The sequence below is a fragment of the Ramlibacter sp. genome, assembly GCA_019635435.1.
Taxonomy (GTDB): Bacteria; Pseudomonadota; Gammaproteobacteria; order Burkholderiales; family Burkholderiaceae_C; genus JAHBZM01.
This window is the reverse complement of record JAHBZM010000001.1, coordinates 898469-1805201: the sequence shown is the minus strand read 5'-3', so window position 1 is coordinate 1805201 and position 906733 is coordinate 898469. Positions and strand designations below refer to the sequence as shown.

At 66.4% G+C, this 906733-nt stretch carries 862 protein-coding genes, 4 tRNA genes, 3 rRNA genes, 1 other RNA gene, 4 pseudogenes and 1 riboswitch (2 of these 875 cut by a window edge); of the genes and pseudogenes, 314 read left to right on the top strand and 560 right to left on the bottom strand.

Features of this window, described 5'->3' with window-relative positions:
- The 8 genes from KF796_08665 to KF796_08630 all read left to right on the top strand — a co-directional run.
- Positions 1–39 carry the 3' portion of a hypothetical protein gene (locus KF796_08665; GenBank protein MBX3586705.1) on the top strand. 672 nt of this gene lie to the left of the window's left edge, so only the last 39 of its 711 coding nucleotides appear in the window; its start codon lies beyond the left edge, outside the window; it ends in the stop codon at positions 37–39.
- Positions 40–233: 194 nt separating this feature from the next.
- Positions 234–1220 (top strand): PAS domain-containing protein, encoded by a 987-nt coding sequence (locus tag KF796_08660; protein MBX3586704.1) that lies wholly within the window; start codon positions 234–236, stop codon positions 1218–1220.
- Between the two features lie 70 nt (positions 1221–1290).
- On the top strand, positions 1291–1917 hold the full coding sequence (locus tag KF796_08655) for a DUF2239 family protein (protein ID MBX3586703.1): 627 nt from the start codon (positions 1291–1293) through the stop codon (positions 1915–1917).
- Positions 1918–1944: 27 nt separating this feature from the next.
- Complete coding sequence (locus tag KF796_08650) at positions 1945–3318, top strand: MATE family efflux transporter (protein MBX3586702.1); 1374 nt, start codon at positions 1945–1947, stop codon at positions 3316–3318.
- Between the two features lie 70 nt (positions 3319–3388).
- Positions 3389–3862, top strand: a complete 474-nt coding sequence (locus KF796_08645; protein MBX3586701.1) for a TerB family tellurite resistance protein — start codon at positions 3389–3391, stop codon at positions 3860–3862.
- Positions 3859–5094, top strand: coding sequence for an MFS transporter (locus KF796_08640; GenBank protein ID MBX3586700.1), 1236 nt, complete (start codon positions 3859–3861; stop codon positions 5092–5094). The genes KF796_08645 and KF796_08640 overlap by 4 nt, the downstream gene beginning before the upstream one ends.
- A gap of 49 nt (positions 5095–5143) precedes the next feature.
- The gene (locus tag KF796_08635) at positions 5144–5284 is read left to right on the top strand and encodes a hypothetical protein (protein ID MBX3586699.1); all 141 of its coding nucleotides are present in this window, start codon (positions 5144–5146) and stop codon (positions 5282–5284) included.
- 215 nt (positions 5285–5499) lie between these two features.
- A complete protein-coding gene (locus KF796_08630) occupies positions 5500–6066 on the top strand; it encodes a hypothetical protein (GenBank protein ID MBX3586698.1) in 567 nt (188 codons plus the stop codon).
- Between the two features lie 27 nt (positions 6067–6093).
- On the opposite strand, the gene KF796_08625 is transcribed toward KF796_08630, so the two are convergent.
- From KF796_08625 to KF796_08610, 4 genes are all read right to left on the bottom strand, one after another.
- Positions 6094–6765: an alpha/beta hydrolase gene (locus tag KF796_08625; GenBank protein MBX3586697.1), complete on the bottom strand. Its 672-nt coding sequence runs from the start codon at positions 6763–6765 to the stop codon at positions 6094–6096.
- Between the two features lie 45 nt (positions 6766–6810).
- Positions 6811–7056 (bottom strand): translation initiation factor IF-1, encoded by a 246-nt coding sequence (gene infA / locus KF796_08620; protein ID MBX3586696.1) that lies wholly within the window; start codon positions 7054–7056, stop codon positions 6811–6813.
- A 10-nt stretch (positions 7057–7066) separates the two neighbouring features.
- The gene (locus KF796_08615; GenBank protein MBX3586695.1) at positions 7067–7309 is read right to left on the bottom strand and encodes a hypothetical protein; all 243 of its coding nucleotides are present in this window, start codon (positions 7307–7309) and stop codon (positions 7067–7069) included.
- Positions 7310–7530: 221 nt separating this feature from the next.
- Positions 7531–8457: a LysR family transcriptional regulator gene (locus KF796_08610; protein ID MBX3586694.1), complete on the bottom strand. Its 927-nt coding sequence runs from the start codon at positions 8455–8457 to the stop codon at positions 7531–7533.
- Positions 8458–8543: 86 nt separating this feature from the next.
- On the opposite strand from KF796_08610, the gene KF796_08605 reads away from it, so the two are divergent.
- The 5 genes from KF796_08605 to KF796_08585 all read left to right on the top strand — a co-directional run bounded on the left by KF796_08605 (position 8544) and on the right by KF796_08585 (position 11979).
- A complete protein-coding gene (locus KF796_08605; GenBank protein MBX3586693.1) occupies positions 8544–9518 on the top strand; it encodes a tripartite tricarboxylate transporter substrate binding protein in 975 nt (324 codons plus the stop codon).
- Positions 9515–10702 carry an aromatic ring-hydroxylating dioxygenase subunit alpha gene (locus KF796_08600; GenBank protein ID MBX3586692.1) on the top strand — a complete coding sequence of 396 codons (1188 nt, stop codon included), beginning with the start codon at positions 9515–9517 and terminating at the stop codon, positions 10700–10702. Before KF796_08605 ends, KF796_08600 begins: the two co-directional genes overlap by 4 nt.
- 5 nt (positions 10703–10707) lie before the next feature.
- On the top strand, positions 10708–10980 hold the full coding sequence (locus KF796_08595; protein MBX3586691.1) for a 2Fe-2S iron-sulfur cluster binding domain-containing protein: 273 nt from the start codon (positions 10708–10710) through the stop codon (positions 10978–10980).
- A gap of 113 nt (positions 10981–11093) precedes the next feature.
- A complete protein-coding gene (locus KF796_08590; protein MBX3586690.1) occupies positions 11094–11438 on the top strand; it encodes a hypothetical protein in 345 nt (114 codons plus the stop codon).
- A gap of 67 nt (positions 11439–11505) precedes the next feature.
- Complete coding sequence (locus KF796_08585) at positions 11506–11979, top strand: SRPBCC family protein (protein MBX3586689.1); 474 nt, start codon at positions 11506–11508, stop codon at positions 11977–11979.
- A gap of 8 nt (positions 11980–11987) precedes the next feature.
- Here KF796_08585 and KF796_08580 read toward each other — a convergent pair whose 3' ends face one another.
- Positions 11988–12923: a succinylglutamate desuccinylase/aspartoacylase family protein gene (locus KF796_08580; GenBank protein ID MBX3586688.1), complete on the bottom strand. Its 936-nt coding sequence runs from the start codon at positions 12921–12923 to the stop codon at positions 11988–11990.
- 135 nt (positions 12924–13058) lie between these two features.
- Here KF796_08580 and KF796_08575 point away from each other — a divergent pair, with 135 nt between their 5' ends.
- Positions 13059–13418 carry an HPF/RaiA family ribosome-associated protein gene (locus KF796_08575; protein ID MBX3586687.1) on the top strand — a complete coding sequence of 120 codons (360 nt, stop codon included), beginning with the start codon at positions 13059–13061 and terminating at the stop codon, positions 13416–13418.
- An 89-nt stretch (positions 13419–13507) separates the two neighbouring features.
- On the top strand, positions 13508–14320 hold the full coding sequence (locus KF796_08570; GenBank protein ID MBX3586686.1) for a TIGR00266 family protein: 813 nt from the start codon (positions 13508–13510) through the stop codon (positions 14318–14320).
- 91 nt (positions 14321–14411) lie between these two features.
- Here KF796_08570 and gshA read toward each other — a convergent pair whose 3' ends face one another.
- Entirely contained in the window at positions 14412–15965 is a 1554-nt protein-coding gene (gshA, locus tag KF796_08565) for a glutamate--cysteine ligase (protein MBX3586685.1), read from the bottom strand.
- A 146-nt stretch (positions 15966–16111) separates the two neighbouring features.
- Entirely contained in the window at positions 16112–17029 is a 918-nt protein-coding gene (locus KF796_08560) for an SDR family NAD(P)-dependent oxidoreductase (protein MBX3586684.1), read from the bottom strand.
- Between the two features lie 125 nt (positions 17030–17154).
- On the opposite strand from KF796_08560, the gene KF796_08555 reads away from it, so the two are divergent.
- The gene (locus tag KF796_08555) at positions 17155–18021 is read left to right on the top strand and encodes an NUDIX hydrolase (protein MBX3586683.1); all 867 of its coding nucleotides are present in this window, start codon (positions 17155–17157) and stop codon (positions 18019–18021) included.
- Between the two features lie 33 nt (positions 18022–18054).
- Here the strand turns inward: KF796_08555 and KF796_08550 are convergent, their stop codons facing one another.
- Positions 18055–18612, bottom strand: a complete 558-nt coding sequence (locus KF796_08550) for a L,D-transpeptidase (GenBank protein MBX3586682.1) — start codon at positions 18610–18612, stop codon at positions 18055–18057.
- A 290-nt stretch (positions 18613–18902) separates the two neighbouring features.
- Complete coding sequence (locus KF796_08545; GenBank protein ID MBX3586681.1) at positions 18903–19361, bottom strand: response regulator transcription factor; 459 nt, start codon at positions 19359–19361, stop codon at positions 18903–18905.
- Positions 19362–19404: 43 nt separating this feature from the next.
- On the opposite strand from KF796_08545, the gene KF796_08540 reads away from it, so the two are divergent.
- Entirely contained in the window at positions 19405–20508 is a 1104-nt protein-coding gene (locus KF796_08540; GenBank protein ID MBX3586680.1) for a helix-turn-helix transcriptional regulator, read from the top strand.
- Between the two features lie 61 nt (positions 20509–20569).
- Here the strand turns inward: KF796_08540 and KF796_08535 are convergent, their stop codons facing one another.
- Positions 20570–20845, bottom strand: coding sequence for a hypothetical protein (locus tag KF796_08535; GenBank protein MBX3586679.1), 276 nt, complete (start codon positions 20843–20845; stop codon positions 20570–20572).
- Between the two features lie 133 nt (positions 20846–20978).
- Complete coding sequence (locus KF796_08530) at positions 20979–21707, bottom strand: hypothetical protein (GenBank protein MBX3586678.1); 729 nt, start codon at positions 21705–21707, stop codon at positions 20979–20981.
- Between the two features lie 200 nt (positions 21708–21907).
- On the opposite strand from KF796_08530, the gene KF796_08525 reads away from it, so the two are divergent.
- The 5 genes from KF796_08525 (at position 21908) to KF796_08505 (ending at position 26340) form a co-directional block, all read left to right on the top strand.
- Complete coding sequence (locus tag KF796_08525) at positions 21908–22285, top strand: chorismate mutase (GenBank protein MBX3586677.1); 378 nt, start codon at positions 21908–21910, stop codon at positions 22283–22285.
- Complete coding sequence (locus KF796_08520) at positions 22282–23277, top strand: tripartite tricarboxylate transporter substrate binding protein (GenBank protein MBX3586676.1); 996 nt, start codon at positions 22282–22284, stop codon at positions 23275–23277. The genes KF796_08525 and KF796_08520 overlap by 4 nt, the downstream gene beginning before the upstream one ends.
- Positions 23274–25235, top strand: a complete 1962-nt coding sequence (locus KF796_08515) for a chorismate-binding protein (GenBank protein ID MBX3586675.1) — start codon at positions 23274–23276, stop codon at positions 25233–25235. The genes KF796_08520 and KF796_08515 overlap by 4 nt, the downstream gene beginning before the upstream one ends.
- 29 nt (positions 25236–25264) lie before the next feature.
- The gene (locus tag KF796_08510) at positions 25265–25714 is read left to right on the top strand and encodes a DUF4864 domain-containing protein (protein MBX3586674.1); all 450 of its coding nucleotides are present in this window, start codon (positions 25265–25267) and stop codon (positions 25712–25714) included.
- Between the two features lie 77 nt (positions 25715–25791).
- Entirely contained in the window at positions 25792–26340 is a 549-nt protein-coding gene (locus KF796_08505) for a hypothetical protein (protein ID MBX3586673.1), read from the top strand.
- A 15-nt stretch (positions 26341–26355) separates the two neighbouring features.
- On the opposite strand, the gene KF796_08500 is transcribed toward KF796_08505, so the two are convergent.
- The 4 genes from KF796_08500 to KF796_08485 form a co-directional block, all read right to left on the bottom strand.
- Positions 26356–26619 (bottom strand): hypothetical protein, encoded by a 264-nt coding sequence (locus KF796_08500; protein MBX3586672.1) that lies wholly within the window; start codon positions 26617–26619, stop codon positions 26356–26358.
- A 75-nt stretch (positions 26620–26694) separates the two neighbouring features.
- Complete coding sequence (locus KF796_08495) at positions 26695–27840, bottom strand: methyltransferase (GenBank protein MBX3586671.1); 1146 nt, start codon at positions 27838–27840, stop codon at positions 26695–26697.
- The gene (locus KF796_08490; GenBank protein MBX3586670.1) at positions 27837–28772 is read right to left on the bottom strand and encodes a DUF808 domain-containing protein; all 936 of its coding nucleotides are present in this window, start codon (positions 28770–28772) and stop codon (positions 27837–27839) included. Before KF796_08490 ends, KF796_08495 begins: the two co-directional genes overlap by 4 nt.
- 183 nt (positions 28773–28955) lie before the next feature.
- Positions 28956–29474, bottom strand: coding sequence for a GNAT family N-acetyltransferase (locus tag KF796_08485; protein MBX3586669.1), 519 nt, complete (start codon positions 29472–29474; stop codon positions 28956–28958).
- A gap of 80 nt (positions 29475–29554) precedes the next feature.
- Here KF796_08485 and KF796_08480 point away from each other — a divergent pair, with 80 nt between their 5' ends.
- Together KF796_08480 and KF796_08475 are read left to right on the top strand one after the other, a co-directional pair.
- Positions 29555–29848 carry a 2Fe-2S iron-sulfur cluster binding domain-containing protein gene (locus KF796_08480; protein ID MBX3586668.1) on the top strand — a complete coding sequence of 98 codons (294 nt, stop codon included), beginning with the start codon at positions 29555–29557 and terminating at the stop codon, positions 29846–29848.
- Positions 29849–31807 carry a c-type cytochrome gene (locus KF796_08475; protein MBX3586667.1) on the top strand — a complete coding sequence of 653 codons (1959 nt, stop codon included), beginning with the start codon at positions 29849–29851 and terminating at the stop codon, positions 31805–31807.
- Positions 31808–31911: 104 nt separating this feature from the next.
- Here KF796_08475 and atpE (KF796_08470) read toward each other — a convergent pair whose 3' ends face one another.
- The 5 genes from atpE (KF796_08470) to KF796_08450 form a co-directional block, all read right to left on the bottom strand.
- Positions 31912–32154 (bottom strand): F0F1 ATP synthase subunit C, encoded by a 243-nt coding sequence (atpE, locus tag KF796_08470; protein ID MBX3586666.1) that lies wholly within the window; start codon positions 32152–32154, stop codon positions 31912–31914.
- A gap of 111 nt (positions 32155–32265) precedes the next feature.
- Positions 32266–32781, bottom strand: a complete 516-nt coding sequence (locus tag KF796_08465; protein ID MBX3586665.1) for a DUF1697 domain-containing protein — start codon at positions 32779–32781, stop codon at positions 32266–32268.
- A 61-nt stretch (positions 32782–32842) separates the two neighbouring features.
- Positions 32843–33337: a rod shape-determining protein gene (locus KF796_08460; protein MBX3586664.1), complete on the bottom strand. Its 495-nt coding sequence runs from the start codon at positions 33335–33337 to the stop codon at positions 32843–32845.
- 58 nt (positions 33338–33395) lie between these two features.
- Positions 33396–33788 (bottom strand): DUF1801 domain-containing protein, encoded by a 393-nt coding sequence (locus KF796_08455; GenBank protein ID MBX3586663.1) that lies wholly within the window; start codon positions 33786–33788, stop codon positions 33396–33398.
- 31 nt (positions 33789–33819) lie between these two features.
- Positions 33820–34014 (bottom strand): DUF2892 domain-containing protein, encoded by a 195-nt coding sequence (locus tag KF796_08450; GenBank protein MBX3586662.1) that lies wholly within the window; start codon positions 34012–34014, stop codon positions 33820–33822.
- A gap of 151 nt (positions 34015–34165) precedes the next feature.
- On the opposite strand from KF796_08450, the gene KF796_08445 reads away from it, so the two are divergent.
- Entirely contained in the window at positions 34166–35524 is a 1359-nt protein-coding gene (locus tag KF796_08445) for an MBL fold metallo-hydrolase (protein ID MBX3586661.1), read from the top strand.
- 296 nt (positions 35525–35820) lie between these two features.
- On the opposite strand, the gene KF796_08440 is transcribed toward KF796_08445, so the two are convergent.
- The 8 genes from KF796_08440 to KF796_08405 form a co-directional block, all read right to left on the bottom strand.
- Entirely contained in the window at positions 35821–36198 is a 378-nt protein-coding gene (locus KF796_08440) for a hypothetical protein (GenBank protein ID MBX3586660.1), read from the bottom strand.
- A gap of 145 nt (positions 36199–36343) precedes the next feature.
- Complete coding sequence (locus KF796_08435; protein MBX3586659.1) at positions 36344–37021, bottom strand: hypothetical protein; 678 nt, start codon at positions 37019–37021, stop codon at positions 36344–36346.
- Between the two features lie 148 nt (positions 37022–37169).
- A complete protein-coding gene (locus KF796_08430; GenBank protein MBX3586658.1) occupies positions 37170–37829 on the bottom strand; it encodes a hypothetical protein in 660 nt (219 codons plus the stop codon).
- 684 nt (positions 37830–38513) lie between these two features.
- Positions 38514–38978 carry a 2-amino-4-hydroxy-6-hydroxymethyldihydropteridine diphosphokinase gene (gene folK / locus KF796_08425; protein MBX3586657.1) on the bottom strand — a complete coding sequence of 155 codons (465 nt, stop codon included), beginning with the start codon at positions 38976–38978 and terminating at the stop codon, positions 38514–38516.
- 5 nt (positions 38979–38983) lie between these two features.
- A complete protein-coding gene (pcnB, locus tag KF796_08420; protein ID MBX3586656.1) occupies positions 38984–40588 on the bottom strand; it encodes a polynucleotide adenylyltransferase PcnB in 1605 nt (534 codons plus the stop codon).
- Complete coding sequence (locus tag KF796_08415) at positions 40589–41275, bottom strand: HAD family hydrolase (GenBank protein ID MBX3586655.1); 687 nt, start codon at positions 41273–41275, stop codon at positions 40589–40591.
- Positions 41272–41946: a DnaA regulatory inactivator Hda gene (hda, locus tag KF796_08410; GenBank protein ID MBX3586654.1), complete on the bottom strand. Its 675-nt coding sequence runs from the start codon at positions 41944–41946 to the stop codon at positions 41272–41274. Before hda ends, KF796_08415 begins: the two co-directional genes overlap by 4 nt.
- Positions 41943–43013 carry an AI-2E family transporter gene (locus tag KF796_08405; GenBank protein ID MBX3586653.1) on the bottom strand — a complete coding sequence of 357 codons (1071 nt, stop codon included), beginning with the start codon at positions 43011–43013 and terminating at the stop codon, positions 41943–41945. Before KF796_08405 ends, hda begins: the two co-directional genes overlap by 4 nt.
- 95 nt (positions 43014–43108) lie before the next feature.
- Between KF796_08405 and purM the strand changes: the two genes are divergently transcribed.
- From purM to KF796_08385, 4 genes are all read left to right on the top strand, one after another.
- Positions 43109–44164: a phosphoribosylformylglycinamidine cyclo-ligase gene (gene purM / locus KF796_08400; protein MBX3586652.1), complete on the top strand. Its 1056-nt coding sequence runs from the start codon at positions 43109–43111 to the stop codon at positions 44162–44164.
- A gap of 154 nt (positions 44165–44318) precedes the next feature.
- Positions 44319–44930 (top strand): DJ-1/PfpI family protein, encoded by a 612-nt coding sequence (locus KF796_08395; protein ID MBX3586651.1) that lies wholly within the window; start codon positions 44319–44321, stop codon positions 44928–44930.
- Positions 44917–45918, top strand: coding sequence for a helix-turn-helix domain-containing protein (locus KF796_08390; GenBank protein MBX3586650.1), 1002 nt, complete (start codon positions 44917–44919; stop codon positions 45916–45918). Before KF796_08395 ends, KF796_08390 begins: the two co-directional genes overlap by 14 nt.
- Positions 45919–45995: 77 nt before the next feature.
- Positions 45996–46880 (top strand): ParA family protein, encoded by an 885-nt coding sequence (locus KF796_08385; protein MBX3586649.1) that lies wholly within the window; start codon positions 45996–45998, stop codon positions 46878–46880.
- A gap of 19 nt (positions 46881–46899) precedes the next feature.
- Here KF796_08385 and KF796_08380 read toward each other — a convergent pair whose 3' ends face one another.
- On the bottom strand, positions 46900–47751 hold the full coding sequence (locus KF796_08380) for a tetratricopeptide repeat protein (GenBank protein ID MBX3586648.1): 852 nt from the start codon (positions 47749–47751) through the stop codon (positions 46900–46902).
- A gap of 55 nt (positions 47752–47806) precedes the next feature.
- Positions 47807–49372 carry a murein biosynthesis integral membrane protein MurJ gene (gene murJ / locus KF796_08375; protein ID MBX3586647.1) on the bottom strand — a complete coding sequence of 522 codons (1566 nt, stop codon included), beginning with the start codon at positions 49370–49372 and terminating at the stop codon, positions 47807–47809.
- A gap of 75 nt (positions 49373–49447) precedes the next feature.
- Here murJ and rpsT point away from each other — a divergent pair, with 75 nt between their 5' ends.
- Positions 49448–49756 carry a 30S ribosomal protein S20 gene (gene rpsT / locus KF796_08370; protein ID MBX3586646.1) on the top strand — a complete coding sequence of 103 codons (309 nt, stop codon included), beginning with the start codon at positions 49448–49450 and terminating at the stop codon, positions 49754–49756.
- A 151-nt stretch (positions 49757–49907) separates the two neighbouring features.
- Here the strand turns inward: rpsT and KF796_08365 are convergent, their stop codons facing one another.
- Positions 49908–50222, bottom strand: coding sequence for a DUF3579 domain-containing protein (locus tag KF796_08365; GenBank protein ID MBX3586645.1), 315 nt, complete (start codon positions 50220–50222; stop codon positions 49908–49910).
- Between the two features lie 212 nt (positions 50223–50434).
- Between KF796_08365 and KF796_08360 the strand changes: the two genes are divergently transcribed.
- The 6 genes from KF796_08360 (at position 50435) to KF796_08335 (ending at position 56552) form a co-directional block, all read left to right on the top strand.
- On the top strand, positions 50435–51640 hold the full coding sequence (locus tag KF796_08360; protein MBX3586644.1) for an aspartate aminotransferase family protein: 1206 nt from the start codon (positions 50435–50437) through the stop codon (positions 51638–51640).
- Positions 51637–52557, top strand: coding sequence for an ornithine carbamoyltransferase (gene argF, locus KF796_08355; protein ID MBX3586643.1), 921 nt, complete (start codon positions 51637–51639; stop codon positions 52555–52557). The genes KF796_08360 and argF overlap by 4 nt, the downstream gene beginning before the upstream one ends.
- A 110-nt stretch (positions 52558–52667) precedes the next feature.
- Positions 52668–53294, top strand: a complete 627-nt coding sequence (gene kynB, locus KF796_08350; GenBank protein ID MBX3586642.1) for an arylformamidase — start codon at positions 52668–52670, stop codon at positions 53292–53294.
- An 18-nt stretch (positions 53295–53312) separates the two neighbouring features.
- Positions 53313–54605: a kynureninase gene (kynU, locus tag KF796_08345; GenBank protein ID MBX3586641.1), complete on the top strand. Its 1293-nt coding sequence runs from the start codon at positions 53313–53315 to the stop codon at positions 54603–54605.
- On the top strand, positions 54606–55451 hold the full coding sequence (gene kynA, locus KF796_08340) for a tryptophan 2,3-dioxygenase (GenBank protein ID MBX3586640.1): 846 nt from the start codon (positions 54606–54608) through the stop codon (positions 55449–55451).
- 48 nt (positions 55452–55499) lie between these two features.
- Complete coding sequence (locus KF796_08335; GenBank protein MBX3586639.1) at positions 55500–56552, top strand: DUF4325 domain-containing protein; 1053 nt, start codon at positions 55500–55502, stop codon at positions 56550–56552.
- Positions 56553–56583: 31 nt separating this feature from the next.
- On the opposite strand, the gene KF796_08330 is transcribed toward KF796_08335, so the two are convergent.
- From KF796_08330 to KF796_08320, 3 genes are read right to left on the bottom strand one after another with little or no spacing between them, the layout of a single operon-like run.
- Positions 56584–57765: an FAD-dependent monooxygenase gene (locus tag KF796_08330; protein MBX3586638.1), complete on the bottom strand. Its 1182-nt coding sequence runs from the start codon at positions 57763–57765 to the stop codon at positions 56584–56586.
- Positions 57762–60668 (bottom strand): aconitate hydratase, encoded by a 2907-nt coding sequence (locus KF796_08325; protein MBX3586637.1) that lies wholly within the window; start codon positions 60666–60668, stop codon positions 57762–57764. The genes KF796_08330 and KF796_08325 overlap by 4 nt, the downstream gene beginning before the upstream one ends.
- A gap of 58 nt (positions 60669–60726) precedes the next feature.
- Positions 60727–61131: a hypothetical protein gene (locus KF796_08320; protein ID MBX3586636.1), complete on the bottom strand. Its 405-nt coding sequence runs from the start codon at positions 61129–61131 to the stop codon at positions 60727–60729.
- A gap of 134 nt (positions 61132–61265) precedes the next feature.
- Between KF796_08320 and KF796_08315 the strand changes: the two genes are divergently transcribed.
- The 4 genes from KF796_08315 to KF796_08300 all read left to right on the top strand — a co-directional run bounded on the left by KF796_08315 (position 61266) and on the right by KF796_08300 (position 65207).
- On the top strand, positions 61266–62096 hold the full coding sequence (locus tag KF796_08315) for a helix-turn-helix transcriptional regulator (GenBank protein MBX3586635.1): 831 nt from the start codon (positions 61266–61268) through the stop codon (positions 62094–62096).
- Between the two features lie 79 nt (positions 62097–62175).
- Positions 62176–62865: a hypothetical protein gene (locus KF796_08310; protein MBX3586634.1), complete on the top strand. Its 690-nt coding sequence runs from the start codon at positions 62176–62178 to the stop codon at positions 62863–62865.
- Complete coding sequence (locus KF796_08305; GenBank protein ID MBX3586633.1) at positions 62865–63569, top strand: hypothetical protein; 705 nt, start codon at positions 62865–62867, stop codon at positions 63567–63569. Before KF796_08310 ends, KF796_08305 begins: the two co-directional genes overlap by 1 nt.
- Before the next feature lie 27 nt (positions 63570–63596).
- A complete protein-coding gene (locus KF796_08300) occupies positions 63597–65207 on the top strand; it encodes a peroxidase (GenBank protein MBX3586632.1) in 1611 nt (536 codons plus the stop codon).
- A 22-nt stretch (positions 65208–65229) separates the two neighbouring features.
- On the opposite strand, the gene KF796_08295 is transcribed toward KF796_08300, so the two are convergent.
- Positions 65230–66240 (bottom strand): catalase family protein, encoded by a 1011-nt coding sequence (locus tag KF796_08295; GenBank protein ID MBX3586631.1) that lies wholly within the window; start codon positions 66238–66240, stop codon positions 65230–65232.
- A 130-nt stretch (positions 66241–66370) separates the two neighbouring features.
- Between KF796_08295 and KF796_08290 the strand changes: the two genes are divergently transcribed.
- Entirely contained in the window at positions 66371–70783 is a 4413-nt protein-coding gene (locus tag KF796_08290; protein MBX3586630.1) for a hypothetical protein, read from the top strand.
- A 129-nt stretch (positions 70784–70912) separates the two neighbouring features.
- Positions 70913–71416 carry a pyridoxamine 5'-phosphate oxidase family protein gene (locus tag KF796_08285; GenBank protein ID MBX3586629.1) on the top strand — a complete coding sequence of 168 codons (504 nt, stop codon included), beginning with the start codon at positions 70913–70915 and terminating at the stop codon, positions 71414–71416.
- Positions 71417–71548: 132 nt separating this feature from the next.
- On the opposite strand, the gene acnB is transcribed toward KF796_08285, so the two are convergent.
- From acnB to KF796_08265, 4 genes are all read right to left on the bottom strand, one after another.
- Positions 71549–74146, bottom strand: coding sequence for a bifunctional aconitate hydratase 2/2-methylisocitrate dehydratase (gene acnB, locus KF796_08280; protein MBX3586628.1), 2598 nt, complete (start codon positions 74144–74146; stop codon positions 71549–71551).
- Between the two features lie 35 nt (positions 74147–74181).
- A complete protein-coding gene (locus KF796_08275) occupies positions 74182–74751 on the bottom strand; it encodes a hypothetical protein (GenBank protein MBX3586627.1) in 570 nt (189 codons plus the stop codon).
- A complete protein-coding gene (locus tag KF796_08270) occupies positions 74748–75767 on the bottom strand; it encodes a CoA ester lyase (GenBank protein MBX3586626.1) in 1020 nt (339 codons plus the stop codon). The genes KF796_08275 and KF796_08270 overlap by 4 nt, the downstream gene beginning before the upstream one ends.
- 110 nt (positions 75768–75877) lie before the next feature.
- The gene (locus tag KF796_08265; GenBank protein MBX3586625.1) at positions 75878–76864 is read right to left on the bottom strand and encodes a malate dehydrogenase; all 987 of its coding nucleotides are present in this window, start codon (positions 76862–76864) and stop codon (positions 75878–75880) included.
- Positions 76865–77053: 189 nt separating this feature from the next.
- Here KF796_08265 and KF796_08260 point away from each other — a divergent pair, with 189 nt between their 5' ends.
- The 19 genes from KF796_08260 (at position 77054) to accD (ending at position 96370) form a co-directional block, all read left to right on the top strand.
- Positions 77054–77845, top strand: a complete 792-nt coding sequence (locus KF796_08260; protein MBX3586624.1) for a GntR family transcriptional regulator — start codon at positions 77054–77056, stop codon at positions 77843–77845.
- Positions 77846–77987: 142 nt separating this feature from the next.
- Positions 77988–78422, top strand: a complete 435-nt coding sequence (sdhC, locus tag KF796_08255; GenBank protein ID MBX3586623.1) for a succinate dehydrogenase, cytochrome b556 subunit — start codon at positions 77988–77990, stop codon at positions 78420–78422.
- A 20-nt stretch (positions 78423–78442) separates the two neighbouring features.
- Entirely contained in the window at positions 78443–78808 is a 366-nt protein-coding gene (gene sdhD / locus KF796_08250; protein ID MBX3586622.1) for a succinate dehydrogenase, hydrophobic membrane anchor protein, read from the top strand.
- Between the two features lie 4 nt (positions 78809–78812).
- The gene (locus tag KF796_08245; GenBank protein ID MBX3586621.1) at positions 78813–80621 is read left to right on the top strand and encodes a succinate dehydrogenase flavoprotein subunit; all 1809 of its coding nucleotides are present in this window, start codon (positions 78813–78815) and stop codon (positions 80619–80621) included.
- 56 nt (positions 80622–80677) lie between these two features.
- The gene (locus tag KF796_08240; protein MBX3586620.1) at positions 80678–81382 is read left to right on the top strand and encodes a succinate dehydrogenase iron-sulfur subunit; all 705 of its coding nucleotides are present in this window, start codon (positions 80678–80680) and stop codon (positions 81380–81382) included.
- A gap of 2 nt (positions 81383–81384) precedes the next feature.
- Positions 81385–81648 (top strand): succinate dehydrogenase assembly factor 2, encoded by a 264-nt coding sequence (locus KF796_08235; GenBank protein MBX3586619.1) that lies wholly within the window; start codon positions 81385–81387, stop codon positions 81646–81648.
- 64 nt (positions 81649–81712) lie between these two features.
- Positions 81713–83023, top strand: coding sequence for a citrate synthase (locus tag KF796_08230; GenBank protein ID MBX3586618.1), 1311 nt, complete (start codon positions 81713–81715; stop codon positions 83021–83023).
- 245 nt (positions 83024–83268) lie between these two features.
- Complete coding sequence (locus KF796_08225) at positions 83269–84219, top strand: LysR family transcriptional regulator (GenBank protein MBX3586617.1); 951 nt, start codon at positions 83269–83271, stop codon at positions 84217–84219.
- A 33-nt stretch (positions 84220–84252) separates the two neighbouring features.
- On the top strand, positions 84253–85674 hold the full coding sequence (gene leuC, locus KF796_08220) for a 3-isopropylmalate dehydratase large subunit (protein MBX3586616.1): 1422 nt from the start codon (positions 84253–84255) through the stop codon (positions 85672–85674).
- Positions 85675–85688: 14 nt separating this feature from the next.
- A complete protein-coding gene (locus KF796_08215; GenBank protein MBX3586615.1) occupies positions 85689–85820 on the top strand; it encodes an entericidin A/B family lipoprotein in 132 nt (43 codons plus the stop codon).
- Positions 85821–86471, top strand: a complete 651-nt coding sequence (leuD, locus tag KF796_08210; GenBank protein MBX3586614.1) for a 3-isopropylmalate dehydratase small subunit — start codon at positions 85821–85823, stop codon at positions 86469–86471.
- A 73-nt stretch (positions 86472–86544) separates the two neighbouring features.
- Positions 86545–87633: a 3-isopropylmalate dehydrogenase gene (gene leuB / locus KF796_08205; protein ID MBX3586613.1), complete on the top strand. Its 1089-nt coding sequence runs from the start codon at positions 86545–86547 to the stop codon at positions 87631–87633.
- A 78-nt stretch (positions 87634–87711) separates the two neighbouring features.
- Complete coding sequence (gene asd, locus KF796_08200; protein ID MBX3586612.1) at positions 87712–88851, top strand: aspartate-semialdehyde dehydrogenase; 1140 nt, start codon at positions 87712–87714, stop codon at positions 88849–88851.
- 190 nt (positions 88852–89041) lie between these two features.
- Entirely contained in the window at positions 89042–91876 is a 2835-nt protein-coding gene (locus tag KF796_08195; GenBank protein MBX3586611.1) for a fimbrial protein FimV, read from the top strand.
- Positions 91877–91936: 60 nt separating this feature from the next.
- Entirely contained in the window at positions 91937–92719 is a 783-nt protein-coding gene (gene truA, locus KF796_08190) for a tRNA pseudouridine(38-40) synthase TruA (protein ID MBX3586610.1), read from the top strand.
- Positions 92720–92721: 2 nt separating this feature from the next.
- Positions 92722–93432 carry a phosphoribosylanthranilate isomerase gene (locus KF796_08185; GenBank protein ID MBX3586609.1) on the top strand — a complete coding sequence of 237 codons (711 nt, stop codon included), beginning with the start codon at positions 92722–92724 and terminating at the stop codon, positions 93430–93432.
- Positions 93410–94660 (top strand): tryptophan synthase subunit beta, encoded by a 1251-nt coding sequence (gene trpB / locus KF796_08180; protein ID MBX3586608.1) that lies wholly within the window; start codon positions 93410–93412, stop codon positions 94658–94660. The genes KF796_08185 and trpB overlap by 23 nt, the downstream gene beginning before the upstream one ends.
- Entirely contained in the window at positions 94657–95466 is an 810-nt protein-coding gene (gene trpA, locus KF796_08175) for a tryptophan synthase subunit alpha (GenBank protein MBX3586607.1), read from the top strand. The genes trpB and trpA overlap by 4 nt, the downstream gene beginning before the upstream one ends.
- A 31-nt stretch (positions 95467–95497) precedes the next feature.
- Entirely contained in the window at positions 95498–96370 is an 873-nt protein-coding gene (accD, locus tag KF796_08170) for an acetyl-CoA carboxylase, carboxyltransferase subunit beta (GenBank protein ID MBX3586606.1), read from the top strand.
- 27 nt (positions 96371–96397) lie between these two features.
- On the opposite strand, the gene KF796_08165 is transcribed toward accD, so the two are convergent.
- Positions 96398–96940: a YggT family protein gene (locus KF796_08165; GenBank protein ID MBX3586605.1), complete on the bottom strand. Its 543-nt coding sequence runs from the start codon at positions 96938–96940 to the stop codon at positions 96398–96400.
- Between the two features lie 52 nt (positions 96941–96992).
- Here KF796_08165 and KF796_08160 point away from each other — a divergent pair, with 52 nt between their 5' ends.
- Positions 96993–97622 (top strand): LON peptidase substrate-binding domain-containing protein, encoded by a 630-nt coding sequence (locus KF796_08160; GenBank protein MBX3586604.1) that lies wholly within the window; start codon positions 96993–96995, stop codon positions 97620–97622.
- A gap of 75 nt (positions 97623–97697) precedes the next feature.
- Here the strand turns inward: KF796_08160 and KF796_08155 are convergent, their stop codons facing one another.
- From KF796_08155 to KF796_08075, 17 genes are read right to left on the bottom strand one after another with little or no spacing between them, the layout of a single operon-like run.
- Positions 97698–99449, bottom strand: coding sequence for a polysaccharide biosynthesis protein (locus KF796_08155; protein ID MBX3586603.1), 1752 nt, complete (start codon positions 99447–99449; stop codon positions 97698–97700).
- 37 nt (positions 99450–99486) lie between these two features.
- Positions 99487–100992, bottom strand: coding sequence for a DegT/DnrJ/EryC1/StrS family aminotransferase (locus tag KF796_08150; protein ID MBX3586602.1), 1506 nt, complete (start codon positions 100990–100992; stop codon positions 99487–99489).
- Between the two features lie 7 nt (positions 100993–100999).
- Positions 101000–102136 carry a UDP-N-acetylglucosamine 2-epimerase (hydrolyzing) gene (gene neuC / locus KF796_08145; GenBank protein ID MBX3586601.1) on the bottom strand — a complete coding sequence of 379 codons (1137 nt, stop codon included), beginning with the start codon at positions 102134–102136 and terminating at the stop codon, positions 101000–101002.
- Positions 102133–103176, bottom strand: coding sequence for an N-acetylneuraminate synthase (gene neuB / locus KF796_08140; protein ID MBX3586600.1), 1044 nt, complete (start codon positions 103174–103176; stop codon positions 102133–102135). The genes neuC and neuB overlap by 4 nt, the downstream gene beginning before the upstream one ends.
- On the bottom strand, positions 103173–103859 hold the full coding sequence (locus KF796_08135; GenBank protein ID MBX3586599.1) for a hypothetical protein: 687 nt from the start codon (positions 103857–103859) through the stop codon (positions 103173–103175). Before KF796_08135 ends, neuB begins: the two co-directional genes overlap by 4 nt.
- The gene (locus tag KF796_08130; GenBank protein MBX3586598.1) at positions 103856–104641 is read right to left on the bottom strand and encodes an SDR family oxidoreductase; all 786 of its coding nucleotides are present in this window, start codon (positions 104639–104641) and stop codon (positions 103856–103858) included. Before KF796_08130 ends, KF796_08135 begins: the two co-directional genes overlap by 4 nt.
- The gene (locus KF796_08125) at positions 104638–105330 is read right to left on the bottom strand and encodes an acylneuraminate cytidylyltransferase family protein (GenBank protein MBX3586597.1); all 693 of its coding nucleotides are present in this window, start codon (positions 105328–105330) and stop codon (positions 104638–104640) included. The genes KF796_08130 and KF796_08125 overlap by 4 nt, the downstream gene beginning before the upstream one ends.
- Entirely contained in the window at positions 105327–106292 is a 966-nt protein-coding gene (locus tag KF796_08120; protein MBX3586596.1) for a Gfo/Idh/MocA family oxidoreductase, read from the bottom strand. Before KF796_08120 ends, KF796_08125 begins: the two co-directional genes overlap by 4 nt.
- Before the next feature lie 5 nt (positions 106293–106297).
- Positions 106298–106945 carry an imidazole glycerol phosphate synthase subunit HisH gene (hisH, locus tag KF796_08115; GenBank protein MBX3586595.1) on the bottom strand — a complete coding sequence of 216 codons (648 nt, stop codon included), beginning with the start codon at positions 106943–106945 and terminating at the stop codon, positions 106298–106300.
- Positions 106942–107697 carry an imidazole glycerol phosphate synthase cyclase subunit gene (locus KF796_08110; protein MBX3586594.1) on the bottom strand — a complete coding sequence of 252 codons (756 nt, stop codon included), beginning with the start codon at positions 107695–107697 and terminating at the stop codon, positions 106942–106944. Before KF796_08110 ends, hisH (KF796_08115) begins: the two co-directional genes overlap by 4 nt.
- 7 nt (positions 107698–107704) lie before the next feature.
- Positions 107705–109030 (bottom strand): N-acetyl sugar amidotransferase, encoded by a 1326-nt coding sequence (locus KF796_08105; protein MBX3586593.1) that lies wholly within the window; start codon positions 109028–109030, stop codon positions 107705–107707.
- A complete protein-coding gene (locus KF796_08100) occupies positions 109027–109869 on the bottom strand; it encodes a class I SAM-dependent methyltransferase (GenBank protein MBX3586592.1) in 843 nt (280 codons plus the stop codon). Before KF796_08100 ends, KF796_08105 begins: the two co-directional genes overlap by 4 nt.
- A 23-nt stretch (positions 109870–109892) precedes the next feature.
- A complete protein-coding gene (locus KF796_08095; GenBank protein ID MBX3586591.1) occupies positions 109893–111059 on the bottom strand; it encodes a hypothetical protein in 1167 nt (388 codons plus the stop codon).
- 47 nt (positions 111060–111106) lie between these two features.
- Complete coding sequence (gene asnB, locus KF796_08090; GenBank protein ID MBX3586590.1) at positions 111107–112894, bottom strand: asparagine synthase (glutamine-hydrolyzing); 1788 nt, start codon at positions 112892–112894, stop codon at positions 111107–111109.
- Positions 112895–112916: 22 nt separating this feature from the next.
- A complete protein-coding gene (locus KF796_08085) occupies positions 112917–113471 on the bottom strand; it encodes a sugar transferase (GenBank protein ID MBX3586589.1) in 555 nt (184 codons plus the stop codon).
- Positions 113468–114286, bottom strand: coding sequence for an aldolase (locus KF796_08080; protein MBX3586588.1), 819 nt, complete (start codon positions 114284–114286; stop codon positions 113468–113470). The genes KF796_08085 and KF796_08080 overlap by 4 nt, the downstream gene beginning before the upstream one ends.
- A 14-nt stretch (positions 114287–114300) precedes the next feature.
- Positions 114301–115788, bottom strand: coding sequence for a hypothetical protein (locus KF796_08075; GenBank protein ID MBX3586587.1), 1488 nt, complete (start codon positions 115786–115788; stop codon positions 114301–114303).
- Between the two features lie 136 nt (positions 115789–115924).
- On the opposite strand from KF796_08075, the gene lysS reads away from it, so the two are divergent.
- Positions 115925–117454 (top strand): lysine--tRNA ligase, encoded by a 1530-nt coding sequence (gene lysS / locus KF796_08070; GenBank protein MBX3586586.1) that lies wholly within the window; start codon positions 115925–115927, stop codon positions 117452–117454.
- Between the two features lie 107 nt (positions 117455–117561).
- Here the strand turns inward: lysS and nagZ are convergent, their stop codons facing one another.
- The 22 genes from nagZ to KF796_07960 all read right to left on the bottom strand — a co-directional run bounded on the left by nagZ (position 117562) and on the right by KF796_07960 (position 136651).
- Entirely contained in the window at positions 117562–118623 is a 1062-nt protein-coding gene (nagZ, locus tag KF796_08065; GenBank protein MBX3586585.1) for a beta-N-acetylhexosaminidase, read from the bottom strand.
- Positions 118624–119022, bottom strand: a complete 399-nt coding sequence (gene acpS, locus KF796_08060) for a holo-ACP synthase (GenBank protein MBX3586584.1) — start codon at positions 119020–119022, stop codon at positions 118624–118626.
- Positions 119019–119792: a pyridoxine 5'-phosphate synthase gene (locus KF796_08055; protein ID MBX3586583.1), complete on the bottom strand. Its 774-nt coding sequence runs from the start codon at positions 119790–119792 to the stop codon at positions 119019–119021. Before KF796_08055 ends, acpS begins: the two co-directional genes overlap by 4 nt.
- Positions 119789–120532, bottom strand: coding sequence for a DNA repair protein RecO (gene recO / locus KF796_08050; protein MBX3586582.1), 744 nt, complete (start codon positions 120530–120532; stop codon positions 119789–119791). The genes KF796_08055 and recO overlap by 4 nt, the downstream gene beginning before the upstream one ends.
- A 33-nt stretch (positions 120533–120565) precedes the next feature.
- Positions 120566–121582: a GTPase Era gene (gene era, locus KF796_08045; protein MBX3586581.1), complete on the bottom strand. Its 1017-nt coding sequence runs from the start codon at positions 121580–121582 to the stop codon at positions 120566–120568.
- On the bottom strand, positions 121582–122265 hold the full coding sequence (gene rnc / locus KF796_08040) for a ribonuclease III (protein ID MBX3586580.1): 684 nt from the start codon (positions 122263–122265) through the stop codon (positions 121582–121584). Before rnc ends, era begins: the two co-directional genes overlap by 1 nt.
- Position 122266: 1 nt before the next feature.
- Positions 122267–122620 carry a DUF4845 domain-containing protein gene (locus tag KF796_08035; GenBank protein ID MBX3586579.1) on the bottom strand — a complete coding sequence of 118 codons (354 nt, stop codon included), beginning with the start codon at positions 122618–122620 and terminating at the stop codon, positions 122267–122269.
- A gap of 27 nt (positions 122621–122647) precedes the next feature.
- The gene (gene lepB / locus KF796_08030) at positions 122648–123613 is read right to left on the bottom strand and encodes a signal peptidase I (protein ID MBX3586578.1); all 966 of its coding nucleotides are present in this window, start codon (positions 123611–123613) and stop codon (positions 122648–122650) included.
- Positions 123613–125424 carry a translation elongation factor 4 gene (lepA, locus tag KF796_08025; GenBank protein ID MBX3586577.1) on the bottom strand — a complete coding sequence of 604 codons (1812 nt, stop codon included), beginning with the start codon at positions 125422–125424 and terminating at the stop codon, positions 123613–123615. The genes lepB and lepA overlap by 1 nt, the downstream gene beginning before the upstream one ends.
- A 510-nt stretch (positions 125425–125934) precedes the next feature.
- On the bottom strand, positions 125935–127404 hold the full coding sequence (locus KF796_08020) for a DegQ family serine endoprotease (protein MBX3586576.1): 1470 nt from the start codon (positions 127402–127404) through the stop codon (positions 125935–125937).
- Positions 127405–127457: 53 nt separating this feature from the next.
- Entirely contained in the window at positions 127458–128501 is a 1044-nt protein-coding gene (locus tag KF796_08015; protein MBX3586575.1) for a MucB/RseB C-terminal domain-containing protein, read from the bottom strand.
- Positions 128502–128516: 15 nt separating this feature from the next.
- The gene (locus KF796_08010; GenBank protein MBX3586574.1) at positions 128517–129158 is read right to left on the bottom strand and encodes a sigma-E factor negative regulatory protein; all 642 of its coding nucleotides are present in this window, start codon (positions 129156–129158) and stop codon (positions 128517–128519) included.
- Positions 129159–129165: 7 nt separating this feature from the next.
- Positions 129166–129804 (bottom strand): RNA polymerase sigma factor RpoE, encoded by a 639-nt coding sequence (gene rpoE, locus KF796_08005; protein MBX3586573.1) that lies wholly within the window; start codon positions 129802–129804, stop codon positions 129166–129168.
- Positions 129801–130271 (bottom strand): hypothetical protein, encoded by a 471-nt coding sequence (locus tag KF796_08000; GenBank protein ID MBX3586572.1) that lies wholly within the window; start codon positions 130269–130271, stop codon positions 129801–129803. Before KF796_08000 ends, rpoE begins: the two co-directional genes overlap by 4 nt.
- Positions 130272–130293: 22 nt before the next feature.
- Complete coding sequence (fabF, locus tag KF796_07995; protein MBX3586571.1) at positions 130294–131541, bottom strand: beta-ketoacyl-ACP synthase II; 1248 nt, start codon at positions 131539–131541, stop codon at positions 130294–130296.
- 6 nt (positions 131542–131547) lie between these two features.
- On the bottom strand, positions 131548–131787 hold the full coding sequence (gene acpP, locus KF796_07990) for an acyl carrier protein (GenBank protein ID MBX3586570.1): 240 nt from the start codon (positions 131785–131787) through the stop codon (positions 131548–131550).
- A gap of 118 nt (positions 131788–131905) precedes the next feature.
- The gene (gene fabG, locus KF796_07985) at positions 131906–132655 is read right to left on the bottom strand and encodes a 3-oxoacyl-ACP reductase FabG (GenBank protein ID MBX3586569.1); all 750 of its coding nucleotides are present in this window, start codon (positions 132653–132655) and stop codon (positions 131906–131908) included.
- Positions 132652–133602 (bottom strand): ACP S-malonyltransferase, encoded by a 951-nt coding sequence (fabD, locus tag KF796_07980; protein ID MBX3586568.1) that lies wholly within the window; start codon positions 133600–133602, stop codon positions 132652–132654. The genes fabG and fabD overlap by 4 nt, the downstream gene beginning before the upstream one ends.
- Before the next feature lie 23 nt (positions 133603–133625).
- On the bottom strand, positions 133626–134603 hold the full coding sequence (locus KF796_07975) for a ketoacyl-ACP synthase III (protein MBX3586567.1): 978 nt from the start codon (positions 134601–134603) through the stop codon (positions 133626–133628).
- Positions 134603–135655 (bottom strand): phosphate acyltransferase PlsX, encoded by a 1053-nt coding sequence (gene plsX, locus KF796_07970; GenBank protein ID MBX3586566.1) that lies wholly within the window; start codon positions 135653–135655, stop codon positions 134603–134605. Before plsX ends, KF796_07975 begins: the two co-directional genes overlap by 1 nt.
- A 133-nt stretch (positions 135656–135788) precedes the next feature.
- Positions 135789–135971 carry a 50S ribosomal protein L32 gene (gene rpmF, locus KF796_07965; protein MBX3586565.1) on the bottom strand — a complete coding sequence of 61 codons (183 nt, stop codon included), beginning with the start codon at positions 135969–135971 and terminating at the stop codon, positions 135789–135791.
- 131 nt (positions 135972–136102) lie between these two features.
- Complete coding sequence (locus tag KF796_07960; GenBank protein ID MBX3586564.1) at positions 136103–136651, bottom strand: DUF177 domain-containing protein; 549 nt, start codon at positions 136649–136651, stop codon at positions 136103–136105.
- A 25-nt stretch (positions 136652–136676) separates the two neighbouring features.
- On the opposite strand from KF796_07960, the gene maf reads away from it, so the two are divergent.
- Together maf and KF796_07950 are read left to right on the top strand one after the other, a co-directional pair.
- Positions 136677–137273, top strand: coding sequence for a septum formation inhibitor Maf (gene maf, locus KF796_07955; protein ID MBX3586563.1), 597 nt, complete (start codon positions 136677–136679; stop codon positions 137271–137273).
- Positions 137270–138034 (top strand): SAM-dependent methyltransferase, encoded by a 765-nt coding sequence (locus KF796_07950; protein ID MBX3586562.1) that lies wholly within the window; start codon positions 137270–137272, stop codon positions 138032–138034. The genes maf and KF796_07950 overlap by 4 nt, the downstream gene beginning before the upstream one ends.
- A gap of 7 nt (positions 138035–138041) precedes the next feature.
- Here KF796_07950 and KF796_07945 read toward each other — a convergent pair whose 3' ends face one another.
- Genes KF796_07945 through KF796_07930 form a run of 4 tightly spaced genes read right to left on the bottom strand, consistent with a single transcriptional unit; the run spans position 138042 to position 141056 of the window.
- Positions 138042–139070 (bottom strand): S49 family peptidase, encoded by a 1029-nt coding sequence (locus KF796_07945; protein MBX3586561.1) that lies wholly within the window; start codon positions 139068–139070, stop codon positions 138042–138044.
- A 1-nt stretch (position 139071) separates the two neighbouring features.
- The gene (locus tag KF796_07940) at positions 139072–139440 is read right to left on the bottom strand and encodes a Rieske 2Fe-2S domain-containing protein (protein MBX3586560.1); all 369 of its coding nucleotides are present in this window, start codon (positions 139438–139440) and stop codon (positions 139072–139074) included.
- Positions 139433–140095, bottom strand: coding sequence for an HAD-IIIA family hydrolase (locus KF796_07935; protein ID MBX3586559.1), 663 nt, complete (start codon positions 140093–140095; stop codon positions 139433–139435). The genes KF796_07940 and KF796_07935 overlap by 8 nt, the downstream gene beginning before the upstream one ends.
- Complete coding sequence (locus KF796_07930; GenBank protein MBX3586558.1) at positions 140073–141056, bottom strand: RluA family pseudouridine synthase; 984 nt, start codon at positions 141054–141056, stop codon at positions 140073–140075. Before KF796_07930 ends, KF796_07935 begins: the two co-directional genes overlap by 23 nt.
- Positions 141057–141558: 502 nt before the next feature.
- Between KF796_07930 and KF796_07925 the strand changes: the two genes are divergently transcribed.
- Together KF796_07925 and KF796_07920 are read left to right on the top strand one after the other, a co-directional pair.
- Complete coding sequence (locus KF796_07925; GenBank protein MBX3586557.1) at positions 141559–144615, top strand: Rne/Rng family ribonuclease; 3057 nt, start codon at positions 141559–141561, stop codon at positions 144613–144615.
- Positions 144616–144789: 174 nt separating this feature from the next.
- The gene (locus KF796_07920; GenBank protein MBX3586556.1) at positions 144790–149067 is read left to right on the top strand and encodes a DUF11 domain-containing protein; all 4278 of its coding nucleotides are present in this window, start codon (positions 144790–144792) and stop codon (positions 149065–149067) included.
- Positions 149068–149100: 33 nt separating this feature from the next.
- On the opposite strand, the gene KF796_07915 is transcribed toward KF796_07920, so the two are convergent.
- From KF796_07915 to hemC, 4 genes are all read right to left on the bottom strand, one after another.
- Entirely contained in the window at positions 149101–150366 is a 1266-nt protein-coding gene (locus KF796_07915; protein ID MBX3586555.1) for a heme biosynthesis protein HemY, read from the bottom strand.
- On the bottom strand, positions 150367–151443 hold the full coding sequence (locus KF796_07910) for a uroporphyrinogen-III C-methyltransferase (GenBank protein ID MBX3586554.1): 1077 nt from the start codon (positions 151441–151443) through the stop codon (positions 150367–150369).
- Positions 151440–152222 carry a uroporphyrinogen-III synthase gene (locus tag KF796_07905; GenBank protein MBX3586553.1) on the bottom strand — a complete coding sequence of 261 codons (783 nt, stop codon included), beginning with the start codon at positions 152220–152222 and terminating at the stop codon, positions 151440–151442. Before KF796_07905 ends, KF796_07910 begins: the two co-directional genes overlap by 4 nt.
- Before the next feature lie 98 nt (positions 152223–152320).
- Complete coding sequence (gene hemC, locus KF796_07900; protein MBX3586552.1) at positions 152321–153238, bottom strand: hydroxymethylbilane synthase; 918 nt, start codon at positions 153236–153238, stop codon at positions 152321–152323.
- Between the two features lie 88 nt (positions 153239–153326).
- Between hemC and ppc the strand changes: the two genes are divergently transcribed.
- Positions 153327–156137: a phosphoenolpyruvate carboxylase gene (gene ppc / locus KF796_07895; protein MBX3586551.1), complete on the top strand. Its 2811-nt coding sequence runs from the start codon at positions 153327–153329 to the stop codon at positions 156135–156137.
- Positions 156138–156151: 14 nt separating this feature from the next.
- On the opposite strand, the gene KF796_07890 is transcribed toward ppc, so the two are convergent.
- From KF796_07890 to KF796_07880, 3 genes are read right to left on the bottom strand one after another with little or no spacing between them, the layout of a single operon-like run.
- Positions 156152–157303, bottom strand: a complete 1152-nt coding sequence (locus tag KF796_07890; GenBank protein MBX3586550.1) for an AI-2E family transporter — start codon at positions 157301–157303, stop codon at positions 156152–156154.
- A gap of 26 nt (positions 157304–157329) precedes the next feature.
- Entirely contained in the window at positions 157330–158070 is a 741-nt protein-coding gene (locus tag KF796_07885; protein ID MBX3586549.1) for a response regulator transcription factor, read from the bottom strand.
- Positions 158067–159104: a histidine kinase gene (locus KF796_07880; protein ID MBX3586548.1), complete on the bottom strand. Its 1038-nt coding sequence runs from the start codon at positions 159102–159104 to the stop codon at positions 158067–158069. The genes KF796_07885 and KF796_07880 overlap by 4 nt, the downstream gene beginning before the upstream one ends.
- 46 nt (positions 159105–159150) lie before the next feature.
- Here KF796_07880 and argH point away from each other — a divergent pair, with 46 nt between their 5' ends.
- Positions 159151–160566 (top strand): argininosuccinate lyase, encoded by a 1416-nt coding sequence (gene argH, locus KF796_07875; protein MBX3586547.1) that lies wholly within the window; start codon positions 159151–159153, stop codon positions 160564–160566.
- Between the two features lie 468 nt (positions 160567–161034).
- Here the strand turns inward: argH and KF796_07870 are convergent, their stop codons facing one another.
- Complete coding sequence (locus KF796_07870; protein MBX3586546.1) at positions 161035–162270, bottom strand: MFS transporter; 1236 nt, start codon at positions 162268–162270, stop codon at positions 161035–161037.
- Positions 162271–162356: 86 nt separating this feature from the next.
- Between KF796_07870 and KF796_07865 the strand changes: the two genes are divergently transcribed.
- From KF796_07865 to pbpC, 8 genes are all read left to right on the top strand, one after another.
- Positions 162357–163673 (top strand): Glu/Leu/Phe/Val dehydrogenase, encoded by a 1317-nt coding sequence (locus KF796_07865; GenBank protein ID MBX3586545.1) that lies wholly within the window; start codon positions 162357–162359, stop codon positions 163671–163673.
- A 175-nt stretch (positions 163674–163848) separates the two neighbouring features.
- A complete protein-coding gene (locus KF796_07860; GenBank protein MBX3586544.1) occupies positions 163849–164745 on the top strand; it encodes an SPFH domain-containing protein in 897 nt (298 codons plus the stop codon).
- 24 nt (positions 164746–164769) lie between these two features.
- Positions 164770–164967, top strand: a complete 198-nt coding sequence (locus KF796_07855) for a hypothetical protein (GenBank protein MBX3586543.1) — start codon at positions 164770–164772, stop codon at positions 164965–164967.
- A gap of 77 nt (positions 164968–165044) precedes the next feature.
- The gene (locus tag KF796_07850) at positions 165045–165704 is read left to right on the top strand and encodes a response regulator (protein MBX3586542.1); all 660 of its coding nucleotides are present in this window, start codon (positions 165045–165047) and stop codon (positions 165702–165704) included.
- Positions 165701–167071 (top strand): sensor histidine kinase N-terminal domain-containing protein, encoded by a 1371-nt coding sequence (locus KF796_07845; GenBank protein ID MBX3586541.1) that lies wholly within the window; start codon positions 165701–165703, stop codon positions 167069–167071. The genes KF796_07850 and KF796_07845 overlap by 4 nt, the downstream gene beginning before the upstream one ends.
- A 61-nt stretch (positions 167072–167132) precedes the next feature.
- Positions 167133–168617, top strand: coding sequence for a Do family serine endopeptidase (locus KF796_07840; GenBank protein ID MBX3586540.1), 1485 nt, complete (start codon positions 167133–167135; stop codon positions 168615–168617).
- Positions 168618–169168: 551 nt separating this feature from the next.
- Entirely contained in the window at positions 169169–175054 is a 5886-nt protein-coding gene (locus KF796_07835; GenBank protein ID MBX3586539.1) for an alpha-2-macroglobulin, read from the top strand.
- 2 nt (positions 175055–175056) lie between these two features.
- Positions 175057–177270: a penicillin-binding protein 1C gene (gene pbpC / locus KF796_07830; protein MBX3586538.1), complete on the top strand. Its 2214-nt coding sequence runs from the start codon at positions 175057–175059 to the stop codon at positions 177268–177270.
- 26 nt (positions 177271–177296) lie between these two features.
- Here the strand turns inward: pbpC and KF796_07825 are convergent, their stop codons facing one another.
- Positions 177297–178424, bottom strand: coding sequence for a hypothetical protein (locus KF796_07825; protein ID MBX3586537.1), 1128 nt, complete (start codon positions 178422–178424; stop codon positions 177297–177299).
- A 95-nt stretch (positions 178425–178519) separates the two neighbouring features.
- Here KF796_07825 and KF796_07820 point away from each other — a divergent pair, with 95 nt between their 5' ends.
- On the top strand, positions 178520–179668 hold the full coding sequence (locus KF796_07820) for an alpha-hydroxy-acid oxidizing protein (GenBank protein ID MBX3586536.1): 1149 nt from the start codon (positions 178520–178522) through the stop codon (positions 179666–179668).
- A 578-nt stretch (positions 179669–180246) separates the two neighbouring features.
- On the opposite strand, the gene KF796_07815 is transcribed toward KF796_07820, so the two are convergent.
- Entirely contained in the window at positions 180247–180597 is a 351-nt protein-coding gene (locus KF796_07815) for a DUF1304 domain-containing protein (protein ID MBX3586535.1), read from the bottom strand.
- Between the two features lie 61 nt (positions 180598–180658).
- Between KF796_07815 and KF796_07810 the strand changes: the two genes are divergently transcribed.
- From KF796_07810 to dinB, 3 genes are all read left to right on the top strand, one after another.
- Positions 180659–181348, top strand: coding sequence for a TetR/AcrR family transcriptional regulator (locus KF796_07810; GenBank protein ID MBX3586534.1), 690 nt, complete (start codon positions 180659–180661; stop codon positions 181346–181348).
- Positions 181349–181375: 27 nt separating this feature from the next.
- Positions 181376–183079 carry a tetratricopeptide repeat protein gene (locus tag KF796_07805; GenBank protein ID MBX3586533.1) on the top strand — a complete coding sequence of 568 codons (1704 nt, stop codon included), beginning with the start codon at positions 181376–181378 and terminating at the stop codon, positions 183077–183079.
- 76 nt (positions 183080–183155) lie between these two features.
- Positions 183156–184373 (top strand): DNA polymerase IV, encoded by a 1218-nt coding sequence (dinB, locus tag KF796_07800; GenBank protein MBX3586532.1) that lies wholly within the window; start codon positions 183156–183158, stop codon positions 184371–184373.
- Between the two features lie 8 nt (positions 184374–184381).
- Here dinB and KF796_07795 read toward each other — a convergent pair whose 3' ends face one another.
- Genes KF796_07795 through KF796_07780 form a run of 4 tightly spaced genes read right to left on the bottom strand, consistent with a single transcriptional unit; the run spans position 184382 to position 188678 of the window.
- A complete protein-coding gene (locus KF796_07795; protein MBX3586531.1) occupies positions 184382–185566 on the bottom strand; it encodes a HupE/UreJ family protein in 1185 nt (394 codons plus the stop codon).
- Positions 185563–186714, bottom strand: coding sequence for a hypothetical protein (locus KF796_07790; GenBank protein MBX3586530.1), 1152 nt, complete (start codon positions 186712–186714; stop codon positions 185563–185565). Before KF796_07790 ends, KF796_07795 begins: the two co-directional genes overlap by 4 nt.
- 58 nt (positions 186715–186772) lie before the next feature.
- Positions 186773–187042 (bottom strand): hypothetical protein, encoded by a 270-nt coding sequence (locus KF796_07785; protein ID MBX3586529.1) that lies wholly within the window; start codon positions 187040–187042, stop codon positions 186773–186775.
- 25 nt (positions 187043–187067) lie between these two features.
- Positions 187068–188678 carry a DUF4331 domain-containing protein gene (locus KF796_07780; GenBank protein MBX3586528.1) on the bottom strand — a complete coding sequence of 537 codons (1611 nt, stop codon included), beginning with the start codon at positions 188676–188678 and terminating at the stop codon, positions 187068–187070.
- 204 nt (positions 188679–188882) lie between these two features.
- Here KF796_07780 and KF796_07775 point away from each other — a divergent pair, with 204 nt between their 5' ends.
- Positions 188883–191000 carry a TonB-dependent receptor gene (locus tag KF796_07775; GenBank protein ID MBX3586527.1) on the top strand — a complete coding sequence of 706 codons (2118 nt, stop codon included), beginning with the start codon at positions 188883–188885 and terminating at the stop codon, positions 190998–191000.
- A gap of 21 nt (positions 191001–191021) precedes the next feature.
- On the opposite strand, the gene KF796_07770 is transcribed toward KF796_07775, so the two are convergent.
- Together KF796_07770 and KF796_07765 are read right to left on the bottom strand one after the other, a co-directional pair.
- Positions 191022–191822, bottom strand: coding sequence for a hypothetical protein (locus tag KF796_07770; protein ID MBX3586526.1), 801 nt, complete (start codon positions 191820–191822; stop codon positions 191022–191024).
- A gap of 92 nt (positions 191823–191914) precedes the next feature.
- A complete protein-coding gene (locus KF796_07765; protein MBX3586525.1) occupies positions 191915–192346 on the bottom strand; it encodes a c-type cytochrome in 432 nt (143 codons plus the stop codon).
- A 190-nt stretch (positions 192347–192536) separates the two neighbouring features.
- Here KF796_07765 and KF796_07760 point away from each other — a divergent pair, with 190 nt between their 5' ends.
- The 5 genes from KF796_07760 to KF796_07740 are packed head-to-tail and all read left to right on the top strand — an operon-like array spanning position 192537 to position 195973.
- Positions 192537–193469 carry a DUF3034 family protein gene (locus KF796_07760; GenBank protein ID MBX3586524.1) on the top strand — a complete coding sequence of 311 codons (933 nt, stop codon included), beginning with the start codon at positions 192537–192539 and terminating at the stop codon, positions 193467–193469.
- A 25-nt stretch (positions 193470–193494) separates the two neighbouring features.
- The gene (locus KF796_07755) at positions 193495–193929 is read left to right on the top strand and encodes a group 1 truncated hemoglobin (protein MBX3586523.1); all 435 of its coding nucleotides are present in this window, start codon (positions 193495–193497) and stop codon (positions 193927–193929) included.
- Positions 193930–193955: 26 nt separating this feature from the next.
- Positions 193956–194579 (top strand): plastocyanin, encoded by a 624-nt coding sequence (locus tag KF796_07750; protein ID MBX3586522.1) that lies wholly within the window; start codon positions 193956–193958, stop codon positions 194577–194579.
- Between the two features lie 45 nt (positions 194580–194624).
- Complete coding sequence (locus KF796_07745) at positions 194625–195221, top strand: sigma-70 family RNA polymerase sigma factor (protein ID MBX3586521.1); 597 nt, start codon at positions 194625–194627, stop codon at positions 195219–195221.
- Positions 195218–195973, top strand: a complete 756-nt coding sequence (locus KF796_07740) for an anti-sigma factor (GenBank protein MBX3586520.1) — start codon at positions 195218–195220, stop codon at positions 195971–195973. The genes KF796_07745 and KF796_07740 overlap by 4 nt, the downstream gene beginning before the upstream one ends.
- 9 nt (positions 195974–195982) lie before the next feature.
- Here KF796_07740 and KF796_07735 read toward each other — a convergent pair whose 3' ends face one another.
- Positions 195983–196327: a hypothetical protein gene (locus KF796_07735; GenBank protein MBX3586519.1), complete on the bottom strand. Its 345-nt coding sequence runs from the start codon at positions 196325–196327 to the stop codon at positions 195983–195985.
- 172 nt (positions 196328–196499) lie between these two features.
- Here KF796_07735 and KF796_07730 point away from each other — a divergent pair, with 172 nt between their 5' ends.
- The gene (locus KF796_07730) at positions 196500–197336 is read left to right on the top strand and encodes an enoyl-CoA hydratase/isomerase family protein (protein ID MBX3586518.1); all 837 of its coding nucleotides are present in this window, start codon (positions 196500–196502) and stop codon (positions 197334–197336) included.
- 412 nt (positions 197337–197748) lie between these two features.
- Here KF796_07730 and queF read toward each other — a convergent pair whose 3' ends face one another.
- Genes queF through KF796_07705 form a run of 5 tightly spaced genes read right to left on the bottom strand, consistent with a single transcriptional unit; the run spans position 197749 to position 201429 of the window.
- Positions 197749–198603, bottom strand: coding sequence for an NADPH-dependent 7-cyano-7-deazaguanine reductase QueF (gene queF, locus KF796_07725; protein ID MBX3586517.1), 855 nt, complete (start codon positions 198601–198603; stop codon positions 197749–197751).
- Positions 198600–199496 carry an alpha/beta fold hydrolase gene (locus tag KF796_07720; GenBank protein MBX3586516.1) on the bottom strand — a complete coding sequence of 299 codons (897 nt, stop codon included), beginning with the start codon at positions 199494–199496 and terminating at the stop codon, positions 198600–198602. Before KF796_07720 ends, queF begins: the two co-directional genes overlap by 4 nt.
- Positions 199497–199535: 39 nt before the next feature.
- Complete coding sequence (locus KF796_07715) at positions 199536–200369, bottom strand: 2OG-Fe(II) oxygenase (GenBank protein MBX3586515.1); 834 nt, start codon at positions 200367–200369, stop codon at positions 199536–199538.
- Positions 200366–201142, bottom strand: a complete 777-nt coding sequence (yaaA, locus tag KF796_07710) for a peroxide stress protein YaaA (GenBank protein MBX3586514.1) — start codon at positions 201140–201142, stop codon at positions 200366–200368. Before yaaA ends, KF796_07715 begins: the two co-directional genes overlap by 4 nt.
- 11 nt (positions 201143–201153) lie before the next feature.
- On the bottom strand, positions 201154–201429 hold the full coding sequence (locus KF796_07705; protein ID MBX3586513.1) for a hypothetical protein: 276 nt from the start codon (positions 201427–201429) through the stop codon (positions 201154–201156).
- An 87-nt stretch (positions 201430–201516) separates the two neighbouring features.
- Between KF796_07705 and hemA the strand changes: the two genes are divergently transcribed.
- The 6 genes from hemA (at position 201517) to KF796_07675 (ending at position 207757) form a co-directional block, all read left to right on the top strand.
- Positions 201517–202788: a glutamyl-tRNA reductase gene (gene hemA / locus KF796_07700; GenBank protein ID MBX3586512.1), complete on the top strand. Its 1272-nt coding sequence runs from the start codon at positions 201517–201519 to the stop codon at positions 202786–202788.
- A 131-nt stretch (positions 202789–202919) separates the two neighbouring features.
- On the top strand, positions 202920–204005 hold the full coding sequence (prfA, locus tag KF796_07695; protein MBX3586511.1) for a peptide chain release factor 1: 1086 nt from the start codon (positions 202920–202922) through the stop codon (positions 204003–204005).
- A 50-nt stretch (positions 204006–204055) separates the two neighbouring features.
- On the top strand, positions 204056–204892 hold the full coding sequence (prmC, locus tag KF796_07690) for a peptide chain release factor N(5)-glutamine methyltransferase (protein MBX3586510.1): 837 nt from the start codon (positions 204056–204058) through the stop codon (positions 204890–204892).
- Positions 204893–204915: 23 nt separating this feature from the next.
- Entirely contained in the window at positions 204916–205242 is a 327-nt protein-coding gene (grxD, locus tag KF796_07685) for a Grx4 family monothiol glutaredoxin (GenBank protein ID MBX3586509.1), read from the top strand.
- Positions 205243–205353: 111 nt separating this feature from the next.
- The gene (locus KF796_07680; protein MBX3586508.1) at positions 205354–206361 is read left to right on the top strand and encodes an AAA family ATPase; all 1008 of its coding nucleotides are present in this window, start codon (positions 205354–205356) and stop codon (positions 206359–206361) included.
- 88 nt (positions 206362–206449) lie between these two features.
- Positions 206450–207757, top strand: a complete 1308-nt coding sequence (locus KF796_07675) for an HlyC/CorC family transporter (GenBank protein MBX3586507.1) — start codon at positions 206450–206452, stop codon at positions 207755–207757.
- Positions 207758–207761: 4 nt separating this feature from the next.
- Here the strand turns inward: KF796_07675 and KF796_07670 are convergent, their stop codons facing one another.
- From KF796_07670 to KF796_07620, 11 genes are all read right to left on the bottom strand, one after another.
- A complete protein-coding gene (locus KF796_07670; protein MBX3586506.1) occupies positions 207762–208973 on the bottom strand; it encodes an amidohydrolase in 1212 nt (403 codons plus the stop codon).
- Between the two features lie 13 nt (positions 208974–208986).
- Positions 208987–209877 carry an N-formylglutamate amidohydrolase gene (locus KF796_07665; protein ID MBX3586505.1) on the bottom strand — a complete coding sequence of 297 codons (891 nt, stop codon included), beginning with the start codon at positions 209875–209877 and terminating at the stop codon, positions 208987–208989.
- A complete protein-coding gene (locus tag KF796_07660; GenBank protein ID MBX3586504.1) occupies positions 209874–210926 on the bottom strand; it encodes an ATP-binding cassette domain-containing protein in 1053 nt (350 codons plus the stop codon). Before KF796_07660 ends, KF796_07665 begins: the two co-directional genes overlap by 4 nt.
- Positions 210927–210935: 9 nt before the next feature.
- The gene (locus KF796_07655; protein ID MBX3586503.1) at positions 210936–211910 is read right to left on the bottom strand and encodes an ABC transporter ATP-binding protein; all 975 of its coding nucleotides are present in this window, start codon (positions 211908–211910) and stop codon (positions 210936–210938) included.
- Positions 211911–211949: 39 nt separating this feature from the next.
- Positions 211950–212882, bottom strand: coding sequence for an ABC transporter permease (locus KF796_07650; protein MBX3586502.1), 933 nt, complete (start codon positions 212880–212882; stop codon positions 211950–211952).
- On the bottom strand, positions 212879–213856 hold the full coding sequence (locus KF796_07645; GenBank protein MBX3586501.1) for an ABC transporter permease: 978 nt from the start codon (positions 213854–213856) through the stop codon (positions 212879–212881). The genes KF796_07650 and KF796_07645 overlap by 4 nt, the downstream gene beginning before the upstream one ends.
- 53 nt (positions 213857–213909) lie before the next feature.
- Positions 213910–215376 (bottom strand): ABC transporter substrate-binding protein, encoded by a 1467-nt coding sequence (locus KF796_07640; GenBank protein MBX3586500.1) that lies wholly within the window; start codon positions 215374–215376, stop codon positions 213910–213912.
- Between the two features lie 330 nt (positions 215377–215706).
- Positions 215707–216696, bottom strand: coding sequence for a tripartite tricarboxylate transporter substrate binding protein (locus tag KF796_07635; GenBank protein ID MBX3586499.1), 990 nt, complete (start codon positions 216694–216696; stop codon positions 215707–215709).
- Between the two features lie 70 nt (positions 216697–216766).
- Entirely contained in the window at positions 216767–217663 is an 897-nt protein-coding gene (locus KF796_07630) for a LysR family transcriptional regulator (GenBank protein MBX3586498.1), read from the bottom strand.
- A 21-nt stretch (positions 217664–217684) separates the two neighbouring features.
- Positions 217685–218305: a lytic transglycosylase domain-containing protein gene (locus KF796_07625; protein ID MBX3586497.1), complete on the bottom strand. Its 621-nt coding sequence runs from the start codon at positions 218303–218305 to the stop codon at positions 217685–217687.
- A complete protein-coding gene (locus KF796_07620; GenBank protein MBX3586496.1) occupies positions 218302–220047 on the bottom strand; it encodes a proline--tRNA ligase in 1746 nt (581 codons plus the stop codon). Before KF796_07620 ends, KF796_07625 begins: the two co-directional genes overlap by 4 nt.
- Before the next feature lie 92 nt (positions 220048–220139).
- Here KF796_07620 and KF796_07615 point away from each other — a divergent pair, with 92 nt between their 5' ends.
- Positions 220140–220796, top strand: coding sequence for an RNA pyrophosphohydrolase (locus KF796_07615; protein MBX3586495.1), 657 nt, complete (start codon positions 220140–220142; stop codon positions 220794–220796).
- Positions 220783–221283 (top strand): CNP1-like family protein, encoded by a 501-nt coding sequence (locus KF796_07610; GenBank protein MBX3586494.1) that lies wholly within the window; start codon positions 220783–220785, stop codon positions 221281–221283. Before KF796_07615 ends, KF796_07610 begins: the two co-directional genes overlap by 14 nt.
- Here KF796_07610 and KF796_07605 read toward each other — a convergent pair.
- The 4 genes from KF796_07605 to rplU all read right to left on the bottom strand — a co-directional run bounded on the left by KF796_07605 (position 221280) and on the right by rplU (position 224212).
- A complete protein-coding gene (locus KF796_07605) occupies positions 221280–222416 on the bottom strand; it encodes a glutamate 5-kinase (protein ID MBX3586493.1) in 1137 nt (378 codons plus the stop codon). The genes KF796_07610 and KF796_07605 overlap by 4 nt on opposite strands.
- Positions 222417–222472: 56 nt before the next feature.
- Positions 222473–223549, bottom strand: a complete 1077-nt coding sequence (gene obgE / locus KF796_07600) for a GTPase ObgE (GenBank protein MBX3586492.1) — start codon at positions 223547–223549, stop codon at positions 222473–222475.
- A gap of 81 nt (positions 223550–223630) precedes the next feature.
- Complete coding sequence (rpmA, locus tag KF796_07595; GenBank protein MBX3586491.1) at positions 223631–223888, bottom strand: 50S ribosomal protein L27; 258 nt, start codon at positions 223886–223888, stop codon at positions 223631–223633.
- A 12-nt stretch (positions 223889–223900) separates the two neighbouring features.
- The gene (gene rplU / locus KF796_07590; protein ID MBX3586490.1) at positions 223901–224212 is read right to left on the bottom strand and encodes a 50S ribosomal protein L21; all 312 of its coding nucleotides are present in this window, start codon (positions 224210–224212) and stop codon (positions 223901–223903) included.
- 150 nt (positions 224213–224362) lie between these two features.
- On the opposite strand from rplU, the gene KF796_07585 reads away from it, so the two are divergent.
- From KF796_07585 to KF796_07550, 8 genes are all read left to right on the top strand, one after another.
- Positions 224363–225346, top strand: a complete 984-nt coding sequence (locus KF796_07585) for a polyprenyl synthetase family protein (protein ID MBX3586489.1) — start codon at positions 224363–224365, stop codon at positions 225344–225346.
- A 38-nt stretch (positions 225347–225384) separates the two neighbouring features.
- Positions 225385–225461: transfer RNA gene (locus KF796_07580), tRNA-Pro, on the top strand.
- 128 nt (positions 225462–225589) lie between these two features.
- A complete protein-coding gene (gene pilB / locus KF796_07575) occupies positions 225590–227326 on the top strand; it encodes a type IV-A pilus assembly ATPase PilB (GenBank protein ID MBX3586488.1) in 1737 nt (578 codons plus the stop codon).
- Positions 227327–227362: 36 nt separating this feature from the next.
- A complete protein-coding gene (locus KF796_07570) occupies positions 227363–228577 on the top strand; it encodes a type II secretion system F family protein (protein MBX3586487.1) in 1215 nt (404 codons plus the stop codon).
- On the top strand, positions 228577–229422 hold the full coding sequence (locus KF796_07565) for a prepilin peptidase (protein ID MBX3586486.1): 846 nt from the start codon (positions 228577–228579) through the stop codon (positions 229420–229422). Before KF796_07570 ends, KF796_07565 begins: the two co-directional genes overlap by 1 nt.
- Positions 229422–230030, top strand: a complete 609-nt coding sequence (gene coaE / locus KF796_07560; protein MBX3586485.1) for a dephospho-CoA kinase — start codon at positions 229422–229424, stop codon at positions 230028–230030. The genes KF796_07565 and coaE overlap by 1 nt, the downstream gene beginning before the upstream one ends.
- 22 nt (positions 230031–230052) lie before the next feature.
- Positions 230053–230808, top strand: coding sequence for a cell division protein ZapD (gene zapD / locus KF796_07555; GenBank protein MBX3586484.1), 756 nt, complete (start codon positions 230053–230055; stop codon positions 230806–230808).
- Between the two features lies 1 nt (position 230809).
- Complete coding sequence (locus tag KF796_07550; GenBank protein MBX3586483.1) at positions 230810–231007, top strand: DNA gyrase inhibitor YacG; 198 nt, start codon at positions 230810–230812, stop codon at positions 231005–231007.
- Positions 231008–231011: 4 nt separating this feature from the next.
- Here the strand turns inward: KF796_07550 and KF796_07545 are convergent, their stop codons facing one another.
- The 3 genes from KF796_07545 to KF796_07535 form a co-directional block, all read right to left on the bottom strand.
- On the bottom strand, positions 231012–231650 hold the full coding sequence (locus KF796_07545; GenBank protein MBX3586482.1) for an NUDIX domain-containing protein: 639 nt from the start codon (positions 231648–231650) through the stop codon (positions 231012–231014).
- A gap of 795 nt (positions 231651–232445) precedes the next feature.
- Complete coding sequence (argJ, locus tag KF796_07540; protein ID MBX3586481.1) at positions 232446–233675, bottom strand: bifunctional glutamate N-acetyltransferase/amino-acid acetyltransferase ArgJ; 1230 nt, start codon at positions 233673–233675, stop codon at positions 232446–232448.
- A 52-nt stretch (positions 233676–233727) separates the two neighbouring features.
- Positions 233728–234840: an MBL fold metallo-hydrolase gene (locus tag KF796_07535; GenBank protein ID MBX3586480.1), complete on the bottom strand. Its 1113-nt coding sequence runs from the start codon at positions 234838–234840 to the stop codon at positions 233728–233730.
- Positions 234841–235010: 170 nt separating this feature from the next.
- Between KF796_07535 and KF796_07530 the strand changes: the two genes are divergently transcribed.
- Positions 235011–238304, top strand: coding sequence for a cobalamin-dependent protein (locus tag KF796_07530; GenBank protein MBX3586479.1), 3294 nt, complete (start codon positions 235011–235013; stop codon positions 238302–238304).
- Positions 238305–238406: 102 nt separating this feature from the next.
- Here the strand turns inward: KF796_07530 and KF796_07525 are convergent, their stop codons facing one another.
- Positions 238407–239867 carry an MBL fold metallo-hydrolase gene (locus tag KF796_07525; GenBank protein MBX3586478.1) on the bottom strand — a complete coding sequence of 487 codons (1461 nt, stop codon included), beginning with the start codon at positions 239865–239867 and terminating at the stop codon, positions 238407–238409.
- Positions 239868–240027: 160 nt separating this feature from the next.
- On the opposite strand from KF796_07525, the gene KF796_07520 reads away from it, so the two are divergent.
- Complete coding sequence (locus KF796_07520) at positions 240028–240795, top strand: SDR family oxidoreductase (protein ID MBX3586477.1); 768 nt, start codon at positions 240028–240030, stop codon at positions 240793–240795.
- 21 nt (positions 240796–240816) lie between these two features.
- On the opposite strand, the gene KF796_07515 is transcribed toward KF796_07520, so the two are convergent.
- The 7 genes from KF796_07515 to KF796_07485 all read right to left on the bottom strand — a co-directional run bounded on the left by KF796_07515 (position 240817) and on the right by KF796_07485 (position 246726).
- Positions 240817–241707, bottom strand: a complete 891-nt coding sequence (locus KF796_07515) for a carbohydrate kinase family protein (GenBank protein MBX3586476.1) — start codon at positions 241705–241707, stop codon at positions 240817–240819.
- Between the two features lie 28 nt (positions 241708–241735).
- The gene (locus KF796_07510) at positions 241736–242698 is read right to left on the bottom strand and encodes a DUF3426 domain-containing protein (GenBank protein ID MBX3586475.1); all 963 of its coding nucleotides are present in this window, start codon (positions 242696–242698) and stop codon (positions 241736–241738) included.
- Positions 242699–242741: 43 nt separating this feature from the next.
- On the bottom strand, positions 242742–243623 hold the full coding sequence (gene prmA, locus KF796_07505) for a 50S ribosomal protein L11 methyltransferase (GenBank protein ID MBX3586474.1): 882 nt from the start codon (positions 243621–243623) through the stop codon (positions 242742–242744).
- Between the two features lie 18 nt (positions 243624–243641).
- The gene (accC, locus tag KF796_07500; GenBank protein ID MBX3586473.1) at positions 243642–244991 is read right to left on the bottom strand and encodes an acetyl-CoA carboxylase biotin carboxylase subunit; all 1350 of its coding nucleotides are present in this window, start codon (positions 244989–244991) and stop codon (positions 243642–243644) included.
- Positions 244992–245025: 34 nt separating this feature from the next.
- Positions 245026–245469: an acetyl-CoA carboxylase biotin carboxyl carrier protein gene (locus KF796_07495; GenBank protein ID MBX3586472.1), complete on the bottom strand. Its 444-nt coding sequence runs from the start codon at positions 245467–245469 to the stop codon at positions 245026–245028.
- A 92-nt stretch (positions 245470–245561) separates the two neighbouring features.
- Positions 245562–246137 carry a TlpA family protein disulfide reductase gene (locus tag KF796_07490; protein MBX3586471.1) on the bottom strand — a complete coding sequence of 192 codons (576 nt, stop codon included), beginning with the start codon at positions 246135–246137 and terminating at the stop codon, positions 245562–245564.
- Positions 246127–246726, bottom strand: a complete 600-nt coding sequence (locus tag KF796_07485) for a hypothetical protein (GenBank protein MBX3586470.1) — start codon at positions 246724–246726, stop codon at positions 246127–246129. The genes KF796_07490 and KF796_07485 overlap by 11 nt, the downstream gene beginning before the upstream one ends.
- An 89-nt stretch (positions 246727–246815) precedes the next feature.
- On the opposite strand from KF796_07485, the gene KF796_07480 reads away from it, so the two are divergent.
- Both KF796_07480 and mpl read left to right on the top strand, forming a co-directional pair.
- Positions 246816–248432, top strand: a complete 1617-nt coding sequence (locus tag KF796_07480) for a long-chain fatty acid--CoA ligase (GenBank protein MBX3586469.1) — start codon at positions 246816–246818, stop codon at positions 248430–248432.
- Between the two features lie 97 nt (positions 248433–248529).
- Positions 248530–250071: a UDP-N-acetylmuramate:L-alanyl-gamma-D-glutamyl-meso-diaminopimelate ligase gene (gene mpl, locus KF796_07475; protein MBX3586468.1), complete on the top strand. Its 1542-nt coding sequence runs from the start codon at positions 248530–248532 to the stop codon at positions 250069–250071.
- A 51-nt stretch (positions 250072–250122) separates the two neighbouring features.
- Here mpl and KF796_07470 read toward each other — a convergent pair whose 3' ends face one another.
- From KF796_07470 to rodA, 9 genes are all read right to left on the bottom strand, one after another.
- A complete protein-coding gene (locus KF796_07470; GenBank protein MBX3586467.1) occupies positions 250123–250434 on the bottom strand; it encodes a hypothetical protein in 312 nt (103 codons plus the stop codon).
- A gap of 87 nt (positions 250435–250521) precedes the next feature.
- Positions 250522–251652 (bottom strand): 3-deoxy-7-phosphoheptulonate synthase, encoded by a 1131-nt coding sequence (locus tag KF796_07465; GenBank protein MBX3586466.1) that lies wholly within the window; start codon positions 251650–251652, stop codon positions 250522–250524.
- 241 nt (positions 251653–251893) lie between these two features.
- Positions 251894–252451: a hypothetical protein gene (locus tag KF796_07460; GenBank protein MBX3586465.1), complete on the bottom strand. Its 558-nt coding sequence runs from the start codon at positions 252449–252451 to the stop codon at positions 251894–251896.
- Between the two features lie 31 nt (positions 252452–252482).
- Positions 252483–253943 carry a metalloprotease TldD gene (gene tldD / locus KF796_07455; protein ID MBX3586464.1) on the bottom strand — a complete coding sequence of 487 codons (1461 nt, stop codon included), beginning with the start codon at positions 253941–253943 and terminating at the stop codon, positions 252483–252485.
- A 53-nt stretch (positions 253944–253996) separates the two neighbouring features.
- Positions 253997–254425 carry a two pore domain potassium channel family protein gene (locus tag KF796_07450; protein MBX3586463.1) on the bottom strand — a complete coding sequence of 143 codons (429 nt, stop codon included), beginning with the start codon at positions 254423–254425 and terminating at the stop codon, positions 253997–253999.
- Positions 254426–254453: 28 nt separating this feature from the next.
- Entirely contained in the window at positions 254454–256517 is a 2064-nt protein-coding gene (locus KF796_07445) for a protein kinase (GenBank protein MBX3586462.1), read from the bottom strand.
- Positions 256518–256541: 24 nt separating this feature from the next.
- The gene (locus KF796_07440; protein MBX3586461.1) at positions 256542–257249 is read right to left on the bottom strand and encodes a PAS domain S-box protein; all 708 of its coding nucleotides are present in this window, start codon (positions 257247–257249) and stop codon (positions 256542–256544) included.
- Between the two features lie 21 nt (positions 257250–257270).
- Entirely contained in the window at positions 257271–258146 is an 876-nt protein-coding gene (locus KF796_07435; GenBank protein ID MBX3586460.1) for an NAD(P)-dependent oxidoreductase, read from the bottom strand.
- 13 nt (positions 258147–258159) lie between these two features.
- The gene (gene rodA, locus KF796_07430; GenBank protein MBX3586459.1) at positions 258160–259317 is read right to left on the bottom strand and encodes a rod shape-determining protein RodA; all 1158 of its coding nucleotides are present in this window, start codon (positions 259315–259317) and stop codon (positions 258160–258162) included.
- A 61-nt stretch (positions 259318–259378) separates the two neighbouring features.
- Here rodA and KF796_07425 point away from each other — a divergent pair, with 61 nt between their 5' ends.
- The gene (locus tag KF796_07425) at positions 259379–259984 is read left to right on the top strand and encodes an esterase (protein ID MBX3586458.1); all 606 of its coding nucleotides are present in this window, start codon (positions 259379–259381) and stop codon (positions 259982–259984) included.
- Here the strand turns inward: KF796_07425 and KF796_07420 are convergent.
- The 6 genes from KF796_07420 to KF796_07395 all read right to left on the bottom strand — a co-directional run bounded on the left by KF796_07420 (position 259959) and on the right by KF796_07395 (position 263877).
- On the bottom strand, positions 259959–260420 hold the full coding sequence (locus KF796_07420) for a GNAT family N-acetyltransferase (protein ID MBX3586457.1): 462 nt from the start codon (positions 260418–260420) through the stop codon (positions 259959–259961). The genes KF796_07425 and KF796_07420 overlap by 26 nt on opposite strands.
- A 23-nt stretch (positions 260421–260443) precedes the next feature.
- On the bottom strand, positions 260444–260875 hold the full coding sequence (locus KF796_07415; GenBank protein ID MBX3586456.1) for a GNAT family N-acetyltransferase: 432 nt from the start codon (positions 260873–260875) through the stop codon (positions 260444–260446).
- Between the two features lie 600 nt (positions 260876–261475).
- Positions 261476–262003 carry a hypothetical protein gene (locus KF796_07410; protein MBX3586455.1) on the bottom strand — a complete coding sequence of 176 codons (528 nt, stop codon included), beginning with the start codon at positions 262001–262003 and terminating at the stop codon, positions 261476–261478.
- Positions 262004–262087: 84 nt separating this feature from the next.
- Positions 262088–262555 (bottom strand): GNAT family N-acetyltransferase, encoded by a 468-nt coding sequence (locus KF796_07405; GenBank protein ID MBX3586454.1) that lies wholly within the window; start codon positions 262553–262555, stop codon positions 262088–262090.
- A 73-nt stretch (positions 262556–262628) separates the two neighbouring features.
- Positions 262629–263312, bottom strand: coding sequence for a hypothetical protein (locus tag KF796_07400; GenBank protein ID MBX3586453.1), 684 nt, complete (start codon positions 263310–263312; stop codon positions 262629–262631).
- Positions 263313–263334: 22 nt separating this feature from the next.
- Positions 263335–263877 carry a hypothetical protein gene (locus KF796_07395; protein ID MBX3586452.1) on the bottom strand — a complete coding sequence of 181 codons (543 nt, stop codon included), beginning with the start codon at positions 263875–263877 and terminating at the stop codon, positions 263335–263337.
- Between the two features lie 34 nt (positions 263878–263911).
- Here KF796_07395 and KF796_07390 point away from each other — a divergent pair.
- Positions 263912–264105: pseudogene (locus KF796_07390) on the top strand (transposase).
- 393 nt (positions 264106–264498) lie between these two features.
- Here the strand turns inward: KF796_07390 and KF796_07385 are convergent.
- The 13 genes from KF796_07385 to KF796_07325 form a co-directional block, all read right to left on the bottom strand.
- A complete protein-coding gene (locus KF796_07385; protein MBX3586451.1) occupies positions 264499–264795 on the bottom strand; it encodes a hypothetical protein in 297 nt (98 codons plus the stop codon).
- A 565-nt stretch (positions 264796–265360) separates the two neighbouring features.
- The gene (locus KF796_07380; GenBank protein MBX3586450.1) at positions 265361–265756 is read right to left on the bottom strand and encodes a hypothetical protein; all 396 of its coding nucleotides are present in this window, start codon (positions 265754–265756) and stop codon (positions 265361–265363) included.
- Between the two features lie 78 nt (positions 265757–265834).
- A complete protein-coding gene (locus KF796_07375; GenBank protein ID MBX3586449.1) occupies positions 265835–266212 on the bottom strand; it encodes a hypothetical protein in 378 nt (125 codons plus the stop codon).
- Positions 266213–266307: 95 nt separating this feature from the next.
- On the bottom strand, positions 266308–266946 hold the full coding sequence (locus tag KF796_07370; protein MBX3586448.1) for a hypothetical protein: 639 nt from the start codon (positions 266944–266946) through the stop codon (positions 266308–266310).
- A 108-nt stretch (positions 266947–267054) separates the two neighbouring features.
- Positions 267055–267345 carry a DUF5063 domain-containing protein gene (locus KF796_07365; protein MBX3586447.1) on the bottom strand — a complete coding sequence of 97 codons (291 nt, stop codon included), beginning with the start codon at positions 267343–267345 and terminating at the stop codon, positions 267055–267057.
- 18 nt (positions 267346–267363) lie between these two features.
- Positions 267364–267546: a hypothetical protein gene (locus KF796_07360; protein ID MBX3586446.1), complete on the bottom strand. Its 183-nt coding sequence runs from the start codon at positions 267544–267546 to the stop codon at positions 267364–267366.
- 121 nt (positions 267547–267667) lie between these two features.
- The gene (locus KF796_07355) at positions 267668–268240 is read right to left on the bottom strand and encodes a hypothetical protein (protein ID MBX3586445.1); all 573 of its coding nucleotides are present in this window, start codon (positions 268238–268240) and stop codon (positions 267668–267670) included.
- 142 nt (positions 268241–268382) lie between these two features.
- Entirely contained in the window at positions 268383–268802 is a 420-nt protein-coding gene (locus KF796_07350) for a hypothetical protein (protein MBX3586444.1), read from the bottom strand.
- Positions 268803–269251: 449 nt separating this feature from the next.
- On the bottom strand, positions 269252–269476 hold the full coding sequence (locus tag KF796_07345; protein ID MBX3586443.1) for a hypothetical protein: 225 nt from the start codon (positions 269474–269476) through the stop codon (positions 269252–269254).
- 973 nt (positions 269477–270449) lie between these two features.
- Positions 270450–270869, bottom strand: coding sequence for a hypothetical protein (locus KF796_07340; protein ID MBX3586442.1), 420 nt, complete (start codon positions 270867–270869; stop codon positions 270450–270452).
- Between the two features lie 140 nt (positions 270870–271009).
- A complete protein-coding gene (locus KF796_07335; protein ID MBX3586441.1) occupies positions 271010–271753 on the bottom strand; it encodes a DUF2071 domain-containing protein in 744 nt (247 codons plus the stop codon).
- Between the two features lie 152 nt (positions 271754–271905).
- Positions 271906–272271, bottom strand: coding sequence for a hypothetical protein (locus KF796_07330; GenBank protein ID MBX3586440.1), 366 nt, complete (start codon positions 272269–272271; stop codon positions 271906–271908).
- 747 nt (positions 272272–273018) lie between these two features.
- Positions 273019–273357 carry a hypothetical protein gene (locus tag KF796_07325; GenBank protein MBX3586439.1) on the bottom strand — a complete coding sequence of 113 codons (339 nt, stop codon included), beginning with the start codon at positions 273355–273357 and terminating at the stop codon, positions 273019–273021.
- Between the two features lie 595 nt (positions 273358–273952).
- Here KF796_07325 and KF796_07320 point away from each other — a divergent pair.
- Positions 273953–275038: an IS110 family transposase gene (locus tag KF796_07320; GenBank protein ID MBX3586438.1), complete on the top strand. Its 1086-nt coding sequence runs from the start codon at positions 273953–273955 to the stop codon at positions 275036–275038.
- A gap of 418 nt (positions 275039–275456) precedes the next feature.
- On the top strand, positions 275457–276506 hold the full coding sequence (locus tag KF796_07315) for an IS110 family transposase (GenBank protein MBX3586437.1): 1050 nt from the start codon (positions 275457–275459) through the stop codon (positions 276504–276506).
- Positions 276507–277436: 930 nt separating this feature from the next.
- On the opposite strand, the gene KF796_07310 is transcribed toward KF796_07315, so the two are convergent.
- A complete protein-coding gene (locus tag KF796_07310; protein ID MBX3586436.1) occupies positions 277437–277901 on the bottom strand; it encodes a hypothetical protein in 465 nt (154 codons plus the stop codon).
- Between the two features lie 1184 nt (positions 277902–279085).
- Between KF796_07310 and KF796_07305 the strand changes: the two genes are divergently transcribed.
- From KF796_07305 to KF796_07265, 9 genes are all read left to right on the top strand, one after another.
- Complete coding sequence (locus KF796_07305; protein ID MBX3586435.1) at positions 279086–280171, top strand: integron integrase; 1086 nt, start codon at positions 279086–279088, stop codon at positions 280169–280171.
- 31 nt (positions 280172–280202) lie between these two features.
- Positions 280203–282272 carry an RNB domain-containing ribonuclease gene (locus tag KF796_07300; GenBank protein MBX3586434.1) on the top strand — a complete coding sequence of 690 codons (2070 nt, stop codon included), beginning with the start codon at positions 280203–280205 and terminating at the stop codon, positions 282270–282272.
- Between the two features lie 2 nt (positions 282273–282274).
- Positions 282275–283123 (top strand): TonB family protein, encoded by an 849-nt coding sequence (locus tag KF796_07295; protein MBX3586433.1) that lies wholly within the window; start codon positions 282275–282277, stop codon positions 283121–283123.
- Positions 283120–283953, top strand: a complete 834-nt coding sequence (gene aroE, locus KF796_07290) for a shikimate dehydrogenase (protein MBX3586432.1) — start codon at positions 283120–283122, stop codon at positions 283951–283953. The genes KF796_07295 and aroE overlap by 4 nt, the downstream gene beginning before the upstream one ends.
- A 92-nt stretch (positions 283954–284045) precedes the next feature.
- Complete coding sequence (gene mtgA / locus KF796_07285; GenBank protein MBX3586431.1) at positions 284046–284774, top strand: monofunctional biosynthetic peptidoglycan transglycosylase; 729 nt, start codon at positions 284046–284048, stop codon at positions 284772–284774.
- A 35-nt stretch (positions 284775–284809) separates the two neighbouring features.
- Entirely contained in the window at positions 284810–285421 is a 612-nt protein-coding gene (locus KF796_07280) for a 1-acyl-sn-glycerol-3-phosphate acyltransferase (GenBank protein MBX3586430.1), read from the top strand.
- Positions 285418–286422: a phosphatidate cytidylyltransferase gene (locus tag KF796_07275; GenBank protein ID MBX3586429.1), complete on the top strand. Its 1005-nt coding sequence runs from the start codon at positions 285418–285420 to the stop codon at positions 286420–286422. Before KF796_07280 ends, KF796_07275 begins: the two co-directional genes overlap by 4 nt.
- Before the next feature lie 42 nt (positions 286423–286464).
- Positions 286465–287013, top strand: a complete 549-nt coding sequence (ruvC, locus tag KF796_07270) for a crossover junction endodeoxyribonuclease RuvC (protein ID MBX3586428.1) — start codon at positions 286465–286467, stop codon at positions 287011–287013.
- Between the two features lie 65 nt (positions 287014–287078).
- Entirely contained in the window at positions 287079–287708 is a 630-nt protein-coding gene (locus KF796_07265) for a response regulator (protein MBX3586427.1), read from the top strand.
- On the opposite strand, the gene KF796_07260 is transcribed toward KF796_07265, so the two are convergent.
- From KF796_07260 to KF796_07155, 22 genes are all read right to left on the bottom strand, one after another.
- Positions 287636–288559, bottom strand: a complete 924-nt coding sequence (locus tag KF796_07260) for a UDP-3-O-acyl-N-acetylglucosamine deacetylase (GenBank protein MBX3586426.1) — start codon at positions 288557–288559, stop codon at positions 287636–287638. The two genes, KF796_07265 and KF796_07260, sit on opposite strands and share 73 nt — an antisense overlap.
- A gap of 144 nt (positions 288560–288703) precedes the next feature.
- Entirely contained in the window at positions 288704–289924 is a 1221-nt protein-coding gene (gene ftsZ, locus KF796_07255) for a cell division protein FtsZ (protein ID MBX3586425.1), read from the bottom strand.
- Positions 289925–290078: 154 nt separating this feature from the next.
- Positions 290079–291308 (bottom strand): cell division protein FtsA, encoded by a 1230-nt coding sequence (ftsA, locus tag KF796_07250; protein MBX3586424.1) that lies wholly within the window; start codon positions 291306–291308, stop codon positions 290079–290081.
- Positions 291309–291319: 11 nt separating this feature from the next.
- A complete protein-coding gene (locus KF796_07245) occupies positions 291320–292117 on the bottom strand; it encodes a cell division protein FtsQ/DivIB (GenBank protein MBX3586423.1) in 798 nt (265 codons plus the stop codon).
- Complete coding sequence (locus KF796_07240) at positions 292114–293076, bottom strand: D-alanine--D-alanine ligase (GenBank protein ID MBX3586422.1); 963 nt, start codon at positions 293074–293076, stop codon at positions 292114–292116. Before KF796_07240 ends, KF796_07245 begins: the two co-directional genes overlap by 4 nt.
- Before the next feature lie 35 nt (positions 293077–293111).
- Complete coding sequence (locus KF796_07235; GenBank protein MBX3586421.1) at positions 293112–294527, bottom strand: UDP-N-acetylmuramate--L-alanine ligase; 1416 nt, start codon at positions 294525–294527, stop codon at positions 293112–293114.
- A 118-nt stretch (positions 294528–294645) separates the two neighbouring features.
- A complete protein-coding gene (gene murG / locus KF796_07230; protein MBX3586420.1) occupies positions 294646–295710 on the bottom strand; it encodes an undecaprenyldiphospho-muramoylpentapeptide beta-N-acetylglucosaminyltransferase in 1065 nt (354 codons plus the stop codon).
- Between the two features lie 5 nt (positions 295711–295715).
- Positions 295716–296996, bottom strand: a complete 1281-nt coding sequence (gene ftsW, locus KF796_07225) for a putative lipid II flippase FtsW (GenBank protein ID MBX3586419.1) — start codon at positions 296994–296996, stop codon at positions 295716–295718.
- Positions 296993–298510: a UDP-N-acetylmuramoyl-L-alanine--D-glutamate ligase gene (locus tag KF796_07220; protein ID MBX3586418.1), complete on the bottom strand. Its 1518-nt coding sequence runs from the start codon at positions 298508–298510 to the stop codon at positions 296993–296995. Before KF796_07220 ends, ftsW begins: the two co-directional genes overlap by 4 nt.
- Positions 298511–298513: 3 nt before the next feature.
- Entirely contained in the window at positions 298514–299692 is a 1179-nt protein-coding gene (gene mraY / locus KF796_07215) for a phospho-N-acetylmuramoyl-pentapeptide-transferase (protein MBX3586417.1), read from the bottom strand.
- Positions 299682–301064: a UDP-N-acetylmuramoyl-tripeptide--D-alanyl-D-alanine ligase gene (gene murF, locus KF796_07210; GenBank protein ID MBX3586416.1), complete on the bottom strand. Its 1383-nt coding sequence runs from the start codon at positions 301062–301064 to the stop codon at positions 299682–299684. The genes mraY and murF overlap by 11 nt, the downstream gene beginning before the upstream one ends.
- The gene (locus KF796_07205) at positions 301061–302551 is read right to left on the bottom strand and encodes a UDP-N-acetylmuramoyl-L-alanyl-D-glutamate--2,6-diaminopimelate ligase (GenBank protein ID MBX3586415.1); all 1491 of its coding nucleotides are present in this window, start codon (positions 302549–302551) and stop codon (positions 301061–301063) included. Before KF796_07205 ends, murF begins: the two co-directional genes overlap by 4 nt.
- Positions 302551–304284: a penicillin-binding protein 2 gene (locus tag KF796_07200; GenBank protein MBX3586414.1), complete on the bottom strand. Its 1734-nt coding sequence runs from the start codon at positions 304282–304284 to the stop codon at positions 302551–302553. The genes KF796_07205 and KF796_07200 overlap by 1 nt, the downstream gene beginning before the upstream one ends.
- Complete coding sequence (ftsL, locus tag KF796_07195; GenBank protein MBX3586413.1) at positions 304281–304592, bottom strand: cell division protein FtsL; 312 nt, start codon at positions 304590–304592, stop codon at positions 304281–304283. The genes KF796_07200 and ftsL overlap by 4 nt, the downstream gene beginning before the upstream one ends.
- A gap of 82 nt (positions 304593–304674) precedes the next feature.
- A complete protein-coding gene (rsmH, locus tag KF796_07190) occupies positions 304675–305592 on the bottom strand; it encodes a 16S rRNA (cytosine(1402)-N(4))-methyltransferase RsmH (GenBank protein MBX3586412.1) in 918 nt (305 codons plus the stop codon).
- Between the two features lie 9 nt (positions 305593–305601).
- Positions 305602–306030: a division/cell wall cluster transcriptional repressor MraZ gene (gene mraZ / locus KF796_07185; protein MBX3586411.1), complete on the bottom strand. Its 429-nt coding sequence runs from the start codon at positions 306028–306030 to the stop codon at positions 305602–305604.
- 298 nt (positions 306031–306328) lie between these two features.
- Positions 306329–307654: an ATP-dependent protease ATPase subunit HslU gene (gene hslU / locus KF796_07180; GenBank protein MBX3586410.1), complete on the bottom strand. Its 1326-nt coding sequence runs from the start codon at positions 307652–307654 to the stop codon at positions 306329–306331.
- 9 nt (positions 307655–307663) lie between these two features.
- A complete protein-coding gene (gene hslV / locus KF796_07175) occupies positions 307664–308212 on the bottom strand; it encodes an ATP-dependent protease subunit HslV (GenBank protein ID MBX3586409.1) in 549 nt (182 codons plus the stop codon).
- A 65-nt stretch (positions 308213–308277) separates the two neighbouring features.
- Positions 308278–310134 carry an STAS domain-containing protein gene (locus tag KF796_07170; GenBank protein MBX3586408.1) on the bottom strand — a complete coding sequence of 619 codons (1857 nt, stop codon included), beginning with the start codon at positions 310132–310134 and terminating at the stop codon, positions 308278–308280.
- A 50-nt stretch (positions 310135–310184) separates the two neighbouring features.
- Positions 310185–311165 carry an RNA polymerase-binding protein DksA gene (dksA, locus tag KF796_07165; protein ID MBX3586407.1) on the bottom strand — a complete coding sequence of 327 codons (981 nt, stop codon included), beginning with the start codon at positions 311163–311165 and terminating at the stop codon, positions 310185–310187.
- Positions 311166–311502: 337 nt separating this feature from the next.
- A complete protein-coding gene (locus KF796_07160; GenBank protein MBX3586406.1) occupies positions 311503–312555 on the bottom strand; it encodes a GTP-binding protein in 1053 nt (350 codons plus the stop codon).
- An 82-nt stretch (positions 312556–312637) separates the two neighbouring features.
- The gene (locus KF796_07155; GenBank protein MBX3586405.1) at positions 312638–313822 is read right to left on the bottom strand and encodes a class I SAM-dependent methyltransferase; all 1185 of its coding nucleotides are present in this window, start codon (positions 313820–313822) and stop codon (positions 312638–312640) included.
- Positions 313823–313987: 165 nt separating this feature from the next.
- Here KF796_07155 and KF796_07150 point away from each other — a divergent pair, with 165 nt between their 5' ends.
- The gene (locus KF796_07150; GenBank protein MBX3586404.1) at positions 313988–315697 is read left to right on the top strand and encodes a diguanylate cyclase; all 1710 of its coding nucleotides are present in this window, start codon (positions 313988–313990) and stop codon (positions 315695–315697) included.
- Here the strand turns inward: KF796_07150 and KF796_07145 are convergent.
- The 6 genes from KF796_07145 to dapF form a co-directional block, all read right to left on the bottom strand.
- The gene (locus KF796_07145) at positions 315686–317203 is read right to left on the bottom strand and encodes a HAMP domain-containing protein (protein ID MBX3586403.1); all 1518 of its coding nucleotides are present in this window, start codon (positions 317201–317203) and stop codon (positions 315686–315688) included. The genes KF796_07150 and KF796_07145 overlap by 12 nt on opposite strands.
- Positions 317200–317811 carry a YfiR family protein gene (locus KF796_07140; protein ID MBX3586402.1) on the bottom strand — a complete coding sequence of 204 codons (612 nt, stop codon included), beginning with the start codon at positions 317809–317811 and terminating at the stop codon, positions 317200–317202. Before KF796_07140 ends, KF796_07145 begins: the two co-directional genes overlap by 4 nt.
- A complete protein-coding gene (locus KF796_07135) occupies positions 317799–319739 on the bottom strand; it encodes a TonB-dependent receptor (GenBank protein ID MBX3586401.1) in 1941 nt (646 codons plus the stop codon). The genes KF796_07140 and KF796_07135 overlap by 13 nt, the downstream gene beginning before the upstream one ends.
- Before the next feature lie 107 nt (positions 319740–319846).
- On the bottom strand, positions 319847–320818 hold the full coding sequence (locus KF796_07130) for a tyrosine recombinase XerC (GenBank protein MBX3586400.1): 972 nt from the start codon (positions 320816–320818) through the stop codon (positions 319847–319849).
- A 12-nt stretch (positions 320819–320830) separates the two neighbouring features.
- Entirely contained in the window at positions 320831–321523 is a 693-nt protein-coding gene (locus KF796_07125) for a DUF484 family protein (protein MBX3586399.1), read from the bottom strand.
- Between the two features lie 7 nt (positions 321524–321530).
- Positions 321531–322412 carry a diaminopimelate epimerase gene (dapF, locus tag KF796_07120; protein MBX3586398.1) on the bottom strand — a complete coding sequence of 294 codons (882 nt, stop codon included), beginning with the start codon at positions 322410–322412 and terminating at the stop codon, positions 321531–321533.
- Positions 322413–322467: 55 nt separating this feature from the next.
- Here dapF and KF796_07115 point away from each other — a divergent pair, with 55 nt between their 5' ends.
- The 4 genes from KF796_07115 to KF796_07100 all read left to right on the top strand — a co-directional run bounded on the left by KF796_07115 (position 322468) and on the right by KF796_07100 (position 327263).
- A complete protein-coding gene (locus tag KF796_07115; GenBank protein MBX3586397.1) occupies positions 322468–324102 on the top strand; it encodes an MBL fold metallo-hydrolase in 1635 nt (544 codons plus the stop codon).
- Complete coding sequence (locus KF796_07110; GenBank protein MBX3586396.1) at positions 324099–324872, top strand: RNA-binding protein; 774 nt, start codon at positions 324099–324101, stop codon at positions 324870–324872. The genes KF796_07115 and KF796_07110 overlap by 4 nt, the downstream gene beginning before the upstream one ends.
- 76 nt (positions 324873–324948) lie before the next feature.
- Positions 324949–326160, top strand: a complete 1212-nt coding sequence (locus KF796_07105; GenBank protein MBX3586395.1) for a DUF898 domain-containing protein — start codon at positions 324949–324951, stop codon at positions 326158–326160.
- A 2-nt stretch (positions 326161–326162) separates the two neighbouring features.
- Positions 326163–327263, top strand: coding sequence for a M48 family metallopeptidase (locus KF796_07100; GenBank protein ID MBX3586394.1), 1101 nt, complete (start codon positions 326163–326165; stop codon positions 327261–327263).
- A 20-nt stretch (positions 327264–327283) separates the two neighbouring features.
- Here KF796_07100 and rnpB read toward each other — a convergent pair.
- Positions 327284–327640, bottom strand: an RNA gene (rnpB, locus tag KF796_07095) — RNase P RNA component class A.
- A 62-nt stretch (positions 327641–327702) separates the two neighbouring features.
- On the opposite strand from rnpB, the gene cysK reads away from it, so the two are divergent.
- Both cysK and KF796_07085 read left to right on the top strand, forming a co-directional pair.
- Positions 327703–328620 (top strand): cysteine synthase A, encoded by a 918-nt coding sequence (cysK, locus tag KF796_07090; protein MBX3586393.1) that lies wholly within the window; start codon positions 327703–327705, stop codon positions 328618–328620.
- 91 nt (positions 328621–328711) lie between these two features.
- Positions 328712–330430: an NAD(P)/FAD-dependent oxidoreductase gene (locus tag KF796_07085; GenBank protein ID MBX3586392.1), complete on the top strand. Its 1719-nt coding sequence runs from the start codon at positions 328712–328714 to the stop codon at positions 330428–330430.
- Between the two features lie 45 nt (positions 330431–330475).
- On the opposite strand, the gene htpX is transcribed toward KF796_07085, so the two are convergent.
- The 12 genes from htpX to KF796_07025 form a co-directional block, all read right to left on the bottom strand.
- Positions 330476–331351 (bottom strand): protease HtpX, encoded by an 876-nt coding sequence (htpX, locus tag KF796_07080; GenBank protein ID MBX3586391.1) that lies wholly within the window; start codon positions 331349–331351, stop codon positions 330476–330478.
- Between the two features lie 61 nt (positions 331352–331412).
- A complete protein-coding gene (locus tag KF796_07075) occupies positions 331413–332186 on the bottom strand; it encodes a DUF3025 domain-containing protein (GenBank protein MBX3586390.1) in 774 nt (257 codons plus the stop codon).
- Between the two features lie 26 nt (positions 332187–332212).
- Positions 332213–333256: a dihydroorotase gene (pyrC, locus tag KF796_07070; protein MBX3586389.1), complete on the bottom strand. Its 1044-nt coding sequence runs from the start codon at positions 333254–333256 to the stop codon at positions 332213–332215.
- Positions 333257–333379: 123 nt separating this feature from the next.
- The gene (locus KF796_07065; protein ID MBX3586388.1) at positions 333380–334117 is read right to left on the bottom strand and encodes an amino acid ABC transporter ATP-binding protein; all 738 of its coding nucleotides are present in this window, start codon (positions 334115–334117) and stop codon (positions 333380–333382) included.
- A gap of 23 nt (positions 334118–334140) precedes the next feature.
- A complete protein-coding gene (locus KF796_07060; GenBank protein MBX3586387.1) occupies positions 334141–334809 on the bottom strand; it encodes an amino acid ABC transporter permease in 669 nt (222 codons plus the stop codon).
- A gap of 1 nt (position 334810) precedes the next feature.
- Entirely contained in the window at positions 334811–335566 is a 756-nt protein-coding gene (locus KF796_07055; GenBank protein MBX3586386.1) for an amino acid ABC transporter permease, read from the bottom strand.
- Positions 335567–335640: 74 nt separating this feature from the next.
- Positions 335641–336531 carry an amino acid ABC transporter substrate-binding protein gene (locus KF796_07050; protein MBX3586385.1) on the bottom strand — a complete coding sequence of 297 codons (891 nt, stop codon included), beginning with the start codon at positions 336529–336531 and terminating at the stop codon, positions 335641–335643.
- Positions 336532–336638: 107 nt separating this feature from the next.
- Positions 336639–337532 carry an amino acid ABC transporter substrate-binding protein gene (locus KF796_07045; GenBank protein MBX3586384.1) on the bottom strand — a complete coding sequence of 298 codons (894 nt, stop codon included), beginning with the start codon at positions 337530–337532 and terminating at the stop codon, positions 336639–336641.
- Between the two features lie 53 nt (positions 337533–337585).
- Positions 337586–338995: an aspartate ammonia-lyase gene (gene aspA / locus KF796_07040; protein MBX3586383.1), complete on the bottom strand. Its 1410-nt coding sequence runs from the start codon at positions 338993–338995 to the stop codon at positions 337586–337588.
- A gap of 111 nt (positions 338996–339106) precedes the next feature.
- Positions 339107–340039 (bottom strand): LysR family transcriptional regulator, encoded by a 933-nt coding sequence (locus KF796_07035; protein MBX3586382.1) that lies wholly within the window; start codon positions 340037–340039, stop codon positions 339107–339109.
- A gap of 90 nt (positions 340040–340129) precedes the next feature.
- Positions 340130–340540, bottom strand: a complete 411-nt coding sequence (locus KF796_07030) for a low affinity iron permease family protein (GenBank protein MBX3586381.1) — start codon at positions 340538–340540, stop codon at positions 340130–340132.
- 70 nt (positions 340541–340610) lie between these two features.
- On the bottom strand, positions 340611–342491 hold the full coding sequence (locus KF796_07025; GenBank protein MBX3586380.1) for an ABC transporter ATP-binding protein/permease: 1881 nt from the start codon (positions 342489–342491) through the stop codon (positions 340611–340613).
- A 41-nt stretch (positions 342492–342532) separates the two neighbouring features.
- On the opposite strand from KF796_07025, the gene KF796_07020 reads away from it, so the two are divergent.
- Entirely contained in the window at positions 342533–342943 is a 411-nt protein-coding gene (locus KF796_07020; protein MBX3586379.1) for an acyl-CoA thioesterase, read from the top strand.
- Between the two features lie 61 nt (positions 342944–343004).
- Here the strand turns inward: KF796_07020 and KF796_07015 are convergent, their stop codons facing one another.
- Positions 343005–343802, bottom strand: coding sequence for a crotonase/enoyl-CoA hydratase family protein (locus KF796_07015; GenBank protein MBX3586378.1), 798 nt, complete (start codon positions 343800–343802; stop codon positions 343005–343007).
- 119 nt (positions 343803–343921) lie between these two features.
- On the opposite strand from KF796_07015, the gene KF796_07010 reads away from it, so the two are divergent.
- The 7 genes from KF796_07010 to KF796_06980 all read left to right on the top strand — a co-directional run bounded on the left by KF796_07010 (position 343922) and on the right by KF796_06980 (position 352141).
- Entirely contained in the window at positions 343922–344818 is an 897-nt protein-coding gene (locus KF796_07010) for a branched-chain amino acid ABC transporter permease (GenBank protein ID MBX3586377.1), read from the top strand.
- Complete coding sequence (locus KF796_07005) at positions 344818–345894, top strand: branched-chain amino acid ABC transporter permease (GenBank protein ID MBX3586376.1); 1077 nt, start codon at positions 344818–344820, stop codon at positions 345892–345894. The genes KF796_07010 and KF796_07005 overlap by 1 nt, the downstream gene beginning before the upstream one ends.
- Before the next feature lie 58 nt (positions 345895–345952).
- Positions 345953–346753, top strand: coding sequence for an ABC transporter ATP-binding protein (locus KF796_07000; protein MBX3586375.1), 801 nt, complete (start codon positions 345953–345955; stop codon positions 346751–346753).
- Complete coding sequence (locus tag KF796_06995) at positions 346750–347547, top strand: ABC transporter ATP-binding protein (GenBank protein ID MBX3586374.1); 798 nt, start codon at positions 346750–346752, stop codon at positions 347545–347547. The genes KF796_07000 and KF796_06995 overlap by 4 nt, the downstream gene beginning before the upstream one ends.
- A 13-nt stretch (positions 347548–347560) precedes the next feature.
- A complete protein-coding gene (locus KF796_06990; protein ID MBX3586373.1) occupies positions 347561–349417 on the top strand; it encodes a long-chain fatty acid--CoA ligase in 1857 nt (618 codons plus the stop codon).
- Between the two features lie 156 nt (positions 349418–349573).
- Positions 349574–350809 (top strand): ABC transporter substrate-binding protein, encoded by a 1236-nt coding sequence (locus tag KF796_06985; protein ID MBX3586372.1) that lies wholly within the window; start codon positions 349574–349576, stop codon positions 350807–350809.
- Positions 350810–350974: 165 nt separating this feature from the next.
- A complete protein-coding gene (locus tag KF796_06980) occupies positions 350975–352141 on the top strand; it encodes an ABC transporter substrate-binding protein (protein MBX3586371.1) in 1167 nt (388 codons plus the stop codon).
- 50 nt (positions 352142–352191) lie between these two features.
- On the opposite strand, the gene KF796_06975 is transcribed toward KF796_06980, so the two are convergent.
- Genes KF796_06975 through KF796_06945 form a run of 7 tightly spaced genes read right to left on the bottom strand, consistent with a single transcriptional unit; the run spans position 352192 to position 360209 of the window.
- The gene (locus KF796_06975) at positions 352192–352674 is read right to left on the bottom strand and encodes a thioesterase family protein (GenBank protein MBX3586370.1); all 483 of its coding nucleotides are present in this window, start codon (positions 352672–352674) and stop codon (positions 352192–352194) included.
- Positions 352675–352684: 10 nt separating this feature from the next.
- A complete protein-coding gene (locus KF796_06970; protein ID MBX3586369.1) occupies positions 352685–353848 on the bottom strand; it encodes an acyl-CoA dehydrogenase family protein in 1164 nt (387 codons plus the stop codon).
- Entirely contained in the window at positions 353845–355758 is a 1914-nt protein-coding gene (locus KF796_06965) for a carbamoyl-phosphate synthase large subunit (protein ID MBX3586368.1), read from the bottom strand. Before KF796_06965 ends, KF796_06970 begins: the two co-directional genes overlap by 4 nt.
- Entirely contained in the window at positions 355755–356927 is a 1173-nt protein-coding gene (locus KF796_06960) for an acyl-CoA dehydrogenase family protein (GenBank protein MBX3586367.1), read from the bottom strand. The genes KF796_06965 and KF796_06960 overlap by 4 nt, the downstream gene beginning before the upstream one ends.
- A gap of 8 nt (positions 356928–356935) precedes the next feature.
- Positions 356936–358600 (bottom strand): acyl-CoA carboxylase subunit beta, encoded by a 1665-nt coding sequence (locus KF796_06955; GenBank protein MBX3586366.1) that lies wholly within the window; start codon positions 358598–358600, stop codon positions 356936–356938.
- Complete coding sequence (locus KF796_06950; protein MBX3586365.1) at positions 358597–359493, bottom strand: SDR family oxidoreductase; 897 nt, start codon at positions 359491–359493, stop codon at positions 358597–358599. Before KF796_06950 ends, KF796_06955 begins: the two co-directional genes overlap by 4 nt.
- On the bottom strand, positions 359490–360209 hold the full coding sequence (locus KF796_06945) for a TetR family transcriptional regulator (protein MBX3586364.1): 720 nt from the start codon (positions 360207–360209) through the stop codon (positions 359490–359492). The genes KF796_06950 and KF796_06945 overlap by 4 nt, the downstream gene beginning before the upstream one ends.
- A 130-nt stretch (positions 360210–360339) precedes the next feature.
- Between KF796_06945 and KF796_06940 the strand changes: the two genes are divergently transcribed.
- On the top strand, positions 360340–361164 hold the full coding sequence (locus KF796_06940; GenBank protein MBX3586363.1) for a DUF3014 domain-containing protein: 825 nt from the start codon (positions 360340–360342) through the stop codon (positions 361162–361164).
- Positions 361165–361176: 12 nt separating this feature from the next.
- Here the strand turns inward: KF796_06940 and KF796_06935 are convergent, their stop codons facing one another.
- The 5 genes from KF796_06935 to KF796_06915 are packed head-to-tail and all read right to left on the bottom strand — an operon-like array spanning position 361177 to position 365813.
- Positions 361177–362400 carry an ABC transporter substrate-binding protein gene (locus KF796_06935; GenBank protein ID MBX3586362.1) on the bottom strand — a complete coding sequence of 408 codons (1224 nt, stop codon included), beginning with the start codon at positions 362398–362400 and terminating at the stop codon, positions 361177–361179.
- A 51-nt stretch (positions 362401–362451) separates the two neighbouring features.
- On the bottom strand, positions 362452–363432 hold the full coding sequence (locus KF796_06930) for a branched-chain amino acid ABC transporter permease (protein ID MBX3586361.1): 981 nt from the start codon (positions 363430–363432) through the stop codon (positions 362452–362454).
- A 3-nt stretch (positions 363433–363435) separates the two neighbouring features.
- The gene (locus KF796_06925; protein ID MBX3586360.1) at positions 363436–364305 is read right to left on the bottom strand and encodes a branched-chain amino acid ABC transporter permease; all 870 of its coding nucleotides are present in this window, start codon (positions 364303–364305) and stop codon (positions 363436–363438) included.
- A gap of 15 nt (positions 364306–364320) precedes the next feature.
- Entirely contained in the window at positions 364321–365037 is a 717-nt protein-coding gene (locus KF796_06920; protein MBX3586359.1) for an ABC transporter ATP-binding protein, read from the bottom strand.
- A complete protein-coding gene (locus KF796_06915; GenBank protein ID MBX3586358.1) occupies positions 365034–365813 on the bottom strand; it encodes an ABC transporter ATP-binding protein in 780 nt (259 codons plus the stop codon). Before KF796_06915 ends, KF796_06920 begins: the two co-directional genes overlap by 4 nt.
- A 165-nt stretch (positions 365814–365978) precedes the next feature.
- Here KF796_06915 and KF796_06910 point away from each other — a divergent pair, with 165 nt between their 5' ends.
- Positions 365979–367196 (top strand): saccharopine dehydrogenase NADP-binding domain-containing protein, encoded by a 1218-nt coding sequence (locus tag KF796_06910; protein MBX3586357.1) that lies wholly within the window; start codon positions 365979–365981, stop codon positions 367194–367196.
- A 17-nt stretch (positions 367197–367213) separates the two neighbouring features.
- Here the strand turns inward: KF796_06910 and KF796_06905 are convergent, their stop codons facing one another.
- The 32 genes from KF796_06905 to KF796_06750 all read right to left on the bottom strand — a co-directional run bounded on the left by KF796_06905 (position 367214) and on the right by KF796_06750 (position 394893).
- Positions 367214–367603 (bottom strand): hypothetical protein, encoded by a 390-nt coding sequence (locus tag KF796_06905; GenBank protein ID MBX3586356.1) that lies wholly within the window; start codon positions 367601–367603, stop codon positions 367214–367216.
- The gene (locus KF796_06900) at positions 367563–367940 is read right to left on the bottom strand and encodes a hypothetical protein (GenBank protein ID MBX3586355.1); all 378 of its coding nucleotides are present in this window, start codon (positions 367938–367940) and stop codon (positions 367563–367565) included. The genes KF796_06905 and KF796_06900 overlap by 41 nt, the downstream gene beginning before the upstream one ends.
- Positions 367924–368379 carry a cupin domain-containing protein gene (locus KF796_06895; GenBank protein ID MBX3586354.1) on the bottom strand — a complete coding sequence of 152 codons (456 nt, stop codon included), beginning with the start codon at positions 368377–368379 and terminating at the stop codon, positions 367924–367926. The genes KF796_06900 and KF796_06895 overlap by 17 nt, the downstream gene beginning before the upstream one ends.
- Positions 368361–369110 (bottom strand): phytanoyl-CoA dioxygenase family protein, encoded by a 750-nt coding sequence (locus tag KF796_06890; protein ID MBX3586353.1) that lies wholly within the window; start codon positions 369108–369110, stop codon positions 368361–368363. The genes KF796_06895 and KF796_06890 overlap by 19 nt, the downstream gene beginning before the upstream one ends.
- The gene (locus tag KF796_06885) at positions 369107–369457 is read right to left on the bottom strand and encodes a DUF2200 domain-containing protein (GenBank protein MBX3586352.1); all 351 of its coding nucleotides are present in this window, start codon (positions 369455–369457) and stop codon (positions 369107–369109) included. Before KF796_06885 ends, KF796_06890 begins: the two co-directional genes overlap by 4 nt.
- A 408-nt stretch (positions 369458–369865) precedes the next feature.
- Positions 369866–370492, bottom strand: a complete 627-nt coding sequence (locus KF796_06880; protein ID MBX3586351.1) for a hypothetical protein — start codon at positions 370490–370492, stop codon at positions 369866–369868.
- A 353-nt stretch (positions 370493–370845) separates the two neighbouring features.
- On the bottom strand, positions 370846–371301 hold the full coding sequence (locus KF796_06875; protein MBX3586350.1) for a hypothetical protein: 456 nt from the start codon (positions 371299–371301) through the stop codon (positions 370846–370848).
- Between the two features lie 297 nt (positions 371302–371598).
- On the bottom strand, positions 371599–372897 hold the full coding sequence (locus KF796_06870) for an RNA polymerase sigma factor (protein MBX3586349.1): 1299 nt from the start codon (positions 372895–372897) through the stop codon (positions 371599–371601).
- A 12-nt stretch (positions 372898–372909) separates the two neighbouring features.
- Positions 372910–373320 (bottom strand): VOC family protein, encoded by a 411-nt coding sequence (locus KF796_06865; protein ID MBX3586348.1) that lies wholly within the window; start codon positions 373318–373320, stop codon positions 372910–372912.
- 19 nt (positions 373321–373339) lie between these two features.
- Complete coding sequence (locus KF796_06860; GenBank protein ID MBX3586347.1) at positions 373340–373741, bottom strand: VOC family protein; 402 nt, start codon at positions 373739–373741, stop codon at positions 373340–373342.
- 20 nt (positions 373742–373761) lie between these two features.
- Positions 373762–374202 carry a YciI family protein gene (locus KF796_06855; protein MBX3586346.1) on the bottom strand — a complete coding sequence of 147 codons (441 nt, stop codon included), beginning with the start codon at positions 374200–374202 and terminating at the stop codon, positions 373762–373764.
- Positions 374203–374227: 25 nt separating this feature from the next.
- Positions 374228–374650: a VOC family protein gene (locus KF796_06850; protein ID MBX3586345.1), complete on the bottom strand. Its 423-nt coding sequence runs from the start codon at positions 374648–374650 to the stop codon at positions 374228–374230.
- A 13-nt stretch (positions 374651–374663) separates the two neighbouring features.
- Entirely contained in the window at positions 374664–375137 is a 474-nt protein-coding gene (locus tag KF796_06845; GenBank protein MBX3586344.1) for a VOC family protein, read from the bottom strand.
- Positions 375138–375233: 96 nt separating this feature from the next.
- Positions 375234–375629, bottom strand: a complete 396-nt coding sequence (locus tag KF796_06840; protein MBX3586343.1) for a dehydrogenase — start codon at positions 375627–375629, stop codon at positions 375234–375236.
- 97 nt (positions 375630–375726) lie between these two features.
- A complete protein-coding gene (locus KF796_06835; protein MBX3586342.1) occupies positions 375727–376842 on the bottom strand; it encodes a hypothetical protein in 1116 nt (371 codons plus the stop codon).
- Positions 376839–378725 carry a bifunctional metallophosphatase/5'-nucleotidase gene (locus tag KF796_06830; GenBank protein ID MBX3586341.1) on the bottom strand — a complete coding sequence of 629 codons (1887 nt, stop codon included), beginning with the start codon at positions 378723–378725 and terminating at the stop codon, positions 376839–376841. The genes KF796_06835 and KF796_06830 overlap by 4 nt, the downstream gene beginning before the upstream one ends.
- Before the next feature lie 102 nt (positions 378726–378827).
- Positions 378828–379676, bottom strand: a complete 849-nt coding sequence (locus KF796_06825; protein ID MBX3586340.1) for an NAD(P)-dependent oxidoreductase — start codon at positions 379674–379676, stop codon at positions 378828–378830.
- Between the two features lie 72 nt (positions 379677–379748).
- Positions 379749–380516 carry an enoyl-CoA hydratase gene (locus KF796_06820; protein ID MBX3586339.1) on the bottom strand — a complete coding sequence of 256 codons (768 nt, stop codon included), beginning with the start codon at positions 380514–380516 and terminating at the stop codon, positions 379749–379751.
- The gene (locus tag KF796_06815) at positions 380513–381103 is read right to left on the bottom strand and encodes a 2-hydroxychromene-2-carboxylate isomerase (GenBank protein ID MBX3586338.1); all 591 of its coding nucleotides are present in this window, start codon (positions 381101–381103) and stop codon (positions 380513–380515) included. Before KF796_06815 ends, KF796_06820 begins: the two co-directional genes overlap by 4 nt.
- Positions 381103–381843 carry an SDR family oxidoreductase gene (locus tag KF796_06810; protein ID MBX3586337.1) on the bottom strand — a complete coding sequence of 247 codons (741 nt, stop codon included), beginning with the start codon at positions 381841–381843 and terminating at the stop codon, positions 381103–381105. The genes KF796_06815 and KF796_06810 overlap by 1 nt, the downstream gene beginning before the upstream one ends.
- Positions 381840–382655, bottom strand: a complete 816-nt coding sequence (locus tag KF796_06805) for a thioesterase family protein (GenBank protein ID MBX3586336.1) — start codon at positions 382653–382655, stop codon at positions 381840–381842. Before KF796_06805 ends, KF796_06810 begins: the two co-directional genes overlap by 4 nt.
- Entirely contained in the window at positions 382652–383194 is a 543-nt protein-coding gene (locus KF796_06800; GenBank protein ID MBX3586335.1) for a DUF1569 domain-containing protein, read from the bottom strand. Before KF796_06800 ends, KF796_06805 begins: the two co-directional genes overlap by 4 nt.
- Positions 383195–383255: 61 nt before the next feature.
- On the bottom strand, positions 383256–384464 hold the full coding sequence (locus tag KF796_06795) for an acetyl-CoA C-acyltransferase (GenBank protein ID MBX3586334.1): 1209 nt from the start codon (positions 384462–384464) through the stop codon (positions 383256–383258).
- Entirely contained in the window at positions 384461–384985 is a 525-nt protein-coding gene (locus KF796_06790; protein MBX3586333.1) for a DUF4442 domain-containing protein, read from the bottom strand. Before KF796_06790 ends, KF796_06795 begins: the two co-directional genes overlap by 4 nt.
- Positions 384985–387396 (bottom strand): enoyl-CoA hydratase/isomerase family protein, encoded by a 2412-nt coding sequence (locus KF796_06785; protein ID MBX3586332.1) that lies wholly within the window; start codon positions 387394–387396, stop codon positions 384985–384987. The genes KF796_06790 and KF796_06785 overlap by 1 nt, the downstream gene beginning before the upstream one ends.
- A 17-nt stretch (positions 387397–387413) precedes the next feature.
- Positions 387414–387860 (bottom strand): DUF2147 domain-containing protein, encoded by a 447-nt coding sequence (locus KF796_06780; GenBank protein ID MBX3586331.1) that lies wholly within the window; start codon positions 387858–387860, stop codon positions 387414–387416.
- 26 nt (positions 387861–387886) lie between these two features.
- Positions 387887–389683: an acyl-CoA dehydrogenase C-terminal domain-containing protein gene (locus tag KF796_06775; protein MBX3586330.1), complete on the bottom strand. Its 1797-nt coding sequence runs from the start codon at positions 389681–389683 to the stop codon at positions 387887–387889.
- A 5-nt stretch (positions 389684–389688) separates the two neighbouring features.
- On the bottom strand, positions 389689–390399 hold the full coding sequence (locus tag KF796_06770; GenBank protein MBX3586329.1) for a TetR/AcrR family transcriptional regulator: 711 nt from the start codon (positions 390397–390399) through the stop codon (positions 389689–389691).
- A gap of 215 nt (positions 390400–390614) precedes the next feature.
- Positions 390615–391463: a fumarylacetoacetate hydrolase family protein gene (locus tag KF796_06765; GenBank protein MBX3586328.1), complete on the bottom strand. Its 849-nt coding sequence runs from the start codon at positions 391461–391463 to the stop codon at positions 390615–390617.
- A 128-nt stretch (positions 391464–391591) separates the two neighbouring features.
- Entirely contained in the window at positions 391592–392338 is a 747-nt protein-coding gene (locus KF796_06760) for an SDR family oxidoreductase (GenBank protein ID MBX3586327.1), read from the bottom strand.
- The gene (locus tag KF796_06755; GenBank protein MBX3586326.1) at positions 392335–393069 is read right to left on the bottom strand and encodes an SDR family oxidoreductase; all 735 of its coding nucleotides are present in this window, start codon (positions 393067–393069) and stop codon (positions 392335–392337) included. Before KF796_06755 ends, KF796_06760 begins: the two co-directional genes overlap by 4 nt.
- 15 nt (positions 393070–393084) lie before the next feature.
- Positions 393085–394893, bottom strand: a complete 1809-nt coding sequence (locus KF796_06750; GenBank protein ID MBX3586325.1) for a diguanylate cyclase — start codon at positions 394891–394893, stop codon at positions 393085–393087.
- A 142-nt stretch (positions 394894–395035) separates the two neighbouring features.
- On the opposite strand from KF796_06750, the gene KF796_06745 reads away from it, so the two are divergent.
- The 6 genes from KF796_06745 (at position 395036) to KF796_06720 (ending at position 401959) form a co-directional block, all read left to right on the top strand.
- Positions 395036–395755: a FadR family transcriptional regulator gene (locus tag KF796_06745; protein ID MBX3586324.1), complete on the top strand. Its 720-nt coding sequence runs from the start codon at positions 395036–395038 to the stop codon at positions 395753–395755.
- Between the two features lie 40 nt (positions 395756–395795).
- Positions 395796–396788, top strand: a complete 993-nt coding sequence (locus KF796_06740; protein ID MBX3586323.1) for a sialic acid TRAP transporter substrate-binding protein SiaP — start codon at positions 395796–395798, stop codon at positions 396786–396788.
- Positions 396789–396828: 40 nt separating this feature from the next.
- Positions 396829–397386: a TRAP transporter small permease gene (locus KF796_06735; protein MBX3586322.1), complete on the top strand. Its 558-nt coding sequence runs from the start codon at positions 396829–396831 to the stop codon at positions 397384–397386.
- A gap of 19 nt (positions 397387–397405) precedes the next feature.
- Positions 397406–398800 carry a TRAP transporter large permease gene (locus KF796_06730; protein ID MBX3586321.1) on the top strand — a complete coding sequence of 465 codons (1395 nt, stop codon included), beginning with the start codon at positions 397406–397408 and terminating at the stop codon, positions 398798–398800.
- 537 nt (positions 398801–399337) lie between these two features.
- On the top strand, positions 399338–400864 hold the full coding sequence (locus KF796_06725; protein ID MBX3586320.1) for an altronate dehydratase: 1527 nt from the start codon (positions 399338–399340) through the stop codon (positions 400862–400864).
- Positions 400865–400876: 12 nt separating this feature from the next.
- Positions 400877–401959: a malate/lactate/ureidoglycolate dehydrogenase gene (locus tag KF796_06720; GenBank protein MBX3586319.1), complete on the top strand. Its 1083-nt coding sequence runs from the start codon at positions 400877–400879 to the stop codon at positions 401957–401959.
- Between the two features lie 15 nt (positions 401960–401974).
- Here KF796_06720 and pdeM read toward each other — a convergent pair whose 3' ends face one another.
- The 7 genes from pdeM to KF796_06685 form a co-directional block, all read right to left on the bottom strand.
- On the bottom strand, positions 401975–402655 hold the full coding sequence (pdeM, locus tag KF796_06715) for a ligase-associated DNA damage response endonuclease PdeM (protein ID MBX3586318.1): 681 nt from the start codon (positions 402653–402655) through the stop codon (positions 401975–401977).
- A 61-nt stretch (positions 402656–402716) separates the two neighbouring features.
- Positions 402717–403361 (bottom strand): nucleoid occlusion factor SlmA, encoded by a 645-nt coding sequence (slmA, locus tag KF796_06710; protein ID MBX3586317.1) that lies wholly within the window; start codon positions 403359–403361, stop codon positions 402717–402719.
- A 63-nt stretch (positions 403362–403424) separates the two neighbouring features.
- On the bottom strand, positions 403425–404840 hold the full coding sequence (locus KF796_06705; GenBank protein MBX3586316.1) for a sensor histidine kinase N-terminal domain-containing protein: 1416 nt from the start codon (positions 404838–404840) through the stop codon (positions 403425–403427).
- Between the two features lie 17 nt (positions 404841–404857).
- On the bottom strand, positions 404858–405562 hold the full coding sequence (locus KF796_06700) for a response regulator transcription factor (protein ID MBX3586315.1): 705 nt from the start codon (positions 405560–405562) through the stop codon (positions 404858–404860).
- A gap of 138 nt (positions 405563–405700) precedes the next feature.
- Positions 405701–407587, bottom strand: coding sequence for a tetratricopeptide repeat protein (locus KF796_06695; protein ID MBX3586314.1), 1887 nt, complete (start codon positions 407585–407587; stop codon positions 405701–405703).
- Between the two features lie 72 nt (positions 407588–407659).
- Positions 407660–408550, bottom strand: a complete 891-nt coding sequence (gene argB, locus KF796_06690; GenBank protein MBX3586313.1) for an acetylglutamate kinase — start codon at positions 408548–408550, stop codon at positions 407660–407662.
- Between the two features lie 52 nt (positions 408551–408602).
- Entirely contained in the window at positions 408603–409706 is a 1104-nt protein-coding gene (locus KF796_06685; protein ID MBX3586312.1) for a glycosyltransferase family 4 protein, read from the bottom strand.
- Positions 409707–409711: 5 nt separating this feature from the next.
- On the opposite strand from KF796_06685, the gene KF796_06680 reads away from it, so the two are divergent.
- From KF796_06680 to rfbC, 5 genes are all read left to right on the top strand, one after another.
- The gene (locus tag KF796_06680; protein MBX3586311.1) at positions 409712–410704 is read left to right on the top strand and encodes a glycosyltransferase; all 993 of its coding nucleotides are present in this window, start codon (positions 409712–409714) and stop codon (positions 410702–410704) included.
- A 68-nt stretch (positions 410705–410772) separates the two neighbouring features.
- On the top strand, positions 410773–411846 hold the full coding sequence (gene rfbB, locus KF796_06675) for a dTDP-glucose 4,6-dehydratase (GenBank protein MBX3586310.1): 1074 nt from the start codon (positions 410773–410775) through the stop codon (positions 411844–411846).
- Positions 411843–412760 (top strand): dTDP-4-dehydrorhamnose reductase, encoded by a 918-nt coding sequence (gene rfbD / locus KF796_06670; protein ID MBX3586309.1) that lies wholly within the window; start codon positions 411843–411845, stop codon positions 412758–412760. Before rfbB ends, rfbD begins: the two co-directional genes overlap by 4 nt.
- Positions 412761–412779: 19 nt before the next feature.
- Positions 412780–413676, top strand: a complete 897-nt coding sequence (rfbA, locus tag KF796_06665; protein ID MBX3586308.1) for a glucose-1-phosphate thymidylyltransferase RfbA — start codon at positions 412780–412782, stop codon at positions 413674–413676.
- The gene (gene rfbC, locus KF796_06660; GenBank protein ID MBX3586307.1) at positions 413673–414227 is read left to right on the top strand and encodes a dTDP-4-dehydrorhamnose 3,5-epimerase; all 555 of its coding nucleotides are present in this window, start codon (positions 413673–413675) and stop codon (positions 414225–414227) included. The genes rfbA and rfbC overlap by 4 nt, the downstream gene beginning before the upstream one ends.
- Before the next feature lies 1 nt (position 414228).
- Here rfbC and KF796_06655 read toward each other — a convergent pair whose 3' ends face one another.
- The 19 genes from KF796_06655 to KF796_06565 form a co-directional block, all read right to left on the bottom strand.
- Positions 414229–414834, bottom strand: a complete 606-nt coding sequence (locus KF796_06655; protein MBX3586306.1) for a methyltransferase domain-containing protein — start codon at positions 414832–414834, stop codon at positions 414229–414231.
- 12 nt (positions 414835–414846) lie between these two features.
- Entirely contained in the window at positions 414847–416109 is a 1263-nt protein-coding gene (locus KF796_06650; protein ID MBX3586305.1) for a glycosyl transferase, read from the bottom strand.
- Between the two features lie 9 nt (positions 416110–416118).
- On the bottom strand, positions 416119–417282 hold the full coding sequence (locus tag KF796_06645; protein ID MBX3586304.1) for a glycosyltransferase family 4 protein: 1164 nt from the start codon (positions 417280–417282) through the stop codon (positions 416119–416121).
- A gap of 512 nt (positions 417283–417794) precedes the next feature.
- Positions 417795–419222, bottom strand: a complete 1428-nt coding sequence (locus KF796_06640; GenBank protein ID MBX3586303.1) for a class I SAM-dependent methyltransferase — start codon at positions 419220–419222, stop codon at positions 417795–417797.
- A gap of 37 nt (positions 419223–419259) precedes the next feature.
- The gene (locus tag KF796_06635; protein ID MBX3586302.1) at positions 419260–420606 is read right to left on the bottom strand and encodes an ABC transporter ATP-binding protein; all 1347 of its coding nucleotides are present in this window, start codon (positions 420604–420606) and stop codon (positions 419260–419262) included.
- A gap of 47 nt (positions 420607–420653) precedes the next feature.
- Positions 420654–421478 (bottom strand): ABC transporter permease, encoded by an 825-nt coding sequence (locus KF796_06630; protein ID MBX3586301.1) that lies wholly within the window; start codon positions 421476–421478, stop codon positions 420654–420656.
- 2 nt (positions 421479–421480) lie between these two features.
- A complete protein-coding gene (locus KF796_06625) occupies positions 421481–423217 on the bottom strand; it encodes a type II/IV secretion system protein (protein ID MBX3586300.1) in 1737 nt (578 codons plus the stop codon).
- Positions 423218–423264: 47 nt separating this feature from the next.
- A complete protein-coding gene (locus tag KF796_06620) occupies positions 423265–425157 on the bottom strand; it encodes a hypothetical protein (GenBank protein ID MBX3586299.1) in 1893 nt (630 codons plus the stop codon).
- A gap of 318 nt (positions 425158–425475) precedes the next feature.
- Positions 425476–427656: a hypothetical protein gene (locus tag KF796_06615; protein ID MBX3586298.1), complete on the bottom strand. Its 2181-nt coding sequence runs from the start codon at positions 427654–427656 to the stop codon at positions 425476–425478.
- Positions 427657–428035: 379 nt separating this feature from the next.
- Positions 428036–428521, bottom strand: a complete 486-nt coding sequence (locus KF796_06610) for a hypothetical protein (protein MBX3586297.1) — start codon at positions 428519–428521, stop codon at positions 428036–428038.
- Positions 428518–429147 (bottom strand): hypothetical protein, encoded by a 630-nt coding sequence (locus tag KF796_06605; protein ID MBX3586296.1) that lies wholly within the window; start codon positions 429145–429147, stop codon positions 428518–428520. Before KF796_06605 ends, KF796_06610 begins: the two co-directional genes overlap by 4 nt.
- Before the next feature lie 3 nt (positions 429148–429150).
- A complete protein-coding gene (locus tag KF796_06600) occupies positions 429151–430182 on the bottom strand; it encodes a hypothetical protein (protein ID MBX3586295.1) in 1032 nt (343 codons plus the stop codon).
- Between the two features lie 82 nt (positions 430183–430264).
- Positions 430265–431302 carry a general secretion pathway protein GspK gene (locus KF796_06595; GenBank protein MBX3586294.1) on the bottom strand — a complete coding sequence of 346 codons (1038 nt, stop codon included), beginning with the start codon at positions 431300–431302 and terminating at the stop codon, positions 430265–430267.
- Entirely contained in the window at positions 431299–431886 is a 588-nt protein-coding gene (locus tag KF796_06590) for a hypothetical protein (GenBank protein MBX3586293.1), read from the bottom strand. Before KF796_06590 ends, KF796_06595 begins: the two co-directional genes overlap by 4 nt.
- A gap of 61 nt (positions 431887–431947) precedes the next feature.
- The gene (locus KF796_06585) at positions 431948–432397 is read right to left on the bottom strand and encodes a type II secretion system protein (GenBank protein ID MBX3586292.1); all 450 of its coding nucleotides are present in this window, start codon (positions 432395–432397) and stop codon (positions 431948–431950) included.
- The gene (locus KF796_06580; GenBank protein ID MBX3586291.1) at positions 432372–432794 is read right to left on the bottom strand and encodes a prepilin-type N-terminal cleavage/methylation domain-containing protein; all 423 of its coding nucleotides are present in this window, start codon (positions 432792–432794) and stop codon (positions 432372–432374) included. Before KF796_06580 ends, KF796_06585 begins: the two co-directional genes overlap by 26 nt.
- Positions 432795–432800: 6 nt before the next feature.
- On the bottom strand, positions 432801–433298 hold the full coding sequence (gene gspG / locus KF796_06575; GenBank protein MBX3586290.1) for a type II secretion system major pseudopilin GspG: 498 nt from the start codon (positions 433296–433298) through the stop codon (positions 432801–432803).
- Complete coding sequence (locus KF796_06570; GenBank protein ID MBX3586289.1) at positions 433298–434500, bottom strand: type II secretion system F family protein; 1203 nt, start codon at positions 434498–434500, stop codon at positions 433298–433300. Before KF796_06570 ends, gspG begins: the two co-directional genes overlap by 1 nt.
- 72 nt (positions 434501–434572) lie before the next feature.
- Positions 434573–436558 (bottom strand): SDR family oxidoreductase, encoded by a 1986-nt coding sequence (locus KF796_06565; GenBank protein ID MBX3586288.1) that lies wholly within the window; start codon positions 436556–436558, stop codon positions 434573–434575.
- Positions 436559–436755: 197 nt separating this feature from the next.
- Here KF796_06565 and KF796_06560 point away from each other — a divergent pair, with 197 nt between their 5' ends.
- From KF796_06560 to KF796_06540, 5 genes are all read left to right on the top strand, one after another.
- A complete protein-coding gene (locus KF796_06560; protein ID MBX3586287.1) occupies positions 436756–437256 on the top strand; it encodes a phasin family protein in 501 nt (166 codons plus the stop codon).
- A gap of 107 nt (positions 437257–437363) precedes the next feature.
- The gene (locus tag KF796_06555) at positions 437364–438608 is read left to right on the top strand and encodes a patatin-like phospholipase family protein (protein ID MBX3586286.1); all 1245 of its coding nucleotides are present in this window, start codon (positions 437364–437366) and stop codon (positions 438606–438608) included.
- A 106-nt stretch (positions 438609–438714) separates the two neighbouring features.
- On the top strand, positions 438715–439377 hold the full coding sequence (locus KF796_06550) for a TetR/AcrR family transcriptional regulator (protein MBX3586285.1): 663 nt from the start codon (positions 438715–438717) through the stop codon (positions 439375–439377).
- 26 nt (positions 439378–439403) lie between these two features.
- Positions 439404–440177: a hypothetical protein gene (locus KF796_06545; protein ID MBX3586284.1), complete on the top strand. Its 774-nt coding sequence runs from the start codon at positions 439404–439406 to the stop codon at positions 440175–440177.
- A 95-nt stretch (positions 440178–440272) separates the two neighbouring features.
- A complete protein-coding gene (locus KF796_06540) occupies positions 440273–440716 on the top strand; it encodes a hemerythrin domain-containing protein (protein MBX3586283.1) in 444 nt (147 codons plus the stop codon).
- Between the two features lie 30 nt (positions 440717–440746).
- Here the strand turns inward: KF796_06540 and KF796_06535 are convergent, their stop codons facing one another.
- The gene (locus KF796_06535; protein ID MBX3586282.1) at positions 440747–442255 is read right to left on the bottom strand and encodes a wax ester/triacylglycerol synthase family O-acyltransferase; all 1509 of its coding nucleotides are present in this window, start codon (positions 442253–442255) and stop codon (positions 440747–440749) included.
- Between the two features lie 146 nt (positions 442256–442401).
- On the opposite strand from KF796_06535, the gene KF796_06530 reads away from it, so the two are divergent.
- Positions 442402–442656, top strand: coding sequence for an acyl-CoA-binding protein (locus KF796_06530; GenBank protein MBX3586281.1), 255 nt, complete (start codon positions 442402–442404; stop codon positions 442654–442656).
- A gap of 58 nt (positions 442657–442714) precedes the next feature.
- On the opposite strand, the gene KF796_06525 is transcribed toward KF796_06530, so the two are convergent.
- Genes KF796_06525 through KF796_06495 form a run of 7 tightly spaced genes read right to left on the bottom strand, consistent with a single transcriptional unit; the run spans position 442715 to position 449844 of the window.
- Entirely contained in the window at positions 442715–443116 is a 402-nt protein-coding gene (locus KF796_06525; protein MBX3586280.1) for a VOC family protein, read from the bottom strand.
- Positions 443113–444051 (bottom strand): hydroxymethylglutaryl-CoA lyase, encoded by a 939-nt coding sequence (locus KF796_06520; protein MBX3586279.1) that lies wholly within the window; start codon positions 444049–444051, stop codon positions 443113–443115. Before KF796_06520 ends, KF796_06525 begins: the two co-directional genes overlap by 4 nt.
- On the bottom strand, positions 444048–445280 hold the full coding sequence (locus KF796_06515) for a CoA transferase (GenBank protein MBX3586278.1): 1233 nt from the start codon (positions 445278–445280) through the stop codon (positions 444048–444050). The genes KF796_06520 and KF796_06515 overlap by 4 nt, the downstream gene beginning before the upstream one ends.
- 36 nt (positions 445281–445316) lie before the next feature.
- On the bottom strand, positions 445317–446255 hold the full coding sequence (locus KF796_06510; GenBank protein MBX3586277.1) for a LysR family transcriptional regulator: 939 nt from the start codon (positions 446253–446255) through the stop codon (positions 445317–445319).
- 31 nt (positions 446256–446286) lie between these two features.
- A complete protein-coding gene (locus KF796_06505) occupies positions 446287–446616 on the bottom strand; it encodes a polyhydroxyalkanoic acid system family protein (GenBank protein ID MBX3586276.1) in 330 nt (109 codons plus the stop codon).
- 16 nt (positions 446617–446632) lie between these two features.
- A complete protein-coding gene (locus KF796_06500) occupies positions 446633–447730 on the bottom strand; it encodes an aminopeptidase (GenBank protein MBX3586275.1) in 1098 nt (365 codons plus the stop codon).
- The gene (locus KF796_06495; GenBank protein ID MBX3586274.1) at positions 447727–449844 is read right to left on the bottom strand and encodes a molybdopterin oxidoreductase family protein; all 2118 of its coding nucleotides are present in this window, start codon (positions 449842–449844) and stop codon (positions 447727–447729) included. Before KF796_06495 ends, KF796_06500 begins: the two co-directional genes overlap by 4 nt.
- Positions 449845–449912: 68 nt before the next feature.
- Between KF796_06495 and KF796_06490 the strand changes: the two genes are divergently transcribed.
- Positions 449913–451025, top strand: a complete 1113-nt coding sequence (locus KF796_06490) for an ABC transporter substrate-binding protein (protein ID MBX3586273.1) — start codon at positions 449913–449915, stop codon at positions 451023–451025.
- Between the two features lie 136 nt (positions 451026–451161).
- Positions 451162–451548, top strand: a complete 387-nt coding sequence (locus tag KF796_06485) for a hypothetical protein (GenBank protein MBX3586272.1) — start codon at positions 451162–451164, stop codon at positions 451546–451548.
- Between the two features lie 40 nt (positions 451549–451588).
- On the opposite strand, the gene argE is transcribed toward KF796_06485, so the two are convergent.
- Positions 451589–452746 carry an acetylornithine deacetylase gene (argE, locus tag KF796_06480; protein MBX3586271.1) on the bottom strand — a complete coding sequence of 386 codons (1158 nt, stop codon included), beginning with the start codon at positions 452744–452746 and terminating at the stop codon, positions 451589–451591.
- 148 nt (positions 452747–452894) lie between these two features.
- Between argE and KF796_06475 the strand changes: the two genes are divergently transcribed.
- Both KF796_06475 and KF796_06470 read left to right on the top strand, forming a co-directional pair.
- A complete protein-coding gene (locus KF796_06475; protein ID MBX3586270.1) occupies positions 452895–454121 on the top strand; it encodes an amidohydrolase in 1227 nt (408 codons plus the stop codon).
- On the top strand, positions 454118–455215 hold the full coding sequence (locus KF796_06470; protein ID MBX3586269.1) for a M14 family metallopeptidase: 1098 nt from the start codon (positions 454118–454120) through the stop codon (positions 455213–455215). Before KF796_06475 ends, KF796_06470 begins: the two co-directional genes overlap by 4 nt.
- A gap of 73 nt (positions 455216–455288) precedes the next feature.
- Here the strand turns inward: KF796_06470 and KF796_06465 are convergent, their stop codons facing one another.
- Positions 455289–456056 carry a type III pantothenate kinase gene (locus KF796_06465; GenBank protein MBX3586268.1) on the bottom strand — a complete coding sequence of 256 codons (768 nt, stop codon included), beginning with the start codon at positions 456054–456056 and terminating at the stop codon, positions 455289–455291.
- Positions 456057–456060: 4 nt separating this feature from the next.
- A complete protein-coding gene (locus KF796_06460; protein ID MBX3586267.1) occupies positions 456061–457005 on the bottom strand; it encodes a hypothetical protein in 945 nt (314 codons plus the stop codon).
- A 64-nt stretch (positions 457006–457069) separates the two neighbouring features.
- Here KF796_06460 and KF796_06455 point away from each other — a divergent pair, with 64 nt between their 5' ends.
- Positions 457070–458506, top strand: a complete 1437-nt coding sequence (locus KF796_06455; protein MBX3586266.1) for an amidase — start codon at positions 457070–457072, stop codon at positions 458504–458506.
- Here KF796_06455 and KF796_06450 read toward each other — a convergent pair.
- Positions 458476–459144: a helix-turn-helix transcriptional regulator gene (locus tag KF796_06450; GenBank protein MBX3586265.1), complete on the bottom strand. Its 669-nt coding sequence runs from the start codon at positions 459142–459144 to the stop codon at positions 458476–458478. The genes KF796_06455 and KF796_06450 overlap by 31 nt on opposite strands.
- 190 nt (positions 459145–459334) lie before the next feature.
- Between KF796_06450 and KF796_06445 the strand changes: the two genes are divergently transcribed.
- Both KF796_06445 and KF796_06440 read left to right on the top strand, forming a co-directional pair.
- Positions 459335–460519, top strand: coding sequence for a HAMP domain-containing histidine kinase (locus KF796_06445; protein MBX3586264.1), 1185 nt, complete (start codon positions 459335–459337; stop codon positions 460517–460519).
- A gap of 42 nt (positions 460520–460561) precedes the next feature.
- Positions 460562–461539 carry a response regulator gene (locus KF796_06440; GenBank protein MBX3586263.1) on the top strand — a complete coding sequence of 326 codons (978 nt, stop codon included), beginning with the start codon at positions 460562–460564 and terminating at the stop codon, positions 461537–461539.
- Here the strand turns inward: KF796_06440 and cqsA are convergent.
- The 3 genes from cqsA to KF796_06425 all read right to left on the bottom strand — a co-directional run bounded on the left by cqsA (position 461530) and on the right by KF796_06425 (position 466882).
- The gene (gene cqsA, locus KF796_06435) at positions 461530–462774 is read right to left on the bottom strand and encodes a quorum-sensing autoinducer CAI-1 synthase (protein ID MBX3586262.1); all 1245 of its coding nucleotides are present in this window, start codon (positions 462772–462774) and stop codon (positions 461530–461532) included. The genes KF796_06440 and cqsA overlap by 10 nt on opposite strands.
- Positions 462775–463011: 237 nt before the next feature.
- Entirely contained in the window at positions 463012–465774 is a 2763-nt protein-coding gene (gene secA, locus KF796_06430) for a preprotein translocase subunit SecA (GenBank protein ID MBX3586261.1), read from the bottom strand.
- Positions 465775–465901: 127 nt separating this feature from the next.
- Entirely contained in the window at positions 465902–466882 is a 981-nt protein-coding gene (locus KF796_06425; GenBank protein MBX3586260.1) for a M23 family metallopeptidase, read from the bottom strand.
- Between the two features lie 30 nt (positions 466883–466912).
- Here KF796_06425 and KF796_06420 point away from each other — a divergent pair, with 30 nt between their 5' ends.
- Positions 466913–467221, top strand: a complete 309-nt coding sequence (locus KF796_06420) for a hypothetical protein (protein MBX3586259.1) — start codon at positions 466913–466915, stop codon at positions 467219–467221.
- A gap of 14 nt (positions 467222–467235) precedes the next feature.
- On the opposite strand, the gene KF796_06415 is transcribed toward KF796_06420, so the two are convergent.
- The 6 genes from KF796_06415 to petA form a co-directional block, all read right to left on the bottom strand.
- A tRNA-Thr gene (locus KF796_06415) sits at positions 467236–467311 on the bottom strand.
- 41 nt (positions 467312–467352) lie between these two features.
- A complete protein-coding gene (locus tag KF796_06410; GenBank protein MBX3586258.1) occupies positions 467353–467874 on the bottom strand; it encodes a ClpXP protease specificity-enhancing factor in 522 nt (173 codons plus the stop codon).
- Positions 467875–467904: 30 nt separating this feature from the next.
- Positions 467905–468516 carry a glutathione S-transferase N-terminal domain-containing protein gene (locus tag KF796_06405; GenBank protein MBX3586257.1) on the bottom strand — a complete coding sequence of 204 codons (612 nt, stop codon included), beginning with the start codon at positions 468514–468516 and terminating at the stop codon, positions 467905–467907.
- Between the two features lie 97 nt (positions 468517–468613).
- Positions 468614–469369: a cytochrome c1 gene (locus tag KF796_06400; protein ID MBX3586256.1), complete on the bottom strand. Its 756-nt coding sequence runs from the start codon at positions 469367–469369 to the stop codon at positions 468614–468616.
- A gap of 16 nt (positions 469370–469385) precedes the next feature.
- Positions 469386–470798, bottom strand: a complete 1413-nt coding sequence (locus KF796_06395) for a cytochrome bc complex cytochrome b subunit (protein MBX3586255.1) — start codon at positions 470796–470798, stop codon at positions 469386–469388.
- An 11-nt stretch (positions 470799–470809) separates the two neighbouring features.
- A complete protein-coding gene (gene petA / locus KF796_06390; protein ID MBX3586254.1) occupies positions 470810–471409 on the bottom strand; it encodes a ubiquinol-cytochrome c reductase iron-sulfur subunit in 600 nt (199 codons plus the stop codon).
- 143 nt (positions 471410–471552) lie between these two features.
- Between petA and mscL the strand changes: the two genes are divergently transcribed.
- On the top strand, positions 471553–471984 hold the full coding sequence (gene mscL, locus KF796_06385) for a large conductance mechanosensitive channel protein MscL (GenBank protein MBX3586253.1): 432 nt from the start codon (positions 471553–471555) through the stop codon (positions 471982–471984).
- Here the strand turns inward: mscL and pdxA are convergent.
- Positions 471974–472987 carry a 4-hydroxythreonine-4-phosphate dehydrogenase PdxA gene (gene pdxA, locus KF796_06380; protein ID MBX3586252.1) on the bottom strand — a complete coding sequence of 338 codons (1014 nt, stop codon included), beginning with the start codon at positions 472985–472987 and terminating at the stop codon, positions 471974–471976. The two genes, mscL and pdxA, sit on opposite strands and share 11 nt — an antisense overlap.
- Positions 472984–473742, bottom strand: a complete 759-nt coding sequence (locus KF796_06375; protein MBX3586251.1) for a Nif3-like dinuclear metal center hexameric protein — start codon at positions 473740–473742, stop codon at positions 472984–472986. Before KF796_06375 ends, pdxA begins: the two co-directional genes overlap by 4 nt.
- A 118-nt stretch (positions 473743–473860) precedes the next feature.
- Between KF796_06375 and KF796_06370 the strand changes: the two genes are divergently transcribed.
- Together KF796_06370 and KF796_06365 are read left to right on the top strand one after the other, a co-directional pair.
- Complete coding sequence (locus tag KF796_06370) at positions 473861–475147, top strand: diguanylate cyclase (protein MBX3586250.1); 1287 nt, start codon at positions 473861–473863, stop codon at positions 475145–475147.
- 127 nt (positions 475148–475274) lie between these two features.
- Positions 475275–476417 carry a trypsin-like peptidase domain-containing protein gene (locus tag KF796_06365; protein ID MBX3586249.1) on the top strand — a complete coding sequence of 381 codons (1143 nt, stop codon included), beginning with the start codon at positions 475275–475277 and terminating at the stop codon, positions 476415–476417.
- 96 nt (positions 476418–476513) lie between these two features.
- Here the strand turns inward: KF796_06365 and tatC are convergent, their stop codons facing one another.
- The 41 genes from tatC to KF796_06160 all read right to left on the bottom strand — a co-directional run bounded on the left by tatC (position 476514) and on the right by KF796_06160 (position 513821).
- Positions 476514–477311 carry a twin-arginine translocase subunit TatC gene (gene tatC, locus KF796_06360; GenBank protein ID MBX3586248.1) on the bottom strand — a complete coding sequence of 266 codons (798 nt, stop codon included), beginning with the start codon at positions 477309–477311 and terminating at the stop codon, positions 476514–476516.
- Between the two features lie 53 nt (positions 477312–477364).
- The gene (gene tatB / locus KF796_06355) at positions 477365–477817 is read right to left on the bottom strand and encodes a Sec-independent protein translocase protein TatB (GenBank protein ID MBX3586247.1); all 453 of its coding nucleotides are present in this window, start codon (positions 477815–477817) and stop codon (positions 477365–477367) included.
- Between the two features lie 9 nt (positions 477818–477826).
- Complete coding sequence (gene tatA / locus KF796_06350; GenBank protein MBX3586246.1) at positions 477827–478075, bottom strand: Sec-independent protein translocase subunit TatA; 249 nt, start codon at positions 478073–478075, stop codon at positions 477827–477829.
- Between the two features lie 79 nt (positions 478076–478154).
- Positions 478155–478514 (bottom strand): histidine triad nucleotide-binding protein, encoded by a 360-nt coding sequence (locus KF796_06345; GenBank protein MBX3586245.1) that lies wholly within the window; start codon positions 478512–478514, stop codon positions 478155–478157.
- 24 nt (positions 478515–478538) lie between these two features.
- Entirely contained in the window at positions 478539–478892 is a 354-nt protein-coding gene (locus tag KF796_06340; GenBank protein MBX3586244.1) for a hypothetical protein, read from the bottom strand.
- Positions 478889–479281, bottom strand: a complete 393-nt coding sequence (locus tag KF796_06335) for a phosphoribosyl-ATP diphosphatase (protein ID MBX3586243.1) — start codon at positions 479279–479281, stop codon at positions 478889–478891. The genes KF796_06340 and KF796_06335 overlap by 4 nt, the downstream gene beginning before the upstream one ends.
- A 5-nt stretch (positions 479282–479286) precedes the next feature.
- Positions 479287–479676: a phosphoribosyl-AMP cyclohydrolase gene (hisI, locus tag KF796_06330; protein MBX3586242.1), complete on the bottom strand. Its 390-nt coding sequence runs from the start codon at positions 479674–479676 to the stop codon at positions 479287–479289.
- Positions 479677–479722: 46 nt separating this feature from the next.
- Positions 479723–480502 (bottom strand): imidazole glycerol phosphate synthase subunit HisF, encoded by a 780-nt coding sequence (gene hisF, locus KF796_06325; GenBank protein ID MBX3586241.1) that lies wholly within the window; start codon positions 480500–480502, stop codon positions 479723–479725.
- 84 nt (positions 480503–480586) lie between these two features.
- On the bottom strand, positions 480587–481327 hold the full coding sequence (gene hisA / locus KF796_06320) for a 1-(5-phosphoribosyl)-5-[(5-phosphoribosylamino)methylideneamino]imidazole-4-carboxamide isomerase (protein ID MBX3586240.1): 741 nt from the start codon (positions 481325–481327) through the stop codon (positions 480587–480589).
- Positions 481328–481351: 24 nt separating this feature from the next.
- Positions 481352–481996 (bottom strand): imidazole glycerol phosphate synthase subunit HisH, encoded by a 645-nt coding sequence (gene hisH / locus KF796_06315; GenBank protein ID MBX3586239.1) that lies wholly within the window; start codon positions 481994–481996, stop codon positions 481352–481354.
- Between the two features lie 52 nt (positions 481997–482048).
- Complete coding sequence (hisB, locus tag KF796_06310) at positions 482049–482645, bottom strand: imidazoleglycerol-phosphate dehydratase HisB (protein MBX3586238.1); 597 nt, start codon at positions 482643–482645, stop codon at positions 482049–482051.
- Positions 482642–483736, bottom strand: a complete 1095-nt coding sequence (locus KF796_06305; protein ID MBX3586237.1) for a histidinol-phosphate transaminase — start codon at positions 483734–483736, stop codon at positions 482642–482644. The genes hisB and KF796_06305 overlap by 4 nt, the downstream gene beginning before the upstream one ends.
- A gap of 26 nt (positions 483737–483762) precedes the next feature.
- A complete protein-coding gene (gene hisD / locus KF796_06300) occupies positions 483763–485130 on the bottom strand; it encodes a histidinol dehydrogenase (protein ID MBX3586236.1) in 1368 nt (455 codons plus the stop codon).
- Positions 485127–485801, bottom strand: a complete 675-nt coding sequence (locus tag KF796_06295; protein ID MBX3586235.1) for an ATP phosphoribosyltransferase — start codon at positions 485799–485801, stop codon at positions 485127–485129. The genes hisD and KF796_06295 overlap by 4 nt, the downstream gene beginning before the upstream one ends.
- Positions 485798–487063 (bottom strand): UDP-N-acetylglucosamine 1-carboxyvinyltransferase, encoded by a 1266-nt coding sequence (gene murA, locus KF796_06290; GenBank protein MBX3586234.1) that lies wholly within the window; start codon positions 487061–487063, stop codon positions 485798–485800. Before murA ends, KF796_06295 begins: the two co-directional genes overlap by 4 nt.
- 37 nt (positions 487064–487100) lie before the next feature.
- Positions 487101–487343: a BolA family transcriptional regulator gene (locus KF796_06285; GenBank protein MBX3586233.1), complete on the bottom strand. Its 243-nt coding sequence runs from the start codon at positions 487341–487343 to the stop codon at positions 487101–487103.
- Between the two features lie 88 nt (positions 487344–487431).
- Positions 487432–488187, bottom strand: coding sequence for an ABC transporter permease (locus tag KF796_06280; GenBank protein ID MBX3586232.1), 756 nt, complete (start codon positions 488185–488187; stop codon positions 487432–487434).
- On the bottom strand, positions 488184–489179 hold the full coding sequence (locus tag KF796_06275; GenBank protein MBX3586231.1) for an ABC transporter ATP-binding protein: 996 nt from the start codon (positions 489177–489179) through the stop codon (positions 488184–488186). The genes KF796_06280 and KF796_06275 overlap by 4 nt, the downstream gene beginning before the upstream one ends.
- A 57-nt stretch (positions 489180–489236) precedes the next feature.
- A complete protein-coding gene (locus tag KF796_06270) occupies positions 489237–489509 on the bottom strand; it encodes an STAS domain-containing protein (protein MBX3586230.1) in 273 nt (90 codons plus the stop codon).
- A 15-nt stretch (positions 489510–489524) separates the two neighbouring features.
- Positions 489525–490166, bottom strand: coding sequence for an ABC transporter substrate-binding protein (locus tag KF796_06265; GenBank protein MBX3586229.1), 642 nt, complete (start codon positions 490164–490166; stop codon positions 489525–489527).
- Between the two features lie 115 nt (positions 490167–490281).
- On the bottom strand, positions 490282–491049 hold the full coding sequence (locus KF796_06260) for a VacJ family lipoprotein (GenBank protein ID MBX3586228.1): 768 nt from the start codon (positions 491047–491049) through the stop codon (positions 490282–490284).
- A complete protein-coding gene (gene mlaD / locus KF796_06255) occupies positions 491046–491534 on the bottom strand; it encodes an outer membrane lipid asymmetry maintenance protein MlaD (protein MBX3586227.1) in 489 nt (162 codons plus the stop codon). Before mlaD ends, KF796_06260 begins: the two co-directional genes overlap by 4 nt.
- A 53-nt stretch (positions 491535–491587) precedes the next feature.
- Entirely contained in the window at positions 491588–492370 is a 783-nt protein-coding gene (mlaE, locus tag KF796_06250) for a lipid asymmetry maintenance ABC transporter permease subunit MlaE (GenBank protein MBX3586226.1), read from the bottom strand.
- Positions 492367–493185 (bottom strand): ABC transporter ATP-binding protein, encoded by an 819-nt coding sequence (locus tag KF796_06245; protein MBX3586225.1) that lies wholly within the window; start codon positions 493183–493185, stop codon positions 492367–492369. The genes mlaE and KF796_06245 overlap by 4 nt, the downstream gene beginning before the upstream one ends.
- A gap of 204 nt (positions 493186–493389) precedes the next feature.
- Entirely contained in the window at positions 493390–494856 is a 1467-nt protein-coding gene (locus KF796_06240; protein ID MBX3586224.1) for a glutamate synthase subunit beta, read from the bottom strand.
- 35 nt (positions 494857–494891) lie between these two features.
- A complete protein-coding gene (locus KF796_06235; GenBank protein MBX3586223.1) occupies positions 494892–499619 on the bottom strand; it encodes a glutamate synthase subunit alpha in 4728 nt (1575 codons plus the stop codon).
- Positions 499620–499768: 149 nt separating this feature from the next.
- Positions 499769–500509, bottom strand: a complete 741-nt coding sequence (locus tag KF796_06230; protein ID MBX3586222.1) for a transposase — start codon at positions 500507–500509, stop codon at positions 499769–499771.
- A 24-nt stretch (positions 500510–500533) separates the two neighbouring features.
- Entirely contained in the window at positions 500534–501379 is an 846-nt protein-coding gene (locus KF796_06225) for an SAM-dependent methyltransferase (GenBank protein ID MBX3586221.1), read from the bottom strand.
- On the bottom strand, positions 501376–501930 hold the full coding sequence (locus KF796_06220; protein MBX3586220.1) for a DUF1415 domain-containing protein: 555 nt from the start codon (positions 501928–501930) through the stop codon (positions 501376–501378). The genes KF796_06225 and KF796_06220 overlap by 4 nt, the downstream gene beginning before the upstream one ends.
- A 6-nt stretch (positions 501931–501936) precedes the next feature.
- Positions 501937–502584: a hypothetical protein gene (locus KF796_06215; GenBank protein MBX3586219.1), complete on the bottom strand. Its 648-nt coding sequence runs from the start codon at positions 502582–502584 to the stop codon at positions 501937–501939.
- Between the two features lie 37 nt (positions 502585–502621).
- A complete protein-coding gene (locus tag KF796_06210) occupies positions 502622–503806 on the bottom strand; it encodes an MFS transporter (GenBank protein MBX3586218.1) in 1185 nt (394 codons plus the stop codon).
- Positions 503803–504951, bottom strand: a complete 1149-nt coding sequence (locus tag KF796_06205; protein MBX3586217.1) for a deoxyguanosinetriphosphate triphosphohydrolase — start codon at positions 504949–504951, stop codon at positions 503803–503805. Before KF796_06205 ends, KF796_06210 begins: the two co-directional genes overlap by 4 nt.
- Before the next feature lie 62 nt (positions 504952–505013).
- The gene (aroB, locus tag KF796_06200) at positions 505014–506123 is read right to left on the bottom strand and encodes a 3-dehydroquinate synthase (GenBank protein MBX3586216.1); all 1110 of its coding nucleotides are present in this window, start codon (positions 506121–506123) and stop codon (positions 505014–505016) included.
- Positions 506124–506176: 53 nt separating this feature from the next.
- A complete protein-coding gene (locus tag KF796_06195) occupies positions 506177–506683 on the bottom strand; it encodes a shikimate kinase (GenBank protein MBX3586215.1) in 507 nt (168 codons plus the stop codon).
- A 34-nt stretch (positions 506684–506717) separates the two neighbouring features.
- Positions 506718–508442 (bottom strand): Ig-like domain-containing protein, encoded by a 1725-nt coding sequence (locus KF796_06190; GenBank protein ID MBX3586214.1) that lies wholly within the window; start codon positions 508440–508442, stop codon positions 506718–506720.
- A gap of 50 nt (positions 508443–508492) precedes the next feature.
- Entirely contained in the window at positions 508493–510628 is a 2136-nt protein-coding gene (locus tag KF796_06185) for a type IV pilus secretin PilQ (GenBank protein ID MBX3586213.1), read from the bottom strand.
- A complete protein-coding gene (locus KF796_06180; protein MBX3586212.1) occupies positions 510625–511164 on the bottom strand; it encodes a pilus assembly protein PilP in 540 nt (179 codons plus the stop codon). Before KF796_06180 ends, KF796_06185 begins: the two co-directional genes overlap by 4 nt.
- The gene (locus tag KF796_06175; GenBank protein ID MBX3586211.1) at positions 511161–511835 is read right to left on the bottom strand and encodes a type 4a pilus biogenesis protein PilO; all 675 of its coding nucleotides are present in this window, start codon (positions 511833–511835) and stop codon (positions 511161–511163) included. The genes KF796_06180 and KF796_06175 overlap by 4 nt, the downstream gene beginning before the upstream one ends.
- Before the next feature lie 4 nt (positions 511836–511839).
- On the bottom strand, positions 511840–512472 hold the full coding sequence (locus KF796_06170) for a PilN domain-containing protein (protein ID MBX3586210.1): 633 nt from the start codon (positions 512470–512472) through the stop codon (positions 511840–511842).
- Complete coding sequence (locus KF796_06165; GenBank protein MBX3586209.1) at positions 512469–513548, bottom strand: pilus assembly protein PilM; 1080 nt, start codon at positions 513546–513548, stop codon at positions 512469–512471. Before KF796_06165 ends, KF796_06170 begins: the two co-directional genes overlap by 4 nt.
- 60 nt (positions 513549–513608) lie before the next feature.
- The gene (locus tag KF796_06160; GenBank protein ID MBX3586208.1) at positions 513609–513821 is read right to left on the bottom strand and encodes a hypothetical protein; all 213 of its coding nucleotides are present in this window, start codon (positions 513819–513821) and stop codon (positions 513609–513611) included.
- On the opposite strand from KF796_06160, the gene KF796_06155 reads away from it, so the two are divergent.
- A complete protein-coding gene (locus KF796_06155) occupies positions 513820–516225 on the top strand; it encodes a penicillin-binding protein 1A (protein ID MBX3586207.1) in 2406 nt (801 codons plus the stop codon). The two genes, KF796_06160 and KF796_06155, sit on opposite strands and share 2 nt — an antisense overlap.
- Here the strand turns inward: KF796_06155 and cyaY are convergent.
- A complete protein-coding gene (gene cyaY / locus KF796_06150; GenBank protein ID MBX3586206.1) occupies positions 516215–516544 on the bottom strand; it encodes an iron donor protein CyaY in 330 nt (109 codons plus the stop codon). The two genes, KF796_06155 and cyaY, sit on opposite strands and share 11 nt — an antisense overlap.
- Before the next feature lie 12 nt (positions 516545–516556).
- Here cyaY and KF796_06145 point away from each other — a divergent pair, with 12 nt between their 5' ends.
- Complete coding sequence (locus tag KF796_06145; GenBank protein MBX3586205.1) at positions 516557–516781, top strand: lipoprotein; 225 nt, start codon at positions 516557–516559, stop codon at positions 516779–516781.
- Positions 516782–516910: 129 nt separating this feature from the next.
- Complete coding sequence (lysA, locus tag KF796_06140; protein ID MBX3586204.1) at positions 516911–518188, top strand: diaminopimelate decarboxylase; 1278 nt, start codon at positions 516911–516913, stop codon at positions 518186–518188.
- Positions 518189–518231: 43 nt separating this feature from the next.
- On the opposite strand, the gene KF796_06135 is transcribed toward lysA, so the two are convergent.
- From KF796_06135 to KF796_06115, 5 genes are all read right to left on the bottom strand, one after another.
- A complete protein-coding gene (locus tag KF796_06135) occupies positions 518232–518858 on the bottom strand; it encodes a sulfoxide reductase heme-binding subunit YedZ (protein MBX3586203.1) in 627 nt (208 codons plus the stop codon).
- Positions 518859–518875: 17 nt separating this feature from the next.
- Positions 518876–519871, bottom strand: coding sequence for a protein-methionine-sulfoxide reductase catalytic subunit MsrP (gene msrP, locus KF796_06130; protein MBX3586202.1), 996 nt, complete (start codon positions 519869–519871; stop codon positions 518876–518878).
- A 146-nt stretch (positions 519872–520017) separates the two neighbouring features.
- Positions 520018–521337 (bottom strand): c-type cytochrome biogenesis protein CcsB, encoded by a 1320-nt coding sequence (gene ccsB, locus KF796_06125; protein ID MBX3586201.1) that lies wholly within the window; start codon positions 521335–521337, stop codon positions 520018–520020.
- The gene (locus KF796_06120; GenBank protein MBX3586200.1) at positions 521334–523448 is read right to left on the bottom strand and encodes a cytochrome c biogenesis protein ResB; all 2115 of its coding nucleotides are present in this window, start codon (positions 523446–523448) and stop codon (positions 521334–521336) included. The genes ccsB and KF796_06120 overlap by 4 nt, the downstream gene beginning before the upstream one ends.
- Positions 523449–523569: 121 nt before the next feature.
- A complete protein-coding gene (locus KF796_06115; GenBank protein MBX3586199.1) occupies positions 523570–524229 on the bottom strand; it encodes a cytochrome c4 in 660 nt (219 codons plus the stop codon).
- Positions 524230–524309: 80 nt separating this feature from the next.
- On the opposite strand from KF796_06115, the gene yihA reads away from it, so the two are divergent.
- The gene (gene yihA / locus KF796_06110; GenBank protein MBX3586198.1) at positions 524310–524993 is read left to right on the top strand and encodes a ribosome biogenesis GTP-binding protein YihA/YsxC; all 684 of its coding nucleotides are present in this window, start codon (positions 524310–524312) and stop codon (positions 524991–524993) included.
- Between the two features lie 72 nt (positions 524994–525065).
- Entirely contained in the window at positions 525066–525983 is a 918-nt protein-coding gene (locus tag KF796_06105) for an alpha/beta fold hydrolase (protein ID MBX3586197.1), read from the top strand.
- Between the two features lie 18 nt (positions 525984–526001).
- On the opposite strand, the gene KF796_06100 is transcribed toward KF796_06105, so the two are convergent.
- Entirely contained in the window at positions 526002–526868 is an 867-nt protein-coding gene (locus KF796_06100; protein ID MBX3586196.1) for a lipid A biosynthesis acyltransferase, read from the bottom strand.
- Entirely contained in the window at positions 526865–527734 is an 870-nt protein-coding gene (locus KF796_06095) for a lysophospholipid acyltransferase family protein (GenBank protein ID MBX3586195.1), read from the bottom strand. Before KF796_06095 ends, KF796_06100 begins: the two co-directional genes overlap by 4 nt.
- 133 nt (positions 527735–527867) lie before the next feature.
- On the opposite strand from KF796_06095, the gene metK reads away from it, so the two are divergent.
- Entirely contained in the window at positions 527868–529052 is a 1185-nt protein-coding gene (metK, locus tag KF796_06090) for a methionine adenosyltransferase (GenBank protein ID MBX3586194.1), read from the top strand.
- Position 529053: 1 nt separating this feature from the next.
- Here metK and KF796_06085 read toward each other — a convergent pair whose 3' ends face one another.
- The 4 genes from KF796_06085 to KF796_06070 all read right to left on the bottom strand — a co-directional run bounded on the left by KF796_06085 (position 529054) and on the right by KF796_06070 (position 531388).
- Positions 529054–529908, bottom strand: coding sequence for a hypothetical protein (locus KF796_06085; GenBank protein MBX3586193.1), 855 nt, complete (start codon positions 529906–529908; stop codon positions 529054–529056).
- 170 nt (positions 529909–530078) lie between these two features.
- Positions 530079–530564, bottom strand: a complete 486-nt coding sequence (locus KF796_06080) for a hypothetical protein (protein ID MBX3586192.1) — start codon at positions 530562–530564, stop codon at positions 530079–530081.
- A gap of 16 nt (positions 530565–530580) precedes the next feature.
- Complete coding sequence (locus tag KF796_06075; protein ID MBX3586191.1) at positions 530581–530793, bottom strand: hypothetical protein; 213 nt, start codon at positions 530791–530793, stop codon at positions 530581–530583.
- Positions 530794–530929: 136 nt separating this feature from the next.
- Positions 530930–531388, bottom strand: a complete 459-nt coding sequence (locus KF796_06070; GenBank protein MBX3586190.1) for an Lrp/AsnC family transcriptional regulator — start codon at positions 531386–531388, stop codon at positions 530930–530932.
- Positions 531389–531754: 366 nt separating this feature from the next.
- Between KF796_06070 and KF796_06065 the strand changes: the two genes are divergently transcribed.
- Positions 531755–532681, top strand: coding sequence for a restriction endonuclease (locus KF796_06065; GenBank protein ID MBX3586189.1), 927 nt, complete (start codon positions 531755–531757; stop codon positions 532679–532681).
- 123 nt (positions 532682–532804) lie between these two features.
- On the opposite strand, the gene KF796_06060 is transcribed toward KF796_06065, so the two are convergent.
- From KF796_06060 to glmS, 3 genes are read right to left on the bottom strand one after another with little or no spacing between them, the layout of a single operon-like run.
- The gene (locus KF796_06060; protein MBX3586188.1) at positions 532805–533278 is read right to left on the bottom strand and encodes a hypothetical protein; all 474 of its coding nucleotides are present in this window, start codon (positions 533276–533278) and stop codon (positions 532805–532807) included.
- Positions 533279–533286: 8 nt separating this feature from the next.
- Positions 533287–533610 (bottom strand): hypothetical protein, encoded by a 324-nt coding sequence (locus KF796_06055; protein MBX3586187.1) that lies wholly within the window; start codon positions 533608–533610, stop codon positions 533287–533289.
- Positions 533611–533644: 34 nt separating this feature from the next.
- The gene (glmS, locus tag KF796_06050) at positions 533645–535507 is read right to left on the bottom strand and encodes a glutamine--fructose-6-phosphate transaminase (isomerizing) (protein MBX3586186.1); all 1863 of its coding nucleotides are present in this window, start codon (positions 535505–535507) and stop codon (positions 533645–533647) included.
- Positions 535508–535630: 123 nt separating this feature from the next.
- On the opposite strand from glmS, the gene KF796_06045 reads away from it, so the two are divergent.
- Positions 535631–536155: an Lrp/AsnC family transcriptional regulator gene (locus tag KF796_06045; GenBank protein ID MBX3586185.1), complete on the top strand. Its 525-nt coding sequence runs from the start codon at positions 535631–535633 to the stop codon at positions 536153–536155.
- A gap of 36 nt (positions 536156–536191) precedes the next feature.
- Here the strand turns inward: KF796_06045 and KF796_06040 are convergent, their stop codons facing one another.
- The 3 genes from KF796_06040 to glmU all read right to left on the bottom strand — a co-directional run bounded on the left by KF796_06040 (position 536192) and on the right by glmU (position 538905).
- The gene (locus KF796_06040; GenBank protein ID MBX3586184.1) at positions 536192–536788 is read right to left on the bottom strand and encodes a hypothetical protein; all 597 of its coding nucleotides are present in this window, start codon (positions 536786–536788) and stop codon (positions 536192–536194) included.
- A gap of 15 nt (positions 536789–536803) precedes the next feature.
- Positions 536804–537379, bottom strand: coding sequence for a hypothetical protein (locus KF796_06035; GenBank protein ID MBX3586183.1), 576 nt, complete (start codon positions 537377–537379; stop codon positions 536804–536806).
- A 122-nt stretch (positions 537380–537501) separates the two neighbouring features.
- Positions 537502–538905 carry a bifunctional UDP-N-acetylglucosamine diphosphorylase/glucosamine-1-phosphate N-acetyltransferase GlmU gene (gene glmU / locus KF796_06030; GenBank protein MBX3586182.1) on the bottom strand — a complete coding sequence of 468 codons (1404 nt, stop codon included), beginning with the start codon at positions 538903–538905 and terminating at the stop codon, positions 537502–537504.
- 38 nt (positions 538906–538943) lie between these two features.
- On the opposite strand from glmU, the gene KF796_06025 reads away from it, so the two are divergent.
- The gene (locus tag KF796_06025) at positions 538944–539798 is read left to right on the top strand and encodes a hypothetical protein (protein ID MBX3586181.1); all 855 of its coding nucleotides are present in this window, start codon (positions 538944–538946) and stop codon (positions 539796–539798) included.
- 19 nt (positions 539799–539817) lie between these two features.
- Here KF796_06025 and KF796_06020 read toward each other — a convergent pair whose 3' ends face one another.
- Positions 539818–540609 (bottom strand): Crp/Fnr family transcriptional regulator, encoded by a 792-nt coding sequence (locus tag KF796_06020; protein ID MBX3586180.1) that lies wholly within the window; start codon positions 540607–540609, stop codon positions 539818–539820.
- 62 nt (positions 540610–540671) lie between these two features.
- On the opposite strand from KF796_06020, the gene KF796_06015 reads away from it, so the two are divergent.
- The 4 genes from KF796_06015 (at position 540672) to KF796_06000 (ending at position 546075) form a co-directional block, all read left to right on the top strand.
- Positions 540672–541067 (top strand): BLUF domain-containing protein, encoded by a 396-nt coding sequence (locus KF796_06015; protein MBX3586179.1) that lies wholly within the window; start codon positions 540672–540674, stop codon positions 541065–541067.
- A gap of 226 nt (positions 541068–541293) precedes the next feature.
- Positions 541294–543483 carry an alkaline phosphatase D family protein gene (locus tag KF796_06010; GenBank protein ID MBX3586178.1) on the top strand — a complete coding sequence of 730 codons (2190 nt, stop codon included), beginning with the start codon at positions 541294–541296 and terminating at the stop codon, positions 543481–543483.
- Entirely contained in the window at positions 543455–544156 is a 702-nt protein-coding gene (locus tag KF796_06005) for a response regulator transcription factor (protein MBX3586177.1), read from the top strand. The genes KF796_06010 and KF796_06005 overlap by 29 nt, the downstream gene beginning before the upstream one ends.
- Positions 544157–544197: 41 nt before the next feature.
- A complete protein-coding gene (locus KF796_06000; protein MBX3586176.1) occupies positions 544198–546075 on the top strand; it encodes a histidine kinase in 1878 nt (625 codons plus the stop codon).
- Between the two features lie 99 nt (positions 546076–546174).
- Here KF796_06000 and KF796_05995 read toward each other — a convergent pair whose 3' ends face one another.
- From KF796_05995 to KF796_05980, 4 genes are all read right to left on the bottom strand, one after another.
- Entirely contained in the window at positions 546175–547575 is a 1401-nt protein-coding gene (locus tag KF796_05995; GenBank protein MBX3586175.1) for a hypothetical protein, read from the bottom strand.
- Between the two features lie 387 nt (positions 547576–547962).
- The gene (locus KF796_05990; GenBank protein MBX3586174.1) at positions 547963–548952 is read right to left on the bottom strand and encodes an MBL fold metallo-hydrolase; all 990 of its coding nucleotides are present in this window, start codon (positions 548950–548952) and stop codon (positions 547963–547965) included.
- A 78-nt stretch (positions 548953–549030) separates the two neighbouring features.
- Complete coding sequence (locus KF796_05985) at positions 549031–549513, bottom strand: gluconokinase (GenBank protein MBX3586173.1); 483 nt, start codon at positions 549511–549513, stop codon at positions 549031–549033.
- Positions 549514–549617: 104 nt separating this feature from the next.
- Complete coding sequence (locus KF796_05980; GenBank protein MBX3586172.1) at positions 549618–550217, bottom strand: TetR family transcriptional regulator; 600 nt, start codon at positions 550215–550217, stop codon at positions 549618–549620.
- A 39-nt stretch (positions 550218–550256) separates the two neighbouring features.
- Between KF796_05980 and KF796_05975 the strand changes: the two genes are divergently transcribed.
- Positions 550257–550724 carry a TfoX/Sxy family protein gene (locus KF796_05975; protein MBX3586171.1) on the top strand — a complete coding sequence of 156 codons (468 nt, stop codon included), beginning with the start codon at positions 550257–550259 and terminating at the stop codon, positions 550722–550724.
- Positions 550725–551215: 491 nt separating this feature from the next.
- The gene (locus tag KF796_05970) at positions 551216–552199 is read left to right on the top strand and encodes a LysR family transcriptional regulator (GenBank protein MBX3586170.1); all 984 of its coding nucleotides are present in this window, start codon (positions 551216–551218) and stop codon (positions 552197–552199) included.
- Between the two features lie 101 nt (positions 552200–552300).
- On the opposite strand, the gene KF796_05965 is transcribed toward KF796_05970, so the two are convergent.
- The gene (locus tag KF796_05965; protein MBX3586169.1) at positions 552301–552888 is read right to left on the bottom strand and encodes a 5-formyltetrahydrofolate cyclo-ligase; all 588 of its coding nucleotides are present in this window, start codon (positions 552886–552888) and stop codon (positions 552301–552303) included.
- A 9-nt stretch (positions 552889–552897) separates the two neighbouring features.
- Between KF796_05965 and KF796_05960 the strand changes: the two genes are divergently transcribed.
- The 5 genes from KF796_05960 to KF796_05940 all read left to right on the top strand — a co-directional run bounded on the left by KF796_05960 (position 552898) and on the right by KF796_05940 (position 558792).
- A complete protein-coding gene (locus KF796_05960; GenBank protein ID MBX3586168.1) occupies positions 552898–554904 on the top strand; it encodes a lytic transglycosylase domain-containing protein in 2007 nt (668 codons plus the stop codon).
- 11 nt (positions 554905–554915) lie between these two features.
- Positions 554916–555857, top strand: coding sequence for a complex I NDUFA9 subunit family protein (locus tag KF796_05955; GenBank protein MBX3586167.1), 942 nt, complete (start codon positions 554916–554918; stop codon positions 555855–555857).
- 85 nt (positions 555858–555942) lie between these two features.
- Positions 555943–556626, top strand: a complete 684-nt coding sequence (locus KF796_05950) for a glutathione S-transferase family protein (GenBank protein MBX3586166.1) — start codon at positions 555943–555945, stop codon at positions 556624–556626.
- Positions 556623–557516, top strand: coding sequence for a 4-hydroxy-tetrahydrodipicolinate synthase (dapA, locus tag KF796_05945; protein MBX3586165.1), 894 nt, complete (start codon positions 556623–556625; stop codon positions 557514–557516). Before KF796_05950 ends, dapA begins: the two co-directional genes overlap by 4 nt.
- 37 nt (positions 557517–557553) lie before the next feature.
- Complete coding sequence (locus tag KF796_05940; GenBank protein ID MBX3586164.1) at positions 557554–558792, top strand: multifunctional CCA addition/repair protein; 1239 nt, start codon at positions 557554–557556, stop codon at positions 558790–558792.
- 44 nt (positions 558793–558836) lie between these two features.
- On the opposite strand, the gene KF796_05935 is transcribed toward KF796_05940, so the two are convergent.
- Genes KF796_05935 through KF796_05910 form a run of 6 tightly spaced genes read right to left on the bottom strand, consistent with a single transcriptional unit; the run spans position 558837 to position 562527 of the window.
- The gene (locus KF796_05935) at positions 558837–559433 is read right to left on the bottom strand and encodes a hypothetical protein (GenBank protein ID MBX3586163.1); all 597 of its coding nucleotides are present in this window, start codon (positions 559431–559433) and stop codon (positions 558837–558839) included.
- A 55-nt stretch (positions 559434–559488) separates the two neighbouring features.
- A complete protein-coding gene (locus KF796_05930) occupies positions 559489–559719 on the bottom strand; it encodes a hypothetical protein (protein ID MBX3586162.1) in 231 nt (76 codons plus the stop codon).
- Between the two features lie 37 nt (positions 559720–559756).
- The gene (locus KF796_05925; protein MBX3586161.1) at positions 559757–560248 is read right to left on the bottom strand and encodes a hypothetical protein; all 492 of its coding nucleotides are present in this window, start codon (positions 560246–560248) and stop codon (positions 559757–559759) included.
- A gap of 36 nt (positions 560249–560284) precedes the next feature.
- On the bottom strand, positions 560285–561226 hold the full coding sequence (locus tag KF796_05920) for an ROK family protein (protein MBX3586160.1): 942 nt from the start codon (positions 561224–561226) through the stop codon (positions 560285–560287).
- A 7-nt stretch (positions 561227–561233) separates the two neighbouring features.
- Positions 561234–561428: a DUF2905 domain-containing protein gene (locus tag KF796_05915; protein ID MBX3586159.1), complete on the bottom strand. Its 195-nt coding sequence runs from the start codon at positions 561426–561428 to the stop codon at positions 561234–561236.
- A gap of 7 nt (positions 561429–561435) precedes the next feature.
- Positions 561436–562527 (bottom strand): SAM-dependent methyltransferase, encoded by a 1092-nt coding sequence (locus KF796_05910; protein MBX3586158.1) that lies wholly within the window; start codon positions 562525–562527, stop codon positions 561436–561438.
- A 19-nt stretch (positions 562528–562546) separates the two neighbouring features.
- Here KF796_05910 and KF796_05905 point away from each other — a divergent pair, with 19 nt between their 5' ends.
- Complete coding sequence (locus KF796_05905) at positions 562547–563317, top strand: SDR family oxidoreductase (GenBank protein ID MBX3586157.1); 771 nt, start codon at positions 562547–562549, stop codon at positions 563315–563317.
- Positions 563314–563685, top strand: a complete 372-nt coding sequence (locus KF796_05900) for a dihydroneopterin aldolase (GenBank protein MBX3586156.1) — start codon at positions 563314–563316, stop codon at positions 563683–563685. Before KF796_05905 ends, KF796_05900 begins: the two co-directional genes overlap by 4 nt.
- A 33-nt stretch (positions 563686–563718) precedes the next feature.
- On the opposite strand, the gene KF796_05895 is transcribed toward KF796_05900, so the two are convergent.
- From KF796_05895 to KF796_05885, 3 genes are read right to left on the bottom strand one after another with little or no spacing between them, the layout of a single operon-like run.
- Positions 563719–564192 (bottom strand): tautomerase enzyme, encoded by a 474-nt coding sequence (locus KF796_05895; protein MBX3586155.1) that lies wholly within the window; start codon positions 564190–564192, stop codon positions 563719–563721.
- 32 nt (positions 564193–564224) lie between these two features.
- On the bottom strand, positions 564225–565013 hold the full coding sequence (locus tag KF796_05890; protein ID MBX3586154.1) for a crotonase/enoyl-CoA hydratase family protein: 789 nt from the start codon (positions 565011–565013) through the stop codon (positions 564225–564227).
- Positions 565003–567312, bottom strand: a complete 2310-nt coding sequence (locus KF796_05885) for a molybdopterin-dependent oxidoreductase (GenBank protein ID MBX3586153.1) — start codon at positions 567310–567312, stop codon at positions 565003–565005. Before KF796_05885 ends, KF796_05890 begins: the two co-directional genes overlap by 11 nt.
- Positions 567313–567362: 50 nt before the next feature.
- Here KF796_05885 and KF796_05880 point away from each other — a divergent pair, with 50 nt between their 5' ends.
- On the top strand, positions 567363–567950 hold the full coding sequence (locus KF796_05880; protein ID MBX3586152.1) for a TetR/AcrR family transcriptional regulator: 588 nt from the start codon (positions 567363–567365) through the stop codon (positions 567948–567950).
- A gap of 160 nt (positions 567951–568110) precedes the next feature.
- Positions 568111–568389: a hypothetical protein gene (locus KF796_05875; GenBank protein MBX3586151.1), complete on the top strand. Its 279-nt coding sequence runs from the start codon at positions 568111–568113 to the stop codon at positions 568387–568389.
- Between the two features lie 38 nt (positions 568390–568427).
- On the opposite strand, the gene KF796_05870 is transcribed toward KF796_05875, so the two are convergent.
- The 3 genes from KF796_05870 to KF796_05860 form a co-directional block, all read right to left on the bottom strand.
- Positions 568428–569396, bottom strand: coding sequence for a tripartite tricarboxylate transporter substrate binding protein (locus KF796_05870; protein ID MBX3586150.1), 969 nt, complete (start codon positions 569394–569396; stop codon positions 568428–568430).
- Between the two features lie 65 nt (positions 569397–569461).
- On the bottom strand, positions 569462–569929 hold the full coding sequence (locus KF796_05865) for a VOC family protein (protein ID MBX3586149.1): 468 nt from the start codon (positions 569927–569929) through the stop codon (positions 569462–569464).
- A gap of 75 nt (positions 569930–570004) precedes the next feature.
- Positions 570005–571624, bottom strand: a complete 1620-nt coding sequence (locus KF796_05860; GenBank protein ID MBX3586148.1) for an AMP-binding protein — start codon at positions 571622–571624, stop codon at positions 570005–570007.
- A gap of 232 nt (positions 571625–571856) precedes the next feature.
- Between KF796_05860 and KF796_05855 the strand changes: the two genes are divergently transcribed.
- The 6 genes from KF796_05855 to KF796_05830 are packed head-to-tail and all read left to right on the top strand — an operon-like array spanning position 571857 to position 578003.
- Complete coding sequence (locus KF796_05855; GenBank protein MBX3586147.1) at positions 571857–572804, top strand: LysR family transcriptional regulator; 948 nt, start codon at positions 571857–571859, stop codon at positions 572802–572804.
- A 13-nt stretch (positions 572805–572817) separates the two neighbouring features.
- Positions 572818–573744 (top strand): tRNA 2-thiocytidine(32) synthetase TtcA, encoded by a 927-nt coding sequence (gene ttcA, locus KF796_05850; protein ID MBX3586146.1) that lies wholly within the window; start codon positions 572818–572820, stop codon positions 573742–573744.
- A 20-nt stretch (positions 573745–573764) separates the two neighbouring features.
- Positions 573765–574361, top strand: a complete 597-nt coding sequence (locus KF796_05845) for a DUF4136 domain-containing protein (GenBank protein ID MBX3586145.1) — start codon at positions 573765–573767, stop codon at positions 574359–574361.
- Between the two features lie 13 nt (positions 574362–574374).
- On the top strand, positions 574375–575013 hold the full coding sequence (locus KF796_05840) for a histidine phosphatase family protein (protein ID MBX3586144.1): 639 nt from the start codon (positions 574375–574377) through the stop codon (positions 575011–575013).
- Entirely contained in the window at positions 574997–576202 is a 1206-nt protein-coding gene (locus KF796_05835) for a DSD1 family PLP-dependent enzyme (protein ID MBX3586143.1), read from the top strand. The genes KF796_05840 and KF796_05835 overlap by 17 nt, the downstream gene beginning before the upstream one ends.
- Positions 576203–576221: 19 nt before the next feature.
- On the top strand, positions 576222–578003 hold the full coding sequence (locus KF796_05830) for a sterol desaturase family protein (protein ID MBX3586142.1): 1782 nt from the start codon (positions 576222–576224) through the stop codon (positions 578001–578003).
- On the opposite strand, the gene ruvB is transcribed toward KF796_05830, so the two are convergent.
- The 4 genes from ruvB to KF796_05810 are packed head-to-tail and all read right to left on the bottom strand — an operon-like array spanning position 577952 to position 582449.
- On the bottom strand, positions 577952–579010 hold the full coding sequence (gene ruvB / locus KF796_05825) for a Holliday junction branch migration DNA helicase RuvB (GenBank protein ID MBX3586141.1): 1059 nt from the start codon (positions 579008–579010) through the stop codon (positions 577952–577954). The genes KF796_05830 and ruvB overlap by 52 nt on opposite strands.
- A 19-nt stretch (positions 579011–579029) precedes the next feature.
- The gene (ruvA, locus tag KF796_05820; GenBank protein MBX3586140.1) at positions 579030–579602 is read right to left on the bottom strand and encodes a Holliday junction branch migration protein RuvA; all 573 of its coding nucleotides are present in this window, start codon (positions 579600–579602) and stop codon (positions 579030–579032) included.
- Between the two features lie 13 nt (positions 579603–579615).
- Positions 579616–580275 carry a response regulator transcription factor gene (locus tag KF796_05815; GenBank protein ID MBX3586139.1) on the bottom strand — a complete coding sequence of 220 codons (660 nt, stop codon included), beginning with the start codon at positions 580273–580275 and terminating at the stop codon, positions 579616–579618.
- The gene (locus KF796_05810) at positions 580272–582449 is read right to left on the bottom strand and encodes a sensor histidine kinase (GenBank protein ID MBX3586138.1); all 2178 of its coding nucleotides are present in this window, start codon (positions 582447–582449) and stop codon (positions 580272–580274) included. Before KF796_05810 ends, KF796_05815 begins: the two co-directional genes overlap by 4 nt.
- A gap of 31 nt (positions 582450–582480) precedes the next feature.
- Between KF796_05810 and KF796_05805 the strand changes: the two genes are divergently transcribed.
- The gene (locus tag KF796_05805; protein ID MBX3586137.1) at positions 582481–583431 is read left to right on the top strand and encodes a PhoH family protein; all 951 of its coding nucleotides are present in this window, start codon (positions 582481–582483) and stop codon (positions 583429–583431) included.
- Positions 583432–583474: 43 nt separating this feature from the next.
- The gene (gene ybeY / locus KF796_05800; protein MBX3586136.1) at positions 583475–583921 is read left to right on the top strand and encodes an rRNA maturation RNase YbeY; all 447 of its coding nucleotides are present in this window, start codon (positions 583475–583477) and stop codon (positions 583919–583921) included.
- A 10-nt stretch (positions 583922–583931) separates the two neighbouring features.
- Here the strand turns inward: ybeY and dtd are convergent, their stop codons facing one another.
- The 3 genes from dtd to KF796_05785 are packed head-to-tail and all read right to left on the bottom strand — an operon-like array spanning position 583932 to position 586534.
- A complete protein-coding gene (gene dtd / locus KF796_05795; GenBank protein MBX3586135.1) occupies positions 583932–584372 on the bottom strand; it encodes a D-tyrosyl-tRNA(Tyr) deacylase in 441 nt (146 codons plus the stop codon).
- The gene (locus tag KF796_05790) at positions 584372–585286 is read right to left on the bottom strand and encodes a cation transporter (GenBank protein MBX3586134.1); all 915 of its coding nucleotides are present in this window, start codon (positions 585284–585286) and stop codon (positions 584372–584374) included. The genes dtd and KF796_05790 overlap by 1 nt, the downstream gene beginning before the upstream one ends.
- A 15-nt stretch (positions 585287–585301) precedes the next feature.
- Positions 585302–586534: a tyrosine--tRNA ligase gene (locus tag KF796_05785; GenBank protein ID MBX3586133.1), complete on the bottom strand. Its 1233-nt coding sequence runs from the start codon at positions 586532–586534 to the stop codon at positions 585302–585304.
- Positions 586535–586699: 165 nt separating this feature from the next.
- Here KF796_05785 and KF796_05780 point away from each other — a divergent pair, with 165 nt between their 5' ends.
- Together KF796_05780 and KF796_05775 are read left to right on the top strand one after the other, a co-directional pair.
- Positions 586700–588052 carry a M23 family metallopeptidase gene (locus KF796_05780; protein ID MBX3586132.1) on the top strand — a complete coding sequence of 451 codons (1353 nt, stop codon included), beginning with the start codon at positions 586700–586702 and terminating at the stop codon, positions 588050–588052.
- 14 nt (positions 588053–588066) lie between these two features.
- Positions 588067–589176 (top strand): anhydro-N-acetylmuramic acid kinase, encoded by a 1110-nt coding sequence (locus KF796_05775; GenBank protein MBX3586131.1) that lies wholly within the window; start codon positions 588067–588069, stop codon positions 589174–589176.
- Between the two features lie 24 nt (positions 589177–589200).
- On the opposite strand, the gene erpA is transcribed toward KF796_05775, so the two are convergent.
- The 5 genes from erpA to rplM form a co-directional block, all read right to left on the bottom strand.
- A complete protein-coding gene (gene erpA / locus KF796_05770) occupies positions 589201–589566 on the bottom strand; it encodes an iron-sulfur cluster insertion protein ErpA (GenBank protein MBX3586130.1) in 366 nt (121 codons plus the stop codon).
- Between the two features lie 59 nt (positions 589567–589625).
- Entirely contained in the window at positions 589626–590021 is a 396-nt protein-coding gene (locus tag KF796_05765; GenBank protein MBX3586129.1) for a polymer-forming cytoskeletal protein, read from the bottom strand.
- 21 nt (positions 590022–590042) lie between these two features.
- Positions 590043–590750, bottom strand: a complete 708-nt coding sequence (locus KF796_05760) for a hypothetical protein (protein MBX3586128.1) — start codon at positions 590748–590750, stop codon at positions 590043–590045.
- A 105-nt stretch (positions 590751–590855) separates the two neighbouring features.
- Complete coding sequence (gene rpsI, locus KF796_05755; protein ID MBX3586127.1) at positions 590856–591248, bottom strand: 30S ribosomal protein S9; 393 nt, start codon at positions 591246–591248, stop codon at positions 590856–590858.
- Positions 591245–591715: a 50S ribosomal protein L13 gene (rplM, locus tag KF796_05750; GenBank protein ID MBX3586126.1), complete on the bottom strand. Its 471-nt coding sequence runs from the start codon at positions 591713–591715 to the stop codon at positions 591245–591247. Before rplM ends, rpsI begins: the two co-directional genes overlap by 4 nt.
- Positions 591716–591911: 196 nt before the next feature.
- Here rplM and KF796_05745 point away from each other — a divergent pair, with 196 nt between their 5' ends.
- The gene (locus KF796_05745; GenBank protein ID MBX3586125.1) at positions 591912–592793 is read left to right on the top strand and encodes a 23S rRNA (adenine(2030)-N(6))-methyltransferase RlmJ; all 882 of its coding nucleotides are present in this window, start codon (positions 591912–591914) and stop codon (positions 592791–592793) included.
- On the opposite strand, the gene KF796_05740 is transcribed toward KF796_05745, so the two are convergent.
- Positions 592794–593819 (bottom strand): porin, encoded by a 1026-nt coding sequence (locus KF796_05740; protein MBX3586124.1) that lies wholly within the window; start codon positions 593817–593819, stop codon positions 592794–592796.
- 263 nt (positions 593820–594082) lie between these two features.
- Here KF796_05740 and paaA point away from each other — a divergent pair, with 263 nt between their 5' ends.
- From paaA to KF796_05710, 6 genes are read left to right on the top strand one after another with little or no spacing between them, the layout of a single operon-like run.
- The gene (gene paaA, locus KF796_05735; GenBank protein MBX3586123.1) at positions 594083–595105 is read left to right on the top strand and encodes a 1,2-phenylacetyl-CoA epoxidase subunit A; all 1023 of its coding nucleotides are present in this window, start codon (positions 594083–594085) and stop codon (positions 595103–595105) included.
- Complete coding sequence (paaB, locus tag KF796_05730) at positions 595102–595395, top strand: 1,2-phenylacetyl-CoA epoxidase subunit B (protein MBX3586122.1); 294 nt, start codon at positions 595102–595104, stop codon at positions 595393–595395. Before paaA ends, paaB begins: the two co-directional genes overlap by 4 nt.
- Complete coding sequence (gene paaC, locus KF796_05725; GenBank protein ID MBX3586121.1) at positions 595395–596156, top strand: phenylacetate-CoA oxygenase subunit PaaC; 762 nt, start codon at positions 595395–595397, stop codon at positions 596154–596156. The genes paaB and paaC overlap by 1 nt, the downstream gene beginning before the upstream one ends.
- Complete coding sequence (paaJ, locus tag KF796_05720; GenBank protein ID MBX3586120.1) at positions 596150–596665, top strand: phenylacetate-CoA oxygenase subunit PaaJ; 516 nt, start codon at positions 596150–596152, stop codon at positions 596663–596665. Before paaC ends, paaJ begins: the two co-directional genes overlap by 7 nt.
- Positions 596665–597765, top strand: a complete 1101-nt coding sequence (gene paaK, locus KF796_05715) for a phenylacetate-CoA oxygenase/reductase subunit PaaK (protein MBX3586119.1) — start codon at positions 596665–596667, stop codon at positions 597763–597765. Before paaJ ends, paaK begins: the two co-directional genes overlap by 1 nt.
- Positions 597752–598681, top strand: a complete 930-nt coding sequence (locus tag KF796_05710; protein MBX3586118.1) for a DMT family transporter — start codon at positions 597752–597754, stop codon at positions 598679–598681. Before paaK ends, KF796_05710 begins: the two co-directional genes overlap by 14 nt.
- A gap of 29 nt (positions 598682–598710) precedes the next feature.
- Here the strand turns inward: KF796_05710 and KF796_05705 are convergent, their stop codons facing one another.
- The 4 genes from KF796_05705 to ahcY all read right to left on the bottom strand — a co-directional run bounded on the left by KF796_05705 (position 598711) and on the right by ahcY (position 602583).
- Positions 598711–599289 carry a hypothetical protein gene (locus tag KF796_05705; protein MBX3586117.1) on the bottom strand — a complete coding sequence of 193 codons (579 nt, stop codon included), beginning with the start codon at positions 599287–599289 and terminating at the stop codon, positions 598711–598713.
- Between the two features lie 55 nt (positions 599290–599344).
- Positions 599345–600250, bottom strand: coding sequence for a methylenetetrahydrofolate reductase [NAD(P)H] (gene metF / locus KF796_05700; protein ID MBX3586116.1), 906 nt, complete (start codon positions 600248–600250; stop codon positions 599345–599347).
- A gap of 18 nt (positions 600251–600268) precedes the next feature.
- On the bottom strand, positions 600269–601036 hold the full coding sequence (locus KF796_05695; protein MBX3586115.1) for a TlyA family RNA methyltransferase: 768 nt from the start codon (positions 601034–601036) through the stop codon (positions 600269–600271).
- A 113-nt stretch (positions 601037–601149) separates the two neighbouring features.
- The gene (gene ahcY, locus KF796_05690; protein ID MBX3586114.1) at positions 601150–602583 is read right to left on the bottom strand and encodes an adenosylhomocysteinase; all 1434 of its coding nucleotides are present in this window, start codon (positions 602581–602583) and stop codon (positions 601150–601152) included.
- Positions 602584–602662: 79 nt separating this feature from the next.
- Positions 602663–602745, bottom strand: a riboswitch (S-adenosyl-L-homocysteine riboswitch).
- A 64-nt stretch (positions 602746–602809) separates the two neighbouring features.
- Here ahcY and KF796_05685 point away from each other — a divergent pair.
- From KF796_05685 to KF796_05675, 3 genes are read left to right on the top strand one after another with little or no spacing between them, the layout of a single operon-like run.
- Positions 602810–604438, top strand: a complete 1629-nt coding sequence (locus KF796_05685) for a peptide chain release factor 3 (protein MBX3586113.1) — start codon at positions 602810–602812, stop codon at positions 604436–604438.
- 41 nt (positions 604439–604479) lie between these two features.
- The gene (locus KF796_05680) at positions 604480–605961 is read left to right on the top strand and encodes a peptidase S41 (protein MBX3586112.1); all 1482 of its coding nucleotides are present in this window, start codon (positions 604480–604482) and stop codon (positions 605959–605961) included.
- Positions 605958–606773, top strand: a complete 816-nt coding sequence (locus KF796_05675) for an HAD-IIB family hydrolase (GenBank protein MBX3586111.1) — start codon at positions 605958–605960, stop codon at positions 606771–606773. Before KF796_05680 ends, KF796_05675 begins: the two co-directional genes overlap by 4 nt.
- Before the next feature lie 16 nt (positions 606774–606789).
- Here the strand turns inward: KF796_05675 and KF796_05670 are convergent, their stop codons facing one another.
- Genes KF796_05670 through KF796_05655 form a run of 4 tightly spaced genes read right to left on the bottom strand, consistent with a single transcriptional unit; the run spans position 606790 to position 610452 of the window.
- On the bottom strand, positions 606790–607944 hold the full coding sequence (locus KF796_05670) for an ABC transporter permease (protein MBX3586110.1): 1155 nt from the start codon (positions 607942–607944) through the stop codon (positions 606790–606792).
- Positions 607922–608845, bottom strand: a complete 924-nt coding sequence (locus tag KF796_05665; GenBank protein ID MBX3586109.1) for an ABC transporter ATP-binding protein — start codon at positions 608843–608845, stop codon at positions 607922–607924. The genes KF796_05670 and KF796_05665 overlap by 23 nt, the downstream gene beginning before the upstream one ends.
- Entirely contained in the window at positions 608838–609797 is a 960-nt protein-coding gene (locus KF796_05660; protein MBX3586108.1) for an HlyD family efflux transporter periplasmic adaptor subunit, read from the bottom strand. The genes KF796_05665 and KF796_05660 overlap by 8 nt, the downstream gene beginning before the upstream one ends.
- Positions 609798–609816: 19 nt before the next feature.
- Entirely contained in the window at positions 609817–610452 is a 636-nt protein-coding gene (locus tag KF796_05655) for a TetR/AcrR family transcriptional regulator (protein MBX3586107.1), read from the bottom strand.
- Between the two features lie 107 nt (positions 610453–610559).
- On the opposite strand from KF796_05655, the gene KF796_05650 reads away from it, so the two are divergent.
- From KF796_05650 to KF796_05640, 3 genes are read left to right on the top strand one after another with little or no spacing between them, the layout of a single operon-like run.
- Positions 610560–610883, top strand: a complete 324-nt coding sequence (locus KF796_05650; protein ID MBX3586106.1) for a helix-turn-helix transcriptional regulator — start codon at positions 610560–610562, stop codon at positions 610881–610883.
- Entirely contained in the window at positions 610880–611290 is a 411-nt protein-coding gene (locus KF796_05645; protein MBX3586105.1) for an SRPBCC domain-containing protein, read from the top strand. The genes KF796_05650 and KF796_05645 overlap by 4 nt, the downstream gene beginning before the upstream one ends.
- A gap of 1 nt (position 611291) precedes the next feature.
- A complete protein-coding gene (locus tag KF796_05640; protein ID MBX3586104.1) occupies positions 611292–611681 on the top strand; it encodes a DUF1801 domain-containing protein in 390 nt (129 codons plus the stop codon).
- 28 nt (positions 611682–611709) lie between these two features.
- On the opposite strand, the gene KF796_05635 is transcribed toward KF796_05640, so the two are convergent.
- Positions 611710–612705 (bottom strand): histone deacetylase family protein, encoded by a 996-nt coding sequence (locus KF796_05635; protein MBX3586103.1) that lies wholly within the window; start codon positions 612703–612705, stop codon positions 611710–611712.
- A 62-nt stretch (positions 612706–612767) separates the two neighbouring features.
- A complete protein-coding gene (gene uvrA / locus KF796_05630; protein MBX3586102.1) occupies positions 612768–618485 on the bottom strand; it encodes an excinuclease ABC subunit UvrA in 5718 nt (1905 codons plus the stop codon).
- A 149-nt stretch (positions 618486–618634) separates the two neighbouring features.
- On the opposite strand from uvrA, the gene KF796_05625 reads away from it, so the two are divergent.
- Both KF796_05625 and KF796_05620 read left to right on the top strand, forming a co-directional pair.
- Positions 618635–619741, top strand: coding sequence for an ABC transporter substrate-binding protein (locus KF796_05625; protein MBX3586101.1), 1107 nt, complete (start codon positions 618635–618637; stop codon positions 619739–619741).
- A gap of 68 nt (positions 619742–619809) precedes the next feature.
- Positions 619810–621636, top strand: a complete 1827-nt coding sequence (locus KF796_05620; protein ID MBX3586100.1) for a CBS domain-containing protein — start codon at positions 619810–619812, stop codon at positions 621634–621636.
- Positions 621637–621652: 16 nt separating this feature from the next.
- On the opposite strand, the gene KF796_05615 is transcribed toward KF796_05620, so the two are convergent.
- The 15 genes from KF796_05615 to KF796_05545 form a co-directional block, all read right to left on the bottom strand.
- A complete protein-coding gene (locus KF796_05615) occupies positions 621653–623809 on the bottom strand; it encodes a DNA polymerase III subunit epsilon (GenBank protein ID MBX3586099.1) in 2157 nt (718 codons plus the stop codon).
- A 32-nt stretch (positions 623810–623841) separates the two neighbouring features.
- On the bottom strand, positions 623842–624195 hold the full coding sequence (locus KF796_05610) for a hypothetical protein (GenBank protein ID MBX3586098.1): 354 nt from the start codon (positions 624193–624195) through the stop codon (positions 623842–623844).
- Positions 624196–624344: 149 nt separating this feature from the next.
- Entirely contained in the window at positions 624345–626153 is a 1809-nt protein-coding gene (locus KF796_05605) for a cation acetate symporter (protein MBX3586097.1), read from the bottom strand.
- 10 nt (positions 626154–626163) lie between these two features.
- Positions 626164–626424 carry a DUF4212 domain-containing protein gene (locus tag KF796_05600; protein ID MBX3586096.1) on the bottom strand — a complete coding sequence of 87 codons (261 nt, stop codon included), beginning with the start codon at positions 626422–626424 and terminating at the stop codon, positions 626164–626166.
- 223 nt (positions 626425–626647) lie between these two features.
- A complete protein-coding gene (locus KF796_05595) occupies positions 626648–627292 on the bottom strand; it encodes a 2-hydroxychromene-2-carboxylate isomerase (protein MBX3586095.1) in 645 nt (214 codons plus the stop codon).
- Positions 627289–627519: a DUF1289 domain-containing protein gene (locus tag KF796_05590; protein MBX3586094.1), complete on the bottom strand. Its 231-nt coding sequence runs from the start codon at positions 627517–627519 to the stop codon at positions 627289–627291. The genes KF796_05595 and KF796_05590 overlap by 4 nt, the downstream gene beginning before the upstream one ends.
- Positions 627516–628022, bottom strand: coding sequence for a YbaK/EbsC family protein (locus KF796_05585; protein MBX3586093.1), 507 nt, complete (start codon positions 628020–628022; stop codon positions 627516–627518). Before KF796_05585 ends, KF796_05590 begins: the two co-directional genes overlap by 4 nt.
- Before the next feature lie 5 nt (positions 628023–628027).
- Positions 628028–628936, bottom strand: coding sequence for a hydroxymethylglutaryl-CoA lyase (locus tag KF796_05580; GenBank protein ID MBX3586092.1), 909 nt, complete (start codon positions 628934–628936; stop codon positions 628028–628030).
- Between the two features lie 8 nt (positions 628937–628944).
- Complete coding sequence (locus KF796_05575; protein ID MBX3586091.1) at positions 628945–629865, bottom strand: glyoxylate/hydroxypyruvate reductase A; 921 nt, start codon at positions 629863–629865, stop codon at positions 628945–628947.
- A 25-nt stretch (positions 629866–629890) separates the two neighbouring features.
- Positions 629891–631885 (bottom strand): acetyl/propionyl/methylcrotonyl-CoA carboxylase subunit alpha, encoded by a 1995-nt coding sequence (locus KF796_05570; protein MBX3586090.1) that lies wholly within the window; start codon positions 631883–631885, stop codon positions 629891–629893.
- A 10-nt stretch (positions 631886–631895) separates the two neighbouring features.
- Positions 631896–632522 carry a DUF4126 domain-containing protein gene (locus KF796_05565; GenBank protein ID MBX3586089.1) on the bottom strand — a complete coding sequence of 209 codons (627 nt, stop codon included), beginning with the start codon at positions 632520–632522 and terminating at the stop codon, positions 631896–631898.
- Between the two features lie 4 nt (positions 632523–632526).
- Positions 632527–633312, bottom strand: coding sequence for an enoyl-CoA hydratase/isomerase family protein (locus KF796_05560; protein ID MBX3586088.1), 786 nt, complete (start codon positions 633310–633312; stop codon positions 632527–632529).
- Positions 633313–633322: 10 nt separating this feature from the next.
- On the bottom strand, positions 633323–634462 hold the full coding sequence (locus KF796_05555; protein ID MBX3586087.1) for an acyl-CoA dehydrogenase family protein: 1140 nt from the start codon (positions 634460–634462) through the stop codon (positions 633323–633325).
- An 8-nt stretch (positions 634463–634470) separates the two neighbouring features.
- The gene (locus tag KF796_05550; GenBank protein ID MBX3586086.1) at positions 634471–636093 is read right to left on the bottom strand and encodes a methylcrotonoyl-CoA carboxylase; all 1623 of its coding nucleotides are present in this window, start codon (positions 636091–636093) and stop codon (positions 634471–634473) included.
- A complete protein-coding gene (locus tag KF796_05545; GenBank protein ID MBX3586085.1) occupies positions 636090–637772 on the bottom strand; it encodes an AMP-binding protein in 1683 nt (560 codons plus the stop codon). Before KF796_05545 ends, KF796_05550 begins: the two co-directional genes overlap by 4 nt.
- 188 nt (positions 637773–637960) lie before the next feature.
- Between KF796_05545 and KF796_05540 the strand changes: the two genes are divergently transcribed.
- The 3 genes from KF796_05540 (at position 637961) to KF796_05530 (ending at position 640758) form a co-directional block, all read left to right on the top strand.
- A complete protein-coding gene (locus tag KF796_05540) occupies positions 637961–638545 on the top strand; it encodes a TetR/AcrR family transcriptional regulator (protein ID MBX3586084.1) in 585 nt (194 codons plus the stop codon).
- A 110-nt stretch (positions 638546–638655) separates the two neighbouring features.
- Positions 638656–639357 (top strand): SDR family oxidoreductase, encoded by a 702-nt coding sequence (locus KF796_05535; GenBank protein MBX3586083.1) that lies wholly within the window; start codon positions 638656–638658, stop codon positions 639355–639357.
- 12 nt (positions 639358–639369) lie between these two features.
- On the top strand, positions 639370–640758 hold the full coding sequence (locus KF796_05530) for an MATE family efflux transporter (GenBank protein MBX3586082.1): 1389 nt from the start codon (positions 639370–639372) through the stop codon (positions 640756–640758).
- Positions 640759–640771: 13 nt separating this feature from the next.
- Here KF796_05530 and KF796_05525 read toward each other — a convergent pair whose 3' ends face one another.
- The 14 genes from KF796_05525 to KF796_05460 all read right to left on the bottom strand — a co-directional run bounded on the left by KF796_05525 (position 640772) and on the right by KF796_05460 (position 654552).
- Positions 640772–641914, bottom strand: coding sequence for a zinc-binding dehydrogenase (locus KF796_05525; GenBank protein ID MBX3586081.1), 1143 nt, complete (start codon positions 641912–641914; stop codon positions 640772–640774).
- Positions 641915–641998: 84 nt separating this feature from the next.
- Positions 641999–643006 (bottom strand): AraC family transcriptional regulator, encoded by a 1008-nt coding sequence (locus KF796_05520; GenBank protein ID MBX3586080.1) that lies wholly within the window; start codon positions 643004–643006, stop codon positions 641999–642001.
- Between the two features lie 16 nt (positions 643007–643022).
- Positions 643023–643694 (bottom strand): HAD family phosphatase, encoded by a 672-nt coding sequence (locus KF796_05515; GenBank protein ID MBX3586079.1) that lies wholly within the window; start codon positions 643692–643694, stop codon positions 643023–643025.
- Between the two features lie 22 nt (positions 643695–643716).
- Positions 643717–644163, bottom strand: coding sequence for a hypothetical protein (locus KF796_05510; protein ID MBX3586078.1), 447 nt, complete (start codon positions 644161–644163; stop codon positions 643717–643719).
- Positions 644163–644576: a rhodanese-like domain-containing protein gene (locus KF796_05505; GenBank protein MBX3586077.1), complete on the bottom strand. Its 414-nt coding sequence runs from the start codon at positions 644574–644576 to the stop codon at positions 644163–644165. The genes KF796_05510 and KF796_05505 overlap by 1 nt, the downstream gene beginning before the upstream one ends.
- 53 nt (positions 644577–644629) lie before the next feature.
- A complete protein-coding gene (locus KF796_05500) occupies positions 644630–646099 on the bottom strand; it encodes a TrkH family potassium uptake protein (protein MBX3586076.1) in 1470 nt (489 codons plus the stop codon).
- A gap of 13 nt (positions 646100–646112) precedes the next feature.
- Positions 646113–647501, bottom strand: a complete 1389-nt coding sequence (gene trkA, locus KF796_05495) for a Trk system potassium transporter TrkA (GenBank protein MBX3586075.1) — start codon at positions 647499–647501, stop codon at positions 646113–646115.
- Between the two features lie 12 nt (positions 647502–647513).
- Entirely contained in the window at positions 647514–648641 is a 1128-nt protein-coding gene (locus tag KF796_05490) for an acyl-CoA dehydrogenase family protein (GenBank protein MBX3586074.1), read from the bottom strand.
- Between the two features lie 70 nt (positions 648642–648711).
- Positions 648712–649893: an acetyl-CoA C-acyltransferase gene (locus KF796_05485; GenBank protein MBX3586073.1), complete on the bottom strand. Its 1182-nt coding sequence runs from the start codon at positions 649891–649893 to the stop codon at positions 648712–648714.
- A 36-nt stretch (positions 649894–649929) separates the two neighbouring features.
- Positions 649930–651750 (bottom strand): bifunctional isocitrate dehydrogenase kinase/phosphatase, encoded by a 1821-nt coding sequence (gene aceK / locus KF796_05480; GenBank protein MBX3586072.1) that lies wholly within the window; start codon positions 651748–651750, stop codon positions 649930–649932.
- An 8-nt stretch (positions 651751–651758) separates the two neighbouring features.
- Complete coding sequence (can, locus tag KF796_05475) at positions 651759–652427, bottom strand: carbonate dehydratase (protein MBX3586071.1); 669 nt, start codon at positions 652425–652427, stop codon at positions 651759–651761.
- 30 nt (positions 652428–652457) lie between these two features.
- The gene (locus KF796_05470; GenBank protein MBX3586070.1) at positions 652458–653639 is read right to left on the bottom strand and encodes an isovaleryl-CoA dehydrogenase; all 1182 of its coding nucleotides are present in this window, start codon (positions 653637–653639) and stop codon (positions 652458–652460) included.
- Between the two features lie 10 nt (positions 653640–653649).
- The gene (locus tag KF796_05465; GenBank protein MBX3586069.1) at positions 653650–654111 is read right to left on the bottom strand and encodes a PaaI family thioesterase; all 462 of its coding nucleotides are present in this window, start codon (positions 654109–654111) and stop codon (positions 653650–653652) included.
- A gap of 42 nt (positions 654112–654153) precedes the next feature.
- Entirely contained in the window at positions 654154–654552 is a 399-nt protein-coding gene (locus KF796_05460) for a MerR family DNA-binding transcriptional regulator (protein MBX3586068.1), read from the bottom strand.
- A gap of 108 nt (positions 654553–654660) precedes the next feature.
- Here KF796_05460 and KF796_05455 point away from each other — a divergent pair, with 108 nt between their 5' ends.
- The gene (locus KF796_05455; GenBank protein MBX3586067.1) at positions 654661–655758 is read left to right on the top strand and encodes an MBL fold metallo-hydrolase; all 1098 of its coding nucleotides are present in this window, start codon (positions 654661–654663) and stop codon (positions 655756–655758) included.
- Here the strand turns inward: KF796_05455 and KF796_05450 are convergent.
- The 7 genes from KF796_05450 to glyQ are packed head-to-tail and all read right to left on the bottom strand — an operon-like array spanning position 655727 to position 662060.
- Positions 655727–656707, bottom strand: a complete 981-nt coding sequence (locus KF796_05450) for a M48 family metallopeptidase (protein ID MBX3586066.1) — start codon at positions 656705–656707, stop codon at positions 655727–655729. The genes KF796_05455 and KF796_05450 overlap by 32 nt on opposite strands.
- Positions 656708–656718: 11 nt before the next feature.
- The gene (locus KF796_05445) at positions 656719–657459 is read right to left on the bottom strand and encodes a 1-acyl-sn-glycerol-3-phosphate acyltransferase (GenBank protein ID MBX3586065.1); all 741 of its coding nucleotides are present in this window, start codon (positions 657457–657459) and stop codon (positions 656719–656721) included.
- Between the two features lie 3 nt (positions 657460–657462).
- Positions 657463–658032: a D-glycero-beta-D-manno-heptose 1,7-bisphosphate 7-phosphatase gene (gene gmhB, locus KF796_05440; protein MBX3586064.1), complete on the bottom strand. Its 570-nt coding sequence runs from the start codon at positions 658030–658032 to the stop codon at positions 657463–657465.
- On the bottom strand, positions 658029–658556 hold the full coding sequence (locus KF796_05435) for a hypothetical protein (GenBank protein ID MBX3586063.1): 528 nt from the start codon (positions 658554–658556) through the stop codon (positions 658029–658031). Before KF796_05435 ends, gmhB begins: the two co-directional genes overlap by 4 nt.
- Position 658557: 1 nt before the next feature.
- Positions 658558–658872 (bottom strand): hypothetical protein, encoded by a 315-nt coding sequence (locus tag KF796_05430; protein ID MBX3586062.1) that lies wholly within the window; start codon positions 658870–658872, stop codon positions 658558–658560.
- Between the two features lie 31 nt (positions 658873–658903).
- Positions 658904–661147, bottom strand: coding sequence for a glycine--tRNA ligase subunit beta (gene glyS / locus KF796_05425; GenBank protein ID MBX3586061.1), 2244 nt, complete (start codon positions 661145–661147; stop codon positions 658904–658906).
- 7 nt (positions 661148–661154) lie between these two features.
- Complete coding sequence (glyQ, locus tag KF796_05420; GenBank protein ID MBX3586060.1) at positions 661155–662060, bottom strand: glycine--tRNA ligase subunit alpha; 906 nt, start codon at positions 662058–662060, stop codon at positions 661155–661157.
- A 124-nt stretch (positions 662061–662184) separates the two neighbouring features.
- On the opposite strand from glyQ, the gene KF796_05415 reads away from it, so the two are divergent.
- Positions 662185–663084, top strand: coding sequence for a bile acid:sodium symporter family protein (locus KF796_05415; protein ID MBX3586059.1), 900 nt, complete (start codon positions 662185–662187; stop codon positions 663082–663084).
- 39 nt (positions 663085–663123) lie between these two features.
- Here the strand turns inward: KF796_05415 and KF796_05410 are convergent, their stop codons facing one another.
- A complete protein-coding gene (locus KF796_05410) occupies positions 663124–664194 on the bottom strand; it encodes a type II asparaginase (protein MBX3586058.1) in 1071 nt (356 codons plus the stop codon).
- A 141-nt stretch (positions 664195–664335) separates the two neighbouring features.
- Here KF796_05410 and KF796_05405 point away from each other — a divergent pair, with 141 nt between their 5' ends.
- Positions 664336–665262, top strand: coding sequence for a LysR family transcriptional regulator (locus KF796_05405; protein MBX3586057.1), 927 nt, complete (start codon positions 664336–664338; stop codon positions 665260–665262).
- Here KF796_05405 and lnt read toward each other — a convergent pair.
- The 4 genes from lnt to KF796_05385 form a co-directional block, all read right to left on the bottom strand.
- A complete protein-coding gene (lnt, locus tag KF796_05400; GenBank protein ID MBX3586056.1) occupies positions 665216–666817 on the bottom strand; it encodes an apolipoprotein N-acyltransferase in 1602 nt (533 codons plus the stop codon). The genes KF796_05405 and lnt overlap by 47 nt on opposite strands.
- A complete protein-coding gene (locus KF796_05395; GenBank protein MBX3586055.1) occupies positions 666772–667650 on the bottom strand; it encodes a CBS domain-containing protein in 879 nt (292 codons plus the stop codon). Before KF796_05395 ends, lnt begins: the two co-directional genes overlap by 46 nt.
- 62 nt (positions 667651–667712) lie before the next feature.
- A complete protein-coding gene (locus KF796_05390; GenBank protein ID MBX3586054.1) occupies positions 667713–668471 on the bottom strand; it encodes a GNAT family N-acetyltransferase in 759 nt (252 codons plus the stop codon).
- Between the two features lie 100 nt (positions 668472–668571).
- A complete protein-coding gene (locus tag KF796_05385) occupies positions 668572–669036 on the bottom strand; it encodes an Lrp/AsnC family transcriptional regulator (protein ID MBX3586053.1) in 465 nt (154 codons plus the stop codon).
- A 159-nt stretch (positions 669037–669195) separates the two neighbouring features.
- On the opposite strand from KF796_05385, the gene KF796_05380 reads away from it, so the two are divergent.
- The 9 genes from KF796_05380 (at position 669196) to KF796_05340 (ending at position 679483) form a co-directional block, all read left to right on the top strand.
- Positions 669196–670134 (top strand): triacylglycerol lipase, encoded by a 939-nt coding sequence (locus tag KF796_05380; GenBank protein MBX3586052.1) that lies wholly within the window; start codon positions 669196–669198, stop codon positions 670132–670134.
- A gap of 188 nt (positions 670135–670322) precedes the next feature.
- Positions 670323–671099, top strand: coding sequence for a lipase chaperone (locus KF796_05375; protein MBX3586051.1), 777 nt, complete (start codon positions 670323–670325; stop codon positions 671097–671099).
- A gap of 190 nt (positions 671100–671289) precedes the next feature.
- Positions 671290–672363: a 4-hydroxyphenylpyruvate dioxygenase gene (gene hppD / locus KF796_05370; GenBank protein ID MBX3586050.1), complete on the top strand. Its 1074-nt coding sequence runs from the start codon at positions 671290–671292 to the stop codon at positions 672361–672363.
- Positions 672364–672368: 5 nt separating this feature from the next.
- Complete coding sequence (locus KF796_05365) at positions 672369–673208, top strand: phenylalanine 4-monooxygenase (GenBank protein ID MBX3586049.1); 840 nt, start codon at positions 672369–672371, stop codon at positions 673206–673208.
- A gap of 128 nt (positions 673209–673336) precedes the next feature.
- Positions 673337–675121, top strand: coding sequence for a hypothetical protein (locus tag KF796_05360; GenBank protein MBX3586048.1), 1785 nt, complete (start codon positions 673337–673339; stop codon positions 675119–675121).
- Between the two features lie 269 nt (positions 675122–675390).
- The gene (locus KF796_05355) at positions 675391–676236 is read left to right on the top strand and encodes a phosphatase PAP2 family protein (protein MBX3586047.1); all 846 of its coding nucleotides are present in this window, start codon (positions 675391–675393) and stop codon (positions 676234–676236) included.
- 9 nt (positions 676237–676245) lie between these two features.
- Complete coding sequence (locus KF796_05350) at positions 676246–678147, top strand: hypothetical protein (protein MBX3586046.1); 1902 nt, start codon at positions 676246–676248, stop codon at positions 678145–678147.
- 127 nt (positions 678148–678274) lie between these two features.
- Entirely contained in the window at positions 678275–678760 is a 486-nt protein-coding gene (locus KF796_05345) for a hypothetical protein (GenBank protein MBX3586045.1), read from the top strand.
- Between the two features lie 24 nt (positions 678761–678784).
- On the top strand, positions 678785–679483 hold the full coding sequence (locus tag KF796_05340; GenBank protein MBX3586044.1) for a class I SAM-dependent methyltransferase: 699 nt from the start codon (positions 678785–678787) through the stop codon (positions 679481–679483).
- Here the strand turns inward: KF796_05340 and KF796_05335 are convergent.
- The 9 genes from KF796_05335 to KF796_05295 all read right to left on the bottom strand — a co-directional run bounded on the left by KF796_05335 (position 679465) and on the right by KF796_05295 (position 692975).
- A complete protein-coding gene (locus KF796_05335; protein ID MBX3586043.1) occupies positions 679465–682656 on the bottom strand; it encodes an AAA family ATPase in 3192 nt (1063 codons plus the stop codon). The two genes, KF796_05340 and KF796_05335, sit on opposite strands and share 19 nt — an antisense overlap.
- A gap of 25 nt (positions 682657–682681) precedes the next feature.
- Positions 682682–683740, bottom strand: coding sequence for a M4 family metallopeptidase (locus KF796_05330; GenBank protein MBX3586042.1), 1059 nt, complete (start codon positions 683738–683740; stop codon positions 682682–682684).
- A gap of 55 nt (positions 683741–683795) precedes the next feature.
- Positions 683796–684455: a Crp/Fnr family transcriptional regulator gene (locus KF796_05325; protein ID MBX3586041.1), complete on the bottom strand. Its 660-nt coding sequence runs from the start codon at positions 684453–684455 to the stop codon at positions 683796–683798.
- An 86-nt stretch (positions 684456–684541) separates the two neighbouring features.
- Complete coding sequence (locus KF796_05320) at positions 684542–685204, bottom strand: helix-turn-helix transcriptional regulator (GenBank protein MBX3586040.1); 663 nt, start codon at positions 685202–685204, stop codon at positions 684542–684544.
- A 137-nt stretch (positions 685205–685341) separates the two neighbouring features.
- Entirely contained in the window at positions 685342–688701 is a 3360-nt protein-coding gene (locus tag KF796_05315; GenBank protein ID MBX3586039.1) for a response regulator, read from the bottom strand.
- 16 nt (positions 688702–688717) lie between these two features.
- Positions 688718–689836 carry a response regulator gene (locus KF796_05310; protein MBX3586038.1) on the bottom strand — a complete coding sequence of 373 codons (1119 nt, stop codon included), beginning with the start codon at positions 689834–689836 and terminating at the stop codon, positions 688718–688720.
- A gap of 78 nt (positions 689837–689914) precedes the next feature.
- Positions 689915–690814, bottom strand: a complete 900-nt coding sequence (locus KF796_05305) for an alpha/beta fold hydrolase (GenBank protein MBX3586037.1) — start codon at positions 690812–690814, stop codon at positions 689915–689917.
- Positions 690815–690828: 14 nt separating this feature from the next.
- On the bottom strand, positions 690829–692448 hold the full coding sequence (locus KF796_05300) for a GMC family oxidoreductase (GenBank protein ID MBX3586036.1): 1620 nt from the start codon (positions 692446–692448) through the stop codon (positions 690829–690831).
- 20 nt (positions 692449–692468) lie between these two features.
- Positions 692469–692975 (bottom strand): hypothetical protein, encoded by a 507-nt coding sequence (locus KF796_05295; GenBank protein ID MBX3586035.1) that lies wholly within the window; start codon positions 692973–692975, stop codon positions 692469–692471.
- 68 nt (positions 692976–693043) lie between these two features.
- Between KF796_05295 and KF796_05290 the strand changes: the two genes are divergently transcribed.
- From KF796_05290 to KF796_05280, 3 genes are read left to right on the top strand one after another with little or no spacing between them, the layout of a single operon-like run.
- Positions 693044–693787, top strand: a complete 744-nt coding sequence (locus KF796_05290) for a hypothetical protein (GenBank protein ID MBX3586034.1) — start codon at positions 693044–693046, stop codon at positions 693785–693787.
- Positions 693788–693834: 47 nt separating this feature from the next.
- On the top strand, positions 693835–695520 hold the full coding sequence (locus tag KF796_05285; protein MBX3586033.1) for an AMP-binding protein: 1686 nt from the start codon (positions 693835–693837) through the stop codon (positions 695518–695520).
- A 42-nt stretch (positions 695521–695562) separates the two neighbouring features.
- Positions 695563–696480: an MBL fold metallo-hydrolase gene (locus KF796_05280; protein ID MBX3586032.1), complete on the top strand. Its 918-nt coding sequence runs from the start codon at positions 695563–695565 to the stop codon at positions 696478–696480.
- Between the two features lie 73 nt (positions 696481–696553).
- Here the strand turns inward: KF796_05280 and rrf are convergent.
- The 7 genes from rrf to KF796_05245 form a co-directional block, all read right to left on the bottom strand.
- A 5S ribosomal RNA gene (gene rrf / locus KF796_05275) occupies positions 696554–696666 on the bottom strand.
- Between the two features lie 118 nt (positions 696667–696784).
- Positions 696785–699659, bottom strand: a 23S ribosomal RNA gene (locus tag KF796_05270).
- Positions 699660–699993: 334 nt separating this feature from the next.
- Positions 699994–700069, bottom strand: a tRNA-Ala gene (locus tag KF796_05265).
- An 18-nt stretch (positions 700070–700087) separates the two neighbouring features.
- Positions 700088–700164, bottom strand: a tRNA-Ile gene (locus KF796_05260).
- A gap of 98 nt (positions 700165–700262) precedes the next feature.
- Positions 700263–701797, bottom strand: a 16S ribosomal RNA gene (locus tag KF796_05255).
- The 16S, 23S and 5S rRNA genes sit together here with 2 tRNA genes alongside, the layout of an rRNA operon.
- A 654-nt stretch (positions 701798–702451) precedes the next feature.
- Positions 702452–704725: a xanthine dehydrogenase family protein molybdopterin-binding subunit gene (locus KF796_05250; protein ID MBX3586031.1), complete on the bottom strand. Its 2274-nt coding sequence runs from the start codon at positions 704723–704725 to the stop codon at positions 702452–702454.
- Complete coding sequence (locus tag KF796_05245; GenBank protein MBX3586030.1) at positions 704722–705180, bottom strand: (2Fe-2S)-binding protein; 459 nt, start codon at positions 705178–705180, stop codon at positions 704722–704724. Before KF796_05245 ends, KF796_05250 begins: the two co-directional genes overlap by 4 nt.
- 109 nt (positions 705181–705289) lie before the next feature.
- On the opposite strand from KF796_05245, the gene KF796_05240 reads away from it, so the two are divergent.
- Entirely contained in the window at positions 705290–707227 is a 1938-nt protein-coding gene (locus KF796_05240) for an ATP-binding cassette domain-containing protein (protein ID MBX3586029.1), read from the top strand.
- Between the two features lie 107 nt (positions 707228–707334).
- Positions 707335–709167: a phospholipase D family protein gene (locus KF796_05235; protein MBX3586028.1), complete on the top strand. Its 1833-nt coding sequence runs from the start codon at positions 707335–707337 to the stop codon at positions 709165–709167.
- A gap of 2 nt (positions 709168–709169) precedes the next feature.
- On the opposite strand, the gene KF796_05230 is transcribed toward KF796_05235, so the two are convergent.
- From KF796_05230 to KF796_05220, 3 genes are read right to left on the bottom strand one after another with little or no spacing between them, the layout of a single operon-like run.
- Positions 709170–710144, bottom strand: a complete 975-nt coding sequence (locus KF796_05230) for a tripartite tricarboxylate transporter substrate binding protein (GenBank protein MBX3586027.1) — start codon at positions 710142–710144, stop codon at positions 709170–709172.
- A gap of 32 nt (positions 710145–710176) precedes the next feature.
- On the bottom strand, positions 710177–710527 hold the full coding sequence (locus KF796_05225; GenBank protein MBX3586026.1) for a hypothetical protein: 351 nt from the start codon (positions 710525–710527) through the stop codon (positions 710177–710179).
- Positions 710524–711906 carry a DUF1446 domain-containing protein gene (locus KF796_05220; GenBank protein ID MBX3586025.1) on the bottom strand — a complete coding sequence of 461 codons (1383 nt, stop codon included), beginning with the start codon at positions 711904–711906 and terminating at the stop codon, positions 710524–710526. The genes KF796_05225 and KF796_05220 overlap by 4 nt, the downstream gene beginning before the upstream one ends.
- 77 nt (positions 711907–711983) lie before the next feature.
- Between KF796_05220 and KF796_05215 the strand changes: the two genes are divergently transcribed.
- Positions 711984–712913 carry a LysR family transcriptional regulator gene (locus KF796_05215; protein MBX3586024.1) on the top strand — a complete coding sequence of 310 codons (930 nt, stop codon included), beginning with the start codon at positions 711984–711986 and terminating at the stop codon, positions 712911–712913.
- On the opposite strand, the gene KF796_05210 is transcribed toward KF796_05215, so the two are convergent.
- Positions 712883–714361 carry a PLP-dependent aminotransferase family protein gene (locus KF796_05210; GenBank protein ID MBX3586023.1) on the bottom strand — a complete coding sequence of 493 codons (1479 nt, stop codon included), beginning with the start codon at positions 714359–714361 and terminating at the stop codon, positions 712883–712885. The two genes, KF796_05215 and KF796_05210, sit on opposite strands and share 31 nt — an antisense overlap.
- A gap of 144 nt (positions 714362–714505) precedes the next feature.
- Here KF796_05210 and KF796_05205 point away from each other — a divergent pair, with 144 nt between their 5' ends.
- The 11 genes from KF796_05205 (at position 714506) to KF796_05155 (ending at position 722738) form a co-directional block, all read left to right on the top strand.
- Entirely contained in the window at positions 714506–715120 is a 615-nt protein-coding gene (locus KF796_05205; GenBank protein MBX3586022.1) for a LysE family translocator, read from the top strand.
- Positions 715117–716034, top strand: a complete 918-nt coding sequence (locus KF796_05200; GenBank protein ID MBX3586021.1) for a DMT family transporter — start codon at positions 715117–715119, stop codon at positions 716032–716034. The genes KF796_05205 and KF796_05200 overlap by 4 nt, the downstream gene beginning before the upstream one ends.
- Positions 716031–716360 carry a DHCW motif cupin fold protein gene (locus KF796_05195; GenBank protein MBX3586020.1) on the top strand — a complete coding sequence of 110 codons (330 nt, stop codon included), beginning with the start codon at positions 716031–716033 and terminating at the stop codon, positions 716358–716360. Before KF796_05200 ends, KF796_05195 begins: the two co-directional genes overlap by 4 nt.
- 10 nt (positions 716361–716370) lie before the next feature.
- Positions 716371–716721 carry a DUF4188 domain-containing protein gene (locus KF796_05190; GenBank protein ID MBX3586019.1) on the top strand — a complete coding sequence of 117 codons (351 nt, stop codon included), beginning with the start codon at positions 716371–716373 and terminating at the stop codon, positions 716719–716721.
- Positions 716718–717911, top strand: a complete 1194-nt coding sequence (locus KF796_05185; protein MBX3586018.1) for a PLP-dependent aminotransferase family protein — start codon at positions 716718–716720, stop codon at positions 717909–717911. The genes KF796_05190 and KF796_05185 overlap by 4 nt, the downstream gene beginning before the upstream one ends.
- A 2-nt stretch (positions 717912–717913) precedes the next feature.
- On the top strand, positions 717914–718534 hold the full coding sequence (locus KF796_05180; GenBank protein MBX3586017.1) for a glutathione S-transferase: 621 nt from the start codon (positions 717914–717916) through the stop codon (positions 718532–718534).
- Positions 718535–718545: 11 nt separating this feature from the next.
- Positions 718546–719424, top strand: coding sequence for a PhzF family phenazine biosynthesis protein (locus KF796_05175; GenBank protein ID MBX3586016.1), 879 nt, complete (start codon positions 718546–718548; stop codon positions 719422–719424).
- Entirely contained in the window at positions 719421–720116 is a 696-nt protein-coding gene (locus KF796_05170) for a VOC family protein (GenBank protein ID MBX3586015.1), read from the top strand. The genes KF796_05175 and KF796_05170 overlap by 4 nt, the downstream gene beginning before the upstream one ends.
- Before the next feature lie 259 nt (positions 720117–720375).
- Positions 720376–721008, top strand: coding sequence for a LysE family translocator (locus tag KF796_05165; GenBank protein ID MBX3586014.1), 633 nt, complete (start codon positions 720376–720378; stop codon positions 721006–721008).
- The gene (locus KF796_05160; protein ID MBX3586013.1) at positions 721005–721979 is read left to right on the top strand and encodes a threonine dehydratase; all 975 of its coding nucleotides are present in this window, start codon (positions 721005–721007) and stop codon (positions 721977–721979) included. The genes KF796_05165 and KF796_05160 overlap by 4 nt, the downstream gene beginning before the upstream one ends.
- 87 nt (positions 721980–722066) lie before the next feature.
- On the top strand, positions 722067–722738 hold the full coding sequence (locus KF796_05155; GenBank protein ID MBX3586012.1) for a histidine phosphatase family protein: 672 nt from the start codon (positions 722067–722069) through the stop codon (positions 722736–722738).
- A gap of 62 nt (positions 722739–722800) precedes the next feature.
- Here KF796_05155 and KF796_05150 read toward each other — a convergent pair whose 3' ends face one another.
- The 3 genes from KF796_05150 to KF796_05140 are packed head-to-tail and all read right to left on the bottom strand — an operon-like array spanning position 722801 to position 725113.
- On the bottom strand, positions 722801–723046 hold the full coding sequence (locus KF796_05150; GenBank protein MBX3586011.1) for a hypothetical protein: 246 nt from the start codon (positions 723044–723046) through the stop codon (positions 722801–722803).
- A 13-nt stretch (positions 723047–723059) separates the two neighbouring features.
- Positions 723060–724436 carry a sensor histidine kinase N-terminal domain-containing protein gene (locus KF796_05145; GenBank protein ID MBX3586010.1) on the bottom strand — a complete coding sequence of 459 codons (1377 nt, stop codon included), beginning with the start codon at positions 724434–724436 and terminating at the stop codon, positions 723060–723062.
- Entirely contained in the window at positions 724433–725113 is a 681-nt protein-coding gene (locus tag KF796_05140) for a response regulator transcription factor (protein MBX3586009.1), read from the bottom strand. The genes KF796_05145 and KF796_05140 overlap by 4 nt, the downstream gene beginning before the upstream one ends.
- Before the next feature lie 67 nt (positions 725114–725180).
- On the opposite strand from KF796_05140, the gene KF796_05135 reads away from it, so the two are divergent.
- Entirely contained in the window at positions 725181–725879 is a 699-nt protein-coding gene (locus tag KF796_05135) for a phosphatase PAP2 family protein (GenBank protein MBX3586008.1), read from the top strand.
- Positions 725876–727516: a phosphoethanolamine--lipid A transferase gene (locus KF796_05130; GenBank protein ID MBX3586007.1), complete on the top strand. Its 1641-nt coding sequence runs from the start codon at positions 725876–725878 to the stop codon at positions 727514–727516. The genes KF796_05135 and KF796_05130 overlap by 4 nt, the downstream gene beginning before the upstream one ends.
- On the opposite strand, the gene KF796_05125 is transcribed toward KF796_05130, so the two are convergent.
- Positions 727513–727776, bottom strand: a complete 264-nt coding sequence (locus tag KF796_05125) for a DUF1488 family protein (GenBank protein ID MBX3586006.1) — start codon at positions 727774–727776, stop codon at positions 727513–727515. The two genes, KF796_05130 and KF796_05125, sit on opposite strands and share 4 nt — an antisense overlap.
- 173 nt (positions 727777–727949) lie before the next feature.
- On the opposite strand from KF796_05125, the gene KF796_05120 reads away from it, so the two are divergent.
- Positions 727950–728336 carry a hypothetical protein gene (locus KF796_05120; GenBank protein ID MBX3586005.1) on the top strand — a complete coding sequence of 129 codons (387 nt, stop codon included), beginning with the start codon at positions 727950–727952 and terminating at the stop codon, positions 728334–728336.
- A 43-nt stretch (positions 728337–728379) separates the two neighbouring features.
- Here the strand turns inward: KF796_05120 and KF796_05115 are convergent, their stop codons facing one another.
- The 8 genes from KF796_05115 to KF796_05080 form a co-directional block, all read right to left on the bottom strand.
- On the bottom strand, positions 728380–729414 hold the full coding sequence (locus tag KF796_05115) for an RNA methyltransferase (protein MBX3586004.1): 1035 nt from the start codon (positions 729412–729414) through the stop codon (positions 728380–728382).
- 558 nt (positions 729415–729972) lie between these two features.
- A complete protein-coding gene (gene cynS / locus KF796_05110; protein MBX3586003.1) occupies positions 729973–730416 on the bottom strand; it encodes a cyanase in 444 nt (147 codons plus the stop codon).
- Positions 730417–730447: 31 nt separating this feature from the next.
- Positions 730448–731248, bottom strand: coding sequence for an ABC transporter ATP-binding protein (locus KF796_05105; GenBank protein MBX3586002.1), 801 nt, complete (start codon positions 731246–731248; stop codon positions 730448–730450).
- A gap of 91 nt (positions 731249–731339) precedes the next feature.
- Positions 731340–732197: a nitrate ABC transporter permease gene (gene ntrB, locus KF796_05100; protein ID MBX3586001.1), complete on the bottom strand. Its 858-nt coding sequence runs from the start codon at positions 732195–732197 to the stop codon at positions 731340–731342.
- 2 nt (positions 732198–732199) lie between these two features.
- Complete coding sequence (locus tag KF796_05095) at positions 732200–733585, bottom strand: ABC transporter substrate-binding protein (GenBank protein MBX3586000.1); 1386 nt, start codon at positions 733583–733585, stop codon at positions 732200–732202.
- 133 nt (positions 733586–733718) lie between these two features.
- Complete coding sequence (locus tag KF796_05090; protein MBX3585999.1) at positions 733719–734384, bottom strand: response regulator transcription factor; 666 nt, start codon at positions 734382–734384, stop codon at positions 733719–733721.
- The gene (locus KF796_05085; GenBank protein MBX3585998.1) at positions 734377–735576 is read right to left on the bottom strand and encodes a PAS domain S-box protein; all 1200 of its coding nucleotides are present in this window, start codon (positions 735574–735576) and stop codon (positions 734377–734379) included. Before KF796_05085 ends, KF796_05090 begins: the two co-directional genes overlap by 8 nt.
- A 38-nt stretch (positions 735577–735614) precedes the next feature.
- Positions 735615–736082 (bottom strand): nuclear transport factor 2 family protein, encoded by a 468-nt coding sequence (locus KF796_05080; protein ID MBX3585997.1) that lies wholly within the window; start codon positions 736080–736082, stop codon positions 735615–735617.
- 70 nt (positions 736083–736152) lie between these two features.
- On the opposite strand from KF796_05080, the gene KF796_05075 reads away from it, so the two are divergent.
- Positions 736153–736722: a TetR/AcrR family transcriptional regulator gene (locus KF796_05075; GenBank protein ID MBX3585996.1), complete on the top strand. Its 570-nt coding sequence runs from the start codon at positions 736153–736155 to the stop codon at positions 736720–736722.
- 32 nt (positions 736723–736754) lie between these two features.
- On the opposite strand, the gene KF796_05070 is transcribed toward KF796_05075, so the two are convergent.
- Both KF796_05070 and KF796_05065 read right to left on the bottom strand, forming a co-directional pair.
- Entirely contained in the window at positions 736755–736928 is a 174-nt protein-coding gene (locus KF796_05070) for a hypothetical protein (GenBank protein MBX3585995.1), read from the bottom strand.
- A gap of 103 nt (positions 736929–737031) precedes the next feature.
- A complete protein-coding gene (locus KF796_05065) occupies positions 737032–737859 on the bottom strand; it encodes a creatininase family protein (protein MBX3585994.1) in 828 nt (275 codons plus the stop codon).
- Positions 737860–738096: 237 nt separating this feature from the next.
- Here KF796_05065 and KF796_05060 point away from each other — a divergent pair, with 237 nt between their 5' ends.
- Positions 738097–738960: a hypothetical protein gene (locus tag KF796_05060; protein MBX3585993.1), complete on the top strand. Its 864-nt coding sequence runs from the start codon at positions 738097–738099 to the stop codon at positions 738958–738960.
- Positions 738961–738963: 3 nt separating this feature from the next.
- Positions 738964–740193: a hypothetical protein gene (locus KF796_05055; protein MBX3585992.1), complete on the top strand. Its 1230-nt coding sequence runs from the start codon at positions 738964–738966 to the stop codon at positions 740191–740193.
- On the opposite strand, the gene KF796_05050 is transcribed toward KF796_05055, so the two are convergent.
- Positions 740171–741136, bottom strand: coding sequence for a LysR family transcriptional regulator (locus KF796_05050; GenBank protein ID MBX3585991.1), 966 nt, complete (start codon positions 741134–741136; stop codon positions 740171–740173). The genes KF796_05055 and KF796_05050 overlap by 23 nt on opposite strands.
- Before the next feature lie 92 nt (positions 741137–741228).
- Here KF796_05050 and KF796_05045 point away from each other — a divergent pair, with 92 nt between their 5' ends.
- Both KF796_05045 and KF796_05040 read left to right on the top strand, forming a co-directional pair.
- Entirely contained in the window at positions 741229–742248 is a 1020-nt protein-coding gene (locus KF796_05045) for a zinc-binding alcohol dehydrogenase family protein (protein ID MBX3585990.1), read from the top strand.
- A gap of 89 nt (positions 742249–742337) precedes the next feature.
- Positions 742338–743672, top strand: a complete 1335-nt coding sequence (locus KF796_05040; protein ID MBX3585989.1) for a hypothetical protein — start codon at positions 742338–742340, stop codon at positions 743670–743672.
- A 177-nt stretch (positions 743673–743849) separates the two neighbouring features.
- Here KF796_05040 and KF796_05035 read toward each other — a convergent pair whose 3' ends face one another.
- Entirely contained in the window at positions 743850–744782 is a 933-nt protein-coding gene (locus tag KF796_05035) for an alpha/beta hydrolase (GenBank protein MBX3585988.1), read from the bottom strand.
- 59 nt (positions 744783–744841) lie between these two features.
- Positions 744842–745280, bottom strand: a pseudogene (locus KF796_05030) (MerR family transcriptional regulator).
- A gap of 106 nt (positions 745281–745386) precedes the next feature.
- Between KF796_05030 and KF796_05025 the strand changes: the two are divergent.
- Complete coding sequence (locus KF796_05025) at positions 745387–745638, top strand: hypothetical protein (GenBank protein ID MBX3585987.1); 252 nt, start codon at positions 745387–745389, stop codon at positions 745636–745638.
- Here the strand turns inward: KF796_05025 and mdeB are convergent.
- The 3 genes from mdeB to KF796_05010 all read right to left on the bottom strand — a co-directional run bounded on the left by mdeB (position 745635) and on the right by KF796_05010 (position 749179).
- Positions 745635–748346 carry an alpha-ketoglutarate dehydrogenase gene (mdeB, locus tag KF796_05020; GenBank protein MBX3585986.1) on the bottom strand — a complete coding sequence of 904 codons (2712 nt, stop codon included), beginning with the start codon at positions 748344–748346 and terminating at the stop codon, positions 745635–745637. The two genes, KF796_05025 and mdeB, sit on opposite strands and share 4 nt — an antisense overlap.
- A gap of 106 nt (positions 748347–748452) precedes the next feature.
- Entirely contained in the window at positions 748453–748740 is a 288-nt protein-coding gene (locus KF796_05015) for a transcriptional regulator (GenBank protein MBX3585985.1), read from the bottom strand.
- A 61-nt stretch (positions 748741–748801) separates the two neighbouring features.
- A complete protein-coding gene (locus KF796_05010) occupies positions 748802–749179 on the bottom strand; it encodes a type II toxin-antitoxin system RelE/ParE family toxin (GenBank protein MBX3585984.1) in 378 nt (125 codons plus the stop codon).
- A gap of 137 nt (positions 749180–749316) precedes the next feature.
- On the opposite strand from KF796_05010, the gene KF796_05005 reads away from it, so the two are divergent.
- The 4 genes from KF796_05005 to KF796_04990 all read left to right on the top strand — a co-directional run bounded on the left by KF796_05005 (position 749317) and on the right by KF796_04990 (position 755231).
- A complete protein-coding gene (locus tag KF796_05005) occupies positions 749317–749784 on the top strand; it encodes an Lrp/AsnC family transcriptional regulator (GenBank protein MBX3585983.1) in 468 nt (155 codons plus the stop codon).
- Positions 749785–750052: 268 nt separating this feature from the next.
- Positions 750053–752725: an AAA family ATPase gene (locus KF796_05000; GenBank protein MBX3585982.1), complete on the top strand. Its 2673-nt coding sequence runs from the start codon at positions 750053–750055 to the stop codon at positions 752723–752725.
- Positions 752726–752878: 153 nt separating this feature from the next.
- Positions 752879–754393 carry an ATP-binding protein gene (locus tag KF796_04995; GenBank protein MBX3585981.1) on the top strand — a complete coding sequence of 505 codons (1515 nt, stop codon included), beginning with the start codon at positions 752879–752881 and terminating at the stop codon, positions 754391–754393.
- Entirely contained in the window at positions 754386–755231 is an 846-nt protein-coding gene (locus KF796_04990) for a hypothetical protein (protein MBX3585980.1), read from the top strand. Before KF796_04995 ends, KF796_04990 begins: the two co-directional genes overlap by 8 nt.
- Positions 755232–755508: 277 nt before the next feature.
- On the opposite strand, the gene KF796_04985 is transcribed toward KF796_04990, so the two are convergent.
- From KF796_04985 to KF796_04955, 7 genes are all read right to left on the bottom strand, one after another.
- Positions 755509–756657 (bottom strand): Fic family protein, encoded by a 1149-nt coding sequence (locus KF796_04985; protein ID MBX3585979.1) that lies wholly within the window; start codon positions 756655–756657, stop codon positions 755509–755511.
- A 94-nt stretch (positions 756658–756751) separates the two neighbouring features.
- Positions 756752–757339 (bottom strand): flavin reductase family protein, encoded by a 588-nt coding sequence (locus tag KF796_04980; protein ID MBX3585978.1) that lies wholly within the window; start codon positions 757337–757339, stop codon positions 756752–756754.
- Positions 757336–757902, bottom strand: coding sequence for a hypothetical protein (locus KF796_04975; GenBank protein MBX3585977.1), 567 nt, complete (start codon positions 757900–757902; stop codon positions 757336–757338). The genes KF796_04980 and KF796_04975 overlap by 4 nt, the downstream gene beginning before the upstream one ends.
- The gene (locus KF796_04970; GenBank protein MBX3585976.1) at positions 757899–758375 is read right to left on the bottom strand and encodes a type II toxin-antitoxin system Phd/YefM family antitoxin; all 477 of its coding nucleotides are present in this window, start codon (positions 758373–758375) and stop codon (positions 757899–757901) included. The genes KF796_04975 and KF796_04970 overlap by 4 nt, the downstream gene beginning before the upstream one ends.
- A 64-nt stretch (positions 758376–758439) precedes the next feature.
- On the bottom strand, positions 758440–758607 hold the full coding sequence (locus KF796_04965) for a hypothetical protein (GenBank protein ID MBX3585975.1): 168 nt from the start codon (positions 758605–758607) through the stop codon (positions 758440–758442).
- 45 nt (positions 758608–758652) lie between these two features.
- Positions 758653–759450: a DUF2182 domain-containing protein gene (locus tag KF796_04960; protein MBX3585974.1), complete on the bottom strand. Its 798-nt coding sequence runs from the start codon at positions 759448–759450 to the stop codon at positions 758653–758655.
- A 5-nt stretch (positions 759451–759455) separates the two neighbouring features.
- On the bottom strand, positions 759456–760058 hold the full coding sequence (locus KF796_04955) for a DUF1326 domain-containing protein (protein MBX3585973.1): 603 nt from the start codon (positions 760056–760058) through the stop codon (positions 759456–759458).
- 199 nt (positions 760059–760257) lie between these two features.
- Here KF796_04955 and KF796_04950 point away from each other — a divergent pair, with 199 nt between their 5' ends.
- Positions 760258–762204: a hypothetical protein gene (locus KF796_04950; protein MBX3585972.1), complete on the top strand. Its 1947-nt coding sequence runs from the start codon at positions 760258–760260 to the stop codon at positions 762202–762204.
- Here the strand turns inward: KF796_04950 and KF796_04945 are convergent.
- The 10 genes from KF796_04945 to KF796_04900 all read right to left on the bottom strand — a co-directional run bounded on the left by KF796_04945 (position 762162) and on the right by KF796_04900 (position 770985).
- Positions 762162–762731, bottom strand: a complete 570-nt coding sequence (locus tag KF796_04945; protein MBX3585971.1) for an MOSC domain-containing protein — start codon at positions 762729–762731, stop codon at positions 762162–762164. The two genes, KF796_04950 and KF796_04945, sit on opposite strands and share 43 nt — an antisense overlap.
- Before the next feature lie 10 nt (positions 762732–762741).
- On the bottom strand, positions 762742–764061 hold the full coding sequence (locus tag KF796_04940) for a homoserine dehydrogenase (protein ID MBX3585970.1): 1320 nt from the start codon (positions 764059–764061) through the stop codon (positions 762742–762744).
- Positions 764062–764245: 184 nt separating this feature from the next.
- Positions 764246–764923, bottom strand: a complete 678-nt coding sequence (locus KF796_04935) for a hypothetical protein (protein ID MBX3585969.1) — start codon at positions 764921–764923, stop codon at positions 764246–764248.
- Positions 764920–765816 carry a sugar phosphate isomerase/epimerase gene (locus KF796_04930; GenBank protein MBX3585968.1) on the bottom strand — a complete coding sequence of 299 codons (897 nt, stop codon included), beginning with the start codon at positions 765814–765816 and terminating at the stop codon, positions 764920–764922. Before KF796_04930 ends, KF796_04935 begins: the two co-directional genes overlap by 4 nt.
- Before the next feature lie 11 nt (positions 765817–765827).
- Positions 765828–766721, bottom strand: coding sequence for a 4-hydroxyphenylpyruvate dioxygenase (locus KF796_04925; GenBank protein ID MBX3585967.1), 894 nt, complete (start codon positions 766719–766721; stop codon positions 765828–765830).
- A gap of 21 nt (positions 766722–766742) precedes the next feature.
- Positions 766743–767615, bottom strand: coding sequence for a shikimate dehydrogenase (locus tag KF796_04920; protein MBX3585966.1), 873 nt, complete (start codon positions 767613–767615; stop codon positions 766743–766745).
- Between the two features lie 5 nt (positions 767616–767620).
- Complete coding sequence (locus KF796_04915; protein ID MBX3585965.1) at positions 767621–768922, bottom strand: TRAP transporter large permease; 1302 nt, start codon at positions 768920–768922, stop codon at positions 767621–767623.
- 8 nt (positions 768923–768930) lie between these two features.
- The gene (locus KF796_04910; GenBank protein MBX3585964.1) at positions 768931–769440 is read right to left on the bottom strand and encodes a TRAP transporter small permease; all 510 of its coding nucleotides are present in this window, start codon (positions 769438–769440) and stop codon (positions 768931–768933) included.
- Positions 769441–769481: 41 nt separating this feature from the next.
- Positions 769482–770471 (bottom strand): TRAP transporter substrate-binding protein DctP, encoded by a 990-nt coding sequence (dctP, locus tag KF796_04905; protein ID MBX3585963.1) that lies wholly within the window; start codon positions 770469–770471, stop codon positions 769482–769484.
- Positions 770472–770514: 43 nt separating this feature from the next.
- The gene (locus tag KF796_04900) at positions 770515–770985 is read right to left on the bottom strand and encodes a 3-dehydroquinate dehydratase (protein MBX3585962.1); all 471 of its coding nucleotides are present in this window, start codon (positions 770983–770985) and stop codon (positions 770515–770517) included.
- A 67-nt stretch (positions 770986–771052) separates the two neighbouring features.
- On the opposite strand from KF796_04900, the gene KF796_04895 reads away from it, so the two are divergent.
- Together KF796_04895 and KF796_04890 are read left to right on the top strand one after the other, a co-directional pair.
- Entirely contained in the window at positions 771053–771847 is a 795-nt protein-coding gene (locus KF796_04895; protein MBX3585961.1) for an IclR family transcriptional regulator, read from the top strand.
- A 159-nt stretch (positions 771848–772006) separates the two neighbouring features.
- Positions 772007–772459, top strand: coding sequence for a MaoC family dehydratase (locus KF796_04890; protein MBX3585960.1), 453 nt, complete (start codon positions 772007–772009; stop codon positions 772457–772459).
- Between the two features lie 19 nt (positions 772460–772478).
- Here the strand turns inward: KF796_04890 and iaaH are convergent, their stop codons facing one another.
- Positions 772479–773990 carry an indoleacetamide hydrolase gene (gene iaaH / locus KF796_04885; GenBank protein ID MBX3585959.1) on the bottom strand — a complete coding sequence of 504 codons (1512 nt, stop codon included), beginning with the start codon at positions 773988–773990 and terminating at the stop codon, positions 772479–772481.
- Positions 773991–774137: 147 nt separating this feature from the next.
- Here iaaH and KF796_04880 point away from each other — a divergent pair, with 147 nt between their 5' ends.
- The gene (locus tag KF796_04880) at positions 774138–774887 is read left to right on the top strand and encodes a helix-turn-helix transcriptional regulator (protein MBX3585958.1); all 750 of its coding nucleotides are present in this window, start codon (positions 774138–774140) and stop codon (positions 774885–774887) included.
- 11 nt (positions 774888–774898) lie between these two features.
- Here KF796_04880 and KF796_04875 read toward each other — a convergent pair whose 3' ends face one another.
- The 12 genes from KF796_04875 to KF796_04820 are packed head-to-tail and all read right to left on the bottom strand — an operon-like array spanning position 774899 to position 788203.
- A complete protein-coding gene (locus KF796_04875) occupies positions 774899–775969 on the bottom strand; it encodes a chemotaxis response regulator protein-glutamate methylesterase (GenBank protein MBX3585957.1) in 1071 nt (356 codons plus the stop codon).
- Positions 775966–776574 (bottom strand): chemoreceptor glutamine deamidase CheD, encoded by a 609-nt coding sequence (cheD, locus tag KF796_04870; protein MBX3585956.1) that lies wholly within the window; start codon positions 776572–776574, stop codon positions 775966–775968. The genes KF796_04875 and cheD overlap by 4 nt, the downstream gene beginning before the upstream one ends.
- Before the next feature lie 10 nt (positions 776575–776584).
- Positions 776585–777424 (bottom strand): methyltransferase domain-containing protein, encoded by an 840-nt coding sequence (locus KF796_04865; protein MBX3585955.1) that lies wholly within the window; start codon positions 777422–777424, stop codon positions 776585–776587.
- Positions 777409–778665, bottom strand: a complete 1257-nt coding sequence (locus KF796_04860) for a HAMP domain-containing protein (GenBank protein ID MBX3585954.1) — start codon at positions 778663–778665, stop codon at positions 777409–777411. The genes KF796_04865 and KF796_04860 overlap by 16 nt, the downstream gene beginning before the upstream one ends.
- A 20-nt stretch (positions 778666–778685) precedes the next feature.
- Positions 778686–780416, bottom strand: coding sequence for a HAMP domain-containing protein (locus KF796_04855; GenBank protein ID MBX3585953.1), 1731 nt, complete (start codon positions 780414–780416; stop codon positions 778686–778688).
- Positions 780417–780437: 21 nt separating this feature from the next.
- Positions 780438–780947: a chemotaxis protein CheW gene (locus KF796_04850; GenBank protein MBX3585952.1), complete on the bottom strand. Its 510-nt coding sequence runs from the start codon at positions 780945–780947 to the stop codon at positions 780438–780440.
- A 21-nt stretch (positions 780948–780968) separates the two neighbouring features.
- Positions 780969–783017 carry a chemotaxis protein CheA gene (locus tag KF796_04845; GenBank protein MBX3585951.1) on the bottom strand — a complete coding sequence of 683 codons (2049 nt, stop codon included), beginning with the start codon at positions 783015–783017 and terminating at the stop codon, positions 780969–780971.
- Positions 783018–783032: 15 nt separating this feature from the next.
- Entirely contained in the window at positions 783033–783395 is a 363-nt protein-coding gene (locus KF796_04840) for a response regulator (protein MBX3585950.1), read from the bottom strand.
- Positions 783396–783399: 4 nt separating this feature from the next.
- Positions 783400–784263: a response regulator gene (locus KF796_04835; GenBank protein ID MBX3585949.1), complete on the bottom strand. Its 864-nt coding sequence runs from the start codon at positions 784261–784263 to the stop codon at positions 783400–783402.
- A complete protein-coding gene (locus KF796_04830) occupies positions 784260–785054 on the bottom strand; it encodes a serine/threonine protein kinase (protein ID MBX3585948.1) in 795 nt (264 codons plus the stop codon). The genes KF796_04835 and KF796_04830 overlap by 4 nt, the downstream gene beginning before the upstream one ends.
- Complete coding sequence (locus KF796_04825; protein ID MBX3585947.1) at positions 785051–786646, bottom strand: protein kinase; 1596 nt, start codon at positions 786644–786646, stop codon at positions 785051–785053. Before KF796_04825 ends, KF796_04830 begins: the two co-directional genes overlap by 4 nt.
- A gap of 3 nt (positions 786647–786649) precedes the next feature.
- On the bottom strand, positions 786650–788203 hold the full coding sequence (locus KF796_04820; GenBank protein ID MBX3585946.1) for a cache domain-containing protein: 1554 nt from the start codon (positions 788201–788203) through the stop codon (positions 786650–786652).
- A 343-nt stretch (positions 788204–788546) separates the two neighbouring features.
- Here KF796_04820 and KF796_04815 point away from each other — a divergent pair, with 343 nt between their 5' ends.
- A complete protein-coding gene (locus tag KF796_04815) occupies positions 788547–789323 on the top strand; it encodes a UPF0149 family protein (protein ID MBX3585945.1) in 777 nt (258 codons plus the stop codon).
- A gap of 26 nt (positions 789324–789349) precedes the next feature.
- A complete protein-coding gene (locus KF796_04810; protein MBX3585944.1) occupies positions 789350–790054 on the top strand; it encodes an STAS/SEC14 domain-containing protein in 705 nt (234 codons plus the stop codon).
- 14 nt (positions 790055–790068) lie between these two features.
- Here the strand turns inward: KF796_04810 and KF796_04805 are convergent, their stop codons facing one another.
- From KF796_04805 to KF796_04785, 5 genes are read right to left on the bottom strand one after another with little or no spacing between them, the layout of a single operon-like run.
- A complete protein-coding gene (locus KF796_04805) occupies positions 790069–791370 on the bottom strand; it encodes a TRAP transporter large permease (protein ID MBX3585943.1) in 1302 nt (433 codons plus the stop codon).
- Positions 791360–791866 (bottom strand): TRAP transporter small permease, encoded by a 507-nt coding sequence (locus KF796_04800; protein MBX3585942.1) that lies wholly within the window; start codon positions 791864–791866, stop codon positions 791360–791362. Before KF796_04800 ends, KF796_04805 begins: the two co-directional genes overlap by 11 nt.
- A complete protein-coding gene (locus KF796_04795) occupies positions 791866–792897 on the bottom strand; it encodes a TRAP transporter substrate-binding protein (protein MBX3585941.1) in 1032 nt (343 codons plus the stop codon). The genes KF796_04800 and KF796_04795 overlap by 1 nt, the downstream gene beginning before the upstream one ends.
- Before the next feature lie 54 nt (positions 792898–792951).
- Positions 792952–794565 (bottom strand): indolepyruvate oxidoreductase subunit beta family protein, encoded by a 1614-nt coding sequence (locus KF796_04790; protein ID MBX3585940.1) that lies wholly within the window; start codon positions 794563–794565, stop codon positions 792952–792954.
- Positions 794562–796709, bottom strand: coding sequence for an indolepyruvate ferredoxin oxidoreductase subunit alpha (locus KF796_04785; GenBank protein MBX3585939.1), 2148 nt, complete (start codon positions 796707–796709; stop codon positions 794562–794564). Before KF796_04785 ends, KF796_04790 begins: the two co-directional genes overlap by 4 nt.
- Before the next feature lie 133 nt (positions 796710–796842).
- Here KF796_04785 and KF796_04780 point away from each other — a divergent pair, with 133 nt between their 5' ends.
- From KF796_04780 to KF796_04765, 4 genes are all read left to right on the top strand, one after another.
- Positions 796843–797769, top strand: coding sequence for a LysR family transcriptional regulator (locus tag KF796_04780; protein MBX3585938.1), 927 nt, complete (start codon positions 796843–796845; stop codon positions 797767–797769).
- A 58-nt stretch (positions 797770–797827) separates the two neighbouring features.
- Positions 797828–798568 carry an alanyl-tRNA editing protein gene (locus KF796_04775; protein ID MBX3585937.1) on the top strand — a complete coding sequence of 247 codons (741 nt, stop codon included), beginning with the start codon at positions 797828–797830 and terminating at the stop codon, positions 798566–798568.
- A gap of 67 nt (positions 798569–798635) precedes the next feature.
- Positions 798636–800798 carry a thioredoxin family protein gene (locus tag KF796_04770; protein MBX3585936.1) on the top strand — a complete coding sequence of 721 codons (2163 nt, stop codon included), beginning with the start codon at positions 798636–798638 and terminating at the stop codon, positions 800796–800798.
- Between the two features lie 30 nt (positions 800799–800828).
- Positions 800829–801440 carry a thioredoxin family protein gene (locus KF796_04765; protein MBX3585935.1) on the top strand — a complete coding sequence of 204 codons (612 nt, stop codon included), beginning with the start codon at positions 800829–800831 and terminating at the stop codon, positions 801438–801440.
- Positions 801441–801446: 6 nt separating this feature from the next.
- Here KF796_04765 and KF796_04760 read toward each other — a convergent pair whose 3' ends face one another.
- Positions 801447–803030: an acyl-CoA synthetase gene (locus tag KF796_04760; protein ID MBX3585934.1), complete on the bottom strand. Its 1584-nt coding sequence runs from the start codon at positions 803028–803030 to the stop codon at positions 801447–801449.
- Positions 803031–803139: 109 nt separating this feature from the next.
- Here KF796_04760 and KF796_04755 point away from each other — a divergent pair, with 109 nt between their 5' ends.
- The 5 genes from KF796_04755 to priA all read left to right on the top strand — a co-directional run bounded on the left by KF796_04755 (position 803140) and on the right by priA (position 810066).
- Entirely contained in the window at positions 803140–803616 is a 477-nt protein-coding gene (locus KF796_04755; GenBank protein ID MBX3585933.1) for a CoA-binding protein, read from the top strand.
- Between the two features lie 594 nt (positions 803617–804210).
- The gene (locus KF796_04750; GenBank protein MBX3585932.1) at positions 804211–805533 is read left to right on the top strand and encodes an O-acetylhomoserine aminocarboxypropyltransferase/cysteine synthase; all 1323 of its coding nucleotides are present in this window, start codon (positions 804211–804213) and stop codon (positions 805531–805533) included.
- Positions 805534–806487, top strand: a complete 954-nt coding sequence (locus tag KF796_04745; protein ID MBX3585931.1) for an alpha/beta hydrolase — start codon at positions 805534–805536, stop codon at positions 806485–806487.
- A 38-nt stretch (positions 806488–806525) separates the two neighbouring features.
- Complete coding sequence (hemE, locus tag KF796_04740; GenBank protein MBX3585930.1) at positions 806526–807614, top strand: uroporphyrinogen decarboxylase; 1089 nt, start codon at positions 806526–806528, stop codon at positions 807612–807614.
- Positions 807615–807981: 367 nt separating this feature from the next.
- Positions 807982–810066, top strand: coding sequence for a primosomal protein N' (gene priA / locus KF796_04735; protein MBX3585929.1), 2085 nt, complete (start codon positions 807982–807984; stop codon positions 810064–810066).
- A 17-nt stretch (positions 810067–810083) separates the two neighbouring features.
- Here priA and rsmI read toward each other — a convergent pair whose 3' ends face one another.
- Positions 810084–810989, bottom strand: a complete 906-nt coding sequence (gene rsmI, locus KF796_04730) for a 16S rRNA (cytidine(1402)-2'-O)-methyltransferase (GenBank protein ID MBX3585928.1) — start codon at positions 810987–810989, stop codon at positions 810084–810086.
- On the opposite strand from rsmI, the gene KF796_04725 reads away from it, so the two are divergent.
- Genes KF796_04725 through KF796_04715 form a run of 3 tightly spaced genes read left to right on the top strand, consistent with a single transcriptional unit; the run spans position 810989 to position 812670 of the window.
- Positions 810989–811375 carry a YraN family protein gene (locus tag KF796_04725; protein MBX3585927.1) on the top strand — a complete coding sequence of 129 codons (387 nt, stop codon included), beginning with the start codon at positions 810989–810991 and terminating at the stop codon, positions 811373–811375. The genes rsmI and KF796_04725 overlap by 1 nt on opposite strands.
- A gap of 45 nt (positions 811376–811420) precedes the next feature.
- On the top strand, positions 811421–812020 hold the full coding sequence (locus KF796_04720; protein MBX3585926.1) for a phosphoheptose isomerase: 600 nt from the start codon (positions 811421–811423) through the stop codon (positions 812018–812020).
- The gene (locus KF796_04715) at positions 812017–812670 is read left to right on the top strand and encodes a BON domain-containing protein (protein MBX3585925.1); all 654 of its coding nucleotides are present in this window, start codon (positions 812017–812019) and stop codon (positions 812668–812670) included. The genes KF796_04720 and KF796_04715 overlap by 4 nt, the downstream gene beginning before the upstream one ends.
- A gap of 80 nt (positions 812671–812750) precedes the next feature.
- Here the strand turns inward: KF796_04715 and KF796_04710 are convergent, their stop codons facing one another.
- From KF796_04710 to KF796_04695, 4 genes and pseudogenes are all read right to left on the bottom strand, one after another.
- Entirely contained in the window at positions 812751–813653 is a 903-nt protein-coding gene (locus tag KF796_04710) for an NAD(P)-dependent oxidoreductase (protein ID MBX3585924.1), read from the bottom strand.
- A 44-nt stretch (positions 813654–813697) separates the two neighbouring features.
- Positions 813698–814078: a tautomerase family protein gene (locus KF796_04705; GenBank protein ID MBX3585923.1), complete on the bottom strand. Its 381-nt coding sequence runs from the start codon at positions 814076–814078 to the stop codon at positions 813698–813700.
- Positions 814079–814107: 29 nt separating this feature from the next.
- Positions 814108–814203, bottom strand: a pseudogene (locus KF796_04700) (lactoylglutathione lyase).
- 35 nt (positions 814204–814238) lie between these two features.
- Positions 814239–814658 (bottom strand): hypothetical protein, encoded by a 420-nt coding sequence (locus KF796_04695; GenBank protein ID MBX3585922.1) that lies wholly within the window; start codon positions 814656–814658, stop codon positions 814239–814241.
- Between the two features lie 130 nt (positions 814659–814788).
- On the opposite strand from KF796_04695, the gene KF796_04690 reads away from it, so the two are divergent.
- The gene (locus KF796_04690; protein ID MBX3585921.1) at positions 814789–815712 is read left to right on the top strand and encodes a LysR family transcriptional regulator; all 924 of its coding nucleotides are present in this window, start codon (positions 814789–814791) and stop codon (positions 815710–815712) included.
- Between the two features lie 6 nt (positions 815713–815718).
- Here KF796_04690 and KF796_04685 read toward each other — a convergent pair whose 3' ends face one another.
- Both KF796_04685 and KF796_04680 read right to left on the bottom strand, forming a co-directional pair.
- Positions 815719–816855, bottom strand: a complete 1137-nt coding sequence (locus tag KF796_04685; protein MBX3585920.1) for a PilT/PilU family type 4a pilus ATPase — start codon at positions 816853–816855, stop codon at positions 815719–815721.
- 115 nt (positions 816856–816970) lie between these two features.
- Positions 816971–818014: a type IV pilus twitching motility protein PilT gene (locus KF796_04680; protein MBX3585919.1), complete on the bottom strand. Its 1044-nt coding sequence runs from the start codon at positions 818012–818014 to the stop codon at positions 816971–816973.
- 36 nt (positions 818015–818050) lie between these two features.
- On the opposite strand from KF796_04680, the gene KF796_04675 reads away from it, so the two are divergent.
- Complete coding sequence (locus KF796_04675; protein MBX3585918.1) at positions 818051–818746, top strand: YggS family pyridoxal phosphate-dependent enzyme; 696 nt, start codon at positions 818051–818053, stop codon at positions 818744–818746.
- A gap of 9 nt (positions 818747–818755) precedes the next feature.
- Here the strand turns inward: KF796_04675 and KF796_04670 are convergent, their stop codons facing one another.
- Positions 818756–819322, bottom strand: coding sequence for a DUF3617 domain-containing protein (locus KF796_04670; protein ID MBX3585917.1), 567 nt, complete (start codon positions 819320–819322; stop codon positions 818756–818758).
- A 47-nt stretch (positions 819323–819369) separates the two neighbouring features.
- Positions 819370–819846, bottom strand: coding sequence for an Lrp/AsnC ligand binding domain-containing protein (locus KF796_04665; GenBank protein MBX3585916.1), 477 nt, complete (start codon positions 819844–819846; stop codon positions 819370–819372).
- 99 nt (positions 819847–819945) lie between these two features.
- Here KF796_04665 and KF796_04660 point away from each other — a divergent pair, with 99 nt between their 5' ends.
- Positions 819946–823005, top strand: coding sequence for an L-glutamate gamma-semialdehyde dehydrogenase (locus tag KF796_04660; GenBank protein ID MBX3585915.1), 3060 nt, complete (start codon positions 819946–819948; stop codon positions 823003–823005).
- Here the strand turns inward: KF796_04660 and KF796_04655 are convergent.
- Together KF796_04655 and KF796_04650 are read right to left on the bottom strand one after the other, a co-directional pair.
- Entirely contained in the window at positions 823002–826316 is a 3315-nt protein-coding gene (locus KF796_04655) for a response regulator (protein ID MBX3585914.1), read from the bottom strand. The two genes, KF796_04660 and KF796_04655, sit on opposite strands and share 4 nt — an antisense overlap.
- 121 nt (positions 826317–826437) lie before the next feature.
- Complete coding sequence (locus KF796_04650) at positions 826438–827442, bottom strand: asparaginase (protein MBX3585913.1); 1005 nt, start codon at positions 827440–827442, stop codon at positions 826438–826440.
- A gap of 81 nt (positions 827443–827523) precedes the next feature.
- Between KF796_04650 and KF796_04645 the strand changes: the two genes are divergently transcribed.
- The 3 genes from KF796_04645 to KF796_04635 all read left to right on the top strand — a co-directional run bounded on the left by KF796_04645 (position 827524) and on the right by KF796_04635 (position 832329).
- Positions 827524–829233 (top strand): hypothetical protein, encoded by a 1710-nt coding sequence (locus KF796_04645; GenBank protein ID MBX3585912.1) that lies wholly within the window; start codon positions 827524–827526, stop codon positions 829231–829233.
- A gap of 36 nt (positions 829234–829269) precedes the next feature.
- Positions 829270–831099, top strand: a complete 1830-nt coding sequence (locus KF796_04640) for a biotin/lipoyl-binding protein (protein MBX3585911.1) — start codon at positions 829270–829272, stop codon at positions 831097–831099.
- Between the two features lie 69 nt (positions 831100–831168).
- Positions 831169–832329 carry an alanine--glyoxylate aminotransferase family protein gene (locus KF796_04635; GenBank protein MBX3585910.1) on the top strand — a complete coding sequence of 387 codons (1161 nt, stop codon included), beginning with the start codon at positions 831169–831171 and terminating at the stop codon, positions 832327–832329.
- Positions 832330–832332: 3 nt separating this feature from the next.
- Here the strand turns inward: KF796_04635 and KF796_04630 are convergent, their stop codons facing one another.
- Positions 832333–833298, bottom strand: coding sequence for an AEC family transporter (locus tag KF796_04630; GenBank protein MBX3585909.1), 966 nt, complete (start codon positions 833296–833298; stop codon positions 832333–832335).
- Positions 833299–833410: 112 nt separating this feature from the next.
- Here KF796_04630 and KF796_04625 point away from each other — a divergent pair, with 112 nt between their 5' ends.
- Genes KF796_04625 through KF796_04615 form a run of 3 tightly spaced genes read left to right on the top strand, consistent with a single transcriptional unit; the run spans position 833411 to position 837125 of the window.
- Complete coding sequence (locus tag KF796_04625; GenBank protein MBX3585908.1) at positions 833411–835543, top strand: UvrD-helicase domain-containing protein; 2133 nt, start codon at positions 833411–833413, stop codon at positions 835541–835543.
- Entirely contained in the window at positions 835540–835992 is a 453-nt protein-coding gene (locus KF796_04620) for a hypothetical protein (GenBank protein MBX3585907.1), read from the top strand. The genes KF796_04625 and KF796_04620 overlap by 4 nt, the downstream gene beginning before the upstream one ends.
- Positions 835926–837125 (top strand): phospholipase A, encoded by a 1200-nt coding sequence (locus tag KF796_04615; GenBank protein ID MBX3585906.1) that lies wholly within the window; start codon positions 835926–835928, stop codon positions 837123–837125. The genes KF796_04620 and KF796_04615 overlap by 67 nt, the downstream gene beginning before the upstream one ends.
- On the opposite strand, the gene KF796_04610 is transcribed toward KF796_04615, so the two are convergent.
- Together KF796_04610 and xth are read right to left on the bottom strand one after the other, a co-directional pair.
- On the bottom strand, positions 837094–838185 hold the full coding sequence (locus tag KF796_04610; GenBank protein ID MBX3585905.1) for an acyltransferase: 1092 nt from the start codon (positions 838183–838185) through the stop codon (positions 837094–837096). The two genes, KF796_04615 and KF796_04610, sit on opposite strands and share 32 nt — an antisense overlap.
- 48 nt (positions 838186–838233) lie before the next feature.
- Entirely contained in the window at positions 838234–839025 is a 792-nt protein-coding gene (xth, locus tag KF796_04605; GenBank protein MBX3585904.1) for an exodeoxyribonuclease III, read from the bottom strand.
- 10 nt (positions 839026–839035) lie between these two features.
- Here xth and pyrE point away from each other — a divergent pair, with 10 nt between their 5' ends.
- Together pyrE and KF796_04595 are read left to right on the top strand one after the other, a co-directional pair.
- Positions 839036–839719 carry an orotate phosphoribosyltransferase gene (pyrE, locus tag KF796_04600; protein ID MBX3585903.1) on the top strand — a complete coding sequence of 228 codons (684 nt, stop codon included), beginning with the start codon at positions 839036–839038 and terminating at the stop codon, positions 839717–839719.
- Positions 839720–839742: 23 nt separating this feature from the next.
- Entirely contained in the window at positions 839743–840399 is a 657-nt protein-coding gene (locus tag KF796_04595; protein ID MBX3585902.1) for a DUF4124 domain-containing protein, read from the top strand.
- A gap of 57 nt (positions 840400–840456) precedes the next feature.
- On the opposite strand, the gene gatB is transcribed toward KF796_04595, so the two are convergent.
- The 3 genes from gatB to gatC are packed head-to-tail and all read right to left on the bottom strand — an operon-like array spanning position 840457 to position 843711.
- Positions 840457–841950, bottom strand: a complete 1494-nt coding sequence (gatB, locus tag KF796_04590) for an Asp-tRNA(Asn)/Glu-tRNA(Gln) amidotransferase subunit GatB (protein MBX3585901.1) — start codon at positions 841948–841950, stop codon at positions 840457–840459.
- A gap of 1 nt (position 841951) precedes the next feature.
- Positions 841952–843415 (bottom strand): Asp-tRNA(Asn)/Glu-tRNA(Gln) amidotransferase subunit GatA, encoded by a 1464-nt coding sequence (gene gatA, locus KF796_04585; GenBank protein ID MBX3585900.1) that lies wholly within the window; start codon positions 843413–843415, stop codon positions 841952–841954.
- Positions 843412–843711, bottom strand: coding sequence for an Asp-tRNA(Asn)/Glu-tRNA(Gln) amidotransferase subunit GatC (gene gatC, locus KF796_04580; GenBank protein MBX3585899.1), 300 nt, complete (start codon positions 843709–843711; stop codon positions 843412–843414). The genes gatA and gatC overlap by 4 nt, the downstream gene beginning before the upstream one ends.
- Positions 843712–843914: 203 nt before the next feature.
- Here gatC and KF796_04575 point away from each other — a divergent pair, with 203 nt between their 5' ends.
- The 4 genes from KF796_04575 to mrdA all read left to right on the top strand — a co-directional run bounded on the left by KF796_04575 (position 843915) and on the right by mrdA (position 848632).
- Positions 843915–844958: a rod shape-determining protein gene (locus KF796_04575; GenBank protein MBX3585898.1), complete on the top strand. Its 1044-nt coding sequence runs from the start codon at positions 843915–843917 to the stop codon at positions 844956–844958.
- 72 nt (positions 844959–845030) lie between these two features.
- Positions 845031–845951, top strand: a complete 921-nt coding sequence (gene mreC / locus KF796_04570; protein MBX3585897.1) for a rod shape-determining protein MreC — start codon at positions 845031–845033, stop codon at positions 845949–845951.
- 16 nt (positions 845952–845967) lie between these two features.
- Entirely contained in the window at positions 845968–846486 is a 519-nt protein-coding gene (gene mreD, locus KF796_04565; protein MBX3585896.1) for a rod shape-determining protein MreD, read from the top strand.
- An 85-nt stretch (positions 846487–846571) separates the two neighbouring features.
- Entirely contained in the window at positions 846572–848632 is a 2061-nt protein-coding gene (mrdA, locus tag KF796_04560) for a penicillin-binding protein 2 (protein ID MBX3585895.1), read from the top strand.
- Here mrdA and KF796_04555 read toward each other — a convergent pair.
- The 3 genes from KF796_04555 to KF796_04545 all read right to left on the bottom strand — a co-directional run bounded on the left by KF796_04555 (position 848629) and on the right by KF796_04545 (position 850941).
- On the bottom strand, positions 848629–849624 hold the full coding sequence (locus KF796_04555) for an alpha/beta fold hydrolase (protein MBX3585894.1): 996 nt from the start codon (positions 849622–849624) through the stop codon (positions 848629–848631). The two genes, mrdA and KF796_04555, sit on opposite strands and share 4 nt — an antisense overlap.
- A 76-nt stretch (positions 849625–849700) precedes the next feature.
- Positions 849701–850150, bottom strand: coding sequence for a nuclear transport factor 2 family protein (locus tag KF796_04550; protein MBX3585893.1), 450 nt, complete (start codon positions 850148–850150; stop codon positions 849701–849703).
- 41 nt (positions 850151–850191) lie between these two features.
- Positions 850192–850941, bottom strand: a complete 750-nt coding sequence (locus tag KF796_04545; protein ID MBX3585892.1) for a hypothetical protein — start codon at positions 850939–850941, stop codon at positions 850192–850194.
- A gap of 43 nt (positions 850942–850984) precedes the next feature.
- Here KF796_04545 and KF796_04540 point away from each other — a divergent pair, with 43 nt between their 5' ends.
- From KF796_04540 to KF796_04530, 3 genes are read left to right on the top strand one after another with little or no spacing between them, the layout of a single operon-like run.
- Entirely contained in the window at positions 850985–851587 is a 603-nt protein-coding gene (locus tag KF796_04540; protein MBX3585891.1) for a LemA family protein, read from the top strand.
- Positions 851588–851609: 22 nt separating this feature from the next.
- A complete protein-coding gene (locus KF796_04535; GenBank protein ID MBX3585890.1) occupies positions 851610–852518 on the top strand; it encodes a TPM domain-containing protein in 909 nt (302 codons plus the stop codon).
- The gene (locus tag KF796_04530) at positions 852518–853027 is read left to right on the top strand and encodes a TPM domain-containing protein (protein ID MBX3585889.1); all 510 of its coding nucleotides are present in this window, start codon (positions 852518–852520) and stop codon (positions 853025–853027) included. The genes KF796_04535 and KF796_04530 overlap by 1 nt, the downstream gene beginning before the upstream one ends.
- Here the strand turns inward: KF796_04530 and KF796_04525 are convergent.
- From KF796_04525 to xylA, 8 genes are all read right to left on the bottom strand, one after another.
- Complete coding sequence (locus KF796_04525; GenBank protein MBX3585888.1) at positions 853024–854154, bottom strand: ROK family protein; 1131 nt, start codon at positions 854152–854154, stop codon at positions 853024–853026. The two genes, KF796_04530 and KF796_04525, sit on opposite strands and share 4 nt — an antisense overlap.
- 133 nt (positions 854155–854287) lie before the next feature.
- Positions 854288–855763, bottom strand: a complete 1476-nt coding sequence (gene xylB / locus KF796_04520) for a xylulokinase (protein ID MBX3585887.1) — start codon at positions 855761–855763, stop codon at positions 854288–854290.
- A gap of 3 nt (positions 855764–855766) precedes the next feature.
- On the bottom strand, positions 855767–856897 hold the full coding sequence (locus KF796_04515) for a Gfo/Idh/MocA family oxidoreductase (GenBank protein ID MBX3585886.1): 1131 nt from the start codon (positions 856895–856897) through the stop codon (positions 855767–855769).
- 17 nt (positions 856898–856914) lie between these two features.
- Entirely contained in the window at positions 856915–857931 is a 1017-nt protein-coding gene (locus tag KF796_04510) for a sugar phosphate isomerase/epimerase (protein ID MBX3585885.1), read from the bottom strand.
- A 109-nt stretch (positions 857932–858040) separates the two neighbouring features.
- Entirely contained in the window at positions 858041–859003 is a 963-nt protein-coding gene (locus KF796_04505) for an ABC transporter substrate-binding protein (protein MBX3585884.1), read from the bottom strand.
- Positions 859004–859066: 63 nt separating this feature from the next.
- Positions 859067–860083, bottom strand: a complete 1017-nt coding sequence (locus tag KF796_04500; protein ID MBX3585883.1) for an ABC transporter permease — start codon at positions 860081–860083, stop codon at positions 859067–859069.
- Positions 860064–861551, bottom strand: coding sequence for a sugar ABC transporter ATP-binding protein (locus tag KF796_04495; GenBank protein ID MBX3585882.1), 1488 nt, complete (start codon positions 861549–861551; stop codon positions 860064–860066). Before KF796_04495 ends, KF796_04500 begins: the two co-directional genes overlap by 20 nt.
- 118 nt (positions 861552–861669) lie before the next feature.
- Entirely contained in the window at positions 861670–862995 is a 1326-nt protein-coding gene (gene xylA / locus KF796_04490; GenBank protein ID MBX3585881.1) for a xylose isomerase, read from the bottom strand.
- Positions 862996–863160: 165 nt separating this feature from the next.
- Here xylA and KF796_04485 point away from each other — a divergent pair, with 165 nt between their 5' ends.
- The gene (locus tag KF796_04485) at positions 863161–864366 is read left to right on the top strand and encodes a DNA-binding transcriptional regulator (GenBank protein MBX3585880.1); all 1206 of its coding nucleotides are present in this window, start codon (positions 863161–863163) and stop codon (positions 864364–864366) included.
- A gap of 457 nt (positions 864367–864823) precedes the next feature.
- A complete protein-coding gene (locus KF796_04480; protein ID MBX3585879.1) occupies positions 864824–865186 on the top strand; it encodes a helix-turn-helix transcriptional regulator in 363 nt (120 codons plus the stop codon).
- A gap of 75 nt (positions 865187–865261) precedes the next feature.
- Here the strand turns inward: KF796_04480 and KF796_04475 are convergent, their stop codons facing one another.
- The 8 genes from KF796_04475 to KF796_04440 all read right to left on the bottom strand — a co-directional run bounded on the left by KF796_04475 (position 865262) and on the right by KF796_04440 (position 880527).
- Complete coding sequence (locus tag KF796_04475; protein ID MBX3585878.1) at positions 865262–866761, bottom strand: TM0106 family RecB-like putative nuclease; 1500 nt, start codon at positions 866759–866761, stop codon at positions 865262–865264.
- 33 nt (positions 866762–866794) lie between these two features.
- Positions 866795–869383 (bottom strand): DUF3893 domain-containing protein, encoded by a 2589-nt coding sequence (locus KF796_04470; protein MBX3585877.1) that lies wholly within the window; start codon positions 869381–869383, stop codon positions 866795–866797.
- Positions 869376–872873 carry a hypothetical protein gene (locus KF796_04465; protein MBX3585876.1) on the bottom strand — a complete coding sequence of 1166 codons (3498 nt, stop codon included), beginning with the start codon at positions 872871–872873 and terminating at the stop codon, positions 869376–869378. The genes KF796_04470 and KF796_04465 overlap by 8 nt, the downstream gene beginning before the upstream one ends.
- A complete protein-coding gene (locus KF796_04460) occupies positions 872874–874175 on the bottom strand; it encodes a hypothetical protein (GenBank protein MBX3585875.1) in 1302 nt (433 codons plus the stop codon).
- Positions 874176–874952: 777 nt separating this feature from the next.
- Positions 874953–876371, bottom strand: coding sequence for a hypothetical protein (locus tag KF796_04455; GenBank protein ID MBX3585874.1), 1419 nt, complete (start codon positions 876369–876371; stop codon positions 874953–874955).
- Between the two features lie 131 nt (positions 876372–876502).
- Positions 876503–878449 carry a hypothetical protein gene (locus KF796_04450; protein MBX3585873.1) on the bottom strand — a complete coding sequence of 649 codons (1947 nt, stop codon included), beginning with the start codon at positions 878447–878449 and terminating at the stop codon, positions 876503–876505.
- A 12-nt stretch (positions 878450–878461) separates the two neighbouring features.
- Complete coding sequence (locus KF796_04445; protein ID MBX3585872.1) at positions 878462–879475, bottom strand: patatin-like phospholipase family protein; 1014 nt, start codon at positions 879473–879475, stop codon at positions 878462–878464.
- Positions 879476–879534: 59 nt separating this feature from the next.
- Positions 879535–880527, bottom strand: coding sequence for a hypothetical protein (locus tag KF796_04440; GenBank protein MBX3585871.1), 993 nt, complete (start codon positions 880525–880527; stop codon positions 879535–879537).
- Between the two features lie 882 nt (positions 880528–881409).
- On the opposite strand from KF796_04440, the gene KF796_04435 reads away from it, so the two are divergent.
- Together KF796_04435 and KF796_04430 are read left to right on the top strand one after the other, a co-directional pair.
- Positions 881410–882545 (top strand): IS3 family transposase gene (locus tag KF796_04435; GenBank protein MBX3585870.1). Its coding sequence is split into 2 segments (ribosomal slippage): positions 881410–881671 and positions 881671–882545, totalling 1137 coding nucleotides; the frame shifts between segments, so codons are not numbered across the junction.
- 331 nt (positions 882546–882876) lie between these two features.
- A pseudogene (locus tag KF796_04430) lies at positions 882877–883020 on the top strand (IS3 family transposase).
- Positions 883021–883486: 466 nt separating this feature from the next.
- On the opposite strand, the gene KF796_04425 reads toward KF796_04430, so the two are convergent.
- Entirely contained in the window at positions 883487–884470 is a 984-nt protein-coding gene (locus tag KF796_04425; protein ID MBX3585869.1) for a prolyl oligopeptidase family serine peptidase, read from the bottom strand.
- A 267-nt stretch (positions 884471–884737) separates the two neighbouring features.
- Here KF796_04425 and KF796_04420 point away from each other — a divergent pair, with 267 nt between their 5' ends.
- The 4 genes from KF796_04420 to KF796_04405 all read left to right on the top strand — a co-directional run bounded on the left by KF796_04420 (position 884738) and on the right by KF796_04405 (position 888181).
- Complete coding sequence (locus KF796_04420) at positions 884738–885007, top strand: helix-turn-helix domain-containing protein (protein ID MBX3585868.1); 270 nt, start codon at positions 884738–884740, stop codon at positions 885005–885007.
- 410 nt (positions 885008–885417) lie between these two features.
- Entirely contained in the window at positions 885418–886104 is a 687-nt protein-coding gene (locus KF796_04415) for a hypothetical protein (GenBank protein ID MBX3585867.1), read from the top strand.
- Between the two features lie 279 nt (positions 886105–886383).
- A complete protein-coding gene (locus KF796_04410) occupies positions 886384–886719 on the top strand; it encodes a hypothetical protein (protein ID MBX3585866.1) in 336 nt (111 codons plus the stop codon).
- A 355-nt stretch (positions 886720–887074) separates the two neighbouring features.
- Positions 887075–888181 carry an IS1595 family transposase gene (locus tag KF796_04405; protein ID MBX3585865.1) on the top strand — a complete coding sequence of 369 codons (1107 nt, stop codon included), beginning with the start codon at positions 887075–887077 and terminating at the stop codon, positions 888179–888181.
- On the opposite strand, the gene KF796_04400 is transcribed toward KF796_04405, so the two are convergent.
- The 10 genes from KF796_04400 to KF796_04355 all read right to left on the bottom strand — a co-directional run bounded on the left by KF796_04400 (position 888178) and on the right by KF796_04355 (position 895956).
- The gene (locus KF796_04400; GenBank protein MBX3585864.1) at positions 888178–888702 is read right to left on the bottom strand and encodes a hypothetical protein; all 525 of its coding nucleotides are present in this window, start codon (positions 888700–888702) and stop codon (positions 888178–888180) included. The genes KF796_04405 and KF796_04400 overlap by 4 nt on opposite strands.
- Positions 888703–888824: 122 nt before the next feature.
- Positions 888825–889250: a F0F1 ATP synthase subunit epsilon gene (locus KF796_04395; protein ID MBX3585863.1), complete on the bottom strand. Its 426-nt coding sequence runs from the start codon at positions 889248–889250 to the stop codon at positions 888825–888827.
- A gap of 3 nt (positions 889251–889253) precedes the next feature.
- A complete protein-coding gene (atpD, locus tag KF796_04390; GenBank protein ID MBX3585862.1) occupies positions 889254–890657 on the bottom strand; it encodes a F0F1 ATP synthase subunit beta in 1404 nt (467 codons plus the stop codon).
- 49 nt (positions 890658–890706) lie between these two features.
- A complete protein-coding gene (gene atpG, locus KF796_04385; protein ID MBX3585861.1) occupies positions 890707–891591 on the bottom strand; it encodes a F0F1 ATP synthase subunit gamma in 885 nt (294 codons plus the stop codon).
- 28 nt (positions 891592–891619) lie between these two features.
- Complete coding sequence (gene atpA / locus KF796_04380; GenBank protein ID MBX3585860.1) at positions 891620–893173, bottom strand: F0F1 ATP synthase subunit alpha; 1554 nt, start codon at positions 893171–893173, stop codon at positions 891620–891622.
- Between the two features lie 34 nt (positions 893174–893207).
- Complete coding sequence (locus KF796_04375) at positions 893208–893738, bottom strand: F0F1 ATP synthase subunit delta (protein ID MBX3585859.1); 531 nt, start codon at positions 893736–893738, stop codon at positions 893208–893210.
- A 9-nt stretch (positions 893739–893747) separates the two neighbouring features.
- Positions 893748–894218, bottom strand: a complete 471-nt coding sequence (locus KF796_04370) for a F0F1 ATP synthase subunit B (protein MBX3585858.1) — start codon at positions 894216–894218, stop codon at positions 893748–893750.
- Positions 894219–894278: 60 nt separating this feature from the next.
- A complete protein-coding gene (atpE, locus tag KF796_04365) occupies positions 894279–894545 on the bottom strand; it encodes a F0F1 ATP synthase subunit C (GenBank protein ID MBX3585857.1) in 267 nt (88 codons plus the stop codon).
- 50 nt (positions 894546–894595) lie between these two features.
- Positions 894596–895468, bottom strand: coding sequence for a F0F1 ATP synthase subunit A (gene atpB, locus KF796_04360; GenBank protein MBX3585856.1), 873 nt, complete (start codon positions 895466–895468; stop codon positions 894596–894598).
- Positions 895468–895956, bottom strand: a complete 489-nt coding sequence (locus tag KF796_04355; protein MBX3585855.1) for an ATP synthase subunit I — start codon at positions 895954–895956, stop codon at positions 895468–895470. Before KF796_04355 ends, atpB begins: the two co-directional genes overlap by 1 nt.
- 167 nt (positions 895957–896123) lie before the next feature.
- On the opposite strand from KF796_04355, the gene KF796_04350 reads away from it, so the two are divergent.
- The 8 genes from KF796_04350 (at position 896124) to KF796_04315 (ending at position 902358) form a co-directional block, all read left to right on the top strand.
- Positions 896124–896570, top strand: a complete 447-nt coding sequence (locus tag KF796_04350; GenBank protein MBX3585854.1) for a CopD family protein — start codon at positions 896124–896126, stop codon at positions 896568–896570.
- On the top strand, positions 896567–897676 hold the full coding sequence (locus KF796_04345; protein ID MBX3585853.1) for an MBL fold metallo-hydrolase: 1110 nt from the start codon (positions 896567–896569) through the stop codon (positions 897674–897676). The genes KF796_04350 and KF796_04345 overlap by 4 nt, the downstream gene beginning before the upstream one ends.
- Before the next feature lie 15 nt (positions 897677–897691).
- The gene (locus tag KF796_04340; protein MBX3585852.1) at positions 897692–898582 is read left to right on the top strand and encodes a D-amino acid aminotransferase; all 891 of its coding nucleotides are present in this window, start codon (positions 897692–897694) and stop codon (positions 898580–898582) included.
- Positions 898579–898890: a DUF493 family protein gene (locus KF796_04335; GenBank protein MBX3585851.1), complete on the top strand. Its 312-nt coding sequence runs from the start codon at positions 898579–898581 to the stop codon at positions 898888–898890. The genes KF796_04340 and KF796_04335 overlap by 4 nt, the downstream gene beginning before the upstream one ends.
- A 21-nt stretch (positions 898891–898911) precedes the next feature.
- Positions 898912–899631: a lipoyl(octanoyl) transferase LipB gene (lipB, locus tag KF796_04330; protein MBX3585850.1), complete on the top strand. Its 720-nt coding sequence runs from the start codon at positions 898912–898914 to the stop codon at positions 899629–899631.
- 8 nt (positions 899632–899639) lie between these two features.
- Positions 899640–900626 (top strand): lipoyl synthase, encoded by a 987-nt coding sequence (lipA, locus tag KF796_04325; protein MBX3585849.1) that lies wholly within the window; start codon positions 899640–899642, stop codon positions 900624–900626.
- A 23-nt stretch (positions 900627–900649) separates the two neighbouring features.
- Positions 900650–901333, top strand: coding sequence for a helix-turn-helix domain-containing protein (locus KF796_04320; GenBank protein ID MBX3585848.1), 684 nt, complete (start codon positions 900650–900652; stop codon positions 901331–901333).
- Positions 901334–901503: 170 nt separating this feature from the next.
- Complete coding sequence (locus tag KF796_04315; GenBank protein MBX3585847.1) at positions 901504–902358, top strand: DMT family transporter; 855 nt, start codon at positions 901504–901506, stop codon at positions 902356–902358.
- A gap of 24 nt (positions 902359–902382) precedes the next feature.
- On the opposite strand, the gene KF796_04310 is transcribed toward KF796_04315, so the two are convergent.
- On the bottom strand, positions 902383–905598 hold the full coding sequence (locus tag KF796_04310; GenBank protein ID MBX3585846.1) for a 4Fe-4S dicluster domain-containing protein: 3216 nt from the start codon (positions 905596–905598) through the stop codon (positions 902383–902385).
- A gap of 99 nt (positions 905599–905697) precedes the next feature.
- On the opposite strand from KF796_04310, the gene KF796_04305 reads away from it, so the two are divergent.
- On the top strand, positions 905698–906603 hold the full coding sequence (locus KF796_04305) for a LysR family transcriptional regulator (protein MBX3585845.1): 906 nt from the start codon (positions 905698–905700) through the stop codon (positions 906601–906603).
- Positions 906604–906681: 78 nt separating this feature from the next.
- A protein-coding gene (locus KF796_04300) for an L-serine ammonia-lyase (GenBank protein ID MBX3585844.1) crosses the window boundary here: on the top strand, positions 906682–906733 show its beginning. Its footprint extends 1325 nt past the window's final position; 52 of the gene's 1377 nt are visible here — the first part of the coding sequence; the start codon lies at positions 906682–906684; its stop codon lies beyond the right edge, outside the window.

Below are 906733 nucleotides of genomic sequence, written 5' to 3'. Positions count from 1 at the left end.
GCCTGCTTTGCGCGCCTGTCTTTGCTGGCACCGGACTGACGAAGCGCTCGCGCCGGGCGATTTTCAGCTCGCTGCGGAGCCTCTTTCTGGTACTTGCGTACTCATCCGGGCCGGGATGAACGGCGCAACGCCTTTTTTCAATCGCGCTTGTGACATTTACACACGAATGTGGCACGGCTTATGCGCGCCTGAGGGTTCCCAGCAGAATCGACCTGACCATGCGAGGAAAACCCATGACCCACGCCCACGCCTTGCAGGCCAAAGACGTCACCGGCATCGGCGACGAGGTGGCTGCCGCCTGGCGTCGCCTCTGGCGCCGCCGCGATGCCAGCGCCGACACGCCCGAAGGCTCGTTCTGGACCTCGGGCGTGACCTACCGCGGCTACCTCGGGGCCAATGGCCAGGCTACCGATTCATGGATGTCCGAGCAGCAGGTGCGCGAGACCCAGGCCTTGCTGCGCATGGCGGCCGCGGCCGGCCGGCTGGGCGCCTGGGGCGTGGAGCTGGCGGGCACGCACTGGGTCTGGTCCGACGAGGTCAAGGCCATCCACGAGGTGCCGCCCGACTACGAACCCAATGCCGAGGAGGCGCTGGAGTTCTACACCCCCGAGTCGCAGGAGCTGCTGATTGCGGCGTTTGACGCCTGCGCCAAGCGCGGCGACCCGTTCGACCTGGAGCTGCAACTGGTCACGGCCAAGGGCAATGAGCTGTGGATCCGCGCCATCGGCGAGGCCGAGCGCGACGCGGCCGGCCGCGTGACCCATGTGCGCGGCGCCATTCAGGACGTGAGCAAGTTCCGCGCGGTGGCCGACGAGGCCCGCCGCACCGCCGAGCGGCTGACGCAGACGCTGGAAAGCCTGCCCGACGGCTTCATCCTGCTGGACGACGAATGGTGCTTTGTCTACGTCAACCCCGAGGCCGAGCGCATCCTGCGGCGCGACCGCAATGAGCTGATCGGGCGCAGCCTGCTGGTGGAGTTTCCTGAAACCGCCGCGGGCCGCTTTCTGGAGAAATGCCAGAACGCGATCCGCGACGGCGTGGCCATCGAGTTTGAAAAGTTCTACCCGCCCCTGGGCATCTGGGTCCACATGAAATTCAGCGCCTCCGATCTGGGCCTGACGCTGGGCATCCGCGACGACACCGAGCGCATCAATGCCCGGCGCGAAATCCTGCGGCTCAAGGCCCAGCTCGAAAGCCTGCGCGCGCCGCGGCCCGCCTGACGGGCCTTTTTCAAAAATATTACCCGGGCGCATTGACGGTCTAATTTAATTCCGGGTATTATTCGCGGCCATGAGTTCAGCCGCCCCCACCCTGTCGCCCGCCGCCTGCACCGCCTTCCAGGGCACGCGCCGCATTGCCTCGGGGCTGCTGCCCGACGTGGTGCGCGCCGTGGCCGCCCTGATGCAGGAGCAGCCCGAGCAGCCCGTGCCCCTGGTCTTCGACGATGAAAGCGGCCGCACCCTGGAGCTGGACCTGCGGGGCACGCCCGACGAGGCCGTGGCCCGTGCCCTGGCCGCAGCCCAGCCGCAGCCCGCCATTGCGGACAGCCCCCCGGCCGCGCCCCGCAGCCGGGGCCGGCCCAAGCTGGGTGTGGTCGCGCGTGAAGTCACGCTGCTGCCGCGCCACTGGGACTGGCTGGCAAGCCAGCCCGGCGGCGCCTCGGTGACCCTGCGCAAGCTCGTGAACGAGGCGCAGCGCCAGGGCACGCCGCACGACCAGATGCGCGCGGCGCAGGAGCGCTGTTACCGCTTCATGGGCCCGGTGGCCGGCAACCTGCCGGGCTATGAAGATGCGCTGCGCGCGCTGTATGCCGGCCAGGCCGATGTCTTTGAAACCCTGACGGCCCAATGGCCCGAGGACGTGCGCCACTACGCACGGCAACTGGCCCAGGGCGCCTTTGGCGCCGAACCAGGCTGAACCCGAAAAACTCTCCAGCAAAAAATCATGACAACCAACGCTGTCCCGCTGTCACTCCCCGCCCGCCCGCTGTGGCGCATCTTCCTCGTGTTCCTGGGCCCCATGGTGCTGTCGAACATCCTGCAGGGCCTGGCCGGCACGCTCAACGGCGTGTTCATCGGCCAGATGCTGGGCACGCGCGCGCTGGCGGCCGTGGCGGGCATGTTCCCCGTCATCTTCTTTTTCATCGCGCTGGTGATCGGCATTGGCGCCGGCGCCTCGGTGCTGATCGGCCAGGCCTGGGGCGCGCGCGAGCCGCACAAGGTCAAGGCCATCGCCGGCACGGCGCTGCTGCTGGGCCTGATGCTGGGCCTGGGCGTGGCGCTGTTTGGCGGCACCTTCACCGATGCGTTGCTGCGCGCGCTGGGCACGCCCGCCGACATCCTGCCCGAGGCCACCAGCTACGCGCGCATGATGATGCTGGCCATGCCGGGGCTGCTGGTGTTCATTCTGCTCACCCAGCTCATGCGCGGGGTGGGCGACACGCTGACCCCGCTGTACGCGCTGCTGCTGTCCACCGCCATCTCGTGCGCGCTGACGCCGGCCTTCATCCGCGGCTGGGGCGGCCTGCCCCGGCTGGGCGTGACCAGCGCGGCCGCGGCCTCGATCGTCTCGTTCATCGCCGCGCTGGCCTTTCTGGCCTGGTACATGCGGCGCGTCAAGCACGCGCTGGCGCCCGACCGCGAGCTGTTCAATGCCCTGCGGCTGGACCCGGCCATCCTCAAGCTGGTGATGCGCATCGGCCTGCCCACGGGGGTGCAGATGATCACCATCTCGCTGGCCGAGATCGTGCTGCTGTCGCTGGTCAACGGCTTTGGCTCGGACGCCACGGCGGCCTACGGCGCGGTCAACCAGGTGGTGAACTATGTGCAGTTCCCGGCGCTGTCGATTGCCATCACGGCGTCGATCCTGGGCGCCCAGGCCATCGGCCGCGGCCAGGCCGACGGGCTCAAGGCCATTGCGCGCACCGGGCTCAAGATGAACCTGGTGCTCACGGGCGGGCTGGTGCTGGTGGGCTACCTGTTCTCGCGCCAGTTCATCGGCATGTTCATCACCAAGGAACCGGTGGTGGAGCTGGCGCAGACACTGCTGCACATCATGCTCTGGAGCACGGTGATCTTCGGCTTCTCGGCCACGCTGGGCGGCGTGATGCGCGCCAGTGGCTCGGTGCTGGTGCCCACCGGCATCTCGATCTTCTGCATCGCGGCCATCGAGGTGCCGTCGGCCTGGCTGCTGAGCAAGCACTTTGGCATCAACGGCGTCTGGATGTCGTACCCGATTACTTTCGTGTCGATGCTGGTCCTGCAGGCCAGCTACTACCAGTTCGTCTGGCGCAAGAAAAAGATCGAGCGGCTGGTGTGACGCCGCCGCGGCCGGGAACCAAGCGCGCCGGCGCGGGCTCCATCCTGTTCATGAACCGTCAAACCCACTGATGCTGAGCACCCTGAAAGACCTGTTCGACGCCTTCACGGGCGCCGATGACATCCCCTCCCCCGAACAGCGCGAGCAGGCGCTGCGCCTGGCGACCGCCGTGCTGCTGGTCGAGGTGATGCGGGCCGACCCCACGCTGGCCGCGCCGGAGCGCGAGGCCGTGATGGCGACGCTGCGCCACCGCTTTGGCCTGGCCGACGAGGCGCTGGACCGCCTGGTGGCACAGGCCGAGGAAGAAAGCCGGCGCGCCAATGACTACTTCCATTTCACGAGCTGCCTCAACGAACGGCTCACCCAGCCGCAGAAGATCGAGGTGGTCGAGGCCATGTGGCAGGTGGCCTATGCCGACGCCCACCTGGACGCCAACGAGAACCACGTGATCAGCAAGGTCGCGGGGCTGCTGCATGTCACGCATGGGGAATACATCGCCGCCAAGCTGCGCGCCAGGGACGCCGCCGGTATCCTGCCGGGATGAGATCTTTCCTGCCGCTGGCGGTCACGCTGCTGATCCAGGCTTTCAGCGCCCTGGCCCTGATGGCCGTTCCCGTTCTCGTGCCCGTGGAACCCGGCACGCCGCGGCTGAGTACGGCCGGCATCGGCGCCTTTGTGCTGGTGGCCTACTTCGGCGCCGTGATCGGCAGCCTGTCGGCCGGCTCGCTGGTCGAGCGCTGGGGGGCGATCCGCTCCAGCCAGGTGGCGCTGCTGGTGTCGGCCGCCGGGCTGGCACTGGCCGCGCTGCTGCCGGCCGTGCTGCCGCTGGCGGCGCTGCTCATCGGCCTGGGCTACGGGCCCATCACGCCGGCCAGCTCGCATGTGCTGATCCGCACCACGCCCGAGCACCAGCGCAACCTGGTGTTCTCGATCAAGCAGACCGGGGTGCCGCTGGGCGTGGCGCTCAGCGGCTTCTGCATCCCGCCGCTGGCGGCGGCCACCGGCTGGCACTGGACCCTGCTGACCCTGGCGCTGGGCTGCGTGGCGGTGGCGGCCTCGGCCGCGCCCATCCGCGCCGGACTGGACGCCCACGCCAGCTCGCTCAGCGGCCAGGCAGCGGCGCTGCAGCTGTCGCTGCGGGGCTTTCTGCGCCAGCTGGTGGAGCCATTGGCCGTGATCCTGCGCCACAAACCGCTGCGGGTGCTGGCCGCGGTGTCGTTCGTGCTGTCGGGCATCCAGATCTCGCTGACCAGCTACCTCGTCAGCTTCCTCACCTCGGACATGGCCATGACCGCGCTGCTGGCGGGCTCGGTGCTGGGCCTGTCGCAACTGGGCGGCGTCACCGGCCGCATCGTCTGGGGCTGGCTCAGCGACCGGCTGGTCCCGCCGCTGGTGATGCTGGCCACGCTGGCGCTGGTGATCTCGGCCGCTTCGCTGACGGCCGGCGGCCTGTCGTTCTGGCACCTGATTCCCCCCACCTTTGTGCTGGCGGCGCTGATGTTCGTGTTCGGGGCCACGGCCAGCGGCTGGAATGGCGTTTACCTTGCCGAAGTCGCCCGCCAGGCGCCGCCGGGCGAGGCCGGCAAGGCCACCTCGGGCACGCTGGCCTGCACCTTTCTGGGGGTCATCATGGGTGCCCCGCTGTTTGGGGTGATCGCCTCACACGGTGGCGGCTACGCGGGTGCCTTTGTGCTGCAGGGGGCCCTGACACTGGGCGTGGCCGCGCTGCTTTTCATGTTCGGGACCGGGCGCGCCGCAAGACACCCCGCCGCGTGATTTAACATCACGCATCGGTCACACCCCGGGGCCGCACAACGGAGGCTCTATGGCCAAAGGCGACCAACGCAGCAACAAGATGGTCAAGAAGCCCAAAAAGGACACTTCACCGCCCAAACCGGGGTCTTCCGACCGGCCCCTGCCGCCCACCACCACGGTGATGCCGCGCGGCAAGCTCAAGAACAAATAGCGTGGCAAAGCACGCCGCCGCTTTTTTTCGTGGCGTCCGGCGTGACAATTTGTTACTCTATGGGTTGATCCGCGTCGACTGATTTCACGGGAGGGCGGCATCCACGGGTTTCGCGGAGGCCCATCCCCATGAGCTTTTTGACGAGTCTTTTCAAGGCCCCCCGGCCGCCGTCAGCACCGGCATCGACACAATTCCGGGCATCGCCTGTCTCGCAGATGCCTGCGGCCAGCCAGACATCCACGCGCCGGGAACTGGTTCGCGTGGTGCTGCGCGACACCCTGGTCAAGCACGGCATTCCCACGGCCTGGATCACGGGCGAGGCGTTCGTGATGACGCGGCGCAACTCCGACCCGGGCATGCACCTGCGCCTGAAGGTCCACCACTGGGACACCCGGCTGCTGACCTATGGCGTCTCGTTCCAGAACAGCCTGCTCCAGCGCATCGGGCTGTTCGACCCGCTGGCCATGAACTGGTTCATGGGCATCTCCTGGCAGTTCGCGCTCGCTGATGAGTCCGTCTGTCCCCCCATGCCATCGCCCAAGATCTGGACGGCGTCGGTCGCGCCCGAGCCGGCCCCCGCGCCGGTGCCCGCGCCAGCACCGGCATTGCAAGTGCCCAGGGGTATGGAAGTCTCCACCCTTGACCCCGAAACCGCCGACGACCTCGCGGCGCTGAACCGGTTGTTCATGAACGGCGACGAGGCCTTTGCCCAGCGCCATGTGGCGGAGCAGTCCGGCCAGGCCAGCGGCGGCTTTGCAGCCACCGAGCCCGCCCGGCTCTAGAACGGCCTCCAGGCCCGCCCCACCCGCTCAGGCCGCGGGACGCAGCACGCGCAGCAGCCAGCGGTTCAGGTCGGCGATCTCTTCCAGGCACACCGAATGCGGCATCGGGTAGTCGTGCCACTGCACCTCATAGCCCAGCGCCTGCAGGGCGTCGCGTGACTGGGTGGCGCGGCTGATCACCACCACGTCATCCTGCTGGCCGTGCGCCAGGAACACCGGGGTCTGGGCATTGGCCGGGTTGCGTTCGGCCGCCGTGGTGGCGGCCAGCGGCAGGTAGCCCGACAGGCCGACGATGCCCGCGAGCCGGTGGGCGTGGCGCAGGCCCGTCATCAGCGCCATGGCGCAACCCTGCGAAAAACCCGCCAGCACGATGCGGTGCGCGGGCACGCCGCGCGCCACCTCGCGGGCCAGCACCTCCTCGATCCCGGCCTGAGAACGGCGCAGCCCGGCCTCGTCCTCGCGCCGGACCAGGTCGAAGCCCAGGATGTCATACCAGGCGGGCATGGCGTGGCCCCCGTTGATGGTCACAGGAATGATGGGTGCATTGGGAAAAACAAAGCGAACCGGCCCCGCGGGGGCCAGGTCCAGTTCGTGGGCGATGGGCACGAAGTCGTTGCCATCGGCCCCGAGGCCGTGCATGAGCACGATGCTGGCGCCGGGGTTGGCGCCAGTTTCCATTTCAATGGTTTTGAGCGGCATGAAGGCATTGTGCCCTCATGCCTGCCCCGCGCCGAGGCGCCCTGCTCAGCGCGGTGCCGGACCGCTGCGACCCGCCAGGTGGCGGAACATGATGCGGCCCTTGGTCAGGTCGTAGGGCGAGAGTTCGAGCGAGACGTTGTCGCCGGCGATGATGCGGATGTGGTGCTTGCGCATCTTGCCGCCGGTGTAGGCGATCAGTTCGTGCCCGTTTTCCAGCGTCACGCGAAAGCGTGAGTCCGGCAGCACTTCCGACACCTTGCCGCGCATTTCAATCAGTTCTTCCTTGGCCATCAAGTTCTCCTTAAACGGGGGTCGCGCCGGCGGCACGGGGGCCGAGCCAGCGCAGGCCTTCGGCCACGGCGTATTCAGCCGCGGCCAGCTTGTCGCGAAAAAGCCGGGTCAGGCGCAGCACGCGGTCATGCGTGCCGCTGCCGGAACCGGAGCGGATGGACACGGAAATGGCCCACCAGCCGTTGTCGAGTTTTTTGGGCAAGGGTGAAATCAGGTACTTGCCCACGGTAATGTTGTTGTTGGTTTGCTTCATGAGATGCTCAATATGCTTCGCCGCAACGGATCAGGCCACTGCGGGTGATGGTTTGGAAAAAAAGTCCGGCATGCCAAGGCGCCGGTGCTTGCAAACCTGGCGGCATGGACCTCTCGCGGAGGGCCGGGTTTGCGTCTTGGATCAGGCCCTTCCCGCGATGGGTCAGGCTGCAGGCCGTTGGCAGGCCACTACGCATTATAGCCCGCCGGGGCTTTTCGCGCTCAGGCACCGTCTGGCGGCCCCGCAATGGCGCGAATCTGCGCCTTCAGCCACTGGATGCCCGCATCGGCCTCCGCCCTCGCGTCCCAGCACAGCAGCGACTGGTAGCGGGGCAACTCAAAGGGCAAGGGCCGGATGCACAGCGCGTCGGCCTCCCCGTGCGCCAGCGCCACCCGGTGGCCCAATACCGCCGCATGGTCGCTGTGCAGCAGCTGGTGAAAAATCTGGCCAAAGCTGGTCACCGCCAGCTGGGCCAGCCGCTGGTGACCCGTGCGCGCCAGGGTCTCGTCAATCAGGTCGTCCAGCATCGAGGTGCCATACCCCAGAAAGATCTGCGGGATGGCGCAGAAGCTGTCGAGCGTGAGAGGCTCCCGGGCGCGCGGATGGTCGGCGCGCATGACGTGCACATAGTGGTCTTCGTACAGCGTGAGGGTTTCCATGTCGCGCGGCACGCGGATGCGCGCGATCATGGCCAGGTCCAGGTCCCCCTTGTGCAGGCGTTCGGGCAGCGACCAGGTGCCCGGCGGCTCCCAGACGATGCGCACCGCCGAGCCCAGCTCGGCCAGCCTGCGGCCCAGCGCCGGCAGCACCGTGCGGCTCGGGTGGTCGGAGCCTGCGATGCGGAAAATCCGGTTGGACGTGGCCGGGTCAAACGGCTGTTCGCTGCTCATCAGGGCGGCGAGGCCATCGATCAGCCGCGCCACCTGCGGCGCCAGCGCATGCGCACGCGGCGTGGGCGTGACCCCATGCGCGGTGCGCGTGAAAAGCGGATCGTCAAAGGTCACGCGCAGCCGGTTGAGCGAGGCACTGACCGCGGGCTGGCTCAGGAACAGCCGGGCCGCCGCGCGCGACACGCTGCGCTCCTGCATCAGGGCGTCGAAAGTGCGCAGCATGCCGACATCGAGGCTGCGGATATCACGCGGGTTCATATCTCATATCCAAACATTGGAATTGTGTGGCGCGCTGCGCCCGTTGCATCATGCATCGCTTTTCCAACAACGACAGGAGACAACCCATGACCCACAGCCGCAGAACCTTCGTCGCCAGCGTGGCCGCCCTGGCCGCCGCGCCGGTGCTGGCCCAGGCGCCGGCCTTTCCGGGCCGGGTGATCCGCATTGTGCCGTTCGGCACCGCCGGCGGCCCGATCGACACGCTGGCCCGCGTCTATGGCGACAAACTGCAGCAGCGCTGGGGCCAGTCGATCATCATCGACGCCAAGCCCGGCGCCAGCGGCATCATCGCCGCTGACTACGTGGCCAAGGCGCCCGCGGATGGCTACACGGTGATGATGACGCTGCCCCTCACGCACGTGAACAACGCCATCCTGCAAAGCAAGCTGCCCTACGACCCGGTCAAGGATTTCACGCCGCTGTCCATGCTGGCCACGGGCGGCCCCATGCTGGTGGCCCGCGCCAATGCGCCGTTCAACAACCTGAAGGAATTCGTGGCCTACGCCAAGGCCTCGCCCAAGCCCCTGAGCTACGGCACCTGGGGCAATGGTTCCACGGCCCACCTGTTTGGCGAACTGCTCAAGCGCCAGACCGGCGCACAGCTGATCCATGCGGCCTACAAATCCGAGGCCGCCGCGCACAACGACCTGTTCGGCGAGCTGCTGGACTTTGCCTGGGCCAACCCCTCCACCGCTCGCGCGCAAAGCCAGGGCGGCAAGATGAAGGTGCTGGGCATTGCGGGCACGCGCCGCGTGTCCACCATGCCGAGCGTGCCCACGTTCGCCGAGCAGGGCTTTCAGGGCTTTGACGTGGACAGCTGGATAGGCATGTATGCGCCGGCCAGGTTACCCGCCAATATTCAGGACATGTGGGTGACCGCCCTGCGCGAGATCACGGCGATGCCCGATGTGCAGGCCCGCCTCACGGGCTACGGCTTCGAGCCACTGGGCAACACGCCGGCCCAGTTCATGGAGGTCTACAAGGCCGACTTTCCGCGGCTGTCAGAGCTGATCAAGGCCGCAGGGGTGGTGGGGCAGTGAAAGTCATTCCGATTGCCCTGGACACTGGCACGGCCTACGGCCGCCCGCAGCCCACCCACCGCGCCGACCTGACCGAGGTGGGTGCGGGCACGCCCATGGGCGAGCTGCTGCGGCGCTACTGGCATCCCGTGGGCCTGGCCGAAGATGCCACCGACACCCCGCGCAAAGTGCGCGTGCTGGGCGAGGACCTGATCCTGTTCCGGGACAAGACCGGCCGGCCCGGCCTGGTGCACCCGCACTGCGCGCACCGCGGCTCGTCGCTGTATTACGGCAAGGTCGAGGAGCGCGGCATCCGCTGCTGCTACCACGGCTGGCTGTTTGACGTGCAGGGCCATTGCGTGGAACAGCCGTGTGAACCCGACGGCGGACGCGCGCGCGACAAGGTGCGCCAGCCCTGGCACCCGGTGCAGGAACTCTATGGCCTGATCTGGGCCTACATGGGTCCGCCCGAGCGCAAGCCCGTGCTGCCGCGCTACGAGTGCCTGGAAACCCTGGACGATGGCGAGTTCCTCGAGGCCAATGGCAACAGCATTGGCGGCGGCGGCCCGCAGATCATTCCGTGCAACTGGCTGCAGCACTACGAAAACTTGGTGGACCCGTTCCACGTGGTCATCCTGCATTCGTCGTTCAGCGGCACGCAGTTTGTCGAGCAGATGGCGCTGATGCCCCAGGTCACCTGGGACACCCAGGAACTGAGCGTGCGCACGCTGTCGCTGCGCAAACTGCCTGATGGCAAGACCCTGCGGCGCATCAGCGAAGCCGGCCTGCCCACGCTGCGCGTGATCCCGAGCCCGCGCATCGGCCGCTACGGCCGGGTCGAGTCGCTGGGCTGGGTGCTGCCCATGGATGACCATCACTTCCGCATCTACGTGGTGGGCCGGGTGCGCGAGCACGGTGAGCTGGCCAAAATGCGGTCGCGCCTGAACGGCAAGCTGTGGGAGGAGCTGACCGAGGAGGAGCACCGGCAGTTCCCCGGCGACTACGAGGCCATGACCAGCCAGGGGCCCATTGCGCGGCACTCCGAGGAGCACTTGGCCACCACCGACCGCGGTATCGTGATGCTGCGCCGCCTGCTGCAAAAGCAGCTCGACGCCGTGGCGCAGGGCCAGGACCCGGCGGGCGTGAGCTTTGACCCGGACGCGCCACCCGTGAAATTCAGCGCAGGCAATTTTCTGGAAGACTGAGCGGCATGGCGGTGGATTTTGAAATCAAGCTGGCGCGCTCGGGACGCGTCATTCCCGTGGCCCCGGACCAGAGCGTGCTCGACGCGCTGCTGGCCTGCGGGCTGGACATCGCCACCTCGTGCCAGCAGGGGGTCTGCGGCACCTGCCTGACCCGGGTGATCGAGGGCGAGCCCGACCATTGGGACATGTACCTCACGCCCGAGGAGCAGGCCGCCAATGACCGCTTCCTGCCCTGCTGCTCGCGCAGCAAGAGCCCGCTGCTGGTGATCGATCTTTGAGTTGCCTTTTGAGTCGCAGCTAGGCAGCCGGCTCTAGGAAATACGGCCGGTTTAGGTTTCAGGCCCTAGACCCGCTGCGGACAATGTCCCCATTACCCCGAAAGGACATTGCCATGACCACGACCGAATTCTCCAGGGCCGCCACCGGCGTCATCACCACCTTTGGCAGCACCGCCCACAAGATCATCGACACCTACCAGACCGGCGGCACGCGCCTGCATGACGCGGTCGAGCAGCGCTGGAAGCGCGCGCTCAAGGAAACCAGCCCCAAGCTCACGTCCGAGACCCGCAAGAACGCCGCCCACGCGCAACAGGTGTTCAGTGGCTACTACGCCAAGGGCCTGGCCCTGACGGCCGACGGCGCCAAGGTGGCCGTGGACACGCTCGTGGGTGTGGCACTGGCCACCACAGAGCGCGCCACCGCCCTGGCCGAAGCCGGCCTGCGCAAGGCGGCCTGAACCGGCCCCAACCGGCCTGCCGGTGGCAGAATGAGCCACCCCCGATACCCACCAAGAGGAGACAAGAATGGCCATCACCGTCAACATCGACCTGGGCTACGAATTTGAAGTCAAGGCCAAGGCCGCCGATGTGTTCGCCGTGCTCTCCGACGTGCCCACGTCGGTCAGCCACTTTCCCAAGGTCGAGAAGCTCACCGACATGGGCGACGGCGTCTACAAGTGGGAGATGGAAAAGGTCGGGACCGCGCAGGTCAACATCCAGACCATCTACGCCAGCAAGTACGTCAGCGACAAGGCCAAGGGCACCGTGAAGTGGACCCCGGTCAAGGGCGTGGGCAATGCCCAGGTCGGCGGCAGCTGGAAGATCACCGACAACAAGGGCAAGTCAACCGCCATTGAACTCAAGATCAAGGGCGAGGTCGAGGTGCCGCTGCCCGGCCTGATGAAGATGGTCGTGGCGCCCGTGGTGGAAGGCGAGTTCGAGAAACTCGTCGACAAGTACATCGCCAACCTCGTCAAGAAGTTCGGCGGCGAGGTCTAGGCCCCGCGTCAGTCCATCGGGCGCGACAGGTAAACGCCTTCGCGGCCCACAATGGCCCGCCTGGCGGGCATCAGGATCGTGCAGTCATCGCAGGGCGCGCGGATTTCTTCCGCGCCGTCCGTGGCGATCAGCTCGCCTTTGGCAAACACTTCAAAGCCATACAGCGGCCGGACCAGCGCGAACCCGGGCGTCTTGATGACCCAGGTCTGCAGCAGCTCGAAGCGGCGCTGGGGCTGTGCCGGCGGCGCTGCGTCCCGCGCCATCAGCCCGAAGTGCGCCAGGAAATCACGCGCCACCGCAATGCCCAGCTCACTGGTGGCGCGCGCAAAGTGCTGCCCGCATTCGGCAACCAGCCCCACCCCCTTGCCTGCCGGGTCTCCAAAGGCGCCATACTGGATCAGCGGCGTGCCCGAGCCCAGTCCATTGGGCATGACGAAATGCACCGACGGGCGGCCCAGCGCGAGCGCCACCACCCCGTTGCGCTCGTACTGCGGATAGACCCAGAACGGCATCACGTCGGCATTGGTGGAGTGCAGGTCCAGCACGTGGTCGGCCGCGGCCACCACCGGCCGCAGTTCGCGGGCGCGCCGCAGCTCGGGGCTGTCCACAGGGCCGTCCAGCCACTCGGGCGACCAGATGCGGTTGAGGTTGTGCTCCAGCTGGCGGCTTTCAAACGGCCGGGCCGGGTCAAAAGATTCGTAGGCCTGCACATTGGCCAGGCTCACGGTCAGCGTGCCGCACAGCGGGCGAACGCCACTGTCCAGCAAGTGGGTCACCGCGCTCATGCCGCAGAACTCGTTGCCGTGCGTGAGGCCGTTGACCAGCACATGCGGGCCGGGCCGGCCCGACTCAAAGCGGTGCACATAGTCCACGCCCACATTGCCCCTGCGGTACGCAGACAGGTCGCGCGGCAGCACTTCGAACACCGGGAGGGCTTCGCTCATGGGATTCCTTGGGGCGGTCAATGCCTCCCATCTTAAGGCGGGCATCAGGTCGGGAGCGTCAATGCGGCTAATCTCCTACGGACAAGCCCCGCATTTGGGGTCACACTGGAGCTCACACCCTGAAAGGAGATCGACATGCAGGTTCAAGTCAACGCCGGCAACGGCATTGAGAACAAGGAGTCGCTGGAGCGCTGGGCCGTCCAGCATCTGGATGAGGCACTCGTGCACTTCCGCCAGGACATCACGCGCGTCGAGCTGCAGCTGAGCGACGAGAACGGCGCGGCCAAGGGCGCGGCAGACCTGCGCTGCACCCTGGAAGCCAGGCTGGCCAACCACCAGCCCGTGGCGGCCACCCACCACGCGGCCAACCAGGACCTGGCCATCCGCGGCGCCACCGACAAGCTGCGCCACCTGCTCGGACACACCCTGGGCAAGATCGCCCACAAGCGCGACCGCGAGTCGATCCGCACCGGCAACGCACTCGCGCCCGAGTAGCCGCCCCGGGCGCAACGCCGCGCCGGCGTCGGGGCACGCGCATTCGCTAACATCGCCTCCGTCTTTTCAAACCAGATGGAGTTCAGGCGATGGCAATGGATGTGATTGACTACGATATCCGCGGCGCGGAGATGCAGTTCGTCGAGATCGAGCTCGACCCCGGCGAGGCCGCCATTGGCGAGGCCGGCAGCATGATGTTCATGGATGCCGGCATCGCCATGGACACCGTCTTTGGCGATGGCAGCGCCCAGCAAGGCGGTTTCCTGGGCAAGCTGCTGGGCGCGGGCAAGCGGCTGGTCACGGGCGAGTCGCTGTTCACCACCGTCTACACCAACAACGCCCAGGGCAAGCTGCGCGTGGCCTTTGCCGCGCCCTACCCCGGCAAGATCCTGCCCATGGACCTGCGCCAGCTTGGCGGCACGCTGATCTGCCAGAAGGATGCCTTCCTGTGCGCGGCGCGCGGTGTGTCGCTGGGCATCGCGGTGCAGCAGAAGCTGTCCGCCGGCTTCTTTGGCGGCGAGGGCTTCATCATGCAGAAGCTCGACGGCGACGGCCTGGCCTTTGTCCACGCCGGCGGCACCGTCGTCAAGCGCGAGCTTGCGGCGGGCCAGACCCTGCTGGTGGACACCGGCTGCGTGGTCGCCTACACGCCCAGCGTCAACTTCGAGATCCAGTACGTGGGCAAGATCAAGACCGCGCTGTTCGGCGGCGAAGGCCTGTTCTTCGCCAAGCTGTCGGGGTCGGGCACGGTCTGGCTGCAAAGCCTGCCGTTCTCGCGCCTGGCGTCGCGCGTGTTCGCGGCGGCGCCACAGCGCGGCGGCTCGCGCGAGGAAGGCTCGGTGCTCGGCGGCTTTGGCGCGGGCAGCCTGCTGGGCGGTGTGCTCGGCGGCGACGACGACTGAGCGCCGCCGGGCCGCCCCAAGGCGCGAAGGCCCCCTCGGGGGGCAGTGACCCACGCAAAGCGGGGGAGCGTGGGGCTCTGAGCCCGAAGGCTCAGAGGTGCTCGGCCGTTTCGCGCACGGCCAGGCCCAGGCGCTCGGGCGACACATACTGCTGGCGGTAGTTCTCGAACGGCAGCGTGTCGGCGGCCTCGATGGCCTTCTGGTCGGCCACCGACTTCACCGCCATGGCCTCGAAACGGGCCTGCAGCCCAGCGTCAAACGGCAGGGCCAGCAACTGGTCGCGGGTCTGCAGTGACTGGGCCCGGGTGAAGGCGATGAATGAGTTGTCGTGGTCGCGCGCCATGGCCGCGAGCACGCGCGCCGAGGGCAGCGAGTCGGCATTGGCCAGCGCGGCCTGCGCTTCGCGCACCGCGGCGCTGTAGTCGGTGGTCTGGTGCACGGCATCCAGGCTGGCGGCAATCGGCGCGAACGCCGCCACCAGCTCGCTGCCCCACTGCGTCAGCCCGACCTCGCGCCCCTGGCGCAACAGCGCCAGCCCGGGCTCGCGGCCACGCGCCGCCGTGAGGTGCTGGTTGTGCTTGAGGTCGGCGATCTCCTGCGGCGTGTCGGGCGGGCTGTCGGACAGCAGGCAGTGCAGCAGGAACACGTCGAGCAGGCGCAGGCTTTGCGCGGTGATGCCAATGGGCACAAAGGGGTCGAGGTCGAGCAGGCGCACTTCCACATATTCCACGCCGCGCTCGCGCAGCGCGTGCAGCGGCCGCTCGCCGGGGTAGATCACGCGCTTGGGGCGGATCGTGCCGTAGAACTCGTTCTCGATCTGCAGCAGCGTGGTGGACAGCTGGTTGTAGTCGCCACCGGGGTTGCGGATGCCCACCGCTTCGTAGGCCGGGTAGGGCCGGGTCAGCGCGTCATGCAATGAGGCCGCATAGCCCTCCAGCCCGTTGTAGCTCACCGCGAGCGAGGCCTGCGCGTCGCTCTGGTAGCCCAGCCGCCCCATGCGCAGCGAGGTGCCATGCGGCATGTACAGCGCATGCGCGCCCAGGGTCTGCAGCTCGTGCTGGCGCCCGGCCACGAAGGTCGGGCACACCGCGGGGGACGCGCCCAGCAGGTACAGCAGCAGGAATGCGTGGCGGCGGAAGTTGCGGATCAGCGCGAAATACTGGTCGCTGTCCACGCCGGGCAGCGACCAGTTGTAGTGAATGCCCGAGATGGTCTGCATGCGCCGGCCATAGCGGTGGCCCAGGCCCATGCGGTACACGCTCTTGGCGCGCCCCACGTTGGAGGGGCCGTAGCGCCCCAGCGGAATGGTCTCGTCGGTGGGCAGGCCGCAGGGCATGCTCGACACCCACAGCATCTCGTCGCCCGCATCGCGCAGCGCGCGGTAGGTGAACTGGTGGATCTGCGTGAGCTCGTCCAGACACGACTGCACACCGGCATGCACGCCGGTGATGAGCTCGAGTTGCGACTCGCTGTAGTCGGTCGTGATGTGCGGATGCGTCAGCGCCGAGCCCAGCGCCTGCGGGTGCGGCGTGAGCGCGAGCCCGCCGTCGGCCAGCGAACGCAGGCTTTCTTTTTCAATGCCGCGGCGAATGCCTTTCAGCCGTTCAGGCGAGAGGGCATGGAGCCGTTGCTGCAGGGCGGTCATGTTGTTCTTGTCCCAATGAATGTGCTTTGGGCCGAAAGTTAACACGATGGCACGCGGTCTGCATCGGGCCCCGATAGGCCTGCGCGGGCCGGGGGTTTGCCCCACCCGCCAGCCGGTTGGCCGGCTTTTGGGTAGACAAACCGCCGTCAGGCTCTGGCGCCGCGCTGCGCCAGCGCCTTGCCGACCTCATTGCTGCCCTGGGCGCTGCCGCTTTGGGGCACGATCTCGCCGTGGCGGTCGGTCACCGCGGCCAGCTGGGCGGCCAGGGCCTCCGGCGCCTGGTCGCCAGTGCCGATGTGCACGCCCTGCGTCAGCGTGATGTGGGCCGCCTCGAAGGTGCCCGCGCCCGCGCACAGCACGGTGCGGTTGGGCGCTTCCCGGCTGGCCATGACCAGCATGGCCGGCACTACGGCAGCGGGGTCCAGCGCGCGCAGCACTTCCTCGGACATCAGGCCCTCGGTCATGCGCGTGGCCGCCGTGGGGGCGAGGCAGTTGACGCGGATGTCGTTCTTCTCGCCCTCGATCGACAGCGTCTGCATCAGCCCCACCAGGGCCATCTTGGCCGCGCCGTAGTTGGCCTGGCCAAAGTTGCCATACAGGCCGCTGGACGAGGTGGTCATGATGATGCGGCCGTATTTCTGCGCGGCCATGACGGGCCATACCGCCTTGGTGCAGTGCACCGCGCCCATCACGTGCACATCCATCACCAGGCGGAAATCGGCCAGGTCCATCTTGGCAAAGCTCTTGTCGCGCAGGATGCCGGCGTTGTTCACCAGGATGTCCACGCGGCCCCAGGCGTCCACCGCCTGCTGCACCATGGCCTGCACCGCGGCAAAGTCGGTGACCGAGGCGCCATTGGCCAGGGCCTCGCCACCGGCCGCGCGGATCTCGTCCACCACAGCCTGGGCCGCGCTCACCGAACCGCCCGAGCCGTCGACGCCGCCGCCCAGGTCGTTCACGATCACTTTGGCGCCGCGGCGCGCCAGCGCCAGGGCATGCTGCCGGCCCAGACCGCCGCCGGCGCCGGTCACGATGGCCACCTGGCCCTTGAAATCAATGCTCATCTCTCGTCTTCCTGTCATGTGGGTGATGCGCCTGGCGCGCCGGCTCTGATAGCCTGTGCGCCTGCCTGCCGGACTTTACTGGACAGTGGCGCCCGCCGCTGCACCGCAGGCGACTGCCATTCACCATGCAATTGAACACCCAGAGCGTCAGCGGCTCGCCCCGTGCCTCGGCGTCCATCGTGCTGCTGCGCGACGGCGCGGCTGGGCTCGAGGTCTTCCTGCTCAGGCGCCACGGCCTGTCGGACGTGCTCGGCGGCGCCTTTGTCTTCCCCGGCGGCAAGGTCGATGCCGCCGACGCCACGCTGGACGCCGCGGCCCACCTGGACCAGCCGGCCGGCACGCTGCTGGCCAGCCTGGGCGAGCCCACGCTGGACCAGGCCGCCGCCACCGGCCTGTATGTGGCGGCGGTGCGCGAGGCGTTCGAGGAGTCGGGCGTGCTGTTTGCGCACAGTGCCGATGTGATGCGCGCGGCCGCCCTGCTGCGCGAAGGCCATGCCTTTGACGAAGTGCTGGCGCTGATGGCGCTGCGCCTGCAGACCCGCGCCCTTGTGCCGTGGTCACGCTGGATCACGCCGGTGGTGCCCTCTCTGCAGCAAAAGCGCTTTGACACGCGCTTCTTCGTGGCCGCCCTGCCCGCGGGCCAGACCGCGCTGCACGACAACCGCGAAACCACCGAAAGCACCTGGCTCGCGCCGCGCGCCGCGCTGGAGCTTTACTGGGCCGACCAGATGGCGCTGGCGCCGCCGCAGATCATGAGCCTGGCCCACCTCTCGCGCCATGCCAATGTAGCCAGCGTGATGGCGGCGGCGCGCGCCCAGGCGCCGCCGGTGATCCAGCCCGAGCCGCAGGAGTTCGAGGGCTCGCGCATGGTCTGCTACCCCGGCGACCCGGGTCACCCGGTGCGCGAGCGCGCGCTGCCCGGGCCGACGCGGCTGGTCTTTCGCAACCGGCGGTTCGAGCCCCTCGAAGGATTTGAGGCGCTGTTCAGCTGAGCCCGAAGCGGGGCGCGGGGTCGCCTGGCGGGCTCAATCCGTCCGGATCAGCCCCGCGGCTTCACCGGACTCCGGCAACACGTACACCACGGCGCGGCTGCGGCCCAGCACCGGCGCCACCACGGCGTCGAAAAACGCCTCGGGCACCACCACGCAGCCCAGCGTGATGCGGTTGTCACCGGGCGTGGCCGAGGCCAGCCGCTCGGCCCGGCGCTCGTGCGCGGGCGCGGGCCGCAGGCGATGGATCGCGAACGCCGACTCGTAGTCCACCCACACCACCGCCTCGCCCCTGAGGTTGCGGCCCGGCTCCGAGACAAAGCGGCCCGCCGGCGTGGTGCGTTCGGCGGCCGTCAGGCCCGTGAGCACCCGCTGCGCCACACCCGGCACGCTGCGGTCACCCAGCGTCTGGCCCAGCAGCGCGGGCGACGATCCGCGCAGGCGGCCATCGGCGTCGTACACATCCAGCCGCGCGCCGCGCTTGTCGACCACGGCAAACGGCAGGCCCTGCGCATCCCCCGTCGCCCGGGCCCATTGCCCGAGTTGCCGGGCCACGCCCTCCTGCGCGGCGGCCGGCAAGCCGCACAGCACCATTGCAGCCCCCGTCAAGGCCGCCACCATCCACCTGCGTAATTGCATCGTTGCCTGAGTCCCGTGGTCTGTTGCCGCGCCGCGGTTCGGGCGCGTTGAACAGCCGCATGCTAGCGACGCCATTAGCGTCCTGCAACAACAGATACATTTGCCCAATGCCCGGGTTTGCTATGTTTTCAGTAGCGCCACGCGGCCGCCCCTCCTGGACTTCCGGCACATTTTGTTCAAAATCCCGCCCCGAGGGGCCTCTGGCGCACTGCGGGCGAGCGTGAAGTATTCACGCAGGAAGGCATTCAGCTCGCCAGGCCGCGCTGCACCGCCTCCAGCGCGGCCTCTGCCCGCGACGAAATGCCCAGCTTGCGGTAGACCTCGCGCACATAGCCGCGAACGGTGTGGGGCGACAGGTCCAGCACACTGGCCACCTCAGGGGCCTTGTACCCCTTGGCGATCAGGCGCAACACGTCCAGTTCGCGCGCGGTCAGGGGGCGCGGGGCCTCGTGGCGGCGGGCCGCCTCGGGGCAGGACCCGAAAAAGGGGGCGTTGGCGCTGCATTCCGCCTGCGGCACCCGCAGCTCGCCCGACGCACCATTCACGTGCCTGAGCCATCCGGCAAGGCCAAACAGCGTGAGCTGCCCTGGAATTTGCCCGGCCGCGATGGCGCCGGTATGGGTTGAATATGTCATGGAAATCCGTGGTGGTGATGCGTCCAGTCGCTGCTGCATCGTGCAAGACGCCCCTGCCCATGTCATCATGCAAACGGACTATGCCCCGCAAAAACAGCCGACCCGAAACCCCATGAAAGCCGACCTGATCGACCGCATCTACGAATGCTCTTTTGTGCCCGAGCTGTGGCCCGGTGTCCTGGACGAAGTCGCCCAACTGGCCGACTCCAGCGGCGGCCTGCTGTTTGCCGTGCGTGACAAGGTGCTCAACTGGACCTCGTCGCCGGTGCTGAACGACATCTTCCGGGCCTACGTCAAGGACGGCTGGTTTGCCAAATGCAGCCGGCGCGTCTGCCTGTTCAGCCAGACCCAGCCGACCTTTCTGGTCGAAAACGACTTCTGGACCAACGCCCAGCTGGACGCCAACCCGATCTACACCGAGTTTTTCAGGCCACGCGGCCTGGGATGGTCCGCGGGCACCGGGCTGATGATGCCCACGGGCGACAACATCGTCTTCAGCGTGGAGCGCGCCTACGAGCGTGGCCCGATTGAAAAAGACCGCGTGCAAACCCTCAACACCCTGCGCCCGCACCTGGCCCGCGCTGCGCTGATATCGGCGCGCCTGGGGCTGCAGAACGCCAGGGGCGCCAACGACACCCTGGCCGTTCTGGGCCTGCCCGCGCTGATCCTGGATGAAAGCGGCGTGGTGATTGAAGCCAATGCCCTCATGCAGGGCTTGTCGGGTCAGGTGCACTGGCGGGCCCAGGACCGCATTGCCCTGGCCGACGCGCGCGCCAACGCCATTCTCTGGGCGGCGTTGCCCGCGCTGGAGGGCACTGACGCCGCGGCGGAGCCGGCGGTGCATTCCTTTGCGCTGCGCAGCCCACAGGGGCATGCCGAGATGGTGGCGCACGTGGTGCCCATTCGCCGCTCGGCCCACGACATTTTTGCCCGTTCCTATGCCTTGCTGATCGTCACGCCCGTGACGGCGCGCAAGGCGCCGCCGGTCGAGCTCCTGCGGTCCCTGTTTGACCTCACGCCATCAGAGGCCCGCGTGGCCCGCAGCCTGGCCAGCGGTGATTCACTGGACGAGATTGCCGCCAAGGGCAGCGTCAGCCGCAACACGGTTCGCGCGCAGTTGCAGAAGGTGCTGGACAAGACGGGCTGCGCAAGGCAGACCGAAGTGGCGGCCCTGCTGTCGGGTGTGGCGCTGGGGCCCGACGCAACGCTGCATTGACGGCGGCGGCCACAAAAAAAGCCGGGCCCAGCCCGGCTTTCTTGCGCGAAGTGGCTTGCGGTCAGTTGCGGTCAGCCTGGGGCGCGCGCTCCTCAGGCATGGCCGCCGTCGTGTCCTGCGACGGGGTGGGGCTGTTGGACAGGGTGTCGCTGCTGCTGTTGCCCTGCACGCCCGTGGAACCCATGGGGGTGTTCTGGGTGCTCTGCTGGCCCTCGGAAATGGGCGGGTTGATGCCGTTGCTGGGCGGCGTGCTCTGGGCGATCGCCACGCCGGCACCCGCGAAGGCGAGGGCCACGGCGCCTGCAATCAGGCCTTGGGACAGTTGGGACTTGTTCATTTCAGAATCTCCTGGCAGTGATGGTTGGACCATCGGGTTGAAGGAACGCCGGGTGAGTCCGGCTGATTCCCAGAATACTGGCCGGGCAAATCCGCGAGGTCGGCAGCAAGCGGTTTGCACTGTGGGCCACCGCCTACATCGGCTGCGCGGCGGGGCCCGCGTCGTTCCCCAGCGCGAACACCTCGTCCAGCGCACGGGTCTCGGGCAGCACGTAGACCACGCCATAGCGCTTGTCAAAGGCCGGCTGCAGCACCTGCTCGAAAAAGGCCACCGGCACATTGATGCAGCCATAGGAAATGCGGTTGTCGTCGGGCGTGGGCGTGGCCAGGCGCTCCAGCCGGCGCTCGGACGCCACGGTGGCGCGTACCCTGTGCATGGACACCGCCGCGTCGTAGTCGACCCAGATCACGTCCTCGTCCAGCGTGTTGCGCCCGGGCTCGGCCACGAAGCGGCCGGCCGGCGTGGTGCGCTCATGCGGCCGCACCTGCGCGATGGGCCGCTTGCCAATGCCCGCGACGCTGTCGTCGCCCGGCGCAAAGCCCAGCAGCACCGGCGAGGCCCCGCGCAGGCGCGCATCGGGCCCGAACACAAACACGCGCGCCTGCTTCTTGTCCAGGATCACGAAATTCATGCCGCGGTTGTCGCCCGTGCGCGCCACCCACCGGGCCAGCCGCCGGGCGTCGCTCGAGGCCGTCTCGCCCGCGAAATCGGCCGAGCGCACGGCCACGGGCGGCCCGCCCTGCCAGGGCAGCGCGCCATGGCGCGACGCCCACACAATGCCCACCAGCGCCACCATGCCGATGAGCGCGCCAGCCGCCGCCGCGCGCAGCGCGGGGCGCAGGGGAGAGGATTTTTCAGTCATGCAGGTCTCCTTGCTTGTCCGTGCACAGCCTTGCAAGCTTAGAAATCCGGTGGCCAGCGGCGCGTGGGCGGGCGCCCCCGGACGCTGTAGGACGGCATCTGCCTACACCGGGGCCCCGGCGCGTGCAAGGTGTCAGCTACCAATGGCTTTCGGGCCGCCGCATTTGATAAGCTTGCTTATTAATCACCGCCCCGCCCGCCATGACCTCCCCACAAGAACCCCAGACAGGCACCGCGCCGGTACGCCGCTTCAAGGACCCGGCCTATGTGCCCCAGGCGCAGACGCTGGGCGAGCTGCGCCGCAACATCGATGCGCTGGACGCGCAGATCGTGGCCCTGCTGGCCCAGCGCGCGCTGTGCGTGCGCGACGCGGTACGCTTCAAGCTCGACGAATTCCAGGTCTCGGCGCCGGCCCGCCAGGAACAGGTGTTCCGGCGGGTGCGTGAGCTCGCTGCGGCGCATGAGGCCCAGTTCCCCGGGTTGCCCGACCTCGTCGAGGCCACCTATCGCACGCTGGTCGCCGGCTTCATCGCCGGCGAGGGGCGTTTCTTCCACGACACGGAAAGGATCACACCATGACCCGTCTTCAATCCCCCTCCACCCGCCAGCTGCTCAAGGGCGCGGCCCTGCTCGCGCTGGCCAGCGCCTGCGCCGGCGCCTGGGCCCAGGCCCCCTGGCCCAGCAAGGCGATCCGCATCGTGGTGCCGTATGGCGCGGGCTCGTCGCCCGACATCATCACGCGCATCGTGGCCGACAAGATCTCGCCGCGGCTGGGCCAGCCCGTGATCGTCGAGAACCGCCCGGGCGGCGGCGGCAACAACGGCACCTCGTATGTGGCCAAGGCCGCGGGTGACGGCTACACCTTCCTGATCAGCACCAACGGGCCGCTGGTCTACAACACGCAGATCTACACCAAGCTGGGCTACGACCCGTTCACCGAACTGCGCCCCGTGGTGCTGGCCGGTGGCCAGGCCAATGTGTGCGCGGTGCGCGCCGACTCGGGCATCAACTCGCTCAAGGACCTGGTAACCGCCATGAAGAAGGAGCCGGGCAAGTTCAACTTCTCGTCCACCGGCGTGGGCAGCCTGTCCCAGCTGGGCGTGGAACTGCTCAAGGTCAAGACCGACACCTACGCGGTGCACATCCCCTATGCCTCGTCACCGCTGGCCATCGCGGCCATCCTGCAGGGCGACGTGCAGTTTGCCTGCGTGCCGGCCGTGGCCGTCATGCCGCAGGTCAAGGCCGGCAAGATGCGCGCGCTGGCGGTGTCCACCGCCAAGCGCAGCGAACTCACGCCCGAGATCCCGACGATGAAGGAAGCCGGCCTGCCCGAGATTGAAAACCTCGCGTGGATGGCCATCATGGCGCCCGCGAGCACGCCCAACGACATCGTGCAGCGCATGAACCAGGAGATCAACGCGGCCCTGGCCCAGCCCGAGGTCAAGACCAAGCTGCACACCATGTACATGGAACCCATCGGTGGCTCGGAGCAGGAACTGCAGAAGTTCATGCAGAAGGAGCTGCAGGTCATGACCCCCGTGATCAAGCGCACCGGCGTCAAGATCGATTGAAGATCAGGCTGCACGCCGACGCCCGCCCCGCGGGCGCCGGCGAGGTTGACGATGCGCTGGCCCGGCTCGACCATGGGCCGGGCATGTATTTCGGGGTGGACGCCGGCGTGGCCGGCCTGCACCCCTTGCAGGCCACGCTGGTGGAGTCCCCCGCGCTGCTGCTGCGCGTGACGTCCCATGCGCTGCAGGTGCAGGCCGTCACGGCGCTGGGCGAGGCCCTGCTGGCCCAGCCCGCACTGGCGGGCTGGCAGGCCGCCACAAGCAGCCGCCACATCGTTGCTTCACTGCGCGTGCTGCTGCAGGCCTTTGAACCCCAGGCCGAAGTGATGCTGCTGGGCGCGCTGCGCTTCAACGCCCACCTGCTGGCCGCCCACCACGCCACCACGCACACCGAACCGCCCGAAGAGATCGGCGTGCTGTTTCTGCCCGGGGCCTTCTGGCAGCGCGATGCGCAGGGGCAATGGACCCATGTGCGCCTCACGCTGGCCGGCGCCGATGCCGCTGGGCACGCCAGCGCCCCGCCGCCTTCCGGCCAGCGGCTCGCCGCGCGCGCATCGGCACTCGTCAATGCCTCACAGCCGCCCCAGGACGACCACGCGCCCGGCGGTTACGCCGCGATGGTGGCGCGAGCGCTGACCCACCTGCGCGCGCAACCGCTGGTGTCACTGACGCTGAGCCAGAGTTACCGGCGCCGCAGCACGGCGTCAGCGGCCCAGGCCTTTGCGCGGCTGCGCCAGGCCAACCCGGCGCCGGTCAGCTTCCTGCTCAACGATGGCGCCGGCGGCCAGCTGTTTGGCGCCTCACCGGACCTGCAGCTCGTGGTGCGGCAGGGCCAGGTGCAGGCGCTGCCGGTGTGCGGCACGGTGGCGCGCGGGCCGGGCCCGGTTGGTGAAGCCGAGGCCTTCCGCGAGCTGGTCAATGAAGCGGTGGACGCCGCGTCGCTCGCGATCTGCAGCGACGCGTTGCGCAACGACCTCGCGCCGCTGTGCGAGCCTGGTTCGCTGCACCTCACGCACCGGCGCCGCCAGATGTCGCTGGCCACCGTGGTCCACACCGTGGACCGGCTGCAGGGCCGCCTGCGCGATGGCGTGGACGCCTGGGATGCCCTGGTGGCCACGGCCGCGCCCGTGATGCTCACGGGCACCCCGCGGCCGCAGGCGCTGGCAGCCATTGCCCAGCTCGAGGTCAGCCCGCGCGGCTGGTACGGCGGCCTGGGCGTGCTGGTGCAGGCCGATGGCAGCGCGCTGGTGGGCACCCTGCTGCGCGCCGCCAGCCTGCGTGACGGCGTGGCCGAGGTGCGCACCGGCGGCGACCTCGTGGCCGACTCGGTGCCTGAGCGCGAGGAGCAGGAGTCGCGGCTCAAGGCGCTGTCGCTGTGGCGCGCCCTGGGGCTCGATGCGCCGGTTGACAGTACCAGCGCCCCCGGCCCTTCGGCGCGCCTGCCTTCGGCCGTGCGCCTGGACGACAGCGGCGACGACCCCTTCCCCGCCGCGGTGCGCGACCTGCTGCGCGGCCTGGGCTTGCAGATCACCGACACGGCGCAGCCCTGCGTGTTGCTGGGCCGGCAGCCGCCGTCCCTTGCCCGCACCCACACCGTGGCGCTGGGCGACGCCGCGCTGGCGTTGCTCGCGCAGGCCGGTTTTGAGGTGGACCCCATCACCCCCGAGCATGGCCGGCTGGTGCATTGCCGCGCTACGGCCCAGGCCCCGTGGGCCGACCCGGGCCTGTTCGTGGCCGGGGGTTACGCCAGCCGCGCGCTGCGCCCCGGCGCCGCCGTGCCGCCGGGCTGGACGGTGTGGCTCGAAGACGCCCAGGCCAGCCCGCGCCTGCTGGTGCATGCGGGCCAGCGGCTGGCCTGCCTGCTGCTGCGCCCGGAGTCCCTGCTGTCGGACCCGCGGGCCGTGCAGGCCCTGGGTTATGCGCTGGCCTTTTGCACACCCGGCCCCGATGCGCCATGATGCGGTGATCGCATCTTGAAAGGCACACCATGGCCCGCTTGCTGCAACGCTTCGCCCTTGTCCTGTGGCTGGTCACGGGCAGCCTGTGCGCGACGGCCGCGCCGCCCGCCATGGCGCCCCTGCCTGCCGCTGACGTGAAAGCCGTGCGGGCCACCGTGCAGGGCCAACTCGACGCCTTTGCCGCGCGCGACGCTGAAAAAGCTTTCTCGTATGCCGCGCCGAGTATGCGTGAAAGGTTGGGCAGCGCCGAACGCTTCATGGCCATGGTGCGCGCGGGCTACCCGGTGGTGTATGAACCGGCGCATGTGGCCTTCCTGATCCCCGAGGCCCTGCCCGATGGCACCGTGGTGCAGCGTGTGCAGATGACCGACCAGCGCGGTGACGCCTGGCTGGCCACCTACACGCTGCAGCGGCAGAAGGACAAGGCCTGGCGCATCACCGGCTGCGAGGTCCAGGGCAACAAGGGCCGCGTCGCCTGAGCCCCCGGGCCGCGCGGGCCCTTCACGCGGTTGTCACCTTGGCGGGGTCTACTGACGCCTTGCTGGAGGTGATCGTCATGATGCTGGAGAAAACCGACAAGGCGCGCAGCGAACTGCGGCCCGGCGTGCGCACGCTGGGCCAGCGCGAGCGTTCACTGCTGCTGCTGGCCGACGGCCAGCGTTCCATCCACGACCTGCGGCCCCTGTTTGACGGCGAGGGCGAGCAGATCGTGCTGCGGCTGGTGCGCGACGGCTACCTCTCGCCCTCGCGCCAGAGCACCCCGCCCGCGGAGCCACCGGCTGCGCGGGTGGCGGTGTCAGCGCCCGCGCCGCTTGGCGACGCTGGCGCGGCCCCGGGCAACGCCGCCGACGCCTTTGAAGGCAAACGGTCGCTGGCCACCACGCGCATGTTCCTGTTTGACATCTGCGAGCGCATGTTCGCGCGGCGCGACCCGGCGCGTGCCGAGGCCTTCCGCGAGGCCCTGCGCACCGCGCGCGACCGCGCCAGCATGCTGGCCGCGGCGCGCGAGATGATCGAGGCGATTGAACAGGCCGCTGGCGCCGAGCGGGCCGACTCCATCAGCGAACGGATTGCGATGCTGCTGCCGCCCGAAGGCGTGGCCTGAGCGGGCCGGCCGGGCTCAGAACACCCAGGCCAGCCAGGCGGCGATCAGGCCGCTGGCCGACAGGCCAAACAGCCACAGCGGCAGGCTGGCACGGCGGCGCTGGCGTGCATCGTCGCGCAGCAGCCATTCGCTAATGATGCGTTCGCTCTGGGGGCTGAGGCAGCCGGAGGAGAGGGCAATTTCCACTTCGCGGCGGCCTCGGCGCCTGGCGTAGTGCTCCACCTGGCGCAGGGTGGTGAAGATGTCGCTGGTTTCGGAAAAGTCCGCTACGGTGTCCATGGCCGTGCATTGGACCCGAATGCGCCGGGAAACGGTGTTTCCGAATGTGTACTAAAGCAACCGTGTAACCGCCGCTCAGGCCAGGCCCAGGCGCCACAGGGACGTCACCTCGGCCGCCCGCGCCGCGTGCAGCGGATCGCCCGGGTCGGCCGCCTTGGGGTGGCGCGGCCGGGCATCGAGCCGGCCCAGCACCTGCAGGCCTGCCGCGGCGATCCAGCCCAAAAGCTCGTCCCGGCCGCGCAAACCCAGGTGCTCGGCCAGGTCCGACAGGATCAGCCAGCCTTCGCCGCCCGGTGCCAGGTGCGGCGCCAGCCCCGCCAGAAAGCCGCGCAGCATGCGGCTGCCTTCGTCATACACCGCATGCTCGATCGGTGAACTGGGCCGCGCCGGCACCCAGGGCGGGTTGCAGACCACCAAAGGGGCCTGCCCTGGCGGAAACAAATCGGCCTGCAGCACCTCCACCTGCGCGGCCAGGCCCAGCCGGGCCAGGTTGTCGCGCGCGCAGGCCAGGGCCTGCGGATCCTGGTCGGTGGCCACCACGCGGGCCACCCCGCGGCGCGCCAGCACGGCCGCCAGCACGCCCGTGCCGGTGCCCACATCAAACGCCAGGCTCGTAGCGGGCAATGGCGCCTGGGCCACCAGATCCACATACTCGCCGCGCACCGGCGAGAACACGCCGTAGTGCGGATGGATGGACGCGCCCAGCGCGGGCACCGGCACGCCCTTCTTGCGCCACTCGTGCGCACCCACCAGGCCCAGCAGCTCGCGCAGCGTGACCACGCCGGGCCCACTGCCCGGACCCCAGGCCTCGGTGCAGGCCTGGCGCCAGTCGGGCCCGCGCCGCAGGGGAATGCCGTGGTCCGCGTCGAGCGGAATCAGCACGGCGGCCAGCACGCGCGCACGCTGCGCCAGCGCCTGGCGATGCAGGTGAAAGGCCTCGGCCGGCGTGGCGGGCGGCGGCTTGTCGCGGCCCTTGGCCTTGCCGGTTTTTCGCGGCTTGTCGGCGCGGCGCGCCAGCGCCTGCAGCAGCTGGCGCGCGTTCTGGAAGTCGCCGCGCCACAGCAGGGCCGTGCCTTCGCAGGCCAGCCGGTAGGCGGCGTCGGCGCTCAGGGTGTCGGCGGCTGGCTGCACGCGGCGCGGCGGCGGCAGGCCGGCCTCGCTGCGCCACAGCGCGTGCTGCGGTGCCCCGCCCTCGCTCCATTCCATGGGCACGGGCGTCATGCGCCGGCCCGGCGCGGCAGCAGCCGCTGCACGGCAGTGACGGCGGCCAGCACGAGGCCGCCGGCCACCACACCGGCCAGCGCGTTCAGCAGCAGTGGCGCCAGCGCACCCAGCAGCGCACCGACGCCCGGCACCTGCGCCGCCGACTGCGCGAGCGCTTCAATGCCGTGGTGCAGCCAGCCAAAGCCGTGCGTGAGGATGCCCCCACCCACGAGGAACATGGCCACCGTGCCGGCCACGGACAGGCCCTTCATGAGCCAGGGCGCCGCGCGCAGGATGGCCCGGCCCACGGCCTGCTGCGCCGCGCCGGCCTTGCGGCTCAGGTACAGGCCCAGGTCGTCGAGCTTGACGATGCCGGCCACCAGGCCATAGACGCCCGCGGTCATGAGCACGGCAATGCCCACCAGCACCGTCACCTGCGTCAGCAGCGGGCTGCTGGCCACCGTGCCCAGGGTGATGGCAATGATCTCGGCCGAGAGGATGAAGTCGGTGCGCACCGCGCCCTTGACCTTGTCTTTCTCAAGCTGGGCGAGGTCGGCCGTCTCGTCAGCCACGGCCTGGCGGTGTGCTTCCAGCCGGGCCTGGTCGTCACCGGCGCCGTGCAGCACGCGGTGCGCCACTTTCTCAAAACCCTCAAAGCAGAGAAAGGCGCCCCCCACCATGAGCAGCGGGGTCACGGCCCAGGGCGCGAACGCGCTGATGGCCAGCGCCGCGGGCACCAGGATGGCCTTGTTGACCAGCGAGCCCCGCGCCACGGCCCAGACCACGGGCAGCTCGCGGTCGGCCCGCACGCCCGTGACCTGCTGGGCATTGAGCGCGAGGTCGTCGCCCAGCACACCGGCGGTCTTCTTGGCCGCCACCTTGGTGAGCAGCGACACGTCGTCCAGGATGGACGCAATGTCGTCGATCAGGGCCAGCAGGCTGGATGCCATGGGGCGCCCGCGCTCAGGCGCCGCCGGGCCGCCCCAAGGCGGCCGAAGCCCCCTCGGGGGGCAGCGAAGCGCACGAAGTGGCAAGCGTGGGGGCCATGTCAGACGCCGCCGGGCCGCCCCAAGGCGGCTGAAGCCCCCTTGGGGGGCAGCGAAGCACACGAAGTGGCAAGCGTGGGGGCCATGTCAGTCGAGCTTGCGCTTGAGGCGGATTTCCTCGAGCTTGGCGCCGCCCACGGTGGTGGTGCGCGCGGTGTTGAGCTCGCGCTTGAAGCCGGCCAGCTCATAAAAGCGCAGGGCGCGCTCGTTGCGCAGCAGCACCCACAGCGTGACTTCGGTGCAGCCTTCTTCGAGCAGGCCCTCGCGCGCGGCGTCCCACAGCGCCAGGCCGGCGCCCTGGCCCCAGTGGCCGGGGGCCACATACATGGCCCAGACCTCGCCCGTGGTGGGCTTGGACTTGGGGTCACGCGAGCGGTCAAAGCCCACAAAGCCCGCGACCGTGTCGCCCTCGGTGGCCACGAAGACCTGGGGTTCGCTGAACTCGATGGCTTCGCGCCACAGGGGCAGGCGCTTGGCGGCGGACAGGCCCTGCAGGTGCTCGTCGGGCATCAGGCCCGTGTAGGCGGCTTGCCAGGCGGCCACATGGATTTCGGCAATGGATTGCGCATCGCCAGCTTGGGCGGGACGGACAAGGTAACTCGGCATGTTCAGATTCTGCTGGGCAGTCAATAAATCGGGGCGAGCCACATTGTCGCCCGGGGGCGTGATTATGATGGCCGCGCCGCATGACCCACGCTGAACCCACCTACTCCGCCCTGCTGGCGCCCTCGGGCCAGGCCTTCAGCGCCCCCGCCGGGCAGCCGCTGCTGCTGGCGGCCGAAGCCGCGGGCATCGAGCTGGCCAGCTCCTGCCGCAACGGCACCTGCCGCACCTGCATCTGCCGCCTGACCCACGGGCGCGTGCACTACCGCATCGAATGGCCGGGCCTGAGCGCCGAGGAAAAGGCCGAGGGCTGGATCCTGCCCTGCGTGGCCTACCCGGTTTCCGATGTGGTGATCGATCTGTCCCACAATAGCTGAATGTCCCGTCTCCGCCTCCTGGGCGCGCTGGCCCTGTGGCTGGCCGTCGCCATCACCACCGCCACTGCCCTCGCCGCCCCCGCCACGTTTGAAGACAGCATGGCCCAGCGCACGCTGGCCTGCACCGCCTGCCATGGCCCGCAGGGCCGCGCCGGCCCCGACGGCTACTACCCGCGCATTGCGGGAAAGCCGGCGGGCTACCTCTACAACCAGCTGCTGAACTTCCGCGAGGGCCGGCGCCACTACGGCCTGATGGCCGGCCTGCTGGAGCCGCTGGGCGACGACTACCTGATGGAGATCGCGCGCTACTTTGCGGCGCTGGAAGTGCCCTACCCGCCGCCCACCCCCCGCGGCAGCACCGCCACCGAGGCCTGGCGCCGCGGTGAGGCGCTGGCGCGCGAGGGCGACGCCACGCGCAAGATCCCCGCCTGCGTGTCCTGCCACGGCGCGGCGCTGACCGGCGTGCAGCCCGCCACGCCGGGCCTGGTGGGCCTGCCGCGCGACTACCTCAATGCCCAGCTTGGCGCCTGGCGCGCCGGCCAGCGCCAGGCCCATGCGCCCGACTGCATGGGCCAGATCGCGCGGGCGCTGAGCTTGGACGACATCAACGCCGTGGCCACCTGGCTGGCGGCCCAGCCCGTGCCGCGCACCAGCCACCCCGCAGCCGCGCTGCCGCGCCCGCCCACCATGGCTTGCGGCGCCGCCACCGCGCCGGCAATGCCGGCGGCCAGCGCGGCCGCGAACATGGCGCCCACGGCCACATCGGCAACAAGCACCGCCACATCGGCAAGCCCTGCGCCCGCCGCCCAGCAGGTGGCGCGCGGCGCCTACCTGGCGCGCGCGGGCAACTGCATGGCCTGCCACACCGTGGCTGGCGCTGCGCCCTACAGCGGCGGCCGCGCCATCGACACGCCATTTGGCCGGCTGCACACCAGCAACCTCACGCCCGACAAGGCCACCGGCATTGGCCAGTGGACGGCCAGCGACTTCTGGCAGGCCATGCACGAGGGCCGGGGCCGCGATGGCCGGCTGCTGTACCCGGCCTTTCCGTACCCGAGCTACACCCGCGTGACGCGCGCCGACTCTGACGCCCTCTACGCCTACCTGATGAGCCTGCCGGCCGTGACACGGCCCAACACGCCACACGCCCTGCGCTGGCCCTACAGCACGCAGGCCGCGCTGTGGGCCTGGCGCACGCTGTCGTTCAGCCCGCAGGCCTTTGAGCCCGACCCATCGCAAAGCGCCGACTGGAACCGCGGCGCCTACCTGGTGCAGGGCCTGGGCCACTGCGCAGCCTGCCACGCGCCGCGCAACGCGCTGGGCGCCACGCGCAACCCGCTCAACCTGGCCGGCGGCATGATCCCCATGCAGAACTGGTACGCGCCCTCGCTGGGCGCCGAGACCGAGGCCGGCGTGGCGCACTGGCCAGTGGCGCAGATCGTGGCGCTGCTCAAGACCGGCGTGTCGCCCCAGGCCTCGGTGCTCGGTCCCATGGCCGAGGTGGTGCAGGCCAGCACGCAATACCTGAGCGACGGCGACCTCAACGCCATGGCCACCTACCTGCGCAGCCTGCCCGCCGCGCCGGCCACCGCGCCGCCCAAGGCCGCGCCCGTGAACCCGCGGCTGGCGCAGCGCGGCGCCGAGCTGTACGACAAGCACTGCGTGCAGTGCCACGGCGAACAGGGCCAGGGCGTGCCCGGCGCCTACCCGCGCCTGGCGGGCAACCGGGCCGTCACGCTGGGCACCACGGCCAACCTGGTCCAGATCGTGCTGAACGGCGGCTTTGCGCCGGCCACGGCCGGCAACCCGCGGCCCTTTGGCATGCCGCCCTATGTGCTGCTGCTCAACGACGCCGACACCGCTGCCGTGCTCACCCACATCCGCAACGCCTGGGGCAACCACGCGGCTGGCGTGAGCGAACTGGACGTGAGCCAGCAGCGCGGCAGCGCCCAGCGCTGAGCACCGCCCGCAACCGATTTGCTCCTGTTTTTGTAGCTGGAAGTGGCCGCCGGTATTGGACTCCAGGCCTTTTTGGCTTGAAACCCCGGCAAATCAGCGCCCAATCAGCCGGCAAACGGGTTGGCGAACACAAACATCAGCGCCACGCCCACGCCAATCAGGAAGTTGGCATCGATCAGGCCCGCCAGCAGGAACATCTTGGTCTGCAGCGGTTCCATCATCTCGGGCTGGCGCACCGCGCCATCAATGAAGCGCCCGCCCATCAGCCCGATGCCCAGGCAGGCGCCAATCGCGCCCAGCCCGATGATCAGCCCGCAGGCAATGGCGATGAGTCCGGTGTCAGTCATTTGAAGCTCCTGTGGTTGAAAAATCTTTCGTTGACAGGATGTTCGCGCCGCGGCGTCATGCGGGCAATGACGCGGGAGGTAATGGGAAGAAGAAGGGCAAGGCCCGGCCGCTCAGGCCTGCGCGCACTTGCGCACCGTGTCGAGCGTGCGCGTGGTCACGTCCTTGCCAAAGATGCGCTCGATCAGGTTCATGAACACCGGCCCCTTGTCGCCGGGCACATAGGCCGAGAACACCTCGGCGCCGTCGAGCTTGAGGATGACCGCGTCGTCACGTTCGATCGGCAGTTGGACGACGGCCTGAGGCGGCGTGCGCAGGAAGGTGACGATGCGCTTGGCCGATGCGGGCAGGTCGAACCCCGCGAACGGGTCGGCCGCCAGCAGCGCCTGCAGGTGCAGCGCGGGCCGGATGATGGTGCAAAAGCCCTGGGGCAGATCCGTCTGCATCGCCTTCTCGCAGCGCCGCTGCAAGGTGCCTATCGGCGACGAGCGGGCGTTGAACACCACGTTGCCGCTGGACAGCAGGGTGCGCACCTCGGTGAAGCCCGCGGACTCAAAGCACTGCCTGAGCGCCGGCATGCTGGCGTTTTGCGGGCTGACCCCGCGAAGGAAGGCGACGCAGCGTGGCATGGGGGTGTTGGTCAGTGGTCACCGGGCCGATTGTGCCGCCCGCCATGCCAGCCTGGTAGGGTCATGAAAGCACCTTGCCTCCGGCCGAGAAGTTGCCGGCCAGGAGCTCTTGGTCGGTGAGGGGGCGCCCTTCCCGAATCACCACCTCAAAAGCCCCCGCGCCGAGTGCCATCTCGGTGAACGCCCGGACCTCGACCTGGGTAAAGCCCCCTGCGGGGTTGCCAAGGAGGTGCACCACGACGCGCGGAGGCAACTGCAGGAATGTGTTTCGTCGCACGCGGCGGATGAAAGCCTTCAGCAGTTGCTCAGCGACCGTGAAGTCAGACACAAGAGAACGCGGGTGCGCGAAGGGCTTGACCAACTCCACCGGGCCGCCGGCCGCTGCGGCAGAAGCTGCCTGCAAGCCAACGCCGGCAATGGTGGCTTTGGCTCCCTGGGCGATCGCCACCTGCGCCGGCTCGGAGATCTCCACCCCCGCTTTCACATCCCTCACGCTGAGGTGTTCTGGGGATACCTGGACATACAGCAGTGGAGAGAACGAGGACAAAAAGCTCATGAGCCGAGTATGCCCGGCAGCGACGGTCGGCGATCCGGGCGCGCACGCGCAAAGTTTCTCACCGGGCCGCAAGCCTTGCCTGGATGTCGGCGTAGGCGGCGGCGATCAGCGCCTGCAGCGCGGGCTCGTCCACGGGCACGCCGGGCCGCAGCTTGACGTGGCGCATGAAGCGGCCCGTGCCTTCCAGCAGGCCGCACGGGTCTTGCAGCGCAGCGCCCGTGAAGAAGCCGACATTGACGTGGGCCGTGAAGGTGTTGACGTAGCCAAACGGCGCGTCCTGGACGCAGGCGGTGGGGTGGCCGTCGTGCAGCAGCTCGACGACGTCGGGCCCGCAGGCGCGCATGGCGGCAAACCACTGCTGCGCCAGCGGGCGCAGCGGCTGCGGGGCCGAGAACCAGGCCTGGACGGCGGCATCGTGCCGCCGGGCGCCTGTGAGGGTGAATAGCCGCATTGAATCCACGTCAATGGCCGGCCACCGGCCGCTAATCGGCCTTGACCGGGCAGGTACTGATACCCAACAGACTGTACAGCGGGCACAGGCCGGCGATGCCGGTCAGCAGCGGCACCACGCCGATATAGCCCCAGGGGCCGATGGCCCCTTCCAATGCCGCGCCAATGAGCGCGAGGCCGGCGACGACGCGCAAGACGCGGTCCCAGCTTGCTTCGTTGCGTTTCATGCTTGCTTCCTTTCGGTGTTGTGCCAGTTTGAACAACCCAGCTTAGGCGCTGCCAGCCGGCCGCGGGCTGATGCAGATCAAACAACGCGCCGGTCCCGCCCAGTTGACAAAGCGCAAGTGGCCGCGTGCGGCCACTGCCTAGACTGCGGCAATGGACATCCAGTTTCTAGGCGCCACCGACACCGTGACCGGCTCGAAGTATCTGCTGCGCCACGGCGGCGCGCGCGTGCTGGTGGACTGCGGGCTGTTTCAGGGCTACAAGCAGCTGCGGCTGCGCAACCGGGCGGCGTTTCCGGTCGACCCGGCCTCCATTGACGCGGTGATCCTGACGCACGCACACATCGACCACAGCGGCTACCTGCCCCTGCTGGTGCGCCAGGGCTTTCGCGGGCCGGTGTTCTGCAGCGCCGCCACGCGCGACCTATGCGCCATCATGCTGCCCGACAGCGGCCACCTGCAGGAGGAAGAAGCCGCCTTTGCCAACCGCCACCATCTGTCGCGGCACGAACCCGCGCTGCCTCTGTACACCAAGGACGACGCGCTGGCCAGCCTCAAGCAGTTGCGCAGCGTGCCGCTGGACACGCCCTGGGAACCGGTGGCGGGCCTGCAGGCCCGGCTCGCGCATTCGGGCCACATGCTGGGCTCGACATTTGTGCGGCTGGACGATGGCCGGCGCTCCATTCTTTTCTCGGGCGACCTGGGACGGCCCAACGACCTGCTGCTCAAGCCCCCGGTGGCCATGGAGGGCGCCGACTACCTGGTGGTCGAGTCCACCTACGGCGACCGCACCCACCCCCATTCGGACGCCGTGGCCGGGCTGGGCGAGGTGATACGGCGCACCGCGGCGCGTGGCGGGGCCGTCATCATCCCGGCCTTTGCGGTGGGGCGCGCGCAGGCCCTGCTGCATGCCATCGGGCAGCTCAAGCAGCAGGGCCGCATTGCCGACCTGCCCGTGTTTCTCAACAGTCCCATGGCGGCGAATGCGACGCAGGCCTACACCCGGCACCCTGAAGGGCTCAAGCTCACGCCGGCGCAGTGCCGCGAGCTGGCCAGCGTGGCCCGCATCGTCGAGACCCCCGAAGAATCAGAGCGCCTGAACAGCCGCACCAGGCCGATGGTCATCGTCGCGGCCAGCGGCATGGCCACCGGCGGGCGCGTGGTGCACCACCTGAAGGCCTTTGCACCCGACGCCCGCAACACCCTGCTTTTTGCGGGCTACCAGGCCGGGGGCACGCGCGGCGCATCGATCGTCGGCGGCGCGGCCACCGTGCGCATCCATGGGCAGGACATCCCGGTGCGCGCCGAAGTGGCCCGGCTGGACGACCTGTCGGCCCACGCCGACGCGGGCGAAATCCTGGACTGGCTGCGGCACTTCAGGCAGCCGCCCCGCACCACCTTCATCACCCACGGCGAGCCCGCCGCCGCCGACACCCTGCGCCAGCGGATCGAGCGCAAGCTGGGGTGGGGCTGCCACATGCCTTATTACCTGGAGACAGTGGGGCTGGAGTGATCCCAACCAGGTCTGCGTGCGTGGTGCGGGAGTTGCCTGCGCAAAGCGGAATCCACGCCGGCGACCACAGTAGTTGACCTCTTTCTTATTCGGGCGTCCGCGGATCGCCGTCGTCACCCGGGGCGCTCAGCGGCTGCCGCTCGAACTCCTCGTCTGACAGCTCTGGTGCATTCCGCAGCGCGTCCACTCCTCCAGAAACTCTTCGGTGGGCTCCTCGCCGTCGGCCAGGACCTGCAGGATGGTCTGGCGGGGCTCGCGGCCGGCGCGCCGAAGCCGGAGCCCGCGCTGTGGACTATTTAGACCGAACCATTCAACGTGCCGTTCAATAGTTCGAATACCCTTCGAGGGTCATCCAACGCAATCACGGCCTCGTACAGCGCCTCCTCCGGTTCGGCTTCGTTGGCGTATCTCAACGCAGCAACCGCACGGGCCTGCGCAAATACCTCTTCCCATCCAGCAGCGCCCTGCTCATGCATTCGAAAGTAACGTTCATCCAGGTTTTCGGCTATCGCGGCAAGGTCGGAAGCGGCTTCAAACAGTGCGTCAGGAACACCCAGGACCAACTTGGCCACTTTCAGCGCCACGAGTCGAGCCGCAGCAACACGTTCGGCAGATGAGGCATCGGCGAGTGCCTCCTCAATCTCCGGAGAGACGGTGCTAAGGCGTGTAGGCATCGCGTCGGTTCAACATTCGGCGTGGAATACCGACAACGGAGAACTTATCGCAAGGGGATGATGACCGCAGAGCTGACACAGTCGTGAGGCCGACGAACGCGTCAATTTTCTCGCCCCCCAATCCGTGGCGTGTATGGGTTGGACATCACGGCGTCCGTTCCCCAGTAATCGTAGAACTAGCATCACGGAAGGCAAGCCAAACCTTTGCGATGGTCTTCTCGCTCAGTTCGGTGGATGGATACCGACACCGATCCTGGATGATGCCCTCAAGCTCAGCCCTGCCCTCGGCCTCGCGTCCGCTCAGTGCTAGACAAAAAGCGTTGGCGATAGGTAACTGCACAAAGTAACTAGATCCCGGCTCAGATCGCAGCGCCTCCACTATCGAATACACGCGATGAGGCGTGTCGCCCGTTGCCCAGAACTGCCTCGCCATCTGGACCGCTGCGGCTACCCGATGCTGCAAATTCTCAAGCAAGCCGGGTACACCATACATACAGGTCAACAAGAGGTCACGATGACACTGGCCATCAACGAAGGCATCGAGGAGGGCAGACTTCTCGGTTCTGTGCCACTTCATTTCTCGTCCAGAAAAATGGGGTACGAAATCCAATGAATAGCCCCATGCCGGGGCTAGGGCACCCCCCTTGAGCTGCCGGTACTCGAATAACTGGCGGATAGGCGCATTGTCGCTGCGCACCCACTGCAAAGGCTTGAACGAGACAAAACCCTGAGGCTGCAGCAGGGAGTCAATCACAGGACCAATAGTCTGATGAATAGCCGGAATTGTTAGAAGATCAAACTCACGCAGGGTCATGATGCTCAACGTAAAAGTCAGCAACCGCCCCAGGCGGTCCGATGAACTGACATGTTAAACGGCATCATTACCATCCGCCGTCTCCTGCGTCCGAGCCCAGAATGGCGCCCGCTGCATCCGGGGACTGAATGGAGCGGGGTTGAGCGCAAGAATATGACTACCACAGCTGCCACCATGGCTTCTTTGCTCCGACAAGCCTAAAAAAATGGGATATAGGCTCAACGTTCGTATCCCACGGACAAACACCAAATTTGCTCACAAGAGTTTCATCAAGAATTCGACTGGTCAGGTAGTACTCTGGAACCTCTATTGCTCGTTCGCCTTGATAGAAGATTTTCTGCCGCTGCTCAACCGGACAGTCGTCCTCCTCAAGGTAAAAATCTGCCGACAACCAGTGCATCTCAATGTCTTTGGGTGTGCCAAATTCAATCAAGGGTGGCAATTGCGGCACACCAGTCGTTTGTAGTCGTGATCTGGTTCTTTGGCCGTCCTCAACGAAGGCGTACCCGTAACTACCTCCTGAGTCATAGTGGCAAAAGACCATGAAGAATTCAGGAAACCCGAGTGACTGATGGGTATATGTGATATCCGATGCTGGGTTTTCTAAAATTTCCCAAGCAATGTCGTTATTGCAGATGAAACAAGCATCACCAAAGAACTGAACCATCACATCGGCATGCTTCCTGATATCGAATTGACCGACATTGGGATGTTCGATTGGTGTGGCATCTTCCCTGCAAAGCTTTGATACAAGCGACCGGTGATCACTGATCGGATTCGTTGGTTTGAATGCAATTCCAGCTTGAGCAATTCCCATGGTGTACCTCTAACGTGCATGTGACTGGAGCCCAAGGACAAGAGCGACCGGAGATAGCGGACGCCCCTGGACTCCAGTGTCGACCAGCGGGTTAGACAGCATACTTGGACATCTCCTTGAAGGCCCAAACATCTCTTGAATGTTGATCCGTCGCCCGGAGCACATGGCAGGCTATTTCATGAAGCATGAGGTGAACGAGGTATTCCCTATGAGTCCTCAGTCTCCCGACATCCGCTCCGAACCCATTCCGCTCCATTCCACTCTTTCCGCTTTGGACTTGATCATCTGAAATTTCCTCGGCCATCACAATGTGACACGCACTATCAGCAAAGCGACAAAAGCACTTAGCCGTCCGAAGCGGATTTTTTTCCGTGAGACCATGGCCGATGCACCAAGCTTGGACATTCGCAGTTAGTTCAAGGGTCTCGGGAGGTAGTCCGTAGTCCCCAAGCATTTGATGAATGAGCCCTATATGGTCCGAGACGCGAAGCATGATCGGTGCTGCCTAACGCGACTTACAGGTCAACTCTGTCCTACTAGCCATGTTGAATCGCATCATCCCCGTCTCCTTGAACTTCTGTAAATGCCCGATTTATATCCGCTATATCAGCAATCGCCTCGCAGGTCTGCGGATAAAAATGCTGCCAAACACAGCAAGCGCGGGCCGTTAGACCGTACCGACTACTACAGCCGGCGCACCACCTGCTCGCCCACACGCTCAAGCTGCTGAGCCTTCACGACGCCCGGCGCAATCTCCGCCAGCGGCACCAGAACAAACGCTCGCTGGCCCATGCGCGGGTGGGGCACGGTCAGGTTTGGGCTGTCGATGCGGGCGCCGCCATACAACAAGATGTCCAGGTCCAGCGTGCGGGGCGCATTGACATAGGGCCGTTCACGGCCGGCGGCCTGCTCCAGCGCCTGGAGTGCGGCCAGCAGGGCGGGCGCGGTGAGCATCGTTTCCAGCGCCACCACGGCATTGATGTATTCGGGGCCTGACGACTCAACCGGCGCCGTGCGGTAGAGCGACGAGGCGCGCAAGACGCGCACGCCTGGGGTCTGCCCGATGGCCTTGATCGCGCGCAGCACCGTTGGCTGCGCATCCCCCAGGTTGGCGCCCAGCGCCACGTAGGCCGCGACGGGGTCGCGCATGGCCGTCAGTCAGAGGCGTCCGACGAAGGGCCTGAAGGCGGCTGACCACCGCCCTCGCCCGTGGGCTTGCGGCGGCGCCGGCGGCGCTTGCGGGGCGCGTCGCCAGACAGTGCGCCCTCACCGGCTTCTTGGCCGCTGGCTTCATTGCGGCTTGCCGGTTGCGCGTCTTCGGCGCCGGCCACCACGCTGGCCGGGCCTGCGGCCACCTGGGGCCGCGGCACGCGCACGCGGCGCCCGCCCTTGCCCTGGGTTTCCTCGCGCACCTGGGCAATCAGGTCTTCACGCACGGCGTCGCTCGCGGTGCTGAACTCCTGCCACCAGTCGGCCAGCACCACGTCCACCTCGCCGGCGTCGGCGCGCAGCCGCATGAAGTCAAACCCGGCGCGAAAGCGCGGCTGCTCCACCATGCTGAAGGGCGTGCTGCCCACGCGCTTTTCAAAGCGGGGCTGCATCATCCAGATCTCGCGCATGTCGGCGGCCAGCTTGCCGCGGCCCGACACATCGCCAATGCGGGCGTTGAACACGTCGTCAATCGCGTCCTGCAGCGCCGGGAACGGATGCTGCTTGCGCGCCAGGCGTTCGGCCCAGCCGTCACGCACGTCGGCCCACAGCACGCAGGCCAGCAAGAAGCTGGGCGCCACGGGCTTGCTCTCGCCCACGCGGCGGTCGGTGTCCATGAGCGCGGCCTTGACAAAGGTCTGCTCCGCGCGCTCGACCACCACGTCCAGCAGCGGGTAGATGCCGCGCGCCAGGCCCAGCGCCTTGAGCTGCTCGATGGTGGCCAGCGAGTGGCCGGTCTGCAGCAGCTTGAGCATTTCGTCAAACAGGCGGCTCTGGGGCACGTCGTCCAGCAGCTTTTGCGAGGCGACCAGCGGCGCGGCGGTCTTGGGGTCGAGCTTGAAGCCCAGCGGGTTGAGCTTGGCGGCAAAGCGCACGGCGCGGATGATGCGCACCGGGTCTTCGCGGTAGCGGGTGGCCGGGTCGCCAATCATGCGCAGCAGGCGCTTCTTGGTGTCCTTGATGCCGCCGTGGTAGTCCACCACGATCTGCGTGCCCGGGTCGTAGTACATGGCGTTGATGGTGAAGTCGCGCCGCGTGGCGTCTTCATCCTGCGGGCCCCAGACGTTGTCGCGCAGCACACGGCCGGTGGAGTCCACGGCGTGTTTCATGCCGGCCAGCTCGCCCTTGCTGGTCTTTTCGTTGCCGGCCACCTGTTCGGCAGCGGCGTTGTCCATGTAGGCGCGGAAGGTGGACACTTCAATCACCTCATGCTCGCGGCCCCGGCCATACACCACGTGCACGATGCGAAAGCGCCGCCCGATGATGAAGGCGCGGCGGAACAGGCCCTTGACCTGTTCGGGCGTGGCGTTGGTGGCCACGTCAAAGTCCTTGGGGCGCAGGCCCACCAGCAGGTCGCGCACGGCGCCGCCGACGATGTAGGCTTCAAAGCCCGCCTGCTGCAGGGTCTGCACCACGTTCAGGGCCCGCTCGTCCACCAGCTTGGGGTCGATGCCGTGCACGTCGTGGCCCACCTCTTCGCGCTTGCCGAACCGCGGGGTCTTGCCGGCGCCGGTCTTGCCCAGCAGCTTGTCGATGAATTTCTTGATCATTTATCTTTTTTCAAACAGGTCCAGTATGCGCCAGCCGCGCTCCCTGGCAATGGCACGCAGCCGGTCGTCCGGGTTGGTGGCCACGGGGGTGTCGACCCTCTCCAGCAGGGTCAGGTCGTTGATGGAGTCGGTATAGAAGGTGCTATGCACGTCGGCCCAGTCCCACTGGCGGCTGGCCAGCCACTGGGCCATGCGTGTGACCTTGCCTTCGCGCGCCGAGGGCACGCCCTTGATGTCGCCGGTGATCCAGCCGCCGGCATCGCGCTCAAGCTCCACCGCGATCAGTTCCGCCACGCCAAAGCGCTGGGCAATGGGCCGCGTCACGAACTCGTTGGTCGCCGTGATGATAACCACCTCGTCGCCCGCGGCCTGGTGCTGGCGAACCAGCGCCTGGGCGGCTTCGGTCAGCGCGGGCTCGATCACGGTGCGCATGAAATCCGCGTGCGCCGCCATCGACTGGCTGGCACCGCGGACCCGCGCGGCCTCCACGGCAAAGCGCACGTAGTCATGAATGTCGAGCGTGCCGGCCTTGTAGTGCTCGTAAAACTCGTCGTTCTTCTGGCGGAACACCACCGGGTCGGTCCAGCCGATGGTGGTGGTGAACACCCCCCATGAATAGTCCGAGTCGATGGGCAGCAGCGTGTGGTCCAGGTCAAACAGCGCGAGACGGGGTTTGGCGGAACTCACTCGTTCTCCAGCATGGACTTGATCAGGGGGATGGTGATGGCGCGCTGGGTCTGCAGGGCGTAGCGGTCCAGTTGGTCCAGCAGCTGCATGAGGTTGCCCAGGTCGCGCGAGAAGCGCGTGAGCATGAAGTCCATCACCTCGTCGCCCAGAAACACGCCGCGCGCGTCAGCGCCCTGGCGCAGCACCGAGCGCAGCTCGGCCTCCTTGAGCACCTGCAGCTGGAACACGTGGCCCCAGCCCAGCCGGGTGCGAAGGTCTTCACGCAGGCTCAGGCCGGCGGGCGGCAGGTTGCCGGCGGCCAGCACCCCGCGCTGGTAGGTCTGGGCGTTGACGAACCAGTTGAAGGCCGCGTGTTGCTGAACCGCGGTATACAGGTCCACCTGGTCCAGCAGCACCACGGCCCAGTTGTCGTTGAAGGCCGGGGGTTCGTGCACCGAGGCATCGAGCCAGCCGGCGCTGGCACCCTGCTCGCGCAGCGCCTCGCGCACGGCCTTGAGCAAATGGGTCTTGCCACTGCCCTCGGCGCCCCAGAGGTAGGTGGGCACGGGCGAGCGCGTGGGGCTGCCCACCCACAGCTGCAGGTGGCGCAGCGCGGCTTCATTGGGCCCGGCAAAAAAGCCGGCCAGCGTGGGCCCGGCCGCCAGCCCGATGTCGAGCGCGATCTGCTTCATCCCTGGTAGAGCTTGCTGGCCAGGTAGTTGGCACGCACCCGGCGGATGCCCACAAACAGCACGGCACTGGCCGGCAAGGCCACCAGCACCCCCACAAAGCCAAAGAGCTGGCCAAACGCGAGCAAGGCAAAGATCACGGCCAGCGGGTGCAGGCCAATGCGCTCGCCCACCAAGCGCGGGGTGAGGAACAGGCTTTCAAGCACCTGGCCCGCGCCGTACACCACCGCCACCATGACCAGGGCCTTGATGGAGGCAAACTGCAGCAGCCCCGCCAGGATGGCCAGGATCATGCCCAGGCCAAAGCCCAGGTAGGGCACAAACATGGCCAGCCCGGTGAACAGGCCAATCGGCAGCGCCAGGTCAAGCCCGAACAGCAGCATGCCCACGCTGTAGAACACCGCCATGATCAGCATCACCAGCAGCTGCCCGCGCAGGTACTGGCCCAGCACCTGGTCGGCCTCGGTGGTGAAGCTGTCCACCCCGGCGCGCAGGCGCACCGGCACCAGTTCCATGGCGCGCGCCACCAGGCCGGCCCAGTCCATGAGCAGGTAAAACAGCGCAACCGGGATCAGCAGCGCATTGCCGATCACCGCCAGCGCGACGCTGCCGCCGAGCTTGATGGACGACAGCAACGGGCCCACGGCCTCTTCAAAATTGGCATTGAGGTACTGCAGCACCAGCGCCTTGATCGAGCCCAGGTCGAACGACACGTCAAAGCCCAGCTGGCCCAGCGCCGGCCTGAGCCAGGCGTTGAGCTGGTCCATCAGCACGGGCACCTGTTCGCGCATCAGCGGCAGTTCCTTGGCCATGATGGGCACGATCAGCAGCAGCACCGCCAGCACCACCACCACGAACAGCAGCTCCACCAGCAGCACGGCCACCACGCGCGGCATGCGCCCGTTGCCGGCGGCGTCGAGCCGGTCCACCAGCGGTGTGAGCGCATAGGCCAGCACGGCCGCCACCACAAACGGGGTCAGCACCGGCCCCAGAGCCCACAGCATGAGCACCGTGACAAGGGCAATCAGCAGCCAGGCCGCGGCACGTTTTTGCGAGGGGGTAAATTGCATACAGGGGGGAGTAGGTGTCAACCCTTAAAATCGGTGCCAAATTCTAGTCCGCCAGCCCCCTCAGCCCGTTTACCCGCCCCACGGCGGCCTACTCCATGACCCAAACTCCCCTTTCGTACAAAGACGCCGGTGTTGACATTGACGCGGGCGATGCGCTGGTTGAGCGCATCAAGCCGCTCGCCAAAAAGACGATGCGCGAGGGCGTGCTGGCCGGCATTGGCGGTTTTGGCGCCCTGTTCGAGGTGCCCAAGCGCTACCAGGAGCCCGTGCTGGTGAGCGGCACCGACGGCGTGGGCACCAAGCTCAGGCTGGCGTTTGAATGGAACATGCACGACACCGTGGGCATCGACCTGGTGGCCATGAGCGTGAACGACGTGCTGGTGCAGGGCGCCGAACCCCTGTTCTTCCTGGACTACTTTGCCTGCGGCAAGCTCGATGTGGACACCGCCGCCGCCGTGGTGGGCGGCATTGCCCGGGGCTGCGAGCTGAGCGGCTGCGCGCTGATCGGCGGCGAAACCGCAGAGATGCCCGGCATGTACCCGGCGGGTGAATACGACCTGGCCGGCTTTGCCGTGGGCGCGGTCGAAAAGTCAAAAATCCTCACGGGCCAGGGCGTGCAGGCCGGCGACGTGGTGCTGGGCCTGGCCAGCCACGGCGTGCATTCCAACGGCTTCAGCCTGGTGCGCAAGTGCATCGAGCGCGCCGGTGCCTCGGCGCCCACCACGCTGGATGGCAAGCCCTTCCGCGAGGCGCTGATGGCGCCCACCCGGCTGTATGTGAAGAGCGTGCTGGCGGCGCTGGCGGCGCACCCGGTGTCGGCCGACGGCACCAGCGGCATCAAGGCGCTGGCGCACATCACGGGCGGCGGCCTGCTGGAGAACATCCCGCGCGTGCTGCCCGAGGGCATGGCGGCCCACCTGCGCAAGGGCAGCTGGCCCCAGACCGAGCTGTTTGCCTGGCTGCAGGCCACGGCGGGCATTGACGACCATGAGATGAACCGCACCTTCAACAACGGCATCGGCATGGTGGTGGTGGTGGCGGCGGCCAGCGCCGCGGCGGTGGCCGCCCAGCTCAGCGCCGCGGGCGAGACGGTTTGCACCATCGGCACCATTGCGCCCCGCGGCGACGGTGAGGCCGTGGTGGTGGCCTGACCCGGCCCTGATGTCCTGAATTGACCGAAACTGGTCCGCCCATGAGTGGCGGGCCGGCGCTGATCCGCGCAGAATTTGGACTCCCGTCAATCTTCTGTAGAGGTCAGCCCATGCGTTCATGTCTTGATTTGATTGCCAGCGAGGTCACGCTGCCATGACCACGCGCGTCCACATCCTGGTGTTCGAGGCCGTGGAGGTGCTGGACTTCGCCGGCCCGTATGAAGTCTTCACCACCGCAAGCCGGGTCCACGCACGCACGGCGCCGCAGGAACCGCCGCTGTTCGAGGTGGCCTGCGTCTCGCGCGACGGCCAGGCCATCCAGGCCCGGGCCGGGTTGCGCGTGCTGCCGGAACACGGCTTCGGCAGCTGTCCGCCCACCGACCTGCTCATCGTGCCCGGTGGCGTGGTCGATGCGCCACTGGCCTGCCCGCAGACCCTGGCCTGGATTGCCGCCACCGCTCGCCATGCGCCGCTGACCGCGTCGGTGTGCACCGGCGCCTTCCTGCTCGCGGCCAGTGGCGTGGTCACCGGGGGCGAGGTCACCACCCACTGGGAAGACGTGGCCGACCTGCGCCATCGCTTTCCGGCGCTGCGCGTGCTGCAGGGCCGGCGCTGGGTGGACCGCGGCAGCCTGGTCACCTCGGCCGGCATCAGCGCCGGCATCGACATGAGCCTGCATCTGGTGGCGCGGCTGGCCGGCCACGCGCTGGCCGAGCGCACCGCGCGCCAGATGGACTACCGCTGGGTGGCAGATGAGCCCGCCTGATCCGGCCCCGATCCATGTGCTGTTCGTGCTGCTGCCTGACAGCCTGGTGCTCGATTGGGCCGGCCCGGCCGAAGTGCTGCGCGCAGCCAACCAGCAGCTTCAGGCCAGCGGACAACCGGCGCGCTTTGTGCTGCACTTTGTCGGCCCGCGCCCGACCAGCACCAGCCCGCTGGGTCTGCAGCTGACGGGCCTGGAGCCCCTGCCCCGCGACCTGCCCGAGCCCGCATGGGTGGTGGTGTCGGGGCAGCCGGGGCCGGTGACCCGGGTCGATTCGCCCGAGGCGCAGGAGGTTCTTCACTGGCTGCGCGGCCTGCGCCTCCAGCAAGGCACTCAGGAACTGATGAGCATCTGCGCCGGCGCCGTGCTGGCCGCACACGCGGGCCTGCTGGTCGAGCGCCAGGCCACCACCCACCACCAGCACCTGGACGAACTGCAGGCCACCGCACCGGGCTGCCGCGTGGAGGCCAACCGGGTTTTCGTGGAAGACCCGCCGGTCTACAGCAGCGCGGGGGTCACCACGGGCGTGGACCTGGCGCTGCACCGCGTCACGGCCCTGTGCGGGCCGGCGCTGGCGGCGCGCGTGGCGCAGGCGCTGGTGGTGCCGCTGCGACGCGGCCCGGGCGACGCGGCGCTGTCACCGTTCCTGGGCTACCGGCAGCACCTGCACCCGGCGCTGCACCGCGTGCAGGACGCGGTCTGCGCCCGGCCCCAGGCGGCCTGGACCGTGGCCCGCATGGCCGAAGCGGGCCACACCTCGCCGCGCCACCTGACGCGGCTGTTTCTGGCCCATGCGGGCATTGCACCGCTGCAGTACCTGCGCCGCATCCGGCTGGCCACGGCGCAGATGGCACTGCGCTCGGGCCTGAACGTGACCCAGGCGGCAGCGCAGGCCGGGTTCAGTTCCGACACCCAGCTGCGACGCGCCTGGCACCGCTTCGGGCCCGGCGGCTCGCCTTCGGCCGACGTTGCGTTGCTACAAAATTCCTAGCGCTGAATGCAGGCGCAGTCTGGACTTTCGGCCAGTTTTGTACCAAACTGTTTCTTTCGTACCGTTTGGAGGCATCAATGCCGGTCATCGCAATCGTCAACCGCAAGGGGGGCAGCGGCAAGAGCACGCTGGCCGCCCACATTGCGGCGTGGAGCGCGCGGCAGGGCAGCGCCGTGATGCTGGGCGATGTGGACCGCCAGCAGTCCAGCCGGGCCTGGCTCAAGCGCCGCGACCCCGCCCTGCCCGCCATCGCGCCCTGGGCGCTCGACCAGAAAAACACCCTGCGCGTGCCCACCGGCATCACCCATGTGGTGCTGGACACGCCCGGCGGCCTGCACGGCTTTGAACTGGCGCGCGTGGTGATGTTTGCCGACGCGATCATCATGCCGGTGTGCCACTCGGTGTTCGACCGTGAATCGGCCGCGGCCTGCCATGCCGAACTCATGGCCCTGCCGCGCGTGGCCAGCGGCCGCTGCCAACTGGCCACCGTGGGCATGCGCATCGACGGCCGCACCAACGCCGCCGAAACCCTGCGCCAGTGGTCCGAAGGCCTGAACCTGCCCTTCCTGGGTGTGCTGCGCGAAACCCAGATGTATGTGCGCTGCCTGGAACGCGGGCTGACGATCTTCGACCTGTCACCAAGCCAGGCCGCCACCGACCTTGCGCAATGGCAGCCGCTGATTGAATGGATGAAGCCGTTGCTGCACCCGGTGCAGGCCGCCAACGACCCGTCCCCCACCACGCGGACCGTGGTGCGGCCCACGCGGCTGGGCAGCTCGCGGCCCGAGAGCCTGATGCCGGCCCAGGAGTCGTTGATTCATGGGGGCCGCCTGTCGGCCTACGCCGCCACCTCGCGGCCCGCCGCCGTGCCGGTGCAGCCGGCCCACAAGCCTTCGTTGCCGCGCGCCGTCAACCCGGGCGAGGTGACGCAGATTCCCCAGTTCCTCAAGCGCGGCGCCTGAAGCCCGCGCGGCGCGGCATTCAGCTGCGTTCGCGCCGCAGCAGGGCCACGCGGTCGGCCATGGCGTCGATGTCCAGGGCGTCCTGCGCGTTCACCAGGTAGGTTTCGATGTCTTCCACGGCCTGCGCCGGGTGGCCCTGCTCGGCGTGCGCCAGCCCGCGGTCACGGTACTCGGACCAGGCCTGCGGGAACAGGATGACCAGGCGGTCCTGCACGGCAATCAGGCGCTGCCAGTCTTCCTGCGTGGTGTGAACCTCCTTGAGGTTGCGCAGCATGCGGCCAATGATGTCGCGCGCCGGGGCGGCCTGCAGGTACAGGCCCAGCGGCACCTCGAACTCATCCACCAGGCCGCTGCTGCGACGGTAGGGCTCCAGCCGCTCCGACAGCTCCTCGCGGCTGAGCGACAGGCCCGTGAAGGGGTCGATCACCACCTGGCCCTTGGGCAGGTTGACCTTGACCATGAAATGCCCCGGAAACCCCACGCCCCGCGCGTGCAGGCCCAGCCCTTGGGCCAGCTCCATCCACAGCACGGCCAGCGAGATCGGAATGCCGCGCCGCGTGCGCAGCACCGCGTGCAGGTAGCTGTTGTCGGGGTCGTAGTAGTCGTTGACGTTGCCGCCAAAGCTCAGGTCGCGAAAGAAAAACTGGTTGAGCGCGCGCAGCCGCTGCAGCGGGCCGGCATCGGACGGCAGGCGGCGCTTCAGGCGCGCCAGCAACTGGTCCACATCACCCAGCACCTGCTGGACGTCAAGGTCCGGGTATTCGTCCTGGGCCAGGCTGGCCGCGGCCTCCAGCAGGGGAAAGTGGTCGTCGCTCTGGACCAGGGAAGCAAAATATTCCAGCGGTGTCGGTGCGATCAGGCTGAGCGGCATGAGTATTTGTAGTGGACCGCGCCGAAGGCGTCAACCGCCAGGGCCGCGCCTGCGGCTAATTTCGCACAAACTGCCGCAGTTTCAGCCCCGCCGCGGCGAGCGCGGCAAAGTAGATCGCCACGGCGCCCGCCATCATCAGCGCCAGCAGGCCGATGCGCCGGAAACCCGCGCCACCCAGCTCCACCCAGGCAAAGGCATGCGCACCCCACATCAGGAACACGGCCAGCAAGGCACTGGCGGCCAGCACCTGCAACAGGAACACGCCCCAGCCCGCCACGGGCTGGTAAGCGCCCCGGCGCCGCAGCCCCATCAGCAGCCAGGCCGCGTTGATGAGCGCCCCCAGGCCAATGGACAGCGCCAGCCCCGCATGCTGCAGCCAGGGCACCAGCACCAGATTGAGCAGCTGGGTGATGACCAGCACGGCCACCGCGATGCGCACCGGCGTGCGCAGGTCCTGCCGCGCGTAGAAGCCGGGCGCCAGCACCTTGATGGCCACCAGCCCGACCAGCCCCGCGCCATAGCCCGCCAGGGCCACCGAGACCTGGGACACGTCGCTGTCCTGGAACGCCCCGCGGTGAAACAGCGTGGCCACCAGCGGCGTGGCAAAGGTCAGCAGCGCGACCGCGCTGGGCACCGACAGCAGCACCACCAGCCGCAAGCCCCAGTCGAGCATGGCGGAGTAGCGCTGCGCGTCATCGGCGGCGCGGGCCGCCGCCAGTTGCGGCGTGAGCACCACGCCCAGCGCCACGCCCAGCAGCGCCGTGGGGAATTCCATGAGCCGGTCGGCATAGAACAGCCAGCTCACGCTGCCCGGGGCCAGGTGCGACGCGATCTGCGTGTTGATCAGCAGCGAGATCTGCGCCACGCTCACGCCCAGCAGCGCGGGCAGCATCATGCGGGCAATCAGCCGCGTGCCCGGGTCCTGCCAGGCCTCGACCAGGCCCGCCCAGCGAAAACGGATCCGCGGCAACAGGCCCAGCCGGCGCAGCGCCGGCACCTGCACGCCCAGCTGGAGCACGCCGCCCAGCATCACGCCGGCCGCCATGGCAAAGATCGGCTCGATGCCGCGCGACTGGAACCACGGCGCGCCCCACCACGCCGCGGCGATCATGCTCAGGTTGAGCAGCACCGGCGTCGCGGCCGGCACGGCGTAGCGCTTCCAGGTGTTGAGAATGCCCGCCGCCAGCGCCACCAGCGACATGAAGCCGATGTACGGGAACATCCAGCGCGTCATGCGCACGGCGGCCTCAAAGCCCTGGGGCTCCTGGCGCAGCCCGCTGGCCAGGGCCCAGACCAGCAGCGGCGCGCACAGCACCCCCACCACGCAGGTGGCCACCAGCACCCAGGACAGCACCGTGGCCACGCTGTCGATCAGTTGCCGGGTGGCGGGCTCGCCGTTTTTCTCGCGCGAGGCGGCCAGCGCGGGCACAAAGGCCTGGCTGAACGCGCCTTCGCCAAACAAGCGCCGGAACAGGTTGGGGATGCGGAAGGCGACGTAAAAGGCGTCGGTCAGGGCGCTGGCGCCAAAGGCCGACGCCATGAGCAGGTCGCGCACCAGGCCGCTCACACGCGAAGCCAGGGTCAGCAGGGAGACGGTGGAAGCGGCTTTGAAAAGGGTCACCGGGGCGAGTGTAGCCGGCTCGGCTATAATTGAGGGCTTTGCTGGCATCATCCTCAGACACAAGGAATCAACACCATGGCCTCAGCCAAACCCAAAAAGAAGAACCCGCGCCTCGCGTCGGGCCGCAAGCGCGTCCGCCAGGACGTGAAGATCAACGCCGCGAACACCTCGCTGCGCTCCAAGTACCGCACCGCCGTCAAGAACGTCGAGAAGGCCGTTGCCGCTGGCGACAAGGCCAAGGCCACTGAAGCCTTCGCCAAGGCCCAGAGCATTGTCGACTCCGTGGCCGACAAGCAGATTTTCCACAAGAACAAGGCCGCTCGCGACAAGAGCCGCCTGTCCGCCAAGGTCAAGGCACTGTCCCTGGCCCAAGCCGCCGCCTGACGTTTCAGGCAAACAGCCCGCAGCGGCCCCGCCGCTGCGCCGTTTGAAACGGGTGCGCTGCCAGCAAAGCAAAAAACCGCCTTCGGGCGGTTTTTTGTTGGGGACAGACCGGCGCACGCGCGCAGCGCCCCGCCGCTCTGTCCCCAACTGATCAGCTCTTGGGTTCAGGCACCAGGCAGGCCTCGGCCACCTGCAGGTCGTTGTCCCGGGCAAAGTTCAGGCAGAAGTCCCAGGCCATGGGTTCCAGGTCGCGCAGCTCGCGGTTGACGATCACGCACTTGACGCCGTTGATGACAGTGGGCACGCACCAGGGCGAGTAGCCCAGGTGGCTGCCGGGATGGGCGCCGCCGGGGCGGAACGAGCTCATCACGCCCGCCAGCCGTTCGGCCCAGTCGCTGGGGCGAAAGGTCTTCCCGTCACGGGTGAGGCCCTGGATGAAGACTTCTTTGGCGGCGTCGGAGACCATCGGGTAGAGACGTTCTGGAATGGGGCGCCGGCATCAGGATCGCTGATTGCTGCGGCGCACAAGTATTGTATCTTATATAAGACTTGGGACGGCTCCGGCGGCGCATCGCTGTGATGCGGAATTGTCAACCAAGCCTAGCAAACTGTGCGCCTAAAATCGCGTTTCAACGGCCCCACTTTTCGTTGGGCCGCTTTGTTTTTTGGAGGACCCGCATGACCACCGCCCTGCCCGAAGCTTCGTCGCCCCACGTGATGAACACCTACGCCCGCGTCCCGATTGCCCTGTCGCATGGCCAGGGCGTGCGCGTGTGGGACGTCAACGGCAAGCAGTACCTTGACGCGCTGGGCGGCATCGCGGTCAACACCCTGGGCCACAACCACCCCAAGCTGGTGCCGGCCCTGCAGGACCAGATCAGCAAGATCATCCACAGCTCCAACTACTACCACGTGCCCGGCCAGGAAGCGCTGGCGGCGCGGCTGGTGGAGCTGTCGGGCATGACCAATGTGTTCTTCTGTTCCACGGGCCTGGAAGCCAACGAGGCGGCCCTGAAGCTGGCCCGCAAATACGGCCATGACAAGGGCATAGCGCGGCCCGAGATCGTGGTGTACGAAAAGGCCTTTCATGGCCGCAGCATTGCCACGCTGTCGGCCACCGGCAACGAGAAGGTGCAAAAGGGCTTTGGCCCGCTGGTCGAGGGCTTTGTGCGGGTGCCGCTCAATGACATCGAGGCACTCAAGAAAGCCACCGAAGGCAACCCCAACGTGGTGGCCGTGTTCTTTGAAACCATCCAGGGCGAAGGCGGCGTGAACCCGATGCGCGTGGAATACCTGAAGCAGGTGCGCGAGCTGTGCAACCAGAAAGACTGGCTGCTCATGATTGACGAAGTGCAATGCGGCATGGGCCGCACCGGCAAGTGGTTTGCCCACCAGTGGGCCGGCATCCAGCCCGACGTGATGCCGCTGGCCAAGGGCCTGGGCTCGGGCGTGCCCATCGGCGCGGTGGTGGCAGGCCCCAAGGCCGCCAACATCTTCCAGCCCGGCAACCATGGCACCACCTTTGGCGGCAACCCGCTGGCCATGCGCGCCGGCGTGGAGACGCTGCGCATCATGGAAGAAGACGGCCTGCTGGCCAACGCCGCCACCGTGGGCGCCCACCTGCGCTCGGCGCTGGAACGCGAGCTGGGCGGCCTTGAAGGCGTGAAGGAGATCCGCGGCCAGGGCCTGATGATTGGCGTGGAACTGGCCCGCCCCTGCGGCGCCCTGACCCTGCGCGCCGCCGAGGCCGGCCTGCTGATCAGCGTGACGGCCGACAGCGTGATCCGGCTGGTGCCCCCGCTGATCCTGAGCACCGCCGAGGCCGACGAGATCGTGGCGCTGCTGGCGCCGCTGGTGAAGGCGTTTCTGGCGGAGCAGCCATGAGCTCCCCGATCCGGCACTACCTGCAGTTCAGCGACCTGAGCGCCGACGACTACGCCTACCTGTTCGAGCGCGCGGCGCTGATCAAGAAGAAGTTCAAGGCCTACGAGAAATACCACCCGCTGGCCGACCGCACGCTGGCCATGATTTTCGAGAAGGCCTCCACCCGCACCCGGGTGAGCTTCGAGGCCGGCATGTACCAGCTCGGTGGCAGCGTGGTGCACCTGACCACGGGCGACAGCCAGCTCGGGCGCGCCGAACCCATCGAAGACAGCGCCAAGGTCATCAGCCGCATGGTGGACCTGGTGATGATCCGCACTTTCGGCCAGGACAAGATCGAGCTGTTTGCCGAGCACTCACGTGTGCCGGTCATCAACGGGCTGACCAACGAGTTCCACCCCTGCCAGATCCTGGCCGATGTCTTCACCTTCATCGAGCACCGCGGCTCGATCCGGGGCAAGACCGTGGCCTGGGTCGGCGACGGCAACAACATGGCCAACACCTGGCTGCAGGCCGCCGAGCTGCTGGGCTTCAAGGTCCATGTGAGCACGCCCGGCGGCTACGAGGTCGACCAGGACGTGGCCGGCATCCGCAGCGCCGAGAGCTACAAGGTCTTCAAGGACCCGATGGACGCCTGCCGCGGCGCCGACCTGGTGACCACCGACGTGTGGACCAGCATGGGTTACGAAGCCGAGAACGAGGCGCGCAAGAAGGCCTTTGCCGACTGGTGCGTGGACACCGAGATGATGAAGGTGGCCAGGCCCGACGCGCTGTTCATGCACTGCCTGCCGGCCCACCGCGGTGAAGAAGTGCAAGCCGATGTGATCGACGGCCCGCAATCGGTGGTGTGGGACGAGGCCGAGAACCGCATGCACGCGCAGAAGGCGCTGATGGAGTTCCTGCTGCTGGGTCGCGTCTGAGCCTGGGGCGCCGGGGCGCGGGCACCCCAATTGCTTTAAGCCTCAACTATTTTTGCGGCTGTTGGAAATAACCGACACCACAGCGTTTTTCACGGGTGCAAACTTGCCCCATGAAACGCCTCTGGGACATCTCTGCACCGGTCGCCGCGGGCTCGCCCGTGTTCCCCGGTGACACGCCTTACCAGCAGCAATGGTCGGCCAGCATCGCACCGGGTTGCCCGGTGAATGTGAGCGCCATCACCCTCTCGCCCCATGTGGGCGCCCATGCGGATGCGCCCCTGCACTACGACCCGCAGGGGGCCGCCGTGGGCCAGCTGGACCTCACGCCTTTCCTCGGCCCCTGCCGCGTGATTCACGCCATCGGCCAGGGCCCGCTCGTGCACTGGGCCCATCTGGCCCATGCGGCCCACCGACTGCCGCCGCGGGTGCTGGTGCGCACCTATGAGCGCATGCCGGTGGACCGGTGGGACGCGGCGCTGGCCGCCTATGCGCCCGAGACGGTGACGCGGCTCGCCGACCTGGGCGTCATGCTGATCGGCATTGACACCGCCAGCATCGACCCCGCCGACAGCAAGACGCTGGACAGCCATCAGGTGATCCGCCAGCGCGGCCTGCGGGTGCTGGAAAACCTGGTGCTCGACGACGTGCCCGAAGGCGACTACGAACTCATTGCCCTGCCCCTGAAACTGATGACCGCCGACGCCTCGCCGGTTCGCGCCGTGCTGCGCGAACTCTGAGACCCTCGCACCCACGCCATGACCACACTGCAAGACTGCCGCGCGCTGGACGCGCAAGACCCGTTGCGCTCCCTGCGCGACCTGTTCACCGTGCCCGAGGGCGTGATCTACCTCGACGGCAATTCGCTGGGCGTGATGCCCGCCACGGCGCCCGCACGGGTGGCCGCCGCCGTCACCCAGGAATGGGGCCAGGGCCTGATCCGCAGCTGGAACAGCGCGGGCTGGTTCAGCCTGCCACAGCGCCTGGGCGACAAGGTGGGCCAGCTCATTGGCGCCGCGCCCGGCGAGGTGGTGTGCACCGACAGCACCTCGATCAACCTCTACAAGGTGCTGAGCGCGGCCCTGAGCATCGCCGCGCAGGACGCACCGCAGCGCAAGACCGTGGTGAGCGAGCGCAGCAACTTTCCAACCGACCTGTACATCGCCGAAGCCCTGTGCCGCGAGCGCGGCTACGCCCTGCAACTCGTGGAGGCCGAAGACATCACCAGTGCGCTGACCGCCGACGTGGCGGTGCTGATGCTCACCCACGTGAACTACCGCACCGGCGCCATGCACGACATGGCCGCGGTCACGGCGCTGGCCCATGGCGCCGGCGCACTCACCGTCTGGGACCTGGCCCACAGCGCGGGCGCCGTGCCGGTGGACCTGAACGGCGCGGGCGCCGACTTCTCGGTTGGCTGCGGCTACAAGTACCTCAACGGCGGGCCGGGCGCACCGGCCTTTGTCTGGGTCCACCCCCGTCATGCCGACCGTTTCTGGCAACCGCTGGCGGGCTGGTGGGGCCACGCCGCGCCGTTCGAGTTCACGCCAGGCTACCGGCCCGCGCCGGGTGTGTCGCGCTACCTGTGCGGCACCCAGCCCATCCTGAGCATGACCGCGCTGGAATGCGGGCTGGACACGCTGCTGGCGGCCCAGCCGCTGGGCGGCATGGCCGCGCTGCGCACCAAGTCGCTGGCGCTGACCGATCTGTTCATTGCCCTGGTGGAGCAGCGCTGCGCCGGCCATGGCCTGGGCCTGGTCACACCACGCGACCCCGCCGAGCGCGGCTCGCAGGTCTGCCTGACCCGGGCCACCGGGGCCTACGCCATCGTGCAGGCGCTGATTGCGCGCCAGGTGATTGGCGACTACCGGGCCGGCGACCCTCCGGACACCGCCCGGGGCAAAGCCATGCCCGACATCCTGCGCTTTGGCTTCACGCCGCTGTACATCGGTTTTGAGGAGGTATGGCATGCGGTGGAGCACCTGAAACAGGTGCTGGACACCGGCGAATGGCAGCGCCCCGAGTTCAACCAGAAGCATGCGGTAACCTGAATGAGCACGCAACGCCCCGAAGACATCGTCCGCGAAGAAAAGGCCAAGCTCGACTTCAAGGCCGACATGAGCTATGGCGACTACCTGCAGCTGGACGCCATCCTGAACGCGCAGAAGCCGCTCTCGCCCGACCACAACGAGATGCTGTTCATCATCCAGCACCAGACCAGCGAGCTGTGGATGAAGCTGCTACTGCACGAGCTGCGCGCAGCCATTGCCAGCGTGGCCAACGACGAACTGGGCGGCGCCTTCAAGATGCTGGCGCGCGTGAGCAAGATCATGGAGCAGCTGGTGCACGCCTGGGACGTGCTGGCCACCATGACGCCGCCCGAGTACAGCGCGATCCGGCCCTACCTGGCCAGCTCCAGCGGCTTCCAGAGCGCGCAATACCGCTGCATTGAGTTCGCGCTGGGCAACAAGAATGCGGCCATGCTCAAGCCCCATGCCCACCGCCCTGACCTGCTGGCGCAGGTGCGGGCGGCCTACGAGGCGCCGTCGCTGTACGACGAGGCCCTGCGCCTGCTGGCGCGGCGCGGCCTGGCCGTGCCGGCCAGCCACACGCAGCGCGACTGGACCCAGCCCTACAGCGAGGATGACGGCGTCGAGCAGGCCTGGCTCAAGGTCTACCGCGACCCCCAACAGTACTGGGACCTGTACCAGCTCGGCGAGGAACTGACCGACCTGGAAGACACCTTCCGCCTCTGGCGCTTTCGCCACGTGACCACGGTGGAGCGCGTGATTGGCTTCAAGCGCGGCACCGGTGGCACCGGCGGCGTGAGCTACCTGCGCAAGATGCTCGACGTGGTGCTGTTCCCCGAGATCTGGAAGCTGCGCACCGACCTGTAGAAATAGACGATACAATTCAAACAACGGAACGACATAGCGACGATACAATTGCTGGACGAGCACGACGCCACCATCCTGACCACAGCGCGGCTCACGCAGCGCCTGGCCAGCAGGGCCGCGAAGGAATCCGGGCTTTCGCGGGTGGCCATCTCGCGCCGCATCAAGCGTCTGGCGGACGCAGGGTACCTCACCCGCCACGGCAGTGGTACTCGCCAGACCTACTCCGCGGGACACAACCGCTTCTGGAAGCAGGTGTTACCTCTGGCGACGGCCGCCCGGATGGGCGAAGCCGGCATCTGGGAAGCCAGCGTCAGCCCGCTCATGGCAGGCCTGGCGGGAAACGTGGTCAACATCGCCAACATCTGCTTCACCGAGATGGTGAACAACGTGCTGGACCATTCTCAGGCGCGCACACTGTGCATGGGCGCGCACGTTCACAGCGGGCGCCTGCAGATGGCCGTGATGGACGACGGCATCGGCATCTTCCGCAAGGTCGCCAAGGCACTGGACCTGGTGGACGAACGGCTGGCCTTGCTGGAGATCGCCAAGGGCAAATACACGACGGCATCCAGCGGGCACTCGGGCATGGGTATCTTCGTGAGTTCGCGCATGCTGGACGGCTTTTGCCTGCATTCGCGCGGGCTCACGTTTGCGCCAAGGACGCCAGTTGGGGTAGATCTGGGTTTTCAGTGGATTGCACCGCAAGCCTATGCCAACGGAACGGTTGTGCTCATGGACATCGCGCTGGATTCCGGGCGGACTGCGCAGGCAGTCTATGAGCGCTATTTCACACCCGACGAGGTTGGCGGCGACGCCTTTCACACCACCGAAGTCCCCGTGAAGCTCGCCCAGCTGAGCAGCCAGCTCACGTCGCGGTCACAAGGTAAATGGGTTGTGGAGCGGGCAACCCAGTTCAGAACGGTCATTCTTGACTTTGAAGGCGTGGACATGGTGGGACAGGCCTTTGTGGACGAGGTGTTTCGCGTGTTCGCCACGGCGCACCCCGAGGTCCGTCTGGTGCCGGTCAACATGGCTCCCGACGTTGAAGGTCTGGTTCGCCTGTTCGCCCCCCGGGCACTGGCATCGCCAACCTCCGTCTGATCGACTCCGCCCGGTCGTCGGTCTGTTCCACTCAGCCTCCATACAGCCAGGGCAGGTCCATCAGGCGCTGGCCCAGCAGCCTGAGGGCCATGTCGCGCGCGAGGCCCACCGCCCCCGTGGCATGAAACACCCGCCCATTGCGCCGCGAGCGCGCCTGCACGCGGGCCACGCGCTGCCAGCGGTTCAGCGCATAGCGGTGCAGCGCGGCCGGCACGTCCAGCACGGCGGCATCGGTCATGGCGAGTTCGCGGCCGAGTTCGGCCGCGTCTTCCAGCGCCATGCCGGCGCCCTGCGCGAGGTAGGGCCGCATGGGGTGGGCCGCGTCGCCGAGCAGCGCCACACGGCCGCGCGCCATGGCCTCAGGCCCGGCGACGGGCGGCCGGTCGTTCAGCATCCACAACGCCCACCGGGGCGCCGCCTGCACCAGGTCGCGCAGCGGTGCGCATACCGGCTGCAGCGCCGTCTGCAGGTCGGCCAGCACGGCGCCATGGTCCCAGCCTTGCGGATCGGCAGGCGCCTCGCCCTGCGCGATCACCACCAGGTTCAGATACTCGCCACCCCGCACCGGGTAAGTCACCGCATGCAGGCCAGGGCCCAGCCAGGCTGTCACGTCCTGGCTGCGCAAGGCTTGGGGCAGGGCCGACTGGGGCACCAGCGTGCGGTAGGCCAGGTGGCCCGTGGGGGTGGCCGGGCCGTCGCCCAGCAGTTGCTCGCGCACCTTGCTCCACAGGCCGTCGGCGCCCACCAGCGCATCGCCCTCGACCTGCAGGTCGTCCGTGGTGCGCAACACCACGCCGGTGGTCGAGGGCGTGACACCGGCCACACCGGCGCGCAGGTTCAGTCGCACGCCGCGCTGCTGCTGCGCGGCCGCCAGCAGCAAGGCGTGCAGGTCGGCCCGGTGCACCGTGGCATAGCCCGCGCCATAGCGCTGGCTGAAACTGTCGCCCAGCGGCATGCGGGCCAGGGGCTCGCCGCTCAGCGCGCTGCGAACCTGTAGCGATGCGGGCCAGGCCGCCACGCGGGCCAGTGCCTCGCCCAGGCCCCAGCCATCCAGCACGCGCACCGCATTGGGCCCCAGCTGGATGCCGGCGCCGATCTCGCCAAACGCGGGTTCGCGCTCATACAGGCGCACCTCGCAGCCGGCCCGCGCACAGGCCAGCGCGGCCGCCAGCCCGCCGATGCCGCCACCGGCAATCAGGACCTGCGGCGTCACGCGGCCAGCAACTGCCGCAGCACAAAGGGCAGGATGCCGCCGTGGCGGTAGTAGTCCACCTCGATCGGGGTGTCGATGCGCAGGATCACCTTGAGCTCCTGGCGGCTGCCATCGGCGCGGATCACCACCAGCCGCGCCTCGCTCTGCGGCCGCAGGTCGGACTGCGGATGCACCTCGATGGTTTCAGAACCGGTCAGCCCCAGCGATTGCCAGCTGTCACCGGGTTTGAACTGCAGCGGCAGCACGCCCATGCCCACGAGGTTGCTGCGGTGGATGCGCTCGAAGCTCTTGGCCACCACCGCCTTGATGCCCAGCAGCTGCGTGCCCTTGGCGGCCCAGTCACGGCTGGAGCCGGTGCCGTATTCCTCGCCCGCAAAAATCACGGTGGCCCGGCCCTCGGCCATGTAGCGCATGGCCGCGTCGTAGATGAACATCTTCTCGGTCTTGCCGCCGGCGCCCTGGTAGAGCGTGACGCCGCCCTCCTCGCGCGAGCCGCTGGCGTCGGGCGGGATCATGAGGTTCTTGATGCGCACATTGGCAAAGGTGCCGCGCATCATCACGTCATGGTTGCCGCGTCGCGCGCCATAGCTGTTGAACTCGGTCTTGCTGACCCCGTTGGCCCGCAGCCACTGGCCCGCGGGGGAGCTCTCCTTGATGGAGCCGGCCGGTGAAATGTGGTCGGTGGTGATGGAGTCGCCAAACAGCGCCATGATCGCCGCGCCCTTGACCGATACAGCGTCCTTTGCGGCTGAAGTCCCCGCCCCCTGGCCACCAGGCGCTACGAGATTGATAGCAAAGTCCTTGAAGAACGGGGGCTCGGCAATGTAGGTGCTCTGCGGCCAGGTGTAGGCCTCGCCCTGCACGCCCTTGATCTTTTCCCAGAGCTTGCCGGGCTCGGTCTTGACCTTGGCGTAGTTCTCGCGGAAGGCCTTGCCGTTCATCGCGAACTTCATGAGCTTGTAGATCTCGTCGCTGGTGGGCCAGATGTCGCCCAGGTACACGTCCTTGCCGCCCTTGCCCTTGCCCACGGGCTCGGTCATCAGGTCGGTCAGCACGGTGCCGGCAATCGCATAGGCCACCACCAGCGGCGGGCTGGCCAGGAAGTTGGCCTTGAGGTTGGGATGGATGCGGGCCTCGAAGTTGCGGTTGCCCGACAGCACGGCCGCGCACACCAGGTCGCTCTGGGTGATGGCCTCGTTGATCTCGGGCGTGAGGTCGCCGGCGTTGCCGATGCAGGTGGTGCAGCCATAGCCCGCCAGCGCAAACCCCAGCTTTTCCAGGTAGGGCATGAGGCCGGTCTGGGTCAGGTACTCGGTCACGATGCGCGAGCCCGGCGCCAGCGAGGTCTTGATGTGCGGCTGCACCTTCAGCCCCGCCTCCACGGCCTTCTTGGCCAGCAGGCCCGCGGCCAGCAGCACGCTGGGGTTGGAGGTGTTGGTGCAGCTGGTGATGGCGGCAATCAGCACGTCGCCATTGCCGATGGTGAAGCCCTTCGAGGTCTTGACGGGCGCCGACGCCTCGGCCTTGGCCGCCGCCAGCTCGGGCTTGTTGCTCTCCATCTCCGACACGGTGCGCGAGGCGCCGTCGGGCGCCGACGGGCTTTGCGGCACCTTCGGGGCGGGCGAGTCGCCCGCGGGGTGCAGCAGGTGCCGCGTCTGCAGCATTTCGGCGGGCTGGTTGAAGCCGTTTTCCGCGTTGGGCTTGCTGAACAGCGAGGTGAACTGGGTCTTGACCTTGCCCAGTTCAATGCGGTCCTGCGGCCGCTTGGGGCCGGCCAGGCTGGGCGTGACATCGCCCAGATCCAGCTTGACCACCTGCGAGTATTCGATCTCGCCCGCGTCGGGCACACCAAACAGGCCTTGCGCGCGGAAGTAGGCCTCGAAGGCCTCGATCTCGGCCTTGCTGCGGCCCGTCCCCTTGAAGTAGTCGATGGTCTTGTCATCCACCGGGAAGAAGCCCATGGTGGCGCCGTATTCGGGTGCCATGTTGGCAATGGTGGCGCGGTCGGGCAGGGCCAGGGTGCGCGTGCCCTGGCCATGGAACTCCACGAACTTGCCCACCACCTTGTGCTGGCGCAGGATCTCGGTGACGCTGAGCACCAGGTCGGTGGCGGTCACGCCCTCGCGCAGGCGGCCGGTCAGCTCGAAGCCCACCACGTCGGGGGTGAGCAGGTAGACCGGCTGGCCCAGCATCGCGGCCTCGGCCTCGATGCCGCCCACACCCCAGCCCACCACGCCAATGCCGTTGATCATGGTGGTGTGGCTGTCGGTGCCCACCAGGGTGTCGGGGTAATGCACCTCGCCCGCGCCCTTGTGCACGCCGCGCGCGAGGTACTCGAGGTTGACCTGGTGCACGATGCCAAAGCCAGGCGGCACCACACGGAAGGTGTCAAAGGCCTGCATGCCCCACTTCATGAACTCGTAGCGCTCGCGGTTGCGCTGGAACTCGAGCTTCATGTTCAGGTCCAGCGCATTTTTGGTGCCGTAGTAGTCGATCATGATCGAGTGGTCGACCACCAGGTCCACCGGCACCAGGGGTTCAATGGCCGTGACGTCGCGGCCCATGCGCCTGGCCGTGCTGCGCATCGCGGCCAGGTCGGCCAGCAGCGGCACGCCGGTGAAGTCCTGCAGCACCACGCGCGACACCACAAACGGAATCTCGTCGGAGCGCTCGGCGCGGGGTTTCCAGTGGGCCAGCTGGCGCACGTGCTCGGCCGTGACCTTCTGGCCATCACAGTTGCGCAGCACCGACTCCAGCACGATGCGGATCGACACCGGCAGTTTTGAAACAGATGGAAACTGCTGGGCCAGGGCCGGCAGCGAATAGAACTTGCCGGCCTTGCCCGAGGCGGTTTTGAAGGATTTGAGGGTTTTCGCGAAGGCGTGGGGGGCGGCTTTGGCCATGACGGAACTCCTTGATGCGGTTCAATGAGTCCCATTCTGGCAGGCTGGGCCCGAAAATTCACCACGCGGGCTGAATCGCCCCCTTGCGCAAGGCCAACCACTGCAGTTCGGCCAGCACCAGCACCGTCAGGGCCTGGGCCATCACCCAGCCCACACCGAGCCCGCTGGGCGCCAGGCCCCCGGCGGCCAGCAAGGCCACACAGCCCGCCGCCCAGGCCAGGTTGCCGGCCACGATGGCGCCCACCACCGCACGCGGCAGCGGGTCGCGCGTGGCCACCCACAGCACCACGGCGGCGTAGGCCAGCAGGAACAGCCCGGTGCCCATGAGCAGCGGGGCGGGCAGGTGCAGCAGCGCCGCCAGCGGTTCGGTCAGGCCCACCTGCAGGGCGCCGGTTGCCACGCAGGACGCCGCATCGGCCCACAGCACGCGCGGCAGGAATCGGGGAGAAGAAAGAATCGACATGACACACTCCTTGGTTGGGGAAGGAAACACCGCCAGGTGGCGGCACCGGCGCTGATCCTCCTGGCCCCGGCGCGCGGCGTCGATAACCTTGCAGGTCATGGCCAATGCGCACGGAAGGCCCTAGCATCCGGGTCATGACTGCTGCGACCGCCCCCCCGTTCCCTTCGGCCCACGATCCGCGCAAGCCCTTTGGCGAGCACCTGCGCCACTGGCGGCAACACCGCCGCCTGAGCCAGCTGGACCTGGCCGACGAGGCCGAGATCTCCACGCGCCATCTGAGCTTCATGGAAACCGGCCGCTCGGTGCCCAGCCGCGAGATGGTGTTGCGCCTGACCGAGCGCCTGGGCGTTCCGCTGCGCGAACGCAATGCACTGCTGATGGCCGCGGGCTACGCCCCCATGTACCGCGAACGCCCGCTCGATGACCCGGCGCTGGCGGCAGCCCGCCAGGCCGTCGAGCTGATCCTGCACAGCCACGCGCCCTTCCCCGCGCTCGCGGCGGACCGCCACTGGAATCTGGTGAGCTACAACGCCACCGTGCCGCTCTTGATGACCGGCGCGGACCCGGCCCTGCTGCAGCCCCCGGTGAACATCCTGCGCCTGAGCCTTCACCCCCAGGGCGTGGCCCCCCTGATCGTCAACCTGGCCCAATGGCGCAACCACCTGTTCGAGCGCCTGCGCCAGCAGATTGCCAGCACCGCCGACCCGGTGCTGGCGGCGCTGCTGGAGGAACTGCAGGGCTATCCCGTGCCGGCGGAAACGCAGCCCCTGAACCTTGAGGGCGAGCATCTGGGCGTCGTCATGCCCCTGCAGTTCCGCACGCCCCACGGCGTGCTCAGCTTCATCAGCACCACCACCATCTTCGGCACGCCGGTGGACGTGACGCTGCAGGAACTGGCGCTGGAGACCTTCTTCCCCGCCGACGACTTCACGCGCGAGGTGCTGCGGCAGCTGCCCTTGCCCTGACGCCGCCGGCGCTGGCGAAAGTGGTTGCCATCCACGGGCGACCGCTTGATAATCCGCCGCTCAGGGAAGGAGAACTAAAATGTTCAACATCGCGGGCAAGGCTTACGCCATGAACGTGATCACGCCGGTACGCTGGTACTTTGCGTGGTTCAACAAGCTGATTTTCTGGATCGCCCTCAAGCTGCCCAGCACGCTCAAGGGGCTGATCACACTGTCGCTGATCCACTATGCGCGCTGGGTCATCATCGGCAGGAACCAGTTTCCCCATCTCTCGCCCGAGCAGCCCCGCGAGAAGCTGAGCTACTCGTACATGCTGTTCTGCAGCAACTTCAACGGCAGTTGGGACCAGTATGTGGACTCGTTCACCTTCTCGATCCCGGGCGGACTCGACATGTTCTGGAAATGGAACATCCGCTACTCCAAGTCGGTGGCGCTGACGCCGTTTCACCGCTACATCCAGTACAACCAGATCGAGACCCAGCACTACTACAACGCCTACCCCCTGGCCACGTCCAACGATGTGAAGAGCGCCAAGGCCCTCAAGGCCGCGCTGCTGGCCTTTGGCCAGACCGCCGATCAAGGCAGCGACGCCGAGTTCCTCACGCGCTACAACAGCCTGCTGCGCGGGCTGCAGCACGATCTGGGCGACATGTACCCCACGCCCATCGTGAGCATGTCGGCCTACCAGATCGAGCGGCGCCACCAGCGGCATGAGCGCCAGCTGCAGGCCATCCGCATGGCCGCCCCCGGCGGCGAAGGAGGTCGGTAATGGCCGGCAACCTCAGCGGAAGCGCCTACGCGCTGACCATTCTTTCCCCGATTCGCGAAGGCATCGTCCCGGGCGAGGAAATCGCCTTCGCCGACAAGGTGCGCGACAGCCTGCAGAACTGGAACCTGCTGGACAACAGCCCGATGACCCGGGTGCCGCAGACCTACCTGTGCCGCTACTTCGTGCTCGACGACGTGTACACCGAGTCGCTGCCCGGTGGCGGCGCGCCCGACACCCTGAACGACTGGCTGCCCGTGGTGCCCGACTTCATCCGCCGCTGGGTCATGCCGGCCGAAGACCACCTGCGTTCGCGCTACCTGGTGTTCTCGTGCAATTTCCACGGCGGCCCCCAGGGCGATGTGGACGGCTACCTGCGGGGCATGTGGGAGGCCATCAGCGGGCCCATCCGCGAGGTCTGGGGCTACTGCCATGGTTTCGAGCAGGTTCATGACGCGGCCAGCTTCGCGGACTACATGAAGCGCTGCCAGCTGCCGGCCGCGCTGTTCTTTGTGGGCTCCAACGACGACCCGCTGCCCGAGCAGCTCAAGGCCCTGTACCTCAAGCAGGAGTTCACGCGCTTCGCGCTGGACAACCAGGGACTGGACGCCGCGGCCCTGCGCGCCAATTACCGCGACTTCATCCAGCGCGTGGCGCCCACCGACCTGTCCGGGCCCACCTGGCCGCCCGGCAAATACCGACCATAACGCGCAGCGCATTCAAGGGGAGTGACCGTGACAAAACAACTGGACCTGTCCGACATCCAGGGCAACGTGGTGCGCGCCTACGGGCGCTTTGGCTTTCCGGTGGCACGCTATGTGTGCCTGAACATCCGCGACCCGGAGCGCGGCCGCGCCTTCGTGGGCGCCGTGACGCGGCGCGTGACCACCGCCGCCAACTGGGGAACCGGGCCGGGCGAGGTGCCCAAGCCCGAGTGGACGGTGAACATCGCCTTGTCCTACCAGGGCCTCAAGGAGCTGGAGGTGCCGCGGGCCTCGCTGGTGGACTTTCCGCCCGAGTTCGCCGACGGCATGGCGGCGCGCCGCGACATCCTGGGCGACGACGGGCCCAGCGCGCCCGAGCTGTGGGACCCGGTCTGGCGCGAAAACCGCGTCACGCGCGACAAGGACGTGCACATCTTCATTTCACTCAATGCCGGCGTCGCGGGCTGGCCGGGCAACGGCAAGGGCCTGCTCGACACCGCGCAGGCGCACCTGGAGGTGGCCTACGCCTGGCTCCAGGACGTGCTGGCCCGGCACGAGGGCGGCGTGGTGCTGTTGGGCGGCCACCGCGGCGACCACGGCGAACTGCTGGACTACCAGGACGCCAAGGTCGTGATGGAAAACGGCCGCCCCACGCCCAAGGAACACTTTGGCTACACCGACGGCATTGGCGACCCGGCGTTTGAAGGCCTGCCCGAAAGCACCGCCTACGTGAACGGGCGCGGCAAGCAGCTGGCCGATGGCAGCTGGGCGCCGCTGGCCACCGGCGAATTCCTGCTGGGCCACATCGACGAGGCCCGCGAATACCCGCCGGCGCCCAACCCCACGCTGCTGGCGCGCAACGGCACCTACATGATCTACCGCAAGCTGCACGAGAACGTGGGCACCTTCAACGCCTACCTCGACAAGCACGGCAGCCACTACCCGGGTGGCCGGGAACTGCTGGCGGCCAAGTTCTCGGGCCGCTGGCGCGACAACGGCGCGCCGCTGGTGAGCGCGCCCGACGCGGCCGGCAAGGCCGCGTTCGACGCCCGGTTCAACGCCGCCGACGAGGCCACGCGCGAGGACATGCTGTGCAACTTCACCTACGACGACGACATGAGCGGCGCGCGCTGCCCGTTCAGCGCGCACATCCGGCGCATCAACCCGCGCGCGGCGCTGCAGATGATCCACGACCCCGGCGACACGCCGGGCTCGCTGAAGATCAGCAAGAACGCGTTTGACACCCCCGGCGCGCTGAGCAACCGCCGCCGCGTGCTGCGCCGCGGCCTGCCCTACGGCGACGTGACCGACCCCAGCCGTGACGACGGCAACCACGGCATCATCATCATGATGCTCAACGCCGACATCAACCGCCAGTTCGAGTTCGTGCAGCAGCAGTGGATCAACTACGGCAACGACTTCAAGGCCGGCAACGACAAGGACATCCTGCTGGGCAACCACAGCCCCGACGACCGCTTCCCGAGCAAGGCCGTGCTGCAGGTCGACCCCGACGGCAGCGACACACCCTACTTCCTGCCCAGGCTGCCGCGCTTCGTGGAAACACGCGGCGGTGACTATTTCTTCATTCCCAGCCTCACGGCGCTGCGCGTGATCGCCAAGGGCCTGGTCGACCCGACCTGAGCCCCCCGCGCAGCGGCGGCGCTCAGAGGTCCCAGCCCGTGGGCTCGCGCCGCGGCGCGCCATTGCAGTCGTGGCGGAACATCGAGATCGCGCGGTACACCACCTTGCGCGCGCGGTTGATGCCGCCCAGCGGGCGGTGCTCGGGCAGGCTGTGCCAGGGGGTGTACGACAGATTCTCGCCAAACATGCGCTGGGCTTCGCTGTCGAATTGCTGCTGCAGCACCTTGATGGTGGCCACCTTGCGAAACGGCGACGCCACCTCGGACCAGGCCGCGCCCGGGTCCTCGATGGGCATGGTGGCGGCATCGGTCTGCAGCTGCACCGCAAAATCAAACCGCGCCTCGCCCGCGGCCAGCTGCCGGACCATGGCCTCGCGCAGGAAGTCGTCGCCCGCGGGCTCGGGCAGGGCATCGGGCACCTCCACCACCGGGATCGCCGAGTACTTCACGGCCCGGCTGCCCAGCAGGTAGGGCGTGGTGCTCCAGTAGCGGATCTGCAGCGGGTTGGCGAACCGGCGCATCGACAGCCACAGGTTGCGGATCACGCGCCAGTGCGTGGCAAAGAAAAGCAGCTTGGCCAGCAGGCTGCCCGTCAGCGCCTTGATCAGCCCGTCAAACTGCTTCACGTCGCGCGTGACAAACACGTTGGTGCTGATCACGATGAAGTCCTGCGTCTGCTCGTCTTCCTCGCCCTCCAGCAGCTTGTGGCCCGGCACGCCCATGAGCTTGATGGCCATGCCCCGGATGTCCTTGCTGCTGTCGGGCTGGATGGTGCCGTTCTGGTTGGAAAAGCGGATCCAGGCGCGGTAGGTGGCGGCGCGGCTGAACACGCCCACGGCCAGCTCGGGCGGCAGGTCGGGCTCGACGATGAATTCGGCCCTGACCACGCCATGCATCTTGGGGTGCGCGTCGCGCCGCATCATGCCGCCCGCGTTGTCGCGGATGATCTTGCTCTTGAGCCGCGCAGCCAGGTCCGCGGTGCAGGCGGCCTCGTCCGGTGGCACGGCCTCGCGCGCCAGTGTGTCCTGTGTCATGGTCCCCCCTTGCAGTGCGTTGGCATTGTGATGCAACAAGCCTTCCATGGATAGCCGCAGGCCAGTGACTTATTGCCCTGGCATCGAGGGCGGGTCTGTCACACAATCGGCCGAAAAGGGAGGGACTCACATGCTGACACTGTCACGCCTATCTTCGATCCTGGGTGGCGCCGCGCTCGCCGCGCTGCTGGGGCTGGCCACCTGCGGCCCGGCCCAAGCCGCCACCGCAACACCCCTGTCCCGCTGTGCGCTGGATGCCAGCCGCAACCTGACCATTGGCAGCGGCGGCTGTGGCCCGCTGGTCCAGGTGGACCGGTCGTTCACCGGCGGCTCGGGGCTGGGCTTCATCACCATCGCGGCCGGTGGCACGCTCACCATCCCGGACACCCAGGACATCCAGCTCGACACCGCCGGCATCAGCGTGGCCGGCGCCCTGAAGGCAGGCCACGCGACCCGTCCCTTCAGCCACCGCGCCATCCTCAATTTCACGGGCACGCAACCGGTCGCCGGCCAGGTCAAGGGGATTGCGGTCACCGGAGGCGGCACGCTGCAGCTGTATGGCAAGACGGGCGTGGTCAAGGGCACGGGCAGCCGGGCCCCGAGCTGGACCCACCTGAGCCGCCCGGCCGGCCCGCCCGCGCTTTACGGCACCGGCCAGGGCGTCGGCGCCCCGGTTCCCGCCGGCGGGGCCACCACGCTCCAGCTGGCCGGCACGGTGGACTGGAAGCCCAACGACTGGATCGTCGTGGCCGGCACCGATTTTTCGCCCGACAGCGCCGAGTTCGTGCGCGTCAAAAGCGTGAGTTGCGGCACCGGCTGCACCGTCACGCTGCACGCCGACACGCCCCTGCTCAACTACCACTACGGCAGCACGGCGCCCGGCACGGGCACGGCCTCGTTCGCCAATGGCGTCACGCAGAACTATGGGGTGGACGAGCGTGCCGAGGTCGGCCTGATCAGCCGCAACATCAAGCTCACCGCCGCCGTGCCAAGCACGGGATCCGGCACCACCACGGCCTATGGCGGCGAGATCATGGTCATGGCCGGCTTTGCCCAGGTCGCGATCCAGGGCGTGGAAATCGAAAAATTCGGCAAGGCCCGGCTGGGCAGCTACCCGATCCACTTTCACCAGGCAGGCACGGTGCCGGCGGGCTCGGTGCTGATCGACAGCAACAGCATCCACCACAGCTACAACAAGTGCATGACGCTGCACTCCACCAGCGGGGTCACGCTGTCCAACAATGTCTGCGCGCGGGCTGTGGGCAACCTCTTCTACATGGAAGAAGGCGACGAGAACAACAACCGCATCGTGAACAACCTGGGCATTGGCGCGATGAGCAATGCCTTCAGCATCCCCGCCGGCAATACCCCGGCCCTCGCGTCGTTCTGGCCCGGTGACTACCTGGCCCGCGGCCGGGGCCAGGTGGCCGGCAACGGCTACAGCGGCTTCAACGTGCCCTTCAACGACGAGGGCGCCGTGACCGGCACGGCCGCCACCGCCTCGGGCTTCTGGATCACCACGCTCACCGGCAACACCATCACCGGCAATTCGGTGGCGGGCTGCCAGGGCTTTGGCCGCGGCTTCTGGATTCTTCCGGCGACCAGCGCCGCCACGGGCACCGGCACCTTCGCCAACAACCGTGCCCACGGCTGCTATGCGGGTTTTGACACCGCCTCGGACGACGGGGTCACGGGCGCCGCGCTCTACACCCCCAAAGGCACCTGCCTGGCCGGCGCCAGCAAGGGCGCGCTGGCCACCTGCGACGTGGTCGCCCAGCTGGACGGCCTGACCGCCAGCCGCAACCGCAACCGCGGCATCTGGGTGCGCGCCAGCTGGTACGCGCTGCACGACGCCCGGCTGGCCACCAACCGCGACAGCGTGTCGCTGGTGTCCAGCGGCGGCACCGAAGGCTCGCCGCCCGGCGAATGGCTGCTGCTCAAGGACGCCATCGTCGTGGGCATGAGCGCCAACAACGTGCTGCGCTTCGGCCCCTGCCCCTACAACGGCCAGAACGGCTTTGGCGGCAATGCGGGCTGCTACGAAGCCGTGTCGGGCAATGGCTACCCCCAGCCCAGCTGGAATTTCGCGGGAATGATGTTCTACGATGGCCCGGCGCGGCTCGAACACGTGCACTTCGTCAACTTCAACCAGGACATCACGCCCTACCTGACCACAGCCGACCTGACCTACTTCAACAGTTTCTCGGCGCAGAACACCATTCCCTGCCACAGCAAGCCCTTTGTCTACGAGGGCGACGCGGCCATGGGCTGGTTCCAGTCCAACGAAAACAGCTACCCGCCCACGCAGTATGTGCAGGGTGTGAGCTTCTACAACGTGGACCTGCGCCACCAGGTCTATACCCAGAACGTGGAGCTCACCTGCGCGCCGTCGCCCGCCACGGGCGGCAACTTCCGCGACGGCGACAAGTTCACCGTCATCCTGGACCGCGACGGCAGCCTGACCGGCTTCCAGGTCGTGCCCCCGGGCACCCAGACCACGGGCCTGACGCCGGTAGCGGGCACCTACCCGATCTCGCTGAACAACATTCCCTTCCTCGCGGGCCCGGACACGGCGGACGAATGCCACTCCACCGGCCAGCAGGACGCCTTGCTCGAAGGCCGGCCCACGTCCCTCATCAGCCCCTACAGCTATGCCACGCTGGAGTTCTCGGCGCTGACGCCGCCATGCGACGGCACCACCAACGCGGGGTCCGCCAACTGCGTCAACAACAACGTGATGGTCTTCACCAAGGACCAGAAGGACTATGGCGGCGCCCTGCAGTTCACCGACACCGCCATCACCAGCAACAACTCGGTCTACCAGCTGAACTGCGGCGGGTCGGCGGCGACGGGCAGCGCGGGTGTGCCGGGCCATGCCTGCGTGGCCCTGTCGGGGCGCAATGGCAACGGCGTGTACGAGCCCAAGCTCGTGAACGGCCTGGGCTATACCGTGGGCGCCTCGGCCGGCATGCCGAGCTTTGTGTCGCTGATGTATGGCGATGCCAGCGTGCCCGGCGGCATTTCGCCGACCAATCCGTTCAGCACGCGGGTTGGCATCTGCTACAAGAACCAGGGGCAGGCGGCGCCGCCGGCCTCGGTGTTCACGGTGCGCAAGGGCAGCAAGTCCTTCTCCGGGCCCAACGGCAACCCGGCCCCGCTGGCGCCGTTCTACCAGCAGCTGCCCTGCGCGGGGCTGGACAACGTGATGTGCGGCATCCCCTCCACCCACACCGTCACCGTGACCGTTTCCACCGGCACGGCCACCGCCACCGTGAGCAACGCCAGCTGCTACAAGGACCTGTGCCCCAGCCCGCCGTTCTACGGCACCAGCAGCCCCACGGCGGCCACGCCCACCCTGCCGATGGTGGACAAGATCACCGACCTGCAGGACCCGAAGAAATGCCCGCATGGCGAATGCTTCTTCTACGACCAGCCCAGCGGCCTGCTGTTCATCAACATGGTGCAGGAACAGCCCAACGCCGGGGGCAAATATTCGTCGCCGCTGGGCAGTTGCGCAGGCGAGAAGAACGGCATCTGCGCCGAGGACAACTTCTATTCCTGCCCCGGCGGCGGCTGCGAGCTGTACACCATCAGCGTCAGCAGCGCGAGCTACACCGTGGGCACCGGCACCGCGAGCTACAGCGCGGCCGGCCCGTCGGACTGCACGCCCTACAGCGGCAGCCCCAGCTACGCACAGCCCTACCCCACCACCTTGAACCGCCTGGCCTACGGGCCGGGGACCGCCACCGGCACGGCGGTGACCACCACCTTGTCGCAGACGATCAGCGGCTATCCGCACCAGTCGCTGACGAACGCGCCGGCCGGGTTCTGCCCCGTCAACAAGCCCGGAACGCCCGATTGGACCCCGTCCCCGGGCGGCGCCGCGCTCTACGTCCTGAGCCCGCCATCAGGCGTGACGGCCTCGGTGCTGGGGGTGGCGCCGATCACGGGCCTGACGCCCGCGCAGGTGCCCCTGGCGAGCGGCACCACCTACACCTTCAGCGCCACGGCCTCCACGGGCTGCACCACCAGCACCAGCAACCCGTCGTGCAGCTGCCAGCAGTTCTTCACGCTGAACACCGGCGGCGCATCGATCACCAGCGCCGCGCCCAATTGCTGCGGCCTGGGGATTGGCACCATCGGGCTGACCAACCGCACGCTGGCGGTGGGCGGGGCGCCCTATGCCTGCCCCGGCCCCAACCCGCCACCGCCGCCCCCGCCGGGGTCGGGCTTCAGCCTGCAGCTGCCGGCCAACGTGACCGTGACCGTGTCCGCCACGGGCAGTTCCACCGCCACCATCACCACCCAGCCGCCGTCGTCGGACTTCAGCCTGACGCCCGGCCAGACCTACCTGCTGCAGGCCACCGGCAGCGGCTGCAGCGGCACCACCCTCTGCACCTGCCAGCAGCAGATCACCGTCAACAGTGGCGGGACGGGGTTCACCAGCCCCGGCGGCAGCAACCACAACTGCTGCGGCATCGGGTCGTCGGGCGGCAAGGCCATCCCGGTGGGGGCCAGCCCCTTCGCCTGCACCGGGCCCTGACGCCGGGGCCTGACGCCGGGGCCGCGGCCCCGCGCTTGTGGGACCCGGCCCACAGGCGCGTGCGGGCTTGACCGATGGGGCGCGCGGCCCGGGCTGTCTAGAGTGGTTCCAACAACTTCAGGAACCCTCATGACCGACCGCGACATGACCCACTACACGCTGTGGAACATCATCAAGACCACGCGCTTCTGCATGCTGACCCACCGCGACGCGGACGGCCAGCTGCACTCCCAGCCGCTGACCACGCAGAACCGCTCGTTCGACGAAGGCACGCCGCTGTACTTCTTCATCTCGCGCGGTTCGCACCTGGCCCAGCGCATCGCGCAGGACGACCATGTGAACGTGGCCTATGCCAACACCGACGCCGACAGCTATGTCTCGGTGTCCGGCTCGGCCAGCCTGTCCGACGACCGTGCCCAGGCCGAAAGGCTCTGGTCGCCCGCGGTGCGCGCCTGGTTCCCCGGCGGGCTGGACGACCCCGATCTGGCCCTGCTCATCGTCTGGCCCCACCATGCCGAGTTCTGGGACGTGAAGGAGAGCAAGGTGGTGCAGGTGCTCAAGATGGCGAAGGCCGCGCTCACCGGCAAGCCACCGCGCAGCCTGGGCGAGCACCAGAAGGTCGATGCGCTCTGATTTCAGGCCAAAAAGGCCTGGAGTCCAGAGCGGGCGGCCACTCCTTGCTATCAAACAAGTAGCAAAACAGGCTTGAACCGGGCGCATGAAAAAAGCGGCCCGAAGGCCGCTTTTTCAGGTGGGGGAAGGCCGTCAGACGGTCACGCCGTCGGCGATTTCCTTGTACTCGGCGATCTGGTCGAAGTTCATGTACTTGTAGATCTTGCTGCCGTCGGCATTGATCACGCCCATGTCGGCCTGGTACTCGGCCACCGTGGGAATGCGGCCCAGCTTGGAGGCAATGGCCGCCAGCTCGGCCGAGGCCAGGTACACATTGGTGTTCTTGCCCAGCCGGTTGGGGAAGTTGCGGGTGCTGGTGGACACCACGGTCGCGCCTTCGCGCACCTGGGCCTGGTTGCCCATGCACAGGCTGCAGCCCGGCATTTCGGTGCGGGCGCCGGCGGTGCCGAACACGCCGTAATGGCCTTCCTTGGTGAGCTCGGCCGCGTCCATCTTGGTGGGCGGCGCGACCCAGAGCTTGACCGGAATGTCGCGCCGGCCCTCGAGCAGCTTGGACGCCGCGCGGAAGTGGCCGATGTTGGTCATGCAGCTGCCAATGAACACCTCGTCGATCTTGGCGCCGGCCACTTCGCTGAGCAGCTTGGCGTCATCAGGATCGTTGGGGCAGCACAGCACGGGCTCCTTGAGCTCGTCGAGGTTGATCTCGATGACGTGCGCGTATTCGGCGTCCTTGTCGGCCTCGAGCAGTTCGGGCCTGGCCAGCCAGGCTTCCACGGCCTTGATGCGGCGCTCCAGGCTGCGCTTGTCGGCGTAGCCGTCGGCGATCATGTTCTTCATGAGCACGATGTTGCTGTTCAGGTACTCCTTGATCGGCTCGGGGTTGAGCTTGACGGTGCAGCCGGCGGCCGAGCGTTCGGCGGACGCATCGCTGAGCTCGAAGGCCTGCTCGACCTTGAGGTCCGGCAGCCCCTCGATTTCAAGGATGCGGCCCGAGAACTCGTTCTTCTTGCCCTGCTTGGCCACGGTCAGCAGGCCCTGCTTGATGGCGTAGTACGGGATGGCGTGCACCAGGTCGCGCAGCGTGATGCCGGGCTGCATGGTGCCCTTGAAGCGCACCAGCACCGATTCGGGCATGTCCAGTGGCATCACGCCCGTGGCAGCGCCGAAGGCCACCAGGCCCGAGCCGGCCGGAAAGCTGATGCCGATCGGGAAGCGCGTGTGGCTGTCGCCGCCCGTGCCCACGGTGTCGGGCAGCAGCAGGCGGTTGAGCCAGCTGTGGATCACGCCGTCGCCGGGGCGCAGCGCCACGCCGCCGCGGTTGCTGATGAAGGCCGGCAGCTCGCGGTGGGTCTTGACGTCCACGGGCTTGGGGTAGGCCGCGGTGTGGCAGAAGCTCTGCATCACCATGTCGGCGGAAAAGCCCAGGCAGGCCAGGTCCTTCAGCTCGTCGCGGGTCATGGGACCGGTGGTGTCCTGGCTGCCCACGGTGGTCATGCGCGGCTCGCAGTAAGTCCCCGGGCGAATGCCCTGCTGGTTGCCGTTGACCACCGGCAGGCCGCAGGCGCGGCCCACCATCTTCTGCGCCAGCGTGAAGCCGGCCTGGGTGGCCACGGGCGCGGTGGGCAGGCGGAAGGCGTTGCTCGCGGGCAGGCCCAGGAACTCGCGTGCCTTGGCCGTCAGGCTGCGCCCGATGATGAGGTTGATGCGGCCGCCCGCGCGCACTTCGTCAAACAGCACATCGCTCTTGAGCTTGAACTCGGTCGCCACCTTGCCGTCTTTTTCGATCTTGCCGTCGTAGGGGTAGATGTCGATGACGTCGCCCATGTTGAAGGCGGACACGTCCACTTCAATGGGCAGCGCGCCCGAGTCTTCCTGGGTGTTGAAGAAAATCGGCGCGATCTTGCCGCCCAGCGTGACACCGCCAAAGCGCTTGTTGGGCACGAAGGGAATGTCCTGGCCCGTGGCCCAGATCACGCTGTTGGTGGCCGACTTGCGGCTGGAGCCCGTGCCCACCACGTCGCCCACGTAGGCCACGAGGTGGCCCTTGGCCTTGAGGTCGTCAATGAACTTCATCGGGCCGCGCTTGCCGTCTTCCTCGGGCGTGATGCCGGGGCGTGCGTTCTTGAGCATGGCCAGGTAGTGCAGCGGGATGTCGGGGCGGCTCCAGGCGTCGGGCGCGGGCGACAGGTCGTCGGTGTTGGTCTCGCCGGTGACCTTGAACACCGTCACGGTGATCTTCCTGGCCACTTCGGGGCGGCTGGTGAACCACTCGGCGTCGGCCCAGCTTTGCATCACGTCCTTGGCGAAGGCGTTGCCGGCCTTGGCTTTCTCGGCCACGTCGTGGAAAAAGTCGAACATCAGCAGCGTCTTCTTGAGCGCGGCGGCGGCCACGGCGGCCACGTCCTTGTCGTCCAGAAGGTCGATCAGGGGCTTGACGTTGTAGCCCCCCACCATGGTGCCCAGCAGCTCGGTGGCCTTGGCCTTGGAGACCAGCCCCACGGCAATGTCGCCATGCGCCACGGCGGCCAGGAAGCTGGCCTTGACCTTGGCCGCGTCGTCCACGCCCGGCGGCACGCGGTGCGTGAGCAGGTCCATCAAAAAGGCGTCCTCGCCCGCGGGCGGCGCCTTGATGAGTTCGATCAGTTCGGCCGTCTGCTGCGCCGACAGCGGCAGCGGCGGAATGCCAAGCGCCGCACGTTCGGCGGCGTGTTCACGATAGGCTTTCAACATGGGGTTCTCCGTTCAAATCAAAAAAAGTATCGGGGTCAGTTGGTCGGGGTCCGCGACGGTGATGCACTTTGCGCGCCAGCCGCGGCCGATGCGGCGGGCAGCGGCTCAAGCAGGCTGGGCAAGGGGTTTTTCTTGAGGGCCTCGTTGACGGCCTGCTGCGCGGGGTTCATGCAGTCGTCGGCCAGCCGCTGGCCCAGCTTCTGGCTCATGAGCATCGATTTATTGCCCAGCTGCAGCCACATGGCGCCGCGCTTGGGGTCTTCGAGCCGGATGGCCCCGGTGCGGCTTTCCACGGGGTGCATGTAGAAGCGGTGGCCGCGCGTGATCACCGAGAAGAAGCCCTTGTGGCGCCGGGACTCGGTGATGATCACCGTGGCGTCGAGCTCGCAGGGAATGTTGCCCGTGTGGACCTGGGCCGCCACGGCGCGGTCGGCATCGGAGAGCTGGACATCAGGCTCCTCGTCGATCGGCGTGACCTCTTCCACGGCTTTCTGGGCCGAGGGCGCGAGCTTGTGCGGCGCCTTTTTGGCGGGCTTGGTGTCGGTCTGGGCCAGCAGCAGGCCGGGCAGGGTCAGCAGCAAGGCGGCGGTGATGAGGGTTTTCATGTGGGGGTTGTCTCCGGGGTTGAATGAACCGGGGCGGCGAACCAGCCCTGGACTTCGGGGGGCAGGGCCCTGGCGGTGCGATGGGCCCTCTCCAGCACCTGCCAGTAGTAGCGATAACTCGCCCGGTCATGCAGCTTGCCATCAAAACTGATGGGAGCCCAGTCTGCACGGGCTGCTGCTGCTATTATTTTGCTAGCGTCCTCGATCTCGCCCGGGTCAGGGGCAAAGGCCTCGAGGATGGGCCTGATCTGCGCCGGGTGGATGCTCCACATCCGGGTGTAGCCAAACTCGCGCGCGGCACGGCGCGCGGCCATGAGCAGGGCCGCCGCGTCGTTGAACTCGGTCACCACGCAGTGCGAAGGCACCTTGCCATGCGCGTGGCAGGCCGCGGCAATGCCCAGCTTGGCCCGCACCACCAGCGGGTGCGTGAACTGGCCCGCCGACGACATGCCCTGGGCCGGAATGGCCCCGCCATGCGCCGAGACAAAGTCCATGAGCCCGAAGCTGAGCGACTGAACGCGCGGATGCGCGGCAATGTCATGGGCGTGGTACAGCGCCGCGGGCGACTCGATCAGCACCTGCAGCGGCAGCTGGCTGGCGCCTGCGGCATCCAGGGCCTGCACGGCGCGCTGCACATCGGCGATCGTCTCGACCTTGGGCACCATCAGGTGGGTGAGCCTGTGGCCGGCGCTGCCGGCGATGGTGGCCACATCCTGGTCGAACGCCGGATGGTCCACCGGGTGCACGCGCACCGCCACGCGCGCCTTGTCGCCGGCCAGGGTGGCCAGCGCCACCACCAGCGCGGCGTGGTCGGCCTCGCCGCCCACGGGCGCGCCGTCTTCGCAGTCCAGCGTCACGTCGAACACGCAGGCGCCGAACTCCCCGGTCATCTCGGCCTGCAGGTCCAGGCTCTTGCGCATCCGTGCCTCGACGCCGCTGTAATGGTCACAGACGGGGATGGAAAAACCCCCGACCTGCGCCGACACGCCAAGAAGGACCTCCCGCGGATGCCTCACGTCAGGCAGCCAGTGCGCCCACGCGGGCCGCCGCGGAACCGGCTTTGCCGGGCCGCTGGGGGCGCCCCCTCGAGGGGGAGGCGCCGAAGGCGCTTCGGGGGTGGGTCATGTCACAGCAGGTGGGCCACGCCGGCCTGCTCGTCGGTCAGCTCCTTGAGCGTCTTGTCGATGCAGGTCTGGCTGAACGCGTCGATGGGCAGGCCCTGAACCACGCTGTACTCGCCGTTTTCCACGGTGACCGGGAAGCCGAACATGACGTCCTTGGGGATGCCGTAGTCGCCATTGGACGGGATGCCCATGGTGACCCATTTGCCGTTGGTGCCCAGCGCCCAGTCGCGCATATGGTCAATGGCGGCATTGGCGGCCGAGGCCGCCGACGACAGGCCGCGCGCCTCGATGATGGCGGCGCCGCGCTTGCCCACGGTGGGCAGGAAGGTGTTGGCGTTCCAGTCCTGGTCGTTGATCATGTCCTTGACCGAGGCGCCGCCGATGGTGGCAAAGCGGTAGTCGGCGTACATGGTTGGCGAGTGGTTGCCCCAGACGCAGAGCTTTTCGATGTCGGCCACGGCCTTGCCGGTCTTGGCGGCGATCTGGCTCAGCGCGCGGTTGTGGTCCAGGCGCAGCATGGCGGTGAAGTTCTTGCGCGGCAGGTCGGGCGCGCTCTTCATGGCGATGTAGGCATTGGTGTTGGCGGGGTTGCCCACCACCAGCACCTTGACATTGCGGCTGGCCACGGCGTTCAGGGCCTTGCCCTGGCCAATGAAGATCTGGCCGTTGATGGACAGCAGCTCGGCACGCTCCATGCCGGCCTTGCGGGGCATCGAGCCCACGAGCAGCGCGTAGTCGGTGTCCTTGAAGGCGGTCATCGGGTCGCTGTGGGCTTCCATGCCGGCCAGCAGCGGGAAGGCGCAGTCTTCCAGTTCCATCATCACGCCCTTGAGTGCCTTCTGCGGGCCCTCGACCGGCACTTCAAGCAGTTGCAGGATGACGGGCTGGTCCTTGCCCAGCATTTCGCCCGAGGCGATGCGAAACAGCAGGGCGTAACCAATTTGGCCTGCGGCGCCTGTGACGGCAACGCGGACGGGCTTTTTGCTCATGGGGATCTCCAGAGGAAGAGTTGCTAAAACGGTGTCGGCAACGGCCCCGAAACCACCGGCGGAGCCCTGCTGAATCAGTCGGCGAGTGTACCCGCGAAAACCCTGAGGCGTCAATTTGTCTTATGTCTTATATAAGATATGATTCGACATGTTTCAAGCCCGTCTGCCCTGACTTCCAACCGCACGCCCATGGCCCAGACCCTGCCCTCCCCCGGTGAAGCCGCGCTGCCCCTGGCCGAGGCCGGCGGCCAGGCGGCGCCGGCGTTCAGCCCGCTGTACCAGCAGATCAAGGGCCTGATCCTGCAGAGCCTGCAGGCCGGCGAATGGAAGCCCGGCGAAGCCATCCCCAGCGAGATGGACCTGGCCGCGCGCTACCGCGTGAGCCAGGGCACGGTGCGCAAGGCCATTGACGACCTGGCCGCCGAAAACCTGGTGGTGCGCCGCCAGGGCAAGGGCACCTTCGTGGCCACCCATTCCGAGCAGCACGTGCAGTACCGCTTCCTCAAGCTGATGCCCGACAGCGGCGACCTGGACAGCGAGGGCCCGGCCCAGCGGCGCATCGTCGAATGCCGGCGCGTGCGCGCCAGCGCCGACGTGGCGCGGTTGCTGGCGCTGCGCTCGGGCGACGCCGTACTGCAGGTGCGCCGGGTGCTGTCGTTCGGCGGCGTGCCCACGATTCTCGAAGACCTCTGGCTGCCGGGCACCACCTTCAAGGGCCTGACGCTGGAGCAGATGGCCGGCTACCAGGGCCCGACCTACGCGATGTACGAGGTGGAGTTCGGCGTGCGCATGGTGCGCGCCGAGGAAAAGCTGCGTGCCGTGGCCGCCGATGACGCCCAGGCCGGCCTGCTGCAGGTGGCGGTGCACACCCCCCTGCTCAGCGTGGAGCGCCTGGCCTACACCTACAAGGACACCCCGATGGAACTGCGCCGCGGCCTGTACCGCACCGACACCCACCACTACCGCAACGAGCTGAATTAGCCCCCGATCAGGCCGCCAATTGAGTGGTTTGATCGACAAAAGATGCAATGCCCGTGTCAGTTTGATGCGTTGCAATAGAATTTTGGGTTGATTGCCTTCCTCGAATTACAACGCGGTTACCTCCATCCACGAAAGTCCCCCCATGACCGAGCTTGCCAAGAAGCGGCCTGAGTTCCGCAACATCCACGCCCTGAGCGACCTGCCGAGCTACCGCCTGCCGGCCGCCGGCATCGTGTCCATCCTGCACCGCATCAGCGGCGTGCTGATGTTCCTGCTGATGCCCTTCATCATCTGGATGTTCGACAAATCGGTCTCGTCCGAGCTCTCGTTCGCGCGCTTTCGCGCGGCCTTCAACATCGGCGTGGGCCCGGTCCCCGGCTGGTTCTTCAAGCTGGTGGCGCTGGCGCTGATCTGGGCCTTCCTGCACCACTTCATCGCCGGCCTGCGCCACCTCTGGATGGACGTGAGCCACAAGGCGGTGAGCAAGGAATTCGGCAAGAGCTCGGCCGTGGTCACGCTGGCGCTGAGCCTGGGCCTGACCGTGGTGCTGGGCGCCAAGCTGTTCGGCCTTTACTAAAACAACAAGGAGCAACCAACATGTCCGTGAACTACGGCTCCAAGCGCATCGTCGTGGGTGCGCACTACGGTCTGCGCGACTGGCTCAGCCAGCGCGTCACCGCCGCCCTGATGGCCCTTTTCACACTGCTCGTGCTGGCCCAGGTGATCTTCAGCCGCGGCCCCATCGGCTACGACAAATGGGCCGGCATCTTCGCCAGCCAGTGGATGAAGGTGCTGACCTTCTCCGTGATCGTGTCGCTGCTGTGGCATGTCTGGGTCGGCATGCGCGACGTCTGGATGGACTACGTCAAACCCGTCTCGGTGCGCCTGCTGCTGCAGGTCTTCACCATCGTCTGGCTCGTCGGCTGCGCCGGCTGGGCGATTCAAGTCCTCTGGAGACTGTAAGAACATGAGCTATACCAAGAACAACATCACCACGCGCAAGTTCGACGTCGTCATCGTCGGCGCGGGCGGCTCGGGCATGCGTGCCTCGCTGCAACTGGCGCGCGCCGGCCTGAATGTGGCCGTGCTGTCCAAGGTGTTCCCCACGCGCTCGCACACGGTGGCCGCGCAGGGCGGCATCGGCGCCTCGCTGGGCAACATGTCCGAGGACAACTGGCACTACCACTTCTACGACACCATCAAGGGCTCCGACTGGCTCGGCGACCAGGATGCCATCGAGTTCATGTGCCGCGAGGCGCCCAAGGTCGTCTACGACCTGGAACACATGGGCATGCCGTTTGACCGCAATCCCGACGGCACCATCTACCAGCGCCCGTTTGGCGGCCACACCGCCAACTACGGCGAAAAGCCGGTGCAGCGCGCCTGCGCGGCCGCTGACCGCACCGGCCATGCCATGCTGCACACGCTGTACCAGCAGAACGTCAAGGCCCGCACCAGCTTCTTCGTGGAGTGGATGGCGCTGGACCTGATCCGCGACGCCGAGGGCGACGTGGTGGGCGTGACCGCGCTCGAGATGGAAACCGGCGACCTGCACGTGCTGCACGCCAAGACCGTGCTGCTGGCCACGGGCGGCGCGGGCCGCATCTTCGCGGCCTCCACCAACGCCTTCATCAACACCGGCGACGGCCTGGGCATGGCGGCGCGCGCCGGCATCCCGCTGCAGGACATGGAGTTCTGGCAGTTCCACCCCACCGGCGTGGCCGGCGCGGGCGTGCTGCTCACCGAAGGCTGCCGCGGCGAAGGCGCGATCCTGCTCAACAGCAATGGCGAGCGCTTCATGGAACGCTATGCGCCCACGCTGAAGGACCTCGCGCCGCGCGACTTCGTCTCGCGCTGCATGGACCAGGAAATCAAGGAGGGCCGCGGCTGCGGGCCCAACAAGGACTACATCCTGCTCAAGCTGGACCACCTGGGCGCCGACACCATCCACAAGCGCCTGCCCTCGGTCTACGAGATCGGCCACAACTTCGCCAACGTCGACATCACGCGCGAGCCGATCCCGGTCGTGCCCACCATCCACTACCAGATGGGCGGCATCCCCACCAACATCCACGGCCAGGTGGTGGCACCCAACGGCGAGATCCCCAACGCGGTGGTCAATGGCCTGTACGCCGTGGGCGAATGCTCCTGTGTCAGCGTGCACGGCGCCAACCGGCTGGGCACCAACTCGCTGCTGGACCTGCTGGTGTTCGGCCGCGCGGCCGGCAACCACATCGTGGAGTTCGCCAGCGGCGCCAAGGCCCACAAGCCCATGCCCGCCGATGCGGCCGACCGCTCGCTGGCCCGCCTGAACCGGCTGGACGAGGCCACCGGCGGCGAATACGCCCAGGACGTGGCCAACGACCTGCGCGCCAGCATGCAGCTGCACGCGGGCGTGTTCCGCACCCAGGCCAGCATGGACGAGGGCGTGGACAAGATCGGCGCCATGCGCGAGCGCGTCAACAACCTGGCGCTGAAGGACAAGTCCAAGGTCTTCAACACCGCGCGCATCGAGGCGCTGGAGGTCGAGAACCTGATCGAGTGCGCGCAGGCCACCATGGTGTCGGCCGCGGCCCGCCGCGAATGCCGCGGCGCCCACACCGTGTACGACTACGAAAAGCCCGCCGACGACCCGTCCACCCCGCTGGGCCGCGACGACGCGAACTGGATGAAGCACACCCTGTGGGACAGCGCCACCAACAGCCTGAGCTACAAGCCCGTCAACCTGAAGCCGCTGACCGTTGACTCGGTGCCGCCCAAGGTCCGTACGTTCTAGTACGTACTTCCGCCCGCGAACCAAAGCGCCTAGATTCAAGAAACACGGACCCCACCATGCAAAAACGCACTTTCCAGATCTACCGTTACGACCCGGACAAGGACGCCAAGCCCTACATGCAAACCGTCGAGATCGAGCTCGACGGCCACGAGCGCATGCTGCTGGACGCACTGATGAAGCTCAAGGCCCAGGACCCGTCGCTGTCGTTCCGCCGCTCCTGCCGCGAAGGCGTGTGCGGCTCCGACGCGATGAACATCAACGGCAAGAACGGCCTGGCCTGCCTGACCAACATGAACACGCTCAAGGGCACCATCGTGCTCAAGCCGCTGCCGGGCCTGCCCGTGATCCGCGACCTGATCGTGGACATGACGCAGTTCTTCAAGCAGTACAACTCGATCAAGCCCTACCTGGTCAACGACAACGTGCCGCCCGAGAAGGAGCGCCTGCAGTCGCCCGAGGAGCGCGAAGAGCTCGATGGCCTGTACGAGTGCATCCTGTGCGCCAGCTGCTCCACGAGCTGCCCCAGCTTCTGGTGGAACCCCGACAAGTTCGTGGGCCCGGCCGGCCTGCTGCAGGCCTACCGCTTCCTGGCCGACAGCCGCGACGAAGCCGCCGCCGAGCGCCTGGACAACCTCGAGGACCCGTACCGCCTGTTCCGCTGCCACACCATCATGAACTGCGTGGACGTGTGCCCGAAGGGACTGAACCCGACGATGGCCATTGGCAAGATCAAGGAACTGATGGTGCGGCGGGCTGTTTAGGCATGGCCGAGGAACTGCTCGACGAGCGCTCGCTCAGCAAGCTCAAGTGGCGGTGTCGCCGCGGGCTGCTGGAGAACGACCTGTTCATCGAGCGGTTCTTCTCCCGGCATGAAACTGGCTTGACGGTCAGCCAGGCCGATGGCCTGAATGTGTTGATGGATTTGGCAGACAACGACCTGCTGGACTTGCTGCTGCGGCGCAAGGAACTGCAGGCCGACATAAATACAAGCGAAGTTAGAAACGTACTGGACATGCTGCGAGCCTGAGGCGCCACACGCCAGGGCCGGCACGCACCAGAGGATTGGGCACGAAACACAAGGAACCCGGAAAATGAAACTTGCCGACAACAAAGCCACCCTGTCGTTCTCCAACGGCAGCCCCAGCGTTGAGCTGCCCGTGTACCACGGCACCATCGGCCCGGACGTTGTGGACATCCGCAAGCTGTACGCGCAGACCGGCATGTTCACCTACGACCCGGGCTTCCTGTCCACGGCCGCGACCCAGTCCGCCATCACCTACATCGATGGCGACAAGGGCGAGCTGCTGTACCGCGGCTACCCCATCGAGCAACTGGCCACGCAGCGCGACTACCTCGACGTGTGCCACCTGCTGCTCAAGGGCGAGCTGCCCGACGCCAAGGAAAGCACCGAGTTCCACAAGCTCGTGACCAACCACACCATGGTCAACGAGCAGATGCAGTTTTTCATGCGCGGCTTCCGCCGTGACGCGCACCCCATGGCCATCCTGACCGGCCTGGTGGGCGGCATGTCGGCCTTCTACCATGACAGCACCGACATCAACAACCCGGAGCACCGCGAGATCGCGGCGATCCGCCTGATCGCCAAGATGCCCACCCTGGTGGCCATGGCGTACAAGTACAAGGTGGGCCAGCCCTACATGTACCCGCAGAACAACCTGTCCTATGCCGGCAACTTCATGCGCATGATGTTCGGCACACCCTGCGAGGAATACGTGGTCAACCCCGTGCTCGAAAAGGCGCTGGACCGCATCTTCACGCTGCACGCCGACCACGAGCAGAACGCGTCCACCTCCACCGTGCGCCTGTGCGCCTCGTCGGGCACCAACCCGTTCGCGGCCATTGCCGCGGGCGTGGCCTGCCTGTGGGGTCCGGCCCACGGCGGCGCCAACGAGGCCTGCCTGAACATGCTGGAAGACATCCAGAAGATGGGCGGCGTGGCCAAGGTGGGCGAGTTCATGAACCAGGTCAAGGACAAGTCCTCGGGCGTCAAGCTCATGGGCTTTGGCCACCGCGTCTACAAGAACTACGACCCGCGCGCCAAGCTCATGCAGGAAACCTGCAACGAGGTGCTGGCCGAACTGGGCCTGGAAAACGACCCGCTGTTCAAGCTGGCCAAGGCCCTGGAAAAGATCGCCCTGGAAGACGACTACTTCGTGCAGCGCAAGCTCTACCCGAACGTGGACTTCTACTCCGGCATCGTGCAGCGCGCCATCGGCATCCCGGTGAACCTGTTCACCGGCGTGTTCGCGCTGGCCCGCACCGTGGGCTGGATCGCCCAGCTGAATGAAATGATCGGCGACCCCGAGTACAAGATCGGCCGGCCGCGCCAGCTGTTCACCGGCGCCACCGCGCGCGACGTGAAGCCACTGGCCAAGCGCTGATTCCGCGCTGACTTCCAAGGCCGCAGGGCCCGCGACGGCAACGTCGCGGGCCCTGCGGCTTTTTGCTCCTGTATTTGTAGCACGCCATGCCCGGCTGGCCTGGACTCCAGGCCTTTTTGACTCAAAACGGGCCGTGCCATCGTGCTCGCGCGCCGCCAGCATGGTCATCGCGTTTTGCGACGACAAAAAGTTGTCACATAAGGGAAAATCTCGAACGCCATCGCCAGAAGCGATGCTCAAGCCCCATGAAGCCCTCCGAACGCAACTTTGCCCGCCGTGTCGACCTGACCTCGCTGCAGCTGTTCGTGGCCGTGTGCGAGCTGGGCAGCATTGGCCGGGCGGCCGAGCGGGAGTTCATCGCGGCTTCGGCGGTGAGCAAGCGCCTGTCGGACCTGGAGGCCACGCTGGAGACCCCGCTGCTGCACCGCCACACCCGCGGCGTGGACCTGACCCCCGCGGGCGAAAGCCTGCTGCACCATGCGCGCTCGGTGCTGTTCAGCCTGGAGAAGATGCAGGCCGAGCTCAGCGAGTACGCCGATGGCGTGCGCGGCCATGTGCGCATCCACGCCAGCATCTCGGCCGTGGTGCAGTTCCTGCCCGAAGACCTGGGCTCGTTCATCCGCCAGCATGACGAGGTCAAGATCGACCTGGAAGAACACCTGAGCACCGAGGTCGCGCGCGCCGTGCAGGAAGGCGCGGCCGACCTGGGCATCTGCAATGCGGGCGCGCTGACCAAGGCCGGCCTGGGCGAGCTGCAGTCGCTGCCCTACCGGCAGGACGAACTGGTGCTGGTGGTGCCACAGGGCCACGCGCTGGCGGGCGGCGGGCCCGTGCCTTTTGACGCCACGCTGGCGTTTGACCATGTGGGCCTGCACGCCAACAGCTCCATCTACCTGGCCATGCACCAGGCCGCGATCCAGGCCGGGCGCAACATCCGCCTGCGCATCCGCGTGACCAGCCTGGACACCATGTGCCGCATGATCGCCAATGGCCTGGGCGTGGGCGTGATGCCCCGGCGCGCCTTTGGCATCGTCCAGGCCGGCGCCGGCCTTCAGTGCGTGGCGCTGACCGACGACTGGGCCACGCGCCGCATCGACCTGCTGGCGCGCGATTTCAGCACCCTGCCGGTCACGGCCCGCCTGCTGGTTGAGCACCTGCAGGCCTGCGCCGGCGCGCAGCCACGCGCCCCCGAATAAAATTGTCATTGCCAAAGGAAAGCCAGGAACACCATGGGACGCACCCTCTACGACAAGATCTGGGACGAACACATCGTCCACACCGAGGAAGACGGCACCGCCATCCTCTACATCGACCGCCACCTGGTCCATGAAGTCACCAGCCCGCAGGCGTTTGAGGGCCTGCGCCAGGCCGGCCGCAAGGTCTGGCGCGTGAGCTCCATCGTGGCCACCGCCGACCACAACACGCCCACCACGCACTGGGAGCAGGGCTACGACGGCATTGCCGACCCGATCAGCAAGGAACAGATCACCACGCTGGACAGCAACATCGCCGAGTTCGGCGCGGCGGCCTACTTCCCGTTCTTGTCCAAGCGCCAGGGCATCGTCCACGTGATCGGGCCCGAGCAGGGCGCCACGCTGCCGGGCATGACCGTGGTCTGCGGCGACTCGCACACCTCCACCCATGGCGCTTTTGGCGCGCTGGCCCACGGCATTGGCACCAGCGAAGTCGAGCACGTGATGGCCACGCAGACCCTGCTGGCCAAGAAGGCGAAGAACATGCTGGTGCGGGTTGAGGGCCAGCTGGCGCCGGGCGTGACCGCCAAGGACATCGTGCTGGCCATCATCGGCCGCATCGGCACCGCGGGTGGCACGGGCTACACCATCGAGTTCGGCGGCGCGGCCATCCGCGCGCTGAGCATGGAAGGCCGCATGACGGTCTGCAACATGGCCATCGAAGGCGGCGCCCGCGCCGGCCTGGTGGCCGTGGACGACAAGACCATTGCCTACCTCAAGGGCCGGCCGCTGGCCCCCACGGGCGTGGAGTGGGACCAGGCCGTGGCCTACTGGAAGACGCTGCACTCCGACGCCGACGCAAAGTTCGACACCATCGTCGAGCTCGACGCCGCGCAGATCATTCCGCAGGTCACCTGGGGCACCTCGCCCGAGATGGTGCTGGGCGTGGACGCCCGCGTGCCCGACCCCGACAAGGAAAAAGACGCCAACAAGCGCGGCGCCATTGAACGCGCGCTGACCTACATGGGCCTGCAGCCCGGCAAGACGCTGAACGACCTGTACGTCGACAAGGTCTTCATCGGCTCGTGCACCAACAGCCGCATCGAGGACATGCGCGAGGCCGCGGCCATGGTCAGGAAGCTGGGCCAGAAGGTTGCCAAGAACGTCAAGCTGGCCATGGTCGTGCCGGGCTCGGGCCTGGTCAAGGAGCAGGCCGAGCGCGAAGGCCTGCACGAGATCTTCAAGGCCGCGGGCTTTGAATGGCGCGAACCCGGCTGCTCCATGTGCCTGGCCATGAACGCCGACCGGCTCGAGCCCGGCGAACGCTGCGCCTCCACCAGCAACCGCAATTTCGAGGGCCGCCAGGGCGCCGGCGGCCGCACGCACCTCGTGAGCCCGGCCATGGCCGCCGCCGCGGCCGTGCACGGTCATTTTGTCGACGTCCGTCAATTTGCCTGAAAAGGAGAATCCCCATGAAAAACATCGCTACGCTGCTCGCCCTGTCCTTTGCCTGCGCCCTGGCGGGCTGCAACACGGTCCGGGGTGTGGGACAGGATGTCCAGAAAGCCGGCTCGGCCATTGAAGACGCCGCGAAGAAGAAGTAAATGCAGAAATTCACCGTACACAAGGGCCTCGTGGCCCCCATGGACCGCGAGAACGTCGACACCGACGCCATCATCCCCAAGCAGTTTCTCAAGTCGATCCGCAAGACCGGCTTTGGCCAGAACCTGTTTGACGAGTGGCGCTACCTGGACCACGGCGAGCCGGGCCAGGACCCGGCCAGCCGCAAGCCCAACCCCGACTTCGTGCTCAACCAGCCGCGCTACCAGGGCGCCTCGATCCTGCTGGCGCGCAAGAACTTTGGCTGCGGCTCGTCGCGCGAGCACGCGCCCTGGGCGCTGGACCAGTTCGGCTTTCGCGCCATCATCGCGCCCAGCTACGCCGACATCTTCTTCAACAACTGCTTCAAGAACGGCCTGCTGCCCATCGTGCTGGGCGAGCTGCAGGTCAGCCAGCTGTTCGACGAGGCGCTGGCCTTCCCCGGCTACCAGCTCACGGTGGACCTGGAGCGCCAGGTCGTCATCAAGCCCGACGGCGGCGAACTCACCTTCGAGGTCCAGGCCTTCCGCAAGTACTGCCTGACCAACGGCTTTGACGACATTGGCCTCACGCTGCGCCAGAAAGACAAGATCCAGGCTTTTGAAGCCCAGCGCCTGGCGCAAAAGCCCTGGCTGGCCCAGACCTTGATGGGCTGAGCCCCGTCAAGCATCCAATCAGCCTGTAGTCCATACTGGGCGGCCACAGTCCGCTATCAAAACAAGAGCAATCATGAAAATCGCAGTTCTCCCGGGTGACGGCATCGGCACCGAAATCGTGGCCGAGGCCATCAAGGTCCTCAACGTGCTGGACCTCCCCCTTGAAATGGAATCGGCGCTGGTCGGCGGCGCCGCCTACGAGGCCCACGGCCACCCGCTGCCCGAGTCCACGCTCAAGCTGGCCAAGGAAGCCGACGCCGTGCTGTTTGGCGCCGTGGGCGACTGGAAGTACGACAAGCTCGACCGGCCGCTGCGCCCCGAGCAGGCCATCCTGGGCCTGCGCAAGAACCTGGGTCTGTTCGCCAACTTCCGCCCCGCGATCTGCTACGAGCAGCTGGTCGATGCGTCCAGCCTCAAGCCCGAGCTGATTGCCGGGCTGGACATCCTGATCATCCGCGAGCTGACCGGCGACATCTACTTCGGCCAGCCGCGCGGCCGCCGCACCGCGGTGGACGGGCACTTCCCCGGCGCCGAGGAAGCCTTTGACACCATGCGCTACTCGCGCCCCGAGATCGAGCGCATCGCCCACGTGGCCTTCCAGGCCGCGCAAAAGCGCAGCAAGCGCGTGACCAGCGTCGACAAGGCCAACGTGCTGGAAACCTTCCAGTTCTGGAAGGACGTGGTCACCGAGGTGGGCCAGCAGTACCCCGACGTGGCGCTGGACCACATGTACGTGGACAACGCCGCCATGCAACTGGTCAAGGCGCCCAAGAAATTCGACGTGGTGGTCACCGGCAACATGTTTGGCGACATCCTCTCCGACGAAGCCGCCATGCTCACGGGCTCCATCGGCATGCTGCCCTCGGCCAGCCTGAACGCCAGCAACCAGGGCCTGTACGAGCCCAGCCATGGCAGCGCCCCCGACATCGCGGGCCAGGGCATTGCCAATCCTTTGGCTACAATATTGTCTGCTGCCATGATGCTCCGCTTCTCACTCAACCAGCCCCAGGCCGCCGACCGGATCGAGTCGGCCGTCAAGGACGTGCTCGCGTCGGGTTTGCGCACGGCGGACATCTGGTCGGAAGGCACGACCAAGGTGGGCACCCGCGACATGGGCGACGCGGTCGTGGCCACCATTACCAAAAAGACCACCAAGGGCTAGAAAAGCTCCGGTTCGTCGCGCGCCCTCCCCGGCCAGACGAGCCGGGGGAACAGATAACTTTCTGAAAGGGCAAACGTGATGAGCAAGGTTGGAAATACGGTCGGCCTCGTGGGCTGGCGCGGCATGGTCGGTTCGGTCCTCATGGACCGCATGCAGGCAGAAGGCGACTTCGGCCTCATTGAACCGGTGTTCTTCTCCACCTCCAACGCCGGCGGCAAGGCCCCGGCGCAGGCGAAGAACGAAACCACCCTGAAGGACGCGCACGACATCGAGGCGCTGCGCAAGTGCGACATCGTCATCACGGCCCAAGGCGGCGACTACACCACCGAGGTGTTTCCCAAGCTGCGCGCCGCCGGCTGGACCGGCCACTGGATTGACGCGGCCTCCACGCTGCGCATGAAGGATGACGCCATCATCATCCTGGACCCGGTCAATCTGCCGGTCATCAAGAACGCGCTGGCCAGGGGCGGCAGGAACTGGATCGGCGGCAACTGCACCGTGAGCTGCATGCTGATGGGCGTGGGCGCGCTGTACAAGGCGGGCCTGGTCGAGTGGATGAGCGCCATGACCTACCAGGCCGCCTCGGGCGGTGGCGCCCAGCACATGCGCGAGCTGCTCACGCAATTTGGCACCCTCAACGCCGAGGTCCGCAGCCTGCTCGACGACCCCAAGTCGGCGATTCTTGAAATCGACCGCAAGGTGCTGGCGCGCCAGCACTCACTCACTTCGGACGAAACCGCCAACTTCGGCGTGCCGCTGGGCGGCTCGCTGATCCCCTGGATCGACAAGGACCTGGGAGACGGAACCAGCAAGGAAGAATGGAAGGCCGGCGTCGAGACCAACAAGATCCTGGGCCAGGGCCCGGGCTTCGGCACCCCCGCCACGCCGGTGGACGGCTTCTGCGTGCGCGTGGGCGCCATGCGCTGCCACAGCCAGGCGCTGACCTTCAAGCTGCGCAAGGACGTCCCATTGGCCGACATCGAGGCCCTGATTGCCGCCGACAACGCCTGGGTCAAGGTGGTGCCCAACACCCGGGAAGCCACCATGAAGGACCTCACGCCCGTCGCCGTCACCGGCACCCTGGGCATTCCGGTGGGCCGCATCCGCAAGCTCGCCATGGGCCCGGAGTATGTGGGCGCCTTCACCATTGGTGACCAGTTGCTCTGGGGCGCGGCCGAACCGCTGCGCCGCATGCTGCGCATCCTGCTTGACGCATAATCGCGCGCTGCAGCGCACACCGAACGGCCTGTAATCAGTGGTTACAGGCCGTTGTCATGTGACAACAGCCCGCTAGGTGTAACGACCAGCCCGAGGTACGCTCAGAAGTTAAAAGCCGTCTCAGCTTGTCAGGCTAAGACATTGATGTTATGGTCGTTTTAGCAAATTCAGTGGCGAGGCTTTAGTCCGCATGATGAGAAAAAAGTTGCCTGCAGATCGAGCAATGGAGGCGCATAAATTGACCGGGAAGCCAACGCGCTGGCAGGCATCCGCCATGGCCATCGGAATCGCGATGCTGACTGGCATCGCCAGCCCCGAAGCGCACGCGCTCGCCCTCGGGCGGATCACCGTCCAGTCGGCACTGGGTGAACCCCTGCGCGCCGACATCGATATCCCCGAAATCACGCCTGACGAGGCCGCCAGCCTCAAAGCCGCTGTCGCCTCGCCGGACGCTTTCCGCGCCGCGGGCCTCGAATACAACTCCGTCATCACCAACCTGCAGATCAGCCTGCAGCAGCGGCCCGGCGGGCGCATGTTCCTGCGCCTGTCCAGCGACCGCGTGGTCAACGACCCCTTCATCGACCTGATCCTGGAAGCCAACTGGGCGTCGGGCCGCATCGTGCGCGACTACACGATGCTGTTCGATCCGCCGAACCTGCGCCCGCTGGGCCCGCCGCCCGCAACGATTGCGCAGGTGCCGGCCGCTGCCGCGCCCGGACCGGCCGCCTCACCCGCCCCCGCCCCCGCGCCTGCCGCCACCCGGCCCGTGGCGCCGCCCCCCTCCATGGCTGCGTCGCCGCAACCGGTGCGCCCCCAGACGCCGCGGCCTGCCGCCGCGCCGGCTCCGTTACCCGCCGCGACGGCAGGCAGTGGCCGCGAGGTCATCGTGAAATCGGGCGACACGGCCGGACGCATCGCCACCGCGAACATGCCCGCCAACGTGTCGCTGGACCAGATGCTCGTGGCCCTGCTGCGGACCAATCCCGATGCCTTCATCCAGGGCAACGTGAATCGCGTCAAGGCCGGCGCCGTGCTCGAGATTCCGACCGCCGAACAAGCAGCGCTGGTGGAGCCCTCACAGGCCCGCCAGACCATCGTGGCCCAGGCCCGGGATTTCAATGAATTCCGCCGCAAACTGGCCGGCAGTGTGCCGGCCACCGAGGTGGCCGCTGCCAACCGGCAGGCCAGCGGCAAGGTCCAGGCCAAGGTCGAAGACAAGCAGCCCGCGGCGCAGGCCCCCGACAAGCTGACCCTGTCCAAGGGCGCGGTCCAGGGCAAGAACGCCGTGGACAAGATCGCCAAGGACCGCGCGGCCCAGGACGCCGCCGCCCGCGTGGCGGAGCTCAACAAGAACATCGCCGACCTCAGCAAGCTCGGTGCCGCCAGCAGCGGCCCGGGCGGTGCGGCGGCTGCCAAGCCGGCAGCCAGCGCCCCCAAGACCGGGGTCGAAGTTGCCACTGGCGCCCTCGCCGCGGCCAGCGCGCCCAAGCCCGCCGCCAGCGCGCCGGCACCCGTTGCCGCACCCGCTCCTGCTCCCGCCCCCGTGGCCGTTGCAGCAGTGGCGCCAGCGTCGGCTCCCGCAGCTCCCGCGGTCGTGGCACCCGCCGCCAGTGCCCCGGCGCCCGTCGCCGTCGCTCCTGCACCTGTTGCTCCTGTGCCAGCCCCTGTGGCGGCACCCGCACCGGCGCCCAAGCCTGCGGCGCCCAAGGTCACCGCTCCGCCTCCGCCGGAACCCAGGCTGCTGGACGATCTGACGGACAACTGGCCCATCGTGGCAGGGGTCGTGGGTGCGATCGCGCTGCTGCTGGGCTTTGGCTTCTACCGGGTCCGCCAGCGCAAGAAGTCCACCCAGGTCGACAGTTCCTTCCTCGAAAGCCGCTTGCAGCCGGACTCGTTCTTCGGCGCCAGCGGTGGCCAGCGCATTGACACCAATGAAGGCGGCCCGACCGGCTCCTCCATGGTGTATTCGCCCAGCCAGCTGGATGCAGCCGGTGACGTGGATCCGGTGGCCGAGGCCGACGTCTACCTGGCCTACGGGCGCGACCTGCAGGCCGAGGAAATCCTCAAGGAAGCCCTGCGCACCACGCCGCAGCGTGTGGCCATCCATGGCAAGCTGCTTGAGATCTATTCCAAGCGCCGCGACGCCAAGGCCTTTGAATTCATTGCGTCCGAGGCGTTTGGCCTGACGCGCGGTGAAGGTCCGGACTGGGAACACATCTGCGAACTGGGCCGCGACCTTGATCCCGCCAATCCGATGTACCAGCCCGGGGGGCAACCCACCCCGGGCGGCGCGGCTCCCGGGCCCGCGCCGGCCGCCTCGGCGGACAATTTCGCCATGGCCACGGCCACGCACGTCGTGCCCCAGAGCATGGCGCCGCCCGCGCCCGCGATGGATCTGGACCTCGATCTGGACTTTTCCATCGGTGACGATGCACCGGTCGACCTGCAGGCGACCACGCCCATGCAGATCGAGCCCACGGTCGCGTTCGCGGCGGCTCCGGCCCCCGTCGAGCCGCCCTCGCTGGACATGGACTTCGGCAGCGCCACGATTTCGTTGCCCCCCTCGCCCGCACCAGCACCCAAGGCACCCCCGCCCCCACCCGCGACTGAAGCGCCAGTCCGGCTGTCGGCGCCCGACCTCGCATTGTCCGAAAACGAGCTGAGCTTCTCGCCCGACGCCCTGGGCAAAACCGCTCCGATCATGGCCTTGCCCACCCCTGTGCCCCCGCCGCCGCCCGTGGTGGACGCCGGCATGATCGAATTCGACCTGGGCGCGCTGTCGCTGGACCTTCCCGCGCCCGCTGCGGGAGCCACTGCGGAGGGCGGCGACACAGCTGGCACGCCGCTGAGCACGGGATTTGATGATTCCGGCGCCGACCCGCTGTCCACCAAGCTCGCGCTGGCCGAAGAGTTCAGCGCCATTGGCGACCCCGATGGGGCCCGCAGCCTCGCCGAAGAGGTCGTGGCCGAGGCTTCGGGCGCGCTCAAGGCCAAGGCCCAGCGCTTCCTTGCCGAACTGGCCTGAGCCGGGGCACTGCCGCTGGCCTGACCGCCCGGCCCTCATCAGGGCATCTGCGAGGCTGCCATGAGGATTGCGCTGGGCGTCAGCTACAACGGTCAGGCCTATGACGGCTGGCAGAGCCAGCCCTCAGGCCGCACGGTCCAGGACCAGCTGGAAGCCGCCCTCTCCCAATTCACGACGCAGCCTGTCAGCACCCTGTGCGCCGGGCGCACCGATGCCGGCGTGCACGGACTGATGCAGGTCGTCCACCTCGACACGCCTTTGCAGCGCGAGCCTTCCTCCTGGGTGCGCGGCACCAATCGCTTCCTGCCGCCGGACATCGCGATCCAGTGGGCGCAACCCGTGCCCGATGCGTTTCATGCGCGGGCCAGCGCCATCGCGCGGCGCTATGCCTACGTGCTGCTGGAGTCGCCGGTTCGTCCCAGCGTCGATGCCGGTCGGGTCGGCTGGACCTTCCGGCCCATGGACGCCACGGCCATGCGGGCCGCCGCCGCCCTGCTGCTGGGCGAGCACGATTTCACCTCGTTCCGCGCCTCCAGCTGCCAGGCCCGGTCGCCGGTCAAGACCATGAAGCGCGTCGAGATCCACCAGCACGGGGCCTACTGGCGTTTTGAGTTCGAGGCCAGCGCCTTTCTGCACCACATGATCCGCAACATCATGGGTTGCCTGCTGGTGATCGGCCAGGGGCAGCAGCCCCCGGCCTGGATGGCTCAGGTCCTCGCCGCGCGCGACCGCGACGCCGCGGCCCCGACGTTTTCACCGGACGGCCTGTACTTCCTGGGTCCGGTGTACGAGCCGCACTGGGGCCTGCCGCAACGCACGGCTGCGTATGATTGGCTGCCATGAACATGCCCAGAACCCGCATCAAGATCTGCGGCCTGACGCGCGAGCAGGACGTGGACGCCGCTGTCCAGGCCGGCGCCGATGCGGTCGGTTTCGTGATGTACGACCGCAGCCCGCGCCATGTCTCGCCCGGGCGTGCCGCCGAGCTGGCGCGCCGGCTGCCGCCCTTTGTCACGCCGGTGCTGCTGTTCGTGAATGAATCCGCAGCAAAAATCACGGCCATCTGTGACCAGCTGGCGGGGGCCACGCTGCAATTCCATGGGGATGAGACGCCGCAGCAGTGCGCGCAGGCCACGCGCGATGGTGCCCGGCCCTGGCTGCGCGCGGCCCGCATCCCGCTGGATGACGCCACGCCGTTCGACTTGCTAAAATTCGCTACCGACTATTCACAGGCCCAGGCCATCCTGCTCGACGCCCGTGTCGACGGATACGGCGGCGGCGGAAAAGCATTCAATTGGTCACGTCTTCCAGCAAGCGTCAACTGTCACCTCGTTTTGTCTGGTGGACTCACGCCTGCAAACGTGACCGATGGCATTCTGCAGGTACGGCCGCGCTGCACATCGCTGGCCGTTGACGTGAGCTCCGGCGTCGAGCTTGAAGGCCCTGGCAACAAGGGACTCAAGGACCCGGAAAAGATCCATCAGTTTGTCGCGGCCGTGCGCGCCGCCGACAGGCTTCTTGCAGAGTCCAACCATGTTCGAGTACCACCAGCCTGATGTCTCAGGCCATTTCGGAAAATACGGCGGCAGTTTTGTCAGCGAAACCCTGACCCACGCGATCAACGAGCTTCGCGAGGCCTACGCCAAGTACCAGCACGACCCGGAGTTCATCGCCGAATTCCACAGTGAGCTGGCCCATTTTGTGGGCCGCCCTTCGCCGGTCTACCATGCAGCGCGCATGAGCCGCGAACAAGGCGGGGCCCAGATCTACCTCAAGCGCGAGGACCTCAACCACACCGGCGCCCACAAGGTCAACAACACCATTGGCCAGGCCATGCTGGCCCGGCGCATGGGCAAGCCGCGCGTGATCGCCGAGACCGGCGCCGGCCAGCACGGGGTGGCCACGGCCACCATCTGCGCCCGCTATGGGCTGGAGTGCGTGGTCTACATGGGCAGCGAGGACGTCAAGCGCCAGAGCCCCAACGTGTACCGAATGAACCTGCTGGGCGCCACCGTGGTGCCCGTCGAGTCGGGCAGCAAGACGCTCAAGGACGCGCTCAACGAAGCCATGCGTGACTGGGTCACCAACGTCGAGAACACCTTCTACATCATCGGCACCGTGGCCGGCCCGCACCCCTACCCGATGATGGTGCGGGACTTCCAGAGCGTGATTGGCGAGGAGTGCCTCAAGCAGATGCCCGAATTCACCGGCGGCAGGCAGCCCGATGCGGTCGTGGCCTGCGTGGGCGGCGGCAGCAATGCCATGGGCATCTTCCACCCCTACATTCCTTTTGAAAACACGCGCCTGATCGGTGTCGAGGCGGCCGGTGAGGGGCTGGACAGCGGCCGGCATTCGGCCTCGCTGCAGCGCGGCAGCGCCGGCGTGCTGCATGGCAACCGCACCTACATCCTGCAGAACGACGATGGCCAGATCACCGAGACGCACAGCATCAGCGCCGGTCTGGACTACCCCGGCGTGGGCCCGGAACACGCCTGGCTCAAGGACATCGGCCGCGCCGAGTACGTGGGCATCACCGACCAGGAAGCGCTGGCGGCTTTCCATTACCTGTGCCGTACCGAGGGCATCATTCCCGCGCTCGAATCCAGCCATGCGATCGCCTACGCCATGAAGCTGGCCAAGACCATGAGCCCCGACCAGAGCATCCTGGTCAACCTGTCGGGGCGGGGCGACAAGGACATCGGCACGGTCGCGGACCTGTCGGGCGTGGACTTTTATGACCGCCCGTCGATGCGCGGCCTGCAGGTCAAGGGAGGCAAGGCATGAGCCGCATTGCCACCACCCTCTCGGCGCTGAAGGCCGATGGCCGCACCGCATTGATCCCCTACGTGACGGCGGGCTTCCCGTTCGCCGACATCACGCCCGAACTCATGCACGGCATGGTCACGGCCGGGGCCGACATCATCGAGCTGGGCGTCCCGTTCTCCGACCCCATGGCCGACGGGCCCGTGATCCAGAAGGCCGGCGAAAAGGCGCTGTCCATGGGCGTGGGCATGGTTCAGGTGCTGGACATGGTGCGGCGCTTTCGCGAGGGCGACCCGCGGACCCCCGTCGTGCTCATGGGCTATGCCAATCCGGTGGAGCGCTACGACCTGATGCATGGCAAAGACAGCTTCATCCGTGACGCCGCGGCCGCCGGCGTGGACGGCCTGCTGGTGGTGGACTACCCGCCCGAGGAATGCGAGGACTTCGCCGCGCAGTTGAAGAACCACGGCATGGACCTGATCTTTCTGCTGGCGCCCACCAGCACACCGCAGCGCATGCAGCAGGTGGCCCGCGTGGCCAGCGGCTATGTGTACTACGTCTCGCTGAAGGGCATCACCGGCGCCGGGCACCTGGACACGGCCGCCGTGGAACAGATGCTGCCGCGCATCCGCGACCATGTGAAGGTGCCCGTGGGCGTGGGCTTCGGCATCCGCGACGCGGCCACGGCCCAGGCCATCGGGAAAGTCGCTGATGCCGTGGTGATCGGCACCCGGATCATCCAGTTGCTCGACGACCAGCCGCGCGACAAGGCGGTGGCAGGCGTTGCCACCTTCCTGCGCGAAGTGCGCGCAGCGCTGGACGCATAATGCTTCCCTACCGTTCAGGAGAACCCGCACCATGAGCTGGCTCGAAAAACTGCTCCCCCCCAAGATCCTGCAAACCGACCCGACCGAGCGCCGCACGGTGCCCGAGGGCCTGTGGGTCAAGTGCCCCAGTTGCGAAACGGTGTTGTACAAGACCGACCTCGAGCAGAACCAGAACGTCTGCCCGACCTGCAGCCATCACCACCGCATCGGCGCGCGCGCGCGCCTGAACGCCTTTCTGGACGCCGAAGGCCGCTATGAGCTGGGCCAGGAAGTGCTGCCCGTGGATGCGCTCAAGTTCAAGGACAGCCGCAAGTACCCCGAGCGACTCAAGGAGGCGCTGGAGAACACCGGTGAGACTGACGCCCTCGTGGTGATGGGCGGCGCCGTGCACAGCATCAACCTGATTGCCGCGTGCTTCGAGTTCGACTTCATGGGCGGCAGCATGGGCAGCGTGGTGGGCGAGCGCTTCGTGCGTGGCGTCGAGGCCGCGGTCGAGCAGAAAGTGCCTTTCCTTTGCTTCACCGCCACGGGCGGTGCCCGCATGCAGGAAGGCCTGCTCTCGCTCATGCAGATGGCCAAGACCAACGCGGCCTTGACCCGGCTGGCCAAGAAGGGCCTGCCTTACGTCAGCGTGCTGACCGACCCGACCATGGGTGGCGTGAGCGCGGGCTTTGCCTTTGTGGGTGACGTGGTGATCGCCGAACCCAAGGCGCTGATCGGTTTTGCCGGCCCGCGCGTGATCGAGTCCACCGTGCGCGTGACGCTGCCCGAGGGCTTCCAGCGTGCCGAGTTCCTGCAGCAAAAGGGCGCCGTGGACTTCATCTGCGACCGGCGCGAGCTGCGCAAGACCATTGCCAGCACGCTGGCCATGCTGCAGCGCCAGCCTGCCGACGCCGTGGTCTGAACCGCGCCGGGGCCTTGCCGGCCCGGGTCAGAACAGGATCGCGCGCTGGATCGCGGCCAGCACCATGGCCGCGATCTGCAGCACCACCAGCAGGGCCAGGGGCGACAGGTCAATGCCGCCCACCAGCGGGATCAGCCGCCGGAAGGGCCGCAGCAGCGGCGAGCACAGCCTGCTGATCACGTCCACCAGCGGCGAATCCGACTGCACCCACGACAGCACGGCGTAGACGATCACCAGCCCGGTCAGGCCCGAGATCACAAGCCGCACCACACCAAATACCGCCAGCACGGGCAACAAGGCCACACTGCCGCCGGTGAGCAGCCACAGCACGCCGAACTGGGCCAGCACGATCAGCCACGCGCCCACCAGGCTGGCGGTGTCCCAGCGCCCGACCGGCGGCAGCAGCTTGCGCAGCGGCAGCACCAGCCAGTCGGTCACGGCGAACACGAAACGCCCCACCGGATTGCCGAACGGCACGCGTTGCGCCTGCATGTACAGGCGCAGCAGGCAGGCACCGCCCAGCAGGCCAGCCGCCACGTCAAGCAAAAAGGAAATGATTTGGTAGAGCATCACAACAGGATAAACCGCTCGTGGGATGATAACGGGCAGAAACGGCTTTTAGATGTCATCCGTCCTCACCCTGTCCTCCCTTCCGCTGTTCCCGCTGGGCACGGTGCTGTTTCCCGGGGGGGTGCTGCCCCTGCGGGTTTTTGAAGTCCGCTACCTCGACATGATCGGCCGCTGCCACCGCGCCGGCGCGCCCTTTGGCGTGGTATCGCTGACCGAGGGCAGCGAAGTCCGCCAGCCCGGCGGGCGCGAGGCGTTTTCGACCGTGGGCACGCTGGCCACCATCACCCGGTTTGAAACGCCCCAGCCCGGCCTCATGACCATCCGCTGCAGCGGCGCCCAGCGCTTTCGCATCACCGCCAGTGACCAGCTCAAGCACGGCCTGTGGGTGGCCGATGTGCAGCGCATGGACGAGGACCTTGTGGTGCCGGTGCCGGACGACCTCAAGGGCACGGCCGAGGCACTGGACAAGCTGATCCAGACCCTGCAGGCGCGGGCCGGCCAGGAGCCCCTGCCGCTCGAGGCACCCTGGCGCCTGGACGACTGCGGCTGGGTGGCCAACCGGTGGTGCGAACTGTTGCCCCTGCCCGTGACGCTCAAGCAGCGCCTGATGGAACTGGACAACCCCCTGGTTCGCCTTGAGCTGGTCAGCGATGTGCTGGCCCGCACCGGCATTGCCGGTTGACTCGTTTGCTACTTTTTTTATAGCGGCAGGTGGCCGCCAGTCCTGGACTCCAGCCCTGTTTGACCTGAAAACGGGTTACCGGCCGGCGTACTCGGGCACCTGGGAGCGCAGCCAGTTGCGCAGCACCGCGCCGGAGGGCGCCGGCCCCGCGTCCATCACCCATTGCACCACGGCGTCGATGTCGGCCACCTGCTGGCCCGAGGTCTTGGCAATGCGCAGTTTGGGGTGCGGGGTGGGCTCGGTGGTTTCGTCATCGGCGAGCAGCTCTTCGTAGAGTTTCTCGCCGGGCCGCAGTCCGGTGTAGGCGATCGGGATGTCCTGCTCGGTCTTGCCCGACAGCCGGATCAGCATGCGCGCGAGCTCCACGATCTTGACGGCCTCCCCCATGTCGAGCACGAAGATCTGGCCAGACCGCCCCATCAGCCCCGCCTGCAGCACCAGCTGCGCGGCCTCGGGGATGGTCATGAAATAGCGGACGATTTCGGGGTGGGTCACCGTGACCGGCCCGCCGCGCGCGATCTGCGCCGTGAACAGCGGCACCACCGAGCCGCTTGAGCCCAGCACGTTGCCAAAGCGCACCGAGACGTATTGCGTGGCCGCAAACGAAGCCGCCACGCCCTGCACCATGAGCTCGGCCAGGCGCTTGCTCGCGCCCATGATGTTGGTGGGATTGACCGCCTTGTCGGTCGAAACCAGCACGAAGCGGCTGGCGCCACACTCGCCCGCGGCGCGCGCCGAATTCAGCGTGCCCAGCACATTGGTGCGCAGGGCCTCGATCTCGTTGAGGTCCTCCATCAGCGGCACATGCTTGTAGGCCGCGGCGTGCAGCACCACGGTCGGCCGGTGCTTCATGGCGATGGCCCGCAGGCGGTCGGCCTCGCGCACGTTGGCGGTGTAATAGCAGCCCTGCATCTGCGGATGCGCCTCGCGCAACTCCTGCTCCAGGCCATAGACCGCGTACTCCGAGATGTCAACGCAGATGAGCCGCCCCACGCCCAGGCGCGCGATCTGGCGGCAAAGTTCGGAACCAATCGAGCCCCCGGCACCGGTCACCAGAACCGTCTGGCCCGAGAACAGCTCGGCCAGGCCCGCCACATCGAGCTTCACGGGCGTGCGGCCCAGCAGGTCTTCGAGTTCGATCCTGCGCGGTCCGGCCGACTCGGTCTTGAGCCATTCGTCGGGCCGCGGCATGGTCAGCAGGGTCACGCCCGCGTCGGCCGCGTGCAGCAGGACTTCACGGCGCTCGGCCGAGCCGGGCGGGGAGGCGACCAGCGCGGTGCGGGCGCTGGTCGACACCGAAGCCTTGGCAATGGCCCCCGGAAAACCCAGCACCCGGATGTTCTGCAACGACCGGCCCGCTTCGGCGGCGAGTGGCGACAGAATGCCCACGGGCTGCCATTGCATCGAGCCCTTGAGCGCGCGCAAGGCATTGGACGCATCCTGCAGCGTGCCCACGATCAGCAGCGGACGCGCCGAGGGGTGCACGAGCCGCCGCTCCGCCAGCGTCCGCCGCGCGGCCCGCGCGGCCCCGAGCAGGATCAGCGCGAGCAGGGGTTGAAGCAGCAGGACGGAACGGGGGAACGCCGGCAGGCGCTGCATCAGGACCGCCGCCGTCGTCAGCAGCCCGCCCAGCACGATGCCCGCGGCCAGCTGTCGCAGTTCGGGCAGGCCGATGTAGCTCCAGACCTGCCGGTAAACGCCCGAAGCCACCAGGCCCACTGCGTAGGCCACCAGACACCAGGGCGCGGCCTCCAGCCCGAGCTGGACAAATTCAGCGGGCACGTCGAGATTGAAGCGCAGCCAGAATGACAGCCCCCAGGCCAGCATGACCAGAACCAGATCCAACGCGAGCAGCAGCCCCGTCTTAGGCAACCGCACGCCGGTCCTCCGTCTGGGTCAGGGCCCGCCTCAGATGGTCGACCACCCGCCCCAGTTGACCGTCGGTCAGATTGGAGCCCGAGGGCAGGCAGATGCCTGCCTCGAACAGGCCCGCGGAAACGTCTTGCGCGGCCCCGTGCGGGAAATAGGGCGCGTCCCGGAACAGCGGCTGCAGGTGCATGGGCTTCCACACCGGTCGCGCTTCGATGGAGTGGCGCTCAAGCGAGCGCATGACTTGCCTGCACGCGGTCTGGGCATCCGGCGTCGCCAGGGTGAAGCAGGTCAGCCAGCGCGTTGAGCGGTAGCCTTGAGGTTCAGGCATCCACTGCACTTGCGGCATGTCCGCCAGGGCCTCGCGGTAAACCTCAAACACCCGGCGGCGTTGCGCCACCCGCTGCTCCAGCACCCGCAGCTGGCCGCGGCCAATGCCGGCGAGCACGTTGCTCATGCGGTAGTTGAAGCCCACTTCCACATGCTCGTAGTGCGCCGCCGGCTCGCGCGCCTGGGTCGCCAGCTTGCGGGCCCGGTCCATCAGGGACTTGTCCTGGGCCACCAGCATGCCACCGCCAGAGGTGGTGATGATCTTGTTGCCGTTGAACGAATACACCGCAATCTTCCCGAATGTCCCGCTGGCCCGTCCCCGGTACGTGGCGCCCAGGGACTCCGCGGCATCCTCAAGCACCGGCACGCCGTAGCGCTCGCACAGCGGCAGCAGTGCGTCCATATCCGCACTCTGGCCATAGAGATTGACGATGATCACACAGCGCGGCAGCCGGTTCTCGCGCTTCGCCCACTCGAAAGCGCGCTCAAGGGCGGCTGGCGACATGTTCCACGTGCCGGGCTCGGAATCGATGAACACCGGCAAGGCACCGCAGTACAGCACCGGATTGCAGCTGCCCACGAAGGTCAGGGACGAGCAGAACACGGTGTCACCGGGCTTCACGCCCAGCAGGATCAGCGCCAGGTGAATCGCCGCGGTGCCCGAGCTGACCGCCGCCGCATGCCCCGCGCCCACATGCCCGGCCAGCTCGCGCTCGAAGCCGTCGACGTGAGGGCCCAGCGGAGCAATCCAGTTGGTGCGGAAGGCATCCTCGACAAAGGCGGTTTCTTCCTCGCCCAGGTGAGGTGATGACAAGTAGGTGTGACTGGCCAGCTCCCGCAGGAACACCACGTCCACTGCCCTGCCCTGGCCGTCCACCACGGGCACATGGTCAATGCGATGGGTCTCCAGACGTTCGCGGATCACCGCCAGTGCGTCGGTATCGTGAACCGTGATCGGCGCGCGCGAAGGCAGCGTGTCCAGCCGCTGGGACAGGCCCACCTGTTGCAGCACCGCGCGTCGCAAGTCGCCGTCGGTCAACGTGCGGATCAGCGTCCGGTCGGGGGCGAGCACCAGCAGAATGCCCTGGCGGCACTCATCCATGCGCTGCAGGGCCTGCTCCAGGGTCAGATCCGGCGCGACACACAGGCGTTCGAATTCATTGGCGTTCATGAGGGGCTCAGTATGTATTGACCTTGAGCAGGCGCCGGGGATCCAGAGGTGCCTCGCACACCGCCTTGAGCAGGCGCCCGGCCGCATCGCCTTGCCCATAGACATTCTCGACGGGGTACCGGCCCCGCGCAAGCGCCCGGCGCAATGCCTCGCCGATTTCATCGGGGGCGTTGCCGCAGTCCACCGCGTTGCGATTGCGTTCACGCAGGTTCTGCCTGTCACCCACGTTGACCACAGGCGTGCCAAAGCTCGCTGCTTCGATGATACCGGCCGATGAATTTCCGACCATCACCGCGCAATGACGCATCGCCGTGGCGAACTGCTCCCGGGACAGGTGAACCACAAAGGCCGACCGGCCGCCACTGGCCAGAGCTTGCCGGGCCTGCTCGGCCAGAGCCGCCGAACCGGCATCAGAATTGGGCGCCAGCCAGAGCGTCTGCAGGCCGGTGTGGCGCACGGCTTCGATCAGGTCCCGCACCTGTTGCGCCGCGGCCTCGGCCTGCTGCACCACCGGATGGAAAAGGCCCAGAGCGAAAGGTGCACCGGGATCCAGCCCGAACCCCGCCAGCAGCTCATTGGCCGAGGCGGCCGACGACTCCACCAGGCCATCCAGACCCGGAGCGCCCGTGACAAAAATCGAGTCTTCGGGCTCGCCCATGCGGACCAGACGCTCGCGCGAGCCCTGGGTGGTCACCAGATGCCAGGTAGCCATCTTGGAGATGCTGTGGCGCATGGGCTCGTCCACCGTACCGGAACGCTCCCCCCCGTGAACGTGGAACAGCGGCAGTCCCAGATGCAGGCAGACGATGGCGGCAGCCAGCATCTCGCCGCGATCCCCCAGGACCATCACCGCGTCGGGGCGCAGCGCCTGCAGGGCATCGGTCATGCCGATCACGGCCTCCCCCAGCGACGCCGACATCGACGCACGCGACCGGGTGGTGACATTGACCGGAACACGAGCAGCGATCGGCAGGCCCGCCGCCTCGATCTCGCGCCAGGTGGCGCCAAACTCCTCGCTCAGATGCATGCCGGTCACCAGCACGCTGACCTCCAGCCGGGGGTCCGCGCTCAGGGTCTGCAGCGCATGCCGCATCAGGCCAAAGTCGGCCCGGGTCCCGCTGACATAGACGATGCGCCGGGTCACGCCGGCTCCACGAGGTGGTCCCACATCAGGACCTGACCCGCAGCCACGGGCCGCGACAGTTCTCGGCCGGCCAGGGCCTCAGCCCACTCGGGCTCGATACCGCCCGCGGGGCGACGCAGCTGCAAATCTTCCGGCCGCAGCACATGCCCCGCCGGCAGCGCAACCGCCGCGACCACGCTGCGCCGCGCGACGGCCAGCGTATTGAGCTCCGAGGGATGGGGGGCCTTGGTGCCATCGCCCAGCATGGCTTCCATCTCCCGCAACGCTTTCACATAGTCCGCGAAATCGGTGCCGGTCATGGAGGCCAGGTGGTCAGGTCCTGGCGCATTCCGGTCAAAGGTGATGTGCTTCTCGATCACCGTGGCGCCCAATGCCAGCGCGGCAAGCGCCGCGGCCGCCCCTTCACTGTGGTCGGAATAGCCCACCGGCAGGGCCAGCGCCCGCGCCAGGGTCTGGATGGCCCGCAGGTTCAGTGCTTCTGGCGCAGCGGGGTAGTTGGAGGTGCAATGCAGCACGCACAGCGGCACCTCGCCCGCCACGATCGCAGCACCGTGGGGGCGGGCGGACTCGATCCAGCCCACTGCCCGGCGAACTTCATCAAGCGTGCCCATGCCCGTGGACAGGATCAGCGGCAATCCGGTGCGGGCCGCATGCTGCAGCAGGGGCTTGTTGGTGAGCTCCCCCGAAGGCAGCTTGAGCCGGCGCACGCCCGTGCGGACCAGCAAGTCCACGGCGGACTCTGAAAAGGGTGTCGAAAAAAACTCGATGCCCTGTTCGTCGGCGTAATGCTTGAGCTCGGCGTGCCAGGCCTCGGGCAATTCGAGCTGGCGCAGCATGTCAAACTGCCGCGTGGCCCCCGCATTGCGGGTCTGGTAGTGGGCCGCGGGTGCGTCCGGCGTCACCAGGTCTTCCGCCCTGAATGTCTGAAACTTGACCGCGTCCGCACCGCTGCGCCTGGCGATGTCGATCAGCTGTTTCGCCAGTGCGAGCTGGCCGTTGTGGTTGACGCCAGCCTCGGCGATCACAAAAACGGAACTCATCGGTCGGTTCCCCTGAGATGGAAGACATGCCCGTGAAGATCCACGTACGGACCCCACGGGGGATAGTAGGTGGCACGCACGCGGCGGGCGACTTCATCCGCAGGCATGTCGGGCAGGATACGGCGAAGGCTCTCGAATTGCGCGCGCGTGAAGGGTGGCCGCGTCCAGTGCTCGGTGGATTCAGGGAAGCGGCCGCTTTGCAGGTAGGTGGTCATCACGTCGGTAAACAGGCCTGCCATGGCGGCGTAGGTGCGCTGCAACAGGCTGGCAACCGTCTCGTCGGGCGCCATCCCGAAACGGGCCACCTGGATGATGCGCCCCGTGTCCACTCGGGACGCCATGTGATGGCAGGTCGCGCCATAGGTTGGCGCATTTTCATACAAGGCAAAATTGTTGCAGCCAATGCCGGGATACTCCGGCGTGGCCGGGTGGAAATTGATCGCCGCCGTCGTGGCGCGCGCCAGCAGGTCCGCGGGCACCACCCAGCGGCTCAGATAGCTGATGATCAGGTCGCCTTGCCAGTCCCGCGCCTGGGGGGGCAGCGGGTCTCCCCAGGTTCCGTCCACGTACACCACCGCCTCGAAGTGCTCTTCACACCAGCGCCTGGCACCCGCGCAGGCCGGATCTCCCGGTTTGCCCAGAAACAGCACACGCTGCGCGCATTTGGTGGAATCATTGCTCACCACGCGGTCCATCCGCCATCGACCACGAGGTTGTGGCCCGTCACATAACGGGACGCCTCGCTGCACAGGTATTGCATGGCATGGGCCATGTCCTGCTCGCTCGCCATGCGTCCCAAAGGCACCTTGCTGGAATAGTTGCGCACAAAGGTCTCGTTCTGTCCGCTGTACACCCCGCCCGGGGTCACCGCATTGACGCGCACACCGCGGTGTCCCCAATAGGTGGCGAGGTAACGGGTCAGGCCCCACAGGCCGGCCTTGCTCGCCGAATAGATGGCTGGTGTGTTGATCTTGCGGCCCAGGTATTCGGAGCCCTCGTAGATGCCTTGATCGGGCGCGACGATGCCGTAGATGGACAGCGTGTTGACAATGCTCCCACTGCCGCGCTTCGCCATGGGCGACCCGAACACCTGGGATGCGAGCATCGCGCCGTTGAGATTGACCCCCATGATGTGATTCCAGTCCGCCAGCGGAAAGGTTTCGAAGGGCTCAAAGAAATTCTCGGTCTTGGTGGCCGCGTTGTTCAGCAAGGCGTCCGCCTCGCCCCATTGGGCCGTGAGCACACCATGCGCAGCGCGCAACGAGGCCGGGTCGGCCACATCGGCGGCGTGGACCACCAGCGCATCATGGCTGGCTCCCAGCCGGCCAAGCGCGGCCTCATCGCGGTCCAGGGCAAATACACGGGCGCCAGCCTCCAGCAGGGTCTTGACCACCACCGACCCGATGATGCCCCCGGCACCAGTCAGCACCACAATCTTGCCGTCCAGGCGGAACGCGTCACTCATTTGGATTGCCCGTTTCTTTTCATCATCAGCTCCACCAGGTCGAAATCAATCGGGTGGTCAATGTCGATGGACCGCTCACGCGGCATGGCGTACAGCCTGACCCGGGGCGACGACCAGAGCGATCCCGTGAGCATGGCACGACGCCACACATAAATGGAGGCATTCATGGCATACACCGTGGGGGCTCCCTGGCGGCCAAACACCTCCTGCGCCGGTCGGCAGACCCGCTCGAAGTAGCCATCGGGTTTGCGTTCCACCATGTTGAAGTAAGGATTCTTGTCTGATTCATACCCCGTGATCACGAGGTCGGTGGCATCGTCGAGCAGCGCCACGCAGGCGCGGATATCGTCAATTTCACGCAGGGGCGAAGTGGGGTCAAGATCGATGACGGTGTCCACTGGCCCGGCCCTGGCTTCCACCCAGGCCACCAGGTGCTGGATCACCGGCAGTTTGGCAGCCGTCGATGTGGCCAGTTCGGCCGGCCGCAGAAAGGGCACTTCGGCGCCAAAATCCCTCGCCACGGCGGCGATCTCTTCGCTGTCGGTGGACACAATGATGCGATCGGCCAGGCCGCTTGCCCGGGCCTGCTCAATGGTCCAGCCGATCAACGGCTTGCCCAGCAGGGGGCGGATATTCTTGCCCGGCACACCGGCGGAGCCGCCGCGTGCGCAGATGCTGATGACCTTCATCCGGCAGCCTCCTTCATGGCAAGCATCAACGACGTGGTCTCCAGGGCCTCGTCGAGCGGGGACAGGACCCGGTGCGCGGGATCGGCGATCGCCCGCAGCCAGTCCTGCATCTGTGAACGGTAGGTGGCGGCCATGTCGAAATCCGCCGGGTCATCCGTGAGCAGGGTCTGTTGCTGCGACCCGTCGATCCACGCTTTCCTGGCCGGCAGATCCCAGTACAGGGTCCCCTCCTCGCCCACCACCACGTACCGCCGGACCAGCCGGCGCGACACATAGTCCATGCTGATGGTGACCGGCGCGCCCGTGGCCAGGCGCAGCAACGCCACATGAACGTCGTCCGCCTCCAGTGGCAGCCGGCTGAAATGCCCACCCACCGCGGACCGGACCTGAAGTTCACCCAGAAGATGACGGGCCATGTCCACTTCATGGACCAGGTCAAAAAGCACGCCGCCGCCCTGGCCGGCCTGCGCGCTGTAGCTGTCGGCCATGACCCGTCCAGGCCGCCATTGGGCAAGGTCCTGCCCCACTTCAAGATGGGCCCGCACAATGCGCCCCATTGTGCCGGTCTGGAGCACTGCCTTGACCTGATGAAGCGAGGGCATGTAGCGCAAATTGCATCCCACGACAACAGGAATCGCCGGGCCGGGTGACCGCCGGGCGGCCTCCACGGCCTCCAGTTCCGCCCGCGAGACCACCAGTGGCTTCTCCGCCAGACAGGGCCAGCCCTGTTGCAGGGCCGCCAGCAGTTCATGGGCATGCCTGGCCGACACGCTGGCCACGATGATGGCCTGGGGACGCCACGCCAGTGCGTCACTCCAGCTGGCGATCCACTCACACGGCTGCAAGGCCGCGTCGGGAGCCTGGCTGGCCAGCACTCCCACTGTGGCGCCGGGGCACAGGTCCCGCAGGTGCCGAACATGGCGCCTGGCAATCGAGCCTCTTCCGGTCACGAGGACGCGCATGGCCATTACAGCGACAAAAAGGACGCGAGCATCCCGAGGCCGCCTTCAGCGCTGCGCTCAGGATGAAACTGGCAACCCCAGACATTGTCACGCCCCACCGCCGCGCAGATGCGCACGCCGTCATAGAACGTGTCCGCAAGGCGATCGGCTTCATGCTCCGGGACCGGCGCGAATGAATGGACAAAGTACACCGCTTCGCCCGCTGGAAACGATGCCAGGGGCGTCCCCTCCCAGGTGGGCCTGGCCGCAGGACGCGACAGCTCGCTCCAGCCAATGTGGGGAATGCGGTGGAGGCGACCATCGGGTGTGCGGGCAGGAACCGGCTGCACACGGCCGGGAATCAGGCCGAGGCCGGGGTGATCGCCAAATTCCTCGCCCACGTCAAACAGCATCTGGGCGCCAACGCAGATCCCCATGAAAGGTCGGCCGGTGGCAACAAAGCGGTGGACCAGATCGTCGAAGCCCCGCTGGCGCATCTCACGCATGCCCCCCGTGAACGCGCCAACACCCGGCAGCACCAGACGGTCCGGCAGCGTGCCAACCTCATGCGCCCGGGTCGCGATGCTGACCTCGGCGCCGCAGTGCTGCAGGGCCCGCACCACGTTGAGCAGATTGCCAATGCCATAGTCGATCACGGTGACGCGGGGGCTCATCGCGGGACTCCCAAACCGGCTTCCCGGGCCTGGGCCTTGAGTTGTGGCACGGTGGTCCGCTTCCAGTGCAGCGCGTCCGCAACGGCAAGGCCCGAAGCGCCCGCCGCGGCTGCCCGGGCGAGGTCCTGTGGCTGTCCATAGCCCCCACTGGCGATGAGGGGCACCTGCACGCGAGCCGCGACGGCCTCCACCAGCTCAACGTCAAAGCCCTTGCGCGTGCCCTCCCGGTCCACCGAAGTCAACATGATCTCGCCGGCGCCCAGCGCCACGGCGCGCTCGACCCAGTCCACCACGTCCAGGCCCGTGTGCTCCCGGCCGTTGTCGGTGAACGCTTCCCAGCCGCCGCCGGTCTTGCGCTTGGCCTCGACCGACAGCACCACGCACTGCGCGCCGAATCGCTGCGAGATTTCGGTGATCAGCGCCGGCCGCGTGATCGCAGCCGTGTTGATTGCCACCTTGTCTGCGCCCGAATGCAGCAGGGTCCGCACATCCTCGATGGAGCGGATGCCCCCTCCGACGGTGATGGGAACATAAATCTGGTCCGCCGCGCGCTTGACGATGTCCGTCAGGTTGTTGCGCTGATACAGGCTGGCGACGATGTCCATGAACACCAGTTCGTCGGCGCCCTGACGGTAGTAGTCCAGCGCAAACTGGTGCGGATCGCCCACCACCCGCAAACCCTCAAGCTGGATGCCCTTGATGAGATTGGGTCCCTTGATGTCGAGCCTGGGAATGATGCGCACGCCAGCCAAGACATCCTCACGCGGGGGCGTAAACCGTGTGCCGCAATTTCCAGGCGCCGGCCTCCCGCCGCCACAGGTGGGGCGAGCGGAACTGGTCGCACAAGCGCCGGTAGTAGTCGGCGTCCAGCACAGGCGACTCGAACATCTTTGACGCCTTGGGAAATTCCTTTTCAGGCATGCTCAGGTACTGGAAGATCTCTTCGGCGAAGCGGCCCGGGTACTCCCCGTCATAGCGCTGGACCAACGCCACGCCCTCGTCGCGGTTGATGTCGCCCGAACGGATTTCCTGGGCCGCATCGTAGGTGGCCCGTCCGATCCCGAACTTCATGAACGTGGTGTGGTAATGGAAGTCGTCGATCCGGTCGTCGATGCTGTTGTACTTGCTGTAGGTGCCCGGTGTCCGCTCGGGGGAGGCTTCGAATCCACCATGCTCCACGGCATAGTAGTAGCAGCTTTGCGGGTGCCATTTCAGGTAGTACCCCAGGTAATGCACCTCCACCTGCTTGGCCGCGATCTGGGCCGGGTCGGCGGGAAGGTAGGGCAGAAGATCCTGCGGCTCCAGGCCGAAGTCTTCATACAGGCTCTTGACCGAGGTGCCGCCAAGGAACATCGACGAAGGATCCGTGCCGGCAAAGTAGGACCAGTCCCGTTTGGCGCTGGAGGTGTCACCGATCGGGTTGCCGTATTCCGCTTCGTTTTCGCCATAAATCACGAACGGGATGTCATGCAGGATGGCCATCTTGGGGGCCAGTGATTTCTGACCCAGGATGAACGCCTGGAACGGGTGCAGCAGGCGGTCCACGGCCAGCCTTGTCAGCAGGCGGTGAACCCGCCCATTGGGCGTCATGAGGTAATTGTCGTGTCCCGCGTGGATCCAGCGCTCGAAATTCTTCCAGCCCCAATCGGTGTAGACATGGGGTGCCCAGGTCACGGTCAGCGGATGCATGCCAAACCGGGTCTTGAGCACGTGCGAGGCGTAGAAACTGTCCTTGCCCCCCGAGCCGGGCACCAGACAGTCGTAACCTGAACGGCTGCGGAAACGGTCGCACAACGCAGCCAGACGGTCTTCGCGATCCTTCCAGTCGATGGTGCCGCGCTTCTGCTCGGCAAACCGGCAGGCGTCGCACACGCCCTCGTCATCAAAGTTGATCGTGGCCTTCCTTGAAGCCAGTGTGTGCTGGAACTCGACCGCCGAATTGGGACGCTGGTTGGAAATGACGCAATGCCGGCAGAAAGCGACGTAACGAGGCAAGCCGTACTTGGCCTCCAGCTCGCCTTCGGCCGCCTCGAAGGTTTCGAGCTGCTCGGCCGTCAATTCCGCGGGGGCTGGGACCAGACTCATTCGGCGCGCTCCAGCCAGACATTCTGGTCCAGCAGCATGGGCCACAGCTTCATGGGATCGCGCACCTTGTCCACGTCAAAGGGCTCGCTCAACACCACTTCCCTGAGCTTCTGGACAAAGCCGTGTTTCGCAAACTCCTCATGCAGATTGGCACGGGGGTAGCCGCCGGGAAACTCCTCGAACAGGTCTTCAATGTAAACACCCTTGCGCACCACGCGGCAACTTTCGGCCACGAAGCGGGCGTACAGCTCATCCTCGAGGATTTCCAGAACACCGGTGATGAGGCCAAAGTCATAGGCTTTGTCAGCGCCCCCAAGCCCGCCGACAAGGTCCCCCTGACGGAACTCGAATGTGATGGCCGGGTTGGTGCTCTTCACCAGGTCGATCGCGTTCTCAACCCGGGACTGGTTCAGGTCGATGCCCACGATGTGCAGCTGGCGTCCGGTCACGGCCTGCGCCTTCCAGCGCGCGGCCGTGAAGTCGATCAAACGCTGGACGGTGTCGCCGTCACCGCAGCCCAGATCGATCACGGTGCCTCCCGCGTCGGCAATCCGGTCCCAGCCCAGCGGCATGATGAACCAGGCCTTGCGCTGCATCAGGAATTCCCAGCGGCGGCGATCAATCGGCTTGCGCGCGGTCTTGTAGTAGCTGTCGAAGTTCTTGCCGGCAATGTATTCGATCCGGCGCTTGACGTAGTCCACGTAAATCTTGCGGTTCTCGCCATTGAGCCACCGCAGCTCGGTCTTCATGGCGGAGAAATCGTCGACCGCGGCGAACGGATTGGCCTGAAGCCCCCACGCCGCGACCGCTTCAAAATCCTTGTCTTCGGGATACCACATTCAATAACCTCTCAGGTGAGACATCAAGGCAACATGCCATTGATCACGCGGCACACCGCACGGGTGGCATCGCCTGCCGGGGCAAGGCGCAGCGACGGCGTCCACTCCCCCAGCAAAATTGAGTTTAAGGCCTTTTCCAGGCCCTCCAGGGTGTCGCAGCGCAGCGCCAGGCCCATCTGCGTGTAATCCGCCTCATCCCTGTAGACCGACAGCGGCAGATGAATCAGCGGCTTGCCCAGCAGGGCGGCTTCGTAGCCCACGGTCGAGGTCATGCAGACCACCGCATCCACGGCATGCAACAGCATGTGCAGCGGCTCTTGCTGGGTGCTGATGCTGACGTTGAGGCCCGGGCGGAAGCCGGTTGCATCCTCGCTCGGATGGGGGCGGACAATCAGATGCCAGTCGGGGCGCCGGGCTGCCAGCCGTGACAACGCCTCGAAGACCCGGCGAGGCAAGCCGGTGTCCCCGGGTTCCCCGGTGATGCGATGGCGTGCCGGCTCGGGCTGGGAAACCCACAAGATCTTCTTCCGTTCGTGCCAGGGCTGCACCGCCAGCCATTGGGCCGCCTGTCGCGCCAGCGCCGGATCCGCCAGGCTGTCAAACGCCGGATTGCCGGTCGCCACCACCTCGTGGGCGGCCCGCCCGGCCGCCAGAAAACGCGCCCGCACATGCTCGTCCAGCACACAGATCCGGTCCGCGTAGCCTGGCTGGCCGATGTACTTCAGTTCTTCCAGGGCAAACAGGTCCACGAGACAAACCGCCGGAATGCCATGCACTCTGGCAGCGCGCAAGGCAGCTGCCTCGGCACGGGGAGAACTCGTCGCAACAACGAGATCGGGCGCCCATTGCTTCAATGCCCGCCCCAGCACCCGGACCGGGTGGAAAGCCGCGCGGCGCCGGTGGGCAAAGGCCTGGCGCGCGCCTTCGAGCCCCAGGTCTTCGACCAGTTCGGCAAACGACAGGCCCAGATAGGCCTCGCTCTCCGCGGTCTCGACGCTGGGATGGGTTTGACCTTCCATCAGCTCGCGGCCCCAGGCCAGCGCCTGGGCATCGGCCCCGGTCACCAGATCGCGAAACCCCTTGCTCTTGATTCCATGGCTCGCCAGGTACTCGCGCGCCGTGGTCAGCGCCAGCACCTCCAGGGTCAGGCGGCCTTCATCGCGCAGCCTGCGGATCACGGGCAGCATCATGCGAACATGGCCGCCTCCATAGGTCACCAACAGGACCTTTGGCGGGGTCACGCAACACCCTCATGCCACAGCGCCAGCGCCACCAGCGCCCGCAGCTCGCGCGTGAAGTTGGCCGTGCCGTCGCGGTGGCCGTCGAGCAGGGCCACCAGGCGGGCGGCTTCAAACAGTTCCCCCAGCAGGGCGCTGCCGGTCAGGGTCTGGCGCAGCCAGCCATGGCTTTCATGGCGGAACCAGTCCCCCACCGGCACGGTGAACATCTGCTTCTTGCGGTGGGCCAGGTCCTCGCCGATCAGCGGCGCGGCGGCCTTCTTGTACCAGTGCTTCTTGTCGCCGCCACTGAGCTTGGTGTTGCCGCGCGAACGGAAGGCAAACTCCATCATCCGCCAGTCCAGGAAAGGGGTGCGGGCCTCGATGCTCACGGCCATGCCCATGCGGTCGGGCTTGACGAGGTTGTTGCCCGACAGCAGCAATTGCATGTCCAGGTACAGCGCCTGGTTGACGCGGTCAAAGTGGCCGGCCTCGTCAAACCAGGGCCTTGCCGCGGCCTCGAAACTGTCAAGGCCCGCCAGTTGCGCGCGCACGGCCGGCCGGTACAGGGCGAGCTTGTCCTGAGGTGAGAACAGCGAGATCGAATCGAAGTAGCTGCGGTGGAACGCGCCATCGTCCAGCGCGTGCACACCGGGGGCGGCAAAGAAGGACGCGTACTTGTCGTAGCCCGCGAACAGCTCGTCGCCACCGTCGCCGGTGAGCACCACCTTCACATGCCTGGCGGCCAGTTCGCTCACGCGCAGCGTGGGCATGAAGGACGCGTCGCCGTGCGGCTGGTCCAGGTGGTGCAGCACCTGCGGCCAGCGGTCCAGCATGTTGAGTTCGGCCATTTCAGTGGTGTGGTCGCAGCCGAAGCGGCGCGCGGCCTCGGCGGCAAAGGCCGACTCGTCATAGCGCGGGTCGGCAAAGCCGATGCAGAAGGTCTTGACCGGCCGGTCCACATGGCGCGCCATCAGGCCCACGATGGTGCTCGAGTCCACGCCTCCTGAAAGAAAGGCGCCCCAGGGCACATCGGCCCGCAGGCGGATACGCGTGGCGTCGTCCAGGATGGCCATGAACTCCGCGGCCCAGTCGTCGTATCGGTGATCGCGTTCCTGCTGATCGGCCAGGCGCCACCAGCGCTCGGTGTGCACACCGCCGCGCGTGAAGCGCAGCCAGGTGCCCGGCATCACATGGCGGATGCCCTGCCAGATGGTCCAGGGCGCGGGGATGTAGTTGAAGCTCAGGTAGTGGTGGATTGCTTCCAAATCGATAGCAGGAGGTGCCCGGCTGGCCTGGACTACAGGCACAATTGCCTTGATTTCCGAGGCAAAGATGGCGCGCTGGCCATCGTCAGCCACATACAGCGGCTTGACGCCGATGCGGTCGCGCACCAGGTACAGCGCGTCTTCCCGCTGGTCGTCAATCGCAATCGCGAACATGCCATTGAGCTTGCTCACGAACGAGATGCCCTCGCGTTCATACAGCCGCAGGATCACCTCGGTGTCCGACGCGGTCTTCAACACCACGCCCTGGCGGCGCAGTTCGTCGGCCAGCTCGATGTAATTGAAGATTTCGCCGTTCTGCACCACCGCCACCTGCCCGTCATCGGACACAAAGGGCTGGTGGCCGCCGCCCAGGTCAATGATGGACAACCGCCGGTTGCCGATGGCCACGCCACGTTGGGGCCGGTGCCAGATGCCTTCGTCGTCGGGCCCGCGGTGCAGCAGGCAAGCCGACATGCCCGCCAGCGCGGCGTCGGGCAGCGCACGGCGCGAACGGTCCCAGTAGCCAAAGATGCCGCACATGGTCAGCTCCCGTCCGCGCGCATCAGTTGCTGCCCTTGCCGCTCAGGCGCGACAGGGTCCAAAGCATGATCTTCAGGTCCAGCCACAGCCCGGCCTCGCGGGTGTAGCGCAGGTCGGCTTCAACCCGCTGCGCCTGGGTGCAGTCGGACCGGTACAGCGCCTGGGCCAGCCCGGTGATGCCCGGGCGCACACTGCAGCGCTGCTGCCACTGCGCCTCGGTGTAGAGCGGGCGCTGCGCCAGCACGTCGGGCCGGGGCCCCACCAGGCTCATGTCACCGCGCAGCACATTGATGAGCTGGGGCAATTCGTCAAGGCTGCTGCGCCGCAGGAAGCGGCCCACGCGCGTGATGCGCGGATCGTTGCTGGCGGTCTGCCAGGGGCCGATGCTGGCCGCATTGACCACCATGCTGCGGAATTTGAGCATGCCAAACTCGCGCCCGCCCCGGCCCACGCGCGGGTGGCGGAACAGCACCGGCCGGCCATCGTCGAGCAGCACGGCAAGGGCCACCAGTGCCAGCACCGGCGCCAGCAGCAGCAGGGCCAGGAACGACACCGTCAGGTCCAGCAGCCGCTTCATTCGCCCGCCACCCCGGCGCCGCCGCGGGCGCTGGCCAGTTCGGTGATGCGCGCCAGCGCCTTGCGGTGGTCGGCCTCGCGCTGGCCGGCGCTTCGGGCGGCCAGGGCCATTTCAGCCTCGCGCAAGGCAGCCACTTCGGATTCAAACGCCGTCGTCGCCTCGCCCCGGTGGAAGGTGCGCGACAGAATGACGGCCTGCGACCCCAGCCGCACATGCTCCGCCAGCACATCGCGCCCAGGCAACAAACCCTCGTCCAGCCGGGCAATGCCCCCAAAACCGAAGCGCAGCCCCTGGCGCCGCGCCGCGGCGGCGACCCGGTCCAGATGGCCGAGCGCCAGCGGCTCGAACATGAAGCGGCAGCCCAGCGAGACGTGCAGGTCGTTCAGGCCCACAAACACCTCCTCCAGGCCTGGTGTGGCGATCCACTGGTCCAGGCTGGCCAGGGCATCCGCCGTTTCGAGCAGCGGCACGATGGGCACCCGCCCGGCCACCAGCCGCGAGAACGCTGCCAGTTCGGCCGCGCAAGTGAACATGGGCAGCATCAGCAGGTCGGCGCCACGGGCCAGCACCGCCTCCACCTCGGCAGCCGTGGCCGGGTTCAGCGGGTTCAGGCGCACCATCAGCCGCGAACGCCGCAGCACCGCCTTGATGCGGGCCACGTCATCCAGCTCGTGGGCGCTGATGAAGGTGTTCATCCCGGCCTGGCGCTCGGCCTTGCCCAACTGCTCCAGATCAACGAACAGGCGCAACCCCTCCAGCGCATCGCAGCGGCGCGCGAAAGCCGGGTCATTGGTGATTTGCAGCAGCTCGATCATGCGAAGAGTGTCGATTATCGCTGCACCGCGGTGCGCTCGCCGGCGCTGCCCCACCACCCGATTGCTATGATTACGATAGCAATGAGTGCGCTCAGGGCAAGGACTCCAGCGATATTTATTGAATCAACCGGAACCGCAAGCGCCGCCAGGGCCAGCAGCGGCAAGGCCGCGGCCGTGAGGCCCATCACGCGCCACGGCACCCAGCCCCGGGCCGCCGGGCCCAGCAGCCCCATGGTCGCCACGGCCACGCCCGCGAGCACACCGTCCAGCAGCCACATCAGGCGCACGCCGTCCCCACCTGCCCAGTGCCCCGCCAACAGCAGCAGCACCAGCGCCACCGCATAGGCGCCCGCCACGGCCTTCATGCGCCCCTGGGTGGCCAGCACGGTCAGCGCCACGGCGATCAGCGCTTGGGGCAACAGGCTCCAGGCGCCCGCCTGGCCCCACAGCCCAATGGCGGCCAGCCCCTGGGCATCCATGCGGCCCCAGCCAAACAGCAGCTGCGCCAGGGCAGGCGCGCCCACCAGCAATGCCGCCGCCGCCGCGCAGGCCAGGGTCCAGGCCAGCGCAAAGGCCCGCCGCACCGGGGCAGAAGGGTCACCCCCGGCCGCAAAGGCCCGGGTGATCACCGGAAACGCCAGACTGGCAGTGAGCTGGATCGCCAACACCAGGGGCAGCTCCACCAGTTTCCACGCGTAGTTGAACAGCGCGAGCGCGCCTTCTCCCGACTGCGAGGCCAGCGAACGCGCCGCGAAGGGCAGCGCCAGCGGCAGGCCGGCCGACAAGGCGGCCCAGACCCACAACGCGGTCGCCGGCAGGGCATGCGGGGCCTCGATCCCCGCCCCCGCTTCGCCGCTGGCGCCTGGCGCCTCTGGCGCCGAAGCCTGCCGACGCAGCCGCCACCCCAACCAGCCGAGACGCAGCCCCATGGCCACCAGCAGTGCCAGCCCCAGCCCGGTCGCGATGGCCGGGCCGGACAGCGCATGGCCGACCCACAGCAGCCCCACGACCAGAACGGCATTCACCACCAGGTTGGCCGCGTACATGCCCACAAAGTCGCGCTCATGCTGCAGCCGCGTGATCCACAGTGCCGCCAGCAGGGCCGCCGGCACCGCGGCGGCGCTCCACCACAGGCCCCGCGCCGCCACTGCGGGCAGCCCGGCCGCCAGCCCGGGGGCCAGCAGGCTCACCAGCGGCTGCGCGGCCAGGCCCACGGCCAGCGCCAGCACCAGGCCGCCCGCAATCAATACCTGGGCCACGCGGCGCTGGGTTGCGGCCTGGGCCTGGGGCCCCTGCCCAGCCCAGTGCGGCAGCAGCACATAGGCCAGAGCCCCACTGGCCACCAGGCCCGTGAGCCAGTCAGGCAGGGTCAGCATCAGCACCGCCAAGTCGCCCGCACCCGAGGCCCCGAATGCCGCGGCCTGCGCGGACTCGCGCAAAAGGCCCAGCACGCGGCTGGCCAGCAGCAGCGCCAGCGAAATCACCCCGGCTTTGAGGAACATGGCGCCGATTATCGAGGGGCGGCCCCGGCACCCCCGGCGCCAAAAAACTAAAATCAGCGGTTCGGGCGAAAAACCGCCTCGCTTTCCACCCTTTTCCCTGCCCTTTCCAAGCCATCGCCCTCACGGGCGGCACCCCATGTCTGAACCAATTACTGCCCCCGCGCCCCAGGACGACAACCAGCTGATCGCCGAGCGCCGCGACAAGCTCAAGGCCATCCGCGAGGCCCAGCATGCGGGCAAGGGCGTGGCCTTCCCCAACGATTTCAAGCCCGAGGGCCGCGCCGCCGCGCTGCTGGCCGCCCACAGTGACAAGACGCCCGAGGCCCTCACCGAGGAAGCCACGGTCACCAGCATTGCCGGGCGCATGATGCTCAAGCGCGTGATGGGCAAGGCCAGCTTTGCCACCCTGCAGGACGCCACCGGCCGCATCCAGATCTACGTGACGCGCGACGATGTGGGCGAGGAAGCCTACGCGGCCTTCAAGCACTGGGACCTGGGCGACATCGTCGGCGCCCGGGGCACGCTGATGAAGACCCGCACCGGCGAGCTGTCGCTCAAGGTTACGCAGCTGCGCCTTTTGACCAAGAGCCTGCGCCCGCTGCCCGACAAGTTCCACGGCATGGCCGACCAGGAGCAGAAATACCGCCAGCGCTACGTCGACCTGATCACCGATGAGACGGCGCGCGACCGCTTCAAGGCCCGCAGCAAGGCGGTGAGCGCGCTGCGCGAGTTCATGGTGGCCCACGACTTTCTCGAGGTCGAGACGCCGATGCTGCACCCCATCCCGGGCGGCGCCAATGCCAAGCCCTTCAGGACGCACCACAACGCGCTGGACCAGGAGATGTTCCTGCGGATCGCGCCCGAGCTGTACCTCAAGCGCCTGATCGTTGGCGGCTTCGAGCGGGTGTTCGAGATCAACCGCAGCTACCGCAACGAAGGCATTTCGGTGCGGCACAACCCCGAGTTCACGATGATGGAGTTCTACGCGGCCTACTGGAACTACCAGGACCTGATGGACTTCACCGAGCAGATCATCCGCACCATCGCCAAGAAGACCACGGGCAGCGAGCAGCTGACCTACCAGGGCAAGGCGGTCGACCTGAGCCAGCCGTTCGAGCGCCTGACGATCCGTGAAGCGATCCAGAAGCACACCGATGCCGGCGCCCATGTCGACGATGCCGCCTGGCTGGTCAATGCCTTGCGCAAGATCGGCCTCAGCGAGGAGAAGGACCGGCTCTCGCAACGCAGCCTGGCCAGCCTGCAGGTGATGTACTTCGAGGAGACGGTGGAGGAAAAGCTCTGGCAGCCCACCTTCATCATGGAGCATCCGACCGAAATCTCGCCGCTGGCGCGCGCCAACGACGAGCGGCCCGAGGTGACCGAGCGCTTCGAGCTCTACATCACGGGCCGCGAGTTCGGCAACGGCTTCTCGGAACTCAACGACGCCGAGGACCAGGCCGCCCGCTTTGCGGCCCAGGTCAGCGCCAAGGACGCGGGCGACGACGAGGCCATGTACCACGACCACGACTTCGTGCGCGCGCTGGAGTACGGCATGCCACCCACCGGCGGCTGCGGCATAGGCATCGACCGGTTCATGATGCTGCTGACCGACAGCCCCAGCATCCGCGACGTGATCCTGTTCCCGGCCCTGCGCCGCGAATCCTGAGCCGGTTTACAAGGCTTTCAGGCCTGGAGTCCAGGCGGGGCGGCCACTCTTTGCTACAAGAAACGTAGCAATTTCAACCACCCGGGCGATCCCTCAGGACAGACAGCTCAGGGCAGGCAGTCGAGCGCCCGCAGGTAGGCGGGCGAGGTCATGAGGGCCTCCCAGCCAGGCGCCGCTGCGGTGGGCAGCAGGTCCAGCCGCCGCTGCTCGCTGGCGCCGCGCGCCTGCCACAGGCCCCTGGCCTGCGCTGCGGCCAGGCCGTCGAGCAAGTCGTCCACGGCCTGCCCGCCCTCCAGCGACTGGTTGCACAGCAGCACGAGGTCGCACCCGGCCTGCAGGGCGGCCACGCCGGCCTCGGTGTAGCTGACCTCGCGGCCGTCGATCAGCCGCGCGCCGGCCATGCTCAGGTCGTCGCTGAAGATGGCGCCCCCAAACCCCAGTTGCCCGCGCAGGATGTCGTTGAGCCAGCGGCTTGAGAAGCCCGCGGGCCGGGCGTCCACTTTGGGGTAGATCACGTGGGCCGGCATCACGCTGCTCAGCGAGGTGTTGAGCCAGCCATAGGGCGCGGCGTCGTCCCCCAGGATGGCCTTGAGGCTGCGCCGGTCGACCGGGATGTCGGTGTGCGAATCGGCCTTGACGAAGCCATGCCCCGGAAAATGCTTGCCACAGTTGGCCATGCCGGCCTGCAGCAGGCCCTGCATCAGGCTCTTGGCCAGCAGCGTCGCGACCCGCGGGTCGCGGTGGAAGGCGCGGTCGCCAATCACGCCGCTGCCCCCATGGTCCAGGTCCAGCACCGGGGTGAAGCTGAAATCCACGCCGCAGGCGCGCAGTTCGGCGCCCAGGACGTAGCCGCAGGCGGTGGCCGCGTTGGTGGCGGCCATGGCGTCGTTCATCCAGAGCTCGCCCAGCGCCTTCATGGGCGGCAGGTGGGTGAAGCCGTCGGTGCGAAAGCGCTGCACGCGCCCGCCTTCATGGTCCACGCAGATCAGCAGGTCAGCGCGCACGGCCTTGATGTCGGCGCACAACGCCGCCAGGTGGGCGCGGTCCAGCCAGTTGCGCGCGAACAGGATGACGCCGCCGGTCAGCGGGTGCCGCAGGCGCCGGCGGTCCAGCGCCGTCAGCGCGGTGCCGGCCACGTCAAGAATCAGGGGAGCATGGGGTGTTGTCATTCAGGCGTCCTTGGTTTCGACCACCACGAAGCTGGCCGCATAGTCGGTCTCGTCGGTCACGCTCACGTGGGCGGTCAGGCCCTGGGCCTCGAACCAGGTCTTCAGGCCCCCGTGCAGCACGATCACGGGCTTGCCGCTGGCCTGCTTGCCAATCTCGCACAGCCGCCAGGTCATGGGCATGCGCATGCCCAGCCCCACGGCCTTGCTGAACGCCTCCTTGGCCGAGAAGCGCGTGGCCAGGTAGCGCACGCCGCGCTCGGGCCAGCGCTGGCCGCGCGCCTGCCAGGTGGCGTATTCGGCCTCGCTGAGGATCTTGAGCGCGAAACGCTCGCCATGGCGCTGCAGCGAGGCGCGGATGCGCCGGACGTCGCAGATGTCGGTGCCGATGCCGTAGATCATTCGCCGGCGGCGGCAATGCAGCGCAGGTAGGCCTTGACGGTGGCGTCATAGCCGGCCTCCAGGGCATCGGACACCAGCGCATGGCCGATCGACACCTCCTGCACGCCGGGCACGGCCTTCAGGAAATCCGTGAGGTTGTCCTGGCTCAGGTCATGGCCCGCGTTGACGCCCAGCCCGGCGTCCAGCGCTGCCTGGGCCGTGGCGGCGAACTCGCGCAGCACGCCGTCCTTGGCGCCGGTCCCGTAGGCGCTGGCGTAGCTTTCGGTGTAGAGCTCGACCCGGTCGGCGCCCAGTGCCTTGACCGCGGCCATGGCCCCGGGTTGCGGGTCCATGAACAGGCTCACGCGCACCCCGAGCGAACGGATCTCGTCAATCACCGGCTTGAGCCGGCCGGCGTCGGCGGGGAACGACCAGCCATGGTCGCTGGTGAGCTGGCCCTCGCTGTCGGGCACCAGCGTGCACTGGTGCGGCCGCAGCTCGCGCACGAAGTCCATCAGGTTGTGAAAAGGGTTGCCCTCGATGTTGAACTCCGCCTGGGGCCAGGACTGAAGCAGCTTGTGCAGCACGTGCACATCCTCGGCCCGGATGTGCCGGGCATCGGGCCGGGGGTGCACGGTGATGCCGTGGGCACCCGCCTGCAGGCACAGCGTGGCCGCGCGCATGACGCTGGGAATGCCCAGGTGCCGGGTATTGCGCACCAGCGCCACCTTGTTGAGATTGACCGAAAGTGCGGTGGTCACGCCCGATCGTTGGCCTGAAGGGGTTTTCATAGCGATTGAAGGTCCATCATCATCTGCCGCGTCCGCAACGTGGCCACCCCGCAATGGTAGTGCAGCAGGGTCCGCAACTGGGGCTTGAGGCCGCCCATCACGTTCATGCAGACCCGCAGCGTGGCGCCAAACGGGGCCGCATCGTCCAGCGCGGCCTGCAGCGACTGCCACTGCGCGCCACTCAGGCTGGCGCGCTCACCGTCACGCGCGTGCAGCAGGCCGCCCTCGGGCACCAGGCTGTAGCTGGCCGCCGGCTGCAGCGGCGCCAGCGTGAGGGTCTGGACATCGAGCACCGGCAGCAGCCCGATCTCGCGCAGCAGCAGCAGCTCGAACGCCCGCAGCGCCGGTTGCAGCAGCTCGCCATGCGAGGAGGCCAGCAGTTCCACCATGGCGGCGTAGGCGTCGAACAGGCCGGCGTGCGGGTCGTCGCGCGCGAGCAGGCGCAGCAGCAGCTCATTGAGGTAGTAGCCCGACAGCAGGCCGTCGCCCGTGGGCATGACGTGGCCGCCCACCCATTCGGCGCCCTTGAGCATGCGGATCTCGGCGTCGCCGCCAAAGCCCACGCGCAACGGCTGCAGGGGCAGCAGCACGGGCCGGAAATTGGAGCTGGGCTTCTTGGCGCCCCGCGCCACCAGGGCCACGCGGCCATGGTGGCGCGTGAACACCTCAAGGATCAGGCTGGATTCGCTCCAGTCATAGCGGTGCAGCACATAGGCCGGCTCATCGGCGATGCGGCGCATCAGGCCCCCGACCGGCCACCGGGCCGCACGCCGTCACTCATAGCCGAATGATTTCACCCGCGCTTCATCGTCGGCCCAGCCGGAACGCACCTTGACCCAGAGCTCCAGGAACACCTTGGCGCCCATGAGCTTCTCCATTTCCTGGCGGGCCTCGGTGCCGATGCGCTTGAGCCGCTCGCCACCCTCGCCGATCACCATGGCCTTGTGGCCGTCGCGCTCGACCACGATGGTCGCGGCAATGCGGATCATGCGGCCATGCTTGGGGCTGGGCTCTTCCTCGAACTTGTCGACCACCACCGTGGAGGTGTAGGGCAGCTCGTCGCCGGTGAAGCGGAACAGCTTTTCGCGCACGGTCTCGCTCGCCAGGAACTTCTCGGAGCGGTCGGTGAGCTCGTCCTCGGCATACCACCAGGGCTGCTCGGGCAGGAATTTTTCGCAGATGTCGAACAGCCGTCCGATGTCCTTGGCGTTCTTGGCCGACATCGGCACGAACTCGGTGAACGGGTGGCGCTCCTGCATGTCGCGCAGCCAGGGCGCCAGCTCGGAGCGGCGGTGCACCTGGTCCAGCTTGTTGGCCACCAGCAGCGCGGGTATCTCGGGCTTGAGCAGCGACAGCACCTTGGCGTCGCCCAGCGTGAAGTTCCCGGCCTCGACCACGAACAGCACCAGGTCCACATCGCCAATGGCGCCCATCACGGTCTTGTTGAGTGAACGGTTCAGCGCCGTGGCATGCCGGGTCTGGAAGCCCGGCGTGTCGACAAAAATGAACTGCGCCTGCCCGCGGGTGCGGATGCCGGTGATGCGGTGCCGCGTGGTCTGGGCCTTGCGCGAGGTGATGCTGATTTTCTGCCCCACCAGGGCATTGAGCAGCGTGGACTTGCCCACGTTGGGCTTGCCCACGATGGCGATCACGCCGCAGCGCTGGCCAACGGCCGCGGCGGCCGTCTGCGCGGCGGCCAGGAGCCCGTCCGCTGGCCCGGCTTCAGCCCCTGACTCGCCACTAGCGCTTGCTGCACGGGCATCAGGTGCTTCTTTTTTTGTAGCATTCATCACTTCATTTTCGCTTTCAGGGCCAGCAGCATCGCCGCGGCGGCGGCCTGCTCGCCGGAGCGTCGCGAGCCACCGATGCCGCGTTCGGTCGCGCCCAGTTCGGTTATTTCGCATTCCACGTCGAAGGTCTGCTTGTGCGCGGCCCCCAGCGTTGCGGCCACGCGGTACACCGGCAGCTTCATCTTGCGGCCTTGCAGCCATTCCTGCAACTCGGTCTTGGGATCCTTGGCCGCGGCGGGCATCTGCGGGTTGATTTCCACCGCCTGGAAGAGGCGGTGCACCAGCGCTTCCGCGGCGCCATAGCCGGCATCCAGATGGACCGCGCCAATCAGGGCCTCCAGCGCATCGGCGAGGATCGACGGGCGCTTGTGGCCGCCCGAGCGCATCTCGCCCTCGCCCAGGCGGATCACCGCCGGCAGGTCCAGCCCCAGGGCCAGCTGATGCAGGGTTTCCTGCTTGACGAGATTGGCCCGCACCCGCGACAGATCGCCTTCGGGCAGCGCCCGCAGCCGGTCGTACAGCAAGGCCGCCACCGCGAGGTTGAGCACGGCGTCGCCCAGGAATTCGAGGCGCTCGTTGTGGTCGGAGGAAAAGCTGCGGTGAGTCAGCGCGCGCTGCAGCAACAGCGGATCGGTGAACTTGTGCTGCAAGCGCCCTTGCAGTGCTGACAGGCCGCCATCCACGCTATTTGGATTTGCCGGCGTATTTGAGGAGCAGGTACGCGGGACCTGCGAGGTGGATTTCCTTGGTGTAGGCAAAGGACACCACCACCTTGTCACCTTCCTTGGTGATTTCGAGGTCCTTGCCGGTGATCGCCTTGATGTCGTCGATCTGCGCTGCCTTGTCGAAAATGGTCCGCACGTCCAGCGGGGTGCTGCCCGCCTTGGCCTTGTCGGCCGCCTTGAGGATGGCCTGGTACTCCACCGCCGTGGGAAACACCTGGGCGCCGATGACGCCGGCGCAGGCAAGCACGCCCGCGACAAAGATCAGTCCGATGAAGGAAACACCCTGTTGTTTGGATTTGAGCTGAAAATTCATACACCAACCTTTGCAGCAAGAAAGTTTCTATTCGAAAGAGCCAATTCGCTTCAGGTCGCCGAAATTCATCCAGACAAAGAACGCCTTGCCCACGATGTTCCGGTCGGGCACGAAGCCCCAGTAGCGCGAATCCAGCGAATTATCGCGGTTGTCACCCATCATGAAGTAGTGCCCCTCGGGGACCTTGCAGACGACGCCCTCGACACTGTAACGGCAATTCTGCTTGAAGGGAAAGTCATCGGTGCCGGACACGAAGGCCGGGCGGTCCTCGTCATTGAGCAGCCGGTGCCTGTGGCCGCCCAGAACTTCCTCGTAATGCTTGAAGTACCGCATCACGTCGCCATCGAAGAAATCGGGCAGCGCGGTCTTGCTCACGGGCTGGCCGTTGATCGTCAGGCGCTTGTTCAGGTAGGCCACCTCGTCCCCCGGCAGGCCCACCACGCGCTTGATGTAGTCCAGGCTGGGCTTGGGCGGGTAGCGAAACACCATCACGTCGCCGCGCTGGGGAGGAGTGCCCTCGGTGATCTTGGTGTTGATCACCGGCAAGCGGACGCCATAGGTGAATTTGTTGACCAGGATCAGGTCACCCACGCGCAGCGTCGGGATCATCGAACCCGAGGGAATCTTGAACGGCTCGAACAGGAAGGAGCGCAACAGGAACACCACCAGGATCACGGGGAACAGCCCCGCCGTCCAGTCCAGCCACCAGGGCTGCATCAGCAGTCGATCGCGGGCCTCGCTCACATCGTCATCGACCTGGGTGATGCCCTGGGCGGCCAGTTCGGCGCGGCGCTGGGCCACCTGCGCCTGCAGCTGCTCGGCGGCTGCGCGGCGCCGCGGCAGGAAGTACACGCGTTCGGCCAGCCAGTACAGCCCGGTGACCACGGTGGCCAGGAACAGCAGCAACGCAAAGTTGCCCTCCACCGCGCCCAGGTACCAGGCGCCGGCATAGCCGGCAAACGCCGCGAGGATCGCGGCAGTCAGAAACTGCATCATTCTTCCACCTGCAAAATGGCCAAAAAGGCTTCCTGGGGCACTTCCACAGAGCCAATCTGCTTCATGCGTTTCTTGCCAGCCTTCTGTTTTTCCAGAAGCTTGCGCTTGCGTGAGATGTCACCGCCGTAGCATTTTGCCAGCACGTTCTTGCGCAGGGCCTTGATGGTCTCGCGCGCGATGATGTTGGCGCCAATGGCCGCCTGGATGGCCACGTCGAACATCTGGCGGCTGATGATCTCACGCATCTTGGCCACCACCGCGCGGCCCCGGTACTGGGCCTGGGTGCGGTGAACGATGATGGACAGCGCGTCGACCTTCTCGCCGTTGAGCAGGATGTCGACCTTGACCACGTCGGAGGCGCGGTACTCCTTGAACTCGTAGTCCATGCTGGCATAGCCCCGGCTGACGGACTTGAGCTTGTCGAAGAAGTCCAGCACGATCTCGCCCAGCGGCATTTCGTAGGTCAGCATGACCTGCTTGCCGTGGTAGGCCATGTTCATCTGCACGCCACGCTTCTGGTTGGCCAGGGTCATGACCGCGCCCACATAGTCCTGGGGCATGTACAGGTGAACCGTGACGATGGGCTCACGGATTTCCTCGAGCTTGCCCTGGTCGGGGATCTTGGAGGGGTTTTCGACCATCAGCACCTCGCCGTCGGGCTTGACGACCTGGTAGACCACGCTGGGCGCGGTGGTGATCAGGTCCTGGTCGAACTCGCGTTCGAGCCGTTCCTGCACGATCTCCATGTGCAGCAGGCCCAGGAAGCCGCAGCGAAAGCCAAAGCCCAGCGCCTGGGACACCTCGGGTTCGTAGTGCAGCGAAGAGTCGTTGAGCTTGAGCTTCTCCAGCGCATCGCGCAGCGAGTCGTACTGGTTGGCCTCGGTCGGGTACAGGCCGGCGAACACCTGCGGCTGGATTTCCTTGAAGCCCGGCAAGGCCTCGGTCGCGGTGAATGCGGCGCCGCCGGTGCCCGGCTTGATCAGGGTGATGGTGTCACCCACCTTGGCCGCCTGCAGTTCCTTGATGCCGGCAATGATGTAGCCCACCTCGCCGGCCTCCAGCGATTCGCGCGACTCGTTGGCCGGTGTGAAGACGCCCAGGTTGTCGGCGTTGTACATGGCGCCGGTGGCCATCATCTTGAAGCGTTCCCCCTTGGCCAGCCGCCCGTCCACGACCCGCACCAGCATCACCACGCCGACATAGCTGTCAAACCAGCTGTCCACGATCATGGCGCGCAGCGGCCCGGCGGGGTTGCCCTTGGGCGGGGGAATGCGCGCCACCACCGCTTCCAGGATCTCGTCGATGCCCATGCCGGTCTTGGCCGAGCACGCGATCGCGTCGGTCGCGTCAATGCCGATCACGTCCTCGATTTCGGACTTGGCGTTGTCCGGATCGGCGTTGGGCAGGTCCATCTTGTTGAGCACCGGCACCACCTCAACGCCCAGGTCCAGCGCCGTGTAGCAGTTGGCCACCGTCTGGGCCTCGACGCCCTGGCTCGCATCCACCACCAGCAGCGCGCCCTCGCACGCCGACAGCGAACGGGAGACTTCGTAGCTGAAGTCCACATGGCCCGGCGTGTCGATCAGATTGAGGTTGTAGACCACGCCATCCCGCGCCTTGTATTTGAGCGCGGCGGTCTGTGCCTTGATGGTTATCCCACGCTCTTTCTCGATGTCCATCGAATCAAGAACCTGCTCCTGCATCTCGCGGTCGCTCAATCCGCCGCAGCGCTGGATCAGCCGGTCCGCCAACGTCGATTTGCCGTGATCGATGTGCGCAATGATCGAAAAGTTTCTGATGTGATTCATCAACGAGAACGCTTAAGTGATTGAATTAAAACGGCGCGGAAAAGAAAAAAGGGCGCGTCGAGTAGTGACGCGCCCTAAACCAACAATCTATGGCAACTGCGATAGTTGGAGCTTCATTGTAGGCAAAAAGCCCCGAACGTACAGACTCGAAATTCGCAAAACCACGTCGTTGCAGCGCAGCAACAAGAATTTTATACACAGCTTATTAACATTAATCGACGGCAAAACTCTGAACAACTTGTGGGTGATCTGTGGATCGCCGGTGCACGGCCTCTGTTCATCCCGCATCGTGGATTGAGGGCTTTTTGATATGCCCGTAATCGGTGAACGGGAGCCGCAATTCTATCCAATATTGTCGTTAGCCATTTTTAAAGTTAGTGAACGCATACATTTTTAAGGTCCGCCGAGCCTCAAAAAAATAAAATCAGTGCCGCCTTTTCGCGACTCCCGGACCGAAAAAAAGCCCCAAACCCGAGCCCGGGCAGGGGCTTCTTGACAGGTACGACGGGCTCAGCGCTGCGGACGGATCAGCAGGAAGGTGGCCAGCTCACCACGCCGCAGCAGCACCGGCAAAGGCTTGCTGCGGTCGGCCTTGAGCAGCGCGGCCTCGAATTCCTTGACGTTGCCGATCTCCACATTGCCAATGGCCACGATCACGTCGCCCTCGCGGATGCCGGCGCGGGCCGCAGCGTCAACCGCCGCATCGACTTTCACGCCGCCCTTCAGGCGCGCTTCCTTCTTCTGCGCGTCGGTCAGGTCGCTCACGGTCAAGCCGACCGACTGGCCAGCGGCCGACGCCTTGGGCTTGACCTCTTTTTCGACTGCTTTTTTGACCGGCTTTTCGGCTTCGAATTCGCCAATGGTCACGCTCAGGTCTTTCGAACCGCCACGGCGGAACACGGTCAGCGTGCTCTTGCTCCCAGGCTTGGTGTTGCCGACCAGGCGCGGCAGGTCCGAGGCCTTCTCGATGGTCTTGCCGTCAAACCGGGTGATGATGTCGCCCGCCTCCACGCCGGCCTTGTCAGCCGGCGCGCCGCTTTCAACGCTGCGCACCAGCGCGCCCACGGGCTTGCCAAGGCCGATGGACTCGGCCACGTCCTTGGTGACCTGGTCGATCTGCACGCCAATGCGCCCGCGCGACACGCGGCCCGTGGCCCGCAACTGGTCGCTCACGCGAATCGCCTCGTCCATCGGAATGGCGAACGAAATCCCCATGAAGCCGCCCGAGCGTGAATAGATCTGGCTGTTGATGCCCACCACCTCGCCGCGCATGTTGATCAGGGGGCCGCCGGAATTTCCGGGGTTGATCGCCACGTCGGTCTGGATGAAGGGCAGGTAGTCACCGGTGTCGCGCTGCTTGGCGCTCACGATGCCCGCGGTGACGGTGTTCTCCAGCCCGAACGGCGAGCCGATCGCCATGACCCATTCACCCACCCGAAGCCGGCTGACATCACCCACCTTGACCGCAGGCAGGCCCGTGGCGTCGATCTTGACCACCGCCACATCGGTGCGCTTGTCGGCCCCGATGAGCTTCGCCTTGAATTCGCGCTTGTCGGTCAGGGTGACCAGGACTTCGTCGGCGCCATCCACCACATGGGCATTGGTCATGACGTAGCCGTCCGGGGTGAGGATGAAACCGGAGCCCACGCCGCGCGGCTGGGGCTCCTCGTCCTGCGGCTGGCTGGGTCGCGGTGCCGAGCGGGGCACGCCCGGCAGCGGCTGGCCAAAGAAACGCCGGAAGAACTCCTGCATTTCCTCGTCCATGTTGTTGCCGGGCAGGCCCGTGCTGCCATGGGCCTTTTCCAGGGTCCGGATGTTGACGACCGAGGGGCCCACCTGATCCACGAGGTCGGTGAAATCAGGGAGCGCACGCACTTGCGCCGCAGCAGGTTGCGCGGGTGCCAGCGCCAGCACAGCCGCCAGCACCAGCGTGCCTGCCATCAGGCAGGCGCGCAGCTTCTTCCAGTGGGTTTGAGTCATCTTCGGCCTTTCACGAATTCCAGAGGGGAGAACCCCGCCCGTTATATGAGGTTCTACTTGCGCCGCTCAAGACTCTGGGCAAAAGCCTTCAGCGTCTGTGGCGGCACTTCGCCCACGGCGGTGAGCCACCAGTCGCCACCCTTTTCACCCTTGTCGCCCAGCCGGCGCGTGAGGGTCTGGGTCGCCCCCATCGACAGCATCACTTCCTTCGGGTGGCGGCGGCGGTCATAGGCCTCGACAAAGAGCGAGACCGAGGCCAGGCCATCGGAGAAGATCCACTGAACGGTTCCATCCCCCGGGCCTTGGGGGGCCATGGGGCGTTTGTAGCAGGTCACCGGCCGAAAGCCCGCCACCGGGTTCCTGAGCACCCAGCCTTCGGCCTCGGCCGAGGTCTTGACCGGGTCCACCTTCTGCACGGTGTAGCCCTCGGTGCTCGCCATCAGCTGGGCCAGCTTGTCCATCTTGACGGGCGCGTCCAGCTGCAACTCCGAGAAGGCCGCCTGTTCCAGCACCTGCCCCTCGCCATCCAGCGTCTGCAGCTTGACCACCAGGCCGGTCTTCTTCTCGCTCCAGATCCGGTAGCCAAAGCGCAGGTTGTCCCGGGGCGCGAGCTGGACGATGTCGGCATCGAACCCGGCCACCCGCTCGGCGCCAATCACCTGGGCCGAATAGAACTCGGGAATCGAGGTCTCGCTCGCCTTGAGCAGGCCCGGGAACATGCCCAGCGACTCGCGCTTCTCGGTGCGCGCCAGCCGCGACTCGGGCAGGAAGGTCACCACGTGGTCGTTGCGACGGAAGGTGGAGCGCGGCGTTCCCGTCAGTGATTCCACACGCTCCATCTGCTGGGTGCCGTCGCAGGCATGCCAGATGCGTGAACTGGACAGGCTGCCCGAACCCGACGAGACGACAAAAGTACCCACATAGGTCCGCTGGCGCGAGGCGTCATGCATCCGCATCAGCCAGTCCCCGACGCTGCGCGCATCGGACGCCGCTGCGGCCCCCGCCACGGCTGGAGCCGGGTTCTGGGCCAGGGCCGCACCGGCCAGCCCGAAGGCGGCCCACAGCAGCAGGGGTCGGGACAATGACGTGGCGCGCATGTTCGCGGGGCCGCTTCAGCGGCCGGGCCCTTCAAAGGTGGCGTTGCGCAGGAAGCCGGCCGGCATCTGAAGCGCCGAAGCGCCACCAGCCTGGCGGTGCGCCGCAAGCAATTCGTCCAGGCGCGGGTCGCGGATCATGGCCTGGCGCTCATTGCCTGCCAGCACCATCGGTGGCTGGGCCGCGGACGGCTGGGCTGCTGGCGCCTGCGCCAGTTGGGCCCCCGCCCCGGCCTGGCCCACGCCGCCGCCGGCCACGCCCCAGGTCACGGCCGCGACCGCGGCCAGCGACGCCACACCGGCCAGCAGCTTCCAGCGGAACGTGGACGCATTGGCAGCCTGCGCTTCAGTGCCAAATTGACTGGTAGTCCTTGCCGGGCGGCCACTGGCAGCTATGCTTTCGATAGCAACCACATTGGCGGGCGACACGGTTTCGTTTTGCAGGCTGGCCTGCAGGCGGCTCATGAAGGCGGCGGGCGACGACACGGGCGCCAGTTCAGGCGAGCGCAGCACATCGCCAATCACGTGGTAGGCATGCCAGGTGGCCCGGGCCTGAGCGCTGACCGACAGCTGCGCCACCGCCTGGGCAAAATCCTGGCCCCGCAGTTGTCCGTCGGCCAGCGCCGAAATCATGTCGTCTGTGTCAGGTCTGTTGTCCATCTTTACCTCACCACCGCTTGCCCGACTGGTTTTCCAGCAGGGGCTTCACCTTGGCCGAAATGGCCTCCCGCGCCCGGAAAATCCGGGACCGGACCGTGCCAATCGGGCAACCCATCACTTCAGAAATCTCTTCATAGCTCAGGCCTTCGATCTCGCGCAGCGTGACCGCCTGCCTCAGTTCCTCGGGCAGCGCCTCCATGGCCGCGTTGACCGTGGCGGCGATTTCCTTGGCGGCCAGCACTGTTTCGGGAGTCTCGGAGGTGGTTAGTTCGTTTTCACCCGCATAAGTTTCATCGTCGTCCTCGCCGCCGCGCATCGCGCTGTGGGAGATCAGCGGATTGCGCTTGAGGTCCACCAGCGCCTTCTTGGCGGTATTGACCGCGATCCGGTACAGCCAGGTGTAGAACTGGGCTTCCCCACGGAACTGGGCCAGGGCCCGGTAGGCCCGGATGAAGGTCTCCTGGGCGATGTCTTCGACCAGGTCGACATCGCGCACCATGCGCCCGATCAGCCGCTCGATGCGCCGCTGGTACTTGATCACCAGCAGTTCATAGGCCCGCTGATCGCCCGCCACCGTGCGCTCGACCAGCATCAGGTCGGTTTCGGCGGGCGTCGTGGCCCCGCTGTCGTCCGGGGTTGTCGTCACGGCGCCAGCTCCCCGCCGTCCCGGCTGTCCTGGCTTGCTGACCCCGCAACCCGCGCCCTTGCATGCACGGCGCGGCGCAGGGCACGCCATTGGGCCGGCGCGCTGGCACGCGCCAGCCAGAACCAGCGGCTGTGCCGGCCGCCGGTCCAGCGCAGCAGCAACCAGCGCTGCAGGTCCAGCGCCACCACCGGCTGGCCCGCTTCGTCTTGCGGTGCGGGGCCGCGCCACGACCAGGCCTGCCCGTCCCAGCGCAGCAGGCCCGCGGGCGCCGTGTGGTGCGCATGCAGGGCCCAGCCGCCCGACAGGAGCACGACAGCAACCATCAGGCCCAGGCGCCAACCCGTTTCGCCCGCCTGCAGCGCCCAGGCGCCCGTTGCCGCGAGGCCGGCGCACCAGACAATGGCCATCAGGCCGGCGGAAAAACGCGAACGCCCCACCGGGTAAGTGACCGATGGGGCGTTGTGCATGAAGTGGGAGATCGGGCGGGGTTCAGGCGACGCGCTTGAACACCAGCGTGCCGTTGGTACCGCCAAAGCCGAAGTTGTTCTTGACGGCCACGTCAATTTTCAGGTCGCGCGCGGTGTTGGCGCAGTAGTCCAGATCGCACTCCGGGTCCTGATTGAAGATGTTGATGGTTGGCGGACTCTTCTGCTCGTGGATCGCCAGCACCGTGAACACCGACTCGATGCCGCCAGCGCCGCCCAGCAGGTGGCCGGTCATGGACTTGGTGGAGTTCACCACGGTCTTCTTGGCATGGTCGCCGAGCGCTGCCTTGATGGCATTGGTTTCGTTCAGGTCGCCCAGCGGCGTCGAGGTACCGTGCGCATTGAGATAGTCCACCTGGTCGGCATTGACACCGGCATTTTTCAGCGCGGCCACCATGGAGCGGCGCGGGCCGTCCACGTCGGGCGCGGTCATGTGGAACGCATCGGCGCTCATGCCAAAGCCGGCGACTTCCGCATAGATCTTCGCGCCGCGAGCCCTGGCATGCTCGTATTCCTCCAGCACCAGCACGCCGCCGCCTTCACCCAGGACAAAGCCGTCGCGGTCCTTGTCCCAGGGGCGCGACGCGGTCCTGGGGTCGTCATTGCGCACCGACAGCGCGCGCGCGGCGGCAAAGCCCCCGACGCCCAGAGGCGAAACACAGGATTCAGCGCCGCCCGCCACCATCACGTCCGCGTCGCCGCTCTCGATCATGCGGGCCGACAGCCCGATGGCGTGCAGCCCGGTGGTGCAGGCCGTGACGACCGCGATGTTCGGCCCCTTGAAGCGGTACTTGATCGACACCTGCCCCGAGATCATGTTGATGATGGAGGCCGGGACAAAGAACGGCGAGATGCGACGGGGGCCGCGGTTCACCAGTTCGGAATGCATGTCCTCGATCATCGGCAGCCCGCCGATGCCCGAGCCGATGTTCACGCCGATCCGCGTGGACAGTTCGTCGTGCAGGGCATCACCCGTGGGCAGGCCACTGTCGGCGATGGCCTGGCAGGCAGCCGCCAGCCCCAGGTGGATGAACCGGTCCATGTGCCGGGCTTCCTTGTCGGAGATGTAGTCTCCGATATTGAAACCCTTGACCTCGCCAGCGAACTTGCAGGCCAGGTTGCTGGCATCAAACTGGGTGATGAGGTCAATGCCGGGCTTACCGGCCAGCAGGTTGTTCCACGATTCAGCGACCGTGTTGCCCACCGGGCTCACGCAGCCCAGACCCGTCACAACGACACGACGGCGACTCATCTGCGATCAGGCCTTCTGGTGGGTGTTCGCGTAGTCGATCGCGTTCTGGACGGTGGTGATCTTCTCGGCGTCCTCATCGGGGATTTCAATGCCGAACTCGTCTTCCAGTGCCATCACCAGTTCCACGGTGTCCAGCGAGTCCGCACCCAGATCGGCCACGAAGGCTTTCTCGTTGGTGACTTGGGACTCTTCCACACCCAGTTGCTCGGCAATGATTTTTTTGACTCGTGATTCGATATCGCTCATGGTTCCCTCGAAGGGTTGTGAATGAATCCGCGATTTTAGCCGGGCCAGAGGTGCACCCTGGTCCCGGCCGCCGGACGGATATACCGGCTTGGTTCCTTCAGCCTGACATCCGCGGATGTCAGGCCATGTACATGCCACCGTTGACGTGGATTTCCTGCCCCGTGACATAGCCCGCGCGCGGCGACGCCAGCCAGGCCACGGCATGCGCGATGTCGGCGGGTTTGCCCAGGTGCCCGAGTGGAATCTGGCCCAGCAGGGCTTTCTGCTGCTCCTCGGGCAGGCCCGCGGTCATGTCGGTTTCGATGAAGCCCGGCGCCACGCAATTGACCGTGACGCCCCGGCTGCCGAGCTCGCGCGCCAGCGCCCGCGTCATGCCCGCCACGCCGGCCTTGGCCGCCGCGTAGTTGGCCTGCCCCGGATTGCCGGAAGCGCCGACCACGCTGGTGATGTTGATGATGCGCCCGTAGCGCTGCTTCATCATGGTGCGCATCACCGCGCGGCTCATGCGGAAAACCGCCTTGAGGTTGGTGTCCAGCACCGCATCCCAGTCGTCGTCCTTCAGCCGCATCGCCAGCATGTCACGCGTGATGCCCGCATTGTTGACCAGCACCTGCAGGCCGCCTTGCGCCTTGACAATGCCATCCACAAGGGCCTCGGCCGCCGCACCGTCATTGACGTCGAGCCGGGCGCCCTGGCAGCCTTGGAACGCGGACAGCGCCGTGCCGATCTGAGCCGCACCGGCGTCGGTGGTCGCCGTGCCCACCACCTTCAGGCCCTGGCGGGCCAGTTCCAGGGCAATGGCCGCGCCAATGCCGCGGGAGGCCCCGGTGACCAGCGCCACCTGACCCTGCAGGTTGATTTCGCTCATGGCAGTTGTCCTTTGACGCTTTCGAGGGAGGCCGGGTCGAAGATCGACAGCCCCGTGAGTTCCGCATCAATCCGCTTGACCATGCCGGCCAGCACCTTGCCGGGACCACATTCGACCAGTGTCGTGATGCCCCGTGCCTTGATGGCCTGGACACACTCCACCCAACGGACCGGCCCGAAAGCCTGTTCATACAGGGCAGCGCGGACGCGGTCCGGCTCGGTTTCAACGGCCACCGCAATGTTGTTGATCACCGGAATCCGCGGGGCCGCGAAGGTGACCGATGCGAGCTTGTCCCTGAGCTTGTCCGCAGCGGGCTTCATGAGGCTGGAGTGGAAAGGCGCGGACACCGGCAGGGGCAAGGCCCGCTTGGCGCCGTTGGCCTTGAGAATCTCGCAGGCCTTTTCCACCGCGGCCTTGCTGCCCGCAATCACGGTTTGCAGGGGGTCGTTGAAGTTCACGGCTTCCACCACTTCCGCGGTGTTGGGGCCGAAAGTCCGCACCGTCTCGGCGCAGCCCTCGACCACGCGCGCGGCGTCCATGCCGAGGATGGCCGCCATCGCGCCGGTGCCTACCGGCACGGCGTCCTGCATGGCCTGGGCCCGGAAGCGCACCAGCGGTGCCGCCTGCGCCAGCGTCAACACCCCCGACGCCACCAGCGCTGAATATTCACCCAAGGAGTGTCCCGCGAGCACCGCCGGCTCGGCGCCGCCCTCGGCCCGCCAGGCCCGCCAGGCGGCCACACCCGCCACCAGCATGACCGGTTGCGTGTTGGTCGTGAGCGCGAGCGTTTCCTTGGGGCCCTCCCGGATCAGCTGCGCCACATCCTGGCCGAGCGCGTCAGTCGCCTCGCGCAGGGTGTCGGCCACGGCGGGATGGTCGCCCCAGGCGTCCAGCATGCCGACAGCCTGTGAGCCCTGCCCGGGAAATACAAATGCAAAAGAAGTCATGACGCTGCCTGACGTAGGGGGCGCTAGAAGTCCAGCAGAACCGCGCCCCAGGTGAAGCCACCGCCCACGCCTTCAAGCATGAGCGTATCGCCCTGTTTGATCTTGCCGCCGCGCACCGATGCGTCCAGCGCCAGCGGAATCGACGCGGCCGAGGTGTTGCCATGCTGGTCGACCGTGACGATGAGCTTGTCCAGCGGCAATTTGAGCTTTTTGGCCGTGCTCTGCATGATGCGGATGTTGGCCTGGTGGGGAATCAGCCAGTCGATGTCGGCGTCGGTCTTGCCGGCCTTGGCCAGCGTGGCGCGCGCCGCATCTTCCAGCACGCCCACCGCCAGCTTGAAGACCGCCTGGCCATCCATCTTGAGCAGCGGGTCGCCCAGCACCTGGCCGCCCGACACCGTGCCCGGCACGCAGAGGATGCCCACGTGCTTGCCATCGGCATGCAGGTCGCTGGCCAGGATGCCCGGGGTCTCGGAAGCCTCCAGCACCACCGCGCCGGCGCCGTCGCCGAACAGCACGCAGGTGGTCCGGTCCGTGAAATCAAGGATACGCGAGAACACTTCGGCCCCGATCACCAGCGCCTTGTTGGCCGCGCCGGTCTGGATCATGGCATCCGCCACCGTCAGCGCATAGACAAAGCCGCTGCACACTGCCTGCACATCGAAGGCGGCGCAGCCAGCCACGCCAAGCTTGTTCTGCAGGATGCAGGCCGCCGAGGGGAAGACCATGTCCGGCGTGGAGGTGGCGACGATGATCAGGTCGATGTCGGAAGCAGCAACACCGGCCGCCTGCAAGGCATGGCGCGCGGCTTCCACGCCCAGGTCGCTGCAGGTCACGTCAGGGGCCGCGAAATGGCGGGCCTGGATGCCGGTTCGCGCGACGATCCACTCATCGGAAGTTTCCACACCCCGGCCCGCCAGCTCGGCCGCCAGATCGGCGTTGGTCACGCGGCGCGGCGGCAGGTAGCTGCCGGTGCCGGTGATGCGGGAATAACGTCTCATCAAGTCAGGGTCGCCGGTTCCAGCGGCTGGGCAAGCAGCTCGGCCTCCATCAGCAAGGGGGCCGCATGCGCAATGCGAGCCTGGACCCGGTCCAGTAATTTGTATCGGGCCGCATCATACGCCCGGTTCAGCGCCTGCTCGAAAGCCATCTCGTCGGCCGAGCCATGGCTCTTGAACACCAGGCCGCGCAGGCCCAGCAGTGCGGCGCCGTTGTAACGACGGTGGTCGACGCGATCTTTAAAAGCAGATAGGACAGGATAAGCAATGATGGCGGCAATTTTGGTGAAGATATTGCGGGAAAACTCTGCCTTGATGAATCCCGTGATCATCGAGGCCAGGCCTTCGCTGGCTTTGAGCGCCACATTGCCGACAAAGCCATCGCACACCACGATGTCGGTGGTGCCCTTGAAAATATCGTTGCCTTCTACATTGCCGAAGAAATTCAGATCGCCTGCGTTAGCGGCAGATCGAAGCAATTCACCGGCTTTTTTGATGATTTCGCTGCCTTTAATGGCTTCTTCGCCAATATTCAGCAGGCCCACGCTGGGGTTGTCGTCATTTTTCAGCACCGACACCAGCGCCGAACCCATCACGGCAAACTGCAGCAGATGCTCGGCCGTGCAGTCCACGTTGGCGCCGAGGTCCAGCACCGTGGTGGCACCGCCAGCGGCATTGGGCAATTGAGTGGCAATGGCCGGGCGGTCAATGCCCTCCACCGTTTTGAGAAGATAGCGCGCGATGGCCATCAAAGCGCCCGTGTTGCCGGCCGATAGCGCCGCCTGGGCCGCACCGTCCTTGACCTGCTGGATCGCCAGGCGCATCGACGAGTCTTTTTTCTTGCGCAGCGCAATTTCCACCGGGTCATCCATGGCCACGACCTCGCTGGCCGGCACGACGCTGGCGCGAGGATGGTTGAACGCCGCCAGGCTGTCGGGCTGGCCGACCAGCAGCAATCGGGCTTCGGGATGGGACTGGAGAAACTGGCGACAGGCCGCCAGGGTGACGCGGGGGCCGTGGTCGCCCCCCATGCAATCGACGGCCAGGGTGATCATGGGTTCCACTGTAGGGCGAACCGGGGGTTCTGCAAGCGGTGCCGCGAACGCGGCGGGCAGGACAGGGACATCAAGACAAAGGCCCGTTGCCGCAGGAACTGCGGCGCCGGGCCTTCGGCAGGGGGAAGCGGGATCAGGCTTCGGACTTGTTCTTCAGCACCTGGCGACCACGGTAGAAGCCATTGGGGCTGATGTGGTGACGCAGGTGGGTTTCGCCGGTGGTAGGTTCCACGGCAATGCCCGGCACATTCAGGGCGTTGTGCGAGCGGTGCATGCCGCGCTTGGACGGCGATTTTTTGTTCTGCTGGACGGCCATGAGGGGCTCCTGGAGAAGGGTGGCGCCGCAGCGGCTGGCGCGGCACCGGGTTGAAGGTTGGACGAAACTGACCGCAGCAATCCAGATGCTCGAATTGCGCGAAGCCCATGATTATAGCCCAACTTGTTGATTTAATTGCGTTTATCGGTTTTGAGCTTTTGCAGCACGGCAAACGGGTTCGGCTGGCTGGCTTCCTGCGCCTCGAACGCCTCGTCAGCGGCCGCTAACTTCACTTCCGTGGGGCACTGGTCGTGGCGTGGCACGGGCGGCATCTCCATGAGCAGCTCATCCTCCACCAGCTCATGCAGGTCGAAACTGCGGCTGATCGCGAGCAGGTCCTCTTCCGATTCGTCGTCCAGCACGCTGGCGGTTTCCTCGTCGGCCACAAAGCGGAACGAGCGCTCCACCTCCAGCGGAACGTCCACCGGCCCCAGGCAGCGCTGGCAGGTCAGCGGCAACACGGCCAGGGCCGACAGATGCAGCCAGACCTCGGGCTCGGCGCCGGCCTTGGGCCGCAATTCCCCCACCGCAGACCAGCGGATGCCGAGGTCAGCGCCCAGCCCCTGGGTTTCGGCCAGCAGGCGGGTTCGGCTGCGCAAGGGCTCCAGCCCGTCCAGCCTGGCACCGTCCTGCGCGAAAGCCACCACGTCCAGACGCCCGGCCACAAACTCTTTCTTCATCCGGGCAGTGTAAGAGAATCACGCGATGACCCAAGTCCCGCCACGCTCCCTGATTCTGGGATCGACCTCCCGCTACCGGCACGAACTGCTGTCGCGCCTGCGCATTCCCTTTGAAGCCGCGTCGCCCGATGTCGACGAAACACCGCTGCCCGGGGAGGCCCCCGCGGCGCTCGCGAGCCGGCTGGCCCTGGCCAAGGCGCACGCCGTGGCGGCCAAATACCCCCAGGCCGTGGTGATTGGCTCCGACCAGGTGGCGGATCTGGCCGGCGAGCCCCTGGGCAAGCCTGGCAACCATGAACGGGCCACGGCCCAGTTGCGGCGCATGCGCGGGCAAACCGTGGTGTTCCAGACCGCCGTGGCCGTGGTCTGCCTGGAAAGCGGCTTTGAACAGGCCGCGCTGGCGCCGGTCGAGGTCCGGTTTCGCGATCTCAGCGATGCCGAGATCGAGTCCTACCTGGCCGCCGAGCAGCCCTATGACTGCGCCGGCAGCGCCAAGAGCGAGGGCCTGGGCATTGCGCTGCTCGAGGCCATCGTCAATGACGACCCCACCGCCCTCGTCGGCCTGCCGCTGATCCGCACCTGCCGGATGATCCGCGCCGCGGGCATCCGGGTGCCCGCATGACGCCCGCCAAAGGCCGGCTTTTTCTGGTGCCCGCGCCGCTTGATTTCGGTTGCGACACCCCCACCGCGCTGCAGGACGTGATGCCCGCCGGCACGCTGCAGACGGCGGCCCGCCTGGGCCACTGGGTCTGCGAAAACGCCAAGTCCCTGCGCGCCTACCTCAAGCGGGTCAATGACCTGGTGCCGCTGGCGCAGCCGCTTCAGGCACTCTCGGTCCAGGAGTTGCCGCGCGAGGTGCACAAGAAGGGCGACCATGCAGGCCAGTTTGATGCCCGGCCAATGCTGGCCGCGGCCCTTGAGGGCCACGACATGGGCCTGGCCAGCGAGGCCGGCATGCCCGCCGTGGCCGACCCCGGTTCGTCCGTGGTGCGGGCCGCGCACGACCTGGGCATCGAGGTGGTGCCGCTGGTCGGACCGGTGTCTTTGCTGCTGGCGCTGGCGGCCAGCGGCCTGAACGGGCAGAGCTTTGCGTTTGTCGGCTACCTGCCGCAAGACGCGGCGCAGCGGGCGCAACGCATCCGTGAACTCGAATCCCTGGCGCTGCGCAGCGGCCAGACCCAGATGTTCATCGAAACGCCCTACCGCAACGCCGCGCTGTGGCAGGCGCTGATGCAGACCCTGCAGCACAACACGCGGCTGGCCGTGGGCAGCGGGCTGACGCTGGCACAGGCAGCCTGCCGCTGCGACAACGTCAAGGGCTGGAAACAGAAGGAGGCCCCGCTGGCGGCCCACACCCCGGCGGTGTTCGCGATCGGGCGCTGAGGGGCCGTCAGCGGATCGCGGGCGCGGCCCGCAGCGCGCGCATGGCGCCCTCGCCCAGCGAGGCGCCAAACCGCTTGACGAGGCGTTCGGCCACATTGTCGCGACGCGTGTAGTCCACCAGATCCTCGGCCTTGACGATCTCGCGCGCCACAAAGTCCAGGTTGCCCAGCTGGTCGGCCAGCCCCAGCTCGATGGCCTGCTGGCCGGTCCAGAACAGGCCGCTGAACAGCTCGGGGTTGTCTTTGAGCCGCTTGCCGCGGCCGGCCTTGACCGCGTCGATGAACTGCTTGTGGATCTGGTCCAGCATGGTCTGGGCAAAGGCCCGCTGCTTGTCGGTCTGCGGGCTGAACGGATCGAGAAAACCCTTGTTCTCGCCGGCGGTCATGAGGCGGCGCTCCACGCCCAGCTTGTCCATGAGCCCGGTAAAGCCAAAGCCGTCCATCAGCACGCCAATGCTGCCCACGATGCTGGCCTTGTCCACGAAGATCCTGTCTGAGGCCGCGGCGATGTAGTAGGCCGCCGACGCGCACGACTCCTCGACCACGGCATAGACCGGCTTCTTGTACTTGCCCTTGAGGCGGCGGATTTCATCGTTGATGATGCCGGCCTGCACGGGGCTGCCGCCGGGCGAGTTGATCAGCAGCACCACGGCCTGCGCACCGTCGTCCTCAAATGCCGCGCGCATGGCCGCCACCACGAATTCGGCGCTGGCATCGGCGCCCGAGGCGATCTCGCCCTTGATCTCGATCACCGCCGTGTGCGGCAGGCTCTTGTCGGTGGAAGGCGTGCCGCGGTACATCAGCGCCCACACCAGGAAAACAAAGAACGCCAGCCAGGCCAGGCGCACGAAGCTCTTCCAGCGGCGCGTGGCGCGCTGCTCCTCGATCGCGGCCAGCGCCAGCTTCTCGAGCGTGGCGCGCTCCCAGCCGGCACCCTCGTTTGCTACATTTTTGCTAGCAGATGGTGCCCGGCTGGCTTGGACTACAGGCTCTTTTTCCTCAAATTCCGGATGGCCGGGAGGATGGGATTCATTCATGTCAGAACTCAACGGGTTGGAGGTTGTAGGCAGTATGCCAGTGCACCACACCGTCCTGCTCGGTGAGGCCGATTTTCACGAGGCCACCGCGGCAGGGCCCTCCCGCGCAGGCGCCGGTGGCCGGCTGGTAGGCCGCGCCATGCGTGGCACACAGCAGCCACTGGCCGGTGTCGTCAAAAAAGCGGTTGGGCTGGTAGTCCATCTCCATGGCCACATGGGCGCAGCGGTTGAGATAGGCGTGCACCCGCCCCTCAAAGCGGATCGCGAACGCGCGGCAGGTCTGGCCGCCCAGCACCACGTCAAACGGCACGGCGTCGCCGCCGTCGCGCAGGTCGGCCGAGGCGCACAGGGCAATCAGCGTGTCAGCCATGGGCCAGCAGCCAGTCGTGCAACTCGCGCACCGAATGCACCACCTGCAGCGGCTTGAGCGCGTGGAACGCGTCGGGCTCGTGCGCGCCATAGCTCACGCCCACGCTGGCGCAGCCGGCGTTGAGCGCCATCTGCAGGTCATGGGTGGTGTCGCCGATCATCAGCGTGCGCCCGGCATCGGTGCCGAACTCGGCCATCAGCTCCTGCAGCATGAGCGGGTGCGGCTTGCCGGCCGTCTGGTCGGCGGTGCGCGAGGCATCGAACATGCCCTGCAATTCCACCGTGTGCAGCACCTCGTCCAGCCCGCGGCGCGATTTGCCCGTGGCCACGGCCAGCAGGTGGCCACTGGCCTTGAGGTCGGCGAGCAGCGGCAGCACGCCGTCGAACAGGCTCAGGTCGTTCTGGTGCGCCATGTAGTGGTGGCGGTAACGGGCGCCAAGCTGGGGATAGCGCTCGGGCGGCACATCGGGGGCAGCATGCGCCAGCGCCTCCATCAGGCCCATGCCGATCACATAGGCGGCCGCCTTGTCGGTGGGCAGCGCGCCGCCCACGTCCACCACCGCGCGCTGGATGCAGCGCACGATGATCCGGGTGGAATCAAACAACGTGCCGTCCCAGTCGAAGGCAATCAGGTCAAACTGTCTTGGGCGCGGCATGGTCAATGAATTCCTGGAGTTCGGGTGGCAGCGCGGCTTGCAGCGCGATGCGCTCGCCACTGGCCGGATGGGTGAACTGTAGCCGCCAGGCATGAAGAAACATGCGGCGCAGGCCCTGCCGTTGCAGGGTCTTGTTGAGTTCAAAGTTGCCGTATTTGTCGTCACCGGCGATGGGATGCCCCTGGGAGGCGAGGTGAACCCGGATCTGGTGGGTGCGGCCGGTCTTGATGGTGACCTCCAGCAGGCTGAAGTCGGCCAGCCTGGACGCCACCTTCACCAGTGTGACCGAGCGCAGCCCGTCCGGGTCGTCCTTGCCCACCACCTTGACCCGGCGCTCGCCGTCGGCCTGCAGGTATTTGTGAAGCGGCGCGTCAATGACCTTGCGGTTCGCGGGCCAATGGCCCGTGACCAGCGCCAGGTAGGTCTTGCCGGTTTCGCGCTCGCGGAACTGGTCCTGCAGCTTCGTCAGCGCCGAACGCTTGCGCGCCACCAGCAGGATGCCCGAGGTCTCGCGGTCCAGCCGGTGCACCAGTTCCAGGAACTTTGCGGCCGGCCGCGCCTGGCGCAACTGCTCGATCACGCCAAAACTCACCCCGCTGCCGCCATGCACCGCCACGCCGGCCGGTTTGTCGATGGCCAGCAGGTGCTCGTCTTCCAGCAGGATGGGGAACTCGCGCGGCGGTGCCGGGCGCTCCAGCTTCTGGCTGGCGGCTTCCGAGGTGCGCACCGGCGGCAGCCGCACCACGTCACCCAGCGCCACCCGGGTGTCTGCGGCCGCCCGGCCCTTGTTGACCCGGACTTCGCCGCTGCGGATGATGCGGTACACATGGGTCTTGGGCACGCCCTTGAGCTCGCGGATCAGGAAATTGTCGAGCCGCTGCCCGGCGGAATCCTCGTCCACCGTCACTGATTTCACCTGAGGGCTTGCGGGAGGTCCGCCGCCCCCTATAATGTGTTTCACTAGCGTAACGCTGTAAGTGGTTGATTTGTCTGGAGTTTAGTCCACGTCACCACAGGCCGCGCTGGAAGGTCGATGCCATTTGTTGCATCGCGTACAGACTGAAGGCCAACGCCAACCGTGGTACGCCATGACGCAAGTCAAGCCGACGCATTGAAACACTGATACGGAATACCCCAGTCCCTTCGCCAGTTGCGGTGGGACGGATCAAAGCGAGAAATTGTTGTGTTGATGGCGCTTCTTATTGCCTGCTGGCGGTGGCTTTCGGCCCCGGCCTTTGGCATGGAGTCGCCTGGAGCCCGCGCCCGTCCTGCGCAGGACGCTACCCCATTTGTAGCGGATCAGCATCCCCTCCTCCTCGCCCCCATCCATGTGCCCCTGTCCCGCCTGCTGATCTAGTTCAGCGGGCGCGACGCCACGGCAGTTCCCTTCGTTTCAAAACGCGTCAGTCGGCATCGTTGCCCCTTGCGGGCATGTGATGTTTTGAAAAAAAGAAGGTGATGCGATGAAGCGCATGCTGATCAACGCCACGCAGGCAGAAGAACGCCGGCTGGCCATTGTCGATGGACAAAAACTCCTCGACTACGAAATCGAAATCGAAGGGCGCGAACAGCGCAAGGGCAACATCTACAAGGCGGTCGTGACCCGCGTGGAGCCCAGCCTCGAAGCCTGCTTCGTGGACTACGGCGAGGACCGCCACGGTTTCCTGCCGTTCAAGGAAATCTCCAAGCAGTTCTTCGCCCAGGGCGTGCCGGTCTCGCAGGCCCGCATCAGCGACGTGATCAAGGAAGGCCAGGAAATCCTGGTCCAGGTCGAGAAGGAAGAGCGCGGCAACAAGGGCGCCGCCCTGACCACCTTCATCTCGCTGGCCGGCCGCTATGTGGTGCTGATGCCCAACAACCCGCGCGGCGGCGGCGTGAGCCGGCGCATCGAGGGCGACGACCGGGCCGAGCTCAAGGAGGCCATGGACCAGCTCGAGTACCCCAACGGCATGTCCATCATTGCGCGCACCAACGGCATCGGCCGCGCCGCCAATGAACTGCAGTGGGACCTGAACTACCTGCTCAAGCTGTGGAGCGCCATCGACGAAGCCGGCAAGGGCGGCAAGGGCGCCTTCCTGATCTACCAGGAATCCAGCCTGGTGATCCGCGCGATCCGCGACTACTTCAACAGTGACATCGGTGACATCCTGATCGACACCGACGACATCTACGAACAGGCCAGCCAGTTCGTGGCCCACGTGATGCCCGAGCACGCGGCGCGCGTGAAGCGCTACAAGGACGACGCGCCACTGTTCAGCCGGTTCCAGATCGAACACCAGATCGAGTCGGCCTATGCCCGCACCGTGCAACTGCCCAGCGGCGGCGCCATCGTGATCGACCACACCGAGGCCCTGGTCAGCGTGGACGTGAACTCGGCCCGCGCCATCAAGGGCGGCGACATCGAGGAAACCGCGACCCGCACCAACCTGGAAGCCGCCGACGAAGTGGCGCGCCAGATGCGGCTGCGCGACCTGGGCGGCCTGATCGTCATCGACTTCATCGACATGGAGGAGAGCAAGAACCGCCGCGAAGTCGAAAGCCGCCTGCGCGACGCGCTGCGCCAGGACCGCGCCCGCGTGCAGTTCGGCACCATCAGCAAGTTCGGCCTCATGGAAATGAGCCGCCAGCGGCTCAAGCCCGCGCTGAGCGAAGGCTCGTCCATCCCCTGCCCGCGTTGCGGCGGCTCGGGCCACATCCGCGACACCGAAAGCTCGGCGCTGCAGATCCTGCGCATCATCCAGGAAGAGTCCATGAAGGACAGCACGGCCTCGGTGCTGTGCCAGGTGCCGGTGGAAGTGGCCTCGTTCCTGTTGAACGAGAAGCGCGCCGAAATCTCCAAGATCGAACTCAAGCAGCGCATCAACGTGCTGCTGGTGCCCAACAAGACGCTGGAAACACCGCACTACCGGCTCGACCGCCTCAAGCACGACGACCCGCGGCTGGACCGCATCGAGGCCAGCTACAGCATGGCCGAGGAGGTCGAGGACCCCACCACCGTGACGCGCCGCTCGCAGGAGCGCGCCAACAAGCAGGACCCGGTGATCAAGGGCGTGCTGCCCGATGCGCCCGCACCCGTGGCGCTGCCGCGCCCCGAGCCCGCCGCCGCCCGCCCGGCGGCCAAGGCCCCGGTGGCTGCGCCCGCCCCCGCGCCGGTGCCGGCTGAAGCCGGCTTCTTTGGCTGGATCAAGAGCCTGTTTGGGGCGCCGGCCCCCGTGGCGGCCCCGGCACCCGCGGCCGAAGTGAAGAAGGACGACAAGCGCGAAGCTGGCCGGGGTGGCCGCGATGGCGAGCGCCGCGATGGCGAGCGCCGCGAAGGTGGTCGTGACGGCGGTCGCGGTGAAGGCCGCGGTGGCCGTGACGGCGAACGCCGCGGTGGCCGCCGTGGCGGACGCGATGGCGGGCGCGATGGCGAGCGCCGCAACGAACCCCGGGCGGAAGCCCGTGGCGAAGCCGCCGAAGGCAGCGCACGCAATGGCGACGGCCGTGGCGGCCGCGACGGCGAGCGCCGCAATGACCGCGCAGAGCGCGGCGAACGGGGCGAGCGCCAGGGCCAGCGCGAGCGCCGCGACGCGGACAGCCGCGGCACACCCAACCCCACAGCCGGCCAGGTCACCACGCCGCCCGGCGTGGAAGCCGGTGCCGAGGTGCGCCAGGAACGCCCGCCCCGCCAGGGCGAGCGGGGCGAAGGCCGCCGCGAACGTGGCGAACGCGGTGACGGCCAGGGCCGGCGCGAGCGGGGCGAAGGCGGTGAAGGCCGCCGTGAACGTGGTGAGCGCGGCGAGCGCCGCAACGACCGCGGCCCGCGCGACGAACAGGCCGTCCAGGGGGGCATGGCACCCGCTACCGGCGAAACCATCGCCACCGTGGCCGACCTGGGCATGGCCCAGCCCGCCCCCATGGCCGATGCCGTGCTCGAATCCCACGCGCACCAGGACATGCCGCAGGACAACCCGGCCGCCGCGGCGGGTGAGGAGCAGCGCCGCGACCGTCGCTCGCGCGACCGCTACGGACGTGACCGCCGTGAACGCGGCGAGCGCGGTGAGCGCCCGGAACAGCGCGTGTCCCGCGACGAAGCGGGCACATCGGCCCCCGTCCAGGCCCCGATGTTTGAAGAGCCACAGGCTGCAGCACCCGCCAACATGGCGCCCGCCGCTCCTGAATCTGTAGCGCCCCAGGCGCCCTTGGCTTCCGCCCCCGCTCCCGCACCGGCGCCGGTGGCCAACCGCGCGACGGCCACCGCCGCACCGGCGGGACTGCCCCGGGTCCAGCCCTTCCAGCTGCCGGTGACCGACCTCATCCAGGTCGCTGAGGAGTCAGGCCTGCAATGGGTCAACTCCGACGCCAGCAAGATCGCGGCGGCCCAGGCCGCGATCGCCGCCGAGCCGCAACCGGTGCGCGTGCCGCGCGAACGGCCGCCGATGATCGTGCTCGACGAGGGCCCCCTGGTGCTGGTGGAAACCCGCCGGGACCTGCGCGACATGACGCTGCCCTTCGAGTCGGGCACGGGCCCGACGCCCTGAGCCGCCTCGCCGGCCAGCCTCCATGCTGGCCGGCCATCGTGACATTCCTGACAAAACGCCGGTTTTGGGCAGAGGGTTTGCAGCTTGGCAAGCCTCTATGTAACAACATGTGACAATACGGTTTTCCGGCCTGGCCGGTCTTGATTCGTCGCACATGCCATGACAAACCGTTGGTTGAAAGCGTTGCTGCTGGCCGCGGCCGGCTGGATGCTGGCCTTCCCGGGCCTGGCGCAGACCTGCGCGGCCCCGGGCAAGGACGCACCCGGCACGCCCTCGGGCATCGTCAACACCTATTACCCCGGCACCGGCAGCCCGGCCGCGGGCGCCACCAGCCTGACGCTGGGCACGCCGGCTTCTGGCGCGGCCGGCACCGTGACCGTCAACGACCTGCTGCTCGTGATCCAGATGCAGGGCGCCAGCATCGACACCAGCGACGATGAGCGCTATGGCGACGGGACCGGCACCGCGGGCAACACCCCCGTCACCACAGCCTCCCAGGCCAATGGCTACACCGCGCTGAACCAGGCCGGCCTGTACGAGTATGTGCGCGTCACCCAGGTGGCGGGCTCGGTCGTCACCTTCACCCCGGCGCTGACCAACGCCTATGTCCAGAACACCGCTGCCCCGCGGCGCACCTACCAGGTGATCCGCGTACCGCAATACCCCGGCGTGACGGTGAACAGCGCGTCGCCGCTGCTGGCCCTGGGCTGGACCGGCCTGGTCGGTGGCGTGGTGGCCATCGACGTCACGGGGGTGCTGACGGCCAGTGGCGCGGGCCCGCATGTGGACGCTTCGACCCGTGGCTTTCGCGGCGGCGTTCACCAGACCGCGCCCAACTCCAACATCCCGGGCAACTACCTTTACCGCTCCACCAACTACAACGACGGCGGCTCCAAGGGCGAGGGCATCGCGGGCACGCCCCGCTATGTGCAGACCTCGACCGCCGGCGGCTACAACAGCGGCACCGCCTTCAACAACACCAACGCCACCTTCATCGACAACGGCGCCACGGGCTACACCAATGGCGATGCCATGCGCGGCGCGCCCGCCAATGCGGGCGGTGGCGGCAACAGCCACAATGCCGCCGGCGGCGGCGGCGGCAATGGCGGCGAGGGCGGTAGCGGCGGCCAGACCTACAACGGCGACACGCCCGGCCTGGCCGACCGTGGCGGCTATGGCGGCTCGCGCACCCCGCAGGATGGCGTGCTGCTGGCCAGCCGGGTCTTCATGGGCGGTGGCGGCGGTTCGGGCAGCATGAACAACTCGACCCCGCCGCGCGGCTCGGGCGGCAACGGCGGCGGCATTGTGATGGTGCGCGCCGGCAAGATCAGCGGCGGACTGGTGCTGCGCGCCGACGGCCAGCGCGGCTGGGACGACGACAACGGCAACGACGCTGGCGGCGGCGGCGGCGCCGGGGGTTCAATCGTGGTCACGGCCGGCAGCGGCCACGGCAATGTGACGGCGCAGGCGCGCGGCGGCAATGGCGCCAACTCCAACAAGACGCCGCGCACCGGCGCCCCCAACCAGCCTTGCTGCGATGGCGAGCGCGAAGGCCCGGGCGGCGGTGCGGGCGGCGGCGCGGTCTATTCGAACAGCCCGCTCGGCGCGACGGCGCTGGCCGGCGGCGCCAACGGCAACTCAGCCGAGGACCTGTACCAGGGCTTCTCGGGCAACATGCTGGCCCAGCCCGGCTCGGCCGGCGTCAGCGCAAGCACCATCAGCGCCAGCTCCATCGCCGGGGTGCGGCCAGGCTATGAATGCGAGCCGCAACTCACCGTCGTCAAGACCACCACCACGCCTACCCGCACGCTCCCGGGCCAGACCACGGGCAACTACGTGATCAACATCGCGAACCCGGCCAGCGGCTCGGGCGTGGCCTATGGCGTGTCGATCTCGGACAGCCTGCCCGCGCCGTTTTCGCGCTATGCCACCACCGCCACCGTGGCGTATGGCGCCGGCGCCAGCGGCCCCACGTCGCCTGTGACGCTGGGCGGCACCACCGCGACGCTGGTGTTCGGCACGGCCGGCAGCGGCACAGCCGGGTTCACGCTGGCTCCCGGCAGCAACCTGACCCTGACCTTTGCCGTGAACCTCAATTCGGCGGCCAACGGCACCTACCAGAACGGCGCCAGCCTCTCGCTCACCGATGCCACGCGCGTCTCGGGTGGCGCCGCCAACACCGCGCTCAATGGCACGGTCAGCCCCGGCGGCACCGACGCGGCGGGCAATGTGGTGGGCGGCGCCAGCTACGCCTCGGGTTCCAGCACCGGCGAAGACATCACCATTTCGGGCTCTTCCACCGCCACCAGCGCCGACCTGTCGCTGGTCAAGACCGGGCCGGCCACGGCCGAGGTGGGCAGCGCGGTGCAGTACGTCCTGCTGGTGTCCAACGCCGGGCCCGCCGACGTCGCGGGCAGCGTCACTGTGAGCGACATCGTGCCCGCCAACATCGGCACCGTGACCTGGGCCTGCAGCGTGCTGGCGGGCTCGGCCGACTGCGACACGGCCTCCGGCGGCACCGGCGCCGTGGGCAGCGGCACCATCACGCTGCCGCGCATCCAGATCGCCAGCGGCGGCCAGCTGCAGATCACGGTGGACGGCGTCGCCGCATCGGCCGGCAGCATCACCAACACCGCCACGGTCAGCCTGCCCGCGGGCTACACCGACCCGACCCCGGGCAACAACACGGGCACGGTGGCCACGGTCATCACCGTTCCATCGGCCGACCTGAGCGTTACCAAGTCCGATGGCGTCACCACCGTCACCGCGGGCGGCGTGACGGTCTACACCATCGTCGCGGCCAACGCGGGCCCGTCCGCGGCCGCCAACGCCACCATCACCGACCCGGCGGCCACGGGGCTGGCCAAGCTCAGCATTTCATGCTCGGCCCAGGGCGGCGCCAGCTGCCCCGCCGGCCTGACCACGGCCACCTTCCAGGCTGGCACCCAGATCCCCGTGTTTCCGGCCGGCAGCACGGTCACCTTCGTGCTCAATGCGCAGGTCACGGCCACCACGGGCACGGTCACCAATTCGGTGTCCATCACGGCGCCCGCCGGTGTCACCGAGATCAACAGCGCCAACAACAGCGCACTGGACACCAGCCGGGTCGCGGCCTCCACCGCGGCGGTCAGTTCAAGCGCGGGCATCTGCCCGGCGGGCACCACGGAATCCATCGTCAACCTGCTGGTCAACAGCGACTTTGCCGACACCGCTTCGTCCGTCGGCAGCGGCGTCACCCAGTACCCGGTCAACACCAACCTGCCCGACACCAGTGTGGGCCCGCAGACCGGCGCGCAGACCTATGGCACGGTCACCCAGCGCCCGTTCCCCGGCGACCCGGCGCGCAGCGTGGCCACGGCCACCAACTGGCTCTACAGCAACGGCAACAACACCGGCGCGGCCTACCGCATCTGGTCGCAGGCGGTGACCGGCCTGGTGGCCGGGCGCACCTATGAATGGCTGTACTACGGCTCGAACGCGCAGAACCCGGGCTCGGCGGTGGCCAACCCGCCGCAGATCCAGTTCCGCGTGGTGGCCGGCACCACCACCTTCACGCTGGGCGGCACCGACGGCTATGCCAATGAAGGCACGGGCACTTCCGACACCTGGACCCTGCGCCAGCGCAGCTTTGGCGCCACCACCACGGGCGTCACGCTGCAGCTGTGGGACACCCAGACCGCGGGCGGCGGCACCGGCGACAACTTTGGCGCGACCCAGATCGTGCTGCGCGAGTGCACGCCCAACGCCGACCCCTTCATCACCAAGAGCAACGGCACCAGCACCGTGCAGACGCTGACCACCACCAGCTATGTGCTGACCGTGGGCAACAACGGGCCCGGCCCGGCCGACGGCATCGTGATCAAGGACCCGGCCGCGTCCGGACTGAGCAAGACGGCGCTGAGCTGCGCCGCCAGCGGCACCGGCGCGCAATGCCCGCTCAGCCTGAGCCTGGCGGCCCTCGAAGGCAGCGGCCTGACCGTGCCCGCCCTGCCCGCCAACACCACGCTGACGCTGACGGTGACCGCTTCGGTCACGGCGCTCAACGGCACGGTCACCAACACCGCGTCCATCGACCTGCCGGCCGGCATGACCGACAGCAACACCGGCAACAACAGCGCGACTGACGTGGACACGGTGCGGGGCTCGGTGCTGCTCACGGTGGTCAAGAGCAATGGGGTGGGCACCGTCACCTCGGGCACCACCACGTCGTATACGGTGACGGTGGCCAACAACGGCCCGTCCAGCGCCGATGGCGCGGTGCTGATGGACCCGGTCGCCACGGGCCTGTCGTGCGTGACCGCGGCCCCGTGCTCGGCCAGCGGCGGGGCCTCGTGCGGCGCGGCCTCGGTGCCGGCGGCCACGGTCCAGGGGGGGTTCACCATCCCGGTGCTGCCTTCGGGCGGGTCGGTCACGTTGCTGCTGACCTGCAGCGTGACGGCCACCGGTCAATAGCGGGGCTCAGCGGCCCCGCGAAGCATCCACGCGTCAGGCCTGCGCGGCCTGCTTCCAGGCCTGGGCCGCAGCGGCGGCATCCCCACGCTGCTCGGCCAGGGTGGCCAGCGCCCGCCAGGCATTGCGGTGCAGCGCGGCGTCCTGCAGCCCCAGCGCCGCCTGGGTCAGGTGGAGCTGAGCCTTGCCCCAGAGCTGGCGCCTCATGCAGGCCATGCCCGCCAGGTACTGCAGCGTGGCGTCGCGCGGGTTGGCCTGATGCCCCTGCTCGATGCGCGCCAGCCAGGCGCCGTCGATCGAATCCAGCCCGGCCTCCAGCGCACGCACCAGCTTGACACGCAGGCTGTCGGTGATGCCGTCCACCCGCTCCCAGACGGGCAACAGCCAGGCGCGGGCCACAAAGGCATCGCCGCCCAGCGTCATGACGCGCTGCGCCGCGTGCACGGCCAGCTCGGGCATCTGGCGCTCGGTGGCTTCCAGCGAATCCCAGGCGCGCTGCAGCTGCGCGGTGTCGTGCGCGGCGTTCAGCAGATCGGTGGCCAGGCCGCGCACAATGCTTTGCGCCGCCAGCGGCGAGAACGCGCGGTGCTTGGCCAGCAGCCGCGCCGTGTCCAGCGCCACCGCGGTCTGGCGCGCCTGGCGCGCGGCCTTGAGCTTGATCCGCAGCGCCAGGGTGCGGCGCGCCGCGCCCTGCGGCAGGCCCGACAGCCAGGCCACGGCGGCCTGCGGGTCCCGGTCGTCAAGCGACCAGCGCGCCGCGCGCAGCACCGCGCCTTCATGGGTTTCCTGCACCACCTGCGACGCCGGCCGCCGGGTGGCCTGCTCGATGGCCTGGTGCAGGTGGGCTTCTCGCGCCACCCGGTCCTGCAGCGACTGCGCGCTTTCGGCCGCGAGCAGATGGGCCAGCGCGCGGATCTGGGCGCTGTTGCCGGGTGCATGGCCGCCGGCTGACAAAGATTTTTCCTGGGCCAGCGCCGCCTCGGCCGACTTGCGGGCCCGCAGGAAGCGCCCGGCCGTCAGTTGCGACAGCGCGTCAAGCAAGGCCCCGTGCATGGCACGCTCCTTCTGCTGCACCCGCCAGCGCAGCGCCTGGCGGGGCAGGTCCAGCAGCGCGGCAAGCGCCCGCAGCGCGCCATGCACCAGCACAAAGGCGCCAAACAGCACCAGCAGCACCAGGTTGAGCGACAGGTCAATCCGGTAAGGCGCCCAGAACAGCGTCACGGTGCCCTGGTTCTCGCCGGCGAACAGGGCCACGGCCACGGCCACGCCGAACAGGGCCAGCAGCCACAGCGCCGCCCTCATCTAGCGGCCCGCCGAGGCGGTGGACAAGGCCGCCAGCGTTTCATCCACGCGGGGCAACTCCACCGCCCGCATCTGCGACTGGACCTGCTGCAGCAGGCCCGCGGCCAGCTGGGTCTTGCGCGCGGCCGGGTCAAAGTAGCGGTTGAGCGATGCCGAAGCCGCCGCCAGGTCGGCCCGCGCGGACTCGGTCTGGCGCGCCAGGAGGCCCAGCCGCGCGTTGAGCAGCTTGAGCTTGAGGTTCTCGCGCAGGAAGAAGGACTGCTCGGGCGCCAGCAGCGCCGCCTCGGGTTGCTCGATGCGGCTGACGCGCACCAGGTTGCGCGCCTCGTCACGCAGCAGCGTGAGCGCGCGCTGCCACCACTGGGTTGTTGCCGCGGCCGCCTCAGGCTTGGCCGGCCGCGGCAGGCCGCCCAGTGGCACGGCATTGGTCACCGGCAGGTCGTCCACCTGGCGCACCAGTTCGTCCAGCCGCGCCAGCAGGCCGGGCATGTCGGTCACGCTGGTGGCCTTGATGCGGTCCATGTCACGGCCGATCGCGGCGCGCAGGCGGGCCAGCCGCGGCTGGGCCGCTCGCGCGATGCGCTGGTCCGCCGTGCGCAGCGCGGCCAGCAGGGGCTCGACGCTGCCGGTGAGCTGGGCCTGCTGCTGCGCCAGCCGCACGGCCGATTCAATGTCAATGACCAGGTTCTCGTCGCGCGAGCGCGAGAGCGTCTGCATCAGTTCTTCCAGCTGGGTGCGCTGCAGCGCCACCTCGCCCAGCCGGGTGTCGGCCACGGCCTGGCGGGCGGCGGTGTCGCGCGCCAGCTCCTGGGCCTGGCGCGCCAGCGCGCGGGCCTCGATGGCATGGGCGCCGGCATCGGCGCTCTGGCGCGCCAGGTGTTCCTGGATGGTGGCGAGCTTCTGCCACAGCAGGCCGCTCAGCGTGAGGGCCACGAGCGCCACCAGGCCCACCACCCACAACAAGGCGCGCGAGGCCGGGGCCGCCGCGGGTGCCTCGCCCGCAGCGGGGGAGACCGGGGTTCCGACAGGCGCACCGGCCTGCGCGTCAGGCGGGGTCACAGGCTCATCGGGATTCATGCGAACGATTCTATCGACGCGACCACATCGGCCAGGGCGGGCCGTGACTCGCATACAACACCAAAGCCGGCCTCGCGCGCGGCCTGGGCGATGCGCGGGTGCGTGGCCACGGCACGCGCGCGCTGCCAGGACTGCGCGGGCAGCCAGCCGCGCAGATGGGCGATCCCCTCGGAACTGCTGAGCAGCCAGACCGTCCCGTCACCGGCGCTGGCCTGCGCCAGCGCCCGTTGCTGCGCGGTCCACGCGGGGACGTGGCGTTCGTAGGCCGACACCACCTGCACCCGGGCACCGGCTGCCGCGAGCTGCTGCGCCAGCCAGTCGCGCCCGCTGACGCGGCCCTGCGCATCCGCGCCGCGCACGATCAGCACGCGGTCGCCAGCGTGCACGCTGCCCCTGACCCGCTGCCACAGTGCCTCGGAGTCGAACTGCTCGGCATCGGCCTGCGGCGCGTCGATCTGGGCGGCCGGCACGCCGGCGGCCAGCAGCGCGTCGCGGGTTCCGGGGCCGGTCGCCCATGCTCTGTTTTTAATAGCAAGAAGTGGCCGCCCTTCCTGGACTCCAGCTACTTTTTGCTCGAAAAAGTGGTCCACGGCGTTGCCGCTGACAAACATCAGGGCCTGGTAGCCGTCCAGCGCCTGCCGGGCCTGCTGCAACGGCGCGCGGTCGCGTGCCGGGGCAATCTCGATCAGAGGCAGGGCGATCGCGTCCTGGCCTTGCGCCGCCAGGTCATGGACCCAGCGCTGCGCCTCGCGCGCCGGCCGGGTCACGAGCACGCGCATGGCGGGCCGCGCCTCAGACGCCGCCGAGCCGCCCCAAGGCGACTGCAGCCCCCTCGGGGGGCAGCGCAGCACACGCAGTGGCAAGCGTGGGGGCCATGTCAGCGCGCACCCGCATCACGCAGCCGGGCGGCCACGGCCGTGCCCAGGGCGTCGGCCGCGGCAAGGTCGGCCACGGCCGCGGCCGAGCGCGAGCGCACCAGCGCCACACGGCCCTCGGGGTCGCCCCAGGCCGCCTGAAGCTGCAGGTATTCGCCGGCAAAGGTGGCGTGGGCGGCCAGCGGCATGGAGCAGCTGCCGCCCATGGCCCGGCTCACGGCGCGCTCGGCCGCCACGGCCAGCCAGGTGGTCTGGTGCGACAGCGGCGCCAGCGCCTCCATCAGGTCGGTGCGGTCGGCCCGCACCTCGATGCCCAGCGCGCCCTGCCCTGCGGCGGGCAGCATCTCGGCCGGCTCGAAGGCCGCGCGGATGCGCTCGCCCAGGCCCAGCCGCTTGAGGCCGGCCGCGGCCAGCACGATGGCGTCGAACTGCCCTTCATCGAGCTTGCGCAGCCGCGTGTCGAGGTTGCCGCGCAAGGGCTCGATGCGCACGTCGGTGCGGCCCAGCTGCGCAAACTGCGCCTGCAGCAGCACCACGCGGCGCAGGCTCGAGGTACCGACCACGGCGCCCTGGGGCAGCGCGGCAAGCGACGCGTACTGGCCGGACACCAGCGCATCGCGCGGGTCCTCGCGCTCCATCACGCAGGCCAGCGCAAAGCCATCGGGCAAGTCCATGGGCACGTCCTTGAGCGAGTGCACGGCGATGTCGGCCTGGCCCTGCTCGAGCGCCACTTCGAGCTCCTTGACGAACAGGCCCTTGCCACCGATCTTGCTCAGCGAGCGGTCCAGGATCTGGTCGCCCCTGGTGGTCATGCCCAGCAGGCTCACCTCATGGCCCTGGCGGGTCAGCAAGGCCTTGACATGCTCGGCCTGCCACAGGGCCAGCCGGCTTTCGCGCGTGGCGATCACTATCTTGCTCAATCTCGTAACCTGCCTGTAATGCTTTGGGGGGAGTCGATGCTAGCATGCACGCTGCCGAAAAATTAAGCACTCCGAGGAAGCCCCCACCGTGGAAAAGACCCGCCCCGACACCCCTTCGCGCCGTGCCCGCGACAACGAACGGCCGCTGGTGGAGGACATCCGCCTGCTCGGCCGCATCCTGGGCGACGTGATCCGCGACCAGGAGGGCGTGGAAGCGTATGAGCTGGTGGAACAGGTGCGCAAGCTGTCGGTGGCGTTCCGCCGTGATGCCGACCAGGAGGCCGATCGAGCGCTCAAGAAGCGCCTCAAGGGCCTGAGCGGCGACCAGACCGTAAGCGTGATCCGCGCCTTCACCTACTTCAGCCACCTGGCCAACCTGGCCGAGGACCGGCACCACATCCGCCGGCGCATCGTGCACGAGCGCGCGGGTGACACCCAGGAAGGCAGCATCGAGGTGGCGCTGGCCCGCCTGCGCTGGGCCGGCATTGCGCCCAAGACCATCTCGCAGACGCTGGCCGCGGCCTATGTGTCTCCGGTGCTCACGGCCCACCCGACCGAGGTGCAGCGCAAGAGCATCCTGGACGCCGAGCGCGACATCGCCCAGTTGCTGACCGCACGCGACGAGATCAAGGCCCGCGCCCTGCCCAAGGACGCGCTCGCGCCACGCGAGCTGGCGGCCAACGAGACCCAGATCCGCGCCCGCGTGATGCAGCTGTGGCAGACCCGGCTGCTGCGCTTCACCAAGCTCACGGTGGCCGACGAGATCGAGAACGCGCTGAGCTACTACGAGTCCACCTTCCTGCGCGAGATCCCCAAGATCTACGCCGAACTCGAGCAGGAGCTCGGCCACCAGCCCGTGGCCAGCTTTTTGCGCATGGGCCAGTGGATTGGCGGCGACCGCGACGGCAACCCCAATGTGAGCGCGCAGACACTGGAATACGCGCTGCGCCGCCAGGCCGAGGTGGCGCTGCGCCACTTCCTGACCGAGGTGCACCGCCTGGGCAGCGAGCTCTCGCTGTCGGCCATGCTGGTGGACTGCACGCCCGCCATGCAGGCGCTGGCCGCGCGCTCGCCCGACAGCAACGAACACCGCCAGGACGAGCCCTACCGCCTGGCGCTGACCGGCATCTACGCCCGGCTCGCGGCCACGCTCAAGACCCTGACCGGCGGCGACGCGGCGCGCCATGCCGTGGCCCCGCAGAACCCCTATGCGCTGGCCGAGGAGTTCCTGGCCGATCTGCGCGTGATCGAAACCTCGCTGCTCGAGCACCATGGCGCGGCCCTGGTGGCGCAGCGGCTGCACCCGCTGGTGCGCGCGGTCGAGGTGTTCGGCTTCCACCTGGCCACGGTGGACCTGCGGCAAAGCTCGGACAAGCACGAGGAGGTGGTGGCCGAGCTGCTGGCCACGGCCCGGGTCGAGCCGGCCTATGCGGCGCTGGATGAAATCGCCAGGCGCGCGCTGCTGATCCGCCTGCTCAACGACGCGCGGCCACTGCGCGTGGTGGGGGCCAGCTACTCCGAGCATGCGCGCAAGGAGATCGCCATCTTCGAGATGGCCCGCCTGATGCGCGAGCGCTTTGGCAAGCAGGCCATCCGCCACTACATCATCAGCCACACCGAGACCGTGAGCGACCTGCTCGAGGTGCTGCTGCTGCAAAAGGAAGTGGGCCTGATGCAGGGCACGCTGGACCACGCGGCCCGCAACGACCTGATCGTGGTGCCGCTGTTCGAGACCATCGAGGACCTGCGCAACGCCGCGCCCATCATGCGCGAGTTCTACGCCCTGCCCGGCATCGCGCAACTGGTGCAGCGCAGCGGCGCCGAGCAGGACATCATGCTGGGCTACTCCGACAGCAACAAGGACGGCGGCATCTTCACCAGCAACTGGGAGCTGTACCGCGCCGAGATCGCGCTGGTGGACCTGTTCGACCAGCTCGCCAACAGCCACAACATCCAGCTGCGCATGTTCCACGGCCGCGGCGGCACGGTGGGCCGCGGCGGCGGCCCGAGCTACCAGGCCATCCTGGCCCAGCCGCCGGGCACGGTGCGCGGGCAGATCCGGCTGACCGAGCAGGGCGAAGTCATCGGCTCCAAGTACGCCAACCCCGAGATCGGCCGGCGCAACCTCGAGACCCTGGTGGCCGCCACGCTCGAAGCCACGCTGCTGCAGCCCACCAAGCCCGCCACGCGGGCCTACCTGGAAGCCGCCGAGGCGCTGTCGCGCGCCAGCATGGCCGCGTACCGGGCGCTGGTCTACGAAACCCCGGGCTTCACCGAGTACTTTTTCAACGCCACGCCCATCCGCGAAATCGCCGAGCTCAACATCGGCTCGCGTCCGGCCTCGCGCAAGGCCAGCCAGCGCATCGAGGACCTGCGGGCCATTCCCTGGGGCTTCAGCTGGGGCCAGTGCCGGCTCACGCTGCCGGGCTGGTATGGCTTTGGCTCGGCCATCGAGCAGTTCCTGAACCACACGCCGGGCCAGCCCAGGCGCGAGGGCCTGGCGCTGCTGCAGAAGATGTACCGGCAGTGGCCGTTCTTTCGCACCCTGCTGTCCAACATGGACATGGTGCTGGCCAAGAGCGACCTGGCGCTGGCCTCGCGCTACGCCGAGCTGGTGACCGATGCGCGGCTGCGCAAGAAGATCTTCAGCGCCATCGAGGTCGAGTGGCAGCGCACGGCCGACGCCCTGTCGCAGATCACCGGCGACAAGCAGCGCCTGGCCCACAACGCCGCGCTGGCCCGCTCGATCCGCCACCGCTTTCCGTACATTGACCCGCTGCACCACCTGCAGGTGGAGCTGGTGCGCCGCTACCGCGAAGGCAAGGCCGACGACCGCGTGCAGCGCGGCATCCACATCTCGATCAACGGCATTGCGGCGGGGTTGCGCAACACGGGCTGAGCGCGCGCCCGGGCTCAGGCCCCGAGCAGCTCGCCCACGGGCTTGAGGTCATCGACCCGGTCGCAGACGGCCTTGACCGCCATCAGGATCGGGATGCCCAGCAGCAGGCCCCATACGCCCCACAGCCAGCCCCAGGCCAGCACGCCCACGAACACGGCCACCGGGTTCATGCGGCTGGCCTGGCTGGTGAGCCAGGGGGTCAGCAGGTAGCCCTCGATCATGTTGATGACCAGCGAGGCGCTGCCCACCCAGATGGCCATGTTGACCTGACCGAACTGCAGGAAGGCCACCAGCGCGGCCGCCAGCGTGACCAGGATCGAGCCCACATAGGGCACCAGGTTCAGCACCCCGGCCGCGACGCCCCACACGGCCGCGTTGTTCAGCCCCAGCGCCCAGAACGACAGCCCGGTGGCGATCCCCACAAGGATGCTGCTGCCCAGCTGCACCAGCAGGTAGCGCTGGATCTGCCAGTTGATTTCGTCCAGCGCCTGCACCGTGATCTTCTTGTGGCTGAGGCTGGGGCCGGCGATCTTCACCAGCTTGCGCCGGAAGGTGTCGCCCGAGATCAGCAGGAAATAGGTCAGGAAGGTCACCACCACGATCTGGCCCAGCAGGCTCATCAGGCCCAGCGTGCCGCTCCACAGGTAGTCCTTGATGTTGAGCCGGGGCCGCTCGATCTGCACGCGCGTGACGCCGCGGCCGGCCGTGGTCGCGCCGCCGTTTTCCTCGGCCACGCGTTCCAGCTGGGTCGCGGCCTTCTGCACGGTCTCCAGCGCCCCGGGCTGGGCCGTGCGCTGGCGGCGCATCACATCGCCCAGCTTGCGCGCCGCGTTGGGCAGGGCCTCCACCACGGCGTTGGCCTGGTCGGTGAGCGCGTAGGCGGTGCCGCCCAGCGCGCCCAGAATGGCCAGCAGCAGCAGCGCAGCGCCCAGCACCCGGGGCACGCGCAGACGCTCCAGTCCATTCACGAGCGGCGAGAGTGCGTAGCTGAACATCAGGCCCAGCATCAGCGGAATGAAGAACGGGCTGGCCCAGCGCAGCACGGCCAGCACCGCAAGCACGGCCAGCACCACCAGCGCCATGCTGCGCACGTCCACCGGCATGTGCAGCAGGACGCGCTGCTGCTGCGGCGGGGTGAGATCGGTCTCGGCGGGTTCGGGGCTCATGCGGTTCCTGGGTTCACGGTGCGATGTCAGGTTGCAATGGCTTCACGCACGGCCGCCACCTGGCGCCGCGAGACGGCCAGCAGCTCGTCCACGCCGGCCAGGCGCACGGCCCAGCCGTCGCCCTCCTCGGGATCATGGTGCTTTTCAAGGGCGCGCATGGCGCGGCGCGCCACCAGCGCGTTGCGATGGACCCGGATGAACTGCCCCTTGTGGCGTGCCTCCAGCTCATTGAGCGAGCCATCCAGGATGTAGCTGCGCGCCTGCGTCCGCACCGTGATGTATTTGAGCTCGGCCTTGAAATACAGCACCTCGGCCAGCGGCACGCGCTCGGTGCGGCCACGGTCCTGGATCAGCAGGCTTTCATGGGCCAGATCGGGCTCTGGTCCTTGCCCGCCGGCCATCAGGCGCTCTGCTTTTTGTAGCGCCAGCTGCAGCCGCTCCAGCCGCACCGGCTTGGTCAGGTAGTCGGCCACGTCGATTTCGAAGGCCTGCACCGCGTGCTCGGGGTGGGCAGTCACGAAGATGATCGCCGGCGGCCGCGGCAACGCCCGCAGCGCGCTGGCCAGGGCCATGCCGTCGGCGCCGGGCATATGGATGTCCAGCAGCACGGCGTCAAACCGTTCATGCTGGATCAACTCCATGGCCTGGGCCGCGTTGGCGGCCTCGCCGCCCACATGAACGGCGGGTGCCGTGCAGTCGCCCAGCAGGGTGCGCAGGCGCGAGCGGGCCAGCGCTTCGTCATCCACCACCAGCAGCTTGAGCGTCATGCGGGAACCTCGATGCGCACCTGGTAGACACCGTCCTTGAGCCCGGCCTGGAATTGCGACTGCACGTCGTGCAGCAGGCGCAGCCGGTCCTGCACATTGCCCAGCGCCAGGCCGTGGCCGGGCTGCCCCTGGCCGCCCGGCACGGTGTTGGTGACCTTGATCACCACGCTGCTGCCGCGCCGCTGGCTGCTGATGCGGACCTGCGCGCCGCTCGCACTGGGCTCCACGCCATGCTTGACGGCGTTTTCCACGAGCGGCTGCAGCAGCAGCGGCGGCAGCCGGGCGCCCGCGGCCGCCGGGTCCAGCGACCATTCCACGCGAAGCCGCTCGCCAAAACGCACCTGCTCGATCGCCAGGTAGCGCTCGGCCAGCGCGGTTTCCTCGGCCAGCGTCACGGCGTCGCCCGGGTCCATGAGCGCGTGGCGAAACAGGTCACTCAGGTCTTCCAGCAGCGACTCGGCGCGCGCCGGGTCCTGGCGCACCAGCGCGATCGCGCTGTTGAGCGTGTTGAACAGGAAATGGGGCCGGATGCGCGCCTGCAGTTCGGTCAGCCGCGCCGTGGTGTCGGCGGGGGTGCGGGCCTTGGCCCGCCAGACCAGGGCCGCGACCAGCGCCGAGGCCAGCAGGGCCCCGGTGAAGCCGGCCGCCACCCAGGGCACGTTGTCCAGGAACCCCACCAGCGCCACCAGCGCGCAGCCATACAGGCCCGCCAGCACACCCAGCACCACGCCGCAGGCATATTGCGCCGTGCGCGGCAGCCGGGCCAGCACCCGCTTGGCGCTGCAGGCCGCGATCAGCCAGGCCAGCGTGGCGGGCAAGGCGGCGCCCGTCAGCATCGACAGGCGCGCCAGCCAGTCCATGAATCCGCCTGCGCCAAACATGGCGCCCACCCCGACCACCGCCTCGACAAACAGCACGGCGCGAAGGATCACCCCGGTCTGGCAGGCGTCGAAAATCAGCGCGTGCCCGGGCCGCTGCGCGGGCCGCAGCACGGGCGGTTCCTGGAAGGCCGATAAAATTTGCGAGTCCTGCATCCAACTTTCGCCTGATCGGGGTCAGAACCTGATTATTGCCCCTGACATGTCCCAGAACCAACTCGACAAGAAATCCCAAGCCTGGTCGGCGCTCTTCTCCGAGCCCATGAGCGACCTGGTCAAGCGCTACACCTCGAGCGTGTTCTTCGACAAGCGCCTGTGGCAGGCCGACATCGCGGGCTCACTGGCCCATGCCGAGATGCTGGCCGCACAGGGCATCATCTCCGCTGACGACCACGCCGCAATCCGCAAGGGCATGGCGCAGATCACCACCGAAATCGAATCCGGCGCCTTCGAATGGAAGCTCGACCTGGAAGACGTCCACCTGAACATCGAGGCGCGGCTCACCCAGCTCGCGGGCGACGCCGGCAAGCGCCTGCACACCGGGCGCAGCCGCAACGACCAGGTCGCCACCGACGTGCGCCTGTGGCTGCGCGGCGAGATCGACCTGATTGACGCGCTGCTGGTGGACCTGCAAAAGGCGCTGGTCGAGATGGCCGACAAGCATGTGGACGTGATCCTGCCCGGCTTCACCCACCTGCAGGTGGCCCAGCCCGTGAGCTTTGGCCACCACATGCTGGCCTATGTGGAAATGTTCGCGCGCGACGCCGAGCGCCTGGCTGATGTGCGCAAGCGCGTGAACCGCCTGCCGCTGGGCGCCGCCGCGCTGGCCGGCACCAGCTACCCGCTGGACCGCGAGCGCGTGGCCCGCACGCTGGGCATGGTGGATGCGCAGGGCGCGCCCTGCGTCTGCCAGAACAGCCTGGATGCGGTGAGCGACCGCGACTTCGCGATCGAGTTCACCGCCATGGCCAGCCTGTGCATGGTGCACATCAGCCGCATGAGCGAGGAGCTGATCCTGTGGATGAGCCAGAACTTCGGCTTCATCCAGATCGCCGACCGCTTCACCACGGGCTCGTCGATCATGCCGCAGAAGAAAAACCCCGACGTGCCCGAACTGGCGCGCGGCAAGACCGGCCGTGTGGTGGGCCATCTGATGGGCCTGATCACGCTGATGAAGGGCCAGCCGCTGGCCTACAACAAGGACAACCAGGAAGACAAGGAGCCACTGTTCGACACGGTGGACACGCTCAAGGACACGCTGCGCATCTTTGCCGAGATGGCAGGTGGCATCACCGTCAAGCCCGAAGCCATGGAGCAGGCCGCGCTGCGCGGCTACGCCACGGCCACCGACCTGGCCGACTACCTGGTCAAGAAGGGCCTGCCGTTCCGCGACGCCCACGAGACGGTGGCGCACGCGGTGAAGGCCGCGATCTCGCACAGCGTGGACCTGTCGGAACTGCCGCTGGCAGTGCTCAAGGAATTCAACCCGGCCATCGAGAAGGATGTGTACGAGCATCTGAGCCTGCGTGGCTCCTTGAACGCCCGCAACACGCTGGGTGGTACGGCGCCCGCGCAGGTCAAGGCGCAGGTGGCGCGGCATCGCTTGCGTTTGAAGTAGCCCGCCAGCGGGCGGGGCGCAGCCCTTGCGCCACCAGAGTCCCGGCCCCTTCGGGGGAGCCGCTGCAGTACTCAAAACTGCGGTCGTGATCAGATCGGGTTTGACGCCCTTGGCACGCTAGAGAGGTACGGCAGTTTTTCCGTGCTTCGCGCCCGGGACTCTTGATCGGTGGCGCAAGGGCTGCACCCCACCCGCAGGCTTGGGGCGTGCGTTCTTCCTTGTGGGCGCCAGGGCTTTTGTACTCGCGCTCAAGCGCATGGCTGGGCCCTGTGGCCCGATCAAAGCCGCAGGCGCGAAGCACGGAAAAACTGCCGTACTGGGTTGGCTGGCTACAGGTGTCAAGCCCGCTCTGATCGGCCTGGCAGTTTTGAGTACTGCAGCGGCTCCCCCGAAGGGGCTGCGGCTTGGGCCGCAGGGCCCAGCCATGCGCTTGAGCGCAGGCGCGGACTCAAAAAAAAACACCCCGGACTACCGCCGCAGCAAAGGACGGAACAGCCACAGCCCCAAAGCCGGCCCCAGCCCCAGCCAGGGCAACACCGCCCCCAGCGAATGGCTGTGCGACGCGCGCACGAACAACTCGATGCTGACCACCGAAATGATGAAGCCAATGCAGTTGGCAAAGGTCAGCACGCTGCCCGCAATCTCGCGCGGGGCGTTGTGCGCGGTCAGGGTGGAGAACTGCGGCGAATCGCCCGACACGGTCACGCCCCACACCAGCAGCCACAGCAAGAAAACCGGCAGCGGCGCCACCAGCATCAACGGCGCCAGCAGGCAGCACAGGCCACTGGTGCCCAGTTGAATCCCCGCCACGCGCGCGCTGCCGATGCGCCGCGCCCACAGGCCACCGCCCGCGCAACCCACAAAGCCCGCGGCGATCACGAAGAACGCCGCCGCACTGACCTGCGCGCCCGCCAGACGCGTCGCCAGCACCAGCGGCAGCAGCACGAAGAAGGCGTACAGCTCCCACATGTGGCCGAAGTAGCCGAACACCGAGGCACGCACCTGGCGGTCTGACCAGATCACCGACAGCGCACGCGGCGTGATGCGCGCGCCCCTGGCCAGATCCGGACTGTCGGGCACCCAGATCGCCGTGGCCAGGCCGCCCAGCGCGGCCAGCAGCGACACCAGCAGGATCACGGTCTGCCAGGGCGCGAGTCCGCCAGCCCCGGCACCGGTGGCATCCAGGCCCAGCGCCCGCAGGCCATGGGGCAGCGCCGTGCCCAGCACCAGCGCGCCGATCAGCACGCCCATCACCGCGTCCAGCCGCTCGCGGTACCAGCTGGCGGCGATCTTCATGCCCACCGGGTACACCCCCGCCAGCAGAAAGCCCACGCAGAACCTCAGCCCCAGCAGCAGGGCGTACTGACCGCTGAGCAGCACCACCGCCGCATTGGCCAGCGCGCCCAGCAGCGCGCAGACCATGAACACGCGCGATGGCGAAAAGCGGTCGGCCACCAGCAGCAGCGCAAACACCAGCGTGCCGGCCACAAAGCCCAGTTGCACCGCCGAGGTCAGTGAACCCACGGCGCTGGCGGGCAGGCCCCAGGCGGCCTGCAGGTCGGGCATGACGGCATTGACCGCGAACCACAGCGAGGTGCCCGCAAACTGCGAGAGCACAATCACCGGCAGGATACGGCGCGGTACCAGGCGGATGCCAGAGGCCGGCAGGGAATCGGTTGACGGCACGTTATGCGTCCTTTGCATGATGTTCGGCCAACACGGCCTTGGACACCGGCGCAGCGGTCTCCTACGCTTCAGGTCAGCAAGTTTGCCCTCTTTCAGGAGATTCCATGTCGCGTACCCCCGGTGTGCCTTCCTCTGCCGCACCGTCCCCCAATGCCCTTCCCTCTTACCTCGACCCGTCCAACCTCGGACCCTGGGGCATCTACCTGCAGCAGGTGGACCGGGTCACGCCCTACCTGGGCAAACTGGCGCGCTGGGTGGAAACGCTCAAGCGGCCCAAGCGCGCGCTGATCGTTGACGTGCCGATCCACCTGGACGACGGCACGGTGGCGCACTTCGAGGGCTACCGCGTGCAGCACAACACCTCGCGCGGCCCGGGCAAGGGCGGCGTGCGCTTCCACCAGGACGTGACGTTGTCGGAAGTGATGGCCCTGTCGGCCTGGATGTCGATCAAGAACGCCGCGGTCAACGTGCCTTATGGCGGCGCCAAGGGTGGCATCCGCGTCGACCCACGCCGGCTGTCGCGCGGCGAGCTCGAGCGCGTGACGCGCCGATACACCAGCGAGATCGGCATCATCATCGGCCCCAACAAGGACATCCCCGCGCCCGACGTCAACACCGACGAGCAGATCATGGCCTGGATGATGGACACCTACTCCATGAACCAGGGCTCCACCGCGACCGGCGTGGTCACGGGCAAGCCGATCGACCTGGGCGGCTCGCTCGGGCGGCGCGAGGCCACGGGCCGCGGCGTGTTCACCGTGGGCGTCGAAGCGGCCAAGCACATCGGCATGGACATCGCCAGCGCCCGCGTCATCGTTCAGGGCTTTGGCAACGTGGGCGGCGTGGCCGGCAAGCTGTTTGCCGAGGCCGGCGCCCGCGTGGTGGCCGTGCAGGACCATGGCGGCACCATCTACCGCGAAGCCGGCCTGGACGTGCCCCAGCTGCTCAAGCATGTGGCCGAGCACCGCACGGTGGCCGGCTTTGAAGGCGCCGAGATCATCCCCAATGACCAGTTCTGGGACGTGGACTGCGACATCCTGGTGCCGGCCGCGCTCGAAGCCCAGCTCACCAAGGACAACGCCGGGCGCATCAAGGCGCGCATGGTGATCGAGGGCGCCAACGGCCCGACCACCCCCGAAGCCGACGACATCCTGCACGACCGCAACATCCTGGTGCTGCCCGACGTGATCGCCAACGCCGGCGGCGTGACGGTGAGCTACTTTGAATGGGTGCAGGATTTCTCCAGCTTCTTCTGGGACGAGGACGAGATCAACGCCCGCCTGGTGCGCATCATGAAAGCGGCGTTTGCCGGCATCTGGCAGGTGGCCCAGGACCACAAGGTGAGCCTGCGCACCGCCACCTTCATCGTGGCCTGCAAGCGCATCCTGCACACCCGGGAACTGCGCGGCCTGTACCCCTGATGGTGCGAACCGTCGGCATCCGCCTTCGGTTGATTGCTACTGATTTAGTAGCGCTTGGTGGCCGCGGAGCAAGGGCTCCCGGCCAATTTGACCCCAAAAGCCTGGCGCGGCGCGAATACAGTTGACTCGATGGCATTTCGATATTAAAGTGATATCACTTTTATCGGAGGCCTTCATGACTGCTACGGCAACTATCGCGCCCCCTGGCGGGCGAAAAGAAACCCGCTACCGCTCCGCGGGCGGGTATGTGATGACACTGGTCGCACTGCTGCTTGTCGGCGCTGGCGCGCTGGTCCTGATCCGGCACCAGGCGCCAGCCTTCCTGGGTGTGCTGCTGATCCTGGCCGGCGCGGCCCTGCTGCCTGGCCTGTACATGCTCCAGCCCAATGAGGGCGTGATCTTCACGTTGTTCGGCAAATACGAAGGCACCGACCGCTCGGAAGGCCTGCGCTGGACCAATCCGTTGCTCAGCGGCCGGAAAATCTCGCTGCGCGCGCGCAACCTCAACACCCCGCCGCTCAAGGTCAACGACAAGCGGGGCAACCCCGTGGAGATCGGTGCGGCCGTGGTCTGGCGAGTCCGCGACACGGCGCAGGCGGTGTTCGAGATCGACGACTACACCCGGTTTGTCAGCATCCAGGCCGAGGCCGCCATCCGCCACCTGGCCACACTGTATGCCTATGACAGTGGAGAAGACCTCGCGGCGGACGAGACCACGCTGCGCGCGGGGCTCGACATCGTCGCCAATGCGCTGAAGGACGAACTCAACGAGCGTTTCAGCATTGCCGGCGTCGAAGTGCTGGACGCCAAGCTCACCCACCTGGCCTATGCGCCAGAAATTGCCCAGGTGATGCTGCGCCGCCAGCAGGCGACCGCCATCGTCAGCGCAAGACACCAGATCGTGGCCGGCGCCGTGGGCATGGTGGAGGCCGCGCTCAAGGGGCTGTCCGAGCGCAACCTGGTGGTGCTCGACGACGAGCGCAAGGCCGCCATGGTGTCGAACCTGCTGGTGGTGCTGTGCTCCGACAACGATGCCCAGCCCGTCATCAACACCGGCACGCTGTACACCTGAGGCCCGCAGCGGACCGTTCCACCCATGGCCAGCCCGGGCAAAAAATCATTCCCCCTGCGGATCGACCCCGTGCTCTGGGCCGAGATCGAACGCCTGGCCGCACAGGAACTGCGCAGCGCCAACGCACAGGTGGAATTCCTGCTGCGTGAAGCGTTACTCCGGCGCGGCCGGCTGCCCGCCCCGCCGGGCGACGGCGCGCCCCCGGGCGAGACCGACACCTGAACCTCGGCCGCCCGCCGCGCGCCCCTTCAGCCCCGCCTAAGCAGCGCGCCGTATCATCGTTCCACAAGGAACGAACGATGCGACTGCTGCTCGTCGAAGACGACACCATGATCGGCGAAGCCGTGCTGGAGGCACTGCGCGGCGCCCACTATGCCGTGGACTGGGTCCGCGACGGTGCCATGGCCGACACGGCCCTGGCGTCGCAGGACTATGACCTGATGCTGCTTGACCTGGGCCTGCCCCGGCGCGACGGCCTGCAGGTGCTGCGCGCCCTGCGCGCGCGCAAGAGCACGCTGCCGGTGCTGGTGGCGACCGCGCGCGACGCCGTGGGCGACCGCATCGCCGGGCTGGATGCCGGCGCCGATGACTACGTGGTCAAGCCCTACGACATCGACGAACTGCAGGCCCGCATCCGCGCGCTGCTGCGCCGTGGCGCGGGTCAGGCCGGGCCGGCCTTCGAGCACAACGGCGTGAGCCTGAACCCGGCCACGCGCGAAGCCACCGTGCAAGGCACGCCGGTGTCGCTGTCGGGCCGCGAATGGGCCGTGCTCGAGCCCATGCTGGCGCGCCCCGGCGTGGTGTTCTCGCGGGCCCAGCTCGAGGAGAAGCTCTTCAGCTGGAAGGACGAGGTCAGCAGCAACGCGGTGGAGGTCTACATCCACGGCGTGCGCAAGAAGCTCGGCCCCGACGTGATCCAGACCGTGCGCGGGCTGGGCTACCTGGTGCCGCGCGCATGACGCCTTCGCTCACCCACCATTCGCTGCGGCGGCGCCTGTTGCTGCTGCTGCTGGCCAGCATCGCGCTGTTTGCCACGGTGCAGGGCGTGGGCGCCTACCGCGGCGCGCTGCAGCAGGCCGATGCGATGTTTGACTACCACCTGCAGCAGATGGCGCATTCCATGCGCAGCGGCTACCTGCGGCAACTGCCCCCGGGCGTGGACGCCGACGACGACGTGGACTTCCTGGTGCAAATCTGGGGCCCCGACGGCGTGCGCCTGTTCCGCTCGCCACGCTCGCTGCTGCCGCAAAGCGCCGTGCTGGGCTTTTCCGACCTCACGGTGCAGGGCAACGCGTACCGCGTCTACACCGTGCAAACCCCGCTGCAGACGGTGCAGATCGCGCAGGACATGAGCGCGCGCAACGCCCGGGCCCGCGCGCTCGCGGTGCGGGCCGTGCTGCCCGTGGCGCTGCTGGCCCCGCTGCTGATGCTGGTGGTGGGCTGGGTCGTCACCCACTCCCTGGCGCCCGTGGAACGCACGCGGCGGCAGGTGGCCGCGCGCGCGGCCGACGATCTCTCGCCCCTGGCCGAGGCCGGCCTGCCCGACGAAGTCAGGCCGCTGGTGCAGGAGCTCAACGGCCTGTTCGGGCGCGTGCGCTCGGCCTTTGAAGCCCAGCAGAATTTCGTGGCCGATGCGGCCCATGAGCTGCGCTCCCCGCTGGCCGCGCTCAAGCTGCAGGCCCAGGCCCTGCGCCCGCGCGCCGACGCCAGCCCCCCTGAACCGGCGGCCCAGGAGGCCGCCGTGGCCCGGCTCAACCAGGGCATCGACCGCGCCATCCGCATGGTCGAACAGCTACTGGCCCTGGCGCGCGCCGAGGGCACGGCCCAGCCCGGCCGCACCACCGTGCTGGACCTGCAGCAGGCGGTGCGCCTGGCCGTGGGCGACGCCCTGCCGCTGGCACAGGCCTCGGGCATTGACCTGGGCCTGGCGCCCGGGGCAATGACCGACCCGCTGCCGGTGCATGGCGACGCGGAAGCGCTGCGCATGCTGCTGCGCAACCTGATCGAAAACGCCATCAAGTACACGCCCGCACCCGGCCAGGTGGATGTGGGCCTGCGCCGCGACGCCCAGGCCGCCGTGCTCACGGTCGAAGACAGCGGCCCGGGTGTCGCGGTCGAAGACCGCGAGCGGGTCTTCGACCGCTTCTACCGGGCCCCCGATGCGGCCGGCCGCAGCCCCAGCGGGGGCAGCGGCCTGGGGCTGGCCATCGTGCGCGCCATCGCGCAGCAGCATGGCGCCAGGGTGACGCTCGGCTCCTCGGCGCGGCTGGGCGGGCTCGAGGTGCAGGTGCGTTTTCTGCCCGACCCTTCCGCCCATCCGGTCTAAGGTCTGTCTAAGGTCGGCGCGCGATAGTTGGTTCATCCGGATCAACTACAAGGAGCGATCGATGACCCTGCATACTGTTTCCCTCAAGACCTCGCGGCTGGTGCTGTCCCTGGTGGCGGCGGGCGTGATCGGTGGCGCCGGCGCCACCTTCATTGAAAGCCGGCACGCCCACGCGCTGGGGCTTCCGCCCGCCGTGAGCCAAGCGGTGGCGGCGGCGCCAGCCCTGGTGACCGCGCCTGATTTTTCCAGCATCACCGAGCGCTACGGGCCGGCCGTGGTCAACATCAGCGTCACCGGCACCACCAAAACCGCCTACAACGCCGGGGCCGAGCGCGGTGACCCGTTTGGCAATGACCCGTTCTTCGAATTCTTCCGCCGCTTCCAGCAAGGCCAACCCGGGCGCATGCAGCCGCGCGAAGTGCCCACCCATGGCCAGGGCTCGGGCTTCATCGTCAGCGCCGACGGCATCATCCTGACCAATGCCCACGTGGTGCGCGACGCCAAGGAGGTCACGGTCAAGCTCACCGACCGCCGCGAATTCCGCGCCAAGGTGCTGGGCTCCGACCCCAAGACCGATGTGGCGGTGCTCAAGATCGATGCGAAGAACCTGCCCGTGGTCGCCATTGGCAAGACCAGCGACCTCAAGGTCGGTGAATGGGTGCTGGCCATTGGCTCGCCCTACGGCTTTGAAAACACCGTGACCGCCGGCGTGGTCAGTGCCAAGGGCCGCAGCCTGCCCGACGACAGCTTTGTGCCCTTCATCCAGACCGATGTGGCCGTGAACCCCGGCAATTCGGGCGGCCCGCTGTTCAACGCCCGCGGCGAGGTGGTCGGCATCAACTCGCAGATCTACAGCCAGACCGGCGGCTACCAGGGCCTGTCGTTCGCCATCCCGATCGACGTGGCCGGCAAGATCAAGGACCAGCTCGTGGCCCACGGCAAGGTCGAGCATGCCCAGCTTGGCGTGGCGGTGCAGCAGGTCAACCAGACGCTGGCCGAGTCGTTCGGCATGTCCAAGCCCGAGGGCGCGCTGGTGGCCAGTGTGAGCAAGGGCAGCGCCGCCGACCGCGCCGGCCTGCAACCCGGCGACGTGATCCAGCGCATCAACGGCCAGCCCATCGTGTCGTCCAGCGACCTGCCGGCCTTCATTGGCCTGGCCTCGCCCGGCGACAAGGTGCAGCTGGACATCTGGCGCAAGGGCGGCGGCATGAACGTGGTGGCCACGCTGGGCGGCCTGAGCGACAAGCCCGACACCGTGGCCGACAGCGGTGCCCCGGGCCAGGGCAAGCTGGGCCTGGCGCTGCGGCCGCTGCAGCCCGGCGAGAAGCGCCAGGCCGGCGTGTCCGGCGGCCTGCTGGTGGAGGACGCCAGCGGCGCCGCCGCCTCGGCCGGCGTGGAGTCGGGCGACGTGCTGCTGGCCATCAACGGCACCCCGGTGCAGAGCATCGACCAGGTCCGAGCCATGGTGGCCAAGTCCGGCAAATCGGTGGCGCTGCTGATCCAGCGCGGTGACAACAAGATCTTTGTGCCGGTCAACCTCGGCTGACCAGGGCCAGGCCCTTGGTGGCCTGGCATCAAAGCCCCTGCGTCCTTACGGACCCAGGGGCTTTTTCATGCACTCTCACACCCGGCCATGGGTTGGTACGCGTGGATGATGGCGTCAATGTCGAGCAGCAGCCTGGGCGTGGCCGGACTCGGACGCATGACCGGCCGGGTCTTCGGGCAGTTGCAAACTCGGCTTGGAGATGACCTCCGTGCGCTTCGCACAAATCACACGGGGCCCGTTCCGCGCTTCACACCTGCGGATCAAACATGCCCCTCGTGGCCAGGGCACCCCTGGGCCTGCCAGCCCGTCTGAGCCGCAGGCGCGAAGCGCGAAGGATTTGGCCGCGTGATCCATACGAAGCGAACGGAGACCATGCCAAATCCGGGCACTGCAGCGGCTCCCCCGAAGGGGCTGCGGCGTGGGCTGGCAGGCCCAGGGGTGCCCTGGCCGCGAGGCGCGCGCCACAGGCAACCCGCGCAACGAATGGAAACACACTGCAGTGCTAACCTCCCCTACTGCACAGGAGGAAAGCCGTGGCCCAGATCACCGGAATCGCCAGAACCATTACCGCCGCGCTCATCGCCGCAGCCGCATTCCAGGCCCAGGCCCTGCAGGTCATCAGCCTCTCGCCGCAAGGCGAGGTCGCCAAGGTCCGCCAGCTGGTGGCCAAATTCGATACCGCCGCCGTCACGTTCGGCGACCCCAAGGCCCCCGCGCCGCTGGCCCTGAGCTGCAGCGATGTGCAGAGCACCCAGGGCACGGGCCGCTGGCTCAGCGACCGCGAATGGGCGTTTGACTTCGCCGGCGACCTGCCCCCCGGCGTGCGCTGCACGGTGCAGCCGCGCGCCGGCTTCAAGTCACCGGCCGGCGCCGAGCTGGCCGCGCGCCAGTGGACGTTCAGCACCGGCGGGCCCTTCGTCCAGCTCATGCGGCCGGGCACCTGGCAGCGCATCGACGAAGAGCAGTACTTCGTGCTCCAGCTCAACGGCCCCGCCACGCTGGCCAGCCTGCAGGACCACGTGTGGTGCTCGGTCGAAGGCCTGGGCGAGCGCGTGCCCGTGAAGATGGTGGCCGGCGCCGAACGCGCGGCCCTGCTCAAGTCGCTGCGACTGGACAAGGCAGCCGACAAGTCGCCGCTGGCCATTGCCACGCTGGCCTGCAACCGGCGCCTGCCCGCCGCGGCCAAGGTGCAGCTGGTGTACGGCAAGGGCGTGGCCACCCCCGGTGGCGTGGCCAACAGCGTGGAGCGGCGCTTCACTTTCCAGGTACGCGAGCCCTTCACCGCGAGCTTCAGCTGCGAGCGCGAAAACGCGCAGGCAGCCTGCCTGCCCATCCGGCCGCTCTCGTTGACCTTCAACGCCCCGGTGCCGCGCAAACTGGCCCAGGGCATCCGCCTCAAGTCGGCCACCGAAACCCTGCAGCCCGCGCTGGACAATGACAGTGAGGCCGGCGACGCGCTGGTCAACAGCATCAGTTTTGCCAAGGGCCTGCCGGAGCAGACCCAATTCACGCTGGAGCTGCCCGGCGGTTTCAAGGACGCCTCGGGCCGCGAGCTGTCCAACGCCGCCAGCTTTCCGCTCAAGGTGGCGACCGGGCCGATGCCGCCGCTGGCCAAGTTTGCGGCGGCGCCGTTCGGCATCGTGGAGCGCTACGCCGAGCCCGACGGTCCGCCGGTGCTGCCCGTGACGCTGCGCCGGGTCGAGCCCGCGCTGCAGCTCAGCGCGCTGGCGCCCGCCCAGGTCAGTGACCTGCGCCCCGAGAGCGACGCCGCCATCATCGCGTGGTTCCGCAAGGTGCAGCGCTACAACGACTTCTTCGTCACGCGCAAGCAGGCCACCACCGATGTCAAGGCGCCGCTGCCGCGCGTGCTCGACCCCAACGACAAGGACCGCGTGCAGTCGCGCACGGTGTCGCTGCTGGCGGGCCAGGGCAACGTGAAAACGCTCAACCTGCCGCAGCCGGTCGCGGCCGGTGCCAATGCGCCCACGCGCCCGTTCGAGGTGGTCGGCATCCCGCTGACCCCGGGCTTCCATGTGGTGGAGATCGCCTCGTCGCTGCTCGGTGCCTCGCTGCTGGACGCGCGGCTGGGCTCGCCGCGCACCATGTTTGTCCGCACCTCGGTGCTGGTGACCAACCTGGGCGTGCACTTCAAGCTCGGACGCGACAACGCGCTGGCCTGGGTCACCACGCTGGACAAGGGCCAGCCGGTGGATGGCGCGGTGGTGCGGGTGTCGGACTGCAATGGCAAGTCGCTGGCCACGGCCACCACCAACGCCCAGGGCATTGCCAGTTTCAAGGACCTGGCGCCCGAGCCGCCGCCCTGCGCGCGCCAGGGCGAGGACGACGACTACCGCAGCGCCTATTTCATCAGCGCGCGGGGCAAGACGGCGCCCGCGGGCCGTGGCGACGCGGCCGACGACATGGCCTTCACCTGGAGCGACTGGTACCGCGGCATCGAGCCCTGGCGCTTCAATGTGCCCACCAGCCGCGAGGCCCGGCCCGACGAGCGGGCCCACACCGTGTTCGACCGCACCCTGCTGCGCGCCGGCGAGAGCGTCGGCATGAAGCACCTGATCCGCACCGAGACCCGCGACGGCTTTGGCCTGCCCGCCACGCCGCCGGCCTTCATGGCCATCACGCATGTGGGCAGCGGGCAGAAGATCACGCAGCCGCTGCAGTGGCGCAAGACGCCCAGCGGTGGGCTCAGCGCCGAGAGCGAGTTCAAGGTGCCCCCCGCGGCCAAGCTTGGCCTTTACGAGGTGGCGCTGCAAACCACGGCCGAGGGGGGCCGCGTCCTGCCCACCGGGCAGTTCCGCGTGGAGGAGTTCCGCCTGCCCGTGCTCGAAGGCCGGGTAACGCCTGGCACCAAGGGCGCGCTGGTCAACGTGGTGGATGTCCCGGTGGACGTGCAGGTCAACTACGTGTCGGGCGGGCCCGCGGGCAACCTGCCGGTGCGGGTATCGGCGCTGCTGCGCAACAAGGTGCCGGACTTTGCCGACTACGACGGCTTCAGCTTCAGCCCGCCGCGCCCCGCGCGCGCCGCATCCGCGGAAGGCGAGGAAGAAGCCACGGCCTCGCAGGACCAGCGCGTGGTGGCCGACAAGCTGCCACTCACGCTGGACCGCAACGGCACCGGCCACACCCGCATCGAGAAGCTGCCCGCCGCGCGCCAACCGCAGGACCTGCTGCTGGAAGCCAGCTACGCCGACCCGAACGGCGAGATCCAGACCCTGCGCAGCAGCACCACCCTGTGGCCCGCGGCCGTGGTGGCGGGCCTCAAGACCGAGGGCTGGGTCTCGGCCAGCCAGAAAGTCCGCTTCCAGGCGCTGGCGCTGGACCTGAGCGGCCATGCGGCGGCCGGCACGCCGCTCAGCGTGAAGGCGCTGGCGCGCATCACCACCACCAGCCGCAAGCGCATGGTGGGCGGCTTCTACAGCTACGACAACCAGACCGAGCTCAAGGACCTGGGCACGGTCTGCAGCGGCAAGAGCGACGCACGCGGTCTGCTGCTGTGCGAAGCCAAGCTGGGCGAGCCCGGCGAGGTCGAGCTGGTGGTGACGGCCCAGGACCCGAAAGGCAACGTGGCCCAAGCCGCGGCCTCGGTCTGGGTCACGCGCCAGGGCGAGCTCTGGTTTGGTGGCGAGAACCACGACCGCATCGACGTGCTGCCCGAGAAGAAAACCTACCAGCCCGGTGAGACCGCGAAGTTCCAGGTGCGCATGCCGTTCCGCTTTGCCACCGCGCTGGTGGCGGTGGAACGCGAGGGCATCGTGCAGACCCAGGTGGTGCAGCTCAATGGGGATGACCCCACGGTCAGTCTGCCGGTGCTCAAGGACTGGGCTCCCAACGTGTACGTGAGCGTGCTGGCGCTGCGCGGGCGGCTGCGCGAGGTGCCCTGGTACAGCTTTTTCACCTGGGGCTACCAGGCCCCGCGCGAATGGTGGACCGCCTTCTGGTACGAAGGCCGCGAGTATGTGGCGCCCACCGCGCTGGTGGACCTGAGCAAGCCCGCCTTCCGCCTGGGCCTGGCCGAGATCCGCGTGGGCACGCAGGCGCACCAGCTCGCGGTGAGCGTCAAGGCCGACCGCGACAGCTACCCCGTGCGCGGCACGGCCACGGTCACCGTGAGCGCGAAGCTGCCCAATGGCCAGCCGGCGGCCCACGCCGAGGTGGCGCTGGCCGCGGTGGACCAGGCCCTGCTCGAGCTCATGCCCAACGACAGCTGGAACCTGCTGGACGCCATGCTGCAGCGCCGCGCCTGGGGCGTGGAGACCTCCACCGCGCAGATGGAAATCATTGGGCGGCGCCACTATGGGCGCAAGGCCGTGCCGGCCGGCGGTGGCGGCGGCCGCAGCCCCACGCGCGAGCTGCTCGACACCCTGCTGCTGTGGAGCCCGCGCGTGATGCTGGACGCGCAGGGCCAGGCCGTGGTCAAGGTGCCGCTCAATGACGCGCTCACGAGCTTTCGCATCGTGGCCGTGGCCGACGCCGCCGCCGGCCTGTTTGGCACCGGCCAGACCACCGTGCGCGCCACCCAGGACCTGCAGATCATCAGCGGCCTGCCGCCGCTGGTGCGCGAGGGCGACCAGTTCCGCGCCCAGTTCACCTTGCGCAACACCACGGCCAGGGCCATGAAGGTGCAGGCCAGCGCGCGGGCCACCCTGCTCACGCTGGCGCCGCAGAGCCTGGACATTCCGGCCGGCGAGTCGCGCGAGCTGGCCTGGAGCGTGACCGCGCCCGACCAGCTCGCCCAGACCCGCGCCGCCGCCCTGCTCTGGGAGATCGAGGCCCGCGACGAACAGGGCGGCGCGCGCGATGCCGTCAAGGCCAGCCAGCGCATCATCCCCGCCGTGCCACTCATGGTGCAGCAGGCCACGCTGCTGCAGGTCGACGAGTCGCTGTCGCTGGGCGTCAGCCCGCCGGCCGACGCGCTGCCCGGGCGCGGCGGCCTGCGGCTGTCGCTGCAGCCGCGGCTGGCCGACGGCCTGCCGGGCGTGCGCGACTGGTTCGTCAACTACCCCTATGCCTGCCTGGAGCAAAAGACCAGCAAGGCCCTGGGCCTGCGCGACATCAAGCTCTGGCAGACCCTGGTGGGCCAGTTGCCGACCTACCTCGACAGTGACGGCCTGGCCAGCTACTTCCCGCCGCGTGACGGCGACGCCAACCATGGCAGCGACGTGCTCACGGCCTACCTGCTGGCGGCCAGCCACGAGGCGGCCGCGCTCAACCCCGCGCTGGCCTTGCCCGACGAAGCCCGCGCGCCCATGGAGCGTGGCCTCACGGCGTTTGTCGAGGGCCGCATCGAGCGCAACTTCTGGGCCCCGCGCAAGGACCTGGACGTGCGCAAGCTCGCGGCGCTCGAGGCGCTGTCGCGCTACGGCCGCGCCCAGGGCCGCATGCTGGGCAGCATCACCATCGCGCCCAACCAGTGGCCCACCAGCGCGGTGATCGACTGGCTCAACATCCTGCGCCGCGTGGCCGACGTGCCGCAGCGCGAGCAGCGGCTGGCCGAGGCCCTGCAGGTGCTGCGCTCGCGCCTGTCGTGGCAGGGCACGCGCGTGCTGTTCAGCACCGAGCGCGACGACTACTGGTGGTGGCTGATGACCAATGGCGACGTCAACACGGCGCGGCTGATGCTGGCCGTGATGGACGACCCGGCCTGGAAGGACGACATGGGCCGGCTGGCCGCGGGTTTCATCGCGCGCCAGCAGCGCGGCGCCTGGTCCACCACCACGGCCAACCTGTGGGGCGGGCTGGCCATGGAGAAATTCTCGGCCCGGTTCGAGACCGCGGTGGTCAACGGCACCACGCGCGCGGCGCTCGGGGGCAGCACCGTCCAGCTCGACTGGCGCCAGCCCGGCGACCGCAGCCTGTTCCTGCCCTGGGGCCCCGGCGGCGCCAAGGACACGCTGGGCGTGGTGCACCAGGGCAGCGGCAAGCCCTGGCTGACGCTGCAGTCGATGGCCGCCGTGAAACTCAAGGCGCCCTTCAGCGCGGGTTACCAGATCAAGCGCAGCATCACCCCCGTGGAGCAGGCCGACAAGTCGCTGCCGCCGGGCCAGTACAGTCGCGGCGACGTGCTGCGCGTGACGCTGGAGGTCAACGCCGCGAGCGACATGAGCTGGGTGGTCATCAGCGACCCCGTGCCTGCCGGCGCCACCCTGCTGGGCAGCGGGCTGGGCCGCGACTCGCAGATCGCCACCCAGGGCGAAAAGCGCTCGGGCGCGGGCTGGCCGGTGTTCGAGGAGCGCAGCTTCGAGGCCTTCCGCAGCTACTACGAGTACCTGCCCAAGGGCGTGGTCAAGGTCGAGTACACGCTGCGCCTGAACAATGTGGGCGAGTTCTCGCTGCCGCCCACGCGGGTCGAGGCGATGTACGCGCCCGAGATGTTTGGCGAAGCCCCCAACGCCGCCCTCAAGGTGGGAACGGGACGCTGAGCATGCGGCGCTTGCACCACCTCTTTGCTCTTCTTTTGATAGCAGGATGTGCCCAGCCCGCCTGGACTCTGCCCGCATTTGACGAGGTCAAGCAGGATTTCAGGCCCTCTGACGCCTTGCTGCTCGACCGCCATGGCGAGGTGCTGCAGCGCCTGCGCACCGACGCCACGGTGCGGCGCGGCCAGTGGGTGGCGCTGGCCGACATGTCGCCCGCGCTGCGCAACGCGATTGTGCTGAGCGAGGACAAGCGCTTTTACGAGCACAGCGGTGTGGACTGGCGCGCCGTGTCGGCCGCGGCCTGGGGCAACCTGTGGCACAGCCGCACGCGCGGCGCCTCCACGCTGAGCATGCAGCTCGCGGGCCTGGTGGACGGCGACTGGCGCCAGGGCCCGGGCGGGCGCAGCGTGGTGCAGAAGCTGGGCCAGGCCGTGGCGGCCCAGGTGCTGGACCGGCGCTGGCGCAAGGACGAGATCCTGGAGGCCTACCTCAACCTCGTGCCGTTCCGTGGCGAGCTGGTGGGCATTGACGCGCTCTCGCGCACCCTGTTCGGCAAGGCCGCGCAGGGCCTGGACGAGCGCGAGGCCGCGGTGGCGGCCGCCCTGGTGCGCGCGCCCAATGCCCGGCCCGCGCTGGTGGCGCAACGCGCCTGCGGCGTGCTGCAGGCCATGCAGCCGGCCGGCGCGCGCGCCGACTGCGAGGCGCTGGACCTGTTCACCGCGGGCGCGCTGCAACGCCGCGCGTTTGACGCCACCGAGGGCGTGGCCCCGCACGTGGCACGCCAGCTGGTCAAAACCGGCGACGTGCGATCCAGCCTGCGCGCGCCCTTGCAGCGCTTTGCCGTGCGCACCCTGCAGCGCCACCTGCGCGAGCTCAAGGGCCGCCACGTGGAAGACGGCGCGCTGGCGGTGCTGGACAACGCCACCGGCGAGGTGCTGGCCTGGGTCGGCTCGTCAGGCGCACTGAGCCAGGCCAACGAGGTGGACGGCGTCACCGCGCTGCGCCAGGCCGGCTCCACGCTCAAGCCGTTTCTGTATGCGCAGGCCATCGCCAGCCACCGCATCACGGCAGCGTCGCTACTGGAGGACGCACCCACCCACATTCCCACGGCCAGCGGCCTGTACATCCCGCAGAACTACGACCACCAGTTCAAGGGCTGGGTCTCGGCCCGCACCGCGCTCGCGGCCTCACTCAACGTGCCCGCCGTGCGCACCCTGGTCATGGTCACGCCCGACGCCTTCGGCCGCCAGCTGCGCGCGCTGGGCCTGCCGCTGCGCGAGGGCGGCGACTACTACGGCTACAGCCTGGCGCTGGGCAGCGCCGAAGTCTCGGTCCTGAGCCTGGCCAACGCCTACCGCACGCTGGCCAATGGCGGGCGCTTCAGCCCCACCACGTTGCTGCCGGCCGGGCCCGCGCGCCACGGGCGCCCGCCGCCTCTGCCCGCGCCGCAGCAGGTGCTGGACGCGGGCGCAGCCTTCATCGTGGGCGACATGCTGTCGGACCCCAACGCGCGCGCGCACACCTTTGGCACCGACAGCGTGCTGGCCACCCGCTTCTGGAGCGCCGTGAAGACCGGCACCAGCAAGGACATGCGCGACAACTGGGCCGTGGGCTGGTCTCAGCACTACACCGTGGCGGTGTGGGTCGGCAATGCCAGCGGCGCGCCCATGTGGGACGTGAGCGGCACCAGCGGCTCGGCGCCTGTGTGGGCCGCACTCATGCATTACCTGCATTCACGGGAGCCCAGCCGGGCACCCGCTGCGCCGCCCGGTGTGGTCAAGCGGCCCGTGCGCTTTGGCGACCAGCTTGAGGCCCGGCGAACCGAATGGTTTTTGCGCGGCACCGAACAAGACCTGTTTGCTATCGATCACGTAGCACCTCAGGGCCGCCTGGCAAGGACTGGCGGCCCATTGGATGCTGAAACGCCGTATGGCGAAGCGGCCCGCATCACGGCGCCGGCGCCCGGCACCATCGTGGCGCTGGACCCGGACATCCCGCCCGGGCGCCAGCGCCTGCAGTTCACGGCCGAGGGCGATGGACTTCGCTGGACGCTGGACGGCAAGCCCTTGGCGCGCGGCGCCACAGCCCAGTGGCTGCCCTGGCCGGGCCGCCACACCGCGCAGATCGTGGATGCGCGCGGCAAGGTGCTTGACGAGGTGCGCTTCGAGGTGCGCGGCGCCGGGGTGCGTGCCGCGGCCCGGCCGCCGGCGCCGCGCTGACGGGCACACGCCAGCCCGCGACCGCGTCAGCGCCCCGCTGCCGCTGCACCACCGGCCAGGGCCTGCGCCAGCAACTGGCAGAGCAACGGCAGTTCGTCATCGTCCACGGCCGTCAGTTCCAGCCCGATCTGGCCTTGCGCCAACCGGTGCGGGGCCACGGCCACCACCGGGTCGCCGTCGCGCAGGCGCTGCGCCAGCTGCGCCGCATCGACATCGGTCACGGCGGCGTCCAGCGAGAGCCAGAGGCGGTCAAAGCCGTTGCCCAGCGGGTCGCTTTCGCGCTGCACCCGCACGCCTGGCCAGCGCGCGGCCTGCGCGGCCACATGGTCCACCCTGAGCCGCTGCCGCGCCAGCCAGTGAGTGGCAGGCTCCCCCGCGCGCACCTGCAGCGCCGCGAGCACGCCGGCCAGCGCCTCCTTGGTCGGCTTCATGGCGCGGCCAATCCCTGTGTGCTGGGCATCCAGCGCCGCCACCAGTCCGGCGCGGCCCAGCACCAGGCCAGCCGTGGGGCTGCGCAGGTACTTCTGGCCGCTGAGCAGCACGAGGTCGGGGCCGGCCGCCACCAGCTCGCGGGCACGCCAGTCCTGCGCCGCGGCATCCAGCACCAGCGGGACCCCCGCGCGCCGGGCCTGCGCCAGCAGGCTCGCGGTGGTGGCGGGGCCGGACCCGTCTGCCAAGTGCGACTCCACGGCCAGCACGCACGCCACACCGCCGGCGTCCAGCGCATTGCCGAGGGCGGCCAGCGAGTCGCAGGGCACGGGCTGCGCGCCCGCGAGGCGGATGGCCTGGGTCAAGGCATGGCCGTAATGAATCTGATGTGCCGTGAGCAACGCCACCCGCGCCGGCAGGCCGGTGGCATCGGGCAATTGCGCGATGCGCTGCCCATCGGCGCCCGCCATGCAGGCCGCCACAGCGAGCGTCAGGGCCGCCGCCGTGCAATGGGTCACGCAGCCGGCCTCGGCACCCGCCCAGCGGGCCAGCGCGCGACCCGTTTCGGCCTGCAGGTCGGCCATCACCACATGGCGCTGCAGCATGGCGGCCACGGCCTGGGCCACGGCGGCGTCGCTGCGCGACACGCCATAAGGCGTGGGCGAGCCCCAGGCGTTGATGACGTGGCGCAGCGGAACGGGCGGGTAGGCTGGTGCATCGGGCATGAGCAAAATTGTGCCCGCAAGCGCCGCGTTCAAAATTTCTTCAATCCGGCGCGCGGCGGAACCGATAGCATCGAAGGCTTACGAGGAGACACCCCATGGCCGTCATCACCACCATTGAAGACCTGCGCGTGCTGGCGCAAAAGCGCGTGCCGCGCATGTTCTACGACTACGCCGATTCCGGCTCGTGGACCGAGAGCACCTACCGCGCCAACGAAGCCGATTTCCAGTCCATCAAGTTCCGCCAGCGCGTGGCGGTCAACATGGAAAACCGCAGCACGGCCACGCAGATGGTCGGCCAGGACGTGGCCATGCCGGTGGCCATTGCCCCCACCGGCCTGACCGGCATGCAGCATGCCGACGGCGAGATTCTGGCGGCGCGCGCGGCGAAGAAGTTCGGCATCCCGTTCACGCTGTCCACCATGAGCATCTGCTCGATCGAAGACGTGGCCGCGAGCACGGGCAACCACCCGTTCTGGTTCCAGCTGTATGTGATGCGCGACCGCGCCTTCATTGAAAGCCTGATCGACCGGGCCAAGGCCGCGGGCTGTTCGGCACTGGTGCTCACGCTTGATCTGCAGATCCTGGGCCAGCGCCACAAGGACCTGAAGAACGGGCTGAGCGCGCCGCCCAAGCTCACGCTGGCCAACCTCATCAACATGGCCACCAAGCCGCGCTGGTGCATGGGCATGCTGGGCACCTCGCGGCGCCAGTTCGGCAACATCGTGGGCCACGTCAAGGGCGTGGAAAACATGGGCTCGCTCAGCGAGTGGACGGCCAAGCAGTTTGACCCGGGGCTGAACTGGGGCGATGTGGAGTGGATCAAGAAGCGCTGGGGCGGCAAGCTGATCCTCAAGGGCATCCAGGACGTGGAAGACGCGCGGCTGGCCGTGCAGTCGGGCGCCGACGCGCTGATCGTCTCCAACCATGGGGGGCGCCAGCTCGACGGCGCCGAGTCCAGCATCCGTGCGCTGCCCGCCGTGGTGGATGCGGTGGGCCGCGACATCGAGGTGCACATGGACGGCGGCGTGCGCAGCGGCCAGGACGTGCTCAAGGCCGTGGCGCTGGGCGCCAGGGGCACCTACATTGGCCGCGCTTTCCTGTATGGCCTGGGCGCCATGGGTGAGGAAGGGGTGAGCAAGGCCTTGCAGATCATCCACAAGGAGCTGGATCTTTCGATGGCTTTTTGCGGGCACACGAAGATGGGCACGGTGGACAAGGGGATTTTGCTGCCGGGAAGCTTCTGAGTTTTTTTGCTTGCGGGTCTTTGCGCGGCAAAGGCGTGTACGGCTGGGCCGGGATGCTTCACTGGCGCGGTCGCCTTCGGCGACTCCCCTGCGTTGCTCGGGCTGGCGGCCCGTCGTGGAACTCGCTACGCGCGCCTTGCGCGCTGCGCTCAAACAACCACGACGAGTCAGATGACGAAGCGCGCTGCGCGCGCGGCCGCCAGCCCTGCGCTACTCGGCGCGCCAGAGGCGCACCCCGACCCAGCCGTACACGCCTTTGCTGAAACATGGTTGGCACGCCTACAGGTAGCGCGCCACTTCCCCGCTTCGCGGCAGGCGGTGCGCGGCGGGGGCGATCTCTGGGGCGGCGAGGAGCGCAGCTTCGGGGTCGGCGCGCGCAGCGCGCTTCGTCATCTAGCTCGCCGCAGCTGTCTGAGCGCAGCGCGCAAGGCGCGCGTAGCGAGTTCTGCGGCGCGACCCCGAAGCGAGCACCGCAGTGCAGTTGGCGCAAAGCGCCAACCGCCCCAGTGTGAGCCCCCGCCGCGCACCGCCTGCCGCGAAGCGGCCTCGCCACACACCTCCGTCAACCAAGCCAGGCATCAGCCCATCAACAACGCGCCCAAAGCCAGCAATGCCGGCACCGCCTGCACAAAGAAAATCCGCTTGTTGACCGTGGCCGCGCCAAACACGCCAGCCACGATCACACAGCCCAGGAAGAAGATCAGTACGGGCTTGCCTGCCGCGCCCAGCAGCAGGCCCCAGACCAAGCCCGCCACCAGAAAGCCGTTGTACAGGCCCTGATTGGCCGCCAGCGTTTTGGATGCGGTGGCGAACTCGGGCGTGGTGTTGAACACCTTGCGGCCCATGGGCTTGTCCCACAGGAACATCTCCAGCACCAGAAAGTAAAAGTGAAGCAAGGCGACCAGCGCGGTCAGCACGATGGCGATCATGGGAATCTCCTGATTTGAGAAACATTATTGTTTCTGATTGGTATGTTATCGTTTTCCATTGATGGCTGCAAGCAGATCCGCACCCCGCCCCGCCGTGCCCGAGCGCGCGCTGCCGCGCGGCGGGCGCCACCCGCTCACCCAGGAAGCGGTGACGGCCTCGCAGCGCGCGCGCCTGCTCGACGCCATGAGCCACATCGCGGCGGCCAAGGGGTTCAAGGCCGCCACGGTGGCCGACGTGATCGCGCTGGCCGGCGTGTCGCGGCGCACCTTCTATGAGCAGTTCGACGACATGCAGGCCTGTTTTCTTGCGGCCTACGAGCGCGGGATGCAGGCGCTGTTCGGCGCCATCCGCCGCGCGCTGCGCGACACCGAGGCGCTGGACTGGCAGGCCCGCAGCCGCGTTGCCATCCGCGCCTACCTGCAGGCGCTGGCCGCGGCGCCCGAGGTGACCTGGGCGTTCTCTGTGGAGACCCTGGGCGCGGGCGCCCAGGCGCTGGAGCGGCGCGGCTGGGTGCTGGACCAGTGGGTGGCGCAGTGGCGAGCCCTGCAGGCCCTGCGCGAGCGCGACGACCCGCAGGCGCCCCACGTCACGGATGCGAGCCTGCTGGCCATGGTGGGCGGCATCGAGGAACTGGTGCGCGACTGCCTGCGCCGGCGCGGTGCCGCCGCCCTGCCCGAGCTGGCGGACCCCGTGACCCATTTTGTGCTGGCCGTGATGGGTGCGGGCAGCCCGGGCGCGCCCGCGGGCTGACTGCGCGCGCGGGTAACATGCAGGCGCATGAACCAGACCGAAGCCGACGCCGCGTTCGCCCAAGCCATTGAATTCCAGCAGGGCGGCCAGCTGGCCGAGGCCCGGGTGCTGTACGAACAGATCCTCGAGGCCTTTCCCACGTACCTGCATGTGCCGCACCTGCTGGGCGTGATCGTGAGCCAGCAGGGCGACTGGTTCCTTGCGCGGCGCCTGATCGAGACCTCGTTGCTGCTGCAGGCCAGCGACCCGGACGCGCTGGCCAACCTGGCGTGGGTGCTGGTTAACCTCGGCCTGCACGACAAAGCGCTGGCGCGCTGCGACCAGGCCATTGCGCTGTCGCCGGGCCATGCGCGCGCCCACCTCACGCGCGGCATGGCGCTGCGCATGGCGGGCCGCTTCGAGCCCGCGGTCGAGGCGTTTGAACAGGCGCTGGCCCTCAAGCCCGATCTGGTCGAAGCCCTGAACTACCGGGGCCAGTGCCTGCACAGCCTGGGCCGTTACGGCGAGGCGCTGCAGACCTATGACTTTGCGCTGCAAATGCAGCCCGCCAACGCCGACGTCTGGAACAACCGCGGCGCCAGCCTGACGCTGCTGGACCGCCACGAGGAAGGCGCCGCGAGCTTCCGGCGCGCGCTCGAGCTGCAACCCGCCTTCCCTGAAGCGCTGTTCAACCACGGGCTGGCGCTGCAGCAGGCGCGCCGCTTCGACGAGGCCCTGGCCCACTACGACGAGGCGCTGCGCCTGCGGCCCCACTACCCCGAGGCCCTGATGCACCGCGCCTTTGCCTTGCAGGCCCTGCGCCGCTCGCCGCACGATTGCGTGGCCAGCCTGGACCGCGCCCTTCACCTGCGGCCCGGCTTCTTCGAGGCGCTGAACGGCCGCGCCAACGTGCTGGGCCAGATGGAGCAGTACGCCGAGGCGCTGGAGAATTACCAGGAGGCGCTGCGCATCAAGCCCGACTTCCATGAAGCCCTGATCAACCAGGGGCACGCGCTGCGCGAACTGGGCCGGCTGGACGAAGCCGCGCAGTCCTACCGCGAAGCGCTGCGCTGTGGCGGCGATGCGCAGGCCGGCCTGTTCGCGCTGGCGGCCATGGGCCGCGAGGCGGCACCGCCCGTGGCCCCGCCCGACTACATCGTGAGCCTGTTCGACCGCTATGCCGACCGCTTTGACGAGCACCTGGTTGGCAAGCTGCAATACCAGGCCCATGAGCGCCTGTATGAAGCGCTGCTGCCGCTGGCTGGCACCGGCGCGCGCGACATCCTCGACCTGGGCTGCGGCACCGGCCTGTGCGCACCGCTGCTGCAGCCGCTGGCGCGCAGCCTGGTGGGCGTGGACCTGTCGCCCGGCATGCTCGAGGCCGCGCGCCGGCGCGGCCTGTACACCGAGCTGGTCTGCCGCGACGTGACCGAATTCCTGCAGCAGCAGGCGCAGCCGTTTGACCTTGTGGTGTCCACCGACGTCTTCATCTACATCGGCGACCTGCAGCCGGTGTTCGAGGGGGTCAGGCGCTGCCTGCGCGACGGCGGACTGTTCGGCTTTTCAATCGAGGCCAGCGACGGCCAGGACTTCGTGCTGCAGCCCACGCGCCGCTACGCGCAGTCGCCCGACTACATTCGCCGGCTGGCCGCGCAGCACGGCCTGCAGGTGCTGCACCTGTCGCCCACCGTGATCCGCAAGGAACATGGCGCCGACACGGCCGGCTTCATCGCCGTGCTGAAGGCCGGCTGAAGCGGGCGGCGCCGCGCGGCGCTATGCTTGGGCGGTGACTCCCGCCCCCCTGCCGCGCCGCATTGCCCACCTCGACATGGACGCGTTCTATGCGTCGGTCGAACTGCTGCGCTACCCCCAGCTCAAGGGCCTGCCCGTGGTGATCGGCGGGGGCCGGCGCAAGGTGGACGAAATGCTGCGCGACCAGTACGCGGGCCTGCCGCTCAGCGAGATCCCCGCCACCGCCTTCCCGCTGCTCAAGGACTATGTGGGCCGCGGCGTGATCACCACCGCCACCTACCCGGCGCGCCAGTTTGGGGTGGGCTCGGCCATGGGCATGATGAAAGCGGCGCGGCTGTGCCCGCAGGCGCTGGTGCTGCCCGTGGACTTTGAGGAAGTGCGCCGGTACTCGCGCCAGTTCAAGGCCATCATTCGCGAGATCGCGCCGCTGGTGGAAGACCGCGGCGTGGACGAGGTCTACATCGACTTCACCGACGTGCCCGGCGGCCAGCGCGAAGGCGGCCGCGTGCTGGCGCGCCTGATCCAGAAAAGCATTTTTGAGGCCACGCGGCTCACCTGCTCGATCGGCGTGGCGCCCAACAAGCTGCTGGCCAAGATGGCCAGCGAATTCAACAAGCCCAATGGCATCTCCATCGTGCAAGAGAGCGACGTGCAGACGCGCATCTGGCCGCTGCCGGTGCGCAAGATCAACGGCATCGGCCCCAAGGCCGAGATCAGGCTGCATGCGCTGGAGCTCAAGACCATTGGCGACATCGCGGCGCGGCCGCGCGAGTGGCTGGTGGACCATTTCGGCAAGTCCTACGGTGCCTGGATGCACGACGCTGCCTGGGGCCGCGACGAGCGCCCCGTGGTGACTGAAAGCGAGCCGGTGTCGATGAGCCGCGAGACCACCTTCGACCGCGACCTGCACGCGGTGCGCGACAAGGCCGAGCTGGGCGCCATCTTCACCGACCTGTGCCAGCGCGTGGCCGGCGACCTGCAGCGCAAGGGCTATGTGGGCAAGACCATCGGCATCAAGCTGCGCTATGACAACTTCAGGATCGTCACGCGCGACCAGACGCTGGACAGTTTCACGGCCGATGCCAAAACCATCCGCCAGGCCGCGGGCCAATGCCTCAAGCGCGTGGACCTGAGCCAGCGCCTGCGCCTGCTGGGCGTGCGCGTGGGCAGCCTGCTGAAAGCCGCCGACGCCGCCAGTTTTGAAGAAAAAGTGGCTGGAGTCCAGAGCCGGCGGCCACTTCGTGCTAGCAAAACAATAGCAAATTCGGGCACAGCCACCGACCAGCTGTTCTGACGCCCGGCTCAGGCCCCGGTGATGCGCTGCACCGTCCAGAACAGCGCCAGCGCGAACAGCGCCCATGAGCCGCCCCGCACCACCACGCGCTCGTACTGCGACCAGCGCACCAGCAGCAGGTGCAAGCCGCACCAGATTGCCACGCCCGACAGCTGGCCCGCTTCCACCCCGAGGTTGAAGCCCGCCAGCGCCCAGGGCAGCAGCGGGCCGCTGACGCCGGCCTCGCGCATCACATTGGAGAAGCCCAGGCCATGGATCAGGCCAAAGCCCAGCGCCAGCACGTCGCCGCGGATCCAGCGCACGGGGTACAGGTTGAGCAGCGCCGACACCGCGATGGTGATGGCAATGGCCGGCTCCACCCAGCCCGGCGAGGCGATCAGCCCCAGCGTCGCCAGCACCAGCGTGACCGAGTGGCCGACGGTGAAGCCCGTGACCGTGGTCAGCAGCGAGCGCAGGCCCGGGCGCAGGTGGCCGTCCATCATCAGCCGGTCGCGCGCGCGCTGGCCGATCACGATGGGCAGCAGCAGGGCCAGCAGGAACGCAAGGTGGTCGTAGCCCGTGGCGATGTGGTGAACCCCCTCGGGCAAAAAGTGCAGCAGGATGGCCGGGCCGGTCTGCGGCAAGGCCTGCAGCGCGCCGGCGCCGTCGCCGCTGGCGGGACCGCGCAGGGCCAGCGCGGAGCGGCCCTGCGGCGCCAGCACGCCGGCCACCGCATGGCCATCAACCGTGCCCGCCACCAGCAGCCGGTGCGTCGGGTCCAGGTCTTTCATGAGCTGGTAGTCCAGCGCCAGGGTTTGCTCCGGGCCACAGGGCAGCGTGGTGACCAGCCGCGCATAGGCGCCGTCTGAACGCTGCTCCAGGGACTCGAAGCGCCAGGCCGGCTGCAACGCGGCGCCGTCGCAGCGCGCGGTCACGCCTGCGCGCACCCAGTCCAGCACCTCGGGCAGGGCCTGGCGCACCTCGCCCCAGCTCAGCTGCCGGTCGTTGTCGGCGTCCAGCGTGTCGATGGCGGCGTCCAGGTCCTTGAGCGCCAGCGACAGCTGCACCGCCACGGCGCCCGGGGCCGCCCCGCTGGCCAGCGTGGCATAGGCGTCGCTGGCCTTGTGGGCCTGCGCCGGTGCGCAGCAGGCCAGGGCCAGGCCCAGCGCCGCGAGCACACCGCGCCAGCGGGAAAGTGAGGGCCGCGGGCTCATGGCTTGCTCCCGCCTTGCCATGCGGCCAGCCGCGCATCACGCAGGCCGGTCTGCGCCAGAGCCGCGCGCAGCGCCGCGAGCTCGGCGGTGCGGCCGGCCAGGTCGGCGCTGTGCAGCGCCAGCCACCAGTCCAGCGGTTCTTTTTGCAGGCCGAGATTGAGCTGCGCGGCCATCAGGGCCCGGCGCGGATCGTTTTCGAGCCAGAGCGCGCCCAGCGCGCGCTCGCGGGCATGGGTGGCGGGGTCGTCGCCGCGCGCGTCCAGCGCCATGAAGCGCTCGCGCAGTTCGCTGGCCATGGCCCGCCACGCGGGATCACCCTGCAGCTTCAGCGCGTGGGCGCGGCGCAGCATCACCGCGTCGCTGGCCGGCTCCCTGGCGAGCAGCTGCAGCGCCGCGGCGGGCTGGCCCGTGCGCAGCAGCAGATCGGCCGCTGCCAGCGCGGTGTAGCCGTCGCGACCCAGCGCCAGGCTGGCGCGGTAGGCCGCAAGCGCGGCCGCGTCATGGCCCGCGCGTTCCTCGTTTTCACCCTGCAGCGAGAGCAGCCACGACTGGGTGGCGGCGTCAGGCGCCTGCCGGCGCAGCGCCTCCAGCCCGCGCCGGGCCTCGTCCTGCTGGCCCTGCAGCGAACGGGTCTCGAGCTGGCAGGCCGCGGCATACAGCGGCGCCCCGGCGCGCGCCACCTGGCCACAGGCGGCCAGGGCGTCGGCGTAGCGGCCCGACAAGCGCTCCAGCGTGGCCAGCGTGAGCCAGCCCTGCGCCTGCGCAGGGTCGCGCTTGAGGGCGCGCGTGAGCGTGGTCCGCGCCGCCGCGAACTCGTGGCGGCTTTGCTGCACCGTGGCCTGCAGCACCGCGAGCGCGGGCGGTGCATCGGGCTGGTCCCACCAGGGCGCGAGCGCGGCCTGGGCCCGGCCCAGGTAGCGCGGATCGGCCAGCTCGCGGGCCTGGGTGATGGCCTGGCGCGCGGCCGTGGCGGCGGCCTCGGGCGTGGCCGCGCGGGTGCGCACGCGCGGCCCCAGGGACTCGACGATCTGGCTGTCGCTGGCGGGCTTCAGGTCGCGGCCGGCGCCGTGGGCAGGGGGCCAGGCGGCCAGCAGGCCCACCATCAAGGCCGGCAGCAAACGCAGGGGGCTCGGTCGGGTCACGGACATGGCTCTCCAAAAAAATCGGCGTGCACCTGGCACGCCGATCGGGGGGTTCCCGCGCGCGTCAGACGCTGGCGTCGGGTTCGTCGGTGTCGCTGGTGGCCAGTGTGGCATCGCCCACGGTCAGCGGTTCAGCGGTATTGTCAGGGGAACTGGCCAGGCCGTTGACGAAGGCAAATGCCCCCGCCGAACTGGTGGTGGCCGACACCGGGATGTCGGTGCCGCTGACCAGCGGGTCCACGGGCAGGCTGCCGCCACCGCCGCCGCAGGCGGCCAGCAGCGCGGCGCCCGCCACGGCGCCCAGGACGGGCCGGTTGAGGGAAAACATCTTCATGGTCTTGCTCCTTCAGGCTGGCCGCTTACTGCGAACCTGCGTTGGGGGTGTTGAGGTACGGAAAGCTCGTGAGGAACGGCACCGCCGCCTGGTCCACGCCATCGTGCACATTGGCCGAGGTGGCGCCCAGCGGCACGCTGGAGGGCTTGCAGGCCGAGGTAACGCCCGCCACGCCGGGGATGCTGTTGAGCTTGAGGCCATCGTTGTCGCCATTGATCACGCACAGGCCACCGAGCATGGCCACCAGCGCGATGTCGACCACGTCGTCCTTGGGGCGGCGACCATTCGGAAAGCCTGCGAGGTCCTTGGCCTGCGACAGGTTGGCCAATCCACCAACCTTGAGTACCTCACCGGCCACGCCCAGGCGGTTCTGCTCGGCGTAGGGCACGGGAGCGATCGCGGTGTTCAGCCGCAGTTGCTCCGAGGCGGTCACGCTCGCGGGCTTGTTCACGCCGGTGATGCCGGTCAGGAACACGGTGGCCAGGTCGGTGCGCGGCAGGTTGGTGGGTGCCAGTGCCTTGGTGTCACCGGCCAGCACCAGGCCCAGCAGGGCCGGCAGCGTGGGGTTGGTCACGTAGTCGAGGAACTGACCATCGCCGCCGGGCTTGGAGGCGTTGAACTTGTCCTTGTCCTTCAGGCCAATCACCACCTCGTTGACCAGCGGGTTGCCCAGGCGCGACACCTGGGTCCAGGCACCGCCGGCCTTCTCGCTGGTCTGGTGGCCTGAGGCCGGGGCACCCGACAGCACGCGCGCCTGGCGCAGGCTGGCCGTGGTCCAGGCCCCGATCACCGGGTCGGTGCCCGCGGTCAGGCAGTCCTTGTGGACTTCAATCGCCAGCGAGGTCACGTTCTTGTTCTGGATCGAATTGGCTGCAAAGGCGTTGATAAGAGAGGGGTTGGTGATCTGCGCGGCCGTGGCGTTGACCAGGTCGAAGATCGGGCCGAGGTTGACCGCAAAGCCTTCCTGTCGCTGGCCCACGAAGACCTTGCCCACATCCTTGCCCGCAGGGCAGCCGGGAATCTTCACGTCGTGAATGTGCTTGCCGGCATAGGTGGCGTAGGCCCCGGCATTGCCCAGGGTCTTGACGCCGATGTAGTCCACCGGCTTCTCGAAGCTGGTGGCGCCACTGACCTTGGCCACCGCCTGCACCGTGCCCTTGCGGCGGTCACCGCGCACCACATTGACGGTGTAGGTCTCGGCCACGTTGAGATTGGCGTCGGCCACATTGGCCACGGCGCCCGCCTGCGTCAGCGGGATGGCAACCGACTTGGTGCCGATCGGCAGCTCCACGCCCTTGCCGCCATTGGCCAGCGTGTTGTTGAAGCGGAACTGGAAGGTGATGTCTTCCTTCGCGTCGCCGTTGTTGTCCACATGGATCTCGTACAGCGCGTTCGGGTCCATCTTGAAGTAGTTGGGGCCGCCGTAAGCGTCCTGCAGCGGCTGGTAGTTGGCGATCAGCGTCACATAGTCGCTGCGGCCGGTCTCGTAGCTGCGGAACATGTAGAAGTCGGTGCCATCGGCCTTGGGGCTGGTGGTGATGAACGGGGCTTCGCGGTGGCTGGACGCAAGGCTGGTGCCCGCGGCACAGGCCGCGGCGACCGCCAGAAGGGTCAAACTCAGTTTGCTGACGCGCATGGGGCTCTCCTGTTTGTAAAGGTGTTGTGAATGGCAAGGCGCCCTCTCCTTACGCCCGCAACGGCCCGCTGGATTCAGCGCGCAGGTCTGCCACGTAATAATTTGCAACCAGAACAACGCCCGCATCCATGGACCGCTTCGCCGCGTATAACACCGGACCTGTGGCCCCGGCCACATCACCAGAACACGCCGAGGAGAACCCCGATGCCCCGTCTCGCCCCGCTGTGCGCCGCAGTGGCCGCCTGCTGCCTGGCCCTGCCCGCGCATGCCCAGGACAACGCAACCGGTGAACTGCGCGAAATCAGCGTCGTCAGCACCCGCGCCGACCTGCAGGGCGTGGCCGGCAGTGCCAGCGAGGGCATCGTCACCGCGAAGCAGTTGCGCACCCGGCCGCTGCTGCGTGCCGGCGACCTGATGGAGTCGGTGCCCGGGCTCGTGGCCACGCAACACGCGGGCGAAGGCAAGGCCAACCAGTATTTCCTGCGCGGCTTCAACCTGGACCACGGCACCGACTTCGCCACCTACGTGGACGGCGTGCCCGTCAATCTGCCCACCCACGGCCACGGCCAGGGCTACACCGACCTGTATTTCCTGATCCCCGAACTCGTCGAATCGGTGCAGTACCGCAAGGGCCCCTACTACGCCGAGGAAGGCGACTTTGCCGCCGCTGGCGCCGCGCGCCTGCGCACGCTGCGCAAGCTGCCCGCGCCGTTCGGCCTGGTGGAGGCCGGCGGCGGGCGCTACCGGCGCGCGCTGGCGGCGGGCTCGTTCAGCACGGGCAGCGGCGCCCGTGCAGGCGACCTGTTGCTGGCCGCCGAACAAGGCCGCGACGACGGCCCCTGGAGCGTGGCCCAGGATCTGCGCAAGACCAACCTGGTGGCCCGCTATTCACGCGGCACCGAGCGCAACGGCTGGTCGGTGGGCGTCACGCATTACGAGGCACGCTGGATATCGACCGACCAGATCCCGCAGCGCGCGGTGGACGCCGGCACGCTGGGCCGCTTTGACTCGCTGGACCCCACGGGCGGCGGGCGCACGCAGCGCACCGCGGTGACCGCCGAGTGGGCCCGCGGCGAGGGGGCGCGCCAGACCCGCGTGAACCTCTGGGCACTGCGCTACACCTTTGACCTGTTCTCCAACTTCACCTATGCCACGCGGGGCTGTGATGCGGACCCGCTGCCGCCACAGTGCCACAGCAGCACCGCGCTGGACCAGTTCGAGCAGGTGGACCGGCGCACCGCGCTGGGCCTGTCGGCATCGCACAGCGTGCCAGTCAGGCTGGGCGCGCTGGAATCGGTGTGGACCGTGGGCACGGATCTGCGGCGCGACCGCATCGGTGAAGTGGGCCTGTATGACACGCAGGCCCGCACCCGGCTGGCCACCGTGCGCCATGACCGCGTGCGCATCGGCGCGCTGGGCCTGTGGGGCCAGTCCGACGTGCAGCTCACACCGCAGCTGCGCGGCATCGCCGGCCTGCGCTGGGACCAGCGCCGGCTCGGCGTGGACAGCTCCGTGGCAGCCAACAGCGGCAGCGCGCACGCCGCCATCTTCAGCCCCAAGGCCTCGCTGGTCTACACCGTCAACGAGCGCGCCGACCTGTACGCCAACTGGGGGCGCGGATTCCACAGCAACGACGCGCGCGGCGCGGTGATCCGCGTGGACCCGCGCGACGGCGTGACGCCGGTGGACCGGGCCACGCCCCTGGTGCGCGCCACGGGCTACGAAGTGGGCGCGCGCCAGAAATGGACGCCGCGGCTCTCGACCACCGCGGCGCTGTGGGCGCTGAACCTGGACTCCGAACTGCTGTTTGTCGGCGACGCCGGCACCACCGAGGCCTCGCGTCCGTCGCGCCGCACCGGGCTGGAGCTGACCGCCAACTGGCGGCCCGCGAGCGCCTGGGAGATCGACGCCGATGTGTCGCTGTCACGCCCGCGCTTTCGCGATGCCGACCCTGCGGGCAACCGCATCCCCGGTGCGCTCGACCGCGTGGTCACGCTCGGTGCCACCTGGGCCAGCGGCCCCTGGACCCTGGGGGCCCGGCTGCGGCATTTCGGGCCCAGCGCGCTGATCGAGGACAACTCGATCCGTGGCGCGGCCAGCACCCTGGTCAATGTCAAGGCGGCCTGGCGCATCAACCGCGCGACGGAGCTGTCACTCGACGTGTTCAACCTGTTGAACCGCCGTGTCAACGACATCGGCTATGCCTACGCCTCACGCCTGCCGGGCGAGCCGGCGTTCAGCGAGGGCGGCACTGCGGCCACGGCCCATTTCCATCCCTCGCTGCCGCGCACGGCGCGGGTGGCGCTGAAGGTTCATTTCTGAATCAAGGGGCCGGCAGGAATCTCAGCCGTTGATCCACTGCAGGTCGCTGAGGCCGTTGCTTTTCTGGATGTTGCACTTGGCGCAATAGGGCTTGAGATTGAGCATGGAGTGCATGCACAGGTCCGTGACGCGTTGCTCGCTGGACGCGGCAATGGCCGCGCTCAGAAAAACGGCGCCACGATCAGTGAGCGTGTAGCGCCAAGCCTTGCCCTCATCGTCACCCTGGTTGACCACGCCGCCTGATTTGGTCGGTACCGCGTTGAACTGGCCGTTGAGAAAAGCCGTGCTCACACTGCCGATGCCAGGGGCATGGGTCAGGTTGTAGCCCATGTTGCGCAGGTTCTTGAGCACAGCCTGATCACCGCCGCCGCCCTGGGGTTTGTGGTGGTCGATGGTGATGTGGGTGTCCGGCAGCACAATGCCGCAGCGAAAGCAGGGCAGCGTCTGCTCCATCTGGGTCTGCGGCGCCAGACCATGGATGTAGTCGACCGATCGCTGCTCGCTCTGAAACAGCGTGCGCCAATTCACGTCATTCAACACCCGCCGGTAGTCATGCCCCGTCATGTACATGGTGTCGATCCAGCCCGCGATTTCCTTGATGAAGCCAATGCTGAGGGTGTGGACCTTCTTGTGCTGCCCAAAGACCTGCTGCGTCTCCCACATCGTCATGGAGCATTCATCGGGCAGCAAGACCTTGTTGAATACCAGCACCCAGCGGTGTTCCTTGACGATCTGGCCGTTGAGGCTGTTGTAAGCCGTCAGCTCAGCCCCGTCCTGGTTCTGCACCACAAAGTTGTTGATCTGATTCACGAGCTTGGTCACGCCGTGGTTCCTCCCTCAAAGCGCCACAAGCTAACACGCCACGGAATTCGAGACATCCTCCAGATGGAGGAAATTCCGGCCGTGTGATGCCACTACCGGAGCGTGGCCAGCCACGCAATCAGGTCCGCGCGTTCCTGCGCATCGTCCACCTGAAAGCCCATGCGCTGGCCCGGCACCAGGTCTTCGGGGTCGGTCAGCCAGGCGTTGAGCGTTTGCGGCGTCCAGCGCAGGCGCGAGGCCGCGAGTTCATCCGAGTAGCGGTAGCCCGGCGCGCTGCCCACGCGGCGGCCCAGCACCCCGCGGTGCGCGGGCCCGATCTTGTGGCTGTCCACGCTGTGGCAGGCCACACACCGCGCTTCATACAGCGCCCTGCCCCGCGCGGCATCGCCCGGCGGTGGCGTGATCCAGACCCGGGGCGCGGCCGGCGCAGCGCTGGCCGGCGCAGCGCTGGCCGGGGCTGCGGCCAGCGCGGGCAACCCGGCGGCGAACAGCCACGGCAGAAGGAACAAAAGCGAACGCAACATGGGGCCTCCTTCATGCTTGTTGTTGTGGGTCACCCCGGCGCGGGCGGGGCGTTCTCTTGGGTCTTACGGCCGCCGGAGCCGCATGGATTCGCTTTTCTCCCCGAAACCGGCCCTCAAAGTTCTTTTGAATCCAGTTGTAACTCCCCCGCGTATTCCTCCCACACAACAACCTGTCTGACGGAGTGACCCCATGAAATTGAAGCTTCAAGCCACGGCCTGGGCCGTGCTGGCCCTGTGCGCGGGCTTCGCGCACGCCGAGACCGGCAAGCTGCTGCTCACCGGCGGCGTCAGCAGCATTGACGGCGCGGCCGGCGGCGGCCTGACCCCGTGGGCCGTGATCGGCAGCAATGCCACCGAGGGGGAAATTGGCGCCACGGCCCACCTCACGCGCACCCACACGCAGGACTACGGCCTCACGGCCTATGGCGCCGCGCTGGGGTTCAAGGACCGGGTGGAACTGTCGGTGGCCCGCCAGGACTTCAACGCCTCGCCGGCCCTGGCGCTCAACGGCATCGCGCCCTTTGGCGTGACGCCGGGCCAACACATCAAGATGGACGTGGTCGGTGTCAAGGTCCGGGTGGCCGGCGATGCCGTGCTGGACAGCGACACGCTGATGCCGCAGATTGCCGTGGGCCTGGAGTTCAAGCACACCCGCCCGGGCTCGATCGGTTCGGTGCTCAACTTCCTGGGCACCAGGACCAGCGGCACCGACCTGTATGTGAGCGCCACCAAGCTGTTCCTCGCGCAGGGCGTGCTGGTCAACGGCACGCTGCGCTACACCAAGGCCAACCAGAACGGCCTGCTGGGCTTTGGCTCGGGCGCGCCGGGCCGCAACAGCTACAGCCTGCAGCCCGAGTTCTCGGTGGCTTACCTGCTCAGCAGGAACGTGGCGATTGGCGCCGAATACCGCTTCAAGCCCAACAACCTCGAGGCCCTGGGCCGCGCGGCCGGTCTGGGTGATGCGCTGCGCGAGGACGACTGGAAGGACATCTTCATTGCCTGGGCGCCCAGCAAGCACCTGTCGCTGACGCTGGCCTATGTGGACCTGGGCCGCGTGGTGCCCGGCATCACCGGCAACCGCAAGCAAAAAGGCGCCTACCTGTCGGCGCAAGTGGCGTTCTGACCCTTCCATGCACCAAGGATTCGACATGAAAAAAACCCTGATGGCCCTGACCCTGGCCCTGGCCTCGCTCGCGGGCACCGCCTTCGCGCAGACCGCCCTCAACGACCCGCTGTACAAGACCTTTGGCGAAAAGCCCGGCCTGGTCCGGCTGATGGACGATTTCATGGTCCGCCTGCTGGCCGACCCGCGCACCGGGCCGCACTTCAAGCCAGCCAACCAGCAGCGCGTCAAGGAGCAGTTGGTGGACCAGTTCTGCAAGGTCATGGGCGGCCCCTGCGAGTACAAGGGCGCCGACATGAAGTCGGCCCACGCCAATCTTGACATCAAGAAGTCCGACTTCAACGCGCTCGTCGAAGTGCTGCAGCAGACCATGGACGCCCAGGGCATTCCCTTCAGCGCCCAGAACCAGTTGCTGGCCCGGCTCGCGCCCATGCACCGCGACACCATCACGGTGAGGTAAGCCCCATGCGATTCGCAGCCCTTTTGATGGCGTCATTCGCCCTGGCCACGCTGGCCCGCGCCGGCGTGGTCTCGGTCACCGTGGTGGACAAGGAAGGCAAGCCGGTCCAGGACGCCGTGGTGGTGGTCAGCACCAGCGCCAAGGGCCAGCCCAAGGTCGCGCTGCCCATGGCCGTCACCATCGACCAGGAAAAAATGCGCTTCATCCCGGCCGTGAGCCTGGTGCCGGTGGGCGCGCGCGTGACCTTTGCCAACAAGGACCCGTGGGAACACCATGTGCGCGGCTCGGCTGCCGGGCTGGCGCAGTTCTCCAGCACTGGCGGCGGTTTTGAACTGCGGCTGGATGGCAAGCCCGACGGCAAGCCGGCCAAAACCGCCGAGATCACCACCGACAAGGCCGGCGCCGTGCTGCTGGGTTGCCACATCCACGGTTCCATGCGCGGCCACATGTACGTGACCGACTCCCCCTGGGCCCAGCGCACCACGCCCGAGGGCCAGGCTGTATTCGAGGACGTGCCCGACGGCCCGGCGCAGATCCGCGTCTGGCAGGCGGACCAGTTGATCGACCTGCCGCTGCAGGCGGTCACGGTGGGCGCCACGCCGGCGCGTTTCACCGCGCAGCTGCAGGTGGTGCCGCGCCGGCGGCGCTAGGGCCGTGGCCACGGCTGCCCATCCAGCGCCCCTATACTGCGGCGCATGACCCCGGACACCGAGAGCCTGCAGGATCTGATCGCCGCCACCGCGCGTGGTGACCACCGTGCGTTTGCACGGGTTTACGAGCGCACCAACGCGCATCTGTTTGGCATCGCCCTTCGTATGTTGAAGCGCGAGCAAGCCGCGGAGGACGTGTTGCAGGAAGCTTTTGTCAGTGTCTGGAAAAATGCCGCCAGCTACCGCAGCGAAGTCGGCGGCCAGGCCGTGCAGCCCATGACCTGGCTGATGGCCATCGTGCGCAACAAGGCCCTGGACGCGCTGCGCCAGCGCACGCGCCGCGCCGAGTCGGCGCTGCCCGAACCCGATGTGGCCACCGGCGACGACGATGCCGGCGCCGCGGCGGCCCCCAGCGCGCTGGATCTGCTGGCCCAGGCCAGCCATGCACTGCACATCGGCGCCTGCCTCGAGGCGCTGGACGGCAGCCACCGCCAGAGCCTGGCGCTGGCTTACTACCAGGGCCTGTCGCACACCGAGGTGGCCCAGCAGATGGGCGCGCCACTGGGCTCGGTCAAGGCGTGGATCCGCCGCGGCCTGGACAAGCTCAAGACCTGCCTGGCCGCGCGCGGGGTGGCCCCATGAAATACGCCGGACCCGACCTGGTCGACCATCTGGCGGCCGCCTACGTGCTGGGCACGCTGGGCAGCGGCGCGCGCCGGCGCTTTGAGCGCCTGCTGCGCGACCGCGTGGACCTGCGGCTGGCCGTGACCCAGTGGGAGCAGCGCCTGGGCGCGCTGGCCCAGTCCGTTCCAGCCCACCCCGCCCCTCCCAGGCTGTGGGCCGCCATCGAGGCGCGCACGCGCCCTGCGCTCGCGGCCCCCTCCAGCACGGCAGCCGCGCCCGGCGTCCGGTCCGCGGGGTCTGCCTGGTGGCAACCCGCGGGCTGGGGCCTGGGCGGCATGGCCGCGGGCGCCGCGCTGGCCCTGGCGCTGCTGGTGAGCATGCCCACGCTGTTCATCAGCGCCGATCAGGTGGCGCTGCGCTCCGGCGAGCGGCTGCCGCAAAGCTATGTGGGCCTGCTCACCGACGCGCAGGGCAATGGCAAGCTGCTGGTGAGCTCGCTGCGCCACGGGCGCACCATGACCGTCAAGGTCATTGGCCCCATCACCCCGCCCGCCGAGGGCCGGCTCGTGCTGTGGGCCGTGCCCGCCCAGGGACCGGCGTTTGTGCTGGGCGACGTGCCCGCCAGCGGCAGCGCCGTGTCGCGCCTGCCCGACACGTCGGAAAAGCTGCTGTCCAAGGTGACGAAACTGCTGGTCACGCAGGAGACGTCCGCGTCTCCCGCCGCACCCGGCACGCCGGTGTTCAGCGGCAACTGCGCCAAGCTCTGGTGAGGGCGCGGCTCAGGCCGTGGCCAGACGGTCAAAGGTGCGCAGCGGCGGCGTGCGCGCGCCGGAACGGACGCGGGGCCGCGCGGGGGCCTTGTCGGCCTCAAGGCATTCGATCAGGCCCAGCACCAGCAGCGAGTCAATCGACACGCGCAGCGAACGCGGCGGCATGAACTGGCGCAACTCGTCGATCCAGATCCCCGCGCCGCACATCTGCAGCACATCGTGCAGGTAAGGAGACATGAGCCCCATGGTGGGTGAATCCGCCGGGCTCGCGGCCCGGACCTTGCCCCGGGGCGTGAGCCGGTAATAGCGCGGCGCCATGTCGGCCCCGGTCGAAGCATCATTGGCCAGACCCATTTGAAAACTCCTGACGACGTCCTTGTAATGGCCGCAACTTTGCGCGGCGAGGCTGTCATTTTGCTGACAGAAGTATCAGTATTTACACCCATGTCCGGCGCCCGCGGCGCTGTCACCCAGGCGGTTGCCGCGGGGCAGGCGCTGGCTATAGTGGCCGCAGCAGGAGACCCGCATGACATGCTTTGAACTCACCACCACCGACCACATTGCCCACCTGGTGCTGAACCGGCCCGAGGCCATGAACACCATGCACCCCAGGTTCTGGCGCGAGCTGGACGAGGTGCTGACCACCTTGCACAAGGAGGGCAAGGCCCGCGCGCTGGTCATCAGTTCCACGGGCAAGCATTTCAGCGCCGGCATGTCGCTGCAGACGTTTGGCGGCGCCATCACCATGGACGACCAGACGCCCGAAGGCCGCGCCGCCATCTACGACCTGCTGACCGACATGCAGGGCACGTTCACCAAGCTCGAGACCCTGCGCATCCCGGTGATCGCGGCCATCCAGGGCGGCTGCATTGGCGGCGCGGTGGACATGGTCACCGCCTGCTGCATCCGCTATGCGACGGCCGACGCCTTCTTCTGCATCCAGGAGATCAACATCGGCATGGTGGCCGACGTGGGCACGCTGCAGCGCCTGCCCAAGCTGGTGCCGCTGGGCGTGGTCAAGGAGCTGGCCTACACCGGTCGCCGCCTGCCCGCGCACAAGGCCCTGGGCTATGGCCTGGTCAACGAGGTGTTTGACACGCCCGAGGCCATGCTGGCCGCCGCGCTGCAGTGCGCCAGGGAGATTGCCGCCAAGCCGCCCGTGGCGATCTGGGGCACCAAGCAGGTCATCCACTACACGCGCGACCACTCGGTGGAAGACAGTCTCAAGCAGATGGGCTGGGTGCAGGGCGCGATCTGGAGCAACGCGCATGTGCGCGAGGCGGTCACGGCCATGAAGGAAAAGCGCGCTGGTACGTTCACTGCGCTGCCCGAGCTGGCGTCCTTCAAGGATCTGGCGGGGTAGCTCTGCGGTTGCCTGGAACGCCTGCTGGCGGGGTGTGGCCCTTGTGCCACCAGAGCCCCGGCCCCTTCGGGTGAGCCGCTGCAGTACTCAAAACTGCGGGCCCAGTCCCATCGGGTTTGACGCTTGCAGCGCGCAGCCATCGCACGGCAGTTTTTCCGTGCTTCGCGCCCGGGACTCTTGATCGGTGGCTCAAGGGCCACACCCCACCAGCAGGCTTTGCGCGAACGCGCTCACACGATCCTTCCCGCACCTGGGCGCCTGGGCAGGCCGCGAGGCCTGATTCAGCCGCAGGCGCGAAGCGCGGGCGCTTCCCCGAAGGGGCTGCGGCTGTGGGCCGCGCGGCCTGCCCAGGCGCCCAGGTGCCGGCGGGCAGCATGCATGCGCGACCTGAAGCGTGGGGCGCGCGACAGACCTACTGCCGCGCCGTGCGCACGTTGGCAGGCAGCGCCTGCGGGTGGCTGGTGCGAAAAGGGTTGATGTCCAGCCCGCCGCGGCGGGTGTAGCGCGCGTACACGGCGAGCTTGACCGGCTGGCAGCGCGTCCAGATGTCCATGTAGATGCGTTCCACGCATTGCTCATGGAACTCGTTGTGGTTGCGAAAACTCACCAGGTACTGCAGCAGGCCTTCCTGGTTGATCTGCGGACCGCTGTAGCTGATGCGCACGCTGCCCCAGTCGGGCTGGCCGGTCACCAGGCAGTTGCTCTTGAGCAGGTTGCTGGTCAGCACTTCGGTGACCGGCGCTTCGTCGTGCTCGGCGCGCAGCAGCTCGGGCGCGGGGGTGTACTGGGTGCATTCAATGTCCAGCCGGTCCAGGCTCAGACCGTCCATCTCGTGCACCGGCTCGCGGTCAAACAGCTCGGGCAGCAGCAGCTTGACCCCCACCGACGACATGACCACGGCGCCGCGCCAGGCGGCCTCTGTCAGGTCGGTGCGCAGGCGCTCGCGCACTTCGTCAGCCGTGGCAAAGCGGGTGTTGGTGAAGCTGTTGAGGTACAGCTTGAACGACTTGCTCTCGATGATGTTGACCGACTCGCACGGCACGGTGATGTGGGCCAGGGCCACCTGCGGCTTGCCGCGCGCGTTGAGCCAGCTCAGCTCGAACGCCGTCCACAGGTCGGCGCCGGCAAAGGGCAGCGTGCCGCGCAGGCCGATCTCGTCGCGCTTGGGCTGGCGCGGGATCGGGAACAGCAGCGTCGCGTCGTACTGGTCGATGTAGGGCGCGGGCTTGCCCAGCTGCGAGCCCTCGGGCGTGTTGGGCGTGCTCATGCGGCCTGCAGGTGCGGAATCATCGGGGCCAGCAGGCGCTCGACCACGCCCGGTGGCAGGTCGTGGCCCATGCCGGGAATGCCCACCAGCTGCGCGCCCGGGATGCGCCGCGCCGTGTCTTCGCCGCAGGGGTAAGGCACCAGCGGGTCGTCCTTGCCGTGCAGCACCAGCGTGCGCGACCGGATGCGGCCCAGCTCGTTGGCGCGCCGGCCGGTGTCGGCGCCAATGGCCAGCATCTGGCGCAGCGTGCCCACCGGGTGGTGGTTGCGCGCAATGCCCAGCGCAATGCGCTCGCGCGTGAGCGCCTCGTCCAGCGGGAAGCCCGGGCTGCCGATCACGCGGAACAGCTTGATGTAGTGGTCGATGATGGCCTCGCGGCTGTTGCCGGCCGGCCGGCTCAGCAGCGCGCGCAGCACCTTGGGCTGGGCCTCGGGCAGGCCGCGCGCGCCGCTGGAGCTCATGATGCTGGTCAGGCTGAGCACGCGGTCGGGCACGGCCAACGCCACGCGCTGCGCGATCATGCCGCCCATGCTCACGCCCACCACATGGGCCTGGGGCACGCCCAGCGCGTCGAGCACGCCAACGGCGTCCAGCGCCATGTCCTGCAGCTGGTAAGGCGCCCTGGGCGTGAAGCCCATCTTGAGCTTGATCGACTCCCACACGATGTTGGGCGTGCCCAGGTGGTCAAAGTGCTGGCTCAGGCCGATGTCGCGGTTGTCATGGCGGATCACGCGAAAGCCCGCGGCCACCAGGGCATCGACCAGCGCGGGCGGCCAGGCCACCAGCTGCATGCCCAGGCCCATGATGAGCAGCACCACCGGGCGGTCGGCCTGGGTGCCGTCGGCGCCCGTGTCCTCGACCTCGATCTGAATCCCGTTTGCTCTTATTTTCATAGCTGAAGGTACCCGTCCTGCCTGGACTCCAGGCCTTTTTTATTCAAAACGTCGCTCGCGCAGCCACTTGGTGGCCACCCACTTCTCGCCGGCAATCACCGGGGCACCGCCATGCAGGGTGCGGGTGCTCGGGTCGGCCCGGTCGTAGCTGAAAAACACCGCGTTGCCGCGCTTGGGCGCGACCTCGAGCTTCACGTCGGGGAAGATGGTGCCGCCGCCCTTCTCGGGCTCGCCCAGGTACATCACCAGCGTGGCCACGCGCTGGCCGCCGCGCTTGAGGATGGTGGGCGTGCCGGGCTCGTGCGGGTCAAAGTAGTCGTAGTGCGGCTTGTATTCGGCGCCGGGGCGGTAGTACAGCACCTGCAGGCCCTCGCCGTTTTCCATGGGCCAGTTCACCAGCGCGGCAATGCGCTCCTCGATGCGCCGGATCAGCTCGTTCTCGCCGCGCTGGAAAAACATGCCGTTGCTGGTGCGGTCGTCGTTGAGCTCCTCGCCGCCGGTCTTGACGGCCACGGTGAGCGAGCGCGCCAGCCGCGGGCGGGCGGCCTCGATCAGGGCCTCGCACTCATCGTCGGCCAGCAGGTTGCCAAACACCACCACGCGCGGCTCGTCCATGACCTGCAGCACATGGACGCGGCGGTCGCCGGCCTCCACATACAGCGGCGAATCGTTGATGGCCGGGCTCGGCACCGGCACCCGGCCCTGGTTCTGCAGATGCGCCTGCAGCGTGCTTTCCAGCGCCGTGATGGCCACGTCCTCGTTCCAGCCCGAAGCCACCATGGACTTCAGGACCACCTCGGGCGGGAAGCCGGCCTGGGCCTGCTCCACGATCCACTGGCGCAGTTCGGGGGTGATGGTCTGGTTGCTGCTCATGCCACTGCCTTTCGCCGGAACACCAGGCGGTCGGGCTGCGAGCCCGCCGCATCAAAGCCATAGCCCTCGAGGTTGAAGCCCTCGAGCTTGCGCGGCGTGCCCGCCTGGTGCTGGATGGCGTAGCGCGCCATCAGGCCGCGCGCGCGCTTGGCCATGAAGCTGATGACCTTGTACTGCCCGTTCTTCCACTCCTCGAACACGCAGTCCACCACGCGGCCGCGCAGCGTCTTGCGGTCCACCGCCTTGAAATACTCCTGCGAGGCGAGGTTGATCACCACCGGCGTGCGGTCGGCGGCCAACCGCTCATTCAGGTGTTCGGCAATCCGCGGCCCCCAGAACTGGTAGAGGTTCCTGGTCTTGCCCAGGGCCAGCCGCGTGCCCATTTCGAGCCGGTAGGGCTGCATCAGGTCCAGCGGCCGCAACACGCCATACAGGCCGCTGAGGATGCACAGATGCTGCTGCGCCCAGTCCAGCTGCGCGGGCTTGAGGGTTTTGGCGTCGAGCCCGCCATACACATCGCCATCAAACGCGAGCGCGGCCTGCTTGGCATTGGTCTGGGTGAACTCCGGCGTCCAGGCCTGGTAACGCGCCACATTGAGTTCCGACAGCGTGTCGCTCAGGCTCATCAGCGTGGCGATCTGGCGCGGTGTTTTCTTGCGCAGCACCTCGATCAGGCGGGTGGACTGGGGCACGAACTGCGGCTGCGTGTGCGGCAGGTGGCCGGCGGGGGTGTCGAAATCGAGGGCTTTGGCGGGAGACAGCAGAAACAGCATAGGTGCAACGATTATCGCCAGTGGCGCCCGGCCAGCCACTGGCTGGCGGCGCAGGCCAGCACCAGCACGGCATAGGTGGCCATCTTGCCGTCACGCCCGAAAACCGCCAGGCCAGCGGCAAGCGCCACCAGGCCCGCTACAAAGTTGATAGCCGTCTGTGCATACCAGGCGGGCGCTGCGGCCTGTTTCTTCATGATCAGGCGGGCCAGCCCTGTCAGCAGCAGGGCCACGCCCAGCGCGGGCGCCAGGAAATTCAGCAGATGAAGCAGCAGGTCCAGCGGTCCCATGAAAACTCCCGTTTGAGGGCGATTGAGCTGGCGCAAGCGCCCAGCCAGCCGCAAATTTTATAATCGGGGACAAATACCTCACGAACAATGGCAGTCTGGGCCCTGGGCATCAACCACACTACCGCGCCGCTGGACCTGCGCGGTCGCTTTGCGTTTGCCGTCGACCAGATCGAACCCACGCTCAAGGGCCTGCGCGAATCACTCGCCCGCCGGCCCGAAGCCGCCATCCTGTCCACCTGCAACCGCACCGAGGTGTACTGCGCCGGCGAGCGCCAGGAACTGGACCACACGCTGGACTGGCTGGCCCATTCGGGCGGGGTCTCGCCCAGCCTGCTGCGCTCGCATGCCTACACCCTCGAAGACGGCTACGCCGCGCGCCACGCCTTCCGCGTGGCCAGCGGGCTGGACTCCATGGTGCTCGGCGAACCGCAGATCCTGGGCCAGATGAAGGACGCGGTGCGGGCGGCCAACGAGGCCGGCGCGCTGGGCACCACGCTGAACCAGCTGTTCCAGCGCTCGTTCGCGGTGGCCAAGGAAGTGCGCACCTCCACCGAGATTGGCGCGCACTCCATCAGCATGGCGGCGGCCGCGGTGCGGCTGGCGGGCCAGCTGTTTGAAGACCTGGGCCAGATCCGCGTGCTGTTCGTGGGCGCGGGCGAAATGATCGAGCTGGCCGCCACGCACTTTGCGGCCAAGAACCCCAAGGCCATCGCCATTGCCAACCGCACGCTGGAGCGCGGCGAGAAGCTGGCCAGCCGTTTTGGCGGCGAGGTGATGCGCCTGAGCGAGCTGCCCGAGCGCCTGCACGAGTTTGACGCCGTGGTGAGCTGCACCGCGAGCACGCTGCCCATCATTGGCCTGGGCGCGGTCGAGCGCGCGGTGCGGCGGCGCAAGCACCGGCCCATGTTCATGGTCGACCTGGCCGTGCCGCGCGACATCGAGCCCGAGGTCAAGGCACTCGAGGACGTGTACCTGTACACCGTGGACGACCTGGCCGGCGTGGTGCAGACCGGGCAGGCCAGCCGCCAGGCTGCCGTGGCCCAGGCCGAGGCCATCATTGACGCCGGCGTGCAAAGCTTCATGCACTGGATGGACCAGCGCGACCCGGTCACGGGCGTGGTGCCCCTGATCCAGCAGCTCAACGCCCAGGCCGACCAGTGGCGCGCCGCCGAGCTGGCCCGCGCGCGCAAGCTGCTGGCCCGCGGCGACGACGTGGACGCGGTGATGGAGGCCCTGTCCCGGGGCCTCACGCAAAAAATGCTGCACGGCGCGCTGGCCGAACTGCACGCGGGCGACAGCCAGGCGCGCGAGCGCGCGACCTCGGCGATCCAGCATTTCTTTTTGCGCAAAGAGCGTTAGCGGCCTTCGACAAGCTCAGGACGAACGGGCCGCCGTTCGCCTGCTCCTTTCCGTTCGGGCTGAGCTTGTCGAAGCCTCAGCCCCAGAATCCCGAGCCAGCAAGCCAGGAAGCCTTGCCCCCAAAGACCCCCATGAAACCCTTTCTCCGCCAGCAACTCGACCGCTACCCCGTGCGCCTGCAGGAGCTCGATTTCTTCCTCCAGCAGCCCGAGGTGGTCAACGACATGACGCGCTTTCGCGCGCTCACGCGCGAGCACGCCGAGGTCAGCGAGGTGGCGGGCCGCTTCAAGGCCTTCCTGCAGCGCGAGGCCGACCTGGCCGGCGCCCGCGAAATGCTGGACGACCCCGACATGGCCGAGATGGCGCAAGAGGAAATTGCCAGCGCCGAAGCCGAGCTGATCAGCCTGGAAGACGAGCTGCAGCGGCTGCTGCTGCCCAAGGACCCGGACGATGTGCGCAACACCTTTCTGGAAATCCGCGCCGGCACCGGCGGCGACGAGTCGGCGCTGTTCGCGGGCGACCTGCTGCGCATGTACACGCGCTACGCCGAGCGCCAGGGCTGGCGCTGCGAGGTGGTGAGCGAGAGCGTGGGCGAGGTCGGCGGCTACAAGGAAGTGGTGATCCGCGTGGTGGGCGATGCCTGCTACGGCAAGCTCAAGTTCGAGTCCGGCGGCCACCGCGTGCAGCGCGTGCCCGCCACCGAGACCCAGGGCCGCATCCACACCAGCGCCTGCACCGTGGCCGCCCTGCCCGAGCCCGACGAGGCCACGGCCGTGCAGATCAACCCCGCCGACCTGCGCATTGACACCTACCGCGCCAGCGGCGCGGGCGGCCAGCACATCAACAAGACCGACTCGGCCGTGCGCGTGACCCACCTGCCCACCGGCATCGTGGCCGAATGCCAGGACGACCGCAGCCAGCACCGCAACAAGGCCAAGGCGCTGCAGGTGCTGCAGGCCCGCATCCAGGAAAAGGAGCGCAGCGAGCGCGCCGCCAAAGAGGCCGCCACGCGCAAGGGCCTGATCGGCAGCGGTGACCGCAGCGACCGCATCCGCACCTACAACTTCCCGCAGGGCCGGTTGACCGACCACCGCATCAACCTCACGCTGTACAAGCTGGCCTTCATCATGGAGGGCGAGCTGGACGAGGTGATCGACGCGCTGCTGCTGGCGCGCAAGGCCGAACAGCTTGAAGAACTCGAATTCAGCGCCGCTTGAGGCTCCAAAATGCCTGGAGTCCAGACGGGGCGGCCACTTCGTGCTAGCAAATGAATAGCAAAACCATTGCCAGCGCCTGGCGCGACGCCGCCTCCGGCGGGCTGGACCGGCTGGACGCGCAGATCCTGCTGCTGCACGCGCTGGGGCGCGACAGCCAGGACCGCGCCTGGCTGCTGGCCCATGACGCAGACACCCTCCCGGGCCCTGCCGCCCAGGCGTTCGAGGCGCTTTGCCGGCGGCGCGCCGAGGGCGAGCCTGTGGCTTATCTCACGGGAAGGCGGGAATTTTTTGGCCTGCGGCTGCAGGTGGACGCGCGCGTGCTTGACCCGCGGTCCGACACCGAGACCCTGGTCGAATGGGCGCTGGCCCTGCCCGGCTTGCCCGACGCGGCCCGCGTGATCGACCTGGGCACGGGCAGCGGCGCCATTGCACTGGCGCTCAAGTCGCAACGCCCGCGCTGGGCCGTGAGCGCGCTGGATGCCAGCGCCGATGCGCTGGCCGTGGCGCGCGCCAACGCGCAGCGGCTGGCGCTGGCCGTGGATTTCGCGGCCGGCCACTGGTTGCGGGGCCGGCCCGGACCCTATGACCTGATCGTTTCCAACCCGCCCTACGTGGCCAGCGCCGACCCGCACCTGGCCGCGCTGCGCCACGAGCCGCTGCAGGCACTGGCCTCGGGCCCCGACGGGCTGGATGACCTGCGCGCCATCGTGGCCCAGGCGCCGGCCTGCCTGGCCCCCGGCGGCTGGCTGCTGCTGGAGCATGGCCACGACCAGGCCGGTGCCGTGCGCGACCTGCTGGCGCGGCAGGGCTTCACGGCGGTGGCCAGCCGCAAGGACCTCGCGGGCATTGAGCGCTGTTCAGGCGCGCAATGGCCTGAAAAGGGATAATTGGACGATTGAAGGACACCACCATGAGCGACACCCAGCAACGCATCGACCAACTCGTCAAGAACAGCGACATCGTGCTGTTCATGAAGGGCAACGCCAGCTTTCCCATGTGCGGCTTCTCGGGCCGCGCCATCCAGATCCTCAAGGCCTGTGGCGTGGACACCCGGGCCGTGACCACGGTCAACGTGCTGGACGACCCCGAGATCCGCCAGGGCATCAAGGAATACAGCAACTGGCCCACCATCCCGCAGCTCTACGTCAAGGGCGAATTCGTCGGCGGCTCGGACATCATGATGGAGATGTACGAGAACGGCGAACTGCAGCAGGTGCTGGGCGGCCAGCCGGGCTGAGCTGCGCCAGCCCCGGCACTGTCGCGCATCACCGACAGTGCCCTCACTCCCGATTGAACACTGGCACGGCTTATGCTGGAATGAACCCGTGTTCTTCGCAAGGAGTGATCGATGGAATCCCGCAGTCTCGTTCCACAGTCTTCTTCCTTCCAGCTGCCCATCGCCAAGGTGCGCAGCGTGTTCCGCACGCAGGATGTGGAGCGCAAGCTGGCCAAGATCAATGATGCCGGCAACCAGCGTGAATACGAGTCCCTGCGCAGCACCTACGAGCGCATGCTCGAGCGCGGCCCCGACCGCTTCCAGGTCAAGCCCAGCGGCGTGCCCGACATGGCCGCGCTGTACGACCAGCTGCCCAACTTCACGGAGCCACTGGACGACGTCAAGCGCCATGTGGCGCTGAGCCAGGACAGCCGCGACGGCCTGGTGGTCACGCCCATGCTGCTGCTGGGGCCGCCCGGCATTGGCAAGACCCACTTTGCACGCCAGCTCGCCGCGCTGCTGGGCACCGGCATGAACCTCGTGCCCATGAGCTCCATGACCGCGGGCTGGCTGCTGTCGGGCTCGTCGTCGCAATGGAAAGGCGCCAAGCCCGGCAAGGTGTTTGAAGCGCTGGTCGACGGCCAGTACGCCAACCCCGTGATGGTGGTCGATGAAGTCGACAAGGCCAGCGCCGACGCCCAGTACGACCCCCTGGGCGCGCTGTATGGCCTGCTGGAGCACGACAGCGCGCTGGACTTCATGGACGAATTCGCCGAGGTGGCGATTGACGCGAGCCAGGTGATCTGGATCCTCACCGCCAACGACGGCCGCGCCATCCCCGAGCCCATCCTCAACCGCATGAATGTGTACGAGGTGCAGCCGCCCAACCCCGAGGCGGCGCGGCGCATCGCGCGCCAGCTCTACCAGTCCATCCGGTCCGAGCACGGCTGGGGCGAACGGTTCGCGCCCGAGCCGCAGGCCGATGTGCTCGACAGCCTGGCCGAACTGGCCCCGCGCGACATGCGCCGCGCGCTCATGACCGGCTTTGGCAATGCGCGGCTGGATGGCCGCGACGAGGTCCAGCCCGACGACCTGCCCCGCCCCGGCGCGCAGAAAAACCGCATCGGCTTCATGCAGTAGCGCCGCCCACGCGGCCCGTCGGGGCAAGTCGGCGGACTCGGCAGCAACGCGGCCCGCCACGGCAGGGCCCCGCTACACTTGACCTCGCATGAACCTGGTCGAAAGCCTGATCCTTGTCGCGCTGCTCATCGGCGTGAGCGCGTTCTTCTCGCTGGCCGAAATTTCGCTGGCGGCTTCGCGCCGCCTGCGCCTGCGCCAGCTCGCGGACGAGGGCGAGCCGCGCGCCGAAAAGGTGCTGCTCGCGCAGGAGCAGCCGGGCCATTACTTCACCGTGGTGCAGATCGGCCTGAACGCCGTGGCCATCCTGGGCGGCATCGTGGGTGAAGGCGCCTGGAGCCCCTACTTCACCCGGCTGTTTGCCCTGTGGCTCTCGCCCACGGCGGCGGTGACCGCGGGGTTCATGGCCTCGTTCGTGGCCACCATCTCCCTGTTCCTGGTGTTTGCCGACCTGTTCCCCAAGCGGCTGGGCATGAACGACCCCGAGCGCACGGCCATCCGGCTGGTCACGCCCATGCTGTGGCTCATGGTGGTGCTCAAGCCCGTGGTGTGGCTGTTCAGCAAGAGCACCGACGGCCTGTTCCGGCTGTTTGGCCTGCCGGCGCAGCGCGAGGACAAGGTCACCTCGGCCGACATCCTGGCCCTGACCGAGGCCGGCGCGCAGGCCGGCGTGCTGCAGCGGCGCGAGCAGCAGGTGATTGCCAACCTGTTCGAGCTGGACACCCGCGTGGTCTCCAGCGCCATGACGCCGCGTGAGCGCATTGCCTGGTTCAGCCGAGACGACCCCGAGGCCGTGGTGCGCGCGCGCATCGCGGCCGAGCCGTTCTCGACCTACCCCGTGTGCAACGGCGTGATCGACGATGTGGTGGGCTATGTGGACGCGAAAGACCTGTTCCAGCGCCTGCTCAACAAGCAGCCGCTGGCGCTGACCGACGAGACCCTGGTGCACAAGGCCCTGATCGTGCCCGACCGGCTGAGCCTGGCCGAGGTGCTGGAGCAGTTCCGCCAGGTGCAGGACGACTTTGCCGTGATCGTCAACGAATACAGCCTGGTGGTGGGCGTGGTCACGCTCAACGACCTGATGAGCACGGTCATGGGCGAGCTGGTGTCCACGCCCGACGAGGAACAGATCGTGCGGCGCGACGAGAGCTCCTGGCTGATCGACGGCGTCACGCCCATCCAGGACGTGCTGCGCGCCCTGCACATCGACGCCCTGCCGCACGAGGAAGAATACGAGACCCTGGCCGGCTTCCTGATGGTGATGCTGCGCCGCGTGCCCCGGCGCACCGACAGCGTCACCTGGGCCGGCTACAAGTTCGAGGTGATGGACGTGGACAGCTACCGCATCGACCAGGTGCTGGTCACCCGCGCCACCACGCCCGCTGAAGGCACGGCCTGAAAGCCTATTTCGCGAAGAACGCGCCCACCAGCTTGACCCAGTAGCTCGCCCCGATGGGCAGCAGCGCGTCGTTGAAGTCGTAGTTGGGGTTGTGCAGCTCGCAAGGGCCCATGCCAACGTACTTGTCGTCGCGGTGGGCGCCTTCGCCATTGCCCATGAAGAGGTAGCAGCCCGGCACTTTCTCCAGGTAGAACGAGAAGTCCTCGGCACCACCGTGCTGCGGTGTGTTGCCGTCCACATGGTCGGCGCCAAAGGCGTCCTGCGCCACCTTCATCGCAAAGTCGGTCTGCGCGTCCCAGTTCACCAGGGGCGGGTAGGCGCGGTGGAACTTGAGCTCGCCGCTGCCCCCGTGCACCTGGGGCAGCATCTCGGCCACGCGGCGCATGTTGGATTCGATCTCGTCCAGCACCTGGGTGCTGAAGGTGCGCACGGTGCCGCGGATCACGGTTTCGCCGGGCAGCACGTTGTAGGCATCGCCGGCGTGGATCTGGGTGATGCTGAGCACGGCCACGTCAATCGGGTTCTTGTGGCGCGAGATCAGCGTCTGCAGCACGCCCACCATCTCGGCCGCGATCACGATGGTGTCCACCGACTTGTGCGGCTGCGCCGCGTGGCCACCGGTGCCGCGCACAAAGATGTCAAAGCGGTTGCTCGACGCCATGGTCGGCCCCTTGCGAAAGCCGAAGTGGCCCACGTCAAAGCCCGGCATGTTGTGGATGCCGTAGATCTCGTCGCAGGGAAACCTGTCGAACAGGCCATCTTCGATCATGGCCCGGGCGCCGGCATTGCCGCCCTCCTCGGCCGGCTGGAAGATGAAGTTGACGATGCCGTCAAAGTCGCGGTGCGCCGCCAGGTACTTGGCCGCGCCGAGCAGCATGGCGGTGTGGCCGTCATGGCCGCAGCCGTGCATGCGTCCGGGGTTCTTCGAGGCGTGGGCAAAGCGGTTGTGTTCGGGCATGGGCAGGGCGTCCATGTCGGCGCGCAGGCCGATCGAACGGGGCTTGCCAGTGGTGCCCGTGCGGGTGCCGCGCAACACGCCCACCACCCCGGTCTGGCCCAGGCCCCGGTGCACCTCGATGCCCCAGGCGGCCAGCCGGTCGGCCACCACGTCGGAGGTGCGGTTTTCCTGGAAAGCCAGCTCGGGGTGCGCGTGGATGTCGCGGCGCAGCGCAGTGAATTCTTCGTGGGTGGCTTCGATTTCGGCAATCAGGCTCATGGGGTGTCCGGGCTCAGGGGTTGATCTGGGTTTTGACGTAGGCGGCAATTTCAGCAGAAACACCGGCCAGCGCGCTTTGCAGGGCGCCAAAGCCCGCGCTGCGCGCACGGGTCTGCTCGTCCATGTACAGGCCGCGGTGCAGTTCCACCTGCAGGCTGTGGCGGCGCTCGGCGGGCCGGCCCAGGCGGGCAATCAGCGCCACGCCCTTGAAGGGGTCGTTGAGCGCCACGCTGAAGCCGCGCTGGCGGAAGGCCTGGGCCACCATGGCCGTGAACTCCGGCGCCGCTGTGGTGCCGTCCCGGTCACCCAGCACCACGTCGGCCAGGGGGTGGTCGCTGCGGATCTGCAGGCCTTCGTACGAGTTGGCCGGCATGGAATGCAGGTTCAGGTGCCAGACCGCGCCGAAGCGGGCGTAGGCGGCCTCGATCTGCTCGCGCATGGCTGCGTGGTAGGGCGCGTGGTAGCGGCTAATGCGGGCCTGCACTTCAGCCACGCCCAGCTTGCGGGCATAGATGGGGTCCTTTCCGCCCTTGCCAGCGTCGCGCCAGATCAGGCCGATGCCCAGGCGCGTCTTCTCGCTGGGCGCCAGGGGGGTGGGCCACGGTGCGTCGAGCAGGCCGGGGTCGATGTCTTCCACGTCGCGGTTGGGGTCCACATAGGCCCGCGGGAAGTTGGCCGCCAGCAGCGTGGCGCCCACCGAGGGCAGGGCCTCCCAGAGCACGTGCACGTCGGTGTCTTCGCCCGAGCGCAGCTTGTCAAACGGCAGCGCGTAGCCAAAGTCGTCGGGGTACAGGGTGCCGCTGTGCGGCGAGTCGCAGACCAGCGGCAAGGCATCGCCTTCAGGCAGGCGCAGCGCAAACGGGGCAAATGGGGTGGAAATGCTCGGCAGGACGGGATCGGTCATGGGTTGGGATGGGCGGCCGGCGGCGCGGCGTCGTTGAGGTGGCAGGCGCTGGCATGGCCCGTGGCCAGCGTGCGCAGCACGGGCAGCTCGGTCTGGCAGCGCGGCATGGCCTGCGGGCAGCGCGGGTGAAAAGCACAGCCCGAGGGCGGGCGCAAGGGCGACGGCAGTTCGCCCTTGATGGGCTGGTAGTCGCGCCGCTGGGTGTCCAGCGTGGGCAGCTCCGACAGCAGGGCCTGCGTGTAGGGGTGGTTGGGCCGGCTGAAGATGACTTCAGTGGGCGCGACCTCGACCACCCGGCCCAGGTACATGATGACCACGCGGTCCGAGATATGCCCCACCACGCCCAGGTTGTGGCTGATGAACAGGTAGGTCAGCGCGTGGCTGCGGCGCAGTTCCAGGAACAGGTTGAGCACCTGGGCCTGGATGGACACGTCCAGCGCGGCCACGGCTTCATCGCACACGATGAGCTCGGGCTTGAGTGCCAGCGCGCGCGCGATGCCAATGCGTTGGCGCTGGCCGCCCGAAAACTGGTGCGGGTAGCGCTGGCCGTAGTCCGGGTCCAGGCCCACCTGGCGCATCAGGTCGGCCACGTAGTCGGCCTGGCCTGAGGCGGGCACCAGGCCATGCACCACGGGCGCCTCGCCAATGATGTCGAGCACCCGCATGCGCGGGTTGAGCGAGGCCATGGGGTTCTGGAAGATCATCTGCACGCCCAGCCCGTAGGCCCGGCGCTCGGCCGTGCCCATGTCGCTGACGCGGCGCCCCTTGTAGCTCACCTCGCCGGCCGAGGGCGGGTTGATGCCCGCGATCACGCGGCCCAGCGTCGACTTGCCACAGCCCGACTCGCCGACCACGCCAATGACTTCGCCGGCCTGGATGTCCAGGTCCACGCCAGACACGGCCTGGACGACGGCCGGGGCGTTGTGGGCGCCCAGCAGGTTGGCGATCTTGCCCGCCAGGTCCACGGGTTGGACAAAGCGCTTGTCAATGCCGCGCAGCTGCAGCAGCGGCGCGCCAGAGGGGGTTTGAGGATTCACGGAAGCATCCATGCGGGTCATTCAGGCGAGGGCGTGCCAGCAGCGCACGGTCTTGTCACGCGCCACGGCTTGCGGCTGCGGCACGTTCAGGCAGGCGTCGGTGGCGTAACCGCAGCGGGGCCTGAAGGCACAGCCCTGGGGGAGCTGGAGCAGGGACGGCGTCATGCCGGGGATCTGCCGCAGCAGGCTGCCATGCGTGGCGCGGGTGGGAATGGAATTGATCAGGCCCTGGGTGTAGGGGTGCGAGGGGCGGTGCACCACATCGGCCGTTGCGCCGCTTTCGACAATGCGCCCGGCATACATGACCGCAATGCGGTCGGCCAGGCCCGACACCACGGCCAGGTCGTGGGTGATCCAGATCATGGCGGTGCCGGTTTCGCGGCAGAGCTTTTGCACTTCATGAAGGATCTGCGCCTGGATGGTCACGTCCAGCGCCGTGGTGGGTTCGTCGGCAATGATCAGCTTGGGCTTGTTGAGCAACGCGATCGCAATGGCCACGCGCTGGCGCATGCCGCCCGACAGCTGGTGCGGATAGGCCAGCAGGCGCTCGGCGGGCGACGGGATGCCCACCATGGCCAGCGCGTCATGCGCGCGGGCACGCGCCGCGGCGGGGCTGACCTTTTCGTGGGCGTGGATGGCTTCGACCATCTGCGTGTCGACCCGCAGCACGGGATTGAGCGTCATCATCGGGTCCTGGAAGATCATGGCGATCTCCTTGCCCCGCAGCTGCTGCAGCCTGGACTCGGTGGCCGCGGCCAGGTCTTCGCCCAGGTAGCGGATGTGGCCGCCCACGATGCGGCCCGGCGCATCGATCAGGCCGATCACGGAAAAGCCCGTGATGCTCTTGCCCGAGCCCGATTCACCGACCAGGCCCAGGATTTCGCCGGCGGCCACTTGAAGGTCCACGCCATCCACAGCCTTCACCACGCCGCCGTGCGTGAAGAAATGGGTTTGCAGGCCCTGCACCTGCAGGACGGGCTCGCCGTGGGACGCCATGGCCGACACGGCGGAAAAGTTCTGCGATTCGTCCATCGGTCAGTGTGCGTTGTGCGGGTTGAGAATGTCGCGCAGGTGGTCGCCCACCAGGTTGATGCCCACGATGGCCAGCGCCAGCGCAATCCCCGGGAAGAACGAGATCCAGTAATGGCCCGACAGCATGAACTCGAAGCCGTTGGCAATGAGCATGCCCAGAGATGGTTCCGTCACCGGCACGCCCACGCCCAAGAATGACAGTGTCGATTCGAGCGCAATGGCGTGCGCCAGGTCGATGGTGGCGATCACGATCAGCGGCGGCAGGCAGTTGGGCAGCATGTGGCGCAGCAGGATGCGCGGCGACCCCAGGGCCATGCACTGCGCTGCTTCCACGTATTCCTTGGCGCGCTCCACCAGCGCGGCGCCGCGGGCGGCCCGCGCAAAATAGGCCCACTGCACGATGATCAGGGCGATGATGACCTTGTCCACGCCCTTGCCCAGGATGGCCAGCAGGATCAGCGCCACCAGGATGGCCGGGAACGACAGCTGGATGTCCACGATGCGCATCAGCAGCGCGTCAACCCAGCCGCCAAAGTAGGCGGCGGCCAGCCCCACGATGCTGCCAATGGCCAGCGCGGCCAACACCGAGATGCCGCCCACCATCAGGCTGGTGCGCAGGCCATAGAAGATGGCCGAGAGCAGGTCGCGCGCCTGGCTGTCAGTGCCCAGCCAGTAGGTCATGGTGCCGGCGGCGTCCTTGCTGCCGGGCGGCAGCTTGGAGTCGAAGATGTCGAGCTTGCCGATGTCGTAGGGGTTCTGCGGCGAGATCCACGGCGCGAACAGCGCCACGCCCAGGGCCAGCAGCAGCAGCACCAGGCCGGCCATGGCCAGCTTGTTGGCCACGAACTCGCGGCGCAGGCGCTGCCACGGGGTTTCAGGCGGGGGCAGCGGCGCCAGGTCGGCCGGCGTCACGGGGGTTGCGAGGGTATCGTTCATGCCTTGGCTGCCTGCAGGCGCACGCGCGGGTCGAGCACCGAATAAACAATGTCGGTCACCAGATTGAGCATGACCAGAAAGAACACGATCAGGATCAGGTAGGCCACGACCACGGGCCGGTCCAGCGTGATGATGGAATCGAGCAGCAGCTTGCCCATGCCGGGCCACGCGAAGATGGTTTCGGTCACCACCGCGAACGCCACCACCTGGCCAAACTCCAGCCCGAACACCGTGACGATGGGAATCAGGATGTTCTTGAGCAGGTGCACGCGCAGGATGCGGCTCCAGGCCAGGCCCTTGGCGCGCGCGAACTTGATGTAGTCCATGGGCAACGCCTCGCGCGTGGCCGCGCGGGTCACGCGGATGATCAGCGCCGCCTTGGCCAGCGCGATGGTGCAGGCCGGCAGGATGAGGCGGCGCCAGCCGTCCAGCGTGAGCACGCTCAAGTCCAGCGGGCCCAGCATCACGGTCTTGCCGCGTCCGCTGGCGGGCACCCAGCCCAGGTACACGGCGAACACCATGATGAGCATCAGCCCGACCCAGAAATTGGGCAGCGAGAAACCCAGCACCGAGCCCGTCATGATGCCCCGCGTGCTCAGGGCCTGCGGCTTGAGCCCGGCCCAGATGCCCAGCGGCACGCCGACCAGGCCGGCGAGCAGCATCGAGACCACGGCCAGTTCCAGCGTGGCCGGCATGCGCTCAAGAATCAGGCCCATGGCCGACTGGCCAGTGAGAAAGCTCTTGCCAAAATCCAGCCGCACGGCATGCGACATGAAGATGGCGTACTGCTCCCACAGCGGCTTGTCGAGACCGAAATTGGCGCGGATGGCGTCGCGCTCCAGCTCCGTGGCCTCGGGGCTGGCCATCATGGACACCGGATCGCCCACCACATAGAGACCAACGAACACCAGGCCCGACATGACGGCCATGACCAGCAGGGCCTGAAGCAGGCGGCGAATGATGAAAGCAAGCATGGGAAAGGAGGCGCCCGCCGCCGCAGCGGCGGGCAAGGTTGAAGGGCCGCGGGTTACTTGGCCACGGTGGCGTACTGCACCATGGTTTGCTGGTCAGCACGGCCCTTGAAGCTGATGCCCTTCTTCATGGCCCAGACCGAATGCTCGAAATGGACGGGCAGCATGGCGAAATCAGCCATCGCCACTTCACTGGCCTTGGCCAGGGTGGCGGCGCGCTGGGCGTCATCCATCTGGCTGGCGGACTCTTCCACCAGCTTGTCCATGGCGGGGTTGGAGTAGCGGCTGCGGTTGGTCGTGCCCTGCCCTTTTTCCTTGTTGGGCGTGACCAGCAGGGAGTTCAGCGTGTTGGACATCTCGCCCGTGGCGGTGCCCCAGCCAGCCATGTAGGCGCTGTAGGAATAGGCATCGCGGTTCTTGAAGAACACCGCCGGTGCGTTGGAGTCGATGGTGGTCTTGACCCCCACGCGCGTCCACATCGCGGCCAGCGTCTGCGCGACCTTGCTGTCGTTGATGTAGCGGCCATTGGGCGCGCCCAGCACCATGGTGAAGCCATCGGGGTAGCCGGCCTCCTTGAGCAGGGCCTTGGCCTTGTCGGGGTTGGCCTTGGCGGCCGTCACCAGGTTCTTGCTGGCGCCAAACATGGGGTACGGCAGCAGCTGCGCGGCGGGCGTGCCCACGCCGCCCATGATGCGGGCCACCAGCGCCTGGCGGTCAATGGCCAGCGACAGCGCCTCGCGCACCCGCTTGTCCAGCAGCGGGTTCTTGCCGTTGGTGCCCTGGATGCCCGGGGTTGTCTCGCCATGCTGGTCCAGCGCGACGTAGATGACGCGGTTGGAGGCCTTGGTTTCGACCGTGAGCTTGGGGTCTTTTTGCAGGCGTTCCAGGTCATCGGTGGGTGGGTCTTCCACCAGGTCCACATCGCCGGCCAGCAAGGCGGCCACGCGCGCCGCCGGGTTGCTGATGGGGCGGTAGATGACCTTGTCCCAGGCGGGCGCCGGGCCCCAGTAGTGCGGGTTGCGCTCGAAGATGATCTCGCTGCCGCGCTTCCAGGACACAAAGCGGTAGGGGCCGGCACCGACCAGGCCGTTGCCCGAATTCAGTTCGGTGGTGGTCTTGCCTTCAGCCGCCGGGCCGGCAGCGGCCTTGGCCGACATGATGGGCAGGCCCACCATGTTGACGGCCAGCAGGGGATAGGGCTCGGATGTGGTGATGCGCACGGTGAGCGGGTCCACGGCCTCCACCTTCTCGACCTTTTGCAGGTAAACCTTGAATGACGAGGGGCTGTTGGGCACCTTGGCCACCCGGTCGAGCGTGAACACGACGTCCGCTGACGTGAGCGCCGAGCCATCGGAGAACTTCACATTGGGGCGCAGCTTGAAGGTCCAGGTCTTGCCGTTGGCGCTCCAGGACTCGGCCAGGCAGGGCTTGATGGCCAGGTCGGCATCGGCGCAGACCAGGCCCTCAAACAGCGTTTGCGACAGCTGGATGTTGGGCGTCAGCGCGTGGTATTGCGGGTCCATCGATGTGGGCTCGGTCTTGAGCGCCACCACCAGGTCGCGCGCAAAGGCCGCGGGCGCGAAAGCAGCTGCCGCCGCCACCGCGGTGGTCACGAACCATCGATTCACAAAACGGCGACTGGCAAAGTTGACTGGCATGCGGGTTTCTCCTGAAGAAATTGACTTGATGACGGAATGCAGCATTGACGCGAACGGACAGCGGGAGTCTGGAATTCTGGTTTTGTAATTTGCAAGAAGCGCGCCAAGAGGGAGCTGGAACGGGACAGGATAGCGACGGCAAGCGCCCCGGACACCGGGACTAACCCGTTGAGACCTTAGCTTGCCAACGCGCGCTCAGAAGCCCGAGCCGGTGGCCACCGCCTTGGTCACCACCTTGCGCACGCGCTGGGTCTCGCTGCGGATGAAAGCCGTCAGTGCGGCCGGCGTGCCTCCTTCGTTGGAGATGCCGGCCTTCTGAAGCTTCTGCCAGGTCTGCGGGTCCCGCAGGCTGTCGTTGAGTTCCTTGTTCAGCCGCGACACGATGGCGGGCGGCAAGCCGGCCGGCCCGAACAGTGCAAACCACACGTTCATGTCATAGCCCTTGAGTTTCGGGTTCTCTGCCAGGGCCGGCACGCCGGGCGCGGTCAGGCTGCGCGCGGGGGTGGTGAGCCCCAGCGGCACCAGGCGGCCGGCTTCAATGTGGGGCAATGCCGATGACAGGGTCATGACGCTGAACTGCACCTTGTCGGTGGCCAGGTCGTCCACCATCTGGCCCGCGCCGTTGGTGGGCACGTGCCTGAGGTTGATGCCCGCGGTGAGGTTGATCAGCTCGCCCGCCACGTGCAGGGGCGTGCCCACGCCCGAGGAGTTGAAGCGCAATTTGTTGGGCTCCTTCCTGGCACGGGCCAGGGCGTCCTCGACCGTGTGAATCCCCGTCTTGGGACTGGTCAGGAACACCATGGGGGTCACGCCGATCATTCCGACCGGCGACAGGTCGGTCTCGCCGTTGTAGCGGATGGCGGTGTTGAAGAGCCTGGCGATGGACACTTCGCTGCCAGTGCCCAGAAGCAGCGTGTAGCCGTCGGCCGGCGCCTTCACGACCTTCTGGGCGCCCAGGGTGCCGCTGGCGCCCCCGATGTTCTCCACCACCACCGGTGTACCAAGGCGAAGCGCAAGTGGCTGCGCCACCGCGCGCGCCACGAGGTCCACGCTGCCGCCGGCGGGATAGCCGACCACCAGCGTGATCGGCCTGGCGCCTGGCCAGGCCTGCGCCATCGCGCCGGTGGCGAGCAGCATGCCCAGGGGGATGCACAGGAGGCGAGAGATCGAAAAGTATCCAGACATGGCGTGCTCCAAACGAATGACCGGAGTCTAGGAACACGCCCACTGAATGGCATGCGCAACGCGCATGCGGCTATGCGATCTGGCTGGCCGCCCAGAGCTTGCGCGCAAGTTCGCTGCGCGGTTCGCGGGGCCGGTACAGCCGGATTTCAAACCGGAACTGCGAGCCGGGAAAGTCGGACGGGAGCAGCCGCCCGTCGCGAATGTCGCCCCCCACCAGGCGGCGCGGCAGCCAGGCCACACCGGCGCCGCGCAGGGCCTGCTCATGAAGAAAGTCGGCAAAGTCGGACTCGACGACCGTTCGCAGATGCAGGTCCCCCGCGAGGCGGGACAGCCCATCCTGCAGGATCTGGTTCAGGGCCAGCGAGGGCGCGTAGCCCAGCAGCCGCACCGGCTTGCCCGGCGTACCCGGCAAGACATGCAGGGGCGTTCCGTCGGCCCGCGGCGCGCTGACCGCCACCAGTTCGTCGTGCCCGATGGTTGCGCCTTCGAAACGCCTGTCGTCCAGCACCAGCGGCAATCGGGGGTGCGCAAATGACAGCAGAAAATCGGCGCCGCCCTGATCGAGCGCCAGGACCCCGTCATGCACGGAGCCCGTCAACATGCGCAGCCGGAATTCGCCGGCCGCTTTTTTCATGGTCGCCAGCCATTCCGGCACCGCCGTCCTCGCGAGGGACCGGCCCGTGGCCAGGGTGACACCATCCAGTTCGCCCCGGGCGTGGTGAATGCGGGCCCGCGCATCACTCAGGGCCTCCACCACGCGACGCGCCACGGGCAGGAACTCCTTGCCGGCTTCTGTCAGCTCCAGAGGCATGCCCGCGCGGTTGACCAGGTCCGCACCCGCCCAGAGCTCCAGCGCCCGGATGCGGCGCGAGAACTGCGGCTGCGTGACGTGGCGCAGCTCGGCCGCCCGGGAAAAGCTGCGCTCGCTGGCCATGGCCACGAAGTCTTCCAGCCATTTGTGGTCCATGTCAGTGCCTCCAGGCGCGCCTCAGGGCTGCGGGAAAATCCACTGCCGGCGGGCGCCAAGCACCGCGTCGGGATAAGGCGACTTGCCGCGGCTGCCGTTGTAGCGGCCCAGCGCCATGAACAGGTCGCCACGCTCGCGGTCCAGGTAATGGCGCATGATGACGCAGCCAAACCTCAGGTTGGCCTGCATGTGGAACAGCACCCCGGCATCGCCATCGCCGATCACCCGCGTCCAGAACGGCATCACCTGCATGTAGCCGCGCGCGCCCGCGCTGCTGACGGCGTATTTGCGGAAGCCGCTTTCCACCTGGATCAACCCGAGCACCAGCGCGGTTTCCAGGCCCGAGCGCTTGCTCTCGTACCAGACCGTCTGCAGGAATTCCTTGCGCATGTGCCATTCGGGCATGCGCCGTTTGAGCCGGGTGCTGGTCACGCCCAGCCAGCGCAGGTAGGCCAGCCTGGAATCGGTGTCGGGGAACTCGGGCACGGGGGGCGCCTGGTTCGCGATGGCCGAACTCAGCGCGCTGCGCACCGAGTCCGCAAGCGGCTCCTCAACCTGGTTGCCGGCACTCGACTGCTTTGAAAAAGATAGCAGTCCAAGGCCGCCAGGCAAGGACAACAGGCACTTTCGTCTTGAAATCACGGCTTGAGCCGGTCCTTCAGGTGGTCCAGCACGGCAGCGGCGTCCAGCTTGGTGGCCGCGGCATCCCGCCGGTGCTGGTATTCGACCTGCCCCTCCTTGAGGCCGCGGTCGGACAGCACCACGCGGTGCGGCACGCCAATCAGTTCCCAGTCGGCGAACATGGCGCCGGGGCGTTCGCCGCGGTCGTCCAGCATCACGTCCACGCCGCTGGCCAGCAGGTCGGCATACAGCTTTTCGGCCGCGGCCCTGACCTCGGCGCTGCGGTCCATGCCGATCGGGCAGATCACCACGGTGAACGGCGCAATGGCATCGGGCCAGATGATGCCGCGCTCGTCGTGGTTCTGCTCGATGGCCGCGGCGGGCAGGCGCGTGATACCGATGCCGTAGCAACCCATCTCGAGGAACTGGGGCTTGCCGTTCTCGTCGAGGAAGGTGGCGTTCATGGCCTTGCTGTACTTGGTGCCCAGGTAGAACACATGGCCCACCTCGATGCCGCGTTCGATGGCGAGCACGCCCTTGCCATCGGGCGAGGCGTCGCCCTCGACGATGTTGCGCAGGTCGGCCACCACGTCGGGCTCGGGCAGGTCACGGCCCCAGTTGACGCCGGTGATGTGGGCGTCTTCCTCGTTGGCGCCGCAGATCCAGTCGGCCATCACGGCCACGTCGCGGTCGGCCACGATTTTCAGGGGCTGCGTCAGGCCCACGGGGCCCAGGTAACCCGGGCGCGTGCCAAAGTGCGCCTCGATTTCGGGCAGGCTGGCAAAGCGGAAGCCGTTGTCCAGCCCCGGCACCTTGCCCACCTTGATCTCGTTCATGTCGTGGTCGCCGCGCACCAGCAGCAGCCAGACCTGGCTCTTGAGGATTTCACCCTTGTCATTGGTTTCGTCGGTGGCGAGCACCAGCGACTTGACCGTGCTTTGCAGCGGCACCTTGAGCAGATCGGCCACGTCGGCGCAGGTGCTCTTGCCGGGTGTGGGCACCCGGGCCATGGGCTGGCTGGCCGGGGGGCGGGCCTGCTGCGGCGCCAGCGCCTCGGCCTTTTCCATGTTGGCGGCGTAGTCGCTGTCGGGGCAGTAGACGATGGCGTCCTCGCCGGTGGCGGCGATCACCTGGAATTCTTCCGACAGGTCGCCCCCGATGGCGCCGCTGTCGGCGGCCACGGCGCGGTAGCGCAGGCCAAAGCGGTCGAAGATGGCGCGGTAGGCCGTGGCCATGACCTGGTAGCTGGCCTTGGCGGTGGCCACGTCACGGTCAAAGCTGTAGGCGTCCTTCATGATGAACTCGCGGCTGCGCATAACGCCAAAGCGCGGGCGCCGCTCGTCGCGGAACTTGGTCTGGATGTGGTACAGGTTTTTGGGCAGCTGCTTGTAGCTGCGCAGTTCCTGGCGTGCGATGTCGGTCACCACCTCTTCGCTGGTGGGCTGGATGATGAAGTCGCGGTCATGCCGGTCCTTGACCCGCATGAGCTCGGGGCCCATCTTGTCCCAGCGCCCGGTTTCCTGCCAGAGCTCGGCCGGCTGGACCACGGGCATGAGCAGTTCCACGGCGCCAGCGCGGTTCATCTCCTCGCGCACGATGGCCTCGACCTTGCGGACCACCCGCAGGCCCATGGGCATGTAGCTGTAGATGCCGGCGCCCAGCTTCTTGATCAGGCCGGCGCGCATCATGAGCCGGTGGCTGACCACCTCGGCGTCGGCGGGGGCTTCCTTGAGGGTGGAAATGAAGAACTGTGATGCTTTCATCAGGCGGGCATGGAAAGGGTTGGGGCCGAGCCCCTTGCCCCGCGCGTACCGGCGTGCATAATGAACTCAGTTTAAGAATTTGAGGTTTGATTATGCTTGACCGGGACGGCTTTCGGCCGAACGTCGGCATCATCCTGCTCAACCAGAAAAACCAGGTGTTCTGGGGCAAGCGCATACGCACCCACAGCTGGCAGTTCCCGCAGGGCGGCATTGACCGGGGCGAGAATCCCGAACAGGCCATGTTCAGGGAACTGCACGAAGAAGTGGGGCTCCTGCCGGAGCACGTGCGCATCATCGCCCGCACCCGCGACTGGTTGCGTTACGAGGTGCCAGACCGGTACATCCGCCGCGATGCGCGCGGACACTACAAGGGCCAGAAACAGATTTGGTACCTGTTGCAGCTGACCGGCCACGACTGGAACCTGAACCTGCGCGCCACCAACCACCCCGAGTTCGACGCCTGGCGCTGGAACGAGTACTGGGTGCCGCTGGACGTGGTGGTGGAGTTCAAGCGGGGGGTCTATGAAATGGCCCTGACCGAGCTCGCGCGCTACCTGCCGCGCCACGACCACCGCAACCGCTACCTGCGCAGCGGCATCCGCACCCGCGAGCATGACGCGCCCGAGGGCTCCCCGGAACATGGCGGGCGCGGCCCGGCCTTTGAACTGCCCCCGGGCGGCACCTTTGAACCCGACCCGCAGACCGGGCAGAACCCCGATCCGCAAGAGACCCGACATGCATCTTCGTAAATGGCTCGCCTGGAGCCTGGCCTTGGTGGCCACGGCCGCGGCCGCGCAACTCACGCCCGTCGACCCCGACTGGAAAGAGCTGGACGCCCCGCCGCCACCCGCATTTGACGTGGCGCGGCTGGTCCCGTTTGACGTCAACATCGGCTCGCAGCTCAAGTTTGGCGTGGACCCGGCCACCATCCAGATCGGCAGCGATGGCATCGTGCGCTATGTCATCGTGGCGCAAAGCAGCAGCGGCGTGATCAATGCCATGTACGAGGCCTTGCGCTGCGGCACCGGCGAAGTGCGCACCCTGGCGCGCTACAACGCCAGCGGCGGCTGGAGCGCCGCGGACCGGGCCGAATGGCGGTCCCTCTGGGCCAGCCAGCCGTCGAAACACTCGCTGATGTTCGCCAAGCAGGGCGGCTGTGTCGGCAACTCCCCGCCGCGCAGCGTGGCCCAGATCGTGCGCGACCTGAAGAACCAGGACTTCGAGAAGCTGCGCTAGCGCACGCGCACCAGGTTGTCGCGATGGACCATCTCGGGCTCGGCCACGTAGCCCAGCAGGCGCTCGAATTCAGCCGAGGGCTTGCGGCAGATCAGCCGGGCTTCTGAACTTGAATAGTTCGCCAGGCCGCGTGCGATTTCAGTCCCGGACTGCGCACGGATGGCGATCACGTCGCCGCGCGAGAACTCCCCCTCCACCGCCGTCATGCCAATGGGCAGCAGGCTCTTGCCTTCGTCGCGCACCTTGGCCACGGCGCCGTCGTCCACCACCACCGCACCGCGCAGCTGGAGGTGGTCGGCCATCCACTGCTTGCGGGCCTGCTGCTTCTGGGTCTGCGCCACCAGCAGGGTGCCAATGGCCTCGCCGCGCGTGAGCCGCAACAACGCATCGGGCTCGCGGCCCCAGGCGATCACGGTGGACGCGCCCGAGCCCGCGGCGCGCCTGGCGGCCAGGATCTTGGTGATCATGCCGCCGCGGCCCAGGCTGGAGCCGGCCCCGCCGGCCATGGCCTCCAGCGCCGGATCGCCGGCCTTGGCCTCGTGGACAAAGACGGCCTGCGGGTCCTTGCGCGGGTCGGCGCTGTACAGGCCTTTCTGGTCTGTCAGGATGACCAGGGCATCGGCCTCGACCAGGTTGGCCACCAGCGCGCCCAGGGTGTCGTTGTCACCGAACTTGATTTCGTCGTTGACCACGGTGTCGTTTTCATTGATGACCGGTACCACGCGCAGGCGCAGCAGGGTCAGCAGGGTCGAGCGGGCATTGAGGTAGCGCTCGCGGTCGGCCAGGTCGGCGTGCGTGAGCAGCACCTGCGCCGAGCGCAGGCCGTTTTCGCGCAGCTTGGTCTCGTACATCTGGGCCAGGCCCATCTGCCCGACCGCGGCCGCGGCCTGCAATTCATGGACTTCGTGCGGGCGCTTGGCCCAGCCCAGCCGCTTCATCCCCTCGGCAATCGCGCCGCTGGACACCATGATGACCTCGCGGCCCGACAGGGCCAGCGCGGCCAGCTGGCGGCACCACTCGCCAATGGCCGCCTCGTCCAGCCCGCGGCCTTCGTTGGTCACCAGGCTGGAGCCGACCTTGACCACGATGCGACGGGCGTCATGCAGCACGCTGTGAACTTCTTTTTGAGTCATTTTGGCCTGTAGTCCAGACAGGACGGGCACATCCCGCTATCTATTTTGTAGCAAACTCATTCCGTGGGGCCGCTGGCAAAGCGCGGATCCACATCCTCTTCCAGCTGCGGCTGTTCCTCGACCTGGCGCGCCGCGATGTGCTGGTAGATCGCCTTGATCAGCGGTTCGCAGCCCTCGCGCGTGAGCGCGGAAATCTCGAACAAGGGGCCCTTGTAGCGCATGCGCTTCACAAAGTCCTTGATCCTGGCCTCGCGCTCTTCGGCCGGCACCATGTCCAGCTTGTTGAGCACCAGCCAGCGCGGCTTCTTGTACAGCTCGGCGCTGTATTTCTTGAGCTCGGCGGCAATCGCCTTGGCCTGGGCCACCGGGTCCACCGTGGGGTCGAACGGCGCAAAGTCCACCAGATGCAGCAGCAGGCGCGTGCGCTGCAGATGCCGCAGGAACTGGTGCCCCAGCCCGGCGCCCTCGGACGCGCCTTCAATCAGGCCGGGAACGTCGGCCACCACAAAGCTTTGCTCCGGCCCCACGCGCACCACCCCGAGGTTGGGGTGCAGCGTGGTGAAGGGGTAGTCCGCAATCTTGGGGCGCGCATTGGAGATGGCCGAGATCAGCGTCGACTTGCCCGCGTTGGGCATGCCCAGCAGCCCCACGTCGGCGAGCACCTTGAGTTCCAGCTTCAGGCTGCGCTTCTCGCCGGGCCAGCCCGGCGTCTTCTGGCGCGGAGCGCGGTTGATCGCGCTCTTGAAGCGCATGTTGCCAAAACCGCCGTCACCGCCCTTGGCAATGGTGATGACCTCGCCAGGCGTCAGCAGTTCGAACAGCACCTCGCCCGTCTCCGCATCGGTCAGGATGGTGCCGACCGGCATCTTGAGCGTGATGTCGTCGCCCGCGGCGCCAAACATGTCGGAGCCCATGCCGTGCTGGCCGCGCTTGGCCTCGTGGCGCCGCGCAAAGCGGAAATCCACCAGGGTGTTCAAGGCCGGGTCGGCAACCGCATAGACATGGCCGCCACGCCCGCCGTCGCCGCCATTCGGGCCGCCGAACTCCTTGTACTTCTCATGGCGGAACGAGACGCAGCCGTTCCCCCCATCGCCGGCGGCGATGTCGATGTAGGCTTCGTCAACGAACTTCATGGTGATCGATTCTAGGGGTGGCCCAAACAAAAAAGCCCTGCGATTGCACCGCAGGGCCTCCGTACCGGAAAGCCTGAAGGCTTACGCCGGGGTCACATTGACCAGGTGCTTGTTCAGCGCGCCCTTGACCGAGAACGACACGTGGCCGTCCACCAGTGCAAACAGGGTGTGGTCCTTGCCCACGCCGACATTGGTGCCGGGGTGGAACTTGGTGCCGCGCTGGCGCACGATGATGGAGCCGGCGCTGATCAGCTCACCGCCAAACGCCTTCACACCGAGCATCTTGGGCTTGGAATCGCGCCCGTTTCGCGTAGAGCCGCCGCCTTTTTTCTGTGCCATTTCCGTGACTCCTTAGCCGGCAATCGCGCCGATTTGCAGTTCGGTGAACTGCTGGCGATGGCCCTGGCGTTTCTGGTAGTGCTTGCGACGGCGCATCTTGAAGATGCGAACCTTGTCGTGCTTGCCGTGAGCCACCACAGTGACTGTCACAGTTGCGCCGGACACCAGGGGGGTGCCAACCTTGATCTCGCTGCCGTTGCCGACGGCCAGAACCTGGTCGATCACGATCTCCTGGCCTACGTCCGCAGCAATCTGTTCTACTTTAATTTTTTCGCCGGAAGCAACGCGATACTGCTTGCCCCCGGTTTTTATGACCGCGTACATGTTGACCTCTTGAAATGAAGCTCCGCAGACGAATTTCCGCAGAGCCCAAGATTATAGCACCGTTTGCAGGCACTAACATTCCCGCCCCCCGCAGGGCCGCAGGGGCGGCTGCACGTTTCCTATAATCGCGGCTAATCAGCCTGCCGCCCCTTGTCTTCCCACTCCTCCAGCACCAGTGCCGCCCTCGCCCTCGTCGCCGACGACATGGCCGAGGTGGACCGTGTCATCGCCAACCGGCTCGATTCAAGCGTCCCGCTGGTCGGGGAAGTCTCGCGCTACATCATCTCGGCCGGCGGCAAACGCCTGCGCCCCGCCCTGCTGCTGCTGATCTGCGGCGCCCTGGGCTACCAGGGTGATCGCCGGTTCAGCCTGGCGGCTGTGGTCGAATTCATTCATACGGCCACCTTGCTGCATGACGATGTCGTCGATGACTCGACATTGCGTCGCGGCCGCGCCACAGCCAATGAAAGTTTTGGTAACCCGGCCAGCGTCCTGGTCGGCGATTTCCTGTACTCACGTGCCTTCCAGATGATGGTCGAGACGGGCGAAATGCGGGTGATGCAGATCCTGTCCGACGCCACCAACGTGATCGCCGAAGGCGAGGTTCTGCAATTGATGAACATGCACGACGCCAGCCTGGACGAGGCCGGCTACCTGCGCGTCATCCGCTCCAAGACGGCCAAGCTGTTCGAGGCCAGCGCGCGTCTGGGCGGGGTGCTCGCGGGCTGCCCACCCGACATGGAGCAGGTCTGCGCGGACTATGGCCAGGCATTGGGCACCGCCTTCCAGGTCATTGACGATGTGCTGGACTACGAAGGCAACGCCCTGGAGATGGGCAAGAACCTGGGTGACGACCTGCGCGAGGGCAAGGCCACGCTGCCCCTGATCGCCGCAATGCAGCGGGGCAGCGAGGCCCAGCGGGCCATGGTGCGTCATGCCATCGAGAACGGGGCCACGGCGCAGCTGGAACAGATCGTCAGCATCGTCCGCGAAACCGGTGCGATTGACATCACCCGGCAGGCCGCCGCCGCCGAAGCGCGCCGGGCCATCGCCGCTGCGCAGCGCCTGCCGGACAATTCATTCACGCGCGGTTTGCTACAATTAGCGGCTCAGCTTTTGGACCGCCGCTCCTGAGGAATCAACAGGGACCAGGCGGCCAAGCAGCAGCCAATCGGGGTGTAGCTTAGCCTGGTAGAGCGCTACGTTCGGGACGTAGAGGCCGGAGGTTCGAATCCTCTCACCCCGACCAGCATCCGCTGTTTCTTTTTGTCCGCATTGGCGACTGCTTCGCGGCGCCATTGCCCGCCTCTGATTTACAGCGGCCAGCCAATCGGCGATGATAGTCTGGATACCCCTTATCCAGGAACTTTGCCGGACATGGCCGCTGTAGATACTTCCGTCACCGAAACCCCGACCCTGGCCCTTCCCGGGCTCGCCCGCGCGCTCGTGTCCGCGGGCAAACTGGGCCAGAAGGCGGCCGAGGACCTTTACCGCAAGGCGCAGACCAACCGGACCAATTTCATTGCCGAGCTCACGGGCTCGGGCGCCGTCTCCGCCTCCGACCTGGCGCACAGCATGTCCGCCGCGTTCGGCGCGCCCCTGGTGGACCTCCAGGCCATTGACACGCAGCGCCTGCCCAAGAACCTGCTGGACACCAAGCTTTGCCAGGCCTACCGGGTGGTGGTGCTCAGCAAGCGCAGCAACCGGCTGATCGTGGCGACCGCGGACCCGTCGGATCAGGAAGCCGCGGAAAAGATCAAGTTCGCCACCCAGATGGGGGTGGACTGGATCATCGCCGAGTACGACAAGCTCTCCAAGATGGTCGAGGCCAACGCCACCACGGCCTCGGAGGCCATGGACAGCATCATCGGCGACGACTTCGAGTTCGACGAGTCGCAGATGGACTCGACCGGTGCCGAGGAGGCCGAGGCCAACACCTCCGAGGTTGAAGACGCGCCGGTCGTCAAGTTTCTTCACAAGATGCTGCTGGACGCGTTTGGCATGCGCGCGTCCGACCTTCATTTCGAGCCCTACGAGCACACCTACCGCGTCCGCTTCCGCATCGACGGCGAGTTGCGCGAAATCGCGTCCCCGCCCATTGCGATCAAGGACAAGCTGGCTTCGCGCATCAAGGTGATCTCGCGCATGGACATCTCCGAGAAGCGGATTCCCCAGGACGGACGGATGAAGCTCAAGGTCAGCGCCGACCGCGTCATCGATTTCCGGGTCAGTACCCTGCCGACCCTGTTCGGCGAGAAGATCGTGATCCGGATTCTTGACCCCAGCTCGGCGCGCCTGGGCATTGAAGCCCTGGGCTATGAGCCGGAAGAAAAGGAGCGCCTGCTCGCGGCCGTCCAGCGGCCCTACGGCATGGTGCTGGTCACCGGCCCCACGGGTTCGGGCAAGACGGTGTCGCTGTATACCTGCCTGAACCTGCTCAACAAGCCCGGCGTCAATATTTCCACGGCCGAGGATCCTTCGGAAATCAACATGCCTGGTGTCAACCAGGTCAATGTAAACGAGAAGGCGGGCCTGACCTTTGCCGCCGCGCTCAAGTCCTTCCTGCGCCAGGATCCGGACGTGATCATGGTCGGCGAAATCCGCGACCTCGAAACCGCCGACATCTCGATCAAGGCGGCCCAGACGGGCCACCTGGTCCTGTCCACGCTGCACACCAACGATGCGCCGACCACCCTCACGCGGATGCGCAACATGGGCATCGCGCCCTTCAACATTGCCTCCAGCGTGATCCTGATCACGGCCCAGCGTCTGGCCCGGCGCCTGTGCGTCAACTGCAAGGCCCCGGCCGACATCCCGCACGAGACCTTGCTGGAAGCCGGCTTCAAGGAAGAAGACGTTGATGGAACCTGGACGCCGTTCCGCCCGGTGGGCTGCTCGATGTGCAACAGCGGCTACAAGGGCCGCGTCGGCATCTACCAGGTGATGCCCATCAGCGAGGAAATCCAGCGCATCATCCTGCGCGACGGCAGTTCACTCGAGATCGCGGCGCAGGCGCAGGCCGAGGGGGTCCGCAGCCTGCGGCAATCAGGCTTGCACAAGGTCCGCATGGGCATGACCTCGCTCGAGGAAGTGCTGGGTTGCACCAACGAATAACAGACGGATTGCGCACAGCAAGGAGCAGCACCAACCATGGCAACAGCAACCAACAAAATTGCCGAGTACATCTTTGAATGGGAGGGACGGGACCGCAACGGCAAGCAGGTGCGCGGAGAAACCCGGGCAGCGGGCGAGAACCAGGTCACCGCGTCGCTGCGACGCCAGGGCGTCACGCCCACCAAGATCAAGAAGCGCCGGATGCGCTCGGGCAAGGCCATCAAGCCCAAGGATCTGGCGATCTTCACGCGCCAGCTCGCCACCATGATGAAGGCCGGCGTGCCGTTGCTGCAGGCCTTCGACATCGTGGGGCGCGGCAATGCCAACGGCAGCGTGACCAAGCTGCTCAATGACATCCGCACCGACGTGGAGACCGGGACCTCCCTGTCGGCGGCCTTCCGCAAGTACCCCATCTACTTCGACAACCTCTACTGCAACCTGGTGGAGGCCGGCGAGGCCGCGGGTATTCTGGAAACCCTGCTGGACCGCCTTGCGGTGTACATGGAAAAGACCGAAGCCATCAAGTCCAAGATCAAGTCGGCGCTGATGTACCCGATTTCGGTGGTGGTGGTGGCCTTCGTGGTGGTGGCCGTGATCATGATCTTCGTGATCCCGGCGTTCAAGGAGGTGTTCAGCTCGTTCGGCGCCGATCTGCCCGCGCCGACGCTGTTCGTGATCGCCATGAGCGAGTTCTTCGTCAAGTTCTGGTGGCTGATCTTTGGCGGCATCGGAGGCGGGTTCTACTTCTTCATGCAGGCCTGGAAGCGCAGCGAAAAAGTGCAGATGGTCATGGACCGCCTGATGCTCAAGATGCCGGTGTTCGGCGCCCTGGTCGAAAAGTCGGTCATCGCGCGGTGGACGCGCACGCTGGCCACCATGTTCGCCGCCGGCGTTCCCCTGGTGGAGGCGCTGGACTCCGTGGGCGGCGCTTCCGGCAACTCGGTCTATTCCATGGCCACGGCCAAGATCCAGCAGGAAGTGTCCACCGGCACCAGCCTGACCGCGGCCATGACCAATGCCAATCTGTTCCCGACCATGGTGCTGCAGATGTGCGCCATCGGAGAGGAGTCCGGCTCCATCGACCACATGCTGGGCAAGGCCGCCGACTTCTATGAAGCCGAGGTCGACGACATGGTGGCGGGCCTGTCCAGCCTGATGGAACCCATCATCATCGTGTTCCTCGGGGGCCTGATCGGCGGCATCGTGGTCTCGATGTACCTGCCCATCTTCAAGCTGGGACAAGTCGTCTGATGCTGGTCTCGCCTGTGGTGGACGCCGCCCTGGCCGGCGCCTTTGGTTTGCTGCTGGGCAGTTTTCTCAACGTGGTGATCTACCGGCTGCCGAAAATGCTGGAGCGCCAGTGGGCCGCCGAGTGCGCCGAACTGGCGGGCAAGCCACCCGAAGACGAAGGCAAGCCCTTCAACCTGCTGGTCCCGCGGTCGCACTGCCAGAAATGCGGGCACGCCATCCGCTGGCATGAAAACATTCCCCTGCTGAGCTACGCCGTGCTGCGTGGCAAATGCTCGGCCTGCAAGGCCCCGTTCAGCCTGCGCTACCCGCTGGTCGAACTGGTCACGGGCCTGCTGTTTGCCTGGTGCGTCTGGCATGGCGGCGCCACCGTGTCGGCGCTGGCCTGGTGCGGCTTTTCCGCCGCGCTCGTGACGCTCACGCTGATCGACTGGGACACCACCCTGCTGCCCGACGACATCACCCTGCCCCTGCTCTGGGCCGGCCTGATCGTCGCCGCCCTGCGCTGGACGCCGCTGCCGCTGGCGGACGCGCTGTGGGGCGCTGTGGCGGGCTACATGTCGCTGTGGCTGGTCTACCAGGCCTTCAAGCTGCTCACCGGCAAGGAGGGCATGGGCTATGGCGACTTCAAGCTGTTCGCCGCGCTGGGCGCGTGGTTTGGCTGGCAGGCCCTGGTGCCCATCATCCTCATGGCCTCGGTCATCGGCGCGATCGTCGGCATCGGCATGAAATTCGCCAGCAGCCTGCGCGAGGGCGGTTATGTTCCGTTCGGCCCGTTTCTGGCCCTGGGCGGCCTGACTGCGATGATCTTCGGGCCTGGAGCGATTCTGCGCGTGCTGGGGCTGTGATGGCGGGTGCGCTGCGGCTCGGCCTGACGGGCGGCATTGGCAGCGGCAAGAGCACCGTCGCGCGCATGCTGGTGGGCCGGGGCGCCGCGCTGCTGGACGCCGACGCCATCGCCCGCAGCGTGACCGCGCCGGGCGGCGCGGCGATTCCCGCCATCGCGGCGGCCTTTGGCCCGGCGCTCATCACCCCCGAGGGCGCGCTGGACCGCGACCGCATGCGGACCCTGGCCTTTTCCGACGCGGCAGCCAAGGCACGGCTTGAGGCCATCGTCCACCCGCTGGTGGGGCAGGAAACGGCCAGGCGGGCCGACGCGGCAGCGCAGGCCGGCCACCGCTGTCTGGTGTTCGACATTCCCCTGCTGGTGGAATCCGGCCGCTGGCGGCAGCAACTGGACCGCGTACTGGTGGTGGACTGCGCCCCGCAAACCCAGATCGACCGCGTCACCGCGCGCAGCGCCCTGGACCGCGAGGCGGTGCTGGCCATCATGGGTTCGCAGGCGCCGCGCGCGCTGCGGCTGGCGGCCGCCGACGACGTGATCTTCAATGACGGCCTCACGCTGGACCAGCTTGAGGCCTGCGTGGCCCAATGGGCCAGACCCTTCGGGCTATGATTGGGCGAATGGAATCTGCCGCGTGATCCTGTACGAATACCCTTTCAACGAACGTATCCGGACGTATCTGCGTCTGGAGCACCTGTTCCAGCAACTGGGTGAACTGGTCCAGCGCGACCAGGCGCTCGACCACCACTACGCCCTGACCACCATCTTCGAGGTCATGGACGTCGCGGCGCGCGCCGACCTCAAGTCCGATGTGCTCAAGGACCTCGAAAAGCAGAAGCAGCTGCTCAACAGCTACCGCGGCAACCCGGCCATTGCCGAAGCCGTGCTCGACGAGGTGGTCGGCCAGCTCGACCGCTGCTTCAGCGCGCTCAACAACCTGCCCGGCAAGGCCGGCCAGTCACTGACCGAGAACGACTGGCTCATGAGCATCCGCAGCCGCGTGGGCATTCCCGGCGGCACCTGCGAATTTGACCTGCCGGCCTATTACGCCTGGCAGCACCGCAGTGCCACCGTGCGGCGCACCGACCTGGACCGCTGGACATCCACCCTCGCGCCGCTGGCCGAATCGATCCACCTGCTGCTCAAGCTGCTGCGCGACTCGGGCGTTCCGCAAAAAGTCATGGCCACTGGCGGCCAGCTGCAGCAGAACCTGCCGCAGGGCCGCACCTTCCAGCTGCTGCGCCTGCGCATTGACCCGGCGCTGGACCTGGTGCCCGAGATCAGCGGCAACCGGTTGATGGTCTCGGTGCGCCTGATGAACCATGGCGCCGACGACAGGCTGCATGCCAGCACCGAGAACGCCGGCTTTGAACTGACCCTTTGCTCCTGAGATGGACCTGAAGACGCGAACGGTGCCCTGCCCCGGCTGCGGTGGCGACAGCCTCTACGCAGCGGCCAACCCCTACCGCCCGTTCTGCAGCGAGCGGTGCAAGAACCTCGACCTGGGGGCCTGGGCCAGCGAATCGTTTCGCATGCCCGCCGAAGCGCCGCCCGAGGATCAGCCCTTCGGCGACCCCAAGCTTCAGTAAGCAATCAGGCTGGAGTCCAGGCGGGGCGGCCCTCAGGCGCTACAGAATGTGTAGCACCGTCAAATCCCCGCTCCTGCGCGAACCACTGCAGCACCGGCACCGTGCCCGGCAGCACCGGGCCCACCTGCACCGGCAACTGCTGCCACGCGCACAACTGGCCCTCACGCATCTGCAGCTCACCCGACCAGCCAGTCACCTTGCAGAAATTCAGCCGCACCAGGGCATGGGGGTAATCGACCCGCTCCACGCGCCAGGGCTGTGCACCGTCGATGGTGATGCCGATTTCTTCCTGCAACTCCCGGCGCAGGGCCTGCACCACCGTCTCGCCCGGTTCGACCTTGCCGCCCGGGAATTCCCAATACCCCGCATAGACCTTGCCCTGGGGCCGCGAGGTGAGCAAAAAGGCCCCGTCGCCCCGCAGCAGCACGCCCACGGCCACATCCACCTCGGGCCGGTCCGCGCCGCCCTCGCGCGGGCGGTGGGCATCGGCCACCAGCACGCCGCTCACCGCCGCCCCGCGTAGTCGCGCGCGAACTGGTAGGCCACCCGGCCGCTGCGCGAGCCACGCTCCAGCGCCCAGACCAGGGCCTCGGCCCGCGCCGCGCCAATGGCCGCGGCATCCACGCCAAACGACGACAGCCATTGCGCCACGATGGCCAGGTACTCGTCCTGGCTGAACGGGTAGAAGCTCACCCACAGGCCAAAGCGCTCGGACAGCGAGATTTTTTCCTCCACCACCTCGCCCGGATGCACCTCGCCATCGTCGGTGTGCTGGTAGGTCAGGTTCTCCTTCATGTACTCGGGCAGCAGGTGGCGCCGGTTGCTGGTGGCGTAGATCAGCACATTGGGCGTGGCCGCCGCCACCGAGCCGTCCAGGATGGACTTGAGCGCCTTGTAGCCAGGCTCGCCGTCCTCAAAGCTCAGGTCGTCGCAGAACACGATGAACTTCTCGGGCCGGCCCGACACCACGTCCACGATGTCCGGCAGGTCCACCAGATCAGACTTGTCCACTTCAATCAGGCGCAGCCCCTGGGGCGCGTATTCATTGAGGCAGGCCTTGATCAGCGACGACTTGCCGGTGCCGCGCGCGCCCGTGAGCAGCACATTGTTGCCCGGCTTGCCCTGCACGAACTGCAACGTGTTGCGCTGGATTTTTTCCTTCTGCCCGTCGATCTCCTTGAGGTCGGACAGCTGCATCGCGGCCACGTGGCGCACCGGCTCCAGCGTGCCGTGGCCCGACGAGCGCTTGCGGTAGCGCCAGGCAATCGAGGCCGTCCAGTCGGGCGCGCCCAGGGGCTGGGGCAGGATGGATTCAATGCGGGTCAGCAATTCGCCCGCGCGCGCGATCAGTTGCTCAAACTTCTCGTTCACCAGCGTGTCCTTGAGGGGGAAAGGGCGAAGCCCGGGGGCGCATCGCCGCAGGTGCCTGGGGGGTGGGTCATGACCTGTAGTCGGCGTTGATGGTCACGTACTCGTGGCTGAAGTCGCAGGTCCAGACGGTGTCCACGGCCCCGCCTCGCCCCAGGTTCACGCGCACCGTGATCTCGCTTTGCTTCATCACGCGCTGGCCGTCTTCCTCGCGGTAGGCCGGGTTGCGCCCGCCCTTGACCGCGACATGCACATCGTCCAGGTACAGGTCGATGCCGGTCTGGTCCAGATCGTCGATGCCGGCATAGCCCACCGCGGCCAGGATGCGCCCGAGGTTGGGGTCGCTGGCGAAGAAGGCCGTCTTGACCAGCGGCGAGTGCGCGATGGCGTAGGCCACCTTGCGGCATTCCTCGCCGGTCTGGCCGCCCTCGACGCGGATGGTGATGAACTTGGTGGCGCCCTCGCCGTCGCGCACGATGGCCTGGGCCAGGCGCCGCGCCACATCGAGCATGGCCGCCTTCAGCGCCTGGCCCGCCGCGCTGTCCAGCGACCTGACGGGGGCATTGGCCGCCTTGCCGGTGGCGATCACCACGAAGGAGTCGTTGGTGGACGTGTCGCCATCCACCGTGACGCGGTTGAACGAGCCCTCGGCCAGTTCGGTGGCCAGTTGCTGCATGAGCGCGGGCGCAACCGCGGCATCGGTCGCCATGAACCCCAGCATGGTCGCCATGTTGGGGCGGATCATGCCCGCGCCCTTGCTGATGCCGGTGATGGTCACGGGCACGCCATCGAGCGTGACCTGCGCGCTGAAGGCCTTGGGCACGGTGTCGGTGGTCATGATGCCCTCGGCCGCACGCAGCCAGTGGTCGGCGCGGGCATCGGCCACGGCCGCCGGCAGCCCGGCCTCGATGCGGTCCGTGGGCAGCGGCTCCATGATCACGCCGGTGGAAAACGGCAGGATCTGTTCGGGCGACAGGTTCAGGTGGCGCGCCAGCGCGATGCAGGTGGAGCGCGCGCGCACCAGCCCGTCGTCACCCGTCCCGGCATTGGCGTTGCCGGTGTTGATCACCATCGCGCGGATGCCCTGGCCCGCCGCAAGATGTTCGCGGCACACCTGCACCGGCGCCGCGCAGAAGCGGTTGCGCGTGAACACGCCCGCCACCGAGGCGCCCTCGTCAATCAGGACAACCGTCAGGTCCTTGCGGTTGGCCTTGCGGATGCCGGCCTCGGCAACGCCAATGCGCAGGCCCGCCACGGCATGCAGGTCGGTGGCAAGGGGAGAAGGCAGGTTCACGGCCATGAGGCAAGATCGCTTTCAGTGAGAAACGGGGTTTGGAAAGGAACGGGCGGCTTCAGCCCTGGCGCCAGGGCAGGCCCCGAAAGCGCCAGCCCCCCTTGTGGCCGCGCTGCGCATGGTTGTCCGGGTCGCCCTCGAAGCCTTCGAGGATGTTGTAGGCCTCGATGCCCAGCTCGGTGGCGCGCTTGGCGGCGGCAATCGAGCGCACACCGCTGCGGCACAGCAGCAAGGCCTTGCCGCCCGGTGGCACGGCGGCCTTCAGCCCCGCATCGAAATCAGGGTTCATCGCCATGCCGGGCCACTGCTTCCAGGCCAGCGGCACGGCGCCCGGCACAAAGCCGACCCATTCGCGCTCGGCATCGGTGCGCACATCCACCAGCACAGCGTCACCGGCCTGCCACCATTGGCAGGCCAGCTCGGGCGACACATCGCCCGCGTAGCCCTGGGCCGGCTGCACGGCCAGCGACGCGCCGCCGCCCGCGTCATGGCGCAGGCCGGACGTGAGGTTGGCGGGCACGGCCTCGTCGAGGCGCCGGGGTTTGGGCAGGTTCAAATCATTCATGGTCTGCTCGAATTCTGCCAGCGTCTTGCCGGCCACACGGGCATTGCCGGCTTTCTCGGCGCCGATGGTGGTGTGGCTGCGGCCCTGGTAGTCGTGGCCGGGCCAGACCGTGGTGCCCTCCGGCAGGGCAAACAGCACCTCGGTGAGGCTGCGGTACAGGTCCTGGGCGCTGCCCGACTGAAAGTCCGTGCGGCCGCAGCCGTTGATCAGCAGGGTGTCCCCGGTGAAAACATGGTCGCGCCAGAGAAAGCTCATGCTGCCCGAGGTGTGGCCCGGCGTGTGCAGCGCCCGTATCTGCTCCTGCCCGAAGCGCAGCACGTCGCCGTCTGCCAGCTGCACGGCGGCCGTGGTGATGCCGCAGCCCTGCGGCGCGGCCGTGCGAGCGCCTGCGTGCTCGGCCAGATGGCCGGCGCTGGTGATGTGGTCGGCATGGGCATGGGTCTCGACGGTCCAGACCAGCTTGAGCCCGTGCTGGCGCAGGACGCCGAGGTCGCGTTCCAGCTGCTCGTCCACCGGGTCGATGATCAGCGCCTCGCGCGTGGCCTCGTCGTGCAGCACGTAGGTGTAGGTGCTGGACGCGGGGTCGAATAGCTGGATCGGTTGCATGAGTTCTCCTGGCGGGCCGCGCCCAGTGTAGGCGTGGCGTCAATGTCATTGTGGGGACATTTTCCGCCGCTGAAAGGCGCTTTTCATTTGCCAGAAAATCGCTAAGATTGACGTTTACGTAAACGTCAACGAACCCCACATCCTGCAAGCCGGGGCTGGAGACAAGAACCATGACCGATCTGTCCGCCGAATTCAAGGCGCTCGCCAACTACCGCCCCACGCACAAGGTGCGCTTTGTCACCGCGGCCAGCCTGTTTGACGGGCATGACGCGGCCATCAACATCATGCGCCGCATCCTGCAGGGCATGGGCGCCGAGGTCATCCACCTGGGCCACAACCGCAGCGTCGATGAAGTGGTCACGGCCGCCCTGCAGGAAGACGCCCAGGGCATCGCCATCAGCAGCTACCAGGGCGGCCATGTGGAGTACTTCAAGTACATGGTGGACCTGCTCAAGGCGCGCGGCGGCGAGCACATCCAGGTGTTTGGTGGCGGCGGCGGCGTGATCGTGCCGCCCGAGATCCGCGAGCTGCAGGCCTATGGCGTGACCCGCATCTACAGCCCCGAGGACGGCCAGCGCATGGGCCTGGCCGGCATGATCGGCGAGATGGTGATGCGCTGCGACAAGGACCTGACCGGCTACGCACCCCACAAGCTGGAAGCCATCCAGGGCCACGGTGAAATGAGCTGGCGCGCGCTGGCCCAGCTCATCACCGCGCTGGAAAACGGGAGCGCTGATGCCCCGCTGGTTGCCGACATCCGCCGGCAGGCCGCATCGCAGCGGGTGCCGGTGCTGGGCATCACGGGCACGGGCGGCGCGGGCAAGTCCTCGCTGACCGACGAGCTGATCCGCCGCCTGCGGCTGGACCAGGGCGACGCACTGCGCGTGGCCGTGATTTCCATCGACCCGTCGCGCCGCAAGAGCGGCGGCGCCCTGCTGGGCGACCGCATCCGCATGAACGCCATCGGCCCGTGGAACAACGGCCCGCGCGTTTACATGCGCTCGCTGGCCACGCGCGACTTTGGCAGCGAGATCTCCGCCGCGCTGCCCGACGTGATCGCCAGCTGCAAGGTGGCGGGCTTTGACCTGATCGTGGTGGAAACCTCGGGCATTGGCCAGGGCGACGCCGCCATCGTGCCGCATGTGGACGTGCCCATGTATGTGATGACACCCGAGTTCGGCGCCGCCAGCCAGCTCGAGAAGATCGACATGCTGGACTTTGCCGAGTTCATCGCCATCAACAAGTTCGACCGCAAGGGTGCGCTTGACGCGCTGCGCGATGTGTCCAAGCAGGTGCAGCGCAACAAGGAGGCCTGGAGCCAGAGCCCCGACACCATGCCGGTGTTCGGCACCATGGCCGCGCGCTTCAACGACGACGGCGTGACCGCGCTGTACCAGGCGCTCAAGGGCCGGCTGGCCGGTCTGGGCCTGGCGCTCAAGAACGGCAGCCTGCCGCAGGTCGCGGTGCGCCACAGCACCAACCAGACTCCGGTGGTGCCCGCGGCCCGCACCCGCTACCTGGCCGAGATCAGCGACACCGTGCGCGGCTACAAGCGGCGCGCGCGCGCGCAGGCCGTGCTGGCGCGCGAGACCCAGCAGCTGCGCGAATCCATGCGCATGCTGCAGGCCGCCGCGCCGCAAAAGGAAAACGCCGTCAAGGCGCTGGACGAGCTGGCCCGGCAGCGCGAGGCCCATGTCGGCCCCGCCGAGAAAAAGCTGCTGGCCCAGTGGCCCGAGATGCAGAAGGCCTACGCGGGCGACGAGTACGTGGTGAAAATCCGCGACAAGGAAATCCGCACCGCGCTCACCACCCAATCGCTCAGCGGCACCACCATCCGCAAGGTCGCCCTGCCGCAGTACGAGGACCATGGCGAGATCCTCAAGTGGCTGATGCTGGACAACGTGCCCGGCAGCTACCCCTACACCGCCGGCACCTTTGCCTTCAAGCGCGAGGGCGAGGACCCCACGCGCATGTTCGCGGGCGAAGGCGACCCGTTCCGCACCAACAAGCGCTTCCGGCTGCTCAGCGAGGGCATGCCGGCCAAGCGCCTGTCCACCGCGTTCGACTCGGTCACGCTGTACGGCAACGACCCCGACCTGCGGCCCGACATCTACGGCAAGGTCGGCAACAGCGGCGTGAGCATTGCCACGCTGGACGACATGAAGGTGCTGTACGGCGGCTTTGACCTGTGCAGCCCCAGCACCAGCGTGAGCATGACCATCAACGGCCCGGCGCCGTCGATTCTGGCCATGTTCATGAACACCGCCATCGACCAGAACCTGGACAAGTTCAAGGCCGAGAACGGCCGCGAACCCACCGACACCGAGGCCGCCAAGATCCGTGAATGGGTGCTGGCCAATGTGCGCGGCACGGTGCAGGCCGACATCCTGAAGGAAGACCAGGGCCAGAACACCTGCATCTTCTCCACCGAGTTCAGCCTCAAGGTCATGGGCGACATCGCCCAGTACTTCGTGCACCACAACGTGCGCAACTTCTACAGCGTGTCGATCAGCGGCTACCACATCGCCGAAGCCGGCGCCAACCCGATCAGCCAGCTCGCGTTCACGCTGTCCAACGGCTTCACCTTTGTGGAGGCCTACCTGGCGCGCGGCATGCACATTGACGACTTCGCGCCCAACCTGAGCTTTTTCTTCAGCAACGGCATGGACCCGGAGTACACGGTGATGGGCCGCGTGGCGCGCCGCATCTGGGCCGTGGCCATGAAGGAAAAATATGGCGCCAACGAGCGCAGCCAGAAGCTCAAGTACCACATCCAGACCAGCGGCCGCAGCCTGCACGCGCAGGAGATCCAGTTCAACGACATCCGCACCACGCTGCAGGCGCTGATCGCGATCTACGACAACTGCAACAGCCTGCACACCAATGCGTTCGACGAGGCCATCACCACGCCCACCGAGGACTCGGTGCGCCGCGCCATGGCCATCCAGCTGATCATCAACCGCGAATGGGGGCTGGCCAGGAACGAAAACCCGTCACAGGGCGCCTTCATCATCGAGGAGCTGACCGAGCTGGTCGAAGAAGCGGTGCTGGCCGAGTTCGAGCGCATTGCCGAGCGCGGCGGCGTGCTGGGCGCCATGGAAACGGGCTACCAGCGCGGCCGCATCCAGGACGAGTCCATGCACTACGAGATGCTCAAGCACACGGGCGAGCTGCCCATTGTGGGCGTCAACACCTTCCGCAACCCGCATGGCGACCCGGTGCTGGACAAGCTGGAACTGGCCCGCTCCACCGACGACGAGAAGCAGAGCCAGCTCAGGCGCCTGCAGGACTTCCACGCGCGCCACGCTGACAGCGCGCCCGCCATGCTCGGCAAGCTGCGGCAGGCCGTGATGGCCAACGACAACGTCTTTGAAGTGCTGATGGACGCGGTGCGCGTGTGCTCGCTGGGCCAGATCACCAACGCGCTGTTTGAGGTGGGCGGGCAGTACCGGCGCAACATGTAGCTGCCCGTTTGCTACGCTTTTGGTAGCACACAGTGGCCGCCCTGCCTGGACTCCAGGCCTTTTTGACTCAGAACCCCGGCCCTGGAGCCGCCAGCGCCCGCTTCAGGGCCTGCGGCCGATGGCCGCATGCAGCTCCGACAGCGGCACCATGCGGCCATGCAGCGGCAGCAGGCGGTCGACCTGCAGGTTCAGGCGCTCGATGTTCTGCACCAGGTTGACCTGGTTGGCATTGGGCACGGCCGGCGGTGGCGCGCCCGGTGGCCCGGGGGTGTAGGCGTCCGCCTCGATCAGCAGGCGCTCGCGCGGCAGGTGAACCATCATGAAGCCCTGGGCGTGGGCGCTGTCCTCGATCATGAAGATGTCCAGCGTGCGCTCGCCATCGCTGAGGCTGCGCTGGCCGTTCACGCCCAGCAGCGCCACCTTCTTGCCCGAAAGCGCGAGCGCATCGGGCTTGATCGCATTGGGGTTCGCCAGCACGCGCTCAAACCAGAGCCGGGCCTGCTCGCTGGTGATCAGCGTCGCCCCCTGCGCCGCCGCGGCGCGCAGGCCGCCCGAATGGTCGAAGTGGTGGTGCGAGTTGATGACGTAGCGCAGCTCCTTGCCCGGGGCCAGCCGGCGGACTTCGGCCAGCACCGCTTCGGCCCGCCCGTCATACAAGGGGCTTTCCACCAGGACCAGGTAGTCCTTCATCTCGATCAGCACACTGTTGTGCGAGCCTCCGCCCAGAAACCAGACACCGGGCGCGGCGCTCTGGGCGTCCACGCGCTCGGTCGCGTCCAGCACCGCCGCGGGCACGGTCAGCTCGTCCTGCAGGTTGACCCGGACGTCGGAGACGATGAGATCCAGCACCGGAAAGCCGCCCTGGCTCTGGCGGATGCGGCCGGGAAACCTGACGCCGCCAAAATCGCGGTACTCCGAATAGACCGTGGTGCTGCGCATGTCGCCCAGCACCGGGTTGGGCAGCACCGAATCCACGCGCTCCACCAGCCCCTGCGCGTCAAGGTAGAAGGTGGCGCTGAACTGCCCGGGCACATTGAATGAAAACGCCGGCGTGCCGGCCTCGTTGCGCATCACGGCCTTGTTGCGCAGGGCCGCCTCGATCACGCCATGGGGCGTGGTCCACAGGTCATGGATGCGGCTGTCCAGGGCCACCGGCGCGGCCACGGCCGTGGCGCCCACCAGATTCCAGGCATACGGGCCGCGCAGCAGGCCGCTGGTGCGCTGCACGCCCTGCCCCATCAGCGGCAAGGCCCCGCCCCCGGTGGCCTCGGCGCGGCTGCGCACCACGTCCTCGCGCAGCGCGGCGTGGGCGTAGTCAACAAAGCGGGTGTAGCTGCTGATCTCGGTGCGGGGCCAGGCCATGCCGGGCAGCCAGGCTTGCCCCAGCGAGGCACCGGTGCCACTGGCCGTGTAGCGCAGGGTCTGCACCGCTTCCCCGCCCATGGCCTTGCGGGCCGCGAGCAGCGGGCTCTGCGCGTGGTCGGCCGGTGGCGACGCACACGAGGCCAGCAGGCCCGCCATGACCAGCCCGCCCAGGCCCAGCGCCACAAATCTCCGTTGCATGTTGACCTCCTGGGGCGGACCACCGCGCCCGAATGGCATCGTAGCGCCGCGGGCGCCGCATGAACAGGGGGCGGCCGGCGGCCCCGCGCTGTCATGCAGGTGATTGGCGCCCGGCGGCAGCGGCGCTACCCTTTGGCCTGCAACCCACTGGAGCCCCACCATGAACGATCTCTTTTCCCTGCAAGGCCGCACCGCGCTGGTCACCGGCGGGTCCCGCGGCATCGGCCGCATGATTGCCGCCGGCTTCCTCAAGCAGGGCGCCACCGTCTACATCACCGCGCGCAAGGCCGCCGCCTGCGATGCCACCGCCGCCGAGCTGTCGTCGCTGGGCACCTGCATTTCCATGCCCGCCGACGTGTCCACCGTGGCGGGCGCGCAGAAGCTGGCCACGGCGCTCGCGGGCCAGGTGCCGGCGCTGGACATCCTGGTCAACAACGCCGGCGCCGCCTGGGGCGAGGCCTTTGAAACCTTCCCCGAAAAGGGCTGGGACAAGGTCATGGACCTGAACGTCAAGACGCCCTTCTTCCTGACCCAGGCGCTGCATGGCCTGCTCACCCAGGCCGGCAAGAGCCGGCCCGCCAAGGTGATCAACATCGCGTCGATCGACGGCATGTCGGTCAACCCCTGGGAAACCTACTCGTACGCGGCCAGCAAGGCCGGCCTGATCCACCTGACCAAGCGCATGTCGCTGCGGCTGGTGCAGGACAACATCATGGTCAGCGGCATTGCGCCGGGCGCGTTTGCCTCCGAAATGAACAAGGATGCGCGCGACCATGCCGACGAAGTGGCGGGCCGCATTCCGGCCGGGCGCATCGGCACCGACGACGACATGGCCGGCATCGCGATCTACCTGGCCTCGCGCGCCGGCGACTACGTGGTCGGCCAGACCTTTGCCGTGGACGGCGGGGTCACGCTGGCGCGCGGCTGAGCCCCGCGCGCGGGGCCCGACTCAGGCCGGGTCGATGCGGTAGTTCTGGGGCCCGCGGCTGGCGATCTTGAGCGCGCCCACGCGGTTGCCCAGCTCGGCGCAGCGCGCCAGGCTCCAGCCCTGCTCCAGGCCAAACAGCAAGGCACCGCGCCAGGCGTCGCCGCAGCCCGTGGGGTCCACCACCTCGGTGGCCCTGACCGGCGGCACCAGCGTCTTCTCGCCATCGACCCAGACCTCGCAGCCCTCGGCGCCCAGCGTCACGACCAGGCCCTGGACGCGGCGCGAAATCGCCGCGCTGTCCAGACCCGTGCGCTCGCTGAGCATCTTGCCCTCGTAGTCGTTGACCGTGACCCAGGTCGCCAGGTCCACGAACCGGGCCAGCTCGGCGCCATCAAACATGGGCAGCCCCTGGCCGGGGTCGAACACAAACGGAATGCCCGCGGCCTTGAACTGGTCGGCATGCTGCAGCATGGCGTCACGCCCGTCTGGCGAGATGATGCCCAGCTTGATGTCGTCGCGCGCCGTGATCTGCGTGATGTGGGCCTGCATCATGGCGCCGGGGTGGAAGGCCGTGATCTGGTTGTTGTCGCGGTCGGTCATGATCATGGCCTGGGCGGTCAGCGTGTCGCCCACCTGGCGCACAAACTCCGTGCTGATGCCCAGGGTCTGCAGCCGCTGCAGGTAGTCGGCGCCATCACTGCCCACCGTGGCCATGGGCAGGGGCGCGCCGCCCAGCAGCTTGAGCGCGTAGGCGATGTTGCCCGCGCAGCCCCCGAAGTCGCGCCGCAGCGCGGGCACCAGGAACGACACATTGAGGATGTGCAGTTGGTCGGGCAGGATCTGCTCCGAAAACCGGCCCTCGAAGGTCATGATGCTGTCAAAGGCCAGAGAGCCACAAATCACTGCTGCCATAAATCCTGCTGTCGTTGGAAAAGTTGAATCAGGGGTAGAACGCGAGCACGCGGTAGCCCGCAATGCGGCCCACGCCGGCCGCGGGCGCCACGCTCATGGCCAGCGAACCCTGCCAGTCGCCCGAGGCCGGGATCACGCCCCGGGTCGCGCCCATTTCGGCCGGGGCCATCACGCGGCGCACCACGGGCTGGTCCTGCCCATCGGTCAGGGTGAGTTCGATCGAGGGCATGGCGATGGCCGTGGACGCCTGGTTGCGCAGCGTGAAGTTCAGGCGGTAGGCGTCACCGCGCAATTTGCTGAATGACGAGGCGTCGATCACGATGGCATCGATCTGGCGCGGTGGCCCGACACTGCAGTGCAGCGGCTCGCACAATGCCAGCAGCCAGGGCCTGAGGGCCGGGTTGGCCTCGGCGAGGCGGTCGCGCTCCTGCACGCCCACCTGCACGGCCAGCGCCGCCAGCAGCAGCAGGCTCAGCAGACCGAGGCTGACGCGCACCAGGGGCCGGCGCCAGAACGCCTTGCGGCGGGCCTGGCGGACAAAGGGCACATCATCAAAGGCGGTGTCGCCGGGCGCCGGCTGGCTGGCCAGGAGGTCGTCATCCTCCTGATGCTCCTCTTCGCGCCCGGCCAGGTCCATGTCCGCGTCATCAGCCGGCGCTTCGCGCACCAGGGCGGGGGGCACAACGCTTTGCGGGGGTGGCGGCTCGGCCCGCCTTGGCGGTTCAACCAGGCCCTGAGGTTCCTGCGGGGGCTCGAAGGCCGGCACCGGCGCCGCGGGTTCGTCGAACCATTCAGGCGGCGCGGGGGCGGTGTCCACCACCGGGGGCGGGGTCTGGGCAACCCTTGCCGGCGGATCACTCTGCATGTGGGTCGAGGCATCGAACACCTCGGCGCAATGGCCGCAACGCACCCAGCCTTCAGAAATCCTGAGTTGGTCGGGAACGACTTTGAACATCGTCCCGCAGGCGGGGCAGCGTGTGATCAGGCTCATGAGCCGCTGATTGTAGAGGCCGCCCCGGGGCCAGGCCGCGTGGTCAGAGCCGCGCGGTCATCAGGATCCAGCCGTCCTCGCTGTCGGCCACTTCCAGCCGGCAGTGCGGCGCGTAGGCCTCCTGAAGCTCCTGCGCCTGGCGCTCCAGGATGCCGGCCAGCACCAGCGCGCCGCCCGGCGCCACCTGGGCGCACAGCAGCGGCGCCAGCATCTTCAGCGGTGTGGCCAGGATGTTGGCCAGCACGGTCTGGTAGCGGCCCTGGGCCAGGTCGGGCAGGCCGGCCTTCAGCACCACCTGGTTGGCCTCGGCATTGGCGTGGGTGGACGCCACGGCGGCTTCGTCGATGTCCACCGCGTCCACGTCCGCGGCGCCGTGCTTGGCGGCGCCAATGGCCAGGATGCCCGAGCCACAGCCGTAGTCCAGCACGCGCTGGCCTTGCAGGGGTTCGCGGGCGATCCAGCGCAGGCACATGCGCGTGGTGGGATGAGTGCCGGTGCCAAAGGCCAGGCCAGGGTCCAGCCGGATCACCTGGCGCGCCTGCGCCGGCGGCTCATGCCAGGTCGGCACGATCCAGAATTCGGGGGTGATCTCCACCGGGGCAAATTGCGACTGCGTGAGCCGCACCCAGTCCTGGTCGGGCACGGGCGTCACGCCCAGCACCTGGCAGCCTTCAAAAAAGTCCTGCGCTTCCAGCAGGGCCGCCGCCTCGCGGGCCGCCGACTCCTCGGCAAACAGCGCCAGCACGCGGGAGCGCTGCCAGCCGTCCTTGGGCGGTGGCATGCCGGGTTCTCCAAACAGCGCCTGCTCGGCCTCGGTCTGGGCGTCGGCGTCTTCCACCGACACGCTCAGCGCATCCAGCGCTTCCAGCGCCTCGCTCAGCGTTTCGACCCGCTGCTCGGGCGCCAGCAACCGCAACTCAAACATGCCATTCAGCCCGGACCGTCATCTCTTATGCTGCGACAACCACTCTTCCAGGTAGTGGATGTTGGTGCCGCCCGCCATGAACTTGGCGTCCACCATCAGTTCGCGGTGCAGGGGGATGTTGGTGTTGATGCCCTCGACCACGGTTTCGAGCAGCGCGGTGCGCATCCGTGCCAGCGCCTCGTCACGGGTGTCGCCGTGCACGATGATCTTGCCGATCATCGAGTCGTAGTTCGGCGGCACGAAGTAGTTGGTGTAGACATGCGAGTCCACCCGCACACCGGGCCCGCCGGGCGCGTGCCACATGGTGATGCGCCCGGGCGAGGGAACAAACTTGTAGGGATCCTCGGCGTTGACGCGGCATTCGATCGAATGGCCGCGGATCTGGATGTCGCGCTGCGTGAAGGGCAGCTTCTCGCCGGCCGCGACCATGATCTGGGTCTTGACGATGTCCACGCCCGTGATCAGTTCGGTCACCGGGTGCTCCACCTGCACGCGGGTGTTCATCTCGATGAAGTAGAACTCGCCGTTTTCATAGAGGAACTCGAAGGTGCCCGCGCCGCGGTAGCCGATCTTCTTGCAGGCGGCGGAGCAGCGCTCGCCGATCTTCTCGATCAGCTTGCGCGGGATGCCCGGCGCCGGTGCCTCTTCGATGATCTTCTGGTGGCGCCGCTGCATGGAGCAGTCGCGCTCGCCCAGGTACACCGCGTTCTTGTGCTTGTCGGCCAGGATCTGGATTTCAATGTGCCGCGGGTTCTGGAGGAATTTCTCCATGTACACCGCCGGGTTGTTGAAGGCGGCTCCCGCTTCGGCCTTGGTCATCTGCACCGCATTGACCAGCGCGGCCTCGGTGTGCACCACGCGCATGCCGCGCCCGCCACCGCCGCCCGCGGCCTTGATGATGACCGGGTAGCCCACCGCGCGCGCAATGCGCCGGATCTGCACCGGGTCGTCGGGCAGTTCGCCCTCGGAGCCCGGCACGCAGGGCACGCCCGCCTTGATCATGGCCTGCTTGGCCGAGACCTTGTCGCCCATGATGCGGATCGACTCGGGCGTGGGGCCGATGAACTGGAAGCCGCTTTTTTCCACGCGCTCGGCAAAGCCGGCGTTTTCGCTGAGGAAGCCGTAGCCGGGGTGAATGGCCTCGGCGTCGGTCACTTCGGCCGCCGAGATGATGGCCGGCATGTTGAGGTAGCTCAGGGCCGACGGCCCGGGGCCGATGCAAACCGCTTCTTCCGCGAGCTTGACGTACTTGGCCTCGCGGTCGGCCTCGGAGTAGACCATGACCGCCTGCACGCCCAGTTCCCGGCAGGCACGCTGGATGCGAAGGGCGATCTCACCGCGGTTGGCGACCAGAATTTTCTTGAACATGAGTGGGCACTTACCTGTTGGTTTGCCGTTCCGCTCACTCGATCACGAAAAGCGGTTGGCCATATTCGACGGCCTGGCCGTTTTCGCCGAGGATCTGGGCGATGGTGCCGGTCTTGTCGGCCTCGATCTCGTTGAGGATCTTCATGGCCTCGATGATGCAGATGGTCTCGCCCTGCTTGACCTGGCTGCCGATCTCGACAAACGGCTTGGCTCCGGGGCTGGAGGACCGGTAAAACGTGCCGACCATGGGCGACTTGACCACGTGGCCCGCCGGCGCTTCGGCCACCACGGGGGCCGGGGCCGCCACAGGCTGCGGGGCGCCGGCCGGTGCGGGCGCCGGCATCGGCACATACGACTGGACCATGGCCCCACCGCCCTTGACGATGCGGACCTTGCCTTCGGCTTCCGTGATTTCGAGTTCGGAGACGTTTGATTCGGACACCAGGTCGATCAAGGTCTTGAGTTTGCGCAAATCCATGCTATCTCCAACGGCTGCAAACGAGGGAAGGCGAATTTACATCAAAAATCGCCAACTGATCGCTTTTTTATTTCTTTTCTGGCTATGTCTGCTTAACCTGCGATTTGCAGCCATTGCTGCAAGTCCTCCGGAGAGACCTTGCCCATCTTGCGCTGGGCCACTTGTCCGCGGGCATCGAGGACCACGGTGAAGGGCAAGGCGCCCGTCAGGTTGCCCAGGCTCCGGCCCAGGTCGGTTCCGGTCAAGCCCGCCAATCCTACCGGAAAACTGACCGGGGTTTTCTGCAGAAACGAGCGCACGGCCGTGGGTTGGTCAATCGCCAAACCAAGAACTTGCCAGCCTTTGGCCGAATTTGCACGATAGAAGCGATCCAATAGCGGGAGTTCTTCCACGCACGGGGGGCACCAGGTGGCCCAGAAATTGATCAGCAGCGGCCGGCCCTGCAGGCTTTGCATTGCCAGGGGCGGGCCCGTGGGCGCATCAAAACTCAGTTGCCACAGCGCCTCGCCGGCCCCCGGCGCCACGGCATGCGGCTGGAAGCGCCACCAGGCCACGCCCGCACCGGCCAGGCCGGCCGCGAGCGCGACACCGCCCATCAGGTAGCGGCGCCGCGCCACGGCGGCCGGGTCGGCAGAAAGGGTGTCAGAGGTCGGCGACTCAGGCGTCATCAGGGGAAGCTTCCAAAAGGGCACGCACGGCGGCCAGGCTGCCACGGGGCGTGCGGCCCCGGGCATCGGGCTTGAGCGCGCCACGCAGATCGTCCCGATCGTAGACCATCAGGTGTACCCCGATGTTTTCACCCAGTTCCTTGCAGGGGCTGGACAGGCTCAGCGCCTCCACCGATTCGCCATGAAAGCCCGTGACGGTGCGGGGTTCATAGGACACCTGGTGGTCAATCAGCGCAATTTCGGCCGATTTGGGGTCATCGCAGAACATCTGTATGTAAATGTCGGACAAGCGCGTCGCAGTGCCATGCCAGACGGCCCCGGCCAGATGGGGCCGGAAGTCCGCCATGCGCTCCATCCAGACCAGCGCCAGGCGGCGCAGCGCGGCCAGTTCGCCGGGCTGGGTGTCGGCGCAGAACAGGTCGAGGTATTCCCGCACCGCCTCTTCCACGGCGTCGTTGTCGGGCAGCGCGGTGCGGCCATGGAGCCCCAGCTGGCGCACCGCGCGGCGCTTGGCGGGCCCGTATTCCAGCCCCTCCTCGACCACCATGCGGGCGGCGGTGGCGGCGATCTCGGTGCTGGCGTCGTTCATGGTGAGGGAGATTGTGCATTGCCCGGGCCACCCGCTGCCCTTAAAGTCCCCAAGAACCCCCACAAGGAGACAAGCCTGTGAAAAGCACCATGATGGCCGTGCCGCTGTCGCTCAACCACCTGCTGGAGCGCGCCGGCACCCTGTTTGGCGGCAACGAGATCGTGTCCCGCCTGCCCGACAAGTCCCTGCGCCGCCACAGTTTTGCCCAGTACCACCGCCGCACGCGCTCGCTGGCGGCCGCCCTGCTGGCGCTCGGCCTGCGCAAGGGCGACCGTGTGGCCACGCTCTGCTGGAACCACCATGCGCACCTGGAGTGCTACTTTGGCATTCCCGCCGCGGGCGGCGTGATGCACACGCTGAACCTGCGCCTGTCGCCCGACGAGATCGGCTGGATCGCCGGCGACGCCAAGGACCGCTTCCTGGTGGTGGACGACGTGCTGCTGCCGCTGTACGAGAAGTTTGCCCACCTGCACCCCTTCGAGAAAGTCATCGTCTTCCCGTTCTCGGGCGCTCCCGTGCCCGCGGGCTTTGACGACTACGAAGCCCTGCTGGCCGCGGCCGACCCCGACGGCTTCACCTACGCCCCGCACGACGAGAACGACCCCGTGGCCATGTGCTACACCTCGGGCACCACGGGGCGGCCCAAGGGCGTGGTCTATTCGCACCGCTCCACCATCCTGCACACCCTGGTGGCCAGCCTGGGCGACTTCTGGGGCCTGCGCGGCACCGATGTGGTGATGCCGGTCACGCCCATGTTCCACGCCAACAGCTGGGGCATGCCCTATGGCGCGGTGATGATGGGCGTGAAGCAGGTGTTCCCGGGGCCGCACCTGCACCCCGACGACCTGCTGGACCTGATCCAGCAGGAGCCGCCCACGCTGGCACTGGGCGTGCCCACCATCTGGATGAGCCTGATCCAGACCTACGACGCCTCCCTGGCCACCAGCTCCCCCAACTGGGGCCGCTGGCAGCTGCCGCGCGGCATGAAGTCGCTGGTGGGCGGCGCGGCCGTGCCCGAGGCACTGATCCGCGCCTTTGACAAGCACGGCATCTGGATCCTGCAGGGCTGGGGCATGACCGAGACCTCGCCCGTGTGCACCATCTCGTACCCTCGCGCCGAGCTGCGCGACGCCAGCCAGGACGAGCGCTACCGGCGCGCCGCCATGGCCGGCGTGCCGGTGCCGCTGGTCGACCTGCGGGTGCAGGGCGACGACGGCCCGCAGCCCTGGGACGGCCAGAGCGTGGGCGAGATCCAGGTGCGCGGGCCGTTCATCACCGGCTCGTACCACGAGGTGCCGCGCGAGGCCGAGAAGTTCACGCCCGACGGCTGGCTGCGCACGGGCGATGTCGCCTCGGTGGACGCGCTGGGCTTCGTGAAGATCAGCGACCGCACCAAGGACCTGATCAAGTCCGGCGGCGAGTGGATCAGCTCGGTGGACCTGGAGAACGCGCTGATGGCCCACCCCGCCGTGGCCGAGGCCGCGGTGATCGCCATCCCTGACCCCAAGTGGAGCGAGCGGCCGCTGGCCTGCGTGGTGCTCAAGCCCGGCCAGGCCGCGAGCCCCGAGGAACTCGGCGCGCACCTGGCCCAGCACCACTTTGCCAAATGGCAGCTGCCCGACCGCTACGAGTTCATCGACGCGGTGCCGCGCACATCCACCGGCAAATTCTGGAAGATGAAGCTGCGCGAGCGTTTTCCCCAATAAGGCCCCCACGCTCCCCCACGGCGTGTGGGTCGCTGCCCCCCAAAGGGGGCCGCGTTCCGCCTTGGGGCGGCCCGGCGGCGGAACATAATCACGCCCCATGCACATTCACATCCTCGGTATCTGCGGCACCTTCATGGGCGGCGTGGCCGCGCTGGCCCGCGAGGCGGGCCACAGGGTCACGGGCTGCGACGCGGGCGTGTACCCGCCGATGAGCGACCAGCTGCGCGCGCTGGGCATTGAACTCATTGAAGGGTTTGACGCCGCCCAGATGGCGTTGAAGCCCGACGTCTGGGTGGTGGGCAACGTGGTCTCGCGCGCCCGCGACGCCAGCGGCGCGGCCCGCTACCCGCTGATGGACGCCATTCTGGACGCCGGCGCGCCCTACACCAGCGGCCCGCAGTGGCTGGCCGAGCATGTGCTGCAGGGCCGCCACGTGCTGGCCGTGGCCGGCACGCATGGCAAGACCACCACCACCTCGATGCTGGCCTGGGTGCTGGAGCAGGCCGGGCTGCAGCCGGGCTTTCTGGTGGGCGGGGTGCCGCTGAATTTCGGCGTCTCGGCAAGGCTCGGAGCCCCCACGCTCCCCGCTGCGCGTGGTTCGCTGCCCCCCGAGGGGGCTGTCCCGCCTTGGGGCGGCCCGGCAAGGCTCGGAGCCCCCACGCTCCCCGCTGCGCGTGGTTCGCTGCCCCCCGAGGGGGCTGTCCCGCCTTGGGGCGGCCCGGCGGCGGGACGGCCCGGCGTCTTCGTGATCGAGGCCGACGAGTACGACACCGCCTTTTTCGACAAGCGCAGCAAGTTTGTCCATTACCGCCCGCGCACGGCCGTGCTCAACAACCTGGAGTTCGACCACGCCGACATCTTTGACGACCTGGCCGCCATCGAACGCCAGTTCCATCACCTGGTGCGCACCGTGCCACCTTCCGGGCGCGTGGTGGTCAACGGGCTGGAGGACAGCCTGCAGCGCGTGCTGCACGCGGGCTGCTGGAGCGAGCTGCGCAGCTTTGGCGCGGCCGTGAGCGATTTTTCAGCCGTGGGCGAGCCCGATGCGTTTGACGTGCTGCTGCGCGGCGAGGCCGTGGCCCGCGTCGAGTGGGCACTGGGCGGCGTGCACAACCAGCTCAACGCGCTGGCGGCGATCGCGGCGGCCGAGCATGTGGGCGTGGCGCCCGCGCAGGCCGCAAAAGCGCTGGGCCGCTTTGAAAATGTGCGCCGCCGCATGGAGGTGCGCGGCGTGGTCAACGGCATCACCGTCTACGACGACTTTGCCCACCACCCCACGGCCATCCGCACCACGGTCGACGGGCTGCGGCGCAAGGTAGGCGCGGCGCGCATCCTCGCGGTGTTCGAGCCGCGCAGCAACACCATGAAGCTCGGGGCCATGAAGGCCCAGCTGCCCTGGAGCCTGGAGCAGGCCGATCTGGCGTTCTGCCACAGCGGCGGGCTCGACTGGGACGCCTCCGCCGCGCTGGCCCCGCTGGGCCCGCGTGCCCAGGTGGCGGGCAGCATCGACGCGGTGCTGGCACAGGTGGTGGCGGCCGCGCAGCCGGGCGATCACATCCTGTGCATGAGCAACGGCGGCTTTGGCGGCATCCACGCCCGGCTGCTCGACGCGCTGCAGGCGCCCATTGCTACCAATTAAATAGCGCGCAGTGGCCGCCCCGCCTGGACTCCAGGCACTTTTGGCTTGAAATCAGAAGGAAATGGCCATCTCGCGCACGTCCACGTGCACCACGGGCTTGGCCAGCGCGGCGCTGGCGGCGCGGGCAAAGGCGCCACCCCATTGCGGCTCGGCAAACTGGGCTCCGCCGGCCGCCTGCGCCACGCACAGCACCTTGTCGGCGATCAGCACCTTGCCCGTGGGGCGCAGCGGCTCGCAGCCCAGGCGGGTGAACTGCTCGTCCAGCCACCAGCGCGCCACGTCATGGGGCATGGGCTGCACTTCATCCAGATCGAAGCGGAGCTCGGCTCCATCGGCGAGTTTGACGGTGACTTCACTGCGCATGTCGGCCTCCAGACCTGCAAGCTTGCCGCGAGCCGGCGCGCGCCGCAACCCCGTCAAACCCGCAGCGCCCGCCGCGGGCCCGGGCACCTACTTGCGCGCGCGGCGGGCCTTGACGGCGTCCGACAGCACGTCCAGCACCTGCAGCGAGTCGCCCCAGCCAATGCAGGCGTCGGTGATGCTCTTGCCGTACTCCAGCGCGCCGGCCTCGTCCTTGCCGGGCGTGAACTTCTGGGCGCCCGGCATGAGGTGGCTCTCCACCATCAGGCCGAACACCTGGTGCGAGCCACTGGCCACCTGGGCCGCGATGTCGCGCGCCACCTCGATCTGCTTTTCATGCTGCTTGCTGCTGTTGGCGTGGCTGCAGTCCACCATCAGCGTGGCCGGCAGTTTCGCGGCCTCAAGCTCCTTGCAGGCCGCGGCCACGCTGGCGGCGTCGTAGTTGGGCGCCTTGCCGCCGCGCAGGATCACGTGGCAGTCCTTGTTGCCGCTGGTCTGCACCACCGCCACCTGGCCGTTCTTGTGCACCGACAGGAAGTGGTGGCCGCGCGCGGCGGCCTGGATCGCGTCGGTGGCGATCTTGATGTTGCCGTCGGTGCCGTTCTTGAAGCCGATGGGCGCCGAGATGCCCGAGGCCAGCTCGCGGTGCACCTGGCTCTCGGTGGTGCGCGCGCCAATTGCGCCCCAGCTGATCAGGTCGCCGATGTACTGGGGCGAGATCACGTCCAGGAACTCGCTGCCCGCGGGCAGGCCCAGCCGGTTGATCTCGATCAGCAGCTGGCGCGCAATGCGCAGGCCCTCGTCGATGCGGAAGCTCTCGTCCAGGTAGGGGTCGTTGATCAGCCCCTTCCAGCCCACGGTGGTGCGCGGCTTCTCGAAATACACGCGCATCACGATCTCCAGCGTGCCGCTGTGCTTGGCGCGGGCCTCCTTGAGGCGGCGGGCGTAGTCCAGCGCGGCGGCCGGGTCGTGGATCGAGCAGGGGCCGATCACCACCAGCAGCCGGTCGTCCTTGGCCGCCATGATGTTGTGGATGTTCTTGCGCGTTTCGGTGATCAGCGATTCAACGGCGGTGCCGCGGATCGGGAAGAAGCGGATCAGGTGTTCAGGAGGGGGCAGCACGGTAATGTCCTTGATGCGTTCGTCGTCGGTCTGGCTGGTTTTGTCGACGGGGTTCGCATACCAGGCATCGGTGCCGGGGGCGGTGGCTTTGGCGTTCATCGGTTCACTCCTGTGCTGTCGTGGTTTTGATTGGAAATCGGGCATAAAAAAACCGCCGGGGGTCCGGCGGTTTTTTGGGAGATTCTGTGGCGCTGTTACTTGCAGGCTCGCTCAGATCTCTCAACCGCCGGGGCGTTGGAGAACCAAAAATAGCCAAAAAAGTAAAAACGGACTGCGTGATGCATGAGGCGAAATGTAGCACAACAGTCCTCACAGGCCATGCCGGCCTGTGGCGCGGACGTCACAGCCTGAGTTTTTGCCACCAGGCCAGGGCCCGCTCCACGCGCGGTTCCTCCAGCGCGGCCATGGCCGATTCCTCGGGCGTGGCGCGGGCCGCGAGCTGCTCGTACATGTCCAGCATCAGCATGCCCTCGCCCAGGGTGCGCCAGGCCACCAGCTCGAAGTCCTCGGCCGACAGGCCCAGCGTCTCGCTGTGCGAATCGCCCTCCAGCAGCCACTGGCCGATCAGCACGCGGAAGTTGTTGAGCGTGGTGAGGTAAGAGGCGTATTCATACAACCCACGCCAGGCCGGCCCGAGCGCGATGATCAGCGCGCGGTGGTTGCGCAGCACCGTGAGCAGGTCCATCAGCAGGGGGGCCGTGGCATCGCGCTCGCGGGTCAGGCGCAGACTGGCGACGATGGCCTCCACATGCGTGGCCAGCGTGCCCATGCTCTCGCTGACCTCGCGGCAGTCTTCGTCGGCAACCGAGCCGCGCAGGAACTCGCCCAGCTCGCCGAAACTGTGGATGCTCGGCAGGTGGGTGCTGGGATCGATCGGCAGGCGGGACGAGATGCTCATCGAAAAACCAGGTTCCGTGGCCACCCGGGATTCAGGCCGTGCCGCCCACAGTCAGGCCATCGATGCGCAGGGTCGGCTGGCCCACGCCCACGGGCACGCTCTGGCCTTCCTTGCCGCAGGTGCCCACGCCGCTGTCCAGCGACATGTCGTTGCCGATCAGGGTCACGCGGGTCAGTGCGTCGGGGCCATTGCCCACGATGGTGGCGCCCTTGACCGGGTACTGGATCTTGCCGTTCTCGACCCAGAAGGCCTCGCTGGCCGAGAACACGAACTTGCCGCTGGTGATGTCCACCTGGCCGCCGCCGAAGTTGGTCGCGTACAGGCCCTTCTTGATGCTGGCCACGATCTCCTGGGGGTCCTTGTCGCCACCGAGCATGTAGGTGTTGGTCATGCGCGGCATGGGAATGTGGGCATAGCTCTCGCGCCGGCCATTGCCGGTGGGCTTGACGCCCATCAGGCGCGCGTTCATCGAGTCCTGGATGTAGCCGCGCAGGATGCCGTCCTCGATCAGCACGTTGCGCTGGCTGGTGTTGCCCTCGTCGTCCACGTTGAGCGAGCCGCGGCGGTCGGCAATGGTGCCATCGTCCAGCACCGTGACGCCCTTGGCCGCCACGCGCTTGCCGATGCGGCCAGCGAACGCGCTGGAGCCCTTGCGGTTGAAATCGCCCTCCAGCCCGTGGCCAATGGCCTCGTGCAGCAGGATGCCGGGCCAGCCCGGGCCCAGCACCACGGTCATTTCACCGGCCGGCGCGGGGCGCGACTCGAGGTTGGTCAGGGCCGCATTGACCGCGTCGTTCACGAACTCGTTGATGCGCGCATCGTCGAAATAGGCCAGGCCAAAGCGGCCGCCGCCACCGCCCGAGCCCATCTCGCGCCGGCCACTCTGCTCGGCAATGACCGTGACCGACAGCCGCACCAGCGGCCGCACGTCGGCGGCCAGCGTGCCGTCGGCGCGCGCCACCATGACCACGTCGTATTCGCTGGCCAGGCCCGCCATGACCTGGGCCACGCGCGGGTCGCGGGCCCGCGCGAGCTGTTCCACGCGCTCGAGCAGTTGCACCTTGGCCGTGCTGTCCAGGGAGGCAATCGGGTCCAGGCCGTTGTACAGCGATCGGCTGCCCGCTACCTTTTTGGTAGCAACCTTGGCCCGCCCCGTGCGGGCTGCCGCCGAAATGGACCGAACGGTGCGGGCCGCGTCGAGCAGCGAGGCCTCCGAGATGTCGTCGGAATAGGCAAAGGCTGTTTTCTCGCCGCTGACCGCGCGCACGCCCACGCCCTGGTCGATGCTGAAGGAGCCGGTCTTGACGATGCCCTCTTCCAGGCTCCAGCCCTCGTTGCGCGTGTACTGGAAGTACAGGTCGGCGTCGTCCACGCGGTGCGCGGTGATTTCGGCCAGCGCGCGGCTCAGGTGGGACTCGTCCAGCCCGAACGGCTCCAGCAGCAGGCGTTGGGCAATGGCGAGGCGTTCAAGGGTGGGTTCACGGGAGATCATCGGGGGATTTTAGGCCGAGGCCGATCTCCACGCGGCCGCCAAGGTGGCAGCCCTCAGGAGCGCTGGGTCCAGAACCGCTCCATGGCGATGTAGGTGTAGGAGGCCGACCAGCCGATCAGCAGCAGCCCGTTGAGCGCTTCCACCCCCGCCAGCAGGCGCACCGGCCCCACGGGTGTGAGGTCGCCAAACCCCAGCGAGGTGTAGGTTTCGGCCGAGAAATACAGGCAATTGATGAACGAAAAGCCCGCCGAACCCGTGAGCGCGCCAGCGCCCAGAAAGCGCACCAGGGCGTAGATGGCCATGCCGTAGACGGCCATCTCGATCGCGTGGGCCACAAAGGTGACGAAGATCACCACCAGCACCTTGGTGCGGTTGGGGATGCGCAACGCCGGCAAACCGGCATTCAGCAGGCGCAGGGTTTCGTAATGCAGCGTGGCGGTCAGCGCAATCAGCAGCAAACAGGCGGTGACGACGATCAGCATGGGGCACGCCAAGGCAACCGGCCCGGCGTCAGGCGGGCGCCCCCGCCAGGCCGTCCAGGTCGGCCAGCAGGGCCTGGGCCGACACGTAGCGCTCCTCGGGCTTCTTGGCGGTGAGCTTGTTGACGATGGCCTGCAGCCGCGCATGGTGCGCGGGCAGCGCGGGCGTGGGCGCGTGCAGGTGGTGGGCCAGCAGCTGCTCCAGCGTTTCGGCGGCGAAGGGGCGCCGCCCGGCCAGCATCTCGAACATCATGATGCCCAGGCTGTACAGGTCGCTTTGCGGCGTGATGGGGCGGCCCGTGGCCTGCTCGGGGCTGAGGTAATACGGCGTGCCCACCACATCGCCGTGGCGGGTCTGGGCCATCGCCATGTTCTCGGCCTTGAGCATGGACTTGGCGATGCCGAAGTCGGCCAGCGCCACCGAGCCATCGGCGTGCAGCATGATGTTCTCGGGCTTGAGGTCGCGGTGGATCACGCCCCGCCCGTGGATCACGGACAGCGCCTGGGCCACCTGGCCGATGATGCGGCACACCTGCGCCTGGTCCATGCCGGCCGTGAAGGCCGAGCGCAGGTCGCCGCGCTCGAAGTACTCCATGGCGATGTAGGCATGGTCGTCGGTGAAGCCCTGGTCGTAGATCTTGATGACGTGCGGGTGGTCGATCTGCGACAGCAGCGCATATTCCTGGATGAAGCGCGACAGGTGCACGCTGGCTTCCTGGCCGCCGGCGTCCAGCACCTTGAGCACCACGGGCAGGCCGTCGAACTCGCGCACGGCCAGGTAGACCTGGGTCATGCCGCCCACGCCGATCTTGCGCGTGATGCGGTAGCCCTTGAGCCGCAGCGGTGCCTCGCCGGCCTCGAAAGACAGGTCCTTCATGGCGGAGAGCTTGGAGGTCAGCGCGCCCTTGACGGCACGCGCCGTGATCTCGGAATTGATCTGGACCGCCGCGCGGACCTCGGCGGCGCGCTCGGTCAGCGTGGCCATGCCATGGACCTTGTCGTCCATGTTGGTCACCAGGCCTGTGATCTCGGCCACGTCCACATAAACGTTCTTGCCGCGCACCGCCAGCGAGGTCATGCCCCCGGTCTGCACGCCCTCGCCGGCGCGCTGCAGCACGCCGGCGCTGGCCACCACGGTCCAGCCCAGTTCCTTGCTCGAGGCCTCCAGTCGCGCGGCGGTGTTGACGGTGTCGCCGATCGGCGTGATTTCCTTGTTCTGGATGGTGCCCAGCCGGCACAGCGTGACCTCGCCCGCGTGCAGGCCCACGCCAATGGCAAACGGCGGCAGGCCGCGGTCGGCAAAGCGGTGGCTGAGCCAGCTGCGGAACTCGTGGGTGGCCAGTGCCATGGCCAGAGCGGCCGACACGGCCCGGCGTGCCGCCGCGATCGGCGAGCTGGTCTGGGTCTCGGAAAACACCGCCATCAGGCCGTCGCCGATGAACTTGAGGTGGCGCCCGCCGTTCTTGAGCACGGGCTCGCAGGTGCGCTCGAAGTACACCGTGAGCAGCTCGGCCACCTCGCTTGAATTGAGCCGCTCGGCCAGCGAGGTGAAGTTGCGGATGTCCGAGAACAGCACGGTGGCGTCGATCACCTGGTCGGGCACGGCGCCGCTGGGCATCTCCAGGCCGAATTTCTCGGTGGCCGCGCCACCCAGGCTCTCGGCAAAGGCCTGGCGCAGGTGCTCCTCGTGCGTGGTCACGGCGGTCTGCACCGTCTCGGCCACGCGCTGGCGCTTGGCCAGCAGGCCTTGCAGGGCCTCGAGCAGTTCCACGCGCGTGAAGGGCTTGGCCAGGTAATCGTCGGCGCCGCCGGTCATGCCGCGACGCATGCTGGCGCGGTCGTCCAGCGCGGTCAGCAGCATCACGGGCAGGGCCGCCAGCACCTTGTCGGCGCGGATGGCCTCGAGCAGCGCAAAGCCGTCCATCTCGGGCATGCTCACGTCGGAAATCACCACATCGGTGGCCACCTGTCGCAGCCGCTCCAGCGCCTGCCGGCCATTGGGGGCCGAAACAATGTCAAAACCCTCGAGCTTGAGCAACCGCGTGATGTTGTTGCGGATGGCGTCGTCGTCTTCAACGATCAGGATGGTGGTCATGGGTGGCGGCTTTGGTGCTGCAGTTTACCCAGCGGCTGGCGGCGGGGGCGGCGGGCGCACCGCCGTGCTCAGGTGTTGCTTGAGTTTTTCCTCATCGGCGTCGCGCAGGCGCAGCAGATCGTCCAGCAGGTGCTGCAGGCGCCCCGAGGCGCCGACCAGTTCGCCCAGAATGTTGCGCTGTTCCTCGGGCCCGATCTGGCCGCCATAGTGCGACAGTAGCTCGGCCGACGAGAGGATGGCCGCCAGCGGCGTGCGGAACTCGTGCGAGGCCATGGCCACCAGCCGGCTCTTGAGCTCGCCCAGCTCGCGCTCGCGCGCCAGCGTGGCCTTGAGCTGCTCATCCAGCAGCCGGCGCTGCGTGGTCTCGCGCAGGTAGAACAGGTTGGCCGGCGCGCCCTCCCACTCCACCACCACGCCGGCAATCTCGACCCACCAGACCGTGCCATCGGGCCGCTGGAAGCGCGCCTCGAAGGCCGGCACCGCCTCGCCGCGCGAGCGGCGGTCGCGCTGGGCCGCGACGAAGACGCGGTCGTCGGGGTGCACGTACTCGATCATCGGCCGCACCCCCACATCGGCCGCCGTGGCGCCCAGCAGACCCAGGCAGCAGGCGTTGGCAAAGCGGATGTGGCCGCCCTGCCCCACGCAGATGCCCTCGGCCGCGTGCTCGACCATGGTGCGGTAGCGTGCCAGGTCGGCGGCCAGCGCTTCGGGGGCAGAAGGCGGCAGGCTCATGGCGTGGCGAAAAAGGAGCGCTCAGCCCTGGCGGCTCAGCAGCGGGAAGATGGCACCGTCGTCCAGCCCGGCCAGCCCTTCGGCATGGGCGCGGGCAAAGGTGTCACGGGCGGCCGCGCCAAGCGGCCCGGCAAAGCCGGCGGCCTGGGCCGCCTCCATGGCCAGCCGGGTGTCTTTCTCGAGCAGCGTGACATGGGCACGGGGCGCGTAGTCGCCCGCGATGGCACGGCGCAACCGGTCGGAGCCGATCCAGCTCTGGCCGCTGGACTGCTCGATCACGTCCAGCGTGGCGCCCAGGTCCAGCCCCAGGCGCTGGGCCAGCGCCATGACCTCGGCAGCGCCCACCAGGTTGATCCCGGCCAGCAGGTTGTTGACCAGCTTGGTGCGGGCGCCGTCGCCCGGCCGCTCGCTGATCCGGAAAACCTTGCTGGACAGCGCCTGGAACAGCGCCGCGTGCCGCTCGAACACGGGAGCGGCGCAGGCCACCATGAGGCTCATGGTGCCGTCGCGCGCCCGCGCCGGGCCGCCGGACATGGGCGCGTCCACGGTGGCAATGCCCAGCGTGCCCAGCCGCTGCGCGAACGATTCCACGTCTTGCGGCGCGATGGTCGGGCACAGCACCACGGTGTGGCCGCGCGGCACGGCGGGCGCCAGGCCTTGCGGGCCAAACAGCACGTCGTCGGTCTGTGCCGCGTCCACCACACAGACCACGGTTGCTACGGTATTCATAGCAGCCAGTGCCGGACTGGCCTGGACTACAGCCCCTTTTGACTCCAAAACGGTGGTCTGGGCGGGGTTGATGTCGTGGATCTGCACCGCATGGCCCAGATCGAGCAGGCGGGCGGCCATGCCGCCGCCCATGTTGCCGGTGCCAATGATGGAAATGATCCCGGGCATCAAGTCAGGCGCCTCAGGACTGCACGAGGCGCCGCGTCTTGGCGATGGACATCAGGATGCCCAGCCCGGCCCCCAGCGTGACCATGGCCGTGCCGCCGTAGCTGATGAAGGGCAGCGGCACGCCCACCACCGGCAGGATGCCGCTGACCATGCCCATGTTGACGAAGGCGTAGGTGAAGAAGATCAGCGTCACCGCGCCCGCCAGCAGGCGCGAGAACAGCGTGGACGCCTCCAGCGCAATGGCCAGCCCGCGCAGGATCAGGAAGATGAAGCCCGCGATCAGCAGCAGGTTGCCCAGCAGGCCGAACTCCTCGGAGAAGGCCGCGAAGATGAAGTCGGTGGTGCGCTCGGGGATGAACTCCAGGTGGGTCTGCGTGCCCTGCATGAAGCCCTTGCCAAACAGCCCGCCCGAGCCGATGGCGATCATGCCCTGGATGATGTGAAAACCCTTGCCCAGCGGGTCGCGCGTGGGGTCCAGCAGGGTGCAGATGCGCTGCTGCTGGTAGTCGTGCAGCACCGGCCAGCGCACGCCGTCGGCGCACAGGCGCGGCTCGAACACCACCAGCAGCAGCATGCCGATCAGGGCCAGCAGGACCGGCGGCAGGATCAGCTTCCAGCTCAGGCCCGCAAAGTAGATCACCGACAGGCCCGCGGCCAGCACCAGCAGGGAGGTGCCCAGGTCGGGCTGCTTCATGATCAGGCCCACCGGGGCCAGCAGCAGCAGGCCGGCCACGCAGAAATCGAGCGGGCGCAGCTGGCCCTCGCGCTTCTGGAACCACCAGGCCAGCATCAGCGGCATGGCGATCTTGAGGATTTCGCTGGGCTGGATCACGGTCACGCCCACATTGAGCCAGCGCGTGGCGCCCTTGCGCGTGATGCCGAACACCGCCACCGCCACCAGCAGGGCCACCCCGAACACATACAGGGGCACGGCAAAGCTCATGAGCCGCTGGGGCGGCACCTGGGCCACCAGGAACATGATGGTGCCCGCGATCAGCATGTTGCGGCCATGGTCGACAAAGCGCGAGCCATGGTCGTAGCCCGACGAATACATGGTCAGCAGGCCGGCGCAGGCCAGCAGGAACACCCCGAAGGCCAGCGGCCCGTCAAAACCCCGCAGCAGGGGCGCGGCGCGGTGCCAGAGCGAGGGCTTGTCGAATACGGCGGACATGGCGCCATTATCGATCGATCAGGCGATGGGCCTGAACAGGGGCCACCCTATCATGGCGCCCATGCCCACCACCCACCTGCTCTACCTGCACGGCTTCCGCTCGTCGCCGCAGTCCATGAAATCCCGCAAGGTCGCGGCCCGTGTCGCGGCCCGGCACCCGGGCGTGACCTGGTGGTGCCCGCAGCTGCCGCCCTCGCCGCGCGAGGCCATGGCACTGGTGCTGGACGGCACGGCCCACTGGCCGGCCGACCGGATGGCGGTGGTCGGCTCGTCGCTTGGCGGTTTTTATGCCACGGCCGTGGCCGAGGCCCGTGGCTGCAAGGCCGTGCTGCTCAACCCGGCCGTGGACCCGGCGCGCGACCTGGCCAAATACATTGGCGAGCAGACCACCTGGCACAACCCCGAGGAGCACTTCTTTTTTGAGCCGGCTTTTGTGGAAGAACTGCGCGCCCTGGCCAGCGGCCCCGTGGCCGACCCGGCGCGCTACCTGGCCGTGATTGCCAAGGGCGACGAGGTGCTGGACTGGCGCGAAATGACCGGCCGCTACCCCGGCGCCCGCATCAAGCTGCTGGCAGGCTCAGACCACGCGCTGAGCGACTTTGACGAACATGTGGACGATGTCTTTGACTTTCTAAACTTGGTCAGACCCGCAGACGCTGCGTCATGAACACGCTGTTGGGGTCGTCTGCATAGCTGCCAAACGGGCCGCAGCGGGTGAAGCCAGCGCTTTCGTACAAGGCCCATGCCGGGCTAAAAGCGGGCTGGGAACCGGTTTCCAGGCTCAGGCGCTCGTAGCCGCGCGCCCTGGCCACCTCCACGATGTGGGCGAGCAACAGGCGCCCGGCGCCCCGGCGGCGCTGGGCGTTGGGCGTGCGCATGGACTTGAGCTCGCCATGCAGCGGGTCCAGCTCTTTCAGAGCACCGCAGCCCATGAGCACCGGCCCTTCCCAGGCCGACCAGAAGGTGATGCCCGGCTGGCGCAACTTGTCCAGGTCCAGCGCATGCACGCTCTCGGGCGGTGACAGCTCATACATGCTGGTCAAATGCTCGTTGAGCAGGGCGTGAATGGCTGGGCGCGAAAGGTCGTCGAGTTCGATGTGCATGGTCGGGCAATGCCTGGTTGTGGTCAGGTCTCGCTGAGGTAGCCCCGCTCCAGCTGCTGTTGCTGATTGTCGAAGATGGCCATGGCCGTCTTCATGCGCAGGAAGCCGAAGCGGCGGTAAAACGGCTCCTTGCCCGGCACCGCGTAAAGAATGATCTTGCGGTGCCCCCGGGACGCCTCCACAAGGTGGCTCACGATCTGCCTGCCCAGGCCCGTGCCCTGATGGCTGGGCAGGACCGCAATGTCGCAAATGTAGGCACAGTCGCCGCCATCGGCCAGCGCCCGGCCCGCCCCAACCAGATGCGGCCCGTCATAAACCAAGCACCGGAACATGCTGTTGGAAAACACTGTCTGCAGGTGCTGCGGCTTCTTGTCGCCCAGCGGCGCAGCGCGGTACAGGGCCGAGAGCTCGGCCCAGTCCACGGTGTCCAGGGAATGCTTCCAGATCAACGCCAAGAGCCACTCCTTTCAATCTGGGAAACAGCGGATGAGCGGGCCGACAGGCTGATCGCCAACCGGAACAAACTTGCGCTTGAACTCAAGGCTGTCCTGCTTGATTTTCGCTGCCCTGAATGTCTTTGCCGTTGCCTCTCTCGTTAGGTAAGAGTGTCAACGAAACTGGGGCAAGCTCCGGCTCCGTGTTGGCCGACTTGTTATCCATGATGATCCTCTGAGTATTTAGCCTGGAGCTTCCGAAATTCGCGCCACCCCTTGAGACGGAAGAAGGCCCCAATGGCAAGAGCCACTACGGCGGCGACCAGAAAAACAAGAAAGCCTACCCAATTGAACTCCACTAGCCAGTGCGTTCGGTAAGTCTCCAGCCCCCGGCCCGCCCGAACCTTCTCGATTGCAAGTAGCACCATTAATGCGATGCCGCCGAGCCCAGCGATGCTCGCACTCCACACTCCCGCGATCACGAGGCGAGAAGGTCGAGATGAAGTGGCCCGGACGTTCTTCATGAATAACGTCAGAAATCACCGGCGCACAAGTCAGATGCGACCGAAGGGAGCGGACGCACTTTTGCGTCCGCGTGGATTGACCTCTTAAGCCGAAATCTCACTTGAGCTCTTTCACCCGCGGGAACACTCCCACATACCCACCATCGCCGATCCTAGAGCAGGAAGAAACGTGAGCTCGCAGCTTTTGCGCTTGCTCTGACTCCACAATTGTTGGCCAGCTCCAAAACGACTTGGACTTCCACCCCGCGCTAAAACTTCCGATGAGAATACCGCGATCTCCAGAGCGATCCATCAGGGACACACAGTTCGGGGCGTTCCTTCCCATGGGGTAGTAGGACACTACAGAACCAAAACGCTGGACAGGAAACTCAGACTGGAGTTCTTTAAAAAGGTAGCTCCTTGAACTTACTACAACCTTCCCCTTCTCAGGATCGAGAGTCACCGTTCGACGACTCCACACGAACGCCAACCAGCCTAAGACCGCGTAGAGAATTAAGGAGAGCACCAGGGCGATCACGACGCTCACGAAGGGGATCGCAAAGAAGAATACGAAGGCTGCCGGAAGCAGCGCAACAAGCATGTCTTTCGCGAGGAACGTTCGTTCGCAGATCACGACGACAGCCATTCGGTTTAGCGTAGAGCTGGCCGGCGCTGTGCGGCTTTACCGCACAGCGTCCAGTGAAAGAAGCGAATGGGGTTGAGCGCCGGGTTAGCCATAGCGCGCCACCATGGTTTGATAGTGCATGCCATTAAACGTCTTCGGTGGCTCAGTGGCCGTAAAACCAAGGCTTTCATACACCGGAACCGCAAATAGAGATGAGCGAACTGTAAGCAAATTTCCCGGCGCACCTCTGCCTAAAGCGGCATGCCATAGCTGTTTGCCAATGCCGATTTTTTGATACGCATGATGAACAAAAAAATATTTCACGTGACTCTTTTCTCCAATAGCAAGAACACCAGCAAGTGATTTTTCTTGCGCAGCCACCAGCCAAACCATTTGTTCAGATTTGAGTAGGTTTGCTATCTGACTGGGCTGTACGCTTTCTCTATACCAGTCGGGGCATGGTTGTTCGGGTGTAAAGCAGCACGTGACCGAGGTTAAGTAAATTAACTCAGCAATATCGGAAACATCAGCTTCCAGTGCCTGGCGTATTTTGGGGATATTCTTAATGGCCAACGTTTGACATGAAGGGCAGCTTGGGGCAAGCGAAGCTTGCCGGAAGACGTCCCCCCGATGGAAAGGTTAGACGTCATTTTGTTCCCGCCGCAACAACTGCCTGAAGAAGCTCAGTTGCCCGCTTGATGACTGGCGCAGCCAAGGGCTCTTGCTGCATGAGTGCCATCGGTCCCTCGCCAAAGTAGAGGCCATCTGAGACAAGGAAGGTCATGCGGATGTTGCCTTGAGCCGGCGGCGCGCGCCGCGGGCCCTTCCAGGGCCCGATCTTGGCAACTACCGGCTTCGCCGCCGTGAACAGACCGGCGACAAGTAGCTGGAAGGAGGGAACACCTTCCGCCACGACAAGCTTTCCTGACTGGTTGACATAACGAACGCCTCCTTCCGAGTAGGCCGCCAAGGTATCAAGGCCGCCGCTCAACGGGACTTCGACGATGACACCGAGCAACTCCTTCTGGGGTACAGCCCTTCCGGACGTGCGCAGACGCTGGAAGGCCAAGTAGCGCACGCGCCCCTCCTGGTTCGGGTCAGCCGCCAGTGCTTCTAAAGCGGAAACGTTGATTGGATTTGAAGCAAGGACGAGTTGCCACGCACTAGGCCGCTCGCCCGACTTCGCCTCGAAGCCTGATGGGTCGTCGCAGAACAGCAGGTTGTAGATCGCGTTCGCCGCATCTGACTTGTATGGGTCGTAGGGCGGAGTAGCGGTGGCACCGGCCGTGGAGGCGAGGATGCCGAAGGTAGCGAGTAGTTTGCGAAGCATGTGTGACGCACAACGTTTGAACTCAGCGGGCGCCGGAGGCGCTCCGCTGCAATGGTGGCTTAGCCGCCACGGAGACTTGACCAGGTTGCGATGCCAGCAGCACGGCAGCGACCTTGCGCGTTGGTTCTGCAGTGACTACGCCAGACACCATAACCTGAACCCTACCCGAGCCAAGCGGCTTGAGGCTAGCACTCAGCGAAGCAACATTGTTTCCGAAGGGCAACTGCGGTTCCACAGCAGAAATAACCTTCGACTCCTCATCTGCGGAAGAAGGATCTTGCAGCCATTCGACCAGCACCCGAGACGTAACGTGCTCGTACCCAGCATTGACGACCACTACTCGGTAGACGCCACGCTTGCCTTCGGCCTGCCAATAGCCCCCAGAGGCAACACTTTGAACAGAAGCCGGGACAACGCTGTCGGCCAAGCATCCCATTGCAGCAAATAGCATGACGAACGCGGTAGCTGATATTTTCATGGCGGCTAACGAATGAAAGGGACTTCCCCGTCCCGAACTGGCCGCGTATTGCGGCAACCGGCAACAAAGTGCCACGATGGGAAGCACGAACTTTTCATCAACTCACTCAGAAGGGAAGTCCATGGCTATTGTCACCGTTGGAATCGATCTGGCAAAGAACGTCTGCGCCTTGCATGGCGTGGACGCCACAGGCAAGGCTGCCCTGGTGCGGCCCAGCGTGCCACGCGCCAAACTGTTGGAACTGATGGCGGCGCTGCCGCCCTGCCTATCGGCATGGAGGCGTGCTCGGGAGCCCATCACTGGGCGCGTCTGTTCGCAGTCCACGGACAGCTGGCGCTGATGTGCAGAGGTTGGATCTGCGCGCGGTATTCCTGGTCAATTCAAGGAGGCGCCCACGGTGTCCTCGGCTAACGATTGAGGCCCCCGCGCGCGCCTTTCATCAGGGTCCGTATCACTTGAATCGCTGCACCAATGACCGTTTGCAATTTCGCTGTCCGCATCCTTTACCACTCAGTCTGCGCGTGTCGACCCATCAGTGAGTTCCATACAGCGCGACCCGGATTCACCGGGAAGGAGAAGCTTTGCTTGACAGGTGGGGAAGCCCTTGTAGTAGAAGTGACCGCCATGCCGCGGCAAGGTGCCGCGGCGTGCAATTTCCAGAGGCGCTGCGTAGCCCATTGCCGCAGCCCGTCCGTATCGACTGCCATGTTAGACAGCACGGCGTCCCCGCGTTCTGGTGGCCCACTCTTGCTCGAAGCGTAGCCACACCCGTTCGAACTCCGACGGGTCAACAGCAGCACCCCAGCCATTCGGTGCGCCTCCAAGATCAGTGAAGATGCCGGTGTTGTCTCCAAGAGGCGATGCTGCAATGGGCTGGCCAGAGGCATCGAAGGCCAGCTCCCGGCAAACATTGTTGTTTTCGTCCAGCTCGAGCCACCAGTTCTCAACGCGCGCGTAGGCGGAGTCGAAGTCAGGATTCGCTCGCGCCAGAATTCGGCGGAGCATTCTTACGGCGAGGTTGGGCCGAGACCAGGGACCAGGGACCAGAGTGGAATGTCAAGCAGCGCATTGCTGGGAGTGTCGTCTAACGTCGGAGTTGACCGGCGCGCTTCGCCGGAGCATGTCCGCGTCGAAGAACCTGCTAGGAACCATGCCTGCTCCCGTCCATGATGAGAGCGCAAACCCACAGGAGCACAAGCATCCATCCCACCCGCCATATGGGAAGCGCACCGCGCGAGCGGCGGCGATGAGCGGCCCATGCGAGAACTACGAGATTCAAAACCAAAGAGCCCACGACGATCGGTAGGGCACTGAAGCCCCAGCCGAGGGCATAGGGCCACGCCGCTCCTGGGATGTCCGCAAGCTCTGAGGGTACCCACCACATGGATGCCACCGCAAGGAACGCGGCCGCCAATGCAATGTTCAGCGCGAACCAGATGAGAGTATTCCGAGTCTTCGCTTCCATCGAGGCGCACGGTCCAAGCATGGTTTCTAACGTCGAAGCTGCCCGGCACGCAGCAAGCGCCGCGCAGCGGCATTATGCTGCTTCGTGTCCGTGCCGAGCGAAATGTTAAACATCACGCCCGCCGGGAGGCACGACCTTAGCGATGAGCCCAAGGAAGATTGAAGCGACGCCTGCCACGACTCCAGTTCCCATAGTTACCTTGAACAGGAGGAGTGGAAAGTAGAGGTAGGCCGTGAAACTTGTTACGGCAACACACAAACAAAGAATGGCTGCGCGCAATAGGAACAATTCGCGCCGGGTGCCCGGCGGCTCGTAGTCTCGGTTCACCGAGGACACGAACGAACCGACGAAAATTGCAAAGAGAGCTATGGCCGCGCCGACCAAAGAGCCAATCCAGGAAAACGCCGGTGCATCGGCATCGGCCAGAGAGGGAAACTTTGCCGCGAGCAATGCGCAAACACCAGAAATCAAGACCGCTTGGACGAGTGAGCCGCGCTTCATAGTGCGGTCTAACGTTGGAGTTCACCCGCGCGCGAAGGCTGGCGAAGCCAGCCGCAGCACGTCGGATGCAACGAGGGATTAGACCTTTCGGCCAATGAACTCAATGGCAAGGTCGAGTTCCTCCTGCAAGCGCGAACGCTTCAACTCCGGACCGTACTCCGCCCAGTCTTGCTTCAACCCTTTGAAGATGCGCAAGGTTACTGGGTAGTACCGCTTGAAGTTGCGTAGTTCGAAAATGATGGCGATCTGGCGGTCAAGCTTGAGAGGTTGGTTAGGATCTTCGCGCTCGACCAGTTGCTTGATGAGAGAGTGGTAGGTCTCGAACTGTTGACGCTCTGCCTCGGCACGCTTATTGAGGATGAACTGCACAATCGCCCAAATAGTGGGCACTGCACCGAGAAGTACACCGACGGTCGCAGCGTTTGAGGCAAGCCATTGCCAGAACGAAGTGAGCATAAGGTCTAACGTTGACGCTGTCCGGCACTCAGCGACTGCCGCGAAGCGGCAATATGCTGCTGCGTGTCCGTGACTAGCAACCTGTTATGTCTCATCTACGTGAAGGCGATCAACGCCTTCTGCGCAATGCTGATCCGCGCCGCCTCGTAGAGAGCCAGCCAAGAACAATACTCCCGAGACAATCCCTCCCCGGAGCAAGAGACTCCATCAATTCGACTTGCCTCCTCATCCGACAGTTCGCCATTTAGTAGCTGAATGCACAGGGCGGGCGCCACTGCAATAAGCTCCCCCATCAATCGCTGCGACGAGCCCAACATGCCTCCTGGCAACTGCCCACTTTCGTCAAACAGCACTTCGGGAAAGTCTATTGGCACGTAGTACCCTTCGCAATCCGAATGGCACAACAAATGGCTAGAGAACTGCTCAGTCTCGGCTTCAAGTACTGCATCGGTACTTGGGTCCGAATCTTCGGGCAGAGGCGTTGCTCTCCACGATGGATCGGCCATCCCATGCGCATACGCGCGCCTGAGATAGTGAATGAACGAGTATGGGAACCCGCCGATGGATGAGCGAGTTGGAACAGGTACGAGTTCCCGGGGTTCCGTATGGACCGGCAACCCTGAGTCCTCCAATACTCGGTTCACTACCGCTATCGAACCCACTAGCCACTCCGCGCCTTCAGGATCGTTCTGAAGAAGATCGGCTAGCAGCCCAACTGACACCGCGAGACCCATTACAGCGCTCCTTCCCTGTTCAACGAGACATAACGTCGGAGGCCACCAGCACGCAGGAAGCGCCGCGCAGCGGCAACCTGCTGCTGTGTGTCTGTGTGGGCCAACCAGTTAACGTGCATTCTCACTCCCCTGCGAGATTGCTAGGTAATGTAATGCATACAGGGCGCCGACAGCATGACGACCCCAGTGAATGCGATGTAGAAATGACCAGTGCCACCGCGCTTCATTGGTCTCACCACGCTCGTAGAGCACCAAGCCAGCGCGGACATCTTTGTAGCTATCTAGCAGGTCATCACTGACATCGCCCATGCAGGGTTCATCGTCAAGTAGAGGATCGGGGTCAAAGACCTCACGGTAGTACCTGCCAGCGAACGCAGCCAAGTTTGCAGTGGCAGCCATTAGCGCTGCGGCAGGAAGTTACGGCAGTCCGTCTTCGTTCTCCGGCTCGACTTTCGGAAGAAGAAGCGCCAGTGAGTACAACTGACTCAGCCAGTAGGCCGCCAGCGAATCGCTGCGTTCCGAAGCAGACGATTCGCACCATTGGCAATAACCCCGGGCTGCTACCGCAAAGTCGGACGAAACGGCGGAGTTGTCTTTCATGCGCTTTAACGTTCGCGGTAACCGGCATAACGCGGTGTGACGGCGCCCGGCAAGAATGAAATGAAGCCGGGCGACGGCATGCCGTGGCGTGTCCGGTTGACCAAGGTGTTAGGCGGCACTGTCAGTCCCACCAGACCCGGACTCGACGTCTGTTGACAGAGAACTCATCTGCCTTTAGCTCGCCAACAAAAACCCGCCTCAGTTCCGCAACTAACTTGTCATTGTCCGCGTCGGGGATCTTCACCCCCATTCCGGTAGGTGTGGCTTCTTCGCGCTGATGAGTCCAGTAGGGAAGTTCGATATAGAGGACGGGCGAGCCTTCCCGGCCAAACTCGACGCCAGAGACTCGACCACGCAGCTTCTCGACCGCTGCTGCGACGCGCTGACCGTTAAATTCGTTGTACTGCGTGACCAAACTGATCAGTTGAGCGGCTTGAGAGGTTCTTAGACGAGGAGTCAGAAACTCTGTGGATTGAAACCTCTGACCCTTGTTCAGTGCAAAGCCAATTCGAACGAAGGTCGCCGCGACCTGCTGGTCGACTTCCAGAGGGAGAACTAGGTTTCTGTCGTCTGAGGAAGCAGCCACAGAAGCGGCGGATGCCGCACCCGCCGGCTTCACCTCAAGGTAGTACCCACCGCTGTCCGTGCACGCAGCGAGTATGGACAGCAAGAAGGCGACGGGGTAGCGGTGCATGATGTGGGTTGTGACGCCTAACGTTTGAGCTGAGCGGGGAGCGCCGGCGCGGCGCTTGGCCCGCGAGGCGGAGGATGACCTGAACAGCCTCGCGGGCCAAGTGCCATGTCGGTGCGAGTCCGCTCGAGCGAAGGGCTAGGCCTCACTGTGCGCACTTGACGCCGATGACGTCGTTGAACTGATCTGGTGCCCACGACGTCGCCCGCCAGCGGTACGTTCCTGGGCCGATGAAGCGCATCTCCCACTCGCGGTACTCAGGAGGAATGCCTTGAAGTTCCGGCCCGTATTTGATAATCAGTGAGTTTCCTTGCGTACGAATGATTGCAGCGCTGTACTCGGTGACTTCTGCGCCCGTCCCGATCTTCCAGCGACGATCATTCTTCAGCTTGAGCGTCTTGCGGTCGGAGCTGACCTCAAAGGTCTGGTGTAGGTTGTCCGGGCGGCAGCCAAACTGGTGCTTTGTGCTCTCGGCCCACTTCCCAGCTAGTAGCGCCCAGTCGAACTCTTGCGCAAGCACTGAGTTGGAGAGAAGGGCAAGCGCGACGAATAGGTATTGACGCATTGATTCTCCTGTTGCGATTAGCATGCCTTGGATGGCTGGCGTGAGGCATAACGTTGAAGCTGACCGGCACACAACACGCGTGACGAAGCCGCAACCTGCACTTGCCTTTCCGCGCCGAGCGACTTGTTAAGCGTCACGATCAGTTCCCTCCATATATGACAGCCATTTGCTGACGATAAGACAAGCGGTAGCTATGGCAATAAACACGTACCGAAGCCAAGCCCACGGAAGAAGCAAGGCTACCCCAAATAGGACCACGCCTACTAATAATAAGAACAGCGACGTCCTCGCCCCGCTGATTAGTGTCGTGCGTGACTCACTAGACTTGCTCATTGACGCTCAACGTTGGCCGTGAGTGGACCACAACGGCGCACTCTGTATTGAAGAATAGCAACCACGCTGGCCGCCGCTGTTGGTCCATTCGACGACCCTGTTAAATGACAGCATACCTACCGCTCCCGAAACGCCCGCCTTGAGGCAGCTACTTCAAATAACTCATCGCGTTGCTGCTCCAGCCATACCAGCCGCTTAAAAAACGACTTACGTCCTTGCGACGTACCACCATTTTCCGCGCCCCATAAACAACGTTGAATTTGAGGATCAATTTCCGCCCGCGACATCTTTGACGCTTCGTCGGCGTGATCTGCTGTTCCTGAGCGCGACCGTCGTTTCATGTCATTTAACGTAAAAATGACCGGACCACCAACACTTGCGGCGAAGCCGCCTCCTGCTGTTGTGGATCCGTGTCGATTGGCATGTTAGACCCCACTGGGCACTTGCAAGCCGTGCTTTCGAGCAACCCACGCCAAGCAATGAGTTCTGTCGGCGGGCCTGGTTAACGAGGGCGTTGAAGCCTCGATTCGAGAGAACTCCATGAATCGACCTGTCAGGTCCGGCGGCGACGCAAGCTTCGCGAGAACCAGAGCCTCGCCTGCTGCTTTGTTTCCAACCCAAAGGGCAACGTCTACCGCCCAGTCGGGGATCCAAGTGATCTCGCGACGTTCGAGAAGACGCGCCGATAGGCCTTGCTTGGTGCGACACACATCGAACGCCGGTATGGCCAACTCATGGATAGTTTTCACCATGGAAGCTACTTCTGCTTGTCGCGTGGCGGGATCGACAAGCTGCCATTTTAGGTACTCATGCGCTGGCGAGAGGTATCCGATCTGCGAGATCCAGATATTGTCGCCTGTGGTAACTCCATTTGCTTCGCGCCACGTGGCCAGTTCACTGCACTTCGTTTGAGCGTGTATGGCGACGCCCACATGGGAGCCAGACGAATTGGCTCCATCGGCTTGAAAGGACACGACGTGCGTGAATGGTCCGACCTTCCGCGAAAATCGAAGTCCACTCTTGGACCATCGGAAACCCTCGCCAACAAACGCTTCCGCGACAGCGGCGCATGAACTGGCGACAACATCGGCGACGCGCTCCGGTCCAGGGGCCACGGGTTGAAATCGACCGGACTGAACCCTTCGACGTGCATCGAGCGTATCCTGAACATGATCGTCAAGCGAGCGTAACGACTTAGGCATGGCTGTCGGTTGTGCGGTCTAACGTCAGCAATGAGTGGACGCCAACGGCCCACACTGGTCCGAAGAATGGCGAAAACATAGCCCGCCGTTGGCGGTCCACTCGATCAACATGTTAAGGCGCATTGCGAAAGTTCTTGTACCACTCGCGGCCGAAATGTCCAAGAACCGATGCAGTCAGCAGAAGTAGGGTAGTCGGGGCGAATGCTGCCGATGCTACGACAAAGCCGGGCATGTGGGTTGGCAAACCGATAAGCCACAAAATAGCCAATGGAAACGCAATCAGCCAGGCTGAAACCAAGCGACGTCCGCGCGTGCGTGTTCCATCGCCGAGCCGTAGAACGAACGCAAACAATGCTGTCTGCGCTGCCAGTACAAGTAATGCGATGGCGATCCCCAGCCAAAGAAATTTTGGGTCGCGCGAGTAACGCGGAAGGTATCCCGGCTCAGCGCCAGCGTACAGTACCAAGCATGCGAAGGGCAGCCAATACAGCGCTGCCCAGATCGTCAAACGCATGCGCGCCGTGAGCGTCATCGATGCGCCTTAACGTTCGAGCTAAGCCGCGACCGTAGGCGGACGCCGCTTGGCCGCCGAAGGACAATTTAGAACGCTGACCTGGAGCGGCCAAGCGGTGGCTTCCCCAGGGCGTCGGCGCTTGAGCGAGGGGTTAGGCGTCAACTCAGCACCTTCGGTGGAAGGTAGATGGTGAACTCATTCATCGGCTCGACGAGAACACTGTGAGGTGACTGCTGCTCGTCCTTGTGTACCAGATTCAAGCGGCTCAGCAATCCAAAGTCTGCTCGAATCAACCGAGCGCCCGCGACCTCAAGTTTGGTGTGCCAAACGCGGTAGGCTCCAAGCCGGCCGTCGCGGCGATGGTAGAAGCCGGCAAGGGGATGGGTAAGATAGACCAGTCCAGTTTCGACGTCCGGGAAGCCTGGAAGATCGAGGTTGTTATCCACGCCCTGGCTCAACTCCAGTTCGGCCGGCGCCCATGAGGCACGCGTACTCATTCGATATCTGGTGTAGGCGCCTGTAGGTGAGGCCTGCTCGCAGTCGAAGGTCACCTTGCCCGGATGCCATGGCAGGTTCCAGAGGTAGCGGGGTACAGCGACCGTCCACGAGTCAAGTGTTGTCCCGAGGAACCAGACGCAGCGTTCTCCGCTTTCTCGATCCTGTATGTAGATCCGGTAGTTCGTCTGACCCATTCTGAATTTGGGAAATGGGTACTTCGCTGAGGTGAAGTCGATGTCAATGAAAGGGACGACTGAGATCAGTGCCTTGCGACGCCCCTCGATCTCGACAGTATCGAGGGAGAAGCGATCAGGCATGAGGCCGTTGAAGCGAGCTGGGTCTACAGCGTATGTGACGATCGCGAAGTGCTGAAGCTTGCACAGCACGTCGATGCCTGAAGGCACTGGGCGAGGGTGCAAGTGGTCGCGGAAGCGAAGGGGGAGGTGCATGCGTGCTGTTGACGCCTAACGTAAAAATGACCGGACCACCAACATAAGCGGCGAAGCCGCCTCCTGCTGTTGTGGGTCCGTGTCGATTGACCAGTTATCGCTCATACTCACCACTTCCACACGAGCAATGCGGCGAGAGCCACAACTAGGATAGGCCACCCTGCCCAAGCGGAACGGACCGAGGCGGATCCCTGCGTGGCTGGACGAACGGGGACTTCGTCTTCTTCGCCGATCACCGCCGCACCAAGCCTCTCAGCGATCTTCTGCCCCTTCGCAAATGCTGCGTCACTGGGCTTGGTGAGTGTGAGTCGGCCCTGGGCGAGGGCGAATAGCTCTGTCGATTCGCCCGTGGACCACGCGATGTCCATCCAATGCTCTCCTTCGGCCGTAACCACCAACTCGGGGTCTCCGGCTACGAGTGCCTGTACCTCGCTCTTTGCAATGGGACGGACGATCTCGACGATATAGCTCATGAGCGATAACGTTCGACACGAGCGGCAGCTGGAAGCGGGCGAAGCCCGCTGGAAGCCGTCCGCTCGATGGAGGGGTTAGGTCGCACTTGCAGCCTCTTTGTATTGCTGTGCGTGACGCACAAACGTGTAGTACTCGGCTTCACCGTCAGTGCCCCGCAGCGGTAGCGGAAATGGTGCCACTCTTGGTGCCAACAAAACCACAAATTGGGGCTCGAGAACAAAGATTGAAACGGCCGACCACGGAAACGCGACGCGCATGGTTTCAGTGGATGCCGAGAACTCTGTGGAGCTGGCCACCAGGTGGAGCGGTTCCTCCGTGCTCGGGGCGAGTGGTTGAAGCGCTCGAGCATCCGCCCTTCGCAAGCGACTTACCCCGAAGGCGAAGAGCAACGGCACGAGCACCAACGCGAGAACAGACCAGCGAATCAGTTGACGATCGCTCTCGTGCAGGTACGAAGGGCCCGAGACTAGAACGAAAAGTGGAATGCTGAACAGTAGCCAGGCGATGATGGCGAGCGGGCGCAACGACGTTTGTGTCTTGCCTTGGCGACGCAAGTGCCCGAGTACGAAACCCCATGCGCGGTCGTAGTCGGCTTGCTCAACCCGGACAGTCACGGACGCCACTTGGTGCGACCTAACGTTGGAGTTGACCGGCACGCACCGGTGAGGCGCCGCGAGACGTATGCTCCCGCGCACGGCTGGCGGCGCCTTGCCGGCGCGTGTCCGCGTCGAACGACCTGTTGGGGCTTAGAGCGCACATATCCACGAAGCATGCCCGCCAAAGAACCCCAAGGCAAGAAACGCAACGCATGCCACAGGGAAAGACAACAAGCAGACGACCACCCGCAGCCACGACGGCACCCTAGGCGCACCGACCGAAATGCCGGAGGTGATGGCCAGCATGCCAAGTGCGCTTGCAACAAAGGCGCGGCCTTCGAGCTTCAGGGCTCCCTCAATATCGCCGGTCGCTTGCTTCAGGTCGCCGGCGCACCCGGACAGCTGCAGAAGCCACCAGCACACAAGAAGCAGAAAGGCGCCGGCAAACAGGAGCGAGGACGAGACGCGGCTTGCGACGGTGTTGCCCATCTGAGCCCTAACGTTGGCCGTAACCGGCGACTGCGACAAGGGCCGGCGCAGCCGACGGACGCCCGCAGGCGTCCGTGTTGACGAACCTGTTATGTCGCATGCTTCTCTTCCACTTTTTCATTCTCATTTTCGCTGCTCTCGGGCTCGCGATAGTGGTACCAAGCTTCGTGGGGAGAGAACTCCCCACAAAAGAGGCACTGGGTAGCCGGCCACTTAACGCTGCAACCAGGACAGACCGCTCTCGTCCAGAACGTATTCCACACGGTTCCGCATGAGGGCACGCACTCCCATCGATCTTCCGCTCGAGGGTGTCATTCACATTTCGGGCAGTAAATCTCGACCTTCTTTTCCATCGCGCACTCTTTCAGAGGTCGTCCCCCAACTACGCCTTTGCTGCGACATAACGTCGGAGTTGACCGGCGCGCACCGGCAGTGCGCCGCGCGGCGTAGGCTTGTCCAGACGCTGCGCGGCGCACTGCCGGTGCGTGTCCGTGTCGAATGATGGGATGGACTCCCCCGTTTGTTTGCGCGAAATTCGCGCTCTGGTCTTCATTGGCGTGGGGATCAGGTCTTCATCAAACGAAAGGAGTCCGACATGAATGCTACAACCGTTGCCGTTGATTTGGCAAAGTCTGTCTTTCAGCTGGCCGTGGCCGATACGTCCTGGCGAGTCATCGAAACCCATCGCCTCACCCGCACCCAGTTTGAACGCTGGTTCGTCAATCGTGATGTGGCCCTGGTCATCATGGAAGCCTGCGGCTCGGCTCACCACTGGGCGCGCTGGCTCAATGGCCTGGGCATTGAAGTGCGCCTGCTGCCCGCCCAGTACGTGCGCGCCTACGTCAAGCGCAACAAGACCGATGCCGCTGACGCTGCTGCCCTGCTAGAAGCCTGCCGGGCGTCCGACATGCGCCCGGTGCGCGTCAAGTCCGTTGAACAGCAAGCCCTGCAAGGCATGCACCGCATCCGCAGCCTGTGGATGGGCACCCGCACCAGCCGCATCAACGCCCTGCGCGGCTTCTGCCGCGAGTTTGGCATTGCCATTCCCGTCGGTGCGCGCACGGGCGTGGAGGCGATCAGCCGCGTGCTGGCTGACCCCGGCACCGCCGTGCCCGAGCTGATCCGGGGGACAGCCAAGCTGCTGGTGGAGGAGATTCATTTGCTCGAAGCCCGGATTGCGCAACTGGAGCGGGAACTGGCACGGCTTGCCAAGCTCAGCCCTGCTTGCACCACGTTGCTGTCGATCCCCGGTATCGGCCTGTTAACCGCCACGGCATTGGTAGCCGCCACCTCGGGCGATGTGAGCCACTTCCAGGATGCCCGGCATTTCTCCAGCTGGTTTGGGCTGACGCCCAAGGAGTACAGCTCGGGCAACAGCCGCTACCTGGGGCGTATCTCCAAGAAGGGGGATCGGTATTTGCGCATGCTGCTGACCCACGGGGCCAGGAGTGTGCTGCGCGCCTCCAAGGTGGCCGCGAACGCCGGGCGTGAGGTCTGTGGGGTGCGGCGCTGGGCGCTGGATGTGCAGGTCCGCAGCAATCACAACAAGGCCGCCTGTGCGCTGGCCAACAAGCTGGCGCGGATTTGCTATGCCACGCTCAGGGACAAGGAGCCGTTTGGTGAGCCCACTGCGCGGCTTGGCAAGAAAATGAACAGGGAGAGCTTTGTGATGCCGACTTGACTGCCCGCACTCAAAGCAGCCGCTACCCAGAAGAAGTATTGAACACCCCTCACGCATCGCGACGAGATTGATCGACCATCATGGCCAACCGGGCTCACCCCACACCGACAGCCGCCGATAACTCTTCCGGCTCACTCGCAGCCGCTTGTAACGTGTGGCGCATCGGTGACGCAGATTCCATGTCGGCACGGACCACAACAGAGTCCACTTCAGATGCCGGATATACGACTGCAGGCGCATCCCCAACAGCCAAACTATCGGTCAGTTTCTTGCGCTTGCGGGGGAGATGGCATGGTCCGCCCATCTACAGCGCTGCTGTTGAGGTGAGGCTGCCATCCAGTCACGGGTGGGGCCTCGCAGAAACGGCATCAGAGTGCCAAAGTGAGGGCTCATGAACCACCTAACCTGGAGACCCGCCATGCAACCCACTGGAAATCTGCCCGTCATTGGTCTGGATCTGGCCAAGTCCGTGTTCCAGCTGCACATCGTCGATGTGCAGACCGGCGAAATCCAGCGCCGCCAGATCAAGCGGGCAAAACTTGTCGAGTTCTTCGCCAAGTGCCAGCGCAGCCTGGTTGCGATGGAGGCTTGCGGCACATCCCACCACTGGGCTCGAATGATTCGAGACCTCGGACACGAGGTCAAGATGCTACCGGCCCAGCATGTCAAGGCCTTCTTGCTTCGCAACAAGACCGATACCATGGATGCGCAAGCGATCTGGGTAGCCGCTCACCAGCCGCACATCAAGCCCGTTCCCTTAAAGACAGAGCGTCAGCAAACTTGTATGTCGCTGCACGGCATGCGTCGCCAGCTGATGAAAATTCGCATCATGCAAACCAATGCCCTGCGTGGCATCTTGTCTGAGTTCGGCATTGCTTTGCCGGTAGGGCACAACAAACTGCTCAAGACGATTCAAGGCGAGTTGGCCAAGGCGCAGCAGGCAGACCAGTTGACCGCTGATCTGGTGGTCAGCGTGCAGGAGCAACTCAAACGGATTGACGCCTTGGAGGTTGACATCGACCACCTCGGTCAGCGGCTGCGCGCCATGATCAGAGAAGACCGGCAGATGCAGGCGATCCAGCGAATCCCTGGCGTTGGAGAACTGACGGCCTCCGCGTTGGTGGCGGCCGTCGGAGACTTCTCGACGTTTCAGTCCGGGCGACATTTTGCATCGTGGGTCGGACTGGTGCCGCGGCAGGTGGGCACCGGTGGAAAGACGCAACAGCTGGGCATCTCAAAACAAGGTGACACCTACTTGCGTACCTTGCTGATTGCGGGAGCCAGAGCCGTGATCGCCAGGGCAGAGAAGTCGAGTTGGATCACGCGGCTACTTGAGAGGCGCCACTACAACGTAGTGGTCGTGGCGTTGGCCAACAAAATAGCCCGAACAGCTTGGGCGGTCCTGGCCAAAGGCGCAGCCTTTGACCAGGTCAAGTGGAATCCAACGGAGCAAGTGGGTGCGAGCTGATCACTATAGATCGTTGAACGACATCGCGATTGCGATTAGGCAACACTGTTTTGAAGGAGAGCCTGCAAGAAGCAAAGTGATGGAACGAAGGTCAACCCGGACTGGGGAAACTCCGATATATGGACCGCACTTTTAGTGCACGGGGGAGATAGGAACCTCAGTCGCGAATAGCCATCATGGGCAGCAGTACCAACTGCACAAACAGCCCGAATGTAAGACCGCAAACCTTTCAACCATCGCGACGCGGAAACTTGCTTTCCTTGGGCGGACCATGTAAGTCCATATAGGAAGGGTTAGACGCCGCGCGCCTTGAGGGACAGAACATATGAGAGTGACCAAGATGCTGAGCAGAGTAGCGCGACCAACCACGCCTGAGCAGGCGGGATACCGCCGGAGAAGGCCAACCAGTGAACCGCAATTGCCGCCACAAGACCAAGAAGGAAGCCAAGTGCGCAGCGGCTCCAAAACACGACGCTGGCTACTCGGCGGCTGGATAGGGGAAGCATCGTGAGTGCGGGACCCACACCTGCCGCGATGCTGGGCCAAAGGTACTCGAAGTTCACAAGCGTTCCGTACAAGAGCGGTGCGGCGGTGAAAGCGATGGATGCAAAGTGAAGTTTGCGTTGCGCCTGGGTGGCAGGCCTCGCGACCAGGGGCTGCCGGTGGGAACCAGCGTAGCGAGCGGCAAGCCAGAGAAAGCCCACCATTGCGCCACCCCAAGCGGCACCGCCAACCATGCAAAGGAGGAGCGCAACTGCAGCGAAGGCGATGCTTGGCTTGGGTTCGGCCGTGAACCAAAAGAAGAGGAACATGCCGAGGCCCCAAGCGGCAGACATTGTGGCGATTCGAGTGCGACTCATATTCTGGCGTCGTCTAACGTTGAAGTTCAGCGGGCGCCGAAGGCGATCCGCTGGAACGCCCGGTTGGGCGTCATTTTCGCAGTGGCAAACGTTGCTCGTCGGTGACTTGCTTCATAAGCTCCCGCAGTCTGAAGAGTGAGACCGGTCTTTGGCCATTCTTCTGCATTGCCCCGCACTTTTCCCAGACGATGCCACCGGGCCCATTGAAGACCTCCGTAGAGCTGCCGTCTCTCGCCAGGTGCAGCACGAGCAGGTGCTGAGGTTCTGAACGCAGCGCCACAGTTGTTCCCTGCGTTGCCTTGATCTCGACTTGACGACCGTCCTTTGTCATCGCATCGTGCCCGGCTCTTGAGGCCGTGTGCAGCAGCAGGTCATATCGATACGCGGCGATCACTTCGCCAATGCTCCCGACGAGATGACCGTCAGGTGTGAAGGCGCGCCCGGGAAACAACGCTTCAAATTCTCCCACCAACCCGTACAGCCGGCCGACCAGTTCGGGAACTCTTTCGGTGGGGTGAATCAGTAGTTCGCTCATGACGCCCAACGTGAAAATGACCGGGCCACGACAACTTGCGGCGAAGCCGCTTCCTGCTGTTGTGGGTCCGTGTCGATTGTCATGTTATCCCTCATCGACGCACTGGCGAGAAGAGCAATTGGTACACACCTTCCACGCCAGTGAGCGTGTACCACGAAAAAAGATACCCAATTGATGCAAGTAGCACCAGAACTAGCGGCAGATCAATGCGGCGTTTCATTGTCAAGGCGCCTAGCCCTACAACCGCTGCAAACGCGCAAAGCAGCGCACCCCATGCGAACGCGATTCGAAAGAAGTTCAACTCCCGCTCGCCGGGGCCATTGTGAGGACTCCAATCAAATAGCCACGACCGTGCGTGCATTACGCCGACGAAGAGCCATGCGACGCCTGGCAGCAGGGTAAGCACGCGCGAGTAGGAAGAACCCATCATGAGGGATAACGTTTGACATGAGAGGCTCGGCCCTGCTTGCCGGGGCGAGTCCTCTCGATGGAAGGGTTAGGCTGCACTTTACGGCGGCTCCATGGGGGCCATGACGCTAGTGCCGCAAGCCGGGCAGCTCTCGTTGTACTTGCGACCGTGTGCGGCAAATCGGCTGGAGAGATCTACGCCGCAGCAGGAACAAGGGTGAGTGCTTGGCTCACACCTCTCTGTGACGTTGCTTCTGATTTTCGTGTGATCCAGTTGAGCAACCCACTCACCAGTGCGTCCGGCCGGGTCGAGGCGCGCCTGGTCAAAGGTTGCAATTGCTTCGCACTCGATGTCACTTGGCTCGTACACCACGAGCCTCATTCCTTCAGTCAGTTTCAGGCCTTGTCGCGAGAGGCTTGCAAGAGTCCCGTAGCCAGTAAGTGGAATCTCAGCGATTGAACTTCCGGGTGATGGGTACTCGATTGCATTGAAGTCCGCGTAGACGCGAGGCGGAAACGGCATTTGTGCAGCATAACGTGATTTAGAAGTCAAACCCGCTGTGTATCGCGGGTTTACTCGGGACTGGATATGAAGTCATACATTGCATGTCCTTGATTTATATCGCAATTTGCCTGCTCCTCTCGTTCATACCACGTGCCCCCTGACTTGATACACAGCAAAAACGACCGATAACCTGGAACGCTGCTGTGTACCGCAGAGCAGAGGGATGCGGAAAATCCTTGATGGGCAAGGGTTTCGGTGAAATACTGTGATTATGAACAGTTACACCAGATCAACCAATCACAGCAAGAAGCCTGGGCCTGCGCTGGTTTCTGTTCGTCTCATGGACCAGCTGCGCGAACGGCTTCGGTACATGCACTACAGCTTGCAAACAGAGAAGACATACACGTACTGGGTCCGGTTTTTTGTGCGCTGGCATGGGCGCGCGGGGAGGATGCGTCATCCCCGTGAGATGGGTCGTGCGGAGGTGGAAGCATTTCTCACGATGCTGGCCACGGAGCGCCAGGCATCTGCGGCCACCCACAAGCAAGCGCTGAATGCCATTCTTTACCTCTATAAAGAGGTTCTTGGGCAGGAGTTACCCTGGCTTCAGGAAATCGGTCGACCGACGGTCACCAGGAGGATTCCTTCGGTTCTCACACTGAATGAAGTGCACAGTATTCTGTCGCTGATGGAGGGGGAGGCGGGCCTGCTCGCGCGCCTGTTGTATGGCACAGGCATGCGGCGCAACGAGGCCCTGTCACTGCGCGTCAAGGACATCGACTTTGAGAGCCACGTCATCGTGGTGCGCGAATCCAAAGGAGGCAAGGATCGGGTCGTCATGCTGCCCAAGGCACTGGTGCCTGCCTTGCACGAACAACTGGTGCGTTCCCGGGCGCTATGGGCGGCCGACCGTTCAGCCCAACGCGCAGGCGTGGCCATGCCCCATGCGCTGGAGGCCAAACACCCTCGGGCTGGTCAGTCGTGGGCGTGGCATTGGGTGTTCGCTTCACCGACTTTGTCAGTTGATCCGCGCAGCGGCATCGAGCGCCGCCATCACCTGTATGAGCAGCGCCTGCAGCGCGCACTCAAGACGGCCGTAGTGCAGGCCGGCGTTCACAAGCCCGTGAGCGTCCACACTTTGCGTCACAGCTTTGCCACCCATCTGCTGCAGTCGGGCACCGATATACGCACGGTGCAAGAGCTGCTGGGCCACAGCGACGTGTCCACCACCATGATTTACACCCACGTGCTCAAGGTGGCCGCGGGCGGCACGGCCAGCCCACTGGACGCTTTGCTGGCCAGCACCGCGCAGCACCAGCCCCCGGTGCTGCGCGAGCCACAGCCCGCCTACGCCTGAGCCCCCTCCCCCGCATGGGACAATCCCGCCCATGTTTGTATTGTTCGAAGAAGCCGGCAAGTTTCAGGCCGGTCGCGTGCTGTCGGAGGCCGAGGCCTCGTCCCAGGTGGAGCTGGACAGCGGCAAGCGCGTCAAGGTCAAGGCGGCCAACATCCTGCTCAAGTTTGACAAGCCGGCGCCGGCCGAGCTGATCCGCAGCGCGCAGGCCGTGGCCGAGACGATCGAGCTGGAGCTGGCCTGGGAGTTCGCGCCCGAGGACGAGTTTGGCTTTGCCGACCTGGCGCGCGACTATTTCAGCGCCCAGGCCTCGCTGGAGCAGCAGGCCGGCGCCTTGTTCCGCCTGTTTGAGGCGCCGCACTACTTCCGCCGCGCCGGCAAGGGCCGCTTCAAGAAGGCCCCCGCCGAGATCCTGCAGCAGGCGCTGCTGGCCATCGAAAAAAAGAAGCAGGTGCTGGCCCAGATTGCCGAGTGGGCCGCAGCCCTGGGCCGGGGCGAGTGCCCGGCGGCCATCCGCGAGCAGCTTTACAAGATCCTGTTCAAGCCCGACAAGAACGCGCCCGAGTACAAGGCCGTGGTCGAGGCCTCGCGCGCCACGCAAACCGCCCCGCTGGCGCTGCTGCAAAAAGCCGGCGCCATCGACTCGGCCTACCAGTTCCACTGGAAGCGCTTTCTGTTCGAGAACTTTCCCAAGGGCACGGGCTTTCCGGCGCTGGAGGCCCCCGTCATCACCGACGACCTGCCGGTGGCCACGGGCGTGCAGGCGTTCTCGATCGACGATTCGCAGACCACCGAGATCGACGACGCGCTCTCGCTGCAGGGCCTGGGCAGCGGCACGGTCACGCTGGGCATCCACATTGCGGCGCCGGGCCTGGCGCTGCAGCCGGGTGGCGCGGTGGACCAGGTGGCGCGGCACCGCCTGTCCACCGTCTACATGCCGGGCTACAAGATCACCATGCTGCCCGACGACGTGGTGCAGGCCTACACGCTGCAGGCCGGGCGCGACTGCCCCGCCGTGTCGCTCTACGTCACGCTCGACGAAGCCACGCTGGAGATCCGCGGCACGCAGACCAGGCTGGAGCGCGTGCCCATTGCCCACAACCTGCGGCATGACCAGCTCGATGGCCTGGTCACGGCCGAATGGCTGGACAACCCGGCATTTGAGCATCAAAACACGCCGGAGTCCTTGCTGGGCCTGCGCGGCCCGCTATCATTTTTGCACCGCTTTGCGCGCCACCTGAAGGCCCGGCGCGAGGTGGTGCGCGGCAAGCCCGAGAACTTCAACCGGCCCGACTACAACTTCCGCCTGGTGGGCAATGACGGCGCCGAGCCGCAGGGCAGCGAGCAGGTGCAGATCAGCACGCGCCAGCGCGGCGCGCCGCTGGACCTGATCGTGGCCGAGGCCATGATCCTGGCCAACAGCACCTGGGGCATGTGGCTGGCGGAGTTTGGCATTCCCGGCATTTACCGCAGCCAGGCCAGCCTGGCGCCGGGCGTCAAGGTGCGCATGGGCACCAAGGCGCTGCCGCACGCGGGCATTGGCGTGCCCAGCTACGCCTGGAGCACCTCGCCGCTGCGCCGCTACACCGACCTGGTCAACCAGTGGCAGATCATTGCCGCGGCGCGCCATGGCAAAACGGCCGCGCTGGCCGCGCCGTTCAAGCCCAAGGATGCGGAGCTGTTCTCCATCATCAGCGGCTTTGACGCGGCCTACAGCGCCTACAACGGCTACCAGGCCGGCATGGAGCGCTTCTGGACGCTCAAGTACCTGGAGCAGCAGGGGATCACCGAGCTGGTGGCCACGGTGTTCAAGGAGGGGCCGGGCGGCAGCTTTCTGGTGCGTGCCGACGACATCCCGCTGGTGCTGCCCGTGCTGGGCGCGCAGGGGCTGCCGCGCGGTGCGCGCCTGCGCGTGAGGCTGGGCGCCATCGACGAGATTTCGCTGGACGTGAGCGGCACGCTGATCGAGCGGCTGGACGCCGAGCCCGCGCCCGACGCCGGCGAGGACGACAGCGGTGAGGACGAACCGGTGGCCGGGCCCATCGCCATTGCGGTGGACGTGAACGAAACGGACGCCGTCAGCGCTGATAATTCACCCTCGTGAACCTGAAGTCCCTCAGCACCCTGCAGATTGCGATTGGCGCCTCGGTGGCCGTGCACGCGGCGCTGCTGACGGTGCGCTTTGTGGACCCCGAGCGCTTCAACCGCGTGTTCCAGGACACCCCGCTGGAGGTGATCCTGGTCAACGCCAGGACCAGCGAGCATGCCGACAAGGCCCAGGCCATTGCCCAGGCCTCGTTGGCTGGCGGTGGCGAGGCCGCCAAGGGCCGCGCCACCAGCCCGCTGCCGCCCTCGGCGCTCACCTCGCTGGGCGACGCCGCCGAAGACGCCCAGCAGAAGATCGAGGCCATGCAGGAGCAGCAGATGATGCTGCTGGCCCAGCTCAAGAAGCAGCTTGCCGCCCTGCCCCCGCCCGACCCCAAGCAGGCCAGCAACAACGCCGCCGCCGTGGCCCGCGAGGAAAAGCGCCGCCAGCTGATCAAGCTGCTGGCCGAGATCGAGCGGCGCATCAACGAGGAAAACGCCCGCCCCAAGAAGCGCTACATCAGCCCCGCCACGCGCGAGGAGGTGTACGCCATTTACTACGACGGCCTGCGCCGCAAGATCGAGGAGCGCGGCACCCAGAACTTTCCCGAGCTGGCCGGACGCAAGCTCTATGGCGAGCTGACCATGATCGTCACGGTCAACCATGACGGCCGGGTGCTCGAGACCGAGATCGTCGAGTCGTCGGGCATCACCGCGCTGGACCGGCGGGCCCAGACCATTGCCAAGGCGGCCGGGCCGTTTGGCCGCTTCAGCGACGCCATGCGCCGCAAGGCCGACCAGATCGTGGTGGTGTCGCGCTTCAAGTTCACGCGCGACGACCAGCTCGAAACCAGACTGACCAACCGATGAGCACCGACCTTTACTGCGTGATGGGCAACCCCGTCGAGCACAGCCAGTCCCCCCGCATCCACGCGCGCTTTGCCGAGCTGACCGGCCAGGACCTGAGCTATGGCAGGCGCCTGATCGCGCTGGACGACTTCCCCCGGGCCGTGGCCGCCTGGCGGGCCGAGGGCGGCAAGGGCTGCAACATCACCGTGCCCTTCAAGTTCGAGGCCGCGGCGCTGGCCACCCGCACCACCGAGCGCGCCGCGCTGGCCCATGCCTGCAATGTGCTGCGCTTTGATGCCGATGGCATCTTTGCCGACAACACCGACGGCGTGGGCCTGGTCAACGACATCACCCACAATGCCGGCGTGGCGCTGGCGGGCGCCAGCGTGCTGCTGCTGGGCGCGGGCGGCGCGGCCGCCGGTGTGCTGGGCCCGCTGATCGAGGCAAGGCCCAACAGCATCACCGTGGCCAACCGCACGCTGGGCAAGGCCAATGCGCTGGTGCAGCGCCACGCCACGCTGGCGGCCCAGCACAGCGTGCAGCTGCAGGACTGCGAGCTGCACAACGTGAGCGGTGGCTTCGACGTGGTCATCAACGCCACCAGCAGCAGCCTGGCCGGCGGCCAGGTGCCGGTGCCCGCCAGCGTGCTCAAGCCCGGCGCGCTCGCGGTCGACCTGATGTATGGCCCCGCCGCGCGCGGCTTCATGGACTGGGCCGCCGCCCACGGCGCCGTGCCCCGCGACGGGCTGGGCATGCTGGTGGAACAGGCGGCCGAGGCCTTTGCGCTGTGGCGTGGCGTGCGCCCGCCATCGGCCCAGGTGCTGGCCGAACTGCGCGCCGCGCTGGACTGACATGGCCCCCACGCTTGCCACTTCGTGTGCTGCGCTGCCCCCCGAGGGGGCTTCAGCCGCCTTGGGGCGGCCCGGCGGCGTCTGAGCCCGCGATGAAGGCGGCGTTGCGTTTCATCGGCCTGCTGGCGCTCGCGGCGCTGGCGCTGCAGCTGTTTTTCGTCGGCCGCATTGCGCTGATGGTGGCGGTGGACCCCCAGTCCACCAGCTTCCAGCGCTCCGAGGCCTGGCGCCTGTCCACCGAAAAAGGCAGCCTGCGCTGGCGCCAGCAGTGGGTGCCCTACAGCCAGATTTCAGACCATTTGAAGCGCGCCGTGATCGCCTCCGAAGACGGTGACTTCATCAACCACGACGGCGTGGAGTGGGAGGCCATTGAAAAGGCCTGGAAGAAAAACACCAGGGCCGAAGAGCTGGCGGCCAAACGGGCCCAGGCGCGGCCCAATGCCAGGCCGGCCAAGATCGTGGGCGGCTCCACCATCAGCCAGCAGCTGGCCAAGAACCTGCTGCTGTCGGGCGAGCGCACGCTGCTGCGCAAGGGCCAGGAGTTTGTGCTCACGCTGGCGCTGGAACTGCTGCTGGGCAAGCAGCGCATCCTGGAGATCTACCTCAACAGCGTGGAATGGGGTGAAGGCGTGTTTGGCGCCGAGGCCGCGGCCCAGCACTACTACCGCAAGCCCGCGGCCAGGCTCAGCGCCTGGGAGGCCGCCCGCCTCGCCGTGATGCTGCCGCGGCCCAGGTACTTCGAGAAAGTGCCCAACTCGGGCTACCTGGCCAGCCGCGCAGGCACCATCACCGCGCGCATGGGGGATGCGGTGTTGCCCTGAGGAGCGATGCCATGGCTGCAGGCTAACATCGGCACATGTCCGCCAAAGTGATGAGCTGGTTCCTGCTGGCCCTGGTGCGTTTGCTGACCGGGGCGCAGGCCCGCTGGTACGGTTGCCCGCCCAAGGCCGAGCAGCGCATTTATTTCGCCAACCACCAGAGCCACGCCGACCTGGTGATGATCTGGGCCGCGCTGCCGCGCGAGCTGCGCAGCATCACCCGCCCCATCGCCGCGAAGGATTACTGGACGGCCAGCCCCTTCAAGCGCTGGATCACCACCGCCGTGTTCAACGCCGTGTATGTGGAGCGCGAGCGCAAGGGCGATGAAGATCCGCTGCAGCCGCTGATCGACGCGCTGACCAACGGCGACTCCATCATCCTGTTCCCCGAGGGCACGCGTGGCCACACCGGTGAACCGCAGGCCTTCAAGGCCGGGCTGTACAACCTGGCGCAGCGCTTTCCCGACGTGGTGCTGGTGCCGGCCTGGATCAACAACATCCAGCGGCTGCTGCCCAAGGGCGAGGTGATCCCGGTGCCGGTGCTGTGCTCGGTGACCTTTGGTGCCCCGGTGCGCGTGGAAGAAGGCGAAGACCGCAAGCTGTTTCTGGAGCGCGCACGCCGGGTGGTGATGTCGCTGGCCGAGGTATGAACACCTTTCTGCGCAGCCTCACGCCCGGCCAGCAGGTGGGCCTGCTGTTCGTGATCCTGTTCGGCCTGCTGGCGCTGGCCAGCACCGGCCTGCTGCTGGCCTCGCTGCGCGAGCCGCCCGACACGCCCGAGGGCGACGCCACGCGCGCCGAACTCAAGACCTTCCAGGGCACGCTGCGCACCTCGTGGGTGATGGCCACCGTGTTCTGGGTCGGCTGGGCGCTGGGTGAAAGCATGGCCACGCTGCTGTTTGCCGTGGTGGCGTTTTTTGCGCTGCGCGAGTTCGTCACGCTCTCGCCCACGCGCCGGGGCGACCACCGCAGCCTGGTGCTGGCCTTTTTTGTGGTGCTGCCGGTACAGTTCTGGCTCACGGCCACCGAGCACTTCAACCTGTTCACGGTGTTCATCCCGGTCTATGTGTTCCTGGCCATCCCGGTGGTCAGCGCGCTGGCCGACGACCCGCACCGGTTCCTGGAGCGCAACGCCAAGCTGCAGTGGGGCATCATGGTCTGCGTGTATGGCATGAGCCACGTGCCCGCCCTGCTGCTGCTGGAATTTCCCAACTGGGACAGCCGCAAGAACGCTTTCCTGGTGTTCTTCCTGGCCATCGTGGTCCAGACCACCATGGTGGTGCAGCACCTGGCCTCGCGCCAGCTGCGCCGCAAGAGCATGCTGCAGCTGCGCACGCCGGGCATCAGCAGCAGCTTCAGCTGGCGGGCCTGGGCCAGCGGCGTGCTGGCGGGCACCATCCTGGGAGGCCTGCTCGGCGCCATCACCCCGTTCAAGCCGGGCCAGGCCCTGGGCATGGCACTGGTGGCCTGCGCGGCCGGTTCGCTGGGCCACCTGGTGATGAAGGCGCTCAAGCGCGACCGTGGCGCCACGCCCTGGGGCAGCGGCATGGCCTCGGTCACGGGGGCCACGGGCCTGCTGGACCGGGTGGACGCGCTGTGCTTTGCCGCACCGGTGTTTTTCCACTCGGTTCGGTGGTATTTTGGCCTGTAGTCCAGGCTGGGCGGCCACTTTCAGCTATCAACTTTGTAGCAAATGAGAATCCTCGGCATCGACCCCGGCCTGCAGACCACCGGCTTTGGCGTGCTCGACCAGGACGGCCATACGCTGAGCTACGTGGCCAGCGGCACCATCAGCACCACCCACCTGTCACGGGGCGACCTGCCGGCCCGGCTCAAGGTGCTGTTTGACGGCATCTGCGAGGTGGTGCAGCGCTACCAGCCCGATGCGGCGGCCGTGGAGATCGTGTTTGTCAACGTCAACCCGCAGGCCACGCTGCTGCTGGGGCAGGCACGCGGCGCCTGCGTGACCTCGCTGGTGTCGCGCGACCTGCCCGTGGCCGAGTACACGGCGCTGCAGATGAAAAAGGCCGTGGCCGGCTATGGCAAGGCCGGCAAGGCCGAGGTGCAGGAGATGGTCAAGCGGCTGCTCAAGCTGCCCGGCCTGCCGGGCAAGGACGCGGCCGATGCGCTGGGCCTGGCCATTGCCCACGCCCACATCGGGCCGGGCATGGACCGGCTGGCCCAGGCCACGCAGCTGGCGCGCCGCAGCACCGCCATGTTCCGGCACGGGCGCAGCTACTAGGGCCTCCATAAAGCCTCCACATTGCCCCGCCACACTGAGGGCATGAACGCTGAACGGAGGACACCATGGGCGACAAACCCCGCTTGCTGCTGATTGACGACGATGCCGCGACCGTGAGCTACCTTGAGGCCAAACTGGGCCGCTACTACGACCTGCTGGGCACCACCCTGCCCGAGATGGCCGTGCCGCTGGCGCTGCACATGAGGCCCGACGTCATCCTCTGCGACATCGACATGCCGGGCATGACGGGCGGTGACGTGGCGGCCGCCCTGGCGGCCGATGAACAGACCGCCGGCATCCCGCTGATCTACCTCACGGCGCTGGTCACACCCGAGGAAACGCAGGAACTGAATGGCTACATCAGCGGCCGGCCCGGCGTGTCCAAAAGGGCGCCCCTGGCCGAGCTGATGCGCCGCATTGCCGCCGCCACGGGGCGAGCCGCGTCAGAGCACCCGTTCCAGCAACAGCACGCCAAAGAAGCCGAAGGCGGCGATCAGCGTCCATTTGAGCGTGACCAGGCCCCAGTTCCGGTAGCGTTTGTGCCCGGTGGCGGCATAGAAGGCGAACGACACGCCGGCCGCAATCAGCAGCAGCATGATGGCCCAGCGGAACAGCAGCACGGCTACCAGGCCCTGGCGGGCTGGGCAAAGCCCGCGGGGGCCTGCCGCTCGTCAGCGAACGTGATGACCTCGTAGGCATCGGGGCGCGACAGCAGCTCGCGCAGCAGCTTGTTGTTCAGCGCGTGGCCGGAACGGAAGGCGCTGTAGGCGGCCAGCAGCGGCTTGCCGATCAGGTACAGGTCGCCCATGGCGTCCAGGATCTTGTGCTTGACGAACTCGTCGTCGTAGCGCAGCCCGTCGCTGTTGAGCACGCGGTAGTCGTCCATGACGATCGCGTTGTCCAGCCCGCCGCCCAGCCCCAGGCCGTTGGCGCGCATCATTTCCAGGTCCTTGGTGAAGCCGAAGGTGCGGGCCCGCGCAATGTCGCGCGAGTACGAGCCCGTGCTCATGTCGAACTCCACGCGCTGGCCGGTGGAGTCGACCACGCGGTGGTCAAAGTCGATCTCGAAACTCAGCTTGTAGCCATGGTAGGGCTCCAGCCGGGCCCACTTGAGGTTGTCGCCCTGGCCCTCGCGCACCTCCACGGCCTGGGTCACGCGGATGAAGCGCTTCGGCGCCTTCTGCAGCTCGATGCCCGCGCTTTGCAGCAGGAACACGAACGAGGCCGAGGAGCCGTCGAGGATGGGCACTTCCTCGGCCGTGATGTCCACATACAGGTTGTCCAGCCCCAGGCCGGCGCAGGCCGACATCAGGTGCTCCACGGTGTGCACCTTGGCCCCGCCGGTGGAAATGGTGGATGCCAGGCGCGTGTCGGTCACGGCCAGCGCCGAGATGGGAATGTCCACGGGCTGCGGCAAATCGACGCGGCGGAACACGATGCCGGTGTCGGGCTGGGCCGGGCGCAGTGTCAGCTCCACCCGCTGGCCGCTGTGCAGGCCCACGCCCACGGCCTTGGTCAGGGTCTTGAGGGTGCGTTGCTGGAGCATGGGCATGATTTTACTTTTTGCACCCCCGGGGTGCATTCACTTTGACCAATGGCCCTGACAGGCAGGGGCCGGCGATAAAAAAGGGTGGGCCTGTCACAGCCCACCCCAAGCACTCCCCTTGGAGAACACTTCTCTCTCTTGCGATCAGTCGGCCTGCTTGCGCAGGAAAGCCGGAATCTCGAAGTCGTCCATGCCGCCGGAGGCCAGCGCGTCCACCTTGGCCGCGGCCTGGGTGCGGTTGGTGCGCCAGACGCTGGGCACCGACATGCCCTGGTAGTCGGGCCCGCCCTGGGCGGCCGTGGCGCCCGGGCCGCCCACGGCGTTGTTGACCGTGGGCACGTTGAACGGCACGTTGTCGGTGCCGGTGCGCAGCACCTGCAGCGGCGGCGCGGTGCGGCGCTGGCCCTGGCGGCTCAGGCCCGTGGCCACCACCGTGACGCGCATTTCGTCGCCCAGGGTGTCGTCATAGGCGGCGCCGTAGATCACGTGGGCGTCGGGCGAGGCGTAGGCGCGGATGGTGTTCATCGCGAGCTTGGACTCGTTGAGCTTCAGGCTGCCCTTGGCCGCCGTCACCAGCACCAGCACGCCCTTGGCGCCCGACAGGTCGATGCCTTCCAGCAGTGGGCAGGCCACGGCCTGCTCGGCGGCAATGCGCGCGCGGTCCGGGCCGGCGGCCACGGCCGTGCCCATCATGGCCTTGCCGGGCTCGCCCATCACGGTTCGCACGTCTTCAAAGTCGACGTTGACGTTGCCGTACTCGTTGATGATCTCGGCAATGCCGCCCACGGCGTTCTTGAGCACGTCGTTGGCATGGGCGAAGGCCTCGTCCTGCGTCACGTCGTCGCCCAGCACCTCGAGCAGCTTTTCGTTGAGCACCACGATCAGCGAGTCCACATTGGCCTCGAGCTCGGCCAGGCCGTTGTCGGCGTTGGTCATGCGGCGCCCGCCCTCCCAGTCGAAGGGCTTGGTGACCACGCCCACGGTGAGGATGCCCATCTCCTTGGCCACGCGCGCGATCACCGGCGCGGCGCCGGTGCCCGTGCCGCCGCCCATGCCGGCCGTGATGAACAGCATGTGCGCGCCGTTGATGGCGCTGCGGATCTCGTCCACCGCCAGCTCGGCCGCCTCGCGGCCCTTGTCGGGCTTGCTGCCCGCGCCCAGCCCGCTGTTGCCCAGCTGGATGGTCTTGTGCGCCGCGCTGCGCGCGAGCGCCTGCGCGTCGGTGTTGGCGCAGAGGAACTCCACGCCCTGGACCGCGCGGTCGATCATGTGCTCGACCGCGTTGCCGCCGCCACCGCCGACACCGATCACCTTGATCTGCGTGCCCGAGTGGAACTCTTCGACTTCAATCATTTCGATGCTCATTTGTTACTCCTGTGATTCCTGAAACTTGCAGTTGCCTGATAAAAATTGTTGTGTGTGTGCGTTAACGCTCACGAAGGCGGTTCGGTGCACCGCCATCGTCGCCGGCGGTATTCGGGGGGGCTGCCACGGGCCAGCCAGAGCTTGGCTTTCATGGTCAGAAGTTCCCCACAATGAAGTCCTTGAAGCGGCCAAAGGCCGTCTTCATGGAACCGTTTTTCTGCGCCACCTTGAAGCCGCGCAGGCGCGCCAGGCGGGCTTCTTCCATCAGGCCCATGACGGTCGCGGCGCGCGGCTGCGCCACCATGTCGGACAGCGCACCGATGTACTTGGGGTTGCCGCGGCGCACCGGCTTGAGGAAGATGTCCTCGCCCAGCTCCACCATGCCCGGCATGACGGCGCTGCCGCCCGTGAGCACGATGCCCGAGGACAGCACCTCTTCATAGCCCGACTCGCGCACCACCTGCTGCACCAGCGAAAAGATCTCTTCAATGCGCGGCTCGATCACGCCAGCCAGCGCCTGCTTGCTCAGCATGCGCGGGCCGCGGTCGCCCAGGCCCGGCACCTCGACCTGCTGGTCGGGGTCGGCCAGCAGCTGCTTGGCGTAGCCGCTTTCGACCTTGATGTCTTCCGCGTCCTTGGTGGGGGTGCGCAGCGCCATGGCGATGTCGCTGGTGATCAGGTCACCGGCAATCGGGATCACCGCCGTGTGGCGGATCGCGCCGTTGGTGAAGATGGCCACGTCGGTGGTGCCCGCGCCAATGTCCACCATGGCCACGCCCAGCTCCTTCTCGTCCTCGGTCAGCACCGCCTGGCTTGACGCCAGCGGGTTGAGCAGCAGCTGCTCCACCTCCAGGCCGCAGCGGCGCACGCACTTGATGATGTTCTCGGCCGCGCTCTGGGCGCCGGTCACGATGTGCACCTTGGCCTCCAGCCGGATGCCGCTCATGCCGATCGGCTCCTTGACGTCCTGGCCGTCGATCACGAACTCCTGCGGCTCCACCAGCAGCAGGCGCTGGTCGGTCGAGATGTTGATGGCGCGCGCCGTCTCCAGCACGCGGGCCACGTCGGCGGCCGTGACTTCCTTGTCCTTGATGGCCACCATGCCGCTGGAGTTGATGCCGCGGATGTGGCTGCCCGTGATGCCGGTGTAGACCCGCGTGATCTTGCAGTCGGCCATCAGCTCGGCCTCTTTCAGAGCCTGCTGGATGCTCTGCACCGTGGCGTCGATGTTGACCACCACGCCGCGCTTGAGCCCGTTGCTCGGCGCGATGCCCAGCCCCGCGAGCTTGAGCGCGCCACCGGGCAGCACCTCCGCCACCACGACCATGACCTTGGCGGTGCCGATGTCCAGCCCAACGATCAGGTCTTTGTACTCTTTTGCCATGTCTGCACCTGTTATTTCTGTTCCTGTTTGCCCTGGGCATTCGTGACCAGCGTGGTCACGCCCCTCAACCGCAGCGCGTAGCCATCCACGTGGCGCAAATCGGCCGACTCCACCGCATCGGCGCGGCGCCCGTATTTCGATGTCACCTGGGTCAGCGTGCGCACGAATCGCTCCACGCGCGGCAGCACGTCCTGCGGCGTGCCACGGCCCAGCTCCATGGTGGCGCCGGTGTCCAGCACCGCCTGCCAGCCGCCCCGGCCCGACAGGGCCAGCTCCTCAAGCCCCAGGTCCTGGGTGGCGAGCAGCGGCTTGAGGGCCTGGTACATCGCCAGCACGGCCGGGGACTGGCCCTCGGGGCCCGACAGCCTGGGCAACTCGTCCTGCTCCACATCACCGGTGTTGGCGTCAAACACCTCGCCATAACTGTTGACCAGCCGCGACTCGCCGTCCTCGCCCCAATAGGCCACGGCCTGGTGCTCCTGCAGCACCACCATCAGGCGGTTGGGGAACACCCGGCGCACCACGGCGCGGCGCACCCAGGGCACGGACTCGAAGACCGAACGGGTCTGCGCCAGGTCCACCGTGAAGAAGTTGCCGCGCAGGCGCGGCGTCACGTTGGCGCGCAGCGTGACCGCGTTGTTGTGGGTCACGTCGCCCGTGACCGAAATGCCGCCCAGCGCGAACACCGGGTTGCGCAGGGCCCACCACACGCCCGCCGCCAGCACCAGGCCGCCGCAGACCATGAACAGCGCCGACGCGGCGAGGTTCATGAGCTTGACGTCAAAGGGTGCGGGCAGCGTGTCGGTCATGGCCTGGCCACCTCCGCGGGCAGGTGGTCCAGCGTGGCCGAGGCCAGCAGCCGGACGCACAGTTCCTCATAGCTGATGCCGGCGGCGCGGGCCGACATGGGCACCAGCGAATGGCCGGTCATGCCGGGCGAGGTGTTGATCTCCAGCAGCGACGGCGCGCGCGTGGCGGCGTCGATCATCACATCAACCCGGCCCCAGCCGCGGCAGCCCAGCACGCGGTAGGCCTTGAGCACCAGGTCCTGGATGGCCGCCTCCTCGCCCTCGGGCAGGCCGCAGGGCACGAGGTACTTGGTGTCGTCGGTGAAGTATTTGTTCTGGTAGTCGTAATTGCCCTCGGGCGCGACGATGCGGATCACGGGCAGCGCGCGGGCGCTGTCGCCCGTGCCCAGCACCGGGCAGGTCACCTCGTCACCGCTCACGAACTGCTCGCACAGCACGTCGGCGTCCATCGCGGCGGCCTGCTCCACGGCCGCCTGCATGCCTGAGTAGCCTTCGACCTTGACCACGCCGATGGACGAGCCCTCGCGCGCGGGCTTGACGATCACGGGCAGGCCCAGCTCGTCGGGGATGCCAATGACCTGCTCGCGCGCCAGCGCGCCGCGCTGCAGCAGGCGGTAGCGCGGCGTGGGCAGGCCCTCGGCCAGCCAGACGCGCTTGGTCATGATCTTGTCGATGGCGATGCTGGAGGCCATCACGCCCGAGCCGGTGTAGGGAATGCCCAGCAGTTCCAGCGCGCCCTGCACGGTGCCGTCTTCACCGTAGCGGCCGTGCAGCGCGATGAAGCAGCGCTTGAAGCCCTTCTTCTTGAGCTCGGCCAGGTCGCGCTCGGCGGGGTCGAAGGCATGCGCGTCCACGCCGCGCGACTGCAGCGCCTTGAGCACGCCGCTGCCCGACATGAGCGAGACCTCGCGCTCGGCGGACCTGCCGCCCATGAGCACGGCCACTTTGCCGAAATCCATCCGTTCTGGCTGGGCTTGAACGGCCTTGTGGCTGCTCATTGCACGCCCCCCATCTCGACCAGCTTGCCCGGCACCGCGCCAATCGAGCCCGCGCCCATGCACATGACCACGTCGCCATCGCGCGCGTTGTCAAACACGGCCTGCGGCATGGCGGCGATGTCGTCCACGAACACCGGCTCGACCTTGCCGGCCACGCGCAGGGCCCGTGTCAGCGAGCGGCCGTCGGCGGCCACGATGGGCTCCTCGCCCGCGGCATAGACCTCGGCGAGCAGCACGGCATCGGCGCCCGCGCCGATGACCTTGATGAAGTCCTCAAAGCAGTCGCGCGTGCGGGTGTAGCGGTGCGGCTGGAAGGCCAGCACCAGCCGGCGCCCCGGAAAGGCGCCACGCGCCGCCGCCAGCGTGGCCTGCATCTCGACCGGGTGGTGGCCATAGTCGTCAATCACCGTGAAGCGCCCGCCGCCGTTGGCGGCCTGCACGGGCAGGTCGCCGTAGCTCTGGAAGCGCCGGCCCACGCCCTTGAACTCCGCCAGCGCCTTCTGCACGGCCGCGTCGGGCACGTTGAGCTCCACCGCCACCGCGATGGCCGACAGCGCATTGCGCACGTTGTGTTCGCCCGCGAGGTTGAGCACGATGTCCAGGTCGGGCAGGGTCACGCCATTGCGCCGCTGGGCCGTGAAATGCATCTGGGCCCCGACCGCACGCACGTTGACGGCGCGCACCTGGGCGTCCTCGCCAAAGCCATAGCTCGTGACGGGGCACGACACCTTGGGCAGGATCTCGCGGATGGCCGCGTCGTCGGTGCACAGGATGGCCGTGCCATAGAACGGCATGCGGTGCAGGAAATCAACAAACGCGCCCTTGAGCCGGTTGAAGTCGTGGCCGTAGGTCTCCATGTGGTCGGCGTCGATGTTGGTCACCACGGCCATCACCGGCAGCAGGTTGAGGAAGGAGGCGTCCGACTCGTCGGCCTCGACCACGATGTAGTCGCCGCTGCCCAGCTTGGCGTTGGCGCCGGCGCTGTTCAGGCGCCCACCGATCACAAAGGTCGGATCGAGCCCGCCCTCGGCCAGCACGCTGGCCACCAGGCTGGTGGTGGTGGTCTTGCCATGGGTGCCCGCAATGGCCACGCCCTGCTTGAGCCGCATGAGTTCGGCCAGCATCAGCGCCCGCGGCACCACGGGAATGCGCTTTTCGCGCGCGGCCACCACTTCGGGGTTGCTGGCCTGCACGGCGGTGGACGTGACCACGGCATCAGCACCGGCCACGTTGGCCGCCGCATGGCCCACATGGGTCTTGATGCCCAGGCCCGCCAGCCGGCGCAACGTGGCGCTGTCGGACAGGTCCGAGCCGCTGATGGTGTAGCCCAGGTTCAGCAACACCTCGGCAATGCCGCTCATGCCCGAGCCGCCCACGCCCACAAAATGAATGTGCTTGATCGCGTGTTTCACGATGTCTCCCGCGTCATCCGGGTGACCACCGCGGAACCGGCTTTGCCGGGCCGCTGGTGGTGCCCCCTTGAGGGGGAAGCACCGCAGGTGCTTCGGGGGCGGGCCATGTTCTCGTGTTTCATGGTGCCAATTCCTCGCAGGCGGCCACCACGGCCTCGGTGGCGCCTGTCTTCTGCATCTTTTTGGCCTCCAGTGCACACTGCATGAGCACGGGGCGCTCTGTTTTTTGTAGCAAATCGGCCAGCCAGGCCGGCGTGAGTTCGCTCTGGGGCACCAGCCAGCCACCACCGGCATCGGTGAGGAAGCGGGCGTTGGTGGTCTGGTGGTCGTCCACGGCGGACGGGAACGGCACAAACAGCGCGGCCGCGCCCACGGCCGCGATCTCGGTCACCGTGCTGGCGCCGGCCCGGCAGATCACCAGGTCGGCCTCGGCAAAGGCGCGCGCGGTGTCGTCGATGAAGGGCGTGAGCTCGGCTTCCACGCCCGCGGCCAGGTAGTTGGCGCGCAGCGCGTCAATCTGGCGCGCGCCGCTCTGGTGCGTGACCTGGGGGCGCTGCGCGGCCGGGATCAGCGCCAGCGCGCTCGGCACCACCTCGTTGAGCGCCCGCGCGCCCAGGCTGCCGCCCACCACCAGCAGGCGCAGCGGACCGGTGCGCCCGCTGAAACGCGCCGCCGGCTCGGGCTGGTTCAGAAAGCCCTCGCGCAGCGGGTTGCCCACCCATTCGGCCTTGCGGAGCACCCGCGGGAAGGCGGTGAAGACGCGGTCGGCCACGCTGGCCAGCACGCGGTTGGCCATGCCGGCCACCGAGTTCTGCTCATGCAGCACCAGCGGCTTGCCCAGCAGCACGCTCATGAGCCCGGCCGGGAAGCTGATGTAGCCGCCCAGCCCCACCACCACCTGGGGCCGCACGCGCCGCACCACCTGGATGCTCTGCCAGAAGGCCTTGAGCAGGCGCAGCGGCAGCAGCGCCAGCGTGAGCGGGCCCTTGCCACGCACACCCGAGAACGCGATGGTTTCAAAGGCAAAGCCGCGCGGCGGCACGAGCTGGCTTTCCATGCTGGCGGGCCCGCCGAGCCAGTGCACGCGCCAGCCGCGCTGGCGCAGCGCCTCGGCCACGGCCAGGCCGGGGAAGATGTGGCCGCCGGTGCCACCGGCCATCACGAGCGCGCACTTGTTCATCACGCCGTTCATGGCCGGCCTCCGCGCATCAGCACCTTGTTCTCGAAATCAATGCGCAGCACCACGGCAATGGCCACCAGGTTCATCAGGATGGCCGAGCCGCCGTAGCTCATGAGCGGCAGCGTCAGGCCCTTGGTGGGCAGGGCCCCGAGGTTCACGCCCATGTTGATGAACGACTGGAAACCGACCCAGATGCCCACGCCCTGCGCCACCAGCCCCGCGAACACGCGGTCCAGGGCAATGGCCTGGCGGCCGATGTGCATGATGCGCCGGGTCATCCAGAAGAACAGGCCGATCACGATGACCACGCCCACCAGGCCGAACTCCTCGCCAATGACGGCGAGCAGGAAGTCGGTGTGGGCCTCGGGCAGCCAGTGCAGCTTTTCCACGCTGCCGCCCAGGCCCACGCCGAATATCTCGCCCCGGCCGATCGCGATCAGCGAGTGCGACAGCTGGTAGCCCTTGCCCAGCGCATGCTTCTCGCTCCACGGGTCCAGGTAGGCAAAGATGCGCTCGCGCCGCCAGTCAGACAGCGCAATCATGAGCATGAAGGCCACGGTCATCACCGAGGCAATGAGGAAGAACATGCGCGCGTTCACGCCGCCCAGGAACAGGATGCCCATGGCGATCACGGCGATCACCATGAAGGCGCCCATGTCGGGCTCGGCCAGCAGCAGCGAGCCGACCACGGCCACCGCCACCGCCATGGGCAGCACGGCGCGGAAGAAGCGCTCCTTGACCTCCATCTTGCGCACCATGTAGTCGGCCGCGTAGATCAGCACCGCGAACTTGGCCAGCTCGGATGGCTGGAAGCTCATGAAGCCCAGCCCGATCCAGCGGTGCGCGCCGTTGACCCCCTTGCCCACGTGCGGCACCAGCACCACGATCAGCAGCACCAGCGACACCACGAACAGCCAGGGCGCGTATTTCTCCCAGGTGGCCAGCGGCACCTGGAAGGCCAGCAGGGCCGCGACAAAGGCGATGCCCATGAAAATCACATGGCGCACCAGAAAGTGCGCATGCCCGTAGCGCGCGAACTTGGGGTTGTCCGGCAGGGCCACGGTGGCCGAATAGACCATCACCAGCCCGAACACCAGCAGCGCCACCGTGACCCACATCAGGGTCTGGTCAAACGGCTGCACGCGCACCGTGCTGGTGGCCGATGCGTCGCCCCACAGCCCCCGCACGCGCTGGCCCAGCGCGCGCAGCGATGCACGCACGCCACCACCATTACCGGTACCGGCCGCGGCGCGCCCCGGTTTGATGCGGGCCTGTGCGGCGGCGCTCATGCCGTGCCCTCCAGGTCCACGCCAGCCTGCTGCGCGAGGTCGTTCACGGCCTCGCGGAACACCCGGGCCCGGTGCGGGTAATTGTCAAACATGTCAAAGCTCGCGCAGGCCGGGGACATGAGCACGGCGTCGCCCGCATGGGCGCGTTGCGTGGCCAGGGCCACGGCCTCGGGCAGCGTGGCCGCATCGATCAGGGTGACGTTGGCGTCTTCGAGCACGGCGCGGATCAGCGGGCCGTCGCGGCCAATCAGCACCGCCGCGCGCGCATGGCGAGCCACCGGTGCGGCCAGCGGCGAGAAGTCCTGGCCCTTGCCGTCGCCGCCCAGGATCACCACCACCTTGCGCTCGGCGCCCAGCCCGTTGAGCGCGGCCACCGTGGCGCCCACATTGGTGCCCTTGCTGTCGTCGAAATACTCGATCTGGTTGATGATGCCCACGGGCTCCACGCGGTGCGGCTCACCCCGGTACTCGCGCAGGCCGTACAGCATCGGGCCGAGCTGGCAGCCCGCGGCCGTGGCCAGCGCCAGCGCGGCCAGCGCGTTGACGGCGTTGTGCCGCCCGCGGATGCGCAGGGCGTCGGCCGGCATGAGGCGCTGCAAATGAATTTCGGGGGCCTCGTCGCGGCGCTTCTTCAGGGTCTCGTCGGCTTCGAGCGCGCGCACCAGCCAGGCCATGCCATTGACCACCTCGATGCCGTAATCGCCCGGACGCTGCGGCAGGTCGGCGCCAAAGGTGATGTGCGCGCGTTGTTCGGTCTTGCCGCCCTTGAGCCGCACGGGCTCGGGCAGCATGGCCATCACCAGCGGATCTTCGCGGTTCAGCACCATCAGGCCCAGCTGGCCGAACACCCGCGCCTTGGCCGCGGCATAGGCCTGCATGCTGCCATGCCAGTCCAGGTGGTCCTGCGTGAGGTTGAGCACGGTCGCGGCCGTGGGCTCGAACTGGCCAGCGCCTTCGAGCTGGAAGCTCGACAGCTCGATGACCCAGACCTCGGGCAGGGCCGCGCCGTCGATCAGCCCGGTGAGCGTGTCCAGCAGCGTCGGGCCGATGTTGCCGGCCACGGCCACGCTCTTGCCCGCGCGGGCCACCAGTTGCCCGGCCAGCGCGGTCACCGTGGTCTTGCCGTTGGTGCCCGTCACGGCCAGCACTTGGGGCGCATAGCCGGTGTCGGCCTTGAGGCCGGCCAACGCCTGTGAAAACAGGCCCAATTCGCCGGTAGTCCTTATTCCACGGCCTTCAGCAGCTATCAAAACAGGAGCAATCTGGGCGGGCGACAGGCCCGGGCTGCGCAGCACCAGCGCCACGCCGGCGCCCTCCACCAGCGCGCCGTCCAGTGGCCCGCTGACAAACTGCGCCTGTGGCACCTGCTCCCGCAGCGCGCCGAGCTGGGGCGGCGCCTCGCGGGTGTCGGCCACCGTGACGCGCGCGCCGTGGCGCGCGCACCAGCGCGCCATGGCCAGACCCGAGGCGCCCAGGCCCAGGATCAGTGCGTGTTGGTCTTGAAGCAGTTGCATGGCTCAGCGCAATTTCAGGGTGGACAGGCCCACCAGGCACAACAGCATGGTGATGATCCAGAAGCGCACGACCACCTGCGTTTCCTTCCAGCCGCTCTTTTCAAAGTGATGGTGCAACGGCGCCATCTTGAGGATGCGCCGGCCCTCGCCATAGCGGCGCTTGGTGTACTTGAAGTACATGACCTGCGCCATGACCGACAGGGCCTCGACCACGAAGATGCCGCCCATGATGGACAGCACGATTTCCTGGCGCACGATGACCGCGATGGTGCCCAGCGCGCCGCCCAGCGCGAGCGCGCCCACATCGCCCATGAACACCTGGGCCGGGTGGGTGTTGAACCAGAGGAAGGCCAGGCCCGCACCCGCCATGGCGGCGCAGAAGATCAGCAGCTCGCCCGAGCCGGGGATGTAGGGGAACAGCAGGTACCTGGAGTACACCGCGCTGCCCGTGACATAGGCAAACACGCCCAGCGCCGAGCCCACCATCACCACCGGCATGATGGCCAGGCCATCGAGGCCGTCGGTCAGGTTCACCGCATTGCTGGAGCCCACAATCACCAGGTAGGTCAGGACCACGAAGCCCAGCACGCCCAGCGGATAGCTGACTTCCTTGAAGAACGGCAGCATCAGGCCGGCCTTGGGCGGCAGGCTCAGGTCAAAGCCCGACTGCACCCACTTGAAGAACAGCTCGACCACGCGCAGGTTGGAGCTTTCGGAAATGCTGAACACCAGGTACAGCGCGGCCACCAGGCCGATCACCGATTGCCAGAAATACTTCTCGCGCGAGCGCATGCCCTCGGGGTCCTTGTGCACCACCTTGCGCCAGTCATCGACCCAGCCGATGGCGCCGAACCCCAGCGTGACCAGCAGCACGATCCAGACAAAGCGGTTGGACAGGTCAAACCACAGCAACGTGGAGATGGCGATGGACATCAGGATCAGCACGCCGCCCATGGTGGGCGTGCCGCTCTTGGCCAGATGGGTCTGCATGCCGTAGCCGCGCACTGGCTGGCCGATCTTGAGCTCGGCCAGCCGGCGGATCACGAACGGGCCCGCCAGCAGGCCGATCAGCAGCGCCGTCATGGCGGCCATCACGGCGCGCAGGGTCAGGTACTGGAACACGCGGAAGAACCCGAACTCGGGCGACAGGGTCTGCAGCCACTGGGCCAGACTAAGCAGCATGACGGGTCTCCTCGGCAGCTTGGGGTTGTGATTGCGCCGCGATGGCCTCGATGACCCGCTCCATCTTCATGAATCGCGAACCCTTGACCAGCACGCTGCCGGCGCCCGGCAGCGCCGCCAGCACGGCGGCGTTGAGGGCCTCCACGCTGTCAAAGTGGCGCCCGCCCATGGCGCGGGACTGCTCGCCCAGCGTGAACAGCTGCGCGATGCCCATGGCCCGCGCATGCGCGCCCACCTCGGCATGAAAGCGCGGCCCCTGGTCGCCCACCTCGCCCATGTCGCCCAGCACCAGCAGGTGCGGGCCGGGCAGTTCGGCCAGCACGTCAATGGCGGCCAGCACCGAGTCGGGGTTGGCGTTGTAGGTGTCGTCCACCACGGTGAGCTGGCGCCCGCCCAGCGCCACGGCGAAGGCGCGCGACCGGCCCTTGACCGGCGCAAAGCCTTCCAGCCCCTGCTGGATCGCGGCCAGCGGCGCACCGGCGGCCAGCGCGCAGGCGACCGCGGCCAGCGAGTTGCGCACGTTGTGGCGGCCGGCGATATGGAGGGCATACGCCAGCACTCCGGCGGGCGTTTGCACCCCCACCTGCCAATGCCCTGCAGTCCACTCAGTACCGGCCAAACTGATGTCGGCCCCCGCGGCGGCGCCAAAGCGCAGGCAGGCGCGCGCGCCCGCGAGGCTGGCCCAGACGGGGGTGAATTCTTCGTCGGCGGGGAACACCGCCACGCCGCGCGCGTCCAGCGCGCTGATCACGGTGCCGTTTTCCCGCGCCACGGCCTCGACCGTGGCCATGAACTCCAGATGCTCGCGCTGCGCGTTGTTGACCAGGGCCACGGTGGGCTGCGCGATCTGGCCGAGGTAGGCAATCTCGCCCGGGTGGTTCATGCCCAGTTCAACCACCGCGACCTGGTGGCTGGCGCGAAGCCGCAGCAGCGTGAGCGGCACGCCGATGTCGTTGTTGAAGTTGCCCTGGGTGGCCAGCGCGCCGTCGCCACGCCAGGCTTTCAGGATGGCGGCGATCATCTGCGTCACCGTGGTCTTGCCGTTGCTGCCCGTGACCGCGACCAGCGGCAGGCTGAACTGCGCGCGCCAGCCCGCGGCCAGCGCGCCAAGCGCGAGCCGGGTGTCGTCCACCTCGATGCCCGGCAGGCCCGGCGGCAAGGCGCCCCGGTGCGCGATGGCGGCCACGGCGCCCTGCTGCCGCGCGTCGGCCAGGAAGGCGTTGGCATCGAACCGCTCGCCCTTGAGCGCCACGAACAGGTCGCCCGCGGCCAGCGTGCGGGTGTCGGTGTGCACGCGCTGCACCTGGGTCTCGGGGTCGCCCACCAGGCGGCCCCCGGGCAGCCAGGCCATGGCGTCACGCAGGCGCATCATGCGGCCTCCCCCCGGGCGCGCAGCGCCGCGCGCGCATGGGCCACGTCGGAAAACGGGTGCTTCGCGCCCGCCACTTCCTGGTAATCCTCGTGGCCCTTGCCGGCGATGAGGATCACGTCGGCGGGCGCGGCCTTGCGCACCGCGCCGGCAATGGCCAGCGCACGGTCCACCTGCACCTCCACGCACTCGTCGTGGCTCAGGCCCAGCAGCACCTGGCTGATGATGGCCTCGGGCTTTTCGCCGCGCGGGTTGTCGCTGGTCACGACCACGCGGTCGGCATTTTTCTCGGCCACGGCAGCCATCAGGGGGCGCTTGGTGGCGTCGCGTTCACCGCCGCAGCCGAACACGCACCAGAGCGCGCCGCCGCGCTGCGCGGCCATCGGGCGCAGGGCCTGCAGGGTCTTGTCCAGCGCGTCGGGCGTGTGGGCGTAATCCACCGCCACCAGCGGCTGGCCCGCCAGCGCAATGCGCTCCATGCGGCCCGGCACGGGCAGCAGGCTGCCACAGGCCTTGACGGCCTCGGCCAGTGGCACGCCCAGCGCCCGCATGGCGCCGATCACGCCCAGCAGGTTGGACACGTTGAACTGCCCCACCAGCTGCGTCTGCAGCGGGTGCTGCTCGTCGCCTTCGGCCACGGTGAACCGCAGGCCGCGGGCGTCGTCGTAGCCGATCTCGCTGGCCCGCAGCCGCGCCGGCTCCACGCAGGAGACCGTCCACAGGTCCAGCGCCTGGTCGGCCAGCTCGGCCGCCAGCGCGGCGCCGCGCGCGTCGTCAAGGTTGACCACGGCAGCACCCAGGCCCGGCCAGCGGAACAGCTCGCGCTTGGCGGCCCAGTAGGCGTCCATGGTGCCGTGGTAGTCGAGGTGGTCCTGCGAGAAATTGGTGAACACCGCCACACGGATCTGCGTGCCATCAAGGCGCCGCTCCACGATGCCGACCGACGACGCCTCGATGGCGCAGGCCTTCAACCCCTGGTCCACAAAACGGCGCAGGTGGCGCTGCAGCAGCACCGGGTCGGGCGTGGTGAGGCCGTTGAATTCGACCGCGGGCGGCTGGCCAATGCCCAAAGTGCCCACGAGTCCACAAGGGACGGCCTTGGGCTGCTCCAGATTTGATAGCGCGCAGGCCAGCCACCAGGCGGTGGAGGTTTTGCCGTTGGTGCCGGTCACGGCCACCACATCAAGCTGCTGTGAAGGCGCCTCGTAATAGGCGGCCGCGATGGGGCCGGTCGCGGCCTTGAGCTGGCCGTAGGTTGCGGTGGCCTCGCCGGCAAAGCCAAAGGCCTCTACCCCGGCCTGCTCCACCAGGCACGCGGTGGCGCCCTGCGCCAGTGCCGACGGCACATGCAGCCGGCCATCGGTGGCCGCGCCGGGCCAGGCGATGAAGCCGTCGCCCGCGCCCACCTTGCGGCTGTCGGTGTGCAGCGTGCCCGTGACGCGGCCGTGCAGCCACTGTGCGGCGTCGTCGGGGGTGCGCAGTTCCAGCATCAGAATGACTCCTCCACCGACTCGGCCACGATCTGCGGCTTGACGGCCATGTCGGGCTGCACGCCCATCATGCGCAGGGTCTGCTGGACCACCTCGCTGAAGACGGGGGCGGCCACGTCGCCGCCGTAGTACTTGCCGGCGCTGGGCTCGTCGACCATCACGGCCACGATGATGCGGGGCTTGTCGATCGGCGCCATGCCCACGAACCATGAGCGGTACTTGTTGGTGGCGTAGCCCTTGCCCGCCTGCTTGTAGGCGGTGCCGGACTTGCCGCCCACCGAGTAGCCCACCGTCTGCGCCTTGGGGCCGGTGCCGCCGGGGCCGGCGGCCATCTGCAGCATGGTGCGGACCTGGGCCACGGTTTTGGGCGACAGCACCTGCACGCCCGCGGCGGGCTCGGCGCTCTTGAGCAGCGTGGCGGGAATGATCTGGCCGTCGTGCGCGAACACGGTGTAGGAGCGCGCCATCTGGAACAGGCTGGCCGACAGGCCGTAGCCGTACGACATGGTGGCCTGTTCCACCGGGCGCCAGTTCTTGTAGGGCCGCAGCCGCCCGGTCACCGCGCCGGGGAAGCGCAGTTGCGGCTTCTGGCCAAAGCCGGCCTGCGAGAACAGCTCCCACATCTCGCGCGGCTGCATCTGCAGCGCGATCTTGAGCGTGCCGATGTTGCTGGACTTCTGGATCACTTCCTGCACCGACAGCATCCCGTGCGGGTGCGAATCGGAAATGCGCGCGCCGCCGAGGGTGACGTAGCCCGGCGCGGTCTGGATCATGGTGTGCGGGGTCACGCGCCCGGTTTCCAGCGCCAGCCCGATGGTGAAGGGTTTCATGGTCGAGCCGGGCTCGAACACATCGGTGAGCGCGATGTTGCGCAGGCGCGAACCGGTCAGCGTCTCGCGCTTGTCGGGCGAGTAGCTCGGGAAATTGGCCAGCGCCAACAGCTCGCCGGTCACGGTGTCGAGCACCACCACGCTGCCGGCGCGCGCCTTGTTGGCCAGCACCGAGTCGCGCAGCTTCTGGTAGGCGAAGAACTGCACCTTGCTGTCAATGGACAGCTGCAGGTCCTTGCCGTCCACCGCGGCCACGGTGTCGCCCATGTCTTCGACCACCTGGCCCAGCCGGTCCTTGAGCACGCGGCGTGAACCGGGGCGGCCGGCCAGGTCCTTGTTGAAGGCCAGCTCGATGCCTTCCTGGCCCTTGTCCTCGATGTTGGTGAAGCCCACCACGTGGGCCACGGCCTCGCCCTCGGGGTACTGGCGCTTGTATTCCTTGCGCTGGTACACGCCCTTGAGCTTGAGCGCCGCGATCTCGCGCGCGACCGGCTCATCGACCTGGCGCTTGAGCCAGACGAAGGTCTTGTCCTCGTCGGCCAGCTTCTTCCTGAGCTCGCCCGCGCTCATCTCGAGCAGGCGCGCGAGCTGGGTCAGCTGCGCGGGCGTGGCGTTCACGTCCTCGGGAATGGCCCAGATGCTGGGCGCGGGCACCGAGGTGGCCAGCAGCACGCCATTGCGGTCCAGGATGCGGCCGCGGTTGGCGGGCAGCTCCAGCGTGCGGGCAAACCGCACCTCGCCCTGCTTCTGGAAGAAGTCGTTGCCAAACACCTGGACCCAGGCCGCGCGGCCCACCAGGCCCGCAAACGCCAGCGCCACCATGGCCACGATGAATTTGCTGCGCCAGACCGGCGTCTTGCTGGCCAGCAGCGGGCTGGAAGCGTAAAGCACGCTGCGGCTCATGGGCGGCCTCCGGCGGCGGGGGCGCCCGGCACGGGCACCGGCGCGCCCTGGTAGGTCACGTACTGCGTGATGGCCGGGCTGGTGGTGCGCATCTCCAGTTTTTCCTTGGCGAGCTTTTCCACGCGCGCCGGCGTGGACTGCGCGCGCCGCTCGACCTTGAGCCGCTCGGCCTCGATCTCCAGCCGGTGGGCCTCGCTCTGGGCCTTGTCGATCTCGGTGAACAGGCGGCGCGATTCGTATTGCGTGCGCACCAGGTACAGCGCGCTCGCCAGCACCGCCAGCAGCAGGACCAGGTTGAGCCGGGTCACAGGATGACCCCCACGCTTGTCACTGCGTGTACGACGCTGCCCCCCGAGGGGGCCTTCGCGCCTACGGGCGGCCGGGCGGCGCTCATGCCTGCACCTCCGTGCGCTGCGCCACGCGCATGATGGCGCTGCGCGAACGCGGGTTGGCGGCGATCTCGGCGGCGCTGGGCTTGATGCGGTCCAGCGCCTGCAGCTTCATGGGCTGGGGCGCGGCAAACGGCGCGCGCCGGTCATAGACCTCGCGCGAGTGCTTCGCGACGAACTGCTTGACGATGCGGTCTTCCAGCGAGTGAAAGCTGATCACCACGAGCCGGCCTCCGGGTTGCAATACATCCAGGCTGGCCTCTAGCGCCTGTTGCAGCTCTTCAAGCTCGGCATTGATGAAAATCCGAAGAGCCTGAAATGTGCGCGTTGCAGGGTCCTGGCCCTGCTCGCGGGTTTTGACCGTGCCAGCCACGAGCTGGGCCAGCTCGGCGGTGGTTGAAATTGCGCCCCGCTCCTGTCGGCGAGCAACAATCGCCTTTGCAATCTGAACAGCAAACCGTTCTTCGCCATAGTCACGAATCACCTCCGCAATCTGTTGAACTTCCGCCGATGCCAGCCACTGCGCCACGCTCTCGCCGCGCGTGGTGTCCATGCGCATGTCCAGCGGGCCGTCGAACCTGAAACTGAAACCGCGTGACGGGTTGTCGATCTGCGGCGAGCTCACGCCCAGGTCCATCAACACGCCGGCGGCACTGTGCGCGGGCAGCTCGCCCAGGTGGCGAAAGCCCTCGTGGCGGATGGAAAAACGCGCATCGGAGATGCGCGAGGCTTCTGAGATGGCGTCGGGGTCCTTGTCGAAGGCAATCAGGCGCCCCCCGGGGGCCAGCCTGGACAACAGCAGGCGTGAATGTCCGCCGCGGCCAAAGGTGGCATCGATGTAGGTTGCATCCGGCTTGGTGAGGAGAGATTCGACTGCTTCGCTCAACAAGACGGTGGTGTGTTGCCATGTGGGGTCCACCGCCGGCCTTCAGAAAGAGAAGTCCTTGAACACATCGGGCATCTGGCCTTGCATCGCCTCGGCCTCCTTGGCCTCGTAGGTGGCCTTGTCCCAGAGCTCGAAGTGATTGCCCATGCCCAGCAGCATGGTCTCGCGTGATATGCCGGCTGCCTCGCGCAGCTCGGGCGACACCAGCACGCGGCCGGTGCCATCGAGCTCCACATCCATGGCGTTGCCCAGGAAGACCCGCTTCCACCACTGGGCCGACATGGGCAGCGCGGCCACCCGCTCGCGGAACTTCTCCCACTCGGGGCGCGGGAAGATCATGAGGCAGCCATGCGGGTGCTTGGTGATGGTGAGCTGGCCGGAGGCCGTCGCGCTCAGGACGTCACGATGCCGGGTCGGCACGGAAAGCCGACCCTTCGCATCCAGACTCAGAGACGAAGCCCCTTGAAACACCTTGCTGTACCCTCACAATGGAAACGACCGGCGAAAGGCCCAAACGCACTTTTCACCACTTAATTGCACTTTTTTGCACTGTAGCAGGAAAAAAACCGGCCGCAAGAGGCCGGCTACACTTTTTTGCAATGAAATCAACGACTTAGCAGCGTTTTTGCAAGCAGGAGATGCTCGAAAAACGTTCTAAATGAAGCACTTAGAGCGCACACTCAAAGTGATGGGTGAGGAAATCGGAGGGTCACCTCGCCGCCAGGTGCCCCAGGAGGAAGAACGCCGCCGCAAGCGGCGTTAACAGGCCCTAAAGGATGTAGCGGGACAAATCCTCGTTGCGGCTGAGTTCCTGCAGCCGCGCGTCCACGTAGGCAGCGTCGATGGTCACGGTCTGCCCGCCGAGCTGGGTGGCCTCGTAGCTCACATCGTCCAGCAGGCGCTCCATCACGGTGGCCAGACGGCGCGCGCCGATGTTTTCGGTGCGCTCGTTGACGTCGAAGGCGATCGACGCAAGCCGCGTGATGCCCTCGGGCGTGAAGGCGATGGTGACGTTCTCGGTGGCCAGCAAGGCCTGGTACTGCTTGACCAGCGAGGCATGGGTCTGGGTGAGGATGGCCTCGAAGTCCTGCACCGAGAGGGACTGCAGCTCGACGCGGATGGGCAGCCGGCCCTGCAGCTCGGGGATCAGGTCACTGGGCCGGGCCAGATGGAAGGCGCCGCTCGCAATGAACAGGATGTGGTCGGTCTTGATGGGGCCGTATTTGGTGGACACGGTCGTGCCTTCCACCAGCGGCAGCAGGTCGCGCTGCACGCCCTGGCGTGACACGTCGGCGCCGCTGACATCGCTGCGCGAGGCCACCTTGTCGATTTCGTCGATGAAGACGATGCCGTTCTGCTCCGCGTTGGTGATGGCCACCGAGCGGATCTCGTCCTCGTTGACCAGCTTGGCGGCCTCTTCCTCGACCAGCAGCTTCATGGCCTCGGCCACCTTGAGCTTGCGGGTCTTGCGCCGGTTCTGGCCCAGCTGGCCGAACATGCCGCGCAGCTGCTCGGTCATTTCCTCCATGCCCGCGGGCCCCATGATCTCCAGCGGCACGCGCGATTCGGCCAGGTCGATCTCGATGTCCTTGTCGTCCAGCTGGCCCTCGCGCAGCTTCTTGCGGAAGGCCTGGCGGGCGGCCCCGTCGGGCGGCGTGCCGGCCGAGTCCGCAACCCGCGGCGGGGGGATCAGGATGTCCAGGATGCGGTCTTCGGCCGCGTCTTCGGCGCGGGTACGGAACTTGCGGACCTCGGCCTCGCGGGTCTGCTTGACGGCAATTTCGACCAGGTCACGGATGATGGCGTCCACATCCTTGCCCACATAGCCCACCTCGGTGAACTTGGTGGCTTCCACCTTGATGAACGGGGCGTCGGCCAGCCTGGCGAGGCGGCGCGCGATCTCGGTCTTGCCCACCCCGGTGGGGCCGATCATCAGGATGTTCTTGGGCGTGATCTCGCCACGCAGCTTTTCATCGACCTGCTGGCGGCGCCAGCGGTTGCGCAGGGCAATGGCGACGGCGCGCTTGGCATCCTTCTGGCCGACGATGTGCCGGTCGAGTTCGGAAACAATTTCCTGGGGGGTCATGCTGGACATCAGGCTCGCTCACTCCAGCGTTTCAATGGTGTGGTGCATGTTGGTGTAGATGCACAGCTCGGCGGCGATCTCGAGTGACTTCTTCACGATGTCACGCGCCGGCAGGTCGGTGTTGTCGAGCAGCGCCTTGGCGGCCGCCTGCGCGTAGGCCCCGCCGGAGCCGATCGCGATGATGCCGTGCTCGGGCTCCAGCACATCGCCGTTGCCCGTGATGATGAGGGAGGCTTCCTTGTCGGCCACGGCCAGCATGGCCTCGAGGCGGCGCAGCACGCGGTCGGTGCGCCAGTCCTTGGTCAGTTCGATGGCCGAGCGCACGAGGTGGCCCTGGTGTTTCTCGAGCTTGGCTTCAAACCGCTCGAACAGCGTGAAGGCATCGGCCGTGGCACCGGCAAAACCGGCGATGACCTTGTCGTGATACAGCTTGCGCACCTTGCGCGCCGTGCCCTTGATGACGATGTTGCCCAGCGTGACCTGGCCATCGCCGCCAATCGCCACCTGCCAGCCCTGGGGCGTCTTGCGCCTCACGCTGACAATCGTGGTTCCGTGAAATTGTTCCATGCGGGTCAACTGGGGCTGGGGCGCAGGAAAAGCAAGCCTGCGCGGCCCATCCCCGGAAAAAAGGCTCAGTCGGTGCGGGGGGTCACCCGCGCATGCTCGCTGATGCCGATGACGTTGAAGAAGGCGGCCACCAGCCGGTGCACGTCGCTGAACTGCACCTGCCGGCCTTCGGCCTGGCGCGCCGTGACCCAGTTCAGCAGCGTACCTGCGGCGGAGAAATCGATGCGGATCAGCCTCGCGCACGAGATCACCATGACGTCGGCGCCCAACAGGCGGTTTTCCAGCGTATCGAGCGCTTCGGTCGCATCGCCAAGAATCTGGCCTGCCAGCTCGACCATGGAGACATTGGTCATCTGCGAATTCATCGACGGGATGTGGGTGTCGCCATAGCCCGCGCTCATGCCCGACGGCATCGAGTCCCTGAAGGCTTCGCCAATGATGGTGTGGCCGGCCACATAGCTGCCGTCGGACTGCAGCGGCTTGTACTCGCAGCGGGCGCTGTCCCACGATGGGGGCGAGACCTCATAGGTCACGCAATAGTCCAGCGCCACCAGCTCGAACTCATCGGGCCGGTGCATGACGCGCAGCACTTCCATGCGCAGGCGCCAGTTGGCCGGGTCCACATCCTTGTCGCCGGACGGCGTGAGGGACTGCAACACCTTCTCGAGCGCCTCGGCGCCAATGAAGCGCAACTGCACCGGCTGCGCGCCCCACTGCGTGAACAGCTTGGTCAGCGGTTCGATGGCGGCGTCCTCGATGCTGCTGAGCTTGCTCCAGTTGAGCCGCCAGGGCGCCGGCGAGCGGGCCAGCGCGGCGTTCAGCGCTGCCAGCGACTGGGTCCCGATCGAGCTCGGGCTGGTCCAGTCAGCCACCTGCTGGCTGGCCGTGGTCGCGGGTGCGGGCGCGGCCGGTGTCCCCATGCGCCCCACCGTCTCGGGCAGCGAAAACCACTGGGGCGCCGAGCGGCTGAAGCGGCTGGCGAAATCGATCGCGGCGCTCTCAAAGCGGTCCTGCTGGCCGGTGGCCCGGTACAGGTCGAACAGGGTCATCCAGGTTTCGTCGTGGCTCACGCGTGAGCCCTTGGGGCCCAGCACTTCCAGCAAACCCGCCTCGGCCCCGGAATCGTCGCCATTGGCGAAGCGGATCGAGGCCTCTTCGAGTTCGGGATCGTGGGCGAACTCCTCGACATCGACCGCGAACAGCTTGGAGGCCGAGAACCCGGTGGTGGCGCCACCCTCGTAATGGCCCGCCATGGCCCCTGGGGTCGCCGTCGAGCCGGCGACCGTGACCCGCACCGGCGCGACCGGCGCGGGCGCGGCGGGTTGTGGCGCCGCCTGGACTGGTGGAGCCACCGGGGCCGCGCGCGCCGGGGCAGCAGGCGTGCCAGCGGCCCCAGGCGCGGCGGACTGCGGCCGGGCCTCGGGCGCGGTCTTGACCGCCTGCAACGGCGAGGGCTCGGTCTGGATGTAGGAGGTCTTGCTGGGGTTGCCTTCCAGCGGAACGCTGGTGGTGCCCACCTGCGAGGACGAGACCGGGAAGTTGGTGGTCCGCACGGACGAGTCGCCATGCTTGGTCTTCCACCACTGCATGGACATCTGGGCCTCGATCTCGTCGATCTTCTTGAGCGTCATGGCCCGGTCGTCGGGCTTGGACGGCATCGAGCTCTGGAAGAACGAGGGCCGGGCCGCCGGGTCCTGCCCGGCCATGACCTCGCTGCGCCGCATCTTGCGCAGCATGTCGAACTCGCGCTTGCGCACGAAGTCGTTGCGCCGCTTGCGCTCGATCATCTCCTTGAGCATCTGCTTGGAGTAGCTGCTCTCGCGATCGGTTTCCTGCTGATCGAGGTCCGCCCAGTTGGTGGTCGGATTGCGGACAAACTTCACCACCTTGGACAGGAGGCCACCGTTCTCTTCTTTGGACATGGCGGGTCGTGCGGGGTGGAAAGCTTGCCTGAGGGTTTCGGGACGTCCGGTCAGTCGCCGAACATCTTCTGCTTGAGTTCACGCCGCTGCTGGGCTTCCAGCGACAGCGTGGCGGTCGGGCGGGCCAGCAGCCGGCCCACGCCAATGGGCTCACCGGTTTCGTCGCAGTAGCCGTAGTCGCCGGCGTCAATGCGCTGGATCGACTGCTCGATCTTCTTGAGCAGCTTGCGCTCGCGGTCACGCGTGCGCAGCTCCAGCGCGTGCTCTTCCTCGATGGTGGCGCGGTCGGCCGGATCGGGCACGATCACCGTGTCCTCGCGCAGGTGCTCGGTGGTTTCACCGGCGCTGTTGAGGATGTCCTGCTTGAGCTGCGACAGCTTGAAGCGGAAGAACGCCATCTGCTTGTCGTTCATGTACTCGCTGTCAGGCATGGCCATGACCTCGGCATCGCTCAGCTGCTCGGCCGGCTTGCTCTTCCAGTTGTTGGCGAGCTTCGGGTCTTTCTTGGCGGAAACGGGAGGCGGGGAAACAAGAACGGGAGACGGCATTGCGGGGGAATAACTTGATTTGGCAGCGGTCGAGGCCACTGATTGAGCCATCGAAGGCACGGTGATTTGGGCCAGCCGCGACGAGGGCTTGGGCGCCTTCGCCGGAACCGGCGGGGCAACCACCGCCGTCATGGTCTGGGGCTTGGGTGCGGGTTGAGCCACCGCCACACGGGCGGGGGCGGCAGATTTTAACGGGGCCTTGGCAGGCTTGACCGCCGGCGGCTTCGCCGCGGCGGCTTTGGCAGCCGGCTTGGCTGCGGTTTTGGCTGGAATCACGGGTTTGGCGACCACTTTCTTTGCCGCCGGTTTGGCGACAGGCTTTGACTTGGCGGTCGCTTTCGCGGCCGGCTTGGCGGCCACCGGCCTGGCTTTGGCAGCAGGCTTGGCAACAGGTTTGACGGGGGCTTTCTTGGCGACCGGCTTGGCCGCCGCTTTCTTGGCCGCCACCGGCTTGGCCGTGGCGGTGGGTTTGGCCTTGGCCACCGGTTTCTGCGGTGACTTGGCGGCCGGTTTGGCTTTTTTGGCTGGGGCTTTCACTGCTTGTCTCCTCGCGGCACTGGCGGCTGCCTGCGGCCGACCTGGCTTCGCGGATCTGCCTGGCTCTGTTGACGTGGGGCCTTCATGAGAGCGAGTTATACCCTGATTGTCGGCGCGGGCGGACCCGGATCGCGGGTTTTCACGGGCACGACCGGCATCGGGGCTGCCAAAGCCAAAACCCATCAGTTGCAGAATCGAGACAATCATTTGGCTCCCCAACCAAAAACCGGAACCGTCTGCGGGCCCTGCCCTGCACGGGCCCGCAAAAGGCCCCTAGCCTAACTCAAATCAGGCACTGTTCCAGGCCCTGCAGGAAAATGTCTTTGGGCAGGTCGATGCCGATGAACACCATCTTGCTGTTGCGCTGCTCCTGCGGTCCCCACGCGGGACCCAGGTCGCTGCCCATGAGCTGGTGCACGCCCTGGAAGATGACCTTGCGCTCGGTGCCCTGCATGTGGAGCACGCCCTTGTAGCGCAGCATGCGCGGGCCGTAGATATTGACCACGGCCCCCAGGAAATCCTCAAGCTTGGCCGCGTCGAACGCGCGGTCGGACTTGAAGACAAAGCTCTTCACGTCGTCGTCGTGATGGTGGTGGTGGCCATGACCCTCGTGGGCATGCGACGGGTGGTCGCAATGCTCGCCGTGCTCATGGTCATGGTCGTGGTGGTCATGGCCCTCTTCCTTGAGGAAATCGGGGTCGATGTCCAGCTTGGCATTGAGGTTGAAGCCGCGCAGGTCAAACACCGACTTGATCGGCACCTCGCCAAAATGCACGGCCTGCTGCGGGGCGCGCGGGTTCATGTGCTTGAGGCGGTGCATCAGCGCATCGGTCTCGTCCCGGGCCACCAGGTCGGTCTTGCTGATGAAGATCTGGTCGGCAAAACCGACCTGGCGCCGTGCCTCCTGCCGGTCGTTGAGCTGCTGCGCCGCGTGCTTGGCGTCCACCAGGGTCAGGATGGAGTCCAGCAGGTAGGTCTCGGCGATCTCGTCGTCCATGAAGAAGGTCTGCGCCACCGGGCCGGGATCGGCCAGGCCCGTGGTCTCGATCACCACGCGGTCAAAGTCCAGCAGGCCCTTGCGCTTCTTGGCCGCCAGCAGCTGCAGCGTCTCGCGCAGGTCCTCGCGGATGGTGCAGCAGATGCAGCCGTTGCTCATCTGGATGATCTGCTCCTTGCTTTCGGTGACCAGGATGTCGCTGTCGATGTTTTCCTCGCCGAACTCGTTCTCGATCACGGCGATCTTCTGGCCGTGCGATTCGCTGAGCACGCGCTTGAGCAGCGTCGTTTTGCCCGAGCCGAGGAAGCCGGTGAGGATGGTGGCGGGGATGAGTGACATGGGGAACCTGCTGGATCTGGCCGGGAAGCGGCGAAGGTGGGGGAGTTTAGCGGCGAATTCAACGCTGTGGCCGGTGTGGTTTTTATTCCTTGCGGAGCACCACCAGGCCCTTGAGGTACTCCCCTTCGGGGAAATTGATGGTCATGGGGTGATCGGGCGCGCCCCCCAGGCGTTCGCTGATGTAGCCGTCCACGCCCGCGTCCAGGCCGGCCGAGGCGACGATCTTGTGGAACAGGTCGGCGCTGATGCCGCCCGAGCACGAGAACGTGAACAGCACCCCCCCGGGCGCCAGCAGCTTGAAGGCCAGCCGGTTGATGTCCTTGTAGGCCCGCGCGGCGCGCTCGGCATGCGCCGCGGTGGGGGCCAGCTTGGGCGGGTCCAGCACGATGGCGTCAAAGCGCCGGCCCGCCTCGATGAACTGGCGCAGCGAGGCGTTGACGTCGGCGTCCATGAAGGTGGCGCGCGCGGCGTCAAAGCCATTGAGCGCCACATGGCCCGCGGCGCGTTCCAGCGCCGGCGCCGAGGAGTCGATGGAGGTGACATGGCCCGCGCCGCCCGCCAGCGCGGCCACGGTGAAGCCGCCCGTGTAGCAATAGCAGTTGAGCACCTGCTCAAAGCCCAGGCGCCGCGTGTAGTCCGAAAACTTGCGCCGGCTGTCGCGCTGGTCCAGGTAAAAGCCGGTCTTGTGCCCGGTGGCCACATCCAGCGTGAGCTGCCAGCCATGTTCGCGCAGGGCGAGTTCGGTGGCCCCTTCGCCGCGCAGCCAACCCGTGACCGGCGCCAGCCCCTCCAGCGCGCGGCTGTTGGCGTCGGACCGCTCATACAGGCGCGACAGGCCCGTGAGTTCCAGCAGCGCGTCGGCAATCACGGGCTTCCAGCGCTCCACGCCGCAGCTCAGGAACTGGGCCACCAGGGTGTCGCCGTAGCGGTCCACGATCAGGCCGGGCAGACCGTCGGATTCGCCGTGAATCAGCCGGCAACCGTCGCTTTGAATGTCAAATCGGGCTCTGGTCCTTATGGCGCGGCCACAGGTTGCTATTAAAAAAGGAGCATCAATGCGCTGGGCCTCATCGAAACTCCAGGCCCGGGCCCGGATGCGCGAGCTCGGGCTGAAGGCCGCCCAGGCCAGAAATTGCCCGCTGGCGGACTCCACCCGCACCGTTTCGCCCGCATCCGCGCCGCCCCGCGCAATGGCGGAGTCAAAGATCCACGGGTGGCGGCGCTGCAGCGAGCGCTCCTTGCCTTCCTTGAGCCGGATGGTTTTCATGGGCCGTATTGTCATGGCAGCGGCAACGGCGCCGGGGCGTGGCGTCAATGACACAGAGGGTCCGAGTAGTTCCGCTCCCCGGCGCGGGCCGAGCGCCCCGTGGCGCCCCACTGGCGAACCGGGGACTCGCGGGCGACAATGGAGGGTTGTTAGGAGACAAACAAGATGGGGTTCTGGTTGGGCCGGTGCAGGCATTGGATAGCCCTCCTGCTGTTGGTCCTGTTGTCGGGCACGGCAGCCGGGCGCAGCGTGCTGGAGCTGGACACGGCACGCCAGCCCGTCGCACTGCTGGACTGGGGCGACTACTGGGTCGATCCGTCCGGCCAGTGGCAGGCCGCCGACACCGGCGCGCGCAACGACCTGCCCTGGAAGCCCACGCGACCCAACGCCGTGTACCCGCTCACCTCCGGCCAGGCGCTGTGGATCCGCTTCACCGTGCCCCCGGCGCCCGATGCCGAACGCTGGTACCTGGAGATCCCGTATCCCTCGGTGGACCGGGCCTCGCTCTACACCCAGGACAGCATCGGCCAGTGGAACGAGCAGCGCGCGGGTGACTCGGTGGCCGTGGGCCTGTGGCCCGTGCCGCACCGCCACCCCCTGCTGCCGCTGCAGGTATCGGCCGAGGAGCCGCGGCGCTACCTGTTGCGCATCGAGAACCCGCACAGCTTCGGCGCGCCGCTGATGTTCGTGAGCGAAAGCTTTCTGTACCGCAGCGAGCAGCGGGTGTCGCTGATCCTGGGGATCTATTTCGGGCTGGCCGGGCTGGCCGTGATGCTGGCCACGCTCAGCGCGGCCTCTCTGCGCGACTCGGCCTACAGCCTCTACGCGCTGAGCGTGGCGCTGATGGCGCTCACGCAGGCCTCGATGACCGGCATCGCCGGCCTGCACCTGTGGCCTGATTTCCCGTGGTGGAACGACATGGCGCCGCTGGTTCTGCCCTGCCTCACGGTGGCTGCGCTGCTGTGGTTTGGTTCGGCCGTGGTGTCGCTGCCCGAGCGCTCGAGGCGCCTGAACAGCCTGATGCTGGGCCTGGCCGGCCTGGGCCCTTTGCTGTGCATCGCGATCATGCTGGTCGATCCGTCCACCCGGTTCAGGCTGGTAGTGCCCTATGTGGTGACCTCGGCGCTGGCCGGCTCGCTGGTCATGCTCTGGTCATGGCGCCGTGGCGACCGCTTCGGCCTGTGGCTGCTGGCGGGCGCGGCGCCGGTCCTCTTCACCGCGGCCTTTCCGCTGGCGCGCATCAGCGGCCTGATCCCGGTGAGCTTCATGACCGTGCACGGCATGCAGATCGGCATCGCATTCGAGCTGCCGGTGCTGCTGGTGATCCTCATGCTGCGCAGCCAGCAACGGCGCGAGCACAACCGGCGCATCCAGGGAATGGACCGCATGGACCCGGCCACGGGCCTGATCAACGGCCACGTGTTCGCGGAGCGGCTGATCCGCATGATTGCGCGCTCCCAGCGGCTCAAGCACCAGGGCGCGGTGCTGCTCATCGACATCGCCAACACCGACCAGATCGAGCGGACCTTCGACCGCCGCTCCGCCGAGGAACTGCCGCTGCGCGTGGCGGGGCGGCTGCTGTCGGCGGCGCGCGAGATCGACAGCGTGGCGCGGCTGTCGGAGCGGCGCTTCGGCATGCTCGTCGAGGGCCCGCTGACGCCCGAGGAAGCGGCGCAGGCCGGCCCCCGGGTGGTGGCCCGCGGGCTCATGCCGTTCAAGAACAAGCCGCTCGAATGGGTGGCCCAGCTGCGGGTGGCGCAGGCGCTGGTCCCGCTGGATGGCGAGGACGCGCAGGAGGTGATCGACAAGCTCGGCGCGCTGCTCGCCAGCGTGCCCGCCGACAGCAAGCGCGCCGTCTTCTCGCTACACGACTGAGGTGACGAAGATCCGGCGCGGGCTGCCGCCGGGCACGTCCTGCAGCGGTGGCTCCAGCGTGAAGAAAAAGGTGGCGCCCTCGCCCGGCTTCGATTCGGCCCGGATCCTGCCGTCGTGGCGCAGGACGATGCGCTGCACCGTGGCCAGGCCGACGCCCGTGCCCGGGAATTCGGCTGGCGAATGCAGGCGCTGGAATGCGCCAAACAGCTTGTCCGCATAGGCCATGTCGAAACCGGCGCCGTTGTCGCGCACAAAGAACTCGGGCGGCGCGTCCCCGGCCGTCCGGCAACCGACCTCGATGCGGGCCTGCGGCACGCGGGCCGTGAACTTCCAGGCGTTGCCCACGAGGTTCTGCATCACCTGCTTGATCAGCGCGGGGTCGGCCCGGGCCGTCAGGCCGTGCGCAATGCAGATCTCGACCACGCGTTGCGGCTCGCGCTCGCGGCACTGCTCGACCGCCGCGGTGGCCAGGGCCGTCAGGTCCACCGGTTCGCGCCGCAGCGCCACGCGCGACACATGGGCCAGCGCCAGCAGCGCGTCGATCAGTTCCGACATCAGCCGCACGTTGAACCGGATCCGGTTGAGGTAGTGCCGGCCGCGTTCGTCCAGCTTGTGCTCGGCTGACTTCTCCAGCAGGCTGCTGAACGAGTCGATGACCTGCAGCGGCGAGCGCAGGTCGTGCGAGGCGGAGTAGGAAAACGCCTCCAGTTCGCGGTTGACCCGTTCGAGCTGGGCAGTGCGGCGGCGCACCCGGTCCTCGAGTTCGGCATTCAGGTTCAGCGTCACCTCGTGGGCCTGCGCCAGGGTGTCGGCGCGGTGCGCCAGCTCATCGAGCATGCTGTTGAAGGCGTCCACCACCTGCCCCACCTCGTCGTTGCTGGTGCGCACGGCGCGCAGGCTGTAGTCGTGGCCAGCCGTGACACGCCCGGCCACGTCGCTCACGGCCAGGATGGGCTGCATCACCGAGGACAGCAGGCCATTGGACAGCAACAGCGCCAGCGCCAGGCTGGCAACCACGACAACCCCCATCACCCCCAGGTACTGGCGCAGGCGGTCCAGTCGCTCATCGTCGGCCCGCAGGTAGACCGTGCCCAGCAATTCCCCCTCGCTGGCGATCCGCTTGAACGCCACCAGGCCGGCCTCATCCACACGCACGCCCTCGGCCTGCACCGGCGGGGGGGCCAGTGGGCTGGCATCCCGGGCATAGGTGGCGAACACCGTGCCGTCGGGCCGGTAGACCGCGGCGGCCGAGACATTGGGGCGGGCCCGCAGCAGCGCGAGGTTCTCGCGGGCAGCCCGCGAATCGTTGAACGTGAGCGCGGGCTCGGTGGCCATGCCCAGAAGGTCGGCCTGGGTCTGCAGGTCACGCTCCCAGGTCTGCTGGTAACTGCGCAGGTCAAACACCACCAGCGCCAGCGCGGCAAGGCTGAGCGCCACGAAGGTGGTGACCAGCACCACCCAGTTGAGCTTGTGGCGGATGGAGCGCAGGCGCAGCGGGAACCTCATCGCTCCCTCGGAGTGAAATTGGTAGACACCGCAATCAGCCGCGAACTGAGCTTGAGCCCGCGCCTGGTGGCCGCCTCGGGCGACACCTCGAAGCGGATCTGGCCTTCGCTCATGACCAGGTTGATCGCGCTGCCCTGGCGCAATGCGCCGGGTGACTCGGTCACCACCAGGGTGCCATGCAGGCGCGCTCCGCGCCCCAGCTCCGCGAGCCGCGCGCCGTGCTCGGCGGAGACAAACAGGATGTGCAGGCCCGAAGGCGGATCCGTGTCGTCAAACTCGCGCACCTCGATCCGCCGGCCATCGACGGTTCGCCCCGCCACCAGGGTGGTCAGGTCCGCCGCGAGTTCATCGTCGCCCCACACACCGATCACCAGCGCCGCGCCCGGCCCCGCGAACGCCCCTTCGGGCCATTCGACGTAGCCGGCAAACCGGTACAGGTAGGCGGCCTTGACGCGGCGTTCCGCCTGCGACTCGTCGGCCACGGGCTGCGCCGCCGCCTTGTCCGTGGGGAACCACATCAGCAGCAGCAACAACAGCAAACCCAGCCTGCGCAGCGTCCGCGTCCCCGGGGCCGGGCCTTCGCGGCCCACGGCAATCAGATGCGCCACAACAGTTTCAACCAGGCAGACCGCCGCTGCTGCGAGGCGGTGGCCGGATCGCCGTATTCAACATGCGCGCGGTCGAACAGGTTTTGCGCCGTCAGCGACAGTTCGACCGCCGGTGTGACGCGCCACCCCCACCGCGCATCCACAGCGGTATAGCCCGGCGTCCGGGAGTAGGACAGCCCCCCGACGTGGCGGATGTTCACATCCAGCTCATGCCGTGCCCCCAGGTTGTGGCTGGATCGCAGCAGCCACTGTTCGCGCGGGTCACTGCCCAGCGCCGAGGGCCCCGTCGGATCGGTGCTGCCGGGCTTGAGCCAGAAGTGCTGGTGCAGCGTGTTGAGCCCGCCGCTCAGGCGCCAGTCGCGCAGCACCTGCCAGTGGGCCCAGGCTTCCAGCCCGCTGACGCGACCCGCCATCAGGTTCTGCACCACCGCCGGCGGAGGCTGGCCACTGCGCAGCCGGCCATAGTGGTGCTGGAACAGCGTGACCGAGTACGACAGGTCCCGCGTGGCCTGGGCCCGCCAGCCCAGTTCCAGGACCGTGGCCACCTCGGACTGGAAGTCGGGGCCGCCGCGGATCAGGAACGGCGCCGCGCCCGGGAAGAAGAACTCGCGGTCCAGCCGCGCGGGCGCCCGCACCGCCCGCGACAGCGCGATCCACCCCAGCTCGGTTGCCGACGGGGTCCACGCCAGCCTGGCGCTGGGCAGGAACTCCCAGCCGGTGTAAACGTTGCTTTCAAACTTGACCCCCAGCGTGACGGCCAGGCGCTCGCTCAGCGCCATGCTGTCCTGCACGAACACGTTGCGCCAGCGCAGCTTCTTCTGCAGCGGGATGAAGGTGCTCAGCAGCGTGGTGCCGGCCTCATCGCGCGCCTCGCGGTAGCCCGCGCCCCAGATCAATTTGTGGTCGCGGGGCAGGGCCGGGCTGTGCTGCCATTCCAGATCAAGGACCGACATCTCGTCGCGGAACAGAAAGGGGTTGTCGCGCCGGCGGTGGTCATAGTAGCCCTGCAGGTGCCAGCCCGAGCCATCGGCCGCCTTGCGACTCCAGCGCGCCAGCAGATGGGCACCCGAGAGCCGGGGTGCCTCGACCGTGCCGGGCAGGGAGCCGCCCTCGTAGGCGTCGCCCTGCAGGGTCAGACCCTGGCCGGCCCGGCCCCATTCGGCACGCCAGCCCAGCTGCTTTTTGCGGGTGGCGTCGGTGAACGCGGTGCCGTTGGCGCGCGAGGTGGCGTGGCGGTTGAGGTTCATGGCATAGACGCGGTAATGCGCGTCGTCGCCCAGCTTGCCGCCATGGCGCGCCGAAACCTGGGAGCCCCCGTCACCCGCCCCCAGGGCCAGCAGGCTGCCCTGGGTGTCGCGCGCCGGCCGGGTGGTCACGTTGATCACGCCGTTGACCGCATTGGCGCCCCACAGCGTGGCGCCCGGCCCGCTGATGACCTCGATCTGGTCGACATCCTCCAGCATCAGGTCCTGCGCGTCCCAGAACACGCCGGAGAACAGCGGCGAATAGACCGTGCGACCGTCCACCAGCACCAGCAACTTGTTGCCAATGCCGTTGTTGAAGCCGCGGGCGCTGATGGACCACTGCGCCGCGCTGGTGCGCGCCACGTGCAGGTTGGGGGCAAGGCGCAACACCTCGGGCAGGCTGCGCGCGCCCGAGCGGCGGATGTCTTCGGCGGTGATGACGAACACCGAGGCCGGGGCCTGCAACAGCGGCTGGACGCGCCGCGAGACCGACGTGACCTGGATATTGCCCAGTTGCTCCAGCGACAGATCGCCCAGCTGGTCCAGACTCAGCAGCGCCACGTTCAGGCCCTGGGCCTGCAGGCTGCCCATGGCGCAACAGCCGGCCATCCACAACGCGCCCTGCCAGCGCCGCAAGCGCCACATCGGCCGGCGCGCCACCCTCTGTGTCACACAGTGATTCATGGTCAACCCCCTGGAACGCAACCTCTTGCCGCCGTTGGCTGGCGCGGTTTTTTTCGTTTTACCCCTTTCGGACGCAAAACGCATCAGGTTTTTTCACCGGCAGTGGTTTATTTGCGGCGTGCCCTGGGGTGCGCCGCGTCGTAGGCACGGGCCAGATGCTGGAAATCGAGCCGGGTGTAGACCTGCGTCGTGGTGATGTTGGCGTGCCCCAGCAGTTCCTGCACGGCCCGCAGATCGCTGCTGGACTGCAGCACATGGCTTGCAAAGGAGTGGCGCAGCATGTGCGGATGCACCGGCGTGGCCAGCCCGCTCCTGAGGCTGCGGCGCTTCAGGCGCAGCCACACCGACTGCGCCGTCAGGCGCGTGCCGTGACGGCCCGTGAACAGCGCGGGCTGCGGTGCCTGCGCCGCGGTGGTGGCCTGGCCCCGCAGCGCGAGCCAGTGCCTGAGCGCTTCGAGCGCCTTGGCACCCACGGGCACCGAGCGGCGCTTGCTGCCCTTGCCCAGCACATGGGCCTCCCCCGCCTGCAGGTCGATCCAGCCGCGTGCCGCGGGGCTGGCCTGGGCGTCCAGCCCCACCAGTTCGCCCACGCGCAGGCCGCAGCCATACAACAGCTCCACCATGGCGGCATCGCGCGCTTCAAGCCAGGGATCGGCCGACTCGTCGTGCAGCTCGGCCAGCTGCACCGCATCGTCCACGCTCAGGGCCTTGGGCAGGGGCTTGGGCGCCTTGGGGGCGCGCACATCCTGCACCGGGTTGTGGGCGACCCGACCCTCGCGGCCCAGCCAGGTGTAGAAGCCGCGCCAGCCAGACAGGATCAATGCAATGCCGCGGCCACTGCGTCCGCCGCCATGCATCTGCGCGACCCACCGGCGGATATGGGTGTTCTGCACCTGGACCAGATCCACGCCCGCCGCCGCGGCGCTCGCGGCCAGCTTCTGCAGGTCCAGGGCATACAGCTGCACGGTGCGTTGCGCCAACCGCTTTTCGACGCGGACATGCTCAAGGTATTTTTCGATCAGGGCCGCCGGGTCGCCGCCCTCCGCAAGGGGCTTTGCGCCTTGGGGCGACCCGGCCATGCTCATGCGCGGCTACTCGTGGCGCAGCCGTGACAGGGCGGCGCTGGCCAGCTCGGCCAGCCGCTCCAGGAAGTCGGTGCCCATGCCGCTGGTGAAACGCTGCGGGTCGGGCGAGGCCAGCACCAGCATGCCAAAGGCCGGCCCCGGGCTGCTGATGGCGCCCGCGCGCAACGGAATCAGCGCGATGGACATGGCCACCGCCGCGTCGTCCAGCCAGGTCACGGCCTCGAAGCCGGAGTTCACGCCGCAATAGGGCTGGGTCAGCGACGAGGCGAACGCCTTGGCGTCATCGCTCACGCCTTCGGCAAAGGCCTCGCCGCCATAGCGGGCGTCGACGCCCCAGACCTTGATGGCCACCTGCGGCACCATGAACTGGGTCGCAATGCCCGCCGTGATGGTGGCCGGGATCGCCCGGCCCGCCTGCACCATGAACAGGTCGCGCGCCCAGCGTTGCAGCCGGTCGGCAATCACCATGTTCTCGTTGCCGTTGCGGATCATGTCCATCACGCGGTGCTCAAGCATCTTGATCTTCTCGCGCAGCATCTCGGCCTGCCGCTCCTGCAGGCTCACGGCGCGGTTGCCGTGCGGGCTGGTCAGCTGCACCGCGCCCAGCAACTCGGCGTGGCGCTCGAAGAAATCGGGCGTGTTGGCCAGGTAGTTGGCAATGTCGTCTTCGGTGATCGGGGTGATGGGTGCCTGGTTCATGTTGCCTTCATTCGGGAATGTCAATTTCGCCTTCAAACACGCTGGTGGCCGGGCCGGTCAGCATCACGGGGGACCAGCCCTCGCCCCGCGCGCCGTCCCACTCGATGGTGAGGCGGCCACCACGGGTTTCCACATCGACCCGGCGATCGAACTGCCCGAGCCGGATGCCCGCCACCACGGCCGCGCAGGCGCCGGTGCCGCAGGCCAGCGTCTCGCCTGCGCCGCGCTCGAACACCCGCAGGCGCGCCTGAGTGCGGCTCACCACCTGCAGAAAGCCCGCGTTGACCCGGTTGGGAAAGCGCGGATGGCTTTCGATGCGCGGCCCCTGCTGCGCCACGGGCGCCCGGTCCACGTCGTCCACCCACTGCACCGCGTGCGGGTTGCCCATGGACAAGACTGCTACCGAAACCATAGCACCCTGTGGCGATGGATCAAGGGCCAGCGGCCACTTTTGCCATGAATCCACGGACTGTGGCGTGAGCCCGGCCGGATCAAAGGGAATGGCCGCGGGCTCGAACACCGGCGGCCCCATGTCCACCGTCACGCGGCCGTCGGCGCCCATGTTCAGCACCAGCGTGTTGTTGACGGTCTTGACGCGCACCGAGGTCTTGTCGGTCAGGCCGTGGTCGCGCACGTAGCGCACAAAGCAGCGCGCGCCGTTGCCGCAGTGCTCCACCTCGCCACCGTCGGCGTTGTGGATCACGTATTCGAAGTCGATGCCGGTCGCCGGCGAAGGCCGCACCGTGAGGATCTGGTCGGCGCCCACGCCAAAATGCCGGTCGGCCAGGAACTGGTACTGGCGCGCGGTGAGCCCGAGCCGGCCCCGGGTCTCATCGAGCACCACGAAGTCGTTGCCCGCGCCCTGCATCTTGGTGAAGCGGATTCGCATGGCGGGGATTATCGCCCCGCAGGCAGGGCCGGTGCCGCCTGCCGATAATGCCGGGATGGCCCGACCTTCCCAATTGCTCCACCCCCAGCGCGAACCGGCCGCCACGCGGCCCGCCGCCACCGTGCTGCTGCTGCGCGACGGCGCCGATGGCATCGAGGTGCTGATGACGCGCCGCTCCACGACCGCGAGCTTCGCGCCCGGGGCCTATGTGTTCCCCGGCGGCGGCATCGACGCCGCGGACAGCGCCGCCCACGACGCCGCCACGCGCCGGCCAGGCCAGGATGACACCCGCCTGACGCAGGCCATTGCCGCCATCCGTGAAAGCTTCGAGGAACTGGGCGTGCTGCTGGCGCGCCACGCCGATGGCCGCCTGGCCGATGCCGCCGACATCGCCGCCCTCGACCGCCAGGCGCCCTTCGCCGCGCAATGCCAGGCCCGCGGGCTGACGCTGGCGGCCGACGCCGTGTTTGTGCTGGCGCACTGGGTCACCGACCGCGACCTGCCGCGGCGCTTTGACGTGCCGTTCCTGGTGGCACGCATGCCCGGCGGGCAGCAGCCCGTGGCCGACGATGCCGAGCAGTTCGAGCCGGTCTGGGTGCGTCCGGCCGATGCGCTGCAGCGCCACGAGGCGGGCGGCTTCTTCATGATCTTCCCGACCATCCGCACGCTGGAGCGGCTGCAGCACTTCGGCAGCGTGGACGCGGTGCTCGCGGCCTGCGCCGGTGAACAGCCCCTGTGGACCAGCTGCCCGCGCGCTGCCTGGCTGGCCGGCAAGGAAGCCCGCTACATGGAGCATGAAATGCCCTACGGCGAGCTGGCCCTGGTCAGCCCCGACGGCCAGATCGTGCACCACCTGGACTGGCGCACCGAGCAGCCCGTGCCGCTGCTGAAGAACGTGCAGCGCCTGACCGCGCCCAACCCCGGCGCCATGACCGGACCCGGCACCAACAGCTACCTGGTGGGCGACCCCGACAGCGGCTACATCGCCATCGACCCCGGCCCCAACGACCCGGTGCACCTGGAGCGGCTGTGGCGCGCCGCTGGCGGCGACATCCGCATGATTGTGTGCACCCACTCGCACCCGGACCATTCGCCGGGCGCGAAGCCGCTGCAGGCGCTGTGCAAGGGCACGCCGCCCATCCTGGGGCTGCCCTCGGCGCCCACCGCGCGGGCGGCCAGCGAGTTCACCCCCGATCGGGCGCTACAAAATGAAGAGCGCCTCACGCTCACCGGGCCTGGACTGGCGCACACTTTGATGGTGATCCACACCCCGGGCCATGCCGCCAACCACCTGTGCCTGGTGCTGCTGGAAGACGGCTTGCTGTTCTCGGGCGACCATGTGCTCAACGGCAGCACCACGGTGGTCGACCCGCCCGACGGCGACATGAACGCCTACCTCGAGTCGCTGGACCGGCTGGACGCTGCCTGCGACGCCCACGGCATCGAATTCATCCTGCCGGCCCATGGCCATGTGCTGGGCGAGGCCCGCCAGACCATTGCCCGGCTCAAGGCGCACCGCCTCAAGCGCGAGGCCAAGGTGCTGGCCGCCATGCAGGCCCGCCCCGAGGGCACGATGGACGACTGGGTCGCCCACGCCTATGACGACGTGCCGCCGCGCATGTGGCCAGTGGCCCAGCGCTCGCTGCTGGCGCATGTGCAGCGCATCCGCGCGCTGCAGGGCAACCCGTGACCGAACCGGTGCGCCTGGCCAAACGCGTGGCCGAGCAGAAGGGCTGTTCGCGCAGCGAGGCCGAACGCTACATCGAAGGCGGCTGGGTCAGCGTGAACGGCCAGGTCATCGAGGTGCCGGCCTTCAAGGTGGCGCCGCAGCAGGCCGTGGTGATCGACCCCCACGCCACGCTGCTGGACAGCGTCCCGGTCACGCTGCTGCTGCACAAGCCCCCGGGCTACGAGGCCGCGCTGGACAACGGCCCCGGCCCCCAGGGCAGCCGCAGCCGTGGCGCGCCACCGGCGCTGCAGCTGTTGACCGCACAGGCCCATGCCCCGGATGACCGCAGCGGCATCCGCCTGCTGAGAAAGCATCTGGCCGGGCTCACCGCGCTGCTCGCCCTGCCCACCGAGGCCAGCGGGCTGACCGTGTTCACCCAGGACTGGCGGGTCGAGCGCAAGCTGACCGAGGACGCCGACGAGGTGGAGCAGGAAATCATGGCGCAGGTGCGTGGTGAGGTGGCGCCAGCGCAGTTGCAGCGCCTGTCCCACGGGCTGACTTTCAACGGCCGCCCCCTGCCACCGGCCAGGGTCAGCGTGAGCAGCAGCAACGAGCAGCAGACCCGCCTGCGCTTTGCGCTCAAGGGCATCCGCCCGGGGCAAATCCCGTCGATGTGCGACAGCGTCGGCCTGCAGCTGCTCACACTGCGGCGCATCCGCATCGGCCGCGTGGCGATGGCGGGCCTGGCGCCGGGCCAGTGGCGCTATCTGCTGCCCCACGAGCGGTTCTAGCCGGCGCCCGCCGGCCCGGGCTCGAGGCGGGAGCGCCCGGCTACACTCCCTCGCATCGAAAAAACGGGAGGAAGCCATGGACACGGGCCAGGTGCGCGGCGGGGTTGATCCCCACCCGCTGGAATTCACGGGCCGCGGCGGCGAATTCTTCAGGGTCTGGATCGTCAACCTGCTGCTGAGCATCGTCACGCTGGGCCTGTACACGCCGTTCGCAAGGCGGCGCACCGCCCAGTACTTCTACGGCAACACCTGGGTGGCGGGCAGTCCACTGGAGTTCAGCGCGCAGCAGCGGCGCATGGTGTTCGGGTTTCTGGTCCTGGTGGCGCTGTATGTGGCGTTCAAGCTGGCGGCGGACACCGGCCAGGACACGGCCGTCAGCCTGTTCATGCTCGCAGGCGCGGCCCTGGCCCCCTGGTTCTGGGGCAGCGCGATGCGCTTTCGCCTCGGGGCCACCCGCTGGCGCGGCGTGCGCCTGCAGTTCGCCGCGTCCTGGGGCGAGATCTACAAGGCCAGCTGGCCCGTGTTCGCACTGGCCCTGGTGTGGATGGCGGTGATGGCACTGGTCAGCGTGATCAGCCCCGAGGCCGCCCCTGCGGCGGCGGCCGGCGCCAGGCCCCGCATGCCGGGCTTCGGGCCGGCCGTGGCGGGCCTGTTCGTGCTGGGCCTGATGTTGAGCGTGCTGTGCATCATCCGCCTGGAATTCAACTTCAAGAGCCTGCTGGTGAAGCGCGCGCGCGTGGGCGACCAGGCCGGGCGCTGGAAGCCCGTGTACGGTGATTTCGTCAGGATCTGGCTGGCCACCCTGGGGGTGTTCCTGCTGTGCGTCGTGCTGGCCAGTGTCCTGCTGGGCGTCCTGTTCGGGGGCTCGATCGCCATGTTCTCGGGCCTCAAGGGTGGCGGCCTGAAAGCGGTGATGCTGGTGGTCGTCGCGGGGGTGCTGGCCATCTTCCTGTTGCTGCTGGCCTCGGCACCAGCGCGCGCCTACCGGGAGGCACGTCTGTTCCAGCTGGTGTGGAGCAACGTGGGCATCAGCCAGATTGCCCGTTTCAAGTGCAATCTGCGCGCGCGCCGCTATGTCGCGCTGCGACTCAAGAACATGCTGCTGACCCTGCTGACCCTGGGCTTCTACCGGCCGTTCGCGATGCTCAGCGAGTACCGGATGAAAACCGAGTCGGTCACCCTGCACCTCAAGGGCGGCGTCGACCAGTTGGCCGGCCAGCTGGTCGTCCAGCAAGGCGGCCTGGGCGATGCCGTGGCCGACGCCGTGGGGCTCGACCTGGTGGGCTGAGCATGGCGGCCGAGCTGATCCGCGCACGCTGGTTCGATGGCCGCCACAGCCAGCCCCAACCGGCGCTGGTGGGCCTGCAGCCCGGCGCGGACGGCACCACACTCGCGCTGCATCCGCTGGCACGGGATGCGTCGCCTTTGTATTTCGCCCATGGCGACGTCGGCTGGCCTCAGGCCTGGAGCGCCGCGCGCGCTCCGCGAATGGTTCTGGTGGACCTGGGCGAGCGCGGCAGCCTGGAAATCGACGACACCACGGCCTGGCAGGCGGCCCTGGTGGCGGCCGGCACCCGTGCCCCGCTGGCCCAGCGGATGCAAACACGCTGGACCGTCTTTGTGGCGGTGCTCGGCATGGCGGCGCTGCTGCTGGGGGCCTTCTACCGCTGGGGCACGCCCTGGGCCGCGCAGCAGCTGACCGCCCACGTGCCCCTCGCCTGGGAAACCAGCCTGGCTGATCGCGCACTCCAGCAGCTGGACCACAGCGATCTGCAGCCCAGCAAGCTGCCCCTGCAGCGTCAGGCGGCGCTGACACGCGACTTTGAGGCGCTGGCCGCGGGCATGACCCCGTCCATGCGGCGCTACAGCGGCTACCAACCGCGGCTGACACTGGCGTTTCGTTCGGGCATGGGGGCCAATGCCTTCGCCCTGCCGGGCGGCACCATCGTGCTGACCGACGGCCTGGTCGAGGCGGCCACGGCGGCCGGCCTGGGGGACGACGCGCTCACGGGAGTGCTGGCCCATGAAATCGGTCACGTGGTGCACCGGCACACCACGCGCATGGTGGTCGAGCAGGGGGTGCTCAATGTGGGCCTGGGGCTCGCGCTGGGCGATGTTTCCAGCATCGTGTCCATGGGCGGTTCGCTGCTCACCGGGCTGGCCTACCGGCGTGGCCACGAAACCGAGGCGGACTGTTTTGCGGTCGCGCTGATGCGCGGCACCGGCAGGCCCACGGCCCCGATGGGAGAACTGCTGCTGGCCATCAGTGGCAAGGAACAGCGCCAGCCCGCGGCGGGCGCCCCGCCCGGCCTGCTGGAGCTGCTGAGCAGCCATCCCGACACGCGGGGGCGCGCGCAGCGGCTCGCCGAGGGGCAGGCCACGGGCTGCTGAACGCAGGCGCCGCAATAAAAGTGTGAAGTCCGCCGATAAGCCGGATTCTGTGCATCGGGGTCGCCCCCAATGTGACCGCCATTACTCTGGGCCGGGGGTCGCCCACCCGGCTCGATGCTACCTACCCGCCAGCTCTGCGGAACCACATCAACGCTGGCCTACTTGGTATTGCTGCGCGTAGAGATTGCCCGTTTCACCCCCTTGGTGCTCGTGCCTGCGGCTTGCGCCACCGGTGCGGCCCCAAGGGACTCGTCTCTGTTGCTCTGATCCTCACCTCACGGTGGACAGGTGTTACCTGCTACGCTGTCCTGCGCAGTCCGGACGTTCCTCCAGTGCCGTGTTTCCACGATTGCACCAGCGGCGGTCTGGCCGACTTCACACAGGCATTATCGCAGTGCGCCACAATGGCCGATTTGAACGTGAGCCCAAGGAGACCCGAATGAAAGCCAGCAACATTCTGCAAACCATTGGCGGCACGCCGCACGTGCGCGTCAACCGACTGTTCGGCGCCGACCACCAGGTCTGGATCAAGTCCGAGCGCAGCAACCCCGGTGGGTCGATCAAGGACCGGATCGCGCTGTCCATGGTCGAGGCGGCGGAAAAGTCCGGCGCGCTCAAACCCGGCGGCACCATCATCGAGCCCACCTCGGGCAACACCGGCATCGGCCTGGCCATGGTGGCCGCCGTCAAGGGCTACAAGCTGGTGCTGGTGATGCCCGACAGCATGTCCGTCGAGCGCCGCCGGCTGATGCTGGCCTATGGCGCCAGCTTTGACCTCACGCCCCGGGAAAAAGGCATGAAGGGCGCCATTGCCCGCGCCGAGGAACTGGTGGCCGCCACGGCCGGCGCCTGGATGCCCCAGCAGTTCGAGAACCCGGCCAACATTGACGTCCACGTGCAAACCACGGCCCAGGAAATCCTGGCCGACTTCCCGGACGGCGTGGACGCGCTGATCACGGGCGTGGGCACGGGCGGCCACATCACGGGTTGCGCCCGGGTGCTCAAGGCGAAATGGCCCAAGCTGCAGGTGTTTGCCGTGGAGCCCGTGGCCTCGCCCGTGATCTCGGGCGGCGCCCCGGCGCCCCACCCCATCCAGGGCATTGGCGCGGGCTTCATTCCGAAGAACCTGGACACCAGCCTGCTGGACGGCGTGATCCAGGTCGATGCCGAACCGGCGCGCGAGATGGCCCGCCGCGCGGCCCGCGAGGAAGGCATGCTCGTGGGCATTTCCTCGGGCGCCACGCTGGCCGCCATCGCCCAGAAGCTGCCATCGCTGCCCAAGGGCGCGACGGTGCTGGGCTTCAACTACGACACGGGCGAGCGCTACCTCTCGATCGAAGGTTTCCTGCCCGCCTGAGGCCTGCCCTGGGCCTGCCCGGCCCCGTTCAATCTCGACGGGGCCGTATCATCCCTGCCTTCTGCTTGATAACCACAAGCCCGCAAGTCCGATGATCCGAATTTCAGAAATCAAGCTCACGCTGGCCCAGGCGGAGCAGCCCGACGCGGCCTTGCGCACTGCCGCTGCCGGCCTGCTCGGCATCGCGCCGGACCGCATCGCCGCCCTCCATGTCTTCAAGCGCAGTTTTGACGCGCGCAAGGCCGAGCTCATGGCGGTCTTCATCGTTGATGTGACGCTGGCCGAGCCGTCGCAGACGGTGGCGCTGCTTGCGCACCATGCGGGCCACCCGCACATCCAGCCCACGCCCGACATGGCCTGGCACCCGCCCGTGCAGGCGGCCACGGCCCCGCCGCTGCGCCCGGTGGTGGTGGGCTTTGGCCCCTGCGGCATTTTTGCCGCGCTGGCGCTGGCGCAGATGGGCCTGCGCCCCATCGTGCTGGAGCGCGGCAAGCCGGTGCGCGAGCGCACCAAGGACACCTGGGACCTGTGGCGCAAGAACACGCTGCACCCCGAGAGCAATGTGCAGTTTGGCGAGGGCGGCGCCGGTACCTTCAGCGACGGCAAGCTCTACAGCCAGATCAAGGACCCGCGCCACCTGGGCCGCAAGGTGATGGCGGAGTTCGTCAAGGCCGGCGCGCCCGAGGAAATCCTGTTTGTCGCCCACCCGCACATCGGCACCTTCAAGCTCGTGAAGGTGGTGGAAAACCTGCGCGCGCAGATCATCGCGATGGGCGGCGAGGTGCGGTTCCAGCAGCGCGTGACCGATGTGCTGATTGAAGACGGCCCTGGCGGGCGCCAGCTGCGCGGGCTGAGCGTGCGGGACCAGGCCACGGGCCAGACCCAGGCGCTGCGCGCCGACCACGTGGTCATGGCGCTGGGCCACAGCGCGCGCGACACCTTTGCCATGCTCTACCGGCGCGGCGTGTGGATGGAGGCCAAGCCGTTCTCGATCGGCTTTCGCATCGAGCACCCGCAGGGCGTGATCGACCGCGCGCGCTGGGGCCGCCACGCGGGCCACCCGCTGCTGGGCGCGGCCGATTACAAGCTGGTGCACCACGCGGCCAACGGGCGCAGCGTCTACAGCTTCTGCATGTGCCCGGGCGGTACGGTGGTGGCCGCCACGTCCGAGCCCGGCCGTGTGGTGACCAATGGCATGAGCCAGTATTCGCGCAACGAGCGCAATGCCAATGCCGGCATGGTGGTGGGCATTGACCCGCGCGACTACCCCACCGATGCGGCGGCCGTGGCCGCCACGCTGGGCGACGAATTCGGCAGCCTGCAGGCACCGCCCGACCGGCCCTTTCACCCACTGGCCGGGATCGTGTTGCAGCGCCAGCTGGAGTCCAACGCGTTCGAGATGGGGGGCCGCACCTACGAGGCTCCCGGCCAGCGCGTCGAGGATTTCCTCGCGGGCCGGCCGTCCACGGCCCTGGGCAGCGTGCTGCCCTCGTACAAGCCCGGCGTGAAGCTGACCAACCTGCACGCGGCGCTGCCGCGCTACGCGATCGAGGCCATGCAGGAAGCCCTGCCCGTGTTCGGCCGCAAGATCAAGGGCTACGACATGGCCGATGCCCTGCTCACGGGCGTGGAGACGCGAACCTCATCACCACTCAAGATGACCCGGGGCAATGATTTCCAGAGCCTGAATGTGCGCGGCCTGTACCCCGCGGGCGAGGGCGCAAGCTACGCGGGCGGCATCCTGTCGGCGGGTGTGGATGGCATCAAGGTGGCGGAAGCCGTGGCGGCGGGCATCACCCGGGCAGGATGAAAAAAGCCGCCCGGGGGGCGGCTTGCGGAACCGGGCGACGCGCGCTCAGCCCTGCGCGCTTTGCAGCGCGGCGATGCGCTCTTCAATCGGCGGATGCGTGCTGAACAGCTTGCCGATGCCGCCGGTGATGCCCATGGCCTGCACGCTCTTGGGCAACTCGCCCGGTGCCATGCCGCCCAGCCGGGCCAGCGCGTTGATCATGGGCTGGCGGCGGCCCAGCAGCCGGGCCGAGCCCGCGTCGGCACGGAACTCGCGCTGGCGGCTGAACCAGGCCACCACGATGGCCGCGGCAAAGCCCAGCACGATGTCCAGCACGATGGTGGTGACCCAGTAGCCGATGCCGGGGCCCGAACGGTTGTCGTTGCCGCGGTTCAGGAAGCTGTCGACTGCATAACCGATGACCCGGCTCAGGAACACCACGAAGGTGTTCATCACGCCCTGGATCAGCGTCATGGTGACCATGTCGCCGTTGGCAATGTGGGCCACCTCGTGGCCGATGACCGCCTCGACCTCGTCGCGCGTCATGCCCTGCAGCAGGCCGGTGGACACGGCAACCAGCGCCGAGTTCTTGAACGCGCCCGTGGCGAAGGCGTTGGGCGCGCCCTCGAAGATGCCCACTTCGGGCATGCCGATCTGGGCCTGGTCGGCCAGCTTGCGCACGGTCTCGACGATCCAGGCTTCATCGGCGTTGCGCGGCTGCTCGATCACCTGCACGCCAGCGCTCCATTTGGCCACCGGCTTGCTGATCAGCAGCGAGATGAAGGCGCCGCCAAAACCCATGATCAGCGCAAAGCCGAGCAGCGCGGTGAGGTTCAGGCCATTGGCCGTGAGGTAGCGGTTGACGCCCAGCAGGCTGGCAACGATGCCCAGCACCACGACCACCGCAAGGTTGGTCAACACGAAAAGTGCAATGCGTTTCATGAAATCTCCGAGGCGTGATTGAAGTTCACCCCGCGCAAAGATGAGGCCGCCGGCGGCCGGTTCAAGAGAGCGGGGTTCGCAGAATGCCTTGTTGTTCTGGTGCTATCGGCAGCCTGCGGGGACGGAATACAAGGGAGTCATCATAGAAGGAAAAGTTCTGGTTTTCGGCCCACCAGCCGGGCACGCCGAGCACCGGCAGCGGCGTGAAGGGCTTGCCCGCCAGGCGCCCCGCCGTGCATTGCGCGGCCAGCCAGCCGTCGGCTTTTGCTATTGAATCCATAGCGCACTGTGCCCGCCAGACATGGGCTGTAAGCACTTTTCTCGGGGAAACCAGCTTTTCGAGCAGCGCATGCCCCACCACCAGCAGCCGCGCCTGCCGCCAAAGCGGCCGCAGCTCAACGAAGAGCCGATGCCAGTCGCGCGCGAGCAGTGCGTCCCACAGCGGCGCCGGGGCGTCCAGCAGCGCGCCGTTCTCGTCGAACACCGTGACGGCGTCGCGCACCGGGCCGCGCGCGGCGCCCACCCCTGCGCGGGTGATCTCGCCCGCCTGCAGGGCGTTGAGGGCCTTTTTGGTGTGGGGCAGTGCCAGCCAGCAGATTCCATTGAAAAAGTCATGGTAGCCCGCGCGCGTCGGGCACTCTCCGCTATCGAAAATATAGCGCTCGTAGGCCGTGCCGGGAGGCAGCGTTTCCTGGGGCACAAAGCAGAGCGGCGCACCAGGCTGCGCGTTCAGCGCCTCGTGCAGCGGCACGCCAGCGGCCACGCGTCGGGCCACCGGTTCGCCGGTCTCGCGCCAGGGCGCGAACCAGGGGACCTGCCAGTCAATGGCCTGCACAGCGCTTCAGCGCGCGCGGGCGCCGCTCATGCGGCTTCGGCCACCAGCCGCCACGGCAACGCCTCGCCCGAGCGCAGGGGCTTGAGTTCGGCCTCGCCAAAGGCAAAGCTGTCGGGTGGCGTCCAGCGCTCACGCCGCAGGGTCACGGTGCCCTGGTTGCGCGGCAGGCCGTAAAAGGCGGGCCCGTTGAAGCTGGCAAAGGCCTCGAGCTGGTCCAGTGCGCCGGCCGCGTCAAACGCCTCGGCATACATCTCGAGCGCCGCATGCGCGGTATAGCAGCCTGCACAGCCGGTGGCATGCTCCTTCAGGTGGGCCGGGTGCGGCGCGCTGTCGGTGCCCAGGAAGAATTTGCCGCTGCCGCCGGTCGCGGCGGCAACCAGCGCCTGGCGGTGCGTTTCGCGCTTGAGCACCGGCAGGCAGTAATAGTGCGGGCGGATGCCGCCCGTGAAGATCGCGTTGCGGTTGTACAGCAGGTGGTGGGCCGTGACGGTGGCGGCCGTGAAACGGTCCGCCGACGCCACGTACTGAGCGGCCTCACGCGTGGTGATGTGCTCGAACACGATCTTCAGTTCGGGGAAATCCCGGCGCAGCGGGATCAGCTGCTGCTCGATGAACACCGCCTCGCGGTCGAACAGGTCGATGTCGGGCGAGGTCACCTCACCGTGCACCAGCAGCAGCAGGCCCTCGCGCTGCATGGCCTCCAGCGTGGCGTGGGTTTTGCGGATGTCGGTGACGCCGGCGTCGCTGTTGGTGGTCGCGCCGGCCGGGTACAGCTTGCAGGCCACCACGCCGGCGGCCTTGGCACGGCGGATTTCGTCGGGCGGCAACAGGTCGGTGAGGTACAGCGTCATCAGCGGCTCAAAAGCCGCGCCGGCCGGCACCGCGGCCAGGATCCGCTCGCGGTAAGCCGAGGCCAGCGCCGCCGTGGTGACCGGCGGCTTGAGGTTGGGCATGATGATGGCCCGGCCAAATTGCGCCGCCGTGTGCGGCACCACCGTGGCCAGCGCGGCCCCGTCACGCACGTGCAAGTGCCAGTCGTCAGGGCGGGTGATGGTGATTTCTTGCGTCATGGGCACAGATTGTCCCAGACGCGCCGATCAATTCCAGGCCATCGCGGAACCGGCTTTGCCGGGCCGCAGATGGCGCCCCCCAGTGGGGGGAGGCGGCCCTGCGGGGCCGCTTCGGGGGGCGTCCTAATGCCCCAGGATCTTGTCCAGGAAATCCTTGGTGCGCGGCTGGCGGTTCTCGGGGTGGCCGAAAAACTCGTCGGTCGAGCAGTCTTCCAGGATGCGGCCACCCACATCGATGAAGATCACGCGGCTGGCCACCTTGCGGGCAAAGCCCATTTCGTGCGTGACCACCATCATGGTCATGCCTTCCTTGGCGAGCTTGACCATCACGTCCAGCACCTCGCCCACCATTTCAGGGTCGAGCGCCGAGGTGGGCTCGTCGAACAGCATGACGATCGGGTCCATGGACAGCGCCCGGGCAATCGCCACGCGCTGCTGCTGGCCACCCGAGAGCTGGCCGGGGAACTTGTCCTTGTGCGCCATCAGGCCCACGCGGTCCAGCATCTTGAGCCCGCGGGTCCTGGCTTCATCGGCGCTGCGCCCCAGCACCTTGATCTGGGCGATGGTCAGGTTCTCGGTCACGCTCAGGTGGGGGAACAGCTCGAAGTGCTGGAACACCATGCCCACGCGGCTGCGCAGCTTGGGCAGGTCGGTCTTGGGGTCGTGCAGGCCAATGCCGTCCACGAAGATCTCGCCCTTCTGGATGGGCTCCAGGCCGTTGACGGTCTTGATCAGCGTGGACTTGCCCGAGCCCGACGGCCCGCACACCACCACCACATCGCCCTTGTTGATCTTGACGTTGCAGTCGTTCAAGACCTGCACCGGGCCATACCACTTCGAAACGTTGTTGATTTCAATCATGTTTGCGTACTCCAGGGACTTGTTCAGCGGATGATGGCAATCTTCTTCTGCAGCATCTTGACCATGTAGGACAGCGCGTAGCAGATCATGAAATAGGCGACGGCCGCCAGGATGTAGGCCTCGCGCGTGTGGCTCAGGTTGGCACCGGCAATCGAGAAGCCGTGCAGCATGTCATGGGCCGTGATGATGTAGACCAGCGAGGTGTCCTGGAACAGGATGATGGTCTGCGTCAGCAGGATGGGCAGCATGTTGCGAAACGCCTGCGGCAGGATCACCAGCTTCATGTTCTGCCCGTAGGTCATGCCAAGCGCCTGGCCGGCGAAGACCTGGCCGCGCGGGATCGACTGGATGCCCGCGCGCATGATCTCGCTGAAATAGGCCGCCTCGAAGGCAATGAAGGTGATCACGGCCGACAGCTCGGCGCCGATGGACCGCCCGATGAGCAGCGGCACCAGCAGGAAGAACCACAGCAGCACCATCAGCAGCGGGATGGAGCGCATGCCGTTGACGTAGATCACGGCCGGCAGTTCCAGCGCCTTGATGCCCGACAGGCGCATCAGGGCCAGCAGCGTGCCGAACAGGATGCCGCCCAGGGTGGCCACGGCCGTCAGCGTGACGCTGAAGTACAGGCCCTTGAGCACATAGCTGCGGAAAACTTCCAGCGTGAAGAAGGAAAAGTCGAGTTCACCCATGTCAGTGTCCCCCGCCGCCGGTGGAGGCGACAAAGCCCGGAACGCGCACGCGCTTCTCGACGAAGGTCATGATCCGGTTGATGGTGAAGGCCGAGATGATGTACAGGATGGTCACCCCCAGGTAGATCTCGACGCCGCGCGAGGTTTCTTCCCCGGCCTGCTGCGCGAAGAAGGTCAGCTCGGTGATGGACACGGCAAAGGCCACCGACGAGTTCTTGAAGATGTTCATGCTCTCGCTGGTCAGCGGGGGAATGATGATGCGAAACGCCATGGGCAGGAGCACATAGCGGTAGTACTGGAACGTGGTGAAACCCAGCGCCATGCCGGCGTAGCGCTGCCCCTTGGGCAGGGCCTGGATGCCCGCGCGCACCTGCTCGGCGATGCGCGCCGAGGTGAAGAAGCCGAGCCCGAACACCACCAGCACGAGCTTGGGCGTGTGGGCAAAGGCCGGGAACAGCACCGGGATCACGTGGTACCAGAGAAAGATCTGGACCAGCAGGGGGATGTTGCGGAACAGCTCCACCCAGAAATTGCCGAAGCGCACCAGCCAGGGACTGTCGGGCAGCGTGCGTATGGTGCCGATCAGCGATCCGATGATCAGGGCGACCGCCAGCGACAGCAGCGACACCTCGATGGTTTGGACCCAGGCGGACAGCAGCCAGTCGAGGTAAGTCTGGGTCCGGCCCGAGCCAAAACATCCAGCCACCTTCTCCCGGTCAATCGTGTCCAGGCAAAAAATCTGCCACTCCAGACTCATGACTTCTCCTTGTTGTTATGGACAACAGCCCCGCAACCCGGGATCGGGTGGCGGGGCCGGACTTTCAGCGTCGCTTACTTCTTGGCGTTGAAGTCTTCAGCGGGCTTGTCGTTGGGCGACTTGATCAGTTCCTTGAGCACGTTGCCCATGGCCAGGTTCACGCTGGTGTTCTTGGGCGGGATCGGGTTCATGAACCACTTGTCGTAGAGCTTGTTGATCTCGCCCGTCTTCATCATGCCCTGAATCTGGGCATCCACGGCCTTCAGGAAGGCCGGGTCGTCCTTGCGGACCATGATGGCGATGGGTTCGACGTTCAGGGTTTCGCCCACGATGGCGTAGTCCTTGGGCGACTTGGACGAGGCGATCAGGCCGGCCAGGATGTTGTCATCCATCACGAAGGCGTCAGCGCGGCCCGATTCGAGCAGCAGGAAGCTGTCGGCGTGGTCCTTGCCATAGACTTCCTTGAAGTTGATGCCATTGGCGCGCTCGTGCTTGCGCAGCAGCGCCACGGACGTGGTGCCCGTGGTGGTGGCCAGGCTCTTGCCATTCAGTTCCGAGATCGACTTGATGCCCGAGGACACCTTGACGGCCGTGCGCACTTCGGTCACGAAGGTGGTGTAGGCAAAGCTCACGTCCTTCTGGCGCGTGGCGTTGTTGGTGGTGGAGCCGCACTCGATGTCCACGGTGCCGTTTTGCACCAGCGGAATGCGGTTGGCCGAGGTCACGGGCGTGTACTCGATCTTGGCGGCGGGGGCCAGCGCCTTGATGATGCGCTCGCACAGTTCGACGTGGTAGCCGGCGTACTTGCCGTCACCCAGCGTGTAGGACAGCGGAGCGGACGATTCGCGAACGCCCATCACGATCTTGCCGGAGGCCTTGACTTTGGCCAGCGTGTCATTGGCCTGGGCAAAGGCGCTGCCGGTCGCGATGGTTGCGACGGCGAGAGCCAACAAATGCTTCTTCATGAGAATCTCCTTGTGGTGAAGCGTTGAGGGTAGGGAACTAACGAAATTCTAGGGAAGCGGGCTTGCGGGAATACCCTGTGGCCAATTGCCCCGGAAGGATTAGAGCGTCAAAACGGAACCTGGTCAGTCGGGTATTTCCAGAAGTCCCGCAGCAGGTAGCTCACGGGCAGGTTCAGCGGCGTGTTCTTCGGCGGAATGGGCTTGGCAAACCACTTGTCGTAGATGGGCAGGATCTCGTGGCTCACGATCAGTCGGCGCATCTCGTCGTCCACCACTTTCTTGAACGCCGGGTCTTCCCTGGGCAGCATGATGGCCAGCGGCTCGGTGGTGAGGAACTTGCCCACCACCTTGAGGGCGGCGGGGTTGGGCCGGTTGGCGGCCAGTCCGAACAGCAGCACGTCGTCCATCACGAAGGCATCGGCCTCGCCTTTCTCGACCATCTCGACGGCGCGCGCGTGGTCGGGCGCCTCCAGAATCGTGATGCCCATCAGGCGCTCGCGGTTGGCCTGGTCGGCCGCCTTGAGCGGCGTGGTGCCCTTGGTGGACACCAGCTTTTTGCCCATGAGGTCTTCAATGCGGTCGACCTTGCTGTCGGCGCGCACCAGCAGCCGCGCGCCGGTGATGAAGTGGGGAATGGTGAAGGCCACCTTCTGGCGGCGTTCGGCATTGTTGGTGGTCGAGCCGCATTCCATGTCGGCCTTGCCCTGCTCCACCATGGCGATGCGGTTGGCCGGCGTGACCAGCATCAGTTCCACCGGCACGTTCTTGACGCCCACCTTCTTGCCCACCGCCTCGGCGACCTTCAGGCACAGGTCCAGCGCGTAGCCCATGGGCTGGCGCGAGACGGGGTCGATGTACGAGAAAGGCACGGACGATTCGCGGTGGGCGATCACCAGCTTGCCGCCGGCCTTGACGCGGTCCAGCACGCCCTGCGCCTGGGCCGCCGAGGCCCAGCAGGCGGCCGTGACAGCCAAAGCAATTCCCCAACGTGGTGCGTTCATTTTCATTTGAGACAACTTCCAGGAGCTAAGCAGCCTTTGTGCCCGCCTCCCCGTCAGGGAGCGGGACGCAGGGGCTGCGTGAGGTTTTCAGGCACCAGCAGCGCCTCGATCTGCGCCCGAGTGAGGATGCCCAGGTTTTCGGCCACCTGGTCCACCGGCATGCCGCTGGCGATGGCCGTCTTGGCGATCAGCGCCGCCTTCTCGTAGCCGATGATGGGGTTGAGCGCCGTCACCAGCGTGATCGATTCGCGCACCCGTTTCGCCAGCAGTTCATGGTTGGCCTCGATGCCGGACACGCAATGGGCCTGCAGCGTGAGGCAGGCATTGCCCAGGTGGGTGATGCTCTTGAACAGGCTCCAGCCCATGATGGGCTCGAAGGCGTTGAGCTGCAGCTGCCCGGCCTCGGACGCCATGGTCACGGTGATGTCGTTGCCGATCACCTCGAACGCGACCTGGTTCATCACCTCCGGGATCACCGGGTTGACCTTGCCGGGCATGATGGACGAGCCCGCCTGGCGCGGCGGCAGGCGAATCTCGCCAAAGCCGGCCTGCGGGCCGCTGGACAGCAGGCGCAGGTCGTTGCAGGTCTTGCTGAGCTTGGTGGCCACGCGCTTGAGCACGCCCGACAGCTGCACAAACGCGCCGGTGTCCTGGGTGGCCTCGATCAGGTTGCTGGCCATGACCACCGGGATGCCACTCTCCTCGGCCAGGTATCTGCAGGCCAGCTCGGCGTAGCCGTGCGGCGTGTTGATGCCCGTGCCGATGGCCGTGGCGCCCAGGTTGATTTCCTGGATCAGCGCGCGGGCCTCCCGCAGCCGGGCCTCGTCTTCCTCGAGCATGACCGCGTAGGTGGAGAACTCCTGGCCCAGCGTCATGGGCACGGCATCCTGCAACTGGGTGCGGCCGATCTTGAGCACGGCCTTGAATTCCTCGGCCTTGGCCTCGAACCCGCCGCGCAGCGTGGCCATGGCGGCCAGCAGCCGGTCAATGCCCGACCACAGCGCCAGCCGCACCGCCGTCGGGTAGACATCGTTGGTGCTCTGCGAGGCATTGACGTGGTCGTTGGGGTGCAGGGCGTCGTAGCGGCCCTTCTCCAGGCCCAGCTTCTCGAGCGCGAGGTTGGCAATCACCTCGTTGGCGTTCATGTTGGTGGAGGTGCCGGCGCCGCCCTGGATCACGTCCACCACGAACTGGTCGTGGTGCTGGCCGGCGATCAGCTTTTCACAGGCGCTCATGATCGCGGTGGCCCGCTTGCGGTCCAGTGTGCCCAGTTCGGCATTGGCACGCGCCGCGGCCTTCTTGACGTGGCCCAGGGCCCGGATCAGGTCCGGCATGGCCGAGATCGGCGTGCCGGAAATCGGGAAATTCTCTACCGCGCGGGCCGTGTGGACGCCCCAGTAGGCATTGGCGGGAATCTGCCTTGGCCCCAGGAAATCATGCTCGACGCGAAAGACACCAGACATTTGGTTACAGCCGTTTTTGCGATGGCGCGAACTGTAGATGTCTCCTTTTTGAAAGGCCAATGCTGAATGCGCGGGGCGTTATGCAAGAAATTTATAGTTGATGAAAACAACTCATTTTGGTGCATTTTGGGCCGCCAGATAGGTCCAAAGCGCCTGCGCGGGGCCCTTGGGCACCTCTTTGCCTACGGGTTTCTCCCTATACGCGCGCACGTCCATGGTCATCTCCAGACCCGCCATGCCGGCGGGTGCGGCGCTCACCAGCTTGCGCCCGCGCAGTTCCTTCTTGACCGCGCTGTACGGCAGGAAGGCCACGCCATGGCCCTCCAGCGCCATGACCTTCAGGCCTTCGGCCATGTCGGTTTCGTAGACCCGGTCCAGATGGATCGCCGTGCTGGACTGCTTGAGGATCAGGTCGGTCACGCGGCCCAGGTAGGCGCCCGGCGCATAGCCCAGATAGGGCAGCGGGTGGCCGGCGCGGCCCGGCAGCTTGTAGATCGGCTCGCCATCGGCGCCCGGCTTGACGTAAGGCGCCAGCACTTCCTGGCCCAGCGTGACCATCTCGTAGCGGTCGGCGTCGAGCTGGAACGGCTGAGACGCATGGTGGTAGGCGATCAGCAGGTCGCAGCCGCCCTCGACCAGGCGCATCACCGCGTCGTGCACGTTCAGCGCAATCAGCCGGCTCTTGATCGGGCCGAACTTCTCGCGCAGGTTCGACACCCAGGCCGGAAAGAAGGTGAAGGCCAGCGTGTGCGGCACCGCGAACTCGATCACGTCCTTGCCCGCCGTGGAATGGCCTCGCAGCATGGCCCGCGTGCTTTGCAGCGCCTGCAGCATCTCCAGCGACTGCGCATACAGCGTCTCACCGGCCGGGGTCAGGCGCGTCGGGTAGGAGCTGCGGTCCACCAGATCGGTGCCGGCCCAGGCCTCCAGCGCCTGGATGCGCCGCGAGAACGCAGGCTGCGTCACGTGCCGCAACTGTGCCGAGCGGCTGAAACTGCGGGTCTCGGCCAGGCTGACGAAATCTTCAAGCCATTTGGTTTCCATGGCGCGATTATGGGTGTGGGCCCGCACCGCCCTCCCCGGGAAACACCCACCCCGGCGCGCCGGGAAAACCCGCGCAGGCCGCGCCCGGGCTCAGGCTTCGGGGGTGCCGGTGTCCTGGCTGCCACGGCCCAGCTCGGCGCGCGCGGCCCCGGCCAGCGCCTGGTATCGGGCGCGAAAGGCGTCGAGCTGGTCTTCTTCCAGCTCTTCCAGATCGAGCAGCGCGTTATGCGCGCCGCGCGTCGCGCGGATCAGCTCGTCGAGCTTGACCTGGATCGCCTCGGTGTCGCGGTTCTGGGTGTTCTGGATCAGGAACACCATGAGGAAGGTGATGATGGTGGTGCCGGTGTTGATGACCAGCTGCCAGGTGTCGCTGAAGCCGAACAGCGGCCCCGTGACCAGCCAGACCCCGATCAGCGCCACCGCCAGCGTGAACACCCGGGGGCGCCCGCAGAAGTGGGAAGCGGCTTTGGCGAAACGCGAGTACCAGGACGGATTGCGCATGAAAACCCCCTTGAAGGTTGACCCAGGCTTGCTCTGATTCTGATAGCAGATTGTGCCCGTCTGGCAAGGACTACAGGGTGATTTCGTCCTCATTTCGCTCGCTGGAGCGCTGCAGGGCCCACATCTCGGCGTAGCGCCCGCCGCGCATCAGCAGCGCGTCGTGCGTGCCGCGCTCGACAATGCGGCCGGCCTCCAGCACCAGGATCTCGTGCGCGTCCACCACGGTGGACAGCCGGTGCGCGATGACCAGCGCCGTCTTGTTGCGCGCGGTGGTCTGCAGCTCGGCCTGGATGGCGCGCTCGTTGGCACTGTCCAGCGCCGAGGTGGCCTCGTCAAAGATCACGATGGGCGGGTTCTTGAGCAGCGTGCGGGCAATGGCCACGCGCTGCTTCTCGCCACCCGAGAGCTTGAGCCCGCGCTCGCCCACCATGGTCTGGTAGCCCCTGGGCGTGGACTCGATGAAGCCGTGGATGCGCGCGGCGCGCGCGGCCGCCTCGACCTCTTCGCGGCTGGCGCCGGGGCGGCCATAGGCGATGTTGTATTCCACCGTGTCATTGAACAGCACCGTGTCCTGCGGCACGATGCCCACGGCCTGGCGCACGCTGGCCTGGGTGACGCTGCGGATGTCCTGCCCCGCCACCGTGATGCGGCCGCCCGCCACCGCGGGGTTGCCCGGAATGCCCACGTCATAGAAGCGGTACAGCAGCCGCGCCAGCGTGGACTTGCCCGAGCCCGACGGGCCGACCACGGCCACCGTCTTGCCCGCGGGGATTTCAAAGCTCACATCGTGCAGGATCACACGCGCGGGCTCGTAGGCAAAGGTCACGTTCTCGAACCGCACCACGGGCTGGTCCAGGCCCTGAAGCGGCTGCGCGCCTGGCGCATCGGCGATTTCGCGCTCCTTTTCCATGAGCACGAACATCTTGTCCAGGTCGGTCAGGCTCTGCTTGATCTCGCGGTACAGCACGCCCAGAAAATTCAGCGGAATGTACAGCTGGATCATGAAGGCGTTGACCATGACCAGGTCGCCCAGCGTCATGTGGCCGCTGACCACGCCCTGGGTGGCGCGCCACAGCATGGTCACCAGGCCCACGGCAATGATCAGCTGCTGGCCGGTGTTCAGCAGCGACAGCGAGGTCTGCGCCTTCAGCCGCGACTTGCGGTAGCGGTCCAGGCTCTCGTCATAGCGGCGGGCCTCGAAGGCTTCGTTGTTGAAGTACTTGACGGTTTCGTAATTGAGCAGCGAATCCACCGCCTTGGTGTGCGCCGCCGAATCAAACTCGTTGGCCTGCTTGCGGTACTTGGTGCGCCACTCGGTCACCGTGACCGTGAACACGATGTACACCGCCAGCGCGCAGACCGTGATACCGGCAAACCAGACATCGAACTTGACCGCCAGGATGCCCAGCACCAGCGCCACCTCGATCAGCGTGGGCACGATGCTGTACAGCGAATAGGAAATGAGCGACTCGATGCCGCGCACTCCGCGCTCGATGTCGCGCGTCATGCCGCCGGTCTGGCGGTCCAGGTGAAAGCGCAGGCTCAGGGCGTGCAGGTGCTCGAAGGTCTGCAGCGCGATCTGGCGCGAGGTGCCCTGCGTGGCCTTGGAAAACACCAGTTCACGCAATTCGGTGAACAGCGAGGTGCTCAGGCGCAGCAGCCCGTAGGCCACCAGCAGGCCGGCCGGCACCACCAGCACGGCGGCCGGGTCGCCGGGCTTGAAGCTCATGCTGTCGATCAGGTTCTTGAGCAGCAGCGGCACGCTGACATTGGCGCCCTTGGCGCCCAGCATGAACAGCAGCGCCAACAGCACCCGCCGCTTGTACTGCCACAGGTAGGGGAACAGCCGGCGCAGCGTGGCCCAGTCAGAGCGGACCGGCGCCACGGGGGTGGCGCCAGCGGCGGACGGGGGCGTGGGGGCTGAGGCAGACAGTTCGCCGAAGCGGCGCATGGGGGACAATCGTGGGTGTTATCGACTCAGAGATTGTGCCCATGTCCGCAGATTCAAGCGCCCGCGCGGCGGCTTTGCCCTCCGACCGCGAACTGGTACTCAAGGTCATTCCCATGCCGGCGGACTGCAATGCCAATGGCGACATCTTTGGCGGCTGGGTCATGGCCCAGGTTGACCTGGCCGGCTCCGTGGTGCCCGCGCGCCATGTGGACGGCCGCATGGCCACCGTGGCGGTCAACCAGTTCGTCTTCAAGCAGCCGGTGCGCGTGGGCGACATCCTGAGCTTTTTTGCCGAGGTCACGCGCATCGGCAACACCTCGATCACCGTGCAGGTGGAAGTGTTTGCCGAGCGCTTTCGCGCCCAGGGCCAGTATGTGAAGGTGACCGAGGCGTCATTGACCTATGTGGCGATTGACGATTCGGGCAAGCCCCGGCCGATTCTCAAAAAGTGAGATTGCTACTTATTTTGTAGCACACAGTGGCCGCCCCGCCTGGACTCCAGCCACTTTTGGCTTAAAACTTGCCATGCCGGCCCTCGCCGGCGGCAAACCGGCCCGCGCCCTGCAGGCCCTCGGCAATGCAGTGCTTGCCGCGCTCCCATTCCTGGTGCAGCGCCTGGGCCAACGGCAGGTCCCACTGCGCGTAGGCGCTGGCGCGGTCGGCGTTCATGGTCTTCTGCGGAAATCCCGCCAGCTGGCGTGCCAGCGCCAGCGCGCCCTGCAGCGCCTGGCCGCTGGGCACCACACGGTTGGCCAGGCCCATGGCCAGGGCCTCGGGCGCTTCCACCTTGCGGCCGGTGAGGATCAGGTCCATGGCGTGGCCCATGCCAATCAGGCGCGGCAGGCGCACCGTGCCGCCGTCGATCAGCGGCACGCCAAAGCGGCGGCAGTACACGCCGAAGTAGGCGTCTTCTTCCATCACGCGCAGGTCGCACCACAGCGCCAGCTCCATGCCGCCGGCCACGGCCGCGCCGCTCACGGCCGCCACCACCGGTTTGGACAAATGCAGGCGTGACGGGCCCATGGGCCCCGGCGGCTGCGCGTCGGCCGCGTTGAAGTCCAGATCGGCCAGCACGCCACCCTGCCCCTGCGCCGCCATGCGCGCGCCAAACTGCAGGTCCCAGCCCGCGCAGAAATGCCCGTGCGCGCCATGGAACACCGCCACGCGCGCCGAGGCATCGGCCTCAAACGCCACAAACGCCGCATGCAGCGCACGCGCGGTGTCGCTGTCCACCGCGTTGCGCACATCGGGGCGGTTCAGTGTCACCACCGTGACCTCGCCCTGCCGGCTTACCTGGACTGCATCACTCATGCGCCGATTAGCCCTGATCCCAAGGCGACACCGTATTCGGAACAACCCTGTACTGCGATACAGACCGTGCAGATATAACCGAGCGACTGCAACAAGACACCCGACATTCAGGAGACACGGTGCAAATCCTCCAACTGGTGATCAGCGGCGTCTCGCAAGGATGCATCTACGGGCTGATCGCGCTGGGCTTCGTGCTCATCTACAAGGCGACCGAAACCGTGAGCTTCGCCCAGGGCGAACTCATGATGCTGGGCGCATTCGGCGGCCTGGCCTCCATGACCTTCATGGGCTTTCCGTACTGGCTGGCCGTGATCAGCGCGATCGCGGCCATGGCCCTGTTCGGCGTGCTGCTGGAGCGCATCGTGATCCGGCCCATCCTGGGCCAGCCGGCGTTCTCCATCGTCATGCTGACCATCGGCATCGGCTACGTGGCACGCGGGCTGATCACCATGATCCCGGGCATCGGCACCGAAACCCACACCCTGCCCGTGCCCTACAAGGACATGATCTGGAAGTTCGGCGGCGACGCCAACGGCATCGGCTCGCTGGTGCTCAACGCCGAACAGCTGGTGATCATCGCGGCCACGGCCGGCCTGTGCGCCCTGCTGTTCGCGGCGTTCAAGTACAGCAAGGTCGGCGTGGCCATGCAGGCCTCGTCCCAGAACCAGCTCGCGGCCTACTACATGGGCATTCCGGTCAAGCGGCTCAATGGCCTGGTCTGGGGCCTGGCGGCCGCGGTGGCCGCGGTGGCGGGCCTGCTGCTGGCGCCCATCACCTTCGTGCACGCCAACATGGGCTTCATTGGCCTGAAGGCCTTCCCGGCGGCGGTGGTGGGGGGCTTTGGCAGCCTGCCGGGCGCCATCGTGGGCGGCCTGATCATCGGCCTGGTCGAATCGCTGTCGGGCTTCTACCTGCCTGACGGCTTCAAGGACACAGCCGCCTACATCGTGGTGCTGGTCATGCTCATGGTCAAGCCCAACGGCCTGTTCGGCGAGAAGCTGCGGAAGAAAGTCTGATGCGTTTTATTTTCAGAACCGATTACGGCCAGGACGTCAAGCTGGCCAAGCACGGCGGCCATGTCTTCTGGTACAGCGCGCTCATGGTGCTGCTGGTCGCTGCGCCCTGGCTGTTTGCCGAGTACTGGCTGGCGCAGCTCACCTTCATCCTGATCTACGGCATCGTGGGCCTGGGCCTGATGCTGCTGGCGGGCTTCACCGGCCTGTTTTCCATCGGCCACGCGGCCTTCCTCGGGGTGGGTGCCTACACCCAGGCGGTGTTCACCAACATGGGCGTGCCGTTCCCTATTGCGCTGGCGCTGGCCGGCACGCTGTCAGCGGCCGTGGGCGTGGTGGTGGGCCTGCCCGCGCTGCGCGTCAAGGGCATCTACCTGGGCATTGCCACGCTGTCGTTCGGCTTCATCGTCGAGGAAGTTCTGGCGCGCTGGGAGTCGGTCACCGGCGGCAACTCGGGCATTCAGGTCAAGCACCCCAACCTGTTCGGCTGGAAGGTGGACTCGGGCGAGGGCTTCTATTTCATCTGCCTGGTGATCGCGGTGATCTCCACGCTGGCCATCCTGAACCTGCTGCGCTCGCCCACGGGCCGGGCCTTCGTGGCCATCCGCGACTCCGAGATCTCGGCGCAAAGCATGGGCATCCACCTGGCGCGCTACAAGACGCTGTCGTTCGCGCTGTCGGCGGCGCTGGCCGGCATTGGCGGGGCGCTGTATGCGCACAAGCTGCGGTTCATCTCGCCCGACCAGTTCAACATCCTGCAGTCGATCGACCTGCTGCTGATGGTGGTGATCGGCGGCCTGGGCTCGGTGCACGGGGCCTTTCTGGGCGCCATCTTCCTGATCTCCATGCCCCAGCTCATCAACCTCAGCAAGGGCTACCTGCCCGACACCATTGGCCAGGCGCCCGGCCTGCAGTCGGTGGTGTATGGCGGGGTGCTGATCGCCTTTGTGCTGTTCGAGCCGCTGGGCATGTATGGGCGCTGGCTCAAGGTGCGCACCTGGTTCCAGCTGTTTCCGTTCTACCGCAAGGGCCTGTTCAAGCGGCAGAAGTCCTTCCAGAAATCGGACCGGCTGAAATGAACCACCCCCGAAGCGCCTGCGGCGCCCCCGCAAACCCACGCACGTCTGGACATATTGCATGACCGACCTCCTCCTCTCGGCCAAAAACCTCAGCGTGCGCTTTGGCGGCGTGCTGGCCGTCAACGACGTGAGCTTTGACGTGCGCCCCGGCGAGGTGTTCACGCTGATCGGCCCCAATGGCGCGGGCAAGACCACGGTGTTCAACCTGATCAGCCGCATCTACACCCCCACCGCCGGCACCATTGACTACCTGGGCCAGCCGCTGACCGCCCAGCCCGCGCACAGGATCGCCTCGCTGGGCATTGCGCGCACCTTCCAGAACATCGAGCTGTTCGAGCACGCCACCGTGCTGCACAACCTGCTGATCGGGCGCCACACCCACCACAAGAGCGGGTTGTTCAGCGAGATGTTCTTCACCGCCAAGGTGCGGCAGGCCGAGATCGAGGCGCGCGAGAAGGTCGAGGAAATCATTGACCTGCTGGACCTGCAGCACCACCGGGACTCGATGGTGGCCGGCCTGCCCTACGGCGTGCGCAAGGTGGTGGAGCTGGCCCGCGCGCTGTGCACCGAACCCAGGCTGCTGCTGCTCGACGAGCCGTCGTCGGGCCTGAACGTGGAGGAAACCGACGACATGGCCTTCTGGATCCAGGACATCAAGCACGAACTGGGCATCACCGTGCTGATGGTCGAGCACGACATGTCGCTGGTGTCCAAGGTGTCGGACCGCGTGCTGGCCATGAACCAGGGCGAGGTGCTGGCCACCGGAACGCCGCGCGAGGTGCAGAACGACCCGGGCGTGATCGAGGCCTACCTGGGCTCGGTCGACGATGTGTCCTCCCTGCGCAGGGAGGCCGCATGAGCGAGACCCCTCCGGCCGTGAGCGACCAGCCCGTGCTCAGGTTGCTGAACGTCGAGAGCGCCTACGGCCCGATCAAGGCCATCCGCGGCGTGAGCCTGCAGGTGCGCCGTGGCGAGATCGCCACCGTGCTGGGCTCCAACGGCGCGGGCAAGTCCACCATCCTCAAGACCATCTCGGGCATCATCGACCCGCGCAAGGGCTCGATCGAGTTCAAGGGCGAGTCCATCACGGCCCAGGACCCGGCCCACATCGTGCAGCAGGGCCTGAGCCATGTGCCCGAGGGGCGCGAGGTGTTCCCGCTGCTCAGCGTGCGCGACAACCTCATGATGGGCGCCTACACCCGGCGCGACCGCGACGGCGTGCTGCGCGACATCGAGGCCGTCTATGGCTACTTCCCCATCCTGAAGGAGCGCGCCGCGCAGGACGCCGGCCTGCTGTCCGGTGGCCAGCAGCAGATGCTGGCCATCAGCCGCGCGCTGATGGCCGCGCCCGACCTGATCCTGCTGGACGAGCCCAGCCTGGGCCTGTCACCCAAGCTCACCAAGGAAATCTTCGAGATCGTGGTGCGCATCAACCGCGAGCGCGGCACCACCATCCTGCTGGTCGAGCAGAACGCCAACATGGCGCTCAACGCGTCCGACTACGGCTATGTGCTGGAGAACGGCCGCATCGTCATGGAAGACACCTGTGCCCGCCTGCGCGAGAAGGAAGACATCAAGGAGTTCTACCTGGGCATGAAGGAAGAAGGCGTGCGCGGCGAGCGCCGCTGGAAAAAGAAAAAGAACTGGCGCTGAAGGACACAGGACGATGAGCAACCTCTGGGACCTTTCCCACATCCAGCCGGCCACCGCGGTGGCCATGGACGGTGACACCATTCCCGCGATGTTCTGGAACGCGGTCGACAAGCGCGGCCCGCAGGTCTGGATGCGCCAGAAGAAGCTGGGCATCTGGCGCAGCTGGACCTGGCAGCAGACCGGCGAGGCCGTGCGCGAGATCGCGGGCGGCCTCATGAGCCTGGGCTTTGCGCCCGGCGAATGCGCGTCCATCCTGTCCAACACCGTCATTGAATGGGTGCTGGCCGACCTGGCCGTGCTCAGCGCCGGCGGCGTGGCCAACGGCATCTACCCCACCGACGCGGCCTCGCAGGTGCACTACCTGTGCGAGGACTCGCGCACCACCATCCTGTTCGTGGAGGACGACGAGCAGCTGGACAAGGCCCTGGAGGTGCGCGAGCAGCTGCCGGGCCTGCGCAAGATCGTGGTGTTCGACATGGAGGGCCTGCGCGAACTCGACGACCCCGGCGTGATCAGCCTCAAGGCGCTGCGCGAGCTGGGCCGCGACTACAACGTGCGCCAGGGCGACGACCTGATGCGCCGCGTCAAGGCCTGCAAGCCGGGCGACCTGGCCATCCTGGTCTACACCTCGGGCACCACGGGCAAGCCCAAGGGCGCGATGCACAGCCACGCGGGCCTGGTCTACACCGTGCGCGGCTACAACACGCTGGTGGCGCAGGACGACACCGACGAGCGCATGTGCTTCCTGCCGCTGTGCCACATTGCCGAGCGGCTGGGCGGCGAGTATTTCGCGATGTACACGGGCTCCATCCTCAACTTTGTCGAGAACCCCGAAACCGTGCCCGAGAACGTGCGCGAGATCGCGCCCACGGTGTTCACGGCCGTGCCGCGCGTGTGGGAAAAGTTTTACTCCGGCGTGATGATCACGCTCAAGGAAGCCAGCCCGCTGCAGCAGGCGGCCTACGGCTGGGCCATTGGCGTGGGCACGCAGATCGCCGACCGGGTGCTGGCGGGCCAGCCCGTGGACGGGCTGCTCAAGTTCAAGTTCACGCTGGCGCGCTGGCTGGCCCTGAACAATGTGCGCAAGCTCATCGGCATCCACCGGGCGCGCTTTTGCGTCACGGGCGCCGCGCCGATCTCGCCCGAGCTGGTCAAGTGGTACCTGGCGCTGGGCGTGCCCATGCTCGAGGTCTGGGGCATGACCGAGACCTGCGGCGCGGCCACGGGCGTGCCGGCCAACCGCATCAAGCCCGGCTCCATCGGCCCGGCCGCCGGTTACAACGAAGTCAGGATCGACCCCGACACCGGCGAGATCCGCGTGCGCGGCCCCAATGTGTTCATGGGCTACCTCAACCAGCCCGAAAAGACCGCCGAGACCATCGACGCCGACGGCTGGCTGCACACCGGCGACGTGGGCCTGATGGACGAGGACGGCTACTTCCGCATCACCGACCGCATGAAGGACATCATCATCACGGCCGGCGGCAAGAACATCACGCCCAGCGAACTGGAAAACGAACTCAAGTTCAGCCCCTACATCACCGACGCGGTGGTGATCGGCGACAAGCTGCCCTACCTCACGGTGATCATCATGATCGACCAGGAAAACGTCGAGAAATACGCGCAGGACAACGACGTGCCCTTCAGCAACTACGCGAGCCTGACGCGCGCGCCGCAGGTGCAGGCCCTGATCCAGGCCGAGATCGACCGGGTCAACAAGAAGTTCGCGCGCGTGGAGCAGATCAAGAAATTCTTCCTGCTTGAAACCCAGCTCAGCGCCGAAGACGAAGAGCTCACCCCCACCATGAAGCTCAAGCGCAAGCTGGTGCAGCAGAAATACGCGCCCCAGATCGAGGCCATGTATCGTTAACCCTGAAGCGCGGCGTCGCCCGCGTGACAACAGGCCGCCCGCGGGCGGCCTTTTTCATGGGGTCGAGTCACCTAGGTGAATGCAACCAATTGCAAGCGGGACAAGAATCCGACTGGCTTTAGCCCGTTAGTCCTAAAAAACCACCTGGAGACAACCATGCAACCCAAACTAGCCCTTCTCGCCACGCTGGTGCTCAGCACCGGTCTGGCCACTGCCCAGAATGCCACCCAGGGGGTGAGCAAGAACGAGATCGTGATCGGCACCATGCAGGACCTGTCGGGCCCGCTGGCCGGCTACGGCAAGGCCATCCGCAACGGCATGCAGATGCGCGTGGACGAGGCCAATGAAATGGGTGGCATCGCCGGGCGCAAGCTGCGGCTGATCGTCGAGGACGACGGCTACGACCCGCGCAAGGCCGTGCTGGGCGCGCAGAAGCTGGTCAACCGCGATGGCATCTTCGCCATGGTGGGCCACCTGGGCACGGCGCCCAACCTTGCGGCCATGCCCGTGCAGTTCGAGAAGAACGTGATCAACTTCTTCCCCATCACGGCCGCGCGCGAAATGTACGAGCCCTATGACCGGCTCAAGTTCGCCAATGCGGCCACCTACTACGACCAGATGCGCATTGCCGCGCCCCGGCTGGCCAAGGACCGCAACATCAAGCACCCCTGCATCATTTACCAGGACGACGACTTCGGCCTGGAAGTGATGCGCGGCGCCGAGGCCGGCCTGAAGACGCTGGGCATGGAGTTCACCGAAAAGACCTCGTACAAGCGCGGCGCCACCGACTTTTCGTCGCAGGTCGCCAAGATGAAGGCCGCGGGCTGCGAGATGGTGGTGCTGGGCACCGTGATCCGCGAGACCGTGGGCACCATCGCCGAGTCGCGCAAGACCGGCTTCTCGCCGATCTTCGTGGGCTCCAGCGCGGTCTACACCGACCTGATCCCCAAGCTGGGCGGCAAGCTCATGGACGGGCTGTACTCCACCATGACCGCGGCCCACCCCTACCTGGACGCCGCCGAGCAGCCGGTGCGCTTCTGGGCCGCCAAGTACAAGACCCGCTTCAACGAGGACCCGTCGGTGTTCTCGGTCTATGGCTACGGCAACATGGACGCCTTCATCCGCGTGGTCTTCAAGACCGGCCCCAACCTGACGACCGAGAGCTTCATCAAGACCATGGACAACATGACGTTCAACCGCGACATGTTCGGCACGGCGGAGCTGACCTTCACGCCCACCAAGCGCTTGGGCAACCAGTTCTCGCGCCTGTCGCAGATCCAGGACGGCCGCTGGAAGGTCGTGTCTGACTACGTGGCCTTCAGCGGCCTGAAGCCCGTGCTCAAGAAGAACGGCAAGTGGCTGATCGAGTCCGAGTTCTTCAAGGACCAGTGATCCCCGCCGATGCACCACAACGGGCCGCCCTTCGGGGCGGCTTTTTTGTGGCCGGGGCGGTGGCGGGCTGGCGGCCTCTCTCTAAGTGAATACGCCAGCTTGACAGGCCGGCGGGCCGGGCAAGAATGAGGCCGTGTCAAAACACCCCTTCACAGGAGACAAGCAATGCAGATGAAGACCCCCGCCGTCCTGGCCCTGATGGCGCTCAGTGCCAGCCTGGCCCTGGCCCAGAACTCCAACCAGGGCGTGAGCAAGAACGAGATCACCCTCGGCTCCATCCAGGACCTTTCGGGGCCCATCGCGGGCTTCGGCAAGCAGGTGCGGCTGGGCATGCTGCTGCGCGTGGACGAGCTCAACGAGCAGGGCGGCATTGGCGGGCGCAAGGTCAACCTGATCGTCGAGGACTCCGCCTACGACCCCAAGAAGGCCGTGCTGGCCGCGCAGAAGCTGGTCAACCAGGACAAGATTTTCGCGATGATCGGCCACATCGGCACGGCGCAGAACCTGGCCGCCATGCCGGTGCAGTTCGAGAAGAACGTCATCAACTTCTTCCCCGTCACCGCGGCGCGCGAGATGTACGAGCCCTTCCACCGCCTGAAGTACTCGTTTGCCGCCACCTACTACGACCAGATGCGCACGGCCGTGCCCAAGCTGGTCAAGGAAAAGGGCGCCAAGAAGGTCTGCACCATGTACCAGGACGACGAGTTCGGCCTGGAAGTGGAGCGCGGCGCCGAGGCCGGCCTGAAGAGCATCGGCATGGAATTCGCCGAAAAAACCAGCTACAAGCGCGGCGCCACCGACTTCTCGTCGCAGGTGCAGAAGATGCAGGCCGGCGGTTGCGACTTTGTGGTGCTGGGCACCATCATCCGCGAAACCATCGGTGCCATCGGCACGGCGCGCAAGCTGGGCTACAGCCCCACCTTCATCGGCTCCAGCGCGTCCTACACCGACCTGATCCACAAGCTCGGCGGCCCGGCCATGAACGGCCTGTATGCAACCCACACGGCCCAGCACCCCTACCTGGACGAGGCCTCGCAGCCGATCCGCTTCTGGGCGAACAAGTACAAGACCAAGTTCAACGAAGACCCCACGGTGTTTTCGGTCTATGGCTACAACGCGATCGATGCCTTTGCCGCCGCCGCCGCCAAGACCGGCAAGAACCTCACCACCGAGAGCTTCATCAAGGCCATGGACACCATGGTGATCCCCAAGGACATCTTTGGCAGCCCCGAGGCCACCTTCGGCCCCAAGAAGCGCCTGGGCAACGACGCCTCGCGCCTGTCGCAGATCACCGACGGCAAGTGGAAGGTCGTGAGCGACTACATCCGCTGAACCAGCCTTGCACCCCCGCCACCAGCCGCCCCCCGGGGCGGCTTTTTTGTTCAGGACACGATGTAGGCGGCCGAGCCCGTGGCGACCAGTTCGCCATCAGCGGCCAGAAACTCCATGCGCGTGCTGGCCACGCGCGAGCCCAGGCGCATGACCTCGGCGCGCAGGTCAAAATGCTCGCCAATGCCCGGACGCAGGTAGTCGACCCGCAGGTCGATCGTGCCCAGCCTGGCAAAGCGCTGCAGCCGCTGCTGAGGGGTTTCGTCCATGTGGCGAGCGCCGATGGCCGCCATGATGGCCAGGCCGGCCATCGCGTCCAGGCAGGCGCTGATCACGCCGCCGTGCAACCGCTGGTGCGCATAGTGGCCAATGAGCTCGGGCTTCATGGCCAGGCGCCCGGTCACGCGCTCGGGCTTGATGCTCTTGATCCTGAGGCCCAGCACCTGGTTGAAGACGATCTTTTCCTCAAACATGGTCTTGAGGGCCGCCACGAACTCGGGCTCGAACGGGGGGGCGGCGGCAGCGGTCTTGTTCATGCGCGGATTGTCACAGCCCGAGCTGGCGCGCCGCCAGCTCCTTCATGATTTCCTCGGCGCCACCGCCGATCATCATCACCTTGACCTCGCGGTAGATGCGCTCGCTGCGCGTGCCGCGCATGAAGCCCATGGCGCCCAGCATCTGCACGGCCTGGTCGGCGCAGAACTGCATGGTCTGGGTGGCCTGGTTCTTGAGCATGCAAACCTGGGCCACCCAGTCGGCGCTTTCATCGCCGGCGTCGGCGCGCGCCGTCACGGCGTCCACCCAGGCCTGCGTGGCGCTGATGCGCATCTGCATGTCCACCAGCTTGTGGCGGATCACCTGGCGCTCGACCAGCGCCGCGCCAAAGGTCTTGCGCTGGCGCGCCCAGTCCAGCGCCTCGTCGTAGCAGGCCTGGGCAAAGCCCAGCGCCATGACCGACATGGCCAGCCGCTCGCCATTGAAGTTGGTCATGATGATGCGAAAGCCCCCGCCCTCCTCGCCCAGCAGATGGTCCGCCGGCACCCGCACGCCGTCAAAGCGCAGGTGGGCCGTGTCGGAGCACCACCAGCCCATCTTCTTCAGCTCGGTGCGGTGCAGGCCGGGCACGTCGCCCGGCACCACCAGCATCGACACGCCCGCCGAGCCTTTGCTGCCGGCCTCGCCGGTGCGCACGGCCACCGTGATCCAGTCCGCGCGCATGCCCGAGGTGATGAACACCTTCTCGCCGTCGATCACCCAGTCGCCGCCCTCGCGCCGCGCCGTGGTGCGCAGGGCCGCCACGTCCGAGCCGCCGCCGGGCTCGGTGATGGCCAGCGCGGCGATCTGCTCACCGCGCAGCACGGGCGGGATCACCCGGTGCTGCAGCGCCTGCGAGCCATGGCGCAGCACCGGCGGCAGGCCGATGTTGTGCGAGAACAGGCTGGCCATCAGGCCGCCACTGCCGCTGTAGCGCGCCAGCGCCAGCGTGAGCGCGTTGCGCAGCGCATGGGGCGCGGGCGTGCCGCCCAACGCCTCGGGGTAGCCCAGGCCCAGCAGGCCCAGTTCGGCGGCCCGGGCGTACAGCGCGCGCGGAAAGGTCTGCGCCTCGTCCCAGTCGTTGATGTGGGGGGCGATTTCCTTCTCGGCAAAGCGCCGTGCGAGCTCGTACAGCGCCGCGGCGTCCTGCGCCAGCTCGGTGGCGGCCGGCGTCATGGCGCGAGCCTCACCAGCACCTGGCCCGGCGCCACCTGCTGGCCGGGCGCCACCGCCACGGCCTCGACCACGCCGGCCCGCGTGGCCGCCAGCGAATGCTCGAGCTTCATGGACTCCACCACCACCAGCACCTCGCCCTGCGCCACCGCGGCACCGGCCTGCGCCGGAACGGCCACCACCTTGCCATTGAACGGCGCGCGCAGTTCGTTGGCCGCGGTGGCGCCGCCGGCGCCCGAGGGCGGATCGAACGACGCGTCCTCGACAAAAAAATCGGTGGCGCCGGCCTGCACATGCCAGCGCCGCGCGTCCACCCGCACCGCTGCCACGGCGCCCGCCTGCGGCATCCCGGCCGTCCAGGCCAGGTCCTGCAACTGGCCGCGATGGCGCAGGCGCACCGGCCGCGGGAACGGGCAGGCCAGCGTGCCCGGCCGGGCCCCAGGGCCTGCGTTGCAAGCCAAAATGGCCTGGAGTCCAGACGGGGCGGCCACTTTCTGCTCTTCTTTCAATAGCAATTCACGGATCGCCCCGCCCTGCTGCGCCAGAAACGGGATCAGCGCCTGGCCGGCGCGAAAGCTCTCGTGGCGCAGACAGGCCGCCAGAAAGGCGCGGTTGGTGGGCAGGCCCAGCAGCTGCAGCCGGTCCAGCGCGCCTGCCAGCTGGTCGATGGCCTCGTCGCGCGTGGCCGCATGCGCGATGAGCTTGCCCAGCATGGAGTCGTAATGCGGCGACACCTGCTGGCCCTGGGCCAGCGCATGGTCAAAGCGGATGCTCCCGGGCTCGCGAAAGTGCCGCACCGGCCCGGCGTGGGGCGTGAAGTCTTCGTCCTCGGCGCACAGCCGCACCTCGATGGCGTGGCCGCGGAACTGAACCTGCGCCTGCGTCAGCGGCAGGGGCTCGCCCCGCGCCACGCGGATCTGCCACTCGACCAGGTCCAGCCCGGTCACCATCTCGGTCACCGGGTGTTCCACCTGCAGCCGGGTGTTCATCTCCATGAGGAAGAACTCAGAACCATCCACCAGAAACTCCACCGTGCCCGCGCCCACATAACCCGCGGCCTGCGCCAGCGCCACGGCGCAGGCGCCCATCTGGTCGCGCAGCGCGGGCGTCACGGCCGGGCTGGGGGTTTCCTCGATCAGTTTCTGGTGGCGCCGCTGCACCGAGCAGTCGCGCTCGCCCAGGTGGATGCAGTGGCCGTGCGCGTCGGCAAACACCTGCACCTCCACATGGCGCGGGCTCAGCAGCGCGCGCTCCAGCAGCAGATCGCCCGAGCCAAAGGCCGACAGCGCCTCGCTGCGCGCGCTTTGCACGGCAGGCGCGAACTGCACCATGTCGGTCACCAGCCGCATGCCGCGCCCGCCGCCGCCCGCCACGGCCTTGACCATCAGCGGCAGGCCGATCTGCTGCGCCTCGGCCGCCAGCCGCGCATCGGACTGGTCGGCGCCGTGGTAGCCCGGCAGGCAGGGTACGCCCTGCGCCACTGCAATGGCCTTGGCCGCGCTCTTGCTGCCCAGCTGGCGGATGGCCTGCGGCGGCGGGCCGACCCAGGTCAGGCCCGCGTCGATCACGGCCTGGGCAAAGTCGGCGTTCTCGCTGAGGAAGCCGTAGCCCGGGTGCACGGCGTCGGCGCCGGTGGCCGCAGCCGCGGCCAGCAGCTTGTCGATGCGCAAATAGGTGTCGGCCGAGGCATTGCCGCCCAGCGCGTGGGCCAGCGTGGCCTCGCGCACATGCAGGGCCTGGGCATCGGCATCGGAATACACGGCCACGGTGCTGATGCCCATGGCGTGCGCCGTGCGGATGATGCGGCGCGCGATCTCGCCGCGGTTGGCAACCAGCAGGCGATGAAACACGCGCCGTTCGCCCTGAGCTGGTCGAAGGGCTTCGACAGGCTCAGCCTGAACGGCTTTCGTCATGCCACCGGCCTTTTTGCGATGCCCATGATCTTGGACAGGATGCCCAGCATCACTTCGTCCGCGCCGCCACCGATGGAGGCGAGCCGGCCGTCGCGGTACATGCGCGAGACCTTGTTCTCCAGCGTGAAACCCATGCCGCCCCAGAACTGCAGGCAGGTGTCGGGCACGAGGCGGTTCAGGCGGCCCGCCTTGAGCTTGGCCATGCTGGCCAGTTCCAGCACGTCCTGGCCGCCCACATAGAGCTCGCAGGCGCGGTAGGTCAGCGCACGCAGGCTCTCCACCTCGGTCTTGAGCTCGGCCAGCTTGAACTGCACCCACTGCTGGTCGGCCAGCGTGGCGCCAAACAGCTTGCGCTGCTGGGCCCAGTCGATCGTCCATTCGATGCAGTTGGTCAGGCTTTGCAGCGTGCTGGCCGCGCACCACAGCCGCTCTTCCTGGAACTGCTGCATCTGGTAGATGAAGCCCTGGCCCTCGGCGCCGATGCGGTTGCGCTGCGGCACGCGCACCTCGTCAAAGTAGATCAGCCCGGTGTCGCTGCTGTGCATGCCGATCTTGCGGATCTTCTGCGCCACCTCGATGCCCTTGCGCAGCTTGCCGTTCTCGCGCACGGGCACCATCACCAGGCTCTTGTTCTTGTGCACCGGCCCTTCGCCGGTGTTGACCAGCATGCACATCCAGTCGGCCTGCAAGCTGTTGGTGATCCACATCTTCTGGCCGCTGATGACGTAGTCGTCGCCGTCCTTGCGCGCCACGCTCTTGATGCCGGCCACGTCGCTGCCCGCGCCGGGCTCGCTCACGCCAATGCAGCCGACCATGTCGCCCGCAATGGACGGCGCGAGGAATTCGCGCTTCAGTTCCTCGCTGCCAAAGCGCGCGAGCGCGGGCGTGGCCATGTCGGTCTGCACGCCAATGGCCATGGGCACGCCGCCGCAGTCGATGAAGCCCAGCGTCTCGGCCATGAGCATGGAATACGAATAGTCCAGCCCCATGCCGCCATGTTCCTCGGGCTTGCACAGGCCCAGCAGGCCCAGCTTGCCCAGGCCCTTGAAGACTTCATGCGCGGGGAAAATCTCGGCCGCCTCCCACTCGTCCACATGCGGGTTGATGTGCTCGTCGATGTAGCGCTTGAGGGTTTTCTGGATTTCGAGGTGTTCGTGGGTGTATTGCATGTTGTCTCCTACATTCTTGCCACGCCAAACTGCATGGGCCGCAGCTGGCGGCGGTCGGCTTCGGCGCAGGTGTCCAGGCAGAAGGCCAGCACGGCGCGTGTGTCACGCGGGTCGATCACGCCGTCGTCCAGCACCAAGCCGCTGGTGTAGAACGCATCGGCCTGCGACTCGAACACGCCCACGATCTTCTCGAACTGGGCCTGCGAGGCGGCCGGGTCGGGCGCCACGCCCTTGCGGGCCAGCGCGGCCTCGGTCACGATCTGCATGGTGCGCGCGGCCTGCTCGCCGCCCATCACGGCGGTGCGGGCGCTGGGCCAGCTGAACAGGAAGCGCGGCGCGTAACCGCGGCCGCACATGCCGTAGTTGCCCGCGCCAAAACTCGCGCCGCACTGGATGGTGATCTGCGGCACCGTGGCGTTGGTCACGGCCTGGATCATCTTGCTGCCGTGCTTGATCATGCCGCCCTGCTCGCTGTCCTTGCCCACCATGTAGCCCGTGGTGTTCTGCAGGTAGATGATGGGGTGGCCCAGCTGGCACATCAGCTGGATGAAATGCGTGGCCTTGTTGGCGCCGGCCACGTCAATCGGGCCGTTGTTGGTGATGAAGCCCACCGCATGGCCTTCGATGCGGGCCTGCGCACAGACGGTGGCCGCGCCGTACAGCGGCTTGAATTCGAGCAGGTCGGAGTCGTCCACAATGCGCGCCATCACCTCGCGCATGTCCACGGGCTCGCGGTGGTGGGCCGGCATGAGGGTGAGCAACTCGTCGGCGGGGTAGCGGGGGTCTGGTGGGGTTGAGCCAGTTGAAGCCCTCGCCGGCCCTTCGACCCCTTCGACGGAGCTCAGGACAGGCAGCTCAGGGCGAACGGATTGTGAGCGCCCTACCACCTCGCGCGCAATGCCCAGCGCCTGCCGGTCGTCCTCGGCCAGGTACTCGCCCAGGCCCGACACGCCGGTGTGCATCTCGGCGCCGCCCAGTTCTTCTTCGGTGGCCACCTCGCCGGTGGCGGCCATCAGCAGCGGCGGGCCGGCAAGAAATGCGCGCGAGCGGCCCCGCACCATGATCACCACGTCGCTCAGGCCCGGCATGTAGGCGCCGCCGGCCGTGCCCGAGCCATGCTGCACCGTGATCACCGGAATGCCCGCCGCCGACAGCCGCGCCAGGTTGCGGAACAGGCTGCCACCGTGGACAAAGCCCTCGACCCGGTACTTCATGAGGTTGGCGCCCGCGCTTTCCACCAGGTGCACAAAGGGCAGCTTGTTCTGCAGCGCGATCTCCTGCACCCGCAGGATCTTCTCCAGGCCCATGGCCTGGATGGCCCCGGCCTCGATGCCCGAGTCGCTGGCCACCACCATGCAGCGCACACCGCTGATGAAGCCCATGCCCGCCACAATGCCCCCGCCAGGCACCGACGCGGCCGGGTCCCGGGTGTCCTGCATGAAGCCCGCGAGCGAGCACAGGGGCACATAGGGCGACCCGGCATCCAGCACCAAGGCCACGCGCTCGCGCGGCAACAGCTGGCCGCGCTTTTCAAAGACCGGCTTGGAGCGGGCCGAGGCCTGCGCGGCCCGGTCTTCCAGCGCGCGCAGCTGCTCAATGCGCGCCAGCATGGCGGCGCGGCGCTGGCGCGCCGGTCCGCCCTGGGCGTTCCAGCTGGAGGCCAGCACGCTCATGACTGGAACACCTTGGGCACGGCGTGGCGGTGAAAGCCGTTGAAGGGCGCAATGGCGTCGCGCGCCTGCACCTCGGGCGCGGCCACCGCCTCGCCCCAGCCCGGGCGCACCTGGGGCCGCGCGCCGTCCACGCGCAGCACAGTGCCGCTGATGAAGCTGGCCGCCGGGCTGAGCAAAAACACAATGGCGGCCGCCGTTTCAGACTCGGTGCCAAAGCGGCCCAGCGGCACGGTCTGGCGCATCTTGCGCAGCATGGGCGCGGCCTCGGGCGGGTAGTGGTCCATTCCGCTGGAGGCGATGTAGCCCGGCGCCACCGCGTTCACGCGCACACCGCTCCTGCCCCACTCGGCCGCGGCCGTTTCGGTGAAGCTCACCATGCCCGCGCGCGCCGCGCCGCTGTGGCCCATGCCCGGCATCGAGCCCCAGATGTCGGCCACGATGTTGACGATGCCGCCGCCGTGCTCCTGCATGGACTGCAGGTAGCACTCGCGCGCCATCAGAAAGCCGCCGGTCAGGTTGGTGGCCACCACGGCGTCCCAGCCCTTGGCGCTGATGTTCTCCAGCGGTGTGATGTACTGGCCGCCGGCATTGTTCACCAGCGCGTCGATGCGGCCGTGCGCCATGACGATGGCCGCCACCGTGGACCTGACGGCCTCCTCGTTGCGGATGTCGCAGGCATGAAAGCTCACGTGGCCCACATGGCCCTGCGCATCGGCCGCGATCTCGCCGGCCACGACCTGCAGCTTTTCCAGGTTGCGGCCGATCAGCACCACATGGGCGCCCAGGGCCGCCAGCTCATGGGCCGTGCAGCGGCCAATGCCGGAGCCCCCGCCCGTGACCACCACCACCTTGCCGGCCAGCAGGCCGGGCTTGAACACCGATTGGTAACTCATGAAACATCCCGTATGAAAAGGGCCAGCGCGGCCGCGGCCAGCTGGTCCAGCGTGGCGCCCTTGCGGCGGTCAAACCACTGCACCGACCAGTTGAGCGCGCCAAAGATCAGCAGGCGCGCGAGCTTGACGTCGGCCTTGAGCGCGCCCTGCGCATGCAGCGCCTCAAGCACCGGCACCCAGGCGGCTTCGTACTCGCCCTGCAGGGTGGCCAGCGTGGCGCGCTGGCGCGCCGTGATGGAGCGCCACTCGTACAGCATCACCGGAATGAAGTCGCTGCCCGGCCCCAGCAGCACGTCGAAGTGATTGCGGATCAAAACGGCCAGGAGTCCACGCGGGTCGGCCACTGCCTGCTCTGGTTTTGATAGCAGGCCGGTGGCCGCCAGGGCCTGGGCCTGGCGCTCGATGGCGGTGCGCATGCCCTCTTCCATGACCGCGAACAGCAGCGCGCCCTTGCTCTTGAAGTGGTAGAACGGCGAGCCGCTTTGCATGCCCACGGCCGCGGCGATGTCGCGCGTGCTGGTGGCGTCAAAGCCCTTGCGCCGGAACAGGCGCGCGGCGCCCGTGATCAGGGCCAGGCGGCGGTTGCCGTCGTCGCGCTCGTGCAGGGCCTTGCGCGGGCGGCCGCGCGGGCGCTTGGCCGCCAGCGTTTCTGGCGCCGCCGCCGCGCGGGCGCGGCGCGGTGCGGGGGAGGCGTCGCGTGCAACAGGTCTGTCCATGGGGGCAGAAGGTAGCAAATATTTTTATTTTCAGCAAGCAGTTGCTTGGTAAAAATAAAATCGGGCCGACCCGCCCGAAGGCAGGGGCATCCCTCACACGCTGCGGGCCCATGCGTGTTAAATTTTCCCGATGAACACCCGGCTGCGCATCCTGCTCGCGGCCGCTGTCACGGTGGCCGTGCTGGGCGCTGCGTGGCTGTGGTGGAGCCAATCACGGCCCACCCCGCCCGCCGAGCCTGTGCCGGTGGCCGTGCCGGTGGCACCTCCTCCCACTCCCATGGCCAGCGCGGCACCCGCGCCCGAGCCACCGCCCGTCGAGGTGCCCGCGCCTGCGGCGCCGCTGGCGGCCAGCGACATCGACAAGGCCCTGACCGAGCTGATCGGCCGCAAGGGCGTGCTGTCGTTCCTGCAGCTCGACGGCTTTGCCCGGCGCTTTGTGGCCACGGTGGACAACCTGGGCCGGGCCCAGGCGCCGGCGGCGGTGTGGCCGGTCACGCCCATGGCGGGCCGGTTCACGGTGGTGGAGCACGACACGGGCCCCGTGATCTCGCCCGACAACGGCCAGCGCTACACGGCCTTTGTGCTGCTGGCCGAGTCGGTGGACACCGCGCGCGCCGTGGACCTGTACCTGCGCATGTACCCGCTGCTGCAGCAGGCCTACGTGGACCTGGGCTACCCCAGGCAGCAGTTCAACGACCGGCTCATGGCCGTGACCCGCCTGCTGCTGGCCACGCCCGACGCGGCGCAGCCCCAGAAGCTGGTGCTGACCGAAGTGAAGGGTCCGATTGAGTCGTTGCGCCCCTGGGTGCGCTATCAGTTTGCCGACCCGGCACTGGAGTCGCTGGCGGCGGGGCAGAAGATTCTGCTGCGCGTGGGCCCGGTGAACGAGCGGCGCCTGAAAGCACGCCTGGCCGCGTTCCGTGCGGAACTGGCCAGGCGGCTGGAGAAACGCTAAGCCGCTTGCGGCTTACTTGCCGATCACGTCGCCAAACAGCACCCACTGCTTGCCGTCGAACTTGGCCAGCTGGGCCTGTTCCACGGGCGAGAAGTCATTGGGGCCGGTGTTCATGGTGATGCCGGGCAGCAGCATGGAGAACTTGGCGTTCTTCAGGTTGGCAGCCTGGCGCATCACGTTTTCACGCGTGAGGTCGTTGCCGCACTGCTTGAGCACCTGCACCATGGTCTGGGCGGCCAGGTAACCATAGATGTTGCTGGCGTCCGCCACATTGCCTTCCAGGTAGTAGCGGGCCATGAAGGCGCGCCACTCGAGCATGGCCGGATCATCCTTCCACTGTGGGTCGTTCGCGTCCTTGTAGTACTGCACCGTGACCAGGCCCACCGACTTGTCCAGGCCGGCCGGCGTCAGCACCGAGCCCACCGAGGCGCCCACGTTGTTGACCAGGTGCAGCGGGCGCCAGCCGGAGTCATAGACCTTGCGGATGGCCTGCGCGGCAAACTTGGGTGTGGCGATGTTGATAAACGTGTCAGCGCCCGAGGCCTTGAGCGTGAGGATTTGCGAATCCACCGTGGGGTCGGCGACCTCGTAGGTGGCTTCGGCCACGATCATCTTGGCGTTGGCGCCCGTGAGCACATGCTTCACGCCGGCCAGCACGTCCTTGCCGTAGTCGTCGTTCTGGTAAAGGATGGCGATCTTGGCGTTGGGCTTGTTCTTGAGCAGGTAGCGCGCGTAGATCTCGCCCTCGGTCTGGTAGCTCAGGTTGAAGCCCATGGTCCAGGGGTAGTTCTTGGGGTCGCTCCACTTGGTGGCGCCGGTGGCCAGGAACAGGTGCGGCACCTTCTTGGCGTTGACGTATTTGTGGATGGCCGAGTTGCTGGGCGTGCCCAGCGTCTGGAACAGCGCCAGCACTTCTTCCTGCTCGACCAGCTTGCGCACCTGCTCCACCGCCTTGGGCGGGCTGTAGCCATCGTCCACCGAGATCAGGTTGATCTTGCGACCATTGATGCCGCCTTCATCGTTGATCTTCTTGAAGTAGGCCTGCTCCACCTTGCCGATGGTGCCGTATGACGAGGCCGGGCCGCTGTAGGGCATGGTCTGGCCGAGCTTGATTTCCTTGGCCGACGCGCCAGGGCCGTATTTGGCCTGGGCCAGGGCCTGGCTGCCAAGCAGCGAGCATGCCAGCGCCAGCGATGCCCCCACCCATAGCCGGGGCCGGAATTTGACGAGTTTCATCTTGCTTCCTTTCGAGTCTTCCTGATTGCACAACGCGGGCCGATTGCCACGCTACCTCTTGAAACGCTTGCGCAGCACACGCAGGGCGCCAGCGACGCCCGAGGGCATCACATACATGAAACCGATGAGGAACACACCGTAGATGGCCCACGGCGCGGCCTTTGAAATCTGGTCCGCCACATTGGGGATGAACTGGATGAACACCGCGCCAAACAACGCGCCCGAGATCGAGGCCAGGCCGCCAATCACCACGCCCACCACCAGCGTGATCGACAGGAAAATGCTGAACGAGTCAGGCGCCACAAACTGGATGGCAATGGCGCCCAGCGCGCCCGCCACGCCGGTGTAGCCGGCCGACACGCCAAACGTGAGCGACTTGTACATGGCGGTGTTGACGCCCATGGCCTGGGCCGCGATGGGCTGGTCGCGGATGGCCACCAGCGCCCGGCCCACCCGCCCGCGCAGCAGGTTCCAGGCGGCAAAGAACAGCAGCAGCACCCAGCCCAGCGTGAAGAAGTAAAGCCACTGGTCTTGCGAGAGCGGCAGCCACGCGGGCGCGTCGGGCTTGGTGATGACCACGCCCATGGCGCCGCCCGTCCAGTGCTCCAGCGACTTGTGCTTGAGGATCTGCGGCATGGCCACGCCCAGCGCAAAGGTGGCCAGCGCGAGGTACAGCCCCTCCAGCCGCAGCGCCGGCAGGCCGAACAGGAAGCCCGCCACCAGGCAGACCACGCCGGCGATCGGGATGGTGGCCCAGTAAGGCACGCCAAACTTGTCCATGAGCACGGCGGCGGTGTAGGCGCCAATGGCGTAGAACGCGCCGTGGCCCAATGAGATCTGGCCGTTGTAGCCCGTGAGCATGTTCAGGCCCAGCAGCGCAATGGCGTAGGCCAGCGCCAGCGTGAGCTGGAACACGCGGTAGTTGCCCAGCACAAAGGGCAGCGCGCAGGCGGCCACCAGCAGGATGACCAGGCCAATGATCTGGCCCCGGCTCAGGGCCGGCTGGCGTGCGGAAGCGGAAGGAGTGTTCATGCTTCAGACCCTCGCCACATGGACTTTGCCGAACAGCCCTGATGGCCGCACCACCAGCACCCCGATGATGATGACCAGCGCCACGGTGAGCTTGAGCTCGGTGCCCAGGTACACGCCCACCACGTTCTCCAGCACGCCCACGATGAAGCCGCCCAGCACCGCGCCACCAGGGCTGTCGATGCCGCCCAGCAGCGCGCCCGCAAACGCATACAGCAGGATGCCGCCCATCATGTTGGGCTCCAGGAAGACCACGGGCGCCACCATCATCCCGGCCACCGCGCCGATGGCCGAGGCCAGGCCCCAGCCCAGCGCCAGCATCCAGCCCACGCGCACGCCCACCAGCCGGCTGGACACCGGGTTCTGCGCGGCCGCGCGCATGGCCAGGCCCAGCGGCGTGTAGCGGAAAAAGCCGAACACCAGCCCCAGCACCACCAGCGTCACCGCGGTGGAGCCCAGCTCGTGCGATGACACATACGAGTTGCCGAACAGCGGCTGCGACGGGAACGGGCTGGGGAACGGCTTGATGGTGTACGAGTAGATCCACCCCGCCACGCTGTTGAAGATCACCAGCAGGCCGATGAACACGATCACCACCGACAGGATGGGCGCGTTCTCCACCGGCTGGATCACCACGCGCTCCAGCACCACGCCGCCCACAAAGGCAATGAACACCGTGAGGAAGAAGGCGCCCCAGTACGGCATGCCGGCCTGGATCAGCGTCCAGGCCAGGTAGGTGGCGAACATGGCGATCTCGCCCTGCGCAAAGTTCACCAGGTGGGTGGCCTGGTAGATCATGACCAGGGCCAGCGCCACGCTGGCATAGATGCCCCCGGTGGCCAGGCCAGAGAGGACTTGATGAATCAGTAGTTCCATGTGCGCTTCTTGTGGTCAATAGCCGAGGTACGAGCGACGTACCGATTCGTCGTTGCGGATGGATTCAGCGGTGCCCGAGATCACCACCCGGCCGGTCTCGAGCAGGTAGGCGTGATCGGCCAGCCGCAGCGCCAGCGAGGCGTTCTGCTCCACCAGCAGCATGCTGATGCCGTCTTTCTGGTTGATGGTGCGGAAGATCTCGAACAGCTCCTGCACGATCAGCGGCGCCAGCCCGAACGAGGGTTCGTCCAGCAGCAGCAGGCGCGGCTTGAGCATGAGCGCGCGCGACACCGCCAGCATCTGCTGCTCGCCGCCCGACAGCGTGCCGGCCTGCTGGCGGCGCCGCTCCTTGAGCTTGGGAAAGTAGCCGTACATGCGCTCGAAGTCGTTCTGCACCTCGGCCTTGTCCTTGCGGGTGTAGGCGCCGATGCGCAGGTTTTCCTCGACCGTGAAGTTCAGGAAAGTGCCCCGGCCGTCGGGCACATGGGCCACGCCCAGGCGCACGATGCTCTCAGTGGGCTTGCCATCGATGCGCTCGCCGGCCAGCAGGATTTCGCCCTGGGTCTTGACCATGCCGCAGACCGCGCGCAGCGTGGTGGTCTTGCCCGCGCCGTTGGCGCCCAGGATGGTGGTGATGCCGCCCTTGCGCAGCTCGAAGTCCAGGCCATGCAGCACACGGGTGGGCCCGTATTGGGCGTGCAGCCCGCGCACCTGCAACAACATGTCGCTCATTCTTCGACCCCCAGATAAGCCCGGATCACATCGGGGTTGGCCTGCACCTCGGCGGGCGTGCCGTCGGCGATCTTGCGGCCGAAGTCCAGCGCGATCACCTGGTCCGAGACACGCATCACCAGGTTCATGTGGTGCTCCACCAGCAGGATGGTGAGCTTGAGTTCGTCGCGGATGCGGCGCAGCAGCAGCAGCAGGCCCTCCACCTCTTCATGGTTCAGGCCGCCCGCGGGCTCGTCCAGCAGCAGCAGCTTGGGCTGGCTCACCAGCGCGCGCGCCAGCTCCACGCGCTTGGCCGTGCCAAAGGGCAGGTCGGCCACCGGGGTTTCAGCCACCTCGCGCAGGTCGAGCAGATCGATCACCTGGTCGGCATGGGTGCCCAGGCGCAATTCCTCGCGCTGCACATGCGGCAGGCGCAGCGCGTTGGACAGAAAGCCGCTGGCCGTGCGGCTGTGCCCGCCCAGCATCACGTTGTGCCGCACGCTCATGGTGCGGAACAGCGCCAGGTTCTGGAAGGTGCGGCCAATGCCGCGCTGCGCAATGCCGTGCGGCGGCGTGTCGGTGAGCGGCGTGCCCTCAAACAGGATGCTGCCCTCGCTGAACGTGTAAAGCCGCGACAGGCAGTTGAACAGCGTGGTCTTGCCCGCGCCGTTGGGGCCGATCAGCCCGGCAATGGTGCCGGGCGCGACGCTGAACGATATGCCGTCCAGCGCCGTGATGCCGCCGAAGCGGACGGTGACCCCGGAAACTTCGAGCAGGGCGTTGGATGGAGGTGGCATGAAAAGTGGAACGTTCGTATGAGTGGATCGACCGTTCGTTTATCCCTTGGACCTATTCCATTAACTAGGGTGAAAACCCGAGAAAATGGAAATTGGTGTTCTGCACTGCGGGACTCTGTGCCAGCAGCGACACCTCACTGCCGATGATTCATGCGACCATGGCGCATGCCCCAACAGCTTGACCTCATCGTCTTTGGCGCCACCGGCTTCACCGGCCGGCTGGTCGCGCAGTACCTTCACACCACCTATGGTGCCGATGGCCCCGTGCGCTGGGCCATGGCGGGCCGCAACCAGAGCAAGCTCGCGCAGGTGCGCGACGAACTGGGCATCAGCCCCGCCCTGCCCTTGCTGGTGGCCGATGCCACTGACACGGCGGCATTGACGGCGCTGGTGGCGAAGACGCGCGCCGTCATCACCACCGTGGGCCCGTACCAGCTGCATGGCAATGAACTGGTGAAAGCCTGCGCGCAGGCCGGCACCGACTATGTGGACCTGTGCGGCGAACCAGTGTGGATGGCGCAGCAGATCCCCCTGCTGCAGGGGCCGGCCGCGGCCAGTGGCGCGCGCATTGTTTTTTCCTGCGGGTTTGATTCCATTCCGTTCGACCTGGGCGTGGTGTTTCTTCAGCACCAGGCCCAGCAGCGCCTGGGCGAGCCGCTGGTGCGTGTCCATGGCCGCGTCAAGGTCATGAAGGGCGGCCTGTCGGGCGGCACTGCGGCCAGCCTCATGGCCACGCTGGCCGCGATTGGCGACGACGCGGCGCTGGCGCGCACCATGGCCAACCCCTTTGCCCTCACGCCCGGCTTCACCGGCCCGCCCCAGCCCGATGACAACCGCGCCGAACACGACGACTGGGCCGGCGGCTGGACCGGCCCGTTTGTGATGGCCGCCATCAACACCAAGAACGTGCACCGCACCCACGCGCTGCGCGGCCACCCCTGGGGCAAGGACTTTGTGTACAGCGAGCGCATGTTCACCGGCGACGGCCTGCTGGGCCAGAAGAAGGCCCGGGCGCTGGCGCGCGCCACCTGGGTGCAGAACAAGCTGCTGGGCTTGGGCCCGGCCCGCGCGCTCATCCAGCGCTTTGCACTGCCGCAACCGGGCCAGGGCCCCAGCGCCTCACAGCGCGAACGGGGCCGCTACGAAGTGCTGTTTGTGGGCGAGACCGCCAGCGGCCAGCGCCTGAGCGCCACCGTGAAGGGCGACCGCGACCCGGGCTATGGCTCCACCTGCAAGCTCATCAGCGAAAGCGCGCTGTGCCTGGTCAACGACGTGAACCGCCGCATGACGCCCGGCGGCGTGTGGACGCCCGGCGCCGCCATGGGCCTGGCGCTGGTGGAGCGGCTGCAGCAGCGCGCGGGGCTGACGTTTGAGGTGAACTGAAGGCGCGGGCCGACGTGTCAGTCGTCAGCCCTGGAGTTCAATGATCCGCTCGCGATGCCGAGAGCAAAAGAGATGCCCGCCCAGATGAGCAGCGCGATGCCAAAGTTCTTGATGAGTATCAGCGGCGCGACCAGGCTGGTCATCCAATGGCTCAGGGGAATGAAGGGCTCTGCAAAGCTGCCGGGCGGACACACGGCCTGCATGTCGAACGAAGGCGGCTTGCAGCCCGCCATGGCAATGACCTTGCCCGCCGTGATGCTCGACAGAAACGGCAAGCCAAACAACAGGCAGAAGGCGATCAGCGATCCGGTTGACAACCAGAACAGCCATTTGAGGATGCTTGGGGATTCATTCATGACGATTCGACTATAGCCCCCACGAGAAGCGACCCGCGAACGACTGGCCATTGATGCGCAGGACGCCCGCATCGCCTCTGACCGTGAGGGAGAAGTCCGCTGGCAGCGCGGCATCGCCCGGGTTGCTGAACCGCAGCAGCACCGTCTTGTGCCGGGTGTCGAACGACTCCACCTTGAGGTGCCGCAAGGGGATTGAGACGGCCCGCGCGCTGCCCGGTGCCGCGAAGCTCAGGCCGGCAATGGCTGGCCGGCTGTCGTCGCCCACCACGATGTCCAGTAGATAGCCCCGCGCCTCGAACGACACGGCGCTGGTGGCCTGCGCGTCCATGCCCGCTCCCAGCGCGAGCACCACGGCAAAGCAAGCCCACAGATCACGGATAAGGCGCACCGTCTTTCCTGGTAAAGAGGCCATCGACACTGGAACTCATCATGTCGATATCTGAACAGGTGATGAGGTCCGTGGGACTTCTTGAGCCGACCTCCAGATAGACGGCCAGCGACGCTGACCGGTTCTGCAGATGGTGCCCGTTGCCCGAGCCCTTGGGAAAGCAGGCGCAGTCCCCCGGGCGGAGCAGCGTTTCAGCATTGTCTTCAACCAGCGTCAGCTCGCCTTCCAGCAGGTAGACGAACTCATCTTCTTCGCTGTGCCAGTGGCGCTGGCTGGACCATCCGCCAGGAGGCAAGGTCATCAGGTTGACGCCAAAGTCCGTGAGGCCACCCGCGTCACCAAGGCGGCGGCGGGTTCGCTCCGCGCACGGTTCGTGGAAGGGGGCGGGGTAGCCCACACCCTTGCGAACGGGGATCTTGCTCAGGTCGACTTTTGGCATGGCATTGAGGCTCCATGAACCGGAGCGGCGCCGCGCTCCAGCGGAAAATGAGACGGATCGAATCTCTCGGATGTGTCCATCCGGATGCCGCGAAGGCTGGCGGTTTCGCAGTGCGCCGCGTAGCACGACTCGGCAGAATAGCTGATCAGGACGGAGCGGCGGCGTGCGCCTGTGGTGTTCAGGCTGGCCGCGTGCACCAGGTCGGCATCAAACACCAGAATGTCACCGGCGCAGCCTGAGAGTTGCACCGAGTGGGACTCGTCATCCACATCCAACGGCGGCGCACCCGGCGCAGGGCGATGGCTGCCGGCGACCACGCGGGTCGCGCCGTTGCCGGGGCCATAGTCGTCGAAATAGGCCATGGCTCTGACCGAATCGCCGGGCCGCTGGATCGACAGGTCGCGGTGCAGGCCCTGGTGGCCGCCACCCATCAGGGGCTCGCGCCCCTCCACCTGCGAGAGGAAGAACCGCTCGCCAATCAGTTCACCGGCCGCCGCCAGCAAGGCCGGCAGGCGGCACACCGCCTGCACTTTGGGGTCAAGGTCCAGCAACGAATGGCGCCAGCCCGCTCCGCGCGGCACCGGCCATTGGTCCGCCGGCTTCACGCCCGCATCGAACGCGGCGCGAAGGGCGTCCAGCCATTCGGCGGGGATCGCCTGGCGCAAAAGGGCGTAGCCGTTTTTGTGGAGTGGCACGGCGGGATTTGACGTGCTGCTTGAAGTGAAGCTCATTGCCGGAGAATTTTCTCCATCGCCTTGCCCTTGGCAAGTTCGTCGATGAGTTTGTCGAGTTGCCGAATCTTCTTCATCAGCGGCTCCTCGACTTCTTCCACACGCACGCCGCAAACCACGCCCTTGATGAGCGAACTGTTGGGGTGCATGGCGGGCGCCTGGGCAAAGAAGGCGTCAAAGTCAGTCTTCCGTTCGATCTGACGCTGCAGACCCGCCTGGTCATAGCCGGTGAGCCAGCAGATGATGCGGTCAACCTCTGCCTGCGTGCGGCCCTTGCGCTCGGCCTTTTTCACATACAACGGGTAGACCGTAGCGAATGGCATGGTGAAGATGCGGTGAGCGGTCATTTCAGTTTCTCGTTAGAAGGAAGCCCCCCGCGGTGCTTAGCGCTGGCAGCACCAACAGCCATGGCGATCCAGTAAGCAGGGATGGCTACGAGTGGATACGCAAGACTCCATACCGTAGTGTCTGTAGTGGCCACACAGACCTTTGTAAGCCCAGAACAGATCGCATGCGAAATGCCGATGCCCACGCAAAGGCCAATACCGAATAGCACACCGGCAAGCGCAAATCCGACAACGTCTGCAGCGCCTGCCCCGCTCGAACTTCCCTTCCCCAACGTCCACGCTATGGCCAAGCCCAAAAAGACTGCCAGCAATGCGAAAAGTGTGATTGAAGTCATTTTCAACTTGCCTCAGCTTATGAACTTTTCCACACCCATGCCACTCCATGTGAGTTGCGGATTAACGTCTAGTTCATCGGCTGCCGGAGGCGGTCCGCTGCAACGTGCAGTTAGATGACTCTGCCGCCAGATCATCCAGGATCTGCTGTATCTTTTCAGGGTGTCTTGGTCGCCGCGGAACCGTGATGGGTCGCTTGTTCTCTTGGAATAGCGATACCACGGTAGCCAGTGCGAAAAACACGGCCAGAATCATCGTGAATGGCGCAAGTACGGCCGCTAGCAGACAGCCGCTTGCTACTTCCGCCGCTTGGCTGTGAATCTGCTCCCGATCTCTTGCACTCAGCCCGTATAGGTCGGAATCAAGGCCGAGCACATCCACAAAGAACAATTCGCTTTGCCCCCGGCCCGGAAGCGGTTGATCCGGCTTGTTGCTGTACTTTCCGAAAGCTCTCAATCTTCCAAAGTGATCCAACAGATCCTGCTCGGCGTCCCACCCTCTCGAATGGAAAGTGAAGAGTATCTGCTTTTGTAGGAGCTTTTCATCGCCAAAACCTCCAAAGGCGAAGCGTTCGACCAGCGTCTTCTTCTTGGTGAATCCGATCTTGTAGAAGACGCCCTGAGGCGCCACCAACTTTGCGTAGTAGACGTAGCCCGCAGGATCCCGCGGTCGCTTGAAAGCGCGTACAAGTTTCTTGAACATGAACTCGAAAGCTCCGAGCTATTGCGCCCCGAAATCTAACTCAATGTAGCCGAGCGCCTCTCTTGGCATTCCCAAGATAGACGATGAAACAAACTGGGACCGTGGGCATGATCGATGCATCGCCATACAGCGCCATCCCACCCGAGTCATCATCGGAACCGTATTGGTCGGACACAACAGAGTGCTCATGATGTACACCAAACCTGCCTCCGGTCTTACCCCGCCAACGCGGCTACTTCATCCGCTGCGGGAGCCTGCGCTTGAAGAACCACAGCTTGCGAGGTGTCATCCAGCGTATGGATTCCGCAAAACGGCATGCAGAGTGCCCGGAATGATCGCAGCATTAAGTGGCATTATTCGACCCGCTTCACTCTTTCCCATTCGCGCTTGAGAATAGTCTGCGAGAGCGGAACGAAGTCCCTCATAATTTTTGCGCCCTTGACTGCATTCTTTTCTTTAAGAGATCGAAGGCTTGCCATCAATTCAGCAAGCATTTCATTCAAACGCTGGTGGTCTTGCTCGTTCGGATTGAGCATTAGACGAATTTTTGAGACAACCAGCGCAAAGCGCTCCATCTTTTCATCAAACTCAGATTGCTTTCGCTCAGACCAATCCGCGACGTGAATGAACCCGCTAATTGCCATGCACTCAGCAAGAAGGTCGCGCAACGTATTGATCCATGCTTGCCGATTGGCGGAAAGCACCGCCACTCGACTCTGACGCTGTGCGGCCCACAGAGAAACTAACGGCCCCAAGACGACAGCGAAGAGTGCGGTGACTGCTGAAAGGATTGCTAGTGTTTCCACCATGTCTTGCGCATCCTAACGGAATGCTGGCGAATACCAATCCTGAAATCCCCAAGCTAGATGGGCGTACAAATTGGACGAAAGAGCACTCAGCAATACAGTGCAAGACAATCCCATCCCGCGTGCAATCATCGCCTGCCCGCAATTTGAATTCCTTGGCTACCCGAACTCGACAAAGAGACCACAAATAAGACCCCGGCCATGCGCCCGCAAGGAGAATTCAAGTCAAATATGCCTGGAGTCCATACCTGGCGGCCTCAGTGCGCTACGAAACTTGTAGCAACTAGCCCACTCAGCGACTCAACCCGCAGCCCCGCCATTCGCCATCTCCCCCGCCCGTGCCAGCAGCAGTTCCCTCTCGCGCGCATTGCCGGCCAGCGCGGCGGCGCGTTCAAACTCCTGCCTTGCCTCGTCATGGCGGCCCAGCTTGGCCAGCAGGTCGCCGCGCACGCTGGGCAGCCACTGGTAGTTCTTGAGTGCCTTTTCGCCGGCCAGCGCATCCAGGATCTCCAGCCCCGCCGCCGGGCCAAAGGCCATGCCCACGGCCACGGCACGGTTCAGTTCCACCACGGGTGACGGCGCCACCTGGGCCAGCGCTTCGTATTGCGCGGCAATGCGCGGCCAATCGGTCTCTTCGCCGGTGCGGGCCCGGGCGTGGCAGGCGGCAATGGCGGCTTGCAATGCATAGGGGCCCAGCGGCTGGGCCAGCGCGCGGGCCAGTTCGTCGGCGCGCGCCAGCGCGGCCAGGCCGCGGCGGATGAGCAGGGCGTCCCAGCGGCTGCGGTCCTGGGCCATGAGCAGCACGGGCCGGCCCTGCGCGTCCAGCCGCGCGGGCGTGCGCGAGGCCTGCAGCTCCATCAGTGCCAGCAGGCCATGCACTTCGGCGGCGTCGGGCGCCAGCTCGGCCAGCATGCGGCCCAGGCGGATGGCTTCGTCGGCCAGCGTGGGGCGCATCCAGTCGTCGCCCGCGGTGGCGGTGTAGCCCTCGTTGAAGATGAGGTAGACCACCTCCAGCACCGAGGCCAGGCGCTCGCCCAGCACGCTGCCGCGCGGCAGCTCAAAGGGCACGCGTGCCTCGGTCAGGGTGCGCTTGGCGCGCACGATGCGCTGCGCCATGGTGGCCTCGGGCACGAGGTAGGCGCGGGCAATCTCGTGCGTGGTCAGCCCGCCCAGCAGCTTGAGCGTGAGGGCCACGCGCGCCTCGGTGGACAGCACGGGGTGGCAGGCGGTGAAGATCAGGCGCAACAGGTCGTCGCCCACCTCGTCGGCGCGCGCGGCGTCCAGGCCGTCCACAAAGTCGGGCACCACCAGGGCCTCTTGCGCCTCCAGGTCGGCGCCGATCTGCTCGAGTTTTTCGTCCAGCACCTTGTTGCGGCGCAGGCGGTCCAGCGCGCGGTGTTTGGCGGTGGTCATGAGCCAGGCGCCGGGTTTGTCGGGGATGCCTTCAAGCGGCCAGTGCTCCAGCGCGGCCACCAACGCGTCCTGCGCCAGGTCTTCGGCCAGGCCCACGTCGCGCACCATGCGCGCAACGCTGGCCACAATCTTGGGGGACTCGATGCGCCATACAGCCGCGATCGCCTGGTGGGTAGCGGAATGCATCAGCCGCTGCGCTTACATCTGCGGCGGCGTGGCGGCCGGATCCATGTAGACCAGTTCCCAGCCGTGCCCGTCCAGGTCGGTGAAGCTGTGCGCGTACATGAAGCCGTGGTCCTGCGGCGGGTTGGGCGTGGTGCCGCCGGCGGCCACGGCCTTCTTGACCAGGTCGTCCACCTCGGCGCGGCTTTCGCACGACAGGCAGACCAGCACCTCGGTGGACTTCGTGGCGTCGGCCACGGGCTTCTTGGTGAAGGTCTGGAAGAACGGCTCGATGAGCAGCATCACAAAGATGTTGTCGGCCACCACCATGCAGGCGCCCTGCTCGTTGGTGAATTGCGGGTTGAAGCTGAAGCCCAGGCTTTTGAAGAAGGCCTGGCTGCTGGCCATGTTCTTGATGGGCAGGTTGACAAAGATCTGGCGTGACATGAGAACTCCTTGGGTCGGTTCAGGCCTGCCCCGGGGTTGCGGGCTGGACCAGGTTGATGAGGTTGCCGCACGTGTCTTCAAACACCACGGCGGTGATCGGGCCCATGGCCTGCGGCTCGCCGCGAAAGACCACGCCCCTGGCCTTGAGCTTTTTCACCTCGGCTTGGATGTCGGTGGTGATCACGGCGGTGGCGGGAATGCCGGCCTCGAACAAGGCCTTCTGGTAGACCTGCGCGGGAGGAAAGGCCATGGGCTCCAGCACCAGTTCCACGCCGTCAATGCCGTCGGGCGATGTCACGGTCAACCAGCGGTAGCTGCCCATGGGGATATCGGCGCATTTCTGAAAGCCCAGAACGCCGGTGTAGAAGGCCAGTGCCTTGTCCTGGTCAGCCACCATGAGGCTGATGAATTTGATCTGCATGTTGAGTGCTCCTTTTTTTTTCAGGCAGAGGCCGGTTGCGTCCGGCCGGGTGTGTTGATGTCGCGAAAGCGCTGCACCTGCTCGTTGGGCGTGAAGTCGTCCAGTTCATAAAGCTGGCGGACCTCGATCACCGCGGGCAGGCCCTCGCCCGCCGGGTTGGGGAACCGGCGCGACCACTCCATGGCTTCCTCGCGGCTGCGCACCTGGATGGTGGTGTAGCCGGCGATCAGTTCCTTGCTCTCGGCAAACGGGCCGTCTACCACGGTGCGCTTCTGCCCGTCGTAGTGGATGCGCCAGCCCTTGCGGCTGGGCTGCAGGCCGCTGGCGTCCAGCAGCACGCCAGCCCTGGCCAGTTGCTCATGGAAATCGGCCATGGCTGCCATGAGGGCTTCATCCGGGGTTTGCGGCGTGGTCTCGGCCTCGAACTCGGGGCACGACTTGACGATGATCATGAAACGCATGGGGGGCTCCTGAAGGCGTTGCGTGTCAGCGGGCACCGCCACCCGCCAGGGGCAAGGGCTGCAGCATGCTCACGCGGTTGCGCTCGGTGTCGTAGAAGGAAACATAGTGGCCCACGCCGGGGATCACCACGGGCTCGCCGAGCACCTCGCCGCCCGCGGCGGCCACGCGGGCCATGGCGGCCTGCACGTCGTCCACCCCGATCACCACCGACGGGTGCTGCGCGGGCCAGTCCGGGTTGCGCGGGTAAAAGCCGCCGTTGATCACGCCGCGCACCGCGGTGTGCTCCACGGGCGGCGCCTCGGCCTGGGTGGCGGTGGTGGCGAGCACATAGTTGCCCATGGCCTCGCCCAGGCGCTGCAGTTGCCAGCCAAACACTGATTGATAAAAGCGGACGATGCGGTCGGCGTCGTCATAGGGCATTTCAAAGTGCACAACGGGGTTCATCATGGTGGCGCTCCGGTTACCGGCCATCAAAGGCACGTTGCAGGGCCGCGGTGTCCAGCTTCTTCATGCCCATCATCGCGGCCATGGCGCGCTGGCGGCCCGCGGCGTCGGGGTGCTGCAGCATGTCGAGCATGGCCTTGGGCACGATCTGCCACGACACGCCAAATTTGTCCTTGACCCAACCGCACTGCTCATGCTCGGGGTAGGCCGACAGGTGGTGCCAGTAGTGGTCCACCTCGGCCTGGTCGGCACACTCCACCACAAACGAGATCGCGGGCGAAAAGCTGAAGTGCGGGCCGCCATTGAGCGCGGTGTAGCCGCGGCCGTCGAGCTCAAAGGCCACGGTCAGCACCGTGCCCTCGGGCACGGGCATGCCGGGGCCGTAGTGGGTCAGCGCGGTAATGCGCGAGCGGGGAAAGACCGAGACATAAAAGTCCGCAGCCTCCTTGGCCTGGCGATCAAACCACAGGCAGGGGGTGGTGGTGGGCATGGTGCGTCACTCCTTGTGAAAGGCAACCGGAATGGGCCTTTGCCACCACGACGAACCGCAGGCCGCGGTTTCGACACATCAAGCTAGGTAAAAACCCTAGGCTGCTGCGGACGCGGGGGCGGCGAGCGGCCGCACACCGTCGTCGTAGCAGGGCGCAAAGCCGCGCACCTCCACGGTGGCCCACTGGGCCGCCGGGCATTCGCTGGCAATGGCCACGGCCTCTTCAAAGGTCTTGCAGGTGAGCAGGAAGTAGCCGCCGATCATTTCCTTGGCCTCGGCAAACGGGCCGTCGAGCACCTGGGCCTTGCCGCCGCGCACCGTGACGCGGGCGGCCTGGTTTTCAGAAGCCAGCGACTGCGTGGCCTTGAGCAGGCCGCGCGACTGGAGGCTGGCGGCAAAGTCGGTCATCTGCTGGTAGGCGGCCCGGCCCTCGGCTTCGGTGCGGGCACGGCGCTGGCCCACGGGTTCGGCAATCAGCAGCATGTAGCTCATGGCAGTTCAATCCACAAAAAAGTCGGGGATGAACCGGGTCGTGCCCGGCGCGAACGCATATTCTTCCAGCAATTGGCCGCCAATGGGCAGCCGGCGCCTATCGGCGGCCCATGATTTGTAACGCCTGCACCAGCGCAAGCTCGTAGATGGCATCCGCGCCAGCGCTGGCCGCGGCACCGGCCCCCACCCCTGCCGCGGGGGCGGCGAACAGGTCGGCGCCAAACGCCCCGGCCAGCCGCGAGGCCGGCACCAGTTGCCCGCCCCCGGGGCCTGCCACCGCCACGCCCGCCACACGGCCCGCTGCGTCATACAAAGGCCCGCCCAGGGGTTGCCGCGCGGGCACCGCCACGCCCAGGGCGCGCGTGCCATCGTCCTGCGCGGCGCCCAGAAAGCCGGGGCGCAAAAGCGGCCAGGCCGGCGCCCCGCCCCGATGCGCGGTGTAGCCCGCCAGGTAGCCCGGTGCGCCAGGAAACATGTCGCGCGGCACGCCCACGGCACGGGCATCGGGCAGGGGGTGAGCGAGTTCCAGCAACACCAGCCGGTGCGCCGCCTGCCCCACCACGCGCGCGGCGCGCATCTGGCCGAGCCCGTTGCGCACCCAGCCCCGGGCCTGCGCGCCCAGCACCTGCGCCGGAGCGAGCGCAAAGCGCCCACCCCGCACCAGGGTGGCCGTGCCCAGCACCGCGGCCTGCTCGCTGCCAGGCAGGCGCTGCGCAAAAGGCGCCAGGCGAAGGGGCGGCTGCAGCAAGGCCGCGCCCACCACCGGGGCATCGCTGGCCAGCAGCGCGCGGGTGTCGCGCACCAGGCGCTGCCCGCGCGCACCCGCCTGCAGGCGCGCCAGCAGCCGTTGGGCCGCGTCGCGCTGCCCACCCAGGTGAAGCAGCCAGGCATAGAGCAAGGTGCCGCCCACTTCGTCCTGATGCACGCCGGCCGTGTGGGCCGCGAACGCGAGTGCCTTGCGGTACTGCCCCTGCTGCATGCAGGTGCGCAGCAGGAGGATTTCAGTGTCCGCCTCGTGCGCGAGGTTGCCCGCCAGTTCCAGCGCGTGCTCGGCCGCGCCGGTGTCCAGGCGCTGCAGGGCCGCCTCGGCCTGGCGTAACAGGGCGCGGCGCTCGTGCTGCCGCGCGGCGCCGGGCAGGGGGCCGGTGTGGGCCCCGGCCGTCAGGCAAACGGCGGCCCCACCCAGGGCCGCCACGACATGGCGCCGCTTCAAGAGTTGACGTTCGCGCCCGTGGGGCAAGTGGTGCCGCCGGTGCGGTTGATGCGCGGCGTGCCGGCATCGGCCGGGTTGGCATTGGGCGCATAAGCCGCCTTGGGGACCTTGAAGCCGGCCATGTAGGCGGTCAGGGCGTCAATGTCCTGGGCGCCCCCCAGCCGGTTGGTGCCGCGCACGAGGGTGGAATAACCGTCACCGCCATCGGCCATGAAATTGTTGACCGTGACACGGTAGACCTTGGTGGGGTTCTGCACCACGCCCAGCGCATCGACCAGCGTCTCGGTCACCGCGCCGGTGCGCAGGGTTACGTTGCTGATGCGCGCGCCACACGCCTTGGCGCCATCCCACGTGTACTTGAAGCCGCCGGACGGGATGGCCACGCGCGTGGCGGTGGCGGATTGCCCCAGGCAGCCGGCAAACTGCTCTTCCAGGAAGTCCCTGATGTCCCTGGTGGTCAGTGACAGCGTCACCAGGCTGTTGCCAAACGGCTGCACGGTGAACGCTTCTCCGTAGGTGACGTTGCCATCGCCTTCACCGGCGGCGCTGGAGGCAAAGTTGAAGCCCGGGCTGCGCACGCCGCCGCCGTTCATGAAGGCCACCACGGCGCCGCCAAAGTCGGCTGCCTGCGTTGCCGCGAGCTGCGAATCGGCAATCAGGTCCCCGGCGGGCATGTTGCAGGCCTTGTCCACACGACTGTTGGGCAGGTCGGCGGTGATGGCGCCGATCACGGCATTGGCCAGCGGCGAGACCAGGTTCTTGTAGGCCGTGACCAGCGCGCTGACCGTGGGGTTGGCGGGCACCGAGGCATCGTTGCGCGTGACCAGGATGTTGGTCGCGGTGGCGGCGGTGATGTCACGGGTGGCGGGGTTGATGGTCAGGTCGATGTCGGTCAGCACACGGCCAAAGGCGCTGGAGCTGGTGACCGGAATGTTGCGCCCCTTGCTGTTGGGCAGCTTGCAGTTGTAGGCCGCGTGGGTGTGGCCACTCACCACGAAGTCCACGGCATCGTCAAGCCTGGCCACGATGCTGGCGATGTCGGAGCCCGCGAGCTGGCCTTCGCAGCCGTTGATGTCCGACAGCGTGCCGGTCTGGAAGCCGCCCTGGTGGACCAGGACGCCAATGGCCTCAATGCCCTGGCCGCGCAGTTCGGCAATCAGGCCATTCACCGTATCGGCCTCGTCCTTGAAGGTGAGGCCGGCCACGCCGGTCGGGGTCACGATGGTGGGCGTGGCCTTGAGCGTCATGCCGATGAAGGCCACCTTCACGCCCTTGAATTCCTTGATGCCGTAGGCCGGCAGCAGCGTCTTGCCGGTGGCGGTCTGGACCACGTTGGCCGACAGCCACTTGAATTTGGCGCCCTCGAAGGGCACCGGCGTGCCGACCGCGGCCCCCTTGCAGCTGTTGGGGTCCTGCACGCCGCCGGTGGTTTTGCAGCCCCCGTTCTGCAGGCGCAACAACTCGGCCGAGCCCTTGTCAAACTCATGGTTGCCGACCGCGTTGAACTCCAGGCCAATGCGGTTGACGGTCTCGACCGCGGGCTCGTCCTGGAACAGGGAAGAAATCAGCGGGCTGGCGCCAATGAAGTCACCGGCGCCCACCACCACGTTGTTGGGGTTCTGGCTTTTCAGCCGGGCCACGTGCGCGGCAATGAACTCGGCGCCGCCCACGGGCGGGCGGTCGGCGGCCGGCACGGCCGTGCTGGTGCCGAAGGTTCCGGGCGACTCAAGGTTGCCGTGGTAGTCGTTGAAGCCAATCACCTTGACGGTGAAGGGCGCTTCGACCACCGGCGCGGGGGCCGGTGAGCCGGAACCTCCACAGGCGGTCAATGAGGCGGAGGCAACTGCAGCCAGCGCGGCGCAGCGGGCAAGGCGGATTTTCATCGTATCCCCGGAAAAGTTTCGGTTCAACGGAGACTAAATTCCGCCTGTGACACTCCCATGAACGCCGCCCGCCGCGCTGGCAACGCGGCGTGGCGCGCCGCCTCAGTCCACGAAAAAGTCGGGGATGAAGCGCGTGGTGCCGGGCTTGACCGCGTAGCGGTCCAGCGCGGTCACGCCATGCGCCGCGAGCAGTTCGTCGTCGATGTAGAAGTTACCGCTGCCGCCGTCGGCCCGGGGGTCGCTGGTGAGGATGAAATAGGCCGCGTCGGACAGGATCTCGGGCGTGCGGCACAGGTTCACGTCCACGCCGGGGATCATCTGCAGCGCGGCCGTGGCAATGGCGGTGCGCGGCCACAGGCTGTTGACGGCAATGCCGTACTTTTTGAACTCGCCCGAGTGGCCCAGCGTGCACATGCTCATGCCGTACTTGGCCATGGTGTAGGCCGTGTGATTCTCAAACCAGTGCTGCTTCATGGACAGCGGCGGCGACATGTTGAGCACATGGCCGCCCCGGCCCGCGGCGGCCGACTTCTTGAGCTCGGCCAGGCAGGCCTGGGTGCACAGGTAGGTGCCCCGCGCATTGACCTGGTTCATGAGGTCGTAGCGCTTCATGGGCGTGTGCTCGGTGTCGGTCAGGCTGATGGCGCTGGCGTTGTTGACCAGGATGTCGATGCCGCCAAAGGCCTGCACGGCCTGGGCCACGGCAGCGGCCACGGCTTCTTCGTCGCGGATGTCGACCATGAGCGGCAGCGCCTTGCCGCCGGCGGCTTCAATTTCTTCAGCGGCGCTGTAGATGGTGCCGGGCAGCTTGGGGTTGGCGTCGGTGGTCTTGGCGGCAATGACGATGCGCGCGCCATCGGCGGCGGCGCGCCTGGCAATGGCCAGGCCAATGCCGCGCGAGGCGCCGGTGATGAACAGGGTCTTGTCCTTGAGCGAGGGGGTCGGGGCCATGGCAGTCTCCGGTTGCTATTGAATGTATAGCTGAAAGTGCCCGCCAGTCCTGGACTCCAGCCTCTTTTGACTCTAAACCTTGCTGAAATCGGGCTTGCGGCGCTCCATGAAGGCGGTGAAGGCTTCCTTGGCGGCCGGCTCGCCCAGCATGCGGCCAAAACTCGCGCCCTCTTCGGCCATCTGCTGCTTGACCAGCGCGCCCTGCCCCATCTTCATGAGGCGCTTGGTTTCGATCAGCGAGCTGATGGGCTTGGCCGCGAGCTTGCGCGCCTGCGCCTGGGCGTAGTTGTTGGCCTCGGTGGGCGGCAGCACGCGGTTGACCAGGCCCACCTCGAGCGCGGCCTCGGCCATGAAGGGCTCACCCATCAGCAGCGCCTCGGCCGCGCGGTGGTAGCCCAGCATCTGCGGCACCAGCAGGCTGGAGGCCGCCTCGGGGCACAGGCCCAGGTTGACAAACGGCATGCTGAAGGCCGCGTTGTCACCGGCATAGACCAGGTCGCAATGGAACAGCATGGTGGTGCCAATGCCCACGGCCGGGCCGCAGACGGCGGCGATCACGGGCTTGGGAAAGGCCGCAATGCCGTGCAGGAAGCGGAACACCGGCGAGTTCATGCCCGCGGGCGGCTTGTTCAAAAAGTCGCCAATGTCGTTGCCGGCGCTGAAGATGGTCTCGTGGCCCTGGAACACCACCACGCGGGTGGCGGCGTCTTGGGCCGCGGCGTCCAGCGCATCGGCCATGGCCGCGTACATGGCGGCGGTGATGGAGTTTTTCTTGTCCACGCGGTTCAGCGTGATGGTCATCACGCCGGCTTCGGTGTGGGTGAGGATTTCCTGGGTCATTGCAATGCTTCCTTTACAAATTCAATGCGGTCCTGGCCCCAGAACATCTGGTCGCCGACAAAAAAGGTGGGCGCGCCAAACACGCCGCGGTCAATGGCCTCTTGCGTCACGGCCTTGAGCCGGTCCTTGACCTGCGCGTCCTGCGTGAGCGCGAGCAGCGCGGCCGGGTCAAAGCCGGCGGCATGCAGCACGGCGCCCACGGTGGCCGGGTCGTTGAGGTTCTTGGCATCGACCCAGATGGCGCGAAAGGCCAAGTCCACATAGGCCATGAAGCGATCGGGCTCGCGCAGCTGCAGGCCCACGGCGCCACGCATCAGCATCAGGGTGTTGATGGGGAAATGCGGGTTGCGGTTCAGCGGCACGCCGTAGCGCCTGGCATAGCGGTCAAAGTCGGTGAAGGTGTAGGCGCCCTTGGCCGGGATGGTGGCCGGCGAGTGGTTGCCCGTGGCCTGGAACACGCCGCCCAGCAGCATGGGCCGGTACTGCGCCTGCGCGCCCGTGGCCTGCGCCAGAGCGGCCACCTGGGTGTGGGCGAGGTAGGACGCGGGGCTGCCGAAGTCGAACCAGAACTCGAACGTTTTGGCCATCAGAACTTCTCCATGTAGGGGCGCAAATCCAGCTCATGCGTCCAGGCGTCGCGCGGCTGCTGGTGCAGCATCCAGTAGGCGTCGGCAATGTGGTCGGGGTTGAGGATGCCGTCTTCGCTCTTGAGCGCGTAGCGCTGGGGAAAATTCTCGCGGATGAACTCCGTGTCAATCGCGCCGTCGATGATGCTGTGCGCCACATGGATGCCGCGCGGCCCGAGCTCGCGCGCCATGCTCTGGGCCAGCGCGCGCAGCGCGTGCTTGGCGCCGGCAAAGGCCGCGAAGCCCGACGCGCCGCGCAGCGACGCCGTGGCGCCGGTGAAGATGATGGTTTGCTGGCGGTCGGGCCCGGCCCGCGTGACCATGCGTCTGGCCACCTCGCGCCCGTTGAGAAAGCCGCTGAAGCAGGCCATCTCCCAGATCTTGAAATACTTGCGCGCCGATTCATCGAGGATGCTGCTGGGCACGTTGGCGCCAATGTTGAACACCATCACTTCAATCGGGCCCACGGTGGACTCGATCTGCTCGATGAGCGCCACCACCTCTTCTTCCTTGCGTGCATCAGAGGCAAAGCCATGGGCCGTGCCGCCGTCGGCCTGGATCTGGTCCAGCAGCGGCTGCAGCTTGTCCAGGCTGCGGCGCGTGGCGCAGGCGGTGTAGCCGCCGCGCGCAAAGCGCCGCGCAATGGCGCCGCCGGTGGCGTCACCGGCGCCGATGATGAGAGCAACGGGGGCCACAGCTATTCCTTGTAGTAGACAACCTGGTGGGTCGTGACCAGCAATTCTCCGGCTTCATTCCACAACTGCGCGGTCTGGTCGAAATAGCCCCTGCGGAAGGCCTGGGCCTGGGCCTGGCCCAGCAGGTAGCCGGTGCCCGTGGCCTGCAGCAGCGCGGCGTCGGCATGGAAATACACCGTCATCGACACGGTGCCGATGGGCACCGGGCTCGCGCGGCGGCGCCAGATGCGCGGAAAGAACACGTCTGACAGCGCGGTGAGCGAGGCAAAGTCCAGCGGGCGCGGCGGCTGGTCGCGCAGCCACAGCCGGGTGCGGCTGGCGCCATGGTCGGTGCCGTCCCAGGCGGCGGGGAAGCCGCCATCCACAAAACGCATCTCGTAGCGGTTGATCCACTCCACGCGGCCGCGGCCGGCGGGCAGCGCAAAGTCCGCAGGCGGCGCCACCGTGGGCATGGGGTGCTCGGCCGCGCCCCATGTGTCGCGGCGCAGCGCGGTGAAGGCCGTGGCCGTGAGCACGGTCTGGCCCTGCTGCTGCATCTCGATCAGCCAGTGCTGCGTGGAGCGGTTGGTGCGCACGGGCCGGGCCGTGATGCTGAAGGCCCCGTCGGCCAGCGCGGCGCAGAAATTGACCGTGAGCGACACCGGCTCGCCCAGCAGCTGCGGATGCCGCAGCACCGCGCTCAGGGCCTGGGCCGCGGTGATCCCGCCGAATGGCCCGACCATGTTGGCCCAGGCCGGATGGGTCTGGCCCGCAAAGGCATCGCCCCCGGCGGGCTGCAGGGCCACTGCCGCATCAAAAACGTGGTCTGCCTGTGTCATGCCCGAGCCACCACCAAGGTCCAGTGGTTGGCCAGGTGCATGAGGTGGGCCCGCTGGTTTTGCGCCAGGCTCAGGCTCCCGTAGGCAAAGTGGGGATGGGGTTGGCCCGTGAAGGCCTGCAGGGCCTGGAAGGCCTGGATGCAACGCTGCGAGGCCTCGGCCAGGGTAGCCGGCAAGTCCAGCGCGGGCGCCCCCGGGACCGGCTCGGTCAGCGAATGGCTCATGGCGCCGCGCGCATCAAACACGCCAAAGGCGATGGCGCCCACGGTGTGGCGAAACAGCGCCGGCTTCAATTCAGGAAACCCGGCTCCGATGGAGTATTCAACGCCCTGGGCCACGTGATTGAGCACCTGCGCGAGCGGCCAGCCACTGCGGGTGCGGCCGTCGACCCGGACAGCCTCGATGGCGGCAATCGCCTGTGTGATGTCAGCAAAACGCGTCACGCCTTCTCCTGCTTCGGAACACCCCGCCAGGCCCGTGGCGCCAGCGCCCAGAACGGTGGCGGTGGTCAGTGCGCCGACGACCTGTCTTCGTTGCATGGAATCCCTCCCGCCAAGTCCTTGAATGGGGTGGCGCCCTGTCTGATGGCGCGCCGGCTTTTCAGACCCGTTCGAAGATGCCCGCGGCGCCCTGCCCCATGCCCACGCACATGGTGACCATGCCGTACTTGAGATTCTTGCGCTGCAGCGCGTGAACCACTGTCGCAGACCGGATAGCGCCCGTGGCGCCCAGCGGGTGGCCCAGTGCAATGGCGCCGCCCATGGGGTTGACCTTGGCCGGGTCCAGGCCCAGCGTGTTCATCACGGCCAGCGACTGCGCGGCAAAGGCCTCGTTGAGCTCGATCCAGTCCATGTCTTCGTGCTTCAGGCCCGCATAGCGCAGCGCGGCCGGGATGGCTTCAATGGGGCCAATGCCCATGATGTGCGGCGGCACGCCCCGGCTGGCATAGCTCACAAAACGGGCCAGCGGCTTGAGGCCGAAGCGCTTGACGGCCGCTTCGCTCGCCAGGATCAGCGCGCCCGCGCCATCAGACGTCTGCGAGCTGTTGCCGGCCGTGACCGAGCCGCGGGCCGCGAACACGGTGCGCAGCTTGGCCAGGCCCTCGGGCGTGGTGTCGGGCCGCGCGCCTTCGTCCAGGTTGACGGTGCGTGTGCTCACGCTCACTTCGGCGGCGTCCAGGTCAAGCGAGCGCTCGGCCACGTCCACCGGGGTGATCTCGGCCGCGAACTCGCCGGCCTTCATGGCGGCAATGGCCTTCATGTGCGAGCGGTAGGCAAACTCGTCCTGCGCCTCGCGGCTGACCTTCCACTGCTGGGCCACCTTCTCGGCCGTGAGGCCCATGCCGTAGGCAATGCCGTAGCTCTCGATGTCGTCGGGGTTGCTGAAGATGGTGGGCGAGAGACTGGGCGAGTTGCCCATCATGGGCACCATGCTCATGCTCTCGGTGCCGGCGGCGATCATCACGTCGGACTCGCCCACGCGGATGCGGTCGGCCGCCATCTGCACGGCCGACAGGCCCGAGGCGCAGAAGCGGTTGACGGTGATGCCGCCCACGCTCTTGGGCAGGCCGGCCAGCACCGCGCCGATGCGCGCGACGTTCAGGCCCTGGGGCCCTTCGGGAATGGCGCAGCCGCAGATCACGTCTTCAATGGCCGCGGGGTCCAGCCCCGGCACCTGGGCCAGCGCGGCGCGCAGCGCGGTGGCCAGCAGCTCGTCGGGGCGGGTGTTGCGGAAATAGCCCTTGTGCGATCGCCCGATGGGCGTGCGCGTGGCGGCGACGATGTAGGCTTCCTGGACTTGCTTGCTCATGTTTCACTCCTGCGCGGGCCGGACGGAATCCAGGCCCAGATAAATTCACATTCGACCGGGTTGACACCGGCCTCGTCGGTCACGGTGACCGACACATTGACCTCGCCCTTGTCGCTGGCCTGCATGGCGGCGCGCTGCGCATCGCTCAGCGTGGCCACCGCGCGCAGGCCGCCGGTGGCGCGCTTGCGAAACGCCATGCGCAGCTCCTTGGCCAGCGGGAGGCAGTCGTCGCGCACGTTCATGCCCACCACCATGCCGGTGGCCGTCTCGGCCAGCAGGTTCATGGCGGAGGCATGCACGCCGCCAATGTGGTTCTGCACCCGGCGCTCGTTGGCAATGGCAATCTCCACCTGGCCGGGCTCCATGGTGATGAAGCGCAGGCCGGCTGTGCCGGTGAACGGCACCGCGCGGCGCAGCACGATGTTGCGCACCCAGGGGCGCACCAGCGCGGGCGCCTCCTTGAGCCGCTCGAGCTGGCGCTGCAGGCGGTTGGGCGCGGCGTGCAGGGTTGCGGCGGTCATCAGTTCCTCACCGGCTTGCCGGTGGACAGCATGCCCATGATGCGTTCCTGCGTCTTGGGGTGCGTGAGCAGCGAGCAGAAGGCGCGGCGCTCCAGCGTCATCAGGTACTCCTCGGTCACCAGGGTGTTGGTGTCCACGTCGCCCCCGGTCACCACGCCGGCGATCAGGCTGGCGATGTGGAAGTCGTGCTGGCTGATGAAGCCGCCGTCGCGCATGTTGACCAGCTGGCCCTGGATGGTGGCCTTGCCGCTGCGGCCCGCCACCGGGAACTGGCGGCGGTGCGGCGGGCGGTAGCCCGCGGTGTACATGGCGCGGGCCTCGTTCAGGGCCACGAACAGCAGCTCGTCCTTGTTGGGCACGATCAAATCACTGTCAAGCAGGTAGCCGATCTTGCGGCTCTCGATGGCGCTGGTGCCCACCTTGGCCATGGCCGCAGCGGTGAAGCCTTCGGTCACGAACTTGAGCAGGTCCTTGTCGGTGGAGGCGGCCGAGTTCTCGGCGGCGCGGCGCGCGATGTAGGTCAGGCCACCGGCACCGGGCACCAGGCCCACGCCAACTTCCACCAGGCCAATGTAGCTTTCCATGGCCGCGACGCGGCGCGCCGAGTGGATGGCCATCTCGCAGCCGCCGCCCAGTGCCAGCCCGCGAATGGCCGAGATCACCGGCACATTGGCATAGCGCAGGCGCAGCATGGTCTGCTGCAGGTAGGCCTCGGCCTCGTCGATGGCGCTCACGCCCACCGTCATGAAGGCCGGCAGCATGGCCTGCAGGTCGGCGCCGGCGCTGAAGGGCTCGTCGCCCGACCAGATCACAACGCCCTGGTACGACTTCTCGGCCAGGTCCACGGCCATCTGCAGGCCCTCGGCCACCTCGGGGCTGATGGCGTGCATCTTGGTCTTGAGGCTGGCAATGACCACCTGGTCATCGAGCGTCCACAGGCGGATGGCGTCGGTCTCGTGCAGCGTCGTGCCGGCCGTCTTGTAGTCGGGTGCGCCGCTGCCCTGGACGGTCTCGGGGAAGTGCTGGCGCTCATAGACCGGCAGCACGCGGCGCGGCTGGAACTTCTTGGTGGCCGCGTTCCACGAGCCCTTGGCCGTGTGCACGCCGCCGGCCGTGGCCACGGCGCCCTTGAACACCCAGGCGGGCAGCGGCGCCTTGCTCAGCGTCTTGCCGGCCTTGATGTCTTCCTTGATCCAGTTGGCCACTTCGAGCCAGCCGGCTTCCTGCCAGAGCTCGAACGGACCCTGCTTCATGCCAAAGCCCCAGCGCATCGCAAAGTCGATGTCGCGCGCGGTTTCGGCAATCTCGGCCAGGTGCACGGCGGCGTAGTGAAAGCTGTTGCGCAAAATGGCCCAGAGGAACTGGCCCTGGGCGCCCTCGCTCTCGCGCAGCAGCCTCAGGCGCTCGCCCGCGGGCTTCTTGAGCATGCGGCCATAGACCTCATCGGCCTTGCCGCCAGCGGGCACGTAGTCCTTGCTGGCCAGGTCAAAGCGCAGGATGTCGCGGCCCACCTTCTTGTAAAAGCCCGCGCCGGTCTTCTGGCCCAGGTTGCCCATGTCCAGCAGGGTCTTGAGCACTTCGGGCGTGGCAAAGCTGGCGTAGAACGGGTCGGTGTCCTCGTTCAGGTTGTCCTGCAGCGTCTTGATGACGTGGGCCATGGTGTCCAGGCCCACCACATCGGCGGTGCGGAAGGTGCCGCTGCTGGCGCGGCCGAGCTTCTTGCCCGTGAGGTCGTCCACCACGTCCACCGTGAGGCCGAAGTTCTCGACCTCCTTCATGGTGGCCAGCATGCCAGCGATGCCCACGCGGTTGGCGATGAAGTTGGGTGTGTCGTGCGCGCGCACCACGCCCTTGCCCAGGCCGCTGGTGACAAAGGTCTCCAGGTCGTCCAGGATGTGGGCGTCGGTGGTGGGGGTGTTGATCAGCTCCACCAGGTACATGTAGCGCGGCGGGTTGAAGAAGTGGATGCCGCAGAAGCGCGGCTTGATTTCTTCAGGCAGGGCCTCGCTGAGCCTGGTGATCGACAGGCCCGAGGTGTTGGACGCGACGATGGTGTGCGGCGCCACGAAGGGCGCGATCTTCTTGTACAGGTCAAGCTTCCAGTCCATGCGCTCGGCAATGGCCTCGATGATCAGGTCGCAGTCCTTGAGCAGCTCCATGTGCTCTTCATAGTTGGCCTGCACGATCAGCGCCGCGTCGTCGGGCACGCCCAGGGGCGAGGGCTTGAGCTTCTTGAGCCCTTCCACCGCCTTGGTGACGATGCCGTTCTTGGGGCCTTCCTTGGCGGGCAGGTCAAACAGGATGACGGGCACCTTGACATTGACCAGGTGGGCCGCAATCTGCGCGCCCATCACGCCTGCGCCGAGCACGGCGACTTTGTTCACTTGAAATCTGGTTTGAGCCGAAGCCATTGTGTCTTCCTGTTGAATTACTGGACGCGCTGCCAGGTCTGGGTGCGCCCAATGAAAAGAATCGAACCCCGCACTTCGAGCTTCTTGCCGCCCTCGATCGGGGTGAGGCGCAAGCTGTAGGTCTTGCCGTTTTCGGGGTCGAGAATGTTGCCGCCTTCCCAGACGTCCTTGCCCTCGGCCTTGGTCGCGCCACGGATGATTTCCATGCCGAGCTTGGGCTTGCCCTTGCGGTCGTCGGTGCACTCGTTGCACAGCGGTTCCTTGGAGGGAACCAGCGCCTTTTCGATGACACCGCTGAGCACGCCCGCGGCATTGGCCGTGATGCGGATCTCGGCCTTGGCCTGCCCGGTCTTGTCGTCAATGCTGCGCCACAGCCCCACCGGGGTCATTTGCGCAAAGGCGGCGCTGGTGCCCAGCGCGAGGATCAGGGCGGCAACACAGCGGACAGATGAACGGACGGTCATGGCGGTCTCCTGGGTGAGGTTGAGCTTCAGACGAGCGCGGCGTCGGTGTCCAGCAGCACCTTGCTGCCGGCGCGCGCGGTGCGCATCAGCGAAGCGGTCTCGGGGAACAGCTTGGCAAAGTAGAAGCGCGCCGTCTGCAGTTTGCCTTGGTAGAACGGATCCGTGTTGCCCGCGGCGATCTCGCGCAGCGCCACCTGGGCCATGCGGGCCCAGAAGTAGCCGAACACCAGGTGTCCGGCCACGCGCAGGTAGTCCACGGCGGCGGCGCCCACTTCGTCGGGGTTCTGGAAACCCTTGAAGCCGATCTCGGTGGTGAACTTGGTCATCTGGTCGCCCAGGTAGGCGATGGGGTTGATGAACTCGGCCATCTTCTCGTTCACGCCTTCTTCGGCCACCAGCTTGCCCACCAGCTTGCCGAACTTCTGCAGCGTGGCGCCGTTGTTGCCCAGCACCTTGCGGCCCAGCAGGTCCAGGCTCTGGATGGTGTTGGTGCCTTCGTAGATCATGTTGATGCGGTTGTCGCGCACAAACTGCTCCATGCCCCATTCCTTGATGAAGCCATGGCCGCCAAACACCTGCATGCAGGCGTTGGTGGAGATGTGGCCGTTGTCGGTGATGAAGGCCTTGACGATGGGGGTGAGCAGCGACAGCATTTCGTCACTGTCCTTGCGCACTTTTTCATCCTCGTGGTTGTGCGCCTTGTCCAGCAGCACCGCGCAGTAGATGGCCAGGGCGCGGCCGCCCTCGGCGTAGGCCTTGGCGGTGAGCAGCATCTTGCGCACATCGGGGTGCACGATGATCGGGTCGGCCGGCTTGTCCTTGGCCTTGGGGCCCGACAGGCTGCGCATCTGGATGCGGTCCTTGGCGTAGGCCAGCGCGTTCTGGTAGGCCACCTCGGTCAGGCCCAGCGACTGGTTGCCCACGCCCAGGCGCGCGGCATTCATCATCACGAACATGCCCTGCATGCCCTTGTTGGGCTGGCCCACCATGGTGCCGTAGGCGTTGTCGATCACGATCTGCGCGGTGGCGTTGCCGTGGATGCCCATCTTGTGCTCCAGGCCGCCGCAGTAGATGCCATTGCGCTCGCCCAGCGTGCCGTCCTTGTTGACCCTGAACTTGGGCACGATGAACAGGCTCACGCCCTTGATGCCGGGGGGCGCATCGGGCAGGCGGGCCAGCACCAGGTGGATGATGTTGTCGGCCATGTCGTGTTCACCGGCGCTGATGAAGATCTTGTTGCCGGTGATGCGGTAGCTGCCGTCGGGCTGGGGTTCGGCCTTGGTGCGCATCAGGCCCAGGTCGGTGCCGCAGTGGGGTTCGGTCAGGCACATGGTGCCGGTCCATTCGCCACTGGTCATCTTGTGCAGGTAGGTGGCCTTCTGCTCGTCGGTGCCATGGGTGTGCAGCGCGGCATAGGCGCCGTGCGTGAGGCCGGGGTACATGGTCCAGGCCTGGTTGGCGCTGTTGAGCATTTCATAGAAGCACTGGTTGACCACCAGCGGCAGGCCCTGGCCGCCAAACTCGGTGTCGCAGCTCAGGCCGGGCCAGCCGCCCTCCACGTACTTGGCATAGGCCTCCTTGAAACCCTTGGGCGTGGTCACCGCATGGGTCTTGGGGTCGAGCTTGCAGCCCTCTTCGTCGCCGCTGATGTTCAGCGGAAAGGTCACCTCGGCGGCAAACTTGCCGGCTTCCTCGAGCACGGCGCTGATGGTGTCGGTGTCGATCTCGGCGTACTTGGGCATGGCCTTGAGTTCGTCGGTCACGTTGAGGACTTCGTTCATCACGAACTGCATGTCGCGCAGCGGGGGGGTGTACGTGGGCATCTTGATTACTCCTTGACGCTTTTGGTGGATCGGGTGGATTTGGGTGAACGGGGGGCGGCCGTGGTGGCATCGGTGCCATACAGCCGCAGGATGTTGTCGAACCCGGCGATGGCGCGTTCCATCGAGCCGGGGTTCTTGAGGAAGCGCGCTTCGTAGTGCAGCGCGAGGATCAGGCCGTGGACTTCGAACAGCATCTGCTCTTCGTTCACGTCGCTGCGCAGGTGGCCCTCTGCCTTGGCGGAGGCGAGCGCGCGTTTCATGGCCGCATGCCAGGTCATGACCGAGCTGGCCAGCGCGTCGCGCACGGGGCCGGTGCGGTCGTCGAACTCCACCGCGCCGCTGATGTAGATGCAGCCCGAGTCGATCTCGACCGAGGTGCGCTTCATCCAGTTGGCAAACAGCGCCCGCAAGCGCGGCAGGCCGCGCGGCTGCGACATGGCGGGGTAGAACACCTCGTCTTCAAAGCGCGTGTGGTATTCACGGATCACCGAGATCTGCAATTCTTCACGCGAGCCGAAGTGGGCAAACACGCCCGACTTGCTCATTTGCGTGACCTCGGCCAGCGCGCCGATGCTCAGGCCTTCCAGCCCGATCTGCGTGGCCAGGCCCAGCGCCGCATCGACAATGGCGGCCTTGGTCTGCTGGCCCTTCTGCATGGCACGGCCTTCCCGGCCACCGGGGCGGGGGGTTTTGACGGGCAATTCAGTGGCGGACATGGTTCAGGTCAAATAAAACGAACGGTCGTTCTATTTTGCATGAACTCGGCAGCCGTCAAGTGACAAGCCCGAAATTTTTCTAGGGATTCGGGCCTAAGGAGCTTGCGGGTTTACCCGTTGAGGCGTTTTGGCTTACCCGGATGGCGTGTCGCGCGCCAAAACGGGCGCAACCGGCGGGGGAACACGCCCGACCGGTGCGCACCGACCGCGAACGCTCAAAGCTTGAAAGGCACCACCAGCTGCTGCTGCTCGCCCAGGCCCTCAATGCCCAGCTTCATCACGTCGCCCTTCTTCAGGAACACCGGCGGCTTCATGCCCAGGCCCACGCCGGGCGGCGTGCCGGTGGTGATCACGTCACCGGGCATCAGCGTCATGAACTGGCTCACGTAGCTCACGAGCTTGGTCACGCCGAAGATCATGGTCCTGGTGCTGCCGTCCTGCACGCGCTTGCCGTTCAGCTCCAGCCACAGGTTGAGCTTTTGCGGGTTGGGCACGTCGTCGCGCGTGACCAGCCAGGGGCCGATGGGGCCAAAGGTGTCGCAGCCCTTGCCCTTGTCCCACTGCGGGCCGCGCTCGAGCTGGTACTCGCGCTCGCTCACGTCGTTGACGGTGCAGTAGCCGGCCACGAAATTGAGCGCGTCTTTTTGCGACACATAGCGCGCCCGCGTGCCGATGACGATGCCCAGTTCCACCTCCCAGTCGGTCTTGACCGAGCCCTTGGGCAGCATCACCGGATCATTGGGGCCCTGGATGCAGCTCGTGGCCTTCATGAACACGATGGGCTCCTTGGGGATGGGCGAGCCCGTCTCGGCGGCATGGTCGGAGTAGTTCAGGCCAATCGCGATGAACTTGCCCACGCCTGCCACGGGGCAGCCCATGCGGGGCTTGCCCTTGACCAGCGGCAGCTTGTCGGCCTTGAGCTTGCGCAGCCTGGCCAGCGCCGCGTCACCGAGCTGCTCGGGGCCGATGTCCTTGACCACCGCGCTCAGGTCGCGCAGCTTGCCGTCGGCGTCGATCAGGCCGGGCTTCTCCTTGCCGGGGTTGCCATAGCGTACGAGTTTCATGTCATCTACCTTTCTTGTGAGTCAAGGAAATCAGGGGATTGTGCGGGGCTGCCGCAGAACCGGCTTTGCCGGGCTGCTGGCAGCGCCCTCTTGAGGGGGGGCGCCGAAGGCGCTTCGGGGGTGGGTCATCAGTAAGTGGATCTGCCGCCGGACAGGTCAAAGACCGCGCCGGTGGAAAAAGAACAGTCCTCGGTGCACAGCCAGCCCACGAGGGCGGCCACTTCCTCGGGTGTGCCGAAGCGGCCCATGGGAATCTTGGACAGCATGAACTGGATGTGTTCGGGCGTCATCTGGTCAAAGATGGCGGTCTTGACCGCGGCCGGTGTCACGCAGTTCACCCGCACCCCCGAGTCTGCCAGTTCCTTGCCCAGCGACTTGGTCAGCGCGATCACGGCCGCCTTGCTCGCGCTGTAGGCGCTGGCGTTGGGGTTGCCGTCCTTGCCGGCCACGGACGCGATGTTGACGATGCGCCCGTAGTTGCGGCCGCGCATGTGCGGGACCACTTCGCGGCAGCAGATGAACAGGCCGTTGAGGTTGACGTCGATCACCTGGCGCCAGGCATCCACCGGGTAGTCCCACACGCGGGTGTTGGGGCCGGTGATGCCGGCGCTGTTGACCAGCGCATCGATCCCGGGCACCCCCTCGAGCGTGGCCTTCAGCGCCGCGGCCACCGACGTCGCATCGGCCACGTCCACCCCCACCGCGTGCGCCTGCGCGCCCAGCGCATGGGCCGCCTTGCGGGCCGCGGGCAGGTCGCGGTCCCACAGCGTGACGCGGCCGCCCGAGGCGATCAGGCGCTGGGCAATCGCATAGCCCAGCCCGGTGGCGCCGCCGGTGATCACGGCATGGCGCTGGTTGAAATCGAGCTGGTTCATATGGTCATGCCGCCATCAACCGCGAACACCTGGCCGGTGGCAAACACCGATTCGTCGCTGGCCAGGTACACCACGATGGGCGCCATCTCATGCGCCTGCGCGAGCCGGCCCATGGGCTGGCGCGCAATGAAGGCCTTGCGCGCCTCGGCCGGGTCGTCATGGGCGTTGATGCGGTCGGCCAGCGAGGGCGTATCCACCGTGCCGGGCGCGATGGCATTGCAGCGGATGCCGCGGCCCACGTAGTCGGCCGCCACGCTTTTGGTCAGGCCCACCACGGCGGCCTTGGAGGCACCGTAAATGAAGCGGTTGGGCAGGCCCTTGAGGCTGCCGCAGACGCTGGCCATGTTGATGATGCTGCCGCCGCCCCGGGCGAGCATGGCGGGCAGCACGGCCTGGATCATCCAGAACTGGGCGCGCACATTGAGGTTGAAGGCAAAGTCCCACTCCTCGTCCGTGGCCTGCTCGATGGTGCCGTTGTGCACAAAGCCCGCGCAGTTGAACAGCACATCGAGGGCTGGCAGGCCCGCCACCACCTTGCCGATGGCGGCCTTGTCCAGCACGTCCAGCGGGACGGCGCGCACATTGGCCACGCCGTCATAGCTGTCCAGCAGCGCGGGGTTGAGGTCGGTGGCCCAGACCTCGGCCCCCTCGGCCGCCATGGCCAGCGCGGCGGCGCGGCCTATGCCCTGGCCGGCGGCCGTGACGAGGGCTTTCTTTCCTTTGAGTCGCATGGTGTCTCCGGTGATTCAGCGAATGGACGTGACTTGATGAAACAGGTCGGGCTCCTGCGGTGCCAGGGACATGGCGGCCGTGGTTTCAGACTCGAGAAAGCGGATGACCCGGCGGCTGTGCGCGGGCATGTCCGCAAGCACGGCCTCCAGCAGGGGGATGAGCGATGCCGCTTCGCGCGGGTGCTCACGCAGCAGGCAGGCCGCGAGGTGAAACCTGAGCACGCTCTCCTGGGGCGCGCTGTCCTGGCTGCGCAGGCCGGAGGCGACCAGCCGGGTGCCAAAGTCGGACACCTGGTGGCGCGAGTAGGCGCCTTCCAGAATCAGGGCGAACCGCGCCTCGCCGATGCGGGACACGGTATCCACATCCTTGATCAGGCCGCGCAGCTTGATGGCGCAGCGCAGGATGCTGCGCTCGGCCTGGGTCGGCCCGGCCCGGCGCCGGATGGACCCGAGATTGGCCAGTTCCACCACCACCACCGCCGCATGGTCGCCGTGCGCCCGGGCGCGCCGGATGGCCAGCGACAGCCGGTCCTGGAACAGGTGGGGCATCAGCAGGCCGGTGAGGGGGTCGTGGGAAACCAGGGTCTGGTTGCGCACCTGCATCTGGTGGCGGGCCCGGGAGCGCAGGTGCAGCGCCATGAGCAGCACCGGGCCCTGGAGCAGAAAGGCCCCGAGCACAAGGTGCTGCGTGTCCCAGTCGTATGGAAGCCAGCCGTGCACGCGCAGCTGAACGACCAGGATGGCGGCGCTGGGCGACACATAGGCCGCCAGCAGCCAGTGGCCCACCACGTCACCGCGACGCCCCGTGAGCCAGGCCATGGCCAGATTCAGGCCGATGGCCAGCACGTAGTAGATGCCAAACAGGGGCAGGCCCCAGCGACGCTCAAGGAAAAAGTACGCCACCGCGAGCACCATGCCGGCCAGCCCCAGGGCCAGCGCCGCCAGCCCCAGACGGCGGTAATGCACCGCAATGCCGCTGACCTCGCGCACCAGCAGCAGGATCATGGCCGCTGCCATCAGTGGCAGGCAGCCATTGGCAGCGTCGGCCCAGGCCGCGGAATCCGGCCACAGCAGATGCGAGGCCACGCCGCTGTGCGCGGACACGCCCAGCCCCATGACCAGCACCTGCAATGCAAACCACAGGTAGACACGGTCGCTGTAGAGCCAGCCCAGGCCCGCGCAGGCCACGCACAGCAGGAGCATGACCCCCAGCAACACGCCGTGCCAGAGGTACTCCCTCATCGTGCGCTGGTCGTGCGCCTCTTGCGTCACCACACGAACCGGCACCGCAAGCGGGTTGGCGTGTGCAATGCGCGCGTAGACAGGCTGTTCGCCGGCAACGGCGCTGGCGCCCAGACTGAACGACGGGAAGCGGCCGGGCTCGGTCCAGCGGTTCACAGCCAGCGTGTCGCCCGCGCGTTGCGCCAGCCAGCGGCCGTCGGGCGCGCGCTGGTACAGCGTGACTTCGTCCAGTTGCGGCAGGGGAAATTCAATGCGCCAGCGGACCGGGTCGCCTGCGGCCGGGTTGCCAGTGGCCGGGTCGCCAGCGGCCTTTTGCAGGCGGTACCTCAACCACAGGGCTCGCCCTGGGCCCAGCGCCTGGGTCGCCCCCGGGTCGGTCAGGGGCGCCATGTCGGCGGCGCCCGCGAGCACCTGCTGCAGGCTCGCGCGGCCACTGGGGTCCATCCACGCCTGGGCCTCCCAGCGCAGTGACGGGACGCCGTCCGTGCTCCCCGCGTCAGCCGCGGATACCGGGCTCAGCGCCGCGCCGAGCATCCACCACGCCATCAGGCTGGCCAGGCACCTCCATGCCCGGCCGGTCATTGCACTCGGATGTGTTGCTGACGGCATTCAGGGTTTCGCCGAATGTTTTTGTGTTGGGAACATGGCATTCTAAATTGGTCTGACCACTTGGCCACTTCAGGCTTACCCTTAACAGAGCCCCACTGCCCGGGACCTTCAGCGAATGCCCCTGCAAACCGTCGAACCGCAACGCCTGTACCGGCAGATTGCCGAGCAGCTGCGCTCGCTCATCGTGGCGGGCGAGTTCGCCGCGGGCTCGCGCCTGCCGGCCGAGCGCGACCTGGCCAAGCAGCTGGGCGTGAGCCGCCCCTCGGTGCGGGAGGCATTGATCGCGCTTGAGGTGGAGGGCTGGGTGGAAGTCCGCACCGGCTCGGGCGTGTATGTGCTGGCACGAACCAGTGCCAAGGACAAGAACCCGAAGATCCCCGCCACCGAATGGGGGCCGCTGGAGCTGATCCGCGCGCGCCGCGTGGTGGAGGGCGAGATCGCGGCGCTCGCGGCTTTGCATGGAAAGCGCCGCGACGCCGACGCGATGGCGCGGGCCATTGACGGCATGCGCGCCGATGCCGACCGCGGCGTGATGCCACTGGACGGTGACCGGGCCTTCCACACCGCCATCGTGCAGGCCTGCGGCAACGTGGTGCTGACCGAAACCGTGCAGGGCTTCTGGGACGCCCGGCGCGGGCCGCTGTTCGAGCGGCTGGGCGGCTACTTCGAGACCGTGCCCTCGTGGCGCTCCGCGATTGCCGAGCACGAAGCCATCCATGCGGCGATCCGCGCGCGTGACGCCGATGCCGCGCGCACCGCGATGCACGAGCACCTGGACAAATCCCACTCCCGATTCAGCGCGAGCTGGCGCCGCGCGAAGAAAAGCGATTCCTGAAGCCAGCAACACTTTCACCCACCCTTGAGGAGACATCACCATGAAAAAACGATCTGCTATCAAACTTGTAGCTGCATGCGCCCTTGCAGCGGGGACTCTGGGCACATTTGGCATTGCCAACGCGGAAACCAAGATGAAATGGGCCCACGTCTATGAAGTGTCCGAGCCGTTCCACAAGAACGCGGTCTGGGCCGGCGAGGAAATCAAGAAGCGCACCAACGGCCGCTACGACATCCAGGTGTTCCCGGCCTCCAGCCTGGGCAAGGAGTCCGACATCAACCAGGGGCTGACGCTGGGCACCGTGGACATCATCTACACCGGCGCGAGCTTTGCGGGGCGCAGCTACCAGCCGCTGTCGGTCACCTACTTCCCGTTCATCTTCCGCGACTCCGAGCACATCCTGAAGTACGCCAAGAGCGATCTGTTCAAGGAACTGTCCAAGGGCTATGACGACAAGACGGGCAACCACATCATGGCGCTGACCTACTACGGCGCGCGCAATGTCACGTCCACCGCCTCGCGCCCCATTGCCAAGCCCGAGGACATGAAGGGCCTGAAGATCCGCGTGCCCGACGCACCAGCCTACCTGGCCTTCCCCAAGGCGCTGGGCGCCAACCCCACGCCCATTGCGTTTGCCGAGGTCTACCTGGCGCTGCAGAACGGCACGGTCGATGCGCAGGAAAACCCGCTGCCCACCATCGAGGCCAAGAAGTTCTATGAAGTGCAGAAGAACATCTCGCTGACGGGCCACATCATCGACTCGCTGCTGACCATCATGTCGCCCAGCGCCTGGGGCAAGCTGTCGCCCGAGGACCGCAAGATCTTCGGCGACGTGCTGTCCGAGGCCGCCGACAAGACCGGGCGCGAAATCATCGCCTCCGAAATCCGCCTGGCCGAGGAGTTCAAGAAGCGCGGCAACAACGTGATCACGGTGGACAAGAACGCCTTCCGCGAAGCCGTGCTCAAGGCCACCAAGCCGACCGACCACGGCTACCGGCAGCAGGACTACGACCGCATCGTGAACATGAAGTAAGCCCCTGCCGAGCCCCCAACCCAGCCTTGAAGAGAAGCGCATGACCGAGCAAAAAATCATCGACGACGACGGCAACTTCCACACCGAAGACGCCGAGGTGGACCTGTCCGACACGATCTTCGAGGGCTGGGTGGCGCTGGCCATCTTCTGGGTGCTGGGGCTCACGGTGTTCTACCAGTTCATCACCCGCTACGTGCTGAACGACTCCGCGGCCTGGACCGAAGAGGTGGCTCGCTACATGCTGATCGGCGTGGTCTTCATTGGCGCCACCATCGGCGTGGCGCGCAACAGCCAGATCCAGGTGGATTTTTTCTACCGCCACATGCCGCCCGCGATGGGCCGCTGGCTGTCACGCGCGGTGGACGTGCTTCGCACCGGCTTCTTCGCGGCGGCCGTGGTCATGACCATCGAGATGATGATGAAAATCGGGAACCAGACGCGCATGACCATCGTGGATGCGCCCATGAACATCGTCTATGGCCTGTGCCTGTTCGGCTTTGCCGCCATGACCTGGCGGTCACTGCAGGTGGCGCGCATCCACTGGCGCCGGGGCTACAGCGTGCTGGAACGCCCCGAGACCACCCTGAGCGACAAGTAACCCCTTCCCCGGAATTCACATGCTGAAGATTTTCTTCCTGCTCTTCATGGCCGGTGGCCTGCCCGTGGCCATTGCCATGGCAGGCGCCTCGCTGGCCTACATCCTGGTGTCGGGCAACCTGCCGCCGTTCGTGGTGATCCACCGCATGGTCAGCGGCATTGACAGCTTTCCGCTGCTGGCTGTGCCCTTTTTCATCCTGGCCGGCAACCTCATGAACAACGCGGGCATCACCACCCGCATCTTCAACTTTGCGCTGTCGCTCGTGGGCTGGCTGCGCGGCGGCCTGGGCCATGTGAACGTGCTGGCCTCGGTGATCTTCGCGGGCATGAGCGGCACGGCGATTGCCGACGCCGCGGGCCTGGGCACCATCGAGATCAAGGCCATGAAGGAACATGGCTACAGCACCGAATTCGCCGTGGGCGTGACGGCGGCCTCGGCCACGCTCGGGCCGATCATTCCGCCCAGCCTGCCGTTCGTGATCTACGGCATGATGGCCAACGCCTCGGTGGGCGCGCTGTTCCTCGCCGGCATCCTGCCCGGCCTGCTGCTGACGATTTTGATGATGGCCACCGTCTCCTGGTACGCCTGGAAGAACAACTGGGGCGGCGACGTCAAGTTCTCGAAGACGCGCTTCTTCAAGGCGCTGATGGAACTTGCCGTGGTGGTGGGCTGGCCCCTGCTGCTGTGGCTGCTGGTGGCCAAGGCGGGCGCGCCGGCGCAGATGACGGTGTTCATCGGCCTGGGCCTGCTGTTCGTGCTGGACCGCATCTTCCGCTTTGAAGCCCTGCTGCCCATCATGACGCCCGTGCTGCTGATTGGCGGCATGACCACGGGCCTGTTCACCCCGACCGAGGGCGCCATCGCGGCCTGCGTGTGGGCCATGATCCTGGGCCTGGCGTGGTACCGCACGCTGAGCTGGAAGATGTTCGTCAAGGTCTGCCTCGACACCGTGGAGACGACCAGCACGGTGCTGTTCATCGTGGCGGCTGCTTCGATTTTTGGCTGGATGCTCACGGCCACGGGTGTGACCTCCGAGATCGCGGAGTGGGTGCTGGGCTTCACCAAGGAAGCCTGGGTGTTCCTGCTGCTGGCCAATTTGCTGATGCTGTTTGTGGGCTGCTTTCTGGAGCCCACGGCGGCGATCACCATCCTTGTGCCCATCCTGCTGCCGATTGCGACGCACCTGGGCGTGGACCCGATCCACTTTGGCCTGGTGATGGTGCTGAACCTGATGATCGGCCTGCTGCACCCGCCCATGGGCATGGTGCTGTTCGTGCTGGCCCGGGTGGCGGGCCTGAGCTTTGAGCGCACCACCATGGCCATCCTGCCCTGGCTGGTGCCCTTGCTGGTGGCGCTGATCGTGATCACCTATGTGCCATCGATCGTGCTGTGGTTGCCGAAGATGTTCTTCTGACTTTCTTCCGATGGGGCATTTCTACTTTTCCTCTGGCGCGCCAGTGAATCGTCCGTTGTGGCCAAACGCATTGGCGCTCGCGCTTCGCGGCAGGGGCTGGGCGGCGGCGGCTCACACTGGGGCGGTTGGCGCTTTGCGCCAACTACGCTGCGATGCTCGGCCCAGGGTCGCACCGCAGAACTCGCTACGCGCGCTTTGCGCGCTGCGCTCAAACAGCTGCGGTGAGTCAGATGACGAAGCGGGCTGCGCCCGCCGACCCCGCGCCTGCGCTTCTCGCCGCCCCAGAGATCGCCTCCGCCGCCCAGCCCCTGCCGCGAAGCGAGGCGTTGGTGCGCCGACGGTTGGAGTGCCAACCTTGTTTCAGCAAAGGCGTGTGCGCCCGGGCTGGGGTGCGCCTCTGGCGCGCCGAGTAGCGCAGGACAGTCACCGCAACGCGGTGACCGCGCCAGTGAAGCATCCCAGCCCGGGCGCACACGCCTTTGCCGCCAGACACACAGCCTGACAAACACTTAGCTCGCCAACCGCAGCACCCCTGACATGACTCCCTTCATCCGCCTCCATCCCGCCGACGACGTCGTCATCGCCCGCAGCCAGCTTGTGGGCGGCGCGGCCATCGAGGACTTCACCGTGCGCGGCCTGATCCCGGCCGGCCACAAGGTCGCGGCCCACGCCATGGCGGCCGGCCAGCCGGTGCGCCGCTACAACCAGATCATTGGCTTTGCGAGCAAGCCGATCGCTGCCGGCGAGCATGTGCACACCCACAACCTGGACATGGGCCCCGACAAGGGCGACTTTGCGCGCGACTACGCGTTTGGCGCCGACGTGAAGACGATGCCGGCCAGGAAAGAGGCGACCTTCCTGGGCATCAAGCGCGCAGACGGCCGCGTGGCCACGCGCAACTACATCGGCATCCTGTCCAGCGTGAACTGCTCGGCCACGGCGGCGCGCGCGATCGCCGACCATTTCTCGCGCCAGAACAACCCGGCCGCACTGGCGGACTTCCCGATGGTGGATGGCGTGGTGGCGCTGACCCACGGCACAGGCTGCGGCATGGACACCGAGGGCATGGGCATGCAGATCCTGGAGCGCACGCTGGCCGGCTATGCCACGCACGCCAACTTCTGGGGTGTGCTGGTGGTGGGCCTGGGCTGCGAGGCCAACCAGATCAACGCCTGGCTGGCCCACAGCAGCCTGCGCGAGGGTGAGACGCTCAAGGTGTTCAACATCCAGGACACGGGCGGCACCCGAAAAACCGTGGAGAAAGGCATTGCGCTGATCAAGGAGATGCTGCCCCAGGCCAACGCCGTGCGGCGCGAGCCCTGCAGCGCGGCCCACATCACCATCGGCCTGCAATGCGGCGGCTCCGACGGCTACAGCGGCATCAGCGCCAACCCGGCACTGGGCGTGGCGGTGGACCTGCTGGTGGCCCATGGCGGCACGGCCATCCTCAGCGAAACGCCCGAGATCTACGGCGCCGAACACCTGCTGACGCGTCGCGCGGTCAAGCGCGAGGTGGGCGAAAAGCTGATCGAGCGCATCAAGTGGTGGGAGCACTACACCGAGATCAACGAAGGCGAGATGAACAACAACCCCTCGCCCGGCAACAAGGCCGGCGGCCTGACCACCATCCTGGAAAAATCACTGGGCGCGGTGGCCAAGGGCGGCACCACCAATCTGGAGGCGGTGTACGAGTACGCCGAGCCCGTGGCCGCGCACGGTTTTGTCTACATGGACACGCCGGGCTACGACCCGGTGAGCGCCACGGGCCAGGTGGCCGGCGGCGCCAACCTGATCTGCTTCACCACGGGGCGCGGCTCGGCCTACGGCTGCGCGCCCTCGCCCTCGCTCAAGCTGGCCACCAACTCGGCGCTGTGGCGCAAGCAGGAAGAGGACATGGACATCAACTGCGGCGAAATCATCGACGGCACGGCCACGGTGCAGCAGATGGGCCAGCGCATTTTTGAACTGGTGCTGGCCACGGCCTCGGGCAGCCCGTCCAAAAGCGAGCAGCATGGCTATGGCCAGAACGAGTTCGTGCCCTGGCAGGTCGGCGCGGTGATGTAGGAGCCCGTTTCCATGCCAAAACAGATGGAAGTCCAGACGCTGCGGTCACTGGTAGCTAGCATTTTGATAGCAAATGGCAGCACCCGGGCCGAGGCCGACACAGTGGCCGCCAACCTGGTGCTGGCCAACCTCAGCGGCCATGACTCGCATGGCGTGGGCATGCTGCCGCGCTATGTGGACGCGGTGCTCGAGGGCGGCCTGCAGCCCAACGCCGAGGCCAGGGTCATCCTGGACACCGGCACCCTGCTCACGCTGGACGGCCAGCGCGGCTACGGCCAGGTGGTGGGCGAGCAGGCCATGGCGCTGGGCATGGCGCGCGCCAAGACCCATGGCAGCTGCATCATGACGCTGGCCAACGCGCACCACCTGGGTCGCATTGGCCACTTCGCCGAGATGGCCGTGGCCAAGGGGCTGGTGGCGATCCACTTCGTCAACGTGCTGTCACGGCCCGTGGTGGCGCCCTGGGGCGGTGGCGACGGCCGCTACGGCACCAACCCCTGCTGCATCGGCGTGCCGCTGCAGGGGCGCGAGCCCTTTGTGCTGGACTTTGCGACCAGCCGCGTGGCGCAGGGCAAGATGCGCGTGGCCCACAACGAGGGCCGCCAGGTGCCTCCGGGCTACCTGATCGACGCCCAGGGCCAGCCCACCACCGACCCCGGCGTGGTGGTGGTGCCGCAGGCCGGCCCGGCGGGCGCGCCCGGCAACGGGCTGTTCGGCGCGCTGATGGCGTTTGGCGAGCACAAGGGCTATGGCCTCGCGGTGGCTTGCGAGCTGCTGGGCGGCGCGCTCACGGGCAGCGGCACCTGGCACCGGCCAGCGGACAACGCCCGCGCCGTGGTCAACGGCATGCTCACGGTCCTGATTGACCCCGGCAAGCTGGGCACGCAGGACAGCTTCAACACCGAAGCCCTGGCCTTTGTCGACTGGCTGCGGCAAAGCCCGGCCGCGCCCGGCAGTGACGGCGTGCAGGTGGCTGGCGAGCCAGAGCGCCTGGCGCGGCAGCAGCGCGCGCAAACCGGCATCGCCATCGACGAGCAGACCTGGGCCGAGATCGTGCAGGCCAGCGCGCGCGTGGGCGTGAGCGTGGCGGCCTGAGGCCCACCGGCGCGATCAGGCCCGCGGGCTGACCTCGCGCACCTGATCGCCCGCGATGGCAAAGAACCGGTCGCCGGCGCGCGGCGCCACCGGGTGCATGCCGGTGAAACCACCAAACGCGGGCAGGATGCCCACGGCATGGGCGCTCACCGCGCCCGAATCGTCCCCGAACCAGAAGCACGGCAGCCGCAGCCGTTCATTGGCGCGGCCGTGCAGGCTGATGCAGGGGTGCCAGTGCCCCGCCAGCACATAGGCGCCCGCCACCGCCTGGGGGTGATGGCACAGGGCAAACGGCGCCAGTGGCCAGGGCTCATCCACCACCTGGATACCCAGGGCCTCGGGCGGGTCGCCCGCGCGCTCATCGTGGTTGCCACGCACCAAGGTGAGGGTCAGCGCCGCATGGTCGGCACGCCAGCGGGAGAGCGCGGCCAGCGTCGCCGGGGCACGGGCCTGGGCCGAATGCAGGAAATCCCCCAGAAACACCACCTGGCGCGCGCCGGTGGCGTCTATCAGCGCGTCGAGCCGGTCCAGGGTTTCGGTGGTGGTGCCGCGCGGCACGGGCATGCCCAGCCGGCGAAAGCTCACGGCCTTGCCAAAATGCGCATCGGCCACGAGCAGCGCCTGCGCTGACGGCAGGTAGGCCGCGCCGCCGGGCAACAAGGCCAGTTCGCAGCCCGCCAGCCTGGTATTCAGCATCAAATCAGCCGGGAGTCCATGCCGGACGGCCACCAGGCGCTATGAAATCAGGAGCAAGCGGTCAGAGCATCCGGGCCAGGCTGGCCTCGAGGTGTTCCGATGGCATGCGCTTGAAGCCCGACCGCGCGAAGCGCTGCAGCCGCCCGACCACGAACGCGGTGAGCACCGAGGCGCGGACCTGGGAGTCCACGCTGGGCGTGGCCGAGCCGTCCGCCTGAGCCGCGTCACGCAGGGCCTGGCGCAAGGTGGCCTCGATCTTGTCGAAGAACTGGTTCATGCGCTGTTGCAGGCGGTCGTTCTCGAACACCAGGGCGTCGCCCACCATCACGCGCGTCATGCCGGGGTTCTTTTCAGCGAACTGCAGCAGCATGGCCACCACCTTGGCAGCCTGCGGGTGGCCCGCGGGCTCGCGCTCCGCGATCTGGTTGACCAGGGAAAAGACGGTCTGCTCGATGAACTCGATCAGCCCCTCGAACATCTGGGCCTTGCTGGCGAAGTGCCGGTACAGCGCCGCCTCGCTCACCTCCAGTCGCGCGGCCAGCGCCGCGGTGGTGATGCGCTCGGAGCCAGGCTGCTCCAGCATGGTGGCGAGCGCCTCCAGAATCTGCACCCGCCGCTCGCCGGGCTTGGGCCGTTTGCGAACCGCGGCAACAGTTTCACCAGTAGCGACAGGGGGAGAAGGGGAACTGGGCTCGGCGTCTGGCATGGCGTGGAAAAGTGTGTTCAATTGATTCTCGCATACGCGCGGCGGCGGCCTTCCGGCCCCGGTTCACGAGGGAAAAGCCAGCGTGACCCGAAGGCCGCGCCCGTTGTGCCCCTCGCCCAGCTCGAGGTGGCTGTGGTGCGCGCGCGCGATCTCGTCGGCGATGGCCAGGCCCAGGCCATTGCCTTCACCGCCCACGCCCTGCACCCGGTAAAAGCGCTCCAGCACGCGGGCCCGTTCCGCGGGGGGGATGCCGGGGCCATCGTCCTCGACCTCCAGGACCGGAACGCCCTCGCGCAGGCCGCAGCGGATGGTGACCGAGCCGCCTTCCGGCGTGTAGTTGACGGCGTTGCCCACCAGGTTGCCCAGCAGCTCGCGCAACAGCCACTCATGGCCCATGACCTGCGCCGGCTGGGCCTCCAGGCCCAGGTCGATGTGCTTGGCGGTGGCCGCGTCAAGGTGAATCCCGAGCAGGGCCTCGCACAGCTCCCGCAGGTCCACCCTTTGCATGGGCTGGGCATGCATGCCCCGCGCATCGGCCCGTGAGAGCGCCAGCAGCTGGTTAGCCAGCTGCGAGGTGCGGCGCGTGGCGCTGCGCAGCTTGTTGACCTGCTCAGCCCGCAAGGTGATGACGCCGCCCTCGGCACCGGCGGCGGCGCCGGCCCGGTGGCGGGCCTGCGAAGAAGCCGCATTGGCCGCCTGGGCCCAGGCCTCGACCTGGGCCTGCAGGCCCGCCAGCGGGGTGCGCAGCTGGTGGGCCGCATCCGCCACGAAGCGGCGCTGGCTTTCGGCCTGGGCGTTGACCAGGCCAAACAGCCGGTTCAGCGACTGCACCAGCGGGCGCACCTCCTCGGGTGAGGCATGTTCATCAATCGCGTTGAGATCGCGCGGCGAGCGCCGCTCGACCGCCTCCTTGAGCTCCAGCAGCGGGCGCAGGGCGCGGTTGACAGCCCAGTTGACGGCGAACGCGGCCGCGGCCAGCAGCACCAGGTTGGGCAGCAGCACCTTGAGGCCGATCGAGCGGGCCCATTGCTGGCGCGGGTCCGAGCCGTCCGCCAGCGTCACGGTGATCTCGCCGAGCACCGACTGGACGCGCTGGCGCACGATGCGCCAGGTCACGCCGGCGTTCTCCTCGCTGTGAAACTCGGGCTCGTAGGTGGTGGGCGGCAACGCGGCCAGCCAGCGCTCGCCCTTGAGCGACTTGCCGTCGGGGTCGATGATGTTGAACGCCGCAAAGCCCGAGCGCTCCTTCAGGAACGCCTCCACGGCGGGCGCCAGCAGCAGCACCGGCCCCTCGCCGCGCCGCACTTCGTCGGCAATGACAGAGTCAGCGAGCAGGGGCAGCAAGGCCAGCAGGCGCTGGTCCTGTTGCTGCGCGACATTGTCGGCGGAGCGGTAGTCGAACCAGGCGTTGAGCAGGGCCAGCAGGATCAGCGGCGTGATCAGCATGATCAACAGCCGCCGCTGCAGGCCGCCGGTCATGCTGGGCGCGCGCCGCATCATGGCGGCGGACCGGGCTCGGTCAGCTCGAGCCGGTAGCCGAAGCCGCGGATCGAGCGCAGCGCCACGCCATGCGGTTCGAGCTTGCCGCGCAGCCGCGAGATGTAGACCTCCACCGCATTGGGCGTGATCTCCTTGTCCCAGCCGGTCAGGGCCTGCAGCAGCTTCTCCTTGCTGGCAGGCTTGGGCGCGTTGATCAGCAGGTACTCCATGACGGTCCACTCGCGCGGGCCCAGCTCGATCAGCTGGGTCTGGCCGTTGCGCGAGGCCGCGGCGCGGCGGTTGGCGGTGTCCAGCTCGATCGGCCCGAAGCTCAGCACCGCCGAGGTGGCGGCCTGCGAGCGGCGCAGCAGCGCGCGCAGGCGCGCCAGCAGCTCGGGCAGCTCAAAGGGCTTGATCATGTAGTCGTCGGCGCCCAGATCCAGGCCCTGCACCCGGTCATGCAGCGCATCGCGCGCGGTCAGGATCAGCACCGGCATGGCATGGCTGGCCACGTCCGGGCGGCGCAGGCGGCGGGTCAGCTCAAGACCGTCCATGTTCGGCAGGCCGATGTCGATGATCGCGGCATCGAACACCTCGGCGTTCAGAACCTCCTCGGCGCGCTCGCCGCTGCCCACCCAGTCCACGGCATAGCCGGCGTCGGTCAGCCCCAGCTTGATGCCGCTGGCGACCATCACGTCATCTTCAACGAGCAGCAGGCGCATGCTGATTCTTCCAAAATTCCTGAAGCATCACGGCGCGGCCCCGTGCCGGGGCGCGGCGGGTCCGGGACACAGGGCCGGCCCCGACGGGCTGCCCGGCCGGGCCACGCGGCAACGATTCTCCCACAGCCTCCCAGGCGGTCAGGCAGGAACCTCGAAGTGCGCAGCGGGCTCGCCGCGCTGGTAGCGGGCCCACATCAGGGTGTAGGCCTGTTCGATCCGGCGGGTGAACAACGCGGTGTCGAACAGGTCATGGGTGTGGCGGTTGGCCGCCAGCTGCCGCCCCAGCCCCGCCAGGCGCGGAGGATCGGTGGCCAGCGCCAGCGCCAGCGCTTCATAGGCGGCGTGGGATGAGGTGATGAGCTCGTCCAGGCCCAGCGCATGGAGCAGGCTGGCGGCCACGCGGCTGCCCAGTGTCTCGCCCGGACAGGTCAGCACCGGCACGCCGGCCCAGAGCGAGTCGCTCGCGGTGGTGTGCGCGTTGAGCCAGAAGGTGTCCAGAAACAAGTCGGCGGCGCTGAGCCGGTCCATGTGGTCGGTTTGTGGCAGGCGCGGGGCAAACACCAACCGTTCGGTGCCAATGCCCAGCCGGCCTGCCTCGGCCACCAGATGGGCCACCACCGTGGGGCCGGAGTCCAGCAGCCACAGCACGCTGGCGGGGCAGGCGGCCAGCAGACGCATCCACACCCCGAACACGTCGGGGGTGATCTTGAAACTGTTGTTGAAGCAGCAGAACACAAACGCGTTGTCAGGCAAGCCCAGTTCACGCCGGGAGAAGCGCCGCTGCACGGGAGGGCGCCGGGCATCGTTCACCTGGTAGCTGCCGGGCAGGGTCACGATCTTCTCGGTGTAGTGAGGCCAGGCACTGGCGGGAACCAGCGTCGCGTCGGCCACGAGATAGTCCATGTGATGCACCCCCAGGGTCCCCGGGTAGCCCAGGTAGCTCACCTGGAGCGGGGCGGGACGATGGCAAAAAATGCCGGGCCTCGCGTCGGCCGTGTAGCCCTTGAGGTCCACCGCGATCGCCACTCCGAGTGAGCGCGCCAGAGCGGCCACCTCGGCATCGGTCTGGCCGCGCACGTCGATGAAGCGGTCGAACGCAGCCTCCAGGCGCAGCCGCATGGGCTGCGCCTGCGCAGGGCCGCTGGAAAATGCAATGACCTCGAAGCGGTTGCGATCATGCAGCTCGAACAGGCCGGCGCAAAGGTAGGCCGTTGCGTGTTCGTGGAAATCGGCGGAAAAGTAACCTAGGCGAATCCGGCCAGAACCCGCCTGCATGGGTAGCACGGGCACCGTGGGCGGGAGGTACGCCCCCGCGAACAGCTCCGCGCAGCGGCGCTGCTGCGCTGCGGTGCAGGGCGTGGCGAGCACGGTGAAAGGCGCGGCCACCGGGACGCCGGCCTCAATGCCGGCCGCGAGGTCAGCCCAGGCTTCATCCAGGCCTTGCCAGTCGCACAGCTGCATCTTGATGCCCAGCCAGTAACCCAGCAGGTTGGGATACAGCGGGTTCAGCAGAAGTGCCCGGCCGTAGCTCAGGAAGGCCTCTTCCAGACGCCCCAGAATTTGCAGCACATTGCCAGCATTGAAATGCGCTTCCAGGCATTGCGGATCGCATTGCGCCGCATCGGCGAAGGCCGCCAGTGCCTCGCTCAGTCGCCCTGCCGCCCGCAAGCTGACGCCCAGGCTGTTGAGCAGGTCGGCCCGTTGGGGCGCCAGGACGCTGGCGGCGGCAAAGCACACCACCGCTTCGGCGTGCCGCTCAAGTGCCGCCAAGGCCATGCCCCGATAGATCAGGGGATCCAGTTGACCTGGCTCCAGAACCAGTGACTGTTGCAGGTAGCGCTGGGCCTCATCGAACTGGCCTGCCTGCAGACAGGCCACGCCCATGTGGGTCCAGACGGTTGCCGCCTGCGGCACCGAGGCAAGAACCAGCACATACAGCGCCTGGGCCGCGGCCAGATCGCCCTGCTGGTGCAGCACGGCCGCCCGCGCGAAGGCGTCTTGCGCATCGAAAGCCGGTTCCTGCATGAGCCCCCCCTTCAATGCCGCCCAGGGCAGCCTTGCTCCGCAGCCGTGCTCTGCCGCACGGCTGGCCTGCACTCAGTGTGAGCGGATCATCGTGCCATAAGCCTGTTCGGTCAATATTTCCAGCAGCATGGCGTGAGGCACGCGCCCGTCAATGATGTGCACCGAATTGACACCGCTCTTGGCCGCGTCAAGCGCTCCGCTGATCTTGGGCAGCATGCCACCCGAGAGCGTGCCATCGGCGAACAATTCGTCGATCTCGCGCGCGGTCAGGTCGGTCAGGAGCTTGCCGCTCTTGTCCAGCACCCCCGGGGTGTTGGTCAGGAGCACAAGCTTTTCAGCCTTGAGCACGGTGGCGAGCTTGCCGGCCACGACATCGGCGTTGATGTTGTAGCTCTCATTGTCTTCCCCGAAGCCGATCGGGCTGATGACCGGGATGAACTGGTCGTCCTGCAGCGCCTTGACCACGCTGGGGTCGATGGCCACGATGTCACCCACCTGGCCCACATCATGGTGCTTCGCGGGGTCGGTGTTGTCCACCAGCTTGAGCTTTTGCGCACGGATCAGCCCGCCGTCGCGCCCGGTCAGCCCCACGGCCTTGCCGCCGGCCTGGTTGATCAGGCCGACGATATCCTGCTGGACCTCGCCCGCCAGGACCCATTCCACCACTTCCATGGTTTCGGCATCTGTCACCCGCATGCCCTGGATGAATTCACCCTTCTTGCCCAGCCGGTTGAGCGCGGTTTCGATCTGGGGCCCCCCGCCATGCACCACCACGGGATTCATTCCCACCAGCTTGAGCAGGACCACGTCCTCGGCGAAATCAGCCTGCAGGGCCGGATCGGTCATGGCGTTGCCGCCATATTTGATAACCATGGTCTTGCCATGGAACTTGCGGATGTACGGCAACGCCTGGGCAAGGATTTCGGCCTTGTCGCGCGGAGCAATGTGGGTCACGTCAGTCATGGGGCACGGGGCATTAGTGTCGGCAGAGGCCAAATTGTGCCGCATACGGCCGTCAGCGGCGCAGCCAGGACGGGACCTTGAACCGGACAATGCTGAAGTAGGCCCAGAGATAGGAAATCACGAACAGCGCGGTGAAGGCCATGAGGACGGGCGTGTTGTTCCAGAACAGGACGGCTGGCACAACGGTCAAGAGCGTGAAGCCCCAAAGATAGGGCGACGTCCTGTTGTTTCGAACCAGCATCCGGCGCGTCTCATCGTCGTGGAAAACCCCTCGCACAATCCGCCGGTAAATCAGCATGTGAAAGTGGATCGAATCCGGAACTGTGGGCGACACACCACGACTCATCTTGCGGTAGGTCGAGAAAATCACCTCCCACACCGGGTAAATGGTCAGCAACATGGGGAACCACGGTGAGATGTCCGCGTGTCGCTGCACGAGCAACACTGCAGCGAGCGCGATCACCCCACCCCACAGGTAGGCACCTCCGTCGCCGGCAAACAGCAACCCGCGCGGGTAGTTCCAGTAAAGAAAACCTCCGGTCGCGCCGACCGTGACCATCATGAAAGCAGCCATCTGGCGATCGCCCACCTGCAACGACACATGCGCCAACGCAAGGCAGATCAGGGTTGCCACCGTTCCAGCCAGCCCGTTGAAGCCATCAATGATGTTGAAGGCGTGCGGGAGCCCGGCAATGCCCAGCAGGGCCAAGCCAATCCCCAGGAAGGGCATGGCCACCCAGAACGGGTCGATCCACGCCACGCCCAGACGCGGCACCTGCAGTTCCATGCACCAGCAGGCAAAGGCAGCAGCACAGACCGTGATGGAAAGCCGCCATTTCGCTGACAACCGGGCGCTGAAATCTTCATAAACACCGCCCGCCACGATAGGTAGAAGGACCAGACACCACAACGCCCAGTTCATAAAAGAAACAGGCACATTGGTCTTCAGTCCCATCCCCTGCAGGGCAGGCGCTGCAAATGTTCCTGCGACAATACCCGCGTAAATTGCGACCCCTCCGATTCGAGGTACGTGGCCCAGATGGAACCGTTGCGGAAGCCCTGTTGCATAGCGTTGCGCATGACGCCGGGCATGGCGAATCAGCGCCAGGCAAGCAAGCAAGCTGACCGCGAAGCCTATCAAGGCCAAACCGAGCATGGGGATTGAAGATGATGATTAACGGTGAAGCCGGTATTGTAGGGAGCGGGGCCAGCAGGCAAGGCGGCCCGGTTTCGGAAGATCATCATGTGGCCATCCTGATGTGCACATGGAACGGCGAACGGCACTTGGGTGCTCAACTGGAGTCGATCGCGAAGCAGACCCACGCTAACTGGACGCTATGGGTATCAGACGATGGCTCTGCTGACGGAACCGCCGGGATCCTCAGAAATTTCATGGCCCGGAATCCGGCCAGAAACGTGTTTCCTGTTAACGGACCACGCCAGGGTTTTGCGGAAAATTACATGTCGCTGGTTCGTCGTGCTGAGATCAAGACCGACTTCATAGCGTTCTGCGATCAGGATGACGTCTGGCTGCCTCACCATCTCGAGGTCTCGGTCAGGGCACTGCAGCAGTGCGGCCATCACGCGCCAGCCCTCCACTGCGCACGGACGCAATACATTGACGAGCAGGGCATGGTCATTGGCAAATCGCGCCGGCTTCCCTCCTCCTGCAGTTTTTCGAACGCGCTGGCCCAGAATTTTTGCAGCGGGAACACGATGGTGCTGAATGCTGGCGCCCACGATTTGTTGCGGCATGCCCCTCTGGCAGAGGTATCAGCACACGATTGGCTTGCCTGCCTCCTGGTCTCGGGCGCGGGAGGCGTCGTGACCTGCGGCGCCGATGTCCAAGTCCAGTACCGGCAACATGCCCGCAATTCCATGGGGGAAAATCGAAGCCTGCGTGCCAAGTGGCTCCGCGTGAAACAACTGCAAACTGGCACTCTGCGCCGATGGACCGATCAGAACATCCGGATACTCTCCCTGTATGAACGGATTCTCACACCGGAGAACCGTGATGTGTTGCGTAGGTTTGTGGCAGCACGCACTGGCTCCCCGTGGTCAAGACTCGTGAACCTCCGGGCCAGCGGGGTCAGGAGGGCTGATCACGTTTCCGATCTGGCCTACAAGGTGGCACTGCTGTGTGGCCTCGTGTAGTGGACGTGAGACGGCATTCGATGTGCTTTCGCTAAAATCATGGCTTTTCAGCCGCAGGACGGAGCAAGATGCTATTGGTTACAGGAGGCTGCGGCTTCATCGGGTCGGCATTTTTACTTGAATGGCTGAAATCCACTGAAGAAGAAGTTCTGAACCTGGATCTCCTGACCTATGCAGGCCATCCGGGCAATCTCAAGGCGATTGAAGCAAACCGAAAGTACAGGTTTGTTCATGGGGACATTGGTGACGCCCCTCTTGTTGACAGCCTTCTGGCCACCCACAAGCCTCGCGCCGTGGTCAATTTCGCCGCCGAGAGTCATGTGGATCGCTCCATCACGGGGCCCATGGCATTTGCGCAAACCAACGTCGTGGGCACGCTGGCGCTATTGACGTCCACCTTGGCTTATTGGCGATCCCTCCCGGAAGCGGACCGTGCTGCGTTCCGCTTTCTGCAGATTTCGACTGACGAAGTCTTCGGCTCCCTTGATCCAGACGCGCCGGCCTTCACCGAATCTCACCGATTTGAGCCCAACAGTCCGTACTCGGCATCAAAGGCGGCATCAGACCACTTCGTCCGCGCCTACCACCACACGTATGGCCTGCCAACCCTCACCACCAATTGCTCCAACAACTATGGCCCCCGCCAATTCCCGGAGAAACTGATTCCGTTGATGATCCACAACGCGCTGCGGGAGAAGCCGCTTCCGGTGTACGGTGATGGGCGGCAGGTGCGCGACTGGTTGCACGTGGACGACCATTGCTCGGCACTTCGCGCGGTACTTGAGCGCGGGCGACCCGGCGAGAGTTACAACATCGGGGGGCGGTCCGAACGGTTCAATCTCGAAGTGGTTCAGACACTCTGCAAGGTGCTGGACACGTTGCGGCCGCGGCCGGGGGGTGAGCCGCATTCGGCGCTGGTTGTCCACGTCGGTGATCGCCTCGGGCACGACCGGCGCTACGCCATTGACGACAGCAAAATTGCCACCGAACTGGGCTGGCAGCCTTCGATCGACTTTGACAACGGCATTCGCCAGACCGTCCAGTGGTACCTTGACAACCAGGCATGGGTTGACTCGGTCACGACGGGCAGTTATCGCGACTGGATCGACGCGCAGTATGCCGGGCTGGTGCAGCCCGCATGAGAATCCTGCTGTTGGGCTGCAAGGGACAAGTGGGCTGGCAATTGCAAAGAAGCCTGGCCGTTGTGGGGACGGTCACGGCACTTGACCGCCACAGCTCACCCCTATGCGGCGACCTGGGGAATGCCAAGGGCCTGGCCCACACCGTAGAGTCGCTGAAACCGGATGTAATCGTCAATGCAGCCGCCTACACCGCCGTGGACCAGGCCGAACGCGACCGGGATGCCGCCTATGCAATCAACGCAACCGCCTGCGACGTCCTGGCGAGGGAGGCGCATCGGTGGGGCGCCTGGCTGGTCCACTATTCCACCGACTATGTTTTTGACGGCACGGGAGACCGGCCGTGGAACGAGAACGACATCCCTGCCCCGCTGGGCGCCTACGGGGCCAGCAAGCGCGCCGGGGAACTCGCCATCATGGCGCAATGCCCGCGCCACATCATCCTCAGAACCAGCTGGGTGTTCGATTCGTGGGGGCAGAACTTTGCAAAGTCCATTTTGCGGGCCGCTTCCCAGCGTGACCAACTCACAGTGGTCTGCGATCAATGGGGCGCCCCCACGCGCGCAGCGCTGATTGCCGACGTGACGTCGCATGTCCTTCGGCGACTGCGCGACCAGGATTTCAGCGATACCCTGGCGGGCACCTACCATCTGGCAGCCGCTGGCGTCACCAACTGGCACGAGTACGCGCGCCTGATTGTCCAGCAGGCCACGGCCTGTGGCCTGCCTCTGAAAACCACCCCGGAACGCGTTTTGCCGATTCCGGCCCGGGACTATCCCCTCCCGGCCCCACGCCCGTTCAATTCCAGGCTCGATACCGGGTTGCTACGCCAGACCTTTGGTCTTTCGATTCCCGCCTGGGACGCAGGGGTTCGCAGCGTCGTCACCGAACTGGCGACCCATTCCAGTTTCAGCTAAAGCTTCCAGGAAAGCCCGCATGGCCGCTTCAACCACCACACGCAAAGGCATCATTCTTGCCGGAGGGGCCGGAACCCGGCTGCATCCTGCAACGTTGGCCCTATCCAAGCAGTTACTCCCCGTCTACGACAAGCCCATGGTGTACTACCCATTGGCGACGCTGATGCTCGCCGGCATCCGTGAAGTCCTGGTCATCAGCACGCCGCAAGACACTCCCCGATTCGAGCAGTTGCTGGGCGACGGTCGCGCCTGGGGTATGGACATTCAATATGCGGTTCAGGCCCGTCCCGAAGGACTGGCGCAGGCTTTCATCATCGGGCGCGATTTCATTGGGGGCTCTCCCAGTGCGCTCGTCCTGGGCGACAACATTTTCTATGGACACGACCTCGTGAAGCTGCTGCGAGAAGCCGACGCGGCGGCCGAAGGGTCAACCGTGTTTGCCTACCACGTCAAGGACCCTGAACGCTATGGTGTCGTGGCCTTCGATACCGACGGCACAGCACTCTCGATCGAGGAAAAGCCCGTGCAGCCCCTGAGCAATTTTGCGGTGACGGGTCTGTATTTTTATGATCCCCAGGTATGCGACATCGCGGCGTCCGTGAAGCCCTCGGCGCGGGGTGAACTGGAAATCACCAGCATCAACCAGCGGTACCTCGAAATGGGGCAACTCAAGGTTCAAACCATGGGCCGCGGCTTTGCCTGGCTGGACACGGGCACGCATGAAAGTCTGCTCGAAGCAACCCAGTTCATCCATACGCTGGAACAGCGCCAGGGGCTCAAAGTGGCTTGCCCCGAGGAGATCGCCTGGCGCCATGGATGGATCGATACCACCCAGCTCAATTTGCTGGCTCAGCCCATGGCCAAGAGTAGCTACGGCGCCTACCTTGCCGCACTCGTCGCGGGAGCAACTCAATGATCGTCACGCCAACCCGATTGCCCGAAGTCTTGATCATCGAGCCTCGGGTGTTTGGCGACGACCGCGGTTTTTTCATGGAAAGCTGGAATGAGCGGGTGTTTGAACAGGCAACAGGCGTGCCTGCCCGGTTCGTCCAGGACAACCACTCGCGGTCGGCGCGCGGGGTATTGCGCGGCATGCACTACCAAATCGTCAATCCGCAAGGCAAGCTGGTTCGCGTGGTCAGCGGGAAGGTATTCGACGTTGCAGTGGACATGCGTCAATCGTCCCCGCGGCTGGGTCAGTGGGTCGGTGTAGAACTAAGTGCAGAAAACAAGCTGCAGCTATGGATTCCACCTGGTTTTGCACACGGATTTCTGGTGTTGTCCGATCACGCGGATTTTGTCTACAAAACCACGTCGTACTACGCTCCTGAGCATGAGCAATCGTTGCATTGGAACGATGCGCACGTCAGCATCGAATGGCCACTGGAAGATGCACCATCGCTCCCGATACTCGCGCCCAAGGACTCCAAGGCGCCTCATTGGTTGCAATCCGTCAAGTTCCCCTGACTCAAGGCAAGCGCCAGGTCATGACCTTTCTTTGCAGTTCCTGCATCCATTGAAGGGGCAAGGATTTGAACCACGCTCTTTTCGGCTTGCGCAGAACCACTACGGAGTCATGCCATAAGTCACTGCCAGGATCGCCATTGTTATCCCAATTGGTATAGACATTCAGGCATTCCAATCGGGCAAACTGGGCGATTGCCCGCATCCCATCGGGATAAAACCGCCAGCAGTCAACTGGGTAGCGGTGCTCCGGCCCTGATGAAGGGGCAATAAGGCAAGCGAGTCCCCCCGGTCGCAGCACCCGGGAGATTTCCAATGCCGTGATCCAGAAGTACTCGACGTGCTCCAGTACTTGCCCGGAAATCAATACATCCACGCTATTGCTCGCGACCTCCTGCCAGTCGTAGGGGCGCTTCAGCACCAGATCCACGTTGGGCCCCGGAGCGAGATCCATCCCGGTATATTGCCACGGGGCCCTGTCAAAAATTGGGCGATAGCAAGCCCCCATCTCCGTGCTCCCAAGATCGAGGATTTTTATTGGCGTGGTTACCAAAGACTCCAAGTATCGATCACGGAATTTCTCCATGTTGATCAGCGAACTCAAATGCATCTAATTCTCCAGTTAACTCAGTCGCCGCGAGATGCCCGCCCATCCTTCTGTCCGAAGTATTTGGTATCCTCGCCGGATCAACCGAATTCCAGACGAAGGATGGCGAAGACTGCTGCCGAGCACGGACCGCAATGTCCGCCCTTGGCGGGCCTCTCCGGACGGGTCAAAAACAAGACCCACGTTGCGTGAGAGGTCAAGCATGGCTGAATCGCGGGTTTGCGCTGAAAACAGTGCGGGGTATTCCTTTGGGGCCTGCCCGGTCATCCAGCCCTTGAGGCTGTGAGAGCCGCTTGCATCAAACGGATCCGGAAATGTCTTCTGCAAGTCAACCCTCTGCCGGTACAGGAACCTGTGGATCCTATCGATGGGTGTGCCATCTGAGTACCGCGCATACTTCCAGGGCACTCGCGACAATGGGTCGTCAGACAAATCCGCCGTGCTCTCCTCGTACCAATTCACGAGATTGTGGATGGCCGGGTTATCGGCTGCGTTCTTGATCGCCATGATCCGGTGCGCGCCACTGTCAAAGCCGGTGAAATGGTAGAAGCCTAAAGGCTCACCATCCACCGTAAATGCTCCATCTTCATTCTGACGGAATTCGCGCGTCGTGATGTTCCAGGTGGCCACGTTGTGCCGGCCACTGCGCATGATGGCGACCCCGTCAAAGAATGCGGGAACCAGATCGATCCATCTCTGGTCTGTGAACAATCCGTTATGGATTTCGCTACGGCAAAAATAGTACACCCTGCTGGCCCACCATGAAGCAAATCGCCGCGCCTCGTCCGTATTGGAAACCCCGATGAACCCGAGGTTGTAGACACCATGCTTCAAACTGGATATCTCGTTGTCCAGCACCGCCTCCAAGGTCAGTTCCGGGTTTGTCTGATGCGGGGTCAGGACAAGATTGACCTCGCTCAACGCACCCAGAATGTCATCCAGTCTCGAGAACACAACCGTATCGGGGTCCAGGTACAAAACCTGACCACAGTCTTCGCGATCCAGGAGCTGACGCAGAAAAAATGGCTTGATAGCCGTAGACAGTTCGACAATGGTGTGGCAAAACGCCCATCCCGGCAAATACTGAATTCCCAGTTCTTCGACTGAAGTGACCGCGTCGAACGGTTCCTTGTTCAGGTCAAGCAAATCAGTCTTTCCATCGCTGAGCAAAAGGTGCAAGACGGCTTCCGGATGATGTTTCCTCAATGAGGTAAACAACATCCGCACCTTGGGAACGTAGTTGCACGCAGCGCTGGTAAATATGTGAAGTTTTTTCATATCAGTTGGTCAAATGCGAAATTCAAACCGACTGTCCAGATCGGTCTTGAAGGCGTACAGGGCGGCCAGGAGTTCTGGTGTCGAAGAGTCGAGAGGAACCACTTTACCCCGCGTGTACCGGGCGACCGCCTCTGCCTGCGCTCCGAGTGAAAAGCACATAACAGGCACTCCGAGCTGCATCAACTCATGCGTGACGTAGGAAAAGGTCTCGGCAACGACCGAGGGCATCAGGGCCAGATGCACTCCGTGAGTACGAAGCAATCCCGCCAGCTGTTCTGGCTTGTAGGGTCCGGTTTGAACAATATTCCCCTCCAGGCCACTTTCGTGCAGTTCTCCCACCACCACAAGTCGCAATGAACGCGATGTCCTTGCAGCGTGAGCCGACAGTGCCTTGACGACATGGCTTCCTTTTGCTGCGCTGATCGCACCAACCACCGCGACGCAAAATGCGCCAGAGGCATCTGAAGGATAGTCAAATCCGCCAGGCAACGCATGCACCCGATGAGGCACCACGGTCACCGTTCCCTCCGGCAGCGCCGGATAAGCTCGATTGAGAAGGGCTCTGGCGCTATTTGAAAAGCAGCGAACTTCGGTGGCCTGATTGAGCAACGATGCCCACAATGACCGCCAGCGATCAATGTCCTTGGCGAGATAGAGACTCGCAAGTTGATCTTGAATCGCCGGCAAGCACTGCCGGCAGCGGGACAAATCAGGAACCCCGCAGAAACGGCGTTCATTATCGAGCAGGAAATGCGAAGGACAGACCCAGTGGAAGTCATGCAGGCACATGATCAGGCGAAGGGGCCTTCGACTCAACGCACCCAGCAATGCCAAAGGGACTCTTTCGGGTTGTGGAAAGGACACGCAGTTATTCAGCATGATCGTATTCACCCGTTCACTGCGCAGCACTGCTTCAAGCGCAAGCCATGGAACACGATATGCGCAAGGCTCCTCTGCGGTCCTCCGATGCAGGATCACCTGAAACTGAAGTATGGCGGGAGCAAACGTCCACAGAATCGCTTCGTGTCCTTGGGCGAGGCACTGGTTAATTTGTTCGTTCCGATAGTGGTTCGCGCCCCCCCCCAGGCTATGGTCAATGATGAGCCATGTGTCCGGTTGCAAGCTTTCTACAAGCACCTCGATCTCGCTTGGGTTGGCCTTGGGCGCCTTCATGGGGTGCAGTCGCCTCTGTACGGCAGACCAGAATGATTTCCATTGCCCTCTCATGATCAACCGGAAAGCCCTGCCAGCCTGCTGGCCCAGGAGCAATAACGCTGATGTGGCAGCAGGCGCGCGCCCGGTGTTCTGGGTAAAAGGCAAATCCCGCGACCAGGCCCAACACTGCACCAAGGGTGCCCCTTGATCGCCTCCTCGGAGAACCAACCTCACACCCGTGAGTTGGTCCGACCTGATACCCCCGTGAAAGAAAAATCCGCATGACACTGGGGCGCCCATGCGTTGTGCGGCCACATCAGGCCTGGCAAGGCCATACTTCAGGCCGACTTTCTCTTCTTGCCCATCAACTCCGACAAGAAGCAGATCTGCCGAAAAAATTTGCCCCTCCTGGACAAACGCCCATCCATGACAAATGAGTGAGTGATCATTGACAACAATATTGTCGACTGCCCAGCGCACGTCTTGGAGCGGCGCCGTCCCAAACGGCTCATTTGCCTTTCCTAGGGGACTCATGCGCGAAGTTTGCCCAGCCAACGGGCCATTGCTCGTAGCCCCGCCGTCCATCGCCAGCTGCTGGAATTCATCACCTCGGAAAATTGCGCCCTGACCAAAGTCAGTTCCCCTTGCAGTCGCCGATTACTTTCAGTGGCGTCCCGCAACTGCTGTTGCAAGCTATCGACATGTCCGTTGAGCACCTCCATCCTGGCATCCAGTCTGGAACTCAGGTCGTTGTGTGATTGTTCGAGCTGGGCAAGCATCGAGTCAACGCGCATGAAGAGCGCGTCAGCCATCGCCGTTGGTGACGAAAGCCGAACCACAATATCCTCCGCCTGGGCCCACACTTGCGGATCTACTTGGAAACACACCCACGGGTCATTGCCGGTACACCGAACAATCCGGCCGCCATGCCGCCCTTCCTGCCCGGTGAGGAAGCAATCATTGAGCGACAGCCCTGGAAACCAGTCACCCTGCCAGCCCCAGATCTCTTGGCCACGAGCATCGAATGCCTGAACGCCTGCAAATTCAAAGGATCCCGGCCTGTCCCCAAAATCCAGTCGAATACGTTGAACATTCGCTTTTGACTGAAGTTTCAGTCTTATGTCCTGCAACTCAGGTCGCTGGAACCCGAACGCGAACAAACTCTCTTTTTCCTTGAACCCGTCTCCCTCATCAAGGTAGAGCTGAATCGAGAATTGGGGCTCTATCTTCGCAGGCGACAAAGAAGGAGCTGGCGCTGCAACAGCTGCGGATGATTCGTCGGGGCTTGAAGGCCGGAGGCTCCAGACGAATTGATAGACCTCAGCATCAGGCAGACCAAGCAAGTACTGGCGAACCCCGACAGGAACGGACTGGTAGTCCAGCCGAGCAAACTCCGTATCAATAAGGTTGCGTCGTACCGCATCGGTTTGGACGATGGTCAATCCAGATGTCACGCACAACTGTCGGAGCGATTCCCGGTCATAGAAATGAACATGGGTCTCATCGAGCAGACCTTCGTGAGTTCGCCCAAAGCGGCCGGCCAACAAGCCGAGGAGAACCCCGATATGGGTCACGTTAGGAATCGACAGGAGAATGATTCCTCCAGGTTTGAGAAGACTCCTCAACTCTGACAACACTGCCGGAGCATTTCGCAAATGCTCCAGTACATCCGCGCACACCACGAAGTCGTAACGCCGCTGCCGTATCGTCTCGGGTAGGGGCTCCTGCTCCAAGTCAACCAGCAGGATGCTTCTATAGTATGGCCCGGCGGTACGTTGTTCATCCTCGTTGTAGGTGAGCCCGTCGACCGTGCAATTCAGCGCTTTCGATAAGTGCTGTCCAAGCGCTCCCGAGCCCGTCCCCACATCCAGGACCTCGGCACCTGCGCTGACCTTCTGAACCAGTTTCGTCAGGGAGTCTTCGGCTTCCGCCTCTAACTGGATTTCTCTCTGGTACAAATGAGTTTCGAGTCGTCGACTCTGAGGAGTTTGATCGTCACTCACCTGCGACCTCGATTGATATTTCGTGCATCGGTATCCCCAACACGTCGGCATGCACATCATTTGCCATGGACTTGAGCATTAAAGCCTCATTGATCCAATGTTGCTGAACGTGATTCTCGTTGCTGCCAGTAGCCAGTGCCACGCAGACAGAATAGTCTCCTCTCGGCAAAAAAGGCATCACAAAGCCAAACCTTGCCTCAAGCACGCTATCAGCCTTGCACACCCGAGAGCATCTGTGATAAACAAGATATGTGTTGTCACCAAATACATTCAAGCCAAGCCGGTTCCGCAAGAAAAAGCCGAAGATTGGATTTTCAATCGTGGCAAGCGCCTTGGCCCGTATGCGTAGGCAAACCATCTCTCCACCCTCAATTGATACGAGGGCGCGCTCTTGCGCGTCAAGCATTTCCACCGAAGTGATCTGGGCCTGGCCCGCGCCAAAGCCCGGATCCCTTGTACTGAAATGGAATATCTGAATACGGTTCTGGAGGCCTTCCTGTTGGATCACCTCCCTTCGCGTATCGGCAACAACGGGGATGGGAGCGACTAATTCCTGAGGAGGGGTTTTCGTCTCTGCAGTCGGTGGAACCGGAGTAGCGTCCACACGTTGCGTACGGGCGTATTGGCTCCTCAGATAGGCATCGCCGACCGTCTTCGGTGACCCCATCTCAACAATTTGACCTTGCTGCAGCCAGATGACGTCGGTACAGAGCGACTTGACACTCGCCATATCGTGAGAAACAAACAGCACAGTGCCGCGTTCCATGAAGTCATGCAGAAATCGCATGCATTTCTGCTGAAAGTAAGCATCACCAACCGCAAGCGCTTCGTCGACAATGAGAATCTCAGCGTCAACGTGAGCGATCACTGCAAAAGCAAGCCGCACAAACATTCCGCTCGAATATTGTTTGACCGGTTGTTCAAGAAAAAAACCTATCTCCGCAAACTTCTCGATTGATGGAAGACGCTTTGCGACCTGGTCGGGCGTCAGCCCGTGCAAGGCGCAACTGAGTTGAACATTCTCCCGCCCAGTGAATTCGGGATTGAATCCCGCACCCAACTCAAGCAAGGCCGCAACCCGGCCCTTTACTTTTGTTCGGCCGACCGTCGGTTTCAACGTCCCTGCAATGAGTTGAAGCAACGTCGACTTTCCCGATCCGTTTGCTCCGATGATGCCAAGCGTTGAGCCGCTTTTGACTTCAAACGATACATCCTTGAGCGCCCAGAATTCCTTTCCGCGCCCGAATTTCCCTCCCGTCAGCGAGTGGGCCAGTCTCTTTGCCGGATGACTGAAGAGCGTGTATTTTTTCCCGACGTCCTCAACGAGGATGGGCGAGATTTTGTGAGTATCGGCGCCGCCTTGAGCACCCGGGCAATCATCCATGACTACAGCACATCAGCGAATCCATCGCTCGTCCTATTGAACCACCATAGTCCGGCCAAAAGGACTAGTGCGGATATAGCGAGCGATCGCCCTAGCGCAAACCAGTTCGGCCACAACCCATAGAGACTGATTTCTCGCATTTGCTCGATGGGCAAGCTCAGCGGATTAAGTTGAAATAGAGTTTGCCATTGCGCCGGGACGGCGCTGACGGGGAAAAATACCGGAGACAGGTAAATCAATGCCGTAAGCACAACCCCCACGACCTGAGCGCTGTCGCGGAAGTACACCCCCAGCGATGCAAGAAACCACGCCCCGCCCATGGCGAACATGACTACAGGCAGCATGACAACGGGAAACATCACGATGGTGATGGGGACCGTACCGATTGCAATTCGGACAAACATACCAAGCAAGGCGCCGGCGATCCCCAGATGAACCATGCTTGCCAGAACGACAACAATGGGCAAAAGATGAAGGGGGAAGACCAATTTCTTTACGAAATTCTGCTGCCCCACAATGATGTGCGGCGATCGCGCAAGAACGTCAGAAACGAACCCGATCACCATCAAGCCAGCAAACAATGTTGCGGCAAATTCGGCCCCGCTCGCAGACCTCGCAAGCGGCCATCGTGCATTGAATATCTGCCCGAATACAAGGGCATACACACCCAGCATGAGGAGTGGCGTGACAATCGCCCATGTGAAGCCAAAAATGGAGCCTTGATAGCGCGACTTGAGTTCCTGCCGGGTCAACAGGTAAAGCAGGGACCGATGTGCCGCCAGCTGTCCAAACCACTGTTCTTTGATACGAAGCACCGTGATGGCCATTCTCAATGAGCGGTGGCCAGGCTCGGTCCCGCCATGGCATAGACCTCTTCCAGACTGGTGACTCCTCTCACGGCTTTCAACAGGGCATCGCCGCGAAGATCCCTGAAGTCTGCGCCAACTACAGCCATCAGGCCGTCAATGGTCGGAGTGCCTCGACTCATCGCTTCCCTCAGTTTCTCGCTGGCCGGAAGCAACTCGTAAACGGCGATCCGCCCGCGATAGCCCGTATTGGTGCAATGCGGGCAGCCAACAGGCCGACGAAATGTCCATTCGTCGCGGACAACACCAAAACGCTCCAGTGCTTGAGCGACACCCAACGGAATCAGTTCGCGGTCCAGTGGAACGCAACACTCGGTACACAATCGCCGGAGCAGCCGTTGTGCAACAACTCCGCGAACGGTAGCTCCCACTAGAAATGACTCCACACCCATATCCGCGAGGCGCAGAAAGGCAGTGACTGTATCGTTTGTGTGCAAAGTGGAAAAGACTCTATGGCCCGTTAATGAGGCCTGGACCGCAATTCTTGCGGTTTCCACGTCGCGTATTTCCCCAATCATAATGGTATCGGGGTCATGGCGAAGTATGGAACGCAAAGCGGCAGGAAATGTGAATCCTATATCAGGGTGCACTTGAAACTGCGTCACGCCCGGGATTTTGTACTCAACGGGGTCCTCAACTGTCATCACCCGTTCATGTGCAGTATCTGTCGCCACCAATGTGGCGTACAAAGTCGTACTTTTACCACTCCCTGTCGGACCGGTGACCAAAACAATGCCATCGGGCTGTGCCATCCAGCCTTTGTACATCGCCAGATGGTCGGCTTCAATGCCTATATTGCCGAGATCGAACCGCGTTGATTGGGTGTTAGGAAGAAGGCGTAGAACAAGCGACTCGCCCTGCACTCCCGGGATCACGGACACCCGAACATCGGTTTCGACACCTGCCATCCGACTCGAAAAACGTCCATCCTGAGGCAGTCTCCGCTCAGCAATATCGAGCCCTGAAACGAGCTTGATTCTGCTGACCACTGCGTCAAACCTGTCACGAGGATATTGTTCAACGGCCTGCAAACGCCCGTCGATTCTGTACCTGACAATGAAGCCGTTTTCTTGAGGTTCAACATGGATGTCCGACGCACGACCATCTGTGGCTCGTGCCAGCAACCCATTCACCAGTTCGACCACGGGTGCATCTTCTGCGAGTTTGCGCAAGTCTTCGGAACCTCCCACTGCATTGGCAGGTCTGTAGACATACTCAAGCGCGCGCTCAATATTTCTCGTGGCAGTCAGATGAAAATGAAGCTCCATTCCACGTGCCGGGCCGCTCTGCAGGTACTCCAGCAGCTCGGAATCGAAGGGTTCGCGAGTAACCACCGCAAGATCATTGTCGGGGTCTGTTTGGTAGGCGAAAAATTGCAAGCGACGCGCCATCGCGTGAGGGACACCCCGATCGTGCATCCATTGAGTAGCACTCGCCAAGCTTTGGGAAAATTGCGACTCCAGTAGCAATGGGACATCTAGCAACTCGCTCTGGGCATCCAGCAGAGTTTGCTCAGATAGCAATCCCATTCGAATCAAAATGCCACCCAGCTTCTCCTGGGGAGATTGCTGTAGCACAGCCGTTGCGCGCTCGAGGGCGAAGGAATCCAGGATGCCTCGCTGAACAAGCCACAACCCCAGCGATAAGGATTGAGTTACTGCCATCAAATCAATGTTGCCAATAAAAAAACCGGGGAGCAAGCTCCCCGGTTTGTAAGGGAAGGTAGAGCAGAACTCTACCCTGCCAATTAGCGGAGGTTCAGACCGCTGTTGGCATCCTGCTCTTGGTACTGACCTTCGTTCACAGGCGCGCGGCTTGCGGTGCCTTCGAAGTCAACAGCTTGCGAGCTGGAACCTTCCAACAGCTGATTCGTAACGCTGTTGAACAGGTAGTTCTGGACGCGCAGCGAACGACCGGAGTTCGACGTAATACGGATACGCGGAGCACCATCGGCGCTGACAGCAGCTTGGGCAGCACCATTGTTGGCAGCAACCGTCGCGGACGGCGGCGTGGTCAACAGGGCTTCGATCTGAGCAGCAGACATGTTCTTCACGGCGCGGGGAGCCAGAGCCGGGATGATCAGGCCATAGTTACCGAGCTTGCCGTCTTGATGAATGATCTGAGCCCACACATCAGCCGTAGCAACATCGCTGTTGTTGATGATGCGCAGGATCGACTTGTAACCACTGGTTTCCTGGTTGGAAGCGTAGTTACGAACGTCGATCTTGATGCCGCCACCCAACGAGAACAGAGTGCCGTTGCAGGCGTTGTTCTGCTCGTTCAGGTTGGCGCCAGCAGCAGCCTTGACCACCGTACCGACAGCCGTGAAGGCCGACGAAGGAATGGTCGCCGCACCCGTGCCGGAGTAGCAGATTTCCAGGGCATTGGTACCAGCGGCACCGAAAGCGGCGTTCACTGCAGCCGTGGGGATCGTGATCGTGAGCGGACCTGCAGCGTTACCAGCCGTGATGGCCGTTGCCACGGTACCAGCCAGAACTGCACCGCAGTTCGCGCCAGCAGCTGCGAAGAACACCGTGCCGCCGACCACGAAGCCGTTGGTCGCAGTGATCACAGCGTTCACGCTAGACACTTCAACCTGGCCGTTGTTCGCTGCAGCCGTCGCAATGCCCTTCACACCAGCAGGAGCAACTGCGTTGCCGAGAATGTACTGGTTGGTCAGGTCGGAGTCATAGCCCGTCGCGTTCTGCGTCAGATTCATGATGCCCAAACGGACGAGGTTGCCAGCACCAACGGCCACGTGAGACGTGCCGGGAGTAGCGGGCGAAGCGCTCGCGACCACTGCACCGGTGCCGGTGAAGGACAGGTTGCCGCCCGGGGTCAACGTAGCGCCAGCCGTGGAGGTGGCAAAGTTGACCTTCAGGTTGGTCGGGAACACCACGAGGGTGGCGCTGTTGGTAGCGCTGCCGCGGGTGTGCTCGTCAGGGGTTGCGTTGGCATCGGTAGCCAGGATCGCCGGGTTGGTCAAAGCAACATAGTGCTTGACGCTCACGGGCAGGGTCTTGGTGGCCACGCAGGTCTGGCTGGCAGCGAAGTCAGCAGCCAGGTCGCCAGCAACGGTCTTCATGCCTTGCAGGAAGCCACGGTCAGCGGAAACCACGGGCACGTTGGCAACGTTAACCAGCGTGTTGCTGGCAACGTTCACGGAAATCAGGGGCTGCTTGATCAGAGCCACGCCGTCCTGGTGAACGGTGAACGTCACGAACAGGGTCTTGCCGTCAGCGCTGATGCCCTTGCTGGTCACAGCATAGGACGTCACGCCAGCACGGGGCACAGCTTCCTGGTTGACGATCACGCCGGACACGCCGTCGGTGATGGAGAAGGCTTGGTTCTCGGGAGCGCCATTCACGGCAGCGGGAGCGACACCAGCCGACACCCAACCGTCCCAGGAGCCAGCGCCCAGCGTGAACTGAACCTGGAAGGTCTGGGCTTGCGCACGAGCATCGACGTCACCGGCGAAGCGATAAGCAATGGCAGGAGCGCCGACGCTTTGCGTGTCCAGCGTGATCACTTCGCGAGCGATCGACACCGACGACGCCTGGATTTGACCAGCTTGCACGCCAGAAACCGCAACTCCAGCCAGGCTGGCCAGGATGAGGCGGGAGAGAAGAGTTCGTTTCATAACTTAAGTTTCCTCTTAGTGAAATTACCTAAAGCAAAGATGCGTCAGGCGGTTCAACCTTCCCTGCGCGCACTGCCGCAAGCCGCAGCAAGTTTCAGTGTACAGGAAATCATGGACTGGACAGCAATGACACAAGTGTTGCAGCATAAAAACAACAGGCGTTCAGGAAGGTCAGGTAACCGCCGCGTAAGCGTTGGGCCAACTACCTCAGACCGCTGGCGTTGTAATGTAATGGACGGCGCACAGGTTGACAACCGATGAAACACCGCTTACTCGCGCACGTGCCAAGAAAACCACAGCCCAAGCGCGCCGCGTCTTTCATTTACCCCCCTTGACTGCGTCTAGCAATTCCTGCCGAAGCTTCTCGTCGGTCACCGTCTTGGTGCCCGGGGTCACAGGCGTCGAAGGGCCTGACCGACCTATTGGCGGCAAGACTTCAACAGGAGCCGACTTTCCAGGAGGCGTTAAGCCCGATGGCTGCGTAAGGCGAGGACTCGCGTCTTCCCGCCGGATTGTCTCGTTCTTCGGCTCGAGCGGCTTTTCCGGAACGATGTAAGGCTTCGCCTTCGGGGCAGCAGGTGTTTCTGGCTGCGCCACTGGGGAGGCCTCAGACGCCTCTACCCGACGAGGCGCCACTGTCATCGAAGGAGATGACAAATTGTTGTCCGCGCCAGACGTAGCACCAGGAGGCGGCGGAAAGCCAGATTTCGCGGCCCACCCGAACTGGGAGCGGAAAGCGCTTGTGATGGCTCGGGAGTCGAAATCATCCTCGATGATGTACGGCGTTAGAAGAATAACGAGTTCAGTCCGGCTGAAATTCTCATTAGCAGATGTTCTGAAGAGCGCTCCTGCCACCGGCACGTCTTTGAGGAACGGGATGCCGGCATTGCCCCCATCCCGCTGCTCCGAAATCAGGCCGCCAATCAACATCGTCGCCCCATCCTGAGCCGCCAAGCGGGTCTGGACCTTGCGGGTAGTCACCACCGGCGAATTGCCTATACCGCTGTTGTTACTGGATACGCCACTCACCTCCTGGCTCATGTCCAGCTCAACCCGCCCCCCGGCATGAATGATGGGCTTGACGCGCAGAATAATGCCCACGCTGCGGTACTGAACAGTCTGGAGCACTCCCTGGCTTCCGTTGGTGCCCCCTGTATTGGAATTGCTGATCTGGCTGGTCAGGACAGGGACATCCTGCCCCACCTGGATGGTGGCTTCCTGGCCATTGAGTGCAACAATCGAAGGGTTGGATAGCACACGCACCCGATTGCTGCTGGCAAGCGCGGTCAGCAGGGCTCGCGGATCACCCGCAGCCGTGGCAATGCTCAATGCCAGCCCACTGTTCGCGGCGGCAGCGCTTCCCGTCGGCACCGGCCCCACGCTCCCATTGACAACATAACCACGTGAAGTGAACTGTTTCAAAAGCCAGTTGAAACCAAATTGCTCTGTGTCTGAGAGGGTCACTTCTGCAACGGTTGCCATGATCAGCGCGCTCCTTGGCGGCCGATCAAGCTCCTGAAGCAAGGAGTAAATCTGCTGGTATTCCGCAGGGGTGCTCTGGATGATGATGCTGTTGGCCGCAGCATTCACGACAACCTTGCCACCTCCCGGCAAAGAAGCGCCGGAGCTGCGTACAACAGGCGCAGCGGCTGGCCCGCCAGCGGTAGCTGGAGTCGACGCGACCTGGGTTGAGGAACTGCCACCCAGAACGTCCTGCAACGTAGCCGCCACTGCCGCCGCGTCCGTATTGCGCACATAGTAGGTCACGAATTTTCCACCCCGATTGGGCGGCGCCTGGTCAAGCTCCCGCGCCCAACGGAGGGCATGATTCAGCGCTTCGGGATTGGCCGCAAAAATGACAATGGAGTTCACTGCGGCAACTGGAATCACCAAAATAGGTGCGGTCTGACTCCCAGACACCGCAGCATAGTACCCCTGCGCCGTCAACACCTCTACCAGTTTCGAAGCAAGCTCAGTAGCGGACCAAAATGCCGGATTGATGCGGGCGCTGTATTGCCCTCTCAGGGCAGGCTGATCCAGAAGCTGAATGGCCTCAGCCGCGGCGCTGACAGAGTCGGATTGGCCACTCAACAAAACCGCATTGCGCGGTTGATCATCGGTAACAGTGACACGACCTTGAAAAAATGTGCGTATCCATGTGCTGACGTTCGAGACATTCGTATTCTCGAGCTCCACAAGAAAGAAGACCGGTCTCAGTGAGGCAGGCACATCGGGTTGCGCCCGGCCCCGGCGCAAGTCCACAGCACCACTACCAGCACTATTCTCCGGCACAACGCGCACCAATCCGTCAAACTCCCTCACTACCACACCATAGGAACGCAATACGGCCTGCGCCGCCGCAGCAAGTTGCTCGCCAGTAACCGGCTTGCCGGTTTTAAGGCTCACCAGGTCGTTGCGGCTTTGTACGGCAGCGTCTATAGACACATTCCGCTTCAGGATGCTTCCGTACACTGCGTTGGCAAAAAGCGGCAGCGGCATGTTCTCCAAAGTGACCGCGCTCTCCAACATGTCACTCGTGGCGGCCGGAGGCGGCGGCGCCGTGACTCCGCCGGTCGTGGCCCGGGACCGGGCGGGCACAGGCGGCGTCTGAAAAAACTGTGTACCTTGTGACGCCGGAGCGCCAGAATCAGGTTGCCCGGCCCCGAAGTCCGCGATCGCCTCAGACGGCCGTGACGGCTTGCGCATGGGCTCTGGGATGGTCAAGGTACCGTCCAGAGGACGCAACATGGCACAGCTGGCTAAGAACAAGGTGCCAAGGCTCGCAAGCCATCGCCAAGCGGGCGCGACGGGAAGGCCTTTCCGATGTCGGCCTCCTGATGAGGCACTACGGGGAGAAAAATGAGTCATTGATGTCGGCCTAGCTATTTATCTCGGTAATACGAGTCTTACCGTCGGGCAAGCGCACTGTAAATTCGTTCAACTCAAGCTTGATCAGCTTGCTTCCGTCAGGCATTTTTTCTCCCACACGGATCTGCTGGATGACCTTGGATTCAGGCTGATAAAGCAGCAAGTACCGCTCCTTTGGACTCACCACCCGCGCCATCACGTTCCAGATCACCTTCTTTTCGACCATACCAGCGGCCAGAGGCGCTGCGAGCGCCTGGCCGTTTCTCTCCACCCCCCAAAGCTTCACCCGCTCCAAAACCGCAAGATCCAAAGCGATGACAGGTCTCGCCAACGCACTGGCAGCCTGTGCGGCCGCCAGGTTTTGGGGTTTTCGCGCGGCAACCAGCGGCTTGGGCGGTTCAAGCCACAGCCATGAAGCCAACGCCCCCAAGGTCCACGCCAACAAAACCCACAGCCCCAACCGCAGCAAACCCGGGGGAAGCGCCAATTGGTTCATGATGAGGAGTCCTTGAGCCGCATCAGCACACGAATGCCAATCTCAACGCGGCGGTCATTCCGCCGGACACTCAAGCTCTCGACTCTGGTGAGTGGTTCTCCTGCCTCTATGCCCGCCAGCACCTTCTCCAGCGACTCCGGGGTGAATATGAAGGTTGCTGTCGCGCCAAAGTCAAACAGGTCACGCCCCAACGGAAGCCCAGCAGAAGCTGGTGGGCGCGCATTGTCTCCCGGAACTTCGGGGCGTGACTCCACCAATGCCTTGGGCGCGGCCACATTGGCGGCATAGCCGTTTGCTCCCGATTGCTTCAGCAATTCGATGAGCCAGTCCTTGAGACGTGCTTGACCTACGGCTTCGGAACTCACAACCCATAGCCGGGCATCGGCGAGTTCAGCCGCCTGCCGCGCATCACGCAGCGCCGTGCGCATGGCGCCCTCATTTTTTGCCTGCCCCTTGAGGGTTGAAACATCGATCTGCAACTGGGTCAATGTCTGCTGTTTACGCTCAATACGCTCTTTCCACCTTGCTCCCATATCCGTCAGCATGACGAGCAAGATCACCACCAAGCCCCACTGCAGCCTGCGATTGCGGCGAATTTCATCGGAGAATTTCTGCATCATCAGCATGGACTAGGGCTTTCTCTCAAGAGAAGCGCCCACGGAGCCAGGGGTTACCCTATCCCCGTCAACGGTCGCGTCCGGAGGCGGGATCGAATGGATGGGCAATGCCGGTTTCAGACCTGCCTGGAGACCCACTGTCAGGTTGGGCGTGCCTGGCAAAAGCCTTATTTCCGAAAAAACGCCAAGCCGCTCGATTCCGGCCAAAAATTCGCTCAGCACGAATTTTTCCTGAGGCACGGAAAAGTGCATGCGCAAACGGTCATTCCGGAACTCCCACTCGATCAAGGCAACCTTGGAAACGTCGTCAACCAGCCCCGAATTGGCGAGCCGGGCCATGGCTTGCAACTGCAGGACCCGCGGTCTTTCCGCAGATAACACACTGACACGGGCAACAATGGCGTCGAGTTCGGATTGCAGCTTGACTGCGGAAGCCGAATCAGTCGTCAGGCGCGCATGCTCTATCTGGATCCTGTCAATGGCTTGGGTAAGTTGCAGGTCGTACACCATGGCCGCCGCCGCAACGCTCCCCAGTATCGCCGTCACCACGGCGCCAGACATCATCAGCCGCGAGAGTGGCCTTCGCAGGCTTGTGTGGAACGACCAGCCAGGGGCAGGCCGCTCTGAACCCTGCAGAGCCAAGGGCTCGGGCCGTTGGTGCTCCGCAGGGCTCAGTCCCGCGTCCTGGACAAACCAGGCCCATTCCACCTCTGTAGGCTCTGAATGAAACCAGCGGGTCTTTTCGATTTCGCCATCCACGCAATAGATGGCCTCCAGCCCTTGCTTACACCGGACAAGGCTGAGGCCCGGCGGTGGAGAGGAGCGAAGCAGGGTCTCAGGTGATGGTTGACCATGTGCAGCATCCGCCGGACCGATCCCCGCATGGGCCGCAGGTGATTCATCCCAATACCAAACCTCCACCTGCGCGTCAACATTGACCCGCCAGCAATAACCCAACGCAGCGGAATTGGACAAACGTGCCAACTGCAAACCTACTGCCGACTCCATCAACCGAGCGGAAACACCCGGAAGCGCCAATCGCAAGCGATGGGTATGTGCACGCGGTACGGATACCCAGCGGCGCGGGCGAAAAAGGGAGAGCAGCATCCTGAGCGGCGAACCGAGGTCAAAAAATCAATTTTATTGGACTGGAGCCAGCAGCCCCCCCCAGCGCCTTGAGATCAGGCAATTCCGGGTATTGTGCGTATGGCTTGGCAGGAAGTCCCAAGTGGACCCGCCGGGCGGTCTCGACTCGCCACGGAGAGGTGCCTTCAATCGGGGTATGGTGCACCAGAAACTGGTAGCCCCATTGTGCCCGATGGGGACGCAAAGTCACTATGGTGCTTGCGCTCGGGAACAGCGTCACAAACGCATTGCTGCCGAACGGATCTCCTACGCCACCAGAAAACGCCAATCCCGCGATGTCAGCGATCTCGCCCGACCGCCGTTTCTCAACCAGCTCCCGCGCAGTCCTCTCATCAATCCCGGCTGCCGCCACCAAGGCTCGCCAGCCCGCCACATTGGGGTTAAATGCCATGTGACGGCTAACGCTCAAGTGACTGGTAATGGGGTCTTCCCCCCACAACGCCGACGTATCTCGCCAGCCCAAGACGCGACGAACCTCGAACGGATCAAGCAAGTCCCTGTTACGTAGCGCCGCAGGAACACCAGCGAGGCTGTATTCGACGTCTTCAGCCCCATTGAGCCGACGCAGGTTGTCCTCGTCACGATAGTCAAGCAGGGCTTCGGCAAGGCTTGTGGCCTTGGCTTCATCCACGCCATAGGTCCCCAAAAGGCGTTCAATCCTTCCGGTACTTGGGCTGGTCAGCGAGGGGCCATTGAGCGGCACCAACCCCTGGACATCCTGGAACGAAACGAGAATATCGTCCCCCGCGGCGTAGGCTCGCCCGTCGAGCACGACCGTCTGCGTTCCGTCCCCGAGTCCTTTCTGGGACCTTGAGGCCGTGGTTAGCAGAAACAGGGCCCGCGACCGTACCGATTCGAGTCGGACCTCGTCTTTCTGATTTTCCCTCTGCTGCCGCGCCAACGCGACCGCCTCGGAAACGCTCTGGCCCACGAAAGCTGCAGCAACCAGAAGCATGGCAAGCACCGCAATATTGAGCGCCAGTACGTATCCCCGCTGCCGGAATGAATGGCGTCTCATCGCGGCAACTCCATCCCGAAGGGATTCTTCAACTCCTGTTCCAGCCAAGGGTCCGCCAGCACCGCTGTTATCCAGATCACGTGTTCCTTGCCCGAATCGGTCGACGTGAGAAAAATCAGGCGTGGAATCGTTTCCGGCGCTTCAGGCACAACAGGCCAGGCCGAGACCACCACTGAGTTGACGCCAGAGAATTTGAATTTCACGTCCTCGTCAGCAAACCGCTGCACCACCACGGGTGCACCCCGGTCGTCCAGGTCTTGATAGACCAGTTCGGTCACCCTTTGGTCCTCGGGAGCTTTACGGATTGCCCACAGGATTTTCTGGGGGGACGGCAGATTCTGCGCCTGCAATGGTGCGGTGGTCGTGCAGCGGATTTCGCTTGAGGTTGCGATGAAACGCGCGCCCGAGCGACTATCTGCCGGCAAGCAGCTTCGCAGGGTGTTTCTGAACCAGTCGGCGCGCCTCAGGGTCTTCTCTCTTACCCCCAACTCGTCAGCGAGACTGGCTTGCACACGCGTCCCATAGTAGAGAGACCCCATAAGCAAGGCAACCAGCATGCTGGTCACCGCGAGCGCAACGAGCATCTCCACAAGCGTAAAGCCATGCTTGAAGGCCCGGAGTTGAAATCGACGGTGCGCTCTGATCCTAGCCTCCGCTACGGGGTGCGATTGTTAGTCTGTGCCCTGCCAGGACCACATCCTCGATAATCCATGGCTGCGGCTCCTCTCCGCGGTAGACCTCCAGCCTGGTGTCGTAAAGGCGCAAGGTATGGCGTCCGATGCCCAAGGGGTATCCAAACTGGGGAGTCTCCTCCCCAGCGGGCTCTGCCCGCCACGCAATACGAAAATCTCCCACCCGCTTTTCGCCAACGGGTTTCTCCATGACATTCAGGCTGCGCGCGACATCAAGGGCGATCTCTCTGACGCGTACTTCTTCATAAACGTCACGCAAGCGCTGCGTTGTCGCCAGATTCTGTTGCAACCAGGCGAGCAGGACAATTCCGACGCCTGAGAAAAGCACCATGGCAATCAACACTTCCAGCAAGCCAAAGCCGCGCTGGGCCTGAATTTCAGTTGACGACCGGCGTAAGATCACAGTTGGGCTCCAGCACCCGGTAACGATACAAAAGCGCCGGATCGTCCTTGCGGGTCAACTCAATCGTTGAGGTAGAACAGGTCGAATTCATCGTGACTTGCCATTCGGGGGTGAAGCGCAGCACCCAGCCTGGAGGAACGTCCAGCACCGGGGCGCCATCCCCCAACTCGGCCTTGCCAAGGTCGTCCGGGAACTTCAGGTTCACTCCTGCCAAACGCGCCCGCCGCGGCAGAACGATGAGTCGGGTCTCCACAGTTTGCCGCTCGGTAGCAAGCTCCCGTTGGCGCAAATTTCCAGCGTACCGCGGCACCGTCAAGCTGACCAGCAGCCCCACGATAAACAGGACGAACAGCATCTCCAGCAGCGTGAACCCCTTCACCGTTGATGCGCCGTCCATACCCGGTCATTTGCGCGGTGTCTCGCCGCCGAAGTCCGAGGCTTCCAGCCCGATATCGGCGTCATTGCCGGTGCCGCCCGGCTTTCCGTCGGCGCCCAGCGAGTAAAGCTGGAACGGCTTGGAAGACGATTCGGGCGGGCTGTACCGATACGGGTTGCCCCAGGGGTCCAATGGCACCGGGCCCTCAAGGTACGGGCCTTTCCAGCGCGCGGCAAGCGCCTGATCGGAAGGCGCGCGCGTGAGCATACCCAGGCCCTGGCTTTCCGACGGATAGGTATTGGTATCCAGGCGCATGGTTTCAATGGCGCCACGCAGCAGCTTCACCTGCGCTGTCGCGGTCTGCACCTTTGCGGAGTCAACCTTGGAAAAAAGGCGCGGCCCGACCAAGCCCACCAGCAAGCCGATGATGACCAGGACCACCAGCATTTCCAGCAGCGTAAATCCGGCCTGCGCCCGCGCACGGCGGGCCCATCCGGTTGAACAAAATTCACGACACTCAAACATCAGAGCTTTATCTCCGTCAAACTGGTCATTGCCAGCACCACGCCGACCATGATGACGCCAATGGTCAGGCCAATTACAAGAATACTGGCGGGCTCGATCAACGACACCACCTGGCGTTGCAGCGCCCGGTGCCGGGCAGAAGCGTGCAGCGCGACATGGCCCAGCATGGCCGCGAGCTCGCCCGTCTTTTCGCCCACCTTCAACATGCTCAGCGCAGACCCCTCGAGCAACTGCCGCTCCTCGATGGCGCTTGAGAACTTCTTCCCCAAGCGCACGTCGTCCTGGACCTTGCTCAGGCGATCACGATTGACAGGAAGCCTGACCGAGGTCGACGCAAGGTCAAGTGCCAGCAGGATCGGCACCCGGCTGCGAACAAGAACAGAGAGTGTAGCGGTCCACCGCGCGGTCTCGGCACCAAGCATCCACAGCGAGATTCCGGGCAGGCGCGAGGCCACTTGCGCGACGGCCCGGCGAACCGAGGCCAGTTCCAGGGCGGAATAGCCCGCAATGGCCATCAGTCCCAGTGTCAGCAGCAATGCCTGCCAATGGGTGTTCACGAACATTCCCGTGGACAGCACCGCCTGCGACAGCCAGGGCAGGTCGACCTTTCGCCCGCTCAGCAAACCGGCGAACCTGGGGACCACGAAAGAAAAAATGAAACCAATGGCCCCGATCCCCGTGAGGATCAGGATGATGGGATAGGTGAGCGCCTCGCGGGCCTCGGCCCGCATCCTGTCTTCAAACTCGAGCTGGTCGGCGCAACTGACCAGCGCGGCGCCTATGTCGCCGGTCGCCTCGCCGGCCCGGGCGAGCGCATAGACAAAATCGGGCAGATTCAGGCCGGAATTCTTGAGCGATTCGGAAAAGGGCTGCCCCGCGTGAATCGACTCGCTGAGCTTGCGCAGGGCCAGGTTCAAACCCGTGTGCTGCGTCGCCTCCAGCAGGGTCGCCAACGCTTCGGTCATGCCCACCCCCGACGACAGCAAGGTGGCGAGTTCCCGCACCAGTGCCACCAGGTCGGCCTGGCGGATCTTGTCGCCGGTATTGCGCGTAGAGGCGACGGAAGACGATTTTTCCTTGACCCGAACCGGCGTCAGTTCGCGTGCAGACAGTTGCTCGAGCGCGTCTTCGCGAGAAGACGCCTCGATTTCACCATCCTGGGTGAAGCCCGCGCTGTTAACCGCTTGGTAGTTGAATCGCATCCAGTGAGATCAGAGTGTTCCCCGCGCAAGGCGGCCCTAATTCTAGATGCAATTGTCCGCCCGAGGTTCCGCTCAGAAGTGGATGCCCCGCATCATCTGCTGCATGGCAATGGCCTCCGGCGACAGCTGCGGCCGGGCGCTCTTGTCCCCCTTGGCCGCCGACGAGTCGGGAAACATCCTGAAACTGGTGTTCATCGCGATCTGTGCCACGCGGGGCAGCAGAGCGTGCAACAGCTGGCCGGTGATGCCCAGACGGGTGGCGACGCGAACCGGCTTGAAGATGCAGGCCTGCGCGACCATGTCGGCAGCCTCTTCCGGCGCCAGCGTCGGCACGTTGTTGTAGATGTTGGTGGGCGCGATCATGGGGGTGCGCACCAGCGGCATGTTGATCGTGGTGAAGGTGATGCCGCGGTCGGCGAACTCGCTGGAGGCACAGCGCGTCCAGGCGTCCAGCGCGGCCTTGGAGGCCACATAGGCCGAAAAGCGCGGTGCATTGGTCAGCACCCCGATGGAGCTGATGTTGACCACATGGCCCTTGCGCTTTTCCACCATGCCTGGCAGCAGGCCCATGGTCACCCGAAGGCAGCCAAAGTAGTTCAGCTGCATGGTGCGCTCGTAGTCGTGAAAGCGGTCGTAACTGGACTCGATCGCGCGGCGGATCGAGCGCCCGGCGTTGTTGATCAGGAAGTCCACGCCGCCATGGTTCTGCTCAAGCAATTGCGTGAAGCGGTCGCAGTCGGCCATGTCGGCGATGTCGGCCGGGTAGGCAATGAACTCATAACCCCGGCCCTTGGCTTCCTTGCAGGCCTCGTCCAGCTTGTCCTGGTCGCGCCCGCAGATGATGGTGATGGCACCGGCTTCGGCAAACTTGTGCGCGGCCGCCAGCCCAATGCCGGACGAGCCCCCCGTGACCAGCACCACCTTGCCGGCCACCGTGCCTCGCAAAGACCGGTCGATGTGCAGGTCGGGGTCCAGGTGGCGCTCCCAGTAGTCCCACAGGCGCCAGGCATAGTCCTTGAGGTTGGGGCATTCCACGCCCGAGCCCTTGAGCGCGGCCAGCGTGTCGCGGCAGTCAAAGCGGGTCGGGTAATTGACGAAGGACAGCATGTCTTCGGGCAGGCCCAGGTCCGCCATGACCGCATTGCGGATGCGCCGCACCGGCGCAATCGCCAGCAGCCCCTTCTTGACGCTCTTGGGAATGAACCCCAGCAACGCCGCGTTGACGAACAGGTTCATCTTGGGCGCGTGCGCCGCCCGGCTGAAGATGTCCAGCACATCGCCCACGCGGTAACCGATCGGGTCCACCAGGTGGAAGCAGCGCTTGCCGATGTCCGCCTTGTGGCTGATGTGGTCCAGCGCATCCACCACAAAATCGACCGGCACGATGTTGATGCGCCCGCCCTCCAGCCCGACCGCGGGCATCCAGGGCGGCAGCAGCTGGCGCATGCGCTGGATCAGCTTGAAGAAATAGTAGGGGCCGTCGATCTTGTCCATTTCGCCGGTGGTGCTGTCGCCGACCACCATGGCGGGGCGGTACACCGTCCACGGCACCTTGCACTCCTTGCGCACGATCTTCTCGCTCTCGTGCTTGGTCATGAAGTAGGGGTGGTCGTAGTTCTCGGCCTCGTCGAACATGTCCTCGCGGAACACACCCTCGTACAGGCCCGCCGCCGCGATCGAGGACACATGATGGAAGTGCCCGGCGTCAATGGCCTTGGCCAGCTCCACCGTGTTGCGCGTGCCCTCGATGTTGACGGCGATCTGGCTTTCCTCATCGGCGCCCAGGTCGTAGACCGCGGCCAGGTGATGAAAATGGTCGATCTGCCCCTTGAGTTTCTTGATGTCGTCGGCCGCGACGCCGAGCTTCTTCTTGGTGAGGTCGCCATAGACGGGCACCGCGCGGGCCGCGCTCGCACCCCAGTACTCACGCAGCCCTGCCACCTTGCCTTCACTCTCCTTGCGGATCAGGAAGTGGACCACGGCGCCCTTGCGCTCCAGCAGTTTCTTGACGAGACGCTTGCCGATAAACCCGGTTGCACCGGTGACGAAATACTGCATGAAGACCTCCGGAATAGAACAGGGATTCTTGCCCAAAGGGCGGCCTGTGCCATTCAGCAGAAACCCGCGCCGCTGTTAGGGTTCGGCCCCTATGGATTTAGGAGCGGGCACCTAAACGGGACACCCCTGCGGCCTTAAAGTCGAAGACGTCCGTCACGCCCGCCGTGCGCCCGTCCCACCCATTTCAGGAGCCCCTCATGGTCAAGAAACTGCAAAAACCCAGCACCGACAAGAAAACCGGCGCGCAACTGTCCGGCACCGTCAAGGAATCCGCCCAGCAGATCTGGCTGGCCGGCCTTGGCGCATTTGCCAAGGCCCAGGAAGAAGGCGGCAAGGTCTTCGAAACCCTGGTCAAGGAAGGCCTGAGCATCCAGCGCAAGACCCAGGCTGTCGCCGAGGAAAAAATCTCCGAGGCCACCAACAAGATGGCCAACATGGCCACCGACATCTCGTCCAAGGCCTCGGGCCAGTGGGACAAGCTCGAAAACATCTTTGAAGACCGGGTGTCCAAGGCCCTGAACAAGCTGGGCGTGCCCTCGGCCAAGGACATCGACGTCCTGATTGCGCGCATCGACGAACTCAACCGCAACGTGGCCAAGCTCAGCACCAAATCGGCCGCGCCCCGTGCCGCGTCCCCGCGCGCCGCCGCGCCGGCAGCCAAGCCTGTCGCCAAGCGCGCTGCACGCAAGACCGCCTGATCGGTCCGCTCGATTTGCCCAGGGCGCTTCGGCGCCCTTTTTTGTGCCCGCCCGCTTTGCTGCATCGCAGCAAAAAACAATCCTGCAGCCTCCTACACTGCCAGTGCATGAAACCAACCCGACTCTCCCGACCCAAGATTGCGCTCGCGCTGGCCGGCGGCGGGCCGCTGGGCGCCATTTACGAAATTGGCGCGCTCTGTGCCCTCGATGAAGCCCTGGACGGCCTGGACCTCAACCAGCTGGACCACTATGTCGGCGTGTCCGCCGGCGGCTTCATTGCCGCGGGCCTGGCCAACGGCATGACGCCACGGGCCCTGTGTGCCTCCTTCATCGAAAACAGCGACCAGGCTGCCGAGGTGTTCGATCCCTCATGGCTCATGGTGCCGGCCTACAGCGAATTCGCGCGGCGCGGCATCATGCTGCCGGGCCTGCTCGCCTCGGCCCTGTGGCGACTCACGCTGGGCGGCCGGTCGCTGACCGGCGCGCTCGAACGACTGGGCCCTGGCCTGCCCACGGGCGTGTTTTCCAGCGACGAAATCGACCGCCAGCTCACCCGCCTGTTTTCGGGCGAGGGCCGGACCAACGATTTCCGGAAGCTCAAGACCCGGCTGACCCTGGTGGCCACCAACCTGGACAGCGGCGAGGCGGCCCCGTTCGGCCAACCCGGCTGGGACCACGTGCCCATCTCGCGGGCCGTCCAGGCCAGCGCCGCCCTCCCCGGCCTTTTCCCGCCCGTGGAAATCGGAGACCAGTACTTCGTCGATGGCGCCCTGAAGAAAACCATGCACGCCTCGGTCGCGCTGGACGGCGGCGTGGACCTGATGCTGTGCCTCAATCCGCTGGTCCCCTTCAATGCCACGGTGGCGCAAAGCGAACGCGTCATGCGCGACGGGCTGCCCGCCGAGAAGCGCCGCATTCCGCGAATCGTGGACGGCGGCCTGCCTGCCGTGCTGAGCCAGACCTTTCGCTCCATGATCCATTCGCGCATGGAGCTGGGCATGAAGCACTACGAGCACACCTACCCACACGCCAGCATCATCCTGATCGAGCCCGACCACCGCGACCCCGAGCTGTACCTGGCCAACACCTTCAGCTATGGCCAGCGCCGCTCGCTGGCCGAGCACGCCTACCAGCAGACCCGCGCCATGCTGCGGTCACGGCGCAGCAGCCTTGCGCGCCATCTGGACCGCCACGGCATCACGCTGCGCCACGACGTGCTGGAGGACCCCAAGCGCCACCTGGTCACCCCCCCCAGGGCGCCCACACGCATTGGCCGCGCCATCGCTTCGCTGCAGGAAGTCATGGACGATCTCGGCCACCTGGTCGGCTCGCCGGTGAGCCCGGCGCGCTGAGATCATGATGCTGTTGCCCCCTGCCATGCGGGCCATGCCCGATTCCGCGGCGCCACCCTCTGGAGTAGAGTGGTCGCACAAAGAACAACCACGGGGGTAGACAAGCATGGCGAAAAAGGCGCCCCGCCGCACCGCGGAACGCATACTGGAAGTGACGCTGGACCTGTTCAACCGGTTCGGCGAGCCCAATGTGTCGACCACGCTGATCTCGGCCGAGCTCAACATCAGCCCCGGCAACCTCTACTACCACTACCCGGCCAAGGACGAGCTGATCAACAGCCTGTTCGACCGCTACGAGCGCGCCCTCAGCGAAATCCTCAATGCCAGCGACGGCGTGCGCGATGTGGAGGATGCCTGGTTCTTCATGCACACGCTGTTCGAGCTGATCTGGCAGTACCGCTTCCTGTACCGCGACCTGAACGACCTGCTTTCAAAGAACCGCCGCCTGGAAACCCACTTCCAGTGGGTGCTGAAAAACAAGACGCGGGCGGTGCGGGCGCTGCTGGACGGCATGAGCCGCTCGGGCGCGGTCAGCATCGATTCACGCGAGATCGAAGCCACGGCCACCAGCATGGTGGTGGTGCTCACCTACTGGCTCAGCTACGAATACGTGCGCGACCCGCGCCGCGCGCTCGAACCCGAAAGCGCCCAGCTCGCGCTGCTGCGCGGCGCGCACCATGTGCTGAACCTGCTCGTGCCCTACCTCGAGCAGGGCCAGCGCATGCACCTGCTGGGCCTGATCGGCGCCTACACCAGCGCCGCTGACTGACAAGAACAAGGGACAAGGAGACCCCCATGGCCAAATGGACCGCCTTCCCGCATGCCGGCGAATACGCCTTTGACACCGCCACCGTGCGCAAGCAGTGGGGCCGGTTGCATGCCGGCGACGCCGAGCCCTGCCCCACCAGCGCCGGCGCGCTGGAGGCCTGGGCCCTGTTCCACAGCGGCGAATTCCAGAAGGCCTGCGAAGCCGGGCTCAAGGCCGGCGGCGCCGGCATCACCGCGGCCAACAAGGCCACCTGCATCTACGCCACCTACCTTGAAAAGAAGGAAAGGACACGGCTGGACCTGTTCATGGAGGTGGTCCAGCGCGCCGAGGCCCAGGCCGCGGAAGACCCGAAGAACCCGAATGCCTGGTACTGGCAGGCCTATGCGCTGGGCCGCTACAGCCAGGGCATCAGCGTGGCCAAGGCCCTGGCCCAGGGGCTGGGCAGCAAGGTCAAGGAGTCGCTGGAGCGCACCATCCAGCTGCAGCCACGGCATGCCGACGCCCATGTGGCGCTGGCCGCCTTCCATGCGGAAGTGATTGACAAGGTGGGCTCGCTGATTGGCGGCATGACCTATGGCGCCAAGAAGGACATCGGCCTGCGGCTGTTCCAGGAAGCGCTCAAGCTCAACCCGGGCTCGGCCATCGCGATGATCGAACACGCCAATGGCCTGGTGATGCTCGAGGGCGACAAGCGCATGAAGGACGCGACGCGCCTGTACGAACAGGCCGCGGCCTTCAAGCCCGCCGACGCCACCGAGCGCCTGGACGTGGACCTCGCGCGGACCCAGTTGCGCGACTGAGCGCAACCGGGCGCGGCTGAGCGCGCCGGCGTCTGCCCGCAAGTCGGGGAACCGGCCTACAAACCCCGGAAGGTGGCGTGCCCACAATGGGCCGCATGAACATCTTTGAAGCCCTCCGGGTCAGCCACGACACCCAGCGCGCGCTCTGCGCGCGCCTGCTGGCCAGCCCACCCGACGGACCGCAACGGCACACCATTTTCCTGGAACTCAAGCGCGAGCTCATGGCGCATGAGACCGCCGAGGAGCGTTGCCTGTATGTGCCCCTGTTCGACCACGACAGCACCGTGGATGCTTCACGCCATGCCATCGCCGAGCACCACGAGATGGACGAAATGGTCGAAGACCTCGAGGGCAAGGAGTTCAACGAGGCGGGCTGGATGGCCGGCGCCAAAAAGCTGTGCGAGAAGGTGGAACACCACCTGAAGGAGGAGGAAACCAAGTTCTTCCAGCTCGCCGGCAAGGTGCTGACCGAGGCCCAGAAAACCAGCCTGGCTCGCGACTACGAGGCGGAATTCCTGACCCAGCGCACCAGCGACTGATGCCGGGCCGGCGCCCGGCGTCGCGGCGGATTACTCGCCCCAGGGCAGCATCAGCGTTACCAGCGACAGCTTGGCAAATTCGGGCTCGAACTCGTCGATGATCTTCTGCGGGTCCGGACACAGCGCCGTGTCGGTGATCACGCCAAACTGCACGCCACCGCCATAACTGAGGATGGACACGCCCAGGCCGATGTCGCCCGACTGCGGCACCCAGAACATGCTCTGCTCCAGCGTGGCACCCAGAAACTTCAGCTTCTCGCGCGGGCCCGGCACATTGGTCATCACGGCCGTGGTCTTCTTGCCAAACAGGTTGAGCATGGCATCCTGCGCGGGCTTGATCAGCAGCCCCGCCACCGCGAGCATGCCAAAGGCCAGCAGCGGCTGGGTGCTGCCCTTGAGCGCGTTCATGCGCCGGCGCACCTCGTAGACCCGCTCGATCGGGTTCTCCACGCCAATCGGCAGCACCAGCGGCACCAGGCCAAAGCGGTTGCCCAGCTTGTAGGCCTGGTCCAGCGGCCGCAGGTTGACCGGAATCATCGCGCGGATCTCCTGGCCCGCCACATCGTCGCCCAGCGACTTGAGGTATTCCCCCAGGGCGCCGGCCACGCAGCTCAGCAGCACATCATTGATGGAGCAGTTCAGGGCCTTGCCCACGGCCTTGACCTCGTCCAGCGGAATCGGCTGGCACCAGGCCACGCGCTTGGCATTGCCGGGCTTGCCCTTCAGACGGGTCTTCGAGTCGTCGGGCATCAGCGCCAGCGCCGCGGCGTCGCTGAGCACCTGAAAGGCCAGCTTGGCCATGTCCAGCGAGCCACTCATGCCCTTTTGCGGGTCGCGCAGCATGCCCAGCGACCGGGCCGCGCCGTCGCCGGCCGCGCCCAGCGCCTTCACGGTGATGTCGGTCAGCGGCTTGATCAGGGTGTCGGCAATCCAGTCCTCGGCACCCACCGGGGCACTCTTGCGCCGGCGCTCGGGCGGCGCCGCGCCTCCATCCACCAGCGACATGGTCACCGAGATCAGCGCGATGCCATCGGCAATGCAGTGGTGGATGCGCACGATCAGGGCGCTGCCGCCTTCGTAGTCCTCGACCAGCGACAGCTGCCACAGCGGCCGGCGCGGGTCCAGCGGCTGCATGGCCAGCACACCGACGCGGTCCTGCAGGGCCTGCTGGGTCTGCCCCCTGGCATGGCGCGGCAGCTTTTCGTGGACCACGTGGCGGGTGATGTCAAAGTCGCGGTCTTCCACCCAGGTAGCGCCGGCCGTGTCTTCGACCACGCGCTGGCGGAAGCGGTTGTACTTGAGCAGGCGTTCCTCGACGCGCTGGCACAGCTCGGCGTACTTGATGCCGGGCTTGAGCGTCCACACCCCCACGATCATCATGAGGTTGGCCGGGCTGTCCATGCGCAGCCAGGCCGTGTCGACCTTGGTCATGCGCTCCCCACTCAGGCCCAGCATGCCGCTGGCGGCACGGGTGGCGTTTTTCTTCACGGCCTTGGCCGCCTTCCTGGCCACTTCGGGCGCGACGATACGGGTCACCATGCTGTCTCCATCTGCCGGGTCGGGGGTTTTCGGGGTCAGCCTCTATTCTGGGCCGTCCGCTGAACGTAAGATACCGCGAAGTTACCCGCAGACACCGCGCAAAGGTAGACGCGTCACCCCACCCGCCCAAACCCCAGGAGCATTTCATGGCCGACCTCAAAGCCGCATTCGAAGCCGCCGTTGCCAATTCCAAGAACCTCAGCGAGCGCCCTGACAACGCCACGCTGCTCAAGATCTACGCGCTGTACAAACAGGCCACCACGGGCGACAACACCGAGAAGAAGCCCGGCTTTGGCGACATGGTGGGCCGCGCCAAGTGGGACGCCTGGAACGGCTTCAAGGGCACGTCCAATGACGAGGCCATGCAGCAGTACATCGACCTGATCGAGTCGCTGAGCTGAGTTTTCAAGCCATTTCGGGCTGGAGTCCAGAGCCCGCGGCCATCAGCCGCTATGAATTTCATAGTGGCTTCGCCGGCTCGGAAATCTCGATCAGGTTCAGGTCCGGGTCGCGCACATAGACCGAGCGGATCTTCTGCGTGGCGCCAGTGCGCAGCACCGGGCCTTCGATGATGGGCCAGCCCTCGGCCCGCAGCCGGTCCATCACCTCGGCCAGCGGCACGCTGGCCAGAAAGCACAGGTCCAGCGCGCCGGGCACGGGCAGGTGGGCCTTGGGCTCGAACTCCTGGCCCTTCACATGGATGTTGATTTTCTGCTGGCCAAAGCGCAGCGCCATGCGCGCCACTGGCGGCGTGCCGCCCACAAAATTCTCCAGCCGCATGCCCAGCACACGGGTGTAAAAATCCACGCACGCGGCCTCGTTGGCGGTGGTCAGCACCAGATGGTCCAGGTGGTCGATCATGCAAACTTCTCCCGCAGTTGCGCCACGAAGTCAGGCGCCGGGTGCAGGTCGGTGATGCGCCCCGCCTTGGCCACCTGACCGGGCACCTCGTGCCCGACGATCTGCGGCATCTGGCGCGCCACGGCCAGCAGGGCCGGCAGGTCCATGCCGGTGTCGTAGCCCATGGCGTCCAGCATGTGGATGGCATCCTCGCTGCTGATGTTGCCGCTGGCGCCCGGTGCATAGGGGCAGCCGCCCAGCCCGCCCAGCGAGCCATCAAAGCGCACGATGCCGCCCTGCACGGCCGCCAGCACATTGGCCAGGCCCATGCCGCGCGTGTTGTGGAAATGCAGCGTGAGCTGGTGCCCGGCCAGCCGCTGCTGCAACGCCTGCACCAGCCGCGCCACCTGCGCGGGGTGCGCCATGCCCGTGGTGTCGCAGATCGTCAGGCCGCGCACGCCCAGGCCGGCAAAGCGCTCGGCCCAACGCATCACCTCGGCCTGCGGCACGTCGCCCTCCATCGGGCAGCCAAAGCAGCACGACAGCGACACATTGACCGGTGTGCGCCCGCTGGCCAGACGGATCACCTCGGCCAGCGCGGCAAAGCTGTGCTCGCGCGGCATGCGCAGGTTGGCCAGGTTGTGGGTTTCAGACACCGACATCACGAGGTTGAGCTCGTCGGCGCGCGACTCCAGCGCGCGCTCGGCGCCGCGCAGGTTGGGCACCAGCACCGTGTACTCCACACCCGGCACACGGCGGATGCGCCCCATCACCTCCTCGGCGTCGCGCAGCATGGGAATGGCCTTGGGCGAGGTGAACGAGGTCACCTCGATCTTGGCGTAGCCACAGGCGCTGAGCGCGTCCACCAGCGCCACCTTGGCGTCGGTGGCGATGAACCCGGGCTCGATCTGGAAGCCGTCGCGCGTGGCCACCTCGTTGAAGTAGATGCGGGTCATGCGGTACTCCTCTCGCCGGCCACAATGCCGCGCTCGTGCAGCGCGGCGATCTGCGCCGGCGTCAGCCCGATCTCGCGCAGCACGGCGTCGGTGTCCTGCCCGAGCGCGGGAGCGTTGCGCCGGTGCCCGCCGGGGGTGAGCGACAGCTTGGGCACCACGCCGGGCACGGCCAGGCGGCTGCCATCGTCCATTTGCACCTCGTCGATCATGCCGCGGGCCTTGTAGTGCGGGTCGGCCGCGATGTCGGCCACGGTGTAGATGCGGCCCGCCGGCACCGAAGCCTGGTCCAGCGCCGCCAGGGCGTCGGTCACGCTGCGCTGCGCGGCCCATTCGCCAATCACGGCGTCGATTTCGGCCACGCGCGCCACGCGGCCCGCGTTGTCGGCCAGGCCCGGATCGGCGGCCAGGTCGTCGCGCCCGATCAGCGCCATCAGCCGCCGGAAGATGCTGTCGCCATTGCCAGCGATCAGCGCGTAGCCGCCGTCGCTGCAGCGGTAGGCGTTGCTGGGCGCAATGCCGGGCAAGGCGCTGCCGGCCGCCTCACGCACCGCGCCAAACGCGCTGTACTCGGGCAGCAGGCTTTCCATGCAGTTGAACACCGCCTCGTACAGCGCCACGTCGATCACCTGGCCCTGCCCGCTGTGGGCACGGTGCTGCAGCGCCAGCAGGATGCCGATCACGCCGTGCAGCGCGGCCAGCGTGTCGCCAATGCTCACGCCCACGCGCACCGGCACGCGGCCCGGCTCGGCCGTGAGGTGGCGCAGGCCGCTCATGGCCTCGGCCACCACGCCAAAGCCGGGGCGGTCGCGGTAGGGGCCGGTCTGCCCGTAGCCGCTGATGCGCAACATGATCAGGCGCGGGTTCAGCGCGAGCAGGTCATCAGGGCCCAGGCCCCAGCCTTCCATGGCGCCGGGGCGGAAGTTCTCGATCAGCACGTCGGCCTCGCCCGCCAGCTGGCGCACGATGGCCTGGGCCTCGGGCGCCTTCAGATCCAGCGCCACCGAGCGCTTGTTGCGCGACTGCACCTGCCACCAGACCGAGGTGCCGTCCTTGAGCAATCGCCATTTGCGCAGCGGGTCGCCGGTGCCGGGCGTTTCCACCTTGACCACCTCGGCGCCAAAGTCAGCGAGGGTTTTGGCCGCGAAGGGCCCGGCAATCAGCTGCCCGAGTTCCAGCACCTTGAGGCCGGCCAGCGGCCCGCGGGCCGCCGTGTCTGAAGAAGTTTGCATGGGTGGCAGTGTGCAGCGCCCAGCCGCCCGCGTCCATTACCGCCTGGGCGAGCGGGGCTTCGCCTTTTGCGAAGGCGGGGCCAGAAAGTCCCGCAGCGCGGCCACGGCCGGGTCGTCGCGCCCGGCCGCCGTGGCCATCAGCAGGCGCCGCTGGGCCCAGTCGTCGGCCAGCGGCCGCCAGCCCAGCTTCATGGCGCGCACGATGGGCAGGCTGGCCGCGCGCGGCAGCAGCGCAATGCCCAGGCCCGAGGCCACCATGTGGCCCACGGCATCAAAACTGCGCACCTGCATGCGCAGCCTGAACACCTTGCGCGCGGCCAGCGCGGCCTGCTGCTGCTTTTGCAGCAGCGCGGCGCCGGCGTTCAGGCTGATCCACTCCTCGTCCAGCGCATCCACAAAGGCCAGCGGCGTGCGGCCCGCAAGCCGGTGGCCCGCGGGCAGCACCAGCACCAGTTCGTCGGTGCGGAAATCGTGCGTGTCCAGCCCCGTGGTGTCGGGCCCTTCGACAAACACGCCCAGGTCGGCGCCGCCCTCGCGCAGCGTGGCCACCACGGCCCCGGACACCTGCTCCTCCAGGTCGACGCGCACCTGCGGCTGCAGCTGCTGGTAGCGCGCCAGCAGCGGCGGCAGGAACTGGTTAATGGCCGCGGTGCTGGCGCACAGCCGGATGTGGCGTGACAAACCCTGGCGCAGGTCGGCCAGCTCGCCGCTGAGCTGCTCCACGGTCTGCAGCAGCGCCAGCCCGTGCCGCACAAACACCCGGCCCGCCGCCGTGGGCGTGAGGCCGCGCGCATGGCGCTCAAACAACGGGCTGCCCAGGGCTTGCTCCAGTTCCTGGATGCGCCGGCTGGCGGCCGCCAGCGCCAGGTGCGAGCCGCGCGCGGCGGCGGTCAGGCTGCCGCCCTGGGCGCAGGCCACGGCCAGGCGGATCGACACCAGGTCGAAGCGCGCGAGGTTGACGCTGGGCAGGCTCACGGGCCGGCCCGTGGCGCGGCGGGACGCACGCTCAGGCCTTCTTGCGCGCGGCCTTCTTGGCGGCCGGCGCCTTGGCGGCCAGCAGGGTGTCGAGGTTCTTCACGATCTCGCCCTCGATCCGGTCCTTGAAAGCCCCCAGCAGAAAACCCAGCCGCGCGTCCAGCTCGAAACAGTCCTTGGTGACCTTGAGCTCGCCGTTGACGCCCGAGCGCGTGAAGGTGACGAGGTCCTCGCTCTTGCCTTCCTCGTAGGTGCATTCCATGTCGAACTTCTCTTCGGCCATCTCGGCCCACTGGAAGGCGATCTTGCGCGCCCCGGCCAGGCCCAGCGCATGCTCCCGCTTGATTTGAATGTCAGGCACCGTGTGTCTCCTTGTTCTAACGCGTGAGGGTCAGCGCCTGGTGGCGCTCGTCCCGGGGCATGGCGGCCAACCGCCTGACCGCATCATAAAACTGCGGCCACTGCTGCGCGGGGTGGCCGGCGCCGCGCGCAAACAGCGCCTCAAAACCGGGCACCAGCTCGTCATAGGCGGCTTGCGCGCCGAACGAGGCATTGTTGGCCTGGGCCACCCAGGCGTCGTAGCCGCTGTAGCCGCCCCAGCGGGCCTTGAGCGCGGCATAGTCACGCCGGAAGGCCTCGTATGCTTCATTTTTCATAGCAAGCTGTGCCCGCCGGTCCTGGACTCCAGCCTCTTTTGACCCATAAATGTCGGCCAGGCGCCGGCGCGTGGCCAGCGCCAGCGCGCGGAACTGGTTGCGCCGCGCGTCAAATGCGGCGTATTCGGCGCGCGCGGCGTCGGAGCTTTGCGTGGCCAGCCAGCGCGCGCTGCCCAGGCGCTCCACCGCGGTGGCAAACGACTCGTTGAACATGGTGTCGCCCGAGGCATAAACCACCTGGTGGGCCAGCTCGTGGAAGATCATGCGCGCCAGCTCGCCCTCGGGGTAGCGGATGAAGGTGTTGAGCAGCGGGTCGCCACCGGCCCAGTTCATCCAGCCCAGCGTGGAGTAAGCCGGCACGCCATAGACAGTGGCCTCCAGCCCCTGGGCGCGCAGCTGCGCCGCCTCGGCCTCGGCGTCGGCCTGCGCAAAGTAACCGCGGTAGCCCACGCAACCGGTCACGGGGAAGCACCAGGTCTTGAGCGTGAGCGAGAACGCCGGCGCCGCCACCACGTTCCAGACCGCGGCGCGGCGGTGCAGGTCGGCGTAGCGCCGGTAGCTGGGGTTGTCGGGCAGGTGCAGCTCGCTCACCGCAAAGTCGCGGATGCGCTGGCTCAGGCGCAGGCGGGCCTTGAGGTCCTCGGGCGCGGCGTCTTCGGCCAGCCAGTCATTGACCGGCCGCGCGGCGCTCATCAGGCCCATGTGGCCGCTGAACGACTGCCAGTAATAGCCCACGTTGGCGCAGCCGCCCAGGCACAGCGCGGCCAGCCCGGCCGCCAGCACGGAGGCAACGCTGGCCACGACGAGCCCGCGCCTCACGCCACCGGCACGCTGGCGGCGGCCGGTGCGTCGGCCTGGACCTGCACCAGGCAGTCGTAGAACACCGGGCCGCGGCCCAGGTCGGTCAGGTTCTGGCTGGTGAGCTGGTTGACGTTGGTGCCGTCCAGCCCCAGCTTGCGCCACCAGATGCCCATGCCGTTGACCACGCCCGGGCGCGCGCGCTTCGAGACCGTGGCCTTGCAGCGGTACTCACCGCGGTCGTTGAAGACGCGCACCACGGCGCCCGAGGTGATGCCGCGCGGCGCGGCGTCGCTCTCGTGGATCTCGAGCACGGGTTCGCCCTCGATGTCGCGCAGGCTTTTGACGTTGACAAAGCTGGAGTTGAGGAAGTTGCGCGCCGGCGGCGAGATCATGGCCAGCGGGTAGCGCTCGCTGCTGCCCGCCAGTTCGTAATTGGGAAGGTGGTCGGGCAGGCCATCCAGCCCCTGGCGCGCCAGCCGCTCGCTGAAAAACTCGCAGCGGCCCGTGGGCGTGGGGAAGCCTCCCTGGGCAAACGGCGCGTCCGGCCACTGAACCGTGGCAAAGCCCTGGGCCAGCAATTCCTCAAAGTCGACCTTGTCGCCGTAGGCTTGGCGGCACAGGTCCTCGTCGCTGTCGCTGAAACAGGGCTGGGCAAAGCCCATGCGCTGCGCCAGCTCGCGGAACACCTGGGTGTTGGGCCGCGCCTGGCCCACGGGCGCAATGGCCGGGCGGTTCAGCAGCGCATCGGTGTGGCCATAGGCCAGGTGCACATCCCAGTGCTCCAGCTGCGTGGTGGCGGGCAGCACGTAGTCGGCGTAGTCGGCGGTGTCGGTCTGGAAGTGCTCCAGCACCACGGTGAACAGGTCCTCGCGGGCAAAGCCCTGCACCACCTTGCCCGACTCGGGCGCCACCGCCACGGGGTTGCTGTTGTAGACCACCAGCGCCTCGATGCGCGGGCCGAAGCCGGGCGAGGCATCGCGCAGCAGATCGTCGCCAATGGTGCTCATGTTGATGGTGCGCGGGGTCCGCCCGGCCAGCAGCTCGGGGCGCTGCAGCGCGGCCTTGTCGACCGGGAACATGCCCGAGCTGGACAGCAGCAGGCCACCGGCCCGGTGCCGCCAGGCGCCGATCAGCGCAGGCAGGCAGGCAATGGCGCGCGCCGCGTTGCCACCGCCGCGCACGCGCTGCATGCCGTAGTTCAGGCGGATGGCGGCGGGCTCCCCGTTGACGAAGCAGGCGCCATAGTCACGCGCCAGCGCCTCGATCTGCTCCACCGGCACGCCGCAAACCTGCGCCGCACGCGCCGGCGACCACTGCAGCGCGCGCTCGCGCAGGGCCTCCCAGCCCAGCGTGTGGCGGGTAATGTAGTCGTGGTCCAGCCAGTCATGGGTGATGAGCTGGTGCATCAGCGCCAGCGCCAGCGCGGCGTCGGTGCCGGGGCGCAGGGCAATGTGCTCGTGGCATTTGTCGGCGGTCTCGGTGCGGCGCGGGTCAATGCAGACCAGCCGTGCCCCGTTGCGCTTGGCCACCTGGGCCAGCCGCCAGAAATGCAGGTTGCTGGCAATCGAGTTGCTGCCCCAGATGAGGATCAGTTTGGCCTCGGCAAAGAACTCCACCTTCATGCCGACCTTGCCGCCCAGGGTCTGGGTCAGGCCCTCGGTGCCGGCCGCGGCGCAGATGGTGCGGTCCAGCAGGGAGGCGCCCAGCTGGTTGAAGAAGCGCGCCGCCATGCTCTCGCTTTGCACCAGGCCCATGGTGCCGGCGTAGCTGTAGGGCACGATGGCCTGCGGGTCGCGCTGCGCAATGGCCTGCAGCCGCGCGGCAATGTCGTCCAGCGCCTCGTCCCAGCTCACGGGTTCGAACTGGCCGCTGCCCTTGGGGCCCACGCGCCGCAACGGCTGACGCAGCCGTTCGGGGTGGTAGGTGCGTTCGGTGTAGCGCGAGACCTTGGTGCACAGCGCGCCATCGGTGTGGCGGTGCGTGGGGTTGCCCTGGACCTTGAGCGCCACGCCGTCCTGAACCGTGGTGACCAGGGCACAGGTATCAGGGCAATCATGGGGACACGCGCCGCGCACTTCGTGCGAAGCTTTCACCAAACTGACGCTAGGGGAGATGCGGATGGTGTCACCCATGAAGTAACCCTATAGTTTGAGAGCTAAGGCCTTGGTAGCAAAAACAAGCGTACGCAGGAGACAAAAACATGAAATTCGCCGAAAACGTCGTTCGGGCCTTGATGGTAGCCGCCCTCACGCTGGGCGTGGCCACAGTCCACGCCCAGGATGGGGTCAGCAAGACCAGCATCACACTGGGCCAGTCCGTGGCGCTCACGGGCCCGGCGGCCGCGCTGGCGCTGCCGTTCCACCAGGGGGCCAAGCTCTACTTTGACCGTGTCAACGCCGCGGGCGGGGTGGCGGGCCGGCAGATCGACCTGGTGACGCTGGACGACGCCGGGGTGCCGGCCACCACGGCCGCCAACACCACCAAGCTGCTGGCCCAGGGCGTGCTCGCGCTGTTTGGCTACTACGGCTCACCCCAGGTCACGGCGGCCTACCCGGCCATCAAGGACACCGAGGTGCTGATGTTCGCGCCCATGGCGGCGGCCGATGAGCTGCATGGCGCGCTGTATCCCAACATCTATTCGCTGCGGCCCGGCTTTTCCGAGGAAGCGGCGGCCATCACGCGCCATGCCGAAACGCTGGGCGCGCGCAAGCTGGCCATCCTGCACGCCGCCGACGGTGAATCGCTGGCCGCGCTCGACTCGGCCAAGCGCACCATGAACGGCATGGGCGCCAACCTGTTGGCCACGCTGCCGCTGGCCGAGGTGGACAAGGCCATGGCCGCCAAACCCGAGTCGGTGCTGGTGATTGGTGATGCCAAGGGCGCCGCCACGGCCATCCGCGACCTGCGCGGCAAAGGCTTCCGGGGCCCGATCTACGGTTTCTCCAACACCGGTGAGGGCCTGCTGGCCGGCCTGCTGGGCCCGGTGGGCGCGGGCGTGGTGCTGGTGCGCGTGGTGCCCAAGAGCGACACCGCCCGCCTGGCGGTGGTGCGTGACCTGCAGGCCGATGCGGCCCAGGCCAAGCTGGGCAAGCCCAACGTCTACATGCTGGAGGGCTACATCGCAGCGCGGGCTTTCACCGAAGCCCTGCGCCGCGCCGGCAAGGACGTGAACGCCGCGCGGCTCAAGAAAGCCATCGAGGGCCTGGATGACGTCAACATCGGTGGCTTCCGCGTCCACTTTGTCGACGAGCACGTGGGCTCCAAGCTGGTGGAGCTGAGCCTGATCGACTCGCAGGGCCGGGTGCGCGAGTAAGGCAGCCCGGCGCCTTGTCAGCCGGCGCCTTGCCGGGCTGTCAGGAGGGTCCCCTTTTGGATGGCTGGAGGCGTCCCGGGCCCCCGCCCGGCCCACGCCGCGCCATACTGCGGCTTCCCCATCCAGGAGAGACGCCATGAAAACCACCCCCCTGCTTCGCCAATGGCCCGCCGTGCTGGCCGTGATGGCTTGCGGCCTGACCTTCCAGGTCCAGGCCCAGAACGCCAACCCCACGGGCCCGGGCCCCACCTCGGCCAACAAGGCTGGCGAGGCCTACCCCAACGACCCCAATGCCGCCAACAAGAACAAGCCCACGGCTGAAGTGGTGCAGAAGGCCGAAAACTCCAGGCCCGCCAAGGCGGTGAAACGCACCACCAAAAAGGCCGGCAAGGCCGTGAAGAAAACCGGCAACCGCGCCGCGGGCGCCGTGCGCGACGCCGGCAACACGCTGGCCCGCAAACTGCCGCCCGCCAAGGGCCCGCAGGACGTGAAGCCCGACGGCACGCCCAAGGTCACGCCCTGAGCCTGCCCACCCCCTGAGCCTCAGACAGCAGCGCGCGGGCTCAGCCGATCTCGCGCGCCGCGCTCAGGCCCTGCATGAAGGCCTCGCAGCGCGCCAGCTGGTCCAGGCTCACATACTCGTCGGGCTGGTGCGCCTGGACAATGCTGCCAGGGCCGCACACCACGGTGGGAATGCCGGCCCTCTTGAACAGCCCCGCCTCGGTGCCAAACGCCACCAGGGTGGTGCCGGATTCGCCCGACAGGCGCTGCGCCAGCCGCGTGACCGGGTCACCGGCTGAGCCCAGGAAGCTGGGCACTTCGCAAATGGGCTCAAAACTGAAGCCTGCATCGGGCGCCACACGCTGCATGGCCGGCTCGAGCGCGCGCGCATGGGCCACCAGCTCGGCCTGCAGCGCCGCCACGTCGGCCGTGGGCAGGTCGCGGAATTCATAGCGGAACTCGGCATCGCGCGGCACCACGTTGTCGGCCATGCCGCCATGGAACTGGCCCACGCTGGCGGTCGAGAACGGCACGTCAAACCCTTCATAGCGCGGTTCGTTGCGCTCCAGGCCTTCGGCCATGTCGCGCAGCTTGCCCACCACGCGCGCGGCCATCTCGATGGCGTTGACCGACTGCGGGGTGAGCGATGAATGCGCCTCCTTGCCGCGCACACAGCAGCGGTAGCGGTACACGCCCTTGTGGGCGATGGCGGGCACCATGTCGGTGGGCTCGCCCACGATGCAGGCCAGCGGCGCAATGCCGGCATCGCGCATGTCGGCAATCAGTTCCCTGACCCCGAAGCAGCCCACCTCTTCGTCGTAGCTGAGCGCCAGGTGCACGGCGAACGGCGCGGCGCTTTCGAGGAACAGGCCCGCATGGGCCAGCGCGATCGCGATGAAGCCCTTCATGTCGGCGCTGCCGCGGCCATAAAGCCGGCCGTCTTTCACCACGCCGCCCAGCGGGTCGGTCTGCCAGTCCTGGCCGTCCCAGGGCACGGTGTCGGTGTGGCCCGACAGGATCACGCCACCGGGCTTGCCCTCGCCCAGCGTGGCGAACAGGTTGGCCTTGGTCTTGTCGGCGTTGTAGGTCAGGCGGCTGCGCACGCCGAGCCTGAGCAGCTCGTCGCGGACAAAGTGGATCAGCGCCAGATTGGAGTTGGCGCTGACCGTGTTCAGGCGCACCAGGGTCTGCGCGAGCTCGAGACTGCGGGGAGAAATCATGCGCCTGACTGTAGCCCCAAACAGCACGCGGCCCGGCCCGCCGGGGTATTGCTTCCCTCATTCCTTCTTTATTACTACACAGAAATCGGGCCGCCGCGGCCCTGCGCGCACGCGCCGGCGCGGCTACGATAGCGGACCAGGAGCCTTCATGAAAATCATCGATTCCATCGTCACCCAGGCCGCTGGCATTGCCGGCATCCGCCGCGACATTCACGCCCACCCCGAACTGTGTTTTGAGGAAGTCCGCACCGCCGATCTGGTGGCGGCCAAGCTCACCGAATGGGGCATCCCGATCCACCGCGGGCTGGGCACCACCGGCGTGGTGGGCATCGTGAAGAACGGCTGCAGCACGCGCGCCGTCGGCCTGCGCGCCGACATGGACGCCCTGCCCATGCAGGAGTCCAACACCTTCGCCCACGCCAGCCAGCACAGCGGCAAGATGCACGCCTGCGGCCACGACGGCCACACGGCCATGCTGCTGGCGGCGGCCCAGCACCTGGCACAGCACCGCAACTTTGACGGCACGGTGTACCTGATCTTCCAGCCGGCCGAGGAAGGCGGCGGCGGCGCCCGCGAGATGATGAAGGACGGCCTGTTCGAGCAGTTCCCCATGGAAGCGGTGTTCGGCATGCACAACTGGTCGGGCGGCAAGGTCGGGCAGTTCGCGGTCAGCCCCGGGCCGGTGATGGCGTCGGCCAATGAATTCAGGATCACCATCCGCGGCAAGGGCAGCCACGCGGCCCTGCCGCACGACGGCATTGACCCGGTGCCCGTGGCCTGCCAGATGGTGCAGGCCTTCCAGACCATCATCAGCCGCAACAAGAAGCCCGTGGAGCCGGGCGTGATTTCGGTGACCATGATCCATGCCGGCGAAGCCACCAACGTGGTGCCGGACACCTGCGAACTGCAGGGCACGGTGCGCACCTTCTCGCTGGAACTGCTGGACCTGATCGAGCGGCGCATGAAGCAGGTGGCCGAGCATGTGTGCGCGGCCCATGAGGCCAGCTGCGACTTCGAGTTCGTGCGCAACTACCCGCCGCTGATCAACCACGAGCGTGAGGCCGAATTCGCGCGTCGCGTGATGCTGTCCATCGTGGGCGAGGACAACGTGCTGCGCCAGGAACCCACCATGGGCGCGGAAGACTTCGCCTTCATGCTGCTGGAAAAGCCGGGCGCCTACTGCTTCATCGACAACGGCGACGGCACCCACCGCGACATCGGGCATGGCGGCGGCCCCTGCGTGATCCACAACACGAGCTATGACTTCAACGACGACCTGATCCCGCTGGGTGCGACCTACTGGGTGCGGCTGGCCGAGGAGTGGCTGGCCCCTGGCGCCGGCGTGGCCCCTGCACACCAGGGGGGTGCGGCATGATCGGCATCCCGCAGGCTTTCTCTTCCAGCTATGCCGAAGCCCGAGCCAAGTTCCTCGAGGCCGCCGCGGCCGCGGGGCTGGCGGTCGAATCCCATGCCCATCCGCTGCCGGGCCGCGACGGCGAAGACCTGGCCATGGACGTGGTGCTGGACGGCCCGGCCGACGCCCGCAGACTGCTGGTGCTCAGCAGCGCCTGCCATGGCGTGGAGGGCTATTGCGGCACGGGGGTGCAGGTGTACGCGCTGCACGACCAGGAATGGCGCGACAAGGCCCGCGCGCAGGGCGTGGCCGTGCTCTACATCCACGCACTCAACCCGCATGGGTTCTCGCATGTGCGCCGCGTGACCCAGGAAAACGTGGACCTGAACCGCAACTTCCACGACTTCAGTCAGCCGCTGCCGGTGAACGAGGCCTACCGCGAAGTCCAGCCCCTGCTGCTACCCGAGGAATGGCCGCCCTCGGCCGAGAACACGGCGGCGATCGGCCAGTTCCTGGCGACGCGCGGGCAGGCGGCCTACCAGGCCGCCATTTCACGCGGCCAGCATGAGTTTGCCGACGGCCTGTTCTTTGGCGGCACCGCGCCCACCTGGAGCAACCAGACGCTGCGCCAGGTGCTGCGCCAGCACGGCCGTCGCGCCGCGCGGCTGGCGTGGATCGACATCCACACCGGCCTGGGGCCCAACGGCGTGGGCGAACGCATCTATGCCGGCGACGACGACGACGCGGCCGTGAAGCGGGCGCGCCAGTGGTGGGATGGCGGCGGCGCCACCCCGGTGACCTCGATTTACGACGGCTCGTCCACCTCGGCCTTCCTGACCGGCCTGATGTGGTCATCGGTGTACGACGAGTGCCCGCAGGCCGAGTACACGGGCATCGCCATGGAGTACGGCACCGTGCCCGTGCTGGACGTGATGCACGCGCTGCGCGGCGACCACTGGCTGCACCAGCACCCCGAGGCGCCGCCCGAGCTGGCCCGGCAGATCAAGCAGCAGATGATGGAAGCGTTCTACACCGACACCGACGCCTGGAAGGGCCAGATCATCAGCCAGGCGCGGCAGGCGCTGTTTCAGGCGGCCGACGGCCTCAGTGCCTGAGAATTTTGGTCAATAAGGGCTGGAGTCCAGGACTGGCGGCCACTTTGTGCTAGCAATTCAGTAGCAAACCAGCTCAGCTCGCGAACCGTTCGCTGGCAATGGCCAGCAGGCCGTCAAAGATCAGGCTCTCCACGAGGTCGAACGGCACCGACATGCTCGGGGCCATCTTCCAGCCCGCGCCACCGGTCATCACGCAGGCGGGTTCGGCCCCGCAGTGCCGGCGCACGTGCTGGATCATGCGCTCCACCGCGCCGGCGATGGCAAAGGTGCCGCCGCTGGTCAGGGCGTCGCTGGTGTTGGTGGGGAAGTCGCGCACCTCGCCCGTGGGCACGTGCAGGCCCGCGGTGCCGGACTCGAGCGCGCGCAGCATGATGCCGTGGCCCGGCAGGATCAGGCCGCCCAGGAAATGGCCGGCCGCGTCGACCGCCTCGACCGTCACGGCGGTGCCCACCATCACCACCACCAGCGGCCGCGCCGGGCCGCGCGCCAGCATGCGGTGGCGCGCCCCGATCATGGCGACCCAGCGGTCGGCACCGAGCCGCGACGGATGGTCGTAGCCATTGGTCAGCCCGGCCTCTGACACGCTGGAGACCACCCATTGGGGGGCCACGTCCCACAGCTCCATCTGCTCCTCGACCCGGCGCTTGACGGCTTCACCGGCCACGATGCAGCCCAGCATGCGCTGCGGTTCGGGCAGCCCGGCCCAGCTGCCGTCGGACAGCTTGTCGATGTTCTCCAGGAACTCGGCACCATGGGCCAGCGGCTCCTGGCCGGGAGTGGGGGAGGCGTATTGGGCCCACTTGAGCCGGGTGTTCCCGACATCAATCGCGAGAAAAGTCATCCGCTCAGTTTCCGGGAATGGCGGCCAGTTGCTGGCCCAGCGAGTCCAGATGGCCCGCCAGCACCTGCTCGGACGCCTGCAGCCCCGCGCAATCGGCCAGGGCCTGCGCCACCTGCTTGAGCATCTGCTGGTGGATCTCCTGGGGACCTTCAAGGCTCAGGGCCGGCGCATCGGAGCCGCCCGATGCAGCAGCCGCGAGGCTGGACAGGCGGGTGTTCCAGTTGCGGAAGGTGGCGGGCAAGGCCTGCGCCAGCATCTGCAACAGCGCACCGCGGCGCGCCAGCGCCTCGCGGGTTTCGTCGAGGGCCTGCTCGGCACCGGCGCCGAGCGCGCGCAAGGCCTTGAGCCGCGCCACCAGGATTTCGCAGCGCTGGGCATCGGCCTTGACCTGCTGCTGCGCGACCGGGTCGTTGCCCCCGGCTGCGGCGGCATGGCGCTGCTGTAACTGGTTGCGCATGTCCTGCAGCCACTTGGCGCCCTGCTCCACGATCTGGTCGAGCGCCCGGCGCTCGACCTCGACATCCAGCAGCGTCCGCTCGGTGGCCGTCACGCTCTCGGTCTGCACCTTTTGCAGGGCCGACACCTTGGCGGTCAGCGCCTTCATGGCGTCCGCGGTCTGCTCGACCTGGCCCGCGAACTCCGCCCCCGCGCTGCGGGCCTTGCCCGTGGCACGGGCCCACCAGCCGCGGGTCTGCAGCAGATTGAAGTCCAGCGCCTGCTGGGCCGCCTGCAGGGCCTGGACGGGAGCGACCACGGCCTGCAGGTCCCCGGCGCGCAGCTGCCCCGCGAGCGCACGCTGGGCCGCCGTGAGATTCACCACCTGCAGCTGGCCCACGTCAGCAGCCATCTGGTCCAGCCAGGCGCCGGGTGAGACGGGTTGCTGCGGTTTGATGCGCGCCAGTTTGGAGGGCGACATCAAGGAGGCGGTCTGGTCGTGATCGTCATTCATGGGGGGCAGGCTCCAAAATGGGGCTGTTCGCACCGCAATATAAACCCTTCGTGCCGGCCCCTCCATGAACCTCACCGAACTCCCCGCCCACGCGCTGTCAGCGCTGATCCACGCCCGCCAGGTGTCGTGCCGCGAAGTCATGACGGCCTACCTCGCGCGGATCGACGAACTCAATCCGCGCTACAACGCCCTGGTGAGCCTGCGCGAGCCCGAAGCGGTGCTGCGCGAGGCCGACGAACGCGACGCCCGACTGGCGCGCGGCGAATCGATGGGCTGGATGCATGGCATGCCGCAGGCCATCAAGGACCTGGCCAACGCCGCCGGCCTGCCCACCACCCTGGGCTCGCCGCTGATGCGGGACTTTGTCGCGCGCGAGGACAGCCTGATGGTGGCCCGCATGAAGGCGGCCGGCTGCATCGTCATCGGCAAGAGCAACACGCCCGAGTTTGGCCTGGGCTCGCACACCTTCAACGAGGTGTTCGGCCTGACCCGCAATGCGTTCGACCCCAGCCGCTCGGCCGGCGGCAGCAGCGGCGGTGCGGCCGTGGCGCTGGCCCTGCGCCTGCTGCCGGTGGCCGACGGCTCGGACTTCATGGGCTCGCTGCGCAACCCGGCGGGCTGGAACAACGTCTTCGGGCTGCGGCCTTCGCAGGGGCGGGTGCCCATGGCGCCCACGCCGGACCTCTGGGTGGCGCAACTGGGCACCGAAGGCCCCATGGGCCGCAGCGTGCGCGACGTGGCGCAGCTGCTGGCCATCCAGGCCGGACCGCACCCCGATGCGCCGCTGGCCATCGCCGAGGACCCTTCCCCTTTTGCCACGGATCTGGCGCGCGACCCCCGTGGCTGGCGCATCGGCTGGCTCGGCGACCTGGGGGGCTACCTGCCGATGGAGCCGGGCATTCTGGAGGTCTGTGGCCAGGCGCTGGCGCGGCTCGAGGCCCTGGGCTGCCCTGTGGAGGCCACAGCGCCCGGGTTTTCACCGGAGGCGGTGTGGCAGGCCTGGCTGGTCTGGCGGCGCGCGCTGGTGGCCGCGCGCATCGCGCCGTTCCTGCTCAAGCCGGCCAACCGCGCGCTCATCAAGCCCGAGGCGCTGTGGGAGCACGAGCAGGCCCAGGGCCTCAGCGGCAACCAGTTCCTGGCGGCAAGCGCGCAGCGCAGCACCTTCTACCACCAGATGCTGAAGCTGTTCGAGCGGTACGACTTCCTGGCGCTGCCCACCGCCCAGGTGTGGCCGTTTGACGCCAGCCTGCGCTGGCCCGCCGCCATCAGCGGCCGCGCCATGGACACCTACCACCGCTGGATGGAAGTGGTGATCTACGCCACGTTCGCGGGGTTGCCCTGCATCAGCGTGCCCGCGGGCTTCGGGCCCACGGGCCTGCCCATGGGCTTGCAGCTCATTGGCCGGCCGCGCGGCGATCTGGCCGTGTTGCAGCTGGCGCACGCCTACGAACAGGCGGCCACCGACGTCGTTCAGATCGCGCCGATCCAGCAGGCGCGCTGAATGGCCGCCATCTTGTTGTCGACCTTGAGCTTGTTCATCGCATTCGCCAGGTGGTAGTTGACGGTGCGGTCGCTGCAGTGCAAGCGCGCCGCGCTCTCGCGCGCGGTCAGCCCCTCAAAGGCCAGCACCAGGCATTCGCGCTCGCGCGGGCTCAGCGTGGAGCGCGCCGTGGCAATGCACCGCCGGACGAGGGGCCAGATGTTCAGCGCCGACCAGACCAGCGATGCGGCCTCGGCCCGGTCGTTCAGCTCGCGCGGACTGAACATGAAACACTCGAAGGCACGGCCCGCCGGCAGCGAGAACTCGACGCGAATCACCGTCTGGAAGCCATGCGCCAGGGACAGCAGCCGCCAGCGCCCCGCGCTCAGGTGGTCTGACTTGGCAATGTGCTGCCAGGCCACCAGAGGCGCGTCGGAATCGCGCCAGGGCGCGCCGAAGTCGCGGCTCTCCGCCAGTGCCTGGGCCGCGTCCGCCACCACGGGGGGATGCACGGCCAGCACTTGCCGGTCCTCGACGGTCCCGAACGGGTCCGGACCCAGCACCACCACGGCCTCCACGGAGAACTCGCGCAGCGCGCAGATCCAGTCACTCAGAATGCCATCAAGGCTGACGCTGTCAAAGTTAACAGGTAACTGCATCGACGTGTTGTAAAAGAACCGGGACAATATCACGGCACTACCCGCGTGCCTTCCCGTGCCATCACATCCCGCCTCCTCCACCGCCCGTTCCAGGCCCTTCCGCTCGGCCTGGGCCAGCGTGCGCCAATGGCTTCGCCAGGAGGTGGTGGACGCGCCGCTGGTGCCGGTGCTGCACACGTCACCCCTGCGCATGAAGGGGCTGGGCCTGTTCACGCTCACGGGCCACCCGCTGTTCTACTGGATCTGGGGCCACTGGTTGCCTCAGCCCTATGAAAACATCTGGCTGCGCGGGTTCACCGGCCTGACCGGTTGCCTGCTGATCAGCAACCGGATCAGCAACGACCCCTCGAGCCGGCTGGCCGGCCAGGTGTTCAGCGCGGTGTTCTGGTTCGAGCTGCCGTTCCTGTTCAGCTGGATGTACCTGTGCAACAGTGGCAATACCGTCTGGCTGGCCAGCATCTGCGCGATGATCCTGAGCTACTACTATGCAACCGACTGGCGCCTGGCAACGCTGGGCATCGGCGCCGGCGCCGGCATCGCATGGACGCTGTTCCAGTGGATGGGCCCCGCGGTGCCCGCGCTGACCGACCAGCAGTTCGCCATCAACGCGGTGGTCATTGCGTTCAGCATGAGCATGGGGCTGCTGCTGGGGCTGTCGTCCGCGAACCTGCGGCGCGAACACCTGAACAACACGCTGACCACCATGGGCATCATGGCCCATGAATTGCGCACGCCACTGGCCACCATGTCCCTGATCGGCGATGCGATGCGCAATGAACGGCCCCATGTGCCCGAGGCTTCGGCGCAGCAGCTCGAGCGGCTTGCGGGGCGGCTGCATTCGCTGGTGCGCAACATGAACCACCAGATCGACGCGCAGATCGCCAATGCGCGCCTGCTGCGCCTGCCGAACCACAAGGAGTCGGTCTCCGCCGGCACAGTCGTCGGCGACGCGCTGCGCGACTACCCCTACCGCAGCGCGCGTGAAAAGGACAGCGTGGTGCTGCAGATCCGGCGGGACTTCAAGTTCGCGGGATCGCGGGCGCTGTTCTCCCAGGTCATCAACAACCTGGTCAAGAACGCGCTCAGGTCGCTGGCCGCGGCCAACACCGCGGCGCAGCCCGGCGACCTGCTGGTCGAGGTCGGCACCCTGCACGAAAGGGGACGCATCGTCATCACTGACCGGGGCGGCGGCATCGACCCGGAATTGCAGGACAAGATCTTCGAGCCGTTCTTTTCCACGGACCGCGGAACCGGGCACGGACTGGGTTTGGCGTTCTGCAAACGGGTGATCCAGAGCGCAAACGGTTCAATTCGTGTCAAATCGGCATTGGGCCAGGGCGCCAGCTTCACCATTGAACTCCCCTTGCTGGAATAGCACAATGCACCACCCCCCACCGCGAGCGCGCAGCACCCACCGATGAGTTTCTCCCTGTTCCAACGCCCCGGCGCCATCGTCTTTCTCGATGACGATCCGGACTATCTCGAGATGCTCGCCCTGGTGCTGCCGCGCCACTGGCATCTGCGGTTGTTCCTGCGTCCGTACGAGTGCATCAATTACCTTCAGCAGGAGCCCCCCTTCTGGGAGGCCGACGCCTGGAACCAGCAGCAGCTGGTCGACCAGTGGCGCGAAGGCCGCCCGCTGATCCCCCAGATCCTGGGCTACTGGTCCAAGTACACCGAACGCTATGCCTTGACCCGGATCTGCGTGGTGGACTACTCCATGCCCGCCATGGACGGGCTGCAGGCCCTGGGCGAGCTGGTCGACTGGCCGGGTTCACGCGTCCTGCTCACGGGGCAGGCGGACGAGCAGGTGGCCGTCAACGCCTTCAACCGGGGGCTGATTGACCAGTTCATCGCGAAGCAGACGCCCGACATCTCGCACCGGCTGATTGACGCCGTGGAGCACCTCATGGCCGCCCCCAATGCGCGCCATGCCCAGATCTGGCGTGCCACGCTCACCCCGGAACAGAACGCGCTGTTGCGCGTGCCTTCGGTGGGGCGCGACCTGCGCGATCTGGCCACCAAGCGCTGGGTCGAGCATGTGGTGATCGGCGACCCCTTCGGCGTTCTGGGCATGAATGCCAACGGCCGCGTGAGCTGGCTCCAGCTGGAGCCGACGGCCGGCCTGTCAGACCTGGCCGAGCTGGCCGAGGCGGAAGGCGTCAAGGCCGGCGCTCTCGAGGACATCCGCACGGGGCGCAAGCTGGTGGACCTCGAACTGCGGCAGGCCCTGGGCCACAGCGCGGCGCCCGAGCTGACGCCGGCATTCGCGGTCGGCCGGGAGGAAACGCTGCTGGGCGCGCTGTTCAACGTGGCGCCGGAATTCTGCCCCGACATCGCCAACAGCTACGCGCGGTGGCTGGCGCGGCAGGAGCAGCGCAACGTTCAGGGCTGATCGGCGCGCACGCGCAGGCGCCGCGCAATCGGCCAGTCCCAGGGCTTCAGGCGCGGCGCCAGCGCCTCGGCGGCGGTTTCAACATGGCGGATCTCCGCTTCGGTCAGCGCGGCGTTCAGGGTCAGGCGAACCATGGCGCGGTTGCGGCTGGTGGCCGGGGCGCAGAACAGGGCACCCACGATGTCATGGGCTTCAAGCTCGTCGCGCAGCACCATGGCGGCCGGTTCGGTGCCGGCTTCGAGCGCGATGATCTGCTCACTGCCCTGGTGGATCGGGTAGCCCAGGTCCGACAGGCTGGCCCTGACCCGCACCGTGTTCGCGTGCAGCCGGCGCCGCGCATCGTCACTGGCGCGGATCACCTTGAGCGTGGCGGCCAGGCCGGCCACCTCGTGCGGCAGCAGCGACGAGCTGAAGATGTTCGGGTAGCTGCTGATCAGCGTGTAGTAGCGCATGCTCGCTGGCGCCGTGAAGAAGCCCGCACGGCCCGCGAATGCCTTGGCCAGGCTGGCCGTGATGAAGTGAACCCTCTCGGTCAGCCCCAGGGCGGCGCACAGGCCGGCACCACCCGGGCCATGGGTTCCGAGTGAATGGGATTCATCGACCACGATCATGCAGTCGCGGCGTTCGCAGACCTGCACGATGGCCTCCAGCGGGCACAGCGCGCCCGTGGTGCTGTACACCGAATCCACCACGACCACGCCCGGGCCGTGGGTCGCGATCATGCGTTCCAGATGCTGGACATCGTTGTGGCGAAAGGCATGCGCCGGCGCACGGGCGGCGTGGGCCCCTTCCCACAGCGAGGCATGGGCCAGCGTGTCCAGGTACACCGGCGTCTGCGCGTCCGCGATGATCTGCAGCAACCCCACGTTGGCCGAATAGCCCGACTGGCAGAGGTAGCCATCTTCCTTGCCCACCCACTGGGCCAGCGACTTCTCCAGCGTGTGGGAAGGGTGGGCGTCCAGCAGGAACACCCCGGACTGGATCACCGACTCGCGGTCCTCGCGCAAGGCGTTGACCTGCGCCTGGACAATCTCGGGATGCCCGCTGATGCCCAGGTAGTCATTGCCATCCAGGCGCACGGCCGCCTCCGTGACAGGCCGTCCATGAAGAATGAATTTGCCGCCCCACTGTTCGTTCCAGCGCGGGGTGAACTCCCTGGCCAGGCGGCGCTGCAGCTGCGCGCTCAGGGGCGGGTTCACAACTTGATGCTGCGGGGACTTTTCAACGACTTCCATGATGCACCTCGTAAAAAAATGGTGCATTCATTGAAATTCGAAACAAGGCTTGACGTGGGCCACCCCCTGTCAACCTTGACAGGGGTCGGATGTATCAAAGCAGACCTCTCTGCTAGAGAATGTAATAACAGTTACAAAAGCATTAAAGGATATTCCCAGTAGGCCCTTGAGGCGCAACAAAAACAGCCCGCTGCGTTGTTTCCAACGCAGCGGGCAAGAAAATGTTTCAGCGGGGTGTCAGGCCAGCTTGCCGTGACAGTGTTTGTATTTTTTTCCGCTGCCGCAAGGGCAGGGATCGTTGCGGCCCACGCGGGGCATGCCGTCGGCAAAGGGGCCGGGCTGGCGCGCTGTGGCGGCATCCACGCGCGTCTCGACTTCACCCGTTTCGGTGGGTGCGCTGTAGGTCACGTTGGCAATGCGTTCGGCACGGTTTTCCAGCGCATCGGCGGCTTCGCCAATCTGCTCACTGGACTGGATCTGAACCGTCATCAAGACCTTGGTGACGTCATTCTTCACGGAGTCCAGCAGTTGCCCGAACAGCTCAAAGGCCTCGCGCTTGTATTCCTGCTTGGGCTGCTTCTGCGCATAGCCCCGCAGGTGAATGCCCTGACGCAGGTAGTCAAGCGCGCTCAGATGCTCACGCCAATGCGTGTCAATGCTCTGCAGCAGCACGACGCGCTCGAACTGCGTGAACTGGTCACCGCCCACCAGCTTGACCTTGGCATCGAACACCTCATTGGCCGTCTGCAGGACCCGGGCGACCAGGTCCTCGTCGGTGATGGCGCTGGCCGCCTGCACCTCGCCCTGCAGTGGCAGTTCAATCTGCCATTCCTCGCGCAGCACCTGCTCGAGCCTGGGCAGATCCCATTGCTCTTCCACCGACTGTTCCGGCACGTACTGGTGCACGAGATCGGTGAAGCAGCCTTCGCGCAGGGAGGCGATCTGGGCGGACAGGTCAGCCGCGTCGAGAATGTCGTTGCGCTGCTGGTAGATCACCTTGCGCTGGTCGTTGGAGACGTCGTCGTACTCCAGGAGCTGCTTGCGGATGTCAAAGTTGCGCGCTTCCACCTTGCGCTGGGCGCTTTCGATGCTGCGCGTGACGATGCCGGCCTCGATGGCCTCGCCGTCGGGCATCTTGAGGCGTTCCATGATGGCCTTGACCCGGTCGCCCGCGAAGATGCGCATCAGCGGGTCGTCCAGGCTGAGGTAAAAGCGCGAGGAACCCGGGTCACCCTGCCGGCCTGAACGGCCGCGCAGCTGGTTGTCAATCCGGCGGGACTCGTGCCGCTCGGTGGCGATGATGCGCAGGCCGCCCAGCGCCTTCACCGACTCATGGTCCTTGGTCCATTGCTCGCGCAGCGACGCGATCTGCGCCGCCTTCGCGGCGGCGTCCAGGGACTCATCGGCTTCAACCGCTTCGATGAGCTTTTCCACATTGCCGCCCAGCACGATGTCGGTGCCCCGGCCCGCCATGTTGGTGGCGATGGTGATCATGCCGGGCCGGCCGGCTTGCGCCACGATGTCCGCCTCGCGCGCATGCTGCTTGGCGTTGAGCACCTGGTGTGGCAGGTTTTCCCTGGTCAGCAACTGGTCGATGATTTCGGAGTTCTCGATCGACGTGGTGCCCACCAGCACGGGCTGGCCGCGCTCGTGGCATTCGCGGATGTCCTTGATGGCGGCTTCGTACTTCTCGCGCGTGGTCTTGTAGACGCGGTCAAGCTGGTCGTCGCGCCGGCTCGGCCGGTTCGGCGGCATCACCACGGTCTCGAGCCCGTAGATCTCCTGGAACTCATAGGCCTCGGTATCGGCCGTGCCGGTCATGCCGGCGAGCTTGCCGTAGAGGCGGAAGTAGTTCTGGAAGGTGATCGAGGCCAGCGTCTGGTTCTCGGCCTGGATGGCCACGCCCTCCTTGGCTTCCACGGCCTGGTGCAGGCCGTCGCTCCAGCGCCGCCCCGACATCAGCCGGCCGGTGAACTCGTCGACGATCACCACCTCGCCCTCCTGGACCACATAGTGCTGGTCGCGGTGGTAAAGGTGGTTGGCCCGCAGCGCCGCGTACAGGTGATGCATCAGCGCGATGTTGGCGGGGTCGTAGAGCGAGGCGCCCTCGGCAATCAGGCCCAGGTTGAACAGGATCCGCTCGGCATTCTCGTGGCCCTGCTCGGTGAGGAAGACCTGATGCGACTTTTCGTCCAGCGTGAAATCACCGGGCTTGATCACGCCTTCGCCGGTCAGCGGGTTGGCTTCGCCTTCCTGGCGCGTGAGCAGGGGCACCACGCGGTTCATCGCAATGTACAGGTCGGTATGGTCCTCGGCCTGGCCGCTGATGATCAGCGGCGTTCGCGCCTCGTCAATCAGGATCGAGTCCACCTCGTCCACGATGGCGTAGTTCAGGCCCCGCTGCACGCGGTCCTGCACCTCGTACACCATGTTGTCGCGCAGGTAGTCAAAGCCGAATTCGTTGTTCGTGCCATAGGTGATGTCGGACCGGTAGGCGGACTGCTTTTCCTCGCGCGACATGTTGGGCAGGTTGACCCCCACGGACAGACCGAGGAAGCCATACAGGCGGCCCATCCATTGCGCATCGCGGTTGGCGAGGTAGTCGTTCACGGTGACCACGTGCACGCCCTTGCCGGTCAGTGCGTTCAGGTACACGGGCAAGGTGGCGGTCAGGGTCTTGCCCTCGCCGGTCCGCATCTCGGAAATCTTGCCGTTGTGAAGCGACATGCCCCCCAGCATCTGCACGTCGAAGTGGCGCATCTTCATGACGCGCTTGGAGCCTTCGCGCACCACGGCAAACGCCTCCGGCAGGATCGCATCCAGCGTCTCGCCCGCGGCGACGCGGGCCTTGAACTCCTCGGTCTTGGCGCGCAGCCCGGCATCGTCCAGTTTCTCGTACTGCGGCTCGAGCGCGTTGATGCGTTCGACCGTCTTGCGGTACTGCTTGAGGAGGCGGTCGTTACGGCTGCCGAATATTTTTGTGAGGAAGTTGGTGGCCATGAAAGCAGTACCGCCCTGCCAGCCCACTGGGGCCAGCAGGGCAGCGCAATCCTTTGTCAATCAGGAGGAAATGGGGCTGCCGCTGATCAATGCAAGTGCATCGTGCAGTGCAGCACAGCCCCCGATTTTACCTGTGCCCGGAAACCGCAGGAACCGCCGCCGCCGCAGGGGCCGTTGCCTGGGCCACCTGGGGGCCGGGCAGCCGCTGGCCGGCCAGCAGGAATTTCTGCGGATCCTGGGGCACCCCCTGCACGAGAACCTCGAAATGCAGGTGCGGGCCGGTCGAACGGCCCGTGGTGCCGACCTCGGCGATCTTTTGCCCGCGGCGGATCAGGTCGCCCTTCTTGACGAACACGCGCGATGCGTGGGCATAGCGGGTGATCAGGTCATTGCCGTGGTCAATCTCCACCATGTTGCCGTACTCGGGGTGGAATTCCTGCGTGACCACCACGCCGCCGGCCGCCGCGACAATCGGCGTCCCGGGGGTGGACGGAAAATCCAGCCCGGTGTGCAGCGCCGAGCGACCGGTGAAGGGGTCGATCCGCCAGCCAAACGCCGAGCCCAGCACGCCCGTGGCCACGGGCTGCTGCGTCGGCACCATCAGTTTCTTGATCTTCTGGTCAAACAGCCGCGACTCCATCACGGTCATCAGGTCCGTGCGCTGATCGGTGAGCTTGTCCAGATCGGCCAATGTGGCCTGGAGCTCTTCCATGGTCAGCGGTCGCCCCGACACCAGCGCACCACCGCGCCCGGGCGTGCCCCGGATGTCGGCGGGGTTGACCCCCGCCAGCCCCGACACGCGTTCGCCCAGTGCCTCGAGTTGCACGAGCTTGGCCTGCATTTCACCAAGCTTGCGGGCCATGGCGTCGATGTTCTCGCGCATGAAGCGGTCGCGCTGTTCGAACTCGCCACGCACCATCAGCTTGACCAGGGAGCCGATCACCGGCCAGCCTTCGCGCGCGCCCTTGAGAAACACCCAGTGGTACAGGCCCGCAGCCATGAACATGAGCACCAGGGACAGGGTCACGAAGGACAGGACCAGCCGCGTGCCGCTCAGATGGATGGCACGGCTCTTCGCAAGCCACGCATCCGTGATAATCAAATGCACTGTGCTATCCCCTCAAGCGTCCGCCCCCCAATGAGCCGTCTTCATCATCCGGTATCCCTGCAGCAGGCTGCCCAGGACTCGCCCACCCTGGCGCGTCTGGCAGAACTGGCACGGGATTCCAGTGAAAGGCTCAAAGCGGTTGAATTGTTGATCCCTGTCCCCTTGCGCCCGGCCATCAAGGCCGGCCCGGTGGATGGCTGCGACTGGTGCCTGCTGGTCAGCAGCAACGCAGCGGCCGCGAAGCTCCGGCAGGTGCTCCCTGCTCTCCTGGCGCGGCTGCGCGACCGGGGTTGGGAGGTTAACTCAATTCGGCTGAAGGTTCAAATGCCGCAGAAGTAACAGGAAGCAAGCACTGGTGCCGATTATCGGATTCGAACTGATGACCTACCGCTTACAAGGCGGTTGCTCTACCAACTGAGCTAAATCGGCGGTGTTTATGATTTTACCGGGCTGCTATGGCCGGCGATGGGTCACTTGACCCGCTTGAGCGCCGGACGCGGACCCGACGGCGGCCGGGGCGGATCGGTGGTGTCGTCGCCGGGACCAGCCTCAGGCGTGACCAGTTGCACCACGCGGGGCTCGCCTTCGGATGACGACAGGCCGGTTGCCGGAACCGCCGGCACGCTGCTCAGGGGCGACGGCTTCGACACCTCATCCCCCGTGGTGGCCGGTACCGGCACCGGGAAGGCCATGCCCTGGCCGTTCTCGCGCGCGTAAATCGCAATGACGCGGCCGACTGGCACCATGATCTCGCGCGCCGAGCCCGCGAACCGGGCCTTGAACTCGATGAAATCGTTGCCCAGCTTGAGTGAGCTGGTGGCATCGAAGCTGATGTTCAGCACGATTTCACCGTTCTTGACGTACTCGCGCGGCACCTGGACCGATTCATCCACCAGCACGGCGACATAGGGCGTGAAGCCGTTGTCGGTGCACCAGTCATACAGCGCCCGGATCAGGTAGGGACGTGTGGATGTGGACTCCAGTGCATTCATCATCGTGTGGGCGGGGCCTCGGCTCGGTGGTTACTTGCGCATGACCTTTTCGGACGGCGTCAGGGCTTCAATGTAGGCCGGGCGCGAGAAGATGCGCTCGGCGTACTTGAGCAGCGGCGCGGCGTTCTTGCTCAGGTCAATGCCATAGTAATCCAGACGCCACAGCAGCGGGGCGATCGCGACGTCGAGCATCGAGAAGTTCTCGCCCAGCATGTACTTGTTCTTGAGGAACACCGGGGCCAGCTGCGTGAGGCGGTCGCGGATGTGCGAACGCGCCTTCTCGAGCGCCTTTTCGTTGCTCTTGGCCAAGCGCGACTCCAGGGTGCTCACATGGACGAACAACTCCTTCTCGAAGTTGAGCAGGAACAGGCGCACACGGGCACGGTCCACCGGGTCGCCGGGCATCAGCTGGGGATGCGGGAAGCGCTCGTCGATGTACTCGTTGATGATGTTCGACTCGTACAGGATGAGATCGCGCTCGACCAGGATGGGAACCTGGCCGTAGGGATTCATCACATTGATGTCTTCGGGCTTGTTGTAGAGGTCCACATCGCGGATCTCGAAGTCCATGCCCTTCTCGAACAGCACAAACCGGCAGCGGTGGGAGAAGGGGCAGGTCGTTCCTGAATACAGCACCATCATGGCGGAGACTCCTAAAAATCAAAAAGAGTGGGTGCATGACGCAACCCACTCATGAAAGGACGCGGGGCCGGCGCAAGGCCCGCCCGCGTGGTCGCTTTTACTTGACGTCTTTCCAGAACGCGGCGTTGAGGCGCCAGGCAATCACGGTGAACAGGCCCAGGAACAGCAGGACCCAGACGCCGACGCGAACGCGCGTGCCCTGGGCCGGCTCGCCCATCCACTGGAGGTAGCTGACCAGGTCACCCACGGCCTCGTCGTACTGCAACGGGGTCATCGTGCCCGCGGACACCTGCTCCCAGCCCTTGAAGGCCTTGACCTCGTGGCCGTGTTCCATGGTTTCAGCGAACACCGGCTGGCGGTCGCCCTGCAACTCCCACAGGACATGCGGCATGCCCACGTTGGGGAACACCAGGTTGTTCCAGCCCGTGGCTTTGGTCGGGTCGCGGTAGTAGGTGCGCAGGTAGGTGTACAGGTAGTCGGCGCCGGTGCCGCCGTGACCGGCGCGCGAGCGCGCGATCAGCGTCAGGTCCGGCGGATTGCCGCCGAACCAGGCCTTGGCCTGCTTCGGGTCAATCGCCGCCTTCATGGTCTCGCCCACCTTGTCGGTGGTGAACAGAAGGTTGTCCTTGATCTGCTGCTCGGTCAGGCCGATGTCGGTCAGCCGGTTGTAGCGCATGAACGCCGCCGAATGGCAGCTCAGGCAGTAATTGACGAACAGCTTGGCGCCATTCTGCAGGGCCGCCAGGTCATTGATCTTGTTGGGCGCCTTGTCCCAGGCGACGCCGCCTTCATTGGCCTGCGCGCCGGCGATGAAACCGAACGCGGCGATCAGCGTGAGGATGATTTTCTTCATGGTTATCGTCTCCAGCTTAATGCGCGGCGAAGTTGACGCGGTCGGGCGGTGTCTTGAACTCGCCCAGGCGGCTCCACCACGGCATCAGCAGGAAGAAACCAAAGTAGAACAGCGTGCCAACCTGCGAGACGCGCCCGCCGATTTCGGACGGCGGCTGCACCCCGAGGTAGGCCAGCACCACGAAGTTGACGACAAAGATGCCGTACAGGTACTTGTGCCAGTCGGGACGGTAGCGGATCGACTTGACCGGGCTGTGGTCCAGCCAGGGCAGGAAGAACAGGATAATGACCGCGCCGCCCATCACCACCACGCCCCAGAACTTGGCGTCGATGGCCAGCATCATGGCGACCACGGCAACCGCCGCGCCCACGATCACGGCTTTGAACAGGCTGGGCATCTTGAAGCGCACCACGGCGAGCCCGGCAGCCCCCACCACGCAGGCGATCAGCGCATACATCATCTCGCTGGTGATGGCGCGCAGCATGGAGTAGTACGGCGTGAAGTACCAGACCGGCGCAATGTGCGCGGGCGTCTTCAGCGGGTCGGCGGGAATGAAGTTGTTGTACTCCAGGAAGTAGCCGCCGGCCTCGGGCGCGAAGAAGATGATGGCGGTGAACACCATCAGGAACACGCTGACGCCAAAGATGTCGTGCACCGTGTAGTAGGGGTGGAACGGCACGCCGTCCAGCGGCTTGCCCCTGGCGTCCTTGGGCGCCTTGGGGCCCTTGATCTCGACGCCATCGGGGTTGTTGGAACCCACGTCGTGCAGCGCCATCAGGTGGGCGGCCACCAGGCCCAGCAACACCAGCGGCACGGCGATCACGTGGAAGCTGAAGAAGCGGTTGAGCGTGGCATCGGAGACCACATAGTCGCCGCGGATCAGCAGGGCCAGGTCGGGGCCGACGAACGGGATGGCCGAGAACAGGTTCACGATCACCTGGGCGCCCCAGTAGGACATCTGGCCCCAGGGCAGCAGGTAGCCCATGAAGGCTTCGGCCATCAGGCACAGGAAGATCGCGCAGCCGAAGATCCAGACCAGCTCGCGCGGCTTGCGGTAGCTGCCGTACAGCAGGCCGCGGAACATGTGCAGGTACACCACCACGAAGAACGCCGAGGCGCCCGTGGAGTGCATGTAGCGGATCAGCCAGCCCCAGGGCACGTCGCGCATGATGTACTCGACCGACTCGAAGGCCTTGGCGGCGTCGGGCTTGTAGTGCATCACCAGGAAGATGCCGGTGACGATCTGGATCACCAGCACCAGCAGCGCCAGCGAGCCGAAGATGTACCAGAAGTTGAAGTTCTTGGGCGCGTAGTACTCCGACATGTGGACGCGGTAGGCGTCGAATGCCGTGGGGAACCGGTTCTCGAACCAGTTCGTGAGCTTGGCAGTGCCCGAGGCGTTGGGGGAGATTTCCTTGAATTCAGCCATGTCAGTGTCCCTCAGGCCTTCTTGTCTTCACCGATCAGGATCTTGGTCTCTGACAGGTACATGTGCGGCGGCACTTCAAGGTTGTCGGGCGCGGGCTTGTTCTTGTAGACCCGGCCGGCCATGTCGAAGGTGGAACCATGGCAGGGGCACAGGAAGCCACCGGCCCAGTCGTCGGGCAGCGAGGGCTGGGCGCCGGGCTGGAACCGGTCGGACGGCGAGCAGCCCAGGTGCGAGCAGATGCCCACGGCCACGAACACCTCGGGCTTGATCGAGCGGGCCTCGTTGCGCGCGTAGGGAGGCGTGAGTTCATCGGGCTTGCGCTTGGACAGCGGATCGGCCAGCTGCGCGTCGTTCTTGGGCAGCTCGGCCACCTGCTCGGGCGTGCGGCGCACGATCCACACGGGCTTGCCGCGCCACTCGACGGTGAGCTTCTCGCCCGGCTTGATCGCGGAAATATCGACCTCGACGGCCGCGCCGGCGGCCTTGGCGCGCTCGGAGGGCTCGAAGGTACTCACGAAGGGTACGGCGGTGGCCACGCCGCCCACTGCACCGGCACAGCCGGACGCGATCAACCACGTCCTTTTGCTGGTGTCGACTGGGGTGTCACTCATGGGGAATCCTCAATGAACATCGCTTATTAGGGTCAACCCGCGATTGTAGCCGAGCCCCATTGGCGAATTCAACGCCGGCCGCGAGCTTGACAGGGCCGGCGATCCGGCAATACTCCAAAGCCCCACTACAAGGAGCTGACAGCATGGGCATGATGAAGGAATTCAGGGAGTTCGCCGTCAAGGGCAACGTGATCGATCTGGCCGTGGGCGTGATCATTGGCGGGGCCTTCGGCAAGATCGTCGATTCCGTGGTCAACGACCTGATCATGCCCGTGGTGGGCACGGTATTCGGCAAGCTGGATTTCTCCAACCTGTTCGTGGTGCTGGGCCAGGTCCCGCCGGACACGGCCATGACGCTCGATGCCCTGAAGAAGGCCGGTGTGCCGGTGCTGGCCTATGGCCACTTCATCACCGTGGCGGTGAATTTCGCCATTCTTGCGTTCATCATTTTCATGATGATCAAGCAGGTCAACCGCCTCAAGCGCGAGGAGCCGGCACCGGCGCCCGCCGCGCCGGCCGCCCCGCCCGAGGACGTGGTGCTGCTGCGCGAAATCCGCGACAGCCTCAGGAAATAAGCCCGCGCGCGGCGCGGATCGCCGCGATCAGGCTGGACGGGTCGGCCCGGCCCGTGCCCGCGATGTCGAACGCCGTGCCGTGGTCCGGGCTGGTGCGCACCAGCGGCAGGCCCAGCGTGACGTTGACGCCCTGCTCCACGCCCAGGTACTTGACCGGGATCAGCCCCTGGTCGTGGTACATGGCCACCACGGCGTCGAACTCGCCGCGGCGCGCGCGCATGAACACGGTGTCGGGCGCGAGCGGCCCCGTGGCCTGGATGCCCTCGGCCTGTGCGGCCTGCACGGCGGGGGCAATGGTATCCAGTTCCTCGCGGCCAAACAGCCCGCCCTCCCCCGCGTGCGGGTTCAGGCCGGCCACGGCGATGCGCGCGGGCCGGCCCAGCGCGCGGCCCACGGCGGCATGGGTGATGCGCAGGGTCTGCAGCACGTTGCCGAGCGTGACCGCCTCAATGGCATCCCGCAGCGACACGTGGATGCTCACCAGCACGGTGCGCAACTCGTCATTGGCCAGCATCATGCGCACCGGCACCTCCTCCAGCGGCAGCCCCAGGAAGGCCGCCGCCTCAGCCTGCAGCAGTTCGGTGTGCCCGGGAAAACGCACGCCCGCCAGGGCCAGCGCCTCCTTGTGCAGCGGCGCCGTCACCAGCGCCGCCACCTCGCCGCGCAGGGCCGCGCGGGCCGCCCACACCACGCATTCGGCGGCCAGCCGGCCGGCTGCCGCATCCAGTTGCCCCCAGGGCAGGGCCGCCAGCGGCGCCCCCAGCTGCAGCACGGGAACGGCGCGCGGCGGGACCCGCCCGGCGCCCTCGGGCGCGTCGAGCACCGCCACCGGGAGCGGCGCCACGCCCGGCCGCGCGATGGCCCCGGCGGCCCGCCTCAGGCACGCCACGTCGCCCACCACGAAGCAGCCGGCCGTGACCTCGGGTGCGTCGCGAAATGCCTTGGCAATGATTTCGGGGCCGATGCCGGCGGCGTCGCCCAGGGTGATGGCGATCGGCTTCATGCCGGGTTGTCGATGTCGATGAACTGGTGGCTCACCCCCAGTGCCGCCGCCACATGGCCGGCCACGGCCGGCGCGCCGTAGCGCTCGCTCGCGTGGTGGCCGCACGCCAGAAAGGCCACGCCGCACTCGCGCGCATAGTGGGCCTGGGGCTCGGACATCTCGCCCGTGATGAAGGCGTCGGCCCCGGCGGCGATGGCGGCCTCAAAGTAGCCCTGCGCCCCGCCGGTGCACCACGCTATTTTTTTGATAGCGCCCTGTGCCCGCCCGACATGGACTACAGACCGATTCAGCACTGATTCAAGGTGCCGGGCCAGGGCCTGGGGGCCCTCGAACTGCGCGCCGTCGGCCCGGGCGCCCAGAAACCCCAGGTCCTGCTCGCCAAAGCGGCTGTCGGCGCGCAGGCCCAGCTGCAGGCCCAGCTGGGCGTTGTTGCCCAGCGCGGGATGGGCATCGAGCGGCAGGTGGTAGGCAAAAAGATTGATGTCGTGGGCCAGCAGCAAGGCCAGCCGCTGCTTCATCCAGCCGGTGACCCGGCCGTCCTGGCCACGCCAGAACAGGCCGTGGTGCACGAAGATCGCGTCGGCCCGCGCCGCCACGGCGGCCTCGATCAGCGCCAGGCTGGCGGTGACACCCGAGACGATGTGGCCCACCTCGCGCCGGCCCTCCACCTGCAGGCCATTGGGCCCGTAATCCTTGAAGCGCCCGGGTTCAAGCAGGTCGTCAAAGGCGTTCAGTAACTGTTGCTGGCTGGCCATGGTGTGTGCGGGAACGGATCAGCCTGCATTGTCGGCGAAGCGGGCTACGGGTCCACCCTCATAGGCCGGCATCGGGCGCAGGCCACATAATGAATTCATCCTACGAACAAGGTGCCGGATGAGCGCGCTGGAACTGATGATCTGGAGCATGGCGGTGGGCACCATCGGTGCGGTGGTCATGGTCGGGGCCACCGACTTCATCACCGTGCGCAGCATCGGCGCGGCCCAGGGCACGATCTACCACCTTTCGGCGCTCGCCTTCGTGGTGCTGCTCAGCGGCATCCCGCGTGCCATTGACCCCAGCATCGACCTGCGCATGCTGCATGTGGCCCAGGTGCTGGTCGGGCCCTTTTGCAGCGCCCTGGGCAATTTCTGGATCCGCGGCTGGCTGGCGGCCCACCAGCGCGACCGCTTCATGTCGGTCAGCCTGCAGGTCTCGGCGCTGGCCACGCCCGTGCTCGGGCTGCTCTGCCTGGCCCTGCCCGAAGGCCAGCAGCTGCCCGCGGCGGGTGCCCTGTGCCTGGCCAACAGCGTGCTGGTGCTGTGGCTGGGGGTGCGCGGCTTCCTGCTGGGCGACCGGCTGGCGCTGGGCATTGCGATGGGCTGCCTGCTGATGCTGCCGGCCATCGTGGGCCTGTACGCCATCGCCATGGGCCTGCCCGGCATCGGGCCGGGCCTGCAGGCGCTGTTCGCGCTCAGTGCCGCGGCCTGCATCGCGGTCATCGGCACCATGCTGTGGCAGCGCAACCGCCACGAGCGGCGAGCCCGGCCCGAGGATGCCAGCCCCTCGCAGTTCGACCCGGTGACCAAGCTGTACAGCGGCGTGGCGCTGGTCAAGCGGCTGATCAAGGCCCAGCGGCGGCGGCGGCGCACCCGGCGTGACGGCGCGGTGATTGCCGTGATGGTGTTCGACACCGAGGCCGTGCTGGCCCAGGCCGGCGGTGGCGGCCTGAACGAGATGTTCATCCACCTGGCCACCCGCATCCAGCGCCAGGTGGGCGTGGTCAACCCGGTGGGGCGCTACTACGACCGCTGCTTCATCACGCTGGTGGAGACCCTGCATTCACCGGCCTGGCTGCGCACGCTCGGGCTGCGCGTGGCCAGCAGCCTGCGCCGGCCCGTGGAGGTCACGTCGGTGGACGGCCAGCGCATCGAAATCCGCGCCGACATCGGCGTTGGCGTGGTCCACCTGTCGCGCCAGCATGCGGCGGTCGAGGACATCCTGCACGACGCGCAGCGCATGGCCGAGGCCGCCCGCGGCATGCGCTCGCGCGCCGCCATGCTGGACCCGCACACCGGCGAGGTGGTGCCGGTCGAGCGCGCCCAGCTCGGGCCGCGCCGCCACGGCCACCCGGCCCAGGTGCCGCACGCCATCAAGACCGTGCCCCGGCCCAGCCGGGCCTGAGCACCGCGCCGGCCAAAGCCCGGGCCAGGCCACGCCGCGCCGCGCCTGACTGGCCGCGCGCCCTGCCCGCGCCATCGCGTCTACACTGGGCGCTGTGTCCCGCCGTGACTTCTTGTCCTGATACATCATGCGTCGCTACTGGCTGATCTTTTCGCAGACCGTCACGGTCGTGCTCGCCCTCTGGTTCGTGGTGGCCACGCTCAAGCCCGAGTGGCTCAACCGGCGGCTGCTCCAGGGCGGCGTGGTGTCGCTGATCGAGGCCCCCGCCAGCGGCGCGGCGGCCGCGCCGGCCGGCAGCTTCCGCGTGGCCGCGCAGAAAGCGGCGGGGGCGGTGGTGAGCATCAACACCAGCAAGGCCGCCCAGAAGAACCCGCACGCCAACGACCCGTGGTTCCGCTTTTTCTTCGGTGACCAGGGCAGCCAGCCGCAGGCCGGCCTGGGCAGCGGGGTGATCGTGAGCGCCGACGGCTACATCCTCACCAACAACCATGTGGTCGAGGACGCCGACGAGATCGAGGTCATCCTCAACGACGCCCGCCGCACCAAGGCCAGGGTCATCGGCACCGACCCCGACACCGACCTGGCCATCCTCAAGATCGGGCTGGACCGGCTGCCACTGATCGTGCTGGGCAGCTCCGACGCGCTGCAGGTGGGCGACCAGGTGCTGGCCATCGGCAACCCCTTTGGCGTCGGGCAGACCGTCACGGGCGGCATCGTGAGCGCGCTGGGCCGCAACCAGCTGGGCATCAATACCTTCGAGAACTTCATCCAGACCGACGCCGCCATCAACCCCGGCAACTCCGGCGGTGCGCTGGTGGACGTGAACGGCAACCTGATGGGCATCAACACCGCCATCTACTCGCGTTCGGGCGGCAGCATGGGCATCGGCTTTGCCATTCCCGTCTCCACGGCGCGGCTGGTGCTGGAGAGCATCATCAAGGACGGCGTGGTCACGCGCGGCTGGATTGGCGTGGAACCCGGCGAACTGTCGCCCGAGCTGGCCGAGACCTTTGGCGTCAAGGCCAGCCAGGGCGTGATCATCACGGGCGTGCTGCAAAACGGGCCGGCCGCGCAATCGGGCATCCGCCCGGGCGACGTGATCGCCACCGTGGCCGGCAAGCCGGTGAACAATGTGTCGGAGCTGCTCAGCGGCGTGGCCGCGCTCAAGCCCGGGCTGAGCGCCAAGTTCGGCGTGCAGCGCGGCAGCGACCGGCTGGAGCTGGACGTGACCCCCGGGCTGCGTCCGCGCCCGCGCGCGGTGCAGCGCTAATCTGCTAGCAATTTGGTAGCGGACAGTGGCCGCCCCGCCTGGACTCCAGGCCTGTTTGACCTGAAAAGCCTGGCCTGAAAGGCCTGGCTTGAGTACTCAGGACGGTTTGTCGGCCGTCTCGGCTTCTTCATCGGGCGCCTTGGAAACCTTGGCGAACCAGCCGGCACCGATGATGCCCAGCTCGTACAGCAGGCACATGGGCACGGCCAGGGCCAGCTGCGAGATCACGTCGGGCGGCGTCACCACTGCGGCGATGATGAAGGCCACCACCACGAAGTAGCCGCGGAACCCCCGCAACTGCGCCACCGTGACCATGTTCAGGCGCACCAGCAGCATCACCACGATGGGCACCTGGAAGGCCAGGCCAAACGCCAGGTACAGCGAGAGAATGGCCTCCACATACGAGGCGATGTCGGGCGTGGCCGCCACGCTGTCGGGTGTGAAGCCCTGGATGAAGGCAAACATCCGGTCCAGCACGAAGAACTGCACGAAGCCGATACCCGCGTAGGCCAGCAGGCTGCCGAAGATGATCAGCGGCACCGCAAACTTCTTCTCATGCGAATACAGGCCGGGCGCCACAAAGGCCCAGACCTGGTACATCAGCCAGGGCAGCGCCGCCAGCACGGCCACCAGCATCAGCACCTTCAGCGGCACGAAAAAGGGCGAGAACACCCCCACGGCGATCAGCTTGGTGCCCGGCGGCATGTGGGCGCGGATCGGGTGGGCAATGAAGTCGATCAGGCCATTGGGGCCCGGCCAGATGGCCAGCAGGATCAGGGCCACGACGATGCCGTAGATGCAATAGAGCAGCCGGTCACGCAGCTCAAACAAGTGCTGCACAAAGGGCTGTTCGGTGCCGGCGAGTTCGTCGTCTGGGGTCTGCGGGTCGGACATGGTGGAAATGGGTTCGGATCAGACCCGGTGACAGGCCGCGCGCAAGGGCGCTGTCAATTGAATTTCTGCGGGCGGTAGCGGGCCACGCGCGCCGCGCCCGACAGCGCCTTGGTGCGGATGCCCGCGCGGGCCTTGTACCAGTTGGGCGTGGCCCCCTGCTTGAGGCGCCATTTCTTGCGGGGGTGGCGGTACTCGGGGTAGGACGGCGGCAGGCCGGCCTGGGCCTCGCCCGTGGCGGCGGCCCAGTCCTTCTCGAAATCGCTGGCGCTGGTCTGGATCGACTGCTCGACATCGCGTGCCGCGCCCTCGACCGAATCCTTCATTTTCTTGAGCTCGTCGAGCTCCATCGAGCGGTTGACCTCGGCCTTGACGTCGTTCACGTAACGCTGGGCCTTGCCCAGCAGCGTGCCGACCGTGCGCGCCACCTTGGGCAGCTTTTCAGGCCCGATGACGATCAGCGCGACGGCGCCGATCAGCGCCATCTTGGAAATACCGAGGTCGATCACGGCAGGCGATCAGGACTTGGTGCGGGCTTCGACGTCAATGGTGGTCTTGTCGGCGCTGGCGCTGGCATTGCCCGTGACCTGGCCTGCCGGCGCGGCGGGCTTGTCGTCGGCCGGGGCCGCGCCGTCTTTCATGCCGTCCTTGAAGCCCTTGACGGCGCCGCCCAGGTCGGAGCCCATGTTCTTGAGCTTCTTGGTGCCAAACACCATGACGACGATCAAAAGCACGATCAACCAGTGCCAGATGGAAAAGGAACCCATGGATTACTCCTGAAGAATTGCGTTGATTTTAGTCGGCAGGGGCGGCCCGCACGGAATTAACCCTGACGGGTGCCGCCGATTAGCCCTTGAGCCAGGGCCGCGGGCCGCCCATGACGTGCACATGCAGGTGATGCACTTCCTGGCCACCCTCGGCGCCGGTGTTGATGACCACGCGGTGCCCGCCCTCGGGATACGGGCGGCAACCCTCCTGCAGCGCGAGTTGGGGCGCCAGCGCCAGCATGCGCCCCAGCAGGCCCGCATGCCCGGGCTGCACATGGGCCAGCGAGGGCAGGTGCTCCTTGGGAACCATGAGGAAATGCACCGGGGCCCACGGATGGATGTCGTGGAAGACCAGCATCTCCTCGTCCTCGTAGACCTTTCTGGAGGGAATCTTGCCTTCGACGATCTTGCAGAAAATGCAGTTGGAATCAGCGCTCATGGGGAAGGAAAAGGAAAATGCGGGTCAGACCGGCTTGTTGTCACTGAAACGAAGCCAGCCGCGAATGTAACGGTAAAGGTACCAGAGCGCGATGACCGTGTAGGCGGCCGCCCCCGGCAGCACGAACAGCAGCCACAGCGGCGCCGTCACGGCCAGCCACAGCAGGGCCCACCAGAAGGTGCGGATCATGTAGCCATGGTGCAGGACGTACAGCGCATCGAGTTCCTCGCCCCGGCGCACGTAATTGACGATCAGCGCCACCACCGACAGCGACAGCAGCGTGAACGGCGCCAGCGTGTGCAGGCCGTACAGCACATGCATCACCGTGCGGTCGTTCTGGGTCTTGGCGCCGAACTCGGCAAAGTCGGTCTCACTCACGGACGCTCTCCTTCACGCAGACGGGCCTTGCGCAGGGCCTTTTCCTCGATGCCGCTGGTGCCCTCGCGGCGTTCCAGCTCGGCGATCACGTCGGCCGGCGCCAAGTCATAGTAGGCCAGTGCGACCATGCAGTGGAACCACAGGTCGGCCACCTCGCCCACCAGGCTGGCGCGGTCGCCGCCATGGTCCACGTCCTTGGCGGCCATCACGGTCTCGGTGGCTTCCTCGCCGATTTTCTTGAGAAAGGCGTCGGGCCCCCTGGCCAGCAGGCGCGCCACGTAGCTGGCCTGCGGGTCGCCGCCATGGGCCGGCTTGCGGCTCTCGATCACGGCGGCCAGGCGCGCCAGTGCGTCCTGCGAAGTCGGGGCGGAGGAATTGGCGGCGCTCATACGGTTCACTTGTAGATGGTTTGCGGGTCTTTCAAGACCGGCTCGGTCACCTGCCACACCCCGTCGCGGTACAGGCTGAAGAAACAGCTGTGGCGGCCGGTGTGGCAGGCAATGCCGGGCTCATGCCCGAGCTGGGTCACCTTGAGCAGCAGCACGTCGTTGTCGCAGTCCATGCGGATCTCGTGCACCGTCTGCACGTGGCCGGACTCCTCGCCCTTGAACCACAGCTTGCCGCGCGAGCGGCTGTAGTACACCGCGCGCCCCAGCTCGGCGGTTTTCTGCAGGGCCTCGCGGTTCATCCAGGCGAACATCAGCACGTCATTGGTGCCGGCCTCCTGCGCAATGACCGGCACCAGGCCCTGATCGTCCCATTTCACTTCGTTGAGCCAGTCCATGGCCGTATTGTCAGCCATAAGCGGCGGCCTGCCCGGCGAAGGGGCGTCAGCGGCGCACCGGGATGCCCCGGCTGGCCAGGTGGGCCTTGGCCTGGCCCACGGTGTACTCGCCATAGTGGAAGATGCTGGCGGCCAGCACCGCGTCGGCGCCACCCTGCTGGATGCCGTCGGCCAGATGCGCCAGGTTGCCCACGCCGCCCGAGGCGATCACGGGCACGTCCACCGCGTCGCACACGGCGCGCGTCAGGGCCAGGTCAAAGCCGGCCTTGGTGCCGTCGCGGTCCATGCTGGTCAGCAGGATCTCGCCGGCCCCGCGCGCGGCCATGTCACGCGCCCAGGCCACCGCATCGAGCCCGGTGTTCTGGCGCCCGCCATGGCTGTAGACGTCCCAGCCCGGGCCGCGGGTCTGCGCCTCGTCGTCGCTGCGCCGCTTGGCATCGATGGCCACCACGATGCACTGGGCGCCATAGCGGGCCGAGGCGTCGGCAATGACGTCGGGGTTGGCAATGGCCGCCGAGTTGAAGCTGGTCTTGTCGGCACCGGCATTGAGCAGGCGGCGCACATCGGCCACGGTGCGCACACCGCCGCCCACGGTGAGCGGGATGAAGACCTGCGAGGCCACGGCCTCGATGATGTGCAGGATCAGGTCGCGGCCATCGGAGGTGGCCGTGATGTCCAGGAAGGTCAGCTCGTCAGCGCCCTGCTCGTTGTAGCGGGCCGCGATCTCGACCGGGTCGCCGGCGTCGCGCAGCTCAACGAAATTGACCCCCTTGACCACCCGGCCGCCGGTCACGTCGAGGCAGGGAATGATGCGCTTGGCCAGCATCAGGCGCCGCCGGGCCGCCCCAAGGCGACTGGCGCCCCCCTGGGGGGCAGTGAAGCACACGAAGTGAGCGTGGGGGACATGTCTTCAGCCATTGAGCTCGTCGGCCCGGGCCTGGGCCTGGGCGAAGTCGAGGTCGCCGCTGTAGACGGCGCGCCCGCAGATCACGCCTTCCACGCCCTCGTCCTCGACGGCGCAGAGCTTTTCAATGTCAGCCATGTTGCTCAGGCCCCCCGAGGCGATCACGGGAATGGTCAGCGCCTGGGCCAGCTTGACGGTGGCATCGATGTTGATGCCGCTGAGCATGCCGTCGCGCCCGATGTCGGTGTAGATGATGGATTCGACGCCCCAGTCCTCGAACTTCCTGGCGAGGTCGACCACCTCGTGGCCGGTGAGCTTGCTCCAGCCATCGGTGGCCACCTTGCCGTCCCTGGCGTCCAGGCCCACGATGATGTGGCCGCCAAACGCGGTGCAGGCGTCCTTGAGGAAGCCCGGGTTCTTGACCGCGGCGGTGCCGATGATCACGTAGCGCAGGCCGCCGTCGATGTATTTTTCAATGGTGTCCAGGTCGCGGATGCCGCCGCCCAGCTGCACCGGGATGTCGTCGCCCACGGCCTTGAGGATGGAACGGATGGCGCTGAAGTTCTGCGGCTTGCCGGCAAAGGCGCCGTTCAGGTCCACCAGGTGCAGGCGGCGCGCGCCTTTGTCGAGCCAGCTCCTGGCCATGGCGGCCGGGTCTTCGCCAAAGGTGGTGGACTGGTCCATGTCGCCCTGTTTGAGGCGCACACAGTGACCGTCTTTCAGGTCAATCGCGGGAATGAGAAGCATGGGGCCGGAAGCAGCGGGTGGAAATCAGGGCGTCCAGTGCAGGAAGTTACGGTAGAGAGCCAGGCCGTGGTCTGCACTTTTTTCGGGATGGAACTGGGTCGCAAAAATATTATCGCGTGCAATGGCGGCCGTAAAGCGCGCGCCGTAGTCTGCTTCGCCCACGCTGTGGTGTGCATCAGACGTTCGCGCATAGTAGCTGTGGACGAAATAAAAGAAGCTGCCGTCGGGCACGCCGGCCCACAGCGCGTGCTTTTGCGCCTGCCAGACCTCGTTCCAGCCCATCTGCGGCACCTTGAAGCGGCTGCCGTCCGGCTGCAGCCGGCCCGCCAGCTCGAACTTGACGACCTCGCCATGGATCAGGCCCAGGCCGTCGGTGGGACCCTCGTGGCTGCGGTCCAGCAGCATCTGCATGCCCACGCACACGCCAAACAGGGGCTTGCTCGCGGCCGCCTCCAGCACCGACTGCTGCAGGCCAGACTCGCGCAGCTCGCGCATGCAGTCGGGCATGGCGCCCTGGCCGGGCAGCACGATGCGCTCGGCCGCGCGCACCTGCGCGGGGTCGGAGGTGACCACGACCTCGAAGCCGCTGCCCTGCGCCACATGCTGCACGGCCTGCGACACCGAACGCAGGTTGCCCATGCCGTAATCCACCACTGCTACAGTTTTCATAGCTGAAAGTGCCCGCCAGCCCTGGACTACAGGCCGATCTGGCTTGAAAAATTCACAACATGCCCTTGGTCGACGGGATGGTGCCCGCGGCCCGCGCGTCCAGCTCGAGCGCCGCGCGCAGCGCGCGCGCGAAGGCCTTGAACACGGTCTCGCACTGGTGGTGGGCGTTCTCGCCGCGCAGGTTGTCGATGTGCAGGGTCACGAACGCATGGTTCACAAAGCCCTGGAAGAACTCGTGCGCGAGCTGGCTGTCAAAGGTGCCGATCATGCCGCTCTTGAACGGCACGTTCATGATCAGGCCCGGGCGGCCCGAGAAGTCGATCACCACCCTGGACAGCGCTTCGTCCAGCGGCACGTAGGCGTGGCCGTAGCGGCGGATGCCCTTCTTGTCGCCCACGGCCCGGGCCACGGCCTGGCCCACGGCGATGCCCACGTCTTCGACCGTGTGGTGGCCGTCGATGTGCAGGTCGCCCGTGGCCTGGATGTCCAGGTCGATCAGCCCGTGGCGCGCGATCTGGTCGAGCATGTGGTCGAAAAAGCCGATGCCCGTGGCCAGGCTGGCCTTGCCCGTGCCATCCAGGTTGACCCGGACGGTGATCTGGGTTTCGGCGGTGTTGCGGGTGACTTCGGCGGTGCGGTCGGTGGTCATAGGGAGGCTTCCAGCGCGGCCAGCATCTGCGTGTTCTCGTCAGCGGTCCCGACGGTCAGGCGCAGGCAGTGGGCCAGCAATGGGTGCATTTTAGAAACGTTCTTGACCAGCACGCCGCGCGCGCGCATGCCGTCGAAGGTTTTCGCCGCGTCGGGCACGCGCAGCAGCACCATGTTGGCGTCGCTGGGCCAGACCTTGACGCCGGGCAAGGCGGCCAGGGCGGCCAGCAGGCGCGTGCGCTCGCCGCGCAGCTGCGCGGCCTGGCCGGCAAACACGTCGGCATGCTCGAGCGCAAACAGAGCGCATTCGCAGTTGAGCACGCTGATGTTGTAGGGCGGGCGCACCTTGTCGATCTGCGCCACCAGGGCCTGCGGGCCCATGAGGTAGCCCAGCCGCACCCCGGCCAGCCCGAACTTGCTGAGCGTGCGCATCAGCAGCACATGGCCGTGGCGGCCGATGCGGTCGATGTAGCTGCGGCTGGCGAACGGCTGGTAGGCCTCATCCATGACCACCAGCCCGCCCTGCGCGCCCTGGGCCTGGACGATGCGCTCGATCACGGCGTCGTCCCAGAGGTTGGCGGTCGGGTTGTTGGGGTAGGCCAGGTAAACAATGGCCGGGCGCTGGGCGCGGATGGCCGCGAGCATGGCGGCCTCGTCAAGCTCGAAATCGGGCGTGAGATCCACGCCGATGAATTTCAGCCCCTGCAGCTGCGCGCTCATCGCGTACATCACAAAGCCCGGCACCGGGGCCAGGATGGCGGCGCCCGGCACGTCGCAGGCCAGCGCCAGCAAGGAGATCAGTTCGTCCGAGCCGTTGCCCAGCATCAGGTCAAAGCCCTCGGGCATCTGCGCATGGCGGGCCAGCGCGGCGCGCAGGTCGTTGCCGCGCTCGCCGGGGTAGCGGTTCAGGGCCAGCGCGCCCAGGCGCTGCCCCAGATGGGCCTGCAGGTCGGGCGGAAGGCGGTAGGGGTTCTCCATCGCATCCATCTTGAGCAGGCCCGCCGAGGGCTGGACCGCGTAGGCATGCATGGACTGCACGTCCTGGCGGAACACGCGCTGCGCGACGCTGGCCGCGGTGGCTTCAGGCGCCATTGGCACCGTGGACGTGGGCCCTGCGCTCATCGCTTGAGCCTCATTTCCGCGGCGCGGGCGTGTGCCTGCAGGCCTTCGCCGTAGGCCAGTTCAGCGGCGATCACGCCCAGCGTCTGCGCTCCGGCCTCACTGACCTCGATCAGGCTGCTGCGCTTCTGGAAATCGTAGACCCCCAGCGGGCTGGAAAAGCGCGCCGTGCCCGAGGTGGGCAGCACGTGGTTGGGGCCGGCGCAGTAGTCGCCCAGGCTCTCGCTGGTGAAGGCGCCGAGGAAAATCGCGCCCGCGTGGCGCAGCAGCGGCTCCCAGCGGTGCGGGTCGCGGCTGGAGACCTCCAGGTGCTCGGGCGCGATCCGGTTGCTGATCTCGCAGGCTTCTTCCATGCTGCGCGTGTGGATCAGCGCGCCGCGGTCGTTCAGGCTCTTGGCGATGATGGCGGCGCGCGGCATCTCAGGCAGCAGCCGGTCGATCTCGGCCTGCACGCGGTCGATGTAGGCGGCGTCGGGGCACAGCAGGATGCTCTGCGCCAGCTCGTCGTGCTCGGCCTGGCTGAACAGGTCCATGGCCACCCAGTCGGGCGGCGTGGTGCCGTCGGCCAGCACCAGGATCTCGCTGGGGCCGGCAATCATGTCAATGCCCACGGTGCCAAAGACGCGGCGCTTGGCGGCCGCCACATAGGCATTGCCGGGGCCGGTGATCTTGTCGACCTTGGGAATGGTGGCCGTGCCATAGGCCAGCGCCGCCACGGCCTGCGCGCCGCCCACGGTGAAGGCACGGGTCACGCCCGCCACCCAGGCGGCGGCCAGCACCAGCTCGTTGCGCTCGCCGCGGCTGGCCGTGGTGGCGCCGGTGCCGCCCGTGGCCACGCTGCCGCGCACCGGCGTGGGCACGACCATGATGATCTCGGCCACACCCGCCACATGGGCCGGCACGGCATTCATGATCAGGCTGGACGGATAGGCGGCCTTGCCGCCCGGCACATAGATGCCCGCGCGGTCCAGTGGCGTGACCTTCTGGCCCAGCAGGGTGCCATCCGCATCGCGGTACTGCCAGCTCTCGCCACTGGCCTGCTTCTGGGCCTCGTGGTAGCTGCGCACGCGGCGCGCCGCGGACTGCAGCGCCTCGCGCTGGGCCGCGGGCAGGGCCTCGAACGCCGCCTTGAAGTCGTCCTGGGTGAGCTCCAGATCGGCCACGCTGGCGGCCTGAAGGCCGTCAAAGCGCGCGGTGTAGTCGAGCACCGCGGCGTCGCCGCGCTGGCGCACATCGGCCAGGATGTCGGCCACGCGCTGCTCGATGGCGGCGTCGGTGTCGGCCGCCCAATGCAGCCGGGCCTGGAAATCCGCCTCAAAAGTGCCGGAAGTCGTTACCAGCCGGGCAGGTCTAGCTACAAAACTCATAGCGCCTGACCCTTGCCCACGGCGCCGGCAAAGGCGTCGATGATGCGGCGGATGGGTTGCTGCTTGAGCTTGAGCGCCGCCTGGTTGACCACCAGCCGCGAGCTGATGTCCATGATGCGTTCGACCTCGATCAGGTGGTTGGCCTTGAGCGTGCCTCCGGTCGAGACCAAGTCCACGATGGCGTCGGCCAGGCCCGTGAGGGGGGCCAGTTCCATGCTGCCGTACAGCTTGATCAGGTCCACGTGCACGCCCTTGGCCGCAAAGAACTCGCGGGCAATGCCCACGTATTTGGTGGCCACGCGCAGGCGCGAGCCTTGCCGCACCGCGCTGGCGTAGTCAAAGTCGGCGCGCACCGCCACGCTCACGCGGCACTTGGCGATCTGCAGGTCCAGCGGCTGGTACAGGCCCGCGCTGCTGGCGCCACCGCCCCAGTCCTTGCCATGCTCGATCAGCGTGTCCAGCCCGGTCACGCCCAGGTCGGCGCCGCCGTACTGCACATAGGTGGGCACGTCGGTGGCGCGCACCAGCACCACGCGCACGTCGGGCTGGTTGGTGGTCAGGATCAGCTTGCGTGACTTTTCGGGGTCTTCAAGCACCTCGATGCCCGCGGCCTTGAGCAGCGGCAGGGTCTCGTCAAAAATGCGCCCCTTGGACAAGGCCAGCGTGATCATTTCAGTCTTTCAATGTCGGCACCGATGCCGCGCAGTTTGGATTCCATCTGGTCGTAGCCGCGGTCCAGGTGGTAGATGCGGTCCACCAGCGTCTCGCCCTCGGCCACCAGGCCCGCAATCACCAGGCTGGCCGAGGCCCGCAGGTCGGTGGCCATGACCGTGGCGCCCGAGAGCTTGGGCACGCCTTCAATCACCGCCACCTTGCCATCGGTCTGGATATGGGCGCCCAGGCGGACCATCTCGTTGACGTGCATGAAGCGGTTTTCAAAAATGGTTTCGGTGACCTTGGACGCGCCCTCGGCCACCACATTGAGCGCCATGAACTGGGCCTGCATGTCGGTCGGGAAGCCCGGGTACTCGGTGGTGCGGAACGATTGCGCCTTGAGCCGGCCCGAGGCCTCGACGTGAATGCCGTCAGGGGCCGCGGTGACGATGGCGCCGGCCTCGCGCAGCTTCTCGATCACGGCGTCCAGATGATCGGCCCGGCCATGGCGCAGGAACACCTTGCCACCGGCGGCGGCCACGGCGCACAGGAAGGTGCCGGCCTCGATGCGGTCGGCCACCACCGGGTGGCTGCAGCCATGCAGCGCGTCCACGCCCTGGATGCGGATGCGGCTGGTGCCGTGGCCCTCGATCCTGGCGCCCATGCGGATCAGCATCTCGGCCAGGTCGGGGATCTCGGGCTCCTGGGCGGCGTTCTCCAGGACGGTCTCGCCCTCGGCCAGTGCGGCGGCCATCAGGAAGTTCTCGGTGCCGGTGACCGTGACCATGTCAGTGGTGATGCGCGCGCCCTTCAGCCGCGTGCGGCCCTGCGGCAGCTTGGCGATCATGTAGCCGTGCTCGACCACGATGTCCGCGCCCATGGCCTGCAGCCCCTTGATGTGCTGGTCCACGGGCCGCGAGCCGATGGCGCAGCCCCCGGGCAGCGACACCGTGGCCTCGCCAAAGCGCGCCAGCAGCGGGCCCAGCGCCAGCACCGAGGCGCGCATGGTCTTGACCAGTTCGTAGGGCGCCTCGGGCGAGCTGAGCTGGCTGGCATTGATGCGCACGGTGCCGTCGTCATCGCGCTCGGCGCTCACGCCCATGTTGCGGATCAGCTTGAGCATGGTCTGCACGTCCTGCAGCCGCGGCACGTTGGTCAGCGTCACTGGGTCGGCAGTGAGCAGCGCGGCGCACAGCTCGGGCAGGGCCGCGTTCTTGGCGCCGGAAATCCGGACCTCGCCGTGGAGCTGCCGCCCCCCGCGAATCAATAGCTTGTCCATCAACAGGTCAGTGGTTGACCGCCCCAGGAGCAGGCGGTTATTTGGGTAGCGCCGCCCATTCGGCCGGCGTGTGGGTTTTCATCGACAGGGCGTGCACCTCGTCGGTATGCATTTTCGCACCGAGCGTGGCATAGACCCGCTGGTGCCGCTGGATCAGGCGCTTGCCTTCAAATTCCGCCGAGACGATGGTGGCGTACCAGTGGCGGCCGTCGCCCTCGAGTTCAAGGTGCTCGCAAGGCAGGCCGGAGGCAATGATGGAGGTGAGTTCTTCAGCGGTCATGGGGGGTCTCCGACGGGCCGCCCCTAGGAGACCCGGCCCCCTCGGGGGGCAGCGTAGTACACGAAGTGACAAGCGTGGGGGTCATTTTCTACCCGCGGATCTTGTAGCCGATCCGGAGTAAATGGACGGCGATGCTGCCCACCACTGCGAGCGCGGCGCCGACAATGCCCAGGCTGAGCCAGGGCGAGACGTCACTGACCCCGAAGAAACCGTAGCGGAAGCCGTCGATCATGTAGAAGAACGGGTTCAGGTGGCTGACGCCCTGCCAGAAGGCCGGCAGCGAATGGATGGAATAGAACACGCCCGACAGGAACGTCATGGGCATGATCACGAAATTCTGGAAGGCTGCCATCTGGTCGAACTTTTCGGCCCACAGGCCGGCGATCAGCCCCAGCGAGCCGAGCATGGCGGCCCCGAGCACCGCAAACACCAGGATCCACAGCGGCGCCACAAAGCTCAGGTGCGCAAACGCCGTGGTGACCACCAGCACCCCCGCCCCCACCACCAGCCCGCGCACGATCGACGAACCCACATAGGCCACGAACCAGCTCCAGTGCGACAGCGGCGTGAGCAGCAGGAACACCAGGCTGCCCATGATCTTGCTCTGGACAATTGACGACGAGCTGTTGGCAAACGCGTTCTGCAGCACGCTCATCATGACCAGGCCCGGCACCAGAAAGGCCGTGTAGCTCAGCGTGTCATAGACCTTCACATGGTCCTGCAGCACATGGCCAAAGATCATCAGGTACAGCAGCGCCGTGAGCACGGGCGCGGCCACGGTCTGGAACCCCACCTTCCAGAAGCGCAGGATTTCCTTGTACAGCAGGGTCTGCCAGCCGGTCATGCGTGGGGCGCCTCATCAAGGGCGTCCACCAGCGCCACATCGGCCGGCGCCGGGGCATGGGCGTGGTCGCCCGGGTCGGGAACGCCAGCGGTTTTTTCAGCCATGACCTCGAGGAACACGTCTTCCAGGTCGGCCTTGCGAATCTCCACGTCCTCGGCCTGCAGGCCGGCCTCGCGCACCGCCGCGAGGAACTGCTCGATCTCGTGGGCGTTGTGCGCCGGGAACTGGACGATGCGGCCCGTGATCCGGACCACGGTGCGCAGCGCCTCGGGCAGCTCGCTGTCGATCTTGAAGCGCAGCACATTGCTGGAGGCCTTCTTGAGCAGCTCGCTGGTGCGCTCCAGCGCCACCACGCGGCCCTGCTTGAGCATGGCCACGCGCGAGCACAGGGCCTCGGCCTCTTCGAGGTAATGGGTGGTCAGCAGCACCGTGTGGCCTTGTTTGTTGAGCCGGGCGATGAACTGCCACAGCGTCTGGCGCAACTCCACATCCACGCCCGCGGTGGGTTCGTCGAGCACGATGACCGGCGGCTTGTGCACCAGGGCCTGCGCCACCAGTACGCGCCGCTTCATGCCGCCCGAAAGCTGGCGCATGTTGGACGAGGCCTTGTCGGCCAGCCCCAGGCTGTCCAGCAGTTCGTCGATCCAGGCCCCGTTGTTCTTCACGCCGAAGTAGCCCGACTGGATGCGCAAGGCCTCGCGCACGGTGAAGAACGGGTCAAACACCAGTTCCTGCGGCACCACGCCCAGCTGGCGCCGGGCCTGGGCATAGTCGGCCTGCACGTCAAAGCCGCGGACCTTGACCTGGCCACCGCTGGCGCGCGCCAGGCCCGCCAGAATGCTGATCAGGGTGGTTTTGCCGGCGCCGTTGGGGCCCAGCAGGCCAAAGAATTCGCCCTCTTCGATGTCAAAGGACACCCGGTCCAGGGCCTGCAGCGGGCCCTTGGGCGACGAAAAGGATTTGGAGACGGACTGGAAGGCGATCGCGGGCATGGGAGCCCGTGATTCTAGGGGGTCTGCCGCAAGGGCGCCGGCGGCGCCCGCATGCCCTCAAACGGGTGAGGGCAGCAGTTCGGCCACGCCGTACAGCGCGGCCAGGTCGCGCAGGCGCTCGGGCAGCGCCCGCACGGCAAAGGTCTTTTGCAGCAGCAGGCTCTCGCGCCGGCACTCCAGCAACACCGCCAGCGCCGAGGAGTCGAAGCGCTGCAGCGGCGCGGCATCGGCCACCACCTCGGACGCCGGTTCGCTGCGCAGGGCCTGGACCAGCATGCGCGAGCAGGCCGAGGCCTGCTCATGCGTGAGTTCAGCGGGCAACACGAGCATGGCGGCGCCCCCGGCTCAGCCCTTGCGGGCCGCGTTGCTCTTGTTGCGCGCCACCAGTGTGGCGATCAGGCCGTCAATGCCCTTGGCGTTGATTTCCTGGGCGAACTGGCTGCGGTAGGTTTCCATGAGCCAGACGCCGAGCACGTTGAGGTTGTAGATTTTCCAGCCAGCCCCCTGCCCGGCCGTCTTCTCGAGCCGGTAGTCGAGCTGGATCGGGTCGCCGCGGCCCCGGATTTCGGTGCGCACGGTCACTTCCTCGTCCGTGGGGCTGGCGCGCAGCGGCTTGACCGAAATGGTCTGGTCGTTGACCTGGGCCAGCGCGCCCGAGTAGGTGCGCACCAGCAGGGTCTTGAATTCGTCCTGCAATTGCTGCTTTTGCGCCGGCGTGGCCTGGCGCCAGGCCGGACCCACGGCCGATGCGGTCATGCGCTGGAAGTTGACGTTGGGCATGATCTTGCTGTCAACCAGCGCAATGATCTTGTCCAGGTCGCCTGCGCGCACCGAGGTGTCGGCCTTGATGGTGCCCAGCACCTCGTCCGACAGGCGCTTGATGAGGGCGTCAGGGGCTTCGTCGGCGGCATGGGCCCAGGGGGCGCCCACCATCATGGCGCCCGCCAGCAGGGCCGCGGCCAGTTGTCCCAGGGTTCGTCTTTTCATGCTTTTCCTTCAAAAATGCGGTCAGACCGCCATGCCCGTTCGATTCGCGCGGACACGCAGGGTTCGGTTTACTTTGTCGCGTTCCGGTGGTGCCCTTGCAACCAGATGCAACGCATCATTGGGCTTTTTCGGCTTTCCCGTCGTCGTCATCGCCCGGGTACTCACTGCGCCTTTCGTCAATCTCGGCGCGGCGCCGCTGCAGGTAAACGTCGCGCACGAAGGTGTATTTGTCGAGCGCGGCATCGTCCAGCACCGAACTGGCGCGCAGCAAATTCGACCGGATATCGACCGCGCGCAGGGTGTAGACGCTGTAGCGCGCCGAGGTGGGGTCGATCCGGCTGACCGGGTCGGCCTGGTTGTCAAACGTCAGCGCCACCGTGTCGCGCAGCGTCGAGGGCCCGAGCAGCGGCAAGACCACGTAAGGGCCCGCCGGCACGCCCCAGCGGCCCAGGGTCTGGCCGAAGTCCTCGCGGTGCCGGTCAATGTTCAATTCACTGGCAACGTCCAGGATGCCCCCGAGGCCGAAGAAGGTGTTGACATTGAAGCGCATGAAGTTCTCGGCCGCGTTCTGGGCCTTGAACTGCAGGGCGCTGTTGACCGACGACCACAGGTCGCGCAGGTTGCCGAAGAAGTTGCTGACCCCGGTACGCACCATCGGCGGGGCCACCTCGCGGTAGGCCGTGGCCAGTGGCTTGAGGACGATGGCATCGGCGCCATCGTTGAACTGGGCCACCTTGCGGTTCAACGGCTCCAGCGGGTCGCGCGCGGTGGCGCGCGAGCCGCTGGCGCAGCCCGTGGCCAGCAGGGTCAGGCACAGCAGCGCCAGGACGCCCGCCACGCGGGCCCGGCCCGGGGCGTCAGCCCATGAAGAATTTGTTTTCATTTTTTTCCGGTTGCCCCTGAAGAGGTTCCGCCGTCCGCCGCCTTGTTGTAGAGGAACTGGCCAATCAGGTTTTCCAGCACCACGGCCGACTGCGTGGAGCCAATGGTATCGCCAGCCGCCAGATTTTTCTCGGAGGCGCCGGCCTCGATGCCGATGTACTGCTCGCCGAGCAGGCCGCTGGTGAGGATCTTGAGCGAACTGTCCCTGGGAAACACGTATTGAGTTTCCAGCGCCAGCGTCACCCGGGCGCGGAAGGTCTTGTCGTCAAAGCTGATCGAGTCCACGCGGCCGACCACCACGCCCGAGCTTTTCACGGCGGCCTGGCGCTTGAGCCCGCCAATGTTGTCGAACAGCGCCGTGACCTTGTAGGTGGACTGGAAACTCAGGCTCAGCAGGTTGGCCGACTGCAGGGCCAGGAACAGCAGCGCCGCGCCCCCGATCAGGACAAACAGGCCAACCCAGACATCATTCTTGGAGCGTTCCATGGTCAGGCCTCCGGCAGCAAACAGACAGGGTGGGTGCAATTCATGGGGTTCTCCTAAATGCTGAACATCATGGCGGTGAGCAGGAAGTCCAGCCCCAGGACCGACAACGACGCCACCACCACGGTGCGGGTGGTGGCGCGCGACACGCCCTCGGGCGTGGCCTGGGCCTCGAAGCCCTGCAGCAAGGCAATGAAGGTCACGGTCACGCCAAAGACAAAACTCTTGATGACGCCGTTGCCGACGTCCTTCCAGACATCCACGCCGCCCTGCATCTGGCTCCAGAACGCCCCGGGGTCGACGCCGATCAGCAGCACCCCGACGGCCCAGCCGCCCAGGATGCCGACCGCGCTGAAGACCGCGGCCAGCAGCGGCATGGTGATGACACCGGCCCAGAAACGCGGCGCGAGGATGCGGCGCACCGGGTCCACCGCCATCATTTCCATGGCGCTGAGCTGCTCGCCCGCCTTCATGAGACCGATTTCGGCCGTGAGCGAGGTCCCGGCGCGCCCGGCGAACAGCAGCGCGGTGACCACCGGGCCCAGTTCCCGCACCAGCCCGAGCGCGACCAGCAGGCCCAGGGCCTCGGAGGAGCCGTAGCGCTGCAGCGTGTAGTAACCCTGCAGGCCCAGCACGAAGCCGACGAACAGGCCCGACACCGCGATGATGGCCAGCGAGTAATTGCCCAGGAAGTGGATCTGGTCACGTACCAGGCTGAAGCGACGCAGCGTCGGGCCCGCGAGCGCCACCAGCCTGAGGAACAGGCGCGCGCCAAGCCCGAGATCGGCCAGCTTGCGGCGCACCGCGAAACCCAGATGGGCGGGGGAAAAGGGACTCATGACGGCAACCCCGCGCCAAAGTCCTCAGCCACCGTGGGCCCCGGGTAATGAAAGCGCACCGGCCCATCGGGCTGGGCATGGACGAACTGCTGCACCAGCGGGTCGTCGCTGCGGCGGACCTCGTCGGGCGTGCCCTGGGCCAGCACCCGGCCATTGCCCAGGATGATCACCTGGTCGGCGATGTGGAAGGTTTCCTCAAGGTCGTGCGAGACCACGATGCTGGTGATGCCCAGCGTGTCGTTGAGGCGGCGGATCAGCTGGGCCGCGGTGCCCAGGGAGATCGGGTCCAGGCCGGCGAAAGGTTCGTCGTACATGATCAGCTCGGGGTCCAGCGCGATGGCCCGCGCCAGCGCCACGCGGCGGGCCATGCCGCCCGAGATCTCGCTGGGCATCAGGTCGCGCGCGCCACGCAGGCCCACCGCGTTGAGCTTCATGAGGACCACGTCGCGCACCAGGCTTTCCGACAGGCTGGTGTGCTCGCGCAGCGGAAACGCCACGTTGTCAAACACGCTGAGGTCGGTGAACAGCGCGCCGAACTGGAACAGCATGCCCATGCGGCGCCGCGCCGCGTACAGGCCGGCGGGGTCGAGGGTGGCGACCTCCTGCCCGTCAAACAGCATCTCGCCCTTCTGGGCCCGGACCTGGCCGCCGATCAGGCGCAGCACCGTGGTCTTGCCGCCGCCAGACGCGCCCATCAGGGCCGTGACCTTGCCGCGCGGCACGGTCAGCGTGAGGTCATCCAGGATCGGACGCGCGCCATAGCCGAAGCTCAGGTGGCGGCATTCGACCAGGGCGGTCGGCGAGGCTGTGGTCATCCGGACAAAAAAGCCGGAGCGACACCCCGGCTTGAAAATGTGAAGACCAAATGATACGGGGTTTACCCGATCCACAAGGCACACGGGCGCGCCCGGCGCGCGGGCGCCAGGGCGTCCGGGCCGTGCCGGCGGGCGACTTAGGGGTCAAAAGTGGTTGTAGTCCTGATGGGGCGGCCATCAGGCGCTACCAATTCAATAGCACTTTCACCGCGGAAGGTCGGAAAACCCCATGAGGAACTCGTCTACCGCGCGCGCCGCCTGGCGGCCTTCGCGGATGGCCCAGACCACCAGTGACTGGCCCCGGCGGATGTCGCCGGCCGCGAAAACCCGGGCCACGTTGGTGGCGTAGCCGCCCGTGAACTCGGTCGTGGCCCTGGCATTGCCGCGCGCATCCTTCTCCACGCCAAACTGCTCGAGCACGCTGGCGACCGGGCTCACAAAACCCATGGCCAGCAACACCAGATCGGCCTTGAGCAGCTGCTCGCTGCCGGGCACCTCGATCATCTTGCCGTCCTTCCACTCGACACGAACGGTCTTGAGCCCGGTGACCTTGCCCTTTTCGCCGATGAATTCCTTGGTGGAAATCGCGAACTCGCGCTCGCAGCCTTCTTCGTGGCTGGAACTGGTGCGCAGCTTGATCGGCCAGTACGGCCAGGTCAGGGGGCGGTTCTCTTCCTCGGGCGGCTGGGGCATCAGTTCGAACTGGGTCACGCTGACCGCGCCATGGCGGTTGCTGGTGCCCACGCAGTCGGAACCGGTGTCGCCGCCACCGATGACGATGACATGCTTGCCGTCGGCGCGCAGCTGGCCCTTGACCTTGTCGCCGGCGTTGACCTTGTTCTGCTGCGGCAGGAACTCCATGGCGAAGTGGATGCCGTCCAGCTCGCGGCCCGGCACGGGCAGGTCGCGGCTTTGCTCGGCGCCACCGGTGAGCAGCACCGCGTCAAAGTCTTTCTGGAGCTGCTCGGGCGTGACGGTTTCCTTGGCCCAGTTGGTGACCCTGGAGTCCTTGGGCAGCTTGCCCACCATCACGCCAGTGCGGAAGGTCACGCCCTCCTTTTGCATCTGGTCGACGCGGCGGTCGATGTGCGACTTCTCCATCTTGAAGTCAGGAATGCCGTAGCGCAGCAGGCCGCCCACGCGGTCGTTCTTCTCGAACAGCGTCACGTCATGGCCGGCGCGCGCCAGCTGCTGGGCCGCCGCCATGCCGGCCGGGCCCGAGCCCACCACGGCCACCTTCTTGCCGGTCTTGTGCCTGGCCGGACGCGGGGTGACCCAACCCTCGGACCAGGCGCGGTCGATGATGGCGTGCTCGATCGACTTGATGCCCACCGGGTCGTCGTTGACGTTGAGTGTGCAGGCGGCCTCGCAGGGCGCGGGGCAGATGCGGCCGGTGAACTCGGGGAAGTTGTTGGTGCTGTGCAGCACCTCGATCGCGTTCTTCCAGTCGCCCCGGTAGACCAGGTCGTTGAAGTCCGGAATGATGTTGTTGACCGGGCAGCCGCTGTTGCAGAACGGCGTGCCGCAGTCCATGCAGCGTGCGCCCTGGATCTTGGCCTGCGCATCGTCCAGGCCCACAACGAATTCCTTGTAGTGCTTCACGCGCTCGGCAACGGGCTTGTAGCCCTCCTCGATGCGCCCGTATTCCAAGAAGCCGGTGATTTTTCCCATGATCTGTGTTCCTGTGTGTCCTGGAGGTCCGGGCCTTACTTGGCCACCACCGCTTCCTTGTTGCTGGGCGACTGGCCGGCCGTGCTCTCGGTGGCGGCCTCGACCCGGCGGTCATGCATCTCCTGCAGCGCGCGCTTGTACTCGCTGGGGAAGACCTTGACGAACTTGCCGCGGGCTTCCGCCCAGTTGTCCAGCAGGTCGCGCGCGCGCTTGCTGCCGGTCCAGCGGTTGTGGTCCTCCAGCAGCTTGCGCAGCTGCGCCTCGTCGGTCTGCTCACGGTGCCACAGGCCCTTGTGGCTGGCCGCCTGCTGCTCGACCGAGCTGGTGACGCCCTCGAGCGTGACCATTGCGGTGTTGCAGCGGCGCGCGAACTGGCCGTCTTCGTCGTAGACGTAGGCAATGCCGCCGCTCATGCCGGCCGCGAAATTGCGCCCGGTCTTGCCGAGCACGGCCACGGTGCCACCGGTCATGTATTCACAACCGTGGTCGCCCGTGCCCTCGACCACCGCGGTGGCGCCCGACAGCCGGACGGCGAAGCGCTCGCCGGCCACCCCGCTGAAGAAGGCTTCTCCGGTGGTCGCGCCGTACAGCGCGGTGTTGCCAATGATGATGTTGCTGGTGGCCACGCCGCGGAAGTCGATGCTGGGCCGCACCACCACCCGGCCGCCGGACAGGCCCTTGCCGGTGTAGTCGTTGGCGTCGCCGATCAGGTACAGCGTGATGCCGCGGGCCAGGAAGGCGCCGAAGGACTGGCCGCCGGTCCCTTCGAGCTGGATGCGGATGGAGTCGTCCGGCAGCCCCTCGGGATGCACCTTGGTCAATGCGCCCGACAGCATGGCGCCGACGGAGCGGTTCACGTTGCGCGCGATCTCGATGAACTGGACCTTCTCGCCCTTCTCGATCGCGGCCCTGGACTTTTCGATCAGCACGCGGTCCAGCGTCTTGCCCAGGCCATGATCCTGGTCCTGCACGTGGTAGCGCGGCACATCGGCCGGCACCTGCGGCTGGGCGAACAGGCGGCCGAAGTCCAGGCCACTGGCCTTCCAGTGCTCGATGCCCTGCTTCATGTCCAGCAGGTCGGAGCGGCCGATCAGGTCGTCGAACTTGCGGATGCCCAGCTGCGCCATGATCTGGCGCACTTCTTCCGCCACAAAGAAGAAGTAGTTGACCACGTGCTCGGGCTTGCCCGAGAACTTCTTGCGCAGCACCGGGTCCTGCGTGGCCACGCCCACCGGGCAGGTGTTGAGGTGGCACTTGCGCATCATGATGCAGCCCTCGACCACCAGCGGCGCGGTGGCGAAGCCGAACTCGTCGGCCCCCAGCAGGGCGCCGATCGCCACGTCGCGGCCGGTCTTCATCTGGCCGTCGGCCTGCACGCGGATGCGGCCGCGCAGGCGGTTGAGCACCAGGGTCTGCTGGGTTTCGGCCAGGCCGATTTCCCAGGGGCTGCCCGCATGCTTGATGGACGACCAGGGCGAGGCGCCCGTGCCGCCGTCATGGCCCGCGATCACCACATGGTCGCTCTTGCACTTGGCGACGCCGGCGGCGATGGTGCCCACGCCGACTTCCGACACCAGCTTGGTGCTGATGCTGGCGTGCGGGGCCACGTTCTTGAGGTCGTGGATCAGCTGGGCCAGGTCTTCAATGGAGTAGATGTCGTGGTGCGGCGGCGGCGAAATCAGGCCGACGCCCGGCACGCTGTAGCGCAGGAAGCCGATGTAGTTGCTGACCTTGCCGCCGGGCAGCTGGCCGCCCTCGCCGGGCTTGGCGCCCTGCGCCATCTTGATCTGGATCTGGTCGGCGCTGCTGAGGTATTCGGCGGTCACGCCAAACCGGCCCGAGGCCACCTGCTTGATGCGCGAGCGCAGGGAGTCGCCGGCCTGCAGCGCGTAGTCGGCCTCGATCACGTCCTTGCCGACGACGTCGCTGAGCGTCTGGCCCTGCTTGATCGGGATGCCCTTGAGTTCCTGGCGGTAGCGCGCGGGGTCTTCACCGCCTTCACCGGTATTGCTCTTGCCGCCGATGCGGTTCATGGCCACGGCCAGCGTGGCGTGGGCCTCGGTGCCGATGGAGCCCAGCGACATGGCGCCGGTGGCGAAACGCTTGACGATTTCGCTCGCGGGTTCGACCTCTTCAACGGGAATGGCCCTGGCCGGGTCGATGCGGAACTCGAACAGGCCGCGCAGCGTCATGTGGCGCCGGCTCTGGTCGTTGATGAGCTGGGCGTATTCCTTGTAGGTGTTCCAGTTGTTGGCGCGCGTGCTGTGCTGCAGCTTGGCAATGGCGTCGGGCGTCCACATGTGCTCCTCGCCACGCACCCGCCAGGCGTACTCGCCGCCGCTGTCCAGCATGCTGGCGAGCACCGGGTCGTCGCCGAAGGCCGCCTTGTGCATGCGGATCGCTTCCTCGGCGATCTCGAACACGCCAATGCCCTCGACGCGGCTGGCGGTGCCCGTGAAGTACTTGTCCACGGTGTCGCTGTTCAGGCCGATGACCTCGAACAGCTGGGCACCGCAGTAGCTCATGTAGGTGCTCACGCCCATCTTGGACATGATCTTGGACAGGCCCTTGCCAATGGCCTTGACGTAGTTGTAGATGGCTTTCTCAGCGCTCAGGTCGCCGGGCAGGTCCTTGTGGATGGACGCCAGCGTTTCCATGGCGAGGTAGGGGTGCACGGCCTCCGCGCCGTAGCCGGCCAGCACGCCGAAGTGATGCACCTCGCGCGCGGTGCCGGTCTCGACCACCAGGCCGGCCGTGGTGCGCAGGCCCTCGCGCACCAGGTGCTGGTGGATCGCGGACAGGGCCAGCAGCGCCGGGATGGCCACCTGGGCCGGGCCCACGCCACGGTCGCTGATGATCAGGATGTTCTTGCCGCTCTTGATGGCATCCACTGCCTCGGCGCACAGCGAGGCGAGTTTGGCCTCGACCCCTTCATGGCCCCAGTCCAGCGGATAGGTAATGTCCAGCGTGTAGCTCTTGAACTTGCCCTGCGTCATTTGGTCGATGCCGCGCAGCTTGGCCATGTCGGCGAAGTCGAGGATGGGCTGGCTCACCTCCAGCCGCATCGGCGGGTTGACCTGGTTGATGTCCAGCAGGTTGGGCTTGGGGCCGATGAAGGACACCAGCGACATCACGATGGCCTCGCGGATCGGGTCGATCGGCGGGTTGGTCACCTGGGCAAACATCTGCCGGAAATAGTTGTACAGCGGCTTGTTGCGGCTGGACAGCACGGCCAGCGGGCTGTCGTTGCCCATGGAGCCGATGCCCTCCTCGCCGGCCTGGGCCATCGGGCTCATCAGGAACTTGATGTCTTCCTGGGTGTAGCCAAAGGCCTGCTGGCGGTCGAGCAGCGAGACCTCGGTGGCGGGCGCGGTGCCGGCCTCTTCCACGTCGTCCAGGCGGATGCGCAGGTTCTCGATCCACTGCTTGTAGGGCTTGCTGTTGGCGAGGTTGGACTTGAGCTCCTCGTCGTCGATCATGCGGCCCTGCTCGAAATCGATCAGGAACATCTTGCCCGGCTGCAGGCGCCACTTGCGCACGATCTTGTTCTCGGGCACGGGCAGCACGCCCGACTCGGAACCCATGATGACGAAGTCGTCATCGGTGACGCAGTAGCGCGCCGGACGCAGGCCGTTGCGGTCCAGCGTGGCGCCGATCTGGCGGCCATCGGTGAACACGATCGAGGCCGGGCCGTCCCAGGGCTCGAGCATGGCGGCGTGGTATTCGTAGAACGCGCGGCGCCGCTCGTCCATGGTGGTGTGCTGCTCCCACGGCTCGGGGATCATCATCATCACGGCCTGGCTGATCGGGTAGCCCGCCATGGTCAGCAGTTCAAGGCAGTTGTCGAACGTGGCGGTGTCGGACTGGCTGGCGAAGCTGATGGGGTACAGCTTCTTGAGGTCCGGCCCCAGCACGGGCGACGACATGACGCCCTCGCGCGCCTTCATCCAGTTGTAGTTGCCACGCACGGTGTTGATTTCGCCGTTGTGGGCCACGTAGCGGTACGGGTGGGCCAGCGGCCACTCCGGGAAGGTGTTGGTCGAGAAACGCTGGTGAACCAGGCCAAGCGCCGAGACGCAGCGTGGGTCCTGCAAGTCCCGGTAGTAGGTACCCACTTGATCGGCCAGCAGCAGGCCCTTGTAGACCACCGTGCGGCTGGACATGCTGGGAACGTAGTATTCCTTGCTGTGCTTGAGCTTGAGGCTCTGGATGTTGGCGCTGGCCGTCTTGCGGATCACATACAGCTTGCGCTCCAGCGCGTCCTGCACGATCACGTCACTGCCCCGGCCAATGAAGACCTGGCGCAGGATGGGCTCCTTCTTGCGCACCGCGGGCGACATGGGCATGTCGCGGTTCACCGGCACATCGCGCCAGCCCAGCAGCACCTGGCCTTCGGCCTTGATGGCGCGCTCCATCTCCTGCTCGCAGGCCAGCCGGCTGGCGTGCTCCTTGGGCAGGAAGATCATGCCGACGCCGTACTCGCCCGGGGGCGGCAGCTCGATGCCCTGGTGGGCCATTTCGGCGCGGTACAGCAGATCCGGCAGCTGGATCAGGATGCCGGCGCCGTCGCCCATGAGCTTGTCGGCCCCGACTGCACCACGATGGTCCAGGTTTTCGAGAATCTTGAGGCCCTGCTGCACGATCGCGTGGCTTTTTTCGCCCTTGATGTGCGCCACAAAGCCGACCCCGCAAGCGTCATGCTCGCTGGACGATGAATACAAACCGTGTTGTTGGAGATGCTCGATCTCGGCAGCCGTTGTCATGGCGTGCTCCTATGTTTTTCGCAGGGATGGAAAGCATAGTGCACCGCAACAATGATGCCAAGTTATTTATTTGGGGTCAGATTCCAATTATTTTCGAGAAGCTGACCTGGTATTTTTATTGGGGACGGATTAAATGCCTGGGCGGTTGATTACTTGACCGCTGAGTCTGTAGTGAGCTCGGTTGCAGACTCACCTCCTTCGGCGACTTTCAGTCGTGGGCGCCCCGGCCGGGCCTTGGCAATCCGGCGCGCGGTCCGCTGCTGCAGATCGGCCACAAAGTCAGGTGATCCCAGCGCCCAACCGCGCAGCGCCGACTCCGTCAAGGCCTGTTGGGTGGACGCGTCAAGCCCGCTGCGCACCAGTTCCGCATAGGCGGCTTCGCGGGCAAAGGGCGTGTTCCCCAAGCTCCAGAACAGGGGGTGGGGGGTGATCAGCTTGTCGTGGCGCAGACCCACGTAGTGCCCGTGGCTGGACCAGGCATAGTCGCCAGGGCTGGCCACCATGGCGGCCCGCACGGGGTTGAGGTCGATGTAGACCATGCAGGCCAGGAAATGCCGCTCCGCTTCGATCAGGGTCGAGCGGTAGCGCCCTTCCCACAAGGTGCCGGTGCGCGCCTGCGCCGTGTTGAAGTACCGGACATAGCGGCGCCCCACCGCCTGCATCATGCGCGGGATCGAATCAGCCGCCTCGGGGGTCGCAAGCAGGTGGAAGTGGTTGGTCATCAGCACATAGGCATGCACCGCCACACCATGCCTGTGCGCGTTCTCTGCCAGCAGGGACAGCAGCATGTCGTGGTCGGCCGCCGTGGCCACAATGGGCTGGCGGTTGTTGCCGCGCTGGATGATGTGGTGTGGAAAGCCGGGGACGGTCAATCGGGGAAGGCGGGCCATGCTGATCTCATGAAGACCAGGCCATCATAATTGGAATCTGACCCCAATTAAAGATTCAAGCCCGAATTCCTGGAGCAGGCTGCGCAGGCGCTCGGCGGCGCTGCGTTTGCGCTGGCCCGTGTGCCGGGCAATGATGAGTTCATTCTTGAGGCTGTGCTCCCAGCCGACGAGCTCGGTCACCGTGACCTGGTAGCCGCTGGCTTCAAGGTAGAGGCAGCGCAGGACGTTGGTGATCTGGCTGCCCAGCTCGCGCGTGTGAAGCGGATGGCGCCAGAGCTCGGCCAGCGGGGTGCGCGCCAGCGCCAGCGCCTTGTTGCCGCGCAGACAGGCCGCCACCTCCGCCTGGCAACACGGCACCAGCACCATGAACTCCGCCTGCTTTTGCAGGCCGAAGGCGATGGCGTCGTCGGTGGCGGTATCGCAGGCGTGCAGGGCCGTCACCACGTCAATCCGGTCCGGCAGGTCCGCCGACCGGGCCGACTCGGCGACGCTCAGGTTCAGGAAGCTCATGCGGTCAAACCCGAGCCGGCCGGCCAGGTCAGTGGACTGGCGGACCAGCTCCGCCCGCGTTTCAATGCCGAAGATGTGCCCCTGCGGCCGCGCCCTGAAAAACAGGTCGTAGATGATGAACCCGAGGTACGACTTGCCCGCCCCGTGGTCGGCCAGCGTGATGGCCTCATCGGCAGGCATTTCCAGAAGCAGCTTCTCGATGAACTGGAACAGGTGGTGGACCTGCTTGAGCTTGCGCCGCGAGTCCTGGTTGAGCCGGCCTTCGCGCGTGAGGATGTGCAGTTCCTTGAGGAGCTCCAGCGACTGGCCAGGACGGATGCCGGCCGCCTCCAGTGGGTCGGGCTTGTCCGCCGGCTTCATGACGGGGCACCCACACCCAGGGCCATCCAGCCCTCATGGCCCAGCGCGCGCAGGGTTTGCATGTTGGCTTCGAAGATCGCGTCGGCCTGCGGAAACGCCTCGACGGCGCGGTCAATGCTGGCCTCGCGCAGCAGATGCAGGGTCGGGTACGGGGAGCGGTTGGTGAAGTTGGTGATGTCGTTGGCCTCGGTATCCGCGAACTGGTAGGCGGGATGGAAACTGGCGATCTGGAACTGCCCTTGCATGCGCAGGCGCTTCAAGACCCGGTCGGCACGCGGCAGGAATTCGTTGAACGCAAGGAAGTCGTGCAGGCAATAAGGGGCCACGAGCAAGGTGGTGTCGCGCTCGGCGGGATCGGCCGCCGCCAGCGACTGGAGTTCGGCGGCCAGTTGATCCAGCAGCAGGTCAGGGTTGTCGGCGTCGCACTGGACGTAGCGCACCTGGCCCTTGACCTGAACCGCCTTGGCAAAGGGGCACAGATTCAGGCCGATGACGGCCCGCTCGACCCAGGTCCGGGTGAGTTGCAGCGCCGGAGCCAGTACTTCGTCCACGAGGCCTCAGGCAAACCGGCTGGGCTGGGCCACCACCAGCTTGGCCAGTTCGTCCAGCAGGTCGGTCTGCACCTTCGCCGCGTGCCAGGTCGTATTGACGATGCCAAAGCCGTTGGCATTCACCACCCTGAATCCGAGCTGGCCACTGTCATGGTCCGGGGTGATGCGCACATAACCGCGTGTCTCGGTGATGTAGTCAAACTGGATGGCCTGCAGCGTGTTCTTCTCGGGATGGCGGATTTCCTTGCGCTCGTGCTTGACGGAGCCCGTGGACAACCGCGTTTCCACCCGCTCCAGATCCGGCGGGAAATTGACGCTCACGGTGCCGCCGACCGGCGCGCCGATCTGGGGCACCACGTTCCAGCCCATGCCCAGGTAGTCAAACACCTCGCGGTCGCGCAGCATTTTCTTGCGCGCATCGACGCGGAAACTGGTCAGTTTCATGGCGGGCCACGGGGTCTTTCCATCGAGGCTGAAGCGCGGGCCGGGGGGCGTCAGGACGTTGAGCTGCCGGGCCAGTTCCGCAAGGTAATGCTGCACCCGGCCGCAGGCTGCCTCGGCGGCCGCGGTGTGGGCTTCCAGGTCTTTTGACAGGGCGCCCTGCTGGCTTTGCAGCGCATGGGCCTGCGACTTGAGTTGGTTCAGAAAGCTCACGGTTCCTCCGGCGGCGCGGTATGTTGTGCGGCGAATTTTATCGGCTCGGCGCCAGCAGCCTGGCCACGCGACTGGCCAGCAGCACCCCCACCAGCGAACAGCCCCCCGTGACGCACCAGGTCCAGCCCCAGCCACCCGTCCAGCCCGCGACCCATGCCACCAGCGGCGGCCCGGCGAACTGGCCGGCCGCTGACCATTGCTGCATCCAGCCCACGGTCGTGGAGACCGTGCGCTCGCCGGGCGCGAGCCGCACCGCGAGCGAGAACAAGGTGCCGGGGATCACGCCGCCCACCATGGAAAACATCAATACGCACAGGTAGCGCAGCGCCGGCGTCATCCCGTCGGCCGGCAGGAAAGCGCCCAGCGCACCCAGACCCATCACCAGGAAGCCGCCATACAGCAGCCTGGGCGCCGGAACGCCGCGTTGGAGCCAGTAGCCGGAAGCAAGATTGCCCACGATGTTCACGGCGGCAGCCAGCGCCGTGAGGGTACCGGTGGTCGCGCCCGACAAACCCGCCTGGGCATAGATCGATGGCAGGAAGCCGACGACGGCAAGCCATTGCCCGGAATACATCGCAAACGTCAAGGCCACGAGCCAGGGTCCGCGCGCCGTCAGGGTCTGGTGCAACCGCTGCGGCCAGCGGTCCGCATGGCCGGCCATCCGTCCATCACCGTCGGTCGGCACGGCCCGGGCCAGCCACGCAGCCATGGCCAGCGACAGCACCCCCAGCGACCACCACCACCCCGGCCACCCCACCCATGAAAGCACCCAGGGACCACACAGTAAGGCCGCCGCCGTTCCCAGCGGCATGTAGGCGCCCCAGAAACCGAGCATGGCGTTGACGCGTTGCGGCGGAACCAGACGGCGGATCAGGCTGGGCGCCGGCATGGAGGCCAGCAAAAAGCCCATGCCTTCCACGGCACGCAGTAGCAGCAGCGCATTGACGTCGGTTGCCAGGCCCCCGAGGCCACTGGCGGCTGCCAGCAGCAGCAGGCCCGCCAGCATGCAGCGCCGCAAGCCCAGGCTGTCGGCGGCCAGCCCCACCGCCAGCCCCAGGCCCATCCCCGCGAGCTGGACCAAGGACAGCAGGAAGCCCGCCTGCACCAGGCTGACGCCCAGCGCATCCCTCAACACGGGCAACGCCGGCGGCAGTTTGCCCACATGCAGGGCCGCGCTCACGCCCGCAAGAACCACCACCAGCGCCGGATCCGGACGCCTCATGTCCCGTCTGGTCCCAGCAGTCGCAGGCCCGTGAGTCGCTCATGCTCGCGGGCGGCAAAGCGGTCGGTCATGCCGGCGATGTAGTCGGCCACGGCGCGGTGGCGGTCCGCCCTTTCGCCAAAGCCCTCGGACATCTGGGTCGCGTCGGCGCAATAGGCGGCGAACAGGTCACGGATCACCTGCTGTGCCTGCCCGGTGGTTTGCGTCACCTGGGGATGACGGTAGAGGTTGTGCATCAGGAACCGCTTGAGTTCGGCCGATTGCTCGCGCATGGCGTCGCCGAACCGCACCAGTGCGGGGAGCTGGCGCACATCGTCGGCCGTCAGCGGGCCGGCGAGGTCTATTGCCGCCTGGGTGCTGCGAATCACGTCGTAGACCTGGGCACTGAGCAGGCGCCGGATCACCTCATACAACAGGCGCCTGCCCTGCAGCTCGGGATGCGCGGAAAGCACCTCCCGCCGGTATTCGTCAAACAGCGCCATGCCGGACAGCTGTTCGATGCTGATGAGGCCAGAGCGGACACCATCGTCGATGTCGTGGGCGTTGTAGGCGATCTCATCCGCGAGGTTGCACAGCTGGGCCTCCAGGCTGGGCTGGGACCGGTCCAGGAAGCGCCGGCCTACGCCGCCCGGCTCCCGCGCCTCCAGCTTCTGCGCATTGGAGCGGGAGCAGTGCTTGAGAATGCCTTCGCGGGTTTCGTAAGAGAGATTGAGGCCGTCAAAACGGGGATAGCGCTCCTCGAGCGTGTCAACCACCCGCAAGCTCTGCAGGTTGTGCTCGAAGCCCCCGTGGTCCGCCATGCAGGCATTCAGCGCATCCTGCCCGGCATGGCCGAAAGGCGTGTGCCCGAGGTCATGCGCCAACGCAATGGCCTCCACCAGGTCCTCATTGAGTCGCAGGGCCCTGGCGATGGAGCGGCCGAGCTGCGCCACCTCCAGCGAATGCGTCATCCGCGTGCGGAACAGGTCTCCCTCATGGTTGAGGAACACCTGGGTCTTGTAGACCAGCCGCCGGAATGCGGTCGAATGCACGATCCGGTCGCGATCGCGCTGGAATGCGGTGCGTGTGGGCGCCGGCGGTTCGACATGCCGGCGCCCGCGCGAGCGCGACGGGTCACTGGCATAGGGGGCGCAGGGAACATTCATGAACCAAACAGGCCTGTAGTCCTTGCCAGACGGTCATCTAACGCTATCAATTGAGGAGCGCTCTAACCGCAGCACTCGTCCAGAACCGCGGTCACCAGCGCATCCGGTGCGCTGCGCACCACGGCGCGGCCCGGCGTCTCGATCACCACGAATTTGATCTCGCCAGCTTCGGCTTTCTTGTCAACCCTCATGAGCTCCAGGTAGCGCCCGGCGCCCAGTCGCGGGCCGCGCACGGGAAGGCCTGCGTCGCTCACAAGACGGGTGAGCCGCTCAACAAAAGCCTGATCGACCCCGCCGAGACGCTGGGAGAGATGTGCCGCCATGACCATCCCGCAACCGACGGCTTCGCCGTGCAGCCACTGGCCGTAGCCCAGGCCGGCCTCGATCGCATGCCCGAAGGTATGGCCGAAGTTCAGGATGGCGCGCAGGCCGCTTTCGCGCTCATCCTGCCCCACGACGGCGGCCTTGATTTCGCAGCTGCGCTTGACCGCATGCGCCAGCGCGCCCACATCCCGCGCCAGCAATCGGTGGAGATTGGCTTCCATCCAGTCAAAAAATGCCATGTCGGCAATCGGGCCGTATTTGATGACTTCGGCCAGACCCGCGCTGATCTCGCGCGCGGGCAGCGTCGCGAGCGTGTTCAGGTCGCACACCACCGCCAGCGGCTGGTAGAAGGCCCCGATCATGTTCTTGCCCAGCGGGTGGTTGATGGCCGTCTTGCCACCCACGGAAGAGTCCACCTGGGCCAGCAATGTGGTCGGCACCTGCACAAATGGCACGCCGCGCATGTAGCAGGCGGCGGCGAAGCCGCTCATGTCACCCACCACGCCACCCCCCAGCGCGTAAATCACGGTCTTGCGGTCGCAGCCATGGCTGAGCAGCGCATCAAAAATCAGGTTCAGCGTCTGCCAGTGCTTGTGTTCCTCGCCATCGGGCAGCGATACGAGATGCACGTGTTCATGCCGGTTGGCAATCGCGCCCCGCAACTGCGCGGCATACAGCGGCGCGACCGTGGTGTTGCTGACGATCAGCGCATGCGTGGAATGAGGCAGGTCCGCCCAGACAGACGGCGCCCCCAGCAGGCCCTCGCCGATCGTGATGGCATAGCTGCGATCAAGGAGATCGATGGAAACCTGATGGACGGTATCGGAGGGGGAGAGAACGACGGACATCCCCGGAGTTTAGAGGCAATGGAGAAACTGCCTCTTCCCCCCGGAGAGTTCGGTCAACCTGCGGGCACGACGCCGGCGAGCTCCAGTTGCATGACCACCTTGTTGACCAGCGTTTGCAGGGAGGTTCTTCCGGTGTCTATCCGGAAATGCGCGGTCTCACAGTACAGCGGGTCGCGCGCGGAATAGAGTTCACGCATGCGGCCCAGCGGATCCGCGACCTGCAGCAGCGGGCGGTTCACATCATGGCGAAGCCGCCGGTGCAATTCCTCAGGCGACGCCCGAAGATAGACAACATGGCCCTGCCGCATGGCCGCCCGGTTGGGAGCCCTCAGAACGGCACCACCGCCGGTGGACAGCACGGCGCCAGCCTGGGTCATCATTTCCGCGATCACTGCCTCTTCAATGTCCCGGAAGGCATCCTCGCCATGCTGGTCGAAGTAGCTGCGTATGGAGCATCCGATCCGCTCCTCGATGAGGTGGTCGGAATCATGAAAGGAAAGCGCCAGCCGCCTGGACAGCTGGCGCCCCACCGTGGTTTTCCCCGATCCTGGCAGTCCAATCAGGACAATGGGAGCCCGATCCACTTAGAACAGATCAATTGGGCGTGGTGCAGTTGTTGCTACCGTAGGCGGGGGTCAGGAATGAGCCGTTGGAAACATCGCCCTGAAGCACATCGGTGACAAATGTTCGTTCCGCCAGACCCTGCGAACCCGCGACGTTGGCGGTAACTCGTACCTTATACGCGATCCAACCACCAAATCGTTGCGAATACTCCACCTTGATCACCAATACCCCACTGGCGTCAGTGCTGGTCACAGCGGGCGTTTCGTAGCTGATGACCATATCGCTTCGTCGGGGCTCCAGCGTGGGCTGCCCGTTCGAATCCGTGCTGCCATCGACGTTTTCGCCGAAATCGGCAATGCCATTGCGATTGGTATCCTCATTTGGGCACCAATTGAAGGTCACAGAGACTTCTTCGCCAGCCACAGTTCCTGTCCGCGTAAAGGAACTGGACGCCAGGGGGCTCAGTGGAACTGTTGCCAGGCTACCGGCGCCCCAGATAGGCGACTTCCCATAGTGGGTCAAATCCAGGGAGATATCGACAGGCGCATTAGCCACGGCTCGGCCGGCCGAATCAGCAACAGTTACCGCAAATTTCTTGATGTAGGTTCCCTGCCCCTTGATCAGCAGATTATCGTCTCCGATCGACACAGCCAGAGCCTGACCAGCCACAGTCAAAGACGCACTGGTAGACGCGGGACAATCTGAAGGCGAGGCGAAATCTGTCGCTGAATAGCATGCCCGGATCTGCACGCCATTGGTGGGACTCGGATTTTGTCCCGAAATGTACTGGGTTGAGACAGCTCCTGAGGCATCTGTGTAGAGAGTCGATGCCCCACTGACAATCGACGAGCCCACGGTCGGCAACCCGGTTGTCAGATCCACAAACCTGACACGGACGTTTTGGACAGGCCTGTTGCTGGCATCAAGAAACAAGAACCGAAGCGTCGTCCGATTGCTTGTGGACCCAGGGCTATTGGTCGCCAGAACATTTGGCGACGCCGCAAGGGAAGGGGAAGCCCCCGCAGGTATGGCAGCCGGAGGAATGGAAGTGGAAAAAACCTGCAGTTGGTAGTCACCCGATCCGACCCCACCGCCTTGGGCGCTGATTGTGTATACACCTGCATTGGTAGGGGCCGTGAATGTTGAAACAGCGACTCCATCGGCACCGGTCACTATGGACTTGCCTTGCAAAGAGGGAACATTGCCTCCCAATGCGACGGACACACCACGAATTGGATTGCTTGATGCATCCACCAGGACCGCAGTGACTGTACCCACCTGCCCCGGTGAGGGCGCGCTGGGTGATGCCGACAGTGAAAGTTTGCTGCCACTCACACGAACAGATGTCTTTTTGACAATTCCATTGATGGTCACGGCCAATGTCACGTCCCGATCCGACTTATCCCCTCCGATAGTCAAAACACCGGCATAGACACCGGAGGCATCGGTTTTTGAACCCGCCGTGGGTGTAAATACACTATTCTGATCAGCGGTTACCAGCACCGAGGCATCCGGCACGGTATTGCGGTTTGAATCAACTGCAACCACCGTGAGTTTCGCCGAGTCCAGCCCCGAATTGGACATCGTAGTCTTGTCACTAAAAAGGGCAAAGTCGGATACCGCAGCTGTCGCTGTCCCACCAGTGCTTGTTCCCCCGCCCGAGGTGCTCGTGCCTGCACTGCCCCCTCCTCCGCCGCATGCAGCGAGTGACAACGCCAAGGCCACGCCGGCCCAAAAATTTATGGAATTCTTCATTGCCTGATAGTCCTCTATATTCCCTTGTCGTCGTCCTTCGAATCGCCCACTCAACGCGCTGCGGCCCGATCCGAAATCATCTTCGGAGTGATGAAAACCAGGACCTCCTGCTTGCTGGAGGAGCGTTGCTTGCTCTTGAACAGGTTGCCAATGGCCGGGAGGTCACCCAGAACCGGCACCTTGGCCTCATTTTCTGTCTCGTTCAACTCAAAAATGCCGCCGATGACGACAGTACCGCCGTTCTCCACAAGCACCTGTGTCTTGATGTGCTTGGTGTTGATCGCGATCCCGGCCGCCGTGGTCTCGCCGCGGCTGTCCTTGTTGATGTCGAGGTCGAGAATGATATTGCCTTCGGGCGTGATTTGCGGCGTCACTTCGAGTTTCAACGTGGCGCGCCTGAAAGCCACGGCGGTGGCGCCGCTTGACGTCGCCTGCTGATAGGGAAACTCCGTGCCCTGTTCGATCATGGCTTTGGTTTGGTCCGCCGTAACGATTCGAGGGCTTGAAACAAGTTTTCCCCGTCCGTCCGCCTCTAGAGCCGACAGTTCAAGATTCAGGAATCGGTTTGCAGCAGAACTGAAGAGCGAGATTGCAAAACTGGCTGCGTTGTAGCCACCTTGACCCACTGCCGGCAAATTGACAAAGTTTGTGTTCACCGTGTTCAACGTTGCTGACGACTCCCCTGTCGTTCCAGAAACGGCGTCATACGTGCCCCCCAGCGCTATTCTGTTGCCGCCGCCAACGGAATAACCGGAATCACCACCCCGGATTCCCCTCAAATCACTGCCTCCCAGCCGTACGCCTAGAGATTTTCCAAAGGTATCGGAAGCCTCAACAATTCTGGCTTCAATCAGCACCTGGCGAACTGCCACGTCAAGCTTTGCAATCAGCTGCTGCACCTGCTCCAATTTGCTTCCGATGTCTGTCACAAAGAGCTGGTTGGTTCTGGGCTCGGCAATCACGCTGCCCCGCGTGCTGAGAATCCGTGCGCTCGCCGCGCTACCCGAACCACCAGCAGTCAATTGCGCGGCGACTTCCGCGGCCTTGGTGTAGTTCAACTGGTAAGCCTGCGTGCGAAGGGGCTCCAGATTCTGGATGGCAGCCTTGGACTCCAGATCCAGCTTCTCCTTGGCAGCGATTTCATCCTTGGGTGCGATCCACAGGACGTTGCCCGTCTTTCGCATGCCCAGCCCCTTGGCCTGCAGAATGATGTCCAGCGCCTGATCCCATGGCACATCTTTCAGGCGAAGGGTCACGGCGCCAGTCACCGAATCCGAGGTGACGATATTGAAGTTGGTGAAGTCCGCAATCACCTGAAGCAGGGAACGGACTTCAATGCTCTGAAAGCTCAGCGTGATTTTTTCGCCGCTGAAACCGGGTCCTTGTGTCAACTTGGTCGGGTCAATTTTCTGAGGACGTACTTCGACAACAAACTGGTTGTCGCTTTGATAGGCGCTGTGTTCCCAAGCGCCCTTGGGTTCAATCACAATCCGCACCCGGTCGCCGACCTGGAACGTCGTCACCGATTGAATCGGCGTGCCAAAGTCGGACACGTCAAGACGCCGCCTGAGTCCTTCGGGAAGGGAGGACTTGAGGAATTCGACAACCAGAGTCTGGCCTTGCTGCCGAATATCCACTCCAACCTGATTGTTGAGAAGATCCACAATCACGCGGCCGGAGCTGTCCGGGCCGCGCCGGAAATCAAGATCACGAAGCGGCAGGATCTCGCCAGTTCCGCTGGCGGCAAAAGCCACCCCATTGGCAGGCGTCGTGGAGGCCACTGGCACGGGGTCCAGAAGAACCAGCAGTGATTTACCCTGAATCTGGGCCTTGTAGGCCGTCGAAGCCTTGAGGTTCAGCACCAGGCGGGTACGCTCTCCGGCTTGAACCACATTGATTGATTTCAGGTTTCCCTGATTGATGTCTACCGTCGACCGCCCCAGCCCATTGGAGATGCCCGGAAAGTCCAGGGCGATGCGGGCAGGCGCCTGAATCGCAAACCCGGCGGGAATGGCCGCAAGTGGCTTCGAAAAATCGATCCTGACAACCTCGGAGCCCCCCTGAATCGACCCGGTAACGGCCTCCACAGAATTCTGCGACCAAGCAGCGAGCGGCAGCATGGCAATCGACAACATTGCCAATCCCTTGCGCACCCACCACCACAACATTCCGTTTCGATTTTTCATTTTGACCTCTCCAGCAGTTGCAACGTGGCTGGACGCTCTATCCATTCGCCTGCCGCATCCTGCACAATTTCACGCAAAGTCAGCTCAGTCTCTGTAATTTTCATGACCCGGCCATAGTTTTGTCCCAAGTAATTCCCTGTCCGGACCTGATACAGCAGCTTGTCCACCTGAACCAGGGCCACCGGTTGCCCACCCTTGACGATGCTGCCAACCATGGCCATGGTGTCGAGCGGATAGGCTTCCAGCGCTTCTTTGCGGCGCGCCAGTTCCGGAGCAATCAACCCGGCGTTGGACGTCACCTGCGACGATTCCCGCTTGAGCGCCTGGGTCAACTTCAGACTGCTGAAGGGATCCGTCAGGGCCTCCCCGTTGTAGGCCTGCGGCGTGAATTTTTTTGGCTCGGGAATCGGCTGGACTTTGGGTTTGGTCTGGCTGCGCTGCTCGTTCATCCATTGCTGCAACTCATCCTCGCCCGAGGACCCGCAACCATGCAGCGCGATGACAACGCTCGCAGCCAGAAAGACGCGCGCCCTCATTTCTTCGCTCCCTTGGGCCCAGCGGATTTGCGCTGTGCGGCAACCTCGTCCGAGTCGAGATAGCGGAACGTCTTCGCAATTGCATCCATCGTCAGGTTTCCATCGCGACTCGGAGCAATCGTCAGGTTGTTCAGGGTCACAATCCGGGAAAGATTCGCGATATCGGAGGCAAAAGAACCCACGTCGTGGTAACGACCAACAACGCGGATGGAAATGGGCAATTCCGCGTAATACTCCTTGACACTGACTTGCCCTGGCCGAAACAGCTCAAACTGCAGGCTTCGACCCAAGCCCGCCTGGTTGATGTCAGACAGCAGAGCGTCCATTTCAGCCTTGCTCGGCAATTGCTTTTCGAGTTGGGTGACGTACTGCTGCACCTGCTCCCTTTGCTTCTTCAAGGCATCCAGGTTGACCGCCTGCGTGAGCTTCTTCTTGTAGTCCTCGCGCAACTGCGTTTCCTTGCCGCGCTCGCTCTCGAGCTCCGCATCGGATCCATTGAGCCAGACAAACCAGAGGGCCACCACGATCGCAGCCATCAGGACAAGGCAAAGCGCATACCGCGGGAAAGCAGGCCACGATGACGGGTCATTGGGATCCAGGCCGCGAAACTGCGATTGGATTCGCTCCTGCAAGGCAGCGAAATCGACATTGGGAAGCTTCTTTGTCGCCATCGGGTCAGCCCTTTGTTCCGGACGAAGCCGACGGGGAAACAGCGCCGCTCGCTGCCTCAGCCGCCCGTTTCACCTCACTCGCGCGCACCAGCTTGACGCGGATGTTGAAGTTCGACACCCTGCGCTGATCCCGCTGTCCCAGGGCGATTGATGAAGCCACAATTTCCACCAGTTCAGGCCGCGCGAGCCAGTCGCTGTTGTTGGACAGATTGCGCAGAAGTTCGGACACGCGCTCATTGGACTGTGCAACGCCCTGGATCAGAACCGCTTGGTTCTCCTGGCGCATGCTGGTGATGTACACACCATCGGGCAGTTGCCGGGTCAATTCGTTCAGCAGGTGCACGGGCAGGTTGCGGTCGGCTTGCAAGTCCTCCACCGCCTGCTGGCGGGCTCGCAGCGCGGCAATCTCACCCTGAAGATTGGCGATGTCCTTGATCTGCGCCTCCATCCGCTTGATCTCGTTCTGCAACACCAGGTTTTTCCCCTGCTGAGTCGAAATCTGGGCTTGGTACCAGAGGAAGATGGCCCCTGCGATGACGCCGCCAACAAGCGCCGAAGCGCCAAGCGCGGCGTAGAAGGCTTCCCGCTTGCGCTTTCTTGCCTCCTCGCGGTGCGGGAGCAGGTTGATGAGAATCACAGGACAAACCTCCGCATCGCGAGGCCGCAGGAGGTCAGGTAGGACGGCGCCTCTCGCCGCATCTTTTTCTCGCGCACGTTCGCGCCAATCTGCATGCCTTCAAACGGATCCGCGAGGGTGCAGGCAAACGACGTCTGCTGGGTCACGGCGTCGGTCAGCCCGGGCAAAGCAGCCGACCCGCCAGCCAGGAGGATGTAATCGACCTTGTTGTGCGGCGTGCTGGTAAAGAAGAACTGGAGCGCCCGCCCCACTTCCTGGGCCAGGCTTTCCACAAACGGCTTGAGCACGCCGGATTCATAGTCCTCGGGCAGATCGCCATTGCGCTTCTTGGTCTCGGCTTCCTCGGCCGAGAATCCATACTGGCGAACGATCAACTGGGTCAGTTGCGCGCCACCGAATGCCTGATCACGGTCATAGAGCACCTCGTCGTTCGAGATCACCTGCATGCTGGTGGTGAAGGCACCGACTTCAAACAGGGCGACCATGGTGTCCACGCCCTTGTTCGGCAGATTCTCGATCAGCCGGCCCGCCGCCAGCCGCGATGAATAGGATTCCACATCGACGATCACCGGCTTCAGGCCCGCGGCCTCCGCGAGACCCTGGCGATCCTGGACCTTTTCCTTGCGCGAGGCGGCGATCAAAACTTCCACGTCACCGGCCGACGTTGCACTGGGCCCCACCACACAGAAGTCCAGGCTCACTTCGTCCAGGGAAAACGGGATGTACTGGTTGGCTTCGGTTTCGACCTGGATTTCCAATTCCTGGTCCGTCAGGCCGCCTGGCAGGATGATCTTCTTGGTGATGACCGCGGACGGAGGCAGCGCCATCGCGACATTGCGCGTGCGCGTGCCGCTTTTCTTGACCACCCGGCGCATGGCCTCGGCGACCTCGTCGAATTTCTCGACATTGCCGTCGGTGATCCAGCCACGCTCCAGTGGCTCGATCGCGCAACACTCCAGCACCAGGTTGCCACCCTTGTCGCGACCCAGTTCCACCAGCTTGACGCTGGACGAACTGATGTCCAAACCCAGCAGCGGCGCGGGTTGACGGCTAAACAAAGACCCCAAAGAGATCAAGACAGTCCCCTGAAATCCACCCGGCAACAGGTGTAACAAACTTAAGAATTCACTTGAATGCTAGCAGTAAGCTCCTTGTCCGGCAAAGGTTTTTTCCGTTTTGACTGCTTTCGAGCGTTGCCAAAAACTGACGTTCGGTACTGGCATACTGAGCAGCTTGGCGCCCCGGGTGATCGCCTTGGCGGAGCGCTTTCCCGGCAGCAAAATCCCGGGTTGCAGGCGGCACAGGTGCCGGTTTTTATAATGCCAACGGGACCTTACGCGAGTTTTCATGCCTAACACCACACCATCTGCCGAGCCCGGCGAGTCGCGCGCATCCCGAGCAAAACGTCCATTGTGGCTGGGCTGGCTGATCCGCATTGGTTTCTGGGTGTCGGCGACGGCACTGGCGGGGGCGTTGTCACTGATGTTGCTGGTGGCCGTAGCCCTGGCGGTTGCCTATCCCAACCTGCCGGACATCTCCGACCTGTCCGACTACCGCCCCAAGCTGCCGCTGCGCGTCTTCACGTCCGATGGCGTCTTGCTGGGTGAATTCGGCGAGGAGCGCCGCAACCTGACTCCCATCGCCGAGATTCCCAAAGTGATGAAGGATGCCGTCCTGGCCATTGAAGACGCGCGCTTCTATTCCCATGGCGGGGTGGACTACCTAGGCGTCATCCGCGCCGGGCTGGCCAACATGGGGCGCTTCAAGAGCCAGGGCGCTTCGACCATCACCATGCAGGTCGCCCGCAATGTTTACCTGTCCTCGGAAAAGACCTACACCCGCAAGATCTACGAGATCCTGCTGACTTTCAAGCTGGAGCACCTTCTTTCGAAGGACCAGATTCTTGAAATCTACATGAACCAGATTTTCCTGGGCAACCGGGCCTACGGCTTCGCCGCGGCCTGCGAAGCCTACTTCGGCAAACCGCTCAAGGACATCAGCGTGGCTGAGGCCGCGATGCTGGCCGGCCTGCCCAAGTCCCCTTCGGGCAACAACCCGATCTCCAACCCCAAGCGCGCCCGGGTCCGCCAGCTCTACATCATCAGCCGCATGGAGGAAAACGGCTTCATCACGGCTGCGCAGGCCGAGGCGGCCCGCAAGGAGGATCTGCATGTGCGGTCCGGGCCCGACAACGCGCGCATCCACGCGGAGTTTGTGGCCGAAACCGTGCGGCAACTGGTGCACGCCCAGTACGGTGACGAGACCTACACGCGCGGCCTGAATGTCTACACCACGCTCAAGGCCGTGGACCAGGACGTGGCGTACAAAGCCCTGCGCAAGGGGATCATGGACTACGAGCGGCGCCAGATCTACCGTGGCCCCGAGAAGTTCGTGGAGCTGCCCGCCGGCGCCAAGGAACTGGATGACGCGATCGATGATGCCCTGAACGACCACCCCGACAACGGCGACGTGATGTCTGCCGTGGTGCTGGAAGCCAGCCCCAAGAAAATCATCGCGGTGCGCCAGAACGACGAAACGGTCGAGATCACCGGCGAGGGCCTGCGGCCTGCGCAGTCCGGCCTGTCCGACAAGGCACCGCCCAAGATCAAGATCCGCCGGGGCGCCGTGATCCGCGTCGTGAAGACGCCCAAGAACACCTGGGAAATCACCCAGCTGCCCGAGGTCGAGGGCGCCTTCGTCTCGATGGACCCGCGTGATGGCGCGATCCGCGCGCTGGTGGGCGGGTTTGATTTCAACAAGAACAAGTTCAACCACGTCACCCAGGCCTGGCGCCAGCCAGGTTCGAGTTTCAAGCCCTTCATCTATTCATCGGCGCTGGAAAAAGGCTTCACGCCGTCCACCATCGTCAACGATGCGCCGCTGTTCTTCGATGCCGGCGTGACCGGCGGCCAGCCCTGGGAACCCAAGAACTACGACGGCAAGTTCGAGGGCCCCATGGCGCTGCATGCCGCGCTGGCCAAGTCCAAGAACATGGTGTCCATCCGCATCCTGCAGTCCGTGGGCGCGCAATACGCCCAGGACTGGATCACGCGCTTTGGCTTCGAGGCCGAGCGCCACCCGGCCTACCTGACCATGGCGCTGGGCGCGGGGTCCGTGACCCCGATGCAGATGGCCACCGCCTATTCGGTCTTCGCCAATGGCGGCTACCGCGTCAACCCGTGGCTGATCACCCGGATCGTCGACCAGAAGGGCAAGATCCTGGTCGACAGCCAGCCCCCCCTGCTCAACGAGTCGGTGCGGGCCATCGACGCGCGCAACGCCTTCATCATGGACCGGCTGCTGCAGGAAGTGGCGCGCTCGGGCACCGCGGCGCGCGCCCAGGCCACGCTCAAGCGGACGGACCTGTATGGCAAGACCGGCACCACCAATGACGCCATCGACAACTGGTTCGCCGGCTTCCAGCCCACGCTCACGGCCATTGTCTGGATGGGCTATGACACGCCCAGGTCGCTGGGCGAGAGCGAAACCGGGGGGCGCCTCAGCCTGCCGGTCTGGATCACCTACATGGAAACGGCGCTCAAGGGCGTTCCGGTGACCGAACCTTCAGCGCCCGAAGGCGTGATCAATGTGGGCGGCGAGTGGTACTACGACGAATACGCGCGCGGTTCGGGCGTCAGCAGCCTGGGCCTGGAAGACAAAAGCCTGATCGGGCCCGACGGGAGCCAGCCGCCCAAGCTTGCGCTGCCGCCAGCGGACGAGAAAAAGAGCATCCTGGACCTGTTCAGGAACTGAAGTCCAGGCGCTGGGCCCCCTGCTCGCTCGCGTAGCGCGACAGATGGGCCAGGAACTCACCCTGGCCCTTGGTGTCCATCCAGGACCGGCCGTCGAATTTGTAGTGGAAGCCGCCGGCCCGCGCGGCCATCCAGACTTCATGCAAGGGCTTTTGCAGGTTGACGATGATCTGGCTGCCGTTGGGAAACGTCAGCGTGACCATGCCGCCGACCCGCTGGTTGTCAATGTCGGCATCGGTCTGGTCATTGATGCGGTCGCAGGCCGATTCGATGTGCCGCAGCAGCGCCTCGGCGCGGTCCATGAACTCGGGATCGGTCATTACAATTTCGCCATGTTGAAACTCTCCCGGATTCTAGTCAGCACCGCCACCCGGGCCCTGCCGTTTGCCCTTGCCGCGAGCACGGTTGTCCTGGGCGCCTGTGGCCAGAAGGGTCCGCTGTACCTGCCCACCGATCCGGCGGCCGCCCGCCGCGCGACCCTGCCCGAGACGCTTGCGCCAGGCTCGCGGGACGCGGCCCCGGCACCCGCGGCCCCGGCCAGCACCCCGTCGCGCTGAGCGCCGGCATTCTGTCCGCCACGGCCCGCTGCCACCGTCAAATCCATCGCGCTCCCGGCGCACGACCTTGAATTGCCCATGGCCTCACCCGCCTCGCCCGCCTAAGATTTCCCGATTCCCCAGACTGCCATGAACGATTCCCTGCTCCCCGGCCACCCTCACCTTGCCTTCCATGGCAACGACCTGCGCATTGAGCAAACCAGCCTGCATGAGCTCGCGCAGGCCCACGGCACGCCGCTGTTCGTGTACTCCAGGGCCGCCATGCTCGAAGCCCTGGCGGCCTACCAGCGCGGCTTTGCCGGCCGCAAGGCCCGCATCTGCTACGCCATGAAGGCCAATTCATCGCTGGGCGTGCTGCAGGTGTTCGCCCAGGCCGGCTGCGGCTTTGACATCGTCTCGGGGGGCGAACTGCAGCGCGTGCTGGCCGCGGGCGGCGACCCTGCCAAGGTGATTTTTTCGGGCGTGGGCAAGACGCGGGCTGAAATGCGCCAGGCGCTGCAGGCCGGCATCGGCTGCTTCAATGTCGAGAGCGAAGCCGAGCTCGAGGTGCTCAACGAGGTGGCCCAGGCCGCGGGCGCCACAGCCCCGGTCAGCATCCGCGTGAACCCGAACGTGGACCCCAAGACCCATCCTTACATCTCCACGGGCCTGAAAGGCAACAAGTTCGGCGTGGCCCACGAGCGCGCGCTTGAAACCTACCGGCGCGCCGCGGCCTTGCCTGGCCTGAAGGTGGTGGGCATCGACTGCCACATCGGCTCGCAGATCACCGACGAGACGCCCTACCTCGACGCCATGGACCGCGTGCTTGACCTCGTTGAATCGGTCGAAGCGGCCGGCATCACGCTGCAGCACATCGACTTTGGCGGCGGCCTGGGCATCAACTACAACGGCGACCAGCCGCCGGCCGCCGACGCGCTGTGGCGCCGGCTTTTCGACAAGCTGGATGCACGTGGTTTCGGTGACCGCGAGTTCATGATCGAGCCCGGCCGCTCGCTGGTGGGCAATGCCGGCGTCTGCCTGACCGAAGTGCTTTACCTCAAGCCCGGCGAGCAGAAGAACTTCTGCATCATCGACGCGGCCATGAACGACCTGCCGCGGCCCGCAATGTACCAGGCCTTCCATGCCATCGTGCCCGTGGCGCGGCGCGAGGGCCCCAGCGGCACCTACGACGTGGTGGGCCCGGTGTGCGAGAGCGGCGACTGGATTGGCCGCGACCGGGAGCTGGCCGTGCAGCCCGGCGACCTGCTGGCCGTGCTGTCGGCCGGCGCCTATTGCATGAGCATGGCCAGCAACTACAACACCCGGGGGCGCGCGGCAGAAGTGCTGGTGGATGGCGCCCGCGCACACCTGATCCGGGAACGCGAAACCGCCGCGGACCAGATGCGCGCCGAGCATCTGGTGCGCTGACTTGCTACGTTTTATATAGCACGCAGTGGCCGGCTGGCCTGGACTACAGCCTCTTTTTCTTCAGAAACTGCACCAGGCGCCAGCCCAGCAGCGTCCCCAGGATGGCGGCGTAGACCGCCACTTCTGCAAAGTTGTTCTTGCCTGCCCGCATCCAGAAAAAATGCAGGATGCCAAGCCCGGCAATCACATAGACCAGCTTGTGCAGCAGTTGCCAGCGCCGGGCGCCCAGCGCCTTGATGGCGCGGTTGAACGACGTGGCCGCCAGCGGAGTGAGCAGCACGAACCCGGCAAAGCCCACCAGGATGAACGGCCGCTTGACGATGTCCTTCGCGATGTCGGCCACGACAAAGCCCATGTCGAACCAGCTGTAGCTCAGCAGGTGCAGCACCACATAAAAATAGGTGAACAGGCCCAGCATGCGGCGAAAGCGCGCGAGCGCCGGCAGGCCGGCCAGCGTGCGCACCGGGGTCACCGCCAGCGTGATGCACAAAAAGCGCAGGGTCCAGTCGCCGGTGGAACGGATCAGGTACTCGGCGGGGTTGGCCCCCAGGGCATCGGCAAACGCACCGTACACCAGCCAGGCAAAAGGCAGGAGGGCCGCCACAAACACCAGCGGCTTGGCCGCGGGATGCAGCAGCAGCGGACCGACGGCAGCGGCGCGCCGGGGCATTTTGGCGGCCGTGTCCATCAGAAGAACTTCTTGAGGTCCATGCCGGCGTACATCTGGCCCACCTGCGGCTCGTAGCCGTTGAACATCAGCGTCTTGCGCTTCTTGGCGAACAGGCCGTCCTCGCCGATGCGGCGTTCGGTCGCCTGGCTCCAGCGCGGGTGGTCCACATTCGGGTTGACGTTGGAATAAAAGCCGTATTCCTGCGCGGCGGCCTTGTTCCAGGCGGTGCGCGGCTCCTTTTCGGTGAAGCGGATCTTCACCAGGCTCTTGCCGCTCTTGAAGCCGTACTTCCAGGGCACCACCAGCCGCACCGGCGCGCCGTTCTGGTTGGGCAGCACCTCGCCATACATGCCGAAGGTCAGCAGCGTGAGCGGGTTCATCGCCTCGTCCATGCGCAGGCCTTCCACATAGGGCCAGTCAAGCACGCGCGAGCCCACGAACGGCATGGTCTTGGGGTCGGCCAGGGTGATGAACTCCACGTACTTCGCATTGCCCAGCGGCTCCACCTTCTTGATGAGTTCGCTCAGCGAATAGCCCACCCACGGAATCACCATGGACCAGCCCTCGACGCAGCGCAGGCGGTAGATGCGCTCTTCCTGGGCACTGAGCTTGATCAGGTCCTCGAGGTTGTATTTGGCCGGCTTCTTGACCAGGCCCTCGACTTCCACCGTCCAGGGCGAGGTCTTGAGGGTGTGCGCATTGCGGGCGGGGTCGGCCTTGTCGGTGCCGAACTCGTAGTAGTTGTTGTAGGTGCTGGCGTCCTGGTAGTCGGTGACCTTTTCCATGGTCACGCCACCGGCCACCGCCGTCTTGCCGCCCGGCAGGGCCGCCAGCTTGCCGGGCCGCGGCACCTGCGCCAGCGCCTCGCGGCCGGCCCAGGAGGCCAGTGCCGCCCCGGCCACGCCGGTGGCCATGAGCTTCATCAGGTCACGCCGGCCTTCATAGACCTGGCGCGGGGTGATTTCGCTGGCATAGGGGTGAATGAAACCCTGGCGGCTGGAACGGTTCGACATGGTGAAGTCCTTGTATCTTTCAAAAGGGTCTGAAGCTAGGTCTGGCTTCGGCGTCCCCTTCTTACAAGGTTACAAGGATTTCACCCCCTGCACAGTCAAGGCCAGAGCAGCCGGGCAGCGCCCGTCCTGGTCTGGCCCGCGGCGCGTCACAAAGTTCCGTAGCTGTGCAGGCCCGAGAGGAACATGTTCACGCCCAGGAAGGCAAAAGTAGTCACCGCCAGGCCCCCCAGCGCCCACCAGGCCGACACCGCGCCACGCAGGCCCTTCATGAGCCGCATGTGCAGCCAGGCCGCGTAGTTGAGCCAGACAATCAGCGCCCAGGTCTCCTTGGGGTCCCAGCTCCAGTAGCCGCCCCAGGCCTCGGCGGCCCACAGGGCGCCCAGCACCGTGGCAATGGTGAAGAAGGCAAAGCCCACGGCGATGGACTTGTACATCACGTCGTCCAGCACCTCCAGCGGCGGCAGGCGCCCGGCGATGCGCTTGCGGGCCAGCAGGATGCCCGCCGCAATCAGCGCGGAGATCAGCGCGTAGCCCACCCAGTAGCTGCCGCCGGCCTCGGCCACCCCGCGTTGGCGGAAGGCAATGGGCACAAAGCACAGCGCCATGCCCAGCAGCCAGATCGGCGTGAGCTTGTGCCAGCGCGTCTCGGTGGCCTGCTGCTTGATCAGGTAGGCAAAGGCCACCATGGCCGACAGCGAGAACGTGCCGTAGCCAATGAAGTTGGCCGGCACATGCAGCTTCATCCACCAGCTCTTGAGCGCCGGCACCAGCGGCTGGATTTCATGGGCCCCGCGCACCACGGTGTACCAGAGCAGGAAACCCACCGCCGCGCTGACCACCAGCATCACGAAGGCGCCCAGCGCACGGGTCTTGTACTGGTCTTCAAAGTAGAGGTAGAACGCGGCTGTGAGCCACGAGAACAGCACGAACACCTCATAGAGGTTGCTCACCGGGATGTGGCCCACGTCCGAGCCGATCAGGTAGCTCTCATACCAGCGCACCAGGGTCCCGATCAGCGCCATGCCGATGGCCACCCAGGCCAGGCGCGAGCCGATCAGTTCCATGGTCGCGCTCTGCCCGCGCGCGAACATGCCGATCCAGTAGAACGCCGTGCTCATGAAGAACAGCACGCTCATCCACAGGATGGCCGACTGGCTGGACAAAAAGTACTTGAGCCAGAACACCTGCTCGGCGCGCGCCAGGCTGCCCTGGTAGGCGGCCACGGCCATCAGCGCGAACGCGGCCACCACCACCATGAGCACCCGCAGCGGCCGCCAGAACCAGCCGATCCAGACGGTGGCCGGCACGGCCGCCAGCAAGATGCCTTTTTCGTAGACATCCATGAAGCCCGCATAACGCGAAAACGCGAACAGCCCGCCAGCGGCCACCAGGGCCGCGAACAGCCAGTCGGCCAGAGTGCGGCGCGAGAAAAATCCTTCGTGCAGCGTGATGGTGGCTGTGTTCATGGCTGCACCCCGATCAGTTTGGTCTTGAGCATCTCGAATTCCTTGTCAGTGTCCATGGTCTTGCGGTTGCTGGACAGGGCCATCGTGGCCTGCGCGCTGTCGGCCCCGCCGGTGATCCAGACCCAGATCCGGCGCTCGCGGACATACAGCATGGCAAAAACGCCCAGGATCAGCAAGGCGCAGCCCAGATAGACAATGTAGTGGCCAGGGGCTCGCGCCACCTGGAACACGCTGGCCTGCACCTGGGTGAAGTCCTTGAGCTCGAAAGCCATGGGCGCGGGGTACAGCGGCACATCCGACAGCGCGAGCACCGCCTGGCTCATGAAACCCTGGGTGTGTTCGCTGGGCACCAGCGGCTTGAGGCCCGCGCGTTCGCGTGACAGCTGGGTCAGCTCATACAGCACGCCGGTCAGGATACGCACCAGCACGTCTCCGGCGCGGGCGCGTTCTGCCTCGGGCACATTGGCCTCCAGGAAATCCGACACGGCCTGCAGGCCACCGAGCGTGGAGCCGCCCTTGCCCGGCTCGGCCCCGGCAAACAGCGACAGCGCACGCGAGGCCGACGCCGCCAGTTGCAGCGCCAGCTCGGGCCGCGCCGGGTCCGTCGCCTGCGCGGCGTAGCGTTTCACGGCCAGTTCACGCGAGGCCGGGTCCTGCAGGGCCTGGCGCAGGCGCAGGAAGCCGTCGAGCCCGCCCTGGTCATCCGCGGGAATGCGCAGGTAGCGGAACGGCTCTGCCGGTGTGTCACGCATGCCCATGAGGTACAGCGGCACGCCATCGCCCATGTCCACCGGCAGCATGTAATTGTGGAATTCGCGGGCCTGCCCGGCGGCGTCGCGCAGCTTGTAGGTGATGCTCGGCCCCACGTTGCGCAGTTCCTTCCTGGTGGCGGTCTTGTTGGCGGCGCCCATGCGCGAATCGATGGATTCGCGCAGGTCGACCTTGCGCACATCCACGCCCCCGGTGCCATTGCCCGAGAAGTTCTCGACATTGATCACCCGCAGCGCCGTGTACTCCAGGCTCAGTTTTTCAGCCCCGTCGCCCTGGCCCTTGGTGAGCTGCGACGCGCCGCCAATGGTGCCCTGAATCTCGAACGGCTTGCTCACGCCATTCATGGGCACGGCCCTGAGCGTGACGGCGGAACCGCCATCGTCAAAGCTGGACTGGTAGATCTCGACCCCGCGGTAGCTCGCGGGGTGGTTGACCTCCACGCGCGCCGGGATCTGCTCGCCGGTGGCCTTGTCGTGGATCACGATCTCGCTGGCAAACAGCTTGGGCATGCCGGTCGAGTAGTGCTCGACGATGAATTTCTTGAGCTCGATCGCGAACGGCAGCTCCTGCAGCAGCACGCCGTCGGACTGGTTGAGGATGGCCGTGCTCGACTGCGTGCCCTCGGCCACCAGCAGGTTGCCGCGAAAGGTCGGGTTGCGGTCGGACAGGCGGTGCTCAGGCTTCACATCCGAAATCAGGCCCCCGCCGGTGTACGGCGTCTTGCCGTTGAACAGCATCTGCGCGCGCACGATCAGGTCGCCGTCCAGCAGGCCGCCCAGGCAGACCAGCACGATGGCGCTGTGCGCCGCGATGTAGCCCAGCTTGTTGGCGGCGCCGGCCTTGGCCGCCACCATCCAGCCCCGTTCGCGCTGCTGCAGGCGCACTTTCCAGCCGCCACTGGCCAGGGTCGCGCCGATGCGTCGGGCGGCGGCTTCGGGGGCTTCGGCCAGCGCCGCCTCGGCCCGGTGGTGAAACGCCTGCAGGCTCTGCTCACGCATGTTCTCCTTGTAGACCTTGAGGTCGGTCAGGATCTTGGGCGTGTTGCGCGCGATGCACAGCGAGGTGCTGGCCACCAGGAACGCGAGGATCAGCAAAAACCACCAGGCGCTGTACACCGCATTGAGACGGGCCGCCATGAACACCTGGGCCCAGAACGGCCCGAACTGGTTGACGTAGTTGCCCAGGGGCTCGTGCTGCTTGAGGATGGTGCCGATGACCGAGGCGATGCAGATGATGGTCAGCAGCGAGATCGAGAACCGCATCGACGACAGCACTTCCACCATCGACCGCAGGGCGTGGGAGCCTGACCTGACGCGAAGCCCTTGGGTGGAGACTGACATGGTGGAATCCGTGGGAAACAAAAAAGGCGGGCCCTCTGCCGAGGTGCCCGCCTTGTTGGGGTTGTTTATTGGCGGTTAGTTCAACAAAACGGCCCGCGCCACCGGGCTGGGGCTCCTGCGGTCAGCGCAGGCCGGCAATGTAGTCGGAGACCGCCTTGATTTCGCGGTCGTTGAGCTTGGCGGCCACGTCGTTCATGACCGCGTTGTTCTTGCGCACGCCGTCACGGAAAGCCGTCAGCTGGGTGGCGGTGTAGTCCGCGTGCTGGCCCGACAGGCGCGGGTACTGCGACGGGATGCCCGCGCCATTGGGGCTGTGGCAGCCGGCGCAGGCAGGCACCTGGCGGTCGGCGATGCCACCGCGGTAGATGCGCTCGCCCATGGCCACCAGATCCTTGTCCTTGGCGAAGCCGGGCTTGGCCTTCTTGGTGGTCACCCACCAGGCGATGTTCTTCATGTCGGCATCGCTCAGGGCCGAGGCAAAGCCCTGCATGACGGCGTTGGCCCGCTTGCCGGACTTGAATTCCTGCAACTGCTTGACCAGGTATTCCGGGTGCTGCTGGGCCAGCTTGGGGTTCGCGGGCGTGCCCGAGTTGCCATCGGCGCCGTGGCAGGCCGCGCACACGGCCGTGAAGCTGGCCTCGCCCTTGACGAGATCGGGCTTGGCGACCTTGGGGGTCTCGGCCTTGGCCTCGGGCGTGGCCGGCTTTTCATCGGCGGCGCGGGCGGACAGGGCGGGGGCTGCCAGCGTGGCAGCCATCAGCAGGGAGGCGAGCAACTTCATATCGGGGGTCTGTTTATTGGCGCAAAACCCCATGATTCTACAATGCCCACTCGGGTTTCCCCGCGATTCCAATACAAGCCATGACCTCTGCCCCGGGCGAACCCGCCTCCTCCCCCGTCCGTCCGCCCGATATTCCGGTCACCGCTGCCCAGGCCATGGGCTGGATGCACACCGCCAGATTTCTCACCACGGCGCCCAAACTGGAGTTCCTGCCGCCGCTGGATGTGCCCGAGATTGCCTTCGTCGGGCGCTCCAATGCCGGCAAGTCCACCTGCATCAACACGCTGACCCAGCAAAAACGCCTGGCCTTCGCCTCCAAGACACCGGGGCGCACCCAGAGCATCAACCTGTTCAGCCTGGGCCGCCAGGGCGAGACCGACGCCGTGCTGGCCGACCTGCCAGGCTACGGCTACGCGGCCGTGCCCAAGCAGGACAAGATCCGCTGGCAGCAGGTCATGGCCAACTACCTCATCACCCGCGAGAACCTGCGCGGCATCGTGCTGATGTGCGACCCGCGCCATGGCATGACCGAGCTCGACGAGATCCTGCTCGAAGTGATCCGCCCCCGTGTGCAAGAGGGCCTGAAGTTCCTGGTGCTGCTCACCAAGGCCGACAAGCTCAACCGCAGCGAAGGCGCCAAGGCCCTGTCCATTGGGCGACTGCAGGCCGGCGGCGGCGAGGTCAAACTGTTCTCTGCACTCAAGAAGCAGGGCGTGGACGAGGCGGCCCTGCTGCTGTGGCAGTGGGCCCACCCCGCCGCCTGAGCCGTCGCCTCAAGCCCAATCGGCCTGTAGTCCAGTCAGCACGGGCACTGGCCGCTATCAAAAGCAGAGCAGATGACCGAGACTTTCCTGCAACCCCTGCCGCACGGCATCACCCTGAGCTGCCGCGCGGCGGGCCGGCGCGGCCAGCCCGTGATGATTTTTCTCCATGGCTTCCCCGAGGCCGCCTTTGTCTGGGACGGCCTGCTCGCCCATTTCGCGGCGCAGGGCTACCGCTGCGTGGCGCCCAACCTGCGCGGCTTTGAACAATCGAGCGCGCCGGCCGAGGTGGCGGCTTACCGGCCCAAGCACCTGGTGCAGGACATTGCGGCGCTGGTGGCCATCGAGTCCCCGAATGGACCGATCGATTGCCTGGTCGCGCACGACTGGGGCGGCGCGGTTGCCTGGAACTTCGCCAACCAGCTGCCGCACCTGGCCCACAGGCTGGCCATCGTCAACTCCCCTCACCCGGGGACTTTCCTGCGCGAGCTCAAAAGCAACCCCAGGCAGCAGGCCGCCAGCGCCTACATGAACTTCCTGATCCGCCCGGACGCCGAAAGGCTGCTGGCCGACAACGACTTCGCGCGCATGTGGCCGTTCTTTCACAACGGCAGCCCCGAAGGCGCGCACTGGCTCACCGAGCCGGTCAAGGACCAGTATCGCGCGGTCTGGCGCGGCGCCCCCGGCAGCGCACCAGGCGCGGGGCTGACCGGTGGCTGCAACTACTACCGCGCGTCGCCGTTGCGCCCACCCCGGCCCGAAGACCCGGGCGCCGCCGCCGTCGACCTGCCGCATGCCATGCTGACCGTGAGCCTGCCCACCCTGGTGGTCTGGGCCATGAACGACATTGCGCTGCCGCCTGAACTCATCGACGGGCTGGGCGACTACATTCCCCGCCTGACGCTGCACAAGGTCGAAGGCGCCAGCCACTGGATCGTGCATGAGCAGCCCGAGCTCGTGGCGCGGCTGCTGGGCGATTTTCTCGCGGCCTGAAGCGCCACCGCGCCCGCATCAATACACGGGTGGCTCGCCCGGAGGGCGGGTCTTGAAGCGCTTGTGCACCCAGTAGTACTGGTCGGGCATGGTGTCGATCCATTGCGCCAGACGCTGGTTCATGAGGGCGGTGTCGGCCACGACGTCGTCACCCGGAAACGCCTGCCAGGCCGGCAGCACCTGCACCTCGTAACCTTGCGGCGTCATGCGCGAGACCACCGGCACCACCTTGGCCCGCCCCAGCCGCGCAAACCGTGACAGCGACGGCACCGTGGCCGCGCTGACACCGTAGAACGGCACAAAGACCGATTCCTCGGGCCCGAAATTCATGTCGGGCAGCAGGTACATGGGCTCGCCGCGGCGCAGCGCCGCCACCAGGCCCTTGACACCATCGGCCCGGCCAAACGGGCCATTGGCCGCGAAGCGCTGGCGGCCTTCGAGAATCCAGTCGTTCAGCACGCGGTTGGCCTGGTCGGTGTAAATGCCGACGAAGCGGCGCGGCACCTGCTGGGTCAGCGCCGTCCAGCCGGCATCCATGCCCACAAAATGCGGCGCAAACAGCAGCGTGGGCGCGTCCCCCGCCAGTTCGTCCACCGCTCCGCTCAGCACCAGCCGCCGCCGGGTCAGCGCCGGCGTGCCGTGCCAGAGCCAGCCCCGGTCCAGCCAGGCCTGGGCGAAGCGGACAAACACCCGCGGGACCAGCGCGCGGCGCTGCGCGGGGGTCCACTGCGGGAAGCACAGGTCCAGATTCGTCCGCACCACGTGCCGGCGCGAGCCCACCAGCGCATACAGCACCCAGCCCAGCGCCCAGCCCAGCGCGCGCACCCAGCCCAGTGGCAGCAGCGCCAGCAGGCGCATGAACTGGATGCCCAGCCGGTTGGTCATGCGGCGCCCTGGTTCGTGGCCGCAGCCGCGGCGGCACGGGGCTCTTCGCGCGGCGCCTTGTAGCGGGCATAGCCCCACAGGTACTGCCAGGGGCATTCGCGGACCAGTTGCGCCATCGCCTCGTTCACCTGGGCCGCCGCCGCGCCCGGCTCCGGCGCCAGCGCCTGCGGCAACGGCCGCACATGAATCACAAAGCCCCGGCCCCAGGGCAGGCGCTCGCCCCAGGCCAGCAACACTAGCGCGCCGGTCTGGTGGGCCAGCCGGGCCGACAGCGTCATGGTGTAGGCGTCGCGTCCGAAAAAAGGCGCCCACACGCCCTGCCCCAGCGGCGGCACCTGGTCAGGCAACAGGCCCACGGCCTCGCCGGCTTTCAGCGCCTTGAGCATCTGCTTGACCCCGGCCAGGGTGGTGGGCGCGGTGGCCAGCCCCGGACGGCCGCGCGAATGATCGACCAGCCCGCGCAGCCAGGCCTTGCGTGCCGGACGGTAGAGCACGGTGATGGGGCCGCGCTGCGCACCGTAGCGCGCGGCGTAGCCTTGGGCCGTGACCTCAAAACAGCCCAGGTGGGGCGTGAGAAACACGATGCCGCGCCCATGCGCCTGCGCCGCGTCGATCAATGGGGCCCCGTCCCAGCGCACCGGCACCGGCGCGCCAAACCACAGGCGCGGCAGTTCGGCAACCAGCTTGCCCGACTCGCCCACGGCGCGCCGCACGGCCGCCAGCGGCAGGCCCGCCTGCGCCAGATTGGCCAGAAAGCGGCGCCGGTAGACCCCCGAACCGAGAAACGCCGCCCAGCCCAGCGCCCAGCCCAGGCTGTGCAACAGCCACAGCGGCAGGATCGACAGCACGCGGAACAGGGTCAACATGGGTCTGGTTAAAATGGGGCGGTCGCCGAGTTATGAACTACTTGCAGGGCGACATTAAACAAAGCTGCTAAAGCGTTCGCCAAGGCTCATGCTGGAGGCAACGCGCCTCAAGCAACCAACGGAGTTTATTCAAATGGCGAACGATTTCCTCTTTACTTCCGAATCCGTGTCAGAAGGCCATCCCGACAAGGTGGCAGACCAGATCTCTGACGCGATTCTCGATGCGATCTTCGCGCAGGACCCGCGCAGCCGGGTGGCCGCCGAGACGCTGACCAACACCGGGCTCGTGGTGCTGGCCGGCGAGATCACCACCAATGCCCACGTGGACTACATCCAGGTGGCGCGCGACACCATCAAGCGCATCGGCTACGACAACACCGACTACGGCATCGACTACAAGGGCTGCGCCGTCATGGTCTGCTATGACAAGCAGAGCAACGACATCGCCCAGGGTGTGGACCACGCCAGCGACGACCACCTGAACACCGGCGCCGGTGACCAGGGCCTGATGTTCGGCTACGCCTGCGACGAAACGCCCGAGCTGATGCCCGCGCCCATCTACTACGCGCACCGTCTGGTGGAGCGGCAGGCGCAGCTGCGCAAGGACGGCCGGCTGCCCTTCCTGCGCCCCGACGCCAAGAGCCAGGTCACCATGCGCTACGTGGACGGCAAGCCCCACAGCATTGACACCGTGGTGCTGTCCACCCAGCACAGCCCCGACCAGAGCGAAACGCCCACCAAGATGAAGGCATCGTTCAATGAAGCCATCATCGAAGAGATCATCAAGCCCGTGCTGCCCAAGGAATGGCTGCAGAACACCCGCTACCTGATCAACCCCACCGGCCGCTTCGTCATTGGCGGCCCCCAGGGCGACTGCGGCCTGACCGGCCGCAAGATCATTGTGGACACCTACGGTGGCGCCTGCCCGCATGGCGGTGGCGCCTTCAGCGGCAAGGACCCGAGCAAGGTGGACCGCTCGGCCGCCTATGCCGCGCGCTATGTGGCCAAGAACGTGGTGGCGGCCGGCCTGGCGCGCCAGTGCCAGATCCAGGTGGCCTACGCCATTGGCGTGGCCAAGCCCATGAACGTGACGGTCTACACCGAGGGCACGGGCGTGATTTCCGATGAGCAGATCGCCGCGCTGGTGACCGAGCACTTCGACCTGCGGCCCAAGGGCATCATCCAGATGCTGGACCTGCTGCGCCCCATCTATGAAAAGACGGCGGCTTACGGGCACTTCGGCCGCGAGGAGCCGGAATTCAGCTGGGAGCGCACCGACAAGGCCCAGGTGCTGCGCGCCGCCGCCGGCCTGAAATAACCTAGTTCGCCTGCTGGCGCTCGTACTCACTGCGCTTCAGGGCCACGTAGGTCGGGCGGTCCATCTCGCGCAGCTGGCGCGCATAGCGCTCGCTCTCACTGAACCAGCGCTGGATGCGCCGCTCGCGCTGTTCCTGGGGCGGCGCTGACAGCGCCGCGAGGTAGGCATCGATCGCCAGGTAGTAGCGCATGGCATTGCGTTCGATGACGCCGCGCAGGCCCCCGATGTAGCGGGCCTGGCCATCCCGGTCCTGCCCGTCCACGGTGAACCCCACCTTGCCCGCGCCCGCCGTGGCGAGGTAGGCCTGCATGGCCAGGCGGCCAGCCAGGCCATAGCGGTAGGCGTAGTGAAGGTGCAGGAAGGTGCGCCCTGCGCCAATCGGCACGGCCGACACCGTGACCCGGTAGTCATGCGTGCCCAGCGGGCCGTCAGCCGCCGTGAGCTGGGTCTCGAAATAGTCGCTGGCCGTGCCGGCGCGGCGCGACCAGTTGAATGCCAGCAAATAGGCGTCCTTCAGGGGCTGGTCGTATTTCCTGCCGATCCGCACTTTCAGCACCGGCTGGCCTCCCGCCATCGACGCACGGCAGTACTTGGTGTTGAAAGGCAGGATCAGGATGTCGCACCATGGCCCGGGTTGCTCCAGCGCCGCGTTCACGGTCGCGAACGGATGATCCAGCACGGCGTAGACATCTCCCTGCAGCATGTCCCCCGCTTCGCGCGAATTGATCACCATCGGGCGGCCAAAATCGTTGTCCGCGAGTTGGCCGGCCAGCGACTGGTACTGGCTTCTCAGCGCCTCGGCCTGACCAAGCGCCTGGGCCGCGACGGGGAGCCCGGCCAGCGCCAGCGCGGCCAGCGCCGCCAGCCATCGCTGGCGCCAGCGTCCAGATTGTCGTTGTGAGAGGAAGGAGGGGAAACGCATCATGTGAAGGCCGGCAGGCATCGGGCATCAACCGGAAACCCATGATGCGGCCAACCGCAGCTGCGGCCTGTCGGACGAGCCCCCCTGGGACGGGCCGTGCGGTCCTACAGGTGCATGCCCGAGGGCCGGAAGCCCGAGTGGCGAAAGCCCGAAGCCCCGAAACCCCGTGCCGACTCGTCCCGGCGCGCCACCTCCAGCACCGACAGCACATCAAGCTGCACGCCGCCCATGAGCAGCGAGCGCGGGACCACCGCGTACAGCAGCAGGCCCCGGCGGCCCAGGTCCAGCGCCAGCCGCAGCCGGGGATTGCGCTGCCGCTCCCAGGCCCGGACCAGCCGCGCGCGCAGCAGGTTGTCGTGGCACTGCAGGTATTTGAGCTTGTGGTGCTCGCGCGCCAGGGTGACCGCGTCGACATAGGCGTCAGCGCTGCGGTCACGCGTGCGGAAGTTGGTGGTGAGGTCGGCGGTCAGGGTCAATTCAGCGCCGTTTTCCTCCAGCGTGAAATGGCACCCCGTCAGACTGTCGGACGCCCCTCCGTACTTGTAGACAACTTGCAAAGGGGCGGCGGTGCGGCGCAGGGAGTATTTCATGCAGTGCGGCCGGGCTTCACTGGGGCGGGACCGAGGCGGTGCGAAACAGCACCTCCCCCGTGGGGACATGGATCACGCGGATTTCCTGGCCCAGCGGCTGGGTAACACTCTTGGCGGCAACGGCCACCGCCAGCGACGGATCTTCGAAGGTTCGTGACAGGCTGGAGGCCGGCAGCAGGCGGTTGAAAACGGCGTGGTTGCTTTCGATGCGGTAGTTGGCGGATGGCATGACATACCCCTTGGAAACCTGTCTTCATCCTAGACCTTCCAGATGACCCCACTGTGATCAATTGCCGCAAGCCGTGAGAAGCGCAACCAAATGCAATGAACGCAAAGCCCCGCTTCTGGCCACTATGCCCCCCTGACTACGCCCCCAGCAGCGGCAGATCGGCCTTCTTGAGCGTGCGCAGCACGAAGCTGGACTTGCTGTGGCGGATGCCCTTGATCTTGTAAAGGCGCTCGCGCAGCAGTCGCTCGTAGTCACGGGTGTCACGCACGGCAACGCGCAGCAGGTAGTCATATTCGCCGGACACCAGGTACGCCTCGATCACCTCGGGAATGGCGGCCAGCGTCTCCCCGAATTTCTCCAGCGTGTTGTCGGAATGACTGTCCAGCGTGACCTGCACCAGCACGGTGTCGCTCAGGCCAATGGCCTGGGCATTGAGGCGGATGGTGTAACCCTCGATGACGCCGCTGTCTTCCATCTTGCGGATGCGGCTCCAGCAAGGCGTGGCGCTCAGCCCCACGGCCTGGCTGATTTCCTGGAGGCTGGCCCGGGCATCGGCCTGCAGAGTCTGGAGGATTTTTCTGTCTGTTGCGTCCATAAAGTTTAATTATCTTATTTTTAGTACCCATTAGTTGAAATTTCTTTATTTCTCTGGATTTGACGAAAAACAAGGAAAACTTTCTGCCGCGCCCGGCGCACACTTCAGGCATGGCAGGCGCACTTACCGGTGGGTCTTCCTGGCACACCGACAGCGGGTTACCGCCCGCCGGAACGTGATGCCGCGGTGGAGCCCGTCCGCTTCCCCGCGCCGTACCCAGGGGTGTTGGCTCTGGTTGAACAGGGTCAGCACCTCGCCTTTTTTGTTGCTGCCACGCCCCTTCACCTGCAACGCGCGGGTTAAGCCTTGCGCTTTGCGCCATGCGCTTGATCTAATGGCCGACGACCACAAGTCGAGGAGCAGGCAATGCGTGCAAGTTTGGGCCGATGGGTGGGGCAGGACCCCGCGCGGCAGATGATGGGGATGGCCGCCCCGTTCCTGATCCTGGGTGCGGCTCTGATGCTGCTGTCCATGGTGCTGGGGGCCTCGTCCAGCCCCAGCCTCCAGTCGGCCAGCCAGGGAGCGCGCGCACCCGCCCCCTACCTGCTGGCCGCAGGCTTCATCCTGCTGGCCGTCGCCCTGGTGCTGCGGTTGCGAAACGGCCCGCGCAAGCCGCCCAGGCCGGACACCAGCCAGCTCTCCAGCCACCTGGGCAACACCACCCTCTTCGGCTCGCAGCTGGACTCCGCCATGGGCGACCTGGTCGCCGTGCCGGCAGGACGGCCCTTGCGGCCGCCAGCGCAGATGTGGAACACGCAGGTGTTTCGCGACATCGAGTGGCGCCGCTTTGAACTGGTGTGCGCCGCCTTGTTCGCCCAGGCGGGCTTCGAGGCGCGCACCGAATCCCACGGCCCGGACGGCGGCGGCGACATCTGGCTGTATTCCGGGCACAAGGAAGGCCCCGCGGCCCTGGTCCGGTGCAAGCACCGGCCCGGCAAGAAGGTCGCGCTGGCCGAGGTGCGCGAATTCCATCAGCTCATGAGGGCCCACCAGGTCCTGCGTGGCACCTTCGCCAACAGCGGCACCTTCACCGCCGAAGCCCGCGAGTTCGCCAAGGCCAACGGCATCAACGCCATGGACCGGCTGGGTCTGCTGGCGCTGATCTCGCAGCGGACCATGCAGCAAAAGGAGGACCTGCTGCAGCTGGCCTACCAGGATGAATACTGGCGTCCCACCTGCGCCAGATGCGGCACCCCAATGGTGGAGCGGCGCGCGCGCAAGCGGGGCCGCACCTTCTGGGGCTGTGTCGACTACCCGCAATGCGATTTCATGCTGCCGGTCAGCAAGGCCTAGATTTGAGCTGCCAAGACTAAACGCGACAACCTTTGCCCAAAAAAATATTGGGTGGGAATCACTTGTCACATTTGAATTCGCTCCTCGACTGAGTGATTGATCAGTGCATTTGAGACCGCCTAGCTATTGATCAATATCTCCATCCGCTTTACCAGTTTGCAAACTTACAAGAGTTGCAAAAATATTGGCTGTAGAAAGCAGAAGAATCGTTCCAATAACAACATTAAATCCAATGTTTCCAAATATTTTTTGTATCGGCTCAGCTATTTTCGCAGCTGGGTAAATATAGATTGCGATGAGCGATATGGCTACAAACAATATCGAGTTAACAAAAGCCAGGGGTTTTTTCTTTACATCCAAGTCCGATTTCGGGTACAGAGTCCCTGCCATGTAGACTACTCCGCCAATAGCAGTTCCAACCAAAGCGGTCAAAGCGCCTAAGAGTTTCATTGGGATGAAAACCATATAACCAAATGAGCCAACTGGCAGCAGCACGAGCAGGAACAGTGCATGACGACTAGCACGTATATTGAAAATAAAACGCAATATAGAAAAAGCTACCACACCGTTAAAAAAAGCCATCGCTACTAAATCCATGAGCTTCCTTATTTACAACTTTTCAAGTTGTTTGCAGCTTGCATAGAGTGACCATAGCCCAAAAAAAAGGAATACAAAGCTCCCAATGCACCAAACACTCCAAAGATCACACCAACAAATTCAGCTATGCCAAGTATCCAAGAATCCCTACTTTTGCAACCTGCATCGAGACTGTCTAGTGTGAGAACCCAATAATTCAGCATGGCAAATGGCACTGAGGTAAATAGCAGCAAAAGGAAAACTAGCGCACCAACGCCCGCTAGAGCCGCGATTGCTGAAAAGACCGCTAACAATAGCAATGCTGCATTCCCATTGTTTTTCCACGCATCCAAGACGTCACCAAGGGGCAGGTCATCAGCCTGACGATCACTCCACCGTCACGCTCTTGGCCAGGTTGCGCGGCTTGTCCACATCGGTGCCGCGCGCCACGGCGGTGTGGTAGGCCAGCAGCTGCAGCGGCACCACGTGCAGCAAGGGCGACAGCGGGCCGTAGTGCTCGGGCATGCGGATCACATGCATGCCCTCGCCGCTTTCGATGCGGGTGTCGGCATCGGCCAGCACATACAGCACGCCGCCGCGGGCGCGCACTTCCTGCAGGTTGCTCTTGAGCTTTTCCAGCAGGGTGTCGTTCGGCGCGACGGTGACCACCGGCATTTCGCTGGTCACCAGGGCCAGCGGACCGTGCTTGAGTTCGCCCGCGGCATAGGCCTCGGCGTGGATGTAGGTGATCTCCTTGAGCTTGAGCGCACCTTCCATGGCAATCGGGTAGTGCAGGCCGCGCCCCAGGAACAGCGCATTCTGCTTGCCGGCGAAGTCCTCGGCCCAGCTGATGATCTGGGGCTCCAGCGCCAGCACGGCCTGCAACGCAGCCGGGAGGTGGCGCATGGCTTTCAGGTGGCCGGCTTCGTCGTCTTCGCTGAGCCGGCCCTTGACCTGGGCCAGCGCGAGCGTGAGCAGGAACAGGCCCGCCAGCTGCGTGGTGAACGCCTTGGTGGAGGCCACGCCGATCTCGACGCCCGCGCGCGTGATGTAGGCCAGCTCGCACTCGCGGACCATGGCCGAGGTGCCCACGTTGCAGATGGTGAGCGTGTGCTTCATGCCCAGGCCCTGGGCGTGGCGCAACGCCGCCAGGGTGTCGGCCGTTTCGCCCGACTGGGTGATGGTGACCACCAGGGTGCGCGGGTTGGGCACGGACTGGCGGTAGCGGTATTCGCTGGCAATCTCCACCTGCGTGGGCACGCCGGCAATGCCTTCGAGCCAGTACTTGGCGGTGCAGCCGCTGTAGTAGCTGGTGCCGCAGGCGAGGATCAGCACGGAGTCAATCTCCTTGAACACGCGGTAGGCGCCATCGCCAAACAGCTCGGGGGTGATGCCTTCCACCCCTTCGAGCGTGTCGGCCGTGGCACGCGGTTGTTCGAAGATTTCCTTTTGCATGTAGTGCCGGTAAGGGCCCAGCTCCGCCGCCCCGCTGTGCGCGAGCACCGTCTTGACGGGGCGGGTCACGGGCTTGTGGGCCCGGTCCACCACCCAGTACTTGCCCAGCTGCAGGTCCACCACGTCGCCCTCCTCGAGGTAGACGATCTGGTCGGTCACGCCGGCCAGGGCCATCGCATCGCTGGCCAGGAAGGTTTCGCCGCCATCCGCGCCCACGCCCAGGATCAACGGGGAGCCGGCCCGCGCACCCACCACGCGGTGCGGTTCGTCCTTGCAGAACACCGCGATCGCGTAAGCCCCATGCAGTTGGCGCACGGCGGCCTTCACGGCCTCGAACAGGTCACCGTCGTAAAGACTGTCGACCAGGTGAACGATGACCTCGGTATCCGTCTGGCTGGCGAACACATACCCCTTGGCCTGCAATGCGGCGCGCAATTCGTCGTGGTTCTCGATGATGCCGTTGTGCACCAGGGCCATGCGAGCCGCCCGACCGGGCACGTCGGCTGCGATGTCAACCCCCGGTCCATGGCTGAAATGCGGGTGGGCGTTGTGCACGGCCGGCGCGCCGTGCGTGGCCCAGCGCGTATGGGCGATGCCGGTGGTGCCCTCCACATGGTCGGCCGCCACCTGCTCGAGCAGTTCAGCCACGCGGGCCGTGCTGCGCGTGCGCTGCAGGCCACTGCGGTAGACCGCGACCCCGCAGGAGTCATAGCCCCGGTATTCGAGCCGCTGCAGGCCCTGGACAAGAACGGGAACGATGTTGCGCGCGGAGACCGCGCCGACGATGCCACACATGGATTGCCTCTGGTCATGAATGAAGTGCGCCCAATGTAGGCTCAGCGCCATTAAATTTCAGATCGACTTTTTGTTTTTTGAGAAATAAAATTTCTCTTTCACATATTTATGAATTTTTATTTCATGAATGGATCAATTTCAGAACAAATAGCCGTCGATGCCATCGACTTGCGTCTGCTGGACCTGCTGCAGCGTGATGCCAGCATCAGCAACCAGGCTCTGGCCGAAAGGGTACATGTCTCCGCGCCCACCTGCCTGCGCCGCATCAAGCGGCTGCGCGATGCAGGCCTGATCGAGCGACAGATCGCCATCCTGAGCGACGACCGGCTGGCCCCCCTGCTGGGCCACGGCCTGAATGCCATCGTGGAAATCACGCTGGACCGACAGGGCGCCGAACACCTGGACGCGTTCGAGGCGCGCGTGGCGCCCGATGCCGCCGTGCAGCAATGCTGGCGCGTGTCACCGGGCCCGGACTTTGTGCTGGTGGTGTTTGCCGATGACATGCCCGGCTACCTGGCGCTGGCGCAGCGCCTGTTCACAAGCGATGCGAACGTGCGGAATGTGAAGGCGTTTTTCAGCGTGAAGCGCTCGAAATTCGAGCCGGCCAGGCCACTGACGCGCGGTCAATCCGAGCGCCAGGTGGCCTGAACCTCAACGAGGAGCAGGGCGCTCCTCCCAGGGAGGTTACTTGCGCAGTTCGGGGGAACTGGCGAGCGCCTTCACCAGTTTGGCAAGGGCATCGTTGGTTGCACGGACGGCCGACAATGAAAAATTGCTCTTGAATTCATCAAAGGACGCGCGGCCCTCGCCGTTGACCGTCAAAACCTGCACTGTCTTGCCTTCGCCGTCGGCAATGGTGCAGATCAGTTTCACGGTGAACAGCGTCGGCGGCCAGGTCACGATGCTTTCCGAAAAGGAACTCGTGTTGATCTCCGGGGTAATGAGCAAGGACACGCCATTGCTTTTCATCGCCGCCTTGTCCGTGGGGTTGGCGATCTTCGTCACGCCGCGGAACACTTCGCCAAGCGCGGCATACAGGCCCGGCTCCAGATCGCGGTAGGGGAAATACCGGACCTTGTCACCCCCACCTCCGGGCGTCGTGACTTCGAGCGCGCGAGCCGCGTCAGGGATGTGGTAGCCCACGTTCTTTTCGATCACGGTCACGCCGGCACCCGCCGCCTTGACTGCGGCGAGGTCGGGGTTCATGGTGATCGGATGGGCGCAGCCCACCATGGCGATGCAGGCCCAGACGGCCAGGAGAGACATCAGGATGCGTTTCATGATTCAGCTCCTGGGTTACTTGCGGATGGCCGCAGTGAAGTCCGGGTCCTTGACCAGGGCCGCAATGAGTTTTTGCACCATCACCGGGTAGTTGTTCGCCGCAGCCGGAATGGCCACAGCGCCCATGAATGAGCTTTCCCATTGGTGGTCCACACGCTTGATCTTGTCGAATTTCACCTGGCCATTGGCCCTGACCACAAACCGGGCCTCGATCTGTCCGTCGGCCGTTGAAATGCCGCCGGCATTGATGTTGTTCTTCAGCAAGGCACCGGAGATCTGGACGCCCGACTTGGGGTCATACAGCTTGGCCAGTTCCAGCTCCTGGCGCAACGCCGCCGCCACATAGTCCCCGTAGTTGGCGCCCACCGAGGACACCAGGCTGCTGCCCCTCAAGCCCAGAGAGGTTCCGCCAGGCAGGTCTGCCGCCACGGTGATCGGTCCGGTGCCGACAGGGGCAGCGCCAGACTTCTTGAGCGCCTCCACGTTGTCAATCGACGGGGCATAGTTGGGCGCCGGACTGGCGCACCCCACCATGGCAGCAGACGCGGCCAGAGCCGCGCAGAAAAAGACCTTCCTGATGATGTGAGACATGAAACCCTCGAATGGAATTGTTGATATGTTGGCGCGCCGCGGTTGCAGCGCAGGCGCAATATATCAGTGCCCATGCGCCCGAAGGACGCCGCATTCTCCATTCGATCGGGCCTGGAAATCTGCTAGCGGGGCGTCGCCTTCTTCGGCCGCTGCCAGTTGTCAATGCTCATCTGCTTGCCACGCGCCACGCTGAGCGCGCCGGCAGGCGTGCTTTTGGTGATGGTGGACCCGCCCCCCACGGTGCCCCCAGCGCCGATGGTCACGGGGGCCACCAGCACGCAGTTGCTGCCCACGTGCACGTCGTCCTCGATCACGGTGCGGTGCTTGTTGGCGCCGTCGTAGTTGGCGGTGATGCTGCCGGCGCCGTAGTTCACGCGCTCGCCCACCGTGGCGTCGCCCAGGTAGGCCAGGTGATTGGCCTTGGCGCCGGCGGCCAGCGTGGAGTTCTTCACTTCCACGAAATTGCCGATGTGCACCTCGCTGCCCAACACGGCACCGGGACGCAGGCGCGCAAACGGGCCAATCAGCGCGCCCTCGCCCACGCGCACGCCGGCCTTTTCGCCGTCGATGTGGGTGAAGGGGTGGATCACCGCGCCGGCCAGGATGGTGGCGTTCGCGATCACGCAGTTGGCGCCGATGCGCACGCCATCGCCCAGCGACACACTGCCTTCGAACACGCAGTTGACGTCAATCTCCACATCCTGGCCGCAGCCCAGCGTGCCGCGCACGTCAAACCGCGCCGGGTCGGCCAGCCGCACGCCCTGGTCCATGAGCGCGCGCGCATGGCGCAGCTGGTAGGCGCGCTCCAGCTCGGCCAGCTGCACGGGGCTGTTCACGCCATCCACCTGGACCTTGTCGCCGGTGCGCGTGGCCACCACGTCAGCGCCGTCGTCCACGGCAAATTTGACGATGTCGGTCAGGTAGTACTCCCCCTGCACGTTGTCGTTGGTCAGCCGCGCCAGCCAGCGCTTGAGCAGCGCGGCGGGCAGGGCCATCACGCCGGTGTACACCTCGCGGATCTGGCGCTGCTGGGCATCGGCGTCCTTGTGTTCCACGATGGCAAACACCGCGTCGCCCGAGCGGATGATGCGCCCGTAGCCCGAGGGGTCCGGCATCTCCACGGTGAGCAGGGCCAGGCGCTTGCCCCCGCAATCGGTGATCAGCCCACGCAAGGTGGACGCCTCGATCAGCGGCACGTCGCCATTGAGGATCAGCGCAATGCCGTCATCAGGCAGCACCGGCAGGGCCTGCTGCACGGCGTGGCCCGTGCCCAGCTGCGGCTCCTGGCGCACAAAGGCGGGCGGCGCAGTGCCCGCCGCGGCCGCCCAGCGCACCAGGGCCGCCTCGACCTCGGGGGCGCCGTGGCCGGTGATCACCACCACATGCCGCGCCTTCAGGCACGCCGCCGTGTCAATCACGTGCTGCACCAGTGCACGGCCGGCCAATCGGTGCAACACTTTGGGCAACCGGCTTTTCATGCGCGTGCCCTTGCCCGCTGCCATGATCACCACATCCACTGCTGTCATAGGTTCCTCTTTTGTCACTCAAGCCGATCACTTCAACCCTGGCCCGGATTATCGGCCTGCTGGCCCTGGCGGTGGGGCTCAGCGCCTGTAGCGCCATCAAGCTGGGCTACAACAATGCGGCCGAGCTGACCTACTGGTGGCTGGATGGCTACCTGGATTTCACCGATGAGCAGGCCCCGCGCGTGCGCGAGGACCTGGCGCGCCTGCACCGCTGGCACCGCGAAAACGAGCTGCCGCGCTACGCGCAGTTGCTGCAGCGGCTGGAGCAGATGCTGCCGCAGGAGGTCAGCGCCGCCGAGGTCTGCGCCGTGGCGGGCGACATTGAGCAGCGCCTCACCGCCCTGTCGGCGCAGGCCGAGCCCGCCGTGGTTGCCACCGCGCTGGGGCTGGACGGCGAACAGTTGCAGCACCTGCAGCGGCGCTACGAGCGCAACAACGCCGACTACCGCAAGGACTGGCTGGCCCTGGACGAGGCCGGGCAGCAGGACAAGCGCTTCAAGCTGCTGCTGGAGCGCAGCGAAATGATCTACGGTACCCTGGCCGCGCCCCAGCAGGAGGTGCTGCGCCAGCAGGTGGCGCAATCCAGCTTCGATGCCCGCCAGTTCGACACCGAGCGCCAGCGGCGCCAGCGCGATGCGCTGCAGACGCTGCGCTCGCTGACCACCCCTCCCATGCCTCCGGGCGAGGCGGTCCTGGCCATGCGCGGTTACCTGGCGCGCGCCCGGCATTCGCCCAACCCGGTCTGGCGGCGCCAGCAGGAACTGTTGCTGCAGGAGGGCTGCCGCACCTTCGCGGCGCTTCACAACAGCACCACGGCGGCGCAGCGTGACAGCGCGGTGCGCCGCCTGCGCGCCTACCGGCGCGATCTGGACGAGCTGGCCGCCGCCCGTTAGCGCTGCCGGCCGCCCACGCTCAGATCAGCGGACTCACGCGCAGCGGCCGCTCGTAGTAGTCAGCCAGATGCTCGAGCGCGTGCGGGTCCAGGATCCGCAGCCGCCCGTCCTCCAGCCGGTGCAGCCCCAGGCGATGCAGGCGGCGCAGCGTCTTGTTGGTGTGCACCAGCGACAGGCCCAGCACATCGGCGATGTGCTGCTGCGTGAGCGGGAACGGCAGCTCGGCGTTCACGGCCATGCCCAGGCGGTCGGCGCGGCGGTACAGGTGGATCAGCAGCATGGCCACCCGCTCCAGGGCGCTGCGGCGCCCGGCGGTCAGCAGGTGCTGGTCCACCCAGTGTTCCTCGCGCGCCGCCAGCCAGGTCACGTCATAGCCCAGCCGCGGGAACGCCTGGAACATCGGCCACAGGCCACTGAGCGGGAACACGCACAGCTGCACGTCGGTCAGGGCCTCCACGCCGGGCGTGTCGCCGTCGGCAAACTTCTCCTGCAGCCCGATGAAGTCGCCCGGCAGCAGGAAGTTGAGAATCTGGCGGCGCCCGTCGCGCAGCGTCTTGTACCGGAAGGCCCAGCCCGAATACAGCGTGAAAAGATGGGTGCCCCCTTGCCGCTCGGCAATGATCGGGGCGCCGGCCGCCAGGGCCTGCGTCTTGCGGCGAAATTGCTGGATGTGCTCGATCTCGGCGGGCTGCAGGGCGCCGAACGCCTCCAGCGGCCGCAGCCGGCAATCGCGGCACTCCCTGGGTGGGCTGCTCTGGGGCGACGGGGGCTCGGTGGGGCTCACGCGGTGAAGTGTAGCGACCTGGCCCATGTCTTTTGACATTGCGGGCAGGCCCGCCCCGCTCCTACACTGCGCGCCTTCAGGGAAACAACATGACCAAACTCTACGGGGTGCTCTACACGAGCACACTCTCGGCCACAGCCGGCATTTCCGTGGTGCCGGCCATTCTGACCGTGGCACGCGCGCGCAACCAGCGCGACGGCGTCACCGGCGTGCTGGTATTCGACGGGCAGAACTTCTGCCAGTACATCGAGGGCGAACGGGCCAGCATCCGGGCGTGCATGGACCGCATCTTTGACGACACGCGGCACACGGATATCGAGCTGAGCCATGACGGAGCCATCGCGGATCGCCACTTCAAGCGCTTCCTGACTGGCTATGCCAGCCCGGACGGGGAAGACCTTGTCGGCAGCGTACGTGGGTTGAGCGGCCTGCCCGCCCTGGACCGGCTGCTGGGCCTGCTGCCAGGGCTGGATCTGGACCTCTGACGCGGTCCGGTTTGCTTCTTTTTTGATAGCGCAAGATGGCCGCCAGTCCTGGACTACAAGCCTTTTTGACCTGAAAACGCCCCCAAAACCGTCAACCCGGTGCCGGCCGTGGTGGAAAGCAGCTTTTCGCGGCCGCGCATCCCACAATCTGACGATGCACGCGGCTTGCCTTGCTGGCAGGCTGTGTGTCACGATCCCCAACCGCCAGACCCCGCGCGATCACCCCATGAAAATCGCCTTCACCTCCTGCATGGACGCCGAGCGCGCGCCGCGCCAACCCGTCTGGCAGGCCATCCAGCGCGAGGCGCCCGATGTGCTGATGCTGCTGGGCGACCAGATCTACATGGACTGGGGCCTGTCCGTTGCCCGCCTTCCCCAGTGGAAACGGATCATCGAGCGCAAGGGCCCGGCAGGGTTGCAATTGTTTGCCCAGGACATGCACAGGCGCTACGCCCTTCAGTGGCAGGTTCCGGAATTCCAGCGCCTGATGCGATGGTTCTCCACCGCGCGCAACCCCGACCATCTGCTGGTCACCTGGGACGAGCACGATCTGGCCTGGAACAACGCCTATGGCGAAGGCGTGGACGGCAACGGCAATGACGACCGGACCGTGCCGGGCGCCGTCAGGGCCGTGGCCCAGCACCTGTTCCGCCAGTTTGTGGCCGTGCTGCGCAACCCCGATGCCGCTGCCGCGTACCCCGCCCTGGACCTGCCAGCCGATTGCAGCCACCTGCCCGCGCCATCGCACGGTGTCGAAGGCAAACCCTTTGACCTGAACGGCGTGCGCTTTGTGCTGCTGGACGAGCGCAGCTACCGGACCCACCGCGACCACCCCGACAGCAACGCCCCCCGGGCCCACCTGCTCGGCGCCCGCCAGCAGGCCATGCTGTTCGGCGCGCTGGGGCAGGCCGACCTGACCGTGGTGGCCGGGTCGTCACCCCTGCGCCATGGCTACCTGCTCGGCCACCAGGGGTGGTCCGCACCGCCAGATGCCCAGGGCCGCTCGCGCGACTACCCCGACTACCAGGCCTTTCAGGACGCCGCCAGCGCCAGCGGCAAGGCGGTGCTGTACCTGGCCGGGGACATCCACAAGAACGCCTGGGGCGGCCGTATTGGCACCAGCCCCGTCGTGCAGGCCGTTTCATCGGGCGCGGCCCTGGGCAACGTGCTCCTCAAACGGTTCGCGCCCTGCTACGGCATGGTGACGGTGGGCGCCGACGGTGACCTGGCGGCGGGCCAGGTTCGCGTGGCCCTGAAGCGACTGGATAGCGACCCGCCCAACCCCGATGCGCCGGGTGTGGACAGCCTGCGCCTGTTGCGCTACGACGCCAACGGCTGGCAGGGCCCCATCCCCGCGGCCGATGGCGACGCCGTGCGCTTCGAAGGCGTCGCTTCGCTGGACCGCGAAGTCAGCGTGCTGTGCCTGCGGGGGCGCACCGCCGCGTTTGCCAATGCACCCGGCCCGCTTGAATTCAATGGCGACAACTTTGAAAGCCTGTACCGGGCCGACGCGGCGCAGACCCAGGACGAGTATCCCGAAGTGGTCCGCCTCGGGCCCGTTCCCGGGGGTTTGCGGATGCGCGCCCAGCGCAGCGTCAACGATGCCGCCCCCATGGATGCGCTTTTGCATGAAGCCTTCGGCCGGGCCCGCGACCAGCAGCGCGCGGCGGTGGTCCTGTATGTGCATGGCTTTGGCAAGGACTTTGCCGACGCCGTGGGCCAGGGCCTGGCGCTTGCCCGCAAATATGAGGTGGAAACCATCCCTGTCAGCTGGGCCGCCGGGGAGGGCAGTGGCCTGCTGGGCCTGCTGGGGGCGGTACTGCAGGGCCAGCGGGAAGCCGAAGATTTCGCAACCACCGGGCGCCTGCGCCGCGCGGTCCTCGCCTTTGGGCGGGTCGGCCTGGCCTACCCCGGCATTCGCAAGGTGATCGTGGTGCGCAGCCTGGGCAGCCTGCCCTTCGTTGGCGGGATGAGCACCTTTGCCTCGCCAGCCGCCCTGGCCGCCGAATGGGGGCACCCGCCCCATGAGGTGATTGACCGCCTCGTGCTCTCGTCCGCGGCCGTTCCCGTCAACCGGCACAACAAATGGCTGTCGGGCTGGGGCCTGCCGGCCTGCGTCACCATCAACCGCGACGACGCCCGGCTCAAGATCTACAACTGGCTGGAAATCGGCCAGGTGCCGCTGGGCATGAGCGAGCCCATGCTCAGCAAGCTGGGCGACCAGGCCCGCTATTTCGACTGCACCGCGCTCGACGGCGTCGGACTGGACCACGACTACCTGCTGCGCGACCAGCTCAATCCGGCGCTCGAGGCCCTGAACCGCGCCATGGTGCGCGGCGAGCCCATGGCGCCGCCTTTCGACGGCTTCGACGCCGTGACGGCACACGATGCCTTCTACACGGCACGCCATGCCTGAGGCCGCCGGGATCAGCGTCGCACTGGTCGAGGACGAGCCCGGCACGCGCGAGCGGTTCGAGCGCGTGATCCTTGGCCACGCTCCCCTGCGGCTGCTGCATTCCTGCGCCCGCGCCGCCGACATGCTCAGCTGGCTGCGTGACCACCCGGTCGATGTGCTGCTGGTGGACCTGGGCCTGCCCGATGGATCGGGGATTGACGTGATCCGCCAGTGCCGGCACCTTCAGCCCGCCTGTGAAATCATGGTCATCACCATGTTCGGCGATGAAGCGAACATGCTCAACGCTTTTGGTGCCGGCGCGCGCGGCTACCTGCTGAAGGACGGCACCGAAGAAGACCTGGCGGGCCACATCGTCCATCTGCGTCGTGGCGGATCCCCCATGTCGCCCATCATCGCGCGCCAGTTGCTGATGCGTCTTGCGCCGGCGCCGTCAGCCCAGCCGGCTTCGGCCGAAGCGCTGCAGGCCGGCACGGCCCGGTTGCTGTCACCCAAGGAGACCGAGGTGCTCGGCCTGGTCGCCCGGGGCTTCAGCTACCCGGAGACCGCCAGCCTGCTTGGCATTTCTGTCCACACCGTGCACAGTCATGTCCGCAACATCTACGGCAAGCTCAGTGTGAACTCCAAGACCGAAGCCATCTTCGAAGCCCGCCAGCTCGGGCTTCTGGCGCCTTGACCCCGGCGTGGTTGGCGCTCGGGCTGCTGTTGTGGTCCGTCATGGGCGTCCCACTCCAGGCCCAGCCAAACGACCCGCCCCCGGATGCCCGGGGCATCCGGGTCATGGACAGTGCCTGGGCGCAGCTGCAGCCCCAACGCGGCGCGGCACTGCAGCGCTCACTGAAGCTCTCGCACCGCTGGGACGACGAGTTTCCTGGCCAGGGTGGCACGGCCACCTACCGCATCACCCTGCCGCCCCGCCAGGGCGATGAAGACATGGCCTTGCTGTTTTCCCGCGTGGGCAACCAGGCCCAGGTCGCCATCAACGGGCTGGTGCGGCTGAAGCTGGGCCAGTTGGGCAACCCCTGGCGTGACGCCGCCAAGACCGTGCACCTGCTGGAGGTGCCGGCCCGCTGGCTGTCGGCCGCCGGCCCCAATGAACTCGTCGTTCAGGTCACGACCCAGGCCGCGCGCTGGGGCGGGTTATCCACGGTGCAGTACGGGCCGGCGGCCGCGGTGAGCGCGGAGTTCGCCACCCAGCGCCAGTGGCGGTACGTGGCGCCGCTGGTGTTCTGCGTGGCCTTTGGCCTCATGGGCCTGATGGCGCTGGCGCTGTGGTCCCGCCTGCGCGACCCGATTTTTGCGTGCTTTGCCGCAGCGGCGCTGCTGGGCATCTTTCGCAATCTGGACCGGGTGTGGCCCGAAGTGCCCGTGCCCTGGCCGGCCTGGGGCATGGTCACGGCCACGGCCTACGCCTGGCACCTGGCGCTGATGTGCCTGTTCGCCTTGCAGGCACTGGGCCTGCAAGGCCGCCGGACCAGCCGGGTCATCCTGGCCTATTTGCCGGTGTCACTGGTCCTGGTGGTGCTGGCTTTTTCAGTGCCCTGGCCGGCGGCATGGACACTGGCGCTCGCGGCGCTGGCCCCGGTGGGCGCGATCACCTGGGGCCTTGTGTTGCGAACGGCCTGGCGCCCTGACGACGGGCACCGGGTGACCGCTTGGCTGCTGGCGCTGGCGGGCGGTGCCGCCATCCTGGCGGGCCTGCACGACCTGGGCCTGGTGCGCCTGGGGCTGGGTGGACCGTCGCGCTTCTCACTCACCCCGCACGCGATGTTCCTCTTCGTGGTCATCATGGCCGGCATCATCGTGGACCGGTATGCCCGCAATGCCCGCAACCTGCAGACGCTCAACCACACCCTGGAGGCGCGCATCGACGCGCGGGAACGCGAGCTCCACCAGGCCTTTGGTGAACTGGAAGCCCGGCGCGCCGCCCAGGTCACGGCCAATGAACGCCAGCGGATCCTGCGCGACCTGCATGACGGCGTGGGTGCCCAGCTGGTGGGCCTGCTCAACCTGGTCAAGCAACCGGGGACGCGCCCCGCCCTGCTCGAGGAGCAGGTCAAGGCCGCGCTCGATGAGATGCGGCTGGCCGTGGACTCCATGCAGATCAGCGACGGCGACCTGACCACGGCCCTGGCCACCTTGCGCTACCGGGTTCAGCCGCGGCTGCAAGCGGCCGGACTGACCCTGCACTGGGACGTGCAGGAGTTACCGGTGCTGGCCGGCATGGGCCCCCGCACCGTTCTGCAAGTGCAGCGCATCGTGCTGGAGGCGCTGACCAATGTGCTCAAGCATGCCCACGCCAGCGCCGTGTGGGTGCATTGCGCGCCGGCCGTGGACGCCACGGGCTGGTTGCTCACCGTGGCGGACGATGGCTGCGGCCTGCCCGAGGGGAGCCGCGTCGAGCCCGGTAGCGAGAGCGCTGCCGATGGTGGCCCCACCAGCCTGCGGCGCGCGGGCGAAGGCATGGCCAGCATGCGGGCACGCGCCCACAGCATCGGGGCCTCGCTGCAATGGGCGCCACGCGTTGGCGGCGGCACCGTCGTGCAGCTGGGCTGGTCCGGCCTGCCGGATGGCAAACGGCCTTCGCCCGCCTGACCTCCATCCGCCGCCGGACGCAACACAGCTCGTTCAGGGGTTGTGCGGCAGGTCAAAAAAAGCCGCCCGGAGGCGGCCTGAAGGACTTGCAATCCGAGCTCACTGGAAGTCAACAAGGTACAGAAGCCAGCCCCCATTGCGGTCGGTGTACTGCAAGGCGACCTCACCAAAGGTCTTGGCACTGGTGGCGGCGTTTTTGCCCTTGATCGCCAGGGTGGCACTGGTGGCGGTCGGGCCCGGGTAGAAAAAGTCGATCTCGCGCGTTCGCGGCCAGCCGCTCGCCCCTGCCCCGGTGTTCGGGCCCTGTCCGAACACATAAAGGTTGGCCAGGGCCACAGGCTGCCCCCCGGCGGGGACTTTCACGCTCAAACCACCCAGCGTCAGGTTGCCGCCCGCCCCGGTGAACGCCGTGGCCAGCTGGACGTCGCTCAGGGAGTTGCTGGACCAGTCCGGGTACTGCGCGGCGGCAGCCGACATTTCCGCAAAGGTGTAAGGCAGGCGGGTCAGCACGGCGGTGTAGGTGCCAATGGGCGTCTTGCCAAGCTGCCCGTTGACCGTCTTCCAGCCATCGTCGTTGTACACCGCGAAGGTGTAGGTGCCGCCGGCGACCCAGCCCTGTGCCGCAAAGGCGTTGTCGGCCGCGGTGATCGCCGCGGTATCGGTCGAGGTCTTCGGGCTCAGCGCACGGCCCACATTGTCCAGGGTCGAGCCATTGTTGGGACAGTCCGCCGCGATGGCCGACGTGATGGTGCCGCCGCCTTGAGTGCAGGCCCTGAAGGTGTCCTCGTCACGCCAGTTGGCCTGGCCCACTTTCCCCGCAAACAGCGGGTCGTCACGCATCACCCGCGGCGAGACCAGCTTCCACGAGAACGGCGTTCCGTCCGCGGCCGCCGGACCGGGGCCGGTCACGACGACATAGGTGGCCACCCTGGCCGGGTCCGTCACCACAAACCGGATGTCGCGCCGGACCGACTCGTTCGTCCCGGCCCCCGTGGCGATCGAGGCAACCGAGGTGTCAACATTGCGGGCCTGCACGGCCACCTGCACCTTGCGCTGGTTGCCAAGCAGGCGCATGGCGGTGCTGACGGCGCCCGTGGCGCACAGGCCCGAGGTACTGCCCGTGACCAGGGTCTGGAACACCCTTGTGGCCACGGTGCCGTCCCTGTAGGTGATGTCGTAGCGCACATCCACCTCCTTGCGGGTGGAGCCATCGGCATTGGTGACATCGCGCTCCGCCACCAAGCTCACGTTGTCACGCGTGGAACCCACATCAAAAGCCTGGGACTGCTGGTAGACCGAAAGATTGTTGTCAATGTCGCTGACGATGTAGGCCTTGCTCTCGCCGTTGTGCAGGTAGCACCCGTCGTTGAACTGGGTCGCCAGGGCACCTGAAGCCGGCAAGGCTGTGGCGCGGCTGGCGTCCAGGTTGGCCAGCAGCGCCTTGGCCTGATCCAGCGAACTGGTGGGCGCTGGAGCGGGCGTTGGGGCAGGCGCTGGCACCGGCCCGGGCGCCGGTGAGGGCGAAGGCGAAGGAGACGGGGAAGGAGTTGGGGAAGGAGCCGGCGATGGAGATGGAGATGGCGATGGCGTGGGGGCGGGAGCAGGTGAAGGCGACGGCGCGGGCGCCTGACTGCCATCTCCGGACGGCGACGGGGCCGGGTTGGACGCCACGTCGGAGCCACCCCCTCCGCAGGCCACGAGCGCCAGCATCAGGGTGGCGATGGTCGCCATGGAGGCGCTCCGGCGCCTGAGGGTCGGGGAAGGGGAATGCATTGACGACCTCCTTTGTGAAACGCAGCAATGCGGGGCATGACACCATGTCAAGCCCTCATGCTGCGCTGCTCACCGGAGCGGCGCATCCCCAGATTTAGCGATGGGCAGGCCGGCTCAGGCCTGCAGCGCGTCCCACATTTCCTTGTCGCGCTCGGCGGTCCAGATGCGCGGGTTCTTGATGCCCTTGGCTTCGTCGTAGGCCCGGCTCACGTCAAACGGCAGGCAGTGTTCGTAGATGAACACATGGCCGAACACCGGGTCCATGGCCTTGCGGGTGTGGGCCATGGCGGCCTTGAGGTCCATGTTGGCGGCGGCGGCTTCCTTGCCCGCGGCAAACAGCGTGGTGACCCAGCGCTGGGTGTAGTCGAGCGCCTTGTTGACATCGGCGTTGCCCTTCATGGCCTCGCCGCGGCCGGGCACGATGTACTCGGCCTTGAGGGCGCGCAGGGCCTCGAGCGTGGCGGGCCATTCCTCGAGCTGGGCGTCGCCGGTGTAGACCCCGGCCTCGTACTCGACCAGGTCGCCGCTGAACAGCACCTTTTCCTGTTCGACCCAGGCAATCGTGTCGCCGCGCGTGTGGCCGTAGCCGGGGCTCCAGATCTGCACCTTGACGCCGCCCAGGTCGAGCGTGAGCTTGCCGGGCACCTCGCCCCTGGTGGCGTCGCCGCCGCCAATCACCATGGTGGGCCAGGTCAGGCCGGGCACGCCCTCGGCGCCACGGAACAGGCGTGGAAAGCGCTCCATCTCGCTTTGCATGTCTTCCTTGCCGCGCTCGATGATCAGGTCCAGCGTGCCCTGGCTGGCAATGATCTCGGTCGCGCCCTCGGCCGCGTAGGCGCTGGCGCCCAGCACGCGCACCGCGTGGTAGTGCGTGAGCAGCACGTACTTGATGGGCTTGTCGGACACGGTGCGGATCTTGGCAATCAGATCGCGCGCCATGTCGGGCGTGGCCGTGCAGTCGCTGACCATGATGAACTGGTCGCCAATGATCACGCCGGAATTGGGGTCGCCCTCGGCGGTGTAGGCCCAGCAATGGGCACTGAGCTGCTCGAAGGTGATTTTCTTGTCGGCCAGGTCGGCCTGGCTGGCGAATGCTTTGGACATGCTGTCTCCTGTCGTGGGTGGGCGTTGCAAGGAATCGTCGAATTTTACCTAATCGTAATCAATTACGCATTGTTGAATTCAAAGTCCTTGCGCGGGGCGCACCCAGGCGGCCGCCCGCCGCGCCAGTTCGTCAAGCGGCATCGTGGCATCCAGCACCAGCACGCCCGCCTCGGCCGCCGGGTCCTGCAGTGCCTCGAACTGGCTGGCCACCAGGCTGGGCGGGTAGAAATGGCCAGGGCGCGCGGCCACGCGGCGCAAGGATTCAGCCTCGCTGAGGGACAGGTGCACAAAGCGCAGGCCCGGCACCGCACTGCGCAGCGTGTCGCGGTAGGCGGCCTTGAGCGCCGAGCAGGCCAGCACCGCGCCGTCCGGCCGGCGGGCCAGCTCCGCGCCCAGGGTGACCAGCCAGTCGGCCCGGTCGTCGTCGGTCAGCGCAATGCCCTGCTCCATCTTGTGGATGTTGCGCTTGGGGTGGAAGTTGTCGCCTTCAATCAGCGGCAGCGCCAACAGCGCCGCCAGCCGCTGCCCGACGGCCGACTTGCCGCAGCCAGCGACGCCCATGACCACCAGGTGGCAAGCCCCCACGCTTGTCACTGCGTGTACTGCGCTGCCCCCCAAGGGGGCCTTCGCGCCTTGGGGCGGCCCGGCGTCGCTCATGGCCGTGCTCATCCCGCCAGGCCGCGTTCAAGCATGGCCACCACCTCTTCGGCAAAGGCGGCGTAGCTCATGGCACCACCGGGGCGCAGCCAGGTGAAGGTCCAGTTGATCATGCCAAACAGCATCATGGTCACGGCCGTCTGGTTCACCGGGTTCAGCCGCTGCGGGTAGGCGCGGCGCAGGAAGCGCGTGACCGCCGAGACCACGTCGCGCTGGCGGTTCAGGATCAGCTCGCGCTGCTCGTCCCCCAGGAATTGGGTGTCATGCAGCAGCGCCACATGGCGCGTGGCCGAGGTTTCGTACTCTTCGAGAAAGCTGCGGATCAGCTCGTGCACGGCCGCCCGGTCGTCCAGGTTGCGGCGCTGGGCCGTGGCCTCGGCCTGGCCAATGATGGCCAGCAGGCGCTGGGTGTAGCGGTCCAGCAGGTCGAACAGGATGGCTTCCTTGCTCCCGTAGTAGTGGTACAGCCGGGCCTTGCTGGTGCCACCGGCCGCGGCAATGTCGTTCATGCTGGCGGCGGGGTAGCTTTGCCGCGCGAAGCACTGGGCGGCGATGTCGAGGATCTCCTCGCGCTTGAGTTCGTGCTGCTGCGATTTGGGGCGGGCCATGGCTCGCGATTATCGCGGCGCCCTGCTATCGTCCGCCCCATGGCTTCCCCTGCTACTGACTTTGCCGACTACTGCTGCGAACTGCTGTCCAGCGTCGGCCCCTGCGAACGCAAGCGCATGTTCGGCGGTTTTGCCATCAGCACCGATGGCCTGACCATCGCCTGGGTGCTGGACCTGGGCGCGGGCGAAACCCTCTGGCTCAAGGCCAATGAAGAAACCCGCGGACTCTACGAGGCCGCGGGTTGTGCGCGTTTCACCTACCAGGCGAAAGGGGTGGAAAGGTCGGTCAACTACTACAGCGCGCCCGGGGACGCGATGGAGTCGCCTCAGCTCATGGCGCCGTGGGCGCGGCAGGCCTTGGCCTGCGCGTTGAAGGCACAGGCCTCCAAAACCGTGCGGTCGCGGCCCGCCACCAGGTCGCCGGCCACGCCCACCAGGCCACCGGCCAGGCGGCCCACCGCGCCCAGGCCCAGCACCAGGGCCAGCCGCAAGTCAGCCAAAGGCTGAACCACGGCCATTTGCCAGCGGCCCGCGGCACGCAGGGGCTCACGCACCTTCAGGGGCATGGGTTCCCAGTTGAAATAGGCCGGGGCCTCGCGGCAGCTGGCACTGGACTCGGCCACCAGCCGCTGACCCGCCTGCACCGTGATCTGCTCGCCGGCGTGCAGGAAGTGGTCACCCGACTCGTTGCCGGCACCCGTGAACGGGCCGTCGAAGGTGACCCAGAGGCCGCCATGCGCGACCCGCAGCACACCGTCCTCGCGGGGGCGCAGGGTGATGGCCCGGCCGGCGCCCAGCTTCCACGTGCCGGACAATGCGGCGGCAGCCAGGGATTGTTGCGATTGTGTAAGCGTTTGAGCGGCCATGAGGTTCTCCAGTTAGGCAGTTCGGGCATTGAATGATCGGCGACAGCCGCTTGGCCGTCCAATGAAATGCGGCTAAGCTATTGATTCCCAAATCGCATCAATGGCTTGGACCCTCCTGACAACGCCTGTCATATGCAGCACTCCCAGACGCACCTGCGCACCCGGCCCATTTCCGCCGGCCATCTGCGCGCCTTCGAGGCCGTGGCCCGGCACCTGAACTTCCGCGCCGCATCGGAAGAGATGGCACTGACCCAGTCGGCCGTGAGCCGTCAGATCCAGTCGCTCGAGGAAGAGGTGGGCGTGCCCCTGTTCCTGCGCCACACCCGCGCCGTGGAACTGACAAGCGCGGGCGCCCAGCTGCTCATGGCGGTGACCCAGGCGCTGCCGCGCATTGACGGTGCGGTGCGCCAGATCCGCCAGAGCGCGGGGCGGCGCAGCGTGTCGCTCACCACCTTTGCCTCGTTTGCGTCGATGTGGCTGATCCCGCGGCTGGAAGCCTTCCAGCGCGACAACCCCGACATCGACATCCGCATCGACGCCTCCGACAGCGCCGTGGACCTGGACGTGGCCGACGTGGACCTGGCCCTGCGCTACGGCCCGGTGGCCAACATGCCGCCCAACGCCGTGCGCATGTTCGGCGAACAGCTCACCCCGGTGGCCAGCCCCTGGCTGCTCAAGAGCGGCCAGCCGCTGGTCAAACCGGCCGACGTGGCCAACTTTGCCTTGATCGAGGCCGGCGACGCGCACCGCACCCACATGGAGTGGCTGACCTGGCGGCGCTGGCTCGACGAGAACCAGCTGGGCAAGCTCACCCCCAAGCGCTGGCTGTACTTCAACTACGCCTACCAGATGGTGCAGGCCGCGCTCACGGGCCAGGGCCTGGTGCTGGCGCGGCTGCCGCTGGTGGCCGAGAGCCTGGCCAACGGCGACCTGATCGAGCCGCTGCCGCAGCTGCGGCTGGACTCGCCCATGGCCTACTGGCTGCTGGTGGGCCCGCGCAGCGCGCAGCGCCCCGAGATCAGGGCTTTTTGCGCCTGGCTCACGGCGCAGAGCAAGGCCACGCGCGAAACCATTGGCGAAGTACCCGACCCCGACACGGTCGACAACATCGACTGACATGGCCCCCACGCTTGCCACTGCGTGTGCTGCGCTGCCCCCCGAGGGGGCTTCAGCCGCCTTGGGGCGGCCCGGCGGCGTCTGAGCGGCGGCAGCAGGCCTCAGGTCACCGGCCAGACCACGCCGTTGTCGTTGAGGATGGCGTCCAGCGGCACGTCATGCGGCTCGGGCTCCAGCTCGGGCAGGAAACCATTGGTAAATCCCAGCCCCACGGTGAAAGGCTTGGGTTGCAGCGCCGCCAGCGTGCGGTCGTAGAAGCCCCCGCCGTAGCCCAGCCGGTAGCCGCCGGGCGCGTAGCCCACGCAGGGCACGAACAGCAGCGTGGGCACGATGATCTCGGTGTCCTTGGGCTTGGGAATGCCGTAGGCGTCTTCTTCCATCGGGCAGCCCGGGTACCAGGCATGGAAGGTCAGGGTCTTGTGCAGCTTGTCGACGACGGGCAGGCCGATGCGGCGCAGCACGGGCTCGTCGATCAGTTCGCCGTCTTCCTTCCAGCGGTGCAGGGCCGGCAAGGGGTCGAACTCACCCTTGATCGGCCAGTAGGCGCCGATCATGGCGTCGGAGCGCCCGACCAGCCAGATGCGCATCACCCGCTGCAAAAGATCGGCGCGCTGTAGTCGGTCCGGCAGGTTCAGCCGTTGTTCGATGAGCGCCTTGCGCAAAGCCCCTTTTTGCTCTGACTTGTCCATAATGCCCTGATGCAGTTTCGAACCATTCTGACATTGATCGTGGTGACGGTTGCCTGCCATGCGCAGGCCCAGTCCCGGGGAGACGATCTGATCGTGGACATGCAGCAGGCCTACAAGCGCGGTGACCGCGCGCGGCTGACCCAGCTGCTGCCGCAGGCGCGCGGCCATGCGCTGGAGCCCTGGGCCGCCTACTGGGAGCTCAAGGCCCGGCTCGACACGGCCAGCCCGCAGGAGATCCAGGACTTCATGAGCCGCTACGCGGGCAGCTACCAGGAAGACCGCCTGCGCAACGACTGGCTGCTGCTGCTGGGCCAGCGCCGCGACTGGACCACCTTTGAGGCCGAGTACCCCAAATTCCGCATGAACGACGACCGCGAGGTGCGTTGCTACGCACTGCTGGTGCAGCATCTCGCGCTGGGCGCGGCCGAGCCCGCGGGCCTGGCCGATGAAGTGCGCCGCAACTGGTTTTCGCTGCGTGACACCGACGACGGCTGCACCCATGCCGCCAGCCGCCTGATGGCCGACAGGGACGGCCCGCGCAACCTCACGGCCACCGATGTCTGGCGCAAGGCCCGCCTGGCCATGGAAGCCAACCGGTCGCGCGCGGCGGCCAATGCCATCGAGATCATCGCGCCCGAGGCCATGAACCTGGTGGCTGAAATCAACGCCAGCCCCACCAAATTCCTGGTCAGCCGGGTCACGGCGGTGCGCAAGCAGCGCAAGGAACTGATCACGCTGGCCCTGATCAAGCTGGCCGCCAGCGATGCCGAAGGCGCGGCGCGCCAGCTCGACAGCAAGTGGGGCCCGCAGCTCAGCGCCGAGGAGCGCAACTGGGTCTGGGGCGTGATCGGCAAACAGGCCGCCACGCGGCTGTCCGACGATGCGCTGGGCTACTACGCCCGGGTCAGCCGCGACAGCGACCTGACCGACGACATGCTGGGCTGGAAGGTGCGCGCCGCGCTGCGCGCCGGCAGCAAGCCGCGCTGGCTGGCCGTGCTGTCGGCCATTGAAGGCATGAGCGACGAGGGCCGGCGCGACCCGGCCTGGGTCTACTGGAAGGCGCGCGGCCTGCTGGCCACGGCCAGCACACCCGCCCAGCGCAACGACGCCACCCGGCTGCTTGAATCCATCGCGGGCTCGCAGGGCTTTTACGAGCAGCTCGCGCTGGAGGAACTGGGCCAGAAGGTCACCGTGCCGGCGCCACCGGCGCCGCTCACGGCCGAGGAACGCGAGAAAGTCCGCCTCAACCCGAGCCTGAACCGCGGCCTCTATGCGATTGCCATCGGGTTGCGCTCCGAGGGCGTGCGCGAATGGAACTACGCCACCAACCTGGCCCAGCCCGGCGGCATGCCCACGCGCGAACTGCTGGCCGCCGCCCAGTTCGCCTGCGACCAGGAGGTCTGGGACCGCTGCATCAACACCAGCGAGCGCACCCGCGGCGAGGTCAACATCGAGCAGCGCTACCCCATGCCCTACCGCGACGCGGTGGTGCGCAAGAGCCGCGACATCGGGCTGGACCCGGCCTATGTCTATGGCCTGATCCGCCAGGAAAGCCGCTTCATCATGGACGCCCGCTCCCACGTGGGCGCCTCGGGCCTGATGCAGGTCATGCCGGCCACCGCGCGCTGGACCGCGCGCAAGATCGGCCTGACCGGTTTCACCACCGACCAGCTGCACGACCACGAAACCAACATCACCATCGGCACCAGCTACCTCAAGCTCGCGCTGGATGACTTTGACGGCTCCATGCCCCTGGCGGCCGCGGCCTACAACGCCGGGCCCGGGCGGCCGCGCAGCTGGCGCGCGCCGGGCGGCAGCGGCCCGGTGCTCGAAGGCGCGATCTGGGCCGAGAACGTGCCCTTTGGCGAGACCCGCGACTACGTGAAGAAGGTGCTGTCCAACACCACCATGTACGCCGCCATCCTGAGCAACCAGCCGCAATCGCTCAAGGCGCGGCTGGGCACGGTGGGCCCGCGCGACGCCACCCAGCCCGAGGTCAACAAGGATTTGCCCTGAGGAGCCCCCGCGTGGCACGCATTCTGGTTCTGGGGGGCACCGGCTTTGTGGGCCGCCATGTCTGTGAAAAGCTGGCCCGGCTCCAGTGGCGGGTGACGGTGCCCACGCGGCGGCGCCACCATGCGCGCGACCTGCTGACCCTTCCCCTGCTCGACGTGGTGGAGGCTGACGTCCATGACGAGGCCACGCTGACCCGGCTGGTCGCGGGGCACGAAGCGGTGGTCCATCTGGTCGCCATCCTTCACGGCAACAAGGCCGCCTTTGACAAGGTCCATGTGGCGCTGCCGAGCCAGCTCGCCCGGGCCTGCGCGGCCGCGCGGGTGGACCGCGTGGTGCATGTGAGCGCACTCGGTGCCGGCGAGCAGGCCGCGTCCATGTACCAGCGCAGCAAGGCCCGCGGCGAGGCCGCGCTGGCCGGCGTGCCGGCCCTGACCGTGCTGCGCCCCAGCGTGATCTTTGGGGCCGAAGACCGCTTCCTCAACCTCTTTGCACAGCTGCAGCGGGTGCTGCCCGTGGTGCCGCTGGCGGGCGCCGATGCGCGCTTTCAGCCCGTCTGGGTCGAGGACGTGGCCCAGGCCATCGTCCAGGCCCTGCGCCGCCCGACGAGCGCGGGCCGGGTGTTCGAGGCCTGCGGGCCCGACGTGCTGACCCTGCGCGAACTCGTGCGGCTCGCAGGCCAGGCCTCGGGCTGCATGCGGCCGATCATCGGCCTGCCTCCGGCCCTCGCGCGGCTGCAGGCCGCGCTGATGGAACTGGCGCCGGGTGAACCCCTGATGAGCCGCGACAACCTGGACGCCATGAAGACCGACAACATCGCCTCGGGCACGCTGCCGGGGCTGGACGCCCTGGGCATTGCCCCATCAGCCCTGGCCGCCGTGCTGCCGGGCTACCTGGGCGCCGGCGTGGCGGGCAGCCAGCTCAACCGCTTCCGCGCCCGCAGCGCGGGCTACTGACCGCCGCATCAATTCCGGCGATTTTTGGCATCAATGCCCGCCAGGCGCGGCGCTAGCATGCGGGGCATCGCAACAAGGAAGCCCCATGCTCAAGCTCTACATCGGCAACAAGAACTACTCGTCCTGGTCCATGCGCCCCTGGGTGCTGCTCAAGCAGGCCGGCATCCCGTTTGAGGAGGTGCTGGTGCGCTTTGACTCCTTTGACGCCGACTCCTCTTTCAAGAAGGCCCTGGCCGACATCAACCCTGTCGGCAAGGTGCCGGTGCTGGTGGACGACGCCCTCGTGGTGTGGGACACGCTGGCCATTGCCGAGTACCTGGCCGAGAAGTTTCCCGGCAAGAAGCTCTGGCCGCAGGACGCCGCGGCGCGGGCCCGCGCGCGCAGCATCTGCGCCGAAATGCACAGCGGCTTTGGCGCGCTGCGCAGCGCCTGCCCCATGAACGTCGAGGCCTCCCTGGCCTCCGCGGGGGCACTGATCTGGCGCGACAAGCCCGATGTGCGCGCCGACGTGCAGCGCATCGTGGGCATGTGGAGCGGCCTGCTGGAAGCCCATGGCGGCCCCATGCTGTTTGGCGAGTTCAGCATTGCCGACGCCTACTTTGCCCCGGTCTGCCTGCGCCTGAAGAACTACGGGCTGCCCGTGCCCGGCCACATCACCGACTACATCCGCCGCGTCTGCGCGCTGCCCGGCGTCAAGGCCTGGATCGACGACGCCCTGGCCGAGAAAGACTTCCTCGACTTTGAGGAGCCCTACCGGATGTCGCGATGAGCGCGCCCCGCTACTTCGGCGCGGTCATGAGCGCCATGGTCACGCCGTTCGACGCGCAGGGCCGGCTCGACCTGGACGCCGCGCGGCGTCTGGCGCGCTGGCTGGTCGATCATGGCAACGACGGCCTCGTGGTGGCCGCCACCACGGGCGAGGCCTCCACGCTGACCGACGACGAGCGCTGCGACCTGGTTCGCGCCGTGAGCGAGGCCGTGACCGTGCCCGTGGTGGCCGGCACGGGCAGCAACGACACGGCCCACAGCGTGGCGCTCACGCGCCAGGCACGCGGCCTGGGCGCTGCCGGCGTGCTGGTCGTGAGCCCCTACTACAACCGCCCGCCGCAGGCCGGCATCGAGGCCCACCTGCGCGCCTGCGCGGCCGCCACCAACCTGCCCGTGATGATTTACGACGTGCCGGTGCGCACCGGCCGGCGCATCAGCCCCGATGTGCTGCTGCGCCTGTTCCGCGAGGTTGACAACATCGTGGCTTTCAAAGATGCCACCGGCGACCCGCCGGCCGCCGCCGCGCTGGTGGCGCAGGCCGGCGAGCACTTTGACCTGTACTCGGGCGACGACCCCTTCACCCTGCCCCTGCTGGCCTGCGGCGCCGTGGGCGTGGTGGGCACCAGCACGCACTGGACCGGGCCGCAGTTCCAGCAGATGCTGGCGGCCTTCCGTCGCGGCGACATGGCCGCGGCGCGCGCCGCCAACGCGCTGATGCTTGACTCGTTCGCCTTCATCAACACCGACGACTCGGTGTTCTCCATGTCGATCAAGGCCATGCTGCGATCGCTGGGGCATGCCGTGGGTGAATGCCGCCTGCCGCTGCCGCCCACGCCGCCCGGCGTGCAGGCGCAGGCCCACAAGGTCTGGCAGGCCTTGCAACCGGCCTGACACCGGTCGAACCGCAGGGGCCATTTACACTGGCCCCATGAAGATTTACCGGGTTGGTGGTGCGGTGCGCGATGCCTTGCTGGGCCTGCCCGTGAGCGACCACGACTGGGTCGTGGTGGGCAGCACGCCCGAGGCCCTGACGGCGCAGGGCTACCTGCCCGTGGGCAAGGACTTCCCCGTGTTCCTGCACCCCGAGACCCGCGAGGAATACGCGCTGGCGCGCACCGAGCGCAAGACCGCGCAGGGCTACCACGGCTTCGCCATCCAGGCCGCGCCCGATGTCACGCTGGAAGAAGACCTGGCCCGGCGCGACCTCACCATCAACGCCATCGCCCAGCCCGCCGATGCCACGGGCACCGACGGCCTGATCGACCCCCACGGTGGCCAGCGCGACCTGCAGGCCCGGGTGCTGCGCCATGTGACCGACGCCTTCCGCGAAGACCCGGTGCGCATTTTGCGGCTGGCCCGCTTTGCCGCGCGCTTTGCCGACTTCACCGTGGCAGCCGAAACCCTGGCGCTGATGCGAGAGATGGTGGCCGACGGCGAAGTGGCCGCGCTGGTGGCCGAGCGCGTGTGGCAGGAACTGGCGCGCGGCCTGATGGAACAGCAACCCTCACGCATGTTCGAGGTGCTGCGCGAATGCGGCGCGTTGCAGGTGCTGCTGCCCGAGGTGAACAAACTGTGGGGCGTGCCCCAGCGCGCCGAGTACCACCCCGAGGTGGACACCGGCGTGCATTTGATGATGGTGCTGGACATGAGCGCGCGGCTGGACGCGCCGCTGGCCGTGCGCTTTGCCTGCCTCACGCACGACCTGGGCAAGGGCACCACGCCCGCCGACGTGCTGCCGCGCCACATCGGCCATGAGGAGCGCAGCGCGCGCCTGCTCAAGGGCGTGTGCGAGCGCCTGCGCGTGCCCACCGACTGCCGCGAACTGGCCGACGTGGTGGCGCGCGAGCATGGCAACGTGCACCGCAGCGAAAGCCTCAACGCCGCCGCCATCGTGCGGCTGCTGGAACGCTGCGACGCCTTCCGCAAGCCCCAGCGCTTTGAGCAGGTGCTGCTGGCCTGCGAGTGCGACGCCCGCGGCCGCCTGGGCCTGCAGGAGCAGCCCTACCCGCAGCGCCCGCGCCTGCTCGCCGCGCTCGCGGCCGCACAGGCCGTTGCTACCAAATCAATAGCTGAAAGTGCCCGGCTGGCGGGGACTACAGGCCCAAAGGTGGGTGAATTGATCCAGAAGGCACGGGTTGCGGCGGTGGCGACGGACTTGTCCTCCTAAGTTCACCCGAACGTCACCACTGGCGCGTTTGACCGCGTTGCGATTCACCGCCTGAGTCGACCAAACACAATAACGAAAAGCATCGTCGCAGCCCCTTGAATGAGCAGTCCAGCGCCGACCGCATTCATCAAGGGGGATATGAACCAGATTCGGGAGAGTGCTGATGCGAAGCTGGGCAGGCCCCCCGAGTACAGACCGAACAGGGCAAGAACCAGCATGAGGAAATGGACCCCCAAAAACCATTCGACTTCAAAGAGATGGAAAATCAGATCGGACTTTTTGTGAATCTCAATGGATTTCAGCAGATTGATTTTCTTTTCTGCGTGAGCAGAGAGGACTTCATCGTTCGGGACAAGCGGAACCAAATAGGGAACCGCTGCGTACATGGCGGCTGCGACACCGCGAATATCCCGTCGCAATTCAATGGAAGAGGCATATACCTTTTCGTCTGATTCGCCTGCGATCAATCTCCAGCGCCACAGATGAAGAAAGGCGCAGGAAAGCAGCAGGAAGCACAGGGGCACGTCCTTGAGGTAATTCATTTCCGCCACTCCGCTCATCCAGCGAAGCCAGAATATTCTGACAATCCAAAGCGCATTCAGCATGTGGATGGGAATCAGCAGTGAATCTACGGGGCGCATAAAAAAACAGTTCGCTATTCACCGGATCAGGATCAAGTCAATTCTGGAATTCAAGCTACTTTCCGGAAGAATTTACCCAGAAATATGAAAAAAGGACTTCCAGCAATGCCAGCGCATAGCAAGCCCTGATGATGAAGGCTGCCAACGGCTTTTCTTTGGCAAGGTCGCGAATGACCAGCGAGTACTCCAGGGCCGGCCTTCCAGCGAAGTGCTTCTTGTTCAGTCTGGTCAGCGCCATAACGACAATCATCTGGAAGCCCATGAGCAGGATGATTGCGACTCCCATTTTCTGTGATTCCACATGCTTGATGTCTCAGGTTGAGCTAACGATTTCGCCAAACGCCTTGCTTGATCAGAAAAATCGCAGCAACGAACAATGCAGCCGCCCCGATAAACTGAATGGCGTCCATCAGGTCCGGTGATTTCTGTGGTCCGGTGCCCTCCAGCTTCTCTTTCCAGTAAATCTTCGGGTGCTGTCGCAGGTCTCCCAATTGAGCAGCAGTGAAGCTCTCATCAGATGCGCTGCTGCTCAATGTCATTTCGTCTCCATTGCACGCGACCGCAGTGAAAACCGGGGAGGAATAGGCGAATGCAATCTGCTTTTCACGTTCAAAAAGTCCTCCCTCATGGGTGAGGCTGTACCAGTACGAAGTGGTCGCGCCTCCGTTGCCCTTGTATAGCCGCACGACCGCGCCACTGGGCAAGTTGCAGCTGCTCAGCTGATCTTCTATCGACGGATTGCCGTACACGTTGCGATTTGGCAAAACCAGCCATACAGAAAATGCCAGCAAGCAGCAACCCATCAGCATTCGCATGCGACGCGTTCTCGGAGATGCCGGCCATGACATTCCTCAGCCCACCAACGCCAGCGCCGCGTAATCCCCCACACGCTCGCCCAGGCCTGCCGGCACCAGCTCCACCCCGGCCGTGAGTGCGGGCAGTCGGCCATCGAGCTGGGCCTGCAGGCGGGGCAACAGCAGCGCGCGGTGGTGCCAGAACACGCTGCCGCCCAGGCTGATGCGCTGCAGGTCGAGAGTGACGGTCAGGTTGTAGAGCATGCGGCCCATGACGCGGCACAGCGCGTCCACCTGCGCCAGGGCCGCGGCGTCGCCGGCGCCTGCCGCGGTGAGCATCGCGGCGGCGTCACCCTCAAAGCGGCGGGCCACGGCATTGCCGGCCACCAGGCCTTCCACATCGCCCACATTGCCACAACCGCACAGGGCGTTGAGGTCGGTGTCGCTGACAAAGGTATGCCCGGCATGACCGGCGTTGCCGTTCTTGCCGCGCAGCACGCGGCCGTCCACGCACAGGCCCACGCCCACGCCGGTGCTCCAGGTCACGTAGGCGCAATGGTCCAGGCCCTGCAGCGCACCCCAGCGGCGCTCGGCCTCCAGCGCGGCCACGCCGTCGTTCTCCACGCGCAGGTGGGCGAACCGCTGGCGCAGTGCCGCCTCCAGTGGCACATGGGTCCAGTCGTTGGGCAGGCCACGCGCCGGGCCGGCCAGGCCGCCGCAGATGTTGGGCGTGGCCAGCTCCACGCAGCCGGCGTTGAGCACAAACGGCCCGCACGATGACACGCCGGCACCGGTGACATCGGCCGGCGCCACCCCGGCCTGGGCGCAGGCTTCATCGAGCAGCCGCAGGATCTGTCGCGCCAGCGCGCCGTTGTCGCCGGTCTTGGCCGTGGGTTCGGCGCGGCGCGCCTGCAGTTCGGGTGGCCGCGCCGCGTCGGTGGTGGGTGGCGCCAGGCTCACGGCCACCTTGGTTCCGCCGATGTCGATGCAGGCTTTCATGCGCGCGTCAGACCCATTTGGCGATCAGGCCCGCCACCACGCTGAGCAGCACGGTGGACGCCAGGGGGATGAACCATTCGCGCCCGAACAGGCGGAAGCGGAAGTCGCCAGGCAGGCGACCCACCCCCAGTTTTTGCAGCAGGGGCGTGAACCAGCTGATGAAGATCAGCGCCAGAAAGATCACCAGGAGCCAGCGAATCATCCGGCCATCATAAAGTGTGGGTGCGGTCGCCCTGCAGAAAGCCCAGCGGCTCCCACCCCAGGGTGCGGGACAGCGCGATCACCTTGAACAGCTCACCCATCTCGTGCTCGTTGACCAGCTTCAGCGCGTTGGTGCGCTGGGCCACGCTGGCGGCGGCCATCAGGTCCACCACGCCGCAGTTCATGAGAAAGCGCGCCTGCGTGGCATAGCCCAGCGTGGGCAGGCCCGCCTCCTGCGCGGCCAGCGCCACGCCGGTGAAATTGACGTGGGCGGTGATGTCTTTCAGGCCCAGATCGGCCAGCGGGTCGCCGTCGGCCTGGTGGGCGCGGTGGCACATCAGCGTGCCCATGTGGCGCTGCGGGTGGTAGTACTCGGCTTCGGGGAAGCCGTAGTCCAGCAGAAAGGCCGCACCCTGCACCAGGCGGTCGGCCAGCGTGCGCATGAAGGCCTCGGCCTGGGGGTGGATTTCGGTCAGGTAGTCGTGATCGCCCTTCACTTCCACCGGCGGGCGCAGTTCGGTGGGCTGGTCGGCCCAGGTGCAGCGGCTGTCATGCCAGGCCACGCCGCGCTCGTGCCATATGCCGGCGGTGCGCACCAGCAGCTTCACGGGCATGGCGTCGAGCACCTCGTTGCCCACGACCACGCCGCGCATCTGTTCGGGCAGCTCGCTGGCCCACTGCACGCGGGGCGCGTGGCCGGCCAGCGCCGCCTGCTGGCGCTCGCGCAGCGTGCCCGACAAATCCACGATGGTGTAGCGGTCCACGTCCTCGCCCAGCGCGTCCAGCAGCTGGCCGGCCAGCGCCCCCGAGCCGGCGCCAAACTCCCAGACTTCTCGGGTGCCGGTGGCGCGCAGGGCATCGGCCACCTGCACCGCGAGCGCGCGGCCAAACAGGGGGGACAGCTCGGGCGCGGTCACAAAATCGCTGCCGGACTCGGGCATCTGGCCGAACTTGCGGCTGTGGCTGGCGTAGTAGCCCAGGCCGGGCGCGTACAGCGCCAGCGCCATGAAGCGGTCAAAGGGCAACCAGCCACCGGCCTGCGCAATGGCCCGCTGCACCAGTTTCTCAAGGGCGGTCGTTAAACTCTGGGCTTCTGTCATCCGACCCGATTGTCCCTGAATGACCACCCCCGCCCCGCGTACCGTGCTGGTGACCGGCGCCGCCAAACGGCTGGGCCGCGAGATTGCGCTGGCGCTCGCGGCCGGCGGCTGGCAGGTGGCCGTGCACTACCGCGGCTCGGAGCAGGACGCTATGAAAACCGTAGCAGACTGTGGCCGCCACGCCTGGACTCCAGCCGCTTTTGATGCCGATCTGGCCGACGAAGCCGCGACCCGGGCCCTGGTGCCGCGTGTGGTTGCCCGGATGGGCCGGCTGGACGCCGTGGTGCACAACGCCTCGCTGTTCCAGCATGACACAGCCAGAAGCTTTGGTTACACCGCCATGGAAGCCCATATGCGCATCAACACCGGCGCGGCCGTGCTGCTGGCCCAGGCCCTGCACGCGCACCTGGCCGGGCGCGACGGCACCGGCGCGCTGGTGAACCTGCTGGACCAGAAGCTATGGAACCCCAACCCCGACTTCTTCAGCTACACCCTGTCCAAGGCCGCGCTGGAATCGGCCAACACCCTGCTGGCGCAGGCGCTGGCGCCGCGGCTGCGCGTGGTGGGCGTGGCGCCCGGCCTCACGCTGACCAGCCACATGCTGAGCGACGAGAAGTTCGAGGCCCTGCACAAGCTCTCGCCGCTGGGCCGCTCGTCGAGCGCCGCCGACGTGGCGGCCACGGTGAAGTTTGCGCTGGAGAACGAGTCCATCACCGGCACCACGCTGCTGGTGGATGGCGGCCAGCACCTCATGAAATTTGAACGCGACTTTTCGCTGATGCAGCCATGAACAATGCCCTGGGCAGCCAGACCCTCACGCTCACCGGGCTGCGCTTTGACGCCAACCTGGGCATCCTGGACCACGAAAAGACCAGCCCGCAGCCGATCCAGGTGGACGCCGAGCTGAACCTGGGCCCGCAGGACCTGCGCCCGCGCGACGACGAGATCACCCATGTGCTGGACTACCGCAAGGTGCGCCAGATCATCATCGACGAATGCACGGCCGAGCATGTGAACCTGCTCGAAAGCCTGATCGGCAAGCTGGCCCAGCGCCTGATGCAGCTGCCCGGCGTGCTGGGCGTGCGCGTCAAGATCGCCAAGCTGGAGATCTTTGACGACTGCGAGGTGGCAATACGGGTGGAAGCGGGGCAGTGGTAGGACGCCTGCTGTGCACCCCGCAACCCAATTGCTTCACTCAAGAGCCTTGCGAATCTCCGCGATGCGCGCGGGTGTGAAGACGCCACTGGCGAGCAAATCCAGGATGGACAGCACGCCGCCTCGGGATCCCCAACTGCCTTCGTCAATGGTGCGGAAGTTCACCCACCATGCTGGCGACGGCTTTTCCAGTCCGCAAGCTTTCGCCATCGCGGCGAGAACGTTCTCTATGACCTGCTTGCGCACAGACGGCGGCCAGGCGGCATCCATGACGCAGACGTCGATGGTGGCCACGTCGGGTGGTGGCGTCTGGTCGCTGAGCAAGCGGCCTCCAATCGCCAGGCAATCCAGCGCCTTTTCGGCAAAATGCACCTGGAACCCTATGCGCGCGGGCGGCGCGGGCTGGCCCACCTCGGGCACCAGAACGGCGTCGGTCAGGGTCTCTGACAATTCGCGTCGTTGATCGCCGGAAAGCCGGCCATGGGGGGTCGTGACGGTGACGATGGTCATGCGATTGGTTTCCTTTCAGTTCGTGATCCTGTTCAGCGCCCCTGGAAGCGGGCGGACCGCCGCTCCATGAATGACTGAATGCCTTCCTTGAAGTCCGCAGAAGCAAATACCTTCTTGCGGATGCCGGCAATGGCGGCGATGGCTGCCTGCTCCCCTTCGTGGATGTAGGTCAGCGCGGCCTCCTTGGTGGCGCGCAGGCCGATGGGAGCGCATTCGCAGATCTTGCGGGCAATCTCCAGTGCCCTGGCGCGGTGAGGTCCAAAGGGAAGCACCTCCTGGACCAGCCCGAGCTGCAGCGCGCGCGCTGCCGGGAACTCCTCGCACAGGAACAAGTGGTACATCGCGTTGCCCCAGCCCATGCGAGTCAGGTAGCGGTAGTGCGCACCGCCCAGAGGTGCGATGCCCCTGCGGGCTTCCAACTGGCCAAAGCGGGCCGTGTCGGCCGCAATGACGATATCGCTGGCCAGCATCATCTCGATGCCCGCGGTGTAGGTGACGCCATGCACGACGGAGATCACCGGCTTGTGGCAGCGGCGCTTCAGGCCGAATGGGTCCACCTGGTCGTCCGGGATCGGCCTGGCCGTGGCACTCGGGCCAAAGAACTGCGGCATGTCCAGGCCTGCCGTGGTGTGTTCACCGGCGGGGTCCAACACCGCCACCCACAGGTCGTCGTTGTCCTCGAAGGCGGTGAGTTGCCGCGACAGCTGCTGCATCATGTCAGGCGTGATGGCGTTCCTCTTCGTGGCGTTGTCCAGCGTGATCACACACACGTGATCCTGGATCACGGTGCGGACTTCAGGGGCCTTGCTTTCAGTGCTCAAGGGGCGTCTCCTCGGGGGCGGTGGCCTGCCCCAGCTTTTCGATGCGGACGGGCAGGTGTTTGTGGAATGGGGTCTTTGTCAGCGGGTCGCATTGGTGCAGCGTGGTCAGGCGGTTGATGGTCGGACCCACGGGCAAGCCCCCGTTGTAGCGCTGGCCATAGCCGTGCGGGAGCGTGACCACCCCGCGGCGCAAGCCGTCATCCGTCTCAACGTCCACGTCAAGGCTGCCGCCCTCTGTGGTGCAACGCACCCGGTCGCCTGCAGTAACGCCTAGCATCTGCGCGTCGTCCGGATGCATGCGCAGCGCACCGCCAGGATCGGTCTTGCGCCAGTCCGGCGACCGGAATATCTGGTTGGCGTTGTAGGTGCGCCGTTCCCCCGCCATGAGTACAAACTTCGCCTCGATGGCAGGTTCAGCCGCCAGCGCGCCCATTTCATGCAACATTTCCGGAACATCAAGGTGGACCCGCCGATCCGGTGTGCGCATCAACGACCAGCTCTCCTCTTGGAGATGCCGACTGAGAATGACACCTGAGCGCCCGTGAAGAATCGCATCGAACAGCGCCGCGCCGTCTCTGTGTCCGGCGCGCTCCACGGCCTCACGGTAGCGCCGCGCGTACTGCTCGCTCAACGGCAGCAGGAAAGCTGCTGCTTCGAGGCCTTCGGGCAACGCCGGTCCCAGCGTGCGGTAGAGGATGGACGCGGCGAAGGGTTGGCAGCGGCTGCGCAGCGCCAGCGTCACCCCCAGGGCCGCAAGATAGAAGCGATAGCGGCTGCCCCGAAATGGGGAGTGCGCCACGCTGGCCAAAAGGGGAAAGCGCCGGGGGATGGCGCCCATCGCCTCCAGCAGCCGGGTGTAGATCTCGGGCTCGGGCAGGGTGTCGTCCTGCGATTGCAGGACAGGAGCCCGAAGGTGAAAGAAGTTGTCCGGGAATTCCAGGTTGAATCCGGTTGCCTCGACTTTTTCGAACTGCGTGGAAGCCGGGAGAATGTAATGCGCCAGCCGTGCGGTCTCGGTCATCGCCACGTCGACGACCACCAGCAGGTCCAGGGCACCGAAAGCGCGTTCCTGCGCGCCTGTGTCGGCGTAGGTCAGAACCGGGTTGCTGCTGTCAACGAAGACGGCGCGCAGGCGCCTGTCTCCCGCCTTGAGGATCTCATCCGGCAGCACGTTGGGCGGATACATGCCGGCAATCGGATGCATGCCATGGTGGGCTGTGCGTTTGAGCGGCCGGCCACCCCGCATCTCCCGCTCGTCGGTGTGGCCCAGCATGGGCAGCATGAGCGTGTGCAGGTTGTTGCAACCCCGCCGCCCGAAATGGCCGGTCACCAGGTACAGCAGCTTCTCGAGGTAGCCATTGAGCGTGCAGTGCAGCGTGTGCTGGACACCCAGGTCCACCCGCACGCAGGCATGCTTCGCGCGGGCGAAATCGCGGGCCACGCGCTCCACGTCGGCCAGCGGCACATCGGCGCGGTGGACATGGTCCGCGACCGGAATTTCTCGCAGGGCTTTTTCCACCGCCTCGAAGCCATTGCAGTGGCGGGCGATGAAGTCGCGGTCGTGCAGGCCCTCGCGAACAATGATTGCCAGCATGGCTGACAGCAGAAAGGCGTCGGTTCCCGGCTTGAGCTGCAAGTGGATGTGCGCCTGGCGAGCCGATTCAGTGCGCCGGGGATCAATCACGACCATGGTGCGCCCAGGCGTCTTCTGCAGGTGCCGAAGGGTGTCGCGCGCGTTCGGAATGCCGTGTGACTGATAGGGATTGCAACCAATGAAGATCACATAGTCGGCATGCTCCACGTCTTCGGTGGTGTGGCAAGTCTGGTGGCCAAAAAGACGTCCATTGACCCAGAAGTCGCCGGTCTTCTCCTGGGCCAGGGAACTGTAAGCGTAGCGGCTACCCATGGCGGCCAGCAACTGTCGGCTGTACACGCCGCCAAGGTGGTTGCCCTGGCCACCACCGCCCACAAATGCAAAGGCGTCGCCGCCATGGCGACCGCGGATGTCGGTCAGGCGTTCGGCGATTTCCGCCAAAGCCTGCGCCCAGCCGACACGCTGGAACTGGCCATCCGGCATGCGCTTGAGGGGGTGCCGCAATCGGTCGTCGTGGTGCTGGTAGTGGTCAAGCCGGGCAGCCTTCTGGCACAGATATCCCTTGCTGACCACGTGCGCGTCGTCGCCGCGCACGCTGACGAAATGGCCGTTCTCCGTTTTCACCTTCAGTCCGCAGTTGCGCGAACAAAGGATGCAGGCGGTCTGCTCGACACGGGTTTCAGACGGTTCTATGACAGTTGTCATGGTTCGGCATCATATACTCACTATGACAAATGACATAGAGAAGAACCCTTATGCCCATCTCAACAAAGGAAAAAATGGTCGCTGGAGCCGCTGATCTGATGAGTCGGCGCGGCGTGCACGCCACGAGCTTGCGTGAGGTGGTGCACCACACAGGGACGCCCCGAGGTTCGCTCGCGCATCACTTTCCCGGAGGAAAACAGCAGATGCTGGAAGAGGCTCTGCGCTACGCGACCGAGGCCGTGGCGCAGCCGCTGCAGTCACTTCTGGAAGACAAGGGCGCGGTGGCCGGTTTGCAGGCCTTCGTCGGCTGGTGGCGCCGCGTGCTGGGAGACTCGGATTTCCAGTCCGGGTGTCCCGTTCTCGCCGTTGCGGTGGAGCCACTGACCGAGGAGGGAGAGGCCCGGGAACGCCTGCGCGGCCTGGCCCAGGCGGCCTTCGAGCGCTGGCAGGCTGTGCTGGTGACCGCGCTGGTGCGCGAAGGCATTTCCCAGGCGCGCGCCCACCGGCTCGCGGCGCTGGTTGTGGCCTCCATCGAAGGCACTGTGGCAATGTGTCGAACCGCCCGCAGCATGCAGCCGCTCGACAACGTCTATCGGGAACTCGAGTCCCTGTTGAAAACCGCCATTGACCCGACATGACATCGCGGCCCAAGAATCTCTCTGCCTTGCCGGGTGCGGCGCTGAAGCGCCTCGTCGAACCTATCGGGGTCGAGCCCGTGGCCGAGAACATCTTCCGTGGGCAGAGCGGAGACATGGGCACGCCCGCCGGGGCATCCATCTGGCTGTGGACGACAGGCCTTTGCCCGACGTGCCCGCCCTGCATTGTTCGCTGCTGGCCTGCGCTTCCAACCATGGCCTGCTCCTGACGGTAACCTTGCCGCACGGCCTGAACCTGCTTCATGGGGAATTCCGGATGGCGAGCATCGATCACACCATGTGGTTTCACCGCGACTTTCGAATTGACCCGTGGCCACTGTGTCACATCGTCCCCAACGGTGCAGTGCAACCGCTCCCTGTGCTGTGGCTCCATCCACACGCAGGACGGAAGGCTGGTCGCCCCCCATGCAGGAGGGGTTGATGCGGGTGGTGTTGCGATAGACGCGGCTGCGCGCCCGGCTATTCGCTGCGCGCGCCCGAGATCGTCACCAACTTCTCGATCAGCGGACCGGTTGCCTCGTAATTGCGCAAGAAGTCACTGGAACTACCGCCCACCGCCTCCATGCCCAGATTCTGGAGCCGCACCTTCATCGCCGGAGAATGTGCGATCTCGCGCGCATGCTTCTCCAGAACGTCGAGGATCGGCCGCGGCGTCCCCGCGGGCGCCGCAAGCACGAACCAGGACATCGTCACAAACTCCGGGTCGGCAAAGCCCTCCTCCTTCATGGTCGGCACGTTGGGCAAGGCCGGCAGGCGCTTTTCGGAAAGCACCGCGATAGGACGCACCTTGCCACTCTGGATGAGCGGCAGCATGGGCGCCAGCGTGCCCAGCCCCCAAGGCACAACCCCGGCAGCGAGGTCTTGAGCGAACGGAGCTTCGCTCTTGTAGGGCACATGGGTCATCTCCAGATCTCGGCTCTTGCTCAGGTACGCGGCCACGAGATGCCCGCCCGAGCCGGTGCCGAGCGACCCATAACTGATTTTCCCCCTGCCCTTGCGCCCCCAGGCAATGAACTCCTTCATGTTTTTGACGGGGACGTCGTTGTTGACCACCAGCATCATGGTGTTCATGGCCACCTCCGAGATGACGGCAAGATCACGCTTCACGTCGTAAGGCACCTTGGCGAAGGTGTGCCGCGCGTAGTAGATCGGGGAGGAGTACGTGAACAGCAAGCGGTAGCCGTCCGCGGGTGCCTGAGCAACTGAATGAGTCCCTATCATCCCCGAAGCACCGGCCTTGTTGTCGATGACAAAAGGCTGGTGAAGGCGTTTTCTGAATTCGTCCGCCAGTACCCTTCCGAGGATGTCCGTGCCGCCGCCCGCAGCGGCCGGCACAACGAGCGTCACCGGCCGGTCCGGATAGTTTTGGGCCGATGCCATGCCGCCGCACAAGAGTGCCGCGATCGAGACAAGCATATTGAGTCGCATGAGTTTCTCCTTGAGAGGCCAAAGGGCCGGGTTGTCGGATAGATGGCGTTTGCCGCCGGGCAGCCTCATTCAGCGGCGTTCAAGCCGTAGTACGCCCGCACAGCGGGGTCGCGGCTGGCGCCAGGTTCAAAGACCTCGAGCAGCACGTCGTCCGGCGCCTTGACCATGAAATAGCCGCTGCCGGACTGCTCGCGAAGCGGACTGGGAAGATGCACGCCTGCTGCCTTCATCCGGTCGTACAGGTCGCGCAGCCCGACCACCTGCATGCCAAGATGGTGGACAGCGTTGCGGCCCTGGTCGCGCGGCAACTGGTCGTACAGGTGCATCGCGCCGATGCCTATCTTCATGAAAATATTGCGTGCGCCGGCGTAGTCGCCATCCCAGACGACCTTGGCATCAAACCACCTGGTGTAGAACGCAATCGTCTCGTCGATGTTCGAGGCGAACAGGTGGACATGCTGCAGGTGATAGCGGTCGACACGGCCATAGGGACGACCGAGGCTATGCCCGGAAGAGTCGGTGGCTTGGGTCAAGTTTGTCTCCTGATCGTTGATGAATGAGGGAAGGCACCACGGCGTTGCCGGGAGCCTGCGCCGGGATGCCCGGGCTCAGGTCTTGCGGCGCTTTTGATCGCGCAGGTCGTGCAAGCCCGGCAACCCGGGACGGAAACCGTCCGGAAAAATGCGGTGCTTCTGCACCTTCTGCGTGCCGGTGACTGGCAACTCGTCTACGAAGTAGATCCAGCCGGGCGGCTTGTAATAGGCCAGTTGCTCCGCCGCGAACTGGTGCAGGGCCAGCGCAAGCAGCCGGTCACGCGCACCGCCGCCAGCGGGCACCACGCATGCCAGCACTTCCTCATCACGCAGTTCGTCAGGCACCGCCAGCACGGCCACCTGGCTGACCAGCGGGCTGGCGGCCAGCACGGCCTCGACTTCCGCGCTCGAGATGTTTTCGCCGCTGCGCCGCACAATGTTCTTCTTGCGATCGACAAAGGTGAACAGGCCATCGGGCGAACGGGTGCAAAGGTCGCCACTGTGAAACCACCCGCCGGCCCACGCCGCCTCGGTCGCTTCGGGATCATCGAGATATCCGCTGAAGAACCCGTAACGCGGCTGTTCGGCGCTGTGGCGCACTACCAGTTCGCCCGCGATGCCGTGGGTCGCTTCGCGGCCTTCTTCGTCCACGATGCGGGCTTCCAGGCCCGGGAGGGGGCGCCCGCAGGCTCGCGTATGGATTTGCCGGGGCTCCCGGTCCACACACATGTAGCGGCCCGACTCCGTCATGCCCCAGACCTCAATGAGGGGAATGCTGAAGCGTTGTTCGAACCGCTCGTGCAGCACCGGGTCCACGCCCGCGCCGAAAGCCAGCCGCACGCCCGAATCCCTGTCGCGATCCGTTGCAGGCCGGCCCAACAGCGCTGGGATCATGATGCCGAGGTACTTGAAGCGCGTGGTCCGGGTGTCGGCAATGTCGTCCCACCAGTGGGTGGCGCTGAACCGGCCGGGCATGACGTAGCAGGAGCCGGTCACAATGGCCGAACCCAAGGTGCTGACCATGGCGTTCATGTGGTAAAGCGGCAGCGGGTTCATCTGCCTCTCCGTGCCGACGCCGATGGCCAGGTGCGGCGGCAACCCCAGGTTGTAGGTTGCGGCCTCCAGCATGTACCTGTTGGTCAGTACACAACCCTTGGGCCTGCCGGTGGTGCCCGAGGTGTAGAGGATGGCCGCAAAGCGATCCAGCGGACTGCTGAAAGCCGGCAGTTCCTTTCCCTCGGGCCTCCATGGACGGGCCAAGCCTTCAGGCCCACTGGTGCTGAGAGGCAGCGGCCTGCCGGTAGCCGCTATGGCGCTGGCCAGCAGAGGCCTCAGCGCGGGCAGCCCCACCACCGCGCCGCAGTTGGCGTGGCCCACCTGGTAGGACAGCTCGGCGACGGTCAGGTCGGTGTTCAGGGGCACCACGCACGAACCCAGCCCATTCAGCGCCAGGTAGTGGAACACAAATTCGGGACGCGATTCAAAGGCCAGCGCCACACGGTCGCCCACCCCCACGCCCTGGGCCGAATAGTGCGCCTTCAGCGTTTCGACACGCAGGCTTGCATCACCAAAACCAATTTCCTTCGCGACCTCCCAGGCACTGACCAGCCGACCGGGCACGGCCAGGAAAGGGTGGGTTTCAAAGGCCTGCGCCGATTGGCGGAACAGGTCGTACAGGCTGGTTTGGCTGCGCATGAGTCTTTCTTGCAAACGGGGCGTGGCACGCTGGACAAGTCCGGCGGTTGCGTTCCCGGGACGGGAGGAAAAGCTGTCGGGATCATGGAATGCCCGGGCATGCAGCGCCAGCCCTATTCGCAATTCATATCGATGCATTCGGGGGAGGTATTCCGCGGGGGCCGACAACAAAAATACTGTCGTCGCCCGATCCGGTGAAGTAGCATGCGCCGTTCAATACCTACCCGCCCGCATGAGTCTGGAAGCCATCGAATTGCGCCACCTGAGGTTTTTTACGGCCTTGGCGGAGGAACTGAGCTTCAGTCGCGCGGCGGTGCGCTGCCATGTTTCACAACCGCCGTTCAGTGTGGCAATCCGCAAACTGGAAGCCCACCTTGGCGTTGCGCTGGTGCTTCGCGGCAACCGTGGCGTTCGGCTGACGCCGGCGGGGGAGGCCTTCTATCAGCACGCCAAGCGGGTGATCGCCCAGGCCCAGGAGGCCTACGCGGTCAGCCGCGGCGTGGCCGGCGGAACCAAGGGGCGCTTGAGAATCGGGTTTCATGCCTCGATGCTGTTTCGGGGGCTGCCGGAGTCGGTGGCCGCGATCGAGCGGGAGGAGCCCCTGATCGAAATCGATCTGGTGGAGATGTCGTCTGACGAGCAGGTCCGGGCGCTATCCGTCGGCGCGCTGGACATGGGCTTTGTGCACACCATGTTGGCCCCCGAAGGCCTGGCATCGCTGACGGTGTACAGCGAGCCCCTGGTCGCCTGCCTGCCGCGAAGCCATCGCCTGGCAACCCATGTGGAGATTGATCTGGTCCGCCTGCAGCGAGAGCGTTTCATCATCTTCTCGCGTGCGGCCTCGCCATCCTACTTTGACCGCATCCTGTCGTTGTGTGTTGAAGCCGGATTCAACCCGAACATCCGGCACAAGGTCAGGCAATGGCTGAGCGTCGTCTCGATGGTGTCCAAAGGAATGGGCGTGGCCATCGTCCCGGCAAGCCTGGCGAACAGCGGGATTGCGGCGGCGTTTGTGCCGCTCAAGGACGCGGCAGCCATATCGACCATCCAGTGCATGTGGCTTCCTTCACAGGAGACCCCGCTGCTGCGCAGAATGCTCGGCTACGTTCATCTGCACATAGCTGCCAGATCGCCCACGGGGCTGACAAACCTGGTGACGCCTGAAAAACCGCCCCGATGAGACAATACGGGCCATGAATGCAGTCTGGATAGATGCCGAGCCGGCGGCGGCCACGTTGGAGCGCAGCCTCAAGATCGAGCGCGAAACCCACAAGCTCGAAAAGCGCCTGTGCCGCCTCATGGGGCAGGCCATTGTCGACTTCAACATGATTGAAGAGGGCGACAAGGTCATGGTGTGCCTTTCCGGTGGCAAGGACAGCTACGGCATGCTGGACATCCTGCTCAAGATGCAGGCCCGCGCGCCCATCCAGTTCAGCATCGTCGCCGTCAATCTCGACCAGAAGCAGCCCGGTTTCCCCGAGCACATCCTGCCGGCCTACCTCAAGGAACTGGGCATCCCGTTCCACATCGAGAACCAGGACACCTACTCCATCGTCAAGGACAAGATCGCGCCGGGCAAGACCATGTGCAGCCTGTGCTCGCGGCTGCGCCGCGGGATTCTGTACCGCGTGGCCGACGAACTGGGCGCCACCAAGATCGCGCTGGGTCACCACCGCGACGACCTGCTGCAGACCTTCTTTCTCAACATGTTCTTCGGCGGCAAGCTCAAGGGCATGCCGCCCAAGCTGGTGAGCGACGACGGCAAGCACATCGTGATCCGCCCGCTGGCCTATGTGCCCGAGAAAGACCTCGTGCGCTGGGCCGAGCACAAGGCCTTTCCCATCATCCCCTGCACGCTGTGCGGCAGCCAGGAGAACCTGCAGCGCAAGCAGGTGGCGGCCATGCTGCGCGAGTGGGAAAAGAAGCACCCGGGCCGCATCGAGAGCATGTTCACGGCGTTACAAAATGTCGTGCCCTCTCACCTGGCCGACGGAACGCGTTACGACTTCAAGGGTCTGAAAGCCAGCGGCGTGCCCGACGAAGAGGGTGACAAGGCCTTTGATGCCGAGGAATTTCCGCCCGCCGCCGCCTTGCCCGGCCTGCAAGTCATCCGCGTCTGATCCTGCCGCAGGAGGTGCCCATGACCGCGTCCCTCACCCGCCTGGCCGTGCTGACCGCTGCCACGCTGGCGCTGGCGGGCTGCGCCACCTCGTTCCAGCTGGACAACGAGGTCCGCAGCTTTTCCAGCCTGGCGGCACTGCCGGCGCACCCGACCTACCGCTTTGAGCGGCTGCCGCTGCAGCAGACGCCGCAGCAGAACGAGGTGGAGGCCTTTGCCGACGCCGCGCTGTTCAATGCCGGCCTGCGGCGCGACGACGCCGCCCCGCGTTACAGCGTGCAGGTGGCCGCGCGCGTGCAGCGGGCGCTGTCGCCCTGGACCGACCCTTGGGACGGCTGGGGCGGCGTGGGCGTGAATGTGGGCATTGGCATCGGCACCGGCCCCTGGGGCATGTCGGCCTTTGGCCGCATGGAGCAACCCTGGTACCGCCGCGAGGTCAGCGTGATCCTGCGCGAACTGGCCAGCCAGAAGGTCGTCTATGAGAGCCACGCCGTGAGCGATGGCCCCTGGAGCGACAACGCCGCCGTGCTGCCCGCCATGTTTGGCGCCGCGCTGCAGGGCTTTCCGGCCGCGCCGGCCGGCGTGCGCAAGGTCAACATCCAGGTCCCGGCCCGCTGAACAGAAAGAACCTTTGGAAGCCACCCGCATCATTGCCATCCGCCACGGCGAAACCGCCTGGAACGTGGACACCCGCATCCAGGGCCAGCTGGACATCCCGCTCAATGAAACCGGCCAATGGCAGGCCGCGCGCGTGGCCGAGGCGCTGGCCGGCGAGCCGGTGCAGGCCATTTACGCCAGCGACCTGATGCGTGCCAACGCCACGGCCCGCGCCATTGCCCGCACCACGGGGCGCGAGGTGGTGTCGCACGCCGGCCTGCGCGAGCGCCATTTCGGCCGGTTCGAGGGCCGCACCTTTGCCGAGATCGAAGCCACCTGGCCCGACGAGGCCCTGGCCTGGCGCAGGCGCGTGCCCGAATGGGCACCCGAGGGTGGCGAGTCGTTGCTGCAGCTGCGCGAGCGCATCGAAACCACGGCCACCGAGCTGGCCGCGCGCCATGCGGGCAGCCAGATCGTGCTGGTGGCGCACGGCGGGGTGCTGGACGTGCTCTACCGCATCGCCACCCGCCAGGAGCTGCAGGCACCGCGCACCTGGCAGCTGGGCAATGCTGCCATCAACCGCCTGCTCTGGACGCCCCAGGGCTTCTCGCTGGTCGGCTGGTCCGACAGCCAACACCTTGACCAGACCTCACGCGATGAAACCCACACCTGACACGCCCGCCCGCCCCGTGCCCGATGCCCTGCGTGAATTGGTGGGGCGGCCGGTCGATGCGATCGACACGCCCGCGCTGGTGGTGGACATCGACGCCATGCAGCGCAACCTCAGCCGCATGGCCGACTTTGCCAAAAAGCACGACATCCGCTGGCGCCCGCACGCCAAGATGCACAAGAGCTCGGCCCTGGCCAAACTGCAGATGCAGGCCGGCGCGGTGGGCGTGTGCGTGCAGAAAACCGCCGAGGCCGAGGCCATGGTGGCGGGCGGCGTGACCAATGTTTACATCAGCAACGAGGTGATTTCGCCGCACAAGCTCGCCCGGGTGGCGGCGCTGGCGCAAAAGCTCGCGGCCCAGAATGGCCGGCTGGCCATTGCGGTGGACAGCGAGGAAGGCGTGGCGCGGCTGGCCCAGGCCATGAACGAAGCCCGGGTTGGCGGCGGCAAGAGCGCGGTGATCGATGTGTTTGTGGAGATTGACGTGGGCCAGCGGCGCTGCGGCGTGGCGCCCGGCAGCGCCGCTGTGGCGCTGGCGCTGGAAATCCGCCGGCACCCGGCGCTGCGCTTTGCCGGCCTGCAGGCCTACCACGGCAAGGCCCAGCACCTGCGCGGCGCGCAGGAGCGGCGCGAGGCCATTGCGGTGGCGGTGGAAGACGTGCTGTACACCCGCAAGCTGATCGAGACCAAGGGCGTGCCCGTGGACCTGGTCACGGGCGCGGGCACGGGCAGCCTGGTGCTGGAGGCGGCCAGCGGCGTCTACGGCGAGCTGCAGGCGGGGTCGTTCCTGTTCATGGACGCCGACTACGCCAGAAATGAACGCGATCCGGCCCAGCCGCAGTTCGAGCATGCGCTGTTCGTCAAGACCCAGGTCATCAGCACCTGCGCGACCCATGTGGTGTGCGATGCCGGCCACAAGAGCCATGCCATCGACTCCGGCCTGCCCCTGGTGCACGCCTTCGAGGCCGAGACCGAGCTGGAGTATTTCAACGGCGGCGACGAGCACGGCGTGCTGCGCACCGCGGGCACCGGCCAGCGCCTGCCGGCCCTGGGGCGCTACCTGTGGCTGGTGCCCGGCCACTGCGACCCCACGGTCAACCTGCACGACTTCATGATCGGCGTCACCGGCGGCCTGCGCGCGGGCAAGGTCGAGCGCATCATCAGGGTTGATGCCAGAGGCGCATTGACCTGATCCTGCCGAGAATCGGGAGATGAGCCCCAGCCAGATCATTGTCCTTGCGACCCCGGTTTTCTTCCTGCTGATCGCGATCGAGTTCGCCTGGGGCTACGCCCGGCGCCGCAACACCTACCGGCTCAACGACGCCATCAACAGCATCGGCCTGGGCATGCTGAGCCAGATCAGCGCCGTGTTCACGCGGCTGCTGCGCGTGGGCATCTACACCGCGGTGTATGGCGCGGTGGCGATCTGGCCCGACGAGGCGCTGTGGACCACCTGGTACGGCTGGCTGCTGGCGCTGGTGTTCTACGACTTCTGCTACTACTGGCTGCACCGCGCCGGCCATGAAAGCGCGGTGTTCTGGGCGGCCCATGTGGTGCACCACCAGAGCCAGGACTACAACCTGTCCACCGCGCTGCGCCAGACCAGCTCGGGCGCGCTGCTGGGCTGGATCTTTTACCTGCCCATGGCGGTGGCGGGCGTGCCGCCGCTGGTGTTTGGCATCGTCTCGTTGATCGACCTGCTCTACCAGTTCTGGGTCCATACCGAGCATGTGCCCAAGCTCGGCTGGTTCGACCGCTGGTTCTGCAGCCCGTCCAACCACCGCGTGCACCATGCGGTGAACGACCGCTACCTGGACCGCAACTACGGCGGCGTGCTGATCATCTGGGACCGGCTGTTTGGCAGCTTCAAGGAGGAAGACGAAAAGTGCGTCTACGGCACGCGCAAGCCGCTGAACAGCTGGGACCCGCTGTGGGCCAATGCCGAGGTCTACTGGGGCCTGCTCAAGGACTCCTGGCACACCCGAAGCTGGGCCGACAAGCTGCGCGTGTGGCTCAAGCCGCCCGGCTGGCGGCCGGCCGACGTGGCCGCGCGCTTCCCCAGCGCGCCCTTTGACCTGGCCGGCGTGCAGACCTACCACCCGCCCATGAGCCGCGCCGTGATGTGGTTTGGCGCGGTGCAGTTCGTGGTGCTGCTGCAGGGCGTGGCGGGCTTTCTGTGGGTGGCCGACACGCTGCCGCTGGCGCAGTCCGCGCTGTGGCTGGGCGTGCTCAGCGCCGGCCTGTGGGCCGTGGGCGCGGTGATGCAGGGCCGCATCACCATGCTCGAGGCCCTGATGGTGGAAGCCGGGGCCCTGGCCACGGCCACCGCCGCGGCCGGGCTGGTTGACCTGCACCGCGTCTTCAAGCCGCTGGCGATGGTGATTGCTCTTGTTTTTGTAGCACACCGTGCCCGCGCAGCAAGGACTCCAGGCCGATTTGATGCATTTCTGGCGGCCGGCGTGGTGTTTTCACTGGCGGGCGATGTGCTGCTGATGTTCCCGGGCTATTTCATCCCCGGGCTGGTCGCCTTTCTCACCGCGCACCTGTTCTACATCGCGCTGTTCAAGCAGGGGCAGGCCTGGTTCCCCAGCCGGCAGGCGCTGGCGGCCACGCTGGCCATCGGCGGCGGCATGTACGCCTTTTTGTGGGCCGGCGGCCTGCCTGCGGCGCTGCGCATTCCGGTGGCGGCCTATGTGGTGGTGATCGCGCTGATGGCCGCGCAGGCCATGGGCCGCGCCACGGTGCTGAATGCCGGCGAGCAGGGGCGCGCCGCCCTGGGCGTGGCCGTGGGCGCGGGCTTCTTCATGCTCAGCGATTCGCTGCTGGCGGTGAACCGGTTCGTCACCCCGCTGCCCATGGCCCAGGCCTGGGTGCTGTCCACCTACTATGTGGCCCAGGTCCTGATCGTGCGGTGGGCGCGGCCGGTGGCGGCCGCCACGCCTCAGTCCCCGAACAGCGCGCCCGCGCTCTTGGGCGGCGCCACCCCCAGGTGACGGTACGCCGCCAGCGTGGCAATGCGCCCGCGCGGCGTGCGCTGCAGGTAGCCTTGCTGGATCAGGTAGGGCTCGATCACGTCTTCAATCGTGTCGCGCTCCTCGCCGATGCTGGCGGCAATGTTGTCCAGGCCCACAGGGCCACCGTCAAAGCGGTGAATCACCGCTTCGAGCAGCTTGCGGTCCATCACGTCAAAGCCCTGTGGGTCCACGTCGAGCATGGCCAGCGCCTTGTGGGCGATCTCGGCCGTGATGCGGCCCGTGCCCTTCACATCGGCATAGTCACGCACGCGGCGCAGCAGGCGGTTGGCAATGCGCGGCGTGCCGCGTGAGCGCCGGGCAATCTCCACCCCGCCCTCCTCGTCCATGGGCGCGTTGAGCAGGCCGGCGCTGCGTTTGACGATGCGGGCCAGTTCTTCGGCCGTATAGAACTCCAGCCGCGCGACGATGCCAAAGCGGTCACGCAGCGGGTTGGTCAGCATGCCGGCGCGCGTGGTGGCGCCCACCAGCGTGAAGGGCTGCAGGTCCAGCTTGATGCTGCGCGCGGCCGGACCCTCGCCGATCATGATGTCGATCTGGTAGTCCTCCAGCGCGGGGTAGAGGATTTCTTCCACCACGGGGCTGAGCCGGTGGATTTCGTCGATGAAAAGAACGTCGTTCTTCTCCAGGTTGGTCAGCAGCGCGGCGAGGTCCTTGGGCTTTTCCAGCACCGGGCCCGAGGTCTGGCGCAGGTTCACGCCCAGCTCGTGGGCAATGATGTGGCTCAAGGTGGTCTTGCCCAGTCCGGGCGGGCCAAACAGCAGCACATGGTCCAGCGCCTCTTCGCGCTTGCGCGCGGCGCCGATGAAAATCTCGAGCTGTTCGCGCGTCTTGGACTGGCCCACGTAGTCGTCAAACAGCTTGGGGCGAAGTGCGCGTTCAATCGCCTCTTCGTTGGGCGAGGCCGGCGCGGCCGAGACCACGCGCCTGGAGGCCGGCATGTCGAAGTCGTCGGTCTGGATGCTCATGGCGGGCCCCGTTTCGGCTTCACTTGGCCAGCGAGCGCAGCGCGAGCTTGATGCCCTCGCTCACACCCACGTCCTTGGGCAGGGTCTTGAGCGTGGCGGCGGCGTCCTTGTCGCTGTAGCCCAGCGCAACCAGCGCCTGCAGGATGTCGGCCTGCGCGTCACTGGCCACGCTGGCTCCGGCGCCCAGGTCAGGGCCGAACTTGCCCTTGAGCTCCAGCAGCAGGCGCTCGGCGGTTTTCTTGCCGATGCCCGGCACCTTGACCAGCCGGCCCGCGTCCTGCGCGGTCACGGCCTGCGCGATGTCGGCCACGCTCATGCCGCTGAGCACGCCCAGCGCCGTGCGCGGCCCCACGCCGGAAATCTTGATGAGCTGGCGGAAGGCGTCGCGCTCGCTCGCGGTGCCAAAGCCGAACAATATCTGCGCGTCCTCGCGCACCACAAAGTGGGTCAGCAGCGTGACCTTGTCACCCAGCGCGGGCAGGTTGTAGAAGGTGCTCATGGGCACATCCACCTCATAGCCCACGCCATGGCAGTCCACCAGCACCTGCGGCGGGTTCTTTTCGGCCAGCGTGCCCTGGAGTCGTCCAATCAAGATGTATTTCCAGTCAGGGGTTCACCAGCCCGCGCCGCGCGGCTTCCAGCGCGGCTTCGGCGCGCGAGGACACATTGAGCTTGCGGTAGATCTGCTTGATGTAGTCGGCGATGGTGTGGCGCGACAGGCCGAACTGCTGAGCGATCTCGGGCAGGGTGTAGCCCTTGGCCACGCGCTGCAGCACCTCGGTCTCGCGCTCGGTCAGGCTGACCTCGTTTTCCAGCTCGCGCACCAGCGCGTGGCGCCGGTTGGACGCGCCGGCAAAGTGCGCCAGCACCCGCCGCGCGATCGGCGGCGACAGCGGCGGCTCGCCCTGGGTCATGCGCAGCAGCTGGGCCACCAGGGTTTCCTGCGGCTGCTCCTTGAGCAGGTAGCCAAAGGCGCCGGCCTGCAGCGCCGGGAACAGGTGGTCGTCGTCGTCATAAATCGTCACCACCACCGGAAAGGCCGCGGGCTGCAGCTTGCGCAGCGCGCCCACCACGTCAATGCCGCTGCCGTCGGGCAGGCCCAGGTCAATCAGTGCCAGGTCAAAGCGGCCCTGCTGCACGCAGGCCAGCGCCTCGTCACGGCGGCCCGCGGTCACCACCTGCATCTGCGGAAAGGCCGCGCGCGCCACGTCGCCGAGCCAGGTCCGGATCTCGGGCAGGTCTTCGACGATGAGGGCGCTGTTCATGGCAGGTCGATGTTAGCGGATTGCACCCCGAGCGGAATCACCACCTGCAGCAGCGTGCCGCCTCCGGGCGCGGGCCCGAGCGCGTGGCGCCCCGCGAGCTTGCGCACCCGCCGCTCGATGCCGGGCAGGCCGTGGCCGGCGCCCGAGGGCGCGGCAGGCAGGCCGCGGCCGTTGTCCTGGACTTCCAGGCGCAGGGCGTCGGCGTCAAAGCCGATGCGCACGGTGCAGGCCGTGCCGCCGCTGTGGCGGATCACGTTGGACACGGCCTCGCGCAGGATGCGCGTGAGTTGCACATGGGCCCGCGCGGGCAGCACCAGCCCGGGCCCGGGCTCGTCCGCGGTCCATTGGGCTTCAAGTCCTGCGGCGCGCAGGCGCGTCACGGTCTCGGCGCGCCAGTCGGCCAGCACATCGTCGGCCGGCGCGGCCTCGCCCGCCATGCCGCGCACCGACAGGCGCATCTCGTCCAGCGCCTGGCGCGCCAGGCTGGCCACGCGGGTCCGGTCGTCTTCCTGCAGGCTGGCCTGGGCAATGGTCAGCAGCTTGGCGCCCAGGTCGTCGTGCAGGTCGGCGGCAATGCGCTGGCGCTCCTCGCGCACCACGCGCTGGTGGGACTCCTGCGACGCCAGGCCGTGGCGCACCAGGCGCAGGATCTCGTCGCCGCGGCGCAGGTCGCCGGTGTTGAACAGGCGCGCGCCACGCGCCGCCAGCCGCAGTTCCAGCCCCTGCAGTCCGCCCACGCCAGGCACGCGCAGCGCCTCGCCATTGCCCACCACCTGCACCTCGCCATCGTGGTGGCAAGTCAGCAGGTGCTGGGGCTCGAACAGCCGGTCCCACAGCGCCGTCCAGCGCGCATTGAGGTGCGCGCCGGCGCCGCCCTGCGTGACCAGGGCCACCACGTCGGGCAGCACGTCGCGGGTCTCCGGCAGCGCGCCGCGCGAGAGCCGGCGCCACAACGCCTGGCGCAAGGGAAAGTAGACCCAGCCCCCCGCGGCCAGGGCCAGCGCCAGCGCGGTTTCATTGCTCAGGGGCAGCAGCACCAGCAGCAGCAGGTCCAGCGCCACCACCAGCAGGCCGCCCAGGAACCAGAGCCAGGCCACGGCCCACCAGCGGTCCAGCCGGAACAGGCCCACCCGGCTGACCAGCGGCACCAGGCCGAGGAAAGCCAGCGCGATCCAGGCCAGGCCATAGTTCTGCGGGATCGACACCACATAGCCCGTGGCGCCCACGGCATAGGCCACAAACACCACCGAGAGCGCGGCAAACAGCAGCAGGCCCAGCCACTTGAGCTGGGCCCGCTTGACCGGGTCGCCACTCGCGGCGCGCCACTGGCGCGCATACAGCCAGGCCAGCGCCACCACCACCAGCACCGCGGGCAGGCGGAAAGCCAGCGCAATGGTGGGCAGCCAGCGCCCGCCATCCGCCAGCACCGAGAGCGTGGTCAGCGCCGCCAGCACCGGCGGAAACCAGCGCAGGCCCAGCCGGCTCGGATGCGCCCACAGCACCATGCACAGGCCGCCCGCCAGCAGGAACGAGGCCGCGTGCGACGCCACATGCAGCTCGCGCCACAGCGCCGGCGGCTGGGTCAGAAGCCGGCCGCCCCAGCCCGCCGTGCACAGCATGCCAAAGGCATAGCCCAGGCTGGCCAGCATGTACCAGCGGGCCGAGGCATCGCGCGGCCGGAACACCCAGACCGCGAGCCCGACCGACATGGACAGCAGGGCCACGGCCCAGGGGAACCAGAAACGCGGCCCCAGCTCGGCCAGCTCGCGCGGCGCGGGGGCCGCCATCTCGACGCCGCCCGCATGCTCGATGCGCACCCGCGGCTGCGCCAGCACCTGCCACAGCGCGGCGTGGCCGGCAAAAAACAGGTCCTGGTCGGCATAGCGGTTGAGAATGCCCGCGCTCTCGGTCAGCAGCAGCGGCGTGAGCGGCACCCGCACGCCGCCGGCCGACAGGGCCTGAACGCCCCGCAGCACGGGTTTGTCGCGCACCAGCGGCAGCGCGTCCACCTGGTCGCCACGCAGCACAAAGCGCCAGCCCAGCGAAGGCTCCTGCAGCGAGCGCACCAGGCCCAGCAGCGCGAACAGCACGATCAGCAGCGACGCGGCCCAGAAGCGCCAGCGCGGCAGCGGGCTGCCGGCTTCGTCATGGGGCGCGTCTACGGCTGGGGCCACGGCAGAGGGGGGAATGAACGACAATGGGAAGGTGATTCTGCACCACACCTTTTCTCCCCCCAGCAACACCCGCCTGGCCCAGCTTTGCGGCCCCACCGACGAACATTTGCGCACCATCGAGGCCGCGCTGCAGGTGCGCATTGCGCACCGCCACGAGCAGTTCAAGATCGACGGCCCCAAGGCCAAGGCCCAGCGGGCTCTGGAAGTGCTGCAGGCGCTGTACGAAATTGCCGCCCGCCCGATTGACGCCGTCAAGGTGCAGCTGATGCTGGCCGGTGACGCCGCCATGTCCGAGGACCCGGACGGCGCCATGACCCTGCAGACCCGCCGGGCCGACCTGCGCGCGCGCACACCCACCCAGAGCGTGTACCTGGACAACATCGCCAACCACGACATCACCTTTGGCATTGGCCCCGCGGGCACGGGCAAGACCTACCTGGCCGTGGCCATGGCGGTGGACGCGCTGGAGCGCAGCGCGGTGCAGCGCATCGTGCTCACGCGCCCGGCCGTGGAGGCCGGCGAGAAGCTGGGCTTTCTGCCCGGCGACCTGAGCCAGAAGGTGGACCCTTACCTGCGCCCGCTGTACGACGCGCTGTACGACCTCATGGGCTTCGAGAAAGTGGTCAAGGCCTTTGAGCGCCAGGCGCTGGAGATCGCGCCGCTGGCCTTCATGCGCGGGCGTACGCTGAACAACGCGTTTGTGATCCTGGACGAAGCGCAGAACACCACGCCCGAGCAGATGAAGATGTTCCTCACGCGCATCGGCTTTGGCGCCAAGTGCGTGGTGACCGGCGACGTGAGCCAGATCGACCTGCCCAAGGACCAGCTCAGCGGCCTGATCGACGCCGAGCGCGTGCTCAAGCGCGTCAAGGGCATCGCCCACACCCGCTTCACCAGCGCCGACGTGGTGCGCCACCCGCTGGTGGCCCGCATCGTGGACGCCTACGACGCCTCGCGCAAATCCTCCGCTGCTACCAAATAAATAGCGAAGAGTGGCCGCCAGTATTGGACTCCAGCCCTGTTTGATGCAAAAACCCGAGTTGTCACTGCAGTTTGCGGCCTTTCCCGGCAGCGCGGCGCACCGCGCGGCGCTGCCGCGCGCCGAGGTGCGCCGCTGGATCGGCCATGCGCTCAACGCCCCGGCTGAAATGACCGTGCGCATCGTGGGCGAAGCCGAGGGCCGGGCGCTGAACCTGCAGTACCGCGGCAAGGACTACGCCACCAACGTGCTGACCTTCGACTACACACGTGAACCGGTGGTGGCCGCCGACCTGGTGCTGTGCGGGCCCGTGGTGGCGCGCGAGGCCCGCGAGCAGGGCAAGACGCTGCAGGCCCACTACGCCCATTTGTTGGTGCACGGCACGCTGCACGCGCAGGGCTACGACCACGAAACGAATGAGCGCGACGCGCTCGAGATGGAAGCGCTGGAAATCCTGCTGCTGGGCGCGCTGGGGTTTGCCAACCCCTACTGACGCGGCCAGCTCAGCGCACGGTCAGGGGGATGGTGACCGGCCCGTCGTTGACCAGTTGCACCTTCATGTCGGCCGCAAACCGGCCGGTCTGCACCACCGGGTGCGCCGCGCGCGCCTGGGTCACCACATGGTCATAGAGCCTGCGGCCCTCGTCGGGCGCCGCGGCCTGGGTGAAGCTGGGCCGGTTGCCGCCCGCGGTGTCGGCCGCCAGCGTGAACTGGCTGACCAGCAACAAGCCACCGGCCACGTCCTGCACGCTGCGGTTCATCTTGCCGGCCTCGTCTGAAAAGATGCGCAGCTTGAGCAGCTTGGCCAGCAGCCTGTCGGCCTGCGCCTCGCTGTCGCCGCGCTCGGCGCAGACCAGCACCAGCAGGCCCTGGCCGATCTCGCCAATCACCGCCCCATCCACCACCACGCGTGCCTCGCTCACCCTTTGCACCACGGCCAGCATCAGATCAGGTCCTTCTCGTCATCAAAGTGGGCTTCCACATCGCTGGGCAGCAGCTGGATGGTGGCGCGCAGCCCCGGCACGGCGCTCATCAGGGCCTGCTCGACGCTGGTGCGCAGCGCCGCGGCCCGGCCCAGGCTCCAGCTCGCGGGCATGTGCATGTGCAGGTCGACAAAGCGGCGCTGGCCGGCCTTGCGCGTGGTCACATGGTCAAAGCGGATGGTGGGATGGGCAAAGATGTCCAGGGTCTTGTGGATCTCGGCCAGCACCTCGGGTTCGAGCGCCTCGTCCATCAGCCCTTGCGACGAGCGCTGCATCAGGTGAAAGCCCTCGCGCAGGATGTTCAGCGCCACGCCCATGCCCACCAGGGCATCCAGCCAGAGCCAGCCCGTGAGCATCACCCCGGCCAGGCCCACCACCACGCCAGCCGAAGTCCAGACATCGGTGACCAGGTGCCGGGCATCGGCCTCCAGCGCAATCGACCGGTGCTCACGCGCCGCGCGGAACATGGCCCAGGCCAGCCCGCCGTTCAGGGCCGAGCTGCCCACCGACAGCGCCAGGCCCCAGCCCAGCTGCACCAGCGGCTGCGGGTCGAACAGCCGGTGCCCGGCGGCCCAGAGGATGCCCAGCGCCGCGCCAATGATCAGGATGCCCTCGAACCCCGAAGAAAAATACTCGGCCTTGTGGTGGCCGTAGGGGTGGTCTTCGTCGGCCGGCCGGGCCGCAATCGTCACCATCACCAGCGCAAAGACGGCACTGGCCAGGTTCACGAACGACTCCATGGCGTCCGACAGCAGGCCGACCGAATCCGTGATGTACCAGGCCAGGGTCTTGAGCGCAATGGTGATCACGGCCACGGCCACCGACGCCTGCAGCAGGCGCTGCGGGGTCATGAGGCGGGTGAGCACGGCGTTCATGGCCAGGCGCGGCTGTCAGGCCAGCGTGACCCGGGCAAACTTGCGTTTGCCCACCTGGACCACATAGGTGCCGGCCGCCAGCTTCAGGCCCTTGTCACTCACCACGCTGGAATCCACGCGCACGCCCCCGCCGTCGATCAGCCGGTTGGCTTCGCTGCTGGAGGGCGCCAGGCCCGCCGACTTGAGCAGGGCCCCGATCCCCAGAGGAGCGCCCGACAGCGCCACCTCAGGGATCTCGTCGGGCACACCGCCCTTGCTGCGGTTGATGAAGTCCTGCTCCGCCGCATCAGCCGCGGCCGCGCTGTGGAAGCGCGCGGTGATCTCCTTGGCCAGCATGACCTTGGCATCCTTGGGGTTGCGCCCGCCTTCCACCTCCTTCTTCAGTGCCGCAATGGCCGCTTCGCTCTGGAACGACAGCAGCAGGTACCAGCGCCACATGAGGGTGTCGGAGATCGACAGCACCTTGGCAAACATGGTGTTGGCGTCCTCGCTGATGCCGATGTAATTGTTCTTGGACTTGGACATCTTCTCGACGCCGTCCAGCCCTTCGAGCAGCGGCATGGTCAGGATGCACTGCGGCTCCTGGCCGTACTCGGCCTGCAGGTGGCGGCCCACCAGCAGGTTGAATTTCTGGTCGGTGCCGCCGAGTTCCAGGTCGCTCTTGAGCGCCACCGAGTCGTAGCCCTGCATCAGGGGGTACAGGAATTCGTGCACGCTGATCGAGGTGCCGGCCTTGAAGCGGTCATGGAAGTCGTTGCGCTCCATCATGCGGGCCACCGTGTATTTGGCGGCCAGCTGGATCATGCCGCGCGCGCCCAGCGGGTCGCTCCATTCGCTGTTGTAGCGCAGCTCGGTTCTGGCCGGGTCCAGGATCTTGTCAGCCTGGGCGCGGTAGGTTTCGGCGTTGGCCTTGATCTGCTCGGCGGTCAGCGGCGGGCGGGTGGTGTTGCGCCCGGAAGGGTCGCCGATCATCGAGGTGAAGTCGCCAATCAAAAAAATAACCGTGTGGCCCAGGTCCTGCAGCTGACGCATTTTGTTCAGCACGACCGTGTGACCGACATGAATGTCCGGCGCTGTGGGGTCCAGCCCCAGTTTGATGCGCAGCGGCGTGCCCGTGGCCTCGGACCGCGCGAGCTTTTTTACCCATTCGTCTTGCGGAATCAGCTCATCGCAGCCGCGCAGGGAGACGGCCAGCGCCTCGCGAACCCGGTCGGTCACCGGAAAATTTGTAACTTGAGCTTGATTCATAAGGGTTTTTTCAGATGACGCGGGGGGTGGGCTGGCTATACTCATGGCCCATCGACTGTGCCGGATTTTAATTGGCGCAGTTTTTGCAATTCACGGACGACCAAAACACAGGGAACCGTCCGGCCCACCGGCCGGGACAACGGCTTCTTTCTGGGGACTCATCTTTTGAACAACGGCTTGATCGCCGCCGGCAGCGCATTGTTGTTCCGGTTGGCCCATACGATTGAACACCATCCCAAACAGGTGACCGCGCTGGTCGCCGCGCTGATGCTGGGCGGCGGCGGCGGCGCCTACGCCGTGGCCTCGCTGGCGCCCGATGCAGCCGACCTGCCGGTGCACGAGGTCATTGAATCGGTCCAGACCCTGCCCCTGCAAACCCAGATCGAGTCGCTCGACGTCCACCGCTTCAAGCTGTTCCGCTCCGAGCTGACCCGGTCCAGCGACACCGCCGAAGCGCTGCTCAAGCGGCTGGGCATTGACGATCTGGCCGCAGCCGCGTTCCTGCGCAATGACGCCAACTTCCGCAACGGGCTGCTCGGGCGCGCCGGCCGCACCGTCACGGCCGAGGCCGACGACCACAATGGCCTGCTCAAACTCAGCGCACGCTGGACACCGGAAGACGACGGCAAGTTCAGCCGCCTGGTGGTCGAGAAAAATGCAACGGGTTTCGCCTCACGCATCGAAAGCGCCCCGCTCGCGGCCTCCAGCCGGCTGGGCAGCGGCACCATCAAGTCATCGCTGTTCGCCGCCACCGACGAGTCGCGCATCCCCGATGCCGTGGCCGTGCAGGTGGCCGAGATTTTCTCGGGCGACATCGACTTCCACCGCGCGCTGCGCAAGGGCGACCGCTTCAGCGTGATCTACGAATCGCTCGAGGCCGATGGCGAGCCCCTGCGCACGGGGCGTGTGCTGTCGGCCGAGTTCGTCAACAACGGCAAGACCTACCAGGCCATGTGGTTCCAGGAACCCGGCCAGAAGGGCGGCTACTACACGCTGGACGGCCAGAGCCTGCGCCGCGCCTTCCTCACGTCGCCCATGGAGTTCTCGCGCGTGACCAGCGGCTTCAAGATGCGCTTCCACCCGATCCTCCAGAAGTGGCGGGCCCACCTCGGGGTGGACTACGCCGCGCCCACGGGCACGCCGGTGCGCACGGTGGGCGACGGCGTGGTCGAGTTTGCCGGTGTGCAAAACGGCTTCGGCAACGTGGTGTTTGTGAAGCACCGCAACAACAACACCACGGTCTATGCCCACCTCAGCCGGATTTTTGTCCGGCGCGGCCAGAGCGTGAGCCAGGGCGACAAGATCGGCGCCGTGGGCTCCACAGGCTGGGCCACGGGGCCGCACCTGCACTTTGAATTCCGCGTGAACGGGCACCACCAGGACCCGCTGACCATTGCCAAGCAGAGCGAATCGATCCCGGTGTCTGCCTCGGCCAAGCCGGCGTTTGACCGGGTGGCCGCCGTGATGCGGGGCCAACTGGCCGCCGCCGACTCGGTGCAGCAAGCCAGCGCCCAGTAGCCCGGGGCCGCGTCATGGCGGAGCTTTTCGTCGGCCTGATGTCCGGCACCTCGATGGACGGGGTGGATGGGGTGCTGGCGGATTTCTCGGGCCCCACACCGCAGGTGCTGGCGCATGCTGCCAGGCCATTTGAACCCGGCCTGCGCGAGCGCCTGCTGGCGCTCAACGCCAGCGGGCCCGACGAACTGCACCAGGCGGCGCTGGCGGCCAATGCGCTGGTTCGTGTCTATGCCCAGGTCGTGCAGGACCTGCTGGACGCCCAAGGCCTGCCTGCATCAGCCGTGAGCGCCATGGGCGCCCACGGGCAAACCGTGCGGCATCGTCCCCAGGCTTTTGACGCAACCGGCTACACGATCCAGCTGAACAACCCGGCGCTGCTGGCCGAATTGACCGGCATCGACGTGGTGGCCGACTTCCGCAGCCGCGACGTGGCGGCCGGTGGCCAGGGCGCGCCGCTCGCCCCCTTTTTCCACCAGGCGCTGCTGGCGCGGCCCGGCCAGACCACGGGCGTGCTGAACCTGGGCGGCATCGCCAACCTGACCCTGCTGGGGCCAACGGGCAGCCTGAGCGGCTTTGACTGCGGTCCGGCCAATGCGCTGATGGACGCCTGGTGCGCGCTCCACACCGGCCAGCCGTTCGACCGCGACGGGGCCTGGGCCGCCAGCGGCGCCGTGCTGCCGGGCCTGTTGAAGGCCCTGCTGGCCCACCCCTACTTCGAACAGCCTCCGCCCAAGAGCACGGGGCGCGACCTGTTCAACCCCGACTGGCTTGAAGCGGCCATGAAGGGCCTTGGCCCCTTGAGCCCCGTGGACGTGCAGGCCACTCTGGCAGAACTCACGGCCCAAAGCTGTGCCCAGGCCCTGCGGCGGCAGGGCCCGCAGGCCAGTGAACTCATTGTTTGTGGCGGCGGGGCTTTCAACCGCCACCTGATGGCACGCCTGGCCACCCTGCTCCCGGGCCGTGCGGTGCTGTCCAGCGCCGAGCGGGGCCTGCCGCCCCAGCAGGTCGAGGCCACGGCCTTTGCCTGGCTCGCGCGCAAGGCCGTGCGGCGCGAAAAACTGGACCTGCAAAGCACCACGGGCGCCCAGGGCGCCCGTGTGTTGGGAGCGATCTACCCGGCCTGAACGGCCGGGCAGCGCTGGCGTGGATCAGGTCGAGAAGCTCGAACCACAGCCACAGGTGCTGGTGGCGTTGGGGTTCTTGATCACGAACTGCGCGCCCTGCAGGTCTTCCTTGTAGTCGATCTCGGCGCCCACCAGGTACTGGTAGCTCATGGCGTCGATCAGCAGCGAGACGCCATTCTTGGTCATCACCGTATCGTCTTCGTTGGTGATTTCGTCGAAGGTAAAGCCGTACTGGAAGCCCGAACAGCCACCGCCCTGCACAAACACGCGCAGCTTCAGGTCAGGATTGCCTTCTTCGGCAATCAGGTCCGCCACCTTGCCTGCGGCGCTGTCGGTGAAGATCAGCGGTGCGGGCATGTCGGTCTGGATGTTTTCGGCAACTGCGCTCATGGGGGTACTCCGGGTGACTCGTCGGTTCAAATACTACATTGTTTCCGTCGGGAATTCAGTCAGAAGTTATTTGCCGCCAGTTTCAGTAAGGGCTTTTCGTCGGAACCCTGGGTCGGGTGCAACTGGCCCGAGATCGTCGCGCCCTGGTGCATTTCGACGGCTTTGTAGTGCACATCGCCTTCGATCCGGGCCTTGGGCTGGAGTTCCAGCAGTTCCAGGGCATGGACCGGGCCGCGAATGCTGCCGTTGATGATGACGTGGTCGGCATGGATCTCGCCATGCACGCTGGCACTCTCGGATATGACCAGAATGCTCGGGCTTTCGGGGTTGGCCCGGATGTCGCCCATGATCTCGCCGTCAACCCGCAGGCCGTCGGTGAACTTGAGATTGCCTTCGATACGGCTGCCCTGGGCGATCAGGCTTTTGATCGGCGGTTGTGCCTTTTTGCCAAACATGCGGACTCCTCAACGAGTGTTTTAAAGTTTGATGCTCTGGACCGCCCGGGTGGCGGTGCCTTCCACCACGCGGGCGGACATGTTTTTTACCACGGCTTGCGGGGGCAAGTCGACAATTCCCTCGATCCGCCGGTACTGGCTGAACTGCAGCACCTGGGGCCCGCCGGGCAATGACATCATCCAGGGCTTGCCGCCATCGGTGCCCGAAAAACTGATTTCGAGCTTGCCATTGAATTGGGGCGCGTTCTTCACGGGCTGCATCACCAGCACCTGCCACTTGAGCTGGTGCTCGCCAATCACTTCGGCCTGCAGGCCGCGAATGGCGATGCCCTCGATGCCGCTGGAGGGAATCAGCTTCTCAAAGAACCCGAGGTCGTCACGCAAGGCGCGGTTGTCGGCCTCCAGCACGCGGATCTGGGCGGCCAGCTTCTCCTGGGCGGCGCGCTCGGCCGTGAGCAGGCTGCCCGAGGTGTTGACCACCGATTGCACCTTGTCGCGCTCCTCGCGCAGGCGGGCGACCTCGGTGCGCAGCTGGGCCAGCTCCTCCTTGCCATGGGTGTCCAGACCGGCAATGTTCTTGCCAAACTCGAAGGCCCAGAGGCCCACGGCCGCGCAGAAGCCCAGGACGATGGCCATGACCAGCCAGCGAAACGGCCACGGCATGGCGCTGCGCACGGCCATGCGTGGAGCGCTGATGGTGAGGCGGCGGCGAAGCAGGCGAAAACGCATTGTTCGAATAGTCCCGGCAAAGTCGAACACCATGCCACAACATGGCGCAAACAACAAAGCCGCAGCAAGCGGACTTGTGCGGCTTTGTTTCTGCAGGAAAGAAGCTTAGCGCTTGCTGAACTGCTTGCGGCGGCGTGCGGAGTGCAGGCCGACCTTCTTGCGCTCGACCTCGCGGGCGTCGCGGGTCACGAAGCCGGCCTGGCTCAGGGCCGGCTTGAGCGACGCGTCATAGTCGATCAGGGCGCGGGTGATGCCGTGGCGTGCAGCGCCGGCCTGGCCGGACTCACCACCGCCATGCACGTTGATCTGGATGTCAAACGTCTCGGCATGGTTGGTCAGCATCAGGGGCTGCTTGGCAATCATGATGGACGTCTCGCGGCCGAAATAGGCCTGGATGTCCTTGCCGTTCACCGTGATCTTGCCGGTGCCCTTTTTCAGAAACACGCGGGCGACGCTGGATTTGCGACGGCCGGTGCCATTGTTCCATTCACCAATCATTTGGCGGCCTCCCGTTGGGCGTTGACAGAGATGCCAGGAATGTCCAGCACCTTGGGCTGCTGGGCGCTATGGGGATGCTCGGCACCACCGTAGACCTTGAGCTTCTTGATCATCGCGTAACCCAGCGGGCCCTTGGGCAGCATGCCCTTGACGGCCTTTTCCAGGGCGCGGCCCGGGTGCTTGGCTTGCATGTCGCGGAAGTTGGTGGCCGTGATACCGCCCGGGTAACCGGAGTGGCGGTAGTACACCTTGTCAAGCGGCTTGGCGCCGGTGACGCGCAGCTGGGCTGCGTTGATGATGACGATGAAGTCACCGGTATCGACGTGAGGCGTGTAAATGGCCTTGTGTTTGCCGCGCAAACGGAGAGCAACTTCGCTGGCTACTCGTCCGAGGACCTTGTCGGTCGCGTCAATCACAAACCACTCGTGCGTCACGTCAGCGGGTTTGGCGCTGAACGTTTTGGTCATGAGTTTTCTCTTGAAAGAGCTGGTTTGGCGGGTTCTTTTCCACGGTCGGTGTTCCTCTTTCGGGAATCTCTTAGGTGGTCATGCCTCTTGCGAAGCCCTCGCCGCGGAACCACAAATGCGCTGCGAAGCCCTCGATTATACGAAAAACCGCCACCTGGGCGCAATGGCACCCCGCCCGGGGAGTTACCATCCCCCCATGTTCAGTTACCGCCACGCCTTCCACGCCGGCAACCATGCCGACGTGCTCAAGCACACCGTGCTGGTGGCCATGCTGCGCCACCTGACCGAAAAGGACGCGGCCCTGACCGTGCTGGACAGTCACGCCGGCGCTGGCCTGTACCGGCTTGACGGCGACTACGCCCAGACCAGCGGCGAGGCGTCTGACGGTTTCCTGAAGCTTGCCGGGGCGACCGACCTAGCGCCCGCGCTGGCGGATTACGCCGCCGTGGTGGCCAGCTTCAACGCCAGGGGCAAGGCCCGGGTGTACCCGGGCTCCCCCTTTGTGGCCCACCACGTGCTGCGGCCCCATGACCGGCTCAAGCTGTTTGAGCTGCACCCGACCGATGCCCGTGCCCTGGACGGCAACATCGCGCAGCTGGAGGCCGGGCGGCAGATTGCGGTGTTCGCGGAAGACGGCTTTGAGGGCGTCAAGAAGTTCCTGCCGCCGCCGGCCCGCCGGGCCCTGCTGCTGTGCGACCCGAGCTACGAGATCAAGACCGATTACGCGCGCACCGCCGCCATGGTGGCCGACGCGCTCAAGCGCTTTGCCACCGGCACCTATGCCGTGTGGTACCCCATCATCCCGCGCCCCGAGGCCCACGACCTGCCGCGCAAGCTCAAGACGCTGGCCAACAAGGCCGGCAAGAGCTGGCTCCATGCCACCCTGACGGTCAAGTCCAGCAAGATCACCACGGACGCGGCGGGGGAAGACAAACGCCCCGGCCTGCCGGCCAGCGGCATGTTCGTCATCAATCCGCCCCACACCCTGAAGGCCGCGCTGCAGCCGGCCCTGCCCCAGATGGTGGCGCTGCTCGGGCAGGACCGCCACGCCGCCTTCGGGCTGGACAGCGGCGGCTGATCAGAAGCGCTTGCGGATGCCGGCGCCAAAGCTGGTGCCGCTGCTGAAGGTGGTGATCCTGTCGCGCATGTACATGGCGTACACGTCGGTGCTCTTGGACAGGTTGTAGTCGTAGCCCAGCGAGAACGTGCTGCGCGTGTTGCCCGGCTCGACCTTGGTCCGGGCAGCCCCCACCAGGACCTTGCCCAGACCCACCGGCACCGAGGCGCCGAGGGACACCGTTTTGGCCTGGGGCACCAGCTTGTCGGACTTTGCCTTGCCGTAGGTCAGGAAGCCCTTGACCACCTTGGCGTCATACGAGGCGCCCAGCATCCAGTCGGTCTTCTTGTCACCCGTGGCAAACGGCGCCGAGGCGGCCGGGTTGGTGATCTGGTCGCGCTCGTAGAAGGCCGTGGCGGCAAACGGGCCATTGAAATAGAGCACATTCAGGCCGACGTTCTTGGGGCCGGAGTCGCCCGCCACTTCGCCAAACTGGTAATGCACGTTGGCTGACAGGCCTGAGAAGTTGGGCGTGCTGTAAATGATCTCGTTGGCCCAGCCCGTGTCTGACGGGGTGGTGGCGGCCCAGCCCGTGCCGTTGAACAGCGGCACGTTGGCGTGCAGCACCAGCGGTGCGAAGGTGAACGAATCGCCAAACGGGTTGAAGATCACCGTGGGCAGGAAGTTGGGCGCCAGGCCGCGGCCCAGCGTGACCGTGCCAAAGCTGCCCGCCAGGCTCACATTGGCGTCGCGCGAGAAAAACGGGTCATTCGGAAAGCGCCCCTGGTTGCCTGAGTCCACCTGGATGAACGAAGTCAGGGCGAACTTGGCCTGCAGGCCACCACCCAGGTCTTCCGTGCCCTTCACCCCGAACCATGAGGTCGTCATGCCACCGCTGTTGACCACCGAGGCCCGGCCGGCGTCGCCCGCCATGCGCTTGGAACCTGCATAGATGTCGGCGGTCCCCATCAGCTGGACCGAGCTTTGCGCCGCCGCCATGCCGGCCCAGGCGGCCAGGGTGCCGGCCAGAATCAGTTTTGTTTTCATTTCTTCTCCAGAGTTATCGGACACAGGCCCGACGCTCGGGATTGCAAAAGCTATGCCGTACCACCTGCCGGCTCTTTTGGGGAAATTTGAGTACTTTTAGAAACAGCAGCCGGCGCGTTGCGTGTGCTTTTGGTGCATTGCCGCTGCAAAAGGCCGGCCGTTGGGTCCCCTATGGGGATCGCTGAAAATTAACCGACCGCTCGGTCGGTTAATTGGTATACTGCGTTCCAGCGCCGCCCAACAAGCGCCTGCAGGAGACATGCATGTACACCCAAGCCCTCGACCTCCCGAACCCGGCACGCGACACGCCGCTCAAGCCGGTCGCACCGCCCGCCAACCCGGCCAGCGCGGCGCTTCAGCAACGCTTTGACGAGAAGATCGATGCCAACGGCAAGATCGAGCCGCAGGACTGGATGCCCGAGGCCTACCGCAAGACGCTGGTGCGCCAGATCAGCCAGCATGCGCACAGCGAGATCATCGGCATGCAGCCCGAGGGCAACTGGATCAGCCGCGCCCCCAGCCTCAAGCGCAAGGCCATCCTGCTGGCCAAGGTGCAGGACGAGGGCGGCCACGGCCTGTACCTGTACAGCGCGGGCGAAACCCTGGGCACCAGCCGCGACCAGATGCTGGACGCGCTGCACACCGGCCGCGCCAAGTACAGCTCCATCTTCAACTACCCCACGCTGACCTGGGCCGATGTGGGCGTGATCGGCTGGCTGGTGGACGGCGCGGCCATCATGAACCAGGTGCCGATCTGCCGCTGCAGCTACGGGCCCTACGCCCGCGCCATGATCCGCATCTGCAAGGAAGAAAGCTTTCACCAGCGCCAGGGCTTTGAGAGCCTGATGGCCCAGATGACCGGCACCCCCGCCCAGCGCGCCATGGTGCAGGACGCGGTGAACCGCTGGTGGTGGCCGGTGCTGGCCATGTTTGGCCCGCCCGACGCCGACAGCCCCAACAGCGCGCAGGGCATGCGCTGGGGCATCAAGCGCATCAGCAACGACGACCTGCGCCAGAAGTTTGTCGACGCCACGGTGCCGCAGGCCAAAGTCCTGGGCGTCACCCTGCCCGACCCCGACCTGAAGTGGAACGAGGCCAGGCAGCAGCACGACTACGGCGCCATCGACTGGGACGAGTTCTGGGCCACCGTCAACGGCAACGGCCCCTGCAACGCGGAGCGGCTGGCCACGCGCGTCAAGGCCCACAACGACGGCCAGTGGGTGCGCGACGCCGCCCTGGCCCATGCGCGCAAGCAAAAACAGCGCGCGCTGAAGGAGGCCGCATGAGCACCACCCAGAACGAATGGCCCCTGTGGGAAGTCTTTGTACGGTCCAAGCAGGGCCTCGAACACAAGCACTGCGGCAGCCTGCATGCGGTGGACGCGGCGCAGGCGCTGCAGATGGCCCGCGACGTCTACACCCGGCGCCAGGAAGGCGTGAGCCTGTGGGTCGTGCCCTCGGCCGCCATCACCGCGAGCGAGCCCGACGACAAGGCCGAGTTCTTCGAGCCCATGGCCGACAAGATCTACCGCCACCCCACGTTCTACGACATCCCCGACGAAGTGGGGCACATGTGATGGGGCAGGCCAAGCACGCCCCGCTGGACTACCTGCTGCACCTGGCCGACAACGCGCTGGTGCTGGGCCAGCGCAATGCCGAATGGTGCGGCCACGGCCCGGTGCTCGAAGAAGACATTGCACTGGCCAACATCAGCCTGGATTTGATCGGCCAGGCGCGCCTGCTGTACCAGCATGTGGCCACGCTCAAGGGCGATGGCAGCACCGAAGACTCACTGGCCTACCTGCGTGACCCGCAGGAGTTTCGCAACTACACGCTGCTCGAATTGCCCCACCACGGCCCGCTGGCCGGCACGGCCACGGCCGACCGCGATTACGCCACCACCATCGTGCGCAACTTCCTGTTCAGCACGCTGATGGTGCTGCTGTGGGACGCCCTGCAAAGCCACGAGGACGCCCAGCTGGCCGCCATCGCCGCCAAGTCGTCCAAGGAAGTGCGCTACCACCTGCGCCATGCGCGCGACTGGCTGGTGCGCCTGGGCGATGGCACCGACGAGTCCCATGCCCGCACCCAGGCCGCGCTGAACCACCTGATGCCCTACACCCAGGAGTTCTGGGCCGACGCCGACGCGCGGACCGCCGCCCTGCGCGAAGCCTGGGACGCCGAGGTCAACGACGCGCTGGCCGAGGCCACGCTCACGCGCCCGTCCGGCAGCGGCCACCTGTCGCGCGGCAAGCAGGGCCAGCATTCCGAACACCTGAGCTACCTGCTGGGCGAGATGCAGGGCCTGGCGCGCCAGCACCCGGGAGCCGTGTGGTGACGCTGGCCCAGCGCGCCTGGGACGCGCTGGAAGGCGTGCCCGACCCCGAGATCCCCGTGGTGTCGATCCGCGAGCTGGGCATCCTGCGCGAGGTCAACGAACACAACGGCGCGCTGGAGGTGGTCATCACCCCCACCTACAGCGGCTGCCCGGCCATGGGGCAGATCGAAGACGACGTGCGCGCGGCCCTCGCGGCCCGGCACCTGAATGCCACGGTGGTCACCCGCCTGGCCCCGGCCTGGACCACCGACTGGATCAGCGAGCCCGGCCGCGCCAAGCTCAAGGCCTTTGGCATTGCCCCGCCGCACCAGGCCGCCGGCAGCGCAGCGCCAAACGCCAGCGTGCTGCAGTTCGCGCGCCGGAAACCCGGTGCCCCGGACGCCGTGGCCTGCCCGCACTGTCAGTCGCTGAACACCACCGAAACCTCGCATTTCGGCTCCACGGCCTGCAAGGCACTCTACAAGTGCCTGGACTGCCTCGAACCGTTTGACTACTTCAAGCCCTACTGATGTCCACACCCCATTTCCATGCGCTCACGGTCACACGGGTCACGCCGGAAGCGGCCGGTGCCGCGGCCATCACCTTCTCGGTGCCCGCGGAACTGCGGGACACCTTCGACTTTTCTCCGGGCCAGTTCCTGACCCTGCGCGCCCGCATTGACGGCGCAGAGACACGGCGCAGCTATTCGATCTGCAGCCCGCACGCGCGCTACCGGCAGTCGCATGAGCTGGAGGTGGGCATCAAGCCCGTGGAGGGCGGGGTGTTCTCGCGCTGGGCCGTGGCCCACCTGCGCGCCGGTGACACGCTGGACGTGATGCCGCCCGACGGCCGCTTCACGCCGCGCCACGCGGGCGCGATGCACCGCGTGGCCTTTGCCGCGGGCTCGGGCATCACGCCCGTGCTGTCCATCATCGCCAGCACGCTGGCGGCCGAGCCCGCCTCGCGCTTCACGCTGGTCTACAGCAACCAGCGCGTCAACACCATCATGTTCAACGAGGCGCTGCAGGACCTGAAGGACCAGTACCCCGCGCGCCTGAGCCTGATCCACCTGCTGTCGCGCCAGCCCCAGGAAGTGGCCCTGCTCAATGGCCGGCTCGACGAAGCCAAGGTCCACGAGCTGCTGGGCAGCGTGCTGCCCGTGACGGCCATGGACGAGGTCTTCATCTGCGGGCCCGAGGGCATGATCGACACCACGGAGCGCGCGCTGCTGGCCGCCGGCCTGCCGCGCGAGCGCGTGCATTGCGAACGCTTTTTTGCGGCAGGCACGGTTGCTACAAAATCTGTAGCTGAAAGTGGCCGCCCGGCAAGGACTACAGCCCCAAACGACTCCAAACATGTGCTGGATGTGGTGATGGACGGCAAAACCCACCACCTGGCCATGGGCGCCGACGACCATGTGCTGGACGTGGCGCTGGACGCCGGGCTGGACCTGCCTTATTCCTGCAAGGGCGGCGTGTGCTGCACCTGCCGCGCCCGGGTGCTTGAGGGTCAAGTCCAGATGGACAAGAACTTTACACTCGAGCCATGGGAAATCGAAAAAGGCTTTGTGCTGACCTGCCAGTCGCGTCCGCTGACCACCCGCGTGGTGGTCAGCTATGACGAGCGCTGACCACCCGGCCGCCCAGCGGCTGGCCTATGCGCTGATTTTCGTCACCCCCGCCCTGTGGTGCGTCAATTACCTGGTGGCGCGCTGGTCGCCCGGGATCGTGGCGCCGCACACGCTGGCCTTCGGCCGCTGGGCCATCGCCGCGGCGCTGCTGGGGGCCTTTACCGCCCCCGAGCTGCTGCGGCATCGCGCGCTGCTGCTCGCGCAATGGCGGCGCTTCCTGGTGCTGGGTGCCCTGGGCATGTGGATCTGCGGCGCCTGGGTCTACATCGCCGCGCGCACCACCACGGCCACCAACCTGTCGCTGATCTACTCCGTGTCGCCCGTGATGATCGCGCTGGCCTCGGTGCTGTGGCTGCATGAGCGGTTCAGGCCGCGGCAATGGCTGGGCGCGGCGCTGGCGCTGGCGGGCGTAGTCAACGTCGTCATCCGCGGCCACTGGGGGGCGCTGGGCGCCGTGCAATGGGTGCCCGGCGATCTGTGGGTGGTGGCGGCCACGGCGTCGTGGTCAGGCTTTGTGCTGCTGCAGCGGCGCTGGCCCACGCCCCTGGGGCCGGCGGCGCACCTGAGCGCCGTGGCCGCGGGCGGGCTGGTGGTGCTGGCGCCCTTCACGCTGTGGGAACTGGTGCAGCCCGGCACGCCCCCGGTGGGTGCCCATGCCCTGGGCCTGATGCTGCTGGCGGGCGTGGCGCCGGGCGCCGCGGCGTACTGGTGCTATTCGTTTGTGCAGCGCCAGCTGGGCGTGGCGCGGGCCTCGTCGCAGCTGTATCTGGGGCCGCTGTATGGCGCAGCCATGGCCTGGCTGTTCCTGGGTGAACCGGTGGGCTGGCACCACGCCGTGGGTGCCGCGCTGATCCTGCCGGGCATCTGGCTGGTGAGCCAGCGGCCGGCGCCACAGCCTCCCGAGAGCGCAGGCTGAGCTGAATCCCGCGCTGCCTGCCGCCCCGGTCAGCCGCAGCGGCGCTGGTAGGCCTCGGTGGAGCGTTCCAGGTCGCGCTGCTCGCCTTCGTTCAGGTCGGTGCGCGCCCGCTTGACCTTGAGCACGCGCTTGAGTTCACCGCACATCTCCTGCTGGGACTTGCTCCAGTTGGCCTCGCGCTTGGCCACCGCGTTGGCCTGGTCGGTCTCCTGCCGCTTCTCCTTGCGCCGCCGGCTCAGCTCCTGCATCGCCTGGCGCTCGTCGTCGTGGCATTCCTGGTTGTATTCCTTGCGCATGCCCTCCACCGTTTCACTGGTGAGGCCCCGCGCGTGCGCCGTGCGCAGCGCATCGTGCAGCGACGAACAGCGCGGGCCCATCAGCGACACATACTCCGGCGCCTCTGAAATGCGTGGCACGTAGGAGCGGTGGACCGGCTGCTCCGGCACCGGCCCGTAATAGACCAGGCCCGGCTTGCAGGGCTCGCTGGAGCGGTAGGCCCGCCCGGTGTTGTCCTTGCAGATATACGACGACTGGGCCAGCGCCACAGCGGGCAGCACCAAGGCCAGCCCCAGGGCCAACGCCCCCCGAATCCATTGACGAATCGCCATCCCACTCTCCTATGCTGACGCGGATTTTAGGGGCTGCGCCGGCCCCGCCGCGGCCTCAGAGGCCCAGGCGCTCGCAGATCGCCAGCGTGGCGCCGGCCTGGTTCATGGTGTAGAAGTGGATGCCCGGGGCGCCCGCGTTGCGCAACTGGTCGCACAGGTCGGTCACCACGTCCAGGCCAAAGGCCTTGATCGACGCGGTGTCGTCGCCAAAGGCCTGCAGCCGCATGCGGATCCAGCGCGGAATCTCGGCGCCGCAGGCGTCGGAAAAGCGCAGCAGCTGGGTGGAACTGGTGATGGGCATGATGCCCGGCACCACCGGCACCTCGACGCCGAGGCGGCGCAGGTCATCCACATAGCGGAAATAGGCATCGGCATTGAAGAAGTACTGCGTGATGCCCGAGTTGGCGCCGGCCTTGACCTTGGCCGCGAAGGCATCCAGGTCGGACAGCGGCGATTTGGCCTGCGGGTGGATTTCAGGGTAGGCCGCCACCTCGATGTGGAAGCGCTCGCCCGTCTCGGCGCGGATGAAGGCCACCAGGTCGCTCGCATAACGGAACTCGCCGCCCATGCCATAGCCGCTGGGCAGGTCGCCGCGCAGCGCCACGATGCGGCGAATGCCGGCGGCCGCGTAGGCCGCGAGCCTCTCGCGGATGCTTTCATGAGACTGGCCAATGCAGCTCAGGTGCGGCGCCGCCGCGCAGCCCTCGGCCATGATTTCGGTCACGGCCTGCAGGGTGCCATCCTGCGTCGAGCCACCGGCGCCAAACGTCACCGAGCAGAACTCGGGCTTGAGCGCATACAGCTGCTGGCGCGCCGCGCGCAGCTTGACCGCGCCTTCAGGCGTCTTGGTCGGGAAAAATTCCAGGCTAATGGGCCATGTGGCCCCCACGCTTGCCACTGCGTGTGCTGCGCTGCCCCCCGGGGGGGCCTTCGCGCCTTGGGGCGGCCCGGCGTCGCTCATTTCTCGGATCCCTTCCATTCAGTTTCTGGTTGCGTACACAAAAAATTCCCGGTTGCCATCGCCCCCGGTGATGGCGCTGTCATACCAGCCGCGCACCGTCAGCCCCAGCGACGCATGGCACTCGCGGATGCGCTGCTCCACCACCGCGTACAGCGCCTCGTCGCGCACGATGCCGCCCTTGCCCACCTGGCCCGGCTGCAGCTCGAACTGCGGCTTGACCAGCATGAGGATGGCGCCGCCGTCTTCCAGCAGGGGCACCAGCGCGGGCAGCACCAGGGTCTGCGAAATGAACGACAAATCCCCAACAATCAGGTCAAAAGTGCTGCGAGTCCAGTCTCCACGGCCACTTTCAGCTATCAAATCGGTAGCAGTCATGTCGCGTGCATTGAGCTTTTCAATGCAGGTCACGCGCTCGTCGTCACGCACCTGGGGGTGCACCTGGCCCTGGCCCACATCCACGCCCACCACATGGGCGGCGCCCCGCTGCAGCAGGCAGTCGGTGAAGCCACCGGTGGACTGGCCCACGTCCAGGCAATGCTTGCCGGTCACGTCCAGCCCGCTGCTTTTGAGCCCGCCTTCAAGCTTGAGGCCGCCACGCGAGACGTAGCGCGCCTCGGCCTCGTCGAGCAGCTGCAGCTCGGCGCCGGCAGGCACCTCGTCGCGGTTCTTGCCCACGGTTTTCCATTCGCCGCCGTCACGCCAGCGCACGCCCGCGCCGATCAGGCGCTGGGCCTGCGCGCGCGAGCTGGCCAGGCCCCGCTCGACCAGAAGTTGATCAACACGCATATGTTTGCGAACCGCCACCTTGCACCCATCGCGGAACACCGCGCAGCCGGCCTGGCCGGGCCGCGGGTGTCGCCCCCTCGAGGGGGAGGCGCCGCAGGCGCTTCGGCGGTGGGTCAGTACCTGTAGGTGTCGGCCTTGTAGGGGCCGTTCTTGCTCACGCCAATGTAGGCGGCCTGGTCGTCGGTCAGCTCGGTCAGCATGGCGCCCACCTTCTTCAGGTGCAGGCGCGCCACCTTCTCGTCCAGGTGCTTGGGCAGCACGTAGACCTTGCCGGCCTCGTAGGCGTCGGGCTTGGTGAACAGCTCGATCTGCGCGATGGTCTGGTTGGCGAACGACGACGACATCACGAAGCTGGGGTGGCCCGTGCCGCAGCCCAGGTTCACCAGGCGGCCCTTGGCCAGCAGGATGATCTTCTTGCCGTCGGGGAACTTGATGTGGTCCACCTGGGGCTTGATCTCTTCCCACTCGTACTTCTCGATCGACGCCACGTCGATCTCGTTGTCAAAGTGGCCGATGTTGCAGACGATGGCCTGGTCCTTCATGGCCGCCATGTGCTCGTGGCGGATCACGTCGCGGTTGCCCGTGGTGGTGACGAAGATGTCGGCCTTGTCGGCGGCGTATTCCATGGTCACGACCTTGTAGCCTTCCATGGCGGCCTGCAGGGCGTTGATCGGGTCGATCTCGGTCACCCACACCTGGGCGCTGAGCGCGCGCAGGGCCTGGGCCGAGCCCTTGCCCACGTCGCCGTAGCCGGCCACGCAGGCCACCTTGCCCGCGATCATCACGTCGGTGGCGCGCTTGATGCCGTCCACCAGCGATTCGCGGCAGCCGTACAGGTTGTCGAACTTGCTCTTGGTCACCGAGTCGTTGACGTTGATGGCGCGGAACAGCAGCGTGCCCTTGGCGCTCATTTCATTCAGGCGGTGCACGCCGGTGGTGGTTTCCTCGGTCACGCCAATGATCTCGGCCGACTTGCGGCTGTACCAGGTGGCGTCCACGGCCAGCTTGGCCTTGATGGCGGCGTACAGGATGCGCTCTTCCTCGCTGGTGGGCTTGGCCAGCACGGACAGGTCCTTTTCGGCGCGCTTGCCCAGGTGCATCAGCAGCGTGGCGTCGCCGCCATCGTCCAGGATCATGTTGGGGCCTTCGCCCTTGGAATCCTTGGGGCCGAAGTCAAAAATGCTGTGGGTGTAGTCCCAGTAGTCCTTGAGCGACTCGCCCTTGATCGCAAACACCGGGGTGCCGGCCGCGGCAATGGCGGCAGCGGCGTGGTCCTGCGTGGAGAAGATGTTGCACGAGGCCCAGCGCACCTGAGCGCCCAGGGCCTGCAGCGTCTCGATCAGCACGGCGGTCTGGATGGTCATGTGCAGCGAGCCGGTGATGCGCGCGCCTTTGAGCGGCTGGGCCTTGGCGAATTCCTCGCGGATCGCCATCAGGCCGGGCATCTCGGTTTCGGCGATGCGGATTTCCTTGCGGCCCCAGTCGGCCAGGCCGATGTCGGTGATGGCGCAGTCAGACAGGACGGCGGGTGAAATGCGGGCGTTCATGGTTTTTCTCCAAAATCAATTGAATGAAACCACTCTCTGGGGGAATCGGAGCTTGGAAAAAAGCCTCACCACACAGAACAGTGGGTGAGCGTCGTTGCGGGATGATTTCCGAGCCTCACGCCCCGCATCTGGAAGATGGGGCGCTGCAACGCTCCTCGGATGCCCAAATTATAATCACGGGCTGTCCTGCGCGCCCCGCGCCGCCCGCCCATCCCCCGGAGTCAGTGTGTCTTTCGCCTCAGAAACCCGGCGCCGCCGTACCTTTGCCATCATTTCCCACCCCGACGCGGGCAAGACCACGCTCACTGAAAAGCTGCTGCTGTTCTCGGGCGCGATCCAGATCGCGGGCTCGGTCAAGGCCCGCAAGGCCTCGCGCCACGCCACCTCGGACTGGATGGAGATTGAAAAGCAGCGCGGCATCTCGGTGGCCAGCTCGGTCATGCAGATGCTGTACCGCGAGCATGTGATCAACCTGCTCGACACGCCGGGCCACAAGGACTTTTCCGAGGACACCTACCGCGTGCTGACCGCCGTGGACTCGGCGCTGATGGTGATTGATGCGGCCAACGGCGTGGAAGCGCAGACCCGCCGGCTGATCGAGGTCTGCCGCCAGCGCGACACGCCCATCATCACCTTCGTCAACAAGATGGACCGCGAGGTCCGCGAGCCGCTGGACATCCTGGACGAGGTGGAGCGCGAACTGGGCATGCCCTGCGTGCCCATGACCTGGCCCGTGGGCCAGGGCAAGGGCTTTCGCGGCATCATGAACCTGCGCACCCAGGCCATGACGGTGTTCGAGTCGGGCAGCGAGCGGCTGCCCCAGGACTTTGAAACCATTGCGTTGGGCGAGCGCGACGTGCTGCTCAAGCGCTTTGGCGCCGATTTCGAGGCCGCCATGGAGAGCATGGAGCTGGCCACGGGTGCGTCCCCGGCCTGGGACCATGCCGCGTTTCTGGCGGGCAAGCAGACGCCGGTGTTCTTTGGCTCGGGCGTCAACAACTTCGGCGTGATGGAAGTGCTGGACGCGCTGGTCGACCTGGCGCCCTCGCCGCAGCCGCGCACCAGCACCACGCTGGTCAACCGCCAGCCGGTCATCAAGGAAATCCAGCCCGAGGACAAGGACTTTGCCGGCGTGGTGTTCAAGGTGCAGGCCAACATGGACGCCAACCACCGCGACCGCATTGCCTTTGTGCGCATGGCCTCGGGCAAGTACACGCCCGGCATGAAGCTGCGCGTGCAGCGCACCGCCAAGGAGCTGCGGCCCACCAGCGTGGTCACCTTCCTGAGCCAGCGCCGCGAGGCAGTGGACGAGGCCTATGCCGGCGACATCATCGGCTTCACCACCCATGGCGGCGTGCAGCTGGGCGACACCATCACCGACGGCGCCAGCCTGCAGTTCACCGGCCTGCCCTTCTTTGCGCCCGAGCTGTTCATGACCGTGCTGCTCAAGAACCCGCTGCGCACCAAGCAGCTGCAGCAGGGCCTGGCGCAGCTGGGCGAGGAAGGCGCGATCCAGGTGTTCCGCCCCGAGATGGGCGGCGCCATGCTGCTGGGCGCGGTGGGGCAGCTGCAGTTTGAAGTGGTGCAGCACCGCCTCAAGGCCGAGTACGACGCCGACATCCGGCTGGAAGGCTGCCAGTACACCGGCGCGCGATGGATCACCGCCGACACCCCGGCCGAGCTGCGCGCCTTCACCGACGCCTACCCCCAGCGGCTGGCGCGTGACGCGGCCGACACGCTGGCCTACCTGTGCACCAGCCCCTACGACGTGCGGCTGGCGCAGGAGCGCTTTCCCAAAATCCATTTCCACCCGCTGCGCGAGCACGCGGGCCTGGCGCTGCACAACGCGGGCTAAGATTTGCCCGCGCCGCGCACGGCGACAGGGAAGGGAAAGACATGCAGAGGAGAAAACGGGTTTCGCTCCGGACCCGCCTGGCGGCGGCGCTCACGGCGCTGCTGCTGGCCAGCTGCGGCGGTGGCGGCGGCAACCCGGGCATCTGCCTGGGCAGCGCGCAGGTCTGCAACCCGGGCAGTTCCAGCGGCTCGGCCACTGGCGCGGCAGGCGGCAACGGCTCGGGCATTCTTTCGCCCGACATTCCCTCCGAGACGGTGGCGGGCATCTGCACCGCGGCGTCCGAGAAGCAGTTCGTGCGCTCCTACCTCAACGAGGCCTACCTCTGGACCGACGAGATCGGCGCGGTTGACGCCACGCCCTACACCGCCGCCGGCTATTTCTACCAGCTGCTGGTCACCACGCCCGACACCCACGGCCTGCCCAAGGACCGCTTCAGCTACGTGCTGACCCGCACCAATGCTGACAGCCTCACCTCCGGCGCCAGCCTGGGTTATGGCGTCGACTGGGTCATCGACGCGCAAGGCCGCACGCGTGTCGCCAAGGTCGCGGCGGGCTCGCCGGCCGATCTGGCCGGGCTGGCGCGCGGCGGCGAGCTGGGCTCGGTGGTGTCGGCCAGCCAGAACAGCTGGTACCCGAACACCGCGGGCGCCATGATCACGTTCAACTACCGGGATGCGCCGGGCCTGCCGCTGCGCCTGATCGCGCTCACGGCGGCCCCCCTGCAGGAAAACCCGGTGCCGCTGACCAGCACCGTGCTCAGCCCCCAGGGCCGGCGCGTGGGCTATGTGCTGTTCAACGCCCACACCGCGGGCGCGCAGGACAGGCTGGTGGCGGCCCTGTCGGCGCTGAACGCCGGCCGCGTGGACGACCTCGTGCTGGACCTGCGCTACAACGGCGGCGGCTACCTGTATGTGGCGCTGTCGCTGGCCTCGATGCTCGCCAGCCCGGCCAGCGACGGCCAGGTGTTCGAGCGGCTGCAGTTCAACAGCAAGCGCACCGAGGCCTCGCAGGCCAACGTCACCCGGTTCGCGGGCACGGTCCAGTACGGCGAGCCCCAGTACCCCGTGGGCACGGCACTGCCGCGCCTGGGACTGCCGCGGGTCTATGTGCTGACCACGGGCGGCACCTGTTCGGCCAGCGAGTCGGTGATCAATGGCCTGCGCGGCGTCAACGTGGAGGTGGTGCTGGTCGGTGCCACCACCTGCGGCAAGCCCTACGGGTTCACGCGTGCCGACAACTGCAGCCTGGCCTATTTCCCGATCGAGTTCCAGGGCTTCAATGCCCGGGACTTCGGCGACTACAGCACCGGCTTTGCCGCCACCTGCCCGGCAGCCGACGACCTGGGCCATGCCCTGGGGGATCCGGCCGAGGGCCTGCTGGGCATTGCGCTGCGCCATGCTGACACCGGCGCATGCAGCCCGAGCACGGCGCAGGCCCTGTCCCCGCGCGCGGCCACGGCGGGCACGCCGCAGGGGCTGGTCCTGGATATCCAGCGCCACCGTCCCGGCAAGCTGCTGCCATGACGCCTCTGGTCGATTGGCCCGAAGCCCAGCGCCGCCGCGTTACCGGCGTGCTGACCGACATCGATGACACCCTGACCACCGAGGGCGCGGTGCCGCCCGAGGTGATCCAGGCGCTGGGCCAGTTGAAAGCGGCCGGCCTGCACGTGATCCCCATCACGGGCCGCCCTGTGGGCTGGAGCGAACCGTTTGCCCGGCAGTGGCCGGTGGACGCCATCGTGGCCGAGAACGGTGCCGTGGCCCTGATTCCGGACGAAAAGGGTCTGGAGTCCAGGCTGGGCGGCCACGGCCTGCTATCAAAAAGATATCAACAGGACGCTGCCACACGGGCCGCGCAGTTCGCGCGCATGCAGCAGGCGGCGCAGCGCGTGCTGCGCGAGGTGCCGGGCGCGAGACTGTCTGAGGACTCGCCGGGCCGTGAGACCGACATCGCCATCGACCACAGCGAGTTCAGCCACCTGCCGCCCGAGCGCATCGAGCAGGTGGTGCGGATCATGCAGGACGAAGGCATGAATGCCACGGTGAGCAGCATCCACATCAACGGCTGGTACGGGGCCCACAACAAGCTCGCGGGCGCGCGCTGGATCGTGCAAGCGCTGTTCGCGCGCGACCTGGACGCCGAGCTCGATCAATGGGTGTATGTGGGCGACTCCACCAACGACCAGCTGATGTTCGAGCACTTTCCCCACAGCGTGGGGGTGGCCAACATCCGGCGCTTTGAGGCGCAGCTGGCGCACAAGCCGCGCTACATCACACAGGGCGAGCGCGGCCGGGGGTTCATGGAAGTGGCGCAGGCCCTGCTCGCGGCCCGCTGACGGCGCGGCCCCCGCGCTACTCGATGGTCTGGCGGTAGCGCAGCATCGCCACCACGCCCACCGCAACCATGAAGGCGGCAATGGCCGCCGTGTCGCCGGCCACGTCGGGCCAGCCGGCCCCCTTGAGCATGATGCCGCGCACGATGCGCACGAAATGCGTGAGCGGCAGGGCCTCGCCAATCCACTGGGCCCACCGGGGCATGCCGCGGAACGGGAACATGAAGCCCGACAGCAGGATGTTGGGCAGGAAGTAGAACATGGTCATCTGCATGGACTGCATCTGCGAGCGCGCCAGCGTTGAAAACGCAAAGCCGACCGTGAGCGTGGCCAGGATGAACAGCAGCACGGTGCCGCTCAGCAGGGCAAAGCTGCCCGCCATGGGCACGCCAAACAGCAGGCGCGCCGCGCCAAACACGATCAGCACCTGGGCGTAGCCGATCAGCAGGTACGGCAGGATCTTGCCGACCATCATCTCCAGCGGGCGCACCGGCGTGGCCAGCAGGTTCTCGAGCGTGCCACGCTCACGCTCGCGCGTCATGGCCATGGCCGTCATCATCACCAGCGTCATGGTGAGGATCACGCCCATCAGGCCCGGCACCACGTTGTAGGCCGTGATGCCTTCGGGGTTGTAGCGCTTGTGGACCCGCAACTCAAACGGCGCCTCACCGGGCCGCAAGCGGGCGAGCGGCCCCACGAGGTCGTGGCCCAGCGCGACCTGGGGCAACTGGTTCAGGGCGCCCAGGGCCGAGCCGGTGGCCGCCGGGTCGGTGGCGTCGGCGTACACCGCCACGGCGGGCCGCTCGCCCCGCAGCACCCGGGCCGAAAAGTCAGCCGGGAACACCAGCGCGAACTGGACCTGGCCCGACTGGATCAGCCGCTCGGCCTGCGCGTCACTCACGGTGCCCACGATGGTGATGTAGCCGGTGTTCTCTGCCGCGCGCACCACCGAGCGCACCAGCGGGCCCGCGTCGGTGGCCACCACCACGGCCGGCAGGTGGCGCGGGTCACCGTTGATGGCATAGCCGAACAGCAGCAGCTGCAGGATCGGCACGCCGATCATCATGGCAAAGGTCAGCCGGTCGCGGCGCAGCTGGATCAGCTCTTTGACCAGCACGGCCAGGATGCGGCCCCAGGACAGGCCGGGCCGGTCAGCGGAAGTTGTCCTGGGCATGTTCGGTCAGTGAAATGAAGACGTCTTCAAGGCTGGTCTCGATCGGGTGAACGCTCCACTGCCCGGCGCCCGGCTGCCGGGCCAGCCAGCCGGGCAGGTCCTCGCCCTCTGGCGCGCTGACATGCACCGAGGTCCCGAAGGGCACGACCATCCAGCGCGTGTCCTTCTCGATCAGCGCGGCCGCGCCGGCCAGGTCCGGACCCCGCAGCTCCCAGGTGGCAAGCCGGGCCTGCGCAATCACCTCCTCGGCGGTGCCGGTGGCCAGCAGGCGGCCGTAGGAAATGTAGGCCAGGCGGTGGCAGCGCTCGGCCTCGTCCATGTAGTGGGTGCTCAACAGCACGGTGAGGCCATCGGCGGCCAGTGCGTGAATCTGCTGCCAGAAGTCGCGCCGCGCCTTGGGGTCCACTCCTGCAGTGGGCTCGTCGAGCAGCAGCAGGTCGGGCTCGTGCAGCATGCAGGCCGCCAGCGCGAGCCGCTGCTTCCAGCCGCCGGACAGCGAGCCAGCCAGCTGGCCGCGCCGCTCCCACAGGCCCAGGCGCTCCAGCGCCGCGCGCACCTGCCTGGCGCGCTGCGGCATGCCGTAGGCCCGGGCCACGAAGTCAAGGTTCTCGGTGAGCGTGAGGTCTTCATAGAGCCCGAAGCGCTGGGTCATGTAGCCCACGCGCAGCTTGATGGCGCGCGCGTCATGGCGGATGTCATGACCCAGGCAGGAGCCTTCGCCCTCATCGGGGTCCAGCAGGCCGCACAGCATGCGGATGGTGGTGGTCTTGCCGCTGCCATTGGGGCCGAGAAAGCCGCAGATTTCGCCGCGGCGCACCTGGATCGACAGGTGATCGACCACGGCGCGCCCGCCGAAGCGCTTGGTCAGCCCCCGCGCATCAATGGCCAGTGCGTCACTCACGCGCGGCGCCGCTGAAGCGGACCTCGACGGGCTGGCCCGGTCGCAGCGCGCTGGCAGCGAGCGGCACGGCCTCGACCATGAAGACCAGCTTGCTGCGGCTGGCGTTGCTGTAAATCACGGGCGGCGTGAACTCGGCTTGCGGCGAAACCCAGCGCACCCGCGCCTGGAACGCGCGCTCGCAGCCATCGCAGCTTACCGTGACCTGCTGGCCCGGCGCGGCCCGTGGCAGCGAGCCCTCGGGCACAAAAAAACGCACCTTGAGCGCGTCGGGCGGCAGCAGCGCCACCACCGGCACGCCAGGGTTGACCCATTCCCCGGCGCGGAACATCACGTCAAACACCTGCGCGGCCGCGGGCGCGCTGCGTGAGCGCTGACCGGCGCGCCAGGCGGCCTGCGCCTCGTCGGCGCGCGACGCTCTGGCGGCAGCCGCAGCGGCGGCAATCTGGTCGGTGCGGGCCGCCTTGGCGGCCAGTTCGCGCTGGGCCTGCAGTTCCCGCACGCGAGCCGCGTCTCGGTCGCGGCTGGCCACCAGTTCTTCGAGACGGATGGCCGCAATGAAGCCGTCCTTGACCAGCCGCTGGTTGCGCTGCAGCGCGGCCGTGGAGGCCGACAGGGTCGCGCGGGCCCGTGCGAGTTGCTGGTCCAGTGCCTCGAGCTCCACCGGGCGCCGGCCCTTGAGCAGGTCACGCTCCTGCGCCAGCGCGCCTTCACTGCGGGCCTGGGCGGCCTGTGTGGCCAGGGTCTCGGCGTCGTCATCCAGCGTATACAGCAATTGCCCCTGGGCCACCGGGTCGCCCCGGTGCACCGCCACCGACCGCAGCGTGCCACCCGTGCCCGACGCCACGTACACGAGGTCTGCCTCGACGTAGCCGCTCATCACGCCGGCGTCGGGTGCCGGGCCGCAGGCGGCGAGCACCAGCAGGGGCAGCAACATGGGGGGCCATCGTGTCATGAGCGTCTCCAGTGCGTGGTCAGGGTGCCAGCCCCTTGAGGGCCCAGCCGATGCGGGTTTCGATGTGCACGGGGTCGCGGGTCAGGACCGACAGCGCGGCCGCGAGTTCCGCCGGTGCCATGCCGCTGCGCTGCAGCAGATGAAACATCAGGACCGGGCCACCGGCGCTGGCCATCAAAAACACCATCTGGTGCATCGGGTCGTCCATGCGCAGCTGGCGGGCGCGCTGCGCCTGGTGAATCAGCTGCAGGATGAGCGCGGGATGGCGCTGGTCCATCGAACCCAGGAAGCGCCGCGCCCCCTGCTCGCCGGCCGCCGCATCGAGCAGCACATGGGCCAGGAATTCGCGGTGTTCACCCACCCAGCAGATCAGTTGCAGCAACACCCGCTGCAAAGCCTTCAAGGGCGTGCCCTGCCCATCCGCCGCCAGGGCCAGCTGGGTCATGACTGGCGCATACCAGCGCTCGATCATTTCCTCGATGAACGCTTCACGTGTGCGGTAGTGGTAGACGAAGGTGCCCAGGTTGGCCCCCGCTTCGGCGGCCACGGCACGCACCGTCAAGGCCTTGATGCCCTGGCGCTCGGCCAGGGCCAGGCCCGCCTGCATCAGGCGTTCGCGGCTGCCCTGATCGGGCGACAGCTTGGTACGGGGCATCCGGATATTTTATACAGACGTATAAATACGGCAAGCTGGGGGACCGTCCCCGGGACAGTCCGGGATGAGCTTTGACAAACATATAACCATGTAGTTATGATTTAGCCATGCCAGCCGTTGCCAATGCTGTTTTCAAGGCCCTTGCCGATCCCACACGCCGGGCCATCTTCGAGCGCCTGGCCAGCGGCGGCGAGCAGACCGTGCGCGCATTGACCGACCTCGCGGGCGTGTCGCAGCCAGCGGTGTCCAAGCACCTGCGGGTCCTCAAGCACGCCCGGCTGGTGAACGACCGGCGCGATGGGCGCGAGACCCACTACAGCGCGCAGCCCAAAGCGCTCAAGCCGCTGCGCGACTGGGTCAACCTCTATGGCGCCTTCTGGAATGAACGGTTCGATGAACTTGAATCACTTTTGAAAAGGATGGACCAATGACCTCTGCCAGCACCGAAACGCTCAGCGTTGTTGTCGAGCGCGAGATTCCCTTCCCGCCAGAAAAGATCTGGCGCGCGCTGACCCAGCCCTACCTGATCGAGGCGTGGTTGATGAAGAACGACTTCGCCCCCGTGGTGGGCCAGCGTTTCGGTCTTCATGGAGACTGGGGCAGCGTCGATTGCCAGGTGGTGGCCCTCGAGCCGAACCGCACGCTGTCTTACACCTGGGCTGCCATGGGTCTGGAAAGCGTCGTCACCTGGACGCTCACCCCGGCAGGCACGGGAACCCGTCTGCGCATGGAACAGTCGGGTTTCCGGCCGGACCAGCAACAGGCCTACCAGGGTGCCGCGTATGGCTGGCAGAAATTCCTGGGCAACCTGGAGCTGCTCCTGGCGCGGGAGGACTGACATGAAAAAGAATGCAGCGAGCCCCGGCGAAACCCCTTCCCAACTGATTGACGCGCGAATCCATGAGCTCGCGGGCTGGAGGGGCCAGGCGCTCGCTCAGGTCCGCGCCCTCATCAAAAAAGCTGTCCCTGAGGTCACGGAGGAGTGGAAATGGAGCGTGCCGGTGTGGTCCCTCAACGGAATCCTCTGCACCGGAGAAGCCTACAAGAGTGCCGTGAAGCTGACCTTCCCCAAGGGCGCGTCACTCCCGGACCCATCCGGGTTGTTCAACTCCAGCCTCGACGGCCATGTCCGGCGTGCCATCGACATCCGCGAGGGGGACACCCTTGACGGGAAGGCCCTGAAGGCCCTGATCAAGGCGGCCGCCGCCTTGAACAAGCCATCCGCTTGACGGCCGGGACCCCCTCACGTTCTGAACATCAGGCCGCGGCCTGCTCAAACCCCTGCAGCACATTGACCGCATTGACGCCCACCTCGGCCACGGCGTAGCCCCCCTCAAACACAAATGCCGTCGGCAACCCGGCCCGCGCCAGGTCTTCACCCACGCGCAGGTAGTCGTCGCTTTGCAGCCTGAAACCGGAAATCGGATCGCCCTCAAAGGTGTCCAGCCCCAACGACACCACGAGCGCGTCCGCGCCGAATGCAGCCACCGCCTGCAGCGCCAGCGACAGGGCCTCGCGCCAGGTGCTGAAGCCGCTGCCGCGCGGCAAGGGCAGGTTCAGGTTGCAGCCCAGGCCCGCGCCCTCGCCACGTTCGTCCGCATAGCCCAGGTAATACGGGTACTCGGTGTGCGGGTCACCATGGACGCTGGCCACCAGCACATCGGCCCGGTCATAAAAGATGGCTTGGGTACCGTTGCCATGGTGGTAATCGACATCGAGCACGGCCACCTTGGCATGACCCGCATCACGCAGGGCCTGGGCTGCGATGGCGGCGTTGTTGAGAAAACAATAGCCGCCAAAGAAGTCAGCGCCCGCATGGTGACCAGGCGGGCGGGTCAGGGCGAAGGCCGCACGCTCACCTGCGACCAAGGCTTGCGCTGCGCCCCAGGCGCAGGCCGCGCCCTGCCGCGCCGCCGCCCAGGTGCCTGACGTCAGCGGGCTGCCGGCATCGTACGAGAACAGGCCCATGCGCGCGGCAAAGCTCTGCGGGAGCACATCGGAGCGGAAAGTGCGGATGGGCCAGTACGACGGCAGGGCATCCCGCCCCGCGTTGGCCGGATCCAGCGCCACCCATTCGTCCCAGGCTCCCGCGAGGAAGTCCACATAGCGCCGGGCGTGAACCCGCGTGATCACATCGTCGGCCACGGCGGGTGGCGCTTCAACCGGGCCCAACCCCCGGGTGCGCCATTCGGCGAGCACGAAGTCGGCCCGCGCAGGCACCTCGAAGCACGGCACCAATTCGCCACGGAACATCTCGACCTTGCCGTGATGCAGGGCCTGCTGGTCGTTGTAGAAGGTTTTCAAACCGGTCCCCGTCAGGTGCGCGCCAGCACGGGCGCCAGGGCCTTGCCGGTATGGGTGCCCAGCTTCACCACCTGCTCGGGCGTGTCGGCCGCGACCACGCGGCCACCGGCATCGCCGCCTTCGGGGCCCAGATCAATGACCCAGTCGGCTTCGGCGATCACGTCCAGGTCGTGCTCGATCACCACCACGCTGTGGCCACCATCGACCAGGCGGTGCAGCACGCGGATGAGCTTTTCCACATCGGCCATGTGCAGGCCCACGGTGGGTTCATCGAGCACATACAGCGTGTGCGGCGGTTTCTGGCCGCGGCGCGTCACGTCGTCGCGCACCTTGCTCAGCTCCGTCACGAGCTTGATGCGTTGCGCCTCGCCCCCGCTGAGCGTGGGAGACGGCTGGCCCAGCGTGAGGTAGCCCAGTCCCACGTCCTTGAGCAATTGCAGCGGGTGGCTGATGTGGGGCATGGCGGCAAAGAACTCCACCGCCTCGTCGACTTCCATCTGCAGCACGTCGCCAATGCTCTTGCCGCGCCAGGTCACGGCGAGCGTCTCGGGATTGAAGCGGGCGCCGTGGCAAACCTCGCAGGGCACCTTCACGTCCGGCAGGAAACTCATGCCGATGGTCCGCACGCCCTGGCCCTCGCAGGCCGGGCACCGGCCCTCGCCGGTATTGAAGCTGAACCGCCCCGGGCCGTAGCCCCGGGCGCGGGCTTCCAGCGTGTCAGCGAACAGCTTGCGGACGGTGTCCCAGAAACCGATGTAGGTAGCGGGGCAGCTGCGCGGCGTTTTTCCAATCGGCGTCTGGTCAACCTCGAGCACGCGGTCAACGGCCTGCCAGCCCTCGACCGAATCGCAACCCGTCCAGGCGGGAGGCGTCTTGCGACCCACGGCGGCCTGAACATTGGCCAGGAGCACGTCGCGCGCGAGCGTGGACTTGCCCGAGCCGGAAACGCCGGTCACGGCCACCAGCCGCTTGAGCGGCACCATGACGTTGACGCGCGCGAGGTTGTGCAGGCTGGCCCCCTTGACCCTGATTTTCTGCAGTTCACCGGTGAGTGGACGGCGCGGCTGGAGCGGGTGCCTGATGGCGTGCAGAAGGTAACGGCCAGTCACCGAGTCCGCCGTGCCGGACAGGTCGGCCACCGACCCCTGGGCCACCAGCCGCCCACCGCGCTTGCCGGCGCTCGGCCCGATGTCGATGATGTGGTCGGCGCGGCGGATGGTGTCTTCATCATGTTCCACCACCACCAGCGTGTTGCCCTTGTCGCCCAGCTTGTGCAGCGCATTGAGCAGGATCTGGTTGTCGCGCGCATGCAGCCCGATGGTGGGCTCGTCAAGCACGTAGCACACGCCTTGCAGGTTGCTGCCCAGCTGGGCCGCCAGCCGGATGCGCTGGGCTTCGCCGCCACTGAGCGTGGGGGCGCCACGGTCCAGCGTGAGGTAGCCCAGGCCGACCTCCTCGAGAAACTCCAGCCGGCCGCGGATCTCGGGCACCAGGTCGCGCGCGATGCCGGTTTCGCGCACGCTCATGGCCCCTTCAAGCTGCAGGCCTTCGACCCAGAGCCGTACATCGCGCACCGACAGGCGCGCGGTGTCGGCAATGCCGACCTGGGCAAACTTCACCGACCGCGCCTGCAGGTTCAGCCGCGTGCCCTGGCAGGCCGGGCAGGCCTCGTCGGCCACGTCTTCCACCTCGGGTTCGGCGAATGTCTGTTCACGGCCCTTGGTGTCGTCGTCGCGCAGCGTGTCATCAAATGCCTTGCGCTGCTCGCGGGTCAGGCGCACGCCGGTGCCCACGCATTCGGGGCACCAGCCGTGCTTGCTGTTGTAGGAAAACAGGCGGGGATCAAGCTCGGCGTAACTCGTGCTGCAGACCGGGCAGGCACGTTTGGTGGAAAACACTTCCACGGTCCCGATGCCGGCGGTGGACACGCCCGCGACCATCGCGGCGCGCAGGCCATCCAGCGGTGCCAGCACATGCACCACGCCCTTGCCGTGCTCCAGCGCCGTGGCCAGGTGCGCGCGCAGCGCTGCCTCGCTGGCCGGGCTGACCAGGATGTCGGCCACCGGCAGCTCAATGGTGTGCTCCTTGAAGCGGTCGATCCGCGGAAAGCCGGTGGTCGGCAGGAAATTGCCGTCCACCCGCAAATGCGTGTAGCCGCGTGGGCGGGCCCAGTCCGCCAGCTCGGTGTAGACCCCCTTGCGGTTGACCACCAGCGGCGCCAGCAGGCCGATGTGCTGGCCGCGAAAGCGCTTGAGCAGCTGCGCCGCGATGCTGTCGGGCGTCTGCGGCCGCACCTCGGCGCCATCCTTGACACAGTGCTGGATGCCCAGCTTGACATACAACAGCCGCAGGAAATGCCAGACCTCAGTGGTCGTGCCGACCGTGCTCTTGCGCCCGCCGCGCGACAGCCGTTGCTCTATGGCCACCGTGGGCGGGATGCCGTAGACAGCGTCCACTTCGGGGCGGCCGGCTGGCTGAACGATGCTGCGCGCGTAGGCGTTCAGGCTCTCAAGGTAGCGGCGCTGGCCTTCATTGAACAGGATGTCAAAGGCCAGCGTGGACTTGCCCGAGCCCGACACGCCCGTGACCACGCTGAACTTGCCGTGGGGAATGTTGACCGACAGGCTCTTGAGGTTGTGCTCCTTGGCGTTGACGATCTGGATGGCATTGACCCGTTCGGGCTGGGCTCGTCGAAGCCTTTGCGAGCCCTTCGACAGGCTCAGGGCGAACGGCGATTCCTTTTCGCCCACGGCATGCGCGCCCAACCCCATGGCGCGGTCATACTCGCGCAGCGCCTGCCCGGTGTGGGAGGTGGCATGCAGCCGCACCTCCTCGGGCGTGCCTTCGGCCACCACGAGACCCCCGGCATCCCCCCCCTCGGGGCCCAGGTCGATCAGCCAGTCGGAAGCGCGGATCACATCCAGGTTGTGTTCGATCACGATCAGCGAATTGCCACCGTCGATCAGCTTGCGCAGCGCGCGCATGAGCTTGGCGATGTCGTCAAAGTGAAGGCCCGTGGTGGGCTCGTCAAACAGGAACAGCGTGCCTTTGGTGGCGGTGGCCTGCCGGCTGCTGGTGGCCGCCTTGGCGGCGCCCGCGAGGAAGCCCGCGAGCTTGAGCCGCTGCGATTCCCCCCCCGACAGGGTGGGCACTGGCTGGCCCAGCTTCACATACTCGAGCCCCACATCCACGATGGGCTGCAATGCGCGGATGACCTCGCGGTCGTGGGCAAACAGGGCAGCGGCCTCGCTGACCGTGAGGTCCAGTACATCCGCGACGTTCATCCGTCGCGGCGTCAGCATGCCGACCGCCTGGCGTTCAACCTGGACTTCAAGAATCTCGGGCCGGTAGCGCTTGCCGTCGCAATCAGGGCAGCGCAGGTACACATCACTGAGGAACTGCATTTCCACATGCTCGAACCCCGAGCCGCCACAGGTGGCACAGCGGCCGTCACCGCTGTTGAAGCTGAACTTGGACGCGGTGTAGCTGCGCTGGCGCGCGAGCGGCGCGGTGGCAAAAATCTCGCGGATCGCATCCCAGGCCCCCACATAGCTGACCGGGTTGGAACGCGCGGTCTTGCCAATGGGCGACTGGTCCACGAACACGACGTCGCTCAGATGGTCGGCGCCCAGCAGGCGGTCATGCAGGCCAGGGGTTTCGGTGGCCTTGCCGAAGTGACGTGTGAGGGCCGGCGCCAGCACGTCCTGGATCAGGCTGGACTTGCCCGAACCGCTGACACCGGTCACGCACACCATGCGCTGCAGGGGGAACTCCACCGACACGTTTTTCAGGTTGTGCTCACGCGCGCCCTCGAGGATCAGCCGCGGCGTGTGATCGGTCACCGCGCGCTTGAAGCCCATGCCGACCTGCTTGCGGGCACCGAGGTAGGCCCCCGTGAGCGTGTCGGCGCGCTTGAGCTCTTCTGGCGTGCCATCAAACACGATCTCGCCGCCACGCTCACCAGGCCCCGGCCCCATGTCAATCATGCGGTCCGCGGCCAGCATCACCGCCGGGTCGTGCTCGACCACCACCAGCGTGTTGCCCGCGTCGCGCAGGCGCTTCATGGCCTCGGTGATGCGGTTCATGTCACGCGGGTGCAGGCCGATGCTGGGCTCGTCCAGCACAAACAGGGTATTGACCAGCGAGGTTCCCAGCGCCGTGGTGAGGTTGATGCGCTGGACTTCGCCGCCCGACAGGGTGCGGCTTTGCCGGTCCAGCGTGAGGTAGCCAATGCCCACATCGCAGAGATAACGCAAGCGGGTGTTGATTTCCTCGAACAGCAGCTTGAGCGCCTGCAGTTCGCCGTCGCTGGCCTGCGACTCGGCCTGCGGCTCCACCCGGTCGAAGAACCGGCGCAAACGGTCAATGGGCATGAGCATCAGGTCATGCAGGCTCAGGCCCGGCAGCGCCTCGAGCTGGGCCCGGCTCCATTGCACGCCCACGGGCATGAAGCGTCGTCCGGGCTCCAGCGCCGCGTCGGCATCCTCCTTGTTGCCAATTCGCCAGAGCAGAGAGTCGGTCTTGAGGCGCGCGCCACCGCAGGTTTCGCACGGGGTGTAGCTGCGGTACTTGGACAGCAGGACCCGGATATGCATCTTGTAAGCCTTGCTCTCGAGGTATTCGAAGAAGCGCTTGATGCCGTACCACTGCTTGCTCCAGTTGCCCTCCTTGTAGCCCGGCGTCCCGTTGATCACCCAGCCCTGCTGCTCGGGCGTGAGCTTGTACCAGGGCGTGTCACGCGGGATGCCGGCGGCCTCCGCGTGGCGCATCAGGTCGTCCTGGGCTTCGGACCAGGCCGGGGTCTGGATGGTCTTGATGGCCCCCGCACGCAGCGTGAGCTTGTCATTGGGGATGACCAGGCCGTAATCCACCCCGATCACACGGCCAAACCCGCGGCAGGCCTCGCAGGCGCCCACAGCCGAATTGAAGGAAAACATCGAAGGAATCGGGTCGCTGTAGCGCAGGTCACTTTCCGGGCAATGCAGGCCGGTGGAAAATTTCCATACATCCGCCTCGGCATCACCGTCGGCGGCGTACACAGCCATGCGGCCGCTGCCACGCTTGAGCGCCACTTCAATGGCCTCGACCACACGGGCCTTTTCGGTACCCTGCAGCCGGAAGCGATCCGCCACCACGTCGAGCACCTTGCGCGGCCCCGTGGGGGTGGCGACCTCGCGCTCGGCCTGCACCCGGGTAAAACCGCTGGCAGCCAGCCATTGCTCGACTTCCACCGATGTGGTGTTGGCCGGCAGTTCCACGGGAAAGGTCACCACCAGCCGGGGGTCCGTTCCGGCGGCCCGAAATTGCAACTGGCTGTAAATTGTTTCAGGGGTATCGTGGCGCACGGGCCGCGCGGTCTGCCGGTCAAACAACTGGCCCGCGCGCGCAAACAGCAACTTGAGGTGGTCGTTCAGCTCGGTCATCGTGCCCACCGTGGAGCGGGAGGAGCGCACCGGGTTGGTCTGGTCGATCGCAATGGCCGGCGGCACACCTTCCACCCGGTCCACCGCCGGCTTGTCCATGCGGTCCAGGAACTGGCGCGCATAGGCCGAAAAGGTTTCCACGTAGCGCCTCTGGCCCTCGGCGTAGAGCGTGTCAAACACCAGACTCGATTTGCCGGACCCGCTGGGCCCGGTCACGACCGTGAACTCTCCGGTATGAATGTCCAGGTCTAGGTTCTTGAGGTTGTGCTGCCGAGCGCCGCGGATGCGGATCAGTCCCTGGGTCATACCGACACTTTCATATGCGTGAGGTCAAAGATTCTAGGGAAGGCACCAACTCCAGCATTGCATATGGTTTTCCGCCGGATACAGTAATTTCCACAGTGCAATGCTCCCACAATGAAACTACACTGGTTCGATAACATCAGGAGACACTCATGACAAAAACTGTCTGGGCAACATGCTTGCTGGCCCTGTTCGTCGGAGGCGCCCAGGCGCAACTCCTGATCGGGCAGACGGCGGGCTTCAGCGGGCCGGTGGCCGCGGGGGTGAAGGAAACCACCGATGGCGCCAAGCTATACATTGATTCGGTCAATGCCAAGGGCGGCGTCAACGGGCAAAAGATTGAATTGATCTCGCTGGATGACAAGTTCGATCCAAAACTTGCAGCCGTCAACGGGCAAAAACTCATTGAAGAACGCAACGTGCTCGCGATGTTCCTCACCCGCGGCACGCCGCACAGCCAGGCGCTTTTTCCCCTGCTGGAAAAAAACAACATCCCGCTGATTGGCCCGTCAACCGGGGCCATGGTCATGCACCAGCCAGTCAACCGCCATGTTTTCAACGTGCGCGCCACCTACCAGCGTGAGGCCGAGAAGGCCATTACCTACCTCACCTCCATCGGCATCACACGCATTGGCGTCGTCTATGCGGATGACTCCTTTGGCAAGGACGGCGTCGAAGGCGCGCAAAAGGGCTTCACGGCCGCCAAACTCAAGCCCGCAACGATCCTGCCAGCGGACCGCGCCAAGCCCGACTACACCAAGATCGTTCCGGAGCTGGTCAAGGCCGATGTCCAGTCCATTCTCTGGATCGCCTCGGGCAAGGCGGTCTCCAACGGAGTCGCGGCGCTGCGCGCGGCCGGCTCTTCCGCGCAGATCGTGACGCTGTCCAACAATGCCTCCAGCGGCTTTATCCATGATCTGGGCGAAAACAGCCGCGGGGTGATCGTGACCCAGGTCTACCCCTATGAACGCTCCATCGCCTATCCCATGGTCAAGGAAGCGCAGGAACTCGCCAAGTCCCGTGACATGCCCGACATCAGCCCCGCGATGCTCGAAGGTTTCGCGGCGGCCAAGGTGCTGGTTGAAGGCCTGCGCCGGGCCGGGCCCAAACCGACCCGCGAAAAGCTCATCACCGCACTGGAAACCTTCCGGAAATTCGACCTGGGCGGGCTCGAGGTCAACTACACCTCGACCGACCACACGGGCCTGGACTTCGCCGACCTGTCCATCATCGGCATCAGCGGCAAGTTCCGCCGCTAGGCGCCAGGGCGCGGAGCGGCCCCGTGCATCCTGACAGCGTGCGCGACGCCACCGCCCTTGTCGAACGGATGGAGGACCATCCGGTGCTGGGCCACCTGGACGCGGCAGCGCGCGGCGCACTGGCGGCCAGCGCCAGCCTCCATCAGGTTGCTGCAGGGCAAACAGTGGTCCCGCAAGGCCAGCTTGGGGCCGTGACCCTTTGGCTGCTGTCGGGCGCGGTCACGCTGCGCGACCCTGATCTGGATCTGGCGGTCACGCTACGCGCCGGCAGCCTGTTCGGATTCGGTGCGACACCCGCCACGCCGCTGACCACCTGGGAAGCACGGGCCAGTGACGACTGCGTGGTGGCGCATCTGGCACCCGAAGCCGTGAAGGCACTGTGCCAGACCCACCGCGCCATGGCCTACTTTTTCCCCTCGGTTGCGCCGCCCCTGGCCCCCGTGCCGAACCCAGCCGCCGCGTCCCCATCGGTCCAGGGCTGGCTGGGAACACCGCTTCGCAACTGGATCCGTCGCACGCCTGTTTCGGTGCACCCCGATGCCTCGATCCGCGAGGCGAGTGAACGCATGCGCGACGAACAGGTGTCGTCCGTGCTCCTGCTCGCCGAGGGCCGGCTGGTCGGACTGATCACGGACCGCGACCTGCGCAACCGGGTCGTGGCGCAGGGCCTGGACAGTGCCCGGCCGGTGGCCGATATCGCCACGCCCGCGCCCCGGGTCGCGCAGGCCGACAGCCCGGCCTTCGAGGCCCTGCTGTTGATGGCTCGCCACAACATCCACCATGTGCCCCTGATGGATCAGGGGCAGGTGATCGGCATGATCACGGCGACGGACCTGACGCAGCAGTACAACACCTCGGCTGTTCACCTGGCCCGCGAGATCGACCGGCAGGATTCAGTGCAGGACCTGGCGCGCATCACCGCGCGGGTGCCGCACCTTCAGCGGGACCTGGCCGCCGCCGACGCGAGCGCCTACAGCACCGGGCACATCGTGACGTCGATCACCGATGCCCTGACCCTTCGCCTGATCGAACTGGCCGAGGCCGAGCTCGGGCCAGCGCCCGTCGGCTATGCCTGGGTCGCCGCTGGCTCGCAAGCCCGCAACGAACAGGCTGCACGGTCGGACCAGGACAACTGCCTGATCCTGGACAACGCCTACGACGAGGCCTGGCATGGCGCCTGGTTTCGCGCGTTCTCGCGCTGGGTCTGTGACGGACTCGACGCTTGCGGCTACATCCACTGCCCCGGCGAAATGATGGCCATGACCGACACCTGGCGGCAGCCGCAACGCCGCTGGGCGCAGTACTTCCGCCAGTGGATCGACGAGCCCGATCCCAAGGCCTTGATGCTGACCTGCGTGTTCTTCGACCTTCGCCTCATTCACGGCCGCGCGGACCTGCTGGACGGCCTGCGCGACGGCGTGCTCGCGCGCACCCGTGGCAACAGCCTCTTCCTGGCTCACATGGTGGGCAACGCCCTGAAGCACCGGCCGCCGCTGGGGCTCTTCGGCGGCATTTCACTCACCCGCCAGGGCCATGGGCCGGGAACGATCGACCTGAAGCACAACGGCATTGTTCCCATCGTTGATCTGGCCCGCGTCTACGCGCTGGCCGGGGCCTTGCCCGCGGTCAACACGCACGACCGGCTGGAACGGGCCGCCCACGCGGGGGAAATCAGCGAAGCCGGTGCCCGTGACCTGCGTGAGGCTCTCGAGTTCCTGTGCAAGATGCGAATCACCCATCAGGCACGGCAGACCGGCCAGGGACAGAAGCCCGACAACTTTCTCGCACTGGAAGAACTCTCCAACTTCGAGCGCAGTCACCTCAAGAACGCGTTTGCAGTGGTCCAGACGCTGCAGGAAGTTCTTGCGCAGCGCTACCAGTCCGGTCGCTTTTAGGGGGCAGAGGGCGACCCTAGTAGGTGACGCGGGCATACCGGGTACGCCGTGACGCGGCTTCGGCTTGCCCGAGCGTGTGGATGCCTCGCGCCGCCAGCAAGGGGATCAGGCGCAGAAAGATCTCGGCGGTCGTCAGCGCATCCCCGAGGGCGCTGTGGCGGTCCCGCACGGCAATGCCGAGACGGTCTGCAATGGCGTCCAGCGAGTGCGACGCCTGATGGGGCTGCGCGACCGCTGACAGCAGCAAGGTGTCAAGCACCGGCTGCCGGAAGCTCAGGCCGGTCGCCTCTTCCTGCAGTTGCAGCAGCTTCATGTCAAACGCCGCGTTGTGGGCGACCAGCACGGTGTCACGCGCGAAGGCATGAAACGCGGGTAGCACCTGCGCAAAACGCGGCTGGCCCGCCACCATGTCACTGGTAATGCCGTGAATCCGCACCGCAGCCTCGGGAATGGGCCGTCCGGGATTCACCAGCTGGTCGAAGTGTTCATTGACCCGCAGCTTGCCGTTCACGATGCGCACGGCGCCAAGTTGAACCACCTCATCTCCGTCCGCGGGGCTGAGCCCCGTGGTCTCGGTGTCGAACACGGTGCAGGTCAGCGCGGCCAGTGGCTGCTGGTCCCGCGGCAAGGCGTTCGATGCCGGCGCAAACAGCCCAAAGTCATGGTCTTCAGGCTGGAGCTCTTCGGCATGGGGCTCGGACAGCCCCGACAGCGGCAGAAGCCAGCGAAAGCAGGCTTCGTGTCTGGCCCGATCGCGTTCAAAGCCCAGCTCGCTGCCGTGCCGGGCCACCACGTCACGCACGCTGAGCGAGGTCACCTCCCCGCTCAGATCCATCGCGTCCATCTCCCACGCCATCGTGGTCTCGGTGCTGACCGCATGCCCTGACCAGGCCAGGTCCAGACAAGCCCTTCCCTGGGAGCGGGTCAGCCTCAGGGTCAGGAATTTCACATCAAACTCGTTCACCAGCCGGCGCGCGAGGTGGCTCAGCGCCTGCAACAGTGAAAAACTGTCGGCCCTCAGCCAGATCGCCTCTTCAGGCGGCGCGGCCACCACCGGCCGGCCGCACTGGGACTGGACCCTGGTCTGCGCTGCCTCCAGCAGATCCGAGCCCAGCATGTCCTCCAGAGGCCAGCGCGTCTGCTCGGCCGCCGTCGCCTGGCGCGCCAGCGCCGCCAGCCGCGTCTCCATGTCCAGCACATGGGCTCGCACCTGTGCCAGGGCTTGTACCTGCGCCTGAGCGGGAACCAGGGTTTCCTCCAGCCGGCGGGTGGCGGCGCCCAATCCCTCCAATGAAGACCGCAGCCCCTGATGGAGCATCTGCAACTGCTGGTCTTGCCGCGCGGCATCGTCATGGGCTCGCGCGAGATTGGCCAGCGTCAGCACAAAGCCCTGCAGGGTGGATTCGGTGGCACCCGGCACGGCCGGGCGAACCGGCGCAACCTGCACGCGCAGCAGCTGCCCACCCCGGGTGAACGTCACGAACTGGGCCGTGGGGCTCACCGCGCCCCGCGCGAGGCGCCGACGAACGTCGTCGAGCGCATGCTCAACCAGTTCGCGCCTGAATATGTCATGGATCGGCCTGCCGATGCCAACAAGCTCACTGCCATCCGCCGGCCCCTTCGATGGCGGAAGCGCCCGGCACAACAGCCGGGCCCGGGCGTTGTACAGCACGATGTCTCCGTCGAGGTTGCACACCAGCACACCTTCGCTCAACTCGGAGACCAGCGCGCTGAGCTGGTTTCGCTCCTCCTGCAATTCACGGGTCCCGCGTGCCACCTCGCGCGCCACGTCATCACGCAGCGCGTCACGCTGGCGCGCAAGCTCCAGGACCACGGACTCCAGCGCCGCCAGCGGCGCCGGACCGGCCGCGCCAGGGCCGGGCACTTGATCCGCGCCGCTGGTCAGCAACACCTGCGCCCGCTCGAGCAGGCGTCCCGGAGCAACCACATGGCGCTGCACCAGCCAGTGAAGCAGCGCGGCGGCACCCGCCACGGCGAAGACCCAGCTCATGACCAGCAGGACGGCACGCGGCCCCAGGAGCGCCAGCATGGCCTGCTGCTGTGGCGGCGTCAGGGTCGAGCCAACCAGCGCCACATCGAAGGCCAGCCACAGGGCCAGCAGCGCCCCGACAGCGGCTGTTGCCAGCCACAGGACGCGGGTGGATTTCTTCATGGCAGCGGCTCAGGGCGCCACGGCAGGCGCGCTCAGGTCCGTGGGCGGGATGCGGCCACATGCGCATGCCGCGACAGCGCAAAACTCGCAAAGAACTTGCACCAGATGGTGGTGCCGGCAATCGCCGTCCATGCGTTGTAATCCAGGTGCCCGAGCAGGACCGCCACGATCACCACCGCGGCCACCACACCCGCCACAAGATTGATCGCCATTTCATATGGCGCGAATTTCTCGGGATCGGGCGGGGATACGCCCCGCTTGAGCGCCACCTCGGAAAAATCGCGCTTGATGAGGATGCGCCAGACCCGGCGCAACCAGAAAAACGCCATGGGGAACAGCGCCAGGAAAAGTATCCACGTCAGGGCAACATTGACATCAAAAACCATGCAGGGCTCCCATCATCCGGCAACGCCATACACGCCGACGGAGAGCTTTCAGAAAAAAGGCCCTGTCAGCATACAGCCGACAGGGCCTCCATTTTCGCCCCTGCCCGGATCAACGGGCAGGAAACAGTTTCAGCCAGCGAGCATGCGCCTCAGTGCGCACCATCAACCAGCTTGGAACCACGCGGCACCCGCACGGCTTCCACCATGGCCTGGATATGCGCCGGCGGCTCCTTGGTGACCTTGTCGACCAGGAAGGCCACGGCAAAGTTCACCATGGCGCCGACCGCACCAAAGGCTTCCGGCGTGATGCCGAAGAAGCTGTTGGCGCCGCCGATCAGGCCCAGGTAGTCCGTGCCCTTGATGAAGAACAGGCCCTTGTGCGCGAACACGTAGAACAGCGTGACGAACAGGCCTGCCAGCATGCCGGCCATGGCGCCTTCCTTGTTCATCTTCTTGCTGAAGATACCCATCATGATCGCGGGGAACAGCGAGCTGGCGGCAATACCGAATGCCAGCGCCACCGTACCCGCCGCGAACCCTGGTGGATTCAGCCCCAGCCAGCCCGAGATCACGATGGCGATGGCCATGGCCACCTTGCCTGCCATGAGTTCGCCCTTCTCCGAGATGTTCGGGTTGAAGACCCCCTTGACGAGGTCATGCGACACCGCCGAGGAAATGGCCATGAGCAAGCCGGCCGCGGTTGACAGCGCGGCAGCCAGGCCGCCCGCAGCCACCAGCGCGATCACCCAGTCAGGCAGCAGCGCAATTTCGGGGTTGGCCAGCACAATGATGTCGGCATTGACTTCGAGCTCGTTGCCCTTCCAGCCGGCATCGCCCGCCTTCTTGAGCACTGCGGCGTCCTTGGTCTTGTCGTTGTAGTACTGGATGCGGCCATCACCGTTCTTGTCGGTGAACTTCAGCAGGCCGGTCTTTTCCCAGCGCTTCATCCAGTCAGGACGCTTTTCGTACTCGAGCGCGGCTTCCTTGGCAAAGGCATCGGTGTCCTTCATCACGACGCCCGGCGTCACGGTACGGATCAGGTTCATCTTGGCCATGGCGCCCACGGCAGGGGCCGTGGTGTACAGGATCGCGATGAAGACCAATGCCCAGCCAGCCGAGGAACGTGCGTCCTTGACCGAGGGCACCGTGAAGAATCGCATGATCACGTGCGGCAGACCGGCGGTACCGATCATCAGCGACAGGGTGTACATGAACATGTTGAGCTTGCTGCCCGGCAGCGCCGTGGTGTACTTGCCGAAACCAAGATCGGTCACCACCTGGTCCAGCTTGGCCAGCAGCGAGACGTCATGCCCCACGAGGTTGGAGCCCAGACCCAGCTGCGGCAGCGGGTTGCCCGTGAGTTGCAGCGAGATGAAGATGGCCGGGATGGTGTAGGCCAGGATCAGCACGATGTACTGCGCCACCTGCGTGTAGGTAATGCCCTTCATGCCGCCGAACACGGCGTAGGCAAACACAATGGCCATGCCGACATAGATGCCGGTGCTGGCCGAGACGCCCAGGAAGCGCGAGAACGCGATGCCCACACCCGTCATCTGCCCGATGATGTAGGTGATGGAGGCGACCAGCAGGCACAGCACGGCCACGGTACTGGCGGACTTCGAGTAGAAGCGGTCGCCAATGAACTGGGGCACGGTGAACTTGCCGAACTTGCGCAGGTAGGGCGCCAGCAGCATCGCCAGCAGCACGTAGCCGCCCGTCCAGCCCATGAGGAACAGCGCGCCGCCGTAGCCCATGTTGGAGATCAGGCCGGCCATCGAAATGAACGACGCCGCGCTCATCCAGTCGGCCGCCGTGGCCATGCCGTTCATCACGGGATGGACACTGCCGCCTGCGGCGTAGAACTCGCTGGTGGAACTGGCACGCGCCCAGACCGCGATGCCGATGTAGAGCGCGAAGCTCAGACCGACAACTAGATAGGTGGTTGTTTGGAGATCCATGTTGATTTCCTCAGTCTTCGTGCACGTCAAATCGACGGTCGATGTCATTCATCTTCTTGGCGTAGATGAAGATCAACGCGATGAAGATGTAGATGGAGCCCTGCTGGGCGAACCAGAAACCCAGTGGATACCCTCCGAGCTTGATGTTATTGAGCACGTCGGCGAACAGGATGCCCGCGCCGAACGACACCACGAACCAGACAATGAGAATCTTGGTCAGCAGGCCGAGCGTGGCTTTCCAGTAGGCGTGACTGTTTTTGTCGTCCTTCATGAAGTCTCCTCGATTGGGGTCGATGACAACAGCGGCGAACCGCTGCACGGATACAGTCCGCAGCCAAAGCCACGGTATGCAGGGCGGACTGTCGCGGCGATTCCTTACAGTGAACTGAACCCTGACCGGGTCCTTACCCAATCTGCGCGAATCAAGGGGAAACACCTAGGCCGCGGTGATGCGGCCGCCAATTCACGGGCTGTTGGCGCCCACGGGCCAGGCCTCAGCGCGGGGCCACGCGTGCGGCGGCTGACGGTCGCTGCGCCGCGTCATGCCAGGCTTGCTCAAACCAGGCATCGCCTTCCATGCTGCTGCGCAACATGGGCAGGGCGTCGAAACCCCAGAACAGCTTGTCATCCACCGCGAAGGTGGGGACGCCAAACAGTCCGCGTGCAATCGCTTCTTCGGTATTGGCCCTGAGCTGGGCTTTGACAGTATCGCTCTGCGGTTCGCTGCGCAGCGGCAGCGCGCCCGCCAGGCTTTGCAGCCGGTCGGCATCGATGGCGTCGGCGCCGCCCCGCCAGACATGGCGGAACACGGCCTCGCAGACGAAACGGTTGGGCTCACCGGCCTCGGCACAGGCCAGTGCGAGCCGGAGCAGCGCGAGCGGATTGAACGGATGGGCGGCCGGCATCTGCATCGGAATGTCGTGGGTCCGGGCCAGCCACAACACCTGCCGGTAAGTCCAGTCACGCTTGCCCGCAATTTCGGCAGGCCCAAGCTGGCCGTGGTGTTTGAGCAGCCCCGCGAACAGCACCGGCTTGTAGCGAACGCTGTAGCTCAGGCCCTGCAAGGCCACGGGCAGCTGCTCGAAGGCCAGATAAGAGTAAGGAGAAATGAAATCCAGATAGAAGGTAATCTGCTTCATGGTGCGGATGCCCTGGCTCTTTGCGCGATGCGGTCCCAGATGACGCGCTTGCCGCCATCATCCAGGCGGCTCCAGCCCGCAATTTCGTCAAGGCTGCGATAGCAGCCTTCGCACCAGGCTGTCTGCGCACTCATGCGGCAGACCGACACGCAGGGCGAGGGCACTTCCGCCCCGGCCTGTTTCACCAGCTGCGCATGAAGGGCCAACAGTCGCGTGGCCACACTCATGGCGCCGCCACTGCCTGCACCACATCGGCCACGGGCGCTCCGGTCAGTGTCTCAAGATCGGCCGGCGCGAGCCGGAAGACGCTGTGCGGATGCCCGGCCGCCGCCCAGATTTCCTCAAACCGGAACAGTTCGCGGTCGATAAGCGTCACGGGCGGTGTCAGGTGCGCCAGCGGCGGTACGCCACCAATGGCGAAACCGGTGCGGGCGCGAACAAAATCAGCATCGGCGCGACCGGTTTTACCCACCAGGCCCTCCACCTTTTTCTCGTCCACGCGCCGGTCCCCCGAGGCGATCACCAGCACGGCCACGTCATCGGACTTGCGGCGGAAGATGATGCTCTTGGCGATCTGGCCCACGGCAATGCCCAGCGCGTCGGCCGCCTGTTGCGCGGTGCGCGCGGCGTCCTCCAGCATGACGGGCCCGTGCGGGTGCCCCTTGTCCTGAAGCCATCGCGCCACGCGCTGGACGCTGTCGGGCAGGGCATGCAGTTCACTTCCGCACATCGGTGTCACCCCTGACGCTTGTTGAGCAGGGCAGTGGCCGCGCGCGAATTGGGCTTGCGGCCCAGGCAGGCACTGATGTACTCACCAGCATCGACCAGTTTGTCCAGGTCAATGCCGGTCTCGATGCCCATGCCATCGAGCATGTAGACCACGTCTTCAGTGGCCACATTGCCGGTCGCGCCCTTGGCGTAGGGGCACCCTCCGAGGCCCGCCGACGAAGTGTCGTACTGCCACACCCCCATCTCCAATGCCGCCAGCGTGTTGGACAGTGCCTGGCCGTAGGTGTCGTGAAAATGGCCCGAGACATCGTCGAGGTCGTAGTGTTCCAGCGCGGCCTCCATGGCCCGCTGCACCTTGCGCGGCGTGCCCACGCCAATGGTGTCGGCCACGCCCACATGCTGCACGCCAATCTGCTTCATGAGCCGCGCCACCAGCGCCACGCGCTCGGGCGGGATCTCGCCCTCGTAGGGGCAGCCCACGGTGCACGAGATGGCGCCCCGCACGTGAATGCCCCGCTCCAGCGCCGCTGCCACCACGGGCGCGAAGCGCTCGATGCTTTCGGCAATCGAGCAGTTGATGTTCTTCTGGCTGAAGGCCTCGCTGGCCGCGCCAAACACCACGATTTCATCCGGCTTTGAATGGATTGCCGCTTCAAACCCCTTCATGTTGGGCGTGAGCACCGAGTAGCAGACACCCGCCCTGCGCTGGATCCCCGCCATGACCTCGGCGTTGTCGGCCATTTGCGGCACCCATTTGGGGCTCACGAAGCTGGTGACCTCGATGTTCATGAGGCCCGCATCCTGCAGCCGGTGCACCAGGCCAATCTTGATGTCGGCCGGCACAGGCTGCTTCTCGTTCTGCAGGCCGTCGCGCGGACCCACATCAACAATCTTGACTCGGGAGGGAAGGGACATGGTGGCTCCTAGTATCCCCTCTGGGGGTCAACCACACCGGCAATGGGTTCTCCCCGCTCGGTCGCAAGGATCTTGCCGGCGATCTGGGCAATCGTCTCCTCGCGCAGCGTGCGGGCCGAGGTGTGGGGGGTGATGGTGATCTTGGGATGCCGCCAGAACGGGTGTTCGGCCGGCAGGGGCTCGGTGCGGAACACATCCAGCGTCGCGCCCGCCAGATGGCCGCTGTCCAGCAATGCCAGCAGGTCGTCGTCCACCAGATGCGCGCCCCGCGCCACATTGATGACGTAGCCTCCGGGCTGCAACTTTGACAGAGTCTGGTGGTTCAGGATGTCATTCGTCTCGGGCGTCAGCGGCAGCAGGCACACCAGCACACGCGAGGCCGCCAGGAATGCGTCGAGCTGGTCCATGCCTGCATAACCGCGCACGCCCTCCAGTGCCTTGGGCGAACGGCTCCAACCGTTGACCGGGAAGTCAAACTGGGCCACGGCGCGCGCCACACGCTGGCCCAGCACACCCAGGCCCATGATGCCCACCGGATAGTCCGCGCGCAGGCGGGGCCGCCTGAACGACCACTTGCCCTGCTTCACATCGGCGTCATAGACGTCGAGTTCACGGAAGTGCCGGATGATGGCGTGGCAGACAAACTCCGCCATCTGGACCGACATGCCGGCGTCATCCAGGCGCACCAGCTTCGCGCGGGGCGGCAGCCGCAGCTTGAGCAAGGCATCCACGCCCGCGCCCATGTTGAAGATGCCCTTGAGGTCCGGCTGCTCGTCCAGCATCTGCTGGGAGGGTGACCACACCACGGCGTGGTCCGCCGGCGCCACGCCGGGCTGCCACTCCTGCACCTGGGCACCAGGCAATGCGCCGCGCAGCGCCTCCAGCCAGGGCTCGGCCTTGGTATTGCTTGCTGAAAAAATGACTCTCATGCCCGCCATTGTGCTGGCAACCGCCTCATTGCAGCTTCAGCAGTTCGGCCCCCTCGGCCACCTGGTCGCCCGGCGAATACAGCAGTTCGGCCACCGTGCCATCCACCGGCGCCGCAATGGTGTGCTCCATCTTCATGGCCTCCATCACGGCCAGCGCCTGGCCCTTGCTGACCTTGTCACCCGCCTTCACGGAGAACGACACCACCTTGCCCGGCATGGGTGCGCTCAGGCGCCCGCCCTCGGCGTGGGCTTCGCCCGCATGGGCCAGCAGGTCGATGTTGAGGATGCGGGTGGCGCCATGCGGCGCAAAGACATGGTCGGTCTCGCCCTGCGCCACCACCTGCACGGTCGTCCGCTGCCCGGCAAACTGCACGTCAATGCCCTGGGCGGTGGCGGCGAACATCAAGGGGCCCGTGACCTCGCCGACGGCGAGCACGAGCGCCCCGTCATGCAGGCAGGTGAGCTCGGCCGGTACCGGCTCGCCATGAAACTCAAAGGCAAAACGGCGCACCACCACACCATGAGAGCGCCAGCCATCACGCCGGCTGAACGGGTCCGGCCCCGAGGCGGCCTGCTCGTCGAGCAAGGCCTGGGCCACGGCGGCGGCGGCCGCCAGCGCGAGACCCACAGGTTCCTGGTTGAACAGCACTGCCTGCTCGCGCGGGATCAGCGCGGTGTCAAGATCCGCCTCGGCGAAGGAGGGGCTGCGCACCACATGGCGCAGGAACTGCACGTTGGTCGCCAGGCCCACGATCTGCGTCTGGGCCAGTGCTTCATCAAGCCGGGCCAGCGCCTGCTCGCGCGTGTCGCCATGAACAATCAGCTTGGCGATCATCGAGTCATAGAACGGACTGATCACGTCACCCTCACGCACCCCGTCGTCGATGCGGACCGCCCCTGGCGCCCGCTCGAACGCCACGCAGGCCGGCTTGCGGTAAGTGTGCAGCGTGCCCGTGGCCGGCAGGAAATTGTTGTCGGGGTTCTCTGCGCAGATGCGCGCCTCGATTGCGTGGCCACTCATGCGCAGATCAGCCTGCCGCAGTGGCAAGGGCTCTCCCGAGGCCACGCGCAGTTGCCATTCCACAAGGTCCAGGCCGGTGATTGCTTCCGTCACCGGGTGCTCCACCTGCAGCCGCGTGTTCATCTCCATGAAGAAGAAGCTCATGCTGCCGTCGGCCTTCTGCTCCACGATGAATTCGACCGTGCCCGCACCCACATAGTTCACGGCGCGCGCCGCAGCCACCGCGGCCTCGCCCATCTGCTGGCGCATGGCCGGCGTCATGCCCGGCGCTGGCGCCTCCTCCAGCACCTTCTGGTGGCGCCGCTGCACGGAGCAGTCGCGCTCGAACAGGTACACGTAGTTGCCCTGGGTATCGCCGAACACCTGAATCTCGATGTGACGCGGCCGTTGCACGTATTTTTCGATCAGCACCGCGTCGTCACCAAAGCTGTTGATGGCTTCACGCTTGCAGGATGCCAGCGCCGCGTCAAAGTCCCCGGCCTTGTCCACCGCGCGCATGCCCTTGCCGCCACCGCCCGCGCTGGCCTTGATCAGCACCGGGTAGCCAATGCGGTCAGCCTCGGCCTTGAGCATGCCCGGGTCCTGGCCGGCACCGTGGTAGCCCGGCACCAGCGGCACCCCGGCCTTTTCCATCAGCTGCTTGGACTCCGCCTTCAGGCCCATGGCCTGGATCGCCGAGGCCGGCGGGCCGATGAAGACCAGCCCGGCCGTGGCGCAGGCCTGGGCAAACTCCTCGTTCTCGCTCAGGAAGCCGTAGCCCGGGTGAATGGCCTGGGCCCCCGTGGCCTGGGCGGCGGCAATGATCTTTTCCCACCGCAGGTAGCTGTCTTTCGGCGCGCTGCCGCCCAGGTGCACGGCCTCATCGCAGGCGGCCACATGCTTGGCATGGGCGTCCGCGTCGGAATACACCGCCACGGTCCTGATCGCCATGCGGCGGGCGGTGGCGGCAACACGGCAGGCGATTTCACCGCGGTTGGCAATGAGGATCTTGCTGAACATCTGACTTCCTTCAAATGGGGCGCGGGCCCGCCAAAAAATGCTGCAGCCTGCGGCCGGTGGCACGCAGGAACTTGAACAAAACCACCATCAACACCACGGCCAGCACGAGGCTGAGCGCAAGGGCGATGGCAAAAATGACCGGGTGCGTGGCCGACAGCCACAACATGAAGACCACAAACCCGTCTTCGAGCAGCGACACCCCGAGGTTCGAGAACGGCTCGGGCGAGGTGTTCACCGCAGCCCGCGCGGTCATCTTGGCGGCGTGACTGGTGGCCGCCAGGCTGCCCCCCAGCAACGCAGCCACCCAGGTCATGGCCGTGCCGTCGGCGCCCAGGGCTGCGGCGGCGAGCGCGGCGCCCGCGGGAATGCGGATGAGGGTGTGCAGCGTGTCCCAGAGCGAATCGACCAGCGGAATCTTGTCGGCAAAAAACTCGACGAAGCACATGAAGCCGCTGGCCGCCAGCACCCCGGGGTGCTGCAGCACCTGCAGCCCCTGGGGCAGCGTGACCCAGCCCATGAAGCCCGCCATGCCAACGATGAAGACGGCGGCATACAGGCGCAACCCGCTGGCCCAGCCCAGCGCCGCGGCCAGCGCCAGCAACTGCGGTGTGCCCGGCAAGTGGCTCCAGCCCTCCATGGTTTCAGTCTCCCGCCAGCCAGGCGGGCTTGCGCTTGTTCAGGAACGACTGGATGCCCTCGCGGCCTTCGTCGCTCACGCGGATGTCGGCGATGCCCTGCACCGTCCGGTCCACCAGCCCCGCCGATATCTCCTGGCCAGCCACATCCTGCACCAGTTGTTTGCAGGCCTTGACCGCTTCGGGCCCGGCCTGCACCAGGTTGTGCGCCATTTGCGACACACAGGCATCCAGCGCGTCGGCCTTGACAACTTCATGCACAAAGCCCAGGCGCAACGCCTCGGCCGCGCTGAAGCGCTCGGCGGTCAGGAAGTAGCGGTGGGAGGCCCGCGCCCCCATCGCGCGAATCACATAGGGGCTGATGGTGGCGGGGATCAGCCCGAGCCGCACCTCGCTCAGGCAGTAGTGCGCCGTGTCCACCGACACCGCCATGTCACAGGCCGCCACCAGGCCCGTGCCACCCGCGTACACATCGCCCTGCACCCGGGCGATCGTGGGTTTGGGGCACAGGTAGATCACGCGCAGCATGCGCGCCAGCGCGTTCGCGTCGGCCAGGTTCTCGTCGCGGGTATAGCCCGCCATGCGCTTCATCCAGTTCAGGTCGGCGCCGGCGCAGAACGCCGTGCCGTTGCCGGCCAGCACGATGCAGCGCACCTCGGCGCGCTCGCCCAGTTCCAGGAAAACAGTGGTCAGTTCGGCGATGACTTCGTCATTGAAGGCGTTGCGAACCTCGGGCCGGTTCAGCGTGACCGTGGCCACACCGGCATGGAATTGGAGTTGAAGGTGTTTCATGAGTGCGTTCTCAGTACCGCTTGGCCACTTCCTCGAGCATGACCTCGGTGGCGCCGCCGCCAATGGCCAGTACCCGGGCATCACGCCACAGACGCTCAATGGCGGTCTCGCGGATGTAGCCCATTCCGCCATGGAACTGCTGGCAGGTTTGCACCACTTCGTTCACCAGTTCGCCAGTCAGGGCCTTGAGCATGGACACGTCCTGCACGATGTCGTGGCCCTGCGTGACACGCCAGGCACAGTGGTACATGAACTGGCGTGCCGCCCGCACTTTGGCGTCCAGCATGGACAGGCGCTGGCGGATGGTCTGCTGTTCCCACAGCACGCCGCCAAAGGCCTGGCGCTGGCGCACGTAGTCCAGCGTGAGCTGCAATGCCCGCTGGCAATGGCCGACGGCCATGGCGCCCAGGGCGATGCGCTCGGTCTGGAAGTTCTTCATGACCGAATAGAAACCCTTGCCTTCCTCGCCCAGCAGGTTGCCGGCCGGGATGCGAACGTTGTCGAACACGAGCTCAGCCGTGTCGGAGCTCAGCCAGCCGGTCTTCTTGAGGGCGCGGCCCACGGTAAAACCCGGTGTGCCCTTCTCGACGATGAACATCGACATGTCGCGTTTTCCGGTGCCGGTCCTGGCCGCCACAAAGTACAGGTCGGCATGGACACCGTTGGTGATGAACATCTTTGTGCCGTTGATCACCCAGCCATCGCCCTCGCGCCGGGCCGTGGTGCGGATACCCGCCACATCGGAACCCGCGCCGGGCTCGGTGATGCCCACGGCCGTGATCAGCTCGCCGGCAATCACCTTGCGCAGGTACTTCTCTTTCTGCGCTGGCGTGCCCGCGTGGTGCAGGTGCGGGCTGGCCATGTCGGTGTGCACCAGCACGGTGATGATGAAGCCCGCAAAGGTGGACTGGCTCAGCGCCTCGGCGAACACGAGATTGGTCATGGCATCGGCCTGGGCGCCGCCATACGCTTCCTCGTACATCAGGCCAAACAGCCCGGCCGCGCCCATGCGGCGCAGCACCTCGCGCGGCACCATGCCCGCTTCTTCCCACGCCGCGGCATGGGGTTCGACCTCGCGTTCGATGAAACGCGCGACCTGGTCGCGCAGCAGTTCGTGGTCGGGGTTGTCGTAGATGGAGGTGTTGCTCATGCCGGCCCTTACATGCGGAACACGCCGAACTTCGCGTCCGGAATCGGTGCATTGAGGCTGGCGCTCAGGCCCAGCGACAGCACGCGCCGGGTGTCGGCCGGGTCGATCACGCCGTCATCCCACAAGCGGGCGCTGGAATAGTAGGGGTGCGACTGGTGGGCGAACTGGTCCAGGATGGGCTGCTTGAAGGCGGCTTCTTCCTCGGCGCTCCAGCTGCCGCCACGCGCCTCGATGCCATCGCGCTTGACCGTGGCCAGCACCCCCGAGGCCTGCTCGCCGCCCATCACGCAAATGCGCGCGTTGGGCCACATCCACAAGAAACGCGGGCTGTAGGCGCGGCCGCACATGCCGTAGTTGCCGGCGCCATAGCTGCCGCCAATGATCACGGTGAACTTGGGCACGTTGGCCGTGGCCACCGCCGTGACCAGCTTGGCGCCGTGGCGGGCAATGCCTTCGTTCTCGTACTTGCGCCCGACCATGAAACCGGTGATGTTCTGCAAAAAGACCAGCGGCACCTTGCGCTGGCAGCACAGCTCGATGAAGTGCGCGCCCTTCTGCGCGCTCTCGCTGAACAGGATGCCGTTGTTGGCGATGATGCCCACGGGCATGCCCTCAATGTGCGCAAAACCGCAGACCAGCGTGGCGCCAAAGCGCTGCTTGAATTCGTGGAACTCGCTGCCATCGACCACGCGGGCGATGATCTCGCGCACGTCATAGGGCTTGCGCACGTCGGTGGGGATCACGCCATACAGCTCGCTTGCCGGGAATTTGGGGGCACGCGGCGCGCGCAGCTGCACCTCGGGGCGCTTGGCCCGGTTGAGCGTGGCCACGGCCTGACGCGCCAGCGCCAGCGCATGCGGGTCGTTCTGGGCCAGATGGTCGGCCACACCACTCAGGCGGGTGTGGGCGTCGCCGCCGCCCAGGTCCTCGGCGCTCACGATCTCGCCGGTGGCGGCCTTCACCAGTGGCGGGCCACCCAGGAAGATGGTGCCCTGGTTCTTGACGATGATGGTCTCGTCGCTCATCGCAGGCACGTAGGCGCCGCCGGCCGTGCAGCTGCCCATGACCACGGCAATCTGCGCAATGCCGTTGGCCGACATGTTGGCCTGGTTGAAGAAGATGCGGCCAAAGTGGTCGCGGTCGGGGAACACCTCGTCCTGGTTGGGCAGGTTGGCGCCGCCGGAGTCCACCAGGTAGATGCAGGGCAGGTGGTTCTGCATGGCGATCTCCTGCGCCCGCAGGTGCTTCTTGACCGTCATGGGGTAGTAGGTACCACCTTTCACTGTGGCGTCGTTGCACACGATCATGCAGTCCACCCCGCTCACGCGGCCGATGCCCGCGATCACGCCGGCGCAGGGGGCGTCGCCCACGCCGGCCTTGTTGACGTACATCGCGTGTGCGGCCAGTGGCGCGATCTCCAGGAACGGCGTGCCCGGGTCCAGCAGCATCTGCACGCGGTCACGCGGCAGCAGCTTGCCCCGCGCCGTGTGCTTGGCCCGCGCGGCCTCGCCGCCGCCGGCGGCGGCCCTGGCCACCTGAACGGCCAGGTCGTCCACCAGCGCGCGCATGGCCGCGGCGTTGGCCTGAAAATCCGCGGAGCGGGCGTTGAGTTGGGTCTCCAGGGTGGTCATGCGGTTCTTTCTTCTTCCAGCCCCAGCTGGTCTTTCATGGCGTCTCGAATCTTGAATTTCTGGATCTTGCCGGTCACCGTCATCGGGAACTGATCGACAAAACGAATGTAGCGTGGCACCTTGTAGTGCGCAATCTGCCCCTTGCAGAACGCGCGGATGCTGTCTTCGTCCACCGGCTGGCCCGGCCTGGCGATGATCCAGGCGCACAGCTCCTCGCCATAGCGGCGGTCGGGCACGCCGACCACCTGCACATCCTGCACCTGCGGATGGCGGTAAAGGAATTCCTCGATCTCGCGCGGGTAGATGTTCTCGCCGCCGCGGATCACCATGTCCTTGATCCGGCCGACGATGTTGACGTAGCCTTCAGCGTCCATGGTGGCCAGGTCCCCGGTGTGCATCCAGCGGTCGGCATCAATGGCTTCACGGGTGCGGGGCTCGTCGTCCCAGTAGCCATGCATCACCGAGTACCCCCGCGTGCACAACTCGCCCGACGCCCCGCGGGCCACCGGCTGGCCCGATTCGGGGTCGATGATCTTGACCTCCAGGTGCGGCTGCACCCGGCCAACGGTGGACACCCGCTTGTCCAGGGGCGTGTCGGTGCTGCTCTGGCAGCTCACCGGGCTGGTCTCGGTCATGCCGTAGGCGATGGTGATTTCACGCAGGTGCATGTCGGCCACCACGCGCTTCATCACTTCGGTCGGGCAGGGCGAGCCCGCCATGATGCCGGTGCGCAGGCTGGACAGGTTGAACTCGCCGAAGCGCGGGTGGTCCAGCTCGGCAATGAACATGGTGGGCACGCCATGCAGGCCGGTGCACTTTTCGTCCTGCACCGTTTGCAGCACCGTCAGCGGGTCGAACCCGTCATTGGGGTAGACGATGGTGGCGCCATGCGCCAGGCAGGCCAGGTTGCCCAGGACCATGCCGAAGCAGTGGTACAGCGGCACGGGGATGCACAGCCGGTCGGCCGGCGTGAGCTTCATGCATTCACCGATGAAGAAGCCATTGTTCAGGATGTTGCGGTGGGTCAGCGTGGCACCCTTGGGGAAACCCGTGGTGCCGCTGGTGAACTGGATGTTGATCGGGTCGGTGGCCTTGAGCGTGGGGGCTATAGCCGCCAGCCGAGGGTCCTGCGCGTCGCCACGGGCCAGCAGCGCCGAAAAGCGCAACAGGCCCGGCTCCTCCGCGCCCTGGCCCGGCTCGTCGATCCAGACGGTGGTCTGCAGGTGCGGCAGGCGGGCGGCACCCAGCTCGCGCAGCATGCCCAGGTAGTCGCTGGTCTTGAAGCGCGCCATGGTCACCAGCGCCTTGCAGGCCACCTTGTTGAGCGCATATTCCACCTCGGCCGTGCGGTAGGCCGGGTTGATGTTGACCAGGATCAGGCCCACCTTGGCGGTGGCCAGCTGCATCAGCAGCCATTGCGCGTTGTTGTGCGACCAGATGCCCACGCGGTCCCCGGGAACCAGGCCCAGCCCCAGCAGCGCGCTGGCCAGCTGGTTGGCCTGCGTCTGCAGTTCAAGGTAGGTGTAGCGCAGCTGCTGGTGGGCGCTGACCAGCGCTTCATGCGCGGGCTGGCGCGCCACCTGGGCATCAAAAAAGTCACCCAGGGTCTGCTCAATCAGGGGGTGGGTGGTGTCGCCCGCGGCCACGCTCGGCCCGGACGGATCGATAGCGGAATTCATGCGTGTCTCCATGGAACAGGGCATTTCCATGCCATCCCCGAGCATAGGAGGCCGCGCCGTCTTCTGGTGGTCACAAAGGGCACAAATCCTGCCATATCGCGCCAAACTGCGGGCCGCAAGCCCTCAACGCACCAAGGGCCATTGAGCGACAATATGACGTTCATCATATTTTTGGGTACATTTTCGCCATGGACACCCCTCCCAGCCGCAAGGAACTGACCCACGACCGCATCGTCGAGACGGCGGCCCGTGCCATCCGCCGTGCCGGTTTCCATGGCGTGGGCGTGGCCGACATCATGAAGGAGGCCGGGCTCACCCATGGCGGCTTCTACGCCCACTTTGCCTCGCGTGATGCACTGCTGGCCGAAGCCCTGGAGCGCGCCGGGCGCGATGGCTCGGTCCGCATCGCCGAACAGGCCGAGCGGGCACGTGTCAAGGGGCACAGCGCCTTGCGCGCGCTGGTCGACGGCTACCTGTCGGAGCGGCACCTGAATGGCGCGGAGAATGGCTGCGCCGTGGCGGCGCTGGCTTCCGAGATGCCGCGCCAGGCGCCCGAAGTCCGCGAGGCCGCGGCCCAGCGCGTGCGCAAGCTCATTGACACGGTACAGCGCGCGCTGCCGGCGGGTGCCGCGAGCCAGGCCCCGATGGTGGCCAGCCAGATGGTGGGCGCCCTCCAGCTGGCACGGGCGCTGGGGCCCAACGCACAGGGCAAGGCCTTGCTGGCGAGCACCCGCGAGAGCCTGCTCGCGCAGTTCGACACCCCGCTCCACTGACGCCAACAGCCCCCCTTTGCGTTCCGCCCCGCCTTTGCCCTTGAATATGACGATCATCATAAATTCTCCTTATCCCCGCTGCACGGCAGCCCAACCCACGGAGCCTCCCCATGAAACTCAGTAACGCCGTCGTCCTCATCACAGGTGCCAACCGCGGCATCGGCCTGGCCTTTGCACGCGAGGCCCTGGCGCGCGGCGCGCGCAAGGTCTACGCGGGCGCGCGCCAGCCCGCCAGCATCACCCTGCCAGGCGTCGAAGCCCTGCAGCTGGATGTCACCCGCGCAGCCGACATCGCCGCCGCCGCGCAACGTTGCCAGGACGTGACGGTGCTGATCAACAACGCGGGCGTGGCCACCCTGGGCGGCTTTCTGGCCGATGCGGATGGCGAGTCCAGCCGCGCCCAGCTCGAAACCAACTTCTTCGGCCCGCTGCGCATGAGCCAGGCCTTTGCGCCCGTGCTCGCGGCCAATGGCGGCGGCGCCATCGTCAACGTGCTGTCGGTGGCAAGCTGGATCAACCGGCCGCTGCTGGGGGTGTATGGCGCCACCAAGTCCGCGGCCTGGGCGTTGACCAATGGCCTGCGCCATGAGCTTCGCGCGCAGGGCACGCAGGTGCTGGGCATGCACATGGGCTTTGTCGACACCGACCTGACCCGCGGCATCGACATGCCGAAATCCACCCCCGGTGACGTCGTGCGCCGCGCGCTGGATGCGCTCGAGGCCGGCGCCGACGAAGTGCTGGCCGACGACATCACGCGCCAGGTCAAGCAGGGCCTGTCGGCCGAACCCGGCGTCTACCTGGTGCCGGCCTGAGCCGGGCAGCGCATGAGCACCACCCTCCCCCACCCTGGCGCGGCCCTGGCCAGCGCCGGCAACGACCGCACCCACCAGATGCTGCACGCGCCGCTGGTGGCCACCCTGTTCAAGCTGGCCGCGCCCAACGTGGTGGGGCTGTTCGCGATGACGCTGGTGATCGGCTATGACGGCTTCATCCTCGGGCGGCTGGGCGCCAACGCGCTGGCGGGCGTGGCACTGGTGTTCCCGCTGTCGATGCTGATGATCCAGATGTCGGCGGGCGGCATCGGCGGCGCCACCACGGCCGCGGTGGCGCGGGCGCTGGGGGCCGGCCAACGCGACGACGCCAGCCGGCTGGCCCAGCATGCGCTGTTCATCGCCTGCGTGGCCGCCGCCCTGTTCATGCTCGCGCAATTTGGCCTCGGGCGCGCGGTGTACGCGGCCATGGGCGGCCGGGGCGCGGCTCTGGCCGATGCCATGGCCTACGCCAACGTGCTGTTCGGCGGTGCGCTCGCCATCTGGCTCGGCAACGTTCTGGCGGCCATTGTCCGCGGCGCCGGCAACATGCTGCTGCCCTCGCTGGTCCTGCTGGGCACCGCCGCAGTTCATGTGGTGCTGTGCCCGTTGCTGGTGTTTGGCTGGGGGCCGGTGCCCGGGCTGGGTGTGGCGGGCGCAGCCACCAGCACCGTGAGCATCAACGCGCTGGGTGCGCTGGTGCTGGCCGCCCATCTGCTGCGCCGTGGCGGCGCCGTCCAGCTCAACCGCCTGCCCTGGCGCCTGCGCCAGAACCTGCTGCGGGCCATCCTGCGCGTGGGCATTCCGGCCTCGCTGAGCCCGGTGATCAGCAATGGCTCGATCGCGGCGGCCACGGCCTTCATCGGCAGCTACGGCATCGCGGCGCTGGCAGGCTACGGCGTGGCCGCGCGGCTCGAATACATCCTGGTGCCCATCGCTTTCGGCTTTGGCACGGCGCTCACGGCCATGGTGGCCACCAACATGGGCGCCGGCCAGCATGCGCGGGCCTTGCGCGTGACCTGGACGGGCGCGGCCGTGGTGGCCGCCATCACCGGCGCCATTGGCCTGGGGGCGGCACTGGCGCCCGCGCTGTGGATGAACCTGTTCACCGCCGACCCCGCGGTGCGCGGCTTTGGCGGGCAGTACCTGAACATCGTGGGCGCCTGCTACGGCCTGTTTGGTCTGGGCCTGGCGCTGTTCTTTGCGTCCCAGGGCGCGGGCCGGATGTTCTGGCCGCTGGCGGGCAGCGCGCTGCGCCTGGTGGTGGTCGTGGCCGGCGGCTGGGTCTGCGTTCACCTGCTGAAGACCCCGCCTGCGGCCTTCTTCGGCGTGGTGGCACTGAGCCTGGCGCTGTACGCCTTCACCATCGCCGCGGCCATCCGGCTGGGCGGCTGGCAGCGCTGAGCCGGCGCGACCGCTACGGCTTGCTGGGGTCGATCAGGGTCTTGGCGCCCGTGGCGCGCTGCCCATAGACCGCCATCTGCGCGGGCTCCAGCGCCTCGCGCAGCGAAAGCACCTGGGCGTAGTGGCTGGCAAACGTGGTCTTGAGTTCGCTGGCCACGCGCTGGCGCAGCGCCTGCGCGGCCTCAGCGCCGATGCGTTGCAGGAACGGGAACAGCAGCCAGCCGCCCATGCCCCAGCTCATGCCAAAGCTGCGGTTGAACTCGGTGGGGCCGGTGTCCAGCCCGCCATAGATGTACACCTGCTTGTGGGTGGTCGAGCCATAGCGGCTGTACTCGGTGGCGGTGCGGTTGAGCGCGGCCTCCATGGCCGTGAGGATCTGCCCCGCGAGCTTGCCGCCGCCAATCGCGTCAAAGGCAATGGTCGCGCCGGTGGCCACCAGCGCCTGGGTCAGGTCCTCCATGAAGGTAGGCGAGGCGGCGTTGCACACGCACACCGCGCCCTGGGCCCGCAGCAGCGCTTCCTGCTCGGCCTTGCGCACGATGTTGACCAGGCCGATGCCGTCCTTGAGGCAGACGCGGTTGAGCATCTGCCCCAGGTTGGAGGCGGCCGCCGTGTGCACCAGGGCCTTGTGCCCTTCGCGGCGCATGGTCTCCACCATGCCCAGCGAGGTCAACGGGTTGACGAAGCACGACGCGCCCTCGGCCGCCGTGGTGCCCTCGGGCAGCAGCAGGCATTGCTCGGCCTTGACGCAGCGGTACTGCGAATACATGGCCCCGCCCAGCACGGCCACGGTCTTGCCCAGCAGCGCCTGGGCCTGAACGGACGCCCCGGCGGCCACCACCACGCCCGCGCCTTCGTTGCCCACCGGCAGGTCCTGGTCCAGCCGCCCGGCCATGGCCTTCATGGCGGCAGGCGGGATCTGCGCGGTCACGGCCGGCGCCGCCTGCGTGCCGGTGAGCCGCGCGCTGGCGATGTCGGCCGCGCCGAACAGCAGGCCGATGTCCGACGGGTTGATCGGGGTGGCCTGCACCTGCAGCACCACCTCGTCGAAGGCGGGGGCGGGGGTGGGCACGGTGGCCAGCGAGATCACCAGTTCGCCCTGCGGCGTGACCCGCGAGCGCAACTGGAAGCCGGAAGGCAGGTTGGAGGGGTTCATAGCGGTCTCCATGAATGAAAAGTGGTTGTAGTCCAGGCGGGGCGGCCACTGGCAGCTATTGTTTTCATAGCAAATCGAGGCACCTCAGGCGGGCAGGCCCTTGCGACGGTACTCCGCCGGAGAGTCCCCTGTCCAGTGCCGGAAGGCCCGGGCAAAGCTTTTTTCGCTGCTGAAGCCCACGGCCTGCGCCACCTGCTTGACCGGGCGCGCGGTGCGCCGCAGCAGCGCCATGGCCTGCTCCTGGCGCACCTCGTCCTTCAGGTCCTGCAGCGAGGCGCCCTCCTGCTGCAACTGGCGGTGCAGAGTGCGCGGCGACACATTCAGCGCATGGGCCAGCGCGTCGGCCGTGGCGGCGCCGGGCTGGTCCTGCAGCAGCATGCGCACGCGCTGCACCAGCAGGCGGTCGCGCTTGTAGGGCCGCACCACCAGCGACAGGGCCTGCGGCAGCAGCGCGCGCAGGGCCTTGTCGTCGCGCCGCAGAGGCAGGGCCAGGTAGCGCGAGTCAAAGCTCAGCGCCGCGTGCAGCGCGCCAAAATGCACCGGCCCCGGAAACAGCAGCGGGTACACCGGCGCATGCGCGGGCGCCTTGAACGGGAACGCCACCGCCTCCAGCGCGATGCCCGAGTCCACCAGCCAGCAGCTGATGCCGTGGATGTTGCGCAGGAGCGTGACCAGGCAGAACTCGCGCATCGCCGGGTCCAGCCGCCGTTCCACCAGGGCCACGGTGGCCAGGTCGCCGGCCTCGTGCAGCGACAGCACGATGTCGTCGGTCAGCAGGTTGTGGTGGCGCAGCCAGCGCTTCAGCGCCACCCCCAGGTTGGGCGACGTGAGCGAAGCCCGCAGCAGCATCACATAGCTGCCCCAGGGCAGCCGGCGCGAGAACCAGCCCAGCGCCTCGTCGTCGAGCTCGCGCATGGCTTCGCCGGCCAGCACCTGCAGTTGCCACGAGGTGACCGTGGCCTCGCGCCGGCGCAGCGTGTCGGGCCCGATCTGCGCGCGCGCCAGCGCCGCCTGCGGGTCCGCGCCGTATTTGGCGTAGGCCATGAGCAGCATCCTCACAAAGGCCACGGGCGTGACGGCGGCGGCTTTCATGGGGTGCGGACGTGGCTCAGGCGGCGCCCAGCAGGGCCGGCAGTTGCGCCATGTCGGTGAAGATGTGGGTGGCGCCGGCCCGGCGCAGCGCGTGGGGCGCATCGTGCCCGGCTTCAGGGGGGCTGTAGCCAAACACGGTGGCGCCGGCGGCCACGCCGGCCGTGGCGCCGGTCACGGTGTCCTCGACCACGGCGCAGCGCGCGGGCGCCACGCCCAGCGCGGCGGCCGCGGCCAGGTACACGTCGGGCGCGGGCTTGGAGCGCGGCAGTTCGTGGCCACTGAAGATGCGGCCGCTGAAATAGGGCATGAGGCCGCACTTGTCCATCTGCAGTTCCACCTTGAAGCGGTCCGCGCCCGAGGCGCAGGCCAGCCGGCCCTGGTAGAGCCCATGCAGTTGCGCCGCGGCCGCCACGGCCCCGCGGATCGGCTGCACGTCGCGCAGCAGGCCCTCGTTGCGCCGCTCGCGAAAGCGCGCCAGCCAGGCCTCGGTGAGCGGCTGGCCGGTGCGGGCCTCGATCAGCGCGGCCTCGTCCTTCACGGCCTTGCCGATGAACAGGCGCATGCACTCCTGCGGGCTGAGCGACCAGCCGAGCTCCTCCAGCATGTCGCGCAACACGCCGTTGGTGATGGGCTCGCTGTCGACCAGCACGCCATCGCAATCAAACAGGACCGCTTCAAACGGCAACATCAGGGTTTCTTTCTGGCTTCGGTCATTCCCGCTGGGTCGAAGGGTTCAGGTCGCCGTCCACATACAGCCAGCGGCCCTGCTCGCGCACAAAGCGGCTGCGCTCATGCAGGCGCACGGCGCGTCCGCCGCCCGCGGCCTGGGCGGCGCCGGTGACGCGGTAGCGCGCAACGAACTCCACCTCGGCATGGGTCTCGTCCACCCGCCAGTGGCCGCGCACCTCCAGCCCCAGCCATTTGGTGCCAGGCATGGGACCCGGATCGTCGGGGCAGGTGTCGGGGTGCCAGGTGGCCAGCAGGTAGTCCACGCGGTCCAGCGCAAACGCGGTGTAGCGCGAGCGCATGAGCGTCTGCGCATCAGGCGCCAGCAAGGTGGCCGGGCCCTCGAGAAAGCGGCCGCAGCAGGCCGCGTAGGCCAGCGGCTGGCCGGCGGCACTGGTCTGGCCGCAGGGGCACAGGCGCGGCGCGGCCATCATCCCTTGCGGGCCTTGCGCTGTTCCAGTGTTTCGGTGGGCGCGCCCTGGTTGACCCATTCGGTGTAGCCACCGTCGATGTGCGCCACATTGGTCATGCCCATGTCCTGCAGGGCCTTGGCCGCCAGCGCGCTGCGCCAGCCGGCGCCGCAGAACAGGATGTACTCCTTGCCCTCGTCGGCAAACAGGGGCTTGTGGTACGGCGAGTCGGGGTCCACCCAGAATTCCAGCATGCCGCGCGGCGCGTGGTAGGCGCCCACCACCGTGCCGCCGGCCAGCTCGCGCACGTCGCGGATATCGACGATCTGCACGGCCGGGTCACCGAGCCGGGCCTGGACCTCGGCCACCGAATAGGTGGTGACCTGGGCCATGGCCTCGTCAACCAGCGCGCGGAATCCTTTGGTAATGGGCATGGAACATCTCCTTGTTGGGTCAGGGCGGCCGGCTCGGCCATGGGGCTGTGGCCCTATTTTCGCCAGAACTGGCTGGTGAAGAGCACCAGCACCGCGAGCAGCTCCAGCCGGCCCAGCAGCATGGCAAAGGTGCAGACCCAGGTCTGGAACTCGTTGAACACGCCAAAGGTCGAGGCCGGCCCCACCAGCCCCAGGCCCGGCCCGATGTTGTTGACGCAGACGATCACCGCCGAGAACGCCGTGACCACGTCCAGCCCCGAGGCCAGCATGAGCATGGACAGGCCCACAATGCTCGCGCCATAGATCAGCATGAAGGCCATGACCGCCGCGATCACCGTGGCCGGGATGTTCTTGCCATTGAGCGTGACCGGGTTGACCACGCGCGGGTGGATGATGCGCACCAGCTCGCGCCGGGCCTGCTTGACCAGCAGGATCATGCGGACCATCTTGATGCCGCCCCCCGTGGAGCCCGCGCACGAGGCAAAGCAGCCCAGAAAGATCAGCAGCACCGGCGCGAAGGCCGGCCACTGGGCGTAGTCGGTCGATGAGTAGCCCGTGGTGGTGGCCAGCGACAGCACCTGGAAGGTGGTGGCGCGCACCGCGTGCGGCAGGCTGGGGTAGGTGCCGTGCACGTGCAGCAGTGCGCTGATCACCACGATGGCGGCCAGCAGCACGGCCGCGTAGCAGCGCACCTCGCTGTCACGCAGCAGCGACACCGCCGAGCGCGTGCGCCACAGGATGAAATAGCGCGCAAAGCTGATGCCCGCCAGGCCCATGAAGACCACGGCCACGGCCTCGATCTGCCAGGAGTTCCAGTAGGCAAAGCTGGCGTCATGCGATGACAGGCCGCCCAGGCCCATGGTGGTGCACATGTGCATGAAGGCGTCGGCCCAGCTCATGCCGGCAAAGCGGTAGGCCAGGAAGCAGGCCAGCGCCATGCCGAAATACACGGCCCACAGGCCGCGCGCGGTCTCGGCAATGCGCGGCGTGAGGCGCGCGTCCTTCATCGGGCCCGGCGTTTCCGCGCGGTACAGCTGCACCCCGCCCAGCCCGAGCATGGGCAGCACCGCCACCACCAGCAGCATGATGCCCAGCCCGCCAATGAGCTGCAGGAAGCAGCGCCACACATTGACCGACACCGGCAACTGGTCCAGCCCCGACAGCACGGTGGCGCCGGTGGCGGTGAGCGCGCTCATGGCCTCGAAAATCGCGCCGGTCCAGGTCAGGCCGGGCACGGTGAACATCAGCGGCGCCGCCGAAAACAGCGTGAGCGACACCCACACCAGGTTGACCAGCAGGATGCCGTCGCGCGGCTGCAGCTCGCGCGTGTGCTCGCGCGTGAGCAGCCACAGCGCCGCGCCCGACAGCGCCGTGCCCGCGAACGCGCTGAGCCACACGCCGGGCAGGCCCTGGGCGTCCAGCCCCCAGGCCCAGGCCAGCGGCACCAGCAGCGTGAACGAGAAGCCCATGATCACGCGCGACAGCACCGACAGCACGGCCAGCACGGGGTTCAGGCTGTGCATGGCGCGGGCCGGCTCAGAAGAAGGTCGCGCTGACCTGGAACAGGCGCTCGACGTCGCGCACCAGGCGCTTGTGGGGCAGGAACACGATCACGTGGTCGTCGATCTCGATCACCAGGTCGCGGTGCGGCATCAGCACCTGGCACTCGCGGCCCGCGCCGCGCACCAGCGCGGCAAAGCGGGCGCCGGCGGGCAACGCGATGTCGGCAATGCGCCGGCCGACCAGCTTGGAGGTGCTGGCATCGCCACGCGCCACGCCCTCCAGCGCCTCGGCGTCGCCGCGGCGCAGGCTGTGCACGGCCGCCACATCGCCGCGGCGCACATGGGCCAGCAGCTCGCCAATGACGGTCTGCGAGGGCGACACGGCAATGTCGATGGTGCTGCCCTGGATCAGCTCGGCGTAGGCGCGGCGGTTGATCAGCGCCAGCACCCGCGTGGCGCCCAGCCGCTTGGCCAGCATGGCCGAAAGGATGTTGTCCTCATCGTCGCTGGTCAATGACAGGAACAGGTCCAGCCCGCCGACGTTTTCCTCGGTCAGCAGGTCGTGGTCGGCGCAGTCGCCGTGCAGCACCAGCACGCCGGACGGCAGCTCGGCGGCCAGCACCTCGCAGCGCTGGCGGTCGCGCTCGATGATCTTGACCTGGCATTGCCGGGCCAGCCGCTGGGCCAGCCGCAGGCCCACCTTGCCACCGCCCGCGATCATCACGCGCTGCACCGGCTTTTCCTGGTTGTGGATGGCCACCAGCGCGGAGCGGATGCGCTGCTTGTCGGCCAGCACGAACACCTCGTCACCGGCCAGCACCTGGGTCTGCGGGCCGCAGGCCACCTCGACGTCGTTGCGGTAAATGGCCACCACGCGCATCTCGGCGGCCGGCAGGCGCTGCGCCATCTCGCCGATCTTGTGGTTGACCAGCGGGCTGCCGGCCACGGCGCGCACCGCCACCAGGTGGGCGCGGCCCTGCGAGAACTCCAGCACCTGCAGGGCTTCGGGGTAGTCGATGAGCTGCTGGATGTAGCGCACCACCGACTCCTCGGGGCAGATCACATGGTCCACCGAAAAGCCGGTCTTGCACAGCAGCTCGCCGCCCTCGGGGAACTCGGGCGAGCGCAGCCGCGCGATGGTGGTGGCGATGTTGAACTGGTCGTGCGCGATCTTGCAGGCGACCAGGTTGGTCTCGTCCAGCGCGGCGCAGGCGATCAGCATGTCGGCGTCATCGGCGCCCGCGCGCTTGAGCACCGAAGGCAGGGTGCCATAGCCCTGCACGCCGCGCAGGTCCAGCCGGTCTTCCAGATCGCGCAGGCGCTGCGCCTCCGGATCGATCACCGTGATGTCGTTTTGCTCGGAGACCAGGCTCTCAGCGACGCTCTCGCCGACCCGGCCGGCCCCCAGAATGATGATTCGCATGATGTGGGGCCATCATAGCGAGCGCTGGATGATGATCTTCTGCACGTCCGACGTGCCCTCGTAAATCTGGCAGACCCGCACGTCGCGGTAGATGCGCTCCACCGGAAAGTCGTTCACATAGCCGTAGCCGCCCAGGGTCTGGATGGCCGCGGTGCAGACGCGCTCGGCCATTTCGCTGGCGAACAGCTTGGCCATGGCGGCTTCCTTCAGGCACGGCAACCCGGCGTCGCGCAGGCTGGCGGCGTGCCAGATCAGCTGGCGCGCGGCTTCCAGCTGCGTGGCGCAGTCGGCCAGGCGGAAGCCCACCGCCTGGTGATTGAAGATGGGCTGGCCAAAGCTCTCGCGCTGCCTGGCGTAGTCCAGCGCCACCTCGAAGGCGCTGCGCGCCATGCCCACGCTCTGCGCGGCAATGCCGATGCGCCCGCCCTCCAGCGCGCTCAGCGCGATGCGGTAGCCCTCGCCTTCGGCGCCGATCAGGTGGTCCGCGGGAATGCGGCAGTTGTCGAAATTGATCTGGGCGGTGTCGCTGCTGCGCTGGCCCAGCTTGTCCTCCAGCCTCGCCACCACATAGCCCGGCGTGTCGGTGGGCACGAGGAAGGCGCTCATGCCCTTCTTGCCCGCGCCCTTGTCGGTCACGGCAATGACCACCGCCAGGTGGCCGTTCTTGCCGCTGGTGATGAACTGCTTGACGCCGTTGATCACATAGCCGTCGCCGTCCTTGACCGCGGTGGTGCGCAGGGCCGAGGCATCGCTGCCCACGTGCGGCTCGGTCAGGCAGAACACCCCCAGCAGCTCGCCCTGCGCGAGCCGCGTGAGCCACTGCTTCTGCTGGGCCGCATTGCCGTAGCGCATGAGGATGGCATTGACCGGGCAATTGGTGACGCTGATGGCGGTGCTGGTGCCGCCGTCGCCCGCGGCGATCTCCTCGAGCACCAGGGCCAGCGAGGTGTAGTCCAGCCCCGCGCCGCCCAGCTCCTCGGGCACGCAGATGCCGTAGGCCCCCAGCGCGGCCAGGCCCTGGTGCGCCTGCACCGGGAAATGGTGCTCCCGGTCCCATTGCGGGGCGTGCGGCCAGAGTTCGGCCTTGGCGAATTCGCGCACAGCGTCGCGGATCATTTCCTGGTCTGGGGTCAACAGCATGGCAGGCGCCTGGTTTGAGGATAAAAAATGGCCGTAGCCCTTGCGGGACGGCCACCATCAGCTACGAAATTTATAGCAACTCGAGTGCCACGGCCGTGCCTTCGCCGCCGCCGATGCACAGCGTGGCCAGGCCGCGCTTCTTGCCGCGGGCCTGCAGCGCATGGATCAGCGTGACCATGATGCGCGCGCCGCTGGCGCCAATGGGGTGGCCGAGCGCACAGGCGCCGCCGTTGACGTTGACGATGTCATGGCCCACCTTGAGCTCCTCCATGAGCGCCATGGGCACCACGGCAAAGGCCTCGTTCACTTCCCACAGGTCCACGTCCTTGACGCTCCAGCCGGCCTTGGCCAGCGCCTTTTGCGTGGCGCCCACGGGCGCGGTGGTGAACCAGTTGGGCTCCTGCGCATGCATGGCATGGGCCACGATGCGCGCCAGCGGCCTGGCGCCGACCTTTTGGGCCGTGGACTCGCGCATCATCACCAGCGCGGCGGCGCCGTCGTTGATGCTGGAGCTGCTGGCGGCGGTGATAGTGCCGTCTTTCTTGAACGCGGGCTTGAGCGTGGGGATCTTGTCGAGCTTGACCTTGCCCGGGCCTTCGTCGATGGCGATCACGCTTTCGCCGGCGCGGCTCTTGACCGTGACGGGCGTGATCTCGGCCTTGAAGGCGCCCGACTCGGTGGCGGCCTTGGCGCGCTGCACGCTGGCGGTGGCAAAGGCGTCCTGGGCCTCGCGGCTGAAGTTGTACTTGGCCGCGCACTCCTCGCCAAAGGTGCCCATGGAGCGGCCGGCTTCGTAGGCGTCTTCCAGCCCGTCGAGCATCATGTGGTCGAAGATGCGGTCATGGCCCATGCGGTAGCCGCCGCGGCCCTTGAGCATGAGGTAGGGCGCGTTGGTCATGCTCTCCATGCCGCCGGCCACCATCACGTCGTGGCTGCCGGCCAGCAGCATGTCGTGCGCGAACATCGCGGCCTTCATGCCCGAGCCGCACATCTTGCTGAGCGTGACCGCGCCCGCGCTCTTGGGCAGGCCGCCCTTGAACGCGGCCTGGCGCGCCGGCGCCTGGCCCTGGCCGGCCATCAGGCAGTTGCCGAACAGCACTTCGGTGACCAGCTCGGGCGACACGCCCGAGCGCTGCATGGCGGCCTGGATGGCCGCGCCGCCGAGGTCGTGCGCGGCCAGCGGGCTGAAGTCGCCCTGGAAGCTGCCCATGGGGGTGCGGGCCGCGCCGACGATGACGATGGAATCTGACATGGGGGTACTCCTGAAAGTGGGGATGGACACTGGGCGTCAGGCCGTGGCCGGCGCCGCCCGGGGGGGGAACCGCTTCTGCGGGTCGTAGGGAAAGACATCGTGCACATAGCCCGAGGCAATGCGCTCCTTGTGGCCCTGCCAGAACGCGGCGTCGAGCAGGTCGGCGTGGTGCTTCATGAACACCCCGCGCACCCGGTCGTTGCCCAGCAGGAAGGGGCCGAAGGTTTCGGGGAACACATCGTGCGGGCCCACGCTGTACCAGATCTCGCCGCTCATCTCGTCTTCCTCGTTGCGCGGCTCGGGCACCTTGCGGAAGTTGCAGTCAGTGATGTATTCGATCTCGTCGTAGTCGTAGAACACGACCTTGGCATTGCGCGTGACGCCAAAGTTCTTCCACAGCATGTCGCCGGGAAAGATGTTGGCGGCCACCAGGTCCTTGATGGCGTTGCCGTACTCGATCACGGCGCGCTCGATCTGGGCCTGGGCCTTGTCATCGCCGGCGTCGCTGCCCAGCGCGTCGAAGGCTTCCTGCAGGTAGATGTTCAGCGGGATCATGCGCCGCTCGATGTAGACATGCTTGAGGATGACCTCTTCCTCGCCATCGCCATCGCGGTCGGAAATCTCGAGCTGGCTGGGCGCGAACTGGCGGATCTCGTCGATCAGCGCCTCGTCGAAGCGCGCGCGCGGAAAGGCCACCTCGGAGTACTCCAGCGTGTCGGCCATGCGGCCCACGCGGTCGTGCTGCTTGACCAGCAGGTACTTGCCCTGGATCTGCTCGCGCGTGGTGTCCTTCTGCGGCGGGTAGAAGTCCTTGATGAGCTTGAACACATAGGGGAACGACGGCAGGTCGAACACCAGCATCACCATGCCCTTGATGCCGGGCGCGATGCGGAACTTGTCGCTCGAATGCTTGAGGTGGTAGAGAAAGTCGCGGTAGAACAGGGTCTTGCCCTGCTTGGCCAGGCCCAGCGCGTTGTAGATCTCGTTGCGCGGCTTACGCGGCATCAGCGAGCGAAGGAACTGCACGTAGGCGCTGGGCACCTCCATGTCGACCATGAAGTAGGCCCGCGCAAAGCTGAACAGCGCCAGCAGCTCGTCCTCGCCGAACAGCGCGGCGTCGATCAGCAGCTTGCCGTCGGGGCCGTGCAGGATGGGCAGCGCAAACGGCACCTCGTTGAAGCCGTTGATGATCTTGCCCACCACATAGGCGCCCTTGTTGCGGTAGAACAGGCTGGTCAGCACCTGGATCTGGAAGTTGGCGCGCAGCTTGACCTCGCCCAGCCGCTCGTTGAAGGCATCGAGCACAAAGCCGGTGTCGCGCGGCAGGTTGCTGAACTCGCGGCGCAGCTGGAAGTTGTCGATCACCCGGATGATGGTGTCGTGCAGGTTCTCGCGCGTGGGGTAGTAGGCCCGGTAGGTGGGCCGGGCCGCGGGCTCGTCGTTCTCGATGTACTCGGTGCTGACCGCGGGCCGCACGAAGATGAAGTCGTTCTGGAAATGCGTGCGGTGCAGGATCTTGGTGGTGACCGAGTTGAAGAAGGTCTCGGCCAGCTCGGGCTGGTGGTGATCGACCAGCAGCCCGATGTAATGCAGCTTGGCCTGCTGCCAGACCTCCATGGGCTGGCTGCCGGCCTTGAACTCCTTCTCGAGCCGGCTCACGCATTCCTTGACCCGCAGGCCGTAGAACTCGATGCGCTCGCGCTGCGCCCGCTGCTGGCCATGCCAGTCGGCGGTCTCGAAGCGGTGCTTGGCCCGCGCCGATTCGGTGCGAAACAGCTGGTAGTGGCGATTGAAGCCGTCCATCATCGCCTTGGCGATGCTGTAGGCCTGCGGCGAGTCCAGGTGCTGGGGGAACATGATGCGCCTCAGCTACGCGCAGCCACCACCGCTGCAACGGCCGAGCGGTGCACCGACTCGATCGATTCGGTGCCGGACACCGTCATGTTCAGATCCTGCAGCAAACCGTCGTGAACGCCGAACGCCCAGCCATGCACACGCACCTGCTGGCCCTTGGCCCAGGCGTCGGTCATGACAGTGCTGACGCAGACGTTCACGACCTGTTCGATCACGTTCAGCTCCACCAGCGCGTCGCCGCGCTGGTCGGGCCGGCAGTTGTCCAGCAGGTCGCGGTGGCGGTCGCGCACATCCTGGATGTGGCGAATCCAGTTGTCGGCCAGCCCCACGCGGGTGTTGTTGAGCGCGGCCAGCACGCCGCCACAGCCGTAGTGGCCCACGACCATGATGTCCTCGACCTTGAGCATGTCCACCGCGAACTGGATGGCCGACAGCGCGTTGAGGTCGGAGTGCACCACCACATTGGCCACGTTGCGGTGCACGAACACCTCGCCCGGGTCCAGCCCGGCGATCTGGTTGGCCGGAACGCGGCTGTCGGAGCAGCCGATCCACATGTACTTGGGCGTCTGCTGTTTGACCAGGCTGCTGAAGAAGCCGGGGCGCGTGCGCTCCATTTCCGCGGCCCAGGCGCGGTTGTGGGCGAAGAGGTCCTGAATGGAGGGGCCGGTAGGTGAGGTCATAAGTCGTATTTTCGCTTGCCCTGCAAATGCCTACATCGTCTCGGCAAACAGCTCGCGGCCGATCAGCATGCGGCGGATCTCGCTGGTGCCTGCGCCGATCTCGTACAGCTTGGCATCGCGCCAGAGCCGGCCCAGCGGGTATTCGTTGATGTAGCCGTTGCCGCCGTGGATCTGCAGGCCCTCGCCGGCCATCCAGGTGGCCTTCTCGGCGCACCACAGGATCACGCTGGCGCAGTCCTTGCGCACCTGGCGCACATGCTCCACGCCCAGCAGGTCCAGGTTCTTGGCCACGGTGTAGGCAAAGGCCCGGCCGGCCTGCAGCACGGTGTACATGTCGGCCACCTTGCCCTGGATCAGCTGGAACTCGCCAATGCTCTGGCCAAACTGCTTGCGGTCGTGGATGTAGGGCACCACGCTGTCCATGACCGACTGCATGATGCCCAGCGGCCCGCCGGTGAGCACGGCGCGCTCGTAGTCCAGCCCGCTCATCAGCACCTTGGCGCCACCGTTGAGCGCGCCCAGCACGTTGGCGGCCGGCACTTCCACATTGTTGAACACCAGCTCGCCGGTGTGGCTGCCGCGCATGCCCAGCTTGTCGAGCTTCTGGGCCACGCTGAAGCCCTTCATGCCCTTTTCGATCAGGAAGGCCGTGACGCCGCGCGCGCCCAGCTCGGGCTCGGTCTTGGCATAGACCACCAGGGTGTCGGCGTCGGGGCCGTTGGTGATCCACATCTTGCTGCCGTTGAGCAGGTAATAACCCCCCTTCTCCTCCGCCTTGAGCTTCATGCTGATCACGTCGGAGCCCGCGCCGGGCTCGCTCATGGCCAGCGCGCCCACATGCTCGCCGCTGATCAGCCTGGGCAGGTACTTCTTGCGCTGCTCGTCATTGCCGTTGCGCTTGATCTGGTTCACGCACAGGTTGCTGTGGGCGCCATAGCTCAGGCCCACGCTGGCACTGGCGCGCGAGATTTCCTCCATGGCGATCATGTGGGCCAGGTAGCCCATGTTGGCGCCGCCGTATTCCTCGCTCACGGTGATGCCCAGCACGCCCAGGCTGCCCATCTTGGGCCACAGGTCCATGGGGAACTGGTCGCTGCGGTCGATCTCGGCGGCGCGCGGCGCGATCTCGGCCTGCGCGAAGTCACGCACGGTGTCGCGCAGCGCGTCAATGTCTTCGCCCAGCTGGAAGTTGAGTCCTGGAAGATTGGTCATGGGGGTCTCCTTAGTTCCTGACGTCGTCGCGCCCGGTGATGGTCATGAGCGTGGCGCCCATGGTGGCAATGAGTTTTTCGCGGCCGTCGTCGATGGCATAGGCGCGGCCTTCGGTCACGGTCACCGTGCGCCCGGGCTTGACGACCTGGCCCACCATGCGAAAGCGCTGGCCTTTGGCGGGCGCCAGCAGGTTGATCTTGAATTCAATGGTCAGCACGCCGGCGTCAGGCGGCATCAGGGTGAAGCCCGCGTAACCGCAGGCCGAGTCCAGCGCGCTGGCCACCATGCCCGCATGCAGGAAACCATGCTGCTGCGTCAGGCCCGGGGCCCAGGCCATTTCAATCTCGACCAGGCCGGGCTCGATCGCTCCCAGCGTGGCGCCGAGCGTGCCCATGGCGCCCTGCAGCGCAAAGCTGTCGCGCACCCGCTGCGCAAAGGCCGGGTCTTTGGGCTCGAACACGGTCTGGGCCATGCGTCACTCCTGATTGACGTTTACGTAAACGTCAATTATGGCCTATTTCGCGGTTTTGGCCGTCCGGGCCAGCAGGGCACGGGCTTCCTTCTCGTGCTCCCTGACCTCATCCAGATTGGCCTGCAGGTCGGCCATCTGCTCTTCCAGTTCCTTGCGGTGCTGGGCCAGCACGGCCAGGAATTTCTTGAGCTGCGGCCCGGTGTCGCGCGGGCTGTCGTACATGTCGATGATCTCGCGCGCCTCGGTCAGGCTCAGGCCCAGCCGCTTGGCGCGCAGCGTGAGCTTGAGCCGGGTGCGGTCGCGCGCGCTGTACACGCGGCTGCGCCCGCCCGGGCCGGAGCGCTCGGGCTGCAGCAGGCCCATGTCTTCGTAAAAGCGCATGGCCCGCGTGGTGAGGTCAAACTCCTTCGCCAGGTCGCTGATGGTGTAGGTGGTGGCCATGATCAGAAAATTCTCGAATACCGAGGCGACAGCAGCCCCGTGGGGCACTGCCTAAAATGGGCCGATTAGAAATGACGTTTACGTTAACGTCAATCCCGGACCCACCCCATGAACGCACTCGAAGCCCAGCTCACCTACACCTTTGGCGACCAGATGCCCGCCACCGGCGGCACCCTCGAGGTCGCGCCGGGCGTGCGCTGGATCCGCATGGCGCTGCCGTTTGCGCTGGACCACATCAACCTCTGGCTGCTGCGCGACGAGCTGGACGACCCGGCCGGCAGCGGCGGCAAGGTCCAGGGCTGGACCGTGGTGGACTGCTGCATCACGCGCGACGAGGCCAAGGCACAGTGGGAGCAGATTTTTGCGACCCAGCTCAAGGGCCTGCCCATCCTGCGGGTGCTGGTGACCCACATGCACCCCGACCACATCGGCCTGGCGCACTGGCTGTGCGAGCGCTGGAACGCGCCGCTGTGGATCAGCGCCACCGACTACAACGCGGCCCGGCTCGCCTCGCAGAGCACCACGGGCTTTGGCGGCGAGGCGGCGGCCCGCTTCTTTGCCAGCCACGGACTGAGCGACCCCGATTCCATCGAAAAGATCCGCGCGCGCACCAGCTACTACCCCAACATGGTGCCCGCCGTGCCGCGCAGCTTCCACCGCCTGCAGGACGGCCAGGCCGTGCGCATCGGCGGGCGCGACTGGCGCTGCATCAGCGGCTACGGCCACGCGCCCGAGCACATCGCGCTGTACTGCGACGAACTGCGCACGCTGATTGGCGGCGACATGATGCTGCCGCGCATCTCGACCAACGTGAGCGTCTACGACATGGAGCCCGAGTCCAACGCGCTCACGGCCTTCCTGGACTCGATCGACAAGTTCCGCGCGCTGCCCGAGGACACGCTGACCCTGCCCTCGCACGGCAAGCCGTTCCGGGGCCTGCACACGCGCATCCAGCAATTGCACGACCACCACCGCGACCGGCTGGCCGAGGTGATGCAGGCCTGTGCGACCGCGCCGCAGACGGCGGCCGACATCCTGCCCGTGATGTTCAAGCGCCCGCTGGACCTGCACCAGACCACCTTTGCCATGGGCGAATCGGTGGCGCACCTGCACCGGCTGTGGTTTGACGGGCAGTTGCGGCGCGTGCTGGGCGCCGACGGGGTCTACCGCTTTTCTATTCCCAGCGCGGCAGCGCCTCGTCCCTGAGCTGGCCGCGCAGCTGCGCGTAGTCGGGCACCACGGTGCGCACCGTGTCCCAGAAGCGCGGGCTGTGGTCCATCACGCGCAGGTGGCTCAGCTCGTGCGCCACCACATAGTCGATCACCGACTGGCGGAAATGGATCAGCCGCCAGTTCAGGCGGATCGAGCCATCGGCGCTGGCACTGCCCCAGCGCGTGCCGGCGCTGGACAGGCTGAGCTTGCGCCACTGCACGCCCAGCAGGGGCGCGAAATGGTCAAGCCGCTCGATGAACACGCGCCGCGCCTGGCGCATCAGCCAGGCCTGCACCACGTCGCGGATCTGCTGCGGCGTCGCAGTGTGCGGCAGGCCGATGTGCAGCGTGAGCCGCGGCACGCCAGGCAGCGCACTGGCGTCGGCGTTGAGCACCGCGCCAGCCGCCACGGCCGACAAATGGCCGCCCACCTCGCTGAAGCCATGGCGCGGGTCCAGCACCAGGATCACGGTCTCGCCCAGAAACGGCAGCGAGGTGCCGTCCTTCCACTCGATGCGGGCGGACTCCAGCTTCTGCTGGCGCTCCTGCACCTCGGCCAGCTTCTTCATGATCCAGCCGGCCTTCTCGCGCACCGCGGCATCCACCTCGGTCAGCGGCACCCATCGGGGGGCGCTGACCACGAGGCCGTCGGGGCCAACCACAAAGCCGATGGTGCGGCGCTTGCCGCGCCGGAATTCAAACGCCACCAGCGAGCCCTGCAGCACGGCCTGCCGGTTGGCGCGCGGGTGGCGAAAGCTCGCAGGCACCAGCACCTGGTCCAGTGGCTCGGCGGGTTGGGTCGGTCCTGCTATGTTTTCAATAGCAGGTGATGGCCGCCCCGCCTGGACTCCCGGCGGTTTTGGCTCTGAAACCGGGGAATCCGGGGGCGCGGGCGCCGGCTCGGGATCGAACAGGTCAAGGGTGAACTGGAGCAGGCTGCGCATGAAGCCCGAGTCTAGCGTCCGGCGTAGGCTTCGGGGTCGAGCCGGTGCATTTCGGACTCGATCCAGGCCTCGACCTCGCGCATCAGTTCGTCCGCCTCGCGGCCCTGGCTGGGAATCGGCTTGCCGATGGACACGTCCACCACGCCCGGCGTCTTGATGAAGGCCTTGCGCGGCCAGCACCGGGCCGAGGTGACGGCGATCGGGATCACGGGCGCGCCGGTCTCCACGGCCAGGCGGGTCCCGCCGCTCTTGTAGGTGCCCTTCTGGCCGCGCGGGATGCGCGTGCCTTCAGGGAACATGATGACCCAGATGCCCTGGGCCAGCAGCCGCTTGCCCTGCTCCACCACCTTGGAAAACGCCAGCGCCCGCTGGCTGCGGTCGATGTGGATCATGTCCATGCGGCCCATGGCCCAGCCGAAAAACGGCACGTAAATCAGCTCCTTCTTGAACACGTAGGCCAGCGGGTGCGGCATCAGCGTGGGCATGAGGAAGGTCTCGAAGGTGGACTGGTGCTTGACCAGCAGGATGGCCGGGCTGGTCTTTCCCACGGGCAGGTTCTCCATCCCGCTGACCCGCACCTGGATGCCCAGCAGCACACGGGCCCCGTTGATCTGCCAGCCCAGCCAGCGCGCGGCCTTCCAGTACATCTGCTCGCCACTGGCCCACAGCGAGGCCGTCACCATCCAGATGCCCCAGGGGATCACGGTGACGAGCATCAGCAGGGCATGCAGTATCGAACGGATCAGCGGCATGGTTCAGGCGGGAAGTTTGACGGCCACGGGCCGCGCAAGCAGCGCGTCGGCAAAGGCCGCGAGGTCGTCATGCACAGCCGTGCCCGGCGGGAACGGCTCAGGCAGCGGCAGGCCCCGGTGGAGCGCGCTCTTGCCCGTGAGCACCAGGTGCGGCTCGCAGCCCACCAGAACGGCGGCCTGCAGGTCGCGCAGGCTGTCGCCCACGGCCGGCACATCCTTGAGGTCCACGCCATAGCGCTCGCCAATCTGCTCGAACAGGCCCGGCAGCGGCTTGCGGCAGGTGCAGTTCTCGTCGGGGCTGTGCGGGCAATAGAACACCGCGTCGATGCGCCCGCCCTTCTCGGCCAGCAGCTTGTGCATCTTGGCGTGCATGGCGTTGAGCGAGGCCACGTCAAACAGCCCGCGCCCCAGCCCCGACTGGTTGGAGGCGATCACCACATGCCAGCCCGCGTGGTTGAGCCGCGCAATGGCCTCGAGCGCGCCGGGCAGCGGAATCCACTCCTCAGGCGCCTTGACGAAATCGTCGCTGTCCTGGTTGATGGTGCCGTCGCGGTCGAGGATGATGAGTTTCATGCGGTCGCTTCACTGGCGCGGCGTTGCGCCCATTCAATGGTTTTCCGGGCAACAGGCTCGGCCAGATTCAACAAGGCAATACGCTCCAGCAGGGTGCTCAATTGGATCAGGCCGTGGTGAAGCAATACACGCACAAAGTCAGCATCCTTGTCCCGAAAGGCCACGCATTTGGAAGCGGCCAGATCATGCAGATCCGGGCAAATGGCGGTCACCTCTCCAAAATAGAAAAACTGCGCACGTTGCATCCAGTCCGGCGGCAGTACGGCCGTTTCGGGACCCACGCCATCCGCGTGATACCCAAATGTGTCATGAAAAGTCGAGAGTGCGCCAATCGCGCCGTCAATCAAGCCAGACTTTTCTGGATGGAGTGAGGGATAGAGATCAATTTCGGTCGAGACCAGCAATTCCGCTGGTGGCGCGTCGAGCAGCAAGGCGACCGCCTGACTGCCGACGAGAACAAAGGAGTTCTCTCTGGAAATCGCGGCAGCGGCCCGCAGAACATGCTCAATCTCCTCCCGCTGCACATCAGTCCTTTGCAGCTCGGTGCAAGGCCATGCGCTCCCCGGCGCTCAGGACGAACCCCAAGGGTGACACATTGCGCAAAGTCGCGGCCCGGGGATGGTCCACACAGACCTCTCGCTCTATAGCATCTGGCCCAGCGGCCAGAAGCGCATCCCACGCATCCAGATACGGGTCCGACGCTGCAGGCCCGCGTTGCAGGCGCCAGCGACGCACGGTGTCCCGTGCTTTCAGCAACAGATCCGATTGAATGCGCAGCCGGGCCACGGCTTGCCGGTGAAAGGCAAGCGTGAAGTTGTCGATGAGCGTCTGGCTGGGCATGGGGAAATGGTGCGGCGTCCAGCGGCCCGCGTCAAGCCGCCAGCCGCGACAGGTCGGCCACGCGGTTCATCGCGCCATGCAGCGTGGCAAGCAGGCCCAGGCGGTTCAGGCGCAGGTCCATTTCCTCGGCGTTGACCATCACACCTTCGAAGAAGGCATCGACGGGTGCCCGCAGCGCGGCCAGGGTCTGCAGCGAGGCGGTGTAGTCGCCGGCCTCGAACTGCGCGTTGGCCTGTGGGGCGACTTTCTGCATTGCCGCATACAAAGCCTTTTCAGCGTCTTCACGCAGCAGCACCTCGCTGACGTGCGGGTCGACGGCGCCGTCGGCCTTCTTGAGGATGTTGCCAATGCGCTTGTTGGCGGCGGCCAGCGCGGGGGCCTCGGGCAGGGCCGCAAAGGCGCGCACGGCGGCGAGGCGCTTGGCCACATCGCCCAGGCGCTGCGGGCGCAGCGCCAGCACTGCGTCGACTTCCTGCGCGCTGTAGCCCTGCTCGCGCAGGCTGCCGGCGAGGCGGTCGAAAACAAAGGGAGATACCAGATCCACTTTCGAGAAATCAAACCCCGACTCGCGCTCGAAAGCACCTATTTCCACGGAGACTGCTACGCCACCGGTGTTGAACAAGTGAGTCCCTTTGAAAATTTCAGCCGCGATTGAATTTTCCCGATCACTAGCCGATTTGCTAATGACAAGAGCGGCTAACTGGAAAAGGCGATCCACCAACAGGGGAAGATCACGCTCAACAAGCATCCGAATGACTCCAAGCGCATGCCTACGTAAGGCAAATGGATCCTTATCACCCGTAGGAACATTTCCAATGACAAACATCCCGACCAACGTCTCGAGCTTGTCTGCTAGCGCCACCACTAACCCCACATCATTGCGCGGCAATGCGTCACCGGCAAAGCGGGGCTTGTAGTGGTCTTCGATGGCATCGGCGACATCAGCGGATAGCCCGTCATTGAGCGCGTAATAGCGCCCCATGATTCCCTGAAGTTCCGGAAATTCACCCACCATATCTGTCACCAAGTCGGACTTAGCCAAAAGCGCGGCTTGGTCAGCCTTTTGCGCCAGCTCCTCACCACCGAGTTGGCTACCTATGGCCTTGGCAATTCGCCTTACCCGTTGCACCCGCTCGCCCTGCGTCCCCAGCTTGTTGTGATAGACCACCTTGTCCAGTCCCGCCACGCGGCTTTCCAGCGTCTTCTTGCGGTCCTGGTCAAAAAAGAACTTGGCATCGGCCAGGCGCGGGCGCACCACGCGCTCGTTGCCCTGGATCACCGCACTCGCATCGTCGGGCGTGATGTTGCTGACCACGAGGAACTGGTGGGTGAGCCTGCCGGCCGCATCCAGCAACGGGAAGTACTTCTGGTTGGCCTTCATCGTGAGGATCAGGCATTCCTGCGGCACTTCAAGAAACTGCTTTTCAAATTCGCAGACCAGCACGTTGGGCCGCTCGACCAGCGCCGTGACTTCGTCCAGCAACGCATCGTCCCCGATCGGGTGCACGCCACCGCCGACCCTGCCCGCCGCGGCAGCCAGCTGCCGCGCGATCTCGGCCTTGCGCTCCTCAAAGCTGGCAATGACCGCGCCATCGGTCTTCAGGGTCTCGGCGTAACTGTCCGCGTCCTTGAACACCACGGGCGAGACCCTGGCTTCAAAGCGGTGGCCCTGGGTGGCGTTGCCGGCCTTCAGGCCCAGCGCCTGGACCGACACCAGCACCTCGCTGCCATGCATCGCCACCAGCGAATGCGCGGGGCGCACAAAGCTCACGCTGCTCCAGCCCGGCAGATCACAGCCGCTTTCCAGCTGGTAGCTCATGACCTTGGGGATGGGCAACCTGGCAATGCTGTCGGCCAGCGCCTTTTGCAGGCCGTCGGCCAGCGTCGCGCCCTTGACCTGGCTGTCGTAGAACAGGGCCTCGGCCTTGCCGTCCATCGCGCGCTTGAGCCCCGGCACGGCCGAGGCGTCGGCGCCCAGCGCCTGCAGCTTCTTGAGCAGCGCGGGCGTGGCGTTGCCCGCCGCATCCAGGCCCACGCTCACGGGCATGAGCTTTTGCGACACAGCCTTGTCGGCAGCGCGCTCGGCCACCAGGGTGATGTGCGCCGCCAACCGGCGCGGCGAGGCAAAGCTGGTCAGGACCGAGTGCGGGTCCGTCAGGCCCTGGGCCTTGAGCTGGTCAAACAGCACGCCCGCAAAGGCATCCCCGAGCTTGCGCAGCGCCTTGGGCGGCAGCTCTTCCACAAACAGTTCGACGAGAAGATTCTTGTTGTTCATATGCTGTTCACGCGGCCTTCTTCGTCATCTGCGCCACCCACTCGCGCGGCGCCATGGGGAAGCCCAGCCGTTCACGGCTGTCGTAATAACTCTGCGCCACGGCGCGCGCCAGGTTGCGGATGCGGCCGATGTAGGCGGCGCGCTCGGTCACGCTGATGGCGCCGCGCGCGTCCAGCAGATTGAAGCTGTGCGCGCACTTGAGCACCTGCTCATAGGCCGGCAGGGCCAGTTGCTGTTCCATCAGGTACTTGGCCTGCTTCTCGTGCGCGTTGAACGCGGTGAACAGGAAGTCGGCATCGCTGTGCTCAAAGTTGTAGGCCGACTGTTCTTTCTCGTTCTGCAGGTAGACGTCGCCATAGCTCATGGTGTCGGTCCACTGGAGGTTGTAGACGTTGTCCACCCCCTGCAGGTACATGGCCAGGCGCTCCAGGCCGTAGGTGATTTCGCCGGTGATGGGCCGGCAGTCAATGCCGCCGACCTGCTGGAAGTAGGTGAACTGCGTCACCTCCATGCCGTTGAGCCAGACCTCCCAGCCCAGGCCCCAGGCGCCCAGGGTGGGGTTCTCCCAGTCGTCTTCGACAAAGCGGATGTCGTTCTTTTTGAGGTCGAACCCCAGCGCCTCCAGGCTGCCCAGATACAGCTCCAGGATGTTGCTGGGCGCGGGCTTGAGCACCACCTGGTACTGGTAGTAGTGCTGCAGGCGGTTGGGGTTCTCGCCGTAGCGGCCGTCCTTGGGGCGGCGGCTGGGCTGCACATAGGCGGCTTTCCAGGGCTCGGGGCCCAGGGCGCGCAGGAAGGTGGCGGTGTGGCTGGTGCCGGCGCCCACTTCCATGTCGTAGGGTTGCAGCAGCGCGCAGCCCTGGGCGTCCCAGTAGCTTTGGAGCTTCAGAATGATTTGTTGAAAGGTCAGCATGGCCTGGGGGCTTCGACAAGCTCAGCCCGAACGGAAACAGGGGTGGACGCAGGGCAACCCGCGTAAACCCCTGATTTTACGGGGCCGCGCTGCGTTTACCCTTGGTGCACAGGAGCCCCCACCCATGACCGCCCAACAACTCGTCCTGAGCCTGGTGCTCGCCACCATGGTGTTCGCCGTGGCGCTGGACCTCCAGGTGGAGGATTTCCGCCGCGTTGCGCAGGCGCCGCGCGCCATGGTGGCCGGGCTGTTTCCGCAGTTTGTGCTGCTGCCGGTGGGCACCTGGCTGCTGACGCTGGCGCTGGACCTGCCGCCCAATGTGGAAGCCGCCATGCTGCTGGTGGCGGCCTGCCCCGGCGGCAACCTGAGCAACTTCGTGACCCATTTTGGGCGCGGCAACACGGCCTTGTCTGTGAGCCTGACCGCCTGCGCCAGCGTGATCGCGCTGGTGGCCATGCCTTTCAATTTCAGCTGGACGGTGGCCCACAACCCGGCCACCGCCGCCTGGCTGACCGACCTGAAAATCGACCCCTCCGACATCTGGATCAGCGTGGTGGGCATCCTGGCCATTCCCATGGCCCTGGGGCTGCTGTGCGCTCACCGGCAACCGGCGCTGACCCAGCGCATCAAGAAGCCGCTGGCCAACTTCTCGCTGCTCGCGCTGGTGCTGTTCATCGTGGCCGGGCTGATCGCCCAGCGCCAGTTGCTGACGCTGGGCCTGCTGCCCACCTTTGGCCTGGTGATCGCCCACAACGCCTGCGGGCTGGCCTTTGGCTACCTGAGCGCCAGCGCCATGCGGGTTCCGGTGCGCGACCGCCGCGCGATCATGATCGAGGTGGGCATGCAGAACTCGGGGCTGGCGCTGGGCATCATTGCCGTGCAGTTCCACAGCGACCTGGGCATGGTGATCATTGCCAGCCTGTGGGGCATCTGGCACATCGTGAGCGGTCTGGGTTGCGCCTCCTACTGGCGCTACCGGGACGCCCGGCTCCAGGCGCCGGCCGGGGCACCGGGCAAGCCCTGAAGGGCCCAGGCCCCGCCCGCAAGCCCGGCATTTCAGATTTCAGTATTCCCAGAAGATCCGCTGCAGCTCCTTGCTGTCGGTCGCCCGGGTGAGCGCCACGGCCGCCAGGATGCGGGCCTTCTGCGGCTTGAGGTCGTGCGCGGCGACCCAGTCGTACTGGTCATCGGGCTGCTCGGCGTTGCGCAGCACGAACCCGTCCGGCACGCGTGACGAGCGGATGACCTGCACCCCGTGGCTGCGCAGGTCACGCAGCACCGGCACGATGCGGTTGGCCACGGAGCCGTTGCCGGTGCCGCCATGGATCAGCGCCTTGATGCCTGTCTTGCCGGCCGCCTCGTAGAGCGCGGTGGGCACATTGCCGTAGCTGTAGACAATTTCCACCGGCGCCAACGCGCTGATGTCGTCGATGTTGAACTCCGAGTCCATGGTGTGGCGCTTGACGGGGGCACGGAACCAGTAGTTGCGCCCCTCCACCACCATGCCCAGCGGGCCCCACTGGCTCTTGAAGGCCTCGGTCTTGATGTTGACGGTCTTGCTCACGTCGCGCCCGCTCTGGATTTCATCGTTCATGGTGACGAGCACGCCCTTGCCCGCGGCATCCTTGCTGGCGGCCACGGTCACGGCGTTCAGCAGGTTCAGGGCGCCGTCGGCCGAAAGCGCGGTGCCCGGCCGCATGGACCCGACCACCACAATGGGCTTGCGGGTGTGGACAACCAGATTGAGGAAGTAGGCGGTTTCCTCCAGCGTGTCGGTGCCGTGGGTGATGACAATGCCATCCACGTCGGCCTGCTTGGCCAGCGCCGAGACCCGGCGCCCCAGCACCATCAGGTTGTCGTTGGTGAAGCTCTCCGAGGCGATCTGGAACACCTGCTCGCCCCGGACATTGGCGATGCCGGCCAGTTCGGGCAGGCCCGCAATGAGTTTGTCCACGGGCACCTTGGCCGCCGCATAGGTCGCGCTGTTGACCGCCGAGGCCCCGGCCCCGGCGATGGTGCCGCCCGTGGCCAGCACCACCACATTGGACCGTGCCGCCTGCGCGGCCGCCAGCGAGGCGAAGGCGGCCAGCACCGCGCCGGCAAGAAGCTGCTTGACTTTGAGTTTCGAATACATTGCTTGATCTCCGTAGGTTCCTGACAGTCTTTGAACCCGGGCTCGCTGGCCAGGGTGGCGTATCGTAGGAACGCGCCTGCGGGTACAGCGCGGAATAATCAGCCAGGGCTTGTGAGCAAAACTCACAGCGTCGCCAGCACCATGAATCTGAGGCAACTCGAGGTCTTCCAGGCCGTCATGCAGACGGGCAGCATGAGCGCGGCCGCCCGGCTGATCTGCATCACACCGTCGGCCGTGAGCAAGACCGTGGCCCACACCGAGCTGCAACTGGGCTACAGGCTTTTCATCCGCGGCAAGGGCAGCCTGGCCCCGACGCCCGAGGCCTCCGTGCTGTTCGCCGAGTCGGCCAGCATTCACCGCCAGCTGGACGAGTTGCGCCGTATTTCGGTGAACCTGAAGCAGGGCGACCAGGGCCAGGTGCGGCTGGCGGCCCTGCCCTCCATCTGCCACGAGTTCCTGCCCGTGGTGCTTGAAAAATATGCGGGCCACCACCCGCGGGTCCATGTGGAGGTGCGCACCCTGCACCGCGACCAGATGGCCCAGGCGCTGCTGACCCGCGGGGTGGATTTCGCGCTGGGTCACTATGAACACCCGCACCCGCAAATCATCAGCCGCATGCTGGTCAGCGGGCCGCTGTATGTGGCGGTGACGCGCGAGATCTGGCAACGGGCCGTTCGCGTCAAGCGCGGCAACCCCATGGCCTTTCTGTCCAACACCCCCATGATCCGGCTGGTGGGCGACGACCCGATGTGCCGGTCGATTGACGAGTTTGCCCGACAACTGGGCGTTCACCAGTCTTCCGGCCTGCAGGTGCAGACCTCCCGGCTGGCGCTGGAACTGGTGCGGCTGGGCCTGGGCTGGACGGTGATTGACTTTCTGACGGCCAGCAACCTGGACACAGCGTTGATGACCGCCGTGGAGCTGCAGGATCTGCCGCCGATTTCGCTGCAGGTCTACCACGCCGCCGCGGCTCCGCCGGGGCGCCACGCCAACCAGATGCTGGACCTGATGCCGGGCCTGCTCAACCAGGCGATGGCGCGGAATCGTCCGCGCGACGCACCGGGCTGAGCCGGCCGCGCCAGGCAAGCAGCACCACGCCAAGCCCCAACACCCACAGCGGCCAGAGCCCGAACCGCGACACCCACCACGCATACGGCGTGGTGCCGCTGCGGCCCTCGACCTCGCCCACCAGCGCGCCGCGCGTCAGCCGCGGCAGCGACTGCGTGACCCGCCCCGCTGCATCGATGATGACCGTGGCCCCGGTGTTGGTGGCGCGGATCATCGGGCGCTCGAACTCCAGCGCGCGCATGCGGCTGATCTGCAAATGCTGGTCGATGGCGACCGAATCGCCAAACCAGCCGATGTTGCTCACGTTCACAAACACCGTGGGAGCGGTGGCCGGGTCGGCGAAGCGGGCGCCCAGCTCTTCGCCGAACAGATCCTCGTAGCAGATGTTGGGCGCGAGCCGCTGGCCCTGCCACTCGAACGAGGCCTGTCCCACGTCCCCGCGGTTGAAGTCGCCCAGCGGGATGTCCATCATCTCGGTGAACCAGCGGAAGAACGGCGGGATGAACTCGCCAAAGGGCACGAGGTGGTGCTTGTCGAACTGGTAGGTGGGGCTGCCCGGCCTGAAGCCGACAACCGAGTTGGTGTAGCCGCGCTGGTAGCTGCCCAGCGGCACGCCAAACAGCACGGCCTGCTGGCCGCTGGCAAAACGCGCCTGCAGGGCGTCCCAGTAGTCGCCCGGCAGCTGCTGGGGCAGCACGGGCACGGCGGTCTCGGGGGCGACCACCAGCGAGGTGGCGGCATCGCGCATCTGCTGGCCGTACCAGGTGAGCGCCAGCGGAACGCCCGAGCCGGTCTGGAACTTCTCGTCCTGCGGAATATTGCCCTGCAGCAGCGTGACGCCCAGGCGGCCCGTGCTGGCCACAAAGCCGGGTTGCGCCAGCAACAGGCCAGCCAGCCCCGGCAGCAGCAGCCAGGGCAGGCGGCGGACCGCGCCGCGCCAGGGCAGGCCAGCCACGCCGGCCAGCCAGGCGGCCGCCCACGCGGCCACCGCGCCCAGGCCATACACCCCGAGGTAGCGGGCGAAGGGGGCCAGTGGGCCGTCCACATGGGCGTAGCCCCCCGCGCCCCAGGGGAAGCCGGTGAACCAGATGCCGCGGGCGAGTTCGGCCAGGGTCCACAGTGCTGCAAAAACAATAGCAGAAAGTGCCCGCGGAGCCTGGACTAGCGCCCGAAATGATGCACAAGCGGCAGCGTAATAGAGCGCCAGGAAGCCGGCCAGCCCCAGCACCGCCAGCGCGGCCAGTGGCGACGGCAAACCGCCGTAGGTGTGCATGGAAATGAACAGCCACCAGAAGGTGCCGGTCAGCCAGGTGGTGGCAAACACCCAGCCGAGCAGCGCGGCGGCGCCCGCGGACGCAGCGCGCTGCAGCAGGGCCGCCAGCCCCGCAAGCGACAGCAGCTGCAGCCACCACTGGGGCTGGCCGCTCCAGGGCGCGGCCATCGAGGCCGCCTGGGCCAGGCCCGCCAGCCAGGCGGCCAGGAAGGGGAGCAGGCGCGCGGCCAAGCGCGTCAGCCGGGGGGGGCGGCGTCTTCGACCGGCGACACCTTGAACCATCGCACCGCGCCGCCCTTGGTGTGCAGCACCACGAAGTTGAGGCCGGACAGCACATGGTGCTCGCCACGCTTGGGCACGTGGCCCATCTCGTGGGCGATCAGGCCGCCGATGGTGTCGAAGCGGTCCTCGCCATCGCTGCGGTTCAGGTCCACGCCAAAGGCCTCGGCCACGCGCTCGATGGAGGTGTCGCCGCTCACGCGGTAGGTGTGGTCGGCCAGGCCGAAGATGTCGCCCTCGTCCTCGGCGATGTCGAACTCGTCCTCGATTTCGCCCACGATCTGCTCGAGCACGTCCTCGATGGTGATCAGCCCGGCCACGCGGCCAAACTCGTCGATCACGATGGCCAGGTGGTTGCGGTTGCCGCGGAACTCGCGCAGCAGGTCGTTCAGGCCCTTGCTCTCCGGCACGAACACCGCCGGACGCAGCAGCGCGCGGATGTTGAGCTCGGGCGCGCGCTGCAGCTTGAGCAGGTCCTTGGCCATGAGGATGCCGATGATGTTCTCGCGGTCGCCGTCGTAGACGGGAAAGCGCGAGTGCGCGGTGTCGATCACCAGGTGCAGCATCTCGTCGTAGGGCGAGTCGATGTTGACCAGGTCCATCCGCGGCGCGGCGACCATCACGTCGCCGGCGGTCATGTCGGCCATGCGGATCACGCCCTCGAGCATGACGCGGGATTCGGCGCCAATGACCTGGTTGTCTTCCGCGTCGGCCAGGGTTTCGATCAATCCCGCGCGGGAATCGGGCCCCGGGTGGATGAATTCGGCGATTTTTTGCAGGAACGTGCGCTTGTCTTCCTTGTCGGAAGACCCGCGCGCAGGGTGTGGGTCAGACACTGCCTCGGTGCAGGACGTGCGGTGGTTGAGAGGCCTCTAGGATAGCTGAAAGGTGTGTCAGCCTAGCGCGCGGACTTGTCGCGGGCATCGCGCACGCCGCGCCGGATTTCCTGCACCACCGCCAGAAAGTCCCAGAACTGCTTGGCCTGGACCTTGAGCCGGTAGTCGGTCTGGGCCACCTGCTCCTCGACCAGTTCGCTCATGCGGCTGTCCATGGTGGCCGGAGGAAGGCGCAGGTAGGCCTCGGTTTCGGAGCCATCGCGCTCCACCGTGGCGCCGGCGCTGCGGGCGATCTTGACCATGGCCGTGTTCTCGGTGAGCGCGTGGATGAACATCAGGTCCACCCCCTCGTTGCGCGCGTGCATGACCGCGCGGTCGAACAGCCGCGCGCCGTAGCCGCGGCCACGCGCTGACTTGGCCACCGACACGCCGAATTCGGCGCACGACTGGCAATCGGGATCGGTGGAAAAAGCCAGGTGGGCCATGGCGATCAGCTCGAGCCGGCGGTTGTAAATGCCGAAAATCTCGTCGCGCTCGAAATGCAGGCCGTCGGCGTATCGGCGGATCTGCTCGTCATTGGCGGCGTAGCCAAAGCGCAGGTAGCGGTCGTGCGGGTCCAGCGCCAGCAGGTGGTCGGTGATGCGCTCGCGGTGGCTGGGCCCGATCGAACGGATGGGGACCAGCACCGGGGCCGCCTTGCGCTCGGCCTCCACGGCCGGCGCCGTGGCCACGGGGGCAGCCGCTTGGGCGCGGCCCGGCGGGCGAAAGAATTCCCTGCCCGCGTCCAGCGATGCCTTGATCAGGGCTTTGGTTTCGACCATGGAATCAATATACGGGTTTTCCCCAGTAACTCAAACCGAATAATCCCGCGTTTCGCGTTCTAGACAGGCCCCTCCAACGGCAAAAAGCAATGCTTAACGACTACAAAGGCAGGGCCGTTGTCGCCTTGACGCGGTCCAGCACGAAGCTGGTCTTGCAATCCTGCACGCTCGGGTGCTTGAGCAGCGTGTCCATGATGAAGCGGCTGTAGTGCGCCATGTCTGCCACCACCACACGCAGGAGATAGTCCATGTCGCCGGTCAGCGAGGCGCATTCCACCACCTCGGGCCAGGCCTGCACGCTGGCGCGAAACACATCCATGGGGTTGCGCTTATGGCTTTCGGTGTGCTTTTCCAGGCGCACATTGAGGTAGGCCGTGAGCCCCAGCCCCACGGCCTCGGGCTGCACCAGCGCCACATACCGGTCGATGACGCCAGCCTCCTCGAGCCGCTTGACGCGGCGCAGGACCGCGCTGGCCGACAGGCCCACCTCTTCGCCGACCACGTCATAGGTTTCGCGGCCATTGGCCTGCAGGCGGCGCAGGATTTCCTTGTCGAGCTTGTCCATTGCGTATTTTGAGCAGAGACGCAATTTTATGAAACCCCCTCACCCTCATCCCGAGGTACACGCCGGTACCGGGTTTCTCCCAATGCTGCGATGTCAGCTTGCTGAAAGAATTCAATCCCAAGAAAAGCACGACCGTTCTATTTTTAACAGGAGACCTTCATGACCCGTTTGCTCAGCGCCTTCACGCGCCGATTTGCATGGCTGCTCGCGGCCCTGGCCTTGCTGGCCGGCGCACCCGCGCAAGCCGCCACCGGTTACACGCAGACGCGCTACCCCGTGGTGCTGGTGCATGGCCTGTTCGGGTTTGATTCGTTCCTGGGGCTGGACTACTTCTACGGCGTGCCGTCGGCGCTGCGCGAGGACGGCGCCCGCGTGTTCGTGGCCCAGGTCTCGGCGGCCAACAGCACCGAAGTGCGCGGCGAGCAGCTGCTGGCGCAGGTGAAAAACATCCTGGCGATCACCGGCGCCAGCAAGGTCAACCTGATTGGCCATTCGCATGGCGGCCCCACCATCCGCTATGTTGCCGGCGTGGCGCCGCAACTGGTGGCCTCGGCCACCTCGATTGGCGGCGTGAACAAGGGCTCGCGCGTGGCCGACATCCTGCGCGGCGTGGTGCCGCCCGGCACCCTGTCCGAAACACTGCTCAACAACGCCGCCAAGGCCTTTGTGGCGCTGATCAACCTTGGCTCAGGCGGCACCAGCCTGCCACAGATGCCCACAGCCGCGCTCGACTCGCTCACTACGGCCCGCACCCTGGCGTTCAACCAGCGTTTTCCCCAGGGCATTCCCTCGGGGTGCGGCAGTGGCGCCGAACTGGTGAACGGCGTGCGCTATTACTCCTGGACGGGCACGCAACCCGTGACCAACCTGCTGGACGTGAGCGACGGCGCGCTGGGCGTGCTGAGCCTGGTGTTTGGCGAGGCCAACGACGGCCTGGTGGCCGCGTGCTCGTCACGCCTGGGCAAGCACCTGGGCGACTACCGCCAGAACCACCTGGACGAAGTCAACCAGGTGGTGGGCCTGCGTGACTGGTTCTCGGTGGACCCGGTCACGCTGTACCGCCAGCACGCCAACCGCCTCAAGCAAGCCGGGTTGTGAGCACCGGGCGCCACGCCCTGTTGCTGGCCCTGGCTGCCGGCATCACGGGGCTGGGGGCCTGGTGGCTGTGGCCGGCGCCGCAGGGCGCGGCCGTGGCCCAGGCCGGCGCCACAACCCGCGGGCCGGCCCCGTCCGAGGTGCCGCCGTCGGCATCGGCGGCAACCGCGGCCACGCTCGCCGGCAACGGCCTGGCCGCGGCCACCGAAGACCCTTTTTTCACAAACGACCTGCGCTACCGGCTGGAAGCCGCGCTCACGGACGCTGGCGAGGCCGACTCGCCCGCTGCGCTGAAGCAGAAATTGCAGGCCGTGCTGCCACGGCATTTCAGCGCCAGCGAGCTGGCGCGTGCCATGGCGCTCATGGAACGTTATGTGGACTACCGCGTGGCGCTGGGCGCGATCAAGCCGCCCCGGGACCCGGGCGATCCACGGGCGCTGCGCCTGGCACTGGGCGCGCGCGACCGCGCACGCCACCAGTACTTCAGCGAGGAAGAGCATCGCGCCCTGTTCGCCCGGGAGGAAGCCCTGGACCGCTTCACGCTGGCCCGGCTTGAAATTGAGCGCAACCCCGACCTGAGCCCCGCACAGAAGCAGGCTGCGCTGCAGGACACCCTGGCCGAATTGACGCCGGCGCAACGCCAGGAAAGGGTGGAAGCCGTCCAGCAAATGGCCGTGGCGGCCCAGACGGCAGCGCTGGATGCGCGTGGCGCCAGCGAGGCGGAGCGCTACCGGTTGCGGCAGACGCAATATGGTGATGCCGCCGCACTCAATCTGGCGCAGCTGGACCGGGAGAATGCCGACTGGCAGGCCCGCCTCAGCCAGTATGCCGAGGCCCAGGCCCGGCAGGCCAGTGCCGCGCAACTGGGCGCCCTGCGGCAAACGCTTTTTTCGGAGCAGGAACAGCTTCGGCTCGAGGCCGCGCTGAGTCTGCGCCAGCAAAACGCTGCGCCAACGCCCATTCGCTAATTCACCCTCCAGAAAAATCGAGAATGGCGCAGTTTTCATGCGCCGGCAACCAAGGATAGGCCGCCACTTCGCAACAAAGCTGAGCGCGCAATGTCTATAGTGAGGACATCCTCATCACCTTGGAGACCCTGCCGTGAACGCACCGCTACCGACCACCGCCACGCAAGCTTCCGGCACCTGGGACAACCCCATGGGAACCGACGGTTTCGAATTCATCGAATACGCGGCCCCCGACCCGCAGGCCATGGGAGGGCTGTTCGAACGCATGGGCTTCAAACCCATTGCCAAGCATCGCCACAAGAATGTGACGCTGTACCGCCAGGGTGGCATCAACTTCATCATCAACGCAGAACCCGACAGCTTTGCCCAGCGCTTTGCCCGCCTGCATGGCCCCAGCGTCTGCGCGATCGCCTTCCGGGTGCAGGACGCCAAGGCCGCCTATGAGCGCGCCATCTCGCTGGGCGCCTGGGGCTACGCGCAATCGGCCGGCCCGGGCGAGCTGAACATCCCGGCAATCAAGGGCATTGGCGACTCCATCATCTATTTCATCGACAGGTGGCGCGGCAAGAACGGGGCCCAGGACGGTGACATCGGCAACATCGGCTTCTTTGATGTGGACTTTGAGGCCCTGCCAGGCGCCGAACTCAACCCCGCGGGCCATGGCCTGACCTACATCGATCACCTGACCCACAACGTGCACCGCGGCCGCATGGAAGAGTGGGCCGGGTTCTACGAGCGGCTGTTCAACTTCCGCGAAGTGCGGTACTTTGACATTGAAGGCCAGGCCACGGGCGTCAAAAGCAAGGCCATGACCAGCCCCTGCGGCAAGATCCGCATCCCCATCAACGAGGAAGGCAACGAGAAATCGGGCCAGATCCAGGAATACCTGGACCGCTACCGCGGCGAGGGCATCCAGCACATTGCCATGGGCTCCACCAACCTCTACGACACGGTGGATGCCCTGCAGTTCAGCGGCGTGAAGCTGCTCAATACCAGCGAGACGTATTACGAACTGCTGCCCAAGCGCATCCCCGGCCTGACCGAGGACATTGGCGCACTGCAGCAGCGCAATATCCTGGTGGACGGCAAGCCTGAAGAATTGCTGCTGCAGATCTTCAGCGAAAACCAGCTCGGACCCATCTTTTTCGAGTTCATCCAGCGCAAGGGCAACGAGGGTTTTGGCGAGGGCAACTTCAAGGCGCTCTTTGAAACCATGGAGCTGGACCAGATGCGCCGGGGCGTTCTGGAAGCCGGGAAGGCCTGAGCACCATGGCCGTCGAACCCGTCGTCTATGGCGCGAGTGAGCGCCCACCGCGCGGCGACTACGCGCGCGCTGGCGCCGACTACACCTGCCCGCAGGACTACGCGGCCTACACCGCCGCCGACCACGACACCTACCGGCGGCTGTACGAGCGTCAGGCCGCGCTGCTGCCCGGGCTGGCCTGCGACGAGTTCATTGCCGCGCTGCCCTCGCTTGGCATCAAGGACCGGATCCCCCGGTTTGAGGAAATCAACGAGCGCCTGCACAAGGCCACGGGCTGGGAAATTGTGGGTGTGCCCGGGCTGATCCCCGAGGTGCCCTTCTTCACGCTGCTGGCCAACCGCAAGTTTCCGGTGACGGACTGGATCCGTCAGCCTGACGAGTTTGACTACATCGTCGAGCCCGACGTGTTCCACGACCTCTTTGGCCATGTGCCGCTGCTGTTCAACCCGGTCTTTGCCGACTATGTGCAGCGCTACGGCCAGGGCGGCCTGAAGGCGCACGAGCTGGGTGCCTGCGAGCTGCTGAGCCGGCTGTATTGGTACACCATCGAGTTTGGCCTGATCCGCCAGTCCGACGGGCTGCGCGTGTACGGCGCGGGCATTTTGAGTTCGTCGGGCGAGCTGCAGTACGCCGTGAACAGCCCCGAACCCCATCGCCTGCCGCTCGACCTGGAGCGCACCATGCGCACCCGCTACAAGATCGACACCTACCAGCAGACCTACTTTGTCATCGACAGCTTCCAGCAGCTGTTTGAGATGACCGCGCCGGATTTCGCGCCGGTGTATGAGCGGGTGAAGGGGTTGCGGGAGTTGGGGGCGGACGCCCTTCTGCCCGAAGACGCCTGATCCCCACCTTTTGTGCAGCGCTGTAGCAACAGCGCGCAATGGCTTCGGCACCCCGGACCATTCAGGAGTATCCCCGCGATGCCTCCTCCTACAAAATGAGGAGGACGTTTCACACCGATACTCATAGGATGTCCCTTCCCGGCGCCGAACTGCCACTTCTGCTGCCTCGCCAGACCAAGGTCTTGATGGTTCTGGACGTGGTGGAGTCCGTGCGCCTGATGGAGCAGGACGAAGATGAATTTGTACAGCGGTGGCAGCGCCTGGTGGCCCAGGTCGAGCAACGGCTCCTGCCGCTGCACGGAGGCCGCCTGGTCAAAAGCCTGGGTGATGGCCTGATGCTGGAATTCGCCAATGCGCAAGGTTGCGTCAAGACGGCGTTTGCACTGCAATACCTCAATGACCAGGACAACGAAGAGCGGCCGCCCGCTCGTCACCTGCACTTGCGCATGGGCGCTCATCTGGCGGAGTTTGTCGCGGACAAGCATGACATCTATGGCAGTGACGTCAACCTGACTGCCCGGGTCGCCACACTGGCCGGCCCGCGCGAGCTGGTGGTCACGGCGGAGCTGCGAGACCAGCTGACCGCGGGACTGGACGCTGATATCGAAGACTTGGGCGAGTGCCACCTCAAACATGTGCAGGAGCCCGTCCGCGCATATCGCGTGGGGCAGGCGGGCCACGAACCCATCGTTCCCGTGGCCGCCACCACCCCCCGGGACTTCAGACCCACCATTGCCGTCATTCCCTTTGAAGCCAGGAGCAACGAGCCCGAGCACTTTGTGATTGGCGAGCTGATTGCCGATGGTGTGATTGCCCAGCTGTCGCGCAGCCCGGATATCCGGGTGATCTCACGATTGTCGACAACGGCGTTTCGGGGGCGAGCAGGTGCCATGCCCGACATCTCAGCCCGACTGGAGGCTACGTTTGTGCTGTCTGGTAGCTATATTGCAAGTAATGGCAAGCTGGTAGTCACAGCTGAGCTTGCAAACGCCCGGACAAATGAGATTGTTTGGGCAGAACGAATGGCCAACGACGCCAACGATTTGCTGCAAATTGAAAGTGCAATGCTAAATGCACTTTCCACTGGTGTTTCGCGCGCGTTGATTGACGAAGAAGTTCGACAATCCCTAATTCAACCATTACCTCGTCTAGACAGCAGCGCGTTAATGATGGGCGGGGTGGCGCTCATGCACAGATCATCTGCAATCGAATTTGAGCGAAGTCGTGAGATCCTCGAGACCCTTGTTGAACGACACAACCGTGTTGCGACAGCCCGAGCGTGGCTGGCGAAGTGGCATCTGTTGAGAATCGTCCGTGGGATGAGCGACGATCCAAGAAAAGAGGCGCAGACAGCCCTTGAAATAACACGACGAGCCTTGGACTGCGAACCGGAAAACGCTCTGACTCTTTCCATCGAAGGCCTTGCATATAGTCAAGTGCTAGGAGAGTTTGGCTTGGCAGAAAAACAACTGTCGCGAGCCGTTTCCTCAAATCCGAACGAATCAATGGCATGGCTTTTCAAGAGCGTTCTCTCGACCATGTGGGGATCAGCGCCAGATTCCGTATCAGAAGCACTTTTTGCAACGGCTCTATCCCCAATCGACCCTCTGAAATACTTCTTTGAGTTAATTACCGCATCTGCCTTACTGACAAACAATAATCACGCAAGCGCAATACTGCACGCTCGCAAGTCGCTACGCGCAAATCGCCACCACGCCCCCACGTACAGAGTTTTGTTGACGGCGCAAGTCGAGATCAATCTGCTCGATGAAGCCAAACAGACGCTTGTCCAACTTCTCAAGGAACAACCGGGCTTGACAGTGGCATCCTATCTTTCGATAGGTAGCAATAGCAGCGTCACGCGAAAGCGATGCGCGGATGCTTTACGTACTCTAGGGCTACCAGAGTTCTAACCCCTTTATTAATCTTAGATTTGGGAGAAACTCCAATGGCAGGTGGATATGCAGGCGGATATGCAGGCGGATATGCAGGCGGATATGCAGGCGGATATGCAGGTGGATATGCAGGTGGGACGGAACAAGCCCAAGCACTTTTGACGCATGCTCTAACCCTAAATAGAGAGGCCCTCGTCGGCCCCTTCCAAGGCGCTACGCTCCCGTTCACCCCTCCTACTCCGCTGGACAAGCCAGATCGCCTGGCCGAGTGGGCACCGGGCCCGCGGATGTTCACCTGCGAACTGGAGCTTCTCTCGGGTCTTCACTTCGACGTCAACCAGGCCAAAACGTCCATGACCCTCGGCTTTGTCAACCTGGACAAGAGGCCGCTGAAAGACTTGTCGCTGACGCGGCTGGTCCGCCCCACCGAGAAAATCTTCAAGCAGCAACTGGACCTGATCGCCAACTATTCCGAGTTGCGCGAAGACCGGGGCGCGGAGATCCTGGCGCAGGTGAACGGTGGTGGTCCTTTCTGGGCCTCGATGATCGGGCTCACGGCCCATCGCCACAGGTACACGGCTGAACTGCTGGACCTGGCCTTGTCACTGGCCACCCATGTGGAGATGCGGTTCAAGCATGGCTTTGCCTGCCAGCGCCCTGTTGAATTGTCACCCCAGATCCAGCCGATGATTCCCACCCCGGGGCACGGTAGCTGGCCCAGCGGCCACGCCACCGAGGCCTACATCACCAGCGCGGTGTTGCAAGCCCTGCTGCCCCATGGCCACAAGTACCGCGAGCAGATGGAACGGCTCGCAGCCCGCATTGCCGTGAACCGGACGGTGGCAGGCGTGCATTACCCGGTGGACAGCGCGGTGGGGCGGCTGCTTGGGACATCACTCGCAGACTATTTCGTCGCCCGCTGCAAAGGCGCGAAGGTGCATGAACGCGGCTTTGACGGCCGCAAGTTCCATGGTGCTCAGGGCACGGTGATTGACTTTGACCCGCGCGTTCCACTGGACGACAACCACAGCGGCTACTACCAGTTGATGCCTGGCGCCAGCATGATCCCCGCCTCGCCACTGATGCAGTTCATGTGGGGAAAAGCCGTGGCCGAATGGACTCCTGCCAACTGAGCGACGGCCATGCAATGGACTCCACTGCCAAGAGGCGGCTTCACCGGCATCGATTGGGCCCGGCCCGGTGCCACAACCGGCTTCGACCCGTACCTGATCTGGGCCGAGGCCGACAACTTCGCGGGCTACGGCTTGAGCCAGCCTCCCAGGTGGCTGCCGCTGCTGGTGGAGCTGAGCCCGGGCACCAGCGTTGCGCAGTTCAAGGCCGCAGCCTCGCCCGGTTGGCTCCACGTCCCGCCGGTGTACACCAGCGCAGCAGCGCCTGCGGGCTTGCGCTTTTGCACGGCCCGCGTGCGACCCGCCTTCTTCAGGCACATTCGACCGGGCGGAAGCCTGCATGCCCTGGTTCAGCGCTTTGAGCTGGGCTTGCCGGCCGGCCACCACGCGGACGACCCGACGGCACCCGACACTGACTTGACCCCACCCGCCCCGGCGGGTTTGCTCAAGGGCAAGGTGCTCGGGCTGATTGATGGGGGACTGGCATTTGCCAACGCCAACTTCCTGCGCAACGGGAAAGCCCGCACCCGCTTTTTCTGGCGACAGGACAAAACCGGAACAGGCCCGGCGCCTTCCGGCCTGGGCTACGGCCACGAATTGACCGCGAGCGACATCAATCAGGCGATGGCCCGCAACACCTTTGGTGGCATGGTGGACGAAACAGCGGTGTATCAGCATTTCCAGATGGGCATGGAGCTGAACAAGCGGGTCAACCACGGCACCCATGTGCTGGACATCGCCTGTGGACCGCGGACGGTGCTGGCCCAGATTGCGGGAGTTCCGCCGCACCTGGACGCGCCGCCAAGCTGGGCCATGGCCAACGATGAGGCGAGCCGCTCAGACATCGTCGCCGTGCAGCTTGACTGGGACACGGTGCTCGACACTTCCGGCGGCTCGATGAACGTTCACATCATGGACGGACTGATGTACATGCTGTCGCGGTGCGCCGCTTCTGCCAAGCTGGCGGTCAACGTGAGTTGGGGCACCCTGGCCGGTCCGCATGACGGCAGCTCGGTGCTTGAGGCCGCCATGGATCAGTTGATTGACCTGAAAGCCGGCCACCTGCAGATCGTCCTGCCGGTGAGCAACAGCTATCAAAGCCGCACGCACGCCAATGCAACGCTATCAAAAAATGAGCATGTAGTGCTCAACTGGCGTGGACTTCCGGGCGATTTGACTCAAAACTTCCTTGAAATCTGGATTCCCGAGGGCGCGCACGGCGTCACGGTACAGATCACGCCACCCGGGCGAGGCGCGCTGCCGGCGCTGGCCTGGGGCGAGTCCGGCACCTGGAACGAGGCAAACGGTACGCCCCTGTGCGCGCTTATCTATCCGAAATCGGTGGCCATTGGCGCGCACGGCACCTGCGCCCTGGTGGCCGTGGCCCCCACCTTTGCGTTTGACAGATCGACGGCCACCGCGCCCAGTGGCGTGTGGGAGGTGTCCATTGCCAATACCCGTGCGGGCAAAGTCACGGTCGATGCCTATGTGGAGCGGGATGATGAAATCATTGGCGTTCACACCGGCGCGCGCCAGTCGCACTTTGAAGACCAGTGGTACGACACCAGCGGCAACCCGGGGTCGTTTGTGGACCACCCCGACAACCCCTCGCCCATTCGGCGCAGTGGCAACTTCAACAGCATTGCCACCGGTGGCCGCATCGTGTCGGTGGGCGGCGTGCGCGTGACCAATTCAACCTGGGCCCACTACTCCCCCCGCAAGCCCGACCCCGACGCGGGTCGCCCCGAACGGCCCGGCGTGCGCAAGGTTCCCGACACCCAAGCCTATAGCGACGAGAACCCCATCCTCCTGGGTCTCAAGGGTGCCAGCACGCGTAGCGGCGGCGTGGCGCGCCTCGTGGGCACCAGCGATGCGGCACCCCAGGTCACCCGCAAGGTATTCAACGCCCTGTGATCTGCCCACTCGCCCGGATTGCCTCTTCCCAAGAAAAAATCTAGCGTCTAAACTGTCTGGCCTTTACGGTGCGTTGCAATTCTTACAAGAGCGCACCCACTTTTCACACCGAACTTAGGAGCACTCCATGGGCCTTTTCATGAAAGAGCACGACATCTATGTCGGCAGCCTTCAAGAGAAACTGAATCTGAGATTTGCACCGTCCATGGGATCGAAGGAGCTCCACGGCGGTCTGGACGAAATGGTGGCGCTGCAGAAGGAGTTTGAAATCTTCAAGGCCGGCCGCAGTTTCGAATCCAGCATTGCCGCACTCAACTTGACCGGAATGACCAATGCCGAGACGAAGAACCGCTTCCACCGGTATCTTGGCAGCCTGCGCAAGGTCAAGTCCAACGTTGCCGGCAAGACCGGGGACGCGGCCATCGTCGGCGCGATTGTGAAAAACCTCGCGGCCAAGAAGCCCTTGCCGGTGTATTTTGAGCTGCACGACCTGAACGCGGCCAAGGATGCCAATCGGGTGCTGATCACCGACAAGGCCCGCCCGCTGTTCTACATGAAGCAGGACTACCTGGTGGTCTCCCTGCCTCTGGGCCTCGACCCGAAGGCGAAGTAGCCTGAGGAACTGCCAGGCGTGCCGATGCCGGATGCCCTGTACGGCACAGACCAGCCCGGCCAGTTCACCGCGCTCCACGCGGAAATAGCCCGGCACTACACGGGAAAAGTCGTCGCCCACGGCCCCACACCTCTCGGTGTGGATTGGTCCTGCATGCCAACGCAGCATCTGCGCTTTGTCCAGTTGCTCAAGGTCCGCGAGGCGACGTCTCCTTGCACCATCAACGACCTGGGTTGCGGGTACGGCGCGCTTCTCTCTTTCATCGGGCAAAGATTTCCGGGCCAGGACATTGACTACCTGGGAATTGACATCTCGCAGGCCATGGTCGATGCGGCCCGCCGGCAATGGGATGGCCGTGAGGGAGCACGGTTCGAAACGGCAAGCGAATTCGACCGTGTTGCGGACTACACGGTCGCAAGCGGAATATTCAACGTCAAACTCGATCAGCCCGAAGACGCCTGGATCGCTCACATTCAGGCGACTCTGACTCACATGCGTGCGGTCAGTCGCCTGGGCTATGCCGTCAACTTCCTGACGCAGCAACCGTCAACGAGCCGCGGCGAGCGTGAAATCTACCGCGCAGACCCCGGTCTCTGGCGAAGTTTCTGTGAAGACGTCCTGGGTTCACAGGTGATCATCCTGTCGGACTACGGCATGCGCGAACATACATTGATCGCCCGGATGTATCAGGCTTCTGAAGGCCCTCAATCTGCCGCCAGCTGATTCAACTGTGCCCGCTCGCCGGCAAGTTGCGGCTCGAGCAATCGGGCGCCGGTCAGGGAAACAAGGGCCTGCGCCTGATCCAGCAGTTCACGAGCCTCATCCAGTTTTTGCGCCCCATGGCATCGGACCAGCGCGCGGGCCCAGACGATCAAGGCACGGCACTCGGCGATGCGATGGCTGCGTTGCCGCGACGTGGTCACCGCACTGCGGGCGTCCAGGATCGCCTGTGGATAGGCCCCCGCCCTGTCACGACACTCGGCAAGCCCCGCCAGTATCTCGGCTTCGAACTCAACGGCAACACGCGAACTACGGATCAGGTCCAGTGCTTCCAGGAATTTCGAAGCGGCTTGATCAAAATCACCAGCGGCAGAGGTTGCCAAACCAGAGGCCCAGAGGCTGACCGTCCGGGTGTAGGCGTTCTGGCTGATCTGGGCAATGGCTGAAATGTTGTCTGCCTGCTCGCGGGCCAGTGGGACGTCCCCCACACCCAATGCAAGCTCCAGTCGCAAACAGTGCGCCACCTGCCGGATGACCGGGTCGTGGGCTGGAATAATGGAGTCTGCCAGGGACCGCAAACAGGTTGCGGCTTCGTCGAACCGGGCCATGCGAATCAGTAATCTCACGCGGATGCCAAGAATCCACTGCTTGAGATCGAATCCAAAAAACTCCCGATCAAGACGGTCAACAGCCATCACCCCTTTCAGGGCAACGTCATTGGCAACTAGACCTTCCTCGAGCCGTCCGGCCCAGGAATAGGCATGGCTCAGCGCGGCATTCATAGACGCTGCCCGCCCCGAGTCACCCAGGGACGGGGCAATGGCAATGGCTTTTTCAATGTTGCGCACATAGTCGTCCGCCGGGCCTCCATTTCCCTGAAGGATCCGCCCTTCGGCAAGGTAGAGCAACTGGATCAACCGGCTGTCCACATCCGTGGCGAGCTCAACGGTCTCTTCAACAATTTGCTGAACCTCGTCGGCGCTCAGACCTTCCCGCCAGCCCAGGTAGACAAACCCGCTACCGATCCTGACCCGCAGCCGGTCGATCTCGGCGGAGCGAGGCTGGTCAAGAAGAAGGGCGCGGGCCTTGCGCCAATGGCGCATGGCTTGGGTGGAGTTGGTCGCGCCCAGCCATTGGGCGGCCTTGGCCTCATGGTGGGCGGCATGGACCACTTGCCCTGCGGCCTCGTAGTGATAGGCGATCAGCGCTGCAAATTCATCGGGTCTGGCGCGATAGTGGGTCTCCATGGCCACGGCCACGGCCGCGTGAAGATTGGCTCGCCGCGCCTTGAGCTGCGTCCCGTAGGCCACCTCCTGGATCAGCGGATGCCGGAACGCAAAGTGCCTCCCGCCGGTGATCTCACGCAGAAGTTGCAAAAGCTCAGCCTCGCACAGCCCGTTCAGCTCGCTCTCAAGCTGGTCCGCGAGATAGACCGCCACCTTCTCCAGCACCGGTAGCGGTATTTCCTTGCCGATGACGGCGCAGATATGCAGCAGCGTCTTCTGGCTCAACACCAGTCGATCAATCCGTTCCCCGATCACCGCCTGGACCGTGGGCGGCAGAGCCCTGGCAATCAGGTCGAGGCTTGGACTGGCGCCGCTATCGACCCCCGCGAGTACCTCGCTCTCGAGGAGGGCATGCACCAGCTCTTCTGCAAAAAAAGGATTGCCCGCCGATCTTTCGACGATGAGTCCAAACGCATCTTTCAATTCGACACGCGTGCTCAGGAGTTCCTGAACTAGTGCTTCGGTTTCCTCGGCACTGAGCTGTGGCAGATTCATCTGGTGAAAATGCGGCAGCGACAACCATGGCGCCTGGTATTCCGGCCGATAGTTCAGCACCAACAGGATGCGAGCCCGTTCGACCGCGTCCACCAGCACGGAGACGAACTCTTCACTGGCCTCATCCAGCCAATGAAGGTCTTCGAAAATGATGACGAATGCATCGGTGCCTCCATGCTTGACCAGTTCGCGTACCAGGTTGAGCAACCTGACCCGCCGCGCTTTGGGTTGCAGGGAGCACGGCGGATCTTCAGGTTCGGCAATGCCCAGGAATTCGTTGAACAGCGCACAATCATCGTGCGTCGCAACCCCCGTTCCCAGGAGTTGTCTGGCGATGCGCCCCTTGGCTGCCGCGACGTCATCGGTTGCCGCAATCTGGAAAAAGCAGGTGCGCAGCAAGGTCAGCACGGGCTGCAAAGGCGTCGCGTGCCCATACAGCTGCGTGCGAACCTCGTAGACCGGCACTCCACGGCCTCGACACCAGGACGCAAACTCCTGGCAAAGGCGACTTTTGCCCGTTCCCGGTGCAGCCGAAAGACCAATGGCCGCCCCCAGACCCGTTTCAGCGCGGCGCAGCGAATCCTGCAAGGTAGCAAGCTCGCGTTTGCGCCCACGGAAAGTGGAAGCGGCCGCCTGATGCAGGCGTACCCCGTCCAGACCATCCTTCATGCGCAGCAAGGCATGAACCTCGATAGGCTCGCCGATCCCCTTCAAGGTGTGGGCCCCCATCGAACGAACGTCACAGGCCTGTCGTACCAGAGCAAGGCACGCCGATGTGATGCAGACGCCTCCCGGCTCGGCCAATGCAACCACCCGGCTCGCCAGGTGGATGGCCTGCCCGTGCACGCCGCCGCCGATGGTGGCATCCGTCGACTGCGGGTCCGAAGCAACCTGCCCCGAATGCAGACCGACCCGGATGGCCAGCCCCCCTTCATGGTCGCGGAACGCTCTTTGCATTCCCAGCGCGGCCTCGCATGCCAGGCTGGCATGCCCCTCCAGTGCGCGCGGGACACCAAATACGGCCATCACGCCGTCTCCCAGCGTGCGGATCACGGTCCCGCCAAAGGACTCGATGGCGCCACACATGGTCGCCACGGCAGGCCTCAAGTGCGACATGGCCTGCTCGGGGTCCATCCCCGAAATGTGTTCCGTGGAACTCACGATGTCAGCAAACAGGATCGTCGCGAGTTTGAGTTCACCCCAGGCCGCCAGGGGCGGAGGTGCAGCCTGGTGAGGAGTGGCTCGCTCAATCGGAGCACCACAGCCGCCGCAGAATCTGGCTGCCGGCCCGGATGCGTATCCACACGCCGCGCAAACTTGCGACAGCGCCCCGCCGCAGCTCTCGCAGAAGCGGTTGGATGCCGGGTTGAGGGCGCTACAGGTTTGGCAGTGCATGGCGGAACGCGGGTCGGTGTGTTTTTCAGTTCATCACGTTGACGCGTTGCCAGGCGGCCTTCACAGCGCGATGGGCGCGCGAGTTTCTCCCGTGAACGTTGGCCGCGACCTCCACCGTGGCATGAGCAGCGTCAAGGAAGGTCGCACGCGATCGCAATCTGTCAAAGCCCTGAAACCAGACCGGCCCCAGGGTTTCCCAGGACTTTCCGCCCAACTCGGCAGCGGCCGAGTAGAAGGCAAAATTTGCCACCCCGGATCCCTTGTGCGGATCATCTGTTGCCTTGAAGCGCCTGAAATCACGAATCTGATCGTCACTCGCCCACGTCTCATGCTTGTTGCCCGGATCCTTCAGGGACCGGATCGCCCGGCCCGCATGAGGCGCCAAGACATCCTCCCCCAGCAGCCAGTCCGCGGCATCGACCGCTTGGCCCAGATGCCATTGCTTGACCATGCTGGCGCAAACATCCGAAAAGGACTCATTCAGGGCGCCGGCTTCACCTTTCAGTGAAGGGGGTTGGCCCGCCATCTGCACGACACCCAGGCCGCCCCTGATCAGATGCTGGCTGACGCCGTGCGAGAGTTCGTGCGCGATGATGCCCAGCGAGCCCGCCAGATTCGAGACATGGTGACCGTCTCCATCCCCAACGATCATTTGCTCCCCCGTCCATAGGGCATTGGCAAAGCCAAACCCGTAGTGAACGGTGGCATCAATGCGCATGCCCCTGCCATCGACCGAATTCCGCCCCAGGACAGTTTCAAAGAACCGCAGCGCGATGCCGATATTGTCATACGCCTGATTCGCGGATTGATCAGCCGTGGAAGACACCTCTTCACCGCGCAGCAACTTACCAGGCAGGAACGTTTGACCTTGCGCATCAAAGACCTGCCGGTGCAACTTTTTTTGCCCCGGCTGCGATGCGGGTGCGCGCCTGGCGCTCGTCGCGGCGCGCCGGGCCCGCAATTCTGTCGAATGATGCAAGTGATTGACAAGGGCCCGCTTCTGATCGCCTTCTGACCTGTCGGCCAGATGCGCAAGCAATTTCTTCGGCACTGCAAAACATACACAGCCGTATCTCGCACTCATCGTTCCCCTCCGTTGGTCACCAACAGAAGGATACAGCGTCAGCCCACTCAGGGACTTACCAACGCGCAGGAAGCTTTTTCAGAAGGGTGATCCGCTTGACGCCAAGCGCGATATACCCCCCCTTTTCAAGGTCCTTGAGCAGGCGGCTGACCATCTCGCGCGACGCGCCCACGCGGCTGGCAATGGCCTGGTGGGTGATTTGCCGCAGTTCAATCGGGGCCTCGGCGCTGCCAGGGCCTTCGTAGCTCTCCAGCGTGGCCACCACCCGGCCATAGACATCCAGAAGCGCCATGTTGCGGGCCGTTTCCGTGGCCGAGCGGGCCCGGCGGATCACCTGGGCAACCAGGTCCAGGGCAAACTCTGGCTCGTCGGCAAGGTGGTCGCGCACGGCAGCGCGGGTGACGACGGAGCAAATGCACGGTTCCAGCGTCATGACCGACGCCGACCTCGGCCCCCCGTCCAGAGACATCTCGCCAAAATAATCGCCCGCGGCGATGGTGCCGTATGTGATTTCCCGTCCGTCTTCGTCCGTGGCGAAGACCTTGACGTTACCCTGAAGCAGGACAAAAAGGGATTCGCCCTCGTCGCCCTCATTGATAATGACGCTGCTCTTCTTGTAATTGCGAATCATGCCCCGCAGCGCCAGCGCGCGTAGCGACGGGCTCAGGGCGGCAATCAGTTTTTCGTGAGTCGCAGATAGGCTGGGGGCGTTCATGGCAAAGTTTCCCGACGACGCACACTCTAGCATGTCGGGAAAACAAGGCATCGCCCCGGGTTCTCAGGCCCGGATTGCCCGGAAAATCAATGCATCTGCTCGTACCTGAGCGCCGGCGCCACGGGTGGCAACACGGCCACCCGGTTCATCAGTTCCCGAACCCCGCTGGATCGGGTTTTGGCGCAAAGGCTGCGGACATGGCTGCGCACCGTGGAGACGGCCACGTTCATCTGCCTGGCAATTTCCGGGGCTGAGTAACCGTGGCACAGAATTCCGAGCACGTGTTCCTCGGTGCTGGTCAGGCCATGGCTACGGGCAAAAAAGCAAAGCATCAGCGACTCGCAAACGGAAGCCCTTGAAAAAAGCAGCGCCGCGCGCACCGGCGGGGCACCCGCCTCCCCTTTGAGCGGCAGCACCGCCAGCGTCAAACTGGCCGCTTCGGCACCACCCAGTGTGATCAGGCTGCGCTTGCCTTCAGCCACCTTGCCCAAGGCGTCCTGCAACACCCTGGTGTCATCGTCCCCCAGTGTTTGAAGCTGGCTTTCGGCTCCGCTGACTCCCAGCACCCGGAAGCGGCCCAGTTCATGCCGCGCGGCCTGATTGGCATGAAGCAGTTGGCCTTGAAGATTGGTCACCAGCACACCGTAGGCCAATTCGTCCATCAACAAGGCCAGGCCAGAGCCCAAGCCGTCTTTTCCGTCCAGCGTGAGGCCGCTGTCCGCAAAACTGTTGTTCAGAAGCGCTTCCATCGTCCACCCCAACCTTGTTATTCGTGTTGTAAGCGTAAGAAACCAGGTTGCTGCTGAGTGGTGAATATGGCCCGCGTTTTTGTGAAAAAAATTACAAAGCCAGGAGCCCCCCCCGAGCCTGAAGCCCAAGTGCTCCCTCAGGACCAGTCCGAAAGCGCGACCCGGGTCTGGGCCAGCAGCGTCTGCAGACTTGCGATCTGCCGTGCGGCGTCTGCCCCAAGCCCGGATTTGGAGCCCGCCTCCAACGCGGCGCAGACGGCCTGCAGACCAATGGCGCCGATGTTGCTCGCGGCCCCTTTCAGGGCGTGCGCCGCGCGCGAAAGCGCCTCCGCATCCCCCGCCGCGAAAGCCTCCTCAATGGCCCGCACCCGGCGGGGCGCGTCGGCCAGAAACAGGCCCACCACCTCCCGGGTCATGCTGTGAGTGGCGTCGTCAAACTCCCGGAACTCGTTGAGGCGCCCAAAATCCATCAATTCCTCGATCCGCAGGGAGCTGTCGGCTGGGCCGGGGGCTGCCGGAGACTGCGACTCGGCGGGATTGATCGCACGGCCCTCCAGCCATTTCTCCAGGGTCTGCGCCAGCGCGGCCACCTGCAATGGCTTGGTCAGATAGTCCTGCATGCCCGCGGCTTCGCAGCGTTCGCGGTCTTCCGCCGAAGCCGCCGCCGTCAGGGCAATGATGGGAGGGGCCTTGGCGCCCCACGCTGCGAGAATCTGACGCGTGGCCTGCAGGCCATCGACGTCGGGCATGTTGACGTCCATGAGGACAACGCCAAATGGCCTGCCGTGCATCATGGCGTGGGCCACTGCCTCAACGGCCTCACGGCCATCGACGGCGGTGTGGATCTCGTAACCCAGCTTCAGCAGCATGGCGCAGGCCACCTTGAGGTTGACCGCGTTGTCATCGGCCACCAGAACGGTGACATGCTTCTTGACGTCGGTCACGACCGTGCCTGCCCCGGCATGGGTCATGTGATCGGAAGAAATGCAACGCGCAATGGTGTCAAACAGCTGTGATTGCCGGGCGGGCTTCAGCAGTCTGGCGTCAAACAGCTCGGCGTTTTCGTCGCCCGCCGGCATGAAGCCCGAGCTCAGCAACAGCAACGGAATGTCCCGCCACCCGGGGTGCGCCTTGATGGCCCTCGCCAGGGTCACGCCATCCATCTCGGGCATGTGCATGTCGGTAATGATGACGTCCGGAAGGCGTTGCCCCGCTTCCGGGCCCAGCTTGTCCACCTGCTCGAGCCATTGCAGCGCCTGGGCGCCCGAGTCGGCGCTGGACACCTCCATGCCCCACATTTCAAGCTGGCGCGTGAGGATGCGGATGTTGGTGGCATGGTCATCCACAATCAATGCCCGGTTGGCATTCAGCAGGCCGCCACCCATGGGGCCAAATGCCGGCGCAATCGCCTCGGTCACGGGCACGGTCACGGTGAACCAGAACACGGAGCCCTTGCCGACTTCACTTTCGACGCCCATCTCGCCGCCCATCAGGGTCACCAGCCGCTTGCAGATGGCCAACCCGAGGCCCGTTCCCCCGTATTTTCGCGTGGTGGATGCATCCACCTGGGTAAACGCCTCAAAGAGGGAGCCCAGACGCTCCGGGGGGATGCCGATCCCGCTGTCGATCACGCGGAACTCGAGGACCACGGCTGAGCCATCCGAAAGCTCGCGCAGCGTGCGTGCCTGCACCGTCACCTCCCCGCTGGCCGTGAATTTCACGGCGTTGTTGATCAGGTTGATCAACACCTGGCGCAGCCGTGTGACATCGCCCAGGATCGCGGGCGGAACGCCCCCCGCGGACGGCTCCGGGATGTCAATGATCAGTTCCAGGCCCTTCTCGCGGGCCCGCGGCGCCGCGATGTCACAGGCCTCTTCGGCCACGCTGCGCACGCCCACAGGTTCGGACTCGAGTTCGAGCTTGCCCGACTCGATTTTCGAGAAATCCAGAATGTCGTTGATAACGGCCAGCAACTGGTCACTGGACAGCCGAATGGTCTGCAGATAGTCGCGCTGCTCGGCGGTCAGCGGGGTCTCGACCAGCAGGGTGCTCATGCCCACCACGCCGTTCAGCGGGGTGCGAATCTCGTGGCTCATGGTGGCCAGAAACGCGGCCTTGGCCTGCGCGGCCGCCAGAGCCTCCTCCCGCGAGGCCTCGAGCTCCGCCGTGCGCTGTGCCACCCGGGACTCCAGGTTTTCATTGGCATGCTGCAGCGCCTGCGCGTCGGACTTGACCTGGTCCCGATAGCTGCGCAGTTGTTCGGCGCTGTCATGCAGCACGGTCGACAACTGCCTGATTTCGCGGATGCGGGTCTTCTGGTCGATGACCGGAACTTCGCCACGCCCCAGTTGCTCGGCGGCCCGGCTCAGACCGCCCAGCCTGCGGCCCAGCCCCCGTGCAACCAGAACCGCCGCGATGGCGGCCAGTCCCACCAGCACCGCCATCAGTTCCAGGGAAACCTGCAAGGCCTGGCGGATCTGCGCCGTGAAATCGCTCTGCGGCGCGGCCACCACCAACGTCCAGCGTAGGCCCAGCGCTTCACCAAAAGGCTGTTGGACCATCAACAGCGTCTTCCCGTCCAGGGGCAGCCGCTGCAGACTTGTGTCGCTGGCCACCGTGTCCGCGCGGCGGTTGGCCCACATGGACTCCAGCGCGGCAAATGAACTGCGAATGACGGGGTTGGCGCTATCGCGCGGACTGCGCAGCTCGAAATGGCCTTCCGTGCCACGGAAAAGTGCGTCGCCGGCCGAACTCGCGATCAGGGCGCCCTTTTCATCGACGACGAACGCAGCGCCGTGCGAACTGATGCGCTGCGTGCGCAAGACATCGGCCAGGGGTTGAAGGTAGAGATCGGCCGCGAAGACACCAGCGGCACCGCCATCCGCGTCATAGACGGGCTGCGAGAGCGTGACCATCAGCTGGCGGCGCGCGGGGGCCACCTGCACTGGTGAAAAAACCCGGTCCTTGGCGACCATGGCCGCCATGTACCAGCCACGGGTTCGGGGCTCGAAGTTGAGGGCCTCCACGCCCCCGGGTTGCTGGCGGTCTCCCGGCTGACGCGCGACAAAGAATCGGCGCCCGCGCCCTTCGGGGTCACGGATGCCGACCTTGACTCCCTCTGCCATCCGCTCGACGCCAAAAAACTCTCCGCGCTGATTGCCAAAGTACAGGGCCGGCACAGCCTCTGACTGGCGCGTCAGCGCGAACGCCATCGACTCGAACTGGCTGGGATTGCGAAGCCAGCCGCGGGCCTGGGCCTGCTGGGTCGGGCTCAGGCGTTCATCGAACAGGCCGTTCAGGACCCGGTGCGCCTGCCGCAGATGATCCTCGGTGCCGGACCGGACCAGCGCCGCCACGTGGGTCAGGATGGTTCCCGCCAGGTCCTCCACCGCGCGGTCGCTGGACCGGCCCATCAGCCACGCCACCGCCAGGGCCGGCACCAGCGCAAGAAGCACCAGGCTGGCGCCCAGGATCTTGCGCAGCGACAGCAGTCGCATCAGGCGACCCCGCAAGTCACAGGGCCAGCGCGACCAGTTCGGCGGCGTCCATGGGGGTAGACCGGCCCGGCAGCTCGATGAGCGCGCGCCGGTCAATCCTGACCGCGCCGGTGACACTGCGCAGGGTCGTGACGCTGGCGCTGATGGCCCAGCCCAGGGCACGCGTTTCCTTTTGGAGCAACATGGTGGCGCTCACAACGTCGCCGACAGGCAGTGTCTGCGCCGAGGTGCCGTGAAGGGGGTCTTGCAGCACGGTCAGCGTCACCGGCCCGCTGTGCAGCGCCACGTTGACCTCGAATCTCGGAAGATTCCGCCCCGGGTACTGGGCCTGCAGATACTGGCGAATGGCATGCGCCGATTCCACCAGCCCCAGGGCGGCGCGGGCGGCTCGCAGGCCGTGGTTGACGGACTTGGTATCGGCGCTGTCCACAAACACTGCCAGCAGCCCCTCCCCGATGAACTGCATGTGGCGCGCACCAAACAGGTGAACCGTATCGCCCGCGCTGCCATAGAACTTCTTGACGAGTTCGGTCAGTTCCGCGCTGCTGAGCTTCTCGGCCACGGTGGCGTAGTTGGGAATGTCCACGAACAGAACCGTGGCATGGTCGAATTTGTCGTCGCTCTCGCTGCCGTCGCCGGTGGGCCAGCGCTCACTGAGTTCCTTGGCGAGCCGTTGCTCGTAGAGCTTGGCGAGGTTGTGTTTCTGGTCTTCCAGCGCCGCCTGGACAGCGGCACCGACGGCCATGTCCTGCAAGGTGGCCTGCATGACGCGCTTGTTGAGCTGCGCCGTGACGGCTTCCCTCAGCTCACCGGGGCGAAAGGGCTTGGTGATGTAATCGTCCGCTCCGGTGGTCATGCCAATACGCATGTGCGCACGCTCCTGCAGCGAGGTCAGCAGGATCACCGGCGTATTGGCCAGCGCGGCGTTCTGACGAACCGCGGCCAGCATCTGGAAGCCATTCATTTCGGGCATCTGGACGTCGCTGATGACGAGGTCAGGCCGGTGCTCCTCGACCAGCGTCAGTCCCTGCGCGCCATTCTCGGCTGTCAGCACGTCGTAGCCATCTTTCTTCAGCACCGAGGCAACAAGCATCCGCGTGCCGGCATCGTCTTCCATGACGATGATCATGGGCATGTGTGTATCCTTTTGTTAGCCCTCAGGCCCAGAATTCAGCAGACGGAAGGCCGTCTGCCCGCTCATGCGGGGACTATCTCACAGGGCGCTGATTTTCGCCAGTGACGCCCGCATGACCTCGCCGTGAAACGCAAGCTGTACATGGGCCACACCGGGAACCAGCCGGTTGTCGGCGCCAGGGAGGGTGGCGGTCGATGTCGGGAACACGATGTTGTCGCAGTTGGAGTACCAGCAGGTGAAGCGCGCATGCAACCCGGCGCTGCCGTGTTCGCCCAGCGCATCCAGCCAGGGGTTGACCAGCCGCATCTGCTGTCCGTTGCGCCCGTGGCCGAAGCGCCCCAGCCAGGTGCCCCGGTGCGGCGTGCCAATGGTGATGACATGGTGCACGCGACCGGCACCGTTCATGTCACGCAGCCAGGCGCGGGCAGCCAGGCCGCCCATGCTGTGGCATACCAGCACTGGCGGCTGCCCGGTGGCGCGCGTGACGCGGGCAACAGCCTCCTCAATGATCGGCACGTAATCGTCAATGGAGCCGAAGACCGGCTCCAGATTGACCGCCACGAAGGCGTGATCATGCGATGCAAGCCACCTGAGCCAGGGGGTCCACAGGCCGCGATTGCAGAAAAACCCGTGAATCAACACCACCCCGCGCGCGCCCGGCGCGCAAGCGGCCGGATCCAGCAGATCAGGCACGGCGTCAGCGCGAAACGGCTGGCGCCAGGCAAAAACCCGGGGCGCAGTGACGACCTCGCCCACCCAGGCCTTGAACAGTTGCCCCCAACCGGGCCGGGGCACCGGATCGCCGAGATTCACAAAACGCAGCGCCACGAACTCGAATGCCAGGACAACGGCATACCCCAGCAAGAGGGTGAGGCATCCGACCCAGGCCAGGACGGGGGTATCGACAAACCACGCGAGCCAGCCAACCGCAAGGCCCAGCAGCCCCAGGGTGATGCTCTGTTGAATTCGCGCCAGCATGCCTGCGTTGCGCCTCAGGCCAGCGCCACACCACGCCCGGTGAGGCGGCGCACCAGGCCCTGCGCCAACCGGTTGACAATGCCGTAGATCGACAATTGTGGGTTGGCACCGATGCTGGTCGGGAACAGCGAGCCGTCGTGAATGGACAGGTTGTCTATGTGCCAGTGAACACCGTCGGGGCGGGCAACGCCCCGGCGCTCATCACCGGCCATGCCGCAGCCTCCCATGACATGCGCGCTGACAAACTTGGTGAGCAGCGGCTTCATGGGCAAGGCGGCCAGTGCTTCGCGTGCCTGGGCCCAGCTGGGGTAAGGGTGCGCCAGCTCATGCACCGGCAAGACCTGGCGCGCGCCCGCGGCAAACTGGATTTCGGCCATGCTGAGCAGCGCCCTTCGGGCGCCATCCATGATGAAGTCGGTCAGCGGGTAGTCCAGCGACGCAGATCCGTCGCCTCGCAGTTTCACATGGCCACCAGCGGCCTGCTCATGAAAGCCGTCGCGCAGCAAGGCCAGCAGGACGTGGGTGTGGGGAAACTGGCTCAACAGATCGGCCTGTTCGCGGCCATAACCCGTCACGGTCGAAGCAAAAATCACGGGATGCAGCGGCGGTGCTTCGAGCTTGTAGCCGATGGGCCCGTCAATGGGCTGGGTTTCCAGAAAATGGTCGGTGTAAATGGATTGGGGGGCGCCCTGCCAGCCCTCCACCTGCCTGGGCATCACGGCGGCAGACATCACCACCGGATGGAGAAAGGTTCTCTTGCCCAGCCGCCCGTGCGGGTCGGGCGCTTCGGAGCGCAGGAGCACACCCGGGGAGTTGATGGCGCCGGCGGCGACGACATAGTGTTTTGCTACTATTTTTATAGCGCCCTGTGGCCGCCGGACAAGGACTCCATTGGGTTTTGCCTCCCAACACTGCAGGGAGGCGACCTTCCCATTGGCAAACTCGAACTTTTCGGCCCGGGTTTCCACCAGCAGCGTGGCCCCACCATCCAGCGCGGCCGGAATCGTGGTGACCAGCATGGACTGCTTGGCGTTGGTCGGGCAACCCATGCCGCAGGACCCCAGGTTCCAGCAGCCCTTGACGTTGCGCGCGATCGCCGCCGCACCAATGCCCAGTCTGGCCGCGCCGCGGCGCAGCAGGTCGTTGTTCTCGTTGGGCGGGGTCAGCCAGGAGCTGATGTTCAGGCGCTGTTCCGCCTGGAGAAAGTAGGGGGCCAGCGCATCATCGTGGTAGTCCGCGAGCCCAAACTCGTCACGCCAGTACTTGAGCGTGCCAGGCGGTGTGCGGAACGAGCTGGTCCAGTTCACCGTGGTGGAGCCGCCCACGCACCGCCCCTGCAGGATGTTGATCGCCTTGTCCTCGGTCTTGCGCGCGGCACTTTCCTGGTAGAGCGATGGGTAGGCCACCGCTTCCTGCTGGTTGAAGTCTGTGCTGCTGCGCAACGGGCCTTCCTCCACCAGCACCACGTCCAGCCCCGCCTTGACCAGCAATTCGGCGGTGATGCCGGCGCCGGCGCCGGATCCGATGATGGCGACATCACAGGTGATGCGCTGCGGCAGGGGGCCGTGCGGCCCGCCCAGTACTTTCCAGCCGCGTTTCAAACCGTCGCGGATCGGGTCTTGCAAACTGCTCATCGGTAAGGGAACGCCTTGTGTCAGATCTTGAGGGGACCGGGATAGCCCAGTTGCACCCAGGTGCTCGCATCGGAGAAGTAGGCGCCGCCAACAATGTCGTGCAGCGCATGGTAGGCCTGCTGGCGCAAGGCTATTCCAGAAACGCGCATGGTTTGCAACGCCTGCTGGATCTGTGCCTCGTCGGCATCGGGCCAGTCGGCCGACAGGCCGGCCAGGCCCAGGCGGCCAGCCGCTGTGTCAAGGACCGCCAGCAGCTGCGACAGCTCTGCCTGCGCGTGGGCCGGCAACGCGGCCACCAGGCCGTTGACGCGGTCGATCAGGCCCGTGAGCGCAAGCGCCCGCGCACCAGCCTCGGTCGGCAAGCTGCCATCGAGGATGGAACGGCCCACTGCGCGGAAGATTTCACGCCCTCCGGCACTGAGTTGACTGCCGTCGATACCGGCACGCGAGCGCACAAGGACCCCGCCCGCCACGGCCAGCAACGCGGCGGACACAGCTCCCAACTTCAGCAGGCTTCTTCTTTGCATGGAATGACTATCGCATGCAAGGGCGGCGGCGGCGTAGGGCGCCCTGCCTAGATAGACTCGGGGTTTGTATGGAAGCAGCCCAGAGAATCCGCCATGCGGTGCAGCAGGTTTCGACGCTGCGGGTGGAGTGTGACCGCGCGCCAGCGCTGGCCGCGGCGGTCAGGGAGGTCAAGGGCCTTCAGGCCCGGCGATTTGGTGGAAGTTACGCCGACATGCTCAGCGGGGGAGAACACGCGGCCGCGGCCCGCTTCTTTCTCGATGAGCTGTACAGCGACAAGGATTACGCGGAGCGCGACGCCCAGTTTTCCCGGATCGCAGGCGCCATGCAGACTTTCTTTCCGGCTCAGGTGGTGCAAACCGCTGTCGCACTGGCAGAGCTGCACGCGCTGACCGAGGAACTGGACCATCGCATGGGCTGCGCCTGGCTGGCCGCCGCCCAGCCGGGTGACCCGCCGGCCCGCCGCTATGTCCAGGCATGGCGCGAGGTGGGCCGGCGTGACGATCGCGACCGCCAGTTGGTCACCGTGCTGGGCATTGGCAACGAGATGGCCAGACTGACCCGCACGCCGGGGTTGGGATTGATGCTGCGGATGATGCGGGGCCCGGCCTCGGCGGCGGGTCTGGATTCATTGCAGCGATTTCTCGAGGCTGGTTTTGAGACGTTTGCACGCATGGCCCGCCGCCGGGAAAGCGCCAAGGCCTTTCTTGCCATCATCGAGGAACGCGAACGCCAGCTGATCGAGATGTTGTTTGATGCCTCGCCTGTCGCTTGCGAGACCCGACTGCAGCATCTCCTAGGACTTGCCCGGTAGCCGCAACACCCCCACTACTTTGACAATCGGGCCAAGAAGGAGTTTTCATGGAAAAGATCTGGCTCAACAGCTACCCCGCGGGCGTACCGCATGACATCAACCCGGAGCAATACCGCTCCCTCACCCACCTTCTGGAAGAGTCCTTCAGAAAGAACGCGTCGAGCCCGTTTTCCGTGTGCATGGATCGGTGGATGTCCTATGGGGAGCTGGACGATCTTTCGAGCGCTCTGGGCGTCTGGTTGCAGGGTCTGGGCCTGGAACCCGGAGCCCGCGTCGCGATCATGTTGCCCAATATCCCGCAGTTCGCCGTGACCATGGCGGGCATTCTGAGGGCCGGCTACACCTGCGTAAACGTCAACCCCCTCTACACCGCCCGTGAACTCGAGCACCAGCTGCGAGACTCTGGCGCCACAACCATTGTCATTCTGGAGAATTTCGCCAGCACGCTCGAAGAAGTCATCGACAAAACCCCCATCAAGCATGTCGTGGTTGCCTCGATGGGGGATCTGCTGGGATTCTGGTTTGGCACCTGGATCACATTTGCGGTCAGGCATCTTGCCAAGATGGTGCCGGCCTACCGGCTGCCCCTCACGGGGGGAAGAACTGTCACGCCCTTCAATCGGGCCATTGCAGACGGCACCGCGGGGCAGCTCAAGCCGAGCCAGGCCACGCTGGATTCCACGGCGTTTCTGCAATACACAGGCGGGACCACGGGACTGTCCAAGGGGGCGGTGCTAACCCACCGGAACATCGTCGCCGCCATCCTGCAGGCAGAGGCCTGGTTCACGCCGGCATTGAAACGTGTGGGCGACGTGAGCAAGACCAACAGCATCGCCGCGCTGCCCCTGTATCACATCTTTGCCCTGACGCTGAGCCTGCTGGCGATTCGCTGGGGCTCGCATCTGACCCTGATTCCCAACCCCAGGGACTTCGGGAAATTCATCGAAGTGCTGAAAAAGCGCCCGTTTCACATGCTGCCGGCGGTCAACACGCTGTTCAATGCCCTGCTGCAGCATCCGCAGTTCAAATCCATCGACTTTTCGGGTCTGTGCGTGTCACAGGCCGGAGGCATGGCGGCTTCCGAGGGCACGGCCCGCCATTGGCAGGAGGTGACCGGGTGCCCCATGGTGGAAGGCTGGGGCATGAGTGAAACCTGCGCCATCGGGACCAACAACCCGGTGACCAGCAAGGAGTTCAGTGGAACCATTGGCCTGCCCTTGCCAGGCATTCAGATCGCGATCAAGGACGATGACGGCAATTCCGTGCCGCAAGGGGAGCCCGGGGAAATCTGCATCCTGGGCCCCAACGTCATGACCGGGTACTACAACCAGCCTGAGGAAAACGCCAAGGCCTTCACAGCCGACGGTTTCATGCGCACCGGCGACATCGGGGTCATGGACGAGCGGGGCTACACCCGCATCGTTGACCGCAAGAAAGACATGATCCTGGTGAGCGGGTTCAATGTGTTCCCCAACGAACTGGAAAACGTCATCTCCATGTGCCCGGGCGTCGTGGAGTGCGCAGCCATCGGCATTGCCGACGACAAGCAGGGCGAAGCAATCAAGGTTTTTGTCGTAAAGAACGACCCCATGCTGACCGAAGACGATGTTGCCAAGTACTGCAGGCAGAATCTGACGGGATACAAGGTCCCTAAATATGTCGAGTTCCGCGATGACCTGCCGAAGACCAACGTGGGCAAGATTCTCCGCCGCGAGTTGCGTGCGGGCAAATAGCGAGGTGTTCGGCACCCGAGTGCCTCGTTCTGGAGCCGGGTCATGAATTCTCCCGGCGATCTGCCTCGGGGGGTCAGCGTGCTGGAGCGCGGTTGGCTGTCCGCCAACAACATCGTGTTCCGCGGAAGCGTGACAGCGGTGGTGGACACGGGCTACTGGACTCACCAGGAGCAGACCCTCGCGTTGATCGACCAAGAGCTCGATGGAGCTCCTCTCGCTTTACTGGCCAATACCCATTTGCACAGTGATCACTGCGGGGGCAATGCGGCGCTGCAGGCGCGATACCCCCGCATGAAGACCTTGATTCCGCCCGGACTCAGCGCGCAGGTTCGTGACTGGGACCCCGATGCGCTGACTTACGCGCCTACGGGTCAATTCTGCCCCCGGTTCCGGTTCGATGGACTGCTCGAGAGCGGGCAGGAAGTCCTTCTGGGTGATCTGCGCTGGCAGATTCACAGTGCGCCAGGACATGATCCGAATTCCATCATTCTCTTCGAACCAGTTACGCGCACGCTGATCTCGGCGGACGCGCTGTGGGGCAATGGTTTCGGTGTTGTTTTTCAGGAACTGGAGGGGGTCGAGGCATTCGACGAGGTTGCCGCCACGCTGGACCTCATCGAATCACTGGAGCCACTGACCGTCATTCCCGGGCATGGCCCTGTCTTCATCGATGTTGCCGCATCGTTGGGTCGCGCCCGGCAACGTCTTGCACGATTCCAGAAGGATCCTGAAGCGCATGCGCGGCACGCTGCCAAAGTCCTTCTGAAGTTCAAGCTGCTCGAGGCGGGACAAATGAAGTTTGAAGACCTGGCGGAATGGGCCACGCTGACGCGCTACTTCCAGTTGGTGCATGCACGCCACTTCACAGACAGCAGCCCGAACGAATGGATAAGGCGACTGGTGTCGGAACTGGTTCAAGGAGGGGCGGCGCACCATCATGACGGCGTTGTTTCCAACTGAACGGGCTACACAAATCCGGCGCCGCAAAGAGAAAAGCCCAGCAGTTTCCTGCTGGGCTTTTCGGGCTGTAAGAGCCTGACAATGTCCTACTTTCACACGGGAACCCGCACTATCATCGGCGCTGAGGCGTTTCACTGTCCTGTTCGGGATGGGAAGGAGTGGGACCACCTCGCTATGGTCATCAGGCATAACTTGTTGCCATCTTGATCACCTGATCAAGACAACGAATTCATAGAGTTTGGAATCAGCTTATTTTGAATGCGTCAACTTGGCATAACACCTTGATCAGACTGATCAAAGTTATAGGGTCAAGCCGCACGAGCAATTAGTATCAGTTAGCTTAACGCATTACTGCGCTTCCACACCTGACCTATCAACGTCCTGGTCTTGAACGACTCTTTAGGGGGCTCAAGGCCCCGGCAGATCTCATCTTGAAACGAGTTTCCCGCTTAGATGCTTTCAGCGGTTATCTCTTCCACACATAGCTACTCGGCAATGCCACTGGCGTGACAACCGATACACCAGAGGTGTGTCCACTCCGGTCCTCTCGTACTAGGAGCAGGCTTCCTCAAATCTGCAGCGCCCACGGAAGATAGGGACCAAACTGTCTCACGACGTTTTAAACCCAGCTCACGTACCTCTTTAAATGGCGAACAGCCATACCCTTGGGACCGGCTACAGCCCCAGGATGAGATGAGCCGACATCGAGGTGCCAAACACCGCCGTCGATATGAACTCTTGGGCGGTATCAGCCTGTTATCCCCAGAGTACCTTTTATCCGTTGAGCGATGGCCCTTCCATACAGAACCACCGGATCACTATGTCCTGCTTTCGCATCTGCTCGACTTGTCAGTCTCGCAGTTAAGCACGCTTATGCCATTGCACTATCGTCACGATGTCCGACCGTAACTAGCGTACCTTCGAACTCCTCCGTTACACTTTGGGAGGAGACCGCCCCAGTCAAACTGCCTACCATGCACTGTCCCCGATCCAGATAATGGACCTAGGTTAGAACCTCAAACACACCAGGGTGGTATTTCAACGTTGGCTCCACGATACCTAGCGGCACCGCTTCAAAGCCTCCCACCTATCCTACACAGATCTGTTCAAAGTCCAATACAAAGCTACAGTAAAGGTTCATGGGGTCTTTCCGTCTTTCCGCGGGGAGATTGCATCATCACAAACATTTCAACTTCGCTGAGTCTCAGGAGGAGACAGTGTGGCCATCGTTACGCCATTCGTGCAGGTCGGAACTTACCCGACAAGGAATTTCGCTACCTTAGGACCGTTATAGTTACGGCCGCCGTTTACTGGGACTTCAATCAAGAGCTTGCACCCCATCATTTAATCTTCCAGCACCGGGCAGGCGTCACACCCTATACGTCCACTTTCGTGTTTGCAGAGTGCTGTGTTTTTATTAAACAGTCGCAGCCACCGATTTTTTGCAACCTCATTGGGCTCCATCCGCAGGGACTTCACCTACTAAAGGCACACCTTCTTCCGAAGTTACGGTGTCAATTTGCCGAGTTCCTTCTCCTGAGTTCTCTCAAGCGCCTTAGAATACTCATCTCGCGCACCAGTGTCGGTTTGCGGTACGGTCGTGTGTAGCTGAAGCTTAGTGGCTTTTCCTGGAAGCAGGGTATCACTCACTTCGACTGCAAGCAGCCTCGTTATCACCCCTCATCTAAGCCCGGCGGATTTACCTACCAGGCACGACTACAGGCTTGAACCAACATATCCAACAGTTGGCTGAGTTAACCTTCTCCGTCCCCACATCGCACTACACATCGGTACAGGAATATTGACCTGTTTCCCATCAACTACGCATCTCTGCCTCGCCTTAGGGGCCGACTCACTCTACGCCGATGAACGTTGCGTAGAAAACCTTGCGCTTACGGCGAGGGGGCTTTTCACCCCCTTTAACGCTACTCATGTCAGCATTCGCACTTCTGATACCTCCAGCACGCTTTACAACGCACCTTCACAGGCTTACAGAACGCTCTCCTACCACTTGCAATAAATTGCAAATCCGCAGCTTCGGTAACTGGCTTAGCCCCGTTACATCTTCCGCGCAGGACGACTCGATCAGTGAGCTATTACGCTTTCTTTAAATGATGGCTGCTTCTAAGCCAACATCCTGACTGTTTTAGCCTTCCCACTTCGTTTCCCACTTAGCCAATTTTAGGGACCTTAGCTGGCGGTCTGGGTTGTTTCCCTCTTGAGTCCGGACGTTAGCACCCGGTGCTCTGTCTCCCAAGCTGTACTCATCGGTATTCGGAGTTTGCCTTGGTTTGGTAAGTCGCCATGACCCCCTAGCCAAAACAGTGCTCTACCCCCGATGGTAATACTTGAGGCACTACCTAAATAGTTTTCGGAGAGAACCAGCTATTTCCAAGTTTGTTTAGCCTTTCACCCCTATCCACAGCTCATCCGCTAGTTTTGCAACACTAGTCGGTTCGGACCTCCAGTACCTGTTACGGCACCTTCATCCTGGCCATGGATAGATCACTTGGTTTCGGGTCTACACCCAGCGACTGGACGCCCTATTCGGACTCGATTTCTCTACGGCTACCCTATTCGGTTAACCTTGCCACTGAATGTAAGTCGCTGACCCATTATACAAAAGGTACGCAGTCACCCTTGCGGGCTCCTACTTTTTGTAAGCATGCGGTTTCAGGATCTATTTCACTCCCCTCCCGGGGTTCTTTTCGCCTTTCCCTCACGGTACTAGTTCACTATCGGTCGATGATGAGTATTTAGCCTTGGAGGATGGTCCCCCCATATTCAGACAGGATTTCACGTGTCCCGCCCTACTTTTCGTTAGCTCAGTACCACACAGGTCTTTTCACGTACGGGGCTATCACCCGCTATGGCCGACCTTTCCAAGTCGTTCCGTTAAGTCTTGTGCTATCACTAACAGGCTGTTCCGATTTCGCTCGCCACTACTTTCGGAATCTCGGTTGATGTCTTTTCCTCGAGCTACTGAGATGTTTCAGTTCACCCGGTTCGCCTCGCATGACTATGTATTCATCATGCGATACCTTTCGGTGGGTTTCCCCATTCGGAAATCTCCGGATCAAAGCTAATTTGCCAGCTCCCCGAAGCTTATCGCAGGCTATCACGTCCTTCGTCGCCTATCATCGCCAAGGCATCCACCACATGCTCTTATTCACTTGACCCTATAACTTTGACGCCTCTCACGAGAAGCAAAGTCAATCAAGGAATCACCAGGTCTTTCACCTGGCGCGTTATGCCGTCTTCAAATATCGATTTGACTCGAAATTGAAGTTTCTTTTGACGCAATCAAAAAATTTATGTCGCTAGCGGCACGGTCTGCACTAAACCTTTACGAATGTACAGTTTCCGCTAGCAACGCTGATTCGACTCTATGAATTTTTAAAGAACAGCCGATTGATCGATAGATACCGATCAACAACAAAGAAGCCTCACCATCTTTTGCTTTCGCTTGAGATATAGAAGCCGCTTTGGTGTTGAGTGTTGACGCGATGAAGTTGGTGGAGGATGACGGGATCGAACCGACGACCCCCTGCTTGCAAAGCAGGTGCTCTCCCAGCTGAGCTAATCCCCCAAGGTTTGGATGAAGGAATGGTGGGTCTGGTTGGTCTCGAACCAACGACCCCCGCCTTATCAAGACGGTGCTCTAACCAACTGAGCTACAGACCCGAGCCGGTCGCTTGCACCCAGGCAGAAGCCTGAGTCGTCGGCGACATTCTTCCAACAACCGATAAGTGTGGGCGTTTAAATTTGATTGCAGTTTCCAGAAAGGAGGTGATCCAGCCGCACCTTCCGATACGGCTACCTTGTTACGACTTCACCCCAGTCACGAACCCTGCCGTGGTAAGCGCCCTCCTTACGGTTAGGCTACCTACTTCTGGCAGAACCCGCTCCCATGGTGTGACGGGCGGTGTGTACAAGACCCGGGAACGTATTCACCGCGACATTCTGATCCGCGATTACTAGCGATTCCGACTTCACGCAGTCGAGTTGCAGACTGCGATCCGGACTACGACTGGTTTTATGGGATTAGCTCCCCCTCGCGGGTTGGCAACCCTCTGTACCAGCCATTGTATGACGTGTGTAGCCCCACCTATAAGGGCCATGAGGACTTGACGTCATCCCCACCTTCCTCCGGTTTGTCACCGGCAGTCTCATTAGAGTGCCCAACTGAATGTAGCAACTAATGACAAGGGTTGCGCTCGTTGCGGGACTTAACCCAACATCTCACGACACGAGCTGACGACAGCCATGCAGCACCTGTGTTACGGTTCTCTTTCGAGCACTAATCCATCTCTGGAAAATTCCGTACATGTCAAAGGTGGGTAAGGTTTTTCGCGTTGCATCGAATTAAACCACATCATCCACCGCTTGTGCGGGTCCCCGTCAATTCCTTTGAGTTTCAACCTTGCGGCCGTACTCCCCAGGCGGTCAACTTCACGCGTTAGCTTCGTTACTGAGTCAGTGAAGACCCAACAACCAGTTGACATCGTTTAGGGCGTGGACTACCAGGGTATCTAATCCTGTTTGCTCCCCACGCTTTCGTGCATGAGCGTCAGTGCAGGCCCAGGGGATTGCCTTCGCCATCGGTGTTCCTCCGCATATCTACGCATTTCACTGCTACACGCGGAATTCCATCCCCCTCTGCCGCACTCCAGCGATGCAGTCACAGATGCAGTTCCCAGGTTGAGCCCGGGGATTTCACAACTGTCTTACATCACCGCCTGCGCACGCTTTACGCCCAGTAATTCCGATTAACGCTTGCACCCTACGTATTACCGCGGCTGCTGGCACGTAGTTAGCCGGTGCTTATTCTTACGGTACCGTCATGAGCTCCTTGTATTAGAAAGAGCCTTTTCGTTCCGTACAAAAGCAGTTTACAACCCGAGGGCCTTCATCCTGCACGCGGAATGGCTGGATCAGGCTTTCGCCCATTGTCCAAAATTCCCCACTGCTGCCTCCCGTAGGAGTCTGGACCGTGTCTCAGTTCCAGTGTGGCTGGTCGTCCTCTCAGACCAGCTACAGATCGCAGGCTTGGTGAGCCTTTACCCCACCAACTACCTAATCTGCCATCGGCCGCTCCAATCGCGCGAGGTCTTGCGATCCCCCGCTTTCATCCGTAGATCGTATGCGGTATTAGCGTAGCTTTCGCTACGTTATCCCCCACGACTGGGCACGTTCCGATGTATTACTCACCCGTTCGCCACTCGCCACCAGGGTTGCCCCCGTGCTGCCGTTCGACTTGCATGTGTAAAGCATTCCGCCAGCGTTCAATCTGAGCCAGGATCAAACTCTATAGTTCGATCTTGATTTTTTTGCCCCTTGCGGGGCCACTCATAAATTGGAATTGACATGAACTTCATTTCTGAATTTCACATCTTTTTTACTTCATGAGCGCTTAAAGTGCATTGCACTTAGTTCCGAAGAACTTGGCAATCGCCTTCAAACGCCCACGCTTATCGGCTGTAGATTTTTAACGAACCTTGCATCGCTTGACTTGGCGTCTTGCTTTGCTTGCTTAGCTGCGATCAGCTGAGCCTCGAATTATGACATGTTTTTGAAAGACCTGTCAAACTTTAGGGTTTTTACCGATTTGATTTGCTGTCGTTTTTGTTTATCGCTTTTGCTTGACGCTTGGCTTTAAACCGACTGCATTTCGTTTTCAGCAGAGCCTCGAATTATATACCGATTTTTTAGCTTCGGTCAACTTTTCGATTCCCTTTTTTCTGCTGCGTTGCTTGCGCTTCGTTTTCAGCAGAGCCTTGAATTCTATACCGAAATTTTCGCTTCGGTCAACGCATTCAAAACTTTTTATCTGCTGGCCTTGGCGCTTTCGCGCCGGGTGTTTTTCAACGCCCTGTTCAGCAGAGCCTGCGACTATAGCACGGCTTTTTCACCGGTCCTGAAGCACCGCCAAAGATTCTTTGCATTCGCAAGGAAACCGCCGCACGGAGACTCACGCGGGAGAGACCAGCGGCAATGCCCGGCGGCGCTGGCCGGTCAGCGCATAGAGGGCATTCGCCACTGCGGGCGCCACCGGCGGAACGCCGGGCTCGCCCACCCCGCCAGGCTCGCGCTCGCTGGCAATCAACCACGTCTCCACCCGGGGGGCCTGCGCCAGCTTCAGCATGGGGTAGGTCGGGAAATTGGCCTGCTGCACGGCACCCTCATGGATGTCGATCTTCCCGTGCAGCGCCGCCGTCAGCCCGAAGATGACCGCGCCTTCCATTTGCTGGCGGACGATGCCCGGGTTGACCACCGTTCCGCAGTCCACGGCGCACACCACGCGGTGCACGCGCGGTTGACCGTCCTGCAACGAGACCTCAGCGACCTGCGCCACGATGGAGCCAAAGGACTCGTGCAACGCCACGCCTCGCGCGCGCCCGGTTGGCAAGAGAGTGCCCCAGCCTGACTTGCTTGCGGCCAGATCGAGCACGGCCAGGTAGCGCGGCGCATGCGCCAGCCACTGGCGCCGGAATGCCACAGGGTCCTGGCGGGTTTCTGCGGCCAGCTCATCCACAAAGCTTTCAGAGAAGAAGGCGTTGTGGGAATGCCCCACCGAGCGCCAGAAGCCCACGGGCACGCCCGTGCGCGTTGCCACATGCTCCATGCGCTGGTTCGCAAAGCCATAGGGCAGGTCAAACAGCCCCTCGGCCGTGGTCTTGTCCGGCATGTCGACGGGGCCGGCCAGGGCTGGCAGGTTGCGGCCTATCCAGCGCGGCGTGATGGCATCGCCCGCGGACTTGATCTGCAGGCTGCTCACGCCGCCAGCGGCGTCAACGGTCGCGCGCAGCTGCGCCACATGCATGGGTCGGTAGAAGTCGTGCTGGGTGTCTTCTTCGCGCGGCCACACCAGTTGCACGGGCGCGCCGCCGCAGTCCATGGCCACGCGCACGGCCTGTGCCACGGAGTCGACTTCCAGACGGCGGCCGAATCCGCCGCCGAGCAGCGTGACATGCAGCGTCACCTTCTCAATCGGTACGCCGGCCACCTGCGCGGCCACGGCCTGTGCCATCTGAGGCACCTGGGTCGGGGCCCAGACTTCCACCGCCCCATCCCTGACCTGTGCCGTGCAGTTCATGGGCTCCATGGTGGCGTGAGCCAGATAGGGCGCGCTGTACCAGGCCTCCAGCTTGCGCGTGGCCTGGCTAGCGGCAGCCTCGACCGCGCCCCGCTCATGAAACACCGTCCCCGAGCCGGTACGCACGGCTTCTTCCAGCGCCTTCTGGATGCGCCGGCTGTCCAGTGCCCCCAGCGGCCGCTGCTGCCACTCCACCGACACCGCTTGGGCACCCTGGCGGGCATGCCAGGTGGTCTGGCCCACCACCGCAAAGCCGGCCGTGGACCCCGCATAGGCGGGAAGACGCACAAACCGCAGCACACCAGGCATGGCCAGGGCGGCGTTGGGGTTGACCGCCCCCGGGCCACCGCCGAGCATGGGGCACAGCCGCACCGAGGCAAACAGCAGGCCCTGGGGCCGCACGTCCAGCCCAAACCGCGCGGTTCCGTCCACCTTGGCGGGCACGTCCAGCCGCGGCGCGGGCTGGCCAATGAGCTTCCAGTCCTTGCGGTCCTTGAGCTTCACGCTGCCCGGCGGCGTGGCGGCCGCGAATTTCACCATCTGGCTGTAAGGCGCTGAAGGGCCCGAGGGATGGGAGATGACGCCATTCTTGACCGAGAGTTCGGCCACAGGCAGTTTCCACTGCAGCGAAGCCGCCCCGACCAGCGACGCCCGCGCGGTGGCAGCCGCCAGGCGCAGCACGTCCCAGGCATCGGCGACCGAGGATGACCCGCCAGTGGCATTGATGCCCAGCTCGCGCGCCACCTTGCCGATCATCCACTCGGCGGCCTTGACCTTGGCGGGCTTCTCGCGGCCCTCGGACTCCAGCGGATGAAACGGCAGGCTCGCGATCTGCATGGCCACATTGCCATAGATGGTGTCGGCGCCGGCCTGCTCGATGCGCACCTGGCTCAGCGGCACATCGAGCTCCTCGGCCGCCAGCATGGGCAGCGCGGTATACACCCCCTGCCCCATCTCGCTGCGCGGCATGGCGATGACCACGGCGCCGTCGGCCGCGATCTTGATCCAGCCGTTCAGGGCAATGTCACCCCCGCTCTTGAGCATGGCGCCCGGCGAACCCAGCCTGGAGCGCTGGGGCAGCAGGCTCCAGCCCACCACCAGCGCCCCCAGGGACCCCGCGCCCGCGAGCAGCAACGTGCGGCGCCTCATGCGGTCGCTCCCGGGCCGGCGGCGCGCCGGATGGCTGCGCGCACCCGCTGGTAGGTGCCACAGCGGCAGATATTGGTCATGGCCTCGTCAATGTCGGCGTCGGTGGGCCGGGGCTTCTTCTCGAGGAGCGCGGCGGCGGCCATGAGCATGCCGCTCTGGCAATAGCCGCACTGCGGCACCTGCTCGGCGATCCAGGCGGCCTGCAGCGGATGGGGTTTGCCGGGGCTGCCCAGGGCCTCGATGGTCTGGATGCGCTTGCCCGCCAGCGTGGACACCGGGGTGACGCAGGACCGCACCGCCTGCCCGTCCACCCGCACCGTGCAGGCGCCGCAGGCGGCCACGCCACAGCCAAATTTGGTGCCTGTCATCTGGAGCACGTCGCGCAGCACCCACAGCAGGGGCATGTTGGGGTCCACCTCGGCCTGGACCGGTTTGCCATTGATTTGCAGCTCCAAAGAAGTCTCCTTGGCCGGGCAGCGGCCTTGTCCCGATGACTATATCGACGCGCTTTCGCAGGCGATAGGGGTGGCGCTCCAGAAAGGCACCGGATAATCCCGCACTCCCATGGCACTCATTACCCTACTCAACGCGCAACTGGCCTTTGGCCACGTGGCCCTGCTCGACCACACCGACTTCTCCCTGGAGGCCGCCGAGCGCGTGGGGCTGATCGGGCGCAACGGTGCCGGCAAATCATCCCTGCTCAAAATCCTCGGCGGACTCGACAAGCCCGACGACGGCACGCTCCAGGTGCAACAGGGCGTTCGCATCGCCTATGTGGCGCAGGAGCCGGTGCTGGACCCGGCCGCAACGGTTTTCATGGCGGCCAGCGCCGGCGTGGCAGGGATCAAGGACCTGATTGACCAGTACAGCCAGGGCGACGGCGACCTGGACGCGCTGCAGGGCCAGATCGAGGCGCAGGACGGCTGGAACTGGGAGCAGCGGGTCGAAGAAACCCTGCACCGCCTGCACCTGGACCGTGATGCGCTGATCGGCAACCTGTCCGGCGGCACCAAAAAGCGCGTGGCGCTGGCACAGGCCCTGGTCACCCAGCCCGATGTGCTGCTGCTGGACGAACCCACCAACCACCTGGACCTGGACTCGATCGAATGGCTCGAGGGCCTGCTGGTCGACTTCAAGGGCAGCATCATCACCATCACCCACGACCGCAGCTTCCTGGACCGCGTGGCCACGCGCATCGTGGAGCTGGACCGCGGCAAGCTGCTGTCCTACCCCGGCAACTTTGCCGCCTACCTGGTGCAAAAGGAAGAGCAGATGGCGCAGGAGGCCGTGATCAACGCCCGCGCCGACAAGCTGCTGGCCCAGGAGGAAATCTGGATCCGCAAGGGCGTGGAGGCCCGCCGCACCCGGGCCCAGGCCCGCATCGTGCGGCTGGGTGAGCTGCGCGCGCGGCGCGAGGCCCGGCGCGAGGCCGTGGGCAGCGTGAGCATGGACATTGCCAGCGGCGCGGCCAGCGGCAAGCTGGTGTCCGAGCTGGTGCATGTGAGCAAGAGCTTCGACGAGCGCGTGATCGTGCGCGACTTCTCCGCCACCGTGCTGCGCGGCGACAAGATCGGCCTGCTCGGCCCCAACGGCGCGGGCAAGACCACCCTGCTCAAGCTGATCCTTGGGGAACTCAAGCCCGACCTGGCCCCCGCCGACGCGCCCCGGCCCGAACCCGGCCACAGCCCCTGGGGCACGGTGCGCCTGGGCGCCAATGTGACGGTGGCCTACTTTGACCAGATGCGCAACGCGCTCAACCTGGACGCCACGCTGGAAGACTTCATCAGCCCCGGCAGCGAGTGGATCGAGATCGGCAACCAGCGCAAGCACGTCAAGAGCTACCTGGGCGACTTCCTGTTCTCACCGGCGCGCGCCAACTCCCCGGTGCGGTCCCTGAGCGGCGGCGAGCGCAACCGGCTGCTGCTGGCGCGCCTGTTTGCCCGTCCGGCCAACGTGCTGGTGCTGGACGAGCCCACCAACGACCTGGACATCGACACCCTGGAACTGCTCGAAGACCTGCTGCAGAGCTACGACGGCACGGTGTTCCTCGTGAGCCACGACCGCACGTTCCTGGACAACGTGGTCACCAGCACCATCGCCTTCGAGGGCGACGGCCGCTGGCGCGAGTACGAAGGCGGCGTGCAGGACTGGCTGACCCAGTCGCGCCGCGCGCAGTCGCTGGCGGGCGGCGGCGCGGCCGCCAAAAACCCGGTCCGCGCCCCGGTTTCAAGTCAAAAAGGCCTGGAGTCCACGCCAGCCGGCCCTCAGGTGCTATCAAAAAAGAAGTTGAGCTACAAGGAGCAGCGCGAGCTGGAAACCCTGCCGGCCCGCATTGAGGCGCTGGAAGGCGAGCAGAAAGCCGCGCAGGCGGCCTTGGCCGATGGCAGCCTCTACGCCAGCGAGCCGGACCGCGCCGCCCAGCTCGCGGCGCGCAGCGCCCAGATCGACGACGAGCTGCTGGCGGCCCTGGAACGCTGGGAACAGCTGGGCAGCGGCGCCTGACCCACTGCGGTTTGCAACTGTAAGCATTTGTCTGTCACGGGTTCGCGCCCGTGGCCGACGGGCCGGCGGCCCCGTGAATCGCCACGGCGGGCTACAGTCGGCACCACATGCTGTCACACCCCACCCTTCGCCCTGCCCGTCCCTCCCGCCCCGGCATCGGGCGCTGGCTGACGGGCCTGGCCCTGGTGGTCGTGGGCCTGCTCACGGGCTGTGCCAGCCTGCCCTCAGACGTGCAGCGGCCGGTCTCCAACGCGCTGGCCACGCCCGGGTCGACCCTGCTGGGCCAGTGGGTCTCGGCGCGCAAGGCCGCGGCCCGCGCGCGCAGCGACTCGGCCTTCTTCCTGCTGGACAGCGAGGACCTGGCCTTCAACGCCCGGGTGGCGCTGATCGACGGCGCCCAGAAAACGCTGGACCTGCAGTATTACGCCATCCACGCCGACAGCAGCACTGAAATCCTGCTGGAGCACTTGCGCCAGGCCGCGCGGCGCGGCGTGCGGGTGCGGCTGCTGCTGGACGACCTGAACACCGTGGGCCGCGACGCCCAGGTGCTGCGCCTGGCATTCGAGCCCAACGTGCAGATCCGCCTGTTCAACCCGCTGCCGGGCAACCGGGCCTCGCTGTTCGGCCGGCTGCTGGGCTCGCTGCACGAGATTTCGCAGCTGCAAAAGCGCATGCACAACAAGCTGTTCCTGTCGGACAACGCGCTGGGCATCATTGGCGGGCGCAACCTGGGCGACGCCTATTTCGGCCAGGACAAGACCAGCAACTTCGTGGACATCGACGTGCTGACCGCCGGACGCATCGTGGCGGACATGTCGGCCAGCTTCGACAGCTACTGGAACAACGAGCAGGCCTACCCCGTTCAGTCACTGGTGTCGGGCGCTGAACTCGATGCGCTGCGCCAGCCGCCCAACGCAGCGCTGGCTGACACCCCGCAGCCGCCCGCGCCACCTGCTCCACCGGCGCCGGCTCCCGCAGCGATGGCCGGGTCGGCCGCCAACGCTGCCCTGACCCCCACGGCCTCCGTCACCGCCGGCACCTCGGTGCTGCCCGATGTCACGCCCAGCCTGGCCCTGGAAGGGCTCATGAACCTCCAACAGGTGCCCCTGGTCTGGGCGCCCTCGGTGCTGCTGGCCGACCAGCCCGGCAAGATCGCGCCCGAGGAACAGGTGCCCGAGCCCGCCGGCACGGCCCCCGGCGATCCGGCCGCCATGACGGCCGCCAACACCACCACGGCCAAAACCACGGCGTCCGCCGCCACCACGACCACGGCTGAGGCGGGCGCCACCGTGATCGACGGCATGCTCACGCTGATGGACCAGGCGCGGCATGACCTGCTCATCATCTCGCCCTACTTTGTGCCGGGCGAGAAGATGATGAAACGCTTTGAAGCCTTGCGTGCGCGCGGCGTGACCATCCGCGTGCTCACCAACTCGCTGGCCTCCAACGACGCGCCGGCCGCTCACGCGGGCTACGCGCGCTACCGCCCCGCACTGCTGGCCATGGGCGTGGAACTGCATGAAATGCGTGCCAACCAGCAGGGCAATTTCAGCGGCCTGGGCTCCACCGGCAGCAGCCGCCCGGGCGCCAGCGGCACAGGCAGCGTGGGCTCGCGCGCCAGCCTGCACTCCAAGGCGGTGATCGCCGACGACAGCCTGCTGGCCATTGGCTCCATGAACCTGGACCTGCGCTCGCGGCTGCAGAACACCGAGGTGGCCCTGCTGGTGCGCAGCCGCCTGCTGGCGCGCAAGGTCATTGCCCTGGTCAACGACACCCTGGCCACCGGGGCCTACCGCGTCGTGCAGCAAGACGGCCGGCTGCTCTGGCAGGCTCCACCAGGCGCCGCCTTCCAGGACGCCCGGTCAGAACCCGACGCCAGCACCGGACTGAAATTGCTGGTCAACCTGATCGGGCCGTTCGCGCCCGACGAGATGCTCTGAGGCTATTCGGCTTCGATGCCGGCGGCCTTGACGATGCGGCCCCATTTCTGTGACTCCTCTGCCTGGAATTTCGCCAGTTCATCCGGACTCGTGGTGAACGGCTCGGTCCCGGTGGGGCCATAGAAAGCCGTGCGGGCCGATTCGCTGCGCACGGCTTTGACCAGCAGCTCATTGAGCCGCTTGACCACCGGCGCGGGCGTGCCCGCCGGCGCGTAGGCCGCAAACCAGTAGCCCATTTCATAGCCGGGCACGCCTGCCTCGGCAATGGTCGGAACATCGGGCGCCAGCGCCGAGCGCTTGCTGCCAGAGAAGCCCAGCGCATGCAGCTTGCCGGCCTTGATCTGCGGCAGGCCGGTCGCGGTGTCGGTGATCATCATGTTGATCTGGCCTCCCAGCAGGTCGGTGATGGCCAGCGGATTGCTCTTGTAGGGCACATGCAGCAGCTTGATGCCCGCCATCTGCTGCAGCAGTTCACCGGCCATGCGGCTGGAGGAGCTGCCGCTGCCAAAGCTGTACTTGCCGGGCTCCTTCTTGGCCAGCGCGATGAAGTCGGCCACCGTCTTCACCGGCAGGGACGGGTTGACCACCATGATCTGCCCTCCCTTGCCCAGGCCGGTCAGCGGCGCAAAGTCCTTGACCGGGTCGTAGGGCAGCTTCTTGAACAGGTGCTCGTTGGCGGCATGCGTGGTGTTGGTGGTGATCATCACCGTGTAGCCATCCGGGGCGGCCTTGGCCACCTGCTGCGAGGCGATGAAGCCGCTGGCGCCGGCCTTGTTCTCCACCACCACGGACTGCCTGGCCTCGGCGGCCACGGCCTGGCCGATCACGCGCGCGAGCTGGTCGGTCGCGCTGCCGGCGGCGAACGGGACCACGAAGGTGATGGGCTTGTCGGGGAAGGTCTGGGCCGAGGCCAGCAGCGGCGCGGTGCCCAGCACGGCGGCCAGGGCCAGCAACAGGGGGCGGGTACGGAATTTCATGGTTTTGTCTCCTTGGGTGGGTTGAGTGGGAATCAGTCCTTGAGATAGGCCTGCAGCGGCGCCGGAACCTCCACCGGCAAGTCCAGCAGCAGGTACGAAAGCGCCTTGCCATGCGTGTCGAGGTTGAGCGCGTCGTTGACGCCGCCGTCCAGCACCTCGTCCAGCACAAAATTCATCGCGCCCAGCCGCGGCAGCAGGTAGCGCCTGACGCTGCGCGGCTGGCGCAGCGCAAACTGGCGGGCCACCGCGTCCTCGGTGACCTGCCCGACCAGCAGCGGGTACAGCGCCTCGTGCCAGGCAATGACACTGATGTTGGAGCGGTCGCCCTTGTCGCCCGTGCGCCCATGGGCCAGCCGGTACAGCGGCACGGTCAGGGAACTCATGGCGCGGCCTCCAGCATCACGAAATGGCAGGGCACGGCCGCCCGCGGCACCAGGCACGACAGCGTGTTCAGCCGCGGCGTGAGAGCAGTGCGCACGCCGCCGCCGCCGGCGGGGCCGCAGGTGTACAGCGCCGTGACTTCGCGCGTGAGGCGCAGCGCCTGCGCAGGGTTGGTGTGGGCAGCGGCCACGCGCAGGCGCACGTCGCGCGCCTGCCCCGGGGCGTGGGCCGCCAGCGTGCGGCCCGCGTCATCGCCCAGCACGCTGGTCACACCGATCAGGTCCACCCGCAGGTCCAGCGCGGGCAGGCGCCGGCGCAACACGTCGGCAGCCAGGCGCGCGCGCGCCTCGGCCCGGGCGCCGGCGTAGGAAATCTCGCCCTCGGCCAGCCAGCCGCCTTCATGGCAGACATTGACCTTGAGGCTGTGGGGCCGCGGATGGCCGCGCACCCCGCGCAGCGCCACGCGGTCGGGCCCCAGCCACTGCACCTCGGCCTCGCTGATGTCGGCCACCACATCGGGCGTGAGGTAGGCCGCCGGGTCGTGCAGCTCGTACAGCAGCTGTTCCTTGACGCTGGCCAGCGTCACCGCGCCGCCGGTCCCTTGGGCCTTGCCGATGACGCAATGGCCCTGGGCGTCAATCTCGGCAATGGGGTAGCCCAGGGCGTGCAGGTCCGGCACGTCCTTGTAGCCGGGGTCGGCGTGGTAGCCGCCGCAGACCTGGGCACCGCATTCGAGCAGGTGCCCTGCCATGGTGGCCCGGGCCAGGCGGTCCCAGTCGTCGGGGGCCCAGCCAAAGTGCGACAGCGCCGGCCCCACGGCCAGCGACGGGTCGGCCACGCGGCCGGCCACCACGATCTGCGCGCCGGCATCCAGCGCGTCGGCGATCGCCTGCGCGCCCACATAGGCATTGGCGCTGACGATGCGCAGGCCGTCCATGCATTCGGCTCCGAGCTGGCCGCGCAGCAGCGCGCGGTGGTCCGGGCCCGACAGGTCGTCGCCCTGGATCACGGCGATGCGTGGCGCGGGCAACCCCAGCTCAAGCGCCAGCGCCTGGATGCAGCGGGCGGCCGCGCGCGGGTGGGCGGCGCCGAAGTTGCTGACGATGCGCACGTCGTGCATCAGGCATCGCGCCAGCACCGGGCGCAGCATCTCCTCCAGCAGGGGCTCGTAGCCGGCGTCGGGGTCGGCGCGGCGCCGCAGCTGGGCCAGCGCCAGGGTGCGCTCGGCCAGGGTCTCGAAGATCAGGAAGGCGCGCTGCCCGGCCGCCTGGTCGCAGCGGGCGACCAGCGTATCCACCACGGGCCCGGCCGCGTCGGCCCGGTCGCCCGAGAAGCCGGCGGCGCAGCCAATCAGCAGGGAAGCGGAAGGGTTGGAGGGCATGGCGAGGCCGACTGTAGGCACAGCGAACTGATCTGTAAAATCGAAAATTCACATTGATTGATCTGAATTCCAGATTCATGAGCACCCCCCAGCTTTCGACGCGGCAACTGACGGCTTTCGTGACGCTGGCGCAGGAGCGCAGCTTCACCCGCGCGGCGGCGGCCTGCCACCTGTCGCAGCCGGCCTTCAGCGCGCTGATCCGCGGCCTGGAAGACAGCCTGCAGGCCCGCCTGTTCGACCGCGACACCCGCAGCGTGCAGCTCACGGCCGAAGGCCGCCTGTTCGAGCCCTCGGCGCGCCAGCTGCTGGGGGACTTCGCCACCGCCGTGGCCGACCTGCGCGACCACGTGCAGCGGCGCAAGGGCCGGGTCCACGTGGCGGCGCTGCCCTCCCTGGCAGCGGGCTGGCTGCCGGCCATCTTCAGCGAGTTCCGCGCCAACTGGCCCGGCATCGAACTGGGCCTGAGCGACATCCTGTCGGACGGCTGCATCGACCTCGTGCGCAGCGGCAAGGCCGACTTTGCACTGGCCAGCGCCGGCACCGGCGTGGCGGGCCTGTCCACCGAATTGCTGTGCGCCGACCGCTTCTGGCTGGTGTGCCGCGCCGACCACCCGCTGGCCACCGCCAGGCAGCTTTCACTGAAGGCGCTGGCCCGGCACCCGCTGATCCACCTGTCGCGCAACAGCAGCGTGCGCCAGGCGCTGGACGCGGCGCTGCACCCGGTCAAGGCCCACAGCGTGCTGGAGGTGGACCAGCTCGCCACCGTGATGGGCATGGTGGAGGCGGGCCTCGGCATCAGCATCATTCCGGCGTTGACGCTGTTTCATTTCGAGCGCGACACGCTGGCGCGCCGGCCGATCACCGCGCCGGGGCTGACGCGGCGCATCTACGTGGTGCGCCGCAGCGACAGCAGCCTGTCGGTCGCGGCGCGGACGCTGCACGACCTGATCGTGCAGCGCATGAAAACCGCGCGCCCTCAGCCCACTGCGGCGCGCAGCTTGCCGTAAACCTTCCAGAACGCCGCGTCCTGCGTTGTCGCGAAGTTGATGCGCATCAGCGTCGATGGCTTGCGCTCGGCATGGAACAGCGCACCCGGCGCGAGCAGGTAGCCCTCGTCGAGCATGCGCTGGGCCAGCGCGTCGGTGTCCACGCCGGTGTCGACCCAGCCAAACAGGCCCACGGGCTCGGCCGCAAACGTGCAGCCCGCGTTGAGCGCGAGCTTGACGCTGCGCGCGCGCGCCGCGTCCAGCCGGGTGCGGATGCGCTCGGCGTGGCGGCGCAGCTGGCCCTGCTCGATGCACAGGGCCAGCGCCTTTTCCAGCAGCGCGGGGGTGGTCAGCGTGGCCAGCAGTTTGGTGTCCAGCAGCGGCTCCACCAGCGCGGGCGGCGCGGCCAGAAAGCCGATGCGCCAGTTGGGCGCGAGGATCTTGGCAAAGCCGCTCACGTAGATCGTGCGCTGCAGCCCGTCCAGCGCGGTCAGGCGGGTCGCATATTCGGGGGCGATGTGGCTGTAGGTGTCGTCCTCGACGATGTGGAAGTTGTGCTGGTTGGCCAGCTGCAGGATGCGGTGCGCGCTGCCCGGCGACAGGCAGTAGCCTGTGGGGTTGTGGAACACGCTCACGCTCACATACAGCTTGGGCTGGTGGATCTCGCAGTACTTCGCCATGACCTCCAGGTCGGGGCCGTCGGCGCGGCGCGGCACCGGCAGCACGCGCATGCCCAGCGCCGCCAGCCGCGCAAACTCCACGGCCCAGCCGGGCTCTTCCACCATCACCGGGTCGCCGGCGCGCAGCAGCGTGCGGCTCACGATGTCCAGCGCATGCGTGGCGCCCACCGTGGTGATGAGGTGCTCGGGCGGCGCGTGCACGCTCAGCGTGGCCAGCTTCTTGGACAGCACGCGGCGCAGCCCGCCATCGCCCAGCGGCTCGCCGTACTGCGACGAGAAATCCTGCAGGGCCCGGGTGCCCGTGACCTTGCGCACCGCGGCCGGCATGAAGGTGGACTCCAGCCAGTCGGGCGGGAACACGCCCATGCCCGGCTGCGGCTTGTTGCTGATCTTGTGGAACATGCCGCGGATCAGCGCCGTGGCGTTGACCGGCGCCGCGCTGCCCGCGGCGCGCCGGGCCACCATCCAGTGTGCGGTGCTCCAGTTCGCAGCGGCCAGGCCGGCCCCCTCGCCCGCTCCTGTTTCAATAGCATCTTGTGCAGACTCGGCGCGGGCTGGCGGCATTTCCCGCACAAAGAAGCCGCGGTTCTTGCGGGCCTCGACCAGGCCCTGGGCCAGCAACTGGTCGTACGCCGCCACCACGGTGGACGGGCTCACGCCGTGCTGCTGCGCGCACTGGCGCACCGAAGGCAGGCGCGCGCCCGGCGCCAGCAGCCGGGTGCGGATGCGCTCGGCAAAGCGCTCGCTCAGCTGCTCGGTCAGGGATTGCGCGGAGGTCTTCATCAACATGGCGGGGCATCCTTGCGTGTACTGTCATCGCAGCCAATACAGATCACGAACTGCGCTGCTTGTCTGTACTGGTCGTGTACTGGTTCAGAAGATTACATTGAATGCCGTGACCTGACAAGACCACCCACCGCCACCGCCCTGACCATGAGTGCCTCCGAGCTGACTGCCCTGCTGATGTTTTGCACCGCGATGAGTTTTTCGCCGGGGCCCAACACCACGCTGTCCACCGCGCTGGCAGCCAATGGCGGCCTGCGCCGCGCGCTGCGCTTCTGCCTGGCCGTGCCCACGGGCTGGACCCTGCTGATGCTGGCCACCGGCCTGGGCCTGGGCGCCGCCATCACCGGCGTGCCCGCGCTGCGCTGGGCGGTCAAGCTGTTCGGCGTGGCCTACATGCTCTGGCTGGCCTGGAAGCTGGCGGGCGCCGGCCAACTCTCACAGGTGGATGCCTCGCGCCTGAACGTCACCTTTTCGCAGGGCGTGGGCCTGCAGTTCCTCAACATCAAGGCCTGGATGCTGGCGCTCACGCTCACCGCGGGCTGGGTGGTCAACGCCGCCGGACAGCCCGCGACCAACCCGGGCGAGCGGCTGGCCATCATCTGCGCCGTGATGATGCTGTTTGCCTTCACCAGCAACTTCACCTATGCGCTGGTGGGCTCGCTGCTGCGCCAGTGGCTGGCGCTGGGCAAGCGCCTCCTGTGGTTCAACCGCGCTCTGGCGCTGGTGCTGGTGGCCACGGCTTTATGGATGCTCAGCGTATGAATGCCGCCAGGGAAAAAGAGGCCCTGCTCTGGGGCCTGGTGGGGGTGACGCTGTTTGCCGCCACGCTGCCCATGACGCGGCTGGCCGTGGGCCACGCCGACGCGCCGCAGCTCTCGCCCTGGTTCGTGACCTTCGGGCGCGCGGCCGTGGCCGGCGTGCTGTCGGTGGCCTACCTGCTCTGGCAGCGCGCCCGGGGCCGGCTGCGGGTGCCGCAAAGGTCTGAATGGCCGCTGGTGGGCATGACGGCCTTTGGCGTGATCGTGGGTTTCCCGCTGTTCCTCGCGCTGGCGCTGCGCCATGTGCCCAGCACCCATGGCGCGGTGGTCACGGCGCTGCTGCCGCTGTCCACCGCCGTGCTGGGTGCGCTGTGGTTCCGCCAGCGCCCCTCGGCCGGCTTCTGGGCCTGCGCGGTGCTGGGCAGCGGCCTGGTGCTGGCCTACATGGTGTGGCGCGCCGGCGGCTTCTACCTGGGCGTGGCCAACATCTACCTGATCATCGCCATGACCACGGGCGCCTTTGGCTACATCGGCGGCGCGCGCCTCACGCCGCGCCTGGGCGCTGAGCAGGTGATCTGCTGGGTGCTGGTGAGCTGCCTGCCGCTGACCGTGCCCATGGCCTGGCTGTTTGCGCCGGCCGACTGGTCGGCCATTGCGGCCATGAGCTGGCTGGGCTTTGCCTATGTGGCGCTGTTCTCCATGTGGATCGGCTTTTTTGCCTGGTACCGCGCGCTGGCGCTGGGCGCGGTGCGGGTCAGCCAGATCCAGCTGGTGCAGCCATTTTTGAGCCTGCTGTTTGCCGTGCCGCTGGCCGGCGAGCGGCTGGACAGCGTCACGCTGGTCTTCGCCATCGCCGTGATCGCCACCGTGTACGCGGGCAAGAAGATGCCGGTGCACGCACCAGGAGCCCCCGCATGAAGATCAACGACATCCCTTTTGGCACCACCGACTGGGCCCGCGTGCCGCGCGAGGAAAAGAGCGCGCAGGCCGGCCAGGCCTTCTGGCGCACGCAGCAGTTTGGCGATGTGCGCGTGCGCATGGTGGAGTACACGCCCGGCTACGTCTCGGACCACTGGTGCACCAAGGGCCATGTCCTGCTGTGCCTGAGCGGTGAGCTTCATACCGAACTGCAGGACGGCCGATGCTTCACCCTCACACCCGGCATGAGCTACCAGGTGGCCGACCAGGCCGAGCCCCATCGTTCCACCGCGCCGCAGGGCGCCACCCTTTTCATCGTGGACTAGGAGCCCCTGGATGTACGCCGCTGCCTTCATCTTCGAGCCAGGCACCTATGACGAGCGCTTCCACGCCCTGGACGCGCAGATTGAAGCCGCCGCCGCGGCCAACGCGGGCTACCTGGGGCGGGAAACCTGGTATTCCGAAGACCGCTCCCGGATCAACGCCACCTACTACTGGCGCGATCTTGAGGCGCTGAAAGTTTTCTCCCAGCACCCGCAGCACCTGCAGGCCAAACGCGAGTACCAGCGCTGGTACAAGGGCTTCCACATCGTCATTTCCGAGGTCGTCCGCTCCTACGGGGACGGCGTGCTCGGCCATGTCACCCCGAATTCAAGATCACCCCGCCCCACTGGAGTACGACCATGAAACTCAACGACCTGAAAACCACCGACTGGACCCTGGCGCGCCGCGCCGAGAAGATGAACCCCTCGGTCATCCGCGAAATCCTCAAGGTCACCGAACGCCCGGGCATCATCAGCTTTGCGGGGGGCCTGCCCTCGCCCAAGACCTTTCCGATCGACGCCTTTTCAGAGGCCTGCGCCAAGGTGCTGCGCGAAGACGGCCAGGCCGCGCTGCAGTACGCCGCCAGCGAGGGCTATGCACCGCTGCGCGAGGCCGTGGCCGCGCAGCTGCCCTGGATGGTGGACCCGTCGCAGGTGCTGATCACCACCGGCTCGCAGCAGGGCCTGGACCTCGTGGCCAAGGTGCTGATCGACGCCGGCAGCCGCATCCTCGTCGAGACCCCGACCTACCTGGGCGCGCTGCAGGCCTTTGCGCCCATGGAGCCCGAGGTGGTGAGCGTGGCCAGCGACGCCGAAGGCGTGGACGTGGACGACCTGGCCCGCAAGGCCACGGGTGCGCGCTTCCTCTACGTGCTGCCCAACTTCCAGAACCCCACCGGGCGCACCATGAGCGAGGCGCGCCGCGCCGCGCTGTCGGCGCGCGCGGCCGAGCTGGGCCTGCCCCTGATCGAGGACAACCCCTATGGCGACCTGTGGTTCGACGCCCCGCCGCCGCTGCCGCTGACCGCGCGCAACCCCGAGGGCTGCATCTACATGGGCTCGTTCTCCAAGGTGCTGGCGCCCGGGCTGCGGCTGGGCTATGTGATCGCGCCCAAGGCCGTGGCCCCCAAGCTGCTGCAGGCCAAGCAGGCGGCCGACCTGCACAGCCCCGGCTTCAACCAGCGCATGGTGGCCGAGGTCATGAAGCACGGCTTCCTGGACCGCCATGTGCCCACCATCCGCGCGCTGTACAAGTCGCAGCGCGATGCGATGCTGGCCGCGCTCACCAGGGAAATGGCGGGCCTGGACGTGCAATGGAACACCCCCGATGGCGGCATGTTCCTGTGGGCCCGGCTGCCCGCCGGCATGAACGCGGTGGACCTGCTGCCCAGGGCCGTGGACAAGGGCGTGGCCTTTGTGCCCGGCGCCGCCTTCTACGCCGACAACGCCGACCCACGCACGCTGCGCCTGAGCTTTGTCACGGCCAGCGTGGACCAGATCAACACCGGCATGGCAGCGCTGGCCGCGGCGATCCGCGAATCGCGGGAAGGCTGAGCATGCTGCATGTCTGGGGCCGCCTGAGTTCGATCAACGTCCGCAAGGTGGTCTGGACGGTGCAGGCCCTGGGCCTGACCCACCAGCGCACCGACGCCGGCGGGCCGTTTGGCATCGTGCACAGCCCCGACTACCTGGCACGCAACCCGAACGCGCTGGTGCCCCTGATCGAGGACGACGGCTTCACGCTGTGGGAGTCCAACGTGATCGTGCGCTACCTCTGCGCCCGGTATTCAAGCGGCCAGCTTTACCCTGAAGGACTGCCCGCGCGCTTTGACGCCGAGCGCTGGATGGACTGGCAGCAGACCACGTTGAACCCGGCGGGCCGCGACGCCTTTGTGCAGCTGGTCCGGCGCCCCGGCGGCCAGGTGGACGCTGCCAGGGTGGACGCCTCGGTGGCGGCCACCGGGCCGCTGCTGGACCTGCTGGACGCCCACCTGGCCCGCCGCCCCTTCATGGCGGGCGACACGCTGACCATGGCCGACATTCCCGTGGCCTGCGAGATCCACCGCTGGTGGGGCCTGCCGCTGGCCAGGGCGCCGCGCCCGCATCTTGAGCGCTGGTACCAGCAGATGCTGGACCACCCCGCCTCGCGCGGCGTGCTCGACCTCCCCCTGTCCTGAAAGAGAACCCCATGAAAACCCGTGCGTTCAAGCAAGTCGATGTGTTCACCGCCGTGGCCTACCGCGGCAACCCGCTGGCCGTGGTACTGGACGGCAGCGGCCTGGGCACGGACGACATGCAGCACTTCACCCACTGGACCAACCTGTCGGAGGCCACCTTCCTGCTGCCGCCCACTGACGAAGGCCGCGCCGCCGGCGCCGACTACCGCGTGCGCATCTTCTGCCCGGGCCGCGAACTGCCGTTTGCCGGCCACCCCACCCTGGGCAGCTGCCATGCCTGGCTGGAAGCCGGCGGCCGGCCCGCGGGCGAGCATGTGGTGCAGGAGTGCGGGATTGGCCTGGTCAAGCTGCGCCGCCATGGGGGCCGCCTGGCCTTCGCCGCGCCCCCGCTGCGCAAGAGCGGCCCGCTGGCCGAGGATGACGTGGCGCTGATCGCGCGCGGCCTGGGCGTGGCGCGCGGCGACATCGTGGCCCATGCCTGGTGTGACAACGGCCCCAACTGGCGCGGCGTGATGCTCAGGTCCGCGCAGCAGGTGCTTGCACTCAAACCCGACGGCAGCGTGCTGGCGGGGCTGGACATTGGCGTGGTTGGGCCGCGCGGCAAGGTGGGCGTGGTCGGGCCCGCCACCGCCGACGAGGACGGCATCGCCTTTGAAGTGCGCGCCTTCTTTCCCGGCAACAACGGCCTCACGGAAGACCCGGTCACGGGCAGCCTGAACGCCGCGCTCGCCCAATGGCTGATTGGCGCCGGCCTGGCGCCCTCAAGCTACGTCGCCAGCCAGGGCACGGCCATGGCGCGCGCCGGCCGCGTGCATGTGGAGCAAAAGGGCGCCGACCTCTGGATCGGCGGTGACTCGGTCACCTGCGTGGACGGGAGCGTGCTGCTATGAGCCTTGTTTCCTCCCGCATCGACCACCTCGTGGTGGTGGCGCCCGACCTGGGCACCGGCGTGGCCTGGTGCGAACGCACCCTGGGCATCACCCCCGGCCCGGGCGGCGAACACCCGCTGATGGGCACGCACAACCGGCTGTTCCGGGTTGCCACGGTGGATTATCCGCGTGCCTACTTCGAGATCATTGCTATCAATAGTGGAGCAGAGAAGTCCCGCCCCTCCTGGACTCAACGCTGGTTTGACATGGATCAGGGCGACGTCCAGGCCCGGGTGGCCACGCACGGCCCGCAACTGGTTCACTTTGTGGCCAACACGCCTGATGTGGCCGCCGCGGTGGCGGCGCTGGAGGCCCTGGGCATTGACCGCGGCCCGGCCATGGCGGCCTCGCGCGACACGCCGCGCGGCCTGCTGCAGTGGCAGATCACGGTGCGCGACGACGGCCAGCGCCTGTTCCACGGCGGCCTGCCCACGCTGATCGAGTGGGGCGACATGCACCCTGCCAGCGGCATGCCCGAATCGGGCGTGACACTGCAGTCGTTCACCGTGCACCACCCCGAAGCCGAGGCCCTGCAGGCCGCCCACACCGCCGTGGGCCTGCAGGGCGTGACCGTGCGCCCCGGCGCCCCCAACCTGGTGGCCACCCTGCGCACGCCGCGCGGCCTGGTCACGCTCGAATCGAAAGGTCTTTGACATGACCCCCACGCTTGCCACTTCGTGTGCTTCGCTGCCCCCCGAGGGGGCCTCAGTCGCCTTGGGGCGGCCCGGCGGCAACTGACATGACCCCCACGCTTGCCACTTCGTGTGCTTCGCTGCCCCCCGAGGGGGCCTCAGTCGCCTTGGGGCGGCCCGGCGGCAACTGACATGATGACCCCCACGCTTGCCACTTCGTGTGCTTCGCTGCCCCCCGAGGGGGCCTCAGTCGCCTTGGGGCGGCCCGGCGGCAACTGACATGCTCACCTTCACCGAACTCGGCTGGTTCGCCCTGGCGGCGCTGGCGCTGGTGCTCACGCCCGGCCCGAACATGATTTATTGCGTCTCGCGCACGCTGGTACAGGGCCGCCGCGCGGGCCTGCTCTCGCTGGCCGGCGTGGTGCTGGGCTTTGTGGCGCACCTGATGGCCGCGGCCCTGGGCCTGACCGCGCTGCTGGCGGCCGTGCCGGTGGCGTTTGACGCGATCCGCCTGACCGGCGCAGCCTACCTGCTGTGGCTGGCCTGGCAGGCCATCAAGCCCGGGGGCAGCGCGCCGTTCGAGGCCCGCGCCCTGCCCGTGGACCCGCCGGGCAAGCTGTTCCGCATGGGCTTTCTGACCAACCTGCTCAACCCCAAGGTGGCCATGTTCTACCTGTCGTTCTTTCCGCAGTTCCTGCACCCCGAACGCGGCAGCGTGCTGCTGCAAAGCCTGGCGCTGGGGGCGGTGCAGATCGCGGTGAGCGGCGGCATCAATGTGCTCATCATCCTGTGCGCCGGCCGGCTCACGGCCTTCCTGTCGCGCAGCGCAGGCTGGCTGCGCGCGCAGCGCTACGTCATGGGCAGCGTGCTCGCGGCGCTGGCCGTGCGCATTGCCTTCACGGAGAAAACATGAACTTCAGCCGCGACGAGGTCCAGGCCGCCCAGCGCACCGTGTACGCGGCCATGCCGCCCACGCCGCAATACGCCTGGCCGCTGCTGCAGCAGCGCCTGGGCTTCAAGGCCTGGGTCAAGCACGAGAACCACACGCCGGCCGGCGCCTTCAAGGTGCGCGGCGGGCTGACCTATTTCGACGCGCTGCGCCAGTCGGGCGCCGCGCTGCCCGGCGTGATCAGCGCCACGCGCGGCAACCACGGCCAGTCGGTGGGGTTTGCGGCGCGCCGCCACGGCCTGGCCGCCACCATCGTGGTGCCGCACGGCAACTCGGTGGAGAAGAATGCCGCCATGCGCGCGCTGGGCGTCACGCTGGTGGCGCATGGCGAGGACTTCCAGGCCGCGCGCGAGCACGCGGTCGGCCTGGCCGCAGCCCAGCGCCTGCACATGGTGCCGTCCTTCCACCGTGACCTGATCCGCGGCGTCATGACCTATTGGGTGGAGTTCTTCGAGAGCTTTGCCGCGGGCGAGGCGCCCGCCGTGGTGTTCGTGCCCATTGGCCAGGGCTCGGGCTTTTGCGCGGCAGCGGCGGCGCGGGCGCACACGGGCGCGCGCTGCAAGCTGGTGGGCGTGGTCTCGGCCCATGCCACGGCCTACCTTGATTCGTTTCGCGCCGGCAAGCTGCTCGAGGCGCCGGTCACGACCCAGCTGGCCGACGGCATGGCTTGCCGCGTGCCTGATGCGCAGTCACTGGCCGTGGTGCTGCGCGAGGCCGACGAGGTGGTGGCCGTGACCGACGCCGAAGTGGCGCACGCCATGCGCGTGCTGTTTGCCGACACCCACAACGTGGCTGAAGGCGCCGGTGCCGCGTCGCTGGCCGCGGCCATGCAGCAGCGTGAACGCCTGCAGGGCCAGGCCGTGGGCATCACCCTGTGCGGTGGCAATGTGGACAGCGAGGTGTTCGCGCGGGTGCTGGCGGGCGGGAACGCCTGAAGCCCTGGTGTCCCGCGCCAGACAGCGACGGGCCCATTGGTCGCGGGGGTGACTTGGCGCAGCGCGGCGCCTCGCCAGAATGCACGCATGGGAAACCTCTACCTCGTGCGCCACGGCCAGGCCTCATTTGGCGAAGACGACTACGACAAGCTCAGCACGCTCGGCCACCAGCAGAGCGTGAGGCTGGGTGAATACTTCGCGGCGCGCGGCATGGCGTTTGACGCCGTGATCACCGGCACGCTGCGCCGCCACACCGAGACCTTCAACGGCATCGCGCAGGGCCTGGGCCTGCAGGCCGAGGTGTTGCAGTGGCCTGGCCTGAACGAGTACGACAGCGAGGCGGTGATCAGCGCCATTCACCCGCACAAGCTCGAGAAGCCCACCTCCCCCGAGATGTACCGCCACCACTTCCGGCTGCTGCGCGACGGCCTGGCGCAGTGGATGGCTGGCGTGGTGAGCCCGCGCGGCATGCCCAGCTACAACGATTTCGTGGCCGGCATTACCCGTGCGCTGGACCACGTGCGCACGCAGCACCATGGCAAGAACGTGCTGGTGGTGAGCAGCGGCGGGCCGATCTCCACGGCCGTGGGCCATGTGCTGGGCACCAGCCCCGAAACCACGATCGAGCTGAACCTGCGCATCCGCAACAGCAGCGTGACCGAATTTGCCTTCACGCCCAAGCGCCACATGCTGGTGACCTACAACACCCTGCCGCACCTCGACGAGGCGCCCTACAAGGACTGGGTCACCTACGCTTGAGTGTCAAATTGGCCTGGAGTCCAGGACTGGCGGCCACTTTGTGCTATTGAAAGCGTAGCAATCTAGCCGGCCTGGGTGTCCGGCTTGCGGTCCATCAGCTGGGCCCAGCTGCCCCAGGCCTCGTCGGTGGCGTGGCGCGCGGCGAGCCAGTCGCGGCACTCGGGGGTCTGGTGCACCTGCTCCAGCTGGCCGGCCTGGGTGGCCTCGGCGTGGATGGCGTCAAATCGTTGTTCGGCGGCCGCCTCAGCGGCCTGCCTTTGCTCGGCCACGGCGGTCACGGCCGCCATGTCTTGTGCCCAATCGCTCATGAAATTCCTTTTCTCAGGGCTGCGAGTATGACGCCTGCGCCTGAGGCGCCTGCGCGAAGCTCAGCCGGTCGCAGCGATGGAAGCCCGCGGGCGGCGTGACCTGGGTGAACGCGGCGCCGTGTATCGCCGCGATCTTGCGCACCACCCGGTGCCCCAGGCCCAGGCCCAGCGCGGTCGCCGCCTTCCCCGAGGGGCTGGGGGGTTCACCCGCCCCGCTCGCATCCTGCCCTGCGTCGTCACAGACCTGGAGCCAGCGCGCCTGCGAATCAAGTTGCAGCTCGACCCGGCTGCCACGCGGCGTGTGGGCCAGCGCGTTCTCCAGCAGGTTGCGCACCGCCAGCGCGAGCAGCACGGGGTGGCCGGTCAAGGGGAACGGGCCGGGGCTGACCAGAGCCAGCTCGTGGCCGCTGTCCAGCGCGGGCTGGGCAAAGTTGGCCATGACCTCGCGCGCCAGCTCGGCCAGGTCCAGGGCCTGCGCGGACCCGGCCAGCTCGGCGCGGCTGGCACGCGCCAGCGCCAGCAGGTCGGCCAGCACCTGGCCCGCGCGCAGGGCGTCGCTCTCCAGCCGGCGCAGCGCCTGCTCGCGGTCCACCCCCGCCCCACCGTCACGCAGCACCCGCGCCTGCAGCGTGAGCGACGCGAGCGGGGTGCGCAGCTCGTGCGCAATTTCGTTGGCCAGCTCGCGCTCGCCCGCCAGCGCCGCGTGGTAGCGCGCGGCCAGCAGGTTGATGGCGTCCACCACGGCCTGGAACTCGACCTGGGGATGGGCCTGGTGCAGCGGCGCGTCGCCATGGACGTCCAGCGCATGCACATCGCGCGACAGGTCATACAGCGGCCGCAGGCCCCGGCGGATCGCCAGGCCCAGCACCAGTGCCACGGCGGGCAGCAGCCACAGGCCGGGCCCGACCACCTGTTCGCCAATGTCCCTGGCCAGGTCATCGCGCTCGCGCACGCTGAGCAGCACCATGACCTTGCGCTGGTGGTCCGGCCCGTCCCAGCGCGCAAAGCTGCGCCAGGGCTTTGGCGGGTTGCCAAGCTTCAGGGTTTCATAGCCTTCGGCATCGCTGAATGCCGGCGTGGGCGCCTCGCCGGTGCGCGTCACCAGCCGGCCCGCGGCATCCCACACCACCACGCTGATCGACTGCTGGTAGTCATGGCTGCGCAGGTCGGGCTGGTTGGCCAGCGCGGCCGGGTCCTCGCGCTCGAAGAAGTGGTCATTGCGCGTGGACAGCATCAGCGCCGCCACGCCGGCCAGGTGGCCGTCGGTCAGTTCGTCGGCCTCGTGCTTGCCCGTGCGGTAACCGGCCACCACAAAGATCAGCCAGACCAGCGCCAGCGCGCCCAGCGACCAGGCCAGCAGGTGGCGCGTGAGGGACGGGGCCGCGCTCACGGGGTGTCCTCCGCCACAAAGTAGCCGACGCCGCGCAGGGTGCGGATCACGCCTTCGCCCAGCTTGCGGCGCAGGTGGTGCACATGGACCTCGATGGCGTTGCTGTCCAGCGCCTGGTCCCAGTTGTACAGCTTGGCCTCGATCTGGGCGCGCGACAGCACCCTCGGGCGGACTTCCACCAGGGCCAGCAGCACACCGAATTCGCGCGCCGACAGCACCACCGGCCGCCCGTCCTGCAGCACGGTGCGGGCGGCGGGGTCGATGCGCAGGTCGCCGCATGCCAGCACCGGCTGGGCCCGCCCGGCCGCGCGGCGGTGCAGGGCCCGCATGCGGGCCGCCAGTTCGTCGGGGTCAAACGGCTTGGTGACATAGTCGTCGGCGCCCATGTCCAGCGCGGCGATGCGCGAGGCCACCTGGTCGCGCGCGGTCATGATCAGCACCGGGGTCTCGGGGGCGGGCAGGCCCGGGGGCGCCGCGCGCAGGCGCTGCAGCAAGGTGGCGCCGTCACCGTCGCGCAGGCCCAGGTCCAGCAGGACCAGATCGAACGGCTCGCTGCACAGGGCCGCCCAGCCCGCGGCCACCCCGTCGGTCAGGTCCACGGCCCAGCCCAGTGGCTGCAGATGGGCCTGCAGGCCTGCGGCAATCCCTTCGTCGTCTTCCACCACCAGTACGCGCATGCCTGCATTGTGCGATGCGCCGGCGCCGTTAAGGCGGACTTAAGCCACTGCGCGCACGCTCGGGTCCATGCAAACCGCTTCCGCCAGGCACCTGGCCCTGGCCACGGCCGGCTTGACGCTCCTTCTGCTGGCCTGGGATTTTTCGGGGCTGGACCGGCCCATGGCGCACTGGTTTGGCGGCGCCGCCGGCTTCCCGCTGCACGACAACTGGTGGCTCGAGAACGTGGCCCATGAAGGCGGGCGGCGCCTGGCCTGGGCGCTGGCACTGGGCCTGAGCCTGGGCGCCTGGTGGCCGGTGGGCCCGCTGAAGCGGCTCGCCTTCAACCGCCGGCTGCAGCTGGCCAGCACCACGCTGCTGGCCGTGGCGCTGATCAGCATCCTCAAATCGTTCAACCGCACCAGCTGCCCCTGGGACCTGGCCGAATTTGGCGGCGTGGCGCACTACGTCTCGCACTGGGCACTGGCACTGACCGATGGCGGCCCCGGCCGCTGCTTTCCGGCCGGCCACGCCTCCGCCGGCTTCGCCTTTGCGGGCGGCTATTTCGCCTTTCGCGGGCGGGCGCCGCGCCTGGCGCGCGCCTGGCTCCTGTCCGCTGTGGCCGCCGGGCTGGCGCTCGGCTGGTCGCAGCAGATGCGGGGCGCCCATTTCATGAGTCACACTCTGTGGACCGGCTGGGTATGCTGGTGCCTGGCCTGGGCACTGGATGGCGCCTGGTCCTGGGCAGAAGGCCGCCACCTGCTGGCTGAAACGGAAATCCTGGAATGAAGCTCCCCCTGAACTGGAACCTGCGCAACCCGCTGTGGCTGATCACCCTCGCCAGCGCCTGGATGGCCACGGCCGCCAACGGCGCCCTGTGGCGCGAACTGGGCACGCTGGCGCTGCTGGACAGCCCCGCCGGCTGGGCCTTTGGCGCTGCGCTGTCGCTGATCATCGCGCTGGCGCTCATGGCCCTGCTGTGCCTCCTGGCCTGGCGCTGGACGCTCAAGCCGGCGCTCACTTTCCTGCTGCTGGCCGCGGCCTTTGGCGCCCATTTCATGCTGAGCTACCGCGTGGTGATCGACGCGACCATGATGGTCAATGTGCTGCAGACCAACCCGGCCGAGGCCGCCGACCTGCTGAGCCTGCGCCTGGGGGCCCTGGTGCTGGTGCTGGGTGTGCTGCCGGTGGCCGTGGTCTGGCGCACCCCGCTGGACTACGGGCGCTGGCCACGCCGGCTGCTGCACAACCTGCTGGGCCTGCTGGGCGCCAGCGCGCTGCTGGTGGCAGTGTTGCTCGCAAGCTTCCAGCCGCTGTCCTCGACCATGCGCAACCACAAGCAGGTGCGCTACCTGATGAACCCGCTCAACTCGGTGTATGCACTGGGTTACCTGGCCGCGCAGCCGCTGCGCCGTGATGAATCCATCATGGAAGCGATCGGCCAGGACGCCCGGCTCGCGCCGGCGCCGGCCGGCGCCCGGCCGCCGCTGCTGGTGCTGGTGCTGGGCGAGACCGGGCGCAGCGGCAACTTCAGCCTCAACGGCTATGCCCGGCCCACCAACACCGAGCTGGCCAGGGAAGACGTGGCGAGCTGGCGCAACGCCTGGTCGTGCGGCACCAGCACGGCCGCCTCGGTGCCGTGCATGTTCTCGCACCTGGGCCGCAGCGACTTTGAATCACGGCCCCACAATTACGAAGGCCTGCTGGACGTGCTGCAGCGCGCAGGCCTGGCGGTGCTGTGGCTGGACAACCAGTCGGGCTGCAAGGGCACCTGTGAACGCGTGCCCCACGCCGATACCAGCCATATCAAAAACCCCGCGCTTTGCACCACCGGCGAATGCCTGGACGGCATCATGCTGGAAGGCCTGGACGAGCGGCTGGCGGCGCTGCCCGCCGAGCGCCGCGCGCGTGGCGTGGTGCTGGTGCTGCACCAGATGGGCAGCCACGGCCCGGCCTACTGGCAGCGCTCGCCCGAGGCCTACAAGCGCTTCCTGCCCGAGTGCCGCACCGTGGACCTGCAGCGCTGCAGCCGCGAGCAGGTGGTCAATGCCTATGACAACTCCATTGCCTACACCGACCACTTCCTGGCCTCGACCATCGGCTGGCTCAAGGGGCGCGAGTCCAGCTATGACGCGGCCATGGTCTATGTGGCCGACCATGGCGAGTCGCTGGGCGAAAACAACCTCTACCTGCATGGCCTGCCCTATGCCATTGCACCCGACGTGCAGAAGCACGTGCCCTGGATCACCTGGCTGTCAACGGGCTTTGCGCGGCGCAGCGGCCTGAGCACCGAATGCCTGCGCAAGGAAGGCGATGCCCAGGTCTCCCACGACAACTACTTCCACTCGGTGCTGGGCCTGATGGGCGTGCAGACGCAGGTGTACCAGCGCGCGCTGGACCCCTACGCCCGTTGCGCCAGGCCCTAGGACAGCAGCGAAGCCAGCGTGATGGCGGGTGAGCCCGTGGCGCCCGCGTCCAGCGCGAGGCAGGCCGCGTCGGCCACGCCCTGCTGGTGCTGGCCGAAGGCCGCCAGCAGGGCCTCGGGTGTTTCAAGCATCTCGTAGGCCACGTCCTCGAGCGCCTCGCGCGACACCACGAAGCTGTGCGTCACACCGTCACGCTCGCCAGAAAATGCGACGCCGTCCAGTCCTTGGGCGACGGGGTTCGAAATGCTGATGCCAGCCATGTCCACCTCCAGTCAGTAACCGAGTGTAAGAAGGCATGGCGCCCGACGTCAACCCGCTTCCCACACGCAAGAGGGCAGCGTCCTACGCCTGGATTGGCAGCACGCGCACAGGTTCCACGGGCCCGCGCAACGATGCTTGCAGCATGTCATTTGACGACATCCAGGAGTTCACCATGCAAGCCAATCGACTGATCCTCCGCGGCCTCGCCGCTACTGCTCTTGTCGCGCTGGGCACGTCCGCCGCGTTCGCCGCGGGCACGCGCGCGCCGTCGGCCGCGCAGGAGCGCTACCAGCAGGAACGCGCCGTCTGCCTCAGCGGGCAATCGCAGCAGGACCGCGCCACCTGCCTGCGCGAGGCCGGGGCCGCCTATGCCCAGGCCCGCAAGGGCGACCTCGCCTCCACCGGCAGCACCGACTACGAAGCCAACGCGCTGGCCCGCTGCAACGCCCAGCCGCCTGCTGACCGCGACGCCTGCGTGCTGCGCATCCGCCAGGGGACGGTGCAAGGCAGCGTCAACGGCGGCGGCTTGATCCGCGAAGTGGAAGTGCCGGTCCAGTAAGTCCCCGGACCAGAGGCAGGCGCGCAGCGCCAGCCCCGCCCCGTCAGCCCGCTGCAGCGATGCGGACCACGCGCTGGCGGGGCGCCGCCGCGCGAGCCCGCAACTGGCCGCAGCCCGCATCCACATCCTGTCCGGCCGACTGCCGCAGCTTGGCCAGCACGCCTTGCTGGTGCAGGCGGCGCGCCATGAGCGCGGCCCGTTCCCAGGCCGGGCGCCGGAACGGCAGGTCGGGCACGGTGTTGTAGGGGATCAGGTTCATCACCGCGTACTTGCCCTTGAGCAGCGCCACGATGCCCTCGATCTCATCGTCGCCATCGTTGACGCCATCCAGCAGCGTCCACTGGTACTGAATGGGGTAGCCGGTGCTGCGGGCATAGGCCTCGCCCAGCGCCACCAACTCATCGGGCGCCATGCGCGGCGCTCTGGGCAGCAGCTCGGCCCGCAAGCCGGGCTTGGTGGTATGCAAGGAAAGCGCCAGCGCGGGCTTGACCGGGCCCAGCGGCAGCCTTTCAAAGACCCTTGGGTCACCCACGGTGGAGAACACCAGGTTCTTGTGGCCAATGTTGCCAGCCGTGCCCAGCAGGTCGATGGCTTCGAGCACGTTGTCCAGGTTGTGCGCGGGCTCGCCCATGCCCATGAACACCACCTTGCTGACCGGGCGCAAGCGGCGCGCCAGCGCCACCTGGGCCACGATCTCGCCGCTGCTGACCTGCCGCACCAGGCCGCCCTGCCCGGTCATGCAGAACACACAGCCCACCGCGCACCCCACCTGGGTGGACACGCACAGGCCACCGCGCGGCAACAGCACGCTTTCCACGGTCTGGCCGTCGGCCAGTTCCACCAGCAGGCGCGACGAACCGTCCTGCCCCGGATGCTCGGATTGCAGCCGGGCCAGGCCCGCGAGTTCTTCCCCGAGCGCTGGCAGCGCCTCACGCAACGGGCGTGGCATGAAGTCTTCGAGCCGCCTCTTGCCGGCGTCCTGCGGCAGGGCCTGGGACCACAGGCGCAGCACCCGATGCTCGTGCGCAGGCCCGGCGCCCAGGGCGCGCAGGCGTTGACGAAGAGTTTCGATGCGCATGCCGGATTCTAGTTTTGGTGCGCTCGCGTCAAAGGCGTGCGCGCACACCCGGCAACGCTTCACTGAAGCGGTCGCCTGCGGCGACTGCCCTGCGCTGCTCGTGCTTGCGGCGCACCGCAGAACTCGCTACGCGCTGCGCGCTTCGCTCAAACAGCTGCGGTGAGTCAGTTGACGAAGCGCGCAAAGCGCGCAGGCCGCAAGCCCTGTGCTGCTCGGCGCTTCAGAGGCGCGCTGCCGGGTGTGCGCACACGCCTTTGCCGCGACAGTGTTGGCACGCCCACAGTTTGAGCGCCACTTCCCCGCTTCGCGCCGGGCTGTGCGCGGCGGGGGCGATCTCTGGGGCGGCGAGGAGCGCAGGCGCAGGGTCGGCGCGCGCAGCGCGCTTCGTCATCTAGCTCGCCGCGGTTGTCTGAGCGGAGTGCGCAAAGCGCACGCAGCGAGTTCCGCGGCGCGACCCTGTGCCGAGCACCGCAGCGCAGTGGGCGCAAAGCGCCCACCGCCCCAGTGTGAGCCCCCGCCGCGCACAGCCCGGTGCGAAGCGGCGAGCGACAAAAAAAATCAGTACTGCTTGTAAGGCAGGAACTTGCCCGACAGCACCATGTTGACGCGGTCGCCCTTGGGGTCGGCCTGGCGCTGGATGTCCATGGAGAAATCGATGGCGCTCATGATGCCGTCGCCGAATTCTTCATGAATCAGCTCTTTCATGGTCGTGCCATAGACGCTGACCACCTCGTACAGGCGGTAGATCAGCGGATCGGTGGGCACCGAGGTGGGCAGCGAGCCCTTGTAGGGCACGACCTTGAGCCACTTCTGCTCTTCAGCCGTGAGGCCGAAGATCTTGCCGATGATCTTGGACTGCTTGTCGTCCAGCGTCATCTGGCCCAGGCAGGCGGCGGTGGTCCACTCCTTGGACAGGCCTACTTTCTTGGCCACGGATTCCCAGGTGATGCCCTTGGACACCTTGGCGGTGATGATTTTTTCGGTGACGTCGTTGCGGTTCATGGTTGGCTCCTTTTGAATTGAGGGGATGGTTTCAGTGTTCGCCAGCCCGGGCCCGGGTGACGAGGAAATCGACGATGTGGTTGCGCAGCTCGTAGTAGCCCGGTAGGTGGTGCAGGCCGGCACGGTTGCGGCCGCGCGGCAGGGTGTTGGTCACGGTTTCGGCAATGCCGCCGGGCACATAACCACCCGGACCTTCCGAACCATTGCTCATGAGCAGGATGCGGTCGGCCAGCAGGATGGCCTCGTCCACGTCGTGGGTGATCATGAACACCGTCTGCTGCGTCTCGCGCACGATGGCCATGAGTTCGTCCTGAATGGTGCCGCGCGTCAACGCGTCCAGCGCGCCAAAGGGCTCGTCCAGCAGCAGCATCTTGGGGCTGATGGCAAAGGCGCGTGCAATGCCCACGCGCTGCTTCATGCCACCCGACAGCTGCGAGGGCTTCTTGTCGATGGCGGGCGACAGGCCCACCATGGCCACGAACTTTTCCACCTGCTCGTTGACCTGCGCGCGGCTCCATTCGGGCCAGCGCGACTCCACGGCAAAGGCAATGTTGCGGCGCACCGTGAGCCAGGGCATGAGCGCATGGCCCTGGAACACCACGCCGCGCTCCAGGCTGGGGCCGGCCACTTCGCGCCCGTCCATGAACACATGGCCGCCGGTGGCGGTGTCCAGCCCGGCCAGCACATTGAGGATGGTGGTCTTGCCGCAGCCCGAGTGGCCGATGATGCAGACGAACTCGCCGCGGTCCAGCGTGAAGCTCACGTCGGCAAACACCGGTTTGGCCGGGTTGAAGGCCCGTGACAGGCCTTCAATCTTGAGGAAGCCTTGCATGGCGGGGTCTTTCTTGGGGGCGGTGGGCAAGGAAGGTGGTTCGGCCCGGGCCCAGCTGGTTTCGGCCTCGCTCCAGCCGCTGGCGCCTGCGTCACTCAACATAGGTCACCCACTTCTGCAGCTGGCCAAACACCAGGTCAAGCAGCATGCCGACCACGCCGATCACGCCAATGGCAAAGATCACGTTGGTGAGTGACAGGTTGTTCCACTCGTTCCACACAAAGTAGCCGATGCCGGTGCCGCCCACCAGCATCTCGGCCGCCACAATCACCAGCCAGGCAATGCTCATGCTGATGCGCATGCCAGTCAGGATGGTCGGCGCCGCCGCCGGCAGGATCACGCGGAACGCCTTGCGCAGCGGGCTCACCTCCAGCGTCAGGGCCACGTTGAGCCAGTCGCGCCGCACCGAGGCCACGCCAAACGCGGTGTTGATCAGCATCGGCCAGATCGAGCAGATGAAGATCACGAACACGCCCGAGGCCGACGAGTCCTTGATGGTGTACAGCGCCAGCGGCATCCAGGCCAGCGGGCTGATGGGCTTGAGCACCTGGATGAACGGGTCGAACGCCCGGCTGAGCAGCGGGCTCATGCCGATCACAAAGCCCAGCGGCACCGCCACGATGCAGGCCAGCAAAAAACCCAGCCCCACGCGGCCCAGCGAATAGGCGAGCTGGATCAGGATGCCCTTGTCGTTGGGCCCGTTGTCATAGACCGGGTTGGACACATGCTTCCAGATGGTCTCGCCCATCTGGGCCGGCGTCGGAAAGCCGCCGGTCTTGGCGGCGCCCGGGTCCTTGCCCAGCATCTTCTGGTATTCAATCTGCTCGGCGGTCATGCCCGCCGTGCCGCTGCCGGCCCTGGGCAGGGTCGCGGCATACCAGAGGCCGACGGTCAGCACCAGGATCAGCAGCGACACCAGCGTCGCCTTGACGTTGAGCGAGGACGTCATGCTCAGGCCTGCTTGCTGATGGCAAAGCTCTTGACATAGTCGTCAGGCCTGGCCGGGTCAAACACCTTGCCCATGATGGTGAACTTGGGGTAGGCGCCATCGGGCACTTTCTGGTCCAGCTCCTTCATGTGCTTCTTGGCGTCGGTCAGCAGGAACACCTTTTCGGCGATCTGCTTGTAGTTGATGTCGCCCTTCACATAGCCCCAGCGCTTCATCTGCGTGAGCATCCACACCGCCATGCTCTGCCAGGGCATGGGGTCGAAGTCGGCGCGGTCGGGCACCGTGCGGATGTTGCCCAGGCCGTCGGCAAACTTGCCCGTGAGCACCTGCGCCACCACGGTCTCGGGCTGGTTCAGGTACTGGGTGGGCGAGATCACCTTGGCGATCAGCTCGCGGTTCTTGGGGTCGCGCGCCATGGCCGCCGCGGTGAGCACCGCGCGGTACAGCGCGGCAAAGGTGTTGGGGTTCTTCTGGATGAACTCCGTGCTGGTGCCAAAGGCGCAGCAGGGATGGCCGTTCCACAGGTCCTTGGTCAGCACATGCAGGAAGCCGATTTCCTCGTACACCGCGCGCTGGTTGAACGGATCCGGGCCCAGGTAGCCGTCGATGTTGCCGGCGCGCAGGTTGGCCACCATCTCGGGCGGCGGCACCACGCGGATCTGGATGTCGGTGTCGGGGTTCAGGCCATGCTCGGCCACGTAGTAGCGCAGCAGGAAGTTGTGCATGCTGTACTCGAACGGCACGGCAAACTTGAAGCCCTTCCACATCTTGGGGTCGCGCTTGTCCTTGTGCTTGTTGGCCAGCGTGATGGCCTGGCCGTTGGTGTTCTGGATGGTGGCCACGTTCATGGGCACCTGGTTGCTGCCCGCGCCCATGGAAATCGCCAGCGGCATGGGGCTGAGGAAGTGCGTGGCGTCGTATTCCTTGTTGAGCATCTTGTCGCGGATCAGCGCCCAGCCTGCCGTCTTGACCACGTCCACGTTCAGGCCCTGCTTCTGGTAGAAGCCCAGCGGGTGCGCCATGATCAGCGGCGTGGCACAGGTGATGGGAATGAAGCCGATCTTCAGGTTGGTCTTCTCCAGCGGGCCCTTGTCCTGGGCCATGGCCTGCAGGGCACCCAGCGGCAACACCGAGGCAATGGCCGCGCGCGCCGTGTTGGCGCCCACGGCCTTGAGGAAGTTGCGGCGCACGCTGTCCACCGGGAACAGCGCCTTCATCAGGCTGGCCTCGAGGTGGTTGTTGGCCATTTCCTCAGCCTGCGCGGCCAGCGCCGCGTGGTGCTCCTGCGGACTGTGGTTCTGGCCACAGCTGCAACGCAGCATCAGCGGGCGGTCGGCGTCATAGGGGTCGTGCCGTGCGGTGGTGGTCGTCGTGGGCAGTTTGGACATGGTGCACCTCTTTGTGGAAGATGCAGCGTCGTTGCAAGCAGCGCGCCTGTTTGGGCCTGGCCGCGTGCCTGTGCGCAAATGACGGCAGGCTCACTGAAGCGGTGTAGGGGCAGCCCTACAAACCCGGCCTGTTTCAGCCCGGACCCGGCCTTCTGGCATGGCGTTCGGCGTACAGGGCGAGCTCCACGTCGTTCTTGGTGCCGGTCTTTTCAAGGATGCGCGCGCGGTAGGTGCTGACCGTGTTGGACGCGAGATTGAGCTGTGCACCAATTTCGCTCACCGAATGCCCGGCCGTGAGCAGCCGGAACACCTGGTGCTCGCGGTGCGAGAGCGCCTCGGGCCCGGCCCTGGCCGACGCGCCGCCCAGCGCGCTGGCCAGGGCTTCGGCGGTGGCGGGCGTCACATAGAGGCCGCCCCCGGCCACCTTGCGCACGGCAGCCACCATGTCGTCGGCATCGGCGCTCTTGTTGAGGTAGCCGGCGGCACCCAGCTTGATGCAGCGCACCGCGTACTGCTTCTCGGGGTAGGTGCTGAGCATGAGCACCGGCAGGGCCGGCCAGCGCTTGCGCAGCTCCTGCAGCACCTCCAGGCCGTCGCGCCCCGGCATGGCGATGTCCAGCAGCACCACATCCGGGGCCTGGTCCCCCTGCAGGGCCTGCACGGTGGCCAGCACATCGTCGCCATGAACGGCCTCGGCGCACACCTGGATGTCGGGCGCATCGGCCAGCACCTGCTTGACGCCCTCACGCACGATGCGGTGGTCGTCGCCAATCAGCACGCGGATCAGTTTGCTACTCATTTGATAGCGGAATGCGCAGGTGGAACGTGGACCCCAGCCCGATTTGACTCTCAATCTCGAGCTGCCCGCCAAAATGCCGGGCCCGTTCGCGCATGCCCATCACGCCGTAGGCCGTGGCGGCCTCGAAGGCCTCGGGCGGGGCGCCGCAGCCGTCGTCGCGCACGCGCACGCTGAGCTGGGCGCCGTCGGCTTCGATGCGGATTTCCACCCGCCCCGCCTGGGCGTGCCGCCCCACGTTGGACAGCATCTCCTGGAAGATGCGGAACACCGCCATGGCGGCCGGCTCGGGCAGATCGGGCGCGCGCTCGACCTGCATGTGCCAGTCCAGGTCGAGCTCGGCCGACTGCACAAACTCCTGGGCCTGCCATTCGAGCGCTGCCCACAGGCCCTGGTGGTCGAGGATGCTGGGACGCAGGTCGGTGATGATGCGGCCCACGTTGTCCACCGCGTTCTCGATCTGCTGGCTCATGCCCTGGCACTTGCAGCGCAGCCGGTCGCGCATGGCCTGCGCGGCCACCGGGTCGCGCGACTGCTGCTCGCCCAGGCGCTTGTCCAGCCAGTTCACATCCATCTTGAGCGCCACCAGCAGGCTGCCCAATTCGTCATGCACCTCGCGCGCGATGCGGGTGCGCTCTTCTTCGCGCACCGCTTCGGAATAGGCCGCCAGCTCGCGCAACTGGCCCAGCGCCACCGACAGCTCCCGCGTGCGGCCGGCCACGCGCAGTTCGAGCTCGTCCTTGGCTTTTTGCAGGGCATCGGCCGCGCGCTTGCGTTCGGTGATGTCGACAAAGGTGATGACCGCGCCGCGCACCTGGCTGCCGTCCAGGATGGCGTGGCTCGAATACTCCACCGCAAACGAGGTGCGGTCGCGGCGCCAGAACACCTCGGTGTCGATGCGGCAGGGCAGGCCCTGGCGGAAGGCGTTGAAGATGGGGCAGTCGGTGTCCGGGTAGGGCGAGCCGTCGGCGTGGGAATGGTGCGTCAGCTCGTGCATGTTCAGGCCCAGCACCTCGGCCGGCTCAAAGCCCAGCATCAGGGCGCCGGCCCGGTTGATGAACATGCAGTGGCCATCCAGATCGACGCCGAAAATGCCCTCGCCCGTGGACTCCAGCAGCAACCCCAGCTGGTGCTGCCACAGCGGGTCGGTGGCTGGCCTGGGCGGATTCAGCAGTTGCAGGGAGTCGGCATGCATGGTTTGGGTGCATGCAATGGCCGTGCCAAGTTGGTGCGTTACAGCCCCAGATCGGACAAGCCCGGGTGCTCGTCAGGCCGCCGGCCCAGCGGCCAGTGGAACTTGCGGTCTTCGGGTTTGATGGGCAAATCATTGATGCTGGCGAAGCGCCGCTGCATCAGGCCCTGCTCGTTGAATTCCCAGTTCTCGTTGCCATAGCTGCGAAACCACTGGCCCGAGTCGTCGTGGCACTCATAGGCAAAGCGCACCGCAATGCGGTTGCCGGTGAAGGCCCAGAGCTCCTTGATCAACCGGTAGTCGAGCTCGCGCGCCCACTTGCGCTCCAGGAAGCCGCGCACCTGCTCGCGCCCCACGGGGAACTCGGCGCGGTTGCGCCAGCGGGTGTCCTCGGTATAGACCTGCACCACACGGCCCGGGTCGCGTGAGTTCCAGGCGTCCTCGGCCATGCGCACCTTCTGGGTCGCGGTTTCAAGCGTGAAGGGCGGCAGCGGGGGTTTGGTTTCCATGGCAATCCTCTGAAGTAGACAAGTCTGTCTACTTTGCCACAAAGTAGACAGACTTGTCTACAATCATTCCATGGAAGCCACCACCCTGCCCGCGCGCGACCGGATTCTGGTCACCGCGCACGACCTGTTCTACCGTGATGGCATCCGCGCCACGGGCGTGGACCGGCTGATTGCCGAGTCGGGCGTGGCCAAGCTCACCTTCTACCGGCACTTTGCCTCCAAGGACGATCTGGTGCGTGCCTTTCTGGACTACCGGCACGAGCGCTGGATGGCCTGGTTTGTGGATGCACTGGGGCGCCACGGCGCCGTGCCGGGCGGCGGCCTGTCGCCCCTGGCGCCGGCGCTGGCCGAATGGCTGGCCGACCCGGCCTTTCGCGGCTGTGCCTTCATCAACTCGGTGGCCGAGGTCGGTGGCGCGCTGCCCGACGCCGGGGCCATTTCAAGGCGCCACAAACAGGACATGGAACAGGTGATTGCCGGGCTGCTGCCCCCCACAGCCGAGGGCCGGGCCGCGGCGGAGGCTGCCGCGCTGGCGGTGGACGGCGCGATCGTGCGCGCGCAGATGGGGGATGTGAAAGCCGCCGTGGGCGGCCTGCGTCAGTTGCTGCGGGCCATCGATCCGGTGGCCGCGCCGGCCTGAGCCGCGCGCGGCGGCATCAGAGCGCTACAGCGTTACCACTCGCCGGTTTCGCGCACGCGCTGGTCGAGGTCGCGCAGATCCACCGGCGCAGGGCGGGCCGCTGGCGTGACGCCGCGCGAGGGCCACAGCGCAAAACGCGCCTGGGTCCGGGGAGCCACGGGTGCGCGCCGGGCCGGTGTGGAGGGAACGGTTACGGGTTTTTGCATCACGATGACTCTCCTTTCTGCCTGTATGCAGTCTAGGCATGCCTCGTGAAAACCACTGTGACCCATCGCACAGACTCGCGTAAAAGCGCGTGCGATTTGCTTATTAGCAACAACCTGCCGCGGGCGGGCCGGCCACGGTGGCCAGCGGCAGCGCCGACACCTCCTGCAGCAGCGCCGCCAGTTGCCGCCCTGCGGCCTGCACCACCTGATGGCCCTTGTCGGCCGTGGCCGCGGCCGCGTTGCCCACGGCGCCGGCCGGGTTGTAGTCCTGCATGGCCCAGCCGAGCTTGGCGCTCTTGCCGTTGCCCAGCACGGGGTAGCGCGCCGCGCGCCCCTGCGAGCTCGAGGCAAAGTCCTGCGCTTGCGCCATGCGCACGCCCTGCGGGCGCAGTGCCAGCATCATGGAGGTTTCGATCTCGCCGGCATGGATGCCAAAGCGGTGCTCTTCGGCAGTGAACAGGCCGTCCACCTCGGCGCCCAGCGGCAGGCTGTACCAGCTTGCGCTGTAGACCAGCAGGCCGCAGCGGTTGCGCAGTTCGCGCGCCACCACGTCCATCAGGCTGACCTGGCCGCCATGGCTGTTGAACAGCACCAGCTTCTTCAGGCCGGCGCGGGCCACGCATCCACCCAGCTCGATCCAGGTGCGGGTCACCGTCTCGAACGACAGCGTGAGCGTGCCGGCAAAGGCCGCATGCTCGGGGCTGTAGCCCACGGCCTGGGTGGGCAAAAACAGCGCCGGCAGATCCACCGGCAACTGCGGCAGCGCCGCCGCAATCACGCCGTCCACCAGGGTCTGGTCCACGCTCAGCGGCAGGTGCGGGCCATGCTGCTCGATGGCGGCGACGGGCAGCACGGCCACGGTGGTGGCCGGGTCCAGCGCCGCGAAATCGGTGGTGCTCAGGTCGGCCCAGAAGCGTGAAGGGGTAGGCATGGGCGCATCTTAAGGGGCAGGCTGCCGGCCCGCAGGCGGGCGGCGCGTTGCGGCGCGCAGACACCACGGGTTATTCCGCATGGCGGAACTTCAGACGCCATCCAAATAATAAAAGCACGGTCGTTCTATTTTGCAATTCCGCCGAATCAGCACACCGGGAAATCAAACATTCAATCTCAGGAGACTTTGATGCGTTCAGGATTTCAGGTGTGGACGGGCGTGCGCGCCCGATGGGCGATGTGGGGCGCCGTGGCGCTGATCGGCGGGCTGGCGGGCGCCGTTTATGCCACCAACTACTCGCTGTGGATCAACGGCCGCAACGGCAATGGCACGCCCGGCAACCATGCGGACTTCACCTACTGGGGCCCCGCGGGCACCGCGGCCGGAGTCAACAAGAAGTCGGTCAACTGGGACGGCTTCAACCGCATCTCCGACCAGAACTACCGCATCCGCGATGCGCTGGACTGCTACTGCACCGGCAGCAACTGGTGCTACATCGCCGCCCACAGCGCGGGCAACCTGCAGATCGGCTATGCGCTGTCGCTGTACGGCGGCAGCGCGCGCTACAAGAAGACGCCCACGCCCAGCGCCAGCGGCACCTGCAGCAACTCCGACGGCACCACGCAAACCGGCTGGAACATCAAGTGGGTGGACGTGGCCGCGGGCGCCGCGGGCGGCAGCGAGCTGGCCAACCTGGGCAGCTGGGCCGTGTCGGACCCGCTCACCTCCGACCTCAAGACCGCCACCGCGCGCGCCATGTACGACCACAACCAGACCCGCGCCAAGTGGTTCTACATGTACGCGGGCTCCAACGGCTCGGTGCAGTCGGGCCTGCTGCCCGGGCAGGACGACCAGGCCGTGGCCTACCACTCGGCCGGCGGCGTGTCGGGCAGCGGTGGCGGGGCGTACTGCAACCCGTCGGACTGGTTCTGCAACGACCTCACACTGGGCACCGCGGCCAACGAGGGTGGCACCGCCAAGTGGGCCTACCACAACGTGAAGTTCCGCGACGACGCCGAGGCACTGAACCACTACACCAACGGCAACTGGGGTGGCGTGGTGTCCAAGGTGCGCGCCGACATGGCCGCCAACGCCAACTGACGCATGCGCCGCGGCCGGGCCCTTGCAGCGGGCGGTGTGGTGGCGGCAGCCGTCGCACTGGCCTGGTTCCTGGCTGCGTCCGATGGCGAAGCGGTCGCGGCCCCCACGGCCGGCGCCGCGGGCAGCAATGGTGCCGGGGGCGCAGCCTCAAGCGGCGCTGCGGGTGGCACATCCAGCGGCGCTGGCGCCGCGGGCACCGGGCCTTTCAGCCCCGCTGGCCTGGACGCCCGGCAGACCCAGCTGGCGCTCTGGCGCGGCCGCTACGAGCGCGCCGAGCAGACCTATGCAAGCTACCGCGACGCCACGCGCTACCCGCACGAGTCGCGCCCGATCGCCGAGCACCCCGACCAGGTGCGCCCTTTTGCTCCCATCCAGGAAGACAACACGCTGCGCAAGGCCAACGGCGAAGCGGCCGCGGGCATCCGGCTGCGCACCACGCAGGAGCGGGTCTTCATGGGCGGCAATGAAACCGTGAAGTTCACCATTGCCGCCACCGACCCCCGTGGCCAGCCCCTGCCTCTGGTGGTGACCCGGGCCCAGGCGCAGTCGGTGCCCGAGTCCACGGTGCCGACCACGCTGATCCAGACCGCCGTGGACTTTCGCGACGATGGCACGGGCGCCGACGATGCGGCCGGCGACGGCGTCTACAGCGCCCGCCTGAACCCGGCCCAGCAGGGCTATGCCGCCTACGCCGGCACGATCCGGCTGCTGGCGCAGGTCACCGCGGGCGGCGAGCAGGGTGTGGCGCACTTTGACGTGGTCTACACGCCCGAGGTGCCCGCCACCTGGGCGGGGGTGCGTGAGGCGCTGGAGGCTGGCTCGCTCAACTTCTACCTCAAAGCCAACGTGGCGCGCGCCGGGCGCTACGTGGTGAGCGCGCGCGTGGACGACGCCAACGGCACGCCGTTTGCCCTGCTGCAATTCAACAACGAGGTGGGCACCGGCGCGCAGGAGTTCAGGCTCAACCTGTTCGGCGCGCTGGTGCGCGACAGGAACCCGGCGTTTCCGCTGCGCCTGCGCGACGTGGAAGGCTTCTTGCTGATCCCCGACAAGTTCCCCGACCGCGCCATGATGGCGCGCCAGCCCGGCGTGATTTACCGCAGCGGGCAGTACGCCGCGTCGCGCTTCTCGGCCGACGAATGGAGCAGCGAGGAGCGCGACCGCTACCTGGCCGAATACGGCAAGGACGCCGAAGCCGCGCTGGCCGAAGTCAACCGGCTGCAGGGCCGCTGAGCGCCACAGCCGGCGCAGCCGGCGCGTCAAACGCCGCAAACCGCGCCGCCAGAAAATCCACCAGCGTGCGCACCCGCGCCGGCAAGAACCGGTTGCTTGGCAGGATGGCATTGAGCGCATAGGCCTGGCCCAGCCACTGCGGCAACAGCGGCACCAGCGCGCCCGAGCGCAGATGGGCCGCGATGTCGATGCCCGACTTGTAGACAATGCCCGCGGCCGCCAGCGCCCATTCGCGGCCAATGGCGCCGTCGTCCACGCTGCGGTCACCCTCCACGCGCACGTCCACGGGCGTTCCGCTCTTGCCGTCCCTGCCGTCGGGCTGCTCAAAGCGCCAGCGCACCTCGCGCTTGCCGCTGATGTGCAGCGTCAGGCAGTTGTGCTGCGCCAGGTCCTGCAGGGTCTGCGGAGTGCCGCGCCGTTGCAGGTAGGCCGGTGACGCGCAGACCACGCGCCGCGCCCGGTACAGCGGCCGCGCGACCAGCCGCGAGTCGGCCGGCTCGCCGTAGCGCAGGGCCAGATCGACCGAGTCGCGCAGCACGTCGTGCACGCGGTCGCTCACGCTCAGCGCCACCTGCACGCCCGGGTGCAGCGCCAGAAACTCGTCAAGCCAGGGCAGCAGCACGCTACGGCCCAGGTCCGACGGCGCGGCCACCCGCACCGTGCCCACCAGCGCTCCGCCGTGCGACGACAGTTGGGCCTCGCCCTCGGCCACCAACTCCAGCGCGCGGCTCGCGTAGTCCAGCAGGGTCTGGCCCTGGCCCGTGAGCCGCATGGCGCGCGTGGAGCGCTCGAACAGGCGTGCGCCCAGCTGTGCCTCCAGCCGCTTGAGCATGGCGCTGGCCGCGGCCGGCGTCAGGTCCAGCGCCCGCGCGGCCGCCGTGAGCGTGCCGCCCCGCGCCGTTTCCACGAGCACGCGCAGGTCCTTCATATTTTCAATTTTCATTTGAAGATGATAGTTAAATATCTCCTCTTATCAAACCAAGCGCGCAGCCCTAGATTCCAGCCTCATCAACCACTTGATCTGAGGAACCCACCATGAAAGCCATTGGCTACCACCAACCGCTCCCCCTCACCGATGCCGTCGCGCTGCAAGACCTGGAACTGCCCGAGCCGCAGCCGGGTGAGCGCGACCTGCTGGTGCGCGTGCAGGCCGTGTCGGTCAACCCCGTGGACGTGAAAGTCCGCGCCGGCATGCCGCCCGAGGCCGGCCAGCCCAAGGTGCTGGGCTGGGACGCCGTGGGCACCGTGCAGGCCGTGGGCCGCGAGGTGCGCGGCTTCAAGACCGGCGAGCGCGTGTACTACGCCGGCGCCTTCAACCGCCCCGGCACCAACGCGCAGCTGCATGTGGTGGACGAGCGCATCGTGGCGCGCGCGCCCGCCTCGCTCAGCGACGCCCAGGCCGCCGCCCTGCCGCTGACCACCATCACCGCCTGGGAGATCCTGTTTGACCGCCTGCGCGTGCCGCGCAGCGAAGGAAGCAAGGCCAGCGGCCAGAGCCTGCTGGTGGTGGGCGGCGCCGGCGGCGTGGGCTCCATGCTGATCCAGCTGGCACGCCAGCTCACGGGGCTGCGCGTGATTGCCACGGCCTCGCGCGCCGAGAGCCGCCAGTGGTGCCTGGACCTGGGGGCCCACGACGTGATTGACCATTCAAAACCACTGGCCGCCGAACTGGCCGCGCTGGGCCGGCCCGAAGTGGACTATGTGGCCAGCCTGACCCAGACCCAGCAGCACATGGACCAGTACCCCACCCTCATCAAGCCCCAGGGCGCGCTGGCTCTGATCGATGACCCCGCCGCGCTCAACGTGTCGCCGCTCAAGGGCAAGAGCATTTCACTGCACTGGGAAATGATGTTCACCCGTTCCCTGTTCGGCACGCCCGACATGGCGCGCCAGGGCGAACTGCTGGCCGAGGTGGCAGCCCTGATCGACGCCGGGCGCCTGCGCAGCACCTTGACCGAACAGCTGGGCCCCCTCAACGCCGCCAACCTGCGGCGCGCCCACGCGCTGGTGGAGTCGGGCCGCAGCATTGGCAAGGTGGTGCTCGAGGGCTTCTAGGCGCGGGACCGGGCGGCACCGGGGTCGGGGGACTGAAAGGATTTGTTACCATTTCAGCGGCTCCCGCGATCCGGACCTCCCGCTGCCCCATGTCGTTTTTCCAGATCTTCCAGTCCAAAAACACGCCCGAGAAAGTCGCGGAGTTCCGCCGCTCCCCACAAGACCTCAACGCCGCAGCCGCCTCCGTCCAACGCGCCCAGGCCATGGGCGACGACTGGGACGTGGTGGACGATCCCGATGCCGAGCGGATGGGCCGGGCGCTGGCCGAGCAGGCGCAGCGGCAGGCACAGGCCGAAGCCGCCCGGCAAGAGGCCGAACGCCAGCGCCACCTGATGGAATTGATGGCCGCCCAGCAACGGGAGCGGGAGCTCATCGCCCGGCAGGCGCGCGTGGAAGGCCTGGTGATCACGGCTGCGGCAAACCTGCGCAACCTGGCCCAGACCTCTTCCGCGCGCTGGGAGGCCCTGGTGCGCGAGCACAGCCAGGCCCAGCAGGAGGTCGACAAACTGCACCTGGAGGCCGAGTGCTGGCGTTGCGGCCAGCAGGGGCGCCTGCCCGTCGAGGATGCCGAATTGCTTGGCTCCTGGACCATGCCGCCGCGCCCGGCCGGCGCCCACTACGACACCGTGATGCACGCGGCGCGCCAGCTCATGCAGGCGCGCAAGGGCGCGCTGGAGGCCTGGCGCCGCTACAACGACCGGCGGCTGGAGGTCGAGTGGCTGCGCGTCCAGGCCAACTTTCATCCCGCGGTGAGCGACCGCCTGGCCCTGGAAAGGGATTGCGAGGTGTGCGGCAGCCGCGGCATCTTCCACGCCCGGCGACTGGCGTGGACATCTGAATACATGATGTACCACCGCTGGCTCACGCAGATGCATGGGCACTCGGCCTACGTGACGCCGCTGGTCGGGTTCAACAAATGGGTGCCCGTGGAGAAACTGACCAGGGACCAGGCCAAGGCCTGGCTGCGCGCGCCGCGGCAAAGGGCGAACTCCAGCGACGATTGGCGCAAGTATGAAACCGCGCGCAAGGAATGGGACGAGAAGGTGGCCAACCGCACGATCCGCCCCGCCCCCCACAACGACAGCATCGCCCTGCTCGGGCGGGCCAACGTGGGCACCCACGTCGAAGTCACCGTGGCTGACGGCAAGGTCACCCACACGCGAGTGAGCGAGCCCGCTCGGCCCAGCCACCACCGCGTGATGGACTGGCCGCACCCGGCCTACTGGACGCAGGCCTACCCCGACCGCTGGAAGGGTGGGCCCGAGCACGACCTCCTGATCAAGCCCGGCGTGGTCTACCCGCCCGACAAGCAGGACCCGCTGAGCAAGGAGCCGCGGATCAAGCCGGTGCCCGCGCCACCAGCCCCGGCGCCCACCGAGGCCCTGCTCCGGGCCCGGCAAAACTTCTGGGCGGCGGCGCCGTGAGCGGCGGCGCCTTGATCACCCCGGTTTCAATCGCGCCAGAACCCGACCATCTCAATTTTCCGGATGAAACAGGGCTGGAGTCCAGGACGGGCGGCCACTTCTAGCTAGCAAATTTGTAGCAACCCCGGATCACACCCACCGCGTTCCCCGACGAGAGCACCTGCGCCTGGGCGCCCGCTAGGAGCCAAACAGGCTGCCGCGCAGCGCCTGGGCCGCATCCTTCAAGGCGCGCTGTGTGTCGTCGAATGGCCAGCGCATGAACTCGTGGATCATGCCGTCGTAACGGTTCACCGTAACCGGCACGCCAGCCTCGCGAAGCCGCTCGCCATAGGCCTCACCCTCATCGCGCAGCGCATCGAACTCGGCCGTCACGATGTGCGCCGGTGGCAGGCCACTCAGGTCGGGCGCCAACAGCGGCGAGACACGGGGATCGAGCTTCTGCGCCTCGCTGCTGAGATAGTGGTTCATGAACCAATGCTGCATCTCGCGGCTGATGTTGCCGTATTGACCAGCATAGGCCTGGATCGACACGCTGGTGCGGCGGAAGTCGAGGTCGGGGTAGATCAGCAGTTGATGGGCAATGCGCAGGTTCCCGGCGTCACGCGCCATCATGGACACGACGGCAGCGAGGTTACCGCCCGCGCTGTCGCCCGCCACAGCAAGCCGCGAGCCATTGGCCCCGAGCTCGCCTGCATGTTCGGCCACCCAGACGGTGGCCTCGTAGGCGGCGTCGATGCCGGCCGGGAACTTGTGCTCCGGTGCCAGCGGATAGGCCACCGACACGACCACGGCACCGCTGGCAAGCGTCAGCGAGCGGGCAAGGCCGTCGTGCGTATCCAGGTCGCCAAGCACGAAGCCGCCACCATGGAAGAACACGATGACGGGACGCGTGTCCTGAGGAGCGGGGTGGTACACGCGCAGAGCGAGCGGGCCTGACGCGGAATCGATCTGCCGGTCGGAGACCGACGCCACCTGCGGCGGCGGAGGCATCGCAGCGAGCATCTGCCGCATGCCCTGGCGGATCTGCTCCGGCGCAAGGGTGTGCATTTGCGCGAACCGCGTGCCTGCGAGGCGTTTGAGGTGGGCTTCAGCCTGTGGATGGATTGACATGTCGTGCCTTCAAAAAGTTGGGTAGGACAGCCATTCTCAAACTTGAACCTAAGTTCAAGTCAAGTGCTTTGTCGCCAATTTTTTGGGGCGCGTGCTGGACGCGCGGCACGTTCAGAATTTGAAGCTCAACTTGAACTTCGGACACTCCACCAGCGGGGTGTGCATGCACACTGCCGCGTGCTTGAGGCCGTCTCGCATCCGCTGCAGGCGCTCGATTTCCACGTCGAGCTCGGCAGCGCGGGCGGCCATGTGGTGCCGCAGCTTGGTGTCGCCCGGTGTGGAAACGAGAAACCTGGCAATCTGCGCCAGCGTGAAGCCCGCCGACTTGGCGCAAGTGATCAGGGCCAGGCGCTCCACCACATCCGGCGGGTAAGTACGCCGCAGGCCGTTACGGCCGCTGGACTTGATGAGGCCGCGCCGTTCGTAGAAGCGCAGAGCCGAGGCGGCGAGGCCTGATCGCTCGGCCACCTCGCCAATGTCAAGCAGCAGGGTTGTCATCAGCTTGCTCCAGAAGTCAGACCGTGCATGGGATTGGCAAAAAAGTATAGCTTCAGCAGCCCGCACGCAAGCGACAATGGGCCCCAGACCCACCCCGAGCCGCGCCATGACACGAGACCTGAACCGACAGAACGAACTGAAGAAGATGGCGCTGTGCGACTCCTGCAGCGGCATTCAGCGCAACTGGCGCAAGGCTCCCGGGCACCCGGAGCTGCTGCAGGGCGCGAGCCGTCAGGAACAACGCGGCGGCCACCAGGCCACGGTCACGCGATACCGCTGCGAGCGCTGCGGCACCGCGTGGGAGTACGAGAACGACAAAAGCAACCTGCAGGCAGGTTGGTCGGTGGTGGGCGGTTAGGCCAGTTGCCCCAGTGCCGCCCGCACGATGCTGGCCGCATCCACCCCGAAGAACTGGCGCAGCGCGGCGCGCGTGTCGCTGCGGCCAAAGCCGTCGGTGCCCAGCGTGACGTACTTGCGGCCTTCGGGCATGAAGGCGCGCACGCTTTCGGGCACGGCGCGCACGTAGTCGGTGGCGGCGATGATGGGGCCCTGGCTGGCGGTGAGCTGGCGCGTGATGAAGGGGCGATTGCCTCCCCGTTCGGGCTGAGCTTGTCGAAGCCCTTCGACAGGCTCAGGGCGAACGGGGGTTGGCTCAGGGCGAACGGGGGTTGGCTCAGGGCGGTCGGGGTTGTTGGCATGGTGGCCGTCGCGCGCCAGCTCGCTCCAGCTGGTCACGCTGAACACATCGCTTTCAACGCCCTGCTGCGCCAGCAGCTCGGCGGCCTTGATCACCTCGGTCAGAATCGCGCCAGAACCCAGCAACGTCACCTTTTTGGATGAAACAGGGCTGGAGTCCAGGACGGGCGGGCACTTGTAGCTAGCAAATTTGTAGCAACCCCGGATCACATCGGCCTCGGCGCCGGGCGGCAAATCGGGCTGGGCGTAGTTCTCGTTCATGAGTGTGACGTAATAGAACACGTCGTTCTGCTCCACCAGCATCTCGCGCATGCCGTGGTCCACGATCACGGCCATCTCGCCGGCAAAGGCCGGGTCCCAGGCCTTGCAGTTGGGGATGGTGGCGGCCACCAGGTGGCTGGAGCCGTCCTGATGCTGCAGGCCTTCGCCGCCCAGCGTGGTGCGGCCGCTGGTGGCGCCCAGCAGGAAGCCGCGGGCACGCTGGTCGGCGGCGGCCCAGATGGCGTCGCCCACGCGCTGGAAGCCGAACATGCTGTAGTAGATGTAGAACGGCAGCATGGCCAGGCCGTGCACGCTGTAGCTGGTGGCGGCGGCCGTCCAGCTGGCAATGGCGCCGGCCTCTGAGATGCCCTCTTCCAGGATCTGCCCGTCCAGCGCCTCGCGGTAGCTCAGCACCGAGCCGATGTCCTCCGGCTCGTAGCGCTGGCCCACGCTGCTGTAGATGCCCACCTGCTTGAACAGGTTGGCCATGCCAAAGGTGCGCGCCTCGTCGGCCACGATGGGCACGATGCGCGGGCCCAGCTCCTTGTCTTTGAGCAGGTTGCCCAGCAGGCGCACAAAGGCCATGGTGGTGGACATCTCCTTGCCCGCGGCCTGGGTGGCAAACGCCGCATACGAAGCGAGAGCAGGCACGGGTAGTGCCTGCGCGGCTGTGTGCCTTTTGGGCAGGTAGCCGCCGAGCTTCTGGCGCTGTTGATGCATGTAACGCATCTCGGCGCTGTCTTCCGCGGGTTTGAAGAATTCAAGGTGGGTGGCCTGCGCGTCGCTCAAAGGCAGGTTGAAGCGGTTGCGGAACTCGATGAGCGCGGCCTCGTCCAGCTTCTTCTGGCTGTGCGTGGTCATCTTGCCCTGGCCGGCCGCGCCCATGCCGTAGCCCTTTTTGGTGTGGGCCAGGATCACCGTGGGCTGGCCGCGGTGGTTGGCGGCGGCCGCGTAGGCAGCGTGGATCTTCACCAGGTCGTGCCCACCGCGCTTGAGCCGGTCGATCTGCTCATCGGTCATGCCCTGGGCCAGCGCGGCCAGCTCCGGGTTCTGGCCAAAGAAGTTGTCGCGGTTGAAGCGGCCGTCCTTGGCGGCAAAGGTCTGCATCTGGCCGTCCACCGTGTGGGCAAAGGCCTGCACCAGCGCGCCCGTGATGTCGCGGGCAAACAGGCCGTCCCAATCGCTGCCCCACACCAGCTTGATGACGTTCCAGCCCGCGCCACGAAAGAGCTTTTCAAGCTCGTCGATGATCCGGCCATTGCCGCGCACCGGGCCATCGAGCCGCTGCAGGTTGCAGTTGACCACCCACACCAGGTTGTCGAGCCTCTCGCGGCTGGCCAGGGTGAGCGCGCTCATGCTCTCGGGCTCGTCCATCTCGCCGTCGCCAAACACGCCCCAGACCTTGCGCGCCGTGCAGTCCTGCAGGTTGCGGTGCGTGAGGTAGCGCATGAAGCGCGCGTGGTAGATCGAGCTGATGGGGCCAATGCCCATGGAGCCGGTGGGAAACTGCCAGAAGTCCGGCATCAGCCAGGGGTGCGGGTAGCTGCTGAGGCCGCGCGCGCCGTGCTCGGGCGCGGTGAGCTCCTGGCGGTAATGGGCCAGGTCGTTTTCTGTGAGGCGGCCTTCGAGGAAAGCCCGCGCATAAACACCTGGCGCGCTGTGCGGCTGGAAGAACACCAGATCGCCCCCGTGCTGCTCATTCCTTGCATGGAAGAAGTGGTTGAACCCCACCTCAAACAAATCCGCCGCGCTCGCGTAACTGGCAATGTGGCCGCCCAGCTCGCCATAGGCCGCGTTGGCGCGCGCCACCATGGCCAGCGCGTTCCAGCGCATCAGCGAGCCCAGCCGCTCTTCCATGGCCAGGTCGCCCGGGAACACGGGCTGCTGGCCCACGGCAATGGTGTTGACATAGGGCGTGACCAGCTCGGGCTGCCAGCCCACCTGCGCCGTGTGCGCCATCTGCACCATGGCGTCGAGCATGAAGCGCGCGCGCTCGGGGCCCTGCGTGGCCACCAGGGCCAGAAAGGCGTCGCGCCACTCGGCGGTTTCGGCCGGGTCCTGGTCGGCGCCCGTGGGTGTGAGAAAGCGGGTGATGCTGTGGTCGGTCATGCCTACTACTGTAGGCAATCCCATGCAAAACAGGTTGCTGAAAATAACCTGAAAGCGGCCATTCGAAGCACAAAATGCCGCCGCAACGGTAACGACGGCACAAAATTCAAACCACGATGGCTTCAATGCCCCGCTTGTCAATGAGCTGAAGCAGCTTGGCGGCCGCGCCGCTGGGGTGCTTGCCAGAACCGGGTGACTCCCATTTCTGCACCGCCGACACACTGACATTCAGCATGGACGCCAGCACCGCCTGGCTCACCTTGGCCTTGCCGACGCGGATGGCCGCGACTTTTTCAGGCGTGTATTCGGGCGGCGCCTCGCAGATCAGCTTGAGCCGGGCCATGTCTTGCCGGGAAATCAGTTCATGCGCCTGCAGCGCTTGCGCCATCTCCATCATTTCGTCCAGAACCCGGTTTTTGGATGCCTTTGCGACCCTGGGGCTGGCAGCACGTTTGTTAAGAGCCATGACAAATCTCCTTCAGTATTTCAGCGGCAACCAATTCATCAAGCTTTGACCCGTCGGCTGCCTGCAAGGCGCCGGCAATGATCTTGGCGGCTTCTACTTCCTGGTCAGAAAAGTCTGACCCTGGTTGACTCTTCTCCCGGCCAGCGAGGAAGAAAATCGCGTCCTTGTGCTTCTTGGCAACCAGCGTGCGCGACGACCCGCTTTTGCCTTGCCCGGGCAAGGCAACGCGCTTCTTGCACAAGCCGCCACCCAGGTCTGCTTCAAACAATCCCTGCTGGATCTCACGTGCCGCCTGACACAACGCAGCGTCACTCACCACCTTGCGTGCCCAGCGGCTGAAGGTCTTGGTCTTGAAGACTCTTTTCATGCGAGGATTCTATTCAGGTATTGCACCTGGTGCAATAGTACTGAGTTCCAGCCGGCAAAACCTCTCCAGCATGAGGCGCCGCACCCTGAAAGACCCACGACATAAAATTCTGCAAACAATCAACCTGAAGGCACTTCATGCAACTGGATGCCACCGACCTGAGAATTCTGGCCGAGCTGCAGCAAGACGGCAGCCTGACCAACGTGGCGCTGGCCCAGCGCGTGCACCTGAGCCCTTCGCCCTGCCTCACGCGCGTGAAGGCGCTGGAGGCGGCTGGGGTGATCCGCCACTACGTGGCGCTGGCCGACCCCAAGGCGCTGGGCCTGGGCCTGAACGTCTTCATCAACATCAGCCTGAAGGAACAGAGCAAAGAGGCGCTGGCCGAGTTTGAGCGGCGCATTGCCGAGCACGACGAGGTGATGGAGTGCTACCTGATGACCGGCGACAGCGACTACCTGATCCGCGTGGCCGTGGCCGACATGGCGGCGCTGGAAAGGTTCATCCTGGAGCAGCTGACGCCGATTCCGGGGATTGAGAAGATTCGCAGCTCGTTTGCGCTGAAGCAGGTTCGGTATAAGACGGCGTTGCCGTTGCCGGGGGTGTGAACAACTTAGATGTCTGCTTCTGGACGAATGCAGTCATCCAGTTCACCTCGCAATCAAGCGGCTACTTGGCAGCGCAAGCGGTCGTTCGGCCTTGAGCATCGAATGAACGACGGGGGCCACGAACGCGACATTCGCGGTTCATTCAGTTCAACTGCGATTGACTGCCAGCGACATCACGCTCGCCGACCGCACGGATTCTGGTTTAGTGCGCCGTCTTTCGCGTTTGCTACTCTATAAGCTTTGAGGCATTGACGACAGGGAGGACAACGTGTCCCTCATACAAGAAATTCAGAACGAATCCAACGGTGCGCTGTTTCGGCGTGCGGATCTGCACATCCACTCCTTTGGCGAGGGTGGCTCATACGACGTGACGGACGCGTCGATGACGCCTGAGGGCATCGTCGATACGGCGATCACGGAGCGGCTCGATCTCATCGCGATCACCGATCACAACAACATCGCGAACATCCGCCGGGCGCTGAAGTATGCGGACGGCAAAGGCCTGCTTGTTATCCCTGGAGTGGAGCTTTCAACATCGCAGGGGCATCTGTTGGTGTACTTCGAGACGACTGAACAGCTGCAGCGTTTCTTCGGGAAGCTAACTATTTCGGATGACAGGAAGGCCTGCCACAACACCATCCCTCAATGCCTCCGCTTCGCCGAAGAGTTCAACGGCTTCGGCATCTGCGCACATATTGAGCTGGACAGTGGCCTAGAGAAGGCGCACCCGAAATTTGACGCGTTCAAACAGGAGATCTTCAACTGCTCCAACCTGTTAGGCCTTGAGATCACGAATGCCGCGAACGGCGCTTGGTTTTCTCACGACGATACTGATGTCAATCGCCGCAACTGCGTTGTGACCCGATGTGCGACGCTCGGTCTTGAAGCCGGCGTCGATCTTGCGAAAGTGATGTCCTCGGACGCGCACACCCTCAACGCCTTGGGCCGCAACGCCAGCGGCAACAGAAAGCTGACCCGGCTCAAGATGGAGGCACTGACGTTCGCGTCGTTGCGGATTGCGCTGAAGGATGCCGCGGCGCGAGTGCGCCTCGAGGACCTTGTCCCAGCGTCGGTGCCGAGGTTCGTAGGGATCAAGCTGGAAGGCGGATTCCTCAAAAACCAAATCGTCCACTTCAGTCCTAACCTGACCTGCATCATCGGCGGGCGCGGTGCCGGAAAGTCAACGCTGTTGGAGTCGCTTCGCGCGGCTTCGGGTAATGCCGCCGACGGCACGATCATCGACTCGGAGGTGTGGCCGGACGCCATTTCGCTCATCTACGAAGACGAAGTGGGGGAACGCCACACGCTGACTCGCAACAAGCTCTGCGATGTGATGAACGCTGATCCGGAAGGGCCAACGGCTGTTGCAATCGAAAGCTATGGACAAGGCGAAACGGCTGACACGATCCAGCACTGCGACACCGACCCGTCGATCCTGCTGCGGTTCCTGGACGGTTTCATCAACTTTGGCGAACTGCGAAAGCAGGACGAAGCATTGCGCGATGCGATTCTCGCAAATCAGACAGTTATCGAGACGCTGCAGCAGAGCATCAACCAGATCGGGCCAACGGAGAAAGCCAAGGGAATCGCCGACACACAGGTCGCAGTACTGAAGAAGCAGAACGCGAGCCAGGTCGTCGAGCTGGAGGAAAAGCTGGCAAAGGAGCGGCGTTTCCGCGATGGTTTGAAGCGCAACCTTAGTGAGCTTCTCACGTCCATCACCAACAGCCTGACTGGGAACGAGCTGCGCAAGCTAACGGCCGACGTTGATGGCAACGGTCTAGCGGTCGGCAAGGCGGAGTTTGAGGTCGTCAAGGGGCTCGTAGATGGTCTTGCGTCAGAGATCGAGACGCTATCCGGTCAGCTCAAACAGAAGGTCATCGCCGCGAACGACAAGATCGCGGCGCAGCTTCAGGTCTGGATCGCGCGCGAGAAGGAGACGCAGGACAAAATCGAGGAAATTCGGCGCGAACTGGAAAGGCAAAACATCAAGCTCGACATGGCGTTTATCCGCAAGGTCACGAAAGACGCTGCCGATATGCAGGCGCGGCTAACCGAGCTGAAGAAGAGCCAGCCGAAACAGCAGGAGGCATTCAAGGAGCGCAAGCGCCTGATTCAGGAACGGGCTGGCCTCCGCGTGAAGATTTTCAACGCCCGCCTCGCGTTTGCGACGACGATGAACGGCAATCTTGCCGCTGCCGTTGTGGACTATCGGGTCAAGTTTCAGTTCTACGAAGGCTTACTGGCGCCCGAGATGGAAGAGCTAATCAAGAGCACCATGGGCTGGCGTACCTCTCAAGTTCCACGCGCGGCGCTCATTGCCTCCACACTTTCACCAGCTCAACTCCTTGCTGCCGTGAATGCGAAGGATGCATCGGCACTCGAACAGCTAAACGATGCCGATGGCAACCGTGTGTTTTCCAAGGGCGACGCCGCCGACATCATCGCCAAGCTTTCGGAATGGCAGGCCAAGTGTGTGTTGGAGCGAATCGCGTTCGAAGATAGGCCCGAGATCAAGGTGACACAGGTTGTCGAGAATTCGGATGGCACCCAAGGCTATCGCGTCCGAGATTTCGCCAAGCTCTCGCTCGGCCAACAGCAGGCCATCCTATTGACGGTGCTGCTGTTCTCCAAGAGCCGCGTGCCGCTAGTCATCGATCAACCAGAAGACAATCTCGATGGCGAGTTCATCTACAAGACTGTCGTGCGTTCGCTACGCAGCATCAAGGAGCACCGGCAGGTCATCATCGTCACGCACAACCCCAACATCGCCGTTCTGGGAGACGCCGAGCTAATCATCCCGCTGCGCGGTGCCAGCGAAGTGTCCGTGATCAGGGACCGTGGATCGATCGACACCACCGAGACCAAAGACATCGTCTGCACGATTCTTGAAGGCAGCCAGAAGGCCTTCAAGCGCCGGCAGGAGGTATACGGCTACTGACCGTAGCTCTTTCACCCTTTGTTTAACGGCCGGTAAAAAGGATGTTACCAGCTGCAAAAGGGGGGCGAATGACAGTGATGCTAGTCGGAGCGCGTAGCTCGAGAAACAAGGAGAGCGACCATTTTCTTCACCGTCATTGATGGCCGCGGCCGTGTGCCCAGCGGATCAAAGAACCAAGCATTTCTGTTCGTCGACTATTGGGACGATTGGGGCAAGTATCGGACGCAGTTCTCGCTTCATGTCGCCGACGAGACCGGAGAGGCTCATCACATCGGCTCGGTCAAGATCGGCCAAAAAGGCCTGCAGCCCTCAAGCAGGGTCTCGAAAGGTCATCGAGCACCGGCTTTGGATGAAACGTTCAACGCCCTGCATGAAAACTACTTTTCGCTCGGCCAGAGTGAGAGCTACTACGAGTCGCTTAACGAGCTTAGCGACGCGCTTCGAGCGCGAGTCCTCAAGGGTCTACGCGACTGTGCTGCCGACCTGGACATCTTCGAGACCTACCGCGCTGAGGAGGTGATGCGAGAGTCGCTCCTTCGGGACGTTGTCGAATCGACTGTCGCAGGGCGGTTGAATCGCCTGTCCCGCGGCGATGCCAAGCTCACGAAGTTTGCGTTTGCGTACAGCTTTCCGGCACGGGGGCGAAAGCCCCCGGCATCGATGGCCTTCGATGTCATTCCGGAGTCTCAACCCCCGACGAACGTGCATGTCCTGATTGGCCGCAACGGCGTGGGCAAGACGCGGTGCATGCGGTTGTTGGCCCTTGCCCTGCTTGGCCGCGAGTCCGACGACGGAGATTCTGCCGGCACGATCGAAATGCAGGCCGAAGATACAGGCGGCGCGGTTGCCTTCTCTGGCCTCGTCCTCGTCTCGTTCAGCGCTTTCGACGAATTTGAGCTGGAGCCCGCAGAGGCGGACGCCATGCGTTGCCACCAGGTCGGTCTCAGGCATCCGGAGTCATCCAAACGCGGCTCAACAGCGAAGAACTCTGACGATCTGGGGAGTGATTTCGCAAACAGCCTGACGCGGTGCCAGTCGGGCGTGCTGGCGGAACGCTGGCGCACGGCCGTCCGGACCCTGGAAGAGGACGATCTCTTTGAAGAGGCAGATGTCACGTCGCTGCTTGACGAAGAGAGCGAAGTGAGCCTCAAGACGCGCGCGCTACGCCTCTTCAAGAAGCTGAGTTCGGGGCATGCCATCGTTCTGTTGACCGTGACTCGCCTCGTCGAACTGGTCGATGAGCGAACGCTGGTACTGCTCGACGAACCGGAAGGGCACCTCCATCCACCGCTTCTTGCTTCCTTTGTACGGTGCCTGTCCGACCTGCTAGTGAGACGGAACGGCGTCGCCATCGTGGCGACGCACTCGCCGGTGGTCCTTCAGGAGGTGCCTCAATCCTGCGCCTGGAAGCTTCGACGAAGCGGGCGTACCGCGATCGTTGAGCGTCCGACAGTGAAGACCTTTGGGGAAAACATCGGCGTCCTGACACGCGATGTCTTTGGCCTGCAGGTCACGCAGTCGGGATTTCACAAGCTACTGCGAGAAGCCGTCGCTGACGGTTCGTCCTATCGAAGGGTCTTGAACAAGTTCAACGGAGAGCTGGGCGACGAAGCGAAGGCCATCGTTCAGGCGCTCATCGCGGAACGTGATGAGGATGCCGATGCGTAGCCTGCCAAAGCCTGACGTGACCGGCGCGGAGGTGCTGCAGCTCTGTGCTGCCAGCATCAGAGATCGTGATCTGAAGGAACGCCTGCTGCGGGCCGAAGCCCTTGTTAAAGCCGCCGAAGAGCTATACCGGGGACACGGGGAAGGCGGCGAACTACATGCCATCAAGGGAACAAACACCGTTGGCGACTTCGTCACCCGCAAGGAGATGGAGCGGGTCTACAACGGCACGTTCGTGAAGAGTAGCAGGACGCGCAGCACATATGCAAAGCTCAAGAAGGCCTGCGTCAACGACATCTGCCCGCTATGCGGTCAGGGAACGGTTCATCAGCTTGACCACTATCTTCCAATCACCAGCTTCCCAGTTTATGGCGTAACAGCCATTAATTTGGTCCCGGCCTGCAGCGACTGCAACAAGTACAAGCTCATCCATGTCCCTGCGAACGCTGGTGAGCAGACCATTCACCCCTACTTCGATGAGGTCGACGACGAGCAGTGGCTGTTCGGCGAAGTCGTGGAAAGCACGCCGGCCGCCGTGAGGTTCGCGGTGAACCCGCCCGACAACTGGGATGCAGTACAGGTTGAGCGTCTGAAAACCCATTTCCGCATCTACAGGCTCGGCACGCTGTACGCGACGCATGCTGCGGTTGAGATCAGCAACATGAGGCACGCCCTGAAAAAGATGGCCGCCACACCAGGCTTCGCCGAGCGGATCAGGCAGCACCTGCGCGAACGGGCTGAAAGCTGCGCCGAAGTCTACGAAAATTCCTGGCAGCGGGCGACGTTCGACGCGTTGGCCGATTCCGATTGGTTTTGTTCTGGCGGATTCGAGGCCGTATAGGCTTCCCTGTCCATTGACAAGGCATCGACTTAGCTGGATCTGGGTGCTCCCCGCCTATTGCGCACAACAGGTTCGCGCACTTGCCACCGCGCCCGTCCAGCAGATCGCTTGAGTGCTGCAAACTGCGTTCGAGTGACGGCATGCGGTCGAAGCAGTCGTTGAAAGTCTTCGCCCGGGTAATGATCGGCCCCGGAGCGATCTATCGCTGCTCAACTTAGGCGTTTGCGGATGCGCAGTAGGTGTCTGTGGGTTTTCTGTGCGACGCGCGCCAGATAGCTCACCCCGTCAACAACTCCACATACCCCTGGTAGCTGTAAATCCGGTTGGTCCGCTGACCGGTCAGCTCCTTCACGACGCCCAGTTCTTCCAGCAGCGCCACAGCTGCATTGGCCGTGGGGAAGGTGGTGTCCAGCTTGTCCTTCACCTGCGCCACGGTAAAGCGGGGCATCAGGGGCAGCAGCTCGAACAGGCGGTAGCTCGCCGGTGCGGCACGCGGGCTGGCCAGCAGGCGCCGGCGGTCGGCCGCCACCAGGGTTGCCACGGCAATGACGTTGCGCTCGGCCTCCTGGGCGGCCGCTTCCACACCTTCAAGAAAGAAGGCCGTCCAGCCCTCCCAGTCGCCCCCGGTGCGGACGGCGGAGAGCCGCCGGTAATACTCCGCCTGGTGTTGCTTGAGGTAGCCGCTCAGGTACAGCAAGGGCTCGGGCAACAGGCCCCAGTGTTCCAGCAGCGCGCCTATCAGCAGCCGCCCCAGGCGCCCGTTGCCATCCAGAAAGGGGTGGATGGTCTCAAACTGGGCATGCACCAGCGCCGTCTTGACCAGCGGCGGCATCCGCGGCGCGTCGGCATGGATGAAGCGCTCCAGGTCGGCCAGCAGCGGCGCCACCTGCTCGGGCGGCGGTGGCACAAACACGGCGTTGCCGGGGCGGGTGCCGCCGATCCAGTTTTGCGAGCGGCGCAGCTCGCCGGGCTGCTTGCCCGCCCCGCGCACGCCGCGCATCAGCAGCCGATGCGCCTCGCACAGCAGCCGCACACTGAGCGCCAGCCCCTTGGGCGAGCGCAGCTGTTGCTGCACATGGCGGAACGCCCGCACGTAGTTGGTGACCTCTTGCACGTCGTCCGCGTTGGCCACCTTGAGCCCCGCCTCGTCGTCAAAGATGTCTTCCAGCGTGGCCTGCGTGCCTTCAATCTGCGAGGTGAGCAATGCCTCTTTGCGCACCGCGCCGTGCAGCAGCCAGTCCACCGACGGCACCAGCCCCGACACGCCAGACAGCCGCGCCAGCGCGAGTTCGGCATTGCGGTTGGCACCGGCCAGTGCATCCAGCGCCAGCACGGGCCGGGCCGGCGGCAACGGATGCGGCACAAACGCGCGCACCGCCTCGCCGGCGGTGCTGGTTTTGACGAAGGTTCCGGTGCTGCGCGGCATGAAAGCAGGCTTGAATGTCTGGGCCTTTGATTAAAGCATACCTTAATCACGGCAAGTGACATTCAAGCCTGGCGACATCAACTGCGCCGCACGCTCACGCAGCCCCCTGCACCACCCCGCCCGCCCGCACAAACTTCCCCGCCCCCAGGTGGTGAATGGTCTGCAGCTCGGTGTTGTCATCGCGAAAGTCCCACCGCCCATTGGCAAAGATGCGCGCGTCGGCCGCGGCGGCCACCACTTCGGCAAAGCAGGTGTCGTAGGCGTCTTCGGTGTGGCGCTCGGGGATCAGGCGGCATTCCAGCCAGGCGGCGCAGCCTTGCTCCATCACCGGCACGTCCAGCACGGGGCCGGGCTGGGTCTCGATGTTGTGGCGGGCCAGCTTGTCTTCGTCGCGCCCGCTGGTCGTGCCCACGGCGTAGGTCAGGCCGGCCAGCGCGGCGCCAGGCAGGCAGATGCCAAAGGCGCCGCTGGCGGCGATGAGCTCGCGCGTGTAGGTGCTTTTGTCAATGACGATGGCAATGCGCGGCGGGGTGAACTCCACCGGCATGGACCAGGCCGCCGCCATGATGTTGCGGCGCCCGCCGTGCGCGCTGGTCACCAGCACGGTGGGGCCGTGGTTGATGAGGCGGCTGGCGTGGTTGAGGGCCACGGGGGTGAAGTGGCTTGTGGTGGGGCTGGTCATGGCGCAGTTGCCTTTCGGGTTCCGGACGCGGCGCGCAGCTTCTGGCGCAGCTCATCCAGCCGTGCACGCGCAATGTGCTGTTCCGCATCGTCAAGGAAGCGGGTGCTTTGCATGCGCAGCGCCACGGTGGGCAGCGCCAGGATATTGGCGCGTGCACCCGCCAGCACCCAGCGCAGGTCACGCGGCTCGCCGCGCGCCAGCTTGGACACGGCCGCGTCATGCGGCTCCAGAAAATGCGCCACCACGCCCTTGCGCGCAAGCGGGATGAGCCTGGCCTGCCACTGGTCGGGCAAGGTGGGCAGATGGGGGTTGACCGGGTCGAGGTAGATGCCGTGTGTCACGTGCCAGGGGCTGCCCTCGCCCAGCGCGGCCTGCAGGTCCAGCGCGCGGCCGGGGTCGGCCTGGGTGTAGCAGTCGGCATCTATCGACACGGTCATGTCTGAAGGGATGGCCGCCACGTCTGACATGCCCAGTACAGACAGGCTGCCCATGACAACATAGTCTTTGTGGCCGCACAGTTTTTTGGCTTCGGCCAGCAGCGCAAACAGGGCGTCGATGTTCATCGCAACGCACCGCCATATGCAGGCATTTGCAGCAAAGCCGCAAAGGGGGAGTTTTGCCGCATGGCCGTGCCCCAGCCGTCGGCGTCTGAGCACATGCGCTCCACCAACTCGGCCACAGGCAGCGCCAGCCACTCGGCCCAGCGGTCAATGTAGTCCTGGCTGCACAGGCGCTGTGCGGCCCAGCGCTTCACCTCACGCTGGGCGGCAGCCAGCAAGGGCTTCTGGCGGTCTTTGTGCGCCAGCAGGGCGATGCCGATGCGCTGGTGCGCCATGAGCCGACCCTGCTCCACGCGCTGCTGCTCGTCACGCGCGCGGCGGCGTTCGTCCAGTTGAGGCGCATGGTCCAGCCACTGGGGGGGCACCAGCGCCGCCACCAGCTTGCCGTGCCGCTCAATGCCCACCGGTGCCGTGGCGGCACGCTCCAGCACGTGGCCGAAGTTCTGTTTGGCGGCGGAAGCGGTCACTTTGTCCATTAAGCCTATTTTAGACAAATATTAAATTTTGTCTAAAATTGCCTTCGCAGGCGCTACGTGGGTCTTACTCGTCCAAACCACCCAACAGGTCGCTCAGGCTCTTGCCACCCCCCTCCGGCGCCGCAACCTGCTTCATCGGCGTGCCCTTGGGGTATTCCTCGGCAATGCGGTCTTCCCAATAGGTGGTGGGGTTGGGCGCGCTGCACAGGCGGCGGTACACCTCGGCCGGCACCTGCTTGTAGGCCTGGATGGTCTTGCTGTCCCAGTGCAGGAACGGCTACAGGCCCGCGCCAACCCAGAGGCCTGAGGCGATGAACACCGCTCCAATGACCCGCTCGAAGCGCCAGTTGGGGGAGATGAGCTTTTCGCCAAGAACAAGAAGCATGAAAAGCCCCATCCAGGTCAGGCTCATCGCACCGACGACGAACATGACCGCCATCAGCGCCCAGCAGCAGCCCACGCAATAGCCGCCGTGCTGTAGCCCCAGCACGAAAGCGCCCAGGGCGCCGTCGCGCCACTTGGCCAGAAAAAAGGCCAGCGGCGTGCGGCACCTGGCCAGGCAGGCGTTCTTCAGTGGTGTCCATTGATAGGCACCCGCGGCCAGCAGGATGGTGGCACTCAGCATGGTGCTGGTGCTGCGGGCCATGGGGTCGAGCAGCAGGGCACGGGTCAGCGCCCATTGCATGAGCGCGGCAGGTGCTGCAAAGGCGATCCACATGGCCGCGTAACCGGTCACATACAGGGTGGTTGTGCGGTTGCCTCCCTGCGGGCCGCGCCGCACCGCCACAGCAGAGAACACAGATGCCGAAGGCGCCACCGCAGGCAACATCATCGCCACCATCATCACCGCCCACATGCCAAAGGCTGTTGCCAGGCTGGCAAGGCCACCACCACCCATGGCCATGCCGGCATGGGCCCGCGCGCCATCGCGCATGGCTGGCATGCTGTCGCTCATGGCGCCATTCATGGCGCCGAGAGAGTACCAGCTGATCACGACGATCGCCGCCATGCCGAGCCATACCGGCGCGCGGCGCAAGCGGCTGGCGCCGGTCATCCACTCCAGGGCGGCGCGCACCCCGGTCACTCCGACTGATAGGCGAAGGGAGACATCAGGCCGCTGCGGCCGGAGAACTTCCAGTCCCACCCGAAATCAGCGTAAGTGAAGCGGCTGGATCGCGCCACCGTGGCTGCCTTCCCCGGCGCAAGGCAAAGGGGGTGCCCCTGCACGGTGGGCGGATTCCCCCCTTGGCCTTCGATCCCCTGGATTTCAGTGTCAGCGATGCTCGGAATGGACAGGCTGCTCTTGCGGCCATCCGCGTGGTATTGCATGGGCACGCTCTTGGCGCCCGCCATCTCGCCGATAAATGAGGCCAGCACCGCCGGGTGGCCGCCCGCCTTGCCCCCGAAGATCGCATGCAACGCTTCGCTTTGCGCCGCGCTCGCCTTGTCATCGAAATAGGCAGCCACCCGCCATTTGGTTGCCACCATGGTCCCCGGGGCGTGCACGGCAAGCGCCACGTTCAGCCCGTCGAGTGTTGTATCGGCGTACGATCCTTTGTCGATGTGCCAGGCGACGAGCGCCGTGCACTCTCCCTGCGTGGGCGGGCTGGTGAAGATGCATGGGCAGGCGGCTTCGCAGTTGCAGGCTTCGAAATAGGTGCCATTGAGGTTCCACTGGGTCATGACTTTGCTCCTTGGGCTGATGAGGAATCCGGAAATTGACGACGCGCCGGAAGCACCGGAAATGTCGATGTGCCCATAATCAAGGCCAGGCGTTTGCATTGGCGTTTGAATCACAGTTGAAGTCGGGGCCTATGGACCCGATCGCGGCAGCCCCAGCCCCGGCGTTCCAGGCGCCGGCCCACCTCCTTTCAACAAGGCCATGGCAATACACGCGCCCCCGCTCCTGCTCCGCCTTCTGGGCCACGTCGCCCTTGAGTGCGGCGGCGCGCCTCGCGCCCTGCCAAGGTCTCGCAAGACGCGCGCCCTGCTCGCCTACCTCGCCATGGAGGCGCGACCGGTGCGCCGCGAGGTGTTGTGTGAACTGCTGTGGGAATCGGCTGCTGATCCGCGCGCCGCCCTGCGCTGGAGCCTTAGCCAGTTGCGGCCCCTGCTGACCACGCCACGCGGCCAGGCGCTGCATGCCGACGCGCACTCGGTGGCACTCACGCCGGCGCTGCTTGCCGTGGACGCACTTGAGGCCAAGGCACTGCTCGACCAGCCTGGCATCAACGCCACCGATGCGGAACTGACCGCCATGGAAGAAGCACTCGCCGCAGGCTACCCGCGCGACCTGGGCCTGGTGGACAGCAACGGCTACCAGCTGTGGATTGATGGCGAGCGTGAGACGCTGCGGCGCGTGCATCGGCGGGTGCTTGACGAGCAGATCGCCCGCGCGGCCAACCCCGATCTGGCCCTGGCAACGGCACGCAAGCGCGTGGCGCTGGACCCGCTGGATACGGGGGCCAACACGCAGTTGCTTGCCCGGTCAGTGGAAGTGGACGGTCACGCCCGGGCGCGCGACGCCCTTGAGGGCATGCGCGCACGCTATCGCGCCGAAGGCGTTTCGGACCATGCCCTGGTGGCGGGCTGGCGTGGCCTTGACCCTGGCACGGCACTCGAACTGCCCGACAAGCCTTCGGTTGCCGTGCTCGGATTCGCCGATCTGGGCGGCCACGAAGGCGGGGCGGTGCTGGCCGAGGGCCTGGCCGCCGACCTGACGCTTGCACTGGGGCGCCTGCGCGGCTTGTTTGTGACAGCACGCGCATCCGCGGCGCGCCTCTCGGCCCAGTCCGCGGATCTGCCGCTCGTGGCCCGCATGCTGGGTGTGCGCTACCTGGTGCACGGCACGACACAACGGCTGGACCGTCGCGTGCGGGTCACGGTCACGTTGGCCGATGCCACGCGAAACGACGTCCTCTGGAACGAGCATTTTGACCGGCCACTGGGCGACCTTTTTTCGGTGCAGGACGACGTATCAGCCGCCATTGCTTCGGTCATCGAGCCCGAGATCGAGCGTGCAGAGGCCGAGCGGGCGCGGCTGAAACCCACCGGGGACCTCACCGCCTGGGAGTGCTACCACCGCGCGATGTGGCACTGCTTTCATTTCACGGCACTCCACACCGAGCAGGCCCACGCGCTGTTGCTGCGGGCCCTGTCTCTGGACCAGGGGTTCGCCCGCGCACACGCGGGCCTCTCGTTCACGCATTACTCACGCGCGTTTCTCAATGCCGTGCCCGCACCCGATGCCCAGATCAGCATGGCGCTGCAGCATGGGCGGCAAAGCGTTGAACTTGATCCCCGCGACGCCATGGGGCATTGGACGCTTGGCCGGGCGCACTTTCTCGCCCGCGACCATGATCAGGCCATCCAGTCAGTGGAAAGGTCGCTCGCCTTCAACCCTAACTTTGCGCAGGGGCACTACGCGCTTGGCTTCATCAGCGCACACGCTGGCCTGCCGTTGCAGGCGCTGCCTGCGCTGGCCGCCGCCCAGCGGCTGAGCCCGTACGACCCGCTCCTGTTTGCCATGGAGGGTTCCCGCGCCATATCGCTGGCCATCGAGGGCAAGCATGACGAGGCAGTCGCCTGGAGCGTGCGTGCCACGAGCGAACCCCATGCCCATTTCCACATGCAGGCGATCGCCGCCGCGTGCCTGGCACTCGCCCAGCGCAGGGACGAGGCCCGGATTTACGCGCAGCGCGCCTGCCGCTTGCACCCCGGCTATTCGATTGGTGTGTTCGAGCGCAGCTTCCCGCACAAGTTTGCTCAACACCGAGAACTGCTGGCTCAGGCCTTGCGCAGCGCAGGCGTTCCTGACGAATCACCGTGACCCCCGGTGGCCTGGGTTTCCGCCACGCGCGCCACGGCCCGCACCGCATCGCCCACCCGGATGGCGCCGCCGGTAAGGACGCGCGCGGTCATGCCGCCGTGGCCGCGCATGGCGGCGTAGCCCCCGGGGCCAACCTCTTCTTCCATGCGCGAGCAGGGCGCGCAGGGCCCCATGATCTCCAGCACCGCATCGCCCACCTGCACGTGGGCCGTTCGCAGCGCCAGCAGGTTGATGCCCGACACCACGATGTTGCGGCGCAGGCGCACTGGGTCAACAGCCGGCACGCCAGCCAGGCCTGCCAGCCGGGCGATCACCGGCAGATGCTCGGCCTGGATCAGCGTGACCTGGCGCGTGGACAGCTCGGCCTCGCCCTTCTTGCCCAGCCGGTCATCGGCCAAACCGATTCTGGCCAGCGCCACGGTCTGCGTGATGAGGCGGGCCGGCTCACGCGGCGCGCCGCGCACGATGAGCGCCTCCACCCGGTCCTGCACATGGGGCGGCTGGTTCAGGTCGCGGATGGTCTTCATGGCCGGCAGTTTAGGCCAGCGCTTCCACCCGCAGGCGCACGGGCTCGCGGCCGGTGCCGCCTGCACCGGGCCGCCGCGCCAGCTCGCTCACGGCGGCGGCCATGCGCCATTCCTCGGTCTCTTGCGTGAGCAGCGCCAGGGCCTCAGGCGTTTGCGTCTGCCGGTCTGGCGCAATGCCATGCGCCGCCAGCACCTGCAGGGCGTCATCTGCCGAACCGGCCTGGGTTAGCGGCACGCGCAGGTACTGGCGCAGGCGCAGCGCCTGCAGCGGTTCCATGGCGCGCGGCGGCTGGGCCTCGTGGTGAAAGCCCAGCGCGGGCACGCTGGCGGGCGAGCCGCCGCAGCGCAGGGCCCGGGCGATGTCCACCAGGTCGGCCACCACGGCCGAGGCCGTTTCGCGCGAGCCGGCCCCGGCGCCGCAGTACAGCGTCGCACCGGCGGCATTGCCCTTGACCAGGATGCCGTTCATGCTGCCGTCCACGCGCGCCAGCAGCGTATCCGCAGGCACCAGCGCCGGGTGCACCCGCAGCTGCAGCTGTTCGCCCTGGCGGCGCGCCACCGCGAGCAGCTTGATGGTGTGGCCCAGCTGCGCCGCGTGCGCAAAATCCGCGGCCTGCAGCGCGCGGATGCCTTCCACGTGCACGTCGTGAAAGCGCGGCGCTCCGCCAAAAGCCATGGCGGCCAGCAAGCTGAGTTTGTGGGCGGCGTCACCCCCGTCCACGTCCAGCGCCGGGTCAGCCTCGGCATAGCCCAGGGCCTGGGCCTCGCCCAGCGCCTGTGCATAGCCACGGCCCTGGTCGCGCATCTGGGTCAGCACAAAGTTGCTGGTGCCGTTGACAATGCCGGCCAGCCATTCGATCTCATTGCCCGCCAGCCCCTCGCGCAGCGCCTTGACGATGGGGATGCTCACCGCCACCGCGCCCTCAAAGCACACCGACACGCCCCGCGCCCGTGCCGCGGCAAAGATCTGCTCGCCATGCAGGGCCAGCAGCGCCTTGTTGGCGGTGACCACATGCTTGCCATGCGCAATGGCGGCCAGCACGCAGTCGCGCGCCACGCCGGTCCCGCCCATGGTTTCCACCACCACGTCGATGTCGGGGTGGCGCACCACCTGCATCGGGTCGTCCAGCACGACCGCGCCTTGCTCCCGTGCCGCGCGGGCGCGCGCCGGCGTGCGGGTGGCCACCATGGCCAGGTCAATGGCGCAGCCGGCGCGGGCGGTGATGGTGGCGCGGTTGTCGGCCAGCACGGCCTGCGTGCCCGAGCCAACCACGCCAAAACCGAGCAGCCCGACGCGAAGCGGCTGGCACTGTTGAAGAGGGGGGGTCATGTGTTTTCTCCGTGGGAGCCATTGCGGCCCGGAGAAAACTTGCAACCCCGGCCGTTCTGGCGGGGTTGGGTGGAAATGCGTCTACAAAACCTGCACGCTCACCACCTCGCCCCACAAGGGCGTGGTAATCATGGTGATCATGGCAATGGAGTGGGTGGAGCGCACGCGGCGAGTATAGCGGGGCTCAGCGCACGTCGCCGGGCGTCATGGTCAGGCGCAGGGTGTAGCTGCCGCTGATCACGCCCGGGGCCGCGCCAGCGGCCTGCAGCGCGGCGGCCGACAGCTCGCCGGCTTGCAGCGCATGCAGTGCCTGCGCCTCATAGCCCGTGACCAGCAGGATCCAGTCGGCCGCGCGGTCGGCATGGCCGCGGATGGCCTGCTCGGTGGTGGGGGCGATGGCCGGGGTGTCGGTCTGCAGCAGCAGCGCGCCGGTCAGGCCGGGCTGCGCGGGCAGGGCCTGCACCAGGCCGCCCAGGTGCGCGCGCAGCCGCTCCTGCGCGCCCTCGGCCGGTGACAGGCGCAGCGTGAGCGCATGGCCCGCCACGGCGCCGCCACTGCGCGCCAGCAGGCGGCACTGGCTGCGCACCATGTGGCGGTGGTGCGGCATCATCTTGCGCGACCATTCGCTGGGGGCGTTCAGGCGCGCCTGGTATTCGGGCGACACCAGGGCCTCATAGGTGGCCAGCTCATACAGCACAAAAAAGCCCTCGCCGCCCGCGGCGTCGGCCCAGCGCGCGGCGCGCTGGAAGCCGGGCAGCGACAGGCGCTCTGGGAAATGCTCGTGCGAATGCCAGTGCTCGAACTCATTGCGCATGGCGGGGGCCATGTCCCACCACATGGCCAGGGCGGCTTGTGCCGTCATCGGGGGGCTCCTTCAGCTTGTTGCGCCCAGGCCGGCAGTGGCCGGGGCAGGTGCAGCACGTCATCGGCCAGCCACAGGGCACTGCGCCTGGCGCGCTGGGCCACGGTGTCCAGCGGCAGCTGCTGGTAGTCGTCATTGAACACTTCAAAACTGTAGTCGCCCGCATAGCCCAGGGCCTGCAGGCGCAGCACCAGATCAGCCAGCGCCTCGCTGTGCACGCCTTCACCGGGGAACACCCTGAAGGTGCGCGCGGTGGTCATGCGCTCTTCAAAGGTGGGGGTTTCGTTCCACATGAAGTCCGACAGCTGCACAAGAAAGATGCGGGCCGGGTCCAGCTCGCCAATGGCGTCCAGCGGCGTGTTGGCGGCAAAGATGTGGAACGAATCCAGCCCCAGACCCAGGTTGGGGCAGTCGGCGCGGCTCACCACGTCCCAGGCGGTGGTGAACTCGTTGATGGTGCGGCCCCACGACAGGCCCTCATACGCCACGCGGATGCCCAGCGGCAGCGCCAGCATGGCCAGCTTGCGCAGGTCGCGGGCAATGTCGTCAAAGTCCTGCGAGGCGTGGCGCGAGGTGGATGAACACGCCAGCAGAACGCGGGAGCCCAGGGCCTCGCACATCTGCAGCATGCTGCGGGCCATGTCCACCTTGTAGCCGTGCAGGTGGCCCGACAGGCCCTCAAAGTCGCGCAGCACCTGGAAACCCGTGGCGCGCAGGCCGCTGGCGCGCACGGCCGCCACGGCCGCCTTCACGCCGCCGGGGTGGCCCACCACATCGCGCGCGCCCAGCATGACCTGGCCAAAACCGGCGGCGCACATGGCGTCCAGCCGCGCCTCCAGCGGGCCGGCCAGCGTGATGGTGTCCATGCCAAAGTCGGCGATGCGTCGGTCCATGGTGCGCTCCTTCACCCCTGGGCGTGCACCAGCTCAAACGCCACCGAGCCCAGCTGCGTGAGCGTGAGCGCGCCGCGGTCGTCAGGGTGCAATTGCGCGGAATCGACAAACTGCACGCCGCGTGCCCGCAGCGCCGCCACGGCGGCGGGCACATCAGGCGCGCCAATGCCGATGCGCTGCAGGCTTTCGCGGCCGTCGTCCACGTCGGGGCTGCCGGGCTCGATCAGCTGCCACATGAACTGCCCGCAGGGACTGCGCATGAGTTTGCCGGCGGGCATGACGCCAAAGCGCTGGTGATCGGGGATCTCGCTGAAGCCGAACAGGTGTGCGTAAAACGCCATCCAGTCGGCGCCGCGCGCCAACCCGATGTACTGCACCACGCCAAAGTAGCCGGTGCCAGCCACCGCGGGCGGCTGGGGTTGCACTGTGGGGATGGGCAGAAAGTCAATGTCGTAGATGGAAAAGTCGCGGTAGCGGTCCACAAAGAAGTAGTGCGAACCGCCCGGGCCCTGGATGCCGGGGATGTTCAGCTCCATGGCCTGGGCATGGTTGGGCGCCTCCCACGCGCCCAGCTCCAGGCAGCGGGCCTGGGCCGCACGCGCGTCACGCACGCGGAAGGCCACGGCCGAAATCACCGGTTGGCTGCCTTCGCTGGCGCCCGTGGCGGTAGCCAGGGTGGCGCTCACGCGCGCGTCGTCGGGGTGGGCATTGACCACCAGGTTCATGCCGCCCTGGCGGTACAGCGTGACTTCACGCGAGCGGTGCCTGGCCACCGGCATGAAGCCCAGGGTCTCCAGCACCTGCCCCAGCGCCTGGGGGCGCAGCGTGGCGTATTCAATGAACTCGATGCCGTCCAGGCCCAGCGGGTTGGGCGGTTGGGGCAATGCTTCGCGGTCGATGGTCATGGGTGCCCTCCTTGCGAATGTTCAAGTGCCGGCCAGCAGCCGCTGAAAGTGCTGGGCCATGCGCGCGGCGTCGGCCTTGCGCCCGGTGAACAGCTCAAACGCGCCCACCGCCTGGCCCACGGCCATGGTGCCGCCATCCACCGTGAGGCAACCGCGCGCGCGCGCGGTGGCGAGCAGCTCGGTCTGCAGCGGGAAGTAAACCACTTCAGACACCCACATCGGCGGCTTGAGCAGCGTGGCCTGGATGGGCATGCCGGGCAGCTTGGCCATGCCCGTGGGCGTGGCATGGATCAGGCCGGTGGCGCCCTGCACGGCGCGCGCGGCGTCGCCCTGCACCTCGGCGCGCGGGCCGTAGCGTGCGTTGAGCGCATCGGCCAGGGCCTGCGACCGCGCGGCGTCGGTGTCCACAATGCGCAGGCGCTGCGCTCCCAGGCGCAGCACGGCGTGCGCAATGGCCGAGCCGGCGCCGCCCGCACCCAGCAGCACCACGCAAGCCAGGTCGGCCGCGGGCAGCGCGCGTGTAAAGCCCCAGGCCCAGCCGGACCCATCGGTGTTGTGGCCCACCAACTGCCCGTCGCGCACCACCACGGTGTTGACCGCGCCCATGGCAGCGGCCTCGTCAGACAGCTCGTCCAGCAGCGGAATGACCGCCTGCTTGCAGGGGTAGGTGATGTTGAGGCCGGCAAAGCCCATGATGCGGGCCGAGTTGAGGAGCGAGGGCAGCACGCCCGGCAATTGCGCCAGCGCGCCGGGCGACTGGTCCAGGTCAATCAGCTGGTAGTGCAGGCGCAGGCCGTGGTGCCGGGCTTCTTCTTCCTGCATGGCCGGCGTGAGCGAGCGCTGGATGCCCGCGCCGATCAGGCCCAGCAGCAGCTTGCCTTCAATCTGCGGCATGGCAATCAGCCCGAATACCCCGCCAATCTCGGCAGTACCAAGACAAACGAGGGCCAGACGGTCACAAGCGCCAGCGCGCCGAGCATCACCAGCAGGAACGGAAACGCCTCGCGCACCAGCACCCCCAGCGACACATTGGCGATCTTGGTCATCATGAACAGCAGCAGGCCATAGGGCGGCGTGACCAGGCCGATCATGATGTTGAGCACCGCCATCACGCCAAAGTGCACCGGGTCGATGCCCAGCGCCGTGGCCGTGGGCAGCAGCACCGGCAGGATGATGAGGATGATGGTGGAGCCCTCCAGAAAGGCCCCCAGCACCAGCAGGATCACGTTGACCAGCAGCAAGAAGGCCATGGGCGAGAGCTGCAGGCCCTTGAGCATGACGCTGAGCGTGGCCGGGATGTTCTCGGACGTGATGACGTAGTTGAACACCAGCGCGCCGGCAATCAGCATGCCGATGGAGATGCTCATGCGCGCACTGGACAGCAGCGCGTCATACAGGTCGCCCCAGCCCATGCTGCGGTACAGCCCGGCCGAGATCAGCAGCGCATAGGCGGCGGCCACACCCGCCGCTTCAGTGGGCGTGGTGATGCCGCTGTACAGGCAGCCCAGCAGGATGACCGGCAACATGAGCGCGGGAAAGGCCTCGCGCGTGATGCGCGGCATCTCGCGCAGCGGCACGGGCGCCTCCACCGGAAAGCCGCGGCGCTTGGCCAGGTAATAGATCAGCCCCATCTGCACCGCGCCCAGCAGCAGGCCCGGCAACACGCCGCCAATGAACAGGTAGCCAATGGACGTTCCCGACACCAGCGCATACAGCACCAGCGGGATGGACGGCGGCAGGATGGGCCCGATCACGGCCGACACCGCGCTGAGCGCCGCCGCAAAGCCCGGCGTGTACTTGCCGTCGCGCGTCATCATGGCCTGCATGATCTTGCCCGAGCCCGCCGCGTCGGCCAGGGCCGAGCCCGACATGCTGGCAAACACAATGCTCTGCAGCACATTGACCTGCGCCAGGCCGCCCGGAAAGCGCCCGACGATGGCATTGCAAAAGCGCAGCAGCCGGTCCAGGATGCTGCCGCTGCTCATGATGGTGGCCGCCAGGATGAACAGCGGAATGGCCAGCAGCAAAAAGCTCGAATAGGTGCCGTTGAGCAACTGCTCGGCGGCGGCGCCCATGTCCATGCCCTTGGCATACAGGTACAGCACGGAGCCGCCGATCATGGCGTGACCAATGGGCACGCCCAGCAGGCTGAGCGCCACGATGGCGTACAGCGCCAGCGAAAAAGGACTGGTGAAGTTCACGGTGCGGTTCAGGAAAGGGGGGGCTCGCCGGCCACGGGCGCCGGGCCGCGAACCAGCCGGCGCAGGCAGCGCGCGATCACCGCCACGGCAAACACGATGTAGATGGAATACAGCCAGTCCAGCCGGATGTTGAGGTAGGAGCTTTTCTCGACCTTCATGAAGGTCACATAAGACCACGACGCGGGCAGCGACATGCCAAACAGCACGATCACGCTGACCGCGCCCATGGCGCCCACCACGCGGCGCCACGTGCGCCCGCCGCGGTCGGCGATGAAGTCGATGCGGATTTCTTCGTCATCCTTCAGCACAAAGGCCGCGCCCCAGAGCACCAGCCACAGCCAGCAGGCCAGCGACAGCTCGGTGGTCCAGCCCACGGGCGAGTTGAAGACATAGCGCATGACGATCTGCACCATGAACGAGACGAAGATCGCCGCCAGCAGCAGCACGGCCACCGCTTCAGCAAAGCGATGGAGGAATCCGGGGATGCCACGGAACCGGCTTTGCCGGGCCGTAGGCATTGCCCCCTCGAGGGGGTCGCGCAAAGCGCGTCGGGGGGGAGTCACTTCAGCGCGTTGATCTTGTCGAGCATGCCGGCCGGCCAGTTCCTGGCGTCGTCCGAAGCCAGGTACATCTTCTGCGCATGTTCGCGGAAGGCATTGATGTTGGGCGTGTACACATCCAGCCCGGCCTTGCGGAAGGTCTCGGCCAGCTCGGCCTCGCGCTTGGTGTGCTCGGCGGCGCTCCAGGCAATGGCCTTGTCGGCGGCGGCCTGGAAAGCCTTCTGCTTGGCCGGGCTCATGCTGTTCCAGGTCTTCATGTTGACCGTGAGCAGGTCATAGGCCACCAGGTGCGAGGTGAGCACGATCTCGCCCATCACTTCATAGAACTTCATGTTCTGCACGTTGGGCAGCGGGTTGTCCTGGCCGTCGATGGCGCCGGTCTGCAGGCCGGTGTAGGTCTCGGCATAGGCCATGGGCGTGGGGTTGGCGCCCAGCGACTTGCCCAGCATCTGCCAGGTGTCGCCCGGGGGCATGCGCAGCTTGACGCCAGCCAGGTCGGCGGGCACGTTGATCTTCTTCTTGCCTTTCAGGCCCACGTGGCGCGTGCCGAAGAAGGTGGGGCCCAGGATCTTGACCTTGAGCTGGTCCTCGACCATCTTCTTCATCTGCGTGCCCAGGTCGCTGGCAAAGAAGTGCGTGAGGTGGGTGGCGTCGCGGAACAGGTAGGCCGAGGTCAGCAGCGACCAGGCCGGCACCTGCTTGGCGATGTCCTGCGGCGCGATGTTGCCCATCTCCAGGTTGTCGCGCTGCAGGGCCACCAGCTCGGTGCCCTGGCGGAACAGCGTGGAGTTGAGGAACAGCTCGACCTTGAAGTCGGCCTTCACGTCGTCGGCAAACATCTTCATCATCTCGGCGCGGATGTCCTTGTCCGAGAACACGGCGGCAAAGCGCAGCGTGGGCTGGGCCTGGGCCCAGGCGGGCAGCGTGGCGCCGGCGGCCAGCGCGGCGCCGGTGCGCAGCAAGGAGCGGCGGTCAAGGGATGCGTTCATGGTGTTGTCTCCTGTCATGTGATGGATGAAAAAACGGAATCGGTCAGGCGGCCTGGGCCACCGGTGGCACCACGCGCTGCGCCAGGCGCTGGGCCAGTGCGCGCAGGGCCATCTCGTAGCCAAACACGCCAAAGCCGCAGATCACGCCGGTGGCGGCCAGCGACACCAGCGACTTCTGGTACAGCTCGTCGCGCCGGTGGATGTTGGTCACGTGCACTTCGGCAATGGGCTGCTCCAGCGTCTTGAGCGCGTCGAGCAGCGGGATGGAGCGAAACGACAGGCCGGCCGGGTTGATGACCACGGCGGCCGCTTCGGTGCGCGCCTCCTGCACCCAGTCGACCATCACGCCCTCGTGGTTGGTCTGGCGGAACTCGCAGCGCAGGCCCAGCTCGGCGGCCACGCGGCGGCACAGCTGCTCCACCTGCGCCAGCGTGGTGCTGCCATACAGGTGGGGCTCGCGCACGCCCAGCAGGTTGAGGTTGGGGCCGTTGAGGATGTAGACGGTGTCGCTCATGGCGCCGATTCTTCGGCCGGGCTGGAAACGCCTTTCTGAATTGGAAACTCGTTTCATAATGCAGCAAATGAGCATTGCCCTTGACCGTGGCCTGTCCGTGCTGGAGCACCTTGCGCAGCACCCGCAGGGCCTGCCGCTCACGCTGATCGCGTCGGAGCTGAACATTCCGCTGAGCGCCTGCCACCGGCTGCTGGCCGAGCTGCAGCGGCGCGACTACGTGCGCCAGGCGCGCCAGCAGGGCGACTACGTGCTGACCACCAAGGTGGTGTCGCTGGGCCTGGGCTTTCTGAGCAGCGCGGGCATTGTGGACATTGCCGAGCCCCTGCTGGAGCGGCTGGCCGACACCTCGGGCGAGCTGGTGCGCCTGTCGATCGTGGACGAGGACCGCCTGACCTGGGTCGCCAAGTCGCAGGGCCTGCGCCAGGCCGGCCAGCGCTACGACCCCGACATGGGCATGGACGTGCGCCTGTCTTGCACCTCGTCCGGCCATGCCTGGCTGATGACCATGACAGACGAGCGTGCGCTGGCCCTGGTGTCACGCCAGGGCTTTGGCACACCGGCCGAATACGGCCCCAACGCGCCCACCACCATCAAGGGCCTGCTGGGCTTCCTGCATGCGGCGCGGGTGCGTGGCTACGCGATGATCGACGAGGTGTTTGCCCCGGGCATGGCCGCCATGGCGGCGCCGGTGCTGCGGCGCCAGGTGGTCATTGGCATCCTCAGCATTGCCGGCCCGCGCACCCGGCTGAGCGTGGAGCGCATGCATGCGCTGGCGCCCGCGCTGCTGGCCGCCGCGGCCGAGCTGGGGCCGGGCAGCAGTGCCTCCAGCCTGTTCGGGCGGCCGCCGCTGGGCAAGGGCTGACCCACCTGAGCGCTGCATCCGGCCTGGCTTGCTACGTTTTATGTAGCACACAGTGGCCGCCAGTCCTGGACTCCAGCCACTTTTGACTCATAAACGATGGATTGGTGACGCTTTTTGGCTCTGCGCGGGGCGCGAGCTGGCCACTGCTAAAGTCTTTTGATGCCCGAAGCCCCTTCTCCCATCCGCCCGCCCGTGCCCGTGGGCCACCGCTTTTCACGCGAACACCGGTTCACGCCCGAGCAGGTGATGGCCTTTTCCACCGCGGCTGGCGACACCAACCCGATCCACCACGACGCGGCACTGGCGGCCGGCACCCGCTTTGGCGGGCTGATCGCCAGCGGCACGCATTCGGCGGCGCTGCTGCTGGGCCTGACGGCCTCGCATTTTTCAGAGGGGACCACCGTGGTGGGCCTGGGATTCACGGTGAGCTTTCTGCGCGGTGTGCCGGCCGACGCCACGGTGGTGTCCGAGTGGACCGTGACGGCGGCGCGGCCCCACAAGGGCGGGCCGGCGCAAATGGTGGAGCTGACCGGCGAGATGCGCGACGCGGGCCCCGCGGCCACGGTCTATGTCACGGCCACGGGCCAGTTGCTGGTGGGCGCGCCGCTCTGAAGCCCGCCGGGCTGCCGGCCTATTTCGCCGCCGGCAGGCGCCCCAGCAGTTTTTCCAGCGCCATGCCCGTGGCAAGCAGATGCCTGTCACTGCCAGCCGGGCCATCCAGCTCCAGACCGATGGGCAGCTTGCTCGTCGCGCCCAGGCCCATGGGCAGCTGCACACCGGGAATGCCGGCATTGCTGCCCGGGTCGGTGTTCTGGATGAACAGGCCGAAGTTCTCCACGCTGCTGGCTTCGGGCGTGGCCGGCAGGGCCGTGCGCGGCACGGTGGGGAAGACCAGCGCATCGAGCCGGTGCGCGGCAAAGGTGTCGGCATAGAGCTTGATCAGCGCGGGGCGCTGCACCGTCATGGCCGCCTGGTAGATGGGGGCGGCGTCCACGAGGCCCGTGGGCGCGGGCAGCTTGCGCGGGATCACCAGCGCGTCGAACGTGCCCTTGACGTCGGGGCTGGCAATGGCGGCGGCCATCTGCTGGAGGCTCACGCCGGTGTTGTAGCGCGCGAGGTAGGCCACCAGGTCGTCATGCGCCTCGTACAGCGCCACCGGGAAACCCACGCTGCCATTGATTTCCATGAGCCGGGGCATGTCGACTGGCACCAGCGTCACCCCCGCGGCCTTGAGTTTGGCGAGCGCGGCCTCCCAGGCGCCGCGGGTGTCCGCGTCCAGGTGGGCCAGAAAGGCTGCGTTCACGCCCAGCCGCAGGGTCTTGGGGTCGGCTGCGGTGGTGACGGGGGCCCCCGTCACCACGCGGTCCAGCAGCTCCACGTCGGCCATGGCCACGGCCATGGGGCCGGCCGTGTCGCGGGTGTGCGAGATGGGCACCATGCCGGCCTGGGCCCAGCGCCCCACGGTGGGCCGCAGCGAGGCGCAGCCATTGAGCGCGCACGGGATGCGCACCGAGCCCCCCGTGTCGGTGCCCAGCGCGGCGGGCGCCATGCGCGCGCCGATGGCCGCCGCCGAGCCCGCCGAGGAACCGCCGGCCATTTTGCTGGCGTCATAGGCATTGCGCACCCCGGGCTGCGGGCCGGTGTTGTAGGCCGGGTTGTAGCCCGAGATGCCAAACGCCAGCTCGTGCAGGTTGGTCTTGCCCAGAACGATGGCGCCCGCGTCACGCAGCTTCTGGAGCACGGGCGCATCGGCCGCCGGCACGAAGTTCTTCAGCGCCGGCGTGCCGGCAGTGGCGGGCAGGCCCCGGGCCTGGATGTTGTCCTTGACCACGATGGGCACCCCCTGCAACGGCAGGCAAGCGGCCCCGCTCGCGCGCCGCTGGTCGGCCTGGCGGGCGGCGGCCAGGGCCCCCGTTTCGTCCAGCGTGACAAAGGCGTTGAGCTCGGGGCGCGAACGGGCCCGCGCCACATAGGCCTGCACCAGCGCCTCGCTGGTGAAGCGCCCGGCGCACAGCGCCGCGGCAGCTTCGCTGGCAGTCAGGTGGTCAATGTCGGGCGCGCCCTGAAGGGCGCCGGGCGTGCTGCAGGCCGTGAGGGCCAGGGCAGCGGACAGGGCCAGAGGAACAGGCAAAAGGCGATGCATGGCAGCTCCAGGGTGCTTGAACAGGCCTGCATGGTCGCCTTTGCCGGGCCGCTTGTCTGTCATCAGGATAGATGACACCGGTTGACCGGTGCCGGCCTTGGCACTAGCCTTGCGTCTGCACGGGAATCCCCCCGCACCGAGACCGCCATGCATCTTTCATCCACCGAGCAACGGGCGCTGGCCACCTGCTTTGCGCTGCTGGCCCAGGACCTGAATGAGCGCGAGATCCGCGAACACATTGGCCGCGCTGCGCTGGAGCTGTTTCATGCGGACCACTTCGCCTCGTATGTGTGGAATGCGTCCGCGGGCTGCTTTGATGACGGGGTGTCGATCAACATGGACCCGGCCAATCTGGAACGCTACGACGCCTGGTACCAGTACCGCGACCCGATCACCTTTGTGCTGCAGTCGCGCCGCCATGCCACGCTGGTGAGCGAGGTGATGCCGCGCGGCGCCTTCCTCAAGACCGAGTTCTTCAACGACTTCCTGGCCCGCGACGGCCTGCACTGGGGCATCAACCTGCATGCCTTCGACGGCGACGATGCGCTGGGCGACCTGCGCATCTGGCGCGGCCGCGGCCGCGGCGAATTTGACGCGCGCGACCGCCAGTTGCTCAACATGATCGAGCCGGCCTTCGCCGCCGCGTTAAGGCGTGCGCGGCCCCGGCCATCCGCCGCCGGCTTGCCGCCGGGGCCCACGCAGCGCGGGCTGGAGGCCTTGAGCCCGCGCGAACGCGAAGTGGCGCGCTGCGTGTGCCGCGGCCTGACCGACAAGGAGATCGCCCGCGAACTCGGCCTGGCCCTGCCCAGCGTGCGGACCTACCTGCAACGCCTGTTCGACAAGCTGGGCGTTCACCGCCGGGCCGCGATCGCGCAGGCGGCCATGCAGCTGCACTGAACCGGCCGGGCTCAGGCCTCGTCCGCCCCGGCCGGCGGCGGCGCGCGGTCGCAGCCCGAAAGCACCTTGAGCCGCCCGGCCACATCGTCCAGCGCCAGCACCTCCTGCGCCGCGCCGAGCGCAATGGCCTGGCGCGGCATGCCAAAGACCACGCAACTGGCTTCGTCCTGCGCAATGGTGCGGGCGCCCGCGGCGCGCAGCGCGAGCATGGCTTCGGCGCCGTCCGCTCCCATGCCCGTGAGCAGCACGCCAATGGCGCGCGAGCCGGCCACTTCGGCCAGGGAGCGGAACAGCGTGTCCACCGCGGGCCGGTGGCGGTTGACCGGCGGGTCGTCACTGACCTGCAGCACCTGGCGGGTGCCTTTGCGCGCCAGGCGCAGGTGCCAGCCGCCCGGGGCGATGTAGACATGGCCCGGCAAGACCTCGTCGCCGTCCTGCGCCTCCTTCACGGTCAGGGGGCAGATGGAATCAAGCCGGCGCGCGAACGGGCCGGTGAAGCCGGGCAGCATGTGCTGCGCCACCAGGATCGGCGGCATGTTGTCGGGCAGCTCGGCCAGCACCACGCGCAATGCCTCGACGCCCCCCGTGGAGGCGCCAATGCCGATCACCGTGTCGGCGCCCGCAAGGCGCGCGGCCCTGGGCGGCGCAAGCGGCCGGCTGACCACGGGCGCAAAGATGCGCCGGCGCGACACCCGGGCCTGGGCCGCGGCGCGGATTTTTTCGGCAATGTCGGCCGCCACGCCATCAAGCTCCTCGAATGCGGCGGGCTTGGGGAAGAAGTCCACCGCGCCCAGCTCGAGCGCGCGCATGGTGGCGTCGGCACCGCGCTGGGTGAGCGATGAAATCATGATCACCGGCAAGGGCCGCACGGCCATGAGCTTGCCAAGGAAGTCCAGCCCGTTCATGTTGGGCATCTCGACGTCGAGCGTGATCACGTCGGGCGCGCTCTGGCGGATGCGGTTGATCGCGTGCAGCGGGTCGGACACCACGGCAGCCAGGGTCATGTCGGGTTGGGCCTGCACCACGCGGCCCAGGAAGCTGCGCATCACGGCCGAGTCGTCGATCACCAGCACCCGGATCATGGCGCCGCCGAGAAGAGTTCGATCTCGCCGCCCACCGCTTCGCTGGCCAGTTGCGCCAGGTATTCGCGCTCACGGCGGTGGATGGCGGCATCGGCGTTCAGGTGCAGGCGCTTCATCTGGACCTTGCCGGTGGCCGGAAAGAAATGCAGCTTGCGCGGGCTGTTGCCCAGCAGGTCCTGCGCCAGCAGCTGGATGCCCTCTTCCTTCAGGAAATTGAGCACGAACTCGCTGTTGCGCGCGCCCACGTCCAGCGTCTCGAAGCCCTTGAGCACATGGGCGCCGCCAAACACCTTGGCGACCAGGCGACGGCGGTCGGCGCCCAGGTGGATCATTTCGTTGATCAGCACCTCCATGGCGTACACGCCAAAGCGGGCCGACACGCCCCAGGGCGAGGGCGTGGCGCGGGCCTCGCCGGGCAGCATGAAGTGGTTCATGCCGCCGATGCAGCGCACCGGGTCCCACAGGCAGGTGGACACGCAGGAACCCAGCACCGTGGAGATGGAGCCACTGCCCGTGGCCGTGTAGTACTGGCCCGGCAGGATCTTGACGGTGTCGATCTGCAGGTCACGGTCGAAGTAGCGAACCGGGGCGGTGTGTTCCATCATGCGCGACGGGTCAGCCCGGCAGGTAGTTGTAGGCCGTGCGGCCGCAGGCCCTGAAGGCGGGGTGCATGGCCGGGAAGCTTTCGGCATGGCCCACGGCCAGCAGGCCGCCGGGACGCAGCACGGTGGTGAAGCGGCCCAGCAGCCGGCGCTGGTCTTCACGGTCAAAGTAGATCACCACATTGCGGCAGAAGATCACGTCAAACGGCTCCATGGCCGGCCAGCTGGCCGACTGCAGGTTCAGCGGCGCAAAACGGACCAGCGCGCGCAACTCGGGCCGGGCACTGGCCCAGCCGGCGTTGCTCCCGACCCCGCGCAGCCAGTGCGCGCGCAGCCGTTCGGGTGTGAGCGTGCTGGTGCGCTCCAGCGGGTACAGGCCGGCACTGCCCGTGGCCAGCGCCTCGGTGTCAATGTCGGTGGCCAGGATGTCGGCGGGGCAGGCGGCTTCGCGCAGGGTCATCGCCAGCGACCAGGCCTCTTCGCCCGTGGAGCTGGCCGAGCACCAGACGCGCAGTGGCCGGCGCTCGCGCTCGCGGTGCTGCTGGGCCCGCGTTCTCAGCAGCTCGAAGTGATGCGGCTCGCGGAAAAAAGACGTGAGGTTGGTGGTCAGTGCATTGACAAAAGCCTCGCGCTCGCCGGCCGGCTCGGTCTGCACCAGTTGCAGGTACTCGGCAAAGCTCGCCACGCCGCGCGCGCGCAGGCGCCGGGTGAGCCGGTTGTGCACCATGTAGCGCTTGTGCGGGCTGAGCTTGATGCCCGCGTATTCGGCAATCAGGCGGCAGGCCAGCGCGAATTCGGGCTCACCCAGGAGGGCGGCCGTGTCACCGGCCACGGGGTCTAGAACTCTTCCCATTGGCCCTTGATGGGGGTGCGGGGCCCGGTGCCGGCAAGGGCCGGGGCGGCCGCCGGTGGCAAGGGCTTGCCGCGCATTGGCGGCATGGCGGCGCGCAGGGCCGGTGCCGGCATCGGCGGCGCGTCCGCACGGTCAGCACCATCGGCCGCGCCCAGCCTGAAACGGGCCACGAGCTGCAGCAGGGCCGCGGCCTGGTCTTTCATGGACTCGGTGGCGGCGGTGGCCTGTTCCACCAGCGAGGCGTTCTGCTGCACCACCTGCTCCATCTGCGACACGGCGGTGTTGACCTGGCCAATGCCGGCGCTTTGCTCCTGGCTGGCGGCCGCGATCTCGGCAATGAGGTCGCTCACTTTCTTGACCGAGGTCACGATCTCGCCCATGGTCTGGCCCGCGGCATCAACCAGCCGGGTGCCGGCCTCGACCTTGTGGACCGAGTCGTTGATGAGGGTCTTGATTTCCTTGGCCGCGGCGGCGCTGCGCTGGGCCAGGTTGCGCACCTCGGCGGCCACCACGGCAAAACCGCGGCCCTGGTCGCCGGCGCGCGCGGCCTCCACCGCGGCATTGAGCGCCAGGATGTTGGTCTGGAAGGCGATGCCGTCGATGACGCCAATGATGTCGCCAATGCGGCGCGACGAGGCCGAGATGTCGGTCATGGTGGCCACCACCTGGCCCACCACCTGCCCGCCCTTGCGCGCCACCTCCGACGCGCCCACGGCGAGCTGGCTGGCCTCGCGCGCGTTGTCGGCGCTGTGGGCCACGGTGGAGGTGAGCTCTTCCATGGAACTGGCGGTTTCCTCCAGCGTGCTGGCCTGCTCCTCGGTACGCTGCGACAGGTCCAGGTTGCCCTGGGCGATCTGCGCGCTGGTATCGGCCACGGTGCGCGCGCTGCTGGCCACCTCGCTCACGAGGGTGCGCAGGTCCGCGGTCATGGCGTCCAGCCCCGACAGCATCTTCTGGGTCTCGCCATGCGAGGCCACATCGACCTTGACGGTGAGGTCGCCCTCGGCCACATGGCTGATCACGCGGGCCGCCGCGCGGATGGAACGCAGAATGCCCTTGCGGATGGCCAGGCGCAGGTAGATCGCCAGGGCCGACCCGCCCACCACGAACAGACCCAGCAACAGGGCAGCCAGGCCCGAGACACCCGCGTAGAGCCCCAGGCCGGCCAGCCCCACCATGGCCGCCAGCAGCAGGCCCAGAAACACATTCAGCTTGGTGACAACCGAGACGTTGGCCTTCATGCGGCTCCTTCCGGCATCGCTCAGAACTCTTCCCACTGCCCGTTCTGCGCGCCTGGCTTGCGCGACGCCGCGGCAATGGCCGGGGCCTGCGACGGTGGCAGCGCCGGGCTGGGGGCCTTGACCTGAATGGGCGGGGGCGCCATGGGCGTCACGCTCGCCATGCGCACCGGCTCGCGGCCCTCGTCCCCGTCACCCTCGTCGGCTTGCAGCTTGAAGCGCGACATGGCCTGCAGGAGCGCCGCGGCCTGGTCCTTCATGGACTCGGTGGCGGCGGTGGCCTCTTCCACCAGTGAAGCGTTCTGCTGCACCACCTGCTCCATCTGGGCCACGGCGGTATTGACCTGGCCAATGCCCGCGCTCTGCTCGCGGCTGGCGGCGGCGATCTCGGCGATCAGGCTGCTGACCTTCTTGACCGACAGCACCACGCCCACCATGGTGTGGCCCGCTTCATCCACCCGGCTGGAGCCGGCCTGCACCTTCTGCTCGGCATGGGCGATCAGGCCCTTGATTTCCTTGGCGGCCGCCGTGGTGCGGTGCGCCAGGTTGCGTACTTCGGCGGCGACCACGGCAAAGCCGCGGCCCTGGTCACCGGCACGGGCCGCTTCCACCGCGGCATTGAGCGCAAGGATGTTGGTCTGGAAGGCGATGCCGTCGATCACGCTGATGATGTCGCCGATCTTCTTGGACGCATCGAGGATTTCGTCCATGGTCTTGACGACTTCCTCCACCACATCGCCGCCCTGCTGCGCCGTTTCCGAGGCACTGGCGGCCAGCTGGCTGGCCTGCCGTGCGTTGTCAGCGTTGTGGGCCACGGTGGAGGTGAGCTCTTCCATGGAGCTGGCGGTTTCCTCCAGCGTGCTGGCCTGCTCCTCGGTGCGCTGAGACAGGTCCAGGTTGCCCTGGGCAATCTGCGAGCTGGTGTCGGCCACGGTGCGCGCCCTGTCTGCGACTTCAGAGATCACGGCGCGCAGGCTGCTGGTCATGTCGTCAAGCGCGCCCGCCAGTTTGCGCACGTGGGCCTGGGTCATGCCCTCGACCTGGACCGTGAGGTCACCGGCGGACACCCGCTCCACGAGGTGCGTGGCCACCCGCAGCGGCCGGCCGTTGGCGCGCAACATCCAGTTGCGCAGCCGCCAGGTCAGCACCAGGCCCAGCAGGAACAAAAGGCTCACCCAGATGCCGACCTGGCGCGTGCGCTGCGCCGAGGCCGTGGCGATTTGTTCGCCCCGTGCCTGAACGGCAGCTTCCACGCCTGGCGCCACATCGGCCCACTTGAAGGCCGGCAGGTCGCCCGCAGGCTTGCTGCCCGCCGGCTGCGCACGCGTCGGTTTGACCGGGGGCCTGGCGCCCGCGTCGAGCTGCTGCAGAAGACTCTGCAACTGCGCACTGCCGCCATCCAGCGCCGCCACATCCACGCCGTGGCGCGCCAGGGCCTGGCGCGCATCCCCCAGCAGTTGCTGGGCACGTTGCAGTTCGCGCTGCAGCTCGGGCCGCTGCGTGCGCCCCAGGGCGTTGGCGCCACGCGCCACGAGTTGTTCAAGGGCGCCCGCCTGATCACGGAGAGTCTGGTCCGCGGCCCGCGCCGAAGCCACGGCCGTGCCCAATGCGCGGCCGGTCTGCAGCGCCTCGGTGGTGCGTGTGTTGGACTGCTGGAAGGCGTAATAACTGAGGCCGCCAAAGGCCGCCACGCCCAGCAGCAGCGAGTAGACGAGCAGGTTGAGGAAGGTATCGGCGGTGGTGTTCTTAAACATGGTGTTCATTTCTCCCGGGGCTCATTGCACGGCGGAGTCCACCAGGGCCATGTCGGCACCGGTCAGGAGCTTTTCGATGTCCAGCAGGATCAGCATGGTGTCGTCCAGGGTGGCAAGGCCCGTGATGTAGCGGGTGTCAAAGGTGGACGACGCGAACTCGGGCGCGGCCCGGATTGCCTCGTCGGTCAACGACAGCACATCGGAGACGGAATCGACCACCACCCCCACCACGCGCGAGGCCACGTTGAGAATGATGACCACGGTGAACTCGTCGTAGTTCGCAAGGGGCAAGCGGAATTTCACCCGCAGGTCCAGGATGGGGACGATCACGCCGCGCAGGTTGATCACCCCCTTGATGAAGGCGGGCGCGTTGGCGATGGCGGTGGGCGATTCATAGCCCCGGATTTCCTGGACTTTCAGGATCTCGATGCCATAGCTTTCGGACCCGAGCCGGAAGGTGAGGAACTCGCTCTTGCGCACTTCCGGGGCGCGGGCCCCGCTGGCGCTGTTGCGGTATCCGTGTTGCTGCATATTGGCTCCTCTGTTGGGGCTTCAAAAGGACGTGTGCCGGCCCGTCATGCGGACAATGTGACTCACGTCAAGAATCAGTGCGACGGACCCGTCGGCCATGACGGTGGCGCCCGACAGGCCTGGCACCTTGCGGAAGTTGGCCTCCAGGCTCTTTACCACCACCTGCTGCTGGCCCACGAGCTCATCGACGATCAGCGCCGCATGCGAGCCATCGGCCTCGACGATCACCGCGATGCTGCCCGGGCGTTCGGGCGGCACCTGGGGCGGGAAGATGCGCGCAAGGTGCAGCACGGGGAGGTAGTCGTCACGCACCCGCAGGGTGTCACCCTGCTCGGGCAAGGTGCGGATCTGCCCGTCTTCAATGCTCAGCGACTCCGCCACCGTGGCCAGCGGCAGCACGTAGTTCTCGCCGCCAATGGACACGGTCATCGCGTCGATGATGGCCAGCGTGAGCGGAACACTGACCGTGACCGTGGTGCCCCAGCCGGGCGTGGAGAAAAGGTCGATGTTGCCGCCCAGCGCCTGGATGTTGCGCCGGACCACATCCATGCCCACGCCGCGCCCGGACAGGTCGGTGACCCGCTCCGCGGTGGACAGGCCGGCCTCGAAGATCAGCGGCCACACCTGCTCGTCGGGCGCATCGGCCGGCAGCGTGATGCCGCGCCGCGCCGCCTGGGCAAGGATGCGCTGGCGGTCCAGCCCCCGGCCATCGTCGCTGACCTCGATCACGACATTGCCGCCGCGCTGGCTGGCGCGCAGCCGCAGTGTTCCGGTGGCGGGTTTGCCAGCCTCCTCACGGGTCTGGGGTGACTCCAGGCCGTGGTCGATGGCGTTGCGGATCAGGTGGGTCAGGGGATCGGAGATTTTCTCGATCAGGCCCCGGTCCAGCTCGGTGGACTCCCCGGCAAACTTGAGCTCCACCTGCTTGCCCAGCCGCACCGACAGTTCATGCACCAGGCGGGTGAAGCGCGAGAACACATGCGCCATCGGCAGCATGCGAATGGCCAGCACCGCCTCCTGCAGGTTGCGGGTGTGGCGGGCCAGGTCGGCCAGGCCGTTTTCGGCGATGGTGCCGCCCGCCCCCACGGCGCCATCCATCTGGCCGGAGCGCGACAACATGGCCTCGGTGATCACCAGTTCGCCCACCAGGTTCACCAGCAGGTCGATTTTTTCGGTCGCCACACGGATGTAGCCCGTGTCCTGCGCGGGCAGTGCCATCGGCTCGCTGGCATCGGCCTGCTGCGCCAGCTGGACGGGCGGGACAGACGAGGCAGGCGTGACAGCAGGGGCGGCGGCTGCGGATGTCTGGCGCCGGCGCCGAAACTCCTCGGGGTCCACGAAAATTTCATCCCCGGCATCCACCCACGCCGGCGCGGCGGCCGCCTTGGACCCATCGGTCAGCTTGTCGATGGCGACCCGTTCGGGCGCCACCAGCAGCGACAGCACATTGCGAAGGTCGGTGGCAGTGCCTTCGATCGCCACCTGGAAGCTGACCTGGCCGCCGGCTTCGTTGCGGATGTCGGTGTCGCTGACCTGCCCCATTTCGCCCAGCCCTTGCAGCATCATCTCGAGCTCGGCCTCGGCAATCGGCGCCTCCAGCGGGGCCAGGCGCACGGCAAACTTGCGCAGCACCGGGCCCGGGCCGGCCGCTGTGGCGTCACTGCGGGGTCGCTCCAGCTGCTGGCGCAGCAGGGCTTCGGCGGGCCCGCTGTCGGGGGCCTCGTCGCGCACGCCGCGGTGGCGCAGGGCCTGTGCCTGCACGGTGTCGCCGGCCTTGAGCATGGCGTCGATATCGCCGCGCTCCAGTGGCCGCTCGTCCTTGCGCAGCAGGTCCAGCAGGCTTTCCTGCAGATGCGCCAGCGCCGCCATGTCTTCGCAGCCCAGCATGGCGGCGCTGCCCTTGATGGAGTGAACGGCGCGAAAGATCGCGTTCAGGTCGTCAGTGCAAGGCTCATCGGGCTGCAGGCGCAGCAAAATGGCTTCGACATTGGCCAGGTGCTCCTGCGTTTCCTCAAAGAAAATCTCGCGGTAGGAGTTGGGGTCACCGAGGGCGCTGGCGGGCTGGTACATCGGCGTTTTCCGGCCTCAGACAAACTTGGAAACGATGTCGAGCATGCGTTCCGGGTTGAAGGGCTTGGCCATCCATCCCGTGGCGCCCGCATCCCGGCCCTTCTGCTTGAGCACCGGGTCCACCTCGGTGGACAGCACGATCAGGGCCACGGCGTCATACAGCGCGAGCTTGCGCAGCTCGCTGACCAGCGTGACGCCGTCCATGCGGGGCATGTTGTGATCGGTCACCACGAGGTCAAACTGGCGCGACCGGGCCAGCTCCAGCGCCTCGACGCCATCGCCGGCTTCGGAGACTTCATACCCCGCGCCCGCGAGCACCGCAGCCACCATCTTGCGCATCGAACGGGTGTCGTCCACGACGAGGATTGACTTGTTCATGCGGTCACTTGCGCGCGCGGCGCTCCTTGTGTTTGCGGCTGTTGGGAAGGAACTTGGCAATCACCTCCAGCAGGCGGTCCTCGTCAAGCGGCTTGGTCAGGTACTCATCGCACCCCGCGAGCGATCCGCGCAACTTGTCAAACGGCGAGCTGCGGCTGGTCAGCATGACCACCGCGGTCTTCTTGATGGCCTGCTTGTTGGACTTGATCAGCTTGCAGACCTGGTAGCCGTCAATGCCGGGCAACACCACGTCCAGGAACACGCACGCGTATTCCTGGGTGCCGCTCAGGCCAATGGCTTCCTCGCCGGTTTCAGCAATGTCGACCTCGAAGCCGAAAGGCGCGAGCTTGGCCTGCATGAACGCGCGCACCGTGGCGTTGTCGTCCACCACCAGGACGGTGTCGCCGAGCACGCGTTTCTGGGCAGCCGGATCGGCGGCGGCCTGGGGCGGGGTGGAGCGGCCGAATGCGTTGCCCGGCATGCTGTGCCGCAGCGGAGGCGCGGGCTCCGGCGCCGCGCGGGCGACGGGCTGGTCATCGTCACCCACCAGCCGGTCATCGAGGGCCTGCAGCAGTTTGGCCCACTGCAGCGGCCGCGGCAGCAGCGGCTCCGTGCTGCCGCGCGACTGGGCGCCCACCAGCACGGCCGGCAGACCGGCCCGCTTGTGCAACGAGAGATACTCGTTGAAGGCGCCCAGGTTGTCGGCATCCACCAGGTAGATGTCGGGGCTGCGCCCGGAGGTGCCGGGCTCGAACTGGGCAAAGCCGGGGTCACGCCGGGTGGCCAGCGCAAAGATGCTGGAAAGCATCGATCGTTCGACTTCGTTGAAGCCGATGACGTCGACAAGGTATTGGTCGTTGGAATTCAAGATAGGCCTTTACGCAACCGCGTCAGCTCTTCCAGCACGGCGTGGCCATCCGTCGGGCGATCGCCTGGCGACTTGGCCAGCAGGGCATCCAGCAAGGGCTGCCAGCCGGTCAGTGCCACCGGCAGCCGTGGCACGGGGGCCATCTGGTGCTGGCTGAACAGTTCGGTCAATGTTTCTCCAGGATAGGGCGCCTGGCCCGTCAAAAGCTCATGAAGCAAAACACCCAGACTGTAAACGTCCGCGCTGGGCTGCGCGCCGGCCCCGTCGTTTTGCTCAGGCGCGGCGTACCGCGGTGTCCCGATTACCGTTCCGGCCGGCTGCGGTCCGCGCTCACCCACGCGGCAGGCGCAGCCCAGGTCGCCCAGCATCACGCGGCCGTCACGGTGCAGCAGCAGATTGGAAGGCTTGACGTCCCGATGGACCCAACCCCGCGCATGAACCTGGCCCAGCGCCAGGGCGGCCTGGCTCATGAGGGCATGGGTCCGGGCCGGTCCCGGCACCCCGGGCATCCGCTGGGCCACGCTGCCGGCCATGAGGTCCATTGATAAATATGCGGCATCACCGTGCAAGCCGTGGTCGTGCGCGCTGATCACCTGGCAGGGGGCCAGGGCCTGCAGCGCAGCAAATTCATGGCCAAAATCCGGCGACTGCCCCTGACGCTCGAGCAGGTCGCGGCGCGCCACCTTGAGCGCCACCTTGCGGGCGCTGCGGCCATGCACCGCGAGGTAGACCACGGCGCTGCGGCCCCGGCCCAGCACGGCCTCGGTCCGGTAGCCCGGAATGGCGTTCATGCGCCCAGTCCTTCCAGGGCGTCGAGCAGCTCGCTGGCGGATGCGTAGCGTTCGGCCGGGTCCTTGGCCATCATGCGATCCAGCACCGGCTGCAGTTTGCGATGCATGGCCGGCAGGATGGGCACGGGCGCGCTCACATGCAGTTGCAGCAGGGCCTGCGCCGTCTCCGCACGGTAGGGCTTGCTGCCCGTCAGCAGCTCGTAGGCCATCACGCCCAGGCTGTAGATGTCGCTGCGCGCATCCACCGGGCGGCCCAGGGCCTGCTCCGGGCTGAGGTAGTAGGGCGTGCCCACGCTTTCGCCGGCCCCGGTGTCGGTGATCTGCATGGAAACCTGCTTGGCCACGCCAAAGTCGGCAATGGCGACGATCCCGTCCTGGCGCATCATGACGTTGTCGGGCTTGAGGTCGCGGTGCACGATGCCCACCTGGTGGATCGCCTCCAGCCCCGACGCGATCTGGCGCAGGTAATAGAGGGCGACACCCGGGTCCATCGCCTTGACCATGCGGCTGCGCAGGTCGCCAACCGGGAAGTACTCCATGGCGATGTAGGCACTGTCGCCCGAGAACCCCTGGCGGAAGATGCGGGCCACATTGGGGTGCTCGATACCGGCGAGCAATGCAAATTCCTGGATAAAGCGCTGCAGGCCCATGACCCGGTCGCCGTTGTCGGGGCGCAGCACCTTCAGCACCTGCGTGGGCCCGCCGGCGAAGGGCTGCGCCAGATAGATGGTGGCATTGCCCCCCTCGCCGATCTTGCGCAGCAGCCGGTAATCCTCGATCACCATGTGCCCGGCCCCCTGGACCGAACTGCGCGAGAGCTGCTGGTTCCTGCGCAGCGACTCGCGCAGGGCTTCGTAGTGGCTCTGCGGTGTTGTCGAGCCCTTGCGCGGCACCAGCCCCGTGATCTCGACCACCTCAAGGAAGCTGTCGTCGGGCAGGCCCAGCGTGCCGCATCGGCCCGAGTCCACCCGCGTGCCGCCCGCCTGGCGTGCGCCCAGCGACGCCACGACGCTCCAGTGCATGTCGGCCGCGACGACCTCGAGCAGCCGCGCAATCTCGACCGCCTCGCCGGCCGCGTGCACCGTGGCATGGCTCTTGTTGACCGCGCGCGGGCTCACGTCAGCCACCCCCAGGTGGACGCCGACGGCCATGGACAGGGCCGGCGTGCCGGCGGCCTGTGGACGGGCCGCCACCCGGGCGGCCAGGTTCACGCATTCATGCACGGTCAGGATCGCGGCATGCAGCGCCCGCTTGGCGTCGGTCGGCAGGCGGTCGCTGGGGTTGTGGCTGAACACGCAGAGGATGGAGTCAGGCCGGCGCTGCGCGATTTCGCCGCCCAGGTCCAGGGCCGCAGCCGACAGGATGCGCCGGACTTCATTGACGAAGGACGTGAGCTCCGCGGCGCCCATGGTCTGGCAGGCCGCCGAGAAGTTGTGCACGCGTGCATACAGGAAGGAGGCCACCGTGCCCTCCGCCCGCGCTGGCGGCGCCTGGGGCGCGGGCAACGACTCGTAGTCCGCCAGCGGCTCCAGCGGCGCCGCTTCGGTCGGGACGAAGTGCGAATCCGCCTCTTTGAAGGAATGGCCCGGCATCGCTCAGGTCTTGTAGATGCCGCAACCGATGAGCACATCGCCGGCGCGCTCAAGGTAGGTTGCCTTGGTCAGAATCGCGTTGGTCACGGGATGCGCCCATTTGTAGTCGACCCACACGCCGTTGTGCGTGCGCGTCGCCTGGACCATTTCGCGAACGAACAGCCGGCCATCCACGTCCTTGCTCTTGGGACCGAGCCCGAGCACGCGCGGGTTGTTGCCATGGGCCAGGAAGACCGCATTGGCGTCAATGACCATGAGGTACAGATCCCGGTCGACAAACTCACCCTGGCCCAGCTTGTTGACTTCGGCGACCAGCTTGTCACGCCCGTGCTTGCGGTGGAACTCGCAGGCGCGCTTGACCATGGCGATGGCCTCTGCCTCGTTGCCGTATTCCCGGTCGCCCAGGTTGAAGCCGGACACGGCCTTCATGAGCGCCACGGCCTGTTCGTTCAGCGTGGCGGCGGTCTTGCCCGCGCCCTCCACGAGCGTGGCATTGCGCTGGGTGGTGCGCTCGATCTTGGCGATGGCCTGGTTGATCGCCTCGATGCCCGCGCTTTGCTCGCGGCTGCTGACGTCGAGCTGGCTCAGCAGCCCGGCGACCTGGCGGACCGCGGCGACAATTTCAATCATGGCCGCGCCGGCGTTGTCCACGAGGCGGCCCCCCGCGTCCACCTTCTCGACCGAGTTGCCGATCAGGGTCTTGATTTCCTTGGCCGCGCTGGCGCAGCGCTGGGCCAGGGTGCGCACTTCGCTGGCCACCACGGCAAACCCACGGCCCTGGTCCCCCGCCCGGGCAGCCTCCACCGCGGCGTTGAGCGCGAGGATGTTGGTCTGGAAAGCGATGCCATCGATCACGCTGATGATCTCAACGATGCTGCGCGAGCTGTCGCGGATCGAGCCCATCGTGTGAACCACCTCTTTCATCAGGGCGCCGCCCTGGGCAGCGGTCTCGGAGGCCGCCAGCACGATGGTGTTGGCCTGCTGCGCGTTGTCGGCGCTCTGGCGGACGGCGGCGGTCAGCTCTTCCATGGACGCCGCGGTGTCCTGGATGGAGCCGACCTGGGTTTCGGTGCGTTCCGACAGGGCCTCGTTGTCCCGGCTCATCTGCGACGAGGTTGCGGCCACCGTGGTGGTGCCGGTGCGCACCTCGCTCACGATGCCGAACATCCGCGCATGCATGTCTTTCAGGGAATGCATCAGGCGCCCGACTTCGCCGCCGGCATCGACATGGACGGTGCCTGACAGGTCGCCTGACGTGATGCGCCGGGCAATGCTCAGCGCATTGTGGATGGGTGCGGTGATCCGCTGATGAACCCAGCGCGCGGCGCCCACGCCCGCGACGAGGCCCAGCCCGCCCAGGCCCAGAATGCCGGCACGCGCCAGCCCGGACGTGTTCAAGGCACCCAGGCCGGTCACCAGGACCAGCACGAGCAATATCCCCCCAAAGCCCACCAGAACGCTCGCTCGGAGCGAAAGTTCCTGGATATTGGGGTGCGTGTCCCGCTGAACGGGGCCTGCCTCGCGGTACTTGAGCGAGGTCACAGTCGTCACTGCCATTGTGATGCTCTAGTTGTCTCCGTACATCCACGTTGTATCTGAAACTCGCATTGGTGTCACGTCTCGTTACGTCTGGTGGCGCTCAGCAAAATGCGCTCCAGACAACTTTGTACTGCATTGCAAAACACGCGCCAGAGCCGGTTCATGCCATATCAAATCAATTGGCCGGTCCAAAACCCCCTATTCAAGGGTTTCCCCTTGGCTTTTGCGGTGCCAGCCCCCGTATTCGCCACCGACGCAAACTTTGGATTAACTGTTGTGTCACAGGTACACAATGAGCGCGGGAGGGTCCCGCCACGGCAGATACACTGCGCCAGCGATTTTGCCTCGTCCTTCTGCCGCCATGACCCAAGCCGCCCCGGTTGCCGCCACGCCACCCCCTCCTCTGACCCCGGAGGACTTCGACGCCCTTGACGCCGAACTGGACGCCCTGCGCGAGCATGATGAAGAAATCCCGCAGTGGGAATTCTGCGAAGGCTTTCTCGCCGCGCTGGTCTGCTCGCGCCGGGCCATCGAGCCCGACGAGTACTGGCCCGTGCTGCTGGGCGAAACGTTCCAGCCCATGGCGCACATGGAGTTCGTGCTGCGCTGGCGCCGGCGCTGGGCCGAGGTGGGCCTGGCGCTCGATGCCCCCGTGCAGACACTTGATGACGAGCGCACCTACCAGCCCGAAGTGCTGGACACGCGCGGCGCGGTCCTCGCGCTGCCCGAGGCCGAACGTGGCGACACCGATCTGGCCAGCCTGCCGGCGTTCGCCCAGGTCTGGGCACTCGGCTTCCTGTACGCGGTGGAAACCTGGCCCGACGACTGGCTGCCCCCGCGCGACCCCGACGCTGCTCGCATGCTGGACGACGCGCTCAGCGCGATCGTGGTTCTGACCGAGGACGACAGCGGCCCCCCTTCGGTGTCCATGTTCGCTGAGGATGGCCCTCCCAGCGTGAGCGACCGGCGGCTGGACGACTTTGGCACGGCCATCTGGGCCGTCTACGACCTGCGCCAGCTCTGGCGCAGCCTGGGCCCCCGCGTGGAAACACTGCGCAAGGCGCCTGAGCCCGGCCGCAACGACCCCTGCCCCTGCGGCAGCGGAAAGAAATACAAGAAGTGCCACGGCGCGGGCTGATGGCCCGGCCGTTCTAAGATCGGCCCATGCAGTTCCAGATCGTGCGCCTGCCGGACTATGTGGACGTGGCATTGACGGGCCATGTGGCGCTGGCGCCGCTGCTGGAGCTGATCCACAAGCTGGGCAGACTTACCCGGACCCATGGGGATCAGCGCCTGCTGTTCGACCTGCTCAATCTGGAGGGCCAGATGCACTTCACGGGCCAGATGCAGGCCGGAGAGCAGGTGGCCAGAAGCCTGTCGCACCTGGCCCGGGTGGCTTCAGTGGTGCCGGTGGACAAAATCACGCGGACCAGCGAGCGGGTGGCCCAGGCGCGCGGCGCCAGGTTCCGGGTGTTTGCGTCCAAGGACGAGGCGATTGCATGGATCCGGGGCACCGAGGCTGAAGCCGCCGCGGCCCTGCCGCCTGAGCCGCCATCGATGGACCCGGTGCGCGCGGCGATCTGGGCGGCCGTGCAGCACCTGTTTCCCCCGCACGCGCAAGCCATCCAGCTGGCCAACGGGACCTTGGCCATTTCATGGTCGGTGACCGATCCAGGCCACACGGCCCACGACATGGCCACCCCCATCACCATCCGCCTGGAGCCCGAGCTGGCGGAACAAATGCGGATGGCTGCCGCCGAACCGCGCAAACGCATCGCCGCGCATCAGGAGACCGTGGTCCGCGCCGGACTGGCCGGTTACGACCCCTTCGCCAGGGTTCCCATGGCCCGCGTCATCGTGCTGGGGTAGCGCGGCGGCAGCTCCTATTTGACAAAGCCCGGCAGCCACAGCGAGAGGGCCGGGAAGGCACACAGGATCACCAGCCGCACCACGTCCACCGCAATGAATGGCATCGTGCCGCGGTAAATGGCGCCCAGCGGCACGTCGCGCGCGATCGAGTTGATCACAAACACGTTCATGCCCACCGGCGGGCAGATCATGCCGAAGGTCACGGCCATCACAATGATCACGCCGAACCACACGGGGTCAAACCCCAGCTGCATCATGGCCGGGAACACGATGGGCACGGTCAGCAGGATCATGGCCAGCTCGTCCATCACGGCCCCCAGGATCAGGTAGCCCACCATGATCAGCGCCAGCACCCCATAGGCGCCCACCGGCAGGTGAACCAGCAGTTCCACGGCCTTTTGGGTGAACTGGGTGATGGTGAGGAAGTAGCCAAACAGGTAGGCGCCCACCACGATCATCATGATGGCCGAGGAGACACGCAGCGCCTCGATCAGCGCTGCCTTGATCTGCGGCCAGCGCAGGCGCCGGCGCAGCAGGCCGATCACCAGGGTGCCAACAGCCCCCACCCCCGCGGCCTCCTGCACCGTGAACAGGCCGCCGTAAATGCCGCCCAGCACGAACACAAACAGCACCAGCACCGCCCAGAGCTCGCGCAGCGAAGCCAGCCTGGTGTGCCAGCCATGGCGCTCGCCGCGCGGCATGGACTCGGGCCGCAGCCAGCTCACCATGGCCACCACCGCGCTGTAGAACGCCACGGCCATGATGCCGGGAATGATGCCGGCCGCGAACAGCTTGGTGATGTCGGTCTCGGTCATGATGCCGTACAGCACCATGATCACTGACGGCGGGATCATGATGCCCAGCGTGCCGCCCGCCGCAATCAGCCCCGCGGAAAAGCCCGGGCTGTAGCCCGCGCGCCGCATTTCGGGCAGGGCCACCTGGGTCATGGTGGCCGCTGTGGCCACCGACGAGCCATTGATGGCGGAAAAGCCGCCACAGGCCGCGATCGACGCCAGCGCCAGCCCGCCGCGGCGGTGCCCCAGCCAGGCGCGCCCGGCGGCAAACAGCTCGGTGCTCATGCCCGAATGCGAGGCAAACGCCCCCATCAGGATGAACATGGGAATGACGCTGAGGTTGTAGTCGGTGACCACCGACAGCGGCACATTGGCCAGCAGGTTGAGCGCGGGCTTCAGGCCCGACAGCGCGGCAAAGCCGCCAATGCCCGCGATGCCCATGGCCACGCCGATCGGCACCCGCAACGCCATGAGCCCGAACATGCCCACAAAGCCCAGCAGGGCCACCAGATCACGATCCATTCGCCCCTCCAGGCATGCCGTGGTCCACGGCGTCAGGGCTGGCGGCCTGGCCATGCCACAGCTGTTTGAGCCGCACCAGCGCCAGCACCGCGGCCACGCTGGCGCCCACGGCCGCCACGGCATAGAACCACTGCAAGGGCATGCGCAGGTCCATGGTGCCCTGATGGCCGGTGCCGGCCACCTTGACCCAGACCATCCAGGCCATGGGCAGCAGGAAGGCCGCGGTGATCAGCGTGGCCACCAGGTCCACGCGGCGCTGGCCGGCGGGCTTGAGGTGCTCCCAGACGATGTCCACGCAAATGTGGCTGCCGTAGTAGGTGGCCAGCGCGAAGCCCCAGAACAGGGCAATGCCCTGCAGCATGCGCGAGCCATCGAACCAGTCAGGAATCTGCACGCTGAACACATCACGCAGCACCACATTGCCTGCCGTGAGCACCGCGATCAGCAACAGGAAAATCGCGGCCACCGTCTCGGTGGCCGAAAGCAGGCGTTTCATCAGTTGCCGGCTTTGCGCTTGGCCAGTTCGGCCTTCAGGTCGTCCAGCGCCTGCTTGCCATTGACGCCCGTCTTGCCGGCCTCGGCGACCCACTGGGTGTACACCGGTTCGGTCGCCTTCTTCCAGGCATCAAGCTGGGCTGGCGTGATCTTGACGATGGTGTGGCCAGGAATCTTTTCCATCTTGCCTTCGCCCGAGTCCTCGTTGTCGCCCCAGGCCGCGCCCACCTTCTCGGCCCACTCGTTGTTGCAGTGGTCGTCAATGACCTTCTTCTGCGCGGCCGCCAGCTTGTCGTACCAGCCCTTGTTCAGCACCCAGACAAAGTCGGAGGCATACAGCCGCATGTCGGTGTGGTACTTGACGGCCTTGTCGATGCCGAAGGTGATGATGGAATTCCACGGGAAGGTGATGGCATCGGCCACGCCCTTGTCCAGCGCGTCGCGCGCTTCGGGGGCCGAGACCTGCACATTGGTGGCGCCCAGCAGCGTCATGGTCTGGGCCACCGTGCCATTGGCCGAGCGGATCTTCATGCCCTTGAGCTGGCCAGGCTCGGTGATCGGGGCCTTGGAATGGATCGTGCCCACGTGCACATGCGCAAAGCAGAACTTCACGTCCTTCATTTCGGTGCCGGCGTACTTGCGGTACCAGTGGTCCAGCGCCGCCGAGCCGGGGCCGGGTTTGGCGATCAGGAAGGGCAGTTCACCCACCGCAATGATCGGGAAACGACCAGCCTGGTAGCCGGGGTTGACCCAGGTCAGGTCCGCAATGCCGTCGCGCGCCATGTCGTAGTGGTCGGCGGCCTTGCCAAGCTGCTGGGCAGGGAAAAACAGCACCTTGATCGAACCCTTGGACGCGGCCTCGACCGACTTGGCCCAGGGCTCGAAGCCGGTCTTGGCCAGCGGGTGCGTGCCCGGCAGCCAGTGGGCAAACTTGAGTTCCACGGCCTTGTCCTGGGCCTGGGCACCCACAACGGTCAGCAACAGGGCCGCGGCGGCCACGGCACGAAGAGGGGTCTGGATTCTGAGGTTCATGCTTGTCTCCTATGGTTATTAAACGTAATCAAATCAGCCGCATCGTCGCGGCATTCACGGGGCAGGGGTGATGGTGTTTTCCCTTTGCTGCGCAGAGGCCCAGAACACGGGGCGAACCTGCCCCGCGGGTTGGGGCGCCGCGTTGAGCTTGCCTTCAGGGTCGGCCAGGGTGGCCGCAAGGGCCTGGGACAGGCTGGTGGCCGCGGTGGACAGGTCCAGCGCACCGGTCAACGCCGGCGCCACATGGGCCGCCCACAGGCGGGCGTAGTTCTGCCGGCCGCGCACCTGGGTGTCACCATAGCCCTTGAGCACCTGGGGCAGGCCCGCCAGGCCCAGTGCGAAATCGGGCGACAACGGCAGCACCTGCTGCAGCGCGCCCAGCCACACCCGCAGGGTTTCGTGCTCCTGCGCGTAACGCAGGGAACGCGGCCGCAAGGGCCGAAGCCGCGCAAGACCCCGCAGCATCAGGTAGCCCCACACACTGGTCGAGCGGATGTGCAGGCCCACATGGGCCTTGCCCAGCCAGCCCCGGCGCGCGGCCAGCGCCATGAGCCGGCCGCCCAATGCCTGCGGCAGGATGGCCGCCACTTCGTCAATGCCGGGCTTGAAATGCTCGGTGACGCGCACGATGTCACCGGGCCGCGCCTGCGCCTCGGCGCGCACCCGCGCGTAGCGGCTGCGGCGGGTTTTGAGGTCAGCGACCCGGATCACGTCTTCAAAGCACATCCACAGCGCAAGCTGGCGCACGGCCTCTTCCAGCGCCCCGGCGGACGCGGTCGGCGACACGGCCACCAGTGCATGCACATGGTCCAGAAAGGCCGCGGCATAGCCGTCGTTCTGGTAGTCGTGGCAACGCAATGCGCCATGGGCGGCCAGGGTTTGCACGGCCGCGGGCCAGGGCGCCAGCCGCGCGGCCCAGGCCTCACGCAATGTGGTCGGCAAGGGCGCATCGGCCAGCACCTGCCGTGCGTCCGCGGCCACCACTGCCACCGGTGCGGGCGGCGCGACGGCCGCCTCAAACGCCGCCGCGAAGCCGGCCAGGCTGGCCTCCACCCCCTTGCCCGAGGCGCGGATCACCGCCTCGCAGGCCTGGCGTGGCCAGGGCAGCACACCCGCGCCAGCCAATGCGCCAAACATCACGGCCGAGACCACGGTGCCACTGCGCACGGTGATCGCCTCCATGTCGAACAGCACGGCCTGATGCGCAAGTGCCCGGGCCGCATCCGCGAGGCGTTGCGGGTCCTGGCGGCCATCGGCCATGTGCATCTTCTCGAGCGTGGTGTAGACCCGGTGTGTCGAAGCGATCAGCGTGGTCCGGCTGTTGACAAAGCCGCGCTCCAGCATGCGCGCGGCCTCCAGCAGTTCGCTGGCCACCACCACGTCGACGCAGCCCGGCACGGGCGTGAGCGCAAACACGGGCGCCGCCGCACCCGGCGCCAGCGGCGCGCGCAGCAGCTCGATGTAGTAGCTGGTGGCGCCGGTGCGCTGGGCCACGCCGGGCACGGAGGTGGCCTGCACCGGCAGGCCGGCGTCCAGCGCGCACTGCACCAGCCAGTCGGCCAGCACACCGCCGCCCTCGCCACCCAATGCGGCGATCAGGATGCAGAAGGGCCCCGAAGTGCCGACGGGCACCTGTGCGGAAGGGAGGGGTGGTTTGTCCGGGGTCATGCGGGTTGCATCAGGCCAATGAAGAAGCGGTTGAAGCGGTCGGTCAGCCGGTCCCAGAGGCTGGGGTGGGTCACGATCTCGATCTTGTGAAAGCTCGGGCACAGCACGGCGGCGTCCGCCACCTCGCCGCACAGGCCACAGCCCACGCAGCCATTGGTCACATGGGCCACGGGCTCGCGCCGCAGCGGGTCGCTGGAAGGCTTGACGGTGAGCGTGGGGCAGCCCGACAGCCGGATGCACGAGTGGTCGCCGGTGCAGGTGTCTTCGTCCACGCCGTAGCGCGTGCGCACGGTGCGCAGGCCTTCCTTGAGGCGGCGCGCGCGGATGGGCTTGAGCCGGCGCTGGCGCTCCAGCTGGCATTCCCCTTCGGCGATCACCACCTTCAGGCCCTTGAAAGGTGAATTGACCGCTTCCTTGAGCAGATCACGCACCTGGCCCACGCGGTAGTTGTGCACGGTCTTGAGCCACTTCACACCCATGCCCTTGAGGGTGTTCTCGATGGTCATCTCGTCCACGGTGGCGCTGGAGCCCTCGGCCACGCGCTTGGCCTCGGACTGCGGGGTGGACATGGTCTCCTGGGTGCCGGTGGCCGAGGTGTAGCCGTTCTTCATGATGACCAGGATGCCGTCGCCCTGGTTCAGCAGGGTGGAGCTCACGCCCGAGAGCAGGCCGTTGTGCCAGAAGCCTCCGTCGCCCATGATGGCGATGGGCCGGCGGGCCGAGAAGTTCTTCACCGCCGCGCTCGACGCCATGCTCATGCCGTAGCCCAGGATGGAGTTGCCGAACGAGAACGGCTCGAAGGTAGCGAATGAATGGCAGCCGATGTCGGTGGAGATGTGCAGCTTGCCCACCTCCCGCTCCACCAGCTTGAGCGCCGCGAACACCGGGCGTTCAGGGCAGCCGGTGCAGAAATTGGGCGGCCGCGCGGGCACGCCGCCGCCCAGTGCCGACACGGCCTGCTGGCGCACCTCGGCCAGCGCCGTGCCATAGCTTTGCCCGGCGGCGGTGTCGAGCTCTGGCAGGTGCTGCGCCACGAAGCCCAGCACGCCCTTGAGGATCAGTTCGGCGGTGTATTCGCCGCCCATGGGCAGCAGGTCCTTGCCATGCAGCCGGGTCTGCAGGTCGGCGCGGCGCAGCAGGGTGGCGATGTCCTGTTCGATGAATTCGGGCTGGCCCTCCTCCACCACCAGCACGGCCCGCTTGCCCGCGCAGAAGCTGGCGATCTGGCCCGGCACCAGCGGGTACGCCACATTGAGCACCAGCAGCGGGATCTGTGAATGCCCGGCGCTGTCGGCCAGGCCGGCCTGCTGCAGCGCGCGGATGGTGGTGTTGTACAGGCCGCCCTGCAGGATCAGGCCCACCCCGGCATGCGGGCCGTCAAACAACTCGTTCAGCCCCTCGTCCTCGATGAAGCGGCGCGCCGCGGGCATGCGCACCTCGTACTTGAGCTTTTCATGGCGGAAGGTGGCGGGCGGGTGCGACAGCCGGTCGTAGCTGAACCCCGCGGCCTCCTGCTGCAGGTGGCGCCCCGAGATGGCGGGCGCGATGTTGTCGCTGGCCGTGAAGCTGCCCTGCACATGGCAGGTGCGGATGCGCAGCTCCATCATCACCGGGGTGTTCGACGCCTCCGACAGCTCGAACGCCTTTTGCGTCATGCGCACGATGCTCGGCAGGTTGGGCCGCGGGTCCAGCAACCACAGGGCCGACTTGAGCGCAAAGGCGTGGGTGCGCTCCTGGATCACGCTGGCGCCCTCGCCATAGTCTTCGCCCACCACGATCAGCGCGCCGCCCATGACACCGGGCGAAGCCAGGTTGCTCAACGCGTCCGACGCCACATTGGTGCCGACCACCGACTTCCACGTGACCGCGCCGCGCACCGGGTACATGATGGACGCGGCCAGCATGGCGGCGGCCGAGCTCTCGTTGGTGCAGGCCTCGACATGCACGCCCAGCTCGTCCAGGTAGTCGCGGGCCTGCACCATCACGTCCAGCAGGTGCGAAATGGGGGAGCCCTGGTAGCCGCCCACGTAGGTCACGCCGGACTGCAGCAGGGCCTTGGTCACGGCCAGGATGCCCTCGCCCTGGAAGGTCTCGCCGGCGCCGAGCTTGAGCGCCTGAATCTCGTGATGGAATGAGCGCTCCAAGAGCGTGTCTCCTCAAAGTAAGGCGCCCAATCTAGGCAATGCGCGGGCATTTGGCGAATGGATTGTTTGGATGCGCCCCATTCACGGCATGGATAATCCGGGTGAACCCTGAGCTCTTTTTTCACATGCCGCCATGAACTTCAGGCAACTGGACCTCAACCTGCTGCGCGTGCTGGCCGCCATCCACCGCACGGGCTCCGTCACGGCGGCCGGCAAGGCGCTGTCGCTGTCGCAGCCGGCCACCAGCAATGCGCTGGCCCGGCTGCGCGACTACTTTGACGACGAACTGTTCGTGCGCTCGCCCGCCGGGCTCAAGCCCACCCGGCTGTGCGAGAAGCTGGCGCCCGAGGTGCAGGCCCAGTTGCAGTCGCTGGAAACCGTGGTGACCGGGCGCGAGGAGTTCGACCCCGCCCGCAGCGCCATGCGCTGGCGGCTGTCGCTGTCGGACCTGGGCGAGATGATGTTCCTGCCGCCATTGGCCGCCGCCCTGCGCCAGCAGGCGCCGCAGGCCCGCCTGTCCAACATCTCGGTGGCCGCGGACGACGTGCCGGCCGCGCTGGAGGCGCGCGACATCGACCTGGCCATCGGCATCCTGCAGCCGCGCCACCAGGGCGTGCGGGCCGACCTGCTGTTTCGCGAGCACTACGTGGCCATGACCTCGGCCGGCTGGCTGCCCGCGTCGGGCCGGGCCGGGCGCACGCTGACGCCACGCCAGCTGGCCGAAGCCTCGCTGGTGGTGGCGGCCCCCACCGCCACCTTCCACGGCAGCGTGGAGCAGATGCTGGTGCGCATGAAGCTGGCCGACCGCATCGTGCTGCGCGCGCGGCACTTTGGCGCCCTGCCCGAGCTCGCGCTCAACACCGACCTGCTGACCATCGTGCCCGAGATGTACGCCGCCAACCTGCGCCAGCGCCACGAGCTGCGGGTCTGGGAACTGCCGCGCGCCGCCGCGCCCCACTACGAAGTGCGGCTGGTCTGGCACGCCAGCACCGCCCAGGACCCGTCCCACCAGTGGCTGCGGGCGCTGGTGCACCGCCTGTTTGGCCGCCCCGCGCGCTGAAGGCCGGGCCATCGGCCGGGTGCCTGCAGGGCCGGGCCCGATTGGCTACCATCACCCGATGACCCAAGACCTGTTCCGCCAAGACGCCTACCAGACCGAATGCACGGCCGTGGTGACGGCCATCACCGACGCCGGCATCGTGCTGGACCGCACCGTGTTCTACCCGCTGGGCGGCGGCCAGGCCGGCGACAGCGGCTGGCTGGTGCTGGCCGACGGCACCGAACTGGCCATTGCCGACACCCGCAAGGGCAAGGACGCCGAGGGCCGGTTTACCCACGAAATATGCCACCAGTCCACGCCAGACGGCCACGAAGCGCTATCAAAACTGAAGCAAGGCGACACCGTGACCGCGCGCATCGACTGGGCCCGCCGTCACCGGCTGATGCGCTTTCACACCACCACCCACCTGCTGTGCCATCTGGTGCCGCAGCTGGTCAACGGCTGCTCCATCACGCCCGACTACGCGCGGCTGGACTTCAACATGACCGACCCGCTGGACAAGGAGGCGCTGACCGCCGGCATTGCCGCGCTGGTGGCGGCCGGCCACCCGGTCAGCGTGGGCGAGATCACCGATGCCGAGTTGGATGCCAACCCGGCGCTGGTCAAGAGCATGAGCGTGAGCCCGCCGCGCGGCAGCGGCGTTGTAAGAACCATCCGCATCGGCGCGACCGACCTGATCGACCTGCAGCCCTGCGGCGGCACCCACGTGGCCAACACGACCGAAATCGGGGCCGTGGTGGTGACCAAGATCGAGAAGAAATCGGCCAGCACCCGGCGCGTGGTGCTGGGTTTTGCCTGAGCGCGGTGCGCGCGCCCGGGCACGTATCCCAGGAACTTAGCGCCGCGGCGCGGCTCCCACAACGGTCATGAACCTGTCCCGCCTCCTTTTCGCTATTGCTTTCATAGCAAGCAGTGCAGCAGCCACGGGGGCTGCGGCCCAAAATGCCGCCAAATCCGAGGTCACCACCGAGCAGGTGCGCGCCGAGCTGCTGGCCCACGCCCCCGAGGGCGTGACCGCCGGGCAGACCGTCTGGGTCGGCCTGCGGCTGACCCACAAGCCCGAGTGGCACACCTACTGGAAGAACTCGGGCGACTCGGGCCTGCCCACCCAGCTGGAGTGGACCCTGCCGCCCGGCGTGATGGCCGGCGACATTGCCTGGCCGGTGCCCAAAAAGATTCCCATTGGCAACCTGGCCAACTATGGCTACGACAACACCGTGCTGTTGCCGGTGCCGCTGACCATCACGCCTGAATTCAAGCCCGGCGTGCTGACCCAGGCGCTCGAAGTGAAGCTGCACGCCGCCTGGCTGGTCTGCCGCAAGGAATGCATCCCCGAGGAAGGTGATTTCCTGCTCAAGGTGCCGGTGCGCAGCGCCACGGCGATCGACGGTGCGGCGTTCGACGCCGCCTTCAAGGCCCAGCCCCGGCCGGTGATGGGCAGCGTGGGCGGCGTGCGCCCCGACAGCAGCATCCAGATTGACGGCAACGCGCTCAAGCTCAGCGTGCAGGGCCTGCCCGCGGGCCTGCGCGGCAAGACGCTCGAGTTCTTCCCCGAAACGCCCGAGGTCATTGAAACCGCGGCCCCCATCACCCAGGCCTGGAACGGCGCCGTCTGGACCGCCAGCGTGCCGCTGTCGGCGCAGCGCAGCAACAGCCCGTCGGTCATGCCCGTGGTGCTGGCCACCACGGGCGACAGCGGTCGCGAAGCCTGGCGGGCCGAGATCAAGGTGTTGGGCAACTGGCCCCAGGTCGCCGCCGCGGCCACGGTCTCGCCCGCGCTGGAAGCCGCGCTCAGGGCCAATGCCGCGCCGCCGGCGGCCGGGCCCTCGCTCACGCTGCTGGCCGCCGTGCTGGGCGCGCTGCTGGGCGGCCTGATCCTCAACCTCATGCCCTGCGTGTTTCCGGTGCTGGCCATCAAGGTGGTGAGCTTCACCCAGCACGCCGACGACCGGCGCGCCCACCGCATCAGCGGCCTGGCCTTCACGGCCGGCGTGGTGGTGTCCTTCCTGGCGCTGGGTGCGCTGATGCTGGCGCTGCGCTCGGCGGGCGAGCAGCTGGGTTGGGGCTTCCAGCTGCAGTCCCCGGCCGTGGTGGCGGGGCTGGCCGCGCTGTTCACGGTGATCGGTCTCAACCTGGCGGGCGTCTTTGAATTCGGCAGCTTCCTGCCGTCCAGCGTCGCGTCGATGGAGGCGCGCAACCCCGCGCTCAACGCCTTCCTGTCGGGCGTGCTGGCCGTGGCCATTGCCTCGCCCTGTACCGCGCCGTTCATGGGCGCTTCGCTGGGCTTTGCCATCGGCCTGCCCGCCGCCCAGGCCCTGCTGGTGTTTGGCGCCATCGGCCTGGGCATGGCCGTACCCTATCTGCTGGCCAGCTGGGTCCCCGCCGTGGCCCGTGCGCTGCCGCGCCCCGGCGCCTGGATGGACACTTTCCGCAAGCTCATGGCCTTCCCGATGTTCGCCACCGTGGCCTGGCTGGTCTGGGTGCTGGGCCAGCAAAGCGGCATTGATGGCGCGGGCGCCCTGCTGGCGCTGCTGGTGGGCCTGAGCATGGTGATCTGGGCGCTGACGCTCACCGGTCGCGCGCGGGTTGTGGTTGCTACCATTTCCATAGCACTCCTGGCCGGCGTGGCCTGGACTGCCGGCTCTTTTGTCACACAAGGCCAGCCCCAGGCCAGCGTGGTGGCCGCGGGTTCGCGCTGGCAGGCCTGGGAGCCGGGCCGGGTGGATCAGCTGGTGGCCACGGGCCAGCCGGTGTTTGTGGATTTCACGGCCGCCTGGTGCGTGACCTGCCAGTACAACAAGAAAACCACGCTGGCCAACACCGACGTGCTGACCGATCTGGACGCCAAGAAGGTGGTGATGCTGCGCGCCGACTGGACGCGGCGCGACCCGGCCATCACCGCCGCGCTGCGCACCCTGGGGCGCAACGGCGTGCCGGTGTATGTGTTCTACAAGCCCGGCGCGGCGCCGGTGATCCTGTCTGAAGTGCTGAGCGTGGACGAGGTCCGCGCGGCCATTGCCCGACTGTAGGTTGTCCCCCTCTTCCCAAGGAGTGTCCTCATGCTGCGCAGAACCCTGATCACCGCCACCACCCTGCTCGCCTTCGGGCTGGGCGCCGCCCACGCGGCCGCCACGGTCGGCCAGCCGGCCCCCGACTTCACGCTCAAGGACGCGAGCGGCAAGACCGTGAAGCTCAGCGACTACAAGGGCAAGCACGTGGTGCTGGAGTGGACCAACCCGGGCTGCCCGTTTGTGCGCAAGCACTACAACAGCGGCAACATGCCGGCCACACAGAAAGAGGCCACGGGCAAGGGCGTGGTCTGGCTGGCCATCAACTCCACCGAGAAAGCCAGCGCCGACTACCTGGAGCCCGCGCCGCTGGTGGCCTGGCTCAACGAGCGCAAGGCCGTCCCCACCGCCGTGCTGATGGACGAGGAAGGCACCGCCGGCAAGGCCTACGGCGCGCGCACCACGCCCCACATGTACATCGTGGATCCGCAGGGCAAGCTGGTCTATGCCGGCGGCATTGACAGCATCCCCTCGGCCCGGCCTGACGACATTGCCAGGGCCACCAACTACGTCAAGGTGGGTCTGAACGAGGCGCTGGCCGGCAAGCCGATCAGCGCCGCGGCCACCCAGCCCTACGGCTGCTCGATCAAGTACAAGAGCTGAGCCCGCTCAGGCGCTGGCATAGGCCTGGCGCAGGTCCCGCTTGAGGATCTTGCCGCTGGGGTTCTTGGGCAGGGCCTCGGCAAACACCACGCGCTTGGGGGCCTTGAAGCCGGCCAGCCGCTCCCGGCAATGCGCCATCACCGCGGCCTCGGTCAGGCCCGCGCCGGGCTTTTGCACCACCACGGCGGTCACCGCCTCGATCCATTGCGGGTCGGGCAGGCCGATCACGGCCACCTCACTGACCCCCGCCAGCTGGTAGATGGCTTCTTCGACCTCGCGGCTGGCCACGTTCTCGCCGCCGGACTTGATCATGTCCTTCTTGCGGTCTACCACGGTGATGTAGCCCTCGTCGTCGATGGTGGCGAGGTCGCCGCTGTGGAACCAGCCGCCCTCGAACGCGGCGGCCGTCTTCTCCGGGTCATTGAAGTAGCCGCTGAGCAGCTGCGGCGAGCGGTGCACGATCTCGCCGACCTCGCCCACGGGCACGTCGCGCATCTGGTCATCGACCACGCGGGTTTCCACGTTGATGGCGGCGCGCCCGGCCGAGCCGGCCTTGCGCAGCTGGTCTTCGGGCTTGAGCACCGTGGCCAGTGGCGCGATCTCGGTCTGGCCATAGAGGTTCCACAGCCGCATGTGGGGCAGGCGCGCGGCGAGCTCCTTGAGCACCTCCACCGGCATGATGGATGCGCCGTAGTAGCCCTTGCGCAGGTGCCGCAGGTCGGTGCTGTCGAACAGCGGCGAGCGCATCAGCGCAATCCACACCGAGGGCGGCGCAAAGAACGAGCTGACCTTGTGCTGCGCCAGCATGGGCAGGATGACCTCGGGCTTGGGCTGGCCCGTGATCACATTGGTCATGCCCACATAAACCGCCGGGCCCAGGAACACATCGAGCTGGGCACAGTGGTACAGCGGCAGTGCGTGCAGCATGCTGTCGCCCGTGTGCATCTCCTGCTCCATCACGCAGCTCACGTACTCCCAGAGCACGGCGTCGTGGGTGAGCATGGCGCCCTTGGGCAGCGACTCGGTGCCACTGGTGTAGACGATCTGCGCCAGCGCCTGGGAGTCGACCGGCACGGCGGGCGGCGTGTCGGGCGCATCCAGCAGGTCCGAGAACTGCACCATGCCGGCCGGCGCGGGGCCACTGCCTTCCTGCGGCAGCCAGACCAGTGACTGCACGGCCGTGTCCTGCGCCGCGGCCTGCTGGCCCGTGGCCAGAAACTCCGACCCCACGGCCAGCGTCTGCGCGCCGCAGCTGCGCAGGATGAAGGCAATCTCGCCCGCGTTGAGCATGAAGTTGATGGGCACCAGCACGGCGCCAATGCGCGCCAGCGCAAAGCGCAGCGCCACAAAGCTGCTCGAGTTGCGCGAGAGGATGGCAACGCGGTCGCCGGCCTGAACGCCCCGGGCCAGAAAAGCGTTGGCCACGCGGTTGCAGGTGGCGTCGAGCTCGCGGTAAGTCCAGGTGGTGCCGTCAAACACCACGGCGGGCTTGTCGGGCAGGCGCTGCGCGGTGCGTCGCAGGACGTCGCCAATGGTGTGCTGGCGCGCGGCGCGCAGGGAGGCATCCAGTTCGGACGTGTTCAAAGGCATGGGGGTTCCTGTGGAGATGACACTCGGTTGTAGCAGGCCGCCGCGCGTGCGCGCATCGGGGATGACGCGGAGGCTGCCGCAAAAAGCCCTTGCGATCTACACTGCGGCCATGAGCACCATCCATGACCTGCGCCGCATCCTGGGGACTTGTAAAACCATCGCAGTAGTGGGCCTCTCGCCGCAATGGCACCGGCCCAGTTTCTTCGCGGCCAAGTACATGCAGGCCCACGGCTACCGCATCATTCCGGTGAACCCCATGGCGACCGAAATTCTGGGCGAGCGCTGCTACCCAAGCCTGAGCGCCGCCGCGGCCGACCACCGCATCGACATGGTGGACTGCTTCCGCAAGAGCGAAGACATTCCACCGCTGGCCGACGAGGCCATCGCCATCGGCGCCAGGTGCCTGTGGATGCAGCTGGGCGTGGTCAACGAGCCCGCCGCCGCCCAGGCCCGCGCCGCCGGCCTGGATGTGGTGATGGACCGCTGCGTGAAGATCGAGCACGCCCGGCTGTTTGGCGGGCTGGGGTGGTTTGGCGTGAACACGCGCGTTATCTCTTCGCGGCGGCCGCAGCAGTTGCCTTATTGAGATGCCTCATCTGGTTGCCATTGCGCTTGTCGGGTTTGCTGCTTTTGTGCATCAAAGGCGTGTGCGCCTGGCCTGGGGCGCTTCACTGGCGCGGTCACCGCGTTGCGGTGACTGCCCTGCGTTGCTCGGGCTGGCGGCCCGTCGTGGAACTCGCTACGCGCGCCTTGCGCGCTGCGCTCAAACAGCCACGACGAGTCAGATGACGAAGCGCGCTGCGCGCGCGGCCACCAGCCCTGCGCTACTCGGCGCGCCAGAGGCGCACCCCAGGCCAGGCGCACACGCCTTTGCCGAGACAGTGTTGGCACGCCCACAGTTTGAGCGCCACTTCCCCGCTTCGCGCCGGGCTGTGCGCGGCGGGGGCGATCTCTGGGGCGGCGAGGAGCGCAGGCACAGGGTCGGCGCGCGCAGCGCGCTTCGTCATCTGACTCGCCGTGGCTGTTTGAGCGGAGTGCGCAAAGCGCACGCAGCGAGTTCCGCGGCGCGACCCTGTGCCGAGCACCGCAGCGCAGTGGGCGCAAAGCGCCAACCGCCCCAGTGTGAGCCCCCGCCGCGCACAGCCCGGCGCGAAGCAGCGAGCGAAAAAAGCAAAGCAACATGACAAAAGACCGCGACTACGGCTTCGGCACCCGAGCCATCCATGCAGGCGCCATCCCCGACCCTGTGACGGGCGCGCGCGCCACGCCCATCCACCAGACCACGAGCTTTGTGTTTGACAGCGCCGAGCACGCGGCCAGCCTGTTCAACCTGCAGACCTTTGGCAATGTCTACAGCCGCATCAGCAACCCCACCGTGGCGGTGCTGGAAGAGCGCGTGGCCTCGCTGGAAGGCGGCCGCGCCGCGCTGGCCTGCGCCACCGGCATGGCCGCGCAGATGACGGCGCTGCTGGCCATCCTGAAGGCGGGCGACCACATCGTCGCCGCGTCCACGCTCTACGGCGGCACCGTCGGCCAACTGGGCGTGGGCTTCTCGCGCCTGGGCATCGAAACGAGCTTCGTCGACCCGGAAGACCCCGACAACTTCCGCCGCGCGATCCGCCCCACCACCCGCGCCGTGTACGGCGAGACGCTGGGCAACCCGCTGGTCAATGTGTTCGACATCGAGGCCGTGGCGGCCGTGGCGCATGAGCACGGGCTGCCGCTGGTGATCGACAACACCGTGGCCAGCCCCTACCTGTGCAACCCGTTTGCCTTTGGCGCCGACATCGTGGTGCACAGCGCCACCAAGTACCTGGGGGGCCATGGCACGACCATGGCCGGCGTGGTGGTGGAATCGGGCCGTTTCGACTGGGCCTCGCCCCTGTCGGCGCCCAAATTCCCCGACATGCTGGAGCCCAGCAAGGCCTACCACGGCGTGAAGTTCTACGAGACCTTTGGCAACTTCGGCTACACCATGAAGGCGCGCATGGAGGTCAACCGCACCTTTGGCGCCAGCCTGTCGCCGCTCAATGCCTGGCTGATCCTGCAGGGCATTGAAACCCTGCACCTGCGCATGCAGGCGCATTGCCGCAATGCGCTTCGGGTGGCGCAGTTCCTCAGCGACCACCCGCTGGTCAGCTGGGTCAACTACCCGGGCCTGAGTGATTCACCGCACCATGCGCTGGCCAGAAAGCAGTTTCGCAGCATCGATGGCGCGCCTGGCAGCTCGGGCATCCTCACGTTCGGCATCCGGGCACCGGATCCCGCAAAGGCCGGTGAGCGTTTCATCGACGCCTGCGAATTCCTGAGCCACCTGGCCAACATTGGCGACGCCAAGACGCTGGTGATCCACCCCGCTTCCACCACCCACCGGCAGCTGAGCGAAGACGAACTGGCCCGCGCCGGCGTGCGCCCTGACATGGTCCGCCTGTCGGTGGGCATCGAGGACGGCGACGACATCGTCTGGGACATCGACCAGGCGCTGCGCAAGGCGGTGGCGTGAATGCAGATCGACCCCGACCTGCACGACTTCATCGACCAGCTCCAGCGCGAGCTGCCACCCGCGGCTGACCCCGCGGCTGACCCCGCGGACCTGGCCGCGCACCTGGCGCGCAGCGCGGCCGTGGCGCTGCGCCTGCCCTCGGTGCTGGTGCCCGTGACCTCGGGGGATTTCAAGCTGCGGCCCAGCGGCATGACCCTGCCCGCGCGCCTGCACTGGCCCACGGGCGCCAGCCAGCCGGTCCTGATGGCCTGGTTCCCGGGCGGCGGCTGGGCCACGGGCACGCTGGACTCACACGATGGCCTGTGCCGCCAGCTGGCCCACGATCTGGGCGTGGCGGTGGCATGTGTGCAGTTGCCTCCCGCCTCCGAGGGCCCGCTGCTGCAGGGCAGCGAAGCGGCGCTGCTGGCCCTGCGCACGCTGCTGGAGGGGCGCGCCAAGCTGGGCGTCAACCCCTACCGCCTGCTGGTGGGCGGCGACGGCAGCGGGGGCCATGCCGCGCTGCAGGCCGCCTGGCGGCTGTGCCGCATGCAACCGGGCAGCGTGGAGGCGGTGCTGGCCCTGTACCCGCTGGTCAAACCCGACTTCAACACGGCCAGCTACATCCGCTGCGCCCCGTCGCCCGTGTTCTCCCGGGCCGACGCGATTCGCGCCTGGCAAGGATTCCTGCGTGGCCGCTGGGACATCTGGGACGAGCGCGCCGTGCTCATGCATGGCAATGCCCCCTCACAGGCGCCGCCCGTCAGCGTGCTGGTGGCGGCCGAGCAGGACGTGGCCCACGACGACGCGATCCAGCTGCACGACTGGCTGCGCATGGTGGGCGCCCGCTGCGAGTTCTTCGGCGTGCCGCGCATGACGCACGACTTTGCCCGGATGCAGCACGCCAGCGACAAGGCGCGCAAGCTGATGCTCGATGCGCTGGCGGCATTTGCCGAGATTGCCATGCTCAAGCCCTGAGCCCCGCCGCGGGCAGGCGGCCTGCGACAATCCTGGGCATGAGCTTCCCGCCCCTGAAAAACGACACCTTCCTGCGCGCCTGCTGGCGCCTTTCCACGCCCCACACGCCGGTCTGGCTGATGCGCCAGGCGGGCCGCTACCTGCCCGAGTACCGCGAGACCCGGGCCCGGGCCGGCAGCTTCATGGGGCTGGCCACCAACGTGGACTACGCAACCGAAGTCACGCTGCAGCCGCTTGAGCGCTATGCGCTGGACGCGGCCATCCTGTTCAGCGACATCCTGACCGTGCCCGACGCCATGGGCCTGGGCCTGAGTTTTGCGCTGGGCGAGGGCCCGAAGTTTGCCTCCCCGGTGCGCGACGAGGCGGCGGTCAGGGCGCTGCAGGTACCCGACCTGAACAAGCTCAAATATGTGTTTGATGCCGTCACCTCGATCCGCAAGGCCCTGAACGGCCGCGTGCCCCTGATCGGGTTTTCGGGCAGCCCCTGGACGCTGGCCTGCTACATGGTCGAAGGCGCGGGCTCGGACGACTACCGCCTGGTCAAGTCCATGCTGTACAGCCGCCCCGACCTGATGCACCACATGCTGGCCATCAACGCCGACGCCGTGGCCGCCTACCTCAATGCACAGATCGAGGCCGGGGCCCAGGCCGTGATGATTTTCGACAGCTGGGGCGGCGTGCTGGCCGATGGCGCCTTCCAGCAGTTCAGCCTGGCCTACACCGAACGCGTGCTGGCCCAGCTGCGGCGCGAGCATGACGGGGTGAAGATCCCGCGCATCGTCTTCACCAAGGGCGGTGGCCTGTGGCTGCAGCAGATGGGCGCGCTGGACTGCGAGGTGCTGGGGGTGGACTGGACGGTCAACCTGGGCCAGGCGCGCGCGCTGGTGGGCCACAGCAAGGCGCTGCAGGGCAACCTGGACCCGAATGTGCTGTTTGCGCCGCCCGCGCAGATACGCACCGAGGCCGCCAAGGTGCTCGATGCCTTCGGCGCGCCCCACGCCAGCGACGGCCCGGGCACTGGCCACATCTTCAATCTGGGCCATGGCATCAGCCAGCACACCCCGCCGGAACATGTGGCAGTGCTGGTGGATGCGGTGCATGCCCACTCGCGCCAGATGCGCGGATAAAGCCTTGTCACAGAACCGTCATCAGGGTGTACCCTAGGTCCCACACTCAGCAAAAACTTTGCCAGCGCGCTTGACTTATGCACAAAAGTTGTGCTGCGGCGCAGAAGACAGACCCCCCGGAGGCGGGCGTTGCTATAAAACCAATAGCGCGCCCAAGCCCTTGATTCATAACGATTTATCGAATTGCTTTTTTTGAAGGCAATCCAGTGAAGGCCTTGATTTTCGGGGCTTCGGAGCGTGTCAGGGCAATCTATCAACAAAGTTATCCACAGAAAACCTGAATCATTGTCAAAATGCTTTTAAATCAAAGACTTAAGGGCTTTTCCGTAAGTTGACCTGAAGAAGACCCCCTAACCTGCGCTTCCAGATGTCCCACCGCCTTGCCGTCCTCGTTGCTGCACCGGTCCACAGCACGATCAGCGGCCCCTTGAGCTACCGAAGTGAGTTTCCACTCCCACCGGGTACATTGGTGCGTGTACCACTGGGCTCGCGCGAAGTCCTGGGCGTGGTCTGGGACGACCCGCAGATGCCAGGTCCGCAGCGGGAGGCCGCCGAGGACAAGCCCATTGCGGGGGTGCTGGAAGGCATTGCCCCTCTGCCCCAAAGCTGGAGACAACTCGTTACGTTTTCAGCGAACTATTACCAGCGAGGCGCAGGCGAGGTGGCCATGGCCGCGCTGCCCCCCCAGTTGAGAGGGCTGTCGAGCCAGCAGATCGCTCGCCGGCTCAAGCGCCAGGCCAGCGCGCCGGCCACGTCCGCGGCGGTTTTGCCGTCAATTGAAACAAGAAGTATCCAGCTCAGCGCCGAACAGGGCCGCGCGCTCGAGGCCCTGGAAGCCGGTGGCGGCCCGTTCCTGCTGTACGGCGCCACGGGCAGCGGCAAGACCGAGGTCTACCTGCACGCCGTGCAGACCCTGCTGGCACGCGAGCCCCATGCCCAGGCCCTGGTGATGGTCCCGGAGATCAACCTCACGCCCCAGCTCGAAGCGCGCTTCATCGAGCGCTTTGGCGCGGAAGCCGTGGTCTCGCTGCACAGCGGCATGACCCACCCGCAGCGCCTGAAAAGCTGGCTAGCCGCCCATACGGGCGCCGCGCGCATCGTGCTGGGCACCCGCATGGCCGTGTTCGCCGCGCTGCCCGCGCTGCGCCTGATCGTGGTGGACGAGGAGCACGACCCCAGCTACAAGCAGCAGGAAGGCGCGCGCTACTCCGCGCGCGACCTGGCCGTGTACCGGGGCAAGCTGGAAGGCGCCCGCGTCCTGCTGGGCTCGGCCACGCCCTCGCTGGAAAGCTGGCAGGCCTGCGAGAAGGGCCGCTACCAGCGCCTGGTCATGGCCGCGCGCATCGGGCAGGGCCCGGGCACGCCGGACGCGGGCCGCTTCCCTGCGGTGCGCCTGGTGGACATGAACCTGCAGCCGAAGAAGACCGTGTTCTCCGGCGCGTTGCTGGACGCCATCCAGCAACGGCTGGCGCGCGGCGAGCAGTCGCTGGTGTTCCTGAACCGGCGCGGCTACGCCCCGGTGCTGGCCTGCAGCGCCTGCGACTGGAAAAGCGAATGCCCGCACTGCAGCGCCTACCGCGTGTTCCACAAGCTGGACCGCACGCTGCGCTGCCACCACTGTGGCTTCACCGAGCGGGTGCCGCGCGCCTGCCCCGCGTGCGGCAACCAGGACATCACGCCACTGGGCCGCGGCACCGAGCAGCTGGAAGAACACCTGGCTGCATTGCTGCAGGGCACGCTCAATGTACAGGGCCAGCCCGTGCGGGTGGCCCGCATGGACGCCGACACCACGCGGCTCAAGGGCGCGCTGGCCTCGCAGCTGGCGCAGGTTCATGCGGGGGAGGTGGATGTGCTGGTGGGCACCCAGATGATCACCAAGGGGCACGACTTCCGGCGCATCACGCTGGTGGCGGCGCTCAATGCCGACACCGCGCTCTTTTCCAGCGACTTCCGGGCCCCTGAACGGCTGTTTTCGCTGCTGATGCAGGCCGCGGGCCGGGCCGGGCGCGACGCCGCCCAGGCCGGCGCGAGCGAGATGTGGGTGCAGACCTGGCACCCCACGCACCCGCTGTTCACGGCGTTGCGACGCCACGACTACCCCGGGTTTGCGGCTCAGCAGCTGCTGGAACGCGAGCAGGCGGGCATGCCGCCGTTTTCGTTCCAGGCCCTGGTGCGCGCCGAGGCCCGCACCCAGGAAGCGGCCCAGGCCTTCCTCACCGCGGCCAGCGCCGCCGCCCGGGAGGTGGCAGCCTTCGAACACGTCACGCTGTACCCCGCCGTGCCCATGAGCGTGCAGCGCGTGGCCAACGTGGAGCGCGCGCAGATGCTGGTCGAAAGCGCTTCGCGTTCGGCGCTGCAACACTTCCTCGCGCACTGGCAGGCGGTGCTGCAGGCCACGCGCGAGAAAGGCCTGATCCGCTGGGCGGTCGATGTGGACCCGCTGGCGGTCTGAACCCCGCGCGCCCCGCCTCAGCCGGCGGCCTTGAGGCGCAGGGCCGCCTCATACAGCGTGTTGCGCGGCGCACCCGTGATGTCGGCCGCGAGTTTCACGGCACCTTTCAGCGGCAGTTCCTTCAACAGCAGGGACAGCACCCGCAGGCTGTCGTCCGCCGCCTCCACCGGCACTGCCGCATGCAGGACCAGCACGAACTCGCCGCGTCCGTGTTGCGGATCGGCCGCCAGCCAGTCCGCCAGGCCGGCGCTGGGCAGCGTGGCCACCTGCTCGAACTGCTTGGTGATTTCGCGCGCCACCGTCACGGGACGCTCACCGAGCCCGGCCAGGGACCGGGCCAGGGCCTCGATGCGGTGGGGCGCCTCGAGCAGCACCACCGTGCGCGCCTCCTGCGCCAGCGCACGCACCGCCTCGTCACGCTCGCCGGCCTTGGCTGGCAGGAAGCCCGCAAACACAAAGGCGCCATCGCCGGCCACGCTGCCGGCCACGCTGAGCGCCGACGTGATGCTGCTGGCCCCGGGCAAAGGCAGGGCGCGCAGGCCTGCCGCGTGCACCGCGGCCACCAGCCGGGCGCCCGGGTCGCTCACGGCGGGTGTGCCGGCGTCGCTGGCGTAGGCCACGCGCTGGCCGGCGCGCAGGCGCTCGATGACGCCATGGGCCGCCTCCGATTCGTTGTGCTGGTGAACCGCCAGCAACTGGCCCGAAGTCTTGTCGATGCCATAGGCGCGCAGCAGCGCCTGGGTGTGCCGGGTGTCCTCGCAGGCCACGGCATCGGCCAGCTGCAGCACATGCAGGGCCCGCAGGCTGATGTCGGCCAGGTTGCCGATGGGCGTGGCCACCACATAGAGGGCGCCCTGCGGATAATGCTGGGACGCCGCCGCCTCGCGCGCGGCACCCAGGGCAGAAGCAAAAGAAGCGCTCAATGGATTTCCTCAAAACCGGTCCCACCACCAAACAGCGCGGCGACGCCGCCGAAGACCGCGCGCTGGCGCACCTGCAGGCCGCGGGCTTGCGGCTGGTGACGCGCAATTATCGGACCCCGGGGCGCGGCGGCGGCGAGATCGACCTGGTGATGCGCGAGCGCGACGGCACCCTGGTGTTTGTCGAGGTGCGCCAGCGCACCCGCAGCTCGCATGGCGGCGCGGGCGCCAGCATCAGCGGCGTCAAGCAGCGGCGCATCATTTTCGCGGCGCGCCACTACCTGCAGCGCCTGGCCAGCCCGCCGCCCTGCCGCTTTGACGCGGTGCTGCTGGACGCGGGCGGCATCGAGTGGCTGCGGGCGGCCTTTGACGCGTCGGGGAATTCCTGATGTCCTACACCTGCCCGCAACAGCCGGGGGGTATCATCGCCAGCCATGCTCGAGCAACGCATCCAACAACATTTCATTGACAGCGCCGACCTCAAATACCAGGCGGCGCAGGCCCTCAGCAAACCGATCGCCTCCGCGGTGCAGGCCATCCTGGCCTGCGTGACCAGCGGGGGCAAGGTGCTGGCCTGCGGCAATGGCGGCTCGGCCGCCGACGCCCAGCATTTCTCGGCTGAATTCGTGGGCCGGTTCGAGCGCGAGCGGCCCGAGCTGGGCGCGATCGCGCTGACCACCGACAGCTCCATCCTCACGGCCATTGCCAACGACTACGACTACAACGCGATCTTCGCCAAGCAGGTGCGGGCGCTGGGCCAGGCCGGCGACGTGCTGCTGGCGCTGTCCACCAGCGGCAACTCGGCCAATGTGCTGGCCGCCATCACGGCCGCGCACGAGCGCGAAATGACCGTGGTGGCGCTGACCGGACGCGGCGGCGGCAAGACCGGCCAGGCGCTGCGCGAGACCGACGTGCACATCTGCGTGCCGCACGAGCGCACGGCCCGCATTCAGGAAGTCCACATCCTCGCGCTGCACTGCATCTGCGATGGCGTGGACACCCAACTTCTCGGAGAACAGGAAACCCCGACATGAAACTGAACACCGCAAGACTGCTGTCGTCCCTCCTGGCGGCCGCGGCCCTGACGGCCTCGCTGAGCGCCTGTGCCCCGCTGCTGTTCGGCGGCGCGGCCGTGGGCACCCTGGTGGCCACCGACCGCCGGACCTCGGGCGCCCAGCTGGAGGATGAGGGCATCGAGCTGCGCGCCGCCAGCCGCCTGCGCGACGCCCTGGGCGAGCGCGGCCACGTCAACGTGACCAGCTACAACCGCCAGGTGCTGCTGACCGGCGAGGTGCCGTCCGAGCAGGCCAAGCAGCTCGTGGAGCAGACGGTGAGCCGCGTGGAGAACGTGCGCGCCATCGTCAACGAGCTGGGCGTGATGGGCAACTCCACGCTGGGCCAGCGCTCGTCGGACGTGCTGGTCACGGGCAAGGTCAAGGCCTCGCTGGTCGACGCGCGCGACCTGTACGCCAATGCCTTCAAGGTGGTCACCGAACGCGGCACCACCTTCCTCATGGGCCGGGTCACCCAGCGCGAGGCCGACCGCGCCACCGCGATCACCCGCACCGTGGGCGGCGTGCAGCGCGTGGTGCGGATCCTGGAAATCATCAGCGAGGAAGAGCTGCAACGCATGCTGCCCCAGCCTTCGCAGCCGGCCGCCGCGGCCAGCGCGCCTAAAAACTGAGCCCAATCAGGCTGTAGTCCAGGCCCCGCGGGCGTGGTTTGCTATCAATCCGGTAGCAATCCACGCCTTTTTTACGGCCCCTACTTGAGCCGGCGGATCAGGCTGGAAGTGTCCCAGCGCTGGCCGCCGAGCGCCTGCACGTCGGCATAGAACTGGTCCACCAGCGCCGTGACGGGCACCCGGGCGCCGTTGCGCTTGGCCTCGTCCAGCACCAGCCCGAGGTCCTTGCGCATCCAGTCCACGGCGAAGCCGAACTCGAACTGGTCGGCAATCATGGTCTTGCCACGATTGTCCATCTGCCAGCTCTGGGCCGCGCCCTTGCCGATCACCTCCAGCACCTGGGTCATGTCCAGCCCGGCCTTTTGCCCGAAGGCAATGGCCTCGCTCAGGCCCTGCACCAGGCCTGCAATGGCGATCTGGTTGACCATCTTGGCCAGCTGGCCGGCGCCACTGTCGCCCAGCCGCGTGAAGGCCCGCGCAAAAGCCATGCCGGTGGGCTTGACCGCGTCAAACGCCGCGGTGTCGCCGCCGCACATCACGGTCAGCAAGCCATTCTGGGCGCCCGCCTGGCCGCCGGAGACCGGGGCATCGACGAAATGCAGGCCCAGCTGGCGCGCCGCCGCGTGAAGCTCGCGCGCCACATTGGCCGAGGCCGTGGTGTGGTCCACCAGCACCGCGCCCGGTTTCATGCCGGCCAGCGCGCCGTCCGCGCCCAGCACCACGGAACGCAGGTCGTCGTCATTGCCGACGCAGCAGAACACGATGTCGGCCCCGGCGGCCGCCTCGCGCGGCGTGGGCGCAGCCCGGCCGCCAAACTCGGCCACCCATGCTTCGGCCTTGGCGGCGCTGCGGTTGTACACCGTGACCGAGTGGCCGGCCTTGGCCAGGTGACCCGCCATGGGGAAACCCATGACACCAAGGCCCACAAAGGCGACGGTCTGGGATTGGATGGGTTCGTAGGTCCGGGCGTTGATGGAAGACATGGGCACTTTCAGGTTGACGGGGCAAGGCTGCAAATTTTAGGCCGCTAGAGCGCGTACTGCGCCAGCCCGTTGCCGAAAGACCAGTTCTCGCGCGCTGACTCCACGAGGTTGATGACCACGTCGGCCGGCTCGAGTCCGCCGTGGCGGGCCACATCGGCGGCAATGCGCGCATACAGCGCCTTCTTCATGTCCAGGCTGCGGCCCGGGGCGCAGGTGATCTGCACGAATGCCACGGAGTCGCCATGCCGCACGCCCAGGAATTCCGGCGTGCACACCAGTTCGCCGGCGGCGCGCGGGGTGATGGTCTGGAACCGGTCGTCCGGCGGCACGTTGAAGGTCTGCACCATCGCCTGGTGGACGGCGTCGGAGACGGCGGCCGCACGGGGCATCACGGCGGCGGGAAGGTCAATTCGAACGAGAGGCATGGTGGGTTCCTTGAAAGTAGAGGGGCCGTTCAGGCGCCCGGTTGCTGGATCAGTTCGATGGCATGGCCATCGGGGTCATGGACAAAGGCAATCACTTCGCTGGCATCGTGCTTCATGGGCCCGGCCGGCATCCACGGGCAACTGTGTCATGCCGGGCACCTCAGGCCGCCGCCGCGATGGCCGAGCCCAGCGCCTCATTGGTCCAGGCCTTGCCGCCGATGCCCCAGGTACCGTCCACCGCGTAGGTGACGTTGACGAAGGTGCGCTCGCGCGGGTGCCCGCCCGCCTGGCAGTCGTCCACGATGTCGGTCACGGCCCACACAAAGGCGTCCTTCACCGACTGGTCGGGAAAGGTCAGTGCGGGCACCTTGGCCTCGATCACCGCCAGCGATTGCGCACGGCCCCCGGCATAGCTGGTGCCCGCGGGGTAGGTCTGCACATGGCCGATCACGGCCGGCGTCATGAAGCTGTTGCCGGCAAGCCCGTGGACCTGCAGCAGGGCATCGGCAATTCGCTTGAAAATGGTTTGTTCACCCTGGGGAGTGAGCAGGCCCTCGGAAAGTTGGACCAGAAGTGGCATCGGTAGGGTTCCTTTGAATGGATGGAAATTGCCGCCCGCAGGCGACAGACGGACTGTGCCCCGCGGGCCGGCGCAGCGAAACCCGGCAGCGGGCACAATGGCTGTGCAGATTCCGCACAAGCAGGCCCCCATGGACCAACTGACCCTTGACGATTTCGCCCTGTTCGCGCGCGTGGCGGCGCTGCAGTCGCTCTCGGCGGCCGCGCGCGAGCGCAACGTGTCGGCCAGCCAGGTGTCGCGGGCGCTGGCCCGCATCGAAGCCGGCGCTGGTGCACAGCTGGCCCACCGCACCACGCATGGGCTGTCACTCACCGACGATGGCGAGCTGTTCCTGGAGCACTCCCAGCGCATCCTGCGCGAGCACCAGCAGTTGCAGGACAGCCTGGGCGGCCGCCGGGGCACGGTGAGCGGCACGGTCCACATCGGGGTCAGCCAGCTGCTGGCCCAGCACGTGCTGATCCCGCACCTGGCCAGCCTGCGCCTGAAGCACCCGCAACTGCAGGTGAACCTGCATGTGGATGACCGGCTGGTCGGCATGGCCGACGAAGGCCTGGACATCGCGGTGCGCGCCGGCATCCCGCCACCCGACACGGTGATTGCCCGGCCCCTGGGCAGCCACGGCCGCGCCCTGTACGCGGCGCCGGCCTACCTGCGCCGCCATGGCACGCCGCGCACCCCCCACGATCTGAAGGACCACACGCTGATCGGCAACACGGCGTCGCCCAGCCACAACCGCTGGACCTTTGAGGTGGAGGGCGCGCCGCTCACGCTCACGGTGGCGGCGCCGCTGCGGGTCAACAGCAGCGCGGCCGTGGTGTCGCTGGCGCTCGCGGGCGCCGGCATCGCCCGCATCAATGACGTGCTGGGCCGCCAGCTGGTGGAACAGGGTCTGCTCAAGCCGGTGCTCGCGCGCCACGGCGTGCCGGGCGAGCACCCGATCTACGCGGCCATCCTGGCGGAGCGCCACCGCGCCACCCGAATCCGCGCCACCATGGACTACCTGCAGACCTGCTTCGCGGCCTTCATGAAGCCGCGCGCGCCGGCCGGCGGCTGACGGCGCCTAGACGATGGCCAGCGACTCGGTGCCCGCGGCCAGGTCCTGCGACTTGGCGCGCTGGCTGTTGAGCTTGATCTGCAGGCGCAGGTCGTTGACCGAGTCGGCGTTGCGCAAGGCGTCCTCGTAGCTGATGACGTTGCTTTCGTAAGCGTCAAACAGCGCCTGGTCAAAGGTCTGCATGCCCAGGTTGCGGCTTTTCTTCATGATCTCCTTGATCTCGGACACTTCGCCCTTGAAGATCATGTCGGAGATCAGCGGTGAGTTGAGCATGATCTCCACGGCCGCCGAGCGGCCCTTGCCGTCCTGCTTGGGCACCAGGCGCTGCGAGATCATGGCCTTGAGGTTGAGCGACAGGTCCATCAGCAGCTGCGCGCGCCGCTCCTCGGGGAAGAAATTGATCACGCGGTCCAGCGCCTGGTTGGCGCTGTTGGCGTGCAGCGTGGCCAGGCACAGGTGACCGGTCTCGGCGAACGCGATCGCATGCTCCATGGTCTCGCGGTCGCGGATTTCGCCCATCAGGATCACATCGGGCGCCTGGCGCAGCGTGTTCTTGAGCGCGGCCTCCCAGCTGTCGGTGTCCAGCCCCACTTCGCGCTGCGTGACCACGCAGTTCTTGTGCGGGTGAACAAACTCCACCGGGTCCTCGATGGTGATGATGTGGCCATACGACTGTTCATTGCGCCAGTCCACCATGGCGGCCAGCGTGGTCGACTTGCCCGAGCCGGTGGAGCCCACCAGGATGGTCAGCCCGCGCTTGGACATCACCACTTCCTTGAGCACCTGGGGCACGCCCAGGCCGTCGATGGTCGGCAGCACCTGCGGGATCACCCGCAGCACCATGCCCACCTTGCCCTGCTGCACAAACGCGTTGACGCGAAACCGCCCCACGCCGGGCGGCGAGATCGCGAAGTTGCACTCCTTGGTGCGTTCAAATTCCGCGGCCTGCTTGTCGTTCATGATCGAACGGGCCAGCGACAGCGTGTGCGCGCCGGTCAGCGGCTGCGGCGATACCTTGGTGACCTTGCCGTCGACCTTCATGGCCGGCGGAAAGTCGCCAGTGATGAACAGGTCGCTGCCATTGCGGCTGACCATCAGCCGCAGCAGGTCGTTGATGAATTTTGTGGCCTGGTCGCGCTCCATGAGCAGCTCCTTTCAAATGCAATGGCGGGCTGAGTCGCCGCCGTGCCGCCCCAGGGCGACTGCTGCCTCCCCGGGAGGCAGCGCGGTACACGGCGCGACGATCATGGGAGTCATTTCAGCCCGGGAAATTCTCCGGTATCTTGGCCTTGCTGCGCGCCTCGCCAGGACTGATCATGTTGCGCTTCACGAGGTCCGACAGGTTCTGGTCCAGCGTCTGCATGCCGAAACTGTTGCCGGTCTGGATGGCCGAGTACATCTGCGCCACCTTGGCCTCGCGGATCAGGTTGCGGATGGCGCTGGTGCCCAGCATGATCTCGTGGGCCGCGACGCGGCCCGAGCCGTCCTTGGTCTTGCACAGCGTCTGCGAGATCACGGCCTGCAGCGACTCCGACAGCATGGCCCGCACCATTTCCTTTTCCTCGGCCGGGAACACGTCGATGATCCGGTCAATCGTCTTGGCCGCGCTGGAGGTGTGCAGCGTGCCGAACACCAGGTGGCCCGTTTCGGCCGCGGTCATGGCCAGGCGGATGGTTTCAAGGTCGCGCATTTCGCCCACCAGGATGGCGTCCGGGTCTTCGCGCAGCGCCGACTTCAGGGCCGCCGCGAAGCTCAGCGTCATGGGTCCGACCTCGCGCTGGTTGATCAGGCATTTCTTGGACTCGTGGACGAACTCGATCGGGTCTTCCACCGTGAGGATGTGGCCGTATTCGGTTTCATTGAGGTAGTTGATCATGGCCGCCAGCGTGGTGGACTTGCCCGAACCCGTGGGCCCGGTCACCAGCACCATGCCGCGCGGCTTGAGCGCGAGGTCGCCAAAAATCTTGGGCGCGTTGAGCTGCTCCAGCGTGAGGATCTTGGACGGAATGGTCCGGAACACGGCGCCGGCGCCGCGGTTCTGGTTGAAGGCATTGACCCGGAAGCGCGCCAGGCCATCGATCTCGAACGAGAAGTCGACCTCGAGGAATTCCTCGTACTGCTTGCGCTGGGTGTCGTTCATGATGTCGTACACCATGCCGTGCACCGCCTTGTGGTCCAGCGGATCGACGTTGATGCGGCGCACGTCGCCATGCACGCGGATCATGGGCGGCAAGCCGGCGGAAAGGTGCAGGTCGGAGGCCTTGTTCTTGACGCTGAACGCCAGCAGCTGAGTAATATCCACAGATCCCTCTGAGTGTTTTGATACGCTTGGACGATTATGACCACGATTGGCGCCAACCTCCAGAGTGTTCGTACCCTCATGGCCACGGCCTGCGAGACGGCTGGCCGCAGCGTGGAGGATGTCACGCTGCTGGCCGTGTCCAAGACCTTCGGGCCCGAGGCCGTGCGCGAGGCCCATGCAGCCGGGCAGACCGCTTTTGGCGAGAACTACATCCAGGAGGCCGTGGAAAAAATGGCCCTGCTGGTCGACCTGCCTTTGACCTGGCACTGCATCGGCCCGATCCAGAGCAACAAGACCCGGCTGGTGGCCGCGCATTTCGACTGGGCCCACACCGTGGACCGCCTCAAGATCGCGCAGCGCCTGAGCGAGCAGCGGCCCGAGGGGCTGGCCCCGCTGCAGGTCTGCATCCAGGTGAATATCGATGGCGGCGCCACCAAGGCCGGCGTGGCCCCGGCCGAGGCCCTGGCGCTGGCCCGTGAGGTGATGGCGCTGCCGCGCCTGCGGCTGCGCGGGCTGATGACCATTCCCGAGCCGGCCCCCGACCATGCCGCGCAGCGGGCCGTGCACGAGAAGGCGCGCGCGCTGTTCGACCGCCTGTGCGCCGAGGGGCTGCCACTGGACACGCTGTCGATGGGCATGACGGCCGACCTGCAGGCCGCCATCGAAGCCGGCAGCACGCTGGTGCGCGTGGGCACGGCCATCTTCGGCGGGCGCCACTACGCGGCGCGCTGACCGCGCCGCTTATTTCTTCGGCGGCAGGATGGGCGGCTTCACGCTGCCGCAATCGGCGCCCAGCCACTTGCCGCTCGCGTCCATGGTGGTGGTGACGGACTTGCCCTTGTGCAGGGTCTGCATGGTCATCTTCATGTCGTAGGCCGAGTCACTGCGGATGTTGACACGGCCCTCGCCGCTGGACGGCGGCTGGGTGCAGACAAACTTGATGTCCATGCCCGACGCCGACTGGTTGCTGACCGTGTTGGTACAGTCGCCCTTGTCCTGCACCGGCATCTGCTTGCGCTCGACCATCTCTTTGGTCATGCAGGTCTTGACCACCATGGCGCCGCCGGCCCCCGTGCCCATGCTGACGCCCTGCTTGGCCATCATGTCCTGCATCATCTTGCGCTGCTCGGGCGGCATGCTGGCCAGCTGCTTCTGCATCTGGGCCATGGCCTGCTCCATCTCGGGGTTGCCGCCCATCTTGTTGGTGATTTCCCAGAGGCCGGGCTTGATGGTCTGGGCCGATGCCAGGCCGCAGGCCGTGGCCAGCAGGACAGCCGCCAGGGCGGAGTGAATGCGCTTGGGGGTCATGAAAGGCTCCTTGTTTTCGATGCCGCATTGTGCGGCGCATCGGCGGCTCAAAGCAGCTTCAATTGTGTGGAATTTTTCACTTCTTCCATCACCGCATAGGTTCGCGTCTCGCGCACGCCGGGCAGTTGCCACAGCACGGTGCCGGCAAAGTGGCGGTAGGCCGTCATGTCGGCCATGCGGGTCTTGAGCAGGTAGTCAAAGCCACCGGCCACCATGTGGCACTCCATGATTTCGGAATGCACCTGCACGGCGGCCTTGAAGGCGTCGAACACATTGGGCGTGGTGCGGTCCAGCAGCACCTCCACGAACACCATCATCCCGGCGCCCAGCTTGAGCGGGTTCAGCCGCGCCTCGTAGCCCAGCACATAGTCGTCGCGCGTGAGGCGCTGCACCCGCGCCAGCACCGCCGTGGGCGACAGCGCCACGGCCTCGGCCAGCTTGAGGTTGGAGATGCGCCCGTCCTGCTGAAGGACATTCAGGATTTTCAGGTCTATCCGGTCCAGACCCACCAGTGATTCGCTCATGTGTAGTGATTTATCCAGTTTATGACGCAAATTTAGCGTGAAATTCATCATTGCTCAAGACATCATCCAGCAAATCACCACCACCCATCGGAATTCACCGTGAACAGCCCTCAGCGCCTGCCCTTTCCCTACCGCCTTGAGGCGGACATCGTGACCCAGCGGCTGCAGTCGCTGGACCGCGCCCTGGACTGGGCCGCCGCCGCGCAGGTGGCCAGGCCCTGGGTGCAGGCCGTGCGCAAAAACCCGCCGCCGTTCTGGGCCATGGAAAGCCTGCTCAAGGAATACCCGATCTCCAGCGCCGAGGGGCTGGCCCTGATGCGCCTGGCCGAGGCCCTGCTGCGCGTGCCCGACGCAGAGACCGCCATTGCCCTCACGGCCGACCAGCTCGGCCACGCCGACTTCGACAACAGCCCCGACTCCGCGCTGGCGCGCCTGTCGTCCAGCGCCATTGCGCTGTCCAAGAAATTCCTGCCCGGGTCACCGGATGCCGCGCCGGGGGGCCAGGGGCCGGGGCTGCTGGGCAAGCTGGGCGCGCGCACCGTGGTGGCCGCCACCCTGCGCGCCGTGCAGCTGCTGGGCCGCCAGTTCGTGCTGGGCCAGTCGATCGACGAGGCCATGGACGAAGCGCGCGCGGCGCGGCGGCGCAACGCCAACCTGCGCTTCAGCTACGACATGCTGGGCGAGGGCGCCCGCACCGACGCCGATGCGCAGCGCTACCTCGCCAGCTACGCCGGCGCGATCCAGGCCATTGCGGCCACCGCCTCGCGCGAGGACGCCACCGACCACAACGACGGCATCTCGATCAAGCTCAGCGCCCTGCACCCGCGCTATGAAGACGCCCAGCATGCGCGCGTGCTGGCCGAGCTGGTGCCGCGCGTGTGGACGCTGTGCGAGCTGGCGGCCCGCGCCAACATCAACCTGACCATCGATGCCGAGGAGGTTGACCGGCTGGAGTTGTCACTGGCCGTGTTCGAGGCGCTGGCCGCGCAGGTGGCACAGCACCATCCGCAGTGGGCCGGCTTTGGCCTCGCGCTGCAGTCCTACCAGACCCGGGCGCTGGAGCTGATTGCCCACGTGGCGGCCATCGCGCGCCGGCACCGGCTGCGCCTGATGTGCCGGCTGGTCAAGGGTGCCTACTGGGACGCCGAGATCAAGCGCGCCCAGGAGCTGGGCCTGCCGGGCTATCCGGTATTCACCCACAAGCACCACACCGACGTGAGCTACCTGGCCTGCGCGCGCGCGCTGCTGGAGGCCAGCGACGTGATCTATCCGCAGTTCGCCACCCACAACGCGGGCACCATTGCCGCGATCCTGCAGATGGGCGCGCGCATCTTTGGCCCCCACGGGACGGCGCCCCTGCCCCCCGAGGGGGCTCAACCTGGCCCGGGGCGGCCCGGCGCCAGGTTGGGCAGCCGCTTCGAATTGCAGCGCCTGCATGGCATGGGCGAAGGCATTTACCGCGAGGTGCTCAAGAACCCGCTGGTGAGCTGCCGCGTCTACGCGCCCGTGGGCAAACACCGCGACCTGCTGGCCTACCTGGTGCGCCGGCTGCTGGAAAACGGCGCCAACTCCTCGTTTGTGCACCAGCTCGCCGACGAATCCGTGGGCATGGACGAGCTGCTGATCTCGCCGCTGCGGCTGGACCCGGCGGCTGCCTTGCCGCTGCCGGTGGACCTGTACGGCCCGGCCCGCGCCAACAGCGCGGGGCTGGACCTCACGGTGCCCAGCGCGCGCGCGCCGCTGCTGCAGGCCGCGGCGGGCCTGGTGGTGCCCGCGGTGCCGCTGGCCGATGCGGCCCAGGCCGCGGCCGCCGCCGCGCGCGCCCATGCGGCATTTCCCGCCTGGAGCCGCACCCCGGTGGCCCGGCGCGCCGCGCTGCTGCGCCAGGCCGCCGATGCGCTGGAGGCGCAGATGCCGCGCTTTTGCGCCCTGCTGGTCAAGGAAGCCTTCAAGACCTGGGGCGACACCGTGGCCGAGGTGCGCGAGGCGGTGGACTTCCTGCGCTATTACGCCAACGAGGCCGAGCGCATCATGCAGCCCACGCCCCTGCCCGGACCCACGGGCGAGAGCAATGAACTGCGGCTCACCGCGCGCGGCACCTGGGTCTGCATCAGCCCCTGGAACTTCCCGCTGGCCATCTTCGTGGGCCAGGTGGCGGCCGCGCTGGCCACCGGCAACACGGTGCTGGCCAAGCCCGCCGAGCAGACGCCGGCCGTGGCGCTGGAAGCCGTCAAGCTGCTGCACGCCGCCGGCGTGCCGGCCGACGCACTGCAACTGCTGCACGGCCCGGGCGAGACCGTGGGCGCCGCGCTGGTGGCCCAGCCGCGCATCGCCGGCGTGGTGTTCACCGGCTCCACCCAGGTGGCCAGGATCATCCAGCGCGCGCTGGCGGCCAAGGACGGCCCCATCGTGCCGCTGATCGCCGAGACCGGCGGCATCAACGCCATGCTGGTGGACAGCACGGCCCTGCCCGAGCAGGTGGCCGATGCCGTGGTGCAAAGCGCCTTCCGCTCGGCCGGACAGCGCTGCTCGGCACTGCGCCTGCTGTGCGTGCACGAGGGCATTGCCGACGGCGTGATCGAGATGATCGAGGGCGCGGCGCGCGAACTGGTCACCGGCGACCCGGCCGACCTGGCCACCGACGTGGGCCCGGTGATCGACCGCGAGGCCTTCGACGGCATCAGCCGCCACCTGCAGCGCCTGCATTCAGAGGCAAAAGCGCTGGTAGTCCAGGACCCGTGGGCACAGGGAGCTATGCATTTCATAGCGCCGCAGGCCTTCGAGGTTGCCCGGATCGCCGACGTCCAACAGGAAATCTTCGGCCCGGTGCTGCACATCGTGCGCTGGCGTGGCGACCCGCAGGCCGTGATCGACGAGATCAATGCGCTGGGCTACGGCCTCACGCTGGGCATCCAGACCCGCATCGACAGCCGGGCCCAGGCGCTGGCGGCCCGCGCCCATGTGGGCAATGTCTATGTCAACCGCAACATGATCGGCGCCGTGGTCGGCGTGCAGCCCTTCGGCGGCGAGGGCCTGAGCGGCACCGGCCCCAAGGCCGGCGGCCCGCACTACCTGTACCGCTTCTGCGCCGAGCAGACCCTGACCATCAACACCACGGCCGCGGGCGGCAACGTCGCGCTGCTGGCCAGGGACGCCTAAGGCAGCTGCGTCTCAAGCGCTTCCACCAGTTCGTCCAGGGGTCCCTGCAGCGCGCTCAGGCGGCGCTGCACCTCGGTGGGCGGCTGGTATTGCCGCAGTGCATTTTCAAGGTCGCCTGCCAGTTGCTGGACCTGCACCGCGCCGATGTTGCCGGCCACGGCGCGCGCCGTGTGGGCCAGGCGCTCGGCCCCCGCCGGATCGCCCGCCGCGAGCGCGGCCTGGATCCGCACCGCCAGGTCGCCATGGCCTTCGCAGAAGCGCCGCAGCATGGCCAGGTACAGCGGCGGCTTGCCCGACATGCGTGACAGGCCCAGCGCGGTGTCCAGCCCCGGAATGTCCCGGGCCAGCAACGGGCCGGGCGCGGCTCCACCGGCCGCCGGCTCGCCAGCCTGCGGCGCCCGCGCCGGGATCCAGCGCAGCAGGGCCGCCCACAGCAGTTGCGGGTCGATGGGCTTGATGACGGCATCGTTCATGCCGGCATCCAGGCAACGCTGGCGGTCCTGCTCCATGGCGTTGGCGGTCATCGCAATGATGGGCAGCTGCCGCAGCCTCTGGATCTTGCGGATCTCGCGGGTCGCGGCCAGCCCGTCCATGACGGGCATCTGCATGTCCATGAAGACCAGGTCGTAGTCGCCCTGCCGGACTTTGTCCAGGGCGATCTGCCCGTTATCCGCGACCTCCACCACCATGCCCGCGTCCTGGAGCATCTCCTGCGCCACCATCTGGTTGATGTCGTTGTCCTCGACCAGCAGGATGCGCGCATGGCGCAGCGCCGCCATGGCCTGCGGATCGGCGTCCAGCAGCGGCATCGGCGCGCTCTGCCCGGCTTCGTCGGCAGCGTCGCGGGGCGCGGCCAGCACCTGCATGGTGGTGTCGAACAGCAGCGAGGGGCTCACGGGCTTGACCAGCACGTCGTCGATGCCGATCGAGGCCGCCTCGCGCAGCATGTCATCGCGGCTGAAGGCCGAGACCATCAGCAGCACCGGCGATGAGGGCAGGCCCAGCGCGCGGATGCGGCGCGCCGTGGCCATGCCGTCCAGCCCCGGCATGCGCCAGTCCAGGTAGACGATGTCGTAGGGCCGGCCCTGAACGGCCGCCTCCCGGACCTGGTCCACCGCCGCGAAGCCCGATTCGGCCTCGGACACCTCGAAGGTCATGCCGCGCAGCATGTCGGCCACGGCGGCGCGCGCGTCCACGCTGTCATCGACCACCAGCGCGCGGCAGCCGCGCAGATCGGGGTTGGGCAGCAGGGCGCGCGGGCTCGTGGCACCGATGCCCAGCCGCGCCGTGAACCAGAAGGTGCTGCCCTGGCCCAGCTCGCTGTGCACCCCCACCTCGCCGCCCATGAGCTGTGCCAGCTTCTTGCTGATGGCCAGCCCCAGGCCCGTGCCCCCGAAGCGGCGCGTGGTGGAGGCATCGGCCTGCGTGAAGCTCTGGAACAGGCGGCCCATCTGCTCCTCGCTCAGGCCGATGCCGGTGTCGTGCACTCGGAACTCCAGCAGCACGTCGTCGGCGTTGCGCTCGCGCTGCCTCACCGAGACATGGATTTCGCCCTGGCTGGTGAACTTGACCGCGTTGTTGACGAAGTTCAGCAGGACCTGGCCCAGCCGAAGCGAGTCACCGACCAGCCGGGGCGGCACCTGCGGGTCCACCGCGAGCACCAGTTCCAGGCCCTTGCCTTCGCAGTCGGCATTGACCAGGCTGATCGTGGTGTTGAGCAGCTTCTCGATCCCGAACTCCGCGGTCTCCAGGTCCAGCTTGCCGGCCTCGACCTTGGAGAAGTCCAGGATGTCGTTGATCAGGCCCAGCAGGTGCTTGCCGGCGCCCCGGATCTTGACCAGGTAGTCGCGCTGGCGCGGCGTGAGGCCGGTCTTGAGCGCCAGATGCGACAGCCCGATGATGGCGTTCATCGGTGTGCGGATTTCGTGGCTCATGTTGGCCAGGAAGTCGGACTTGGACTGCGTGGCCGCCTCGGCCAGGTCGCGCGCCTGGCGGATCTCTTCCTCCTGCTGCTTGCGCTGCGTGATGTCACGCGAGATGCCGAGCAGGCCAATCAGGGTGCCATTCTGGTCCCGCAGCGGCGAGGTCAGGGTTTCGTACTGGACCCGGCGGCCATCGGGATGGACGATCAGTTCCTCGGTCTTCTGGTTCGCAAGCGAGCTCAGCGTGAGCTGGTCGCGCCGGCGGATGGCCTCGACCCGCTCCGGCGGAAAAATCTCCTCGATGGTACGACCCTTGATCTCGGCGGCCGGGCGCCCGACGCGACTCGCATGCGCCTCGTTGCTGCCCAGGAAGCGCTCCTGCAGGTCGCGGAAGAAGATCGGATCCGGAATGGAGTTGATCAGCGACAGCAGCAGCGCCTGCTGGCGCCGGGTTTCGGTTTCGGCAATTTTCTGCTCGGTGATGTCCTTGATCCAGACCACGAACACGGCCTTACCGTCGTGCTCGGTCAGGCAGATCGTGACCTCCACGTCGCGATGCGTCCCGTCCTTGCGCTTGTGCTGGCTCTCGAACACGCAGCGGCCGCCCTGCGCGGTTTCCTCCACCACCTTGCGCTGCTGCTCCTGCGTCAGCGCCACGTCAAAGCCGCGCGTGCGCATGCGCAGCAGCTCATCCCGGTCGTAGCCCAGGTGCGCGCACATGGCGGGGTTGGCATAGGTGATGGCCCCGGACTCGCGCTCGATCCAGAACATGGGCCCGGCGTTGTCCAGCACCCGCCCGTTGAAGATCATCTCCTCCTCGTGGCGAACCCCCTCGGTCATGTCGCGGTAGATGATCACGCTGCCCACGCGCTGGCCACGCAGCCAGTAAGGCTGGGCATGGCGGCGCAGGATCCGTCCGTCGTTGAGTTCCAGCAGCGAGATCTGCTCGTTGTCGGGACAGGCTTCCATCTGCGCCGCGAGCGCCCGCAGTTGCTCGGGGTCACGGAGCTGGGCCGCATTGAACTCGAGCAGGGAGCTCGCCGTGATGCTGCTGATCTGGTCTTCCGGCAGGCCCCAGATCTCGGCCAGCCGGCGGTTGAAGAAGATCTCGCCATTGCCCTGCATGGTGAGGATCCCGTCGCTGACCGAATCCACCGTGGACATCAGCAGCTCATGGGCACGCTGCATTTTCTGCGACGCCTGCTCGCGGGTTTCCAGCTGGGCGGCGAGGTACTCGTTCAGTGCGCGCAACTTCTGGGCCTCATGCTCACTGGCCGTGCGCCGGGCCTCGGCACGGGCCAGGCAGGTGCGCAGGTAACCCACTTCGTCCTCATGCAGGAGGAAATGGGGGCCCGCCCTGACAGGACGTTCAGTGTCAACTAGGTTCATGGCAGCGCTCCTCGAAACGTTACCAAATGAAACCACGATGCGAGCACCTATCGATTAAGGGCTTTGCTTAATCCCTTTGAGGCAAATCCCTGCGCAAACAGGTCGCAGCGCCGGCCGCGATTCAGGCCCCGGTGCCGAGCCTGAACACCGGCCGGCGTTCGCCCACCTTCACCCGCCGGATGCTCAGGATCTCCGCCGCGCGCCAGGGCGCAAGTTCGCTGCGCTGCGCGTCATCCAGCCAGCCCAGCTGCTCCAGCACCTCGACCGTGGCCGCGTACAGCGCGGGCTTGTTGCCGTCGCTGATCTTCAGGGCCAGGGCCTCGCCGCGCTCGCGGCTCGCCACCACCTGAACGCCTTCGGCACCGACCTTGGTGACCCAGTCGCCGCGGCCCGCGCGCATCAGGGCCTGGTCGCTGCGCGCGGTCCCGCTGACCAGTTCGGGGCAGGTCGACATGGCGGTGGCGAGCTGCTCGAAGCTCTCGCCCAGTTCGGCGTCGCGCGCGCCGGTGGCCAGCCGCGCGTAGCTGCGGGCCAGCGCCGCCAGCGGCATGGCGTAGTTGGGCGCCGAGCAGCCGTCGATACCCAGCCGCAGTTCATCGGGCGCCAGACCGGCCGCGCGGGCCACGTCGCGGCGGATGGCCTGCTGCAGCGGGTGGCCGGGCTCGCAGTAACTGTCCAGCGGCAGGCCGTGCTGCACGCAGTACGCGAGAAAACCCGTGTGCTTGCCGCTGCAGTTGTGGTGGCGCTCGTCAAACGCGGCGGGCGCGGGCCCGACCCCATGCTCCACAAAGTAGGGCACATGGCAGCCGCAGCGCAGTTGCCGGTGGTTCAGGCCGGCCTTGTCCAGCATGCCCTGCACATTCGCAACGTGCAGGGGCTCGCCGCTGTGGCTCGCGCACAGCAGGGCCACCTGCTCGCGGCTGAAGCCGAAATGCCGGGGCCCGCCCGCCTCCATGAAGGGCAGAGCCTGCAGGGCCTTGAGGGTGGACCGCGTGAAGGTCAGGCGCTGCGGGTCGCCCGCGCTGGCCAGCAGCCGGCCTTGCGCATTGACCACGGCCACCGCGCCGAAGTGCAGGTTCTCGGGGGTCGCGCCGCGGGTGGTTTCAATCAGGGGAATCAGGCTCATGCGGCATTGTGCCGGGCGGGCCATGCCCCCGAATCCCTAGAATGAGCGCTGGACCTGCATCGCGACCTGCCCTGACTTTCAATGACCCTGCCGCGACTGGCCTGCTGGCTGCTTATCGCCTGCGCCCTTCCCTGGGGCGCGTCCCGGGTCGCCGCCCAGGATCAAGATCCCTCCGCCACGATGGCGCCGGCCAGCGCCATCGTGGCCCTGCGCCGCTGGACGCCGCCCGCGGACGAGGATGATCTGGCCCCCGCGGTGGCGGCGCTGGACCAGGTCGCGCCCGAGCCCGCCGGGTCGCTGCGCTTCCATGCCGCCGCACGGCAGCCGGTCTGGTATGCGCTGGACCTTTCGGGCGCCGCCAGCACTGAGCCCCTGGTGCTGGAACTGACCCACCCCTCGGTGCGCTGGGCCGACCTGTACCTGACCCGCTCCGGCCGCGAGATGCTGCACCTGCACCGTGACCGCGAAACGCTGAAACCCGAGCAGTACGAAAACCACGTGCGCTTCCGCGCCACGTTTGTGCTGCCGGCCTCGGCGCAGCCGCGCACGGTCTACCTGCGGCTGGCCTCCACCGTGAATGTGCACGGCGAATTGCGCCTGCAGCCCCAGGCCACCTGGGCCCGCCGCACCGGCTGGCAGCTGGGCGCCATGGGTCTGTGCTTTGCCGCCGCGGCGGGCGCGGCGCTGTTTGCGCTGGCCCGCGCGCTGGCGCTGCGCAGCGCTGCCTATGGCCTGTATTGCGCGCTGACCCTGGCCATTGGCCTGAGCGGCATCGTCATCACCGGCTTTGGCGAGGGCTGGGTCTGGCCGGGCCTGGCGCCCTGGCGCGGCGAAATGGCGGCGGCGCTGTCGTGCGTGGCCAGCGGGCTGGCACTGCTGCTGGCGCGGCAGGCCTTTGCGCTGGAGGTGCGGGCGCCGCGCTTCTCACGGGCCCTGTGGTGGCTGGGCCTGGCCTGCCCGATCGCCGGCATCGTCGGCGTGGTGTTGCCGCTTCAGCTCCAGCAATGGATTTCGCACGCCTGCGCCGTCACCGCCATGGTGATGGGGCTGGGCAGCTTCTGGCTGGCCTGGCGCACCGCCAACCGGGTGGCCTTCTGGCTGCTGGTGGGTTACACGCCCGTGGTGCTAGGCGTGGCACTGGTCACGCTGGGCATTGCCGGCGTGCTGCCCTTTGCCCCCTGGCTGCTGCTGGCCATGCCGCTGGGCGGCGCGCTGGAGATCCCGTTCAACCTCTACGGCCTGCACCTGCTGCAACAGCGCCGGGCGGTGGTGCAGCGCAGCCTGGCCGATCTGGGCCGGCTGAGCCGGCTGGCGGGGGAGCCGCGCGCGGGCATGCTGAGCCGCCTGGCGCACGGGCCGGAGGTGGTCGCCGAACTGCCGCCCGTTTTCACGCTCATGCTGCTGCGCTTTGATGGCCTCGCGCCCGGCACCCCGACGCTGCGCGAGCTGGACGCCGTGTGCGTGGAGCGGTACCTGCACGCCACCATGTCGGCGACCGTGCGCCCCGACAACCAGGTCGGGCGCTGGACGTTCAACGAGATCGTGGTGCGCCACGCCTGGCGCCGCTCGGAAGCCGGCATCAGCGACTTCGTCACCACCGTGTTCGCGCAGGCGCTGCGCTGCGAGCGATTCGACATCCCCGCGCGCAGCACCCTCCTGCGTGTGGCCAGCGCCCAGGTCGACGGCAAGAGGCTGACGGTGGAGGACGCGCTGGCCCGGCTGACGGCGGCGCTGGATGATCCGGCCCGGGCGCGCCAGCGCCGCATCGACCTCGATCTGTCACGCCCATGACGACGGCGGCAGCCGGGCCGATTCACAATGGCCCGCATGACCGAACTCCGCTCCCCCCTGCAGGCCCAGATCGTCCAGTGGCTGGTGCAACCCGGCGACACCGTCCAGGCCGGTGACCTGCTGCTGGTCCTCGAGGCCATGAAGATGGAACACGAGCTGCGCGCCAGCGCGGCGGGCCGCATCCGCGAGCTGCGTTACGCCGCCGGGGAAGCCGTCAACGAAGGCGATGTGCTATTGATTTCAGAGCACGTGATGGCCGCCAGTCCTGGACTCCAGCCCGATTTGGCTCAAAAGTCGCCTGCCAAAGCCCCTTCTGCCCAGCGCGCCGACCTGCAGCGCGCGCTGGACCGCCACGCCTTCACGCTGGACGCGCAACGCCCCGACGCCGTGGCCAAGCGCCACGCACTGGGCCTGCGCACCGCGCGCGAGAACATGGCCGACCTGTGCGACGAGGGCAGTTTCATTGAATACGGCGCGCTGGCCGTGGCGGCCCAGGCCAGCCGCCGCAGCGCCGACGACCTGGTGCGCAACACCCCGGCCGACGGCATGGTCACCGGCATGGGCAGCGTCAATGGCGCGCAGTTTGACGCCCAGGCCGCGCGCGCCGTGGTCATGGCCTACGACGCCACCGTGCTGGCCGGCACCCAGGGCATGCGCAACCACCAGAAGACCGACCGGCTGCTGGGCATTGCGCTGCAGCAGAAGCTGCCCGTGGTGCTGTTTGCCGAAGGCGGCGGCGGCCGCCCTGGGGACACCGACATGCCCATCGTGGCCGGCCTGCACGTCACCACCTTTGCCAGCTTTGCCCGCCTGAATGGCCAGGTGCCGGTGGTGGGCGTGGTGGCCGGCCGCTGCTTTGCCGGCAATGCGGCCCTGCTGGGCTGCTGCGACGTGATCATTGCCACGCGCGGCAGCAACATCGGCATGGGCGGGCCGGCCATGGTCGAAGGCGGCGGCCTGGGCGTGTACCCACCCGAGCAGATTGGCCCGAGCGCCGTTCAGCATGGCAACGGCGTGATCGACGTGCTGGTGGACGACGAAGCCGCCGCAGTGAAGGCCGCCAAGCACTATCTGTCGTTCTTCCAGGGCCGTGTGCGTGAGTGGTCTGCACCCGAGCCTCTGGCGCTGCGCGACGTGGTGCCCGAGAACCGGCTGCGCGTGTATGACACCCGCACTGCCCTGGCCGGCCTGGTCGACCTGGGCTCGCTGCTGCCACTGCGCACCGGTTTTGGCCAGGGCATCCACACCGCGCTGGCGCGCATCGAGGGCCGCCCGGTCGGCCTGCTGGCCAACAACCCGCAGCACCTGGGCGGCGCCATCGACGCCGACGCCGCCGACAAGGCCGCGCGCTTCATGCAGCTGTGCAACGCGCACGGCCTGCCGCTGGTCAGCCTGGTGGACACGCCGGGCTTCATGGTCGGGCCCGAGATCGAAGAGCAGGCCCAGGTGCGGCATGTGAGCCGCCTGTTCATTGCGGCGGCCCACCTGCGCGTGCCGTTTTTCAGCGTGGTGCTGCGCAAGGGCTATGGCCTGGGCGCCATGGCCATGTGCGCGGGCGGCTTCCATTCACCCGTGTTCACCGTGGCCTGGCCCACCGGCGAATTTGGCGCCATGGGCCTGGAGGGCGCGGTGCGGCTGGGCTACCGCAAGGAGCTGGAGGCGCAGCCCGAAGGCCCGGCGCGCGAAGCGCTGTACCAGCAGCTGGTGGACAAGCAGTACGCGGCCGGCAGCGCCCTGAACATGGCGGCCACGCTGGAGATCGACGCGGTGATCGACCCGGCCGAGACCCGCGCCTGGCTGGCGCGGGGCCTGGCCTCGGCCGCGCCGCCCTCCCCCGGCGCCAGCAGGGCCATCGACACCTGGTAGGGCACGCGCGAAGGGGCTGCGTGCTAAGCTGCCAGCCCCTTTCAAGATTCGAGACAAAGCGAGGTTCCCATGCCCGGATTGCTGCCCCACGTCGACCCCGATGGCCTGCTGGAGTTTTCGGTGGTCTACACCGACCGCGCGCTCAACCACATGTCGCGCAGCTTCCAGGGCGTGATGAAAGACATCTCTTCCATGCTCAAGGAGGTGTACGGCGCCCACAGCGCGGTGCTGGTGCCCGGCAGCGGCACCTTTGGCATGGAGTCGGTGGCGCGCCAGTTCGCCACCGGCAAGCAGGTGCTGGTGATCCGCAACGGCTGGTTCAGCTACCGCTGGACGCAGATTTTTGACATGGGCCAGATTCCGGCCGCGTCCACCGTGATGAAGGCGCGCCAGACCGGCGCAGGCGCGCAGGCCCCCTGGGCGCCCGCGCCGCTGGCCGAGGTGCAGGCCACCATCCGCCGCGAAAAGCCCGCGCTGGTGTTTGCCCCGCACGTGGAGACCGCCGCCGGCATGATCCTGCCCGACGACTACCTCAAGGGCGTGGCCGAGGCGGTGCACGAGGTGGGCGGCCTGTTCGTGCTGGACTGCATTGCCTCGGGCGCCATGTGGGTGGACATGAAGGCCACCGGCGTGGACGTGCTGATCTCGGCCCCGCAAAAGGGCTGGAGCAGCTCGCCCTGCTGCGCCATGGTGATGCTCAGCGAGCGCGCCCGCGCCGCCATCGACGCCACCACCAGCACCAGCTTTGCCATGGACCTGAAGAAGTGGCTGCAGATCATGGAAACCTACGAGGGCGGCGGCCACGCCTACCACGCCACCCTGCCCACCGACGCCCTCACGCGCCTGTGCGGGGTCATGAAGGAAACCCGCGACTACGGCTTTGCCAAGGTGCGCGAAGAGCAGAAGGAACTGGGCCGTAAGGTGCGCGCGCTGTTCGAGGGCCGGGGCATCGCCAGCGTGGCGGCCGAGGGCTTCAAGGCGCCCGGCGTGGTGGTGAGCTACACCACCGACCCCGAGATCCAGTCGAGCAAGAAATTCCTGGCCGAAGGCCTGCAGACCGCCGCCGGTGTGCCGCTGCAGTGCGACGAGGGCCCCGACTTCAAGACCTTCCGCGTCGGCCTGTTCGGCCTGGAAAAATGGCACCATGTGGACCGCACCGTGGCCCACCTGGAAGCGGCGCTGGACCGCATTGGGCTGGGTGCGCGGGCCACGGAAACCGCGGCCGCCTGAGGCCTATTTCAGCAGCGCGACGGCGCCTGAGAACGTCAGGAAGGCGGCGGCGGTCGTCAACAGGATGATGCGCGCGATGCGCCCGTTGTCCGCGCCGAAACGCTCGGCCAGCAGCGACACGTTGCTGGCGCTGGGCAGGGCCGCCACCAGCACCATCACGGTCAGCGCAAAGCGGTCCAGCGGCAGGCCCAGCGATTTGGCCGTGGCCCCGGCCGCGAACACCAGCAGCGGGTGGACCAGCAGCTTGGCGCCCACCACGGGCAGGTAGTCGCGCACCGGCATCGGCCCGTGGGCCTCGCGCGCCGCCACGATCTGCGAACGCGCCAGCACCGCCCCGATGGTGAACAGCGCCACGGGCGAGGCCGCGTCGGCCAGCAGGCCCACGGTCTGCATCACCGGCTTGGGCAGCTCCAGCTGCAGCGCCGAGGCCACGCCACCGGCCACGATGGACCAGGGCATGGGGTTGGTGGCCATGCCCTTGAGCGCGTTGCGCGCGGCCTTGCTGGCGCCATGCTCGTCGGCGCCGTCCAGCCGCGACAGCGCAATGCACAACGAGGTGGTGATCACCAGGTCGATCAGGATGGTGAGGATGGCCGGGCCGGCCGCCGCGGCGCCCAGCAGCGCCACCAGCAGCGGCACGCCCATGAAGCCGGTGTTGGGGAAGGCCGCCACCAGCGCGCCAAAGGCCGCGTCGTTCCAGCGCACGCGCGGGTTCAGGCTGAGCCAGACCGTGCCGCCCACCATGGCCAGCGCGCAGGGCAGGTAGACCAGCACCAGCGAGCCGTCGAGCAGCTGCGCGATGGGCGTGCTGGCGCCAAAGCGGTACAGCATGCAGGGCAGTGCAAAGTACAGCACAAAGGTGTTCAGCCCCGGAATCGCCTCCAGCGGCAGCATGCGCCGGCGCGCGGCGATGTAGCCGCACAGCACCAGCGCGAAGAACGGGAAGGTAATGAGCAGGACGTTGAGCACGGGGGCCTATTGTCCCAGCATGGGCAGGGAGCGGCTTTGCAGCAGGCTGACGTGGGCAGCCCGTTATGATTCCCCGCTCCCTCCCGCAGTACCCCCTCCCCCCAGATTTTCAATGTCCGCCGGTCTGAACCTTGCCCAACAGGAAGCAGTGAACTACATGCACGGGCCCTGCCTGGTGCTGGCCGGGGCCGGTTCGGGCAAGACGCGGGTGATCACCCACAAGATCGGGCGGCTGATCCAGGCCGGGCTGGCGCCGCAGCAGATCGCGGCCATCACCTTCACCAACAAGGCCGCGGCCGAGATGCGCGAACGCGCCAGGGGCCTGATCGGCCGCGACGCCAAGGGCGTGCTGGTCTGCACCTTTCATGCGCTGGGCGTGCGCATGCTGCGCCAGGACGGCGCGGCCCTGGGCCTGAAGCCGCAGTTCAGCATCCTGGACAGCGACGACGTGACCAGCATCCTCAAAGACGCCGGCGGCAGCACCGACGCCGCCACCGCGCGCCAATGGCAGTGGGCCATCAGCCTGTGGAAGAACATGGGCCTGAATGCGGCGCAGGCCGAGGCCCAGGCCAGGGACGACAACGAGCGCGTGACCGCCCGCATCATGGCGCGCTACGAGGAGCGGCTGGCCGCCTACCAGAGCGTGGACTTTGACGACCTGATCGGCCTGCCGCTGAAACTGCTGCAGGAGCACGCCGAGGTGCGCGCCAAGTGGCAGGCCCAGCTGGGCCACGTGCTGGTGGACGAATACCAGGATACCAATGCCACGCAGTACGAGGTGCTCAAGCTGCTGGTGGGCGAGAAGGCCCGCTTCACCGCCGTGGGCGACGACGACCAGTCCATCTACGGCTGGCGCGGCGCCACGCTGGACAACCTCAAGCGGCTGCCGCTGGATTTCCCCAACCTCAAGGTGGTCAAGCTCGAGCAGAACTACCGCTCCACCAGCGCCATCCTGCGCGCGGCCAACAACGTGATCGGCCCCAACCCCAAGCTGTTTCCCAAGACCCTGTTCAGCGAGCTGGGCGAGGGCGAGCCGGTGCGCGTGGTGGATGCCGACAACGAGGAACACGAGGCCGAGCGCACCGTCGCCCGAATCCAGTCGATCCGCGCCGGCCAGGCCGCCACGGCCAGCGCCGGTGCCGCCACCCCCGAGTGGAAGAACTTTGCCGTGCTGTACCGCGCCAACCACCAGGCCAAAACGTTCGAGAAGGCGCTGCGCAAGGCCGCCATCCCCTACAAGGTGTCGGGCGGCCAGAGCTTTTTTGACCGCGCCGAGATCAAGGACCTGTGTGCCTGGTTCCGCCTGTGGGTCAACAACGACGACGATCCGGCCTTCCTGCGCGCGATCACCAGCCCCAAGCGCGGCATTGGCCACACCACGCTGCAGAACCTGGGCACGTTCGCGGGCAAGTACAAGCTCAGCCTGTTCGAGGCGCTGTTTTCGCCCTCGCTCGGCTCGGCGCTGCCGGCCAAGGCCGTGGGCGGCCTGCACGAGTTCGGCCGCCATGTGAACGACCTGGAATACCGCGCCCGCCAGACCCATGGCGCCGAGGCCGCGCGCGCCTTCATGCTCGACTGGCTGAAGGACATCGGCTACGAAAAGCACCTGTACGACGGCGAGGACAGCGAGAAACTCGCCGCCTCGCGCTGGACCAATGTGCTGGACTTCTGCGACTGGATGAGCCAGCGCTGCGGCGGCGAGATCGACGACGCGGCCGGCGTCACCACGGGGAGCGAGACCAAATCGCTGCTCGAGGTGGCGCAGACCATTGCGCTGCTGTCCACCATCAGCGAGCGCGAGCAGGACCAGAACGTGGTGACCCTGTCCACGCTGCACGCGGCCAAGGGGCTGGAATGGCCGCATGTGATGCTGGTGGGCGTGACCGAGGGCCTGCTGCCATTCAAGCTCGGCGATGACGACAACCCCACGGGCCGCGCCGACGGCCCGATGAGCGAGGGCATCCTGCAGCGCCTGCAGGAAGAGCGCCGGCTGATGTACGTGGGCATCACGCGGGCCCAGCGCTCGCTGGCCGTGAGCTGGACCAGGAAGCGCAAGAAGGGCCGCGAGATGATTGCCGCGCAGCCCAGCCGCTTCATTGCCGAAATGGCGCTGGAAAAGTCCACCACCCGCGAGGACCCGCGCGAAAAGCTCAAGGCCCTGCGCGCCGAGTTCGCCAGGAAGGCGCTGGACAGCGCCGCGGCCAACGCAGCGGCCAACCCCGCCGACGCCGCCAGTGCCACATGAAACGGCCTTTTGCTCTTCTTTTGATAGCGCTCAGTGCCCAGCCTGCCTGGACTTCAGGCCCCAATGACGTCCAAACACCGGGCGGGCACGCCACCTCGGCCTGCCCGGCCCCTGAAGATTTGTTGCCGGTGCAGTTGTATGGCCTGTGGCGCGTGAGCTTTGACCGCCCCGAGGCCACAGCCACCGTGCTGTTCGAGAAGCACCCCGAGTACGCGGGCGGCCTGCGCGGCGCCATCAACCGCGACGGCGTGCGCTCGGCGCTGGCGGGCGACGTGGACGAAGGCGTGCTGGCGCTCGACGAAACCGAGAACGGCCTACAGATCAGCGCCGTCTGGTCTGGTACTGTTTCCCCCAACTCATGCGGCAAGGAAATCACCGGACTATGGCGACGCTCCACAGACAACCAGGAACGCGGCTTCGTGCTGCGCAAGCTGCCGGGCTGGCGCTAGCCGCCTGGGCCACGCTGGGGGCCGGGTCCGCGACGGCGCAGGCCTCTGCCCCGGCCGACGCGGGCTGGCAGGCCTGCGTGGCCACCGCCGACAGCGGCGCCCGGCTCGCCTGCTTTGACCGCTGGGCCCAGCAGCAGCCGCGCGCCGGGGCCGCGGGCGCCGAACGCGCCCCGGGCGTGCCCGCCGCCTCCGCGCTTGGTCAGGCCGACAGCGGCCCGGTGCAGCCGCTGCTGCCGGCCACGCGCGTGATCTCGATCACCTCGGAAAAGGGCTGCCATGACCGGCAGTACTCCTACCTGTCGCGCTTCTGGGAACTCGAAAATGGCAGCGACTGCGGCACCTTCGGCATCCGCGGCTACCGGCCCATCAGCGTCTCGCTGATCGCCGCGGACAACATCAACACCCTGCCCACCTCCACCAACCCCGACAACAACGCGCTGAGCCCGCAGGACTACCGCAAGACCGAGACCCGCATCCAGCTGTCGGTGCGGACCAAGCTGGCGCAGGGCATGCTCACCGGCAACCACCCCACGCTCAAGGATTCGCTGTGGTTTGGCTACACCCAGCAGTCGTACTGGCAGCTGTTCAACGGCGGCATCTCGCGGCCGTTTCGCAGCACCGACCATGAGCCCGAGCTGGTCTACGTCTACCCGACCGACCTGGACCTGCCCGCGGGCTGGCGGCTGCGCTACACGGGCGCCGGCATCAACCACCAGTCCAACGGCCAGACCCTGCCCCTGTCGCGCAGCTGGAACCGCGCCTACCTGATGGCCGGCGCCGAGAAGGACAACCAGGCCCGCGTGGAGGCCAAGGTCTGGCAGCGCATGCCCGAGAGCGGTGGCAACGACAACCCCGACATCAGCGACTACATCGGCCGCGCCGAGGTGGCCGCCTTCTGGGACCTGGACCGCCAGAACACCGTGGGCGCCACGCTGCGCAACTCGCTGCGCGCGCGGCCGCGCGGCTCGCTGCGCCTGGAGTGGCTGCGCGCGCTGGGCAACGGCGCGCCCGGCGGCGCCCCCAACGATTTGCGCCTGCACCTGCAGTGGTTCAGCGGCTATGGCGACAGCCTGCTCGACTACAACCACCGGCGCAATGTGTTCAGCGTGGGGCTGAGCCTGGTGGACTGGTAGAAGGCACCAGCCAGCGGCGTTCATAGAAATGCCAGGAGAGGGCGGCCAGCGCGATCGTGCCGGCCAGCGTGGCCATCATCAGGGATTTGCCTCGCCAAGGCGTTTTCTCGATCAGGGTAAGCAGCACCGGCAGATGCCAGAGGTAGATGCCGTAGCTGATTTCACCCAAATAACGCAGGGGCCTGATCAGCCGGCCACCATTGACGGGCGCGGTCACGGCGGCGGCCACCAACGCCGCCAGGCCAACGGCAAACAAGGGCCGCCAGCCCACGATCATCAGGGCGTTGTCCCAGTAGGTGGAGTTGGCCAGCAGCAGCTTCCAGGCAGTGATCAGGAGGATGGCCGCCAGCGCGCTGCACGTCCCGAAGCCTCGCCAATTGGGTCGCAAACCTCCGGCAAGCTCCCGCTTGGCCAGCAGGATGCCCAGCGAGAACTGGCTCAGCGCGCCGGGCAATTGCGATTCGGCTACATGCTGCAGATAAGGTGATGCGGTGCCTGGCGCGAGCACGATCGTGGTGCCATACCGCCACGCCACGGCCAGCAGCATCCAGAACGCCACGATCCTCAGCGCCGACACCCGCGCAAGCCACGGTGCGCACAGGGCTATCAGCAGGTAAAACTGCATTTCCAGCGCCACCGACCAGTTGGGGCCGTCGATGGCCCCATGGGAAGACGGGTGCAGGTTGTGCACGAACATCAAATGCACGCCGATCTGCCAGGCAGCTGTTTTCCAGCCATGCCTCAGGACATCAGAATCCACGAACAGCGTGAAGACCACCGCTGTCAACAGGTACAGGGGCACGATCCGGCGGAGTCGCCGCTCTGCAAAGCGTTCACGCCAGCCGGGCTGCTGCTCCTGCGCCGCACGGATGGCCGCGCGTCCGATCACGAAACCGCTGATCACGAAGAACAGGTCGACACCGATCCAGCCGAAGCGGACCAGCAGCCCCGGCCCCGTGACGGGAAACGCAGTCCACTGCCCCACCTCCACCACGTGATAGGTCAGCACCAGCAGGGCTGCAATCGCGCGCAACGCATCAATCAGCTCGAACTTGCGCATTCCTACCCCCGGCAGCGGCGCAGAGCGTCGGCCATGCTGCTGAGCCCGCTACAGCGCGAGTTCGTACTCCACCGTGATCGGCGCGTGGTCCGAAAACTTCTCGCCCTTGTAGATCGCTTCGCTGCGCGCCAGCGCCGCCAGCGCGGGCGTGGCCAGGTGGTAGTCCAGGCGCCACCCGACGTTGTTGAGGTAGGCCTGGCCGCGGTTGCTCCACCAGGTGTAGGCGGTGTCGGTGGCCGTGGGCTGGAGTTGACGATAAACGTCGACCAGGCCTCTTTCGTCCAACAGTTTTGTCATCCAGGCGCGCTCTTCGGGCAGAAAGCCGCTGTTTTTCTGGTTGCTGCGCCAGTTTTTCAGGTCCTGCTCCTTGTGGGCAATGTTGATGTCGCCGCACAGGATGAATTCGCGCTTTTTCTTGAGCCCGACCAGGTGCGGGTCAAACCCGGCCAGGAAGCGGAACTTGGCCTGCTGCCGTTCCTCGCCTGACGAGCCACTGGGAAAGTAGGCGCTGATGATGGACAGCTTGCGCCGGGGCGTGTCAAAGCGCAGTTCCACGTAGCGGCCTTCGGCATCGAATTCACCCCCGTCCCAGCCCACCACCACGTCGCTGGGCTCAAGGCGCGTGTACACCGCCACGCCCGAGTAGCCCTTCTTCTGTGCGAAGTGAAAATGGCCCTTCAGGCCAGCCAGTTCCTCGAAGCGGCCGCTCACATCCGCGGCCTGGGCCTTGACCTCCTGCACACAAATACAATCCGGCTTGGTCTTCGCGACCCAGGCTTCGACACCCTTGCTGGCGGCGGAACGGATTCCGTTGAGGTTGAGGCTGGTTAACTTGAACAAGGATTTCCCCATGGCGGTTGATGCGGGCGCAGACGCGCTGGCCCAGGACTTCGTGCAATTCTCGGTGGATTCAGGCGTGCTGCGCTTTGGCGAGTTCAAGACCAAGGCGGGCCGGCTGTCGCCGTACTTCTTCAACGCCGGCCTGTTTGACGATGGCGCCAAGCTGGGCCGGCTCGCGCAATTCTATGCACAGCGCATCCTGGCCAGCGGCATCGGGTTCGACATGATCTTCGGCCCGGCCTACAAGGGCATTCCGCTGGCGGCCGCGGTGGCCATCGAGCTGGCGCGGCTGGGCCGCAACGTGCCCTACGCCTACAACCGCAAGGAAGCCAAGGACCACGGCGAAGGTGGCACCCTGGTGGGCGCGCCGGTGCAGGGCCGGGTGCTGATCGTGGACGACGTGATGTCGGCCGGCACGGCGGCGCGCGAGTCCATCGCCATCATCCGCGCGGCCGGGGCCACGCCCCACGCCGTGGCCATTGCGCTGGACCGCCAGGAAAAGGCCACCGAGAACGGCGTGGACGTGGACCACAGCGCCGTGCAGTACGTCCGCCGCCAGCTCGGCCTGCAGGTTTGTTCGATTGCACGGCTGGCCGACTTGCTGCAGTATCTCGAGAGTCGCCAAAGCGACAGTCTGGGCGCGCACCATGCACCGGTTCTTGCGTACAGACAGAGATACGGTGTGAACGACTGAACAAGGCAGGTCTGTTGGGCTCGATGATTGTGGATGGATTGAAATCACTGATGCTGGGGGGCTTGCTCTCGGGCATTGCGACGCATTCCCTCGCACAACAACCGGGCATCTACACCTGCGTGGACGCGCAGGGCCGGCGCCTGACCTCAGACCGCCCGATCGCGGCCTGCAACGACCGCGTGCAGAAAGAGCTCAACCCCAGCGGCACGGTCAAGCGCCTGGTGGGGCCCACCCTGACGGCCGAAGAGCGTGCCGCCAAGGAAGAGGCCGCGCGCAAGGAGGCCGAGGAGCGCAACCGCCAGGCCGACGAACGCCGGCGCGAGCGAGCGCTGCTGGCGCGCTACCCCGACCGCGCCGCGCACGACAAGGAGCGCAGCGTCGCGATCGAGCAGATCGACGAGGTGATCAAGAGCGCCGACAAGCGCACGGCCGAACTGCTGGAGCAGCGCCGCAAGCTCAACGCCGAGGCTGATTTCTACAAGCGCGACCCGAGCAAGATCCCGGCCACGCTGAAGCGCCAGATCGAGGAAAACGACCATCAACAGGCCGCCCAGAAGCGCTTCATCGCCAACCAGGAAGACGAGAAGAAGCGCGTGCACACGCGCTTTGACGACGAACTCGACCAGTTGCGCCGCATGTGGGCCCTGCGCGGCCAGGTTTCGGAAAGAAAGTACCCGTAGTCCAGGCGGGGCGGGCACTTTCAGCTATCAAAAGCAGAGCAAAACTGCCCTGCCCGGTCACTGCAGTTTCTTGCGCAGCAGCTCGTTGACCTGCTGCGGGTTGCCCTTGCCCTTGCTGGCCTTCATGGCCTGACCCACCAGCGCATTGAAGGCCTTGTCCTTGCCGGCCTTGAACTGGGCCACGTTGTCGGGATTGGCGGCAATCACCTCGTCGATGATCTTTTCCAGCGCGCCGGTGTCGTTCATCTGCTTGAGGCCCTTGGCCTCGATCACGGTGTCCACATCGCCGCCTTCGCCCGTCCACAGCGCCTCGAAGACCTGGCGTGCCGCGCTGTTGGACACCGTGTTGTCTGCAATGCGCACGATCAGCGCGCCGAGTTGCGCGGGCGTGACCGGTGCAGCGTCGATGGCCAGGTCCTCCATGTTGAGCCGGCGCGAGATCTCGCCCATGACCCAGTTGCTGGCCAGCTTGGGCTGGCCACTGGCCCTGGCCGCGGCCTCGAAGTACGCGGCCATGGCCTTGCTCTGCGTGAGCGTGGTCGCGTCGTACTCGGGCAGGCCGTAGTCGGCCACGAAGCGCGCGGCCATCACGCGCGGCAGCTCGGCCATCTGCGAGCGCACGCGCTCCACCCACTGCGGCGCCACCACCAGCGGCGGCAGGTCGGGGTCGGGGAAGTAGCGGTAATCGGCCGCGTCCTCCTTGGTGCGCATGGCGCGGGTCTCGCCGGTGTCGGGGTCGAACAGCACGGTGGCCTGCTGGATCGCGCGGCCGTCCTCGAGCTCCTCGATCTGCCAGCGGATCTCGTAGTCGATCGCCTGCTGCATGAACTTGAAGCTGTTGAGGTTCTTGATCTCGCGCCGCGTGCCCAGCGGCTCACCGGGCTTGCGCACCGAGACGTTGGCGTCGCAGCGGAACGAACCTTCCTGCATGTTGCCGTCGCAGATGCCGATCCAGGTCACGATCTTGTGCAGCTCCTTCGCGTAGGCCACGGCCTCGGCGGTGGAGCGCATGTCGGGCTCGGTGACGATCTCCAGCAGCGGCGTGCCGGCGCGGTTCAGGTCGATGCCGCTTTGGCCAATGAAGTCTTCATGCAGCGACTTGCCCGCGTCTTCCTCGAGGTGGGCGCGCACCAGGCGCACGCTTTTCTTTTCGTCAGAAAGATAGAACTCCACGCTGCCGCCCTGCACCACCGGAATCTCGAACTGGCTGATCTGGTAGCCCTTGGGCAGGTCGGGGTAGAAGTAGTTCTTGCGCGCGAACACGCTGTGCGGCGCGATGGTGGCGTTGACCGCCAGGCCGAACTCGATGGCGCGCTCGACCGCGCCCTTGTTCATCACGGGCAGCGTGCCGGGCAGCGCCAGGTCCACCGCGCAGGCCTGGGTGTTGGGCTCGGCGCCAAACGCCGTGGGCGCGCGGCTGAAGATCTTGCTTTGCGTGGACAGCTGGGCATGGGTCTCGAAGCCGATGATGACTTCATAGCCCCGCACCAGCGGGCCGGTGGGCCGGCCCGCCTGGGCCTGTTCAAACGGGTTCAAGGTCGTCTCGCTCATCTCAAAACCCCTGCGGCGCGCGCTGGTGCCAGTCGGTCGCCTGCTGGAAGCGGTGGGCCGCGTTGAGCAGCTTCGCCTCGCCAAAATAATTGCCGATCAGCTGCAGGCCCACGGGCATGCCGCCTTCGCCGGTGCCGCAGGGCACGCTCATGCCGGGCAGGCCGGCCAGCGAGGCCGGCAGCGTGAAGATGTCAGCCAGGTAGTCGGCCAGCGGGTCGTTGCCATGACCACCAAGCTTCCACGCCACGCTGGGCGCCACTGGGCCGGCGATCAGGTCGCACTGCGCAAAGGCCTGCTGGAAATCGTCGGCGATCATGCGGCGGATCTTCTGCGCCTGCAGGTAGTAGGCGTCGTAGTAGCCGTGGCTGAGCACGTAGGTGCCGGTCATGATGCGGCGCTTGACCTCGTCGCCAAAACCCTCGGCCCGCGTCTTGCGGTACATGTCGTTGAGGTCGGCGTACTGCGTGGCGCGGTGGCCGAACTTCACGCCGTCAAACCGGCTCAGGTTGCTCGAGGCTTCGGCCGGCGCAATGATGTAGTACACCGGGATCGACAGCCGGGTGCGCGGCAGCGAAATCGGCACCAGCTTCGCGCCGAGCTTCTCGTATTCCTTGAGCGCGCCGTCCACCGCGGCGCGCACATCGGCCGACAGGCCGTCGTCAAAAAACTCCTTCGGCACACCGATACGCAGGCCGTCCAGCGGGGCGTTGAGCGCGAGCGAGTAGTCCTCGGCCGGCACATCCAGCGAGGTGGAGTCGCGGTCCAGGTCGGGGCCGCACATCACGCTGAGCAGCAGCGCGCAGTCCTCGGCGGTGCGGGCCATCGCGCCGGCCTGGTCCAGGCTGGACGCAAACGCAATCATGCCGTAGCGCGACGCGCGGCCGTAGGTGGGCTTGATGCCGGTGATGCCGCAGAACGAGGCCGGCTGGCGGATCGAGCCGCCGGTGTCGGTGCCCGTGGCCGCGGGCGCCAGGCGCGCCGCCACCGCCACCGCGCTGCCGCCCGAGGAGCCGCCCGGAATGCGCGTGACATCCCAGGGGTTCTTCGCGGCGTGGAAGGCTGAATTCTCGTTGGACGAACCCATGGCGAACTCGTCGCAGTTGAGCTTGCCCAGCGTGACCGCGCCGGCCTGTGCGAGCAGGCGCACCACGGTCGCGTCAAACGGCGAGCGGTAGCCCTCGAGCATCTTCGAGCCCGCGGTGCTGGCGAAATCACGCGTCACAAAAATGTCCTTGTGCGCGATCGGCACACCCGCCAGGACGCCGGCGGTGCCCGCGGCCATCTGCGCATCCACCGCGCGGGCCTGGGCCAGCGTCACGGCCTCGTCGGTGGCCAGGTAGGCGCCCAGCGAGGCGTGGGCCCGGCCGCGCGCCAGGAAATGCTGCGCGGCTTCGACCGCCGACACCTCGCGCGCCTTCAAGCGGGCCGCCAGGCCGGCGACCGTCAGTTCATGCAGGTCGCTCATTCGATCACCTTGGGCACGAGGAACAGGCCGCGTTCGACGGCCGGGGCGCTGCGCTGGTTGGCCTCGCGCTGGTCGGGCTCGCTGGCCACGTCGTCGCGCAGGCGCAAAGCCACCGTCTGGATGGCCGCCACGGGGTGCGCCAGGGGCTCGATGCCCGCGGTATCCACAGCACGCATCTGCTCCACGATGTTGAAGAAGCCATTGATTTGGGTCAGCATGCGCTCGCTTTCTTCAGGGCGCAGTTCCAGCCTTGCCAGATTGGCGATGCGGCTGATGTCTTGGGGGGTCAGAGCCATAGGAAAAAATGCCAGCGAAACCAGATGTAAACGCGAAATTTCGGCCTCGAGCGGACCAGTTATTCACAGGGGATGGAGTATTATCCCGCCTTTGATGCAACACCCGCGAACACAGCGGTATTTGCAGGAAAAATCGGCTTTCAATACGACAAACAAGGCGATGGCTGGCTGCGGTGCCGGCCATGCCCGCGAGAGGATTTTCAATGTTCGGAGCATTTCGTCGGTACTTTTCCACCGACCTGGCCATCGATCTAGGCACCGCCAACACCCTGATTTTTGTACGCGACCGCGGCATCGTTCTGGACGAGCCCTCGGTGGTCGCCATCCGTCACGAAGGCGGTCCCCAAGGCAAGAAGACCATCCAGGCCGTGGGCCAGGAAGCCAAGGCCATGCTGGGCAAGGTGCCCGGCAACATCGAGGCGATCCGCCCCATGAAGGACGGCGTGATCGCCGACTTCACCGTCACCGAGCAGATGCTCAAGCAGTTCATCAAGATGGTGCACCCGCGCTCGGTGCTGCGGCCCAGCCCGCGCATCATCATCTGCGTGCCCTGCGGCTCGACCCAGGTCGAGCGGCGCGCCATCCGCGAGTCGGCGCTGGGCGCCGGCGCCTCCGACGTGTACCTGATCGAGGAACCCATGGCCGCGGCCATTGGCGCCGGGCTGCCGGTGTCGGAGGCCTCGGGCTCGATGGTGGTGGACATTGGCGGCGGCACCACCGAGGTCGGCGTGATCTCGCTGGGCGGCATGGTCTACAAGGGCAGCGTGCGCGTGGGCGGCGACAAGTTCGACGAAGCCATCATCAGCTACATCCGCCGCAACTACGGCATGCTGATCGGCGAGCCCACGGCCGAAGCCATCAAGAAGAACATCGGCAGCGCCTTTCCGGGCAGCGAGGTCAAGGAGATGGAAGTCAAGGGCCGCAACCTGTCCGAGGGCGTGCCGCGCAGCTTCACCATCAGCTCCAACGAGATTCTTGAAGCCCTGACCGATCCGCTGAACAACATTGTCTCGGCCGTCAAGAACGCGCTGGAGCAGACCCCGCCCGAACTCGGCGCCGACATTGCCGAGCGCGGCATGATGCTGACCGGTGGCGGCGCGCTGCTGCGCGACCTGGACCGCCTGCTGGCCGAGGAAACCGGCCTGCCGGTGCTGGTGGCCGAAGACCCGCTGACCTGTGTGGTGCGAGGATGCGGCATTGCACTGGAGCGCATGGAGCGCCTGGGAAGCATCTTCACCAGCGAATGAGCATGAAGGCCAGGACACAAGCCGGCGCGTGGGCAACGTGGCCGGCTTTTTCACATCCGGGGGGCTAGCACCTTGCCACTGGGAACGCTCGACCGCACGCCACCGCCCTTCTTCAAGCAGGGCCCGTCCGCGCTGTCCAAGCTGATGGTCTGCAGCGCGCTGGCCCTGTTCCTGATGGTGGCCGACGTGCGCTTTCGCATCACCCAGCCGCTGCGCGCGGCGGTCGCCACGGCGCTGTACCCGGTGCAGTGGCTGGCCATGCGGCCGGTGCTGCTGCTGCGCGACGGCGGCGCTTATTTCGAAGACCTCAAGGCCGCCCAGGCCAGCGAGGAGGCGGCCCGCCTCAAGCTCACGCTGCAGGCCCAGCGCGCGGGCCAGGTCGAGCTGCTGATGCTGGAGAACGCCCGGCTGCGCAAGCTGCTGGCCCTGCGCGACAAGCTCACCACGCCCAGCCAGGCGGCCGAGGTGCTGTATGACGCGGCCGACCCCTACACCCGCAAGGTCGTCATTGACAAGGGGCTGGTCCAGGGCGTCGAGCCGGGTTCGCCGGTGATCGACGAATCGGGCGTGCTGGGCCAGGTCACGCGGGTGCACCCGCTGATCAGCGAGGTGACGCTGGTGATCGACAGCGAACAGGCCATCCCCGTGCTCAACGTGCGTACCGGCGCGCGCAGCGTGGCCTTTGGCGAGCCCTCGCATGGCGGCGCGCTCGAACTGCGCTTCATGGCCGGCAATGCCGACGTGCAGACCGGCGACCTGCTGACCACCAGCGGGGTCGATGGCATCTACCCCGCGGGCCTGCCCGTGGCCACAGTGGACCGCATCGAGCGGCGCGCCGACTCGGGCTTTGCCCGCATCCACTGCACCCCGCAGGCCCAGGTCACGGCCACCCGCCATGTGATGGTGCTCAAGCCGCTGGCGGGGCAGCTCCCGCCGCGGCCCGCCGTGGAAGACCCGGCCCCCGCCCCCAGCCGCAAGGGCAACAAGCGATGAAACCCGGAGGCCGCCCATGATCATGCGACCGGGCCAGCAACTGCTGCTGCCCGCCAACCCGCTGTTCATCTGGGGCACGCTGCTGGCGGCCCTGCTGCTGAACATGCTGCCGCTGGGCCGCGCGACCTGGATGCCCGACTTCCTGGTGCTGGTGCTGGTGTTCTGGAGCGTGCACCAGCCGCAGCGCGTGGGCATCGGCGCGGCCTTCGTGTTCGGGCTGGCCATGGACGTGCACCAGGCGGCCCTGCTGGGCCAGCACGCGCTGGCCTACACCACGCTGAGCTATTTCGCGATCACCATCCACCGCCGCCTGCTGTGGTTCTCGGTGCCCTCGCAGGCCGTGCAGGTGCTGCCGCTGTTCGCCGCGGCCCACCTGATCGAGCTTGCGGTGCGCATGCTGGGCGGCGCGCCGTTCCCCGGGCTGGGCCTGCTGCTGGCGCCGGTGATCGAATCGGTGCTATGGCCGGTCGTCAGCGTGGTCTTGCTGGCGCCGCAGCGCCGGGCGCCCGACCCGGACGAAAATAGGCCCTTGTGATGACCCCCACGCTTGTCACTTCATGTACTGCGCTGCCCCCCGGGGGGGCCTTCGCGCCTTGGGGCGGCCCGGCGGCGCTCACGCCATGACGGAGCTGCGCAACGTCGAAGCCGATCTCTCGCGCTTCCGGGCGCGGGTGCTGGTGGCAAGCCTGGTGGTGGTGGCGGCCTTCATCCTGCTGGCCTCGCGGCTGGTCTACCTGCAGGTGGTGCGCCATGACGACCTGGACGAGCAGGCCGAGAGCAACCGCACCACCATCGTGCCCGTGGTGCCCAACCGCGGACTGATCCTGGACCGCAACGGCATCGTGCTGGCCACCAACTATTCGGCCTACACGCTGGAGATCACGCCCTCCAAGCTCACGCGCAGCCTGGACTCGACCATCGACGAGCTGGCCCAGGTGGTGGAGATCCAGCACCGCGACCGGCGCCGCTTCAAGAAGCTGCTGGACGAGTCGCGCAGCTTCGAGTCCCTGCCGGTGCGCACCCGCCTGACCGACGAGGAGGTGGCGCGCTTCGCCGCGCAGCGCTACCGCTTTCCGGGCGTCGAGATCAAGGCCCGGCTGTTTCGCAGCTACCCCTGGGGCGAGCTGGCCAGCCACGTGATCGGCTACATCGGCCGCATCAACCAGACCGAGAAGAACGCCATGGACGACTGGTCGGACGAAGACCAGGGCAACTACCGCGGCACCGAGTACATCGGCAAGCTCGGCGTGGAGCAGAGCTTTGAGAAGCAGCTGCACGGCATCACCGGCGTCGAGCAGGTCGAGACCTCGGCCGGCGGGCGCGCGGTGCGCAAGCTCGCCAGCATCCCGGCCACGCCGGGCAACACGGTGATCCTGTCGATCGACATCAAGCTGCAGAAGCTGGTGGAGGACATGTTCGGTGACCGGCGCGGCGCGCTGGTGGCGCTGGACCCCAAGACCGGCCAGGTGCTGGCCTTCGTGAGCAAGCCGACCTTCGACCCCAACCTGTTTGTCGAGGGCATCGACGTCGAGAACTGGCAGATGCTCAACGAGTCGCTGGACAAGCCGCTGCTGAACCGCGCCCTGCGCGGCACCTACCCGCCCGGCTCCACCTACAAGCCCTTCATGGCCATGGGCGCGCTGCAAAGCGGCAAGCGCTCGCCCACGACCATCATCAACGACCCGGGCTTCTTCATGTTCGGCGGTCACCGCTTTGGCAGCCCCGAAAACGAGCGCGGCGGCGCGATGGACATGAACCGCGCCATCGTCGAGTCGAGCAATGTGTACTTCTACACGCTGGCCAACGAGATGGGCGTGGAGGCCATACACGACTTCATGGCACCGCTGGGCTTTGGCCAGGCCACCGGCATCGACATCAATGGCGAGGTGCGCGGCGTGCTGCCCAACCAGGCCTGGAAGCGCAGCTACTACAAGCGGCCCGAGCAGCAGAAGTGGTATGCCGGCGAGACCATCTCGCTGGGCATTGGCCAGGGCTACAACAGCTTCACCATGCTGCAGCTCGCGCAGGCCACGGCGATCCTGGCCAACAACGGCATCAAGCACAAGCCGCAGCTGGTGATTGCCACGCAGGACTCGGTCACGCGCGAGCGCGAGACCGTGCCGGCCAATCCGCCGGTGGACCTGGGCTTCAAGCCCGAGAACGTGGCCATCGTGCGCAAGGCCTTGGTGGGCGTGACCCAGACGGGCACCTCGGCCCGCGTCTTCACCGGCGCGGGCTACCTGTCGGGTGGCAAGACCGGCACCGCGCAGGCCGTGACCATTGGCCAGAAGGACAAGTACAACGCCGCCAAGCTCGCGGAACACCAGCGCGACCATGCGCTGTACATCGCCTTCGCGCCGGCCGAGGACCCCAAGATCGCGCTGGCCGTGATCGTCGAGAACGCCGGCTTCGGCGCGGCCCATGCGGCGCCGATCGCGCGGCGTGTGTTTGACTACTGGCTGCTCGGCCAGTACCCCAATGAAGAAGACATGGCGGCCGTGCGCAAGGGCCAGGCCACGGCCCCCATCGGCAAGCCGCGCAATGCGGCCGAGGTGGCCTGGCCGCCGGGCTCCGGGTCGGTCGCGGCCGCCGCCGTGCCCGCCCCTGTGCCCGCCGCCCCGCCCGCCGCCGCGGCGACCCAGGCCATCGCTGCGGCGGACGCCCGGCTCGCCGGCCGCTAGGCCGCCCCAGCCCCCAGCGCCTGCGCGAGCCAGCCCCCCACGGCATCGGGCAGGGTGCGCACATGGCCTGGCAGCGGCCCCTGCGGAAAGCCGACATGGCCGCCATGCGCGGGCTGCCACAGCGTCACATGGTCGCCCACCTCATGGCCCTGCGGCAGGCTCCAGGCCGGCACGAACGGGTCGTTGCGGGCGTTGACCACCAGCGCGGGAATGCGGATCTGGTGCAGGTGCGGCTTGGCCGAGGCCCGGCCCCAGTAGTCCTCGGTGCTCTTGAAGCCGTGCAGCGGCGCGGTGAAGACGTTGTCGAACTCGTAGAGGTCGCGCGCGGCCAGCAGCGCCGCGCGGTCGAACAGCCCCGGGTGCTGCGCCAGTTTCTGCAGCGCCTTGGGCTTCATGGTCTTGAGGAACATGCGGGTGTAGACCTGCCGGTTGAAGCCGCGCCCGATGGCCCAGCCGCCGGCCGCGAGGTCGATCGGCGAGCAGACCGACGCCACGGCCGAGGCCACCTGCGCGGCCGTGCTGCCCAGCTCCTCGGCCCAGCGCATCAGCGCGTTGCCCCCCAGCGAGATGCCCACGGCCACCAGCGGCCCGGCGTGGCGCTCGCGCAGGCGCCCCAGCACCCAGCCAATCTCTTCAAAGTCACCGGAGTGGTAGGCCCGTGGAGCCCGGTTGAGCTCGCCGCTGCAGCCGCGGAAATGCGGCACCGCGTAAGCCCAGCCGCGCTCGCGCGCCCAGTCGGCAAAGGCCTCGGCGTAGTGGCTGCGCGAGGAGCCCTCGAGGCCGTGGAACAGCACCAGCAGCACCTGGGTGGCCGCGCCTTGCGGCGCCGGCGGGGACTCCAGGAAGTCCACATCGATGAAGTCGCCATCGGGCGTGTCCCAGCGTTCGCGCCGGTACTGCGGATGCGGGCCAAACACCCGGCGCGCATACAGCGCGGGCCAGATGGTCTGAAGGTTGCCGCCGGGCAGCCACCAGGGCGCTACGTAATTCATAGCATGTGAAGGCCGCCGGCTCTGGACTCCAGGCACTTTGGGCTCATGGCGTGGCTGAAAACAGGGCGCGGGGGCGTCAATGGAGCACGGGCGGCGTCTCGGCCACCTCCTGCATCTCGCTGGGCGTGCCGGGGCTCGCGTGGTGGGCCACCAGGCGCCAGCCCTGCGCGGTCTTGTGGTAGACGTTGGTGGCGATCACCCAGGCCTCGCGCGCGCCTTCGGGGGTCATGACCTCGATGCGCTCGAGCACGTTGTGCACGGCGCTGGCCAGCGACTCGACCTTGCGCACGCGCTGGGGCGAGGCGCGCACGCCGCCATGCGAGAACAGGGTTTCGAAGGCGGCACGGATCACCCCCGTGCCCACCAGGCGCGGGCCACCGGGGTGCACGCAGACGATCTCGTCCTCATCGGCCCAGCAGGCCATGAGCTTGTGGATGTCGCCGGCCTGCAGTGCCTCGTAGAACAGGGCCTCGATGTCGTCGGCGCTGCCGCCAACGGTGGCGGCCTGAAGTCGCGATGGGGGCATGGGGAGTCCGAAGCGGAAGGTGCCCCGATTTTGCCGTGCTTTCAGGGTTGGAGCCACCGGGCAACCGCCCCGCGCAGGTCCTGCTGCGCCGCGCCCCAGACCATCTCGGGCGCCGCCACATGCACGCCCGGCGGCGCAAGCTGCAGCGCCAGGTCCACGAACTCGGCCACCTTGACCGCGCGCACCGGCTGCTCGCTGCTGGGCACCATGTACTGGAAGACCGACAGCATCCAGCGCGCCGTGCGCTGCGCGGCGTTGAGCCTCGCCGCGGCCGCGCCGGGCTTTTGCGCCGAACGCACGAAGAGCACGCGCTCGAAGCCGAGCGCGGCCACGGCCTGTTCGTCCAGGCCAGCCAGCCCGCGCTTGAGCGCGTCGGGCAGGCGGCCCTGGGTGTGGGGCAGCACCACGGCCAGCGTGCGGGCGCCGCAGGCACGCATCCATTGCGCCAGGGGCACCAGATCGGCCGGCGTGGGCGTCCACAGCGCCCGCTCGCGGTCATAAAACAGGCGGGGTGGATCGAACATGATCACCCCCGCCGAGGCCGCGACCCGGGGCCAGGCCGCGGGATCGTCGCCCGGCACGCAGACGGCGGTGACGCCGCGCAGCCCTTCGGTGAATGGCTCGCGCGCCAGCACGTGGGCGGTGTCAAAGCGCTGCGTGCCCACGAGCCGGCGCAGCACTTCGTTGCCCAGCGTGCCGGTGGCACCGGCCACCAGCAGTGCGCCGCGGGCCGGCGGCGCGGCGGCCGGCCGGCTGGCGGCCTGCAGGGCTTGAATCGGGTCGATGCGCATCCCATCTATGCTACCGTTGTTATCCATTTCCGGAGGATTGCCGATGAAACGCTGGCTTGCCACCCTTCTTGCCGCCCTGCTCACCAGCGTCATGCTGACCGGCTGCGGCTACAACGACTTCCAGCGCCTGGACGAACAGACCAAGGCGGCCTGGAGCGAGGTGCTCAACCAGTACCAGCGGCGCGCCGACCTGGTGCCCAACATCGTGGCCACGGTCAAGGGCGAGGCCAACTTCGAGCAGGAAACCCTGACCAAGGTGGTCGAGGCGCGCGCCAAGGCCACGTCCATGCAGGTCACCCCTGAAACCCTGAACGACCCTGCGGCCTTTGCCAAATTCCAGGCCGCCCAGGGCGAGCTGGGCAGCGCGCTGAGCCGCCTCATGGTCACGGTGGAGCGCTATCCCGACCTCAAGGCCAATCAGGGCTTTCGCGACCTGCGCGTGCAGCTCGAGGGCACCGAGAACCGCATCACCGTGGCGCGCAACCGCTACATCCAGGCTGTGCAGGAGTACAACGTGCTCGCGCGCAGCTTCCCCAGCAACCTGACGGCCATGGTCTTCAGCTACGCGCCCAAGCCCAACTTCTCGGTGCAGAACGAGGCCCAGATTTCGGCCCCGCCGCAGGTGGACTTCGGCAAATCCAAGTGACCCCCGCGGTCCGGCACCCAATATGCCTCTAGCCCGCCTGTGGCTTGCACGTCTTGCTATCTTTCTGGTAGCAGCCTCGAGCTGGGCCCTGGGCCAGGCGCAGGAACTCCAGCGGGTTCCGCCGCTGGCTGCCCATGTGATCGATGCCACCGGCACGCTGGATAGTTCGCAAAAGCAGGCGCTGGACGCCCGGCTCGCGGCGTTCGAGCAGGCCAAGGGCAGCCAGGTGGTGTTCCTGCTGGTGCCGACCACGCAGCCCGAGGACATCGCCAGCTACGCCAACCGCGTGGCCAACACCTGGAAGATCGGCCGCAAGGACGTGGGAGACGGCCTGTTGCTGGTGGTGGCCAGGAACGACCGCAAGCTGCGCATCGAGGTGGCCAAGACCCTGGAAGGGGCGGTGCCCGACCTGGCGGCCAAGCAGATCATTGACGAAGCCCTGACCCCCGCTTTCAAGCGGGGCGACTACGCGGGTGGGCTGGACGCCGCGGCCACGCAGCTCATGGCGCGCATCAGCGGCGAGGCGCTGCCCGCGCCGGCCGCCGGCAGCGCCCGTGCGCAGGGCGATGGCTTCCAGTGGATGGACCTCGCGATCTTCGCGCTGTTCGCGGTCCCGCTGGCGGCCACGGCGATCCGCGGGATTTTTGGCCGCAAGCTCGGCGCGCTGATCACCGGTGCCGGCGTGGGTGCCGTGGTCCTGTTCATCACGGCGAGCCTGCTGGTGGCCGCCGGCGCCGCCCTGGTGGGGCTGCTGGTGGCGCTGTTTTCCAACTTCGGGGGCCTGGGTGGCACATCGTCGCGCCGGCACTGGGGCGGCGGCGGCTGGAGTTCGGGTGGTGGCGGCGGCTGGAGCAGCGGCTCCGGCGGTGGCGGCTTCAGTTCGGGCGGCGGCGGCGACTTTGGGGGCGGCGGCGCCTCGGGGGACTGGTGATGGCCCAGCGACTGCGCCGGTTCCTTCGCAACCTGTGGTTTGATGCCGCGGACACCCGCCGCGCCATTCCGCCCGAGATGGTGCAGCGCCTCATGACCCGCGTGGCCGCGAGCGAGAAGCGCCACAGCGGCGAGGTCCGCATCTGCGTCGAGGGCGGCCTGCCCGCCAGTTACCTCTGGCGCAATGCGCCGGCGCGCGAACGGGCCCTCGCCATGTTCGGCAAGCTCAAGGTCTGGGACACCGAGCACAACAATGGCGTGCTGATCTACCTGCTGCTGGCCGACCGCGCCATCGAACTGGTGGCCGACCGCGGGCTCAGCCGCCATGTGCCGCGCGAGGACTGGCAGGCCATGGTGGCGCGCATGGGCGCGGCGTTCCGCGAAGGGCGCTTTGAAGACGGCCTGACCCAGGCCCTGGGCGAAGTGTCCGCCGTGCTGGTGCAGCATTTCCCGCTGGCCGACGGCGAAGTGCGGCCCAACGAATTGCCAGACGAGCCCCTGCTGGGCTAGGGCGGCGCCTGCCGCTGCAGGGTTTCCTGCATGGCCAGCACCCCGGCACCCGTGAGCCCGCCGCGCCGTCCGAGCGGCGCATACTGGATTTCCAGATGCCGCGTGGACAGCGCCAGCGAGCGCTGGTAGACGCTCTGGCGCACCGAGGCGAGGAACAGCGGGCCGACATGCGTGACCCCGCCGCCGATGAACACATGCGACGGGTTGAAAAAGTTGACGACCGACGCCAGCATCTGGCCGATCAGGTTGCCCGAGCGCTGGATGATGACGTTGGCCGCGGCGTCGCCGCTGTGGCAGGCCAGGGCCACGTCAGCCGGGGTCAGCGCGCCGTGCCGTTGCAAAGCCTCTGCCAGCAAGGCGCTCTGCCCGGCCTGCGCGGCTTCCAGACCCATGCGCGCGATCGCCGGCCCCGCCGCCATCGCCTCCACGCAGCCCAGGTTGCCGCAGTGGCAACGCGGGCCTGAACGGTCCACGCAAATGTGGCCCACATCGCCCGCCGAGCCGTTGGCACCCCGGTAGACCTGTCCATGGCAGACAATGCCGCAGCCGATGCCCGTGCCCACCTTGATCACCAGGAAATCCTGCAGGCCACGCTGCAGACGCCACAGCTCGCCCAGCGCCATGAGGTTGACATCGTTGTCCACATACACCGGGGCGCTGTAGTCTTCACGCAGATCGTCCCGGATGGAATAGCTGTCCCAGTCGGGCATCAGCGGCGGGTTGACCAGCTGGCCAGTCGCAAAGTCCACGGGGCCGGGCACGCCCATGCCAATGGCAATGACGCTGCTCGCCGGAACACCGCATTCGCCCAGCAGTTCGGCAAACAGCTTGCGCACACGGGCCAGCACCACGCCCGGCCCGGACCGCACGTCGATCGCTTCGCTGCGGTGCCTCAGCACCGACAGGTCCGGGCGCATCACCGCCACGTCGAGGCTGGTGGCGCCCAGGTCCGCACCCAGGACCACGCCCAGGTCAGGGTGCAGGCACAGCGTCTCGGGGCGCCGGCCCCCAGAGGACGATTGCAATCCGGCCTCTTCCAGCAGCCCCTGGTCGATCAGGCCCGAGACACGTGCATTCGCCTTGCTGCGCGAGCAGCCCATGCGCTGCGCCAGCACGTGACGCGACATGCCCGAAGACCAGAAGATGGTTTGCAGCACCGCGAGATCATCGGCAGACAGTTCATCCCAGCGTGTCAAGAAGGCTCCAGTTCACCAGGGGCTGGCTCCCAGCCATGCTAACGCAGGCCCCAGGCTGCACCGCTCAGGCCGGCAACGGAAACGACGACGCCACCTGCTGGTAAAGCCGGTTGAATCGCGCGTGCCGCTGCGCCAGCAAGGCGTGGCGGGTCGCGTCCGGCTCGTGCGTGGCCAGCAGGGCGGGTGCGCGGCACACCTCGGCGGCGCCGGCCCGGTCTGTGGCCATCCAGGCCAGGCGAGCCGCGCCCAGCGCCGGCCCGACCTGCGCATCGGCACGGCGCAGCAGCGTCTTGCCCGACACGTCGGCCAGCAGCTGCGCCCAGTAGGCGCTGCGGCTGCCGCCACCAATCAGGCTGATGCTGCGGGCCACGGCGCCTGTGGCGTCCACCGCCGCCATGCCTTGCGCCATGCCATGGGCCACGCCTTCGAGTACGGCATTGGCCACGTCGGCCCGGTCCGTGGCGGCGGTCATGCCGAACAGAACCGCCTGCGCCGCCGGGTTGTTGTGCGGCGTGCGTTCGCCATTGAGGTAGGGCAGGAACAGGGGGGTGTCGACATTCAGCCCGCGGGTCTCGGCCTCGGCCATGAGTCGTGCGATATCTGATTCGCCGGTGAGCCTGGCCGCGAAGTCCACGCAGGCGGCCGCCGACAGCATCACCGACATCAGGTGCCAGGTGCCCGGCAACGCATGGCAAAAACTGTGCACCGCCTGCGCCGGATTGCTGCGGTAGCCGTCCGTGGCCACGAAGTAGACGCCCGACGTGCCCAGTGACAGCATCGCATCGCCCGGACTCACCACGCCCACACCCAATGCGCCCGCGGCGTTGTCACTCGCACCGGCCACCACCGGGATGGCGCGCAGGCCCAGGCGCTGCGCAACGTCTTTGCGCAGTTGCCCCGTGACTTCCGGTCCTTCGTGCAGCCGGGGCATGTGAGCGCGCGACAGGCTGGTGGCCGCGAGCAAGTCGTCGCTCCAGTCGCGCTGCCCGACATCCAGCCACAGCGAGCCCGCCGCATCGGACAGGTCGGTGGCGTAATCCCCCGTGAGTTGCCAGCGCAGGTAGTCCTTGGGCAACAGCACGCGCGCGATCCGCGCGAACACTGCGGGCTCGTGCCGCGCCAGCCACAGCAGCTTGGGCGCGGTGAAGCCCGGCATCATGAGGTTGCCCGTGATGCTTCGCGCCGAAGGCACTGCGGCCTCCAGGTCGGCGCACTCCCTGTGGGCCCGCCCGTCGTTCCAGAGGATGGCCGGCCGCAGCACGTCGCCCTGCGCATCCAGCACGGTGGCGCCGTGCATCTGCCCCGTGAGGCCCAGCGCTTCGATGTCGCCAGCAGCAACGCCGCCCTCCCGTGCCATCGCCAGCGCGGCTTGCAGCGCCTGCTCGCAGGCGCTCCACCAGTCGACCGGCGCCTGCTCACGCCACAGCGGCTGCGGTTGGTGGACCCGCAGCGGCACCGAAGCGCTGGCACGCACCTGGTGCGAACGATCCAGAACGATCACTTTGAGACTCGATGTGCCCAGGTCGATGCCGATGAACATGTGTCAGGCCATCCGCGTCCACTTGTGGGCACTGGCGGCCGACTCGACGGTTTTCTCGATGAAACGAACGCCGCGCGCGCCATCGGCCAGTGTCGGATAGTCAGCCGTGCCCGGTGCGGGCGCGGCCCCGGCCGCGCCCGCGCGAATGGCTTCTGCCACACCGAGGTAGACATTCGCAAAAGCCTCGATGAAAGCCTCCGGGTGCCCGGCCGGCAACCGGGTGGCGCGCTGCGCAGCCGGGCTCAGCCAGGGTGAGCCGCGCGTCAACAGCCGGCGCGGGCCATCGAGGGGGGCATGCACCAGGGTGTTGGGCTCTTCCTGGCGCCAGTCGAGCGTGCCAGTGCTGCCAAACACGCGCAGACGCAGGTCGTTTTCGCAACCCACCTCGATCTGCGAGGCGATCAGCACCCCCCGCGCGCCATTGGCGAAGCGCAGCAGGAGATTGCCGTCGTCGTCCAGTGCACGGCCCGGCACAAAGGTGGTCAGGTCGGCGCAAAGGCTCTCGATCTCCAGGCCCGTCACGGTCGCCACCAGGTTCTCGGCATGCGAACCGATGTCGCCAATGGCGCCGGCCATGCCGCTGCGCGAAGGGTCGGTTCGCCAGTCGGCCTGCTTGTTCGCGCCGCCTTCCAGCCGGGTGGCCAGCCAGCCCTGGTTGTATTCGACAATGACCTTGCGGATGTCACCGATAGCGCCGCTGCGCACCAGTTCCCGTGCTTCACGCACCATGGGATAGCCGGTGTAGTTGTAGGTCACGCCAAACACCACGCCGCTGCGCGCCACCACCCCCGTGAGCTCGGCGGCCTGGGCACTGGTGTGAACCAGCGGCTTGTCGCACACCACATGGATCCCAGCCTCGGCGAAGGCGCGTGCCACCGGGAAATGCACGTGGTTGGGCGTGACGATGGAGACAAAGTCAATGCGCTCGGCCGCTGGGCGCTTGAGCTCATCGACCAGCAATCCTTCCCAACTGCCATGGTTGCGGTCGTCCGCCAGGCCCAGATCGCGCCCCGAGGCGCGGGCCTTGTCAGGGTTGGATGACAAGGCGCCCGCCACCAGCTCCATCTGCCCGTCCAGCGCAATGGCCTTGCGGTGCACGGCGCCGATGAAAGCGTCACGCCCGCCTCCCACCATCGCATAACGCAACTTCCTCATGCGGCCGCCTGCTTGCTCTTGTCAAACACGGCGTCGAAGGCGCCGGCGGCCGGCTTGAAATCCAGCCGCTTGCAGAACGCCGCGCTTTCGGTGGCGCCATGCACACGGTCCATGCGGCTGTCTTCCCACTCCACACTCAGCGGCCCGGCGTAGCCGATGTCGTTGAGCGCGACGATCAGCGATTCAAAATCGATCATGCCGCGCCCCACGCTGCGGAAGTCCCAGAACCGGCGCGCGTCGCCAAAGCTGGTGTGGCCGCCAAACACGCCGGCGGTGCCATCGCCCTTGCCCCACCACACGTCCTTCATGTGGGCGTTGTAGATGCGGTCGGCAAACAGGCGGATGAACTTGATGTAGTCCACGCCCTGGTAACCCAGGTGGCTCGGATCAAAATTGAAGCCGAAGCGACGATGGCCCTTGACGGCCTGGATCGCGCGTTCGGCCGATGCAATGTCGAAGGCGATTTCGGTGGGATGGACTTCAAGCGCGAAGTTGACATCGACCGACGCGAACACGTCCAGGATCGGCGTCCAGCGCCGGGCGAAGTCGGCAAAGCCCTTGTCCCAGTATGCCTGGGTCGTGGGCGGAAATGCATAGGTGGCATGCCAGATGGACGAGCCCGTGAAGCCCGTCACGGTCTTGACGCCCAATCTGGCGGCGGCGCGCGCCGTGTCCATCATCTCGGCGGCGGCGCGCTGGCGCACACCCTCGGGGTCGCCGTCGCCCCAGATCTGCTCCGACAGGATGGATTGGTGGCGCTCGTCGATCAGGTCGCACACCGCCTGGCCCACCAGGTGGCTGCCGATGGCGAAGCACTGGAGTTCATGCTTCGCAAGCAGCTTGCGCAGGTCCTTGACATAGGCTTCGCTGGCCAGCGCTTCCTGCACATTGAAATGGTCGCCCCAACAGGCCAGTTCCAGGCCGTCGTAGCCCATGCTTCTGGCCAGCGGCGCGAGTTCCCTGATGGGAAGGTCGGCCCATTGGCCGGTGAAAAGAGTGACGGGTCTTGCCATGGCAGTCGGGTCCATCAAGAAGAAGATTGAAGAGCCGCCGGGCGCGCATTCGCATTGCGGGGCGCCGGGCGGGGCCATCGGCACGGCAGCCAGGCCGCGCCAGTGTTCATCAGAACGGCGAATCCGGCACGTAATACTGCTTGGCGTTTTCCTTGGTGATCAGCACCGAAGGAATGATGGTGGTGGCCGGCATCTTCTCGCCCTTGACGCGGGCCGCGGCGGTGAGCTTCATGGCGTCGGCAATCATGCTGGGCGAATAGGTCACGTCGGCCGTGACGATCTTGTCGCCATCCATGACCTTCTTGATGTAGTCCTTGGAACCCGCGCCGCCCAGCACCAGCTTGATGTCGGTGCGCTTGGCCTGCTCGATGGCTTTCTGGGCGCCCACGGCCATGTCGTCGTCCGAAGCCCAGACCGCGTCGATGTGCTTGAAGCGCGTGAGGTAGTCCTGCATGACCTTGAAGGAATCGTCGCGGTTCCAGTTGCCATGCTTGGCGTCCAGCACCTTGATGCCGGGGTTGGCCTTCATGACGGCGTTGAAGGCGTCCACGCGCTGGTTGTCGATGACCGTGGGGATGCCGCGCAGGATCACGATGTCTCCCTTGCCGCCCATGGCCTTGACCATGTACTCGGCGGACACCTTGCCGAAACCCGGATTGTCGCCAGCCACATAGGCATCCTGCGCCTTGGCATCGGTCAGGCCGCGGTCCACCACGGTGACGAACACGCCCTTGCTCTTGAGCTGGGCCACGGGTTGGGTCAGCGGAGCCGACTCAAACGGCAGGATCACCAGGGTATCGATCTTGTTGGCGGTGTACATGTCCTGCACCTGGTTGGCCTGCTCGGCGGCCGACCCCGCTGTCTTGACCGTGACCTTCAGGCCCGGGTACTGCTTTTCAAGCTCGGCCTTGGTGCGGTTGGCCCAGTACACCACGCCACCGGCCCAGCCGTGCGTCGCCGCCGGGATGGCAACGCCGATGTGCTGCTTGTTCTGGGCAAAGCTGGTGCTGGTCATGCCCAGCGTGGCGAGAACAATCGCCCCCAGGGCCATTCTGCGAATCATTGATTTCATGGTTTGTCTCCTTGCAGGTTGAAAAAGTAGCGGTTGCTACGGATGGGAAGCGGGTCATGCGCTCTAGCGTCGACCTCTCTGGAAAAATGCGACCGCGATGATCACCAGACCCTGCACGGCCGCATTCAGGTACACGCTGATGATGCTGGTGAGGTTGAGAATGTTGCTGATGACCGAGAGCAAGACCGCTCCGATGACCGTGCCCGTGATGCCCCCGGCGCCGCCCTTGAGCGCCGTGCCCCCCACGATCACCGCGGCAATGGCTTCCAGCTCCCACAGCAAACCGGTGGTCGGAGAAGCCGATCCCAGGCGTGGCACGTAGAGCAGCGTTGCCACACCCACGCAGATGCCGAGCAGGACGTAAGTGATGATCTTGACCTGGTCCACCTGGACAGCCGCGTAGCGGGCGACGTGTTCGTTGGAGCCGATGGCCTGCACATAGCGGCCATACGCCGTGCGGTTGAGCACCAGCGCGCCCACCAGCGCAACCAGGACGAAGACACAGACCGGTATCGGTATGCCCAGCAGGCTGCCGTAGTACACCGGGCTGTAGACCGTGGACAGGGTCGAGTCCAGGGTGATGGCGCCGCCGTTGGCGAAATAGGTCAGGTAGGCACGGAAGATCCCGAGCGTTCCCAGTGTCACGATGAAGGGCTCGATCCGTCCCTTGGTGATCAGCAGCCCATGGGCCAGGCCAAAAAGAGCGCCAAGCGCCATGGCGAACACCATGCCCAGCGCAACCACCAGCACCGGCGATCCGATCTTGGCGGCGGTGGCGTTCATCATGAGAATGGTGCTGCCCGCGATCAGCGCCGCCATCGATCCAACCGACAGGTCGATGCCGCCCGACACAATCACGAAGCACATGCCCACCGCGATGATGCCGATGAAGGCCGTGCGGGTGAGCACGTTCATGGCATTGTCCAGCGTCGCAAAGTTCTCGTTCAGCAGGGCACCCGCGATGCACAGCAGGATGAGGCCCAACATCGGCCCCGATCCGTGCGGCAAAGGGCGGCGCTGGGCGCGCACGACCGCGGCCGCGGCGACGGGTGTCGGCATTTCAGTGGGTTCCGGTGGCATGGGCAATCAGTGCTTCTTCTGTCAGTTCGTTGGCGGCGAGCGTGGTGACGATCCGGCCCGCGCGCATGACGGCCACGCGATGACACAGGCCAATGAGTTCCACCAGTTCGGAGGAGATGACCACCACGCCGCGCCCTTCGCGTGCCAGCCGCTGGATCAGGAAATAGATGTCGCGCTTGGCACCGACGTCGACGCCGCGCGTGGGCTCGTCGAGCACCACCACCTGCGGCGCCGGTTGCAGCACCTTGGCCAGCGCCAGTTTCTGCTGGTTGCCACCTGACAGCGCCGACGCGGGAATGTCCATTGAACCGGTGCGGATGCCAAAGTCGTCCACCGCCTGGGCCAGGGCCACCCGCTCGGCAGCCGGCGACAGCAGTGGCGTCGTGTAGTGCTCGAGCGCCATCAGGGTCAGGTTCTGCCGCAGGCCAAGGTGGACATGCAGCCCCTTGTTCTTGCGGTCTTCGCTCAGGTAGGTCAGCCCGCGTTTCGCGCCACTGCGCGGACTGCGGCTGTCCCAGCGGGCCCCCCGCAGCACCACGGCGCCGCCAGAGGTTTTGCGCAGACCCAGGAGCCCTTCGAACAGCTCGGTCCGTCCCGCGCCCACCAGGCCCGCAAACCCGAGGATTTCTCCGGCATGCACCTCGAAGCTGATGTCATGGGCCCAGCCCGGGACCTGCATGGCCTGCACATCCAGCAGCGTGTCAGCTGACGCAGGCAGCGCCTCTTTCGGGGGGTACAGATCGCTCAGCTCGCGCCCGACCATGAGGTTGGCCATCTGCTGGCGGGTGACTTCAGGGGTCGCCTCCCGCGCCACCAGCTGGCCGTCGCGCATCACCACGATTTCGTCGGTGATGCGCTCCACTTCGTCGAGCTTGTGCGAGATGTAGAGGATGGTGACGCCCTCCGAATGCATCTGCGCGATCAGCGCGAACAGGCGCTCGGTTTCTCCGGGCGTCAGCGTGGCCGTGGGTTCGTCCATGACCAGCAGGCGCGCCTTGCGTGCGAGGGCCTTGGCAATTTCGACCAGCTGCTTCTCAGCCACGATCAGCTGGTTGATGCGGGTGTCGGGGCTGGCCTTGAGCCCCACCTGCGCGAGCACGCGCTGCGTGACCTCGCGCATCGCCGCGTCGTCCAGCAGCCAGCCTTTTTTCAGCTCGTGGCCCAGAAAAATGTTCTGCGCGATGGTGAGGTGTTCCGCCAGGTTGAATTCCTGGTGGATCATGACCACGCCTTGCGCCTCGGCCTCGCGCGAACCGCTGAACCGATGGCTGCGCCCGTCCAGCAACAGCTCGCCCGAAGTCATCGATTCGTAGCCCGCGAGGATTTTCATGAGCGTGGACTTGCCGGCGCCGTTTTCGCCCAGGAGGCCATAGACCTTTCCGGGCGCCAGCGCAAAGCTGACGTCATGCAACACCTCGACCGGGCCGAAGCGTTTGACGACATGCCGGAATTCAATGGCAAGGCTCACCGTGTCTCCTGTAGTCTGTTGGCGTTCTTTTTGACGCGTGGGTGATGCTAGGGATGCGACTTTTACCGGTCAAGGCGCAACTTTGAATAAATTCAGGCAGAAGTTTCACCGGTAACCCCTAGCCAGCGCCCCCAAAAATCGCAGCATTGACCTGGTTTTCCAGCCATTCCTGGCGGCCACTGACCGGGTCGGGATTCAGCTCGTGAACAAAGGCATGTTCAGCCACTTGCGCCAGCGTCATGCCGCCTTTCATGATCCTCGAGCCAAGTTCCCCGTCCCAGCCCGCGTACCGCGCCCTGGTGAACTGCGCCACCTGGTCTTTTTCAATGAGGCGCACGGCGCTCTTCAGGGCCAGCGCCAGCGCATCGATGGCACCGACATGTCCGTGCACGATGTCCACCGCGTCCAGGCTCTGGCGCCGCACCTTCGCGTCAAAGTTGAACCCGCCATTGACGAAACCACCGGCCTTGAGAATTTCGTACAGGGCCAGCGTCAGATCCTCCACACTGTTGGGGAACTGGTCGGTGTCCCAGCCGTTTTGCGGATCTCCCCGGTTCGCGTCAATGCTCCCGAACAGGCCCAATGCCGCTGCCGTGGCAATCTCGTGCTGGAAACTGTGGCCCGCCAGCGTGGCGTGGTTGGCTTCGATGTTCAGCTTGATTTCGCCTTCGAGGCCGAACTGCTTCAGAAAGCCGTAGACGGTGGCCGCGTCGTAATCGTATTGGTGCTTGGTCGGCTCCAGGGGCTTGGGCTCGATCAGGATGTCCCCTTTGAAGCCGCTGCGGTGCTTGTGCTCGACCACCATGGCCATGAAGCGGCCCAGTTGCTCGCGCTCGCGCTTCAAATCTGTGTTGAGCAGGGTGTCATACCCCTCGCGCCCTCCCCACAAGACATAGTTGGCACCGCCCAGCCGCTGCGTGGCGTTCATGGCGCTGAACACCTGCGTGGCCGCGTAGGCAAACACTTCGGGGTCGGGGTTGCTGGCGGCTCCGGCCGCATAGCGCCGGTGGCCAAACAGGTTGGCGGTGCCCCACAGCAGTTGCACGCCGGTTTCCTCCTGCTTTTGCGCCAGGACGTCAATCATTGCGGCGAAGTTGCTGCGGTACTGCGCCAGGTTGTCGCCCTCGGGCGCCACGTCGGTGTCATGGAACGTATAGAAAGGCACGCCCAACCGCGAGAAGAGCGAGAAGGCGGCGTCGGCCTTGCGCCGCGCCAGGGTGAGTTCATCCGCTCCCTGGTGCCAGGGGCGCTCGAAAGTTCCCTGCCCGAAAACATCGCTGCCCGGCCAGACAAAGGTATGCCAGTAGCACACCGCCAGGCGCAGGTGGTCCTTCATGGATTTGCCCAGCAGCATCTGCTGGGGGTCGTAGTGGCGGTAAGCCGGCGATGGCCGCGAACCTGTCGGCTCGAAACCAACCGGACCTATCGAATCGAAGTAAGACATCAACCTCTTTCACTCTGTTTGGCAACGGGAGTGAATGCTAGGGAGATCGAGCACGCCTTTCGATTGCGAAATTGACCAAACGAGGCGGCAATATTTGATGCTGCACCGCAAAAATCGTCTCCCCCGGCGAAAATGGGCTCGCCCCCTTCACCCTCCAGCCCCATCATGTCTGTACCCCGACCCACGCCAGAAGGGCCTGTTCATCGTGTTGCCCTGCTTTTTCACGCGAGCAAGGTGTACGACCGGGAAATCATTGCCGGCATCGGCTCCTATGCAAACCAGACGCGCGTGGCATGGGATCTTTTCCTGGAAGAGGATTTCCGTTTCCGGCTGGACGGCCTCGAAGACTGGGCCGGCGACGGGATCATTGCGGACTTTGACGACCCCGCCGTGTGCGCCGTGTTATCCAACATGCGCATTCCGGTGGTGGCCCTGGGCAGCTCCTATGGCGATGAGGGCAGGTACCCCGAAGGCGTGCCCTATGTCGCCACCGACAATCAGCTGCTCGTGACCCTGGCCCGGGACCACCTGATCGAAACCGGATTGACCGAGCTTGCCTGTTACAGCCTGCCCGAATCGCCACTGAATCGCTGGGCGCAGGAGCGCGAGCGGATTTTCCAGCGTCTGGCGGAGCGCGACCACATGCACTGCAGGATCCACCGCGGACTGGCCACCAGTGCGCCCATGTGGAACAGCGCCTCGCAACAGCTGATGGCCTGGCTGCAGGCGCTGCCCAAACCCATTGGCATCATCGCCGTGACAGACGCCCGGGCCCGCCAGTTGCTGCAGGCATGCATCCTCGCCGACATCCCGGTGCCGGACGAGGTGGCCATCGTGGGGATCGACAACGACACGCTGGGCCAGCACTTGACGCGCATTCCCCTGTCGTCAGTGAGCCAGGGGACCGAGGCCATGGGGCACACCGCTGCCCACCTGATGCACCAGATGCTGGGCGGTGCGAGGTTGGGGGGGGTGCGCGTCGTGGTTCCACCAGTGGGGTTGCAGGCGCGTGCTTCAAGCGCACGCACGGCGCCCCATGGGCCCCAGGTGATGAGGGCGCTGCACTACATTCGCCAGTACGCCTGCCAGGGGATTCGCACCGAACAGGTGGCTGCGCATGCCGGGCTGTCACGCTCGTCGCTGGAAACCTACTTCAGGCGTGAACTCAAACGGTCGGTGCATGAAGAAATCCTCCATCACAAACTCGGCCAGGCGCGGCATCTGCTGACCAGCACCGCATTGAACGGTGCGGAAATCGCCGAGAGATGCGGTTTTGGTTCCGTGCAATACCTCCACACCGTTTTCAAGCGCGAGCTGGGATGCACGCCGCGCGACTACCGCGAGTCGACCACCTCCCAGGCGCGCTATTAGGCAGCAAATGCCCTCATGGGCCTCCAACTCCAAAAAACTTAGTTTTGCGCTGAGTTCGCCCCGGGATTGCCCTGGGGACGGTCGACTTATTCCGAAACTAGGCGAAAGCTCAAAAGGCGGTCGAGGTCGCCTCGTTCCACCACGCTCCTATTGCTAGAACACTACTCGTGCACTCGGCCAACGGGCCCATCAGCTTTCGCACCGGCTGTCGTGCATTTACATACTCGCATGCCCTCCGCTTGCCCCAGCAAAATTACTCCATGCGTTATGCAAAACGGGTCTCCACCAGAATGCGCGCGGATAATTCGACACCAGCAGAAAGCAGCTTAACAATGAAGTCTTAGCGGCCAACCAGAGGGCTGTACACGCATACAGAAAAATGCACCAAGCACGTGTTTGATCGCTGCTGAGTCTTGCTTTGCCATAACGCCTCAAATTCAGTACATTAGATCGCACAATGTTCTTTATGCATCAATATGAGGACGTTAGTGTGAAACAGAGTACAGCGCAGGAGCTGCAGTTGCTGCTAGGCGGGCAACTACGACAGGAACGTATTCGTCAACGACTTGAACAACAAGAAGTTGCCACAGTCGCGGGCGTGGCCAGGTCCGCACTGAGTCGTGTCGAAAATGGCAAGGGGGGGACGATTCACACACTGGTGTCGATCGCTCGCGCTTTGGGTCGCACGGACTGGCTGAGCATGCTGTCACCGCAAGTGACCGTTCAACCGATGGACCTGATCAGGCGGACGCGAAGAGCACCACAGCGTGTTCGTCGTTCAACGACCCCGGCTCAATTGGGGGACTCGGCCACGAATTGAGCGTAGCTGCACGAGCCAATTACGATAGGCCCCACCTCAAGGGACGTCCGGTTAGCGGTCCACGTGTTCTCGATGCTAGGGCTGGACGACAGGTAGCTTACGAATCCCATCGAGCAAAACCTTCGTCGCCACGCAATCATCCTCGTTGTATTCGAGAATGCGAGTTGCCACAGCCTTGTCCCCCGTCTCGATCCACCGGTGGTACCACTCGATCGATGCCGCCCCAGAGGGATGGGCATCCCTCCAATTGAAGCCCAAGTGCTTCGCTAAGGTTTTGATCGAATGGTTTCGCAAGGGCCACTCGGTCTTTTTGCGAACCACCGAGGTGTAGAGGTCGATGACGTTCGGCTTGGAGAACACCTCGACAACGGCATCCTCGGCTACGACCTCGGGATACAGCTGGGCCAGCGAGCGCATCGCCGTTCTCTCGTACGGCGAGTAGACGTAAACCGACCCCTCCGCTGCCGCCCACGCCAGAAGATTCCAGGCGTCGGCAAAAGCAGATCTTTCCGCATCAGAAGAGTTCTGCTGCATGAAAAAGGACCTGTATTCGGCTTGTCTCGACGATTTTGTGTGAAGATAGAATCCGTGCAAGTAGCATAGGCCTCGCATCGGATCGGTCTCCACGTCGAAGAAGACTTCCAAATCGGTTTCGGGAAGATCGTGGCTTTCCTTGAGATAAGCGGTGGCGCCTGGGGTCGCAAGCAGCTTTGCGCGCTGCTGAAACTTGATCAGTGTGTCGGGCCCGATACCCGGGAATTCCGTTTTCTTACCCTTTATGTATTGGCCTAGGTCGGCCGTGGCGAACTGTTTGACCGTCTTGATGCTGCCGAAGATCGCGTCCCTTTTGGCGCGCCCGAGTTCTGGGATCAGCGTCAGATCGTCACTCCCTTCGAGTTCTTTCGAACAGTGGGAGTGCCAATGGCACATTCCGCAAACCGAAGCGAGCGCAGCGAGAGTCTTTTGCTGCAAAGTAAGCATAGAGCGAATGTCGGCGAGGAACGCCTGATAGCGGTCCCATGACGTGGCTTTCTCCCTGCCCCAGAGTCCAATGCTTAGGTCGTAGGGAACGTCAGTTCCGGTCCGGTCGATGATGAAACCCTTGCGCTGTTGCGCGCCTCGGCCGGTCAGTTCGAGGATTTGCGCGTAATGCGCCAGCTGCATGGCGTAGTGCAGTTTGGGCTTGCCAGGCTCATCGTCACTCACGCCTTCCAACCCACTGCCTGACTTGATGTCCCCGGGTTCGTACCCGCCAGGAATCTTGCGCAGCAGGTCCGGCTCGCCGACCAAGTCATCGACCTCGATCCTGCCGCTGTAAATCAGGTCCGCGCCCGCCTCCATGGCCTGCAGCGTCGCCGCAGCCTTGTCATCACCACTGAGCTGGCTGAGATCTTCGATCTGCGCGCCCAAATCCTGGGCAATTTCCAATTCATGGGCCAAGCCATGGTCCCAGAGCAGTTGGACGAAATCGTTGGGCTCATCCCGCAAGGCCGGATCGGCTGTGGCATCAAGGAACACGCGGTGAGGACACTGAACAATGTTGTACAGCATGCCGCCGGAAATGCGCTTTGCCATGGCAATCCTCCATCGAAGGCCGATCGGAGCGATTTAACCCAAAAGGCTGGCCTCGTGCAATGGGAAAGGAAGAACCGCTTCATCTTTTTCTGCGCGCACAGTGGTATGGATTGCCATCGCTTTTCGGGTCATGTGCGCTAGCTGGCGCGCGTCTAGGTCCGCTCCAACAATGAACGGGAAAATCTCGGTCATCGTGGGAAACGTCCTGTTGACCGCGATCAGCCTCTTCGTCTCCTCAAACCGTGACGTCCGACGTGCCTCGCGCGCCTTCAAGTCCTTGTCCTGGGCCGTCATCAACTTGCGCACCACCCAAAAGACTTGCTGCGCGTCGGCTTCCTGAAACAGGCCGGTGATGGTGCCCATGACATTGCCGCTCGCCACATACCCCGGCCGGCGGTCTGTTGAAAGCCGCACCAGGCTATGGTTTGCGCCAGAGCGAAGCGAGGCCAGTGCGTGACTAGCACCGGCCCGGCCGAACTCCAGCAAGCCGGGTTTGAGCTGACTGTTCTGAAGGCCGCGCACGAACTGCCGCATGTTCTGCGCTTCGACGAAAATGATGGTTTTACGCTCGGGTCTAGGTAGCGCGAGCGAATAGAACCGCTCCGCAGCCTGAACCTTTTCTTCCCGGGTCTTGCCCTGCAGGTTGAAAACCCCTCTGCTGCCAAGCAGTGACTGTGCCTTCGGATAGCTCACTTCAATCAGATCGCCCAGTGGGTCAAGCAAGGCCACACTCATCACGCCATCGCGCACCTGCACTCGGCAGGGCGTCTGCAGAGCCTGCGCATTTGCCCTGTCATTCACCATCCACCACGCATGAAAGTCGAAAGGATGAGGCCGCAGGAATGAAACACCCAGCGTGCGCAGCACGTCCAGCAAAACACTCCTGTCCTTGCCAGCGTCGGCCTTTTCGGATGCCTTCTTTTGGGGGTCGTTGTCGACCAGCTTGACCTGTACTGCAAAGTCCAGCCCTTGGCCTGCACGGTAGTTGAGCGCATAAGGGTCTTGTAGCGGAGAAGACAAGATGCGTTCGTCCATCTCAACAATCAGCCCAGCTGGTTTCGGGACGGCAGGAAATGACTGGGAAATGTGGCCGGCGATCCTCTGCTGGTGTTGCTGCAGGTAGCGAGCTTGCGATGACAGCTCGATTCGCTCGTTGGAAGCGGCACTTGCGCCTTCGACAGTCGGCGCGGCCGATGGCACAGGCAACAGTTCGGAACAAGGACCAGCCGGGGCAGAATGCAGGCATGCACGAAAGCCCTCATCAAATTCCAGGACGTTGTCGCTTGAACCGTCCTTGGCGGGGCCCAACAGGCTGGTGACCGATTCTTTGAGCCGCAGCAGCCCGGATTCATTGAGCTGTAGCAGGCACAAATTCAGTTCTCCGCCTGTCTCCTCAAGCGCCCGGGCGATTTGCTCGCGCTGCTGCACTCCTGCAGTGGCGCGCCTGGGCACTAATTCCTTTGCAACCGAGCGCGTAAAACGAGTATGCCTTAGCTCGATTCGCTTGATCCCCAAGCGAGCAAGCCGCTCCTCCAGCAGATCAAGGTAATTTTTTCGCTCGACGGCGGAGACGCCATATCCTACGTTCGTGAAATCGCCGTGGACACTCCCTTTTCGCACCATCGCAGCAAAGTCATCCTCAAGGATGCTGCTGGTTCCGAGGCCATCCAAAGATTTGCCCGGACATTCATGCTTAACGATCTCGTCGATCCAGGCACGCTCCCCAGAAGCCCAGACGTAGCTCTTCTTTTCCTGTTGACGCTTCAGGTCGCGCAGTTTCACTGCGATATCCACTGCGCGCTGCCGCTGAGAGTTTTTCCCAAAGTACGCGTTTGGCTTGATAAACACGTCCAAGTGCCGATCACGCTCCCTTGTAGGGAGACCTTCACCGTAGACGCGCGTGCTAGCCTGCACTGTTAGCTGGATGATGCGGCGTTCAGGATCTGTCCTAGGACTGATGGTGAAGACCTCTGTGAAGTAGAGATGCTGATTTCCTTTTGTCGGCGCCAAGGTGGGGTACGAGCGAATAAGTTGTTGCCCGCCCATGCTGTAGAGACGAGGTCCGGCAAGAACGAGCGTTCCTTCATGGGGAGTGTGCAAATTGATCTGCTGAGCCTCGAGTTCGCGCGCAGCCAGGATTGGCAGCAAGTCGAACAACAGGTCGTCGCGCGGCCTTGCGCTGGTGCCGCCAATTACTAAGGCGGCTGGAAAAGGCTTCGCCGCCTCCCACGCCAGACCTCCGCCTCGCCCTGCGGGAGCCTCCAGCATGTTTGCAAGACTGACCCGTTTGTCCGCCGGACACGCAAGCCCGATCCACAGCATGAGCGCACGCAACAGCTGCTTGCGCAAATCTTCATCACGACTTTCCACGTCTAACGTGACGAATCGCAGGGTATAGGCATTGGTTCTGGTATCGCGATATTCTCCCACTGCGTCTACGCAAGGCGCCGCCCAGCCCAAGAAGGCGTCCAACCCAGCCAACCTCGGCTTCTTATGACGCTCCAGTCCTTGGGCATCGCGGATCGCGTCATATGTCTTGTGGCTTAGAAGGCAACTGCGAAAGCGTCGCTGGCTCAAAGCCTCCAAGTCGACATTGAAGATGTAGGGCAGGAGTTCAGACATCAGCATCCTCCGATTCGGCGAACGCAGCATCCACCTGCGCTTCAAGTTCGCTCAACATGCTGGTCAAGGCATCATTAAATGGCCCGTACAGACTTTGGGCCGTCTTACGGTCATCGCCTTGCGAGACGGCTTTGGTGAGTGTCTCCTTAATCTGCACGAGGCAACTCGAGTGCGCAGTGTCCAGCTTGCCTGCAAACAGGCCTGGGGAGAAGCGCTCGTCGCAAAACGCCACATACACTGGCACGCCCCCCCTAATACCGCGCCCGATAGTCTGCCATACCGAAGTAAGCAAGTCCCACGCGTACTGTTCGCGTGCATCGTTGGACATGGCTTGATAACTCGTGCGCAAGGCAAACCCTCTGTCCACTGTGGAGCGCAACGTCCGGGAAGCCCAATCCGAATGGGCGCGCATACTCGCGACCTGCTCGTTCGGTGCCAGAGCGCCCGTCGTGATGTCGTGAGCGACACGGTTGATGAGGCCAGTAAATCGGTCAAGGCTATCGGGCCTCGGAAACGGCCGATGAAGAAAGTAGATGGAACTGATCGCGGCGACCGGAACATCGTCTGCCGTCACGATGTTGTGACCTCGCGAAGCCGGTCCCAATGGCGCCACCAGGATCGACTCAGCCGGCGATGCACCGAATTCCTCAATCTGAGATCGAGGGAGCCAGACAACGGTATGTGAATAGGATGTGTCCGCTGCAACCGCGTGCTTGTGCGTTTCCCGGCTTCGCGCCAAGCTGTCGGGAACGAGACAGTAAACAAGATGGCGTGCTTTCGCCTCACCGGCAAGTGCATTGGCTACCAAGCGCGCATCGTCGTAGTTGTTCGTCACGAGCAATGCCCGCCGGCGGCGTCCCATCTCGTACTGCGGCTTGTCGGCCAATTCGGACCAGCGCCGGGATAGGATGCTTTGCGCCGATGCACCCGCTTTGACCAAACCAACTGCCATGCGTTGCAGAGTCAGTTTGCGTTCACGCGGATCGCGCCCGGAGACACGCGTCGGCTCTCCAAGGATGCTCAGGAGCTGGTATTGGCTCTGTTCGATCGCCTTTCGCTCTTTGGCTGGCTGGGTCAAAATGCCCGCTACGGGTACCTGCAGGTCATAGGTGGGTGATGCGGTTGCACCCCTGCCCCCGGCCCAGCTCGTGCCTGAGACCAACAACGTGTGAGGTCCGGACTGGATGCTCGCGGCTTGAAGCCTATTGAAATGGGTCAGCAGATAGCGCCCAACGCCCAGGTGGTTGACCAGACGCAGCACGCCACCTTGACTGCCTTCAGTAGCCTCCTCGAAAAGTAAGCCGTATACAGTGCCCACCAAAGGCCGAGGAAGAAGATGGCCATAAAGGTCCATGATCCGCTTGGCTTGCCTGAAGGCGGAATCTCCGGCCAACTCGAACTCTTGCTCTACTGCGCCGTGATGGCGCACAAGGTACGCGTAGCTTGCCAAGCATTCGTTGGCCAAAACGGCCAGCAGGATGCATCGTGCCACACCAGCGAGGCTGCTAGGCGACTGCGGACGTGCAAATCCGGAGTTGCCCCGAACTGAGGCGCGTCGGCGCTGCAGGCTGGGCGATCCTCCCACCAGAATCCAACTCAGGGCCCCGCTTTCAAGTTCGTCCTGAATACGAAGCAGCGCAGGATGATCGTCGTCATAAAGGCTGGTGTCGAGCACCTTAAGTCGAAGTTCGGCCAGGCACTTAACCGCGCCTTCCAACTCACCAGGATCGGATGGTTCGATCGCAGGATCATCATCTGGAAGGGCGGACGATATCCTATAGAGCGAGCTGGCCAGGATGGCGATTCGTTCAAGTACAACCTGCCTGTCCTGCTGCTCGGACTGCCCATGATCGCCTGCGTAGAGATAGATGTCTGCTAGAACGCTCGCCGCCGTGAAAGGTTTACGGTAGGTGAGCCATGCGAGCGAGTCGGCGTGACAAATGAGCAGATGATAGATTGCAGAGATGCTGTCTTGCAGCCGGTTGAGGGTGCGATGCCACTGAACATGGATCGGGCTCACATACTGTCCGCCCGCCCTGTGATTAACAGCCTCAGTGACGCTGCGGATAGAACTGGCGGTGAAAGCAGATTCGGTCGGCGACAAGAGCACCTGGTCCTGCGTGCATTCTTGGTCAAACACGGTTTGCACGCTGTCTGCCTCATCGACCAGAAGCACGTCCAGCATGAACTGGAACAGCTCGGGAAACGACATCTGTTCGGATAGGACTGTCTTGTCAGGGGTCATCCAAAGCATCGCCTGAGCGGTCATGACGACGACTTGACTGTCCGCTAGATTCTGCTGACCGGCATGCGAAGGGCATTGGGTGATCAATGGGCAGGTCAATGACTTCTTGGTCGTGCCTTGATCCAGCCTGTGGCAGGGTCGCTGTGAGAAGTCGAGCATCGCTTCGGCCAGTCGGGGGTCGCTAGCCGCCTGGTTAAAGCCGTGCAGCGGACAAGCAACGCCAAGCATCTCGGTCAGTTGCGCCGTCGCCTCGAGTTTGCGTTCGGCATCCATACGACTGGTGGACCAGTGAAGGGCACTCAAGTGAACGTTGCGTCGCGGAAACGAACTGATCAAAGTGGCGTTGATCCCGTGTGCCTTCAGACGCGCCACCGTAGCGGCTCCACTGGCTGTATCGGCGACGATCATGCCGACACGCTTGTCGTAGCCCGGACTGACCAAGGCAAACACTAGCGCGTGCAGCAATGTGCTCTTACCGCTGGATAGCATGCCTACCACATGCTGAACCCCTTCCAGCGTCAGACGCCCAGCACGGAAAAAGCCACCGTCGACCGCCTCGATCTCGACTTTTTTCAATCGATCAGCCAGCTTCAAAGGCTTGAGCCATCCAGGAAATTTAGGCTCAGCTTCGCGCTCATCAACCTCGCGCGCGATCCGCTGCAACGTGTCCCACTCGAGGGCGATCGGCGGATTGATGCTGCGGCCACGCAACTTAGGCTGAGGCTTCATAGCCGTTCGAACTGAGGGCACCAGCAGCTCAATCGGCTGCACCTGGTTTGCGCGTGCCGTATACGGAAGGAAGTGAGCTCCGCCGGTTTTGGCTACTCCGAAGTCGTGTATTTGATACGGGGCGGGCTCATCGAGGGTCTTGCTGAGCAAACGAAGCAGCTCCATGCTGGCACCGGCACGGCGAGATGTACTTCCGGGATGGGAAACATAGGCCGTGCTGAAGTTCGCCCGTACATGTTCCTCATGAGCGCGCCGCCATGCCAAGCGGCTTGCCAATCCCGGGGCATACTCGCGGAGGGTTGCCAAGCTCTTGCGCGCGACGGCAGTCAGGGTGGCTACCAAGTGCCCTTGGAGTGCTGACGGCATGACGTCAGCGCTGTCGCGCGGTGCGTGGGTTGCCAGCCAGTGCAGGCTTAAATCCATTAAGGCGACATCACGGAGCGCGAAGTACGACAGTTGGGAGCCCAAGAGCGACAGGCGGCCATACTCTTCTACAAAGGGGCGCAGCGCAAACATCTATTCTCCTAGTTCAGCCATCAGTTGCGAAACCGTGAGCAGATCAACTTTGGACGAAAGATTGCTCTTGCGGACACGATCGAATACCTCCCGGTATTGAGGCGTGCGGTCGCGCAAGTAGTCCGGGATTACCAGAACGCGGTTGGCGCGGCGGAAACTGCGAAAGCCCTCGAAAGCTCTGGCCAAGGATCGAGGTGACAAGTAGTCCTTGACGTCAATCGCCCAGCGACTCTTGCGATCCTTGGACTCCACCAGGAGATCCACCGCGTCTAGCTTGGGCCAGAGCGTGACCTCGTAGCCCAAAGCTTCGATACGCGAGGCCAATTCAACCTCGTGGCGCCCCGGAAGGGTCCAGAATGTTCTGGCAGCGCGTCGTACTTCAACCATGCCTTCCAGAACGTGTTTTTCCGCCACCTTGCCACCAGCAATTGCCTGCTTTGCCCGCGGATCTCGAAATTCCGAACACCATTGGCCCCCGCTTCGGAAAAGGCGAGTGCCTGTCAGCGGGCAGAGTCGTACAGTGGGCTCTCGCAACGAGGCGACAGGTACCGAAACATAGAACGTGTCAATCAGCTCACTCACTAAGCGGCTGTGCACCAAGAACTGGTGGTCGAAATCCATCAACTCTGCCCTCGATAGGACGAAGGGCTTCTCAATCACAAGCCGGCGCCAAGCCCGATAAAAGTCTTCAGCTTGGGCTGGACCCACGGAATCGCATGCGTCCATCAGCTTTTCGTATAGGGGCAATTCGGGGTCAGCCTGAGCTCGGGACCCAAGGGCCAAGCACTGGGCGGTGACTTGGCCCTCATGGAGCAGCTGTGCGTCCACGAACTCCGCTGGCCCGGCTTTGGTGAACTGTGGACACCACTCATACAACGGGGTTCGCGCAGCGGTGAGCAACTGCGCAAGGTTGGTGGGGTGATCCGTTCCCTCCTGGATGTTCAGCGCGGCGGCGACATCGAACGCCGCATGCAGCGGTGCAGGATATGGAGCCTGGATATGACCAGTTTCGTCCAGATGCTCCTGCAGCCCGACTAATCCTGCAGCGAAGAGGTACACCAAGACATCTGCCTCGGGTGGGCGAACTGATGGTTTAGATGTGATGGCTTGGGGGATGGATTCGAGCTTTTCCCATACGCGCAGCGGAATACGTTGGTAGTCCCCTTGCTCGGCCAGCGCAAAGTAGCGATCGAAGGTATTCCGGCTTACCCCTAAGTCTCCAGCTGCGCGCACTCTCCAGCCGACGTCCTTAAAGTCATATCGAGATGCGAGCCTTTCAGTGAAATTAATTTCTTTCAACATTGGAATAAATTATAATTGAAATTATTTTTCATTGAAATATGGATTGATTACCCATTGTCATGGTTCTACCAGCGGCTAACCGCCTGTCCAGCAAGACGCGCTTTCAGCTTTTGTAGGAGTGGGGTGCAGTTGCGGTTGAAGCCACCTCGAGAACCTGGCCAGTAGGGAGTAGAGAACTCCATGAAACAGAGTCTTTACGTGAAGAGATCGAAGTTCAGTGAAAGCCAGATCGATGGCATCCTGAAATAGGGTGAGCTGGGCGCCCAGGTGGGCGAGTCGTGCAGGAAGCGCGGGATCGGCGACTCGATTTCGGGACCCTACTAAGGCGTCAACATGTGCCAACTTCAGCGCCGTGGCCGACATGGGCGATTGGCCCGCGCAATGCCGCAGTCGTCACTTGATGGCCAAACGACAGGCACACGCGTGGTCATCACGCCTTGGCACGAATTTCGCCCTTTCAAAGCAACTAGCCCTCACCTATCGGGCCCGTCCCAGAGGCCGCGTTGGGGCAAATCCAATGGGCATGACAATGCGAGTATCCGTCGTAGACGTCGCTCACGGGCTGCTGGATGACGAGTCGTCCCGGTCGTTCTACACCGGCTACGCTTGGTGGCTGGCGTTCAGGTTGGTGTTCGCGACGTACTGACAACAGAGGTACCCGCCCGCGCAAGCGCCGGTCAATCCGCCAGTGGATCCAGGATCAGGGTGCGCGGGTTTGCCAGATTTCAAGTCTGCACCTCGCCAATCGCGTGTGAATCGCCAAGGTTCCACCGTGATTCATTCGTAGGCGTATTCAAAATATAGCTTGGTGTCGCGAAGCCGCTTGAGGAACTTGCTCCGGGACGTCGCCGGAAGCCCTGCCAGGTCGCCGGAGGTCGGCGGCGATTTGTCCGAACGAAGCGTGCGTCCACCGGTCTTGTCCACAAGGCGATTGAGCAAAGGCTTGAACGGCATGTTCATCCAGCGGTTTTTCTTGGCGTCCGTTTCGATAACCGGTATGAAGGCGACCAGCTCATCGCTGGTCATCTGCTCCAGTCCCAGTTCGCGAAGCGTGGCGTTGTGGCTGCCGTGATGCCCTACCTTGTAGAACACGGTGCGTGACAGCAAATCCGAAACCACGACCTTCGAGTTACCGTTCTCGCCCTTGATGTTCCACGACAGGTCCTGCCACGACAGCCAGTTCCCGACCTGTGCATCCGCGGGAAACAGGAACACCTCACCCGTGTCGATGAACTCGAACGCGAGAACCACGCAGGTATTGTTGGTGTGGCTATCCAGGTTCAGGGCCAATGTTTCTGCAGCCTGCGTCCAATCCTGTTCGATCCGCCGCCACTCGGTGCCTGCCAAGCCCCAGGTCTCTTGCAGAAGCTCGTTGAGCGCCGGCGACATTCGGGAGGACCTGCCGCGCGACGCGACCTGGCGGAAGCTGTTGTCGAACGGGCAATCGTCGCCGTTGACGGAGTCGGCCTGTCCGAGTCTGGAGAACGCCGCGGCAAGTCCTGAGGTGAATCCGACCTCGGAGCCGAACTCGTAGACCTCGCTGTGCTTCTTGCTCGGGGCGCTCTTCTTGATATACGACTCATCTTCCGGCGGGCCGAGAACATAAACCCGGACGTTTGGCACGCCGCGCAGTGAGACAGGCGGCTTGCGCGGGTAAAGGAACTTGGTCTTGACCCCGCGCCGCTGCATCAGGTATTCGAACGCACCTCGCGTACGGCCAATGGCTTCGCCCGCGCCCAATGCCTTCGCAGGATCGACGCCAAAGAAGCCGAGGAAAGCCTTGAGCTTCTCACCCCTGCCCTGGAGTGCCGGGTCGTCAGCCTTGGCAAACGCCGACGCTGCGATGGCCAGCGCGCGAACCTTCTCCGCGCGCTCCTTGCGCAAGCGCTTTCCAAGGGCATTTTGCGGGTCCTCGGTCCAGCCGTACCAGACCTCGCCGACGCTGATGCCATCGAACACAGCCTGTGCCTGGTCCTTGGCGAATCCGGAGGCATGGTCCCAGTGTTCGTGTGTCATCACGACTACGTCCAGATGACCGTTGCAGGCGGCCTCGATGTCGGTCGCCACCTCGGTCATCGTCTTCTTGGCATTTGTTGCGACCATGACGACGCCGCAGTCGATGAGCATGTTGAAGGTGCCGCCTTCATCTTTGGCGAACCGCAGCAGCAGGCAATCGCCCAGGCCGTGCCGGTACATACGAATCGACAGACGGGGATCAGCCGTGGCACGGCTGGGAGGTTTTTTGCTGGCGTCTGCCTTCTTGCGGGCCGTAGTCGCAGTTGCCTTGCGTGGCGCCTTCTTCGCGGTGGTTGTGGCCATGACAGTCCTCAGTGCTCGCCGTGCAACATGCAGAAAGGCTCATCGATGAGGCGGTCTTCCTCGCTGGCCTGGAAGTAGACCTCGCGCAAAGACATGCCATCGCTCATTTGTTCTCTTTTGTAGTTCTGGATCGCGGTGCGGCGCTGCACGTCATCGATTGGGCGTGTGATCGCGTAACGCAAGGTGGGCGATTTGCTGTCCATGTTGAAGATCAACGTGCTGCCGCCACGGAAGTCAAACTTTCCCTTGCTTTCGTCGTTCTCGTCGATCGGAAGTTCGCGTAGTCGCTGTGTGACGCTGATCAGCAGCTGCTTCATGATCTGTCCATCGGGGGTGACACGCAGCGCTGGCATGACCGAGTGGACCTCGAAGGTGGGCACCCCGGACGATTTGATTCTCAAGCCCTTCAATCCGGCTTGCGGGTCCAGGTTCAGCCCTGTCACCGCCTTGTATGCCTCACGTTGCGCAACGGACTTACCCTTGAACACCTCGTGAAGGTAGTCGTGGGCCCTGGCTCGTGCCTCGCGTAGCTTCTCGAACACCGCCTCGCGGTCTTGCAAGTACAAGGACTCGCTGACCAGGTCGCGTAGTTCGGCGGCGAGTGAAGCCAGAGCGTCCCACTGGTTCCCGTCACCGCCTTCAAACTCGAGCTTGGCGTATGGCCAGCGCAGTTGCTCTTCGGAGAGCGTGCGCAGGCCTTCCGGGATGATTCCCCACCGCCGGAACGACTCGATCAAGGCGATGCGGTACCCGTGCCTGTCATTCGGGACCATGTCGTAGTCTGCGGTGATGAGCGCGCGCAAGTAGTCGCCGTACGTGATATCGAAAGGCGGACAGTAGTCCAGCGCCCGGATGCATATCCCGAGGAAGTGTTTAGCGGTCTTTGTGGCTTCCTGAGCAAGCGCATTAATCAGGCTGGGATGCAGGGCGCCTTCCGGGAGGATTCCGGAGCCGGAGCTGGCAAGTTGGATGATTCCCTTGGTCCTGGCCTTGTAGATGGCCAGAAACGCGGAGAACATCGCCGCCACCAGGATCGAGCCGCGCTCATGCGGTTCCGTCGCAGCAGCCAGTCGTGCGGGATCGGGCTTGATCATGCTCCATTGCCCGTTCTCGTCCCACTCGCCGATGGCGTTGCGAAGCGCTCCGTAGCGGCCGGTCGCTTGGCCGAATTCCTGCGCGAGTTCACCCAGCAGGGATTGCGTTTCCAAGTCTCCCCGGGTTTGCGCGATCTGGTGCTTTAGGACCTCCGGGAAAGTGAAGTGCTGGAACAGCGCCACCATGTCGGCGAACGCCTCATGGAATGCCAAGGTATCCTGATGGTTATCTTCCACGTAGCGTCGATGCATGCCGTCCAGCAGTGCATGCGTCGTCTCGTGGGCGACGATGTCCTGTGACAGGCAGCTGAACACCGTGCCGGTCGGCCCCTGGAAGTATCCGAACAGAAGCGCCTTCTTGACCGGGCTGTAGTAGGCGTTTGCCGCGCGCAGCGCATGTGGGTAGATCCGAAGCGTGCGCACGAAAGTCTCCCGCCAACCGGTGGGGCCTTGGTCGTTCGTACGCGGTGACCACAACACCTGACGGCCCAGGGCCTTCTCGAAGTTGGAGATAGTGTTCATCGCAACCGCGTACACCATCTGCTGGTGGAACTGCGGATTGCCTTCCGATGGCGGCAATCCGTCCTGCGCCAGCAGGTTGACGCTGTTGAGGTCCACGGGGTCGTACCACGCGGCGCTGGCCGGGTCGTAGTCGACGACTTCCACGTATTCGCCGCGCGGCCCCGGGCGCAACCCCGACTCCCACGGCACCTCGAACACCGCGTGATTTATGGGCGCGGTTTCAAGCCGCAGTGACAGGCTCGGGTCGAACGCGTAGCCACGCAAGCGTCGAAAAGGCGGGATGTTGGCAAGGTCTTCGACACTGCGCGTCCGAAAATCTTCACCGGAAATTGCGAACATAGGCTAGCTCCCTTAAGCCAGAAGCAATTCGGGGGCGTACCGCTTGATGCGGGACTCCACCAGAGCAGCGCCGTGACGCGCAAGGACCTTCCGCTCTGCTTCGTTCAGCGCCTTGAGGTTGGTGCCAATCGAGCTGGCGAATACGGAGTCGCCGTCTTGGGCCTGGCCTTCCGTGCTGTCGATCGAGAACCACAACGGTTTCGGACCTGCACCGGCTTTGTGGCGATGTTCCAACCGGTCGAACTCAAGCCCTCGAATCTGCTCCATCATGATGTCGAGGCCGGCCTTCAGTACGATCGCTCCGTCCTCGGTGGGCTTCGTATCGTTGGCAAAAGGCTTGCCACCGTCGCTCACGATCACGTAGTCAAGCTGGTTGCGCGTTCGCAGCGTTGGGTTGACGCCCAAGTTGTCATAGATGCCTCCGTCGGTGAGCGTGACGTAGTCGAGGCGGTGGGCCGGCGCGTAGTCCTGCCCGGTCAGTTTGAGTGGCGGGAACACTGGCGGGAAGGCGGATGAAGCTGCCACAGCCCGCGCCAGCGCGAACTGGTCGGCGCTGACTACGCCGAGTTCGTGTTCACCCATCTCCGTCGCCAGCCCACCGCCCGCCACGAAAAAGAACATGTTGCCCGTGGCGAGATTAGTGGAGTTCATATAGATGCGCGGCCCCCCCTGCAGCTGCTGCAGCTTCGCGCCGCCGAACAGATGCGCGTCGTACGAATCGGCGAGCTTATCAAGGCGGCTCGCAAAGGGATCCAGGAGCCCACCGATCACCGATCCAACGGCGATAGAGCGATTGGCGAGGTATTGGTCTAGTTTCTGCAGCGCATCCGGTTTGCCCCAGTTCAATGCCAGATGGGCGCCCGCAATGCTGCCGCCGCTGACGCAGGAGAGCAGGTCAACCGCATCGAGGAGACCGAACTCCTTGAGCTTTTGCATCACGCCCAGGTGAAATGCTGCGGCTCGAAAGCCACCACCGGACAGTGCAAGGCCAATCCGCTTTTTAGTTCCATTTACGGTTACTGCCATGAGATCCTCCTGCATCTTTCATCAGTTGCACGTCCTCTTCCGACCCGAAGGGCACGCCCTCACTCCTTGATCGTTCGCAGCCAGTAGTAGCCCATGTCGTTCTTTTTTGTGGGCGTTCCTGCGGGCAGGTAGGCTTTCGCGAACGTTTCGTTCTCGATGTAGACGTCCATTTGGCCTGAGGCGATATCCAGCACGATGTTGCCCGCTTGGTTACTGGTGAGAATGTCCAATCCCCGCTTCGACCATTCACCATAGCTGATGTGCTGTGAAGGGGCACATCCGATAATCGTCAACTTGGGCTTGATGAAATCCAGAAAGTCGTAGGAGCGGCCTGAGTCCCGGCCATGGTGCGGGGCCAGCATAACGGCACAGCCCTGCACATCGGCCTCGTACTTTTTCTTGATGTGCTCAAAGGCCGCGTCGTGCGCGTCACCGCTCAGAAGAACTCGGCCGCCGGCGCTTCGGTACAAGACGACGTACGAGCCTTCATTGATGTCGTCTTCCAAATCCGGATCGGCCAGCAGTTCCTTACTCGGCGCCAGGATGCTCAGGGCATCGCCAGCCCCACCGCTGTCGTCGTTGTTCGCATACGAAAACTTCGCGCCCTCGATCCTGTTGACAGCTGTGACGCCCTTCTCATTGTCGTCTCGCACTTTGGCGTAACGATCCCAATCGGCTTCCTTGTACAGGGATCCTTGCTTGAATTCCGGTTTCGGCTTGCGAGCACCGGAGTCCCAGAAGTTCAAAATGCCGATCTCATCGACCAAGCGATTGAAGCCATCCATGTGATCCATGTCCGGGTGAGAGAGGATGAAGCGGAAGACACTCGTAATCCCGCGTGCGTCGCAATAGTCGACGGGGTTGGTGTTGTGCTTGCACATCCCAAAGTTACCGGCCACCTTACCTTCGGCCTTTTGCGCGCTTTCGAACACCGCCTTCTGCGTGGTTTCTGCATTTCCATCACAGATATCCATCATGGTCACGCGGCCGCTGGCGTGCTGAATGATCGTGCAGTCGCCGGGAAACACATTTACGAAGTGAACTCTTTCCATTATCTCTCCTCTTTTTTTGTCCGCTCACTGGCGACCCTCCCAATCGGACGTGCACATTGTGATCGCGTACGGATGCGCAAGCCCGGAATTCCGTCGCAGGAGTATGGTGAGAAACATCACAAGGTCGGTTTGCCCAACTGCGAGACATCTTTCGCGGCGGGCAAGAGCGTTCAAGGAGCTCGCTGTTCAGCATCGTCCTCCACGGCCTCAACGGTGTAGGCAGTGTCTGTCCAGGTGGTTCGGCAACGGCACCGTCAGGAGCGCACGGACGCTTTCAGCGCCTGCAGTTCCCCGTTGTCAGCGACGATGAGGGACACCGCCGGCAGGCCGTCGTGCGACAGGCAGCCTTGATCCTGAGGACGCATCGGGCATCACCGCCACGCGGTTGTGGAGCATCATGCGGCGCTTCTTCACCAAGGTCGCAGAAGTCGTCGAGGCTGACAGTCCAGCCACGGCAGAAAAACTGCGACGGGCAAGCCCGCATTGGATGCGGAGTCGCCCGGCTATTGCAACACACGAAGGTCGACACCATTGTTCTGCCACTCAACAATGTCGAAGACAGGTTGTTCGCCTATGCCCGTGCAACTGAGGAGGACTCGGATGCTTCGGAAGGTGACTTTTTCAGAAACTACGTTGTCGACCCCTTGGCTGCGGTCAGCGATTTCAATCCAGGGCGAGTAATTTTTGTTCGCCCGGATGGGGGTGGGGCGCCGTACAGCGGAGGACCAGATGAAAATCCGCCGACGCCCAGCGGACTGCCGGACTCGTTCAGTGCCCAGCGCTATCGGCCCAAACTTGTTGGTAAGGGAGAAGTTGACCTGCCGCCTCCCAGCCGTACCAGCCTAAATTCCAGGAAGTCCGTCAACCAGGAGAATGACGGACATGAAGAGAAGCAGATTCACCGAAGAGCAAATCATCGGATTCATCAAGCAGGGCGAGGCTGGTCTGCCCATCAAGGAGTTGTGCCGCAAAGGCGGCTTCAGCGATGCCACCTTTTACAAGTGGCGAGCCAAGTACGGCGGCATGGACGTGCCCGACGCCAGGCGGCTGCGTGAGCTCGAAGGCGAGAACGCCAAGCTCAAGAAGCTGCTGGCCGAGGCCCATCTGGACATCCACGCGCTCAACACCGCCTTCGGGGTAAAGCGCTAGCCCCGCAGGCCAAATGCGACGCCATCTTGGTCATGATCGAGCAATGCGATCTGTCCGAGCGGCGTGCGTGCAGGCTTGTGGGGCTCTCCCGCGACAGCTACCGTCACCCACCCCAGACTGACCAGATGACCAAAGACATCACCGACAAGATCGTGGAGATTGCCCAGGCGCGCCGACGCTTCGGCTACCGGCGCGTCCACGACCTGTTGCGCGAGGACTTCCCCGGCGTCAACCACAAACGGGTCTATCGCATCTACAGCGAAAAGGGCCTGGCGGTGCGGCGGCGCAAGAAGGTCAAGCGGCCTGCGGCTGAGCGCATGCCACTGCAAAAGGCCCAGGCCATCAATGAAGTCTGGAGCATGGACTTCGTCAGCGACAGTCTGGCCAATGGGCGGCGCATCAAGTTCCTGACCGTGGCCGATGACTTCAGTCACGAATGCGTGGACATCTCGGTGGACTGGGGCATCTCTGGGCTGTACGTCACTCGGCTGCTGGAGCGAGCGGCGACGTTCCGCGGCTACCCACTGGCCGTGCGCACCGACAACGGCCCGGAGTTCACCAGCCGGGCCTTCATGGCCTGGACCCACAGCCACGGAATCCAGCACATCCTGATCGAGCCAGGAAAGCCAATGCAGAACGGCTACATCGAGAGCTTCAATGGCAAGTTCAAGGACGAGTGCTTGAACGAGCAGTGGTTCGAGACCCTTGGGCAGGCCAGGACCACGGTGGCCGCGTGGAGGAAGGACTACAACGAGGTCCGACCGCACAGCAGCATCGGGCGCATCCCACCGGCCCGGTTCGCTGAGCTGCATCGCCAGCGCGCTGGCGATGCAGCTCAATCCGGTTCATCAGCAACAAAGATCGATTAACCTTGAAACCCCGGACTTCCTCAATTCAGTTGGTACGCCGGTAGGGGGCAGGTCATCGCTGACCTGCCCCCATCCTGCCGTACCAGCCCGGAGCTATCGCTACGCACATTGCAAGGGACCTGGGTATCTAGACCAGCGTGCTCAGGCGGTGGGTCATCCAGGAGCGTGGCGGGGTGTTGGACCTCATGCCGAACCGGCCGCTTCGCAGTGAGGCTGCCACGGAGGTTGAACGGTTGCAACGCGAACTGTTCCGTGTGACCACGGAGCGCTACATCCTAAAAGAAGCGCTCGGCTACCTAGCGATACGGGCAGCAGGCTCAAGAACCACATCGCACCCAACCATCTGCAGCGCGACTTCGAGGCCGGTGGTCCCAACCAGAAGTGGGTGGCCGACTTCACCTACATCTGGACAGCTGAGGGCTGGCTGTATGCAGCAGCGGTGATGGACCTGTACTCGCGACGCATCGTAGGGTGGCCTGCGTGCTTGATTTGACAGATTTAGATTGTCCGATTCGCGCGCGCGGCCAGAAGCTGAATTTCACCGAGAATAAATGAAGAGTCCTTTCCCGCTTCCATTTCAACGACGAGTTTCCTGAGTGTGGGCAAGGCTTCAGCGACCAGGAAGTGGCGATATACGTCGACCCTCAAAATAGCGGATTGGCAGTACGCCGTACGTTGGCAGTCAGCCTTATATTGGCAAACTGCCAATCGGCAGCTCACGCCGTTTGGTGGACGCTCGCTTGAACGCAGGTCACGAGGCGCCCCCCTTGCTAGAAGCTCGTCACACTCAGCGCGTTCGGTATCGCCCAAGTCTTGATACAACGATGAAGCAGCGACTTGACGAGCAAGCCTCCAACCGACAGTTCGCTCGGCTTGATTATCCATTCGAGGACATGAGTCTGCATTCAAACGGGTTCTCCTAGGTTATAGGCGTTTCTTGGTCACCAAACAACGTCGTCATCCACCGCGTACAGCTTGCACTCGCGTTTCTTGGCGTTCTCTCGGCAAAAGTCCAGTGCCCGCTGCAGTGCTTTATCGCCCCACGCATATCCCCATTCACCGCCTTCTGCTATGGCAAAAGCCCTTGGCTTCTCAGCTGCCAGGAATTTCCTGTAACCGCTGCGGCCGAAGAACCGGAGGTACGGCACCTTGTCCACGTCCGTGAGCGCTGCGAACCCGGATGCCTTAGGGCGATCTGGTGGAGCTAGCAGGTGCTTCGCATATTGCGCTAATGGCGTGTTAGGTAGCCCTAGTCCGCGCAGAAACTCGCTAACAGCTGGTTGCCACACAGCTCGTCCTGCGTCGGTATCGAAGAGGAAATGGCCATCATGCGGAAGATTTCCGGCGCTAATCAGGCGAGCCTGTCCACCTGCGGCGACATACGCTGCGTACATATCCCTGTAGAAGCCACCGAAGAAGCTGTCATTGTCTGCGTAGAGCCACAAAGATGGAATCTTTGAAGCATGGCCATACGACGCGGTAGCCTGACTAAGAGAGTATTGCCAGTTCGTGCACTCGGTGTTCCGCGATCCACCTGAGAAGTTGATCAACCCTTTCACTCCAGGGTAGTTCAGCGTGCCAAATGCCAAAGTGGCGTAGCCGCCATGCGCCTGCCCAGCGACAACAATACGACCAGCATCCACCCACGGCAGGGTTCGAAAATAATCGAGAGCGCCGACGATGTCGTCAGCTTGCGCGATTCCAATCCGCGCAACGTCGCAACCGATCCCAACGTACCACCCTTCGGACTTGGCAAAGCCTTGTCGCATCGGGACAACAACCGCGTAGCCTCGCTGCAAAAAGAAAGAAGCCGCTTCTAGGGGCCTGAAGCGCTCTTGATCGCGAGGCGCTCCCGTGAACCTGGGGTGGTTGATCACCACGATCGGGAAGGGGCCAGCACCGTCTGGGCGGTAGACCGTCGTCATGAGTAGCGGTCCATTGGCGCCCTTACGGACCGCCACCACCTCTTCGTTCAGTCGCGGCTCCAAGGCCTGCGCGGCCGCACCGTGCCATACGGCCGTGAGACTCAAGATCAGGGCAAGGAAACGCAGTCGGCGCATGTTCGTGGAACCTCGACGCAGAAAGCCTCCTTTTCAAGCCGGCCCCCTGAAGTCGGATCAAAGTTGTTGCGGTATTGCATTTCTATCATATATGACAGTGCGCTTTGTGTGCCCGACTATGACAGTCGCCGGATGCCCGGCGTCCGCGATCCCGCACTCGTTAAATCATTGGCAGCCGAGCTCAAGGCGCGGCGCGCTCACCTTGGCATCAGTCAAGAAGAATTGGCTCACAGGGCCGGTCTCGGGCCCCTTTTTGTGGCTCGCGTCGAGACGGGGAAGAATCAGCCCTCGCTGACCACGTTCGTGAGGCTGGCCGAAGCACTAGAGGCCAAGCCGGGAGACCTTATGAGCGCCGTCATGACCCGGTTCAAGAAAGAACGACGACTCGAGTCAAAAGGCTAACCCTCAAATGCGCCAGCATGGGGCCCGCTAGTTTTGATAGGGTAATGATCGATTAGGCTGGCTGGTCCAATTCCGTTCATTCGATTCGGGAAAGACCGCGGCTTGGTGCGGGACCATCATTTCTTAACCAAAGCCAAAAAAGATTCTCCAATGACATTAGTAACCTGCCAAAGAGCGATGTTCCCAGGTAGGGGTGAACCAAGAGGCTCTTCGCGTATACAGTGGTAAATCGTAAAGTTACCCGCCTAGAGTGGGCTCGTGTCGAGCTGTGGATGCAATGCTGCTTGCGACTTTCGACGGCCTCGTCCCCTGAGCATTTTGAGAAGTTGCTAGCGGCTCGAATTGGGAGAATTCCCTTTGTCCAGCCCGCCCCTTGGCGCGGATACCTGCAAAGAGGGCATCGGCCGTACTTGCGACATACGCCGTATGTAGAGGGCCGCAGCATCGACGAAGTCGATTCTGCATGGCCAGAAGCTACCCCTACGATTCGCTCGCCCTTCTGGTATCTCATAGACCACCCGGACGTCACCCCAGCGGACTTGCTCGAATGTGTAGTTGCACTGCCGGAGGAATATCAAGCCTGGTTCCTGGATGCGCTGCCGCAGCCTCTCCCCGGATTGCAGCTTGTGTGCGTCGATATTTCGACCGTGTTTGATATTTGCGGTAGGACGCCCTCTCCATGGATGCTCGGCGCGTTGATGATTGCGTTTAAGCGCGGTGAGATGGCTGGTGAGGTTGGGATCTGCCGCGCAGCCGGCACGGCTGTTGTGTGGGTACTTGGACGGCTTGCTGAGCTCGCCGAAGGCCGAGAAAGAGCGCTGTGGAACCGCGTCCGGCGGTTAACGGCGCTGCAACTCCTGGAATCCCTACGCACGCCGCTGTTTGCGAAACTGCGCAAGTTCTTGCTTAGTGAATCGATCCCATTGCTGTTGGCTCAGTTGCACAACTACCAAGAAGCTCGGCCAGGCGACGACTTGGACCGTGCCGCCTATGAGTTGGATCTCGTATTCCAAGAGATTAAGTTGCGCTCTATGCGTTTATGGGGAAAGACCCAACAGGCCGCCAGTTGGGAAGAAATTCTGGGACCTGCACCATGATGGACTGGCAACACCAACGATCCCGATCGAAGAACCAATTGAGCCGGATGCGCTTCTGGATTTTTTACGAAAGAGCACTGAAGCGAAGACATCTCTGGCGATTTCGCAGCCTAGCCTTGCGTATCGACGATGTCCGTGCAATCGCGTTCCCGAATTCCCCCCCGGGGGGGTAAGAAGACCTGAGGGTGAGGGGCGCCGCCGCGAAAAACGTTTGGCGCAAACGTTGGAATATGAATTTGAACTCACTTGACGCAAAGTCTCCATCTGAAAGGAAATCAGATGGAAAACGCCAGCTCGGGCGGAGCGACACTTTTACCAACGATTGAAGAGCGCCTGGTTGCCCGCTACGGCGAACTCATGACCATTCGGGAGCTTCGGCTCCTCCTGCGCGTGCCAGACGCAGCATCACTTCGATCGGCAATCGCTATCGCGGATTGGCCACTCTACTTTCCAAAAGTTGGCGGCAACTACATGGCCACAACCCGAGACATCGCGCGGTGCCTGGTCGAAGTCGGCTTCCCTGTCAGGCCAGGCACCCGGCGGCGGCGCAATCGTCCGCCGATTCTGCCCGGCGGGCCTTGCCAACTGATTGGGCATCTGACCGATCAGCATTAGCGCAACGCTAAGGACTGCAGAACCTGTAGACGACCCAAGGGCCGTCTGCTCCCCACTAGGAGATGAACATGACCTAAGCCTGTCGTAAGGGCCTTTTTGTGGCGCAAAAAGGCACAACGCCAATCACCTTTGCCGAGGTGACTGGCGTTGCTGGGATGCCGGATTCCGAAAGAACCGAACCCAGTATCTGCCAAGGAGATTGGGTTGTCAAGAGCTCAGGGGGATGCTTTGCCCACATCCGCCGCAACTCTCCGCAGCGCCTGGTGGCAGGCGTTCGCTCGCCTGTCGGTCTCAGTTCTTTTTTTGGGAACAGGCAGTGGGGCAGCATTTTTATTTGTCGAAGAGGTTTCTGGACATGTCGGCGTCCGACGTCGCATTGATGTCTGACGAGCAGCGGCGTTCGCTTCTGCTGGAATTGCGATGGGGGCAGACGAAAGAACAGGTGTGCCCTCGATGCGGGGTAATGTCCGCGCACTTTTGGAGGAGCCGGTCGAAGCGATGGCGCTGCCGCGGGTGTGCTCATGAATTCAGTCTGACCAGCGACACGATGTTTCACGCTACCAAGCTGTCAATCACAAAGATTCTCTTGGGCATCATCGCATTTGCGGAAGAAGCGGACGGTGCCACTGCTATGCGTTTGCGCAAGGCGATGGGCTGCCAATGGCGAACGGCGTGGCTCTTCGCTCAAAAGCTGCGCGAAGCAATCTGGCGTCACAACGAGTACGCCGAAGTGGACGGTGTCATCGAGATGGATGGCGGCTACTTCGGCGGAAAACGGCGTTCACCAAACAAGCACGGACGTCAACGCGATGAGCGCGCCATCATCAAAAAGTTGGAAGGCGCTCCGACAACTCGCTACAAACGGTATCAGCAACTTGCTGCCCTTGATGCGGCCAATCATCGTCGCCGACAAAGACGGCGGGTCGTCGCTGTCATGCGTAAGCAGGGCGCGGTTGAAGGAGGCGGCGCCTGCACAACCTATGTGGCGGTCTTTCGATCCGAAAACCCGACTGATATGGCGGCGTTTGCCTCCCGTTACATTGCCAAGAACAGCACAGTGATGACCGATGAGAGCAATGCCTTTGCCCCATTGGCCGCAAGCTTCAATCACAAAACTGTGATTCATTCACGCGAGTGGGTCGCTGACGATGGTACGAATGAGAACCAGGCGGAGTCGTTTTTCTCTCGGATGCGTCGCGCCGAATATGGCCTGTATCACGGCTACCGTCCGGAGTATTTGATCTGCTACGCGGTCGATTCGGCCTGGCGAGAGGACGTTCGCCGAAAATCAGTCAAGAGCCGCTTTAGGGAGTTGCTTAAAAAGACGCTCTCAATCGGGCGTTCCGTTCTTTTTCAAAAGTATTACCAGGGTCACCGAAGGCACCATGAAATCCTTGGGCCGGCTGATGGAACAAGATTTTTGAGTAGCGGCGGGGTGAGTGCTTGGGAGGTCGCTCGCTAGGCACGCGTTTCCGGCGTATTTGCGAGCATCCATATGCCGAGCGTTTTAGCCCCCGAATAGGGTGCGTGCAGACGCTGCACCATTCCCGCAGCAACTAGGGTGCGCAGCCGCCGTCGGACTTTCAGTCGCACCTGCACGAACGTCTCAAAGACGACGCTTGGAGTGTCGGCAATAAAGCGCGCGGTCAGTTGATCAGTATCTAGCGCGTTGGGAAAAGCGCTGCCCAGGTGCGTGTAAATGGACCGCGTCATATGCGCATACCCGTGCCTGCGCGGGCTATGTTGTGCTCGGGTTCCGCCAAGCGCCTCGGGATCAATCGGAATCTCGTGCAGCCGGATCGTTTGATCGACGGCGGCCAAGTCCTTTTCCAGAGCTGCAATCAATATTTCGACGGGCTTCAGACGTTCTCGATACTCGACTTCGGCAACTGCGTACCTATTTTTAGCCTCCGCGATGCGGCCAGCGATATTCCGGCGACGTTTTACGAGCCAAGCTAGTGCAGGGGGGACACGGTCATGCATATGCCCCTACGATAGATTCGTTCCCCTCTTTTTAGTAGGGGAACGTGCTGCCTAATAGCGCCCAGGCGCAAAAAAGCCCCGGTCTCGCGAGCGGGGCTTCCTGACCAACGCCGCAGCGGGCGTTATTTTTTCTGGCGGAACTTGCGCAAGGCGGCAATCTGCGCGGCCATGACGGCCAGTTCGGACTGGGCCTTGGCGACATCGAGCTCGCCCTTGGCGTTGCGCAGTGCTTCCTCGGCCGCGGCCTTGGCGGCATTGGCCTTTTCCTCGTCGAGGTCCTTGCCGCGAATGGCGGTGTCGGACAGCACGGTCACGCAGTTGGGCTGCACTTCAAGGATGCCACCGGCGACGAACACGAATTCTTCGCGACCATCGGCCATTTCAATGCGCACAGAGCCCGGCCGGATGCGCGTGATCAGCGGCGTGTGACGTGGATAGATGCCCAGCTCGCCGGCTTCACCGGGCAGGGCCACGAAGCGGGCCTCGCCGGAGAAAATCGACGCTTCGGCACTGACCACGTCGACATGGATGGTGTGCGTGCTGTCCATGGCTTAGGCCTTCTTGGCCTTCTCGAAGGCCTCGTCGATGGTGCCGACCATGTAGAAGGCCTGCTCGGGCAGATGATCGGCTTCGCCGTTGACGATCATCTTGAAGCCGCGAATGGTCTCGGCCAGCGGCACGTACTTGCCGGGCGAACCCGTGAACACTTCGGCCACGTGGAACGGCTGGCTCAGGAAACGCTGGATCTTGCGGGCGCGGGCCACGGCCAGCTTGTCTTCAGGGGCCAGGTCGTCCATGCCCATGATCGCGATGATGTCGCGCAGTTCGCGGTAGCGCTGCAGCGTGCCCTGCACGGCGCGGGCCGTGGCGTAGTGGTCTTCACCGACGACCAGCGGGTCGAGCTGGCGGCTGGTGGAGTCCAGCGGGTCCACGGCGGGGTAAATGCCCAGCGAGGCGATGTCACGGCTCAGCACCACGGTGGAATCCAGGTGGGCGAAGGTGGTGGCAGGCGACGGGTCGGTCAAGTCATCGGCAGGCACGTACACGGCCTGGATGGAGGTGATCGAGCCGACCTTGGTGGAGGTGATGCGCTCTTGCAGGCGGCCCATTTCCTCGGCCAGCGTGGGCTGGTAGCCCACGGCGGAAGGCATGCGGCCCAGCAGGGCGGACACTTCGGTGCCGGCCAGCGTATAGCGGTAGATGTTGTCCACGAAGAACAGCACGTCGCGGCCTTCGTCGCGGAACGACTCGGCGATGGTCAGGCCGGTCAGGGCCACGCGCAGGCGGTTGCCCGGGGGTTCGTTCATCTGGCCGTAGACCATGGCCACCTTGGAGTTCTCGAGGTTCTCGAGGTCCACCACCTTGGAGTCGGCCATCTCATGGTAGAAGTCATTGCCTTCGCGGGTGCGCTCACCCACGCCGGCGAACACCGACAGGCCGGAGTGGGCCTTGGCGATGTTGTTGATCAGTTCCATCATGTTCACGGTCTTGCCCACGCCGGCGCCGCCGAACAGGCCCACCTTGCCGCCCTTGGCGAACGGGCAGATCAGGTCGATCACCTTGATGCCGGTTTCCAGCAGTTCCTGCGACGGGCTCAGCTCGTCATAGGTGGGGGCCTTGCGGTGGATCGAAGCCGACAGCTCGGCCGACACGGGGCCGCGCTCGTCGATCGGGTTGCCCAGCACGTCCATGATGCGGCCCAGGGTGGCCTTGCCGACCGGCACCGTGATGGGGTTGCCGGTGTTGGTCACCATCACGCCGCGGCGCAGACCGTCGGAGGAGCCGAGCGCAATGGTGCGCACCACGCCGTCGCCGAGCTGCTGCTGCACCTCGAGGGTCAGCTTGCCGCCTTCCATCTTCAGGGCGTCATACACCTTGGGCATCTGGTCGCGTGGAAATTCCACGTCCACCACGGCGCCAATACATTGAACAATCTTGCCTTGGGCTTGAGCCATTTCTTTTGCTCCGGTAAATTTGAATCTGGGGTGCGCGGGCGCTGGGCGATCAGCCGCTGATCGCCGCTGCGCCGGACACGATTTCGGACAGTTCCGTGGTAATTGCGGCCTGGCGGGTCTTGTTGTAGATCAGCTTCAGCTCGCCGATCACGTTCCCGGCATTGTCAGTCGCGGCCTTCATGGCCACCATGCGGGCCGCATGCTCGGACGCCATGTTCTCGGCCAGGGCCTGGTACACCAGTGCTTCCACATAGCGCACCAGCAGGTCGTCAATGACGGTCTGCGCGTCCGGTTCGTAGATGTAGTCCCAGCCGTGCTGCGTGCCACTGGCCTTGCTTTCGGCATGCATGGCTTCGGCCGACAGGGGCAGCAGGCGGTGCAGGGTCGGCACCTGGCTCATGGTGCTGACGAAGTTGTTGTAGCAGAGGTAGACCTCGCTGACTTCGCCCTGGGCATACAGGTCCAGCAGCACCTTGACCGGGCCAATCAGGCGGTCCAGATGCGGGCGGTCGCCCAGTTGCGTCACATGCGACACCACACGGGCGCCCAGGCGGTTGAGAAAACCCAGGCCCTTGCCGCCAATGGCCACCGCGGAAATCGTCTTGCCGGCTGCCTGCGTTTCACGCAGCTTGGTCGTGACGGCGCGCAGCAGGTTGGTGTTCAGCCCGCCGCACAGGCCCTTGTCCGTGGTCACCACGATGAAGCCCACCGACTTGCCGTCGTTGTTCTTCATGAAGGTGTGCACGTACTCCGGGTTGGCCTTGCCGAGGTTGCTGGCGATGTTGCGGATCTTTTCGCTGAAAGGACGGGCCGCGCGCACACGCTCCTGCGCCTTGCGCATCTTGGACACGGAAATCATTTCCATGGCCTTGGTGATCTTCTTGGTGTTTTCCACCGATTTGATCTTGGTGCGTAGTTCCTTGCCTGCTGCCATCTAGTGCTCCTGGTTGCGTGGGTGCAGATCAGGCAAACGACTTCTTGAACGCACCGACGGCGTCCATCAATTCAGCCTCGGCTTCCTTGTCCAGCGCCTTGCTGGTGTCGATCTTTGACAGCAGCGCTGCGTGCTTGTCCTTGAGCCAGGCGTGCAGGCCGTGTTCGAACGACAGCACCTTCTTGACGTCGACGTCGTCCATGAAGCCCTTGTTCACGGCGAACAGCGAGGCGCCCATCAGGCTGATGGACAGCGGGCTGTACTGGGCCTGCTTGAGCAGTTCGGTCACGCGGGCACCGCGGTCCAGCTGCTTGCGGGTGGCTTCGTCCAGGTCGGAGGCGAACTGCGCGAACGCAGCCAGCTCACGGTACTGGGCCAGGTCGGTACGGATACCGCCGGACTGTCCCTTGATGACCTTGGTCTGTGCTGCCGAACCCACGCGCGACACCGAGATACCGGCGTTGATGGCGGGGCGGATGCCGGCGTTGAACAGGCTGGTCTCCAGGAAGATCTGGCCGTCGGTGATCGAGATCACGTTGGTGGGCACGAAAGCGGACACGTCACCGGCCTGCGTTTCGATGATGGGCAGTGCCGTCAGCGAACCGGTCTTGCCCTTGACTTCACCCTTGGTGAAGGCTTCAACGTATTCGGCATTCACGCGCGCTGCGCGTTCCAGCAGGCGGCTGTGCAGATAGAACACGTCGCCGGGGTAGGCTTCACGGCCCGGCGGGCGGCGCAGCAGCAGCGAGACCTGGCGATAGGCCACGGCCTGCTTGGACAGGTCGTCATACACAATCAGGGCGTCCTGGCCGCGGTCGCGGAAGTATTCGCCCATGGTGCAGCCGGAGTAGGCCGACACGTACTGCATGGCAGCAGATTCAGAAGCGGTGGCCGCCACGACAATGGTGTATTCCATCGCGCCGGACTGCTCCAGCGCACGCACGACGTTCTTGACGGAAGAAGCCTTCTGTCCGATCGCGACGTACACGCAGGTCATGTTCTGACCCTTCTGGTTGATGATGGCGTCGATGGCCACGGCGGTCTTGCCGGTCTGGCGGTCGCCAATGATCAGCTCGCGCTGGCCACGGCCAACGGGCACCATGGAGTCGATCGACTTCAGGCCGGTCTGCATGGGCTGGTCCACCGACTTGCGGGCGATCACGCCCGGCGCGACCTTTTCGATCACGTCGGTCATCTTGGCGTTGATCGGGCCCTTGCCGTCAATGGGCTGGCCCAGCGCGTTGACCACGCGGCCAATCAGCTCGGGGCCGACCGGCACTTCCAGAATGCGGCCCGTGCACTTCACGGTGTCGCCTTCGGAGATGTGCTCGTATTCACCCAGAATCACCGAGCCCACCGAGTCGCGCTCGAGGTTCAGTGCCAGGCCGTAGGTGGGGGTGCCGTCGGCGGTGGCCGGGAATTCGAGCATTTCGCCCTGCATCACGTCGGACAGGCCATGGATGCGCACGATGCCGTCGGTCACGGACACCACGGTGCCCTGGTTGCGAATGTCGGCGCTGGCGGACAGCCCTTCAATGCGGCTCTTGATCAGTTCAGAAATTTCTGCGGGATTGAGTTGCATGACTCTTTCCTTCTTTCTTTAGTTAGCTGCCCGCTTATGCGGTCAGCGCCGTTTTCATTTGTTCGAGACGGGCCTTGACCGAGGTGTCCAGCACCTCGTCGCCCACCACCACGCGAATGCCGCCAATCAGGGCGGCGTCGAGTTCGACCTTGACGTTCAGCTTGCGGCCAAAGCGCTTTTCAAGCGCCGAGGACACATCGGCCAGCGCCGCGCCATCGATCGGGAAAGCGCTGTAGACCACCGCATCCGACGAACCGCTCTGTGCGTTCTTGAGCGCGCGGAACTGGGCCGCGATCTCGGGCAACGCATCCAGACGGCCGTTTTCGATCACGGTGCGCAGGAAGTTCTTCGCGTTGTCAGGCAAGGCGGCCTTCACCACCCCGCTGATGACGTCGAAGACCTGCTGGTCGGTGACCTTGGGATTGCCGGCGAATTGCAGCAACTGCGCATTGGCAGCCACGGCAGCCAGTGCCTCGACCCAGCCGGCGGCCGCGTTGAGGTCGGCCCGGGTGGACTGGTACAGCGCTTCGGCGTAAGGGCGGGCGATGGTGGCGAGTTCGGCCATGGTGTCCTCTTACAGCTCGGTCTTCAGGCGGTTCAGCAGATCCGCATGGACACCGGCGTTGACTTCCTTGCGGAGAATCTGCTCGGCACCCTTGACGGCCAGCGCGGCCACCTGCTCGCGCAGGGTCTCGCGGGCCTTGACCGCCTGCTGCTCGGCTTCCGCCTTGGCGGCGGCAACAATCTTGCTGCCCTCCTCGGTGGCGCGGGCCTTGGCTTCCTCGATGATGGCCTGGGCACGACGCTCGGCATCGGCCAGGCGCGCGGCGGTCTCGTTGCGTGACCTGGCCAGTTCGTCCTCAACCCGTTTGTTGGCGGATGAAAGTTCGGCCTTGGCCTTGTCGGCGGCGGCAAGGCCGTCGGCGATCTTGCCCGCACGCTCGTCGAGCGCAGCGGCAATGGGGGGCCACACGAATTTCATCGTGAACCCGACAAGGATCAGGAACACGATCATCTGAATGATCAGGGTACCGGTAATGCTCACTTTTTCATCCTTCGCCCCGGCGCGAAACGCGCCAAAGCATGACGTTGGTCCGGCGGACGCTTACTTCGGCAGGTTGGCGATCTGCGCCAGGAACGGGTTGGCCGTGGCGAACCACAGGGCAATACCGGTGCCGATAATGAAAGCAGCGTCAATCAGGCCAGCGAGCAGGAACATCTTGGTCTGCAGTTCGCCCATCAGTTCGGGCTGGCGAGCGGCGGACTCGAGGTACTTGCTGCCCATGATGCCGATGCCGATACAGGCGCCGACAGCACCCAGGCCGATGATCAGGCCGGCGGCCAGTGCAACAAAGCTGATAACTTCCATGATGACTCCTAAAGGACTTTGGTTAACGAGAGAAAAAACAAAAAGAAAACGGATCAGTGGCTGTCGTGGGCCTGGCCGATGTACACCAGCGTCAGCATCATGAACACGAACGCCTGCAGCGTGATGATCAGGATGTGGAAGATGGCCCACGCCGAACCCGCAATGATGTGGCCGATGGCCAGGCCGATGCCCGTGGCCGACAGCGACCAGGCGCCGCCCATCAGGGCGATCAGCAGGAAGATCAGCTCACCGGCGTACATGTTGCCGAACAACCGCATGCCATGCGACACCGTCTTGGCGACGAACTCGATGACCTGCATGAGGAAATTGAAAGGGTACAGCAACGGGTGGTTGCCAAACGGCGCCGTGAACAGCTCGTGGATCCAGCCGCCCACGCCCTTGATCTTGACGTTGTAGATCAGGCAGGTGACCAGCACGCCCAGCGACAGGCCCATGGTGATGGACAGGTCGGCCGTGGGAACCACGCGCAGGTAGGCATGGTGCGGGTCGTGGCCCGCGGCACCGTAAACCAGGCCCCAGATCCAGGGCAGGAAGTCCACGGGCAGCAAGTCCATGGCGTTGAGCAAGAAGATCCAGACAAACACCGTCAGGGCCAGCGGCGCCACGAGCTTGCGGCTGTTGGCGTTGTGCACGATGCCCTTGGCCTGCGCGTCGACCATTTCAACCAGGATTTCAACCGCGGCCTGGAAACGCCCGGGCACGCCCGATGTGGCCTTGCGGGCCGCCTTCCAGAGCAGCCAGCAACCGATCACCCCGAGCAGGATGGTGAAGATGGTCGAGTCAATGTTGATGACCGACAGGTCAAACGGGCCAACAAGTTCCTTGTTGCGCCAATGCGTCAGGTGGTGAACGATGTATTCACCGGCGGTCTGACCACCATGTTCAGCAGCGTTTTCAGCAGCCATCAGTTCGCTCGCTTCTCAGTTTTTCGGAATCTGGCCGCGAACATGAGCACGAGCCAGTACACCTTCATTGTCACCACCAGGCCCACCAGCATTGCCGGCCAGCTCAGCGACGGAACCAGCCTCGGCGCGGCAATCAGCATTGCCACCGTCAAGGCCAACTTGACCATTTCCCACAGGAAGAACCCAAACACCGCGGTGGCCGGGTTCAGGGAAGCAAACCGGCCCGTCAGGCCCCGCGCGAACACCGCAGCGGGAACTACCGTTGCCAGCGCGCCGTACCCGGCAGACCAACCTGTGTTTTGCCTCCCGGTGATCGCCCAGGCGGCCAACGCCACCACGAGCCCCACCACAACCTGTCCCGCGACCACCCACCAGGGGGAAACCGGCGGGTTCTGTTCCCGCAACTGGCGCGCCTGCTCGGCGGTCAGTGGCTTGAACTCTTCAGGTTCGCCTGCATCTGTTTCGGGAATGGGAGCGATTGTTTTCATTGGATGTGACGCCCCGATTGCAGCCCCGGAATTTCCGCAAAGCCATTGATTATAAGTAAAAACCCGCAGCGTTCCGCCATTTCGAGTCCGCTAGTCGGGTACCCCGTGGTGTCAAAGGTGTTTTGCGTGCAGCGTCACAATGGCCGACCCTTCCTTCTGTGACCCTCATGGCCCACCTCCCCAAGCTGTTTCACCTGGTTGCCGCCATCCTCTGGATGGGTGGCATGGCCTTTCTGATGCTGGCCTTGCGCCCCGCCGTCCAGGCCCGGCTGGAGCCCGCCGTGCGGTTGCCGCTCATGACCGCCGTGCTCGGGCGCTTTTTTGTGATGGTGTGGATCTGCATTGCGGTGCTGCTGGCCACCGGCCTGCCCATGCTGCTGGCCGTGGGCATGAAGGCCGCGCCGCTGGGCTGGCACCTGATGATGGGCCTGGGCCTGCTGATGATGCTGATTTTTGCCCACCTGTACTTTGCCCCGTTTCGCCGGCTCAAACAGGCCGTGGCCGCCGCCGACTGGCCCGAGGGCGGCCGGCGCATCGCGCAGGTGGTGCTGCTGGCCAAGATCAACCTGAGCCTGGGCTGGGCCGCCATCGCCGCGGTGCTGCTGCTCGGATGAGCCCCGGGCGGCGACCGGGCACAGGGCTGGCCCTGGCGGTCGCCCTGCTGCTTGGAGCCTGCGCCCCGATGAATCCCTACTACAACCCCTCCAGACCCCACCACACGCCCAGCGGGTTCCGCAACAACTACAGCACGGCCGTCGACAAGCCCCTGGCCGACCTGCTGCGCTGGCGCTGGGAAGCGATGCGCCAGGGCCTGCCCCGGCCCCCGCAGGTGCCGACCGCCACCGTAGCGCCCGACCTGCCCTTCCTGAAGAGCAATGCCGCGACGGGCCACGCCATGCGACCCGCCATCACCTGGATCGGGCACGCCACGATGCTGGTCCAGGCCAGTGGATTGAACGTGCTGACCGACCCGGTCTTCAGCGAGCGCGCCTCGCCGGTACAGTTCGCGGGTCCCAAGCGGGCCCAGCCGCCCGGCGTGGCGATGGCCGACCTGCCCGCCATTGACGTGGTGGTGATCTCGCACAACCACTACGACCACCTTGACCGCGACAGCGTGCTGGCCCTGAACCGGCGCGCCGGCGGCGGCACGCTGTTCCTCGTCCCGCTCGGGCTCAAGCCCTGGATGGCGGCACTGGGCGTGACCCATGTGGTGGAACTGGACTGGTGGCAGCACCACACGCATCAGGGCGTGGACTTCCATTTCACGCCGGTGCAGCACTGGTCCGCGCGTTCTTTCAATGACCGGCTGCAGACCCTGTGGGGCGGCTGGTCGGTGTTCGGCCCGGACTTTCACTGGTACTTCAGCGGCGACACCGGCTACAGCCAGGACTTCAACGACACACGCCGGCATTTCGAGCCGCGCCAGCCGGACGGCTTCGACCTGGCCCTGCTCGCCGTGGGCGCCTACGAACCGCGCTGGTTCATGAAGGAGCAGCACATCAACCCGGCCGAGGCCGTGCAGATCCACAAGGACCTGGGCGCGCGGCGCAGCGTGGGCGTGCACTGGGGCACCTTCAACCTCACCGATGAGCCACTGGACCAGCCCCCGCGCGACCTGGCCGTGGCAAGGCGCGACCAGGGCGTGCCCGACGACGATTTCTTCCTGCTCAAGATTGGCGAAACCCGGCAGCTGCCGCCGCGCGCGGACCGCAGCCGCTGAGGGACAATCCCACCCATGACCTCCCCACTTCCCGACCTTCCCTGCTACCTCAACGGTGAATTCACCACGCTGCCCAACGCCAAGGTGAGCGTGATGGACCGCGGCTTCATTTTTGGCGATGGCGTCTATGAAGTCGTGCCGGCCTATGCGGGCCAGCCCTTCCGCTTCGCCGAACACATGGCGCGGCTGGACCGCAGCCTGGCCGCCTTGCGCATTGCCAACCCCCTGACCCACGCGCAGTGGCACGAGCTCGTGATGAAGCTGATCGCGGCCTACGCCCGGTCCGCCGGGGCTGACGCGTCAGCCACCGACCAGCTCGTGTACATCCAGCTGACCCGCGGCGTGGCCCTGCGCGACCACGTGATGCCGGCCAACCTCACGCCCACCGTGTTCGCCATGAGCAACCTCATGAAGCCGCCCACGGCGCTGGAGCGCGAGCGCGGCGTGGCCTGCGTGAGCGCCGACGACTTCCGCTGGGAAAAAGCCCACATCAAGGCCACCAGCCTGCTGGGCGCGGTGTTCGCGCGCCAGATCAGCGCCGACGAAGGCGCGGTGGAGACCGTGATGTTCCGCGACGGCTTCCTGAGCGAAGGCGCTGCCTGCAACGTGTGGGTGGTCAAGGACGGCAAGCTCATGGGCCCGCCGCGCGACCACCTCGTGCTCGAGGGCATCCGCTACGGCCTGATCGAAACCCTGTGCCGCGAGGCCGGCATCCCCTTCGAGCTGCGCCGCATCAGCCGCGACGAAGTGGCCGGCGCCGACGAGCTGATGCTGTCGTCAGCCACCAAGGAGGTGCTGCCCATCACCCTGCTGGACGGCCAGCCGGTTGGAAACGGCCAACCCGGCCCCATCTACCAGAAGCTGCATGCCGGCTACCAGCGGGCCAAGCAGCAAGCCCCCGCATGACCGAACGCCCCCTCTCCCCTCCCGCCCCACCCGCCGACAGCGGCGCCCGCAAGGACTCGCTGATCGAGTACCCCTCGCGGTTTCCGGTCAAGGTCATGGGCGTGAACGCCGATGGCTTCGTGCACGCCGTGACCGCCATCGCCCGCCAGTTCGACCCGACGTTTGACGCCGCCAGCGTGGAGCTGCGCGACAGCAAGGCCGGCAAGTACCTGGGCGTCACCATCACCATCACCGCCACCAGCCGCGAGCAGCTCGACGAGCTGTACCGCACGCTGTCCACGCACCCGATGGTCAAGGTGGTGTTATGACCCATCCCCTGAACACCTGAGGTGGCCTTGAAGGTACTGGGCCGAGTGGAGTATCTGGCAACCTGCGAGGCCATGCAGGACTTCACCGCCACGCGAACCGCGGACACGCCCGACGCGCTATGGCTTTGTGAGCACGAACCCGTCTACACACAGGGGCTGGCGGGCAAGAGCGACCATGTCCTGAACCCGGGCACCATCCCCGTGGTCGCCACCGACCGGGGCGGCCAGGTCACCTTTCATGGCCCGGGCCAGGTGGTGGCGTATCCGCTGATCGACCTGCGCCGCGCGGGCTACTACGTCAAGGAATATGTCTACCGCATCGAGGAGGCAGTGATCCGCACGCTGATGCACTATGGCGTGACCGGCCACCGCGTGGCCGGCGCCCCGGGCATTTACGTGCGGCTGGACGACCCGTTCTCGCACGCCAGAATCCCCGCCCTCGCGCAGCCCGTGCTTGCACAGGCTCAGGATGACCGGGGTTTCGGTCCCTTCGACAGGTTCAGGGCGAACGGCATCGAGCTGGGCAAGATCGCCGCCTTGGGCATCAAGGTCAGCCGCCACTGCACCTACCACGGCGTGGCCCTCAATGTGGCCATGGACCTGGAACCCTTCTCGCGCATCAACCCCTGCGGCTACGCGGGGCTGAAAACCGTGGACCTTTCTACAATCGGCGTATCTACCACCTGGGACGAAGCCGCCCGGCTGCTGGGCCAACAGCTCATCACCCGCCTGGCGCCTTGAGGACATTCATGGCCACCACCGACACCGTGCGCGAAGCGCAAAGCACTGAAACCTACAACCCGCTGGCCAAGCAGAAGGCCGCGGCCAAGCTGTCGCGCATCCCGGTCAAGGTCGAGCAGGCGCCGGTGCTCAAGAAGCCCGAGTGGATCCGCGTCAAGGCCGGCAGCCCCACCACGCGCTTCTACGAGATCAAGCAGATCCTGCGCGAGAGCAACCTGCACACGGTGTGCGAGGAGGCCAGCTGCCCCAACATCGGCGAATGCTTCGGCAAGGGCACGGCCACGTTCATGATCATGGGTGACAAGTGCACCCGCCGCTGCCCGTTCTGCGACGTGGGCCATGGCCGCCCCGACCCGCTGGACGTGAACGAGCCCGCGAACATGGCCCGAACCATTGCCAGGCTCAAGCTCAAGTACGTGGTGATCACCAGCGTGGACCGCGACGACCTGCGCGACGGCGGCGCCGGCCACTTTGTGGAATGCATCCGCCAGACGCGCGAGCTCTCGCCGGGCACCCAGATCGAGGTGCTGGTGCCCGACTTCCGCGGCCGTGACGACCGCGCGCTGGAGATCCTCAAGGCCGCGCCACCCGATGTGATGAACCACAACCTGGAAACCATCCCGCGCCTGTACAAGGAGGCACGCCCCGGTTCGGACTACCAGTTCAGCCTGAACCTGCTGAAGAAATTCAAGGCGCTGTTCCCCGATGTGCCGACCAAGAGCGGCCTGATGGTGGGCCTGGGCGAGACCGACGAGGAAATCCTGGACGTGATGCGCGACATGCGCGCCCACGGCATCAACATGCTGACCATCGGCCAGTACCTCGCGCCCACGCTGAGCCACCTGCCGGTGCGCCGCTATGTGCACCCCGACACCTTCAGGATGTTCGAGGCCGAGGCCTACAAGATGGGCTTCACCCATGCCGCCGTGGGCGCCATGGTGCGTTCCAGCTACCACGCCGACGAACAGGCCCACGGGGTCCTGAACCCGGCCTGAGCGGCTTCCCTGCAGCCGCAGCCATGACCAGCGCGCTGTCCCTGCGCCACTACGGCGGCGCCCATGGCAGCCACAGCCATGACCATTTCCAGATTCTGGTGGGCCTGCAGGGCGTGCTCGATCTGGAGGTGGCCGGCAGCGCCCGGCGCATCGGCGCCGGTGACGCCTGCCTGGTGCCCCCGGGCGAGCGCCACGACTTTGAATCCCTGGGCGGCAGCCAGTGCCTGGTGCTCGACACCGCCCATCCCGCCTGGGCCCGCTGCAGCGCCAGCCCCGCGCGGCCCCAGCAAACCCGCGCCCTCGCGGCCTACCTCGCCCACGCGCTGCGGCAGGGCCTGCCGCTGGCGGCCCAGCATGGCCCGCTGCTGCTGCTCGAAAGCTGGGCGCCGCCGGGCGCACCTGTGCGGCGGCCACGCCGGGCCATTGACTGGCCACGGCTGACCTCCTGGGCCCTGGCCCGGCTGGACCAGCCGCTGAGCGTGGCCGACCTCGCGCAGCGCGCCCTGCTCAGCCCCAGCCAGTTTGCGCTGCGCTGCCACGAGGTCCATGGCGTCGGCCCCATGCAGTGGCTGCGCGGCCTGCGGCTGGACCAGGCGCTGCAGTGGCGCCAGGCCGGCCTCGCGGTGGCCGAGGTGGCGCGCCGCACCGGCTACCGCTCGCCCTCGGCGCTCACGGCCGCGCTGCGCCGGCGCGGTCCGGCGCACTGACCGAGCCGCTGCCTGAGCCGCTGCCTGAGCCGCGTTTGCTACACTTTTTGTAGCACACAGTGGCCGCCAGTCCTGGACTCCAGCCCCTTTTGATCTGAAAACAGCGGCGCAAGCGGGCTGCGACGACAGACCGGTGCTGCGCGACGACCGGCGCGCTTACAGTTCAGGCCATGTCTGCGTCTGCCAAAGCCAACCTCTACGCCCTGGGCGCCATCGCGCTGTGGGCCGTGCTGGCATCCCTGGGGGTGGCGCTGCGGCATGTCCCGCCGTTCCTGCTCACGGGCATCGCGCTGCTGATCGGCAGCCTGCCCTCGTGGCCGCTGGTGGCGCGGCAGCCGCGGCTGTGGGCCATCGCGCCGGGCACGCTGGCGCTGGGCGTCTACGGCCTGTTCGGCTTTCACTTCCTGCTGTTCATGGCGCTGCGCATCGCGCCGCCGGTGGAGGCCAACCTGGTCAACTACCTGTGGCCGCTGTTCATCGTGGTGCTGGCGCCGCTGTTCCTGCGCGGCCTGCGGCTGCATGCGGCGCACGTGGTGGCGGCGCTGCTGGGCTTTGCCGGCGCGGCGGTGGCCATTCTTGGGGCCCGGCAGGGCGACGGCGGGGGCTGGTCCTGGGGTTACCTGCTGGCGCTGGGTTCGGCCCTGATCTGGGCCAGCTACTCGCTGATGACGCGGCGCGTGGCGGCGTTTCCCACGGCCGCGGTGGGCCTGTTCGGGCTGATCTCGGGCCCGCTGTCGCTGGCCTGCCACGCGCTGCTGGAGCCGCCGGCCACGCTGGCGGTGCGCGACTGGCTGCTGCTGGCGGCCATGGGCCTGGGGCCGCTGGGCGCGGCGTTTTACCTGTGGGACCGCGCGCTCAAGCTGGGCGACGCGCGCCACATCGGCATCCTGAGCTACCTGACGCCGCTGCTGTCCACCGCGCTGCTGATGGTGGTGAGTGGCCGCGCCCTGAGCTGGAGCGTGGGCCTGGCGGCAGCCATGATCATTGGCGCGGCGCTGCTCGGCACCCGCAGCCGCGCGGACTGAGCGGGCTGAGCAGCCCGCTCAGCCTCACAGGTCCACCACCAGCTCGGCTCCCACGGCCCTGGGCCGCGAGCAGCACAGGATCACGCGCTGGCCGCGCTCCTTGGCGCTGAGCACGAAGTCACGGTGCTCGATCTCGCCGGACGCCGCTGCGTCATAGGGCGTGGCGCAAACCCCGCACAGACCGTCGCTGCATTTGGTGGCAATGGCCAGGCCAGCGTCGGCGAGCACGTCGGTGGCGCTGCGGTCAGCGGGCACCTCCAACGTGCGGCCACTGCGGGCCAGGCGCAGCACAAACGGGTGGTTCTGCCAGGCCTGGGCTTCGGGCACGCTGAAGTACTCGCGGTGCAGCGCCTCTTCGGGCCAGCCCCTGGCCAGCGCGGCTTCAAACACCCCGTCCATGAAGCGCGGCGCGCCGCAGGTGTAGACATGAAAGCCCGGCGCGTAGGCCGGCGTCAGCGCCATCAGGTCGGCGCGTGCGCCCTCGTCCTTGAAGTGAAAGCGCACTTTGTCGCGCCACGGCACTTCAGCCAGTTCGCGCAGAAAGCCGGCTGTCGCGCGACTGGCTCCGCTGTAGTGCAGCTCAAAAGGCTTGCCCAGCGCGTGCAGCCGGTGCGCCATGGTGATCATGGGCGTGACCCCGATGCCACCGGCGAACAGCAGCGAGAAAGCCGCCTCTTCCACCAGCGGGAAATGGTTGGCCGGCCTGGAGATGAACACGCGCCGCCCTTCTCGAAACGCGCGGTGCATCAGCGCCGAACCACCACGCCCGGCCGGTTCGCGCAGCACGCCCAGCACGTACTTGCTGCGGTCGGCCGGATCGCCGGCCAGGCTGTATTGGCGCTGGTATTCCGGTGCAATCACCACATCAATGTGGGCGCCTGCGTCAAACGGGGGCAGCGGCGCGCCGTCCAGCGCGGTGAACTCGTAGCGGGCCACATCGGCCGCCATGTCTTCGCGGCGCTTGAGCAGCACCGGGAACACCGGCGGCTCACCCAGCAGCGGCTTGGCCGGGGGCGCCAGCGTGGCGGTGTCACCTGCCGCGAGCCTGGTTTTGTATTGCCCGGGTGTGAGCAATGCGCGGTAGCGCTCAATGCCTTCCTCGCGGTTGACCGGAAAGGTGACGGGGTAAGGTGGCGGCATCTTGTCTGCGGGGTAGACAGCCAGCGTCTGGTCTTCATAGCGCAGCTTCAGGTCTTTCTGCAGGCCGCGGTGGTTGGTCTGGCGGGCCTGAACGTAGCGGCCGGTCTGGCGGTCCAGCTCGATGTCCCACCACCACTTCTTGACGGGATTGATGGTGCCTCGGTCCAGCTTGTCGTCGAGTTCGGCCAGCAGGCGCGCGCTTTGCGGCACATTCATGGCCAGCCAGCGGAAGCCGCTTTCGGCGAACAGGCCTTCCAGATTCCAGGGGCAGGTTTTCATGCAGCGCCCGCACATGCCGCCCGCGGCATTGGTGATGCGGTAGCGCGCGCATTTTTCGGCGTCGCTCTTCCAGATCTCGTAGCCGTTGTACATGAGCTTGGGGCCGGCCGTGATGGCGCCCGAGGGGCATTCGCGCGCGCACTTGTTGCAGTTCTCGCAGAAGGTCTGCAGGCCAAAGTCGATCGGCTGGTCCGCCTCCATCGGCAGGTCGGTGGTGACGGTGCCGCTCTTCAGGCGTGGGCCCAGGTAGGGGTTGAGGATCACCTCGCCGATGCGGCTGACCTCGCCCAGGCCCGACAGCAGCAGCAGCGGTGGCTGCAGCACGTCGCCGTCCAGCACCGAGTGCACGCGCGCCGAGTAGCCCAGCCGGCGCACCTGCTCGGCCACCACGCCGCCCATGAGCGAGAAGCGCAGGTAGGCGCGCATGCTCTGGGCCACCGAGATCCAGTCGTCGCCGCTGGCGCCTTCCATGGTCTCGTGGCCCTGGTCGATCAGCAGGTTGACGGCGTTGGCGTGGTACGCCGCCATGGGGTTGCCGCCGGCGTCATGCGAGTAATAGGCCCACTCGGGCACGGCGCACAGGCCCACGGCGTCCACGCCCAGGTAGTACGACGTGGCCTTGAGGTTGTCGGCATTGCGCTTGGGGTCGGCCGTGCGGGGCGACACCGGCCCGCGCGCCTCGCCGAACTGCAGCAGCAGCAGCGCACCCAGGGCCCGCCGGGCACAGGCACCGATGGGGCTTTTCATCACATAGTGCGCATTGCGGGCCCCGTCCTGCACGGTCTTGCCCAGGTCGCCAAACAGCGCGCGGGCAAAAAAGTCGGCCCGCTTGGGGAAGCGCGGCACCCGCTCATGGTCGATGAAGGTGGTGGGCTGCTCGCGCCGCCTGAGCTTTTCAAACGGGTAGGCCCCCATGCGGAAGTCGCGCCCGGCATAGGCCTCGCGGTTCAGGGCGCTCTTGAGCGTGCCCTTGCCCACCCACCACGCCGGGCCATGCGACTGCCCCCACCGCTGGGCCGCGGCCGGCGCCAGCGGCAGGTCGGGCGCCATCTCGAACGTGGTGGTCACCGCCGCCAGGCCATAGCGCGCCCCCACATAGGGGTTGCGGCCATCGCCCTGGGCCAGGCCGCAGTGCACGGCGAGCCTGCCCAGGTCGACGTCGCTGCAGGTGGCGCTGTGGGCCCGCGCCTCGTGGCCCAGCATGCGCAGGTAGGTGGACAGCAGCACGGCGGTCTGCGCCGCGAGCAGGGCCGCGCGCTGCGCCTGGGTGCCGGCGATCCAGTCGCAGCCCGGCTCGCCGGGGCGCGGGTCGCGCGGGAACTCCACCAGCACCAGCAGCGCATGGCTGTGGTGGTCCATGGGGCCGTGCACCTTGCGCGCGGACTCGAGCACGTCGGCCAGGATCATGTCCATGCCCGCGGCAAAGCTGGTCGGCTGGTTGCGCTCGAGCTCGGCGCCCAGCGCGGGCACGGCCGCGTTGCGCAGGGGCTCGGCCAGCAGCGCGTCGCGCGGCAGCGTGCCCACACCCATCATGGACGCATCAAAGTAGTAGCCCGCGGCCTTGAGGTGCTCGGCGCGCCCCACCGGATCGGCCGTCACTTCGCCCGGCCCGGGATTGACCGCGCCATCGCGCACCAGGTCGAACATGGCCATGTAACGGGCCATGGCATGGGTGAGCGACTCCGGGTCGGGGTCATCGAACGGCAGGGCGCGCATGGGTGGCACGCGGCTCAGGCCCACCGGCCCCGGCTGGCGGGTCAGGCGTTCGAGCGGATAGGGGCCCAGGTGAACCGGGCGGTCGCGGTACGAGAAAAAGCGCATGCGGCAGCTTAGGCGTTGCTTGCGATCAGCGGAAGTGAACCCACCCCTATCGTGATAGATTCAACCGATCGTCCGAATCATCCCCCGCCCCACCCGTCCATGACCCTCCAGCAACTGCGTGCCTTCCTGACCGTGGTCGAATGGGGCAGCTTCCGGCGCGCGGCGCGCCAGCTCGAGGTGTCCCAGGCCGGGCTGACCAACAGCCTGCAGGCGCTGGAGGCGGGGCTCGGGGTCTCGCTGCTGCACCGCTCGGCCCATGGCGTGGTGCTGACCGAGGACGGCCGCCGGCTGCACGCGCGCGCGCTGCTGATCCAGCGCGAGGTGCAGCGCGCCACCGACGAAGCGGCCAGCGCCAATGGCACGGCTGGCGGCACCCTGCATGTGGGCGTGGGGCCGACCACCACGGCGCTGATGCTGCCGCAGGTGGTGCCCGATTTTCATGCGCGCTACCCGGGGGTGAAGCTGCGCCTGATGAGCGGCCTGTACGAGCGGCTGCTGCCGGCGCTGCAGCAGGGCCTGATTGACCTGGCCATCACCTCGGTGCCCGACGAAGGCGCGGGCCCGGGCCTGACCAGCCAGGTGCTGTTCAAGACCGACCTGACCGTGATCGCCCGCACGGGCCACCCGCTGGCCACGGCGCGCAGCCTGCACGAGCTGGCCACGTATGAATGGGTGGCCATGGGCGCCGCGGGAGGCCCTGGCGGCACCGTGCTGCGGCTGTTCGCCGAGCATGGGCTGGCACCGCCGAGCGTGGCGGCCACCTGCGAGTCGTTCACCGAGCTCGCGGCGCTGATCGGCAGCACCGACTGGCTGGCGCTGGTGCCCGCGGTGATCGTGCAGCGCGGCCTGCTGGGCACGCAGTTGCAGCCCATCCGCATCCGGGAGCGGGCGCACCGCTACGACAACTGCCTGGTGCGCCGCACCGATCCGCCACTGACGCCCACCGCCGCCGCGTTTGCCGCGATGTGCGAGTCCTGCGCCCGCATCATCGCGCGGCTGTCATGAATCGCACATTCCGATCGCTAATGCCCTGACCCGTCAGGGCATGACGGTGGCACACTGGCCCTTCACTGACAGGGCCCCATGTACATCAGCCTCTTTGACATGTTCAAGATCGGGATCGGCCCGTCGAGCT

Excerpts from the sequence above, each read along its gene's own strand:
- KF796_08295 (MBX3586631.1), bottom strand. The coding sequence starts at position 66,240 with ATGACACAGGACACACTGGCGCGCGAGGCCGTGCCACCGGACGAGGCC.
- KF796_06485 (MBX3586272.1), top strand. The coding sequence starts at position 451,162 with ATGAAAACCACCCCCCTGCTTCGCCAATGGCCCGCCGTGCTGGCCGTG.
- paaK (MBX3586119.1), top strand. The coding sequence starts at position 596,665 with ATGTCCACACCCCATTTCCATGCGCTCACGGTCACACGGGTCACGCCG.
- KF796_05460 (MBX3586068.1), bottom strand. The coding sequence starts at position 654,552 with ATGGCCACCACCTACACCATCAGCGACCTGGCGAAGGAGTTTGACCTC.
- KF796_04655 (MBX3585914.1), bottom strand. The coding sequence starts at position 826,316 with ATGAACCTAGTTGACACTGAACGTCCTGTCAGGGCGGGCCCCCATTTC.
- obgE (MBX3586492.1), bottom strand. The coding sequence starts at position 223,549 with ATGAAGTTCGTTGACGAAGCCTACATCGACATCGCCGCCGGCGATGGG.
- KF796_04745 (MBX3585931.1), top strand. The coding sequence starts at position 805,534 with ATGCAGATCGACCCCGACCTGCACGACTTCATCGACCAGCTCCAGCGC.
- KF796_04650 (MBX3585913.1), bottom strand. The coding sequence starts at position 827,442 with ATGAGCCTGATTCCCCTGATTGAAACCACCCGCGGCGCGACCCCCGAG.
- gspG (MBX3586290.1), bottom strand. The coding sequence starts at position 433,298 with ATGTTTGAGTGTCGTGAATTTTGTTCAACCGGATGGGCCCGCCGTGCG.
- KF796_05835 (MBX3586143.1), top strand. The coding sequence starts at position 574,997 with ATGAAACCCACACCTGACACGCCCGCCCGCCCCGTGCCCGATGCCCTG.
- KF796_05650 (MBX3586106.1), top strand. The coding sequence starts at position 610,560 with ATGCCAGCCGTTGCCAATGCTGTTTTCAAGGCCCTTGCCGATCCCACA.
- KF796_05675 (MBX3586111.1), top strand. The coding sequence starts at position 605,958 with ATGACGCCTCTGGTCGATTGGCCCGAAGCCCAGCGCCGCCGCGTTACC.
- KF796_04540 (MBX3585891.1), top strand. The coding sequence starts at position 850,985 with ATGAAACGCTGGCTTGCCACCCTTCTTGCCGCCCTGCTCACCAGCGTC.
- KF796_06745 (MBX3586324.1), top strand. The coding sequence starts at position 395,036 with ATGCCCCTGCAAACCGTCGAACCGCAACGCCTGTACCGGCAGATTGCC.
- KF796_06905 (MBX3586356.1), bottom strand. The coding sequence starts at position 367,603 with ATGGCCAGTCGTTCGCGGGTCGCTTCTCGTGGGGGCTATAGTCGAATC.
- KF796_08625 (MBX3586697.1), bottom strand. The coding sequence starts at position 6,765 with ATGCCGCTCAAAACCATTGAAATGGAAACTGGCGCCAACCCCGGCGCC.
- KF796_07650 (MBX3586502.1), bottom strand. The coding sequence starts at position 212,882 with ATGAACGATACCCTCGCAACCCCCGTGACGCCGGCCGACCTGGCGCCG.
- KF796_04985 (MBX3585979.1), bottom strand. The coding sequence starts at position 756,657 with ATGCCGCGCAGCACCGGAACCTTCGTCAAAACCAGCACCGCCGGCGAG.
- KF796_05520 (MBX3586080.1), bottom strand. The coding sequence starts at position 643,006 with ATGAAAGCCGCCGCCGTCACGCCCGTGGCCTTTGTGAGGATGCTGCTC.
- rplU (MBX3586490.1), bottom strand. The coding sequence starts at position 224,212 with ATGTACGCGGTCATAAAAACCGGGGGCAAGCAGTATCGCGTTGCTTCC.
- KF796_08460 (MBX3586664.1), bottom strand. The coding sequence starts at position 33,337 with ATGAGCTTTTTGTCCTCGTTCTCTCCACTGCTGTATGTCCAGGTATCC.
- KF796_04535 (MBX3585890.1), top strand. The coding sequence starts at position 851,610 with ATGCCTCTAGCCCGCCTGTGGCTTGCACGTCTTGCTATCTTTCTGGTA.
- KF796_04685 (MBX3585920.1), bottom strand. The coding sequence starts at position 816,855 with ATGGAGCGCGACCAGGCCACAAAATTCATCAACGACCTGCTGCGGCTG.
- rplM (MBX3586126.1), bottom strand. The coding sequence starts at position 591,715 with ATGACCAAAACGTTCAGCGCCAAACCCGCTGACGTGACGCACGAGTGG.
- KF796_04775 (MBX3585937.1), top strand. The coding sequence starts at position 797,828 with ATGACCCAAGACCTGTTCCGCCAAGACGCCTACCAGACCGAATGCACG.
- KF796_04335 (MBX3585851.1), top strand. The coding sequence starts at position 898,579 with ATGACCGAACGCCCCCTCTCCCCTCCCGCCCCACCCGCCGACAGCGGC.
- KF796_07715 (MBX3586515.1), bottom strand. The coding sequence starts at position 200,369 with ATGAGCAGCAACCAGACCATCACCCCCGAACTGCGCCAGTGGATCGTG.
- KF796_07445 (MBX3586462.1), bottom strand. The coding sequence starts at position 256,517 with ATGACCACCATCCTGATCGTTGAAGACGACGACGCCATCCGCAACAAC.
- KF796_06825 (MBX3586340.1), bottom strand. The coding sequence starts at position 379,676 with ATGGCCCCGACCCCCTCGCTCAAGGACAAGACCCTGTTCATCACCGGC.
- pbpC (MBX3586538.1), top strand. The coding sequence starts at position 175,057 with ATGCGGCGCTTGCACCACCTCTTTGCTCTTCTTTTGATAGCAGGATGT.
- KF796_07645 (MBX3586501.1), bottom strand. The coding sequence starts at position 213,856 with ATGCTTGCTTTCATCATTCGCCGCCTGCTTCAGGCCCTGCTGGTCATG.
- KF796_07815 (MBX3586535.1), bottom strand. The coding sequence starts at position 180,597 with ATGATCGCCATCGTGCTGACCGCGCTGGTCGCCTTGCTTCACTTTTAC.
- KF796_07880 (MBX3586548.1), bottom strand. The coding sequence starts at position 159,104 with ATGCAGGACTCGCAAATTTTATCGGCCTTCCAGGAACCGCCCGTGCTG.
- KF796_06410 (MBX3586258.1), bottom strand. The coding sequence starts at position 467,874 with ATGAATGCACTGGAGTCCACATCCACACGTCCCTACCTGATCCGGGCG.
- KF796_06580 (MBX3586291.1), bottom strand. The coding sequence starts at position 432,794 with ATGGACGGCGCATCAACGGTGAAGGGGTTCACGCTGCTGGAGATGCTG.
- pcnB (MBX3586656.1), bottom strand. The coding sequence starts at position 40,588 with ATGATCAAGAAATTCATCGACAAGCTGCTGGGCAAGACCGGCGCCGGC.
- xylA (MBX3585881.1), bottom strand. The coding sequence starts at position 862,995 with ATGTCTTACTTCGATTCGATAGGTCCGGTTGGTTTCGAGCCGACAGGT.
- KF796_07945 (MBX3586561.1), bottom strand. The coding sequence starts at position 139,070 with ATGAATGAATCCCATCCTCCCGGCCATCCGGAATTTGAGGAAAAAGAG.
- KF796_05045 (MBX3585990.1), top strand. The coding sequence starts at position 741,229 with ATGAAAGCCATTGGCTACCACCAACCGCTCCCCCTCACCGATGCCGTC.
- KF796_08405 (MBX3586653.1), bottom strand. The coding sequence starts at position 43,013 with ATGCAATTTACCCCCTCGCAAAAACGTGCCGCGGCCTGGCTGCTGATT.
- KF796_05115 (MBX3586004.1), bottom strand. The coding sequence starts at position 729,414 with ATGCGCATCGAAACTCTTCGTCAACGCCTGCGCGCCCTGGGCGCCGGG.
- KF796_07300 (MBX3586434.1), top strand. The coding sequence starts at position 280,203 with ATGTTTGTATTGTTCGAAGAAGCCGGCAAGTTTCAGGCCGGTCGCGTG.
- KF796_08605 (MBX3586693.1), top strand. The coding sequence starts at position 8,544 with ATGACCCACAGCCGCAGAACCTTCGTCGCCAGCGTGGCCGCCCTGGCC.
- KF796_05165 (MBX3586014.1), top strand. The coding sequence starts at position 720,376 with ATGCTCACCTTCACCGAACTCGGCTGGTTCGCCCTGGCGGCGCTGGCG.
- KF796_07825 (MBX3586537.1), bottom strand. The coding sequence starts at position 178,424 with ATGCCCGATGCACCAGCCTACCCGCCCGTTCCGCTGCGCCACGTCATC.
- KF796_05120 (MBX3586005.1), top strand. The coding sequence starts at position 727,950 with ATGCAAGCCAATCGACTGATCCTCCGCGGCCTCGCCGCTACTGCTCTT.
- KF796_04930 (MBX3585968.1), bottom strand. The coding sequence starts at position 765,816 with ATGGACCGACGCATCGCCGACTTTGGCATGGACACCATCACGCTGGCC.
- KF796_07125 (MBX3586399.1), bottom strand. The coding sequence starts at position 321,523 with ATGAACCAGGCACCCATCACCCCGATCACCGAAGACGACATTGCCAAC.
- KF796_05775 (MBX3586131.1), top strand. The coding sequence starts at position 588,067 with ATGGCGGAGCTTTTCGTCGGCCTGATGTCCGGCACCTCGATGGACGGG.
- KF796_06975 (MBX3586370.1), bottom strand. The coding sequence starts at position 352,674 with ATGAACAAGACCGCTGCCGCCGCCCCCCCGTTCGAGCCCGAGTTCGTG.
- KF796_07205 (MBX3586415.1), bottom strand. The coding sequence starts at position 302,551 with ATGCTGGAACTGCGCACCCCCGACGACGCCGCACAGTGGCTGCACGGC.
- KF796_08505 (MBX3586673.1), top strand. The coding sequence starts at position 25,792 with ATGATGCTGGAGAAAACCGACAAGGCGCGCAGCGAACTGCGGCCCGGC.
- KF796_05215 (MBX3586024.1), top strand. The coding sequence starts at position 711,984 with ATGAGCACCCCCCAGCTTTCGACGCGGCAACTGACGGCTTTCGTGACG.
- KF796_06740 (MBX3586323.1), top strand. The coding sequence starts at position 395,796 with ATGAAAAAACGATCTGCTATCAAACTTGTAGCTGCATGCGCCCTTGCA.
- KF796_08475 (MBX3586667.1), top strand. The coding sequence starts at position 29,849 with ATGTCCCGTCTCCGCCTCCTGGGCGCGCTGGCCCTGTGGCTGGCCGTC.
- plsX (MBX3586566.1), bottom strand. The coding sequence starts at position 135,655 with ATGATCACCCTGGCCGTCGATTGCATGGGGGGCGACCACGGCCCCCGC.
- pyrE (MBX3585903.1), top strand. The coding sequence starts at position 839,036 with ATGGCGGTTGATGCGGGCGCAGACGCGCTGGCCCAGGACTTCGTGCAA.
- KF796_08520 (MBX3586676.1), top strand. The coding sequence starts at position 22,282 with ATGACCCGTCTTCAATCCCCCTCCACCCGCCAGCTGCTCAAGGGCGCG.
- KF796_07055 (MBX3586386.1), bottom strand. The coding sequence starts at position 335,566 with ATGAGTCTGGAGTGGCAGATTTTTTGCCTGGACACGATTGACCGGGAG.
- KF796_05085 (MBX3585998.1), bottom strand. The coding sequence starts at position 735,576 with ATGCATGCCGACTCCCTGCAACTGCTGAATCCGCCCAGGCCAGCCACC.
- KF796_07170 (MBX3586408.1), bottom strand. The coding sequence starts at position 310,134 with ATGTCCAAAGAAGAGAACGGTGGCCTCCTGTCCAAGGTGGTGAAGTTT.
- KF796_05345 (MBX3586045.1), top strand. The coding sequence starts at position 678,275 with ATGGGCCTTTTCATGAAAGAGCACGACATCTATGTCGGCAGCCTTCAA.
- KF796_08120 (MBX3586596.1), bottom strand. The coding sequence starts at position 106,292 with ATGCGCGTCCTCGTGACCGGAAGAGGCTCGATTGCCAGGCGCCATGTT.
- glyS (MBX3586061.1), bottom strand. The coding sequence starts at position 661,147 with ATGAACAACAAGAATCTTCTCGTCGAACTGTTTGTGGAAGAGCTGCCG.
- KF796_05560 (MBX3586088.1), bottom strand. The coding sequence starts at position 633,312 with ATGAAACACCTTCAACTCCAATTCCATGCCGGTGTGGCCACGGTCACG.
- KF796_05625 (MBX3586101.1), top strand. The coding sequence starts at position 618,635 with ATGACAAAAACTGTCTGGGCAACATGCTTGCTGGCCCTGTTCGTCGGA.
- KF796_07380 (MBX3586450.1), bottom strand. The coding sequence starts at position 265,756 with ATGAAGCGCGGCTCACTCGTCCAAGCGGTCTTGATTTCTGGTGTTTGC.
- acpP (MBX3586570.1), bottom strand. The coding sequence starts at position 131,787 with ATGAGCGATATCGAATCACGAGTCAAAAAAATCATTGCCGAGCAACTG.
- ftsW (MBX3586419.1), bottom strand. The coding sequence starts at position 296,996 with ATGAGCGCCGCCGCACAGGCCCGCATCAAACCGGGGCGCGCCGCGGCC.
- KF796_04875 (MBX3585957.1), bottom strand. The coding sequence starts at position 775,969 with ATGATCCGGGTGCTGGTGATCGACGACTCGGCCGTGATGCGCAGCTTC.
- KF796_05565 (MBX3586089.1), bottom strand. The coding sequence starts at position 632,522 with ATGGAGGGCTGGAGCCACTTGCCGGGCACACCGCAGTTGCTGGCGCTG.
- KF796_07375 (MBX3586449.1), bottom strand. The coding sequence starts at position 266,212 with ATGCTCACTTCGTTCTGGCAATGGCTTGCCTCAAACGCTGCGACCGTC.
- KF796_05530 (MBX3586082.1), top strand. The coding sequence starts at position 639,370 with ATGAGCACCACCCTCCCCCACCCTGGCGCGGCCCTGGCCAGCGCCGGC.
- cynS (MBX3586003.1), bottom strand. The coding sequence starts at position 730,416 with ATGAACCGCAACGACGTCACCGAAAAAATCATCACCGCCAAGGTGTCC.
- KF796_08560 (MBX3586684.1), bottom strand. The coding sequence starts at position 17,029 with ATGAGCATTGATTTCAAGGGCCAGGTGGCCATCGTGACCGGCGCCGGC.
- KF796_04950 (MBX3585972.1), top strand. The coding sequence starts at position 760,258 with ATGGCAATACACGCGCCCCCGCTCCTGCTCCGCCTTCTGGGCCACGTC.
- KF796_06000 (MBX3586176.1), top strand. The coding sequence starts at position 544,198 with ATGGGCGTCCCACTCCAGGCCCAGCCAAACGACCCGCCCCCGGATGCC.
- KF796_05605 (MBX3586097.1), bottom strand. The coding sequence starts at position 626,153 with ATGGATCTCCAAACAACCACCTATCTAGTTGTCGGTCTGAGCTTCGCG.
- KF796_07410 (MBX3586455.1), bottom strand. The coding sequence starts at position 262,003 with ATGGCTGTCGTCGTGATCTGCGAACGAACGTTCCTCGCGAAAGACATG.
- KF796_06720 (MBX3586319.1), top strand. The coding sequence starts at position 400,877 with ATGCCAAAACAGATGGAAGTCCAGACGCTGCGGTCACTGGTAGCTAGC.
- leuB (MBX3586613.1), top strand. The coding sequence starts at position 86,545 with ATGAAAATCGCAGTTCTCCCGGGTGACGGCATCGGCACCGAAATCGTG.
- KF796_04910 (MBX3585964.1), bottom strand. The coding sequence starts at position 769,440 with ATGCCTACGGCCCGGCAAAGCCGGTTCCGTGGCATCCCCGGATTCCTC.
- KF796_08635 (MBX3586699.1), top strand. The coding sequence starts at position 5,144 with ATGGCCAAAGGCGACCAACGCAGCAACAAGATGGTCAAGAAGCCCAAA.
- KF796_08275 (MBX3586627.1), bottom strand. The coding sequence starts at position 74,751 with ATGAAAACCCTCATCACCGCCGCCTTGCTGCTGACCCTGCCCGGCCTG.
- aroB (MBX3586216.1), bottom strand. The coding sequence starts at position 506,123 with ATGTCCGTCGTTCTCTCCCCCTCCGATACCGTCCATCAGGTTTCCATC.
- KF796_05985 (MBX3586173.1), bottom strand. The coding sequence starts at position 549,513 with ATGGGCGTCGCTGGCTGCGGCAAGTCGGCCGTCGGGCAGCGGCTGGCG.
- KF796_07565 (MBX3586486.1), top strand. The coding sequence starts at position 228,577 with ATGCTGGTCTCGCCTGTGGTGGACGCCGCCCTGGCCGGCGCCTTTGGT.
- KF796_08550 (MBX3586682.1), bottom strand. The coding sequence starts at position 18,612 with ATGGTGCTGTGCGGCTTGCCGGCCGCCGCGCAGGAGGGCGTGGCCCGG.
- KF796_07440 (MBX3586461.1), bottom strand. The coding sequence starts at position 257,249 with ATGAGCCTGCCGCCTTCTGCCCCCGAAGCGCTGGCCGCCGACCTGGCA.
- cysK (MBX3586393.1), top strand. The coding sequence starts at position 327,703 with ATGAAAGCCAGCAACATTCTGCAAACCATTGGCGGCACGCCGCACGTG.
- KF796_04375 (MBX3585859.1), bottom strand. The coding sequence starts at position 893,738 with ATGGCCGAACTCGCCACCATCGCCCGCCCTTACGCCGAAGCGCTGTAC.
- KF796_04665 (MBX3585916.1), bottom strand. The coding sequence starts at position 819,846 with ATGAGCGAATCACTGGTGGGTCTGGACCGGATAGACCTGAAAATCCTG.
- KF796_07510 (MBX3586475.1), bottom strand. The coding sequence starts at position 242,698 with ATGAGCCTGATCACACGCTGCCCCGCCTGCGGGACGATGTTCAAAGTC.
- KF796_04850 (MBX3585952.1), bottom strand. The coding sequence starts at position 780,947 with ATGCAGCAACACGGATACCGCAACAGCGCCAGCGGGGCCCGCGCCCCG.
- KF796_06460 (MBX3586267.1), bottom strand. The coding sequence starts at position 457,005 with ATGAATGACGATCACGACCAGACCGCCTCCTTGATGTCGCCCTCCAAA.
- KF796_08485 (MBX3586669.1), bottom strand. The coding sequence starts at position 29,474 with ATGCCGAGTTACCTTGTCCGTCCCGCCCAAGCTGGCGATGCGCAATCC.
- KF796_08095 (MBX3586591.1), bottom strand. The coding sequence starts at position 111,059 with ATGATGCTGCCCGTGATCCGCAGGCTGCGCGATGAAGGCCGCCTGACC.
- KF796_05055 (MBX3585992.1), top strand. The coding sequence starts at position 738,964 with ATGCGCCGCGGCCGGGCCCTTGCAGCGGGCGGTGTGGTGGCGGCAGCC.
- KF796_05005 (MBX3585983.1), top strand. The coding sequence starts at position 749,317 with ATGCAACTGGATGCCACCGACCTGAGAATTCTGGCCGAGCTGCAGCAA.
- KF796_05705 (MBX3586117.1), bottom strand. The coding sequence starts at position 599,289 with ATGGCGATTCGTCAATGGATTCGGGGGGCGTTGGCCCTGGGGCTGGCC.
- KF796_04420 (MBX3585868.1), top strand. The coding sequence starts at position 884,738 with ATGCCCGGCGTCCGCGATCCCGCACTCGTTAAATCATTGGCAGCCGAG.
- KF796_06855 (MBX3586346.1), bottom strand. The coding sequence starts at position 374,202 with ATGCGTTTCATGATCATCGTCAAGTCGTGCCCCGAGTTCGAGGCCGAG.
- KF796_05550 (MBX3586086.1), bottom strand. The coding sequence starts at position 636,093 with ATGACCACCCTGGAGACCCAACTCAACGCCCGCTCCGCGGATTTTCAG.
- gmhB (MBX3586064.1), bottom strand. The coding sequence starts at position 658,032 with ATGAAACTCATCATCCTCGACCGCGACGGCACCATCAACCAGGACAGC.
- KF796_05060 (MBX3585993.1), top strand. The coding sequence starts at position 738,097 with ATGTGGGGCGCCGTGGCGCTGATCGGCGGGCTGGCGGGCGCCGTTTAT.
- KF796_05240 (MBX3586029.1), top strand. The coding sequence starts at position 705,290 with ATGGCACTCATTACCCTACTCAACGCGCAACTGGCCTTTGGCCACGTG.
- KF796_04355 (MBX3585855.1), bottom strand. The coding sequence starts at position 895,956 with ATGAAAACAATCGCTCCCATTCCCGAAACAGATGCAGGCGAACCTGAA.
- rpsT (MBX3586646.1), top strand. The coding sequence starts at position 49,448 with ATGGCCTCAGCCAAACCCAAAAAGAAGAACCCGCGCCTCGCGTCGGGC.
- KF796_07785 (MBX3586529.1), bottom strand. The coding sequence starts at position 187,042 with ATGAAGATGTTTTCCCTCAACCGGCCCGTCCTGGGCGCCGTGGCGGGC.
- gatB (MBX3585901.1), bottom strand. The coding sequence starts at position 841,950 with ATGAGCGAGACGACCTTGAACCCGTTTGAACAGGCCCAGGCGGGCCGG.
- KF796_07045 (MBX3586384.1), bottom strand. The coding sequence starts at position 337,532 with ATGAACGCACCACGTTGGGGAATTGCTTTGGCTGTCACGGCCGCCTGC.
- KF796_08305 (MBX3586633.1), top strand. The coding sequence starts at position 62,865 with ATGGCCGGCAACCTCAGCGGAAGCGCCTACGCGCTGACCATTCTTTCC.
- argF (MBX3586643.1), top strand. The coding sequence starts at position 51,637 with ATGAGCTCCCCGATCCGGCACTACCTGCAGTTCAGCGACCTGAGCGCC.
- KF796_05445 (MBX3586065.1), bottom strand. The coding sequence starts at position 657,459 with ATGCCGCTGATCCGTTCGATACTGCATGCCCTGCTGATGCTCGTCACC.
- KF796_04770 (MBX3585936.1), top strand. The coding sequence starts at position 798,636 with ATGAACCTGTCCCGCCTCCTTTTCGCTATTGCTTTCATAGCAAGCAGT.
- ahcY (MBX3586114.1), bottom strand. The coding sequence starts at position 602,583 with ATGAACGCCCGCATTTCACCCGCCGTCCTGTCTGACTGCGCCATCACC.
- KF796_08315 (MBX3586635.1), top strand. The coding sequence starts at position 61,266 with ATGACTGCTGCGACCGCCCCCCCGTTCCCTTCGGCCCACGATCCGCGC.
- KF796_04790 (MBX3585940.1), bottom strand. The coding sequence starts at position 794,565 with ATGACCCCGGACAAACCACCCCTCCCTTCCGCACAGGTGCCCGTCGGC.
- KF796_07200 (MBX3586414.1), bottom strand. The coding sequence starts at position 304,284 with ATGAGCCGCAGCGTGCTTTACGCTTCCAGCCCGCTGCTGGCCAGCAAG.
- KF796_05760 (MBX3586128.1), bottom strand. The coding sequence starts at position 590,750 with ATGCGTTTTCGCCTGCTTCGCCGCCGCCTCACCATCAGCGCTCCACGC.
- KF796_04625 (MBX3585908.1), top strand. The coding sequence starts at position 833,411 with ATGTCCGCCGGTCTGAACCTTGCCCAACAGGAAGCAGTGAACTACATG.
- glmU (MBX3586182.1), bottom strand. The coding sequence starts at position 538,905 with ATGACAGCAGTGGATGTGGTGATCATGGCAGCGGGCAAGGGCACGCGC.
- KF796_04525 (MBX3585888.1), bottom strand. The coding sequence starts at position 854,154 with ATGTCGCGTCACGTGCTGGCGCAGCGCATGGGCTGCTCGCGCAGCAAG.
- KF796_05095 (MBX3586000.1), bottom strand. The coding sequence starts at position 733,585 with ATGTCCAAACTGCCCACGACGACCACCACCGCACGGCACGACCCCTAT.
- ttcA (MBX3586146.1), top strand. The coding sequence starts at position 572,818 with ATGAATGCAGTCTGGATAGATGCCGAGCCGGCGGCGGCCACGTTGGAG.
- KF796_05885 (MBX3586153.1), bottom strand. The coding sequence starts at position 567,312 with ATGACAACTGTCATAGAACCGTCTGAAACCCGTGTCGAGCAGACCGCC.
- KF796_07370 (MBX3586448.1), bottom strand. The coding sequence starts at position 266,946 with ATGGGTCTCGCGGTGTCAGTTGGGCTGCTAGCCGATCTTCTTCAGAAC.
- KF796_08325 (MBX3586637.1), bottom strand. The coding sequence starts at position 60,668 with ATGGCCAAAGCCGCCCCCCACGCCTTCGCGAAAACCCTCAAATCCTTC.
- KF796_06550 (MBX3586285.1), top strand. The coding sequence starts at position 438,715 with ATGGCGAAAAAGGCGCCCCGCCGCACCGCGGAACGCATACTGGAAGTG.
- KF796_05465 (MBX3586069.1), bottom strand. The coding sequence starts at position 654,111 with ATGGCCCAGACCGTGTTCGAGCCCAAAGACCCGGCCTTTGCGCAGCGG.
- KF796_05175 (MBX3586016.1), top strand. The coding sequence starts at position 718,546 with ATGAAAACCCGTGCGTTCAAGCAAGTCGATGTGTTCACCGCCGTGGCC.
- KF796_05390 (MBX3586054.1), bottom strand. The coding sequence starts at position 668,471 with ATGGTCGAAACCAAAGCCCTGATCAAGGCATCGCTGGACGCGGGCAGG.
- KF796_06910 (MBX3586357.1), top strand. The coding sequence starts at position 365,979 with ATGCCCCAACAGCTTGACCTCATCGTCTTTGGCGCCACCGGCTTCACC.
- KF796_04800 (MBX3585942.1), bottom strand. The coding sequence starts at position 791,866 with ATGAAACGCCTGCTTTCGGCCACCGAGACGGTGGCCGCGATTTTCCTG.
- KF796_05410 (MBX3586058.1), bottom strand. The coding sequence starts at position 664,194 with ATGTATTCGAAACTCAAAGTCAAGCAGCTTCTTGCCGGCGCGGTGCTG.
- KF796_06295 (MBX3586235.1), bottom strand. The coding sequence starts at position 485,801 with ATGATCACGCTGGCCTTGTCCAAGGGGCGCATTTTTGACGAGACCCTG.
- KF796_04705 (MBX3585923.1), bottom strand. The coding sequence starts at position 814,078 with ATGCCTCTCGTTCGAATTGACCTTCCCGCCGCCGTGATGCCCCGTGCG.
- KF796_06920 (MBX3586359.1), bottom strand. The coding sequence starts at position 365,037 with ATGAGCGACATGTTGTTGCAGGTGCGCGGGCTGCACGCCCAATACGGG.
- KF796_06560 (MBX3586287.1), top strand. The coding sequence starts at position 436,756 with ATGGTCAAGAAACTGCAAAAACCCAGCACCGACAAGAAAACCGGCGCG.
- KF796_08360 (MBX3586644.1), top strand. The coding sequence starts at position 50,435 with ATGACCACCGCCCTGCCCGAAGCTTCGTCGCCCCACGTGATGAACACC.
- KF796_06465 (MBX3586268.1), bottom strand. The coding sequence starts at position 456,056 with ATGACTTTTCTCGCGATTGATGTCGGGAACACCCGGCTCAAGTGGGCC.
- KF796_05505 (MBX3586077.1), bottom strand. The coding sequence starts at position 644,576 with ATGCCCATTACCAAAGGATTCCGCGCGCTGGTTGACGAGGCCATGGCC.
- KF796_06530 (MBX3586281.1), top strand. The coding sequence starts at position 442,402 with ATGGCCGACCTCAAAGCCGCATTCGAAGCCGCCGTTGCCAATTCCAAG.
- murF (MBX3586416.1), bottom strand. The coding sequence starts at position 301,064 with ATGATGCGCCTGCGTGACGCCATGGCCTGGCTGCCCGGGGGCCGCCTG.
- KF796_06005 (MBX3586177.1), top strand. The coding sequence starts at position 543,455 with ATGCCTTCTACACGGCACGCCATGCCTGAGGCCGCCGGGATCAGCGTC.
- kynU (MBX3586641.1), top strand. The coding sequence starts at position 53,313 with ATGACCACACTGCAAGACTGCCGCGCGCTGGACGCGCAAGACCCGTTG.
- KF796_08615 (MBX3586695.1), bottom strand. The coding sequence starts at position 7,309 with ATGAAGCAAACCAACAACAACATTACCGTGGGCAAGTACCTGATTTCA.
- KF796_08390 (MBX3586650.1), top strand. The coding sequence starts at position 44,917 with ATGAGCCCGCCTGATCCGGCCCCGATCCATGTGCTGTTCGTGCTGCTG.
- KF796_05920 (MBX3586160.1), bottom strand. The coding sequence starts at position 561,226 with ATGAAAGCCTGCATCGACATCGGCGGAACCAAGGTGGCCGTGAGCCTG.
- KF796_07025 (MBX3586380.1), bottom strand. The coding sequence starts at position 342,491 with ATGCGCCGCTTCGGCGAACTGTCTGCCTCAGCCCCCACGCCCCCGTCC.
- KF796_04990 (MBX3585980.1), top strand. The coding sequence starts at position 754,386 with ATGCGTAGCCTGCCAAAGCCTGACGTGACCGGCGCGGAGGTGCTGCAG.
- KF796_05935 (MBX3586163.1), bottom strand. The coding sequence starts at position 559,433 with ATGCGCCCCGTAGATTCACTGCTGATTCCCATCCACATGCTGAATGCG.
- rpsI (MBX3586127.1), bottom strand. The coding sequence starts at position 591,248 with ATGATTGGTGAATGGAACAATGGCACCGGCCGTCGCAAATCCAGCGTC.
- rpmF (MBX3586565.1), bottom strand. The coding sequence starts at position 135,971 with ATGGCCGTCCAGCAGAACAAAAAATCGCCGTCCAAGCGCGGCATGCAC.
- KF796_06785 (MBX3586332.1), bottom strand. The coding sequence starts at position 387,396 with ATGGCTTCGGCTCAAACCAGATTTCAAGTGAACAAAGTCGCCGTGCTC.
- KF796_06650 (MBX3586305.1), bottom strand. The coding sequence starts at position 416,109 with ATGAAAAAACTTCACATATTTACCAGCGCTGCGTGCAACTACGTTCCC.
- KF796_07115 (MBX3586397.1), top strand. The coding sequence starts at position 322,468 with ATGGCCCGACCTTCCCAATTGCTCCACCCCCAGCGCGAACCGGCCGCC.
- KF796_04840 (MBX3585950.1), bottom strand. The coding sequence starts at position 783,395 with ATGAACAAGTCAATCCTCGTCGTGGACGACACCCGTTCGATGCGCAAG.
- KF796_08245 (MBX3586621.1), top strand. The coding sequence starts at position 78,813 with ATGAGCTATACCAAGAACAACATCACCACGCGCAAGTTCGACGTCGTC.
- KF796_06840 (MBX3586343.1), bottom strand. The coding sequence starts at position 375,629 with ATGAGCTACATGCTGCTGATTGCCGAACCCGTGGGCCAGCGCCGTGCC.
- KF796_07330 (MBX3586440.1), bottom strand. The coding sequence starts at position 272,271 with ATGAGCTATATCGTCGAGATCGTCCGTCCCATTGCAAAGAGCGAGGTA.
- KF796_06015 (MBX3586179.1), top strand. The coding sequence starts at position 540,672 with ATGACCAAACTCTACGGGGTGCTCTACACGAGCACACTCTCGGCCACA.
- KF796_07310 (MBX3586436.1), bottom strand. The coding sequence starts at position 277,901 with ATGAGCGAACTACTGATTCACCCCACCGAAAGAGTTCCCGAACTGGTC.
- lipA (MBX3585849.1), top strand. The coding sequence starts at position 899,640 with ATGGCCACCACCGACACCGTGCGCGAAGCGCAAAGCACTGAAACCTAC.
- KF796_06645 (MBX3586304.1), bottom strand. The coding sequence starts at position 417,282 with ATGAAGGCGCCCAAGGCCAACCCAAGCGAGATCGAGGTGCTTGTAGAA.
- metK (MBX3586194.1), top strand. The coding sequence starts at position 527,868 with ATGGCGAACGATTTCCTCTTTACTTCCGAATCCGTGTCAGAAGGCCAT.
- KF796_07610 (MBX3586494.1), top strand. The coding sequence starts at position 220,783 with ATGCATCTTCGTAAATGGCTCGCCTGGAGCCTGGCCTTGGTGGCCACG.
- gatA (MBX3585900.1), bottom strand. The coding sequence starts at position 843,415 with ATGAGCGACCTGCATGAACTGACGGTCGCCGGCCTGGCGGCCCGCTTG.
- cheD (MBX3585956.1), bottom strand. The coding sequence starts at position 776,574 with ATGATGGAACACACCGCCCCGGTTCGCTACTTCGACCGTGACCTGCAG.
- rfbC (MBX3586307.1), top strand. The coding sequence starts at position 413,673 with ATGATCGTCACGCCAACCCGATTGCCCGAAGTCTTGATCATCGAGCCT.
- KF796_05230 (MBX3586027.1), bottom strand. The coding sequence starts at position 710,144 with ATGAAATTCCGTACCCGCCCCCTGTTGCTGGCCCTGGCCGCCGTGCTG.
- KF796_05680 (MBX3586112.1), top strand. The coding sequence starts at position 604,480 with ATGCAGAGGAGAAAACGGGTTTCGCTCCGGACCCGCCTGGCGGCGGCG.
- KF796_06565 (MBX3586288.1), bottom strand. The coding sequence starts at position 436,558 with ATGCAGTATTTCGTCACCGGTGCAACCGGGTTTATCGGCAAGCGTCTC.
- fabF (MBX3586571.1), bottom strand. The coding sequence starts at position 131,541 with ATGAGTCGCCGTCGTGTCGTTGTGACGGGTCTGGGCTGCGTGAGCCCG.
- KF796_06770 (MBX3586329.1), bottom strand. The coding sequence starts at position 390,399 with ATGTCCGCCACTGAATTGCCCGTCAAAACCCCCCGCCCCGGTGGCCGG.
- KF796_06890 (MBX3586353.1), bottom strand. The coding sequence starts at position 369,110 with ATGAGCTTCACTTCAAGCAGCACGTCAAATCCCGCCGTGCCACTCCAC.
- KF796_05640 (MBX3586104.1), top strand. The coding sequence starts at position 611,292 with ATGAAAAAGAATGCAGCGAGCCCCGGCGAAACCCCTTCCCAACTGATT.
- KF796_06270 (MBX3586230.1), bottom strand. The coding sequence starts at position 489,509 with ATGCTCGTGTTGCCCGCTGAACTCACGCATGAGCAGGCCTCGGCCTGC.
- KF796_07755 (MBX3586523.1), top strand. The coding sequence starts at position 193,495 with ATGAAAAAAACCCTGATGGCCCTGACCCTGGCCCTGGCCTCGCTCGCG.
- KF796_04345 (MBX3585853.1), top strand. The coding sequence starts at position 896,567 with ATGAGCCCCGGGCGGCGACCGGGCACAGGGCTGGCCCTGGCGGTCGCC.
- KF796_04340 (MBX3585852.1), top strand. The coding sequence starts at position 897,692 with ATGACCTCCCCACTTCCCGACCTTCCCTGCTACCTCAACGGTGAATTC.
- KF796_07490 (MBX3586471.1), bottom strand. The coding sequence starts at position 246,137 with ATGACGCCTGAGTCGCCGACCTCTGACACCCTTTCTGCCGACCCGGCC.
- KF796_06035 (MBX3586183.1), bottom strand. The coding sequence starts at position 537,379 with ATGTCTCACATCATCAGGAAGGTCTTTTTCTGCGCGGCTCTGGCCGCG.
- KF796_06180 (MBX3586212.1), bottom strand. The coding sequence starts at position 511,164 with ATGAGGGCGCGCGTCTTTCTGGCTGCGAGCGTTGTCATCGCGCTGCAT.
- KF796_06245 (MBX3586225.1), bottom strand. The coding sequence starts at position 493,185 with ATGACCACAGCCTCGCCGACCGCCCTGGTCGAATGCCGCCACCTGAGC.
- KF796_05325 (MBX3586041.1), bottom strand. The coding sequence starts at position 684,455 with ATGAACGCCCCCAGCCTATCTGCGACTCACGAAAAACTGATTGCCGCC.
- KF796_08570 (MBX3586686.1), top strand. The coding sequence starts at position 13,508 with ATGGCAATGGATGTGATTGACTACGATATCCGCGGCGCGGAGATGCAG.
- KF796_08085 (MBX3586589.1), bottom strand. The coding sequence starts at position 113,471 with ATGAAGCGGCTGCTGGACCTGACGGTGTCGTTCCTGGCCCTGCTGCTG.
- KF796_05235 (MBX3586028.1), top strand. The coding sequence starts at position 707,335 with ATGCTGTCACACCCCACCCTTCGCCCTGCCCGTCCCTCCCGCCCCGGC.
- KF796_06700 (MBX3586315.1), bottom strand. The coding sequence starts at position 405,562 with ATGCGCCTGCTGCTCGTTGAAGATGACGTGATGGTCGCCAGCGGCATC.
- neuB (MBX3586600.1), bottom strand. The coding sequence starts at position 103,176 with ATGAGTTCCGTTTTTGTGATCGCCGAGGCTGGCGTCAACCACAACGGC.
- KF796_06725 (MBX3586320.1), top strand. The coding sequence starts at position 399,338 with ATGACTCCCTTCATCCGCCTCCATCCCGCCGACGACGTCGTCATCGCC.
- KF796_06865 (MBX3586348.1), bottom strand. The coding sequence starts at position 373,320 with ATGTCACGCCAGATCTTTGTCAACCTGCCCATCAAGAACATGGCCAGC.
- paaC (MBX3586121.1), top strand. The coding sequence starts at position 595,395 with ATGGGGCAGGCCAAGCACGCCCCGCTGGACTACCTGCTGCACCTGGCC.
- KF796_05980 (MBX3586172.1), bottom strand. The coding sequence starts at position 550,217 with ATGGCCCGCCCCAAATCGCAGCAGCACGAACTCAAGCGCGAGGAGATC.
- KF796_05150 (MBX3586011.1), bottom strand. The coding sequence starts at position 723,046 with ATGAGCGATTGGGCACAAGACATGGCGGCCGTGACCGCCGTGGCCGAG.
- KF796_05350 (MBX3586046.1), top strand. The coding sequence starts at position 676,246 with ATGCAATGGACTCCACTGCCAAGAGGCGGCTTCACCGGCATCGATTGG.
- cqsA (MBX3586262.1), bottom strand. The coding sequence starts at position 462,774 with ATGGAAGTCGTTGAAAAGTCCCCGCAGCATCAAGTTGTGAACCCGCCC.
- KF796_04460 (MBX3585875.1), bottom strand. The coding sequence starts at position 874,175 with ATGTTGAAAGAAATTAATTTCACTGAAAGGCTCGCATCTCGATATGAC.
- KF796_06115 (MBX3586199.1), bottom strand. The coding sequence starts at position 524,229 with ATGAAGTTGCTCGCCTCCCTGCTGATGGCTGCCACGCTGGCAGCCCCC.
- KF796_07265 (MBX3586427.1), top strand. The coding sequence starts at position 287,079 with ATGGGCGACAAACCCCGCTTGCTGCTGATTGACGACGATGCCGCGACC.
- mtgA (MBX3586431.1), top strand. The coding sequence starts at position 284,046 with ATGAAGGCGGCGTTGCGTTTCATCGGCCTGCTGGCGCTCGCGGCGCTG.
- KF796_07160 (MBX3586406.1), bottom strand. The coding sequence starts at position 312,555 with ATGTCACTCATCCCCGCCACCATCCTCACCGGCTTCCTCGGCTCGGGC.
- cyaY (MBX3586206.1), bottom strand. The coding sequence starts at position 516,544 with ATGACCGATCCCGAGTTCATGGACCGCGCCGAGGCGCTGCTGCGGCAC.
- KF796_05785 (MBX3586133.1), bottom strand. The coding sequence starts at position 586,534 with ATGAATCAAGCTCAAGTTACAAATTTTCCGGTGACCGACCGGGTTCGC.
- KF796_07745 (MBX3586521.1), top strand. The coding sequence starts at position 194,625 with ATGACCCCGGACACCGAGAGCCTGCAGGATCTGATCGCCGCCACCGCG.
- KF796_07340 (MBX3586442.1), bottom strand. The coding sequence starts at position 270,869 with ATGACGCTCACGGCGCGCATGCGTTTGACGATCTGGGCAGCGCTGTAT.
- KF796_07015 (MBX3586378.1), bottom strand. The coding sequence starts at position 343,802 with ATGAGTGATGCAGTCCAGGTAAGCCGGCAGGGCGAGGTCACGGTGGTG.
- KF796_04315 (MBX3585847.1), top strand. The coding sequence starts at position 901,504 with ATGTCTGCGTCTGCCAAAGCCAACCTCTACGCCCTGGGCGCCATCGCG.
- KF796_06860 (MBX3586347.1), bottom strand. The coding sequence starts at position 373,741 with ATGCAGATCAAATTCATCAGCCTCATGGTGGCTGACCAGGACAAGGCA.
- KF796_05870 (MBX3586150.1), bottom strand. The coding sequence starts at position 569,396 with ATGCGACTCAATATGCTTGTCTCGATCGCGGCACTCTTGTGCGGCGGC.
- KF796_04880 (MBX3585958.1), top strand. The coding sequence starts at position 774,138 with ATGCATCTTTCATCCACCGAGCAACGGGCGCTGGCCACCTGCTTTGCG.
- KF796_08575 (MBX3586687.1), top strand. The coding sequence starts at position 13,059 with ATGCAGGTTCAAGTCAACGCCGGCAACGGCATTGAGAACAAGGAGTCG.
- KF796_05210 (MBX3586023.1), bottom strand. The coding sequence starts at position 714,361 with ATGTTGATGAAGACCTCCGCGCAATCCCTGACCGAGCAGCTGAGCGAG.
- dtd (MBX3586135.1), bottom strand. The coding sequence starts at position 584,372 with ATGCTGGCCGTGGTGCAAAGGGTGAGCGAGGCACGCGTGGTGGTGGAT.
- KF796_05090 (MBX3585999.1), bottom strand. The coding sequence starts at position 734,384 with ATGAGTAGCAAACTGATCCGCGTGCTGATTGGCGACGACCACCGCATC.
- KF796_05555 (MBX3586087.1), bottom strand. The coding sequence starts at position 634,462 with ATGAGCAACACCTCCATCTACGACAACCCCGACCACGAACTGCTGCGC.
- atpA (MBX3585860.1), bottom strand. The coding sequence starts at position 893,173 with ATGCAACTCAATCCCGCAGAAATTTCTGAACTGATCAAGAGCCGCATT.
- KF796_08445 (MBX3586661.1), top strand. The coding sequence starts at position 34,166 with ATGGACATCCAGTTTCTAGGCGCCACCGACACCGTGACCGGCTCGAAG.
- KF796_04615 (MBX3585906.1), top strand. The coding sequence starts at position 835,926 with ATGGCGACGCTCCACAGACAACCAGGAACGCGGCTTCGTGCTGCGCAA.
- KF796_06895 (MBX3586354.1), bottom strand. The coding sequence starts at position 368,379 with ATGCCAAAAGTCGACCTGAGCAAGATCCCCGTTCGCAAGGGTGTGGGC.
- KF796_06520 (MBX3586279.1), bottom strand. The coding sequence starts at position 444,051 with ATGACCCGCATCTACTTCAACGAGGTGGCCACGCGCGACGGCTTCCAG.
- ruvC (MBX3586428.1), top strand. The coding sequence starts at position 286,465 with ATGAGAATCCTCGGCATCGACCCCGGCCTGCAGACCACCGGCTTTGGC.
- KF796_05915 (MBX3586159.1), bottom strand. The coding sequence starts at position 561,428 with ATGATTCGCTGGCTCCTGGTGATCTTTCTGGCGCTGATCTTCATCAGC.
- KF796_06610 (MBX3586297.1), bottom strand. The coding sequence starts at position 428,521 with ATGAACCAATTGGCGCTTCCCCCGGGTTTGCTGCGGTTGGGGCTGTGG.
- pilB (MBX3586488.1), top strand. The coding sequence starts at position 225,590 with ATGGCCGCTGTAGATACTTCCGTCACCGAAACCCCGACCCTGGCCCTT.
- KF796_07450 (MBX3586463.1), bottom strand. The coding sequence starts at position 254,425 with ATGCTGATCGTCGTCACCGCCTGTTTGCTGCTGATTGCGCTGACCGCC.
- rodA (MBX3586459.1), bottom strand. The coding sequence starts at position 259,317 with ATGTCCGCCGTATTCGACAAGCCCTCGCTCTGGCACCGCGCCGCGCCC.
- KF796_06080 (MBX3586192.1), bottom strand. The coding sequence starts at position 530,564 with ATGAAATACTCCCTGCGCCGCACCGCCGCCCCTTTGCAAGTTGTCTAC.
- KF796_07890 (MBX3586550.1), bottom strand. The coding sequence starts at position 157,303 with ATGAGCCCCGAACCCGCCGAGACCGATCTCACCCCGCCGCAGCAGCAG.
- paaA (MBX3586123.1), top strand. The coding sequence starts at position 594,083 with ATGTACACCCAAGCCCTCGACCTCCCGAACCCGGCACGCGACACGCCG.
- KF796_08150 (MBX3586602.1), bottom strand. The coding sequence starts at position 100,992 with ATGAACGCCAATGAATTCGAACGCCTGTGTGTCGCGCCGGATCTGACC.
- can (MBX3586071.1), bottom strand. The coding sequence starts at position 652,427 with ATGACCTCACCTACCGGCCCCTCCATTCAGGACCTCTTCGCCCACAAC.
- KF796_06935 (MBX3586362.1), bottom strand. The coding sequence starts at position 362,400 with ATGAAACTCGTCAAATTCCGGCCCCGGCTATGGGTGGGGGCATCGCTG.
- KF796_08285 (MBX3586629.1), top strand. The coding sequence starts at position 70,913 with ATGACCGACCGCGACATGACCCACTACACGCTGTGGAACATCATCAAG.
- KF796_06780 (MBX3586331.1), bottom strand. The coding sequence starts at position 387,860 with ATGACCGTCCGTTCATCTGTCCGCTGTGTTGCCGCCCTGATCCTCGCG.
- hslU (MBX3586410.1), bottom strand. The coding sequence starts at position 307,654 with ATGTCCAGCATGACCCCCCAGGAAATTGTTTCCGAACTCGACCGGCAC.
- KF796_07705 (MBX3586513.1), bottom strand. The coding sequence starts at position 201,429 with ATGGGACCGCTGGACCTGCTGCTTCATCTGCTGAATTTCCTGGCGCCC.
- KF796_07465 (MBX3586466.1), bottom strand. The coding sequence starts at position 251,652 with ATGAACGCCAAAGCCACCGCCCCCGGCACCGATGCCTGGTATGCGAAC.
- KF796_07365 (MBX3586447.1), bottom strand. The coding sequence starts at position 267,345 with ATGGCTGCCACTGCAAACTTGGCTGCGTTCGCTGGCAGGTACTACCGT.
- KF796_04530 (MBX3585889.1), top strand. The coding sequence starts at position 852,518 with ATGGCCCAGCGACTGCGCCGGTTCCTTCGCAACCTGTGGTTTGATGCC.
- hslV (MBX3586409.1), bottom strand. The coding sequence starts at position 308,212 with ATGGAACAATTTCACGGAACCACGATTGTCAGCGTGAGGCGCAAGACG.
- KF796_05585 (MBX3586093.1), bottom strand. The coding sequence starts at position 628,022 with ATGTGCGGAAGTGAACTGCATGCCCTGCCCGACAGCGTCCAGCGCGTG.
- KF796_07220 (MBX3586418.1), bottom strand. The coding sequence starts at position 298,510 with ATGCAACTGCTTCAAGACCAACACGCACTGATCCTGGGCCTGGGCGCC.
- KF796_05205 (MBX3586022.1), top strand. The coding sequence starts at position 714,506 with ATGAGTGCCTCCGAGCTGACTGCCCTGCTGATGTTTTGCACCGCGATG.
- KF796_05170 (MBX3586015.1), top strand. The coding sequence starts at position 719,421 with ATGAGCCTTGTTTCCTCCCGCATCGACCACCTCGTGGTGGTGGCGCCC.
- mscL (MBX3586253.1), top strand. The coding sequence starts at position 471,553 with ATGGGCATGATGAAGGAATTCAGGGAGTTCGCCGTCAAGGGCAACGTG.
- mpl (MBX3586468.1), top strand. The coding sequence starts at position 248,530 with ATGCACATTCACATCCTCGGTATCTGCGGCACCTTCATGGGCGGCGTG.
- KF796_06795 (MBX3586334.1), bottom strand. The coding sequence starts at position 384,464 with ATGAGCAAGCAAGTCCAGGAAGCCTACATCGTCGCCGCCACGCGCACG.
- KF796_04940 (MBX3585970.1), bottom strand. The coding sequence starts at position 764,061 with ATGACCCCCCCTCTTCAACAGTGCCAGCCGCTTCGCGTCGGGCTGCTC.
- KF796_04675 (MBX3585918.1), top strand. The coding sequence starts at position 818,051 with ATGACCACGATTGGCGCCAACCTCCAGAGTGTTCGTACCCTCATGGCC.
- KF796_08640 (MBX3586700.1), top strand. The coding sequence starts at position 3,859 with ATGAGATCTTTCCTGCCGCTGGCGGTCACGCTGCTGATCCAGGCTTTC.
- KF796_08525 (MBX3586677.1), top strand. The coding sequence starts at position 21,908 with ATGACCTCCCCACAAGAACCCCAGACAGGCACCGCGCCGGTACGCCGC.
- grxD (MBX3586509.1), top strand. The coding sequence starts at position 204,916 with ATGAGCGACACCCAGCAACGCATCGACCAACTCGTCAAGAACAGCGAC.
- KF796_06965 (MBX3586368.1), bottom strand. The coding sequence starts at position 355,758 with ATGACGAAAGCCGTTCAGGCTGAGCCTGTCGAAGCCCTTCGACCAGCT.
- KF796_07910 (MBX3586554.1), bottom strand. The coding sequence starts at position 151,443 with ATGAATCCCGATGAGCCTGTGACCCCGCCTGACGCGCAGGCCGGTGCG.
- KF796_07520 (MBX3586477.1), top strand. The coding sequence starts at position 240,028 with ATGAACGATCTCTTTTCCCTGCAAGGCCGCACCGCGCTGGTCACCGGC.
- KF796_06225 (MBX3586221.1), bottom strand. The coding sequence starts at position 501,379 with ATGAAGCCGGCGGACAAGCCCGACCCACTGGAGGCGGCCGGCATCCGT.
- KF796_07245 (MBX3586423.1), bottom strand. The coding sequence starts at position 292,117 with ATGACCGACACGCTGCCCGCACCCTTTGACGTCAAGCTCATGAACCTC.
- KF796_08165 (MBX3586605.1), bottom strand. The coding sequence starts at position 96,940 with ATGCTCTACCAAATCATTTCCTTTTTGCTTGACGTGGCGGCTGGCCTG.
- KF796_08630 (MBX3586698.1), top strand. The coding sequence starts at position 5,500 with ATGCCTGCGGCCAGCCAGACATCCACGCGCCGGGAACTGGTTCGCGTG.
- KF796_08610 (MBX3586694.1), bottom strand. The coding sequence starts at position 8,457 with ATGAACCCGCGTGATATCCGCAGCCTCGATGTCGGCATGCTGCGCACT.
- KF796_06915 (MBX3586358.1), bottom strand. The coding sequence starts at position 365,813 with ATGCCACCTCCATCCAACGCCCTGCTCGAAGTTTCCGGGGTCACCGTC.
- KF796_07655 (MBX3586503.1), bottom strand. The coding sequence starts at position 211,910 with ATGGCGTCCCACGGCGAGCCCGTCCTGCAGGTGCAGGGCCTGCAAACC.
- maf (MBX3586563.1), top strand. The coding sequence starts at position 136,677 with ATGACCCAAGTCCCGCCACGCTCCCTGATTCTGGGATCGACCTCCCGC.
- KF796_05990 (MBX3586174.1), bottom strand. The coding sequence starts at position 548,952 with ATGTCCAAAGCATTCGCCAGCCAGGCCGACCTGGCCGACAAGAAAATC.
- KF796_06285 (MBX3586233.1), bottom strand. The coding sequence starts at position 487,343 with ATGACCGCTGAAGAACTCACCTCCATCATTGCCTCCGGCCTGCCTTGC.
- KF796_07680 (MBX3586508.1), top strand. The coding sequence starts at position 205,354 with ATGGAATCCCGCAGTCTCGTTCCACAGTCTTCTTCCTTCCAGCTGCCC.
- KF796_06735 (MBX3586322.1), top strand. The coding sequence starts at position 396,829 with ATGACCGAGCAAAAAATCATCGACGACGACGGCAACTTCCACACCGAA.
- KF796_06040 (MBX3586184.1), bottom strand. The coding sequence starts at position 536,788 with ATGAAACGCATCCTGATGTCTCTCCTGGCCGTCTGGGCCTGCATCGCC.
- KF796_05500 (MBX3586076.1), bottom strand. The coding sequence starts at position 646,099 with ATGCACAGCCTGAACCCCGTGCTGGCCGTGCTGTCGGTGCTGTCGCGC.
- KF796_08075 (MBX3586587.1), bottom strand. The coding sequence starts at position 115,788 with ATGTTCCTCAAAGCCGGGGTGATTTCGCTGGCGCTGCTGCTGGCCAGC.
- KF796_06265 (MBX3586229.1), bottom strand. The coding sequence starts at position 490,166 with ATGAAAAGACGAACCCTGGGACAACTGGCCGCGGCCCTGCTGGCGGGC.
- KF796_07355 (MBX3586445.1), bottom strand. The coding sequence starts at position 268,240 with ATGCACCGCTACCCCGTCGCCTTCTTGCTGTCCATACTCGCTGCGTGC.
- KF796_05305 (MBX3586037.1), bottom strand. The coding sequence starts at position 690,814 with ATGCTGGCGCGAATTCAACAGAGCATCACCCTGGGGCTGCTGGGCCTT.
- KF796_04945 (MBX3585971.1), bottom strand. The coding sequence starts at position 762,731 with ATGAAGACCATCCGCGACCTGAACCAGCCGCCCCATGTGCAGGACCGG.
- KF796_08035 (MBX3586579.1), bottom strand. The coding sequence starts at position 122,620 with ATGAATTTTCAGCTCAAATCCAAACAACAGGGTGTTTCCTTCATCGGA.
- KF796_06145 (MBX3586205.1), top strand. The coding sequence starts at position 516,557 with ATGTTGAAACTCTCCCGGATTCTAGTCAGCACCGCCACCCGGGCCCTG.
- KF796_06190 (MBX3586214.1), bottom strand. The coding sequence starts at position 508,442 with ATGAAGAATTCCATAAATTTTTGGGCCGGCGTGGCCTTGGCGTTGTCA.
- KF796_06940 (MBX3586363.1), top strand. The coding sequence starts at position 360,340 with ATGAACACCCGGCTGCGCATCCTGCTCGCGGCCGCTGTCACGGTGGCC.
- KF796_05525 (MBX3586081.1), bottom strand. The coding sequence starts at position 641,914 with ATGAACCCCTCCAACCTGCCTTCCGGCTTCCAGTTGCGCTCGCGGGTC.
- KF796_08195 (MBX3586611.1), top strand. The coding sequence starts at position 89,042 with ATGATGAGAAAAAAGTTGCCTGCAGATCGAGCAATGGAGGCGCATAAA.
- KF796_07460 (MBX3586465.1), bottom strand. The coding sequence starts at position 252,451 with ATGAGCATCTCGTCCCGCCTGCCGATCGATCCCAGCACCCACCTGCCG.
- KF796_08290 (MBX3586630.1), top strand. The coding sequence starts at position 66,371 with ATGCTGACACTGTCACGCCTATCTTCGATCCTGGGTGGCGCCGCGCTC.
- KF796_05950 (MBX3586166.1), top strand. The coding sequence starts at position 555,943 with ATGCTCAAGCTCTACATCGGCAACAAGAACTACTCGTCCTGGTCCATG.
- KF796_07035 (MBX3586382.1), bottom strand. The coding sequence starts at position 340,039 with ATGGAAACCAAATGGCTTGAAGATTTCGTCAGCCTGGCCGAGACCCGC.
- KF796_07485 (MBX3586470.1), bottom strand. The coding sequence starts at position 246,726 with ATGAACGACGCCAGCACCGAGATCGCCGCCACCGCCGCCCGCATGGTG.
- KF796_07845 (MBX3586541.1), top strand. The coding sequence starts at position 165,701 with ATGACGCCTTCGCTCACCCACCATTCGCTGCGGCGGCGCCTGTTGCTG.
- KF796_04830 (MBX3585948.1), bottom strand. The coding sequence starts at position 785,054 with ATGAACGCCATTCCGGGCTACCGGACCGAGGCCGTGCTGGGCCGGGGC.
- KF796_05380 (MBX3586052.1), top strand. The coding sequence starts at position 669,196 with ATGACCCGTTTGCTCAGCGCCTTCACGCGCCGATTTGCATGGCTGCTC.
- KF796_07860 (MBX3586544.1), top strand. The coding sequence starts at position 163,849 with ATGACTGCTACGGCAACTATCGCGCCCCCTGGCGGGCGAAAAGAAACC.
- KF796_04925 (MBX3585967.1), bottom strand. The coding sequence starts at position 766,721 with ATGACCATCGACCGCGAAGCATTGCCCCAACCGCCCAACCCGCTGGGC.
- KF796_07960 (MBX3586564.1), bottom strand. The coding sequence starts at position 136,651 with ATGAAGAAAGAGTTTGTGGCCGGGCGTCTGGACGTGGTGGCTTTCGCG.
- KF796_06335 (MBX3586243.1), bottom strand. The coding sequence starts at position 479,281 with ATGAGCGCCGCCAATTCCTCCGCCCCGACTTCGCAGGACGCACTGGCG.
- KF796_08105 (MBX3586593.1), bottom strand. The coding sequence starts at position 109,030 with ATGAGTCTGGTCCCAGCCCCCGCGGAATTGACGGCCGAGCAGCTCGAA.
- KF796_07950 (MBX3586562.1), top strand. The coding sequence starts at position 137,270 with ATGACGCCCGCCAAAGGCCGGCTTTTTCTGGTGCCCGCGCCGCTTGAT.
- KF796_07400 (MBX3586453.1), bottom strand. The coding sequence starts at position 263,312 with ATGCTTCGCAAACTACTCGCTACCTTCGGCATCCTCGCCTCCACGGCC.
- KF796_05295 (MBX3586035.1), bottom strand. The coding sequence starts at position 692,975 with ATGCAAAGAAGAAGCCTGCTGAAGTTGGGAGCTGTGTCCGCCGCGTTG.
- KF796_07155 (MBX3586405.1), bottom strand. The coding sequence starts at position 313,822 with ATGAAAACCATCCGGCTCAAGGAAGGCAAGGAGCGCTCGCTGCAGCGC.
- KF796_05310 (MBX3586038.1), bottom strand. The coding sequence starts at position 689,836 with ATGCCCATGATCATCGTCATGGAAGACGATGCCGGCACGCGGATGCTT.
- lysA (MBX3586204.1), top strand. The coding sequence starts at position 516,911 with ATGAACGATTCCCTGCTCCCCGGCCACCCTCACCTTGCCTTCCATGGC.
- KF796_07620 (MBX3586496.1), bottom strand. The coding sequence starts at position 220,047 with ATGAAAGCATCACAGTTCTTCATTTCCACCCTCAAGGAAGCCCCCGCC.
- KF796_04640 (MBX3585911.1), top strand. The coding sequence starts at position 829,270 with ATGACCGAACTCCGCTCCCCCCTGCAGGCCCAGATCGTCCAGTGGCTG.
- fabD (MBX3586568.1), bottom strand. The coding sequence starts at position 133,602 with ATGACTTCTTTTGCATTTGTATTTCCCGGGCAGGGCTCACAGGCTGTC.
- KF796_07765 (MBX3586525.1), bottom strand. The coding sequence starts at position 192,346 with ATGTTGCGTTCGCTTTTGTTCCTTCTGCCGTGGCTGTTCGCCGCCGGG.
- KF796_06775 (MBX3586330.1), bottom strand. The coding sequence starts at position 389,683 with ATGCCCACGTACACCCCCCCGCTGCGCGACATGCAGTTCGTGATGAAC.
- KF796_06605 (MBX3586296.1), bottom strand. The coding sequence starts at position 429,147 with ATGCTGATGATGCAGAAATTCTCCGATGAAATTCGCCGCAATCGCAGG.
- KF796_04515 (MBX3585886.1), bottom strand. The coding sequence starts at position 856,897 with ATGGTGGGAGGCGGGCGTGACGCTTTCATCGGCGCCGTGCACCGCAAG.
- fabG (MBX3586569.1), bottom strand. The coding sequence starts at position 132,655 with ATGAGCGAAATCAACCTGCAGGGTCAGGTGGCGCTGGTCACCGGGGCC.
- dinB (MBX3586532.1), top strand. The coding sequence starts at position 183,156 with ATGGACGCGTTCTATGCGTCGGTCGAACTGCTGCGCTACCCCCAGCTC.
- KF796_07060 (MBX3586387.1), bottom strand. The coding sequence starts at position 334,809 with ATGGGTGAACTCGACTTTTCCTTCTTCACGCTGGAAGTTTTCCGCAGC.
- KF796_06980 (MBX3586371.1), top strand. The coding sequence starts at position 350,975 with ATGCAGATGAAGACCCCCGCCGTCCTGGCCCTGATGGCGCTCAGTGCC.
- KF796_05620 (MBX3586100.1), top strand. The coding sequence starts at position 619,810 with ATGGAGGACCATCCGGTGCTGGGCCACCTGGACGCGGCAGCGCGCGGC.
- KF796_07665 (MBX3586505.1), bottom strand. The coding sequence starts at position 209,877 with ATGACCGATCCCGTCCTGCCGAGCATTTCCACCCCATTTGCCCCGTTT.
- KF796_04485 (MBX3585880.1), top strand. The coding sequence starts at position 863,161 with ATGTCTGTACCCCGACCCACGCCAGAAGGGCCTGTTCATCGTGTTGCC.
- kynB (MBX3586642.1), top strand. The coding sequence starts at position 52,668 with ATGAAACGCCTCTGGGACATCTCTGCACCGGTCGCCGCGGGCTCGCCC.
- KF796_06230 (MBX3586222.1), bottom strand. The coding sequence starts at position 500,509 with ATGGCCCGCCTTCCCCGATTGACCGTCCCCGGCTTTCCACACCACATC.
- KF796_06925 (MBX3586360.1), bottom strand. The coding sequence starts at position 364,305 with ATGGAACTACTGATTCATCAAGTCCTCTCTGGCCTGGCCACCGGGGGC.
- KF796_07495 (MBX3586472.1), bottom strand. The coding sequence starts at position 245,469 with ATGGATTTGCGCAAACTCAAGACCTTGATCGACCTGGTGTCCGAATCA.
- petA (MBX3586254.1), bottom strand. The coding sequence starts at position 471,409 with ATGAGTGACACCCCAGTCGACACCAGCAAAAGGACGTGGTTGATCGCG.
- KF796_07640 (MBX3586500.1), bottom strand. The coding sequence starts at position 215,376 with ATGGACCCGCAATACCACGCGCTGACGCCCAACATCCAGCTGTCGCAA.
- KF796_07085 (MBX3586392.1), top strand. The coding sequence starts at position 328,712 with ATGATCCGAATTTCAGAAATCAAGCTCACGCTGGCCCAGGCGGAGCAG.
- KF796_04820 (MBX3585946.1), bottom strand. The coding sequence starts at position 788,203 with ATGGCAGTGACGACTGTGACCTCGCTCAAGTACCGCGAGGCAGGCCCC.
- argE (MBX3586271.1), bottom strand. The coding sequence starts at position 452,746 with ATGATTTCTCCCCGCAGTCTCGAGCTCGCGCAGACCCTGGTGCGCCTG.
- KF796_05535 (MBX3586083.1), top strand. The coding sequence starts at position 638,656 with ATGAAACTCAGTAACGCCGTCGTCCTCATCACAGGTGCCAACCGCGGC.
- KF796_05975 (MBX3586171.1), top strand. The coding sequence starts at position 550,257 with ATGGCTTCCCCTGCTACTGACTTTGCCGACTACTGCTGCGAACTGCTG.
- glyQ (MBX3586060.1), bottom strand. The coding sequence starts at position 662,060 with ATGCTGACCTTTCAACAAATCATTCTGAAGCTCCAAAGCTACTGGGAC.
- KF796_07615 (MBX3586495.1), top strand. The coding sequence starts at position 220,140 with ATGCTTGACCGGGACGGCTTTCGGCCGAACGTCGGCATCATCCTGCTC.
- KF796_05280 (MBX3586032.1), top strand. The coding sequence starts at position 695,563 with ATGAATTCTCCCGGCGATCTGCCTCGGGGGGTCAGCGTGCTGGAGCGC.
- KF796_06570 (MBX3586289.1), bottom strand. The coding sequence starts at position 434,500 with ATGCGATTCAACTACCAAGCGGTTAACAGCGCGGGCTTCACCCAGGAT.
- murA (MBX3586234.1), bottom strand. The coding sequence starts at position 487,063 with ATGGACAAGCTATTGATTCGCGGGGGGCGGCAGCTCCACGGCGAGGTC.
- KF796_06100 (MBX3586196.1), bottom strand. The coding sequence starts at position 526,868 with ATGACCAACCGGCTGGGCATCCAGTTCATGCGCCTGCTGGCGCTGCTG.
- KF796_04310 (MBX3585846.1), bottom strand. The coding sequence starts at position 905,598 with ATGCGCTTTTTCTCGTACCGCGACCGCCCGGTTCACCTGGGCCCCTAT.
- truA (MBX3586610.1), top strand. The coding sequence starts at position 91,937 with ATGAGGATTGCGCTGGGCGTCAGCTACAACGGTCAGGCCTATGACGGC.
- KF796_04710 (MBX3585924.1), bottom strand. The coding sequence starts at position 813,653 with ATGTCTTCCATCAACGCCCGGACCTACGAACCCATCCAATCCCAGACC.
- KF796_07005 (MBX3586376.1), top strand. The coding sequence starts at position 344,818 with ATGCGTTTTATTTTCAGAACCGATTACGGCCAGGACGTCAAGCTGGCC.
- KF796_04855 (MBX3585953.1), bottom strand. The coding sequence starts at position 780,416 with ATGTTTAAGAACACCACCGCCGATACCTTCCTCAACCTGCTCGTCTAC.
- KF796_07750 (MBX3586522.1), top strand. The coding sequence starts at position 193,956 with ATGGCGTCATTCGCCCTGGCCACGCTGGCCCGCGCCGGCGTGGTCTCG.
- iaaH (MBX3585959.1), bottom strand. The coding sequence starts at position 773,990 with ATGCATCGCCTTTTGCCTGTTCCTCTGGCCCTGTCCGCTGCCCTGGCC.
- KF796_05540 (MBX3586084.1), top strand. The coding sequence starts at position 637,961 with ATGGACACCCCTCCCAGCCGCAAGGAACTGACCCACGACCGCATCGTC.
- yaaA (MBX3586514.1), bottom strand. The coding sequence starts at position 201,142 with ATGCTGTTTCTGCTGTCTCCCGCCAAAGCCCTCGATTTCGACACCCCC.
- KF796_04475 (MBX3585878.1), bottom strand. The coding sequence starts at position 866,761 with ATGGCAAAGCGCATTTCCGGCGGCATGCTGTACAACATTGTTCAGTGT.
- KF796_05195 (MBX3586020.1), top strand. The coding sequence starts at position 716,031 with ATGAAGATCAACGACATCCCTTTTGGCACCACCGACTGGGCCCGCGTG.
- KF796_05340 (MBX3586044.1), top strand. The coding sequence starts at position 678,785 with ATGCCGGATGCCCTGTACGGCACAGACCAGCCCGGCCAGTTCACCGCG.
- KF796_04935 (MBX3585969.1), bottom strand. The coding sequence starts at position 764,923 with ATGACGGCACAAGCCGCCCTGGCCATGTGGTGGGACATGGCCCCCGCC.
- KF796_05200 (MBX3586021.1), top strand. The coding sequence starts at position 715,117 with ATGAATGCCGCCAGGGAAAAAGAGGCCCTGCTCTGGGGCCTGGTGGGG.
- KF796_04865 (MBX3585955.1), bottom strand. The coding sequence starts at position 777,424 with ATGGGAAGAGTTCTAGACCCCGTGGCCGGTGACACGGCCGCCCTCCTG.
- rfbB (MBX3586310.1), top strand. The coding sequence starts at position 410,773 with ATGCTATTGGTTACAGGAGGCTGCGGCTTCATCGGGTCGGCATTTTTA.
- KF796_06240 (MBX3586224.1), bottom strand. The coding sequence starts at position 494,856 with ATGGGAAAAATCACCGGCTTCTTGGAATACGGGCGCATCGAGGAGGGC.
- KF796_06490 (MBX3586273.1), top strand. The coding sequence starts at position 449,913 with ATGAAATTCGCCGAAAACGTCGTTCGGGCCTTGATGGTAGCCGCCCTC.
- KF796_05320 (MBX3586040.1), bottom strand. The coding sequence starts at position 685,204 with ATGGAAGCGCTTCTGAACAACAGTTTTGCGGACAGCGGCCTCACGCTG.
- KF796_05155 (MBX3586012.1), top strand. The coding sequence starts at position 722,067 with ATGGGAAACCTCTACCTCGTGCGCCACGGCCAGGCCTCATTTGGCGAA.
- gshA (MBX3586685.1), bottom strand. The coding sequence starts at position 15,965 with ATGACCGCCCTGCAGCAACGGCTCCATGCCCTCTCGCCTGAACGGCTG.
- KF796_06630 (MBX3586301.1), bottom strand. The coding sequence starts at position 421,478 with ATGGCCATCACGGTGCTTCGTATCAAAGAACAGTGGTTTGGACAGCTG.
- KF796_06365 (MBX3586249.1), top strand. The coding sequence starts at position 475,275 with ATGCGTCGCTACTGGCTGATCTTTTCGCAGACCGTCACGGTCGTGCTC.
- KF796_05745 (MBX3586125.1), top strand. The coding sequence starts at position 591,912 with ATGTTCAGTTACCGCCACGCCTTCCACGCCGGCAACCATGCCGACGTG.
- KF796_07320 (MBX3586438.1), top strand. The coding sequence starts at position 273,953 with ATGAATGCTACAACCGTTGCCGTTGATTTGGCAAAGTCTGTCTTTCAG.
- KF796_06805 (MBX3586336.1), bottom strand. The coding sequence starts at position 382,655 with ATGACACAGGCAGACCACGTTTTTGATGCGGCAGTGGCCCTGCAGCCC.
- KF796_07730 (MBX3586518.1), top strand. The coding sequence starts at position 196,500 with ATGACATGCTTTGAACTCACCACCACCGACCACATTGCCCACCTGGTG.
- KF796_08645 (MBX3586701.1), top strand. The coding sequence starts at position 3,389 with ATGCTGAGCACCCTGAAAGACCTGTTCGACGCCTTCACGGGCGCCGAT.
- KF796_08455 (MBX3586663.1), bottom strand. The coding sequence starts at position 33,788 with ATGCGGCTATTCACCCTCACAGGCGCCCGGCGGCACGATGCCGCCGTC.
- KF796_07790 (MBX3586530.1), bottom strand. The coding sequence starts at position 186,714 with ATGTCCGTGACCCGACCGAGCCCCCTGCGTTTGCTGCCGGCCTTGATG.
- KF796_08595 (MBX3586691.1), top strand. The coding sequence starts at position 10,708 with ATGGCGGTGGATTTTGAAATCAAGCTGGCGCGCTCGGGACGCGTCATT.
- KF796_07865 (MBX3586545.1), top strand. The coding sequence starts at position 162,357 with ATGTCGCGTACCCCCGGTGTGCCTTCCTCTGCCGCACCGTCCCCCAAT.
- KF796_06345 (MBX3586245.1), bottom strand. The coding sequence starts at position 478,514 with ATGAGCGCTGATTCCAACTGCATTTTCTGCAAGATCGTCGAAGGCAAG.
- KF796_04670 (MBX3585917.1), bottom strand. The coding sequence starts at position 819,322 with ATGACCCCCAAGCGCATTCACTCCGCCCTGGCGGCTGTCCTGCTGGCC.
- KF796_05365 (MBX3586049.1), top strand. The coding sequence starts at position 672,369 with ATGGCCGTCGAACCCGTCGTCTATGGCGCGAGTGAGCGCCCACCGCGC.
- KF796_06730 (MBX3586321.1), top strand. The coding sequence starts at position 397,406 with ATGCTGAAGATTTTCTTCCTGCTCTTCATGGCCGGTGGCCTGCCCGTG.
- KF796_04815 (MBX3585945.1), top strand. The coding sequence starts at position 788,547 with ATGACCCAAGCCGCCCCGGTTGCCGCCACGCCACCCCCTCCTCTGACC.
- prfA (MBX3586511.1), top strand. The coding sequence starts at position 202,920 with ATGAAACCCTTTCTCCGCCAGCAACTCGACCGCTACCCCGTGCGCCTG.
- KF796_08020 (MBX3586576.1), bottom strand. The coding sequence starts at position 127,404 with ATGACTCAAACCCACTGGAAGAAGCTGCGCGCCTGCCTGATGGCAGGC.
- htpX (MBX3586391.1), bottom strand. The coding sequence starts at position 331,351 with ATGAAACGCATTGCACTTTTCGTGTTGACCAACCTTGCGGTGGTCGTG.
- KF796_04440 (MBX3585871.1), bottom strand. The coding sequence starts at position 880,527 with ATGGAAAGAGTTCACTTCGTAAATGTGTTTCCCGGCGACTGCACGATC.
- KF796_04545 (MBX3585892.1), bottom strand. The coding sequence starts at position 850,941 with ATGCGCATCGACCCGATTCAAGCCCTGCAGGCCGCCAGCCGGCCGGCC.
- KF796_08580 (MBX3586688.1), bottom strand. The coding sequence starts at position 12,923 with ATGAGCGAAGCCCTCCCGGTGTTCGAAGTGCTGCCGCGCGACCTGTCT.
- KF796_06945 (MBX3586364.1), bottom strand. The coding sequence starts at position 360,209 with ATGGACAGACCTGTTGCACGCGACGCCTCCCCCGCACCGCGCCGCGCC.
- asd (MBX3586612.1), top strand. The coding sequence starts at position 87,712 with ATGAGCAAGGTTGGAAATACGGTCGGCCTCGTGGGCTGGCGCGGCATG.
- KF796_08510 (MBX3586674.1), top strand. The coding sequence starts at position 25,265 with ATGGCCCGCTTGCTGCAACGCTTCGCCCTTGTCCTGTGGCTGGTCACG.
- KF796_07550 (MBX3586483.1), top strand. The coding sequence starts at position 230,810 with ATGGACCTGAAGACGCGAACGGTGCCCTGCCCCGGCTGCGGTGGCGAC.
- KF796_07385 (MBX3586451.1), bottom strand. The coding sequence starts at position 264,795 with ATGCTCCGCCGAATTCTGGCGCGAGCGAATCCTGACTTCGACTCCGCC.
- KF796_05900 (MBX3586156.1), top strand. The coding sequence starts at position 563,314 with ATGAACAATGCCCTGGGCAGCCAGACCCTCACGCTCACCGGGCTGCGC.
- aceK (MBX3586072.1), bottom strand. The coding sequence starts at position 651,750 with ATGTTCCCCCAGCACCTGGACTCGCCGCAGGCCTACAGCATCGCCAAG.
- KF796_07100 (MBX3586394.1), top strand. The coding sequence starts at position 326,163 with ATGGCGGCCGAGCTGATCCGCGCACGCTGGTTCGATGGCCGCCACAGC.
- KF796_06475 (MBX3586270.1), top strand. The coding sequence starts at position 452,895 with ATGAAAATCATCGATTCCATCGTCACCCAGGCCGCTGGCATTGCCGGC.
- yihA (MBX3586198.1), top strand. The coding sequence starts at position 524,310 with ATGACCTCTGCCCCGGGCGAACCCGCCTCCTCCCCCGTCCGTCCGCCC.
- KF796_07345 (MBX3586443.1), bottom strand. The coding sequence starts at position 269,476 with ATGAAACGACGGTCGCGCTCAGGAACAGCAGATCACGCCGACGAAGCG.
- trpB (MBX3586608.1), top strand. The coding sequence starts at position 93,410 with ATGTTCGAGTACCACCAGCCTGATGTCTCAGGCCATTTCGGAAAATAC.
- KF796_05765 (MBX3586129.1), bottom strand. The coding sequence starts at position 590,021 with ATGTTTGGCAAAAAGGCACAACCGCCGATCAAAAGCCTGATCGCCCAG.
- KF796_04595 (MBX3585902.1), top strand. The coding sequence starts at position 839,743 with ATGATTGTGGATGGATTGAAATCACTGATGCTGGGGGGCTTGCTCTCG.
- asnB (MBX3586590.1), bottom strand. The coding sequence starts at position 112,894 with ATGTGCGGCATCTTTGGCTACTGGGACCGTTCGCGCCGTGCGCTGCCC.
- KF796_05590 (MBX3586094.1), bottom strand. The coding sequence starts at position 627,519 with ATGAGTGTGGCCACGCGACTGTTGGCCCTTCATGCGCAGCTGGTGAAA.
- KF796_05180 (MBX3586017.1), top strand. The coding sequence starts at position 717,914 with ATGCTGCATGTCTGGGGCCGCCTGAGTTCGATCAACGTCCGCAAGGTG.
- KF796_05225 (MBX3586026.1), bottom strand. The coding sequence starts at position 710,527 with ATGAGTTCCCTGACCGTGCCGCTGTACCGGCTGGCCCATGGGCGCACG.
- KF796_08320 (MBX3586636.1), bottom strand. The coding sequence starts at position 61,131 with ATGTCGATTCTTTCTTCTCCCCGATTCCTGCCGCGCGTGCTGTGGGCC.
- hisA (MBX3586240.1), bottom strand. The coding sequence starts at position 481,327 with ATGCTTCTCATTCCCGCGATTGACCTGAAAGACGGTCACTGTGTGCGC.
- KF796_06760 (MBX3586327.1), bottom strand. The coding sequence starts at position 392,338 with ATGAACCAGCTCGATTTCAACCAGCGCCATGCCGTGATCACCGGCGGC.
- KF796_07530 (MBX3586479.1), top strand. The coding sequence starts at position 235,011 with ATGACCGATCTGTCCGCCGAATTCAAGGCGCTCGCCAACTACCGCCCC.
- KF796_05740 (MBX3586124.1), bottom strand. The coding sequence starts at position 593,819 with ATGAAAACAAAACTGATTCTGGCCGGCACCCTGGCCGCCTGGGCCGGC.
- mreD (MBX3585896.1), top strand. The coding sequence starts at position 845,968 with ATGATCATGCGACCGGGCCAGCAACTGCTGCTGCCCGCCAACCCGCTG.
- KF796_04760 (MBX3585934.1), bottom strand. The coding sequence starts at position 803,030 with ATGCCTTTGAACACGTCCGAACTGGATGCCTCCCTGCGCGCCGCGCGC.
- KF796_08365 (MBX3586645.1), bottom strand. The coding sequence starts at position 50,222 with ATGGTCTCCGACGCCGCCAAAGAAGTCTTCATCCAGGGCCTCACCCGT.
- KF796_06095 (MBX3586195.1), bottom strand. The coding sequence starts at position 527,734 with ATGTTGACCCTGTTCCGCGTGCTGTCGATCCTGCCGCTGTGGCTGTTG.
- KF796_08125 (MBX3586597.1), bottom strand. The coding sequence starts at position 105,330 with ATGAAGGTCATCAGCATCTGCGCACGCGGCGGCTCCGCCGGTGTGCCG.
- KF796_05190 (MBX3586019.1), top strand. The coding sequence starts at position 716,371 with ATGTACGCCGCTGCCTTCATCTTCGAGCCAGGCACCTATGACGAGCGC.
- KF796_06555 (MBX3586286.1), top strand. The coding sequence starts at position 437,364 with ATGAAACCAACCCGACTCTCCCGACCCAAGATTGCGCTCGCGCTGGCC.
- KF796_07325 (MBX3586439.1), bottom strand. The coding sequence starts at position 273,357 with ATGGGCAACACCGTCGCAAGCCGCGTCTCGTCCTCGCTCCTGTTTGCC.
- KF796_05135 (MBX3586008.1), top strand. The coding sequence starts at position 725,181 with ATGCAAACCGCTTCCGCCAGGCACCTGGCCCTGGCCACGGCCGGCTTG.
- KF796_05860 (MBX3586148.1), bottom strand. The coding sequence starts at position 571,624 with ATGCGCAGCCAAACCAGCCTGTACGACCTGTTCCGCCAATCGGCGCAG.
- KF796_04825 (MBX3585947.1), bottom strand. The coding sequence starts at position 786,646 with ATGCCGGGCCATTCCTTCAAAGAGGCGGATTCGCACTTCGTCCCGACC.
- aspA (MBX3586383.1), bottom strand. The coding sequence starts at position 338,995 with ATGTCTGGTGTCTTTCGCGTCGAGCATGATTTCCTGGGGCCAAGGCAG.
- argJ (MBX3586481.1), bottom strand. The coding sequence starts at position 233,675 with ATGGCCGTGAACCTGCCTTCTCCCCTTGCCACCGACCTGCATGCCGTG.
- KF796_05015 (MBX3585985.1), bottom strand. The coding sequence starts at position 748,740 with ATGGAGATGGCGCAAGCGCTGCAGGCGCATGAACTGATTTCCCGGCAA.
- KF796_08160 (MBX3586604.1), top strand. The coding sequence starts at position 96,993 with ATGTCATCCGTCCTCACCCTGTCCTCCCTTCCGCTGTTCCCGCTGGGC.
- KF796_07775 (MBX3586527.1), top strand. The coding sequence starts at position 188,883 with ATGCCCCGTCTCGCCCCGCTGTGCGCCGCAGTGGCCGCCTGCTGCCTG.
- KF796_08490 (MBX3586670.1), bottom strand. The coding sequence starts at position 28,772 with ATGGCATCCAGCCTGCTGGCCCTGATCGACGACATTGCGTCCATCCTG.
- KF796_07635 (MBX3586499.1), bottom strand. The coding sequence starts at position 216,696 with ATGTCTGGATACTTTTCGATCTCTCGCCTCCTGTGCATCCCCCTGGGC.
- KF796_05570 (MBX3586090.1), bottom strand. The coding sequence starts at position 631,885 with ATGTTCAGCAAGATCCTCATTGCCAACCGCGGTGAAATCGCCTGCCGT.
- KF796_06010 (MBX3586178.1), top strand. The coding sequence starts at position 541,294 with ATGAAAATCGCCTTCACCTCCTGCATGGACGCCGAGCGCGCGCCGCGC.
- KF796_05615 (MBX3586099.1), bottom strand. The coding sequence starts at position 623,809 with ATGAAGAAATCCACCCGCGTCCTGTGGCTGGCAACAGCCGCTGTCGGG.
- KF796_07660 (MBX3586504.1), bottom strand. The coding sequence starts at position 210,926 with ATGGATGCTTCCGTGAATCCTCAAACCCCCTCTGGCGCGCCGCTGCTG.
- KF796_07630 (MBX3586498.1), bottom strand. The coding sequence starts at position 217,663 with ATGGACCACAAATGGCTGGAAGACTTCGTGGCCATGGCCAGCGAGCGC.
- KF796_07670 (MBX3586506.1), bottom strand. The coding sequence starts at position 208,973 with ATGAGCCTGATTGCCGAAATCGAAGCCACCCACGAAGAATTCACTGCG.
- KF796_08080 (MBX3586588.1), bottom strand. The coding sequence starts at position 114,286 with ATGATCGAGCTGCTGCAAATCACCAATGACCCGGCTTTCGCGCGCCGC.
- metF (MBX3586116.1), bottom strand. The coding sequence starts at position 600,250 with ATGAGCGACGCCGGGCCGCCCCAAGGCGCGAAGGCCCCCCCGGGGGGC.
- KF796_06850 (MBX3586345.1), bottom strand. The coding sequence starts at position 374,650 with ATGATGAACCCCGTTGTGCACTTTGAAATGCCCTATGACGACGCCGAC.
- KF796_05905 (MBX3586157.1), top strand. The coding sequence starts at position 562,547 with ATGACCACCCCCGCCCCGCGTACCGTGCTGGTGACCGGCGCCGCCAAA.
- uvrA (MBX3586102.1), bottom strand. The coding sequence starts at position 618,485 with ATGACCCAGGGACTGATCCGCATCCGCGGCGCTCGGCAGCACAACCTC.
- pdeM (MBX3586318.1), bottom strand. The coding sequence starts at position 402,655 with ATGCTGAATACCAGGCTGGCGGGCTGCGAACTGGCCTTGTTGCCCGGC.
- mdeB (MBX3585986.1), bottom strand. The coding sequence starts at position 748,346 with ATGACCGACCACAGCATCACCCGCTTTCTCACACCCACGGGCGCCGAC.
- KF796_05815 (MBX3586139.1), bottom strand. The coding sequence starts at position 580,275 with ATGAACAGCGCCCTCATCGTCGAAGACCTGCCCGAGATCCGGACCTGG.
- KF796_06235 (MBX3586223.1), bottom strand. The coding sequence starts at position 499,619 with ATGACAACGGCTGCCGAGATCGAGCATCTCCAACAACACGGTTTGTAT.
- KF796_06445 (MBX3586264.1), top strand. The coding sequence starts at position 459,335 with ATGAAGGGGCTGGGCCTGTTCACGCTCACGGGCCACCCGCTGTTCTAC.
- priA (MBX3585929.1), top strand. The coding sequence starts at position 807,982 with ATGTCCCACCGCCTTGCCGTCCTCGTTGCTGCACCGGTCCACAGCACG.
- KF796_04900 (MBX3585962.1), bottom strand. The coding sequence starts at position 770,985 with ATGAGCGACACCGTCTACATCCTCAACGGCCCCAACCTCAACCTGCTG.
- KF796_06820 (MBX3586339.1), bottom strand. The coding sequence starts at position 380,516 with ATGACCCAGGAAATCCTCACCCACACCGAAGCCGGCGTGATGACCATC.
- mraY (MBX3586417.1), bottom strand. The coding sequence starts at position 299,692 with ATGCTGCTTAGTCTGGCCCAGTGGCTGCAGACCCTGTCGCCCGAGTTC.
- KF796_05250 (MBX3586031.1), bottom strand. The coding sequence starts at position 704,725 with ATGAGGCGCCGCACGTTGCTGCTCGCGGGCGCGGGGTCCCTGGGGGCG.
- KF796_05335 (MBX3586043.1), bottom strand. The coding sequence starts at position 682,656 with ATGCACTGCCAAACCTGTAGCGCCCTCAACCCGGCATCCAACCGCTTC.
- pdxA (MBX3586252.1), bottom strand. The coding sequence starts at position 472,987 with ATGAAGCCGATCGCCATCACCCTGGGCGACGCCGCCGGCATCGGCCCC.
- KF796_08185 (MBX3586609.1), top strand. The coding sequence starts at position 92,722 with ATGCCCAGAACCCGCATCAAGATCTGCGGCCTGACGCGCGAGCAGGAC.
- atpE (MBX3586666.1), bottom strand. The coding sequence starts at position 32,154 with ATGACTGACACCGGACTCATCGCCATTGCCTGCGGGCTGATCATCGGG.
- KF796_05855 (MBX3586147.1), top strand. The coding sequence starts at position 571,857 with ATGAGTCTGGAAGCCATCGAATTGCGCCACCTGAGGTTTTTTACGGCC.
- KF796_04510 (MBX3585885.1), bottom strand. The coding sequence starts at position 857,931 with ATGGCAAGACCCGTCACTCTTTTCACCGGCCAATGGGCCGACCTTCCC.
- tatC (MBX3586248.1), bottom strand. The coding sequence starts at position 477,311 with ATGTCCGACCCGCAGACCCCAGACGACGAACTCGCCGGCACCGAACAG.
- KF796_08535 (MBX3586679.1), bottom strand. The coding sequence starts at position 20,845 with ATGAACAAGTCCCAACTGTCCCAAGGCCTGATTGCAGGCGCCGTGGCC.
- KF796_04755 (MBX3585933.1), top strand. The coding sequence starts at position 803,140 with ATGAGCACCATCCATGACCTGCGCCGCATCCTGGGGACTTGTAAAACC.
- hemA (MBX3586512.1), top strand. The coding sequence starts at position 201,517 with ATGGCAGTCTGGGCCCTGGGCATCAACCACACTACCGCGCCGCTGGAC.
- KF796_07435 (MBX3586460.1), bottom strand. The coding sequence starts at position 258,146 with ATGCCCGGGATCATTTCCATCATTGGCACCGGCAACATGGGCGGCGGC.
- KF796_05610 (MBX3586098.1), bottom strand. The coding sequence starts at position 624,195 with ATGGTTTTTGATGTCAATGTTGCCCTGACGTGGATACTTTTCCTGGCG.
- KF796_05880 (MBX3586152.1), top strand. The coding sequence starts at position 567,363 with ATGCCCATCTCAACAAAGGAAAAAATGGTCGCTGGAGCCGCTGATCTG.
- KF796_05360 (MBX3586048.1), top strand. The coding sequence starts at position 673,337 with ATGTCCCTTCCCGGCGCCGAACTGCCACTTCTGCTGCCTCGCCAGACC.
- KF796_07935 (MBX3586559.1), bottom strand. The coding sequence starts at position 140,095 with ATGCCGCGCCCAAGACAGTTTGACCTGATTGCCTTCGACTGGGACGGC.
- KF796_05050 (MBX3585991.1), bottom strand. The coding sequence starts at position 741,136 with ATGAAAATTGAAAATATGAAGGACCTGCGCGTGCTCGTGGAAACGGCG.
- KF796_08450 (MBX3586662.1), bottom strand. The coding sequence starts at position 34,014 with ATGAAACGCAACGAAGCAAGCTGGGACCGCGTCTTGCGCGTCGTCGCC.
- hisD (MBX3586236.1), bottom strand. The coding sequence starts at position 485,130 with ATGAGTTTTGTAGCTAGACCTGCCCGGCTGGTAACGACTTCCGGCACT.
- KF796_06990 (MBX3586373.1), top strand. The coding sequence starts at position 347,561 with ATGAGCAACCTCTGGGACCTTTCCCACATCCAGCCGGCCACCGCGGTG.
- KF796_05355 (MBX3586047.1), top strand. The coding sequence starts at position 675,391 with ATGTTCACCTGCGAACTGGAGCTTCTCTCGGGTCTTCACTTCGACGTC.
- sdhC (MBX3586623.1), top strand. The coding sequence starts at position 77,988 with ATGACCGAGCTTGCCAAGAAGCGGCCTGAGTTCCGCAACATCCACGCC.
- hisH (MBX3586595.1), bottom strand. The coding sequence starts at position 106,945 with ATGAGCCCCCGCGTCACCGTGATCGACTATGGCATTGGCAATCTGCTC.
- KF796_04505 (MBX3585884.1), bottom strand. The coding sequence starts at position 859,003 with ATGAAATCAATGATTCGCAGAATGGCCCTGGGGGCGATTGTTCTCGCC.
- secA (MBX3586261.1), bottom strand. The coding sequence starts at position 465,774 with ATGGCCACCAACTTCCTCACAAAAATATTCGGCAGCCGTAACGACCGC.
- KF796_08590 (MBX3586690.1), top strand. The coding sequence starts at position 11,094 with ATGACCACGACCGAATTCTCCAGGGCCGCCACCGGCGTCATCACCACC.
- KF796_05220 (MBX3586025.1), bottom strand. The coding sequence starts at position 711,906 with ATGCCCTCCAACCCTTCCGCTTCCCTGCTGATTGGCTGCGCCGCCGGC.
- KF796_04610 (MBX3585905.1), bottom strand. The coding sequence starts at position 838,185 with ATGCGCAAGTTCGAGCTGATTGATGCGTTGCGCGCGATTGCAGCCCTG.
- KF796_06205 (MBX3586217.1), bottom strand. The coding sequence starts at position 504,951 with ATGAATGTTCCCTGCGCCCCCTATGCCAGTGACCCGTCGCGCTCGCGC.
- KF796_04890 (MBX3585960.1), top strand. The coding sequence starts at position 772,007 with ATGCCCGAAGCCCCTTCTCCCATCCGCCCGCCCGTGCCCGTGGGCCAC.
- ftsA (MBX3586424.1), bottom strand. The coding sequence starts at position 291,308 with ATGGCAAAAGAGTACAAAGACCTGATCGTTGGGCTGGACATCGGCACC.
- atpB (MBX3585856.1), bottom strand. The coding sequence starts at position 895,468 with ATGGCTGCTGAAAACGCTGCTGAACATGGTGGTCAGACCGCCGGTGAA.
- KF796_05040 (MBX3585989.1), top strand. The coding sequence starts at position 742,338 with ATGTCGTTTTTCCAGATCTTCCAGTCCAAAAACACGCCCGAGAAAGTC.
- KF796_07305 (MBX3586435.1), top strand. The coding sequence starts at position 279,086 with ATGAACAGTTACACCAGATCAACCAATCACAGCAAGAAGCCTGGGCCT.
- KF796_06400 (MBX3586256.1), bottom strand. The coding sequence starts at position 469,369 with ATGAAGAAAATCATCCTCACGCTGATCGCCGCGTTCGGTTTCATCGCC.
- KF796_06515 (MBX3586278.1), bottom strand. The coding sequence starts at position 445,280 with ATGCAAACTTCTTCAGACACGGCGGCCCGCGGGCCGCTGGCCGGCCTC.
- KF796_08380 (MBX3586648.1), bottom strand. The coding sequence starts at position 47,751 with ATGCCGCTCAGCCTGATCGCACCGACACCGCTGGAATATTTTGCTTCC.
- argB (MBX3586313.1), bottom strand. The coding sequence starts at position 408,550 with ATGACTGACGTGACCCACATTGCTCCGCGCGACAAGGCCGAAATCCTT.
- KF796_04555 (MBX3585894.1), bottom strand. The coding sequence starts at position 849,624 with ATGAATTACGTAGCGCCCTGGTGGCTGCCCGGCGGCAACCTTCAGACC.
- prmC (MBX3586510.1), top strand. The coding sequence starts at position 204,056 with ATGAATAGCAAAACCATTGCCAGCGCCTGGCGCGACGCCGCCTCCGGC.
- KF796_06420 (MBX3586259.1), top strand. The coding sequence starts at position 466,913 with ATGAGCCGTCTTCATCATCCGGTATCCCTGCAGCAGGCTGCCCAGGAC.
- KF796_04445 (MBX3585872.1), bottom strand. The coding sequence starts at position 879,475 with ATGGCAGTAACCGTAAATGGAACTAAAAAGCGGATTGGCCTTGCACTG.
- hisH (MBX3586239.1), bottom strand. The coding sequence starts at position 481,996 with ATGAAAACTGTAGCAGTGGTGGATTACGGCATGGGCAACCTGCGTTCG.
- KF796_06395 (MBX3586255.1), bottom strand. The coding sequence starts at position 470,798 with ATGGCTGAATTCAAGGAAATCTCCCCCAACGCCTCGGGCACTGCCAAG.
- KF796_05450 (MBX3586066.1), bottom strand. The coding sequence starts at position 656,707 with ATGCGCAGCCTGCTCCAGTTCACCCTTGACCTGTTCGATCCCGAGCCG.
- sdhD (MBX3586622.1), top strand. The coding sequence starts at position 78,443 with ATGTCCGTGAACTACGGCTCCAAGCGCATCGTCGTGGGTGCGCACTAC.
- KF796_04620 (MBX3585907.1), top strand. The coding sequence starts at position 835,540 with ATGAAACGGCCTTTTGCTCTTCTTTTGATAGCGCTCAGTGCCCAGCCT.
- KF796_07315 (MBX3586437.1), top strand. The coding sequence starts at position 275,457 with ATGCAACCCACTGGAAATCTGCCCGTCATTGGTCTGGATCTGGCCAAG.
- ntrB (MBX3586001.1), bottom strand. The coding sequence starts at position 732,197 with ATGACGTCCTCGCTCAACGTCAAGGCGACGCTGGTGTCGCTGCTGATC.
- KF796_05645 (MBX3586105.1), top strand. The coding sequence starts at position 610,880 with ATGACCTCTGCCAGCACCGAAACGCTCAGCGTTGTTGTCGAGCGCGAG.
- KF796_08500 (MBX3586672.1), bottom strand. The coding sequence starts at position 26,619 with ATGGACACCGTAGCGGACTTTTCCGAAACCAGCGACATCTTCACCACC.
- KF796_06120 (MBX3586200.1), bottom strand. The coding sequence starts at position 523,448 with ATGTCAGTCTCCACCCAAGGGCTTCGCGTCAGGTCAGGCTCCCACGCC.
- purM (MBX3586652.1), top strand. The coding sequence starts at position 43,109 with ATGACCCAAACTCCCCTTTCGTACAAAGACGCCGGTGTTGACATTGAC.
- KF796_05965 (MBX3586169.1), bottom strand. The coding sequence starts at position 552,888 with ATGGACAAGTCAGAGCAAAAAGGGGCTTTGCGCAAGGCGCTCATCGAA.
- folK (MBX3586657.1), bottom strand. The coding sequence starts at position 38,978 with ATGCGCGACCCCGTCGCGGCCTACGTGGCGCTGGGCGCCAACCTGGGG.
- KF796_04350 (MBX3585854.1), top strand. The coding sequence starts at position 896,124 with ATGGCCCACCTCCCCAAGCTGTTTCACCTGGTTGCCGCCATCCTCTGG.
- KF796_05925 (MBX3586161.1), bottom strand. The coding sequence starts at position 560,248 with ATGCGAATGCTGATGGGTTGCTGCTTGCTGGCATTTTCTGTATGGCTG.
- KF796_04805 (MBX3585943.1), bottom strand. The coding sequence starts at position 791,370 with ATGGATCGTGATCTGGTGGCCCTGCTGGGCTTTGTGGGCATGTTCGGG.
- KF796_07840 (MBX3586540.1), top strand. The coding sequence starts at position 167,133 with ATGACCCTGCATACTGTTTCCCTCAAGACCTCGCGGCTGGTGCTGTCC.
- KF796_06875 (MBX3586350.1), bottom strand. The coding sequence starts at position 371,301 with ATGGTGGAAACACTAGCAATCCTTTCAGCAGTCACCGCACTCTTCGCT.
- KF796_06655 (MBX3586306.1), bottom strand. The coding sequence starts at position 414,834 with ATGCATTTGAGTTCGCTGATCAACATGGAGAAATTCCGTGATCGATAC.
- atpD (MBX3585862.1), bottom strand. The coding sequence starts at position 890,657 with ATGGCTCAAGCCCAAGGCAAGATTGTTCAATGTATTGGCGCCGTGGTG.
- KF796_07240 (MBX3586422.1), bottom strand. The coding sequence starts at position 293,076 with ATGGATTTCGGCAAAGTGGCCGTGCTCATGGGCGGCAGGTCCGCCGAG.
- lepA (MBX3586577.1), bottom strand. The coding sequence starts at position 125,424 with ATGAATCACATCAGAAACTTTTCGATCATTGCGCACATCGATCACGGC.
- KF796_07130 (MBX3586400.1), bottom strand. The coding sequence starts at position 320,818 with ATGGCCGGGTCGCCCCAAGGCGCAAAGCCCCTTGCGGAGGGCGGCGAC.
- KF796_07030 (MBX3586381.1), bottom strand. The coding sequence starts at position 340,540 with ATGCGCAATCCGTCCTGGTACTCGCGTTTCGCCAAAGCCGCTTCCCAC.
- KF796_07885 (MBX3586549.1), bottom strand. The coding sequence starts at position 158,070 with ATGACGCTCAAGCTGCTGGTGGTGGATGACGAAGCGCTGGCCCGCTCG.
- KF796_05160 (MBX3586013.1), top strand. The coding sequence starts at position 721,005 with ATGAACTTCAGCCGCGACGAGGTCCAGGCCGCCCAGCGCACCGTGTAC.
- KF796_04920 (MBX3585966.1), bottom strand. The coding sequence starts at position 767,615 with ATGCCGCAGATTGAAGGCAAGCTGCTGCTGGGCCTGATCGGCGCGGGC.
- ccsB (MBX3586201.1), bottom strand. The coding sequence starts at position 521,337 with ATGAACACAGCCACCATCACGCTGCACGAAGGATTTTTCTCGCGCCGC.
- KF796_04305 (MBX3585845.1), top strand. The coding sequence starts at position 905,698 with ATGACCCTCCAGCAACTGCGTGCCTTCCTGACCGTGGTCGAATGGGGC.
- KF796_08130 (MBX3586598.1), bottom strand. The coding sequence starts at position 104,641 with ATGAGTGACGCGTTCCGCCTGGACGGCAAGATTGTGGTGCTGACTGGT.
- KF796_08495 (MBX3586671.1), bottom strand. The coding sequence starts at position 27,840 with ATGACGCCCGTGCCCATGGAATGGAGCGAGGGCGGGGCACCGCAGCAC.
- mlaE (MBX3586226.1), bottom strand. The coding sequence starts at position 492,370 with ATGAGTCCCTTTTCCCCCGCCCATCTGGGTTTCGCGGTGCGCCGCAAG.
- KF796_06595 (MBX3586294.1), bottom strand. The coding sequence starts at position 431,302 with ATGAGACGCCATTCATTCCGGCAGCGGGGATACGTACTGGCGCTCAAT.
- KF796_08465 (MBX3586665.1), bottom strand. The coding sequence starts at position 32,781 with ATGCCACGCTGCGTCGCCTTCCTTCGCGGGGTCAGCCCGCAAAACGCC.
- KF796_05575 (MBX3586091.1), bottom strand. The coding sequence starts at position 629,865 with ATGAGAGTCATTTTTTCAGCAAGCAATACCAAGGCCGAGCCCTGGCTG.
- KF796_05580 (MBX3586092.1), bottom strand. The coding sequence starts at position 628,936 with ATGTCCCTTCCCTCCCGAGTCAAGATTGTTGATGTGGGTCCGCGCGAC.
- KF796_07065 (MBX3586388.1), bottom strand. The coding sequence starts at position 334,117 with ATGATTGAAATCAACAACGTTTCGAAGTGGTATGGCCCGGTGCAGGTC.
- KF796_06755 (MBX3586326.1), bottom strand. The coding sequence starts at position 393,069 with ATGCGACTCAAAGGAAAGAAAGCCCTCGTCACGGCCGCCGGCCAGGGC.
- KF796_05910 (MBX3586158.1), bottom strand. The coding sequence starts at position 562,527 with ATGACAGAAGCCCAGAGTTTAACGACCGCCCTTGAGAAACTGGTGCAG.
- KF796_07420 (MBX3586457.1), bottom strand. The coding sequence starts at position 260,420 with ATGCACATCGAACTCGACGACCTTTCGCGCCCAGCCATTCACGCCCTG.
- KF796_06155 (MBX3586207.1), top strand. The coding sequence starts at position 513,820 with ATGCCTAACACCACACCATCTGCCGAGCCCGGCGAGTCGCGCGCATCC.
- slmA (MBX3586317.1), bottom strand. The coding sequence starts at position 403,361 with ATGCCAGACGCCGAGCCCAGTTCCCCTTCTCCCCCTGTCGCTACTGGT.
- KF796_07675 (MBX3586507.1), top strand. The coding sequence starts at position 206,450 with ATGAACCTGGTCGAAAGCCTGATCCTTGTCGCGCTGCTCATCGGCGTG.
- KF796_05415 (MBX3586059.1), top strand. The coding sequence starts at position 662,185 with ATGACCGCCCAACAACTCGTCCTGAGCCTGGTGCTCGCCACCATGGTG.
- KF796_06260 (MBX3586228.1), bottom strand. The coding sequence starts at position 491,049 with ATGAAAACAAATTCTTCATGGGCTGACGCCCCGGGCCGGGCCCGCGTG.
- KF796_06280 (MBX3586232.1), bottom strand. The coding sequence starts at position 488,187 with ATGACCGGCTGGCAGACCCTGCTGTACAAGGAAATCCTGCGCTTCTGG.
- KF796_07360 (MBX3586446.1), bottom strand. The coding sequence starts at position 267,546 with ATGAAAGACAACTCCGCCGTTTCGTCCGACTTTGCGGTAGCAGCCCGG.
- KF796_06685 (MBX3586312.1), bottom strand. The coding sequence starts at position 409,706 with ATGCTCGGTTTGGCCTTGATAGGCTTCGCGGTCAGCTTGCTTGCTTGC.
- hppD (MBX3586050.1), top strand. The coding sequence starts at position 671,290 with ATGGGAACCGACGGTTTCGAATTCATCGAATACGCGGCCCCCGACCCG.
- KF796_04405 (MBX3585865.1), top strand. The coding sequence starts at position 887,075 with ATGTCGGCGTCCGACGTCGCATTGATGTCTGACGAGCAGCGGCGTTCG.
- accD (MBX3586606.1), top strand. The coding sequence starts at position 95,498 with ATGAGCTGGCTCGAAAAACTGCTCCCCCCCAAGATCCTGCAAACCGAC.
- KF796_08480 (MBX3586668.1), top strand. The coding sequence starts at position 29,555 with ATGACCCACGCTGAACCCACCTACTCCGCCCTGCTGGCGCCCTCGGGC.
- KF796_06450 (MBX3586265.1), bottom strand. The coding sequence starts at position 459,144 with ATGCAGTTACCTGTTAACTTTGACAGCGTCAGCCTTGATGGCATTCTG.
- KF796_08010 (MBX3586574.1), bottom strand. The coding sequence starts at position 129,158 with ATGGACAACAGACCTGACACAGACGACATGATTTCGGCGCTGGCCGAC.
- KF796_04845 (MBX3585951.1), bottom strand. The coding sequence starts at position 783,017 with ATGTACCAGCCCGCCAGCGCCCTCGGTGACCCCAACTCCTACCGCGAG.
- KF796_04465 (MBX3585876.1), bottom strand. The coding sequence starts at position 872,873 with ATGTTTGCGCTGCGCCCCTTTGTAGAAGAGTATGGCCGCCTGTCGCTC.
- lnt (MBX3586056.1), bottom strand. The coding sequence starts at position 666,817 with ATGGTTCAAGGTGTCGCCGGTCGAAGACGCCGCCCCCCCCGGCTGACG.
- KF796_06705 (MBX3586316.1), bottom strand. The coding sequence starts at position 404,840 with ATGACCGGCGGCCTGCAGCGGCGGCTGTTGATCATGCTGATCACGCCG.
- KF796_07720 (MBX3586516.1), bottom strand. The coding sequence starts at position 199,496 with ATGAAAATAAGAGCAAACGGGATTCAGATCGAGGTCGAGGACACGGGC.
- KF796_06695 (MBX3586314.1), bottom strand. The coding sequence starts at position 407,587 with ATGCAGGAACCGGCTTTCGATGCGCAAGACGCCTTCGCGCGGGCGGCC.
- KF796_06880 (MBX3586351.1), bottom strand. The coding sequence starts at position 370,492 with ATGTTCAAGAAACTTGTACGCGCTTTCAAGCGACCGCGGGATCCTGCG.
- KF796_06620 (MBX3586299.1), bottom strand. The coding sequence starts at position 425,157 with ATGAAACGAACTCTTCTCTCCCGCCTCATCCTGGCCAGCCTGGCTGGA.
- KF796_04765 (MBX3585935.1), top strand. The coding sequence starts at position 800,829 with ATGCTGCGCAGAACCCTGATCACCGCCACCACCCTGCTCGCCTTCGGG.
- KF796_06800 (MBX3586335.1), bottom strand. The coding sequence starts at position 383,194 with ATGCAACGAAGACAGGTCGTCGGCGCACTGACCACCGCCACCGTTCTG.
- acpS (MBX3586584.1), bottom strand. The coding sequence starts at position 119,022 with ATGATCTACGGCATCGGCACCGACATCTGCGACGTCCGGCGCATCCGC.
- KF796_05635 (MBX3586103.1), bottom strand. The coding sequence starts at position 612,705 with ATGTTCCGTGGCGAATTGGTGCCGTGCTTCGAGGTGCCTGCGCGGGCC.
- KF796_08230 (MBX3586618.1), top strand. The coding sequence starts at position 81,713 with ATGAAACTTGCCGACAACAAAGCCACCCTGTCGTTCTCCAACGGCAGC.
- KF796_05790 (MBX3586134.1), bottom strand. The coding sequence starts at position 585,286 with ATGAACGCCGTGCTCACCCGCCTCATGACCCCGCAGCGCCTGCTGCAG.
- KF796_07150 (MBX3586404.1), top strand. The coding sequence starts at position 313,988 with ATGGGGTTCTGGTTGGGCCGGTGCAGGCATTGGATAGCCCTCCTGCTG.
- KF796_06075 (MBX3586191.1), bottom strand. The coding sequence starts at position 530,793 with ATGCCATCCGCCAACTACCGCATCGAAAGCAACCACGCCGTTTTCAAC.
- KF796_07135 (MBX3586401.1), bottom strand. The coding sequence starts at position 319,739 with ATGAATCACTGTGTGACACAGAGGGTGGCGCGCCGGCCGATGTGGCGC.
- accC (MBX3586473.1), bottom strand. The coding sequence starts at position 244,991 with ATGTTCAAGAAAATTCTGGTCGCCAACCGCGGTGAGATCGCCCTTCGC.
- KF796_04395 (MBX3585863.1), bottom strand. The coding sequence starts at position 889,250 with ATGGACAGCACGCACACCATCCATGTCGACGTGGTCAGTGCCGAAGCG.
- dapA (MBX3586165.1), top strand. The coding sequence starts at position 556,623 with ATGAGCGCGCCCCGCTACTTCGGCGCGGTCATGAGCGCCATGGTCACG.
- KF796_05065 (MBX3585994.1), bottom strand. The coding sequence starts at position 737,859 with ATGCCTACCCCTTCACGCTTCTGGGCCGACCTGAGCACCACCGATTTC.
- KF796_08385 (MBX3586649.1), top strand. The coding sequence starts at position 45,996 with ATGCCGGTCATCGCAATCGTCAACCGCAAGGGGGGCAGCGGCAAGAGC.
- KF796_05080 (MBX3585997.1), bottom strand. The coding sequence starts at position 736,082 with ATGGAAACCAAACCCCCGCTGCCGCCCTTCACGCTTGAAACCGCGACC.
- KF796_08655 (MBX3586703.1), top strand. The coding sequence starts at position 1,291 with ATGAGTTCAGCCGCCCCCACCCTGTCGCCCGCCGCCTGCACCGCCTTC.
- KF796_07905 (MBX3586553.1), bottom strand. The coding sequence starts at position 152,222 with ATGCGCGTGCTCGTGACCCGGCCGGCGCGCGAGGCGCAGCGCTGGGTC.
- KF796_08545 (MBX3586681.1), bottom strand. The coding sequence starts at position 19,361 with ATGATGACATGGGCAGGGGCGTCTTGCACGATGCAGCAGCGACTGGAC.
- KF796_05105 (MBX3586002.1), bottom strand. The coding sequence starts at position 731,248 with ATGCAAGGCTTCCTCAAGATTGAAGGCCTGTCACGGGCCTTCAACCCG.
- KF796_05070 (MBX3585995.1), bottom strand. The coding sequence starts at position 736,928 with ATGCAAAAACCCGTAACCGTTCCCTCCACACCGGCCCGGCGCGCACCC.
- hemE (MBX3585930.1), top strand. The coding sequence starts at position 806,526 with ATGAGCTTCCCGCCCCTGAAAAACGACACCTTCCTGCGCGCCTGCTGG.
- KF796_04455 (MBX3585874.1), bottom strand. The coding sequence starts at position 876,371 with ATGTACCGGCACGGCCTGGGCGATTGCCTGCTGCTGCGGTTCGCCAAA.
- KF796_06590 (MBX3586293.1), bottom strand. The coding sequence starts at position 431,886 with ATGCTCGTTGCGCTCGCGGTGACCAGCATGCTGGTTGCCTTGCTTATG.
- KF796_05830 (MBX3586142.1), top strand. The coding sequence starts at position 576,222 with ATGAGCCCCAGCCAGATCATTGTCCTTGCGACCCCGGTTTTCTTCCTG.
- KF796_06305 (MBX3586237.1), bottom strand. The coding sequence starts at position 483,736 with ATGGCGCCTGAAGCCACCGCGGCCAGCGTCGCGCAGCGCGTGTTCCGC.
- KF796_04575 (MBX3585898.1), top strand. The coding sequence starts at position 843,915 with ATGTTCGGAGCATTTCGTCGGTACTTTTCCACCGACCTGGCCATCGAT.
- KF796_05285 (MBX3586033.1), top strand. The coding sequence starts at position 693,835 with ATGGAAAAGATCTGGCTCAACAGCTACCCCGCGGGCGTACCGCATGAC.
- KF796_07535 (MBX3586480.1), bottom strand. The coding sequence starts at position 234,840 with ATGCAACCGATCCAGCTATTCGACCCCGCGTCCAGCACCTACACCTAC.
- KF796_08430 (MBX3586658.1), bottom strand. The coding sequence starts at position 37,829 with ATGGGAATTGCTCAAGCTGGAATTGCATTCAAACCAACGAATCCGATC.
- KF796_05025 (MBX3585987.1), top strand. The coding sequence starts at position 745,387 with ATGACACGAGACCTGAACCGACAGAACGAACTGAAGAAGATGGCGCTG.
- KF796_06540 (MBX3586283.1), top strand. The coding sequence starts at position 440,273 with ATGAACATCTTTGAAGCCCTCCGGGTCAGCCACGACACCCAGCGCGCG.
- KF796_06455 (MBX3586266.1), top strand. The coding sequence starts at position 457,070 with ATGAACCTCACCGAACTCCCCGCCCACGCGCTGTCAGCGCTGATCCAC.
- KF796_07735 (MBX3586519.1), bottom strand. The coding sequence starts at position 196,327 with ATGGGTCTGGCCAATGATGCTTCGACCGGGGCCGACATGGCGCCGCGC.
- KF796_05670 (MBX3586110.1), bottom strand. The coding sequence starts at position 607,944 with ATGCCCAGGACAACTTCCGCTGACCGGCCCGGCCTGTCCTGGGGCCGC.
- KF796_06060 (MBX3586188.1), bottom strand. The coding sequence starts at position 533,278 with ATGGATTTAGTAGCGATGGCTTTTTTTAACGGTGTGGTAGCTTTTTCT.
- KF796_05660 (MBX3586108.1), bottom strand. The coding sequence starts at position 609,797 with ATGACACGATGGCCCCCCATGTTGCTGCCCCTGCTGGTGCTCGCCGCC.
- tatA (MBX3586246.1), bottom strand. The coding sequence starts at position 478,075 with ATGGGTTCCTTTTCCATCTGGCACTGGTTGATCGTGCTTTTGATCGTC.
- xylB (MBX3585887.1), bottom strand. The coding sequence starts at position 855,763 with ATGTTCATCGGCATCGACCTGGGCACATCGAGTCTCAAAGTGATCGTT.
- KF796_04500 (MBX3585883.1), bottom strand. The coding sequence starts at position 860,083 with ATGCCACCGGAACCCACTGAAATGCCGACACCCGTCGCCGCGGCCGCG.
- KF796_08100 (MBX3586592.1), bottom strand. The coding sequence starts at position 109,869 with ATGTGGTATCCCGAAGACAAGGATTTTGAAGCGGTCGCGGCGTGGGGG.
- KF796_05300 (MBX3586036.1), bottom strand. The coding sequence starts at position 692,448 with ATGAGCAGTTTGCAAGACCCGATCCGCGACGGTTTGAAACGCGGCTGG.
- KF796_05600 (MBX3586096.1), bottom strand. The coding sequence starts at position 626,424 with ATGAAGGACGACAAAAACAGTCACGCCTACTGGAAAGCCACGCTCGGC.
- KF796_04470 (MBX3585877.1), bottom strand. The coding sequence starts at position 869,383 with ATGTCTGAACTCCTGCCCTACATCTTCAATGTCGACTTGGAGGCTTTG.
- KF796_08215 (MBX3586615.1), top strand. The coding sequence starts at position 85,689 with ATGAAAAACATCGCTACGCTGCTCGCCCTGTCCTTTGCCTGCGCCCTG.
- KF796_05010 (MBX3585984.1), bottom strand. The coding sequence starts at position 749,179 with ATGAAAAGAGTCTTCAAGACCAAGACCTTCAGCCGCTGGGCACGCAAG.
- KF796_08540 (MBX3586680.1), top strand. The coding sequence starts at position 19,405 with ATGAAAGCCGACCTGATCGACCGCATCTACGAATGCTCTTTTGTGCCC.
- KF796_07480 (MBX3586469.1), top strand. The coding sequence starts at position 246,816 with ATGATGGCCGTGCCGCTGTCGCTCAACCACCTGCTGGAGCGCGCCGGC.
- KF796_06440 (MBX3586263.1), top strand. The coding sequence starts at position 460,562 with ATGAGTTTCTCCCTGTTCCAACGCCCCGGCGCCATCGTCTTTCTCGAT.
- KF796_06995 (MBX3586374.1), top strand. The coding sequence starts at position 346,750 with ATGAGCGAGACCCCTCCGGCCGTGAGCGACCAGCCCGTGCTCAGGTTG.
- KF796_07975 (MBX3586567.1), bottom strand. The coding sequence starts at position 134,603 with ATGAGACGTTATTCCCGCATCACCGGCACCGGCAGCTACCTGCCGCCG.
- KF796_08530 (MBX3586678.1), bottom strand. The coding sequence starts at position 21,707 with ATGACTGAAAAATCCTCTCCCCTGCGCCCCGCGCTGCGCGCGGCGGCG.
- KF796_05125 (MBX3586006.1), bottom strand. The coding sequence starts at position 727,776 with ATGGCTGGCATCAGCATTTCGAACCCCGTCGCCCAAGGACTGGACGGC.
- KF796_08265 (MBX3586625.1), bottom strand. The coding sequence starts at position 76,864 with ATGAGCAAAAAGCCCGTCCGCGTTGCCGTCACAGGCGCCGCAGGCCAA.
- KF796_08585 (MBX3586689.1), top strand. The coding sequence starts at position 11,506 with ATGGCCATCACCGTCAACATCGACCTGGGCTACGAATTTGAAGTCAAG.
- KF796_06065 (MBX3586189.1), top strand. The coding sequence starts at position 531,755 with ATGCGTGCAAGTTTGGGCCGATGGGTGGGGCAGGACCCCGCGCGGCAG.
- KF796_07795 (MBX3586531.1), bottom strand. The coding sequence starts at position 185,566 with ATGAGCCCGCGGCCCTCACTTTCCCGCTGGCGCGGTGTGCTCGCGGCG.
- KF796_05655 (MBX3586107.1), bottom strand. The coding sequence starts at position 610,452 with ATGCCCCGTACCAAGCTGTCGCCCGATCAGGGCAGCCGCGAACGCCTG.
- KF796_04980 (MBX3585978.1), bottom strand. The coding sequence starts at position 757,339 with ATGACCAGCCCCACCACAAGCCACTTCACCCCCGTGGCCCTCAACCAC.
- aroE (MBX3586432.1), top strand. The coding sequence starts at position 283,120 with ATGAGCACCGACCTTTACTGCGTGATGGGCAACCCCGTCGAGCACAGC.
- KF796_08260 (MBX3586624.1), top strand. The coding sequence starts at position 77,054 with ATGGCCCAGACCCTGCCCTCCCCCGGTGAAGCCGCGCTGCCCCTGGCC.
- KF796_07850 (MBX3586542.1), top strand. The coding sequence starts at position 165,045 with ATGCGACTGCTGCTCGTCGAAGACGACACCATGATCGGCGAAGCCGTG.
- KF796_07280 (MBX3586430.1), top strand. The coding sequence starts at position 284,810 with ATGTCCGCCAAAGTGATGAGCTGGTTCCTGCTGGCCCTGGTGCGTTTG.
- rfbA (MBX3586308.1), top strand. The coding sequence starts at position 412,780 with ATGGCCGCTTCAACCACCACACGCAAAGGCATCATTCTTGCCGGAGGG.
- KF796_06750 (MBX3586325.1), bottom strand. The coding sequence starts at position 394,893 with ATGACCGGCCGGGCATGGAGGTGCCTGGCCAGCCTGATGGCGTGGTGG.
- KF796_04750 (MBX3585932.1), top strand. The coding sequence starts at position 804,211 with ATGACAAAAGACCGCGACTACGGCTTCGGCACCCGAGCCATCCATGCA.
- KF796_06885 (MBX3586352.1), bottom strand. The coding sequence starts at position 369,457 with ATGACCGCTCACCGCATCTTCACCATGCCATTCGCTACGGTCTACCCG.
- KF796_07570 (MBX3586487.1), top strand. The coding sequence starts at position 227,363 with ATGGCAACAGCAACCAACAAAATTGCCGAGTACATCTTTGAATGGGAG.
- KF796_08055 (MBX3586583.1), bottom strand. The coding sequence starts at position 119,792 with ATGAAAACCCCTTCAGGCCAACGATCGGGCGTGACCACCGCACTTTCG.
- KF796_06535 (MBX3586282.1), bottom strand. The coding sequence starts at position 442,255 with ATGGTGACCCGTATCGTCGCGCCCGAAGTGGCCAGGAAGGCGGCCAAG.
- KF796_06765 (MBX3586328.1), bottom strand. The coding sequence starts at position 391,463 with ATGAAACTCGTACGCTATGGCAACCCCGGCAAGGAGAAGCCCGGCCTG.
- KF796_06375 (MBX3586251.1), bottom strand. The coding sequence starts at position 473,742 with ATGGCCAGCCAGCAACAGTTACTGAACGCCTTTGACGACCTGCTTGAA.
- KF796_04480 (MBX3585879.1), top strand. The coding sequence starts at position 864,824 with ATGTTCTTTATGCATCAATATGAGGACGTTAGTGTGAAACAGAGTACA.
- KF796_05140 (MBX3586009.1), bottom strand. The coding sequence starts at position 725,113 with ATGCGCGTACTGGTGGTGGAAGACGACGAAGGGATTGCCGCAGGCCTG.
- gatC (MBX3585899.1), bottom strand. The coding sequence starts at position 843,711 with ATGGCTCTGACCCCCCAAGACATCAGCCGCATCGCCAATCTGGCAAGG.
- KF796_06105 (MBX3586197.1), top strand. The coding sequence starts at position 525,066 with ATGACCGAGACTTTCCTGCAACCCCTGCCGCACGGCATCACCCTGAGC.
- KF796_06830 (MBX3586341.1), bottom strand. The coding sequence starts at position 378,725 with ATGAAAATCCGCCTTGCCCGCTGCGCCGCGCTGGCTGCAGTTGCCTCC.
- KF796_07105 (MBX3586395.1), top strand. The coding sequence starts at position 324,949 with ATGGACACGGGCCAGGTGCGCGGCGGGGTTGATCCCCACCCGCTGGAA.
- KF796_08555 (MBX3586683.1), top strand. The coding sequence starts at position 17,155 with ATGCAATTGAACACCCAGAGCGTCAGCGGCTCGCCCCGTGCCTCGGCG.
- KF796_06955 (MBX3586366.1), bottom strand. The coding sequence starts at position 358,600 with ATGAGCGTGCTGGCCTCCAGCTGGAACGCCCAGGGCGGACCGGCGCGC.
- KF796_04410 (MBX3585866.1), top strand. The coding sequence starts at position 886,384 with ATGGAAAACGCCAGCTCGGGCGGAGCGACACTTTTACCAACGATTGAA.
- era (MBX3586581.1), bottom strand. The coding sequence starts at position 121,582 with ATGAATGCTACAAAAAAAGAAGCACCTGATGCCCGTGCAGCAAGCGCT.
- KF796_07760 (MBX3586524.1), top strand. The coding sequence starts at position 192,537 with ATGAAATTGAAGCTTCAAGCCACGGCCTGGGCCGTGCTGGCCCTGTGC.
- hda (MBX3586654.1), bottom strand. The coding sequence starts at position 41,946 with ATGAAGCAGATCGCGCTCGACATCGGGCTGGCGGCCGGGCCCACGCTG.
- hisB (MBX3586238.1), bottom strand. The coding sequence starts at position 482,645 with ATGACCACCGACCGCACCGCCGAAGTCACCCGCAACACCGCCGAAACC.
- KF796_05970 (MBX3586170.1), top strand. The coding sequence starts at position 551,216 with ATGCAGCACTCCCAGACGCACCTGCGCACCCGGCCCATTTCCGCCGGC.
- KF796_07000 (MBX3586375.1), top strand. The coding sequence starts at position 345,953 with ATGACCGACCTCCTCCTCTCGGCCAAAAACCTCAGCGTGCGCTTTGGC.
- KF796_05490 (MBX3586074.1), bottom strand. The coding sequence starts at position 648,641 with ATGCTGTTGACCCCAGACCAGGAAATGATCCGCGACGCTGTGCGCGAA.
- KF796_06970 (MBX3586369.1), bottom strand. The coding sequence starts at position 353,848 with ATGACGCCGGCCGCCACCGAGCTGGCGCAGGACGCCGCGGCGCTGTAC.
- KF796_05455 (MBX3586067.1), top strand. The coding sequence starts at position 654,661 with ATGAACGCACTCGAAGCCCAGCTCACCTACACCTTTGGCGACCAGATG.
- rfbD (MBX3586309.1), top strand. The coding sequence starts at position 411,843 with ATGAGAATCCTGCTGTTGGGCTGCAAGGGACAAGTGGGCTGGCAATTG.
- KF796_06370 (MBX3586250.1), top strand. The coding sequence starts at position 473,861 with ATGAGCGCGCTGGAACTGATGATCTGGAGCATGGCGGTGGGCACCATC.
- KF796_05430 (MBX3586062.1), bottom strand. The coding sequence starts at position 658,872 with ATGCCCAGCCAGACGCTCATCGACAACTTCACGCTTGCCTTTCACCGG.
- KF796_05845 (MBX3586145.1), top strand. The coding sequence starts at position 573,765 with ATGACCGCGTCCCTCACCCGCCTGGCCGTGCTGACCGCTGCCACGCTG.
- KF796_08650 (MBX3586702.1), top strand. The coding sequence starts at position 1,945 with ATGACAACCAACGCTGTCCCGCTGTCACTCCCCGCCCGCCCGCTGTGG.
- KF796_04695 (MBX3585922.1), bottom strand. The coding sequence starts at position 814,658 with ATGCCACTTCTGGTCCAACTTTCCGAGGGCCTGCTCACTCCCCAGGGT.
- KF796_06790 (MBX3586333.1), bottom strand. The coding sequence starts at position 384,985 with ATGACCGCCGCAACCCTGCACGCCGCGCCCAACCGCCTGCAGCGCCAG.
- KF796_04795 (MBX3585941.1), bottom strand. The coding sequence starts at position 792,897 with ATGAACCTCAGAATCCAGACCCCTCTTCGTGCCGTGGCCGCCGCGGCC.
- KF796_04860 (MBX3585954.1), bottom strand. The coding sequence starts at position 778,665 with ATGAAGGCCAACGTCTCGGTTGTCACCAAGCTGAATGTGTTTCTGGGC.
- KF796_06470 (MBX3586269.1), top strand. The coding sequence starts at position 454,118 with ATGATCGGCATCCCGCAGGCTTTCTCTTCCAGCTATGCCGAAGCCCGA.
- KF796_06870 (MBX3586349.1), bottom strand. The coding sequence starts at position 372,897 with ATGCATTCCGCTACCCACCAGGCGATCGCGGCTGTATGGCGCATCGAG.
- KF796_08015 (MBX3586575.1), bottom strand. The coding sequence starts at position 128,501 with ATGCGCGCCACGTCATTGTCCCGACCCCTGCTGCTGTGGGCCGCCTTC.
- KF796_05075 (MBX3585996.1), top strand. The coding sequence starts at position 736,153 with ATGGAAGCCACCACCCTGCCCGCGCGCGACCGGATTCTGGTCACCGCG.
- KF796_08225 (MBX3586617.1), top strand. The coding sequence starts at position 83,269 with ATGAAGCCCTCCGAACGCAACTTTGCCCGCCGTGTCGACCTGACCTCG.
- KF796_04645 (MBX3585912.1), top strand. The coding sequence starts at position 827,524 with ATGACCCTGCCGCGACTGGCCTGCTGGCTGCTTATCGCCTGCGCCCTT.
- KF796_05315 (MBX3586039.1), bottom strand. The coding sequence starts at position 688,701 with ATGCGACTGCTGTCGCTGCGCAAGATCCTGGGCGCCAGCCTGGTGCTT.
- KF796_04895 (MBX3585961.1), top strand. The coding sequence starts at position 771,053 with ATGAGCATTGCCCTTGACCGTGGCCTGTCCGTGCTGGAGCACCTTGCG.
- KF796_05330 (MBX3586042.1), bottom strand. The coding sequence starts at position 683,740 with ATGAGTGCGAGATACGGCTGTGTATGTTTTGCAGTGCCGAAGAAATTG.
- KF796_06525 (MBX3586280.1), bottom strand. The coding sequence starts at position 443,116 with ATGATCGACCACCTGGACCATCTGGTGCTGACCACCGCCAACGAGGCC.
- KF796_04690 (MBX3585921.1), top strand. The coding sequence starts at position 814,789 with ATGGACCAACTGACCCTTGACGATTTCGCCCTGTTCGCGCGCGTGGCG.
- KF796_08240 (MBX3586620.1), top strand. The coding sequence starts at position 80,678 with ATGCAAAAACGCACTTTCCAGATCTACCGTTACGACCCGGACAAGGAC.
- KF796_06930 (MBX3586361.1), bottom strand. The coding sequence starts at position 363,432 with ATGAACACTCCTTCCGCTTCCGCACGCCAGCCGGCCCTGAGCCGGGGC.
- trkA (MBX3586075.1), bottom strand. The coding sequence starts at position 647,501 with ATGCGAATCATCATTCTGGGGGCCGGCCGGGTCGGCGAGAGCGTCGCT.
- mlaD (MBX3586227.1), bottom strand. The coding sequence starts at position 491,534 with ATGGAACGCTCCAAGAATGATGTCTGGGTTGGCCTGTTTGTCCTGATC.
- KF796_04715 (MBX3585925.1), top strand. The coding sequence starts at position 812,017 with ATGAAACTGAACACCGCAAGACTGCTGTCGTCCCTCCTGGCGGCCGCG.
- KF796_04320 (MBX3585848.1), top strand. The coding sequence starts at position 900,650 with ATGACCAGCGCGCTGTCCCTGCGCCACTACGGCGGCGCCCATGGCAGC.
- rpmA (MBX3586491.1), bottom strand. The coding sequence starts at position 223,888 with ATGGCACAGAAAAAAGGCGGCGGCTCTACGCGAAACGGGCGCGATTCC.
- KF796_04450 (MBX3585873.1), bottom strand. The coding sequence starts at position 878,449 with ATGTTCGCAATTTCCGGTGAAGATTTTCGGACGCGCAGTGTCGAAGAC.
- KF796_05895 (MBX3586155.1), bottom strand. The coding sequence starts at position 564,192 with ATGACCATCGTCACCGTCACGACCCCCCATGGCCGGCTTTCCGGCGAT.
- KF796_07915 (MBX3586555.1), bottom strand. The coding sequence starts at position 150,366 with ATGAGGGCGGCGCTGTGGCTGCTGGCCCTGTTCGGCGTGGCCGTGGCC.
- coaE (MBX3586485.1), top strand. The coding sequence starts at position 229,422 with ATGGCGGGTGCGCTGCGGCTCGGCCTGACGGGCGGCATTGGCAGCGGC.
- KF796_06175 (MBX3586211.1), bottom strand. The coding sequence starts at position 511,835 with ATGGCGACAAAGAAGCTTCCCAATGTCGATTTCGCTGCCTTGCAGGAG.
- KF796_05960 (MBX3586168.1), top strand. The coding sequence starts at position 552,898 with ATGCAGTTTCGAACCATTCTGACATTGATCGTGGTGACGGTTGCCTGC.
- KF796_04400 (MBX3585864.1), bottom strand. The coding sequence starts at position 888,702 with ATGCATGACCGTGTCCCCCCTGCACTAGCTTGGCTCGTAAAACGTCGC.
- KF796_05470 (MBX3586070.1), bottom strand. The coding sequence starts at position 653,639 with ATGACCAATCTTCCAGGACTCAACTTCCAGCTGGGCGAAGACATTGAC.
- queF (MBX3586517.1), bottom strand. The coding sequence starts at position 198,603 with ATGAGCACGCCCAACACGCCCGAGGGCTCGCAGCTGGGCAAGCCCGCG.
- KF796_06950 (MBX3586365.1), bottom strand. The coding sequence starts at position 359,493 with ATGAGTTACCAATCGGTGTTCAAGCCCGGCCTGCTGGCCGGCAAGGTG.
- KF796_04975 (MBX3585977.1), bottom strand. The coding sequence starts at position 757,902 with ATGAACATCGACGCCCTGTTTGCGCTGCTGGCCGAAGCCAAAAAACTG.
- atpG (MBX3585861.1), bottom strand. The coding sequence starts at position 891,591 with ATGGCAGCAGGCAAGGAACTACGCACCAAGATCAAATCGGTGGAAAAC.
- KF796_06210 (MBX3586218.1), bottom strand. The coding sequence starts at position 503,806 with ATGAGGCGTCCGGATCCGGCGCTGGTGGTGGTTCTTGCGGGCGTGAGC.
- KF796_06135 (MBX3586203.1), bottom strand. The coding sequence starts at position 518,858 with ATGCCCCGGCGCGCCGCTGCCGTCGGTCCGCTGCTGCTGCATCCCGCG.
- KF796_07740 (MBX3586520.1), top strand. The coding sequence starts at position 195,218 with ATGAAATACGCCGGACCCGACCTGGTCGACCATCTGGCGGCCGCCTAC.
- KF796_07260 (MBX3586426.1), bottom strand. The coding sequence starts at position 288,559 with ATGCTCCAGCAACGCACCCTCAAGACCCTGACCAAGGCCGTGGGCGTG.
- KF796_06405 (MBX3586257.1), bottom strand. The coding sequence starts at position 468,516 with ATGATGGTGCTGTATTCAGGAACGACCTGCCCCTTCTCCCACCGCTGC.
- KF796_06275 (MBX3586231.1), bottom strand. The coding sequence starts at position 489,179 with ATGCCCGCGATCGCCTTCCAGTCCGTCTCCAAATCCTTTTCGTCGCCC.
- KF796_05385 (MBX3586053.1), bottom strand. The coding sequence starts at position 669,036 with ATGGACAAGCTCGACAAGGAAATCCTGCGCCGCCTGCAGGCCAATGGC.
- KF796_08310 (MBX3586634.1), top strand. The coding sequence starts at position 62,176 with ATGTTCAACATCGCGGGCAAGGCTTACGCCATGAACGTGATCACGCCG.
- KF796_07810 (MBX3586534.1), top strand. The coding sequence starts at position 180,659 with ATGGCTGCAAGCAGATCCGCACCCCGCCCCGCCGTGCCCGAGCGCGCG.
- dapF (MBX3586398.1), bottom strand. The coding sequence starts at position 322,412 with ATGCGAATCCGCTTCACCAAGATGCAGGGCGCGGGCAACGACTTCGTG.
- recO (MBX3586582.1), bottom strand. The coding sequence starts at position 120,532 with ATGCGCCGCATCGCCGATGAGCCGGCCTATGTGCTGCACCGCTATGAC.
- dctP (MBX3585963.1), bottom strand. The coding sequence starts at position 770,471 with ATGAACGCATCCCTTGACCGCCGCTCCTTGCTGCGCACCGGCGCCGCG.
- tldD (MBX3586464.1), bottom strand. The coding sequence starts at position 253,943 with ATGATCTCCCGTGAACCCACCCTTGAACGCCTCGCCATTGCCCAACGC.
- KF796_07855 (MBX3586543.1), top strand. The coding sequence starts at position 164,770 with ATGGCCAGCCCGGGCAAAAAATCATTCCCCCTGCGGATCGACCCCGTG.
- hisI (MBX3586242.1), bottom strand. The coding sequence starts at position 479,676 with ATGGACTGGCTCAACGAAGTGAAATGGGACGATCAGGGCCTGGTGCCG.
- KF796_07805 (MBX3586533.1), top strand. The coding sequence starts at position 181,376 with ATGAACCAGACCGAAGCCGACGCCGCGTTCGCCCAAGCCATTGAATTC.
- KF796_07605 (MBX3586493.1), bottom strand. The coding sequence starts at position 222,416 with ATGACTCAAAAAGAAGTTCACAGCGTGCTGCATGACGCCCGTCGCATC.
- lepB (MBX3586578.1), bottom strand. The coding sequence starts at position 123,613 with ATGCAGTTTCTGACTGCCGCGATCCTCGCGGCGTTTGCCGGCTATGCC.
- msrP (MBX3586202.1), bottom strand. The coding sequence starts at position 519,871 with ATGTCGAACCGTTCCAGCCGCCAGGGTTTCATTCACCCCTATGCCAGC.
- KF796_07425 (MBX3586458.1), top strand. The coding sequence starts at position 259,379 with ATGCCCACCACCCACCTGCTCTACCTGCACGGCTTCCGCTCGTCGCCG.
- KF796_08440 (MBX3586660.1), bottom strand. The coding sequence starts at position 36,198 with ATGCCTACACGCCTTAGCACCGTCTCTCCGGAGATTGAGGAGGCACTC.
- KF796_04955 (MBX3585973.1), bottom strand. The coding sequence starts at position 760,058 with ATGACCCAGTGGAACCTCAATGGCACCTATTTCGAAGCCTGCAACTGC.
- leuD (MBX3586614.1), top strand. The coding sequence starts at position 85,821 with ATGCAGAAATTCACCGTACACAAGGGCCTCGTGGCCCCCATGGACCGC.
- paaB (MBX3586122.1), top strand. The coding sequence starts at position 595,102 with ATGAGCACCACCCAGAACGAATGGCCCCTGTGGGAAGTCTTTGTACGG.
- infA (MBX3586696.1), bottom strand. The coding sequence starts at position 7,056 with ATGGCCAAGGAAGAACTGATTGAAATGCGCGGCAAGGTGTCGGAAGTG.
- KF796_06615 (MBX3586298.1), bottom strand. The coding sequence starts at position 427,656 with ATGCCGCTGCCGCTTTTTGCCAACGCAGTGTACGGAAGCATCCTGAAG.
- KF796_05940 (MBX3586164.1), top strand. The coding sequence starts at position 557,554 with ATGAAGATTTACCGGGTTGGTGGTGCGGTGCGCGATGCCTTGCTGGGC.
- ybeY (MBX3586136.1), top strand. The coding sequence starts at position 583,475 with ATGCAAAAACCCGAGTTGTCACTGCAGTTTGCGGCCTTTCCCGGCAGC.
- KF796_04720 (MBX3585926.1), top strand. The coding sequence starts at position 811,421 with ATGCTCGAGCAACGCATCCAACAACATTTCATTGACAGCGCCGACCTC.
- KF796_07275 (MBX3586429.1), top strand. The coding sequence starts at position 285,418 with ATGAACACCTTTCTGCGCAGCCTCACGCCCGGCCAGCAGGTGGGCCTG.
- KF796_05510 (MBX3586078.1), bottom strand. The coding sequence starts at position 644,163 with ATGGCCGCGCCGCGCCTGTGCCCCTGCGGCCAGACCAGTGCCGCCGGC.
- leuC (MBX3586616.1), top strand. The coding sequence starts at position 84,253 with ATGGGACGCACCCTCTACGACAAGATCTGGGACGAACACATCGTCCAC.
- KF796_04550 (MBX3585893.1), bottom strand. The coding sequence starts at position 850,150 with ATGCCCCCATCGCGACTTCAGGCCGCCACCGTTGGCGGCAGCGCCGAC.
- KF796_05515 (MBX3586079.1), bottom strand. The coding sequence starts at position 643,694 with ATGTTGCCGTTTGAAGCGGTCCTGTTTGATTGCGATGGCGTGCTGGTC.
- KF796_08000 (MBX3586572.1), bottom strand. The coding sequence starts at position 130,271 with ATGCACAACGCCCCATCGGTCACTTACCCGGTGGGGCGTTCGCGTTTT.
- KF796_06985 (MBX3586372.1), top strand. The coding sequence starts at position 349,574 with ATGCAACCCAAACTAGCCCTTCTCGCCACGCTGGTGCTCAGCACCGGT.
- KF796_06070 (MBX3586190.1), bottom strand. The coding sequence starts at position 531,388 with ATGGACGCAACAGACAGAAAAATCCTCCAGACTCTGCAGGCCGATGCC.
- KF796_07940 (MBX3586560.1), bottom strand. The coding sequence starts at position 139,440 with ATGGCTGACACGCTGATTGCCCTGTGCGCCTCGGCCGACCTGCGCGAC.
- acnB (MBX3586628.1), bottom strand. The coding sequence starts at position 74,146 with ATGTTGAAAGCCTATCGTGAACACGCCGCCGAACGTGCGGCGCTTGGC.
- KF796_05035 (MBX3585988.1), bottom strand. The coding sequence starts at position 744,782 with ATGTCAATCCATCCACAGGCTGAAGCCCACCTCAAACGCCTCGCAGGC.
- KF796_07545 (MBX3586482.1), bottom strand. The coding sequence starts at position 231,650 with ATGGCTGTCGTCGTTTGGCGTGGATGCCGCGGCCATTGGCGCGGCGCG.
- mrdA (MBX3585895.1), top strand. The coding sequence starts at position 846,572 with ATGACGGAGCTGCGCAACGTCGAAGCCGATCTCTCGCGCTTCCGGGCG.
- KF796_06160 (MBX3586208.1), bottom strand. The coding sequence starts at position 513,821 with ATGAAAACTCGCGTAAGGTCCCGTTGGCATTATAAAAACCGGCACCTG.
- KF796_06045 (MBX3586185.1), top strand. The coding sequence starts at position 535,631 with ATGAATGGATCAATTTCAGAACAAATAGCCGTCGATGCCATCGACTTG.
- KF796_04810 (MBX3585944.1), top strand. The coding sequence starts at position 789,350 with ATGCAGTTCCAGATCGTGCGCCTGCCGGACTATGTGGACGTGGCATTG.
- KF796_06845 (MBX3586344.1), bottom strand. The coding sequence starts at position 375,137 with ATGCCCACCACCACCCCCTGCCTGTGGTTTGATCGCCAGGCCAAGGAG.
- KF796_05695 (MBX3586115.1), bottom strand. The coding sequence starts at position 601,036 with ATGCGTGTTGATCAACTTCTGGTCGAGCGGGGCCTGGCCAGCTCGCGC.
- KF796_04725 (MBX3585927.1), top strand. The coding sequence starts at position 810,989 with ATGGATTTCCTCAAAACCGGTCCCACCACCAAACAGCGCGGCGACGCC.
- KF796_05185 (MBX3586018.1), top strand. The coding sequence starts at position 716,718 with ATGAAACTCAACGACCTGAAAACCACCGACTGGACCCTGGCGCGCCGC.
- argH (MBX3586547.1), top strand. The coding sequence starts at position 159,151 with ATGTCCCAGAACCAACTCGACAAGAAATCCCAAGCCTGGTCGGCGCTC.
- KF796_05545 (MBX3586085.1), bottom strand. The coding sequence starts at position 637,772 with ATGAATTCCGCTATCGATCCGTCCGGGCCGAGCGTGGCCGCGGGCGAC.
- ftsZ (MBX3586425.1), bottom strand. The coding sequence starts at position 289,924 with ATGAGCATCGAAATGATTGAAGTCGAAGAGTTCCACTCGGGCACGCAG.
- KF796_07780 (MBX3586528.1), bottom strand. The coding sequence starts at position 188,678 with ATGCGCGTCAGCAAACTGAGTTTGACCCTTCTGGCGGTCGCCGCGGCC.
- KF796_07525 (MBX3586478.1), bottom strand. The coding sequence starts at position 239,867 with ATGCAACGGAGATTTGTGGCGCTGGGCCTGGGCGGGCTGGTCATGGCG.
- KF796_08660 (MBX3586704.1), top strand. The coding sequence starts at position 234 with ATGACCCACGCCCACGCCTTGCAGGCCAAAGACGTCACCGGCATCGGC.
- KF796_07145 (MBX3586403.1), bottom strand. The coding sequence starts at position 317,203 with ATGAGGTTCCCGCTGCGCCTGCGCTCCATCCGCCACAAGCTCAACTGG.
- KF796_05595 (MBX3586095.1), bottom strand. The coding sequence starts at position 627,292 with ATGAAGCAGATTACCTTCTATCTGGATTTCATTTCTCCTTACTCTTAT.
- KF796_04425 (MBX3585869.1), bottom strand. The coding sequence starts at position 884,470 with ATGACGACGGTCTACCGCCCAGACGGTGCTGGCCCCTTCCCGATCGTG.
- KF796_05130 (MBX3586007.1), top strand. The coding sequence starts at position 725,876 with ATGAAGCTCCCCCTGAACTGGAACCTGCGCAACCCGCTGTGGCTGATC.
- KF796_07050 (MBX3586385.1), bottom strand. The coding sequence starts at position 336,531 with ATGAAGAAGCATTTGTTGGCTCTCGCCGTCGCAACCATCGCGACCGGC.
- KF796_04780 (MBX3585938.1), top strand. The coding sequence starts at position 796,843 with ATGAACTTCAGGCAACTGGACCTCAACCTGCTGCGCGTGCTGGCCGCC.
- pyrC (MBX3586389.1), bottom strand. The coding sequence starts at position 333,256 with ATGACGCAAGAAATCACCATCACCCGCCCTGACGACTGGCACTTGCAC.
- KF796_08395 (MBX3586651.1), top strand. The coding sequence starts at position 44,319 with ATGACCACGCGCGTCCACATCCTGGTGTTCGAGGCCGTGGAGGTGCTG.
- KF796_06495 (MBX3586274.1), bottom strand. The coding sequence starts at position 449,844 with ATGGGTGACACCATCCGCATCTCCCCTAGCGTCAGTTTGGTGAAAGCT.
- KF796_04970 (MBX3585976.1), bottom strand. The coding sequence starts at position 758,375 with ATGGACAAAGTGACCGCTTCCGCCGCCAAACAGAACTTCGGCCACGTG.
- KF796_07020 (MBX3586379.1), top strand. The coding sequence starts at position 342,533 with ATGTCCGCAGATTCAAGCGCCCGCGCGGCGGCTTTGCCCTCCGACCGC.
- hisF (MBX3586241.1), bottom strand. The coding sequence starts at position 480,502 with ATGCTGGCCAAGCGCATCATTCCCTGCCTCGACGTGACCGGCGGCCGG.
- ruvB (MBX3586141.1), bottom strand. The coding sequence starts at position 579,010 with ATGAGCATCCAGACCGACGACTTCGACATGCCGGCCTCCAGGCGCGTG.
- KF796_08155 (MBX3586603.1), bottom strand. The coding sequence starts at position 99,449 with ATGCTGGCCTGGGGGCTGTCATTCTGGCTGCGCTTCAATCTCGACGTG.
- KF796_05485 (MBX3586073.1), bottom strand. The coding sequence starts at position 649,893 with ATGTCAGATTCCATCGTCATCGTCGGCGCGGCCCGCACCCCCATGGGC.
- KF796_07870 (MBX3586546.1), bottom strand. The coding sequence starts at position 162,270 with ATGCAAAGGACGCATAACGTGCCGTCAACCGATTCCCTGCCGGCCTCT.
- KF796_07925 (MBX3586557.1), top strand. The coding sequence starts at position 141,559 with ATGAAGCGCATGCTGATCAACGCCACGCAGGCAGAAGAACGCCGGCTG.
- KF796_05710 (MBX3586118.1), top strand. The coding sequence starts at position 597,752 with ATGACGAGCGCTGACCACCCGGCCGCCCAGCGGCTGGCCTATGCGCTG.
- KF796_06545 (MBX3586284.1), top strand. The coding sequence starts at position 439,404 with ATGGCCAAATGGACCGCCTTCCCGCATGCCGGCGAATACGCCTTTGAC.
- glmS (MBX3586186.1), bottom strand. The coding sequence starts at position 535,507 with ATGTGTGGCATCGTCGGCGCGGTCTCCGCGCGCAACATCGTTCCCGTT.
- erpA (MBX3586130.1), bottom strand. The coding sequence starts at position 589,566 with ATGAGCGCAGTTGCCGAAAACATCCAGACCGACATGCCCGCACCGCTG.
- kynA (MBX3586640.1), top strand. The coding sequence starts at position 54,606 with ATGAGCACGCAACGCCCCGAAGACATCGTCCGCGAAGAAAAGGCCAAG.
- KF796_07515 (MBX3586476.1), bottom strand. The coding sequence starts at position 241,707 with ATGGCAGCAGTGATTTGTGGCTCTCTGGCCTTTGACAGCATCATGACC.
- KF796_05930 (MBX3586162.1), bottom strand. The coding sequence starts at position 559,719 with ATGGGAGTCGCAATCATCCTGCTCATGGGCTTCCAGATGATTGTCGTT.
- KF796_05290 (MBX3586034.1), top strand. The coding sequence starts at position 693,044 with ATGGAAGCAGCCCAGAGAATCCGCCATGCGGTGCAGCAGGTTTCGACG.
- KF796_04635 (MBX3585910.1), top strand. The coding sequence starts at position 831,169 with ATGCCCGGATTGCTGCCCCACGTCGACCCCGATGGCCTGCTGGAGTTT.
- KF796_06815 (MBX3586338.1), bottom strand. The coding sequence starts at position 381,103 with ATGGCCAAAACGTTCGAGTTCTGGTTCGACTTCGGCAGCCCCGCGTCC.
- KF796_08235 (MBX3586619.1), top strand. The coding sequence starts at position 81,385 with ATGGCCGAGGAACTGCTCGACGAGCGCTCGCTCAGCAAGCTCAAGTGG.
- KF796_06185 (MBX3586213.1), bottom strand. The coding sequence starts at position 510,628 with ATGAAAAATCGAAACGGAATGTTGTGGTGGTGGGTGCGCAAGGGATTG.
- KF796_07350 (MBX3586444.1), bottom strand. The coding sequence starts at position 268,802 with ATGCGTCAATACCTATTCGTCGCGCTTGCCCTTCTCTCCAACTCAGTG.
- KF796_07470 (MBX3586467.1), bottom strand. The coding sequence starts at position 250,434 with ATGCGCAGTGAAGTCACCGTCAAACTCGCCGATGGAGCCGAGCTCCGC.
- nagZ (MBX3586585.1), bottom strand. The coding sequence starts at position 118,623 with ATGACAACACCCCATGCTCCCCTGATTCTTGACGTGGCCGGCACCGCG.
- prmA (MBX3586474.1), bottom strand. The coding sequence starts at position 243,623 with ATGTTTGAGTTGCGGTTGCTGGCGCCCGAGCAGCGGGTCGAAACGCTG.
- KF796_06960 (MBX3586367.1), bottom strand. The coding sequence starts at position 356,927 with ATGCAATACACCCACGAACACCTCGAAATCCAGAAAACCCTCAAGCGC.
- KF796_05405 (MBX3586057.1), top strand. The coding sequence starts at position 664,336 with ATGAATCTGAGGCAACTCGAGGTCTTCCAGGCCGTCATGCAGACGGGC.
- lysS (MBX3586586.1), top strand. The coding sequence starts at position 115,925 with ATGTCTGAACCAATTACTGCCCCCGCGCCCCAGGACGACAACCAGCTG.
- KF796_07820 (MBX3586536.1), top strand. The coding sequence starts at position 178,520 with ATGGCCGTCATCACCACCATTGAAGACCTGCGCGTGCTGGCGCAAAAG.
- KF796_06020 (MBX3586180.1), bottom strand. The coding sequence starts at position 540,609 with ATGGGCCAGGTCGCTACACTTCACCGCGTGAGCCCCACCGAGCCCCCG.
- trpA (MBX3586607.1), top strand. The coding sequence starts at position 94,657 with ATGAGCCGCATTGCCACCACCCTCTCGGCGCTGAAGGCCGATGGCCGC.